835 protein-coding genes, 8 tRNA genes, 1 pseudogene and 3 riboswitches (2 of these 847 running past the window's edge) are annotated in these 918,211 nt (G+C 73.0%); of the genes and pseudogenes, 541 read left to right on the plus strand and 303 right to left on the minus strand.

The features are described 5' to 3' along the window. Positions 1-220, minus strand: the 5' end (the start) of a protein-coding gene (locus K2F47_RS03755; protein ID WP_242901242.1) for a metalloregulator ArsR/SmtB family transcription factor. The gene continues 611 nt to the left of window position 1, outside the view; 220 of the gene's 831 nt are visible here — the first part of the coding sequence; the start codon lies at positions 218-220; the stop codon falls past the left edge of the window. A 154-nt stretch (positions 221-374) separates the two neighbouring features. Here K2F47_RS03755 and K2F47_RS03760 point away from each other — a divergent pair, with 154 nt between their 5' ends. After that, entirely contained in the window at positions 375-1,475 is a 1,101-nt protein-coding gene (locus tag K2F47_RS03760; RefSeq protein ID WP_242901243.1) for an SCO2583/SCO2584 N-terminal domain-containing protein, read from the plus strand. 16 nt (positions 1,476-1,491) lie between these two features. Here K2F47_RS03760 and K2F47_RS03765 read toward each other — a convergent pair whose 3' ends face one another. After that, the gene (locus K2F47_RS03765; RefSeq protein ID WP_242901244.1) at positions 1,492-2,703 is read right to left on the minus strand and encodes a cytochrome P450; all 1,212 of its coding nucleotides are present in this window, start codon (positions 2,701-2,703) and stop codon (positions 1,492-1,494) included. 240 nt (positions 2,704-2,943) lie between these two features. Between K2F47_RS03765 and K2F47_RS03770 the strand changes: the two genes are divergently transcribed. Genes K2F47_RS03770 through K2F47_RS03805 form a run of 8 tightly spaced genes read left to right on the plus strand, consistent with a single transcriptional unit; the run spans position 2,944 to position 11,214 of the window. Beyond that, entirely contained in the window at positions 2,944-3,957 is a 1,014-nt protein-coding gene (locus tag K2F47_RS03770; protein WP_242901245.1) for a 3-oxoacyl-ACP synthase III family protein, read from the plus strand. An 8-nt stretch (positions 3,958-3,965) separates the two neighbouring features. Next, positions 3,966-4,724 (plus strand): glycosyltransferase family 2 protein, encoded by a 759-nt coding sequence (locus K2F47_RS03775; RefSeq protein WP_242901246.1) that lies wholly within the window; start codon positions 3,966-3,968, stop codon positions 4,722-4,724. Continuing rightward, positions 4,721-5,881, plus strand: a complete 1,161-nt coding sequence (locus tag K2F47_RS03780) for a cytochrome P450 (protein WP_242901247.1) — start codon at positions 4,721-4,723, stop codon at positions 5,879-5,881. Before K2F47_RS03775 ends, K2F47_RS03780 begins: the two co-directional genes overlap by 4 nt. Then, complete coding sequence (locus tag K2F47_RS03785) at positions 5,878-7,392, plus strand: class I adenylate-forming enzyme family protein (RefSeq protein ID WP_242901248.1); 1,515 nt, start codon at positions 5,878-5,880, stop codon at positions 7,390-7,392. Before K2F47_RS03780 ends, K2F47_RS03785 begins: the two co-directional genes overlap by 4 nt. Then, entirely contained in the window at positions 7,389-8,333 is a 945-nt protein-coding gene (locus K2F47_RS03790) for an NAD-dependent epimerase/dehydratase family protein (protein WP_242901249.1), read from the plus strand. The genes K2F47_RS03785 and K2F47_RS03790 overlap by 4 nt, the downstream gene beginning before the upstream one ends. A gap of 49 nt (positions 8,334-8,382) precedes the next feature. Continuing rightward, positions 8,383-9,108 (plus strand): Clp protease N-terminal domain-containing protein, encoded by a 726-nt coding sequence (locus tag K2F47_RS03795; protein WP_242901250.1) that lies wholly within the window; start codon positions 8,383-8,385, stop codon positions 9,106-9,108. 41 nt (positions 9,109-9,149) lie between these two features. After that, positions 9,150-10,058, plus strand: a complete 909-nt coding sequence (locus tag K2F47_RS03800; protein ID WP_242901251.1) for an alpha/beta fold hydrolase — start codon at positions 9,150-9,152, stop codon at positions 10,056-10,058. 43 nt (positions 10,059-10,101) lie between these two features. After that, the gene (locus K2F47_RS03805; RefSeq protein WP_242901252.1) at positions 10,102-11,214 is read left to right on the plus strand and encodes a DUF4037 domain-containing protein; all 1,113 of its coding nucleotides are present in this window, start codon (positions 10,102-10,104) and stop codon (positions 11,212-11,214) included. On the opposite strand, the gene K2F47_RS03810 is transcribed toward K2F47_RS03805, so the two are convergent. Beyond that, positions 11,147-12,697 carry a PucR family transcriptional regulator gene (locus K2F47_RS03810; protein WP_242901253.1) on the minus strand — a complete coding sequence of 517 codons (1,551 nt, stop codon included), beginning with the start codon at positions 12,695-12,697 and terminating at the stop codon, positions 11,147-11,149. The two genes, K2F47_RS03805 and K2F47_RS03810, sit on opposite strands and share 68 nt — an antisense overlap. Positions 12,698-12,826: 129 nt before the next feature. On the opposite strand from K2F47_RS03810, the gene uraD reads away from it, so the two are divergent. From uraD to K2F47_RS03865, 11 genes are all read left to right on the plus strand, one after another. Continuing rightward, positions 12,827-13,396 (plus strand): 2-oxo-4-hydroxy-4-carboxy-5-ureidoimidazoline decarboxylase, encoded by a 570-nt coding sequence (gene uraD, locus K2F47_RS03815; RefSeq protein ID WP_242901254.1) that lies wholly within the window; start codon positions 12,827-12,829, stop codon positions 13,394-13,396. Then, entirely contained in the window at positions 13,393-13,707 is a 315-nt protein-coding gene (gene uraH, locus K2F47_RS03820) for a hydroxyisourate hydrolase (protein WP_242901255.1), read from the plus strand. The genes uraD and uraH overlap by 4 nt, the downstream gene beginning before the upstream one ends. Before the next feature lie 5 nt (positions 13,708-13,712). Next, complete coding sequence (pucL, locus tag K2F47_RS03825; protein WP_242901256.1) at positions 13,713-14,579, plus strand: factor-independent urate hydroxylase; 867 nt, start codon at positions 13,713-13,715, stop codon at positions 14,577-14,579. Between the two features lie 17 nt (positions 14,580-14,596). Next, positions 14,597-15,475: an FAD binding domain-containing protein gene (locus K2F47_RS03830; RefSeq protein WP_242901257.1), complete on the plus strand. Its 879-nt coding sequence runs from the start codon at positions 14,597-14,599 to the stop codon at positions 15,473-15,475. Continuing rightward, entirely contained in the window at positions 15,475-15,987 is a 513-nt protein-coding gene (locus tag K2F47_RS03835) for a (2Fe-2S)-binding protein (protein ID WP_242901258.1), read from the plus strand. The genes K2F47_RS03830 and K2F47_RS03835 overlap by 1 nt, the downstream gene beginning before the upstream one ends. Continuing rightward, on the plus strand, positions 15,984-17,345 hold the full coding sequence (locus K2F47_RS03840) for an 8-oxoguanine deaminase (RefSeq protein ID WP_242901259.1): 1,362 nt from the start codon (positions 15,984-15,986) through the stop codon (positions 17,343-17,345). Before K2F47_RS03835 ends, K2F47_RS03840 begins: the two co-directional genes overlap by 4 nt. Then, positions 17,345-19,654 (plus strand): xanthine dehydrogenase subunit D, encoded by a 2,310-nt coding sequence (gene pucD / locus K2F47_RS03845; RefSeq protein ID WP_242901260.1) that lies wholly within the window; start codon positions 17,345-17,347, stop codon positions 19,652-19,654. Before K2F47_RS03840 ends, pucD begins: the two co-directional genes overlap by 1 nt. After that, the gene (gene allB / locus K2F47_RS03850) at positions 19,651-20,964 is read left to right on the plus strand and encodes an allantoinase AllB (RefSeq protein WP_242901261.1); all 1,314 of its coding nucleotides are present in this window, start codon (positions 19,651-19,653) and stop codon (positions 20,962-20,964) included. Before pucD ends, allB begins: the two co-directional genes overlap by 4 nt. Then, complete coding sequence (alc, locus tag K2F47_RS03855) at positions 20,961-21,956, plus strand: allantoicase (protein WP_242901262.1); 996 nt, start codon at positions 20,961-20,963, stop codon at positions 21,954-21,956. Before allB ends, alc begins: the two co-directional genes overlap by 4 nt. A 69-nt stretch (positions 21,957-22,025) precedes the next feature. Next, positions 22,026-22,925, plus strand: coding sequence for a hypothetical protein (locus K2F47_RS03860; RefSeq protein ID WP_242901263.1), 900 nt, complete (start codon positions 22,026-22,028; stop codon positions 22,923-22,925). Continuing rightward, the gene (locus K2F47_RS03865) at positions 22,922-23,167 is read left to right on the plus strand and encodes a hypothetical protein (protein WP_242901264.1); all 246 of its coding nucleotides are present in this window, start codon (positions 22,922-22,924) and stop codon (positions 23,165-23,167) included. Before K2F47_RS03860 ends, K2F47_RS03865 begins: the two co-directional genes overlap by 4 nt. Before the next feature lie 64 nt (positions 23,168-23,231). On the opposite strand, the gene K2F47_RS03870 is transcribed toward K2F47_RS03865, so the two are convergent. The 3 genes from K2F47_RS03870 to K2F47_RS03880 all read right to left on the minus strand — a co-directional run bounded on the left by K2F47_RS03870 (position 23,232) and on the right by K2F47_RS03880 (position 26,271). After that, a complete protein-coding gene (locus K2F47_RS03870) occupies positions 23,232-23,468 on the minus strand; it encodes a DUF397 domain-containing protein (RefSeq protein WP_242901265.1) in 237 nt (78 codons plus the stop codon). 128 nt (positions 23,469-23,596) lie between these two features. Next, complete coding sequence (locus K2F47_RS03875; RefSeq protein WP_242901266.1) at positions 23,597-25,048, minus strand: S1 family peptidase; 1,452 nt, start codon at positions 25,046-25,048, stop codon at positions 23,597-23,599. 530 nt (positions 25,049-25,578) lie between these two features. After that, positions 25,579-26,271 carry a TetR family transcriptional regulator gene (locus K2F47_RS03880; RefSeq protein ID WP_242901267.1) on the minus strand — a complete coding sequence of 231 codons (693 nt, stop codon included), beginning with the start codon at positions 26,269-26,271 and terminating at the stop codon, positions 25,579-25,581. A gap of 268 nt (positions 26,272-26,539) precedes the next feature. Between K2F47_RS03880 and K2F47_RS03885 the strand changes: the two genes are divergently transcribed. Further along, entirely contained in the window at positions 26,540-28,150 is a 1,611-nt protein-coding gene (locus K2F47_RS03885) for an MFS transporter (protein ID WP_242901268.1), read from the plus strand. Positions 28,151-28,220: 70 nt separating this feature from the next. On the opposite strand, the gene K2F47_RS03890 is transcribed toward K2F47_RS03885, so the two are convergent. Then, complete coding sequence (locus K2F47_RS03890) at positions 28,221-28,787, minus strand: class I SAM-dependent methyltransferase (RefSeq protein ID WP_242901269.1); 567 nt, start codon at positions 28,785-28,787, stop codon at positions 28,221-28,223. Positions 28,788-28,839: 52 nt separating this feature from the next. Here K2F47_RS03890 and K2F47_RS03895 point away from each other — a divergent pair, with 52 nt between their 5' ends. After that, the gene (locus K2F47_RS03895) at positions 28,840-29,631 is read left to right on the plus strand and encodes an AraC family transcriptional regulator (protein ID WP_242901270.1); all 792 of its coding nucleotides are present in this window, start codon (positions 28,840-28,842) and stop codon (positions 29,629-29,631) included. Positions 29,632-29,641: 10 nt separating this feature from the next. Here K2F47_RS03895 and K2F47_RS03900 read toward each other — a convergent pair whose 3' ends face one another. After that, positions 29,642-30,847 (minus strand): RNA polymerase sigma factor, encoded by a 1,206-nt coding sequence (locus K2F47_RS03900; RefSeq protein ID WP_242901271.1) that lies wholly within the window; start codon positions 30,845-30,847, stop codon positions 29,642-29,644. A 284-nt stretch (positions 30,848-31,131) separates the two neighbouring features. On the opposite strand from K2F47_RS03900, the gene egtA reads away from it, so the two are divergent. From egtA to egtD, 4 genes are all read left to right on the plus strand, one after another. Next, complete coding sequence (gene egtA, locus K2F47_RS03905) at positions 31,132-32,403, plus strand: ergothioneine biosynthesis glutamate--cysteine ligase EgtA (RefSeq protein ID WP_242901272.1); 1,272 nt, start codon at positions 31,132-31,134, stop codon at positions 32,401-32,403. Then, complete coding sequence (egtB, locus tag K2F47_RS03910) at positions 32,391-33,740, plus strand: ergothioneine biosynthesis protein EgtB (protein ID WP_242901273.1); 1,350 nt, start codon at positions 32,391-32,393, stop codon at positions 33,738-33,740. Before egtA ends, egtB begins: the two co-directional genes overlap by 13 nt. Beyond that, a complete protein-coding gene (gene egtC, locus K2F47_RS03915) occupies positions 33,741-34,493 on the plus strand; it encodes an ergothioneine biosynthesis protein EgtC (protein WP_242901274.1) in 753 nt (250 codons plus the stop codon). A 126-nt stretch (positions 34,494-34,619) separates the two neighbouring features. Next, complete coding sequence (gene egtD / locus K2F47_RS03920) at positions 34,620-35,576, plus strand: L-histidine N(alpha)-methyltransferase (RefSeq protein WP_242901275.1); 957 nt, start codon at positions 34,620-34,622, stop codon at positions 35,574-35,576. Positions 35,577-35,604: 28 nt separating this feature from the next. Here the strand turns inward: egtD and K2F47_RS03925 are convergent, their stop codons facing one another. Then, the gene (locus tag K2F47_RS03925; RefSeq protein WP_242901276.1) at positions 35,605-36,345 is read right to left on the minus strand and encodes an SGNH/GDSL hydrolase family protein; all 741 of its coding nucleotides are present in this window, start codon (positions 36,343-36,345) and stop codon (positions 35,605-35,607) included. Positions 36,346-36,532: 187 nt separating this feature from the next. Here K2F47_RS03925 and K2F47_RS03930 point away from each other — a divergent pair, with 187 nt between their 5' ends. The 7 genes from K2F47_RS03930 (at position 36,533) to K2F47_RS03960 (ending at position 44,052) form a co-directional block, all read left to right on the plus strand. Next, entirely contained in the window at positions 36,533-37,666 is a 1,134-nt protein-coding gene (locus K2F47_RS03930) for an acyltransferase family protein (RefSeq protein ID WP_242901277.1), read from the plus strand. Between the two features lie 167 nt (positions 37,667-37,833). After that, positions 37,834-38,733 carry a hypothetical protein gene (locus K2F47_RS03935; protein WP_242901278.1) on the plus strand — a complete coding sequence of 300 codons (900 nt, stop codon included), beginning with the start codon at positions 37,834-37,836 and terminating at the stop codon, positions 38,731-38,733. Positions 38,734-39,339: 606 nt separating this feature from the next. Next, a complete protein-coding gene (locus K2F47_RS03940; protein ID WP_242901279.1) occupies positions 39,340-40,344 on the plus strand; it encodes a LacI family DNA-binding transcriptional regulator in 1,005 nt (334 codons plus the stop codon). A 258-nt stretch (positions 40,345-40,602) separates the two neighbouring features. Next, complete coding sequence (locus K2F47_RS03945; protein ID WP_242902557.1) at positions 40,603-41,769, plus strand: ABC transporter ATP-binding protein; 1,167 nt, start codon at positions 40,603-40,605, stop codon at positions 41,767-41,769. Continuing rightward, a complete protein-coding gene (locus K2F47_RS03950) occupies positions 41,769-42,419 on the plus strand; it encodes an ABC transporter permease (protein ID WP_242901280.1) in 651 nt (216 codons plus the stop codon). Before K2F47_RS03945 ends, K2F47_RS03950 begins: the two co-directional genes overlap by 1 nt. Next, a complete protein-coding gene (locus K2F47_RS03955; RefSeq protein WP_242901281.1) occupies positions 42,416-43,102 on the plus strand; it encodes an ABC transporter permease in 687 nt (228 codons plus the stop codon). The genes K2F47_RS03950 and K2F47_RS03955 overlap by 4 nt, the downstream gene beginning before the upstream one ends. 26 nt (positions 43,103-43,128) lie before the next feature. After that, complete coding sequence (locus K2F47_RS03960; protein WP_242901282.1) at positions 43,129-44,052, plus strand: ABC transporter substrate-binding protein; 924 nt, start codon at positions 43,129-43,131, stop codon at positions 44,050-44,052. Positions 44,053-44,128: 76 nt separating this feature from the next. Here K2F47_RS03960 and K2F47_RS03965 read toward each other — a convergent pair whose 3' ends face one another. Continuing rightward, complete coding sequence (locus tag K2F47_RS03965; protein WP_242901283.1) at positions 44,129-44,893, minus strand: IclR family transcriptional regulator; 765 nt, start codon at positions 44,891-44,893, stop codon at positions 44,129-44,131. Positions 44,894-45,073: 180 nt separating this feature from the next. Here K2F47_RS03965 and hutH point away from each other — a divergent pair, with 180 nt between their 5' ends. Genes hutH through hutI (K2F47_RS03990) form a run of 5 tightly spaced genes read left to right on the plus strand, consistent with a single transcriptional unit; the run spans position 45,074 to position 52,090 of the window. Then, the gene (gene hutH / locus K2F47_RS03970) at positions 45,074-46,618 is read left to right on the plus strand and encodes a histidine ammonia-lyase (RefSeq protein ID WP_242901284.1); all 1,545 of its coding nucleotides are present in this window, start codon (positions 45,074-45,076) and stop codon (positions 46,616-46,618) included. A gap of 13 nt (positions 46,619-46,631) precedes the next feature. Further along, positions 46,632-48,284, plus strand: a complete 1,653-nt coding sequence (gene hutU, locus K2F47_RS03975) for a urocanate hydratase (RefSeq protein ID WP_242901285.1) — start codon at positions 46,632-46,634, stop codon at positions 48,282-48,284. A gap of 14 nt (positions 48,285-48,298) precedes the next feature. Next, entirely contained in the window at positions 48,299-49,507 is a 1,209-nt protein-coding gene (locus K2F47_RS03980; RefSeq protein WP_242901286.1) for an allantoate amidohydrolase, read from the plus strand. A gap of 1 nt (position 49,508) precedes the next feature. Beyond that, positions 49,509-50,852 carry a formimidoylglutamate deiminase gene (locus tag K2F47_RS03985; RefSeq protein WP_242901287.1) on the plus strand — a complete coding sequence of 448 codons (1,344 nt, stop codon included), beginning with the start codon at positions 49,509-49,511 and terminating at the stop codon, positions 50,850-50,852. 35 nt (positions 50,853-50,887) lie between these two features. Then, positions 50,888-52,090: an imidazolonepropionase gene (gene hutI / locus K2F47_RS03990; protein WP_242901288.1), complete on the plus strand. Its 1,203-nt coding sequence runs from the start codon at positions 50,888-50,890 to the stop codon at positions 52,088-52,090. Here the strand turns inward: hutI (K2F47_RS03990) and K2F47_RS03995 are convergent. Continuing rightward, a complete protein-coding gene (locus K2F47_RS03995; RefSeq protein WP_242901289.1) occupies positions 52,078-52,590 on the minus strand; it encodes a flavin reductase family protein in 513 nt (170 codons plus the stop codon). The genes hutI (K2F47_RS03990) and K2F47_RS03995 overlap by 13 nt on opposite strands. Beyond that, on the minus strand, positions 52,575-54,278 hold the full coding sequence (sppA, locus tag K2F47_RS04000; RefSeq protein WP_242901290.1) for a signal peptide peptidase SppA: 1,704 nt from the start codon (positions 54,276-54,278) through the stop codon (positions 52,575-52,577). Before sppA ends, K2F47_RS03995 begins: the two co-directional genes overlap by 16 nt. 78 nt (positions 54,279-54,356) lie before the next feature. On the opposite strand from sppA, the gene K2F47_RS04005 reads away from it, so the two are divergent. Further along, the gene (locus K2F47_RS04005) at positions 54,357-55,232 is read left to right on the plus strand and encodes an NUDIX domain-containing protein (RefSeq protein ID WP_242901291.1); all 876 of its coding nucleotides are present in this window, start codon (positions 54,357-54,359) and stop codon (positions 55,230-55,232) included. Between the two features lie 16 nt (positions 55,233-55,248). On the opposite strand, the gene K2F47_RS04010 is transcribed toward K2F47_RS04005, so the two are convergent. The 3 genes from K2F47_RS04010 to K2F47_RS04020 form a co-directional block, all read right to left on the minus strand. Continuing rightward, positions 55,249-55,614, minus strand: coding sequence for an ACT domain-containing protein (locus tag K2F47_RS04010; RefSeq protein WP_242901292.1), 366 nt, complete (start codon positions 55,612-55,614; stop codon positions 55,249-55,251). 9 nt (positions 55,615-55,623) lie between these two features. Then, a complete protein-coding gene (glgB, locus tag K2F47_RS04015; protein ID WP_242901293.1) occupies positions 55,624-57,870 on the minus strand; it encodes a 1,4-alpha-glucan branching protein GlgB in 2,247 nt (748 codons plus the stop codon). A 407-nt stretch (positions 57,871-58,277) separates the two neighbouring features. After that, positions 58,278-58,487, minus strand: a complete 210-nt coding sequence (locus K2F47_RS04020; protein WP_242901294.1) for a hypothetical protein — start codon at positions 58,485-58,487, stop codon at positions 58,278-58,280. A 178-nt stretch (positions 58,488-58,665) separates the two neighbouring features. Between K2F47_RS04020 and K2F47_RS04025 the strand changes: the two genes are divergently transcribed. Continuing rightward, positions 58,666-59,424, plus strand: coding sequence for a GntR family transcriptional regulator (locus tag K2F47_RS04025; protein ID WP_242901295.1), 759 nt, complete (start codon positions 58,666-58,668; stop codon positions 59,422-59,424). 22 nt (positions 59,425-59,446) lie between these two features. On the opposite strand, the gene K2F47_RS04030 is transcribed toward K2F47_RS04025, so the two are convergent. The 3 genes from K2F47_RS04030 to K2F47_RS04040 are packed head-to-tail and all read right to left on the minus strand — an operon-like array spanning position 59,447 to position 64,725. Then, a complete protein-coding gene (locus tag K2F47_RS04030; RefSeq protein WP_242901296.1) occupies positions 59,447-60,895 on the minus strand; it encodes a maltokinase N-terminal cap-like domain-containing protein in 1,449 nt (482 codons plus the stop codon). A 2-nt stretch (positions 60,896-60,897) separates the two neighbouring features. Then, positions 60,898-62,670, minus strand: a complete 1,773-nt coding sequence (gene treS, locus K2F47_RS04035) for a maltose alpha-D-glucosyltransferase (protein ID WP_242902558.1) — start codon at positions 62,668-62,670, stop codon at positions 60,898-60,900. Positions 62,671-62,727: 57 nt separating this feature from the next. Further along, positions 62,728-64,725 (minus strand): alpha-1,4-glucan--maltose-1-phosphate maltosyltransferase, encoded by a 1,998-nt coding sequence (locus K2F47_RS04040; RefSeq protein WP_242901297.1) that lies wholly within the window; start codon positions 64,723-64,725, stop codon positions 62,728-62,730. A 173-nt stretch (positions 64,726-64,898) separates the two neighbouring features. On the opposite strand from K2F47_RS04040, the gene glgP reads away from it, so the two are divergent. Next, positions 64,899-67,541 carry an alpha-glucan family phosphorylase gene (glgP, locus tag K2F47_RS04045; RefSeq protein WP_242901298.1) on the plus strand — a complete coding sequence of 881 codons (2,643 nt, stop codon included), beginning with the start codon at positions 64,899-64,901 and terminating at the stop codon, positions 67,539-67,541. On the opposite strand, the gene K2F47_RS04050 is transcribed toward glgP, so the two are convergent. Both K2F47_RS04050 and K2F47_RS04055 read right to left on the minus strand, forming a co-directional pair. Beyond that, positions 67,538-68,302, minus strand: a complete 765-nt coding sequence (locus K2F47_RS04050; protein ID WP_242901299.1) for an SWIM zinc finger family protein — start codon at positions 68,300-68,302, stop codon at positions 67,538-67,540. The two genes, glgP and K2F47_RS04050, sit on opposite strands and share 4 nt — an antisense overlap. Then, positions 68,302-71,358: a DEAD/DEAH box helicase gene (locus tag K2F47_RS04055; RefSeq protein WP_242901300.1), complete on the minus strand. Its 3,057-nt coding sequence runs from the start codon at positions 71,356-71,358 to the stop codon at positions 68,302-68,304. The genes K2F47_RS04050 and K2F47_RS04055 overlap by 1 nt, the downstream gene beginning before the upstream one ends. 138 nt (positions 71,359-71,496) lie before the next feature. On the opposite strand from K2F47_RS04055, the gene K2F47_RS04060 reads away from it, so the two are divergent. Next, positions 71,497-72,279, plus strand: a complete 783-nt coding sequence (locus tag K2F47_RS04060) for an enoyl-CoA hydratase/isomerase family protein (RefSeq protein ID WP_242901301.1) — start codon at positions 71,497-71,499, stop codon at positions 72,277-72,279. Here the strand turns inward: K2F47_RS04060 and K2F47_RS04065 are convergent. Further along, positions 72,266-72,730 (minus strand): winged helix-turn-helix transcriptional regulator, encoded by a 465-nt coding sequence (locus tag K2F47_RS04065; protein WP_242901302.1) that lies wholly within the window; start codon positions 72,728-72,730, stop codon positions 72,266-72,268. The genes K2F47_RS04060 and K2F47_RS04065 overlap by 14 nt on opposite strands. Positions 72,731-72,821: 91 nt before the next feature. Between K2F47_RS04065 and K2F47_RS04070 the strand changes: the two genes are divergently transcribed. The 8 genes from K2F47_RS04070 to K2F47_RS04105 all read left to right on the plus strand — a co-directional run bounded on the left by K2F47_RS04070 (position 72,822) and on the right by K2F47_RS04105 (position 82,060). After that, the gene (locus K2F47_RS04070; RefSeq protein ID WP_242901303.1) at positions 72,822-73,490 is read left to right on the plus strand and encodes an NADPH-dependent F420 reductase; all 669 of its coding nucleotides are present in this window, start codon (positions 72,822-72,824) and stop codon (positions 73,488-73,490) included. Positions 73,491-73,565: 75 nt separating this feature from the next. Next, positions 73,566-74,345: an SDR family NAD(P)-dependent oxidoreductase gene (locus K2F47_RS04075; RefSeq protein ID WP_242901304.1), complete on the plus strand. Its 780-nt coding sequence runs from the start codon at positions 73,566-73,568 to the stop codon at positions 74,343-74,345. A 246-nt stretch (positions 74,346-74,591) separates the two neighbouring features. Next, positions 74,592-75,542 (plus strand): acyl-ACP desaturase, encoded by a 951-nt coding sequence (locus tag K2F47_RS04080; protein WP_242901305.1) that lies wholly within the window; start codon positions 74,592-74,594, stop codon positions 75,540-75,542. 119 nt (positions 75,543-75,661) lie between these two features. Further along, on the plus strand, positions 75,662-76,540 hold the full coding sequence (locus K2F47_RS04085; RefSeq protein ID WP_242901306.1) for a serine/threonine-protein kinase: 879 nt from the start codon (positions 75,662-75,664) through the stop codon (positions 76,538-76,540). Between the two features lie 54 nt (positions 76,541-76,594). Further along, positions 76,595-78,625, plus strand: a complete 2,031-nt coding sequence (locus K2F47_RS04090) for a serine/threonine-protein kinase (RefSeq protein WP_242901307.1) — start codon at positions 76,595-76,597, stop codon at positions 78,623-78,625. A 72-nt stretch (positions 78,626-78,697) separates the two neighbouring features. Then, the gene (locus tag K2F47_RS04095) at positions 78,698-80,074 is read left to right on the plus strand and encodes a protein kinase family protein (protein WP_242901308.1); all 1,377 of its coding nucleotides are present in this window, start codon (positions 78,698-78,700) and stop codon (positions 80,072-80,074) included. 234 nt (positions 80,075-80,308) lie between these two features. Continuing rightward, on the plus strand, positions 80,309-81,088 hold the full coding sequence (locus tag K2F47_RS04100) for an electron transfer flavoprotein subunit beta/FixA family protein (RefSeq protein WP_242901309.1): 780 nt from the start codon (positions 80,309-80,311) through the stop codon (positions 81,086-81,088). A 21-nt stretch (positions 81,089-81,109) separates the two neighbouring features. After that, positions 81,110-82,060 carry an electron transfer flavoprotein subunit alpha/FixB family protein gene (locus tag K2F47_RS04105; RefSeq protein ID WP_242901310.1) on the plus strand — a complete coding sequence of 317 codons (951 nt, stop codon included), beginning with the start codon at positions 81,110-81,112 and terminating at the stop codon, positions 82,058-82,060. 67 nt (positions 82,061-82,127) lie between these two features. Here the strand turns inward: K2F47_RS04105 and K2F47_RS04110 are convergent, their stop codons facing one another. Next, positions 82,128-83,339, minus strand: coding sequence for an MFS transporter (locus K2F47_RS04110; protein WP_242901311.1), 1,212 nt, complete (start codon positions 83,337-83,339; stop codon positions 82,128-82,130). A gap of 126 nt (positions 83,340-83,465) precedes the next feature. Further along, positions 83,466-84,002 carry a TetR/AcrR family transcriptional regulator gene (locus K2F47_RS04115; protein ID WP_242901312.1) on the minus strand — a complete coding sequence of 179 codons (537 nt, stop codon included), beginning with the start codon at positions 84,000-84,002 and terminating at the stop codon, positions 83,466-83,468. A gap of 84 nt (positions 84,003-84,086) precedes the next feature. Here K2F47_RS04115 and K2F47_RS04120 point away from each other — a divergent pair, with 84 nt between their 5' ends. Together K2F47_RS04120 and K2F47_RS04125 are read left to right on the plus strand one after the other, a co-directional pair. After that, entirely contained in the window at positions 84,087-85,262 is a 1,176-nt protein-coding gene (locus K2F47_RS04120) for a cysteine desulfurase family protein (RefSeq protein WP_242902559.1), read from the plus strand. A gap of 57 nt (positions 85,263-85,319) precedes the next feature. After that, a complete protein-coding gene (locus tag K2F47_RS04125) occupies positions 85,320-86,159 on the plus strand; it encodes a DUF1206 domain-containing protein (protein WP_242901313.1) in 840 nt (279 codons plus the stop codon). A gap of 7 nt (positions 86,160-86,166) precedes the next feature. On the opposite strand, the gene K2F47_RS41230 is transcribed toward K2F47_RS04125, so the two are convergent. Continuing rightward, complete coding sequence (locus K2F47_RS41230) at positions 86,167-87,243, minus strand: DUF695 domain-containing protein (protein WP_242901314.1); 1,077 nt, start codon at positions 87,241-87,243, stop codon at positions 86,167-86,169. A gap of 176 nt (positions 87,244-87,419) precedes the next feature. On the opposite strand from K2F47_RS41230, the gene mnmA reads away from it, so the two are divergent. The 10 genes from mnmA to gatB all read left to right on the plus strand — a co-directional run bounded on the left by mnmA (position 87,420) and on the right by gatB (position 99,711). Then, the gene (mnmA, locus tag K2F47_RS04135; RefSeq protein ID WP_242901315.1) at positions 87,420-88,541 is read left to right on the plus strand and encodes a tRNA 2-thiouridine(34) synthase MnmA; all 1,122 of its coding nucleotides are present in this window, start codon (positions 87,420-87,422) and stop codon (positions 88,539-88,541) included. Positions 88,542-88,563: 22 nt separating this feature from the next. Beyond that, positions 88,564-89,574 (plus strand): methionine synthase, encoded by a 1,011-nt coding sequence (locus K2F47_RS04140; RefSeq protein ID WP_242901316.1) that lies wholly within the window; start codon positions 88,564-88,566, stop codon positions 89,572-89,574. 50 nt (positions 89,575-89,624) lie between these two features. Next, positions 89,625-91,793 carry an NAD-dependent DNA ligase LigA gene (gene ligA, locus K2F47_RS04145; RefSeq protein WP_242901317.1) on the plus strand — a complete coding sequence of 723 codons (2,169 nt, stop codon included), beginning with the start codon at positions 89,625-89,627 and terminating at the stop codon, positions 91,791-91,793. Positions 91,794-92,045: 252 nt separating this feature from the next. After that, a complete protein-coding gene (locus K2F47_RS04150; protein WP_242901318.1) occupies positions 92,046-94,163 on the plus strand; it encodes a putative bifunctional diguanylate cyclase/phosphodiesterase in 2,118 nt (705 codons plus the stop codon). Positions 94,164-94,208: 45 nt separating this feature from the next. Beyond that, the gene (locus K2F47_RS04155; protein WP_242901319.1) at positions 94,209-94,553 is read left to right on the plus strand and encodes a hypothetical protein; all 345 of its coding nucleotides are present in this window, start codon (positions 94,209-94,211) and stop codon (positions 94,551-94,553) included. A gap of 82 nt (positions 94,554-94,635) precedes the next feature. Next, on the plus strand, positions 94,636-94,935 hold the full coding sequence (gatC, locus tag K2F47_RS04160; RefSeq protein WP_242885080.1) for an Asp-tRNA(Asn)/Glu-tRNA(Gln) amidotransferase subunit GatC: 300 nt from the start codon (positions 94,636-94,638) through the stop codon (positions 94,933-94,935). Between the two features lie 2 nt (positions 94,936-94,937). Beyond that, positions 94,938-96,422 (plus strand): Asp-tRNA(Asn)/Glu-tRNA(Gln) amidotransferase subunit GatA, encoded by a 1,485-nt coding sequence (gene gatA, locus K2F47_RS04165; protein ID WP_242901320.1) that lies wholly within the window; start codon positions 94,938-94,940, stop codon positions 96,420-96,422. 24 nt (positions 96,423-96,446) lie between these two features. After that, a complete protein-coding gene (locus K2F47_RS41235; RefSeq protein ID WP_242901321.1) occupies positions 96,447-97,613 on the plus strand; it encodes an AAA family ATPase in 1,167 nt (388 codons plus the stop codon). Then, the gene (locus K2F47_RS04175; RefSeq protein WP_242901322.1) at positions 97,610-98,212 is read left to right on the plus strand and encodes a DUF4276 family protein; all 603 of its coding nucleotides are present in this window, start codon (positions 97,610-97,612) and stop codon (positions 98,210-98,212) included. The genes K2F47_RS41235 and K2F47_RS04175 overlap by 4 nt, the downstream gene beginning before the upstream one ends. A 14-nt stretch (positions 98,213-98,226) precedes the next feature. Beyond that, a complete protein-coding gene (gatB, locus tag K2F47_RS04180) occupies positions 98,227-99,711 on the plus strand; it encodes an Asp-tRNA(Asn)/Glu-tRNA(Gln) amidotransferase subunit GatB (protein WP_242902560.1) in 1,485 nt (494 codons plus the stop codon). Between the two features lie 25 nt (positions 99,712-99,736). Here the strand turns inward: gatB and K2F47_RS04185 are convergent, their stop codons facing one another. After that, a complete protein-coding gene (locus K2F47_RS04185) occupies positions 99,737-100,822 on the minus strand; it encodes a PQQ-dependent sugar dehydrogenase (protein ID WP_242901323.1) in 1,086 nt (361 codons plus the stop codon). A gap of 483 nt (positions 100,823-101,305) precedes the next feature. On the opposite strand from K2F47_RS04185, the gene K2F47_RS04190 reads away from it, so the two are divergent. From K2F47_RS04190 to ilvC, 4 genes are all read left to right on the plus strand, one after another. Continuing rightward, a complete protein-coding gene (locus tag K2F47_RS04190; RefSeq protein WP_242901324.1) occupies positions 101,306-104,155 on the plus strand; it encodes a putative bifunctional diguanylate cyclase/phosphodiesterase in 2,850 nt (949 codons plus the stop codon). Between the two features lie 185 nt (positions 104,156-104,340). Next, a complete protein-coding gene (locus tag K2F47_RS04195) occupies positions 104,341-106,212 on the plus strand; it encodes an acetolactate synthase large subunit (protein ID WP_272496427.1) in 1,872 nt (623 codons plus the stop codon). A 5-nt stretch (positions 106,213-106,217) separates the two neighbouring features. Further along, positions 106,218-106,742 (plus strand): acetolactate synthase small subunit, encoded by a 525-nt coding sequence (gene ilvN, locus K2F47_RS04200; RefSeq protein WP_156222752.1) that lies wholly within the window; start codon positions 106,218-106,220, stop codon positions 106,740-106,742. A 109-nt stretch (positions 106,743-106,851) separates the two neighbouring features. Further along, complete coding sequence (ilvC, locus tag K2F47_RS04205; RefSeq protein WP_242901326.1) at positions 106,852-107,835, plus strand: ketol-acid reductoisomerase; 984 nt, start codon at positions 106,852-106,854, stop codon at positions 107,833-107,835. A gap of 70 nt (positions 107,836-107,905) precedes the next feature. Here ilvC and K2F47_RS04210 read toward each other — a convergent pair whose 3' ends face one another. Then, a complete protein-coding gene (locus tag K2F47_RS04210) occupies positions 107,906-108,736 on the minus strand; it encodes a Slp family lipoprotein (protein WP_242901327.1) in 831 nt (276 codons plus the stop codon). A 138-nt stretch (positions 108,737-108,874) separates the two neighbouring features. Here K2F47_RS04210 and K2F47_RS04215 point away from each other — a divergent pair, with 138 nt between their 5' ends. The 7 genes from K2F47_RS04215 to K2F47_RS04245 all read left to right on the plus strand — a co-directional run bounded on the left by K2F47_RS04215 (position 108,875) and on the right by K2F47_RS04245 (position 118,815). Then, positions 108,875-109,471: a PadR family transcriptional regulator gene (locus tag K2F47_RS04215; RefSeq protein ID WP_242901328.1), complete on the plus strand. Its 597-nt coding sequence runs from the start codon at positions 108,875-108,877 to the stop codon at positions 109,469-109,471. Continuing rightward, positions 109,468-110,184, plus strand: coding sequence for an ABC transporter ATP-binding protein (locus tag K2F47_RS04220; protein ID WP_242901329.1), 717 nt, complete (start codon positions 109,468-109,470; stop codon positions 110,182-110,184). Before K2F47_RS04215 ends, K2F47_RS04220 begins: the two co-directional genes overlap by 4 nt. Next, positions 110,181-112,802 (plus strand): FtsX-like permease family protein, encoded by a 2,622-nt coding sequence (locus tag K2F47_RS04225; protein ID WP_242901330.1) that lies wholly within the window; start codon positions 110,181-110,183, stop codon positions 112,800-112,802. The genes K2F47_RS04220 and K2F47_RS04225 overlap by 4 nt, the downstream gene beginning before the upstream one ends. 218 nt (positions 112,803-113,020) lie before the next feature. Further along, positions 113,021-114,646: a DUF2079 domain-containing protein gene (locus tag K2F47_RS04230; protein WP_242901331.1), complete on the plus strand. Its 1,626-nt coding sequence runs from the start codon at positions 113,021-113,023 to the stop codon at positions 114,644-114,646. A gap of 428 nt (positions 114,647-115,074) precedes the next feature. Next, entirely contained in the window at positions 115,075-115,713 is a 639-nt protein-coding gene (locus K2F47_RS04235) for a thymidylate synthase family protein (RefSeq protein ID WP_242901332.1), read from the plus strand. Positions 115,714-116,038: 325 nt separating this feature from the next. Beyond that, positions 116,039-117,625, plus strand: a complete 1,587-nt coding sequence (serA, locus tag K2F47_RS04240) for a phosphoglycerate dehydrogenase (protein WP_242901333.1) — start codon at positions 116,039-116,041, stop codon at positions 117,623-117,625. A gap of 485 nt (positions 117,626-118,110) precedes the next feature. After that, complete coding sequence (locus tag K2F47_RS04245) at positions 118,111-118,815, plus strand: (2Fe-2S)-binding protein (protein WP_242901334.1); 705 nt, start codon at positions 118,111-118,113, stop codon at positions 118,813-118,815. 28 nt (positions 118,816-118,843) lie between these two features. Here K2F47_RS04245 and K2F47_RS04250 read toward each other — a convergent pair whose 3' ends face one another. Together K2F47_RS04250 and K2F47_RS04255 are read right to left on the minus strand one after the other, a co-directional pair. Further along, on the minus strand, positions 118,844-119,584 hold the full coding sequence (locus K2F47_RS04250) for a CbtA family protein (RefSeq protein ID WP_242901335.1): 741 nt from the start codon (positions 119,582-119,584) through the stop codon (positions 118,844-118,846). Positions 119,585-119,594: 10 nt separating this feature from the next. Beyond that, entirely contained in the window at positions 119,595-119,822 is a 228-nt protein-coding gene (locus K2F47_RS04255) for a CbtB domain-containing protein (RefSeq protein ID WP_242901336.1), read from the minus strand. Between the two features lie 32 nt (positions 119,823-119,854). Further along, positions 119,855-120,054: riboswitch (cobalamin riboswitch) on the minus strand. Positions 120,055-120,155: 101 nt separating this feature from the next. Between K2F47_RS04255 and K2F47_RS04260 the strand changes: the two genes are divergently transcribed. From K2F47_RS04260 to K2F47_RS04285, 6 genes are all read left to right on the plus strand, one after another. Next, positions 120,156-121,211, plus strand: a complete 1,056-nt coding sequence (locus tag K2F47_RS04260) for a 3-isopropylmalate dehydrogenase (RefSeq protein ID WP_242901337.1) — start codon at positions 120,156-120,158, stop codon at positions 121,209-121,211. Positions 121,212-121,380: 169 nt separating this feature from the next. Next, the gene (locus K2F47_RS04265) at positions 121,381-122,484 is read left to right on the plus strand and encodes a branched-chain amino acid aminotransferase (protein WP_242901338.1); all 1,104 of its coding nucleotides are present in this window, start codon (positions 121,381-121,383) and stop codon (positions 122,482-122,484) included. Between the two features lie 210 nt (positions 122,485-122,694). Continuing rightward, the gene (gene cimA, locus K2F47_RS04270; RefSeq protein WP_242901339.1) at positions 122,695-124,272 is read left to right on the plus strand and encodes a citramalate synthase; all 1,578 of its coding nucleotides are present in this window, start codon (positions 122,695-122,697) and stop codon (positions 124,270-124,272) included. Between the two features lie 69 nt (positions 124,273-124,341). Then, positions 124,342-124,623: a GNAT family N-acetyltransferase gene (locus K2F47_RS04275; protein WP_242901340.1), complete on the plus strand. Its 282-nt coding sequence runs from the start codon at positions 124,342-124,344 to the stop codon at positions 124,621-124,623. Positions 124,624-124,782: 159 nt separating this feature from the next. Beyond that, a complete protein-coding gene (locus K2F47_RS04280; protein ID WP_156222726.1) occupies positions 124,783-125,172 on the plus strand; it encodes a tetratricopeptide repeat protein in 390 nt (129 codons plus the stop codon). 80 nt (positions 125,173-125,252) lie between these two features. After that, positions 125,253-126,395: a cellulose binding domain-containing protein gene (locus tag K2F47_RS04285; RefSeq protein ID WP_242901341.1), complete on the plus strand. Its 1,143-nt coding sequence runs from the start codon at positions 125,253-125,255 to the stop codon at positions 126,393-126,395. Positions 126,396-126,398: 3 nt separating this feature from the next. Here K2F47_RS04285 and K2F47_RS04290 read toward each other — a convergent pair whose 3' ends face one another. After that, positions 126,399-127,616 carry a serine hydrolase domain-containing protein gene (locus K2F47_RS04290; RefSeq protein WP_242901342.1) on the minus strand — a complete coding sequence of 406 codons (1,218 nt, stop codon included), beginning with the start codon at positions 127,614-127,616 and terminating at the stop codon, positions 126,399-126,401. Positions 127,617-127,879: 263 nt separating this feature from the next. Here K2F47_RS04290 and K2F47_RS04295 point away from each other — a divergent pair, with 263 nt between their 5' ends. The 6 genes from K2F47_RS04295 to K2F47_RS04320 all read left to right on the plus strand — a co-directional run bounded on the left by K2F47_RS04295 (position 127,880) and on the right by K2F47_RS04320 (position 130,958). Continuing rightward, positions 127,880-128,644: a fumarylacetoacetate hydrolase family protein gene (locus K2F47_RS04295; protein WP_242901343.1), complete on the plus strand. Its 765-nt coding sequence runs from the start codon at positions 127,880-127,882 to the stop codon at positions 128,642-128,644. A 5-nt stretch (positions 128,645-128,649) separates the two neighbouring features. Then, entirely contained in the window at positions 128,650-129,282 is a 633-nt protein-coding gene (locus K2F47_RS04300) for a DUF2461 domain-containing protein (RefSeq protein ID WP_242901344.1), read from the plus strand. A 119-nt stretch (positions 129,283-129,401) separates the two neighbouring features. Further along, positions 129,402-129,473 (plus strand) — tRNA-Gln (locus K2F47_RS04305). A 22-nt stretch (positions 129,474-129,495) separates the two neighbouring features. Beyond that, positions 129,496-129,568 (plus strand) — tRNA-Glu (locus K2F47_RS04310). A 272-nt stretch (positions 129,569-129,840) separates the two neighbouring features. Further along, a tRNA-Glu gene (locus K2F47_RS04315) sits at positions 129,841-129,916 on the plus strand. Between the two features lie 136 nt (positions 129,917-130,052). Further along, the gene (locus tag K2F47_RS04320) at positions 130,053-130,958 is read left to right on the plus strand and encodes a tellurite resistance/C4-dicarboxylate transporter family protein (RefSeq protein WP_242901345.1); all 906 of its coding nucleotides are present in this window, start codon (positions 130,053-130,055) and stop codon (positions 130,956-130,958) included. Here the strand turns inward: K2F47_RS04320 and K2F47_RS04325 are convergent. The 4 genes from K2F47_RS04325 to K2F47_RS04340 form a co-directional block, all read right to left on the minus strand. Then, the gene (locus tag K2F47_RS04325) at positions 130,931-131,131 is read right to left on the minus strand and encodes a DUF397 domain-containing protein (protein WP_242901346.1); all 201 of its coding nucleotides are present in this window, start codon (positions 131,129-131,131) and stop codon (positions 130,931-130,933) included. The two genes, K2F47_RS04320 and K2F47_RS04325, sit on opposite strands and share 28 nt — an antisense overlap. After that, positions 131,122-131,934, minus strand: a complete 813-nt coding sequence (locus tag K2F47_RS04330; protein ID WP_242901347.1) for a helix-turn-helix domain-containing protein — start codon at positions 131,932-131,934, stop codon at positions 131,122-131,124. The genes K2F47_RS04325 and K2F47_RS04330 overlap by 10 nt, the downstream gene beginning before the upstream one ends. A gap of 154 nt (positions 131,935-132,088) precedes the next feature. After that, positions 132,089-134,149 (minus strand): MMPL family transporter, encoded by a 2,061-nt coding sequence (locus tag K2F47_RS04335; protein WP_242901348.1) that lies wholly within the window; start codon positions 134,147-134,149, stop codon positions 132,089-132,091. Positions 134,150-134,291: 142 nt separating this feature from the next. After that, positions 134,292-134,903, minus strand: a complete 612-nt coding sequence (locus K2F47_RS04340; RefSeq protein WP_242901349.1) for a helix-turn-helix domain-containing protein — start codon at positions 134,901-134,903, stop codon at positions 134,292-134,294. Positions 134,904-135,108: 205 nt separating this feature from the next. Between K2F47_RS04340 and K2F47_RS04345 the strand changes: the two genes are divergently transcribed. Continuing rightward, positions 135,109-135,555 (plus strand): hypothetical protein, encoded by a 447-nt coding sequence (locus tag K2F47_RS04345; protein WP_242901350.1) that lies wholly within the window; start codon positions 135,109-135,111, stop codon positions 135,553-135,555. Between the two features lie 148 nt (positions 135,556-135,703). Here K2F47_RS04345 and K2F47_RS04350 read toward each other — a convergent pair whose 3' ends face one another. The 3 genes from K2F47_RS04350 to K2F47_RS04360 form a co-directional block, all read right to left on the minus strand. Next, positions 135,704-136,840, minus strand: a complete 1,137-nt coding sequence (locus tag K2F47_RS04350; protein ID WP_242901351.1) for a glycoside hydrolase family 113 protein — start codon at positions 136,838-136,840, stop codon at positions 135,704-135,706. Positions 136,841-136,983: 143 nt separating this feature from the next. Continuing rightward, positions 136,984-137,379 carry an NUDIX hydrolase gene (locus K2F47_RS04355; protein ID WP_242901352.1) on the minus strand — a complete coding sequence of 132 codons (396 nt, stop codon included), beginning with the start codon at positions 137,377-137,379 and terminating at the stop codon, positions 136,984-136,986. 5 nt (positions 137,380-137,384) lie between these two features. Further along, positions 137,385-138,221, minus strand: a complete 837-nt coding sequence (locus K2F47_RS04360; RefSeq protein ID WP_242901353.1) for an SAM hydrolase/SAM-dependent halogenase family protein — start codon at positions 138,219-138,221, stop codon at positions 137,385-137,387. A 61-nt stretch (positions 138,222-138,282) separates the two neighbouring features. Between K2F47_RS04360 and K2F47_RS04370 the strand changes: the two genes are divergently transcribed. Next, positions 138,283-139,194, plus strand: a complete 912-nt coding sequence (locus K2F47_RS04370) for a LysR family transcriptional regulator (RefSeq protein ID WP_308198363.1) — start codon at positions 138,283-138,285, stop codon at positions 139,192-139,194. A gap of 21 nt (positions 139,195-139,215) precedes the next feature. Here K2F47_RS04370 and K2F47_RS04375 read toward each other — a convergent pair whose 3' ends face one another. The 5 genes from K2F47_RS04375 to K2F47_RS04395 form a co-directional block, all read right to left on the minus strand. After that, on the minus strand, positions 139,216-139,611 hold the full coding sequence (locus K2F47_RS04375) for a RidA family protein (RefSeq protein ID WP_242901354.1): 396 nt from the start codon (positions 139,609-139,611) through the stop codon (positions 139,216-139,218). A gap of 76 nt (positions 139,612-139,687) precedes the next feature. Beyond that, positions 139,688-139,999 carry a DUF202 domain-containing protein gene (locus tag K2F47_RS04380; RefSeq protein ID WP_242901355.1) on the minus strand — a complete coding sequence of 104 codons (312 nt, stop codon included), beginning with the start codon at positions 139,997-139,999 and terminating at the stop codon, positions 139,688-139,690. Then, a complete protein-coding gene (locus K2F47_RS04385; RefSeq protein WP_242901356.1) occupies positions 139,996-140,379 on the minus strand; it encodes a YidH family protein in 384 nt (127 codons plus the stop codon). The genes K2F47_RS04380 and K2F47_RS04385 overlap by 4 nt, the downstream gene beginning before the upstream one ends. Positions 140,380-140,549: 170 nt before the next feature. Then, positions 140,550-141,179 (minus strand): MerR family transcriptional regulator, encoded by a 630-nt coding sequence (locus K2F47_RS04390; RefSeq protein ID WP_242901357.1) that lies wholly within the window; start codon positions 141,177-141,179, stop codon positions 140,550-140,552. Positions 141,180-141,294: 115 nt separating this feature from the next. Beyond that, positions 141,295-142,014: an IclR family transcriptional regulator gene (locus K2F47_RS04395; RefSeq protein WP_242901358.1), complete on the minus strand. Its 720-nt coding sequence runs from the start codon at positions 142,012-142,014 to the stop codon at positions 141,295-141,297. A 102-nt stretch (positions 142,015-142,116) separates the two neighbouring features. Here K2F47_RS04395 and leuC point away from each other — a divergent pair, with 102 nt between their 5' ends. The 4 genes from leuC (at position 142,117) to K2F47_RS04415 (ending at position 144,938) form a co-directional block, all read left to right on the plus strand. After that, positions 142,117-143,514: a 3-isopropylmalate dehydratase large subunit gene (gene leuC / locus K2F47_RS04400; protein ID WP_242901359.1), complete on the plus strand. Its 1,398-nt coding sequence runs from the start codon at positions 142,117-142,119 to the stop codon at positions 143,512-143,514. 9 nt (positions 143,515-143,523) lie between these two features. Beyond that, complete coding sequence (leuD, locus tag K2F47_RS04405) at positions 143,524-144,111, plus strand: 3-isopropylmalate dehydratase small subunit (protein WP_242901360.1); 588 nt, start codon at positions 143,524-143,526, stop codon at positions 144,109-144,111. A 157-nt stretch (positions 144,112-144,268) separates the two neighbouring features. Next, complete coding sequence (locus tag K2F47_RS04410; RefSeq protein ID WP_504912338.1) at positions 144,269-144,502, plus strand: SCO5555 family protein; 234 nt, start codon at positions 144,269-144,271, stop codon at positions 144,500-144,502. A gap of 157 nt (positions 144,503-144,659) precedes the next feature. Then, positions 144,660-144,938 (plus strand): HU family DNA-binding protein, encoded by a 279-nt coding sequence (locus K2F47_RS04415; protein WP_156221298.1) that lies wholly within the window; start codon positions 144,660-144,662, stop codon positions 144,936-144,938. A gap of 121 nt (positions 144,939-145,059) precedes the next feature. Here the strand turns inward: K2F47_RS04415 and K2F47_RS04420 are convergent, their stop codons facing one another. Together K2F47_RS04420 and cofC are read right to left on the minus strand one after the other, a co-directional pair. After that, positions 145,060-145,269 (minus strand): cold shock domain-containing protein, encoded by a 210-nt coding sequence (locus K2F47_RS04420; protein ID WP_242901362.1) that lies wholly within the window; start codon positions 145,267-145,269, stop codon positions 145,060-145,062. 46 nt (positions 145,270-145,315) lie between these two features. Next, entirely contained in the window at positions 145,316-145,984 is a 669-nt protein-coding gene (gene cofC / locus K2F47_RS04425) for a 2-phospho-L-lactate guanylyltransferase (protein WP_242901363.1), read from the minus strand. Positions 145,985-146,069: 85 nt separating this feature from the next. Between cofC and K2F47_RS04430 the strand changes: the two genes are divergently transcribed. The 3 genes from K2F47_RS04430 (at position 146,070) to K2F47_RS04440 (ending at position 149,144) form a co-directional block, all read left to right on the plus strand. Next, the gene (locus tag K2F47_RS04430) at positions 146,070-146,921 is read left to right on the plus strand and encodes a lysophospholipid acyltransferase family protein (RefSeq protein WP_242901364.1); all 852 of its coding nucleotides are present in this window, start codon (positions 146,070-146,072) and stop codon (positions 146,919-146,921) included. 17 nt (positions 146,922-146,938) lie between these two features. Beyond that, entirely contained in the window at positions 146,939-147,928 is a 990-nt protein-coding gene (locus tag K2F47_RS04435; RefSeq protein WP_242902562.1) for an NAD(P)H-dependent glycerol-3-phosphate dehydrogenase, read from the plus strand. Between the two features lie 91 nt (positions 147,929-148,019). After that, positions 148,020-149,144 carry a D-alanine--D-alanine ligase family protein gene (locus K2F47_RS04440; RefSeq protein ID WP_242901365.1) on the plus strand — a complete coding sequence of 375 codons (1,125 nt, stop codon included), beginning with the start codon at positions 148,020-148,022 and terminating at the stop codon, positions 149,142-149,144. 10 nt (positions 149,145-149,154) lie between these two features. Here the strand turns inward: K2F47_RS04440 and K2F47_RS04445 are convergent, their stop codons facing one another. Beyond that, entirely contained in the window at positions 149,155-151,131 is a 1,977-nt protein-coding gene (locus K2F47_RS04445) for a beta-propeller domain-containing protein (RefSeq protein ID WP_242901366.1), read from the minus strand. A gap of 185 nt (positions 151,132-151,316) precedes the next feature. Here K2F47_RS04445 and K2F47_RS04450 point away from each other — a divergent pair, with 185 nt between their 5' ends. The 3 genes from K2F47_RS04450 (at position 151,317) to K2F47_RS04460 (ending at position 153,271) form a co-directional block, all read left to right on the plus strand. After that, positions 151,317-152,768: a protein kinase domain-containing protein gene (locus K2F47_RS04450; protein WP_242901367.1), complete on the plus strand. Its 1,452-nt coding sequence runs from the start codon at positions 151,317-151,319 to the stop codon at positions 152,766-152,768. Between the two features lie 223 nt (positions 152,769-152,991). Next, positions 152,992-153,065, plus strand: a tRNA-Leu gene (locus K2F47_RS04455). 125 nt (positions 153,066-153,190) lie between these two features. Further along, positions 153,191-153,271: transfer RNA gene (locus K2F47_RS04460), tRNA-Tyr, on the plus strand. A gap of 4 nt (positions 153,272-153,275) precedes the next feature. Here K2F47_RS04460 and K2F47_RS04465 read toward each other — a convergent pair. Both K2F47_RS04465 and K2F47_RS04470 read right to left on the minus strand, forming a co-directional pair. Beyond that, positions 153,276-153,821, minus strand: a complete 546-nt coding sequence (locus K2F47_RS04465) for a DUF3515 domain-containing protein (protein ID WP_242901368.1) — start codon at positions 153,819-153,821, stop codon at positions 153,276-153,278. Next, positions 153,730-153,963: an Lrp/AsnC ligand binding domain-containing protein gene (locus tag K2F47_RS04470; protein WP_242901369.1), complete on the minus strand. Its 234-nt coding sequence runs from the start codon at positions 153,961-153,963 to the stop codon at positions 153,730-153,732. Before K2F47_RS04470 ends, K2F47_RS04465 begins: the two co-directional genes overlap by 92 nt. A 185-nt stretch (positions 153,964-154,148) precedes the next feature. Here K2F47_RS04470 and K2F47_RS04475 point away from each other — a divergent pair, with 185 nt between their 5' ends. The 3 genes from K2F47_RS04475 (at position 154,149) to thiD (ending at position 156,735) form a co-directional block, all read left to right on the plus strand. Further along, complete coding sequence (locus K2F47_RS04475) at positions 154,149-155,069, plus strand: thiamine-phosphate kinase (protein WP_242901370.1); 921 nt, start codon at positions 154,149-154,151, stop codon at positions 155,067-155,069. Between the two features lie 101 nt (positions 155,070-155,170). Then, on the plus strand, positions 155,171-155,893 hold the full coding sequence (locus K2F47_RS04480) for a cellulose binding domain-containing protein (RefSeq protein ID WP_242901371.1): 723 nt from the start codon (positions 155,171-155,173) through the stop codon (positions 155,891-155,893). A 26-nt stretch (positions 155,894-155,919) separates the two neighbouring features. Further along, positions 155,920-156,735 (plus strand): bifunctional hydroxymethylpyrimidine kinase/phosphomethylpyrimidine kinase, encoded by an 816-nt coding sequence (thiD, locus tag K2F47_RS04485; protein ID WP_242901372.1) that lies wholly within the window; start codon positions 155,920-155,922, stop codon positions 156,733-156,735. 68 nt (positions 156,736-156,803) lie between these two features. Here thiD and rpmB read toward each other — a convergent pair whose 3' ends face one another. Beyond that, entirely contained in the window at positions 156,804-156,998 is a 195-nt protein-coding gene (gene rpmB / locus K2F47_RS04490) for a 50S ribosomal protein L28 (protein WP_067632165.1), read from the minus strand. A 212-nt stretch (positions 156,999-157,210) separates the two neighbouring features. Between rpmB and K2F47_RS04495 the strand changes: the two genes are divergently transcribed. The 4 genes from K2F47_RS04495 (at position 157,211) to K2F47_RS04505 (ending at position 163,302) form a co-directional block, all read left to right on the plus strand. Then, a complete protein-coding gene (locus K2F47_RS04495; protein ID WP_242901373.1) occupies positions 157,211-160,111 on the plus strand; it encodes a helicase-related protein in 2,901 nt (966 codons plus the stop codon). Between the two features lie 91 nt (positions 160,112-160,202). Further along, positions 160,203-160,283, plus strand: a complete 81-nt coding sequence (locus K2F47_RS41655; RefSeq protein ID WP_372490833.1) for a putative leader peptide — start codon at positions 160,203-160,205, stop codon at positions 160,281-160,283. 44 nt (positions 160,284-160,327) lie between these two features. Continuing rightward, positions 160,328-161,242 (plus strand): HEAT repeat domain-containing protein, encoded by a 915-nt coding sequence (locus K2F47_RS04500; RefSeq protein WP_242901374.1) that lies wholly within the window; start codon positions 160,328-160,330, stop codon positions 161,240-161,242. Between the two features lie 284 nt (positions 161,243-161,526). Continuing rightward, the gene (locus tag K2F47_RS04505; RefSeq protein WP_242901375.1) at positions 161,527-163,302 is read left to right on the plus strand and encodes a serine/threonine-protein kinase; all 1,776 of its coding nucleotides are present in this window, start codon (positions 161,527-161,529) and stop codon (positions 163,300-163,302) included. A 76-nt stretch (positions 163,303-163,378) separates the two neighbouring features. On the opposite strand, the gene K2F47_RS04510 is transcribed toward K2F47_RS04505, so the two are convergent. Then, positions 163,379-164,284 carry a hypothetical protein gene (locus K2F47_RS04510; RefSeq protein WP_242901376.1) on the minus strand — a complete coding sequence of 302 codons (906 nt, stop codon included), beginning with the start codon at positions 164,282-164,284 and terminating at the stop codon, positions 163,379-163,381. A 233-nt stretch (positions 164,285-164,517) separates the two neighbouring features. Here K2F47_RS04510 and rsmD point away from each other — a divergent pair, with 233 nt between their 5' ends. From rsmD to smc, 11 genes are all read left to right on the plus strand, one after another. Next, positions 164,518-165,099: a 16S rRNA (guanine(966)-N(2))-methyltransferase RsmD gene (gene rsmD / locus K2F47_RS04515; RefSeq protein ID WP_242901377.1), complete on the plus strand. Its 582-nt coding sequence runs from the start codon at positions 164,518-164,520 to the stop codon at positions 165,097-165,099. Positions 165,100-165,108: 9 nt separating this feature from the next. Continuing rightward, positions 165,109-166,566 (plus strand): penicillin-binding transpeptidase domain-containing protein, encoded by a 1,458-nt coding sequence (locus tag K2F47_RS04520; protein WP_242901378.1) that lies wholly within the window; start codon positions 165,109-165,111, stop codon positions 166,564-166,566. 128 nt (positions 166,567-166,694) lie between these two features. After that, a complete protein-coding gene (gene coaD, locus K2F47_RS04525) occupies positions 166,695-167,177 on the plus strand; it encodes a pantetheine-phosphate adenylyltransferase (RefSeq protein WP_242901379.1) in 483 nt (160 codons plus the stop codon). A gap of 157 nt (positions 167,178-167,334) precedes the next feature. Beyond that, positions 167,335-167,928, plus strand: coding sequence for a YceD family protein (locus K2F47_RS04530; protein ID WP_242901380.1), 594 nt, complete (start codon positions 167,335-167,337; stop codon positions 167,926-167,928). 1 nt (position 167,929) lies between these two features. After that, complete coding sequence (rpmF, locus tag K2F47_RS04535) at positions 167,930-168,109, plus strand: 50S ribosomal protein L32 (RefSeq protein WP_214620717.1); 180 nt, start codon at positions 167,930-167,932, stop codon at positions 168,107-168,109. Positions 168,110-168,337: 228 nt separating this feature from the next. Continuing rightward, entirely contained in the window at positions 168,338-168,469 is a 132-nt protein-coding gene (locus tag K2F47_RS40440) for a hypothetical protein (RefSeq protein ID WP_272496430.1), read from the plus strand. Positions 168,470-168,507: 38 nt separating this feature from the next. After that, entirely contained in the window at positions 168,508-169,320 is an 813-nt protein-coding gene (gene rnc, locus K2F47_RS04540; protein WP_242902563.1) for a ribonuclease III, read from the plus strand. After that, positions 169,313-170,248 carry a bifunctional DNA-formamidopyrimidine glycosylase/DNA-(apurinic or apyrimidinic site) lyase gene (mutM, locus tag K2F47_RS04545; RefSeq protein WP_242901381.1) on the plus strand — a complete coding sequence of 312 codons (936 nt, stop codon included), beginning with the start codon at positions 169,313-169,315 and terminating at the stop codon, positions 170,246-170,248. Before rnc ends, mutM begins: the two co-directional genes overlap by 8 nt. 47 nt (positions 170,249-170,295) lie before the next feature. Further along, entirely contained in the window at positions 170,296-170,652 is a 357-nt protein-coding gene (locus tag K2F47_RS04550; protein WP_242901382.1) for an acylphosphatase, read from the plus strand. Positions 170,653-170,830: 178 nt separating this feature from the next. Further along, positions 170,831-171,028: a hypothetical protein gene (locus tag K2F47_RS04555; protein WP_242901384.1), complete on the plus strand. Its 198-nt coding sequence runs from the start codon at positions 170,831-170,833 to the stop codon at positions 171,026-171,028. Positions 171,029-171,428: 400 nt separating this feature from the next. Continuing rightward, complete coding sequence (gene smc / locus K2F47_RS04560) at positions 171,429-175,097, plus strand: chromosome segregation protein SMC (RefSeq protein ID WP_242901386.1); 3,669 nt, start codon at positions 171,429-171,431, stop codon at positions 175,095-175,097. 28 nt (positions 175,098-175,125) lie between these two features. Here smc and K2F47_RS04565 read toward each other — a convergent pair whose 3' ends face one another. After that, positions 175,126-176,277: a hypothetical protein gene (locus K2F47_RS04565; RefSeq protein WP_242901387.1), complete on the minus strand. Its 1,152-nt coding sequence runs from the start codon at positions 176,275-176,277 to the stop codon at positions 175,126-175,128. 214 nt (positions 176,278-176,491) lie between these two features. Here K2F47_RS04565 and K2F47_RS04570 point away from each other — a divergent pair, with 214 nt between their 5' ends. The 3 genes from K2F47_RS04570 to K2F47_RS04580 all read left to right on the plus strand — a co-directional run bounded on the left by K2F47_RS04570 (position 176,492) and on the right by K2F47_RS04580 (position 179,545). Beyond that, positions 176,492-177,757 (plus strand): sensor histidine kinase, encoded by a 1,266-nt coding sequence (locus tag K2F47_RS04570; RefSeq protein WP_242901389.1) that lies wholly within the window; start codon positions 176,492-176,494, stop codon positions 177,755-177,757. Between the two features lie 2 nt (positions 177,758-177,759). After that, positions 177,760-178,437, plus strand: a complete 678-nt coding sequence (locus K2F47_RS04575; RefSeq protein ID WP_242901390.1) for a response regulator transcription factor — start codon at positions 177,760-177,762, stop codon at positions 178,435-178,437. A 160-nt stretch (positions 178,438-178,597) separates the two neighbouring features. Further along, positions 178,598-179,545 (plus strand): glycoside hydrolase family 16 protein, encoded by a 948-nt coding sequence (locus K2F47_RS04580; protein ID WP_242901391.1) that lies wholly within the window; start codon positions 178,598-178,600, stop codon positions 179,543-179,545. A gap of 124 nt (positions 179,546-179,669) precedes the next feature. On the opposite strand, the gene K2F47_RS04585 is transcribed toward K2F47_RS04580, so the two are convergent. After that, positions 179,670-180,194 (minus strand): hypothetical protein, encoded by a 525-nt coding sequence (locus tag K2F47_RS04585; RefSeq protein ID WP_242901393.1) that lies wholly within the window; start codon positions 180,192-180,194, stop codon positions 179,670-179,672. Positions 180,195-181,035: 841 nt separating this feature from the next. On the opposite strand from K2F47_RS04585, the gene K2F47_RS04590 reads away from it, so the two are divergent. The 16 genes from K2F47_RS04590 (at position 181,036) to K2F47_RS04665 (ending at position 197,242) form a co-directional block, all read left to right on the plus strand. Next, positions 181,036-181,443 (plus strand): globin domain-containing protein, encoded by a 408-nt coding sequence (locus K2F47_RS04590; protein WP_242901395.1) that lies wholly within the window; start codon positions 181,036-181,038, stop codon positions 181,441-181,443. 6 nt (positions 181,444-181,449) lie between these two features. Next, entirely contained in the window at positions 181,450-182,601 is a 1,152-nt protein-coding gene (locus K2F47_RS41240; protein ID WP_242901397.1) for a globin domain-containing protein, read from the plus strand. 5 nt (positions 182,602-182,606) lie between these two features. Next, a complete protein-coding gene (locus tag K2F47_RS04600) occupies positions 182,607-183,317 on the plus strand; it encodes a DivIVA domain-containing protein (protein ID WP_242901398.1) in 711 nt (236 codons plus the stop codon). Between the two features lie 178 nt (positions 183,318-183,495). After that, positions 183,496-184,650 carry a signal recognition particle-docking protein FtsY gene (ftsY, locus tag K2F47_RS04605; RefSeq protein ID WP_242901402.1) on the plus strand — a complete coding sequence of 385 codons (1,155 nt, stop codon included), beginning with the start codon at positions 183,496-183,498 and terminating at the stop codon, positions 184,648-184,650. 221 nt (positions 184,651-184,871) lie between these two features. Further along, positions 184,872-186,224 (plus strand): ammonium transporter, encoded by a 1,353-nt coding sequence (locus K2F47_RS04610; protein ID WP_242901404.1) that lies wholly within the window; start codon positions 184,872-184,874, stop codon positions 186,222-186,224. After that, a complete protein-coding gene (locus K2F47_RS04615; RefSeq protein WP_242901406.1) occupies positions 186,221-186,559 on the plus strand; it encodes a P-II family nitrogen regulator in 339 nt (112 codons plus the stop codon). The genes K2F47_RS04610 and K2F47_RS04615 overlap by 4 nt, the downstream gene beginning before the upstream one ends. After that, positions 186,559-188,856, plus strand: a complete 2,298-nt coding sequence (locus tag K2F47_RS04620; RefSeq protein WP_242901408.1) for a [protein-PII] uridylyltransferase — start codon at positions 186,559-186,561, stop codon at positions 188,854-188,856. Before K2F47_RS04615 ends, K2F47_RS04620 begins: the two co-directional genes overlap by 1 nt. 101 nt (positions 188,857-188,957) lie before the next feature. After that, positions 188,958-190,541, plus strand: a complete 1,584-nt coding sequence (gene ffh / locus K2F47_RS04625; RefSeq protein ID WP_242901410.1) for a signal recognition particle protein — start codon at positions 188,958-188,960, stop codon at positions 190,539-190,541. Between the two features lie 229 nt (positions 190,542-190,770). Further along, on the plus strand, positions 190,771-191,220 hold the full coding sequence (gene rpsP / locus K2F47_RS04630; protein WP_242901412.1) for a 30S ribosomal protein S16: 450 nt from the start codon (positions 190,771-190,773) through the stop codon (positions 191,218-191,220). Position 191,221: 1 nt separating this feature from the next. Next, positions 191,222-191,464: an RNA-binding protein gene (locus K2F47_RS04635; RefSeq protein WP_021598307.1), complete on the plus strand. Its 243-nt coding sequence runs from the start codon at positions 191,222-191,224 to the stop codon at positions 191,462-191,464. Between the two features lie 1,319 nt (positions 191,465-192,783). Next, entirely contained in the window at positions 192,784-193,296 is a 513-nt protein-coding gene (gene rimM, locus K2F47_RS04640; protein WP_242901414.1) for a ribosome maturation factor RimM, read from the plus strand. Continuing rightward, positions 193,293-194,075: a tRNA (guanosine(37)-N1)-methyltransferase TrmD gene (trmD, locus tag K2F47_RS04645; protein ID WP_242901416.1), complete on the plus strand. Its 783-nt coding sequence runs from the start codon at positions 193,293-193,295 to the stop codon at positions 194,073-194,075. Before rimM ends, trmD begins: the two co-directional genes overlap by 4 nt. A 120-nt stretch (positions 194,076-194,195) precedes the next feature. Continuing rightward, positions 194,196-194,546, plus strand: a complete 351-nt coding sequence (gene rplS / locus K2F47_RS04650; RefSeq protein ID WP_067461562.1) for a 50S ribosomal protein L19 — start codon at positions 194,196-194,198, stop codon at positions 194,544-194,546. 168 nt (positions 194,547-194,714) lie between these two features. Continuing rightward, the gene (gene lepB / locus K2F47_RS04655) at positions 194,715-195,611 is read left to right on the plus strand and encodes a signal peptidase I (protein ID WP_242901418.1); all 897 of its coding nucleotides are present in this window, start codon (positions 194,715-194,717) and stop codon (positions 195,609-195,611) included. Positions 195,612-196,208: 597 nt separating this feature from the next. Beyond that, positions 196,209-196,931, plus strand: coding sequence for a ribonuclease HII (locus K2F47_RS04660; protein ID WP_242901420.1), 723 nt, complete (start codon positions 196,209-196,211; stop codon positions 196,929-196,931). Then, positions 196,928-197,242, plus strand: coding sequence for a DUF2469 domain-containing protein (locus K2F47_RS04665; RefSeq protein WP_131900840.1), 315 nt, complete (start codon positions 196,928-196,930; stop codon positions 197,240-197,242). The genes K2F47_RS04660 and K2F47_RS04665 overlap by 4 nt, the downstream gene beginning before the upstream one ends. A gap of 983 nt (positions 197,243-198,225) precedes the next feature. Here the strand turns inward: K2F47_RS04665 and dprA are convergent. Genes dprA through K2F47_RS04680 form a run of 3 tightly spaced genes read right to left on the minus strand, consistent with a single transcriptional unit; the run spans position 198,226 to position 201,262 of the window. Next, complete coding sequence (gene dprA, locus K2F47_RS04670; RefSeq protein WP_242901422.1) at positions 198,226-199,365, minus strand: DNA-processing protein DprA; 1,140 nt, start codon at positions 199,363-199,365, stop codon at positions 198,226-198,228. Continuing rightward, positions 199,362-200,909: a YifB family Mg chelatase-like AAA ATPase gene (locus K2F47_RS04675; protein ID WP_242901424.1), complete on the minus strand. Its 1,548-nt coding sequence runs from the start codon at positions 200,907-200,909 to the stop codon at positions 199,362-199,364. Before K2F47_RS04675 ends, dprA begins: the two co-directional genes overlap by 4 nt. Then, positions 200,909-201,262, minus strand: coding sequence for a YraN family protein (locus K2F47_RS04680; RefSeq protein WP_242901426.1), 354 nt, complete (start codon positions 201,260-201,262; stop codon positions 200,909-200,911). The genes K2F47_RS04675 and K2F47_RS04680 overlap by 1 nt, the downstream gene beginning before the upstream one ends. 154 nt (positions 201,263-201,416) lie before the next feature. Between K2F47_RS04680 and K2F47_RS04685 the strand changes: the two genes are divergently transcribed. Further along, a complete protein-coding gene (locus tag K2F47_RS04685; RefSeq protein WP_242901427.1) occupies positions 201,417-202,328 on the plus strand; it encodes a tyrosine recombinase XerC in 912 nt (303 codons plus the stop codon). Between the two features lie 280 nt (positions 202,329-202,608). On the opposite strand, the gene K2F47_RS41245 is transcribed toward K2F47_RS04685, so the two are convergent. After that, positions 202,609-203,718 (minus strand): murein hydrolase activator EnvC family protein, encoded by a 1,110-nt coding sequence (locus K2F47_RS41245; protein ID WP_308198364.1) that lies wholly within the window; start codon positions 203,716-203,718, stop codon positions 202,609-202,611. Between the two features lie 398 nt (positions 203,719-204,116). Here K2F47_RS41245 and rpsB point away from each other — a divergent pair, with 398 nt between their 5' ends. The 5 genes from rpsB (at position 204,117) to K2F47_RS04715 (ending at position 208,595) form a co-directional block, all read left to right on the plus strand. After that, positions 204,117-205,154, plus strand: a complete 1,038-nt coding sequence (gene rpsB / locus K2F47_RS04695) for a 30S ribosomal protein S2 (RefSeq protein ID WP_242901431.1) — start codon at positions 204,117-204,119, stop codon at positions 205,152-205,154. Between the two features lie 84 nt (positions 205,155-205,238). Further along, the gene (gene tsf, locus K2F47_RS04700; RefSeq protein WP_242901433.1) at positions 205,239-206,075 is read left to right on the plus strand and encodes a translation elongation factor Ts; all 837 of its coding nucleotides are present in this window, start codon (positions 205,239-205,241) and stop codon (positions 206,073-206,075) included. 164 nt (positions 206,076-206,239) lie between these two features. Further along, a complete protein-coding gene (gene pyrH / locus K2F47_RS04705) occupies positions 206,240-206,938 on the plus strand; it encodes a UMP kinase (RefSeq protein ID WP_156221352.1) in 699 nt (232 codons plus the stop codon). 65 nt (positions 206,939-207,003) lie between these two features. Continuing rightward, a complete protein-coding gene (gene frr / locus K2F47_RS04710; protein ID WP_214620742.1) occupies positions 207,004-207,561 on the plus strand; it encodes a ribosome recycling factor in 558 nt (185 codons plus the stop codon). Beyond that, positions 207,561-208,595 carry a phosphatidate cytidylyltransferase gene (locus tag K2F47_RS04715; RefSeq protein WP_242901435.1) on the plus strand — a complete coding sequence of 345 codons (1,035 nt, stop codon included), beginning with the start codon at positions 207,561-207,563 and terminating at the stop codon, positions 208,593-208,595. The genes frr and K2F47_RS04715 overlap by 1 nt, the downstream gene beginning before the upstream one ends. A gap of 42 nt (positions 208,596-208,637) precedes the next feature. On the opposite strand, the gene K2F47_RS04720 is transcribed toward K2F47_RS04715, so the two are convergent. Then, positions 208,638-209,783 carry a suppressor of fused domain protein gene (locus K2F47_RS04720; protein WP_242901440.1) on the minus strand — a complete coding sequence of 382 codons (1,146 nt, stop codon included), beginning with the start codon at positions 209,781-209,783 and terminating at the stop codon, positions 208,638-208,640. Between the two features lie 128 nt (positions 209,784-209,911). Between K2F47_RS04720 and rlmN the strand changes: the two genes are divergently transcribed. The 3 genes from rlmN to K2F47_RS04735 are packed head-to-tail and all read left to right on the plus strand — an operon-like array spanning position 209,912 to position 212,486. Then, a complete protein-coding gene (gene rlmN / locus K2F47_RS04725) occupies positions 209,912-211,039 on the plus strand; it encodes a dual-specificity RNA methyltransferase RlmN (RefSeq protein WP_242901442.1) in 1,128 nt (375 codons plus the stop codon). Between the two features lie 46 nt (positions 211,040-211,085). Beyond that, a complete protein-coding gene (locus K2F47_RS04730; protein ID WP_242901444.1) occupies positions 211,086-211,598 on the plus strand; it encodes a DivIVA domain-containing protein in 513 nt (170 codons plus the stop codon). A gap of 60 nt (positions 211,599-211,658) precedes the next feature. Then, the gene (locus K2F47_RS04735; RefSeq protein ID WP_242901446.1) at positions 211,659-212,486 is read left to right on the plus strand and encodes a DUF1963 domain-containing protein; all 828 of its coding nucleotides are present in this window, start codon (positions 211,659-211,661) and stop codon (positions 212,484-212,486) included. Between the two features lie 1,211 nt (positions 212,487-213,697). Here K2F47_RS04735 and K2F47_RS04740 read toward each other — a convergent pair. Together K2F47_RS04740 and K2F47_RS40455 are read right to left on the minus strand one after the other, a co-directional pair. Beyond that, on the minus strand, positions 213,698-214,387 hold the full coding sequence (locus K2F47_RS04740; protein WP_242901447.1) for a hypothetical protein: 690 nt from the start codon (positions 214,385-214,387) through the stop codon (positions 213,698-213,700). After that, the gene (locus K2F47_RS40455; RefSeq protein ID WP_308198365.1) at positions 214,384-216,120 is read right to left on the minus strand and encodes an ATP-binding cassette domain-containing protein; all 1,737 of its coding nucleotides are present in this window, start codon (positions 216,118-216,120) and stop codon (positions 214,384-214,386) included. Before K2F47_RS40455 ends, K2F47_RS04740 begins: the two co-directional genes overlap by 4 nt. Between K2F47_RS40455 and K2F47_RS04755 the strand changes: the two genes are divergently transcribed. Beyond that, positions 216,049-216,480, plus strand: a complete 432-nt coding sequence (locus tag K2F47_RS04755) for an HIT family protein (RefSeq protein WP_242901449.1) — start codon at positions 216,049-216,051, stop codon at positions 216,478-216,480. The two genes, K2F47_RS40455 and K2F47_RS04755, sit on opposite strands and share 72 nt — an antisense overlap. Before the next feature lie 901 nt (positions 216,481-217,381). Here K2F47_RS04755 and K2F47_RS04760 read toward each other — a convergent pair. Next, a complete protein-coding gene (locus K2F47_RS04760) occupies positions 217,382-217,639 on the minus strand; it encodes a type II toxin -antitoxin system TacA 1-like antitoxin (RefSeq protein WP_242901455.1) in 258 nt (85 codons plus the stop codon). A gap of 92 nt (positions 217,640-217,731) precedes the next feature. Continuing rightward, positions 217,732-218,214 carry an Lrp/AsnC family transcriptional regulator gene (locus tag K2F47_RS04765; protein ID WP_242901456.1) on the minus strand — a complete coding sequence of 161 codons (483 nt, stop codon included), beginning with the start codon at positions 218,212-218,214 and terminating at the stop codon, positions 217,732-217,734. 162 nt (positions 218,215-218,376) lie between these two features. Here K2F47_RS04765 and K2F47_RS04770 point away from each other — a divergent pair, with 162 nt between their 5' ends. From K2F47_RS04770 to K2F47_RS04790, 5 genes are all read left to right on the plus strand, one after another. Then, entirely contained in the window at positions 218,377-219,810 is a 1,434-nt protein-coding gene (locus K2F47_RS04770; protein ID WP_242901457.1) for a gamma-aminobutyraldehyde dehydrogenase, read from the plus strand. Positions 219,811-219,841: 31 nt separating this feature from the next. Then, positions 219,842-220,990, plus strand: a complete 1,149-nt coding sequence (locus K2F47_RS04775) for an ABC transporter ATP-binding protein (protein ID WP_242901458.1) — start codon at positions 219,842-219,844, stop codon at positions 220,988-220,990. Further along, the gene (locus K2F47_RS04780) at positions 220,987-222,234 is read left to right on the plus strand and encodes an ABC transporter substrate-binding protein (RefSeq protein WP_308198366.1); all 1,248 of its coding nucleotides are present in this window, start codon (positions 220,987-220,989) and stop codon (positions 222,232-222,234) included. Before K2F47_RS04775 ends, K2F47_RS04780 begins: the two co-directional genes overlap by 4 nt. Before the next feature lie 74 nt (positions 222,235-222,308). Further along, entirely contained in the window at positions 222,309-223,148 is an 840-nt protein-coding gene (locus K2F47_RS04785; RefSeq protein WP_242902565.1) for an ABC transporter permease, read from the plus strand. Beyond that, positions 223,145-224,017 (plus strand): ABC transporter permease, encoded by an 873-nt coding sequence (locus tag K2F47_RS04790; RefSeq protein ID WP_242901459.1) that lies wholly within the window; start codon positions 223,145-223,147, stop codon positions 224,015-224,017. Before K2F47_RS04785 ends, K2F47_RS04790 begins: the two co-directional genes overlap by 4 nt. Here the strand turns inward: K2F47_RS04790 and K2F47_RS04795 are convergent. Next, positions 223,963-224,481 (minus strand): PH domain-containing protein, encoded by a 519-nt coding sequence (locus K2F47_RS04795; RefSeq protein ID WP_372490818.1) that lies wholly within the window; start codon positions 224,479-224,481, stop codon positions 223,963-223,965. The two genes, K2F47_RS04790 and K2F47_RS04795, sit on opposite strands and share 55 nt — an antisense overlap. Before the next feature lie 136 nt (positions 224,482-224,617). On the opposite strand from K2F47_RS04795, the gene K2F47_RS04800 reads away from it, so the two are divergent. Beyond that, on the plus strand, positions 224,618-225,274 hold the full coding sequence (locus K2F47_RS04800) for a hypothetical protein (RefSeq protein WP_242901460.1): 657 nt from the start codon (positions 224,618-224,620) through the stop codon (positions 225,272-225,274). A gap of 107 nt (positions 225,275-225,381) precedes the next feature. Here the strand turns inward: K2F47_RS04800 and K2F47_RS04805 are convergent, their stop codons facing one another. The 8 genes from K2F47_RS04805 to K2F47_RS04840 form a co-directional block, all read right to left on the minus strand. Beyond that, positions 225,382-226,608 carry a kinetochore Spc7 family protein gene (locus K2F47_RS04805; protein WP_242901461.1) on the minus strand — a complete coding sequence of 409 codons (1,227 nt, stop codon included), beginning with the start codon at positions 226,606-226,608 and terminating at the stop codon, positions 225,382-225,384. 180 nt (positions 226,609-226,788) lie between these two features. Beyond that, entirely contained in the window at positions 226,789-227,706 is a 918-nt protein-coding gene (locus tag K2F47_RS04810) for a glutamate ABC transporter substrate-binding protein (RefSeq protein WP_242901463.1), read from the minus strand. A gap of 9 nt (positions 227,707-227,715) precedes the next feature. Continuing rightward, positions 227,716-229,215 carry a GlnX family signal transduction membrane protein gene (locus K2F47_RS04815; protein WP_242901465.1) on the minus strand — a complete coding sequence of 500 codons (1,500 nt, stop codon included), beginning with the start codon at positions 229,213-229,215 and terminating at the stop codon, positions 227,716-227,718. Further along, positions 229,212-230,027: an FHA domain-containing protein gene (locus K2F47_RS04820; protein WP_242901467.1), complete on the minus strand. Its 816-nt coding sequence runs from the start codon at positions 230,025-230,027 to the stop codon at positions 229,212-229,214. The genes K2F47_RS04815 and K2F47_RS04820 overlap by 4 nt, the downstream gene beginning before the upstream one ends. Positions 230,028-230,029: 2 nt before the next feature. Beyond that, positions 230,030-231,391, minus strand: coding sequence for a vWA domain-containing protein (locus K2F47_RS04825; RefSeq protein ID WP_242901469.1), 1,362 nt, complete (start codon positions 231,389-231,391; stop codon positions 230,030-230,032). Then, entirely contained in the window at positions 231,388-232,731 is a 1,344-nt protein-coding gene (locus K2F47_RS04830) for a protein phosphatase 2C domain-containing protein (RefSeq protein ID WP_242901471.1), read from the minus strand. The genes K2F47_RS04825 and K2F47_RS04830 overlap by 4 nt, the downstream gene beginning before the upstream one ends. Beyond that, the gene (locus K2F47_RS04835; protein WP_242902567.1) at positions 232,728-235,172 is read right to left on the minus strand and encodes a serine/threonine-protein kinase; all 2,445 of its coding nucleotides are present in this window, start codon (positions 235,170-235,172) and stop codon (positions 232,728-232,730) included. The genes K2F47_RS04830 and K2F47_RS04835 overlap by 4 nt, the downstream gene beginning before the upstream one ends. Before the next feature lie 65 nt (positions 235,173-235,237). Then, positions 235,238-236,434, minus strand: a complete 1,197-nt coding sequence (locus K2F47_RS04840) for a hypothetical protein (protein WP_242901473.1) — start codon at positions 236,432-236,434, stop codon at positions 235,238-235,240. Positions 236,435-236,646: 212 nt separating this feature from the next. Here K2F47_RS04840 and K2F47_RS04845 point away from each other — a divergent pair, with 212 nt between their 5' ends. Then, the gene (locus tag K2F47_RS04845) at positions 236,647-237,135 is read left to right on the plus strand and encodes a helix-turn-helix transcriptional regulator (protein WP_242901474.1); all 489 of its coding nucleotides are present in this window, start codon (positions 236,647-236,649) and stop codon (positions 237,133-237,135) included. Positions 237,136-237,382: 247 nt separating this feature from the next. Here K2F47_RS04845 and K2F47_RS04850 read toward each other — a convergent pair whose 3' ends face one another. Then, on the minus strand, positions 237,383-238,159 hold the full coding sequence (locus K2F47_RS04850) for an alpha/beta hydrolase (RefSeq protein WP_242901476.1): 777 nt from the start codon (positions 238,157-238,159) through the stop codon (positions 237,383-237,385). A 98-nt stretch (positions 238,160-238,257) separates the two neighbouring features. Beyond that, positions 238,258-239,877: a PucR family transcriptional regulator gene (locus K2F47_RS04855; protein WP_242901478.1), complete on the minus strand. Its 1,620-nt coding sequence runs from the start codon at positions 239,875-239,877 to the stop codon at positions 238,258-238,260. A gap of 193 nt (positions 239,878-240,070) precedes the next feature. Here K2F47_RS04855 and K2F47_RS04860 point away from each other — a divergent pair, with 193 nt between their 5' ends. Both K2F47_RS04860 and K2F47_RS04865 read left to right on the plus strand, forming a co-directional pair. Next, the gene (locus K2F47_RS04860) at positions 240,071-241,336 is read left to right on the plus strand and encodes an aspartate aminotransferase family protein (RefSeq protein WP_242901480.1); all 1,266 of its coding nucleotides are present in this window, start codon (positions 240,071-240,073) and stop codon (positions 241,334-241,336) included. Next, positions 241,333-242,853: a CoA-acylating methylmalonate-semialdehyde dehydrogenase gene (locus tag K2F47_RS04865; RefSeq protein ID WP_242901482.1), complete on the plus strand. Its 1,521-nt coding sequence runs from the start codon at positions 241,333-241,335 to the stop codon at positions 242,851-242,853. Before K2F47_RS04860 ends, K2F47_RS04865 begins: the two co-directional genes overlap by 4 nt. On the opposite strand, the gene K2F47_RS04870 is transcribed toward K2F47_RS04865, so the two are convergent. Beyond that, entirely contained in the window at positions 242,789-244,438 is a 1,650-nt protein-coding gene (locus K2F47_RS04870) for a hypothetical protein (RefSeq protein WP_242901484.1), read from the minus strand. The two genes, K2F47_RS04865 and K2F47_RS04870, sit on opposite strands and share 65 nt — an antisense overlap. A gap of 335 nt (positions 244,439-244,773) precedes the next feature. Here K2F47_RS04870 and K2F47_RS04875 point away from each other — a divergent pair, with 335 nt between their 5' ends. From K2F47_RS04875 to K2F47_RS04925, 11 genes are all read left to right on the plus strand, one after another. Then, entirely contained in the window at positions 244,774-245,106 is a 333-nt protein-coding gene (locus K2F47_RS04875; RefSeq protein ID WP_242901485.1) for a hypothetical protein, read from the plus strand. A 377-nt stretch (positions 245,107-245,483) separates the two neighbouring features. After that, positions 245,484-246,680 carry an ABC transporter substrate-binding protein gene (locus K2F47_RS04880; RefSeq protein WP_242901487.1) on the plus strand — a complete coding sequence of 399 codons (1,197 nt, stop codon included), beginning with the start codon at positions 245,484-245,486 and terminating at the stop codon, positions 246,678-246,680. Between the two features lie 773 nt (positions 246,681-247,453). Further along, a complete protein-coding gene (gene dxr / locus K2F47_RS04885) occupies positions 247,454-248,722 on the plus strand; it encodes a 1-deoxy-D-xylulose-5-phosphate reductoisomerase (RefSeq protein WP_242902568.1) in 1,269 nt (422 codons plus the stop codon). Positions 248,723-248,785: 63 nt separating this feature from the next. Continuing rightward, positions 248,786-249,985, plus strand: a complete 1,200-nt coding sequence (locus K2F47_RS04890; protein WP_242901492.1) for a M50 family metallopeptidase — start codon at positions 248,786-248,788, stop codon at positions 249,983-249,985. Between the two features lie 135 nt (positions 249,986-250,120). Then, positions 250,121-251,320 (plus strand): flavodoxin-dependent (E)-4-hydroxy-3-methylbut-2-enyl-diphosphate synthase, encoded by a 1,200-nt coding sequence (gene ispG, locus K2F47_RS04895; RefSeq protein ID WP_272496435.1) that lies wholly within the window; start codon positions 250,121-250,123, stop codon positions 251,318-251,320. 266 nt (positions 251,321-251,586) lie between these two features. Then, positions 251,587-253,233 carry an alpha/beta hydrolase gene (locus K2F47_RS04900; protein WP_242901493.1) on the plus strand — a complete coding sequence of 549 codons (1,647 nt, stop codon included), beginning with the start codon at positions 251,587-251,589 and terminating at the stop codon, positions 253,231-253,233. A 298-nt stretch (positions 253,234-253,531) separates the two neighbouring features. Continuing rightward, a complete protein-coding gene (locus K2F47_RS04905; protein WP_242901494.1) occupies positions 253,532-255,139 on the plus strand; it encodes an alpha/beta hydrolase in 1,608 nt (535 codons plus the stop codon). Positions 255,140-255,293: 154 nt separating this feature from the next. Next, the gene (locus K2F47_RS04910; protein ID WP_242901495.1) at positions 255,294-256,934 is read left to right on the plus strand and encodes an alpha/beta hydrolase; all 1,641 of its coding nucleotides are present in this window, start codon (positions 255,294-255,296) and stop codon (positions 256,932-256,934) included. A 132-nt stretch (positions 256,935-257,066) separates the two neighbouring features. After that, positions 257,067-257,909, plus strand: a complete 843-nt coding sequence (locus K2F47_RS04915) for a GNAT family N-acetyltransferase (RefSeq protein WP_242902570.1) — start codon at positions 257,067-257,069, stop codon at positions 257,907-257,909. 125 nt (positions 257,910-258,034) lie between these two features. Next, the gene (locus K2F47_RS04920; protein ID WP_242901496.1) at positions 258,035-259,087 is read left to right on the plus strand and encodes a helix-turn-helix domain-containing protein; all 1,053 of its coding nucleotides are present in this window, start codon (positions 258,035-258,037) and stop codon (positions 259,085-259,087) included. 572 nt (positions 259,088-259,659) lie between these two features. Continuing rightward, positions 259,660-260,568 carry a hypothetical protein gene (locus K2F47_RS04925; RefSeq protein WP_156221154.1) on the plus strand — a complete coding sequence of 303 codons (909 nt, stop codon included), beginning with the start codon at positions 259,660-259,662 and terminating at the stop codon, positions 260,566-260,568. A gap of 253 nt (positions 260,569-260,821) precedes the next feature. On the opposite strand, the gene K2F47_RS04930 is transcribed toward K2F47_RS04925, so the two are convergent. Together K2F47_RS04930 and K2F47_RS04935 are read right to left on the minus strand one after the other, a co-directional pair. After that, complete coding sequence (locus tag K2F47_RS04930) at positions 260,822-261,253, minus strand: DUF3037 domain-containing protein (protein ID WP_242901500.1); 432 nt, start codon at positions 261,251-261,253, stop codon at positions 260,822-260,824. After that, complete coding sequence (locus K2F47_RS04935; protein WP_242901502.1) at positions 261,250-262,077, minus strand: HipA family kinase; 828 nt, start codon at positions 262,075-262,077, stop codon at positions 261,250-261,252. Before K2F47_RS04935 ends, K2F47_RS04930 begins: the two co-directional genes overlap by 4 nt. A 46-nt stretch (positions 262,078-262,123) precedes the next feature. Between K2F47_RS04935 and K2F47_RS04940 the strand changes: the two genes are divergently transcribed. Both K2F47_RS04940 and K2F47_RS04945 read left to right on the plus strand, forming a co-directional pair. Next, positions 262,124-262,807, plus strand: a complete 684-nt coding sequence (locus tag K2F47_RS04940; RefSeq protein ID WP_242901503.1) for a cyclase family protein — start codon at positions 262,124-262,126, stop codon at positions 262,805-262,807. Between the two features lie 77 nt (positions 262,808-262,884). Then, complete coding sequence (locus K2F47_RS04945) at positions 262,885-263,637, plus strand: hypothetical protein (protein WP_242901508.1); 753 nt, start codon at positions 262,885-262,887, stop codon at positions 263,635-263,637. A gap of 25 nt (positions 263,638-263,662) precedes the next feature. Here K2F47_RS04945 and K2F47_RS41250 read toward each other — a convergent pair whose 3' ends face one another. Together K2F47_RS41250 and K2F47_RS04955 are read right to left on the minus strand one after the other, a co-directional pair. Beyond that, positions 263,663-264,298 (minus strand): DUF4870 domain-containing protein, encoded by a 636-nt coding sequence (locus K2F47_RS41250; protein WP_242901509.1) that lies wholly within the window; start codon positions 264,296-264,298, stop codon positions 263,663-263,665. Positions 264,299-264,389: 91 nt separating this feature from the next. Then, a complete protein-coding gene (locus K2F47_RS04955) occupies positions 264,390-264,893 on the minus strand; it encodes a hypothetical protein (protein ID WP_242901510.1) in 504 nt (167 codons plus the stop codon). 27 nt (positions 264,894-264,920) lie between these two features. Here K2F47_RS04955 and K2F47_RS04960 point away from each other — a divergent pair, with 27 nt between their 5' ends. Then, positions 264,921-265,601: a response regulator transcription factor gene (locus tag K2F47_RS04960; RefSeq protein WP_242901511.1), complete on the plus strand. Its 681-nt coding sequence runs from the start codon at positions 264,921-264,923 to the stop codon at positions 265,599-265,601. Then, positions 265,598-266,941 carry a sensor histidine kinase gene (locus K2F47_RS04965; protein WP_242901512.1) on the plus strand — a complete coding sequence of 448 codons (1,344 nt, stop codon included), beginning with the start codon at positions 265,598-265,600 and terminating at the stop codon, positions 266,939-266,941. Before K2F47_RS04960 ends, K2F47_RS04965 begins: the two co-directional genes overlap by 4 nt. Here the strand turns inward: K2F47_RS04965 and K2F47_RS04970 are convergent. The 9 genes from K2F47_RS04970 to K2F47_RS05005 all read right to left on the minus strand — a co-directional run bounded on the left by K2F47_RS04970 (position 266,938) and on the right by K2F47_RS05005 (position 275,972). Then, complete coding sequence (locus K2F47_RS04970) at positions 266,938-267,441, minus strand: DinB family protein (protein WP_242901513.1); 504 nt, start codon at positions 267,439-267,441, stop codon at positions 266,938-266,940. The genes K2F47_RS04965 and K2F47_RS04970 overlap by 4 nt on opposite strands. A gap of 65 nt (positions 267,442-267,506) precedes the next feature. Continuing rightward, entirely contained in the window at positions 267,507-268,007 is a 501-nt protein-coding gene (locus K2F47_RS04975; RefSeq protein ID WP_242901514.1) for an SH3 domain-containing protein, read from the minus strand. Between the two features lie 1,367 nt (positions 268,008-269,374). Continuing rightward, complete coding sequence (locus K2F47_RS04980; protein ID WP_242901515.1) at positions 269,375-270,061, minus strand: hypothetical protein; 687 nt, start codon at positions 270,059-270,061, stop codon at positions 269,375-269,377. A 189-nt stretch (positions 270,062-270,250) separates the two neighbouring features. Beyond that, the gene (locus tag K2F47_RS04985) at positions 270,251-271,387 is read right to left on the minus strand and encodes a DUF5677 domain-containing protein (protein WP_242901516.1); all 1,137 of its coding nucleotides are present in this window, start codon (positions 271,385-271,387) and stop codon (positions 270,251-270,253) included. An 80-nt stretch (positions 271,388-271,467) separates the two neighbouring features. Continuing rightward, positions 271,468-271,926 carry a DUF2637 domain-containing protein gene (locus K2F47_RS41660; RefSeq protein ID WP_372490819.1) on the minus strand — a complete coding sequence of 153 codons (459 nt, stop codon included), beginning with the start codon at positions 271,924-271,926 and terminating at the stop codon, positions 271,468-271,470. Next, positions 271,887-272,081, minus strand: coding sequence for a hypothetical protein (locus K2F47_RS04990; protein ID WP_242901517.1), 195 nt, complete (start codon positions 272,079-272,081; stop codon positions 271,887-271,889). Before K2F47_RS04990 ends, K2F47_RS41660 begins: the two co-directional genes overlap by 40 nt. Positions 272,082-272,498: 417 nt before the next feature. Beyond that, on the minus strand, positions 272,499-273,068 hold the full coding sequence (locus tag K2F47_RS04995) for a TetR/AcrR family transcriptional regulator (RefSeq protein ID WP_242901523.1): 570 nt from the start codon (positions 273,066-273,068) through the stop codon (positions 272,499-272,501). 62 nt (positions 273,069-273,130) lie between these two features. Continuing rightward, positions 273,131-273,799 carry a deoxyribonuclease V gene (gene nfi / locus K2F47_RS05000; RefSeq protein ID WP_242901525.1) on the minus strand — a complete coding sequence of 223 codons (669 nt, stop codon included), beginning with the start codon at positions 273,797-273,799 and terminating at the stop codon, positions 273,131-273,133. A 538-nt stretch (positions 273,800-274,337) separates the two neighbouring features. Continuing rightward, entirely contained in the window at positions 274,338-275,972 is a 1,635-nt protein-coding gene (locus K2F47_RS05005) for a bifunctional lysylphosphatidylglycerol flippase/synthetase MprF (protein ID WP_242901527.1), read from the minus strand. A 72-nt stretch (positions 275,973-276,044) separates the two neighbouring features. Here K2F47_RS05005 and K2F47_RS05010 point away from each other — a divergent pair, with 72 nt between their 5' ends. From K2F47_RS05010 to K2F47_RS05025, 4 genes are all read left to right on the plus strand, one after another. Continuing rightward, positions 276,045-276,500 carry a flavodoxin family protein gene (locus tag K2F47_RS05010; RefSeq protein WP_242901529.1) on the plus strand — a complete coding sequence of 152 codons (456 nt, stop codon included), beginning with the start codon at positions 276,045-276,047 and terminating at the stop codon, positions 276,498-276,500. 38 nt (positions 276,501-276,538) lie between these two features. Continuing rightward, positions 276,539-276,838: a Dabb family protein gene (locus K2F47_RS05015; RefSeq protein ID WP_242901531.1), complete on the plus strand. Its 300-nt coding sequence runs from the start codon at positions 276,539-276,541 to the stop codon at positions 276,836-276,838. 299 nt (positions 276,839-277,137) lie between these two features. Then, complete coding sequence (locus K2F47_RS41255) at positions 277,138-278,316, plus strand: sensor histidine kinase (protein ID WP_242901533.1); 1,179 nt, start codon at positions 277,138-277,140, stop codon at positions 278,314-278,316. Continuing rightward, a complete protein-coding gene (locus tag K2F47_RS05025) occupies positions 278,313-279,008 on the plus strand; it encodes a response regulator (RefSeq protein WP_242901535.1) in 696 nt (231 codons plus the stop codon). Before K2F47_RS41255 ends, K2F47_RS05025 begins: the two co-directional genes overlap by 4 nt. Here K2F47_RS05025 and K2F47_RS05030 read toward each other — a convergent pair. Then, entirely contained in the window at positions 278,983-279,213 is a 231-nt protein-coding gene (locus K2F47_RS05030) for a hypothetical protein (protein WP_242901537.1), read from the minus strand. The genes K2F47_RS05025 and K2F47_RS05030 overlap by 26 nt on opposite strands. A gap of 259 nt (positions 279,214-279,472) precedes the next feature. On the opposite strand from K2F47_RS05030, the gene K2F47_RS05035 reads away from it, so the two are divergent. Continuing rightward, positions 279,473-281,599, plus strand: a complete 2,127-nt coding sequence (locus K2F47_RS05035; RefSeq protein WP_242901539.1) for an MMPL family transporter — start codon at positions 279,473-279,475, stop codon at positions 281,597-281,599. On the opposite strand, the gene K2F47_RS05040 is transcribed toward K2F47_RS05035, so the two are convergent. Together K2F47_RS05040 and K2F47_RS05045 are read right to left on the minus strand one after the other, a co-directional pair. Beyond that, positions 281,586-282,257, minus strand: a complete 672-nt coding sequence (locus K2F47_RS05040; RefSeq protein ID WP_242901540.1) for a TetR/AcrR family transcriptional regulator — start codon at positions 282,255-282,257, stop codon at positions 281,586-281,588. The genes K2F47_RS05035 and K2F47_RS05040 overlap by 14 nt on opposite strands. A 55-nt stretch (positions 282,258-282,312) precedes the next feature. Further along, the gene (locus K2F47_RS05045) at positions 282,313-283,644 is read right to left on the minus strand and encodes an MFS transporter (protein ID WP_242901541.1); all 1,332 of its coding nucleotides are present in this window, start codon (positions 283,642-283,644) and stop codon (positions 282,313-282,315) included. A gap of 69 nt (positions 283,645-283,713) precedes the next feature. Between K2F47_RS05045 and K2F47_RS05050 the strand changes: the two genes are divergently transcribed. Beyond that, the gene (locus K2F47_RS05050; RefSeq protein ID WP_242901543.1) at positions 283,714-284,385 is read left to right on the plus strand and encodes a TetR/AcrR family transcriptional regulator; all 672 of its coding nucleotides are present in this window, start codon (positions 283,714-283,716) and stop codon (positions 284,383-284,385) included. Here K2F47_RS05050 and K2F47_RS05055 read toward each other — a convergent pair. From K2F47_RS05055 to K2F47_RS05065, 3 genes are all read right to left on the minus strand, one after another. Next, positions 284,327-285,949, minus strand: a complete 1,623-nt coding sequence (locus K2F47_RS05055) for a M14 family metallopeptidase (RefSeq protein ID WP_242901545.1) — start codon at positions 285,947-285,949, stop codon at positions 284,327-284,329. The two genes, K2F47_RS05050 and K2F47_RS05055, sit on opposite strands and share 59 nt — an antisense overlap. 118 nt (positions 285,950-286,067) lie before the next feature. Then, on the minus strand, positions 286,068-286,901 hold the full coding sequence (locus tag K2F47_RS05060) for an SAM-dependent methyltransferase (protein ID WP_242901547.1): 834 nt from the start codon (positions 286,899-286,901) through the stop codon (positions 286,068-286,070). Positions 286,902-286,979: 78 nt separating this feature from the next. Then, positions 286,980-288,050, minus strand: a complete 1,071-nt coding sequence (locus K2F47_RS05065; protein ID WP_242901548.1) for an Rv1352/Rv1906c domain-containing protein — start codon at positions 288,048-288,050, stop codon at positions 286,980-286,982. A 168-nt stretch (positions 288,051-288,218) separates the two neighbouring features. Here K2F47_RS05065 and K2F47_RS05070 point away from each other — a divergent pair, with 168 nt between their 5' ends. Then, positions 288,219-288,884 carry an aminoacyl-tRNA hydrolase gene (locus K2F47_RS05070; RefSeq protein WP_242901549.1) on the plus strand — a complete coding sequence of 222 codons (666 nt, stop codon included), beginning with the start codon at positions 288,219-288,221 and terminating at the stop codon, positions 288,882-288,884. A 92-nt stretch (positions 288,885-288,976) separates the two neighbouring features. After that, positions 288,977-289,372, plus strand: coding sequence for a hypothetical protein (locus tag K2F47_RS05075; protein WP_242901551.1), 396 nt, complete (start codon positions 288,977-288,979; stop codon positions 289,370-289,372). Between the two features lie 27 nt (positions 289,373-289,399). Here the strand turns inward: K2F47_RS05075 and K2F47_RS05080 are convergent, their stop codons facing one another. After that, entirely contained in the window at positions 289,400-290,101 is a 702-nt protein-coding gene (locus K2F47_RS05080; RefSeq protein ID WP_242901552.1) for a hypothetical protein, read from the minus strand. 195 nt (positions 290,102-290,296) lie between these two features. On the opposite strand from K2F47_RS05080, the gene K2F47_RS05085 reads away from it, so the two are divergent. The 6 genes from K2F47_RS05085 (at position 290,297) to K2F47_RS05110 (ending at position 296,345) form a co-directional block, all read left to right on the plus strand. After that, positions 290,297-290,593: a hypothetical protein gene (locus K2F47_RS05085; protein ID WP_156219198.1), complete on the plus strand. Its 297-nt coding sequence runs from the start codon at positions 290,297-290,299 to the stop codon at positions 290,591-290,593. 337 nt (positions 290,594-290,930) lie between these two features. Then, positions 290,931-292,007, plus strand: a complete 1,077-nt coding sequence (locus tag K2F47_RS05090) for a sugar ABC transporter substrate-binding protein (protein WP_242901553.1) — start codon at positions 290,931-290,933, stop codon at positions 292,005-292,007. 106 nt (positions 292,008-292,113) lie between these two features. Next, positions 292,114-292,920: an ATP-binding cassette domain-containing protein gene (locus K2F47_RS05095; protein ID WP_242901556.1), complete on the plus strand. Its 807-nt coding sequence runs from the start codon at positions 292,114-292,116 to the stop codon at positions 292,918-292,920. Between the two features lie 13 nt (positions 292,921-292,933). Then, positions 292,934-294,217 (plus strand): sugar ABC transporter permease, encoded by a 1,284-nt coding sequence (locus K2F47_RS05100; protein ID WP_242901557.1) that lies wholly within the window; start codon positions 292,934-292,936, stop codon positions 294,215-294,217. A 125-nt stretch (positions 294,218-294,342) separates the two neighbouring features. Beyond that, the gene (locus tag K2F47_RS05105) at positions 294,343-295,116 is read left to right on the plus strand and encodes an ATP-binding cassette domain-containing protein (RefSeq protein WP_242901559.1); all 774 of its coding nucleotides are present in this window, start codon (positions 294,343-294,345) and stop codon (positions 295,114-295,116) included. Then, positions 295,116-296,345, plus strand: coding sequence for an ROK family transcriptional regulator (locus K2F47_RS05110; protein WP_242902571.1), 1,230 nt, complete (start codon positions 295,116-295,118; stop codon positions 296,343-296,345). Before K2F47_RS05105 ends, K2F47_RS05110 begins: the two co-directional genes overlap by 1 nt. Before the next feature lie 198 nt (positions 296,346-296,543). Here the strand turns inward: K2F47_RS05110 and K2F47_RS05115 are convergent, their stop codons facing one another. From K2F47_RS05115 to K2F47_RS05125, 3 genes are all read right to left on the minus strand, one after another. Beyond that, positions 296,544-297,110, minus strand: coding sequence for a flavin reductase family protein (locus tag K2F47_RS05115; RefSeq protein WP_242901560.1), 567 nt, complete (start codon positions 297,108-297,110; stop codon positions 296,544-296,546). 186 nt (positions 297,111-297,296) lie between these two features. Next, entirely contained in the window at positions 297,297-298,487 is a 1,191-nt protein-coding gene (locus tag K2F47_RS05120) for a lysylphosphatidylglycerol synthase transmembrane domain-containing protein (protein WP_242901561.1), read from the minus strand. Between the two features lie 245 nt (positions 298,488-298,732). Beyond that, positions 298,733-299,026, minus strand: coding sequence for a hypothetical protein (locus K2F47_RS05125; protein ID WP_242901562.1), 294 nt, complete (start codon positions 299,024-299,026; stop codon positions 298,733-298,735). A 102-nt stretch (positions 299,027-299,128) separates the two neighbouring features. Here K2F47_RS05125 and K2F47_RS05130 point away from each other — a divergent pair, with 102 nt between their 5' ends. Then, positions 299,129-299,830, plus strand: coding sequence for an HAD family hydrolase (locus K2F47_RS05130; protein ID WP_242901563.1), 702 nt, complete (start codon positions 299,129-299,131; stop codon positions 299,828-299,830). Here the strand turns inward: K2F47_RS05130 and K2F47_RS05135 are convergent. The 3 genes from K2F47_RS05135 to K2F47_RS05145 all read right to left on the minus strand — a co-directional run bounded on the left by K2F47_RS05135 (position 299,827) and on the right by K2F47_RS05145 (position 302,524). Further along, positions 299,827-300,891, minus strand: coding sequence for a TRM11 family SAM-dependent methyltransferase (locus K2F47_RS05135; RefSeq protein ID WP_242901564.1), 1,065 nt, complete (start codon positions 300,889-300,891; stop codon positions 299,827-299,829). The genes K2F47_RS05130 and K2F47_RS05135 overlap by 4 nt on opposite strands. A gap of 97 nt (positions 300,892-300,988) precedes the next feature. Next, positions 300,989-301,390, minus strand: coding sequence for a hypothetical protein (locus K2F47_RS05140; protein ID WP_242901565.1), 402 nt, complete (start codon positions 301,388-301,390; stop codon positions 300,989-300,991). An 87-nt stretch (positions 301,391-301,477) separates the two neighbouring features. Then, entirely contained in the window at positions 301,478-302,524 is a 1,047-nt protein-coding gene (locus K2F47_RS05145; RefSeq protein ID WP_242901566.1) for a ferritin-like domain-containing protein, read from the minus strand. 243 nt (positions 302,525-302,767) lie between these two features. Here K2F47_RS05145 and rimP point away from each other — a divergent pair, with 243 nt between their 5' ends. The 8 genes from rimP (at position 302,768) to truB (ending at position 311,529) form a co-directional block, all read left to right on the plus strand. After that, positions 302,768-303,460 carry a ribosome maturation factor RimP gene (rimP, locus tag K2F47_RS05150; protein ID WP_372490820.1) on the plus strand — a complete coding sequence of 231 codons (693 nt, stop codon included), beginning with the start codon at positions 302,768-302,770 and terminating at the stop codon, positions 303,458-303,460. Between the two features lie 26 nt (positions 303,461-303,486). Beyond that, a complete protein-coding gene (gene nusA / locus K2F47_RS05155) occupies positions 303,487-304,641 on the plus strand; it encodes a transcription termination factor NusA (protein ID WP_242902573.1) in 1,155 nt (384 codons plus the stop codon). A gap of 34 nt (positions 304,642-304,675) precedes the next feature. After that, the gene (locus tag K2F47_RS05160) at positions 304,676-304,948 is read left to right on the plus strand and encodes a YlxR family protein (RefSeq protein WP_242902574.1); all 273 of its coding nucleotides are present in this window, start codon (positions 304,676-304,678) and stop codon (positions 304,946-304,948) included. Positions 304,949-305,056: 108 nt separating this feature from the next. Next, complete coding sequence (gene infB, locus K2F47_RS05165) at positions 305,057-308,131, plus strand: translation initiation factor IF-2 (RefSeq protein ID WP_242901567.1); 3,075 nt, start codon at positions 305,057-305,059, stop codon at positions 308,129-308,131. A gap of 211 nt (positions 308,132-308,342) precedes the next feature. Next, positions 308,343-308,654, plus strand: coding sequence for a DUF503 domain-containing protein (locus tag K2F47_RS05170; protein WP_242901568.1), 312 nt, complete (start codon positions 308,343-308,345; stop codon positions 308,652-308,654). A gap of 155 nt (positions 308,655-308,809) precedes the next feature. Next, a complete protein-coding gene (gene rbfA / locus K2F47_RS05175; RefSeq protein ID WP_242901569.1) occupies positions 308,810-309,349 on the plus strand; it encodes a 30S ribosome-binding factor RbfA in 540 nt (179 codons plus the stop codon). Continuing rightward, positions 309,346-310,626 (plus strand): DHH family phosphoesterase, encoded by a 1,281-nt coding sequence (locus K2F47_RS05180; protein ID WP_308198368.1) that lies wholly within the window; start codon positions 309,346-309,348, stop codon positions 310,624-310,626. The genes rbfA and K2F47_RS05180 overlap by 4 nt, the downstream gene beginning before the upstream one ends. A gap of 24 nt (positions 310,627-310,650) precedes the next feature. Then, positions 310,651-311,529, plus strand: a complete 879-nt coding sequence (truB, locus tag K2F47_RS05185; protein ID WP_242901570.1) for a tRNA pseudouridine(55) synthase TruB — start codon at positions 310,651-310,653, stop codon at positions 311,527-311,529. A 14-nt stretch (positions 311,530-311,543) separates the two neighbouring features. Here the strand turns inward: truB and K2F47_RS05190 are convergent, their stop codons facing one another. Further along, on the minus strand, positions 311,544-312,206 hold the full coding sequence (locus K2F47_RS05190) for an SCO family protein (RefSeq protein ID WP_242901571.1): 663 nt from the start codon (positions 312,204-312,206) through the stop codon (positions 311,544-311,546). A gap of 65 nt (positions 312,207-312,271) precedes the next feature. Further along, complete coding sequence (locus tag K2F47_RS05195) at positions 312,272-312,841, minus strand: MFS transporter (protein WP_242901572.1); 570 nt, start codon at positions 312,839-312,841, stop codon at positions 312,272-312,274. A gap of 121 nt (positions 312,842-312,962) precedes the next feature. On the opposite strand from K2F47_RS05195, the gene trhA reads away from it, so the two are divergent. The 9 genes from trhA (at position 312,963) to K2F47_RS05240 (ending at position 322,259) form a co-directional block, all read left to right on the plus strand. Beyond that, positions 312,963-313,661, plus strand: coding sequence for a PAQR family membrane homeostasis protein TrhA (gene trhA / locus K2F47_RS05200; protein ID WP_242901573.1), 699 nt, complete (start codon positions 312,963-312,965; stop codon positions 313,659-313,661). 133 nt (positions 313,662-313,794) lie between these two features. Then, on the plus strand, positions 313,795-314,745 hold the full coding sequence (locus K2F47_RS05205) for a bifunctional riboflavin kinase/FAD synthetase (RefSeq protein WP_242902576.1): 951 nt from the start codon (positions 313,795-313,797) through the stop codon (positions 314,743-314,745). Between the two features lie 240 nt (positions 314,746-314,985). After that, complete coding sequence (rpsO, locus tag K2F47_RS05210; RefSeq protein ID WP_067461705.1) at positions 314,986-315,255, plus strand: 30S ribosomal protein S15; 270 nt, start codon at positions 314,986-314,988, stop codon at positions 315,253-315,255. Positions 315,256-315,617: 362 nt separating this feature from the next. Continuing rightward, positions 315,618-317,969 carry a polyribonucleotide nucleotidyltransferase gene (locus tag K2F47_RS05215; protein WP_242902577.1) on the plus strand — a complete coding sequence of 784 codons (2,352 nt, stop codon included), beginning with the start codon at positions 315,618-315,620 and terminating at the stop codon, positions 317,967-317,969. A gap of 81 nt (positions 317,970-318,050) precedes the next feature. Beyond that, entirely contained in the window at positions 318,051-319,379 is a 1,329-nt protein-coding gene (locus K2F47_RS05220) for a M16 family metallopeptidase (protein ID WP_242901574.1), read from the plus strand. Between the two features lie 27 nt (positions 319,380-319,406). Further along, the gene (locus tag K2F47_RS05225; RefSeq protein WP_242901575.1) at positions 319,407-320,507 is read left to right on the plus strand and encodes a histone deacetylase-like amidohydrolase; all 1,101 of its coding nucleotides are present in this window, start codon (positions 319,407-319,409) and stop codon (positions 320,505-320,507) included. 17 nt (positions 320,508-320,524) lie between these two features. Beyond that, the gene (locus K2F47_RS05230) at positions 320,525-320,935 is read left to right on the plus strand and encodes a phage holin family protein (protein WP_242901576.1); all 411 of its coding nucleotides are present in this window, start codon (positions 320,525-320,527) and stop codon (positions 320,933-320,935) included. Positions 320,936-321,021: 86 nt separating this feature from the next. Further along, positions 321,022-321,759: a 4-hydroxy-tetrahydrodipicolinate reductase gene (dapB, locus tag K2F47_RS05235; RefSeq protein WP_242901577.1), complete on the plus strand. Its 738-nt coding sequence runs from the start codon at positions 321,022-321,024 to the stop codon at positions 321,757-321,759. Further along, the gene (locus K2F47_RS05240; protein WP_242902578.1) at positions 321,759-322,259 is read left to right on the plus strand and encodes a transglutaminase-like domain-containing protein; all 501 of its coding nucleotides are present in this window, start codon (positions 321,759-321,761) and stop codon (positions 322,257-322,259) included. Before dapB ends, K2F47_RS05240 begins: the two co-directional genes overlap by 1 nt. Here the strand turns inward: K2F47_RS05240 and K2F47_RS05245 are convergent, their stop codons facing one another. The 3 genes from K2F47_RS05245 to K2F47_RS05255 form a co-directional block, all read right to left on the minus strand. Beyond that, positions 322,260-322,919, minus strand: a complete 660-nt coding sequence (locus K2F47_RS05245) for a hypothetical protein (RefSeq protein WP_242901578.1) — start codon at positions 322,917-322,919, stop codon at positions 322,260-322,262. It lies immediately after the preceding gene. Between the two features lie 57 nt (positions 322,920-322,976). After that, positions 322,977-323,858 carry an RNA polymerase sigma factor SigJ gene (gene sigJ / locus K2F47_RS05250; RefSeq protein ID WP_242901579.1) on the minus strand — a complete coding sequence of 294 codons (882 nt, stop codon included), beginning with the start codon at positions 323,856-323,858 and terminating at the stop codon, positions 322,977-322,979. A gap of 70 nt (positions 323,859-323,928) precedes the next feature. Continuing rightward, positions 323,929-324,588, minus strand: coding sequence for a Uma2 family endonuclease (locus K2F47_RS05255; RefSeq protein WP_242901580.1), 660 nt, complete (start codon positions 324,586-324,588; stop codon positions 323,929-323,931). Between the two features lie 108 nt (positions 324,589-324,696). Between K2F47_RS05255 and K2F47_RS05260 the strand changes: the two genes are divergently transcribed. Next, on the plus strand, positions 324,697-325,542 hold the full coding sequence (locus K2F47_RS05260; RefSeq protein WP_242901581.1) for an SCO6745 family protein: 846 nt from the start codon (positions 324,697-324,699) through the stop codon (positions 325,540-325,542). Between the two features lie 6 nt (positions 325,543-325,548). On the opposite strand, the gene ftsH is transcribed toward K2F47_RS05260, so the two are convergent. Further along, positions 325,549-327,615 (minus strand): ATP-dependent zinc metalloprotease FtsH, encoded by a 2,067-nt coding sequence (ftsH, locus tag K2F47_RS05265; RefSeq protein WP_242901582.1) that lies wholly within the window; start codon positions 327,613-327,615, stop codon positions 325,549-325,551. 227 nt (positions 327,616-327,842) lie between these two features. Between ftsH and K2F47_RS05270 the strand changes: the two genes are divergently transcribed. Continuing rightward, positions 327,843-328,352 carry an SRPBCC domain-containing protein gene (locus K2F47_RS05270; RefSeq protein WP_242901583.1) on the plus strand — a complete coding sequence of 170 codons (510 nt, stop codon included), beginning with the start codon at positions 327,843-327,845 and terminating at the stop codon, positions 328,350-328,352. Between the two features lie 8 nt (positions 328,353-328,360). Here the strand turns inward: K2F47_RS05270 and modA are convergent, their stop codons facing one another. Then, the gene (gene modA, locus K2F47_RS05275) at positions 328,361-329,140 is read right to left on the minus strand and encodes a molybdate ABC transporter substrate-binding protein (RefSeq protein WP_242901584.1); all 780 of its coding nucleotides are present in this window, start codon (positions 329,138-329,140) and stop codon (positions 328,361-328,363) included. A gap of 113 nt (positions 329,141-329,253) precedes the next feature. Between modA and K2F47_RS05280 the strand changes: the two genes are divergently transcribed. Together K2F47_RS05280 and K2F47_RS05285 are read left to right on the plus strand one after the other, a co-directional pair. Then, positions 329,254-329,934, plus strand: a complete 681-nt coding sequence (locus tag K2F47_RS05280; protein ID WP_242901585.1) for a uracil-DNA glycosylase — start codon at positions 329,254-329,256, stop codon at positions 329,932-329,934. A 429-nt stretch (positions 329,935-330,363) separates the two neighbouring features. Further along, the gene (locus tag K2F47_RS05285; protein WP_242901586.1) at positions 330,364-331,386 is read left to right on the plus strand and encodes a hypothetical protein; all 1,023 of its coding nucleotides are present in this window, start codon (positions 330,364-330,366) and stop codon (positions 331,384-331,386) included. Here K2F47_RS05285 and K2F47_RS05290 read toward each other — a convergent pair. The 5 genes from K2F47_RS05290 to K2F47_RS05310 form a co-directional block, all read right to left on the minus strand. Further along, positions 331,350-332,216: a 1,4-dihydroxy-2-naphthoate polyprenyltransferase gene (locus K2F47_RS05290; protein WP_242901587.1), complete on the minus strand. Its 867-nt coding sequence runs from the start codon at positions 332,214-332,216 to the stop codon at positions 331,350-331,352. The two genes, K2F47_RS05285 and K2F47_RS05290, sit on opposite strands and share 37 nt — an antisense overlap. A gap of 33 nt (positions 332,217-332,249) precedes the next feature. Next, positions 332,250-333,950 (minus strand): MFS transporter, encoded by a 1,701-nt coding sequence (locus K2F47_RS05295; protein WP_242901588.1) that lies wholly within the window; start codon positions 333,948-333,950, stop codon positions 332,250-332,252. Positions 333,951-334,014: 64 nt separating this feature from the next. Further along, positions 334,015-334,560, minus strand: a complete 546-nt coding sequence (locus K2F47_RS05300; RefSeq protein WP_242901589.1) for a GNAT family N-acetyltransferase — start codon at positions 334,558-334,560, stop codon at positions 334,015-334,017. Positions 334,561-334,640: 80 nt separating this feature from the next. Next, on the minus strand, positions 334,641-335,153 hold the full coding sequence (locus tag K2F47_RS05305; RefSeq protein WP_242901590.1) for a GNAT family N-acetyltransferase: 513 nt from the start codon (positions 335,151-335,153) through the stop codon (positions 334,641-334,643). A 16-nt stretch (positions 335,154-335,169) separates the two neighbouring features. Continuing rightward, positions 335,170-335,739, minus strand: coding sequence for a CGNR zinc finger domain-containing protein (locus K2F47_RS05310; RefSeq protein WP_242901591.1), 570 nt, complete (start codon positions 335,737-335,739; stop codon positions 335,170-335,172). A 102-nt stretch (positions 335,740-335,841) separates the two neighbouring features. On the opposite strand from K2F47_RS05310, the gene K2F47_RS05315 reads away from it, so the two are divergent. Beyond that, complete coding sequence (locus K2F47_RS05315) at positions 335,842-336,075, plus strand: hypothetical protein (RefSeq protein WP_242901592.1); 234 nt, start codon at positions 335,842-335,844, stop codon at positions 336,073-336,075. After that, on the plus strand, positions 336,072-336,434 hold the full coding sequence (locus tag K2F47_RS05320; protein ID WP_242901593.1) for a VOC family protein: 363 nt from the start codon (positions 336,072-336,074) through the stop codon (positions 336,432-336,434). The genes K2F47_RS05315 and K2F47_RS05320 overlap by 4 nt, the downstream gene beginning before the upstream one ends. Before the next feature lie 16 nt (positions 336,435-336,450). On the opposite strand, the gene K2F47_RS05325 is transcribed toward K2F47_RS05320, so the two are convergent. Then, a complete protein-coding gene (locus K2F47_RS05325; RefSeq protein WP_242901594.1) occupies positions 336,451-337,839 on the minus strand; it encodes an aminotransferase-like domain-containing protein in 1,389 nt (462 codons plus the stop codon). Here K2F47_RS05325 and K2F47_RS05330 point away from each other — a divergent pair. The 8 genes from K2F47_RS05330 (at position 337,838) to K2F47_RS05365 (ending at position 349,302) form a co-directional block, all read left to right on the plus strand. Further along, the gene (locus K2F47_RS05330) at positions 337,838-338,971 is read left to right on the plus strand and encodes a DMT family transporter (RefSeq protein WP_242901595.1); all 1,134 of its coding nucleotides are present in this window, start codon (positions 337,838-337,840) and stop codon (positions 338,969-338,971) included. The genes K2F47_RS05325 and K2F47_RS05330 overlap by 2 nt on opposite strands. 241 nt (positions 338,972-339,212) lie before the next feature. Next, positions 339,213-340,268: a glycoside hydrolase family 18 protein gene (locus tag K2F47_RS05335; RefSeq protein WP_242901596.1), complete on the plus strand. Its 1,056-nt coding sequence runs from the start codon at positions 339,213-339,215 to the stop codon at positions 340,266-340,268. A 339-nt stretch (positions 340,269-340,607) separates the two neighbouring features. After that, a complete protein-coding gene (gene dapA, locus K2F47_RS05340) occupies positions 340,608-341,543 on the plus strand; it encodes a 4-hydroxy-tetrahydrodipicolinate synthase (protein WP_242901597.1) in 936 nt (311 codons plus the stop codon). Beyond that, a complete protein-coding gene (locus K2F47_RS05345; protein ID WP_242901598.1) occupies positions 341,540-343,228 on the plus strand; it encodes a ribonuclease J in 1,689 nt (562 codons plus the stop codon). Before dapA ends, K2F47_RS05345 begins: the two co-directional genes overlap by 4 nt. A gap of 182 nt (positions 343,229-343,410) precedes the next feature. After that, entirely contained in the window at positions 343,411-346,089 is a 2,679-nt protein-coding gene (locus K2F47_RS05350; RefSeq protein WP_242901599.1) for a DNA translocase FtsK, read from the plus strand. A gap of 286 nt (positions 346,090-346,375) precedes the next feature. Beyond that, positions 346,376-347,131, plus strand: a complete 756-nt coding sequence (locus K2F47_RS05355; protein WP_242901600.1) for a helix-turn-helix domain-containing protein — start codon at positions 346,376-346,378, stop codon at positions 347,129-347,131. 81 nt (positions 347,132-347,212) lie between these two features. Then, entirely contained in the window at positions 347,213-348,712 is a 1,500-nt protein-coding gene (gene rimO / locus K2F47_RS05360; RefSeq protein ID WP_242901601.1) for a 30S ribosomal protein S12 methylthiotransferase RimO, read from the plus strand. Continuing rightward, a complete protein-coding gene (locus K2F47_RS05365) occupies positions 348,709-349,302 on the plus strand; it encodes a CDP-alcohol phosphatidyltransferase family protein (RefSeq protein ID WP_242901602.1) in 594 nt (197 codons plus the stop codon). The genes rimO and K2F47_RS05365 overlap by 4 nt, the downstream gene beginning before the upstream one ends. An 18-nt stretch (positions 349,303-349,320) precedes the next feature. Here K2F47_RS05365 and K2F47_RS05370 read toward each other — a convergent pair whose 3' ends face one another. Next, positions 349,321-350,121, minus strand: coding sequence for an MOSC domain-containing protein (locus K2F47_RS05370; RefSeq protein WP_242901603.1), 801 nt, complete (start codon positions 350,119-350,121; stop codon positions 349,321-349,323). Between the two features lie 111 nt (positions 350,122-350,232). Here K2F47_RS05370 and K2F47_RS05375 point away from each other — a divergent pair, with 111 nt between their 5' ends. The 5 genes from K2F47_RS05375 to K2F47_RS05395 all read left to right on the plus strand — a co-directional run bounded on the left by K2F47_RS05375 (position 350,233) and on the right by K2F47_RS05395 (position 354,677). Beyond that, positions 350,233-350,757: a DUF1990 domain-containing protein gene (locus K2F47_RS05375; RefSeq protein ID WP_242901604.1), complete on the plus strand. Its 525-nt coding sequence runs from the start codon at positions 350,233-350,235 to the stop codon at positions 350,755-350,757. A gap of 483 nt (positions 350,758-351,240) precedes the next feature. Beyond that, positions 351,241-352,536, plus strand: coding sequence for a CinA family nicotinamide mononucleotide deamidase-related protein (locus K2F47_RS05380; protein WP_242902579.1), 1,296 nt, complete (start codon positions 351,241-351,243; stop codon positions 352,534-352,536). Between the two features lie 111 nt (positions 352,537-352,647). Then, complete coding sequence (locus K2F47_RS05385) at positions 352,648-353,001, plus strand: helix-turn-helix domain-containing protein (protein ID WP_176402602.1); 354 nt, start codon at positions 352,648-352,650, stop codon at positions 352,999-353,001. 322 nt (positions 353,002-353,323) lie between these two features. Continuing rightward, complete coding sequence (locus tag K2F47_RS05390) at positions 353,324-353,791, plus strand: Dps family protein (RefSeq protein WP_242901605.1); 468 nt, start codon at positions 353,324-353,326, stop codon at positions 353,789-353,791. 151 nt (positions 353,792-353,942) lie between these two features. After that, positions 353,943-354,677, plus strand: a complete 735-nt coding sequence (locus tag K2F47_RS05395; protein ID WP_242901606.1) for an SAM-dependent methyltransferase — start codon at positions 353,943-353,945, stop codon at positions 354,675-354,677. Positions 354,678-354,695: 18 nt separating this feature from the next. Here K2F47_RS05395 and K2F47_RS05400 read toward each other — a convergent pair whose 3' ends face one another. Next, complete coding sequence (locus tag K2F47_RS05400; protein WP_242901607.1) at positions 354,696-355,583, minus strand: LysR family transcriptional regulator; 888 nt, start codon at positions 355,581-355,583, stop codon at positions 354,696-354,698. A 195-nt stretch (positions 355,584-355,778) separates the two neighbouring features. On the opposite strand from K2F47_RS05400, the gene K2F47_RS05405 reads away from it, so the two are divergent. Both K2F47_RS05405 and K2F47_RS05410 read left to right on the plus strand, forming a co-directional pair. Next, complete coding sequence (locus tag K2F47_RS05405; protein ID WP_242901608.1) at positions 355,779-356,360, plus strand: TetR/AcrR family transcriptional regulator; 582 nt, start codon at positions 355,779-355,781, stop codon at positions 356,358-356,360. 5 nt (positions 356,361-356,365) lie between these two features. Beyond that, complete coding sequence (locus tag K2F47_RS05410; RefSeq protein WP_242901609.1) at positions 356,366-356,938, plus strand: hypothetical protein; 573 nt, start codon at positions 356,366-356,368, stop codon at positions 356,936-356,938. 18 nt (positions 356,939-356,956) lie between these two features. Here K2F47_RS05410 and K2F47_RS05415 read toward each other — a convergent pair whose 3' ends face one another. From K2F47_RS05415 to K2F47_RS05440, 6 genes are all read right to left on the minus strand, one after another. Next, the gene (locus tag K2F47_RS05415) at positions 356,957-357,754 is read right to left on the minus strand and encodes a DNA-formamidopyrimidine glycosylase family protein (protein ID WP_242901610.1); all 798 of its coding nucleotides are present in this window, start codon (positions 357,752-357,754) and stop codon (positions 356,957-356,959) included. A gap of 71 nt (positions 357,755-357,825) precedes the next feature. Next, on the minus strand, positions 357,826-358,290 hold the full coding sequence (locus K2F47_RS05420) for an RrF2 family transcriptional regulator (protein ID WP_242890527.1): 465 nt from the start codon (positions 358,288-358,290) through the stop codon (positions 357,826-357,828). Positions 358,291-358,516: 226 nt separating this feature from the next. Continuing rightward, the gene (locus tag K2F47_RS05425) at positions 358,517-359,965 is read right to left on the minus strand and encodes a glycoside hydrolase family 3 protein (protein WP_242901611.1); all 1,449 of its coding nucleotides are present in this window, start codon (positions 359,963-359,965) and stop codon (positions 358,517-358,519) included. Next, positions 359,962-360,804, minus strand: a complete 843-nt coding sequence (locus K2F47_RS05430) for a carbohydrate ABC transporter permease (RefSeq protein ID WP_242901612.1) — start codon at positions 360,802-360,804, stop codon at positions 359,962-359,964. Before K2F47_RS05430 ends, K2F47_RS05425 begins: the two co-directional genes overlap by 4 nt. Beyond that, the gene (locus K2F47_RS05435; RefSeq protein ID WP_272496440.1) at positions 360,801-361,772 is read right to left on the minus strand and encodes a carbohydrate ABC transporter permease; all 972 of its coding nucleotides are present in this window, start codon (positions 361,770-361,772) and stop codon (positions 360,801-360,803) included. Before K2F47_RS05435 ends, K2F47_RS05430 begins: the two co-directional genes overlap by 4 nt. Before the next feature lie 91 nt (positions 361,773-361,863). Then, the gene (locus K2F47_RS05440) at positions 361,864-363,135 is read right to left on the minus strand and encodes an extracellular solute-binding protein (protein ID WP_242901614.1); all 1,272 of its coding nucleotides are present in this window, start codon (positions 363,133-363,135) and stop codon (positions 361,864-361,866) included. Positions 363,136-363,390: 255 nt separating this feature from the next. On the opposite strand from K2F47_RS05440, the gene K2F47_RS05445 reads away from it, so the two are divergent. After that, complete coding sequence (locus K2F47_RS05445) at positions 363,391-364,617, plus strand: ROK family transcriptional regulator (RefSeq protein ID WP_242901615.1); 1,227 nt, start codon at positions 363,391-363,393, stop codon at positions 364,615-364,617. A gap of 867 nt (positions 364,618-365,484) precedes the next feature. Here K2F47_RS05445 and K2F47_RS40470 read toward each other — a convergent pair. Then, complete coding sequence (locus K2F47_RS40470; protein WP_272496441.1) at positions 365,485-365,619, minus strand: hypothetical protein; 135 nt, start codon at positions 365,617-365,619, stop codon at positions 365,485-365,487. A 243-nt stretch (positions 365,620-365,862) separates the two neighbouring features. Here K2F47_RS40470 and secA2 point away from each other — a divergent pair, with 243 nt between their 5' ends. Next, positions 365,863-368,211, plus strand: coding sequence for an accessory Sec system translocase SecA2 (gene secA2 / locus K2F47_RS05450; RefSeq protein ID WP_242901616.1), 2,349 nt, complete (start codon positions 365,863-365,865; stop codon positions 368,209-368,211). 726 nt (positions 368,212-368,937) lie between these two features. Here secA2 and K2F47_RS05455 read toward each other — a convergent pair. Continuing rightward, a complete protein-coding gene (locus K2F47_RS05455) occupies positions 368,938-373,566 on the minus strand; it encodes an ATP-dependent helicase (RefSeq protein ID WP_242901617.1) in 4,629 nt (1,542 codons plus the stop codon). A 123-nt stretch (positions 373,567-373,689) separates the two neighbouring features. Between K2F47_RS05455 and K2F47_RS05460 the strand changes: the two genes are divergently transcribed. After that, positions 373,690-373,884 (plus strand): DUF3046 domain-containing protein, encoded by a 195-nt coding sequence (locus tag K2F47_RS05460; RefSeq protein ID WP_242901618.1) that lies wholly within the window; start codon positions 373,690-373,692, stop codon positions 373,882-373,884. 31 nt (positions 373,885-373,915) lie between these two features. Here the strand turns inward: K2F47_RS05460 and K2F47_RS05465 are convergent, their stop codons facing one another. The 4 genes from K2F47_RS05465 to K2F47_RS05480 all read right to left on the minus strand — a co-directional run bounded on the left by K2F47_RS05465 (position 373,916) and on the right by K2F47_RS05480 (position 377,060). Further along, on the minus strand, positions 373,916-374,377 hold the full coding sequence (locus K2F47_RS05465) for a DUF350 domain-containing protein (protein WP_242901619.1): 462 nt from the start codon (positions 374,375-374,377) through the stop codon (positions 373,916-373,918). A gap of 62 nt (positions 374,378-374,439) precedes the next feature. Next, positions 374,440-375,597 carry a glutathionylspermidine synthase family protein gene (locus tag K2F47_RS05470; RefSeq protein ID WP_242901620.1) on the minus strand — a complete coding sequence of 386 codons (1,158 nt, stop codon included), beginning with the start codon at positions 375,595-375,597 and terminating at the stop codon, positions 374,440-374,442. 3 nt (positions 375,598-375,600) lie between these two features. Beyond that, entirely contained in the window at positions 375,601-375,939 is a 339-nt protein-coding gene (locus K2F47_RS05475; protein WP_242901621.1) for a hypothetical protein, read from the minus strand. 251 nt (positions 375,940-376,190) lie between these two features. Then, positions 376,191-377,060 (minus strand): ATP-grasp domain-containing protein, encoded by an 870-nt coding sequence (locus K2F47_RS05480; RefSeq protein WP_242901622.1) that lies wholly within the window; start codon positions 377,058-377,060, stop codon positions 376,191-376,193. Positions 377,061-377,303: 243 nt separating this feature from the next. Here K2F47_RS05480 and recA point away from each other — a divergent pair, with 243 nt between their 5' ends. The 3 genes from recA to rny all read left to right on the plus strand — a co-directional run bounded on the left by recA (position 377,304) and on the right by rny (position 382,136). Next, a complete protein-coding gene (gene recA, locus K2F47_RS05485; protein ID WP_242901623.1) occupies positions 377,304-378,437 on the plus strand; it encodes a recombinase RecA in 1,134 nt (377 codons plus the stop codon). Positions 378,438-379,455: 1,018 nt separating this feature from the next. Then, positions 379,456-380,130, plus strand: coding sequence for a regulatory protein RecX (locus tag K2F47_RS05490; RefSeq protein WP_372490821.1), 675 nt, complete (start codon positions 379,456-379,458; stop codon positions 380,128-380,130). A gap of 437 nt (positions 380,131-380,567) precedes the next feature. Next, positions 380,568-382,136: a ribonuclease Y gene (rny, locus tag K2F47_RS05495; RefSeq protein WP_372490834.1), complete on the plus strand. Its 1,569-nt coding sequence runs from the start codon at positions 380,568-380,570 to the stop codon at positions 382,134-382,136. A gap of 511 nt (positions 382,137-382,647) precedes the next feature. Here the strand turns inward: rny and K2F47_RS05500 are convergent. The 5 genes from K2F47_RS05500 to K2F47_RS05520 all read right to left on the minus strand — a co-directional run bounded on the left by K2F47_RS05500 (position 382,648) and on the right by K2F47_RS05520 (position 388,320). After that, positions 382,648-384,639 carry a S9 family peptidase gene (locus K2F47_RS05500; RefSeq protein ID WP_242901625.1) on the minus strand — a complete coding sequence of 664 codons (1,992 nt, stop codon included), beginning with the start codon at positions 384,637-384,639 and terminating at the stop codon, positions 382,648-382,650. Positions 384,640-384,910: 271 nt separating this feature from the next. Beyond that, positions 384,911-385,903: an amino acid ABC transporter permease gene (locus K2F47_RS05505; RefSeq protein ID WP_242901626.1), complete on the minus strand. Its 993-nt coding sequence runs from the start codon at positions 385,901-385,903 to the stop codon at positions 384,911-384,913. Further along, the gene (locus K2F47_RS05510) at positions 385,900-386,580 is read right to left on the minus strand and encodes an amino acid ABC transporter permease (RefSeq protein WP_242901627.1); all 681 of its coding nucleotides are present in this window, start codon (positions 386,578-386,580) and stop codon (positions 385,900-385,902) included. Before K2F47_RS05510 ends, K2F47_RS05505 begins: the two co-directional genes overlap by 4 nt. Positions 386,581-386,688: 108 nt before the next feature. After that, positions 386,689-387,558 (minus strand): glutamate ABC transporter substrate-binding protein, encoded by an 870-nt coding sequence (locus tag K2F47_RS05515; RefSeq protein ID WP_242901628.1) that lies wholly within the window; start codon positions 387,556-387,558, stop codon positions 386,689-386,691. A gap of 39 nt (positions 387,559-387,597) precedes the next feature. Then, positions 387,598-388,320, minus strand: a complete 723-nt coding sequence (locus K2F47_RS05520) for an amino acid ABC transporter ATP-binding protein (RefSeq protein ID WP_242902581.1) — start codon at positions 388,318-388,320, stop codon at positions 387,598-387,600. A 391-nt stretch (positions 388,321-388,711) separates the two neighbouring features. Here K2F47_RS05520 and miaB point away from each other — a divergent pair, with 391 nt between their 5' ends. Together miaB and K2F47_RS05530 are read left to right on the plus strand one after the other, a co-directional pair. Continuing rightward, complete coding sequence (miaB, locus tag K2F47_RS05525; RefSeq protein WP_242901629.1) at positions 388,712-390,253, plus strand: tRNA (N6-isopentenyl adenosine(37)-C2)-methylthiotransferase MiaB; 1,542 nt, start codon at positions 388,712-388,714, stop codon at positions 390,251-390,253. A gap of 99 nt (positions 390,254-390,352) precedes the next feature. After that, on the plus strand, positions 390,353-391,150 hold the full coding sequence (locus tag K2F47_RS05530; RefSeq protein WP_242901630.1) for a class III extradiol ring-cleavage dioxygenase family protein: 798 nt from the start codon (positions 390,353-390,355) through the stop codon (positions 391,148-391,150). A gap of 18 nt (positions 391,151-391,168) precedes the next feature. Here K2F47_RS05530 and K2F47_RS40475 read toward each other — a convergent pair whose 3' ends face one another. Continuing rightward, positions 391,169-391,396 (minus strand): antitoxin, encoded by a 228-nt coding sequence (locus K2F47_RS40475; protein ID WP_272496444.1) that lies wholly within the window; start codon positions 391,394-391,396, stop codon positions 391,169-391,171. A 114-nt stretch (positions 391,397-391,510) separates the two neighbouring features. Between K2F47_RS40475 and miaA the strand changes: the two genes are divergently transcribed. Further along, on the plus strand, positions 391,511-392,401 hold the full coding sequence (gene miaA / locus K2F47_RS05540; protein WP_242902582.1) for a tRNA (adenosine(37)-N6)-dimethylallyltransferase MiaA: 891 nt from the start codon (positions 391,511-391,513) through the stop codon (positions 392,399-392,401). Between the two features lie 54 nt (positions 392,402-392,455). Continuing rightward, positions 392,456-393,295 (plus strand): diaminopimelate epimerase, encoded by an 840-nt coding sequence (gene dapF / locus K2F47_RS05545; RefSeq protein WP_242901631.1) that lies wholly within the window; start codon positions 392,456-392,458, stop codon positions 393,293-393,295. A 312-nt stretch (positions 393,296-393,607) separates the two neighbouring features. Here dapF and K2F47_RS05550 read toward each other — a convergent pair whose 3' ends face one another. Both K2F47_RS05550 and K2F47_RS05555 read right to left on the minus strand, forming a co-directional pair. Next, complete coding sequence (locus K2F47_RS05550) at positions 393,608-395,569, minus strand: sensor histidine kinase (RefSeq protein WP_242901632.1); 1,962 nt, start codon at positions 395,567-395,569, stop codon at positions 393,608-393,610. Between the two features lie 586 nt (positions 395,570-396,155). Next, positions 396,156-396,767 (minus strand): TetR/AcrR family transcriptional regulator, encoded by a 612-nt coding sequence (locus K2F47_RS05555; RefSeq protein ID WP_242901633.1) that lies wholly within the window; start codon positions 396,765-396,767, stop codon positions 396,156-396,158. A 103-nt stretch (positions 396,768-396,870) separates the two neighbouring features. On the opposite strand from K2F47_RS05555, the gene K2F47_RS05560 reads away from it, so the two are divergent. From K2F47_RS05560 to K2F47_RS05580, 5 genes are all read left to right on the plus strand, one after another. Further along, positions 396,871-397,860, plus strand: a complete 990-nt coding sequence (locus tag K2F47_RS05560) for a hypothetical protein (RefSeq protein WP_242901634.1) — start codon at positions 396,871-396,873, stop codon at positions 397,858-397,860. A gap of 166 nt (positions 397,861-398,026) precedes the next feature. After that, a complete protein-coding gene (locus K2F47_RS05565) occupies positions 398,027-399,028 on the plus strand; it encodes an ABC transporter permease (RefSeq protein WP_242901635.1) in 1,002 nt (333 codons plus the stop codon). Then, positions 399,025-399,885: an ABC transporter permease gene (locus K2F47_RS05570; RefSeq protein WP_242901636.1), complete on the plus strand. Its 861-nt coding sequence runs from the start codon at positions 399,025-399,027 to the stop codon at positions 399,883-399,885. Before K2F47_RS05565 ends, K2F47_RS05570 begins: the two co-directional genes overlap by 4 nt. After that, positions 399,882-401,972 carry a dipeptide ABC transporter ATP-binding protein gene (locus K2F47_RS05575; protein WP_242901637.1) on the plus strand — a complete coding sequence of 697 codons (2,091 nt, stop codon included), beginning with the start codon at positions 399,882-399,884 and terminating at the stop codon, positions 401,970-401,972. The genes K2F47_RS05570 and K2F47_RS05575 overlap by 4 nt, the downstream gene beginning before the upstream one ends. Continuing rightward, positions 401,969-403,660 carry an ABC transporter family substrate-binding protein gene (locus K2F47_RS05580; protein ID WP_242901638.1) on the plus strand — a complete coding sequence of 564 codons (1,692 nt, stop codon included), beginning with the start codon at positions 401,969-401,971 and terminating at the stop codon, positions 403,658-403,660. Before K2F47_RS05575 ends, K2F47_RS05580 begins: the two co-directional genes overlap by 4 nt. Before the next feature lie 15 nt (positions 403,661-403,675). Here the strand turns inward: K2F47_RS05580 and K2F47_RS05585 are convergent, their stop codons facing one another. From K2F47_RS05585 to aceB, 5 genes are all read right to left on the minus strand, one after another. Continuing rightward, positions 403,676-404,203: a hypothetical protein gene (locus K2F47_RS05585; protein WP_242901639.1), complete on the minus strand. Its 528-nt coding sequence runs from the start codon at positions 404,201-404,203 to the stop codon at positions 403,676-403,678. A gap of 448 nt (positions 404,204-404,651) precedes the next feature. Beyond that, complete coding sequence (locus K2F47_RS05590; RefSeq protein ID WP_242901640.1) at positions 404,652-405,938, minus strand: (Fe-S)-binding protein; 1,287 nt, start codon at positions 405,936-405,938, stop codon at positions 404,652-404,654. Next, positions 405,938-407,056, minus strand: coding sequence for an FAD-binding oxidoreductase (locus K2F47_RS05595; RefSeq protein ID WP_242901641.1), 1,119 nt, complete (start codon positions 407,054-407,056; stop codon positions 405,938-405,940). The genes K2F47_RS05590 and K2F47_RS05595 overlap by 1 nt, the downstream gene beginning before the upstream one ends. Positions 407,057-407,130: 74 nt before the next feature. After that, positions 407,131-408,579: an FAD-linked oxidase C-terminal domain-containing protein gene (locus K2F47_RS05600; RefSeq protein WP_242901642.1), complete on the minus strand. Its 1,449-nt coding sequence runs from the start codon at positions 408,577-408,579 to the stop codon at positions 407,131-407,133. Positions 408,580-408,699: 120 nt separating this feature from the next. Continuing rightward, a complete protein-coding gene (gene aceB / locus K2F47_RS05605; RefSeq protein ID WP_242901643.1) occupies positions 408,700-410,307 on the minus strand; it encodes a malate synthase A in 1,608 nt (535 codons plus the stop codon). Between the two features lie 308 nt (positions 410,308-410,615). Between aceB and hflX the strand changes: the two genes are divergently transcribed. From hflX to holA, 5 genes are all read left to right on the plus strand, one after another. Continuing rightward, the gene (gene hflX, locus K2F47_RS05610) at positions 410,616-412,046 is read left to right on the plus strand and encodes a GTPase HflX (protein WP_372490822.1); all 1,431 of its coding nucleotides are present in this window, start codon (positions 410,616-410,618) and stop codon (positions 412,044-412,046) included. Positions 412,047-412,547: 501 nt separating this feature from the next. After that, positions 412,548-413,762: an imidazolonepropionase gene (gene hutI, locus K2F47_RS05615; protein ID WP_242901644.1), complete on the plus strand. Its 1,215-nt coding sequence runs from the start codon at positions 412,548-412,550 to the stop codon at positions 413,760-413,762. Between the two features lie 157 nt (positions 413,763-413,919). Next, complete coding sequence (locus K2F47_RS05620; RefSeq protein ID WP_242901645.1) at positions 413,920-414,639, plus strand: ComEA family DNA-binding protein; 720 nt, start codon at positions 413,920-413,922, stop codon at positions 414,637-414,639. 470 nt (positions 414,640-415,109) lie between these two features. After that, positions 415,110-417,215, plus strand: a complete 2,106-nt coding sequence (locus tag K2F47_RS05625) for a ComEC/Rec2 family competence protein (RefSeq protein ID WP_242901646.1) — start codon at positions 415,110-415,112, stop codon at positions 417,213-417,215. A gap of 879 nt (positions 417,216-418,094) precedes the next feature. Continuing rightward, complete coding sequence (gene holA / locus K2F47_RS05630; RefSeq protein WP_242901647.1) at positions 418,095-419,048, plus strand: DNA polymerase III subunit delta; 954 nt, start codon at positions 418,095-418,097, stop codon at positions 419,046-419,048. 1,534 nt (positions 419,049-420,582) lie between these two features. Here the strand turns inward: holA and K2F47_RS05635 are convergent. Next, positions 420,583-421,116, minus strand: a complete 534-nt coding sequence (locus K2F47_RS05635) for an RNA 2'-phosphotransferase (protein ID WP_242901648.1) — start codon at positions 421,114-421,116, stop codon at positions 420,583-420,585. Between the two features lie 46 nt (positions 421,117-421,162). After that, entirely contained in the window at positions 421,163-421,432 is a 270-nt protein-coding gene (gene rpsT / locus K2F47_RS05640) for a 30S ribosomal protein S20 (RefSeq protein ID WP_242901649.1), read from the minus strand. A 235-nt stretch (positions 421,433-421,667) separates the two neighbouring features. Here rpsT and lepA point away from each other — a divergent pair, with 235 nt between their 5' ends. Together lepA and K2F47_RS05650 are read left to right on the plus strand one after the other, a co-directional pair. Then, the gene (lepA, locus tag K2F47_RS05645; RefSeq protein WP_242901650.1) at positions 421,668-423,506 is read left to right on the plus strand and encodes a translation elongation factor 4; all 1,839 of its coding nucleotides are present in this window, start codon (positions 421,668-421,670) and stop codon (positions 423,504-423,506) included. A 57-nt stretch (positions 423,507-423,563) separates the two neighbouring features. Next, complete coding sequence (locus K2F47_RS05650; protein ID WP_242901651.1) at positions 423,564-424,340, plus strand: Uma2 family endonuclease; 777 nt, start codon at positions 423,564-423,566, stop codon at positions 424,338-424,340. Here K2F47_RS05650 and K2F47_RS05655 read toward each other — a convergent pair. The 3 genes from K2F47_RS05655 to K2F47_RS05665 form a co-directional block, all read right to left on the minus strand. After that, positions 424,333-424,944: a DUF4870 domain-containing protein gene (locus K2F47_RS05655; RefSeq protein WP_242901652.1), complete on the minus strand. Its 612-nt coding sequence runs from the start codon at positions 424,942-424,944 to the stop codon at positions 424,333-424,335. The genes K2F47_RS05650 and K2F47_RS05655 overlap by 8 nt on opposite strands. Before the next feature lie 515 nt (positions 424,945-425,459). Then, positions 425,460-426,890, minus strand: a complete 1,431-nt coding sequence (locus tag K2F47_RS05660; RefSeq protein ID WP_242901653.1) for a hypothetical protein — start codon at positions 426,888-426,890, stop codon at positions 425,460-425,462. Positions 426,891-427,120: 230 nt separating this feature from the next. Continuing rightward, a complete protein-coding gene (locus tag K2F47_RS05665; RefSeq protein WP_242901654.1) occupies positions 427,121-428,041 on the minus strand; it encodes a hypothetical protein in 921 nt (306 codons plus the stop codon). A gap of 296 nt (positions 428,042-428,337) precedes the next feature. Between K2F47_RS05665 and K2F47_RS05670 the strand changes: the two genes are divergently transcribed. Further along, positions 428,338-428,778, plus strand: a complete 441-nt coding sequence (locus tag K2F47_RS05670; protein ID WP_242901655.1) for an antitoxin YezG family protein — start codon at positions 428,338-428,340, stop codon at positions 428,776-428,778. 35 nt (positions 428,779-428,813) lie between these two features. Continuing rightward, a complete protein-coding gene (hemW, locus tag K2F47_RS05675) occupies positions 428,814-430,022 on the plus strand; it encodes a radical SAM family heme chaperone HemW (protein WP_242901656.1) in 1,209 nt (402 codons plus the stop codon). Between the two features lie 25 nt (positions 430,023-430,047). Here the strand turns inward: hemW and K2F47_RS05680 are convergent, their stop codons facing one another. Beyond that, positions 430,048-430,677, minus strand: a complete 630-nt coding sequence (locus K2F47_RS05680; protein WP_242901657.1) for a DUF4870 domain-containing protein — start codon at positions 430,675-430,677, stop codon at positions 430,048-430,050. A 42-nt stretch (positions 430,678-430,719) separates the two neighbouring features. Further along, positions 430,720-431,544, minus strand: coding sequence for a DUF3097 domain-containing protein (locus K2F47_RS05685; RefSeq protein ID WP_242901658.1), 825 nt, complete (start codon positions 431,542-431,544; stop codon positions 430,720-430,722). A gap of 253 nt (positions 431,545-431,797) precedes the next feature. On the opposite strand from K2F47_RS05685, the gene hrcA reads away from it, so the two are divergent. The 3 genes from hrcA to K2F47_RS05700 are packed head-to-tail and all read left to right on the plus strand — an operon-like array spanning position 431,798 to position 434,733. Then, positions 431,798-432,811 (plus strand): heat-inducible transcriptional repressor HrcA, encoded by a 1,014-nt coding sequence (hrcA, locus tag K2F47_RS05690; protein ID WP_242901659.1) that lies wholly within the window; start codon positions 431,798-431,800, stop codon positions 432,809-432,811. After that, the gene (dnaJ, locus tag K2F47_RS05695; RefSeq protein WP_242901660.1) at positions 432,812-433,945 is read left to right on the plus strand and encodes a molecular chaperone DnaJ; all 1,134 of its coding nucleotides are present in this window, start codon (positions 432,812-432,814) and stop codon (positions 433,943-433,945) included. Positions 433,946-434,001: 56 nt separating this feature from the next. Further along, positions 434,002-434,733 (plus strand): 16S rRNA (uracil(1498)-N(3))-methyltransferase, encoded by a 732-nt coding sequence (locus K2F47_RS05700; RefSeq protein WP_242901661.1) that lies wholly within the window; start codon positions 434,002-434,004, stop codon positions 434,731-434,733. Between the two features lie 117 nt (positions 434,734-434,850). Here K2F47_RS05700 and K2F47_RS05705 read toward each other — a convergent pair whose 3' ends face one another. After that, positions 434,851-435,570 carry a hypothetical protein gene (locus tag K2F47_RS05705; RefSeq protein WP_242901662.1) on the minus strand — a complete coding sequence of 240 codons (720 nt, stop codon included), beginning with the start codon at positions 435,568-435,570 and terminating at the stop codon, positions 434,851-434,853. After that, complete coding sequence (locus tag K2F47_RS05710) at positions 435,567-436,151, minus strand: SigE family RNA polymerase sigma factor (RefSeq protein WP_242901663.1); 585 nt, start codon at positions 436,149-436,151, stop codon at positions 435,567-435,569. The genes K2F47_RS05705 and K2F47_RS05710 overlap by 4 nt, the downstream gene beginning before the upstream one ends. Positions 436,152-436,517: 366 nt before the next feature. Between K2F47_RS05710 and K2F47_RS05715 the strand changes: the two genes are divergently transcribed. From K2F47_RS05715 to K2F47_RS05730, 4 genes are all read left to right on the plus strand, one after another. Beyond that, positions 436,518-436,862 carry a histidine triad nucleotide-binding protein gene (locus tag K2F47_RS05715; protein ID WP_156219290.1) on the plus strand — a complete coding sequence of 115 codons (345 nt, stop codon included), beginning with the start codon at positions 436,518-436,520 and terminating at the stop codon, positions 436,860-436,862. Between the two features lie 132 nt (positions 436,863-436,994). Beyond that, on the plus strand, positions 436,995-438,056 hold the full coding sequence (locus K2F47_RS05720; protein ID WP_242901664.1) for a PhoH family protein: 1,062 nt from the start codon (positions 436,995-436,997) through the stop codon (positions 438,054-438,056). Beyond that, complete coding sequence (ybeY, locus tag K2F47_RS05725; RefSeq protein WP_242901665.1) at positions 438,056-438,535, plus strand: rRNA maturation RNase YbeY; 480 nt, start codon at positions 438,056-438,058, stop codon at positions 438,533-438,535. Before K2F47_RS05720 ends, ybeY begins: the two co-directional genes overlap by 1 nt. Positions 438,536-438,551: 16 nt before the next feature. Continuing rightward, the gene (locus tag K2F47_RS05730; protein WP_242901666.1) at positions 438,552-439,847 is read left to right on the plus strand and encodes a hemolysin family protein; all 1,296 of its coding nucleotides are present in this window, start codon (positions 438,552-438,554) and stop codon (positions 439,845-439,847) included. Between the two features lie 217 nt (positions 439,848-440,064). On the opposite strand, the gene K2F47_RS05735 is transcribed toward K2F47_RS05730, so the two are convergent. Continuing rightward, positions 440,065-440,403, minus strand: coding sequence for a cytidine deaminase-like protein (locus K2F47_RS05735; RefSeq protein ID WP_242901667.1), 339 nt, complete (start codon positions 440,401-440,403; stop codon positions 440,065-440,067). A 181-nt stretch (positions 440,404-440,584) separates the two neighbouring features. On the opposite strand from K2F47_RS05735, the gene K2F47_RS05740 reads away from it, so the two are divergent. The 3 genes from K2F47_RS05740 (at position 440,585) to era (ending at position 447,267) form a co-directional block, all read left to right on the plus strand. Beyond that, positions 440,585-442,708, plus strand: a complete 2,124-nt coding sequence (locus K2F47_RS05740; RefSeq protein ID WP_242901668.1) for an MMPL family transporter — start codon at positions 440,585-440,587, stop codon at positions 442,706-442,708. A gap of 72 nt (positions 442,709-442,780) precedes the next feature. Further along, positions 442,781-446,173, plus strand: a complete 3,393-nt coding sequence (locus K2F47_RS05745) for an ATP-binding protein (RefSeq protein WP_242901669.1) — start codon at positions 442,781-442,783, stop codon at positions 446,171-446,173. Between the two features lie 167 nt (positions 446,174-446,340). Next, positions 446,341-447,267 carry a GTPase Era gene (gene era, locus K2F47_RS05750; protein WP_242901670.1) on the plus strand — a complete coding sequence of 309 codons (927 nt, stop codon included), beginning with the start codon at positions 446,341-446,343 and terminating at the stop codon, positions 447,265-447,267. Positions 447,268-447,289: 22 nt separating this feature from the next. Here era and K2F47_RS05755 read toward each other — a convergent pair whose 3' ends face one another. After that, positions 447,290-448,102, minus strand: coding sequence for a hypothetical protein (locus K2F47_RS05755; RefSeq protein ID WP_242901671.1), 813 nt, complete (start codon positions 448,100-448,102; stop codon positions 447,290-447,292). Between the two features lie 100 nt (positions 448,103-448,202). Between K2F47_RS05755 and K2F47_RS05760 the strand changes: the two genes are divergently transcribed. From K2F47_RS05760 to leuA, 3 genes are all read left to right on the plus strand, one after another. Beyond that, on the plus strand, positions 448,203-448,814 hold the full coding sequence (locus K2F47_RS05760) for a zinc ribbon domain-containing protein (RefSeq protein ID WP_242901672.1): 612 nt from the start codon (positions 448,203-448,205) through the stop codon (positions 448,812-448,814). After that, entirely contained in the window at positions 448,811-449,590 is a 780-nt protein-coding gene (gene ddaH, locus K2F47_RS05765; protein ID WP_242901673.1) for a dimethylargininase, read from the plus strand. Before K2F47_RS05760 ends, ddaH begins: the two co-directional genes overlap by 4 nt. Positions 449,591-449,792: 202 nt before the next feature. Next, the gene (gene leuA / locus K2F47_RS05770) at positions 449,793-451,496 is read left to right on the plus strand and encodes a 2-isopropylmalate synthase (RefSeq protein ID WP_242901674.1); all 1,704 of its coding nucleotides are present in this window, start codon (positions 449,793-449,795) and stop codon (positions 451,494-451,496) included. Positions 451,497-451,743: 247 nt separating this feature from the next. On the opposite strand, the gene K2F47_RS05775 is transcribed toward leuA, so the two are convergent. Then, positions 451,744-451,998 carry a protealysin inhibitor emfourin gene (locus tag K2F47_RS05775; protein ID WP_242901675.1) on the minus strand — a complete coding sequence of 85 codons (255 nt, stop codon included), beginning with the start codon at positions 451,996-451,998 and terminating at the stop codon, positions 451,744-451,746. 22 nt (positions 451,999-452,020) lie between these two features. Beyond that, positions 452,021-453,049 carry a M4 family metallopeptidase gene (locus K2F47_RS05780; protein WP_242901676.1) on the minus strand — a complete coding sequence of 343 codons (1,029 nt, stop codon included), beginning with the start codon at positions 453,047-453,049 and terminating at the stop codon, positions 452,021-452,023. A 185-nt stretch (positions 453,050-453,234) separates the two neighbouring features. Between K2F47_RS05780 and recO the strand changes: the two genes are divergently transcribed. Together recO and K2F47_RS05790 are read left to right on the plus strand one after the other, a co-directional pair. Then, positions 453,235-454,026, plus strand: a complete 792-nt coding sequence (gene recO, locus K2F47_RS05785; RefSeq protein WP_242901677.1) for a DNA repair protein RecO — start codon at positions 453,235-453,237, stop codon at positions 454,024-454,026. Beyond that, positions 454,023-454,820 carry an isoprenyl transferase gene (locus K2F47_RS05790; protein WP_242901678.1) on the plus strand — a complete coding sequence of 266 codons (798 nt, stop codon included), beginning with the start codon at positions 454,023-454,025 and terminating at the stop codon, positions 454,818-454,820. The genes recO and K2F47_RS05790 overlap by 4 nt, the downstream gene beginning before the upstream one ends. Before the next feature lie 66 nt (positions 454,821-454,886). Here K2F47_RS05790 and K2F47_RS05795 read toward each other — a convergent pair whose 3' ends face one another. The 6 genes from K2F47_RS05795 to K2F47_RS05820 all read right to left on the minus strand — a co-directional run bounded on the left by K2F47_RS05795 (position 454,887) and on the right by K2F47_RS05820 (position 458,713). Continuing rightward, complete coding sequence (locus K2F47_RS05795) at positions 454,887-455,312, minus strand: OsmC family protein (RefSeq protein ID WP_242901679.1); 426 nt, start codon at positions 455,310-455,312, stop codon at positions 454,887-454,889. A gap of 75 nt (positions 455,313-455,387) precedes the next feature. After that, positions 455,388-455,777, minus strand: coding sequence for a Fur family transcriptional regulator (locus K2F47_RS05800; protein ID WP_242901680.1), 390 nt, complete (start codon positions 455,775-455,777; stop codon positions 455,388-455,390). Further along, on the minus strand, positions 455,774-456,661 hold the full coding sequence (locus K2F47_RS05805; protein WP_242901681.1) for a metal ABC transporter permease: 888 nt from the start codon (positions 456,659-456,661) through the stop codon (positions 455,774-455,776). The genes K2F47_RS05800 and K2F47_RS05805 overlap by 4 nt, the downstream gene beginning before the upstream one ends. Beyond that, entirely contained in the window at positions 456,658-457,356 is a 699-nt protein-coding gene (locus tag K2F47_RS05810; RefSeq protein WP_242901682.1) for a metal ABC transporter ATP-binding protein, read from the minus strand. The genes K2F47_RS05805 and K2F47_RS05810 overlap by 4 nt, the downstream gene beginning before the upstream one ends. Then, the gene (locus tag K2F47_RS05815; RefSeq protein WP_242901683.1) at positions 457,353-458,360 is read right to left on the minus strand and encodes a metal ABC transporter substrate-binding protein; all 1,008 of its coding nucleotides are present in this window, start codon (positions 458,358-458,360) and stop codon (positions 457,353-457,355) included. The genes K2F47_RS05810 and K2F47_RS05815 overlap by 4 nt, the downstream gene beginning before the upstream one ends. A 32-nt stretch (positions 458,361-458,392) precedes the next feature. Further along, positions 458,393-458,713 carry a DUF6703 family protein gene (locus tag K2F47_RS05820; protein WP_242901684.1) on the minus strand — a complete coding sequence of 107 codons (321 nt, stop codon included), beginning with the start codon at positions 458,711-458,713 and terminating at the stop codon, positions 458,393-458,395. 28 nt (positions 458,714-458,741) lie between these two features. Between K2F47_RS05820 and K2F47_RS05825 the strand changes: the two genes are divergently transcribed. The 5 genes from K2F47_RS05825 to secD all read left to right on the plus strand — a co-directional run bounded on the left by K2F47_RS05825 (position 458,742) and on the right by secD (position 465,117). After that, positions 458,742-459,026, plus strand: a complete 285-nt coding sequence (locus K2F47_RS05825) for an antibiotic biosynthesis monooxygenase family protein (protein WP_242901685.1) — start codon at positions 458,742-458,744, stop codon at positions 459,024-459,026. A gap of 184 nt (positions 459,027-459,210) precedes the next feature. Then, on the plus strand, positions 459,211-460,590 hold the full coding sequence (locus K2F47_RS05830) for a DUF1906 domain-containing protein (RefSeq protein ID WP_242901686.1): 1,380 nt from the start codon (positions 459,211-459,213) through the stop codon (positions 460,588-460,590). Between the two features lie 198 nt (positions 460,591-460,788). Continuing rightward, a complete protein-coding gene (locus tag K2F47_RS05835) occupies positions 460,789-462,177 on the plus strand; it encodes a glycine--tRNA ligase (RefSeq protein WP_242901687.1) in 1,389 nt (462 codons plus the stop codon). 145 nt (positions 462,178-462,322) lie between these two features. After that, complete coding sequence (locus K2F47_RS05840) at positions 462,323-462,775, plus strand: hypothetical protein (RefSeq protein WP_242901688.1); 453 nt, start codon at positions 462,323-462,325, stop codon at positions 462,773-462,775. Positions 462,776-462,843: 68 nt separating this feature from the next. Beyond that, the gene (gene secD / locus K2F47_RS05845) at positions 462,844-465,117 is read left to right on the plus strand and encodes a protein translocase subunit SecD (protein WP_242901689.1); all 2,274 of its coding nucleotides are present in this window, start codon (positions 462,844-462,846) and stop codon (positions 465,115-465,117) included. A gap of 4 nt (positions 465,118-465,121) precedes the next feature. On the opposite strand, the gene K2F47_RS05850 is transcribed toward secD, so the two are convergent. Then, on the minus strand, positions 465,122-466,276 hold the full coding sequence (locus tag K2F47_RS05850; RefSeq protein ID WP_242901690.1) for a DUF4190 domain-containing protein: 1,155 nt from the start codon (positions 466,274-466,276) through the stop codon (positions 465,122-465,124). A gap of 99 nt (positions 466,277-466,375) precedes the next feature. After that, positions 466,376-467,533 (minus strand): DUF4190 domain-containing protein, encoded by a 1,158-nt coding sequence (locus K2F47_RS05855; protein ID WP_242902584.1) that lies wholly within the window; start codon positions 467,531-467,533, stop codon positions 466,376-466,378. 223 nt (positions 467,534-467,756) lie between these two features. On the opposite strand from K2F47_RS05855, the gene K2F47_RS05860 reads away from it, so the two are divergent. Further along, positions 467,757-469,493 (plus strand): bifunctional metallophosphatase/5'-nucleotidase, encoded by a 1,737-nt coding sequence (locus K2F47_RS05860; RefSeq protein ID WP_242901691.1) that lies wholly within the window; start codon positions 467,757-467,759, stop codon positions 469,491-469,493. 97 nt (positions 469,494-469,590) lie between these two features. Here the strand turns inward: K2F47_RS05860 and K2F47_RS05865 are convergent, their stop codons facing one another. Further along, positions 469,591-471,477 (minus strand): glycoside hydrolase family 15 protein, encoded by a 1,887-nt coding sequence (locus tag K2F47_RS05865; RefSeq protein ID WP_242901692.1) that lies wholly within the window; start codon positions 471,475-471,477, stop codon positions 469,591-469,593. Positions 471,478-471,851: 374 nt separating this feature from the next. Here K2F47_RS05865 and ppdK point away from each other — a divergent pair, with 374 nt between their 5' ends. The 9 genes from ppdK (at position 471,852) to K2F47_RS05910 (ending at position 483,340) form a co-directional block, all read left to right on the plus strand. After that, positions 471,852-474,569 (plus strand): pyruvate, phosphate dikinase, encoded by a 2,718-nt coding sequence (gene ppdK, locus K2F47_RS05870; RefSeq protein WP_242901693.1) that lies wholly within the window; start codon positions 471,852-471,854, stop codon positions 474,567-474,569. Positions 474,570-474,691: 122 nt separating this feature from the next. Continuing rightward, positions 474,692-475,507, plus strand: a complete 816-nt coding sequence (locus K2F47_RS05875; protein ID WP_242901694.1) for a YdcF family protein — start codon at positions 474,692-474,694, stop codon at positions 475,505-475,507. A gap of 89 nt (positions 475,508-475,596) precedes the next feature. Continuing rightward, entirely contained in the window at positions 475,597-476,877 is a 1,281-nt protein-coding gene (locus K2F47_RS05880) for a deoxyguanosinetriphosphate triphosphohydrolase (protein WP_242901695.1), read from the plus strand. A 143-nt stretch (positions 476,878-477,020) separates the two neighbouring features. Further along, positions 477,021-478,250 carry an NAD(P)/FAD-dependent oxidoreductase gene (locus K2F47_RS05885; protein WP_242901696.1) on the plus strand — a complete coding sequence of 410 codons (1,230 nt, stop codon included), beginning with the start codon at positions 477,021-477,023 and terminating at the stop codon, positions 478,248-478,250. A gap of 287 nt (positions 478,251-478,537) precedes the next feature. After that, positions 478,538-479,716 carry an MFS transporter gene (locus K2F47_RS05890; protein WP_242901697.1) on the plus strand — a complete coding sequence of 393 codons (1,179 nt, stop codon included), beginning with the start codon at positions 478,538-478,540 and terminating at the stop codon, positions 479,714-479,716. A 65-nt stretch (positions 479,717-479,781) separates the two neighbouring features. After that, the gene (locus tag K2F47_RS05895; RefSeq protein ID WP_242902585.1) at positions 479,782-480,234 is read left to right on the plus strand and encodes a GtrA family protein; all 453 of its coding nucleotides are present in this window, start codon (positions 479,782-479,784) and stop codon (positions 480,232-480,234) included. Positions 480,235-480,295: 61 nt separating this feature from the next. Further along, positions 480,296-481,234: an RNA polymerase sigma factor SigJ gene (sigJ, locus tag K2F47_RS05900; RefSeq protein WP_242901698.1), complete on the plus strand. Its 939-nt coding sequence runs from the start codon at positions 480,296-480,298 to the stop codon at positions 481,232-481,234. 86 nt (positions 481,235-481,320) lie between these two features. After that, complete coding sequence (locus tag K2F47_RS05905) at positions 481,321-481,761, plus strand: carboxymuconolactone decarboxylase family protein (RefSeq protein WP_242901699.1); 441 nt, start codon at positions 481,321-481,323, stop codon at positions 481,759-481,761. Between the two features lie 349 nt (positions 481,762-482,110). Beyond that, positions 482,111-483,340 (plus strand): HNH endonuclease signature motif containing protein, encoded by a 1,230-nt coding sequence (locus tag K2F47_RS05910; protein ID WP_242901700.1) that lies wholly within the window; start codon positions 482,111-482,113, stop codon positions 483,338-483,340. Between the two features lie 28 nt (positions 483,341-483,368). Here K2F47_RS05910 and K2F47_RS05915 read toward each other — a convergent pair whose 3' ends face one another. Next, positions 483,369-484,112 (minus strand): hypothetical protein, encoded by a 744-nt coding sequence (locus tag K2F47_RS05915; RefSeq protein WP_242901701.1) that lies wholly within the window; start codon positions 484,110-484,112, stop codon positions 483,369-483,371. Then, entirely contained in the window at positions 484,109-484,729 is a 621-nt protein-coding gene (locus tag K2F47_RS05920; RefSeq protein WP_242901702.1) for an RNA polymerase sigma factor, read from the minus strand. Before K2F47_RS05920 ends, K2F47_RS05915 begins: the two co-directional genes overlap by 4 nt. 145 nt (positions 484,730-484,874) lie before the next feature. Between K2F47_RS05920 and K2F47_RS05925 the strand changes: the two genes are divergently transcribed. After that, positions 484,875-485,270 carry a MerR family transcriptional regulator gene (locus K2F47_RS05925; protein ID WP_242901703.1) on the plus strand — a complete coding sequence of 132 codons (396 nt, stop codon included), beginning with the start codon at positions 484,875-484,877 and terminating at the stop codon, positions 485,268-485,270. A 22-nt stretch (positions 485,271-485,292) separates the two neighbouring features. Here the strand turns inward: K2F47_RS05925 and K2F47_RS05930 are convergent, their stop codons facing one another. Together K2F47_RS05930 and K2F47_RS05935 are read right to left on the minus strand one after the other, a co-directional pair. Next, positions 485,293-485,721 carry a hypothetical protein gene (locus tag K2F47_RS05930; protein WP_242901704.1) on the minus strand — a complete coding sequence of 143 codons (429 nt, stop codon included), beginning with the start codon at positions 485,719-485,721 and terminating at the stop codon, positions 485,293-485,295. Next, the gene (locus K2F47_RS05935) at positions 485,718-486,308 is read right to left on the minus strand and encodes a TIGR03086 family metal-binding protein (protein WP_242901705.1); all 591 of its coding nucleotides are present in this window, start codon (positions 486,306-486,308) and stop codon (positions 485,718-485,720) included. Before K2F47_RS05935 ends, K2F47_RS05930 begins: the two co-directional genes overlap by 4 nt. 83 nt (positions 486,309-486,391) lie before the next feature. Here K2F47_RS05935 and pdxR point away from each other — a divergent pair, with 83 nt between their 5' ends. Then, positions 486,392-487,810, plus strand: coding sequence for a MocR-like pyridoxine biosynthesis transcription factor PdxR (gene pdxR, locus K2F47_RS05940; RefSeq protein WP_242901706.1), 1,419 nt, complete (start codon positions 486,392-486,394; stop codon positions 487,808-487,810). On the opposite strand, the gene K2F47_RS05945 is transcribed toward pdxR, so the two are convergent. Then, positions 487,791-489,071, minus strand: coding sequence for an ABC transporter ATP-binding protein (locus K2F47_RS05945; RefSeq protein ID WP_242901707.1), 1,281 nt, complete (start codon positions 489,069-489,071; stop codon positions 487,791-487,793). The genes pdxR and K2F47_RS05945 overlap by 20 nt on opposite strands. A 313-nt stretch (positions 489,072-489,384) precedes the next feature. Here K2F47_RS05945 and K2F47_RS05950 point away from each other — a divergent pair, with 313 nt between their 5' ends. Beyond that, positions 489,385-490,971 (plus strand): M20/M25/M40 family metallo-hydrolase, encoded by a 1,587-nt coding sequence (locus K2F47_RS05950; protein ID WP_242901708.1) that lies wholly within the window; start codon positions 489,385-489,387, stop codon positions 490,969-490,971. Between the two features lie 16 nt (positions 490,972-490,987). On the opposite strand, the gene K2F47_RS05955 is transcribed toward K2F47_RS05950, so the two are convergent. After that, positions 490,988-491,605, minus strand: a complete 618-nt coding sequence (locus tag K2F47_RS05955) for a putative glycolipid-binding domain-containing protein (RefSeq protein ID WP_242901709.1) — start codon at positions 491,603-491,605, stop codon at positions 490,988-490,990. Positions 491,606-491,689: 84 nt separating this feature from the next. Here K2F47_RS05955 and dnaG point away from each other — a divergent pair, with 84 nt between their 5' ends. The 5 genes from dnaG (at position 491,690) to efeB (ending at position 498,167) form a co-directional block, all read left to right on the plus strand. Continuing rightward, the gene (dnaG, locus tag K2F47_RS05960; protein WP_242901710.1) at positions 491,690-493,723 is read left to right on the plus strand and encodes a DNA primase; all 2,034 of its coding nucleotides are present in this window, start codon (positions 491,690-491,692) and stop codon (positions 493,721-493,723) included. A 71-nt stretch (positions 493,724-493,794) separates the two neighbouring features. After that, positions 493,795-494,940 (plus strand): RNA polymerase sigma factor RpoD, encoded by a 1,146-nt coding sequence (gene rpoD / locus K2F47_RS05965; RefSeq protein WP_242902586.1) that lies wholly within the window; start codon positions 493,795-493,797, stop codon positions 494,938-494,940. 189 nt (positions 494,941-495,129) lie between these two features. Further along, positions 495,130-495,606, plus strand: a complete 477-nt coding sequence (locus K2F47_RS05970; RefSeq protein ID WP_242901711.1) for a YbjQ family protein — start codon at positions 495,130-495,132, stop codon at positions 495,604-495,606. Positions 495,607-495,747: 141 nt separating this feature from the next. Further along, on the plus strand, positions 495,748-496,881 hold the full coding sequence (efeO, locus tag K2F47_RS05975; protein ID WP_242901712.1) for an iron uptake system protein EfeO: 1,134 nt from the start codon (positions 495,748-495,750) through the stop codon (positions 496,879-496,881). Next, on the plus strand, positions 496,878-498,167 hold the full coding sequence (gene efeB, locus K2F47_RS05980; protein WP_242901713.1) for an iron uptake transporter deferrochelatase/peroxidase subunit: 1,290 nt from the start codon (positions 496,878-496,880) through the stop codon (positions 498,165-498,167). The genes efeO and efeB overlap by 4 nt, the downstream gene beginning before the upstream one ends. A 23-nt stretch (positions 498,168-498,190) precedes the next feature. On the opposite strand, the gene K2F47_RS05985 is transcribed toward efeB, so the two are convergent. Continuing rightward, entirely contained in the window at positions 498,191-499,435 is a 1,245-nt protein-coding gene (locus K2F47_RS05985; RefSeq protein ID WP_242901714.1) for a molecular chaperone DnaJ, read from the minus strand. Positions 499,436-499,628: 193 nt separating this feature from the next. Between K2F47_RS05985 and K2F47_RS05990 the strand changes: the two genes are divergently transcribed. From K2F47_RS05990 to K2F47_RS06035, 10 genes are all read left to right on the plus strand, one after another. Continuing rightward, complete coding sequence (locus K2F47_RS05990) at positions 499,629-500,204, plus strand: TerD family protein (RefSeq protein WP_242901715.1); 576 nt, start codon at positions 499,629-499,631, stop codon at positions 500,202-500,204. Positions 500,205-500,323: 119 nt separating this feature from the next. Then, on the plus strand, positions 500,324-500,902 hold the full coding sequence (locus K2F47_RS05995; RefSeq protein ID WP_242901716.1) for a TerD family protein: 579 nt from the start codon (positions 500,324-500,326) through the stop codon (positions 500,900-500,902). 65 nt (positions 500,903-500,967) lie between these two features. Then, entirely contained in the window at positions 500,968-502,092 is a 1,125-nt protein-coding gene (locus K2F47_RS06000) for a DUF475 domain-containing protein (RefSeq protein WP_242901717.1), read from the plus strand. Between the two features lie 72 nt (positions 502,093-502,164). After that, a complete protein-coding gene (locus K2F47_RS06005) occupies positions 502,165-502,743 on the plus strand; it encodes a TerD family protein (RefSeq protein WP_242901718.1) in 579 nt (192 codons plus the stop codon). Positions 502,744-503,003: 260 nt separating this feature from the next. Then, the gene (locus tag K2F47_RS06010; protein WP_242901719.1) at positions 503,004-504,161 is read left to right on the plus strand and encodes an HpcH/HpaI aldolase/citrate lyase family protein; all 1,158 of its coding nucleotides are present in this window, start codon (positions 503,004-503,006) and stop codon (positions 504,159-504,161) included. Then, entirely contained in the window at positions 504,158-505,501 is a 1,344-nt protein-coding gene (locus K2F47_RS06015; RefSeq protein WP_242901720.1) for a phosphoribosyltransferase family protein, read from the plus strand. The genes K2F47_RS06010 and K2F47_RS06015 overlap by 4 nt, the downstream gene beginning before the upstream one ends. Continuing rightward, the gene (locus K2F47_RS06020) at positions 505,498-506,637 is read left to right on the plus strand and encodes a cysteine protease StiP family protein (RefSeq protein ID WP_242901721.1); all 1,140 of its coding nucleotides are present in this window, start codon (positions 505,498-505,500) and stop codon (positions 506,635-506,637) included. Before K2F47_RS06015 ends, K2F47_RS06020 begins: the two co-directional genes overlap by 4 nt. Further along, the gene (locus tag K2F47_RS06025) at positions 506,634-507,440 is read left to right on the plus strand and encodes an HAD family hydrolase (RefSeq protein ID WP_242901722.1); all 807 of its coding nucleotides are present in this window, start codon (positions 506,634-506,636) and stop codon (positions 507,438-507,440) included. Before K2F47_RS06020 ends, K2F47_RS06025 begins: the two co-directional genes overlap by 4 nt. A 121-nt stretch (positions 507,441-507,561) precedes the next feature. Next, positions 507,562-508,869 (plus strand): MGH1-like glycoside hydrolase domain-containing protein, encoded by a 1,308-nt coding sequence (locus K2F47_RS06030; RefSeq protein ID WP_242901723.1) that lies wholly within the window; start codon positions 507,562-507,564, stop codon positions 508,867-508,869. A gap of 17 nt (positions 508,870-508,886) precedes the next feature. Next, on the plus strand, positions 508,887-509,369 hold the full coding sequence (locus tag K2F47_RS06035; RefSeq protein WP_242901724.1) for a hypothetical protein: 483 nt from the start codon (positions 508,887-508,889) through the stop codon (positions 509,367-509,369). Here the strand turns inward: K2F47_RS06035 and K2F47_RS06040 are convergent. Continuing rightward, positions 509,366-509,629 carry a YtxH domain-containing protein gene (locus tag K2F47_RS06040; RefSeq protein ID WP_242901725.1) on the minus strand — a complete coding sequence of 88 codons (264 nt, stop codon included), beginning with the start codon at positions 509,627-509,629 and terminating at the stop codon, positions 509,366-509,368. The two genes, K2F47_RS06035 and K2F47_RS06040, sit on opposite strands and share 4 nt — an antisense overlap. A 152-nt stretch (positions 509,630-509,781) precedes the next feature. Between K2F47_RS06040 and K2F47_RS06045 the strand changes: the two genes are divergently transcribed. Next, positions 509,782-509,854 (plus strand) — tRNA-Asn (locus K2F47_RS06045). A 97-nt stretch (positions 509,855-509,951) separates the two neighbouring features. On the opposite strand, the gene K2F47_RS06050 is transcribed toward K2F47_RS06045, so the two are convergent. Further along, positions 509,952-510,113: a hypothetical protein gene (locus tag K2F47_RS06050; protein WP_242901726.1), complete on the minus strand. Its 162-nt coding sequence runs from the start codon at positions 510,111-510,113 to the stop codon at positions 509,952-509,954. A gap of 811 nt (positions 510,114-510,924) precedes the next feature. Between K2F47_RS06050 and K2F47_RS06055 the strand changes: the two genes are divergently transcribed. Next, positions 510,925-511,311 (plus strand): trypco2 family protein, encoded by a 387-nt coding sequence (locus tag K2F47_RS06055; RefSeq protein WP_242901727.1) that lies wholly within the window; start codon positions 510,925-510,927, stop codon positions 511,309-511,311. 348 nt (positions 511,312-511,659) lie between these two features. Then, positions 511,660-514,107: a tetratricopeptide repeat protein gene (locus K2F47_RS41260; protein ID WP_308198370.1), complete on the plus strand. Its 2,448-nt coding sequence runs from the start codon at positions 511,660-511,662 to the stop codon at positions 514,105-514,107. A gap of 308 nt (positions 514,108-514,415) precedes the next feature. Here the strand turns inward: K2F47_RS41260 and K2F47_RS06070 are convergent, their stop codons facing one another. Further along, positions 514,416-514,946 (minus strand): hypothetical protein, encoded by a 531-nt coding sequence (locus K2F47_RS06070; RefSeq protein ID WP_242901728.1) that lies wholly within the window; start codon positions 514,944-514,946, stop codon positions 514,416-514,418. Between the two features lie 138 nt (positions 514,947-515,084). Then, positions 515,085-518,099, minus strand: a complete 3,015-nt coding sequence (locus tag K2F47_RS06075) for a glycosyl hydrolase family 18 protein (RefSeq protein WP_242901729.1) — start codon at positions 518,097-518,099, stop codon at positions 515,085-515,087. 256 nt (positions 518,100-518,355) lie between these two features. On the opposite strand from K2F47_RS06075, the gene K2F47_RS06080 reads away from it, so the two are divergent. Then, positions 518,356-520,494 carry an MMPL family transporter gene (locus K2F47_RS06080; protein WP_242901730.1) on the plus strand — a complete coding sequence of 713 codons (2,139 nt, stop codon included), beginning with the start codon at positions 518,356-518,358 and terminating at the stop codon, positions 520,492-520,494. A 9-nt stretch (positions 520,495-520,503) separates the two neighbouring features. Here K2F47_RS06080 and K2F47_RS06085 read toward each other — a convergent pair whose 3' ends face one another. After that, complete coding sequence (locus tag K2F47_RS06085) at positions 520,504-521,355, minus strand: siderophore-interacting protein (protein ID WP_242901731.1); 852 nt, start codon at positions 521,353-521,355, stop codon at positions 520,504-520,506. An 11-nt stretch (positions 521,356-521,366) separates the two neighbouring features. Continuing rightward, on the minus strand, positions 521,367-522,395 hold the full coding sequence (locus tag K2F47_RS06090) for an ABC transporter substrate-binding protein (protein ID WP_242901732.1): 1,029 nt from the start codon (positions 522,393-522,395) through the stop codon (positions 521,367-521,369). A 186-nt stretch (positions 522,396-522,581) separates the two neighbouring features. Between K2F47_RS06090 and K2F47_RS06095 the strand changes: the two genes are divergently transcribed. Genes K2F47_RS06095 through K2F47_RS06115 form a run of 5 tightly spaced genes read left to right on the plus strand, consistent with a single transcriptional unit; the run spans position 522,582 to position 527,530 of the window. Next, a complete protein-coding gene (locus K2F47_RS06095) occupies positions 522,582-523,646 on the plus strand; it encodes a FecCD family ABC transporter permease (RefSeq protein WP_242902588.1) in 1,065 nt (354 codons plus the stop codon). Then, positions 523,643-524,692 carry a FecCD family ABC transporter permease gene (locus K2F47_RS06100; RefSeq protein WP_242901733.1) on the plus strand — a complete coding sequence of 350 codons (1,050 nt, stop codon included), beginning with the start codon at positions 523,643-523,645 and terminating at the stop codon, positions 524,690-524,692. The genes K2F47_RS06095 and K2F47_RS06100 overlap by 4 nt, the downstream gene beginning before the upstream one ends. Then, complete coding sequence (locus tag K2F47_RS06105) at positions 524,692-525,555, plus strand: ABC transporter ATP-binding protein (RefSeq protein WP_242901734.1); 864 nt, start codon at positions 524,692-524,694, stop codon at positions 525,553-525,555. Before K2F47_RS06100 ends, K2F47_RS06105 begins: the two co-directional genes overlap by 1 nt. Before the next feature lie 47 nt (positions 525,556-525,602). Then, positions 525,603-527,069 (plus strand): MFS transporter, encoded by a 1,467-nt coding sequence (locus tag K2F47_RS06110; protein ID WP_242901735.1) that lies wholly within the window; start codon positions 525,603-525,605, stop codon positions 527,067-527,069. Further along, positions 527,066-527,530: a MarR family winged helix-turn-helix transcriptional regulator gene (locus K2F47_RS06115; RefSeq protein ID WP_242901736.1), complete on the plus strand. Its 465-nt coding sequence runs from the start codon at positions 527,066-527,068 to the stop codon at positions 527,528-527,530. The genes K2F47_RS06110 and K2F47_RS06115 overlap by 4 nt, the downstream gene beginning before the upstream one ends. Positions 527,531-527,552: 22 nt before the next feature. On the opposite strand, the gene K2F47_RS06120 is transcribed toward K2F47_RS06115, so the two are convergent. From K2F47_RS06120 to K2F47_RS06130, 3 genes are all read right to left on the minus strand, one after another. After that, entirely contained in the window at positions 527,553-528,167 is a 615-nt protein-coding gene (locus K2F47_RS06120; RefSeq protein WP_242901737.1) for an Rv1733c family protein, read from the minus strand. Between the two features lie 321 nt (positions 528,168-528,488). Further along, positions 528,489-530,015 carry an MFS transporter gene (locus tag K2F47_RS06125; RefSeq protein ID WP_308198371.1) on the minus strand — a complete coding sequence of 509 codons (1,527 nt, stop codon included), beginning with the start codon at positions 530,013-530,015 and terminating at the stop codon, positions 528,489-528,491. A 7-nt stretch (positions 530,016-530,022) separates the two neighbouring features. Continuing rightward, the gene (locus tag K2F47_RS06130) at positions 530,023-530,709 is read right to left on the minus strand and encodes an LppX_LprAFG lipoprotein (RefSeq protein WP_242901738.1); all 687 of its coding nucleotides are present in this window, start codon (positions 530,707-530,709) and stop codon (positions 530,023-530,025) included. A gap of 191 nt (positions 530,710-530,900) precedes the next feature. On the opposite strand from K2F47_RS06130, the gene K2F47_RS06135 reads away from it, so the two are divergent. Continuing rightward, positions 530,901-530,974: transfer RNA gene (locus K2F47_RS06135), tRNA-Ile, on the plus strand. Positions 530,975-531,368: 394 nt separating this feature from the next. Continuing rightward, positions 531,369-532,232 carry a S1 family peptidase gene (locus K2F47_RS06140; protein ID WP_242901739.1) on the plus strand — a complete coding sequence of 288 codons (864 nt, stop codon included), beginning with the start codon at positions 531,369-531,371 and terminating at the stop codon, positions 532,230-532,232. A gap of 185 nt (positions 532,233-532,417) precedes the next feature. Here K2F47_RS06140 and K2F47_RS06145 read toward each other — a convergent pair whose 3' ends face one another. Then, a complete protein-coding gene (locus tag K2F47_RS06145) occupies positions 532,418-533,191 on the minus strand; it encodes an enoyl-CoA hydratase-related protein (RefSeq protein ID WP_242901740.1) in 774 nt (257 codons plus the stop codon). A 107-nt stretch (positions 533,192-533,298) separates the two neighbouring features. Here K2F47_RS06145 and K2F47_RS06150 point away from each other — a divergent pair, with 107 nt between their 5' ends. Next, positions 533,299-533,685 (plus strand): DUF7715 family protein, encoded by a 387-nt coding sequence (locus K2F47_RS06150; RefSeq protein ID WP_242901741.1) that lies wholly within the window; start codon positions 533,299-533,301, stop codon positions 533,683-533,685. A gap of 21 nt (positions 533,686-533,706) precedes the next feature. Further along, on the plus strand, positions 533,707-534,003 hold the full coding sequence (locus K2F47_RS06155) for an MTH1187 family thiamine-binding protein (RefSeq protein WP_242901742.1): 297 nt from the start codon (positions 533,707-533,709) through the stop codon (positions 534,001-534,003). Positions 534,004-534,022: 19 nt separating this feature from the next. On the opposite strand, the gene K2F47_RS06160 is transcribed toward K2F47_RS06155, so the two are convergent. The 7 genes from K2F47_RS06160 to K2F47_RS06190 form a co-directional block, all read right to left on the minus strand. Beyond that, positions 534,023-534,742: a 3-keto-5-aminohexanoate cleavage protein gene (locus tag K2F47_RS06160; protein WP_242901743.1), complete on the minus strand. Its 720-nt coding sequence runs from the start codon at positions 534,740-534,742 to the stop codon at positions 534,023-534,025. Between the two features lie 24 nt (positions 534,743-534,766). Continuing rightward, on the minus strand, positions 534,767-536,725 hold the full coding sequence (locus K2F47_RS06165; protein ID WP_242901744.1) for a hypothetical protein: 1,959 nt from the start codon (positions 536,723-536,725) through the stop codon (positions 534,767-534,769). 62 nt (positions 536,726-536,787) lie between these two features. Beyond that, positions 536,788-538,053, minus strand: coding sequence for an adenylosuccinate synthetase (locus tag K2F47_RS06170; protein ID WP_242901745.1), 1,266 nt, complete (start codon positions 538,051-538,053; stop codon positions 536,788-536,790). Positions 538,054-538,064: 11 nt separating this feature from the next. Next, positions 538,065-539,036, minus strand: a complete 972-nt coding sequence (locus tag K2F47_RS06175; protein ID WP_242901746.1) for a hypothetical protein — start codon at positions 539,034-539,036, stop codon at positions 538,065-538,067. Then, complete coding sequence (locus tag K2F47_RS06180) at positions 539,023-540,078, minus strand: serine/threonine-protein kinase (RefSeq protein ID WP_242901747.1); 1,056 nt, start codon at positions 540,076-540,078, stop codon at positions 539,023-539,025. The genes K2F47_RS06175 and K2F47_RS06180 overlap by 14 nt, the downstream gene beginning before the upstream one ends. Then, positions 540,075-540,908 (minus strand): NUDIX hydrolase, encoded by an 834-nt coding sequence (locus K2F47_RS06185; RefSeq protein WP_242901748.1) that lies wholly within the window; start codon positions 540,906-540,908, stop codon positions 540,075-540,077. The genes K2F47_RS06180 and K2F47_RS06185 overlap by 4 nt, the downstream gene beginning before the upstream one ends. A gap of 189 nt (positions 540,909-541,097) precedes the next feature. Next, on the minus strand, positions 541,098-543,251 hold the full coding sequence (locus K2F47_RS06190; RefSeq protein WP_242901749.1) for an APC family permease: 2,154 nt from the start codon (positions 543,249-543,251) through the stop codon (positions 541,098-541,100). 401 nt (positions 543,252-543,652) lie between these two features. Here K2F47_RS06190 and ggt point away from each other — a divergent pair, with 401 nt between their 5' ends. After that, complete coding sequence (gene ggt, locus K2F47_RS06195; protein WP_308198372.1) at positions 543,653-545,521, plus strand: gamma-glutamyltransferase; 1,869 nt, start codon at positions 543,653-543,655, stop codon at positions 545,519-545,521. Between the two features lie 51 nt (positions 545,522-545,572). Beyond that, positions 545,573-545,947, plus strand: a complete 375-nt coding sequence (gene cutA / locus K2F47_RS06200; RefSeq protein ID WP_242901750.1) for a divalent-cation tolerance protein CutA — start codon at positions 545,573-545,575, stop codon at positions 545,945-545,947. A gap of 17 nt (positions 545,948-545,964) precedes the next feature. Here the strand turns inward: cutA (K2F47_RS06200) and K2F47_RS06205 are convergent, their stop codons facing one another. Beyond that, on the minus strand, positions 545,965-547,515 hold the full coding sequence (locus K2F47_RS06205; RefSeq protein WP_242901751.1) for a DHA2 family efflux MFS transporter permease subunit: 1,551 nt from the start codon (positions 547,513-547,515) through the stop codon (positions 545,965-545,967). Between the two features lie 100 nt (positions 547,516-547,615). On the opposite strand from K2F47_RS06205, the gene K2F47_RS06210 reads away from it, so the two are divergent. Continuing rightward, positions 547,616-548,263, plus strand: a complete 648-nt coding sequence (locus tag K2F47_RS06210; protein ID WP_242901752.1) for a MarR family winged helix-turn-helix transcriptional regulator — start codon at positions 547,616-547,618, stop codon at positions 548,261-548,263. Positions 548,264-548,432: 169 nt separating this feature from the next. On the opposite strand, the gene K2F47_RS06215 is transcribed toward K2F47_RS06210, so the two are convergent. From K2F47_RS06215 to K2F47_RS06235, 5 genes are all read right to left on the minus strand, one after another. Next, on the minus strand, positions 548,433-548,732 hold the full coding sequence (locus tag K2F47_RS06215; protein WP_242901753.1) for a metal-sensitive transcriptional regulator: 300 nt from the start codon (positions 548,730-548,732) through the stop codon (positions 548,433-548,435). A gap of 127 nt (positions 548,733-548,859) precedes the next feature. Beyond that, complete coding sequence (locus K2F47_RS06220) at positions 548,860-549,450, minus strand: histidine phosphatase family protein (protein ID WP_242901754.1); 591 nt, start codon at positions 549,448-549,450, stop codon at positions 548,860-548,862. 35 nt (positions 549,451-549,485) lie between these two features. Then, positions 549,486-550,601: an alanine dehydrogenase gene (gene ald / locus K2F47_RS06225; RefSeq protein ID WP_242901755.1), complete on the minus strand. Its 1,116-nt coding sequence runs from the start codon at positions 550,599-550,601 to the stop codon at positions 549,486-549,488. A gap of 182 nt (positions 550,602-550,783) precedes the next feature. Beyond that, a complete protein-coding gene (locus K2F47_RS06230) occupies positions 550,784-551,956 on the minus strand; it encodes a glycerate kinase (RefSeq protein WP_242901756.1) in 1,173 nt (390 codons plus the stop codon). Positions 551,957-552,073: 117 nt separating this feature from the next. Further along, positions 552,074-553,507, minus strand: coding sequence for an NCS2 family permease (locus tag K2F47_RS06235; RefSeq protein WP_242901757.1), 1,434 nt, complete (start codon positions 553,505-553,507; stop codon positions 552,074-552,076). 154 nt (positions 553,508-553,661) lie between these two features. On the opposite strand from K2F47_RS06235, the gene K2F47_RS06240 reads away from it, so the two are divergent. The 7 genes from K2F47_RS06240 (at position 553,662) to K2F47_RS06270 (ending at position 561,516) form a co-directional block, all read left to right on the plus strand. Next, entirely contained in the window at positions 553,662-553,862 is a 201-nt protein-coding gene (locus tag K2F47_RS06240; RefSeq protein WP_272496707.1) for a helix-turn-helix domain-containing protein, read from the plus strand. A gap of 14 nt (positions 553,863-553,876) precedes the next feature. After that, positions 553,877-555,175, plus strand: a complete 1,299-nt coding sequence (locus tag K2F47_RS06245; RefSeq protein WP_242901758.1) for a helix-turn-helix domain-containing protein — start codon at positions 553,877-553,879, stop codon at positions 555,173-555,175. A gap of 100 nt (positions 555,176-555,275) precedes the next feature. Beyond that, entirely contained in the window at positions 555,276-556,532 is a 1,257-nt protein-coding gene (locus tag K2F47_RS06250; RefSeq protein ID WP_242901759.1) for a DUF5685 family protein, read from the plus strand. A gap of 146 nt (positions 556,533-556,678) precedes the next feature. Then, positions 556,679-557,353: a copper resistance CopC family protein gene (locus K2F47_RS06255; protein ID WP_242901760.1), complete on the plus strand. Its 675-nt coding sequence runs from the start codon at positions 556,679-556,681 to the stop codon at positions 557,351-557,353. A gap of 24 nt (positions 557,354-557,377) precedes the next feature. Continuing rightward, positions 557,378-559,570: a bifunctional copper resistance protein CopD/cytochrome c oxidase assembly protein gene (locus tag K2F47_RS06260; RefSeq protein WP_242901761.1), complete on the plus strand. Its 2,193-nt coding sequence runs from the start codon at positions 557,378-557,380 to the stop codon at positions 559,568-559,570. A 63-nt stretch (positions 559,571-559,633) separates the two neighbouring features. Next, positions 559,634-560,863 carry a sensor histidine kinase gene (locus K2F47_RS06265; RefSeq protein ID WP_242901762.1) on the plus strand — a complete coding sequence of 410 codons (1,230 nt, stop codon included), beginning with the start codon at positions 559,634-559,636 and terminating at the stop codon, positions 560,861-560,863. Beyond that, positions 560,860-561,516, plus strand: a complete 657-nt coding sequence (locus K2F47_RS06270) for a response regulator (RefSeq protein WP_242901763.1) — start codon at positions 560,860-560,862, stop codon at positions 561,514-561,516. The genes K2F47_RS06265 and K2F47_RS06270 overlap by 4 nt, the downstream gene beginning before the upstream one ends. Here K2F47_RS06270 and K2F47_RS06275 read toward each other — a convergent pair. Continuing rightward, positions 561,503-562,435 (minus strand): TIGR03564 family F420-dependent LLM class oxidoreductase, encoded by a 933-nt coding sequence (locus K2F47_RS06275; RefSeq protein ID WP_242901764.1) that lies wholly within the window; start codon positions 562,433-562,435, stop codon positions 561,503-561,505. The genes K2F47_RS06270 and K2F47_RS06275 overlap by 14 nt on opposite strands. Positions 562,436-562,536: 101 nt before the next feature. Here K2F47_RS06275 and K2F47_RS06280 point away from each other — a divergent pair, with 101 nt between their 5' ends. After that, positions 562,537-563,058: a TetR/AcrR family transcriptional regulator gene (locus tag K2F47_RS06280; RefSeq protein WP_242901765.1), complete on the plus strand. Its 522-nt coding sequence runs from the start codon at positions 562,537-562,539 to the stop codon at positions 563,056-563,058. A gap of 122 nt (positions 563,059-563,180) precedes the next feature. After that, positions 563,181-564,284 carry a baeRF3 domain-containing protein gene (locus K2F47_RS06285; RefSeq protein WP_242901766.1) on the plus strand — a complete coding sequence of 368 codons (1,104 nt, stop codon included), beginning with the start codon at positions 563,181-563,183 and terminating at the stop codon, positions 564,282-564,284. Here the strand turns inward: K2F47_RS06285 and K2F47_RS06290 are convergent. Then, positions 564,278-566,101: a hypothetical protein gene (locus K2F47_RS06290; protein WP_242901767.1), complete on the minus strand. Its 1,824-nt coding sequence runs from the start codon at positions 566,099-566,101 to the stop codon at positions 564,278-564,280. The genes K2F47_RS06285 and K2F47_RS06290 overlap by 7 nt on opposite strands. 100 nt (positions 566,102-566,201) lie before the next feature. Between K2F47_RS06290 and K2F47_RS06295 the strand changes: the two genes are divergently transcribed. From K2F47_RS06295 to K2F47_RS06305, 3 genes are read left to right on the plus strand one after another with little or no spacing between them, the layout of a single operon-like run. Then, positions 566,202-566,891: a winged helix-turn-helix domain-containing protein gene (locus K2F47_RS06295; RefSeq protein ID WP_242901768.1), complete on the plus strand. Its 690-nt coding sequence runs from the start codon at positions 566,202-566,204 to the stop codon at positions 566,889-566,891. Beyond that, the gene (locus K2F47_RS41265) at positions 566,888-568,393 is read left to right on the plus strand and encodes an ATP-binding protein (RefSeq protein ID WP_242901769.1); all 1,506 of its coding nucleotides are present in this window, start codon (positions 566,888-566,890) and stop codon (positions 568,391-568,393) included. The genes K2F47_RS06295 and K2F47_RS41265 overlap by 4 nt, the downstream gene beginning before the upstream one ends. Continuing rightward, the gene (locus tag K2F47_RS06305; RefSeq protein ID WP_242901770.1) at positions 568,390-568,911 is read left to right on the plus strand and encodes a hypothetical protein; all 522 of its coding nucleotides are present in this window, start codon (positions 568,390-568,392) and stop codon (positions 568,909-568,911) included. Before K2F47_RS41265 ends, K2F47_RS06305 begins: the two co-directional genes overlap by 4 nt. Before the next feature lie 21 nt (positions 568,912-568,932). Here the strand turns inward: K2F47_RS06305 and K2F47_RS06310 are convergent, their stop codons facing one another. Next, the gene (locus tag K2F47_RS06310) at positions 568,933-569,649 is read right to left on the minus strand and encodes a metal-dependent hydrolase (RefSeq protein ID WP_242901771.1); all 717 of its coding nucleotides are present in this window, start codon (positions 569,647-569,649) and stop codon (positions 568,933-568,935) included. 170 nt (positions 569,650-569,819) lie between these two features. Continuing rightward, positions 569,820-570,212, minus strand: a complete 393-nt coding sequence (locus K2F47_RS06315) for a winged helix-turn-helix transcriptional regulator (protein ID WP_242901772.1) — start codon at positions 570,210-570,212, stop codon at positions 569,820-569,822. A 106-nt stretch (positions 570,213-570,318) separates the two neighbouring features. Here K2F47_RS06315 and K2F47_RS06320 point away from each other — a divergent pair, with 106 nt between their 5' ends. Further along, the gene (locus K2F47_RS06320; RefSeq protein WP_242901774.1) at positions 570,319-570,942 is read left to right on the plus strand and encodes an NAD(P)-dependent oxidoreductase; all 624 of its coding nucleotides are present in this window, start codon (positions 570,319-570,321) and stop codon (positions 570,940-570,942) included. Between the two features lie 175 nt (positions 570,943-571,117). Here K2F47_RS06320 and K2F47_RS41270 read toward each other — a convergent pair whose 3' ends face one another. The 3 genes from K2F47_RS41270 to map are packed head-to-tail and all read right to left on the minus strand — an operon-like array spanning position 571,118 to position 573,774. After that, the gene (locus tag K2F47_RS41270) at positions 571,118-572,143 is read right to left on the minus strand and encodes a DNA polymerase ligase N-terminal domain-containing protein (RefSeq protein WP_242901775.1); all 1,026 of its coding nucleotides are present in this window, start codon (positions 572,141-572,143) and stop codon (positions 571,118-571,120) included. A gap of 32 nt (positions 572,144-572,175) precedes the next feature. Next, entirely contained in the window at positions 572,176-572,865 is a 690-nt protein-coding gene (locus K2F47_RS06330) for a ComEA family DNA-binding protein (RefSeq protein WP_242901776.1), read from the minus strand. A 57-nt stretch (positions 572,866-572,922) separates the two neighbouring features. After that, a complete protein-coding gene (gene map / locus K2F47_RS06335; protein WP_242901777.1) occupies positions 572,923-573,774 on the minus strand; it encodes a type I methionyl aminopeptidase in 852 nt (283 codons plus the stop codon). A 68-nt stretch (positions 573,775-573,842) separates the two neighbouring features. Here map and K2F47_RS06340 point away from each other — a divergent pair, with 68 nt between their 5' ends. Then, entirely contained in the window at positions 573,843-574,019 is a 177-nt protein-coding gene (locus K2F47_RS06340) for a hypothetical protein (RefSeq protein WP_242901779.1), read from the plus strand. A 58-nt stretch (positions 574,020-574,077) separates the two neighbouring features. On the opposite strand, the gene K2F47_RS06345 is transcribed toward K2F47_RS06340, so the two are convergent. Further along, a complete protein-coding gene (locus K2F47_RS06345) occupies positions 574,078-574,683 on the minus strand; it encodes a hypothetical protein (RefSeq protein WP_242901780.1) in 606 nt (201 codons plus the stop codon). A 110-nt stretch (positions 574,684-574,793) separates the two neighbouring features. On the opposite strand from K2F47_RS06345, the gene npdG reads away from it, so the two are divergent. From npdG to K2F47_RS06360, 3 genes are all read left to right on the plus strand, one after another. After that, positions 574,794-575,486, plus strand: coding sequence for an NADPH-dependent F420 reductase (gene npdG / locus K2F47_RS06350; protein WP_242901781.1), 693 nt, complete (start codon positions 574,794-574,796; stop codon positions 575,484-575,486). A 197-nt stretch (positions 575,487-575,683) separates the two neighbouring features. After that, the gene (locus K2F47_RS06355; protein WP_242901783.1) at positions 575,684-576,028 is read left to right on the plus strand and encodes a hypothetical protein; all 345 of its coding nucleotides are present in this window, start codon (positions 575,684-575,686) and stop codon (positions 576,026-576,028) included. Continuing rightward, positions 576,025-576,780, plus strand: a complete 756-nt coding sequence (locus K2F47_RS06360; RefSeq protein ID WP_242901784.1) for a hypothetical protein — start codon at positions 576,025-576,027, stop codon at positions 576,778-576,780. Before K2F47_RS06355 ends, K2F47_RS06360 begins: the two co-directional genes overlap by 4 nt. A gap of 25 nt (positions 576,781-576,805) precedes the next feature. On the opposite strand, the gene panB is transcribed toward K2F47_RS06360, so the two are convergent. Next, complete coding sequence (panB, locus tag K2F47_RS06365; protein WP_372490823.1) at positions 576,806-577,648, minus strand: 3-methyl-2-oxobutanoate hydroxymethyltransferase; 843 nt, start codon at positions 577,646-577,648, stop codon at positions 576,806-576,808. Positions 577,649-577,840: 192 nt separating this feature from the next. Between panB and K2F47_RS06370 the strand changes: the two genes are divergently transcribed. From K2F47_RS06370 to K2F47_RS06380, 3 genes are all read left to right on the plus strand, one after another. Next, positions 577,841-579,400 (plus strand): MFS transporter, encoded by a 1,560-nt coding sequence (locus K2F47_RS06370; protein ID WP_242901787.1) that lies wholly within the window; start codon positions 577,841-577,843, stop codon positions 579,398-579,400. A 14-nt stretch (positions 579,401-579,414) separates the two neighbouring features. Beyond that, positions 579,415-580,008 carry a TetR/AcrR family transcriptional regulator gene (locus tag K2F47_RS06375; protein WP_242901788.1) on the plus strand — a complete coding sequence of 198 codons (594 nt, stop codon included), beginning with the start codon at positions 579,415-579,417 and terminating at the stop codon, positions 580,006-580,008. Positions 580,009-580,132: 124 nt separating this feature from the next. After that, the gene (locus K2F47_RS06380; protein WP_242901789.1) at positions 580,133-582,232 is read left to right on the plus strand and encodes a SpoIIE family protein phosphatase; all 2,100 of its coding nucleotides are present in this window, start codon (positions 580,133-580,135) and stop codon (positions 582,230-582,232) included. 217 nt (positions 582,233-582,449) lie between these two features. On the opposite strand, the gene K2F47_RS06385 is transcribed toward K2F47_RS06380, so the two are convergent. The 3 genes from K2F47_RS06385 to K2F47_RS06395 are packed head-to-tail and all read right to left on the minus strand — an operon-like array spanning position 582,450 to position 586,487. Continuing rightward, entirely contained in the window at positions 582,450-583,367 is a 918-nt protein-coding gene (locus K2F47_RS06385; protein ID WP_242901790.1) for a MinD/ParA family ATP-binding protein, read from the minus strand. Between the two features lie 10 nt (positions 583,368-583,377). Continuing rightward, positions 583,378-585,195, minus strand: coding sequence for an NAD+ synthase (locus tag K2F47_RS06390; RefSeq protein WP_242901792.1), 1,818 nt, complete (start codon positions 585,193-585,195; stop codon positions 583,378-583,380). 32 nt (positions 585,196-585,227) lie between these two features. Beyond that, complete coding sequence (locus K2F47_RS06395; RefSeq protein WP_308198373.1) at positions 585,228-586,487, minus strand: MDR family MFS transporter; 1,260 nt, start codon at positions 586,485-586,487, stop codon at positions 585,228-585,230. Between the two features lie 54 nt (positions 586,488-586,541). On the opposite strand from K2F47_RS06395, the gene K2F47_RS06400 reads away from it, so the two are divergent. Further along, positions 586,542-587,579 carry an ArsR/SmtB family transcription factor gene (locus K2F47_RS06400; protein ID WP_242901793.1) on the plus strand — a complete coding sequence of 346 codons (1,038 nt, stop codon included), beginning with the start codon at positions 586,542-586,544 and terminating at the stop codon, positions 587,577-587,579. On the opposite strand, the gene K2F47_RS06405 is transcribed toward K2F47_RS06400, so the two are convergent. Beyond that, positions 587,519-588,565 carry a terpene synthase family protein gene (locus K2F47_RS06405; protein WP_242901795.1) on the minus strand — a complete coding sequence of 349 codons (1,047 nt, stop codon included), beginning with the start codon at positions 588,563-588,565 and terminating at the stop codon, positions 587,519-587,521. The genes K2F47_RS06400 and K2F47_RS06405 overlap by 61 nt on opposite strands. 145 nt (positions 588,566-588,710) lie before the next feature. On the opposite strand from K2F47_RS06405, the gene K2F47_RS06410 reads away from it, so the two are divergent. From K2F47_RS06410 to K2F47_RS06430, 5 genes are all read left to right on the plus strand, one after another. Then, positions 588,711-589,529 (plus strand): substrate-binding periplasmic protein, encoded by an 819-nt coding sequence (locus K2F47_RS06410; RefSeq protein WP_242901796.1) that lies wholly within the window; start codon positions 588,711-588,713, stop codon positions 589,527-589,529. Further along, entirely contained in the window at positions 589,526-590,368 is an 843-nt protein-coding gene (locus K2F47_RS06415; RefSeq protein WP_242901797.1) for an amino acid ABC transporter permease, read from the plus strand. The genes K2F47_RS06410 and K2F47_RS06415 overlap by 4 nt, the downstream gene beginning before the upstream one ends. Next, positions 590,365-591,162 (plus strand): amino acid ABC transporter ATP-binding protein, encoded by a 798-nt coding sequence (locus K2F47_RS06420; protein ID WP_242901799.1) that lies wholly within the window; start codon positions 590,365-590,367, stop codon positions 591,160-591,162. Before K2F47_RS06415 ends, K2F47_RS06420 begins: the two co-directional genes overlap by 4 nt. A 167-nt stretch (positions 591,163-591,329) precedes the next feature. Continuing rightward, positions 591,330-592,691, plus strand: a complete 1,362-nt coding sequence (gene glnA2, locus K2F47_RS06425; RefSeq protein WP_156219401.1) for a gamma-glutamylpolyamine synthetase GlnA2 — start codon at positions 591,330-591,332, stop codon at positions 592,689-592,691. 21 nt (positions 592,692-592,712) lie between these two features. Then, positions 592,713-595,733, plus strand: a complete 3,021-nt coding sequence (locus K2F47_RS06430) for a bifunctional [glutamine synthetase] adenylyltransferase/[glutamine synthetase]-adenylyl-L-tyrosine phosphorylase (protein ID WP_242901800.1) — start codon at positions 592,713-592,715, stop codon at positions 595,731-595,733. 11 nt (positions 595,734-595,744) lie between these two features. Here the strand turns inward: K2F47_RS06430 and K2F47_RS06435 are convergent, their stop codons facing one another. Then, the gene (locus K2F47_RS06435) at positions 595,745-596,599 is read right to left on the minus strand and encodes a phosphatase PAP2 family protein (RefSeq protein ID WP_242901802.1); all 855 of its coding nucleotides are present in this window, start codon (positions 596,597-596,599) and stop codon (positions 595,745-595,747) included. Between the two features lie 13 nt (positions 596,600-596,612). Next, a complete protein-coding gene (locus tag K2F47_RS40495) occupies positions 596,613-597,614 on the minus strand; it encodes a phosphatase PAP2 family protein (RefSeq protein ID WP_308198374.1) in 1,002 nt (333 codons plus the stop codon). A gap of 349 nt (positions 597,615-597,963) precedes the next feature. Here K2F47_RS40495 and K2F47_RS06445 point away from each other — a divergent pair, with 349 nt between their 5' ends. Beyond that, positions 597,964-599,586: an alpha/beta hydrolase gene (locus K2F47_RS06445; RefSeq protein ID WP_242901803.1), complete on the plus strand. Its 1,623-nt coding sequence runs from the start codon at positions 597,964-597,966 to the stop codon at positions 599,584-599,586. On the opposite strand, the gene K2F47_RS06450 is transcribed toward K2F47_RS06445, so the two are convergent. Continuing rightward, on the minus strand, positions 599,549-599,944 hold the full coding sequence (locus K2F47_RS06450) for an OsmC family protein (RefSeq protein WP_242901804.1): 396 nt from the start codon (positions 599,942-599,944) through the stop codon (positions 599,549-599,551). The genes K2F47_RS06445 and K2F47_RS06450 overlap by 38 nt on opposite strands. Positions 599,945-600,005: 61 nt before the next feature. Further along, on the minus strand, positions 600,006-602,159 hold the full coding sequence (locus K2F47_RS06455) for a DEAD/DEAH box helicase (RefSeq protein WP_242901806.1): 2,154 nt from the start codon (positions 602,157-602,159) through the stop codon (positions 600,006-600,008). Positions 602,160-602,836: 677 nt separating this feature from the next. Between K2F47_RS06455 and K2F47_RS06460 the strand changes: the two genes are divergently transcribed. After that, positions 602,837-604,435: a TROVE domain-containing protein gene (locus K2F47_RS06460; protein WP_242901807.1), complete on the plus strand. Its 1,599-nt coding sequence runs from the start codon at positions 602,837-602,839 to the stop codon at positions 604,433-604,435. A gap of 50 nt (positions 604,436-604,485) precedes the next feature. Here K2F47_RS06460 and K2F47_RS06465 read toward each other — a convergent pair whose 3' ends face one another. The 3 genes from K2F47_RS06465 to K2F47_RS06475 form a co-directional block, all read right to left on the minus strand. Further along, the gene (locus K2F47_RS06465) at positions 604,486-605,451 is read right to left on the minus strand and encodes a hypothetical protein (protein WP_242901809.1); all 966 of its coding nucleotides are present in this window, start codon (positions 605,449-605,451) and stop codon (positions 604,486-604,488) included. Positions 605,452-605,608: 157 nt separating this feature from the next. Beyond that, a complete protein-coding gene (locus K2F47_RS06470; protein WP_242901810.1) occupies positions 605,609-606,154 on the minus strand; it encodes a YdcF family protein in 546 nt (181 codons plus the stop codon). Continuing rightward, the gene (locus K2F47_RS06475; RefSeq protein WP_242901811.1) at positions 606,151-607,446 is read right to left on the minus strand and encodes a helix-turn-helix domain-containing protein; all 1,296 of its coding nucleotides are present in this window, start codon (positions 607,444-607,446) and stop codon (positions 606,151-606,153) included. Before K2F47_RS06475 ends, K2F47_RS06470 begins: the two co-directional genes overlap by 4 nt. 154 nt (positions 607,447-607,600) lie before the next feature. Here K2F47_RS06475 and K2F47_RS06480 point away from each other — a divergent pair, with 154 nt between their 5' ends. From K2F47_RS06480 to K2F47_RS06490, 3 genes are all read left to right on the plus strand, one after another. Further along, the gene (locus tag K2F47_RS06480; protein ID WP_242901812.1) at positions 607,601-608,014 is read left to right on the plus strand and encodes a hypothetical protein; all 414 of its coding nucleotides are present in this window, start codon (positions 607,601-607,603) and stop codon (positions 608,012-608,014) included. Further along, complete coding sequence (locus K2F47_RS06485; protein ID WP_242901814.1) at positions 608,014-608,289, plus strand: hypothetical protein; 276 nt, start codon at positions 608,014-608,016, stop codon at positions 608,287-608,289. The genes K2F47_RS06480 and K2F47_RS06485 overlap by 1 nt, the downstream gene beginning before the upstream one ends. Positions 608,290-608,842: 553 nt before the next feature. Continuing rightward, positions 608,843-609,568, plus strand: a complete 726-nt coding sequence (locus tag K2F47_RS06490) for an alpha/beta hydrolase (RefSeq protein WP_272496448.1) — start codon at positions 608,843-608,845, stop codon at positions 609,566-609,568. Here the strand turns inward: K2F47_RS06490 and K2F47_RS06495 are convergent. The 3 genes from K2F47_RS06495 to glnA form a co-directional block, all read right to left on the minus strand. Further along, positions 609,555-610,679 carry a methyltransferase domain-containing protein gene (locus tag K2F47_RS06495; protein WP_242901822.1) on the minus strand — a complete coding sequence of 375 codons (1,125 nt, stop codon included), beginning with the start codon at positions 610,677-610,679 and terminating at the stop codon, positions 609,555-609,557. The genes K2F47_RS06490 and K2F47_RS06495 overlap by 14 nt on opposite strands. Before the next feature lie 161 nt (positions 610,680-610,840). Beyond that, on the minus strand, positions 610,841-611,326 hold the full coding sequence (locus K2F47_RS06500; protein WP_242901824.1) for a ricin-type beta-trefoil lectin domain protein: 486 nt from the start codon (positions 611,324-611,326) through the stop codon (positions 610,841-610,843). Between the two features lie 326 nt (positions 611,327-611,652). Next, the gene (gene glnA, locus K2F47_RS06505) at positions 611,653-613,077 is read right to left on the minus strand and encodes a type I glutamate--ammonia ligase (protein WP_242901826.1); all 1,425 of its coding nucleotides are present in this window, start codon (positions 613,075-613,077) and stop codon (positions 611,653-611,655) included. 166 nt (positions 613,078-613,243) lie between these two features. Here glnA and K2F47_RS06510 point away from each other — a divergent pair, with 166 nt between their 5' ends. Continuing rightward, positions 613,244-613,753 carry an RDD family protein gene (locus K2F47_RS06510; RefSeq protein WP_242901828.1) on the plus strand — a complete coding sequence of 170 codons (510 nt, stop codon included), beginning with the start codon at positions 613,244-613,246 and terminating at the stop codon, positions 613,751-613,753. 19 nt (positions 613,754-613,772) lie between these two features. Here K2F47_RS06510 and K2F47_RS06515 read toward each other — a convergent pair whose 3' ends face one another. Both K2F47_RS06515 and lipA read right to left on the minus strand, forming a co-directional pair. Continuing rightward, complete coding sequence (locus K2F47_RS06515) at positions 613,773-614,468, minus strand: DUF4191 domain-containing protein (RefSeq protein ID WP_242901829.1); 696 nt, start codon at positions 614,466-614,468, stop codon at positions 613,773-613,775. A gap of 63 nt (positions 614,469-614,531) precedes the next feature. Further along, positions 614,532-615,461, minus strand: coding sequence for a lipoyl synthase (gene lipA / locus K2F47_RS06520; RefSeq protein WP_242901830.1), 930 nt, complete (start codon positions 615,459-615,461; stop codon positions 614,532-614,534). Positions 615,462-615,693: 232 nt separating this feature from the next. Between lipA and K2F47_RS06525 the strand changes: the two genes are divergently transcribed. Continuing rightward, positions 615,694-616,167, plus strand: a complete 474-nt coding sequence (locus K2F47_RS06525) for a YfbM family protein (protein WP_242901831.1) — start codon at positions 615,694-615,696, stop codon at positions 616,165-616,167. 57 nt (positions 616,168-616,224) lie between these two features. Here K2F47_RS06525 and lipB read toward each other — a convergent pair whose 3' ends face one another. From lipB to K2F47_RS06560, 7 genes are all read right to left on the minus strand, one after another. Then, complete coding sequence (gene lipB / locus K2F47_RS06530) at positions 616,225-616,956, minus strand: lipoyl(octanoyl) transferase LipB (protein WP_372490824.1); 732 nt, start codon at positions 616,954-616,956, stop codon at positions 616,225-616,227. A 30-nt stretch (positions 616,957-616,986) separates the two neighbouring features. Beyond that, complete coding sequence (locus K2F47_RS06535; RefSeq protein WP_242901832.1) at positions 616,987-617,724, minus strand: Type 1 glutamine amidotransferase-like domain-containing protein; 738 nt, start codon at positions 617,722-617,724, stop codon at positions 616,987-616,989. Between the two features lie 127 nt (positions 617,725-617,851). Further along, the gene (locus tag K2F47_RS06540) at positions 617,852-618,739 is read right to left on the minus strand and encodes a TIGR01777 family oxidoreductase (RefSeq protein WP_242901833.1); all 888 of its coding nucleotides are present in this window, start codon (positions 618,737-618,739) and stop codon (positions 617,852-617,854) included. A 118-nt stretch (positions 618,740-618,857) separates the two neighbouring features. Next, positions 618,858-619,466 (minus strand): Uma2 family endonuclease, encoded by a 609-nt coding sequence (locus K2F47_RS06545; RefSeq protein ID WP_242901834.1) that lies wholly within the window; start codon positions 619,464-619,466, stop codon positions 618,858-618,860. A gap of 156 nt (positions 619,467-619,622) precedes the next feature. Further along, positions 619,623-621,149: a 2-oxoglutarate dehydrogenase, E2 component, dihydrolipoamide succinyltransferase gene (gene sucB, locus K2F47_RS06550; RefSeq protein WP_242901836.1), complete on the minus strand. Its 1,527-nt coding sequence runs from the start codon at positions 621,147-621,149 to the stop codon at positions 619,623-619,625. Positions 621,150-621,186: 37 nt separating this feature from the next. Continuing rightward, the gene (lpdA, locus tag K2F47_RS06555; RefSeq protein WP_242901838.1) at positions 621,187-622,581 is read right to left on the minus strand and encodes a dihydrolipoyl dehydrogenase; all 1,395 of its coding nucleotides are present in this window, start codon (positions 622,579-622,581) and stop codon (positions 621,187-621,189) included. Between the two features lie 132 nt (positions 622,582-622,713). Beyond that, the gene (locus tag K2F47_RS06560; RefSeq protein ID WP_242901839.1) at positions 622,714-624,222 is read right to left on the minus strand and encodes a leucyl aminopeptidase; all 1,509 of its coding nucleotides are present in this window, start codon (positions 624,220-624,222) and stop codon (positions 622,714-622,716) included. 295 nt (positions 624,223-624,517) lie between these two features. On the opposite strand from K2F47_RS06560, the gene K2F47_RS06565 reads away from it, so the two are divergent. The 6 genes from K2F47_RS06565 (at position 624,518) to K2F47_RS06590 (ending at position 631,303) form a co-directional block, all read left to right on the plus strand. Next, positions 624,518-625,276, plus strand: coding sequence for a GntR family transcriptional regulator (locus K2F47_RS06565; protein ID WP_242901840.1), 759 nt, complete (start codon positions 624,518-624,520; stop codon positions 625,274-625,276). 111 nt (positions 625,277-625,387) lie between these two features. Next, positions 625,388-625,615 carry a 4Fe-4S dicluster domain-containing protein gene (locus K2F47_RS06570; RefSeq protein WP_156219417.1) on the plus strand — a complete coding sequence of 76 codons (228 nt, stop codon included), beginning with the start codon at positions 625,388-625,390 and terminating at the stop codon, positions 625,613-625,615. A gap of 12 nt (positions 625,616-625,627) precedes the next feature. Then, complete coding sequence (locus K2F47_RS06575; RefSeq protein ID WP_242901842.1) at positions 625,628-627,049, plus strand: ABC transporter substrate-binding protein; 1,422 nt, start codon at positions 625,628-625,630, stop codon at positions 627,047-627,049. Further along, a complete protein-coding gene (locus tag K2F47_RS06580) occupies positions 627,046-627,822 on the plus strand; it encodes an ABC transporter permease (RefSeq protein WP_242901844.1) in 777 nt (258 codons plus the stop codon). Before K2F47_RS06575 ends, K2F47_RS06580 begins: the two co-directional genes overlap by 4 nt. Continuing rightward, complete coding sequence (locus tag K2F47_RS06585) at positions 627,819-628,580, plus strand: ABC transporter ATP-binding protein (protein ID WP_242901845.1); 762 nt, start codon at positions 627,819-627,821, stop codon at positions 628,578-628,580. The genes K2F47_RS06580 and K2F47_RS06585 overlap by 4 nt, the downstream gene beginning before the upstream one ends. Then, positions 628,580-631,303 carry a fumarate reductase/succinate dehydrogenase flavoprotein subunit gene (locus K2F47_RS06590; RefSeq protein ID WP_242901847.1) on the plus strand — a complete coding sequence of 908 codons (2,724 nt, stop codon included), beginning with the start codon at positions 628,580-628,582 and terminating at the stop codon, positions 631,301-631,303. The genes K2F47_RS06585 and K2F47_RS06590 overlap by 1 nt, the downstream gene beginning before the upstream one ends. Here the strand turns inward: K2F47_RS06590 and K2F47_RS06595 are convergent. Genes K2F47_RS06595 through K2F47_RS06610 form a run of 4 tightly spaced genes read right to left on the minus strand, consistent with a single transcriptional unit; the run spans position 631,287 to position 634,365 of the window. Beyond that, positions 631,287-632,039: an adenosylcobinamide-GDP ribazoletransferase gene (locus K2F47_RS06595; protein ID WP_242901848.1), complete on the minus strand. Its 753-nt coding sequence runs from the start codon at positions 632,037-632,039 to the stop codon at positions 631,287-631,289. The two genes, K2F47_RS06590 and K2F47_RS06595, sit on opposite strands and share 17 nt — an antisense overlap. Then, complete coding sequence (locus K2F47_RS06600; RefSeq protein WP_242901851.1) at positions 632,036-632,980, minus strand: bifunctional adenosylcobinamide kinase/adenosylcobinamide-phosphate guanylyltransferase; 945 nt, start codon at positions 632,978-632,980, stop codon at positions 632,036-632,038. The genes K2F47_RS06595 and K2F47_RS06600 overlap by 4 nt, the downstream gene beginning before the upstream one ends. Before the next feature lie 54 nt (positions 632,981-633,034). Beyond that, positions 633,035-633,745, minus strand: coding sequence for a hypothetical protein (locus tag K2F47_RS06605; protein ID WP_242901852.1), 711 nt, complete (start codon positions 633,743-633,745; stop codon positions 633,035-633,037). Continuing rightward, positions 633,742-634,365, minus strand: coding sequence for an RNA polymerase sigma factor (locus K2F47_RS06610; RefSeq protein WP_242901854.1), 624 nt, complete (start codon positions 634,363-634,365; stop codon positions 633,742-633,744). The genes K2F47_RS06605 and K2F47_RS06610 overlap by 4 nt, the downstream gene beginning before the upstream one ends. A gap of 109 nt (positions 634,366-634,474) precedes the next feature. Between K2F47_RS06610 and K2F47_RS06615 the strand changes: the two genes are divergently transcribed. After that, positions 634,475-636,229: a hypothetical protein gene (locus K2F47_RS06615; protein WP_242901856.1), complete on the plus strand. Its 1,755-nt coding sequence runs from the start codon at positions 634,475-634,477 to the stop codon at positions 636,227-636,229. Between the two features lie 105 nt (positions 636,230-636,334). Next, positions 636,335-636,532 carry a hypothetical protein gene (locus K2F47_RS06620; RefSeq protein ID WP_242901858.1) on the plus strand — a complete coding sequence of 66 codons (198 nt, stop codon included), beginning with the start codon at positions 636,335-636,337 and terminating at the stop codon, positions 636,530-636,532. Between the two features lie 45 nt (positions 636,533-636,577). Here K2F47_RS06620 and K2F47_RS06625 read toward each other — a convergent pair whose 3' ends face one another. Together K2F47_RS06625 and K2F47_RS06630 are read right to left on the minus strand one after the other, a co-directional pair. Next, complete coding sequence (locus K2F47_RS06625; protein ID WP_242901860.1) at positions 636,578-637,579, minus strand: aldo/keto reductase family protein; 1,002 nt, start codon at positions 637,577-637,579, stop codon at positions 636,578-636,580. Between the two features lie 59 nt (positions 637,580-637,638). Further along, complete coding sequence (locus K2F47_RS06630; protein ID WP_242901862.1) at positions 637,639-638,214, minus strand: DUF3043 domain-containing protein; 576 nt, start codon at positions 638,212-638,214, stop codon at positions 637,639-637,641. 277 nt (positions 638,215-638,491) lie between these two features. On the opposite strand from K2F47_RS06630, the gene K2F47_RS06635 reads away from it, so the two are divergent. The 4 genes from K2F47_RS06635 (at position 638,492) to pspAB (ending at position 641,129) form a co-directional block, all read left to right on the plus strand. Further along, positions 638,492-639,301, plus strand: a complete 810-nt coding sequence (locus K2F47_RS06635) for a PspA/IM30 family protein (protein ID WP_242901864.1) — start codon at positions 638,492-638,494, stop codon at positions 639,299-639,301. After that, the gene (gene pspAA / locus K2F47_RS06640; protein WP_242901865.1) at positions 639,298-639,576 is read left to right on the plus strand and encodes a PspA-associated protein PspAA; all 279 of its coding nucleotides are present in this window, start codon (positions 639,298-639,300) and stop codon (positions 639,574-639,576) included. The genes K2F47_RS06635 and pspAA overlap by 4 nt, the downstream gene beginning before the upstream one ends. Positions 639,577-639,642: 66 nt before the next feature. Then, the gene (htpX, locus tag K2F47_RS06645) at positions 639,643-640,560 is read left to right on the plus strand and encodes a zinc metalloprotease HtpX (protein ID WP_242901866.1); all 918 of its coding nucleotides are present in this window, start codon (positions 639,643-639,645) and stop codon (positions 640,558-640,560) included. Further along, on the plus strand, positions 640,560-641,129 hold the full coding sequence (gene pspAB, locus K2F47_RS06650) for a PspA-associated protein PspAB (RefSeq protein ID WP_242901867.1): 570 nt from the start codon (positions 640,560-640,562) through the stop codon (positions 641,127-641,129). Before htpX ends, pspAB begins: the two co-directional genes overlap by 1 nt. Positions 641,130-641,146: 17 nt before the next feature. On the opposite strand, the gene nadA is transcribed toward pspAB, so the two are convergent. Continuing rightward, on the minus strand, positions 641,147-642,301 hold the full coding sequence (gene nadA / locus K2F47_RS06655) for a quinolinate synthase NadA (protein ID WP_242901868.1): 1,155 nt from the start codon (positions 642,299-642,301) through the stop codon (positions 641,147-641,149). 237 nt (positions 642,302-642,538) lie between these two features. Between nadA and K2F47_RS06660 the strand changes: the two genes are divergently transcribed. Next, the gene (locus K2F47_RS06660; protein ID WP_242901869.1) at positions 642,539-642,901 is read left to right on the plus strand and encodes a HesB/IscA family protein; all 363 of its coding nucleotides are present in this window, start codon (positions 642,539-642,541) and stop codon (positions 642,899-642,901) included. Positions 642,902-643,086: 185 nt separating this feature from the next. Further along, the gene (locus K2F47_RS06665; RefSeq protein ID WP_242901870.1) at positions 643,087-644,067 is read left to right on the plus strand and encodes a carbohydrate kinase family protein; all 981 of its coding nucleotides are present in this window, start codon (positions 643,087-643,089) and stop codon (positions 644,065-644,067) included. A gap of 207 nt (positions 644,068-644,274) precedes the next feature. Here K2F47_RS06665 and K2F47_RS06670 read toward each other — a convergent pair whose 3' ends face one another. Together K2F47_RS06670 and K2F47_RS06675 are read right to left on the minus strand one after the other, a co-directional pair. Beyond that, complete coding sequence (locus K2F47_RS06670; RefSeq protein WP_242901871.1) at positions 644,275-644,586, minus strand: sulfurtransferase TusA family protein; 312 nt, start codon at positions 644,584-644,586, stop codon at positions 644,275-644,277. Then, positions 644,583-645,761, minus strand: a complete 1,179-nt coding sequence (locus tag K2F47_RS06675; protein WP_242901872.1) for a cysteine desulfurase family protein — start codon at positions 645,759-645,761, stop codon at positions 644,583-644,585. Before K2F47_RS06675 ends, K2F47_RS06670 begins: the two co-directional genes overlap by 4 nt. 182 nt (positions 645,762-645,943) lie before the next feature. On the opposite strand from K2F47_RS06675, the gene ctaC reads away from it, so the two are divergent. The 4 genes from ctaC (at position 645,944) to K2F47_RS06695 (ending at position 650,219) form a co-directional block, all read left to right on the plus strand. Beyond that, entirely contained in the window at positions 645,944-646,717 is a 774-nt protein-coding gene (gene ctaC / locus K2F47_RS06680; protein WP_242901873.1) for an aa3-type cytochrome oxidase subunit II, read from the plus strand. Next, on the plus strand, positions 646,714-648,381 hold the full coding sequence (gene ctaD / locus K2F47_RS06685) for an aa3-type cytochrome oxidase subunit I (RefSeq protein ID WP_443611968.1): 1,668 nt from the start codon (positions 646,714-646,716) through the stop codon (positions 648,379-648,381). Before ctaC ends, ctaD begins: the two co-directional genes overlap by 4 nt. Before the next feature lie 3 nt (positions 648,382-648,384). Further along, positions 648,385-648,795 (plus strand): cytochrome c oxidase subunit 4, encoded by a 411-nt coding sequence (locus K2F47_RS06690; protein ID WP_242901874.1) that lies wholly within the window; start codon positions 648,385-648,387, stop codon positions 648,793-648,795. A gap of 137 nt (positions 648,796-648,932) precedes the next feature. Continuing rightward, positions 648,933-650,219, plus strand: coding sequence for a L,D-transpeptidase (locus tag K2F47_RS06695; RefSeq protein ID WP_242901875.1), 1,287 nt, complete (start codon positions 648,933-648,935; stop codon positions 650,217-650,219). 15 nt (positions 650,220-650,234) lie between these two features. Here K2F47_RS06695 and K2F47_RS06700 read toward each other — a convergent pair whose 3' ends face one another. The 4 genes from K2F47_RS06700 to K2F47_RS06715 form a co-directional block, all read right to left on the minus strand. Then, positions 650,235-651,551, minus strand: a complete 1,317-nt coding sequence (locus K2F47_RS06700) for a M48 family metallopeptidase (protein ID WP_242901876.1) — start codon at positions 651,549-651,551, stop codon at positions 650,235-650,237. Then, positions 651,548-652,861: a basic secretory family protein gene (locus K2F47_RS06705; protein ID WP_242901877.1), complete on the minus strand. Its 1,314-nt coding sequence runs from the start codon at positions 652,859-652,861 to the stop codon at positions 651,548-651,550. Before K2F47_RS06705 ends, K2F47_RS06700 begins: the two co-directional genes overlap by 4 nt. A gap of 143 nt (positions 652,862-653,004) precedes the next feature. After that, positions 653,005-653,200: riboswitch (cyclic di-AMP (ydaO/yuaA leader) on the minus strand. A 300-nt stretch (positions 653,201-653,500) separates the two neighbouring features. After that, entirely contained in the window at positions 653,501-654,460 is a 960-nt protein-coding gene (locus K2F47_RS40500) for a C40 family peptidase (RefSeq protein WP_308198375.1), read from the minus strand. A gap of 272 nt (positions 654,461-654,732) precedes the next feature. After that, positions 654,733-655,944, minus strand: coding sequence for an NYN domain-containing protein (locus tag K2F47_RS06715; protein ID WP_372490835.1), 1,212 nt, complete (start codon positions 655,942-655,944; stop codon positions 654,733-654,735). A gap of 355 nt (positions 655,945-656,299) precedes the next feature. Here K2F47_RS06715 and K2F47_RS06720 point away from each other — a divergent pair, with 355 nt between their 5' ends. The 3 genes from K2F47_RS06720 to K2F47_RS06730 all read left to right on the plus strand — a co-directional run bounded on the left by K2F47_RS06720 (position 656,300) and on the right by K2F47_RS06730 (position 659,285). After that, positions 656,300-658,087 carry a DEDD exonuclease domain-containing protein gene (locus K2F47_RS06720; protein WP_242901879.1) on the plus strand — a complete coding sequence of 596 codons (1,788 nt, stop codon included), beginning with the start codon at positions 656,300-656,302 and terminating at the stop codon, positions 658,085-658,087. A gap of 99 nt (positions 658,088-658,186) precedes the next feature. Then, complete coding sequence (locus K2F47_RS06725; RefSeq protein WP_242901880.1) at positions 658,187-658,936, plus strand: rhomboid family intramembrane serine protease; 750 nt, start codon at positions 658,187-658,189, stop codon at positions 658,934-658,936. 61 nt (positions 658,937-658,997) lie between these two features. After that, positions 658,998-659,285: an Lrp/AsnC family transcriptional regulator gene (locus tag K2F47_RS06730; protein ID WP_242901881.1), complete on the plus strand. Its 288-nt coding sequence runs from the start codon at positions 658,998-659,000 to the stop codon at positions 659,283-659,285. Here K2F47_RS06730 and K2F47_RS06735 read toward each other — a convergent pair. Both K2F47_RS06735 and K2F47_RS06740 read right to left on the minus strand, forming a co-directional pair. Beyond that, positions 659,282-660,025, minus strand: a complete 744-nt coding sequence (locus tag K2F47_RS06735) for a PDC sensor domain-containing protein (protein WP_242901882.1) — start codon at positions 660,023-660,025, stop codon at positions 659,282-659,284. The two genes, K2F47_RS06730 and K2F47_RS06735, sit on opposite strands and share 4 nt — an antisense overlap. Before the next feature lie 15 nt (positions 660,026-660,040). Continuing rightward, positions 660,041-660,757, minus strand: a complete 717-nt coding sequence (locus tag K2F47_RS06740) for a FadR/GntR family transcriptional regulator (RefSeq protein ID WP_242901883.1) — start codon at positions 660,755-660,757, stop codon at positions 660,041-660,043. An 83-nt stretch (positions 660,758-660,840) separates the two neighbouring features. On the opposite strand from K2F47_RS06740, the gene K2F47_RS06745 reads away from it, so the two are divergent. From K2F47_RS06745 to K2F47_RS06760, 4 genes are read left to right on the plus strand one after another with little or no spacing between them, the layout of a single operon-like run. After that, the gene (locus K2F47_RS06745; protein ID WP_242901884.1) at positions 660,841-661,863 is read left to right on the plus strand and encodes an ABC transporter ATP-binding protein; all 1,023 of its coding nucleotides are present in this window, start codon (positions 660,841-660,843) and stop codon (positions 661,861-661,863) included. A 45-nt stretch (positions 661,864-661,908) separates the two neighbouring features. After that, positions 661,909-663,117, plus strand: a complete 1,209-nt coding sequence (locus K2F47_RS06750) for an ABC transporter substrate-binding protein (protein WP_242901885.1) — start codon at positions 661,909-661,911, stop codon at positions 663,115-663,117. Beyond that, entirely contained in the window at positions 663,096-664,016 is a 921-nt protein-coding gene (locus K2F47_RS41275; RefSeq protein ID WP_242901886.1) for an ABC transporter permease, read from the plus strand. Before K2F47_RS06750 ends, K2F47_RS41275 begins: the two co-directional genes overlap by 22 nt. Beyond that, positions 664,016-664,825 (plus strand): ABC transporter permease, encoded by an 810-nt coding sequence (locus K2F47_RS06760; RefSeq protein WP_242901887.1) that lies wholly within the window; start codon positions 664,016-664,018, stop codon positions 664,823-664,825. Before K2F47_RS41275 ends, K2F47_RS06760 begins: the two co-directional genes overlap by 1 nt. Before the next feature lie 10 nt (positions 664,826-664,835). On the opposite strand, the gene trpD is transcribed toward K2F47_RS06760, so the two are convergent. Together trpD and K2F47_RS06770 are read right to left on the minus strand one after the other, a co-directional pair. Then, positions 664,836-665,885 (minus strand): anthranilate phosphoribosyltransferase, encoded by a 1,050-nt coding sequence (trpD, locus tag K2F47_RS06765; protein WP_242901888.1) that lies wholly within the window; start codon positions 665,883-665,885, stop codon positions 664,836-664,838. 109 nt (positions 665,886-665,994) lie between these two features. Continuing rightward, the gene (locus K2F47_RS06770) at positions 665,995-666,426 is read right to left on the minus strand and encodes a response regulator (RefSeq protein ID WP_242901889.1); all 432 of its coding nucleotides are present in this window, start codon (positions 666,424-666,426) and stop codon (positions 665,995-665,997) included. Positions 666,427-666,630: 204 nt separating this feature from the next. Here K2F47_RS06770 and ctaE point away from each other — a divergent pair, with 204 nt between their 5' ends. The 13 genes from ctaE to K2F47_RS06835 all read left to right on the plus strand — a co-directional run bounded on the left by ctaE (position 666,631) and on the right by K2F47_RS06835 (position 681,658). After that, positions 666,631-667,284, plus strand: a complete 654-nt coding sequence (ctaE, locus tag K2F47_RS06775; RefSeq protein ID WP_173390992.1) for an aa3-type cytochrome oxidase subunit III — start codon at positions 666,631-666,633, stop codon at positions 667,282-667,284. A gap of 68 nt (positions 667,285-667,352) precedes the next feature. Continuing rightward, entirely contained in the window at positions 667,353-668,264 is a 912-nt protein-coding gene (gene qcrC, locus K2F47_RS06780) for a cytochrome bc1 complex diheme cytochrome c subunit (RefSeq protein WP_242901890.1), read from the plus strand. Then, the gene (gene qcrA / locus K2F47_RS06785) at positions 668,261-669,397 is read left to right on the plus strand and encodes a cytochrome bc1 complex Rieske iron-sulfur subunit (RefSeq protein WP_242901891.1); all 1,137 of its coding nucleotides are present in this window, start codon (positions 668,261-668,263) and stop codon (positions 669,395-669,397) included. The genes qcrC and qcrA overlap by 4 nt, the downstream gene beginning before the upstream one ends. Then, on the plus strand, positions 669,394-671,040 hold the full coding sequence (gene qcrB, locus K2F47_RS06790; RefSeq protein WP_242901892.1) for a cytochrome bc1 complex cytochrome b subunit: 1,647 nt from the start codon (positions 669,394-669,396) through the stop codon (positions 671,038-671,040). The genes qcrA and qcrB overlap by 4 nt, the downstream gene beginning before the upstream one ends. 82 nt (positions 671,041-671,122) lie before the next feature. After that, a complete protein-coding gene (locus K2F47_RS06795) occupies positions 671,123-672,250 on the plus strand; it encodes a glycosyltransferase family 4 protein (protein ID WP_242901893.1) in 1,128 nt (375 codons plus the stop codon). Positions 672,251-672,333: 83 nt separating this feature from the next. After that, a complete protein-coding gene (locus K2F47_RS06800) occupies positions 672,334-673,143 on the plus strand; it encodes a hypothetical protein (protein WP_242901894.1) in 810 nt (269 codons plus the stop codon). A gap of 144 nt (positions 673,144-673,287) precedes the next feature. Continuing rightward, on the plus strand, positions 673,288-674,799 hold the full coding sequence (locus K2F47_RS06805; RefSeq protein ID WP_242901895.1) for a penicillin-binding transpeptidase domain-containing protein: 1,512 nt from the start codon (positions 673,288-673,290) through the stop codon (positions 674,797-674,799). A gap of 233 nt (positions 674,800-675,032) precedes the next feature. After that, a complete protein-coding gene (locus K2F47_RS06810; protein WP_242901896.1) occupies positions 675,033-676,589 on the plus strand; it encodes a M23 family metallopeptidase in 1,557 nt (518 codons plus the stop codon). A 17-nt stretch (positions 676,590-676,606) separates the two neighbouring features. Beyond that, the gene (locus K2F47_RS06815; RefSeq protein WP_242901897.1) at positions 676,607-677,404 is read left to right on the plus strand and encodes a ferric reductase-like transmembrane domain-containing protein; all 798 of its coding nucleotides are present in this window, start codon (positions 676,607-676,609) and stop codon (positions 677,402-677,404) included. Then, on the plus strand, positions 677,401-678,924 hold the full coding sequence (locus K2F47_RS06820) for an NADH-quinone oxidoreductase subunit NuoF family protein (protein ID WP_242901898.1): 1,524 nt from the start codon (positions 677,401-677,403) through the stop codon (positions 678,922-678,924). Before K2F47_RS06815 ends, K2F47_RS06820 begins: the two co-directional genes overlap by 4 nt. Positions 678,925-679,048: 124 nt before the next feature. Next, positions 679,049-679,684 (plus strand): DUF4142 domain-containing protein, encoded by a 636-nt coding sequence (locus tag K2F47_RS06825; RefSeq protein WP_242901899.1) that lies wholly within the window; start codon positions 679,049-679,051, stop codon positions 679,682-679,684. A gap of 34 nt (positions 679,685-679,718) precedes the next feature. Next, positions 679,719-680,933 carry a DUF1996 domain-containing protein gene (locus tag K2F47_RS06830; protein ID WP_242901900.1) on the plus strand — a complete coding sequence of 405 codons (1,215 nt, stop codon included), beginning with the start codon at positions 679,719-679,721 and terminating at the stop codon, positions 680,931-680,933. 65 nt (positions 680,934-680,998) lie between these two features. Next, positions 680,999-681,658 (plus strand): SDR family oxidoreductase, encoded by a 660-nt coding sequence (locus K2F47_RS06835; RefSeq protein ID WP_242901901.1) that lies wholly within the window; start codon positions 680,999-681,001, stop codon positions 681,656-681,658. A 21-nt stretch (positions 681,659-681,679) separates the two neighbouring features. Here the strand turns inward: K2F47_RS06835 and K2F47_RS06840 are convergent, their stop codons facing one another. Beyond that, positions 681,680-683,473 carry an AMP-dependent synthetase/ligase gene (locus K2F47_RS06840; RefSeq protein WP_242901902.1) on the minus strand — a complete coding sequence of 598 codons (1,794 nt, stop codon included), beginning with the start codon at positions 683,471-683,473 and terminating at the stop codon, positions 681,680-681,682. Between the two features lie 271 nt (positions 683,474-683,744). Between K2F47_RS06840 and K2F47_RS06845 the strand changes: the two genes are divergently transcribed. The 6 genes from K2F47_RS06845 to K2F47_RS40510 all read left to right on the plus strand — a co-directional run bounded on the left by K2F47_RS06845 (position 683,745) and on the right by K2F47_RS40510 (position 687,925). Then, positions 683,745-684,446, plus strand: a complete 702-nt coding sequence (locus tag K2F47_RS06845) for a copper homeostasis protein CutC (RefSeq protein WP_242901903.1) — start codon at positions 683,745-683,747, stop codon at positions 684,444-684,446. Positions 684,447-684,552: 106 nt separating this feature from the next. Further along, entirely contained in the window at positions 684,553-685,320 is a 768-nt protein-coding gene (locus K2F47_RS06850; protein ID WP_242901904.1) for a metallophosphoesterase family protein, read from the plus strand. A 41-nt stretch (positions 685,321-685,361) separates the two neighbouring features. Then, positions 685,362-685,796 carry an SRPBCC family protein gene (locus tag K2F47_RS06855; protein WP_242901905.1) on the plus strand — a complete coding sequence of 145 codons (435 nt, stop codon included), beginning with the start codon at positions 685,362-685,364 and terminating at the stop codon, positions 685,794-685,796. A gap of 64 nt (positions 685,797-685,860) precedes the next feature. Further along, positions 685,861-686,214 carry a hypothetical protein gene (locus K2F47_RS06860; RefSeq protein WP_242901906.1) on the plus strand — a complete coding sequence of 118 codons (354 nt, stop codon included), beginning with the start codon at positions 685,861-685,863 and terminating at the stop codon, positions 686,212-686,214. Between the two features lie 17 nt (positions 686,215-686,231). Further along, positions 686,232-687,200, plus strand: a complete 969-nt coding sequence (locus K2F47_RS06865) for an ROK family glucokinase (protein ID WP_242901907.1) — start codon at positions 686,232-686,234, stop codon at positions 687,198-687,200. Beyond that, entirely contained in the window at positions 687,197-687,925 is a 729-nt protein-coding gene (locus tag K2F47_RS40510) for an endonuclease/exonuclease/phosphatase family protein (RefSeq protein ID WP_308198377.1), read from the plus strand. The genes K2F47_RS06865 and K2F47_RS40510 overlap by 4 nt, the downstream gene beginning before the upstream one ends. Positions 687,926-688,095: 170 nt before the next feature. On the opposite strand, the gene K2F47_RS06875 is transcribed toward K2F47_RS40510, so the two are convergent. Continuing rightward, on the minus strand, positions 688,096-688,899 hold the full coding sequence (locus K2F47_RS06875) for a hypothetical protein (RefSeq protein ID WP_242901908.1): 804 nt from the start codon (positions 688,897-688,899) through the stop codon (positions 688,096-688,098). A 353-nt stretch (positions 688,900-689,252) separates the two neighbouring features. Here K2F47_RS06875 and K2F47_RS06880 point away from each other — a divergent pair, with 353 nt between their 5' ends. The 5 genes from K2F47_RS06880 to thiI all read left to right on the plus strand — a co-directional run bounded on the left by K2F47_RS06880 (position 689,253) and on the right by thiI (position 694,448). Then, positions 689,253-689,981 carry a lysophospholipid acyltransferase family protein gene (locus tag K2F47_RS06880; RefSeq protein WP_242901909.1) on the plus strand — a complete coding sequence of 243 codons (729 nt, stop codon included), beginning with the start codon at positions 689,253-689,255 and terminating at the stop codon, positions 689,979-689,981. Positions 689,982-690,012: 31 nt separating this feature from the next. After that, complete coding sequence (gene macS / locus K2F47_RS06885; RefSeq protein ID WP_242901910.1) at positions 690,013-691,233, plus strand: MacS family sensor histidine kinase; 1,221 nt, start codon at positions 690,013-690,015, stop codon at positions 691,231-691,233. Positions 691,234-691,299: 66 nt separating this feature from the next. Beyond that, the gene (locus K2F47_RS06890) at positions 691,300-691,941 is read left to right on the plus strand and encodes a response regulator (RefSeq protein ID WP_272496733.1); all 642 of its coding nucleotides are present in this window, start codon (positions 691,300-691,302) and stop codon (positions 691,939-691,941) included. A 134-nt stretch (positions 691,942-692,075) separates the two neighbouring features. Continuing rightward, complete coding sequence (locus tag K2F47_RS06895; protein WP_242902595.1) at positions 692,076-693,101, plus strand: 6-phosphofructokinase; 1,026 nt, start codon at positions 692,076-692,078, stop codon at positions 693,099-693,101. 123 nt (positions 693,102-693,224) lie between these two features. Then, complete coding sequence (thiI, locus tag K2F47_RS06900; protein WP_242901912.1) at positions 693,225-694,448, plus strand: tRNA uracil 4-sulfurtransferase ThiI; 1,224 nt, start codon at positions 693,225-693,227, stop codon at positions 694,446-694,448. Between the two features lie 118 nt (positions 694,449-694,566). Here thiI and K2F47_RS06905 read toward each other — a convergent pair whose 3' ends face one another. The 3 genes from K2F47_RS06905 to aroF all read right to left on the minus strand — a co-directional run bounded on the left by K2F47_RS06905 (position 694,567) and on the right by aroF (position 697,826). After that, the gene (locus K2F47_RS06905; RefSeq protein ID WP_242901913.1) at positions 694,567-695,472 is read right to left on the minus strand and encodes a DUF5954 family protein; all 906 of its coding nucleotides are present in this window, start codon (positions 695,470-695,472) and stop codon (positions 694,567-694,569) included. 155 nt (positions 695,473-695,627) lie between these two features. Further along, positions 695,628-696,566, minus strand: coding sequence for an EamA family transporter (locus K2F47_RS06910; protein ID WP_242901914.1), 939 nt, complete (start codon positions 696,564-696,566; stop codon positions 695,628-695,630). A 219-nt stretch (positions 696,567-696,785) separates the two neighbouring features. Beyond that, positions 696,786-697,826, minus strand: a complete 1,041-nt coding sequence (gene aroF, locus K2F47_RS06915) for a 3-deoxy-7-phosphoheptulonate synthase (protein WP_242901915.1) — start codon at positions 697,824-697,826, stop codon at positions 696,786-696,788. 267 nt (positions 697,827-698,093) lie between these two features. Between aroF and K2F47_RS06920 the strand changes: the two genes are divergently transcribed. From K2F47_RS06920 to K2F47_RS06940, 5 genes are all read left to right on the plus strand, one after another. Further along, positions 698,094-698,720 (plus strand): sulfite oxidase-like oxidoreductase, encoded by a 627-nt coding sequence (locus K2F47_RS06920; RefSeq protein WP_242901916.1) that lies wholly within the window; start codon positions 698,094-698,096, stop codon positions 698,718-698,720. Positions 698,721-698,888: 168 nt separating this feature from the next. Next, on the plus strand, positions 698,889-700,217 hold the full coding sequence (locus K2F47_RS06925; RefSeq protein WP_242901917.1) for a sensor histidine kinase: 1,329 nt from the start codon (positions 698,889-698,891) through the stop codon (positions 700,215-700,217). Between the two features lie 75 nt (positions 700,218-700,292). Beyond that, on the plus strand, positions 700,293-701,084 hold the full coding sequence (locus tag K2F47_RS06930) for a LytR/AlgR family response regulator transcription factor (protein ID WP_242901918.1): 792 nt from the start codon (positions 700,293-700,295) through the stop codon (positions 701,082-701,084). Further along, the gene (locus tag K2F47_RS06935; RefSeq protein WP_242901919.1) at positions 701,077-701,601 is read left to right on the plus strand and encodes a hypothetical protein; all 525 of its coding nucleotides are present in this window, start codon (positions 701,077-701,079) and stop codon (positions 701,599-701,601) included. The genes K2F47_RS06930 and K2F47_RS06935 overlap by 8 nt, the downstream gene beginning before the upstream one ends. Next, a complete protein-coding gene (locus K2F47_RS06940; RefSeq protein ID WP_242901920.1) occupies positions 701,598-703,307 on the plus strand; it encodes a sodium/solute symporter in 1,710 nt (569 codons plus the stop codon). Before K2F47_RS06935 ends, K2F47_RS06940 begins: the two co-directional genes overlap by 4 nt. 800 nt (positions 703,308-704,107) lie before the next feature. Here the strand turns inward: K2F47_RS06940 and K2F47_RS06945 are convergent. The 6 genes from K2F47_RS06945 to thiO form a co-directional block, all read right to left on the minus strand. Continuing rightward, positions 704,108-704,956, minus strand: a complete 849-nt coding sequence (locus K2F47_RS06945; RefSeq protein ID WP_242901921.1) for a deoxyribonuclease IV — start codon at positions 704,954-704,956, stop codon at positions 704,108-704,110. Positions 704,957-704,973: 17 nt separating this feature from the next. After that, complete coding sequence (pknB, locus tag K2F47_RS06950; RefSeq protein ID WP_242901922.1) at positions 704,974-706,869, minus strand: Stk1 family PASTA domain-containing Ser/Thr kinase; 1,896 nt, start codon at positions 706,867-706,869, stop codon at positions 704,974-704,976. A gap of 77 nt (positions 706,870-706,946) precedes the next feature. Further along, a complete protein-coding gene (locus K2F47_RS06955) occupies positions 706,947-707,903 on the minus strand; it encodes a DMT family transporter (RefSeq protein ID WP_242901923.1) in 957 nt (318 codons plus the stop codon). A 152-nt stretch (positions 707,904-708,055) separates the two neighbouring features. After that, the gene (locus K2F47_RS06960; RefSeq protein ID WP_242901924.1) at positions 708,056-708,838 is read right to left on the minus strand and encodes a thiazole synthase; all 783 of its coding nucleotides are present in this window, start codon (positions 708,836-708,838) and stop codon (positions 708,056-708,058) included. Between the two features lies 1 nt (position 708,839). Then, the gene (gene thiS / locus K2F47_RS06965; protein WP_242901925.1) at positions 708,840-709,040 is read right to left on the minus strand and encodes a sulfur carrier protein ThiS; all 201 of its coding nucleotides are present in this window, start codon (positions 709,038-709,040) and stop codon (positions 708,840-708,842) included. Continuing rightward, positions 709,040-710,164: a glycine oxidase ThiO gene (gene thiO / locus K2F47_RS06970; protein WP_242901926.1), complete on the minus strand. Its 1,125-nt coding sequence runs from the start codon at positions 710,162-710,164 to the stop codon at positions 709,040-709,042. Before thiO ends, thiS begins: the two co-directional genes overlap by 1 nt. Before the next feature lie 189 nt (positions 710,165-710,353). On the opposite strand from thiO, the gene K2F47_RS06975 reads away from it, so the two are divergent. The 4 genes from K2F47_RS06975 to K2F47_RS06990 all read left to right on the plus strand — a co-directional run bounded on the left by K2F47_RS06975 (position 710,354) and on the right by K2F47_RS06990 (position 713,060). Further along, positions 710,354-711,562, plus strand: a complete 1,209-nt coding sequence (locus tag K2F47_RS06975; RefSeq protein ID WP_242901927.1) for an NAD(P)/FAD-dependent oxidoreductase — start codon at positions 710,354-710,356, stop codon at positions 711,560-711,562. Between the two features lie 78 nt (positions 711,563-711,640). Further along, positions 711,641-712,015 carry an Rv2175c family DNA-binding protein gene (locus tag K2F47_RS06980; protein WP_242902596.1) on the plus strand — a complete coding sequence of 125 codons (375 nt, stop codon included), beginning with the start codon at positions 711,641-711,643 and terminating at the stop codon, positions 712,013-712,015. Between the two features lie 128 nt (positions 712,016-712,143). Beyond that, positions 712,144-712,827: a thiamine phosphate synthase gene (gene thiE, locus K2F47_RS06985; protein ID WP_242901928.1), complete on the plus strand. Its 684-nt coding sequence runs from the start codon at positions 712,144-712,146 to the stop codon at positions 712,825-712,827. Between the two features lie 71 nt (positions 712,828-712,898). Further along, positions 712,899-713,060 carry a hypothetical protein gene (locus K2F47_RS06990; RefSeq protein ID WP_242901929.1) on the plus strand — a complete coding sequence of 54 codons (162 nt, stop codon included), beginning with the start codon at positions 712,899-712,901 and terminating at the stop codon, positions 713,058-713,060. 18 nt (positions 713,061-713,078) lie between these two features. Here K2F47_RS06990 and K2F47_RS06995 read toward each other — a convergent pair whose 3' ends face one another. Both K2F47_RS06995 and K2F47_RS07000 read right to left on the minus strand, forming a co-directional pair. Beyond that, the gene (locus tag K2F47_RS06995) at positions 713,079-714,209 is read right to left on the minus strand and encodes a serine/threonine-protein kinase (RefSeq protein WP_242901930.1); all 1,131 of its coding nucleotides are present in this window, start codon (positions 714,207-714,209) and stop codon (positions 713,079-713,081) included. Positions 714,210-714,288: 79 nt separating this feature from the next. Then, positions 714,289-715,374: a polyprenyl synthetase family protein gene (locus K2F47_RS07000; RefSeq protein WP_242901931.1), complete on the minus strand. Its 1,086-nt coding sequence runs from the start codon at positions 715,372-715,374 to the stop codon at positions 714,289-714,291. Positions 715,375-715,544: 170 nt separating this feature from the next. On the opposite strand from K2F47_RS07000, the gene metF reads away from it, so the two are divergent. Next, positions 715,545-716,477, plus strand: a complete 933-nt coding sequence (metF, locus tag K2F47_RS07005; protein ID WP_242901932.1) for a methylenetetrahydrofolate reductase [NAD(P)H] — start codon at positions 715,545-715,547, stop codon at positions 716,475-716,477. Here metF and K2F47_RS07010 read toward each other — a convergent pair. From K2F47_RS07010 to K2F47_RS07030, 5 genes are all read right to left on the minus strand, one after another. Next, positions 716,414-717,016 (minus strand): GNAT family N-acetyltransferase, encoded by a 603-nt coding sequence (locus K2F47_RS07010; RefSeq protein ID WP_242901933.1) that lies wholly within the window; start codon positions 717,014-717,016, stop codon positions 716,414-716,416. The genes metF and K2F47_RS07010 overlap by 64 nt on opposite strands. Positions 717,017-717,126: 110 nt before the next feature. Further along, a complete protein-coding gene (locus tag K2F47_RS07015; RefSeq protein WP_242901934.1) occupies positions 717,127-717,471 on the minus strand; it encodes a hypothetical protein in 345 nt (114 codons plus the stop codon). 2 nt (positions 717,472-717,473) lie between these two features. Beyond that, positions 717,474-718,358, minus strand: a complete 885-nt coding sequence (locus K2F47_RS07020; protein ID WP_242901935.1) for a hypothetical protein — start codon at positions 718,356-718,358, stop codon at positions 717,474-717,476. A gap of 77 nt (positions 718,359-718,435) precedes the next feature. Next, on the minus strand, positions 718,436-718,804 hold the full coding sequence (locus tag K2F47_RS07025; protein WP_242901936.1) for an arsenate reductase family protein: 369 nt from the start codon (positions 718,802-718,804) through the stop codon (positions 718,436-718,438). 1 nt (position 718,805) lies between these two features. Continuing rightward, on the minus strand, positions 718,806-719,270 hold the full coding sequence (locus K2F47_RS07030; protein ID WP_242901937.1) for a YbaK/EbsC family protein: 465 nt from the start codon (positions 719,268-719,270) through the stop codon (positions 718,806-718,808). A 44-nt stretch (positions 719,271-719,314) separates the two neighbouring features. Here K2F47_RS07030 and K2F47_RS07035 point away from each other — a divergent pair, with 44 nt between their 5' ends. Both K2F47_RS07035 and K2F47_RS07040 read left to right on the plus strand, forming a co-directional pair. Next, positions 719,315-720,166: a L,D-transpeptidase family protein gene (locus K2F47_RS07035; protein WP_242901938.1), complete on the plus strand. Its 852-nt coding sequence runs from the start codon at positions 719,315-719,317 to the stop codon at positions 720,164-720,166. A gap of 256 nt (positions 720,167-720,422) precedes the next feature. Next, a complete protein-coding gene (locus tag K2F47_RS07040) occupies positions 720,423-720,917 on the plus strand; it encodes an SAV_6107 family HEPN domain-containing protein (protein ID WP_242901939.1) in 495 nt (164 codons plus the stop codon). A 160-nt stretch (positions 720,918-721,077) separates the two neighbouring features. On the opposite strand, the gene K2F47_RS07045 is transcribed toward K2F47_RS07040, so the two are convergent. Further along, positions 721,078-722,283 carry an MFS transporter gene (locus K2F47_RS07045; RefSeq protein WP_242901940.1) on the minus strand — a complete coding sequence of 402 codons (1,206 nt, stop codon included), beginning with the start codon at positions 722,281-722,283 and terminating at the stop codon, positions 721,078-721,080. A 373-nt stretch (positions 722,284-722,656) separates the two neighbouring features. Beyond that, complete coding sequence (bldD, locus tag K2F47_RS07050) at positions 722,657-723,151, minus strand: transcriptional regulator BldD (RefSeq protein ID WP_067463081.1); 495 nt, start codon at positions 723,149-723,151, stop codon at positions 722,657-722,659. A 449-nt stretch (positions 723,152-723,600) separates the two neighbouring features. Between bldD and pyrR the strand changes: the two genes are divergently transcribed. The 13 genes from pyrR to metK all read left to right on the plus strand — a co-directional run bounded on the left by pyrR (position 723,601) and on the right by metK (position 738,431). Continuing rightward, positions 723,601-724,161, plus strand: a complete 561-nt coding sequence (pyrR, locus tag K2F47_RS07055) for a bifunctional pyr operon transcriptional regulator/uracil phosphoribosyltransferase PyrR (RefSeq protein ID WP_242902597.1) — start codon at positions 723,601-723,603, stop codon at positions 724,159-724,161. Beyond that, positions 724,158-725,099 (plus strand): aspartate carbamoyltransferase catalytic subunit, encoded by a 942-nt coding sequence (locus K2F47_RS07060; RefSeq protein ID WP_242901941.1) that lies wholly within the window; start codon positions 724,158-724,160, stop codon positions 725,097-725,099. The genes pyrR and K2F47_RS07060 overlap by 4 nt, the downstream gene beginning before the upstream one ends. Next, positions 725,096-726,379, plus strand: a complete 1,284-nt coding sequence (locus K2F47_RS07065; protein ID WP_242901942.1) for a dihydroorotase — start codon at positions 725,096-725,098, stop codon at positions 726,377-726,379. Before K2F47_RS07060 ends, K2F47_RS07065 begins: the two co-directional genes overlap by 4 nt. Next, entirely contained in the window at positions 726,376-727,494 is a 1,119-nt protein-coding gene (carA, locus tag K2F47_RS07070; protein ID WP_242901943.1) for a glutamine-hydrolyzing carbamoyl-phosphate synthase small subunit, read from the plus strand. The genes K2F47_RS07065 and carA overlap by 4 nt, the downstream gene beginning before the upstream one ends. Beyond that, positions 727,494-730,838: a carbamoyl-phosphate synthase large subunit gene (carB, locus tag K2F47_RS07075; protein ID WP_242901944.1), complete on the plus strand. Its 3,345-nt coding sequence runs from the start codon at positions 727,494-727,496 to the stop codon at positions 730,836-730,838. The genes carA and carB overlap by 1 nt, the downstream gene beginning before the upstream one ends. A gap of 34 nt (positions 730,839-730,872) precedes the next feature. Then, positions 730,873-731,760: an iron-sulfur cluster-binding protein gene (locus tag K2F47_RS07080; protein WP_242901945.1), complete on the plus strand. Its 888-nt coding sequence runs from the start codon at positions 730,873-730,875 to the stop codon at positions 731,758-731,760. Continuing rightward, positions 731,757-732,737 (plus strand): dihydroorotate dehydrogenase, encoded by a 981-nt coding sequence (locus tag K2F47_RS07085; RefSeq protein WP_242901946.1) that lies wholly within the window; start codon positions 731,757-731,759, stop codon positions 732,735-732,737. Before K2F47_RS07080 ends, K2F47_RS07085 begins: the two co-directional genes overlap by 4 nt. After that, positions 732,734-733,450, plus strand: a complete 717-nt coding sequence (gene pyrF, locus K2F47_RS07090) for an orotidine-5'-phosphate decarboxylase (RefSeq protein WP_242901947.1) — start codon at positions 732,734-732,736, stop codon at positions 733,448-733,450. The genes K2F47_RS07085 and pyrF overlap by 4 nt, the downstream gene beginning before the upstream one ends. Before the next feature lie 862 nt (positions 733,451-734,312). Further along, positions 734,313-734,639 (plus strand): integration host factor, actinobacterial type, encoded by a 327-nt coding sequence (mihF, locus tag K2F47_RS07095; RefSeq protein ID WP_021597647.1) that lies wholly within the window; start codon positions 734,313-734,315, stop codon positions 734,637-734,639. A gap of 115 nt (positions 734,640-734,754) precedes the next feature. Continuing rightward, positions 734,755-735,321: a guanylate kinase gene (gene gmk, locus K2F47_RS07100; RefSeq protein WP_242901948.1), complete on the plus strand. Its 567-nt coding sequence runs from the start codon at positions 734,755-734,757 to the stop codon at positions 735,319-735,321. Between the two features lie 26 nt (positions 735,322-735,347). Then, positions 735,348-735,602: a DNA-directed RNA polymerase subunit omega gene (gene rpoZ / locus K2F47_RS07105; RefSeq protein WP_021597645.1), complete on the plus strand. Its 255-nt coding sequence runs from the start codon at positions 735,348-735,350 to the stop codon at positions 735,600-735,602. Between the two features lie 210 nt (positions 735,603-735,812). Continuing rightward, complete coding sequence (gene coaBC, locus K2F47_RS07110) at positions 735,813-737,033, plus strand: bifunctional phosphopantothenoylcysteine decarboxylase/phosphopantothenate--cysteine ligase CoaBC (protein ID WP_242901949.1); 1,221 nt, start codon at positions 735,813-735,815, stop codon at positions 737,031-737,033. Positions 737,034-737,237: 204 nt separating this feature from the next. Further along, on the plus strand, positions 737,238-738,431 hold the full coding sequence (metK, locus tag K2F47_RS07115; RefSeq protein WP_242901950.1) for a methionine adenosyltransferase: 1,194 nt from the start codon (positions 737,238-737,240) through the stop codon (positions 738,429-738,431). Positions 738,432-738,490: 59 nt separating this feature from the next. On the opposite strand, the gene K2F47_RS07120 is transcribed toward metK, so the two are convergent. After that, positions 738,491-740,176 carry a DUF8823 domain-containing protein gene (locus K2F47_RS07120; RefSeq protein WP_242901951.1) on the minus strand — a complete coding sequence of 562 codons (1,686 nt, stop codon included), beginning with the start codon at positions 740,174-740,176 and terminating at the stop codon, positions 738,491-738,493. Positions 740,177-740,313: 137 nt separating this feature from the next. Between K2F47_RS07120 and K2F47_RS07125 the strand changes: the two genes are divergently transcribed. Further along, complete coding sequence (locus K2F47_RS07125; RefSeq protein ID WP_242901952.1) at positions 740,314-742,431, plus strand: primosomal protein N'; 2,118 nt, start codon at positions 740,314-740,316, stop codon at positions 742,429-742,431. Here the strand turns inward: K2F47_RS07125 and K2F47_RS07130 are convergent, their stop codons facing one another. Continuing rightward, positions 742,432-743,268 (minus strand): helix-turn-helix domain-containing protein, encoded by an 837-nt coding sequence (locus K2F47_RS07130; protein WP_242901953.1) that lies wholly within the window; start codon positions 743,266-743,268, stop codon positions 742,432-742,434. 95 nt (positions 743,269-743,363) lie between these two features. Here K2F47_RS07130 and K2F47_RS07135 point away from each other — a divergent pair, with 95 nt between their 5' ends. The 19 genes from K2F47_RS07135 to K2F47_RS07225 all read left to right on the plus strand — a co-directional run bounded on the left by K2F47_RS07135 (position 743,364) and on the right by K2F47_RS07225 (position 760,629). Next, positions 743,364-744,368, plus strand: coding sequence for an ABC transporter substrate-binding protein (locus tag K2F47_RS07135; protein ID WP_242901954.1), 1,005 nt, complete (start codon positions 743,364-743,366; stop codon positions 744,366-744,368). Next, positions 744,365-745,180 carry a siderophore-interacting protein gene (locus K2F47_RS41280; protein ID WP_242901955.1) on the plus strand — a complete coding sequence of 272 codons (816 nt, stop codon included), beginning with the start codon at positions 744,365-744,367 and terminating at the stop codon, positions 745,178-745,180. Before K2F47_RS07135 ends, K2F47_RS41280 begins: the two co-directional genes overlap by 4 nt. Continuing rightward, a complete protein-coding gene (locus tag K2F47_RS07145; RefSeq protein ID WP_242901956.1) occupies positions 745,170-746,159 on the plus strand; it encodes a FecCD family ABC transporter permease in 990 nt (329 codons plus the stop codon). The genes K2F47_RS41280 and K2F47_RS07145 overlap by 11 nt, the downstream gene beginning before the upstream one ends. Then, positions 746,156-747,172 carry a FecCD family ABC transporter permease gene (locus K2F47_RS07150; protein WP_242901957.1) on the plus strand — a complete coding sequence of 339 codons (1,017 nt, stop codon included), beginning with the start codon at positions 746,156-746,158 and terminating at the stop codon, positions 747,170-747,172. The genes K2F47_RS07145 and K2F47_RS07150 overlap by 4 nt, the downstream gene beginning before the upstream one ends. Next, positions 747,169-748,035, plus strand: a complete 867-nt coding sequence (locus K2F47_RS07155; protein WP_242901958.1) for an ABC transporter ATP-binding protein — start codon at positions 747,169-747,171, stop codon at positions 748,033-748,035. The genes K2F47_RS07150 and K2F47_RS07155 overlap by 4 nt, the downstream gene beginning before the upstream one ends. Before the next feature lie 9 nt (positions 748,036-748,044). Beyond that, positions 748,045-749,835 (plus strand): hypothetical protein, encoded by a 1,791-nt coding sequence (locus tag K2F47_RS07160; RefSeq protein WP_242901959.1) that lies wholly within the window; start codon positions 748,045-748,047, stop codon positions 749,833-749,835. 146 nt (positions 749,836-749,981) lie between these two features. After that, positions 749,982-750,527 carry a peptide deformylase gene (def, locus tag K2F47_RS07165; protein ID WP_242901960.1) on the plus strand — a complete coding sequence of 182 codons (546 nt, stop codon included), beginning with the start codon at positions 749,982-749,984 and terminating at the stop codon, positions 750,525-750,527. Next, positions 750,528-751,469 (plus strand): methionyl-tRNA formyltransferase, encoded by a 942-nt coding sequence (gene fmt / locus K2F47_RS07170; protein WP_242901961.1) that lies wholly within the window; start codon positions 750,528-750,530, stop codon positions 751,467-751,469. Then, positions 751,469-752,905: an RsmB/NOP family class I SAM-dependent RNA methyltransferase gene (locus tag K2F47_RS07175; protein WP_242901962.1), complete on the plus strand. Its 1,437-nt coding sequence runs from the start codon at positions 751,469-751,471 to the stop codon at positions 752,903-752,905. The genes fmt and K2F47_RS07175 overlap by 1 nt, the downstream gene beginning before the upstream one ends. A 23-nt stretch (positions 752,906-752,928) precedes the next feature. Beyond that, positions 752,929-753,876: a phosphatase PAP2 family protein gene (locus tag K2F47_RS07180; RefSeq protein ID WP_242901963.1), complete on the plus strand. Its 948-nt coding sequence runs from the start codon at positions 752,929-752,931 to the stop codon at positions 753,874-753,876. Positions 753,877-753,888: 12 nt separating this feature from the next. After that, complete coding sequence (gene rpe / locus K2F47_RS07185) at positions 753,889-754,560, plus strand: ribulose-phosphate 3-epimerase (RefSeq protein WP_242901964.1); 672 nt, start codon at positions 753,889-753,891, stop codon at positions 754,558-754,560. Then, a complete protein-coding gene (locus tag K2F47_RS07190; protein WP_242901965.1) occupies positions 754,557-755,189 on the plus strand; it encodes an HAD-IA family hydrolase in 633 nt (210 codons plus the stop codon). The genes rpe and K2F47_RS07190 overlap by 4 nt, the downstream gene beginning before the upstream one ends. Positions 755,190-755,302: 113 nt before the next feature. Then, a riboswitch (FMN riboswitch) is annotated at positions 755,303-755,431 on the plus strand. A 73-nt stretch (positions 755,432-755,504) separates the two neighbouring features. Further along, positions 755,505-756,128, plus strand: coding sequence for a riboflavin synthase (locus K2F47_RS07195; RefSeq protein ID WP_242901966.1), 624 nt, complete (start codon positions 755,505-755,507; stop codon positions 756,126-756,128). Beyond that, on the plus strand, positions 756,125-756,766 hold the full coding sequence (gene pnuC / locus K2F47_RS07200) for a nicotinamide riboside transporter PnuC (protein ID WP_242901967.1): 642 nt from the start codon (positions 756,125-756,127) through the stop codon (positions 756,764-756,766). Before K2F47_RS07195 ends, pnuC begins: the two co-directional genes overlap by 4 nt. A gap of 24 nt (positions 756,767-756,790) precedes the next feature. After that, complete coding sequence (locus K2F47_RS07205) at positions 756,791-758,017, plus strand: bifunctional 3,4-dihydroxy-2-butanone-4-phosphate synthase/GTP cyclohydrolase II (RefSeq protein WP_272496750.1); 1,227 nt, start codon at positions 756,791-756,793, stop codon at positions 758,015-758,017. Next, positions 758,014-758,517 (plus strand): 6,7-dimethyl-8-ribityllumazine synthase, encoded by a 504-nt coding sequence (gene ribH / locus K2F47_RS07210; protein ID WP_156220983.1) that lies wholly within the window; start codon positions 758,014-758,016, stop codon positions 758,515-758,517. Before K2F47_RS07205 ends, ribH begins: the two co-directional genes overlap by 4 nt. A 115-nt stretch (positions 758,518-758,632) precedes the next feature. Then, positions 758,633-759,508, plus strand: coding sequence for an ATP phosphoribosyltransferase (gene hisG, locus K2F47_RS07215; protein ID WP_242901968.1), 876 nt, complete (start codon positions 758,633-758,635; stop codon positions 759,506-759,508). After that, on the plus strand, positions 759,501-759,947 hold the full coding sequence (locus tag K2F47_RS07220; protein ID WP_242901969.1) for a PH domain-containing protein: 447 nt from the start codon (positions 759,501-759,503) through the stop codon (positions 759,945-759,947). The genes hisG and K2F47_RS07220 overlap by 8 nt, the downstream gene beginning before the upstream one ends. Before the next feature lie 97 nt (positions 759,948-760,044). After that, positions 760,045-760,629, plus strand: coding sequence for a Uma2 family endonuclease (locus tag K2F47_RS07225; protein WP_242901970.1), 585 nt, complete (start codon positions 760,045-760,047; stop codon positions 760,627-760,629). A gap of 7 nt (positions 760,630-760,636) precedes the next feature. On the opposite strand, the gene K2F47_RS07230 is transcribed toward K2F47_RS07225, so the two are convergent. The 3 genes from K2F47_RS07230 to K2F47_RS07240 are packed head-to-tail and all read right to left on the minus strand — an operon-like array spanning position 760,637 to position 763,981. Next, positions 760,637-761,272 (minus strand): hypothetical protein, encoded by a 636-nt coding sequence (locus K2F47_RS07230; protein ID WP_242901971.1) that lies wholly within the window; start codon positions 761,270-761,272, stop codon positions 760,637-760,639. Next, complete coding sequence (locus tag K2F47_RS07235; RefSeq protein ID WP_242901972.1) at positions 761,269-762,684, minus strand: selenium-binding family protein; 1,416 nt, start codon at positions 762,682-762,684, stop codon at positions 761,269-761,271. Before K2F47_RS07235 ends, K2F47_RS07230 begins: the two co-directional genes overlap by 4 nt. Positions 762,685-762,694: 10 nt before the next feature. Further along, the gene (locus tag K2F47_RS07240; RefSeq protein WP_242901973.1) at positions 762,695-763,981 is read right to left on the minus strand and encodes a sulfite oxidase; all 1,287 of its coding nucleotides are present in this window, start codon (positions 763,979-763,981) and stop codon (positions 762,695-762,697) included. Positions 763,982-764,089: 108 nt separating this feature from the next. Here K2F47_RS07240 and K2F47_RS07245 point away from each other — a divergent pair, with 108 nt between their 5' ends. Genes K2F47_RS07245 through K2F47_RS07260 form a run of 4 tightly spaced genes read left to right on the plus strand, consistent with a single transcriptional unit; the run spans position 764,090 to position 767,878 of the window. Further along, positions 764,090-765,016: an AAA family ATPase gene (locus tag K2F47_RS07245; RefSeq protein WP_242901974.1), complete on the plus strand. Its 927-nt coding sequence runs from the start codon at positions 764,090-764,092 to the stop codon at positions 765,014-765,016. Further along, entirely contained in the window at positions 765,009-766,121 is a 1,113-nt protein-coding gene (locus tag K2F47_RS07250) for a vWA domain-containing protein (protein WP_242901975.1), read from the plus strand. The genes K2F47_RS07245 and K2F47_RS07250 overlap by 8 nt, the downstream gene beginning before the upstream one ends. A gap of 11 nt (positions 766,122-766,132) precedes the next feature. Then, positions 766,133-767,257, plus strand: a complete 1,125-nt coding sequence (locus K2F47_RS07255) for an XdhC family protein (protein ID WP_242901976.1) — start codon at positions 766,133-766,135, stop codon at positions 767,255-767,257. Positions 767,258-767,275: 18 nt separating this feature from the next. Then, positions 767,276-767,878: a nucleotidyltransferase family protein gene (locus tag K2F47_RS07260; protein WP_242901977.1), complete on the plus strand. Its 603-nt coding sequence runs from the start codon at positions 767,276-767,278 to the stop codon at positions 767,876-767,878. Between the two features lie 23 nt (positions 767,879-767,901). On the opposite strand, the gene K2F47_RS07265 is transcribed toward K2F47_RS07260, so the two are convergent. Further along, positions 767,902-768,372, minus strand: coding sequence for a MarR family winged helix-turn-helix transcriptional regulator (locus K2F47_RS07265; RefSeq protein WP_242901978.1), 471 nt, complete (start codon positions 768,370-768,372; stop codon positions 767,902-767,904). 86 nt (positions 768,373-768,458) lie between these two features. Here K2F47_RS07265 and K2F47_RS07270 point away from each other — a divergent pair, with 86 nt between their 5' ends. Next, a complete protein-coding gene (locus tag K2F47_RS07270) occupies positions 768,459-768,938 on the plus strand; it encodes a hemerythrin domain-containing protein (protein WP_242901979.1) in 480 nt (159 codons plus the stop codon). A gap of 6 nt (positions 768,939-768,944) precedes the next feature. Here the strand turns inward: K2F47_RS07270 and K2F47_RS07275 are convergent, their stop codons facing one another. Both K2F47_RS07275 and K2F47_RS07280 read right to left on the minus strand, forming a co-directional pair. Then, a complete protein-coding gene (locus K2F47_RS07275) occupies positions 768,945-769,316 on the minus strand; it encodes a nuclear transport factor 2 family protein (RefSeq protein ID WP_242901980.1) in 372 nt (123 codons plus the stop codon). An 80-nt stretch (positions 769,317-769,396) separates the two neighbouring features. After that, positions 769,397-770,623, minus strand: a complete 1,227-nt coding sequence (locus K2F47_RS07280; RefSeq protein ID WP_242901981.1) for a DUF6986 family protein — start codon at positions 770,621-770,623, stop codon at positions 769,397-769,399. Positions 770,624-770,798: 175 nt separating this feature from the next. Here K2F47_RS07280 and K2F47_RS07285 point away from each other — a divergent pair, with 175 nt between their 5' ends. Beyond that, positions 770,799-771,605, plus strand: coding sequence for an SAM-dependent methyltransferase (locus K2F47_RS07285; RefSeq protein ID WP_242901982.1), 807 nt, complete (start codon positions 770,799-770,801; stop codon positions 771,603-771,605). 78 nt (positions 771,606-771,683) lie between these two features. Here the strand turns inward: K2F47_RS07285 and fmdA are convergent, their stop codons facing one another. The 4 genes from fmdA to K2F47_RS07305 form a co-directional block, all read right to left on the minus strand. Then, on the minus strand, positions 771,684-772,931 hold the full coding sequence (gene fmdA, locus K2F47_RS07290) for a formamidase (RefSeq protein ID WP_242901983.1): 1,248 nt from the start codon (positions 772,929-772,931) through the stop codon (positions 771,684-771,686). Positions 772,932-773,000: 69 nt separating this feature from the next. After that, positions 773,001-773,636, minus strand: a complete 636-nt coding sequence (locus tag K2F47_RS07295) for an AmiS/UreI family transporter (protein WP_242901984.1) — start codon at positions 773,634-773,636, stop codon at positions 773,001-773,003. Positions 773,637-773,649: 13 nt separating this feature from the next. Further along, a complete protein-coding gene (locus tag K2F47_RS07300; RefSeq protein ID WP_242901985.1) occupies positions 773,650-773,928 on the minus strand; it encodes an FmdB family zinc ribbon protein in 279 nt (92 codons plus the stop codon). Positions 773,929-774,117: 189 nt separating this feature from the next. Continuing rightward, positions 774,118-775,185 (minus strand): substrate-binding domain-containing protein, encoded by a 1,068-nt coding sequence (locus tag K2F47_RS07305; RefSeq protein WP_242901986.1) that lies wholly within the window; start codon positions 775,183-775,185, stop codon positions 774,118-774,120. Between the two features lie 61 nt (positions 775,186-775,246). Here K2F47_RS07305 and K2F47_RS07310 point away from each other — a divergent pair, with 61 nt between their 5' ends. Next, on the plus strand, positions 775,247-775,684 hold the full coding sequence (locus K2F47_RS07310) for a MarR family winged helix-turn-helix transcriptional regulator (RefSeq protein ID WP_242901987.1): 438 nt from the start codon (positions 775,247-775,249) through the stop codon (positions 775,682-775,684). Positions 775,685-775,844: 160 nt separating this feature from the next. On the opposite strand, the gene K2F47_RS07315 is transcribed toward K2F47_RS07310, so the two are convergent. From K2F47_RS07315 to K2F47_RS07330, 4 genes are read right to left on the minus strand one after another with little or no spacing between them, the layout of a single operon-like run. Next, positions 775,845-776,768, minus strand: a complete 924-nt coding sequence (locus tag K2F47_RS07315) for an aldose 1-epimerase family protein (protein WP_242901988.1) — start codon at positions 776,766-776,768, stop codon at positions 775,845-775,847. Between the two features lie 31 nt (positions 776,769-776,799). After that, positions 776,800-778,236, minus strand: a complete 1,437-nt coding sequence (locus K2F47_RS07320; protein ID WP_242901989.1) for a YlbE family protein — start codon at positions 778,234-778,236, stop codon at positions 776,800-776,802. After that, positions 778,233-779,693: an AllF/FdrA family protein gene (locus K2F47_RS07325; RefSeq protein WP_242901990.1), complete on the minus strand. Its 1,461-nt coding sequence runs from the start codon at positions 779,691-779,693 to the stop codon at positions 778,233-778,235. The genes K2F47_RS07320 and K2F47_RS07325 overlap by 4 nt, the downstream gene beginning before the upstream one ends. Before the next feature lie 43 nt (positions 779,694-779,736). Beyond that, entirely contained in the window at positions 779,737-780,672 is a 936-nt protein-coding gene (locus K2F47_RS07330; RefSeq protein ID WP_242901991.1) for an oxamate carbamoyltransferase subunit AllH family protein, read from the minus strand. A gap of 224 nt (positions 780,673-780,896) precedes the next feature. Between K2F47_RS07330 and K2F47_RS07335 the strand changes: the two genes are divergently transcribed. From K2F47_RS07335 to cutA (K2F47_RS07355), 5 genes are all read left to right on the plus strand, one after another. Continuing rightward, a complete protein-coding gene (locus K2F47_RS07335; protein WP_242901992.1) occupies positions 780,897-782,720 on the plus strand; it encodes a PucR family transcriptional regulator in 1,824 nt (607 codons plus the stop codon). A 207-nt stretch (positions 782,721-782,927) separates the two neighbouring features. Beyond that, positions 782,928-784,379, plus strand: a complete 1,452-nt coding sequence (locus tag K2F47_RS07340) for a uracil-xanthine permease family protein (RefSeq protein ID WP_242902599.1) — start codon at positions 782,928-782,930, stop codon at positions 784,377-784,379. Between the two features lie 11 nt (positions 784,380-784,390). Further along, positions 784,391-785,341 carry an FAD binding domain-containing protein gene (locus K2F47_RS07345; RefSeq protein WP_242901993.1) on the plus strand — a complete coding sequence of 317 codons (951 nt, stop codon included), beginning with the start codon at positions 784,391-784,393 and terminating at the stop codon, positions 785,339-785,341. Further along, positions 785,335-785,850, plus strand: coding sequence for a (2Fe-2S)-binding protein (locus tag K2F47_RS07350; RefSeq protein ID WP_242901994.1), 516 nt, complete (start codon positions 785,335-785,337; stop codon positions 785,848-785,850). Before K2F47_RS07345 ends, K2F47_RS07350 begins: the two co-directional genes overlap by 7 nt. Then, the gene (gene cutA / locus K2F47_RS07355) at positions 785,851-788,448 is read left to right on the plus strand and encodes an aerobic carbon-monoxide dehydrogenase large subunit (RefSeq protein WP_242901995.1); all 2,598 of its coding nucleotides are present in this window, start codon (positions 785,851-785,853) and stop codon (positions 788,446-788,448) included. An 8-nt stretch (positions 788,449-788,456) separates the two neighbouring features. Here the strand turns inward: cutA (K2F47_RS07355) and K2F47_RS07360 are convergent, their stop codons facing one another. Continuing rightward, the gene (locus K2F47_RS07360; protein ID WP_242901996.1) at positions 788,457-789,302 is read right to left on the minus strand and encodes a polysaccharide deacetylase family protein; all 846 of its coding nucleotides are present in this window, start codon (positions 789,300-789,302) and stop codon (positions 788,457-788,459) included. A 260-nt stretch (positions 789,303-789,562) separates the two neighbouring features. On the opposite strand from K2F47_RS07360, the gene K2F47_RS07365 reads away from it, so the two are divergent. Then, positions 789,563-790,225 carry an SRPBCC family protein gene (locus K2F47_RS07365; RefSeq protein ID WP_242901997.1) on the plus strand — a complete coding sequence of 221 codons (663 nt, stop codon included), beginning with the start codon at positions 789,563-789,565 and terminating at the stop codon, positions 790,223-790,225. Positions 790,226-790,261: 36 nt separating this feature from the next. Here K2F47_RS07365 and K2F47_RS07370 read toward each other — a convergent pair. The 5 genes and pseudogenes from K2F47_RS07370 to K2F47_RS07390 form a co-directional block, all read right to left on the minus strand. Next, a pseudogene (locus K2F47_RS07370) lies at positions 790,262-790,678 on the minus strand (Pr6Pr family membrane protein); the annotation flags it as partial. Continuing rightward, the gene (locus K2F47_RS07375) at positions 790,675-791,511 is read right to left on the minus strand and encodes an ABC transporter permease (RefSeq protein ID WP_242901998.1); all 837 of its coding nucleotides are present in this window, start codon (positions 791,509-791,511) and stop codon (positions 790,675-790,677) included. The gene K2F47_RS07375 and the pseudogene K2F47_RS07370, both read right to left, overlap by 4 nt. Further along, positions 791,511-792,473, minus strand: a complete 963-nt coding sequence (locus K2F47_RS07380) for an ATP-binding cassette domain-containing protein (RefSeq protein ID WP_242901999.1) — start codon at positions 792,471-792,473, stop codon at positions 791,511-791,513. Before K2F47_RS07380 ends, K2F47_RS07375 begins: the two co-directional genes overlap by 1 nt. Positions 792,474-792,606: 133 nt before the next feature. Continuing rightward, on the minus strand, positions 792,607-792,981 hold the full coding sequence (locus tag K2F47_RS07385; RefSeq protein WP_242902000.1) for an FKBP-type peptidyl-prolyl cis-trans isomerase: 375 nt from the start codon (positions 792,979-792,981) through the stop codon (positions 792,607-792,609). A gap of 88 nt (positions 792,982-793,069) precedes the next feature. After that, a complete protein-coding gene (locus K2F47_RS07390) occupies positions 793,070-793,582 on the minus strand; it encodes a hypothetical protein (RefSeq protein WP_242902001.1) in 513 nt (170 codons plus the stop codon). Between the two features lie 229 nt (positions 793,583-793,811). Here K2F47_RS07390 and K2F47_RS07395 point away from each other — a divergent pair, with 229 nt between their 5' ends. After that, on the plus strand, positions 793,812-795,836 hold the full coding sequence (locus K2F47_RS07395) for a hydantoinase/oxoprolinase family protein (protein ID WP_242902002.1): 2,025 nt from the start codon (positions 793,812-793,814) through the stop codon (positions 795,834-795,836). Next, a complete protein-coding gene (locus K2F47_RS07400) occupies positions 795,833-797,722 on the plus strand; it encodes a hydantoinase B/oxoprolinase family protein (RefSeq protein WP_242902003.1) in 1,890 nt (629 codons plus the stop codon). Before K2F47_RS07395 ends, K2F47_RS07400 begins: the two co-directional genes overlap by 4 nt. Here K2F47_RS07400 and K2F47_RS07405 read toward each other — a convergent pair. Next, positions 797,638-798,336: a uridine kinase family protein gene (locus K2F47_RS07405; RefSeq protein ID WP_242902004.1), complete on the minus strand. Its 699-nt coding sequence runs from the start codon at positions 798,334-798,336 to the stop codon at positions 797,638-797,640. The genes K2F47_RS07400 and K2F47_RS07405 overlap by 85 nt on opposite strands. 55 nt (positions 798,337-798,391) lie before the next feature. On the opposite strand from K2F47_RS07405, the gene K2F47_RS07410 reads away from it, so the two are divergent. The 14 genes from K2F47_RS07410 to aroQ all read left to right on the plus strand — a co-directional run bounded on the left by K2F47_RS07410 (position 798,392) and on the right by aroQ (position 811,295). Next, the gene (locus K2F47_RS07410) at positions 798,392-799,786 is read left to right on the plus strand and encodes an acyl-CoA synthetase (protein WP_242902005.1); all 1,395 of its coding nucleotides are present in this window, start codon (positions 798,392-798,394) and stop codon (positions 799,784-799,786) included. Between the two features lie 104 nt (positions 799,787-799,890). Continuing rightward, entirely contained in the window at positions 799,891-800,820 is a 930-nt protein-coding gene (locus tag K2F47_RS07415; RefSeq protein WP_242902006.1) for an ABC transporter ATP-binding protein, read from the plus strand. After that, on the plus strand, positions 800,817-801,635 hold the full coding sequence (locus tag K2F47_RS07420) for an ABC transporter permease (RefSeq protein ID WP_242902007.1): 819 nt from the start codon (positions 800,817-800,819) through the stop codon (positions 801,633-801,635). The genes K2F47_RS07415 and K2F47_RS07420 overlap by 4 nt, the downstream gene beginning before the upstream one ends. A 35-nt stretch (positions 801,636-801,670) precedes the next feature. Continuing rightward, the gene (locus K2F47_RS07425; protein ID WP_242902008.1) at positions 801,671-802,924 is read left to right on the plus strand and encodes a sensor histidine kinase; all 1,254 of its coding nucleotides are present in this window, start codon (positions 801,671-801,673) and stop codon (positions 802,922-802,924) included. Continuing rightward, positions 802,921-803,526, plus strand: a complete 606-nt coding sequence (locus K2F47_RS07430; RefSeq protein ID WP_242902009.1) for a response regulator transcription factor — start codon at positions 802,921-802,923, stop codon at positions 803,524-803,526. The genes K2F47_RS07425 and K2F47_RS07430 overlap by 4 nt, the downstream gene beginning before the upstream one ends. A gap of 46 nt (positions 803,527-803,572) precedes the next feature. Further along, positions 803,573-804,736: a pyridoxal phosphate-dependent aminotransferase gene (locus K2F47_RS07435; RefSeq protein ID WP_242902010.1), complete on the plus strand. Its 1,164-nt coding sequence runs from the start codon at positions 803,573-803,575 to the stop codon at positions 804,734-804,736. 54 nt (positions 804,737-804,790) lie between these two features. Further along, complete coding sequence (gene bar / locus K2F47_RS07440; RefSeq protein ID WP_242902011.1) at positions 804,791-805,924, plus strand: barbiturase; 1,134 nt, start codon at positions 804,791-804,793, stop codon at positions 805,922-805,924. Positions 805,925-805,981: 57 nt separating this feature from the next. After that, entirely contained in the window at positions 805,982-806,677 is a 696-nt protein-coding gene (locus tag K2F47_RS07445; RefSeq protein ID WP_242902012.1) for an SseB family protein, read from the plus strand. Positions 806,678-806,688: 11 nt separating this feature from the next. After that, the gene (locus tag K2F47_RS07450) at positions 806,689-807,411 is read left to right on the plus strand and encodes an A24 family peptidase (protein WP_242902013.1); all 723 of its coding nucleotides are present in this window, start codon (positions 806,689-806,691) and stop codon (positions 807,409-807,411) included. Between the two features lie 5 nt (positions 807,412-807,416). Then, positions 807,417-808,004 carry a nitroreductase family protein gene (locus K2F47_RS07455; RefSeq protein WP_242902014.1) on the plus strand — a complete coding sequence of 196 codons (588 nt, stop codon included), beginning with the start codon at positions 807,417-807,419 and terminating at the stop codon, positions 808,002-808,004. Between the two features lie 75 nt (positions 808,005-808,079). After that, on the plus strand, positions 808,080-809,258 hold the full coding sequence (gene aroC / locus K2F47_RS07460; RefSeq protein WP_242902015.1) for a chorismate synthase: 1,179 nt from the start codon (positions 808,080-808,082) through the stop codon (positions 809,256-809,258). 20 nt (positions 809,259-809,278) lie between these two features. Then, on the plus strand, positions 809,279-809,782 hold the full coding sequence (locus K2F47_RS07465) for a shikimate kinase (RefSeq protein ID WP_242902016.1): 504 nt from the start codon (positions 809,279-809,281) through the stop codon (positions 809,780-809,782). After that, complete coding sequence (gene aroB, locus K2F47_RS07470; RefSeq protein ID WP_242902017.1) at positions 809,779-810,849, plus strand: 3-dehydroquinate synthase; 1,071 nt, start codon at positions 809,779-809,781, stop codon at positions 810,847-810,849. The genes K2F47_RS07465 and aroB overlap by 4 nt, the downstream gene beginning before the upstream one ends. Then, on the plus strand, positions 810,846-811,295 hold the full coding sequence (gene aroQ, locus K2F47_RS07475) for a type II 3-dehydroquinate dehydratase (RefSeq protein ID WP_242902018.1): 450 nt from the start codon (positions 810,846-810,848) through the stop codon (positions 811,293-811,295). Before aroB ends, aroQ begins: the two co-directional genes overlap by 4 nt. Positions 811,296-811,307: 12 nt before the next feature. Here the strand turns inward: aroQ and K2F47_RS07480 are convergent, their stop codons facing one another. Beyond that, positions 811,308-811,883: a TetR/AcrR family transcriptional regulator gene (locus K2F47_RS07480; protein WP_242902019.1), complete on the minus strand. Its 576-nt coding sequence runs from the start codon at positions 811,881-811,883 to the stop codon at positions 811,308-811,310. Between the two features lie 138 nt (positions 811,884-812,021). On the opposite strand from K2F47_RS07480, the gene K2F47_RS07485 reads away from it, so the two are divergent. The 8 genes from K2F47_RS07485 (at position 812,022) to K2F47_RS07520 (ending at position 818,720) form a co-directional block, all read left to right on the plus strand. Continuing rightward, positions 812,022-812,687 carry an enoyl-CoA hydratase/isomerase family protein gene (locus K2F47_RS07485; RefSeq protein WP_242902020.1) on the plus strand — a complete coding sequence of 222 codons (666 nt, stop codon included), beginning with the start codon at positions 812,022-812,024 and terminating at the stop codon, positions 812,685-812,687. Between the two features lie 58 nt (positions 812,688-812,745). Next, positions 812,746-813,792 carry an LLM class F420-dependent oxidoreductase gene (locus tag K2F47_RS07490; RefSeq protein ID WP_242902021.1) on the plus strand — a complete coding sequence of 349 codons (1,047 nt, stop codon included), beginning with the start codon at positions 812,746-812,748 and terminating at the stop codon, positions 813,790-813,792. 74 nt (positions 813,793-813,866) lie between these two features. Continuing rightward, positions 813,867-814,943 carry a M24 family metallopeptidase gene (locus tag K2F47_RS07495; RefSeq protein ID WP_242902022.1) on the plus strand — a complete coding sequence of 359 codons (1,077 nt, stop codon included), beginning with the start codon at positions 813,867-813,869 and terminating at the stop codon, positions 814,941-814,943. A 34-nt stretch (positions 814,944-814,977) separates the two neighbouring features. Continuing rightward, entirely contained in the window at positions 814,978-815,535 is a 558-nt protein-coding gene (gene efp / locus K2F47_RS07500) for an elongation factor P (protein WP_242902023.1), read from the plus strand. Further along, positions 815,535-815,951 (plus strand): transcription antitermination factor NusB, encoded by a 417-nt coding sequence (gene nusB / locus K2F47_RS07505; protein ID WP_242902024.1) that lies wholly within the window; start codon positions 815,535-815,537, stop codon positions 815,949-815,951. Before efp ends, nusB begins: the two co-directional genes overlap by 1 nt. 80 nt (positions 815,952-816,031) lie before the next feature. Beyond that, positions 816,032-816,817 (plus strand): methyltransferase domain-containing protein, encoded by a 786-nt coding sequence (locus K2F47_RS07510; protein WP_242902025.1) that lies wholly within the window; start codon positions 816,032-816,034, stop codon positions 816,815-816,817. A gap of 91 nt (positions 816,818-816,908) precedes the next feature. Continuing rightward, positions 816,909-818,174 (plus strand): DNA polymerase IV, encoded by a 1,266-nt coding sequence (locus tag K2F47_RS07515; protein ID WP_242902026.1) that lies wholly within the window; start codon positions 816,909-816,911, stop codon positions 818,172-818,174. Positions 818,175-818,321: 147 nt separating this feature from the next. Continuing rightward, positions 818,322-818,720 (plus strand): SCO2097 family morphological protein, encoded by a 399-nt coding sequence (locus K2F47_RS07520; protein WP_242902027.1) that lies wholly within the window; start codon positions 818,322-818,324, stop codon positions 818,718-818,720. Positions 818,721-818,877: 157 nt separating this feature from the next. Here the strand turns inward: K2F47_RS07520 and K2F47_RS07525 are convergent, their stop codons facing one another. The 3 genes from K2F47_RS07525 to K2F47_RS07535 are packed head-to-tail and all read right to left on the minus strand — an operon-like array spanning position 818,878 to position 823,686. Continuing rightward, a complete protein-coding gene (locus tag K2F47_RS07525) occupies positions 818,878-821,388 on the minus strand; it encodes a transglutaminase TgpA family protein (RefSeq protein ID WP_242902028.1) in 2,511 nt (836 codons plus the stop codon). Next, entirely contained in the window at positions 821,385-822,662 is a 1,278-nt protein-coding gene (locus K2F47_RS07530; protein ID WP_242902029.1) for a DUF58 domain-containing protein, read from the minus strand. The genes K2F47_RS07525 and K2F47_RS07530 overlap by 4 nt, the downstream gene beginning before the upstream one ends. Positions 822,663-822,666: 4 nt before the next feature. Beyond that, positions 822,667-823,686 carry an AAA family ATPase gene (locus K2F47_RS07535; RefSeq protein ID WP_272496768.1) on the minus strand — a complete coding sequence of 340 codons (1,020 nt, stop codon included), beginning with the start codon at positions 823,684-823,686 and terminating at the stop codon, positions 822,667-822,669. A gap of 569 nt (positions 823,687-824,255) precedes the next feature. Between K2F47_RS07535 and mraZ the strand changes: the two genes are divergently transcribed. The 18 genes from mraZ to K2F47_RS07625 all read left to right on the plus strand — a co-directional run bounded on the left by mraZ (position 824,256) and on the right by K2F47_RS07625 (position 845,533). Further along, a complete protein-coding gene (gene mraZ / locus K2F47_RS07540; RefSeq protein WP_242902031.1) occupies positions 824,256-824,687 on the plus strand; it encodes a division/cell wall cluster transcriptional repressor MraZ in 432 nt (143 codons plus the stop codon). Between the two features lie 252 nt (positions 824,688-824,939). Further along, positions 824,940-825,932: a 16S rRNA (cytosine(1402)-N(4))-methyltransferase RsmH gene (gene rsmH, locus K2F47_RS07545; protein ID WP_242902032.1), complete on the plus strand. Its 993-nt coding sequence runs from the start codon at positions 824,940-824,942 to the stop codon at positions 825,930-825,932. Then, positions 825,929-826,690, plus strand: a complete 762-nt coding sequence (ftsL, locus tag K2F47_RS07550; protein ID WP_242902623.1) for a cell division protein FtsL — start codon at positions 825,929-825,931, stop codon at positions 826,688-826,690. The genes rsmH and ftsL overlap by 4 nt, the downstream gene beginning before the upstream one ends. A gap of 568 nt (positions 826,691-827,258) precedes the next feature. Beyond that, the gene (locus tag K2F47_RS07555) at positions 827,259-829,019 is read left to right on the plus strand and encodes a peptidoglycan D,D-transpeptidase FtsI family protein (RefSeq protein WP_504912351.1); all 1,761 of its coding nucleotides are present in this window, start codon (positions 827,259-827,261) and stop codon (positions 829,017-829,019) included. A gap of 80 nt (positions 829,020-829,099) precedes the next feature. Beyond that, positions 829,100-830,647 (plus strand): UDP-N-acetylmuramoyl-L-alanyl-D-glutamate--2,6-diaminopimelate ligase, encoded by a 1,548-nt coding sequence (locus K2F47_RS07560; protein WP_242902034.1) that lies wholly within the window; start codon positions 829,100-829,102, stop codon positions 830,645-830,647. After that, complete coding sequence (locus K2F47_RS07565; protein WP_242902035.1) at positions 830,644-832,053, plus strand: UDP-N-acetylmuramoyl-tripeptide--D-alanyl-D-alanine ligase; 1,410 nt, start codon at positions 830,644-830,646, stop codon at positions 832,051-832,053. The genes K2F47_RS07560 and K2F47_RS07565 overlap by 4 nt, the downstream gene beginning before the upstream one ends. Next, on the plus strand, positions 832,050-833,108 hold the full coding sequence (mraY, locus tag K2F47_RS07570; RefSeq protein WP_242902036.1) for a phospho-N-acetylmuramoyl-pentapeptide-transferase: 1,059 nt from the start codon (positions 832,050-832,052) through the stop codon (positions 833,106-833,108). Before K2F47_RS07565 ends, mraY begins: the two co-directional genes overlap by 4 nt. Next, a complete protein-coding gene (gene murD / locus K2F47_RS07575; protein WP_242902037.1) occupies positions 833,105-834,508 on the plus strand; it encodes a UDP-N-acetylmuramoyl-L-alanine--D-glutamate ligase in 1,404 nt (467 codons plus the stop codon). Before mraY ends, murD begins: the two co-directional genes overlap by 4 nt. Further along, positions 834,505-835,761: a putative lipid II flippase FtsW gene (gene ftsW, locus K2F47_RS07580; protein WP_242902038.1), complete on the plus strand. Its 1,257-nt coding sequence runs from the start codon at positions 834,505-834,507 to the stop codon at positions 835,759-835,761. The genes murD and ftsW overlap by 4 nt, the downstream gene beginning before the upstream one ends. Before the next feature lie 175 nt (positions 835,762-835,936). Then, positions 835,937-837,031 carry an undecaprenyldiphospho-muramoylpentapeptide beta-N-acetylglucosaminyltransferase gene (gene murG / locus K2F47_RS07585; RefSeq protein WP_242902039.1) on the plus strand — a complete coding sequence of 365 codons (1,095 nt, stop codon included), beginning with the start codon at positions 835,937-835,939 and terminating at the stop codon, positions 837,029-837,031. Further along, positions 837,028-838,449 carry a UDP-N-acetylmuramate--L-alanine ligase gene (gene murC, locus K2F47_RS07590; RefSeq protein WP_242902040.1) on the plus strand — a complete coding sequence of 474 codons (1,422 nt, stop codon included), beginning with the start codon at positions 837,028-837,030 and terminating at the stop codon, positions 838,447-838,449. The genes murG and murC overlap by 4 nt, the downstream gene beginning before the upstream one ends. 75 nt (positions 838,450-838,524) lie before the next feature. Beyond that, on the plus strand, positions 838,525-839,292 hold the full coding sequence (locus K2F47_RS07595) for a cell division protein FtsQ/DivIB (RefSeq protein WP_242902041.1): 768 nt from the start codon (positions 838,525-838,527) through the stop codon (positions 839,290-839,292). A gap of 447 nt (positions 839,293-839,739) precedes the next feature. Beyond that, the gene (gene ftsZ, locus K2F47_RS07600) at positions 839,740-841,245 is read left to right on the plus strand and encodes a cell division protein FtsZ (RefSeq protein ID WP_242902042.1); all 1,506 of its coding nucleotides are present in this window, start codon (positions 839,740-839,742) and stop codon (positions 841,243-841,245) included. Next, positions 841,242-841,973 (plus strand): peptidoglycan editing factor PgeF, encoded by a 732-nt coding sequence (gene pgeF, locus K2F47_RS07605; protein WP_242902043.1) that lies wholly within the window; start codon positions 841,242-841,244, stop codon positions 841,971-841,973. Before ftsZ ends, pgeF begins: the two co-directional genes overlap by 4 nt. Positions 841,974-842,285: 312 nt before the next feature. Beyond that, positions 842,286-842,834: a cell division protein SepF gene (locus tag K2F47_RS07610; protein ID WP_242902044.1), complete on the plus strand. Its 549-nt coding sequence runs from the start codon at positions 842,286-842,288 to the stop codon at positions 842,832-842,834. 21 nt (positions 842,835-842,855) lie between these two features. After that, positions 842,856-843,140, plus strand: coding sequence for a YggT family protein (locus K2F47_RS07615; RefSeq protein ID WP_242902045.1), 285 nt, complete (start codon positions 842,856-842,858; stop codon positions 843,138-843,140). 50 nt (positions 843,141-843,190) lie between these two features. Then, positions 843,191-844,114, plus strand: a complete 924-nt coding sequence (locus tag K2F47_RS07620; protein WP_242902046.1) for a DivIVA domain-containing protein — start codon at positions 843,191-843,193, stop codon at positions 844,112-844,114. A 138-nt stretch (positions 844,115-844,252) separates the two neighbouring features. Continuing rightward, entirely contained in the window at positions 844,253-845,533 is a 1,281-nt protein-coding gene (locus tag K2F47_RS07625; protein WP_242902047.1) for a hypothetical protein, read from the plus strand. Between the two features lie 566 nt (positions 845,534-846,099). Here K2F47_RS07625 and K2F47_RS07630 read toward each other — a convergent pair. After that, positions 846,100-846,840 (minus strand): DUF1707 SHOCT-like domain-containing protein, encoded by a 741-nt coding sequence (locus tag K2F47_RS07630; RefSeq protein WP_308198379.1) that lies wholly within the window; start codon positions 846,838-846,840, stop codon positions 846,100-846,102. Positions 846,841-846,940: 100 nt separating this feature from the next. Continuing rightward, complete coding sequence (ileS, locus tag K2F47_RS07635) at positions 846,941-850,117, minus strand: isoleucine--tRNA ligase (protein ID WP_242902048.1); 3,177 nt, start codon at positions 850,115-850,117, stop codon at positions 846,941-846,943. Positions 850,118-850,879: 762 nt separating this feature from the next. On the opposite strand from ileS, the gene K2F47_RS07640 reads away from it, so the two are divergent. The 3 genes from K2F47_RS07640 (at position 850,880) to K2F47_RS07650 (ending at position 852,803) form a co-directional block, all read left to right on the plus strand. Beyond that, on the plus strand, positions 850,880-851,260 hold the full coding sequence (locus tag K2F47_RS07640; RefSeq protein ID WP_242902601.1) for a TraR/DksA family transcriptional regulator: 381 nt from the start codon (positions 850,880-850,882) through the stop codon (positions 851,258-851,260). A gap of 68 nt (positions 851,261-851,328) precedes the next feature. Next, positions 851,329-851,871 (plus strand): signal peptidase II, encoded by a 543-nt coding sequence (gene lspA / locus K2F47_RS07645; protein WP_242902049.1) that lies wholly within the window; start codon positions 851,329-851,331, stop codon positions 851,869-851,871. Beyond that, positions 851,871-852,803 carry an RluA family pseudouridine synthase gene (locus K2F47_RS07650; RefSeq protein ID WP_242902050.1) on the plus strand — a complete coding sequence of 311 codons (933 nt, stop codon included), beginning with the start codon at positions 851,871-851,873 and terminating at the stop codon, positions 852,801-852,803. Before lspA ends, K2F47_RS07650 begins: the two co-directional genes overlap by 1 nt. Positions 852,804-852,824: 21 nt before the next feature. On the opposite strand, the gene K2F47_RS07655 is transcribed toward K2F47_RS07650, so the two are convergent. From K2F47_RS07655 to K2F47_RS07665, 3 genes are all read right to left on the minus strand, one after another. After that, the gene (locus K2F47_RS07655) at positions 852,825-853,130 is read right to left on the minus strand and encodes an AzlD domain-containing protein (RefSeq protein WP_242902051.1); all 306 of its coding nucleotides are present in this window, start codon (positions 853,128-853,130) and stop codon (positions 852,825-852,827) included. Continuing rightward, positions 853,127-853,855, minus strand: a complete 729-nt coding sequence (locus tag K2F47_RS07660; RefSeq protein WP_242902052.1) for an AzlC family ABC transporter permease — start codon at positions 853,853-853,855, stop codon at positions 853,127-853,129. The genes K2F47_RS07655 and K2F47_RS07660 overlap by 4 nt, the downstream gene beginning before the upstream one ends. Positions 853,856-853,916: 61 nt before the next feature. Further along, positions 853,917-854,258: a chorismate mutase gene (locus K2F47_RS07665; RefSeq protein WP_242902053.1), complete on the minus strand. Its 342-nt coding sequence runs from the start codon at positions 854,256-854,258 to the stop codon at positions 853,917-853,919. Between the two features lie 324 nt (positions 854,259-854,582). On the opposite strand from K2F47_RS07665, the gene K2F47_RS07670 reads away from it, so the two are divergent. Both K2F47_RS07670 and dnaE read left to right on the plus strand, forming a co-directional pair. After that, entirely contained in the window at positions 854,583-855,497 is a 915-nt protein-coding gene (locus tag K2F47_RS07670) for an AraC family transcriptional regulator (RefSeq protein ID WP_242902054.1), read from the plus strand. Between the two features lie 176 nt (positions 855,498-855,673). Next, entirely contained in the window at positions 855,674-859,204 is a 3,531-nt protein-coding gene (gene dnaE, locus K2F47_RS07675; protein ID WP_242902055.1) for a DNA polymerase III subunit alpha, read from the plus strand. A 297-nt stretch (positions 859,205-859,501) separates the two neighbouring features. On the opposite strand, the gene K2F47_RS07680 is transcribed toward dnaE, so the two are convergent. Then, positions 859,502-860,212: a DUF6882 domain-containing protein gene (locus K2F47_RS07680; protein ID WP_242902056.1), complete on the minus strand. Its 711-nt coding sequence runs from the start codon at positions 860,210-860,212 to the stop codon at positions 859,502-859,504. Positions 860,213-860,343: 131 nt separating this feature from the next. Between K2F47_RS07680 and K2F47_RS07685 the strand changes: the two genes are divergently transcribed. Beyond that, positions 860,344-860,946: a hypothetical protein gene (locus K2F47_RS07685; protein WP_242902057.1), complete on the plus strand. Its 603-nt coding sequence runs from the start codon at positions 860,344-860,346 to the stop codon at positions 860,944-860,946. On the opposite strand, the gene ybaK is transcribed toward K2F47_RS07685, so the two are convergent. Both ybaK and K2F47_RS07695 read right to left on the minus strand, forming a co-directional pair. Next, positions 860,830-861,327 carry a Cys-tRNA(Pro) deacylase gene (gene ybaK / locus K2F47_RS07690; RefSeq protein ID WP_242902058.1) on the minus strand — a complete coding sequence of 166 codons (498 nt, stop codon included), beginning with the start codon at positions 861,325-861,327 and terminating at the stop codon, positions 860,830-860,832. The two genes, K2F47_RS07685 and ybaK, sit on opposite strands and share 117 nt — an antisense overlap. Before the next feature lie 23 nt (positions 861,328-861,350). Beyond that, a complete protein-coding gene (locus tag K2F47_RS07695; RefSeq protein ID WP_242902059.1) occupies positions 861,351-862,022 on the minus strand; it encodes an LON peptidase substrate-binding domain-containing protein in 672 nt (223 codons plus the stop codon). 168 nt (positions 862,023-862,190) lie between these two features. Between K2F47_RS07695 and K2F47_RS07700 the strand changes: the two genes are divergently transcribed. The 9 genes from K2F47_RS07700 to K2F47_RS07740 all read left to right on the plus strand — a co-directional run bounded on the left by K2F47_RS07700 (position 862,191) and on the right by K2F47_RS07740 (position 869,141). After that, on the plus strand, positions 862,191-863,006 hold the full coding sequence (locus tag K2F47_RS07700; RefSeq protein WP_242902060.1) for a PhzF family phenazine biosynthesis protein: 816 nt from the start codon (positions 862,191-862,193) through the stop codon (positions 863,004-863,006). 79 nt (positions 863,007-863,085) lie between these two features. After that, positions 863,086-864,393, plus strand: a complete 1,308-nt coding sequence (gene hisD / locus K2F47_RS07705) for a histidinol dehydrogenase (protein WP_242902061.1) — start codon at positions 863,086-863,088, stop codon at positions 864,391-864,393. Continuing rightward, positions 864,390-865,508, plus strand: a complete 1,119-nt coding sequence (locus K2F47_RS07710; RefSeq protein ID WP_242902062.1) for a histidinol-phosphate transaminase — start codon at positions 864,390-864,392, stop codon at positions 865,506-865,508. Before hisD ends, K2F47_RS07710 begins: the two co-directional genes overlap by 4 nt. After that, entirely contained in the window at positions 865,505-866,098 is a 594-nt protein-coding gene (gene hisB, locus K2F47_RS07715; protein WP_242902063.1) for an imidazoleglycerol-phosphate dehydratase HisB, read from the plus strand. Before K2F47_RS07710 ends, hisB begins: the two co-directional genes overlap by 4 nt. Before the next feature lie 2 nt (positions 866,099-866,100). Next, a complete protein-coding gene (locus tag K2F47_RS07720) occupies positions 866,101-866,271 on the plus strand; it encodes a CG2302 family histidine operon protein (RefSeq protein WP_242902064.1) in 171 nt (56 codons plus the stop codon). Further along, on the plus strand, positions 866,268-866,915 hold the full coding sequence (gene hisH / locus K2F47_RS07725; RefSeq protein ID WP_242902602.1) for an imidazole glycerol phosphate synthase subunit HisH: 648 nt from the start codon (positions 866,268-866,270) through the stop codon (positions 866,913-866,915). The genes K2F47_RS07720 and hisH overlap by 4 nt, the downstream gene beginning before the upstream one ends. A 52-nt stretch (positions 866,916-866,967) precedes the next feature. Beyond that, a complete protein-coding gene (gene priA, locus K2F47_RS07730) occupies positions 866,968-867,687 on the plus strand; it encodes a bifunctional 1-(5-phosphoribosyl)-5-((5-phosphoribosylamino)methylideneamino)imidazole-4-carboxamide isomerase/phosphoribosylanthranilate isomerase PriA (protein ID WP_242902065.1) in 720 nt (239 codons plus the stop codon). Next, positions 867,684-868,445, plus strand: a complete 762-nt coding sequence (gene hisF, locus K2F47_RS07735; protein WP_242902066.1) for an imidazole glycerol phosphate synthase subunit HisF — start codon at positions 867,684-867,686, stop codon at positions 868,443-868,445. The genes priA and hisF overlap by 4 nt, the downstream gene beginning before the upstream one ends. Positions 868,446-868,550: 105 nt before the next feature. Then, positions 868,551-869,141 (plus strand): hypothetical protein, encoded by a 591-nt coding sequence (locus K2F47_RS07740; protein WP_242902067.1) that lies wholly within the window; start codon positions 868,551-868,553, stop codon positions 869,139-869,141. An 18-nt stretch (positions 869,142-869,159) separates the two neighbouring features. Here K2F47_RS07740 and K2F47_RS07745 read toward each other — a convergent pair whose 3' ends face one another. Together K2F47_RS07745 and K2F47_RS07750 are read right to left on the minus strand one after the other, a co-directional pair. After that, the gene (locus K2F47_RS07745) at positions 869,160-870,335 is read right to left on the minus strand and encodes a winged helix DNA-binding domain-containing protein (RefSeq protein WP_242902068.1); all 1,176 of its coding nucleotides are present in this window, start codon (positions 870,333-870,335) and stop codon (positions 869,160-869,162) included. Positions 870,336-870,373: 38 nt separating this feature from the next. Then, on the minus strand, positions 870,374-870,706 hold the full coding sequence (locus K2F47_RS07750) for a hypothetical protein (RefSeq protein WP_242902069.1): 333 nt from the start codon (positions 870,704-870,706) through the stop codon (positions 870,374-870,376). A gap of 144 nt (positions 870,707-870,850) precedes the next feature. Here K2F47_RS07750 and K2F47_RS07755 point away from each other — a divergent pair, with 144 nt between their 5' ends. After that, the gene (locus K2F47_RS07755) at positions 870,851-871,456 is read left to right on the plus strand and encodes a phosphorylase family protein (protein WP_242902070.1); all 606 of its coding nucleotides are present in this window, start codon (positions 870,851-870,853) and stop codon (positions 871,454-871,456) included. Positions 871,457-871,469: 13 nt separating this feature from the next. On the opposite strand, the gene K2F47_RS07760 is transcribed toward K2F47_RS07755, so the two are convergent. The 4 genes from K2F47_RS07760 to K2F47_RS07775 all read right to left on the minus strand — a co-directional run bounded on the left by K2F47_RS07760 (position 871,470) and on the right by K2F47_RS07775 (position 876,998). Further along, positions 871,470-871,922, minus strand: coding sequence for a hypothetical protein (locus K2F47_RS07760; protein WP_242902071.1), 453 nt, complete (start codon positions 871,920-871,922; stop codon positions 871,470-871,472). Between the two features lie 101 nt (positions 871,923-872,023). Then, positions 872,024-873,271 carry a hypothetical protein gene (locus K2F47_RS07765; RefSeq protein WP_242902072.1) on the minus strand — a complete coding sequence of 416 codons (1,248 nt, stop codon included), beginning with the start codon at positions 873,269-873,271 and terminating at the stop codon, positions 872,024-872,026. A 113-nt stretch (positions 873,272-873,384) separates the two neighbouring features. After that, positions 873,385-875,166 carry an ABC transporter ATP-binding protein gene (locus K2F47_RS07770; protein ID WP_242902073.1) on the minus strand — a complete coding sequence of 594 codons (1,782 nt, stop codon included), beginning with the start codon at positions 875,164-875,166 and terminating at the stop codon, positions 873,385-873,387. Further along, a complete protein-coding gene (locus tag K2F47_RS07775) occupies positions 875,163-876,998 on the minus strand; it encodes an ABC transporter ATP-binding protein (RefSeq protein ID WP_242902603.1) in 1,836 nt (611 codons plus the stop codon). The genes K2F47_RS07770 and K2F47_RS07775 overlap by 4 nt, the downstream gene beginning before the upstream one ends. Positions 876,999-877,184: 186 nt before the next feature. Between K2F47_RS07775 and K2F47_RS07780 the strand changes: the two genes are divergently transcribed. The 22 genes from K2F47_RS07780 (at position 877,185) to K2F47_RS07885 (ending at position 901,257) form a co-directional block, all read left to right on the plus strand. After that, entirely contained in the window at positions 877,185-877,928 is a 744-nt protein-coding gene (locus K2F47_RS07780; protein ID WP_242902074.1) for a TIGR03085 family metal-binding protein, read from the plus strand. 253 nt (positions 877,929-878,181) lie between these two features. After that, positions 878,182-878,388, plus strand: a complete 207-nt coding sequence (locus K2F47_RS07785) for a cold-shock protein (RefSeq protein ID WP_018657218.1) — start codon at positions 878,182-878,184, stop codon at positions 878,386-878,388. A gap of 135 nt (positions 878,389-878,523) precedes the next feature. Next, entirely contained in the window at positions 878,524-878,907 is a 384-nt protein-coding gene (hisI, locus tag K2F47_RS07790; protein WP_242902075.1) for a phosphoribosyl-AMP cyclohydrolase, read from the plus strand. Next, on the plus strand, positions 878,904-879,545 hold the full coding sequence (locus K2F47_RS07795; RefSeq protein WP_242902076.1) for a TIGR02234 family membrane protein: 642 nt from the start codon (positions 878,904-878,906) through the stop codon (positions 879,543-879,545). Before hisI ends, K2F47_RS07795 begins: the two co-directional genes overlap by 4 nt. Then, positions 879,542-880,219 carry a winged helix-turn-helix transcriptional regulator gene (locus K2F47_RS41285; RefSeq protein WP_242902077.1) on the plus strand — a complete coding sequence of 226 codons (678 nt, stop codon included), beginning with the start codon at positions 879,542-879,544 and terminating at the stop codon, positions 880,217-880,219. Before K2F47_RS07795 ends, K2F47_RS41285 begins: the two co-directional genes overlap by 4 nt. A 60-nt stretch (positions 880,220-880,279) precedes the next feature. Next, positions 880,280-880,720 carry a DUF2752 domain-containing protein gene (locus tag K2F47_RS07805; protein ID WP_242902078.1) on the plus strand — a complete coding sequence of 147 codons (441 nt, stop codon included), beginning with the start codon at positions 880,280-880,282 and terminating at the stop codon, positions 880,718-880,720. Positions 880,721-880,812: 92 nt separating this feature from the next. After that, entirely contained in the window at positions 880,813-881,616 is an 804-nt protein-coding gene (gene trpC / locus K2F47_RS07810; protein ID WP_242902079.1) for an indole-3-glycerol phosphate synthase TrpC, read from the plus strand. A gap of 437 nt (positions 881,617-882,053) precedes the next feature. Continuing rightward, positions 882,054-883,268: a tryptophan synthase subunit beta gene (trpB, locus tag K2F47_RS07815; RefSeq protein WP_242902080.1), complete on the plus strand. Its 1,215-nt coding sequence runs from the start codon at positions 882,054-882,056 to the stop codon at positions 883,266-883,268. Continuing rightward, complete coding sequence (gene trpA, locus K2F47_RS07820) at positions 883,265-884,077, plus strand: tryptophan synthase subunit alpha (RefSeq protein ID WP_242902081.1); 813 nt, start codon at positions 883,265-883,267, stop codon at positions 884,075-884,077. The genes trpB and trpA overlap by 4 nt, the downstream gene beginning before the upstream one ends. A 216-nt stretch (positions 884,078-884,293) precedes the next feature. Continuing rightward, the gene (locus K2F47_RS07825; protein WP_242902082.1) at positions 884,294-884,785 is read left to right on the plus strand and encodes a vitamin K epoxide reductase family protein; all 492 of its coding nucleotides are present in this window, start codon (positions 884,294-884,296) and stop codon (positions 884,783-884,785) included. Positions 884,786-884,843: 58 nt separating this feature from the next. Beyond that, complete coding sequence (locus K2F47_RS07830) at positions 884,844-885,620, plus strand: DsbA family protein (protein ID WP_242902083.1); 777 nt, start codon at positions 884,844-884,846, stop codon at positions 885,618-885,620. Positions 885,621-885,778: 158 nt separating this feature from the next. Continuing rightward, entirely contained in the window at positions 885,779-886,582 is an 804-nt protein-coding gene (locus K2F47_RS07835) for a DsbA family protein (protein ID WP_242902084.1), read from the plus strand. 11 nt (positions 886,583-886,593) lie between these two features. Beyond that, positions 886,594-887,802 (plus strand): prolipoprotein diacylglyceryl transferase, encoded by a 1,209-nt coding sequence (gene lgt / locus K2F47_RS07840; protein WP_242902085.1) that lies wholly within the window; start codon positions 886,594-886,596, stop codon positions 887,800-887,802. A gap of 23 nt (positions 887,803-887,825) precedes the next feature. After that, positions 887,826-888,548 carry a VIT1/CCC1 transporter family protein gene (locus K2F47_RS07845; RefSeq protein ID WP_242902086.1) on the plus strand — a complete coding sequence of 241 codons (723 nt, stop codon included), beginning with the start codon at positions 887,826-887,828 and terminating at the stop codon, positions 888,546-888,548. Between the two features lie 81 nt (positions 888,549-888,629). Next, positions 888,630-889,442 carry a hypothetical protein gene (locus tag K2F47_RS07850; RefSeq protein ID WP_242902087.1) on the plus strand — a complete coding sequence of 271 codons (813 nt, stop codon included), beginning with the start codon at positions 888,630-888,632 and terminating at the stop codon, positions 889,440-889,442. 64 nt (positions 889,443-889,506) lie between these two features. Further along, a complete protein-coding gene (locus K2F47_RS07855; protein WP_242902088.1) occupies positions 889,507-890,667 on the plus strand; it encodes a chromosomal replication initiator protein DnaA in 1,161 nt (386 codons plus the stop codon). A gap of 299 nt (positions 890,668-890,966) precedes the next feature. Then, a complete protein-coding gene (gene gltB, locus K2F47_RS07860; RefSeq protein ID WP_242902089.1) occupies positions 890,967-895,526 on the plus strand; it encodes a glutamate synthase large subunit in 4,560 nt (1,519 codons plus the stop codon). Between the two features lie 15 nt (positions 895,527-895,541). Then, a complete protein-coding gene (locus K2F47_RS07865; protein WP_242902090.1) occupies positions 895,542-897,005 on the plus strand; it encodes a glutamate synthase subunit beta in 1,464 nt (487 codons plus the stop codon). 73 nt (positions 897,006-897,078) lie between these two features. Continuing rightward, positions 897,079-897,489 carry a helix-turn-helix transcriptional regulator gene (locus tag K2F47_RS07870; RefSeq protein WP_242902091.1) on the plus strand — a complete coding sequence of 137 codons (411 nt, stop codon included), beginning with the start codon at positions 897,079-897,081 and terminating at the stop codon, positions 897,487-897,489. 111 nt (positions 897,490-897,600) lie between these two features. Next, on the plus strand, positions 897,601-898,050 hold the full coding sequence (locus K2F47_RS07875; protein ID WP_242902092.1) for a VOC family protein: 450 nt from the start codon (positions 897,601-897,603) through the stop codon (positions 898,048-898,050). Positions 898,051-898,176: 126 nt separating this feature from the next. Then, positions 898,177-900,084, plus strand: a complete 1,908-nt coding sequence (locus K2F47_RS07880) for a M48 family metallopeptidase (RefSeq protein WP_242902093.1) — start codon at positions 898,177-898,179, stop codon at positions 900,082-900,084. Between the two features lie 294 nt (positions 900,085-900,378). Beyond that, the gene (locus K2F47_RS07885) at positions 900,379-901,257 is read left to right on the plus strand and encodes a prenyltransferase/squalene oxidase repeat-containing protein (RefSeq protein ID WP_242902094.1); all 879 of its coding nucleotides are present in this window, start codon (positions 900,379-900,381) and stop codon (positions 901,255-901,257) included. Positions 901,258-901,303: 46 nt separating this feature from the next. Here K2F47_RS07885 and K2F47_RS07890 read toward each other — a convergent pair whose 3' ends face one another. Then, positions 901,304-902,011, minus strand: a complete 708-nt coding sequence (locus tag K2F47_RS07890) for a helix-turn-helix transcriptional regulator (protein WP_242902095.1) — start codon at positions 902,009-902,011, stop codon at positions 901,304-901,306. 54 nt (positions 902,012-902,065) lie between these two features. Here K2F47_RS07890 and K2F47_RS07895 point away from each other — a divergent pair, with 54 nt between their 5' ends. Next, on the plus strand, positions 902,066-902,620 hold the full coding sequence (locus K2F47_RS07895) for a type 1 glutamine amidotransferase domain-containing protein (RefSeq protein ID WP_242902096.1): 555 nt from the start codon (positions 902,066-902,068) through the stop codon (positions 902,618-902,620). A 110-nt stretch (positions 902,621-902,730) separates the two neighbouring features. Further along, positions 902,731-904,152, plus strand: a complete 1,422-nt coding sequence (pyk, locus tag K2F47_RS07900) for a pyruvate kinase (protein WP_242902097.1) — start codon at positions 902,731-902,733, stop codon at positions 904,150-904,152. A gap of 334 nt (positions 904,153-904,486) precedes the next feature. Here pyk and K2F47_RS07905 read toward each other — a convergent pair. After that, positions 904,487-904,559: transfer RNA gene (locus K2F47_RS07905), tRNA-Leu, on the minus strand. 120 nt (positions 904,560-904,679) lie between these two features. Between K2F47_RS07905 and K2F47_RS07910 the strand changes: the two genes are divergently transcribed. The 6 genes from K2F47_RS07910 to K2F47_RS07935 all read left to right on the plus strand — a co-directional run bounded on the left by K2F47_RS07910 (position 904,680) and on the right by K2F47_RS07935 (position 910,544). Continuing rightward, positions 904,680-905,273, plus strand: coding sequence for an ANTAR domain-containing response regulator (locus K2F47_RS07910; protein ID WP_242902604.1), 594 nt, complete (start codon positions 904,680-904,682; stop codon positions 905,271-905,273). A gap of 283 nt (positions 905,274-905,556) precedes the next feature. Continuing rightward, positions 905,557-906,729, plus strand: coding sequence for a branched-chain amino acid ABC transporter substrate-binding protein (locus tag K2F47_RS07915; RefSeq protein WP_242902098.1), 1,173 nt, complete (start codon positions 905,557-905,559; stop codon positions 906,727-906,729). A gap of 108 nt (positions 906,730-906,837) precedes the next feature. Beyond that, positions 906,838-907,803 (plus strand): branched-chain amino acid ABC transporter permease, encoded by a 966-nt coding sequence (locus K2F47_RS07920; RefSeq protein WP_242902099.1) that lies wholly within the window; start codon positions 906,838-906,840, stop codon positions 907,801-907,803. Beyond that, the gene (locus K2F47_RS07925; protein ID WP_242902100.1) at positions 907,800-908,957 is read left to right on the plus strand and encodes a branched-chain amino acid ABC transporter permease; all 1,158 of its coding nucleotides are present in this window, start codon (positions 907,800-907,802) and stop codon (positions 908,955-908,957) included. The genes K2F47_RS07920 and K2F47_RS07925 overlap by 4 nt, the downstream gene beginning before the upstream one ends. 47 nt (positions 908,958-909,004) lie before the next feature. Further along, entirely contained in the window at positions 909,005-909,745 is a 741-nt protein-coding gene (locus K2F47_RS07930) for an ABC transporter ATP-binding protein (protein ID WP_242902605.1), read from the plus strand. After that, complete coding sequence (locus K2F47_RS07935) at positions 909,735-910,544, plus strand: ABC transporter ATP-binding protein (RefSeq protein ID WP_242902101.1); 810 nt, start codon at positions 909,735-909,737, stop codon at positions 910,542-910,544. The genes K2F47_RS07930 and K2F47_RS07935 overlap by 11 nt, the downstream gene beginning before the upstream one ends. Positions 910,545-910,632: 88 nt before the next feature. Here the strand turns inward: K2F47_RS07935 and K2F47_RS07940 are convergent, their stop codons facing one another. Both K2F47_RS07940 and K2F47_RS07945 read right to left on the minus strand, forming a co-directional pair. Then, positions 910,633-911,190 carry a DUF4352 domain-containing protein gene (locus K2F47_RS07940; protein ID WP_242902102.1) on the minus strand — a complete coding sequence of 186 codons (558 nt, stop codon included), beginning with the start codon at positions 911,188-911,190 and terminating at the stop codon, positions 910,633-910,635. A 267-nt stretch (positions 911,191-911,457) separates the two neighbouring features. Then, positions 911,458-911,811 carry a PaaI family thioesterase gene (locus K2F47_RS07945; RefSeq protein WP_372490836.1) on the minus strand — a complete coding sequence of 118 codons (354 nt, stop codon included), beginning with the start codon at positions 911,809-911,811 and terminating at the stop codon, positions 911,458-911,460. A gap of 137 nt (positions 911,812-911,948) precedes the next feature. Here K2F47_RS07945 and polA point away from each other — a divergent pair, with 137 nt between their 5' ends. The 4 genes from polA to K2F47_RS07965 form a co-directional block, all read left to right on the plus strand. Beyond that, positions 911,949-914,639: a DNA polymerase I gene (gene polA / locus K2F47_RS07950; protein ID WP_242902103.1), complete on the plus strand. Its 2,691-nt coding sequence runs from the start codon at positions 911,949-911,951 to the stop codon at positions 914,637-914,639. 635 nt (positions 914,640-915,274) lie between these two features. Next, a complete protein-coding gene (locus tag K2F47_RS07955; protein ID WP_242902104.1) occupies positions 915,275-916,204 on the plus strand; it encodes a polysaccharide deacetylase family protein in 930 nt (309 codons plus the stop codon). A gap of 239 nt (positions 916,205-916,443) precedes the next feature. Continuing rightward, on the plus strand, positions 916,444-917,934 hold the full coding sequence (gene rpsA / locus K2F47_RS07960) for a 30S ribosomal protein S1 (protein ID WP_242902105.1): 1,491 nt from the start codon (positions 916,444-916,446) through the stop codon (positions 917,932-917,934). A gap of 171 nt (positions 917,935-918,105) precedes the next feature. Continuing rightward, a protein-coding gene (locus tag K2F47_RS07965) for an endonuclease/exonuclease/phosphatase family protein (protein WP_242902106.1) crosses the window boundary here: on the plus strand, positions 918,106-918,211 show its beginning. Its footprint extends 1,838 nt past the window's final position; 106 of the gene's 1,944 nt are visible here — the first part of the coding sequence; the start codon lies at positions 918,106-918,108; its stop codon lies beyond the right edge, outside the window.

The following is a 918,211-nucleotide window of genomic DNA, read 5'->3' on the forward strand; positions in this document are numbered from 1 at the left end:
GTAACGGGCCGGGCCGGAGCGAGTAGAGGCGGCGCTGGCCGACCCGCCGGGACGTGACCACGCCGGCGCGCTCCAGGGTCTGGAGGTGCTTGGTCGTCTGCGGCTGGCGCGCGTCGGCGAGCCGGGCCAGGACGCCGACCGGCCGGGGCCGCTCGGCCAGCAGGCTCACGAGCCGCCAGCGGGCCGGATCGGCCAGCGCGGCGAGGAGGGTGGTGTCCATGCCCCGAAGTATTCTCCACAGAGAATATTCTTGTCAAGGAATATCTTCGGACCATCCCCGAGGTGAGGGCGGGACGGACCGCGCGGGGGGTTCGGGCGGGGGAGGGTTCGGTTAGCCTGGGCTCACCTCGCCCGCGCCGGAGAGAGTCCGAGACATGCCCCCAGATGCCGACGAGCCCGCGTTCGACGACGAGCCCGTGTTCGACGACGACTTCGTCAGGAGTGCGGCGTTCACCGAGCCGTCCGCCCGTGAGCGCGCCCACGTGCCCGGCAGGCGCGAGCGGTGGCGCGCCCGGCGGGAGGAGCGGCGGGCCGGGATGCTCGGCGGAGGCTGGGAGCGCGGCTGGGGCACCCGGCGCTCCCGGTGGAGGATGTTCGCGCGCCCGCGCGCCACGGGGTACCAGGACCCGAGCCACCGCAAGGCCGTCGTCCAGGTGATCAGCGGCGTGCTGGTGCTGCTGCTGATCTCCACGGCGCTGTGGTGGTGGAACCGGCCCGGCGACGCGGGCGGCGCGACCGAAGGCGCGGCGCTTCTGCCGCTGCCCGCGCCGAGCCCGGGAGGCACGCCCACCGACCCGTTCGCGGGGTCGAAGGCGGTGGACTACCCCGACGGCGAGGCCGGGCTCCAGATGCCCGACCCCAAGGCGCTGAACGGGCTCTCCGAGGCCGACATGGCGCTCGCCCTCGTCCAGGTCCGCAGACTGCTCGTCGCGGCGAACCTCGACCCGGCCGTCGTGTTCGAGCGCAGGCCCGAGGCGTTCGCGAGGCTGCTGGAGCCGGGGCAGCGCCGCGAGTTCGAGCGCGCCCTCGACCGCCGGGGGCCGAAGAACAGCCGCGCGTGGCTGACGAGCTTCGCGGCGGGCACCGCCGAGCCGGTCACGAAGGTGGTCAAGGTGCACGGGACCGTGGCGGTGGAGAAGGCGCGCGACCAGGGCGCGGACGGCGCGAAGGTCAGGACCGATCACCTGTTCGTGTACGCGGTGCGGCGCCCCGGTTCACCCTCGACGACGACGCGCGTCATCGTGCGGCGCGCGATGGAGGTCTTCGTCCACCGCGAGCGCGGGCGGGCGCGGGTGTGGATCAACCGCACCGACAGCTCCACCGCGCCGATGGCCTGCGACCTCGGCGACGCCTTCGTCCACCCCACCTATCCGGGCACGCCGGGCTCGGCGCCCCCCGGGAAGCCGGTGGACCCCTACGACCTGTCCGCGCCGATCCAGGCGACCCAGCCCTGCCAGCAGGTCACCCACGTCTGACCTGCGGGTCGGGGGGTCACGTGGCCTGCGGCTCCAGGGTGACGATCAGGCTCGCGTAGGACGGCACGAGCACGCGGCGCGCGGCGCGGCGGGACGTGATCCGGTACGTGCGTCCGGCGGCGTGCAGCGTCTCCAGCATGCGGGCGACCTGCTCGCGGGCGACTGCGGCGCCGAGGCACAGGTGGCGGCCGCCGCCGAACCAGAGCTGCCGCGTCTCGGGCACGTAGGGGCGGTGGACGTCGAACGGCCCGGCGCCGTTGGTGGCGAGGTAGGTCAGCAGCAGGACGCGTTCCCCGGCGCGCAGCGTCCGCCCGGCGACGGTGGCGTCGCGGGCGACGTGCCGTCCGATCACCGGGGCGGGGGCGGCGACGCGCAGGCCCTCGCGCACGGCGTTGCCGGTCAGGGACGGGTCGGCGAGCAGCGCGCGCTGCTGGCCGGTGTCGTGCAGCAGCGCCACCGTCCGGACGGTGCCGGACGCGCCGGTCTCGGTGCCCGCGATCACCAGCAGCGTCGCGAGCCCGCGGCTCAGCGGCAGGCCGAGGCCCATCGCGCGGCAGCGGCCGAGGAGCGTGTCCGGGCCCGCCGCCGCGTAGGCGTCCGGGACCGCCGCGGTGATCTTCTCGACGATCGCGCGGGCCCGCCCGACCGTCGCCGGGTCGAGGTCGGTCGAGGACGTGGTGCCGAGGGCGAGCGAGGCGAGCCGCTCGCCCGCGGCGAACAGTTCGCGGTAGGCGGCGGCCGGACGGTTCGCGGGGAGCCCGAGCAGGTCGGCGACCATCCGTCCGGCCAGGACGCGGGCGGTGTCGGCGACGTCCACGCTCGCACCGGCGGCCAGGCGCCGGGCGAGGGCGGCGTGGTGCGCGCCTTGGGAGCGTTCCACCAGTGTGCGGGCGGCGTCCTCGGTGAACAGGTCGCGGGCGCGGGTGCGCACCTCGGCGTGCCGGGCGCCGCCGAAGAACTGGCCCATCTCCTCGCCGAAGAGCTGCGTCCACAGGTGCCCGACGCCGCCCTCGCCGTTCATCGCGAACGAGCCGTGGTCGTTCAGCACGCGGCGCGCGAGGACCGGGTCGGTCACCACCCAGCCGAGCCGGGGCACGCGGACGAGGGGCCCGGCGTGGCGCGCCGCCTGGAGCAGCGCGTACAGGCCCCGGTTGCCCTCCCACAGCAGCCGCGCCTCGTGCCGACCGGCATTCCGCACGCCCATGTTCCTGATCTTTGTGCTGGTCACCCGGTGATTGTGCCGGTCGGCGCCCGCGCCCCGGCATCCGCATCCCCACGTAATCGGATGAGTGGTAGTACTCACGGCGAACCGGGTTACAACCCCCAGGTGATGTTCCGTAGGGTCGCGGTGTCCGGGACCGGCCCTGGTCCGAGAATCTGAGTCCGACCAGGCACGACACGGCGCCTGACCCGTGGGGGACCGCGGGGAGCCCGCCGCCGTCCACGGAGAGCGCGAGGAACCCTTCCCATGAGAGCCCGTATCACCGCCGTCGCGGCGCATCTGCCCGCGCGCACCGTCACCAGCGCCGAGGTCGAGGAGCGCGTCGCGGCGGAGAGCGCCGCCGCCGGGCACGCCTACCGGCCGCGTCCGACGATCGTCGAGCGGATGACCGGGATCGGCGTCCGGCACGTCATGCGCGACGACGAGCAGGCGTCCGACCTGGCGGTGGCGGCGGCGCGCCGCGTCCTCGCCGCGCGGGGCCTGCCCGCCCAGGCCGTGGACCTGCTGGTCTTCGGTTCGGCGTCGCAGGACCTCGTCGAGCCCGCGACCGCGCACATCGTCGCCGCCAAGCTCGGCGCGTCCTGCCCGGTGTTCGACGTGAAGAACGCGTGCAACAGCTTTCTCAACGGCCTCCAGGTGGCGGACGCGCTCATCCGCACCGGGCAGCACGAGCGCGTCCTCGTCTGCACGGGGGAGAGCCCGTCGCGCGCCATCCGCTGGAGCGTGCGCGACCGGGCCCAGTTCGCGGACGCGTTCGCCGGGTACACGCTGTCGGACGGCGGCGCGGCGGCGCTGGTCGAGGCCGCCCCGGACGGCGGGATCTTCTACCGCGACTTCGCGGCCGTCTCCAGCGCGTGGCGGGCCGGGACGCTGCCGGGCGGCGGCTCGATGCATCCCCGCGACCCCGAGCACAGCTACTTCAGCGGGGACGGGCGGCGCCTGAAGGACGCGTTCGCCGCGGGCGGCGCCGAGCTGTTCGACACGGCGCTGAAGAAGACCGGGCTGGGCTGGGACGACTTCGCGGTGGTCGCCGTCCACCAGGTCACCGTCCCGTACCTGGAGGCGACGCGGGCGGCGCTCGGAATCCCCGCAGACCGCCTGGTGGTGACGCTGCCCGAGCACGGCAACGCGGCGTCGGCGAGCCTGCCGCTCCAGCTCGCGACCGCGCTGGCGGAGGGCCGCTGCCGCCCCGGCGACCGGGTCGCGCTGGTCGGGCTCGCGGGCGGCATCAGCCTCGGCGTCGTCTTCGCCGAGCTGTGAGGGGCGACATGACCATGCGATTGTGGGTCGTCGTCCCCGCCTACGACGAGGAGCGCTCGATCGGCGCGACGCTGCGGAGCCTCGCCGGGCAGAGCGACACCGGCTTCACGCTCGTGGTCGTCGACAACGGCAGCACCGACGGGACGGCCGGCGTCGTGCGGGAGTTCGCGCGGCGGCATCCCGGGTTGGACGTCCGGATCGTCCCGGAGCCGGAGAAGGGGACCGGCGCCGCCGCCGACACCGGCTTCCGGCACGCGATCGCGGCCGGGGCGACGCACCTCGCCCGCACCGACGCCGACTGCCTGCCGCACCCCGGATGGGTCGCGGCGGTGAAGCGCGCGTTCGCGGACGGGCTGGAGATGGTGTCGGGCCCGCTGCGCCCCCGCACCGACGAGTTCCCGCTCAGGTTCTGGGAGCGGCGGCTGCTGCCCGCCGTCATCGGGGTCGCCGCGACGTTCGGCCGGTTCCGGCCGGGCAACCAGGACCCCTGCTTCCTCGGCCCCTACGTGATGATGCCCGGCTGCAACGTCGCGATCACCGCGGACCTGTACGAGCGGGCGGGCGGCTTCCCGCGCACCCGCATCGAGGACGTCCACGAGGACCGCGCGCTGGTCAACCGCGTCCGCTACCTGACCGCCGCCTACGGGCTGCGCGGGGACGTGCTCGTGTACGGGTCGGTGCGGCGGCTGCGCGCGTTCGGCCTGGTCAGGACCCTCGGCTGGTACGCCGACCACCGCTACCGGCCCACCATCGTGGACATCCGGTGAACTGGGAACGGCGTCTCTACATGGCGGCGCATCCGCTGGCGTATCCGCTGCTGCGCGGCGTCGCCCGGCGCGGCCCGGTCGTGCGCGTGCCCGGGGTCGGCGTGGTGGTGAACGACGCGGCCGCGGCCCGCGCCGTCCTGATGGACGGCGAGACGTTCCGCAAGGACGGACCCGGCTCGCCCGGGGACCTGTGGACGCCGGTGCTCGGGCCGTCCGTCCTGCTGAACATGGAGGGCGAGGCGCACCGCGCGCTGCGCCGCCGCCTCGCCGAGCTGTTCACGCCGTCCTACACCGGGGAACTGTGCGCGCGTGTGCTGGCCGAGCCGCTGGCCCGGCTGCGCGACCGGCTGGCGCGCGGCGCGACCGTCGACCTGGTCCCGTTCTCCCGGGTCGTCGCGGGCACGGTGATCGGCGAGGTCGTCGGCCTGGACGTGCGGGACGAGGCGGACGTCCACCAGCTGTTCGAGCGCGGCGAGCGGATCGCGTCGACGGTGTCGCTGCGGACGCGCCGGCTGTCCCCGTCCCAGGTCGCGCGGGCGCGCGCGGTGCTGGATCCGCTCGGCGACATCGCCGCCCGATCCTACGCCGCCGGGGACGAGGCGACCGTGATGGGTCGCATGCGGGCCCTCGGCCTCTCCCCGGACGAGGCGCGCGGCGCCGCCGCCGCGTTCTTCCTCACCGGGACCGAGACCGTCGCGACGCTGATCCCCCGCCTGGTCGCCCTCCTCGCCGACTCCGGGTCCCTCGGCCGCGTCGCCGCCGACCCCGGCGGCCTGCTGGACCGCGCGATCGAGGAGGCCATGCGCGTGGCGACGCCGACGCCGGTGATGCTGCGCAGCGTGCACCGTCCCGCCGCGATCGGAGGGGTGCAGGTTCGCCCCGGCGACCGGATCTTGATCGCCACCCACAACTGCTGCCAGGCGTACGGGGCGTTCGACCTGGACCGACCGCATCCCCCTGAGCTGAGAAGGCTGTGGTTCGGCGCGGGCCCGCACTTCTGCATCGGGTATCCGCTGGCCATGGCCGAGATCCGGCTGGTCGCGCGGACGCTCCTCGCCGCCGCGCCGCTGCGGATCACCCGGCGCGCGGCGGCGCGCGGCGTGCTCATCCCCACCTACCGGCGCCTGGCCGTCCGGACCGAAGGAGCCCCGCTGTGACGCTGATCCGACGGTTGACCGACCAGGCCGCCCGCACGCCCGGCGCCGTCGCCCTCGTCGCGGGCGACGGAGCGGAACTGACCTACGGGAAACTGCGGCGGCAGGTGCTGGCCGTGCGGCACGGGCTGCGGTCGGCCGGGCTCGCGGCGGGGGACGGCGTGCTGTTCTCCGTGCGGCCGTCGCCGGAGTCGCTCGTCCTCGCGCTCGGGGTCGTCGCGGCGGGCGGCGTGGTCGTGTTCGCCGACCCGGGCGCCGGGCCCGAGATGTTCACCGCGCGGCTCCGGCTGGCGCGTCCGCGCTGGTCGGCGGCCGAGTCGGTGCTGTATGCGGGGAGCCGGCTGCGGCCCGTGCGGGCGTATGCGCGGCGGCGCGGGCTGCTCCTGCCGAACCTCGGCGACCTGCGGGTCCCGGGCGAGGGGCCGATGCGGCACGTCCACGTCGGGCGGCGGTTGCCGGGCGTTCCTCGCGGCGCGCTGTCGTTCGCGGACCTCGTCCGGGGCGACGCGCCGGACCCGGGCGACGACGGCGATCCGGGTGCGCCCGCAGCCGTGATCTTCACCTCGGGGACGACGGAGGACCCGCGCGCGGTCGTCCACACGCAGGGATCGCTCGCGGCGGCGCTCGACCTCTTCCGGGCGCGGCTGCCGCTCGGGGCCGGCGACGTCGTCCACACCGACCAGCTCATGCTCGGGCTGCCCACGCTGATCTCGGGTGCGCGCTGGTCGATGCCGCCGCTGCCCTGCGCGCCCGCCGAGTTCGCGCGGCTGATGCGCGAGCGCGGCGCGACGCACACGTTCTGCGTCCCCGCGCACCTCGCCGAGATCCTGGACGCGGCGCCCGAACTGCCGGGCACGCTGCGGCACGTGCTGCTCGGCGCGGCCCCGGCGCCCGCCGGGATACTGCGGCGCGCGGTCGCGGCGGCGCCGTCCGCCGAGGTGTCGTCGGTGTACGCGATGACGGAGATCCTGCCGGTCGCGATCGCGTCGGCGGAGGAGAAGCTCGCGCACGTCGCGTCCGGTGCCGGGGGAGACCTGCTCGGCGCGCCGCTGCCCGGGGTCGGCGCGCGGCTCGCGGACGACGGCGAACTGCTGCTGTCCGGCCCGAACCTGTGCCGCGGCCACCTCGGCGCGGAGCCGCTCGCCGAACTCCCCACCGGCGACCTCGCGCGGCTGGACGGCGGGTCGCTGGTCCTCACCGGCCGCAAGAAGGACATGCTGATCCGCGGCAAGTTCAACCTCTACCCGGGTCTGTACGAACCGTCGATCGCCGCGCTCCCGGACGTGGCGGACGCCGCGATCGTCGGCGTCCCCGACCCGGAGACGGGCGACGAGGAGGTCGTGCTCGCCGTCGTCGGCCCCGGCGACCTGCCCGGACGGCTCCGCCGCGCCCTCCCCGAGGTCATCGACCACGACGCCCTGCCCGACCGCGTCGTCGTCCTGCCCGCGCTGCCCCGCTCGGGTCGCGGCCGCAAGCTCGACCGGGCCCGGCTCCGCGAGCTGGTGGCGGGGTGAAGGTCGCGGTCACGGGCGCGTCCGGGTTCGTGGGCGGCGCGGTATGCCGGGAGCTGGTGGCGCGGGGCGTCACCACCCACGGGTTCGGCCGCCGTGCGGACGTTCCGAGCGCGCATCTCGGCGGCGCCTCCTACCGCGCGTGGGACCTCGTCCACGGCCCGCTCCGGGACGCGCCGCGCGTCGACGCCGTCGTCCACTGCGCCGGGAGCGTCGCCGACTGGGGGCCCACCGCCGAGATCTTCGCCGGGAACCTGATCGGGACGCGCAACGCCCTGGCGGCCTTCCCCGGCGCGCGGTTCGTGCACGTCAGCACGGCCAGCGTGTACGACCCGTTCCGGCCGAGCGTCATGGCCACCGAGGACGAGGCGCCGGTCGACCGCTACCTCAACGCCTACGGCGCCTCCAAGGCGGCCGCCGAGCGCGCCGTCCTCGCCCGAGGCGGTGCAGGAGACGGGGACGTGATCGTGCTGCGCCCGCACGCCGTCTACGGGCCGGGCGACCGGGCGCTGCTGCCGCGCCTGCTGGCCGCCGTGCGGGGCCCGGTGCTGCCCGCCGCGGGGACGGGCCGCCAGCGCGTCAGCCTCACCTGCGTCGGCAACCTCGCGCGGGCGTGCGTGCTGGCCGCGACCGGCCCGGTCGCCTCGGGCGTCTTCAACATCACCGACGCGTTCCCGGTCACGGTCGACGGCGCGCTCCGGGAGATCCTGCGCGAGCGCGGCGTCCGGGCGCGGCCGGTCTACGCGCCCGCGCGGCTCGCCGGGCCGCTCGCCGCCGCCGTCGAGGGCGCGTTCCTGCTGGCCCGGCGCCGCGAGCCGCCGCGCCTCACCCGCTACGCCGTCGGCCATCTCGCGGTCGAGCGGACCCTCGACATCACCGCCGCCCGCGAGGTTCTCGGCTACCGGCCGCACCCGACCACGTTCGCGGGGGCCGCGTCCTGGTGATCGTCAACCGTCAGTTGACGATCAAGGATCGTCAACTTATGGTTGACGCATGACGGAACCCACTCCGGCGACCGGTCAGGTCAGCCTCGACCACCTCATCAACACGATCAAGAAGGTGCACCCCGACGCCCTCGAACAGCTCACCAGCGCCGTGCTCGCCGCCGAGCACCTCGGCGAGGTCGCCGACCACCTCATCGGCCACTTCGTGGACCAGGCGCGCCGGTCCGGCGCGTCCTGGACCGAGATCGGCAAGAGCATGGGCGTCAGCAAGCAGGCCGCCCAGAAGCGGTTCGTCCCGAAGGGGTCGGGACCCGACCTCGACGTCTCGCAGGGCTTCTCCCGCTACACGCCCCGCGCCCGCAACATCGTCGTCGCGTCGCAGAACGCGGCCAAAGCGGCGGGCAACACCCAGATCGGCGTCGCGCACGTCGTGCTCGGCCTGCTCACCGAGCCCGAGGCGCTCGCGGGCAGGGCGATCAAGGTGCAGGACGTGTCGCTGGAGTCGGTCCGCGAGGCCGCCACGGCGGTGCTCCCGCCGCGCGCCGACGAGGTCCCCGACCTGGTCCCCTACGACACGGAGGCGAAGAAGGTCCTGGAGCTGACCTTCCGCGAGGCGCTGCGCCTCGGCCACAACTACGTCGGGACCGAGCACATCCTGCTCGCCCTGCTGGAGTTCGAGGACGGGACGGGCCTGCTCAGCGACCTCGGCATCGCCAAGGACGCGGCCGAGGAGAGCATCCTCGCCGACCTCAAGCCCCTGGCGGGCGAGGACTGAGCCTGCGATGAGTTCCGGGCGCGGCGACGGTCGTACCCGGTATGGAGACCCTCATCAAGGCCAACGGCGTCGAGTTGTGCGCCGAAACGTTCGGGGACCGGGACGCGCCGCCGCTCCTGCTCGTCGGCAACACGATGCTCACCTGGCCCGACGAGCTGTGCGAACGCCTCAGCGGGGGCCGGGGACGGGGGCCGGGCGGTGACGGCGCGGAACGGTTCGTGGTCCGCTACGACCTGCGCGACACCGGGCGGTCCACGACCGTCACGCCCGAGGCCCCCGGCTACACCCTGCGTGACCTGGTCGCCGACGCGGCCGCCCTGCTGGACGCGCTCGACCTCCCGGCCGCCCACGTCGCGGGCTTCGGCGTCGGCGGCTGGATCGCGCAGCTCCTCGCGCTCGACCACCCCGGCCGCCTCGCCACGCTCACGCTGATCTCGACCCGTCCGACCGCGCCCGGCCCGGCCGACGCCGACCTCCCCGAGCACGCGCCGGAGATGATGGCCCACTTCATGGACCCGCCGCCCGTCGACTGGACCGACCGCGCGTCCGTCGCCGCGTTCGCGCTCGGGAACGCGCGCCATGTCGGCGGCGGCGGGTTCGACGAGGCGGAGGCCCGCGCCGCGATCGAGGCCGTCCTCGACCGCACGGTCGTTTCCGGCGATGATCCGGGAGCCGCGTACCGGGCGAACCTGATGGCGAGCACGTTCGCCGCGCTCGACTCCGGCGACCGTTGGCGTGAGCGCCTCGGCGGGATCGCCGTGCCCACCCTCGTGATCCACGGTGAGGACGACCCGTTCTTCCCCGTCGGCAACGGCCGCGCCCTCGCCGCCGAGATCCCGGGCGCCCGGCTGGTCACCGTCCCGGGGATGGGTCAGGAGCTGCCCCGGCGGGCCTGGGACGTGATCGTCCCCGCGATCCTCCGGCACACGTCCGCCTCCGCTAGGCCGTGATAACCGGTCGCTCGGGCGGCGCGTTCTCTGGTGGAGTGGGCGCGTGGATGATCGACAGGGCGGGGCGGCGCTCGCCGGGGCCTTTCACGCCGACGTCGTCCGGCCGCTGCTGGCGCGGGCGATGCCGCGGCTGCGGTACGCGGCGGCGCGGCTCGGGTCCGGGTCGGACGTGCTCGGGCTCGACGACGCGGTGAGCCGCGACCACGACTGGGGCTGCCGCCTCACGCTGCTGGTCGACGACGCGGACGCGGTGCCCGGGATCGACCGGCTCCTCGAACGCGGGCTGCCCGCCCGCTACGGGGGGCATCCCGTCCGGTTCCCGGTGACCTGGGACGCGGCCGACACCCACAACGTGGAGGTCGCGACCGTCGCGGACTTCTGCCGGTCCCGCCTCGGCGTCGATCCGACCCGCCCGCTGGGCGCCGTGGACTGGCTGTGCCTGACCGGGCAGGCCGTGCTGGAGGTCACGGCCGGGCCGGTCTTCGCTGACGCGACCGCGACGCTGGCGCCCGCCCGCGCGACGCTGCGCCGCTACCCGCCGGACGTCGAGCGGTACGTGCTCGCCGCGTGGTGGCGGCGCGCGTCCCAGTGGATGCCGATCATCGGACGGACCGCGCGGCGCGGCGACGAGACCGGCTCGCGGATGCTCTCCGCCCGCGTCGCCGAGGACCTGTGCCGCCTGGCGTTCGCGCTCTCCCGGCAGTGGGCCCCCTACGCGAAGTGGCGCGGCACCGCGTTCCGGCGGCTGGACGTCGCGCCGTCCCTGGACGGCCCGCTCACGGCGGCGGTCTCGGCACCGCGTTGGGAGGACCGCGAAGCGGCGCTGGCGGAGGTCGCCGAGGTGCTCGGCGCCCTGCAACGCGAACGCGGCCTTCCCGCGCCCGACGCCGTCGTGACCGCCTTCTGGAACCGGCCGTTCCGCACCGTCGACGAGGCCGTCTGGACGGCCCTGCTCGCCGAGATCCACGACCCGGAGGTCGCCGCGCTGCCGCCCGGTGTCGGGTCCGTCGAGCAGTGGGCCGACAGCGTGGACGTGCTGACCTCCAGCGACCGCAGGGCCGCCCTGCGCGCCGCCTACCGGGCGTGGATCAGCCCAGGCGCAGCGCCAGGAAGAAGTCGACCCGGTCCTCAAGGCGCGACAGGTCACGCCCGGTGAGGTCCTCGATCCGCTGGATGCGGTAGCGGACCGAGTTCACGTGGAGGTGCAGCTGCTGCGCGCAGCGCGTCCACGACCCGGAGTTCTGGAGGAACGTCTCCAGCGTCCGGACGAGATCCGCCTTGTGCTCGTCGTCGTAGGTGCGCAGCGGGTCCAGCAGCCGGACCCGGAACATGTGCCGGACGTCGTCGGGGACGCTCGCCAGCAGCAGCACATGCGTCGCCAGCTCGTCGTGCCGCACCACGCACACCGGGGAGGCGCGCCCGGCCGCCAGCCGCCGCGCGTAGCGGGCCTCCTCCAGGGCGCCGCGCAGCTCCCCGGCGGGGACGACGTCGCTGACCCCGACGGCGAGGCCACCGCCGTCCGCGAAACCGGGGGCCAGCGCGTCCAGGGCACGCTGGATCCCGTCCGCGACGCCGTGCCCGGCGCCCTCCACCTGGACGAGCGCGACGGCCTCCTCGTCCAGCAGCCCGAGGACGGGACGCGGAACGGGCGGCACCTCACCCAGCACCTCGCCCAGCACCGCCCGCAGCTCGTTCTCCCGCAGCACGCCGCCCCCGGACGCGGCGACCGCGACGAACCGGGAGGCCGCGTCCAGCCCGGACAGCTCCAGCCGGGGTGCGATCTCCTCCGCGCCCGCCGCCCCGGCGACCAGCCGCACCAGCTCCTGCGCGAGCCTGCCCTCGACGCTGAGCCGGTCGTCGAGCCGCGCCCGCTCCAGCGCGACGATCGAGGCCAGCTCGGTCGCGAGCGCGCGGCGCTCGGCGGGCCAGTCGTCCACGTCGCCCTCGCAGGCCAGGAACCAGTCCGCGACCCGGGGCACGGCCCGCGCGGCGACCGGGAAGATCGACACGCCCGCGTGCGGGCGCGGCAACCGGCGCGCGGTCAGGAACGCGCGGGCCAGCTCGGCACCGCCGGGCACCGGCCCGGGGCCCGCGACGACCCGTCCCGTGGGCGTCAGCACCCAGCAGCGCATGCCGAGGTCGCGGGACACCAGCTCCAGCACGGCGCCGACGCCGCCCGCCCCCGCCGCCCCTGCCGCGCCCGCCATGCCCGCCGTGCCCGCGATGAGCCGCCGGTGCCGGTCGAGCACGGCGGTCAGGTCGGCGGCGCGGGCGCCCGACAGGTGCCGGACGACCTCCTCGGTGATCGTCGCGAACGCCACGTCCTCGGGCACCGCGAACAGCGGCAGCCGGTGCGCGCGGCAGGCCGCCACGAGATCGTCCGGAAGCGCGCCGCGCGCCAGGCCCCCGGCCAGGGCGGACGCGCCCGCCGCCGCCAGCGCCCGCACGAACGTCTCCGAGTCGGCGGGCTCCGACCGCCACATCAGTCCCGTCAGCACCAGCTCCCCGCCGCGGAGGTACCGGCCGGGCTCCAGCAGGTCCGTGGTGACGACCCAGCGGACCGCCCGGTCCAGCTCGTCCCGCCCGGTGACGAGCTCCAGCCGCGACCCGGGCAGGTCGAGCAGCGCGCGAAGCTTCATATCTCCTAGTTAACTGGAGGATCCTACGAAACCCCGCCTCGGCGGGGCGGCACGGTTCGGATCTCCTGTGCCTCGACCCGGATATGGGCCCCTGTGTGTACTTCAGGGGCGGATCGGGAGGAGGCGCCGGTGACCATCGAACAACCGGTCGGACTGACAGGGCTGGGCGTGCTGAACGCGCTGCCCGTCCGGGCCGCCCGCGCCGAGCTGCTGACCTGCTGCGCGTCCCGCCACTGGGCGGACGAGGTCGCCGCCGGACGCCCCTACCCGGGCCTCGCCGCGCTGCGCTCCGCCTCGGCGGTCGCGCTCGCCGCGCGGGACTGGGCCGGGATCAGGGAGGCGCTCGCCGCCCATCCCCGCATCGGCGACCGCCCCCAAGGTGACGATCGCGAAGCAGGGTGGTCGCGCGGCGAGCAGTCGGGCGCCGACGCCGCGGACGACGAGATTCGCGCGGCCCTGGTGGCGGGCAACCGGGCCTACGAGGAGCGCTTCGGGCACGTGTTCCTGATCTGCGCGACCGGCCTGAGCGCGGCCGAGATGCTCGCCGCGCTGCGCGCCCGGCTGGGCAACGACACCGGGACCGAGCAGGCGGCCGTCCGCTACGAGCTGACCAGGATCGTCGATCTCCGGCTGGCGAAGCTCCTCGACGCGATCGGCTTTGGCGCCCGGGCCGGGACCACGAACGGGAGGACCGAGTGAGCCTTTCGACGCATGTGCTGGACGCGGCGCGCGGCCTTCCCGCGCCCGGCCTGGCCGTCCGGCTCGACCGGCGGGACCCGGTGAGCGGCTGGACGCTGCTCGCCGAGGCCCGCACCGACGCCGACGGCCGGATCGGGGACTGGGGCGTCGCCCTCGGCCCGGGGGTGCACCGGCTGACCTTCGACACCGGGGGGCTGTCGGAGTTCTATCCCGAGGTCACGGTCGCGTTCACGGTCACCGACCCCGGCCGGCACCTGCACGTCCCGCTCCTGCTGAGCCCGTTCGCCTACTCCACCTACCGAGGGAGCTAGCCCCCATGGCCATCGTGCTCGGCCCCAACCGCTACGGGAAGGCGGAGACGCGCGTCGTTCACGTCAGCAGGGACGGCGGGACGCACCGGATCAAGGACCTGAACGTGAGCGTGGCGCTGTCCGGCGACATGGACGAGGTGCACCTGAGCGGCGACAACTCCGCCGTCCTGCCGACCGACACGCAGAAGAACACGGTGTTCGCGTTCGCCCGCGAGCACGGCATCGGCGAGATCGAGGACTTCGCGCTGCTGCTCGCCCGGCACTTCGTGGACTCCCAGCGGGCCGTCGCCCACGCCCGGGTGGAGATCCACGAGTACGGCTGGGAGCGGATCGCCGGGCCGCACTCGTTCGTCCGCGACGGCGGCGAGGTGCGGACGGCGCTCGTCCACAGCGACGGGACGGGCGGCGCCGAGTCGGTGGTGGCGGGGCTGACCGACCTGGTCGTGCTCAACTCGACCGGCAGCGAGTTCCACGGCTTCGCCGAGGACAGGTACACGACGCTCGCGCCCACCGACGACCGCATCCTCGCCACGGCCGTGACCGCGCGGTGGCGGTACCGCGCGCTCGGGGCTCCCTGGGGCGAGTCCTACCGCGCGGCCCGCGCGGCGCTGCTCGGCGCGTTCGCCGGCACGCACAGCCTGTCCCTCCAGCAGACGCTCTACCAGATGGGGCGCCGCGTCCTCGGCGAGCGCCCCGAGATCTGCGAGGTGCGGATGGCGATGCCCAACAAGCACCACTTCCTGGTCGACCTGAAGCCGTTCGGCCTGGACAACGACAACGAGGTCTTCTTCGCGGCGGACCGCCCGTACGGGCTGATCGAGGGTTCGGTGCTGATCGACGACGCGCCGGACGCTCCGTCCGCGTGGGTATGACGGGTACGGGGGAAGAGATGGAGTTCATGCGACCGGCCACCTGGGCGGACGCGCTGGCGGCGAAGGCGGAGCACCCGGGGGCGCTGCCCATCCAGGGCGGCACCGACGTCATGGTCGAGATCAACTTCGACGTGCGGCGTCCCGAGGCGCTGCTGGATCTGAACCGCGTCGCCGAGCTGACCGGGTGGGATGCCGTCGACGGGCGGCTGCGGGTCGGCGCGGCCGTCCCGTACGCGCGGCTGATCAAGGAGCTGGGGGACCGGCTGCCCGGCCTCGCGCAGGCGGCCCGGACGGTCGGCTCCCCGCAGATCCGCAACCGGGGCTCGGTCGGCGGGAACCTCGGCGCCGCCTCGCCCGCCGGGGACTCCCATCCGCCGCTGCTCGCCGGGGACGCGGTGATCGAGGTCGAGTCGGCGGCGCGCGGCCTCCGGATGATCCCGGCGGCGGAGTTCTACCTCGGCGTGAAGCGCAACGCGCTGGAGCCGGACGAGCTGATCCGCGCGTTCTGGAGCGCTCCGGCGTCCGGCCCGCAGTACTTCTCGAAGATCGGCACCCGGAACGCGATGGTGATCGCGGTGTGCTCGTTCGCGCTCGCGCTGCACCCGGACGAGCGCCGCGTCGGCACCGGGGTCGGCTCGGCCGCCCCGACGCCGCGCCGCGCGCCGGCCGCCGAGGCGTTCGCGTCCGCCGAACTGGACTGGGAGGGGCGCGGCCCGCTGCCCGAGGCGGTGTCCCGGCGGTTCGGGGACCTCGTCGCGGACGCGGCGTCCCCGATCGACGACGTCCGGGGCACCGCCGGATACCGCAGGCACGCGCTGGCGGTGATGGCGCGCCGCACGCTCGCCTGGGCCTGGAACGACCACCGCGCCGGAACCGTGGAAAGGAGGGCGTCCTGATGCGCGTCCACATCACCGTGAACGGCTCGCCCGAGACCGTCGACGACGTGTGGGAGGGCGAGAGCCTGCTCTACGCGCTGCGGGAGCGGATGGGCCTGCCCGGCTCCAAGAACGCCTGCGAGCAGGGCGAATGCGGTTCGTGCACGGTCTACCTGGACGGCGTGCCGGTCTGCTCGTGCCTGGTCGCCGTCGGCCAGGCGGAGGGGCGGGACGTCCGCACCGTCGAGGGCCTGGCCGAGGGGCCGCCCGGCGACTCCGGGGAGGCGCGGCTCGACCCCGTCCAGCAGGCGTTCGTGGACGCGGGCGCCGTGCAGTGCGGGTTCTGCACGCCGGGCCTGATCGTCGCGTCCCACGACCTGGTCGAGCGCAACCCCGAGCCGTCCGACACCGAGATCCGCGAGGCCCTCGCCGGGAACCTGTGCCGCTGCACCGGCTACGAGAAGATCCTCGACGCGGTCCGGCTCGCCGCCGCGCGTAAGCGGGCGGCCGGGGGGAAGGCGGCGCGAACATGAGGACCGTCATCGAGAACGCCCATGTCGTGACCGTCTCCGGCGAGGAGCACCCGAGCGGGCACATCGTCGTCGACGGCGACCGGATCACCGCGGTCGGCGCGGGCCCCGCCCCTTCGGCGCCGAGCGACACTCCGACCGAGCGGATCGACGGGCGCGGCTGCCTCGCCACGCCCGGCCTGGTCAACACCCACCACCACCTCTACCAGTGGGCGAGCCAGGGCATCGCCACCGGCTCCACCCTGTTCGAGTGGCTGACCACCCTCTACAAGCCGTGGTCGAAGATGGACGCGGAGGTCGCGGCGGGCGCGGCGAGCGCCGGGCTCGGCTGGCTCGCCAAGTCGGGGTGCACCACCTCCACCGACCACCACTACCTGTTCCCGAAGGGGCGCGGCGACCTGTTCGCCGCCGAGATCGAGGCCGCGCGCGAACTCGGCCTCCGCTTCCACCCGTGCCGGGGGTCGATGGACCTGGGCGAGTCCGACGGCGGGCTGCCGCCCGACGAGGCCGTCGAGGACATCGACACGATCCTCGCCGAGACCGAGGCCGCGATCGAGCGCTACCACGACCCCTCGCCCGGGTCCATGCTCCGCGTCGCGGTCGCGCCCTGCTCCCCGTTCTCCGTCACCCGCGACCTGCTGGTCAGGTCGGCGGAGCTGGCGCGCGACCGGGGCGTCCGGCTGCACACCCACCTCGCCGAGACGCGCGACGAGGAGGAGCACACGACCGAGCGGTTCGGCATGACGCCGGTCGAGTACATGGACTCGCTCGGCTGGCTCGGCCCGGACGTGTGGCTCGCGCACTGCGTCCACCTGCACGACTCCGACGTGAAGCGGCTCGCCGAGACCGGCACCGGCACCGCACACTGCCCGAGCTCCAACGCCCGCCTCGGCTCCGGCATCGCCCGCGTCGCGCACCTGCTGGAGGCGGGCGCGCCGGTCGGGCTCGGCGTGGACGGCCCGGCGTCGGCCGAGATGGTCCCGCTCGCCGGGGAGATGCGGCAGGCGATCTACATGCAGCGCGCCCGGTACGGGCCCACCGCCCTGACCGCCCGGCAGGCGCTGGAGATGGCGACGCTCGGCGGCGCCCGCTGCCTCGGCCGGGAGGCGGACCTCGGCACGCTGGAGCCCGGCAAGCTCGCCGACATCGCGCTGTGGCGGGTCGACGGCTTCCACGCGGCGATCGACGACCCCGTCGTCGCGCTCGCGTTCGGGCAGACGCCGCCGCTGGCGCGGCTGCTGGTCGGCGGCCGGACGGTCGTCCGCGACGACGCGCTCACGTCCGTCCCGCAGGACGAGGTCGGGCGGCGCGGAGCCGCCGCCCACCGGCGTCTCATGACTCTCGCGGAGGAGGTCCTCTGATGGTGGCCCCGGTGAAGACCCCCGGCCATGTGGCGGCCCCCGGCCTCGGCGGCGTGGGCGAGAGCGCGCCCCGCCCCGACGGGACGCTGAAGGTCGCGGGCGAGTTCGCCTACGCGTCCGACCTGTGGATCGACGGGATGCTGTGGGGCGCGACACTGCGCAGCCCGCACCCCCGCGCGCTCATCCACGCGATCGACATCGGGCCCGCGCTGGCGCTGCCCGGCGTCCGCGCCGTCCTCACCCACGAGGACGTGCCCGGCCGCCCCGCGTTCGGCGTCGACGGCGTCGAGGACCAGCCCGTCCTCGCCGCCGAGCAGGTCCGGCACCAGGGCGAGCCGGTCGCGCTCGTCGCCGCCGACCACCCCGAGACCGCGCGGCGCGCGCTGGAGCTGATCGGCGTCCGGTACGAGGTGCTGGAGCCGATCACCGACCCGCGCGCCGTCATCGCCGACCCCGAGCGGCTGAAGGTGCAGGAGCGCGGCGGCGTCACCCGGTACCAGCCCGTCCGGGTCGGGGACGTGGAGGCCGCCCGCGAGCGCGCCGACGTCGTCGTCTCGTCGGAGTTCGAGGTGGGCATCCAGGACCAGGCGTTCCTCGGGCCGGAGGCGGGCCTCGCGATCCCGGCCGAGGACGGCGGCGTCGACCTGTACGTCTCCACGCAGTGGATCCACAACGACCTCAAGCAGATCGCGCCCTGCCTCGGCCTCCCCGAGGACAAGGTGCACATGACGCTCGCGGGCGTCGGCGGCGCGTTCGGCGGGCGCGAGGACCTGTCGATGCAGATCCACGCGGCGATGCTGGCGCTGCGCACCGGCAAGCCCGTGAAGATGTCCTACAACCGGTACGAGTCGTTCTTCGGGCACGTCCACCGGCATCCCGCGCTGATGCGGTACGAGTACGGCGCCGCGTCCGACGGGCGGCTGCTGTACGCCGACGTCGAGATCGTGCTGGACGGCGGCGCCTACACCTCGTCCTCGCTGAACGTCGTCGGGAACGCCGCCTCGCTCGGCGTCGGCCCCTACGAGATCCCCAACATCAAGATCGACGCGTACGGCGTCTACACCAACAACCCGCCGTGCGGGGCGATGCGGGGCTTCGGCGCCGTCCAGGCGTGCTTCGCCTACGAGTCGATGATGGACAGGCTCGGCGAGGCGTGCGGCCTCGGCCCGGTCGAGATCCGCCGCCGCAACGCCGTCTCGCAGGGCTCGCGGCTCGCGACCGGCCAGGTCATCGAGTCGCCCGCGCCGCTCGCGCCGATGCTGTCGCGGCTGGAGGCGATGCCGATGCCGCCCGGCCTGGACGCCTCAGACCCGCGCAACCTGCCCGGCGGCGTCTCCCAGGCCACGCGCGGCGAGGGCGTCGTGCGCGGCGTCGGCTACGGCGTCGGGCTCAAGAACATCTGCTTCTCCGAGGGCTTCGACGACCTCGCCACCGCGCGGGTCCGGCTGGAGGTCATCGGCGGGGAGGCGACCGCGCTCGTCCACACGGCGGCGGCCGAGGTCGGGCAGGGGCTCGTCACGATCCAGGCGCAGATCGTCCGCACCGAACTGGGCGTCCAGCGGGTCACGATCGCCCCGGCCGACACCGGGGTCGGCGACGCCGGGTCCTCCAGCGCGTCCCGCCAGTCGTACATGTCGGGCGGCGCGGTGAAGACGGCCTGCGAGGCGGTCCGCGCCGAGCTGCTCGCGCTCGCCCGGCGCTCGCACCCGGGCGCCGCGCACGTGGCCGGAGGGAAGATCGTCTCCGCGACGGGCGCCGTCCTCGCGGCGATCGAGGACGTCCTCGGCGACACCGTCATCGAGCAGACCCGCGAGTACCACCACCGCGCCACCGAGCGCATGGACCCCGTCACCGGGCAGGGCCGCAGCCACACCCAGCTCGCCCTGTGCGTCCACCGCGCGGTCGTCGACGTGGACGTCGACCTCGGGCTCGTCAAGGTCGTCGAACTGGCCGCCGTCCAGGACGTCGGGAAGATCCTCAACCGGCAGGCGCTGGAGGGCCAGATCCACGGCGGCACCGCACAGGGGCTCGGGCTCGCGGTGATGGAGGAGATCCTGGTCACGGACGGCCTCGTCCGCAACCCCTCCTTCACCGACTACCTCATCCCGACGATCCTCGACATGCCGCCGATGCGGCTCGACATCCTGGAGTACCCCGACCCCGAGGCCCCCTACGGGCTGCGCGGCGCGGGGGAGCCGCCCACGCTGTCGTCCACGCCCGCGATCGTCGCCGCCATCCGCGACGCCACCGGACGGCCCCTCACCCGGGTCCCGGTGCGTCCCGAGCACGTCATACGAACCGTCACATGAACCACGACCTGGTGATCCGCTCCCGGCGGGTCGTGCTCCCGGACGGCGAACGGCCCGCCGCCGTCGCCGTCCGGGACGGACGCGTCGCCGCGATCGCCTCCTACGACGCGCCGCTGCCCGCCTCGGCCGAGACCCGGCTCGGCGACACGGCGCTGCTGCCGGGGCTGGTCGACACCCACGTCCACATCAACGAACCGGGCCGCACCGAATGGGAGGGCTTCGCCACCGCGACCCGCGCCGCCGCGTCCGGCGGCGTCACCACGCTCATCGATATGCCGCTGAACTCGCTGCCGCCCACGGTCACGCCGTCGGCGCTCGCGCTCAAGCGGGCCGCCGCGGACGGCGCGCTGTTCGTGGACGTCGGCTTCTGGGGCGGCGCGGTCCCCGGCAACGGGATCTACCTGCGCGCCCTCCACGACGCGGGCGTGTTCGGGTTCAAGTGCTTCACCTCCGACTCCGGCGTGCCCGAGTTCCCGCCGCTCAGCGCCGCGCGGATGCGGGAGGCCTTCCAGGAGATCGCCTCGTTCGGCGGGCTGGTCGTCGTGCACGCCGAGGACCCCGCCGACCTCACCGCGCCGTCCAGTGGCGCCTACGGCGACTTCCTCGCGTCCCGTCCGGCCTCGGCCGAGCGGCGGGCGGTCGAACGGGTCATCGCGCTCGCGGCGGAGACCGGCGCGCGCGCCCACATCCTGCACCTGTCCGCCGCCGACTGCCTGGGCCCGCTGGCGCGGGCCCGGGCCGACGGGCTCCCCGTCACCGCCGAGACCTGCCCGCACTACCTCACGCTTTGCGCGGACGACGTGCCGGGGCCGTCCGCGACCTCCTACAAGTGTTGCCCGCCCATCCGCGACACCGCCAACCGCGACGCCCTGTGGCAGGGCCTCGACACCGGCGTCATCTCCTGCGTCGTCACCGACCACTCGCCCTGCACCCCCGAACTGAAACGCGGCGACTTCGCCACCGCTTGGGGAGGCGTCTCGTCCCTCCAGCTCGGACTGCCCGCCGTCTGGACGGAGGCCCGGCGGCGAGGCCACTCGCTGACCTCGGTCGTCCGCTGGATGGCCGAGGCGCCCGCCGCCCTCGCGTCCCTGCCCAAGGGCCGCATCGCCGTCGGCCGCGACGCCGACCTCGTCGCCTTCGACCCCGACGCGGACTTCACCGTGGACGCCGCGTCCCTGCACCACCGCCACCCCGTCACCCCCTACGAGGGGCGCACCCTGTCGGGCGTCGTCCAGGCGACCTGGCTGCGCGGCACCCGCGTCGGCGCCGCGCCCACGGGACGCCCCCTCGCCCGAACGGACACCCGATGACCTTCACCGCGCTCCCGGACCTCGCCGTCCGGACCCTCGGCGGCTCCGTCCTCGCCGCCAGCGACGAGTCCTTCGCCGAGAAGGAGAACCTGATCAACCCCTGGGCGCCGACCTTCGCGCCCGCGACGTTCGGCCCCAAGGGCCAGCGGTACGACGGCTGGGAGACCGCCCGCCGCCGCGCCCCCGGCCACGACTGGGCCCTCGTCCGCCTCGGCCTCCCGGGCGTCGTCCGCGGCGTCGTCATCGACACGGCCTGGTTCAAGGGCAACTACCCTCCGCACGCGTCCGTGGAGGCCGCCGCCGTCGACGGCTACCCCTCGCCCGCCGAACTCGCCGCCGCCGACTGGACCGAGATCGTCCCGAGGAGCCCCCTCGAAGGCGACACGGCGCACGCCTTCCCCGTCGCTTCGCGGCGCCTCGCCACCCACGTCCGGCTGAGGATGTTCCCCGACGGGGGCATCGCCCGGCTGCGCGTCCACGGCGAGGTCGTCCCCGACCCGGCCCGCCTCACCGGCCTCACCATCGACCTCGCGGCCCTGGAGAACGGCGCCCGCGTGGTCGAGTGCTCCGACGCCTTCTACTCCTCCCCGGACAACATGCTGTTCCCCGGCCTCGCCCGCACCCAGGCCGACGGCTGGGAGACCGCCCGCCGCCGCGACGACGGCGACGACTGGGCCCTCATCGCCCTCGCCGCCCCCGGCGTCGTCCGGCTCGCCGAGATCGACACCACCCACCTCAAGTTCAACGCCCCCGCCGAGGTCACCCTCACCGGCCTGGACGAGAACGGCACCGCCACCGTCGTCCTCCCGCGCACCCGCGTGCAGCCCGACACCCGCCACCACTTCCGCGTGACGTCCCCCGAGGTGACCCACGTCCGCGTGGACATCCACCCCGACGGCGGCCTCGCCCGCCTCCGCCTCCACGGCGACCTGACCCCGGCCGCCAGCCACGCCCTCACCACCCGCTGGCAAACACTTCGCAACGATCTGTGACGCAAGACACACAGAACGTGATTCAATAGCGTCACTATCGAATAGTAGTTGCACAGTAACGTTCCGTGCATGCCCACTGCCGAGCATGAGTCCCCCATCCAGATCATCCGCGACAACCCGGCCATCATCGCCCAGGTGATGCGTGCGGCCTTCGACATCGAGATCTCCGACGATGTCGAGGTCCGGACGGCCTCGGAGGACTTCACCCAGATCGCCCCCACCGCCTACCGCGCCGACAACGTCGTCGAGATCTGCGAGAGGGGCTCTCCCGAACGCAAGATCGGCGTCGTCGCCGAGACCCAGCGCGCCGTCGACCCGAAGAAGCGCCACAGCTGGCCCCTCTACCTGACGGGGCTCTTCGCCAGGCTCGAATGCCCGTCCTACCTCGTGGTCATCTGCCCCGGCGGCCGGGTCGCCCAGTGGGCACGCGAGCCGATCGACATCGGCCACCCGGGCTTCACCCTCGCCCCCCTCGTCCTCGGCCCCGGAACCGGCCCGCTCGTCACGTCCACCGACCAGGCCGCCCAGATGCCCGAACTCGCGGTCATCGCGGCCCTCGCCAACGTCACGCCCCCCACGGAGGAGTCCCTGGAGATCACCTACGCCGCCCTGGCGACGATCGAGAACACGCAGCAGGAAAACGGCCACTTGTACACTGACATGGTGCACAAGGTGCTCCCCCTGGCCGCCAAAAAGATCTTGGAGGAGTTCGTGACCACAGGCACAGCCGACTACAAGTTCACCAGCGACTTCGCCCTCCGCAACCACGAGCGCGGCCGCGAAGAGGGCCGCGAAGAGGGCATCGCCCTCGGCGAGGCGAAGTCGGTACTCGTAATCCTCGCCGCGCGGAAGCTGGTGGTGTCGGACGAGGCGCGCGAGCGGATCATGTCCTGCCAGGACCTGGACACGCTGGAGGGCTGGGTGAATCGCGCTTTGACGGTCGAGTCGGTGGAAGCGCTCTTCGAGTGAGCCGCTCCGTCACCGAGTACAAGTTCACCAGCGACTTCGCTCTCCGCAACCAGGAGCGCGGCCGCGAAGAGGGCATCGCCATCGGTGCAGCGAAGTCGGTACTCATGATCCTCGCCGCGCGGGGGGTGGTGGTGTCGGACGAGGCGCGCGAGCGGATCATGGCCTGCCAGGACCAGGAAACCTTGGACAGTTGGGTGGTCCGCGCGCTGACGGTTGGCTCAGTGGAAGCCCTCATCGGCTGAGCATCCGGTGATGTGAAAGGCGCCCCGGGAGTTCCGGGGCGCCTTTTCGTTGGGCTTGGGTGGGTCAGGTGCCCTCGGTGGGCTCCTCCTCCAGGAGGTCGTCGAACTCGCCGTCCTTGACGCCCGCGATGAAGGCGTCCCACTCGGCCTCGGTGAAGTAGAGGATCGGCCCCTCGGGGTTCTTCGCGTCGCGCATGACGACGGCCCTCTCACCGAAGTCCTTGTGCTGGACGGGTACGTCCTTGCCATCGACGAACTCGATGATGACCCCGTCGCTGAGGATCGGTTCCTGCTCGGTCACTGGCGCACCTTCCTCGTCCCGGCTCTGTCGCGTCCAAGGCTAGTGGGGACGGGGGTGCCGCCACATGAAAAGCAGTCCCCGGCCGTCCAGTGTGGGGAGGGACGGCCGGGGACGATCGAGGGGCGGGATCAGGGCTTGTTGAAGCCCAGCGTGAACTCGCCGGAGCCGTTGTAGGCGTGCACGCGGTACCGGTAGGTGCCGGGCGCGCCGTCGTAGCTGATGCGCTCGTCGGGGTCGGGGCTGGTGGAGGCGGCGACGTTGGTCCAGGTGCCGCCGTTCAGCTTCTGGAGGTAGAGGTCGAAGTCGACGCCGTCGGGGCCGTCCAGGCAGGCGGTGTGCGTGCCGGACGCGGTGGTGGTGTAGTCGCCGCTCGGCTGGTAGTTGCTGGCGCCGGTGGTCACGGACGCGTTGGTCTTGGTCTGGTAGGCGTCGCAGGGACCGGGGTTGCCGGGGCCGGGGCCGCCGCCCTCGGTGACGAGCTGGCGCCCGTCGCGGGCGAGGATCTGCAGGACCTCGCTGACCGGCTGGAAGTAGGTGGTGTCCTGGGAGTCCTGGCCGTTGTTGCAGGAGCCCGAGGTGCCGGAGGTGATGCCCTGCGCCTGGCCGCCGGTCTCGGAGATCAGCGCGCCGCCGGAGTCACCCGGGTCGGCGCAGATGTTGGCCTGGATGAGCCCGCTGACCGAGCCCTCCTGGTAGTTGACGGTGACGTTGCGGGCCTGGATCGGGCCGCACCACAGCCGCGAGTTCGTGGTGCCGCCGGAGCGGCAGGCGCGCGCGCCGACGGGGGACTCGGTCGCGCCGAGGACGCTCTCGTACGAGCCGTTCCACTTGGTGACCTTGGGGGTCGGGGTCCACTGGCTGTTGGTGTCGATCCAGGAGTAGTCGTCGCCGGGGAAGGACGAGCCGCCGAAGGTTCCCTGGGCGACCTGGTTGGAGCCCTTGGTGGTCTCGCCCACGCCGCCGCAGTGGCCCGCGGAGATGAAGCCGCCGGTCACGGCGAACGCGACGGAGCAGCCGTACTTGGACGTCCAGTACCGCTCGCCGCCGACGATGTCGTAGACGAGGTGGGGCTTGGCGGCGGAGCGGACGATCCGCACGGCCCCCGCGTCCACGCCGCTCGCGGCGACGAACTTCTGCGCGGCTGCGGGGGAGGAGGTGTTGACGACGACCCGGTTGCTCTGGCTGTCGACGTACCACGAGGTCACGGACTTGGCGGCGGACGCGGCGTGCCGGTCCAGCCTCGTCTGGACGGAGTCCAGCGCGGCCGCGCCGAACTTCACGATCTTGGGCTCCGCCCCGGCGGCCTCGATCGCCTTGGCGGCGGAGGCGTCGGTGGTCGCGACGACGACCTTCGAGCCTCCGGCGACCCAGGCGCCGCCGAACTTCTTGCCGAGCGTGAGCCGGAGCTGCTTCTGGACGCGGGCGGCACGGTCGCCGGAGTGCGCCGGGGCGAGCGGCGCGGCGGCGGCCTGCGGACGGGAGGCGGGGGAGGCCGGTTCCTGCGCGTGCGCTGGGGTCGCCAGCGCCGCGACGAGTCCGGTCGCCACCGCTATGCCCAGCACACGGTGTTTGCGGGACATGTCACTCTCCAGATGGTGGGGGTGGGGAGAGAAAAGGGGCGCCCTTCCCGGACTGTAGGGCGAACCGTAAAGGGCCACAATTCATCGCATTGAAGTGGTTTTCCACTGTTGATTGCGTTGCCGTCGAACGGCGGGGGCCACGGCGGGAAACGGGGTGGTCTGGTCCGCCACCTGGTGACGTCCGGCCCGCGATCCTCTACGATCACCTCGTCCCGTCCGGCCTCGCGGAGCCGAACGCACGCGGACGGGACGCGGCCATGGACTCACGTCAGGGACGGTGGCATTGAGCTCGACGGCAAATTCCACGTCGGCCCCGAGAGGGGTCAGCTGGGTATGAGGCGTACATTCCCGCGGTGACCGCGACCGCCTAGGACGTGTCGCACAGCGACCTCAGCCGTCACGCGGGCGTGTAGCTGAGCGGTGGGGCGACGCCGGAGGCGAGGCCCCACCGGGAAGATCGCGAAGCGATTCCGCACCCGCGAAGGCACGGTCCCGTCCCGAGCCGCCAGGCGAGGGGCGTGGGCCGGGACTTAGTCAACACCGTCGCCGAGGCAGGCGGACGGTTCCGGGGTGCGGCTGAGGTCGCCCTCCAGTATCCCGAACGCCTGGTCGACGATCTCCGACAGCGAGCCGAACGCGCCGGGGTGCCGGCGTGCGACGTCGGCGGAGGCCTGGAAGCCGCAGGTGGCGGCGGCGGCGATCACGTGGGGGCGCAGGTCGGTCTCGGGGTCGGCCTGCATCCGCTCGCTGATGATCTGGGTCAGCAGCAGCTGCTTCTTCTGCGCGTGCTCCAGGCTGCCCGCCATCAGCGTGGGGCTCTCGGCCATCATCGTCAGCAGGCAGTTGAAGCGCTCGGGGTCGAAGCCCAGCTCGCCGCGCTCGCAGGCGCGGGCGACCTCCACCACCGTGTTGCGCAACGCGGTCATGATCGGCTCGTCCGCCGGACGGCCGGCCAGCATCGCCATGACGGCGCGGGTCTGCTCCTCCTGGAACGTGAGGGCGACGTCCTCCTTGGAGGCGAAGTAGCGGAAGAACGTCCGGGACGAGACGTCGACCGCGTCGGCGATCTCCTCGACGGTGGTCGCGTCGAAACCCTTCTCGGCGAAGAGCGTGAACGCGGCGTTGACGAGCGCCTCCCGGGTGCGCTGCTTCTTGCGTTCGCGCCTGCCCGGGGGCTGGGGTTCCGGACCCTCGCGACGGGTCTCGGGGGCGGTCGCGGTCATGGGCGAAGTGTAACCAGCGGCGAACGTTCCGCCAAGCGGCAGTAGCTGACGGTTGTCGTGACATGAATCATGTCGCTCCACGACGTCGGGCATTTGACGACAAGTGTCGGCCTGTGACACTTTACTTCGCAGTACTCGCACGAGGTGCCGCCAGGGCGGGCCCGCATCGCCCGAACAGCATCGCCCGCGGGTGCGGCCTGCGTCGCACGGCTAACGCAACATCACTGAAACCACGCATGACCAGTAAATATTCGCATGGAGGCCGAAGATGACTCAGTCACAGGGCGCCGAGGTGCTCCACCCGGGCGCCCCCCGATCCGCAGCGCCGCCCGGACGCCGGGCGAGGGCCGGGCACGGGCATCCCTGGCTCACGCTCGTCGCCGTGGCGCTCGGCGTGATGATGGTCGGGCTGGACGCGACCGTCGTGTCCATCGCCAACCCCGCGATCGCCAAGGACCTCGGGGCCAGCCTGTCGGGCCTCCAGTGGGTGACCAACGCCTACCTGCTCGCCCTCGCCGTGACGTTGATTCCCGCCGGGAAGATCGCCGACCGGTTCGGGCGCAAGCGCACCTTCCTCGCCGGGGTGGTCGGCTTCGCCGTCTCCTCGCTGCTGATCGGGTTGTCCGGCGGCCTCGGCATGGTGATCTTCTGGCGGGTCGTGCAGGGGTTCGCGGGGGCGCTCCTGCAACCCGCCAGCCTCGCCATCCTGCGCAACACCTTCCCCGCCGACAAGCTCAACGCGGCCATCGGCGTCTGGGGCTCCACGGTCGGCATCTCGATCGCCGGCGGCCCGATCGTCGCCGGGCTGCTGGTCGAGAACGTCAACTGGGAGTCGGTGTTCTTCCTCAACGCGCCGCTCGGCGTGATCGCGCTGGCGATGGGGCTCTGGGTGATCCGCGAGTCCAAGGACGAGGAGTCCGCGGGCTCGTTCGACCTGACCGGCGTGGCGTTGCTGACCGGCGCGCTGTTCGGTCTGGTCTGGGGCCTGATCAAGGCCGGTGAGCACGGGTTCGGCGACACCGTCCCGCTGGTGTCCTTCGCCGCGGCGGTGGTGCTGTTCGCCGCGTTCGTGTGGAACGAGCTGCGCGTCGAGAAGCCACTGCTGCCGCTCGGGCTGTTCAAGTCGGTGTCGCTGTCGGCCGCGACCGGGCTGATCATCCTCGGCTTCTTCGGGATGTTCGGGACGATCTTCTTCATCACCCTGTACCTCCAGCAGGTGCACGGGATGAGCCCGGTGGACGCGGGCGTCCGGATGCTGCCGATGACCGGCATCTTCATCGTCGCCTCGCCGGTGGCGGGTGTGCTGACCAACCGGTTCGGGCCGCGGCTGCCGCTCGCGCTCGGCATGGCGTTCACCGCGGCCGCGATGTTCGGCCTCTCGCGGATCGGGGTGGACGCCCCCTACATCCAGCTCTGGCCGTGGTTCGTGCTCGTCGGCCTGGCGTTCGGGATGGTGATCGTCGCGGGCACCGAGGCGATCGTCGGCAACGCGCCCGCGCACCTCGCGGGCGTCGCGGGCGGGCTCCAGCAGACCGCGTCGCAGGTCGGCGGCGTGCTCGGCACGTCGGTGCTCGGCGTGCTGATGTCCACCAAGGTCGGGGACGTGCTGGTCGAACGGCTGACCGGCGCGGGCGTGCCCGGCGCCGCCGCGCAGCAGCTCTCCGGGCAGGAGGGCCTCGTCTCGCAGGGCGTCGCGCCCGTCCCGCCGGGGACCCCGGGCGGGACGGCCAAGGCCATCACCGACGGAAGCCACCTCGCGTTCATGGACGGCTTCCAGACGTCGCTGACCGTGGCCGGGTCCGTCGCGCTGGTCGCGATCCTCGCGGCGCTGCTCGTCCGGCGCGGCGCGTCCCCCGTCGAGGGTGCCGCCGTCGCCTGAGCCCCGCACGACTCACGGGCCCCGGGCCCGCTCCGGAAGGGGCGGACCCGGGGTCCGTCGTCTGGGGACCTCAGGGTTTGCGGGCGGAGAAGCGGAACGAGCCCTCGCCGCGCTCGATCGTCACGCCGGTGAACCCGGCCGCCTCCAGACGGCGGGGCAGCGTGTCCGGGTCGACGACGACGCAGGTGTCGAAGAGGTGGATGAGGCGGAAGGCACGGCCGTCCAGGCCGTCGCTCCCCGCGAACACGCCGCCGGGCCGCAGCACCCGGCACGCCTCGGCGAACAGCCGGTCCTGCTCCCGCGGGGACGGGACGTGGTGCAGCATCGTGAAGCAGACCGCCGCGCTGAACGCGGCCTCCTCGAACGGCATCGCCGTCCCGTCGCCGTCGACGATCGTGGCCGAGGGCCCGGCGAGCCTGCGCAGCCGTCCTGCGAGGACCGGGTCGATCTCCAGCGCGGTCAGGCCGGGGGCGCGCCGCCGCAGCACCCGCGTCGTCGCCCCGTACCCCGGGCCGATCTCCAGCACGTCCGGCCCGAGGTCGACGCCGTCGAGGGCCCAGGGCAGCAGGTCGCGCTCCACCTTCCGCGCCCAGGAGGCGGATCGGCAGCACCACTGATGGAAGCGATTCATCGGCATGGGACGACGCTAGGGTCGGGGTCGTGGTGGCGGGAACGAGGTGGCAGGACGGATGATGTCGCGATCCGGACAGCGGGCCGGGGCACCCGTCTGGGAGCCCGTCCCGTGGACGCCGGACGGATCGCTGCTGGTCGAGAGCTTCGCGATGCCGTCGCGGTGGCGGTTCGGCACGCACGTGCATCCCTGGCACCAGCTCGCGTGGGCGGCCGAGGGCGTGCTGACCGTCGAGACCGGCGAGGGTCTGTGGGTGCTCCCGCCCGTCCGCGCGCTGTGGATTCCGGCGGGCGTGCCGCACGCGACGGCCGCGCACCGGGCGTCGGTCATGCGCAGCCCCTACCTGCGGCCGGACGCCTGCCCGGTGCGCTGGAGCGCGCCCACGGTCGTGAGCGTCCCGCCGCTGCTGCGCGAGCTGATCGTGCACCTCGCCGGGCCAGGCCCGACCGGGGACGCGCGGGGCCGCGCCGAGGCCGTGCTCTGCGACCTCGTCGAGCCGGTGGATGCCGGACCCCTGTTGCTGCCGCTGCCTTCCGACGGGCGGGCGAGAGGCGTCGCCGAGGCGCTGCTGGACGACCCGTCCGACGGCAGGACGCTCGACGCCTGGGGACGCGTCGCCGGGGCCAGCGGCCGCACGCTGGCGCGCCTCTTCCTCGCCGAGACCGGCATGAGCTTCGGCCGGTGGCGGACGCAGGCGCGGCTGCGCGCGGCGCTGCGGCTGCTCGCCGAGGGCCTCCCGGTGGCGACGGTCGCCGGACGCGTCGGCTACGAGACGCCGAGCGCGTTCGTCGCGGTCTTCCGCCGCGCGTTCGGGGTGTCGCCCGCCCGGTACTTCACGCCGACCCGGTAGCCCGCCGGGCTCAGCTCTGGCCGGGGCTCGGCGTCGGGTTGGACGTGGGGCTCGGGCCGGGCGTGCCCGGGTCCTCGCCGGGCGGGTCGGTCGGGGTCTGCGGCGGGGTGGTCGGGTCCGTGCCGCCGCCCGGCGGGGTCGAGGGGTCCGAGGACCCGCCGCCCGGGGGAGTGGTCGGCGGCTTCGGCGGCTTGGCCGGAGGCGTGCCCGGCTTCGACGGCGTCGACGTGGACGGGTCCTCCGAGGCCCTCGGAGCGGGCGTCGAACGAGTGGGCGTACCGGGCCCCGCGGGCGTGCCCGCGGGGGCGCCGCCGCCGGGGTTCGGGCCGACGGGACGCGGCGGGTCGCCGTAGGCGGTCGTGACCGGGGCGTGCGTGCCGCGCTCGGCGCCCGTGACGCCCGGCGAGTGACCCGGAGCGCCGCCGGCCCCGGCGGACGCGGGCTCGGTGTGCCCGCTGCTGGAGGTCGGCACCAGCGACGCCGCGTCGCCGCCCTTCGCCGACGGCCACGACGTCAGGAGCCCGATGACGGCCGCCGCCGAAGCCGCGAGGCCCGCGGCGGCGCCCGCGCCCTTGGAGACGCCCCGGCGCTGCCGAGGCTGCTCCGTCCGGCGCGGCCCGATGACGACGAGCGGGGTGGGCGCGGCGACGGTGGGCAGCGTGCGGACGGCCTCGTCCTCGCACGCGGCGAGGACCTGGTCGCGCAGCCACGCCGGCGCCCGGTCGGGCGCGCGGCCCGCGAGCAGCTGCGGCAGCTTGCCCTTCTCGAACGCGGTGATGAGGTCGAGGTACGCCGTCCCGCGCATGAGCGTGTCGAGGACCGCGCGCTCCAACCGCGTGCGCGCCGCGTTCAGCAGCTGCGCGAGCGTGTCGGGCGCGATGCCGAGCACGCGCGCGATGTCGTGCGGTTCGAGCCAGTCGCCCGCCCAGAGCAGCAGCACCTCGCGGTGGTCCGAGCGCAGCCCGGCGGCGGCGCGCAGCAGCGGGTCGGGGGAGCTGAACACGGGAGCGCCCCGTCCGGCGGATACCCCGGCGCACGTGGTGCGCGCCAGCGAGTACAGCCAGAGGACGGTGTCGCCGCGCGGCGGCTGGTGCACCGCCGCGACGAAGGTGTCGCGGACCGCTGCCGCCGCCTGCTCGTCGCCGACCAGCGACCAGCAGTACGCGTAGAGGCGGGCGGCGTGCGCGTCGTAGAGGGAACCCGGGTCCCCGCGCATGTGACCTCCCGGTGGGGCTCTGCCGGTGCCGGCCGTCGCGAGGGTGACGCTGCAACACGGACAAACCGGCGGGTATCGGGACTCTAGCGGCTCCCGCCAACGGGTGAGAAACCAGGGACGGAACGGGACGCGAACGACCCACCGGAAGGCACGGAAGGTATCCGGCTGGTTGCCGGAGAGTGACGTTCGTGGAGATTTAAGGAAGTTCCCGAAAATCACCTGATTCCTGATGCGGTTCAGCAGGGAAGGATTCGAACCCGTTATCGAATTTCGAGGGGGACCGGGTGACCCGGCTGACCGTGGACGACGTCTACCAGTACATTCGCGGGGTCTGTTTCAAGACCGGCCCGCCCGGGACGGTCGGCGCCGAGACCGAGTGGTTCGTCGTCGACGCCGCCGATCCGGCCGCGCACGTCCCCGCCGACCGGGTGCGCGAGCTGGTCTCGGCGGCGGGCGCGCCGGGCGGCGGGAGCAGGGTGACCTACGAGCCCGGCGGCCAGTTGGAGCTCAGTTCGGCGCCCTTCCCCGGGCTCGCCCCGCTGCACGCGGCGCTCACCGGCGACATCGCGCACATCCGGGACGCGCTGGAGCCGGCGGGCCTCACGCTCGCCGGGCACGGCGTCGACCCGGTCAGGCGCCCGCGCTTCCAGGCCGACCATCCGCGCTACCAGTGCATGCGCGACTACTTCTACGCCGGCGGGTTCGCGGACGTGGGCCTCGCGATGATGTGCTCGACCGCGTCCGTCCAGGTGTGCCTGGACATCGGCGCCGACCCCGCCGACGCGGCCCGGCGCTGGCGGCTCGCGCACGCGCTCGGCCCGGTGCTGGTCGCCGCGTTCGCGAACTCGCCGCGGCACGCGGGCCGCCGCACCGGGTTCCGCTCGTCCCGGCAGGACATCTGGACGCGGCTCGATCCGGGCCGCACCCTGCCCGTCCTGCGGGACGGCGCGGACGACGACCCCGCCGAGGCGTGGACGCGGTACGCGCTCGACGCGCGGGTGATGCTCGTCCACACCGAGAAGGACGAGTGGGTGTCGGCGCCCGGCATGTCGTTCGGGGAGTGGCTGGCCAAGGGCGAGCCGTGCGCCGAGGACCTGGAGTACCACCTGTCCACGCTGTTCCCGCCCGTCCGGCCGCGCGGCTGGCTGGAGCTGCGGATGATCGACGCGCTGCCCGAACGGTACTGGCCGGTGCCGGTCGCCGTCGCCGCCGCGCTGCTGGACGACCCGGCCGCCTCGCGTGCCGCCGAGGCCGCGACCGAACCGGTCGCGGACCGGTGGGAGCAGGCCGCGCGCTGCGCCCTCGCCGACGCCGCGCTCGCCGATGCCGCGCGGGCCTGCTTCCGCGCGGCGCTGGACGCGCTGCCCCGGCTCGGCGGGTCCGGGCTCGTCCCGCTGGTGGCGGAGTACGCCGACCGGTACGTCGAGCGCGGACGCAGCCCGGCCGACGACGAGCCCGCCGCGCCGCTCCAGGCCCCGACCCCGACCCCCTCTCAGTCCCCGTCTCAGACCCCGCCCCTGTCACCGTCTCTGGAGGATCAGACATGGCACCGATGAGCCCGCCGGGCTCGACCGCCGAGTACGACGAGGAGGCGTTGAAGGAGCTGATCGCGGGCGAGCTCGGCGCCGCCCGGGACCGCAGCTTCGGGCTGACGACCGACGCGCTCGCCGAAGCCGACCTGACCACGCAGGTCTCCCCGCTGATGTCGCCGTTCGTGTGGGACCTCGCCCACATCGGCAACTACGAGGAGCTGTGGCTGCTGCGCGCGGCCGCCGGGATCGAGCCGATGCGCCCGGAGATCGACGGGCTGTACGACGCGTTCGAGCATCCGCGCGCGGAGCGCCCGTCCCTGCCGCTGCTGCCGCCGGACGAGGCGCGGTCCTACATCGCCACCGTCCGCGCCAAGGTGCTCGACTCGCTGTCGTCCGTCCGGTTCGACCCCGCGAACCCGCTCACGTCCGGCGGGTTCGTGTACGGGATGGTCGTCCAGCACGAGCACATGCACGACGAGACGATGCTGGCCACCCACCAGCTCCGCAAGGGCGCGCCCGCCCTGCTCGACCCGCCGCCCGAGCCCGTCCCGAGCCGGCCCCCCGGCGCGGACGAGGTGCTCATCGAGGCGGGCCCGTTCCAGATGGGCACCTCGGACGACCCGTGGGCCTACGACAACGAGCGTCCGGTGCACCTGGTGGACGTCCCCGCGTTCTACATCGACGTCGAGCCCGTCACCAACGCCGCCTACACGGCGTTCATCGAGGCGGGCGGCTACGACGACCCGCGCTGGTGGACACCGGCCGGGTGGGAGTGGCGCGAATCGTCCGGGAAACGCGCCCCCGCCTTCTGGGCACGCGAGGGCGGCCGGTGGGTGCGGCGCCGGTTCGGGCGGACGGAGCCGGTGCCGCCGGACGAGGCCGTGCAGCACGTGTGCTGGTACGAGGCGGACGCCTACGCGCGGTGGGCGGGCAAGCGCCTGCCGACCGAGGCCGAGTGGGAGAAGGCCGCCCGCTGGGACCCCGCCGTCCAGCACTCGCGCCGCTACCCGTGGGGCGAGGTCTACGAGGAGGGCCGCGCGAACCTCGGGCAGCGGTCGCTGCGGCCGTCGCGGACGGGCGACTACGCGTCCGGCGCGTCCGCCTACGGGGTGCGGAGGCTGATCGGCGACGTGTGGGAGTGGACGTCCTCGGACTTCCACGGCTACCCCGGCTTCCGCTCCTTCCCCTACAAGGAGTACTCGGAGGTGTTCTTCGGGCCCGAGTACAAGGTGCTGCGGGGCGGCTCGTGGGCGACGCACCCGCTCGCCATCCGCGGGTCCTTCCGCAACTGGGACTACCCGATCAGGCGGCAGATCTTCTGCGGATTCCGCTGCGCGCGCTCGGCGGGGGAGGTCGCCTAGATGTGCCGCCACCTCGGTTACCTGGGGCCGGCCCGGACCCTGCACTCGCTCGTCTACGACGGCGAGCACTCGCTGGAGCACCAGGCGTACGCGCCGCGCATGACGCAGGGCAACCTGCTCAACGCCGACGGGTACGGCATCGGCTGGTACGGCCCGGGGGACACCGCGGGGAACACCGAGCCCGTCCGGTTCCGGCGCGCGCAGCCGATCTGGACGGACGCCTCGTTCCGTGAGATCGCCGGTGCCGTCCGCACGTCGTGCGCGGTCGCGGCGATCCGGTCGGCCACCGCCGGGTTCCCCGTGGACGAGTCGTGCGCCCAGCCGCTCCGCGCCGGGCGCCGGCTGTTCAGCCACAACGGCAGGATCGAGGGCTACGCGGGGGTGGAGGGCAAGCTCCGCGAGCTGGCGGGGGAGATCGCGGACATCCCCGACGCCCGCGCGCCGATCGACTCCGCGCCGCTGTTCGCGCTGGCGGCGCGGCTGTGGCGGGAGGGCGCCGCGCTCGGCGAGGGCCTCGCCGCCGCCGTCGAGGCCGTCACCGCGCTCGCCCACGGCCGCTACAACCTGCTGGCCTCGGACGGCACGACCCTCGCCGCCACGACCTGGGGCGACTCGCTGTTCGTCCGGGAGGGGGAGGAGGAGATCCGGCTCGCCTCCGAGCCGCTGGACGGCGATCCCGGCTGGCGCGCCGTCCCCGACCGCTCGCTCGTCACCGCCGGGCTCACCTCCGGCGTGCGCGTCGACCCGCTCTGACCTTCTGTCGCCGACCTTCTGTTTCCGACCCTGCCGTTCCGACCTGCCGTATCCGACAGGCCCTAGCCGTGCCGATCCCGGCCCGGACCCAAGCGCCGGGCCGGGGCCCCGCCAAAGGAGAACCACGTGGACCGGTTCCTGACCGCCGACGACCTCGCCAAGACGCTCCGCCAGGACGTCAGGGAGGGGCTCACCGGAACCCCCAAGACGCTCCCGTCCAAGTGGTTCTACGACGAGCGCGGCAGCGCGCTCTTCGAGGAGATCACGAAACTGGAGGAGTACTACCCGACCCGGCGCGAACGGGAGATCCTCACCGCCCGCGCGCCCGACATCGCCGCCGCCACCGGCGCCCGCACGCTGCTCGAACTCGGCGCGGGCTCCGGCGAGAAGACCCGCCTGCTGCTGGACGCGCTGAGCGGCACGCTCCGGTCCTACGTCCCGGTGGACGTGAGCGGGGACTTCCTGGAGGAGGCCGCCGCCGGGATCGCCGCCGACCACCCCGACCTCACCGTCCACGCCGTCGTCGCCGACTACGAGCAGCACCTGCACCTGCTGCCCACCGGCGAGCGGCGGCTGATCGCCTTCCTCGGCGGGACGATCGGCAACATGCCGCCCGCGACCCGCGTCGGCTTCCTCGGCGGCCTGCGCGCCACCATGGGCGAGGGCGACTTCCTGCTGCTCGGCGCCGACCTCGTCAAGGACACCGGACGCCTCGTCCGCGCCTACGACGACGCGGCGGGCGTGACCGCCGAGTTCAACCGCAACGTCCTGCGCGTCATCAACCGCGAGCTCGGCGCCGACTTCGACCCGGCGGCGTTCGAGCACGTCGCGCGCTGGGACGAGGCCGAGGAGTGGATCGAGATGCGGCTGCGCTCGACCCGCGACCAGGACGTCCGCGTCTCCGGCCTCGACCTCACGGTGCCGTTCGCGGCGGGGGAGGAGACCCGCACCGAGATCTCCTCGAAGTTCCGCCGCGAGCGCATGGAGGCCGAGCTCGGCGCGGCCGGCCTGGAGACCGCCGCCTTCTGGACGGACGCGGCGGACGACTTCTGCCTCGTCCTGGCCCGCCCCACGCTCGACTGACCCCGGGAAGCCTCCCGGGAGAAGCGGTTCAGCCCTGACCGCGGACCGGGTGGGCGAGGCCCAGGCGCTTGATGTCGTCGGCCAGGCGGGCCGCCACGTAGCGGTGGCCCGCCGGGTTCGGGTGCGTGCCGTCCTTGCGGATGTAGAGCGTGGCGTTCCCGGTGCCGTTCCGCCGGTTCCCGGTGATCCACTGCTCGGCGATCGGGTCGACGAACGGGATGCCGAGCCGCGCGGCGACGGGCTTCAGCGCGTCCCGGATGGCGACCGCCTTCTGCGGCGGCGGCGCGCTGCCCCACAGCGGGCCCATCAGCACGATCCGGGTGCCCGGCCAGCGCCGGCGGGCACGCTCCAGTACCGCGTGCGCCGCCGCCGCGACCTGCGCGGGCGGGAAGCGCCAGTCGTTGTGCCCCCCGGACACGATGAGCAGGTCCGGCGCGGGCCGCCAACCGAGCTGGCCCTCGAACAGGTTGAGGTAGGCGTCGCCGACCGCGCTGTGCGCGACGAAGCCGGTGCCCGCGCGGCCGCCGACGATGACCTGCCAGCCCAGCAGCCGCGCGGTCGCCGGAGCGTACGTGGTCTCGGGCAGCGCCCCCCGCTCGCCGACCGTGTAGCTGTCGCCGAGGAACATCACCACGGGCGGTGCCGGCCGCGTCGACGGCTCCGCCGCCGCGGCGGAGCGGTGCGCCGAGCCCCCGCAGCCCGCCACCGACGGCAGGCCGAGGCACAGCGCGAGGATCGCCGCGCCGCGGCGGGCGCGGCGAGATGTCATGGAGGACCACCAAATTTCCGGGGAATCGCACCGCATCTTACTGAGCCCGGCGCCGTCTTCGGGCAGGTCCGCGCCGACTCGCCGTGCCATCCGCCGATCGAGACCGCATCGTTTCCTACACCCGCCGTTAACCGCGTCCTCACGTGCAGGCTCGCCGCTCGCAACCGGGCACCGAGAGGGTGCCGCGGTGACCCGGCGTGCGCGGCTGCGCGAACTCGATCTGCTCCGCTTCCTGGCGGCCATGGCGGTGGTGCTCTACCACTTCACCGGCTTCGGCGGTGACGGCGCCTGGCCGCGACCCGCGCGGGAGGTCTTCCCCGAGCTGGCGGGGGTCACCAAGTACGGCTACCTCGGCGTCGACCTGTTCTTCGTCGTCAGCGGGTTCGTGATCCTGATGAGCGCGTGGGGGCGCGGCCCCGGCGAGTTCGGGATCTCGCGGCTGGTCAGGCTGATGCCCGCGTACTGGGCGAGCGTGCTGCTCGGCGCCGTCGTCTACGCGGTGTTCCGGGAGGGCAACGGCGTGCCCGGGCTGGTCGTCCCGAACATGACGATGTTGCAGGGCGGGCTCGGCGTCCGGAACGTGGACGCCGTGTACTGGACGCTCTGGGTCGAGATGCACTTCTACGTCCTCGCCGCGATCCTCGCGGCCGTCGGCATCACCTACCGCTCGTGCCTGATCTTCATGGCGGCGTGGATGTTCGGCGGGGTCTTCGCCGACGAGGCGGGCAACGACCTGCTCCAGATCATGCTGGTGCCGACGTGGAGCCCCTACTTCATCGCGGGCATGGCGCTCTTCATGATCCACCGGTTCGGGCCGACGCTGCTGCTGTGGGGCTACGTGGCGGTGTCCTGGCTGCTCGCGCTGCACTGGGGCACCTGGCGCGCCGGGACCGCCTTCAAGGACGCCGATGACACGGTCGTCGGCGTGGTCGTGACCGCGATCTTCGTGGTGATGATCCTCGTCGCCACCGGGAAGCTGAACTGGATCCGCTGGAGCGGCCTGACCCTGTTCGGGGCGCTCACCTACCCGCTGTACCTCGTCCACTCGCAGCTCGCGCTGCCGCTGCTGGACGCGGCCTACCCCGGCCTGAACCGGTGGGCGGCGCTCGCGGCCGTGCTCGCGGCGTCGCTGGTGCTGGCGTACGCGCTGCACCGGCTGATCGAGCGGCCCGGCGCGACCTGGCTGCGGGCCCAGCTGCGCGCCTCGCTCGCGCCGATGCGCCCGGCGGCGGAGGCCGCGCCACCCGGCGCCCCGGGCGGCCTGGGCGAGGCCCCCGTGCCGGCGGCCCGTCCGGCCGACGCGGAACTCGTCCGGCACTGAGATCCGGCACCGAGATCCGGGCCCCGGCCTCGCGGCACGGCCGTGGCCGGATCGGGACGCTGGGGAGGGTAGCCGGGGCAAATCCGGTAACACTTTCCGGATCATCGCCGTTGTTCCTGGTGACCCGGGCTATGCCGTCCCGGGCTCTCGGGGCGAGGATGGGACAGATGCGGTCGTTCAGCCGGCACGGGTCGGAGTTGGTCACGCCGTCGGCGGTCGATCCCTGTATGGACGACCCCGGGGCGCAGCGGTTGCGCGAGTCCATGCGCCGCCACGACTGGAGGGCGGTCCGGGGCTTCTTCACCGGCGTCGACGACCCCGACGACCGGTCGTTCTACATCGGGATCTGCGCGGGCGCCCCCGGCGTCCAGGACTGGATCACCGAGTGGTGCCGGGCGCAGCCCAAGGCGACGCTGCCGCTGACGATCCGCGCCGCGCACGCGCTCACCCGCGACGCCGCCGCGCTGGCCGAGGAGTGCCTGGCCGAGGTCGTCGGCCGGGACGAGAAGGACGCCTCCGCCCGGGCCCTGCTGGTCGCCGCCGCCACCGCGGGGAGGCTGGACCGCGCGGAGGCGCGGCGGCGGTTCGACGAGGCGGTCGACGTCCACCCCGGGCACCTGCACGCCCACACGCGGATGCTCGCCTTCCTCCAGGCGGAGGACGCCCACGACGACGCGCTCGCGTTCGCGCACGAGGCCGTGGCCGCGGCGCCGGTGGGGAGCCCGCTGGGCGTCCTCGTCGCCGAGGCCCACATCGGACGGTGGCGGTCGCTGCCGACGGCGCGGCGCGGCTCCTACATGTCGAGCGACTCCGTCCGGGCCGACCTGGTCGCCGCCGCCGGGGACTCGGTCCGCAGCTCCGCCTACGAGGCGCGGCCGGGCTGGCCCGCGATCCACAACGCGTTCGCGTTCGCGTTCGTGATGGCGGGCGAGGTCCGCTCGGCCGCCAAGCAGTTCGAGGTGATCGGCGACCGCGTCACCGAACACCCCTGGGACGCCTACCGCGCCGACCCCGTCGAGGCGTTCGCCGAGCTGCGCGAGTGGGCGCGCACCTGGATCGACACCTGACGTGTGACGTTTTCGCGCGAGGGTGCGCTGAACGTGGTGAGGGTGGTCGACCGATGTGAGCGGGCATCGGTCGACCGCTCGCCTCCGGCGGGTCCGCCTCTGTGTTTATTTAAGTCCCGGCCCACTACCCTCGCCTGGCGGCTCGGGCAGTGACCGTGCCTTTGCGGGCGCGGATCGCTTCGCGATCTTCGCGGTGGGGCCTCGCCTCCGGCTTCGGCCCCGCCGCTCAGCTACGCGCCCGCGTGACGGCTGAGGCCACTTTGGTACACGGCCCTAGGTGTCGGTCAGCGGACGTGCTTCCTGTGCCGGGTGGGCGGCTCTCCTGTCGGATGGAGTTTTCAGCCCTTCAGGTAAGGGCGCGTGTCCCAGTGCCGGGGCGCCTCGGGCAGTGGCGGACGTCGGGGCGTGTTGTGCACATCGATAGGGCGCTGATATGGGCGCCGACGTGTGTTTCGTCACTCGCGGGAATTGCGGGCTGCAACGCAATTCTCCGCGCAACGGGCGAGGTGAACCGTATCAGTTAACCGTTTCAGTGAACCGATTCAGTGGGACGCTCGACTGGTGGGGTCCCGCCTTCTGTCGGTGCGTGCCTCTAGGGTTAGAGGCGTGCCAGACAGGCGCAAGCGCGCGACCATCCGCGAAGTCGCGCAGGCGACGGGGTTGTCGCCTGCGGCCGTGTCCTATGCGCTGCGCGGTATCCAGACCTCGGAGGAGACGCAGGAGCGGGTCCGCGCGGCGGCGGAGGCGCTCGGCTACGAGGCGCACCCGATCGCCCGGGCCTTGGCCAGCGGCCGGACGGGCCAGGTCGGCCTGCTGTGCGGCTCGCTGGAGGACTACTGGCAGCAGTCGCTCGCGGTGGGCATCGGCCGGGCGCTGCTCGCCCGCGACCGCTACGCCCTGATCGTGGACGCGGGCGGCGACCCCGAGCGCGAGCTGGCCCTCGCCCGGCGGCTGCGCGACCAGCGGGTCGACGGGCTGATCGTCCAGCCGCTCGACCCGGCCGCCGCGCTCTGGCCGGAACTGGCCGACACGATCCCGGTGGTGTCGATCGGCGACGCGCTGCGCGGCGGGCAGGCGCAGGGGGAGGTCGTGTTCGACAACCGGCGCGGCGTCACGCTCGCGCTGGAGCACCTGCGCGACCTCGGCCACCAGCGGCTCACGGTGTTCACCCCGACCCGCGCCAGCACCCCCGACCGCCCCGCCGACGTGCACGTCAACGCCGAGGCCGAACGGCTCGGCCTGCGCGTGGACGTCGTGGTCGTCCCGCAGTCGCTCGCCGAGTCCACCGAGGTCGCCGTCCGGGTGCTCGGCGGCCCGAACCGCCCCTCGGCGGTCTTCTGCTTCGCCGACTCGATCGCCTACGGCGTGTACGCGGCGACGCGCGAGCTGGGTCTGGACGTCCCGGGCGACGTCGCGGTCTGCGGCTACGACGACCACCCGATGTCGGCGCTGCTGACACCGCCGCTCACGAGCGTCGACTGGGACATCGAGGGCATCGTGCACGCCGCCGTCCGGCTGGTCGTCGACGTCATCGACGGCAAGCCCCGCAAACGCCGCGTCGTCCGCGAACCGACCCTGCGAGTCCGGGCCTCGACCGGCAGTGCCGATTGAAGTCCCGGTATGGCGATCGTCACCTTTTTGTGTGACGTTCCACGCCTGGCGGGGAGGCGTGGGGGCGGGGGTGTTGATAACGATTCGGCTGTGTTCTCTGGTGCTACGCTACTTTCCCCTGATTTCCGGTAGTTACGCTTAACAAGCGTGGTTCCGGACATGCCGGGTCACCGGGTCGACGGTACCCATTGGCTACGGTTGGGTAGAAGGCCGAAATCGATGACCGGCGTTGCGGCGCCCGACGAGGACGTGAACCGTTTGATCACCTTTGAGGGCGTGACCAAGCGCTACCCCGACGGCACCGTCGCGCTGGACGATGTGAGCCTGGAGTGCCCCACCGGGCAGATCACGGTGTTCGTCGGCACGTCCGGCGGGGGCAAGACGACGGCGCTGCGCACGATCAACCGGATGGTGGAGCCGACCGGCGGGCGGGTGCTCATCGACGGGCAGGACGTCCGCGACCGCAGGCCCGCCGAGCTGCGGCGCGGCATCGGCTACGTCATCCAGCACGCCGGGCTGTTCCCGCACCGCACGATCGAGGACAACATCGCCACCGTCCCCTACCTGCTGCGCTGGAACAAGAAGAAGGCCCGCGACACGGCCCGCGAGCTGATGGAGCGCGTCGGGCTCGACGCCGGGATGGCCAAGCGCTACCCGTTCCAGCTCTCGGGCGGCCAGCAGCAGCGCGTCGGCGTCGCCCGCGCGCTGGCCGCCGACCCGCCGATCATGCTGATGGACGAGCCGTTCAGCGCCGTCGACCCCGTCGTCCGGGCCGAGTTGCAGGACGAGTTCCTCCGCCTCCAGGACGAGCTGCACAAGACCATCGTGTTCGTCACCCACGACATCGACGAGGCGATCAAGCTCGGCGACCGGATCGCGGTTTTCCGCACCGGCGGCGAGCTGGTCCAGGTCGCCGCCCCCGAGGACCTGCTGGCCCACCCCGCCGACGACTTCGTGGCGGGCTTCGTCGGCCAGAACCGCGGCATCCGCAGCCTGTCCTTCGCCGACACGGCCGAGCTGAGCCTGCGCGACGACCTCGTCCGCCCGGTGACCGCCGCGCCCGCCGACACCGCCGGGCTCGACTGGGTGCTGGTGGTCGACGAGGCCCGGCACCCGCTCGGCTGGGTCCGGGGCAAGGAGGTCACCGGCCCGCTCGCGGACGCGGCGCTGGCGCCGGTCGGCGGGACGTTCCAGGTCGGCGCCGACTCGGTGCGCGGCGCGCTGGACGCGGCCGTGCTGTCCCCGGCCGGGCTCGCGGTCGGCGTGGACGGCGGCGGCGCCGTCGTCGGCGTGACCGGCGGCGCGGAGCTGCTCGCCGTCCCCACCCATGGCGAGCACCACCACCGCCCCGGCAAGGGGCTCCCCGTCGACACGCCGCCCGGCGAGGGCTCCGCCTCCGCCGCCCAGGACGGTGCCTCCGACTGATGGACATCGACTGGGGCTGGATCGGCGACCACACCGACACGCTCACCGACCACGCCCTCATCCACCTGCGCCTGGCGCTGCTGCCGGTGCTGTTCGGGCTGCTGATCTCGCTGCCGCTCGGCGTGCTGTGCCGCCGCTGGGGCTGGCTCTACCCGCCGGTGCTGACGGCCTCGAACATCTTCTACGCGATCCCGTCGCTCGCGCTGTTCATGGTCTTCATCCAGTACACGGGGCTGGAGCCGGCGACGGTCATGATCCCGCTGACCCTCTACAGCCTGTCGGTGCTCGTCCCGAACGTGGTGGACGGCCTCGCCTCGGTGTCCGAGCCGGTCCGGCAGGCGGCGACCGCGATGGGCTTCGGGACGCTCCGCCGCCTGCTGCGGGTCGAGCTGCCGATCGCGGTGCCCATCGTGATCGCGGGGGTGCGGGTCGCGGCGGTGTCCTCGATCAGCCTCGTCGCGGTCGGCCAGCTCGTCGGGCAGGGCGGGCTCGGCTACGACATCATCCGCGGCTACCAGCTCCAGTTCCAGACCCAGATCATCGCCGCCTCGGTGCTGATCGTCATGCTGGCCCTGGTCACCGACGCGATCCTGGTGATCGTCCAGCGACTGCTCACCCCGTGGGCCCGGGCGCGCGGGAGGGCGTCGTGAACGACCTGTGGAACCAGATCGACCTGTCGTGGTCGTGGCTGACCGCGTCCGAGCAGTGGCACGGTGAAGACGGCATCCCGCACCGGCTCGTCCAGCACCTCTACTACAGCGGCGTGTCGCTGCTGTTCGCGGCGCTGATCGGGCTGGCGCTCGGGCTGCTGGTCGGGCACACCGGGCGGGGCGGCTTCCTCGCGGTCAGCGTCGCCAACATCGCCCGCGCGATCCCGACGTTCGGCCTGGTGCTGTTCATCGTCGTGATCGAGTACAGCATCACGCCGGTGCTGATCGCGCTGGTCGCGCTCGCCGTCCCGCCGATCCTCGTGAACACCTTCGAGGGCCTGCGCGGCGTCGATCCCGAGGCCAAGGACGCGGCGCGCGGCATGGGCATGTCGGAGTGGGGCGTGCTGTGGCGGGCCGAGGTGCCGATGGCGCTGCCGCTGATCCTGCTCGGGCTCCGCACGTCCGCGATCCAGGTCGTGGCGACCGCGACGATCGCCGCCTACCCCGGCTTCGGCGGGCTCGGCCGCTACATCATCGACGGCCTGGCCCGCAACGACTACCAGCTCGTCGTCGGCGGGACCGTGCTGGTCGTGGCGCTCGCGGTGATCGTGCAGCTGGTCTTCGCGGCGCTGCGCCGCCTCGTCGTCTCGCCGGGCCTGCTCGGCACCGCCCGTTCGTCCTGAACGGTCAGAGGAGAAGGAAACCGACTATGAAGAATATGATCCGCGCCGCCGCCGTCGGCCTGGCGGCCGCCCTCGCGCTGTCGGCCTGCGGTGGCGGGGACGACGGCGACGACAAGAACCCGCTTTCCGGGGGCGGGAAGAAGGGCACGATCACGGTCGGCGGCGCCAACTTCCCCGAGAGCGGCCTCATCGGCGAGATCTACGCGCAGGCGCTGGAGGCCAAGGGCCTCAAGGTCGAGCGCAAGCTCAACATCGGCGCCCGCGAGATCTACTACGACCAGGTCGTCAAGGGCGGCATCAGCGTGATGCCCGAGTACAACGGCGCGCTGCTGTCCACCTCGGTCGACAAGTCCAGCACCGCGACCACCACCGAGGAGGTCAACGCGGCGCTGAAGGCCAAGCTGCCGGCGAGCGTGGAGATGCTCGACTCGGCGAAGGCGGAGGACAAGGACTCGGTCACCGTCAACCCGCAGACCGCCGCGAAGTACAAGCTGAAGAGCATCACCGACCTCAAGCCGGTCGCGAAGCAGCTGGTGATCGCGGGGCCGTCGGAGTTCAAGACCCGCCAGCAGGGCCTCGTCGGCCTGAAGGCCAAGTACGGCCTGGAGTTCAAGAAGTTCCAGCCGTTCGACGCGGGCGCTCAGGCCACGCTGGTCAAGCTGCTCACCGAGGACAAGGTCCAGGCCGCCGACCTGTTCACCACCGACCCCACGATCCCGCAGAAGAAGCTGGTCGTCCTGGAGGACCCCCAGCACGTCTTCACCGCGCAGAACGTGACGCCGCTGGTGAACAAGGCCGCCGTGAACGCCGAGGCCAGGGCCGCGCTCAACGGCGTCTCGGCCAAGCTCACCACCCAGGACCTCCTGGACATGATGAAGCGCGTCGCGATCGACAAGGAGGACCAGGAGAAGGTCGCCAAGGACTGGCTGAAGAAGTCCGGCCTCGCCTGATCCCCGTTCGGGTCGTTCACGGGCCCCGCTCCGCATCCGGAGCGGGGCCCGTTCCTGTTCGCGGGGTCGGGGGCGGTCAACGGACGGGGGGACGGCCGGTGAGGCGCGTGGTGAGGGACGTCGCCGTCGCCCGGACGACGCCCGCGATCGCGGGCCACGTCTCCGGCGGATGCCCCTCGCGGCGGAACGTGACCGTGATCGCGGCGGTGGGGTGGCCGGTGTGGTCGAAGGAGCAGGCGGCGATGCTGGCGAAGCCCTCGGTGATGTGGCCGTCCTCGGCCGACCAGCCGCGCTGGGCGTCCCGCGCGAGCACCTGGCGCAGCTCGCGCAGGGTGCCGGGGCCGCGTCCCGTCCGGTCGATGAACGGGTGCGGGAACAGGGCCCTGACCTGCGCCGGGGGCAGATGGGCGAGCAGCGACAGGCCGCTCGCGGTGAGCTGCGCGGGCATCCGGACGCCGACGTCGGTGACCAGCGTCGCGTGCCGGGGCGGCTGCTCCTTGAGCAGGTAGAGGGTCTCGGCGCCGTGCAGGACGCCGAGCTGCGCGATCTCGCCGAGCCGGTCCACCAGGCGGCGCAGCAGCGGGCGGGCGAGGCGTTCGAGGGGCTCGTGCCGCAGGTAGGCGGAGCCGACCTCGAACGCGCCGACGCCGAGGCCCCAGCGGCGCTCCTCGGGCAGGTAGGCGACGAAGCCGTCCTCGGCCATCGCGGTCAGCAGGTGGTAGGCGCTGGAGCGCGGCAGACCGAGGGAACGGGCGATGGCCGAGGCGGGCAGCGGGCCGGGCGCGCCCGCGAGCAGGCGCAGCACGGCGAGGGCCCGGCGGGCGGCGGGGACCTGGCTCATCTCCCCATAGTCTCGTATGTGAGACAGATGGGACGGTCCGGGTCTGCCTGTGCGGGCGGTCGGGGCGTTCCAATGGTGGCCATGGGATCGGCGGGCACTCGTCCGCCGGGTTCGGAGCGGCGGGCACGGGCCCGCCAGGCACGGATCGGTGGGCGCGGGCCCGCCGGGTAGGGAATCGGTATGGGGGACGTTGATGTCCGGGTCGGGCCGGAGGCGCTGAGCTTCGCGCAGGTCGAGGCCGTGGCGCGGGACGGCGCGCGGGTCGCGCTGACCGAGGAGTCGCTCGCGCTCGTCGCGGCGGCGCGGGAGCACATCGAGGAGCTGTCGGCCAGGCCCACGCCCGTCTACGGCGTCTCGACCGGCTTCGGGGCGCTCGCCACCCGGCACATCGCCCCCGAGCTGCGGGCGCGGCTCCAGCTGAACATCGTCCGCTCGCACGCGGCCGGGTCGGGGCCCGAGGTCGAGCGGGAGGTCGTGCGGGCGCTGATGCTGCTGCGGCTGCGGACGCTCGCCACCGGCCGGACGGGCGTCCAGCCGGTCACCGCGCGGACGCTCGGCGCGCTGCTCAACGCGGGGATCACCCCGCAGGTGTTCGAGCACGGCAGCCTCGGCTGCTCCGGCGACCTCGCCCCGCTCGCGCACGTGGCGCTCGCGCTGATCGGCGAGGGCTCGGTCCGCGACGCCAAGGGCGAGCTGCGGCCCGCCGCCGAGGCGCTCGCCGAGGCCGGGATCGAGCCGGTGACGCTCGGCGCCAAGGAGGGCCTCGCCCTGCTGAACGGCACGGACGGCATGCTCGGCATGCTCGTGCTCGCGATCCGCGACCTGCACCGGCTGCTGACCGCCGCCGACGTCGCGGCGGCCATGAGCGTGGAGGCGCTGCTCGGCACCGACCGCGTGTTCGCCGCCGATCTCCAGGAGCTGCGGCCGCACCCGGGGCAGGCCACCTCGGCGGCGAACCTGCGGGCGCTGCTGGCCGACTCGCAGATCATGGAGTCGCACCGGGGCCCCGACTGCACCCGCGTCCAGGACGCGTACTCGCTCCGCTGCGCCCCGCAGGTGAACGGCGCCGCGCGCGACACCCTCGCCCACGCCGAGATGGTCGCCGGACGGGAGCTGGCCTCCGCCGTCGACAACCCCGTCGTCCTCCCGGACGGCCGGGTCGAGTCCAACGGCAACTTCCACGGCGCGCCCGTCGCGTACGTGCTGGACTTTCTCGCCGTACCCGCCGCCGACGTCGCCTCGATGTCCGAGCGGCGCACCGACCGGATGCTCGACCGGGCCCGCTCCGAGGGGCTGCCCGCCTTCCTCGCCGACGACCCGGGCGTGGACTCCGGCCACATGATCGCCCAGTACACGCAGGCCGCGATCGTCTCGGACCTGAAGCGGCTCGCGGTCCCGGCGAGCGCCGACTCGATCCCGAGCTCGGCGATGCAGGAGGACCACGTCTCGATGGGCTGGAGCGCGGCGCGCAAGCTGCGCAGGGCCGTGGACGGCCTCACCCAGGTCGTCGCGATCGAGATCCTCACCGCCGCGCGGGCCCTCGACCTGCGCACCCCGCTCCGTCCCGGGCCCGCCACCGGCGCGGTCGTGGCCCGGCTGCGCGAGGCCGTCCCGCCGCCCGGACCCGACCGCTACCTCGCACCCGAGATCGCCGCCGCCGCCCGGCTCGTCCGGGACGGCTCGCTCGTCGCCGCCGCCGAGGCCGTCACCGGCCCCCTCTCCTGAAGGAGCACCGCACATGTCCCGTACCGTCCGCGCGCCGCGCGGCACGTCGCTGACCGCCGCGAAGGGCTGGCCGCAGGAGGCCGCGCTCCGCATGATCCAGAACAACCTCGACCCGGAGGTGGCCGAGCACCCCGAGGAGCTCGTCGTCTACGGCGGGTCGGGGAAGGCGGCCCGCAACTGGGAGTCCTTCGACGGCATCGTCCGCTCCCTCGCCGACCTGGAGGGCGATGAGACGCTGCTGGTCCAGTCGGGCAAGCCGGTCGGGATCTTCCGGACGCACGAGTGGGCGCCGCGCGTCCTGATCGCCAACTCCAACCTGGTGCCGCAGTGGGCGAACTGGGAGGAGTTCCGCCGCCTGGAGTCGCTCGGCCTGACGATGTTCGGGCAGATGACCGCCGGGTCCTGGATCTACATCGGGACGCAGGGCATCCTCCAGGGCACCTACGAGACGTTCGCGGCCGTCGCCGAGAAGCGGTTCGGCGGGACCCTCGCGGGGACGATCACGCTGACCGCCGGGCTCGGCGGGATGGGCGGCGCGCAGCCGCTCGCCGTCACGATGAACGGCGGCGTCGCGATCTGCATCGAGTGCGACCCGTCCCGGATCGACCGGCGCGTCGAGCACCGGTACTGCGACGTGCGGGCCGACTCGCTGGACGAGGCGCTCCGCCTCGCCGAGGAGGCCAAGGCGGCGCGGCGGCCGCTGTCGGTCGGGCTGCTCGGGAACGCCGCCGACATCGTCCCCGAGCTGCTGCGGCGGGGCGCGCCGATCGACATCGTCACCGACCAGACCAGCGCGCACGACCCGCTGATGTACCTGCCGAGCGGCGTCGAGTTCGACGACATGGCCGCCGAGCGCGAGAAGGACCCGGCCGCGTTCACCGACCGGGCGCGCGCGTCGATGGCCGCGCACGTCGAGGCGATGGTCGGCTTCCAGGACGCGGGCGCCGAGGTGTTCGACTACGGCAACTCGATCCGGGGAGAGGCACAGCTCCACGGGTACGAGCGGGCGTTCGACTTCCCGGGGTTCGTGCCCGCCTACATCCGTCCGCTGTTCTCCGAGGGCAAGGGCCCGTTCCGGTGGGCGGCGCTGTCGGGCGACCCGAAGGACATCGCGCGCACCGACCAGGCGATCCTCGACCTGTTCCCCGACAACGAGCCGCTGAACCGCTGGATCAGGATGGCGGGGGAGCGCGTCCACTTCCAGGGGCTGCCGTCCCGGATCTGCTGGCTCGGCTACGGCGAGCGCGACCGGGCCGGGGAGGTGTTCAACGACCTCGTCGCGCGCGGTGAGATCAGCGCGCCGCTCGTGCTCGGCCGCGACCACCTCGACTGCGGCTCGGTCGCGAGCCCCTACCGCGAGACCGAGGGCATGCTCGACGGCTCCGACGCGATCGCCGACTGGCCGCTGCTGAACGCCATGCTCAACACCGCCTCTGGCGCGACGTGGGTGTCGATTCACCACGGCGGCGGCGTCGGCATCGGCCGCTCGATCCACGCCGGGCAGGTCTGCGTCGCCGACGGGACGCCGCTGGCCGGCGAGAAGCTCCAGCGCGTCCTGACCAACGACCCGGGCACCGGAGTTATGCGGCACGTCGACGCGGGCTACGACCGCGCCGCCGAGGTCGCCGCCGAGCGCGGCGTCCGCATTCCGATGCTGGACCGATAAGGGGATCCCGGCCAGTGAGCTTCGAGTCGATGTGGGCGGACCTGCTGCCCATCGGGCGGGACGCGGCGACCGGCGGCTACCACCGGTTCGCGTGGACGCCGCCGGAACTGGAGTGCCGCGCCTGGTTCCTCGACGAGGCGCGCCGCCGCGACCTCGCCGTCGAGCACGACCCCAACGGCAACATGATCGCCTGGTGGCGCCCGGACGGCACGGAGGATCGTGAGGCCGTGCTGACCGGGAGCCACCTCGACTCGGTGCCCGGCGGCGGCGCGTTCGACGGGCCGCTCGGCGTCGTGTCGGCGTTCGCGGCCGTCGACCTGCTGCGGGAGCGGGGCGTCCGGCTCGCGCGGCCGATCGGGATCGGCGCGTTCGTCGAGGAGGAGGGCGCCCGGTTCGGGGTGGCCTGCCTCGGCTCGCGGCTGCTGGCCGGGGCGATCGACCCGGAGCGGGCCCGCGGGCTCACCGATGCGGACGGGCGCACGTTCGCCGAGGTCATGCACTCGGCCGGGCTCGATCCGGACGCGATCGGCCCGGACGAGGGCCTGCTCTCCCGCATCGGCTGCTACGTCGAGCTGCACGTCGAGCAGGGCCGCGCGCTGCACGAGCCCGTCGGGGTGGCGAGCGCGATCGTCCCGCACGGGCGGTGGCGGTTCGACTTCACCGGCGAGGGCAACCACGCCGGGACGACGCTGCTCGCCGACCGACGCGACCCGATGCTGCCGTTCGCGAGCATGGTCCTCGCCGCGCGCGAGGCCGCCGAGCACCACGGCACGGTCGCGACGGTCGGCAAGGTCAGGGTCGAGCCGGGCGGGGTGAACGCGATCCCCTCGTCGGTCACCGCCTGGCTGGACGCGCGCGGCCCCGCCGACGCCGACGTCCGCCGGACGGTCGCCGAGATCGACGCGGCCGCCCGCGCCGCCGCCCGCGCGCACCGGGTGGACGTCGGGCTCGCGGAGGAGTCCTACAGCGCGGTCGTCGAGTTCGAGCACGCGCTGCGCGACCGGCTGGGGAAGGCGCTCGGCGGCGTGCCCGTCCTGCCGACGGGGGCCGGGCACGACGCCGGGGTCCTGTCGGCGCGGATTCCGGCGGCGATGCTGTTCGTCCGGAACCCGACCGGGATCTCGCACGCGCCCGCCGAGTTCGCCGAGACCGGCGACTGCCTGGCGGGCGTCGAGGCGCTCGCCACGGTACTGGCCGACCTGGCGGGCGGGTATGGGTCCTGATATGCGATGGCATGCCCAGCTCGCCTGGCTCGGCGACGGCGTCGCCTCCGACGTGCTCATCGAGACCGACGGGGAGCGGATCACCGGCGTCACCCGCGACGTCCCGCCGCCGGAGGGCGCCCGCCGCCTGCCGGGGCTCACGCTGCCCGGCCTGGCGAACGCCCACTCCCACGCCTTCCACCGCGCGCTGCGCTCGCGCGTGCAGGCAGACCGGGGGACGTTCTGGACGTGGCGCGACCAGATGTACAAGGTCGCCGACCGGCTGACCCCCGAGTCCTACCGCGCGCTCGCCACCGCCGCGTTCGCCGAGATGGCCCTCGCGGGGATCAGCTGCGTCGGCGAGTTCCACTACCTGCACCACCGGCCGGGCGGCGACCCCTACGGCGAGCCCAACGCGATGGGCGAGGCGCTGATCGCCGCCGCCGCCGACGCGGGCGTCCGGATCACGCTGCTGGACACCTGCTACCTGGCCGGCGGCATCGGCGAGCCGCTCAAGGGCCCGCAGCTGCGCTTCGGCGACGGCACGGCGGGCAACTGGGCGCGCCGCGTCGGCAGCCTGCACGACCGGGTGGGCAAGGAGGGCCGCCCGCACGCGCGAGTCGGCGCGGCGATCCACTCCGTCCGCGCGGTGCCGCGCGAGCAGCTCCGCGCCGTGGCGGCGTGGGCCGCCGAGCGCCGGGCGCCGCTGCACGTCCACCTGTCGGAGCAGCCCGCCGAGAACAGCGCCTGCCTGGACGCCTACGGCATGACACCCACCCGGCTCCTCGCCGAGGCGGGCGCGCTCGGCGCGCTGACCACCGCGGTCCACGCCACCCACCTCACCGACGACGACATCGGCCTGCTCGGCGCCACGATGACCGGCGTGTGCATGTGCCCGACCACCGAACGCGACCTCGCCGACGGCATCGGCCCGGCCCGCGACCTCGCGGGCGCCGGGTCCCCGATCTGCCTCGGCTCCGACCAGCACGCGGTCGTCGACCTGTTCGAGGAGGCCCGTGCCGTCGAGCTGGACGAGCGGCTGCGCACCCGCGCCCGCGGCCACTGGACGGCCGGGGAGCTGATCACCACCGCCACGTCCGCCGGGCACTCCGCGCTCGGCTGGCCCGAGGCGGGACGGCTGGAGCCGGGCGCCTACGCCGACCTCGTCACCGTGGACCTCGACTCGGTCCGGACGGCCGGCGCCGGGCCCGCGCACGCCGCCGAGGCGGCCGTGTTCGCCGCGACCGCCGCCGACGTCCGGCACGTGGTGGTCTCCGGCCGCCCGATCGTGGAGGACGGACGGCACCTGCTGGTCGACGACGTCCCCGCCGCGCTCGCCGCGTCGATCGCGGCGGTGACCGGATGAGAACCGACCGATCGGAGCGTGACATCCTGTCGCGAGTGAGCACCTCCTCTTCCACCACCAGCACCGTCATCACCAACATCGGGGAACTGGTCACCAACGAGCCCGGCGCGGGCGAGGGGGCCCTGGGCATCCTGCGCGACGCCGCGCTGGTGATCGAGGAGGGTGTGGTCGCGTGGACCGGCCCCGCGTCCGATGCCCCGGCCGCCGACACGGCGTTCGACGCCGCCGGGCGGGCCGTCCTGCCCGGGTTCGTCGACTCGCACGCGCACCTGGTGTTCGCCGGGGAGCGGGCCGAGGAGTTCGCGGCGCGGATGAGCGGCGAGAAGTACACGGGCGGCGGCATCCGCAGGACCGTGGAGCGCACGCGCGGCGCGTCCGACGACGCCCTGCGCGCGAACCTGCGCCGCCTGCTGGACGAGATGGCGCGGCAGGGCACGACGACGGTGGAGTGCAAGTCGGGGTACGGGCTCACGGTCGAGCAGGAGGAGCGCGCGCTGCGCATCGCCGCCGAGCAGGCCGACGAGGTGACCTTCCTCGGCGCCCACGTCGTCCCGGTCGAGTACGACGGCGACGCCTCCGGCTACGCGCGCCACGTCGCGACCGACATGCTCGCCGCCTGCGCGCCGTACGCCCGCTGGATCGACGTGTTCTGCGAGCGCGGCGCGTTCGACGGCGACCAGGCCCGCGAGGTGCTGGAGGCCGGGATCGCGGCGGGGCTCGCGCCGCGCGTGCACGCCAACCAGCTCACCGAGGGGCCGGGGGTGCGGCTCGCGGTGGAGTTGGACGCCGCGTCCGCCGACCACTGCACGTTCCTCAGCGACGCCGACGTGGACGCGCTCGCCTCGTCCCGGACGGTCGCGACGCTGCTGCCGGGAGTCGAGTTCTCCACCCGCCAGCCCTACCCCGACGCCCGCCGCCTCCTGGACGCGGGCGCCACGGTCGCGCTCGCCTGCGACTGCAACCCGGGCTCGTGCTACAGCTCCAGCATGGCGTTCTGTATCGCGGTGGCCGTCCGGGACATGGGCATGACCCCGGCCGAGGCTGTGTGGTCGGCGACGGCGGGCGGCGCCCGCGCGCTGCGCCGCACCGACGTCGGCCACCTGGCGGTCGGGGCGCGCGCCGACGTGCTCGCGCTGGACGCCGCGTCCCACATCCATCTGGCCTACCGGCCCGGCGTCCCGCAGGTCGCGGCGGTCTGGAAGGCCGGTGTTCAGGTGGCAGGTGCTCAGGTCGCGTAGCGGCGGTTGACCCTGATCAGCGGCCGTTCATCCCGGGCGACATAGTCGGCGGCGAGGACCTCGGCGACGAACAGCGTGTGGTCGCCCGCCTCGACGATCTGGCGGGACTCGCATTCGAGCGCGGCCAGCCCGCCGCCCGGGATCAGCGCGTCCGACCGGGGGCCGCGATGGTGCGGGGCGGCGGCCAGCAGCAGCCGCGCGCTCGGACGGCCCTCGGCGGCGAACCGTCCCGCCAGCGCGCGCTGTCCCGCCGCCAGCACGGTCGCGGCCCAGCGGTCGCGGCGGCGCAGCACCTCCGCCAGGTAGGACGAAGACGCCACGCCCGCCACCACCATCGGCGGCTCCAGCGACACCGACATGAACGAGGTGACGGTCGTGCCGAGGTCGTCGCGGCCGTCCCGGACGGTCAGCACGACCACGCCGGTCGCGAACCCCGCGACGGCCTCGACGAACTCCGACCCGACCAGGTCCGCGCCGTCGCCGCTCAGCGGATCTCCCACGACCCCGGCAGCGTCAGCGGACCGGCGGCGGGCAGCCCGAGCCGCGCCGCGAGCCCGCCCAGCGACCCCCAGCCGTCCAGCCGCGCGGACGCGGCGGTGCGGTCCTCGCTGGACTCGGGCGGGCGCAGCCGGTCCAGCGGCGAGGTGTGCGGGTAGGAGCGGACGGGCGCGTCGGCGGGCAGCCCCGACCGCTTGCGGGCCAGTTCGAGCGCGCGGTCGAGGCCGCCGAGCTCGTCCACCAGGCCGTGGTCGCGGGCGTCGGCGCCGGTCCAGACGCGGCCCCGCGCCAGCTCGTGGACGCGCTCGCGGGACAGGTCGCGGCCCTCGGCGACCTTGCGGGTGAAGTCGTCGTAGATCCGGTCGAGCGAGGCGTTGATCCGCTCCCACTCCGAGTCGCTGAAGTCCTTGGTCGCGCTGAAGATCCGGGCGTGCTCGCCGTCGGCGACCGTGCCGATCCCGACGCCGACCCGGCCGAGCAGGTCGTTGACCACCGCCTTGCCGACGACGACGCCGATCGAGCCGGTGATCGTGCCGGGCTGCGCGACGATCGCGTCGGCGCCCATCGCGACGTAGTACCCGCCGGACGCGGCGACGTCGCCCATCGACACGATCACCGGCTTGCCCGCGCGGCGGGCCAGCGTCACCTCGCGCCAGATCGCGTCGGAGGCGACGGCGGAGCCGCCGGGGCTGTTGACGCGGAACACGATCGCCTTGACCCGGTCGTCCTTAATGGCGGCGCGGAACGCGGCGCCGACGGTGTCCGAGCCCATCGCGGGCCCGGAGTTCGGCAGCGGGCCGCCGCGCCCGCTGCGGCCGAGCCGGATCGGGCCGTGCCCGTTGATGAGCGCGACCACGTCCTGCTTGCCGGGCTGGGGGATGCGGCGGGCGAGGCCGTGTGAGCGGCCGTAGCGGGCCACGTAGCGCAGCTGCGCCGACTCGCCGAACTCCTCGCGCAGGTCGGCGTACACCTCGTCGCGGTAGCCGAGCCGGTCGACCAGGCCCTCCTCCAGCGCCTCGTCGGCCAGCAGCGGGCCCCGGTCGGTCAGCTCGCGGACGCGCTCCTCGGGCAGGTTCCGCGCGGCGGCGACGCCCGCGGTGATCTGCTCGCCGATCGAGGCGACGAGCCGCCGGGACGACTCCTCGTGCTCGGGCGTGTAGGCGCGCTCCATGAACGTGTTGGCCATCGTCTTGTACTCGTGCCGCTTGGCGAACCGCGGCTGGACGCCGAGCTTCTCCAGCGCGCCCGCGAAGAACGGCTCCTCCAGCGCCACGCCGGTCAGCCCGACCTCGCCGGTCGGCTGGAGGTACACCTTCTCGAAGCCGGTCGCCAGATAGAACGGGACGGTGCCGCGCCCGCTCTCGCCGAACGTCTCCGCCCACGCGACGGTGAGCTTGCCCGCCTCGCGGAACGCCTGCACGGCCTCGCGCAGCTCCTGCGCGAGCGCCAGCCCGACCCCGCCGGTCACCTTCACGACGAGCGCGCGGACCCGGGCGTCGGAGCGGGCGCGGCGCAGCCCGTCCAGGACGTCGCGCAGGCTCGTGCGGCGCATGGACATGATCGCCGAGATCGGGTCCGCGGGCGCGGTCTCCACGATTCCCTCGGTGAGGTCCAGCTCCAGGATCAGCGGTGCCGTCCGCCGCTCCCGGGCCTGCTTGATGACGTTGACGACCGTACCGGGATCCACCATGGCACCAGCCTATGCGCTGGCGACCGGGGACCTGGCCGGAGTCCGCACCCCCGCTATCGTCGCCGTATGGGAGGCCGTATGGAGCATGGGGACGGCGGTGACGGGGACGGCTGGGCGCGATGCGGGCAGGGCCATACGCACTGGGGCAAGTTCGGCGCCTCGGGGCTGCTCGCCTACCACCGCGACCCCGGCGGGCAGGTCTGGGTGCTGTTGCAACATCGCGCGCTGTGGGGTCTCGGCGGCGGGACGTGGGGGATGTTCGGCGGCGCACTGAACAGCGGCGAGGACGTCGTGTCCGGCGCGCTTCGGGAGGTCTCCGAGGAGAGCACGCTCTCCCCGGACGACGTGGTCGTGCGGGGCACCAGCGTCGAGGACCACGGCGGCTGGGCGTTCACGTCGGTGATCGCGGCCGTGCCGGAGCGGGTGGAGGTCCGGCCCGCCTCGCGGGAGACGCAGGGCGCGGAGTGGGTGCGCGCCGAGGAGGTCGAGGACCGCGACCTCTTCGCCCCGTTCGAACGCTCCTGGACCTGGCTGCGGGACGCGATGAAGGGCCTCGTCCTCGTCGTGGACGCGGCGAACGTCGTCGGCGCCCGCGCGGACGGCTGGTGGAAGGACCGCGCGGGGGCCAACGCCCGCCTCCGCGACGACCTGGCGGTGCTGGCGCGGGGCGTCGGGGGCGTGCCGGGCGTCCCGTTCGACCGGACGTTCCCCGAGGTCGTGCTGGTGGTCGAGGGCGCGGCGCGCCGGGTCGCGGACGAGCCGTCCGGGCCCGGCGGGGTGCGGGTCGTGGCGGCGCCCGGCAGCGGCGACGACCACATCGTGGGGCTGCTCGCGGACCCGCGTCCGGACGTCGTCCACCTCGTCGTGACCGCCGACCGCGAGCTCCGCGCCCGCTGCGCGGCGGCCGGTGCCGCCGTCGTCGGCCCCCGCTGGCTCCTGGACCGCCTGCGCTAGGCGCCGGTGCGGTGGGCTAGGAGACGATGCGGTGCCCGGCGCCGGTGAGGGCCTCGACGGCGTCCTTCTGGCGGTGCTCGGGCACCAGCACCAGGTCGGCGTGGTAGGTGGAGGCGACGAAGACCGGGACGCCCGCCTCGGCCAGCGGCCCGACGAGCGCCGCCAGCATGCCGGGGACGTCGACGCCGTGCGGGTCGGCCCCGCTGTAGAAGCCGACCCAGCGTTCCGCATCCGCGTACGGCGAGGCGTCCCGGATCACGGTGAGGCCCTCGGGGGCGCGCACCAGCGCGACCCACTCGTCGTCCTCGGGGAACGTCGCGTTCGGCAGATGCTCCACCATGAACTGCGACGGGACGATGTGGAGACGCTGCGCGACGGTCATCCGATCACTCTAACGGCCGGGCGGGCCGTCCTCGGGGGCGAGCCAGATCGCGCCGAGCGGCGGGACGCGCAGCACCGCCGACGCGGGCAGCCCGTGCCACGGCTCCGCCTCCGCCTCGACGCGGCCGAGGTTGCCGACGCCGCTGCCGCCGTACTCGTAGGCGTCGGTGTTGAGGACCTCGCGCCAGCCGCCCTCGCGGGGCAGGCCGAGCCGGTAGCCCTCGTGCGGGGCGCCCGAGAAGTTGACGACGCAGGCGAGCACCGGCGGGCCGTCGGTGCGGGACGTCCCGAAGCGCAGGTAGGAGAGCGTGTTGCCGCTCGCGTCGTTGCCGTCGATCCAGCGGAAGCCCTCGTGGTCGCCGTCGCTCGTCCACAGCGCGGGCTCGGCCCGGTAGGCGCGGTTCAGCTCGCGGACGAGCCGCTGGAGCCCGAGGTGGTGGGCGCCCTCGGCGGCGTTGTCGAGCAGCCACCAGTCCAGCGGGCGCTCCTCGGCCCACTCGGCGCCCTGGCCGAACTCCTGGCCCATGAACAGCAGCTGCTTGCCGGGATGCGACCACATGTAGGCGAGCAGCGCGCGCAGCCCGGCGAACCGCTGCCAGGTGTCGCCCGGCGTCTTGCTCAGCAGCGACCCCTTGCCGTGGACGACCTCGTCGTGCGACAGCGGCAGCACGTAGTTCTCCGAGAACGCGTACACCAGCGAGAACGTGATCTCGCCGTGGTGGTAGGACCGGAACACCGGCTCGTGCCGCAGGTATTCGAGCGTGTCGTGCATCCAGCCCATGTTCCACTTGAACCCGAACCCGAGCCCGCCGAGGTGGGTGGGACGGGACACGCCCGGCCACGCCGTCGACTCCTCGGCGATCGTGACCACGCCGGGGTTGCGCTTGTAGACGGTCGCGTTCATCTCCTGGAGGAACGAGATGGCCTCCAGGTTCTCGCGGCCGCCGTAGATGTTCGGCGTCCACTCGCCCTCGTTGCGGGAGTAGTCGAGGTAGAGCATGGACGCGACGGCGTCCACGCGCAGGCCGTCGACGTGGAACTCCTCCAGCCAGTACGAGGCGTTGGCCACCAGGAAGTTGCGGACCTCGGCGCGGCCGTAGTTGAACACGAGCGTGCCCCAGTCGGGGTGCTCGCCGCGCGCGGGGTCCTCGTGCTCGTACAGGGCGGTGCCGTCGAAGCGGGCCAGGGCCCACTCGTCCTTGGGGAAGTGGGCGGGCACCCAGTCGACGATGACGCCGATGCCCGCGCGGTGCAGCTCGTCCACCAGGTGCCGGAAGTCGTCCGGTGAGCCGAACCGCGAGGTCGGCGCGTAGTAGGACGTGACCTGGTAGCCCCAGGACGGCCCGTACGGGTGCTCCGCGATGGGCAGCAGCTCCACGTGCGTGAACCCCATGTCGCGCACGTACTCGGTCAGCTCCACGGCGAGCTCGCGGTAGCCGAGGCCGGGCCGCCACGAGCCCAGGTGCACCTCGTACACGCTCATCGGCTCGCGCAGCCAGTCGCGTTCCTTGCGCGCGTCCATCCACTCGGCGTCGCGCCACTCGTAGGACGAGGTGAACACGCGGGACGCCGTCGCCGGGGGCTGCTCGGTGGCCCGGGCCATCGGGTCGGCCTTGGCGCGCCACACGCCGTCCGCGCCGAGGATCTCGAACTTGTAGCGATCGCCGTCGCCGACGCCGGGCACGAACAGCTCCCAGACGCCGGTGGAGCCGAGCGAGCGCATCGGGTGCGCGCGGCCGTCCCAGTGGTTGAAGTCGCCGACGACGCGCACGCCGCGCGCGGTCGGCGCCCACACCGCGAACCCGGTGCCGTCCACCGGCCCGAACGCGGACGCGTAGCCGCGCGGCTGCGCGCCGAGCGCCCGCCACAGCTCCTCGTGCCGTCCCTCACCGATCAGGTGCAGGTCGAGTTCGCCGAGCGTGGGCACGTGCCGGTACGGGTCGTCCTGGATCGTCTCGACGCCGTCGGCGTAGGTGACCGCGAGCCGGTAGTCGGGGACCGCGAGCGGCGCGCGGGCGGGGTCGTCGCCCGCGAGCGAGGCGCCGTCCGGCAGCGTCCCGGCGAAGACGCCCTCGTGGACGTGGCGCAGCGGGTACCGGTCGCCGTTCGGCAGCACCACCTCGACGTGTTCGGCGAGCGGCCGCAGCACCCGGACGGTGACGCCGTCACGCCCGGGATGGGCTCCAAGGACCCCGTGCGGATCGTGGTGGTCACCTCCGACGAGCCGCTCGATCTCCTCGCGCGTCACCCGTGCCATGGCGTCATGGCCTCCTCGTCCGCTGATGCTGATGTTCCTCAGTAGGGGGTGTTGCCCGGAGATCGGCCGCTCTCACGCGGCACGGCGACCCGTTTCGAGGAGATTGCGCTCACGTCTCACGCGGACGGCGATGGAACCCTTGCGGGTGGATGAGATTCTCAGCGGAGAATATTGCGGCCGCACGGGCGCCACGACTCATTGTTTTGGGGTCGCGCCGAATGTGCCGTCCGTGCGGCCACGCTCACGGACCCGGCGGTGACATCGACCCCACCGCCCCGGTCATCACTCCAGTGTCACCTCAACGCCATAGGTACCTTCCGTACCGGTTCGTCCCGAACCGGCCAAATCCGGCCCGCGAACCGGGGCGCGCCGCGCTCCCGGCTGCCCTCCGCGGGCCCGGCGCGGTCTCACTCCTCCTCGCGCTTCTGGTCGAGCAGGAGCTCGCGGAGCCCCGCCGCGTCGTCGGCGGCCACGGTCATCGCGTATCCGGCCTGGAGTTGGGCGTCCGTCAGGTCGGTGCTGCGGGTGGCGTACCAGCGGCCGGCGTCGCTGCGCCACACCTGCCAGCCGGGGAAGTCGCTCTCGATGGCCGCCTTCCGATCCTCGAAGTCGCCCATCAAGGTCGTCCTTTCCCCGAGGTGGCTCTTCTGTATACAAAAGTCTTACTCGGTTAAACAGGTGTCAAGCTGTCCGTAAGCGGACCGTCCCCCCTGAGATAGCGCCAGGAAGGTATGGATGAGAGTGGGAGGCCGGTCAGGATCGAACGCCGCGTCGAACGAAGGGGAGGTGACGCCGGTGCCGGACCGTCCCGCCTACCTGCGCATCGCCGACACGCTGCGCGAGGGCATCCGGGACGGCAGCCTTCCGCAAGGAACGCGGCTGCCGACCATGGTCGAGCTGTGCTCGTCGCACGGCGTCTCGGAGATCGTCGTGCGGCAGGCCGTCGCGCTGCTGCGCCAGGAGGGCCTCGTCGAGACCCGGCGGGGCGGCGGCACCGTCGTGCGGGTCGTCCCGCCGGCGCGCCGCGTCGCCATGGACCGGTACCGGGCGGTCGCCAGGCCGCTGGCGGTGCCCGAGACCGCGTTCACCCGCGACCAGCGGATCACGTGGGAGGAGTACCGGCTCGACAAGGAGTTCAGCCGTGTGCGCGCGGACGCGGAGTTGGGCGCGCTGTTCGAGCTGCCGACCGGGACCGAGCTGCTGCGCCGCCGGTTCGTCTTCCACGCCCGCGATGAGCCGCAGCAGATCTCGGTGAACTTCCTGCCGTGGGACCTGGTGGGCGACACGCCCGTCAGCGATCCGGCGCGGGAGCCGTGGCCGGGCGGGACGCTGGCCCAGCTCGCCTATCTGGGTCATCCGCCGACGCGGGTGGAGGAGGCGGTGCGCTCGCGGATGCCGACGCCGGAGGAGGCCGAGACGCTGCGGCTGACCGGCGGCGTCCCGGTCCTGGCGATCACACGGCGGATGCTCTCGCGCGCCACGGTCATGGAGGTGTGTCGCGACATCGTGCTCCCCGCCGACCGCGTCGTCCTCGACTACTCCATCGACCTGTGATGCGGATGCGCCTCCGAGTCGGTCAGCCCGCGAGGCGGGCCAGCGACCGGAGCGGCACGCTCACCCAGGACGGCCGGTTACGCGCCTCGTAGCGGACTTCGTAGACGGCCTTGTCCAGCTCGAACGCCCGCAGCAGCGCCGCGTGCCCGGCCGGGTCGGCGCCGCCGCCCGCGACGTAGCCCGCGCAGAACGCGTCCCGGTTGCGTTCCGCCCACGCCTGCGCGCGGAGCTCCAGCGCGCCCGCCACCTCGGGAGGCCCGGTGTCCTCGCCCATGAGCAGGAACCGCGCCGCGTACTCGAAGGAGCGCAGCATTCCGGCGACGTCGCGGAGCGGGTGGGCGAGCGCGCGGCGTTCGCCGGGGGTGCGGGCGGGTTCGCCCTCGAAGTCCAGCACCACCCAGCCCGTCCCGGTGCGCAGCACCTGACCGAGGTGGTAGTCGCCGTGGACGCGCTGGTAGGGCAGCGGCGGCGCGTCCGCCTGCCCGGTCGCCTCCGCCTCGGCCTGCTCGAACGCCGCGCGGATCGCCGGGGCGTGCGGGCGCAGGGCGGGGACGGCGGCGCCGACCTGGTCGAGCTGCTCGATCATCCCCCGGACCAGCGTGCGCACCTCTCCGGCGGGCGCGGGCGTCACGCCGAACGCCGCCGCGAGGTCGCGGTGCACCTGCGCGGTGGCGGCGCCGAGCCGCTCGGCCTCCGCCGCGAAGTCGCCCCCGGCGGCGTCCGGAGTCACGCCGAGTGCGGTGTCGGGCGCGGTGTCGGGTGCGGTGTCGGGCGCGGTGGCGTACCAGTCGCGGACGCTGGTGAGCGCGAGGCTCCAGCCGTCCGTCGCGGTGGGCAGGAACTCCGACAGCAGCGCGAGCGTGACCGGCTCGCCGTCCGCGCTCATGCCCTGGTCCGGCTCCAGCTCGATCCAGCCGTGCACCGCCGGGACGTGCGCGCAGCCCGCGCGCGTCAGCGCGAGGTTGATCTCCAGGTCGGGGTTCACGCCGGGGGACAGGCGCCGGAACAGCTTGCAGATGTAGGCCCCGCCGTAGATGAGGGACGTGTTGCTCTGCTCGGCCGACACGGGCACGCCGTCCAGGTCCGCCCTGATCTCGGCGCTGGGCGCGGCGCGGAACCGCAGCGGGCCGATCGTGCTCCGCCCGGCGAGGTGCTCCAGCAGCGGGCGGGTCAGCTCCGGGTCGTGCGCGGCGTCGTAGATGTGGCCGAGGCCGGGCAGCCGTCCGATCGCGTGGGGCCGCAGCCGGTCGGGGAGGTCGCGGCGGGTGCCGAGGAGGAGCTGGTAGTGGTCGGTGGTGGTGTCCTGGCGGACGTCGAGGACGAGGTGGTGGAGAGCGGGGTCGCCGGGGTGGAGTTCGGTGGCGGTGCCGATCGTGATGCCGTCGATGGGGATGTGCTTGCCGCCGAACCAGCGCTGCCGGGGCAGCCATCCCTCCAGCAGGCGCACCACCGAGTGGCCGGGCGGCTGCATGGCTACACCGCCTTTCCGTTCGGGGAGTACGGGAATTCCGGGCCGTCGGAGTCGTCCGGCGACGGGGGCAGCACGAACCAGTAGAAGCCGTGGCCGGGGAGCGTCAGCAGATAGGGGAGTTCACCGATCGCGGGGAACTGCACGCCGCCCATGCATTCGATCGGGGTGGAGCCGTGGAAACGCCGGAGGTCCAGTTCCACCGGCTGCGGAAAACGCGAGAGGTTGTTCACGCAGAGGACGGTGTCGGCGCCGCCCCACTGGTTGGCGTCCCCGTTGTCGATCTCGCGGGTGAAGGCGAGGACGGAGGGGTTGGAGGCGGAGAGTTCGTTGTAGGTGCCGACGCCGAAGACGGGATGGCGCTGGCGGATCTCGATCATGGTGCGGGTCCAGTGCAGGAGGGAGCCGGGGTTGTCGGCCTGGGCCTCGACGTTGACGGCCTGGTAGCCGTAGATGGGGTCCATGATGACCGGCAGGTACAGGCGGGCCGGGTCGCAGCGGGAGAACCCGGCGTTGCGGTCGGGCGTCCATTGCATGGGGGTGCGGACGGCGTCGCGGTCGCCGAGCCAGATGTTGTCGCCCATGCCGATCTCGTCGCCGTAGTACAGCACCGGGGAGCCGGGGAGGGAGAGCAGGAGGGCGGTGAAGAGTTCGAGTTGGTTGCGGTCGTTGTCCAGAAGCGGGGCGAGCCGTCGGCGGATGCCGATGTTGGCTTTCATGCGGGGGTCTTTGGCGTATTCGGTGTACATGTAGTCGCGTTCTTCGTCGGTGACCATCTCCAGGGTGAGTTCGTCGTGGTTGCGCAGGAAGATGCCCCATTGGCAGTTGGTGGGGATGGTGGGGGTCTGCGCCATGATCTCGGAAATGGGGTAGCGCTGTTCGCGGCGCACGGCCATGTAGATGCGGGGCATGACGGGGAAGTGGAAGGCCATGTGGCATTCGTCGCCGCCGCGGGTGGGGTCGCCGAAGTAGGCGACGACGTCGGCGGGCCACTGGTTGGCCTCGGCGAGCAGGACGCGGTCCGGGTAGAGGCGGTCGATCTCGGCGCGGACGCGTTTGAGGTAGGCGTGGGTCTCGGGGAGGTTCTCGCAGTTGGTGCCCTCGCGGGCGTACAGGTAGGGGACGGCGTCCAACCGGAACCCGTCGATCCCGAGGTCGAGCCAGAACCGCAGGACCTCCAGCATGGCGTCCTGGACGGCGGGGTTGTCGTAGTTGAGGTCGGGTTGGTGGGAGAAGAAGCGGTGCCAGTAGTACTGGCCGCGCACCGGGTCGAACGTCCAGTTGGAGGTCTCGGTGTCGACGAAGATGATGCGGGCTTCGGGGTAGCCGGTGTCGGTGTCGCTCCAGGTGTAGAAGTCGCCGTAGGGCCCGTCGGGGTCGGTGCGGGAGGCCTGGAACCAGGGGTGGGCGTCGGAGGTGTGGTTCATGACCAGGTCGGCGATGACGCGGATGCCGCGGGTGTGGGCCTCCTCGATGAGGTCGACGAAGTCGCCCAGGTCGCCGAAGTCGGGGAGGATCGTGGTGTAGTCGGCGATGTCGTAGCCGCCGTCGCGCAGTGGTGACTGGTAGATGGGCAGCAGCCAGAGGCAGTCGATGCCCAGCCATTGCAGGTGGTCGAGTTTGTTGATCAGGCCGCGCAGGTCGCCGTAGCCGTCGCCGTTGGAATCGGCGAACCCGCGGACCGACACTTCGTAGAACACCGCCGTTTTGAACCAGTGCGGATCACGCGGCGTCTCGGTACGGAATGCGTCCGCGACCGGTTCGGAGACGGACGGCAGGGCCTCCTGGGGAATCTCGGTGGGCGGGGGCGGCTCGTGGGTTCCGCTCAACTCTTCTCACTCTCCGAACGTGAGGATGTGCGCGGGCTGCACGTGTGGATCCAGTCGCACGTAGTTGGACCGCCGCCAGGTGTAGGCGGCGCCGTCCAGGTGGTCGGTGACGGTGAAGGGCCGGTCGGGGTCGTCGGGAAGGCCGAGCGCGGGCAGGTCCAGATGGACGGTGGCCTCGCGGGCCTGGTGCGGATTGAGGTTGACGATGACCAGGACGACGTCGTCCGCGTGCCGTTTCGAGAAGGCCAGGAACTCGGGCTGGTCGATGGCGTGGAAATGCAGATCGCGAAGCTGCTGGAGCGCCGGATGCGCGGCGCGGAGGGCGTTGAGCCGGGTGATCAGCGGAGCCAGGCTGTCGGCGGTGTCCCAGTCGCGGGGCCGGTACTGGTACTTCTCCGAGTCGCGGTATTCCTCGCTGCCCGGCCGGACCGGGACGTTCTCATACAGTTCGTAGCCCGAGTAGATGCCCCAGGTCGGTGAGAGCAGGGCGGCGAGAACGGCGCGGATGACGAAGGCGGGCCTGCCGCCGTGCTGAAGGTACTCGTGCAGGATGTCGGGGGTGTTGGTGAAGAAGTTCGGCCGCATGTACGCGGCGGCGGGCCCGGTGAGCTCGGTCATGTACTCGCGCAGCTCGTCGGAGGAGTTCCGCCAGGTGAAGTAGGTGTAGGACTGGTGGAACCCGATCTTGGCGAGCGTGTGCATCATGGCGGGCCGGGTGAAGGCCTCGGCGAGGAACAGCACGTCGGGGTGGGTGGCGTGCACCTCGGCCAGGAGCCATTCCCAGAACAGGACCGGCTTGGTGTGCGGGTTGTCGACGCGGAAGATGCGGACGCCGTGGTCGATCCAGTGGAAGACGATCCGCCGCACCTCGGCGGCCAGCCCCTCGAAGTCCTTGTCGAAGTTGAGGGGATAGATGTCCTGGTACTTCTTGGGCGGGTTCTCGGCGTAGGCGATGGTCCCGTCCGCGCGCACGGTGAACCATTCGGGATGCTCGCTCACCCAGGGGTGGTCCGGCGAGCACTGCAACGCCAGATCCAGCGCCACTTCGATGCCCTGGCCGTTCGCGTACTCGACGAAGGCGTCGAAGTCGTCCAGCGTGCCGAGGTCGGGGTGGACGGCGTCGTGGCCGCCGTCCGGGGAGCCGATCGCCCAGGGGGTTCCGGGGTCGTACGGCCCGGGGTCCAGCGTGTTGTTGGGGCCCTTGCGGTTCGTGGTGCCGGTCGGGTGGATCGGCGGCAGGTACACCACGTCGAACCCCATCTCGGCGATCGCGGGCAGCCGCTTCATCGCGGTCCGGAGCGTTCCCGACATCGGGCCGCGCCGTCCCATCGGGTCGAACGACGCGCCCTCCGAACGCGGGAAGAACTCGTACCAGGACCCGAACAGCGCACGCTGCCGGTGCACGACCAGCGGGAACCAGTCGGTGACGGTCAGCAGGTCGCGCAGCGGATAGCGCTCCACGGCCTCCAGCACGTCGGGGTCGCGGGTGGCCTCCATCCGCTCCGGCACCGGGACGGTCTCGTCGGCGAGATGGCGGGCGAGGCGGTCCAGCGTGGCACGGTCCTTGCTCGGGAGGCCCTCGGCCGCCCGCGCGAACAGCAGCGCGCCCTCGGTCAGCACCAGCTCGACGTCCTGGCCGCGCGGCACCTTGATCTCGGCGTCGTGCCGCCAGTGCGCGACCGGGTCGCCCCACGCCTCGACGCGGAACGCCCACGTGCCGGGCTCGGTCGGCGTCACCCGCGCCGTCCAGCGGTCCAGGCCGTGGCCGATCTCGCTCATCCGGGCGCCCGGCAGCTCCTCGCCGTCGGGTGTTCGCAGCACCACGGCCGCGCCCAGCATCTCGTGCCCCTCGCGGAACACCGTGGCGCTCACGTCGATGGTCTCGCCCGCCACCGCCTTGGCGGGCCATGTACCGCCCTCCACCAGGGGGGATATGTCCAGGATCGGTATTCGACCGAGCCTCGGAATGCCGGGTTTCTGGGAGTTTCCGGACTCGCCGCGCATGTGCCATCCCCTACCCGATCGGCACGCGTGAAACGTCCCGCGCGCGTGAACCGGGTCTTACCGCCATCAGGCCCCGGGGTGAGGCTTCGGAGTGAGTCCTCGGGGTGAGGCTCCGGTTCCCCTCGGGTCCCCACCGTCGCGTCCGCCGCAGGCCTCACCTAGCGTGGAGCGGTGTGAAGGCAATTCGACGTTTCACGGTCCGTACCGTCCTACCCGAGCCGCTCAGGCAGCTGGAGGAGCTCGTCCTCAACCTGCGCTGGTCGTGGCACCACGAGACGCTCGACCTGTTCCGCGACGTCGATCCGGCGCTGTGGGACGCGGTGGGCCACGACCCGGTGCGGCTGCTCGGCGAGGTCGCGCCCGAGCGGCTCACGCGCCTCGCGGCCGACCGCCGGTTCCTGCGCCGTCTCCACGACACGGCCGAGGACCTCCACGAGTACCTGACCGCCCCGCGCTGGTACCAGGCGCGCGGCGCCGGGCCCGCCTGCGTCGCCTACTTCTCGCCCGAGTACGGGATCGCCGCCGCGCTGCCGCAGTACTCCGGCGGGCTCGGCATCCTGGCGGGCGACCACCTCAAGGCCGCGAGCGACCTCGGCGTCCCCGTCATCGCGGTCGGGTTGCTCTACCGGCACGGCTACTTCACGCAGTCGCTGTCGCCGGACGGCTGGCAGCTGGAGCGCTACCCGCCGCTCGACCCGAACGGGCTGCCGCTGACGCAGCTGCGCGAGCCCGACGGGACGCCGGTGCGGGTGAGCGTCGGCCTGCCGAAGGACCGCGAGCTGCGCGCGCGGGTCTGGCTCGCGCGGGTCGGGCGCGTCCCGCAGCTGCTGCTCGACTCCGACGTCGAGGACAACGACCAGGAGGCCCGCGAGGTCACCGACCGGCTGTACGGGGGCGGCGGCGAGCACCGGCTGCTCCAGGAGCTGCTGCTCGGCATCGGGGGAGTGCGGGCGATCCGCGCCTACTGCCGGATCACCGGGCACGCCGCGCCCGAGGTGTTCCACACCAACGAGGGCCACGCCGGGTTCCTCGGCCTGGAGCGCATCCGCGAGCTGGTGACCGGGCAGGAGCTGGCCTTCGACGAGGCGCTGGAGGCGGCCCGCGCCGGGACGGTGTTCACCACGCACACGCCCGTCCCGGCGGGCATCGACCGGTTCCCCCGCGAGCTGGTCGCCCGCTACTTCGGCGGCGCGGGCGAGGAGCCGGACGTCCCGGTCGAGCGGATCCTCGCGCTCGGCGCCGAGGACTACACCGGCGGCGACCGCACCGTGTTCAACATGGCGGTGATGGGGATGCGGCTCGCGCAGCGGGTGAACGGCGTCAGCACGCTCCACGGCGAGGTCAGCCGCGAGATGTTCGGCGGGCTGTGGGGCGGGTTCGACACCGCCGAGGTCCCGATCGGGTCGGTCACCAACGGTGTGCACGCCGGGACGTGGGTGGCCCGGGAGGTCCTGGAGCTCGCGGCCCGCGAGGTGCCCTCGGTGGTCGAGTCGGCGCGCGGCTGGGAGGGCGTGCTGAAGGTCGAGGGCCGCGAGATCTGGCGGGTGCGGCGGGTGCTGCGCGAGCGGCTCGTCGCGGACGCGCGGCGGCGGCTCCGCGAGTCGTGGCGGGGGCGCGGCGCGAGCGAGGCCGAGCTGTCCTGGATCGACGACGCGCTCGACCCGGACGTGCTGACGATCGGGTTCGCGCGGCGCGTCCCGTCCTACAAGCGCCTCACGCTGATGATGCGCGACGAGCGGCGGCTGCGCGCGCTGCTGCTCGACCCCGACCGGCCCGTGCAGATCGTCATCGCCGGGAAGGCGCACCCGGCGGACGAGGGCGGCAAGCGGCTCATCCAGGACATCGTGCGGTTCGCCGGGGACGAGGAGGTCCGGCACCGCATCGTGTTCCTGCCCGACTACGACATGGCGCTCGGACGGCTGCTCGTCCAGGGCTGCGACGTGTGGATGAACAACCCGCTGCGGCCCCTGGAGGCGTGCGGGACGTCCGGGATGAAGGCGGCGCTGAACGGCGGCCTGAACCTCTCGATCCGCGACGGCTGGTGGGACGAGTGGTACGACGGGCGGAACGGCTGGGCGATCCCGTCCGCCGACGGCCTAGCGAGCCCCGAGCGCCGCGACGAGCTGGAGGCCGCCGCGCTGCACGAGCTGATCGAGGACCAGGTCGCCGCCGCCTTCTACGACCGGGACGCGGCGGGCCTGCCGCGCCGCTGGCTGGAGATGGTCCGGCACACGATCGCGACGCTCGGGCCCAAGGTGCTGGCGTCCCGGATGGTCCGCGACTACGTGGAGGGCTACTACGAGCCCGCCGCCGCGTCCGCCCGCGCGATGGCCGCCGGCGGCTTCGCCGGGGCGCGCGAGCTGGCGGCGTGGAAGCGGCGGATCCGGGAGGCGTGGCCGCGCGTCGCCGTCGAGCACGTCGAGTCGAGCGTCGAGCCGGGTGACGACTCGGGCGGCGAGTCGAGGGGCGAGTCGAGGGGCAAGGAGTCCACGCAGGTGGGCGCGCGGATGGCGGTGCGCGTCGTCGTCGACCTCGGCGCGCTCGACCCCGGCGACGTCGCGGTCGAGGTCGGCTACGGCCGGGTGGACGACACCGACACGCTGGTCGAGCCGTCCTACCTCGAACTGGAGGCGGCCGGGGCCGCCGGAGACGGAAAGGTCCGGTACACGGGGGAGGTGCCGCTGGCGCGCAGCGGCGCGTTCGGGTACGGCGTCCGGGTCGTCCCGAGCCATCCGGCGCTGCCGGGGCCCGCCGAGCTGGGCCTGGTCGCGCTGCCGCCCGCGCCGGAGGGGATGACTAACGGCGATCTGCGCTAGGAGCCATCCTCCGACAGGCTTTCGGCGGCGAGGGCCTCGTAGGCGGGCGCGAGGACGTCCGGGAGGTCGCGGCGGCGGATCTTGATCGGCGGCGGCGTCGCGACCCGGAGGACGAACCCGGGCGGGACGGGCACGGCGCGGCGGCGCTCCCGCAGCCGCGCGAGCCCGGACGGCGGCGTCCAGAACCCCGCCGCCGTGAGCGGCTCCGCGTCCATCTCGAACGGGTCGGGCTCCACCGCCGACTCCCGCCGCAGCGCCGCCAGCAGCTGCTCGCGGGGGCGGCCGTTCCACTCCAGGACGAGGAACGGGTCGTCGTCGAACGCCTCGGCCAGCAGGTACAGGACGGCCGCCGCGTGCTCGCACGGGTCGCCCCAGCCGGGGCAGCCGCACATCAGGTGCAGGTCGGCCGCCGTCTCGGGGAACAGCGCCAGCCCCAGCTCGGCGAACTGCCACTCGATCTCCGGCGGCAGCTCGCCCGCGAGCAGCCGCGCCCGGAACACCGCGTGGCCCGCGAGCCGCGCCTCCGCCGCGCGCCATCCCAGCGTGTCGATGCCCTCGGTGCCGACCGCCACGTCGTAGGGCTCGCCGCCGGGCCCGCGCACCTTCGCCGTCACCTCGTACGGCCCGACCCGCAGGCCGAGCACCTCGCCGGTGCGCGCCAGCTCGCGTCCGGCCTGGAGGCGTTCGGGGTCGGCGCCGGTGTCGAGCAGGGTCGTGAAGCGTCGCGACCACCAGCGGAGGCCGATCGGAGCGTCGGCCATCAGTCGCTCACCGCCTCGGGCGAGAGCCGCAGGACGTCGCGCAGCTCCGCCACCGACAGCTCCGTCAGCCACTCCTCGCCGGTGCCGACGATCGTGTCGGCGAGGGCCTTCTTGCGCTCGATCATCTCGTCGACCCGCTCCTCCATCGTCCCGACGCAGATGAACTTGCGGACCTGCACGTTGCGGGTCTGCCCGATGCGGAACGCCCGGTCGGTCGCCTGGTCCTCGACGGCGGGGTTCCACCACCGGTCGAGGTGGACGACGTGGTTCGCGGCCGTCAGCGTCAGCCCCGTCCCGGCGGCCTTCAGCGACAGCAGGAACACCGCGGGCTCCGGGTCGCCCTGGAAGTGCCGGACCAGGTCGTCGCGCGCCTGCTTGGACGTGCCGCCGTGCAGCCACAGCACGGGACGCTCCAGCCGCGCCGCGAGGTAGGGCTGGAGCATCGAGCCGAACTCGGCGTACTGCGTGAACACCAGCGCCTTCTCGCCCCGGCCGACGACCTCGGCGCAGATCTCCTCCAGCCGCTCCAGCTTCCCCGAGCGGCCGGGCAGCCGCGAGCCGTCCTTGAGGAGCTGCGCCGGATGGTTGCAGACCTGCTTCAGCCTCGCCATGGTCGCCAGCACGAGCCCGCGCCGCTTGCGCGGCTCGGCCTCGGCGATCCGCGCGAGCATGTCGTCGACCGTCGCCTGGTACAGCGACGCCTGCTCGGTGGTCAGGTTGCAGTAGACCTTCATCTCCTGCTTCTCGGGCAGGTCGGAGATGATCGACCGGTCGGTCTTCAACCGCCGCAGCACGAACGGCTGCGTCGCGCGCTTCAGCGCCAGCGCGGCCTGCTCGTCGCCGTCCCGCTCGATCGGGATCGCGAACCGCTCCCGGAACGCGGCGCGCGGGCCGAGCAGTCCCGGGTTCGCGAACTCCATGATCGACCACAGCTCGGTCAGGTGGTTCTCGACCGGCGTGCCGGTCAGCGCGATCCGGCTGCGCGCCGGGATGCTCCGCACCGCCCGCGCCTGCCGGGTGCCGCTGTTCTTGAGCGCCTGCGCCTCGTCGCAGACGACGCGTCCCCAGGTGAGGGCGGCGAGGTCGTCGGCGTCGCGTGCGGCCGTCCCGTAGGTGGTCAGGACGAGGTCGGCGCCCGCGACGGCCCGCGCCAGCTCCGCGCCGCGCGGCCGGCCCGCGCCGTGGTGGACGTACACGCGCAGCTTCGGCGTGAACCGCGCCGCCTCGCGCTGCCAGTTCCCCACCAGCGACATCGGCAGGATCGCCAGCGTCGGATCGGGGCGCGCGCCGTCCTCCCGCTCGTGGACGAGCAGCGACAGCACCGCGAGCGTCTTGCCGAGCCCCATGTCGTCGGCGAGCAGCGCGCCGAGGCCGAGGCCGTCCATGAACGCGAGCCACGCCAGCCCGCGCTCCTGGTAGGGGCGCAGCTGCGCGTCCAGCTCCTCGGGCGTCGCGAGCGGCGCGAGCCGCCGGTCGGCCTCGCCCGAGAGCAGGTCGCCGAGCATGCCGCCCGCGTCGACCTCGACCAGGGGCAGCGCGGCGTCGCCCGCGTGCAGGACCGCGCGGATCGCCTCGGCGGCCGACATCCGGCCCCGGCGCGGACGGCGCAGGAAGTCGAGCGCGGCCTCCAACTGCTCCTCGTCCAGCTCGACCCACTGGCCGCGCAGCCGGACGAGCGGCGTCTTGAGCCGGGCCAGCTCCTCCAACTCGGCCTCGTCGATGCTCTCGTCGCCGATCGCGAGGTCCCAGCGGAACTTGACCATGCCCTTCAGGTCGAAACCCGAGGGCGCGGCGGCGCCGGACGTGGCCTCCGGGTCGTCCGGGCGGGTGGTGAACCGCATGCCGAGCCTCGCCTTGCCCGCCCACTGCGGAAGCAGGACGCCGAACCCGGCGGCGGCCAGCATCGGCGCCGCGCGCCGCAGGAACCGGAACGCGCCCGCCGTGTCGAGGACGAGCCCGCCGGGCGCGGGGTCGTCGAGCGCGGGCGCGAGGTCGGGGAACAGCCGCAGCGCGCGGCCGAGGCCGTCGAGCAGCGTCTCCTCCGCGCCGGAGACCGAGGCGGCCTCGCCCGCCCACACCATCGCGGCGGGCACGTACAGGCTCGGATCGTCGATGCCCTGGAGCGCGAACTCGACCCGCCAGGAGTCTTCGTCCTTCTCGTCCTTTTCGCTCAGCTCGGGCTCGTACTCCTCCGCGCCGGGCTCGGCCAGCCGGAAGCACACCCGCAGCGGACCCGATGGACGGCGCGCGGCGGCCGCCCACGCGTCCAGCTCGGCGATCAGCTCGGCGGAGTCGTCGCCGGGCTCGCGCGGCACGTCCGGCGACGGGCCGGTCAGCGCCTCCACCCAGCGTTCGGCGAGCGGGACCCGGTCGGGAGTCCTGCCCCGGCGCGGCGGCAGCAGCGGATGCGGCACCACGCCGCGCACGGCGGTGTCGACCAGGCCGTGCAGCGCCTCGCGCAGCACCTCGGCGGCGGGACGTCCGCCGTCGGCCGCGCGGCACGCGGCGGGCATCGCGGCGGCCAGCTCCCGGAAGCGCGGCGGGTCGTCGATGACGGGACGCCAGCGGGCGACGAGGTCGCCGTCCTCGCGCAGCAGCGCGGGCAGCACCTGGCCGCGCCCGGTCAGGTGCACCGCCTCGTCCGCGAGCAGGCACAGGAACCGCAGGTCGCTGCCGGGGACGACGTCGCCGCTGTGCTCGGCGGCCTGGAGCAGCGCCATCGCGGGGAACGGCTCCAGCACGAGCGCGGGGACCTTCCACGGCCGCAGCTCCGGTTCGCCCTCGACGGGCTCGGGCCCGAGTTCGGCGGACGGCAGCGGGTGGTCGCCGTGGGATGGGAGCGACATCGTCAGCTCGACGCGGGCGGCGCCGCGCACGAGCGGCTCGTAGGAGGTGCCGGTGAAATCGCGGGACGCGAACGGGTGAACACCGGGAGCGGCCTCGCGCGGACCTGTCTCTTGTGGGGGGACGACCCCCCACTCCCCCCGGAACGGCCTAGTGCGTTCAGCCCATACACAGAGCGCACCGCCGTGCCAGGTGGCGTGGGCGACGAGCATGGTCCCCGAAGCTACCAGCAGCCTCGGACGTTTCCGTTCGCCACCGCCGTCGCCTCCGCCACCGTCGCCCACGTGGATCACTCGGGCGCCCGCTGGTTAGGCTCGGTGCGTTCGCCGCCGAGTTCGAGGAGGATCGCCGTGGGCGAGTTCGTACGGGTCGAGGTCGAGGACGGGATCGCGACGATCAGGCTGGACCGGCCGAAGATGAACGCCCTGAACTCGTCCGTGCAGCGGGAGCTGATCGAGGCGGCCCGCGAGGTCACGGCGGACGAGGCCGTCGCCGCCGTCGTCCTGTACGGCGGCGAGCGGGTGTTCGCGGCGGGCGCGGACATCAAGGAGATGGCACCGATGTCGTTCCCGGAGATGTCGGCGGGCCTCTCGCACCTCCTCCAGGACTTCGCGAAGGCGCTCGCCGCGATCCCCAAGCCCGTCATCGCCGCGATCACCGGGTACGCGCTCGGCGGCGGCCTGGAGCTGGCGCTGACCGCCGACTTCCGGGTCGCGGGCGAGGGCGCGAAGGTCGGGCAGCCGGAGATCCAGCTCGGCGTGATCCCCGGCGCGGGCGGCACGCAGCGGCTCGCCCGGCTGGTCGGTCCGGCGAAGGCCAAGGACCTGGTGTTCTCCGGACGGCACGTCGCGGCGGACGAGGCGCTCGCGATGGGGTTGGTCGACCGGGTCGTCCCCGACGCCGAGGTCTACGCGGCGGCGCGGGCGTGGGCGGCGACGTTCGTGGGCGGCCCGGCGGTCGCCCTCGCCGCCGCCAAGCGGGCCATCGACACGGGCCTGGAGGTCGACCTCGACACCGGCCTGGAGATCGAGCGGCAGCACTTCGCCTCGCTGTTCGCGACCGAGGACCAGGCGAACGGCATGCGGAGCTTCATGGAGGAGGGGCCGGGCAAGGCGACCTTCATCGGCCGCTGACCGCCTCCGCCGCCTCCGCCGCCTCCGCCGTGTCCGCCGTGTCCGTCACGGCCCCGCGCTCCTGCGCGGCCAGGACCTCGTCGGCGTGCCGCTCGGTCCAGCGTCCGAGGGCGGACAGCGGCTCCAGCAGCCCCCGCCCCGGACCGGTCAGCTCGTACTCGACGCGCGGCGGCGCCTCGGCGTAGCGGCGGCGCGTCACGAGGCCGTTCTGTTCGAGGCGGCGCAGCGTCCCGGTGAGGACCTTGTGGCGGACGCCGCCGATCCGCGCCTGCATCTCGCCGGGACGCAGCGGGCCGTCGCGCAGCGTCCAGAGCACGACGCCCGTCCACGTGCCCGCCAGCACGTCGAGGGCGAGCCGGGTCTGGCAGTCGGCGCCGAACTCGCTCGTCGGAAGATCTGTGGTTCGCGTGGGCGCAGTGGTTCGCGTAGGCACTGTGGTTCGCGTGGGCATCGGCACCATCCTCCCCCTCCCGATACGCACCAGGCGGTGCGGAACGGACCGCCTAGCGTCCGTCCGACGGTAATCGAAACGGGAGGTCGTCATGCGTATCGGGGTACTCGGCGCGGGCAACATGGCGGACGCGCTCGCCACCCAGTGGGCGCGCGCGGGCCACGAGGTGCGGATCGGCGCGCGGACGCCCGCGAAGGCGGTCGCGCTGGCGGAGCGGATCGGCGGCGGCGCCACCGGCGGCGGGATCGCCGAGGCGGCGGCGTTCGGCGAGGTCGTGCTGCTCGCCGTCTGGTACGAGGGCGTCCAGGACGTGCTGCGCGAGGCCGGTCCGCTCACCGGGCGCGTGCTGATCGACTGCGTGAACCCGATGGAGCCGCCGTTCGAGCGGCTGAAGACGGGCGAGGGCCCCTCGGTGGCACGCCGGGTCGCCGACGCGAGCGGGGCGCGCGTGGTCAAGGCGTTCACCCTGGCCCCCGACGGCGTGTGGCGGATGGCGCCGCCGTCCTTCGGCGGGCGTCCGCTCGGCGTCCCGCTGTGCGGGGACGACCCGGACGCGCTGGCGGTCGCGCGCACGCTCGTGACCGACCTCGGCTGCGTCCCGCTGGACGGCGGGGGCCTGGACCGCGCCGCGCTGCTGGAGGCCACGGCGGCGTTCCTGGTCGGCCTCTGGGCGGCCGGCGAGGACCCGGCCACGATGATCACGCCGGTCGAGCACCTGGGCGGCGAACCGCGGCGCACTTCGGAACCGCGGCGCGCGTAGGCGCCTCGCGAATCTCCTTCACGATTTGGTGGAGCGGCCCTGGCGGGCGGGGGGTCGCGGCTAGCATCGGCCGCCATGCGAGCCGCCACGCGACAGGCGTACCGAACCGCGCTGGTGACCGGCGCGTCCGGGGGGATCGGGGAGAGCTTCGCCCGCCTCCTCGCGGCCCGGGGCACCGACCTCGTGATCGTGGCGCGCCGCGCCGGGCCGCTGGACGAGCTGGCCCGCGAGCTGGTCGAGCGGTACCGGGTCGCGGTGGAGGTGGTCGCCGCCGACCTCGCCGACCGCGCGCAGTGCGCCGAGGTCGAGCGGCGGCTCCGCGCGGACCCGGTGGAACTTCTGGTGAACAACGCGGGACGCGGCGCGTCCGGCGCGTTCGCCGGGCTGCCGCTCGACGAGCACCTCGCCGGGATCGAGTTGAACGTGGCCGCGCTCGTGCGGCTCACCCACGCGGCGCTGCCCGGCATGGTCGGCCGGGGCCGGGGCGGCGTGCTCAACGTCGCGTCGATGGCGGGGCTCACGCCGTCGCCCGGCGGCGCGTCCTACGGCGCGACGAAGGCGTTCGTGATCGCCTTCTCCGAGAGCCTGCACGCGGAGGTCGCGGCCGGCGGCGTGCACGTGACCGCGCTGTGCCCCGGCTTCACCCACACCGAGGACGGGGCGCCGCCCCATCCGCTGTGGCTGCGCCGGGACGCGGTGGCCGGGGCGGGCCTGGACGCCGTCGAGGCCGGACGCGCGCTGTGCGTCCCGGGCGCGCAGTACAGGGCGGCGCTGCCCGCGCTGCGGCTCGTCCCGAGGCCGCTGCTCAGGGCGGCGGCCGGACGCATGTGGCAGCAGGCCGCGCGCGGCCGGTGACGGGCGGCAGGTGACGGGCGGCCGGTGACGGACGGTCGCGGCTGGTCACGGCCCTCTTCGCGCCGATCTACAAAAGAAGCACGGTCCCGCTTGTGAGGCCGCTGCCTTGACGGGGTACCGCATCGCTGGCGACCATCGAACCTACGCTTGAGTAGGTTGAGTGTCAGGCCTGCTCGGCGGCCTGTTCGGCGCGCCGCGGGCACGGTGGCGCGCTTTGGTAGTCCCGTCGTCCAGTGAAGGAACGGTATGTCCGTCACCCCCGAAGACAAGTTCCAGACCGGCCTCCTGATCGAGCTGGAACAGGTGGTCGAGAAGGAGCTCGACCGGCACATGTCGATGGCGAAGGAGTGGTTCCCCCACCAGTACGTGCCCTGGGGCGAGGGACGCGACTTCGACGGCCCGCTGGACGGCGAGGCGTGGTCGTTGGAGCAGTCCAAGCTGAGCCTCGAAGCGCGCGAGTCGCTGATCGTCAACCTGCTCACCGAGGACAACCTCCCCGGCTACCACAACGCGATCGCCACCGTCTTCGGACGGGACGGCGCTTGGGGCACCTGGGTCAACCGGTGGACGGCCGAGGAGAACCGGCACGGCATCGTGATCCGCGACTACCTCACCGTCACCCGCGCCGTCGACCCGATCGCCCTGGAGCGCGCCAGGATGCACCACATGGAGACCGGGTACGAGCCCACGCACGGCGACTCGTTCCTGCACGGCGCCGCCTACGTGGCGTTCCAGGAGCTCGCGACCCGCGTCTCGCACCGCAACACCGGCCGCGCGTCGGGCGACCCGATCTGCGAGCAGATGATGACGCGCGTCGCGGCCGACGAGAACCTTCACATGATCTTCTACCGGAACCTGCTCGCCGCCGCGCTGGAGCTGGCGCCGAACGAGACGATGCGGGCGATCACCGACGTCGTCAAGGCGTTCGAGATGCCGGGCGCGGGCATCGAGGGGTTCATGCGCAAGTCCGTCATCATCGCCAACGCGGGCATCTACGACCTGCGGCTGCACCACGACGACGTCCTGACGCCGGTGCTGCGCAAGTTGGGCGTCTTCGACCTCACCGGCCTGGACGGCACCGGGGAGAAGGCGCGCGAGGAGCTGGGCGAGTTCCTGGCCCATCTGGACGCGTCCGCGACCAAGTTCGAGACCCGCCGCGAGGAGCGCCGCGCCCGGCAGGCCGCCCGCGAGGGCTGATCTCCCGGGGGTTCGCGATCTTTTCGTGACCGTTCCGGGGGAACGGGAACGCGCTGCGTGACGTCAAACGGGGCTCGGCCACGGGGAACGCGAGCCCGATTTCCGGCGTCAAAGGGGACATGGGAGCGCATCGGCGGCTGGCCGGGTATCGGTTGCTGGACGAGATCGGCCGGGGGAGCACCTGCGTCGTCTACCTGGCGATGGACCCGACCGGCCGCGAGGTCGCGGTCAAGGAGCTGCTGCCCGGGCTGGCCGCCGAGCCGGAGGCGATCGCGCGGCTGGCGCGGGAGATGTCCGCGCAGGCGCGGGTGCGGAGCGACTACGTCGCGCGACTGCTGGACGGCCGGGTCACCGCCGACCGGCCGTACGTGGTCATGCAGTACGTGCCGGGCTGCCCGCTCGGCGACCTGATCTCCGACTACGGGCCGCTGGAGGGCGACCGGCTCGTCCGGTTCGCACGGCGGCTCGCGCTCGCGCTGGCGGACGTGCACGACGCGGGCGTCCTGCACCGCGACGTGGCGCCCGGCAACGTGATCGTCCTGGGCGACCGCCCGACGCTGATCGACTTCGGCATCGCGCACGAGTCGGGCATGGAGCAGATCACCCGGCGCGGCATGGTCGTGGGCACGCCCGCCTACCTGGCGCCCGAGCTGATCGAGGGCGAGCGCGCGACCCCCGCGTCCGACGTGTTCTCCTGGGCGTCCACCGTCGCCTACGCCGCGACCGGGCGGCCCCCGTTCGGGCGCGGCTCGCTGCACGGCGTCTGCTTCCGCATCCTGCGGGGGCAGGTCGACCTGGACGGCGTGCCCGAGCCCGTCGCGGGCCTGCTGCGGCTCGCGCTGCGGCGCGACCCGTCCCGGCGCCCCGCCCCGAGGTGGTTCGCGGGGGCGCTCGCGCCGCGTCCCGGCGACGTTTCAGGCGGCGATCACAGCGGCGGTCACGGCGGCGGTCACGGCGGCGGAGGTGGGCAACGAGGTGGCCGGGGGCGGGCGGCCTGACATGGCGCTCGGGTCCTGTCCGCCTCGTGGGCGGAGGGTAGGGTTTCGTAAACGATGAAGGGGGTTGTCACGTCCGGGGACCGTATCGGCCGCTACAGCGTGCTCCAGACCCTGGGTGAGGGGGGCATGGGCGTCGTCTACCTCGGCGCCGACGCCGAGGGGCGCAAGGTGGCCATCAAGGTACTGCGGCCCGCCGTGGCCGGGGACGCCACGGCGCGCCGCCGGCTCGCGCGCGAGGTCGACTCGATGCGGCGCGTGCACAGCAGGCACGTCGCCGAGATCCTCGACGCCGACGTCACCGCCGACCAGCCCTACATCGTGACCCAGTACGTCCCGGGCCGCACCCTCGAGGAGATCGTCGAGGAGACCGGCCCGATCCAGGGGCAGGCGCTCCAGCGGCTCGGCGTGGGGCTCGCCTCCGCGCTGTCGGCGATCCACGGCGCCGGGATCGTCCACCGCGACATGAAGCCCGGCAACGTCATGCTGGTCGACGGCGAGCCCGTCGTGATCGACTTCGGCATCGCGCAGGGCGCGGACGCGACCCGGCTGACCGCGACCGGCATGGTGATCGGCACCCCCGGCTACCTGTCCCCGGAGATCATCGAGGGCGAGGACGCGGGCCCGCCGTCCGACGTGCACGCCTGGGCCGGCACCGTCGCCTACGCCGCGACGGGGCGCCCGCCGTTCGGTTCCGGGACCTTCGAGTCGATCTTCTACAAGATCATGCAGGGCACGCCCGACCTGGACGGCGTCCCCGCCGCGATGCTCCCGGTGCTGCGCTCGGCGATGGCCCGCCACCCGGCCGAGCGCCCGACGGCGGTCAACCTCGTCCAGCTGACGCGGCGCATCCACTTCGAGCAGACCCTCACCGACCAGACGCGGATCGACCAGCACCACACCCGTCCCGACGGCGCGTCCCAGCCGCTGGACCGGCCCGACCCGCCGCTCGGCGAGCCCGACCACGCGCGGCAGTTCTCCATGCCCGCGCCCGCGCCGCTGAGATCGCGGGAACCGGCCGCACCGGCCACCCGCACCGACACGCCGCCGCCGACGCCGATGCCCGCCCCCACCCCGGCCCCGGCCACGACGCGTACGCCGACGCCCCCGCCGACCCCCGCTCCGGCTCAGACGCGCACACCGACGCCCCCGCCGACCCCGGCGCCCGCTCCGGCGCCCGCGCAGCCCAAGGACTTCGTCGGGCAGCTTCCGCCGGCGGCGCCGCCGCCCGTCCCGCCGCCCGCGCCCGGCCCCTACGACTCGCCGGGCTACTCGCAGGGCGGCTACGCCTCGTACAACACCCCGTCGCAGGGCGGGTACGCGCCGCCCTATGGCCCGCCCCCGCCGGGCTCCCTGCACCGCGGCTCCGAACCGGGCGGCCCACCGGCCGGGCCCGGCGGCCACTATGACGATCCGCGCGCCCAGGAGGCGCGGCGGCAGTCCGAGCGCACCCGCGACGACCGCGACTCCGGCGCCCGCAAGCCCTACGGGCTGTACCGGCTGCTCAGCCTCATCGTGCTGGCCGCGCTGCTGGCGTTCGCCAACGTCGCCCCGCTGCTGGCGGTCGGCGTCACGCTCGTGGGCGTCGCCGTGCTGCGGATGGCCGACAAGGCCGCCAAGGGCATGGAGGACAAGCGCACCCGCCGGGGCCCGCGCTCGGGCGACGCGGTCGCGGCGGCGTTCCGGACGCCGCTGCACCTGCCGGGCGCCGTGCTGGTCACGGTGCTGCTCGCGGGGCTCAGCGTCGCCGCCGGGCTGATCCTGATGGGCGTGCTGATGTTCACCAAGTCCGACATGACGGCCTCGCGGGCCGTCGCCTACTCGGCGATGGCCGTGATCGGCCTGCTGTGCCTCGCGCCGGGCAGCGGCGCGCCGCGACGGCAGCTCGCCCGGGTGTGGGGCGCGGTGCTGCCGCGCACCGAGGCCGCGCTCGCCGCCGCGCTGATCCTCGGCGTCTTCACCGGCGTGCTGGCGCTGCTGTCGCTCGGCCACCAGCCCGACACCACGCCGCTGAACGGGATGAGCACCGACCTGGAGGGCCTGCGCTCCGACGTCCACGACGTGATCGACCGCGTCCCCGGCATGTGATCGCCGCCGCTCCGGCGGGCACGGCGGATCCGGCGCGCCGGGGTGCCGGCGATCGATAGGGTGGCCTCCCATATGAGCGGTGAGACAGGCCACCAGGAGCACATCGGACCGTACCGGTTGCTGTCCCGGCTGGGCGGCGGCGCGGGCACCGCCCACCGCGCGGCGGGCCCCGACGGACGCGACGTGGCGATCCGGCTGCTGCCTCCCGGCGCCGTCCCCGACATCGCGCGGATGCGCTCGGTCCTCAGCCCCTACGTGGTGGACGTCCTGGGCGGCGAGCCCGGCGGCACCCGCCCCTATGTCGTCTCGCGGTTCGTCCCGGGCCGGCCGCTCGCCGAGCACGTCGCGGTGCACGGCCCGATGGGCGGCGCCGCGCTCGGCCGGATGGCGCTCGGCCTGGCCAAGGCGCTCGCGGCCCTCCACCAGGCGGGCCTCACCCACGGGGACCTCGGGCCCGGCACGGTGCTGGTCGTGGACGACGCCCCGGTCGTCGTCGACTTCGCCCTCACCGGACGCGCCGGAACGCCGGGCGACGTCCCCGCCGACGTGCGCGCCTGGGCCGTGACGCTGGCCTTCGCCGCCACCGGGCGGCCGGACGAGACCGCCGTGACCTCCTCCGGCGAGCTGCCGATCGGGCCGTCGGCCGAGCTGCCCGCCGATCTGATCGCGGCGCTGCCCGGGGCGCTGCGTCCGCTGGTGAGGGCGGCGGCGCACCCGGACCCGTCCGCCCGTCCGTCGGCGGCGGACCTGGCCGAGGCGGTGGCGCGGCTGGACCTTCCGCCGCTGGACCTCCCGACGTCCCCCGCACCCCCGCCCGCGCCGCCTGCTCCGGCGCGGCCCGTCCCGGAGGCGCCCCTCTCGGAGGCACCGGCCGCTGATCAGGGGAGCGCGGCGCGGGCGCACGAGCTGGCCGTCGCGCAGGGCTGGGCCCGGCTGCTGGCCGCGATGGTCGTGGTGGTCGGCGTGGGCGTCGCGGTGATGATGCCGATCGTCGGGCTGCTGGCCTCGCTCGCGGCGGTGACGCTGCTGCGGCTGGGCGCAGCGCCGTCCGTGCGGGGCTGGGCGTGGGCGCTCGGGCGGACGCTGCTGACCGTCCCGTACGCGGCCGTGTTCACGGTCGCGGTGCCGCTCGGCCTGGTGGCGGCAGCGGCGGTCGGCGGCGAGGTCGATCCGCTCGCGGCGTGCGCGTTCGGCGCGGGCGCCGGGGCCGCCGTGCTGTGGACGGCCCCGGGCGTCACCGGCCCGCGCCGCCAGCTCGAACGGATGGCGCTGGCCGCGGCGCGGCGTCCGGGCGGGATCGCGGCGGCGGGCGTGCTGCTCGGCGTGCTGGCGCTGTTCGCGGTGGTCGGCGCGATGTCGCTGACCCCGAGCTTCGCGCCGATGTACGGGTTGCAGAGCTCGCTGGAGGCCACGCTCGACCGGCTCCAGAACGCCCTCAACGGGACCTGACCCGCACCGGCGGCTCACACCGGGCTCACCGCGCCGGGATTTTGCCGCCCGGCTACTCACGGGTAACATTTGTCGGGCACGGCCGAACCGGGGACCCGGATCCGAAGCCCGTTCGGGTCTTTGGCAGGCTGTTGCAGCGAGAAAGGCGTTTCCCGCGCCGGCCCGCCAGGGGCGGCGCCCCTCTGTCCGCTCACCCCAGCGGCCAACCGAGTGCAGGGAGGTCGGTCACCGGCCATGAACATCGTCGTTCTGGTGAAGCAGGTTCCCGATACCGAGAGCCCGCGCAAGCTGAAGTCCGATGACAGCACGCTCGACCGCGCCGCCGCGGACGGCGTCATCAACGAGCTCGACGAGTACGCCATCGAGGAGGCGCTGCGCGTCAAGGAGGCCCACGGCGGCGAGGTCACCGTCCTCAGCCTGGGCCCCGACAAGGCCACCGACGCCATCCGCAGGTCGCTCGCCATGGGCGCCGACAAGGCCGTCCACCTGGTCGACGACGCGTTCGCCGGGTCCGACGCGCTCCAGACCTCCTACGTGATCGGCCAGGCGCTCGGCCACACGGGCTTCGACCTCGTCGTCCTCGGCTCGGAGTCCACCGACGCGCGCACCGGCGTGCTCGCGGCGATGCTCGCCGAGCGGCTCGGCGTCCCGCAGCTGTCGCTCGCCAACAAGGTCGAGATCGACGGGACCGCCATCACGATCCAGCGGCAGACGGACTACGGCCACGACCGCGTCGAGGCGACCCTGCCCGCCGTGGTCAGCGTGGTCGAGAAGATCAACGAGCCGCGCTACCCCTCGTTCAAGGGGATCATGGCGGCGAAGAAGAAGCCGGTGGAGACGCTCGGCGCCGGCGACGCCGGGATCGACGCCGGGCAGGTCGGCCTCGCGAACGCCGCCACCGAAGTGGTGGACTTCGCCGAGGCGCCGCCGCGCGAGAAGGGTCAGATCGTCACCGACGAGGGCAGCGGCGGCACCGCGATCGCCGACTTCCTCGCGTCGAAGAAGTTCGTCTGACCGGGGAAGGGACACGAACCGATGGCTGAGATCCTCGTCCTCGTCGACCATGTCGACGGTGAGGTCAAGAAGGTCGCCCTCGAACTGCTGACGCTCGCCAACCGGCTGGGCGAGGCCGCCGCCGTGTGGGTGGGCGCGGGCTACGAGGGCGCGAAGGACAAGCTCGGCGAGTACGGCGCCGGCAAGGTGTACGTGGCCGACGACGAGGAGCTGACCTCCTACGTCGTCGCGCCCAAGGCGACGCTGCTCGCGCAGCTCGTGAAGGAGAAGTCGCCCGCCGCGGTGCTGGTGTCGGCGACCGCCGAGGGCAAGGAGATCGCCGGGCGGCTCGCCGTCAAGACGGGCTCGGGCGTGCTCACCGACGTCGTGGACGTCGCCGACGGCCTGGTCGCCGAGCACTCGATCTTCGGTGGCGCGATCATCGCGCACGCCCGGGTGCGGACGGGCACGCCGATCATCGCGGTCCGGCCGAACTCCGTCGCGCCCGAGGCGTCCCCCGCCACCCCCGCCGAGGAGCGGGTCGCGGTCGCGCTGTCGGACGCCGACAAGGGCGCGAAGATCGTCGAGCGGGTCGTCCAGGAGAAGGGCGAGCGCCCCGACCTGACCGAGGCCGCGATCGTCGTGTCCGGCGGGCGCGGCGTCGGCGGCGCGGAGAACTTCGCGATCATCGAGGGGCTCGCGGACTCGCTCGGCGGCGCCGTCGGCGCCTCGCGCGCCGCGACCGACGCGGGCTGGTACCCGCACTCCTTCCAGGTCGGGCAGACCGGCAAGACCGTGTCGCCGCAGCTCTACATCGCGGTCGGCATCTCCGGCGCGATCCAGCACCGGGCCGGCATGCAGACCTCGAAGACGATCGTCGCGATCAACAAGGACGCCGAGGCGCCGATCTTCGACCTCGTCGACTTCGGCGTGGTGGGCGACCTGTTCCAGGTCGCGCCGCAGCTCACCGAGGAGATCCAGAAGCGCAAGTGAGCGTCTACGGCGGCGCCCCGTCCGGATCTTTCTTCCGGACGGGGCGTCCGCGTCTCCGGGGTCGCGGTCAGGCGGCCACGGGCTCGGCCTCGGCCTCGGCTCCCGCCACCGCCGCCTCGGAGGAGTGGGCCGCGACGTCCACGTCCATCCGCAGCGGGACGAACCGCGCGCCCGCCGAGATCAGCAGCGCGAGCACGACGACCACGCCGACGCCGACCCGCAGCGACGTCGCGTCCGACAGGAACCCGACGACGACCGGGCCGAGCAGCAGCCCGCCGTAGCCCATCGCGCCGACCTGCGCGACCGCCGCCGCCGGGCGCTCGGGGTCGGCGGTGCCCGCCAGCGAGATCGTGGTCGGGACGACGGCGCAGACCACGAGGCCCGTCGCGAAGAACCCGGCGATGGCGACCTGCGGCACGGGCGCGAGCACGACCACGGTCATGCCGAGCGCGGTGCCGAGGCCGGCGCCGACCAGCAGCCGCCGGGTGCCGAGCCGCATCCGGACGCGGTCGCCGACCAGCCGGCCGAGCAGCATCGCCAGCTCGAACATCGGGTAGCCGAGCGCGGCGACGGCCTGCGTCGCGCCGAGCTCGTCGTGCAGCAGCAGGCCGCTCCAGTCGGCGATCGAGCCCTCGGTCATGAACGCGATGAACGCGAGGGCGCCGATCAGGTAGACGGCGACGGGCATGCGGCGCGCCTCGCGTCCCGTCCCGGACGCGGCGGGCGCGGCGGGGTCGGGCAGGTAGGTGCGGCCGAGCGCGAGACCGGCGGGCAGCGTGAGCAGCGCGGCGGCGAGGACGGTGGCGGTGAAGCCGAGCCCGGCGGCGGCGGTGGCGACGCCGAACAGCCCGCCGCTCATCGCGCCGACGCACCAGCCCGCGTGCATCCCGCTCATGATCGACCGCCGGTACGCCCGCTCGACGACGCTGCCCTGCGCGTTCATCGCGATATCGGTGATCCCGAACGTCATGCCGAACAGCGCGACGGCGCCGAGCAGCACCGTGTAGGTGGGGGCCAGCGCGACCCCGGCGTAGGACAGCGCGGTCAGCGGCAGCGCGAGGCGCAGCGTGGCGCGGCTCCCGGCGCGGCCCATCACGCCGCGCAGCGCCTGCATGGCGACGATGGCGCCGACGCCCCAGACGAGGACGACGATGCCGATCTCGCTCTCGTTCGTCCCGAACTTGCTCGCCAGGGCGGGCATGCGGGCGACCCACACTCCGGTCAGCAGGCCGGCCAGCGCGAACGTGAGAAACGTTCCCGTACGGGCACGGAACAGCATTGTTCACCTCTTTCTGGGCGCGTGGGGCCGGGGGCCCCTGGGGGGATCGAGACGTCGTGATGGGGTCCACGGGGCGACCGTGGAGCGCTCCAAACCAGGAGGGCCCGGACGGTGCGGAAGGTCGCGTCAGACGCGGGCCGGTGCCGGCTCCAGCAGGGCCAGCAGGCGGGCCCTCAGCTCGGCGAGCTGGGCCTCGTCGTAGAGGTCGGGGGCGTGGCTCACCACTTCCCACAGCCCCTCGACCGCCAGCCGGACGACCTGCGCGGCGCACGGGTCGGGGTCCTCGCCGGGGTCGCGGCCGTGCCAGCGGCGCATGGCCTCGTTCATCGGCTCGGCCTGCCCGGGATCGGCGGCGGCGGCGCTGATCGCCGACCATCGCCGGTGGGTGCGCGCCTCGCCGGTGAGGATCTCGAACGTGGCCTCGACGTAGGCGCGGGTGTAGGAGCCGGGGGAGCCGTCGTCGTAGGACGCGATGAGCGCGTCGAACTCCTCGATGGTCCGCGCGACCATCGCCGCGACGAGCGCGTCCTTGGTGGCGAAGTGGTAGAGCAGCCCGCCCTTGCTGACGCCGGCGCGGTCGGCGACCGCGGCGAGCGTCAACGCCTGCGAACCGTGCTCGAAGAGCACGGTTTCGGCGGCGTCGAGCAGAGCTTCCCTCGTCATGGCGCCCTACTGTACCGGCTGGACGGTACAGCTGTCGAGCCGCGGCTGGACCGGGCCCCGCGCGCGGCTACTGTTGGGGTCGTGGTGACCTACCTCGACCATGCGGCGACGACCCCGATGCTGCCGGAGGCCATCGAGGCGATGACGGCGGAACTGCGCGCGCTCGGCAACCCGTCCTCGCTGCACGCGGCGGGCCGCCGGGCCCGCCGGGTGGTGGAGGAGTCCCGCGAGATCATCGCCGAGGCGTTCGGCGCGCGCCCGAGCGAGGTCGTGTTCACCTCGGGCGGCACCGAGGCCGACAACCTCGCCGTGAAGGGCGTGTTCTGGGCCCGCCGCGACGCCGACCCGGCCCGCACCCGCGTGCTGGTCGGGGCCGTCGAGCACCACGCCGTGCTGGACGCGGCGCGCTGGCTCGCCGACCACGAGGGCGCCGAGGTCGAGTGGATCCCGGTGGACGGGCTCGGGCGCGTCCGCCCCGAGGCGCTGCGCGAGGCCCTCGGCACCGGCGCGGACGTGGCGCTCGCCACGGTCATGTGGGCGAACAACGAGGTCGGCACCGTCCAGCCGGTGGCCGAGCTGGCGGCGCTCGCGCGCGAGCACGGCGTGCCGTTCCACACCGACGCCGTCCAGGCGGCGGGGGCGCTGCCGGTCGGGTTCGCGGCGAGCGGCGTCCAATCGCTCGCGCTCACCGGCCACAAGATCGGCGGCCCGATCGGGGTCGGCGCGCTGCTGCTGGCCAAGCCGCGCGAGCCGCTGTACCTCGACCCGGTGCCGCTGCTGCACGGCGGCGGGCAGGAGCGCGACGTCCGGTCCGGGACGCTCGACGCCCCGGCCATCGCCGGGTTCGCCGCCGCCGTCCAGACCGCCGTCCGGCGCCGCGACGCCGAGGCCGCGCGGGTCGCCGAGCTGCGCGACCGGCTCGTCGAGGCCGTGCGCGCGGCCGTCCCCGACGCGATTCTGAACGGCGACCCGCGCGACCGCCTCCCCGGCAACGCCCACTTCTCCTTCCCCGGCTGTGAGGGCGACGCGCTGCTCATGCTCCTGGACGCGCAGGGCATCGCGTGCTCGACCGGGTCCGCGTGCTCGGCCGGGGTGTCGCAGCCCAGCCACGTCCTCATGGCGATGGACACCGGGGCGGAGCGCGCGCGGGGCTCGCTCCGCTTCACCCTCGGCCACACCTCCACCGAGGCGGACGTCAAGGCCCTCGCCGACGCCATCGGACCGGTCGTGGAGCGCGCCCGCCGGGCGGGCCTGACCTAACGCGTGGTTTTACCTTCCGGTGGGCGGGGACAGAGTCGCCGTCAAGGAGGGGCGGCGATGGGCGAGACAACAGTAGAACGTGTCGGACGGAAGGCCGCGGGCCATCCGGGGTTCCACTACATGACCCGGGGCGGGCTCGTCGCGCGCGGGCTCCTGTACCTGCTCATCGGCTGGCTGGCGCTCCAGGTCGCGTTCGGTGACGGCGGCGGCAAGGAGGCGGACCGCACGGGCGCGCTCCAGGCCGTCGCGGAGAAGCCGGGCGGGCCGGTCGTGCTGTGGCTGATGGCGGCCGGGTTCGTGGCGCTCACGCTCTGGCAGGGGGCCGAGGCGCTGTACGGGCGTCCCGTCCCGGACGGGGACAAGCCGAGGAAGCGGCTCGCCTCCGCCGCGCGCGGCGTCATCTACTTCGCCGGGTTCGTGGCGACGGTCGCGTTCCTGCTGGGGGGCGGGGGAGAGTCCAGCGACAAGCAGTCCAAGACGTACACCGCGCGGGTGATGGAGGAGCCGGGCGGCCGCTGGCTGATCCTGGCGATCGGCGCGGGCTTCGTGGTGTGGGGCGCGGTCGTCGTGGTGGGCGCCGTCCGCCGCTCGTTCCTGGACGAGCTGACCGGGATGGGCCCGGCGGCGCGGCGGATCGTCCAGCCGCTCGGCGTGGTCGGGAACCTGGCGCGCGGCCTGGTCGGCGGCGGCGTCGGGGTCTTCCTCGGCTACGCGGCGCTCAGCTTCGAGCCGGACAAGGCCCAGGGGCTGGACGGCACGCTCCGCGAGTTCGCCGACACCCCCGCCGGGGTCTGGGGACTGGTCGCCGTCGCCGCGGGCGTCCTCGTCTTCGGCCTCTACTGCTTCTGCGAGGCGCGCTGGCGCAAGGTGGAGGCCGTCCCCCGGCACCGCCGCTAGGACGCGATCAGGGCCGGTAGGGGGCGAACGCGCGCCAGCCGGGGTCGTTGGTCGAGGCCACCTTGGCCTTGCCCTCCGTCCAGGCGGCGGCGAGCTGGTCCAGCTCACCGATCACGCCGGAGTCGGGGTCGGCGTACAGGTGGAACACCCGCAGGCCGTCCCCGGTCTCCCGCACGGCCAGCACCGCCCGGTCGCCGAGCTTGGTCAGCTTCTTCTCGAACGCGCGCAGCGCGCCCGCCGACGGCTCCACCGGCAGCCGGTCGGGGTTGCTGTTGGCGTACGGGACGGTGATCGCCACGTGCAGGTCGCAGAGCGGGTAGTCCTGCCGGTGCAGCGGGAACCGGGCGCCGAGGCGCTTGGGGTGGCCGCGCGGCGTCCGGCCCTCGCCGGTCAGCCACGCGGGCTCGGCGAACGGCTCGGCCACCTGCTCGACGACGGCGGGCAGCATCGAGGGCGGCAGCGAGTCGATCGGGGTCTCGATCGCGATCGACACCTCGCCGATCCAGCGGGCGACGTCGTCCTCGCCGAGGGCCCAGTCCAGGACGTGCAGGGCCACCTGGAGCTGCTGCTCCTCCGACACGAACAGGAAGTCGGGGTGGTAGGCGCTGATGTGGACGCGGGCCCGGTCGGTGTCGGCGCGCATGCCGAGCCGCACGTACTCCAGGTCGAACTCGTGGTCGCCGAGGACGAGGTCCTGCGAGAGCATCTCGGGGTCGGCCTGCCGCGCGGGGTGGAACGTCCAGCCGCCGGCCGCCGCCCCGGACGGCGCGGCCCGGAACCAGCGCTCGGCCACGCCGCGCAGCTCCGGGTCGCCGCCACCGGTCACGGTCAGCGAGGGCGCGCGGTCGTCCGAGCCGCCGATCTCCCACTGGAGCTCGGGATGGACCTTGCGGACGCGGCGCGACAGCTCCTCGATCGTGTCGGCCGAGAGCCCCTCGCCGGGCACGCCGGGCTCGGGCTGCTCGGGCCCGGCCGCCAGCGACGCCTCGATCGTCGGACGCGCCTGGCCCCACCAGTCCCAGAACTCGGCGATCGCGGGCGGTACGGCGGCGGGCGTGTCGCGCGGACGGCGGAAGATTCCCACCTGTCGTCTCTTCCTTGTCGTGGCGGCTGCGGGCCCCCTCTCCGGAGCCCGCCCCGTCACCTTACGCGAGCCGCCGCACCCGCGCGCCTGTCGCCGGTCAGGCCGCCGATCTTCCGCCGGGCCGGGCGGGAACCGCGTCGCGGCGCCGGGTCGGCGGCGCGTAGGCTCGAAGGACTATGACTCTGCGCGTACTCGCCGCCATGTCGGGCGGCGTCGACTCCGCCGTGGCCGCCGCACGCGCCGCCGAGGCCGGGCACGACGTCACGGGCGTCCACATGGCGCTGTCCAGCAATCCGCAGTCCTACCGGACGGGCGCGCGCGGCTGCTGCACGCTGGAGGACTCCCGCGACGCGCGCCGCGCCGCCGACGTGATCGGCATCCCGTTCTACGTGTGGGACCTCGCCGAGCGCTTCCACCGGGACGTCGTCGAGGACTTCGTCAGCGAGTACGCGGCGGGCCGCACCCCGAACCCGTGCCTGCGCTGCAACGAGAAGATCAAGTTCGCGGCGCTGCTGGACCGCGCGCTCGCGCTCGGGTTCGACGCCGTCTGCACCGGCCACTACGCCCGGCTGGACGGCGGCGTCCTGCGGCGCGGTGTCGACCACGGCAAGGACCAGTCCTACGTGCTGGCCGTCTGCACGCCCGAGCAGCTCGCGCACGCGCTGTTCCCGCTCGGCGACACGACCAAGGCCGACATCCGCCGGGAGGCGGAGCGGCGCGGCCTCCAGGTGGCCGACAAGCCCGACAGCCACGACATCTGCTTCATCGCCGACGGCGACACCCGGGGCTTCCTCGCCGAGCGGCTCGGCACGTCCCCCGGGGCCGTCCTCGACACCGCGGGCAACCGGGTCGGCGAGCACGACGGCGCGTACGCGTACACGGTCGGGCAGCGCAAGGGCCTGCGGCTCGGCACCCCGGCGCCGGACGGGCGCCCCCGCTACGTCCTCGACATCTCCCCGGTGGACAACACCGTGACCGTCGGGCCGCGCGAGGCGCTCGACGTCCACGAGATCACCGGCGAGCGTCCGGTGTGGCTGAGCGAGGCGCCCGACGGCTCGGCCTCCTGTGGGGGGACGACCCCCCACACCCCCCGGAACGGCCCTTTCTCGTGCCACGTCCAGCTTCGCGCCCATGGCGAGGTGCACGCCTGCACGGCCGAGCTTGTCGGCGACGAGCTGCGGATCACCCTGGAGCGTCCCGCGCGCGGCGTGGCGAGCGGCCAGGCGGCCGTCCTGTACCAGGGCGACCGCGTTCTGGGCTCCGCGACGATCGCCGCGACCGTCGGCGCCGGCGTGTGATCGCGCCGATAGGGTTTGCCCCGTGACGGATTACCCCTGGCAGATCGGTTCGGCCACCGGAATCGGGTCCTACCCGGGCGAGGACCCCGCCGAGGCGTTGCGGGTCGTCCTCGGGGAGCTGCCCGAGCTGCCGCACCTGCCCGAGCTGCCCGCGCGCGGACCCGGCGCCGACATCACCGGACGGACGGCGGGGCTCCTGGTCGAGCTGCCCGTCCACCTGGAGCCGTCGGGCTGGCGGTTCTCCGACCGGCCGGGCCGCGACACGCTCCGCTCGCGCGACCACCTCGCCCGCGACCTGGACGTGCTGGAGGAGGTCGCGGCCGGGCACGACGGGCCGTTCAAGATCCAGGTGTGCGGGCCGTGGACGCTGGCCGCGACGATCGAGCTGCGGCACGGCGACCGCGCGCTCAAGGACCCGGGGGCCGTCCGCGACCTGACCGCGTCGCTGGCCGAGGGCGCCGCCGCGCACGTGGCCGACGTCCGGCGCCGGCTGCCGGACGCGCGGATCCTGCTCCAGATCGACGAGCCGGGTCTGCCCGCAGCGCTCGCCGGGACGGTCCCGACCGCCAGCGGCTTCTCGCGGCTGCGGGCGATCGAGGCGCCGGTCGCCGAGGACGCGCTGGGCACGGTGATCGAGACGGCGTGCGCGGACGACGCCGCGTACCCGGTCGTGCACTGCTGCGCGCGGAACGTCCCGTTCGGGCTGCTGCGCGGCGCGGGCGCCAAGGCGGTCGCGGTCGATCTCGCGCTCGTGCCCAAGCGGGACGACGACGCGGTCGGCGAGGCGATCGAGGCGGGGATCGGCCTGTTCCTCGGCGCGGTGCCCTCGACCGACGCCGCGCTGCCGCCGCTGAAGGCGACGGCGGAACCGGTGCGGGCGCTGTGGAACAGGCTCGGCTTCCCGCCCGCGCAGCTCGCCCGCCAGGTGGTGGTCACCCCGGCGTGCGGGATGGCGGGCGCGTCGCCGCGCCACGTCCGCGCGGCGCTGAAGCGGTGCCGCGAGGCGGCCCGGATGCTGCACGAGGCCGACTGAAGCGGGGCGCGGCGGGTCGCATTGTCGGTGGTGGCGGCCACAATAGGCGCATGACCACGAGCGATGGGGTGCCCGTCGAGGCACGGCAGCGTCATCTGGAGCTGAGCGAGAAGATCGACGAGGGCAACTACCGGTACTACGTCCTCGACCAGCCGACGCTCACCGACGCCGAGTACGACGCGATGATGCGCGAGCTGAAGGAGCTGGAGGAGCGGTACCCGGAGCTGGTCACCCCGGACTCGCCCACCCAGAAGGTCGGCGCCCCGATCGAGACCGACTTCGCCGAGGTCGCGCATCTGGAGCCGATGCAGAGCCTCGACAACGCGATGAACGCCGACGCGCTGCTGGCCTGGGACGAGCGGGTCGTCAAGGAGGTCGGCGAGGTCGCCGGCTATCTGTGCGAGCTGAAGATCGACGGGCTGGCGATCGCGGTGACCTACGAGCAGGGGCGGCTCGTGCGCGGGGTGACCCGCGGCGACGGGCGCCGCGGCGAGGACGTCACGCACAACATCCGCACGATCGCCGACATCCCGACGCGGCTGGAGGGCGAGGGCTGGCCGGACGTCCTGGAGGTGCGCGGCGAGGTCTTCCTGCCGGTCGAGGGATTCGAGCAGGTCAACGCCGCGCAGGTGGAGGCCGGGAAGGACCCGTTCGCCAACCCGCGCAACGCCGCGGCCGGGTCGCTGCGGCAGAAGGACCCGCGCGTCACCGCGCGCCGCCCGCTCGGGATGCTCGTGCACGGGTTCGGCGCCTGGCGGGGCGGGGAGCAGCCCGAGAGCCAGTCCGGCGCGTACGAGCTGATGCGCGGCTGGGGGCTGCCGGTCAGCGACCGGTACGAGGTCGTCGGCGGGCTCGACGCCGTCCGCGCCTACATCGAGCGGTACGGCGAGAACCGGCACGGCACGGCCTACGAGATCGACGGCGTGGTCGTGAAGGTCGACCAGTTCGCGCTCCAGCGGCGGCTCGGGTCGACCAGCCGCGCGCCGCGCTGGGCGATCGCGTGGAAGTACCCGCCGGAGGAGGTCAACACCAAGCTCCTCGACATCAAGGTCGGCGTCGGCCGGACGGGGCGCGTCACCCCCTACGGCGTGATGGAGCCGATCGTGGTCGCCCAGTCCAAGGTCGACCGGGCGACCCTGCACAACGCGAGCGAGGTCGCGCGCAAGGGCGTGCTGATCGGCGACACCGTCGTGCTGCGCAAGGCGGGCGACGTAATCCCGGAGATCGTCGCGCCGGTCGTCGCGCTGCGCGACGGCACCGAGCGCGCGTTCGAGATGCCGACGCACTGCCCGGAGTGCGGCACGGAGCTGGCGCACGAGAAGGAGGGCGACGTCGACATCCGGTGCCCGAACACGCGGTACTGCCCGGGCCAGCTGCGCGAGCGGCTGTTCTTCGTGGCGAGCCGCAACGCCCTCGACATCGAGGCGCTCGGGTACGTCGGGGCGGTCGCGCTCACGCAGCCGCTGGAGCCGAGCGACCCGCCGGTCAGGAACGAGGGCGACCTGTTCCATCTCAGCGTCGATCAGCTCCTGCCGATCCGGAGCCTCGTGATGGACCAGAAGACCGGCACGCCCAAGATCGACCCGAAGACCGGCGAGCCGAAGGTCGTGTCGTTCTTCGCCAACAAGGAGGGCGAGCCGAAGAAGACGGTCTCGATCCTGTTCGAGGAGCTGGAGAAGGCCAAGAAGCAGCCGCTGTGGCGGGTGCTGGTGGCGCTGTCGATCCGGCACGTGGGGCCCGCCGCGTCCCAGAACCTCGCCCGCGAGCTCGGGTCGATGGACGCGATCGCGAACGCGACCGAGGAGGAGCTGGCGGCCGTGGAGGACGTCGGCCCCACGATCGCGGCCTCGATCAGGGCGTGGTTCGAGGTCGACTGGCACCGCGAGATCGTCGAGAAGTGGCGGGCCGCCGGGGTCCGGATGGAGGACGAGGGCGCGGGCGGCCCGCGGCCGCTCAAGGACGTCACGGTCGTGATCACCGGTTCGCTGGAGGGGTACAGCCGCGACTCGGCGAAGGAGGCGGTGCAGCGGCTCGGCGGCAAGGTGACCGCGTCGGTGTCGAAGAAAACGGACTTCGTGGTCGCGGGCGAGAGCCCGGGGTCGAAGTTCGACAAAGCCGTCAAGCTGGGCGTGCCGATCCTGGGGGACGAAGGGTTCGCCGTCCTGCTGGCCGACGGGCCAGATGCGGCCAAAAACGCGGCTTTGCCTACCGAGGAGTGACGAGATGTGAGTAAGGGGCCTGCTACCAGCGTTGCGTCACTCAGCGGTACCGCACAGCTACGAGTCGGCCGGGAGGGAAGGGGCGCCGAGCATAACGGAACGTGCGCAACCGGTTTCGCGAAGTTGAGCAAAGGCCGTACTCTCCCTCTCATCACGACCCACCTGAATGTTCGGACGAATCGCCCGGGGGCGTCCCCGAGGTCCGGGGCGTCCGCTCCCGGGGGACGGCCCCCCGAACCCCCCGAGGATGTGATGAAGGACCCGAACAACACGCGGAACACGGCGCCACGCCGCGGCTCCCCGTTGTGGATCTACTTCGTCGTCGTCATCCTGCTCGGCGTCGCCGCCTGCGCCACGGCGTTCGCCGGGCTGACCGGCGCGGACCTGGACGCCCTCGCGCGCCAGCCCGTCTTCTGGATCCTCGGCTGCTTCATTGTGTTCGGGGAGCTGCGGCCGATCATCACGCCGGGGTCCACCGAGAACAACGGCGCCACCACCTCGACGACGTTCGCGTTCGCCGCGCTGCTGTACGCGGGGCTGCCGCTCGCCGCGACCCTCCAGGTCGTCGCCGTCGTCACCGCCGGGATCTTCCGCGGCCGCAGCCCGCACCGCATCGCCTTCAACGCCGCGCAGTACACGCTCAGCCTCGCCGCCGCCCAGCTCGTGCTGGCGCTGGCGGGCGACATGGCCACCCCGACGCGGCTGTGGGTGCCCGACGGCGGCGACCTGCCCCTGATCGCGCTGGCCGGCGCGGTCTACTTCGGCTGCAACGACACCCTCGTCGGCTCCGCGATCGCGCTGCACGAGCGGGTCCCGCTGCTCAAGGCGCTGCGCTGGGACCTCGGCTACCAGGTCCTCGTCCACCTGGCGCTGCTCGGGCTCGCCCCGCTGATGGTCGTCGCGATGGACAGGTCCGCGGTGTTCGTCCCGCTGATCGTCCTGCCGTTCATCGCCGTGTACCTGAACGCGTCGGTGTCGGTGCGCCGCGAGCACCAGGCGCTGCACGACGTCCTGACCGGGCTGCCCAACCGCAAGCTGCTGACCGTCCGCACCGAGGAGGCGCTCGCCGAGGCGAGCGGCGCCGACCAGAGCCCGCCCCGCTGGTTCGGCCGTGCAGGCGCCCGGGCCCGCCGGGACGCCGCCGCCGAGCCCGAGAACCGCCGCGCCGGGCTGTTCCTGCTCGACCTCGACCGGTTCAAGGAGGTCAACGACACCCTCGGGCACGCCACCGGCGACCGGCTGCTCCAGCTCGTCGCGCACCGGCTCACCCACAGCGTCCGGCCGGGCGACCTCGTGGCGCGGCTCGGCGGCGACGAGTTCGCGGTGCTGCTGCCCACCGTCCGGGACGAGGCCGCCGCCCGCGAGGTCGCCGCCCGGCTGCGCGCCGCGCTCGGCGAGCCCGTCCGGCTGGACGGCATGTCGTTCGACCTGGAGGGCAGCGTCGGCATCGCGCTCTTCCCCGACCACGCGCAGGACTTCGAGCTGCTCCTCCAGCGCGCCGACGTCGCGATGTACAACGCCAAGGAAGGCCGCACCGGCGTCGAGGTCTACTCGCCCGGCAAGGACCGCAACTCCCCGGACCGGCTCAGCATTCTCGGCGACCTGCGCCGCGCCATCGACCGCTCCGAGCTGGAGCTGTTCTACCAGCCCAAGATCGCTCTGCGGGACAAGCAGCTCGTCGGCATGGAGGCGCTGCTGCGCTGGCGCCACCCCGACAAGGGCCTGCTGGAGCCCGAGGCGTTCCTGTCGATCGCCGAGCAGACCTACCTGATGCGCTCGATCACCCACTACGTCGTGGAGGCGGCGCTCGCGCAGACCGCCGCGTGGTGGCGCGAGGACCTCGCCGTCCAGGTCGCGGTGAACGCCTCCGGACGCGACCTGCTCGACACCGGCCTCACCGAGACGATCGAGGAGGGCCTGCTCTCGCACGGCCTGCCCGCCGCCGCGCTCCAACTGGAGATCACCGAGCGGATCCTGATGAACGAGCAGGCGTACGCGTCCGAGACCGTCCGCGCCCTCGCGGAGCTGGGCATCCCGCTCAGCCTGGACGACTTCGGCACCGGCTACTCCTCGCTCGTGCGGCTCAAGCGGCTCCCGGTCGAGGAGATCAAGATCGACGCCTCGTTCGTGCGGCGGCTCACCGGCTCCTCCGACGACGCGGTGATCGTCCGCTCCATCGTCGACCTCGTCCGCACGCTCGGGCTGCGCTCGGTCGCCGAGGGCGTGGAGGACCCGCAGACCGCCCGGACGCTCCGCGAGATGGGCTGCGACGCGGCGCAGGGCTGGCACTTCGGCCGCCCCATGGACGCCGCCACCGCCACCGACTGGCTCCGGCGCCGGATGGAACGCGCGCCCGAACCAGCGGCCTGACAAATCCCCTTACGACGGGCAAGCCACCCGCTAAGATCACTGTCCATGAACAATGCCGCGCGCGGGGTAATCTTCGCCCTTTCCCTGATGGGAATAGCGCTCAGTTTCTTCATCACCGTGGACGCGCTGTCGGAAGAGGAGCAGTTCAGCGTCTACGACCTCGCCGGAGTGATCTTCGGGGGATTCGTCATCCTGGCGTGCGCGGTGTTCGGCGCGGCGGCCATGGCGAGCATGAAGCCCCCGGAGCCGAAGTCGGTGACGCTCCCGTACCAGCAGGGCGCCGTCCCGCCGCAGGGCCTTCCCTATCCGCAGCAGCACGCCCAGCAGCAGGCCCCGCAGCAGTACGCGCCGCCTCCACAGCAGTACGGGCAGCACCCGCGCCCGGAGTGACGCGCCGCGATGCGGGCGGCGGCGGGCACGCGGCCCATAGGATGGCCGTGAACCCACTTCATCGCAGGAACGGTTTCCCATCATGTCCGCCATCACCCGTGACGAGGTGTCGCATCTCGCCCGGCTCTCCCGGCTGGCGCTCGGCGACGACGAGCTCGACCACCTCGCCGCCCAGCTCGACCAGATCATCTCCGCGGTCGCGCGCGTGCAGGAGGTCGCCGCGGAGGACATCCCGCCCTCCTCGCACGCGCTCCCGCTGACCAACGTGTACCGCGCCGACGAGATCCGCCCGTCGCTCGCCCCCGAGCAGGCCCTCGCCGCCGCGCCCGCCGCCGAGGAGCAGCGCTTCCGCGTCCCGCGGATCCTGGACGAGGAGGCCTGAGCATGGACCTGGTCACCAAGAGCGCGGCGGAGCTCGGCGAGCTGATCGCCTCGGGCGAGACGTCGGCCGTCGAGGTCGCCGAGGCGCACCTGGACCGCATCGCGGCCGTGGACGGCAAGGTGCGCGCGTTCCTGCACGTCGACCGCGACACCACGCTCGCCCAGGCCCGCGAGGTCGACGAGCGCCGCGCCGCCGGGGAGGATCTTGGCCCGCTGGCGGGAGTGCCGATCGCGCACAAGGACGTGTTCACCACCCGCGACATGCCCACCACCGCCGGGTCGAAGATCCTGGATGGCTGGCGCCCGCCCTACGACGCGACCATCACGGCCCGGCTGCGCGCCAAGGGCCTGGTGATCCTCGGCAAGACGAACATGGACGAGTTCGCCATGGGCTCCTCCACCGAGAACAGCGCCTTCGGCCCCTCGCACAACCCGTGGGACCTGGCCCGCGTCCCGGGCGGCTCGTCCGGCGGCAGCTCGGCCGCGGTCGCCGCCTACCAGGCGCCGCTGTCCACCGGCACCGACACCGGCGGCTCGATCCGCCAGCCCGCCGCCGTCACCGGCATCGTCGGCATGAAGCCCACCTACGGCGGCTCGTCCCGCTACGGCGTGATCGCGTTCGCGTCCTCGCTGGACACCCCGGGCCCGTTCGCCCGCACCGTCCTGGACGCGGCGCTGCTGCACGAGGTGTTCAGCGGCCACGACGCGATGGACTCCACGTCCGTGGACGCGCCGGTCCCGCCGGTCGTCGAGGCCGCCCGCCGCGCCGACGTCAACGGCCTGCGCGTCGGCGTCGTCAAGCAGTTCGCGGGCGAGGGCGCCGAGCCCGGCGTCGCGGCCCGCTTCGAGGAGGCCGTGGAGCTGCTGGAGTCGCTCGGCGCGAAGATCGTCGAGGTCTCCTGCCCGCACTTCACCTACGCGCTGTCGGCGTACTACCTGATCGCGCCGTCGGAGGCCTCGTCCAACCTGGCCCGCTTCGACGCCATGCGCTACGGCCTGCGCGTCGGCGACGACGGCACCCGCAGCGCCGAGGAGGTCATGGCGCTGACCCGCGCCCAGGGCTTCGGCCCCGAGGTCAAGCGGCGCATCATGCTCGGCACCTACGCGCTGTCCTCGGGCTACTACGACGCCTACTACGGCAAGGCGCAGCAGGTCCGCACGCTGGTCAAGCGCGACTTCGACACGGCCTTCGAGCAGGTGGACGTGCTGGTCTCGCCGACCACCCCGACCACCGCGTTCCCGATCGGCGAGCGCGTCGACGACCCGATGGCGATGTACCTCGCCGACCTGTACACGATCCCGGCGAACCTGACCGGCAACGCCGCGATCTCGGTGCCCTGCGGCCTCGCCGACGGCCTGCCGGTCGGCCTCCAGGTCATGGCCCCGGTCCTCGGCGACGACCGCTCCTACCGCGTCGCCGCCGCCGTCGAGCGTGCCCTTGAGGACCGCTGGTCGGGCCCGCTGCTGGCCAAGGCCCCGGAACTGTAGGCGGCGGGGGAACGGCGGCACGCGGTGATCACCCGGATCGAGATCGACGGCTTCAAGTCCTTCCTGGACTTCAAGCTGGACGTGCCGCCGTTCCTCGCCCTCATCGGCCCCAACTCCAGCGGCAAGTCCAACCTCCTCGACGCGATCGAATACCAGGAGGAGCTCTTCCACGGCGAGGGCCTGCTCCAGGGCAGGAGGGGAAGGCCGCACGAGCAGTTCCACATGGTGAGCGAAGGCGACCCCGTGGACAGGCTTACCGTGGTCGTCCACTGGCTCGTCCGAACGCCCGACGGGTTCGTCGCCCTAGCGGCGGAGAAGGCTGTCGAGCTCGACGAGGGCACTCCCAGATTCGCCACGAACGACCGGCACTACGGCTTCCTCGGTGAGGAGAGCCCCCTCCCGCCCGAGGTGAGGGAGCGCCGCTGGAAGGAGTTGTCGACGCTGTTGTCGGACGACTCGCCCGCGGAGGCCTGGGTCCCGGCCGTGGACGCGATCGCCGGCGCGTTCCCGCCCGTGCGGGAGTACGTCCCCTACCCGCAGGCGATGCGCGGGATCGCCAGCCGGGCCGACCAGCGTCCGCTGCTGCGCCACGGCGGCAACCTCGCCGCCGTGCTCGGGCGGATCAGCGGGACCGAGGCGTTCGCCGACCTCATGGTCGATGTCGTCGCGCTGCTCCCGGACGTGACGGGCCTCAAGACCGAACTGGACGAGAAGCGTCAGGAATGGTCGTTCGACCTGGTCATCGAAGGGCAGGGGAGCGTTCCCAGTAGCCTGCTCTCGGACGGGACGCTGCGTATTCTCGGCCTCCTCGCCGCCCTGCACGACCCCGACCACGCGGGCGTCCTGATGATCGAGGAGATCGAGAACGGGCTGCACCCCGGGCTGCTCGCCGAGCTGCTGCGGCGCATTCAGACGCGGGTGACCGATCTGCACGACCCCGACTCGCTCGACCGGCCGCTTCGGCAGGTCATCGTCACCAGCCATTCGCCGGTGGTCGTGTCCGAGCTGTACCGGACGCGGCCGGGGGCGCTGGTGTTCATGGACTCGGCGGTGCGCGTGGACCCCGACAACGGACGGGTGTCCCGCGTGAGCGTGGCCAAGCCGGTCCGGGACGAGGGGGAGCCGGGCACGTACGTGTCGCCCAGGCAGGTGCGCAAGTACCTGGGCACCGTGCGGCAGGACGACCCGTGAGCCGTCCGCTGGTGCCGGGGCTCCTCGCCGAGAACACCGCCGACGAGCGCTTCCTCGGCGCCGTGGTGTTCCGCCAGCTCAGGGCCCTCACCGAGAAGGGCGCCCGGCACGTCGTGGACGTCGCCCGCACCGAGGTCGGCGAATGCTGGACGATCAAGGACGCCGACCGGGTCGGCGAGGCGGTGCTCGCCCTGGCCGAGGACTGCCACCTGATCTGCGTCCACAACGATCACAACGAACGCGCCAAGATCAAAACCGTTCAGGCGCTACTGGAGAGCCGGGGTCTCGCGACCCCTGTGATCCCGCTGGTGCCCAGGCGGGAGACCGAGGCGTGGCTGCTGGCCGACCCTGCGGCCTGGGCCGGGCTGAGCGGGAGCGACCCCTCCCACCTCCCGAAACATCCACGGGACGTGGAGAAACTGCGGGACCCGAAGCCCGTGCTGGACGCGGTGCGGCCGCGCGGCGGCCGCCGGTCCTCCGCCGACTACTTCGATTACATAGGACAGAACGTCAGCCTCGACGCGCTGGCCCAGATTCCGGCGTACGCCGCCTGGGTGGCCGAGACCGAAGAGGCGTTGAAGGGACTGGGATACCTGTGAGTGTGAACACGCTGATGGACTTCGACGAGGCGCTCGGGAAGTACGAGCCTGTCCTCGGCATCGAGACGCACATCGAGTTGGGCACCGCGTCCAAGATGTTCTGCGGGTGCCGGACGGAGTTCGGCGCCGAGCCGAACACGCAGGTGTGCCCGGTCTGCCTCGGGCTGCCGGGCGCGCTGCCGGTGACCAACCACGCCGCGATCGAGGGCATCATCAAGATCGGTCTGGCGCTGAACTGCGACATCGTCGAGTGGTGCAGGTTCGCCCGGAAGAACTACTTCTATCCGGACATGCCGAAGAACTTCCAGATCTCCCAGTACGACGAGCCCCTCTGCGTGGACGGGCACCTGGACGTCGAGGTCGAGGGCGAGACGTACCGGATCGAGATCGAGCGCGTCCACATGGAGGAGGACACCGGCAAGTCGCTGCACGTGGGCGGGGCGACCGGGCGCATCCACGGCGCGGAGTTCTCGCTGGTCGACTACAACCGCGCCGGAATCCCGCTGGTGGAGATCGTCACGAAGCCGATCCCCGCGACCGGCGACAAGGCGCCGCTGGTGGCCCGCGCGTACGCGACCGAGCTGCGCGAGCTGGTGCGGTCGCTCGGCGTCTCGGACGTGCGCATGGAGGAGGGCTCCATGCGCTGCGACGTGAACGTCTCGCTGATGCCGCGCGGCGCGTCGGAGTGGGGCACGCGCACCGAGACCAAGAACGTCAACTCGCTGCGCTCGGTCGAGCGGTCCGTCCGGTCGGAGATCGAGCGGCAGGCGGGCGTGCTGTCCGGGGGCGGCCGGGTCGTGCAGGAGACCCGCCACTTCCACGAGGACACCGGTCGCACCACGTCCGGGCGCAGCAAGGAGGAGGCGCAGGACTACCGCTACTTCCCCGAGCCCGACCTGGTGCCGATGGCACCGTCGCGCGAGTGGGTGGAGGAGCTGCGGGCGTCGCTGCCCGAGCTCCCCGCCGCGCGCCGCCGCCGCATCCAGGGCGAGTGGGGCCTGTCGGACCTGGAGCTGCGGGACGTCGTCAACGCGGGCGCCGTCGACCTCATCGAGGCGACGATCGCCGCGGGCGCCGACGCGGGCGCGGCCCGCAAGTGGTGGATGAACGAGCTGTCGCGCCGCGCGACCGAGCAGGGCGCCGAGCTGGCCGACCTGCCGATCACCCCCGAGCAGGTCGCCCGCGTCCAGGCGATAATCACGGCGGGGGAGCTGAACGACAAGCTGGCCCGCCAGGTCTTCGAGGGCGTCCTTGCCGGTGAGGGCACCCCCGACGAGGTCGTCGCCGCGCGCGGGCTGAAGGTCGTCAGCGACGAGGGCGAGCTGGCCTCGATCGTGGACGAGGTGATCGCGGGCAACGCCGCCGTCGCCGACAAGGTCCGCGCGGGCAAGGTCGCCGCCGCGGGCGCCCTGGTCGGCGCCGTCATGAAGGCCACCCGGGGCCAGGCCGACGCGGGCCGCGCCCGCGAACTGATCCTGGAGAAGCTCGGCGCGTCCTGACCGTCTCCTCCCCGCCCGCTACCGATCAGCGGGCGGGGAGGACGAGGATGCGGTCGTCGTTCGACTTCGGGTTGCCCCGGCCGTCCTTGTTGCTGGTGGTGACCCAGAGGGTGCCGTCGGGGGCGCGGACGACGGCGCGGAGGCGGCCGTAGGCGTCCTGGTAGCGGGGGACGGGCCGGCCGGGCACGCCGTCGCGGAGGGGGATCTGCCACAGTCGGGTGCCCTGGAGCGCGGCGGCCCACAGGGAGCCGTTCGCGTAGGCGAGGCCGGACGGGGACGCCTGGTGCGTCGGCCAGGTGACCAGCGGATCGGTGAATCCCCTGCGGTGTCCGATTCCTTCCACCGTGGGCCACCCGTAATTGTCACCTTTCACAATGCGGTTGATTTCGTCGAAACGGATCTGACCGAATTCGGTGGCGTAGAGTCGCTGCCTCTCGTCCCAGGCGAGGCCCTGGACATTGCGGTGGCCCCACGTCCATACCGGGGTGCCGAAGGGATTGCCGGGGGCGGGGCGGCCGTCGGGGGTGACGCGGAGGATCTTGCCGCCGAGGGAATTGCGCTCCTGGGACTTCTCGGGCGCGCCGCTCTCGCCTGTGGTGACGTAGAGCATGCCGTCCGGGCCGAAGGCGAGGCGGCCGCCGTTGTGGTTGTCGCCCTTGGGGATGCCGGTGACGATGGGGCGCGGGGTGTCGAGGCGGCTGTCGTAGGTGGCCCGCACCACGCGGTTGTCGTCGGCGGCGGTGTAGTACAGGAAGATCTGGTGGTCGCGGGCGTAGCCGGGGGAGACCGCGACGCCGAGCAGGCCGCCCTCGCCGGACGGCCGGACGCCCGGCACCTTGCCCACCGCCGTCGTCTTCCCCGCCGGGGTGACGCGCAGCAGGCGGGCGGAGTCACGCTCGGTCACGAGCGCGTCGCCGCCGGGCAGGAACGCGATGGCCCACGGCACCGAGAGGCCCGTGACGAGTTCGCGTGCCGCGCCGGTGGAGGCCGCCGGTGGGCGGCGTGTGGAGGGTTTGCTCTCCGGTTCGTCGTCGTCGGACGAGGAGCAGCCCGCGAGCAGGGCGCAGGCCGCGGCCAGCGCGGACGTGAGGGTGATCGCGTGCCGTCGCATGAGAACGCCTCCCGGTGGTGTCGCCCCCCCGTTTCTACTACGACCGTCGTGGAGGCGGCGCGGTTCGCGGGCCCGGCGCGCCGTTCCGGGGGAGGCCGACATCACACGCTTTTCCGGAGTGAAAATGGTCACTCAACGTGATGTGGACGAACGTGATGATCGCGTTTCGGACGGCCGAAGAAGGTCCATAACCCGGTCGTTCGTCGCCGGGAGGACGCCCAGCCTCAATCGCTCCGTGACCTACGGAACGTACATTGAGCGACACGGTGAACCCGCAGTGCAGCAACGTCGCTGATCTCCGGCCCGCGCGCGCGTCGCGCTGGCCGTCCGCTCCGCGCCGACCCCGCGCGGGGCACGATCCATGACCTTCCGGGCGTTACCCGAGCGACCGGTGAGGTATCCGGACTCATGTCCCCTCTCGGCGCGGTGCGCGCGTCCGCGAGGGCCGGACGCTCCCATCGGGGCAGGAAGGGACACGGCGCGATGAGCGGCGAGATCGCCAGGCGCAGGCCCGTGCGGGCGCTTCCGATCGCCCTGGCCGCGATCGTGGGCGTGCTCTACGCCACCGGCTCGATGCTGGGCTGGGGCGGCACGGCCTTCATCGCCTGGGCGGAGGCGGGCGCGGCGGGCGCGGCGGCCGTCTCGTTGCTGACCTCCGTGCGCGGCTCCGGCGGCCGGGCGGTCGGCGTGGCCGACGGCGCGGTCTGGCGGACGTCCTGGCGCTGGTACGGCATCGCCGCGACCTGCTGGTTCGCGGGCGCGGTGACCAGCGCGGCGGCGGGCAACGTCAGCCGCAGCGCCCTGTCGCTGTCGGTACCCGACCTGTTCTACCTGGTGGCCGCGGCCGCGCTGGTGACGGGCCTGGTGGTGCCGGTGCGGCTGCCCCGCGACGCCCGTACCTGGCTGCGGTACGGCGCCGACACTCTCGTCTGCGCGTGCGGCCTGTTCCTGCTCGGCTGGGTGACGCTGTTCTCCTCGCTCTACCACCAGACCCAGGAGTCGCCGCCGGAGTTCTTCCTCGAACTGCTGTACCCGGTGGTCGACACGGTGCTGGTGTGCGGGGCGCTGCCGTTCGCGCTCGGCGCGGCGCGCGGGCCGAGCGTCCCGGCGAGGCGTCCGGCGTGGATGGGCTACGGGGCGCTCGTCGCGTTCGCGGTCGCCGACATCGTGACGACGGTCGTCCGGCTGGACGGCGGCCTGCCCGCCGACGACCCGGCCGACATCCTGCGGCTGGCCGGGCTGCTGCTGCTCATGCTGGTGCCGTGGACGGCCCCGGCGGAGGCGCCCGCCGCCGAGACCGACGACATCCCCGAGGACGCCGTCCCCGACGAGCCGGGCGCCGCGCCGTCCGCCGAGCAGTGCGGCCGGATGGTCGGCCCCGGCCTCGCGCCCGCGGTGATCGCCGCCGTGGCGGGCGTGTTCGTCGCCGGGCACTCGCTGACCGGCGAGAACGGCCTGGAGCCCGTGGTGGCGGTCGTCGCGGGCTCGGCGGTGCTGGTGGTGCTCGCGCGGCTGGCCGGGCTGCTGCGCGAGAACGACGCGCTGCGCCGCGCGGTCGACACCGGCGAGGAGCACTTCCGCGCCCTCTCGGAGAGCATCAACGACGCCGTCCTCATCTGCGACCTGGACGCCACCGTCCAGTACGCCAGCGCGGGCGCGCTGCGCACCTACCGCTACACCCCCGACGAGCTGCTCGGACGCCCGCTGCACGAGATCATCCACCCGGAGGACCTGCCGCGCGTCCAGGAGGCGTTCACCGAGTTCGCGGGCGAGGAGCCGGATTCGCTGCGGGTGTCCTGCCGGGTCCGGGCGGCGGACGGGACGTGGCTGCCGACCGAGTCGACGATCTCCCGGTACGCGGGCACCGGCGAGGCGCCCGGACGGCTGCTGGTCACCACCCGCGACCTCAGCGAGCAGGCGGCGCTGCAACGCCAGGTCGCGCACCTGACGTTCCACGACGGGCTGACGGGTCTGCCGAACCGGTCCTACCTGGAGGAGCGGACGCGGGAGCTCATATCGCGCACCCGGGGCGGCGGCCGGGTCGCGGTGGTCTTCGTCGACCTGGACGGCTTCACCGCCGTGAACGACTCGGCGGGCCACGCGGCCGGCGACCAGGTGCTCGCGCAGGCGGCGCGGCGGCTCCGCGCGACCGTCCAGGCCGACGACACCGTCGCGCGGTGGGGCGGGGACGAGTTCGCGGTCCTCGTCCAGCTGCCCTCGGACGAGGGGGAGACGCGGGCGGCGGTCGAGCTGGCCGGGCGGATGCTGCGGGTGCTGTCGGTCGAGCCGTACCAGGTGGGCAGCAAGCAGATCGTGCTGACGGCCAGCGTCGGCATCGCGTTCGCCGGGGACGAGGAGCACCCGGGGGGCGCCGCGTCCGGCTCCGGCGGCGAGGCCGGGCGCCGGGTCCGGCGCACCGCCGCCGACCTGATCCGCAACGGCGACCTCGCGATGGCGCGGGCGAAGGAGGCCGGCGGCGGGCGCGTGGAGGTGTTCGCGCCGCACATGCACGCCGACGTCGTCCGGCGGCTGGAGCTCGGCAGCGACCTCCAGCGGGCGCTCGCCGAGGAGCAGTTCGCGGTGGAGTTCCAGCCGGTGGTGGACCTCGCGACGTCCCGGGTGACCGGGGTGGAGGCGCTGCTGCGCTGGTGGCGGGGGAGCGAGTCGGTGCCGCCGGAGGAGTTCATCGGCCCGGCGGAGGAGTCGGGCCTGATGGTGCCGCTCGGCGACTGGGTGCTGCGCGAGGCGTGCCGGGAGGTGGCCCGGTGGCGCAGCGACTCCTGGGACGTGGGCCTGTCGGTGAACTTCACCGCCCGGCAGATCGCCGCGCCCCGGTTCGTCGCCTCGGTCGCGGCGGCGCTCGCCGAGACCGGCCTGCCGCCGCACGCGCTCACGCTGGAGGTGCGCGAGGAGGTGCTGGTCGAGGACGCGGGCCAGAACGTGGAGCGCCTGTCGGAGCTGCGCGACCTCGGCGTCCGGCTGGCGATCGACGACTTCGGCACCGGCTACGCCTCGCTCGCCTACCTCGGGCAGCTCCCGGTGGACGTCATCAAGATCGACCCGTCGTTCGTGGCGGGGCTCGGCTCGGACGAGACGCTGACGCTGCTGACCCGCACGATCGTCCGGCTGGGCCGCGACCTCGGGATCACGGTGGTGGCCGAGGGCATCGAGCGTCCCGAGCAGCTCGAACTGCTGCGCGCGATGGACTGCCCGCGCGGGCAGGGGTTCCTCGTGGCGCGGCCGATGGCGGCGGGGCGGGTGGAGTCGCTCGTCCGGACGAACCTCTCATCGCAGGGCAGGTCCGGCGAGGTGCCACTGCCCCTGCCCGGCTGACCCGCCCGGCTGGCCCGCCCGGCCCCGACATCGGCTCTGACCTGCGAGGACGTGGCGCGGTCCATCTCACCGAGCGCCATGTTTTCGTCTCAGGGAGTGAGACATTTTGTTCAAGGATTTGACCGGGGCCGCGAAGTCGGCGAAAGTGAGTGCCGTGCAGAGGACTTCCATCATTCTCGTAGTACTTGGTCGGCGCGCAGGCTGACCAAGCTTTCCGACCTGCGCGCCTCCCCTCGACCGCTTCACGGCGGCGGGGGTTTTTTGTTGCCCGGCGAGCCCACACTCCTCTCCCCAAGGAAACGCAGATCATGACGACCGAACAGATGACGGGAGCCCAGGCGCTGGTCCGCGCCCTGGAGAACGTCGGCGTCGACACCGTGTTCGGCATTCCGGGCGGCGCGATCCTCCCGGCCTACGACCCGCTCTACGACTCCGGCAAGCTGCGCCACATCCTCGTCCGGCACGAGCAGGGCGCCGGCCACGCGGCCCAGGGCTACGCGATGGTCACCGGCCGGGTCGGGGTGTGCATGGCCACCAGCGGGCCCGGCGCGACGAACCTCGTCACCGCGATCTCCGACGCCTACATGGACTCGGTGCCGATCGTGGCGATCACCGGCCAGGTCGCCTCGTCCCTCATCGGGACCGACGGCTTCCAGGAGGCCGACATCGCCGGGATCACGATGCCGATCACCAAGCACAACTTCCTGGTGACGCGGGCCGACGAGATCGCGCGCACGGTCGCCGAGGCGTTCCACATCGCCGGGACGGGCCGTCCCGGGCCGGTGCTGGTCGACATCGCCAAGGACGCGCTCCAGGCCATGGTCGAGTTCGAGTGGCCCGTCCAGCTCCAGCTCCCCGGGTACCGTCCCGTCACCCGGCCGCACTCCAAGCAGGTCCGCGAGGCGGCACGGCTGATCAGCGCGGCGAAGCGGCCGGTGCTGTACGTCGGCGGCGGCGTGCTGAAGGCCGGGGCGTCGGCCGAGCTGCGGGTGCTCGCCGAGCTGACCGGCGCGCCCGTCGTCACCACGCTCATGGCCAAGGGCGCGCTGCCCGACAGCCACCCGCTGCACATGGGCATGCCGGGCATGCACGGCGCGGTCGGCGCGGTCGGCGCGCTCCAGCGCGCGGACCTGCTGGTCACCCTCGGCGCCCGCTTCGACGACCGGGTCACCGGCAAGCTGGACGGCTTCGCCCCCGGCGCGAAGGTCGTGCACGCCGACATCGACCCGGCCGAGATCTCCAAGAACCGGCACGCGGACGTCCCGATCGTCGGGGACGCGCGCGAGGTCATCGCCGACCTGATCGTCGCCGTCCAGAACGAGCACGCGGCCGGGCACAAGGGCGACTACGAGGACTGGTGGCGGCAGCTCAACGCCTGGCGCGACACCTACCCGCTGGGCTACGACACGCCCGCGGACGGGTCGCTGTCGCCGCAGTACGTCATCGAGCGGATCGGCGAGCTGGCCGGGCCCGACGCGTACTACGTCGCGGGCGTCGGCCAGCACCAGATGTGGGCCGCGCAGTTCATCAAGTACGAGCGCCCGGGCGCGTTCCTGAACTCCGGCGGCGCCGGGACGATGGGCTACGCGGTCCCTGCGGCGATGGGCGCCAAGGTCGGCGCGCCCGACACGCAGGTGTGGGCGATCGACGGCGACGGCTGCTTCCAGATGACCAACCAGGAGCTCGCGACCTGCGCGATCGAGGGGATCCCGGTCAAGATCGCCGTGATCAACAACGGTAACCTCGGCATGGTCCGGCAGTGGCAGACGCTGTTCTACGACGGGCGCTACTCCAACACCAACCTGCACTCCGCCAAGCGCATCCCCGACTTCGTCAAGCTCGCGGAGGCCTACGGCTGCGTGGGGCTGCGCTGCGACAAGGCCGAGGACGTCGACTCCGTCATCGCCAAGGCCATGGAGATCAACGACGCGCCCGTCGTCATCGACTTCGTCGTCCACCAGGACGCGATGGTCTGGCCGATGGTGGCCGCCGGCACCACCAACGACGACATCAAGATCGCGCGTGACATGGCCCCCGACTGGGAGAACGGAGACTGACCCCGATGAGCCTGCACACCCTCTCGGTGCTGGTGGAGAACAAGCCCGGGATTCTCGCGCGGGTCGCGGCGCTGTTCTCCCGGCGCGGCTTCAACATCGAGTCGCTCGCGGTCGGCACCACCGAGCACCCCGACATCTCCCGCATGACGATCGTCGTGAACGTGGAGGACCTGCCGCTGGAACAGGTCACCAAGCAGCTGAACAAGCTGATCAACGTCCTGAAGATCGTCGAGCTGGACCGCTCGGCGTCGGTCCAGCGGGAGCTGGTGCTGGTCAAGGTCCGCGCGGACGCCGAGACGCGGTCCCAGGTCCTGGAGACGGTCCAGCTGTTCCGTGCCAAGGTGGTGGACGTCGCGCCGGACGCCGTCACGATCGAGGTCACCGGCAACCGCGACAAGCTCGACGCCTTCATCCGCGTGCTGGAGCCGTTCGGCATCAAGGAGATGGTCCAGTCGGGCATGGTGGCCATCGGCCGCGGCGCCCGGTCCATCACCGACCGCTCGCTGCGGGCCATCGAGCGCAGCGCGTGACCCCGCGCGCAGCGCATGACCTCGCGGGTGACCCCGTGCGCGCCCGCGTGCTCGACCGCGTGATTTCACATGATCCACAACACTGAAAGGCAACAGCACTGTGGCTGAGATGTTCTACGACGACGCCGCCGACCTGAGCGTGATCCAGGGCAGGCACGTGGCGGTCATCGGCTACGGCAGCCAGGGGCACGCGCACGCGCTCTCGCTGCGCGACTCCGGCGTCGACGTCCGGGTCGGGCTCCGCGAGGGCTCGGCGAGCCGGGAGCTGGCCGAGGCCGAGGGCCTGCGGGTCGTCACCCCGGCGGAGGCGGCCGAGGAGGCCGACCTGATCATGCTGCTGGCCCCCGACCACCACCACCGGGAGATCTTCGAGAAGGACATCAAGCCCGCCCTGGTCGAGGGCGACGCGCTGTTCTTCGGGCACGGCTTCAGCATCCGCTACGACCTCGTCCAGCCGCCGGAGGGCGTGGACGTGGCGATGGTCGCGCCGAAGGGGCCGGGCCACCTCGTCCGCCGCCAGTTCGTCGCCGGCCGCGGCGTCCCGGTGATCGTCGCGGTGGAGAAGGACCCGTCGGGCAACGCCTGGCCGCTGGCGCTGTCCTACGCCAAGGCCATCGGCGGGCTGCGCGCGGGCGGCATCAAGACCACGTTCACCGAGGAGACCGAGACCGACCTGTTCGGCGAGCAGACCGTGCTGTGCGGCGGCGTCTCCGAGCTGATCAAGACCGGGTTCGAGGTGCTCACCGAGGCCGGCTACCAGCCCGAGGTCGCCTACTTCGAGGTGCTCCACGAGATGAAGCTGATCGTCGACCTCATGTACGAGGGCGGCGTCTCGAAGATGTACTGGTCGGTGTCCGACAACGCCGAGTACGGCGGCTACAGCCGCGGGCCGCGGGTGGTCACGCCCGAGACCAAGGCCGCGATGAAGAAGATCCTCGGCGAGATCCAGTCCGGCGAGTACGCCAAGGAGCTGGTGGGGGAGTTCGAGGGCGGCCAGGCCGAGTTCCGCAAGTACCGCGAGGAGCTGGCCGAGCACCCGATCGAGAAGACCGGCGCAGAGCTCCGTCCGATGATGAGCTGGCTGAACGACTGAGTCCGCTCCGATCTTGAGTTCGCTCTGATCCGCCCCCGGAGACGCACGGCGCTCCGGGGGCGGTTCGCGTTCAGCGCAGGAGGCGGCGCAGGACGCGGGTGTGCAGGGGGAGGCGGCGCGTGCGCGCGGTGACCAGCAGCGCCAGGTGGCCGCCCTTGGTGAAGTAGAGCGTGGCCTCCTTCGGCTCGCCGCCTTCCTGGGGGGCGTTCTCGATCGCCCTGCGCTGCGGGACGGGCTTGAAGCGGGGCGCGCGCACCGAGCCGAACCGCGCGTCCCGGGTCACGCCCAGGGCCGTGACGGTCACGTGCACGTCCCAGCGTCCAGGGGCGAGGACGGCGGGGTCGACGAACGACTCGAACCCGCCCGAGCCCGGCTCGCGGTGCTCGGCGGGGAAGCCGTGCTCCCGGCCGGAGGTCCGCTCGCGCAGGACCACGTCCACGGCCGTCCGGTGCGTCTCGACGCGTTGCAGGACCGCCTCGCCGCGCAGGCGCACCCGCTTGCCCTGCCAGCACGCGGCGTCGAGCCGGTGGTCGACGCCGACCTCGCCGGTGATGTCGGCGTCCTGCCGGGAGACGCCGCGCAGGTAGGGGTAGAGCGCGTAGACGCGGCCGCCGACCACGACGGCGCCCGCGGGGCTGCCCTCCGCCTCGTCCCGGATGAGGCGTTCGAGCTCCTCGCGCAGGCCGTGCTGGATGCAGAACGCGCGAAGCCGCACGGACGCGGGCAGCGCGGCGCGCGCGGCGTCGCTCAGCCCCTCCTCGCCGAGGACGTGCCGGGTGCCCTCGACCAACCGGTCCCGCTGGACCCGGTCGAGATCCAGGTAGCGGTGGTCGTAGACGCGCAGGACGTCGCGCAGGACGCTGATCGTGCTGTCCGAGGTCATCGTGCTGTCCGAGGTCACGGCTCTCCCCCCATGGTCGTTCGCTCCGGTTACGGTAAGGCTCACCGTGATCGCGGGCGGTGAAATCGGGGGAGCGTGTCCTCGTGGTTGCATACTCGGTATTGCCAGCGACATACGCGGTATGCATACTTGGTAGGTATGTCGATCCGTCATGGGCTGCTGGCGCTGCTGGCGCGGGGCCCCCGCTACGGCTACCAGCTGCGAGCCGAGTTCGAGACCTCCACCGGGGCCACCTGGCCGCTCAACATCGGGCAGGTGTACTCGACGCTGTCCCGCCTCGAACGGGACGAGATGGTCACCCGGGTCGGCGCCGACGACGAGGGGCGGTTCGTCTACCGGATCACCCCGGCGGGCGAGCGGGACGTGCTGCGCTGGTTCGCCACCCCGATCGCCCGCGCCGACCGCCCCCGCGACGAGCTGGCGATCAAGCTCGCGATGGCCGTCACCACGCCCGGCGTCGACGTCCGGCAGGTCGTGCAGACCCAGCGCACCGCGTCGCTGCGCGCCCTCCAGGACCTCACCCGCCTGAAGGCCGAGGCGCCCCGCGAGCCCGCCGACCAGGGGGACACTGCGTGGCGGCTCGTCCTGGAGTCCATGATCTTCCAGACCGAGGCGGAGGTGCGCTGGCTCGACCACTGCGAGAGCTTCGTCGCGCGGGCGCTGCCCGCCGCCCCGCCCGCCGCCGGCGGTGGCCTGGAGGACGCTCCGTCCGGCAGCGAGGAGGCCCGCCGATGAGCGTGCTGACGATGACGTCGGTCTCCCGCGACCACGGCGCGGGCGCGGGCCTCGTGCACGCCCTGTCCGAGGTCAGCCTGGACGTCGAGGCCGGCGAGTTCGTCGCCGTGATGGGGCCGTCCGGGTCGGGCAAGTCGACGCTGCTGACGCTCGCGGGCGGGCTCGACACCCCCACCTCCGGGCAGGTCGTGGTCGAGGGCGCCGACCTCGGCGCGATGGGCGCGGCCGGGCGCTCGGCGCTGCGTCGCCGCAGCGTCGGCTACGTGTTCCAGGACCTCAACCTCATCCCGAGCCTCACCGCCGCCGAGAACGTGATGCTGCCGCGCGAGCTGGACGGCGTCCGCGCCAGGCGGGCGCGCCGCGAGGCCGGGCAGGCGCTCCAGGAGGTCGGCGTGGCCGACCTCGCCGACCGGTACCCCGACGAGATGTCCGGCGGCCAGCAGCAGCGGGTCGCGATCGCCCGCGCGCTGGTCGGCGACCGGCGGCTCGTCCTCGCCGACGAGCCGACCGGCGCCCTCGACAGCCACACCGGCGAGGACGTCATGCGCATGCTGCGCGCCCGCTGCGACGCGGGCGCCGCCTGCCTGATGGTCACGCACGAGTCCCGGCACGCCGCCTGGGCCGACCGCGTCGTGTTCCTGCGCGACGGGCGCGTCGTGGACGCCACGCCCGGCCGTCCCGGCCCCGAGACGCTGCTCCAGGACGCCCAGTGAAGGGCTACCTGCCCGTCCTGCGCATGGCGCGGCGGGACGCGCTGCGCGCCAAGGGGCGCACCACCCTTGTCACCTGCATGATCGGGCTGCCCGTCGCGGTCATCGTGGCGGTCGCCGTGCTGGTCCCGACCATGAAGTGGTCGCAGCGGGAGGCGCTGCCCTACGAGCTCGGCCGGGCCGACGCCCGGTTCAGCGGCACCGGGCACGCCGCGATCAAACAGGACCCGCTGGAGCCCGAGATCGGCTTCCCCGTCGATTCGCGCGCGCCCGAGGGCGCCCCCTGGACCACCGAGGAGGTCACCCGGCGGGTCAAGGACGTGTACGGGCCGGGCGCCCGCGTCCAGCCCCTCGGCCGGGGCCGGATCGTGGCGCTGCGGACGTCGCGCGGCTACCGCGAGGCCGAGCTCATCGAGTTGGACGTCCGCGACCCCATGACCCGGGGGATGTACGACGTCACCAAGGGCCGGGCCCCCGCCACGCCGGGCGAGATCGCCCTGGCGCCCTCGCTGGCCGGACGGGAGTTCCCGGTCGGGGCCACCGCGCAGGTCGGCCGCGACGGCGCCACCAAGCGCGTCGTCGGCTACGTCCGGGACCCGCGCCACCCCGACGACGCGGTCGCGCTCGGCCTGCCCGGCGCGCTCCCCGGCAGTGCGCCGGGGGCGTCGCTGGAGTGGCTGGTCAGCGCCGGCCGCCCGGTCACCTGGGCCGACGTCGGCGAGTTCAACAAGACCGGCCTCGGCGTGCTGTCCCGCGAGGTGGTGCGCCACCCGCCGTCCGTCCCCTCCACCGCGGGCGGCACGCTCTCCAACCGGACCGGCGCGTGGGTGGCGATCACCGCCATGGTCGTCGCGATGATCGTCCTGGAGATCGTGCTGCTGGCCGGGCCCGCGTTCGCCGTCGGGATCCGCCGGCAGCGGCGCATGCTCGCGCTGGTCGCGGTGGCGGGCGGCGGGGCACGGCACCTGCGCGCCGTCGTGCTCGCGAGCGGCCTGGTGATCGGGGCCGCCGCCGCCCTGGCCGGGGCGGCGCTCGGGATCGCCGGCGCGGCCGTCGCCAAACCCGCCGCCCGGGCCATGACGCACACGGTGATGGGCCCGCTGGAGATCCCGTGGACGCCGATCGCGCTGACGATGGCGCTCGGCGCGGGCAGCGGCCTCCTCGCCGCGTACGTGCCCGCCCGCCAGGCCGCCCGGATGGACGTCGTCGCCGCGCTGGCCGGACGCCGGGACCGGGCCCCGGCCCGCCGGGGCTGGCCGATCGCGGGCGGAGTGGTGGTCGGTGGCGGCGTCGTGCTGTGCCTGGCCGGTGCGAGCGCCCTGCGCGAGTTCGGCCCCGCGTTCGGCGCGGTCTGCATCGTCGTCGGCCTCGTCATGGCGGCCCCGTGGCTGGTGGGCACCGCCGGGCGGATCGCCGGCCGGCTGCCGGTGCCGCTGCGCCTCGCCGTCCGGGACGGCGCGCGCAACCGCGGCCGGTCCGCGCCCGTCGTCGCCGCGATCATGGCGGCGGTGGCCGGGATCACCGCGCTCGCCATCGCCAACGCCAGCGACCTGCGCCAGCAGCGCGTCGAGTACCTGGCGCAGATGCCGACCGGCTCGGCGCTCATCCGTCCCCCGCTCGACAGGACGGACGACGTGCGCCGCGCCGTCACGCGGGAGCTCGCCGGCGTGCCCGTCCTCGACGTGCGGGTCCTGCCGGGGGACAACTCGATCTGCCCGGGCGGGGAGACCGCCGACTGCCCCTCGGTGGAGTTCAGCTCGAAGAGCGCCAAGCGCTCGCCCCGCATGTTCTACCTCGACGGCGTCGTCGGCGGCGCGCGCGAGGCGCGGCTGCTGCTCGGGCACGACGACCCCGCCGTCGCCCGCGCGCTCGCCGAGGGCAAGGTCGTGCTGTTCGGCGCCAGGCAGCCCGCCGACGGCATGACGACCGTCACCGTCTCGGTGCGGAAGGACGACCGCAAGCACACGGTCAGGAAGGTGCGGCTGCCCGCCGTGGGCGTCGCGACCGACCCGCACGTCCCCGCGCTGGTGCCGCCGTCGCTCGCCCCGAAGGTCGGCGTGCCCGCCCGGGTCGAGGGGTTCGGCGTCGACCGCGCCGACCACCGGATCGGCAAGCCGGAGGAGGGGCGGCTGCGGGAGGTCGTCGCCGGCTTCAGCGATCGCGGCCGGGAGGGCGGGGTCTACGTCGAGCGCGGCTTCACCCGCTCCGACACCGGCCTCATGCTGGTGCTCGCGGTGGCGGGCGCCGCGCTGGCGCTCGGCGGCTCGCTGATCGCCACCGGCCTGTCGGCCGCCGACTCCCGGCCCGACCTCGCCACGCTCGCCGCGATCGGCGCCCGGCCCCGCACCCGCCGGCTGCTGATGATGGGCCAGGCGGGGTTCGTCGCCTCGCTCGGCTGCTGGCTCGGGCTCGCGGCGGGCTTCGTCCCGGGCGTCGCCGTGGCGCGCCCCCTCACGGAGGAGCCGTCGGGCGGGGGGAACCTCACCCCCCACGGGGTGATCGTCGACATCCCCTGGGGAGTCCTCCTGCTCATCGGCGTGGTCGTCCCGCTGGTGGCCATGGCCGCGGCCGGGCTGCTGTCCCGCAGCCGCCTCCCGATGTCGCAACGGGTGGCGGGCTGACCGCACCGCGCCGGCACGCGCGCCCCGCTCCCGGCGGGCCGACACCCCGATCGCGGTTGCCGGCTCCCGGGGCGGGCATCGGTCATCGTGGGGACGAGGGCGCCCCGCGTGCGACGGGCCGTCGGGAGGTGTTCGTGGGGATCGTCGCGGCCGGTCGCGGCGGGCGACAACCCGCCGGGAGTCAACGCGGGGGGCGGGCGGCTGGTAGCGTCCGGCGCGTGGCTGAGGCGGTTGTGGTGGAGGGGCACGTGGACGAGGCCCCGACCGGCCGCGCTGGGGGGACGCGGCTGCGGCGCCGGCGCGCCGCGCTCTGGGCGCTGGTCGCGGCGTGCGCCGCGGTCTACGCGTCCTACTCGCTGCTGCGCCTGCGCGCGTTCCGGGCGAGCAGCTACGACCTGGTCATCTTCGATCAGGCGATCCGCTCCTACAGCCGCTTCGAGCTGCCGGTCGCGATGGTCAAGGGCGTGCACAACGGCTTCGGGCCGCACTTCGCGATCCTCGGCGACCACTTCTCGCCCGTCCTCGCGCTGCTGGCGCCGCTGTACTGGATCCACGACGGGCCAGGGACGCTGCTGGTCGCGCAGGCCGTGCTGTTCGCGCTCGCGATCGTCCCGATCTGGCGGTACACCCAGCGCCGGTTCGGCGCGGCCGCCGCCTACTGCGCGGGCGCCGCCTACGCGCTGTCGTGGCCGGTCGCCGAGGCCCTCGCGTTCGACTTCCACGAGGTCGCGTTCGTGCCGGTGCTGTCGGCGCTCATGGTGGAGCGCTACGACGCCGGGCGGCGGGGCTGGGCCGCGGCCGCCGCGCTCAGCCTGCTCCTGGTCAAGGAGGACATGGGGCTGCTGCTGGTCGGCTTCGGCTTCTTCCTGCTCACCCGGCACGACACCGGGCACGGCGCGGAGTCCCCGGCGGGACGGCGGCGCGAGGCGGAGGAGAGCGACGGCACCGACACCGCCGCCGACACCGACGAAGCCGGGCGCTCCGGGCACGGCGGGTGGCTGCCGCGCGGCGACCGGCGGGCCGGGCTCGCCTACATCGTGGGCGGCCTGGTCGCGACCTGGGTGAGCTCCCGGCTGATCATCGCGGTCTTCGGCGGCGACAACGACTACTACTGGGCCTACGGCTCGCTCGGCCCCGACCTGCCGCACGCCGCCGTCCACGCGCTCACCAACCCGTGGGACGTGCTGGCCGTCCTCGGCACGCCCCCGCACAAGCTCGGCACGATGGCGCTGCTCGTGCTGCCGCTGCTGCTGCTCCCGCTGGCCTCGCCGCTGACGCTGACCGTGCTGCCGCTGCTCGCCGAGCGGATGCTCGCCAGCCGGTTCGGCAACTGGTGGGAGCCGCACTACCACTACAACGCGTTCATCATCGCGGTCCTGGTCATGGCGTCGGTGGACGGCGCGGCGCGGCTGCGGCGCAGGGCCGGGCCGCGGGTGCGCGCGCGGCTGCCCGCCGTGCTCCCGGCGTCGGCGATGCTGACGGCGGCCGTCGTGTGCGTGCCGTTCTTCGCCTTCGTCCACCTGGCCGACTCGGCGCTGTGGCGGCGCAACGACCGGGCCCGCGCCGCCGCGTCGGCCGCGGCCCGGATTCCGGACGGCGCGCTCGTCGAGTCCGCCAACGCGATCGGGCCCGCGCTGTCGCCGCGCGCCCGCGTCCTGCTGTGGGACGGGCAGCCGCGCCGGGCGCCCTGGGTGATCGCCGACGTGGAGCGGCTGGAGTTCCCGTTCCGGACCGTGGCCGAGCAGCGCCGCCGGGTCGAGTCGCTGCTCGCCGGCGGCTACCGGGAGGTCTACCGCGCGGACGGCTACATCGTCCTGCACCGCCCCGGCGCCGACCCCTGGTGACCGGACGGTCCCTGTGACTGGACGGCCGCCGCGGCCGGACGGGCCCGGTGACCGGAGCCGGTCACGGATAACCCCGGCCGCCGGGGCCGGGCCGGTCCAATGACCCGCGCCCCGCGGACGGGTCAAAATGCCGGTGAAGGTCATCTGCTTGCCAAAACCGGCTACCTTTTTCGTCTACTTTGCCGGATACTTGAGGAAAGTCGCGACGGCTGCGGCCGAGCCAGGGAGTCTGCGCGAACACCCGTGTGACCGCTGCCGGGACGGCGTTGGGGCGGAGCGCATGAGCGGTGTCAGGCTGGACGGGAACACGGTAGGGCGGCGGTCCGGGCAGAGCGCGGAATCCATTCCCGGCGCGGGATTGCCGAAGGTGAATGACTCCCCGTTCCGCAAAGCGGAGCGCCGAGCGGAATTCCGCGGGGAGCCGTGACGTGGCGGCGGGACGGGAACACGACGTCCGGCGCTTCGAGACGTGCGGGCAGGCGTGGATCGGCGTGCTGCGGCACGTGTGGACGGCCGGCGTGGCCGGCATGGACGACTGCGGGCCCATCATCGAGGGCCCGCCGGTGCTCTTCGAGGTCGCCTCGCTGACCTGGGAGGACCCGCTGCTCCGCGAGCACGGGGACCGGGTGGGACTCGTCCGCCGGGCGCAGGAGCGCACCCGGCCGGACACTCGCGGCGTGGACCGGCCGGCGTTGCGCGGCCCGGGCGGCGCCGACCAACTCGCCTGGGTCGTGGACCTGCTGCGGGCCCGGCCGTGGACGACGAGCGCGTGGATCTCGCTGGTGCTGCCCGGCGAGCCCGCCGAGGGCCCGCCGTGCCTGACCGCGCTGTCGTTCCGCATCCGCGACTACCGGCTGATCATGACCGGGATGTTCCGCTCGCAGAACGTCTTCAAGGGCTATCTGACCTACATTCCGCTGCGCGCCGTGCAGCTCGGGGTCGCCGAGGAGCTGGGGCTCCCGTCCGGGCCGCTGCGGGTGTTCGTGGACGTCCCGCACGTCCGCGTCGCCGACGTCGAGCGCGTCGCGTCCGTGCTGACGGCGTTACCCGCCCCCAGTGCGGCATAGATCACCTGGGGTGTCCCTAGGGGAACCCTTGAGGGCCCCTAGGGCGCCGGCGCTCGGGGACGGAGCGCCGGATTCGCCGGGCCACGCCCGGGACCTGCGCCGGAGGCGGCGTCGGGGACAAATCGGTACCGCCCGGTCACGTCGCTATCACCCGTGGGACGCCCGGGGCGCCGCCGACGCGGCGTCCCGCGGGAGATAGACTCGCCTGCGGGGGCGAGGGCACGACGAGGTGACTCGCGACTTCACCTGCACTCCGCACATCCACGCACCGGGCGCAGATCCCAACCCATCCGGCGCACCTCCGACTTCCGAAGGACTGTTCCCTTTGAGCAAGCCCGTCGTCCTCGTCGCAGAAGAGCTCTCCCCGGCCGGCATCGCCGTGCTGGAGTCCGATTTCGAGGTCCGTCACGTCGACGGCAGCGACAAGGCGCTCCTGCTGCCCGCCGTCGCCGACGTCGACGCGCTGATCGTCCGCAGCGCGACCAAGGTCACCGCCGAGGTCTTCAAGGCCGCCCGGCGGCTGCGGGTCGTCGCCCGCGCCGGCGTCGGCCTCGACAACGTCGACGTGGAGTCCGCCACCAAGGCCGGCGTCATGGTCGTCAACGCCCCGACCTCCAACATCGTCACCGCCGCCGAGCACGCGATCGCGCTGCTGCTGGCCACCGCGCGGAACGTGCCACAGGGCCACGCCGCGCTCAAGCAGGGCGAGTGGAAGCGCTCCAAGTACACCGGCGTCGAGCTCCAGGGCAAGACCGTCGGCGTCCTCGGCCTCGGCCGCATCGGCGTGCTCGTCGCCCAGCGCCTCGCCGCCTTCGACATGAACGTGATCGCGTTCGACCCCTACGTGCAGGCCGCCCGCGCGGCGCAGCTCGGCGTCCGGCTCGTCACGCTGGAGGAGCTGCTCGCCGAGAGCGACTTCATCACCGTGCACCTGCCGAAGACCCCCGAGACCCTCGGCCTCATCGGCGACCGCGAGCTGCACCAGGTCAAGCCCAACGTACGGATCGTCAACGCCGCCCGGGGCGGGATCGTCGACGAGGAGGCGCTCGACCTCGCGCTCAAGGACGGCCGCGTCGCCGGCGCCGGCATCGACGTGTTCAGCACCGAGCCGTGCACCGAGAGCCCGCTGTTCCACCACGACGCCGTCGTCGTCACCCCGCACCTCGGCGCCAGCACCCACGAGGCGCAGGAGAAGGCGGGCACGCAGGTCGCCCGGTCGGTGAAGCTGGCCCTGTCGGGCGAGTTCGTGCCGGACGCCGTGAACGTCCAGGGCGGCGCCGTCGCCGAGGACGTCAAGCCCGGCCTCCCGCTCGCCGAGAAGCTCGGCCGGATCTTCACCGCGCTCGCCGGCGGCGTCCCCGTCCGGCTGGACGTCGTCGTCCGCGGCGAGATCGCCGAGCACGACGTCAAGGTGCTGGAGCTGGCCGCCCTCAAGGGCGTGTTCGTGGACGTGATCGAGGAGGCCGTGACCTTCGTCAACGCGCCCCTGCTGGCCCGCGACCGCGGTGTCGAGGTCACCCTCACCACCAGCGAGGACAGCCCCGACTGGCGCAACGTCGTGCAGGTGCGCGGCACGATGTCCGACGGCACCGTGGTCTCGGTGTCCGGCACGCTCACCGGCCCCAAGCACGCCGAGCGGATCATCGAGATCAACGGCTACAACATGGAGCTGGTCCCGACCGCGCACATGGCGTTCTTCTCCTACATCGACCGCCCCGGCATCGTCGGCGCCGTCGGCAAGCTGATTGGCGACGAGCAGGTCAACATCGCCGGCATGCAGGTCGGCCGCGACGCCAAGGGCGGCCGCGCGCTGATCGCCCTCACCGTCGACTCCGCCATCGCCCCGAAGCTCGTCGACGCGATCTCCGCCGAGGTCGGCGCCGACATGGGCCGCCGCGTCGAGCTGAACTAGCCGGATTCGTTCGGGATCGGCCAAGGGGACCCCTCCTTGGCCGATCCAGTGGACGCCGGCCGTCTCAGATCGTGGGATTTTTCGCCACGGGTCGGGACAGAGCCCGCGATCGCGGGTAGCGTGGCGTTAGTCATGCGGCGCTTCGTGGTAATCCTTCGCTGCCGCAGCGGGGCCTGATCATCGGCAGGCCGGCACCCGCTGCGGAGGTTTCGCCTGGCCGTGAGTCCGATCCCTCGCCGGACCGTGCGATCCACGGGTCTCACCGGCGGCCACCGCGGCACACCAGACCAGCGAATCGGAGCGAACCTGAGATGAACGACGTCACGATGAACGCGCCCGCCGACGACGAGCGGGAGGAGGCGGCCCGCGCGTTGCAGACCGCCCTGGACCGCCGCGACAACGGCGGCCACCCGTCCCGATAGGCGTTTCGCCGACCAGGGACCGCCCCCGTCGGGGGCGGTCCCTGGTCGCGTTAGTGTGGGCGGATGCCCCTCGACGACGCGGCCGAGGCCGATCCCGCCGAGGTCGTGGACGCGTTGCGCGCGGTCGCGCGGCTCGGCCCCTTCTTCGAGATCCGCACCGATCCCGCCGAGGAGGCCGACCCGACCTGGCGGCCGTTCCCCGAACGGGACCGCGACCGGCTGATCGGGCTGACCGACCTGTACGCCGAGCGGCTCGGCACCACCGAGCGGCGGGTGGCCGCGTCGATCCTGTTCCAGGGGCTCGCGTCGCGACTGTGGTCGCCGGCGGTCGCGGCGGCGGCGCGCGGCGTCGTCCCCGACCTGTCCGGGCTGCACTGGCGGTGGGCGCCCGGCGCGCCCGTCGCGCTCTGGCTCGCCCGCCCGGCGGGATGGCGGCCCGGCGGCACCGGCCAGGCCGCCGGCATCCTCACCCGATTGGTCGTGGACGGGCAGCTCAGGCCCCTGCGCGAGACCATGCTGACGTTCACCGGCCTCGCCGACGGCCTGCTGTGGGGCAACGCGGCGTCCGCGCTCGCCGGCAGCCTCAACGTCGGGCCGTCCACGCCGGAGCGCACCGCCCTCGTCCGGGAACTGCTCACCCGGGAGCCGCTGGCGGGCACGGGGGAGTTCGGGACGGACGGCTTCGTCCGGCGCAGCTGCTGCCTGTTCTACCGGGTGCCGCCCGGCGGCGGGATGTGCGGGGACTGCGCGCTGCTGCCCCGCCGCTGACGCGACGGGGCAGCGACATACGGCGGGATCAGGCGTTCGCGGGGACCGCGGCGCGGGACGGATGCCGGGCGAACGCGCGCTCGGTGAGGTAGCCGAACAGCAGCCCGATCGTCGCCCACAGGACGAGCTGGACGCCGAGCGAGGCGATCCGGAAGTCCCACAGGACGGTGGCCGGGAAGTGCTCGGGGATCGCGTCCGGCTCGGGCGTGATCCGGTAGACGACGGCGATCACCACGGCGAACCCGGCCGTGGACGCGGTGACGGCGTTCCAGACGCCGAGCCGGGGCACCAGCCGGCGGCACACGATCACCGCCGCCGTGGTGGCGAGCAGGCCGAGCGCGACCATGCAGAAGTACAGCGCGGTCCGGCTGCCGATCGTGCCGGGGTTGCCGACCGCCGGCGGCATCGCCGGGTACTTCAGGAACGGGACGAGCTCGACCGCCACGAACCCGGCGAGGGCGACCAGCGCGGCGGTGGCGCGCGCGCCGAGCCGTCCGAGCCGCCCGTAGGCGAACGCGAAGGCGATCGAGAACAGCCCGCCCAATGCCACCCCGTAGACGGCCATCGCCGTGATCAGCCCGGCGGTCTTCTGGACGCCCCGGCTCACGACCTCGGGTTCGTGGCCCTCGTGCGCGGCGTGCGCCTTCGCCTCCTCGAACGCGATGGCGTGGCCGACCTGAGGCTCGCCGTAGAGCCAGGCGATGAGCAGCGCGGCGCCGGCCGCGGCGATTCCGACGAGCATGCCGCGGACCAGCAGGGATCTCATCATGCGCGGCGGCTCAGTGGCAGGGGAAGCCGAGCAGGTGCCGGCCGTCGTGGGTGAACTCGTGCACCCACGTCCCGCCGAACAGGGAGGTCGCGCCCTGCTCCGCGCCGACGAAGTAGATCAGGACGACGCCCAGCACGGCGGCGAGCACCGCCCAGGGCAGGATCTCGCGGACGGGGACGCGCAGCGGAAGCGGCGCGGGGCGCGCCGGGCTCGCGGACGGGACGGCTGGCTGGGCCATGTCGGGTCTCCTCACGGGGTTCACTCGCCCCGGTAGCGGGAGGACGACGGGTCAGTGTCCTGACTCCCAGATCGCCGTCTCCCTCCGACCTTCCAGCCGCGCGGGCGGCCGTGGTCGTGAAGCGGGGGAGACTCCCTGGTCACAGTGGCGGGACCGTCCTGGAATCGCACCAGGTTCCTGCGCACCGTCGCCTCGAATCTTTACTTGTCGGACTGAGCGTCCCCTTTTGTGGCACGGTGCGTCAAGTCGCCGGGAGATCGGGGTCTTCCCCGTTCATCCCGAGATGTGAGATGGAAGCCCAATCACTGAGACGTTTGCAGTAGAGTGCGCGCCATGGCTTCCCGCAGCATTCGTCTGGCCGTCATCCCCGGTGACGGGATCGGCCCCGAGGTGGTCGCCGAGGGGCTGAAGGTCCTCGACGCGGTCGCCCCGTCCAGCGATCTGAAGTTCGAGCGGACCTCCTACGACCTCGGCGCCGCGCGCTGGCACCGGACGGGCGAGACGCTGCCCGACTCCGTGCTCGCGGAGCTGCGCGACCACGAGGTCATCCTGCTCGGCGCCGTCGGCGACCCGAGCGTGCCGAGCGGGACGCTGGAGCGCGGGCTGCTGCTGCGGGCCCGGTTCGAGCTCGACCACTACGTCAACCTCCGCCCGGTGAAGCTGTTCCCGGGCGTCGCGACGCCGCTGGCGGGCGTCACGCCGGACGACATCGACATGGTCGTCGTCCGTGAGGGCACCGAGGGCCCCTACACCGGGGTCGGCGGCGTCCTGCGCAAGGGCACCGCGCACGAGGTCGCGACGCAGGAGAGCGTCAACACCGCCCACGGGGTCGAGCGCGTGATCCGCTACGCCTTCGAGGTCGCCGCGTCCCGGCCGCGGCGCAGGCTCACGCTCGTCCACAAGGACAACGTCCTCACGTTCGCGGGCGATCTCTACCAGCGCGTCCTGGCGCGCGTGGCGGAGGAGTACCCGCAGGTCAGCACCGACTACTGTCATGTCGACGCGGCCACCATGTTCTTCGTCAGCCAGCCGGCGCGCTACGACGTGATCGTCACCGACAACCTGTTCGGCGACATCATCACCGACCTCGGCGCGGCGATCGCGGGGGGCATCGGGCTCGCCGCGTCCGGCAACGTCAACCCGGCCGGCACCGCGCCGTCGATGTTCGAGCCCGTGCACGGCAGCGCGCCCGACATCGCGGGGCAGGGCAAGGCCGACCCGACCGCCACGATCCTGTCCGTCGCGATGCTGCTCGACCACGTCGGCGCGGCCGAGGCGGCCCGCCGCGTCGAGGAGGCCGTCTCCGCCGACCTCGCCGGGCGCGGCGCGCCGGGCGCGCGCTCGACGGCCGAGATCGGCGACGCCATCGCCGGGCGAGTATCTGGCTAGGGCGCGCCTCCCCGGCTGATCAGGGACACTCCGGGCGCGCCTCGCGGCGCGTCCGGATTTCGGCGTGCCGCGTGCGAAGGAGTAGATCTAGACGAAGTACGACAATAAGGATTAGAGACGTCGTTGCGGCAACGGGGCCGCACCGGCGATCCGCGAGAGGACAACCGCGATGAGCGACACCCTGGACTTCGAGATCACGCTCACCGAGAGCCCTGCCACGGCGGCGGAGCGGGCAGGCGTCCTGGCCGACCCGGGCTTCGGCCGGCACTTCACCGATCACATGATCACCATCCGGTACTCCGCGGACCGGGGCTGGTACGACGCGCGCCTTCGACCCTACGGGCCGATCCCGATGGACCCGGCCAGCCACGTCTTCCACTACGCGCAGGAGCTGTTCGAGGGCCTCAAGGCCTACAAGCAGCCGGACGGCTCGATCGTCACCTTCCGCCCGTACATGAACGCCGCGCGGATGAACCGGTCGGCGCACCGGATGGCGATGCCGGAGATCCCCGAGGAACTGTTCGTGCGGGCGGTCGAGCTGCTGGTGAGCACCGACAAGGCGTGGGTGCCCGACACCTCGGGGCACAGCCTCTACATCCGGCCCAACATGTTCGCCACGACGCCCACGCTCGGCGTGAACAGCCCGGCGAGCGACTACCTGTTCACGATCATCGCGTCCCCGTCCGGCCTGTACTACCCGCGCGGCGTCACGCCGGTCTCGGTGTGGCTGTCGCAGGACTACACGCGCGCGGCGCCCGGCGGCACCGGCGAGGCCAAGACCGGCGGCAACTACGCGGCGTCCTTCGCGGGCCAGGCCCAGGCCGTCGAGCACGGCTGCGACCAGGTCGTCTGGCTCGACGCGGTGGAGCACCGCTGGGTCGAGGAGGTCGGCTCGATGAACCTCATGTTCGTCTACGGCTCCGGCTCGAACGCCCGGCTGCTCACGCCCGCGCTCACCGGCACGCTCCTCGCCGGGATCACCCGCGACTCCATGCTGCGACTCGCCCCCGGGCTCGGCATCCCGGCCGAGGAGGGCAAGATCAACGTGGACGAGTGGGAGGCGGGCTGCGCGTCCGGCGAGATCACCGAGGTCTTCGGCTGCGGCACCGCCGCGATCATCAGCCCGGTCGGGCACGTCAAGGGCGCCGACCGGGAGTGGCGGATCGGCGACGGCGAGCCGGGGGAGGTGTCGATGCGGCTGCGCGAGGAGCTGATCGGCATCCAGTACGGCACCCGTCCCGACCCCTACGGCTGGGTCCACAAGATCGCCTGAACCGCTGGTGGACGCACATTCGTCTCGACAGGTGAGACGGATGTGCGTCCATCTTGGACGGTGTGGCAGACTGGGCGCATCATGCGCCACAGCCTCGTGATTATCGGCTGGCGCGCCGGCATCTAAACGGGACACCGCCGGCGCGCAGACCTCTCACGTCCGTGAGGGGTCTTTTTTGTGCTCTGGCGCTGATCCCTGGGGGTCCACACCATGCAAGGCGACGCATTCCACGTCTACGACACCACCCTGCGCGACGGCTCGCAGCAGGAGGGGCTGAACCTCTCCGTGGCCGACAAGCTCGCCATCGCACGGCACCTCGACGACCTGGGCATCGGCTTCATCGAGGGCGGCTGGCCGGGTGCCAACCCGAAAGACACCGAGTTCTTCGGGCGGGCTCGAACCGAGCTCGACCTGAGGCACGCGCAGCTCACCGCGTTCGGCGCGACCCGCCGGGCCGGTGTGCAGGCGGCCGACGACCCCCAGGTCGCCGCCCTGCGCGAATCCGGCGCGTCCGTCGTGACCCTGGTCGCCAAGAGTCACGACAGGCACGTCGAGCTGGCCCTCCGCACCACCCTGGAGGAGAACCTCGCGATGATCCGCGACACGGTCTCCCACCTGCGTGCGGAGGGCCAACGCGTCTTCCTCGACGCCGAGCACTTCTTCGACGGCTACCGGGCCAACCGCGCCTACGCGCTGGAGGCCGTCCGCACCGCCGCCGAGGCCGGCGCGGACGTCGTCGCGCTCTGCGACACCAACGGCGGCATGCTCCCGGACGAGCTGGCCGAGGTCGTCCACGACGTCGTCTCGCTCGGCGTGCGGGTCGGCATCCACTGCCACGACGACTCCGGCTGCGCGGTCGCGAACACGCTCGCCGCCGTCCGCGCCGGGGCGACGCACGTGCAGGGCTGCGCCAACGGCTACGGCGAGCGCAGCGGCAACGCCAACCTGTTCACGGTCGTCGGCAACCTCCAGCTCAAGCGCGGGATGTCGCTGGTCAGCGACGCGCAGTTGGCCGAGATGACCCGGATCGCGCACGCGGTCTCCGAGGTCACCAACGTCGCGCCCGGCTCGCAGCAGCCCTACGTGGGCGTGTCCGCGTTCGCCCACAAGGCCGGGTTGCACGCCTCCGCCGTCAAGGTCGACCCCGACCTGTACCAGCACATCGACCCGGCCGCCGTCGGCAACGACATGCGGATGCTCGTCTCCAGCATGGCCGGGCGCGCGTCGGTCGAGCTGAAGGGCAGGGAGCTCGGCTACGACCTGTCCGGCGAGAAGGCCAAGGCCGTCGTCGGCAAGGTCAAGGAGCTGGAGTCCACCGGGTACACCTTCGAGGCCGCCGACGCCTCCTTCGAGCTGCTGCTGCGCGAGGAGCTGACCGGCGTCCGGCAGCGGTACTTCGAGGTCGAGTCGTGGCGGTCGATCGTCGAGCGCCGCCCCGACGGCTCCATGGTCAGCGAGGCCACCGTCAAGCTCCGCGCCAAGGGCGAGCGGATCATCGCCACCGGCGAGGGCAACGGCCCCGTCAACGCCCTCGACAACGCGCTACGCGTCGCGCTCGGCCGGCTCTATCCCGAACTGGCGCGGCTGGAGCTGATCGACTACAAGGTCCGCATCCTGGAGGGCTCGCACGGCACCGACGCGCGCACCCGCGTCCTCGTCGAGTCCAGCGACGGCGAGCGCGAGTGGGGCACGGTCGGCGTCGAGGAGAACGTCATCGCGGCGTCCTGGCAGGCGCTGGAGGAGGCCGTCACCTACTGCCTGCTGCGCGCGGGCTACGAGGCGGGCTGACCGGGCCTTTCGCCCGATCGCCACGGGACGGCGGGGAATGATCGCCGCCTGGTGGGCATTGTCGGTGGCATGAGCAACGAGATCACCGACAACGCCGAGCAGGGCCGCTACGAGATCCGGGTGGACGGGGAGCTGGCCGGGTTCGCCGAGTACAAGGCCGAGCCCGGCCGCCTCGTCCTCACCCACACCGAGGTCCTCCCCGCCTTCGAGGGCAAGGGCGTGGGCGGTGCACTGGCCAGGGGCGCGCTGGACGACGTGCGGGCCAAGGGGCTGTCGGTCGTCCCCCGCTGCCCGTTCGTCAAGACGTGGATCGACCGGCATCCCGACTACCAGGACCTCGTCGCCGCCTGACTTTTTCCCCCGATTCCAGGGCCGGAACGTAGAAATTTCAGCGAACATGGCGAAACCGGTGGCGGATGTGGCGCACGGCCGTCACCATGGTCGCTGCACGGCACGGGTGGCGTTCCCGCGTGCCGTCCCCCCAAGCCGTCGAACCACCGGAGTGATCGCATGTCTGTCCGACCCTGGAGCCCCGAGGACCTTGGGCGTCCCACGGACGGATCATGGGCGGACGTCGCGTTCGGGCTGGGCGAGATGTACGAGCGCTGCGGCGACCTGGAGTCGGCCGCCGACTGGTACCGGCGCGCCGCCGAGTCCGACCGCGCCGACGCGGCGCTCCGCCTCGGCGACGTCCTCGGACGGCTCGCCGACGCCCGCCGCGCCGGGCAGGCCGGCGGCTCGGCCGAGTCCGCCGAGGACCTGCTCGCCGAGGCCACCCGCTGGCTCAGCGGTGCGCCCGGCCCCACCACGCCGGACGCCATCGAGCTCGTCACCGACATGCTCAACCGGCACCAGCTCCAGGCCGCGCGCCGGGGTCTGGAGCCCGCGCCCACAGGCTGATCCAGGCCGGGCCGATCCGAACCTATCGGCCCTTCCCGTCGTCGGACTCCATGAGATCCCTGACACGGGAAGGTGACGAGTTGAGCGGCGAGGAGCCCGGGTACGTCCCCCCGGATCACACGAACACCGCCGAGTTCCGCGTCCGCGGCACGCCCGCCGAGGATTCCCGGCCCGCGTCCGACCCAGGGGTGACCGGCCCGGACGTGACCGCCACCGACGAGCCCGAGACCCCGCCCGTGGACTCCGCCCCGGCCTGGGCCTCGGACACGCCGCCCGGCCCGTCCGACGACCCGCCCCCGGCGGACCCGCTCGTGACGGCCATCGACCCCGAGGACGCACCCGAGGACGTGCCTGCGCCTCCGCCGTCACCGGTGCCGATGGCCGAGGAGGCGCCGTGGACGGCGCAGTTCGGCGCCGAGGAGGAGCAGGCCGCACAACCGTCGCCGCCTCCGTCTCCCTCGCCGCCTCCGTCTCCGCCGTCCGCCTCGCCCATGCCTCCCGCGCCTCCGCCGAGAGGGCCGGCGGGGGAGGAGACCACCTCGGCGTCGGCGCTCCCGCCCGCGCCGGTGGCGACGCCGTCCGGCGAGGGCGGCGCGCGGGGCTCCCGGCGCGGTCCGCTGATTCTCGGGCTCGTCGCCGCCGTGCTGGTGCTGGTCGCGGCGGGCGCCGCCGTCCTGCTGCTGTCCGGCGGGTCGGACGAGAAGGACGCCGCGTCCACCACGCCCGCCGCGACCGCGCCCAGCGGCACCGTCCCGAGCAGCGCCGCTCCCGGCGGAGGCCCGGGGGGCGAGCCCACGGCACCGCCGGCGTCCGGCGAGCCGACCGCGTCACCGCCCGCGCAGCAGCCGGGCGGCGCCGCGCCCAGCGAGCCGACGGCGCCCGCCGACCCCGCCTCGCCGGCCGGCCCGCTGGTCAGCGGCGACGGGATCACCTACCAGCTCGTCCAGCGGGACGAGGGGTACCACGAGGGCCGGCTCGTCATCACGAACCGGACCGGGCGCCCCATGACCGCGTGGCGGCTCACGTTCAGCGTGCCCGGCGCCGACGTCCGCAACATCTGGGGCGGACGGCTCGTCCGGGGGGGCGCCGAGGTCGAGCTCACGAACCTCGACGGCGCCGCCGCGATCCCGCCGGGCGGCGCCTGGGAGGTCAGGTTCGGCGCGCACGGCGCCGCGACGACCCCGGAGGACTGCGAGATCAACGGCCGGGCCTGCGGGTTCTGACCGTCAGCAGAACTCGGCGCGGACGGCGGCGTCCTCCAGCCCCTGCGCGCCCCAGTCGCCGTTGCGGTTCATGGTGAGGGCGTGCCGGCCGTCGCCGCCGACCGCCGTCCGGGACGCGGAGCCGGGGATCATGCCGCCGTGGCCCCACGCCCAGCACCCGGGAGCGAGCTTGAACAGGCGGATTCCGAGACCGTAGCGGTCCTCGCGTCCGCCGTGCCCGTCATCGCCCTGGACGGGCACCGTGTCGAGCAGCTCGCGCTGCTGCGCCCGTTCGAGCACCCGACCCTGCATCAGCCGGGTCATGAACGTGTTGACGTCGTGCGTCGTCGAGACGATCTGCCCCGCGGCCCACGCCACGGACGGGTTGAGCTCGGTGACGTCGCGGATTCTCGCGTCCGGGCCGTCCTCGAACAGCGTGGAGTAGTGCGTCGCGTGCGGGCGGGGGAGCGTGGGCCTGGTCCCGGGCACCTCCGTGCCGCTCAGGCCCAGCGGCGCGATGATCTGCCGCTCGACCTCATCGGCGTAGCCGTGCCCGCTCGCCCTCTCGATGATCATTCCGGCGAGGATGTAGTTCGTGTCGGAGTAGGCCCAGCGGCCGGGCTCGCCCGGCTGGAAAAGCCGCGGGTGGCCGAGCGCGATGTCGACCAATTCGCGCGGTGCGATCGTCTTGTAGCGGTTCTTCGCGAACTCGTCCCCGGCGTAGCGCGCGCGGAACGCCTCGTCGTCGTTGTAGTTGAAGATCCCGCTGGTGTGGTTCAGCAGGTGCCGGATGGTGATCCGCTCCGGGTGGTACCCCTCGCCGCGGACAACCCCCGGCAGCCAGTGCTCGACGCTGTCACCGAGCGAGAGCCGCCCGGCGGCCTCCAGCTTGAGGATCACGGTGGCGGTGAACGGCTTGGTCATGCTGGCGATGCGGAACCTCTCCCGCGCCGCGCGCGGACGCCGCGTCCCGAGGTCGGCGACCCCGGCGGCGCCGTGCCACGTCCGGTTCCCGTCCCTGACCTCGGCGATCACGCCGGGCGTGCCCTGCCGGACGATCTCCTCCAGCGCGGCCTGCGTGCCGCCGGGCCGCTGCCCGTGCGCCCGCGCCCGCCCCCGCTCCGGTTCGGTCGAGTCGCCGAGGGCGGCGGTCGGGGCGGTCATGGTGAGCGCTGCCGCGGCGAGCGCCGTCAGCGAGGTCAGGACGAGCGGCGCGCGCCGCGCCGGATGCTTTTCGGTCATGGCACGAGCTAACGAGCAGCGGAGGTTGCCGCGCCATTGGGAATCCCCCGGAGATCGGGATCGGGGGGACCGGATTCCTTCGGGACGCGGCGGCGTCGGGTGCCGCCCGCCCGGCACGGCCGTGCCCGCGCCGGCCAGCGGCGGAGACCGCCGCCGTCACCCGAACCGTCCCCTAGGGGTCATACCGTCCGGCTACGGGACGGGCCCGCCGTGTCACCCCCGGGCGGGGTCCTTGCCGTGGCCGCGCCGCTAGGCTTCCTGGCATGCGTATCGCCAGGTTCGCCACCGACGAGGGCATGTCCTTCGGGGTGGTGGAGGAGAACACCGTCGCCGCCATCGCGGCCCACCCGTTCGGAGATCTGACCTTCACCGGGCAGCGCCTCCCGCTCGCCGACGTCCGGCTGCTGGCGCCGATCCTGCCCAGCAAGGTCATCGCGATCGGCAAGAACTACGCCGACCACGCGCGCGAGATGGGCGGCGAGGCGCCCGCCGAACCGGTGCTCTTCGCCAAGCCGTCCACCGCCGTGATCGGCCCCGGCGAGGCGGTCGCCTACCCGCGCAGGCTGTCCGAGCGCGTCGACTACGAGGGCGAACTCGCCCTCGTCATCGGACGCATGTGCCGCGAGGTGCCCGCGTCCCGCGCCGCCGACGTCATCCTCGGCTACACCTGCGCCAACGACGTCACCGCCCGCGACCTCCAGAAGAAGGACGGGCAGTGGACGCGGGCCAAGGGCTTCGACACCTTCTGCCCCCTCGGCCCCTGGATCGAGACCGAGGTCGACCCCGCCGACCTCGCGATCTCCACCACCGTCAACGGCGAGGTCCGGCAGGACGCCCGGACCTCCCAGCTCCTGCACGCCGTCCCCGACCTCGTCGCCTACGTCAGCCAGGTCATGACGCTGCTGCCCGGCGACGTCATCCTCACCGGCACCCCCGCCGGGGTCGGCCCGCTGGAGATCGGCGACGAGGTGACCGTCACGATCGAGAACGTCGGCTCGCTCACCAACCGCGTCGTCGAGCGGGAGTAGGCCCGATGGGGTTCACCGGCTTCACCGGCGAGGCGTTCGAGTTCTACGAGGGGCTCCAGGCCGACAACAGCAAGCCGTACTGGACGGCCCACAAGGCGGACTACGAACGGCACGTCCGCGAACCCCTGGCGGAACTGTGCGCCGAACTCGAAGACGAGTTCGGCGCCGTCAAGCTGTTCCGGCCCTACCGCGACGTCCGCTTCAGCAAGGACAAGACCCCCTACAAGACCCACCAGGGCGGCCACAGCAAGGGCTTCTACCTCCAGCTCGACGCCGACGGCATCATGGTCGCCGGGGGCATGTACGCGCCGTCCCCCGACCAGCTCCGCCGCTACCGGGCCGCCGTCGACTCCGAGACGCCCGGCCGCGAACTCCACGCCATCGTCGGCGGCCTGCGCGACGCGGGCCTGGAGATCGGCGGCGACCGCCTCAAGACCCGCCCGCGCGGCACCCCCGAGGACCATCCCCGCCTCGACCTCCTGCGCCACCGCTCGCTGTACGCGCACGAGGGCTGGCCCGCCGACGAGTGCGTGGGCGACCCCGAGGTCGTCACGCGCGTCCGCGACTCGTGGCGGCGGCTGCGTCCCCTCGTGGACTGGGGGCTCGAACACATCGGTCCGCCCGACTTCACCCGCTGAACACTCATTTCGGGCCGTTCATCCGATCCCGGCAATCGTTTTGGCCCAGGTCCCCGGGTCCTGTATTCTCTTCGAGGCGCGAGCGACCGGCCGGAGACGGCCCGAGCTCCGTACCGCACTGGGGTATGGTGTAATCGGCAGCACGAGTGATTCTGGTTCACTTAGTCTAGGTTCGAGTCCTGGTACCCCAGCTTCGTCCACTCACCTGGACGGGCCCCCGTCGTCTAGTGGCCTAGGACGCCGCCCTCTCAAGGCGGTAACGGCGGTTCGAATCCGCTCGGGGGTACGTGCGGGGACCCCTGCTCGTTGGCTTCGCCAACTTCGCCGGGGCTCGCAGTGTTTGCCCAGGGGGGCGACCCCCTGGAACCCCCGATGCTCGGGCTTCGCCCTCGCGCCGGTTGCGGCGTACTCACTGGATCTTTCTCTGCAAGGCCTTCCGTTCGCGTGTGCATTCACCTGTCGGGCGCCTTCTCACCTTGGTTAACCGGTCGAGGTGGGGGTCGGAGTCCGGTAAGGTGGGACCCGGCCCGAGCGGGAGATCGCGAAGGTCTTGGTCCTGCCCCCGTCGTCTAGTGGCCTAGGACGCCGCCCTCTCAAGGCGGTAACGGCGGTTCGAATCCGCTCGGGGGTACCAAACTCGCTGTGACCGCGGAACACCTCATCGGTGATCTGCGGTTTTTTCTTTTGGCCTTGGATTTGGACGGTCATTCCGGGGAGTATCGGCACGGATACGCATGCCGTGGCGGTGAATAGGCGGTAGAAGTTGGACGGTGGAGAACAGAGCCGTCCGCCAGCCGTGGGGCGCCGAGGTGATGGCCACCGGGATCGTGTCGATCGCGTTGCGGCTGGCCGGGGTGATGTGGGCCGCGCGCGGGCTCCTGGTGATCACGGCGGCCCTGTGGGTCGTGCTGGTGGTGACGTTCTGCGGGCTCCTCGCCGACGGATCGCGCCGCGAGGAGCTGTCCGTTCCCGCGATCCTCACCAGCGTCGCGGGCACCGGGGTCCTCGGGAACGGGATCGCGCTGTCGGGGCACGCCGTCACCGCCGTGGTCCCGCTCGTGATCGCGTTCGGGTTGTGGATGTTCCTGCTCCCGCGCGTCCTGCGGCGGCTCAAGCGGCGGCTGCCGGGGGCGGCGTACCTGGTCACGGTCGCGACGCAGTCGGTCGTCGTGCTCGCGGCGACGCTGGCCGACCTGCTGCCCGCGCACCTGCTCACCTGGCCCGCGGGCACGCTGCTCGCGCTCGGCCTCGCCCTGTACGTGTTCGTGCTCAGCCGGTTCGACTTCCGCCAGCTCTACCGGGGGGCCGGCGACCACTGGGTCCTCGCCGGGAGCCTGTCGATCTCGGCGCTCGCCTCCGCGCGGGTCACGAACGCGGCGGGCGACCCGCGGCCGCTGGAGTGGCTGACGTTCGCGATCCTCGGAGTCGCGCTCGCCTGGTACGCGGTGCTGGTCGTGTGCGAGGTGCTGTATCCCCGTCCCCGCTACGATCCGCGCCGCTGGTCGACGGTCTTCCCGCTCGGCATGACGGCCGCGAGCGCGATGACGGCCGGTGCGGTCTGCTCCGTCCCGTGGCTCGGCACGCTCGGCAAGGCCCTCCTGTGGCCCGCCGTGGTCGCCTGGCTGGTGGTCGGGGTCGGTGCGATCCGTCAGGCGGTCGCGGTGTCGCGCTCCTGAAGCGGGGCGACGGCCGCGCGGAGGGCGGCGGGGGCGACGAGCAGGACGGGGCCGTCGGGGTCCTTGCTGTCGCGGACCGCGACGGCTCCACCGAGCCCGGCCAGTTCGACGCAGTTGCCGCCGTTGGAGCCGGTGTGGCTGCTCCTGCGCCAGCGCGCGTTGCTCAGATCCATTTTTCCTGGGCGACCTTTCTCATCAGGTCACGGGACATGTCCTCGGTGAGCGCGCGGGAGCGGAGGGCGACCAGGGTGCGGGCCAGGACAGCCAGGTCCGACGGGTCGTCGGTGGTGATGGAGCGGATGGCCGTCTCGACGTAGGCGACCTCGCTGCGGTCGTCCATCGTCGCGACCACGAAGGCGCCCATGTTGCCGTCGTGCTCACCACTCGCCAACACTACTTGAACGGTGATGTTGGGCAGCGTGCTCACCTCGACCAGGTGGTCGAGCTGCTCGCGCATGGTCCCGGCGTCGCCGACCCGCCGGTGCAGGGCCTGCTCGTCGATCAGCAGCACGAGGTCGGGCGGGGCGGGCCGGCCCTCGCCGGTGACGATGCGCTGGCGTTCGATCCTGGCCTCGACGGCCTCCTGGTTGCCGTGCAGGATCGACGCCGCGTAGGCGGGCGTCTGGACCAGGCCCGTGACGAGCATCGGTTCCCAGGAGACGAGCATGGTGGCGTCGGCCTCGATCCCGGGCCAGTCGAACCAGAGCGGGACCGGGTGGTCGTCCTTGTTGAGGTCCTCCCACAGGTGGACGAGGGCGCCGTTGGCGTCCAGGTACTCGTCGACGAGCTCGACGAACGAGCGGGTGGCGCGCTTCTTGCCGTTCTCTATCTTGCTGACCTGCGGGCCGCTCACGCGGGCGACGTGGGCGATCGTCTCCTGCTTGACGCCCCGGGCCTCGCGCAGCCGCCGCAGCTGGCGGCCGAACGCGACGAGCACGGGGGAGGCCCGGGGGTGGCGTGGGCGATGTGGGGGCATCTCCTTGCCTCTCGGTGGAAGGTTGCCGTTGTAGGGCGGCAACCGAATGCTAACCCAGAATGTGGCTCAATGTATGTGTCCAGATACTCACAGTGATACATCGCTGGTGAACAGTGGGACCCCGGCTTTTCGGCCGGGGTCCCCTGCGGTTTTGTCAGTTGTGTGCCGGTTCGGGGGGACGGACGTGCCGCGCCGCCGACTGGGCGAGGCGGCCGGGCCACCAGAAGCGGCGCCCCGCGTCCAGCGCGAGCGCGGGGACGATGATCGAGCGGACGAGGAAGGTGTCCAGTAGCACGCCGAGCGCGACCAGCACGCCGATCTGCACCATCATCGTGATCGGCATGACGCCGAGGACGCCGAACGTGCTGGCGAGCACGACCCCGGCGCTGGAGATGACGCCGCCGGTCAGGCCGAGCCCGCGCATGACCCCGGTGCGGTGGCCGGACCGGGCCACCTCCTCGCGGACCCGGGAGACGAGGAACAGGTTGTAGTCCACGCCGAGCGCGACCATGAACAGGAAGCCCATGAGGGCGACCTGGGTGTCCAGCGCGGGGAAGCCGAACGCGTACCGGAACAGCAGCCAGGACGCGCCGAGCGCCGCGAAGTAGGACGCGACGACCGTGGCGATGACCAGCAGCGGGGCCACCAGCGCCCGGAGCAGGACCATCAGGATCACCAGCACGACGCCGAGCACGAGCGGGATGACCACGCGCCGGTCGTGGGCCTGCGCGTCGGCCTTGTCGAGTTCTCTCGCGGCGCCCGCGCCGACGTCGGCGCCCGGGACGGCCCTGCGGATGTTCCTGACCGCGTCCTTCGCCGCCTCGCTGTCGGGGGCCGCCGTGAGGATGACGTCCGTCCTGGTGAGGCGGCCGTCGATGCTGCGCTCCGGCTGCTCGACGCGCGCGACCCCCGGGACGGCGCGGAGCGCGGCCGTGACCGGCTTCTCGGAGATGACCTGAAGGGGGCGGGTCCGGTCGCCGGAGAAGTGCTCGTTCAGCAGGCGCTCGCCGGCGGTGGAGCCGGGCGTGGTCGTGAGGAAGTGCTCGTTGTCGAGCCCGGTGTTGATGCCGAGCGCCCCGGCCGCCAGGGCCGCGAGGACGGCCGTCCCGGCGAGCCAGACGAGGCGGGGACGGGCGGCGACGCGGCGCCCGATCCGGTCCCAGACGCCGCCGCGCGCGGGCGGGGTGTCGCCGAACCGGGGGACGCGGGGCCAGAAGATCCAGCGGCCGAGGACCACCAGCAGGGCGGGCAGCAGCGACATGACCACGACGAGGCCGCCGAGGACGCCGATGGCGCCGATCGGGCCGAGCGCGTAGTTGAACCCCATCGTCGCCGTGAGCAGGCACAGCAGCCCGAGGCACACGGTGGCGGCGGACGCGACGACCGGCGCGGCGGCGTGCCGCAGGGCGACGCGCATCGCCTCGTGCGGGTCGGCGTGCCGGCGCAGCTCCTCGCGGTAGCGGGCGAGCAGGAGCAGCGCGTAGTCGGTGGTGACCCCGAAGACCAGGGCGTTGAGGATCGCCGACATGCCGTTCGCGACGTACAGGTCCGCGTGCTCGGCGAGCAGGTAGACGACGGCGTTGCTGACCTGGAGCGAGACCGCCGCGCCGATCAGCGGCAGCAGCCACAGGACCGGGCTGCGGTAGGTGACCAGCAGGACGGCGGTGACCAGCACGATCGTGATGATCAGCAGCAGCTTGTCGATCTTCTCGAAGGCGTCGCCGACGTCCAGCGCCGACCCGGCGGGGCCGGTGAGGCGGATCTGGAGGCCGGGCGGCGCGTTCTCCTGGACGCGGTCGCGGATCTTCTCGGCGTTCTCGGACAGGTCGTCGTCGTCCACGAGCGGGACGTTCAGCATGAGCGCGCGCCCGTCCCGGGACGCGGCGGCCGGCGCGATCGGCCCGCTGGCGACCGGCGCGAGCGCGCGCCGGTCGGCCTCGGCGCGCGCCCGGTCGGCGGGCGTGATCCCGGAGTCGCGCACGTAGGCGACCAGGCCGGGCGCCGCCGCGCCGCCCGGGAAGCGCGGCGTCAGCTCCTCGACCCGCGTGGACTGGGCGCCGTGCGGCAGTTCGGAGGCGGAGCCGTCCTCGACGACGTCCGGGAGCTTCCCGGCGAAGGGGACGGCGACGATGACGATCGCGATCCAGAGCAGGAGGATCGCCCATTTGGTGCCGCGGCCTGGGGCCAGCGCGGCGAGTTTGCGTGAGAGCAGCACGAGGTGCTCTCCTTTCCGTGGAGGTGTCGTGTCGCGGTGAGCACGCCGTTGGGCGTGGTGATGCGGGGCTTCCGCCCGGCCGGGCCGGTGAGCTGCAACTCGCCGGCCCGGCCCCTTCGGCCCGTTCCCGGGCCTCCTGGGGTCAGGTGCCGTCCTCCTCCTCGGTGATCTCGGGGAACGCCAGGAGCCTGACGACGAGCGTGCGCGCGTCCGGCGGCGGGTCGCCGTCGTCGGCCTTGTAGCGGTAGAGCAGGGCGATGTAGTCCTCGAAGAACGGCCGGACCCGCTCCAGCGGCAGCGTGAGGGTCGAGAAGGAGAACAGCAGCGCGTCCGCCCACGGGCCGAGGTCCTCGCGGGCCCGCTGGAACCGTTCGAGCTGCTCCAGCTCGTTCGCGAACTCCAGGCGGGTGAGCTCCTCGACCGCCGCGCGCATCGGCGGCGTCTGCTCGCTGTAGCGGGGCAGCCGCCGGTCGGCCGGCTTGACCCGCCACCAGCGCTCCCGGCCGCGGCCGAGCTCGGGGACCTCCTCGACGAAGCCGTGCTTGGCGAGCTGGCGCAGGTGGTAGCTCGTCGCGCCGGTGCTCTGGCCGAGCGCGCGGGCGAGCGTGGTGGACGAGACGGGCCCGCGCCGCATGACCTCCGCGATGCGCTGCCGCAGCGGGTGCGCGAGGAGCCGCACCTGGCGCGGGTCGGTGATCTCCTCGGCGATGGGCCGGCTTGCCTCGGGCCCGCCCGCCGTGCCCTCGTCCTTCATGGCGAGGACGCTACGAGTTGCCAAGGGTCTTTGCAACGCTTCTTGGCAAGGTTCACCGGACGGGGTGAGCGCGGCGCGGCGGACGGAACCTGAGGGGGAGGAAGGACCTCACTCCGGGGGGCGAGAACTGTCCCGTGTCCTTGGCTGACGGACACGTTGACGGTCAACTAAAGTTCTTCGGCAGTCGAGGAGCGAAGGGGACCAGGTGAGCACCGTGCAGGAGATCTCGCCGGGGGCGACGCTGGCGGAGAAGGTCGAGTGGCTGATCCGCAACCTGTGGCCCGCGGACGCCGCGCCGCCCCGCAACAACGTCGAGGCGGCCGCGGCGATCGCGCGCGCCACCGGCGAGGACATCTCGTCCACCACCGTGTGGAAGCTGCGCACCGGACGGCAGGAGAACCCCCAGCTCAAGACCCTCACCGCGCTCGCGACGTTCTTCGGCGTGCCGATCGGCTACTTCGGATTCCCGGGCGAGGCGCGCTCGATCGACGAGGACCTCACGCTCCAGGCCCTGCGCCGCGACGTCGAGCAGGGGGTCATCCGGCCCGAGGTGCTGCGCGCGCTGGTCGACCTGTCCGCGGAGGCCCGCTGGGTCGTCGACGAGATGATCCTCAGCGCGGCCGCCGCCGACCGGCAACGCCGCAACGCCTAGCGCCGCCGCCTCCGATCCCTGGGCCTGGAGCGCCCCTTCAGCGACCTCAGCCGTCACGCGGGCGCGTAGCTGAGCGGTGGGGGCCGACGCCGGAGGCGAGGCCCCCACCGGGAAGATCGCGAAGCGATCCGCGCCCGCAAAGGCACGGTCACGTCCCGAGCCGCCAGGCGAGGGACGTGGGCCGGGACTTCTTGAACATCGCGGCGTAGCGGCGGGCCACGGTGTGGAACGCCGCTCTCGGCTCCCAGTCGCCCGTGGCCGGGTAGTTGCGCGGCGAGTCCAGCGGCAGCACCGAGACCAGCGCGAAGCCCGCCATGTCGAGGTCGAGGCAGGGTTCGGGCATGTGCGGGGAGTCCGACTCGATGAAGTTGTAGACGAACGCGCCGTACACGCCCTCGGCCTCGTAGACGTCGAGCAGCTCGGAGATGTAGCGGGACTGCACCCGCTCGTCCCGGACGTAGCCCGGCGGGATGATCGGCGGCTTGTGGTCCCAGTCGATGATGTCGAAGCCGTCGCCGCCGCGCCTGTCGGCGCCCCGGTACGCGCAGCAGCCGAACTCGGTGATCACGACCGGCTTGCCGAACCGGTGCAGCGCCCGCACGTCCTGGACGTAGGTCGCCTCGTTCGTCGCGTCCCGGTACAGGTCGACGCCGACCACGTCGAAGCCGCCCCAGGCGACCTGCTCCCACATGCCCGAGCTGTAGGTGAGGCGCCCGCCGAACAGCGGCCGGACGGTTTTCAACGCCCGCGCGAGGAACGCGTTGAGCCGCTCGTTGTAGCCCTTCCCCGCCGGGGTGCCGAGGTTCGCGGCCCGCTCCTTGTAGTCGTCGCCGGGGACGAGCCCCGACATGAAGATCGTCAGTTCGCAGCCCACCGAGATCCCGATGTCCGGATACGTGCGGCGCAGGGCCTCGGCGGCGCGGGAGACCGAGGTGAGGAACGCCAGCGTCGTCCGCGCGTCCCGGTCGAACTGGCGGGGCTCCAGCCAGACGTACAGGCCCTCCTCGGCGGCGTGGCGCGCGACGAGCATCAGGCGGGCGGCGTCCGAGCCGAGGACGATGATCGCGTTGCAGTGCAGGTCGCGGGCGATCGCGCGGACCTCGCGCCGCACGTACGCGGGGTTCCACACCTCGCGCTCGGTGTCGTAGTTGACGCCGTGCTGCTCCAGGGCGCGTCGCCCGCCCCCGGACGCGGCGCGCGCGGGCGGCGCGGCGCCCGTGATCGCGACGGCCGCGGTGGCCGCCCCCACGAGCACGGTCCGCCGGCTGACCGGTAGTTGTGGCATGCGCTGGCTCCTCACTGGTCGGGCCGCCCAGACGACGAGCCTCGCTCGGGACGGCCCGTCCGGGCAGCGGCCAGGGGACCACGCCGCCGTGACCAAAGTCGCCGGGGCGCCGCCCGAAGGTCGATCAACGCCCAGAACGCGCGTCAGGAGAGGAGGCCGCGCTCGTCCGCGAGGTCGAGGGCCGCCTGTGCGGCGGGCGCGAGCAGGTGCCGTTCGCCGCGTCCGACATAGCGGTACTCGTCGACCTCGCCCGCCGCAGCCATCGCGCCGCTGTAGGACGCGGTGAAGCACGCCATCCGGACCCGCGCGAAGTCGGGCTGGTCGTGCGCGGGCGCGCGGATCACGCCCAGCTCGCGGAAGGACGGCGCGTCCAGCTCCAGGTCGAGCTCCTCGCGGACCTCGCGCGACAGCGCGGACCAGTCGCTCTCGCCGGGCTCCCGCTTGCCGCCGGGCAGGTAGAGCAGATCGCGGCCCCGGGAGCGGACGGCGAGCAGCCGCCCGCCGGAGACCTGCACCCAGGCGACGACGTCGAGTTCCATGCCGGTCAGTCTGCCAGCCGCACGGTGTCCGTCAGCCGTACGGTGACGGCCTCGCCCCGGAAGCCGAACCGCTCCACGGCGGACCCCTGGTTGACCGCGAAGGCGAGCCGCCCCGAGGAGTCCGTCAGCAGCAGCGGCTCGCCGACGGGAACGCTCCCGAACGTCTCGGCGAAGGTGACCCGCGCGGCGCGTCCGGGCCAGGACACCTCCAGCGCGGCGCCGTGGGCCACCGGGCCGAGGGCCGCAGCGAGGTCGTCCGGCCCGGCGTTGACGATCACGCTGCCGAACCGGTCGGTGTAGAGGTACGCGGCGGTCAGCACGCCGCCCTCGCCGCGCGGCGGCGCGACGTCGAGCGGCAGCGGCGTGACCTGCGGCCCGAACGCGGCGATGTCGGCGCCGCGCGCCAGGTGCGCGGCGGCGGGGGAGAAGATGTCGCGCCCGTGGAAGGTGGACGAGACGCGCGGCAGCCGGTAGGCCCGGTTCTCCAGGACGTGCGCCCTGACCACGCCGCCCAGTTCCTCCGCCGCCGGGACGAGCAGGCCGTTGTCCGGGCCGACGAGCACGTCGCCGCGTCCGGTCTCGACGGCCAGCGGGCGCCTCGGGGTGCCGACGCCCGGGTCGACGACGCCCACGTGCACGCCGACCGGGAGGTAGGGCAGCCCCTGGACCAGCAGCATCGCGCCCTCGGCGACCGCGTACGGAGTCACCTCGTCCGACAGCACGAGCACGGTGGCCCCGGGCGCGATCGTGTGGACGACCCCCGCGCAGATGGCGGTGTAGGAGGCGCCGAAGTCGGTGGTCAGGCTGACGAACGGCGGCACGGAAGAAGGAGCCTCGGACACGCCTGGAGCCTACGCCGCCCCGCCCGCCGCACGCCGCCCGCCCCGCCCTATCCTCCCTACCGTGCGCGCCGAAGCCCTCGACCCGGTCCTGCTCCGGACGTTCGTCGCCGTCGCCGACCTCGGGTCGTTCACCGCGGCGGCGGCCGCCGGCGGCTACACGCAGTCGGCGGTCTCGCGGCAGATCGCGACGCTGGAGGACGTCTGCGGGGTGGAGCTGTTCGCGCGCGGCGCCCGCGGCGTCCGGCCGACCCCGGCGGGGGAGTACCTGCTGCCGCACGCGCGCGGCCTGCTGGAGCGGCTCGCCGGCACCGCCCGCGCGCTGGAGGGCCTGCGCCGCCTCGACGCCGGGACCCTGCGGGTGGGCGCGTTCCCGACGGCCAACGTGGCGCTGGTCCCGCGCGCGCTCGCCCGCTTCCGGGCCCGCCACCCCGGCGTCGAGGTCGTCCTGCGCGAGGGCACCACCGAACGCCTCCTGCCGAAGCTGGACGCGGGGGACCTCGACATCGCCGTCGTCAGCACCCACAAGGTCCCCTCGATCGCCGCCGCCGACCTCGTCCCGCTGCGCGAGGACGCGCTGCTGGTCGCGCTGCCGAGCGGGCACCGCCTCGCCGCGCGGCGCCGCGTCCCCCTCGCCGGCCTGGCGGACGAGCCGTGGATCGTCGCCGACGACCCCGAGGCCGTCGCCGCGCTGCGCGCCCGTTGCGAGGCCGCCGGCTTCGTGCCCGCGACGCCGCTGCGGGTCGCCGAGTGGATCTCCAAGCTGGGCCTGGTCGCGGAGGGCTTCGGGGTCACGCTCGTCCCGGCGCTGGCGGCGGACGCGGCGGCGCGCGAGGGCCTCGTGCTGCGCCCGGTCGCGCCCGACCCGCCCCGCCGCACCGTCTACGCGGCCACCGCCCGGCACGCGCGGCGGTCCCCGCCGGTGGCCGCCTTCCGCACCGACCTGGCGGAGACCGCCGCCGCGCTCGGCGCGTGATCAGGCGCGCTCCGCGCGTGATCAGGCCGGGAGGGCGGCGACGGCCTCGACCTCCAGCAGCGCGCCGGGGCGGAACAGCCGGGGGACCTCCACGGTCGTGCTGGTCGGCGGCCTGCCGGTGATGTAGCGCCGCCGGACGGCGGCGTATTCGGCGAGCCGGCCGAGGTCGGTCATGAACGTCCGGATGTTCACGACGTCCTCGAAGCCGGCGCCGTGCGCGTCGAGGATCCGTTCCAGCAGCGAGAGCACGACCTCGGACTGGCGGGTCATGTCGCCGGGCGCGACGACCTCGCCGTCCTCGCCGAGGGCGATCTGCCCCGAGACGTACAGCATCGGGCCGGACGTGACGTGGATCGCATGGGTGTAGGCGCCCGGCGGGGCCGGAACGGTCGCCGGGTCGTCATGGGTGATTCGCATGGCCGGAACGCTAGGCGGCGCCGTGCCATGCCACCAGCGAAGATCTCGCACATCGGCCATGCGCGCCGCGCATGGGTCAGGTGTGCAGGGTGAACAGCGCTCCGACCACACCCAGCAGCATCGTGAGCGCGGTCGTGACCAGCACGGACATGGGGTCGGCCACCCGGCCGCCCGCCGGGACGCGGTGGCGCCGCGTCCGCAGGCCCGCCTGGGCGCGCCGCAGCAGCAGCACGACCCCGCCGCAGACGACCAGCGCCGCCGCCCCCGCGCCGGGCGAGGTGGGCGCGAGCCGGACGCACAGCAGGCCCGCGCCGATGAGGGCGAGCGCCGTCCGGGACCAGGCGAGCGCCGTCCGCTCGGGCTGCGCGCCCCGGTCCCGGCAGGTCATCTCGTCGCCAGCAGCGCCGCCACCAGGGCGAGCGCCGCGATCGCCAGGCCGTAGGACAGGAGCGGCGCGAGCGCCGGGGGCGGGAGCGTCTCGGCGCGGCGCAGGGCGCGCTCGGTGAGCAGCCAGCGCCGGAACGCCAGCGCCGCCACCAGCGCGCCGCTCGCCGACAGGCCGATCGCGAGGCCGACGCGCAGCGGGGTCTCCATCAGGTCGCCGCTGAGCGCGACCCCGACACCGCCCGCGATCATGGCCAGCGCGGTACGGATCCAGGCGAGGAACGTGCGCTCGTTGGCCAGCGAGAAGCGCGGGTCGGGGTCGCTGCCCTCCGCGAGAAGGCGGTCGGTCCACCGGTCGCCGGAGGAGTTCGTGGGTGCGGTCATCAACGGGTCACTCTGCAATGCTCGGCGGCGTGCGCGGCGAACGCCGTCCACGACCTTACATATTAGGCGATTCGTAATGAATCGTAATACCGACCCATTATGCCGGAATTAACGACAACTACCTGGTCAGGGCGAACGGAAACCGGCGCGACCAGGTGACCGAAACCCGGTCAGGAGGCGCCGAAACGGCGGAACGAGGCGTCCTCCTGGGCCAGCCGGTGCAGCGCCGTGAGGACCTGCTCGTACAGGACGGTGGAGACCAGCAGGGAGTGGACGGTGCGGGCGCGGGAGGTGTCGTCGGCGACCCGTCCGATCTCGTGGTCGGCGACCTCGGTCGCGGCCTTCACATACGGCCGCAGGTCGGTCAGCGTGATCGGGAAGCCGAGCCGGCGCAGCGCGACGAAGGTGTGCGCGAGCAGGTCGCGGGCGGGGGCGCCGGCGCCGACCGTCCAGCCGAGCTCGCGGACGAGGGCGTCGACGTCCTCGCGGGCGGCGCGCCAGTGCGGGTCGCCGGGGGCGGCCACGTGCGGGCCGATCGCGTACTGCGTGGTGCCGAACAGCTCGTGCAGGCTGACGCGCTCGTCGTCGATCGCGGCGATGATCTGCTGGATCGCCGCGACCGGCAGGTCGCCGACCTCGCGCAACGCGCTGATCAGCCGCAGCCGCTCCAGATGCGGTCGGCCGTACTCCGAGCGGGTCGCGCTCACCGACGATCCCTTCGGGAGCAGGCCCTCCCGGATATAGAACTTGATCGTCTGGACGGTCAGCCCGCTGCGATCGCTGAGCTCGGAGATCTGCACCGCTCACCCCCTTGACTGGAGGTTAACGTTATCCAGGGTGACCCATTGGATACTGTCACTATCCAAAGCCCGCAGCCAAAGCTCGCCCCGGCCCCCGCGGGATGACAGGGTCCGGTCAGGCGGCGGTGCGCCGCATCCCCTCGGAGATCTTCTCGGCGGCGGCCACGACCGGTCCCGCGTGCAGCCGTCCGGGGGAGCGGCTGAGCCGCTCCAGGGGGCCCGACACCGAGACCGCGGCGATCACCCGTCCGGCGGCGCCGCGGATCGGGGCCGACACCGACCCGACGCCCTGCTCGCGCTCCCCGACGCTCTGCGCCCAGCCCCGGCGGCGGACCGAGGCAAGCGTCGTCGCCTCGAACTTCGCGCCGCGCAGCCCCCGGTGCAGCCGGTCGGGCTCCTCCCAGGCCAGCAGGATCTGCGCGGCCGACCCGGCGGTCATCGGCAGCGCGGCGCCGACCGGGATCGTGTCGCGCAGGCCGCTGGTGCGCTCGGCGGCGGCGACGCAGACCCGAACGTCGCCCTGGCGGCGGAACAGCGAGGCGCTCTCGCCGGTCAGGTCGCGCAGCTGGGCGAGGATCGGCTGCGCGATCGCGAGGAGGCGGTCCTCCCCGGCGGCGACGGCGAGTTCGGCGAGCCGCGGCCCGAGGATGAACCGGCCCTGGGTGTCGCGGTGGACGAGGCGGTGGTGCTCCAGCGCGACGGCCAGCCGGTGGGCGGTCGGGCGGGCCAGCCCGGTCGTCTGGACGAGCTGGGCGAGCGAGGCCGGGCCCGCCTCCAGCGCGTTCAGCACGAGAACCGCTTTGTCGAGTACGCCGACTCCGCTAGAGTTGTCCATGACTTGATATTGCCGTCTCGTAATTTGAGATGCAAGTCGGGTGACCGGAGTCCAGCGGCGCGCGGGCGCGCGCCGCCGATCATGACAGGTGAGGTGGGAGTGATGGGCCGTACGTTGGCCGAGAAGGTGTACGACGCGCACGTCGTACGGCGCGCCGAGGGTGAGCCGGATCTCCTCTACATCGACCTGCACCTCGTCCACGAGGTCACCAGCCCGCAGGCGTTCGACGGGCTGCGGATGGCCGGGCGCCAGGTCCGCCGCCCCGACCTGACGATCGCGACCGAGGACCACAACGTCCCGACGACCGACCTGCTCCGGCCGATCGCCGACCCCGTGTCGCGCACCCAGGTCGAGACGCTGCGCAAGAACTGCTCCGACTTCGGGATCCGGCTGCACCCGATGGGCGACGCCGGGCAGGGCATCGTGCACGTCATCGGCCCGCAGCTCGGCCTGACCCAGCCGGGCACCACGGTCGTCTGCGGCGACTCGCACACCTCCACGCACGGCGCGTTCGGCGCGCTCGCCTTCGGGATCGGCACCAGCGAGGTCGAGCACGTCCTGGCCACGCAGACGCTCCCGCAGGTCAAGCCCAAGACGATGGCCGTGACCGTGGACGGCGCGCTGCCCGCGGGCGTCACCGCCAAGGACCTCATCCTGGCGATCATCGCCCGGATCGGCACCGGCGGCGGCCAGGGCCACGTGATCGAGTACCGGGGCGAGGCGATCCGCTCGCTGTCGATGGAGGGCCGCATGACGGTCTGCAACATGTCCATCGAGGCGGGCGCCCGCGCCGGCATGATCGCCCCCGATGAGACCACGTTCGACTACCTGAAGGGCCGCCCGCACGCGCCGCAGGGCGAGGACTGGGAGCGGGCCGTCGAGTACTGGACGTCGCTGCGCACCGACGACGACGCGGTCTTCGACAGGGAGGTCGTGATCGACGCGTCCGCGCTGACGCCGTTCGTGACCTGGGGCACCAACCCGGGGCAGGGCCTGCCGCTCGGCGACTCCGTGCCGGACCCCGCGTCCTACGACGACCCCGCCGAGCGCCAGGCCGCCGAGCGGGCCCTGGAGTACATGGGCCTGACCGCCGGGACGCCGCTGCGCGAGATCGCGGTCGACACCGTCTTCGTCGGCTCCTGCACCAACGGCCGCATCGAGGACCTGCGGGCCGTCGCGGGCGTGCTGCGGGGCCGCAGGGTCGCCGACGGCGTCCGCATGCTGGTCGTGCCCGGGTCCATGAAGGTCAAGAAGCAGGCCGAGGACGAGGGCCTGGACGAGGTGATCTCGGCGGCGGGCGCGCAGTGGCGCGAGGCGGGCTGCTCGATGTGCCTCGCGATGAACCCCGACAAGCTCACCCCGGGCGAGCGCAGCGCCTCCACGTCCAACCGCAACTTCGAGGGACGGCAGGGACCCGGCGGCCGCACCCACCTGGTGTCGCCCGCCGTCGCCGCCGCGACCGCCGTCACCGGCCGCCTGGCCGCTCCCGCCGACCTCTAAGGAAAGAACATGGAAGCGTTCACCACCCACACCGGCCGCGCGGTGCCGCTGCGCCGCAGCAACGTCGACACCGACCAGATCATCCCGGCGGTGTGGCTCAAGCAGGTCAGCCGCACCGGGTTCGACAAGGGCCTGTTCTCCGCCTGGCGCGAGGACCCGGAGTTCGTCCTGAACCAGCCGCAGTACGAGGGCGCGGGGATTCTGGTCGCCGGGCCCGACTTCGGCACCGGCTCGTCCCGCGAGCACGCCGTCTGGGCGTTGCAGCAGTACGGGTTCCGCGTCGTGATCGCGCCGCGCTTCGGCGACATCTTCCGCAACAACTCCACGAAGATGGGGCTGCTGCCGGTCGTCCTGAGCAGCGAGCAGGTCGAGGACATCCAGGCCAGGGTCGAGCAGGACCCGACGCTGGAGATCACCGTCGACCTGGAGAAGCGCGAGGTCCGCTACGCCGGCGAGACCGCCGCGTTCGAGATCGACGACTACACCCGCTGGCGCCTCCTGGAGGGCCTGGACGACATCGGCCTGACCCTCCGGCACGGCGACGCGATCACCGAGTTCGAGGGCCGCCGCGCCCCCTGGCTGCCCGTCACCGTCTGACCCGCCGCACCCCCTGGCCCGGCCCGCCGTCCCGGGCGGCGGGCCGGGCTTCGGCGTACCCGAAACCCCCCACGGCGACCCCGGATGCGAGGGAACGGTCCCGCGGCAGCGACAATCCTTGTAGGAAGCCCGTTCGCGAACCGTTGGGGGCATGAGATTGAGCACGGTCCCATGGGCCGGGCCGGAATGGGACGACCCGGATCTGACCCGCCTCGCGCGGCAGTTGCGCGACGCCCACCGGGCCGTCGCGCCGCTGCCGAAGGAGACGCGGCAGCGGCTCATCCGCCACCTGCTGGCGATCACCGATCTGGCCAAAAGGGACGCCGAGCTGGCCGACCGCAGGCTGGAGGCGTTCCTCGCCGATTTCCAAGAGGCCCCCGACGTCCGTTAGCGTGCGCAGTGGCCGGATCCGGTCCGGTCACCCGGCGAGACGGGGGCGAGGCCGACAAAACGCCAGCGACACGGCAACTCTTGCGTGCAGGTGATTGTGTCCATGCTGGAGGTCCCTTAGTTTCGTTCGGGCAAGGGGGGAACTAGAGGAGTAACCCATGAACAAGCGTGAGCTGGTCGACGCCATCTCTGACCGGCTGGGCAGCAAGAAGGCCGCAGCCGAGGCCGTCGACGCGATCCTGGACGCCATCCAGACCGCCGTCGCCAAGGGCGACAAGGTCGCGATCACCGGGTTCGGTTCGTTCGAGAAGGCCGACCGGCCTGCCCGCACGGCCCGCAACCCCGCAACGGGCAAGACCATCCAGGTTCCTGCGACGTCCGTGCCGAAGTTCAAGGCCGGGCAGGACTTCAAGAACCTGGTGGCCGGGAAGAAGTAGCCTCACCGCGCCGGCGCCCGGGACCGTGCCAATAATTCGGACACGGCCCCGGGCGCCGGCGTTTGCATGCCATTCGATTGCGGCCCGGCCTGATGCCGCGTCGTTGTAAAACCCCCGGCCGCTACGTCGCGGGTAGCGGGAAGGTGGACAGGGTCACCACCGTGATCCGCCGGTCGCCGTCCACGGCCAGGTTGACGCGCTGGCCGAAGCGCAGCAGGCGCAGCCCGCCCGCCGCGAACGCCCCGGCGTCGAAGGGCAGCTCCGTCCCGTCGTCGAGGAGCACGCTCCCCGTCCGGGTCTCCGCGTCGAACGCCTTCACCGTCCCCTGCATGCCCCGAACCCTATCCCCGGCGGGCCCGCGCGCCCCCGGCCGGAGCTCAGCCCGGCGCCGCCGTCCTGAGCCGGGCGGCGACCGCCGCCGTGCGGGGGCCGACGCCGAGGTCCAGCGCGACCTGGAGATCGGCGGGAGTGTCGACGTCCCGGCGGATACTGTCGATATCGGGGAGGAGGAGCTCCCGGGCCCCGCGCGCCCGGTGCGCGGCACGGGAGTCGCGCCCGAACGCTGGGGAGAACGGGACTCCCGGACGGGCCGTGTAGAGCGTCGTGCCGATCCCGGCGGCGTCGGGGACGAACGCCTCGGGGGCGAGCGCGGCGGCGTCGAGGACGCGGAGGAGTTCGTCCGGGCGCAATGCGGGCAGATCGGCGGAGAGCGCGCCCGTGCCGGTATCGGCGGACAGCTCGCGCCCCCGGCCTGCCCCGTGAACCAGGGCGGGGTTCAGACCGGCGTCCGGCTCGTCCGGGACCACGCGGGCGCCGAGCGAGGTTAGTTCGGCGGCCGGAAGGGGATCGTCGGTGACCACTATCACATCGCGGACGCGCGGGCAGCGCAGCGCGGCGGCGACCGTGTCGGCCGCCACCGCGAGCGCGAGGTCCTGGCGGTGCCGTCCCGCCGCCGCGGACATGCGGGTCTTGGCCCGTGCCAGCACCTTGACCGGTACGACGAGCGACCACTGGAGAGGGGGCGCGGTGCGCGCTGCTGTAGACATGGCAACTCGACACTATGCGCACGGAGCCGCGACACTTGTGGACACCCCGCGTTCACGCGGGGGACGGAACGAGGAGGGACGGGGCATGGGCCACGGCTATTCGCCGGTCTGGCGGAAGCTCACGATCGTCATCCTGCGCCCGCTGCTGTTCGGGGCGCTGAGGCGCGACTGGCGCGGCCGGGGCAACGTGCCCAGGACGGGCGGCCTGATCATCGCCGCCAACCACATCTCCGAGTCCGACCCGCTCGCCCTCGCCCACTTCGTCTACGAGGCGGGCCGCTACCCCGTCTACCTCGCGAAGTCCACGCTGTTCGACGTGCCGCTCATCCGGAACGTGCTGCGCGGGACGGGGCAGATCCCCGTCTACCGCGACAGCGCCGACCCCGCACGCGCCCTCAGGGACGTCGAGAAGGCGCTGGTGGACGGTGAGTGCCTGATGTTCTACCCGGAGGGGAGCTGCACCCGCGACCCCGAGCTGTGGCCGATGACCGGTCAGACCGGTGTGGCGCGGATGGCGCTCAAGACCGGCGCGAAGGTCGTCCCGGTGGCGAACTGGGGCGCGCACGAGCTGCTGCCGTACAAGAAGGCCGAGCAGCGTGGCCTCGCCGGGAGCCTGCGCAAGGGCTTCCACCCGTTCCCCCGCAAGACGATGCGGGTGGTCGCCGGGCCGCCGGTCGACCTGTCGCGCTACGCGGGCCTGCCGCTCGACAAGGACACGCTGCGCGCCGCCACCGACGAGATCATGGAGGCGATCACCGCCCTGCTCGGCGAGCTGCGCGGCGAGGAGCCCCCGGTGGAGCGCTACGACCACCACAGGGTGCTGGAGGAGCGCCGCGCGGCCGCCACGGCTGCCGAGAGTGCCGAGGGCGCGGTGCCCGGGCCGCGTCCCGCCGACGCCGCCCCCCGTCCCGCCGACACGAAGGCGGACGGCTCGTGACCTTCCGCACCGCAGTGATGGGCTCCGGGTCGTGGGGCACCACGTTCGCGAAGATGCTGCACGACGCGGGCGGCGAGGTGACCGTCTGGGGCCGCCGTCCGGAGATCGTCGAGGCGATCAACGAGCGGCACGAGAACCCCGACTACCTCCCCGGGATCGCGCTCCCCGAGGCCGTCCGCGCGACCACCGACCCCGCCGAGGCGCTGGCGGGCGCCGACTTCGTGGCGCTGGCCGTCCCGGCGCAGACGCTCCGCCGGACGCTCGCCCCCTGGGTGCCGCTGCTGCCCCCCGGCGCCATCCTGGTCAGTCTGATGAAGGGCGTCGAGCTCGGCACCACCCGGCGGATGTCGGAGGTGATCCGCGAGGTCGCCGACGTCCCGCAGGAGCGGGTCGCGGTGTTCAGCGGCCCGAACCTGGCGCGCGAGATCGTCACCGGCGAGCCGAGCGCGGCGGTCGCCGCGTGCCTGGACGAGGACGCCGCGCGCGGCCTCCAGGCCGCCACCATGACCCCCTACTTCCGCGTCTACACCTCCACCGACGTGATCGGCGTCGAGCTCGGCGGCGCGGTGAAGAACATCGTCGCGCTGTGCGTCGGGATGTCGGTCGGGCTCGGGTTCGGCGCCAACACCCAGGCGCTGCTGATGACCCGCGGGCTCGCCGAGATCGCCCGGCTGGGCGCGGCGCTTGGCGCCGACGAGCACACCTTCGCCGGGCTCGCCGGGATGGGCGACCTCGTCGCGTCCTGCGTGTCGCCGCTGGCGCGCAACCGGACGTTCGGCGAGAACCTCGGCCGCGGGATGACGCTGGACCAGGTGACCGCGGTCACCAAGCAGACCGCCGAGGGGGTCCGGTCGTCGGAGGCCGTGCTGGAGCTGGCGCGCAAGCACAACGTGGAGATGCCGATCACCGAGGCGGTGACCGCCGTCCTGTACCACGGCATGCCGATCCGGGAGGCGGCGATCTCGCTGATCTCGCGGTCCCCCAAACCGGAACGCTACGGGGTCTGAGGATGGGGTCCGAGCGGGGGCGCCCGGGGCGCCGCTCGGCGGCCGCCGCGTTCGTGGCCGCCCCCGGTGATCCCCGGTAGGGTCTGGCCTCATGTCCCAGGTTTCTCGTAAGACGCGCGTCGCGGTGGTGTTCGGCGGGCGCAGCTCCGAGCACGCGATCTCCTGCGTCACCGCGGGCGCGGTCATGGCCGCCATCGACCGGGACCGCTACGACGTGCTGCCGATCGGCATCGCCCGCGACGGCCGCTGGGTGCTCCCGCCCGCCGACATCCGGCTCTCGATCGAGGACGGGCGGCTCCCGGAGGTGACCGGCGACGGCCGGGCGCTCGCGCTGCCGTTCGACCCCGCCGCGGGCGGCCTGATGGTCGTGGAGCCGGGGCAGGTGCCGGGCGCGCTGAGCGACGTCGACGTCGTCCTGCCGCTGCTGCACGGCCCCTACGGCGAGGACGGGACGATCCAGGGCATGCTCGACATGGTCGGCGTCCGCTACGTCGGCGCGGGCGTGCTCGCCAGCGCCGTCGGCATGGACAAGGGCTACATGAAGCTCGTCTGGCAGGCGCGCGGCCTGCCGATCGGCCCGTACGTGCTGATCGGCGACCGGGAGTGGCGGCGCGAGCGCAAGCGCGTGGTCGACGAGGTGAAGGAGCTCGGCCTGGCCGCCGGCCGCCCGGTGTTCGTCAAGCCCGCGCGCGCCGGGTCGAGCATGGGCATCACCCGCGTCACCGCCGAGGACGCGCTGGAGGCCGCGGTCGAGGCGGCCCGCGAGCACGACCCGAAGGTGATCGTCGAGGCGGCGATCGAGGGCCGCGAGATCGAGTGCGGCGTCCTCCAGGGCCTGGACGACGGACCGCCCGACGCCAGCCTGCCCGCCGAGGTCACGATGGCCGGCGACCACGACTTCTACGACTTCGAGACCAAGTACCTCGACAGCGCGACCACGATGACGATCCCGCCCGACCTGCCGCCCGCCGCGATCGAGGAGGTGCGGCGGCTCGCCGTCCAGGCGTTCGAGGCGCTCGACTGCGAGGGCCTCGCCCGGGTCGACTTCTTCCACACCCCCGACGGCCGCTGGATCATCAACGAGATCAACACGATGCCGGGGTGCACGCCGACGTCGGCGTTCCCGAAGATGTGGGCGGCCACCGGCCTGGACTACCCGGCCATGGTCGACCGCCTCATCCAGACCGCCCTGCACCGCCCGACCGGCCTGCGCTGAGTCCCGGGGCTCAGCGCTGGGCGAAGGGGAGCCAGGCGCGGTCGGCGAGGGTGGCGGCGTCGGTGGCACGGGCACCCGCGTCCGAGAACGTCCACAGCGTGTCGCCGACGACCAGCGAGCGCTGGACGGAGTCCGCGCCGCTCCCGTCCCCGTGCCGGACGGTGCCGACCTTGCTGATGCCCGACCCGGTGACCTTCAGCGCGAGCGCCTCGCTCGTCCCGGCCTCGGGACGCGACACCGGGACGACGGTCAGCCCGGTCGAGGGCCAGTACAGGAACGCGTGCGGTTCGAAGTCGCTCGCGGACGCGGCGCCCGGCAGCCGGTAGGAGGCGACCCGGCGCGGCGTGCCGCCGACGTCGAACAGCGAGGCCAGCAGGCCCGTGGTGCGGCCGGCGGCGTCGGCGTCCCGGCCGATGCCGAGGATCTTGCCGTCGGCCGTCGGGTGCAGGTACGCCGAGTAGCCGTTGATCTTGAGTTCGCCCGTGACGCGGGGGCGGCGCGGGTCCTTCAGGTCGAGTACGTACAGCGGGTCGACCTGCCGGAACGTCACCACGTAGGCGGTGGCGCCGATGAAGCGGACGGAGTAGATCCGCTCGCCCTTGCCGAGCCCGTCGACGCGTCCGACCTGGTCGAGGCGGGGGCCGTTGCGTCCGAGGACGTACAGCGTGCTCTGCGTGGAAGGAGCCTGCGTGGCGGGGGCCTGAGTGGCGGGGGACTGCGGGTCAGGGGGCTGCGTGCCGGGTTTCGGCGGTTCCGTGGTCGTCGTCGCCACGCGCAGGTTGCCGCCGTGCTCCGACAGCGCGTACTGGTTCAGCAGCGTGCCGGGCACCGAGCCGGATGCCGCGTAGCGCGGGCGTCCCGGACCGCGGACGTCGAACATGTGGATGTCGGTGTGCTGCGGCTGCGGCCCGATCCCCTTGCGCGGAAGGCCCACGAGGCTCGGGGGAGTGCCGGTCACGTACAGGCTCGACCCGTTGCCGTAGACGGTCTCGCCGTCCGCCGCGATCCCGACCGGCGACGGGTCGCCGAGCCCGCGCGACAGGTCGAGGGTCAGGACGCTGAGCATCGACGTGCCCGTGTAGGCGGCCGGCCGGCTGACCTGCTCGCACGGCGCCCGGTAGGTCTTCGCGGCGGAGCCCTCGCCCACCGTGAAGGCGGGCAGCCACGCGTCCAGCGGCGCCTTCCGGACGATCTCCCGGTTCCGCTCGGTCGCCTTCCGCTCCGCGTCCTGCTGTGAGCGGGGGTCGCGGGACGGCGCCGGGAAGTCGATCCGGGGCGTCGAGCGCACCACGACGCGCGCGACGGAACCGGTCATGCGCGCGTCCACGTAGACGGTGTCGGACGTCATCGAGCCGATCACCTTCGGCGCGCCGGAGAGATCGACCAGCGTCAGGATCGTCTGCGGACGCGGCGGCCCGGGGCGGGGGGCGTCCTCCACCCCGCCGCGCGGCCGTATCCCGTCGTACATGACCATCGGGAGGCGGGGCGTGAGGACCAGCGCGCGGTCGCCGCTCAGCAGCAGCCGCGCGTTCGTGCTCGCGGCCTGGTACCCGTCGCCGCCCGGCAGCGCCAGCGTGTGCGCGACCCTGCGCGTCGCGGGGTCGATGACCTGGAGGCGGCCGCGGGCGAGCGCGACGATGCGGCGGCCGTCGGTCTTGACGAGGTCGGGTTCGTCGGCGCCCGCCTCGTGGCTATTGGTCCCGGAGTGCTGGGGGGCGGTCGCGCTCCGTCCGGCGTCGGCGGGCGACGGCCCGGGGACCGCGCCCTTGGGGATCGCCGTCTCGCCGTCGGCCCTGGCGAGAGGACCGTACGGCTCCGGAACGCCGAGCCCGAACGGGCCGACCCGTTCGGCCGTCGCGCGGCGCAGCCCGTCCAGGAGCGCGTCGCAGCCGTCGTAGGCGACCAGCCGCACCGGCGGCGCCGCCACCGCCTTGTCGTCGGGGGCGGACGACCCTGAACAACCGGCGAGCAGCAGGGGGAGGGTCACGGCCGATGCGAGGGGAGCGTAGATGCGGGCACGCATTGACGTTGGACGCCCGCGAAATGCCTGCGGTTCCCGATTCGCGAAAAACACCCTGACTCTGGGGTCCTGCGAGGTGTCTTACGTATTGGCCGATGCTCCGGATATGCCAATCTTGGAGTGCTGACCCCACGTCCAGAGGAGCACCTGCCTTGCCGACCGAACTGCCGGGCCGGATCGGCCCCTACCGGGTGGTGGACCGGCTCGGCGAGGGCGGCATGGGCACGGTCTACGTCGGCCTGGACGACGACGGCCGCAAGGTCGCGATCAAGGTGATCAGGCGGGAGTACGCGGCGGACCGGCAGTACCGGGCCCGGTTCGAGGCCGAGGTGGCGGCGGCGCAGCGCGTCCGCCCCTTCTGCACCGCGCCCGTCCTGGACGCCGACCCGGGCGCGGAGCCGCCCTACCTGGTGACCGAGTTCGTCAACGGCCCGAGCCTGGACGCCGCCGTCGCCAAGGACGGCCCGCTGCGCGGCGCCGACCTGGAGGCGGTCGCGGTCGGCATCGCGACCGCGCTGACCGCGATCCACGACGCGGGCGTCGTGCACCGCGACCTGAAGCCGTCCAACGTGCTGCTGTCCACGTTCGGCCCGCGCGTGATCGACTTCGGCATCGCCCGCTCGATGGACGGGACGCGCCTCACCGTGACCGGCGGCATCGTCGGCACCCCCGCGTTCATGGCGCCCGAGCAGCTGAACGGCCTGGGCGCGACCCCGGCCTCGGACGTGTTCGCCTGGGGCGCCACGGTCGCGTTCGCCGCGCGCGGCGGCCCGTGCTTCGGCGGCGACTCGATCCCCGCGATCATCCACCGCATCGTCAGCGGCGAGCCGGACCTCGGCGGGCTGAGCGGCACGCTGCTGGAGGCGGTGCGCGGCGCGCTCGCGAAGGACGCGGCGGGCCGTCCGTCCGCCCAGGAACTCCTGGACCGGCTCATCTCCAGCGGCGCGCCCCGCCAGACCCCGAGGACGCCGCCCCCGCAACATACGCAGGCGCCGCGGCACACGCAGCACACGCAGGCCCCGCAGCACACGCGAGCCCCCTCGCTCACCCCGTCCCCGGCCTCGGCGGCCACGCCTCCTCCACCCGCGGCGCCCGCGCTGGCCGAGGGTGAGGCCCAGGCGCTCGTCGAGCGGCAGTACCGGCAGGCCGCGCAGGCGGGCGACCCGGCCGCGATGCGGAACCTGGCCATCCTGCTCAGCCAGCAGGGACGCACCGCCGAGGCCGAGACGTGGAACCAGTACGCCAACGCCGTCGCGGCCCGCGCCACCGCGTACCCGCAGGGCACCGGGTACGGCGGGTACGCGCCCGCGACCCAGCCGTCGCACCCGGCGGCGCCCCCGCTGATCAAGAACCCGCACGCCAGGCCGCCCTACAGCCACGCGGCGATCTACTCGCTGTCGTTCGGGCTGGTCGGGCTGATCACGTGCGGGCTGCCGTCGATCCCGGCGATCATCGCGGGGCATGTCGCCTGGGTGAAGATGCGGCGGACGGGCGAGCGCGGCGCGGGCATGGCGGTCACCGGGATCGCGCTCGGCTGGATCATGGTCGCGTTCTGGGCGCTGGTCGCCTTCGGGATGTCGCTGCCGGACGAGACCACCCCCTGAGCCCGCGGTAAATGGATTGCCCGGGGCGCCGCCGTCCTGGCATCGTGAACGACGTCGGCCCGTCGAGGACGGGCCCGCGAGACCCCGAGAGGAGGACCGGCCATGGCCACGGAACGTCTCCGCTATCGACTGCGACTTCCCGAGGCGTCGCACGCCCGCCCCGGCCGGTATCCCCTTTCCTAGACCGGTCGAGCCGCCGCGAGTGACGCCCATCGAGCGACTTGCGGCTCTACCCCAACCGGCAGAGGGACCACTCTCAGGAAGTGGACGCTCCGGGTTCGAATCCCGGGAGCCGCACGCATGCCCCTGTAGTCCAACGGCAGAGACGACAGCATGAGGTGCTGTGCGATGCATCTGGTTGGCCAGGACTAACACTGGTCCTGCCAGGGGTACGACGCGGGTCCCGGCGAGGACCCGCGCGCGGGGCGGCGCCGACGCGGGAGAGTCGGGCCTGGCTGTAAACCAGGTGCTTCGCTGAGCGGGTTCGAATCCCGCCCGCCCCACCGGCTAGATCTGGCCCTCGGGCTTGGTCGGGATCGTCGCGGTGATCGCGCCGCCCAGCTCGATCAGCACGTCCCCGGCCGGGTTGTACTTCGCCGGGACCGTCACCTCCACGTACGCCTGCCGCGCGACGGCGGTGAACGTCACGGGACGGCCGGCGGGCTGCCCGAACCAGGAGATGCCGTTGATGTCGACGAGCTGCGACTCCGGGTGCAGCGCGGCGGGCCTGCCCACGCCGCAGCGCAGCGCGATCGCGGGCGAGCCCCACGCGGCCGTCAGCGGCGAGTCGGGGGAGGCGTCGCGGCGGGACAGTCCGTGGACCTTCTCGGGGAGCCGGAGCCCCTGGCACAGCCGGGCGGTCGCCGCGTCCGGCTTCGGGACGGGGACCTCGACCGCGCCGTCCCCGCAGGCCGCCGCCAGCAGCGCGACCCCGGCCAGCAGCGCCGCCGGGCGCGCGAGCCTAGATATGGACGATCGGACAGGTGAGGGTGCGGGTGATCCCCTCGACCGACTGGATCTGCGCCACGACGAGCTTGCCCAGCTCGTCCACATTCCGCGCCTCCGCTCGGACGATCACGTCGTAAGGGCCCGTGACGTCCTCCGCCAGGGTGACACCGGTGACGCCGGAGATCTCACCGGCGACTTCGGCCGCCTTGCCCACTTCGGTCTGGATGAGGATGTAGGCCTGCACCATCACGTCCTCCCCGGGCGGAGAATTAGCCGTCGAACGGTCACCGTATCGTGTTAGCCGCCACCGCGGGCGCCCGGGGTACCGGACAGTTCCGGGACCGTCGGCGAGGGCCGCGAACAGGACGGAACAGCACGGAACAGGACGGCCGGAAGCGCGCACGCGTGGGACGGCACGGGGAATCGGGGCGGATGGGCACCATCGGGGAGCTGGGCGAGTTCGAGCTGATCGGCCGGTTGACGCGGCGGCTGCCGCGGGGACCGGAGGTGCTGCTCGGCCCCGGCGACGACGCGGCGGTGGTGGCGGCGCCCGACGGACGCGTCGTCGCGACCACCGACCTGCTGGTCGAGGGGCGGCACTTCCGCCGCGACTGGTCGGGCCCCTACGACATCGGGCGCAAGGCCGCCGCGCAGAACCTCGCGGACGTCGTCGCGATGGGCGCGCGCCCGACGGCGCTGCTCGTCGGGCTCGCCGTCCCCCTCGACACCGGCGCGGGCTGGGCGGAGCGCCTCTACGACGGGCTCGCCGACGAGTGCGGCGTCGCGGGAGCCTCGGTCGCGGGCGGCGACGTCGTCGGCGCGAGCGAGATCACACTCGCGGTCACCGCGCTCGGCGACCTGCGCGGCGCGCCCCCGCTCACCCGGTCCGGCGCGCGCCCCGGCGACGTCGTCGCGGTGCGGGGGAGGCTCGGCTGGTCCGCCGCCGGGCTCGCGCTGCTGACCGCCGGACGGGACGGCCCCGAAGAGCTGATCGCCGCCCACCGCCGTCCGGCGCCCCCCTACGGCGCGGGCGCGCAGGCGCGGTCCCTCGGCGCGACCGCGCTGCTCGACGTCAGCGACGGCCTCGTCCAGGACCTCGGGCACATCGCCGCCGCGAGCGGGGTGCGGATCGAGATCGACTTGGCGGCGCTGCCCGTCCCGGACGTGCTCGGCCCGGACGGGACGCGCCACGTCCTCACCGGCGGCGAGGACCACGCGTTCGCCGGAACCTTCCCCGCGGACGCCGTCCTGCCCCCATCCTGGAGTGCGGTGGGCACCGTCGCCGAGGGGACGGGAGTGCTGGTCGACGGCCGCGAACCGGGCCCCGGAGGATGGGACCATTTCCGCCGGTAAACCCATGTGAAACCGCCGGTGTCGGCCGGTGCACGTTCCCGCATCTGGTAGGCATGTTCGGTACTGCTTTGGTATACATCCTGTGATCGAAGAGGAATGGGATGGGACGACACACCAAGCTCGACCAACCGGACGACGAGCCCGTACCGGACGCGCGAGCGCCCGCGGGGCCGTTCTTCGGTGCCCCCCCGGGCCCGTCCTACGAAGCCTTCTCCGGTCCGGCCGACGACCAGGTGTTGGTGAAGTCCTACGAGCAGGTCGGTGAGAGCGCCGCCCCCGAGGACGCCGACCCGCCCGTCAAGGGGCGCGCCGCCCGGATGCTGGCGGTCATGCCCGTCCCGCTCCTGCCGATCGTCGCGCTCGTGGTCGCGGTCGGCGTCGTCGCCTACGCGCTCAGCACCCAGCAGATCTCCCTGAACTTCGCCGGCGGCGCCCCCAAGGAGTCGGCCCACGGCCCCCGCGACAGCCCGGTCTCCCAGCGCGGCCCCGGTCAGCGCGCCAGCCGGGGCGCTGGCCGCCCCGACGGCGTCGTCGTCGCGTTCCGCGTCCAGTCCCGGACGGCGCGCGCCTTCAAGGCCACCGCCACCATCACCAACAAGGGCGAGGCGGCCGTCCCGCACTGGGCGCTGGCCTTCAAGATCTCGAACGTGTCCGTGCGCGCGCTGAGCGGCGCGACCGTCGTGCGGACGGGCGTGTACCCCTTCGTGCGCGGCCACGGCGCGATCGCGCCCGGCCAGTCCGTCCGGATCGTGTTCACCGCGACCGGTACGCCCAGGAAGCCCGCCTACTGCGTGCTCAACCGGCTGGCCTGCACGCTCGTCTAGGTACTATCCGCCATAAGCTGGACGGCATGCAGCAGAACCCGCCGCCGTCGCACCCGCAGGCCCCGCCGCTCGTCCTCACGATCGCGGGCTCGGACTCGGGCGGCGGCGCCGGAATCCAGGCCGACCTGAAGACGATGCTCGCGCTCGGCGTCCACGGGATGAGCGTGGTCGCGGCCGTCACCGCGCAGAACTCGCTCGGCGTCCAGGGCTACTGGGAGCTTCCGCCCGAGGCGGTCCGCGCGCAGCTGGACTCCGTGCTGTCCGACATCGGCGTCCACGCGCTCAAGACCGGCATGCTCGCCTCGTCCGCCCTGGTGGAGATCGTCGCCGAGGCGCTGGAGGGCTGCGACGCCCCGTCCGTGGTCGACCCGGTCGGCGTCTCCAAGCACGGCGACTCCCTGCTCGCCCCGGACGCGGTCGCCGCCGTCCGCTCCGTCCTGCTGCCCGCCGCGACCGTCGTCACCCCGAACCTGTACGAGGTCGAGCAGCTCACCGGCGTCAAGGTCGTGGACGAGTCGGGCCTGCGCGAGGCCGCCGAGGCGGTCAAGGCGCTCGGCCCCGAGTGGGTCCTCATCAAGGGCGGCCACCTCCCCGGCGACCCCGCCGACCTGCTGTTCGACGGCGAGCACGAGCACCGCTTCACCGCGCCCCGCCACGACAACCGGCACACCCACGGCACCGGCTGCACGCTGGCGTCCGCGATCGCCTCCCACCTCGCCAAGGGCGACGACGTCCCCACGGCCGTCGGCAAGGCCAAGGCCTACGTCACCGGCGCGATCGCCGCCGGCTTCCCCCTCGGCGCAGGCATCGGCCCCGTCCACCACGCCTGGGAGTTGCGGTAACCGGACTTGTCCGGGCATGCAAAAGTCGGCCCATCGGGGTGGTCCGATGAGCCGACGGGGGTCCCGCGTCAGACGGTGGGCTTGACGATCTTGCCGGCCTTGATGCAGGACGTGCAGGCGTTGATCCGCTTGGTGCTGCCGTTCACGACGGCGCGCACGCGCTGGATGTTGGGGTTCCAGCGGCGCGGGGTGCGGCGGTGCGAGTGGGAGACGCGCATGCCGAAACCGGGTCCCTTGCCGCAGACGTCGCAGACGGAAGCCACGGGAAACTCCAAGTGGGTATCGATGCTCTGAACCGGAGCGCCGCCGCCCGAGCGGGCCGGGGCGTCATGGGCGCTCACTGATAGCGCCCCGGGACGAGGCGCACGAATCAGAGTAGCCGACCGTCCACCACGTAGGCGAATCGGTCCGTGCCTCCGGTCTTGCTCGTCCGGCCGCGAGATTCCCGTCCGTGCCATGGGCTAGAAAAGAGTGCGTGGCGAATCTCGACGAGCCGTTGCGCAAGGTTCTCGGCGACAAGACGGCCAAGGTGCTGGAGAAGGGCCTTGATCTGGCGACGGTCGGCGACCTCCTGCACCACTATCCCCGCCGCTACGCCCACCGGGGCGAGCTGACCCCGCTGAGCGGCCTGGCCGACGGCGAGCACGTCACGGTGATGGCCGAGGTCGTGAAGGTGCAGGGGCGCACGCTCACCCGCAACCCCGGCTACGTCCTGGAGATCACCGTCACCGACGGCACCGGGCAGCTCAAGCTGAGCTTCTTCGGCCGCAAGGGCTCCTACCGTCCCGAGAAGGAGCTGGCACCCGGCACCCGTGGCCTGTTCGCCGGGAAGATCAGCACGTATGTGCCGCGCAGCGGGAACGTGCAGCGGCAGCTCAACCATCCGCAGTACAAGGTCGTCGCGGAGAAGAGCGCCGAGCAGGCCGCGCAGGAGTGGGCGGACGAGATCATCCCGATCTACCCGTCCACCAAGGGGCTGGCGATCGAGACCATCGGCACGTCGGTCGGCATGGTGCTGGACCAGCTCGACCTGCCCGCCGACCCGATGCCCGAGGCGCTGCTGCGCCGCCGCCACCTGATCGGGCTGCGCGAGGCCTACGAGGGCATCCACCGCCCGAAGTCCTGGGACGAGCTGGGCCGCGCGAAGGCCCGGCTGAAGTGGGACGAGGCGTTCGTCGTCCAGACCGCGCTGGCCCAGCGGAGGCTGGCGGCGGCGGCGCTTCCCGCGACGCCGCGTCCGCCGTCGTTCGGCGGGGTGCTCGCCGAGTTCGACGCGCGGCTGCCGTTCGAGCTGACCAAGGGGCAGCGCGAGGTGGGCGACGAGATCGCGGCCGACCTCGCGCTGGAACACCCCATGCACCGGCTCTTGCAAGGCGATGTCGGCGCGGGCAAGGCCCAGCCTCTGGACGCGGAGGTCCTGACACCGCGCGGGTTCCGGAGAATGGGGGACATCTCCAGGGGAGACGAGGTGATCACGCCCGGGGGCGAGGTCACGGTCGTCACGGGTGTCTTTCCCCAAGGGGAGCGTGATGTGTACCGGCTCGTGTTCTCCGACGGCACTTCGGTGGAATGCGACGACGAACATCTCTGGGCGGTCGAGGGCGATGGTGATTCGCGGGTGGTGGCGACCCGTGAGCTGCGCTGTGACCTTCTGGCAAAGGGCGAGTGGTATGTGCCTCGTATCGAGGCACCGGAGTTGGATTCTTTGCAGGACCGCCCTGACGATCCCTATGAGCTGGGAGTTCGGCTCGGCGAGGCGGGGCGGGAGGGTGTGCCCCCGGGTTATCTGGTGGCTCCGGTGAAGGAGCGCCGCGCGCTTCTGCGTGGGCTGCTGGACGCGGGTTCCACGGCGGGCGGTTTCGTCTCCGCGTCCGAGCAGTTGGCGGAGGACGTGGCGTGGTTGGCGCGGTCGCTCGGCGGTTTCGCGCGATGCCGTCCCGCGTCGAAGGCGGGATATTGGACGACCGCCGTCGCGTTGGAAAAGGCCGAGCGGAAACGCATCGAGGCCATCGAATATGTGGGGCGCGAACACGTCCAGTGCATATCGGTCGCCCACCCCGGCCGCCTCTACGTGACCGACGGCTGGACGCCCACCCACAACACCGTGGTCGCGTTGCGGGCGATGTTGCAGGTCGTGGACGGCGGCGGCCAGGCCGCGCTGCTGGCGCCCACCGAGGTCCTCGCGCAGCAGCACTACCGGTCGATCACGGCGATGCTCGGCGACCTCGGGCAGGCGGGGCAGATCGGCGGCGCCGAGCACGCGACGCGGGTCGCGCTGCTGACCGGGTCCCAGGGGGCGAAGACGCGCAAGGCCGCCCTGCTGGACGCGGCGTCCGGCGGCGCGGGGATCGTCGTCGGGACGCACGCGCTGCTCCAGGAGAGCGTCCAGTTCGCCGACCTCGGCCTCGTCGTCGTGGACGAGCAGCACCGGTTCGGCGTCGAGCAGCGGGACGCGCTGCGCGAGAAGACCGGCGGCGGTCGCCCGCACGTCCTGGTCATGACGGCCACGCCGATCCCGCGGACGGTCGCGATGACGGTCTTCGGCGACCTGGAGACCTCCGTGCTGGGCCAGCTCCCGGCGGGACGGTCGGAGATCAAGACGCATGTGGTGCCGCCCGAGCGCCCGGCGTTCCTCGCCCGGACCTGGGAGCGCATCCGGGAGGAGGCCGCCCAGGGGCGGCAGATCTACATCGTCTGCCCGCGCATCGGGGAGCAGGAGGGCGACGAGGGCGACGGCCAGCCCGTCGAGCAGGAGCCGGACCGCCGCTCCCCGCTCGGGATCATGGAGCTGCTGCCGAGGCTGGAGGAGCTGCTCGCGGGGCTGCGCATCGGCGTCCTGCACGGCAAGCTGCACCCCGACGAGAAGGACGCGGTCATGCGCCGCTTCACCGACGGCGACCTCGACGTCCTGCTCGCTACCACGGTCATCGAGGTCGGCGTGGACGTGCCGAACGCCACGGTCATGGTGATCATGGACGCGGACCGGTTCGGCGTCTCCCAGCTCCACCAGCTGCGCGGCCGGGTCGGCCGCGGCTCGCTGCACGGACTGTGCCTGCTGGTGACCGACGCCGAGCCGGGCAGCAAGGCCAGGGAGCGCCTGGACGCGGTGGCCTCCACGACCGACGGGTTCCGGCTGTCGCGGCTCGACCTGGAGCAGCGCCGCGAGGGCGACGTGCTCGGCGCGGCGCAGGCGGGGCGCGCGTCCAGCCTGCGGCTGCTCACGCTCCAGAAGGACGAGGACGTCATCCGCGACGCCCGCGAGGAGGCGACCGCGCTGGTCGAGGCCGACCCCGAGCTGAAGGAACACCCGGGTCTCGCCGCCGTCCTGGACACGCTGCTCGACGAGGACCGCGCCGGCTTCCTGGAGAAGGGCTGACCCGGCACGAGATGATGGCGCGATCGAAAGCTTCCGATATTTCCGATTGATTAAGTTGACTTATGTCGCGACCAGGGTGAGGATTGGTCCCGTGAAGCCGAGTGAGGCCCTGACGCACCGCCGCCACGTCGATCTCCGGCGCCAGGCGAGCGCCCTGTGTTCCCGTCGCTGATCCCGACCTTCCCTCAGGATCCGACGGCGCACAGGAGGCCGCACATGACGATCACGCAGGGGCCCGGGCCCACCGCCCGCGTCCTCGAACTCCACCGCATCAAGAGTCCCGCACTGAACGACGTGGAGCTGTACCTCCGCGACTCCGAGCCCCAGGTGCGCGCCGCCGCGCTCAAGGTCCTCACCGGCGAGGCGCGCAGGGGCGCCGCCCCGTACGGCACCGGCGACACGCTCGCCTGGGCCCTCGCCGACGAGCACGAGGACGTCCGCCGCGTCGCCGCCGACGCGCTGCGCGGGCTGCCGGAGCTGTTCCTCGGCGACGACGGCGTCGCCGCGCTCCAGCTGGCCGCCGCGCGCGGCCGGGACGCGTTCGTCCGCGAGACGGCCGCCGACCTGCTGGAGATCCTCGTCCGGGGCGCCGCCGAGCTGTACGCGCAGGGCCTCCAGGAGGACGAGGCGCAGATCAGGATCCAGGCCGTGCTCGGCCTCGTCGCGCTGCGCGCGGTGACCGAGGTCGCGGCCGCCGCCGACGACCCGTCCCGGGAGGTGCGGGTCGCGGTCGCCGAGGGGCTGGCGCGACTGCCCCGCCCGGCGAGCCTCGACGCGCTGGTGACCCTGCTCACCGACCACGACCCCGTCGTCCGGATGGCCGCCCTCGACACCGCCGCCGAGCTGAAGGTGCCCTCCCAGCTCGTGGGACGGGTGATCAACTCGACCACGCACCCGGGCTGGCAGGTCCGCCGCCGCGCCGTGCTGGCGCTCGGCGCGGCGGAGCCCGAGGTGGCCGTCGAGCCGCTCGTCCGGGCCCTGCGCGACCGGACGGTGGACGTGCGGCGCGCCGCCGTCCAGGCCCTGGAGCAGTGGGCCGGTGACCATCCCGAGGTCGTCACCGCGCTCACCGAGGCGCTGACCGACCCGGACCCGGGTGTGCGCACCCAGGTCCGCTGGGCGCTCGCCTGACCGACCTTTCCTCTGGTACCTCGCTGGTTCGGGTACCGCGCTGGGTGCGGGTCGCCGGTGGTTTGGGCTGGGGCATCGGCGGCCCGCGGCGCGGTTTCGGCCAGAGGCAGCAATTTCGGCCAAAATGGTAATAGGGGATAAGAACTCGGAAAAGTCCACATAACTCGGCAACGGAGAACACTCGGTCGATCACGGACGTCTAACGAGTACCGGGCGGTGACCGCCCGGGTGCTCGCGCGGGTATGGGTCCCGTGGCGGGTCCGCACGCGACGGAGGTGTGCCCGATGACGGCCGTTGGCCCCCTGCTGCCGACCGACCCGGCGCGGCTCGGCCGGTACGAGCTGGTCGGACGGCTCGGCGAGGGCGGCCAGAGCGTCGTGTACCTCGGCCGCCGCGACGACGGCGGGCAGGCGGCGGTCAAGCTGCTGCGCGCCCAGTTCAGCCGGAACCCCGAGTGGCGGGCCCGGTTCGAGCGCGAGATGAAGGTCATCGGACGCGTCGCCGGGTTCTGCACCGCGCAGGTCGTCGACGCCGACTTCTCCGGCGACACCCCCTACGTCGTCAGTGAGTACGTCCCCGGGCCGTCCCTCACCGGCCTGGTCGGCGAGCGGGGCCCGCGCACCGGCACCGACCTCGACCGGCTGGCGATCGGCACGATCACCGCGTTGGCCGCGATCCACCGCGCCGGGATCCTGCACCGCGACTTCAAGCCGTCCAACGTGCTGATGGGCCCGGACGGCCCGCGCGTCATCGACTTCGGCATCGCGCGGGTGCTCGGCCCGGCCGCGACGCGGGGCAGCGGCGTGGTCGGCACCCCGTCCTACATGGCGCCCGAGCAGGTCACCGACGGCGAGCTCGGCACCGGCGTCGACCTGTTCGCCTGGGGCGCGACGCTGCTGTTCGCCGCGACCGGGCGGCACCCGTTCGGCAACGACACGATCTCCGCGGTCTTCCACCGCGTGCTGCACTACGAGCCCGACATGTCCGCGCTGCCGGAGTCGCTGCGCGGCGTGGTCGCGGCGTCCCTGGAGAAGGACCCGGCGCGCCGTCCGCAGGCGCAGCAGGTGCTCCTGGACCTGCTCGGACGCCAGGCGCCGTTCGCTCCCGAGGACGAGGGGGCGCTGAGCACCGGCGCGCACCTCGCCGCCCCCGCGTTCGCGGGCCCCGTGGGCGCGTCCGCCGATCCGCGCACGCCGCAGACCGCGCCCACCGTCGGGCCGATGAGCGGCGGGGCGCAGGCAGGGGAGGTGACCGTCCAGCCGGGACCGCGCCGGTTGCGATGGCGGATCGCCGCGATCGCGGTGCCGCTGCTGCTACTGGCCGGGGCGGGGACGGCCTGGGGGTTGATGGCGGGCGGCTCGTCCGGCGAGCCGCGCCCGCCGCGGGAGCGCCCGGTGGCCCCGCCCGCCTCGGCCGCCGCAGCCGTCGCGCCCGCCACCACCGCGATCAGGACGGTGCTCAGCTTCGACCACGCCGCGATCGAGCGGAACGTCGCGGCGGCGCACCGGCTGTCGACGCCCCGGTTCGGCGCCGACTACGACCGGCAGCTCGCCACCCGCGACTACCTGGACCAGCTCCGCGCCAAGCAGGGCTCGGTCGCCGCGACCGTCGTGGACTCGGCGGTCGTGGCCGCCGGGGGCGACCGCGTCACCGTCCTGTCGTATGTGCGGCGTACCGTCCAGGCACGGGACGCGCAGCCCGGCGAGCTCCAGAACCCGATGCGCGCGACGATGGTCCGGCAGGGCGGCGGCTGGCTCCTCGACTCGCTCTACACGCTGAAGGCGGGCTCGGCGCGGGCCGACACGGCGGGCACCGCGTGGCCGGACGGCCCGGCGCGCGGCGCGCTGGACGCCGTGGCGCGCGACCCGTCGCTCGCGCCGGTGACGCCGGTGGAGGAGGGGCTGCGCGCCGGACCGTCCCCCGACCAGGCCGTCGTGCTGGTCACCGTCGGCGAGTGCGCGCGGGGCACCTGCGACGACAAGGCGAGGGTGAGCTTCCGCCGCCTCATCCTGCGGCGCGACGGCTCCGCCTGGAAGGTCGTGGCCGCGCAGCTGCTGTGAGCTCGCGGCGGCCGTGAGAAGGGAGATGGGGCGCCCCCGCCTCGGGGACGCCCCATCTGCGAACGTGCGGCGCCGGTCAGGGCTCGCGGACCTGCCGCCTGCGGGTCGCGGCGACCGCCGCGCCGCCGGCGAGCACGGCCGCGAGGCCGAGCGCGGCGAGCGGGAGCGCGTCGGTGCCGGTGAACGGCAGGCCGCCGGGCCGGGCGATCGTCCCGGCGGCGGCCGGCGCGGTGCCCACCCCCGGTGCCGGCAGCTCCGGCAGCAGCGGCGAGGAGGGCGGCAGCGCCGGCGGCTCAGGGGACGGCCCGGGCGGCGTCGGCCCCGGAGGAGTCGGGCCCGGCGGCGTCGGCGGGGTCGGCGGCGTCGGAGGCGTCGGGGGAGTGGGCGGCGTCGGGGCCTGCGCGCAGCCCGACCCGACGCACGCGCCGACCGCGAGGTTCACCGCCAGCGGCGCACCGCCCGCGGGTTGCACGCGGACGCCCGCCCCGACGTTGGCCGAGAGCAGCGGCCTGTCCGCCGCCAGCGTCCGCGCCCCGCCGCTCCCGGACGGGACGGAGAGCGCAGCGTCCGCGTGGAGCCGCACCCCGAGGCCACCGCCCGGGGTGTCGAGGCCCGCGCCGACGTCGAGGCCCAGGCCGGTGGTCCCGGTCCGCTGGTCGGGACCCAGCCGCAGGCCGAGGCGGAGGCCGAGCAGGGGAGCGGGCTCGGCGGCCTTCGGTCTCGCGGCCGCCCGCTTGACGGGCGTCACCTTCTTCGACGCCTTCTTCGGCGCGGTCGCCTTCGCCTTCGCGTTGGTGATGCGCACGGACGTCGTCTGAGCGGGCTTGGCGGGCTTCGCCTTGGCGGGGCTCTTGGGCGCGAGCAGCGAGTGGACGGCCGGCAGCGGCCGGTCGGCGGCGCGCTCGGCATCCGGCCGGGACGTCTCGGCGTGTGAGACGCCGCTCATCGCGGCGATGCCGAGAACCGTCGCGCCGGCCGTCACCGCCAGTCTCCTGCCTTGGGGCACGAGGGGCTCCTGAGGGTATTGGTTGCACAACCTGCGAGCACGTTGACACGACTGGTAGTCGAGGTAAACAGCGATGGCAGCATTTGGGCTGGGTTCACGACATGGGCCGACCTGATTTGTCGATGTTTCTCCGGAGTGCCTGGTTGTATGGGGCCGTGGCTGAACGATCATGGTGCCGCCGCGCCGGTGCCGCCGGGGATACTTGAGGCATGACGAGGGTCATCGCGGGCAGCGCGGGCGGGCGGCGGCTGGCCGTCCCGGCGGGCCGGGACACGAGACCGACCAGCGACCGCGCGCGGGAGGGGCTGTTCTCCACCGTCCTCGCCCTGCTGGGCCCGCTGGACGGGCTGCGCGTCGCCGACCTCTACGCCGGGTCGGGCGCCGTCGGGCTTGAGGCGCTGTCGCGCGGGGCGGCGCACGCCCTACTGGTCGAGTCGCATCCGCGTGCGCTGAAGGTCGTCCGGCAGAACGCCGGGGCGCTCGGGCTGCCCGGCGCGGTGCCGTGCGGCGACAAGGTGGAGCGCCTCGTCCGCCGCCCGCCGGACCGTCCCTACGACCTGGTCTTCGCCGACCCGCCGTACGCGCTGCCGGACGCGGAGGTCACCCTCCTGCTGGAGAACCTGCGCGACCACGGCTGGACGACCCCGGACGCGCTCGTCGCCGTCGAGCGCGCCGCCCGGGGCCCCGCGCTGCGGTGGCCCGACGGCTACACCCCCGAACGCGACCGGCGCTACGGGGAGGCCGTCTTCTGGTACGGGCGCGCGACGGGTCACCGCGCCGCGGGCGGGTAGGAGTCGCGCATGAGGCCGGGCGTCGACCGCGCCGTGGGGCGCACCTGGATCATCTCGATCCTCATGATCATCGCGTTGCTGGCCAACATCACCTACGTGCAGGGCTTCCAGGCCCAGGACCTGCGGGACGACTCGCTCAACGCGCGCCAGTTCGAGGACCGCAACAAGATCGAGCGCGGCCCGATCGTCGCCGACGGCCAGCGCCTCGCCTGGTCGGAGACCGTCGAGGGCGACGACAAGAAGTACCAGCGGCGCTACAAGCAGAGCGAGGTGTTCGCGCCGATCACCGGGTACTTCTCGCCGTTCTCCCAGACCGGCCTGGAGAACGCCGCGAACCACGTCCTGGACGGCACCGACGACCGCCTCGCCACCACCAGCTTCGTCGACAAGCTGCTCGGCAAGCACGTGCCCGGCGGCACGGTGGAGGCCACGGTCGACGTGAAGGCCCAGCAGGCCGCCTACGCGGCGCTCCAGGACTCGGGCGCCCGCCGCGCCGCAGCCGTCGCGCTGGACGCCAAGACCGGCGCGATCCTCGTGATGGCCTCCACCCCCTCCTACGACGCCAACGACGTCTCCGTCCTGGACGGGAAGCAGGCGGGGAGGGCCTTCGAGCGGCTCAACCGCCAGCCGCTCAAGCCGCTGCTGAACAAGGCGACGAGCGAGCTGTTCCCGCCCGGGTCCACGTTCAAGACCGTGGTCGCCGCGTCCGCGCTGGCGAACGGCGTGGACGCCGGGACGCGGGTGCGGGCCGGGCGCTCCTACCGCCCGCCGGGCGCCGGGCAGGCGATCAACAACGACGCCGGCGACATCGGCGGCGACTGCGACCTGTCCGCGATCCCGCTGATCGACGCCTACGCCCAGTCGTGCAACACCACGTTCGCCTACATGGGCGCGCAGGAGCCGGGCAACGACGCCGTCCACGAGCGCGCCGCCGCCTTCGGCTTTGGCAAGGGCGTCGAGATCGAGCCGGGGATGCGGAGCGCCGCCAGCTCGTTCCCGAAGACCGACCAGCCCTCCCTCAGCGCGCTCGGCTCGATCGGGCAGGGCAGCACGGTCGCGACCCCGCTCCAGATGGCCATGGTCGCCGCCGGCGTCGCCAACGGCGGGAAGGTCATGCGGCCCTACCTGATCGACAAGGAGAAGGCGGCCGACGGGCAGGAGATCGGCCGCGCCGCCCCGAAGAAGCTGACCACCGCGCTGACCTCCGACCAGGCCGCTCAGGCCCAGGAGATGATGAAGGCGGTCGTGCGGAAGGGCACCGGCAAGAAGCTGGGCGGCTCGTCCGTCACCGGCGGCAAGACCGGTACCGCCGACGTCGAGGGCGCCCCCTACAACGACCGCTGGTTCATCGGCTTCGGCCCGCGCCCGGACGCCAGGTACGCGGTCGCGGTGATGACCGAGGCGGACGGCTACGGCATCGAGTCCGGCCCGATCGCCGCCAAGATCCTCGACGCGCTGGGAGACTGAGCCCGGCGGGGCGCTCCGGCGCCGGACCCCGGCGCAGGGCCCGGCGTAGGGTCGGGTGTGGGGCGCACCCGACCGGTTTGGTACGTTCGCGCCGCAGGTCAGAAACCGGGACCGAAGGGGTTCACCTAGTGCGCCGTGTCGTCTGTCCGGGATCGTTCGACCCCGTCACCAATGGGCACCTCGACATCATCAGCCGGGCCTCCCGCCTCTACGACGAGGTGGTCGTCGCCGTGCTGATCAACAAGAGCAAGAAGAGCCTGTTCACGGTCGAGGAGCGGGCCGACATGATCGCGCAGGTGACCGCGGAGTACGGCAACGTCAAGGTGGACACCTTCTACGGCCTCACCGTGGACTACTGCCGCGAGCAGGACATCCCCGTGATCGTCCGGGGGCTGCGGGCCGTCAGCGACTACGAGTACGAGCTCCAGATGGCGCAGATGAACCACCGGATCGCCGGGGTCGAGACGCTGTTCATGGCGACCAACCCCGAGTACGCGTTCCTGTCGTCGAGCCTGATGAAGGAGGTCGTCCGGTTCGGCGGCGACATCTCCGGGCTGGTCCCCGACCTCGTCCACGACCGGCTGGTGGCCCGCCTGCGCGACCCGGCCTGACCCCCGCACCCCGGAACGCGACTGGTCAGTGGGGCGCGAGTTGGGCCAACGGCCCGTGTTCGGTACTCTGGGATATCGGCCATCCCGGCGGCCGCCGTCCGCCGTGCCTCACGAAAGCAGGATTCCGCTGTCTCGCCTCGATCCCAAGGCCCCGCTCGTGCTCGACACCCGAGCTCTCAGCAGGCAACCCGGGTCGTCGAAGGACAAGAGCCTGTCCGTGCCGGCACCGGAGGACTTCGGCGTCGAGATGGTGGGCGTCCCCGAGGGCGCCGCGATCGAACTGGACCTGCGGTTCGAAGCGGTGCTGGAGGGGGTGCTGGTCACCGGCACGGCGACGGTCCCCCTGGAGGGGGAGTGCGCCCGCTGCCTCGACCCGATCGCCTCGACGTTCGAGGCGCGCTTCCAGGAGCTCTTCGTCTATCCTGACACCCGCTCCGGCGGGCACGCCGACGACGACGAGCTCCACCTCGAGGACGATCTGATCGACCTCGAACCGGTGCTCCGGGACGCGGTTCTGCTCACGCTGCCGCTGTCGCCACTGTGCCGGGACGACTGTCCCGGCCTGTGCCCCGACTGCGGCGTCCGGCTCGCGGACGCCGGACCGGATCACCACCACGACACCGCCGACCCCCGGTGGGCGGCGTTGCAGGGCCTGGCCGGCGGCGTGGCGCCGGCGCCCCCGGAAGGGGGACGCGGCGACGCCGGGTCCCGCGGTTCAACCGACCGACGAGAAGGAAAGCAGGAGGGCTGACGTGGCCGTCCCGAAGCGCAAGAAGTCGCGCAGCAACACGCGGCACCGTCGTTCCCAGTGGAAGGCCACCGCGCCGACCCTGGTCGACTGCCCGACGTGCCGCGACAAGAAGCTGCCGCACACCGCGTGCGCGTCGTGCGGCACCTACGACCGGCGGCAGGTCATCGCTCCGTCGGCCTGAGCTTTTCGCATCCCGGGGGCGGATCCGCGTGAACGCGCGGCCCGCCCCTTGAGGTGCGCGGGCACCCGACCACCCGGCGCGTGACGTCGGCGTGGTGACCGGCGCGGCGACCTGCGCCCGGAGCCGTGGTGCACGCCGGGATCAACCGACCGGCGCGCACCTCGTCTTCGCGGAGCCGGCGTCCCGGGGAACAACCCCGGACGTCGCGGCCCGAGCCCGGTGGTCCCCGTGACGGGGCCGCCGGTCTCCGGCCCGTTCCCGTGCCCGTCCGTCCTCGCCGCAGCGGCCGAACCGGCCGCACGCGCCACAACGGCGACCGCGCCCGAGCGCGGCGCCACGGCCTGCGAGGAGGGCCTGTGAGCGGCAAGAAGAGCGACCCCACACCGGACCGCGCGGAACTGAGCCGCGCGCTCGGTGTCGAGGTCACCGGCGACCTACTCGAACGCGCGCTGACGCACCGTTCGTACGCCTACGAGAACGGCGGCCTGCCGACCAACGAGCGCCTGGAGTTCCTCGGCGACTCGGTGCTCGGGCTCGTCGTCACCGACACCCTGTTCCGGGGGCATCCCGACCTGCCTGAGGGGCAGCTCGCCAAGCTGCGCGCCGCCGTGGTGAACATGCGCGCGCTCGCGGGCGTCGCCCGCGCGCTCGGCGTCGGCGCGCACATCCGGCTCGGCCGGGGCGAGGAGGGCACCGGCGGCCGGGACAAGGCCTCGATCCTCGCCGACACGCTGGAGGCGCTGATCGGCGCGGTCTACCTCGACCGCGGCCTGGACGAGGCGTCCGCGCTGGTGCACCGGCTGTTCGACGCGCTGATCGACCGGTCGGCGGGGCTCGGCGCCGGACTGGACTGGAAGACCTCGCTCCAGGAGCTGACGGCCGTCGAGGAGCTCGGCGTCCCCGAGTACCACGTCGCCGAGAGCGGGCCCGACCACCAGAAGACGTTCCGCGCGTCCGTCCGGGTCGGCGGGACGACCTACGGGGCGGGCGAGGGCCGCAGCAAGAAGGAGGCCGAGCAGCACGCCGCCGAGGCCGCCTGGAACGCGATCCGCGAGATCGTCGTCCAGCGGGACCCGGAGGCGCGGCAGCAGCAGCCCGCCCAGTCCGCCCAGTCCGCTCAGGCCGCCACGCCGCCGGCCGCGGCGTCCGCCGCTCCGGCGGGGGATGCGCCGTCCGGGAACTCGCGTTCCGCCGGGCTCGCCGGTGCCTGAGCTTCCCGAGGTCGAGGTCGTCCGGCGCGGGCTGGAGCGCTGGACGACCGGGCGGACCGTCGCGTCCGCCGAGGTGCTGCACCCGAGGGCGGTGCGCCGGCACGCGGCGGGCCCGGCCGACTTCGCCGGACGCCTCGCCGGCCGCACGATGCTCACGCCGCGCCGCCGGGGCAAGTACATGTGGCTGCCCCTCCAGGACGCCTCGTCGCGGGAGGAGCCGGGCGAGGCGCTGCTGGCGCACCTCGGCATGAGCGGGCAGCTGCTCATCGGCGACCCGGAGCGCGCGCGGGAGAAGCACCTGCGGGTCCGAGTGGAGTTCACTGACGGCGGCCGCGACCTGCGGTTCGTCGACCAGCGGACGTTCGGGCACCTGATGGTCTGCGACCTCGTGCCGGACGCGTTCAAGGAGCGCGACGGCAATAGCGATGGCACGGGTGATGGCACGGTCCCCGCGCTCGTCCCGGAGCCGGTCGCGCACATCGCCGCCGACCCGCTGGAGGACGCCTTCGACCCGGAGGCGTTCTACCGCGCGCTGCGCCGCCGCCGCACCGGGATCAAGCGGGCGCTGCTCGACCAGTCGCTGATCAGCGGGGTCGGCAACATCTACGCCGACGAGGCGCTGTGGCGCGCGAGGCTGCACTGGGCGCGGCCGACCGAGACGCTGACCCGGGCGGAGGCCGCGCGCGTCCTGGAGGGCGCCAGGGAGGTTATGGGCGCCGCCCTGGCCGTCGGCGGCACCTCGTTCGACAGCCACTACGTCGACGTGAACGGCGACAGCGGCTACTTCGAGCGGTCGCTGGACGCCTACGGCCGCCGGGACGAGCCGTGCCGCCGCTGCGGCACCCCCATCCGCCGGGACGTGTTCATGAACCGCTCGTCCTACAGCTGCCCGACGTGCCAGCCCCGTCCCCGCCGGGCAAGGTACTAACGCGAGGGGACGCGGGGGACCGCAGCGGAACAGCAACCGGGGGAGCGATGGACGAGCGACACGACGACGCCGAGGACGTGCGGCTGACGGCCTGGGTGCGGGGCCGCGTGCAGGGCGTGGGGTTCCGCTGGTGGGTGCGGGCGCGGGCGCTCGAACTGGGCCTGGCCGGCAGCGCGACGAACCTGCGGGACGGGCGGGTGGAGGTCGTGGCCGAGGGTCCGAGGCAGGCGTGCCAGCGGCTCCTGGACCTGCTCACGGCCGACCTGAGCGTCGAGGTGGCCGCCGACGCGGCGCCCGTGGCCGCCGCGCAGGAGGATCATCCGGTCCGTCCGGGGCGGGTGAGCGGGGTGACCGAGCGCTGGGGTGCGGCCCGCGGCGGCCTCGCCGGATTCCAGGAACGGTGATCGGGTAGGGATTTCCGGTTTGTACCTGCTAAACTAGTGGAGACAGGTTGTTACCGGCCTGTGATGTGCGTCTTGACCAGGACCGCGGCCGGTGCGACTCTAGATGATACGCGCACCGGCTTCGGTTGCTTCTTGTGCGCGATCCCTGCTGGTTACTCAGCGTGGAGGACCCTTAGTCATGGCGAAGGCTCTACTCGGCCACGTCGGCGGTCCCGACCCCCGGATGGTCGCGGAGATGCGGCGTCTTCAACGGCGCGTACGTGACCTGGAGGCCGAACTCGTACGGCTCCAGGCGGAGAACGACGCGCTGGCGACGGCGACGGACGACGACGTGATGTCGCTTGCGGTGAAGGACCGTGAACCGGCGCTGACCTGATCGGCGCCTTCTCTCGAAAGTGGACAGGGACGCCCTGACAAGGCGTCCCTTCTGTTTGCCGTCGCCGCGGTCGCGCGGCGGCGGACCCTCTCGTCCTCGGACACACAACGTGACCCCGGAAATCCGGAGCCGCGCTCTTTGCCGCGGCTCGGTCGCGGCCCGTCGCCGTTCCCGGGCGGCGCGAACCTTCAGGCTCCGGTCAAACCTCGGTGTGATTTCGGCCTGTCCGATTCTGAGATCCTTGGGACAATTGTCGGTATTTGGGGCCTACCGGGGCCCGCGACCCTCCGTGCCCCGAATCCTGCCCTCGGCCGCGCGTCCTGTACCCGCTCTCCCCGGAGACCGAGGTATAACGGAACATTGCCCGTCGACCGGGGCGCCGTGAGGAGGGAGGACGCGCTTGTACCTGAAGAACCTGACGCTTCGCGGGTTCAAGTCCTTCGCGTCCTCCACCACGCTCCGGTTCGAGCCGGGCATCACCGCCGTCGTCGGGCCCAACGGGTCGGGCAAGTCCAACGTGGTCGACGCGCTGGCGTGGGTGATGGGGGAGCAGGGCGCGAAGTCGCTGCGCGGCGGCAAGATGGAGGACGTCATCTTCGCCGGCACCGCCAGCCGGGCGCCGCTCGGCCGCGCCGAGGTCGTGCTGACGATCGACAACTCCGACGGCGCGCTGCCCATCGACTACTCCGAGGTCACGATCAGCCGGTTGATGTTCCGGTCCGGGTCGAGCGAGTACGCGATCAACGGCGACTCCTGCCGGCTGCTGGACATCCAGGAGCTCCTGTCGGACTCGGGCATCGGCCGCGAGATGCACGTCATCATCGGGCAGGGGCAGCTCGACCGCGTCCTGCACTCGGGGCCCGAGGGGCGCCGCGCGGTGATCGAGGAGGCCGCGGGCGTCCTCAAGCACCGCAAGCGCAAGGAGAAGGCGCTCCGCAAGCTGGACGCGATGCAGGGCAACCTGACCCGCGTCCAGGACCTCACCGGTGAGCTGCGCCGCCAGCTCAAGCCGCTCGGCAAGCAGGCCGAGATCGCCCGCCGCGCCGCCGTCATCCAGGCCGACCTGCGCGACGCCCGGTTGCGGCTGCTCGCCGACGACCTCGTCACGCTACGGACCCGGCTGGAGCAGGAGGCCGCCGACGAGGCGGCCGTCCGCACGCGGCGCACCGAGACCGAGCGGGCGCTCGGCGAGGCGCAGCGGCGCGAGGCGGTGCTGGAGGCCGAGGAGGCCGAGGAGGCGCCGAAGCTCGCGCGCGTCCAGGACACCTGGTTCCAGCTCTCGGCGCTGAAGGAGCGGCTGCGCGGCGTCGCCGACCTCGCCGCCGAGCGGCACCGCAACGCCGCCGAGGCGCGCGAGGACGACCGGCGCGGCCGCGACCCCGAGGACATGGAGCGCGAGGCCGCCGAGATCCGCGAGCAGGAGGAGATGCTCCGCGCCGCCCTGGAGGAGGCGCAGGACGGGCTGTCGCGGGCCGTCGAGGAGCGGTCGGGCGCCGAGGACGCGTTCGCGGGGGAGGAGCGCAGGCTCCAGGCCGCCGCGCGCGCCGCCGCCGACCGCCGCGAGGAGCTGGCCCGGCTGCGCGGCCGGGTCGAGGCGCTGCGCAGCAAGGCGCAGGCGGGCCGCTCGGAGATCGGGCGGCTCGCCGACGCGCGCGAGGAGGCCGGGCAGCGCGCCGAGGCCGCGCGGAGCGAGTTCGAGGCGTTCGAGGCCGAGGTCGTCGAGGACCCGGCGCTCGCCGCCGAGCACGAGCGGGCGCAGGAGGCGCTGGCCGCCGCCAAGGACGCCGCCGAGGAGGCCCGCGCCGCCGTCGACGGCCCGCGCGGCGCCCTGAAGGACGCGCGGTCGGCGGTCGGCGCGGCGCGCTCGGCCGACCAGGGCGCGCAGAAGAAGGTCACCGCGCTCCAGGCGCGGATCGAGGCGCTGAACCTGACGCTGGCGAGCGCCGCCGACGGCGGCGAGGCGCTGCTCGCGGCGGGCGCCGACGGGTCGCTCGACGGGGTGCTCGGCACGGTCGCGTCGCTGCTGAGCATCCGGCCGGGATACGAGACGGCGGTCGCCGCCGCGCTCGGCGACGCCGCCGAGGCCATCGCGGTCGGCTCGCTGGACACCGCCGAGGCCGCGCTGGCGCTGCTGCGCGCCCGCGAGGCCGGACGCGCCGGGCTGGTCGTCGGAGGCGGACCCGCGCACGACGCGGCCCGCGTCCCGGGGGTCGACTACGCGGCCGACGCGGTGGGCGTCCCGGAGGCCGTCCGCCCCGCACTCGCGTATCTGCTGCGCGACGTCGCCGTGGTCGATGACGTCCCGGCGGCCGTGGCGCTCGTCCGGCGCGAGCCGTCGCTGCGGGCCGTCACGCGCGACGGGGAGCTGGTCGGCGCGCACTGGGCGCGGGGCGGCGACGCGGGCGGCGGGCAGAGCCTGCTGCGGATGCGCGCCACCCTCGACGAGGCCACCGAGGACCTCGCCGCCGCCGAGACCGCCGCCGTCGCCGCCGCCGAGGGCCTCGCGGCCGCGATGGAGTCCGAGCAGGCGGCGCAGGCCGCGCTGGACGCCGCGCAGGCCGCCGCCAACCAGGCCCAGAACGGCGTGAACCAGGCCCAGGCCGACCTCGACCGCGTCCGCGCGCGGGTGCGGGAGTTCGACGCGCAGGCCGCGCAGGAGGCCAAGCGCGCCGCGCGGCTGGAGGCCGACGTCCGCGCGGCGCGGGGCGAGGCCGAGCGGCTGACCAAGGCGCTGGACGCGGCGAACGACTCCCTGGAGCAGGACGTCCGGGCCGCCGACGAGCTGGCGCTGCGGCTCGCCGAGTCCGAGGAGGCCGCCGAGGTCGCCGACGAGGTCGGCGAGGACACGCAGGCCCGCGACGAGCTGAACGCGCGCTGCCAGGAGCTGCGGGCGGCCGAGATGGAGGCGCGGCTCACCGTCCGCACGGCCGAGGAGCGCGTCCAGGCCATCGCCGGGCGCGCCGACGCCCTCGAACGCGGTGCCCGCCGCGAGCGCGAGGAACGTGCCCGCGCCGCGCAGCGCCGGGCCCGCCGCGAGCGGCAGGCGCGGGTCGCCGAGGCCGTGCTGAAGGGCGCGCGGACGGCGCTGGATCGCGTCGAGCTGTCGCTGGCCGCCGCCGTCCGGCGCCGGGAGGCCGCCGAGCAGGCCCGCGCCGCGCGCGAGGCCGAGCTGAAGGTCGTGCGCGGCCAGGTCCGCGAGCTGTCGGGCACGCTGGAGCGGCTGGTGAACGTCGTGCACGGCAACGAGGTCGCCCGCGCCGAGCAGCGGCTGCGCCTGGAGCAGCTCGAACAGCGCGCGCTGGAGGAGTTCGGCCTGGAGGTCGACTCGCTGGTCAACGAGTACGGGCCCGACCAGCCCGTCCCGCCCGACCCGGAGCAGGGGGAGGACGCGCAGCCGGTGCCCTACGAGCGGGCGGTCCAGGAGAAGCGCGCCAAGGTCGCCGAGCGGCAGCTCAACCAGCTCGGCAAGGTCAACCCGCTCGCGCTGGAGGAGTTCGCCGCGCTGGAGGAGCGGCACGCGTTCCTCACCTCGCAGCTGGAGGACCTGAAGAAGACCCAGCGGGAGCTGCTCGGCCTCGTCAAGGAGGTGGACGACCGGGTCCAGCAGGTGTTCGCCGCCGCCTACGACGACACCGCCCGCGAGTTCGAGCGGATCTTCGCGCGGCTGTTCCCCGGCGGGGAGGGCAGCCTGTCGCTGACCGAGCCCGGCGACATGCTCGCGACCGGCGTGGAGGTCGCCGCCCGCCCGCCCGGCAAGAAGGTCAAGCGGCTGTCGCTGCTGTCGGGCGGGGAGCGCTCGCTCGTGGCGATCGCCTTCCTCGTCGCGGTGTTCAAGGCGCGGCCGTCCCCCTTCTACGTGCTGGACGAGGTCGAGGCCGCGCTCGACGACACCAACACCCAGCGGCTGATCACCGTGTTCGAGGAGCTGCGCGAGTCGTCGCAGCTCATCGTCATCACCCACCAGAAGCGCACCATGGAGGGCGCCGACGCGCTCTACGGCGTCAGCATGCGCGGCGACGGCGTCACCCAGGTCGTCAGCCAGCGCCTCCGCGAGCACGAGCTCGCCTGAACACCGGCTCGCCTGAACGCCGCCGGGGTCAGTCCGCCGAGGCGGGCGCGGCGGCCGGCGTGAACAGGAAGCCGTCGCCGTCCGTCCGGCCGCAGGCGCTCTGGATCGCGTGCGCGCCGCCGGTGGCGCCGAGGTCGATGCCCACGCACATGCCGTTCGCGCGGGTCGCCTCCGGCACGAGCCGGTAGAGCTGCCCGGCCTTCGCCTGCCGCTTCGCCGGGTCGAGCCGGAACCGCTGGAGCCGGTCGTCGCCGCACGGCTTCATGTGCAGCGCGGCCCGCTCGTCGACGGTGTCGAGCGTGACGCAGCGCAGATGGCCCTGCGTCGTCCACGCCCTGAGCCGGAGGAGCGGCGCGCCGCCCGTGACCTCGGCGACCTCGATGCGCTGGTAGCGGTCGTCGGGGGCGCACCGGTCCCGCGCGAGCCGCGGCTCCAGATGGTCGTCGGGCAGGATCGACAGGCACTGGCCGTCGGGCGCGCCGCCGGTCACCGGCATGATCGTGTACCAGCCGGGACGCGGCGGCGGGATCCGGGACGTCGCGCTCGACGCCTCCCCGGACCGCTCGTGCCGCGACTCCCCGCCGAACGCGCCGAGCAGCGTCGACCCCACCAGCGCGATCGTGATGAACGCGGGCGCCGCGACCAGCAGCGACAGCGACCGCTTCGACCCGCCGCCGCGGCCCGGCCCGGCGCCGCGTCCGGACGTCTTGCGGTGCCGCGCCCCCTGCTCCGCCTTCGCGGGCGCCTCGCGGCGGCCGTGCCGTGCACCGGTGGGCTGGGTGTCGTCGGGCTGCGGCCTCCTGGGCGGCGCGGGCCTGCCGACGAGGCGCCGGTCTCCCTCGTCGATGGGCGGCCGCACATCGACGCCCCGCATCGGAATGGGGATGGTGGCGGGGTTCGCGCCCTGCGCGGGCGCGGGGCTGACGCGCGCATGCGCCCGAACCCACCGCTCACGGTCCTCCGGGACGAGACCGCATGCGGTCACGAACGCCAGCACGATCTCGCGGGACGGCAGGACGTCGCCCCCGAGCAGACCGGCCAGCCCGCCGGGGATCAGCACCCCGGCGGCCCAGACCCGTTCCTCGATCTCGGAAACGCGCAGGCCGGACCATTCCTGGAGGCGGCGCAGCAGGGCGACGAACTCCACTGGCCCGCCGGCGTTGTCCGGCTGGGGGGCCACCCTGGTAACCGGCACTGGTGTCCTTCCGCGGGCGGGGACGCGTGATTTCGTGGGCATCGTAGCGATCTCCTCGGCCGAAGTGGCTAATGTTCGCTATGCGGTCTCTTGGATTGATTCATTGGTCTTGACGTGATTCATGGCGCCCTGAACCCCGGCGCCGGTCTCGCGCCCGTCTCACGCTCGTCACACGTCCGTCCGATGGAGGGCCCTCCCGATGTCGCGCTCCGGCGACCCGTCCCCGCGGGCCCTGAGGCGTTCCGTCGAGACCCGCATCGGCACCACGTTCGTGCTCCTGATGCAGATGCGCGTGCTCATCGTCGGCGCGACCGTCCTCGCCGACGACAAGGTGCGGGGCGACCCGTGGGCGCTGTGCGTGCTGGCGGTGGCGGCGCTGCTGTCGGGCGTGGTGCTCGCGGGCTGGGAGCGGGTCGTGCTGCGGCTGTTCGAGCAGCCCGCGCTGCTGGCCTTCGACGTGCTCATCGGCTACGCGGTGCTGCGGGTCGGCGGGATCTTCGGCCCGTACTTCCTGCTCACGGTGGTCGCCGCCGGTCTCGCGGGGCTGCTGTACCGGTGGCAGGTCACCGCCCTGCTGTGCCTCCAGCAGACCGCCCTCTACTACACGGCGCTCTACCAGAGCCGGACGGACGAGACCGCCGCCGCGCTCCCGCTGCTCGTCGCGCTGCCCGCCTTCTACGTGAGCGGTGCGCTGGTCGGCACGGTGCTGCGGCGGCTGTTCGACGAGCACGCCGCCGCCGAGGAGGCCCGCTGGCGGATGGAGGCGCAGGCGATGGCCGCCGAGGAACGCTCCAGGCTGGCCAGGGAGATGCACGACTCGCTGACCGCGACGCTCGCCGGGATCGCGCTGTCGGCCACCGGCCTGCCCGCCTGGGTGCGCAGGTCGCCCGAGCGCGCCGAGACCGAGGCGCGGCGCATCGCCACCGCCGCGCAGGTCGCGACCCGCGAGGCGCGCTCGCTCATCGCCGAGCTGCGCGACGACGCCGTCCAGCGGCCGCTCGGCGAGGCGGTGGCCGAGCTCGCGACCGAGTGGGAGAGCGTCGCCGGTATCCCGGTGCGGGTGGAGGCCGAGCCGGGCGCCGACCTCCCGCTCCGGACGCGGCAAGAGCTGGTCACGATCGTGCGGGAGGCGCTGGAGAACGTCCGCCGGCACGCGCACGCGTCCCGCGTCGAGCTGACGGTGGCCTCCGTCCGGGACGGCGGCGCGGACGGCGCCGAGGACGGCCTGGAGGTGCGCGTTAGCGACGACGGCCGCGGCCTGCCGGTCCGGCCCGGCGGCGACGGCTGGCTGGACGCGCTCGCCCGTGACGGCCACTACGGCCTCGTCGGCATGCACGAGCGGGCCCGCCGCGCGGGCGGACGGCTGGAGGTGGTCTCGACGCCGGGCGCCGGGACCGTGATCATGGTGCGGATGCCGGCGGCGGGCGGCGGGCCCGAACCCGTGCGGGCCGCGTTGGGGAGGTAGTGATGGACGAGGGCTCGCCCGGGCGCTACCGCGTCCTGATCGTGGACGACAACGCCTTCATCAGGGCCGGGCTCACCTCCGCGCTGGAGGCGACCGACGACATCGAGGTCGTCGGCGAGGCCGGGGACGGGCAGCGGGCGCAGGAGCTGGCCTGGCAGCTGATGCCCGACGTCGTCCTGCTGGACGTGCGGATGCCGCGCACCGACGGGGTCAGCGCCGCCGCCGCGCTGAGCCGCGTCAGCCGCGTGATCATGCTGACGCAGGTGGAGGAGCCCGACGTGGTGCTGTCGGCCGTCCGCAACGGCGCGGTCGGCTACCTCGTGCACAACACGTTCACGGTGGACGAGCTCGCCGAGGCGATCCGGGACACGGTGCGGCACCGGGCCCACCCCCTCTCGCACGCGGCCAGCGCCGCGCTCATCGACGCCGCGCGGACGGACCGGGCCGCCGCGCCCGCCGCCGATCCGGCGGAGCGGCGCGCGCGGTTCGGCCTTTCGGCCCGCGAGGTCCAGGTCATGGACCTCATCGTGCGCGGTCATGCGAATCAGGACATCGCGGCCAAGCTATTTCTCACCGAGAAGACCGTCAAGAACTATATCAATCGCATTTACGCGAAGCTCGGGGCGCCGAACCGGGCGACGGCCATCGTCACCTGGCTCGGAATGCCTCCGCAGGGCTGATCCGCGCCTCCGCATTTGGGGCCCCGAGCGGCCCCGAGTAGGGCCCTAGGGCCCTACGGCCGCCTGTTCCCGCTCCGTAGCGTTCCGGTCGAAGGAACTGAGGCAAGGCCGGTCCTTTTTCCTCCGGGCCGCCGTGAATCTCCCTCTTCTGGAGGCCCCCATGCATTTTTTGAACCAGAACAGAATGGCGCTGCTCACCGGCGGGATAATGGCGGCCGCGGTGTCCGCGGCGGCGGCCCTCCAGGGCGGGACGGCCGACCCCGCGCGATCGGCGGTGCCCGCCGGGGCGCTGGAGCACGCGGCCCCGGCCGTCACGGTCGCGAAGCCGGACGCCCGGTCCCGCGAGGACGCCTGGGACGCCGCGAAGCACGGGGACTCAGCGCAGCACGGGGACGCCGCGACCGGCGGGCCGGCCACCGCCGCGCGGCGCTACGGGTGGGGGCGTCCCGTCGCGTCCGACGACTTCCGCCGGCTCGACCCGCGCGCCTGGGAGGTCTACGAGGGCAAGGGGAACGGCGGGCTCGGCAGGCGCGTGCGGAGCGCGGTGACCGTGCGGAACGGCACGCTGCGGATCACCGGGAAGAAGAACGGCGACACCGGCGGCGTCGCCTGGCTGCGGGGGGCGCAGAAGCGGGGGCGCTGGGAGGCGCGCGTCCGGATGAACCGCGCCTGCGCCTGCTACAACGCCAACCTGCTGCTCTGGCCGGTCGGCGGCGGCGGGGGCACCGACCCGCAGGGCGGCGGCGGCGAGATCGACTACATGGAGACCTACGGCGACAACGGCCTGCGCCAGGGCACCAACTTCTTTCTCCACTACGGGCCGGAGAAGCACGCCAGCCGCCTGGACGCGCGGGTCAAGACGGACCTGCGGAAATGGCACGCGTTCGCCGTCGAGTGGACGGCGACGTCCATGACCGCCTACATCGACGGCCGCCCGTGGTTCAGGACCGGGAACCGCAAGGCGCTGCCGCCCGGGAAGATGGGCCAGGCCATTCAGCTCGACTGGTTCCCGAGCCTGCGGAAACGGACCGCGCACGGAGTCGACAGGACCTCTCCCGCCACCCTTGAGGTCGACTGGATCCGCATGTATTCGCTCGGCAGGAAGTGAGCACCCCCATCGGAAGTGAGCACCCCCCTCGGATGAGAGCACCGCCCCCTCGGACCCTCCCCGAGGGGGCGGCCGCATCGGTCCCCGAGGCCCGGGGCCGTGGGCCCCCAGGCACGGCGTCCCGTCAGCGGAAGATCTGCCAGTTCTCCTCGTCGCGCCGCAGGGTGAACCTCGCCTGGAGCGTCTTCTCGGTCATGCTGCCGGCCGTCCAGTGCAGCGCGGAGAACGGGATGACGGCCTCCTCGCCCTTGAGCCGTCCGCCGGTCACGACGACGGTCCGCAGCGCCTGGCGCTCCTGCGGCCGCAGCACGTGCGGCATGTTCTTGACCCCGATCGCGCAGTCGCCGCCGATCGGTGGGCCCTTGAAGAACGGGCTGTCCGGCGCGACGTAGCGGCAGACGGCCTCGTCGCCCGCCGCCTGCCCGCGCAGGAACGCCTGCAACGCGGCCCGCGCCCCCTCGATGCCCTCGCCCGAGGCCGGGTCGGGCGCCGCCGCCGTGGGCGTGGCCTTCGGCGTGGGCGGGGGCGTGTACACCTTCTCGGCCTTGTCGGAGTCGTCACCGCCGCAGGCCGCCGCGAGCAGTGCCACCACCAGCAGTGTCACCGGGGGCGCGACGCGGATGGAGCGGACCAGAGATGGATGTGCCATGGCTAGCCTTCCTCAGGCGGGGTTTCCGCACGCGCTTCGAGACCCGACCAACGCCGCGTACACGATTCGACACGGCATGATCAGGCGGCCTTGCGAAGATTAACGTCCTTCGGGGTGGTTGACCAGGGCCGAAAAGGCGCCGGGCCGCGTCCGGACGGAGGACGTCGCGCACCCTATCGGAGTGGGCGCGGCGACCCGTCCGAACGGCATTCCGCCGGTAGGGTCCCCCATTCGCCCGGATGGGGTCCTAGGGCCCTACGGGAGCCAATTGCGGATCTGTAGCGTTCGGAACCGAGGGCGGACGGAAAACGCGTCCTTCCAGGGGAAACTCGCGAATGAGTAGACGGATCGCGGGACGGTTCGCCGTGCCGGCGCGCGCCGCTGGGGGGACGGGGATCACCGGCGCACGGGAACACCGGTCGTCCGGGCCGAGGGGACGGCGGGTCGCCACGCTTTCCGGGCACCCGCCGACGGCGCGGCCGGGCCCGGCCCGGTGCCTCCGGCCGGGGGCAGGCACCGGGCCGGCCCCCGGTCGGGGCGGCCCCGGTGGCCCTCTCGCGCCGGGGTTCCGGGGCCCGCGCACAAGGACCGTTCCGGTGCCCGTCCGCCGGGACCGTTCCGGCGTCGAAGCGGCGAAACAGCGGCCGGGAAATGTCGATTCCGGCATCCCGGCAACGTCGCAGGCCGCCCTGATTCGGATGCACTCAACGTGATTACTCGGCGACGGTCGCGGGCTTGTGCGTGATCATGCGATCCACTACGCATGTGCACCGTGGTTCTCAGGCTCTCCTTCCGTGCCGGCGACCCCGCCCGGCGCGCAGAACCACGTGAGAGGTGTGCTATGGATCCGCAACGACTGAAGCAGAACTTCGAGCAGGTCGGTGCCAACGGAATTGACGTCGCCGAATACTTCTACGCAGATCTGTTCGGCCGGGAACCGCAGCTCAGACCGTTGTTCCCGGCCGCGATGACAAAGCAGCACGAGAAACTGCTGAGCGCGCTGTCGCATATCGTGTCGATGGTCGACGACCCGCAGGGCCTCGTCCCGTTCCTTTCGGAGCTCGGGCGGCGGCACCGGGGCTTCGGCGTCCAGCATGAGCACTATCCGCAGGTCGGCGCGAGCCTGATCGCCACGCTGGCGTTCTTCAGCGGACCCGACTGGGACGAGGACCTGGAGCGCGACTGGCAGGCCGCCTACGGCGTGGTCGCCCAGGTCATGTCCGAGGCCGCGACCGAGCCCGTCGCCTGAGCGCCCGTGGACCCCCAGCGCCTCAAGGCGAGCTTCGCCCGCGTCGCCGAGCAGGGCGACGCCGTCGCCCTGTTCTTCTACGCCGACCTGTTCGTCCGCAACCCGCACCTGCGCGACATGTTCCCCGTCGGCATGAGCGGCCAGCGCGACAAGCTGCTGCGCGCCCTCGGGCACATCGTCTCCCAGGTGGACGACCTGCCGAACCTGCTGCCGTTCGTGCAGCAGCTCGGCCGCGACCACCGCCGGTTCGGGATCGTCGCCGAGCACTACCCGCAGGTCGGCGCCAGCCTCGTCGCCACCCTCCGGCAGTTCTCCGGGGCGGACTGGAGCGAGGAGCTGGCAGCGGACTGGACCGCCGCCTACGGCCTGATCGCCAAGGTCATGCTGGAGGCCGCCGACGAGGACGCGCTGAACAGCCCCGCCTGGTGGAACGGGCTGGTCGTCGGCGTCGAGCGGCGGCGCTTCGACATCGCCGTCCTGCGCGTCCAGCCGGACCGGCCGCTGCCCTACGTGCCCGGCCAGTCGGTCGCCGTGGAGGTCCCCGCGCGGCTGCGGCACTGGCGCTACTACTCGATGGCGAACGCGCCGCGCCCCGACAACACCGTGGACTTCCACGTCCGGCTGGTGGACGGCGGGCCGGTCAGCACCGTCCTGGTCCGCTCCGTCCAGACCGGCGACCGGATCCGGATGGGCGCCCCCATCGGCACCCTCACGCTGGACGAGTCGTCCCCGCGGGACGTCCTGCTCATCGCGGGCAGCACCGGGCTGGCACCGCTCAAGGCGATCCTCGAACAGCTCGCGCGGCGCCCCGTCCCGCCGCGCGTGCACCTGTTCTTCGGCGCCCGCGACCGCGACGGCCTCTACGACCTGGAGGACCTGACCAAGCTCGCCAACGAGCATCCCTGGCTCACGGTCGTGCCCGCGGTGTCGGACGAGTCCGCCGGGCACGGCTTCTCCGCGCTGCTCCAGTCCGGGGACGGCGACGTGGAGTACGGGAACCTCCCCGACGTCGTGGCCCGGCGCGGCCCCTGGGACGCCCACGACGCCTACGTGTGCGGCTCGCCCGAGATGGTGGGGCGGACCGTCGAGCGCCTCACGCGGCTCGGCGTCGACCGCGCGCGCGTCCGGCTGGAAACCTACGCAGACGCCCAGAGGTGAGCACGATGAACTCCCCGAACCTTCCCGTCGTGCCCGACGGCTCCCGGCTGACGCCGGGCGAGCTCCAGGCGGTGGTGTTCGCGCGGGCCGCCCTCGGCCGCCGCGGCTACGACGAGGACGAGGTCCGCGCCTTCCTGCAATACGTGGAGCGGGAACTCGTCCAGATCCTCAACGACAAGTCCTCGCTCGCGGACGAGGTGGACCGGTTGCGCGCCCAGCTCGCCAAGGGCGGGCCCGGGGTGATGGCGCCCGAGGACGCGCACTTCCAGGCCGTCCGCATCCTGTCGCAGGCGCAGCAGACCGCCGACCTCTACGTCGCCGACGCCGAGCGCTACACCCGCGAGCTGGCGCACGAGGCCCGGCTGCATCGCGAGGCGATCCTGTCCGACGCCAAGGGGCGCGCCGAGCACCTCCTGGAGGACGCCCACCGCCGGGCCGCCGAGGTCGCCGCCGCGGCGGTCCGCTCGAACCCGCCCGCCCCCGTCCCGTCCGACGCGCCCGGCACCCCCGTCCTCGCGGGCGCGGGCGCCCCCGCGCCGTCCCGGCTCCCGGACGAGGAACGCCGCCGCATGGAACAGGAGATCGCCTACCTGCGCACCTACAGCGACGTCTACCGCACCCACCTCCGCTCCTACCTGGAGGCCCTCCTGCGGAACGTGGACGAATGGGAGAGCTCCGAACGCTCGTCCATCCCCCACCCCCCGCCCCATTCCTGAACCGCAACGTCCCTGGGAGGGGGCGGGTACGGGCGCGCCGTTGCCTCGCGGGACGAGGACCCGGGGCGTCGCGATAGTGTCGCGATCGCGTGCGACGCCGGTGATCGCCGCAGCGCCCGCCACAGGAGGGCGCTCAACCGCCCGGCGCCGAGGGCGCTGCGAGTAGACAGGGGGCGCTATGGAGTACTTGATCGTCATCGCGGGGCTGGTCGCCGTCGCCCTGGTCGTCGGCGGCGCCGTGTTCCTGCGGCCGGGCCGCCGGGCGCAGCGGCCGCCGGTCGAGCCGGGGCCCACGCGCGGCGGCGGCGGGGGTGCGACCGCCGTCGACGAGGCGGAGGCCACCGCGCCGACCATCGAACGCGCGCCGCCCACCGAGGCCGCGCCGCCGGCCGTCGAGATCGAGCAGCCGCCGCCGGGCGCCGGACGCCTCGTCCGGCTGCGGGCGCGGCTCGCCCGCTCGCAGAACGCCTTCGGCAAGACCCTCCTCGGCCTCCTGTCGCGCGAGACGCTCGACGACGACGCGTGGGAGGAGCTGGAGGACACGCTGATCACCGCGGACATGGGCGCCGCCGTCGCCCGCCAGGTCACCGACGATCTGCGCACCCGCGTGCAGGTGCTCGGCACCCGCGACCCCGCCGAGGTCCGCGCGCTCCTCAAGGACGAACTGGTCAAGCAGATCGGCGCCGACCTCGACCGCTCGCTGGCCACCGAGCCGCACGGCAACCGCCCGGCCGTCGTCATGGTCGTCGGCGTCAACGGCACCGGCAAGACCACCACCTGCGGCAAGCTCGCGCGGGTCCTGGTCGGCGACGGGCGCACCGTCCTGCTCGGCGCCGCCGACACCTTCCGCGCCGCCGCCGCCGAGCAGCTGGAGACCTGGGGCTCGCGGGTGGGCGCGCAGGTCGTCCGCAAGGACGAGGGCACCGACCCCGCCAGCGTCGCCTTCGACGCCGTCCGGCAGGGGATCGAGAGCAAGGTCGACACGGTCATCGTCGACACCGCCGGGCGGCTGCACACCAAGACCGGCCTGATGGACGAGCTGGGCAAGGTCAAGCGCGTCGTGGAGAAGCAGGCCGAGGTCGACGAGGTGCTGCTCGTCCTCGACGCGACCACGGGGCAGAACGGCATGCAGCAGGCCCGCGTGTTCGCCGAGGTCGTCAACATCACCGGCGTCGTGCTGACCAAGCTGGACGGCACCGCCAAGGGCGGCATCGTCGTCCAGGTGCAGCGGGAGCTGGGCGTCCCGGTGAAGCTGGTCGGCCTGGGCGAGGGCCCCGACGACCTGGCCCCGTTCGAGCCCGAGGCGTTCGTGGACGCGATCCTCGGCGACTGACCTTCTAGGCCGCGCCCCGTGACCGCTCGCCGGTCGCGGGGCGCTCGCATGTGCGGGGTTCACCGGGGGTGGTCACCGGAGGTGATCGCCTCGAAACACCGTCGAAACATCGCGGGGTGCTGTTTCACAAATACGAAACACGGGAGCCGTCCGGGTGAAACGGCCGCGCGGGAATCTGCTGGGCATTCACGGATTTCCGGCCGAGGAGGGCACCACCCGCGATGAAGATCGACACAGGCGCGACCGCCTGGCTGCTCACGGCCACGGCGATGGTGCTGCTCATGACGCCCGGCCTCGCCTTCTTCTACGGGGGCATGACGCGGGCCAAGAGCGTCCTCAACATGATGATGATGTCCTTCGGGAGCATCGTCACCGTGACCGTCCTCTGGGTCCTCTACGGGTACTCGATCGCGTTCACCGACGGTTCCTTCGTCGACGGATTCGCCGGGGGATTCGGCGCGGTCGGGCTGAAGGGCGTCGCGACGCAGGTCTCCGAAGGGCTCCTGCCGGACCAGAGCGACAACGTCCCGACGATGGTGTTCTCGGCGTTCCAGCTGACCTTCGCCATCATCACGGTCGCGCTCATCAGCGGCGCCGTCGCCGACCGCGCCAGGTTCGGCGCCTGGACGGTCTTCACCGTCGCCTGGGCGACGCTCGTCTACTTCCCGGTCGCGCACTGGGTGTGGGGGACCGGCTGGCTCAACGACCTCGGCATCGAGGACTTCGCGGGCGGCACGGTCGTGCACGTCAACGCGGGTGCCGCCGGGCTCGCGCTGGCGCTCGTCCTCGGACGGCGGCGCGGCTGGCCGAAGGAGCCGATGCGCCCGCACAACCTCCCGTTCGTCCTGCTCGGGGTGGGCCTGCTGTGGTTCGGCTGGTTCGGCTTCAACGCCGGATCCGAGCTGGCCGTGGACGGCACGACCGGCCTCGCGTTCATGAACACCCAGGTCGCCGCCGCCGTCGCCGCGGGCGCCTGGCTGCTGGTGGAGCGGTTCCGCGACGGCCACGCGACCACGCTGGGCGTCGCGTCCGGCGCGGTCGCCGGGCTCGTCGCGGTCACCCCGGCCGCCGGGTTCGTCGACCCGTGGGCGTCCGTCGTGCTGGGCGCGGTCGCCGGGGTCGCCTGCGCCTACGCCGTCGGGCTGAAGTACCGGCTCGGCTTCGACGACTCGCTCGACGTCGTCGGCGTCCACCTCGTCGGCGGCGCGATCGGCGCGCTGTCGCTCGGCCTGCTCGCCGCCTACCCGGCGCTGCCCGGCCAGCACAAGGGCCTGCTCTACGGGGGCGGCCTCCACCAGCTCGGCCTCCAGGCGCTCGGGCCCGCCGTCGTCGGGGTGTACTCGTTCGGCATGGCCTGGCTCCTCGGCAAGGCCATCGACAAGACGATCGGGTTCCGGCTCGCCGAGGAGGACGAGGCGACCGGCGTCGACATCACGACCCACGCGGAGACGGCCTACGACCTGGCGCCCGCGGGCGGCGGCGCGACCCGCGCCCCGCTCCTCGGCGCCGGTGCCCAGCGGGCCGAGAAGCCCGCCCGGCGGACCGACGAGAAGAAGGTGGAGGCCGACGCGTGAAGCTGATCACCGCCGTCATCAAGCCGTTCAAGCTGGACGAGGTCAGGGCCGCCCTGGAGGCCTTCGGGGTCGAGGGCATGACGGTCAGCGAGGCCAGCGGGTACGGCCGCCAGAAGGGCCACACCGAGGTCTACCGCGGCGCCGAGTACAAGGTGGACCTCGTCCCCAAGCTGCGCGTCGAGGTGCTCGTGGACGCCGCCGACGCCGACGACATCATCGACGTGATCGTCAAGGCGGCCCGCACCGGGAAGATCGGCGACGGCAAGGTCTGGGCCGTCCCGGTCGACACCGCCGTCCGCGTCCGCACCGGCGAGACCGGCCCGGACGCGCTCTGATGCCCGCGAGCGCGCTGGCGGCGGCGCGGGAGACCCGCGCCGCCGCCCTGGACGCGTGGCTCGCGCCCCTCCTGGAGGGGGCGTCCTCCGGCGTCGCGCTGGTCGCGGTGGGCAGCCACGCCCGCCGCGAGCTGACGCCCGGCGGGGACCTGGACCTCGTCCTCCTCCACCACGGACGGCCGGACATCGCCGAGGTCGCCGACCGCGTCTGGTATCCCGTCTGGGACTCCGGCCTCCGCCTGGACCACTCCGTCCGCACCCCGGCCGAGGCCCGTTCCGTCGCCCGCGCCGACCTGAAGGCGGCGCTCGGATTGATCTCCGCGCGCCATCTCGCGGGCGATCCCGGCCTGACGAGCGAGCTGCGCGCCGCCGTCCTCGCCGACTGGCGCGCCCATGCTCCGGTTCGGCTGCCGGAACTTTCCGTCCTGTGCCGCGAGCGGTGGAAGACGCATGGCGAGCTGGCGTTCCTCCTGGAGCCCGACCTGAAGGAGGCACGTGGCGGGCTGCGCGACGTCCACGCCATGTGGGCGGCGGCCGCGTCATGGTCCGCCCCGCCGTCCGACGCGGGGGTGAAGAATGCCTACGACCTGCTGCTGGACGTCCGTCACGTCCTGCACGAGGTCACCGGCCGCTCCACCGACCGCCTCGTCTTCCAGGAACAGGACGCCGTCGCCCACGCCCTCGGCATGCCGGACGCCGACGCCCTCCTCCGCGCCACCGCCGAGGCCGCACGCACCATCGCCTACGCCGCCGACCACCTGTGGCGGCACGTGCCCCGCCGCAGCGTCCCACCGGAGGGCGCCGGGCGGGGCGTCGTCCGGCGGCCGGTCGGGGACGGGGCGGTCGAGCACGGGGGAGAGGTGGTCCTCGCGCGCGGCGCCGACCTCGGGGACCCCGCCCTGATCCTGCGGGTGGCCGCCGCGGCCGCGCAGGCCGGGCTGCCGCTCGCGCCCGCCACCGTGGCGCGGCTGGCGGACCGGGCCGTCCTGCCGCCGGGGCCGTGGCCGCCCGAGGCCCGGGACGCGTTGGTGTCGCTGCTGGGCGCCGGGCCCGCGGCGATCGCGGTGTGGGAGGCGCTCGACCAGGCGGGGCTGGTCGTCCGGCTGCTGCCGGAGTGGGAGCGGGTCCGGAACCGGCCGCAGCGCGACCCCGTCCACCGCTTCACCGTGGACCGGCACCTGGTGGAGACCGCCGCCGGGGCCGCCGCCCTCACCCGCGAGGTCGCCCGTCCCGACCTGCTGCTCGTCGGCGCGCTGCTGCACGACATCGGCAAGGGCCGCCCCGGTGACCACTCGGTCGCCGGTGCCGTCCTCGCCCGGGACATCGCTTCGCGGATGGGCTTCTCCGGGGACGACGTCGCCGTCCTGGAGACGGTCGTCCGGCGGCACCTGCTCCTCCCCGAGACCGCGACGCGCCGCGACATCGACGACCCGGTCACCGTGCGGACCGTGGTGGACGCCGTGTCCGCCGTGCCGGGCCGCGAGCGCGACGTCCTCGACATCCTGGCCGCCCTCGCGATCGCCGACGGGAACGCCACCGGACCCGCCGCCTGGGGAACCTGGAAGGCCGGGCTCGTCGCCGACCTGGCCCGCCGGGTCAGGGCCGCGCTGTCCGGCGGGACGCCGCCCGCGCCCGCCCGCGAGCACCTTGCGCTCGCCCGGCACGACGGCGCGGCCGTACGGGTCGTCGGTTCCCGCGTGACGATCGCCGCTTCTGACCGTCCCGGCCTGCTCTGGCGCGCCTCCGGAATCCTCGCCCTGCACCGCCTGGCCGTCCGCACAGCCCGCGTAGCCTCCGAAACCACCGAGGCCGCCGGGGGCCCCGGGGTGTTCGGGAGCGCTGGATACGCCGCGACCGCGGGGGGCGGCGGGACCGCTGTCCTGGACTTCACGGCCGTCCCCGAATACGGAAGGCCGCCGGACCCCGCCACGTTGGAGGCGGACCTGCGCCGGATGCTCGCCGACCGGTTGGACGTGGCGGCGCGGCTCGAACGGCGCGAGCGCGCGGTGCGCGTCCGGCCGGGCGTGGCCGTCGCGCCGCCCAGAGTGCGGGTGCTGGACGACGCGTCCGCGACCGCCACGGTCGTCGAGGTCCGTGCCCACGACCGCCCTGGGCTGCTGTGGCGGATCGGCCGGGCCCTCGGCGCCTGCGGGCTGGACGTCCGCGCCGCACGCGTCGACACCCACGGCGCCGAGGCCGTCGACGTCTTCTATGTCGTGGACGCGGCGGGCCGCCCGCTCACCGACCCCGCGGAACTGTCGTCGGTCCGCGCGCGCGTCCTCGAAGCGCTCCACTGAACGCGGCGTCAAAGACGGAAGCCGCGACGGGGCGGGAGGCGCCCAGGTACCCGATACGCTGATAGGCGATCCCAGAAGCTTTCCAAGGACGGTCCAGACACGTGTTCGAGACGCTCTCCGACCGGTTGACGACGGTCTTCTCGTCGCTGCGCAGCAAGGGCCGGCTCTCCGAGGCCGACATCAACGCGACGGCCCGCGAGATCCGCGTCGCGCTGCTTGAGGCCGACGTCGCGCTGCCCGTGGTCAAGGACTTCATCGCGCGGGTCAAGGAGCGGGCGCGGGGCGAGGAGGTCTCGCAGGCCCTGAACCCCGCCCAGCAGGTCGTCAAGATCGTCAATGACGAGCTGATCAACATCCTCGGCGGCGAGACCCGCCGGATCCGCTTCGCCAAGAACCCGCCCACCGTGATCATGCTCGCGGGCCTCCAGGGCGCCGGCAAGACGACGCTGGCGGGCAAGCTGGCCCGGTGGCTGAAGGCCGAGGGCCACGCGCCGATGCTCGTGGCGGCCGACCTCCAGCGTCCGAACGCCGTCCAGCAGTTGCAGGTGGTCGGCGAGCGCGCCGGGGTGCCGGTGTTCGCGCCCGAGCCCGGCAGCGGCGTCGGCGACCCGGTGGACGTCGCGCGCCGCTCCATCGAGCAGGCCAGGCACGCCCAGCACGACGTCGTCGTCATCGACACCGCGGGCCGCCTCGGCATCGACACGGAGATGATGCAGCAGGCGATCGACATCCGCGACGCCGTCAGTCCCGACGACGTGCTGTTTGTCGTCGACGCCATGGTCGGTCAGGACGCGGTCAACACCGCCCAGGCGTTCATGGACGGCGTCGGCTTCGACGGGGTCGTCCTCACCAAGCTCGACGGCGACGCCCGCGGCGGCGCGGCGCTCTCGGTGCGGCACGTCACCGGCCGTCCGATCATGTTCGCCTCGACCGGCGAGAAACTGGAGGACTTCAGCGTCTTCCACCCGGACCGCATGGCGGGCCGCATCCTCGACATGGGCGACATCCTCACCCTGATCGAGCAGGCCGAGCAGGCGTTCGACGCCGAGCAGGCCGAGAAGATGACGAGCAAGTTCGCCTCGGGTGAGGACTTCACCCTGGAGGACTTCCTCGAGCAGATGATGATGATCCGCAAGCTCGGGCCCATCGGCAACCTGCTCGGGATGATGCCCGGCATGGGCCAGGTCCGGGACCAGATCAGCCAGATCGACGACAAGGACCTCGACCGGGTCGCCGCGATCATCCGCTCGATGACCCCGCAGGAGCGCTCCCAGCCCAAGATCATCAACGGCTCTCGGCGGGCCCGCATCGCCCGCGGCTCCGGCGTCAGCGTCGGCGAGGTGAGCAGCCTGGTCACCCGGTTCTTCGACGCGCAGAAGATGATGCGCCAGATGGCCGGGGGCATGGGCATCCCCGGCATGCCCGGCGGCGGGCGGCGCAAGGCGGCCAAGGCCCCCAAGAAGAAGAAGGGCAAGCAGCGCAGCGGCGACCCCCGCAAGCGCGCCGCCGGACGGCAGACCGAGGAGCAGCCCGCCGCCGACGCCGCGCCGAAGGGACTCCCGCCCGGCCTGGGCGGCGGCCCTGGCGGTGGCCCGGGCGCCCTGCCCCCCGGCCTCGGCGGTCAGCTGCCGCCCGGCTTCCAGATGCCCGACCTGGGCAAGCTCCAGGGCCGCAAGAAGAAGTAGCCCGCCACGGCAGGCGACCGGCCGTGCGCGCAGAGGAAACGCCGCGTGTCACGCCACGATTGCGCGTTCACGCCGTTCGTCTGGCAGAATGGCTGGCTGGAAACCCCGGAATCGCCAGGCGCCCTCTCTCGTCCTGCGCGTCCGGAGTCCATCGGGCGGCCGTGAGCCGGTGTTCCCCACCTGGTACGGGCCGCTCACCTCGTCATGAAGTCTGGAGTACACCACACCCGTGGCAGTCAAGATCAAGCTCAAGCGTCTGGGGAAGATCCGGAACCCGCAGTACCGGATCGTCGTGGCCGACGCGCGCACCAAGCGCGACGGCCGTGCCATCGAGGAGATCGGGCTCTACCAGCCCAAGCAGGAGCCGTCGCTCATCAAGATCGACTCTGAGCGCGCGCAGTACTGGCTCGGCGTCGGCGCGCAGCCGACCGAGCCCGTCCTGAACCTGCTGAAGATCACCGGTGACTGGCAGAAGTTCAAGGGCGAGCCGGGCGCCGAGGGCACCCTGCGCGTCGCCGAGCCCAAGGCCGACAAGAAGGCCGTCTTCGAGGCCGCGGTCAAGGAGTCGCTCGGCGACGACGAGCCCGCGGGCCCCGCCACCCGGGCCAAGAAGAAGGCCGAGCCGAAGAAGTCCGAGGCCAAGGCCACCGAGACAACCGAAGTCAAGAGCGAGGGCTGACGTGCTCGAAGAAGCGCTCGAGCACCTGGTCCGCGGGATCGTGGAGAACCCGGACGACGTCCGGGTCCGCGCCCGCCGGATCAGGGGCGGCCGGGTCCTGGAGGTGCGCGTGCACCCCGAGGACCTCGGCAAGGTCATCGGCCGAAGCGGTCGTACCGCCAAGGCCCTCCGCACGGTGATCAGCGCCCTCTCCGGAGGCCGCTACGTGCGCGTGGACCTGCTCGACGTCAACGAGGTCCGCTGAGTGGGCCCCTGGCATCACGCATGCCGGGGGCTGCTCGGCACCCGTTTCCCCACCTCCGGGGACCCTTCTGACCCAAGCACGCCCACCCCCGCCTTTCCCGTGCCACCATGCACCGCGCGTGGGCTGTCAGCCCCTGCCACCGAGCCGCAGAGCCCCCCTTCACCTGCCGCTCGACGCTTTCCTGTGCCCCGAGCCCTGGCCGGGACCACGCCGCCGGCCTACGTCGTCCCGCATCGGGACCGCTCCCTGATCGCCCCTGCACAGGCCGCCGCGATCGCCCCTGCACAGGCCGCGGCGTCCCGCGCCCGGCTCCCCATGCCACAGGCCGTGCAGAAGTCCCTCGCCCCTGCTGGCGAACCACGAAGCACCGGGATATACGCCGCCGGGCCCACCTCCCTGACCTGCGCCCTTGCCTCGAAGCCACAGTCGTATACCCCCCATCAGGCTCCCACTGACGCCGAAACGCGGAGTATCACGGCGCAACCCCCTCGGCCCGCCCATGCGCCTAGCGCCCTTGCTGTGGCGCTACACCCACGCGCCGCGCATCGGCTCCTCGCTCCCAACTCCGAGCTGCGGAGCATTGGCCCGCACGCTGCCGGTTGTGCGTGCACGTCCCACGCCCTCCCTTGGCTGCCACAACAGCACCTCGCACGCTTCGGACCCGCCCCTATCCCAGGGATGCGGAGCACTCGCCCAGAGAGGCGGAGCATTACGCCGCATTTCCCTGGACGCCCGTTCCCGCTGCGTGCCACCGCAGGGCAGCGCTCGCCTCGCACTCTGCGTTCGGACGCCGCCACGCGTCCTCACTCGCCTCGTGTCACTGCGACGCACTCCCTGCCGTGTGCCGTCGCCTCGTCCGCACGCACCGGTGAACACACCACGGCGACCCTTCGGCCTGACGCCCCCATGCGCCCTGTCCAACTGCGTGCTCCGCGGCGGGCGCTCACCTCTCGCGCCGGGATACGGATGATCGCGTCACGCACCGAAGGACGTCCCGCCATGCCAGGGATCGCCCTCGAACACGTCTCACCTCGGCAGGCCCTCCGGCGAGGCGTTATCGCAGGGCGCCCGCCGTCCTACCGCGCCTTGCGGACGCTGTGGCCTGCGTGCCCCCGCTTGACCTCGCCTGCCGTAACGCGAATCCGCCGGTCGGCCGCTGCCGCCCGCCCTATCTCGGCGCATACCCCATGCCCGGGCGCGACGGGCTCTCACCCCACTCGCGTGGACGGTGCGCGCCCGCCGATCCACACGACCCCCGTCGGTGCTGGCGGGGTGTGTAGGGGGCGCAGCGTGCGGCGGGAAAGGATGGAGCGGTCCGGATGAACGAGAAGATCGTGGTGGGACGGATCGGACGCCCGCACGGCGTCCGTGGCGAGCTCACCATCGATGTCCGCACCGACGAGCCCGACACCCGGTTCGCGGCGGGCACGGAGATCGCCACCGACCCCGCCGACGCCGGGCCCCTCACCATCGAGCGCGCCCGCTGGCACTCGGGACGGCTGCTCCTGCGCTTCGCCGGAGTCGACGACCGCGACCGCGCCGAAGACCTGCGCGGCACCTGGCTCGTCGTCGAGCAGGACGACATCGCGCCGTCCTCCGACCCCGACGACTTCCACGACCAGGAACTGATCGGGCTCGCCGTCGTCACCGTCGACGGGACCGGAATCGGCCAGGTCGCCGAGGTCCTCCACCACGGCCAGGACCTCCTGGTCGTGCGTGGCGCCGCAGGCGAGAAGCTGGTCCCGTTCGTGTCCGCGCTCGTCCCGGAGGTGGACGTCGCGGGCGGGCGGCTCGTCATCAACCCGCCCCCCGGCCTGCTCGACGAATCATGAAACTCGACATCCTCACGATCTTCCCCGAGTACTTCGCGCCCCTGGACGTCTCGCTCCTCGGCAAGGCCCGGCGGAACGGGCTCCTGGACGTCCACGTCCACGACCTGCGCGACTGGACCCACGACCGGCACCGCACCGTCGACGACACCCCGTACGGCGGGGGGCCCGGGATGGTCATGAAGCCGGAACCTTGGGGTGAGGCAATTGACTCCATCGCGCCACCCGGCCCGGCGCCCCGGATGATCGTCCCCACGCCCAGCGGACGCCCCTTCACCCAAGCCCTGGCGGTCGAGTACGCCGCCGAACCCTGGCTGCTCTTCGCCTGCGGGCGGTACGAGGGCATCGACTCCCGCGTCGTCGAGGAGACCCGCACCCGCATGACCGTGGACGAGGTCAGCCTCGGCGACTTCGTCCTGGCGGGGGGAGAGGTCGCCGTCCTGGTCATGGTCGAGGCCATCGGGAGGCTCCTGCCGGGCGTCCTCGGCAACGCCGACTCCGTCACCGACGACTCCTTCGCCCCCGGCGCCATGGAGTCGCTCCTGGAAGGCCCCGTCTACACGAAACCGCCGATCTGGCGAGACCGCCCCGTCCCAGACGTCCTGCTGTCGGGACATCATGGCGCGATCGCCCGGTGGCGCCGCGACGAGGCCCTGCGCCGCACCGCGCAGAACCGGCCCGAGCTCCTCTCACGCCTGGACCCCCGGGCGCTCGACGATCGTGATCGGGACGTCCTGCGCGAGGCCGGTTTTCCGGTTGACGCCGATGGTGTGGCAGACTAGAGCGTCCGTGCCCATGAGAGCGCACGGGCACCCGAAGACCGCTTCCCGCGGCGCGACGCCCCCACGAAAGACCCATCGGGGCCTCTCGGCGCCCGCGTTCGACCATGAGGAACCGCTGCGATGCACACGCTGATCCAGGAGATCGAGAAGGCCGCGATGCGCGCCGACGTCCCGGACTTCCGTCCGGGCGACACGCTGAAGGTGCACGTCCGCGTCACTGAAGGCAACCGGAGCCGTATCCAGGTCTTCCAGGGCGTGGTGATCCGGCGGCAGGGCGGCGGCGCCCGCGAGACCTTCACCGTCCGCAAGGTCAGCTACAGCGTCGGCGTCGAGCGGACCTTCCCGCTCAACAGCCCCTCGATCGACAAGATCGAGGTCGTCACCCGCGGCGACGTCCGCCGCGCCAAGCTGTACTACCTGCGCAACCTTCGCGGGAAGGCCGCCCGCATCAAGGAGAAGCGCGACTTCTGAGCCATGGCCGCCTCAACGCCCCGGGAACCGCGAGCGGTCACCGGGGCGTTGCCCGTTTCGGACGAAGATGAACGGCACTGTCCCGGCGACACGCCAAGGGGTGGGGCTCCCGGGCCCCGGCGCCGCTAGGCTTTCGCTCTGATGACTGACGAGGACGATCGGAGAGACGTGCGATCCGAAGCCGAGGGCGCGGTGCCCGAAGATGAGCAGACCGTGACCTCCGCCGAGGAGGCCGAGGAGACGGCCGAGGACGACGAGTCCCCCGAAGAGGACAAGGGCACCAAAAAGAAGAAGCCGGGCTCGTTCTGGAAGGAACTCCCGGTCCTCATCGTGGTCGCCGTCGTCCTGGCACTGGTCATCAAGGCGTTCGCCGTGCAGGCCTTCTACATCCCGTCCGGCTCCATGCAGAACACCCTCCAGGTCGGCGATCGCGTCCTCGTCAACAAGATCGTCTACCACACCCGCGACATCGCGCGCGGCGACGTGGTCGTCTTCAACGGCCTCGACTCCTGGGACCCCGAGACCCAGGTCAAGGAGCCCGGCAACCCCGTCTCCAAGGCCCTGCACGCCGTCGGCAGCGCCTTCGGTGTCGCCCCGAACGAGAAGGACTACATCAAGCGGGTCATCGGCATCCCCGGCGACCACATCAAATGCTGCGACGCCCAGGGCCGGGTCACCGTCAACGACGTCCCGCTGGACGAGAAGTCCTACCTGTACACCGACCCGATCACCCACGAGCAGAACAAGCCGTCCAACGATCCCTTCGACGTCACCGTCAAGGAGGGCCAGCTCTGGGTCATGGGCGACCACCGCGAACTGTCCTACGACTCCCGCTCCCACCGCGGCGACCCCGGCGGCGGCACCATTCCCACCGACCGCGTCATCGGCCGCGCCTTCGTCATCGTCTGGCCCCTGAACCGCCTGGACACGCTCCCGATACCCGGCACGTTCAAGCAGGCGGGCTTCAAGGCCAGCGCCATGGCCCTCCCCGCCACCCCCTTGGCCCTGGGCATAGTAGGCGCCTTCCCGGTCACCTACCTGCTACGCCGCCGCCGCCTCAAATAACCCCCTCCCCTCCACGCGCAGCCCAAGCAACACCCTCACCCCCAACCGGGCCCTAACCCACCCTCCCAACCCCGGGCCCGAACCCCGCCCACCCACACCCACCCGCCAAACCCCGCCGCCCCAACCGCCAGCCCCCACCAAGCCACGGCCCCGTGCCCCGACGGCCCCCAAACAACCCCTCCCAACCGCCCCCACGTCCACGGCCAATCACATCCGCCCCCCCAAACCAGCCCCCTCATCACCAGCAGAACCGCCCCTCCCTCCGCCATCCCACCGACATACAGGCGTGCCGGGGCCTCACGGCGGGCCTCACGGCGGGCCTCACAGCGGGGCGTCAGTGCCCCTCTGGCTGTGCGAGCGAACCTCCTTCCAGGAGTTATGTGGGCTGATGTTGCTGCGGGCACGGCAGACGGGTTGCTGCCGGTCCTGAGGGCTGGACGTCGGGCTACGAATGTGTGCCTCTCGACTCGTCGGCCGACAGGTTCAGCGGCGGGGGTGCGGGAGAGGGTTCGTGGCGGTCTGAGCGTGATCGTTGACATGTCGGAGAAGGCGGGAATCGGGAGCAGCTTGGGCTTCCGGCGACGTACGCTGCGGAGCATGAAAGGACGCCCGCTTCGCTTCACGCCGCGCCGTGACGCCGGTCTGCATGGTTACGAGCGCGCCTTGCAGCATGCCGGATTCAGTCCCGTGGCAGGGGTGGACGAGGCGGGGCGGGGCGCGTGCGCCGGTCCCATGGTCGTCGGTGCGGTGATCTTGCAAGGGGGACGCGGCAAGATCGAGGGGCTCAGTGACTCCAAGCTCCTGACCCCGGCTCGGCGTGAGGAGTTGTACGCGGAGATCACCAAACGCGCGTTCGCGTGGAGTGCCGTTGTGATCCCCTGCTACGACATCGACCGGATCGGTCTCCACCGCTGCAACATCGCAGGGATGCGGCGGGCCCTGGCCGCGCTCGACAAGCGCCCGGCCTACGTGCTGAGTGACGGTTTTCCGGTGCCCGGCCTGGAGGTCCCCAGCCTCGCAATGATCAAGGGAGACCAGGTGGCGGCTTGTGTGGCCGCCGCCTCGATCGTCGCGAAGGTCACCCGAGACCGCATCATGGTCGATCTCCACGATCGCTACCCCGAGTACGGCTTCGACGTCCACAAGGGTTATGTGACTCGGGCGCACGGTTCGGCGCTGGCCGAACACGGACCGTGTCCTGAACATCGCTTCTCCTACGTCAATGTGCGTGCCTTGCGTAACAATGGAGCGGTGGCCTTGAGAGAGGAGACCGACGGGGAGGTCCCTGACGAAGGCCGTACGGAAGGGGCACGAGCGTGAGCGCCGAGGATCTCGAGAAGTACGAGACCGAGATGGAGCTACAGCTCTATCGGGAGTACCGGGACGTCGTCGGGCTTTTCACCTACGTCGTCGAGACCGAGCGAAGGTTCTACCTGACCAACTCGGTCGACCTTCAGGTCCGCAGCGCCGACAACGGTGAGATTTTCTTCGAGGTCACGATGCAGGACGCCTGGGTCTGGGACATGTACCGCCCCGCCCGCTTCGTCAAGAACGTACGTGTTGTCACGTTCAAGGACGTCAACGTCGAAGAACTGGCCAAGAGCGACTTCGAGCTCCCCTCGGATCAGTAGTCGGTGCACCTCCCTCGCACTTGATCTTTCGCTGTAGCCGTAAAGAGTCGGCTGGCCCCGGTCCCGCTGCGGGCGGACCTCGCTGGCTAGTGGCCGCGATACTGCCCACTCGGCTGCCCGCAGCACTCGGTGGCCTAGAAGCTCGCATCCCTGGAAGCTCAGAAGCCCTGGAAGCCCGGAGCGGCCGGGTCCCGGCCCTCAACCTCCGGCATGTAGGTTCCTGCAACCGGGGTGAAATCTCGCCGTCGAAGTGTGCGGCCTGAAAGCTCGGAGGCCTGAAAGCTCGGAGGCCTGGAGGCGCGAAGCTCGCCCTCAGTGCGCGGCCTGAGACTCGGGGGCTTGAAAGCCCGGGGGCCTGGAGACTCGGGGCTGAGGGCCCGAGGGCTTGAAAGCTCGGGGTAGCCGGGTCCTCAACCTTGGCATGCGGGATGCCTTCAACCGGGGGACTTGCCGTCGAAGTGCGCGGGCTGAAAACTTGGCGGCCTGGAGAGTTGGAGCTTGCCGGCTTGAGGGCGTGAAGCTCACCCTCAAGTGTGCGCAGGCTGAAGACTCGGGGGCTTGGAAGCCCGGGGGGCTGGAGCTCCGGCGGCGTGAACGCCCGGGGGGCTGGAGCCCCGGGGGCGTGAACGCCCGGGCTTGGAATCTCGGGGCCAGGTGACTCGGCCTCATCCCCTAGAGGTTCGGTAGATCCGGGTGCCTTGTCAGGTGGGCGGCCATGACGGTGTGGGACGCCGCCGCTCGTCGCGCTAGGGGGCTCGTTGCTGCGGTGAGTGCATGCCTCCATCCGCCGGTGTGTTGCCGAGGCCGTGATGTTGTGCGTGCGGAAGTCTGGGGTTGGGTGTACTGGCGTAGGGCGGAGTTGGTGGTCGCCCTGTGCGCCATGGGTGTCCAAGTGACCGCCGGGCTGTCGGGGTGACGGCGGGCTGGACGCGAGTGGGGTGTTCTGGGGTTGTGGCATGGGGTCCTCCGGTTGGGTTGGAGAGCTACTTGGGTGATCTCGCCTGTTTCGTCAGGCGCCAGCCGACCGGGGCGCGTTCCACGAAGCCGGAGGCGGCCAGGAGGCCCAGCTTGGCGTTGACGATGTGGGGGCCGACGCCGACCTTCGCGGCCAGTTGGGAGGGACCGGTGGAGCCGCGGGTGGGCATGGCCTCCAGGACCGAGCGGGTGAGCGGTTCCAGACGGTCGCGGGGCAGGACGGGTGTGTGCGGTGGTGGGGCGAGGTCGGTGCCGATGAGGCCGACGGCCTCGATGACCTCTTCGGGTCTGGTGACCAGGATCGTGCCCTCCTCGCGTAGGAGTTTGTGGGCGCCGACCGACGCTCGTGAGGTGATCGGGCCCGGGACGGCCATGACGACGCGGCCGAGTTTGCGTGCCCAGGTGGCGGTGTTCAGGGCGCCGCTGCGGGCCTCGGCCTCGACGATGAGGCTGCCTCGGGAGAGGGCGGCGATCACACGGTTGCGGATGAGGAAGCGCAACCGGTTCGGGGGCGCGCCCGGCGGCGATTCGCTCACCAGGAGCGAGCGTTTGGCCATCTCGGCGAACAGGCCCTCGTTGGAGGCCGGGTAGGGGACGTCGACGCCGTTGGCGAAGATCGCGATGGTGGGGCCGTCGGCGGCCAGGGCGCCGCGGTGGGCGGCGGCGTCGATGCCGAGGGCGCCGCCGGAGATCACCGTCCAGCCCTGGTCGGCCAGGTCGGACGCCAGGTCGGCGGCGACGCGCAGGCCGTAGGGGGACGCGGCGCGGGACCCGACGATGGCGACCGAACGCAGGCATGCGTAGCGGAGGTTCTCGGGGCCGCGAAGCCACAGGGCGTAGGGGCGGTTGTCGGCGAGGTCGTCCAGTGTGGTGGGCCATTCGGGGTCTCCCGGGCAGATGAGGCGGCCTCCGAAGCGGTCGCAGACGGCGAGGTCCTGGTCGGGGTCGATGGTCGCCAGGCGGACGCGCCACTGGTCGAGGCGCTGGAATTCCTTCGCGGTGACGGTCAGGTCGTCGGGAAGCCGGGTGGTGCGGATGACGTCGAGGGCCTTCTCCGCGCCGGAGTGGTCGAGGATCCGGTTGAGGAACGCGTCGCCTGGTTCCGCGATCGCGGTGAGGGCCGCGCGGGCGTTTCGTTCGGCGTTCATGGGCGGGACCACAGGGCCAGGGCGCCGCCGATGTCGTCCGCGTCGGGTTCGTCGTGGCCGGACAGGTCGGCGATCGTCCAGGCGACCCGGAGAATCCGGTCGAGGCCCCGGGCGCTGAGGGTGCCGCGCTGGAGGGCGTCGTCGGCCGCGTACATCGCCTCGGGACGAGGGGTGAAGCGGCGGCGCAGTTCCGGCCCGGGGATCTCGGAGTTGGAGCGCCAGGGGGTGTCGACGAGGCGTTTGGTGGTCCTCTCCTTGGCGAGCAGTACGCGTTCCGCGACGACCTTGCTGGACTCCGCGAACTCCAGGTCGTACCGGAGTTCGGCTCGGCTGGCCGGGGACAGTTCGAGTTTGAGGTCGATCCGGTCCATGAGCGGGCCGGAGATCTGCGAGGTGTATTTGCGGCGGACGCCCGGGGCGCAGGAGCAGTCGATCTGTTTGGCGGCGGCGCAGGGGCAGGGGTTCGCGGCGAGGACGAGCGTGAACCGCGCGGGGAAGGTGGATGTGCCCTCCGCTCGCGAGATCCTCACCTCGCCCGCTTCAAGGGGCTGGCGTAGCGCATCGAGCGTTCCGTTCTGGAACTCGGGTGCTTCGTCCAGGAAGAGGATGCCTCGGTGGGCCAGTGAGACGGCTCCCGGTTGGAAGGTGCGACCGGAGCCGCCGCCGACCATGGAGGCGCGGGTGGCGGTGTGGTGCGGGGCGTAGAAGGGTGGTTGGAGGATCAGGGGTTGCCCGGGTGGGAGGGTTCCCGCGACGGAGTGGATCGCCGTGACCTCCAGTGCGGTGTCGGGCTCCAGCGGCGGCATCAGCGTCGGCAGACGTTCGGCCAGCATCGTCTTGCCGCATCCGGGCGGTCCGGAGAAGTACAGGTGGTGCCCGCCGGCCGCGCTGATCTCCAGTGCCCGGCGCGCCTCGGCTTGGCCTCGGACGTCGGCGAGGTCCATGTCGGGGCGGGCGCCGGGGCGGCGCAGTGCGAGGCCGTCGGAGGGGGCGGAGAACAAGGCGGGCTCCTCGTCCTCGATGGGCGGCGGTTCGTCGCGCAGGATGCACAGGAGGCCGTGCAGGGTGCCGGCGGCGACCACCTCCATGCCCGGGACGAGTTCGGCCTCCGCGGCGTTCGCGCGCGGCACGACCACCGTGCGGCAGCCGGCGTTGGCGGCCGCCAGGACGGCGGGCAGGACACCGGAGATCGGACGCAGTCGGCCGTCCAGGCCGAGCTCGCCGATCAGCACCAGGCCCGCACAGGACTCGGCGGGGATGGCCTCCGCGGCGGCGAGTAGGGCTACCGCGATCGCGACATCGAAGGTCGAGCCCTTCTTGGGCTTGTCGGCGGGACACAGGGAGACCGTGACGTGTCTGTTGGGCCAGTCCTCCCCGGAATTGAAGATCGCGGCGCGGACCCGGTCGCGGGCCTCGCTGAGCGCGGTGTCGGGCAGTCCGACCAGGTGCAGACCGGGGACCCCGCTGGTGATGGCGGCCTCGACGTCCACGACCGAGCCTTCCATGCCCACCAGGGACACCGAGCGCGTTTTGGCGAGCGTCATCAGCACACCTCCTTCAGGTGGTCGACCGAGAAGCCGTCGCCTTCGGCGACCAGGCCCAGTACGTCCACCCGCATGAGGGTGCGGCCGACGCCGTGGCTCGTGGCCCACTGCCAGGCGAGCAGCCTTAACCGGGCCGCCTTGGCCGGGGTGATCGCCTCCAGCGGATCGCCGTACCGCGCGGAGCTGCGCGTCTTCACCTCGAAGACGACGTGCCGGACGCCGTCGTAGGCGACGATGTCGAGCTCGCCCTGGCCGCAGCGCCAGTTGCGGTCGAGGATCGTCCAGCCGAGTTTGGTCAGGTAGTCGGCCGCCGCGTCCTCACCGCGTCGACCGAGGCTGATGTGGGTTGTCATGACCTCACCTCCGGTCTTCGACGGTGCCGGAGCCGCGGACCGTCCGGAAGTAGAACGACGTTCTGTGGATAGAGCCGGCGATCAATCGCGGCGGATCACCTCAAACCGGCGTTGGTGCTTGCTTCGGCCGCCCGGTTGCCGCAGCGTGGCGGCTGTGAGCAACCCCTTGGAGGAGGCCGTCCTGGAGTTCGGCCGTCACCTGCGCGCCGAACGGGACGTGTCGCCGCACACGCTGCGCGCATACCTCGGCGATCTGAACGACCTCTGCGGGTACGCGGTCAGTGTCGGGGTGACGGAACCTGCGGGGTTGGACGTCTCACTGCTACGTGCGTGGCTCGCCCGCCAGCACGCCCTCGGACGCTCCCGCGCGACGCTCGCACGCCGTACCGCCGCCGTGCGGACGTTCACCCGGCACCTGCATCGGCGCGGGCTCTTGGAGAATGATCCGGGGCTGCTCCTCGGCACGCCGAAGCGCGCGCGAGACCTGCCTGGCGTCCTCACCCAGGACCACGCGTCCCGGCTCTTGGACGAGATGGACGTTCAGGGGCCTGTCGGCCTTCGGGATCTGGCCGTGCTTGAGACCCTTTACGGCACGGGCGTGCGGGTCAGCGAACTCTGTGGGCTGGACATCGACGACTTGGACACCGAGCGCCGCACCCTCCGCGTCCTGGGGAAGGGCGGGCGTGAGCGCACCGTTCCGATAGGGGAGCCCGCAACCCGGGCCGTCCAGGACTGGGTGCGCGCGGGACGGCCTCGGCTGGCCAACGAGCACAGCGGGCCGGCCCTGTTCTTGGGTATTCGCGGGCGACGCCTTCACCCGACGACCGCCCGCAGGGTCGTCCACGCTCGGATCGCCGAGGTCGGTGAGGTGCCTGATCTGAGCCCGCACGGCCTGCGGCACAGCGCGGCCACCCATCTGCTGGAGGGCGGCGCGGACCTGCGCAGCGTCCAGGAGATCCTCGGCCACGCGTCCTTGCAGACCACTCAGCTCTACACACACGTATCGGCTGAGCGGCTCAAGCAGGTCCATCGCCAGGCGCATCCCCGCGGACAGAAAGAACCTTGAGGGGCGGGACGCCGGTTCCCTGCCCGATTGCTACGCGGCATTTGCCGCTCAGGCGCTGTGCGCAGATCCGCCCCTCTCGCGGAGCGGTGATTGCTGTTGCTCGATGGGGCGGTTCCATGCGTGCTGGCCTGCCGACTGGGTGAGTACGCGCGGCGGCAGGCCAGCACTGATGCATGGCTGCGGTTTCTGGTCAGGAATCAGGCGCGCCCTTGGCGGGGGAGGGCTGCGGGTCGCAGCAGCGATTGCGGCTAAAATGGCAGGGTGTGGAGGACTCGTCCAGCTACGGGGTTCGGCGTAGGCGGCGTTCTCGGGCCAGGTCTATGACCCCGGGAGGTGGACGATGCGGGCGGCGGTGTGCAGGACGGGGCCGGGTTCTACGCCATGCGAACGCGACGCTGAAGGTGAGAACGATCCCCGTGAGAGCGCCACCCGTTGCCGTCGTCGCGTCACGAAGGCCCAGTCTGGGTTCCTGAGGGGGCGCGCGAGAGGGTTCGGGCTGCGGTGAAGCCGTAGAAGCCTTGACCGGCGGTGACCAGTAGGGGAGCAGGCGGACACGACGGATGACGAGGCTGAGCGGATCCAGGTAGAGGTGTCCTCGGAGCAATCCCCAGTGCAGGCAGGCGACGGGGCAATGGAACGGGCCCTTCTCCAGTACGCCGATAGGGGCGCCGAGGGGCACCTGATGGCCGACCTGGACCTCGGGACGGACGGGAAGGTACGTCGTGCGCAGCGGGCCGTGGGTGATCGCGACCACGCCTTGGCCCGCGAGCCGTCCGGCATAGGAGACCCGGCCCGCACCAGCCGCGTGGACCTGCTGGCCCGGGCTCGCGGCGAGATCCACGCCGCGATGCCCAGCCGCCCACGGGGCCGGAGGCGGAGAGAAGGACCGCAGGACGCGCGGAGCAGGCGGCCCCAAGGGCCAGCGCCATGTGCTCGCGCCAGGCCCCGGAGCGAGCTGCATGGGCGCGGATGCCCCCAGCGCGGGTGACTCCGGTGCGGGCGACTCCAGCGCGGGTGGCGCTGTTACGGGCGGAGCCGGTGCGGATGATGCCGGTGCGAGCCTTGTGAGCGCAGAGAGTTTGGATGCCGGGGGTACCAGAGCGAGCAGGGACGCGGCTCGCGTAGGAGACGGCAGGTTGGAAGGCGCCGGTGCGTGCGAGAGCTGAGCGAGTGGTGGTGCTAAAGGGAGAGCTGGTGTTCGTGTTGTCGGGGCCAGACGTCCCGCGGCCGCGTTAACCGCGTTCGGTTTCTGGGGCGGCGCGTTGAGGTTCGTGGACGTCTCGGACGGCGCCGCCGTCCTCACACGGTCCATCCTCGAAGGCTCAAAAGGGCCCGAAAGGGGCGAACCTGCGACGATCGCGCAGGTGAGGAGCAGGGTGAGCAGGGTCATGTCCCGGAGCCTGCCCGCCGCCGGCCCCGCCCGTCGAGGGGAAGCGCGAACTGTGGATAACTGGCCGGACCGTTGATTCCCGGAGGCGTCCGCGCCCTGATAATCTGTGAGCGTGCCCGGAAGGACACCGGCCAGGCCAGGCCGTCGCCGATCCACCACCACGGGTGGTGAGGCGAGAAGCCGCTCCCGGTGAGCGGAAGGGTCGGACTCGGGAACGGCTCCGGGTCACAGCCGCCTGGGGTACCCCGGCGGCTGATTTCACGCGTCCGCATGCCACCGCAGACATGGTGGGGCGCTGTCCCTCGGTCCGTCGCTCATGGGCGACGGTGGGGCGGTGCCCGGGCGCAGGCAGACAACCAAATGCGGCCCACCAGGGCCAGAGAAGGAGAACACGGGCAATGGCACCCGTCGTCACCATGCGGCAGCTCCTTGAGAGCGGCGTCCACTTCGGTCACCAGACCCGCCGGTGGAACCCGAAGATGAAGCGCTTCATCCTCACCGAGCGCAACGGCATCTACATCATCGACCTGCAGCAGTCGCTGTCCTACATCGACCGCGCCTTCGAGTTCGTGAAGGCCACGGTCGCGCACGGCGGCACGATCCTGTTCGTCGGCACCAAGAAGCAGGCCCAGGAGTCCATCGCCGAGCAGGCGACCCGGGTCGGCATGCCCTACGTGAACCAGCGCTGGCTGGGCGGCATGCTCACGAACTTCTCCACCGTCCACAAGCGGCTCACCCGGCTCAAGGAGCTGGAGGAGATCAACTACGACGACGTGGCCGGCTCCGGCATGACCAAGAAGGAGCTGCTCGGCCTGCGTCGTGAGAAGGACAAGCTGGAGCGCACCCTCGGCGGTATCCGCGACATGGCGAAGGTCCCGAGCGCCATCTGGATCGTGGACACCAAGAAGGAGCACATCGCGGTCAACGAGGCCAAGAAGCTGGGCATCCCGGTCGTCGCGATCCTCGACACCAACTGCGACCCGGACGAGGTCGACTACCCCGTCCCGGGCAACGACGACGCCATCCGCAGCGTCAGCCTGCTCACGCGCGTGGTCGCCGACTCCGTCGCCGACGGGCTGATCGCCCGCGCCGGCGCCGCCTCGGGCGGGGACGAGAAGCCCGCCGAGGGCGCCGCCTCCGGTGCCGCCGAGCCGCTGGCCGAGTGGGAGCGCGACCTGCTGGAGGGCAAGCAGGACGGTGGCGCCGCGGCCCCCGCCGAGGCTCCTGCCGGCGACGCGCCGGACGCGGGCGACGCGCAGGCGTCCGCCCCCGAGAGCACCGAGGCCGAAGCCGAGGCCAAGTCGGCCGACGATGCCGCCGACCAGGCCGAGCAGTCGGAGCAGCCTGAGCAGGCCGAGCAGGCCGAGCAGCCCGCCGCCGCGACGGCGGGCGCCGACGCCCCCGCCGAGGCGAAGGCCGAGTCCGAGCAGGCTTGATCCCCCGGTCCCGGCGGCCCCGTGCGGGGGCCGCCGGGACCGTCGCGGGTCCTACGACCACCGACGAGAGAAGCGAAGAGAGCGATGGCTAACTTCACCGCCGCTGACGTCAAGCGGCTTCGCGAGCTGACCGGCTCCGGCATGATGGCCGTAAAGAACGCCCTGACCGAGGCGGACGGCGACTTCGAGAAGGCCACCGAGCTGCTGCGCCTCAAGGGCGCCAAGGACGTGGGCAAGCGCGCCGAGCGCACCACCGCGAACGGCCTGGTCGCGGAGCACTTTGAGGGTTCCGGCGACGGCGCGCTGCTGGAGATCAACTGCGAGACGGACTTCGTCGCCAAGAACGCCCAGTTCATCGAGTTGGCCCAGCGGATCGTCACGTTCGCCGCGGGCAGCGGCGTCGCGGACGCCGCCGCGCTGCTGGCCGCCGAGATCGAGCCCGGCAAGACCGTCCAGGCCCTGATCGAGGAGAACAGCGCCAAGATCGGCGAGAAGCTGGAGCTGCGCCGCTTCGCCCACTTCCAGGGCGCCTACGTGGCCAGCTACCTGCACAAGTCCGACCCGTCCCTGCCGCCGACCACCGGCGTGCTGGTCGAGCTGGACACGGAGAACCCCGCGGTCGCCAAGGACGTCGCCCAGCAGATCGCGGCGATGGCGCCCAAGTACCTCACCCGCGAGGAGATCCCCGCCGAGGCGGTCGAGAAGGAGCGGGCGCTCGCCGAGCAGCTCACCCGCGACGAGGGCAAGCCCGAGCAGGCCATCCCCAAGATCGTCGAGGGCCGGGTGAACGCCTACTTCCGCGACTTCGTGCTGGTGGAGCAGGCCTTCGTCAAGGACAACAAGAAGACGATCGCCAAGGTCCTGGACGAGGCCGGGGTGAAGGTCGTCCGCTTCGCCCGCTTCAAGGTCGGGCAGGCGTAGGGGCACCCTGGAGGCAGGGACCCGAGAATTCGCGACGCAACGAGGAGGCCGCCGACGTGCCGGAGAAGACGACCACTAGCGCGACGGCGGCCTCGTCGTCCCACCCGCGCGGCCAGCACGATCCGCACGACCAGCACGCGCCGCGCGAGGGCTGGAAGCGCGTCCTGCTGAAGCTGTCGGGCGAGGCGTTCGCCGGACGCGAGCCCCTCGGCATCGACCCCGAGGTCGTGCAGCACGTGGCCGAGGCCATCTCCGAGGCCGTCCGGGACGGCGTGCAGGTGGCGGTGGTGTGCGGCGGAGGGAACATGTTCCGCGGCGCCCAGCTCGCCGCCCGCGGCATGGACCGCGGCCGGGGCGACTACATGGGGATGATCGGCACCGTCATCAACTGCCTCGCCCTCCAGGACTTCCTGGAGAAGCTCGGCATGGACACCCGCGTCCAGACGGCCATCACCATGAGCCAGGTGGCCGAACCGTACATCCCGCGGCGCGCCATCCGGCACCTGGAGAAGGGCCGTGTGGTCATCTTCGGCGCGGGCCTGGGCCAGCCGTTCTTCTCCACCGACACGACCGCCGCGCAGCGCGCGCTGGAGATCGGCGCGGAGGCCGTCCTGAAGGCCACTCAGGTGGACGGGGTCTACGATGCCGATCCCCGAAAGAATCCAGACGCGGTCAAGTTCGACCGTTTGGATTACGGTGAAGTCCTACAGCGGGGACTGAAGGTCATGGACGCCACGGCCATCAGCCTCTGCATGGACAACGTCCTCCCCATCGTGGTCTTCGACCTCATGGGGCAGGGCAACATCGTCCGGGCCGTCCGGGGTGAGAAGATCGGCACGCTGGTCAGCCCGGCGCAGGGCTGACCACAGCCGGACATCCGGTGCGCAACCGCACCGACCAGGGCCGACCAGATGACATGGGAGTCACAGTGATCGACGAGACCCTCCTCGAAGCCGAGGAGAAGATGGAGAAGGCGGTCGCGGTCGCCAAGGAGGACTTCCAGGCCATCCGCACCGGCCGGGTCACCCCCGCCATGTTCAACAAGATCACGGCGGAGTACTACGGCACGCCGACGCCGATCAACCAGCTCGCCTCGTTCACGCTGCCGGAACCGCGGATGGTCATCGTCCAGGTCTTCGACAAGTCGTCCGCGCAGGCGGTGGAGAAGGCGATCCGCGACAGCGACCTCGGCGTGAACCCCACCAACGACGGCAACGTCATCCGGGTCGTCTTCCCCGAGCTGTCGGAGGAGCGCCGCAGGGAGTTCATCAAGGTCGCCGGCGGCAAGGCCGAGGACAGCAAGATCTCCATCCGCAACATCCGCAGGCGCGCCAAGGACACCCTCGACAAGCTCGTCAAGGACGGCGAGGCAGGCGAGGACGAGGTCCGCCGTGCCGAGAAAGAGCTCGACGACACCACGCACCGGTACGTGGCGCAGATCGACGAGCTGCTCGAGCACAAGAAGGCCGAACTGCTCGAGGTTTGATGAGACTCGACGACGCCGGGGAGCCCGCGGGCTCCCCGGATGAGCCGGTGACCGGCCCGTCCGGCTCACCGTCCGGGCGGACGCACGTCACGTCCCCGGGCGAGGCGCCCGAGCTACCGACTTCGCTGGACGAGACGTCGGGCTCGTCCGCAGCCGAGGAGACCGGCGGGGCGTCGCGTGCGGACGAGACGTCCGACACCGGAGGCGCGGAAGAGAAGCGCCATGGCAGAACCGGCCGGAACCTCCCGCTCGCCATCGGAGTGGGCAGCGCTCTGGGCGCCCTGGTACTTCTGTCTCTCTACACGGTCAAGGAAATCTTCCTTGGCGTGATGGTCGTCTTCCTGTTCCTCGGCATGCGCGAGCTGACCGAAGCGTTCAAGAGCCGCGACATCCAGGTGCCGTTCATCCCGCTCGCCACCGGCATGGTCGCCACACCCGTGGCGGCGTACGTGTGGGGTCCGACGGCCGTCATCGCGTCCGTGTCGCTGACCGTGCTCGCCGTCCTGATGACCCGGATGACCGAGGGCGCCGACGGATACGTCCGGGACGTCACCGCGGGCCTGTTCGTCGCGGGCTACCTGGTGCTGGTCGGCGGCCTCGTCGCGCTCACCATGCGTCCGGACGACGGCGACCACCGCATCGTCATCTTCATCGCGACCACCGTGGCCAGCGACATCGGCGGCTACTTCGCCGGGTCGTTTCTCGGCAAGCACAAGATGGCACCGGCGATCAGCCCGAAGAAGACCTGGGAGGGCTTCACCGGCTCAGCCCTGACCTGCATGTTCGTGGGCGGGTGGCTGGTGTGGTGGCTGCTGGAGGACGGCCGGGTCTGGCAGGGCGTCCTGATCGGCCTCGCCGCCGTCGTCACCGCGACCGTCGGTGACCTCATCGAGTCGATGATGAAGCGCGATCTCGGCATCAAGGACATGGGAACGCTGCTGCCCGGCCACGGCGGCGTGATGGACCGCCTCGACTCGCTCGTCGCGACGGCCCCGGTCGTGTGGCTGCTCCTGGAGCTGTTCCACCCGACCTGATCGCCCTCCGCCTGCGGGCTGGAAGACGTCCCAGGAGGCGGGCTAGGAGACCACCCAGGAACGGCCCTGGTGCGCCAGACGGCGTACGAGGGCGTCCGACCCGTCGCTCTTGGCGAAGCGGTGTTCCTCACCGGTGATGGGGACGAGCCACAGCCACCGCACCGGATCGCCGTGAATCGTCAACCCGGTCAGGGCGGGTGCGGGCGGACCCGCGAGCCGTGTCGGATCCTCCAGCAACAGGACGCCTTCCCATGCGCTCTCGCCGTTGCCGAGGGGAAACGTACGGGCCTCGTGGTACCACTTCACGACGTCCCCAGGGGCGAACCACGTCACCGACCGCCACGGGTACTGCGCCAGCCAGGGGAAGATGCTGCCCGCGCGTTGGCTGGGCAGGGTGCTCGCCACCGCGAGTTCGATCCTTGCGTACGGCGCGACGTCGTCCTCGTACAGTTCGACCGTGGGCATGCGCTGGCGGCTCATCCCCACAGTGCTCAGCACCGTGTATTCACGGCCGCCCCTTGGGGGACGCTCCGATACGCCTACGGTAGGGGCCACGCTCGGCCGTCCGCCCGCCAGCTGCCGTCCCACGTCGTGCCAGTAGTGGCCGCCTGGCCCGAGCCGTTGCAGCAGGTGGCCGAGCACGGACTGCTGGAATTCCGCCCAGGAGCCCTCCGCGCGGCACGTTTCCCAGTGGGCGCGCGCACGGTCGATTCTCGGCCCGAAGTCCTCGATCTCCTCCTCCAGCGGGAAGACGAAGGGGCTCTGCGCCGTGGCGTCCCTGCCGTAGCCGGGGATGCCGCGTCCCATGTCGGACCAACCCGGAATGACGAAAAGCGGGTCGCCCGCCTCCAGGACGGCGACCCCGTCGCCCTCCTCGAACCACACCACCTCCAGGGCTGCGGCATTCAGAGCTTCGCGTCCCTGCGGGTGGCTGACGTGGGACATCGGCAGGAGAGGCGCACTGCCCGAGTTCAGCCGGGAACGGTCGAGCTCCGCCGGGGCCTGCCTGTGGTTCGCCACCCAGACCGCCCCGACGACCGAGTCCCTCGCGTCCTTCAGGTAGGCGGCCGTGACGTCCCCGTCGGTCTCTATGATGAGCCGGCGACTGCCGTAGGGGCTCGCCTCCGCGTGGACCACCGTGGAGGCAGGGCTTCCGGGGGACACGGCGCCCCTGCGCGATACCGACATGATCGAGACCTTAGTCGCGAACAAGGTCATGTGCAGGGAAGTCGCGTCTCGCTTGCGTTCCGGGTGGGAATCCGAGCCCGCGTCGGGCGGACGAGGCATCGGCCGGGGTTTGCGACACTGGTAAGACCATGTCTGCCACCCCTGATGCCACCAAGACCCCGGCGAAGCTCGTCTTCGCCGCACCGCGCCGGGGCAAGCCGCCACGGCACCTCGCCGACCTCACCTCCGTCGAACGGCGCGAGGCGGTGGCCGCGCTCGGGGAGAAGCCGTTCCGCGCCGACCAGCTGTCGCGGCACTACTTCGCCCGGTTGACCGACGATCCGGCGAAGATGACCGACCTGCCCGCCGCCGTCCGCGAGCGCCTCGTGTCGGAGCTGCTGCCCACGCTCCTCAGCCCCGTCCGCGAGATGGACTGCGACGACGGCAGGACGTTGAAGACCGTCTGGAAGGCGTTCGACGGCGTCCTGTTCGAGTCGGTGCTGATGCGCTACCCCGACCGAGCCACGATGTGCGTCTCGTCCCAGGCGGGATGCGGCATGAACTGCCCCTTCTGCGCGACGGGACAGGCCGGGCTCACCCGCAACCTCTCCACGGCCGAGATCGTCGAGCAGGTCGCGGCGGGAGCGCGCGCACTGGCGCGCGGCCGGATTCCAGGCGGGCCCGGACGCGTCTCCAACATCGTCTTCATGGGCATGGGCGAGCCCCTGGCCAACTACAAGGCCGTCATCGGCGCCGTACGCCGCATCACGGACCCGGCCCCCGCAGGGCTGGGGATATCCCAACGCTCGGTGACGGTCTCCACCGTGGGGCTCGTCCCGGCGATCGAGAAGCTCGCCGCCGAGGACATGTCCGTCCGGCTGGCCGTCTCGCTGCACGCGCCCGACGACGAGCTCCGCGACGACCTCGTACCGGTCAACAACCGGTGGAAGGTCGCCGAGGTGCTGGACGCCGCCTGGGCGTACGCGGACCGCAGCGGGCGCCGCGTCTCGATCGAGTACGCCCTGATCAAGGACGTCAACGACCAGGCCTGGAGGGCCGATCTTCTCGGCAAGCTCTTGCGCGGGCACCTCGTACACGTCAATCTGATCCCGTTGAACCCGACGCCGGGTTCCAAGTGGACCGCCTCCCGGCCCGAGGACGAGCGCGAGTTCGTCCGGCGGCTGGAGGCCCACGGGGTTCCGGTCACGGTGCGCGACACTCGGGGCAGGGAGATCGACGGGGCCTGCGGACAACTGGCCGCGGCGACCAGGGACTAGCGCGCCGCGGGCGTGTTCGTCGCGCCCCGCGCGTGGGGGGAGCACGGTGGCGGGGAGGGCGGGTACGCGGCTGCCGGTGGCGCTGCGGGGCTATGACCGGGGGCAGGTGGACGGCCTGCTGGGCCGGATCTCACGGGCGCTGAGCGGCGGCCCGCCGGTGTCGGTGGACGAGGTGCGCGCGATCCGGTTCGACGTCGTCCTGCGCGGCTACGAGCAACGCGCGGTGGACGAACTGGTACGCGAGTGCATCAGAGAGCTCCAGAGCACCGCCCCCTACGACGAGCGGGCCGGGCGGCCCCGGGTGCACCCGGGCTGGTTGATCAACTGGATCCAGAACGCGCGGTTCGCGGGCGCGGGGCTGCGCACGGGCTATGACGTCCGTGACGTGGACGCGTTTTTGGACCGTGTCATCGCCGGCCTGCGCGGGACCGCCCCGCCGGTGACGGCCCGTGACGTGCGGGAAAGCGCGTTCCGCGTCGTCCGGCTCGGGTCGGGTTACGACGAGCAGGAGGTCGACCGGTTCCTCGTCCAGCTCGCGGGCGCCCTTGAGCGCCGCTGAGTTATCCACAGTTGTACGAAGGGCTGGCGCGGGGGTGTCGGGGGACGCGACGCTTTGTACATGGATCAACTCGATGTGCAACTGCGGCGGCTGCGCTCGCTGTTCGGCCTCTTCTTCGAGGCTGAGGTCATCGCCGCGCTGCTGCCCCTGACCCGTCCCGCGCTGCGGCTGGGCGCCGAGAGCGCGGTCGGCGTCCAGCTCGGCGGCGTCCCGCTGCTCCCGGCCGGCGAGCGCTGGCCCGAGTGGAACGGCCGCCCCCTCGACTTCCTCGGCGCGATCGACTTCGCCGACTTAGCCGTCCTCGGCGAGATCCCCGGGCTGCCGACGACCGGTACGGCCGCGTTCTACTACGCGAGCGAGGCGCCGCGTCCCTGGGGTGACGCCGCAGGCCAGCGCGACGGCTGGCGGATCTTCACAGGACGCCTGCGGGAAGTCACCGCACCACCCGGAGCGTTCCCCTATCCCCGCTGCCGGCTGGGCGCCACGCCGTATCTGTCCCTCCCCTCGCCGCAGGAGCCCGTCGTGCGGAGTCTGGAGCAGATCTACAGCGGTGTCGTGGCCGTCTACGAGCAGCTGCACGCCGCCTGGACACAGCATGCGTGGCCGAACGAGACACCCGTCCACCAGCTGGGCGGCTGGCCCGCCCTCGTCCAGCGCCCGGTCGGCCCCGACTGCATGTACGCCTCGTCGGGCCGCGACCTGGACTCCTTCAAGCCCATCGAACTCTCACCAGAGGAGGAGTCCGCCGTGGCCGAATGGCGCCTGCTGCTGCAACTCGACTCCGACCAACGCCTCGGCTGGCACTGGGGCGATCCCGGCCGCGTGTACTTCTGCGGCCGCCAGAACGAGCCCTTGGAGCAGACATGGCTAACCGTCCAAGCCACCTGACCACCCCACCCCCCGCGCCCAGCCATCACAAGCTCCCCACCCGAGCCCCGCCTCTCGACACCCTCGACTCGGCGCCCTCGGCTCCGCGCCGGGGCCCGGCGCCGCCCACCCGGCGCTGTCACCCTGGCTTGTCACCCCTGGCCGGTCACCACGAGCCTGTCGTCTAGCCCTCGTCCCCCGAGGTGCCGTCCCCAAGGCGCCGCCTCGAGATCCACCTCCGGATGCCGTGGCTTGCCGCCCTGCCGCCCTGCCGCCTTGCCGCCTTGCCCCCCTTTGACCCCGTCACGGCGCGCCGTCGGTGCCCCCTGAATGCCGCCCCCGAGCCGAGAGCCGTCTCCCGATGCCGTTCGCCCGATCTCGCCGCCTGAGCCATGTCCCCCCGGTCCTGTCCCGACGGCGCCATGGGTAGTGGCCCCCAGTTTTGTGCCCCGGTCTGGACACCGCCGACGATTCCTGACCAGGTAAGAGACCAAGGGCTGGCCCGCTTTGCGGGAACGGCCTGTGGACTCGGTCTCGTGAGCTAGTCCCGTGACGCCGGTTCCGTCCCACGGTCTCGTGATGTGGTTTCGTCGATCCGTGATGCCAGCGCGTTTTGTCGCCGTCGCCTGGTTCAGCTACCACAGGGCGGGGTCGGTCAAGGGAGAAGCGAAAGGGTGACCATGTAGAGGACACCGACTACGGCTGTCCAGGTGGCGTGCTGGGGCGCCGGTACCGTCACGCAGTCCTGTGAGCGCGGTCCTGCCCATCCGATGCTGCCGGCGCGGCCTCGTCGCTGCCGCCTGGTCTAGGTGCTAGAGGTGGGGGCAGGTTGCCGGCGGAAGCGAGGGGACTGCGTGAGGGGCGCCGACCATGGCTGTCCAGGTGGCTTGAGGGCGCCGGTCAGGCGTTCTCGTGAGTGTGGTCCCGTGTGGTCCCGCGGATTGATTAGTGCCGTCAGCGTGATCTTGCCGCTGCCGCCTGGGGCGGGGTGGCGTCGGTCAATGGCGGAAGCGGGGGTGACCAGAGAGGGGCGCTGGCTCCGGCTGTTCAGATGGCGCGAGGGGCGCCGGTCTCGTCGTGCGGTCTCGTGAGAGGGGGCCCGTGGATCGATTGGGTGCTGTCAGCGTGATCCTGCCGCTGCCGCTGCCGCTGCCGCTGCCGCTGCCGCGCTGCTGCCGTTGTTGTGCCGGTGCTTTGTGGGGGGCTTGGGGGCGGTTGGCTTGGGTGGGGGGTCAGTGGCGGAGGCGGGGGGTGGTCATGTAGAGGGTGCCGACCACGGTTGTCCAGATGGTCAGGTGGAGGGCGATCGCTGGGAAGCCGGAGACAAGTTCCCTGGGGCTGTCGTGGGCTATGCGTAGCCAATCGATCATGGGTATCGAGAGCCACGAGAGGCGGCCGAGACCGAGCAGGACCAGGCCCGCCGCTCCGCCGAGCAACGCCAGGAGGGAGGCGCCGGGAGCAGGTATCACCGCCCGGCTCGTCCATGCGCCCAGGAGGGTGGCGGGCGCGGCCACCAGCGGAGACAGCGCAAGGCCCGTCAGGACCGCCTGGCCCGGCGAGCCCACCGCGATCGCTTGGAAGAGGGGCACAAGCAATGCGACGACACCCAGGCAGAGGTTCACCCCGTAGGCGGCGAGTATCCCGGCCCACATCGTGGCGGACGTGCGTCCGACGGCGGTTGCCGACAGGGCCTGCTGCTCGTCGGGCTGAGTGTCGAGCAGGGCGCGGGCCGCCCATGCCCAGACCGGGAACATGAAGGCCGCCACGTCCCCGAAGGTCGCGACGCCGAGTTTGTCGGCGTCCGGTCCACTCGGACCATTGAGGAGGACGAGACACACGACCAGCGCAATCACGATCAGGGGGTGCAGGACGCGCAGCGAGCGCACATAACCCGCGACTTGGAATCGGGCGAGTGCGATCACGTCTCGGCCCTCCGCACGTCGTGTCCCTCGGCGCGGAGTCTGTTCTCCACGGCCTCGGCTTCGTCCTGCCTGACGATGACCGTCAGTACCGTCCACGCCGCGCCGCCGTTCGTCCGGTCGTCCGCGGTCCGTGTGCCCGCGGGTGGACCTGTGCCCTCGGAGGCCTGTATCTGCTCGTGAATCTCGGGGCGCTCTGCGGCCGATACGGGCTTGGGGTGCTCGGTGGTTTCCATAGGCCCTGTGAGGTGGCGGAGCCCGGTGGTCGTCCCGATGGCTGCCGTGGGATCGGAGTGCTGGCTGCCCTGCGGGCCCTCCGTGGGGCTGATGGCCGTTGTGTGTTCGGGACGTTCGGTGACTTGCGCGTCAGGGATTTCGGGGATGTCGGTGACTTCTGCGGCCGTTGTGGGAGTGGGGTGCTGATGGGTGTGTCCGGCGTTTGTGGGTTCGGTGGCCATTGGGCGCTCTAGGTGCTCGGGGGCCTGCACAACGCTGGTGGGCTCGGCGTGCTTGGTGGTCTCTGCGGTTGTTGTGGGGGTGCGGGTTTCGGTCTCGGTGTCCCTTGTGGGGGTGGAGGGGCGGGTGGTGTGGTCGGACTCGGCTGATTCGGCTGACTCGGTCGCGGGTTCGGCGTGGTGTGCGGGGTCGGCTTTGTTGGTGGGCTCAGCCGCGTGCGACGGGGGACTGGATGGGGGTTCGGCCGTGGCGGGGCTGGGGGGTTCGGCGGCGGGGGTGGTCTTGTCGGGCTCTGCCTCTAGCGGGTGTGCGGCTTTGTTCGGGCTTGGGGCACTTGGTGCGGCGGAGACGCTCGCGGACTTGGCGGGATGGGACGGCGTCTTTAGAGCCGTTGGAGGGGAGGCTGGGGGAGCTTGGGTGGAGGTCGGGGGAGTGGAGGGGAGGTGGACCACTTCGGAGTTGGCTACGCGTATGCGGCCTAGATTGGGGAGCTTCTCGATGGTGCGCTGGTGATCGCTGATCACCACTGTGGTGCCTCCGGCTGCCAGTTCGGCGATCAGGGACGGGAGCGAGTCGCGCGTGGCGGCGTCAAGGCCCGCGAAGGGCTCGTCCAGGATCAGGAGGCCGGGATCGTCCATGAGCGCCTGGACGAGTCCGACCTTCTGTGCGCTGCCCTTGGACAGCTCCGGCAGGCGCACGTCGAGGAGGTGTTCCAGGCCGAGACGTTCCGTCCATGTGTTCAAGGAGGAGGGAGGGACTCCACGTATGGCCGACATGTGATGCAGGTAGGAGCGGACTACGAACGGTTGGTCCACCGGGAAACGTTCGGGTGCGTAGCCCACACGGCTCGGCCGATCATGGACGGCTCCCTTGTGAGGGCGGCGCAGCCCGGCGATCAGTCGGAGCAAGGTGGACTTGCCCGCTCCGTTGCGTCCGGTCACCTCCGTGACGCTGCCTGCGGGGAGCGCGAGGGTGACGTCCTTGAGTACCCAAGGGCCCCTGCGGTGATAGCGAAAGGCGACACTCTCTAGCCGCATAGTCCACGGACCGTAGTGACCCGCCTGTAAGCGTGGCGTTAGCCCCGAGTCGGTGGGTGGAGCAGCCCGATCGGGTGGCGTCCTCCCTGTGGGGCGGCGCTGCGGTTGCGGCGTTGCGGCGGCCTTGTGGGGATGTGGTTTTCTTGGGTGCTGGTTGAGGGGCCGTGATGGATGGGGGTCGTCTTGGTGGCGAGTGCGGGGTGCGTCTTCTGCGAGATCGTGAAGGGGGAACGACCGGCGCATGTCGTGCTGGACGTTCCGGACGCGATGGCGTTCCTCGATACGCGGCCGTTGTTCAAGGGGCACACGCTGCTGGTCCCACGGACGCACTACGAGACGCTGGGAGATCTGCCGCCTGAGTTCCTCGGGGAGTTCTTCGGGCACGCGCAGCGGCTGGCGGGGGCAATGGAATCGGTGCTCGGCGCGGCGGGTTCGTTCGTGGCCATGAACAATCGCGTCAGCCAGAGCGTCCCGCACCTACACGTCCACGTCGTCCCACGGAACAAGAAGGACGGGTTGCGCGGATTCTTCTGGCCGCGGCAGAAGTACGAGTCGGACGCCGAAGCCGCCGACTACGCGACCCGCCTCGCCGCGAGCTTGTGAGTTCCGGCCAGCCCGTGGTGAGTGGGGCGCCTGGGGAGTGGGGTGAATCGTTCAGTGAGTGGGCGAGCGTGTGGAGCGGGTCGTGTGCGGGGCGAGTGATCTGCGGGCGCTCGGCTCCTGTGTGAGCCTGGCCTGTGTGAGCCTGGCCTGCGTGTGACGCGGTCTGTGTGTGACGTGGCCTGTGTGGGGCGGCTTGGGTGTTAGGCCGTCTGTGGGGCGCGGTCCATGTGGAGACGTTCTTGGGCGGAGCGAGGAACGTGTGGGTGGCGCGGCTTGTGATCGGCGCGCTTGGGCTCGCCGGGCCTGCCCGCGATCGTTCTCCTGGTGGAGTGGCGCGGCTTGTGATTGGCGCGCTTGGGAGTAAGGCGAGGCCGGGTGTGGGGCCGGAGGCGTGGGCTGGCGGCGTGGGGCTGGCGGCTTCGTGGATGCGGGGCCTGGGTGCGGGTGGGCGGTGTGCGCGCGGGCCTTGTGGCGGGCGGATTGTGCGTGGTGGGGCACGTGGGGGCGTGCGCGGGTGATCCTCGTGCGGGTGGGGCTGTGCGCGGGTGGTCCTCGTGCGGGTGGTCCTCGTGCGGGTGGGTTGTGCGCGGGTGGGCCGTGCGCGGGTGGGGCTATTGGGGGATGGACCGGTTGCGAAGTTGTCTCGCGGGGCGGGGCGGGGCGGGGCGGGGGGCGGTGGTGGGGGGTGGAGTGACTTGTGGTTGAGGAGGGGAGGGGCGAGGGCACTGCGGGGGCGTGGTGGCTGGGGGGTTGGTGGTCTGGGGGTGGAGTGGCGGGAATGGCGGGTTGTGGGGCTGTGGTGGGAGTTCGTGTTTGGGAATTCGGGCGTGCGTATGTAGTTGGGCTGGGTGTGTGAGTGGGGGTGGCAAGGCCCGGTTGGGGCGGGCCTTGCCTGTGGGGGTCAACCCAGGGCCGCGACGACGGCCACGTAGGGTTCTGCTGTTCCGGGATCGGGTGGGGGCGGTGTGGTGCCCGCTAGGGCTGCTGCGTGTTCGTAGAGGTCGCGTTCCGCGCGGTCCAGTGCCGCGGACAACACGTACTCGGGGACCGTCCAGCCGATCAGTTCGGCCGCCTTGCGGATGACGAGAGTCTGTTCCGCGGACGTCTGGAAACCGATGTGATCGATGGCGGGAAGGTCCTGGTGAACCGACTCAGACATGGCCGGTCTCCTTCCGTGCGGCATCTCAAAGTACGTCGGGAGGAGCGGCCGCGGCATCCTCTGTAAGGACGATTATCGGGGCGCGGCCGGGGTCAGCGGGTTCCCCAGGTGTAGGACTGTTTGCGCAGCCGGAGATAGACGAAACTCTCGGTCGACACGACGCCGGGGACGGCGCGGATGCGGCCGAGGAGTTCCAGGACGCGGTCGTCGTCCTCGCAGACGAGTTCGACGAGGATGTCGAGGGACCCGGCGGTGATGACGACGTGGTCGATCTCCTCGACGGCGGCGAGTTCGTCGGCGATCCGCTCCAGGTCGCCTTCGCATCTGACGCCGACCATGAGGCGGCGGGAGAAGCCGAGCATGAGGGGGTCGGTGACGCCGACGATCTGCATGACGCCCGCGTCCAGGAGCTTCTGGACGCGCTGGCGGACGGCCGCCTCGGAGAGTCCGACCGCCTTGCCGATCGCCGCGTAGGAGCGCCGCCCGTCCTGCTGGAGTTGCTCGATGATGTGCTTGGCGGTCGCGTCGAGCGGGACGGCGGGGGTGCCTGGGCGGGTGGGCGGGCGAGCCGTCATCGTGATCTCCTATTTGCGGAGTCGGGGGTGCGCGATATTTGTTTCAAGGGAATCAGTCGCCGAATTGGATCATGACGAGCGAATCACTTGAATTGGGCGGGATCCTCTGTAAGGGTCGGGCCGACACGAACGCATCAGGCGAGGGTCCCCGGGAGGGATTGGATGAGCGGCGGCAGGCTGCGCAACTTTATCGGCGGCGAGTACGTGGACGCGAAGGACGGGCGAACCCTGGAGGTCGTCGATCCGAGCACCGGCGAGACGTACACGCGGGCGCCGCTGTCGGGCGCCGAGGACGTCGACGCCGCGTTCCGGGCCGCCGAGGGGGCGTTCCCCGCGTGGCGGGACGCGACGCCGGGGGAGCGGAGCCTCGCGATGCTGCGGTTCGCGGACGCGGTCGAGGCGCGGGCCGAGGACCTCGTCCAGGCGGAGAGCCGTGACACCGGCAAACCGTTGCAGCTGACCAGGGACGAGGAGGTACCGCCGATGGTGGACAACCTCCGGTTCTTCGCGGGCGCGTCCCGGGTGCTGGAGGGGCGGGCCAGTGCCGAGTACATGGCCGATCACACGTCCTCCATCCGGCGGGAGCCGATCGGGGTGTGCGCGCAGGTGACGCCCTGGAACTACCCCATGATGATGGCCGCCTGGAAGATCGGTCCGGCGCTGGCGTCGGGGAACACGGTCGTGCTGAAGCCGTCGGAGACCACACCCGTGAGCACGCTGATGCTCGCCGAGATCGCGGCGGAGTTCCTGCCGCCGGGCGTGTTCAACGTGGTGTGCGGCGACCGGGACACCGGGCGCGCGCTCGTCGACCATCCGACGCCGCGGATGGTGTCGATCACCGGGAGCGTGCGCGCGGGGATGGAGGTCGCGGCCGCGGCGGCGAAGGACCTCAAGCGGGTGCACCTGGAGCTCGGCGGCAAGGCGCCGGTCGTCGTCTTCGACGACGCGGACGTCGAGGCCGCAGCGACGGGCATCGCCGAGGCCGGGTACTTCAACGCGGGGCAGGACTGCACGGCGGCCACGCGGGTGCTCGTCGCGGACGGGGTGCACGACGCCTTCGCCGAGGCGCTCACCGAGGCCGCGAAGGGGACGGCGGTGGGGCCGCCGAGCGCCACGGGCGCGTACTACGGTCCCGTGAACAGCGCGGGGCAGCTTGAGCGCGTCCAGGGGTTCCTGGATCGGGCGCCCGGCCACGCGGAGGTCCTGACGGGGGGCACGCGGATCGGGGAGCGCGGGTACTTCTTCGCGCCGACCGTCGTCGCCGGGCTCCGGCAGGACGACGAGCTGGTGCAGGAGGAGGTGTTCGGCCCCGTCATCACCGTCCAGCGGTTCGCCGCCGAGGGGCAGGCCGTGGAGTGGGCGAACGGCGTGCGATACGGTCTGGCCGCCAGCGTGTGGACGCGTGACCACGGGCGGGCCATGCGCATGACCAGGGCGCTCGACTTCGGCGCGGTGTGGGTCAACACCCATATCCCGCTCGTGTCGGAGATGCCGCACGGCGGCTTCAAGCACTCCGGTTACGGCAAGGACCTGTCGATGTACGGGATCGAGGACTACACGCGCGTCAAGCACGTGATGCACTACATCGGCGGCTGACCGTCCGCCCGTCCGCGAGAAGGAACTCCCCATGACCTGGACCCGGTCCGATGCCTCGGTGCGCGATGCCCCGGCGGACGGCGCGGGTCCCGCCATCGAGCTCGTCGGGGTGGAGAAGACGTATCACGCCCGGGGCGAGTCGGTCGACGCGGTTCGCGGGCTCGATCTGGCGATAGCGCGTGGGGAGTTCTTCTCGCTTCTGGGTCCTTCCGGCTGCGGCAAGACGACGACGTTGCGGTTGGTCGGGGGATTCGAGGAGCCGACGGAGGGCGAGGTCTATCTGCACGGCGCCAGCGTCACCGGGGTCCCGGCCAACAAGCGTGACGTCAACACAGTGTTCCAGTCCTATGCGCTGTTTCCGCATATGAACGTCTTCGACAATGTGGCGTTCGGCCTGCGGCGCCGTGGCGTCCCCAAAGGCGAGGTCAAGGCGCGGGTGGGCGTAATGCTGGAACTGGTCGATCTCGCTGGACGGGAGCGCCGCCGTCCGGGGGAACTGTCCGGTGGGCAGCAGCAGCGGGTCGCGTTGGCGCGCGCGCTGGTCAACCGCCCGCGCGCCCTGCTGCTGGACGAGCCGCTGGCCGCACTCGACCTGAAATTGCGTCAGGCCATGCAGGTGGAGCTGAAACGCATCCAGCGGGAGGTCGGCATCACGTTCGTGTACGTGACGCACGACCAGGGCGAGGCCCTCGCCATGTCGGACCGGATCGCCGTCATGAACGAGGGGCGCGTCGAGCAGCTCGGGACGCCGAGGGAGGTCTACGAGCGTCCGGCGACGCGGTTCGTGGCGGGGTTCATCGGGACGTCCAACCTGCTGGGCGGCGAGGTCACCGAGGCGGGGCCCGAGGCGGTGGTGATCTCCCACGGGCCGGACGGGTGGATCGAGGTACCGGTACGCGGTGTCGTGGTCGGCGAGCGCCTGGAGCTGACCGTCAGGCCGGAGAAGATCGGCATCGGACGGGACCGGCCGGTGGACGGCCTGTGCCGCATTCGCGGCACCGTGACCGAGGTGGTGTATCTCGGGACGTCCACCAACTACACCGTCGCCACTGCCGCCGGGGAGGACGTCGTCGTGTTCTCACAGAACGTCACGTCCGGTGAGGACGTCGCCGCCCGCGGGGACTCCGTGTGGCTGTCGTGGGACCCGCGCCACTCGTACGCCCTAGGAGCACCCCAGTGAGCCACATCCATCCCGAGCTCGCCCGTGGGCTCACACGCCCGCGCGCGGCGGTCGAGCGGACGGGCGGCACCGTCTCGCGGCGCCGCGCGCTTCAGCTGATGGGGGCCGGGCTCGCGCTGGCGGGCTGCGGCGTGGACGGGCAGGGCGGCAAGGCGGCGATCGGCCGGACCGACGTCCAGGAGTACTGGGCGGGCAAGTCCCGCAACGGCAGGCTGCGCTGGGCGAACTGGCCGGGCTACATGCAGGACGACCGCGAGACGATCAAGGCGTTCGAGAAGGCCACCGGCATCGGCGTGACCTACCGGGAGGTCATCCAGGAGACCGGTCCGTGGTTCGGCAAGATCCAGGCGCCGCTGGCCGCCGGGCAGTCGATCGGGTTCGACCTGATGGTGATGACGAACGGGATCCAGCTGGAGAAGTGCCGCCAGCTCGGCTATCTGGCTCCGTTGGATCGGTCCCGCCTGCGGAACTTCACGGCGAACGCGGGGCCGGGCTACCGGAACCCGTCCTACGACCCGGGCAACGCGTTCACGGTGCCGTACCAGTCGGGCATCACCGGCATCGCCTACAACACCCGGTACGTCAAGGACGAGATCACCAGCATCGCCCAGCTCTTCGACCCGAAGTACAAGGGCAGGGTCGGCATGCTGGGCGACTCCCAGGAACTCGGCAATTTCGGGATGTTCCTGCTCGGCGTCGATCCGGAGCGCTCCACCCCCGCCGACTGGGACCGGGCCGCCGCCAAACTTCGTGAGCAGCGTGACAAGGGGATCGTCCGCAAGTACTACACGCAGGACTACGTCGACGCGGTCAGCAAGGGCGACGTGTGGCTGACGATGGCGTGGTCCGGCGACGTGTACAGCCTCACCAGCCCGGACGTGAAGTTCGTCGTGCCGGAGGAGGGCGGCACCCTCTGGACGGACAACCTGTGCATCCCGAAGACCGCCGAGAACCCGGTCGACGCGCTCACCCTGATCGACTGGCTGTACGTCCCGGCGAACAACGCGCCGCTGACCGAGTTCGTCAACTACATCACGCCCGTCCCGGCCGTGCGGGAGATCGTCGCGGCGGACGCGGCGAAGGCGACCGGCGCTAAGAAGAAGGACCTGACCAGGCTGAGCACGAGCCCGCTGGTGTTCCCGTCCCAGGCCGACCTCGCGCGGTTGCGGCACTACCGGCGGCTCACGCAGGCGGAGGAGACGCGCTACCAGCGGACCTTCGAGCCCATCGCCAAGGGCTCGTGAGGGATGCGCAAAAGCTCGTGAGGGACGTGCGGGGTTCGGTGAGGGGCGTGCTCGGGCGGGTCACGCCCTATCTGATGATTCTGCCGGGCGGGCTGTGGCTGGCGGCGTTCTTCGTGGTCCCGATGGTGTTGATGGTGTCGCTGTCGTTGCAGACCGGCAACCTCGTGGACGGATTCCGGCAGACGTTCCACTGGCAGAACTACACCTACGCCCTGGACACCTACAGAAACACCTTCCTGCGATCGCTCTGGTACGGCCTGCTGGCGACTGCGGCCTGCGTGGCGCTGTCCTATCCGGCGGCGTACTGGATCGCGTTCCGTGGCGGCCGCAACAAGTCGACGTACCTGTTCCTTCTGCTGCTGCCGTACTTCGTCTCGTACGTGCTCCGGACGGTCTCGTGGAAGCTCGTCCTGACCGACAACGGCCCGGTGCTCGGGCCGCTGCGCGACCACGGGGTTCTCCCGCAAGGTTTCCACGTCCTGGATACGGGTTTCGCGGTCGTGTCGGGGCTGACCTACAACCTTCTCCCCTTCATGGTGCTGCCCATCTATGTCGCCCTGGAGCGGATCGACCCGCGCCTTGTGGAGGCCGCCCGCGACCTGTACGCGAGCCGGGCGCAGGCGTTCGGCCGGGTGGTCCTGCCGCTGTCGCTCCCCGGCGTCCTCGCCGGGGTGATCATGACGTTCGCGCCCGCGTCGGCGGACTACGTCAACGCCGAAGTGCTCGGCGGGCCCCGCGACACCATGATCGGCAACGTGGTCCAGGCGGAGTACTTCGACAACGGCGCCTACCCGGCCGCGTCCGCGCTGTCGTTCGCGCTGATGGCGATGCTGCTGCTCGGCGTCTTCGCGTACGCGCGCGTCCTCGGCGCCCGAGGAGCCCAGAGCGTGCTGGACGTGGCGGCCGGACGATGACGACCCGCCCGGGCAAGGCCGTCTCCGGCCTGCACGTCTACACGCTGCTGCTGATCGCCTGGCTGCTGCTGCCCATCGCGATCATGATCCTGTTCGGGTTCAACGACACCCACGGCAAGCAGAACTTCCGCTGGGAGGGCTTCACGCTCCGGTGGTACGCGCACCTGCTCGACAAGGACGACCTCACCACCGCCGTCCTGAACTCGCTGACGATCGCGCTGCTGAGCACGCTGCTCAGCACGGTCGTCGGGACGCTCGCGGGCCTCGCGCTCGGCCGCCACCGGTTCCGCGGCGGCGGCGCGGCGAACCTGGTGCTGCTCATGACGATCTCGTGCCCGGAGCTCGTGATGGGCGCGTCGCTGCTGTCCATGTTCGTCACGTTCGACGTGCCCCGCGGCTACCTGACGATCCTCGCCGCGCACGTGATGTTCTCGATCGCGTTCGTGGCGGTGACCGTCCGCGCCCGCGTCGCCCGCCTGGACCCGGCGGTCGAGGAGGCCGCGCGGGACCTCGGCGCCGGGCCGTGGACGCGGTTCCGCCTCGTCACGTTCCCCATGGTCAGGCCGGGTGTGCTCGCGGGCGCGCTGCTGGCGTTCGTGCTGTCGGTCGACGACTTCGTGATCACCGGCTTCACCGGCGGGACCACGGTCACTTTCCCGCTGTGGATCTACGGCTCGACACGGACCGGGACGCCGCCGCAGGTCAACGTGATGGGCACGCTCATCTTCGCGTCCGGCGCGCTGGTCGCCCTGATCGTGGCACGGCGAAGTGCCGGCGCGACAGTGCACCGGCGCGACGGTGCACCGGCGCGGCGTCAGTCGGGGGATTCGTCGATCGTGCCGAAGATGACCGACGACACCTCCAGGTAGAGCTGCTCCGGATACGGCATGAAGCCCACGTTGCGCAGCGCCTGCTTCTGGCCCGCCGACTCCATCACGAACTCGCCGTACCCGAGCATGCGTCCGGCGACGGAGCGCTCCAGGGCGATGTCGGTGACCTTCGCCAGCGGCATCATCGCGACGTTGCGGTTGAGGATGCCGCTGACCAGCATCACGCGGTGCTCGGTGACCAGGAAGAACTCGATCGACCAGGCGATGAGCTTCCAGACCAGGAAGCCGATCGCGAGCAGCCACAGGAACCAGAGCCACAGGACGCCCGAGACCGCGTAGGCGGCGCCGCACGCGATGAGCCCGCCGACCACGAGCGCCACGGGGAACAGCAGCACGGCGGGGTGGCGCCGCACGGCGATGACCCGGCCCTCGTAGGACATCAGATACTTGTCGACCGTCCGCGACGAGGTGTCGCGGCGCACCATCATGTCCTGCAAATTCACGGTGGCGTCCTCGTCATGATCTGGTGGGTCCAACCGTAGCCGACCGGGCGCCGCCGATGCAGAGGCCGCGCGGTAAGGCCGCGGGGCTCCCGGGTGACCCGGTGGTCCGGCCTTGTGCGCGCCGGATCGTCGGCTGATGATGTTCGGCATGGACGGCGTGCGGGAGCCGGTTGGCGGGCGGACGGACGGGCCGGACGGCGGGCCACGGGACGCCGGGGGCTCGCGGGGCGCGTTCGCGCCCGGCGTGACCGGGCGGCCCATCTGGCGGCTGCTGCTGCGCGGGCTCGGTGTGTACCTGCCCGGCTGGGAGACGCCCGCGGGCGCCCACGAGGTTCCGGCCGGCGGGCGCCGGACCGCCCCCGTGTGGTTCGGGCCGCCCGCGTTCCTGGACGGCGAGGCCGGGTTCGGCCTGCACCTGCCCGAGCGGCGCCGGGGCCTGGAGCCCGACCGCGAGATCTACGTCCGCGGACGCGAGAACCCGAGCTTCGGCCTCGTCGTTGCGGGCCCCAGCGCGGCGATCGGCACGCGGGTCGTGGACGCGGCGGCGCTGGTGCGGTTCGCGCGCAGGCTGACGTTCGAGGAGCTGCTCGACACCGGCGACGCCGACTCGGTGCCGTACGCGGTGCGCGGCGCCCGCGCCGTGGAGAACGTGGTGTTCCTGGACCGCGCGGCCGGGGTCGGGCTGTGCGCGGAGGTGGAACCGTCGACGCGCGCCGTCCGGTGCCCGGTGTACGTGCGCCTGGGCGACCCTGCGGAGCGCACCGTCCGCGCCTACGGCACCGCCCTCGCGTAAGGCTGAGCCGCGAAAGGCCAGCGCCCGGCCCGCCACGGCCCGGCCTAGCCCGGCCCCGCCCGTGAGGGCGCGGCTCCTCAACGCCCGGCCCGTCACGGTGCGGGGCTTCAGGAGGTTGCGGCCCATGCTGTCAGGTCCCAGAGTTGGTGGGACGGCAGGCCGCGCAGGCGGACGGTCGCGGTGGCCGGGTCCCAGAAGACCTCGTCGCTCTCCAGTTCCAGCGACTGCGGGGCGGTCAGGACGGCGCACAGGAGCTCGTCACGGGTCCGGACGGCCATCAGCGGGCCGATCTGGGCCACCGCCCCGGCGCTCTCGAACAGGGCGCGCAGGAGCGCCTTGAGGGCCGCCTCGTCCTCGGGTGGACGGCTCGGCGTGACGCCGGAGGGCAGGCCGGGCTCGACGCGGGCGAGGCCGCGGCGTCCGGCGCCGGATGCCGGGCCGTTGCGGGGGAGGTCGGCGCCGGTCGAGATGAGCAGGGCGCTGAACGCCCCGGCGAGGTCCTCGGCGTCCTGCCCGCCGAGGAAGTAGCGGTACCGCTCGGCGGAGCCCGTCGCGGGGCCCTCGGTGCCCTCCACCGTGCGGAACCGGACGTCGAGCCGGTTCGCGCGGACGCACCGCTCGTACAGGTCGGTGAGGATGTCCTGGAGCTGCTCGTCGCGCGTCCACAGCCGTCCCGTGGCGGTGACGCCCGCGTCGGCGGCGGGGGACTGCGTGAGCGCGGCGGCGGGCGCGTAGGGGCGGCCGGTCAGCGCGGCGGCGACGGTGTCGTCCAGCCTGCCCTCGGTGAAGCGGAGCAGCTCGGCGACGACGTCCTCGACGGCCTCCAGCGTGCGCGTGAGCGTGCGCTGGAGCACCAGGATCTCCGCGCCGCCGCGCTCCAGCTCGGCGAGCCGGTCCAGCGCGGCGTCGACCTTGCCCTCGACGGCCTCGGCGCCCGCCCCGGTCACGGCCCGCACCGACGCCTCGACCTCGGCCAGCTTGCGGCGCAGCGCGGCGAGCGTGACCCGCTGCTGTTCGAGGTCCTGGAGCCGCGCGGCCTGCGTCCGCAGGTGGTCGTCGGCCTCGTGGACGCGCGCGGCGAGCTCGTCGACCTGCCCGCTGCTGTGCCGGAGCCGGTCGTCGAGCGCGGGCAGCACGTCCTGCTTGACCCGCGACAGCTCGGCCGTGAGCTGCTCACCGACCGTCACCAGGACGTTGTTCTGCTTGGTGACCTGTTCGTTGAGCTGCTCGATCCGGCGCGTGAACGCGTTCGCCTGGTCCTTACTCTGCTTTCCGGCGTAGAGCTCCAGCGCCCCCACCACGACGCACATCACCACCAGGATGACCGTCGTCATGGCACTCCTCAGGCGGCCGTAAATCACCGGATCGGGGTTTGTTCGCGACCATAACTTACGATCATGTGCGCCGACCGGAACTTACGTAACCGACTGATCTCAGTGGCCTTTGGTCTCAACCGCGTCCTGAACCCCCGCGAACGGCGTCGACATCACGCGTGCGCGCCCGCGTGGTCGCGGTCAGTCACATCCCTCGAACTGCGGGACGGTCGTGGTCACCTGGAGGGTGGTGCCGCCGAACCACTTCGAGAGCAGGGAGCGCATCGTGGGGCCCTGGTACATCTCCGTGATCGCCTTGTTGACGGCCTCGCAGCCGTCGAGGTCGCCGCGGCGGATGCCGATGCCGTACGGCTCGTCCGAGAACGGCTGGCTGACGAACTTCGGCGGGCGGACCCCGCTCTTCGCCACCTGCGCCGCGAGCCCCCCGAGGATCAGGTCGTCGGTGGACACCGCGTCCATCCGTCCGGCCATCAGCCCGTCCACGCAGGCCGCGTAGCCGTTGGCCACGACCGGCTCGGTGGCGACGCCCTTCTCGTCGTGCACGCGCGGATACGAGATCGACCCCGGGACCCTGCACAGGTGCTTGCCCTTCAGGTCGTGCACGGTCTTGACGGTGTTGTCCGACGCGGGGACGAGGATGTCCTGGTGCGCGACGTAGTACGGGCCCGCGAACGCCACCCGGTTCTTGCGCTCGGGCGTGATGGAGTAGCTCGCCACGACGAGGTCGACCTCGCCCGACTTGATCATCGAGTCGCGGGTCGCGTAGCCGACCTGCTTGAAGGTGATGTCCTCCGGCCCTACGCCGAGCCGGCGGGCGACCTCCTTCGCGACGTCGATGTCGAACCCCTGGTAGGTGTCGCCGACGCGCTGGCCGATGCCGGGCTGGTCCGCGTTGACCCCGATGACGAGGCTGTGCTTCGTCGCGACGGAGTTCTCGCCCGCGTCGGCGACCCCGCAGCCGCCCGCCGCGAGGAGAGTCCCGGCCGCGAGCGCCGCCCCCGCGCCGCCGCGTACCCGCCTGCCCCGCCGCCTTGCCGACCGTGCCGGCCGTGCCGTCTGTGCTGACCGTGCTGCCTGTGCTGACCGTGCTGCGCCCACGGCGCCCCCTCACCTAGACCATCGGTACTCCGCCAGCCGGGGACGCACACCGATCAGCGTGAGCGCGATGATGATCACGCCGGCCACCGGCAGGACGCCGTACCAGCCCTTCGTCCCGCCCTTTCCGTCCGCGACCGCGGAGCGGAACGCGGCCCGGTGCGCCTCGATCAGCGACTGGAGGGACTTGTCGTAGCGGACGTAGTCCCCGGCGGCGCCGTCGTGCGCCGCGACCGCCTGGGCGCGCTGCCCGGCGTTCACGAGGTCCCGCATCCGCCGGTCGTTCGCCTGGAACCGGCGGTACTCCTCCAGCACCTTGACGAGCGCGCCGCGCTGCCTGTCGTCGGTGGAACGCGACGCCTCCGTGCCGAAGAACCCGAGGAACGGGACCTTTCCCGGCTCGAAGTTCAGGCCCTTCTGCACCGCCTTGTTGTACTCGTTCAGGTTCCCGGCCTTCAGGTACAGGACGGTCTGGGACTTGCTCAGGAACACCTGCTCGTAGGCGTCCGCCCGGGTGGGGTCGATGAGGTAGCGCGTCTCGTCGGCGTTCGCGCTGTTGCTGATGGCGCGGGCGCGCGACAGCGCCAGGATCGAGTCGAAACCGTCGGCCTTGGCGTCCCGCAGATGGTTCGCCTGCCCGGACAGCATCGTCGCGCTCGCCCCGACCAGGACGAGCGTGAGGAGCGTCGCGAGGGCCAGCGCCGGGTTCAGCAGCCGCCGGAACCGCACCGCCATGAACACCTGGAGGCCGACCAGCGTGATCAGCAGCAGCACGCCCGTGACGAGGATGAGCGCGCGCCCGTTCAGGACGTCCGACCGCCGGTCCTCGTAGGTGTGCCGGACGAGGGTGCCGTTGTCGAGCGTCAGGTTGTAGGCCTTGGGCAGCAGGTCCAGCTTCATCAGGTCGGTCGCGGCGCGGTACTGCCGGACGACGTTCTCCGGCGGCGCCCCGGAGGTGTGCCCGGCCCGCTGGTCGAGTTCGAGGGCCTGCGTGGCGAGCCGCTCGTACCGGCCGAGCGCGTACAGGAGCTCGCGCGCGGTGTTGTCCTCGGTGTCCTCGTCGGCGAGCTTGGCGGCCTGGAGCAGCGCCTTCCCGGCCTCCGCGCGGCTGTGGTCGTAGGCGGCGAGGGCCCGGTCCCGGCCGCCGCCGGGGGCGTTGCCGATGAGCAGCGCGTCGGCGAGCTGCGCGTCCATCTCGGTGAGCTGGAAGTACAGGTCGCCGGTCGCGACGACCTGCGGACCCGCGTCGTACCCGATCACCCGGACGCCCTCGCGCGCGCCCGCGACCGCCCACCACGCCGCGCCGAGGAGACCGAGCAGCAGCACGATCACCAGCGCGGTCAGCGTCCGGACGCGCGCGACGACGGTGCGCGGCAGCGCCCGCGCGAGACCCGTCCGCGCCGGCGGCGGGGTGCGCCGCGGCCGGATCGAGGACGGCCCGCGCCGGGCGGGGGGCGCGCCGGCCGCGGTGGGCTGCGTCCCCGTCGAGGGCGGCTGCTGAACGGCGGTCATGTCGCCTCGCCTCGTGTGAGCGTGATGGTGGTCCAGGCGCCGATGTGGATGCGGTCGCCCTCGGAGAGCGGGACCTCGACGTTGAACGGGATCGGGGCGGTGGACCCGTTCAGGAAGGTCCGGTTCATGGAACCGGGGTCCACCAGCGTCCAGGTGCCGTCCGGCTTGGCGAGCAGGACGGCGTGGGTGTGCGAGACGCCCGGGTCCTCCGGGGGCTCGCGCATGTCGATCTCGGGCGGCTCGGGGCGGGACGCGCTGCGCCGCCCGATGCGGATCTCCGGCTTGGCGAGCGGGATGCGCCGCTCCGGGGCGTAGGGCGGGAACGAGAGGGACGCCGAGTCGGGGCCCTCCTCGGCGATGACCGCGTTGTAGTACTCGCGGTCGGCGATCACCACGGCCGTCCACGTCACCGTCCCGTCCGGCACCGGGGCCAGAACCGGATTCGGAGCCGAAGCGGGGTTCGAAACCGGAGCCGGAGACGGAACCGGCGTCGAGGGCGGTGTCGAGGCCGGGCTCGGCGCCGGGGCGGGCGGCGGCGTCGGTGCTGCGGCCGGAGCCGGTTGCGCAGGGGTCGGCCTCCCGCCGCCTGTGGCGAAGTCGTAGCCGCACGCCTCGCAGAACCGGTCGCTCGCGGGCGTCCCGCAGTCGGGGCACGGCGTGCCGCCGGGCTGGGGCATCGCCTGGGTCGGGACGCCCACACCCCCGCCCCCGCCGGACGGGACGGACGGGGCGGGCGCCGCGCCGATGCGCTCGCCGCACAGGTCGCAGTAGTCGTCCGACCGGGAGGAGTGGCCGTTGGGGCAGATCGCCATGCTCAGCCCTCGCCCCGCCGGACGTGCACGGTCTCGTCCCGCCGCGTGTGGACCTCGTTGTGCCGTGTTCTCACGGTCTTGGAGGAGCGGGTGTCGAGTTCCATCTCGTCGGCCTTGTCGATCTCGCGCTTGAGCCGGACGGTCCCGGTGGCGGGGTCGATCACGTCCACGACCTTGCGGAGCATCGATGTGATCGCGTCGTTGCCCGCCTCGTCGGCCAGCACGACCGCGCGGCCGAGCCGCGCGGTGGCGGTGTCCAGGTCGCCGTCCTTGCGGGCCTGCAACCCCTCCTGGATGACGGCGGCGAGTTCCGCCTGGCCCGTGTAGTGCGCGACCCGCGCGTTGATCCGGGTGGACTGCGCCTCGTCGTCGGTCCACTGCGCGAGCACGTTGCCGGTCGCCAGCGGCGCCGACTCTCCGCCGGAGGCGTCCGGCACCACCAGCTTCACCCACGCGGCGCGCAGCTCCCGGCCGACGTCGCCGGGCGGGACCTCCACGCACAGGTGGTAGTCGCGGCTCTCCGCGCCCCACGCGCCGAGCGGGTAGTCGCCCGCCTGCGGGCCGCTGTCGACGCGGCGTCCGGTGAGATCCTCCACCGAGGGCATGACCTGCTTGACGAACCGCAGCTTGGCGGTCTGCGGGGTCTGCACCCGCAGCACCACGTCGGCCACGGACTTGCCCATCGCCGCCCGCGTCATCGCCTCGAAGTCGGCGACCAGCCCGGCGGGGTCGGCGACGATGTCCACACTGCCCAGCAGCGCCGAGGAGATTTTGCGCAGCTCGGCGACCTCCCAGTCGGTGCCGACGCCGCGGCAGTCGCACACGAACCGTCCCGCGCAGCGGAACAGGACCGAGTCCAGCTCCTCGGCCGTCTCGTGCTGGTTCTTGCCGTCGGTCAGCAGGATCGCGTGCCGGATCGCGCCCTGCCGGTCGTCGAACAGCTGGTCGGCCAACCGCAGCCACGACCCGATCGCGGTACCGCCGGAGGCCTTCAACCGGCTCAGCGCGTGCTTGGCCAGACGCCTGCTCTCCTCATTGGCCGGGACCAGGCCCGGCTGCTGCGGATACACCATCGCGGCCGAGTTCGACCCCGACACGACCGCGAACCGCACGCCGTCGCGCAACGTGTCGATCGCGGTCTGCGCCGCCGCGATCGCCGCGCGCAGCTTCGTGTCGGGGTAGGACATCGACCCCGAGGTGTCGATGATGATGACCTCGGACGCGTCGGTGACGGTGGGCGCGGCGGTGGCCGCCCCGTCGGCGGCGGTCGCCTCCACCGACACGATCGCGTGCACCTCACGGCCGCCCTCGGGCAGGAACTTGTTCTGGTCGATCCTGATGCTGAAGTTGGGGTGCTGGCTCATCGGTGCTGCTCCGTGCTCTGTGTCGGAAGGGCGGGCAGGACGGGGATCACGGCGACCGTGATGTTGTCGCGGCCGCCCGCGTCGAGGGCGTGGCGCACCAGCGTCCGGGCCGCGCGCAGCGGATCGGCGGTGGGATCGGCGGCCGGGCCGGCGGAGGTGGCCCCGTCGCCGGGGGCGGGGCCGCCGGCGTTCGAGAGCAGCCCCGCGAGATCCGCCGCCTGCGGGAAGTAGTTCCACAGGCCGTCGCTGCACACCAGCAGCGTGCCCGGCCCGGACGGCCGGAACGCGCGCACGTGCGGCCTGACCTCCTCGGCGTCGGCGCCCAGCCAGGCGGTGATGACGTGCGCGTTCGGGTGCGCCTCCGCCTCGGCCTCGGTCAGCGCGCCCTGCGCGACCATGATCGCGGCCCACGAGTCGTCGTCGGTGAGCTGCCGGGAGCCGTCCAGGTCCACGATCTCGACCGGGCCGGTCCCCTCGGGCTGGGTGTCGCCGGTGTCGAGGTCGGCCATGGCGAACTCGGCGGTGTCGGGCCCGTCGTCGCCGTTGCCCCCGGGCGGCGCGGGCTCCCGCGCGGCCAGCCAGTAGGCGCGGCTGTCGCCGACCCAGCCGACCGTGAGCACGCCGTCCCGTGTCACCGCCGACACGTACGTGCATGACGGCGCCTCGGACGGGGACTCGGCCAGCGCCGCGACCGCCTCGGCCGCCTTCAGCGCGGCGGCGCGGGTGGCCTCGGCCGGGTCCTCGCCGGAGTCCAGCCGCGCGGCCAGCTCGGCGGCGCCGGTGTCGGCGGCCGCGCGGGAGGCGTCCTCGGGACGCAGCGAGGAGCCGACGCCGTCCGACACCACGGCCGCGATCCCGGCGGAGTGGGTGAGCAGGGCGATGGCGTCCTCGTTGCGGGGATAGCGCAGGCCGCGGTCGCTCGCGCCGGCCGCGACGAGCCGCCGCGCCCCGGCCGCGGTCCCGTTCGCGGTCGCGTTCGCGGGCGGCGCCGCGTCCCGCGCGGGGAGCTCGATCTCGACGTGGTCGCGGTCGACAGGCTGGCGGACTCCGCAGTGCTCGCAGTAGCCGTCCTCGGCGATCGCCGTCCCGCCGCACTGCACGCAGTGCGCGGCGGCCGCCGCGCGGCGGCCGCGCGACGACGTGGAGCTCTGCTTGATCGTGGCGCCCGCGCGGGCGGCGGGGCTCGGCGCGGGCAGGGCGAGGCCGGACGTGCCGTCCGGCTCGGTGTCGTCCAGCCGGTGCCCGCACTCCTCGCAGAACTTCTCCCCGGCGTAGACGATCTCACCGCAGCTCGGGCACGCCAGCTCGGCCGACTTGGTACTCGCCTGGTCATCGGTCACAGCAGCGTCCTCGGGCGTACGGCGTTGGCGGCGTCGATCAGCACACGGCTCTCCTCGCGTTTGTGGGACAGCCGGGCCAGCCGCCGGTAGGTGCTCTCCAGCGTCGCCCGCAGCGGCGCCTCGGCGAGGTTCTCGCCGAGCAGCGCCCCGCCCTGCGCCCCCGTGCCGGGTCCGGGCCCGACGACCAGCCAGTCGAGCGCGGCCTCCAGCACCTCGGCGGCGAGCCGGTCGGCGTGCTCCCCGTCCAGGCCGAGGCGGCCGAGCCGGTCGCCCGCCTCGACCAGCTCGGCGGCCGTCAGCTCGTGCGGCTGCCGGCCGCGCACCGTGGTCGCGATCGCCGCGACCTGCGCCGGCACGTACCGGATCGAGATCTTGGGGACGGATTCGAGCGCGGCGATCGCGCCCTGCCGGTCGCCCGCGGCCAGGTGCACGCGCGCCAGGCCGAACGCCGCGTTGATGTAGCTCTGGTCGGTGCGCCACACCAGCTCGTACAGCCGGACGGCGTCGGCGGGCGCGCTCCGCTCGCGACAGTAGGCGAGCGCGAGCTTCGGCGCGGCCTCCCCGGGCAGCAGCCCGTACAGCCGGTCGAAGCGCGGCTCGGCCTCGGCGAGCCGGCCCTGCGCGAGGATGGCGACGGCGCGGTACCACTCGACCCGCCAGTCGCCGGGCAGCTCCTGGTCGAGCTCCGCCAGCAGCTCCTCGGCCTCGTCGAACAGCTCCATCTCGATCTTGGCGCGGGCGAGCGCGAACCGCACCTCGGGCGTGTGCTCGGGCGCGCCCGCGACGGCGGCGGCGAGCTGCGCGGGCTCCAGCGCGGTCAGCCCCCGCAGGAACCCGGCCATGGGGTCCGTCCTGACCACCAGCGGCGCCGGCAGCGCGACGGCGGCCTCCCGCGGCGGGACGGGCGGCAGCGCCGGTTCCGGCCCCTCCGGGACGTCCGGCTCGCTCGGGTCGCCCGGGGTGCCGTGCCCGCCCTTGACGAGCGTGTCGCCCGCCGCGAACCGCTCGGGCCCGAACAGCCCGGACGGCTCGGGCCGCGGCTCGCCGTCCTCGGTGGCGAGGATCTCCCGCAGCACGCCGGTGAGCTGCTCGGCCATCTCGGCCGCGTCCTGGAACCGCTCCGCCGGCCTGCGGTGCGTCGCGCGGCGCAGGAACCGGTCGTAGGACTCATACCGGTGCAGCAGCTCCACCTCGGAGCGCGGCGGCAGGCTGTCGACGTACTTGCGGGTGTAGCCCTTGAACGGGAAGCTCAGCACGGCCAGCGCCCGGCCGACCGTGTACAGGTCGGAGGTGATCGAGGGGCCGTCGTCGGCGATCTCGGGGGCCTGGTAGCCGATCGTCCCGTAGATGGCGCCGTCCTGCCGGGTCAGCCGGCGGACGCCGCCGAGGTCGATCAGCCGCAGCTGCTCCTCGGACTGGATCACGTTGTCGGGCTTGAAGTCGCAGTAGACCAGGCCCTGCGTGTGCAGGTAGTCGAACGCGCGCAGCACCTCCAGCGCGTACGCGATCGCCTGCGTGACCGGCAGGCACTGCTCGCCGAGCTCGCGGCGCCGGTGCAGCAGGATGTCCTTGAGCGACTGCCCGCCGATGTACTCCATGACGATGTAGCCGTCGCCCGCGTGCTGGACGAAGTTGTAGATCTGGACGATGTTCGGGTGCTTGACCTCGGCGAGGAAGGCGCGCTCGGCGGCCGCGGCCTCGATCGCGTCGGCGTCGCCGCTGTCCAGCAGGCCCTTGAGCACCACCCACCGGTCGCTGACGTTCCGGTCCTTGGCGAGGTAGATCCAGCCGAGGCCGCCGTGCGCGAGGCAGCCCAGCACGTCGTACTGGCCGTGGACGAGGTCGCCGGGGGAGAGCTTCGGCTTGAAGGAGAACGCGGCGCGGCACTTGGCGCAGAAGCCCTCGGTGCGGCCCGGCCGGTCGCCCCGGCTGCGCCCGACGGGCTCGCCGCAGTTGCTACAGAAACGCTTGTTCTCGGCGACCTGCGGGTCGCTCATCACGGCGCTGGACGGGTCGCGGTAGGGGACGGGCGGCACCTCGACGAGCCCCTCGCCGAGCCGGCCGCGTCCCCTGGACGACCGCGAGGACCCGGTGCGGGTGCTGCCCGTCCGGTAGGTGCCGCCGGTCGACGTGCTGCCCGAGGTGTACCCGGACGTGCCGCTGGACGTGCCACCCGAGGTACCGCCCGAGGACCCGGACGTCTGCGAGGGCGGGGAGCCGCAGGTGTCGCAGTAGCCGTCCACGATCGTCCCGGCGCAGCCGGGCCGGCCGCACTTGTCCGACACGGGCCCGCTCGACGCCGGGGCCGGTCTGGCCGCGGGCACGGCCGCCGGTGGGGAGCCGCATCTCTCGCAGTAGCCGTCGACGATCGTGCCGCCACAACCTGGAACAGAACAGACAATCGGCGCGGACGAGGCCGCGGGGGCCGATGCGGCTGACATGCCGCATTTGACGCAGAAGCCGCCGTCGATGGTTCCGTCGCAGCCCGGCGTCGCGGTGCACCGACTCATCGTTCCGCTCCTTTCGTCCGTGTGGTGATGGCCTGTTGGTAGTCGGACAGGGTCACGGTGGCCTTTCGCAGGTCACAGGGGGAGGACCAGAGCAGCCCCCGGGCATGCTCGTACAGTTCCGCGAGCTCGGCGTCCTCCGCGAGGCCCAGCCTCGCAGCCTTCACGCGGTACCCCTCCAGCCGTCCGCGCAGCTCCTCGCGCCGGTCGAGCAGCCCGCGGATCACGCCGGCGGTCTCGCGCGCCTCCGCCAGCGCCGCGCGCGCCGCCCGCTCCAGATCGGCGACCCGGCCCGCGAGATCGCTCCAGTCGCCGCCGCGGCCGAGCGTGGCGAGCCGCCGGTCCAGCCCGGCCGAGGCGGCGGGCAGATCGGGGAGCACGGGCGAGGCGATCTTTTCGAGGACCTCGTCGCGGTGGGCGGCGGCCGCCGCCTCCGCGGCCCGCACCTCGTCGAGGAGTCCGCCGACGGCGCGCAGCCGCTCGTCGAACCCGGAGCGCAGCCGCTCGGCCTCCTCCAGCCTGCGCCGCGCGTCGCCGAGCGCGGTGTGCAGGTCGTCCAGGCGCGCGGTGTCGGGCTGCCCGTCCCGCGCCATCGCCATCGGGTCGGAGCGGACCGTCGTGCCGGCCGCCGCCAGCTCGGCGGCCAGCCGGTCGAGCTCGGGGTCGGGCGCGCCGAGCGCGTCCCGCAGCGACACCGCCGCGCGCCGCTCGGCCTCCACCTCGGCGAGCCGGGACAGCAGCGCAGACCAGACCGTGTCCAGCGCGGCGACCGCCCGCGCGGTCTCCTCGTACAGCGGCGTCATGCGCGCGACGACCGCCTCCAGGGTCAGCTTCTCCCCGGACGGGTCGGCCAGCAGCGTCCGCCGCTCCAGCGGGACCTCCTCCACCGGCAGCTCCACCGAGGGGCCCGAGAGCAGCCACGTCAGGCGCGCGAGGTCGGTCTGCCCCGGGCGGGAGTGCCGCGTCCGCAGTTCCTCGGCCGCGCCGAGCGCCCGCCCGTACAGGTCGAACAGGGCCCACATCGCGGACATGCGGGACTGCACGGTGGCCTGGACGCGCCGCGTCGCACCGTCCACCGCCGCGCCCTTCAGCAACTGGTAGCCCTGGTGGCCCTCCAGTTCGAGCAGGGCGGTGCCGATGCGCTGCTTCTCGTCCCGCAGATGTTCGAGCGCCCGGTCGACCTCGTCCCGGTTCATCGGCGGAGTCGTCTCATTCAAGGCGGACCCACGTTCGACCCAAGTCCTTCCCCGATTCCCCCGGCAGGAGCCACTTTCGGGGATCAGTTTTCCCCATGCGCACGCACCATCTCAAGGCCACGCCCCAGGACGCACCTCCAGGCGTCCCGCTGTGTGTCATGTGACGCATTCGGGGCCCGCGAAATGTCAGTGTTCGAACGTATGATCGAACCATGGCGAACGTTGCGACGCACCCCGAGACCACGCTGTCCACCGCCGAGATCGCCGCCCTCGCGCTGTCCCTCGCGCACCTGGGCACCGGCCCCCAGGCCGCCACCGCGCGCCGCGCCCTGCGCGCCCTCGTCGGCGACGGCGCCCACGACGACGTGGTCACCGCCACCCTGGCCACCCTCACCGAACCCCTCGACGCCTCCACCGCCGACCGCGCGCGCGTCGTCGCCGCGGCCATCACCGAGCACCGCGTCGTCCGGCTCTGCTACGGCGACGCGGGCGCCAACGTCACGATCCGCGAAGTCGAGCCCGTCACGTGCCTGGTCCACCGCGACCACTGGTACCTCGTCGGCTGGTGCCGGATGCGGCGCGGCGTCCGCGCGTTCCGCTTCGACCGCGTCCTCGCCGTCGAGGCCACCGGCCTGCGCGCCCGCCCCCGCCGCGCCGACCGCTACCTCCCCTTCCAGCGCCGGACGGCCCTCGCCGCGTGATATCGCAGTCTCGGTCAGCGTGCTCGCCTGGCGGCTCGCACGCTGACCGATCTTGTGCGAGTGCGCAATCGCTTCGCGATCTTCCCGGTGGGGCTCGCCTCCGGCATCGCCCCACCGGTCAGCTACGCACTCGCGTGATCCTTGAGGTCGTCGTCACACGCGCGCCCTTGGCCCACTGCGCGGACGGCCGGCCTTCCCGGCGCACGGACCCTTCAGGGAGCGTGCGCCGGGCGTAGGCCGGGGTCGATCAACACAACCAGCTGTCGAGCAGCTTTCCGGTTTCCTGGAAGGCGTCGATGTAGAGCATGTGGCCCGACTCGATCTGCGAGAGCGTCAGCCGGGGGCCGAGCGCGGTGCGGCAGTCGACCACGAACTCGGGCCGCACCAGGTCGGCGCCGGTCGCGATCACCAGGTGGGTGGGGACGTCCGGGGGCGGCGGCAGGTGCGGCCTGGCCATCTCCGAGTGCGCGGTCACGATCGCGGCGGGCTCGTAGCGCCAGCGCGTCCGGCCGTCCTCGGCGTGCTCCAGGTGCGCGGACACCTCGTCGTCGAGCATCGCCTCAGGTGCCTCGGGCCAGCGCGCCGCCAGCGACTCCCGCGCCTCCGCCGCGTCGGCGAACCAGCGTTCGCCGAGGTACGCGCGCGCCTCGTCCCATGCCTCGGCGGGGTCGAGGCCGATCGCAGGGTCCAGCAGGACGAGCCCGCCGACCCGGCTCGGCGCCGTCCGCGCGAGGTGCACGGCGATCATCCCGCCGTAGGAGTGCCCGACGAGGTCGGCGCGGTCGACGCCCTCGGCGTCCATGACCGCGAGGACGTCCGCGACGTGCCGCTCGACCGTCCAGGGCGGCTCGTGCGGCGACCGCCCGTGCCCGCGCAGGTCGGGGGCCAGGACGAACCGGTCGGCGAGGAAGGTCTCGGCCGTGCGCCGCCACCGCGCCCCGTGCCCGGTGGTCCCGTGCAGGGCGACCACCGGTGCTCCAGAGGGGTCGCCGTAGCGGTGAACGTGCAGCGCCGCGTCCGTCATGGTCGAAGCGTAAGGGCCACCGGAACCCATGGGGGGTGTCTTTACCCGGTCGGATCTGGCCGATCTCTGTCAGGCCCTGGGCTTGGCGGAGATCGGCCTCAGGGGCGTTCCCAGCGGACGGAGCTGAGCGCCAGGAGGGCCACGTGGAGGGAGACGCAGGACTCCACGTCGTCCAGGTCGGCGTCCAGGACGCGTTCGATGCGGTGCAAACGTTCGTAGAAGGCCGGGCGGGACAGGTGTGCGAGTCCGGCGGCGACGGCCTTGTTGCGGCCGGAGTCGAGGTAGAGCTCCAGGATGCGGGTGAGGTCGCTGCCGCGCTGGGCGTCGTAGGTCAGCAGCGGCCCGAGTTCGCGTTCGACGAAGGTCTGGACGCGGGCGTCGTCGCGCAGCAGGTGCAGGAGGCCGCGCAGGCGCAGGTCGGGCAGGCGGTAGAAGAGGCGGCCGCCCGAGCCCCGGGACGCGACGTCGGCGACCTGTTCGGCCTCCATGAACGAGCGGCGGACGTCGCGGATCGAGTCGACGACCGAGCCCGCCGCCATGACGGTGTCGCCGCCGGACTGCTTGCGGATGCGGGTTGCGACCTCGGAGAGGGCCGTCTCGACGTCGGCGCGGGCGGGCAGGGACGCGAGGACGCCGACGCGGGCGTGCGGGCCGCCCTCGTCCAGCACGCCGACGAGGGCGGCGAGGCGGGCGTCCTTGCAGGCGGCGGCGGCCGTCTCGGCCAGCTGGGCCAGCTCGGCGACGGGCGGGGCCGAGGTGCCAGGGCCCCGGTGCCGCAGCACGACGCCGAGCAGCCGGCGGCCGGCGAGCGGGACGCCGAGCGCGCGGGCGCGGGCGGCGGCCTCCAGCGGGTCGGAGTAGGCGTGCGCGAGGATCCGGGCGATGATCGTCCCGTGCGCCTGGCGTTCGACGCCCTCGGCGTGCCGGTCCAGCAGGCGGCCGAGCGCGAGGGTCGTGGCGGCCCGCTCGACCAGCACGGTCTCGCGGGCGGACGGCGGGGCGCCGAGCACGATGATCAGCCGTCCCCAGTCCTCGCCGCGGGCGCCGACCATGGTCGCGAGCCAGCCGGAGGTCTCGTCGAACCCCGTGCGCTGCCCGACCCGGACGGCGCGCGACCGCGTCTCCCACGCCGACAGCAGGTCGGCCGGGTCGCCGCCGTCGGCGTCGGCGGCCAGCACCTGGTGGGACAGGTTCTCCAGCACGACCGGGTGCCCGGCGAGCGCGGCGGTCTGCCGGACGACCTCCTCGGTGGAGGCGCCCTCGACCGAGAGCTGGGTGAAGATCTCGTGGAGCTGCTCCGACGCGCGCAGCTCGGCGAACTGGTCTTGCAGGATGCGGGCGTGCACGGACTCGGTGATGTCCACGAACGCGGGCTCGTGGGCCAGCACGATCACCGGGAGGCCGTGCTCCTCGGCGGCGGCGACCAGCGCGGGCGGGAGCACGCTGGCGTAGCGGCGGCCCAGCTCGATCATGAGGCCGCTGGCGCCGACCTCGGACAGGTCGCCGATGTAGGCGCGCAGCCGGTCCGGCTCGTCCGGCAGGGCGATCCCGGTGGTGAGCACCAGCTCACCGCCGTGCAGCAGGTGCGCGATGTCGGTGACCTCGGCCACGTGCACCCAGCGGACCTTGTTGCCGGTGCGGTCGGCGCACGCGACGACGCGCGGCTTGCCGCGGCGGACCGCGTCGAGCTGGAGGACGTCGTCGAGCGTGGGAAGCATCAGCCGCGATGATATCCGCCAGCCCCGCCCCACCGGCGGTTTCGCGCGGGGGCCTCCGGCAGAACGTCAAACCTTGGGGTCGTGTCCTGACACTCTGCGGGTGTCGCGGCGGGGTCCGGCCGACCAGACTGGGAGCATGTCGGAAAACGTCACGTCAGGACACGCGGAACTGCTTCGGCGCCACAGGGCGGTCATGCCGTCCTGGTTGGCGCTCAACTACGCGGCGCCCATCGAGATCGTCGCTGGCAAGGGGAACCGGGTGACCGACGCCGACGGGCGCGGCTACCTGGACTTCTTCACGGGCATCCTCACCAACATGATCGGGTACGACGTGCCCGAGGTGCGCGAGGCGGTGGAGCGGCAGATCGCGACCGGCGTCGTGCACACCTCGACCGCCTACCTGCTGCGCGGGCAGGTCGAGCTGGCCGAGAAGATCGCCCGGCTGTCGGGCATCCCGGACGCGAAGGTGTTCTTCACCAACTCCGGGACCGAGGCGAACGAGACCGCGCTGCTGCTCGCGACCTACGCGCGGCGCAGCGACCAGGTCCTCGCGATGCGGCAGAGCTACCACGGGCGCTCGTTCGGCGCGGTCGGGGTGACGGGCAACCGGGCCTGGACGAACATCTCCTACTCGCCGCTGAACGTCCACTTCCTGCACGGCGCCGACCGGAGCCTGCCGCAGTTCGCCGGCATGACCGACGAGGCCTACATCGACGCGTGCGTCCAGGACCTGCGGCACGTGCTCGCCACCGCGACCGGCGGGGACGTCGCGGCGCTGATCGCCGAGCCGGTCCAGGGCGTCGGCGGGTTCACGATGGCGCCGGACGGGCTGTTCGCCGCCTACAAGCGGGTGCTGGACGAGCACGGCATCCTGTTCATCTCCGACGAGGTCCAGACCGGCTGGGGACGGACGGGCCAGGGCTTCTGGGGCATCGACAACCACGGCATGACGCCGGACATGATGACCTTCGCCAAGGGCCTCGGCAACGGGTACGCGGTGGGCGGCGTCGTCGCGCGGGGCGAGCTGATGGACGCCCTGCACGCGGTCGGCCTGTCCACCTTCGGCGGCAACCCGGTCTCGATGGCCGCCGCGAACGCCACCCTCGACTACGTCCTCGACCACGACCTCCAGGCTAACGCCGCCCGCCAGGGCGCCACGATCATCGGCGGGCTGGAACGTGCCGCCGGCCGCTTCCCGGTGGTCAGGCAGGTGCGCGGCAAGGGCCTGATGTTCGCGGTCGAGCTGGCCGACCCGGCGACGGGGGAGCCGAGCCCGCCGCTGGCCGCCGCGCTGATGGAGGCCGCCCGCGAGCGCGGCCTGCTGGTCGGCAAGGGCGGCCTGTACGGCAACGTGGTGCGCATGGCGCCGCCGCTGACGCTGACCGACGACGAGGCCGACGAGGGCCTCGGCATCCTGATCGCATCCCTAGAGACCGTGAACGAGGCCGCGACATCGTGACGCAGACCGGCAGGACCGACAGCAAGCACATCACCCACTGGATCGGCGGCAAGCCCTTCGACGGCGTGGCCGAGCGCAGTGGCGACATCTACGAGCCCTCCACCGGACGCGTCGCCGGGACGGTCGACTTCGCCTCCGGCGCCGAGGTGGACGCGGCCGTCGCGGCCGCCAAGGCGGCGTTCCCCGCCTGGCGCGACGCGTCGCTCACCAAGCGGACCCGCGTGCTGTTCCGCTTCCGCGAGCTGCTGACCGAGCACCGCGACGAGATCGCCCGGCTCATCTCCTCCGAGCACGGCAAGGTCGTCTCGGACGCGGCGGGCGAGGTGGCGCGCGGCCTGGAGGTCGTGGAGTTCGCCTGCGGCATCCCGCATCTGCTCAAGGGCGGTTTCTCCGAGAACGTGTCCACGCGCGTGGACGCCTACTCGATCCTCCAGCCGCTCGGCGTCGTCGCCGGGATCACGCCGTTCAACTTCCCGGCGATGGTGCCGATGTGGATGTTCCCGGTGGCGATCGCCTGCGGCAACACGTTCGTGCTGAAGCCCTCGGAGAAGGACCCGTCGGCGTCGGTGCGGATCGCCGAGCTGTGGGCCGAGGCGGGCCTGCCCGAGGGCGTGTTCAACGTCGTGCACGGTGACAAGACCGCCGTGGACGGGCTGCTCGACCATCCGGACGTGCGGGCCGTCAGCTTTGTCGGCTCCACCCCGATCGCCCGCTACATCTACGAGACGGCGGCGCGCAACGGCAAGCGCGTGCAGGCGCTCGGCGGCGCCAAGAACCACATGGTCGTGCTGCCGGACGCCGACCTCGACCTGGCCGCCGACGCGGCCGTGTCGGCGGGCTTCGGCTCGGCGGGCGAGCGCTGCATGGCGATCTCCGTGGTCGTCGCCGTCGAGCCCGTCGCGGACGAGCTGCTGGCCAAGGTCCGCGAGCGCGTCGCGAAGCTGAGCATCGGCCCGGGCGACGACCCCGAGTCCGACATGGGCCCGCTGGTCACCGCGCAGCACCGGGACAAGGTCGCCTCCTACCTCGACAGCGGCGTCGCCCAGGGCGCGACGCTGGCGATCGACGGGCGCGGGACGCCGGTGCGCGGCGGGGGCGGCGAGGGCTTCTGGCTCGGGCCGTCCGTCCTCGACCACGTCACCGCTGACATGGACGCCTACAAGGACGAGATCTTCGGGCCGGTGCTGTCGGTCGTGCGGGTCGGGTCCTACGAGGAGGCCATGGAGCTCATCTCCGCCAACCCCTACGGCAACGGCACCGCGATCTTCACCAACGACGGCGGGGCGGCGCGCCGCTTCCAGAACGAGGTGGAGGTCGGGATGGTCGGGATCAACGTCCCGATCCCGGTGCCGATGGCCTACTACTCCTTCGGCGGCTGGAAGGACTCACTGTTCGGTGACAGCCACGCGCACGGCATGGAGGGCGTCCACTTCTACACGCGGACGAAGGCCGTCACGGCGCGCTGGCTCGACCCGAGTCACGGTGGCGTGAACCTCGGTTTTCCCACCAACGGCTGACGCCCCGCTCGGTCTCCGAAGACCCGTCCTCCGAGGATTCGCCCTCCGGGGGCTCGGTCTCCGCGGACTCGACCCCCTCAGGCCCGGGCCCGGGCTCGACCGGCTCAGCGCCGGCGGGCACCGGCTCGGGCCTGCGGGCGCGGAAGGCCGACAGGGCGAGGCCGACCGCCAGGCAGGCGAACGGCATCGGCGGCACCACGTACCGGTAGTCGAAGTCGGCGCTGGCGATCGGGAACAGCAGCAGCGTCGCGGCCGTCCCCCACGCCAGCAGCACCTCCCGGCGCCGCCACCGCGCGGCGGCCAGGCCGACGGCGCCCAGCGCGAACAGGACGCCGAGCGCGGGCCCCGGCAGGAAGACCTTCTCCTGGTAGTCGATCAACCGGTCGGCCTGCGGCTGGACGACCTGGCTCGGCCGGTCGGTGCGGCCGTAGCGCATCGCGTCGGTCAGGGCCGTGCCCCCGCCGCCGAAGCTCCGCCCGGGGGTGAAGAGCTGCGGCCGGTCGGGGAAGTGGTAGAGGCCCTCGGTCCCGGGGGTCGGGACCGGCGCCCGGTCATGTGAGAACGCCATGTGGACGCCGTGCCCGACCACGTGCAGGTAGTCGCCGGGCTGGGCGAGGATCGCGCGGATGGCGAAGCTCCGCAGCGTCTTGTTGGCCTCGGGGGTGATGACGCTGCGGAACCGCTCGCGCGGCGGGATGTCGTTGCGCCAGATGAGGTGGCCCGGCGGGTCCTTCTCCGCCTTGGTCGCGGCGTCCAGGCACAGGCCCTGCTCGTCCGCGGGCGGGTCGATCTTCGCGCAGTCGGCGAACTGCGCCGTCCGCCCCCACAGGTAGATGCCGTCGGCCGTGGTCAGCCCGTACGTGCCGCGCTCGGCGTGGAACCACATCGCGTACGCGACGAGCGGCACGGCCGCCGCCACGCCGAACGCCAGAGCCGGACGCAGGTCGGGCCGGGCGCGGGGGAGCAGCCGGGGCAGCAGCCTCGGCGGGCGCCCGCGCGGCCGCAGCAGCAGGACGAGCAGGATCACCGGGATCAGCGGGGCGCCCGCCGACCGGACCAGCACCGCGTACCCGAGCAGCACCCCGGCGGGCAGCGCCGTCCACCAGACGGGCGGGCGCCACAGCAGCAGCGTCAGGCCCGCCATGATGGCGAACGTGAACAGCGCCTCGGACATCAGCAGGTGTTCCAGCTCGATCTGGTACGCGTCGTACAGGACCGGCAGGGACACGATCGCCGCCGCCCAGGCGGGCAGCCGGGCGCGGCAGAGCAGCGCGTAGATCATCACCGCGATCGCCAGCCCCATGAGGTGCTGCACGACGACGACGGCCTTCAGGCTGTGCAGCGGCTCCATGAGGCGCAGCAGGAACGAGTACCCGAGCGTCTTGCTGCCGGACGGCTTCGGGCGCAGCGCGTAGCCCATGTAGAAGTAGGAGTCGCCGGTGAACCAGAGGCCCTGCGGATAGGCGCGGACGGCGGTCCAGCGCAGGAGGGCGCCTCCGATCAGCGCCGCCGCGAACGGTCCATGGCGGAGATACGGACGAAACGCCCAGATTGCAGTAAAGGCCGCGATAAGCCGTGGGGGCACGCCCGCTCCGCCTCGATGGTTCCTCGATACAAACGATCAGCAGATGGGACAGGGTAGGCGCACCCCGTGACCGCCCGGTGAACGCCGGGTTGCGGGCCGTGAGCCGCGGTGGGCCCACCGTGAGAACCGCCAGGTCCGGCGTTTGTGGCTTTCGGGAGACAGGTCGATTCCGTCGCCAATTTTCGTCCACCGGCCCCCGGCAAATAATAGCTACGACTATTGACTGGCCCTGTGACCGGCGACACAATCTGACTAACGCGATTAATTCCGACGAATTAAAAGGTCAGGGCCCCGAGTCAGGGCCTCGGCCGAGGGTCCGCCAGGGAGTGCGCGCTATGAGTGCCGACGACCATGCCGCAGAGGTCGACGCGCTGGGGCGGCGCTTCCCGGGCTGGACCATCTGGTTCGGTCCCTTCACCCGCCGCTGGTGGGCACTTCCCCCGCGCGGCGCGGGCTCGGGCGAGTTCCTTGAGGCCGAGACCCCGCAGCGGCTCATCGCATGGATCGAGGTGGTCCAGGACAGACCCGCAGACGACGGCCCATGGCCGTCCCGCGACCCCCGGCAGGACGCGCGTCGTCCCTCGAATCTCCTCCGTCTCGAGGGCGTCACACCGTCGCCGTCCGGCCGGGTTCCGGTGATCGCGTGGCCAGGCAGCACCGCGAAGTGATCCGCTGTTCCCCAACCTCGCCACGCCCGCCGGAGCCGCCAGGGCCCCGGGCAGGGCAGTAGACGCGCCACATCCCTCTCCAGCAACCTCCGTGTGTGGCGCGGTCGCCAGCACCCATCTGCCCCCCGGGGCCGTGGCGTTTCTCGTGTTAACCGCAGCCCGAAAAGAAGCGGCAAAACACAAACACCCCAGTCGAGATCCCTTGTAAATGCCCGACACCCAAAAAAGGACGCGACCGAAATCGCGAACCGGCCACCGTTGACGTCGCCGACCGCGAATGCACGCTCCAGGGCCACCCCACCGGACGGGAGACGCTACGCTGCGCCGACGGGCCGGATCACGAGGGGGACGGTCCGCGGAACGGATGCGGGAGCGACATGAGGGCCACGAGGCGGGCCAAGGCGATCACGGCACTCGCGGTGACGGCGGTGCTCGCCACCGCGGCCCTGCTGTCCTGTAGTCCGGACGACGAACCGGTCGGCAGCGTCCAGGTCGCCACCACGCTCGGCCCCGGCGAGGGCACGCTCACGCTCGTCACCCTCCCCGGCTCCGTGGAGTCCGGCCACAGCGATCCCCGCGTCAACTGGGTCACCCCCTTCGAGAAGCGCACCGGCTGCAAGGTCGACTGGGAGGCCGTCAAGACCCCCCGCGAGATGACCGCCCGCATGCGCGACAAGCACCGCCGCTACGACGGCGTCGCCGCGCCGCCCGAGGTCGCCGGCCAGCTCATCGCCGACGGCGAGGCCACCCCGGTCAACACCAACCTCGTCGACGGCTACAAGAAGCTGGAGCCGAGGCTGCGGGCCCTGCTCAAACACGACGGCAAGTACTACGGCGTCCCCTACGTGTGGGGCTCCAACCTGCTCATGTACGACACGCGCACCGTGGAGACGCCGTCGAGCTGGGGGGCGCTGTTCGACCCCGAACAGGCCCGCCTCCACTCCGGCAAGCTGGTCGTCCGCGACAGCCCCCTGACGATCGCCGAGGCCGCCCTGTACCTGCGGGCCAAGGACCGCAAGCTGAAGATCTCCGACCCGTACTCGCTGACCCCCAAGCAACTGGACGCCGCCGCGAAGCTCCTCGCCCGCCAGCACCCGCACGTGAAGGAGTACTGGGACCAGCCCGCCGACGCCGTCAGCGCGTTCGCCGGGGGCGAGGCCGTCCTCGGTGAGGCGTGGCCCTACCAGGTGGACGTCCTGACCCGCGCGGCCAAGCCGGTCCAGGGCGTCGTCCCGTCCGAGGGCGTCACCGGCTGGATGGACGCCTGGATGATCGGCGCGCGCGTCCAGCACCCCAACTGCATGTACCAGTGGCTCCAGTGGACGGCGAGCCCCGACGTCCAGCAGCAGGTGGCCGAGTGGACCGGCGTGGCCCCCGCCAACCCCCAGGCCTGCGCGGGCGACCGCCTGAAGCCCGGCTTCTGCAACGCCTACCACGTGGGCGACCGCGGCTACCTGGACAAGGTCATCTTCGCCCACACCCCCACCAAGCTCTGCTCCGGCCGCCAGAAGAACAAGGAGTGCACCGACTACGCCGACTGGACCAGAAAATGGATCGAGTCCACCAAGCAGTAGATCGCAAAGCGATGCGCACCAAGGGAACCCGGCTCCGCAACCCCCGCAGCGAGCAAGGGGATCGTCCGTAACCTCAGGTAGCGCCGACCGCAAGGTTGCGATCGCGTCCGAAGGCAGTTCCGAGCTTGCGAAGGAACTGATCGCGAAGCGAGCCGCCAGGCGAGTTCGGAGCGATGCAGCGATCGCCCTTTTTGTCCGCCGAAGGAGGGAGCGCTAGCGACCGACGCCAAGGACAAAAAAATAAATGGAGCGCGCCCGACCGCCCCCAGCCGGGCGCGCTCCCGGGGTGGTCCCGGGCTTCCCCCCGAAGGCCCGGGTCACCCTTCTCCCTGGAGAGATCTCCATGACGACGGCGTCGTCGCTCGTCGCCGGTGCCGCGGCCGGTTCCCGTGGGCCCCGTGGCCGGGGTGCCGGCGGGGAGGGTGCGCAGTCGTCGCACGCGAACACCCCGGTCGAGTCCGGCAGGCGGCCGACGCGGACGCGCGGCCGGGGCCATCTCTTGCGGCAGGCGACGCAGGCCTCGCCCGCGCGCTGTGCGGTGCTCAGCGCGGTCGGGTCCAGCGTCGGTTCGCCTGTCCGGCCCATGTCCCCATCCCCCTGGCGGGAAGTCGACTCACGTAGCTCCCTTTATAGGCGCGGGACGTTGTTGTCCCTGTTAGCGCAGGTGAAAGGGGCGGCAAAGGCTTTTGTGCCGGGGCCCGGGCGGTGATCGCGGGGGGCTATGTGGTCGGAGTGTGAACGCGGGGACGGGGATGGATGACAATGGGCGGGTGATGTCTTCCTCTGACGCCGCCGTCCGCGAGATCGTCGTGCTCGGCTCCACCGGCTCGATCGGCACCCAGGCCCTGGACGTGATCCGGCGCAACCCCGGGCGGTTCCGGGTGGTGGGCCTCGCCGCGGGCGGGGAACGGGTGGGGCTGCTGGCGGAGCAGGCGCTGGAGTTCCGTCCGGAGATCGTCGCGGTGGCGAAGGCGTCGGCGGCGCAGGAGTTGCAGCTGGCCTTCTACGCGGAGGCGAAGCGGCGCGGGTACGCGGCGGGCGACTACGCGATCCCGAAGATCGTGGCGGGTCCGGACGCGGTGGCGGAGGTGGCGGCGTGGCCGTGCGACGTCGTCCTGAACGGGGTGACGGGCGCGCTGGGCCTGGCGTCGACGCTGGCGGCGCTGGACGCGGGCCGGACGCTCGCGCTGGCCAACAAGGAGTCGCTGATCATGGGCGGGCCGCTGGTGCGGGGGCGGGCGCGCCCGGGGCAGATCGTGCCGGTGGACTCCGAGCACTCGGCGCTGGCGCAGTGCCTGCGGGGCGGCCGCGCGGGCGAGGTGCGGCGGCTGGTGCTGACGGCGAGCGGCGGGCCGTTCCGGGGGCGGGGGCGCGAGGAGCTGGCGGACGTCACGGTCGAGCAGGCGCTGAACCACCCGACGTGGAACATGGGCCCGGTCGTCACGATCAACTCCGCGACGCTCGTGAACAAGGGCCTGGAGGTCATCGAGGCGCACCTGCTGTTCGACGTCCCGATGGACCGGATCGAGGTCATGGTGCACCCGCAGTCGGTGATCCACTCGATGGTGGAGTTCACGGACGGCTCGACGCTGGCGCAGGCGAGCCCGCCCGACATGCGGCTGCCGATCGCGCTCGGGATCAACTGGCCCGACCGGGTCGCGGACGCGGCGGCCGCCGTCGACTGGACGGCGTCGCACACCTGGGAGTTCTTCCCGCTCGACGACGAGGCGTTCCCGGCGGTGGCGCTGGCGCGGCGGGCGGGTGAGGCGGGCGGCACGGCTCCGGCCGTCTACAACGCGGCGAACGAGGAGTGCGTGGCGGCGTTCCGCGCGGGGCGGCTCCCGTTCCTCGGCATCGTCGACACGATCACGCGGGTGGTGGAGGAGCACGAGGGGAGCGTGCGGGGAAGCGGGCGGCAGGACGGCGACGACCGTATGGACGGGCGCGGTTCGGGCATGCCTGCGGAACTGACACTGGACGACGTCCTCGCCGCCGACGGGTGGGCCCGTGCCAGGGCCAGGGAACTGACCGGACTGGACTGACGGCCCCGGGCTCGCCCGGGGCCCGCCCCGGAGCCCGCCCCCGGGAACCCCCAGGGGGCTCGGATGGCCTTTCTCCTCGGCGCCTCGGCCTTCGTCGTCGCGCTGCTGGTGTCGGTGATGCTGCACGAGGGCGGGCACCTGCTGACCGCCAAGCGGTTCGGGATGAAGGCCACGGAGTACTTCGTCGGGTTCGGGCCGACGCTGTGGTCGACGCGCCGGGGCGAGACGGAGTACGGGGTGAAGGCGATCCCGCTGGGCGGGTTCGTGAAGATCGTCGGCTACACGCCGCTGGAGGAGGTCTCCGCGGCCGACCGGGCGCGCGCGTTCTACCGGCAGCCCGCGGGGCGGCGCGCGGTCGTGATCGGCGCCGGCGTCGTCGTCAACCTCGTGTTCGCGTTCGTGCTGCTCGTGGTGATGGCGATGACGGTCGGCGTGCGGCATCTCGGCACGGCGACGACGACGGTGGACGAGGTCTCCGCCTGCGTGCCCGAGCGGCTCCAGGACGGCTGCGGCCACGGCGCGCCCCCCTCGCCGGCGGCGACGGTCGGGCTCCGCGTCGGGGACCGCGTCGTCTCGTTCGGCGGCGTCCGCGTCGCCGACTGGGCGGAGCTGCGCGAGGCGATCGGCGACAGGAAGCCGGGCCAGACCGTGCCGGTGGTGGTCGAGCGCCCCGGGACGCCGCGTCCGCTGGCGCTGTCGATGCGCCTCGCGGACGTGGGCGGGCGGTCGTTCGTCGGCATGTCCGCGCGGGTCGTCGGCGGGCGCTACGACCGCAGGGGCCCGCTGGGGGCTCTGGGGTTCGCGTCCCGCGGGGTCGGGACGACGGTCGCCGGGATCGGGACGGTGCTGGTGGATCTGCCCTCGGCCCTTCCGAAGCTGTTCACGTCCGAGCGGGCGAGCACGCCCGGGGGCCAGGTGGGCAGCGTGGTCGGCGCGACGGAGGTGTCCGGCGAGATCTTCTCCTCGGAGAGCAGCGCGCGCGACAAGCTCACCCTCTACCTGTCGCTCGTCGTCTCGGTGAACATCTTCCTCGGGGCGCTGAACGTCCTGCCCCTGCTGCCCCTGGACGGGGGCCACCTCGCCGTGGTGATCTACGAGCGGGCCCGCGCCCGCGTCGCCCGCGCGAGAGGGCGCCCCGACCCCGGCACGGTCGATATGACCAAGCTCATGCCCGTCACCTACCTGGCCCTCCTGCTGCTGGTGGGGCTGGGGGTGCTGCTGATTCTCGCCGACCTCCTCAATCCACTCCGGCTACCACAATGACCCCAGAGGTTTACTATCCGTAGTTGAAGGGTCACATACCTTTGTACCGGTCGCCGTCATCGCATCAGCCCAGGGCACCTAGGCTGTACGGGGTCTGGCGTCTCCGGGCGGGCTGAGGCGAGGCAGGGGAGAGGGATGAGCGTTTCACTGGGAATTCCGACGATCCGCGGCGAGGGCGACGGGCAGGGGGACGGACGGGGAGCCCCGCTCGCGCCGCGCCGCACATCCCGGAAGATCATGGTCGGGAGCGTGCCGGTGGGCGGGGACGCGCCGGTGTCGGTGCAGTCGATGACCACGACGCTCACCGCCGACGTGAACTCCACGCTCCAGCAGATCGCGGAGCTGACCGCGTCCGGCTGCCAGATCGTGCGGGTGGCCGTCCCCTCGCAGGACGACGCGGAGGCGCTGCCCGCGATCGCGCGCAAGTCCCCGATCCCGGTGATCGCCGACATCCACTTCCAGCCCAAGTACGTGTTCGCCGCGATCGACGCGGGCTGCGCCGCCGTCCGCGTCAACCCGGGCAACATCAAGAAGTTCGACGACAAGGTCGGCGAGATCGCGCGCGCCGCGTCGGACGCGGGGGTGCCGATCCGGATCGGCGTGAACGCGGGCTCGCTCGACAAGCGGCTGCTGGAGAAGCACGGCAAGGCCACGCCCGAGGCGCTGGTGGAGTCCGCGCTGTGGGAGTGCTCGCTGTTCGAGGAGCACGGCTTCCGCGACATCAAGATCTCGGTGAAGCACAACGACCCGGTCGTGATGATCCAGGCCTACCGGCAGCTCGCCGCCGCCTGCGACTACCCGCTGCACCTCGGCGTGACCGAGGCGGGCCCGGCCTTCCAGGGCACGGTGAAGTCGGCGGTGGCGTTCGGCGCGCTGCTGGCCGAGGGGATCGGCGACACGATCCGGGTGTCGCTGTCGGCGCCGCCGGTCGAGGAGGTCAAGGTCGGCGCGGCGATCCTGGAGTCGCTGGGGCTGCGCGAGCGCGGCCTGGAGATCGTGTCCTGCCCGTCCTGTGGGCGCGCGCAGGTCGACGTCTACACGCTCGCCGAGCAGGTCACCGCCGGGCTGAAGGACTTCCCCGTGCCGCTGCGCGTCGCGGTGATGGGGTGCGTGGTGAACGGCCCGGGCGAGGCCCGCGAGGCCGACCTCGGCGTGGCGTCCGGCAACGGCAAGGGACAGATCTTCGTGAAGGGCGAGGTCGTGAAGACCGTCCCCGAGTCGCAGATCGTCGAGACGCTCATCGAGGAGGCGATGCGCATCGCCGAGGAGATGGGCATCGAGATCGGCGAGGACGGCTCGGTCTCGGGCCCCGGCGCCGACGTCATCGTGACCTGAGCCGCGCGCCGCCGCGCCGCCGAAGACCGCGCGCCGCCGCTCATTCGAAGGAAGGCCCCCGGGTGGAGAACCCGGGGGCCTTCCTCACGTTGTGCTTGCGCCCGGAACCGGAACGTTCTTTATGATCACGAAGTTCCGTGCATCTCGTCACGATTTCGCATCCACTCGCCGGGGGCTCTGTCGGCGCGCTCGCGCAGGACGCCACAATCTTCACTCATTTACCCGTATGTCTGACTCAACCGGAGTCAGCACGTTTAGGGGGATATGTGAAGAGGATCGTTGTCGTGGCCGCGGTGGCCGGGCTCGGTCTCACCGGGCTCGGCGCCACAAGCGCACAGGCCCAGGGCCCGTCCGCCGGATCGGCGGGAACGTTCAAGCCCGGCGCGCTGAAGTGGCACGCCTGTCCCGCGGACTTCGTCAAGCAGGTGCACGACCTGTACGACGTGCTGTACCCGGTCTCCAAGATCGTGCAGTGCGCCGAGCTCCAGGTCCCGCTCGACTACGCCAAGCCCCGCGGCAAGCAGATCACCGTGCAGCTCACCCGCACCCCCCACACCGGCAAGGGCGCGGCCAAGGGCGACATCGTCGTCAACCCGGGCGGTCCCGGCGGCGGCGGCGCGCTCTTCGGGCCCCGCGTGTTCGCCCAGAACTCCGCCCCGATGCGCGAGGCGTTCAACGTCATCGGCTTCGACCCGCGCGGCGTCGGGATGAGCGTCCCGGCGCTCAGCTGCGACCCGAACTACACCAACGCGCCCCGTCCGGACTACGGCACCGGCGACGGCAAGTCCGTCGCCACGTGGCTGAAGAAGGCCAAGGGCTACGCGGACGCGTGCGGGAAGTCCGACAAGATCGGCCTGCTCGACCACATCAAGACCATCGACTCGGTCAACGACGTGGAGTCGATCCGCAAGGCGCTCGGCAGCAAGAAGCTCGACTACTACGGCGCCTCCTACGGCACCTACCTCGGCTCGACCTACGCCACGGTGTATCCGAAGAACGTCGGGCGCATGGTGCTGGACGGCAACGTCGGCCCCTCCGACGTCTGGTACGACGCCAACCTCAACCAGGACGTCGCGTTCGACAAGAACATGGAGTACTACTTCGGCTGGCTCGCCAAGTACGACTCCGTGTACCACCTGGGCGCCAAGCAGAAGCAGGTCCGCGACTTCTTCTACGGGCTGCGCGCCAAGCTGAAGAAGCAGGCCGTCTACTACAAGGACCCCGACAGCGGCCAGACCCTCGCCGTCGGACCGGACGAGCTGACCGACGTCCTCCAGAACGCCGCCTACCGCCGCAACCAGGCGCTGTGGCACGGCTACGGCAACGCCCTCTCGGCGCTCACGAAGGGCGACGTGGCCACGTTCGCGCTCACCTTCGGCGCGCAGACCACCGGCGGCGCCGACGACAACAGCTACGCCGTCTACGACGCCGTGCAGTGCACCGACGTCCAGTGGCCGCTGAGCTGGCGCAAGTGGCAGCGCGACAACGAGAAGATCAACAAGAAGCACCCGTTCCTCACCTGGGGCAACGCCTGGTACAACGCGCCGTGCCTGTTCTGGCCCGCCAAGGCCGGCAAGCCGGTCAACGTGGGGCACACCAAGGACCTGCCGAAGAACATCCTCATGTTCCAGTCGACCGACGACGCCGCCACCCCCTACGAGGGCGCGCTGGAGCTGCACCGCCGGCTCAAGGGCTCGCACCTCGTCGTCCAGGACGGCGACCGCACGCACTGCATCGTGCACCGCGGCTCCGCGGCGGTGGACGCCTACTTCGACGCCTACTTCCTGAAGGGCTCGCTGCCCTCGAAGTCGACGGTCCACGTTCCGCAGCTCGGTGACCCCAAGCCGCCGTCCGGCGCCTCGGTCAAGACGCTGACCGGCGCGGGGACGCTGGCGAACGACGTCATCCGCTGACGCCTGACGTCCGCTGACACGACACGATCACGCGAGGCCCCGGGGAGCGATCCCCGGGGCCTTTCGTTTCGCGCTCGGCTCCGCTCGGCGACATTCCGCCACCGGACGTGCGCAAACGAGATTCCGTGTCACGGAGTTCCGCTTGTCTTGTCACGATTTGGCATCCACTCATAATGGCCCCTCCCGGCATAACCGGCGTACCGCCACAATTTCCACGCAATCCACGCATCGGCTATGCATCGGCGTGCCTCCCCGGCCTCACCGCCGGCCCGCGGAGCCGCCGGTCCGAGGGGGTTAGGTGAACAGGATCGTGATCGTCGCGGCCGCGGTGGCCGTGACAGCGGGCGGCGGCGCCCTCGTCTCCGCGAGCGCGTCCGCGGCCGCGCGGGGACCGGCGAGCCCCGCGAGCCCCGTCGCGGCGGCGGGCATCGCCTGGGGCAAGTGCGCGGTCACCGGCCCGGACGACCCGATGAACAAGGCCGAGTGCGCGCAGGTCCCGGTGCCGCTGGACTACCGCAAGCCGAACGGCCGCAAGATCTCCATAGCGGTGTCGCGGTTCAAGCACACCGACACCAAGAACTACCAGGGCGTCCTGTTCGTGAACCCGGGCGGCCCCGGTGCCGGCGGCCTCGCCTACGCGCCCGCGCTCGCCCGCTGGCTCGGCGGCGTCGGCCACGCGGCGACCGCCGCGAAGTACGACATCATCGGCTTCGACCCGCGCGGCGTCGGCGCCAGCAAGCCCGCGCTGAGCTGCGACCCGCACTACTCCGACCCGATCCGCCCCGACTACGTCCCGGGGTCGGCCAAGGAGGAGCGGGCCTGGATCGCGAAGTCTAAGAAGTACGCGCAGGACTGCGCCAAGCGATATGGCTGGCTGCTGCCCCACATGCGCACCACCGACGCCGCCCGCGACGTCGACACGATCCGCGCCGCGCTCGGCCAGCGGAAGGTGAGCTGGTACGGCTTCTCCTACGGGACGTACTTCGGCGCCACCTACGCCACCCTGTTCCCGGGCCGCGTCCACCGCATGGTGCTGGACGGCAACGTCAACCCGAAGACGATCTGGTACGACTCGCAGCTGGAACAGGACCGGGCGTTCGAGCACAACATCAAGGCGTGGTGGGCCTGGACCGCCAAGTACGACAAGCTCTACCACCTCGGCACGACCGAGAAGGCGGTCGAGGCGCGCTACTACAAGGCGCGCGCCGAGGCGAAGAAGGCCCCGATCGGCGGGAGGATCGGGCCGGACGAGCTCGACGACATCGTGCTCAGCGCCGGGTACAACACCGGCTACTACATCCCGTTCGCGCAGGCGCTGTCGCAGTGGGTCAACGGCAAGGACGCCTCCGGGCTGCTCGGCTGGCTCAACGAGGGCGGTGACGACAACGAGTTCGCCGTCTACAACGCCGTCCAGGCGGCGGACGCCAAGTGGCCGCGGAACTGGAGCAAGTGGCACAACGACGCCGCGCGCCTCTACAAGCAGGGCTACCGGTTCAACACCTGGAGCAACGTCTGGTTCAACGCCCCGGTCGCGTTCTGGCCGTTCCAGGGCGGCCCGACGCTCAAGCTGAGCGGACGGAACGCGCCCGGCATGCTGCTCGTCCAGTCCACGCAGGACGCCGCGACGCCCGTCGCGGGCGGGCTGGAGATGCACAAGGTGTTCCCGCGCTCGCGCCTGGTCTTCGAGGTCGGCGGCAAGACCCACGCCAACACGCTCAACGGCAACGCGTGCCTGGACGACAAGGTCGCGGCCTACCTCGACACCGGCTGGCTGCCCGGCAGCCACCGGGGCGCGGACGCCTACTGCCAGGCCGTCCCCGCGATGAACGACCCCGACCCGACGTCGCTGTCGGCGAAGTCCGCCCGCGCGAAGGCGGGCAAGGACCTCCCGGTCGGCCGCCCGTAACCGCCGTTCGACGATCGCGGCGCGCTCCCCTCGCGCGGGGAGCGCGCCGCGCCTTGTTGAGACTCGCCTTGTTGGGAGAGGCTCCGGTTCGCGGTGGAATCGCGCGATCCGGGAGGTCACCGGTTTCCGGACGCGCGGCCGGTAGAAAGCGAAGGTGCTGAACGTCCCTGGCAAGAGGGCCGCCGCCGCGACGGCCGCCGCAGCAGTCACGCTCGGGCTCGCCACCGCCCCGGCCCCCGGCAGGCCGGCCGCGTACGCCGGGACGGGCGGCCCGGGGCCCGCGCCGCGTCCGATCACGCACGCCGACCCCGACCCGGCGCCGCGTCCCGCCGGGCTCGCGTGGGCGTCGTGCCCCGCCAGGGACCCGCTGGAGAAGGGCCACCTCAAGGGCCTGCAATGCGCGACGCTCAGGGTCCCCCTCGACCACGGCCGTCCGGACGGGCCGCAGATCACGCTCGCGCTCACCCGCGCGCCCCACACCGCCGCCACGTCCAAGGGCGCGATGCTGCTGAACCGGGGCGGCCCGGGCGCGCACGGGCGCGACCTCGCCGCCGTGCTGCGGGCCGGAGTGCCGAAGAACATCGCGGCGGCCTACGACTGGATCGGGTTCGACCCGCGCGGCGTGGGCGCGAGCAGGCCCGCGCTCGTGTGCGACGAGCACTACCAGGACCCGGGCCGCCCGCGCGCCGACCCCATCCCCGCCAACGAGGGCGAGGAGCGGGCCTGGACGCTCCGGGCCAAGGCCTACGCCGACGACTGCGCCAGGAAGTACCGCGACGTCCTCCCGCACATGGGCACGGTCGACGCCGTGCGCGACATCGACGCGATCCGGCAGGCGCTCGGCCAGCGCCGGATCGGGTTCTTCGGCTACTCCTACGGCAGCTACATCGGCGCGGTCTACGCGACGATGTTCCCCCAGCGGGTCGGGCCGATGGTGCTCGACAGCGTCGTCCGCCCGAGCGGCGTCTGGTACGAGAACAACCTCGACCAGAACGTGGCGTTCGAGAAGCGGATCAAGGCCTACTTCGGCTGGATCGCCCGCCACGACAAGGTCTACCGGCTCGGCGGCACGGCCGAGCGGGTCGCCGCCGCCTACGCGCGGGTGCGCGCGGAGGTCAGGGCGAAGCCGATCGGCGGGAGGGTCGGCGCGTCCGAACTCGACGACACCTTCCTCGCCGACGGCTACGGCTCCTACTCCTGGCCCGCGCACGCCGCCGCGCTGTCGGCCTACGCCGTCCGGCACGACCCCGCGCCGCTGCGCAAGGCGTGGCAGCCGCCCAGCCCGCTCGACCAGAACAACTACGCAGTCTACAACGCCGTCCAGTGCCGGGACGCGGCGTGGCCGCGCGACTGGCGCCGCTGGCACGCCGACAGCGAGCGGCTGTATCGGGAGGGCTATCGTTTCGAGACCTGGGGCAACACCTGGTACAACGCGCCATGCGCGTTCTGGGCGGTGCGGGGCGGGCCGCCGCCCGCGGTGCGCGGGACCTCCGCGCTGCCGCCGATCCTGCTCGTCCAGGGGACCGAGGACGCCGCCACCCCCTACTCGGGCGCGCTGGAGACCCACCGCAGGTTCCCGACGTCCCGGCTGGTGACGGAGGTGGGCGGCGGCAACCACGGCGTCTCCCTGACCGGCGACAGGTGCGTGGACACGATCGTCCTCACCTATCTGGACACCGGCAGGGTCCCCGCCGACCGCCCGGGGCCCGACGCCGAATGCCCGGCGGGCCCGCCGCCCGAGCCCGCCGCCGCCCCGGCCCCGGGGCGCGGCAAGGAGCCCGCGGCGAACCGCTGACGCCCGGCGGCGCCGCCGCCCGCGGGAGCCGGTTGGGGTGCGCGTCCCTGGGACGTCATAGGCTTGTCACGTGGTGACAGTGCTGACGACCGCGCGGGGGTCGGCCCCGGCTCGGAGCCGGTAGCCGTGCGCATGCTGGGCTCGCTGCCGGTGCGGGTGCTGGACGACCGCTACCGGTCGGAGGCGCTCGCGATCCTCGACGCCGACCCGGTGGCCAACGTGTTCGTCGGCTCGCGCGTGCACGCCGCCGGGCTCGACCCGCGCCGCCTCGGCGCCCAGATGTGGGGCTACCTGCGCGACGGGCGCCTGACCTCGCTGTGCTACTCCGGGGCCAACCTCATCCCGATCGCCGCCGGGCCGGAAGCGGTCCGCGCGTTCGCCGAGCGCGCCCAGGCCCAGGGGCGGCGCTGCTCGTCCATCGTCGGGCCCGTCGGCGCGGTCGGCGACCTGTGGGAGATCCTGGCGCCCTACTGGGGCCCGCCGCGCGCCGTCCGCGCCGTGCAGCCGGTGATGGCGACCTCGTCCGTGCCGGACGTCCCGCCCGACCGCGCGGTGCGGCGCGTCCGGATGGAGGAGTTCGACATCGTCTACCCCGCCTGTGTGGCGATGTTCACCGAAGAGGTCGGGGTCTCGCCCAACGTCGGCGACGGCGGCGTGCTCTACCGCGCCCGCGTCGCCGAGCTGATCCGCGACGGGCGCGCGTTCGCGCGGATCGAGGACGGCCGCGTCATGTTCAAGGCGGAGGTCGGCGCCGTCACCCCCCGCGCGTGCCAGGTGCAGGGCGTGTGGGTGCCGCCCGACCTGCGCGGCCGGGGGCTGTCGGTCGCGGGCATGTCCGCCGTCGTGGGGGAGGCGCTGCGCGCCATCGCGCCGACCGTGTCGCTGTACGTCAACGACTACAACACGCGGGCCCGCGCCACCTACCGCCGGGTGGGCTTCGCGGAGTCCGGATCGTTCATGTCGGTGCTCTTCTGAGCGCCCACGGGCCGCGCGCCCCCCGATAGTTTCGGGATGCGACCGTTCCGGCGCCCGGTTTGTCTTCGCGTGCCAGGTACGCCGGGAAGCCTGACGCGGGCGCGCGGGACATGTACCATCCGGCCGTGGAGTTCGCCGGGGCGTTGCGGCAGGCCATCCAGGCGAGCGGGCTGACGCTGGAGCGCATCCGTCACCGGCTCGGCCAGCGTGGCCTGACGGTCAGCGTCGCCACGTTGAGCTACTGGCAGCGCGGCCGCAGCCGGCCCCGCTCGCGCGCGGTCGTCACCACCCTGGAGGAGATCCTCCAGGTCCCGGCCGGGACGCTGACCGAACTGCTCGACGACCCCACGCCCACGGCGCCGCCCGTCCGGGGCGGGCCGGGACGCGGCGGGCTCGCCGCCGGGACGGCCGGCGCGGGCGACCGGGGCCGCGCCGCCGGCGACCTGTGGCCCGACCCCGACCGCTACGCCTTCCTCGTCGCCCAGCTCGACCGGTCGGGCGACCACCGGCTCGAACGCCTCGGCATCCACGACGTCTACCGGCTCGACGACGTCCGCCGCACCTGGACGCTGTCGGTGCGGACCGTCCTGCGCGCGGCGGGCGACGACATCGACCGCGTCGTCTGCGTCCACCAGACCGGCCCCGCCAAGATCGACTCCGGGCCGGACGGCCAGGGTCCGGCCGGGGCGTCGTTGTCCGGGAGCGAGCCCGGTGGCGGCTCGGGCGGCGGGCTCGGCGGCGGCGCGGGCGGCGACGTGGAGCTGACCGGCGTGCGCTACTGCCGGCCCGGCCGCATCCGCGCCGAGGACGGGCTGATGGCGTTCGAGCTCGTCTTCGACCGGGTGCTCGCGGCGGGCGACACGGCCGTGGTCGAGTACGAGCTGGGCCCGGCCGACGGCGCGCAGGCCGGCGCCGGGACCGTCGGCATCGGCGGCGGCGGTGGCTGGTCGGCCGACGGCTACGAGCGGCGCTTCTCCCATCCCGTCCACGACTACGTCGCGATCATCCAGTTCGAGGGCGGACGGCTGCCCGCGCGCTGCTACGGCTTCACCGCCGACACCTCCGACGCGCCCCGGCGGCGGCTCGGCGAGCTGTGGATCGGCACGTCCGGCAGCGCGAACCTCGCGGTCGGCAACGTCCGGCGGGGCATTGTCGGGATCGAGTGGGAATGGCACTGAGCGTGACATCGCACTGACCCTGGCATGGCACCGGGCATGGAATGCACAGAACGCATACCGCTGACGTGCGCATTCGGCCGAATACGGCACGGGAGGACACGGCCCCGCGTTCACACTGAATTTTCGGACGCGTCGAAAACGTTGACGATCTCTCTTGCGCTGGCTGAGTATCGACGCGTTCGCGCTTCGTGAGCCCGGCCTCGCCACGGCCCCGCCTTCCCCCCGGCACGAAGCGCCAGGCTTCAGCGTCGAAGCCCCCCCCACCCGGCTCCGCCATGCCCGCAGCCTCGCCGAAACGGAGGGACCGACAGCATCGACGGCGGCGCGCCCCCCCGGCGCGCCGGGCCTGCCGCGAAACCAACAGAACCCCAGATGGGCGCCTCTGCGCGATGCGCGCCGAGGCGCGAGCCAGCGCTCCGTCGCCCCCGACCGCGGCCGACGGGGGATTTTGTTGTGACACTTTGCCTGTTGGAATTGACGCCCGGATGGCCTTACAGTGAGCGCTGGATGTGCAAATGCAAGGTGTCAGGGCCGTTACGGGGGCCGGCCGGAGCTGATCCGGAGGCCGAGCTGTGCAGAGCGTAACGGAGGACGACCTCCTTCAAGTACTCCAGTACGGTCCGTTCAACGTGGCCCTACACGCGGCCATCCAGGCACGAGGACTGAGTCTGGAGTCGCTGAGGCGGCGCCTGGAGGACCAGGGCATCGCCGTGAGCCTGTCCACGCTGAGCTACTGGCAGCGGGGCCGGACCCGGCCCGAGCGCGCCGACTCGCTGCGCGCCGTCCGCGGCCTGGAGGTGATCCTGGAGCTGCCGCGCCACTCGCTGCTCACGCTGCTGAAACCGACCGCCGAGCGCTCCGCCGGGCCGTGGCTGCCGATCGAGGAGCTGTGCCCCGAGCCCGGCGTGAAGGACCTGCTGGACGAGATCGGCGACCGCGGCGAGCGCCAGCTCACCGGCCTCAGCCTGCACGACCAGCACGTCATCGGCCGCCGCCGGGAACTGCTGGAGGTGCGCACCCGCGCGGTGTTCCAGGCCCAGCAGCGCGGCGTCGACCGGTGGATCGCGATCTACCACCACCCGCAGGGCATCCTGCCGTCCTCCCGCACCGCCCGCGGCTGCCGCTTCGGCCGCGTCCGGATGGACGAGGCGAGCGGCCTCATCGCCGCCGAGCTGCTGTTCGACCGCGCCCTCGGCCGCGGTGAGACCTACCTGCTGGAGTACGGCTTCGGGTTCGACGAGACCGGCCCCGTCGTCACCGAGGAGGGCCGCGGCTTCCGCACCCCCCAGCACGAGTTCCTCATCGAGGTCCGCTTCCACCCGGCGATGCTCCCCGCCCGCGTCTACCGGACGTGGCGCCCCGACGGCCACACCGCCCTCAAGGACTCCGCCGACCTGCGGATGTCCAGCTACCACAGCGTCCACTTCATCGAGTTCGGCATGGCCGCCGGCTTCCACGGCATCCGCTGGGAATGGGACTGAATTCATTGCAATCCCGGCCCGTGGGGGCTCGCCTGACGGCTCGCCCCCTCGACCGTGCTTGTGCGAGCGCGGATCGCTTCGCGATCTTCGCGGTGGGGCCTCGCCTCCGGCGTCGGCCCCATCGCTCAGCCAGCGCGCTCGCGTGACGGCTGAGGTCGTCGCGGGCCCCCGGTTCAGGTCTCGCGCGCAAGGTTCACGGCTTGCGTGCGCTGCCCACCGCTTCGCACGACGGCCTGGGTTCGTTCGTGGTCCGTCAGTGAGCGGTCCTCGCGGGGGTGTTCGGGGGCAGGACGAGGAGGTCCAGGAGGCGGTCCAGTTCGGTGGCCGGGTCGTCGGTGAGGCCCGCGTGGACCGGGCCGGGCTGGACGATCGTGCTGCGGGGGGCCGTGAGCCAGCGGAAGCGCGCGCCCGGGGCCTCCGCGGCGGCCTGGCCGGCGCGCTCGCCGCCGCAGCAGACCGCGTCCACGGCGAGGAGCGCCGAGCGCACGCCGTCGAGGTCGAGGGCGGCGTCCAGGGCCAGCAGGCGCGGCTCGTCCAGGTGGGAGCGGCAGGCGAGGTAGTCCAGGGCGCGGCAGTAGACCACCACGCCCACGTTCATCGCCTCGCCGCGTTCGACGCGGGGGACCACGCGCAGCGCCGCGTACTCGAAGACCGTCGGCTCGGCGGCCGTCCTGATGTTCGTCATGCCGGACCGCCCAGCCAGCCGGGACGGTTCGCGCCGCGGCGCGGGGCGCTCCGCCGGGCTCGATCGCCTATGTCGAGGTCGGGCAGCCAGTCGCGCGGCTTCCCGGCGCGCGGGAGCAGGATGTCGACGTAGCCGTCGCGCAGCGCGTCGGCGCTGTCGAACCCGGGCTCGCCCTCCAGCCAGGGGTCGGGCACGAGCCCGGCGACCTCGCGCAGCAGCGGCTCGGTGATCCGCGGGGCGAGGTCGGCCTCGGCGGCCTCCAGCTCCGTCGCGTACGGGGTCAGGACGTGGTCGTCGATGTCGTAGGGCCCGGAGAACAGCCGGGTCGCGTTCCGCCACGCGTGGTGGAAGATCAGGCTGGCGCCGTGGTCGATCAGCCACACGTCCCGGTGCCAGACGAGCATGTTCGGGTTGCGCCAGCTCCGGTCGACGTTGCCGATGAACGCGTCGAACCACAGCACCCGCGAGGCGAACCCGGGGTCGGCGTTCCAGGCGAGCGGGTCGAACCCGAGCGAGCCCGGCAGGAAGTCGACGCCGAGGTTCCAGCCCGGGCTGGCCTTCAGCAGGTCCTGGACGTCGGGGTCGGGCTCGTGCCGTCCGATCGCGGGGTCGAGGTCCATGACCACCTGGTCGGGAACCCGCAGGCCGAGCCGGCGGGCGAGCTCGCCCGCGATCACCTCGGCGATCAGCGCCTTGCGGCCCTGCCCGGCGCCGTGGAACTTCATCACGTAGGTGCCGAGGTCGTCGGCCTCGACGACGCCCGGCAGCGACCCGCCCTCGCGCAGCGGCGTCACGTACCGGATGGCTGTCACATGTGGCAACACGCGGCTCACGCTATCGGGTCGGCGCGCACCCGGGATAATCGTCCGCATGGGCGTTGAACTGCTCGACCTGTCCGTCCCGCTGACCACGGGAATGCCGGTCTACCCGGGCGACCCGGAGGTCGAGGCCGTCCCGGCGCTGACGGTCGAGGGCTCCGGTGTGAACGTCCTGCGCGTGCACATGGGGTCGCAGTCGGGGACGCACGTCGACGCGCCCTTCCACATCGACGACGCGCTCCCGCGCCTGGACGAGCTGCCCCTGTCCCGCTTCACCGGCCCCGCCCTCGTCATGGACGCACGGGGCCTCCCGCCGCGCACGCCCATCCCGCCCACCGCCCTCCCGGACGGCCTGGCACCCGGCGTCGTCCTGCTCATCGCCACCGGCTGGTCGGAGCACTGGGGGAGCGACGCCTATCTCGGGCACCCCTACCCCGCGCCGGAGACGGCGGAGGCGATCGTCGCCGCCGGCGTCCGCACCGTCGGCATCGACGCGCTGAGCGTGGACCGCACGCCGCCACCCGGCTCCGAGGACTTCTCACTTGCCGCGCACCGCGTCCTGTGCGGTGCCGGGGCGGTGATCGCCGAGAACCTGACCGGGCTCGACCGGCTGCTGGACGCGCAGGCCGCCGGCCGTGCCGTCACCGTGTACCTGTTCCCGCTCGCGCTCGCGGGCGCGGACGGCGCTCCCGTTCGCGCGGTCGCCCAAGTGGAGGACCGGGTCGTGCTCGTCTGATCGTCGAGCGCGGGACGCGGCCCGGCCCGGGCTGCCAGAATGCCGCACGGGACGGCGGCCGGAGGGGCGGGAGCGCGATGAGGGTCGAGTGGGCGACGGACCAGGGCAGCCCCGAGCGCGCGAACGAGGACTTCGTCGCGGCGGCCGCCGGGGCCGTCGTCGTGCTGGACGGGTGCGGGCTGCCGCTCGGCACCGACCTCGGCTGCGCGCACGGCACCGCCTGGTACGCGCGGTCGCTCGGCACGCGGCTGCTCGCCCGGCTGCTGGACGGCCTCGGCGGGGCGCCGCCGGCGGGCCGGCCGGTCGGGCCGCCCGAGGGGGCGCACCGTCCGGGGAACCGGCCGCTGGTCGCGCGGCTCGCCGGGGCGATCTCCGACGTCGCGGCGTCGCACCGCGCCACCTGCGACCTGACCGTGTCGGCGACCCCGGCGGCGACCGTCCTCGCGCTGCGGCTGCGCGGCGACCAGGTCGACTACCTCGTGCTGGCCGACTCGACCCTGCTGCTGGACGGCCCGGGCGGCCTCACCCGCGTCACGGCCGGGGCGCCGTTCGCGGCGGCCGACCCGGCGGTGGCGGACGCGGCGATCACCGGCACCGTGCCCGTCCGGGAGCTGAGGCGCGTGTTCCTGCTGACCGACGGCGCGGCGCGGCTCGCCGACCGGTTCCAGGTCATCAGCTGGGACGCGGTGGCCGAGCTCGCGGCGGGCTCGGGCCCTGCCGCCCTGATCGCGCGGACGCGCGAGACCGAGCGCACCGACCCGCACGGCGTCCGCTGGCCCAGGGGGAAGCCGCACGACGACGCCACCGTGGCGGTCTGCGCCTTCGACTAGGGCCGCCCTCCGGCAGGGTCCGGGGTCAGCGGATCATGCGGAAGCAGAAGAACGTGGGGAACCGGTAGTACTGCTGCTTGCCCGCCTTCACCGCGCCCAGGATCAGGAACACCCACTGCGCGATCACCGCCTCCAGGTAGGGCAGGATCAGCGGGATCAGGAAGGCCGGGTTCTTCGCGACGATCGCGGGCGGCACGCAGATCACCGCGACCGCCAGAATGTGGATCAGCAGCGTGATCTGGTAGTTCAGCGCCTGCGCGGCGTGGAAGCGGACGAACGCCGACTCCCGCATCTTCACGAAGTAGATGATCAGCGGCGCGAGGAAGCCGACCAGCAGCATCCCGAGGTAGGCGAAGATCGCCCAGGTCGGGTCGGAGTTCTGCATGTGCGGCGGCGGCCCGTACGGGACGCCGGGCGGGCCGTAACCCCAGCGCGGGTCGTAGGGTCCGCCGGGAGGCGGCGGCCCCTGCCCGCCGGGCGGCGGCCCCTGGTAGTGCCCTTGGTGTCCGCCGGGGTATCCGTAGGCGCCTTGGTAGGGCGGAGGCGGCGGACCGTCAGCGCCGGGCGGCGGAGGTGGGGCGTCGGCGCCGGGGTCATCCGCGCCGGGTGGGGGAGGCGGGGCGTCGGCACCGGGTGGCGGCGGGGGCTGCTGCTCGGACACTGGCGTTCCTGTTCCTCCTGGGGGATCTCCCCTGGGAATCTACCTTGAGCCGCGCCCGACCCGCCGCACCCTCGGCCGCCACACCCGGAGGTCAGTACTCGTACACCTTGACCGTCGCCGGACGCTCCAGCCACGACGCGACGACCGACGACGTGCGCTCGTCGGTGAGGAAGTCGACGCGCAGCCAGCCGTTCGCCTCCGTCACGCGGGTCTCGTAGCCGGGGTTGGGCGTCGCCGACACGAGCCGCACCCGTCCGCCGCCGAACGACACCGCCGCCGTCCCGCCGCGCGTCGCGTAGCTGCGCACGTCCCCGGGCGGGCGCGGCGCGTCGTTCCCGTTCTGCTTCGGCGGACGGGCCGGCCGCGGGGTCGGCGCCCGGTCCTCGCCCGCCGCGGCGGGCGGATGGGTGGCCGGCGACCCGACGCTCGTCGGCACCGACGGGCTCTCGTGAATGACCGGGCCGGCGATCGGCGGGCGCGCCGCCCGCTCCGACACGGTGTCGCGGACGACGCCGCGCACCCCCAGCCAGGAGAGCGTCACCGCGAGCGCCGTCACCGCGACCCAGGGCGCAACATACGACATCGCGCGACGCATGGGCACATGGTGGCATACGGTTCCGCCATGCCGAGTGTGCTGGTGGTCGAGGACGACCCGGACGTCCGCGCCGCCCTGATCCGCGAGCTGAGCGCCCGGTCCCACGTCGTGCGCAGCGCCGGGACCGCGATGGACGCGCTGCGCGAGGTCACCCAGGCGCCGCCCGACGTCGTCGTCCTCGACCTCGGGCTGCCCGACCTCGACGGCGCCGAGGTGCTGAAGATGCTGCGCGGCGTCTCCGACGTCCCCGTCGTCATCGCGACCGCGCGCGACGACGAGCCCGAGGTCGTCCGGCTGCTGAACGCGGGCGCCGACGACTACCTGATCAAGCCGTTCTCCGCCGAGCACCTGAGCGCCCGGCTCACCGCCGTGCTGCGCAGGTCGGCGCGGTCCGGGCCGTCCGCCGAGCTGACCGTCGGCGGGCTGCACATCGACCTCGACCGGCGCGAGGCGCTGCTGGACGGCGCGCCACTGGAGCTGACCCGCCGCGAGTTCGACCTGCTCGCCTACCTGGCCGCCCGGCCCGGACGCGTCGTCGCGCGGCGCGAGCTGCTCGCCGAGGTGTGGCGGCAGGCCTACGGCGACGACCAGACCATCGACGTGCACCTGTCGTGGCTGCGCCGCAAGCTCGGCGAGACCGCCGCCGCGCCCCGGTACCTGCACACGGTCCGCGGGGTGGGCGTCCGGCTCGCCGAACCGCGGCCATGAGGCGGACGCTCGTCCTCGTGTCGCTCGCGGTCACGTCGATGGTGGCGCTGGCGTTCCTCATCCCGCTCGCGCTCACCGTCCGCGAGATCGCCCGGGACCGGGCCCTCACCACCGCCGAGCGGCAGGCGAGCGCGCTCGGCCCCGTCCTCGTCGTCACCGAGGACCCGGCCGCGCTGGAACGTGCCGTCGCCAGCACGCAGGCCGGCGCCGCGCGGCGGATGACCGCGCACATGCCCGACGGCGTGCTCGTCCCGCGGCCGCGCGGCGGGTCCGGCGCCCGGCCCGGGCAGCTCACCGAGGCCGCCCGGCGGGGCCGCGCGTCCACCGTCCGGGTGTCCGGCGGGTACGCGCTCCTGCAACCGGTGTCGCTGGACGCGGGCCGCACCGCCGTCGTCGAGGTGTTCGTGCCCGACGAGGACCTGACGCGCGGCGTGTGGAAGGCGTGGTTCGTGATGACCGCCGTCGCCGCCGCGCTCGTCGCCGGGTCCGTCGTCGTCGCCGACCGGCTCGGCGCCCGCATGATCCGCTCCACCCGCCGCCTCGCCGAGGCCGCCGCCGCGTTCGGCGACGGCGAGCTGTCGGCGCGCATCGAGCCGGACGGCCCGCCCGAGCTGGTCGAGGCGGGCCGCGCCTTCAACGCGATGGCCGACCACGTCGTCCAGCTGCTGTCGGCCGAACGCGAGATGGCCGCCGACCTCTCGCACCGCCTGCGCACCCCGCTCGCCGCGCTGCGGCTCAACGCCGAGGCGCTCGGCGACGGCCCGGTCGCCGACCAGACCCGCGAGGCCGTCGTCCGCATCGAACGCGAGGTCGACCAGATCATCAGGACCGTCCGGCGGCCGACCGGGCGGGGCAGCTGCGACGCGGCCAAGGTGCTCCGCGACCGCGTCGCGTTCTGGTCGGTGCTCGCCGAGGACGAGGGCCGCACCTGCGAGCTGGTCGGCTCGGAGGGCCCGGCACCGCTCCCGCTCCCGGCCACCGAGCTCGCCGCCGCCGTGGACGCGCTGCTCGGCAACGTCTTCCGGCACACGACCGAGGGCACCGGGTTCGTCGTCACCCTCCACCGGGGCCAGGGCATCACCGGCATCCTCGTCGCCGACGGCGGCCCCGGCATCGCCGACCCGGACGCCGCGCTGCGGCGCGGCAGCAGCGCCGCCGGCTCCACCGGCCTCGGCCTCGACATCGCCCGCCGCGCCGCCGAGTCGACCGGCGGCTACCTGCGCATCCACCGCAGCGTCCTCGGCGGCGCCCAGGTGCAGATGTGGTTCCGGACGAAGTGGCTGCCCCCGGCCCGCCGGTCGCGGCGCCTCGTCCGCCGCCGCCACTCCCGCACGTCCTAGACCGGTGCCCGGTCGTGGTCGCCGATGGTCCCGTCGATGAGCTCGCGCAGGATGTCCACGTGCCCGGCGTGCCGCGCGGTCTCCTCGACCAGGTGGATGAGGACCCACCGCAGCGACACGGTCGCGCCGTGCCAGGCCGTCCCGGTGTCCTCGAGGTCCAGCTCCTCGATCACCCGGTCGGACGCGGCCCGCGCCCGCCCGTAGAACGCGATGATCCCCTCCATCGTCTCGTGCGGTTCGACCCGCAGGTCGGCGTCCGGATCGTCGTCGTCGAACGGCAGCGGCTCGGTCTCGCGCCCGAACGTCTCGCAGAACCAGCTGTACTCGACCGCCGCCAGGTGCTTCGTCAACCCCAGCAGGCTCGTCCCGGACGGAGTCATCGGCCGCCGGGCGAGCTCCTCGTCCACCCCTTGCAGCTTCCACAGCACGGCGTCGCGATGCCGGTCGAGCGCGACCCGCAGGCTTTCCTTCTCACCGCCGGTGAACGGTACCTGTTCCATACCCGGACCCTAACGACGGCACGGCCGGTGCCCCCACTCGGGGCACCGGCCACGGTCCAGACCCGTCAGCAGTGGGAGTAGCGCACGTACCACTTGCCGTTGCCGTCACCGGTCTTGTAGTCGGCGATCCAGTGGGTGCTGTGGTAGAGCCGCACCCACAGGTAGCCGTCCCGGCGCTGGATGGTGTCCCAGTCGGTGGTGACCCGCGTGCCGCGCGTGAGGACGCCGACCCTGTGGTACCCGGTCCCCGGACCCGACCGCACGTTGAGACGGGACACCACCACCGTCCCCCGGCACAGCCGGACGCGCTGCTCGTCCCGCTCCAGCAGGCGGCCCATCGCCTGCTGGTCGCCCTCCTGGCCGACCTCGATGGCGCCGGGGCCCTGCCCCTCCTCCTCGTCTTGCGGCGGCGGTTCGGCCTGCTGCTGCCCCTCGTTCTGCGCCTGGGCGTCGCCCCGCGGCTTCGGCGGCGGCTGCGACGCCCCCGCGTCCGCACCGACGGTCAGGGCCGTCCCCGCCAAGGCGACCGCCGCCAGACCCACGCCGAGCCTTCGTCCAACGTCCATCTGTCCCCTCCATGTTGTCCGACCTACAGCCCGGTTCCTTGCCGACAGTAATGAATAATATTCACTGTGTAACGAAGACTCTTCTTGGCCCACCCAAGACCCAACCCAGGCGAATGCCGCCCCGGCGGCCCCAGCCATTCAGGCCAACCCAGCCTCCCCGACACCGACCTCTGGGGCGCGACTGCCTAATGCGGGCACATGAGAGACCTGACTGCGCTGCGTCCACGGAGCTGACCGCCCTCACGCGCGCGCGCCGTCGCGGCGCCGCATCGCATTTGGGCCCTCGCCGTCGTCGCCCCGAGCGTCACGGTGCACGTCAGCGGCTTCCCCCTTAGAGTCGCCGACCAACGTCCGGTGGCACGCGGGGACGCGCCCGGCGCAGCCGTACGGGGGCCGCGCCTCGCCCGTGATTCGGGTGCTGGCTGCCGACGCCCAAGAGATAGCGAGGCGCATCCTCGCGACACAGGACGACATAGAAGTGGTGGACGAGGCGCCGACGGCATAGCCACCCTCACGCCCCCGCCGGCTCCGCTCCGACGCCGCCCTAGCCCACACACGGATGCCCAGATGGACGGCCCACACGGGTACACGCACCGCGCCCTGCTCCAGCACCCCAGCGGCCTACCCGACCACCCGGACGCTGGCACTACCCCAACATCAAACTACGTGCCGGCCAGCATGCCCATCGAGCGGGTCACCGGACGTTCCTGGGAGCAGGGGCCAGGAAAGGGTCAGCAACCCGCTCGGCCTGCGCCACGCCCTGAGCCCGGCAGCAGCTCGGCGAACGTCCCCGAACCACCTACGACATGTTACGAACGCCTCAAACCCGGCGACCCAACAGTGGACGTCTCGCGCTTCTGCGGCGGCCGACGGCAGCATGGTCTCCACCACCGGCGACGTCCTGACGCTCCAGCACTTTCCGACGACGGGCCGCCTCTGGAAAGCCGCCCAACTCGGAAATACGTCGCACTGTCCCGGCCAGCCCATGACGCCTGGTCTACAAAGACCCGGCTACGTCCTGGGATTCGCCAAACGGAAACTCACCTACGAAGAATTGCCTGGTTCCACGGCGCCGTCACCTGGCGCAACTCTGGCGCCAACACCGCAAGCGAAGACGGCCGTCGAGCAGCCAGAGCAGCCGCCCACCTGACCGACGGCACCCTCTGCCAATAACCTCCCCCGAAACCAATAGGCCGCGAAGGTTCCCACCAGTTGACAGTTCTGCCCAGTCATCGGAGCGGAGGCGACGGTTCGGCCGTTCGAGTTAGCCGTCCAGGGCGGCCGCAGGCGACTGCAACGCATACGCCACCGTCCCACCAGAGCCCACCACCACGACCGCGACAAGCAGGGGAGAAGAGATCGCATTCTCAAAGCGTCCGGTTTTCCGGCAGTGGCAGACAGAAGTGCTCGGCGACGATGTCGGCGACGGCACCGGCGTCGCGGCTGCCGTCGACTTCGATCACGCGGATGCCGATGCGCCGGGCGGACCGCACGGCGTCCTCGGCGACGAGAAGGTCCCGCTCAAGCCGGTTGCGCTGGGCCCGAGCGGGGTCGCTAAGACCGTGCCCGATGCCGCCGGCCCGGGCGAGTTCGCGCACCTGCCGCTCGCGAAACGCCGCGGTGGGCACCATGACGACCATCCGCCGGGGCGAGTCGATGATCGGTGCGACCAGTTCAGGTCGCAGCCCCCACCCTTCGGCGATGATGGAGCGCCCAGACGAGAGGGCCCGCAAATCGTCCAAGGCCCACTCGAAACGAACGGGAAATCCGGCGATGGTGTCGGCGGCCATGTCCCGCGGGGTGGTGTTCACCCATGTGGTCTCGGGGTCCGGGTCCTTGGGCGAATGGCCGAGCTTGACCCGTCGGGCGATCCGGCGATCGTTGTGGCCGCGGGCGTCGTGGTAGTCGTAATGGTAGGCGGTCAACCCATACCGGCCAGCCAGTATCCGAGCCACGGTGGACTTTCCAGCCCACTGCCCACCGCCGATCCACAGAACCTGCCGAAGCGTCCCGAACGGATCCCACACTTCCCTCTCACCAGCACGCTCGCTCAAAGATTTCCTTCTCATAGTTCTCGGATGCCCGCCCTAGTGACAAGAAGATAGGGTGGATTGTGAAGGCGACCGCGTCGGTTCGAAACGGACGGTCTTATAAGCATTTCCTGTGGTTCCTCGAGGAGAGTCAGGGGTAATCTCGTGGGGAGCGGACGGGATTGCTGAAGCCGCCGGGTGTAAGGCCTAATTTCAGCGATGATCATGTACATTCGGTGTCTCATTGTCTTGCAGTCGCTGGAATGCGACGATGGCTGCATCGGCATGCTGCCTAATTGAGGCAATAATTAGGTCATCGTCCCAGCATTCTGTCTCGCGGCACACTCCGTGCCCGATCATGTCGCAAATAAGAAGCAACAGAAATGATGCCATATGACCTGCGCGCGAGGTCTCTCGCGGCTCGACCGTAGGCCCTGTTGGATTAAGCTTGGCTCCCCTGAATTTGGTGCGATAAATTGTGGTTGACGGGCCTGCGTGAATCGCGTGGTTCATCTCGAGATAGGAGATTCGCATCCACTCCGCGTCGCATGCTCGCTCGAGGTCGGCAAAGGTTATCCTGCGTAGTTTTTGGTGATTTGAAATTGCTGGCCGGGCCCAGTCGTACTGCTCTCGAAACCTTGGCCCCCACTCCCTGTTGGCGGCGTCTAGTAGTTGCCCATCGGTTTCTTCCAACAAATGTTTAGCGCTAAAGTGCTCACGCTGGCCGGCGTTGTGTGCGGCCTTCTGTGCAGCGCGATGATAGGATTTTTCCTCCAGTAGGGCTGTCACGTAGTATCTCTCGGATAGTTCGTACGTTCCCTTAATTCCATCATTGGATATTAGAGTGGCGATTATGGCGATTTCGTACAAGGTGCGGGCGCGCCCCGTTGCCGCTTCGGCGTTGCCTATAGTCAGGAGAGCTTCAATTTCCGCGCCTATTGCGCAGGCTCGCGAGTGTAGACTTAGAAGAAGAAGGCATTTTAGCTTGGGCCCACCTACGGTATCTGGAATATTCAAAACTAGGCGCTCGGTTGCGACCTTCTGGAACGTTGATTCAGTTAGGTCGTCATTTTGAATGTCTGCTGCTGATACGAGTTTACCTAGATGTCGTAGGGCCAGCCACCAGCGTTTGATATTCGAACGCCTCACTTTTTCGTCATGTATCTTTCTTTGCGCTACTCGCTTTGCTATCCGAGCTTGGTCGAGCGCAATCTCTTCAGGGGCGAGGCTGTGGAGGTTTTCGAGCACTAGATTTCTAGAGTCAATGATTTCTGGATTCCGTCCGGCTTCAATCTCCTTGTTGTGGTACTGGAGGGCAAGCTTGAGAAGTTTGGGTTCGTTAGTGGGCATGGGTGACTATGTCCCTCTGATGTTGGCTGCAAAGCCTTTCAGGATGCACCAGCTGTCCTATGGTTGCAAGCGACTTACGGTTATGTGCCGGTTGATACGTCCTTGTCCTGAACGAGGCCAGAGCATGCCGAGTTGCGGGTGAGGGTCATGAGGAGTTCGAACGAGCCGACTAGGGCGAGTGCTGGCCATGCGCTCACTACCCCGCCGATCGCGCCGTGGGACGCGCCGTGTGCCACGTTGGCGCCTACTGTCGCCACGATGCCCACTGCGAGGCTCCACTTGGCTAGGGCCGGTGCTGGTTGCTTTCGGCCGCTTGCGTCGAGGATGACCATGGAGGCGGCCCAGATCAGGCCGTCCACGGTGAAGGGGAGGAGGCGTGCAGTTGGTGCCTGTCTCGCCGTGGGAGCGGACGAGTTCGTAGGCGTGGCGGTACGAGATGATCGCGGCCACGCTGGCGACTGTGACGACGGCGAGCGCTGTTGTGAGCCGGGTGAGGCGGTCAACCACGGGGCAGCTCCCTCCGCCACTCGATGACGCACGGGTCGTCCTCGCCGTGGGTGATGAGCCGTTCGGCGAGTGACAGGGCCGTGATGGCCGCGTTGCGGTCTAGGGGTGTGGGCCATGTGGTGGTTTGCCAGGCGTTGTTGGTGCGGGTGGCTGTGGCTATGACCTTGCCGTTGGTGGTGGCGGTCATTGTGGTTTCGGTGATTCTAGGGCCATGGGGTGGCCTCCTCCCTGCTGGGAGGAAGGGAGCCAGGGGAGCCAGTCTTGGGAGCCAACGTGAGTCGAGATGATCCGACTCTCTTCGACTGGGTCGGACGGTTCCCCTGGGCTCCCTTCCTTGTTTTCGCAGGTGGACGGCTACCGGGTCGACTTCCTCGGACGTCCCTGGACGGAGGGTGGATAAGGCCTCCTGAGCCCTTCCCTAAGTGAGGGTTAAGGGGGTGGGTGGGTGGGGTTGGGCGGCTTAGCGTTGGGGGCGTCACATCGGAAGACGGCGGAGGTGTTCAGGCGGAGAGCAGAGTGAACGTCGACTGAGGTTCCTGTTGAGACAGGTTTCTGGCCCGCACGGCCCCGTTGACCCCGCTCGGGGGCCGTGCGGGCCAGCGGCTTATTTGGCGCGGAGGCCCTCGAAGAGGAGGGCGAGCATGCGGTCGGCGTATTCGGGTGGGTCGGGGGTGCGTTCGGTGGCGACGCCGATGGCGTTGGTCAGGCGGAGGAGGTCGCGGGGGTCGATGTCGGGGCGGACGGCGCCTGTTTGCTGGGCGCGGTCGAGGAGGCGGCCCAGGGCTTCGCAGATCGCTTCGGCGCAGGAGCCGAGGGCGGTCGCGGACCAGCGGGGGGAGAGGGCGTCGATGATCACGGTGGACGTGCCGCGGGGGGTCGCGGCGCCCGCGAGGTAGAAGCGCAGCCATGTGGTCAGCGCTGTTTCCGGGGTGGGGGCCGTGAGGAGGTCGGCGGCGCGGGTCAGGAGGGAGTCGACGCGGTCGCGCAGGACGGCGTGGAGGAGGTCGTCGCGAGTGGGGAAGTGGCGGTAGAGGGTGCCGGAGCCGACTCCGGCGCGCTTGGCGATGTCGTCGAGGGAGGCGCCGGTGCCGTGTTCCATGAAGGCCACGCGGGCGGTGGCGACCAGGCGCTCGTAGTTGCGGCGGGCGTCGGCCCGCATGGGCCGGGTGTCCATGGGCACCGTCCGGCGGTCTCCGCTTTCTTACTGGTGGCCTCCATCCTGGCAGGACGCGATGGTCATGCGCCAGAGAGGGCGTCGCGGGAGAGGCGGTCGGCGCGGCGGGTCGTCTCGGGCAGGCGGTGGCGCGCGACCTTCAGGACGTTGCGGCACGCGTTGTCCAGGTTCATGCGGTGTCCGACGGAGACGAACACCGGCTTGACGTTGTCCTGGGTGCGGAGGGCGCGGCCGACCTCTTCGCCCTGGTGGAGCAGGGGGCTTGTCGCGCCGCGCTGGGGGGCGGGCGGGGTGTGGGTGCCGATGAAGCTTGTTTTCGCGACGCCGATGGTCGGGAGGTCGGTGAGGACGCCGAGGTGGCAGGCCAGGCCGAAGCGGCGGGGGTGGGCCAGGCCGTAGCCGTCGCAGACCAGGAGGTCGGGGGTTATTTCGAGCGCGCGCAGCGCTTCTATGAGGGTGGGGAGTTCCCGGAATGCCAGGAGGCCGGGGATGTAGGGGAATGCGGCGGTGCCCGTGGCGACGGATTCCTCTAGGACGTTCAGTGTTGTGGTCTCCAGGACGACTACCGCGGCGGCCAGGGGACCGTCGTCTGTGTAGGAGACGTCCAGGCCGGCGATCGTGCGGGGGGAGGGGGGACCTGGGGAGTCCACCAGGAGGGGGCGCAGTTCGTCCTGGATGGCCTCGGCCTCGCTCGCGGTGGCGGGCCAGGGGTGCAGGTCGCGTACCTCCATGAACCAGCACGTTATCGGACGGTCCGCCGGTGACTCCGGCGGACCGTCATGGGTTGGGTCAGCTGGCGACGGCGATGGCGATGGCGGGGCGGAAGCTGGTGAAGGCGCCCAATCGCTTGGGGGCCGCTCCAGGAGCTTCCGTTGAAGGTGTTCCACCAGATGCGCTTGTCGCCGGCTGCGTCCTTCCTGACCATGAGGATGTTCTGGGCGGCCGTCGCGCGCTCGGGGGGCCGAGGCGGGGCCTGGAGGGCGCTGGCCGCCAGGGCGAGGGCGGCCACTAGGAGAACCGCCTTTTCGTTCGCGGCTTAGGGGCCCCTGGGTCGCGAGGGGGGTCAACCCTTGAGAGTGCGCGATTGGCATGGCGCGGCAGCTCACCGGGAACGCGGTTATAGGAATGCGTTTTTTGGGGCCCTGTGCTGAATGCGTTGTTTTTGGGACGATTATCGGTCGGCTCGGTCGGGGGTAACAGTCCTCGGCGTGGCAGGTGGGGCGGTGGGGCGTGTCCGTTTCTGGGCGCTGGGTGTCGAGGGCATTTCCGTTAGGGGCGGCCTAGGTGGTGGGCGGGCTCGGTGGTGGCGCTCTCGGGGACGGGGGTGGGGCGGCTGCGGGCGAACTCCAGGGTGAGCAGTGCCGCGGCCAGCCGTCCGATGTCTAGCCAGGAGCGGAAGACGATGCTGCGCGGCTCGTAGGCGGGCCTGAACTTCTTGTCGAACAGGTAGAGGGACTCCACCGCGATCAGCGGGTCCAGGAGGTGGAGTGCCTGGTAGCCGAGTCTTTCCGGGACGCTGCGGTCTCGGGAGTCGAGCAGGGCGCGGAAGGCGGCAAAGTTCAGCGACACCGGGGAGAGGTCGTGTGCGGACGCGTACTCGATCGTCTCGACGATCAGCCGCTCGTTGACGCCGTTCGGGCCGTCGGGGGCGCGGCGCATCGCGTCCAGGCTGATGGACCGGCCGGAGATCACGTATCGCTGGAAGGCGATGGGGGTGCCGTCGGGGCCGTAGGCGATGGCGACGAGCGCGCCGGGGTGGTGGCCGGTGAGCAGTTCGTCCAGGTTCATGGAGAAGCCGCGCTCGGCCGCGCCGCCCAGGGAGCGGGACGCGACGTCCAGCAGCGCGGCGCGCAGGTCGGGGGACAGGTCGCGCTCGGCGACGATCTCGGACGTGACGCCCGCGTTGACGGTGCGCGCGACCGCCTGCCGGACGTTGCGCATCGACCGGCCGGACAGCGTGAACTCGGACGGGCGCACGACGACCTCGTCCCCGTAGCCGAAGGAGCGGAGCGGCGCCCAGGCGGGTAGCAGCGCGGTTCCGGCGCCGAGGACGGCGGGCCGCCAGCCCGTCCGGCGGCACAGCGCGAGGAACGCGCGGACGGCGGCCTCCCGGGAGCCCGGGTCCCCGACCGGGTCGCCGCCCGCGACCGCCATGCCGAACATGACCCGGTAGCCGATGGCGGCGCGGCCGTCCGGGCTGAACACGTACGCCTTGTCGCGGCGCAGCGCGAACGGCGCGAGCGTGTCGGACCCGGAGCGGGCGACCAGGCCGGCGACGAGGGCGCGCTCGGACTCGTCGCCGGGTGGTGGCGCCGGGACGGGCGCGAGGAGCATGCCGACCAGGACGAGCAGCCCGACCGCGCCCGTCACGCCGAGGACGCCGGGCAGCCACGAGGCGCCGTCGATGGGCGCGCCGGTGGCGCCGAGGCCGGTCGCGACGTCCCGTCCGGCGGATCTGATCGACACGCCGCCGAGCAGCACGGTCGCGGCGGTCGCGGCGAGGGTCAGCGACGCGCCGGTCCGCACGGCCGCGCGGACGCGCTCGGGGTGCGGGCGCACCGTGAACCGGTCGCGGAGCGTCCACAGCGCGGCGCCGGCGGCCACGAGCAGGGGCAGCCGCCACGCGGCGTCCTCACCGGTGAGGACGGCGAGCAGGCCCGTCGTCACCAGCGCCAGCAGCGCGTACCAGGCGGCGCGGCGCCGCAGCAGCACTCCGCGCGCCACCAGCGCGAGCACCAGGGCCAGGACGGCGGCGTGCGCCGGGGCGAGCGGGCGGCCGGTCGCCAGCAGCGACAGCCGGTCGAGCCAGCGCGGGGCGCTCGTCGCCGGGACCGCGACCAGCGCGGCGACCGACGCCGTGGCCGCCGCGAGCGGCCGGAGCGGCCGGTCCGCGGGATCGGGCATGTGGGCACCTCCGCTGAGCCGACAACCATGACCTTGGGGAACTCATTCCCACGGCGTGATTAGGCTCGTGGGATGAGCAGGCTGCTGATCGTCCACCACACGCCGTCGCCGTCGGTGCAGGCGATGTTCGAGGCGGTGCGCTCGGGCGCGTCCACCGACGAGGTCGGCGGCGTGGAGGTGGTGACCCGCCCGGCGCTGACGGCCTCTTCCGTCGATGTCCTGGAGGCGGACGGCTACCTCCTCGGCTCGCCCGTCAACCTCGGCTACCTCTCCGGGGCGATCAAGCACTTCTTCGATTCGATGTACTACCCGTGTCTGGAGGAGACGATCCGCCGCCCGTTCGGCGCGTTCCTGCACGGGAACAGCGACGCGACGGGTGCGCTGCGGGCGCTGGAGTCGATCACGACCGGGCTGCGGTGGCGGGCCGTCCTGCCGCCGGTGGTGGTCACCGGCGAGCCGGGCAAGGCCGATCTGGAGGCGTGCTGGGAACTCGGCGCGACGGCGGCGGCGGAGATCGGCGAGGTGTGAGCCGGACGCCGCCGCGCGGACGGCGATAGCGTGCCGCCATGAGCGGATTGCGCCATGTGGCGATGTTCATCTGGGCCGAGGGGACGACGACCGGGCAGCAGGAGGAGGTCGCGGCCAGGCTCGGTGAGCTGCCCCGGATCATCCCGCAGATCCGGGAGTACAGCGTCGGGGCGGACGCGGGCATCAACCCGTCCTCCTACGACTTCGTGCTCGTCGCGGACTTCGCCGACCGGGACGACTACCTCGCCTACCGCGACCATCCCGCGCACCGGGAGGTGGTCGACAGGTTCGTGACGCCGATCGTCGCGTCGCGCGCCGCGATCCAGTACGAGCTCTAGGACGGCCGGGACGAGAACCGAGCAAGCGCTTGAACCCGAACCTGTTTCGGGTTAGTTTCGGCCGAACGTCCACCGGGGGCGGATCGCGCCCCGCCTCCGGTGGACGGCTGTACTCACGAAGTCCCGGCCCACAGCCGCGCCTTGGCGGGCGCGGAATCGCTTCGCGGTCTTCCCGGCTACGCGCCCGCGTGACGGCTGAGGTCGCTGACCGCTTCGCGATCCCTGAAGTGTCCCTGATGCGGCCCTGAGTCGTCCCTGAGCGGGCGCCATGCCGGGCGGGATCGTCGTACGGTTGACGCGTGAAGATCCTCCGTCCGGTGACCTGGCGCGACCCGCTGCTGGACGCGGGGGTCGCGGCGGCGGTCGGGGTGGTCGCCGCGATCATGATTCACGAGTCGGACGAGCAGCACGCGCGCCCGGCCGACGCGGGCGCCTACCTGGTCTGCGTCCTGATGGCGCTGCCGCTCGTCCTGCACCGGCGCCGGCCGGTCGCGGCGCTGCTGCTGAGCAGCGCGGGCCTGTTCGTGTACTACTCGCTGGGCTATCCGGGGATTCCGCCGACGGCGCTGCTGGCCGTCCCGTTCTTCTCGACGGTGTACGCGGGGCGTCCGCGCTGGGCGGTGGGCGTGTGCGCCGGGTACTTCACGTGCGGCTTCGCCATCGTCTCGCTGAAGCACAGCCAACTGCTGGAGGCGCTCGCCCTTTTTCTTACGCACACGGCGCTGGCGGTGACCGTGATGCTGCTGGCGGAGGTGCTGCGCAGCCGCCGCGCCCTGGCCGCGGAGACGCGGGAGCGGTTGCGGCTGGCCGCCGAGGAGCGCGAGGCGGAGGCCGCCCGGCGGGTCGCCGAGGACCGCGTGCGCATCGCCCGCGAGCTGCACGACATCGTCGCGCACAGCATGGCGACGATCACCGTGCAGGCGGGCAGCGCGTTGCACGTGCTCGGCGAGGAGGACGAGGGGGCCCGTCCGGCGCTCGCCGCGATCCGGGAGACCAGCAAGCAGGCGCTCCGGGAGATGCGCGCGACGCTCGGCGCGCTGCGGACCGGCGCGGGCGCGGACGCCCACGGGCTCGACCGGCTCCCGGTTCTGCTGGAGGCGGTCCGCGCGGCGGGCGTTCCGGTGGAGCTGTCGGTCACGGGCGCCGTGACGGATCTCGACCAGCCGACCGACCACGCCGCCTACCGGATCCTCCAGGAGTCGCTCACCAACGTCCTGCGGCATGCGGGGACGGACGTGCGCGTCCGCGTCCGCATGTCCTACGCCGGAGGCGGGCTCGAACTGGAGATCGTCGACGACGGCGACGGCCCGTCGGCTGGGCCCGGGGGAGGGCACGGCGTGAACGGCATGCGCGAACGCGTTCACGCGCTCGGCGGCACGTTCACCGCCGGGCCGGGCACGTCCGGCGGCTTCCGGGTGGCGGCGTCGCTGCCCGCCGCGCGGGCGCCGCTCGCGGACGTGGCGGGCGGCGTGCCGTGATCCGCGTCGTGCTCGCCGACGACCAGTCGCTGGTGCGGGCGGGCTTCCGGATGCTGCTGCGTCCCGCCGAGGGGATCGAGGTGGTGGGGGAGGCCGAGCACGGCGGCGCGGCGATCGCGCTGGCCCGCGAGCTGCGTCCGGACGTCGTGCTGATGGACCTGCGGATGCCCGGCGTCGACGGGGTCACCGCGATCCGCCGGATCGCCGCCGATCCGGCGCTCAATGGCGTCCGGGTCGTCGTGCTGACCACCTACGCCGAGGACGAGAACCTCTACCGGGCGCTGCGCGTGGGCGCCGCCGGGTTCCTGGTGAAGGACATCGAGCCCGCCGACCTGCTGCGGGCCGTGCGGGTGGTCGCGGCGGGTGAGTCGCTGCTGGCGCCGGCGGTGACGCGCACGGTCATCGAGGGGTTCGTGGCGCGGACGCCGCATCCGGCCCCGCCCGGAGCGGGGGGCGCGCCCGCTGCGGCCGCGCTGCTGGACGTGCTCACCGGCCGGGAGCGGGAGGTGCTCCGGCTGGTCGGGCGCGGGTTGTCCAACGAGGAGATCGCGGACGCCCTCGCGGTCAGCCCCCTCACCGCGAAGACCCACGTCAGCCGGACCATGGGCAAGCTCGGCGCGCGCGACCGGGCCGGGCTCGTCGTGCTGGCCTACGAGAGCGGGCTGGTCACCCCCGGTGCCGGGCGCTCATGATCTCCTCGCGCAGCTCCTGGGCGGAGGCCGCCTCCAGCAGCCGCGGGCCGTCCCGCCGCGGGACCAGGGCCCACCACGATCCGGTGGCCTCGCCGTACCAGACCCGCACCCCAGGGAACTGCTCCTGCAATCCCCGCGCCGTCGCGGCGCGCAATGCCGCCGGCGTGGGTTCCTCACGACCGGCGGCGCCCCGTTGAGCCGACATGTCGCCTCCCCCCGTAGATGTCTCCGGTAACAGCGTCCCCAAGGGCCAAAGCGTCACCCCTACTCGTCAAATTGTGACTAAGCACACTATGGGGGTTAGGGGGCCCACGCCGTGGGATACCGCGCCGGACGTACTCCAACCGAAGTACACCGCAGATCGGGTGACGCCGCGCGCCTGATGTCCCGCAACGCCCCGGACGCCACGCTCGACGGGTAGACGTTTCTTCCTGTGAGCGGCATGTCCGCGAAGGTGGTTCCCCATGAGATTGGCCAGGCTCGCCCGGCTCTGCTATCGGAGGCGGCGTCTGACCGTGGCCGCCTGGGTGGTGGGCACGTTCGTCGTGCTCTTCACCGGCTTCGGCTTCGCCGCCGAGCCGCTGAACGACTTCTCCGGCGGCGGCTCCGGCTCGGCGAAGGCGGAGCGGCTGCTGGACGACCATTTCCCCGAGCGCAGCGGCGACAGCATCACGCTCGCCGTCCGCGCCGACGGCGGCGTGCGCGCACCGGACGTCCAGGCGAAGGTGAAGCAGGCCATCGAGCGGATCGGCCGGACCCCGCACGTGTCGTCGGTGACCTCGCCCTACGGCCAGCCGGGCCAGATCTCCCCGGACGGCCGGACGGCGTTCGCCACCGCCAACCTCGACGTCCCGTCCGACGACATGCCGACCGACGCCGTGACGAAGCTGCTGGACGACGTGCGCTCCAGCGACGGCCCCGTCCGGCTGGAGTTCGGCGGGTCCGCGGTGGACGCGGCGGAGACGCCGGGCGGCGGCCCGGCCGAGGGCATCGGCGTGCTCGCCGCCGTGGTCATCCTGCTCGTCGCGTTCGGGTCGGTGCTGGCGATGGGGCTGCCGATCGTGACCGCGCTGCTCGGCATCGGCTCCGGGCTCGGCCTGATCGCGCTGCTCGGGCACCTGCTGCCGGCGCCGTCGTTCAGCCCGATCGTCGCGGCGCTCATCGGGCTCGGCGTCGGCATCGACTACGCGCTGTTCATCGTCACCCGCTACCGCGAGGAACTGCACGGCGGCAGCGATCCCGAGGAGGCGACGGTCACCGCGATCACCACCGCCGGACGCGCCGTCCTGTTCGCCGGGACCACGGTCGTGATCGCGATGATGGGCCTGTTCGTCATGCAGCAGAAGCTGCTCAACGGCGTCGCGGTCGCGGCGGGGCTGGCGGTGCTGATGACGATGCTCGGCGCGGTGACGCTGCTGCCCGCCCTGCTCGGCTTCACCGGACGGGCGATCGACCGGTTCCGGGTGCCGGGCCTGGGCCGGGCGCGCCGCCCGCTCGCCGAGCGCTGGGCGCGGACCGTCCAGCGGCATCCGGTCGTCGCCGGGCTGTGCGCGGCGGCGGTGCTGCTGGTGCTCGCCGCGCCCGCGCTGTCGATGCGGCTCAGCCTGCCCGACTCCAGCACCCAGCCGCACGACACCAGCGGCTACGCGTCCGCCAAGATCCTCGGTGAGGGCTTCGGTCCGGGCACCGCCGCGCCGCTGGTGATCGTCACGCGGGGCGGGGACGCGGCGCCCGTCGCGGCCGCCGTCCGGAAGACGCCGGGCGTCGCCGCCGTCCAGCCGCCGCGGGTCAGCCGGGACGGCGAGGTCGCGGTGGTCATGGCGTTCCCCACCACGGGCGCGCAGGACGAGAGGACGCCGCGCCTCGTCCACGAGCTGCGCGACGAGGTCATCCCCGCCGCCACCGCCGGGACGGGCGTGCGCGCCTACGTCGGCGGACCGAACGCCGCGTCCATCGACTTCGCCGACAGCGTCGGCACGCGGCTGCCGTGGCTGATCGCGGTCGTGGTGGGGCTGTCGCTGCTGCTGCTGGTCGCGCTCGTCCGGTCGGTCACGGTGGCGCTCCAGGCCGCGCTGATGAACCTGCTGTCGATCGCGGCGGCCTACGGGGTGCTGACGGCCGTCGTCCAGTGGGGCTGGGCGGGCCGCGCGCTCGGCTTCCCGACGGACATGCCGGTGACCACGTGGGTGCCGCTGATGATGTTCCCGATCCTGTTCGGGCTGTCGATGGACTACGAGGTGTTCCTCGTCTCGCGCATCCGCGAGGTGCACCGGACGGGCGTCGCGACCCGCGAGGCGGTCGCGCAGGGCCTCACCCGCACCGCCCGCGTGATCACCGCCGCCGCCGCGATCATGGTGATGGTGTTCCTGTCGGTGCTGCTCGGCGCGGACGTCGCGGTCAAGCAGATCGGCCTCGGCCTCGGCGTCGCGATCGTCGTGGACGCGACGATCGTGCGGCTGGTGCTCGTCCCGTCGCTGATGGAGCTGTTCGGCGAGGCGAACTGGTGGATGCCCCGCGCGCTGGCGCGGCTGCTTCCCGGCGGTGCCGGGCATGGGGACGCGGTGCACGTCGAACCGGTCAGTGGACGTTGACGCCGTCGAACATGACCTTGACGTAGTGGTCGGCGAGCGCCCCGGTGTCGAGCCGTCCGCCGGGCTCAGCCCAGCGGACGGCGAGCCGGACGGTGTCGCGGATCATCCGGTAGGTCAGCTTCGGGTCGATGTCGTCGCGGAACAGCCCCTCGTCCTGGCCCGCCCCGATGGCGCCGACCCACATCCGCTCGGCCTCGCGCTCGGCCTCGGCGAGGTAGGCGAACCGGTCCATGCCCTGGAGGTAGCTCCAGTCGTTCTGCAACACGGTGACGGCGGCGCGGTGCGGTTCGAGGGAGGCGAACGCGGCGCGGACGAGCCCCTCGACCGTGGCGCGCGGGTTCCCGCGCCGGGCGACCGCCTTCCGGTAGGCGGGCATGACCTCGTCGAGGTACCCGGTGAGGATCTCGTCGACGATCGACTCCTTGGAGTCGAAGTGGTGGTACAGGCTCCCCGACAGGATTCCGGCCTCCTGGGCGATGTTGCGCACCGTCGTGGCCTGGAAGCCCTTCTCCGCGAACAGGTCGGCCGCCAGCCTGACCAGGTGCTCGCGCCGCTCCGAGACCGGGGCGGGCGCGTCGCTCCCGTGCCGGCGTGCGGGGCCGGTGCCGCGGCGGCGGCGCCCGCCGGGGTTACCGCTCGTCGTGGTCACGCGGCCCATTATGCCGCCGTGTTCACGCCGCCGTGCCTATGCCACGGCGCTTGTGCCACGGTGCTTATGCCGCGGTGTTCGGGGCGAGCGCGTCCGGTGCGCGGCCGGGCAGCAGGAGGGCCGCGGCGGCGGTCAGCACGAGCACTCCCGCGATGGCGAGGAACGCCGCGCCGTAGCCGCCCAGCGTGACCAGGACGGCGAGGCCGAGGGCGCCGCCGACCTGCTTTGCCGTGTTCGTCAACCCGGACGCGGCGCCCGCGTCCTCGGCGGGGACGCCCGAGGTGACGGCGGCGGTGAGCGGGGTGTTGAGCAGGCCGCCGCCGAGAGAGATCAGCACGGCCGGACCGAGGATGCCCGTCAGGTACCCGCCGTCCTCGGTGAGCGCGCTCTGCCAGAGGAAGCCGGACGCGGCGACCAGCGCCCCGGCGGCGACCAGCGTGCGGTTGGCGGTGCGTCGCATCAGCCGGGGCGTCAGGTGCAGGCCGACGACGATCGTCAGCAGCGTGTGCGGAAGGAAGCCGAGGCCGGTTCGCAGGGCGCCGAAGTGCAGGAGGTCCCGCATCGACAGCGCCAGGAAGTACCACATCGGGTTGAGGCAGGCCCCGGCGAGCAGCATCGCGGCGTTCCCCACCGCGACCTCGCGGATGCGCAGCAGGCGGACGGGCAGCAGCGGCGACCGCTCCCGCGTCTGGAGCGCCACGAAGCAGGCGACCAGCACGGCCCCCGCGACGATCACGAACCCGCCCGACGGCGCCCCCGCGTGCGCGAGGCCGTAGGTGAGCGAGGCGATGCCCGCCGTGGCGAGGACGGCCCCCCGGGCGTCGAGACGGCGGTTCCGGCGCCCGGCCGGGAGCAGGCGCAGCGCGGGGACCACCAGCAGCACGCCGACCGGGACGTTCACCAGCAGCACCCAGCGCCACGAGAACGCGTCGGTGAGGACGCCTCCGACGAGGTTCCCGGACGTCCCGCCCGCGAGGCCCGCCGCCGTCCACGCGGCGAGGGCGCGGGGGCGCGCGTCCTCGCCGACCGTGGTGGAGAGGACGGTCAGCGTCGCCGGGGCGAGCACCGCCGCGCCGAGCCCCTGGACGGCCCGCGCGGCGATCAGCGTGCCCTGGCCGCCCGCCAGCCCCCCGGCCAGCCCGGCGAGCGTGAACAGCGCGAGCCCGAGGACGAACGCGCGGCGCAGCCCGTACAGGTCGGCGAGGCGGCCGCCGAGCAGCAGGAACCCCGCGAACGGCAGCGCGTAGGCGTTGACGGCCCAGTGCAGGTCTACCGGGTCGAAGCCGAGGTCGGCCTGGAGGGAGGGCAGCGCGACGTTCACCACCGACACGTCCAGGACGACCATGAACTGCGCCGCGCACGCGAGGACGAGCACCGCCAGATCCCGCCGGGTCATGGCCCCTCCGTTCTGATACAGACGTATCATTATGTTACGACCGGTGGGGCCGTGCGAGAGGATCGGGGGGTGCCGAGAACCGCGGATCACGACGCGCGCCGCGCGCAGATCACCGACGGGCTGGTCAGGGTGGCCGGACGGGACGGGCTGCACGCCGTCACCATGCGGTCGGTGGCGGCCGAGGCCGGGGTCTCGTTGCGGCTCGTCCAGTACTACTTCGAGAGCAAGGCGCAGCTCATGAACGCGGCGCTGGAGCGGCTCGAACGGCTGAGCCGCGAGCGCTGGGCGGCGCGGCTGGCCGCGCTGCCCGCCCCCTCACCGCGCGCGTTCGTCGAGGCGCTGCTGGCCGAGGCGCTGCCGACCGACCCCGAGAGCCGCGCCTTCCACCAGGTGTGGACGTCCTACGCCGTGCTGTCGATGACCGACCCCTCGCTCGCCGACCAGCCGTTCGTGGACGGGCCCGAACGGCTGGAGCGGCAGCTCGCGCAGGCCCTGGACGGCGCGGTCGCCGACGGCTCGGTGCCGCCGTCCGCCGACACCGCGACCGAGGCGGCACGGCTGCTCGCGCTCGTCCACGGGCTGGGGACGAGCGTCCTGGTCGGTCGGCGGACCCCCGAGTCGGCGATGGACGTCCTGCACTATCACCTGGACGCGCTTTTCTGCGGTGTCAGCGCTGGCGGTGTCAGCGGCAGCGGCCGAGGTCCAGATACGCCTGCCTCCCCCGGTCGACCAGCACCCTGACCGTCGAGGAGTGGCCGTGCGCCGTGCAGGTCAGCGTCCACTTCTCCTTGAGCAGGCCGGTCACGGGCTTCTGCCCGGTCGGGGTGAAGGGCGACTCCGGACGCACCGACGGGTTCACGTCCCAGACGAAGCGGCCGTTCCAGGGCACCTGCATCGAGGACGTCAGGCGCGTCGGCACCGCCTGCGGCTTGCTGCTCCCGACCGGCGAGGTCCACAGCGTGAAGCTCTTGGTGATGCTCAGCGTGGCGCCGCCGGGCGCGCGGCCTTGCAGCACCGAGTGCGCGCCGCGGTCGACGGCGTTGCGGAGCGCGACGAGGAACGCGCCGCGCGCGCCCTTGCCCGCCGTCGGGCCCGTCCCGTAGTACTCCTCGACGAGGGTCTCGAACGCCGGATGGAACGACTTGCCGAACTCGAACGTGTAGCCGAGGCCGCGCGTGGCGTAGTACGACCAGTCGTTGGTCTCGCCCGTCGTCTCGTAGTCGTCGCCCGACCGCATCCCCGTGTAGCCGTTCTGCGCGGCCATCGCGTCGCTGAGCGCCTTGTAGGCGGGCTCGTCCGGGGCGAGGCCCTCGGCCTTGGAGAAGTAGGGGCGCAGGATCGTCCCGCCGTAGGTGTGGTTGGTGATCAGCGTCGTGACCTGCCGGGACGAGACCAGGTCGCGGATGTTGCGGGACTCGGGCTCGGAGAAGGGGCCCGCGCCGTGGTAGTCCCCGTCGGCGCCGTTCGTGCTCGACCCCGTGCCGCCCCAGCCGAAGCCGTAGTTGCGGTTCACGTCCACGCCGAGGTCCTCGTTCCCCGGCTTGGCGCACAGCGGCGGCGGCGCGTCCTTCCCGGGCACGACGCGGCAGTTCTTCCGCTTGTACTCCAGCGTGCCGCCGCCGCGCGAGAGGTTGAAGCCGTCCGGGTTCACCACCGGGACGAGCACGACGCGCGCCGTGTCGAGCAACCGGGTGATCTCGCGGTCCCGGCCGTCGCGGCGCAGCAGGTCGTAGCCGAACTCCATCGCCATCTCGCCGGACGGCCACTCGCGCGCGTGGTGCAGCCCGACCATGAGGAACACCGGGCGCCCGTCGCGGGCGGATACGTGGTGGCCGATCTCGATCCCCTGGACCCTGCGTCCCTCCAGCGTCCGCGCGGGCAGCGTGAACGCGCGCACCCGCGAGGGGTTGCGGCGGGCGAGCGCGGCCATCTCCGACTCGTAGTCGCGCAGCGTCCGGTAGGACGTGCGGCCGCTCGGCAGCGGCGAGCGGGCGGTCCGCGCGGCGTAGGCGCGGTCGCGTTCGCGGTCGGCGCCGAGGTCGGCGACGCGGACGCGCCAGGTGTAGCCCGCCCCGCGCAGCGCCGCCGCGTCCGACGGGGAGTGCAGGACGACGTCCGCCCACCCCGGTCCGGCCGCCTCGGCGAGGTCGAGGCCGAGCCCGGCGAGCCGCCGGGCCGACGGCGCGTCCGGCACGTCCACCCGGACGATCTGCTCCGGCGCGGTCCGCTCGGGGGCGGCGTGGGCCGGTGTGATCAGGGCCGCGCTGAGCGCGAGCGCGGCGGCGGAGGCAGCGAAGGGCCGCATGGGATCACCTCTCGCGGGGGGAGAGGCTCATGATCCACAAAGCCGGGACGCGGAGCACGGGCAATGTCTGCCAGCGTTCGCGCCCCGGCTCCGGGGGTATTTCCCCTAGCCGCGCGTGCTACGGCTTGCGGGCGACGCCGCCGAAGGAGTCGATCGCCTGCGGGTCGCTGATCTCGGGGAAGTCCGGCCGCCACAGCGGGGTCGAGACCACGCCGGGCTCCTCCAGCTCCAGGCCCTCGAACAGCGCCTCGATGAACTCGGGCGTGCGCGCGTGGTAGGGCACGGTCCCCGCCTCGGCGCACAGCCGCAGCGCCTCGCCCCGGGCGGTCGCCTCGGCAGGCGTCCACTCGTTGACGCCCAGCACGTTCGTGCCGTCGTTGATGGACACATAGCTCCCGGACGGCAGCGCGTCGACCAGCCGGCGGACGATGCCGGGCGGGTCGTCCTCGTCGGCCACGTTGCCGATGATGCCGAGCAGCAGCAGCCCGATCGGCCGGTCGAAGTCCAGCACGGCGGCGGCCTGCTCGATGATCGCCTCCGGCTCGCGGACGTCGGCCTGGATGTAGGCGCAGGCGCCGCCGGGGGTGCTGGTGAGCAGCGCGCGGGCGTGCGTGACGACCAGCGGGTCGTTGTCGACGTACACGACCCGGGAGTCCGGGGCGTCGCGCTGCGCCACCTCGTGGGTGTTGTCGACGGCGGGCAGGCCCGTCCCGATGTCGAGGAACTGCCGGACGCCCATGGCGGTCATGTGGTGCACGACGCGGATCAGGAAGGCCCGCGACTGGCGCGCCACGTCCGCGATCTCGGGGTACACCGCCGCGATCTTGTCCCCGATCTCGCGGTCGATCGGATAGGTGTCCTTGCCGCCCAGCCAGTGGTTCCAGAGCCGGGCCTGGTGCGGCCGCGTGGCGTCGATGGTCGGGCTGGCGGCGGGGGCGCCGTCGTCGGTCATGGGGACCTTCCAGAACTCGTGACAAATCGGTGTGCATCACACTAAACCCACCGGTGGGCCGGTGATCACCGGCGCGCGCTAGGGCGCGGGCGGGAGTTCGTCGGCGGCCTCGGCCGCCTGCGCCAGCCGGTCGCGCAGCGCCTGGACGAGCGCCTCGCCCTGGTCGGTGAGCCGCTCGATCGCGGGCAGCGCCAGATCGTCGCGGACGGTGTCGGCGAGCAGCTCGTCGTACTCGTGGGCGCGCGCGGCGAGCGACTCCAGGTGCCGCTGGGCGCGCAGCGCCTCGTCGGCCGCGCGGGCCCGGTCGGCGTAGCGCTCCAGCGCCTCGACCCGCCGGGTGACGGCCGCGACCGACAGCTCCAGCTTGTCGCGCAGCGGGCGGAGCGCCGCGTCCACCTCGGGCAGGTCCGCGGCCGCGGCGACCTCCTCCTGGTCGACCCGCAGCCGCGACTGCCGGGCCAGCACCCGCGCGATCTCCCACTCCTGGCGCGGCAGCGTGACGGCGTTGTCGACGGTGTCCAGCAGCCCCTCGCGGTTCACCTCGGAGTCGCGGACGGCGTCCACGGCGGCCTGCACGCGGACGAGCAGCGCGCGGCCGGGCCCGTCGAGCTCCTCGGGGGTGACGTAGCGGTCGCGGCGGCGTTGCAGCTCCCGCGCGCGCCGCAGGTCCAGCGACACCGACGGGGTGCCGAGCGCGACCAGGACCGCGAGCATGCCGAGGCCGAGCAGCCACAGCGAGCCGAGCGCCGGCGACCCGACCAGCCCGAGCCCGAGGACGGTCAGCGGCGCCAGCCACACCAGCGGGCGGCGGCGCGCGACGATCGTGTCGAGCTCGGCGCGCAGCGTGGGGTCGGCGACCGGGCGGGGCTCCACGACGGGGCCGTCCTCGGGCGGGCGCCCGGGCGCGATCCGCCGCCAGTACGTCCCGACGTGGGTCTCGAACGCGAAGTCGGTGGGCGCGATCTCGATCTCGGTGGGCCCGGCCGGCAGCGGCCACGACCCGACCGGCTCGCCGCCCCCGGGGCCGGTGAAGCGGACCCACCAGCCGCCCCTGCCGTCGTCGCACCGGTAGCGGCCCGGGGCGACGTCGATCCCGACGAAGTACGTCCCGATCCCGGGGATGGACTCGCTCCACGCGCCACTGGTCACCGGCGACCTCCGACCAGACTCCTCCGCCGCGCCGCCCTGGCCGACCGGCGAGGCCCGTCGCTCCCGCATCAGGACTGACGTCCGGCGGACCGTAAGAGTTGCAGTACCCACATCCGCCGCGGGGAAGTCGCGCGCAAGGCGCACGATCGCGTTTGGAATACTCCAGGCGTGCGTCCCGACTACGACCCTCTCGACGATCCGCCCTGGGCGATGCAGCTCGTGGTCCGCGCGGAGAAGACCGATCCGCCTGGTCACGGCGCCGTCTGCGAGGCGGCGGCGACGGCGGTCGTCCGGCTGCTGACCGACCCGCGCGCCACCGGACCCGACGGCGAATGGCGCGAGGCCGTGCACGCGTGGGAGTCGCGACGCATCCGCAAGGTGACACGGCGGGCGCGCGGCGTGCGCTGGCCCGAGGTCCAGGCCCTCCCCGGGATCACGGTCGAGCACGACGGCGCGCAGGTCCGCGCGTTCGTGCCGGGCCCGGTGTCGGAGGTCCCGCCGGAACTCGCCAAACTTCAGGTCGCCGGCCTCGACCTGGCCGAGGCCGAGCCCAAGCCGCCGCCCGGCTCCCCGTACGCGGCGATCACGCTCAACCCGGACGTCGCGATGACGACCGGGAAGGCCGCCGCGCAGTGCGGGCACGCCGCCCAACTCCTGCTGCGCCAGGGCAGGCGCAAGGACGTCAAGGCGTGGATCGAGGCGGGCGCCCGCGTGCACCTGACGCACGACGTCCCGTGGAGCCGCTGCGTGCGGGACGCGACGGTCGCCGTCCGCGACGGCGGCTTCACCGAGGTCCCGCCCGGCACGATGACCGCGATCGCCCGCCTCCTCTAGGAGACCCAGTGGCTCGGAAAAAGACGCCTTTCCTCAACGTCCTTCCGGAAACGCGTGAGAACGCTCTGAAACTGGTCGCCGACGGGAAACATATGCGGGCGGCGAGCCTCGTCCGCAAGGCCACCGGCGTCGACCGGGAGGCCGCGAAGGAATATGTCGAGGGGCTCAAGGTCGAGGTGCTGGCCCAACGCGTCCCCGCCGAGGTCGAGGCGCAGGTGCGTGCACTTGTTGCGGAGGGCAAGCCGAGACCGGCCGCCATTCACGTCATCCGGGCCGTCGGATTCAGCCTCCAGGACGGCAAGCTCTATGTCGACGCCATGCGGGAGGGGCGGCTGCCCCAAAAGGACGGGGAAGGCCGAAGCCCGTTGTCGGAACGCGTGAAGGCGTTCGTCTCGGCCGGGGACCGGCCGTCGGCCGTCGCCCTGGTCAGGGCCGAGACGGGCATGGACGCCAGCGAGGCCGAGCGTTTCGTCGCCGCGCTGGCGTGAGCCCGCCGGTCACGTGAGCCCGCCGGGTCAGCGGCGGGGGAGGCGGTTGATCGCCGAGAGGGCGAACTCCTGCGTGCGGGTGAGGCCGCTGCCGCTCGGCGGAGCCACCTGCTCGCCCGCCTCGCGCCTGGCCCGCGCCGCGGCGGCGAGCTGCGCCTTCGCGCTCAGCCCGTAGGACAGGAACAGCAGCACGACGAACCCGGCCAGGTACAGGACGTGCTCCAGCAGCCCGCCCCACCGGCCCTTCAGGACGTCCAGGACGGCGAACATCGCGAACCCCGCCATCCACCCCGCGAGCGCCGGGACGAACCACATGTCGCGGCGGCGCGCGAGCCCGGCGGCGGTGACCACGACGAGCGCCACCTCGACCGCCTTGACGACGATCAGCAGCGTCCCGGCGGGGCCGGAGGCGAAGTACTTCTCGAACTCCTCGCGCCGGTCGTCCCACAGCAGCACGGCGCTCACGATCCCCGTCACCCCGTAGGCGAGGAGGAACACGCCGACCGCGTAGTGCATGCGGTGCCAGCTCCGGCCGCCCTGCCCCTCGGCGGTGCCCGGACCGCCGGCGGGTGGGACGGGCGCGTCGGGCGCGGGCGGGACCGGCGGAGGGACGAACGTCTCGCTCGCGTCGGCCGCAGCGGCGTCGGCGGCGGCGGCGGGGGGAGGTTCCGGGAGCCGCTGGTCCGGCCGGGTCTTCTCCGGATTCGCCGCCATCATGACCGCCATCATCGCCCCCATGCTCCCGTTCGCCTGTTAGGCGCAAGATATCCCGGATGATGGCGCCGCGACCCCGGACGCACCGGCCGTGCTCGCGGTACTGTCCCACAGACCCGGGCTGACCAGCCCGAAGTGCTTGCGGTCGGGCCGCGGAACCGGAAGGGTGAGGGCTCGTCGGGCCGCGCGGAGTCCACGAGGAAGACGAGGATGACGCCTGACGATACGGGAACCGCCGCGCCTTCGAGGACGCGGATCGAATATCTGGAAGAGCTCGGCGACGAGCTGACGAGACGGGGCTTCCGGGTGCGTCTCACCCTGCCCCGAGGCCAGTCGCCCAGCCTGCACGTGATGAATCCGGACGCGTCCGCCCTCACGGAGAACATCCTGGCGGAGCAGGGCGCGGACGGATGGTGGTACTGGTGGTCGTGGGCCGAGCGCATCGCGGCCGCCGCCGACGTCGCCGCCGCGGCCGACCGGGTCGCGCTGGTCCTCGCCGCCCGCTGACAACGTGATCATGCAGCACGGCCCCGGCCCACTCCGGTGCCCCCCTGCATGATCACGCTCTCATGTGGGCGGCCGAATGTTGAGCGCCCGAACATTCCCCGCGCCGCTGCTCACCGCGGGCGCGCCCCCCGCTCATCCCCTCCTCGCCAGGCGATCAGCCCGTCCAGGGTGCTCGCCCCGGTTGATCTCGCGTTACGTGATTGTTACTGCCCACAACAAATACGCGCGCCGCCGGGTCTGGTGCGAGAGACATCGCCGACATAAGTTGCGGGGCACAACATTCACGGCGAACTCGGTCGCGCACCGCGGCCTCCACCCCCCCGAAAGGACCCGGGCTATGCGCAAGGGGATCCTCAGCCTCGCCACCCTGTCGGCGGTCGCCGCGCTCGTCCTCACCGCGTGCGGAGACGACTCCGACTCCCAGGCCGCCTCCGACTCCGCCAAGGGCAAGGTCGGCGTGATCCTGCCCGACACGACGTCCTCCACCCGCTACGAGAGCTTCGACCGCCCCTACCTGGCGCAGGCGTTCAAGGCGGCGGGCGTCCGGTACGACATCCAGAACGCCGAGGGGTCCGCCCAGCGCTTCCAGACCATCGCCGACCAGATGATCACCAGCGGCGCGACCGTGCTGGTCCTGGACGGCCTCGACTCCGACTCCGCCGCCGCCGTCCAGCGCAAGGCGCGGGCGCAGGGCGTCAAGACCATCGACTACGACCGGCTCGCGCTCGGCGGCGTCTCGGACTACTACGTCTCCTTCGACAACGTGAAGGTCGGCGAGGAGCTCGGCAACGGCCTGCGCAAGTGCCTCGGGGACAAGGCCGCGAACATCGCCTACCTGAACGGCGCACCGACCGACAACAACGCGACGCTGTTCGCGCGCGGCGCGCACGCCGTCCTCGACAAGGTCCCCACCTACCGGAAGGCCGCCGAGCAGGCCGTCCCCGACTGGAAGCCCGAGAAGGCCGCGACCATCTTCGAGCAGATGTGGACCGAGCAGAAGGGCCGGATCGACGGCGTCGTCGCCGCCAACGACAACCTCGCCAACGCGGTCGTCTCGATCGTCAACAAGAACGGCGAGGGCGGGAAGGTCGCCGTCACCGGCCAGGACGCCACCCCGCAGGGCCTCCAGAACATCCTGGACGGCACGCAGTGCATGACGGTCTACAAGCCCGTGAAGCAGGAGGCGGACGCCGCCGCCAGGCTCGCCGTCGCGCTGCTCAACGGCGGCAAGGGGCAGACCAACGGCACCACCAACGACCCCGAGGGCAAGCGGGACGTGCCCTCGGTGCTGCTCACCCCGATCGGCGTCTTCAAGGACGGCATCAAGCGCGTCGTCGCCGACGGGTTCGTGAAGAAGTCCGACCTGTGCAAGGGCGCCTACGCCGCCAAGTGCAAGGACGCGGGCATCCAGTAGACCACCCCTCGAAGACACCGTGGCGGGCCCCTCCCCGCCGGGGACGGACCGGCTCCCACACATCCGGCCGCCCCTGGGGGCCCGCCACGGGCACGACACCGCGGCCATGCCCCCTGGAAGGAGACTCGTGGCAGAAAACGGTGACCCCGTCCTCCGCCTGACCGGGCTCAACAAGAGCTTCGGCGCCGTCCACGTCCTGCACGACGTGGACTTCACCGTGCGGCTCGGCGAGGTCATGGCCCTCGTCGGCGACAACGGCGCGGGCAAGTCCACACTGATCAAATGCGTCGCCGGCATCCACCCCGTCGACTCCGGACGCGTCGAGTTCGAGGGCCGCCCGGTGCGGGTCGCGGGCCCGCGCGACGCCGCCGCGCTCGGCATCGAGGTCGTCTACCAGGACCTCGCGCTCGCCGACAACCTCGACATCGTCCAGAACATGTTCCTCGGCCGCGAGCGGCGCCGGGGGATCGTGCTGGACGAGGCGTCCATGGAGGAGGCGGCCCGGCGGACGCTCGCCCGGCTGTCGGTCCGCACCGTCAGGTCGGTGCGCCAGCGGGTCGCGAGCCTGTCGGGCGGGCAGCGGCAGACCGTCGCGATCGCCAAGGCCGCGCTGTGGGAGTCCAAGGTCGTCATCCTGGACGAGCCGACCGCCGCGCTCGGCGTCGCGCAGACGCGGCAGGTGCTGGACCTCGTCCGGCGGCTCGCCGACACCGGCCACGCGGTCGTGCTCATCTCGCACAACATGAACGACGTGTTCGAGGTCGCCGACCGGATCACCGCCCTGTACCTCGGCCGCGTCGCGGCGGACGTCGCGCGCTCCGAGGTCACCCCCGGGCAGGTCGTGGAGCTCATCACCGCCGGCCGTTCCGGCGGTCTCGGCGTCGCGCCGACGACCGCCGCCGAGAACATCTGAAGGGGGACGCGAGGTGTCCACCGAAATCCCCGAAGGCAAGGAGGCCGCCGTGCAGCTGGCCGATGCGGACTTCGCCGCCGACAGCCGTCACCACGACCTGCGGTCGGCGCTGCTGGACTACCGGGACCGGATCCGCGCGGGCGAGCTCGGCGCGCTCCCGGCGATCCTCGGCCTCGTCTCGCTCGTCGTGCTGTTCACCGCCCTCAAACCGGACACGTTCCTCAGCAAGGGCAACATCGCGAACCTCTCGACGCAGGCGCTGCCCATCACGATCCTCGCGATGGGCCTCGTGTTCGTGCTGCTGCTCGGCGAGATCGACCTGTCGGCGGGCGTCGCGAGCGGCGTCTGCGCCGCCGTGATGGCCAAGCTCATGGCCGACTCCGGGCAGCCCTGGTACGTCGCGGTGCTGTCGGCCGTGGCGATCGGCATCGTCATCGGCACCCTGATCGGCTGGCTGGTCGCCGTGGTGCGGATCCCCTCGTTCGTCGTCACGCTCGCGCTGTTCCTCGGCCTCCAGGGGATCACGCTGCGGATGATCGGCGACGGCGGGACCGTGCCCGTCCGCGACAAGGTCGTGTTCGCGCTCGCCAACAAGAACATGCCGATCTGGCTCGGCTGGACGCTCACCGCCGTGTGCGTCGCCGGCTACATCGCGACCCAGCTGCTGCGCTGGCGCCGCCAGCACGCCCGCGGCCTGCACGCCCAGCCGCTGGAGCTGGTGCTCGCGCGGTCCGCGCTCGTCGCGGCGGCGCTGCTGCTCGGCACCTACTTCCTCAGCCTGGACCGCGCGCCCAGCCCGCTCATCACGCTCGGCGGCATCCCGTGGGGCGTGCCGCTGGTCGGCGTGCTGCTCGTCGCCTGCACGTTCGTGCTCGGCCGCACGTCCTACGGCAGGCACGTCTACGCCGTCGGCGGCAACGCCGAGGCGGCCCGCCGCGCCGGGATCAACGTCACCCGCATCCGGATCTCCGTCTTCATGATCGCCTCGGGGATGGCGGCGGTCAGCGGCATCGTCGCCGCGTCCCGGCTGAACTCGGTCGCCACCGACGCGGGCGGCGGCAACACGCTGCTGTACGCGGTCGGCGCGGCCGTCATCGGCGGGACGAGCCTGTTCGGCGGGCGCGGCAAGGCGCGCGACGCGGTGTTCGGCGGCCTCGTCATCGCCATCATCGAGAACGGGCTCGGGCTGCTCGGCACCAAGGCCTACCTCCAGTACCTCATCACCGGGGTCGTGCTGCTGCTCGCGGCGGGCATCGACGCGCTGGCCAGGCGCCGCCGGTCGAACGTGGGCCGATGACGGCGGGCGACCCGGAACGGGAGCGGGCCGAGTGCGCTTCCTGGGCGCCGAGCGCTGCTGATACGCTCGCGATCCAGGACCGTTCGGCGCGGGACGGCGGTGTGGCACGGTGGGAGCCTCTCGGCATGTCAGTGACGCCCGTCCTCGACACGCCCGTCCTCGACCTGCGCGGCATCGACAAGAGCTTCGGCTCCGTCAAGGTCCTGCGCGACGTGGCGTTCACCGCCCGCGCGGGTGAGGTGACCGCGCTCGTCGGCGACAACGGCGCGGGCAAGACGACCCTCGTCAAGTGCATCGGCGGCATCCACACGCCCGACGCGGGGGAGTACCGCTTCGAGGGCGCGCCCGTCCGGGTCGGCAGCCCCCGCGACGCCGCCGCGCTCGGCATCGAGGTCGTCCACCAGGACCTCGCGCTCTGCGAGAACCTCGACATCGTGGAGAACCTCTTCCTCGGCCGCGAGCGCCGCCGCGGCCTCGCCCTCGACGAGGACGCGATGGAGGAGATGGCCCGCACGACGCTGTCGGGCCTGTCGGTCCGTACGATGGGGTCGGTGCGGCGCAGCGTCTCGACGCTGTCGGGCGGGCAGCGGCAGACCGTCGCGATCGCCCGCGCGGTCCTGTGGGACAGCCGCGTCGTCGTGCTGGACGAGCCGTCCGCCGCGCTCGGCGTCGCGCAGACCCAGCAGGTGCTGGAGATCGTCCGGCGGCTCGCCGACCGAGGCCTCGCGGTCGTGCTCATCTCGCACAACATGAACGACGTCTTCGCCGTGTCGGACCGCATCGCCGTGCTGTACCTCGGCCGGATGGTGGCGCGGGTGCGGACCGCCGACGTCACCCACCGGCAGGTCGTCGAGCTGGTCACCTCGGGCGTCAGCGGCGATCTCGGGCTGCGCCGATGATGCGGGCGGGCCCGTCGCAGGAGGACGTCCGGCGGCACAACCTCGGGACGCTGCTGCGCTTCGTCCACCTGCGCGGCCCCGCCTCCCGCGCGACGCTCGCCGAGTCCCTCGGGCTCAACCGCAGCACGATCATGGCGCTGACCGCCGACCTGACCGCCGCCGGGCTCGTCCGCGAGGAGCTGCCCCGGGGCCCCGGTCGCCGCGCGGGCCGCCCGTCGCTGGTCGTCCGGCCGGAGTCGACCCGCGTGTACGTGCTCGCGTTCGAGGTCGGCGTCGACCGGCTCGTGATCGCGCGGGTCGGGCTCGGCGGCGTGGTGCTGGACCGCCGCGAGGCGGCGCGCACCCGCGGCTCCGACCCCGCCGAGATCGTCGGGACGCTCGCGGCGGGCGCCCGCTCGCTCGTCCGCAAGAGCGAGCGGGACGCGGTGTGCGTCGGCGCCGCCCTCGGCTTCCCCGGCACCGTCCGCCGCGCGGACGACGCCATCCGGTTCGGCCCCAACCTCGACATCGGCGACTTCCCGCTCGGTGACGCGCTGTCGCGCCGCCTCGGCCTCGGCCTGCCCGTCTCGGTCTGCAACGACGCCAACCTCGGCGCGCTCGCCGAGCACGGGCGCGGCGCGGGCGTCGGCTGCGACAACCTCATCTACCTGCACGGCGACGTCGGCGTCGGCGGCGGCATCATCGCGCACGGGCGGCTGCTCAGCGGCGACGAGGGCTACGGCGGCGAGATCGGCCACATGGTCGTCAACCCCGGCGGGCGGCCCTGCGCCTGCGGGTCGCGCGGCTGCCTGGAGGCCGAGGTGGGGGAGCGGACGCTGCTCGCCCACGCCGACCGCGAGGAGGCGCCCGGGCAGAGCGGCCGCGACGCCGTCCGCGCCGTCGTGGACGCCGCCGACCGCGGCGACATCGTCGCCCGCGAGGCGCTGCACCGCGTCGGCACCTGGCTCGGGTTCGGCGTCGCGAACCTCGTCAACGTCCTCAACCCGGGCCTCGTCGTGTTCGGCGGGACGCTCCGCGACATCTACCTCGGCGCCGCCGCCCAGATCCGCAGCGTGCTCGCGACCGGCGCGCTCGCCGCGCCCCGCGAGAAGGTCCGCCTCCGCACCGCCGCGCTCGGCGACGACACGACGCTCGTCGGCGCCGCCGAGTTCGCCTTCGCCGACGTCCTCGCCGACCCCATTCAGGTCCTCGCCCGGCTACGAGCCCCCGAGGACAGCCGCGTTCACTGACGGTGTGTTTATTGCAACCCCGGCCCGACGGGTCTCGCCTGGCGGCTCGCCCCCTCGACCGTGCTTGTGCGAGCGCGGATCGCTTCGCGATCTTCGCGGTGGGGGCTCGCCTCCGGCTTCGCCCCCACCGCTCAGCTAGCGCGCTCGCGTGGCGGCTGAGGTCGTTGTGCGGCGCACCCTGGGTGGCTGGGCGGGGGGCTAGGTGAATGTGCCGTAGGTGCCCTTGTAGAACAGCAGCGGGTCGGCGTCGTGGTGGTGGTCCAGGGCGTGGACGCGGGCGACGACGATGACGTGGTCGCCGGCGACGTGCTCCTGCTCGACCGAGCACTCGATCCAGGCGAGCGCGCCCTCGATGAGGGGGCCGCCGTTCGGCGTCCGCGTCCAGCCGATGTCGGCGAACTTGTCGCCGCCCCGGAGCGCCAGCCGCTCGCAGACCTTCAGTTGGGGCTCGCTCAGGATGTTCACGCACAGCCGTCCGGCGCCGCGCAGGCGCGGCCAGGTCGTGCTGGTGTGCGCGACGCAGAACGCGACGAGCGGGGGATCGAGGGACACGGAGGTGAAGGAGTTCGCCGCCAGGCCCGCCGGGCGGTCGGAGCCCTCCTCGAACGCGGTGATCGCGACCACGCCGGTCGCGAACCTGCCGAGCACCGAGCGGAACCGGGCGCTGTCCACGCCGGCGGCTTCGCCCGGCGGCTCCTCGCCGGGGGGTCCCGCGGCCGCGTCACCCGCGAGCGTGGACGCGGACGCGCCGGCTCCGTGGCCCATGTGACCCGATCCCTTCTCTTGGCCGGGCGCCGCCCGGACGGGGGGACCGCGCGGAACGCGCCGTCGGGCGTGCGCGTGCCGTGCGCGGCACATCGCCCACTAAAGCCCGAATTTTGGGACGCTGATTCCCCGCAGGGCGCATCTCCGTCGATGGTCCTGGTCAGCCGTCGGTCTTCCGGCGGAACCTCAGGCGCGGACGGGGCCGGGCGGCGGCACGGGCGGGCGGGGCCGGGCGGCGTCGCGGGCGTGGGCCGGGAGGTGGATGTTGGTGTAGGGGTGGATGAGCGCGGTCGCGGACAGCCCGTCCATCAGAAGGCGGCCCGTCCGCGCGAGGCGGAGCCGGGAGCGGGCCGACAGCCGCGGGCCCTCGTGCAGCGCGACCCACGCGATCCAGCCGATCCCGACGACCGCCCAGTACGAGACGAGGCGGTACAGGCCGACGGCCGCGGCGGCGGGCGTCAGCGTCGCGCCGAACGCGACCAGCGAGGCGGCCATGCTGCTCTCGATCGCGCCGAGCCCGCCGGGCAGCAGGGGCAGGGCGCTGCCCGCCGCCTGCGCCGCGAAGTAGGCGAGCGTGACGCCGTGCGGGTCGACGTCGACGCCGACCGCGCGCGCCGCCGCCAGCAGCGCGAGGATGTCGCAGACCCAGTTGAGCGTGGCGAGGACGGTCAGCGCCGCCCAGTCGCGCGCCGTCGGGCGCAGCACGTCGCGCGCGCCCGCGAGCTGCTCGGCGTGCGGGGCGACGCGGGGGTGGGCGAGCGCGGCGCGGTAGGCGCGCCGCACCGGCGCCGTCACGACAGCGCGCAGCGGCCGCCAGCGCAGCGCGGGCACCAGCAGCAGGAGCAGCGCCGCCGGGACGCCCAGCGTCGTCACCGCGAGCGCCCGGGCGTGCGGGTCGGCCATCAGCGCGACCAGCCCGATCACCGTGTAGGCGGTCGTGGTGATCACCCCGCCCGCCAGGATCACGGCGGTGGCCAGCTTCGCGGACGCGCCGCCCCGGCGGAACTGCCGGAACGTGTAGACGACGCTCACCGCCGGGCCCGCCGGGAGCGTCGTCGACAGCGCGTTGCCCGCGTAGGTGATCGCGAACGCGCGGCGCAGTGTCATCTTCAGCCCGCCGATGCGCAGCAGGCGCCGCTGGAGCCGCGCGAACGCCCCCATCGAGCCCGCCTCGGCGAGCACGACCACGGCGAGCCAGCCCGGTTCGGCACTGGTCGCGGCCGACCACATCGCACCGAGGTCGGGAAGCTGGTCGTGGACGAAGGGGAGCATCGCGAGGGCGGCGGCCAGCACCGCCCACTGGAGCAGGAGGCCCGCCCTGCGCCGCCACCAGGAACGGTCGTCCTTCGGCTTGGCGGGCGCGCCGGGAAGAGGCATTTCCTCCTCGGCGGCGACCGTTGCGCCCGTGTCAATACGAGGAGCGTCCCCGTCCACGGGGAGGGGTACGACGCCGACCGGGGGGCCGGCCGGTGCCGCGGCTGCCTCGTACATGCCCCGGTCACCTCGCAAGTTCGCCCACTACGCGCAACCTACGGCGTACCTACGACATTCCCCCTGACCGGGTAACGGAACCGCAAAGTGACTCTCGCCACCCCCGTAACCGGAGTCTTCCCCCGGCACGGCTAGGGCCTCCTGGTGGGGTTCACGGCATCAGACTCGGCGGGTCCGTCCGGGTCGGGCCAGGGCTCGTCCTCCCCCTCCCGGGTCATCTGCCGCTCGTAGTCGGTGACGCCGACCCCGTCCTCGCTCTCCTCCGGTTCCTCGATCACGAGGTCGTCGGGCGGGTCCTCCACGTACTGCTCGGTCAGGGCGATCTCCTCGGCCTGCTCGTCGTCTCCCATGTCGTCCAGGCCGTCCGCGCCCGTGCGGGGATTCTCACGGGGGTCACGGTCCGCGCCGGGATCGCGCATGCTCATCGGCTCCTCCGGACTCGGCTCGACTTTCCGCTTGCCGGGGCGGTATCCCCGCTGCGGTTCACGCTATTCGCGGTGGTTCGCCATGCGGTTACCATCCGGGGCATGGGCGTACAGGCTGTGATCTTCGACTGGGGCGGCACGCTGACCCCCTGGCACGACATCGAGGTGACCGAGATGTGGCGCGCGATCTGCTCGGCGCACCTGCCGCCGGACGAGGTCGAGCGCGCCGCCGTCGCGCTGGTCGAGGCCGAGAAGGAGCTGTGGCGGCGCGGCACCGAGGAGCACCGCAGCGCCACGCTCGCCGAGGTCTTCGAGCTCGCCGGGGTCGGCTGCTCCGACGCCCTCCTGCTCTCCCACTTCGAGGCGTGGACGCCCCACACCCACACCGACCCCGCCGTCCCCGGCCTGTTCGACGCGCTCCGCGAGCGCGGCATCAAGATCGGCGTGCTGTCCAACACGATGTGGTCCCGCGACTGGCACGAGCGCGTCTTCGCCCGCGACGACGTCCTCCGCCACCTCGACGGCGCCGTCTACTCCTGTGAGATCCCCTGGACCAAGCCCCACGCCGAGGCGTTCCGCGCCGCCATGGACGCCGTCGGCGCCACCGACCCCGCGTCCTGCGTCTTCGTCGGCGACCGGCCCTACGACGACATCCACGGCGCCAAGGCTGCCGGGCTCCGCGCCGTCCAGATCTGGCACCAGACCACGCACGCCTTCAGCCGTCCCGGCCTCACCCCGCCCGACGCGCTCATCCACGACCTGGAGGAACTACTGCCCCATGTCGAACGCTGGGCCGCCGCCTAACTCCTGCGGGCGACGATCAGGTCGCGGGTGATGGCCTGGTCGACGCGGTGGCGGAAGCCCAGGTAGCCGCCCGAGTCCTGGACGGTGAGGCCGTTGGAGGCCAGGATGCCGGCCAGCTCGTCCCGGCGCCCGACGAAGGTGTTCCAGGAGATGCCGATCGCGCCGCCGGGGCGCAGCAGCCGCGCCCATTCCGGGACGGCCGCCGACAGCAGCTCGACCGGGCTCCGCGACAGCACGGGCTTGCCGGCGCCGCGTCCGGGACGGTTGCCCTTCGGGCGGCTGCCGTGCTGCACGCCGTACGGGGCGTCGGTCACGATCAGGTCGAACGTGCCGGGGCGGAAGAACTTCCCGGCCCCGACCGAGTCGGCGTTGACGACGGTGATCTCGATCGTCTCGCCGCTCTTGTAGCGCTCCTTGGACGCGCCGAGCGTCACGTGCAGGCGGCGCCCGAGGACGGCCTTCTCGCGGCGGATGTTGGTGATCTCCGCCTGGTGCTTGACGCGGTTGTTCTTCAGCCACGTCCGGATGAACGCGGCGTAGGCCTCGAAGTCCTTGCCGTCGATGTCGATCCCGGCCGCGTCCAGCCCGTACATCACGGCCTGGTTGAGCGTCGTCCCCCGGCCGCACATGGGGTCCAGGACGCGGGGACGCCCGGTGACGAGGTCCATGGGGGAGTCGGTCGCCATCGCGGTCACGTTCAGCAGCAGCTTCGTGAAGTTCTCGTTGGTCTTGCCCGAGTACTTCTGGATGGTGAGCAGGTCGCTGCCGAACAGGTCGAGGGGCTCGATCGTCACCGGGCGCAGGAGACCGCCGTCCTCGATCTGGAACAGCGCGTACAGGGATGACAGGTTCGAGAGCAGGCGGATGTCGGGCTCGGTCAGGCCGTCCGCGGAGAACGTGACGTAGGGGACGCCGCCGATGGACGATTCCGCGATGTCGGTGATCCGGCCGCCGAGGGCCCGTTCGCTGAAGACCGACAGCTCGGCCTTCACCAGGTCGGCGGCCGCCTGCGCGTAGACCCTGTTGTGCGATGGGGAGACGAGGAGGCCGTACGCGGTCATCCGTCGGACATTAGCAGTGACGGAGGTCTGGGGAGGCCGCCGGGGAAGCATCCCCGGCGGCCTCCAGGCGGCCCATTGGCGGGCCGTTCCTTCTCGGTCAGCCCGCCCGGACGGGTCGCCTCTTGCCACCCCGGGCGTTGCGCCTGTCAGCGCTCTTGTGCTTGGGCTCCTGGGCCGCAGGAAGCGCGACGGGCTCGGGCGCCGCCTTCACCTCCGCCGCCTTCACTTCTGCCGCTTCCAGGGCGCGTGGCTGCGCGGCCAGGGCCTCCAGGGCCGGAAGGTCGGGCAGGTGCCGCGCGGCGGCGGCCAGCAGTTCCTGGACGCGGCTGGTGAGGCTGGCGAGGTCCGCGCGCGCCACCGCCGCCTCGTTCCGGGCGCGGCGCGCCTGCCGCCGCGCCTCGTCGCGCTCGGCCGCGAGCTGCGTCAACTGGTCGTGGTAGGCGGCGCGGAGCTCCTCCAGCGCGCTGCGCCCACCGGTGTCGCTCCCGTGCGTGCTCATGGCGGGTCTGGGCTCCTCCCCCGAGTGATCCAGTACAAAAAGGATCAACGCATGGTCGGAGCCCTTTCGTTCCCGGAGTGCGGGAGATCACTCACCCGGTTTCGGACGCGGTGACAGCGCCTCCGACGGCAGCCCGGGGAACGCCGCCCGCGGGGCGGGGTCGCCCACGGCCGACCGCCAGCGCGCCGAGCGGGCCGTCGCGACCTGGGCGCTGTCGGCGGCGAGATAGCGCAGGTCAGGGGACGAGGCGCCGGCGAGCCCCACGTAGGCGGGGACCAGGCCGTCCTCCAGTGCCGCCGCGAGCTGCGCCGCGCTCCGGGCGGAGGCGACCCGCACCGGCAGCCGGTAGGCGGGCGCCGCCGCGACCGGCGGGACCGACAGGATCGCGCTCAGCCGGTCGCGTTGCGCGCGGTGCGCGTTCCACGCGTCCTTGGCCGCCTGCTGGAGGCCGCCGCGCAGCCGCGCGCCGAGCATCCCGTACCCGTACACAGCCGCGTGCTCGGCCGCGAGCGCCGTCTGGAGCGCCCTGGCGTCCGACCTCGGAGCGTCGCGCGGCGCCGGGGGCCGGACCGCCGCGGCGTGGCCGGACTCGCACGCGCCGATGCTCGCCATGAGCTGCGCCAGCCCCGGACGGCACCGGCCCGCGTCCTCCCTGCGCGCCAGCGCGGCCCGCTCCTCCGCCTTCCGCAGCGCGGCGATGATGCGCTCGCCTCCGGGCGGCAACGGGATCGCCTTGGGGGACGGGATGGCGCCGCCCTCGTGCGCCCGCTTCCCCGACCCCGGCACGTAGTGCCGTCTCAGCACCGCCAGGTGCTCGCGATGATGCGCGAGGACGGGGTCGATCCGGCGGGCCAGCGAGGCGTCCGCCGCCCGCGCGGCCTCGTAGGAGGCGACGAGATCCTGTTCGGAGGCGATCGCGCCGGCGAGCGTCGCGACGTCCCGGCGCGGGGACGCCTCGGCGGAGCACCCGGCCAGCCAGGGCAGCGCCAGCGCCGCCGCGCCGCCGAACACGGCCCGCCGGGAGACGGCGGCTCCGGGCGTCGAGCCGGGTGCCGGGCAGGGCGTCGAACTGGGCGTCGAGCAGGGCGCGGGCGGGCGCACGAGCGGGCGCAGCCGCGGAACGACCGCTGGCAAGGGCGTCTCCTCACCCGGTGACGTGGTGGTGGCGGCCCGCGGCGGTCCCGGCCCGGACGCGTCCATCAGGCCAGCTCAAGCATTCCATATCCGGCGCGCCGGTGAGCTGTCCGGAGGACCGTCGCGGTGCCCGGCTGTCGATAGTCTTGGGGGGCCAACGGCCGCGCGGTGGTTTCAGCGCGGCCCGCGCCCGCCCCGGAGGCGGGCGGATTTCGCAGCGGAGCACAACAGGAGGAGGGTCCCATGAGCGTCGAGTCCCGCGGTGGCCGCGCTCAGGGGGGCCGCGGCGAGTCGCCGGCGCGGCCGACCCGCGAGGCGGCCGTCGCCGAGCTGACCGGGCTGCTCGCGCCCGCCGTGGCCGAGGCGGGCTTCGACCTGGAGGAGGTCGACGTCCGGCCCGCGGGCCGGCGCCGCCTGGTCAAGGTCGTCGTGGACGGCGACGACGGCGTCGCGCTCGACGACATCGCCCGGATCAGCGAGTCCGCCTCCGCGCTGCTGGACGCCTCCGAGGTGATGGGCACCTCGCCGTACGTGCTGGAGGTGACCTCGCCCGGCGTCGACCGTCCCCTCACCGAGCCGCGCCACTGGCGCCGCGCCGTGGGACGGCTCGTGGTCGTCCCGCTCGCCGCCGGCGGCGAGATCGAGGGCCGGGTCGTCGCCGCCGACGAGGAGGCCGTCGAGATCGACGTCACGCCGCCGCGCCGCGGCAAGGGCGGGAAGGGCGGCAAGGGCGGAAAGCCCGCCGCGTCGAAGGGCTCCGGGCCGAAGGGCGCCGGGGCCGAGGGCGCCGAACCGCAGGCGGGACGGCGCCGGCTGGGTTTCGGCGAGCTGGGACGCGGCAGGGTGCAGGTGGAGTTCAAGGCTCCGGCGGGCGGTGCCCGGGGGGACGGCGCCGGCGCGGCCGAGAAAACGCGTTCTCCGGCTGAGCCGGACTAGAGGGGGGACACCTCGTGGACATCGACATGACCGCCCTGCGGGGCCTGGAGAGCGAGAAGGACATCTCGCTCGACGTGGCCGTCAAGGCCATCGAAGACGCGCTGCTGATCGCCTACCACCGGACGGAGGGCGCGGCGCCGAAGGCCCGCGTCGAGCTGGACCGGCAGAGCGGGCACGTGACGGTCTGGGCGACCGAGACCGACGCGGAGGGCGCCGCCGTCCGCGAGTACGACGACACCCCGACCGGGTTCGGGCGCATCGCGGCGACCACCGCCAAGCAGGTCATCCTGCAACGGCTCCGCGACGCCGAGGACGAGCTGACCTTCGGCGAGTACGCGGGCCGCGAGGGCGACATCGTCAGCGGCATCATCCAGCAGGGCAAGGACCCGCGGAATGTGCTGGTCGACCTTGGCAAGATCGAGGCCGTCCTGCCGCCCCAGGAGCAGGTGCCCGGCGAGCGGTACGAGCACGGCGAGCGGCTGCGCGCCTACGTGGTGCAGGTCCGCAAGGGCCACCGGGGCCCGTCGGTGCAGCTGTCGCGCACCCACCCGAACCTCGTGCGCAAGCTGTTCGCGCTGGAGGTCCCCGAGATCGCCGACGGCACGGTGGAGATCGCGGCGATCGCCCGGGAGGCCGGCCACCGCACCAAGATCGCGGTCCGGTCGCGGAAGGCGGGCGTGAACGCCAAGGGAGCCTGCATCGGGCCGCTCGGCAGCCGCGTCCGCAACGTGATGGCGGAGCTGCACGGCGAGAAGATCGACATCGTGGACTTCTCGGACGAGCCGCCGGAGTTCGTCGGGAATGCCCTCTCGCCGGCGCGCGTTTCGGCCGTCGAGGTCATCGACGCCGAGGGACGCGTCGCCCGGGTGATCGTGCCCGACTACCAGCTCTCCCTCGCCATCGGCAAGGAGGGGCAGAACGCCCGGCTCGCCGCGCGGCTGACCGGCTGGCGGATCGACATCCGCTCCGACACCGAACCGGCGGAGGCCGCGTCCGGTGCCGGGGAGGCTCCGGCCGACAGCACCGGCGGGGCGCCTGGTGGCGCAGCCGGCGGCGGGCGCGAGTCGTCCGGCGAGTCGGGTTCGGAGGGCACGCGGCCCGCCTCGGGTGATTCGGGCGAATCGGGATCTTCTGCGCCGGGGGAGCATGCGACAGGTCCCGCCGACGCCTCGGCGCGGTAGACTCATGAGACGTGGCCGGGTGGCTCCGCGACGCATGTGCGTGGGCTGCCGGGTTCGCACGGTCAAGTCCGACTTGCTGCGCCTGGTGGTGGTGGGGGGCGTCATCGTCCCCGATCCCCGAGGGCGGCTCCCGGGCCGGGGCGCTCATATGCACCCCGACCTGGCGTGTCTCGAGCTCGCAGAGCGACGTCGGGCGTTCCCGCGGGCGTTCCGCCTGCCGGGGCCGCTCGATGACAGCGCGCTGCGGGCGCGGCTTGCGGAGCGGGCGGTGCAGCAGCAGGATGGCCGAATGGTAAGCGACGTCTAGTCGGAAGCAGGTCGAGATTGCTATGAGCGCTCGATGAGCACGCCGCGATGAGTACGGCAAGTTAGCTACGGTCCGGAGGCCGCACCCCCGGACCGAGTAGGGAGTGCAGTGGCCAAGGTCCGGGTATACGAACTCGCCAAGGAGTTCGGTGTAGAGAGCAAGGTCGTCATGGCCAAGCTCCAGGAGATGGGCGAGTTCGTACGGTCGGCGTCCTCCACGATCGAGGCGCCGGTCGTTCGCAGGCTAACCGAAGCCTTTTCCAGTTCTTCGTCCTCCAAGCAGGGGGACAAGCGTGTCGGGCCGAAGCGGCCCCAGGGGCCCCGCCCGTCCGGGCCGCGCCCCGGCCCGCCCGGAAGTTCCCCGGGCGGCGCATCCGGTGGCGCGTCCGACGGTCAGGGCGCCCGCCCGCAGGCCCCCCGGCCCGCGGCGCCGCGTCCGGCCGGGCCGCCCCGTCCGGGCCCCGGCGGCCCCGCGGGCGGTCCCGCGGGTCCGAAGCCGGGCCCCCGCCCGCCCGTCCCGCCGGCGCCGAGCACGCCGGTGAACGCGCCCGCGGCCCAGGCGCCGAGCGCGCCGAGTGCTCCGAGCACCCCGTCCGCTCCGCCCGCGTCCGGCCCCGCCGGGCCCGCCGGCGGCGGCCGCGGTCCTGGTGCCGGTCCCGGCGCCGGTCCGGGTGCCGGCCCCAAGCCGGGTCCCCGCGCGCCGAAGCCGGGCCCGCGTCCCGGCCCGCGCCAGAGTGGCGGCGGTGCCGGCGGCGGACGTCCGCGTCCGGGCAACAACCCGTTCAGCTCGACCAACACCGGCATGGGCCAGGCGCCCAAGCCCGGTCCCCGTCCCGGCCCGAGGCCCGGCGGCGACCGTCCCGAGCGCGATGACCGCCCGCGCGGCGGCGACCGTCCGGGCGGGCCGCGTCCCGCCGGCGGCGGCCGTCCCGGCGGCCCTCCCGGCGCCGGTGGTCCGCGTCCGAGCCCGGGCGGCATGCCGCCCCGGCCGGGCGGCCCGCGTCCGAGCCCGATGAACATGCCGTCCTCGCGGCCGCAGGGCGCCCCCGGGCGCAGCGGTCCCGGTGGGGGCGGTGGCGGCGGCCGAGGCCCGGGTGGCGGCGGTCGCGGTCCCGGTGGCGGCGGTCGCGGCCCAGGTGGCGGCGGTCGTCCCGGTGGCGGCGGCGGCTTCGGCGCGCCCCGCGCCGGTGGCGGCGGACGTCCCGGCGGCGGCGGCTTCGGTCCCCGTCCCGGTGGCGGCGGTCGCGGTCGCGGCGGCACGCAGGGCGCCTTCGGACGTCCCGGCGGGCGGCCCGCGCGCGGACGCAAGTCGAAGCGGGCGCGCCGTCAAGAGTTCGAGAACATGCAGGCACCCGCCGTCGGCGGTGTGCAGGCCCCGCGCGGCAACGGCAGGACCATCCGGTTGCCGCAGGGCGCCTCGCTGACCGACTTCGCCGAGAAGATCGGCGCCAACCCGGCGTCGCTCGTCGCGATCATGATGCACCTCGGCAAGATGGTCACCGCGACGCAGTCGGTCGACCCCGACGACCTCCAGGCCCTCGGGCTCGAGCTGGACTTCGACATCCAGGTCGTCAGCCCCGAGGACGAGGACCGCGAGCTGCTCGAGTCCTTCGACATCGAGTACGGCGAGGACGAGGGCGGCGAGGAGCACCTCCAGACCCGCCCGCCGGTGGTCACCGTCATGGGTCACGTCGACCACGGCAAGACCAAGCTGCTCGACGCGATCCGCAAGGCCAACGTGGTCGCGGGCGAGGCCGGCGGCATCACCCAGCACATCGGCGCCTACCAGGTCGAGACCGAGGTCGACGGCGAGGACCGCAAGATCACCTTCATCGACACCCCGGGTCACGAGGCGTTCAGCGCCATGCGTGCCCGCGGTGCCGACACCACCGACCTGGTGGTGCTGGTGGTCGCGGCCGACGACGGCGTGAAGCCGCAGACGACCGAGGCGATCGACCACGCCACCGCGGCGGGGGTCCCGATCGTGGTCGCGGTCAACAAGGTCGACCTCGAGGGCGCCGACCCGAACCGGGTGCGGGCGCAGCTCACCGAGTACGGCCTGGTCGCCGAGGAGTTCGGTGGCCAGACGCAGTTCGTCGACGTGTCGGCCCGCGAGGGCCTCAACATCGAGGGCCTGCTGGAGGCGATCGTGCTGACCGCCGACGCCGAGCTCGACCTGCGCGCCAACCCCGACATGCCCGCGCAGGGGTCGGCCATCGAGGCCAACCTCGACAAGGGCCGGGGCGCCGTGGCGACCGTGCTGGTGCAGCGCGGCACGCTGCGGGTCGGCGACTCGATCGTCTGCGGCGTGGCGCACGGCCGCGTCCGGGCGATGCTCGACGAGAACGGCAACAGCGTCGAGGAGGCGGGCCCGTCGCGTCCGGTGCTGGTGCTCGGCCTCGCGGCCGTGCCCGGCGCGGGCGACAACTTCCTGGTCGTCGACGACGACCGGGTCGCCCGGCAGATCGCCGACAAGCGGGTGGCGCGCAAGCGCAACGCCGAACTGCTCAAGAGCCGCAAGAGCAGCTCCCTGGAAGAGCTGTTCAAGGACCTGGAGCGCGGCGAGCGCGACGAGTTGCTGCTCATCCTCAAGGGCGACGTGTCCGGTTCGGTCGAGGCGCTGGAGGACTCGCTCCTCAAGATCGACGTGGGCGACGAGGTCAACCTGCGGATCATCCGCCGCGGCGTCGGCGCGATCACGCAGAACGACGTCAACCTCGCGATGGCCTCGGACGGCGCGGTGATCATCGGCTTCAACGTGCGGCCGGAGCGCAACGCGCAGGAGATCGCCGACCGCGAGGGCGTCGACATCCGCTACTACTCGATCATCTACCAGGCGATCGACGAGATCGAGGCGGCCCTCAAGGGCATGCTCAAGCCGGAGTTCGAGGAGGCCCAGCTGGGCACCGCCGAGGTCCGGGAGATCTTCAAGGTGCCGCGGATCGGCAACGTCGCCGGCTCGATGGTCACCTCGGGGATCATCCAGCGCAACGCCAAGGCCCGGCTCGTCCGCGACGGGGTCGTGGTGTCCGACAACCTCACGGTGTCGTCGCTGCGCCGCTTCAAGGACGACGCGACCGAGGTCCGCGAGGGCTTCGAGTGCGGTATCGGTGTCGGCTACAACGACATCAAGCTCGGCGACGTCGTCGAGTGCTACGAGATGCGGGAGAAGCCCCGCGACTGACGCGGCGGCTCGGCCCCGGCGCGTCCCGCCCCACGGGGCGGGACGCGCCGCCGGGCCCGCCCGGTGAGACAAATGATCGACTGATCGGTGACACGGCGCCAGGCGGATCTTCTAGCCTGGCGTCTGTCATGTCCCGGTTCGTCCGCGTGATGGCGGCTCGTCCCGGGAACACGGCGGTGTATCACCGTCGTTCCACCTATGCGATTCCGAGGTGATCGACCAGGTGTACGTGGGTGCTCTGACACTCGACCTGCTGCTCGGCGACGTCCGCTCGCTGAAGCAGAAGCGGTCCGTGCTGCGGCCGATCATCGCCGAGGTGCACAAGCACTTCCCGGCGGTGGCCGTCGCCGAGACCGGCGACAACGACCTGCACCGCAGGGCGGAGATAGGGGTGGCGGTGGTGTCGGCCACCGCGGCCAACTGCACCCAGGTACTCGACCAGTGCGAACGGCTGGTGGCGGGCCGGCCCGAGATCGAGCTGCTGTCGGCCAGGCAGCGGCTCTTCAACGACGACGACGGCTGACCGGCGCCGCCGGGGTCCCGGGCCGGCGCCGTCCCGGGAGCCGTCCCGGAACGGTGCACCGGCCGGAACCGCGGGTGCGCGGGGGACCGTCCCCGCGCACCGTGACCTTGAGTCCGCGACGCATCGTCGCGGGAACCGAGAAAGGGAGTGCGATCATGGTGGACGCAGCTCGCGCGCGCAAGCTCGCCGACCGCATCCAGCAGATCGTGGCGGAGATGCTGGAGCGCCGGATCAAGGATCCGCGGCTCGGGTTCGTCACCGTGACGGACACCCGCATCACCAACGACCTGCGCGACGCCACCGTCTACTACACGGTGTACGGGTCGGACGGCGAGCGCGCCGAGACGGCCGCCGCGCTGGAGAGCGCGAAGGGCGTGATCAGGACGGAGGTCGGACGCAAGACCGGGGTCCGGCACACGCCCAGCATCACCTTCGTCATGGACTCCCTGATGGAGAACGCCGCCCACATCGACGACCTGCTCGCCCAGGCCCGCGCCCGGGACGCCGAGGTCGCGCGGGCCGCGCAGGGCGCGTCCCACGCCGGCGACGCCAACCCCTACCGCGAGCCGGACGAGGACGCCGCCGAGGCCGAGGACGACGAGCCGGACACCGGCGGCACCGCCCGCTCGGACGGCCTCGGCGCGGCCGGGTCCCGGGGCGGCGGGGACGGACGAACCGGGCCCCCGTCATCGTGAGCGGCCCCGAGGGGCGCGCGGAGACGCCGGGCACGGGATGGACGCGGCGCTGCTCGCGGCGCGACGCGGGCGGGCGCGACGCGGGCGGACACTCCGCGGGCGGGCACGACATCGTCCCGCGCGCCCCCCGCGCCACCACGGCGCCGGCGGCGCCTTCCGCGCTGAACCCAGGCACCGCCGATCCCGCCGAGAACCCCGCCTCAACCGACTCGACCGCCACGAACCCGAACCCGGCGGCCATGCCGCCGCCCACCCCCGCGTCGCCGGGCCCCGAGCAGGGCACGGACCAGGGAATGGAGTGGGAGCGGGCGGTCGAGCTGATCCGCGCGGCCGACGAGGTGTGCCTGGCCTGCCATGTCGCGCCGGACGGCGACGCGCTCGGCTCGATGCTGGCGCTCGGGCAGGCGCTGCGCGCGCTCGGCAAGCGCTGCCTGGCCTCGTTCGGGGAGCCGTTCCGGGTCCCGGCGATCCTGCGGTTCCTGCCGGGCCAGGAGCTGCTGGTCGAGCCCGACCGGATGCCCGAGGAGCCCGCGCTGATGATCTCGCTGGACGCGGCGGGCCAGTCCCGGCTGGGCTCGCTCGCCGCCCGCGCCGGCCGGGCCGGCGCGCTGATCGTCGTCGACCACCACGCGTCCAACACCGGGTTCGGCGGGGTGCGGCTGGTCGATCCGGACGCCGCCGCCACCGCCGTTCTCGTGGAGGAGCTGATCCGGCGGCTCGGCGTCCCGCTCGACGGCGCCATCGCCGAGGGCCTGTACGCGGGGCTCGCCAGCGACACCGGCTCGTTCAAGTACCCCTGCACGACCCCCGAGGTGCACGACCTCGCGGGACGGCTGCTGACCGCCGGGGTCCGCCCCGAGGCGGTCAGCCGCGAGCTGTGGGACCGGGCGCCGTTCGGCTACCTCCAGGTGCTGGCGGGCGCGCTCGCGCGGGCCCGGCTGGAGCGGGACGCGGCGGGCGGCCGCGGCCTGGTCTGGACGACGATCGCGCGCGCCGACCGCGACTCCCGCGACGTCCCCTACGACCAGCTCGAAGGCGTCATCGACCAGCTCAGGCGCACCGACGAGGCCGAGGTCGCGGTCGTGCTGAAGGAGACCGACAAGGGCGAGTGGTACGTCTCCACCCGGGCCAAGGGCGCGGTGGACGTCGGGCGCGCCTGCGTCGAGCTCGGCGGCGGCGGGCACCGCACGGCCGCCGCGTTCACCATGGGCGGGGAGCCCGCCTGGATCATCGACCGGCTGCGCGCCGCGCTGCGCCTGCCGGGCGACGCCGACTGACCGACCGACTGCTGCGGAGCGTATGTGGAACCGGGTGAATCGGGGCTCGTCATCGTGGACAAGCCCCAGGGCTGGACGTCGCACGACGTCGTCGGCCGGATGCGGCGGATCGCCGGGACGCGGCGGGTCGGGCACGCCGGCACGCTGGACCCGATGGCGACGGGCGTCCTCGTGGTCGGCGTCGGCAAGGCCACCCGCCTGCTCGGCCACCTGGCGCTGACCGCCAAGGGCTACGACGCGACGATCCGGCTGGGCGAGTCGACGAACACCGACGACGCCGAGGGCGAGATCACCGCGTCCGCGTCGGCCGCGGCCGTGACCGACGAGGCGCTGCGCGCCGGGATCGCCGCGCTGACCGGCCCGATCGAGCAGGTCCCGCCGCAGGTGAGCGCGATCAAGGTGAACGGCGAGCGGGCCTACAAGATGGCCCGCAAGGGCGAGGAGGTCGCGCTCAAGGCCCGCCCGGTGACCGTGCACGACTTCGCGGTGACCGATGTCCGGCGGCACGGGGACGTGATCGACGTGGACGCCTCGATCGGCTGCTCGTCCGGCACCTACATCCGCGCGCTGGCCCGCGACCTCGGCGCGTCCCTCGGCTGCGGCGGGCACCTGACCGCGCTGCGCCGCACCCGCGTCGGGCCCTACGACCTCGGCATGGCGCGGACGCTGGAGCGGCTCGCCGAGACGCTGGAGATCCTGCCGATCGGCGACGCGGTCGCGTCCGCGTTCCCGCGCCGCGACGTCTCGGCCGAGGACGCCCGCTCGGTCGCGCACGGCGGGCGGCTGAAGGCGGCCGGGCTCGGGCCGGGCCCCGTCGGCGTGTTCGCGCCCGACGGGACCCTGCTGGCCCTGGTCGAGGAGAAGGACGGCCGGGCGAAGCCCCTCGCCGTCTTCGTTCCCTAAGCGACCTTCGTCCCCTAAGCGGCTTTCTCCTTGGAGAGAAGCGTCCTGAGGTCCTTGGCCATGTCGGCGCTGCCGAACTGGTAGGGGAACAGGAGCCGCCCGGACCCGTCCGGCCCGTAGGTCATGACGTTGCTGCCGTGCTGCACCTGGTAGTTCCCCTTGGGGTTCTTCGGCGCCGGGCTGACCGGGACCTTCGCGACCCCGGCCGCGCGCTCGATCGTCCTCCACGGGCCGGTGAGGCCGACGAACGAGGGGTCGAAGCGGCCGAGGAAGTCCTTGAGCGCCGCCGGGGAGTCGCGGGCCGGGTCGGCGGTGATGAACACGACCTTGATCCGGGCCCGCTCGGCGGGGCTGAGCAGGCGCAGGGCGCCCGCCGCGTCCGCCATCGTGGTCGGGCAGACGTCGGGGCAGTTGGCGAAGCCGAAGAACAGCAGGGTCACCTTGCCCCGCGTCCGCTTCGGCAGGTCGTAGGGGCGGCCGTCCACGTCCGTCATCGTGACGTCGGGCAGCGTGTACGAGGCGGGCAGCATCGTGGCCTTGTAGGGCGAGGACGGCGTGCTGTCGACGAAGGTGGCGGGGGCCGGGTCCCCGCCGCAGGCGGCGGCGCCCAGCAGGACGCCCGCCAGGCCGATACCGGCCAGGCCGGTGCCCAGCCCAGGGCGTGCGGAAACGCGCATGCGGAACTCTCCACGTGAGAAGGAATCCCGTCGCGTGAGCCGCGACGGGTGAAGGCCTGGGGAGTTCAGCGCGCGGGAGGGCCGCGGACGAGCACGCGGCGGAGCGGCGCGTCCGACGCCGGCCGTGCCGGGCGCCGCGTCCGGCACGGCGGCGGGGTCGGGAACCCGGCGGGGGAGACGGCGACGATCGGCCGCCACGGCCGTCCCGCCGCCGCGGAGACCCGCCGCGCCAGCGACCACATCGCGGCCTCGCCGCGCCGCAGCCACCAGGCGGTCGCCAGGGCCGCGCCGACGTGGGCGAGCGTCATCCCGCCTCCGCCCTGCGCCGCCGGAAGGGCGTGCGCGTCCCCGGCGGGATGCACGACGCCGGTGGACGCGCCCGCGAAGAGCGCGTGCAGGGCGAACTGGGCGCCCGCGAGGACGCCGCCGATCGTCCAGAACGATCGCTCGGCCCCGCACAGCAGCAGCGCCAACCCGGTCACCAGCGCGAACCCGGCGGCCACCGCGAAGGGCGGCGGCGCGCAGGCGCCCGCCGCGTACGCGTGGCCGGCGGTGGTCAGGGTCAGGCAGACCGTGGCGAAGACCACCGCGCGGGCAAGACGGAAACGGGGCTGGACGAGCATGAGTGGTCCCATGGTCCCATGGCGGTCTCCGTGGGGAGCATCACCCCCGGAACACCGTGCGCGTGATCCTACTGTCGCGTAACCTACGTGACCGTAGGTTCGTTGGCGACGTTCGTTGGCGAGGAGCGACCCCATGACCACCGGGACCGAGACCCCCTTCTCCGAGACCACCGGGTCCGAACGGCCCGAGGTGCCGTCCCCCACCCGGCCCCGGCTGCGCGGCTGGCTGCATCTCGGCGCGTTCCCGGCGGTGCTGGTCGCGGGGCTGGTGCTCGTCGCGCTCGGCCCCACCACGCAGGCGCGGCTCGCGTCCGCGCTGTACGTGGCGACCTCCGGGATGCTGTTCGGGATCTCGGGCACCTACCACCGGCAGCGCTCGCACCGGCTGGTCGAGGTGCTGCGCCGGTTCGACCACGCCAACATCTACCTGATCATCGCTGGGACCTACACGCCGTTCGCGGTGCTCGCGCTGGACGGCGCCGTCCGCGTCTGCGTCCTCGCCATCGTGTGGACGGGCGCGATCGCCGGTGTCGTCTTCCGGACGACCTGGATCGGCGCCCCGCGCGCGCTCTACGTCACCCTGTACATCGTCCTGGGGTGGGTCGCGGTGTTCTTCATGCCGCAGTTCCTGTCCGGCGCGGGGGTGGCCGCCTGCGTGGTGGTCGCGCTCGGAGGCGTCTGCTACAGCGTCGGCGGCGTCGTGTACGGGTTGCGCCGCCCCAACCCGTCGCCGAGCTGGTTCGGCTTCCACGAGGTCTTCCACGCGTGCACGCTCGCCGCGTACGTCCTGCAATACATCGCGGTCTCCCTGGTCGTCTACCAGTCGGCCTGACGCGGCGGCGCGGGGCCGACGCCCCGCCTGCGCGGGCGGGGGCACCCTGGGTGCGACTCCACCCGACCGCGCATGGCACCCTTAGACGGCAGGGGATAGACCGGGCACTCACGTCCTACGCAGGGAGAGCATGGTGCGGCGCTGGTATGGCCTCGACGAGGTTCCCGCCGACTGGGGCCGTTCGGTGGTCACCATCGGAGTGTTCGACGGAGTGCACCGCGGCCACCAGCGCATCGTGGGCGCCGCCGCCGAGGAGGCCCGCCGACGCGGGCTGCGGTCCGTGGTGATCACCTTCGACCCGCATCCGGACGAGGTCGTCCGCCCCGGCACGCACCCGCCGCTGCTGGCCTCCACCACGCGCCGGATCGAGCTGCTGGAGGGCCTCGGCACCGACGCGGTCGTCGTCGTGCCGTTCACGCTGGAGCTGTCCAAGGTGCCGCCGGACGAGTTCGTCCAGTCCGTGCTCGTCGACCGGCTGCACGCCGCGCACGTGATCGTCGGCGAGGACTTCCGGTTCGGGCACCGCGCCCGGGGCGACGTCGCGCTGCTGACCGAGCTGGGCGAGAAGTACGACTTCACCGCCGAGGGCATGCCGCTGGTGGCCAACGGCGACACGATCTCCTCGTCCTACATCCGCGACCGGCTGGACGCGGGCGACGTCGAGGCGGCGGCGCGGGCGCTCGGCCGCCCGCACCGCGTCGAGGGCGTCGTGGTGCGCGGCCACCAGCGCGGCCGGGCGCTCGGCTTCCCGACCGCGAACCTGGAGACGGTGCCGCACACCGCGATCCCGGCGGACGGCGTGTACGCGGGCTGGCTGGTCTGCGACTCCGAGCGCTACCCGGGCTTCCGCTGGCCCGCCGCGATCTCCATCGGCACCAACCCGACGTTCGACGGCGTGGAGCGGACCGTCGAGGCCTACGCGCTGGACCGCGACGACCTCGACCTGTACGGCGAGCACATGGCCGCCGACTTCACCGCCCGCATCCGCGACACGCTCAAGTTCGACTCGATCGAGGCGCTGATCGAGGAGATGCACCGCGACGTCGACCGCGCCCGCGAGATCACCGCCGCGCCGGACGCGTAACACGCCCGGTCATCACCCTCGATATGCAGGCGAAACGGGGCGCACCCTGCGTGATCATGCCGTTTCCGCATCGTGACGGGGTGGCTTTCAGGCGTGGTACGGTGAATAGTCGCCGGGAAGGGCCCCGGCGCGGTTGGCTGCACCCTCATGCGGCTCACCACTCTCTTAACACGCACCATGCGGACCCGAGCGCCCACCGGGCCCGGGATCTGCGGGTGACGACCTCACTGAAGGAGCCACGTGTCGCTCGACACCGCCACGAAGAAGCAGATCATCGCCGAGTACGCGACCACTGAGGGTGACACCGGTTCCCCGGAGGTCCAGGTCGCGCTGCTGACCCGGCGGATCAACGATCTCACCGAGCACCTCAAGGAGCACAAGCACGACCACCACAGCCGCCGTGGGCTGCTGCTGCTGGTCGGCCAGCGTCGCCGGCTCCTGAAGTACCTGAGCAACAAGGACATCAACCGCTACCGGAAGCTGATCGAGCGACTCGGTCTGCGCCGATAGCACACCGAGGGAGTGGCCGCGGCCACTCCCTCTCTTGTATTGGTCCGGACGGCCGCGCCGGCGCGAATCCGCGCAGGGCGTCCCCGTCCGGCCACGCCGGAGGCCCGGCCGTGCGGGCCGGCCCCCGGCGCACCGGCCACCCGGCCCCGATGGCGGGGTGGGCCGCCAACTGGAGACAAGCCTCGCGGACACCGCTGGTGCGGGCCGGTCCTCGGTAGTGGCTTCCGGATCCGTCCGCCGCGCCGGCGGGCATGCGATCCGGATGCTTCGATCGAAGACCGGCAGCGTGAAAGCCACGGGAGACGGCCGCGGGGACCGACGAAGGAACCTTGAGGAGGTTTCCCGTGACAGAAGCCGTGCGCATCGATGGCGCGCAGAGCACCGAGGCCGTGATCGACAACGGCACGTTCGGCACCCGGACCATCCGCTTCGAGACGGGCCGGCTGGCCCGCCAGGCGGCCGGCTCGGCCGTCGCCTACCTCGACGACGAGACGATGGTGCTGTCGGCGACCACCGCGTCCAAGAAGCCCAAGGACAACCTGGACTTCTTCCCGCTGACCGTGGACGTCGAGGAGCGGATGTACGCGGCCGGGCGCATCCCCGGCTCGTTCTTCCGCCGGGAGGGCCGCCCGTCCGAGGACGCGATCCTCACCTGCCGCCTGATCGACCGGCCGCTGCGCCCCTCGTTCACCAAGGGCCTGCGCAACGAGATCCAGGTCGTCGAGACGATCATGGCGCTGCACCCCGACCACCTGTACGACGTCGTGGCGATCAACGCCGCCTCGATGTCCACGCAGCTCGCCGGGCTGCCCTTCTCCGGCCCGATCGGCGGCGTCCGCGTCGCGCTGATCGACGGCCAGTGGGTCGGCTTCCCGACCCACCCCGAGCTGGAGCGCGCGACCTTCGACATGGTCGTGGCGGGCCGCACGCTGGAGGACGGCGACGTCGCGATCATGATGGTCGAGGCCGAGTCCACCCGCGACACGCTGAAGCTCGTCGGCGAGGGCGCGACCGCGCCGACCGAGGAGACCGTCGCGCAGGGCCTGGAAGCGGCCAAGCCGTTCATCAAGGTCCTGTGCAAGGCGCAGAGCGACCTCGCCGCCGTCGCCGCCAAGGAGACCGCCGAGTACCCGATCTTCCTGGACTACCAGGACGACGTGCTCGCCGCCGTCACCGCCGCCGTCAGCGACGACCTCGCGCAGGCGCTCACCATCGCGGCCAAGCAGGAGCGCGAGTCCCGGCTGGACGAGATCAAGGCCGGCGCCGCCGAGAAGCTCGGCGAGGACTTCGAGGGCCGCGAGAAGGAGATCTCCGCCGCCTTCCGCGCGGTGACCAAGAAGCTCGTCCGCGAGCGGGTCATCAGCGACGGGCTGCGCATCGACGGCCGCGGGCTGAAGGACATCCGCCAGCTCACCGCCGAGGCGCACGTGATCCCGCGGGTGCACGGGTCGGCGGTGTTCGAGCGCGGCGAGACGCAGATCCTGGGCGTCACCACGTTGAACATGCTCCGCATGGAGCAGATGATCGACACGCTGAACCCCGAGCGCACCAAGCGCTACATGCACAACTACAACTTCCCGCCCTACTCCACCGGTGAGACCGGCCGGGTGGGCTCGCCGAAGCGGCGCGAGATCGGGCACGGAGCGCTCGCCGAGCGCGCGCTGATCCCGGTGCTGCCGACCCGCGAGGAGTTCCCGTACGCGATCCGGCAGGTGTCGGAGGCGATCAGCTCCAACGGTTCCACGTCGATGGGCTCGGTCTGCGCGTCCACGATGTCGCTGCTGGACGCGGGCGTCCCGCTCAAGCAGATGGTCGCGGGCATCGCGATGGGCCTGATCCACGAGGGCGGCGAGTACGTCACGCTGACCGACATCCTCGGCGCCGAGGACGCGTTCGGCGACATGGACTTCAAGGTCGCCGGCACCCGTGACGTGATCACCGCGTTGCAGCTGGACACCAAGCTCGACGGCATCCCCGCCTCGGTGCTGGCCGCCGCGCTCAAGCAGGCCAAGGGCGCGCGGCTGGCGATCCTGGACGTCATGCAGGAGGCCATCGAGGCGCCCGCCGAGATGAGCCCGAACGCGCCGCGGATCATCACGATCAAGGTCCCGGTCGACAAGATCGGCGAGGTCATCGGCCCCAAGGGCAAGATGATCAACTCGATCCAGGACGACACCGGCGCCGACATCACGATCGAGGACGACGGCACGATCTACGTCGGCGCCACCGACGGGCCCTCCGCCGAGGCCGCGCGGCAGGCGATCAACGCGATCGCCAACCCGCACATGCCGGAGGTCGGCGAGCGGTTCCTCGGTACCGTCGTCAAGACCACGACGTTCGGCGCGTTCGTGTCGCTGCTGCCCGGCAAGGACGGCCTGCTGCACGTCTCGCAGATCCGCAAGCTGCACGGCGGCGCCCGGATCGAGAACGTCGAGGACGTCATCGGCGTCGGCGAGAAGATCCAGGTCGAGGTCACCGAGATCGACCAGCGCGGCAAGCTGTCGCTGGTGCCGGTCGAGGTCGTCGACCGCGAGTCCGCGGCCGCCGACGAGGCGGGCGAGGGCCCGGCGGACGCCGCCGCGGGCGACGCCGCCGGTGACGGCGAGGACGGCGACGAGCGCCGGGAGCGCCGCGAGGACGGCGAGCGCCGCGGGGCCCCGCGCCGCCGCCGCACCCGCCGCGGCGGTGACGACGCCGGCCAGCGCAACTCCTGACGGATACACCGATGACCGGCCGGCTCGCCCATCGAGGGCGGGCCGGTCGGCCGTTTCCCATCGACGGAATGTGAGCGACACGTGACGCTGCCGGCGAGGGCGCAGGAGCCCGGCACCACCACCACGATCCACACCGAGGGCGCCGGCGCGGTCCGCCGCACCGTCCTGCCCGGCGGGCTCCGCGTGATCACCGAGTCGATGCCGACCGTGCGGTCCGCCGCGTTCGGCATCTGGTCGGGCGTCGGGTCCCGCGACGAGGCGGTCGCGGACGCGGGCGCCAGCCACTACCTGGAGCACGTGCTGTTCAAGGGCACGCGCACCCGGTCTGCGCTGGAGATCTCCGCCGCGATCGACGCGGTCGGCGGCGACCTCAACGCGTTCACCGCCAAGGAGTACACCTGCTACTACGCGCGGGTGCTCGACTCCGACCTGCCGCTCGCCGTGGACGTCGTGTCCGACATGGTGGCGGCGTCGGTCAACCGTCCCGAGGACGTCGAGGCCGAGCGCGGGGTGATCCTCGAAGAGATCCACATGCGCGACGACGACCCCGGCGACCTCATCCACGACGAGTTCGCGACCGCGCTGTACGGGGACACGCCGCTCGGCCGCCCCATCCTCGGCACCGTCGACTCCATCAACGCGCTGTCGCGGGACCGGATCCACGACTACTACCGCGAGCACTACGTCCCGCCCAACCTGGTCGTGTCCGTGGCGGGCAACATCGACCACGACGAGGTCGTCGGGCTGGTCTCGCGCGCGTTCGCCGAGCACCTGACCGGCGACGCCGCGCCCGCCGCGCCCCGGCTGGACGGCGCGCGGGTGCCGGTCGCCCCGTCCACCCGAGTGATCGACAAGGACACCGAGCAGGCGCATATCGTGCTCGGCGGCGCGGGGGTCTCGCGCACCGATGACCGCCGGTTCGCGCTCGGCGTGCTGAACGCGGCGCTCGGCGGCGGCATGTCGTCGCGGCTGTTCCAGGAGGTGCGGGAGAAGCGCGGCCTCGCGTACTCGGTGTACAGCTACACCGCGCAGTACGCCGACTCGGGCGTCTTCGGCGTCTACGCGGGGTGCCAGCCCGGCAAGGTCGAAGAGGTGCTGTCGATCTGCCGGGACGAGGTCGCCAAGGTCGCCCTGGCGGGCGGGGCGGGCCTCACCGCCGAGGAGCTGGAGCGCGGGAAGGGCCAGCTGCGCGGCGCGATGGTGCTCGGCCTGGAGGACACCGGGTCCCGGATGAGCCGCATCGGCAAGAGCGAGCTGGTGTATGAGTCGCTGCTGCCGGTCGACGAGGTCCTCGCCCGGATCGAGGCCGTCACGCTCGACGACGTCCGCGCGGTCGCGCGCGAGGTGCTGGACGCCCCGCAGGCGCTCACGGTGATCGGCCCGGTCGGCGACCGCGACTTCGCCGCCTGAGCCTTTCCGCCCCCCAGGAGCCCTTACTTGAGCACCGGCTGGATCTGCCACGAGCGCTACTTCTGGTACGACACCGGGACGGGGCCGCTCGGCGTGCCCGGCGGCGGTTTCCTGGAGCCGCTGCGGCATCCCGACACCCCGGAGGCGAAGCGCCGGTTCCGCAACCTGGTCGAGGTGAGCGGGCTGCTGGACCGGCTGGTGCGGGTGGCGCCGCGTCCGGCCACCGAGGCCGAGCTGCTGCGCGTCCACACCGAGGCGCACGTGACGCGGATGCGGAAGCTGTCGGAGTCGGGCGGCGGGGACGCGGGCGACGGCGAGTCGGCGTTCGGGCCCGGCTCCTACGAGATCGCCCGCCTCGCCGCCGGCGGCGTGATCGCGGCGGTCGACGCCGTCCTGGACGGGACGGTCGCCAACGCCTACGCGCTCGTCCGGCCGCCGGGCCACCACGCCGTGCCGGACCAGGGCATCGGGTTCTGCATGTTCGGCAACATCGCGGTCGCCGCCGAGCACGCCAGGGCGCGGGGGCTGCGCCGGATCGCGGTCGTCGACTGGGACGTCCACCACGGCAACGGCACCCAGACGATCTTCGAGTCGGATCCCGGGGTGCTGGCGGTCTCGCTGCACCAAGACGGGCTCTTCCCGGCCGACTCCGGCAAGGTCACCGACCGCGGGACTGGGGCGGGAGAGGGGTTCACGGTCAACGTCCCGCTGCCCGCCGGGTCGGGCGCGGGCGCCTACGAGGAGGCGTTCGAGCGGGTGGTGGGGCCCGCCGTCCGCGCGTTCGAGCCCGAGCTCGTGTTCGTGGCCTCGGGGTTCGACGCGGGCGCCTACGACCCGCTCGCCCGGATGTGCCTGCACTCGGACGCGTACCGGCGCCTGACCTCGCACGTGCTGTCCTACGGCGCGCCGGTCGTCGTCGCCCACGAGGGCGGCTATTCACCCGAGTACGTCCCGTTCTGCGGCCTCGCCGTCGTGGAGACCCTCGCCGGTGTGCGCACCCCCGTCACCGACCCCTTCCTGGACGGCCTGCTCGGTATCCCCGGCCAGGAACTCGCCCCCCACCAGCGGGAGGCCGTGGAGCGTGCGGCGGCGGCGCTCGATCTGGAGGCCGTTAGACCCCGTCCCTGATCGGGTATCGCCCCGGCGTGAAGATCCTTATCAGGCTCGTGATCTCGGCCGTCGCGCTGTGGGTGGCGCAGGCGCTGCTGGACGGCATCGAGTTGACCGCGGGCAGCGGGACCCGGCGGGCGCTCACGCTGCTGGCGGTCGCGGCCATCTTCGGCGTCGTCAACGCGGTCCTCAAACCGGTCATCAAGGTTCTCGGGTGCGCGTTCTACATCCTCACGCTCGGACTGTTCGCGCTGGTGGTGAACGCCGCGCTGCTCATGCTGACGAGCTGGATCGCCGGGAAGCTGGACCTGCCCTTCCACGTGGACTGGTTCTGGCCCGCGTTCTGGGGCGCGATCATCATCGGCGTCGTGAGCTGGGTGCTCAACGTGTTCGTCGCCGACGACGTCTTCGACCGCGACGAGGACCGGCGCGACGACCGGTACTAGGTCCGCCGCCCGGCGGCACCGGGCGGCGGCGCCGGGCGCGGTGCCCGGCGGTAGGCTCGGGCGGACGCCGAGACGGGGAGGAACACGTGATCAAGGTCGGGGTGCTGGGCGCGCGGGGCCGGATGGGCGCCGAGGTGTGCCGGGCCGTGGAGGGCGCGGACGGCATGGAGCTCGCCGCCGCCGTCGACCAGGGCGACGAGCTGGACGCGCTGACCGCCGCCGAGGTCGTTGTCGACTTCACCCACCCCGGGGTCGTCATGGACAACCTCCAGTGGTGCGTCAAGCACGGCATCCACGCCGTCGTCGGCACCACCGGGTTCGACGCGGCGCGGCTCGACACCGTCCGCTCCTGGCTGGAGGACGGGACGGGCAACGTCCTCATCGCGCCGAACTTCGGCATCGGCGCGGTGCTGATGATGCAGTTCGCGCGCAAGGCCGCGCCGTTCTTCGAGTCGGTCGAGGTCGTCGAGACCCACCACCCGAACAAGGCGGACGCCCCGTCCGGCACCGCCCGCCGCACCGCCGAGCTGATCGCCGCCGCCCGCGCGGACGCCGGTGCCGCGCCCTTCCCCGACGCCACGTCCACGGCGCTGGACGGCGCGCGCGGCGCGGACGTCGACGGGGTGCGCGTCCACGCCGTGCGGATGTCGGGCGCGGTCGCCCACCAGGAAGTGATCCTCGGCGGGCACGGCGAGCTGTTCACGCTCCGGCACGACTCGATGAACCGCGAGTCGTTCATGCCGGGCGTGGTGCTGGCCGTCCGCGAGGTCGCCGGGCTGCCCGACCGCCTCACGATCGGCATCGAGTCGCTGCTCGGCCTGTGATGGACTTCGACGCCGAGCCGTGGGAGTACCTCGGCGCGTCGGAGGCGATCGACATCGAGCACCCGCTCGTCCAGACGATCGCCGCGCGGCTGCGCACCGGCGACGACCTCGCCTACGCCCGCGCGGCGTTCGACCACGTCCGCGACGAGATCACCCACTCGCTGGAGGCGACCGCCTGGCGCGCCTCCGACGCGCTCGACCGGCGGACCGGGCTCTGCTTCGCCAAGGCGCACGCCTATGTCGCGCTCCTGCGCGCGGGCGGCGTCCAGGCGGGGCTGTGCTACCAGCGGCTGGACGGCGTCCTGCACGGCCTCACCGCCGCGCTGGTCGACGACCGCTGGGTCCACCTCGACCCGCGCGGCACCGACCTGGAGTTCTCCGCGTCCGACGACCGCCTGGCCTACCCGGACGCGCCCGTCCTCCCGACCGTGCACGCCGCGCCGCCGCGCGCCGTCCTGGACGCGTTGAAGTCCGCGACGCTGCCCACCGATCTCGGCTGATCAGCGGGTGCGCAGCGCCGACGGATGCTGCTTGTAGGAGATGTCGAGCTCCCTTCGGCGGCGCGCGATCTCGGGCTCGAACAGGCCGGTCAGCGACGCGACCCGGGCCGCGTCGCCGCGGCTGACGCGCTTCTGCTTCGGCCCCCGCTCCAGCGCGTAGGCGAACTCGGTGGAGGCGCAGGCGAAGACGTCCCGGCTGCCGGTGAGGCAGAGCGTCCGCGCATGCGTGACGGGCCGGAGCCAGTCGCGGAAGCCCTGCCGCTCGACCCGCCCCTCCCAAGCCGCCGCGTCCCGCACGGCGCGCTCCAGATCCGGCCGCACCGACATGGGCGTCCCGCCCGCGAGCCTCCGCCGGACGCCGGGCCAGCGAGACGCGGGGAACCCCAGCGAATGGTGCGCCAGCAGCAGGTCGACGCGGCCGCCGCACGACTCCAGGAAGCATTCGTCCCCGTCGATCGGCGCCCCGTCCCGCAGCGGCACGTGGACGAGCGTGTGCCGCGAGTACGCCGCGAACGCGAACAGCCCGGCCAGCCGCGCCAGCCCCTCACGGTCGCCGACGAGCCATCCGTACCCCTCCGGGTCGGACAGGGCGGTGTGCCGCAGCGGCCGCCACGGCTGGACGACCCGGTACCCCGCCGCCTGGAACAGGCGCAGCCTCACACGCAACGATTCCTCCCTCCCACCTGAGACGCGGCGCCCCTCCCGGGGGTTCGCGCGTCAGCCGTGAGTCGGGAGGTCGAGGTCGGCGAGCCGCTCGGGGTCGGCGAGGATGTCGATCGCGACGATCCGCCCGTCCGCGACCGTGAAGGCGAGCAACGAGGCGGGCCGACCGCGCAGCACGCCGACGATCGCGGCCGTGCCGTTGACCAGCGCGGGCACCACCTCGTACGGCTCGTGCGGGAACGTGAGCGCCTGCTTCGCCACGTTCCGCGCGCCGCGCACCTCCCGCCAGCCGCCCCCGGCCACCGCGCCCTGGTCGGACCGCAGCACCACGTCCGGGTCGAGGACGGCGACGAGCGCCTCGAAGTCCCCGCCTGCCGCCGCCGCCCGGAACGCCGCCACGACCTCGCGCTGCCGCGCCAGGTCCCGCTCGGGCACGGGCACCTCCCCGCGCACCCGCCGCCGCGCCCTGCTGGCCAGCTGCCGGGACGCGGCGGGCGAGCGCCCCACGATCGGCGCGATCTCCTCGAACGGCACCGCGAACAGGTCGTGCAGGACGAACGCCAGCCGCTCCGCCGGCGTGAGCGACTGGAGCACGACCAGCAACGCCAGCCCGACCGAGTCGGCCAGCACCGCCCGCTGCTCCGGATCGACCCCGTCGACCGGGCTGACCACCGGGTCCGGCAGCCGCTCGTCCAGCGGCGTCTCCCGCCGGGACGTCCGGGACCGCAGCATGTCCATGCACACCCGCCCGACCACGGTCGTGAGCCACCCGCCGAGGTTCTGCACGGCGGCGGCGTCGGTCCGGCTGAGCCGCAGCCACGCCTCCTGCACGGCGTCGTCGGCCTCGGCGAGCGACCCGAGCATCCGGTAGGCGACGGCCTTCAGATGCCCCCGATGGTCCTCGAACCGCTCCGCCAGGAACTCCCGCTCGTCCATGCTCCCCATCCTCCGATCGGCCACGTCACACCAATGACGCGTCCGACCCCGAGAATGTGACGAGGCCCGACTAGATCCAGGGCTCCCACTCGTCGGTGGAAATCTCCAGCCCGAACGGCTCAGGCAGCCTGACGACCTCCCCGAACGCCCAGCTCAAGGATTCGCGGTACTCACCGGCGGCACGGTCCGGCCCGGAGAACAGGGTCGTCCGCGCCACGCCGGGGTCTCGATCGACCAGCAGGTAATGGGGGATGCCGACGCGCGCGTATCCGTTCCATTTGGTCGCGTCGGCATCTGGGGGGCTCGGAATCCGGTCCTGGTCGGCGTTCTCGGGCGAGGTGACCTCCAGGACGAGCTCGACATGGTGCGGGGACAGGTGTTTGAGCTGCGCCTTCCTGGCCTTGAGGCCATTCTCCGGGTTCAGGAGGCAGAGGTCCGGGGTGTAGCCGTCCTGGATCACATCGAGATCGAGGTCCTGGCCCCTGACCGACTGCCAGGCGCCGGACGGGTCCTTCATGCCGTCGACCGTGAACGCGTCGGCGACGTCGCTGACGATGAGGCCGTGTGCCAGGTCCATCCACGGCGGGACGATGATTCGGCCGCCGATGATCTCGGCTCTGGTTCCCTGCCGGCCAAGGCGCACGAGGTCCGCGAGCTCGCGGCGCTTCCAGAGGTTGTAGGGCGTGTCGGGGAGTTCGTGGTGCCAGTGGATTCGCACGGGGATGGTCACGTTGCGTCATCTTATGGGTGAGGATCGTGACAGGCCTTGGAAAACGAAGCGATTGGTTGTGCGGGCGATGGTGGGGGCTTAGCTTCGGCGGTGTGGGAGGGAGCGCTTGTGGACGATTCGGTCGCGCGGCGGATGTGGACCGTTCTGGAGCCGCTGCACGTGGTGACGTACTTCTCGCCGGAGAGCATCGGGGCCTTCGAGGAGGTCGGGCTCCGGGGCTTCTGGATGGGGTATTTCGGCGGACGGGCCGCGCCGCTCGGCGCGGTGGCGGCGGGGGTGGTCGAGGCGACGTTCTTCGGGTTCCCTCCGGCGCGGGTGCGGCGGGCCGTTCCGGACGCGTGGGCGTTCGCGGCGCCGGAGGCCATCCTGCGGGCGCGGAGCGAGGCGGCGGCGGCGAACCTGCGGCGGGTGGCGCCGGGGATCGCGGACGCGGCGCCCGAGGTCGTGCCGGGGCTCGCGAAGGTCGTCGAAGCGGCGGACGGGGCCGGGCGGCCGTTGTTCGCCGCCAACCGCGATCTGGACCTGCCGGACGATCCCGTGGAGGCGCTGTGGCAGCTCGCCACGTCGCTGCGGGAGCACCGGGGCGACGGGCATGTGGCGGCGCTGACCGCCGGGGGGCTCGGCGGGCTGGAGGCGAACGTGCTGGCCAGCGGGCTCGGAGCCGTCCCGAAGGAGATGGTCTCCGACAAGCGCGGCTGGTCGGAGGACGACTGGCGGGAGGCGTCCGACGCCCTCGCCGCGCGGGGGCTCCTGGAGGACGGCACGGCGACCGAGGCGGGCCGGGCCCTCAAGGCGGAGGTCGAGCGGCGTACCGACGCGCTCGCGGCGGTGCCCTTCCGGGTGCTGGACGACCCGGAAGGGCTTTACCGCGCGCTCGTGCCGTTCGCGCGGGCCGTGGCGGACGCGGGGGAGGTCCCCTACCCCAATCCGACCGGCGTGCCCCGCGCCGACTGACCCCGGCTAGCGCCGCTGCGTCGGGGACGGGAACTTCGTGGTCTCCACCGGGACGACGACGCGCTCGATCCCCGCCGCCGCGTAGGCGGCCTCCTCGTCCAGCGTCTCGTGTTCGAGGAGGACGCGGGCGAGGGAGTCCAGCTTGTCGCGGTTCGCGCGGAGGGTCTCCAGGGCCTCGGCGTAGCACTCGTCCACGATGCGGCGGGCCTCCAGGTCGACCGCGTCGAGCGTGCCCTGGGCGGCGTACTGGCCCATCGGGTCCATGCCGTCGGCGGGCAGGATCGACAGCGGGCCGACCTTCGGGGACATGCCCCAGCGGCCGACCATGCCGCGAGCGATCTTGGTGACCTGCTCCAGGTCGCTCTCCGAGCCGGTGGTGATCACGCCGAACACCAGCTCCTCGGCGGCCATCCCGCCGAGCGCGCCGATGATGCGGCCGCGCAGGTAGCGCTCGTCGTAGGCGTACCGGTCGCTCTCGGGCGTCGAGACGGTGACGCCGAGCGCGCGGCCGTGCGGCACGATCGTGATCTTGCGGACCGGGTCGGCGCCCGGCTGGAGCATGCCGAGCAGGCCGTGCCCGGACTCGTGGTAGGACGTGCGGCGCCGCTCCTCGAACGGCATGACCAGCGAGCGGCGGGTGCCGAGCTGCACCTTCTCCAGCGCGGACTGGAAGTCGGCCATGTCGACCGCGCCCTTCGCGCGCTTGACGGCGAGCAGCGCGGCCTCGTTGACGAGGTTGGCGAGCTCGGCGCCCGTCATGCCCGGCGTCATCTTGGCGACCGAGGTGATGTCGGCGTCCCCGGCGAGCGGCACCTCGCGGGTGTGGACGCGCAGGATCGCGACGCGTCCGTCCAGGTCGGGCGGGGCGACGGCGACTTGGCGGTCGAACCGGCCGGGGCGCATCAGCGCCGGGTCCAGGATGTCGGGACGGTTGGTCGCGGCGATCACGACGACGCCCTCGGAGCCGGAGAACCCGTCCATCTCCGTGAGGATCTGGTTGAGGGTCTGCTCGCGCTCGTCGTGGCCGCCCATGCTGGCGCCGCTGCCCCGGGCCCGTCCGATCGTGTCGATCTCGTCGATGAAGATGATGGACGGGGCGGTCTTGCGCGCCTCGGTGAACAGCTCGCGGACGCGGGCCGCGCCGACGCCGACGACCATTTCGATGAACTCCGACGCGGCGGCGGAGTAGAACGGCACGTCGGCCTCGCCCGCGACGGCGCGGGCCAGGAGGGTCTTGCCGGTGCCGGGCGAGCCGGTGAGCAGCACGCCGCGCGGGACGCGGGCGCCCATCTTCCGGTACTTGCCGGGGTCCTTGAGGAAGTCGACGATCTCGCTCAGCTCCGCCTCGACCTCGTCGATCCCGGCGACGTCGGCGAACGTGGCGCGCTTCTCGTCCGGCTGGACGGGCTTGGGGGAGCGGCCGAAGCCGCCCATGATCCCGCCACCGCCGCCGCCGGACATCCGGCGCTGGAGCCAGACCATCACGCCGATCCACAGCCCGACGAACAGCAGCGTCGGCAGCAGCGACAGCAGGAGGTTGGCGAGCAGTCCCCGGTCCTCGTTGACGGGCTTGGCCTCGACCTGGACGCCCTTCTGCACCATCTCCGTGTAGATCTTGTCGTCGGCGAACGCGGGGCGCAGCGTCTCGAACGAGGTGTAGGTCTTCTTCGTGCTGGCCTGGCCGGGGACCTGCTGGGCGTTCTTCAGCTTGCCCTGGATCTGGTAGCCCTTGGTGTAGACGTCCTTGACGTTGCCCGCCGACACCTGCTGCGTGAACGCGGTGTAGGGGACCGACACCCGCTCCTGCTTGCCGGTGATGTGCATCGAGGCGTAGCTCAGCCCGAACACGACCGCCAGGAGCAGCCAGAACAGGTAGGTGTTGCGGCCGGGTTTCCAGCCGCCGCCGCCGAGGCCGCGCACGCGCTTTCCGGACCGCCGCTCCGGGACCCCTTCGGCCCGCCAGGGCTGCTCGGGGTCGTTGCGGGGCGGGACCGACTGGCGCCTGTCGGGTTCGCCGGGGCCTCCTCGGCGCGCCGCCTCGCTCGGCTGCGGCGCGGGTCGCTTGGACGGCACGACTGACCTTCCCCCCGTACACGTCACCAGGCCGGGGCCGGTGAACACGATCTTCCCGGGCGCGTGCCCGCAGGTCGCGGTTGCGCGCAAGCCCGGTTGCGGGCTCCGGGGAGTAAACGGTGTACGGCGCCAGGACGTTCCCTCTTGCCAAAGCTAATCCTCTTAGCTAGCCTGTTGGCTAACAAGCTTAGCCAGAAACGAAAAGCTGTTAGCCAAGGAGGCTCGCCATGATCCGCCGCGTCGTCGTCACCGCCCTCACCGCCCCCGTCCTCGCCGCCGGCGGTCTGCTCGCCTGGGGCGAGCTGGCGCCGCACGAGGTCAGCAGCACGGTCGAGATCGCCGCGCCCGCCGACAAGGTCTACGGCATCCTCACCGACTTCGGCAGCTTCCCGCAGTGGAACCCGTTCATCGTCAAGGCCGAGGGCGAGCCGAGGAAGGGCGCGCGGCTCCGCAACGTCCTGCGCGGCTCCGACGGCAGCTCCATGACGTTCGAGCCGAAGGTCCTCGCCGCCGAGCCGGGCCGCGAGCTGCGCTGGATCGGGCGCCTGTGGCTCCCCGGGATCGTGGACGGCGAGCACTACTTCCGGATCGAGCCCGCCGGGCAGGGACGCGTCCGCCTCACCCAGGGCGAGCGGTTCAGTGGCGCGCTCGTCCCCGTCGCGGGGGGCCAGCTCAAGATGGAGGACGAGTTCGCCGCGATGAACGCCGCCCTCAAGGCCCGCGCCGAAGCGTCCTGACGCGGATGTCAGCGGGCCGGGCCGGGGCTGGCGAAGCCGTACTTGTTCAGCAGCTTCTGCGCCTCGGGCGTGCTCAGCCACGACACGAACGCGTTCGCCTCGTCCAGGTGGGGGCCGCCCTTGACGGCCGCCGCCGGATAGGCCGCCGTGACGTTCAGGGCCGCCGGGATCGGGACGCTGCTCGCCGCCGCTCCCGCCGACTCCAGGTCGGTGATGTAGACCAGGCCGGCGTCGGCGTCCCCGGAGCGGATCCGGTCCAGCACGGCGCGGGCGCTGATCTCCTCCGAGCTCCACCGGACCGTCACGCCCGCGCGCGTCAGGGCCTGCCGGGCGTACCGTCCGACCGGGACGGTCTCGGCGCCGGCCACCACGCGCAGCCCCGGCCGCGCGAGGTCCCGCAGGTCGCGGATGCCGCGCGGGTTGCCGGGCATGACCGCGATCGTCATCGAGTTGTGCGCGACGATCGGGCGGGGGCCGGTCAGGTAGCGGTCGGCCTTCTTCATGCTCGCCTCGTCCGCCGTCACGAGGACGTCGCCGGGGTCGTGGTCGGACAGCCGGTCCGCCATCTCCTGCGAGCCGCCGAACTCCAGCCTTACCTTCACGCCAGGATTGGCCTGCGAATACGCGACCCCCATCTCCCCGAACGCCTCGGTCAGCGACGAGGCGCCGAGGACGGTGAGCGTCACCGGGCCCGACGAACCGCCGCACCCTGCCGTGACGCCGAGCAGGAGAAGTACGGCGACCAGGGAGGATGCTCGGTGGCGGCGCCAGCCGGGGGAGTCGGGCATATGTCCTGATCTTAGGGTCCCGGGGCATTCGCTCCCGTGATTCCGCCCTGGCGTGTCAGTGCCCCGCACTAGTGTTTCCGGTAGCTGAAGATCACCTTCCCGGAGGCCCGACGATGTCGCTCGACCTGATGGAATCGCTGCCCGGCGACTGGCGGGAGCGGCTCGACCCGCTGCTCGACCCGATCGCCACCGCCGCCCTGGAGGCGTACGTGGCAGCCGAGTACGCCGAGCAGACCGTCTACCCCCCGCGCGCCGACCTGTTCAACGCGTTCCGGCACTGCTCCTACGAGAACGCCCGCGTCCTGATCCTCGGCCAGGACCCCTACCACGGGCCCGGCCAGGCGCACGGGCTCAGCTTCAGCGTCCGCGAGGGCGTGCGGCTGCCCCCGTCCCTGCGCAACATCTACAAGGAGCTCGCCGCCGACCTGGAGATCCCGCCCGCCAAGTCCGGCGACCTCACACCCTGGGCCGACCAGGGCGTCCTGTTGCTCAACGCGGTGCTGACCGTCCGCGCGGGCGAGGCCGGGGCGCACGCGGGCAAGGGCTGGGAGGACTTCACCGACGCCGCGATCCGCGCCCTCAACGACAAGACCGACCGCGTCGTCTTCGTGCTCTGGGGCGCCTACGCGCGCAAGAAGGCCCGCTTCATCACCGGCCCCCAGCACACCGTGATCGAGTCGGCGCACCCGAGTCCGCTCAGCGCCAAGAAGTTCTTCGGCACCCGCCCCTTCAGCGCCGTGAACAAGGCCCTGGTGGACGCGGGCCAAACCGAGATCGACTGGACCCTCGCCTAGCCCACGCACCCCCGAAGCGGCCCTCAGCCGTCACGCGGGGCGTAGCCGACCGGTGGGGCCGACGCCGGAGGCGGCGCCCCACCGGGAAGACCGCACAAGATCGGGCACCAGGCGAGCCGCCGGGCGAGCACTGCGCCGAGATCGCGGCGAACACAGCCGCGCCGCCAGAGGCACGGTCACGTCCCGAGCCGTCAGGCGGGGGCAGGACGCCGGGGCGTTGACGAACCCTGCCTAGGGCGTGCCCCAAGGCCTCAGCGGCGGCACGAGCACCTGCTCCGACCGGAAGCCGGTCACGGGCCCCCAGCCGGTGTCCGGCGTGGACGCTGGGTGAGGGAGTGCCCGGGTTCGCCCGCGTGGGGGAGGTTGAGCAGGAGGGTTCCCCCGAAGGCGGGAGGTGTGGGCGCGGGGCGGCGGACGAGCATGGCGGGCATGACCGGTTCAGTTCATCTGCTGCACGGACGCGGCGCCGCCCGGCGTCCGGGGGTGGGGCCCGGACGCGTCCGCCTGGCGGTCTGTGCCGCGACCGTGGCCGCCTGCGTCCCCTACCTCACCATCAAGATCGCCTGGCTGTCCGGCAGCACGGTCGGCTGGAACGACGTCGACGCGGCGAAGGACTCCGCGCTCTACGTCGGCAACGCGGTCACCATGAGCATGGACGCGGTCGCGGTGCTCGTGGCGCTGGCGTTCACGTTCCGGTGGGGCCAGCGGATTCCGGCGGGGCTCGTGCTGGCGCCGATCTGGATCGCCGCCGGGCTTCTCGCGCCGATCGTCGTGGCGGTCCCGCTGGGGTCGGCGTTGCAGGCGCTCACCTCGGACGAGTCCCTGACCGGGACCGGCAACGGCTTCCAGGGCTGGGTCTACGCCGTCGTCTACTCGGGGTTCACCGTGCAGGGCCTCGGGCTGCTGACGGCGTTCGTCCTCTATGCGCGGACACGGTGGCCTGAGGTCTTCACCGTCCGGACCAGGGACGTTCCCCGGGGCGCGACCCACGCGCTCCAGAAGCTCCTCGCGTACGGGGCGTCGGGCCTGGCCGCCGCCGTCGCGCTCGTCCACCTCTTCTGGGCCTTCGGCGGGACGGCCGGGCTCACCGCCGACGAGATCCATGACCGGGCCGCCCTACGGCAGACCGTCAGCGGCGTGTCCGGGCTGCTGGCGGCCGCCGGGGCGGTCGCGCTGCTCCTGATCGTTCTGCGGGCCGGACGCCCTCACAGGTTCGTGTGGGCGCTCGCCGTCGCGTGGGTCGGGACGGGCGCGGCGTTCGCCAACTCCCTGTACAGGCTGCTGGTGATGGTCGGGCGGCCCGGGTTCCTCGAATCCGGGTTCACGGCGGCGGAGAGCATGACGGCGCTCGGCGGGGTGATCGCCGGGCTCGTCATGGGCCTCACCGGCGCCGTCCTGCTCGTCGAGCGGGACGGTCAGAGGGCTAGGCCGACCGCCAGCAGTACCCCGTAGGCGATCTGCAACCGGCCGGTCTCGCCCAGCACCGGGATCAGGGCGGGGCCGACCGCGCCGTTAAGCACCTTCTGCGTGGGCGGCACCGACAGCGGCGCCGCCAGCAGCGCGATCAGCACCCACGGGTGCGGCGCGGCCAGCCCCAGGACGATCATGAACGGCAGCGCCGTGCAGGCCGCGTACATGATCCGCGTCCAGCGGTCGCCGACGACGACGGCGAGGGTGCGCTTGCCCGAGACGCGGTCGGTGGGGATGTCGCGCAGGTTGTTGGCGACGAGCAGCCCGCACGCCAGCAGCCCGATCGGCACCGCCGCGACCCACGCCTCCCACGGCAGCCCCTCCACCTGGACGTAGGCCGTCCCGACGACGGCGACCAGGCCGAAGAACACGAACACCGAGATCTCGCCGAGCGCGCGGTAGCCGTAGGGGGTCTTGCCGCCGGTGTAGTACCAGGCCGCGAGGATCGCGAACGCGCCGATCAGCACCAGCCACCACGTCGTCACGGCGGCGAGGACGAGGCCCGCCACGCCCGCGACGGCGAACGCGCCGATCGCGGCGGCCAGCACCTGCTTGGGCGGGGCGACCTTGGAGCCGACGAGCCGCAGCGGGCCGACGCGCTTCTCGTCGGTGCCGCGGATCCCGTCGCAGTAGTCGTTGGAGTAGTTCACGCCGATCTGGAGGACGAGGGCGACGACGGCGGCCAGCAGGGCGCGCCACCAGACGGCGTGGTCCTCGCCGACCGCGACGCCGGTGCCGACGACGACGGGGACGAGTGACGTGGGCAGGGTGCGAGGCCGGGCGCCGGCGACCCACTGGGAGAGCGTTGCCAAAGTTATGCCGGGTTCTCGTGCGACGACAGGGGACTAGTCCTTCGATTGTCCATGATCATGGTCCCTGCTCGGACGCAGCCGCAGCGACATCGCGAGGCCGAGCGCCAGGATCGCGGCGGTGGTGAGCGCGCCGTGCCTGGTCGCGACCGCGAGGCTGGCGTCGGCTGCGTGCGCCTCGGCGGCCATCCCGGGGGTGTCGTGCAGGTCGCGCCCGTACGTCCCGGCGCTGTCGCGCAACTCGTGGGTGATGGCGGCCTGGCGCTCGGGCGGCAGCCCGGACCCGGCGAGCCGGTCGCTCATCGCGTGCCCGAGGCCGGTCGCGAACACCGTCCCGACCAGGGCGATGCCGAGCGCCGCGCCGACCTGGCGGGCCGTGGACTGGGTGCCGGACGCCTGCCCGGCCAGCGCGGGCGGCACGTCCGCCAGCGAGACGTTGGTGAGCTGCGCCGAGGTCAGGCCGAGGCCGAACCCGTAGAGCAGCATCCACGGCGCGAGCCCGAAGCCGGTCGTGGACGCCGACACGGTGAGGCCGAGCGCGGTGACCGCCGCGACCTCCAGCACCATGCCGATCTGCACGACCCGGTGCGCGCCGCGCTTGTTCGCGAACCGCCCCGCGTACCCGCCGGACAGGAACGCGCCGATCGCCAGCGGCAGGATCGCCACGCTGATCTGGAGCGGGGACGTCCCGTGCACGCCGAGCAGGAACAGCGGCAGGATGAACAGCAGCCCCAGCTCGCCCACGCTGATCAGCGACGAGGTCAGGTTGCCGTGCCGGAAGTTCGCGATCCGGAACAGCGCGAGGTCGAGCATGACCGCGCGTCCGGCGGCCGCCCGCGCCCGCTCGACGACGACCAGCACCGCGACCAGCACGACGCCGAGGCCGATGACGACCGGGACCGGCGACAGGCCCGTGTCCGGCCATTCGAACCCGCCGATCCGCATCGGACGTGTCGCCGTCCACCAGCCGTAGGTCTGGCCCTCGATCAGCCCGAACACCAGCGCGCCGAGCCCGAGCGCCGACAGCAGCCCGCCGAGCCAGTCGATCTCCCGCCGCGCGCTGCCGGACCGTTCCCCTGTGGGAGGACGACCCCCCACGCCACCCGGAACAGATGGTTCCGCACGAGTCTCGGGCATCAGAGCGAGAGCCCCGACGACGAGCAGGGCGCCGAGCGGGAGGTTGATCCCGAACGCCCAGCGCCAGCCGCCGCCGGTGGCGACCGCGCCGCCGACCAGCGGGCCGAGCGCGGCCATGCCGCTGATCAGCGATCCCCAGATGCCGAACGCGACCGCGCGGTCGCGGCCGGTGAACATCGCGTTCACCGTGGACAGCGTCGCGGGCAGGATCATGGACGCGCCGACCCCTTGCAGCGCCCGCGCCCCGATCAGGGTCCCGGCGCCGCCCGCGAGCGCCGCGCCCAGGCTCGCGGCGGCGAAGACCACGACGCCGAGGACGAACATCCGGCGGCGCCCGAACAGGTCGCCCGCCCGCCCGAACGGGATCAGCAGCGCGGCGAACACCAGCGAGTAGACCGAGGTCACCCACTCCGCGCCCGTGGTCGTGAGGTCGAGCCCGGTGACGATCCGGGGGAGCAGGACGCCGACGATCGTGGCGTCCACCACGATCAGCGAGACGCCGAGGCTGATCACGACCATGCCGAGCCAGCGGCGGCGGCCGGCGCGCGGCGGCTCCGCCGAGACATGCGGCGGCGGGCTCAGAGAGGTGGACTCGGGCACGACTTCAAAGATATGGCCGGACCCCCTGTGCCCTTCACCGACCCCTGCCGAACGTGTTCCCGGCCTACCGGTCGTCGCCGATGCCGGTGTGCAGGCGGATCTGCCGGACGGGCTCGCCCATGTCGAGCGTCCGGGCCGTCCCATCGGGCGCCCAGCCCGCCGAGCCGAGGAACTCCCGCGTCACCGTGTCGTCCTCGAACGCCCAGGTGGTCAGCGTGCGGAAGCCGTCCTCGCGGAGCAGGTCCACGGACGCGGCCAGGAGCCTGCTGCCGTGCCCGGCGCGGCCGTGCACGGGGTCGACCAGCAGCGCGACCAGCTCGGCGTCCGCCGCCGGGTCGAGGTCGCCGTCCTCGGCGGGGGCGTGCGCGGCGAACCCGACGACCAGGTCGTTCGCCACCGCGACCAGCAGCCGGTGCCGCGGGGACGGCGGAGCCACCGCCGCGTCCGTCCACCGCTCCCGCCAGGCCGCCAGCGCTTCGGGGCCGGTCACCCGGGCGAGGACGTCCGGCGGGAGCAGGTCCCGGTAGCCCTGCCGCCAGGCGCGGACCTGGATGTCGGCGACGGCGGCGGCGTCCGCGCGCCGGGCGGGCCGCACGCCCACATCGGCCATGGCGTCATGTGTCCTCTCGTCCGGGACCACCTGCTTCAGGATCACCCTGCTACGGGGTCAGCGCTCACCCTAGGGGGACGCTAGAGGTCGCGCTCGCATCGGAGGTGGGTGACGACGTGCCCGCGCAGCTCCGCCCGCTCCCGCGCCGTCTCCGCCAGGCCGGCGCGCGCGTAGAAGCGCCGGGCCCGCGTGTTGGTGTCGAGGACCCACAGGACGAGCCGCCCGTACCCGGCCGCGCGGCTCTCCTCCACCACCCGCTCCAGCAGGGCGCGGCCCACACCGGCCGACCAGAACTCCGGCGCGACGTACAGCGAGTAGACCTCGACGAGGGACGGGTCGACCGGGCCGCGCGGCTGCCGCTCCGGCCCGTAGGCCGCCATCCCCGCCGGGACGCCGTCGATCTCGGCGAGCAGCATCCGGCCGTGCGGGTTCGCCTCCGGCCACCGGCGCCGCCGCTCGACCTCGTCGGGGCCGGTGAGATCGTCGATGACCGCCTGGGGGAGCAGGCCCGCATAGCCCGCGCGCCACGAGGCGGCGCGCGCCGCCTCGACCGCCTCGGCGTCCTGCGCGCTCGCGAACCGGATCTCCAGCACGTGCCGAGGATAGGGCTCAGCGCGCGGGGGCCGCGCCGGTGGGCGGCCGGCGCCGGGCGCGGTAGGCGCGGGTCTTGGTGCGGTTCCCGCAGGTCCGCATCGAGCACCAGGCGCGGGAGCGGTTCTTGGAGGTGTCGAGGAACGCCCAGCGGCAGGTGCCCTCCTCGCAGACCTTGAGCCGGGTCCATGTCCCGGCGGCGGCCGCGTCCATGATCGCGGAGGCGACGCGGGCGAGACCGGCGGCGGCCGTCCCGGCGTCGCCGACCGGCACGAGCGCCGGGCGGGGCCCGCCGAGGACGACCCGCAGCGGGAGCCCGGCGAGGACGTCGTCGAGATCCCGGACCTCGACGTTCGACGGGCCCTTGTGGGCGTACATCGCGGCGCGCAGCCCCTCGCGCAGTGCGATCGCCGTGGCGAGGTCGGCGTCCCCGGCCGCCGTGCCGGACGGGACGAGCCCGCGCTCGGACAGCCAGCGCACGAGGTCGGCGGGCGCGGCGAGCGCCTCGGTGCCGGAGTCGACGTCGAGCGTGTTGACGAAGTCCCGCAGCAGCAGCGCGGCGTCCTCACCGGGACCAGCGTCGGCCATCACCCCTCCTGCCTGTCACCGAGCACCCTACCCAACCCATAACACCGGTATTCGTGTTTTGGTGGTTGCAGGCTGGGCAACACCAGCGTTACGGTTTAGCCGGTGTCAACGAAGGGGGACCCGATGAACGCCCTGCCCTACCTGGCGGATCTGGCGACGCGGCACGCGTGGGCGCGGCGGCAGTACGCCCGCCTGCACGCCGACCTCGTCGAGGCGCGCCTCACCGCCCGGGCCGAGGCGCTGGAGCACGCCCGGCGCAGGACGCGGCGCCTCCACGACCTGGTCGGACGCCGCCGGAACCGCCGCACCGACCGTCCGGCGGGAGCGGACCGATGACGCCCGTGACCCCCAAGGTGGGCGCGGTCGCCATCGACTGCGCCGACCTGGACGCCATGGCCGCGTTCTGGGGCGCGCTGCTCGGCATGAAGACCACGCACCGCGACGTGGACTGGATCGACCTCGAACCGCTCGGGGACGGCGGGCCGAAGCTGGCGTTCCAGCTCGTCCCCGAGCACAAGACGACCAAGAACCGGGTGCACCTGGACCTCGACGTCCCCGACATCCGCGTCGCGGGCGAGCGCGCCGCCGCGCTGGGCGCGACCCCCGCGTCCGAGCCGATGGGCGACTCCGCGACGCCCTACCAGGTGTGGCGCGACCCCGAGGGCAACGAGTTCTGCTTCTGTACGGCCCGCTGAGGCTCCGCCCGCTAAGTCAGCGCGGCAGGACGGTCGCCAGCCGGCGGACCCCCTCGGCCAGCTCCGCCTCCGAGGCCGCCGTCCCGTAGCTGATCCGCAGATACGGGGCGGGGGCCTCGGCGGGGAAGAACGGGCGTCCGGCGCTGACCAGCACGCCCGCGCGGAGCGCCGCCTCGGCCAGCTCCACGTCGTCCACCCCGTCGGGGAGGCGCACCCACAGGTGGAAGCCGCCCGCCGGACGGCTCGGCCGCACCTCCGGCAGGTGGCGGGCGAACGCGGTGAGGACGGCGTCGCGCCGCGACCGCAGCGCGGTCCGGACCATGCGCAGGTGCCGGGGCCAGCCGGGGGAGCTGACCAGTTCGAGCAGGGTCTCCTGCAACGGCCGCGCGGGGAAGAACTCCTCGACGAGCTGCGTCGCGCGGATCCGCTCGGCGACCGGGCCGCGCGCGATCACGGCGGCGACCCGCAGGCTCGGCGCGGTGGCCTTGGTGAGCGAGGCGATGTGCACGACGCGGCCCTCGCCGTCCTGCGCGATCAGCGGCGGCGGGGGCGCGTCGATGCCGAGGTGCCGCGCGAAGTCGTCCTCGACCACGAACGCGCCCGCCGCCCGCGCCACCGCGAGCACCCGCTCGCGCCGCTCGGCCGACAGCACCGTGCCGGTCGGGTTGTGGAAGGCGGGCTGGCAGTACAGCGCCCGTGCGCCGCTCATCGCGAACGCCTCCGCGAGCAGGTCGGGGCGCACGCCGCCCGCGTCCACCGGGACGGGCACCGGGTGCAGCCCGCTCGCCCGCGCCACCGCGAGGACGCCCAGGTAGGTCGGCGACTCGACCAGCACCGGCGAGCCGGGAGGCAGCAGCGCCCGCAGCACGGTCGTCAGCGACTGCTGCCCGCCGCTGGTGATCACGACGTCGGACGGCGCGACTCCGCCGCCGACCGTCCGGGCGAACCAGGCGCGCAGCTCGGGCACGCCGCCGAGCGCGGGCATCTCCCAGGCGTCCGGCCGCCGGGCCGCCCGCGCCGCCGCCGTCGCGAGCGCGCGGACGGGCTGGAGCGTCGGGTGCAGGTACCCGCCGCTGAGCGCGGCCGCGCCCTCCGGCGCGGGCGTGAGCAGCCACGACACCCCGGACGCGTCGACCGCGCGGTCGCCGAGCGTCACCGCCTGCCAGCCCGGGTCGGACGGCTCGGCGGGCGCCGGGCGGTCGGCGGCGAACGTGCCGCTCCCCGGACGGGTGACGACCAGCCCCTCGGCCGCGAGCAGCCCCAGCGCCCGCGACACCGTGACCGGGCTGACCCGGTGCCGCTCGACCAGCGACCGGCTCGACGGCAGCCGCTCCCCGGGGCCCAGCCCGCGCACCTCCGCGCGCAGCCGATCGGCCAGGGAGATCACACTGCTATCGTGTTGCATGAAGAATCACGATAGCGCTACCGCCCCCCGGTCGGTAGCGGCGGGCGGGCTGTGGCTCGCCTCGATCGGCGTCCTCATCTACTCGTTCACCTTCCCCGGCACCGAGTTCGGGCTGGAGGGGCTCGACCCCTACGTGATCGGCGTCGGCCGGTCCGCCGCGGCGGCCGGGCTCGCGGCGGTCGCGCTACTGGCGGTGCGCGCCCCCCGCCCCCGGCGCGACCAGCTGCCCGGCCTCACGGTCGTCTGCGCCGGAGTGATCTTCGGGTTCCCGGTGCTGACCACGCTCGCGCTCGACCGGGGCGCCTCCTCCGCCCACTCGGCCGTCGTGATCGGGCTGCTGCCCGCCGCGACCGCCGTGCTCGCCGTGCTGCGCGCGGGGGAGCGGCCCTCGCGCGCCTTCTGGCTGGCGAGCGCGGCGGGCGCCGCCTGCGTCACCGGGTTCGCGCTCGTGCGCGGCGCGGGCCGCCTCACGGTCGGCGACCTGCTGCTGTTCGCCGCGCTGCTGGCGGCCGCCGCCGGATACGCCGAGGGCGCGCGGCTCACCCGCGCCATGCCCGGCTGGCGCGTGATCTCCTGGGCGCTGATCCTGGCCGCGCCGATCACCGTCCCGGTGACCGCCTGGCTGCTGGCCACCACCGACCCCCACTGGACCGGACGCGCCGTTCTCGGCTTCGGCTACGTGACCGCGTTCTCCGCCTACCTCGGCTTCTTCGCCTGGTACGAGGGCCTGGCGCGGGCCGGGATCGCCCGCGCCAGCCAGGTTCAGCTGGCCCAGCCCGTCCTGACCCTGGTGTGGTCGGCCCTCCTGCTGGACGAGTCGATCGACGCCGCCACCGCCCTCGCCGCCCTCGGCGTCCTCGTGTGCGTGGCGCTGACCCAGCGGACCCGCGTCCGCCGGGACGCGCCGGCCGGGCCGGCTGTCCGGGTCCGGTCAGTCCCGGACGATCTGGATCAGCAGCGTGACGACGCCGACGCCCACGCCGATCGGGACGGCGAACCTGGGCGCGGCGGCGCACAGGGCGGCGGCACCGACCGCGGCGAGGATGATCACCAGGGCGCGCGTGCTGAGCAGGGGTTTGGGTTCGGTCCGGTTCGGTCGTCCTCGCATGACGCTCGACCTCCATCCCGGTAAACGGGGTTCGGACCGGGCGGCTCCCGCGGCACAACGGTGGACCAGCGGCGGAACCCGGACCCGGCCGGGCCCGGTTCCGATGAACCGCCTGGTCACCACATTGTTCCGCCGGTGTCAACGAATCGCGCGCGCGACGCGCGATCCCGACCGAAACATGATCGTCCCGTGGCCGTGGCATGCCGTCCGCGCCCGAACCGTCCGAACCGTCCGGCTGATCCGCGATCATTGCTGGATGCGGCGAATGGGGCGAACGTCTCGGCGCCGGCTTCCGCTGCGCCTCCTGCGCTGGACGGGCTGGGCGGCGGCCTACGTGCTGGGCCTGGCCGCGATCACCCTCAGCGGCGCCTGGGTGTGGTGGCAGCAGGAGCCACACGCGCGCGGCACGGAGGTGAACGCGCTGTGGGCGCGGCACCAGTGGGTCGGGGAGGCGCACACCGACGCCGAGTACCGCGCGTTCGCGGACCTGCTCAGGCGCAACCGGATCACCGACGTGTACTTCCACGCGGGCCCCTTCGAGGCGGACGGGACGGTGCCCCCGGCCCGGTACCGCTACGCGAAGCAGCTTCTCGGCGCCGTGCGCGAGTACGCGCCCGGCGTCCGCGCGCAGGCGTACCTGGGCCAGATCCGGACGGTCGAGGGCCACGGGATCACCGACCTCGACGACCCGGCCGTCCGGAGCCGGGTGCTGGCCAGCGACGCGGCGATCCTCGACGCCGGGTTCGACGGCATCCACTACGACTTCGAGCCGATCTACCCCGACGACACCGCGTTCCTCGCGCTGATGGACGCGACGCGCGAGCTGACCCGGTCCCGGGGGCGGCTGCTGTCGGTCGCGCTGGAGCAGGCGGCGCTGTTCGACGCGCTCCAGCCCGTCTACAAGGCGCTGCTGCCGCGGCACGGGCCGATGCACTATCCGCCGCGTCCGACCCGGGAGTTCCTCCTCAAGATCGCCGACCGGGCGGACCAGGTCGCGATCATGACCTACGACGTGTCGCTGCCGACCAGGGCGCTGGCCGGATGGCACTTCGCCCGGCACACCCGGTGGACGCTGGAGCTGATCGGCGACCGCACGACGGTGTTCATGGGCGTCCCGACGTACCGGCCGCTGGTCCCGTGGGCGGAGGACCTCACGGTGGCGCTGCGCGGAATCCGGCGCGGCATCGACGACCTGAAGCGGCCACCGAAAAGGCCCTACGGCGTGGGCGTCTACGCGGACTGGACGACCGACGACGCCGAATGGGCGCGGTATCGCGCGGAATGGCCCCCGGGGACGGCCACCGCCGGGGCGGTGCGCTGAACCACCCGCCGGGCACCCGATCGGTACGCCGCGGGCAACGCCACGGCGAGCAGGGTCATGTTATCCAACCGAGTCCGGGAAGTGGCCGGACCGACCCCGTAACGTCCCGTTTGCGTGCAACGATGTGGTGATGGAGCCGCCGCCACGCGTACCCCCGAGCGTGTGGCGGCGGATCCTCCAAAGCACGGCCGGGCGCCGGCCTCCGGGCCCGGTTTCGTCAGGGCCCGCCGCCCCGTTCCGGCGGCCGGGCGGCCGCCCGGGGCGGTAGAGCGGGATATTCCCTGACTAGGAGGGACCTGCGGGTCCACGCCGACCGGCCGGAACGGTACCGTTCGATGCATGGCACCCAGCACAACGACCGACGCGCCGTTCGGGCGGATGCTGACCGCGATGGTCACTCCGTTCCTGCCCGACGGCGGCGTCGACTACGACGGCGCCGCGCGCCTCGCGACCCATCTGGTCGACGAGCGGCGCCATGACGGTCTCGTCGTCAGCGGGACGACGGGCGAGTCGCCCACGACGAGCGACGAGGAGAAGGACGCTCTGCTGCGCGCGGTCATCGAGGCGGTCGGCGACCGCGCGGTGATCGTCGCCGGTGCCGGCACGAACCACACCGAGCACACCCTGAAACTCGCGCGGCAGGCCGAGGCCGCCGGCGCGCACGGCCTGCTGGTGGTCACGCCGTACTACAACAAGCCGCCGCAGGAGGGGCTCGTCCGCCACTTCACCGCGGTCGCCGACGCCACCGGACTCCCCGCGATGCTCTACGACATCCCCGGCCGCACCGGAGTGCCGATCCACAACGAGACGCTGCTGCGGCTCGCCGAGCACCCCCGGATCCTCGCCGTCAAGGACGCCAAGGGCGACCTGTTCGGCGCGTCCCGGGTGATGGCCGAGACCGACCTCGTCTGGTACTCCGGCGACGACGTGCTCAACCTGCCCTGGCTGTCGGTCGGCGCGGCGGGCTTCGTCAGCGTGGTCGGGCATGTCGTCGGCACCGAGCTCCATGAGATGATCGACGCATACCGCGCCGGTGAGCACGGTCGGGCGCTGGACATCCACCGCCGGCTGCTGCCCGTGGTCGCCGCGATCATGACACGCACGCAGGGCGCCATCGCCGTCAAGGCAGCGCTGAACCTGCTCGGCCTCCCGGGAGGCGGCCCGCTCCGCGCGCCGCTGGTGGAGGCCACGCCGGAGTTCGCGGCACGCCTGCGTGAGGACCTGACGATAGGGGGAGTAAAAGTGCCCGAGACAGTCCCGGAGGTCGCCCGGTGAGCCATCCTCACCCGGAGCTCTCCGACCCGCCCGAACCGCCCGCGGACGGCCTGCGCATCGTCGCGCTCGGCGGCCTCGGGGAGATCGGCCGCAACATGACCGTGTACGAGTACGGCGGACGCCTGCTCGTCGTCGACTGCGGTGTGCTCTTCCCAGAGACCGAGCAGCCCGGGATCGACCTCATCCTGCCCGATTTCGACTACATCAGGGACCGGCTCGACGACATCGAGGCCCTCGTGCTCACGCACGGCCACGAGGACCACATCGGCGCCGTCCCCTACCTGCTGCGCGAGCGGCCCGACATCCCGCTCGTCGGGTCGAGGCTGACGCTGGCGCTGCTGGAGGCCAAGCTCACCGAGCACCGCATCAAACCCGTCACGCGGGTGGTCGGCGAGGGTGACCGGAGCTCCTTCGGCCCGTTCGACTGCGAGTTCCTCGCCGTCAACCACTCGATCCCCGACGCGCTCGCCCTCGCGGTCCGCACCGGCGCCGGGCTCGTGCTGCACACCGGCGACTTCAAGATGGACCAGCTCCCGCTGGACGGCCGGCTCACCGACCTGCCCGGGTTCGCCCGGCTCGGCGGCGAGGGCATCGACCTCCTCCTGTCGGACTCCACCAACGCCGAGGTGTCCGGCTTCGTGCCGAGCGAGCGCAACATCGGCCCGGTCGTCGACGAGGTGTTCCGCACCGCGCAGGAGCGGCTGATCGTCGCCTGCTTCGCCTCGCACATCCACCGCGTCCAGCAGGTGCTGGACGCCGCCGTGGCCAACGGCCGCAAGGTGTGCTTCATCGGCCGCTCGATGGTCCGCAACATGGGCGTCGCGCGCGAGCTCGGCTACCTGAGCGTGCCCGAGGGCATCATGGTCGAGCCGAAGGAGCTGGAGGACGTCCCCGCCGACCGCCTCGTCCTCGTGTGCACCGGCTCGCAGGGCGAGCCGATGTCGGCGCTGTCGCGGATGGCCAACCGCGACCACCAGCAGATCCGCATCACCGACCGCGACACGGTCATGCTGGCGTCCTCGCTGATCCCGGGCAACGAGAACGCGGTCAACCGGGTCATCAACGGCCTGACCCGGTGGGGCGCGCGGGTCGTGCACAAGGGCAACGCGCTGGTGCACGTGTCCGGGCACGCGTCGGCGGGCGAGCTGCTGTACGTGCTCAACATGACCAAGCCGGGCAACTTCATGCCGATCCACGGCGAGTGGCGGCACCTGCGGGCGCACGCCAAGCTCGCCGCGCTGACCGGCGTCCCCGACGAGAACATCGTCATCGCCGAGGACGGCGTCGTCGTCGACCTCGTCGAGGGGAAGGCGAGCATCGTCGGCGCCGTCCCCGCCGGGTACGTCTACGTCGACGGCCTCTCGGTCGGCGAGGTCACCGAGACCTCGCTGAAGGACCGGCGCATCCTCGGCGAGGAGGGCTTCGTCTCGATCGTCATCGGCATCGACTCGACCTCCGGCAAGGTCGTCGCGGGCCCGGAGATCCACGCCCGCGGCGCCGGCATCGTCAACGAGGACTTCGACGAGGTCCTGGAGCGCATCGACCAGGTGCTGCGGGACCTGGCGGGCGACGGCGTCAACGACCTGCACCAGATCAGCCAGATCGTCCGGCGCACGGTCGGCAAGTGGGTGAGCGACACCTACCGCCGCCGTCCCATGATCATCCCTGTGGTGGTCGAGGTCTAGGACCGTTCCGGGCGGCGACCCGGCGGAACGGTCCCAAGAGGCCGCACATATCGGAACGTTCCGATATGTGCGGCCTCGCGCGTTCGAGGCGGCGCCGGTGGGACACCCCCTGTCACGGGTGGTGCAACACGCCGTGCGCTTCATCCCGGGAACCGTGAGGCTCCTTGGTTACTCTCATCATCATGGCCACACGTGCGTCCGGAGCGAAGAGCACCTCGCGTGCCGGGGGCAGCGCTGCTCGTAAGCCCGCGAGCTCCACCCCCCGCAAACGCCCGTCCGGCGGCGGGTCCAAGGGCGGCGCCCGAGGCGGGGCGAAGGGCGGGGGGCGCGGCTCCGGCGGGCGGCGGCCTGCGGCTCCGCAGCCCCATCCGATCGTCCAGGTGATCTCAGGTTTCGCCCAGCTCGTGTTCAAGCTCTACCAGCTCGCGGCGGTCACGGTCGGGTCGCTGTTCCGCGCCTACGGCAACAGCGCCCGCGGCCTCGACCCCGAGCACCGCCGCGACGGGCTCGGGCTCGCGCTGCTCGGCTCGTCGATCGTGCTGGCCTCGGTCACCTGGTTCCGGCCCGACGGCGTCGTCACGATCGCGCTGGAGAAGGTCGTGCGCGGCGGGCTCGGGCTGATGGCGGTCGTGCTGCCGGTCCTGCTCCTGCTGCTGGCCTGGCAGACGCTCCGGCACCCCGACCAGCACGAGGACACCGGCCGCGTCGTCATCGGCTGCACCGCGCTCGCCGTCGGCGTCCTCGGCGTGCTGCACATCGCGGCGGGCGTGCCGTCCCCCTCCAAGGACATGCCGGGCGTGCGCGGCGCGGGCGGCGTCATCGGCTGGGTGGTCTCGGCGCCGCTGGAGGCCGGGCTGAGCGGCTGGGTGGCCGTCCCGCTGCTGCTGCTCCTGTCCTTCTTCGGCCTGCTCGTCGTCACCGCGACGCCCATCAACAAGGTCCCCGAGCGGTTCGGCGACCTGTGGGCGGTCGCGACGCTCCAGGGCCGTCCCGGACGCGACGCCGAGGGCGAGGCGCCCGGCGAGGACGCCCCGAAGAAGCGCCGCCGCAAGAGCAAGAAGGACGACGACCCCGCCCCGGAGGACGGCGAGCTGGAGGTCGGCGAGCACTCCAAGCCCTACGACACGCCCCTGCTGGAGGACGCGCCGCGCAAGGCCGACCGCGCCGACCGCCCCGGCCGCGCGAACCGCTCCGAGCGCGACCTCGTCGACGACCTGTTCGAGCCCGACCCGTTCGGCGCCGACGGCCCGCCGCCCGCCCCGCCGTCCGACGACGAGCCGCTCCCGGACGAGCTCGCCGACCTGCCCGACGCGTCCGACGTGCCGGACTCCCATGCCGTGCCCGACCCGACGCCGGCGCCGCGCAGCTCCGAGCAGCTCCCGCTGTCCTCGTCCGGCGAGATCTACGTGCTGCCCGACCCGTCGGCGCTGCGGCCCGGCAGCGTCGCCAAGCCGCGCACCAAGGCCAACGACACCGTCGTGAACGCGCTGTCGGGCGTGCTCGACCAGTTCGACATCGACGCGCAGGTCACCGGGTTCACCCGGGGCCCGACGATCACCCGGTACGAGATCGAGCTGGGCCCGGCGGTCAAGGTCGAGAAGGTCACCGCGCTCACCAAGAACATCGCCTACGCGGTGAAGAGCGCCGACGTGCGCATCATCTCCCCGATCCCCGGCAAGTCGGCGATCGGCGTGGAGATCCCCAACGTCGACAAGGACATTGTCAGCCTCGGTGACGTGCTGCGCTCGCCCGCCGCGACCAACGAGCACCACCCGATGATCGTCGGCCTCGGCAAGGACGTCGAGGGCCGCACGGTCGTCGCCAACCTCGCCAAGATGCCGCACATCCTCATCGCGGGCGCCACCGGCGCGGGCAAGTCGACCTGCATCAACGGGCTCATCACCTCGATCCTGATGCGGGCCACGCCCGACGAGGTCCGGATGATCCTGGTCGACCCCAAGCGCGTCGAGCTGACGATGTACCAGGGCATCCCGCACCTGATCACCCCGATCATCACCAACCCGAAGAAGGCCGCCGAGGCGCTCGACTGGGTCGTCGGCGAGATGGACCGCCGCTACGACGACCTCGCCGCGTCCGGGTTCCGGCACATCGACGACTTCAACAAGGCGGTGAAGGCGGGCAAGCTCACCGCGCCGCCCGGCAGCGAGCGCGTCTACACGCCCTACCCGTACATGCTGGTCATCGTCGACGAGCTGGCCGACCTGATGATGGTCGCGCCGCGCGACGTCGAGGACTCCGTCGTCCGCATCACCCAGCTCGCCCGCGCCGCCGGCATCCACCTCGTGCTCGCGACGCAGCGCCCGTCGGTGGACGTCGTCACCGGGCTCATCAAGGCCAACGTCCCGTCCCGGCTGGCGTTCGCGACGTCCTCGCTGTCCGACAGCCGCGTCATCCTCGACCAGCCGGGCGCGGAGAAGCTCGTCGGGCAGGGCGACGCGCTGTTCCTGCCGATGGGCGCGAGCAAGCCCATGCGCATCCAGAACGCCTACGTGGCCGAGAAGGAGATCCACGGGATCGTCGACCACTGCAAGGGGCAGATGGAGGCGAAGTACCGGGAGGACGTCGCCGAGTCCAGCGCGCCGAAGAAGGAGATCGACGAGGAGATCGGCGACGACATGGACCTGCTCGTCCAGGCGATCGAGCTGGTCGTGTCCACCCAGTTCGGCTCCACGTCGATGCTCCAGCGCAAGCTGCGCGTCGGCTTCGCCAAGGCCGGGCGGCTCATGGACCTGATGGAGAGCCGCGACATCGTCGGGCCGAGCGAGGGCTCCAAGGCGCGCGACGTCCTCGCCAAGCCCGACGACCTTCCCGGCGTCCTGGCGGAACTGCGCGGCGGCTGACCGGAACCGCGCGGCGGCTGAGCGGAACTGCGCGGCGACTGACCTGCGGTAGACCGACCATCGACCGACCGCATCCGCTGTTCGGCGGAACGTTTCCGGAAGGCCGCGTCGCGGAGTGCGGACGGTTCCCTCTCGTGGGAAGGGTGGCGGGCGGGGCGATGGCGGAATGATGCGAAATCTTGCCCAGTTTCGAACGTGTTGGCTGTCGCTCAGCGGGCATTGCGGTTCCTAGACTGATGTCACCGGATCGTGTGGTAGGCCATGGGGCGCTCAAAGGAGGCTCGGCGTGAGCATCGGTGAGACCTTGGCGACGGAGCGTCAGCAGGCCGGTCTCTCGGTGACCCAGGTCAGTCTCCAGACGCGGATACGCGAGACCGTCATCCGCGGCATGGAATCGGACGACTTCTCCACCTGCGGCGGCAACTTCTACGCCCGCGGCCACATCCGCAGCGTCTCCCGCGTGATCGGCATCGATCCGGAACCGCTCGTCGCCGAGTTCGACGCGACGCACGGCGGCGCCCCGCAGCCCGTGTCCGCCGTGTCGGCGTTCGAGCCCGAGCAGCCGGTCGCGTTCCGCGAGCGCCGCTCCCCGAACTGGAGCGCCGCGATGGCGCTCGCGCTGGCGCTCGTGGTGATCTACGGGATCGTCCAGGTCGTCGGGAACGGCGGCGGGAGCGAGCGGCGCACCGCCCAGCAGGTCGCGGGCACCCCCGCCGCGCCGGCCGCGCCCCGGCCGAGCACGGCGCCGCCCAAGCGCAGCGACCCGGTCGTGGCGGCGCCGCGCAAGCACGTCGAGCTGGCCGTCCAGGTCAGGCGCACCACGTGGGTCAGCGTGCGCGGCGACAAGGGCGCGCCGCTGTTCAGCGGCATGCTCCGCAAGGGCGACCACAAGCGCTGGACGGCCAAGAAGAAGATCAGTGTGGTGATCGGCGTCGGCGGCGGTATCCGGATGACCGTCAACGGCAAGGACATCGGCTCCCCCGGCAAGGGCAGGGGCGTGCAGCAGCTCAGCTTCGGGCGCGACGACCCGAAGGCGGCCTGACGGGCCGCCGCTCGTCCCGCCGGTCCGGCCGCTGGTCGGCCTGCTGTCGGTTCGGGCCTCCGCGCCCATTACCTTAGGGGCATGTCCACACGGCGTAAGGTCTCACTCATCACGCTCGGCTGCGCCCGCAACGAGGTCGACTCCGAGGAGCTGGCGGCACGGATCGAGGACGCGGGCTGGGACCTCGCCGAGGGCAGCGGCGACGCCGACGTGGTCGTGGTCAACACCTGCGGCTTCATCGAGGCGGCGAAGAAGGACTCCATCGACACGCTGCTCGCCGCGCACGACTCGGGCGCGAAGGTCGTCGCGGCGGGCTGCATGGCCGAGCGGTACGGCAAGGAGCTGGCCGAGGCGCTGCCCGAGGCGCACGCGGTGATCGGCTTCGACGACTACACCTCGATCGGCGAGCGGCTGGAGGACGTCGTCGCCGGGCGCGCCCACCAGGCCCACACCCCGCGCGACCGCCGCACGCTGCTGCCGATCAGCCCGGTCGAGCGCACCGCGTCCAGCACGGACGTGGCGATCCCGGGCCACGGCGGGGCCCACGCCGACGACGCGCTGCCCGACGGCGTCGCCCCCGCGTCCGGCCCCCGGGTGCTGCGGCGGCGGCTCGGCGGCGGACCGGTGGCGCCGCTGAAGCTGGCGTCCGGCTGCGACCGGCGCTGCACTTTCTGCGCGATCCCCGCCTTCCGCGGCGCCTACGTGTCGCGGCCCCCGGCGGAGGTGCTGGAGGAGGCGCGCTGGCTGGCCGCGCACGGCGCCCGGGAGCTCGTGCTCGTCAGCGAGAACTCCACGTCGTACGGGAAGGACCTCGGCGACCTGCGGGCGCTGGAGCGCCTCCTGCCGGACCTCGCCGCCGTTGACGGCGTCGACCGCGTCCGCGTCAGCTACCTCCAGCCCGCCGAGACCCGCCCCGGGCTCATCGAGGCGATCTGCGGCACGCCCGGCGTCGCGCCCTACTTCGACCTGTCGTTCCAGCACGCGAGCGGCCCGGTGCTGCGCTCGATGCGGCGCTTCGGCGACCGCGAGCGGTTCCTCGACCTGCTCGCCCAGATCCGCGCGCAGGCGCCCGAGGCGGGCGTGCGGTCCAACTTCATCGTGGGGTTCCCCGGCGAGACCGAGGACGACGTCGAGGAGCTGGCGGCGTTCCTGACCGCCGCGCGGCTGGACGCGGTCGGCGTCTTCGGCTACTCCGACGAGGACGGCACCGAGGCCGCGAACCTGCCCGGCAAGATCGACCCGGACGAGGTCGCCCGCCGGGTCGAGGAGCTGACCGCGCTCGCCGAGGAGCTGACCGCGCAGCGCGCCGAGGACCGCGTCGGCACGCTCGTCGAGGTGCTGCTGGAGGAGGACGCGGGCGACGGCGCGTTCGAGGGGCGCGCCGCGCACCAGGCGCCCGAGGTGGACGGGACGGTCCTCGTCCGCGGCGAGGGCCTCTCGGTGGGCGCGATCGTCCCGGCCCGCGTGACGGGCAGCGACGGCGTCGACCTGGTCGCCGACGCGCTGGCCGGCGCTGTGGCCGGCGCTGTGCACGGCGCCGGGGCGGACGTGGCGCGGGGCGCGGCGGCGGACGTGTCGTGACCGCGGGCGCCCCCGGCCCGGTCGCGGGGTCCCCCGACCCGCCGCGCGCGAGCGTCTACAACATCGCCAACGCGCTGACCCTCGTCCGGATCGCGCTGGTCCCGCTGTTCGTCTGGGCGCTGTTCCTGGACGGCACCGGCTGGCGGCTCGCCTCGTTCGCGGTGTTCGCCGCCGCGTCCATCACCGACAAGATCGACGGCGACCTCGCCCGCGCCCGCGGCCTGGTCACCGACTTCGGCAAGATCGCCGACCCGATCGCCGACAAGGCGCTCACCGGCGCCGCGCTGGTCAGCCTGTCGGTGATGGGGGAGCTGTGGTGGTGGGTGACGGTCGCCATCATGGTCCGCGAGATCGGGGTCACGGTGCTGCGGTTCGTCGTGATCCGGCGCGGAGTGATCCCGGCGAGCAAGGGCGGCAAGCTGAAGACGACGCTCCAGGTCTTCGCGATCGGCTTCTACATCCTGCCGGGGCCGCTCGATCCGCTCCGCTGGGCGACGATGGGCGCGGCGCTCGTCGTCACGGTCGTCACCGGCGTGGACTACGTCGTCCAGGCGTGGCGGCTGCGGCGGAGCGGGGACGCCGCGTCCTGAAGCCGCGTCCTGAAGCGGTCAGGCGGCGGTGGCGGTGAGGGCGTCGCCGATCCTCAGCCTGCCCGGGACGCGGGGCACGCCGAGCCGTCCGAACATGATCTCGCGTCCGTCGCCGAAGCGCTCGACGCGGTAGCGGCCGAGGGCGCGGAGCGGGGCGGGCGCGCGGCGGGCCGTCTCCTGGTCGATGTTGACGATGACGCAGCGGCCGCACGGCCTGACGAGGTCGAGTGCCACGGCGCCCGGCGCGGAGCCGCGCAGGGAGGTGACGGCGTCCTCGCCGTACGGACCGAGGCCCTCCAGGACGATGTTGGGCCGGAACCGCTCCATCGGGAGCGCGGCGTCCACCCGGCGGTTCAGGTCGTCGAGCGACTCGCGGGACAGCACCGACACGGGGTAGCCGTCGGCGAACGTCAGGGTCCCGTCGCCCGGGAGGGTCCGCCGTGTCCCGGTGAAGCGGACGAGGCGGCAGTCCAGCCCGAGCGCCGCGCCGAACCACCTGGCGGGTTCGTCGCCCTGGTCGACGCCCTGGCAGGGGCGACCGTGCACGGTCACGTCGCGGGCCGGGCCGTCCACCGCCTCCCAGACCAGCGGCGCGTCCGCGAGCGGCGACTCGACGGTCAACTTCGCGCCGTCGAAGCCGGGGCGCAGCAGCGCCAGCTCGGGCACCTCCCGCTGCGACAGGTGCCGCCCGTCCGGCCGGACGAGCATGAACGCGCGGTCGTGCCGCAGCCCCATGGGGGTCAGCTCGGCCTCGGCGAGCGCGACCCCGCCCGCGCTCTTGATCGGGAACACGGTCAGCCCGGCGACAACGGCGATCATGGCTCGGACGGTACGGCGCCGCGCGGCGGCGGGCCAGCGATCCGGGGGGTATCTGACACGGATTCGTCAGGTAGGGCGTCCTGCGGCATCCTGGCGCCGGGAGGAACGACGATGACCGCACAGGACCTCACCCGGGGCTTCACCTACGCCGAGGTCGGCGCGACCTGGAACGCGGACCAGCCGGACGGCTACCGCCACATGCGCGTGCGCACGCTCGTCGGCGTGGGCCCGGCGGTGATGCGCGACGCGACCGACGCGCTGATGGAGTTCTGGATGCACTGGGCACTGCCCGCGCGGGTGACGGCGTCGGCGCGGCGAGTGGCACCGGGTGTGACCGTCGAGGTGGGGCTCGGAGTCGGCCCGCTGCGGCTGAGGGCGCCGTGCCGCGTCGTGTGGACGCGGGAGGAGGAGCGCCGGGCCGGATGGGCGTACGGGACGCTCCCGGGCCATCCGGTGGCGGGGGAGGAGTCGTTCGTCGTGCACCAGGACGACTCGGGCGAGGTGTGGCTGACGGTCACCGCGTTCAGCCGCCCGGCGGGACGGACGGCGCGGCTGGCGGGGCCGTTCATGCCGGTGTTCCAGCGCGCCTACGCGCGGCGCTGCGGCGCGGTCCTGCGCAGGCTGGCCAAGGCCTGACCGCCCACCGGGCAGCACGGGAGGTGGGCTGCGAGGCCGCGCCCACCCCGGTCGTGGCCCCGCAGCCCGGTCTTCGGGCCCCAGGCAATTATCCCCGTAAAAGGGAATGCTTTGTGCACCGTCAAATGAGTTCTGACTCACAACGTGACGATCAGAGCCCGACAAGTCGGACACCACGCCCATGATCTTGCCGGGCGGATGCCGCCGAAGCGTGCCTTGGGCCCGTTCCCGTCCGCGCGCCGTGAGTGATGTGACTGTGATACAGCATGCAATGCGCGGCCCCCCGATTTCCAGCGCCACGAAAAGAGAAATGTGGGTGTGGCGGCTTGGGCACGTTCCGATTTTCCGCAGAGCGGAATGGGGCGTCCTGATCCGGCCGCGCCTCCGCCCGCGTCAGCGGCCCGCCCGCGCCCGGCGGGCTGTCGGGGAACCGCTGTAGATTCGGGTGGCTGGAACGCGGTCGGGTGAGGATTGGGGGGCGTGATGCGGGTCGAACTGCTCACGGTCGGGGACGAGCTGCTCCTCGGCGACACGGTCAACGGGAACGCGGCGTGGCTCGGACGGCGGCTCGCCGACCACGGCGTCGAGGTGACGCGCAGCGTGGTCGTCGGCGACGAGCTGGACGTCATCGTGGAGGCCGTCACCTCCGCGCTCGGACGCGCCGACGCGGTCATCACCACCGGCGGCCTCGGCCCCACCTACGACGACGTCACCCGCGACGCGCTCGCCAAGGCGGCCGGGGTCGCGCTCGTCCGCGACCCGGCGCTGGAGCGGCGGCTGCACGAGCGCGCCGAGGCGTCGGGGCGCGTTCTCCAGCCGATGGCGTTCCGCATGGCTGAGGTACCCGAGGGCGCTGGCCTGCTGGCCAACTCCGCCGGGACGGCGCCGGGCCTGCGCGTCGAGCTGCCGGGCGGGGTCGCCTACGCCCTGCCGGGCGTCCCGTTCGAGATGCGCACCATCATGGACGAGGTCGTGCTGCCCGAGCTCGCCGCGACCGCCGGGCTGCCCGGCGCCGCGCGCCGCACCCTGCGCACCGCGCGGGTGTGGGAGTCGGTCATCGCGACGCGGCTCGCCGAGGTCGAAGCGATGGACGGCGTCAAGCTCGCCTACCTGCCCGACCCCGCCGAGGTGAAGATCCGCGTCACCGCCGCCGGGCCGGACGCGCCGGGGCGGCTCGCCGCCGCCGAGGCGCGCGTCCGCGAGCTGCTCGGCGACGTCGTGTACGGGGTGGAGGACGAGACGCTCGCCCGCGTCGTGCACCGGCTGCTCGTCGAGCGGTCGGCGACGATCGCGGCGGCGGAGTCGCTGACCGGCGGCCTCATCAGCGCCGAGCTGACCGCGGCGCCCGGCTCGTCCGAGACCTACGCGGGCGGGATGGTCACCTACGCGACCGAGACGAAGGCGCGGCTGCTCGGCGTCCCGGAGGATCTGCTGGCCGAGCACGGCGCCGTCCACCCCGACGTCGCCGCCGCGATGGCGACGGGCGTCCGCGACCGGCTCGGCACGACCTACGGACTCTCCGTGACCGGCGTGGCGGGTCCCGAGCCGCAGGACGGCCGTCCGGTGGGAACGGTCTACATCGGTTTGGCCGGTCCTGAGGGAACGCACACTGTGGTCAGACCGAAACTCCCGGTGCCGGGCACCGGCCCCGAGATCCGCGCGGTGATCCAGAGAATGACCGTCGTCCATGCGCTTGAGCTGCTCAGACGCACTCTGCTCGGACTTGACGCGGGCGAGTGGAGCGAGGAGTCTCGACGAGATCGGGAAGAGTGGGGCTGATTACAGCGTTACGTTGCGAGCGAACACGAAATCAACGGTCTGCCACGGTCACCGTCAGGGCGGGTACGGTGGAACCGGCAGATGGTCCGAACTGAGGGAGGGAGCGAGACGATGGTCCTGCTTCGCCAGCTGCTCGGTGACGTACTGCGGCAGCTGCGGCTGCGCCAGGGACGCACCCTCCGTGAGGTGTCCGCGGCGGCGCGGGTTTCCCTCGGCTACCTCTCCGAGGTGGAGCGGGGGCAGAAGGAAGCCTCTTCGGAGTTGCTTTCTTCTATCTGCAAGGCCCTAGGTGTGCCGCTGTCGCACGTGCTCAGGGAAGTGGCGGATCAACTGGCCCTCGCCGAGCTGCAGCACGAGCCCGTCATGGCGGGTGCGCCCGAACACGAGCGCATCACGACCGAGAGCATTCCGGAGACTCCGGAAGAGATCACAGGGGAACTCCGCGCCGACATGGTCGCGGCCTGACCCGTCCCCACGCGCGCCCACGCCCCATCGGGCGCGCCCATGCCCGGACGCGGTGCTCCTCCCCACGAGCCCCCGTCCGAGCCCGGACGGCCTGCCCGGCTCGACCACGCCGTTCAGTGCCGTCTCGTCCACGCCCGCAACGACCCACGCCGGAGCCGACCTCAGTCGAGGCGACGACCGGCCCGGGCGGGCGCTCCTGCACCAGAGCCCTCATGCACCAAACCGGCCCGTGGGTGTGCGCGGCCTCACGTATGAGCACGGCATATGAGGGGATCTAACTCCGTTGTAGCGGAGAACCGTAACGACGCGGAAGGAGCCCACCATGGCGGAGGTCAAGAGCCCGCTCGGCGAGGACGCCCGGAAGATCACCGGCAACGCGCTGCAGGGCGCCCTGGTCGACCTGATCGACCTCGCCCTCGTCGCCAAGCAGGCCCACTGGAACCTGACCGGCCGCAACTTCAAGGTCGTCCACGAGCACCTCGACGAGATCGTCGATCTTGCCCGGCAGGGCCAGGACGACGTCGCCGAGCGTGCGATCGCGATCGGCGTGAACCCCGACGGCCGTGCCCGCACGGTCGCCGACCGGACCGCGCTGCCGCAGCTGGAGGCCGGCTACCTCGCCGACGACAAGGTCGTCGCCGCGGTCACCGACACGCTGGGGCAGATCATCGCGCGGTTCCGCGACCGGGTCGCCGAGACCGACGAGCCGGACCCGATCACGCAGGACCTGCTCATCAGCATCACCACGCAGCTGGAGAAGCAGCACTGGATGTTCCAGGCGCAGACCTGACCCGTCGGCCGCCCCCATGGGAGGCCGGTGCGTCGACCCGCGAGAAGGCCCCAGTCCCGCACTGGGGTCTTCTCGCGTCCCATGTCCGGGACCGGTGGGCGGCCCGATAACCGCTGGCCGATCCCGTCCCGCACCCGCCAGGATGCCGATCATGAACCGGGAGCAGATCAGCGCCGCCGCCCATGCCCGCCATCCGATCGCGGGCCCGCTGGAGGAGGCGTCGGTCCGCCGTCTGCTCGACCACGCGGCGCCGGAGCGCGGACGCGTCCTCGACCTCGGCTGCAACACCGGCGCCTGGCTGCTGCGGGCCCTGGACGGGCGTCCCCGCCTCCGCGCCGACGGCGTCGACCTGGACGAGGGCGCCATCGCCACCGGACGGGCGCGGGCCGCCGAGGCCGGGCTCGGCGACCGTGTCGCGTTCCACGTGGGGGACGCCCGCGCGTTCACCTCGTCCGAGCCCTACGACCTGGTGCTGTCGGTCGGCGCCGCGCACGCGTTCGGCGGGCTGATGCCCACGCTGGCCGCCGCTCGCGGCCATCTGGCGCCCGGCGGCGCCGTCCTCGCAGGCGACGGGTTCTGGGAGCGCGAACCCGGGCGGGCCACGCTCGACGCGGGGTTCACCGCCGACGAGTACGCCGACCTTCCCGCCACCGCCGACCGGATCGCCGCCGCCGGCTGGACGATCGTCTACGCGCACGTCAGCACCCGGCACGAATGGGACGACTACGAGTGGTCCTGGACGGGCGCGCTCGCCCAGTGGGGCATCGACCACCCGGAGGACCGCGCCGACGCCCTCACCGCCGCCGACGAGCATCGCCGCGCCTGGCTCCACGGCTATCGCGGGACACTCGGGTTCGTCACCTTCGTCCTCCGCGAGACCCCCTGAGCGGCGCTCAGCGGGAGGTCAGGCGGCCGCGAGATGGCCGACCACCGTGTCGGCGAACTCCAGCGCGAGCGGGCTCAGCGCGTCGAAGCGCCGCGCGGCCCACCCGGCGGTGAGCGGCGGCAGCCCCGGCACGGGGACGAGGCGGACGTCGCCCTTCCCCTCGCCCCACCCCGGCAGCGCGGGCAGGATCGCGTGGCCGAGCCCGAGTTCGGCCAGCAGGAGCGCGGTGTCCCAGTCGGCGACGCTGGTGGTCGAGGCGAGCCGCACCCCGTGCCGTTCGAGATGCGTCTCCAGATGGACGCGGGACGTGGAGTGCGCGGGCAGCTCGATATGCCGGATTCCCGCGAGGTCCTCCAGGGCGATCGAGTCCCGCGCGGCCAGCGGATCGTCCACGTGGACGGCGAGGATCCAGGGCAGCTCGCGCGACGTGCGCTGCTCGACGCCCTCCAGCGGCGGGCCGATCGTGACCCAGGCCAGATCCGCCTTGTGCGACCGCACCGCCTCCAGGCAGCGGCGGCTCGACCCGGCGGTCTCGAACTGGAGCGCGGCCTCGGGATGGCGCGCCCGGAACGCGGCGACGCCCGCGGCCATGAAGTGCCGGACCGTGGTGGCGCCGGTCGCGATCCGGACGGTGCCGCCCACGCCGCGCCGCAGGTCGTCCAGGCGCCGGAGCGCCGCGTCCAGCCCGGCGATGCCGTCGGCGGCGGCGCGCAGCAGGACGCGGCCCGCGCCGGTCGGCTGGACGCCGCGCGGCAGCCGCTCCAGCAGCACGAGCCCGGTCTCCCGCTCCAGCCGCCGCACGTGCTGGCTCACGGCGGGCTGGCTGCACGCCAGGTCGCGCGCGACCGCGCTCAGGTTGCCCGCCTCGCACACCGCGACGAACACCCGCAGATCGTCCAGGGTCATGGACCAAAGCTATCCCTAAGAGATCAATAAGAAAACCCGAGAATTGACTTGGGTGAGCCGCTCGCGCACGATCGAGGTGCGGGCGCAGGATCCGGCGACCCGGCACAGGCGGCGACCCGTCCGGAAAGGGGGGAGTCCGGACGGGCGCCGACCTTTCATATTTACGGATCGTTCCGTTTCGTTTATGGTCGGACCATGAACCGAGGCCGCCCGCGTTCGGGGCACATCGACGAGGCCGTCGCCGCGGCGGTCCGCGAGCTGCTCGTCGAGCACGGTTACCAGGGCCTCAGCATCGACAGGGTCGCGGCGCGCGCCGGGGTCGGCAAGGCGGGCATCTACCGCCGCTGGCGCTCCAAGGCGGAGATGGTCTTCGCCGTCGTCGTGCACGGCGAGGAGCCCGTCCCGCCCGCCGACACCGGCACGCTGCGCGGCGACCTCGCCGCGCTCGTCGGGCACGTCGCCCGGCTGCTGTCCGCGCCGCACGCCCGCCTCGTCATGCCGGGCCTGGTCGCCGACCTCGCCGCCGACCCGGGGCTGTCCGAACGGTTCGCGGCCGGGTTCGTCGACCGCGAGCGGGCCGTCCTCGGCGAGATCCTCGACCGCGCCGCCGGGCGCGGCGAGATCACCTCGCCCACGGCCGACGACGTGGCCTTCGCGCACACGCTGGTGCTCGGGCCCGTCTTCGCCTACCTGTTCCTCGGCGGCGGAGCGATGCCGTCCGACCTCACCGACCGCCTGGCCGGGGCGCTGGTCGCCGCGCTGGGCGCCAAGGAGTGACACCTGTGAACATCGAACGAGCAGGGAAGACCGCGCTCGACGAGGTCATGCCCGCCCCCGACTTCCGGTCCCGCTACACCCGGCGCGTCGACGCCGACCCCGCGACGGTCTGGGACACGATGCTGACGCTCTCCGCCGAGGAGCTGCCCGTCTCGCGGAACCTCATGAGGCTGAGGTCGGCGGGCCGCACCCGGCTCAAGGGCCCGCTCCTGGAGTCGTTCCCGACCCCGACGCTGCTCGTCGACGAGGGCACCGAACTGGTCAAGGGCAAGATCGCGAAATTCTGGCGGGTCCAGCCCGAGCTGGCGCCCGTCGAGCCCGGCGACGCCGCGCAGTTCACCGCGTTCACGGCGCCCGGCTGGGCGAAGGTCGCGCTGTCGCTGCGCGTGGACCCCGACGGCGCGGGCTCCGTGCTGTCCTTCGAAACTCGCGTGCGCGGCACCGACGCGTTCGCGCGGCGCGCGTTCGCCCCGTACTGGACGCTGATCCGCGCGGGCGGCGCCGGATTCGTCCGCCTGGAGATCCTCGGCACGATAGCCCGCCGCGCCGAGCGGGCCGCGGGCCGCCGCGCGGCCTGACCTACCCGTCGGGCTTACTCACCCGTTCGAAGGGGCGGGCTGGCAGCGCGGGCACCAGTACGTCGCCCGGTCGCCGACGTCGGATTTCTGGACGGCGCGCTGGACGGGCGTGCGGCACTCGTGGCAGGGGCGGCCCGCCCGCCGGTACACCCAGTACTCCCAGCCGCGCCGCCGGTTGCCGGTCGTCATGCGGCCGGGCTGCTCCTTGTTCGCGTCCAGCAGATGGTGCGCGAGGTCGACCACCGCGGGCAGGTCGGGGACGGCGGCGACCGGCGTCCAGGGGTTGACGCCGCAGAGGAACAGCGTCTCGGCCTTGTAGATGTTGCCGATCCCCGCGAGGACGGACTGGTCGAGCAGCGCCTCGCCGATCGCCCGGTCGGGCCGCTCGCCGAGCCGCCGCACCGCCTCCGCCGCGGCCTCGGCGCCCCAGTCGGGCCCGAGCAGGTCGGGGCCGAGATGCCCGAGCACCCTGTCCTCCGCGGCGGTGCGCAGCAGCTCCACCAGGCCGAGGGAGTAGCCGAGCGCCTGCCACTCGGCGTTCGCGAGGACGAGCCGGATCCGGTGGTCGCGGGGGCGGGGCCCCGGCCGGCGGATCCGCCAGCGGCCCTCCATCAGCAGGTGCGTGTGGACGGTCAGCCCGCCCTCGACACGGATCAGGATGTGCTTGCCGCGCGAGCGGGCCTCGTGGACCTCGCGCCCGCGCAGGTCGGCGGTGGCGAACCGGGGGACGCGGAAGTCCGAGAGCGTAAGAGGCCGCCCGGCGAGCGCCTCGTGCAGGCGCCGGGCGGCCAGCCAGACGACGTCGCCTTCCGGCATGGGACCTCGGTGGTCGTCAGAGGGTCATGGGTCGTCGGGGGGTCACGGGGTGGACTTCGGGTGTCGCGGGGTCAGATGAAGGACGGGCTCTCCCAGGCCGAGGGGTCCTCGGTGAGCTTGCGGACGGGTGGAGGCAGCTCGCCCGCGGCGATGTGCCCGAGCGAGACCGATTCGAGGATGGAGCGCTCGCTGGCGCGCAGGGCGATCCACACGTCCTGGAGCGAGCGCGCGGGCCCTTCGTAGCCGACGTGTTCGGGACGCTCGCCCCGCACGCCGAGCAGTGGCCCGTCGATCGCGCGGATGATGTCGGCGAGCGAGATCTGTTCGGCCGGCTTCGCCAGCCAGTAGCCGCCCTCAGGGCCGCGCTGGCTCCGGACGAGGCCGGACCGGCGCAGCTGGCCGAGGATGTTCTCAAGGAATTTGGGCGGAATCTGCTGGGCCTCCGCGAGTTGGACGGCGGTCACCGGATGGCTTCCGGCGATCGCCAACTCGGCGGCTGCACGCAGCGCGTAGTCGACCCGGGCGGACAATCGCATGCTCTTAGTATCCCTTGCCGATCGGACTGGTTCGTCTTACCCCACCCGCCGTCACCTCGGGAGAGGGCCATGACGCGCCCACCGGAACCGGGCTCTCGTCCGGCGGGCACGCCACGGCGGTCACGCGACGCTCGCGCGACCCGCGCGGCCGCCGCGGGTTCGCATGCGCGGCTGCCGCGCGGCTCACACGTCCGTCATACCATCGTCACGCGGTGTCACGGGATCGTCACGCCGCGGTCGTCAGGCCCAGCAGTTCGGCGGCCGCCTGGGCGTTGGCCGCGGCGGCGCCGTAGGTGGCGAGGTACACCGCGGATCCGGGCCGCCACACGGGCAGGCCCATCTCCACGACGACCGTGTCCGGACGCGCCGTCAGGAGCGCGTTCGTGAGCGCGCGCTGGCCCGCGTGCCGGTGCGCGTCGCGCAGCACGACGACCAGTCCGCGGCCCGTGGCACGTTCCAGGACACGGTCTGCCTCCCCTTCCGCCCCGTCGGCCTGAACGGCGTCGGGCGCCCACGGATTGAGCCCCCACGGGGTCGGGCCGACCGCGATGTTCCCGGTCGCCTCCAGCTCGACCACGAGCGGCGCGGCGCTCCAGCCCGGCAGCGAGCCCGACACGCGGATGGCGCGGCGGGCGGCCTCCAGGCCGGCGGCGCGGTCGACCACGGCGGGGCTGTGCCCGGCCAGCCACTGCTTCAGCCGGCCCGTGCGGCCCGCCGAGGCCGCGAGCCGCTCCTCGGTCAGCCGGCCCTCCCGCACCGCCGCGACGATCGCCTCAAGCGTGGCGGTGAGGGTCTCGGCGTGCTCGTTCGGGCCGAGGCACAGCAGGTCGGCGCCCGCGATCAGCGCCCGGACCGACGCCTCGGGGATGCCGATCTCACCGCTCGCGCCCTCCATGTCGAGCGCGTCGGTGACGATCACCCCCTGGTAGCCGAGCCGCTCGCGCAGCAGGCCGGTGATCGCGGCGCCGGACAGGGTCGCCGGCACGCCGCGGGTGATGGCGGGCAGGTTGAGGTGCCCGGTCATCACCGCGCGGGTGCCGGCCTCGATCGCCGCGCGGAACGGGACCAGCTCGCGGCGGTCCAGCAGCTCCAGGTCGGCGTCGACGAGCGGGACGGACAGGTGGCTGTCCTCCACGGTGGCGCCGTGGCCGGGGAAGTGCTTCGCGCACGCCGCCACGCCCGCCTCCTGCGTGCCCGTCACGGCCGCGGCGGCGTGCCGGGCGACGAGCTCGGGGTCGGGCCCGAACGAGCGGGTGCCGATCACGGGGTTGTCGTCGGCGGTGTTGACGTCCACCGAGGGCGCGAAGTTGAGGTTGACCCCCACCTCGGCCAGCTCGGCGCCGAGCGAGCGGTAGACGCGCCGGGTCAGCTCCGGGTCGTCCACCGCGCCGAGGGCGGCGTTGCCCGGGTACGGGCTGCCGGTGGCGTGCCCGCCGAGCCGGGTGACGTCCCCGCCCTCCTCGTCGATGGTCACGAACGGGTCGCCGGCCTTGCGCATCTGCATGGTCAGGGCGGCGAGGGACTCCGGGCTCGGGACGTTGCCGGTCAGCGCGAACAGCGTCACGCCGCCGAGGCCGGCCTCCAGCTCGTCCAGCACCCAGCGGGGCGCGGTCGGGCCGGGGAAGGAGGGGAGCAGCGTGCCCCGGGCGAGCCGGGCGAGGTCGTCGGTGTTCATCCCTTCACCGCCCCTGCGGTGAGGCCGGAGACCATGCGGCGCTGGACGACGAGGAAGAACGCGATAACGGGAATGGTGAGCAGCGTGGACGCTGCCATGATGGGCCCCCAGGCGTTGCCGCTGCGGCCGAAGAAGAACTGCAGCATGATCGGCAGGGTGTACTTGTCCTGGTCTTCCAGGAAGGTGTAGGCGAAGATGAACTCGTTCCAGGCCGTGATGAAGGAGAAGATGCTGGTCGCGACCAGTCCGGGCGCGACGAGCGGGAGCATGACCTTGAAGAACGTCCGGACCGGGCCGGCACCGTCGATCGCGGCCGCCTCCTCCAGTTCGCGCGGCACCGCGGCGACGAAGCCGCGCAGCATCCAGATCGCGAACGGGACGGCGAACCCGATGTAGACGACCGCGAGGCCCGGCAGCGTGTTGAGCATGTCGGCCTTCTTGAGGTCCAGGAACAGCGGGATGACCAGGGCCTCCAGCGGAACCATCTGGACCACCAGCAGCATGACGAGGAACGTCGTCCGGAACCGGAAGCGGAACCGGGCGACGGCGGTCGCGGCCAGCAGGGCGAACAGGCTCGACACCACGACGGTGACGAGGGCGAGCACGGCGCTGTTGCGGAAGTACTCCCAGAAGGAGACCTCCGCGATGCCGCCGTTCAGCACGAGGTCGAAGTGGTCCAGCGTCGGGTGCGACGGGAACGGCTTCGGCGTCGTGCTGAAGATCTCGGTGTTGGGCTTGAACGCGGTGGAGACCATCCAGAAGACGGGGAACACCGCGAAAACGAAGACGAGCAGGCCGGTCCCGTTCAGGGCGGCCCGCCGGAGCAGGGAGCGCTTCATCTGGTCTCCCCCTGCCGCACCATGACCCGGACGTACAGGGCCGTGACGACGAGCAGGATCATCGTCAGCACGAGCGCGATTGCCGAGCCCATGCCGAGCTTCGGATTGAGCGAGCCGAACGCCTCGCTGTAGGCGTACAGCGACAGGTTGAACGCGTCGCGGTTCGCCATCCCGGACATCACGAACAACTGGGTGAACACCTTGAAGTCCCAGATGATCGACATGACCAGCAGCACGAGGAAGATCGGCTTGAGCATCGGGTAGGTGATGCTCCAGAACGTCCGCCAGGGGCCCGACCCGTCCACCCGCGCGGCCTCGTACAGCTCGCTCGGCACGCTCTTCAGGCCGGCGAGGACGGAGACGGCGACGAACGGGCACGCCTGCCACACCACGCACACGGTCAGCACCGTGTAGGTCGACAGGGGCTTGGCGAACCAGTTGTAGTCGAGCCAGCCGCCACCGACGAGGAAGTCGGGCAGCAGGTCGAGGGTCCAGTTGACGACGCCGCCGGTGGTGCCGAACAGCCACGTGAAGATGATGGCCGCGGTGACCGGCGGGGTCGCCCAGGCGACCATCACGCCGCCGGCGACGAAGTTCGACATCTTGTTGCCGAGCTTGTGGAGCAGCAGCCCGATCAGCGTCCCGACGACCATCGTGAGGCTCACCGCGACGACGGCGAACAGCACGGTGTGCCGGAGGGTCTGCCAGAAGAACGGGTCGTCGAAGATCGTGCGGAAGTTCTCGGTGCCCACCGACTCGGCCGGCTCGCCGCGCAGCTGGCGGTTGCCGACCTTCTGGAAGGACATGATCCCGATCTGGACCATGGGCCAGAACATCAGGAGTGCGATCACGATCACGGTGGGCGCGATCAGCAGATAGGGCCCGAAACGGGGCCTGCGTAGGGAGCGCGCCCGGCCGGGGGATCTCCGGCCGGGCGTCCTCTTTACCGCGGGAGCGGTGTCGAGCATGCGCGGTTCCGATCAGCGGGGACGGGCGGGTGGCGTTGCCGGGCCCCGGCCGCCCGGCGTCGATCGCGCGGGCGGCCGGGGCGTGCCGGTCCTACTGGTTGAGCAGGGCGTTCGCCTGCTCGTTGGCCTTCTTCAACTCGGCGTCCGCGGACTTACCCTGCATGATCGCCTTCATCGCGTTCGGCAGCACCTTCTTGGCCTGCTCGAACTCGCCCCAGCCGGAGCTGATCGGGGTGAACTTGGTGTTGCCGGCGATCTCGGTGAAGACCGCGAGCTTCGGGTCGGAGAACTTCACGTCCGAGCGCATGGACGAGAAGCCGCTGTAGTCGGCCCACGCCGCCGCGTTCTTGGCGTTGTTCAGGACCGTGATGTAGTCGAACGCCGCGTCCTTGGACTTGCTGTCCTTCCAGACCGCGAGGTCGGAGCCGCCCGCCATGACCGGGGCGTTGCCGCCGGCCTTGCTCGGGATCGGGAACACGGCCCACTTGTCGGCGTCCTTGGAGGAGATCTTCTTCATCTCCTTCAGGGACCAGCTGCCGTCGATGTACATGCCGAGCTTGCCGAGCGCGAAGTCGCGCTGCGGGCCCTCGAGCTCGTTCTTGCCGATGTACTTCTCGGGGGCGACCTTCTCCTTGGTCACGAGACCGGTGTAGTAGTTCACCGCCTCGACGGCCTGCGGCTGGTCGAGCTTGCCCGCCCACTTGCCGCCGTCCTTGGTGGCGACCTCGCCGCCGTTGCCCCAGATGAAGCTGACGAGCGCGTTGGTCTGGTCGCTGGGCACGCCGATGCCGGGCACCTTCTTGGCGTCCTGGAGCTTCTTGGCCGCCGCGCTCAGCTCGGTCCAGTTCTTCGGCGGCTGGATGTTCAGCTCCTTGAACCAGTCCGTCCGGTACCAGATGGCGCGGACGCCGCCGTACCACGGCACCGCGTAGGTCTTGCCGCCCGACTGGTCGTTGCCGAGCGCGGTCTTGTTGAGGGTCTTGCCGTCGGCCCAGCCGGAGTACTTGTCGCTGATGTCGGCGAGGCTGCCCTGCTCGATGTGAGACTGGACGTCGGTGTTGCCGAGCTCGGTGACGTCCGGACCCTCGCCGCCCGCCGCGGCCTTCTGGAAGGTGGTGGCGACCTGCGGCCACGGCACGTACTTGATCTGGACGTCGGTGCCCGGGTGCTTCTGCTTGAACTCGGTCTCGACGGTGTCGAGGAACTTGGTCTGTTCGGGCGTGCCCTCGCCCATCATCCAGACCTTCAGCTGCGCCGGGTCCTTGCCACCCGATCCGGACTTGTCATCCTTGTCGTCCCCGCCGCAGGCCGCGGCGGCCAGGGCGATCGCGGCCACCGTGGCCGCAACCTTGATGTACTTCACTGGGAATCCTTTCCGGCATCGCCTCGCGCGGCCTTGGTGGCCTGCGGTGCGAGTGGAACACGGCCCGACCCTTTAGGGTCCAGCCATGCCCCGCTCGACGTCGCATCGCGCGCGGGCGCCCTGCTCGCCAGTCGGCGCTCTGCGCGCGCCCCCCGCCCGGGGTACGGAACCGGTTGGCGCTTGGGCGTAAACTAACAAGAAACTTTCCTAAACAAAACCGCTCGTTAGCGGATTGAGACATCGAGGGGTGCCAGGATGGCCAGACGCCCGGGAACACCGCGGCTGCTGCGTGAGTTGAACGACCGCGCGGCACTGGACCTGCTCGTCGAGCAGGGACCGCTGACCCGTGCCCAGATCGGCGAGCACACCGGGCTGTCCAAGGTCACCGCCTCCCAGTTGCTGTCCAGACTCGAGGATCGGGGGCTCGTCGAGGTCGTCGGCGAGCAGGCCGGGGGCCGCGGCCCGAACGCCGCCCTGTACGCCGTTGTGCCGTCGTCGGCCTATGTCGCGGGCCTGGAGGTGGGGCCGGACGGCGTCACCGCGGGCGTCGCCGACGTGACCGGCTGCATCGTCGCCCAGGTTACCGTCGATCCGAACGGCGCCGACGAACCCGTGAAGACCGTGCACAGCGCCGTCGTCAAGGCCTGCCGCTCGGCCCGGGTGGCGCTGTCGCGGCTGAGCGCCTTCGTGATCGGCACCCCCGGCGTCGTGGACCCGCGCTCCGGCGACGTCCAGTTCTCCTTCGACCTTCCGGCCTGGCACGAGGGCGTCCTGGAGGCCCTGCGCACCGACCTGCGCCGCCCGGTGACGATCGAGAACGACGTCAACCTCGCCGCCATCGCCGAACGGGCCTACGGCGCCGCCCGCTTCGCCGACGACTTCGCGCTGATGTGGTTCGACCGCGGCATCGGCCTCTCGGTCATGCTGGGCGGACGCCTGCACCGCGGCCGCTCGGGCGGCGCGGGCGAGATCGGCTACCTGCCCGTCCCGGGGGCGCCGCTGCCGCTCGGCGCGGCCAGACGCGGCCAGGAGGACGAGGGCGAGGGCGTCACCGAGTCGACCACGTGGGGCATCCCGACGCTCGCGGGCGGTTACGGCTCCCTCGTGGGCGCGGACGCCGTCCGCGCCCTCGCCCATGCGCACGGCATCGGCGAGCCCACGGCGGTCGACTGCGTCCGCGCGGCGGCGGCAGACGAGACGCGCGGCGGCGTGTTCCTGGACGAGCTGGCCAACCGCATCTCCTACGGCGTGACCTCGGTCAACATCGTCCTGGACCCGGGCCTGGTCGTCCTTTCCGGCCATCTCGGCCGCGCCGGCGGCCTGCCGCTGGCGACCCGGATCGAGCGGGCCGTGGGCCGCATCAGCCCGACCCGTCCGTCGGTGGTGGTAACGGAGGTGGAGGGCAACCCGGTCCTGCGCGGCGCCCTGCACGCGGCCCTGGACCAGGCCCGCGACGAGGTCTTCTCCGCCGAAAAGAGCTGACCCCGCTCCCCAGCACCCCCGCCCCGGTCGGCCGCCGACCCAACCACCCGACCCGAACGGCTGCCCCAGACACTCGAAGCCAGGCCGGGCTGGCCAGATTGAGACAGCCGGGCCGAGGCGGCCGGGCCGATAGAGGCGAGCCGGGATGAACTGGGGCCAAGCGGACCGAAATGGCCGGGCTGGCCGGATTGAGAAAGCCGTGCCGGGGTGACCGGGCCGATAGAGGCGAGCGGGGATGGTCCGGGGCTCAAGCAGGCCGGGGTGGCCGGATTGAGACGCCGGGGCGAAGTGGCCGGGCCGATAGGGGCGAGCGGGGATGGCCAGGGACCAAGCAGGTCGGGATGGTTGGGGTGGCCGGGCTGGTCGGATTGAGACAGCCAGGGCGAGGTGACCGGGCCGATAGGGGCGAGCGGGGATGGCCAGGGGCCAGGCAGGTCGGGATGGCCGGGCTGGCCGGATTAAGACAGCCAGGGCGAGGTGGCCGGGCCGATAGAGGCGAGCGGAGGTGGTCCGGTGCCAAGCAGGGGGATGGCCGGGTTGGTCGGATTGAGGCAGCCGGGGCGAGGGTGACCGGGCCGATAGGGGCGAGCCGGGATGGCCAGGGGCCAAGCAGGCCGAGCCGGCCAGGTGGGCCGGGTGGCCGGATTGGGACGGGTGGGTTGAAGTGGTGAGGGCCCCCGCCGGTGGCGGGGGCCCTCACTTCGTGCATGGAGCTCACGTGAACGTGAGACTCATCTATCGGGACGTGCATTGGATCGGGACGCGGTGTAACGCCGAGAGTTGGTTCGAGCCGGTCGGCGTCAGGTCGAGACGTGCGTCGAGACGTGTGTTGTGCCGCGACGCGCAGGTCGCGTACCGTGACGGGCGCTACTTCTCCGAAGGAGCGTCCGCGGTGTCGTGGTCATGGCGCCGCGGGTCGTTCAACGCGCGGTCGATGACCGTCTGGCTGATGATCTGGCGCTTGCGCCGCTGAGCGGCGGCCCACCGTGCCGTAGGTGTCATGCCGAAACCCCGTTCCGCGGCGGCACTTTCCCCTTGGCCACCGCAACCCCGTATGCCCTCATCCTCTCAAACCCAAGGCTCCAGGGGTATCCGTCTTGGGGATGAATCCAAGGTCAGACCTCGTGGGGAGACCTCTGGTCGGGGCCTGCGCCGTGTGCTCCCGACCGCCTCGCTGCGATCATGGGAACCGTGGGTCCCCGCCCGCCCGTTGGGGACCGTGACCGACGAGACCGAGGGGATGCCATGGCGCTGCGTGATCGGCTGCGGCGCCTCGTCCAGAAGCCGGGGAGCGTCGATCTGGCGCCGTTCCGCGCGATCGTGGACGAGGCGGGCGCGCGCGAGCCCCGCGTCCGGGAGCTGGACGAGGCGTCCCTGACCGCCGCCGCCACCGCCCTGCGCGCGGCGGACGGCCCGCTGGAGGCCGATGACCTGGCGGAACTGTGCGCGGTGGGACGCGAGGCCGCGCGCCGCGCGCTCGGCGAGCGGCCGTTCGACGTCCAGCTCGTGGGGACGCTCGCGCTGCTGTCCGGGCACGTCGCGGAGATGGCGACCGGCGAGGGCAAGACCCTCGCGGGCGCGCTGGCCGCCGCCGGTTACGCGCTGCGAGGCCGCCGGGTGCACGTGATGTCGGTCAACGACTACCTCGCGCGGCGCGACGCCGAGTGGATGGGACCGCTCTACCGGTCGCTCGGCGTGTCAGTGGCCTGGGTCGGCCAGTCGTCCACCCCGGCGGAGCGCCGCGAGGCGTACCGGGCCGACGTCACCTACGCGCCGGTCAGTGAGATCGGCTTCGACCTGCTCCGCGACCGCCTGGTCACCGACCCGGCCGACCTCGTGCTGACCGAGCCCTCCGTCGCGCTGGTCGACGAGGCGGACTCGGTTCTCGTGGACGAGGCGATGGTGCCGCTCGTCCTCGCCGGGGCCTCCGAGCTGGACGCGGCCGACCCCCGCTACGCCGACCTCGTCCGGCGGCTGCGGCCCGGCCTGCACTACGCCACCGACGAGGAGGCCCGCAACGTCCAGCTCACCCCGGCGGGCACCCGCGAGGTGGAGCGCGCCCTCGGCGTCGACCTCTACGCCGCCGAGCACCTCGCCGTCCTCACGGCCGTGAACGTCGCCCTGCATGCGGAGGTCCTCCTGCACCGCGACGTCGACTACATCGTCCGGGACGGCGCGGTGAAGCTGATCAGCGAGTCGCGGGGCCGGGTGGCACTGCTGCAACGCTGGCCGGACGGCTTGCAGGCGGCGGTGGAGGCGAAGGAGGAGCTGGAGGCGTCCCCGAGCGGGGAGATCCTCGACTCGATCACCGTCCAGGAGCTGGTGGGGCGGTACCCGGTCCGCTGCGGCATGACCGGTACCGCGATGGCGGTCGCCGGGCAGCTCACCGAGTTCTACTCGCTGCGGATCGCGGTCGTCCCGCCGAACCGTCCGTGCGTCCGCGACGACGAGCCCGACCGCCTCTACGCGACCTCCGCCGACAAGGAGGTCGCGATCGTCGAGGCGATCTCCGAGGCGCACGCGTCCGGACGGCCGGTTCTGGTCGGGACCGGCGACGTCGCCGAGTCCGAGCGCCTCGCGCGCCGCCTTACCCGCGCCGGCCTCGATCCCGTCGTCCTCAACGCCAAGAACGACGCGGAGGAGGCCGCGATCATCGCCGAGGCCGGCGGGCACGGCGCGATCACCGTCTCCACGCAGATGGCGGGCCGCGGCACCGACATCCGCCTCGGCGGCAGCCCGCCCGACGCCGCTCCCGGCACCGCGCCCGCGAGCGCCGACGGCTCCGACCACGACCGCGTCGCCGCCGCGGGCGGCCTCCTCGTGATCGGGACCGGCCGCTACCACAGCAGCCGCCTGGACGACCAGCTCAGAGGCCGCGCCGGGCGCCAGGGCGACCCCGGCGGCTCGGTGTTCTTCACCAGCCTCCAGGACGACCTCGTGACCCGCTACGCGCCCGACGAGAACGTCCGCGCGTCCACCGGCGCCGACGGGCGCATCGACGACAAGGGCGCCCACTGGGTCGTCGGGCACGCCCAGCGCGTCGCCGAGGGCGTCGACCTGGAGATCCACCGCAACACCTGGCGCTACAACCACCTGATCGGGCTCCAGCGCCGTGAGCTCCTCGCCGAACGCGAGAGCGTCCTGCGCGGCGACCACGCCGACCGGATGCTCGCCGCCGAATGCCCGGATCGCCACGCCGAACTCACCGGGATCGCGGGCGCCCCGGCGGTCGCGGACGCCGCGCGCCAGATCGTCCTGTACCAGCTGGACCGCTGCTGGTCCGAGCACCTGGCGATCCTCGCCGACCTGCGCGAGGGCATCCACCTGCGCTCGCTGGGCCGCGGCCTCGACCCGCTGGTCGAGTTCCACAACGAGGCCGTCCCGGCGGGCAAACGCCTCCTCCCCGAGACGAAACGGCGCGCGGTGGCGGTGTTCGAGGCGCTCACCGCGTCCGAGGACGGCATCGACCTGGACGCCGCCGACCTCAAACGCCCGTCCGCGACCTGGACCTACCTCGTCCACGACAACCCCTTCGGCTCCCTGGACGAACGCGCCTTCCGCGGCCTGGTCGCTATGTTCAAACGCCGCCGCTGACCCACCCGCCGCCCCCCGGCCCCCCTTCGCCGCCGCCTCGGCGCCCCCACCCGGCTCACCCCCCACCCGACTCGGCCGTCGCGCGGCTCGGCTGTCGTGTGGGGGCGGGTGTGACGCGGGGGCGGGTGTCACGCGGGGTCGGCTGTCGCGCGGGTTGGTCGTCTGCGCGAGTCAGTCGTCATGCGGGTTGGTCGTGCCACGAGTTGGTTGTCGCCGGGTGGGGGCAAGCCGTCATACGGCTCGCCCCCACCCGGCTCGGCTGGCGCGCGCTTGGCTGTCGCGCGGTTCGGTTATCTGCGCGGGGGGGGGGTGCCGCGCGGTTCGGCTGTCGCGCGGGTTGGTCGTCTGCGGCGGGCCAGCCCTCGTGCGGCTCGGCTGTCGCGTGGGGTCGGTGTCGCGCGGGTTGGTCGTCTGCGGCGGGCCAGCCCTCGTGCGGCTCGGCCGTCGCGCGGAGTCGGTGTCGCGCGGGTTGGTCGTCGCGCGGGTCGGTCGTCTCGCGGGTCCCTCGTCTGCGGCGGGCCAGTTGTCATGCGGGTTGGTCGTCGGGTGGGTCGGTTGTCCGGGGCGTCGGTCGTTGGGGCGGGACGTGGGGCGGTTGTCGAGGCGGCGTCCAGATGGGTCGCTGATCTCGCTCGGCGAGCGGCAGCGGGCGCGCTGAGCCGGGTCGGGGGCCAGGAACGGCGGCGCTTGTGCGGGGGCGGCCCGAGGGCGAACCGCCTAGGCAGGTCAGGAACGGAGGCGGAGGCCGCGGGGGGTCGGGTGGAAGCCCGCGGATTCCAGGGCGGCGGCCAGCGGGGAGGTGGCGATCGACTCGCCGTCGGCGCGTTCCACGGTCAGTTTGCCCAGGGCGCCCTCGCGGACGGCCAGCGCCAGCGCGTCGACCGCGGGTTGTAGGACGGTGGGGTCGTCGTCCCAGGTCAGCAGGGTCCGGCCGCCGCGTTCGACGTACAGGACGAGGTGGCCCTCCACGAGGACGACGAGCGCGCCCGCCTTGCGTCCGGGCTTGTGGCCGCTGGCGACCTCGTCGGCGCGGGCGGGCCAGGGCAGGGCCGCGCCGTAGGGGTTGGCGGGGTCGGCGGCGGCGAGCACGAGGGCCCGCTGGCGCGGCGGCTCCCGCGGCGTCTCCCATTGGGAGGCGAGGTCGTTCTGGGTGACGGCGGACGAGCGGAAGGCCCGCAGCCGGTCGACGGCTCCCGGGAGCGCGAACTGGGCGGCGCCCAGGCCCTCGACGAAGTACCCCCTGCGGCATCGTCCGCTCTCTTCGAACGCGCGCAGGACGGGGTAGACGGCGGCGAACCCGCCGGGGGTGTGCTCGGCGGCCACGGCGCCCCGGATCACGATGCCGTACCGCTCCAGCAGCGCCTCGGCCCGGGCGTGCGAGCGCGGGGTCGCGTTGGTCTCGCGCTGGGGGAGCGGCCACCAGCGTCCGGCGACCGTGGGCGGGCCCGTCCGGGACGGCATGACGGGACGTCCGCGCCGCGTCGTCCTGGACCGGTGCGTCGGACGTCCCGAACCGAGCGCCGAGCGGAGCGGGGCCAGGGTGTCGTTGGTGAGGTGACCCGCCCAGACCAGGTCCCACACGGCGGCGACGAGGTCGGCGTCGCCGATCCGCTCGCCGGCGCCGGTCTGCTCGGTGGCGCGGGGCCGGTTCACCCGGTCGGAGAGCATGCGGAAGAACAGGGCTCCGCCGTCGCCCAGCGCGTCCAGGACGGCATCGTGCACGGGCGTGAGGGTGATCTCCGTCGGCTCCGGCATCAGCAGCGGCGCGGTGTCGGCCAGGTACAGCGCGACCCATCCGTCCCCGCCCGGGAGCGCGCCCTGCCCCGCCCAGACCACCTCGCCCGCGGACGTCAGCTCGTCCAGCATGGCGGGCGTGTAGCCGGGCACCCGGGACGGCAGCACCAGCGACTCCAGCGCGGACGCGGGCACCGCCGCGCCCTGGAGCTGCTCGATCGCCTGGACGAGCGCGTCGATGCCGCGCAGTCGCGTGCCGCCCGTGATGCCGTGCCAGGCGGGCAGGAAGCGGCCGAGCGACTCCGGCGGGGACGGCTCGACCTCGGCGCGCAGCCGGGCCAGGGAGCGGCGCCGCAGCGTCCGCAGCACGCCGGTGTCGCACCACTCGCTGGTCAGCGGGCCCGACACCGACTCGACGGGCAGGAACTCGCCCTCGACGACGCGTCCGGCACCGGCCAGCCGCCGCAGCGTCTCGACCACCACGGCCGTGCCCAGCCCGAACAGCTCCGCCGGGCCGGACGGACGGAACGGCCCGTGCGTGCGCGCGTAGCGGGAGACCAGGTCGCCGAGCGGGTCGCCGACGGGTTCGAGGAACGCCTCGGGGATGCCGACGGGCAGCGGCGCGCCGAGCGCGTCCCGCAGGCGCGCCGCGTCCTCGATCGCGGCCCACCGTTCGCGGCCGCCCACCCGGACGCGGATCGCCCGCCGCGTCACCTCCAGCTCCACCAGCCACCGCCCGGCCTCCGAGCCGGAGGTGACGCGCTCGGCGACCTCGGCGGTCGTGAGGGGGCCGAGGGCGCGCAGCAGGTCGGCGACGCCCTCCACGTCGCGGGCGCGGCGGTCGGGCGCGAGGCGTTGCAGCTCGCGCTCGGTGTCGGTGACGGCCTCGGGGTCGAGGAGTTCGCGCAGGTCCGCCTGGCCGAGCAGCTCGGCCAGCAGCGCCGAGTCGAGCGTGAGCGCCTGGGCGCGGCGTTCGGCGAGCGGGGAGTCGCCCTCGTACATGAACGCGCCGATGTAGTCGAACAGCAGCGAACGCGCGTAGGGGGACGGTTCGGGCGTCTCCACCTCCACCAGGCGGACCTTGCGTCCCGACATGTCGCGCATCAACCGCACCAGGCCCGGGACGTCGAACACGTCTTGCAGGCACTCGCGCATCGTCTCCAGGACGATCGGGAACGACGGGTACTTGCTCGCCACCGCCAGCAGTTGCGCGGCGCGCTGGCGCTGCTGCCACAGCGGCATGCGCTTGTCGGGACGGCGCCGGGGCAGCAGCAGCGACCGCGCCGCGCACTCCCGGAACCGGGCCGCGAACAGCGCCGACCCGCCCAGCTCGTCCACGACGACGCGCTCGATGTCGTCGGGGTCGAAGACGGCGGTGTCGAGCCCGGGCGGCTCGTCGGTGTCGGGGATGCGGATCACGATGCCGTCGTCGGCGTGCATGGCCTGCGCGTCGCCGTACCGTTCCCGCAGGCGGCCCGCGATGGCGAGCGCCCAGGGGGCGTGCACGCGCGCGCCCAGCGGCGAGTGGACGATCATCCGCCAGTCGCCGAGCTCGTCGCGGAACCGCTCGACGACCATCGTCCGGTCGTCGGGGACGTGCCCGGTGGCCTCGCGCTGCTCGCCCAGGTAGGAGACGAGGTTCCCGGCGGCCCAGGCGTCCAGCCCGGCGGCGGCGACGCGTTCGCGCGCGGCCTCCGGCGCGAGCCCGGCCAGCTCGCGGGTGAACTCGCCCAGGGCACGGCCCAGTTCGGCGGGACGGCCGAGCTGGTCGCCGTGCCAGAACGGCAGCTTGCCCGGCTGGCCGGGCGCAGGTGACACCAGAACCTGGTCGGGCGTGATGTCCTCGATCCGCCAGGAGCTCGCGCCGAGCACGAACACGTCGCCCACGCGCGACTCGTAGACCATCTCCTCATCGAGTTCGCCAACCCGGGAGGACTTCTCGCCGACGAGGAACACGCCGAACAGGCCGCGGTCGGGAATGGTGCCGCCGCTGGTCACCGCGAGGCGCTGCGCGCCCGGGCGGTCGCGCAGGACGCCGGTGACGCGGTCCCAGACGAGGCGGGGGCGCAGCTCGCCGAACTCGTCGCTCGGGTAGCGCCCGGCGAGCATGTCCAGGGTCGCCTCCAGCGCCGAGCGGGGCAGCGTGGCGTAGGGGGCGGCGCGTTTGACGAGGGTGTCCAGGTCGTCGACGGTCCACTCGTCCATGGAGACCATCGCGACGATCTGCTGGGCCAGGACGTCCAGCGGGTTGCGCGGGTAGCGCAGCTCCTCGATGCCGCCGGTGCGCATCCGCTCCGACACCACCGTCGTCTGCACGAGGTCGCCCCGGTACTTGGGGAAGATGACGCCCTTGGACACCGCCCCCACCTGGTGGCCCGCGCGTCCCACCCGCTGGAGGCCGCTCGCCACCGACGGCGGCGACTCCACCTGGACGACCAGGTCGACCGCGCCCATGTCGATGCCCAGCTCCAGGCTGGACGTCGCCACCACGGCCGGAAGGCGGCCCTCCTTCAGCGCGTTCTCGATGACGGCCCGCTCCTCCTTCGACACCGAGCCGTGGTGCGCGCGGGCGATCTCCACGGGCGCGTCCGCGGGCCTTCCCCTGGACGCGCCCGCCTGCGCCATCGTCGCGGCGGGGGAGTGGTCCTCCGGAAGGAGCTCGCCGGTCGCGCGCTCGTAGGCCAGTTCGTTGAGCCGCCCGCACAGGCGCTCGGCCAGCCGCCGCGAGTTGGCGAACACCAGCGTCGAGCGGTGCGACTCGATCAGGTCGAGCAGCCGATGCTCCACGTGCGGCCAGATGCTGCGCTGGCGCGGGTCGGCCGTCCCCGCGTCGTCGACGAACTGCCCCATCTCGCCCATGTCCTCGACGGGGACGACGATGTCGAGGTCGAAGACCTTGTCGGACGGGGGCTGGACGACCGACGCGGGCCGCGCGCCGCCGAGGAACGCCGCCACCTCGTCGGTCGGACGCACCGTCGCCGACAGCCCGACGCGCTGCGCGGGACGTTCCAGGAGCGCGTCGAGCCGTTCGAGGGAGAGCGCCAGATGCGCGCCGCGCTTGGTGCCCGCCACGGCGTGCACCTCGTCCACGATCACCGTCTCCACCCCGCGCAGCGACTCGCGCGCCCGCGAGGTGAGGATCAGGAACAGCGACTCGGGGGTGGTGATGAGGATGTCAGGCGGTTTGACCGCCAGCCTGCGGCGCTCGTCGGCCGGGGTGTCGCCCGACCGCATGCCGACCCGCACGTCCGGCTCGGGCAGGCCGAGGCGCCGCGCGGCCTGCCGGATGCCGGTCAGCGGGGCGCGCAGGTTGCGCTCGACGTCCACGGCGAGGGCCTTGAGCGGCGAGACGTACAGGACGCGGCAGCGCTTCAGCGGATCGGGCGCCGCCGCGGCCTCGCTCAGGTTCGCGCCGGCGGCCTCGGCCGCCGTGAGGCGGTCGAGCGACCACAGGAACGCGGCGAGGGTCTTGCCGGAGCCGGTCGGCGCGACGACCAGCGTGTTGTCGCCGCTCGCGATCGACTCCCACGCCCCGGCCTGGGCGGCGGTCGGCGCGGCGAACGCCCCGGCGAACCACGACCGGGTCGCCGGGGAGAAGCGTTCGAGCACGTCACCCCTCATGCCGACCATCCTGCCTCGCGGGTCCGACAGAACGCGCCGCCGTGGCGTGCGTCACATCGAAGCAAGCGCTTGACCGGCTGCCGGACGGACGTCGCGTCCGCCGGCCTCGGATAGCGTGGGCGGGTGCGGCTCACAGTTTTCTGGGATCGGATGAACCAGCAGTTCGGCGAGCGCTACGCCGAGAGCGTGGCCAAGGACTACGTCATCGCGGGGCTCGGCGGCCGCACCATCGAGCAGGCCCTCGCGGACGGGGAGCCCGCCAAGAAGGTCTGGCAGGCCGTGGTGGACACCTTCGACGTCCCGTCCACGCTCCACTGACACCGGCGTCCGCCCCGCGGGTCGGCGGTCCTCAGTAGACCGCGACCGCGGTGACAAAGCCGATCATCAGGTTGGCCACCGCCAGCAGGATCGCGGCGGGCTCCAGCCGGTCCTCGGCGTCGTCGGCCAGCCTACGGATGCTGATCCCCACCAGCCGGTCGAAGATCACCGTGGCGACCGTCTGCGCGATGATGCCGACCCCGCCGAACACCAGCGTCCTGGTCAGGCCCTCCGCGAGGTCGCCGCCGGACGCGTAGATCGACACCCCGACGATCAGGCCGACGCCGACCGTCGCCGCGCAGGCGAGCAGCGTCGCGTTGGGGTTGCGGTGCTCGCGGATCACCGTGATAAGGCGGCCGGGCGTGGCGAGGTCGGTCATGTAGAAGCCGACGATGAACAGCACCAGGCCGACCCCGGCGTAGGCGAGCAGCGCCCCGGTCCCGTCCAGCAGGATCTGGCCGAGGCTGTCGTCGTTCGCCGCCAAGGTGGTCATGGTTCTCCTTAGAAGGTGGGGATCGGGGCCTACGGCGGAGCTCCGCGCGCGGGACCGTGGGCCTACAGGGGAATGCGGTGCGGGACGAACGAGGACGTGTCGTCGGTGATGAGCCCGGCGGTCTCACGGATGCCGATCCCCGCCGACTCGTCCTCGACGACCCACGCGCCGATCACCGGGTGCTCGCCGTCGAAGTCGGGAAGCGCGCAGAACTCCTGGAAGACGAACCCCTCCGCGCCGTAGTCGCCCTGGGTGCGCTGCTCGCCGCCGTCCGGGGTGACGATGCGCATGCTCGCGCCCTCCCGGCCCAGCAGGGGCTTCTGCACGTACGAGGTGAGGCTCCCGGGCGTGTTCAGGTAGGTGGGGAGCAGGTTGGGGTGCCCGGGGAACAACTCCCAGAGCAGGACGAGCAGCGCCTTGTTCGACAGCACCATCTTCCAGATCGGCTCGATCCACGCCGTGGGCGTGCCGGGGATGTTGCGTCCGAACGGCTCGGAGACGATCCACTCCCAGGGGTAGAGCTTGCAGAGGGTCCGGATCTCCCTCTCGTCCATGTCGACGAACCGTTCGCGGGCGGAGTCCCAGCCGATGTCCTCCATGGCGATCGCCATGCCGGGCAGGCCCGCCTCCTCGGCGGTCTCCTGCATGTAGGCGATCGTCATGACCTCCTCACCGGTCTCGTCGCCGTTCGTCCACGCGAAGTGCACGGGCCCGTCGGCCACCTTGGGGAGGATCTCCTTCCAGCGGGCCACCAGGCGCTCGTGCAGGGAGTTCCACTGGTCGTCGCCGGGATAGACGTCCTGGAGCCAGTACCACTGGACGATCGAGCTCTCCACCAGGGCGGTCGGCGTGTCCGCGTTGTACTCCAGGAGCTTCGCCGGGCCGACGCCGTCGTAGCGCAGGTCGAACCGGCCGTACAGGTGCGGGTCCCCGCGCCGCCACGACTCCTCGATCAGCGGCGCGACCCACTCCGGTATGCCGAGGACGTGGTACCGCCCGGTGGTGACGACGTGCTCCACCACGTGCAGGCACATCCGGTGCAGTTCCTCGACGACCTCTTCGAGCGCGAGCACCTCGTCCATGTCGAAGACGTAGTGGACGGACTCGTCCCAGTAGGGCCTCGGCAGATGTTCCGGGTGCGCGGTCTTGTGGAAGGCCAGCCCCTGCGACTCGACCTTCTCGGCCCAGCCGTCCCGGGGCGTCGAACGTGTACGGCGCACCGGTCAGCTCCCGCTCCGGCCGCTGCCGCCGAACCCGCCCCGGCTCAGGGTCCGCCCGCTGCTCGACTTGATTTTGCCCTTGCTGGACCGGAAGGAGGTGCCCCCCGACACGTACCCGCTGGAGTCACGGCTGCCGCCGTAGTACCAGAAGTACCGGTTGTACGACGAGTCGTATCCCTTCTCGATGTCGCCGGTGTTGCAGTAGACGTCCGAGACCACCTTGTAGCCGCCCTTGGTCTTCCCGACCGCCGGGGCGTTCCGGTCCACGCAGTACGCGGTGGTCGACTTGGAACCGCAGGCGACCAGGGCCAGCGACAGCGCGCCCAGCATCCCGACCTTCACGGCACGGGAACTGAGCCGGCGGGTGGGCTCCTGTGGGGGCAAGAGGAACACGTCCTTCGGATCGGGGGTCGAGCATCCAGAAGGTTCCGGACGGCACGGTCGGACGTCCCCGGGCAGAAGGAATCCGACATGCGCGGCCACAGCCTAGGGGCGGTACACATGGGACGGAAGTGACCCGTATTCCGGTTCCGTTACATCGTGGACACAGCCGGTTCCGACGAGAGTCCGCCCGGCATCAGTCGCTACGGGCGTCAGTCCGGTACGGGCAGGTGCGCGTAGAGGTCCATCGCGTCCACGGTCGAGGGCAGATCGCTGACCTGCCCGTCGCCGACCTCCACCACCCGCCACTCGCCGTCCGTGCGGCGCGCGAGGTCGGTGGTGATGAACCGGCAGCCGAGGGCCCGGACGGCGGGCGCGACGGCGTCCAGCGCGGGGTCGGGCTCCACGTCGGGGCTGTCGGGATGCGGCCCGATGAGCGCGGGCTCCCCGTCTACCCACCACACCCGTGCCTCGCCCTCGCCGTCGTAGGGCTCGTACTCCCGCACCACGAGGCCGCCCGCGAGATGGTCGTCCTGCAAGGCGACCATCTTGGCGGCGATGTCGTGCAACTGGGCGAGGTTCTTCACGTCCGGCACGAAGCACGCCTCTTCCCACTCGTGCTTGCGCGACTTCACGTAGTCCTTGACCACCCCGGGGCCGCCGTTGAGCGGGCGGACGAGTTCTCCCAGCTCGTTCAGGTCACCCGGGTCCTGGCCCGGTACCAGGGGACGCCACACGCTGTGCGGGGTCAGACCCGCGAACGTGTCGTGCCAGCCCGGCAGTTCGTGCGCGCGCCTGTAGTCGTCCGGATGGGTCAGCAGCACCGTCCCACGCTGTTTCATGACCGCGGCCACCGCGGCGTACTCGTCGCCCGTGAGCATCCAGCCGCGATACCAGATCGCGCCCAGGTCCGACGGCACCGCCCGCACGGCGTCCTCCACGTCCCCACGGCGCAGCGCCTCGTGGTCGAGCAGGGCGATCTCGCCGTAGTGGTCCCGCACCGCCGCCGCCTCGCGGGAGAAGTGCGGGTCAACGCGCCGTGGATGGAGCGGGTCGCCGCAGAAGAGGACGGTCAGCGTCATGATGGAACCCTCCGTGGACGGCGCCAGCGTACGGGGTCCAGACCACCGTACGCACGGAGATTCCTGCCCAAATCGGGAGACGCGACGATGATCGAACTTATGTTCGGTACGCTGATCTCCCGTCCGCGGCGTCATCCACAACCGCGCCCGGGACTCGAAAGTGTCGGTGGCCCGCCGTAACGTCGCCCTCGACATCGCAAGGCAGCGGCCGAGAGCCGACATTCACGACGAGAAGGACATCTCATGGCAGCGAACGACCGGGAGAAGGCTCTCGAGACCGCCCTCGCCCAGATCGAGCGGCAGTTCGGCAAGGGCTCGGTCATGCGGATGGGCGAGGAGGCGCGGGCGCCGGTCGAGGTGATCCCCACCGGCGCGATCGCCCTCGACATCGCACTCGGCATCGGCGGCCTGCCGCGCGGCCGCGTCGTCGAGGTGTACGGCCCCGAGGGCTCCGGCAAGACCACCGTCGCGTTGCACGCGGTGGCCAGCGTCCAGAAAATGGGCGGCATCGCCGCGTTCGTCGACGCCGAGCACGCCCTCGACCCCGAGTACGCCGGCAAGCTCGGCGTCGACATCGACGCGCTGCTGGTCTCCCAGCCCGACACCGGCGAGCAGGCCCTGGAGATCACCGACATGCTGATCCGCTCCGGCGCGATCGACATCGTCGTCATCGACTCCGTCGCCGCGCTCGTTCCCCGCGCCGAGATCGAGGGTGAGATGGGCGACAGCCACGTCGGCCTCCAGGCGCGCCTGATGTCGCAGGCGCTCCGCAAGCTCACCGGCGCGATCAACCAGACCAAGACCACCGCCATCTTCATCAACCAGCTCCGCGAGAAGGTCGGCGTCATGTTCGGCTCCCCGGAGACCACCACCGGCGGCCGCGCGCTGAAGTTCTACGCGTCCGTCCGGCTGGACGTCCGCCGGATCGAGACGCTCAAGGACGGCACCGAGGCCGTCGGCAACCGCGTCCGCGTCAAGGTCGTCAAGAACAAGATGGCGCCCCCCTTCCGCGTCGCCGACTTCGACCTCCTCTACGGGTACGGCATCAGCCGCGAGGGCGGGCTGATCGACCTCGGCGTCGAGCACGGCTTCGTCCGCAAGTCCGGCGCCTGGTACACCTGCGACGGCGACCAGCTCGGCCAGGGCAAGGAGAACGCCCGCAACTTCCTCAAGGCCAACCCCGACATGGCGGACGGCATCGAGAAGAAGATCAAGGAGAAGCTGGGCATCGGCCCGAAGGTCGACAAGGAGGCCGAGCCCGCCGCGGCCCCCGGCGCCGAGCCGTCCACCCCGCCCGCCCCCGACTTCACCCCCGCGGCCAAGCCCCCGCTCACTGGCAAGAGGGCCGCCAAGGCCGCTAAATCGGGTGATTCCTAACGGTCAATCCTCCGATATGGGTGACTCTTGACGAGGAGTGAGCGATGATCTCGTATGCAGGGCGGCGGCGCCTTACCCGGTGCCTGCCAGGCGCACGGACCTTCCCCGATGGCGCCGCCGCTCCCGTCGGCCCGGACGTCGAGCCCACCCGGCTCGGCGGCCGGGGCACCCGCCCTCCATCGCGTCGAGGCGTCCCCGGAGGGGCGGGGACGTGAGCCTCCCCTGGGAGCCCCTCCCCACCAACCCCTGGACCACGGACCCGGACCCCCCCGACCCGCAGACGTCCCCCGAGGCCCCCACCGCCGACCGCCCACCAGAGCCACCCCCGCCCAAAGCGGCCACCACCGCGCCCCCGCAACCTGCCGCCGAACCCCAGGACGGCCGCTCCGCCCCCGCCCAACTCCGAGCCGGGCAACCAAGAACGCCCCAGGGAATCGGCGCCGAGGAGTCCACCCCCGAGGCGCGCACGACCGGGCCCACAGGTGCCGAAGCAGCTAGCGCAGGGCCCGCCGACGCCCGGGGCAGCAGCACCGATACCAGGACGTGGGATTTCGAGGCGAGCGAGGCTGGTGGCGTGGAGGGGGGCGACACAGGAACGGCCGACGTCTGGGCGACAGACGCCGGAGCAGGCGATGGCGGAACGGCCGACACCAGGACGCCGCACGCGGAGGTCGGGCTAAGTGCGCCTCGTGCGCCAGCGACGGCGGATGCGCGAGAGCTGCTCGGTGCGCGTGCGGGAGAGGCGGCGGATGCGGCAGAGGCACCGGGTGCACGAGAAGTGCTCGGTGCGTCAGAGGTACCCGGTGCGCGAGAAACGGCGGCAGGGTCAGAGGCGTCCGGTTCTCGTGTGCGAGAGGCGGCGGAGGCCCGAGAGGCGGCGGGTGCGCGAGAGGCGGGCGGGGCGGGAGAGGCTGTCGGTGCTCGGGATGGGGCTGGTGGGGGAAGGGCGGGGCGGCGGGGTGGTAAGCGGCCTGGGGTCTTGGGGGAGAAGGGGGCGTCTGCTGCGTGGGGTGGCGCGGTGGGAGGGGCGGGTGAGAGCGGCGCGGCGGGGGCGTCTGGCGGGGGTGGTGCGGCGGCCGTCGGAGATGGTGATGCGGCGAAGGCCGGTGGTAGCGGGGCGGCGAAGGTCCGGGGGAGGGGTGCGGCGGCGGTTGGTGGGGGTGCGGGGAAGGGTGGGGGTGAGGGGGGGCGGCTCGGGGAGGGGGCCGCGCGGGAGGTTTGTTTGCGGATGCTGGCGGGGGCGCCTCGTACTCGGGCCCAGCTCGCGGACGCGTTGCGGCGGAAGGGGTTTCCCGATGATGTGGCGGAGTCCGTTCTGTCGCGCTTCACCGATGTCGGGTTGATCGACGACGAGGCGTTCGCGCAGGCGTGGGTGCGGTCGCGCCATGCGGGACGGGGTCTTGCCAAGCGCGCGCTCGCGGCGGAGCTGCGGCGGCGCGGGGTCGACAACGAGACCGTCAACGATGCCGTCGAGACGCTGGACCCGGAGCAGGAGGAGCGCACCGCGCGTGCCCTGGTCGAGCGCAAGCTCCGTAGCACGCGGGGCGTTGACCCGGCCAAACGTACGCGGCGGCTGGTCGGCATGCTGGCGCGCAAGGGGTACCCGCCGGGGCTCTGCTACCGGGTGGTCAAGGAGGCGCTGGCGGAGGAGGGCGCCGACCTTGAGGACTTTCCGGAGGCGCCCCTGGAGTGACCGGGTGAACAAGGGGCGACACGCCGGGGAATGACGGGCGGGCTGACTCGCGGTGAGCTCGCGCTGACTTGGGTGGAGTCGACAAGGCAGGTCGGCGGGGGTGTGCTGGTCAGAAAGCGCGGTAAGGAAGTCGTCACGCGGGCGTTCGGTTAGTCCGGAATGCCCCGGGTTTGCTTGCTCATTACCTCCATGCCGCTTACCGTTACGGCAGTGAGGAGTTACTCCGCGTCTCGCGGATTGCTATACGGCCGAGCACGTTCGGGCAGCTGAGAGGCATAAAGGGCAGGTTCGTTGGCCGGATTCGGCCGAATCATCGGGCACGCGTGCGGCGTGGTCCGGCGATGTCGCACACCCGAAAGGGCGTGAGTAAGTCCTCGCAAGGCAGGGTCCTGACAGCGGGCCCACGGCGAGGAAGGATCTGCCTCATGGAGAGCGTCCTGCTGGGTGCAGCGCTGCTGGTGACCCTGGCCGCTCTCGTCATCGTCGTCCTGCGGCGCCCGGGCATGCCGGGACGGGCCGCGGCGGAGATGGCACGCGCGCAGACCGAGGCGGACGAGGTCCGGTCGAAGGCCAAGCTCGACGCGCAGGAGGTCCTGCGGAAGGCCGAGGAGCAGGCGCGCCAGATCGTCGTCACGGCGCGCGGGGAACGCGAGGAGCTTGAGGAGGAGGCGCGTTCCTTCCGGGAGGATCTGCGCGTCCTCAGGGAGGACCTGGAGCGCCGGGAGGCGCGTCTCGCCGAGCGGGAACAGCGGTTGGACGGCGAGGTCCGCAGGCTGGAGGAATGGTCCGGACGGCTCACGGAGACCAAACGGGCCCTCCAGGCCCGCAAGGAGGAACTCGGCAAGGTCGAGGACGAGCGGCGCCAGATCCTGGAGCAGGCGGCGGGGCTCACCGCCGAGCAGGCCAAGGCGGAGCTGGTCAGCGTGATCGAGAACCAGGCCAAGCGCGAGGCCATCCCGATCACCCGGGAGATCGAGAACTCGGCGCGGGCGGAGGGCGACAAGCGCGCCCGCAAGATCGTGACGTTGGCGATCCAGCGGGTCGCGAGCGAGCAGACGGCCGAGTCGGTCGTGTCGGTGCTGCACCTGCCGAGCGACGAGATGAAGGGCCGCATCATCGGACGCGAGGGCCGCAACATCCGCGCGTTCGAGACGACCACGGGCGTGAACCTCATCATCGACGACACCCCCGAGGCGGTACTGCTGAGCTGCTTCGACCCCGTGCGCAGGGAGGTCGGACGGCTCACCCTGGAGAAACTCGTCCTGGACGGCCGGATCCACCCGCAGCGCATCGAGGAGATCTACGAGCGCAGCAAGAGCGACGTGGAGCAGCTCTGCGTGCGCGCGGGCGAGGACGCGCTGGTGGAGGTCGGCATCGCCGACATGCATCCCGAGCTCATCGCGCTCCTGGGCCAGCTCCGGTACCGGACGTCCTACGGGCAGAACGTCCTGAAGCACCTCATCGAGTCCGCGCACATCGCCGGGATCATGGCGAGCGAGTTGCGGCTGCCGGTGGAGACGGCCAAGCGGTGCACGCTGCTGCACGACATCGGCAAGGCGCTCACCCACGAGGTGGAGGGCAGCCACGCGCTGATCGGCGCCGAGATCGCGCGCCGCTACGGCGAGGAGGAGGACGTGGTGCACGCCATCGAGGCGCACCACAACGAGGTCGAGGTCCGGACGGTGGAGGCCGTCCTCACCCAGGCCGCGGACGCCATCAGCGGCAGCCGCCCGGGCGCGCGCAGGGAGTCCCTGGAGGCCTACGTCAAGCGGCTTGAACGCCTGGAGGAGATCGCCCGGGAGAAGCACGAGGGCGTGGAGAAGGTCTTCGCCATGCAGGCGGGCCGGGAGATCCGGGTGATGGTCAAGCCCGACTCGGTGGACGACATCCAGGCGCAGGTCATCGCCCGCGACATCGCCAAGCAGGTCGAGGACGAGCTGACCTATCCGGGGCAGATCCGCGTGACCGTCGTCCGCGAGTCGCGCGCCATCGAGTTCGCCCGCTGAACACGACCTACGCTCACACAAACGTCCGCGGGCCTATGCGTCGTCGGAATCGGTGCCATCGGCGGCCGAATAAGCCGTCCGCCTGCCCGGACGGCCGTCACCGGGACGGCGGGATGCTCGGGGCCTCCTGGCTGTGCCCAGGACGTTCCCCCGCGCCGACTCAGCGCGTCGCCCTCTCACCCGCACGCCAACACGCGCGGTCGGCAGCAGCAGGAACGCCTCGACCGTCGGCAGAATCGCACGATGGGTGCCCGCATCGGCCCGAGGCCGCGCAGCCGCGTCCCGGCCCGCCGTTCCCGCCACCGCTGTCCAGTGCACATCGCCCGGTGCGCGGGCGCCGTTCCTCAACCCCGCCGTCGACGCGCGAGGCTGGTCATCGACCACATGCGACATGGGTGCCTACGCCGCTGGGACGGCAGGTATCGGTCGGCAGCCGAGATGGCCTCCCTCGGTGGCGCGCGCCGGTCGGCTAGTGGGACGGGGACGGTTCCGGCCGACCGGCGGGCGGGGGTCAGCCGACGGTGAGGTCGATCGGGTCGACGCCGCGGGGTTCGAAGCCGAGGGTCTGGCCGTAGAAGGCCAGTTCGGCCTCCAGGCAGGCGATGACGGTCTCGGCCTTGCGGAAGCCGTGGGCCTCGCCCTCGAACGTCAGGTAGGCGTACGGCATCTTCTTGGCGGCCAGGGCCACCGCGAAGCGCTCCGACTGGTCCGGGGGGACCACGGGGTCGTTGAGGCCCTGGAGGAGCAGGACGGGGCAGGCCGTGCGGTCGGCGTTGTTCAGCGGCGAGCGCTCCTCGTAGGCGCGCTCGAAGCCGGGCAGCGGGCCGATCAGACCGAACAGATACTGCGACTCGAAGTCGTGGGTGGTGCCGACGAAGCTCTGGAGCTCGCTGATCCCGTAGTAGGACGTGGCGGCCTTGAACACGTCGGTCTGGGTGATCGCCGCGAGCGTCGTCCAGCCGCCCGCGGAGCCGCCGCGGATCGCCAGCCGGGCGGGGTCGGCGATGCCGCCGTCGACGAGCGCCTGGGCGGCGGCCACGGCGTCCTCCACGTCCACCACGCCCCACTGGCGGCGCAGCCGTTCGCGGTAGGCGCGGCCGTATCCGGCGGAGCCGCCGTAGTTGACGTCGATGACGCCTATGCCGCGGCTGGTGAAGTACGCCCGTTCCAGGTCGAGCACCGTGGAGGCGCGTCCGGTGGGGCCGCCGTGCACGAAGACCACATACGGTGGCAGCTCGCCTTCCGGAGCCGTGGCCTCGGGGTTGGTCGGCGGGAAGACGTACGCATGCACGGGACGTCCGAACGGGCCCTCCAGCCGTTCGGCGCGCGGCTTGGACAGGTAGGCGACGTCCGGCAGCTCCGGAAGTTCGCGGCGGAGCCCCTCCACGCGTCCGGTCGTGGTGTCGATCCGCACGACGGACGGCGGGACGTCCGGCCCGCCGCCGATCCCGACGATGGTGGTGCCGTCCGCGGAGAGCTGGGACTGCCAGTGCTCGTAGGGGACCTCCAGGTCGATGAGGTCCAGCGTCTCCGGGTCGTAGATGCCGAGCCGCATGTCGCCCTCGCCGTGCAGGACGGCGAGACGGCCGTCGCCCAGCAGCGCGTACGGCATGCCGCCCAGTGTCCAGAGGGGGCTTGTGAACTCCTCCTCTGCGGGGTACAGCGCCTGCGGGGACTCACCGTGCAGGCCGACCTGGTAGATGTTCCACCAGCCGGGCCAGTCGGAGATGACGTACAGGGACTCGTCGTCACGCCACAGGGGCGCCACGACGGATTCGGTGAGGCCGCCCTTGACCGTGCGGGGCGCGACCGTCTTGCCGTTCTCCAGCGCGGCCACGCGCAGCTCCGTGCCGTCCCAGGGCATCCTCGGGTGGTTCCACTGCACCCACGCCAGATGGCCCCCGCCGGGAGAGGGACGCGGGCTCGCGTAGAAGTGCGCCCCGGTCACCAGCTCGCGGATCGCGCCCGCGTTCTCCGATGCACTGCCGTCCAACGGAATGGCGACGATCGCACGCCTGATCCCCGCGACGCCCTCCTCGCCCTCCGGCGGCGCGGCGATGTGCCCCTCGCAGACGCACCAGACCTCCGTGCCGTCCGGGGAGAGGACGAGGTCGGCGTAGCGCAGCCCCGCCTGGACGGCGGGCTCGGGCGTCAGGGGGTACGGCTTGGGGTCGCCCTCGTCGAGCCGGTGAAGCCGTTGGTCCTCGTAGTTGGAGAACACCAGCGACCAGCCCTGCTCGGTGCGGACCGGCAGGTATGACCGCCCGCCGTACTCGTGCACCCGCGTGCGCGCGTCCCAGGGGGCCTGGAGCAGGTCCGTCCGGTGACCGCCCCGGAGGTGGACGATGGTGGTCCGCCCGCCCTCCTCCGGTCGGGTCTCCTGCCACCACACGTCATCGCCGGCGACGGTGGGAAAGCTGAGGCGCCGCCGCGCGCGGGCGACGTCGGCTGCGGAGATGGGGGAGGGCCAGGAGCCGTAGGGGAGGGTCGCACGAGCGGTCATACCAGGAATCGTCCCGCATACGGGGAACGCTTGGGGCCATGACGGGCGGTTTGACTTCGGAAAGATACACGCCGGTCACCAGCCGACCCACCGGTAACAGGCGCCCTCGGCGTCACACGCGGCGGTGCCTGCGAGGTGCTCTCGGGCGCGGCGGAGCAGCGCGAGGAAGCGGCGGGGGCGCCGACCGGACGAGACCCGGTCGACGCCCCTGAAAGGCTCCCCACTGCGAGCTGAGGGCTCACGCGATGGATCACGGGCAGCCCGTCCCGAATTAGACGGAGCCCATCTCGCCCGCGGTGGCCATGCCGGGGACGGGGGGCGCGCCGAGCCCGCCGCCCATCGTCTTGGCCTCGGTCTTGCGGCTGCGGCGGCTGCGCCCCTCCACCCACGTCGCCAACCGGCTCATGGACATGTTGATCGCGATGTAGATGACCGCGACGACGAGGCCCGCCTGGAGCTTGTTGTTGTCGTAGTTGGCGGGCACCTGCCGGAACCCCGCGTTGAGGAGTTCGGGGTAGGCGATGATGAACCCGAGCGCGCTGTCCTTGAGCAGGACGACGATCTGGCTCACGATCGCCGGCATCATCACCGTGACGGCCTGCGGCAGCAGGACGAGCCGCATGACGCCGTTCTTGCGCAGGCCGATGGAGTAGGCGGCCTCCGACTGGCCCTTCGGGATCGACTGGACCCCGGCGCGCACCACCTCGGCCAGCACCGACCCGTTGTACATCACGAGGCCGAAGACGACCGCCGCGAACGCGGGCACGGTGATGACCCCGGCGTTGATCTCCACGCCGAAGATCGAGAAGAAGTTGTCGACGAGCACGCGCTGGAAGGTGCCGAACGCCGAGTCCGCGACGGACGGGCTGACCTTGTTCGGGATGAAGAACGCCAGGAAGATCAGGATCAGCAGCGGGATCGCCCGGAAGAACTCGACGACGATCCCGGCCGGGACCCGCACCCACCAGTGGTCCGACAGCCGGGCCAGGCCGAACACCACGCCGAACAGCAGCGCCAGCACGGTGCCGAGGGCCGCCGCCTTCAGCGTGTTCCACAGGCCCGGCAGGATCAGGTTGTCCCACACCGGCCACTTCAGGAAGGGGCTCCAGAGCTTGCCGGCGAACTGGTCCTTCTCGTTGAAGCGCCAGATCAGCGCGCCCAGGATGGCGAGGAACACCACCGCCGCGACGACGGTCAGGATGTTGTGCCGCGCGCGCGCCCGCGGGCCGGGCGCGTCGAAGAGGACGGTCGCTTCCTTGGTCATCGGGCCACCGCCATCCGCTTGTGCAGCCACCCGAAGAAGATTCCGGTCGGCAGCGTGAGGATCATGAAGGCCACGGCCACGCCGAGGAACAGCGGGATCGCCCCGCTGGTGAAGCTGGGCTGGTCGAGGAGGTCCTTCATGACCGAGGCGGTCTCGGCGTAGCTCGCCGCCGACGCCACCGTCGTGTTTTTGATCATGGCGACGAGGACGCTGCCGAGCGGCGCGATGACCGCGCGGAACGCCTGCGGCAGGATGACGATGCGCAGCGACTGGGTGAAGCCCAGCCCGAGCGACCGCGCGGCCTCGGCCTGCCCCAGGGGGACCGTGTTGATGCCCGAGCGCAGCGCCTCGCAGACGAACGCCGCCGTGTACCCGGAGAGCCCGAGGACCGACCACCAGTAATAGGTGCTGTTGTCCCCGGAGAACTTGAGCGCCAGCTCGTCGTTGAGACCGAGGCTGCACATCAGGAGCACGAGCGTGAGCGGGGTGTTGCGCAGGATGTTGACGTAGCCGGTCCCGAACGCGCGCAGCACGGGGATGGGCGAGACGCGGCAGCTCACCAGGAACGTGCCGAGGATCATCGAGAACACCGCGGCGAGCGCTGCCAGGCGGACCGTCGCCCAGAAGCCGTCGAGGAGCTGGTCGAAGTTGTCGAAGAAGGGGCCGAAGTCAAACATGGCTTAGCTGTTCCATGGCGTTCCAGCGGGTCGGGTCACGCGCGCGCGTCCAGGGGACGGTCAGAGGGCGTCCCCTGGACGCGCGCGCACGACGGGCTCAGCCTCGGATCAGGCGCACCCTTCCGGCTGCGGGGCGGCCGTGGCGAACTTCAGCCCCGTTCCGGCGAAGTGCTTCTCAAGGAGGGTCTTGGCGGTGCCGTCGGAGTACATCTGCGTGATGGCGTTGTTGACCGCCTCGCAGGTCTCCTTGTCGCCCCTCCTGATGCCGACGCCGTACTTCTCGTCGGTGAACGGCGCGTTGATGACCTTGAACGCGCCCTTCTGCTGGTTGGCGAAGCCGGCCAGGATCAGGTCGTCGGTGCTGACCGCGTCGACCGCGCCGTTCTTGAGCTTGGCCGCGCAGTCGGAGTAGCTGGACGCCTCGACGAGGTTGACGCCCTTGATGGCGAGCTTCCCGTCCGGCGGGCCCTCGGTGATGCGGCGGAAGGAGTTCGACCCGGACGCCTTGCAGAGCTTCTTGCCCTTGAGGTCCTGCGGCTTCTTGATGGCGTTGTCGTTCGCGCGGACCATCGTGTCCTGGTGCGCGACGTAGTAGGGGCCGCCGAAGGTGACCTGGGCCTTGCGCGCCTGGGTGATGGAGTAGGTCGCGAAGACCAGGTCGACCTGGCCGCCTCCCAGGAACGACTCGCGGTTGGCGGACGTCGTCTCCTTGAACGTGATGCCGCTCTCCGGCACCCCCAGCCTTTGCGCCACGTACTTGGCGACGTCCACGTCGAAGCCGTCGTAGGAGCCGTCCGGCTTCTTCAGGCCCAGCGCGGGCTGGTCGAACTTGATGCCGATGGTCAGCTTCTTGTCGTCCTTCGCCTTCTGCGCGACCGACTTGGCCTCGGTCTTCTCCTTGTCACTGCCACAGGCGCCAAGCGCCAGTGACAGCGCCAGCCCCGCGCCGATCAGGGCGCCGATACGACGTGCTCGCACTGCTCGTCCACCTCTGCTTTCGTGCCGGAGCCCCGCGGCTCAGTGCGTGAGGATCTTGGAAAGGAAGTCCTTCGCGCGCTCGGTGCGCGCGTTGGTGAAGAACTCGTCGGGCGTGTTCTCCTCCACGATCTGACCGTCCGCCATGAACACGACCTTCTGCGCGGCCCGCCGCGCGAAGCCCATCTCGTGGGTGACCACGATCATCGTCATGCCGTCCCGGGCCAGCCCGGTCATCACGTCCAGGACCTCGTTGACCATCTCGGGGTCGAGTGCCGAGGTGGGCTCGTCGAACAGCATCACCTTGGGCTTCATGGCGAGGGAGCGCGCGATGGCGGCGCGCTGCTGCTGGCCGCCGGAGAGCTGCGCGGGATACTTCTGGGCCTGGTTGGCGATGCCGACCCGGTCCAGCAGCTCCATCGCGTGCTTCTCCGCCTCCTGCCTGCCCTGCTTGCGGACCTTGATGGGCCCGAGCGTGACGTTCTCCAGGATCGTCTTGTGGGCGAACAGGTTGAACGACTGGAACACCATGCCGACGTCCGCGCGGAGCCTCGCCAGCTCCTTGCCCTCCTGGGGCAGCTCCTTGCCGTCCACGCGGATGACGCCGCCGTCGATGGGCTCCAACCGGTTGATCGACCGGCAGAGGGTCGACTTGCCGCCACCGGACGGGCCGATGACGACCACGACCTCGCCGCGGTTCACGGTGAGGTTGATGTCCTTGAGGACGTGCAGCTCGCCGAAGTGCTTGTCGACGTGCTCGACCACGACGAGGGGCCCGGAGTCCGCGGCGGATCGCTCCGGGACGAGGTCATCCGGCCCGTCTCCCGCGGTGGGGTCGGGCGCGCCTTCGCTGCCTGTCATGCGCTCGGACTTTACGTCATCCGCGCCGGACGGCGAGCTTCCGAGCGGTACCGATACGATCACGAAAACCCATGTAGGCGAGGGGTTCGGAGCGCCTTCGGGCGCTGGCCGGAGGGGCCTTGGGCGCGGCGCGTCGGCCGTTTCGTGACCCGCCGGTAACCTGCTGGTGATCTTGGGTTCGGGACGCGCGGCGCGGACGTCGTGGCGGGGCCCGGGCGGCATGCGGACGGCATGCACTCGCGACCCGCGTGCGTGTCCGGCGGGGCGTGCCCGACGCGTACCCTTGGTGACTGTCATGAGTGCGCCTATCGAGATGGGCCCCCGCACGTACGAGATCCGTACCTACGGGTGCCAGATGAACGTCCACGACTCCGAGCGTCTGTCCGGCCTCCTGGAGTCGGCCGGGTACGTCCGCGCGGGCGACGCCGAACCCGACGTGGTGGTGTTCAACACCTGCGCCGTCCGGGAGAACGCCGACAACCGCCTCTACGGCAACCTCGGGCATCTGCGGCCGGTCAAGGACGGTCGTCCGGGCATGCAGATCGCCGTCGGCGGGTGCCTCGCGCAGAAGGACCGCGACACCATCGTCAAGCGCGCGCCATGGGTGGACGTCGTGTTCGGCACCCACAACATCGGCTCGCTGCCCACGCTGCTGGAGCGCTCGCGGGTGAACAGCGAGGCGCAGGTCGAGATCGAAGAGTCGCTGGTGACCTTCCCCTCGACGCTGCCCACCCGGCGCGAGTCGCCCTACGCGGCGTGGGTGTCCATATCGGTGGGCTGCAACAACACCTGCACTTTCTGCATCGTCCCGTCACTGCGCGGCAAGGAGAAGGACCGCCGCCCCGGGGAGATCCTCGCCGAGGTGGAGGCCCTGGTGGCCGAGGGCGTCCTGGAGATCACGCTGCTGGGGCAGAACGTCAACGCGTACGGCTCGGGCTTCGGCGCTCTCGCCGCAGCGCCCGGCGACGTCCAGGCGATGACGGCCGACGGGCAGTCCGCGTTCGCCGGGCTGCTGCGCGCGTGCGGCGACGTCGAGGGGCTGGAACGCGTCCGGTTCACCTCACCGCACCCCAAGGACTTCACCGACGACGTCATCGCCGCCATGGCCGAGACGCCGAACGTGATGCCGTCGCTGCACATGCCGTTGCAGTCCGGCTCGGACGCGGTGCTGCGGGCCATGCGCCGCTCCTACCGGCAGGAGCGCTACCTCGGCATCATCGACAAGGTGCGGGCGGCGATCCCGGACGCGGCGATCACCACCGACATCATCGTGGGCTTCCCCGGCGAGACCGAGGCGGACTTCGAGCAGACCCTGCACGTCGTGCGCGAGGCCCGTTTCTCCTCCGCGTTCACCTTCCAGTACTCCAAGCGTCCTGGAACCCCTGCGGCGACGATGGACGGGCAGCTGCCCAAGGAGGTCGTCCAGGAGCGGTACGAGCGGCTGGTCGCCCTCCAGGAGGAGATCTCCTGGGCGGAGAACAAGAAGCAGTCCGGCCGCACGCTGAGGGTCCTCGTGGCCGAGGGGGAGGGCCGCAAGGACGACGCGACCCGCCGCCTCTCGGGACGCGCGGCCGACAACCGGCTCGTGCACTTCCGGGCGCCGGAGGAGCCGGTGCGGCCGGGGGACATGGTCACCGTCGAGGTCACCTACGCGGCGCCGCACCACCTGGTCGCGGACAACCCCGTGCGGGGCGTCCGCCGGACGCGCGCGGGCGACGCGTGGGAGGCGCGCCAGGGCAAGGCGGACGACGGCCAGAAAGGCGTCTCGCTGGGAATGCCCTCGGTCGGGCGTCCGGCGTCGCCGGTTCCGGCCGCGCCGGGGTGCTCCACCCACTGACATGAGGCACGGTCGGCTGGATTCCGTCCCAGCGTCGGTCGTGCCCGGCTAGGCGAGGGCCGGGTTCGAAGAGGCCGGGATCGGTCTGGAGGAGGCAGCGTGCTTGTCTCGGCTGCGGTGTGCCCGCACCCGCCCGTCCTCGTGCCCGCCCTGGCGGGGGAGGCGGCGGGGGAGCTGGACGGGGTGCGCGCCGCGTGCGGCGAGGCCGTCCGGCGCCTCGGTGCCGGGTACGCCGACGTGACGGTCAGACCGCCGCGGCTGCGCGCGCCCGAGGTCGACGCCCTCGTGGTGGTCGGCGGGGCGGCCGAGACGCGCGCCTACGGTCCGTACGCGCTCGCGACGCTCCGTCCCTATGGTCTGGACTGGACGAGCCCCGCCGGGCCCGCAGAGGCCGCCACGGAGCCGCTGCCGCTGTCGCTCACGATCGGGCACTGGCTCCTGGAACGGGAGGGCGCGGGCGACGGAGCCCGCTATCAGGCGGTCGGGTTCGACACGCCGCCCGAGGAGTGCCTGGCCCTCGGACGCCGGCTCGCGGAGTCGGCCGAGCGGGTGGCGCTCCTGGTAATGGGCGACGCGTCGGCGTGCCGTTCGGAGAAGGCGCCCGGATACCTGGACGAGCGGGCCGCGTCCTACGACGGATCCGTCGCGAGCGCGCTCGCGAAGGCCGACGCCGAGGCGCTGGCCGCGCTGGACGCCGGGCTGTCCCGCGAGCTCCAGGCGGCCGGGCGCGCGGCGTGGCAGGTGCTCGCCGGCGCGGCGGGTGCCGGGCCGGGCCCCGGGGCGTCCGGCGCTCCGGGAACCGGGCATATGGCGGGGGACCTGCTCGCGGACGAGGCTCCCTATGGCGTGGGCTACCTCGTCGCGAGCTGGTCGAGCACCGGCTGGCCGGCCGCCTGACGGCCGCCGGGCGGTCGTCTAGGCGGGCCCGCCGCCCGGCGTGCCACCGCCCGGCGTGCCGCCGGACTGGCCGCCCTCCTGGCCGCGGTCGATGTAGTCCCCGGCCCTCTCCTGACCCTTGTCGATCTTGTCGGAGTACTTGCCGCCGGTCTTCCGGTCGATCATGTCCCCGCCCTTGTCGACGGCCTTCTTCGCCTGGTCGGAGTGCTGGCCGAGCATCTGCTTGACCTTGTCGACGATGGACATTCGCGAACCCCCGGATTCCCTCGTCTCGGCGGCGCCACGCGGTGGCGCGCGGCACCCGTACAACCCGCCTATACCCGTTCTGTTGCCACAATCAAGCCTGTGACCACTCCAGATGTGATCGCGGTCGTCGGGGCGACCGCCGCCGGCAAGTCCGACCTCGCCGTGGGCCTGGCCCTCGCCCTCGGCGGCGAGGCGGTCAACGCCGACTCGATGCAGCTGTACCGCGGCATGGACATCGGCACCGCCAAGCTGACCCCGGACGAGATGCGCGGCGTCCCCCACCACCTCCTGGACGTCTGGGACGTGACGGTGACCGCGAGCGTCGCCGAATACCAGCGGCTCTCCGAGGACGTCATCGCACGGCTGCGCGCAGGCGGCAAGCTGCCCGTGCTCGTCGGCGGCTCGGGGCTGTACGTGCGCGCCGCCCTCGACCACCTGGAGTTCCCCGGGACGGACCCTCGCGTGCGCGCGCGCTTGGAGGGCGAACTGGCCGAGGTGGGCGCGGGCGTCCTGCACGAGCGGCTGCGCCAGTCCGACCCTGCGGCGGCAGAGGCGATCCTGCCCAGCAACGGGCGACGCATCGTCCGCGCCCTGGAAGTCATCGAGATTTCCGGACGTCCGTTCAGCGCGACCTTGCCCGAACACCGGTACCGCTACGACTCGGTGACGCAGATAGGGCTGGCAGTGCCGCGCGACGAGCTGGACGAGCGGATCGCGCTCCGGGTGGAGCGCATGTGGGACGCGGGTCTCGTCGATGAGGTCCGCGGCCTGGAGCGGCAAGGCCTTCGGGACGGCCTGACCGCAGGCCGCGCGCTCGGGTACGCCCAAGTGCTCCAGTTCCTGGCAGGGGAGTGCACGGAGGAGGAGGCCAAGGCCGAGACCGTCCGGACGACGCGGCGCTTCGCCCGACGCCAGGAATCGTGGTTCCGCCGGGACCCGCGCGTCCACTGGCTGCCCTATGACGCCCCCGACCTCTTGGAGCGCGCCCTCCGCCTCGTCCGGTGAGGTCGGTGACGTAGCGCGGCGCGGGGATTACGGGCGGCGTAATACGATCGAGGGATGCGGTTCGTAAAGGGGCACGGCACCGAGAACGACTTCGTGATCCTGCCCGACCTGGACGGCGCCCTCGACCTCACCGCCGAGGCCGTCGTGCGGCTGTGCGACCGGCGCGCCGGGATCGGCGCCGACGGCGTCCTCCGCGTCGTCCGGACGAAGGCCACCGATCTGCCCGAGGACCTCGTCGGGGACGCCGAGTGGTTCATGGACTACCGCAATGCCGACGGCGGCATCGCCGAAATGTGCGGCAACGGCGCGCGCGTCTTCGCCCGCTACCTCGTGGACGCGGGGCTCGCCCCGCCCGGTGAGTGGAACCTCGCCACGCGCGGAGGGCTGCGACGCGTCACGCTGGGGGCATCCGGCGACGTGTCCGTGGACATGGGTCAGCCCAGGTTGCTCGGGTGGAGCGAGGCGTCCGTCGAGGGTGAGGTCTTCCAGGGGAAGCGCGTCTCCGTGGGGAACCCGCATCTGGTGTGCGCCGTGGACGGCCCGATCACGGGACTCGACCTGTCACGCGCCCCCGGTTTCGACCCGGGCGCCTTCCCGGAGGGCGTGAACGTCGAGTTCTTCCGCAGGGTCGGGGAACGGCACGTGGAGATGCGCGTATACGAGCGAGGCTCCGGAGAGACGCGTTCCTGCGGAACAGGGACCGTGGCGGTGGCCCTCGCCGCCGCGACCCCACCGGACGCCGCGTCCACGGAAAATTTCGCGCTGCCGCAGGGGGATTGGACCGTGGACGTACCGGGCGGGCGGGTGACCGTAACCCTGGGTCACGGGACGGCGGTCCTGAGCGGACCGGCCGTAATCGTCGCCGAGGGCGAGACCCGGCCGGGGTGGCTTTGACACCTCCCTGACCGACCCCTGACAAACCCAGCCCGACCAGCGGATTTTACTAGTCAATGAAGGTCCCGGATCGAACAGGACAACGGTCCCTCCGCACCGGGACCCATGCGGCATAATGTTCTTCATGCACACCCTCTGGTGAATGGCCCGTACGGACCGGGATGGGAGCCCCGACGCCGTACGGAGCCCGAGGGCCGGTGGCGACCTTCTTGGCGGGGGGCGGTCACCGGCCCTCCCACCGGGTGGCGGTCCGGTGAAGCCGGATCGCGGCCCTCCCGGCGGATTCCGGTGAGTGGCCAGGAACGAGAGTGCCTAGGAATGGGCCCCGTTCACAGGCAGCCGGGCGCGGACGATGGTTCCGCCCTTGGGCCCGGGCCCGACCGTGCACGACCCTCCGAGTTCGGCCGCACGTTCACGCATGGACGACATCCCCACGCCTGAACGCACGCGTGGCGGCAACCCCACCCCGTCGTCGTCCACGCTCACGTGCAGGTCGCCGTTCAGATACAGGCGAACCTCGGCGCAGTCGGCCTTCGCATGCCGGTGCACGTTGGTGAGGGCCTCCTGCACGATCCGGTAGGCCGCGACCTCCGCGGCGGCGGGAAGCCGGTCCAGTTCCCCCTCGACGTGGACCTCCACCTTGGGGCCGTCCCCGGTCGCGACGACACCGCCCAAGGCCTGGATGGCCCCCGCCAGGCCCAGGTCGTCCAGAGCCGGGGGACGGAGCCCGTACACGAGGTCGCGGATGTCGCCGATCGTGCGTCCCATCGTCGCGCGCAGGTTCTCCAGCAGCGCGTCGGCCGCCTCGGGGTCGGAACGCATCGTGATCCGCGCCGCGTCCACGGTCATGGCGAGGCTGGCCAGCGTGGGCCCGAGCCCGTCGTGCAGGTCGCGGCGCAGCCGGCGGCGCTCCTCCTCGCGCGTGCGCAGGATGCGCTCCCGGGAGCGCTGCACGTCGGCCGCCAGCCGCGCCGCGTTCGCCAGCTCGGCCAGGTTGCGCGCGAGGATGCCCGACAGCCGCGCGTCGGGGGGCCGCAGGACGCCGAACAGCAGCCGCCCGACCGGCTCGCCGTGCCACACCAGGGGGATGAGCTGGGGGCGGTCGCCGAGTTCGCCGTCCTCGGCGGAGATCGTGCGGCCGTCGCGGTCCAGCACCTCGATCATGACGCCGGTGGCGTGCAGGGCCGAGCGGGCGACCTCGGCGGCGACCGCGAGCGCCGCGCCCGGGTCGGCGGCGGTCTGGAGCCGCCGGTTCAGCCGGTCGGCGATCCGGTACGGGTCGCGCTCGCCGTGGATCAGGCTGTCCACCGTGCGCTGGAGCCGCCGCCGGACGGGCTCGAACACCGCCCCCGCCGCGATCGCGCCGACCAGCCCCGCGAGCGTGCCCCGGCCGTGCGCCAGCAGGCTCGCGGTCCCCACCAGCGCGAAGTACACGCCGGTGATCACCACGACGAGACCGGCGTAGACCAGCGTCCGGCTGACCACCAGGTCGATGTCGTACAGCCGGTAGCGGGTGATCGCGATCGCGATGCAGATCGGGACGGCGGCGATCGTGATGTTGCGGAGCGGGTCGCCGATCGGGCTGTTCTCGCCCACGTAGATGATCGCCTCGGCGAGCACGCCGGGGTAGACGACCCAGGCGATCTGCCGCCGCACGTCCGGTGGCGACCGGACGAACCGCGCGACCACCGACACCAGCCCGCCCACCAGCGTCGTGATGATGAACGCGCTGATCGGGACCGGGATCTCCTGGAACGGGTAGACCGAGACGCCGTTGTGGAAGCGCCGCGCCCCGGGGTCGACGGTGAGGTGCGCGCAGACGACGACGGGGACCAGGCAGGCCATCACCAGGATCGGCCGGAACCAGCGCGACACCAGCCGGCCGTCCGGGAAGATCAGCGGCAGCACGAGCGTGAGCGCGAACGTGTCGATCGCCCACAGCCACGTCCCGAGCCACTTGACGAAGCCGGCGCCCGCCCAGCCGTGCAGGTCCAGCCACGGGCCGAGGTTGAGCACGAGGATGTACACCGACGCGCTGACCCCGGACCCCAGCATGAGCCAGCCGACCCTCAGCCCGGGGCGGTGCCGCAGCAGGGTCGCGGCCGCGGGCGTCCAGAAGAGTCCGATCACGATCTCGGGATGCCACCAGACGAGGCGCCGGTCGGCGGGAAGCCACGTGCCGAGCATCAGCGACGCGGTGACGAGCAGGACCGCCGCCAGGGCGAGCAGGAACGCCGCGCGTCCCGCCCCGCGGTCGTGTTCCACCGTCTGCATCGCCGCTCCCGAAACAAAAGTAATGAAATGTTAAAACGTCCTGCTTCCTGTCCTGGGGTCATAGGGGCGTCCGCCTCAGGACACCGGGACCCCGCGCTGCCGACACTGTCTTCGTCGCGGCACGCGCGCGCGTGTCGCGATGGTAACTGCGGAAACCGGATAAGGACACCGAACGCGCAGGTCAGGGACGATGGGTGCGAAACCGCCCGACGTCGCGAACAGCCGGTCCGTCCGGTGCCCGGCCGAGCGACGCGGGCGGCGCCTCCCGAGCTCATACAGGGGCGGGTTCGGAGCACCGCCGGCGCCGGCCGGGCACGGTGAGACCCGCGTCACTACGGACACGGCGACGGTCATGGGCACACCCCTACGGCGAACGGACGCACTTCAGCCGTATGACGCCCATGTACGCCGTGCCGAGCACAACGGTACTTATTTCAATCTCAGCCCAGTGCGCTCGTCCGGCGGCTCGCCCCCTTGGCGGGCGCGGAATCGCTTCGCGATCTTCCCGGTGGGGCCTCGCCTCCGGCGTCGACCCCATTGGTCAACTACGCGCCCGCGCAATGGGTGGGGTCGCTGTGTCGCACGGCTAGGCGAGGAGGGTCAGGGTGCTGTCGCGGGAGAGCGACTTGATGCCGCTTCGCAGTACTTCCGGAGAGATGTCCCCCATGACGAGCCGTTGCAGGACGAACCCCGGCATGAGACCGAAGAGCGTCTGCGCGACGGCGGCCACGTCGGTGTCCTTGGGGAGGAGTCCGGCGTCCACGAGGCGGCCCGCGTAGAACATCCAGGTCTCCCGCATCATCACGATCGTCTCCCGGATGTAGCGGCCGAGCTGTTCGTCATGCATGGCCAGGCCCCACGCCTGGGGGGCGAGGCGTAGCGGGCCGTTCTCTCCGGAGAGCGAGACGACCTTGGTGGCGAGTTCCTCCACCATGACGTCCAGGGGGAGCAGCGGGTCGCGGCGGGCGAGGTCGGCGAAGAACGTGAGCAGGTCGCCGACCACGGTGGACGCGACGGCCTCGATGATGTCGCTCTTGCTCTTGAAGTAGCGGTAGACGGCCCCGGCCGACAGGCCCGACTCGGCGAAGACGTCCTGCATGGACGTCTCGTGGATGCCCTTGCGGATGAAACAGGCGCGGGCCGCGTCGAGGATCTGCTGCCTGCGCCGCTCCAGATGCTCTTCGCTGACTCGCGGCATGGCAGCAATATAAAACGAACGTCCGTTCTTGACAAGGCCGGAACGCCGGTGCGACGCTGGGCGCGATAAAAGAGAACGGACATCCGATTTATTGGAGGGGACCATGCGTTCGTCGCTCCCCGTGCGCGTCCTCGGCGTGGCCGTGGGCGCAGCCCTGCTGCAACTGCTCATGATCACCGCGTTCGCCTGGCCGTCGGCCCGCCTGGGGCCGCGCGATGTGCCGATCGTCGTGACCGGCCCGCAGGCGTCCGCCGTCGCCGAGCGCCTGGAGCAGGAGCGGCCCGGCGCGTTCGCCGTCGAGACGCGCCGGGATGAGGCCGCAGCGCGCGCCGCGCTCGCCGACCGCGAGGCGTACGGCGCCATCGTCACGACGCCGTCCGGCCCCCGCGTCCTCACCGCGTCGGCGGCGTCGCCGATGGTCGCGCAGCAACTTGGCGCCCTTTCCGAGAAGCTGGCGCCCGCGCGAGGCGCGCCCGCGCAGGAGCGGGTTGTTCAGGACGTGGTCGCGGCGGACCCCGACGATCCGCGCGGCGCCGGGTTCGGCGCCCTCGCGCTGCCGCTGATCATCTCCGGTCTGGCCGCGGCCGTGCTGCTCACGTTCGCGATCCGGGCGGTGGCGTGGCGGGCCGCCGGGCTGGTGCTCTTCGCGGTGCTCGGCGGGTTCGGCGTCGCCGCCGTCGCGCAGAGCTGGCTGTCGCTGCTGCCCGGCTCCTATTTGACGCTCGCCGGGGTGCTGGCACTGGCCATCCTCGCCGTGGCGGGCACCGTCGCCGGGCTGGCCGCCGTCTTCGGACGCGCGGGCATCGGCGTCGGCGGGCTGCTCCTGATGTTCTTCGGCAACCCGCTGTCGGCCGCGACGTCGGCGCCGGAGCTGCTGCCGCAGCCGTGGGGCGAGGTCGGCCAGTTCCTTCCGCCCGGTGCCGCGGTGACGCTGCTCAGGTCCACCTCGTTCTTCGACGGCGCGGGGTCGGCCCGCGCGCTGGCCGTTCTGGCGGCGTGGGCGGCCGCCGGGCTGGCGCTGCTGGCGGTCGGCGCGCTCCGGCGCCGCAACGAGGAACATCCCGTACCTGAGCGGACGCCCGTTTTGGCCTGATTCATTCCCTTGGATCTGTGCGGCTCGGTCTGACTTATGGACCGGGCCGCCACGATTCAGTGGCGGCCAAGTCGTACCCGGAATGGGAGTGCCCCGGCGTTTCTCCGCGCGGCGCGTGAGTGATCAGTAGCATTCTGTGACTGCTGCACGCGCCGGGAGGGGTGACATGGCGGCGTTCCTGCTACGCCGGCTGGCGAACTACGCCGTGCTGGTCGTTCTCGCCGCGAGCCTCGCGTACCTGCTCGCCGCCGCCGCGCTCACGCCGCGCGCCAACTACGAGGGCCGCGCGCCCCGTCCGCCCGAGGCCGTCGTCGACGCGCAGCTCACCCGGTTCAACCTCAACGACCGGACGCCCTTGGCCGAGCGCTACGGAACCTGGGTCGCGGGCCTGGCGCGGGGCGACTTCGGCCGGACGTGGCAGGGCGAGCCCGTCAACGCCGAACTGTGGCGCCGCCTCGGCGTCAGCCTCAGGCTGCTCGTGCTGGGGGCGGTGCTGGGCAGTGCCCTGGGCGTCCTGGCGGGCGCCTACGCGGCGGTGCGGCGCGGGCGGACGGCGGACCTGTTCATCACGTTCCTCTCCTACCTCGTCCTGGCCGTCCCCGTGTTCGTGCTCGCGGTCCTCCTGCAAATCGTCGCGAGCAGGACGAACGAGGCGACGGGCCTGCGCGTCTTCGAGTGGGTCGGGGAGACCACGCCCGGCGCCTCGGACGGGCCCTTCGGAGCCCTGGGCGGCCTGGGCGACCGCGTCCGTCACCTGCTGCTGCCCACCGCCACCATCGCCCTCGCCCAGTTCGCCCTCTACAGCCGCTACCAGCGGAGCATGATGCTAGACGTCCTCCAGGCCGATTTCGTCCGCACCGCCAGGGCGAAGGGGCTGCGCCGGAGGGACGCCCTCCTACGGCACGGTCTCCGCACGGCGCTGATCCCCATGACCACCTACTTCGCCTACACCTCCAGCCTCCTGGTGCTCGGCGGCATGTTCACCGAAAAGCTCTTCGGCTGGCACGGGGTGGGGGAGTGGCTGATCGACTCGGTGAGCCGGGGCGACGTCAACGCGGTCGCGGCCGTCAACTGCGTGGCCGCCGTGGCGGTGCTGCTGGCCGGGCTCGCCTCGGACGTCATGTACGGCATCCTCGACCCCCGCGTCCGGACGGGAGCCGTCGCGTGACGCCGGATCGCGCGGGCCGCCTGGCGCGGTGCCTGGCGGGGAACCGGCGCGCCCTCTGCGGATGCGTCCTGTTGCTCCTGTTGCTCCTGCTGTCCTTCACCGGCCCGCTGGTGTCGCCCTGGGGCTGGGACGAGACGGACTTCACCGCGTTCCGGCAGGGGCCCTCCGCCCGGCACTGGTTCGGGACGACGCCCAGCGGACGCGACGTGTTCGCGCTCACCCTGCACGGCGCGCAGAAGTCCCTGCTCATCGGGGTCTCCGTCGCCGTGATCTCGACCGGGCTCGCCGCGCTGTTCGGGACCGTCGCGGGGTTCGTCGGCGGCTGGACCGACCGCGTCCTGATGTGGGGCGTCGACCTGCTGCTGGTGCTGCCCTCCCTCCTCGTCCTGGCGGTGCTGTCGCCGCGCCTGGGCGGGCACTGGCTCCTGCTGGTGCCGTTGCTGGCCGCGTTCCTCTGGATGGTCACCGCGCGGGCGGTGCGCGCGATGACGCTGTCGGTGCGGGAGCGGGAGTCGGTGCTCGCGGCCCGGTTCCTCGGCGCGGGCACGCCGCGGGTGATCGTCCGGCACATCGTGCCGCAGCTCGCGTCGCTGCTGGTCGTGGACGCGAGCGTGAACGTCAGCGTCGCGATCATCGCCGAGAGCGCGCTGTCGTTCCTCGGAATCGGCGTCCGGGCGCCGGACGTCTCGCTCGGCACCCTCATCGCCGACGGACGCGGCGCCGCGACCACGTACCCGTGGCCGTTCGGGTGCGCGGCCGGGCTGCTCGTCTTGATCGTCCTCGCGGTGAACCTGCTGGGGGACGGCCTGCGCGACGCCCTCGACCCGTTGTCGCCGTCCGGGGGAGGCGGGCGGTGAACGTCCTAGAGGTGACCGATCTCCGGGTGGGGTTCGCGCCGGACGTCCAGGCCCTGCGCGGGGTCGGCCTCAGCGTCGGGCAGGGGGAAGTACTGGGAATCGTCGGGGAGTCGGGTTCCGGCAAGACGGTGCTGGCCCTCGCCATGATGGGCCTGCTTCCGGAGGGGGCGCGGACGTCCGGATCGGTGCGGTTGCGCGGCGTGGAGCTGCTGGGGCGGTCGGACCGGGAGCTGTCCAAGGTGCGCGGCAGGGATCTGGCCATGGTGTTCCAGGACCCGCTGTCGGCGCTCACCCCCGTGTATCCGGTGGGCGACCAGATCGCGGAAACCATCCGCATCCACTCGGGCGCGACGCGTTCGGCGGCGCGCGCGCGGGCCGCCGAGCTGCTCGACCTGGTCGGCATCCCCGGCGCGGCACGGCGGGCGCGCGCGTACCCGCACGAGTTCTCCGGCGGCATGCGGCAGCGGGTGATGATCGCGATGGCGATCGCCAACGACCCCGTCGCGATCGTGGCGGACGAGCCGACCACCGCGCTCGACGTCACTATCCAGGCGCAGGTCCTGGACGTGCTGCGGGTCGCGAAGGAGGCCACCGGCGCCGCGATCGTCCTGATCACCCACGACCTCGCCGTCGTCGCCGGGTTCGCCGACCGCGTCATGGTGATGTACGCGGGACGCGCCGTGGAGTCGGGCCCGGTGGACGAGATCTACCGGCGCCCGCGCATGCCGTACACGATCGGGCTGCTCCAGTCGCTCCCGCGCGTGGACGGCCCGGCGGGGGAGGGTGCGGCACGGGGCCGCCGGGCGCCCATCGAGGGGTCGGCGCCCATCGAGGGGCAGCCGTCCGGAGCGGCGCTCCCGTCCGAACCGTCGCCGCCGCCCGCCCGGTGCCCGTTCCTGCCGCGCTGCCCGGTCGCGGTCGACGGGTGCGCCGCCGCCGAGCCCGAGCCGATCCTGGTCGGGCCGGGTGGGCACGTCGCCGCGTGCGCGAACACCTCCGCGACCGCCGACCCGGCGGCGGTGTTCCCGGTGCTGGACGTCCCGGTCCCGCCGCCGGCGCGCAGACCCCGACGGGAGCGCCCCATCGTCCTTGAGGTGGCCGATCTCGTCCGGCACCACCCTGTGTACCGGGGCGCGCTGCTGCGGCGCCGAGCGGGCAGCGTGCACGCCGTCGACGGTGTCGGGTTCGACGTCCGGGAGGGCGAGACGCTCGCCCTCGTCGGCGAGTCGGGGTGCGGCAAGACCACGGCGCTGATGGAGATCCTGCGGCTGGACCGGCCGCAGCGGGGGCGCGTCGCGATCCTCGGCGAGGACACGGCCGCGCTGTCCGCCGCGCGGCGCAAGGCGCTGCGCCGCGACGTCCAGGTCGTCTTCCAGGACCCGTTCACATCGTTGGATCCGCGCATGCGCGTCGCCGAGATCCTGGCCGAGCCCCTGATCACGCACGGCCTTCCGGTCGGGGGCCGCGTGGAGGAACTGCTGGACCTCGTGGGCTTGGAGCCCGCCCACGCGAGCCGCTACCCGCACGGGCTGTCGGGCGGGCAGCGGCAGCGCGTGGGCATCGCGCGGGCGCTCGCCCTGGAACCGCGCCTGCTCCTGCTGGACGAGCCCGTCGCCTCCCTGGACGTCTCCGTCCAGGCCGGGGTGATGGACCTGCTGGAAGAACTCCGCGCCCGGCTCGGCCTCGCCTATTTGTTCGTCGCCCACGACCTTGCAGTGGTCCGGCGCATCGCCGACCGGGTCGCCGTCATGCATCTGGGACGCATCGTGGAGATCGGTTCCGTCGACGAGGTGTACGGGGCGCCCGCGCATCCGTATACGCGCGCGCTCCTGGACGCCGTACCGCTACCCGACCCCTTCCTGGAGCGGCGCCGCCGACGCGTCCCGCTGCAAGGGGAGGCGCCGGATCCGATCGACCCGCCTCCAGGCTGCCGGTTCCGTTCGCGCTGCCCCCGCTATGCGGCGCTCACGGCGGTGGAGAGCCGCCAGTGCGACGAACACGACCCCGGCCCCCGCGCGGTGGGCCACGACGCCGACCGTGAGGTGGCGTGCCATCATCCGCTCGTCGGCGCGAGGGTCGAGCGATGAGGGCCCCCGGACGGACGCCCGCGCTTGCCGCCGCGGTGCTTCTGCTGGCCGCGTCCCTGCTGGCCGGTGGATGCGGGACGGCGGGCGAGGGCGCGAGGGCGGCGTCCGGGCGGCTCCCCGCGTCCGACGTGAACCCCATGCCGCGCGACCGCGTCCGGAACGGCGGGACGTTGCGCTGGCCCCTGCCCGAATTCCCGTCCCAATGGAACTTCCATCACGTCAACGGGACGCGGGGTGTCGTCGAGCACGTCATTCAGGGCGCGCTGCCCTATCTCATGCGCGCCGACGAGAGGGCCGTGCCGCGTCCCGTCCCGGCGTATCTGCAATCGGCGACGCTGGAACGCACCGAGCACGGCCAGACCGTCACCTACGTGCTCAACCCCAAAGCGAAATGGTCGGACGGCGCTCCCATCGGCTACGGCGATTTCGTCGCACAGGCGCACGCGCTCTCCGGGCGGGACCCGCGTTTCCAGATGTCGACCGTCACCGGCTACAGGCAGATCAGCCGCATCCAGCGCGGCCCGCAGAGCAACGTCGTCATCGTCACCTTCGACGGAAAGTACGCGGACTGGCGGAGCCTGTTCAGTCCGCTCTATCCGGCGGCCGCCTATTCCAGCCCCGCCGCGTTCAACACCGGGTGGCTCGACCGGCTGCCCGTCACGGCGGGCCCCTTCAAGCTCCAGGGAATCGACCAGACCGCCAAGACCGTCACCATGGTGCGCGACCCTTCCTGGTGGGGCGCGCCCGCGAAACTCGACCGGATCGTCTACCGCACCATCGACGGGAGCGCGATGCCGGGCGCGTTCGCCAACGACGAGATCGACCTGATGGACGTCGGGCTGGACGCGGGCGCCCTGCGCCGGGCCGAGCAGGTTCCGGGCGCCGCCGTGCGCCGCGCGGGCGGCCCCGACTGGAGGCATTTCACCTTCAACGCCGCCGGGCCGATCCTCTCCGATCCGAATGTGCGCCGGGCGGTGATGCTGGGCATCGACCGGCGCGCCATCGCCCGCTCCGACCTGTCCGGGCTGGGCGTCCCGCTCCAGACGCTCGGAAACCATTTCTACGTCAACACCCAGGACGGCTACCAGGACAACTCCGGTGAACTCGGCGGCTACGACCCCGCGCGCGCCGGGCGGCTTCTCGACCAGGCGGGCTGGAGGTCCCACGGCAAGTACCGCGCCAAGGGAGGCCGGTTGTTGGCACTGCGTTTCGTGGTCCCGTCCGGGGTGCCGGGCGGGAAGCAGGAAGGGGAACTGACGCGCGCGCTGCTCGAACGCGTGGGCGTCCGGGTGGACATCCGGATCGTCCCCGACGACGACATCTTCGACCGGTACGTGACGCCGGGGGCCTTCGACATCGTGCCGTTCTCCTGGCTCGGGACGTCCTTTCCCGTGTCGCCCATGAAATCGGTGTTCGCGCGCCCGCGTGACGACCGCATCCAGCAGAACTACTCGCGCGCGGGGACGGCGGCCATCGACGCCGCCCTGGACCGCGCGACGGCCGAGGTCGACCCGGCGAAGGCGCCCGCCCTGGTGAACGCGGCCGATCGGCTGATCTGGCGCGAGGCGTACGTCCTGCCGCTCTACCAGCGCCCGCAGATCGTCGCCGCGCGCGCCGACCTCGCCAATCTGGGCGCCGGTGGATTCGCCGAACCCGCCTACGAGGACATCGGATTCACTGGCAGATAACAGGGGGTGGGACGGTCAGGGGAAGGCGAGCCCGATGCCCTTGCGGTCGCTCGTGAAGCGGGCGTTCCACACGTAGAGCCGGAGGTCGCCCGAGGACGCGCCGTCCTCGACGGGGAGGTCGGAGGCGATCCGCACGATGTAGGAGGCGCCCGCCGGGATCATCGTGTCGCCCCCGTCCTCGACCGGCGGCCCGGCGCCGTCGATACGCCCGGTGACCTTGCTGTGGTTGGGGAGCGTGCACATGTCGTCCGGAATCCCCGCCTGCGGCATGCACCGTTCCTGCGCGGACGCGGGAACCCGGTCCTTCGGCATGAACAGGTCTGCGGGAAAGTCCAGCAGGACGGGGCGCCGCTGGGTGTTGGTGAGGACGTAGTCGGCGTAGGCGTAGGTCGTCCCGGAGGGCGGGGCCTGGGTGGCGCCCAGCGGCTGCCGGTCCGTCCCCGCCCTGATGGCGGCGAGACTGTAGCCGTACCCCTCCGGAGTGGTGACGTTCAGCGGGGCACCGGCCTTGGGCGCGGGCACCGAGGCGATCTGGACGCCCACACCGCCCTCACTGGCGAGTGACGGTTCGGTGGCCGGGCCGCCAGAGCCCGAGTCCGGCCGGAGAAGGACGATCCCCGCGGCGATGGCGGCGATGCCCACGGCTCCCGCGACGGCCCCGGCGAGGCCGAGCCGCCCGGCGCTCGCGCGCTTGCGACGCCGGTGCGAGCTGGGGCGACGCGGCTGTCGCCCGTGAGGTGGCCGGTCGTACGGGTACGGGCCGGATCGCTGCCGTCCGTCCTGGGGCCGCTGGTTGTCGTGCATGGTCGTTCCGTGTTCCTCGGGCCGTTTCGGCGGGGCTCGGCCAGCGTTTCCGGCAAGCTTGGTCGGCGTTTTCCGTCCGTCCGGAAATACGACCTCACACCGGAGCCAGTAACCCTACCTGACGACCGGATCGACGGCCGGAGGGCGCCCACCGGCCGGAATCCGGCTGGACCGACCGGTTGACCCCCTACGAACCGTTCTTCACGAGGGCTTCGCGGCCGAGCCCGCGCAACGACGCGTCGAGCACCTGCGCGGTGTGCGCGACCGCGAGCTCGGTACCACGGCGCCGCAGCGCGGTCGCGATCTGCATGGAGCAGCCGGGGTTGGCCGCCACCAGTAGTTCGGCTCCGGTCGCCGCCACGTTCAACGCCTTGCGCTCGCCCAGCTCGGCGGCGGCCTCCGGTTGCAGCAGGTTGTAGGTTCCGGCCGAACCGCAGCAGATCTCGGGGTCGGCGATCTCCCGGACGGTCAGTTCCGGAACGCCCGCCAGAAGGGCGCGGGGCTGGCTGCGGATGCCCTGCGCATGCGCGAGGTGGCAGGCGTCGTGGTAGGCGACGGTGACCGGCAGCGGGCGGCGCTCGGCGCGCGGGCCGAGATCGACGAGGAACTCCGCCAGGTCCCGGGTCTTCCCCGCGAGGGCCGCCGCGCGCCGCGCCCAGGCCGGGTCGTCCGCGAGCAGCGCCTCGTACTCCTTCATCGCCGAGCCGCACCCCGCCGCGTTCACGACGATGACGTCGACGTGCTCGAACGTCGCGACCGTCCGGCGGGCGAACGCGCGCGCCTCGTCCTCGCGGCCCGCGTGCAGCGACAGCGCGCCGCAGCAGCCCTGCGCCCGGGGGATCACCACGTCGCAGCCCTCCAGCGCCAGGACGCGCGCCGTGGCCGTGTTGACGCCCGGGAAGAACTCGCTCTGCACGCAGCCGGTCAGCATCCCGACCGTGGCGCGGCGGCTCCCACGCGCCCGGACACGCTCCGGGAGCCGGGGGGCCTTGCCGAGGGGCGGGGCGAGCCGCTCCATCGCCGCCAGCGACGGTGAGAGGCGCTCCAGGAGCCCCGTGCGGCGGACGAGGCGGTCCAGCCCGGTCCGCTGGTAGGCGCGCAGCGGCCCGCGCAGCGCGCGGAGCCGCCGCCGGTAGGGGAACAGCCGGAAGATCGCCTCGCGTACGACCCGCTCCTGCAACGGACGCGGATGCTCGCGTTCCACCTCCGCGCGGGTCATCTCGATCAGCCGGTCGTACTGGACGCCGGACGGGCAGGCCGTCACGCACGCCATGCACCCCAGGCACTGGTCGAAGTGCTCGACCATCGGCCCGCTGAGGGGCGTGCCCTCCGCGTGCTGCGCCATGAGGTGGATGCGGCCCCTGGGGGAGTCCATCTCCTCGCCCCACAGCACATACGTCGGGCACGTCGGCAGGCAGAAACCGCAGTGCACGCAGTCGTCGAGCAGCTTCGGGAGGTCGTTGTCGGCACTCATCAGATACCTCCCACGAACCGGCCGGGGGACAGCCGGCGATCGGGATCGAACTGGTCCTTGACGCGCCGCATGAGCGCGAGGGCCGGGAGCGGGCCCCAGAAGTCGATGTCTCCGCGCACCTCCAGCGGCGCGTACCGGACGACTACGGTGCCCTTGTGGGGGGCCAGGGCCGCGCGGAGGGCGCGCAGCAGATCGGCCACCTCACCCGGCGTCATGTCACCGGGAAGTCCGACATGGCCGTGTCCTCTGCCGCTCCACGTCACGGTCGGCCTGTCCACGGCGGTGAGCAGGTGGGGGAGCGCCGTGGGCGGGGCGGCGACGTCGATGAGCGTGGTCCCCTCTGGATACAGGCCCCACCCCTGTGGAGCGGTCTCCGACACCTGGGCCCTGTCGCCGAGGAGGGCGACGGTCTGCCCGGTACGTGCGGCGACACCGTCCGGGACGCCTTCCAGGAGAACGGTGACCGTCCCAGGGCCGGTGTACTCGACCGCGGCCGGTGCCACGGGGGAGTGCAGGACGCTCTGGACGGCCTCATACGCTTCTCCCGCATTGTCCACGGGACACGACACCCAGGCGCGCGCGGCCGGAACGGGATGCAGACGGAACGTCGCATCCACGATCAGACCCAGCGTCCCGTAGGAGCCGCAGAACAGCCTGCCCAGGTCGTACCCCGCGACGTTCTTGACGACCTTGCCGCCGGAACGCGCGACCTGACCGTCCGCCCGGACGATCGTGAGCCCGATGACCAGATCCCGTGGCGTCCCGTACAGGAACCGGAGCGGCCCGGCCGCGCCAGTGGCGATCGTGCCGCCGACCGTCGAACCGGGGAGCGGCACGTCCAGCGCCAGGCGTTGGCCCTTGTCCGCCAGCACCTCGCCGAGCCGGTCCACGGGCAGCCCCGCCTGCGCCTTCACGACCAGGTCACCGTCCGCGTGCTCCACCACCGCGTCCAACCGGTGGGTGTCCACGAGCAGATCGCAGCGTTCGGGGGGCGTTCCCCAGTCCAGGCGGGTCTCCGCGCCACGCGGCACGACGGCGAGCCCCGTTTCCGCTGCGACCCGCATGACGTCGGCCGCCTCGGTGACGTCCTTGGGCGCCGCGACGAACGCGGGCTCCACACCGAGCACCCCCTCCGCAGGGTCGCCCGGACGGACGTCACCACAAACCTTCGCCAACGCGTCCAGAGGCCGCATCAGAAGATGTCCGCCTTTCCCTCGTAGGGGTGCGGGCCCTTGCGCACACCGGGAACCTCTCCGCACATGCGCGGCGTGGGGAACACCTTGCCCGGGTTGCACAGCCCCGCAGGGTCGAAACCGCAGCGGACCATCTGCATGGTGTCCAGATCGGTGTCGGTGAACATGCGCGGCATGTACCGGGACTTGTCCACGCCGACACCGTGCTCGCCCGTAATGGAACCGCCGTGCTCGATGCACAGATCGAGGATCGCGCCGGACACCTCCTCCGCGCGCGCCTCCGCGCCGGGTTCGGCGTCGTCGAACAGCACCAGCGGGTGCAGGTTGCCGTCCCCCGCGTGGAAGACGTTCGCCACCCGGACGCCGGACTCCGCCGACAGCGCGTCGATCCGGGCGAGCACCCGGGGCAGCGCCGTGCGGGGGATCACGCCGTCCTGGACGATGTAGGCCGGGCTGATCCGCCCCACCGCCGCGAACGCCGACTTGCGGCCCTTCCAGATCAGCGCCCGCTCGGCCTCGCCCGCCGCGATCCGGACCTCGAACGCTCCCGCGTCCCGGCACAGCCGCTCCACCTCGGCGAACTGGGCCGCGACCTCGGGCCCGGGGCCGTCCAGCTCCACGATCAGCACCGCGCCCGCGCCGGGCGGGTACTCGCAGCGCACCGCCGCCTCGGCCGCCTCGATCGACAGCGCGTCCATCATCTCGATCGCCGCCGGCAGCACCCCCGCCGCGATGATCGCCGACACCGCCGCGCCGCCCGCCTCGATCGTGTCGAACGCGGCCAGCAGCGTCTCGACGGTCTCGGGCACCCGCGTCAACCGCACCGTGATCTTGGTGGTGATGCCGAGCGTGCCCTCTGCCCCGACGAACACGCCCAGCAGGTCGTACCCGGGGTCGTCCACGGAAAGCTCCACCAGCTCCCCGTCGGGGGTGACGACCTCGCAGGCGAGCACGTGATGCGCGGTGAAACCGTACTTCAGGCAATGCGCGCCGCCCGAGTTCTCCGCGACGTTCCCGCCGACCGAGCAGATCTGCTGGCTCGACGGGTCCGGCGCGAAGTAGTACCCCTGCGGACGGGCCGCGCGGGTGACGTCCAGGTTGATGACGCCCGGCTCCACCACCGCGCGCTGGTTCGCGACGTCGACCTCCAGAATCCTGCGCATCCGGGAGGTGACGATGAGGACGCCGTCCGCGCGCGGTAGGGCGCCCCCGGACAGACCCGTCCCCGAACCGCGCGCCACGTACGGAACGCCGCAGGACGCGCACTCCCGCACGATCGCGGCGGTCTGCTCGGCCGTGTCGGGAAGGACCACGATCCCGGGGGACGCGCGATGGTTGGTCAACCCGTCGCACTCGTACGTCCGCAACCGCACCGGGTCGGTGATGACCTGGCCCGGACCGAGCAGCGCGTCGAGGCGCAGGGCGAGCGCCTGGAGTTCCGTTTCCATCGCTTTCACCTTCCTCCCGAGCCTGGAACGCCCGCAAGGTCCATCTCACCTACAGGAAGACCCCACGGAGGTGACTCCCCGTAAGAGCCACCCCTTCAGGGTCAGTCCATCTCTCCAGGGTCAGTCCATGCGCTCGTAGGCGGGGGTGGTGAGAAACTCCGCGTACTCGTCCGCCAGGGTCACTTGCTTGAACAGCGCCACGGCCTGGTTGTAGCGCGGCTCCTTGAACGCGTCGCCGAGTTCGGCGCGGATTCCGGCCAGTTCCTCATCCAGGATGCGCTCCACCAGCTCCTTGGTGACCTTCGGGCCGTCCTTCAGCGAGATCCCGTTGTAGATCCACTGCCACACCTGCGAGCGGGAGATCTCCGCCGTCGCCGCGTCCTCCATCAGGTTGTGGATGGCGACCGCGCCCGCGCCGTCCAGCCACGTCGCGAGATACCGCAGCGCCACGTCGATGTTGTTGCGCAGGCCCGCCTCGGTGATGTCGCCGGGGGTCGCCGCGACGTTCAGCAGATCGGACGCGGAGACCCGCACGTCCTCGCGGAGCCGGTCGCGCTGGTTCGGCCGGTCGCCGAGCACGCCGTCGAACACCTCCCGGCACACCGGCACGAGGTCGGGGTGGGCGACCCACGACCCGTCGAAGCCGTCGCCGGACTCGCGGGTCTTGTCCGCCCGCACCTTCTCCAGCGCGACCTTGTTGACCTCCTCGTCCCGCCGGGACGGGATGAACGCCGCCATGCCGCCGATCGCATGCGCGCCGCGCTTGTGGCACGTCCGGACGAGCAGTTCGGTGTAGGCGCGCATGAACGGCGCCGTCATCGTGATCGCGTTCCGCTCCGGCAGCACGAACTCCGCGCCCCGGTCCCGGAACTTCTTGATGACGGAGAACAGGTAGTCCCAGCGGCCCGCGTTCAGGCCGGCCGAGTGGTCGCGCAGCTCGTAGAGGATCTCCTCCATCTCGAACGCGGCCGGGATCGTCTCGATCAGCACCGTCGCGCGGATCGTCCCGCGCGGGATCTCCAGCGTGTCCTGCGCGAGGTTGAACACGTCGTTCCAGAGGCGCGCCTCCAGATGGCTCTCCATCTTCGGCAGGTAGAAGTAGGGGCCCTTCCCCGTGGCGAGCTGCCTCCGCGCGCTGTGGAAGAAGTACAGGCCGAAGTCGAAAAGCGACCCCGACATGGGCTCGCCGTCCACCAGGACGTGCTTCTCCTCCATGTGCCATCCGCGCGGCCGCACGACGATGGTCGCGAGCTCCGCGTCATCCTTGAGCGCGTAGGACTTGCCGGTCCGCGCGTCGGTGAAGTCGAGCGTGCGGTCCAGGGCGTCCCGGAGGTTGAGCTGGCCCTCGACCATGTTGTTCCAGAGCGGCGTGTTGGCGTCCTCGAAGTCGGCCAGCCACACCTTCGCGCCCGAGTTGAGCGCGTTGATGGTCATCTTCCGGTCGGTCGGGCCGGTGATCTCGACGCGGCGGTCCACGAGGCCCGGCGCGGGCTCGGCGACACGCCACGCGGCGTCCTCCCGGACGGACGCGGTCTCGGGCAGGAAGTCCAACGTCCCGCCCTCGGACAGCCTGCGCTGCCGCTCGGCCCGGGCCAGGAGCAGCTCCCGGCGCCGCGCGCCGAACTCGCGTTGCAGGGCGGCGAGCAGGCCGAGCGCCTCGGGCGTCAGGATCTCCTCGTACCGGTCCCCGAGCGGCCCGGTCACCTCGATTCCTTCCAGTGCAGCCATCAGCGCGCCTTTCGTACAGCGAAATTCTGTTTCTGCCTCGTGAAGATGTTACGTGTTCGACCAGGGGCCGGTCCAAGCGGGGGTCTGCTGGCGCGCCCTGGTACGCACTGGCACGCCTCGTCCCGCCCGCATGCCCTGCCCGCGCGCACACGTGCCAACCGCTACCCCCGCCGCAGTACCCGGAAGCGCCACCGCCCTGCCCGCGCGCACGCGCCAACCCAGGGGTGATATTCGCGTGACCGCCCCTGTGGGCCGTGAGACGATCGCGGGGAAGATAAAGCCGCGCCGCGGCGTTCAACCGAGGACATATGACTCAACCTTTCTCTGTGAACCAGAAACCGGCCGAGACCGACTTCGAGCCCATGACGGGCGAACTCGACCTCGAAGACCGGAAGGCCCTGCGCCGCGTCGCCGGGCTGTCGACCGAACTGACCGACGTCACCGAGGTCGAGTACCGCGCGCTGCGGCTGGAGCGGGTCGTCCTCGTGGGCGTGTGGACGGAGGGCACGGCCGAGACGGCCGAGAACTCCCTGCGCGAGCTCGCGCTCCTCGCCGAGACGGCGGGCTCGGAGGTGCTGGAGGGCCTCGTCCAGCGCCGGTCCCGTCCCGACCCCGCGACCTACATCGGCTCCGGCAAGGCGGCCGAACTGCGCGACATCGTCATCTCCACCGGCGCCGACACCGTCATCTGCGACGGCGAGCTGGCGCCGAGCCAGCTCCGGCACCTGGAGGAGACCGTCCAGGTCAAGGTCATCGACCGGACCGCGCTGATCCTCGACATCTTCGCCCAGCACGCCAAGAGCCGCGAGGGCAAGGCCCAGGTGGAGCTCGCCCAGCTCGACTACCTCCTGCCGCGCCTGCGCGGCTGGGGCGGGAACCTGTCCCGGCAGGTCGGCGGGCGCGCCGCGGGCGGCGTCGGCATCGGCGGCCGCGGCCCCGGCGAGACCAAGATCGAGCTGGACCGGCGCCGGATCCGCACCCGGATGGCCAAGCTGCGCCGCCAGATCGCCGAGATGTCCAAGGCCCGCGACACCAAGCGCGGTGAGCGGCGCCGCAACGCGGTGCCCGCCGTCGCCATCGCCGGCTACACCAACGCCGGCAAGTCGTCCCTGCTCAACCGGCTCACCGGCGCCGGGGTGCTGGTGGAGAACGCCCTGTTCGCCACCCTCGACCCCACGGTCCGGCGCGCCGAGACGCCCGGCGGCCGCGCCTACACGCTCGCCGACACGGTCGGGTTCGTCCGGCACCTGCCGCACCAGCTCGTCGAGGCGTTCCGCTCGACGCTGGAGGAGGTCGCCGACGCCGGGCTCGTCCTGCACGTCGTGGACGGCTCCGACCCCGACCCCGAGGCGCAGCTCGACGCCGTCCGCGAGGTGCTGCGCGAGATCGGCGCCGCAGAGATCCCCGAGCTGGTCGTCATCAACAAGGCCGACGCCGCCGACGAACTGGCCCTCGCCCGCCTCCAGCGCCGCGAGCCGCGCAGCGTCGTCGTCTCCGCCCGCACCGGCTTCGGCATCGAGGAGCTGCGCGAGGCGGTCGAGGCGGCCCTGCCCGGCCTGGAGAGCGAGCTCCACGCGCTGGTGCCCTACGACCGCGGCGCGCTGGTCGCGCAGGTGCACGAGCGCGGCGAGGTGTTGAAGCAGGAACATGTCGCCGAGGGCACTATGCTGCATGCCCGGGTGCCGGGCGACCTCGCCGGGGAACTGTCCCCCTACGAGGTTCTGGCCCCGACCGTCTGACAGTCGTCCCAGGTCAGACCAAAGGACCGTAACCCGCTTTCGGACGCGTCCGAAAGCGGGTCGATGCCTCGTCCTGGTCGCCGAACGGTGACAGCTTCTCCATTTGGCTTGACGGTGCCGTTGGATTCCGTACGGTCGTAGAGCTAAGGGGCTGGGGTGATGGCTGTCGATGCGGTACGACCAGAGGTTGTCGGACGGGCCTTCAGTGCACTACCGTGACGAAACCGATATCTCCGGTCTCGTTGCCAGTGGTGGTCGCACGACCACCCGACCCTCCAGCGGTGATTCGCCGGCATCCAGTCGGCGTTTCGGATCGAGAGCAGGTGGCCCAGTCCATGGCACGTCCCCGCACCGGCACGAGAGCAGGCGGCGCACCACGCCCCACCCAGGGCCACTTCCGGAGCCCGTCCGCTGCGGGCCCCCACGGCGACACGGGACGCCCCTCCACGGCGTCCGTCCCAGCGCCCCACGGCGCCTCGCTCCACCCAGGTCGGTGACCCGATGACGGTACGGCTGTTGACGAACATCGGCAGGCTCTGGACGGGGACCGACGTCTGTAGCAACGCCGCCGTGCTCATCCACGACGACCGGATCGTCTGGGCCGGCGCCGCGTCCGACCTGCCGCAGAGCGTCCCCGGCATCATCGACGACATCGTCGACGTCGACCACGTGGAGAACCTCGGCGGCGGGCTGGTCACCCCCGGCCTCATCGACGCGCACTCGCACCCGGTGTACGCGGGCAACCGCTGGGCCGAACTCGCCATGCGCACCAGCGGCTCGTCTCACTCCGCCATCGCGGCCGCGGGCGGCGGCGTCAACTCCACCGTCACCGTGACCCGGGGCACCGACCCCTGGACGCTGTGCAACGGCGTCCGCGAACGCCTCCGCCAGTGGATCCTCGCCGGGACCACCACCGTCGAGGCCAAGACCGGCTACCACCTCACCCGCGACGGCGAACTCGCCGATATCCGGATGCTGCGCTCGCTCGAGGGCGAACCGTCCATGCCGCGCATCCACGCGACCTTCCTCGCCGCGCACATCCTGCCGCCCGAGTTCTTCGGCCGCCGCCGCGACTACATCGAGGCCGTCCGCCTCTGGGCGGGCGACGCCGCCGTCGCGGGCGCCGACAGCATCGACGTCTACTGCGACGAGGGCCACTTCACCGCCGAGGAGGCCCGCGCCCTGCTGCTCACCGGCAAGCGCGCCGGCCTCAAGGCCCGCATGCACGCCTGCGCCAACGAGCGCGTCGGCGCCGCACAGGTCGCCGCCGAGGTCGGCTGCGCCTCCGCCGACCTGCTCACCCAGGCCAACGACGACGACATCAAGGCCCTCGCCCACGCCGGCGTCACCGCCACCGTCTGCCCCGGCAGCGCCCTCAACAGCAGCCGCGCCCCGGCACCCGTCCGGCAGATGATCGACCGCGGCGTCACCGTCGCCCTCGGCACCGACCACAACCCGGGCCAGTGCGGCATCACGTCCATGCCGCTCGTCATCGGCCTGTCCGTCGCCATGTTCGGCCTCAGCGTCACCGAGGCCCTCCGCGCCGCCACCCTCGGCGGAGCCGCCGCCCTCCGCGTCGGCGACCGCGGCTCCCTGGCCCCGGGCATGCTCGCCGACATCGTCCTGTGGGACGCCGACCACGAGGGCGCGTTCGCCTGGGCCTTCGGCCTCCGGGCCCTCCGCGTCTGGCGAGGCGGCACGCCCGTCCAGCCCTGAGTCCACCCTGCCGCCGCGTCCATGAACGCGTGCCGTAGCTGAACGCGGCAGTCCCTGACCAGGACGATTCGGGCTTTCCGTGCGGTGGTCGCGGAGAGTTATCCACAATGTACCGACCACCTTCCGGTGCCGCGACGCCGCGCCTAGCGTCGGACGCATGAGAGACAGCGATCAAGATCGTCGGCCGTCCCCGCGCGAGCGCTTGAAGATCGCCGCCGATCCACCGGAGGAACCGCCCGCCGCCCGCTTACGCGCGAGCCCCGAGCGCTCCCACGTCCGCGTCCTCGTCGCCGTCGCGGTGGTCGCCGCCCTGGTGGCCGCCGGCTACCTGCTGCTGGCCCGCCCGCGCCCGCAGGCCGCCCCCGCCTCCTCGCCGGCGACGGCCTCCCTGTCGAACGACCCGTCCCCGGCCGCCTCGACGACCGGGACGGCGGCCTCCACGGTCGCCGTCCACGTCCTCGGCAAGGTCCGGCACCCCGGCGTGATCACGCTGCCGTCCGGCTCCCGCGTCGCCGAGGCGATCAGGGCCGCGGGCGGCGTCCGGCCGGGCGTGGGAACGGGTTCGCTCAACCTCGCCCGCAAGGTCGTCGACGGCGAGCAGATCCCGGTCGGCGTCCGCACACCTTCGCCCGCCCCCGGCGCCGTCGCCCCGTCCCCATCGGCCTCGCCCGGGGCACCGGGCAGCACGCCCCTCGACCTCAACACGGCGACCGTCGAACAACTCGACCAGCTACCCGGCGTCGGCCCCGTCCTGGCCCAGCGCATCATCGACTACAGGACGCGGCAGGGCGGCTTCCGCTCGGTCGACCAGCTCCAGGAGGTCAACGGCATCGGCGCCCGCCGCTTCGCCGATCTCAAAGCGATGGTCCGCGTATGAGGCCCGCCGACCTCCGCCTGCTCGCCCCGGCCCTGGCCACCTGGCTCACAGCCGCCCTCACCATCGGCCTCCCCCCGACGCTCACCTACACCCTGGCAGCCCTAGCAACTCTCACAGCCACCTACCTCCTAACCACCCCCGACCCCCCACCCGCCGCCCCCACCCACCAACCCCCCAAGCTCCCCACCCGCCCCACACCAGCCCCCACCAACACCCCACCTGCAAGCCCCGCACAACCACCCCACACAGAGCACACCCCACCCCACCTCAACAACGAGCCGCCCGCCCCACAACCCCCCAACTATCCACCTCCCCCCAACACCTCCCACCGCCCAAAAGGTCCAAGCAACACAGCAGAAAACGAGCAGCGCCCGGCCCGCCGCGCCGACGGGACGATCCGTCGGCATCTGCGCTTGTTCGACCGGCTCTCGGCGTTGCTGCCCGCGTGGCGAGAGTTGGGAGGACGTCGGTTGCTGGCGGGGGTGATCCTCATGTGCGCGGCGGCGTCCGCGGCCGGGGTGGCGCTGCGGTCGAGCGCCGTTGGGACGGGGCCGGTTCGCGACCTGGCCCGGTCCGGGCGTTCGGCGACGGCCGAGGCCGTCATCACGGGCGACCCCCAGTCCAAGCCGGGCGAGAGCAGACCCCTGATCATTCTGCGGGCGCGCGTGGAGGCGGTGACGCGCGCGAAGGTGCGGGTTCCGGTGCTGCTGATCGCAGCTGATCCCGGCTGGCTGCACCTCGTCCCCAGTCAGCGTGTTCGCCTCCACGGCGGATTCCGGACGCCGCGCAGGGCCGAGTTGCTCGCTGCGGTCGTGATCGTCAGAGGTCCGCCCACCATCCTCGGGAGGCCGTCCGCCCTTCAGCGCGCCGCCGAACACGTCCGCGCCCGGCTCCGCGCGGCGGTCGAGCACCTCCCCGCCGACCAGCGCGGCGTGCTCCCTGGCATGGTCGTCGGCGACACCTCCCGGCTGGCCCCTGGGCTCGCCGAGGAGTTCAGGACCGCCGGTCTCACACATCTGCTGGTGGTGTCCGGCGCGAACCTGGCGATCGTCATCGGCGCCGTGCTCGGCCTCTGTCGCCTCACGGGAGTGGGACGGCGGCGCGCCCCGCCCCTCGCGGCGCTCGCGGTGTTCGCGTTCGTCGTGATCGCACGGCCGGAGCCGAGCGTGCTGCGCGCGACCGTCATGGGATTGATCGGCCTGCTCGCGCTGCTCACGGGCCGCCAGCGTCACGGCCTGCCCGCCCTCGGCGCGGCCGTCCTGCTGCTGATCCTGATCGACCCCGTCCTGGCGCGGTCGTACGGGTTCGCGCTCTCGGTCCTGGCGACCGCCGGCCTGCTCGTCCTGGCCCCGTCCTGGCGAGAACGGCTCGCCCGCCGACTGCCCGGCCCCCTCGCGGACGCGCTCGCCGTCACGGCCGCCGCGGAGGTGGCGGTGGCCCCGGTGCTGGTGATGCTCTCCGGAGAACTGGGCGTCGTCTCGGTGTTCGCGAACCTGCTCGCCGCGCCCGCCGTGGCCCCGGCCACCCTCCTCGGCGCCCTCACCGCCGTCACCGCGCTCGTCTCAATGCCAGTCGCCCGCGTCCTGGCGTGGCCCGCCGGATTCGCGGTCGGCTGGATCACCTGGATCGCCAGAACGGCCGCTCATCTCCCGTACGCCACGATCCCCTGGTCGCCCGGCGGATTCGGCGCCGTCACCGTCCTGCTCGCCGGCGGCGTCGCCGTCCTGGTCCTGCGCAGCCCACGACTACGCCTGATCGCGGCCGCAGCCATGGTCGGCGTGCTGACCGCCGTTATCGCCCTGCGCCTCCTGGCCCCCGGCTGGCCCCCGCCCGGATGGCAGATGGTCGCCTGCGACGTCGGCCAAGGCGACGCCCTGGCCCTGGCCGCCGGTCCGGGACAGGCCGTCGTCGTGGACACCGGCCCGGAGCCCGCTCCGGTCGACGCCTGCCTGCGACGACTGGGCGTCCGGGACGTCCCGCTACTCGTGCTGACGCACCCGCATGCCGACCACATCAACGGCACGTCCGGTGTCCGTCACGGCCGCACCGTCCACGAGATCCTCACGACCCCACGCACTTCCGGCCGCGAGGCGCGCCTCATGTCCGGCCTTGCTCCTCGCTCCGCCCTCGCTGGTCAGCAATGGACGGTCGGCGCTCTCACGCTCGCCGTCCTCGGCCCCCGGACCACCGCCCCCGCCCTCACACCCGGCGACGACGGCACGACCATCAACAACACCAGCGTCGTCCTGGTCGCGCGAAGACCCGGCTTCAGCGCCCTGCTGGCAGGCGACGTCGAGATCGAGGCCCAGGGAGCCCTGCTGGAGGACGTCCCGCGCGTGCAGGTGCTGAAAGTCCCGCACCACGGTTCCCGGAGCCAACTTCCAGACTTCCTGGCCGCCGCCCACGCCTCGATCTCCCTCATCTCGGTCGGCGCCCGCAACGACTACGGCCACCCGTCCGCCTTCACCCTCGACCTGCTGAAACGCCTCCACACCCAGGTACACCGCACCGACAAGGAGGGCGACGTCGCCATGATCCGCACAGCCAGTGGCATAGCGGCCGTCCCTCGCCACTGAAATGGAGGAAACCGCATGCACCCCGTCCGATGCCACCGATCAACGAACGTCATCATCCTGCCGCCTCGTCCGACAATTCGTCCGCCCTGCCAGGCCAGGGCAAACGCAACGCCAACCGGACCGGCTGGAAGGTACCGCAGCGTAGAACGAGCCAGTCGTGAACCCTCCGCCGCTCCACGTTGCCCACCAACCGCGTCGGCCGGTGAGCGATCGCAGACTGGCACGCCTGCCCAGAACGGCCCCAGGGCCGGACCCGCCATACCTCGTCCAGGTCGGTGAACGAGCCCCTGCCCCCAGCCCGACGATCCGGACCGCCAACTTCTGAGCAAGGCCGTCGGCGCACCCTGGGGCTTAGACGCCCGAGCAAACATTGCCTCCGACCCGAGCCGCTGGCTTCCGAACAAGGCCGCTGCCGGGACCCCGGGGATTAGACCCCCGAGCAACGTTGCTTCCGATCTGAGCCGCTGGCTTCCGAGCGAATCCGTCGGCGCGGCCCGGGAATGGGCGTCCGAGTAAGCGTTGCCTCCGACGCGGGCCGCCGGCTTCCGAGCAAGGCCGCCGCCACGCCCGCGGGACCCAGTGTCCGACCGACATTGCCCCGCGCCATGCCCCTCCCATCGAGGACGGGGACCTGAATGCAGGGGCGGAGACCTGAGTGCAGGGTCTGGACGAGGATCTGAACGCCTGGACTTGGGCGGGGTCCCGACCGCCGGGCCTGACGGGGATCCGACCGCAGGACTCAGGCAGATCGGTCGGGCAGGTCGGTCGGGCTGGGCATCGGGTTCTCGGCGTGGGAAGCCGAGGTCGGTGACCGAAGGCGTCGTGGTCGACTTGGGCTGGGTGGCGCGGGAGGGAGGGCGGGCGTGGCATGCTGCTGGGGTGTCTGTTGAGGCCATCATCCTGATCGTGGGCGACGAGGAACTGCTGGTGGACCGGGCGGTCGGCGACATCGTCGCGTCCGTGCGGGCAGGGGATCCCGAGGCCGAGGTGACCGACCTGGGTCCGGGCGGGCTGGAGCCTGGGCGGCTCGCGGAGATGACCTCGCCCTCGCTCTTCGGCGGCGGGAAGGTTCTCGTGCTGAGGTCGGCGCAGGACCTCGGGAAGGACCTCACGGCGGAGGTGCTCAACTACGCGAAAACACCGGCCGACGATGTTGTTCTCGTCGCCGTCCACCACGGAGGTGCCAAGGGCAAGGCGCTTGTGGACGGGCTGACGAAGCTCAAGGCACACAAAATCTCGTGCCCCAAAATCAGCAAGATGGGGGAGCGCGTCGACTTCGTACGCGCGGAGATCCGCAGGGCGGGCGGAAAGGTCTCACCGGACGGCGCACGCGCCCTGCTGGACGCCGTCGGGAACGATCTGCGGGAGCTCGCCGCCGCGTGTAGCCAGCTGGTCGCCGACACCGGTGGGAAGGTCGATGACGCGGCGGTCGCCCAGTACTACCGGGGCCGTGCCGAGGTCAGCGGATTCACAGTGGCGGACAAAGCGATCGAAGGCCGCCTCGCCGATGCCCTGGAGCAACTCCGGTGGGCGCTCGCCACCGGTGTGGCACCGGTGCTGATCGTCAGCGCGCTCGCCCAGGGCGTCCGCGGCTTGGCCAAGGTCGGTGGCGCCCCTCGCGGCGCTCGCGGTGCGGCGCTCGCCAAGGACCTGGGCATGCCGCCGTGGAAGATCGACCGTGTGCAGAAGCAACTGCGCGCCTGGTCAGCCGACGGGGTCGCCCGCGCACTGGCCGCGGTCGCCGAGGCCGACGCCCAGGTCAAGGGCGGCGCCGCCGATCCCGCCTACGCCCTGGAGAAGACGGTCGCCGACATCGTCGCCGCCCGCGGCTAGGGCGTATTTCGAAGCAGCCTCAGCGGTCACGCGGGCGCGCAGTTGACCGGTAGGGCGAAGGGGGAGGTGATCCTCCGGAGACGAGCCCCCGCGGGGATTGCGAAGCGATGCCCCGCCCGCCAAGGCACGGTCACACCCCAAGCCGCCAGGCGAGAGGGGCGTCGGGATTTTGAATCACTGCCTAGCCCCGCCCTCGCGCCTCGGGCTACGGCTCTCGCGCCCCCAGTTCAAGTCTCGCGCCCGTGTCTCGCGCCCGTGTCTCGCGCCCGTGTCTCGCGCCCTGGGTCTTGCGGCCCCGGACTCGTGTCTCGGCTCGGGTCTCGGACTTCTCGCCTCGCGGCCCGGGCTGTGCGTCCTCCGCCTCGCGCCTCGGGCTCGGGCCGGGGTCTCGGATCTCGCGTGCGGGGCCTGGGCTTCGCGTCCCGGCCCTTGGGTTCGCGTTTTGTACCTCGCCCGTCCGCCCGCCCGGCCTCGCGTCCACGTCTCGGGCTCGTGCTTCCCGCCTCGTCTCGGGCCCGCGCCTCGCGGCCTGCGGCCCGCGCCTCGGGCTCGGGCTCGGGCCCGGGGCCTCGGATTTCGCATCCCGGGCCTCGCGCCTCGCGCCTGAGCATTGGTCGCTTGCCCTGGCCATGCCCGCTGGTCGTCGCGTCCCGGGCTCGGGTCTGGGGTTCACCGTCTCGCCTCCCCCGCCTCGCGCCTTGGGCTCTGGCCCGTGGTCTCGCGTCTCGGGCTCTGGTTCCGAGTTCCGGACCTTGGGCTTCGCGTTCTGTGCCTCGCTTGCCAGGGCCTCGGGCCTGGCGTCCGTGTTACGGGCTCGTGCTTCACGTATCGGGCTCGCGTTCCGCGCCCGGGCTCGGGCCCGCGCCCTGCGGGCCCCGGGTCCGCGCCCCGCGCGCCGGGCTTGAGCCCGTGCCCTGTGCCCTGCGCCCTGCGCCCCGCGTCTCGGGCTCGGGCTTCGCGTCTCGGGCTTCGCGTCTCGCGTCTCGGGCCTCGTGCCCCGCGTCTCGCGTCCCGGGTTTCGCGTTCCCGCCTCGCGCCTCGGGCCCGGGGTCTCGGATTTCGGCTCTAGGGCTCGGACATTGCGTCCCGGAGACCTTGGGCTTCGCATTTTGTGTCTCGCCTGCCCGGGCCTCGGGCCTCGGGCCCCGCGTCTCGGCTCGTGCCTCGCGTCCGCATTACGGGCTTGTGCACCGCGTCTCGGGCTCGGGCTTCGCGCCTCGTCTCGGGCCCGCCCTCTGGGCTTGGTCCCGCGCCCCGCAGCCCATGCGCGGCGGCCCGCGTCTTGGGCTCGGGTCTTGGGCCTTCGATCTCGCGTCTTAGGCTCGGGGCCTAGGTGAACCGGCTGCGCGGCCCTCGCGTCTCGAGCCTCGGGCTCGCGCTTCGCGGCTCGTCTCGGCTTCGTGGCTCGCGGTCCGCGTCTCGGGTTCGGGCTCTGGCTCGGGGCTCGGATCTTGCGTTTCGGGCTTCGCGTCCCGGGCCTTGTGGCTTGGGCCTTACGCCCTTGCGCCTCAGCTTTGGGTGTGTGGGGGTGGGGTTAGGTCAGGTATTCCGGGGGGACGTGGGGGGTCAGCCATACGCCGTTCGGGCTCAGGTGGAAGGTGTGGCCGGCGGCGGACATGCGGGCGGACTGGATGGTCAGGATGACCGGGTTGCCGCGGCGGGAGCCTACGGCGTGGGCCGTTTCGCGGTCGGGGGAGAGGTGGACGGCATGGCGGTTCATGGGTCGTAGGCCCTCGCGGCGGATCGCCGGGAGGAAGCGGGCCACGGTGCCGTGGTACAGGAACTCTGGGGGAGTGGCCTCGGGGTGGGCCAGGTCCACGTCGATCGAGTGGCCCTGGACGGCGCGGATCCGGTCGCCGTCGAGGGCGTAGCGCCGTTTGTCGTTGGCGGCCACGACGTGTTCCAGTTCGGCGCGGGTGAAGGGGAAGCCGTGGTGTGCGGCGGCCGCGAGGAGGGCGGGGACGTCGGCCCAGCCCGCGGGGTCGAGGGTAAGGCCGATCCGCTCGGGGTCGTGTCTGAGGTGTTTGGCGAGGTACTTGGAGATCCTCACCAGCCGTCGTTCGTCCATGACGTGCGTCGGGGCCGGCGCGCGGCCGGCCCCGGGACGTGCGGCCTTACTTCGCCTGGAGGGCGGCGGCCTGGCGGGCGATCGCCGACTTGCGGTTGGCGGCCTGGTTCTTGTGGATGACGCCCTTGCTGGCGGCCTTGTCGAGCTTGCGGGCCGCGTGCCGCTGCGCGGCGGTGGCCTGGTCGACGTCGCCGGCCTCGGCGGCCTCGCGGAACTTGCGGATCGCCGTCTTCAGCTCGGACTTGACGGCCTTGTTGCGCAGGCGAGCCTTCTCGTTCTGCTTGTTGCGCTTGATCTGGGACTTGATGTTAGCCACGTCGTAGTGCCTCAGCTTGGTTGCGATCCTGGCCCGCGCGCGATGGCGGGCTCCGACGAATGTCTGACGGGGGCGGACGGTGCCCCGGGGCACGACGCTACGCCACACGCAGTCGCACAGCCTACCAAGCGTCGGGCGGCTCCCCAAACCGGGACGTGCACGGAGCATCGCGTCCGGCATGGGACCATGGAGGTTACAGATCCATGTCCACCTGTGAGTTTCGAAACGGACCCCGGTGCCAGCGCCTGACACGACCGATCCCGCGATCATCCGCAACTTCTGCATCATCGCGCACATCGACCATGGCAAGTCGACGCTCGCCGACCGGATGCTCCAGTTGACGGGGGTGGTCGAGGAGCGCCAGATGCGCGCGCAGTACCTCGACCGCATGGACATCGAGCGCGAGCGCGGAATCACGATCAAGAGCCAGGCGGTGCGGCTGCCCTGGGAGGCGGGCGGCGTCGGGCACGTCCTCAACCTGATCGACACGCCCGGGCACGTCGACTTCTCCTACGAGGTGTCGCGGTCGCTGGCGGCGTGCGAGGGCGCGGTGCTGCTGGTGGACGCGGCGCAGGGCATCGAGGCGCAGACGCTGGCGAACCTGTACCTGGCGCTCGAGGCCGACCTGCACCTGATCCCGGTGCTGAACAAGATCGACCTGCCCGCGGCGCAGCCGGACAAGTACGCCGAGGAACTGGCCGGGATCATCGGCTGCGACCCGTCCGACGTGCTGCGGGTGTCGGGGAAGACCGGCGAGGGCGTCCGGGAGCTGCTCGACAAGATCGTCCAGGAGGTGCCGGCTCCGGTCGGCGACCCCGACGGGCCGGCGCGGGCGCTGATCTTCGACTCGGTGTACGACACCTACCGGGGCGTGGTCACCTACGTCCGGATCATCGACGGGCGGCTGTCGCGGCGCGAGAAGAGCCTGATGATGTCGACGGGCGCCGCGCACGAGACGCTGGAGGTCGGCGTGATCTCCCCGGAGCCCAAGCCCGTCCAGGGGCTCGGGGTCGGCGAAGTCGGCTACCTGATCACAGGGGTGAAGGACGTCCGGCAGGCCCGGGTGGGCGACACCGTCACCGGCGCGAGCCGGGTCGCGCCCCAGGCGCTCGGCGGCTACCAGGACCCGAAGCCCATGGTGTTCTCCGGCCTGTACCCGGTGGACGGCGACCAGTACCCGGAGCTGCGCGACGCGCTCGACAAGCTGCGGCTGAACGACGCCGCGCTGATCTACGAGCCGGAGACCTCGGCGGCGCTCGGGTTCGGGTTCCGCTGCGGATTCCTCGGGCTGCTGCACATGGAGATCGTCCGGGAGCGGCTTGAGCGCGAGTTCGACCTGTCGCTGATCTCGACCGCGCCGAACGTGGTGTACCGCGTCGTCATGGAGGACGGGTCGGAGCACGTCGTCACCAACCCCAGCGAGTTCCCCGAGGGCAAGATCGGCGACGTGTACGAGCCGATCGTCAAGGCGACGCTGCTGTCCCCGGCCGAGCACATCGGCGCGATCATGGAGTTGTGCCAGGGCCGGCGCGGGACGCTGCTCGGCATGGACTACCTGTCGGAGGACCGCGTCGAGATCCGCTACACGCTGCCCCTCGCGGAGATCATCTTCGACTTCTTCGACCAGCTCAAGTCGCGGACGCGCGGGTACGCCTCGCTCGACTACGAGCCGAGCGGCGAGCAGGAGTCCGACCTCGTGAAGGTCGACATCCTGCTCCAGGGCGAGTCGGTCGACGCCTTCAGCCAGATCGTCCACCGCGACAAGTCGCGCGAGTACGGGCTGATGATGACCGCGAAGCTCAAGGAGCTGATCCCGCGCCAGCAGTACGAGGTGCCGATCCAGGCGGCGATCGGCGCGCGCATCATCGCGCGGGAGAACATCCGCGCCATCCGCAAGGACGTCCTCGCCAAGTGCTACGGCGGCGACATCTCCCGCAAGCGCAAGCTGCTGGAGAAGCAGAAGGAGGGCAAGAAGCGGATGAAGACCATCGGCCGGGTGGACGTCCCGCAGGAGGCCTTCGTCGCCGCGCTGTCCACCGGCGGCGGGGAGTCCACGGACAAGGGCAGGAAGTAGCCCCGAATCCCACCGAACCGGTGGTGACGTAGCGCGTACGCATGGACACTGGGTGTCGTGAGCAATGCGATGCTGCACCAGTTCCTCGTGTCGGACCTCGTGGTGCCCCTCGGGCTGGCGCAGGAACCGGGCCAGGAGTGCCTGACCCGGTTCGGGGCGCGCCTCGGCGACGGCACCCGCCTGCGTCCCGACCTCATGGTGTTCCGCAAGGAGCAGATCGAGGGCGACCTCCCCTACATCGTGGGCGCGCCGGTCCTGGCGGTCGAGGTCGCATCGCCGGTCTCGCGCGCCGCCGACCTCGGCGCCAAGCGGGACCTGTACGCGCGGGCCGGGGTCCAGGCGTACTGGGTGGTGGACGCCGGTGACGCCGAGCCGGAGCTGGTCGTCCACGCGCTGTCCGCCGACGGGCGGTACACGGCCGAGCGGGTGCCGTGGGGCGGCTCGCTGCGGCTGACCCGGCCGTTCGTCATCGACCTCGCGCCGCAGGAGATCTTCCGGCCGCCGCGCCGCGTCACCCCGAGAAGGAGAGCCGCCATGCCCGACGTCCTCGCCCAGGAGAACGGCCCCGACCTGCCGCCCGCCGGGGAGCCGATCCTCCTCGACGCCTTCGGCCGCCGCTGGCCGACCGGCGCGGAGAAGGTCGAGCTGTGGGACGGCTGCCCGGTCTTCTACGGCGTCTGGGACGAGCGGGACGTGCGCGCCGCCCAGGCCGTCTACCCGGGCCGGGTGGTCAGGCTCGACCAGGCGCCGGGGGAGCCGGGAACGATGACCGTCCTCCCGGCGCCCGAGTCGGACGCCGGTCGGCCCGCCGAGGCGACGGAGGCGGCTACTTGAGGATGGGCCAGGCCACCACGGACGGGACCTTGCGGAACTCGCCCCGGTTCGCCGCCCGCGCCGCGTAGACGAGGAAGAAGATCACGGCGGCGGTGAACAGCAGCGGTGCCCAGATCAGCACCTGGACCGCCAGCGAGAGCAGCCCGCCGACGAACCACACGGCGATCGCCGCGAGCCCCATGTTGAGGCCCTGCGCGGCGTGCCGGCGCACGTACGGCGAGCCCGCCTTGCCGAAGTAGACGATCGCCGGCGCGATCGCGCCGACGAGGAACTGGCCCAGGTAGGCCATGAGCGACCACGTCTTGTCGTCGTCGCTAACGGGACCCTCGTGCCCGGGGAACGGCGACGTGCCGCCCTGCCCCTGCCCCGGCTGCTGCCATGCCGTGCCCGGCTGCTGTGGTTGCTGCCAGGGGGATGATCCTTGCGCGGGCTGCTGCCATTGGGAGCCGGGCTGCTGCTGCCACTGGGACCCTTGCTGCTGCGGTGGCTGCTGCCACGGCGACTGCGACTGCTGCGGCTGCTGCCACGGCGAGTCCTGCTGCGGCTGCTGCTGCCATCCGGGCTGCTGACCCTGGCCGGGCGACGGGGGAGGCCCGTAGGCCATGGCGGGTGTCCTCCGATTTCGCTGAGCGAAGCTGTTGGCAACTATTGGCGAAGTGTACGACTCCTTGGACGCGCACGAAGTTCGCACCGGTTCCGCTGTGTTTGTTTCAAGTTCGGCCCAGCGAGCTCGCCTGGCGGTTGTGTGCATGGAGCCCCAGCCCGCGTTCCTCGCCTGGCGGCTGTGTGCGTGAAGGCCCGGCCCGCGTCCCCACGCCTGAGGGTTGTATGCATGGGAGCCCCGGCCCGCGTTCCTCGCCTGGGGCTATGTGCGTGAAGGTTTCGGCCCGGGATCGTCGCCTGGCGGTTGTGTGCATGGAGGCTCGGACCGCGTCCTTCGCCTGGCGGTTGCCATTGTGAAGGCACGGCCCGGGGCCCTCGCCTTGTGGCTGGGTTTGTGAAGGCACGGTCACGTTCCTCGCCTGGCGGCTTGGGACGTGACCGTGCCTTGGCGGGCGCGGGATCGCCTCGCGCTCTTCCCGGTCGGCTACGGGCCCGCGTGACAGTTGAGGTCTTGGGTCACGGCCTCCACAGGACGGCGGACGGCTGGTCCCGCGTCACCGTGATCGACCCCGTCCAGGTGATGCCGGACGGGCGGGGCAGGTACGAACCGTCCAGGAAGAAGCCGCGGTTGACGGCGGTGACGGTCGCGGGCGCGCCGTTGTCGCCGATCCCGACCGGGCGGCGGATCGCCTCGACGCTCGCGATGTCGGCGACCGTCGTCCCCTCCGGCAGCTCGACGGTCGTGGCGGCGGCGCCGTCCCGCTCGATCGACCAGGTCGGCTGGTCGTGGTCGGACCGGTAGAGCCTGGACGGGTCGGACTTCAGCCGCACCCCGAGCGCCACACCCGGGGCGGAGCCGGTCCCCGTCGGCTTCCCGGTCGTCTTGGCGAACTCGACGAACAGGTAGGTGCGCTGGTCCCCGACCGCAGGCGTGGACGGGTCGGACGGCTTCTCGATCTTGCCCTCGCGGATCATCTCCTGCGCCATGACGCGGTACGTCCACGGCTCGCGGTCCATCACGACCTCCCGGGTGCGCCCGTCCGGACGGGTCGCGGTCACGTCCGGGAGGAAGCGCAGCGGCGCGTCCTTGGTGATCACGTCGCACATGTTGTTGTTCAAGGTGCACGTCTGGAGCAGCGGGTGGTCGTCCTCGTAGCGGCCGGTGAACTTCAGCGTGGCGTGCTCGGGCGCCTGGTAGACGCCGGTGCCGTCCACGCGCCGGCCGGACGCGTCGACCTCGACCCGGTAGATCCACTCGATGTCGGTCGTGCGTCCCCAGCGGGCCATGAGCGCGGGCGTGTCGGTGCCGCCGTCCTCGTTGCTCCACACGACCGAGTACTCGATGATCCGGTGCCCCGGCGTGGTCGCGGGCCTGGTCTCGTGCCAGGCGATCAACGGGGTGTCGGTGGTGGCGTTCTGGTAGGGGTCGTTGAGCTGGCCGATCGTCCGTCCGATGACGACGGGCGCGTGCCGCAGCACGGTCTGGTCGGCGGACGGCGTCCGGACGCGGGTGTGCGCGAGCGTCACGCGGCGCGCGGCGGGGGCGCTGCCGCGGGCGAACCGCAGCGTCACCCGGTGCCCGCCGCGCCGCAGGTGGCCGAGGCCGAGGCTGCGCGGCGTCGGGTCGGACGAGGGGACGACGAGGTCGGTCACGTGCCGGCCGTCCACCGCGACGGACACCACGGCCGCCTCGGCGCCCTTGCGGGCCCAGGACACGCCGGGAGCGGCGGCGGTGAAGCCGATCACGGCCTCCCCGTCGCGGCGGGCGGTGTAGTGCAGCGACCGGGCGGGGCCGCCCCGGTGCAGTGTGAGGGTGCCCGGCGCCGGTGCGGCGTGGGCGGGGGCGGCCGTGAGCGGGACGGCCAGCAGGGCGGCGGCGGTCAGGGCCGTGCCGATCAGGGCGCGGCCGGTCGGTTCGAGTGCGGCGTGACGCGCGCGGCTTCTCATGATCGGCGAAGCTAGGACGGCGGGGTTGCGTCCGGGTGACGGCCCAGTCCCTCGCGCATGTCGGAACCGTGGCCGTCGAGCAAGGACACGGACGTCGGACGGGGGGAGAGCCGCCAAACAAAAGTGTGGCCCTCAGGTAAGGACGGACGTCGCCCAGGCAAAGACGGCCGTTCAGGCAGAGGTCAGGTCCGCGGTCCGAGGATGGAAGCCAAGAGCGGGCGCTCGAAGGCTCAGGCGAGGGTGCGGACGGCGGCCAGGGCGCTGGGGAGGCGGAGTGCCACGCCCGCGAAGCGCTCCGTGCCGTCCGCCGCCGCGTGAGCCGCCGGCGATCCGGGGACGGGGTCGCGTTCGGGTTCGTAGAGGGTCAGGCCGATCGCGGGCAGCCGTACCGTCCGGCCGCGCCGGACGATCTCGTGGCCGAGGCCGGAGAGCAGCGTGACGACGTCGGTCGCGGGCTCGTCGAGCAGGTCGATGCCGTCCAGCCGCAGCCGCAGCTCGGGGTTGCCGCTCCAGCCGGGGCGGCGGGTTCCGAAGATCTCGGCGAGCCGCTCGGTGCCGTCCTCGCCGCGCTCGCTGGACAGCGCGAGCCGCCCGCGGCCGACCCGGACGCTGCGGTGCCCGGCCCAGCCGCACAGGAACGAGGACTCGGGCGGTGGCGCGCCGCACCGCTCGGCGAGCGCGGTCAGCGTGGCCCAGGCGTCCGGGGCGAGGGTGGAGAACAGCAGGTCGGCGTCCGGCAGCAGGGCGCCGCGGCCGGGATCGAGCGTGATCACGAACGGCGGGACGCGGCCGGGGAACCGCGCGGGGTCGGGCTCGTGCAGCGTGACCAGGCCCTCCCACTCGACGGGCTCCTCCAGCGCGAACCAGGTGATCGCGGCCTCCGCGCCCAGCTCGCGGAACGTCGTGTCGGTCAGCCGTTCGGCGACGGCCTCGCGGAGCGCGTCGGCGGTCTCGCACAGGCGGCGGCGCCACCACGGCGGCTCGGGGCCGAACCCGCCCTCGCGCGTCTGCCACCCCGTCCCGGCCCCGGAGAGGTTCCAGCGCCGCTCGGCGCCCGAGCCGGTCACGACCACGCAGTGCCAGCCGTCCGGCTCGCCGCGCAGCAGGACACGCGCGGGCACCCGCCCCCCGTCCGCCTCCTCATTCCGCATTCGGACGACCCTATCCGGCCAAGCGGCACAGCACGCTCCATTCGGGCCTGTCCCGGCGCGCCCCGGCGAACCCGGGGATCCCGCGCCCGGCTCGACCAAGATCGTCCCGCGTGCGACCCGTCCCGGCGTGCCGGTTTCGCCGCGACACGGCGGTCGCGGTTCAGCCTGGCCGGAGATGTCGGTACGGTCGGGGGTCAGCGGTCGTGACGGGGGACGTGCCCGCCCCGTCCGCGGCCCGCCTGCCCGATCCGCCCAGCCGTCCCGATCAGACCCGATCGACCTCCGGAGGTTCACGCGTGACCCACTCCGAGCAGGTCCTGCGCTCCCCGGCCGAGCGGGAGGTGGTGAACGGCGCCGTCCGCGCGCTGCGGTCGGCCGCGCCGGAGGGCTGGCGGCGGCTCGGGTTCGAGTTCCGCGCGACCGTCGGGATCGACAGCGCCTCCTTCGAGGTCGAGGACGAGGGCGGCGCGCGCCGCACGGCGATGCCGCCCGGCCAGGCCGTGGGGCGGATGGACGAGTTGCGCCGCGTCATGTACCGGCGCGGCAAGGGCGCCTGGTTCACCGCGCGCCTGGAGGTGGAGCGGTCCGGCCGGTTCAGCGCGGAGTTCGACTACGACGGCGAGCCCGACTTCACGCCGCCGCTCACGCCGTCCGCCTACGCGCTCGACCTCGACCGCTTCCCGCGCGCGGAGGAGAACATCCCCGGCTGGCTCCGCGCGAAGCTCGACGACGCCTGACCCGGGCATCGCCCGGGTGGGGGCAGACTTGAGGGGTGCCCGCGACCCTGCCCGATGGTGACCCCGTACCCGCCGACGGCGCGCTGCCCGCCAGCGCCCTGGAGGGCCTAGGGACGCGGCCGTTCGCCTTCTACGTCCACGTCCCGTTCTGCGTGACCCGGTGCGGTTACTGCGACTTCAACACCTACACGGCGACGGAGCTCGGGCCCGGCGCGAGCCGCGACAGCTACGCCGACACCGCGATCGCCGAGGTCCGGATGGCGCGGCGGGTGCTCGGCGACGCCGACCTCCCGGTCGAGACCGTGTTCGTGGGCGGCGGTACGCCCACCCTCCTCCCGCCGGACGACCTGGGCCGCGTCCTGGCCGCCGTCGACGCCGAGTTCGGCCTCGCGCCCGGCGCGGAGGTCACCACCGAGGCGAACCCCGAGTCGGTGGACGAGGCGTACGTGGCGAAGCTGCGCGAGGCCGGGTTCACGCGCGTCTCGTACGGCATGCAGAGCGCGCGCGAGCACGTCCTGGCCGTGCTGGAGCGGACCCACACCCCCGGACGCGTCCCCGAGGTCGTCGACTGGACGCGCAAAGCCGGGTTCGAGCACATCAACCTCGATCTCATCTACGGGACACCGGGGGAGACCGACGACGACTGGCGCGCGTCCCTGGAGGCGGCGCTGGAGGCCGAGCCCGACCACGTCTCGGCGTACGCGCTGATCGTCGAGGACGGCACGCGCCTGGCGGCCCAGGTGCGGCGCGGCGAGCTGACCCCGCCCGACGACGACGCCATGGCCGACCGCTACCTCATCGCCGACGAGCTGCTCGGCGCGCACGGGTTGCGCTGGTACGAGATCTCCAACTGGGCCACGGGCCCGGACGCGGCGTGCCGCCACAACCTCCTCTACTGGACGGGCGCGGACTGGTGGGGCGTCGGCCCCGGCGCGCACAGCCACGTCGGCGGGACGCGCTGGTGGAACGTCAAGCACCCCGCCGCCCACGCCGCCCGCCTCGCCGAGGGGACGACCCCGGCGCACGCGCGCGAGGTGCTGGACGCCGAGGACCGCCGCATCGAGCGGATCATGCTGGAGCTGCGGCTCGCCGCGGGCTGCCCGGCGGACCTGCTGGACGAGCGGGCCGTCCGCCGCGCGATCGCGGACGGCCTGCTCGAACCCGGCCCCTACGAGGAGGGCCGGGCCGTCCTGACCCTGCGCGGCCGCCTGCTCGCCGACGCGGTCGTCCGCGACCTGACCTGATCCGCGCCCGGCCCGTGCCGCCGCCTCATTTGATCATCGGCCAGGCCATGAAGGACGGGTAGCGGTACCACTCGCCCCGGTTGCCCGCGACGCCCGCCAGGATCAGGAAGACGATCTCCGCGATGACCTGCGCGGTGAAGGTGAGGAACCCGATCAGCACGACCATCAGCACCAGGTTGATCACGAAGTAGGCCAACTGGGTGATGGCGAAGTTGAGGCCCTGCGCGCCGTGGTGCCGCAGGAACGGCGAGGTGTCCTTCTTGAGGAGGTAGACCAGCAGCGGGGCGATGAAGCCCACCAGGAACTGTCCGATGTGGGCCATCAGCGCCCACGTCCGCTCGTCGGAGGTCGTCGCGCCGGGCGCCCCGGGAGGCCCGTACGGCTGGACCTGCCCGCCGTAGCCGTAGCCCGACTGCTGCCCGTAGCCCGGTTGCTGGCCGTAGCCGGGCTGCTGCCCGTATCCCTGGCTCGGCGCACCGTAGTCGGGCTGGCCGTAGCCCTGCTGACCGTAGCCGGGTTGGCCGGACCCCGGCTGGCCGTACCCGGGCTGGCCGTAGCCCGGCTGACCCGCGCCGGGTTGCGTGTCCCAGCCCGGCGGACCTGGCGGAGGCTGGTTCCCCTGGCCGCCCGGCTGCTCTGGTTGCCCGTGCGTCATCGCGGTGCTCCTTAGCGGCACCGCCCGGCGGACGGGCCGAGGTCAGAAGGCGGTCACGAAGTCGATGAGTTCCTCTACGCGGCCGAGCAGAGCCGGTTCGAGGTCGGTGTAGGAGTCGACCGAGCGGAGTATCCGCTTCCAGCCCGCACCCACGTCGTCCCCCCAGCCGAGCTCGGCGAGAACCCCTTCCTTCCAGGGTACGCCGCGCGGGACGCGTGGCCAGGCGGAAATGCCCACAGCGTCGGGCTTGACGGCTTCCCAGACGTCGATGAACGGGTGCCCGGTGACGAGGACGTGCGGGGAGGTGACCCGCGCGGCGATCCGGCTCTCCTTGGACCCCTCGACGAGGTGGTCCACGAGGACGCCGAGCCGCCGTCCCTCGCCCGGGGCGAACTCCTCGACGATCGCGGGCAGGTCGTCCACGCCCTCCAGGTACTCCACGACGACGCCCTCGACGCGCAGGTCATGCCCCCAGATCTTCTCCACCAGCTCCGCGTCGTGGACACCCTCCACGTAGATGCGGCTCTCCTTGGCCACCTTGGCCCGCGCCCCGCGCACCGCGATCGACCCGGACGCCGACCGGGCGGGCCCCGAGACCTCCGCCGCCGGGCCGGCGGGGCGGACGAGCGTCACCGGCTTCCCGTCGATGAGGAACCCCGACTTGGTCAAAGGGAACACCCGTCGCTTGCCGAACCGGTCCTCCAGCGTGACGCCGAACTTGTCGCAGCCGACGACCGCGCCGCAGAAGCCGCTGTCGGGGTCCTCGGCCACGAGGCCGGGTTCGGCCGGTATCTCGGGTATCTGCCCTTTGCGGGGCCGCCGCCAGTCGCCGGACAGGACGTCGTTTCCGTAGTTCTTACTCCGCACGGTTCCGCACATTAACCGGAAGGATAAGATCGCGCAGCCGTCCGGAAGCGCGCCGCCGCGCGTCTCCAGGTCCGCCGGAAGGACGCGGTGGGAGGAGGTGCGGGGGAGTGCGGCAGGACGCGAGGGCCGCGGGCTCTCCAGTCCGGCGCCTCCGGGCCGTACAATTGGCACTCGGAAGTCTGGAGTGCCAGCGGCGTCGGCCGGTGACGAGAGACGATGGGGGCCCGTGGCAGGGGATGAAGGAGGTGACCACGTGCTGGACGAGCGGAAACTCGCGGTCCTGCGCGCGATAGTCGAGGACTACGTCTCCACGAACGAGCCGGTGGGCTCCAAAGCCCTGGTGGACCGGCACAACCTCGGCGTGTCCTCGGCCACCATCCGCAACGACATGGCCGTGCTGGAGGAACAGGGGTACATCGCCCAGCCGCACACGAGCGCGGGCCGCGTCCCCACCGACAAGGGCTACCGGCTGTTCGTCGACCGGCTCTCGACGATCAAACCGCTGTCGGTCGCCGAGCGCCGCGCGATCGAGACGTTCCTGTCGGGCGCCTACGACCTCGACGACGTCGTCGGCCGGACGGTGCGGCTCCTCGCGCAGCTCACCCGGCAGGTCGCGGTCGTGCAGTACCCGTCGCTGACCCGCTCGTCGGTGCGGCACGTGGAGCTGGTCCCGGTCGCCGAGGGGCGGCTGCTGCTCGTCCTGATCACCAACACGGGACGGGTGGAGCAGCGGGTCATCGAGACCCACGGCCCGGTCTCCGAGGAATCGATCGGGCACCTGCGGGCGTTGCTCAACACGTGCCTGGACGGTCTCGGGCTCGGCGACGTGCCCACCGCGATCGCGGACCTCCCCGACAAGGTGGGCGCCGCCGACCGCCCCCTCGCGGCCTCGGTGCTGTCGGTGCTGCTGGAGACGCTCGTCGACAAGCACGAGGAGAAGATCGTCTTCGCGGGCGCGGCCAACCTCGCCGCCGTGGACTTCTCACAGAGCCTGCGGGACGTGCTGGTCGCGCTGGAGGAGCAGGTCGTCCTCATGAGGCTGCTCGGCGAGACCGGCGACTCCTCTACCCTTACGGTGCGGATCGGCACCGAGAACCCCGACGAGGGGCTCCGATCGACCTCGGTCGTCGCCGCCGACTACGGCGTGGGCGACCTCACGCTGGCCCGGCTGGGAGTGCTCGGGCCGACACGCATGGATTACCCCGGCACGATGGGAGCGGTACGGGCAGTGGCACGCTACGTGGGTCAGATCCTGGCGGGGTCGTAAGTGGCCAACGACTACTACGCGACCCTGGGCGTCCGCCGCGACGCCAGCGCCGACGAGGTCAAGAAGGCCTACCGCCGCCTCGCGCGCGAGCTCCACCCGGACGTCAACCCGGACCCGGAGACCCAGGAGAAGTTCAAGGAGATCACGCAGGCGTACGAGGTCCTCTCCGACCCCAAGAAGCGTGAGATGTACGACCTCGGCGCCGACCCGTTCGCGTCCGGCGCGGGCGCGGGCCCGGGCGGCTTCGGCGGTGCCGGGTTCCCCTTCAGCGACATCATGGACGCCTTCTTCGGCACCGCCGCCTCGCGCGGCCCCCGGACGAGGGCCAGGCGCGGCCGCAACGCCACGCTGCGCGTCGAGCTCGACCTGGCGGAGACGGCGTTCGGCACGACCCGCGAGCTGTCGATCGACACCGCGGTCGCCTGCACGTCCTGCGAGGGCTCCGGCTGCGCGCCGGGCACCCACCCCGAGACGTGCGAGACGTGCCACGGCCGGGGCGAGGTGCAGCAGGTGCAGCGCTCGTTCCTCGGCCAGGTCATGACGGCCCGCCCCTGCCCGGCGTGCGGCGGCTTCGGCTCGGTGATCCGCAACCCGTGCGCCGAGTGCTCGGGCGACGGGCGGGTCCGCACCCGCCGCACCGTCAAGGTGAAGATCCCGGCGGGCGTCGAGAACGGCATCCACATCCAGCTCGCGGGGGAGGGCGAGGTCGGCCCCGGCGGCGGCCCGCCCGGCGACCTGTTCCTGGAGATCGTGGAGAAGCCGCACCCGATCTTCGAGCGGGAGGGCGACGACCTGCACTGCACGGTCGAGATCCCGATGACGGCCGCCGCGCTCGGCACCAGCGTCACGGTCGAGACGCTGGACGCCGCCGAGGGCGTCGACATCAAGCCGGGCACGCAGTCCGGGCAGGTCATCACCCTGTACGGGCGCGGCGTCCGGCACCTGAACGAGAGCGGCCGCGGCGACCTCATGATCCACGTGAACGTGGAGACGCCCGGTCGGCTCGACGAGGAGCAGGAGGAGCTGCTGCGGCGGCTCGCCAAGCTCCGCGGCGAGGAGCGCCCGCCCGGCAAGTTCGCCCCGGGGCAGCGCGGCATGTTCTCCCGCATCCGGGACGTGTTCAACCAGCATTGAAGCGCGGCCGTGGCGGCCTATCACGACGGCCGCCACGGCGATTCGGGGGGAGCGCGATGAGTCCGCCGGTGTTCCTCGCCGCGGCCGCGGCGCTGGAGGGCGACCGGGTGCTGCTGGACGGGCCCGAGGGCCGGCACGCCGCCACCGTGCGGCGGCTGCGGCCCGGTGAGCGCGTCGACCTGACCGACGGCGCGGGCCTGCTGGCCGAGTGCGTCGTGGCCGCCGCCGACCGCGCGTCGCTCACGCTGGACGTCGTGGCGCGGCACCGCGAGCCGCCGCCCGCGCCCCGCCTCGTCGTCGTCCAGGCGCTGCCGAAGGGCGACCGGGGCGAGCTGGCGGTGGAGACGATGACCGAGGCCGGCGTGGACGAGATCGTCCCGTGGTCGGCGGCGCGCTGCGTCACCCGGTGGCGGCCGGACCGCCGCGAGAAGGCCCTCGCCCGCTGGCGCGGCACCGCCCGCGAGGCGGGCAAGCAGGCCCGCCGCCCCCGGTTCCCCGACGTCGCCGACCTCGCCTCGACCGAGGAGGTCGCGCGGCGGCTCGCGGCGGCGGCGCTGGCGCTCGTGCTGCACGAGGAGGCCGACGCGCCGCTCAGCGCCGTCGAGCCGCCCGCGGACGGCGAGATCGTCCTCGTGGTCGGCCCCGAGGGCGGCATCACCGGCGAGGAGCTGGCGGAGCTGGGCGCGGCGGGCGGGCGTCCCACCCGGCTCGGCCCGACGGTGCTGCGCACCTCGACGGCGGGCGTCGCCGCGGCGGCGGTGCTGCTGGCCGCGACAGGCCGCTGGTAACGGCGGCAGGCCGCTTGTAGCGCGGCAGGCCGCTGCCAGCCCGGGGGCTTCTGGTCTGGAGGGGGAGCGGGGAGCTTTCGGTTCGGGAGCGTGCGGGCGGGAGACTTCGGGGCCCGGTCAGGGCGTGGTGGCGCCGGGGGCCTGCTCGGAGGTCGTGGACGGCTCGCTCGACGTGGGCGGCGTCGGCTTGTCGGTCGGCGGCGGGTCGGTCGGCTGGGTCGTGGTCGGCGGCACCGGCGTGGGCGGCGCCGAGGTGGCGGGCGGGCCGCCGCCGGGGCACGGCTTCGCCCCCGGCTGCTTACCCCCGGCGTCGGCGCTCTTCTTCTTCGACGGCGAGGGGCTCGGCGCGGGCGTGAGCGGCGGCGAGATGACGCAGGCCGATATGCCGGGCGAGCCCGTGGTGGTGGGCGACCCGGACGGTGACGGAGTGCCGGACACGCTCGGCCCGTCCGGTGTGGAGGAGCCGGGCGGGAGCGGATGCCCCTGGGCGTCGGTGCGGTCGCCGTCGGTGTCGGCGCCGCTCCCGGCGGACGGCCCGTTACTGCCCACCGAGTGCTGGATCAGGTCGATCGTCTGGGGGGCCGTCATGCCGATCCCGGCGACCGCGACGGCCGCGGCGACGGCGAGGACGGGGCGCGTCCAGTTCACCGCGAACCGGTTCGGCCCGAGCCACGCCCCGCCGAACCGTTCGAGGCCGAACCGGCGGCGACCACCGCCGTCCGCGATCCGGGCCCGGATGCGTTCCAGGCCGTCCCCGACGGGACTGACCGCGTCCGCCTCCGCGTGCAGGGCGCGGCGGAGGATCTCGCCGTGCTCGTCGTGGGGGTCGGGTGTCATGAGAACTGCTCCAGGACGTTGCGTAGCGCGGTCATTCCGCGCGCCGTATGGCTCTTCACGGCGCCGCGGGAGATCCCCATCGCATGGGCGATCTCCGCTTCGGACAGATCGGCGTAGTAGCGCAGGACGAGCGCCTCGCGCTGGCGGGCGGGCAGCCCAGACAGCGCGTCGATCACGGCGGAGCGTTCGAGTTCGCCGATGGCCCCGGCCTCTGCGCTCGGCGCGTCGGGCAGCCCCTTCGGGGCGTACTTCTCCACGACGGCGCGGTGCCGCAGCACCGATCGCGACCGGTTGACCACCGACTGCCGCAGGTACGACAGGGCCTTGTCGGGGTCGCGCAGCCGCCGCCAGCCGCCGTGCATCGCGACGAACGCGTCCTGGACGACCTCCTCGGCCGTCCCCGCGTCGCGGACGAGCATGGCGGCGAGCCGGACGAGGGAGCGGTAGTTGGCGCTGTACAGCGCGGTCACCGCCTGGTCGGCGTCCCAGGCGACGGCCACGGCCGCCGTGCCCCTGGCCACGAGGGTCTCGGTCACGTCAGTGGGACGCGCACCCTCGTCACCGGGTTTACGAAAGGGCATCTCTTGGTCTGCCTCGGTCACCTATCCGCCGCCTTTGCCGTCCCCCGGCCGTCCTTTCGGACGGGCCCCCACGCGATCGCCGTCGAACGGGCGCGGCAGTCGGGGTGAGGCGCGCCGAAGGCTGCGGACCGGGGGGTACGCCTTGAATTGACCACCCTAACGAAGCGGCCGCTCGAAATGCGGGCGCCGGACGGAGAAACGATCAGCGGGTCCCCCATTCGTGGCGATCTCGTGGCCATAAAGCGATCAACGAGGCGACGTGGTGCGACGGGCCCTTCCCGCCTCGATAGGATTCCGGGCGGCCTGGTGCATGGGATCGACCGTGCGAGACAGACCGCAGGGGCCAGAGCGAGGGGGAGGAGAGCGATGTCCGACTGCCTTTTCTGCAAGATCGTTTCGGGTGAGGTGCCCGCGACCATCGTCCGCGAGGGCGAGCGGGTGGTCGCGTTCCGCGACATCAACCCGCAGGCGCCGACCCACGTGCTGGTCATCCCGAGGGACCACCATCCGACGGTCGCCGAGCTGGCCGCCGCCGATCCGGCGCTGCTCGCCGAGGTGGTCGGCGAGGCGCACCAGGTGGCGCGGGACGAGGGCGTCGACGGCACCGGCTACCGCCTGGTGTTCAACACCGGGTCGCAGGCCGGGCAGACCGTCTTCCATGTGCACGCGCACGTGCTCGGCGGGCGTGGCCTGAACTGGCCGCCCGGCTGAGCGCCGCGCGGGGCTCCGGCGGCCCGTAAATGGGGCGGCGTTCCGTCATGGGCGGCCAGTACCATGGATGCGACACACGCTGGACACCGGAGCAGACAGAAAGCAGGTCCGAGAGGCCGTAAGGCCCGGCTGATGGTCGAATCAACTCACGCGAGGCGCGACGACCGTGCAGGCTCGCGCACCCAGATCAAGATCGTGGTGCCGGACGACCATTCGATGGTGAGCCTGCTGGGCTCCCGGGACGAGCTGCTCCACGCGATGGAGCGGGCGTTCGGCAGCGACCTCGACATCCACGTCCGCGGCAACGAGATCACCGTGACCGGCCCCGAGGACGAGACCGACCTCGTCTCCCGGCTGTTCACGGAGATGTTCGACCTGCTGAAGGGCGGTACGCAGCTCACCCCCGACGCCATCGAGCGGAGCATCGCGATGCTGCGCGGCGAGGGCGGCGAGCGCCCGGCCGAGGTCCTCACGCTGGACGTGCTGTCCAGCCGGGGCCGCACGATCCGCCCGAAGACGCTGAACCAGCGCCGCTACGTCGACGCGATCGACAAGCACACGATCGTGTTCGGCATCGGCCCGGCGGGCACCGGCAAGACCTACCTGGCCATGGCCAAGGCCGTCCGCGCCCTCCAGGACAAGCAGGTCAACCGCATCATCCTCACCCGTCCGGCGGTCGAGGCGGGCGAGCGGCTCGGCTTCCTGCCGGGAACGCTCTACGAGAAGATCGACCCCTACCTGCGGCCGCTGTACGACGCGCTGCACGACATGGTCGACCCCGACTCGATCCCCCGCCTGATGGCCGCCGGCACGATCGAGGTCGCGCCGCTGGCGTACATGCGCGGGCGCACGCTGAACGACTCCTTCATCATCCTGGACGAGGCGCAGAACACCTCGCCCGAGCAGATGAAGATGTTCCTCACCCGGCTCGGGTTCGGCTCCAAGGTCGTGGTGACCGGCGACGTCACCCAGGTCGACCTGCCGAACGGGCAGCTGAGCGGGCTCCGCGTCGTCCAGGACATCCTCGGCGGCGTCGAGGACATCCACTTCTCCCGGCTCGACAGCCGCGACGTCGTCCGGCACAAGCTGGTCACCGACATCGTCGACGCCTACAACCGCTACGACGAGTCGCGCGTGCCGCAGTTCAAGCAGCCCGCGGCGGGTCGCGGCGGGGCGCGCAAGCGGGGGCGGTAGTGACGATCGACGTGGTGAACGAGTCCGGCGTCGAGGTCGCCGAGAAGGACATCGCCGACCTGGCCCGCCACGTCCTGGACTCGCTGCGCGTGCATCCGCTCGCCGAGCTGTCGGTGCTGCTGGTCGACGAGGCGGCGATGACCGAGCTGCACGTGAAGTGGATGGACGAGCCCGGCCCCACCGACGTGCTGTCGTTCCCGATGGACGAGCTGCGCCCCGGCCACCTGTCGGGCGGCGCCGACGAGGACGGCGAGGCCGACCCCGGCCTGCTCGGCGACGTCGTGCTGTGCCCGGCGGTCGCCGAGCGGCAGGGCCGCGAGGCCGGCCACGGCACGGCGGCCGAGCTGGAGCTGCTGTGCGCGCACGGCATCCTGCACCTGCTCGGCTACGACCACGCCGAGCCGGAGGAGCACCGGGAGATGTTCGGCCTCCAGGCGGAGCTGCTCACGTCCTGGCAGGAGAAACGCGGCCGGTCATGACCGCCGCGGCCGGATCATGAGCACGACGCAGGGATGGCTGTCCGCCCTCGCGGTGGTCCTGGTCTTCGCCGCGGGCCTGCTGGCCGGCATGGAGACCGCGCTCGCCCGGGTGTCGCGCGTCACCGTCGAGGAGAGCGTCCGTGAGGGCCGGCGCGGCTCCCGCCGTCTCGCCGAGGTCGTCGCCGACCCGGCCCGCTACGTCAACATGGTGCTGCTGCTGCGCATCGGCTGCGAGCTGGTCGCCACCGTGATCGTCGCCGACCTGTGCGTCACCTGGCTCGACGAGACGTGGCGCGCCTACGTCGTCGCCGCCGCGATCATGATCGTGGTCAGCTACGTCGTGGTCGGCGTCGGCCCCCGCACGCTCGGCATCCAGCACGCCGACCGGATCGCCCTCGCCGGCGCCGCCGTCATCCACCCGGTCACGCGGGTGTTCGGCCCGCTGCCCCGGCTGCTGATCCTGCTCGGCAACGCGCTGACGCCCGGCAAGGGCTTCCGCGAGGGCCCGTTCGCGTCCGAGGCGGAGCTGCGCGACCTCGTCGACCTCGCCGAGCAGCGCAGCCTCATCGAGCCGGACGAGCGCGAGATGATCCACTCGGTGTTCGAGCTGGGCGACACCCTCGTCCGCGAGGTGATGGTGCCGCGCACCGACATCGTGTTCGTGGAGCGCGGCAAGACGCTGCGCCAGGCGATGTCGCTGGCGCTGCGCAGCGGCTTCTCCCGCATCCCCGTCGTCGGCGAGAACGAGGACGACGTCGTCGGCATCGCCTACCTCAAGGACATCGTCCGCCGCGGCCAGGAGCACCGCGAGGGCGAGGCCGTCGAGACCGTCGACTCGGTCATGCGGGAGGCGACCTACGTCCCCGACAGCAAGCCGATCGACGAGCTGCTCCGCGAGATGCAGGCCCGCCAGATCCACCTCGCCATCGTGATCGACGAGTACGGCGGCACCGCCGGGCTCGTCACGATCGAGGACATCCTGGAGGAGATCGTCGGCGAGATCACCGACGAGTACGACCGCGAGACCCCACCGGTGACCTGGCTGTCGAGCGACGTCGCCCGCGTCACCGCCCGGCTGCCCGTCGAGGACCTCGCCGAGCTGTTCGACACCGAGATCGACGCCGAGGAGGTCGACACCGTCGGCGGCCTGCTCGCCCACGCGCTCGGCCGCGTCCCCATCGAGGGCTCCACCGCCGAGGTCGGCTCCACCGGCAACGGCGCCGCCCTCTCCCTGAAGGCCGAGACCATCGCGGGCCGCCGCAACCGAGTAGGGACTGTGTTGGTCAGCAGAACCCTTGGCGTCAGGCGCTAGGAGCGCTGTGCTTATCAGCAGCACCCTCGGCGTCAGGCGCTAGAGCGCCTTCCTTCAACGGGCCCTGCGGCGATCGCTGGCATCGCTTCGAACTCGCCTGGCGGCTCGCTGCGCGATCAGATTCTCGCTTCGCTCGAATCTGCCTTCGGACGCGATCGCAACGCTGGGGTCGTCGCGTGGTGCTGTGATGGCGCTGTCGGCGTGTCCCCGAGGCCGGTCAGGCTTGCAGGGTGGTGCGGAGGGTGCCGTCGGGGGCGGCCAGCAGGACGGTCGCCTTGGGGCCGAGGTCGCGGACGGTGGTGACGTCGGCATCGGCGGGCGCGTCTGCGGTGGTGACCAGGGCGGCGGCCTCCAGGTTCGCGGCGCCGCTCGACACCGCCATCGCGACGGCGACCTGGAGGGCCGACAGCTTCAGCGACGGCAGGTCGACGCCGGTCGCGGCGTAGGTGCGGCCGGTCTCGTCCCGGACGGCGGCGCCCTCGGCGGCTCCGTTGCGGGCCCTGGACGACCGCGCCAGGGTGATGATCTTCGCGTCCTCGGCGTTCAGCTCGCTCACGCCCCCAAGCGTACGGGGCGAGTTGTTCAAACTTTCCCACACCTTCCGAGAACTTCCCGGAAGTGCCCGCTCAACTTCCCGCAAGTGCGCGCTGTCCACGATCCCAAGTCGGTGCCAAGTGGGCGGCAAGGGGGCGGAGCGACTCTTCTCAGGTCAATGGAGATTGTCTGGGGGAGTTGTGATGTCCCGTCTGCTCTACCGCCTCGGGAGGGCCGCCGCGTTGCGGCCGTGGCGGTTCGTCGTCGTGTGGCTGGTGCTCATCGGGGCGATGGCCGGGATCGCCGGGGTCGCGGGCGGCGCGCTGCACGATGACTACACGCTGGCGGGGTCCGGGTCGCAGCAGGCCCGGGACCTGCTGGAGGACCGGTTCCCCGCGTTGTCGGGCGCGGACGCGCGGGTCGTCGTACACGCGAAGTCGGGCACGGTGGACCAGGCGGCGCTCGGCCGGGCGGGCGCGGAGCTGCGCAAGCTGCCGCACGTCGCCGCCGTGGATCCGCCGCAGCCGTCCAAGGACGGCGCGACCGCGTTGATGACCGTCCGGTACTCGGTGCCGGTGACCGACCTCAAGCCCAAGCCGACGCTCGAACTGCTGCGGGACGCCACGGACGGCCTCGACAAGGCCGGGTACCAGGTCGAGTTCGGCGGGCAGGTGCCCGAGAACGTGACGGCGCCCGGCGGTGTCGCCGAGGCGGTCGGCATCGTCGCGGCGCTGGTGATCCTGCTGCTGGCGTTCGGGTCGGTCGTGGCGGCGGGGCTGCCGCTGGCCGTCGCGCTGGCGGGGCTCGGCGTCGGGGTGTCGGCGATCACGCTGCTCGCGACGTTCACCAACGTGGCGACCACCGCGCCGACGCTGGCGATCATGGTCGGGCTCGGCGTCGGGATCGACTACGCGCTGTTCATCCTCACCCGGCACCGGGAGGGCCTCGCGGAGGGGCTGGACGTCCCCGAGTCGGTGGGCCGCGCCATCGCCACCGCGGGCATGTCGGTGATCTTCGCGGGGTTCACGGTGCTGCTGGCGCTGTGCGGGCTGGTGCTGTCGCGGATTCCGGTGTTCATGACGATGGGCTTCGCGACCGGGCTGGTCGTGGCGGCGACCGTGCTGAGCGCGGTCACGCTGCTGCCCGCGGTCCTCGGCCTCGCTGGACGGCGGGTGCTGCGCCGCCGCGACCGGGCCGTCGGCGCGGTGATCTCGGCGGAGTCGCCCCGGGTGCGCAGGTGGGCCGAGCACGTCGGACGGCACCCGTGGCCGTGGCTGGTCGCCGCGCTGGTGCTGATGCTCGCGCTCGCGGCGCCGATGCTCGGCATGCGCACCTGGCCGAGCGACGCGAGCAGCGAGCCGACGTCCAACACCGTCCGGCAGTCCTACGACCTGGTCGCCGAGGCCTACGGGCCGGGCGCCAACGGCACGTTCCTCGTCGCCGCTGACCTCAAGAAGATGGACGCCTCGGCGCTGCCCGGCCTCGGCCAGAAGCTGGCCCGCGTCGACGGCGTGGTCTCGGTCGCGCCCGCGCAGCTGTCGCCCGACCGCAGCGCCGCGGTGATCATCGTGACGCCGAGGTACGGCCCGCAGGACGAGGCGGTGACCGGGCTCGTCGACCACATCCGCGCCGACGTCCTGCCGCCGGGCACGGAGGTCACCGGGTTGACCGCGACGTATGTGGACCTGTCCCGGGTGCTGGCGGAGCGGCTGTGGCCGGTGATCGGCGTCGTCGTCGCGACCTCGTTCATCATGTTGATGATCGTCTTCAGGTCGGTGCTGGCGCCGCTCAAGGCCGCCGCGATGAACCTGCTGTCGATCGGCGCCGCGTACGGGGTGCTGACCGCCGTGTTCCAGTGGGGGTGGGGCGCCGAGCTGCTCGGTCTGCCGCACAGCGTCCCGGTGTCCAGCTTCATCCTGTTGCTGATGTTCGCCGTGCTGTTCGGCGTCTCGATGGACTACGAGGTGTTCCTGCTCTCGCGGGTCCGCGAGGAGTGGCTGCGCAGCGGCGACGCGCGCGGCTCGGTGTCCACCGGGCTCGCCGCGACCGGCCGGGTGATCACCAGCGCGGCGCTGATCATGGTCGCGGTGTTCCTCGGCTTCGCGATGGACCCGGGCGTGGTCATCAAGCAGATGGGCGTCGGGCTGGCGGCGGCGGTGGCGCTGGACGCGACGATCGTCCGGCTGGTGCTGGTGCCCGCGACGATGGCGCTGCTCGGACGGGCGAACTGGTGGCTGCCGAAGCCGCTGGCCCGCGTGCTGCCGAACATCGACCTGCACGGCGCCGCCCCCGCCGGAGACGCCGAGCGCGAACCCCAGCCCGCGTGACCGCCCGGTGATCGCGACCTAGCGGGGGCCCGGACGGCCGGTCGTCATGTCCCGGTTTAGGCTGACCGGGACATGACGACTGCTGTACGCGTGCTCGGAGCCTTCGGTGCGGCGGTGGACGGCGCGCCCGTCGATCTCGGCGGCCCCCGCCAGCGCTCGGTGCTCGCGCGCCTGGTCGTCGCGCACGGCCGGATGGTCCCGGCCGAACGGCTCGTCGAGGACCTGTGGGGCCGGGCCGCCCCGCCGCGCGCCGCCGCCGGGCTCCAGTCGTTCGTCTCGCACCTGCGGAGGGCGCTGGAGCCGGGCCGCCCGCCCCGCACCCCGGCGCGCGTCCTCGTCACCGAGCCGCCCGGGTACGCGCTGCGGCTGCCGGACGGCGGCGTCGACGCCTGGTCGTTCGACGCGCTGATCGACGAGGCCGGGGGGCTGCTGGCGGAGGGTGATCCCGCGCGGGCGCGGGATCGGGCGCAGGGCGCGCTCGCGCGCTGGCGCGGCCCCGCCTACGCCGAGTTCGCCGGGCTGCCCTGGGCCGCCGCCGAGGCCGCCCGGCTGGAGGAGCGGCGCCGCCTCGCGGTCGAGCGGCGGGCCGAGGCGATGCTGCGGCTCGGCGCGGCGCCCGAGGCCGTCCCCGACCTGGAGACCCACACCGCCGGCAACCCGCTGCGTGAGGAGGCGTGGCGGCTGCTCGCGCTCGCCCTCTACCGCGCCGGACGCCAGGGCGACGCCCTCGCCGCGCTCCGCCGCGCCCGCGCGACCCTCACCGAGGAGCTGGGCGTCGATCCAGGCCCGGCCCTGCGCCGCCTGGAGTCCGACATCTTGGCGCAGGCCCCGTCCCTGGACACGGCGGCGGACGCGCCGCGCCCGGTACTGCGGATCGCGGCCGAGCCCGAGGAGGGCGCGCCGCCGGTGATCCGGGGGACCGCGTTCGTCGGACGTGAGCCGGAGCTGGCACGGCTCGACGAGGCCGCGCGCGCCGCCGCCGCGGGACGGCGCGGCATCGTGATCGTCGGCGGCGACGCGGGCATGGGCAAGACCGCCCTCGTGGAACGGTTCGCGCGGACGCTCGGCGACCGCGGCTGGACCCGCGCCTGGGGCCGCGCCCCCGAGACCGGCGGCGCCCCGGCCGCCTGGCCCTGGGCCGAGCTGCTGCACGAGCTGACCGCCGCCGTCCCGCCCGAACCCGCCCTCGCCGCCCGCCTCGGCCCCCTCCTGGACGACGCGGCGGCCGGGCCCGCGGCGGCCCCGGGAGCCGACGCGGGCACCGGGCGGTTCCGGCTCCACCTGGCCGTCGGCGACTACCTCGACGAGGTCGCGGGGCGGGCGCCGCTGCTGCTCGTCCTGGACGACCTCCACTGGGCCGACGAGGAGACGCTCGCGCTGCTGACGCGGCTCGCCGAACGGCTCCGGGACCGTCCCGTCCTGCTGGTGACGACGTTCCGGCAGACCGAGGTGCCCGAGCGGCTCGCCGCCGCCCTCGCCCTGCTCGCCCGGCACGAGCCGGAGCGGATCGACCTCGGCGGGCTGTCGGTGCCCGAGGTCGCCGCGCTCGTCCGCGACACCTGCGACGCCCGCCTCGGCGACGCCGAGCTGTCGGCGATCGCCGAGCGGACCGCCGGGAACCCGTTCTTCACCCGCGAGACCGCCCGGCTGCTGGAGGCCGAGGGCGTGTCCGCCGCGACCCGCCGCGTCCCCGCCGGGGTCGGGGACGTGCTGCGCCGCCGGATCGCGCGGCTGCCCGAGCCCGCGCAGGCCGTCCTGCGGGACGCCGCCGTCGTCGGCCGGGACGCCTCCCTCGGCGTCCTCACCGACCTCGCGGGCGACGAGGACACCGTGCTCGACGCCGTCGAGGCGGGGCTGGCGTCCGGGCTGGTCACCGAGCCCGCGCCCGGAAGGATGCGGTTCGCGCACGCCCTCGTCCGCGACACCCTCTACACCGGGATCTCGCGGGCCCGCCGCGTCCGCGGCCACGGCCGGGTCGCCGCCGCGCTGGAGCGGCACAGCCCCGACGAGGTCGCCGCGATCGCCCACCACTACCTGGAGTCCGGCGCCGACCCTGACAAGGCGGTCCGGTACGCGCGGCTCGCCGCCGAGGCCGCCGAGGCCCGCTTCGCGCACGCTGCCGCCGCCGACCTGTGGGTCCGCGCCGTCGAGACGCTGCGCGCGCGGGGCCCCGAGGCCGTCCGCGACCGGTTGGAGGTCGAGGTCGCCGCGATCCGCGCGTCCGCGCTCGCCGGGGACGTCGTCGCCGCCCGGCGCCGCCGCCAGGACGCGATCGCCGACGCCCGCGCGTTCGGCGACGTCCGGCTGCTGGCTCGGATCATCGTCGCGTTCGACGGCCCCACGCTGTGGACCGCCCGCGAGTACGGGACGCTCGACCAGGCCGTCGTCGACGCCACCGGCGAGGCCCTCGACCGGCTGCCCGAGAGCGAACCGGAGCTGCGCGTCCGGTTGCTCACGACGCTGGCGATGGAGATGGAGGGGCAGCAGCACGACGTGGGCGTCACCGCGTCCGAGGAGGCCGTCGCGCTCGCCCGGGACCTCGGCGAGCCCGAGCTGATCGCCGTCGCGCTCAACGGCCGCTACATGAACTCCTACCGCACGGCGGACGGCCTCGCCCGGCGCAGCGCGATCGCGACCGAGCTGCTCTCGCTCGCGCGCGAGCACGACCTCGCCACCTACCTCGTCCTCGCGCACCTGCAACTCCAGCAGGTCGCGATCGCCGCGCTGGACCTGCCCGCCGCGAGCCGGCACCTCGCCGAGGGCGCCAGGCTCGCCGACCAGTACGGGCTGCCGCTGCTCGCGCAGATCGCCGCCTGGTACCGGAGCCTCCGGCAGGCGTTCACCGCCCGCCCGGACGTCGCCGAGCGCGCCTACGAGGAGGTCGGCGGCGCGATCGGCCGGGCCAGCATCTGGTTCAGCGAGCGCGGCATGCTGTTCCTCGCAGCGTTCTGCGTGCGGCTCGCCCAGGGCCGGGCCGGGGAGATGGCGGACGAGGCGGCCTGGCTGCACCGCCAGTGGCCGGGCATCGAGCCCATCGCCGACGTCCACGCGCTCGCGATGGCCGCCGCCGGACGCGCCGCCGAGGCCCGGGCCGCGGTGGCCGGGACGGGGCCCGTCCGGCTCGACTACTTCTTCGACCTCGCGATGGCCATCCGGGCGCACCGCGCGATCGCCCTCGACGACCGCGACCTGGCCGAGGCATGCTACGCGGCGCTCCTGCCCTACGAGCAGCACGTCACCGGCGGCGCGACCGCCGTCGCCACCATCGGGCCGGTCGCGCACGTCCTCGGCGACCTGGCGCTTTTCCTGGAACGCCCCGCGCACGTCGCCGCCGCCCACTACCGCGAGGCCGCCGAAGTGGCGCGCCGTCTGGGCGCCGACCACTGGGTCGAGAAGGCCGACGACGCCCGGCTGTGTTGTGTAAAGCCCCGGCCCACGACCCTCGCCTGGCGGCTCGGGTCGTGACCGTGCCTTGGCGAGTGCGGCATCGCTTCGCGATCTTCCCGGTGGGGCTCGCCTCCGGCGTCGCCCCACCGCTCAGGTCACGCACTCGCGCGATCGCCGGGAACATGCCGTGGACGAGGCGGGTCGGCGGTTAGGGGACAATCGGGGGTGTGACAACGCTGGGAGACATGACCGACCGACCGCTGGCGGGCGAGCACCGCGCCGGGTTCGCCTGCTTCGTCGGGCGCCCGAACGTGGGCAAGTCCACGCTGATGAACGCGCTGGTCGGCACCAAGGTCGCGATCACCAGCAGCCGTCCGCAGACCACCCGGCGCGCGATCCGGGGCATCGTGCACCGGCCCGGCGCGCAGCTCGTCGTCGTCGACACCCCCGGGCTGCACAAGCCCCGCACGCTGCTCGGCGAGCGGCTCGACAGCCTCGTCCGCTCCACGCTGACCGAGGTGGACGTGATCGGGTTCTGCGTGCCCGCCGACCAGCCCGTCGGCCCTGGCGACAAGTACATCGCGCGCGAGCTGGCCGCCGTCAAGAAGACGCCGGTCGTCGCGATCGTGACCAAGACCGACCTGACACCGCCCGAGCGCGTCGCCGAGCAGCTCCTGGCCGTCGGGGGGCTCGGCGAGTTCGCCGACATCGTGCCCTGCTCGGCCGAGAACGGCTTCCAGGTCGAGCTCGCCGGCGACCTGCTGATCTCCCACCTGCCCGAGGGCCCGCCCCTCTACCCCGAGGGCGACCTGACCGACGAGCCCGAGCAGGTCCTGGTCGCCGAGCTGATCCGCGAGGCCGCGCTGGAGGGCGTCCGCGACGAGCTGCCGCACTCGATCGCCGTGGTCGTGGACGAGATGGCGCCCCGCGAGAACCGCGGCAAGCGCGACGACCTCGTCGACATCTACGCGCACCTGTTCGTCGAGCGGTCCAGCCAGAAGGGGATCATCATCGGCCACAAGGGCGCCCGGCTCCGCGAGGTCGGCGCCGCCGCCCGCCGCCAGATCGAGGCGCTCCTCGGCACGAAGGTGTTCCTCGACCTGCGCGTCAGCGTCCTCAAGGACTGGCAGCGCGACCCCAAGCAGCTCCGGCGCCTCGGCTTCTACGACTGACGGGCTTCTACGACTGAGTTGATCAGTCGGGCTTTGGCCAGGACCTCTCCGGCCGGTCCTCCGGCGGCGGCTCGTCCTCGCTCCGAGGCTGTTCCTGGGGCTGTTCCTGCGGCTGGGGCCAGACGGCGTACTCGCCGTACTCGCGGTGCTGCCCGTATTCGCCCTGGGACCACGCGTAGGGCTGGTCGCCGTGCGCGGGCTCGGCGCGCGGGGCCAGCACGCGGTCGCTGATCGGACGGGCCAGGCTGCACCCGATCAGCAGCAGGGACGCCGCGACCGCCAGGTACCAGCCGTAGCGGACGGAGATCTGGTAGCCGACGTCCAGCCCGCCGCCCGGCACCCCGCCGGGCAGGTCGTCGCGCACGCCGCCCAGGCGCAGGACGAAGACGCCGCAGGTCAGCAGGGCCAGGACGGCGGGGACGGCGGCGAGCCCGCCGATCCGGGGGTCCCGGCCGAGCAGGTCCCAGCAGGCCAGCACGATCGCGACCACGGCCAGCGCCGGGACCGCGACGACCAGGTCGTCGGCGTCGATGCCCGCCACGCTGCCGACGTCGCGCGAGAGCGAGCGGCCGAACAGGTCGACGACCACCTCCGCCCGCGCCCACGGCAGGAACGCCGCCACCAGCAGCGTGGCCGCGGCGGCGATCATGGCGAGGTCCCAGAGGGCGCCGTACCGCCGGGACGGAACGGGGTCCGGCGGCGGAATCGTTCCCTCGGCGGGGCCCGCGGGCGCCGGGGAGCCGTCGTCGGGCGGCAGGAACGACGGCCGCGCGGTGGAGCGCCCGGACGGGCGTGCGCGCGTGTCGTCCGCGTCGGAACCCAGGTCACCGGTCATGGACCCAGCGTAAGGGGCGCGCCCGCGTTGCCCGGGACGGCCACGACGCGGCTCCCAGGTCGGTAGTTTGGAAAGCGTCCGATATGGGAGGAGAGCCCCGGTGTTGCTCGTTTTCGGACTGACGGCGGTGTTCCGTACGGTCAGTGACGGCACCTTCCACTGCCCGCACTGCGGCGGCGACCGTGCCTACCGGAGGCGCTCCGGACGCCGCTGGCTCACCGTGTTCTTCGTCCCGCTGGTGCCGCTGTGGCGGCTCGGCCAGGCCGCCGAGTGCCGCACCTGCCGCCGCCGCTTCCCGGTGTCGGCGCTGCGGACCCCCACCGCGCAGCAGATGGCGGCGGCGCTGCCCGCGGGCATGCGGGCCGCCGCGACGCTGGTGCTGCGCGCGGGCGACCCGTCCGACGGGACGGCCCGCGCCCGCGCCGCCGCGACCGTCCTCGGCTACGGCGAGCCCGGCTACGACGACGCCGACATCGACGCCGACCTCGAACTGCGGGCCGAGCTGCTGGAGCGCGACGTCGCGCGGGCGGGCGCGCAGCTCGCCGTCGAGGCCAAGGAGTGGTTCCTCGCGCAGGTCGTCCGGATCGGGCTGGCCGACGGGCCGCTCGGCGACGGGGAGCGGCAGGTCCTGCACCGGATCGCCGAACTGCTCGGCATGTCCCGGGCGTACGCTCTCGGCGTGATCGTGATGACGGAGGGGGCGGCACGGTGACGGCGGGCGGCGCGGCCGGGCGCGCCGGCACGGCGCTCGTCCGCGATCCCGGCCCGCGCCTCGCCGACGGGATCGTCGTCCACCGGGAGCGCCGCGCGGTGGACACCGCGCTCGCCGCCCGCCAGCACGCGGCCTACGTCGCGGCGCTGCGCGAGGCGGGCTGGCGGGTCCGCCCGGTCGCGCCCGCCGACGCCCACCCCGACGCCGTGTTCGTCGAGGACGCCGTGGTCGTCTGCGGCGACCTCGCGGTCCTCGGCCGGTCCGGCGAGACGCGCCGCAGGGGCGAGGTCCCCGGCGCCGAGGAGGCCGTCCGCGAGCTCGGCCTGCGGATCGAGCGGATCAAGGAGCCCGGCACCCTGGACGGCGGCGACGTGCTGCACGCCGGCGACACCGTCTATGTCGGACGCGGCGCCCGCACGAACGAGGAGGGCATCTGCCAGCTCGCCCACCTGCTGGGCGGGCGGAGGGTCGTCCCCGTCGACACGCGCGGCTGCGTGCACCTGAAGTCGGCGATCACCGCACTGCCCGACGGGACGATCATCGGCGTGCCCGAACTCGTGGACACCTCCGTCCTGCCGTGCATGCGGGTCGCCGGCGAGCCCGCGGGCGCGCAGGTCGTCGTGCTCGGCCCCGGGCACGTCCTGGTCTCGGCGGCGGCGCCGCGCACCGCCGCCCAGCTCGCCGCCGACGGCCTGCGCGTCACGACCGTCGACATCAGCGAGTTCGAGGCGCTTGAAGGCTGTGTGACCTGCATGTCCGTGCTCGTCCCGGAATGAACGCCCGCGAGACCGTGTTGTCTCAGCATCCGGGACGTCATTTCCGTAAGCCGGATGCGATCTGTTAACTTTGCAGCGTGTCGCGTGTGCTGCTCCTCCTTAGCGGCCGCAGCGGGGGCCTGTGACGAGGTCGGCTCCCTCGCTGCGGAGCTTTGACGTGTCGGACGTCGGCCGCAGGATCCGAGCAGAGAGACCACCACGGATGTACCCGCAGCAACAGCCCTCGGGCATGCCCTTCCACCGCTACCGCCCGTTCGAGCCCGTCCGGCTCACCGACCGCACCTGGCCCGACCGGGTCGTCACCGAGGCGCCGCGCTGGTGCGCGGTCGACCTGCGCGACGGCAACCAGGCGCTGATCGACCCGATGGACGCCGACCGCAAGCTCAGGATGTTCGAGCTGCTGGTACGGATGGGCTACAAGGAGATCGAGGTCGGCTTCCCCGCCGCCAGCCAGACCGACTACGACTTCATCCGGCAGATCATCGAGGAGGACCGCGTCCCCGAGGACGTGGTGGTCCAGGTCCTGACGCAGGCCCGGCCCGAGCTGATCGAGCGGACCTTCGAGTCCCTGCGCGGCGCCCGCCGGGCGATCGTCCACCTGTACAACTCGACGAGCACGCTCCAGCGCCGCGTCGTGTTCGGGCAGGACCGCGACGGCATCACCGCGATCGCCGTCGAGGGCGCCAAGCTGTGCGCCAAGCTCGCCGAGGACATGGGCGACACCGAGATCCACTTCCAGTACTCGCCGGAGTCGTTCACCGGTACCGAGCTGGACTACGCCGTCGAGGTCTGCAACGCGGTCAACGACGTGTGGCGGCCGACGCCCGACCGCAAGGTCATCGTGAACCTGCCCGCGACCGTCGAGATGGCCACCCCGAACGTCTACGCCGACCAGATCGAGTGGATGAACCGGAACCTCGCCTACCGCGACTCCGTCATCCTGTCGCTGCACCCCCACAACGACCGCGGCACGGCCGTCGCCGCCGCCGAGCTCGGCTACCTGGCGGGCGCCGACCGCATCGAGGGCTGCCTGTTCGGCAACGGCGAGCGCACCGGCAACGTCTGCCTGGTCACGCTGGGCCTGAACCTGTTCACCCAGGGCGTGAACCCGCAGATCGACTTCTCCGACATCGACGAGATCCGCCGGACGGTCGAGTACTGCAACCAGCTGCCCGTCCACGAGCGGCACCCCTACGGCGGCGACCTGGTCTACACCGCGTTCTCCGGCTCCCACCAGGACGCCATCAACAAGGGCTTCGACCACCTCAGGCGGGACGCGGCGGCCGCCGGGACCCCGGTCGACCAGTACCGCTGGGAGATCCCGTACCTGCCGATCGACCCGCACGACGTCGGCCGCACCTACGAGGCCGTGATCCGCGTCAACAGCCAGTCGGGCAAGGGCGGCGTCGCCTACATCATGAAGACCGAGCACTCGCTGGAGCTGCCGCGCCGCCTCCAGATCGAGTTCTCCCGAATCGTGCAGCAGCACACCGACAGCGAGGGCGGCGAGGTCACCGCCGAGCGCATGTGGGAGATCTTCCAGGCCGAGTTCCTGCACAACGGCCCCCGCGTCGGCCTGCTCGCCCACCGCGCGAACTCCCGGGTGGCCGAGAAGGACGCGCTGAGCTGCGACATCCGCCTGGAGGGTGAGATCCGCGAGATCGAGGGCGTCGGCAACGGACCGGTCTCGGCGTTCGAGGACGCCCTCGCGTCAGTCGGGATCGGCGTCCGCGTGCTGGACTACGCCGAGCACGCCATGGGCGCCGGCGGCGACGCCCGCGCCGCCGCCTACGTGGAGTGCGACGTGAACGGCACGTCGGTGTGGGGCGTCGGCATCGACGGCAACATCGTCACCGCGTCGCTGAAGGCGATGCTGTCGGCGGTCAACCGGGCGGACCGCGCCTGACGCCGGGCATGCTGATGAGGCGGCCCGTCCCGGCGGGGACGGGCCGCCCCGGTCTTCCCAGCGCCCCCCAACGTTCGAGCGCCCCCCAACGTTCGAGCGCCCCCCAACGTTCGAGCGCCCCGTCTTCCGAGCGCACAGTCCATCGAGCGCACAGCCCATCGACCGCACAGTCCATCGGGCGCCCGGTCGTCCGAGCGCACAGCCCATCGAGCGCCCGGTCCATCGAGCGCCGGCCGGTGGGCGCCGGTCAGCGGGCGTGACCCAGGACGTGGTGGACCAGCTCGCGGAGCGGGCCGTGCAGCTGGGCCTCGCCCACGGTGGCGTGGTCACCGTCGATGTCGATCTCGTAGAGGAACTGGTCGGGGATCCGGCCGGGCGGCGGGACCCGTTCGAGATCGACACGGTCGACGAGCCTGGCCAGCAGGGGATCGCGGACACTGTCGGACTCGGCCCGCTGCTCGATGCCGGCGAAGCCCCCGCTGCGGACGACTGTCACCTTCACTGCGTTTTCCGTTCCGGCTCACTCACGGTGAGACGCCTACCCCGTCCCACGCCTCGCGTACCGACCGGGTCTCGCCGCCGTCCGCGCCGTACAGGGCGGTCGCGGTCGCGATGGTGGCGGCGGCGAAATCCTTGAAGTCGCTGTCGGACTTCAGTTTGCCGCCGGTGAGCGTGTCGTACCAGACCCGTCCGGCCTTTTCCCAGGCGTGGCCGCCGATGGAGGTCGCGGCGAGGTAGAAGGCGTGGTTCGGGATGCCGGAGTTGATGTGGACGCCGCCGTTGTCGCGGTTGGTCTGGACGTAGTGGTCCATGTGGGCAGGCTGGGGGTCCTTGCCGAGCCGCGGATCGTCGTAGGCGGTCCCGGGCGCCTTCATCGAGCGGAGCGCGACCCCGTGCACCCCCTTGGCGAGCAGGCCCGCGCCGATCAGCCAGTCGGCCTGGTCGGCGGTCTGGTTCAGGTGCCACTGCTTGATCAGGGACCCGAACACGTCCGACACCGACTCGTTGAGCGCGCCGGACTGGCCGTAGTACTCCAGGCCGGCGGTGTACTGGGTGACGCCGTGGGTGAGCTCGTGGCCGGTGACGTCGAGCGGGCCGGTGAACTCGGTGAACAGCGTGCCGTCGCCGTCCCCGTAGACCATCTGCTCGCCGTTCCAGAACGCGTTGTCGTAGTTGGTGCCGTAGTGGACGGTGGAGATCAGCGGCAGCCCGGCGCCGTCGATGGAGTTGCGGCGGTAGGCGGCCTCGAAGAAGTCGAACGTCACGCCGAGCCAGTCGTAGGACTGGTCGACGACCTTGTCCCCGGTCGCGGGCGCGCCCTCGGTGCGGACGGTCCGGCCGGGAAGCTGCTCGCGGTGCTGCGCGTCGTGGATCGTGCGGTTGGGGACGAAGTCCTCGTTGGGCTCCGGCGCGGTGGGTGCGAGCGTCCGGCGTTCGGAGGAGTAGAGCGAGGTGATGGCCAGGGTCCGGCGGGCGCGGGCGCGCAGTGCCGGGTCACCTGCGTCGGTAGCGATGCGTTCCAGCATGTGCGGCGGCACGATGTGGCATCTCATGCCACAACGCTGCCATTGCAACGTGATCCAGACCACGTTTTCACAGGGGACGGTGGCGGCCAAATCCGGTCACGTAACGTAATGGCAACAGAACCAAGGGAGATCGACTGGGGGACTTGTGAAGATCCTGGGGAGATGACCGGCCTGGCAGCGGCGGGGGCCGGGACGTGCGCCAGAATGAACGGGTGACCCTCTACCGCGACGAAGGCATCGTCCTGCGCACCCAGAAGCTGGGCGAGGCCGACCGCATCGTGACGGTGCTGACCCGGCGCACCGGCCGGATCCGCGCCGCGGCGAAGGGCGTCCGCAAGACCAAGTCCAGGTTCGGGGCGCGGCTGGAGCCGTTCACCCACGTGGACCTGCAACTGTACGAGCGGCGCTCGCTCGACCTGATCACCCAGGCCGAGACGCTCCGGCCGTACGGGGAGGGCCTGGTCGCCGACTACCCCCGCTACACGGCGGGCACGGCGATGCTGGAGACCGCCGAGCGGCTCGCCGGCGACGAGGGCGAGCCCGCGCTGCGGCAGTTCCTGCTGCTGGTCGGGGGCCTGCGCACGCTGGTGGAGCGCAGCCACGATCCGCGCCTCGTCCTGGACGCCTACCTGCTGCGATCGCTGTCGGTCGCGGGCTGGGCCCCGGCGCTGGACGAGTGCTGCCGCTGCGGCACCCGCGGCGGGCTGCGCGGGTTCGCGATCGCCGCGGGCGGCGCGGTCTGCGCGAACTGCCGCCAGCCCGGCGCCGCGACCCCGGCGCCGCCGACGTTCGCGCTGATGCTGGCGCTGCTGCGCGGCGAGTGGGAGTACGCCGACGGCAGCGACCCGCGCCACCGCGCCGAGTGCAGCGGCCTCGTCGCCGCCTACCTCCAGTGGCATCTGGAGCACGGAATCCGTTCCCTGCGCCACGTGGAACGCGGCACCGACACCGGCGGACGCGGCGGCGACGACACCAACGACGACACCTACAGGGAGAGAGTTTGAGCAGGCCCGTCTCGCCTCCGGAACCGCACAGGGACGGCGCCACGCCGCCCCCGATCCCCGCGGACCTGGTGCCCCGGCACGTCGCCATCGTCATGGACGGCAACGGCCGCTGGGCCAAGGAGCGCGGGCTGCCGCGCACCGAGGGGCACAAACGCGGCGAGGACTCGCTCTTCGACGTGATCATGGGCGCGATCGAGCTGGGCGTGCCCTACCTGTCGGCGTACGCGTTCTCGACCGAGAACTGGAAGCGCTCGCCCGACGAGGTGCGCTTCCTCATGGGCTTCAACCGGGACGTGATCCGCCGCCGCCGCGACCAGCTCGACTCGATGGGCGTCCGGGTGCGGTGGGCGGGGCGCCGGCCGAAGCTGTGGCGCAGCGTGATCAAGGAGCTGGAGACCGCCGAGGAGATGACGCGCGGCAACGACGTCCTCACCCTCCAGTTCTGCGTGAACTACGGGGGCCGCGCCGAGATCGCGGACGCGGCGGCCGCGATCGCCCGCGACGTCCGGGACGGGCGGCTGAACCCCGACAAGATCAACGAGAAGGTGTTCGCGCGCTACCTCGACGAGCCCGGCATCCCGGACGTCGACCTGTTCCTGCGCTCGTCGGGGGAGCAGCGCACGTCGAACTTCCTGCTCTGGCAGTCGGCCTACGCGGAGATGGTGTTCCTCGACACGCTGTGGCCCGACTTCGACCGCCGCCACCTCTGGCACGCCTGCGAGCTGTACGCCTCCCGCGACCGCCGCTACGGCGGCGCCCTCCCGAACCCGGTGGCGCCCGCGGCGGCCACCTGACCCCCGTCGAGGTCCCCTGCCGGGGCCGCGCACGACCCCGGCAGGCGGAGGCTCAGACGGCGCGGGTCACGCGAGGGCGGCGTCCAGCGTGATCGTGGTGCCCTTCAGGGCCTGGCTGACCGGGCAGCCCTCCTTGGCGGCCTGGGCCGCCTTCTCGAAGTCGGCGGCCGACACGCCGGGCACGCTCGCCCGGACGGTCAGGTGGACGCCGGTGATCCCCTCGCCCGGCTGGAGGGTGACGTCGGCCCTGGTGTCGACCTTCTCCGGCGGCGTGCCCGCCCCGGCGAGGGTGTGCGAGAGCGCCATCGAGTAGCAGGTCGAGTGGGCGGCGGCGATGAGCTCCTCGGGGCTGGTGCGCCCGTCCGGCTGCTCGGCGCGCGACGGCCAGGTGACCTCGAACGTGCCGACCCCGGACGAGTCCAGCGAAACCGTGCCCTGGCCCTGGAGGAGCGGGCCTTCCCAGTGTGCGTTAGCGGTACGAGTGGTAGCCATGACCCCGATTCTTCACCATGGCGGGTGCGGCCCGATCACCGCCCGCGTGCGAAGTTCCCGAACCTGGGCGAGCGGTCAGCGGGACGCGCGGTTGGCGCAGTCGGCGCAGGTGCCGAAGACCTCGACGGTGTGGGTGATGTCGACGAACCCGTGCTCGGCGCCGATCGCGTCGGCCCAGCGCTCCACGGCCGGGCCCTCGACCTCGACCGTGCGCCCGCAGCCGCGGCAGACGAGATGGTGGTGGTGCTGTTCGGTGCGGCAGGCGCGGTAGACCGCCTCGCCCTCGTCGGTGCGCAGCACGTCGACCTCGCCGGAATCGCTGAGCGCCTGGAGCGCCCGGTAGACCGTGGTCAGGCCGATCTTGGAACCGTCCGCGCGCAGGTCCGCGTAGATGTCCTGCGCGCTGCGGAATCCCTCGCAGCCTGCCAGCATCTCCCGCACCGCGTCCCGGCGGGCCGTCGTCATCCCCCAAGCACCTCCGCCTCGGCGTCCACCCCGGGCCGGACGGCGGGAATCCTCCTCCCGGCCGCGGCCCGAGCGCGTGCGCGTCGCACCAGCGTCCCCCCGAGGACTGCCGCGACGAACAGGGCGAGCGCCAGCAGCACGATCGAGGGTCCCGGGGGAAGATCGTACTCGAAGGAGCCGGCCAGCCCCGCTACGGCCGACAGTACACCGGCCGCCATCGCCAGCAGCATCGTGCCACGGAAACCGCGGGTGAGCTGCTGCGCGGCCGCGACCGGGACGACCATCAGGGCGCTGACGAGCAGCAGCCCGATCGCCCGCATCGCTATGACGACGGTGACCGCCGCCGTGACCGCGACCAGCGCGCTCAGGAACCGGACGGGCAGCCCGGACGCCCGCGCCACCTCCTCGTCCTGGCACAGCAGGAACAGCTCGCGGCCGAACAGCGTCACGATCCCGAGCACGACGACGGCGAGCGCGGCCACCACGTACAGGTCGTCCACGGTGACGCTGCTGATCGAGCCGAACAGGTAGGACTGGAGGCTCGCCCCGCCGCCGCCCTGGGCGTCGGTGAGCAGCACGCCGCCCGCGAGCCCGCCGTAGAACAGCAGCGCGAGCGCGACGTCGGCGCCGCTGCGGCTGCGGGCGCGCAGCACCTCGATCGCCACCGCGCCGAGCACCGACACCACCAGCGCGCCGAGCACCGGCGAGGTGCCGGTGAGCAGCCCGAGCCCGATGCCGGTCAGGGCGATGTGCCCGACGCCGTCGCCGAGCAGCGACAGCCTGCGCTGCACGATGAACGTGCCGACGGCGGGCGCGGTCAGCCCGATCAGCACCGCCATCACGAGCGCGACGCGCATGAAGTCGTACTGGAGCATGTCCATCACGCGCTCTCCCTCATGTCCGAGGGCGCGGCCGTGTCGTGGACGAGGCGCCCGTGCTCCAGCTCGACCGTCCTCGTGACGACCGGTTCCATGGGGCCGAGCTCGTGCGCGACGAGCACGACGGTGCGTCCGGCCCCGGCCAGGTCGCCCAGGGTCGCGGCGAGCGCGGCCTGGTGGCCCGCGTCCACCCCGGCGGTCGGCTCGTCCAGTACGAACACCTCGGGCTCCCCGGCGAGCGCGCGGGCGATCAGTACCCGCTGCTGCTGCCCGCCCGAGAGCAGGTGCGCCGACTCGCGGGCGAGCGCGGTGAGGCCGGTGGCCTCCAGCGCGCGGTCGACGGCGGCGCGGTCGGCCGCCGAGGCGGGCCGCCAGCGCGACTGCCGCGCGACGCGTCCGGACGCGACGACCTCCCGGACCGTCGAGGGCACGCCGCCGCCCATCGGCAGCCGCTGCGGCACGTACCCGACGCGCCGCCAGTCGCGGAACCGGCCGGGCGGCACCCCGTAGATCTCGGTGCGCCCGCCCGCCAGCGGGACGAGCCCGAGCAGCGCTTTGACCAGGGTGGACTTGCCCGCCCCGTTCGGTCCCATGATCGCGAGCACGTCGCCGGCGGCCACCCGCAGGTCGACGCCGTCGAGCACCGCGCGGCCGTCGCGCCGGACGAGCCCGGCCGTCATCTCGAAGGGCGGCGTACTCATGAGCACCCCAGCGCGGATCGCAGCGTCGCCAGGTTCCTCGCCATGATCGTCAGGTAGTCGTCGGACGAGCCGCTCGCGACGCCCTCCACGGGGTCGAGGACCGCCGTCCGCACCCCCGCCTCGCGCGCGAGCGCCTCCCCGACCTTGGGGCTGACCAGCGTCTCGGTGAACACGGTCGTCGCGCCCGCCGCCTTGATCTGGCCCGTCAGCTCGGCGATCCGCTTGGGCGACGGCTCGCTGGTCGGGTCCACGCCCGCGATCGGCACCTGCCGGAGGCCGTACCGCTCGGCGAGGTAGCCGAACGCGGCGTGCGCGGTGACGATCGACCGGCGCCCGCAGGTCTTCAGCCCGTCGCGGTAGTGCTGGTCGAGCCCGGTGAGCTTGGCGGCGACGGTGTTGGCACGTTCCTTGTAGGCGGTGGCGTGCTCGGGGTCGGCGGCGGCCAGCTTGCCCCCGAGCGCGGTGGCGACGGTGGCCATGCGGCTGGGGTCGAGCCAGACGTGCGGGTCGTAGTGGGCCTTCCCGTGGCCTTCCTCGTGCTCGTGGCCGTCCTCGTGCTCCTCCTCGCCCTCGGCGGGCGGGGGCAGCGTCCTGACGAGGCTCGCGGCGTCCAGCGAGGAGTCCTTGGCGTGCTTGGCGACGGCGTCGTCCACGGCGGGCTGGACGCCCTTCACGTAGACGGCGAGGCGCGCCTTATCGATCCGGGCGACCTGCTTGGCGGTCAGCTCCAGGTCGTGCGGCTCGGCGCCCGGCTTCGTCAGCGTCTGGACGGCGACGTCGGGCCCGCCGACCTCCTTCGCCAGCCACGCGACCGGGTAGAACGAGGCGACGACGTCCGTGCGGCCGGACGGCCCGTCCGCGCCGGCGCCGCCGCAGCCTGTCAGCCCGGCGAGCGCGGTGATCCCGGCGACGGCGACGGCGGCCGTGCGGGTGATGGAGGCGGGGGGCGTACTGGAGGCGGCTTTGGTTTCGGACGGCGGAGCGGTGGTCCAAGGGGTCAGCACGGAACGATTATGGATGAAGATGAAAATGATTGTCAAAACCGTCCAAAGGCCCTGGCCAGGGCGAATCCCGTCAGGACGGTCAGGGCCACCACCCGCAACACCCGTCCCTGCGCGTCGAGCCCCGGCCAGTTGAGGTAGGCGAACCAGCCCAGCGTCACTGCGAGGACCAGCAGCCCGGCGGCGGCGACCCAGCCCGTCCCGACCATGCCGACCACCAGCAGGACGAACACCGCCGCCAGCAGCAGCCCCCTCGGCATCCGGTGCAGGAACACCACCGGAGCCGCGCTCCACCGCTCGACCGCCGCCCGCATGCCCGTCGCCGGGGTCTCCGGCCACCCGCCTCGTGTGCTCACGGGGCCAAGGTACTGCGAGGATGGGGCGATGATCGCGATAACCCGGTACCGCGTGCCAGGTGAGGACGCGGGCGACTTCGCCGCCCGCATGACCGCGCTGCTGCGGACGCTGTCGGCGAGCCCGGGCTTCCGCTCGGGACGGCTCGCGAGGACCGTCGACGAGCCGGGCCTGTGGGCGCTGGTCACCGAGTGGGACGGCGCGGGCTACTACCGCCGCGCGCTCGGCGCCTACGAGGTGCGGCTGGAGTTCATCCCGCTCGCCGCCATGGCGGTGGACGAGCCCGGCGCGTACGAGGTCGTCAGCTCCGCCTGAGCCGCCCCCGGCGTCGGCCGAGGTCGGGCCGGTTCAGAAAAGGGCAACCGCCGGGCAAGAAGCGGCCGGGCCCGGTTTCACCCCGTCCGTCCATGGTCATCTTTGCCGCACACGATCATGCCGCCCGCCGCGCGGGGGACAGGGCCGCCGGGCGGGGCGCGCGTCGGGGTTCGGGGGAGATGTGATGCGCCATGCCGTCCAGATCAGTGGGATCCTCGGGGTGGCGGTCGTCGCGCCCCTGCTCGCCTGCCTGTGGCCCGCCGCCGAGCGGCCGCCGGGGATGGCGCTGGCCGGCGCGGGCGAGGACGACACCGGCGAGGCGCGGATCGTCCGGTACCACGGGGTGCGCGTGCCCGTACCGGCGGGCTGGACGGTGCACCGGCTCGACCGCGACCCGTCCCGCTGCGTCCGCTACGACCGGCACGCCGTCTACCTCGGACGCCCCGGTCCGCAGCCCGACTGCCCGGCCCGCGTGGTCGGCCGCACCGAGGTCGTCCACGTGCAGCCGCTCGACGGGCGGCCCGGGGCGGGCATGGGACCGGACGCCTCGTCCAGGACGGTGGTCCGGGGGAACCGGCTCGCCTCGTTCACGGTCCGGCCGAGCACAGGCCAGGAGACGCGCCTCGCGCTGCCCGAGGCCGGTGTCGCGATCACGGGCGTGTACGGGACCGACCCGGGCCTGCTCCAGTGGCTGCTGCGCGGCACCCGCCTGGACCAGGGAGGCCCCGCCGCGCCGCCCCGCGGCCACCGCCCGGCGGACCCGGACCCGCCCACCGACCCCGAGGACGACCCGTCCTTCACGCTGCCGCCCCTGATCGGCCCATCCGGCCCGGACGGCGAGAACGGCGAGAACGGCGACGACGGCGCCGAGACGAAGGCGGAGTCCGCGTGGGCGGCGGGCAAGGGGTTCGACACGTGCACGGCCCCCTCGCTCGCCTCGATGCGGGCGTGGCGGCCCTCCTTCAAGATCACCAACATCTACATCGGCGGCGCGGCCCGGGGATGCGCCCAGCCCAACCTCACGCGGAACTGGGTGCGGCAGGTGCGGGGGATGGGCTACCGGATCACGCCCACCTACGTCGGGCTCCAGGCGCCCTGCGGGACCCGTCCGCAGCGGTTCACCCCCGGGAACGCCGCGTCCAAGGGCAGGAAGGCGGCCGTGGACGCCGCGCGCCGGGCCAGGGCGCTCGGCATCCCGGCGCACAGGCCGATCTACTTCGACATGGAGGCCTACCGGGGGAACGCCTCGTGCCGGAAGGCCGTCCTGCGCTTCGTCAACGGGTGGGTGAAGCAGCTGAAGGGCGAGAACTACAAGCCGTGCCTGTACAGCAGCGCCGCCTCGGGCATCCGCGACGTCGGACGGGCCACCGGGATCCACCGGCCCGGCTGCGTCTGGTTCGCCAACTGGGACGGCAGGGCCCGCCTGTACGGCGATCCGTACCTGCCCGACCACTGGTGGACGCCGCACCGGAGGATCAAGCAGTACCGGGGCGGCCATCGGGAGCGGCACGGCGGCGTGACGCTCAACATCGACAGCAACATCGTCGACGGGAGCGTCTACTGACGCCCCGACCCGCCCCCGTGCCCTAAGCTGGGCGTTGCCCGGAGGCGCCGGGCCACGTCCGGGCCTCACGGCGGCATCGCGGCCGACCGCCGCGGTGCGTTCATCGGGGATCACACGCGCCACCCGCCCGCCGCCCGGCGGGGCACCAGGGGACGCACGCACTGTCCCGCCGACCGCCAGCCGGATGGAGAACCTCTCATGGCACGCCGCTCAGATGTGCTGGACACGATCGTCAACCTCGCCAAGCGGCGGGGCCTGGTCTACCCGTCGAGTGAGATCTACGGCGGGCTCCGCGCCTCCTGGGACTACGGCCCCCTCGGCGTCGAGCTGAAGAACAACGTCAAGCGCCAGTGGTGGAAGTCCATGGTGCAGGGCCGCGACGACGTCGTCGGCCTCGACTCGTGCGTCATCCTGGCGCGCGAGGTGTGGGAGGCCAGCGGGCACGTCCAGGCGTTCGTCGACCCGCTCACCGAGTGCCAGTCGTGCCACAAGCGCTTCCGCGTCGACCACCTCGAAGAGGCCTACGAGGCCAAGCACGGCCGCCCGCCCGCGGGGGGCCTGGCCGACATCACCTGCGCCAACTGCGGCGTGAAGGGCTCCTTCACCGAGCCGAAGATGTTCAACGGCCTGCTCAAGACCTACCTCGGCGTCGTCGAGGACGAGTCCGGCCTGGCCTACCTGCGTCCGGAGACGGCGCAGGGCATCTTCATCAACTACCTGAACGTCCAGCAGTCGGCGCGCCGCAAGGTGCCGTTCGGCATCGGGCAGATCGGCAAGTCGTTCCGCAACGAGGTCACGCCCGGCAACTTCATCTTCCGCACCCGCGAGTTCGAGCAGATGGAGATGGAGTTCTTCGTCAAGCCCGGCAGCGACGAGGAATGGCACCAGTACTGGATCGACGAGCGCTTCCAGTGGTACGTCGACCTCGGCGTCCGCAAGGAGAACCTGCGGCTGTACGAGCACCCGGCCGACAAGCTGTCGCACTACTCCAAGCGCACCGTCGACGTCGAGTACCGCTTCGACTTCGTCGGCACCGAGTGGGGCGAGCTGGAGGGCGTCGCCAACCGCACCGACTTCGACCTGTCGACGCACGCCAAGGCGTCCGGCGCCGACCTGTCGTTCTTCGACCAGGAGTCCGGGGACCGCTTCACCCCGTACGTGATCGAGCCCGCGGCCGGCGTCGACCGCTGCACGCTCACGTTCATGATGGACGCCTACGCCGAGGACGAGGCGCCCAACGCCAAGGGCAAGCTGGAGAAGCGCGTCGTCATGCGGCTCGACCGGCGGCTCGCCCCGGTCAAGGTCGCGGTGCTGCCGCTGTCGCGCAACGCCGACCTGTCGCCGAAGGCCCGCGACCTCGCCGCGCAGCTGCGCCGCAACTGGAACGTCGACTTCGACGACGCGGGCGCCATCGGCCGCCGCTACCGCCGCCAGGACGAGATCGGCACGCCGTTCTGCGTCACCGTCGACTTCGACACCCTCGACGACGAGGCCGTCACCGTCCGTGAACGCGACTCGATGAGCCAGGAGCGCATCGCGCTCAGCCAGGTCGAGTCGTTCCTGGCCGCGCAGCTCGTCGGCTGCTGATCGTCCGCCTGGACGGGCCGCCTCCCTTCTCAGGGGGGCGGCCCGCGCGGTTTCCGGGGCGGGGACCACGCGTGTTCCTGGGCTAGGTTGGACGGGACGGGCGCCGCGTCCGGGAACCGCACGATCACCGACGGGAGGGCTACGGGTGGCCGACACGCGCGACCCCCGCGTCCCCACCGTCCCACTCGTCCCGCGCGTCCCACCGGCACGGTACGGGAGGCTCGCGCGGCTGGTCGTCATCGCGCTCGGCCTGGTCGGTTTCGTGGCCGCCCCGGCCGGAGCACCCGCCACGCCCGCCCCTGCCGCGGGCAGCTCCGTTACCAGCATCGCCTCGGCCGTCGCCGCCCACGCCCCCGCTCGCGGCCGCACCGCCGAACGCCACCGGGACGGGCGCGCCAAGGCCGCCGCCGCGGTCGCCGCACGGCACACCACCGCCGCGCCCTCGCACGGCTGGCACGCGGCGCTTCCCGCACCCGAACTCCAGGTCGGGCCACCGCCCGCCTGGCTCGACCGTCCGGCGCGGGCGCCGTCCCGCCTCGCCGCCGCCTTCGGGGACGCGCCGCGCGGCCGTTCCCCGCCCACCTCCACAGGGATCTAGACGTTCCTGTCCGCGGTGCCGCACGCCCATCGGGCGGCGGCGCCGAAGCTCCGTGTGGAGGTCCTCCCTTGTCTCGCGCCAACGTGGTGCGGGCGGTACTGGCGTTCGCCGTGCTCGCCTCGTCGCTGTTCCTGACCCTGACCAGACCCGCCAAGCTCGGCCTCGACCTGCGCGGCGGCACCCAGATCGTCCTGGAGACGCGGGACTCCCCGGCCGCCAAGGCCGACCGGGAGTCCACCGACCGCGCCCGGGAGGTCCTGCACCGCCGGATCGACGCGCTGGGCGTCGCCGAGTCCTCGATCACCCGGTCCGGCGACCGGCGGCTGATCGTCGAGCTGCCCGACGTCCAGGACCCCTCGCACGCCGCGTCGGTGTTCGGCAAGACCGCGCAGCTCACCGCCCATCCCGTCAGCGCGGCGCCGCCCAAGCAGGGGGAGCGGACGATCCAGGACGAGAGCGGACGTCCGATCACGATCGGGCCCGCCGCGCTCACCGGCGACGGCATCGGCTCCGCGTCCGCGAGCCTCGACCCGCAGGGGCTCGGCGGCTGGGCCGTCGACATCGGCTTCCGCGGCGATGGCGGCAGGATCTGGGAGCGGCTGACCGCCAACGCGGCCTGCGCCCAGGGGGACGAGCGGCGCGTCGCGATCGTCCTGGACGGCCGGGTGATCTCCTCCCCGCAGGTCAACGAGAGCGTGGCCTGCGGCGTCGGGATCACCGGCGGGTCCACGCAGATCACCGGGAACTTCGGCGCGAAGGAGGCCAACGACCTCGCGGCGCTGGTGGAGGGCGGCGCGCTGCCCGTGCCCGTGACGATCATCGAGCAGCGGGTGGTCGGCCCCACGCTCGGCGAGGCCGCGATCGACGCGAGCGCGCGGGCCGCCGTGATCGGCGTGCTGCTGACCGGGCTGTTCATCGTTGCCGTCTACCGGCTCGTCGGGCTGCTGGCGACCGTCGCGCTCGCCGGGTACGCGCTCATCTCCTACGCCGCGCTCGTCGCGGTCGGCGCCACGTTGACGCTGCCCGGGCTCGCCGGGTTCGTGCTGGCCGTTGGCATGGCGATCGACGCGAACGTGCTGGCGTTCGAGCGGGCCAGGGAGGAGCGCGCCGCCGTGCCCAAGCGGACGCCCCGCGCCGCGCTCGCCATCGGCTTCGACCGGGCGTGGTCGGCGATCGCCGACTCCGCCGTCACGACGCTGCTGGCCGGAGGGCTGCTGTTCTTCCTGGCGTCCGGGCCGGTGAAGGGCTTCGGCGTCACGCTGACGATCGGCGTCCTCGGCTCGCTGGTGTCGGCGATGCTGCTCAGCCGCGTCCTCACCGATGCCGCGCTCGCCCGCATGCCCCGGCTCGCCCGGTCGAGGGCGGGCGGTCTCGGCGGCGCCGGACGACTCCGCCGCTGGCTGGAGGACCGCCAACCCGACCTGATGCGGCGGCGCCGGCTCTGGCTCGGCGTGTCCGCGCTCGCCGTCGTCCTCGCCGTGACCGGGATCTTCTCGCGCGGCCTGAACTGGGGCGTGGAGTTCACCGGCGGGCGGCTCGTCGAGTACTCCACGTCCCGCCCCGTGGACATCGACGCCGCGCGCTCCGCCGTCGCCTCCGCCGGGTTCCCGCGCGCGGTCGTGCAGACCTCCGGCGACGACGACATCTCCGTCCGGACGTCGGGCCTCGACAACGCCCAGGAGAAGCGCGTCCGGGACGCGCTCGCCGAGCGGGGCGGCACCGTCACCAAGCAGCGCGACGAGCTGATCGGGCCGAGCCTCGGCGGTGAGCTGCGGGTCAAGGCGATGATCGCGCTCGGGGTCGCGCTCGCCGTCCAGCTCGCCTACCTGACGATCAGGTTCCGCTGGAGCTTCGGCGCGGGCGCCGTTCTTGCGATGCTGCACGACGTGCTCGTGGTCACGGGCGTGTTCGCCTGGCTGGGCAAGCCGATCGACGGGGTGTTCCTCGCCGCGCTGCTCACGGTCATCGGCTACTCGGTGAACGACTCGGTCGTGGTGTTCGACCGCGTCCGGGAGCTGTGGGGCGCGCGGCCGGAGGCGCCGTTCGCGCGGGTCGCGAACCTGGGCGCGCTCCAGACCGTCCCACGCACCGTCAACACCGGCATGGGCGCCGTGTTCATCCTGGCGGCGCTCGCGGTGCTCGGCGGCGACTCCCTCACCGACTTCGCGATCGCGCTGCTCGTCGGCATCGGCGTCGGAACCTACTCCAGCGTCTTCACCGCGACGCCGCTGGCGGTCGTCTTCGAGCGGTTCTCGTCGGCGCCGCCGCCTCGCCCTCGCGCGGCGGCGGCGCCCACCAAACGGAACCGGCGCGCCCCGGGCGACTCCGGTGCCGTCGTGTAGGCCGTCACCTCCGGAGGCCGGAGCCCTTCAGTGGCGCCCGCAGGCTCTCGCCGAGGCAGGCGATCTGGCGGACGCCCGCCGTCCACTCGACCTGGCGAGGGTAGAGCCACGCGATCTGCTCGGGCTCGCGGCCGGGGGTGAACGCCCGGGCCGAACGCCGGTTGCAGAGCTTGTCGGCCCGGTTCTCGATCGCGTCCTGCCCGGGGTAGGCCCCGGCCGGCAGGTTCTGCACCCAGTACACGACGGTCCAGTGCGGACCCGAGCAGGGCCGGCCCGGCAGGCTCCCGGTGCCGTCCGCCCGCTTCCCGAAGCAGTCGCCGACCGCGAACTCGCCGAGGGTCTTCGCCTTCGGGTCCACCGACGCCGCGATCGGGGCCGTGAGCCTCCCCGGGCCCGTGTAGCGGACGGCGCACGTCACGCCCCGGTCGCCCCTGTCCCACCCGAAGCTGTCCGGCTGGATGGAGTAGATGTGCAGGTCGTTGGCGAACCGGCTCTTGGCCAGCGACCTGAGCTCGCGCACGCACGCCGCGGTCGCCTGGACGATCACCTCCCCGTCGCCCGGATAGGGGCCGTCGGCGAGCCGCGTCTTCGCCATGATCTCGCCGTCGTGCGGGCGGGAGCAGGGCAGCGCTGTGACGAGGCGGTCGCTGGTGTTCCGGTTGAACCCGGTGAAGCAGTCCCCGACCCGCAGCGTCGCGATGAAGACCTTGCTGCTCCCGCGGATGTGGCCCGCCTCGTCCCGGTCCGCCGAGACCAGCGAGGAGACCACCATGACCGCCACCACCGCCACGGCCACGCCCCAGGTGAGGGACGCGGCGATGCCGCCGATCGCGAGCCCCTTGCCCTTCCCGCCGCGCCGCGCGATCCGGACCAGGGCGACGATGCCGAACCCGATCCCGAACAGCGCCAGCCCGCAGAGCCCGGTGACGAGGGAGACGATCGCGAACGGCTCCCTGCGCTCGTCGCCCCAGGGGTCGGCCCACGGGTCGGAGGCCGACCCGGCCGGCGGGAGAGGAGGAGGTCCGGCCGGGCCAGGGGGAGGGGGAGGGGTCGGCCCGGCCGGACCTGAGGACGGGGGCGAGGGCTCCCCCGGGAGCGCCCGATCCGGTGCCGGTTCGGGCCTCTCCGAAAAGTCGTCAGTACTCGGTGGCGTGCTCACGGAGGGACCCTAGCGAGCGCCGCCGGGCGCACATCTGATTGACAAGAGTTGACTCCAAGTCGTGATCATTGCTTAAAGTCACTGAAGCGTCACTTCGGTTCAGGCCCGGGTCGGCTGGGGGACGACCGGCTCGCTGAGCCGGCTGCCGCTGCCCTTGGGGGCGGTCACGTAGCAGACGACCGAGCGGTCGCCCGACTCCCAGCCCGCCTTGGACGTGTGCCCGAACCAGCCGTTGACCGGTACCCGCGGCCGGTGCTTCCTGAAGAGGCTCGCCATTCTGCGCTGGCACCCCGCCCCGGCCTTCTTCTCGACGGCCCTGTCGCCCGGGAACGGGCCGCGCGGCAGCGAGTACCGGTGCGTGAGCTGCGCGTCGTGCCGCTTCATGCAGTCGATGAGGCGGACGCTGGGGGCGTCCTTCTTCTTCGGCAGGTCGAAGCAGGCCCCCGCCTGGAGTTCGTTCCACCTGCGCAACTCGTATCCGAGGGCGCTCACCGGCCCGGTGAGCCGGGTCGTCTCCGGCCCGGCGACCGCACACCGTACTTCGCGGTCGCGCGGCCAGGTGGCCTTCTGCGGCGGGAGCGCCACGATCTCGCCGCCCTCGACCGGCATGATGGTGTGGAAGCGCTCCTTCAACCGCTGGTCGCAGCCCTTGCGGCCGGCGATGCTCGCCTCGTCCTGACCGGGCCACGCGCTCTCCGGCAGGTTGTAGGCGGCGACGACCTCCGCCTCGTGCGGACGGTCGCACGGGACGAGTTCGGTCTCGGTGTCCAGCCGTCCGCGCGGGAGGTCGAAGCACTCGCCGACCTTGGGATACACGAGGACGGTCGGTGCGTCCCCGGCGGCGGTCCCGTCCCTCGGGTCCCGCACGGCCAGCAGCAGGGCAGCGCCGATCGAGACGACCACCACCCAGGTCAGCGCGGCGGCGAGGCCGCCGACGGCGAGCCCCCTGCCCTGCGCGCCGGTGCGGCCCGTCCGCACGAACACGGCGATCGCGAATCCGATCGTGAGCACGACCATCCCGAGGAGGCCGGTGACCAGCGCGGCGATCGCCAGCCTGTCCGTCGGACGGCGCGGGGGCGCGAACAACGCCCCGTACGGCTGCCCCTCCGCCGCGGGCCACTGCGCCGCTCCCGGCATCGGGGGCGGTGCGGGCGCGCCGGGCGGCGGGGGCGGTGTCACCGGGGCCCAGGCCGGAGTCGGAGCCGGAGCGGGGTGGGATCGCGTTTCCTCGGGAGGCGGGTCGTCGTTCGGTGGCATGATCACGTCCGGGACGGTAACCAGGGCGTCCGACAAAAGCGGCATTCTCCGCAAAGTCCGTAGTCAAGTTGTGATCATGGAACGTGACAGGTGACGCGCCGCCGGGCGCCGTTCACCCGCTGATGATCTCCGCTCCTTCCGTCGGACACCCGGCCCTGGTGATCTTCTCCAGGTTCGTCCCATTGCTGCGGAAGGTTTACTTGTGTCTCGTTTGTCCCGATGGTTGGGTGTACCGGCCCTGGTCGCGCTCGCAGCCGGCACGGCGGTCCCGGCAGCGCACGCAGGGCAGGCAGCGCCCGTCGACGTCCAGCTCCTCTCCATCACCGACTTCCACGGCTACCTCCAGCCCTACAACGACGCCGCGAACGGCGAGGTGCAGCTCCCGGACGGCACGAAGATCAAGGTGGGCGGCGCCGCGTACAACGCCGCGCACCTCAAGCGGCTGCGCGAGGGCCAGCGCAACTCGATCCTGTTCTCGGTCGGGGACAACTTCAGCGGCTGGCCGTTCGAGGTCGACGCGTTCCGCGACGAGCCGACCGTCGAGGTCCTCAACAAGCTCGGCGTCCAGTTCTCGGCGACCGGCAACCACGAGCTGGACGTGTCCGCCGGGTTCCTCAAGGACCACATGGAGCGCGGCCGCTGCTTCGGCGAGGTGAACGTGGACAGCTGCTTCACCGACTCCACCGGCAGGCGGTTCCGCGGCGCGCGGTTCCCCTTCCTCAGCGGGAACATCGTCAGCGCGAGGTCGGGCAGGCCGATCCTCCCGCCCTACAACATCCAGTGGGTGAGCGGCGACCGCGGCCGCAAGATGCCGGTCGGGTTCATCAACCTGACCGTCCCGGACACGCCCGTCGGCTCCACCTCCTACCAGCCCGAGCTGCGCGCCCTCCCGCTGCTGGAGACCGCGAACCGGTACGCGGCCGAGCTGAAGCGGCAGGGGGTGCGGGCGATCGTCGCGAACGTCCACGACGGCGGCTCGGCGGACGGCGCGGGCTTCAACGGCTGCAAGGCGCCCTGGGGCCCGGTCATCGACTTCGCGAAGCAGGCGTCCCCCGACATCGACGCGATCTTCACCGGGCACTGGCACGCCGGGTTCAACTGCGTGATCCCCGACCCGGCGGGCGCGCCGCGTCCGGTGATCGAGGGCCTCAACCACGGCCGCCTGATCAGCGAGATCGACCTGCGGCTCGACCGGAGCGGCGAGGTGCTGCGGGGCGAGACCAGGGCCGTCAACCACCCGGTGACCCGCGACGTCCCCGCCGACCCGGAGGTCAAGCGGATCGCCGACTACTGGAAGGCGCGCGGCGACCAGCGGTTCGCCGAGCCCGTCGCCCGGCAGAAGGGCGACTTCACCCGGACGCAGAACGCCCAGGGCGAGAGCACCATGGGCGACCTCGCGGCCGACGTCCAGTACTGGACGGCCGGGCAGTCCCGGAAGGGCCGCGCCGACCTCGCCCTCGTCGCGACCAAGCCGCTCAAGGGCTCCAACGCCGTCACCCGCGACCTGCCCTACGCGAAGGGCACCGGCGCCGGGGACGAGGACGGCCGCGTGACCTTCGGTGAGGCCTGGAACGCCTACGGGTACGGCAACCCGGTCCTGACCGTCTCGGTGACCGGCGAGCAGATCCACCAGGCCCTGGAGCAGCAGTGGCAGGGCGGGAAGTTCGCGCCGTTCGCGGTGTCCGGGAACGTCCGGTACCGGTACGACGCGTCCCGTCCGGAGGGCGACCGCGTCGACCCCGCGGACGTCAGCATCGGCGGCCGCCCGCTCGACCCGGCGCGGCGGTACCGGCTGGCCGCGCTCGCCTACACGCTGATCGGCGCCGACGGCTACACCGCGTTCACCGGATTCGGCGACGCCTACCGCAACGACCTGCCCGACCACGAGGCGTTCATCGCCTACCTCAAGGCCAAGGGCACGATCGAGCCCGCGCCCCTGAACCGCGTCACCGCGGGCTGACGCCGTACCGGACAAGGTCCCCGTGGCCGGGGGACGCACCCGGCCACGGATCGGCCCCCGCTCAGGCGAGCGGCGGCGACTGCTCTTCGGTTTCCGCTCAGGCGAGCGGCGACTGGTGCTCGTCGGTCTCCGCCATGATGACCTGCATCACCGCGTTGATCAGCGCCAGGTGCGTGAACGCCTGCGGGAAGTTGCCGAGGTGCCGCCCGGTGTGCGGGTCGATCTCCTCGGCGTAGAGCTGCAACGGGCTCGCATACGACAGCAGCTTCTCGCACAGCGCCCGCGCCCGCTCCAGCTCACCGATCATCACCAGTGTGCTGACCAGCCAGAACGAGCAGATCGTGAAGGTGCCCTCCTCCGACTCGAAACCGTCGTCGGTCTCGGTCGCCCGGTACCGCAGGACGAGGTCGTCCTCCGACAGCTCGTCGGCGATCGCGAGGACGGTCTCGCGCACCCGCTTGTCGTCGGCGGGCAGGAACCCCAGCAGCGGGATCAGCAGCGCCGACGCGTCCAGCGTCGTCGCCCCGTAGTGCGCGGTGAACACGCCCCGCTCGTCGAGCGCGTTGGCGAGCACGTCGGCGTGGATCTCGTCGGCCGCGTCCTGCCAGCGGACCGCCCGGTCCTGGTCGCCGCGCACCCGCGCGAGCCGTGCGCCGCGGTCGGCCGCCACCCAGCAGAAGATCTTGGACGAGGTGAAGTGCTGCGGCTCCCCGCGCACCTCCCACATGCCACAGTCCGGGATCTTCCAGTTGGCGAGCGCGTCCTCGACCTGCTTGACGACGATCTTCCAGAGCCGGTCGTCGAGCCGGTCGCGCTTGCGCACGAACAGGTAGATGGAGCCGATGATCGCGCCCCACACGTCGTGCTGCGCCTGCATGTACGCCTCGTTGCCGATGCGCACCGGACGGGCGTTGTCGTAGCCGGACAGGTGCTCCAGCGTCGACTCGGGCAGCTCCTCGCGCCCGTCCAGCCCGTACATGATCTGGAGCTTGCCCTCGGCCGCCTCGGCGACGTCGGTGATGAAGTAGAAGAAGTCGTTGGCCTCCCAGTCGTAGCCGAGCGTGTAGAACGCCCACAGCGCCATCGTGGAGTCGCGGATCCAGGTGTAGCGGTAGTCCCAGTTCCGGTCCCCGCCCGGCGTCTCGGGCAGCGACGTCGTCGCCGCGGCCGCCACCGCACCCGACGGCGCGAACGTCAGCCCCTTCAGCGTCAGCGCACTGCGCTGGAGGTGGCTGCGCCACGGATGGTCGGGGAAGCGCCCCCGGTCCAGCCAGTGCTGCCAGTGGTGGACGGTCCAGACGAGCCGCTCCTGCGCGGCCGCGTAGCTGGCGGGCGCCTCGTGCTCGCTCCACGACAGCGCGACGAACCGCGCCTCGCCCTGCTTGAGCAGCGTCCTGGACGTGGCGAGCGACCCCTCGAAGCCGACGTTCATGTCGGTGGTGAGCCGCAGCCCGATCCCGTTCCCGCGCGCGACCGCCTCGTGGTACCCGGAGCCGGTGTGCTCCCAGCGGGCGGGCGTCTGCCCGTAGTCGAAGACCGGCATGCAGTCGAGCCTGACCTGCACCTGCCCGTTGACGCACCGCACCATCCGCAGCAGGACGTGGTCGGCGTCATAGTCGGTGGGCGCCCTGCGGTGGGTGTGGGAGCGTTCCGTCTCGTGGTGCCAGGGCCCCATGAGCAGGGCGTCGGTCACCACCAGCCAGCCCCCGTGCACCCACCATGTGGTCTCCATCACCATCGTGCCCGGTATGTAGCGTTGCGCGGCGGGCACCTCCACGCCCGCCGGGCCGACCCGGAAGTACCCGGCGTCCCGGTCCAGGATGGAGCCGAACACGCTGGGCGAGTCCATCCGCGGCAGGCACATCCACTCGATGTTGCCGCTCGGGGCGACCAGCGCTGTCGTCTCGCAGTCGGACAGGAACCCGAAATCGGCGATGGGGGCGAACGGATCTCCCGCCCGGCCACCCGCGACCTTCGGCCTCACGACCTCACCTCCCTGATCCATCATTCCCTCTCTCCCGCGATGCGTACGCCACGGCGGGCGGAGTGTCCCCCGCGCTCGCCCTGCCGTCCGCCCGCCGTTCCCCCGGCCCGGCGCGGCGCCCGTCGAAGCGGACTGGATTAGACCACTATCCAGCCTCTGACCTGGGCATACGTTCTGCCGAGGACGGGGCGCCGAGGAAGACCCGACATCGCGGGTACAGTCCGGGCAAACAGGGCAGCGGACCCTCCGCCGCCTGGGGAAACGCCGTCGCCTGCGCAGACACCGTCGCCTGGGGAGTCGCGACGGCGGCCGTCCCCGGGGGAGCCGGGTTCGGAACTGCCGCTGGGTGGAACCGGAGCGAGAAGGAGCTCCCCGTGGCGAAGTTCGTGTACGACTTCACTGAGGGAAACAAGGACCTCAAGGATCTGCTGGGAGGCAAGGGCGCCAACCTGGCCGAGATGACCAACCTCGGCCTGCCGGTCCCTCCCGGATTCACGATCACCGCGGAGGCGTGCCGGCACTACCTCGCGCACGGGTCGCCGCCCGAGGGACTGGCCGGCGAGGTGGACCGCCACCTCGCCGCGCTGGAGGAGGCGATGGGCAAGCGGCTCGGCCACCCCGACGACCCGCTGCTGGTCAGCGTCCGGTCGGGGGCCAAGTTCAGCATGCCGGGGATGATGGAGACCGTCCTCAACGTCGGGTTGAACGACGAGTCGGTGCGGGGCCTCGCCGCCCAGTCGGGCGACGAGCGGTTCGCGTGGGACTCCTACCGGCGGCTGATCCAGATGTTCGGCAGGACCGTCCTCGGGATCGACGGCGACGAGTTCGAGGACGCCGTCGAGGACGTCAAGGACGCCCGCGGCACCAAGGACGACGCCGACCTGCTCGCCGAGGACTACCGCGACCTCGTCGGGCGCTTCAAGGCCATCGTGCGCGACCGGGCGGGACGGGAGTTCCCCTCCGACCCGCGCGAGCAGATGGACCTCGCCGTCCGGGCCGTGTTCGACTCCTGGAACGCCCCCCGCGCGATCCTGTACCGCCGCCAGGAGCGCATCCCCGTCGACCTCGGCACCGCCGTGAACATCTGCTCGATGGTCTTCGGCAACCTCGGCGCCGACTCCGGGACGGGCGTCGCCTTCACCCGCGACCCCGCCACCGGGCAGCAGGGGATCTACGGCGACTACCTCCAGAACGCGCAGGGCGAGGACGTCGTCGCCGGCATCCGCAACACGGTTGCGCTGACCGAGCTGGAGCGCATCGACAAGGGCTCCTACGACCGCCTCCTTGAGATCATGGAGACGCTGGAGAACCACTACCGCGACATGTGCGACATCGAGTTCACGATCGAGCGCGGCAAGCTGTGGATGCTCCAGACCCGGGTCGGCAAGCGCACCGCCGCCGCGGCGTTCCGCATCGCCTGCCAGCTCCTCGACCAGGGCCTCATCGACGTGGACGAGGCCGCCCGCCGCGTCACCGGCGGCCAGCTCGCCCAGCTCATGTTCCCGCGCTTCGCCACCGGCGGCGGGGGCGGCGACGTCACACGGTTGACGACCGGGATGAACGCCTCGCCGGGCGCCGCCGTCGGCAAGGTCGTGTTCACCTCCGAGCGTGCCGTGGAGCTGGCCGGCCGCGGCGAGGACGTCATCCTCGTCCGCCGCGAGACCAACCCCGACGACCTCGCCGGGATGGTCGCGGCCAGGGGCGTGCTGACGTCCCGGGGCGGCAAGACCTCGCACGCCGCCGTCGTCGCGCGCGGCATGGGCAAGACCTGCGTCTGCGGCGCCGAGGAGCTCGACGTGGACGTCAAGGCGGGGCGCTTCACCGCGCCCGGCGGCGTCACCGTGGGCGAGGGCGAGGTGATCTCCATCGACGGCTCGTCCGGCGAGGTCTACCTCGGCGAGGTGCCGGTGGAGGACTCGCCCGTCGTCCGCTACTTCGAGGGCGAGCTGACCGATGCGAGCGGCGACGAGCTGGTCCGGGCCGTCGACCGGATCATGGCGCACGCCGACGCGCGCGCCGCGCTGAAGGTCCGCGCGAACGCCGACACCCCCGAGGACGCCGCTCGCGCCCGCCGCTTCGGCGCCGCCGGGATCGGGCTCTGCCGCACCGAGCACATGTTCCTCGGCGACCGCCGGCAGCTCGTCGAGAAGCTGATCCTCGCCGAGGACGACGCCGGGCGCCAGGCGGCGCTGGACGCCCTCGAACCACTCCAGCGCCAGGACTTCGAGGGCATCTTCGAGGCCATGGACGGGCTGCCGGTCACGATCCGGCTCATCGACCCGCCGCTGCACGAGTTCCTCCCCGACATCACCGAGCTGTCGGTCAAGGTGGCCCTCGCCGGAGACGGCGCGGACCCGCAGGACCGGAGACTGCTCGAGGCAGTCAACCGACTGCACGAACAGAACCCTATGTTGGGACTGCGGGGTGTGCGCCTCGGTTTGGTGATTCCCGGGTTGTTCTCGATGCAGGTTCGAGCGATAGCCGAGGCCGCGGCGTCGCGGCGGCGCGCGGGCGGCGACCCCCGTCCGGAGATCATGATCCCGCTCGTGGGCGCCGTGCAGGAGCTGGAGGCCGTCCGCGAGGAGGCCCGCGGCATCCTGGACGAGGTGCGCGACGCCACCGGGGTCGACGTCCCGGCGCTGATCGGCACCATGATCGAGCTGCCGCGGGCCGCGCTGACCGCCGGGCAGATCGCCGAGGCCGCCGAGTTCTTCTCCTTCGGCACCAACGACCTCACCCAGACGACGTGGGGCTTCTCCCGCGACGACGTCGAGGCCGCGTTCTTCTCGCGGTACCTGGAGCTCGGCATCTTCGGCGTCTCGCCGTTCGAGACCCTCGACCGCGACGGCGTCGGGCGGCTCGTCCGCATCGCCGCCGAGGAGGGCCGCAAGGCACGGCCGGGGATCAAGCTCGGCATCTGCGGCGAGCACGGCGGCGACCCCGACTCCGTCCACTTCTGCCACGAGGTCGGCCTGGACTACGTGTCCTGCTCGCCGTTCCGCATCCCGATCGCCAGGCTGGAGGCGGGACGCGCCGCGATCGAGGCGGACGTCGCCTCGAACGGAGCCTCCGGGGGTAGTGACAGCCGTTAGCCAGCTGGGCGGTGTCGTCCCTGCTCGTTACCGGGGTGGGGAACAGAATGTGGCGGGGACGACACGCCGGACTTGTGAACTTCGCACGCGCGGCGGACCATCTCACTAACGTGGCCGATGCGATGACGGTGGAAATGGGGTTGCCGGGCCTGGGGCCGGACGGTGACGACGAACGCCCGCGCGGCGAGACCGACGAGAACTCCGGGGGCGACGACTCCGGGGACGGCGGCGCGCCCGCCGGGCGGCGGAGACGTCCGCTCTGGGTCACGGTCCCGCTGGCGGTCATCGCCGGAATCGTCGCGATCGCCGTGCTCACGCCGCTGACCGTCGCCGCGCGGGTCTGGTACCAGGCCCGCCAGGACGAGCGGCCCCGCTCCGACGCGATCATCGTGCTCGGCGCCGCGCAGTACAACGGAGTCCCGTCCCCGACGTTGCAGTGGCGGCTCCAGCACGCCCTCGACCTCTACCGCGCCGGGGTCGCGCCCGCGATCGTCACCGTGGGCGGCAAGGCGCCCGGCGACAACTTCACCGAGGCCGAGTCCGGCCGCAGATGGCTGATCCGCAGGGGCGGCGTCCCGGCGTCCAAGGTCGTCGCGGTGCCGGTCGGCCGCGACACGCTGGAGAGCTTCAAGGCCGTCGGCAAGGAGTTCGAGCGGCTGCACTGGTCGTCCGGCGTGATCGTCACCGACCCCTGGCACGGCCTGCGCTCCAAGCGGATGGCCGAGGACAACGGCATCGACGCGGCCGCGTCGCCGACCCGCAGCGGGCCGAGCGTCCAGACCCGCGACACCCAGCTCCAGTACATCGTGCGGGAGACGGGCGGCTACCTGTCCTACGTCCTGCTGGGCAAGAGCGTGAAGACGCCCAGCGAGACCATCAAGATCATCCATGGCGATCCGACGGCGCCCGCCTCGCCCTCCGGGACGCCGAATCCTTGACCCCGGCCTCTTTCTCGGTGGTCATCTCACTGTTACGGGCCGGTTCTATCCTGAAGGCACATGACTGAGCGAGCGGGTACTGGACGAGCATGACCGACCAAGCTGAGCGCGGCCGCGGCTACTCGGTGCACGACCGGCTGCGGTGGGCGTCCGAGCCCGCCAAGCGCCGCGACCGGACCGCGTTCGAACGCGACCGCGCCCGCGTCCTGCACAGCGCCGCCCTGCGCAGGCTCGCGGCCAAGACGCAGGTCGCCTCGCCCGGCGCCGACGCCGGAGCCGACAACGTGCAGTCCCTGCGCACCCGGCTCACCCACTCGCTGGAGTGCGCGCAGGTGGGACGGGAGCTCGGCAAGTCCCTCGGCTGCGACCCCGACCTCGTCGAGGCGGCGTGCCTGTCCCACGACATCGGGCACCCGCCGTTCGGGCACAACGGCGAGTTCGCGCTCGACATCGTCGCCCGCGACTGCGGCGGGTTCGAGGGCAACGCGCAGAGCCTGCGCGTCCTGACCCGGCTGGAGCCCAAGTCGTTCGCGCCGGACGGCCCGCCCCTGCACGGCCGCAGCGTCGGCCTCAACCTCACCCGCGCCGCCCTGGACGCGGCGATGAAGTACCCCTGGGCGCAGGACGAGGCCGTCAACGGCAAGTTCGGCGTGTACGACGACGACCGGGACGTCGCCGCCTGGGTCCGGGAGGACGCGCCCGAGGGGCGCCCGTGCTTCGAGGCGCAGGTCATGGACTGGAGCGACGACGTCGCCTACTCCGTCCACGACCTGGAGGACGCGCTGGTCGCCGGGCACATCGACTTCGCCCGGCTGGCCGACCCCGCCGAGCGCCGCCTGGTCGCCGCCACCGCCACCAAGCTCTACTGCGCCGACGCCGACCTCGCCGAGTTGGAGGAGCGGTTCGCGACGCTGCTCGCCGAGCCGTACTGGCCCGACCGCTATGACGGCACGCCGCGCAGCCTCGCCGCCCTCAAGAACCTCGCCAGCACGCTCATCGGGCGGTTCTGCCTCGCCGCCGAGACCGCGACCCGGGAGGCCTACGGCACCCGCCCGCTCACCCGGTACGCGGCGCAGCTGATCGTCCCGCGCGCGCAGCGGCTGGAGAACGCCCTGCTCAAGGGGATCACGGCGCACTATGTGTGGATCAGCCACGAGGAGGTCAGGGCCCGGCAGCGGACGCTGGTCACCGAGCTCGCCGAGATGATGATCGCCGGGGCGCCGGAGACCCTCGACCCCGGGTTCCGCGAGGCCTACACCGCCGCGGCCGACGACGCCGCGCGGCTGCGCGCCGTCATCGACCAGATCGCCTCGTTGACCGACCTGTCGGCGGTCGCACGGCACGCCATGCTCGGCGGCGGCGCCCGCTGAGCTAGCGTGGAAGGCGTCGGGGCGGACGCTCCGGCGCGGCGTTTCAGCCGCGGACGATGACTCTTGTCTCAGCACAGAGGCCGCTGTAGGGATGACGCAGTAGGGCAGTACGGATGAGAAGGGGTCACCTAAAGGAGGTCGCCATGCCCGAGGGGACGTTCGTCATCGCAGGCGCCAGCCTGGCAGGGGCCAAGGCGGCGGAGACGCTCCGCGAGGAGGGCTTCGCCGGACGGGTGCTGCTGCTCGGCGAGGAGATCGAGCGGCCCTACGAGCGGCCCCCGCTGTCCAAGGGCTTCCTCCTCGACCAGGAACCGCGCGACAAGGCGCACGTCCACGAGGCCGACTGGTACGACAAGCACGACGTGGAGCTGCGGCTCGGCGTCACGGTCGCCTCGATCGACCCGGCCGCGCACGAGGTGCGGCTGTCGACCAAGGAGCCGGTTCCCTACGACAAGCTGCTGCTGGCGACCGGCGCGACCCCCCGCCGTCTGGAGGTCCCGGGGGCCAGGCTCCAGGGCATCCACTACCTGCGGACCATGGCCGACTCGGCCGCCCTCAAGCAGGCGCTCGCGCACGGCGGCCGCCGCGTCGTCGTCGCCGGGGCCGGCTGGATCGGGCTGGAGACCGCCGCCGCGGCGCGCACCTACGGCAACGACGTGACGGTGATCGAGCCCGAGCCCGCGCCGCTGCACGCCTCCGTCGGCCCCGAGATCGGCGGGATCTTCGCCGCGCTGCACCGCGAGCACGGCGTCGACCTGCGGCTCGACCAGGGCGTCGCCGGGTTCTGGGGCGCCGGGCAGGTGTCGGCGGTCGTCACCTCCGGCGGCGCCGAGGTACCGGCGGACGTGGTGATCGTCGGCATCGGCGTCCGGCCCAACACCCGGCTCGCCGAGGAGGCGGGCCTGGAGGTGTCGGACGGCGTGCTCGTCGACGCCTCGCTCCGCACGTCCGATCCTGACATCTATGCCGCCGGGGACGTCGCCAACGCCTACAACCCGCTGCTCGGCCGCCGGATCCGGGTGGAGCACTGGGCGAACGCGCTGAACGGGGGCGCCGCCGCGGCGCGCGCCATGCTCGGGCGGGACGTCAGCTACGACCGGGTGCCCTATTTCTTCTCCGACCAGTACGACCTCGGCATGGAGATGTCGGGGGTCGCCTCGCCCGGCGAGTACGACGAGATCGTCTACCGGGGGGACGTGGAGGGGCGTGAGTTCATCGCGTTCTGGCTGTCGGGCGGACGCGTGGTGGGGGGTATGAACGTCAACGTGTGGGACGTCACGGGGGACATCCAGGACTTGATCCGGTCCGGCCAGCCCGTCGACAAGGCCCGCTTGATCGACCCCGGAACGCCTCTCGCCGACCTGGCCTCGTAGTTCTCCGCACCTTTGGCGGGGTCGGCTTGAGGTCGGCCTTGTGGTGTGGGTGGGATTTCTGCGGGGCTTGGCCTTCTTGTGAGATTCGGCCTGCTCGTGGTCGGCCTTCGGGGCGGCTTGGGCTTGTGGTTCGGCTCGGCCTTCAGGGGGTTGGGCTTGCGTGTGTTGGGCTTTCCGTGAGGCTCGGGCTTGTGGGGCTTGGCCTTTGGAGGGCCTGCGTTCGAGGCGATGATCTTTTTCTGGTTGACCGGTTCCGTGGGGGTTTGGGGGGACGTAGGGTCGTCCGGGTGGTGACGGAGAAGATCGCGCTGCCCGTCCGGGCGAGGGTCGCGGTGACGGTGGCGTTCACCGTCCACGGGATGATCGGAGTCACCTGGGTACCCCGGATTCCCCAGATCAAGGAGGAGCTCGGGCTGGGCGACGGCGCGATGGGCGTCGCGCTGCTCGGTGCTCCCGTCGGGGTCGCGATCGGCGTCCGGTTCACCGGGGCGATCGTCGCCCGCCTGGGCAGCCGCGCGACGACGCTGCTGGGCGGGTTCACGGGCGCCCTGTCCCTCATTCCGCTCGGGCTCGCCTGGAACCTCGGCGCGCTGATCTGCTCCCTGGTGCTGTTCGGGGCCGCGCTCGGGGTGATGGACGTGGCCATGAACGCCCAGGGCGTCGCCGTCGAACGCGACTACGGGCGGCCTCTGATGTCCAGCATGCACGGCTGGTACAGCATCGGGTCCCTCCTGACCGCTCTGGTGGGCTCCGGCGCGGCGCATGCCCACGTCCCGGTGGCGGCGCATCTCGCCACGGCGACGGTCGTCCTGAGCTTGGTGCTGGTGGTCGGCTGCCGAGATCTGTTGGATCGTTCCGCTGATGTTGTGCCCGAGGCACCGCCGACCGCTTCGGGTGGTGATTCCTCTGGTTCGGGTGGGCGGTGGCTGCTCGTCACGCTCGGGATCATCGGGCTCTGCTCCTTCGTCGGCGAGGGAGCCATGGCCGACTGGAGTGCGATCTACCTGCGGGAGAGCCTCGGCACCGGGCCTGGCGCCGCCGGGCTCGGCTTCGCCGGCTGCGCTGTCGCGATGACCGTCGGACGGCTCACCGGGGACAGGGTCGTCGCGCGGTTCGGTCCCGTCCGGGTGATGCGCGCCGGGTCCTTGATCGCCGCCGGCGGCCTCGCGTTCGGGCTCGTCGCCCGCGACCCGGTCGCCGCCGTGGCCGGGTTCACGCTGTTCGGGCTCGGTGTCGCCGTCGTCGCGCCCGTCACCTTCAGCGCCGCCGGAAACATTCCCGGAGTCCCCGCGGCGACCGGCATCTCCCGCGTCACCGCCGTCGGCTACGGCGGGCTGCTCGGCGGCCCGCCCGTCATCGGCTTCGTCGCGCAGGGCGTCGGGCTCGGCTGGGCGCTGGCCGTGCCGGTCGCGCTCGTCGGCCTGATATTCCTGCTGGCCCCGGCCGCCGCCACCGCCGGGCGCTGACCTTTTGCCCGGGTTGTGACATTGGCGTATGTCCAGCTCGGGTAAGGTCTGGGCGAGTGAGCACCATGCAGCGGTCAAGACCGGTCAAAACGGTCGCGTCCGCCCAGGCCTACCGCACGTTCTTTCGCGAGCTGCTGAGCTTCGGCTTCGTGGGAGGCGTCGGTACCCTCATCACGATCTTCGGCGCGAACCTGATGCGCGCCTGGCTCGGCGGCAGCCCCGTCACGAGCGTGGTCGTGCCTACCGTGGTGTCCACGATCACCTCGTACCTCGCCAACCGCTTCTGGACGTTCCGCCACCGCGACAGCGACGGCTCCGGCCGCGAGGTCGTCGTCTTCTTCGCGCTCAACGGCGTCGGGCTGCTGATCCAGATCCTCTGCACCGGCTTCACCTACTACACCCTCGGCCTCCACGGCGGTCTGTCCTACAACCTCGGCCTCCTGGCGGGCGTCGGGCTCGGCGCCGCCTTCCGCTACTGGTCGTACCGGAAATGGGTCTTTACGCCCGCGGCCGCCTGAGCCGGTCGGGAATGCTTCGCCGGTCGGGAATGCTTCGCGCCGTGGCCCGGTCGTACACATCATGAGCACGAACCTCCAGGACCGTCCGAGCCGGCTCGACGACGAGTGGGCCCAGCACCGTCCCGCCGTGTTCGGTGTCGCCTACCGCATCACCGGCAGCGTCGCCGACGCCGAGGACATCGTCCAGGACGTCTGGCTGCGCGCCGCCGCCCAGGAGTCGCTGGACGGCATCCGGGACCTGCGCGCCTGGCTCGTCACCGTCTCCGCGCGGCGTGCCTACGACGTGCTCGGCACCGCCCGCGCGCGCCGCGTCGACTACGTCGGGCCGTGGCTGCCCGAACCGCTGCTGACCGGCCCCGATGTCGCCGACAAGGTTCTCGTGGACGACACCGTCGGTACCGCGATGATGCTGGTCCTGGAGGAGCTGTCGCCGCCCGAGCGGGTCGCCTTCGTGCTGCGCCGGGCGTTCGACGTGCCCTACGAGCAGATCGCCGAGGTGCTGGGGAAGTCGCCCGCCGCGTGCCGCCAGCTCGCGTCCCGCGCCGGACGCAAGGTCACGGCGGCGCGGCCCGCCCGGGTGCCGTCCCGGGCCGAGCGCGAGCGGGTGCTCACCGCGTTCCGCGCCGCGTATGAGAAGGGCGACGCGACGGCGCTGATGGAGCTCCTCGACCCGGACGCGACCTACACGACGGACGGCGGCGGCAAGGTCTTCGCCGCCCGCAAGATCATCAGGGGTGCGGCGCGGGTCGCCCACATTCTGCTGCGGGTGGGGGCGCAGAAGTCGGTGCGCTTCACTCCGGCGGAGGTCAACGGCGAACCGGCGTTGCTTGTGCTCGGTCCTCGTGGACTTGGCGGTTCTGGTGGGTCTGGTGGGTCTGGTGGGTCTGGTGGTGTTCGGGTGCGTGCCATTGACACCGTGGAGATCGAGAATGGGCGCATCACGGCCTACCGCCGTGTGATCAACCCCGACAAGCTCCCTTCGCTCCACGTTCGTTCGTAGTCGTTCCTCTGGGCTCGTTTCCGCTGTCACACGTGCTTGGTCTGCGGCGTCTCCCTGGTGACAAGGACATCGACTAGGGAGCGATCATGCCACGCATGCTCATGCAGGAGGCCACGCCCGAGGTCTACAGCGGGTTCATGAACATCGGCCGCCTGATCCGGCAGGGGCCGCTGGACGGCAAGGTGCAGGAGCTCATCAAGATCCGCGCGTCCCAGTTGAACGGCTGCGCCTACTGCGTCGACGCCCACATCCGGGACGCCCGCGCGAAGGGTGAGCCGGAGGAGCGCATGCACCACCTCACCATCTGGCGTAAGTCGTACCTGTACACCGAGGCGGAGCGCGCCGCTCTCGCCTACACCGAGGCCGTCACCCTGCGGGAGCCGGTCAGCGACGAACTCTGGGAGGAGCTGTGCAAGCACTACCCGGACGCGCGTGAGCGGGGTGATCTCGTCGGGCTGGTGTCGCTGATCAACGCCCTCAACCTGTTCGGCGTTCCGCTGCGGCTCGAACCTACTCCTCGGGATTGATGCTTTTCTCCAGTCTTCAATCTTCAAACTCCATTCGTGATTCGTAGCCGTGCGGTGGTGGCGGCGCTGCGTACGGGGCCGCCCCTCCAAAGTCAAGGGCGCTTCGCGTCGCTTCGCGATGGGACTTCGTCCCACCCTTGACTTTGGAGCCTCTGCGGCCCCTGGGTGCAGCTTTCGTCGGGCAGGCTCCGCCTGCCCCCTGCCCGACGCGCCGCCACCACCGCCCAATTCCGGCAATTCGTGCGCATTTGCTTTTCATGAAGTGGATCTTGAATTGGTCTCCTAAATTATCTGTAAATGAGGCCTGATATCGGTGGTCTCGGGGTCGACTATTCGATATTATTTGTGTATGCGTTCGATGATGATCGATCTCGATGAGGCGTCCACCGAGGATTTGGTGGGCGTCGCAGCGGCGGTCGCGGCCGAGTTGGCCCATCGGACGCCTCCGGAGTCTTCGGCCGTGTGCCTGGAACTGACTCGTACTCTGGCCGGTGCCATTGACCAGCAGGAGAGCTGTCTGGCCGGGTTGGTCGGTGTATTCGACGCCGCCGGCGAGGTGCGGCGGTGGGGGGCGCCGTCTACTCGGGCGTGGCTGCGGTCGGAGTTGGGGTTGCGCGACCAGCGCGCCAACGAGCGCCTTACGGTGGCGCGGCAGCGCCATCGGTTGCCCCGGGTCGCCAAATTGTGGGCGGCGGGGGAGTTGTCGCACGGATACGCCTCCACTATCGCCGGTGCGGTCACCCGGTTGGACGACGATGATTGCGTTATCGCTGAAGACCTTTTGCTCGGCATGGTGGATCAGGGATTCTCGGCAGGGAAGGTGGCGGCGTTCGGCAGGCGGATCGGTGAGGTGATCGCCGAACGCGATGGCACCGAGCGGCCCGACGGCGATGTGCGGCGCGGATACGCCCGGTCGTGGTTGACCTCTACGCGTTCGCTGGACGGGGGCCGCTACCTGAAGGGGTGGCTCAACGCCGAGGATTCGGCGGTGTTCGACGGGGCGCTGGCCTCCTTGGCCAAGCCCGCCGGGGTTGATGACCGGCGTGATCTGTCGGAGCGGACGGCGGCGGCGTTGACCGGGGTGCTGGCGGGCGGGCACACCGCCACGAAGGTGACCGTGATCTGCGACCTGGACACCCTGACCGGCGCCGATGCCCCCGCCCGCCTGACCGACGGCACGCCGATCCCCGCCGAACAGGCCCGCAGGATCGCCCTCAACGCCGGGGTGTCACCGTTACTGCTGGCGGGCGGGAACGTACCGCTCTACCTGGGGCATCGGGTGCGGTTCGCCAATGCCGGGCAGCGCCGTGTCCTGGAGACCTTGTATCCCACGTGCGCGGTGCGGGGATGCGAGGTCCCTGGAAGTCTGTGCGAGGTCGATCATGTCAAGGGGTGGGCCCTGGGGCGCGGTCCTACCGACATCGATCAGCTGGCCCTGTGCTGCGGCTGGCACAACCGTTTCAAGCACACGAATGCCGAACAGGTCCAGATCGAAAAGGGCCCGGCGGGGAACTACACCTACCGCATCCTTCCTCCGGACGGAGTCACCCGCCACCTCGTACAGCCCGAGGGGCCGTGAGGGGCGGGTTTCGTCCGCGTAAGGCTTGTTACTGCGAGTTCGCGAAGGTGATGTAGCCGCCGGTGTCGGGGAAGGCGGTCAGGGGGCCGCTCTTCCGTTCGACTGCCTTGTGGTCTGGTGACTTCGGTGCCGGGAGGTATTGGCACGGAATGGCTCGTCCGCTGACCAGGTAGGTGCCGATCGAGGTCGCGGATCCGGCGCGGTGGCCGCTCTGGTCGAAGACGCCGGAGGTGGTCATCGTCCAGATCATGAACTGGCCGGGGCGGAAATGGTTCGGGTTGATCGTCATCTTCCAGCCGTGGTCCGGCTGCGGGAGATCGCTCGGCACGGTGTAGAGGCCGTCCGGCATGCTGTACACGTTCGGTGGTAGGTCATCCTGCTTGGCATAGGGCTGCGGGCAGACCCTTCCCTCCGGGATGGAGTACACGGTTGCCGGTACGCCCTGTGAGCGCAGTTCTCGGGAGAGCGCGTCGGCATCGCGCGAGTCCAGGATCTTCTGCGTGACCTTGACCGTCACCAGGCCGGACGGGTCCCGGGTGACCGCGTAGGCGGGCTGGGCGCTGCCCGGCCAGGCCAGCAGGCCACCGGTGACCGCGAGCGCCGTGCCAGCCGCCCCCGCCAGGCCCCACGCCGACCGTCGCACACGGCGGCGCTGCGGCTGGAACGCCGACGCGCCCTGCTCCGCCTTGGCGGCGACCGCCGCTTTCAGTTCGATCAGCCGCCGTTCCTGGTAGCCCGCGAGCGGGGCTTCGTCGGTGGAGAGGCCGCTCATGAGGAGGCTCCTTTCGCCAAGGGGGACGTCGCACTGGCGGGTGGCCGGGCGGGTGTCGCATGGTTCGGGAAGGCTGCCTTCAGCCGTTTACGGGCCCGGTGCAGCCGGACTCGGGCGGTGCCGTCGCGGATGCCCAGCGCGGCGGCCGCCTCGGCCAGGGGCAGGCCGTCCAGGTCGACGAGTTCGATGACACTGCGCAGCCGTTCGGGCAGGACGGTAAGCGTCGCGTACAGGCCCCGTGCCGCTCGCTGGGCGTCGATCTGCTCCTCCAGCCGGGCGATGTCGTCGCCGTCCAGGTGGCGGTGCCCTCCCGCTCGTTGGGCCTTGTCGAGTTCACCGGCGTGGCGCCGCCATTCGGCGGCCACGACGTTCCGGGCGATGCCCAGCAACCACGCTCGTGGAGTTCCTCTGCCGTCCTGATATCGCTCGGCGGAATCGATCGCGGCCAGGAATGCCTCGGTGGTCAGATCGTCGATCGTGTGAGGATCGGAGATCCGGCGGGCCACGAAGCGGGTCACGTCCGCGACGTGCCGCCGATAGAACACCTCCAGCGCCGCCGGGTCGCGACCGATCGCGGCGACGTCCACCGGGCTCAAGGCCGGTTTCCCATCTCCCATCCCATGGCCTCCCACTGTGTGCTGTTTGCTCTTCTTGGTGGGAGCGCCTCGTCCTGTTACATCTACTCGACGGGCTGAGCCTCGTGGGTGGCCGGTCTACATCGTGTATTGACCTGGAGTGCGCTCCAGGTGCGATCCTGCTGGGGTGAGTTACTCCCCGGCAGAGGCCGCCGAGCAGAGCGGGTTCAGCATCGACACGTTGCGCTACTACGAGAAGATCGGGTTGCTGGCGGGCATCGCGCGCAACTCGGCCGGGCGGCGGGTGTTCAGCGACGACGACCTGCTGTGGCTGAAGATGCTGCGGTGCCTGCGCGGGACCGGGATGCCGATCGCGGAGATGCTGCGCTACTCCGAGCTCGCCCGGGGCGGTGAGGTGACCGTCCAGGAGCGGCTTGCGCTGCTACAGGACCACGATCGGCGGGTGGAGGAGCAGATCGCCAGGCTGCGGGAGCAGCAGGAGCAGATCCAGTTCAAGATCGGCTTCTATCAGGGGGCGCTCTGCGAGACCGCTCCGGCCGAGTCCCTCCAAGCGACCGCCTGACTCCACCCGCCCTTTTCAGCCGCTACGGTCCCCGTGCGTCGCGGTCAGCGGTGGTCGGATCTTGCCGGTCAGTGCCGGTCAGGAGTTCTTCCGCGCGCGTCCAGGTCGTGGGCGGGGTGAAGTCGCCGGTCTCCCAGGTGTGGGACGCGAGGTGGCCCCGGTCGCGGAAGCGCCGCATGATCGCTACGTGCGGTTTCCAGCCGACGAAGCGGAGGAGGTCGGCCTCGGTGCGCCAGACCGAGACGGAGCCGGTGCGGCGCTGGAGGGGGACCGCCCAGAGCCAGAGGCCGATGGCGCCCTCCATCTCGGGCCAGGCGCTGCGGAGCTCCGTCCCGGCCCGGTAGATCGACGGGAGGTCGCGGGCCCGGCCGGTGAAGTCGGTGACGCTGACCAGGACGGTGTCCTCGGCGGCGGCGGGGCCACGGGTCCAGTGCGTCCTCCAGATCCTCACGGGGTGCGGCCGAGGAGGGCGAGCAGGCGCCTGCCGGGGGTGTCGCCGGGGGAGGACGCGACGGCCGTGTCGAAGCTGGCGCCGGGGCCGCGGCCGTCGGCGGGGACGATGGCGGCGACCTTGAGGGACGCGGTGAGGAGCTCCTCGGACGGCTCCCAGGGGGCGCCGATCGCGGTCGCGACGTCCCAGGCGTGGACGACCAGGTCGACGAAGTGGAAGCTGATCGCCAGGGCGGCGGGGAAGCCGCCGCCGTCGCGGACCTCGGGGAGGAGGAACTCCTGGTCCAGGGACGCCTCGGCGAAGGCGGTGGTGACGAGCCCGGCGGACGCCTTCGCGGCGGCGACGTGGTCGGTGCCGAGGTCTCCGTTGCGCCAGTGGGCGAGGCGGGCGCCGTCGCCGCGTGCCGCGGCGGCGAAGCCCTCGTCCTGGCTCACCTGGTGGCGGAGGAGGCCGTGCAGGGTCCAGTCGGCGCAGGGGGTCGGCAGCGTGAGCTGCGCGGGGCGCACCTGCTCGACGGCCGCGAGGTAGAGGTCGAACGCCTTCCGGTCGAGAGGGCGGAAGTCGGTGTTCAGCAGTTCGGACAGCATGAAGGCAACGCTAGGAACTCGGAGAGGCCCAAGTACAGGGCCAAAATTGCAGGAAATGGTTGAGCCGATTTAGGGTCGGGACCGTGGATCTGCATGTGAGCCTGGAGGGCCGCAGGGACCTCGCCGGGCAGATCTACCGGCAGCTCCGCGCGGCGATCCTGGACGGACGGCTGCGCCCGGGCGAGGCGCTGCCGCCGACGCGGGAGCTGGCGCGGCGGCTGGAGATCTCCCGCAACACGGTCGCGGTCGCCTACGACCGGCTGACGGCGGAGGGGTTCCTCGACGGCCGGGTGGGCGCGGGGACGTTCGTCAAGGAGGCGGGGCCGGTGTCGCGGGGGGCGCCGGAGGCCTCGCCATTGCGGGCGCGGGCGGTCTGGGACGAGATCACGGTGTGGCCCAGGTGGATGCCGGGCGTGCGGTGGGACTTCCGCGTCGGGGTGCCCGACGTGCGGCTGTTCCCCTACGAGTCGTGGCGGCGGATCATGGCGGGGCGGCTGCGGCCCTCGGCGCTGGACGATCCGGCCGCGGCGGGGGACCCGGCGGGGCTGCCCGAGCTGCGGCGGGCGATCGCCCGGCACGTGGGCGTCTCGCGGTCGGTGCGGGCCGGGGCCGACGACGTGGTCGTCACGTCGGGGATCCAGCAGGCCCTGGACCTGATCGTGCGGGTGCTGCTGGAGCCGGGGGACGTCGTGGCCGTCGAGGACCCCGGGTATCCGCCCGCGCGGCTGGTGCTGACGGCGGCGGGGATGCGGGTGCGGGGCGTCCCGGTGGACACGGAGGGGCTGCGGGTCGACGCGCTTCCGGAGGACGCGCGGGCCGTCTACGTCACGCCGTCCCACCAGTTCCCGCTGGGCATGCCGATGTCGCTGCCGAGGCGGCGGGCGCTGCTGGACTGGGCGCGGCGACGGGACGTGGTCGTCGTGGAGGACGACTACGACACCGAGTACCGGTACGGCGGCCGTCCGATCGAGCCGTTGCAGAGCCTCGACGAGGACGGCCGGGTCCTCTACCTGGGCACGTTCTCCAAGATCATGCGGCCGGTGCTGCGGCTGGGGTTCCTGGTGGCGCCGCCCGCGCTGCACCGCGCGTTCCGCATGGCGCGGTACGTCTCGTCCTGGCACTCGGACATGCCGACGCAGGCGGCGCTGGCCCGGTTCATCGACGAGGGGCTGCTGGCGCGCCATATCCGCCGGTCGCGGCGCGAGTACCAGGCGCGGCACGAGCGGATCGCCGGGTTGATCGGTGACGCGGCGGGCAGCGGGCTCGCGGTCGTTCCGTCGGTCGCGGGGCTGCATCTGAGCGCCACACTTCCAGAGGGCACCGATGACGTCGCGCTCGCCCGGCGCGCGCTCGCCGAGGGGATCGGGCTGTTCGCGCTGTCGGAGTTCGCCGTCACGGGAGCGGGCAGGCCGGGGCTGGTGTTCGGCTACGGCTCGGTGACGCCGCCGGAGATCGACGCGGGGTTCGCGCGGCTCCGCGAGGTCATCGCGGGACGGGCGTGACGCGTCGGCCGTCGGCGCCGAACAGCAGGATCCGGTCCAGGTCGACGGTGAGGGCGACGCGGTCGCCGCGGTTCGGGCGGCCGCCGGGGCCGACGCGGAAGATCAGGTCGGAGCGGCGGTGGTGGCCGGCGTGCTCCTCGGGCTCGGGCTCGCCGCCGCTGTCGTCGCGTCCGCCCAGCAGGGCGCGGAGGCGGTCGACGAGGCGGGCGGGCTCGGGCTCGGGCGGGGCGGGCGGCGCGACCCGTCCGACCTCGCTCGCGTCGACGGTGGGGATGCCCGCCTCGGCGTAGGCGAGCCACTCGTGCCCGTGGAACTCCAGGGCCCGCACCTGCCCGGACAGGACGGTGCCGGGACGCGCCGGGGCGCCCGGCTCGATCGGGACCAGCGTGTCGGGCCGGATTCCGACGATCACCGCCTGGCCGTGGTGGCTGATCAGCGACGCGGCGCGCGGGTCGTCCCAGGGGAGGTTGAGGCGCTGCGGGCCGAGGTCGAGCAGCAGGCCCTCGCCCTCGACGGCCCACAGCGTCGCCTGGAACATGTTCATCGGCGGGTTGCTGAGGAACGCGGCGACGAACGCCGTCGCGGGGTCGGCGTAGACCTGCTCGGGGGTGCCGACGTCCTCCAGGACGCCGTCGCGCAGCACCGCCATCCGGTCGGCCATCGTCATGGCCTCGACCTGGTCGTGCGTGACGTAGACGGTGGTGGTGCCGCTGGAGCGTACCAACGCGGCGATCTCGACGCGCAGCTCCGTGCGCAGGCCCGCGTCCAGGCTGGACAGCGGCTCGTCCATCAGGAACAGCGACGGCTCGCGGATCAGCGCCCGCCCGATCGCGGCGCGCTGGCGCTGCCCGCCCGACAGCGTGCCCGGCAGCCGGTCGATCATGGTGTTGAGGCCGAGCGCGCGGGCCAGCTCGACGACCTTCGCGGTCGCCTGCGCGCGGTCGTCGCCCGACACCTCCAGCGGGAACATCATGTTGCCGCGGACGGTGCGGTGCGGGTAGAGCGCGCCCTCCTGGAACACCATTGCAACGTTCCGATCGCGTGGTTGCAGCTCGTTGGCGACGGCCCCGTTCAACCACAGGATTCCGGAGGTGATCTCCTCCAGCCCGGCGATCATGCGCAGGATCGTGGACTTGCCGCAGCCGGACGGTCCGAGCAGGACGAAGAGCTCGCCGTCGTTGATGCGGAGCCGGATGTTCCGCACGGCGGTATGGCCGCTGGGGTACACCTTCTCGACGCCGTCGAGCACAACATCGGTCATGGGCGCCGCCTGGGGGTGGGTCGTTCTCGGGTGCGTCATCCCATCGTGCGACGCAGCGTTTGTCCATAGCCCACCCGGAGTTACTCGCGGTTAACCAGGCCGGGTTCGGCCAGGGCCGAATCTGGCGGCCTTTGCCGAAGTCAAGGCCCCTCCCGCCCGCGCGGGTCCACCTGGAGATCATCTCCCGTTCGTGCGACGCTGCTTGGCAGGGCGGGGACGGCGACCCGCGGGGCTCCCATCGGCTCGGCGCGGGCGCCGGGTTCCCGCCCGGCCCGTCCAGGGCCATCCCGTCCAGGGTTCAGGAGGAGCTCTCATGTCCGTCTCCCCACCGGCCGACTCCCGCCCCACCCCGAACGACGACCCCTCGACCAGCCCGCCCCCGCGGTTCTCCCGCCGCGCCTTCCTGCACCACACCGGGGCGGGGGCCGTCCTGCTCGCGGGCGGCGCGCTCGCGGGCGGCACGGCCGCCGCCGCCTCGCCCGGCGGCCGCGCGGCCCCGGCCGGGATCGCCCCGGCCGACCTCGACCCGCTCGCGCTGCTCAAGCGGATGCTGGCGTTCGACACGCAGAACTTCGGCGAGGGCGGCGTGACCCGTCCGCACGCGGAGATGCTGAAGTCCGTCTGGGAGTCGGCGGGGGTCTCCGCCGAGATCGTCCCGACGCCGAAGAAGGACAACGTCCACCTCATCGCACGGATCAAGGGCACGACCGCGGCGGCCCCCCTGCTGCTGCTCGGCCACTCCGACGTGGTGCCGGTGGAACGTGACAAGTGGTCCGTGGACCCGTTCGCGGGGGTGGTGAGGAACGGCGAGATCTACGGGCGCGGGTCGCTCGACATGAAGGGCGCCAACGCCGCGTTCGTCACCGCGCTCCTGCGGCACCTCAAGGAGGGCGGGCGGTTCGACCGGGACATCATCGTCCTCACCGACTGCGACGAGGAGTCCGGGCCCTACGGCTCCGGTTGGCTCGCCCAGAACCACTGGGACAAGATCAACGCGGGCATGGTCCTCACGGAGGGCGGCTGGTTCCTCGCCCAGAAGGACCGCAGGACCCCCATGCTCATCACCGTCACCCGCCAGGACAAGGTCTACTTCAACCTCGACCTCACCGCGAACGGCACCGCCACCCACTCCTCCAAGCCCAACCCGGACTCGGCCATCGCCAAGCTCTCGCGCGCGGTCGCCGCCCTCGACGCGTGGCAGGCGCCGGTCGCGCTGACGCCCGTCACCCGCGAGTACTTCACCGCGCTCGCCCGGGCCACCCACGACGTGCCGCTCCAGCGGGCGCTGCGGCTCCTGCTCTCCGCGCGCTCGCAGCAGGCCAGGGAGCGGGCGGCGGCGCTGGTCGTCAAGCGCAGCTCCTACCCGTGGCTGCACAGTGCGCTGCTCCGCACCACGCACGCGTTCGTCATCGAGGACGCGGGCTACAAGGAGAACGTCATCCCCTCCACCGCGTCGCTGCGGATCAACTGCCGGGGCGTGCCGGGCGGGCAGCGTCCGCGCGAGTTCCTGGCCGAGTTCCGGCGGCGGCTCGCGGGCCGGGACGTGACCGTGAAGCTCGCCGGGAACGCCGGCGAGTCCGAGGAGGACGCGCTCAAGCGGCTGGACGCGACGTCCGCGAAGGCGCCGTCCAGCATCGAGTCCCCGCTCTACACCGCGATCAGCGCCGCCGCCGCGAAGACCTACCCGGGCGCGGTGTTCGCGCCCGCGCTCTTCGAGGCGGGGACGAGCCTCGGGCCGTGGACGTCGCGGGGCGTGCCCGGCTACGGCGTCTACCCCTACGTCCTCGACAACGACCAGCTCGTCACCATGCACGGCAACGACGAGCGGATCTCCGTCGCCGCGCTCCAGCAGGGCACGGAGTTCATGTACCGGCTGTTCGACCGCTTCCGGGTCCGCTAGCGGCCGCCGGCCGGGGTCAGAGGCGGACCGCCCGGGCGATCGAGGGGTAGTCGACGACCAGGCCGTCCCGGTCGAAGACGATCTCCTGGGTGAAACCCGGGCTCGCGAAGCGGACGATGGCGCGGTCGCCGTCCCGGCGGAGGAAGGTGTACCTCTGCCGGGACGGCGTCACGACCAGGTCGGGGACCGACACCCACGCCATCAGGTACTCGATCGAGGCGCCGGGGGCCGCCGCGCCGTCCAGGAGGCCGTCGCGCAGCACCGGCATCGTGTTGGTGAGCGGCGACAGGCCGAGGTCGCAGTCGAGGGCGCCGCGCAGCACGGTCGCGTCCCCGCCCGGCGGGGGCATCGGCACGTGCCCCTCGGCGCGGGCGGTCACCTTCCATTCGCCCTCGGGCCGGTTGACCAGTTCCAGCCACCTCCGCCACGGGCCGGTGCGGGCGTCCACGCCCCGCGCCCGGACGGCCAGCCGCGCCGTCACGTACCGGTCCCCCGTCGTCAGCTCGTACTCCAGCCGGTAGGGGAGCGGGTCCCCGCCGACGGCCGTCCCGGTCGCGGCCATCCGACCCTGGCCCAGCTCGGCCTCCGCGAGCTCCGCGCCCTCCGGCTTCACCCACACCAGCGATCTCCTCATACTCTCCAGTATCCGGGGCGGGGGCGGGTACCGGTCGCGATGCGGTGCGCCGGATGTCGTGGGGCCGCCGTAGACTCCTTCGTCGTGGCAGGCCGGATTCGCAATGAGGACATCGCGCTCGTTCGGGAGCGGTCGTCCATCGACGCCGTGATCGGCGAGTATCTCCAGCTGCGCAGCGCGGGCGGCGGCAACCTCAAGGGCCTGTGCCCCTTCCACGACGAGAAGTCGCCCTCGTTCAACGTGACGCCCTCGCGCGGGCTGTACTTCTGCTTCGGCTGCGAGGCCGGCGGCGACGTCATCAAGTTCGTCCAGGAGATCGAGCACCTGACGTTCTCGGAGGCCGTCGAGCGGCTCGCGGCCCAGGCCGGCATCCAGCTCCGCTACGAGGACGGCGGCGGGCGCGGCCCCCGGCAGGACGGCGGGCAGCGCGCCCGGCTGCTGGAGGCACACAAGGCCGCCGCCGAGTACTACGTGGAGCACCTGTCCTCGCCCGAGGGCGCGATCGGCCGCAAGTTCCTGTCCGAGCGCGGGTTCGAGCCCGCCGACGCGGCCCACTTCGGCGTCGGGTTCGCGCCGCGCGAGTGGGAGGGCCTCGTCCGGCACCTGCGCGCGCGGGGGTTCGCCGACCGCGACGTGATCGCGGGCGGGCTCGCCAAGGAGGGCAGGCGCGGCCCGATGGACCGCTTCCGCGGCCGGCTGATGTGGCCGATCCGCGACCTGAGCGGCGACGTCATCGGCTTCGGCGCGCGCCGCCTGTACGACGACGATGACGGCCCCAAGTACCTGAACACGCCCGAGTCGCCGCTGTTCCACAAGGGCTCGGTGCTGTACGGGGCCGACCTCGCCAAGAAGGAGATCGCCCGGCGGCGGCAGGCCGTGGTGGTCGAGGGCTACACCGACGTGATGGCCTGCCACCTGGCCGGCGTCCAAACCGCGATCGCCACGTCCGGGACGGCGTTCGGCGACGACCACATCAAGATCCTGCGTCGGCTGCTGATGGACCAGGACGAGTTCCGCGGCGAGGTGATCTTCACCTTCGACGGCGACTCGGCCGGGCAGAAGGCGGCGCTGCGCGCGTTCGACGACGAGCAGAAGTTCGTCACGCAGACCTTCGTCGCCGTCCAGCCGGACGGGCTCGACCCCTGCGACCTGCGGATCAGGCACGGCGACGCGGCGGTGCGCGACCTGGTCGCCTCCCGGCTGCCGCTGTATGAGTTCGCCGTGCGCAGCGCGATCGAGCAGCACGACCTCGACACCGCCGAGGGACGGCTCGGCGCGCTGGACGCCGCCGCGCCCGTCGTCGCCTCCATCAAGGACCGCGCCCTCCGCCAGATGTACGCGGTCAGCCTCGACCGCTGGCTCGGGATCATGGACGAGCAGTTCGTGCTGGGCCGCGTCCGCGAGCTGGCCGCACGCCGGCAGGGCAAAGGCCAGGGGCGGGGCCGCGGCGCGAACGGACGGCCCGGCGACCCCCGCTTCGGCAACGAGCGCTCGGGCGGCGCGCGGGCCGGAAACGGCCATCCCGGGAATGGGCAGGCGGCGAACGGTCACGGCGCGGCCGGTCGGGCCGGAAACGGACGCGGCGCGAACGGGCCCGAGGGCGAGGAGAACGGCGCGGCGGCGGGCCGTCCCGGCTACGACCCGAACGACCCCGAGGTGCAGCGGGAGCGGGAGTTGCTGAAGCTCGCCGTGCAGCGTCCCGCGGCGCTCGGGCCTGGATTCGACGAGGTCCCGGCGGAGGCGTTCCTCGCGCCGCCGCACGCCGCGGTGCGCACGGTGATCGCGGCGGCGGGCGGCGTGACCGCGGCGGGCGCGATCGCCGAGTGGGTCGCGCTGCTGCTGGAGCAGGCCCCGAGCACCCAGGTCAAGGACCTGATAACGATGCTGGGCGTGGAGCCGGTGCGCTCCGCCCATGAATCGGACGACCGTTATGCCGTTGAACTGCTGGCCCGAATTCAGGAGCGCCAGCTCACCCGAATGATCGCGGACGTGAAGTCTAAACTCCAGCGGCTGAATCCGGACGAGGCACCCGAGGAGTACGCCCGGCTTTTCGGCGATCTTGTCGCGCGTGAGCAGCAGCGACGGGTGATGCGGGAGCGGGGCCTTGGGGCACAGTAAGTCAAATGTCCGCAAAATAGGTCCTGTGATCTAGCCCGCATTTGTCGCAAACTGTCTGCGTGGGCCCTTCGGTGCTGCCTAGCGAGGCGCCATCGGTTGATCAGGTGGCGGACCTCGTCGCACGCGGCAGAGAGCGCGGCGGTGTGACCGTCGACGACGTCGCTGCCGCGCTCGATCGCTCGGACTTGCCGGACGACTCCCTGGAAAGGGTCGTCCGGATGCTCGCAGAGCAGGGGGTGGAGGTCCTTGAGTCTCAGCAGGAGACCGAGGACGTCGCGCGAGCGGATGAGGGAGACCTCGGCAAGCGGGCGCCGACGAGCGACCTGGTTCGGATCTACCTGAGAGAGATCGGTCGCGTACCGCTTCTCACGGCAGAAGATGAAGTAGAACTCGCGAAATCGATCGAGGCGGGGCTGTTCGCCGAGGAGAAGATGGCGCAGGTCGCGATCGTCTCCCGGGGCGAGCGCATCGACCTCGAACTGCTCGCCCGCGAAGGTGTGCGGGCGAAGCAACGCCTGATCGAGGCGAACCTGCGGCTGGTGGTCTCGATCGCGAAACGCTATGTGGGACGGGGAATGCTCTTCCTCGACCTCATCCAGGAGGGAAATCTCGGGCTGATCCGTGCGGTCGAGAAGTTCGACTACACGAAGGGGTTCAAGTTCTCCACCTACGCCACCTGGTGGATCCGGCAGGCGATCACCCGGGCGATCGCCGACCAGGCGCGGACCATCCGCATCCCCGTGCACATGGTGGAGACGATCAACAAGCTGGTCCGCGTGCAGCGCCAGCTCCACCAGGACCTCGGCCGCGAGCCGACCCCGGAGGAGATCGGCCTGGAGATGGGGCTGTCGCCCGTCCGGGTCGTGGAGATCCAGCGGATCGCGCAGGAGCCGGTGTCGCTCCAGTCGCCGATCGGCGAGGAGGACTCCGACCTCGGCGACTTCATCGAGGACGCGGACGCCGTCGTGCCGATCGAGGCGGCGGCGTTCATCCTGCTCCAGGACCAGCTCGAGGACATCCTCGGCACGCTGTCGGAACGGGAGCAGCGCATCATCCAGTTGCGCTTCGGCCTGACCGACGGGCACCCGCGCACGCTGGAGGAGGTCGGCAGGGAGTTCGGTGTGACGCGCGAGCGGATCCGCCAGATCGAGTCGAAGACGCTGGCGAAACTGCGGCACCCCTCACGCGCGCAGATGCTCCGCGAGTACCTGGATTGATCCCCGGCCCGGGCTCCGGTTCGTGCGGTGGTCCTTCCGGCCGCCCGCCGGGAGGGCCGCGCCCGGCGGGCGGACCGCCGGATTCCGGCGGCGTGCGTGGCGGTCGGGGGCGCCGGGCCGAGGCGACGTCCGAGGCAACGGCCGGGTGTAACGGCCCCAACTGTCCGCCGCGTGGATTACCGTGGTCGCATGCTGATCGTGACGACTGACGGCGTGGCCGGATACGAGATCCGGAGCGTGCTCGGCGAGGTCCTCGGGACGGCCGTCCAGGCCGATCAGGGCAGGCCCGGGCAGCACGGACAGCACGGGCAGCCCAGCAGCGCGACGTTCCGGGTGACGGGCGAGCAGCCGTCGGCCGGGCTGGCCGCGGCGCGCCGCGAGGCGGTCGACCGGCTCGGCGAGGAGGCGCGCCGCAAGGGCGCGAACACGGTCGTCGGCATGCGCTTCGACACTGCCGCGGTCGGCGGCGGGTACGAGGTGTGCGCCTACGGGACGGCCGTCTGGGCCGAGCCCGCCGCGCAGGGCCGCGACCATATGCAGCAGATGCCGCAGCAGCAGCCCCCGTACCAGGGCCACCCGCAGGGGCACCAGCAGGGGCATCAGCAGGGCGGCCCGCCGATGGCAGCGCGCAACCTGACGATGGGCCTGCACGACCGTCCCCGCTGACCCTCGCGTCCCAGCTCACCGCCCCACTTTGGGCACTTTTGCCGTGGGATGACTCACTGTCGCGGGGGCGACTTGACGTACTCAGGTTAGCTTTGGCTAATTTAGGCGAGCCTAACCAATTTGCCCGCCCTGGAGCCCCCCATGCGTCCTGTCCCGCTGCTCGCCGTCGCCGGTGTCGCCGCCGTGTCGATGTCCCTCCTGTCGGCGTGCGGCGGTGACGACGACAAGGCCGACGCGGCCGACTCGATCGCCGTCACCGCCACCGACGACTCCTGCGAGGTGGCGAAGAAGGACCTCCCGGCGGGCAAGACGACCTTCAAGGTCTCCAACAAGGGGTCGAAGGTCAACGAGTTCGAGGTGCTCAAGCCGGACGGCAAGATCCTCGCCGAGCGGGAGAACATCGGCCCCGGCACCAAGGTCGACTTCGTCGTGAGCCTGCCCGCGGGCGCGTACAAGCTGCTGTGCAGCGCGGGGCAGACCGGCAAGGGCCCCTCGCAGGACATCACGGTCAGCGGCCAGGCCAACGGGACCGGCGACCAGCGGCTCACCAAGGCCGCCGCCGACTACAAGGCCTACGTCATCACCAACGTCGACGACACGATCGCCAAGACGAAGCTGTTCGTGGACGCGGTGAAGAAGAACGACGTGGCGAAGGCCAAGGAGCTGTACGCGCCGTCCCGCGTCGGCTGGGAGACGATCGAGCCCGTCGCGGAGAAGTTCGGCGACATCGACCCGAAGGTCGACGCGCGCGAGGCCGACCTCAGCCCGGCGGAGAAGAAGGACTGGTCCGGCTGGCACCTGCTGGAGAAGGCGCTCTGGAAGGACGGGTCGGTCAAGGGCAAGGAGCGGTACGGCGACCGGTTGCTGGCCGACCTCGCCGTCCTGAAGGGGCGGCTGCCCGGCCTGACCCTCGACCCGGTCAACGACATGGCCGCCGGCGCCAAGGAGCTGCTGGACGAGGTCGCGACCGGCAAGGTCACCGGGGAGGAGGAGATCTTCAGCCACACCGACCTCGTCGACTTCAAGGCCAACGTGGACGGCGCGCAGAAGGTGTACGAGCTGCTCAAGCCGGTCGTCCAGGAGAAGGACGCGGCGCTCGCCAAGACCCTCGACGACAACTTCGGCGCGGTCGGCGCGCTGCTGAAGAAGCACGAGAAGGGCGACGGCTACGTCTCCTACGACAAGGTCGGCAAGGACGACCGCAAGAAGCTCGCCGACGCCGTGAACGCGCTCGGCGAGCCCCTGTCGAAGCTCGCGGGGGCGGTGGCGAAATGACCGGCGCCGGTCCCGAGGAGCAGGAGGCGACGGCGCGCCCGACCCCGGCGACGCCGACCACGTCGGGGATGTCGCGGCGGAAGATGCTCGGGTTCGGCGGCGCGAGCCTGCTCGTCGGCGCCGCCGCCGGGGCCGGGCTCGACCGGGTCGCGGTCGCCGAGGAGGACGACGCCCCGGCGGCCGGCGGCGCGATCCCCTTCCACGGCGCCCACCAGGCGGGCATCGCGACCCCCGTCCAGGACCGGCTGCACTTCGCGGCGTTCGACGTCACCACCGGCGACCGCGCCAAGCTCGTCCAGATGCTGAAGGACTGGACGGCCGCCGCCGCGGCGATGACGGCGGGCCGCCCGGTCGGGCAGGGCGCGACCGGCGGTCCCGCGGTGGCGCCGCCCGACGACACCGGCGAGGCCGAGGGGCTGCCGCCGTCCCGGCTCACGCTGACGATCGGCTTCGGCCCCTCGCTGTTCGCCAAGGACGGCAAGGACCGGTTCGGCATCGGCGCGCGGCGCCCGCCCGCGCTCGTCGACCTGCCGCACTTCCCCGGCGACAACCTCGACCCGCAGCGCAGCGGCGGCGACATCGCCGTGCAGGCGTGCGCGGACGACCCGCAGGTCGCTGTGCACGCGATCCGGAACCTGGCGCGCATCGGGTTCGGGGTCGTCGCGGTCCGCTGGTCGCAGCTCGGGTTCGGCAAGACGTCCTCGACGACGCCGGACGCGCAGACCCCGCGCAACCTGTTCGGCTTCAAGGACGGCACCGAGAACATCGCCGGGACGGACGACGCGCTGCTCGGCAAGCACGTCTGGGCGTCCGGCGGCGACGGCTCCGACTGGATGGCGGGCGGCTCCTACCTGGTCGCGCGGCGCATCCGCATGCACATCGAGACGTGGGACCGCACGTCCCTGCGCGAGCAGGAGGACATCTTCGGCCGCAGCAAGGGCGAGGGCGCCCCGGCGGGCGCGCGGAAGGAGCGCGACGCGATCGTCCTGGCGCGGATGAAGCCCGACGCGCACGTCCGCCTCGCCCACCCCGACTCCAACGGCGGGACGCGCATCCTGCGCCGCGGCTACTCCTTCACCGACGGCTCCGACGGCCTGGGACGGCTGGAGGCGGGCCTGTTCTTCATCGCCTTCCAGCGCGACCCGCGGACGGGGTTCATCCGCGTCCAGCAGTCGCTGGCCGGGGACGCCATGAACGAGTACATCCAGCACGTGGGGTCCGGCGTCTTCGCGTGCCCGCCCGGCGTCCGGGAGGGTGGCTACTGGGGCGACACCCTGTTCAAGTAGCGCCCAGAAGGCTCACCTAGCGCCTAAGGGTTTGCCCGTTCGGCGCGGATGCGGGTCACGACGTCGCCGGCGGCGGTCTTGATCGCGTCCAGTTCCCGCAGGTAGGCCCAGTAGTCGGGGTGCGCGCCGGTGAGCGTGCCGGGGGCCTTCTCCAGCCGTTCGACGAGCGCGTCGAGGGCGCGGGCGTGCTGGGGCGCGGCGCCGCCGGGTTGGGCCATGGCGAGCCGTTGCGCGTCGCGGACGGCGAACCGCACGGACTCCACGGGCCCGGTCGGGTCGGCGGCGACGGCCTCCAACTCGGTGACGCGCCCGGTGACCTGGCCGGCGCGGCGGTCGGCGGCGTTCAGCTCCGTGCGCGCGGCGGTGAGCGCCTGCTGCGCCTGCTTCCACTCGGCGCGGGAGACGTGCGCGGACGCCTCGTTCAGCCGCTCGCGGGCCCGCGTCACCCCGGCCTCGATGGCCTCGGGCGCGCCGCGCAGATCCTGCCAGCACGCCTGCGAGTAGCCGCGCAGCAGCGTCTTCATCGCCCGCCTGACGGGCTCCATACGGCCCGCGACGACGTCCACCCTGGTCCGGGCGGACGCGAGCGAGTTGCGGACCTTCCCGGCCATCTGCGGCAGCTCCGCGGCGGCCTCACGGGCGGCCTCGGCGACGGCGCGCGCCTCGTCGGCCTTGCGGAGCGCGCCGTCCAGGCCGAGACCGCCGAGCCCCTGCGCGCTCAGCTGGGCGAGGGCCGCCTTCGCGCGGGCCAGCTCGGCCTCGGGGTCGGAGGCGTCCATCCCGGCCTCGCGGGCTGCGGCCACGGCGGCGTCGGCGGCGGCGACGGCGTCGCGGGCGGCGGTGAGCCGGGGCGGGAGCTCGTCGAGCGCGGCCTCCAGCCGCGCCATGCCCGGGGCGAGCCGCTCGGCGAACCCGTTCAGGTCGCGCGCGACCTGCTGCAACCGCTCGGTGGCGGCGACGAACGCGCGCCGGGCGGCGTCGTACTCGGCGGGCGTCCGCTCCTGGTCGTCGAGGTCGTGGGCGTCCAGGACGGAGATGTAGGCGACCGAGGCGGCGTCGGCGGACTCGGCGAGCCCGGTGAACTCCCGCCGCGCGGGGGCCGCCGCGGACGCGTCGAGGTCCTCGAAGACGGTGACGCGGCCGTCGAGGTACTTCTGGGCCTGATCCATGTCGTAGAAGGCGGCCGCGGCCGCCTCGCGCGCCTCGATCGCGGCGCTCGCCGCCTGCGCGCCCCTGCCGCGCCGCCGCTGGTCGCCCGATCCCCGCAAGAGCGCCCCCTCCTTCGTCCCGTGCCCAGTCTGGCGCAGCCAGGACGCTTTCGCGTACCCCGGCCCCGGACCTGTGACGACCCTCCCCGAGGTAATGCCTTCGCAACGTGGGGAACGGATAGCATCACTGCTACGTCGATATAACGTGACGCCCCGGGGCGTCCGATACGACATGCGATCTTGGAGGAACACTGTGGGCGTCAGTCTCAGCAAGGGCGGCAATGTCTCGCTCACCAAGCAGGCACCGGGGCTGAGCGCGGTGACCGTCGGCCTCGGCTGGGATCTGCGGACCACGACCGGCTCCGACTTCGACCTGGACGCCTCCGCGCTGGTCCTGGACGCCGCCGGGAAGATCCTCACCGACCAGCACTTCGTGTTCTTCAACAACCTGCGCACCCCGGACGGCGGCGTCGAGCACACCGGCGACAACACCACCGGCGCGGGCGAGGGCGATGACGAGCAGATCAAGGTGAACTTCACCGCGCTGCCGGCCACGGCCGAGCGGGTCGCGTTCGCGGTGTCGATCTACGACGCCGAGACCCGGAGCCAGAACTTCGGGCAGGTCCGCAACGCCTACATCCGCGTCCTGAACCAGGGCGACGGGTCGGAGATGGCGCGCTACGACCTCTCCGAGGACGCCTCGATGGAGACCGCGATGGTGTTCGGCGAGCTGTACCGGTCGGGCGCGGAGTGGAAGTTCCGCGCCGTCGGCCAGGGCTACGCCTCGGGCCTCGCCGGGATCGCCACCGACTTCGGCGTCAACCTCTGACCCCCGCGTCCGGCGCGGGCCCGCGCCCGCGCCGGGCGGCACCGATTTCCGAACCCCTCAGTACCGACCGACCAGATCGTTCGCACCGGACCCCACCACGGGAAGGGAGTGGCCCGAACATGGGAGTCTCACTCGCCAAGGGCGGCAACGTCTCGCTGACGAAGGCCGCCCCGAACCTCAGCGCCGTGTCCGTCGGCCTCGGCTGGGACGTGCGCGCCACCACCGGCGCCGACTTCGACCTCGACGCGTCGGCGCTGATGCTCGCCGCGTCCGGCAAGGTCATGTCCGACCAGCACTTCGTGTTCTTCAACAACCTGAAGAGCCCGGACGGATCGGTCGAGCACACCGGCGACAACCTGACCGGTGAGGGGGAGGGCGACGACGAGTCGATCAACGTCGACCTCACCGGTGTCCCGGCTGAGTGCGAGCGGATCGTGTTCCCGGTGTCGATCTACGACGCCGACAACCGCCAGCAGAACTTCGGCCAGGTCCGCAACGCCTTCATCCGCATCGTCAACCGCGCCGACGGCAACGAGCTCGCCCGCTTCGACCTCACCGAGGACGCCTCCACCGAGACGGCCATGGTGTTCGGCGAGCTGTACCGCCACAGTGGTGAATGGAAGTTCAGAGCCGTCGGCCAGGGGTATGCCTCGGGTCTCGCCGGTATCGCAATGGACTTCGGCGTCAACGTCGGCTGAGGGCCGGCCTTCCCCGCACGCCGGCCGGCCCGTCGCGGGTCGTCCTCCCTAGCAGAAATACGCGCATGATTCTTCGCACCTTCGGGTGGTCCTTCGCCGTCACGGTCGTGGGCCTGCTGATCGCCCTGCTGTACGACGGCGCTACCGGGCTCGCCCTGGTGGCCGTGCTGGCCGTCCTGGAGATCTCCCTGTCGTTCGACAACGCCGTGGTCAACGCCAAGGTCCTCGACCGGATGAGCGAGTTCTGGCAGAAGATCTTTCTGACCGTCGGCATCGCCATCGCCGTGTTCGGTATGCGGCTGGTGTTCCCGCTGGTCATCGTGGGGGTCACCGCCAAACTGAACCCGATCGACGCCTTCGACCTGGCGCTCAACGACTCGCACCGCTACCACGAGTTGATGAACGACGCCTACCCGATGATCGCGGCGTTCGGCGGCATGTTCCTGATGATGCTGTTCCTCGACTTCGTGTTCGAGGAGCGCGCCGACAAGTGGCTGCCGTGGCTGGAGAAGCCGCTCGCCCGCATCGGCAAGCTGGACCAGCTCGCGGTGGTCGTCGCGGGCGGCTCGCTGGCGTTCGTGGCGTGGCTGTCGGCCGACGACCCGGGCAGCGTCATGATCGCGGGTGTGCTCGGCATGGTGACCTACATCCTGGTCAACGGGCTGGGCGAGCTGTTCTCCGAGGCGAGCGAGGAGGACGACGAGGACGAGGACGGCGAGGAGGACGGCGCCGAGCAGGCCTCGTCCGGGCGGTCCGGACCGAGTTCGCTGGCGCTCGCCACCGGCAAGGCGGGGTTCTTCCTGTTCCTCTACCTGGAGGTGCTGGACGCCTCGTTCAGCTTCGACGGCGTCATCGGCGCGTTCGCGATCAGCACCGACCCGATCATCATCGCCCTGGGCCTCGGCATCGGCGCGATGTACATCCGGTCGCTGACGGTCTTCCTCGTCCGCAAGGGCACCCTGCACGAGTACATCTACCTGGAGCACGGCGCGCACTGGGCGATCGGCGCGCTGGCCGTCTGCATGCTGGTCAGCATCGGCCATCACGTCCCCGAGTGGATCACCGGTGGGCTGGGCGCGGGCCTGATCATCGCCGCGTTCGTGTCGTCGGTTGTCCGCAACCGGGGCGCGGGCGAGGGCCCGGCCGCCGAGGCCGGGGACGACGAACGGCTCCACGCGGGCAAGGTCTGATCGGCCGGGCCTTCTTAGTAGTTCTTCACCCCGCGTACATCCCCCAGGTAAACATCACCGAAGGAGCCGACGATGTCGATCTCGTTGCAGAAGGGGCAGAAGGTCTCGCTGGACAAGCCCGGCGGAGGCACGCTCACCCGGGTCCGGATGGGCCTCGGCTGGGACGCGGTCGCCAAGAAGGGCCGGTTCGGCAAGTCCAAGGCCCAGTCCATCGACCTGGACGCGTCCTGCCTGCTGTTCGACGGCAGCGGCAACCTCGCCGACCAGGTGTGGTTCCGCCAGCTCCGCAGCAAGGACGGCTCGGTCCTGCACACCGGCGACAACCTGACCGGCGCGGGCGAGGGCGACGACGAGGTCATCAACGTCGACCTCCAGGGCGTCCCCGCCAACGTCGTCCAACTGGTGTTCACGGTGAACTCCTTCACCGGCCAGGACTTCTCGCAGATCGAGAACGCGTTCTGCCGGCTGGTGGACGAGAGCACCGGGCAGGAGATCGCCCGCTACGACCTGAGCGGCGCGGGCCAGCACAGCGCGCAGATCATGGCGAAGGTGTCGCGGGACGGGGCGGGCTGGTCGATGACGGCGATCGGCGCGACCGCCAACGGCCGCACCTTCCAGCACCTGCTCCCGGACGTGACGCCGCACCTGTGACACCGCACCTGTGACACTGGCCGCTTCGCCGGTCTGAGCGCTGGGAGCAGGGGGGCTCGGGGGTCGGACGGGGGTACGTGACGGGGTGTGACGGCGGGCGCGTCCCGCCGTCCCGCCGGGGACATGTCACGCTTTCTCACATCCTCCTTCACCGGCGAATTCTTGCCCTCAGCGTCTACCCTTGAAGGATTCCGGGGGAGAGTCCGAGAGGCGGCCGACGATCCGCGCGCAGCGGCCCGATCCTGAGGGGAACTTTGTGAATGCGGCATTTCGATCACGTTGACACCGCGCATCGCAAGCACCTCTTCTACCGGCATCCGCGGTGCTTCGACCGGCACGACGAGCCGGAGGTGCTCGCGGTGGCGCTGGGCGCGACGCTCTACAGCCCCGCCACGCGTCCCGTCCTCGCCGACGACATCGAGAAGGCCGCGCGGCGCGGCGTGATGAGCATGGTCGTGTGCCTGGAGGACGCCGTCGCCGACGACGAGGTCCCGGCCGCCGAGGCCAACGCGGTCGCGCAGCTGCGGGAGCTGCGGCGCCGGGGCACCGACCTGCCGCTGCTGTTCATCCGGGTCCGCGAGCCCGGCCAGATCGGCGACCTGGTCGCCCGGCTCGGGGACGCCGCGGCGCTGGTCACCGGGTTCGTGCTGCCGAAGTTCACGGGCGTGACGGGTGGAGCGTTCCTGGAGGCACTGGAGGAGACCTCCGCCCGGACCGGGCTGCGGCTGCTGGCGATGCCGGTGATCGAGAGCCCGGAGGCGGTGTACAGCGAGACGCGGACCGAGCTGCTGAACGACGTGGCGCGGCTGCTCGCCAAGCACCGGGAGCGCATCCTCGCGGTCCGGCTCGGCGCGACCGACATGTCGGCGGCCTACGGGCTGCGCCGCCCGCCGGACCTGACGATCTACGACATCCGCCCGGTCGCGAGCGTGATCTGCGACGTCGTCAACATCCTCGGCCGGGTGGACGGCAGCGGGTTCGTGGTGACGGGCCCGGTGTGGGAGTACTTCTCGGCGGGCGAGCGGATGTTCAAGCCGCAGCTGCGGCAGTCGCCGTTCGACCGGCAGCACGCCGCGCCGCTGCGGCAGCGGCTGATCACCTCCGACCTGGACGGGCTGATCCGCGAGGTGCACCTGGACAAGGCGAACGGCCTCACCGGCAAGACCGTGATCCATCCGAGCCATGTGGCGGCCGTGCACGCGCTGTCGGTCGTGACGCACGAGGAGTACTGCGACGCCGCCGACATCCTGGGCGTCGCCGGAGGGGGCGTCATGGCGAGCGCGTACGCGAACAAGATGAACGAGGCGAAGCCGCACCGCGCGTGGGCGGAGCGGCTGATGCTGCGCGCCCGGGTCTTCGGGGTCGCGGCGGAGGACGTCACGTTCGTCGAGCTGCTGGACGCGGCGGGCAGCCGGTGACCTGGCCGGGGGAGTGGGTCGCGGCCCGCCTCGGCGTACGGCTGGCCGACGGCGGGGCCTCGGCGGGTGCCGGGCTGGCCGATCTCGTGGGGCTCGCCGTGCGGCGGAATCCGCGCCGCGCGCATCTGCTGGTGTCGGCCGTGCTGGGCAAGCACGTCCCGACCGACCCGCGCCTCGTCTACGGGTCGGGGCTGCTGCTGGGCGATCTCGTGCGCGCGCGCCTGCGTCCGGAGGGCGCCCGTGGCGGGACGTTCCTCGCCGACGCGCTCCACGGTGTGGACGGCGCGGCCGCCCGGCTACGCGACTCCCTGCGGACGCCCGCCGAACCCGTCGACGCCGTAGTGCTCGGCTATGCGGAAACGGCGACGGCGCTAGGGCATTCCGTGGCGGACGCCCTCGGCGGTGCCTACTACCTGCACTCCACGCGCCGTCCCGTCGAGGGGTTCTCCACCTACGGCGGGTTCGAGGAGGAGCACAGCCACGCCACGAGCCACCTGCTGCTGCCGGGCGACCCGTCCGCGCTGGACCGGGACGTGCCCGTCGTGCTGGTGGACGACGAGCTGTCCACGGGGCGGACCGTCCTCAACACGATCGAGGCGCTGCACGCCGTCCGCCCGCGCCGCCATTACGTGCTGGCCGCGCTGGTCGATCTGCGGGGCGAGGACGACCGCGCCCGTATGCGGGCGCTGGCCGACCGCCTGGGCGCGCGCATAGACGCCGTGGCGCTTGCCCACGGCCGTGTGGAGCTGCCGGAGGGGATTCTGGAGGCGGGGCAGGCGCTCGTGGCCGATCTGTCCACCCGGGCCTTGCCGGAGGCCGCTCCAGCGCGCTTCGACGTCACCCGCGTCCCCGTGCAGTGGCCGCACGGGCTGCCGGACGGCGGACGGCACGGATTCCTGCCCGCCCACCGCACACTGCTGGAGAAAGAACTGCCGCGCATGGGCGACGCCCTCGTGGGGCATCTCGGCGGCGCCTCGCGCGTGCTCGTGCTCGGGTTCGAGGAACTGATGTACGCGCCCCTGCGCCTGGCGGAGGCGCTCGCCGACGCGCTTCCCGACGTGGACGTCCGGTACTCGACGACGAGCCGTTCGCCCGTCCTGGCCGTGGACGATCCGGGATACGCGATCAGGACGCGGCTCGCCTTCCCCGCGCACGACGGCCCGGCCGGCGGCGCGCGGGAGCGCTACGCCTACAACGTCGACGCGTCCTTCGGCACGATCGTGTTCGTCGTCGACGACGTCGGCGACACCAACGAACTCGCCACGGGTCTCCTGGAGAAGCTGCGCGCGCTCGCCCCCGTGCTGCTGGTGACCGTCCCCTCCCACAGGAGCACGCCGTGAACCTGCCCGCGCCGCTCTACGGCCCGCAGTTCGGCAGCTACCCGGCGGAGGACGTCGCGTGGCTGCTCAAGGACCTGTCCCACGCGCGCCTGGAGGCGCCCACCGAGGAGCGCGAGGCGGCGATCCAGGCGGGCCGGGCGCACTACGCCGAGTCGCTGCCGGTCGAGTACCAGCCGGGCCAGGCGTACCGGCGGCTGTTCCAGCGGGCCCTGGAGGAGTCGGCGGAGCGGCTCGCCTACGCGACGGGACTGATCGGCGAGACCATCCTCGCCGAGCGCGGCCCGGACGCCGTCCTCGCGTCGCTGGCGCGCGCCGGGACGCCGGTCGGCATCCTCGTCCGCCGCTGGGCCCGGTTCGCGCACGGCCTCGACCTGCCGCACTACGCCGTCAGCATCGTCCGGGGGCGGGGGATCGACACCGTCGCGCTGCGGTACCTCGCCGAGCACCACGACCCGTCCACGGTCATGTTCGTGGACGGCTGGACGGGCAAGGGCGCCATCTCCCGCCAGCTCACCGCCGCCCTGTCAGCGGACGCGCCCTGCGGGGACGTCGCCGCCCGGTTCTCGGCGGACCTCGCCGTCCTGGCCGACCCGGGACGCTGCACGCCCCTCTACGGAACCAGGGACGATTTCCTGATCCCGTCGGCTTGCCTGAACTCCACCGTGTCCGGACTCGTCAGCCGGACCGTCCTGAACGACGAACTGATCGGCCCCGGCGACTTCCACGGGGCGAAGTTCTACGCGGACCTCGCCGCCGACGACGTCTCCGCCCATTTCCTCGACACCGTGTGCGCGCGCTTCGCGGACGTCGCCGAACGGGTCGCGAAGGACTTCCCGGACCTGCGCGCATCCGACCGGGCCCCCGACTGGTCGGGCTGGGACGCGGTCCGCAGGGTCGGTGCCCTCCACGGCGTGGACGACCTCAACCTCATCAAGCCGGGAGTGGGGGAGACGACACGGGTGCTGCTCCGCCGCGTCCCGTGGAAGGTGCTCGCCCGCCCTGACGCGGAGGCCGATCTGACGCATATCCGCGTCCTCGCGGAGGAGCGCGGTGTGCCCGTCCTGGAAACGGACGACATCCCGTATGCGTGCGTGGGCCTGATCCACCCGAAGTTCGGCAAGGGAGCCGTGCAGTGACCGTCCTGGTGTGCTCGGACCTCGACCGCACGCTCATCTACTCCGCCGCCGCGTTCGCGCTGGAGGGCCCCGACGAGGCCATGCCGCGCCTGCTCTGCGTCGAGTTCTACCAGGGCGCCCCCCTCTCCTACGTCACCGAGACCGCCGCGCAGACCCTGGAGGCGCTCGCGAGGGCCGCGACGTTCGTCCCCACGACGACGCGGACGCCCGAGCAGTACCGCCGCGTCCACCTGCTGGAGAAGCCGCCCGCCTACGCGATCTGCGCGAACGGCGGGCACCTGCTCGTGGACGGCGAGGACGACCCGTCCTGGTCGACCGCCGTCCGCTCCCGGGTCGCCGCCGGGTGCGCGCCGCTCGCCGAGGTCCAGGAGCACCTGATCGGCATGGGCGGCGACTTCGTCCTGAAGCGCCGCACCGCGTCGGACCTGTTCGCCTACACGGTCGTGGACCGCGCCGCCCTCCCCGCCGGCTGGGTCGACGACCTCGCCGGCTGGTGCGCCGAACGCGGCTGGCGCACGTCCCTGCAAGGGCGCAAGGTCTACTGCCTGCCCGCGTCGCTGACCAAGTCGGCCGCCGCCGCCGAGGTCGCCCGCCGCACCGGCGCGTCCCGCATGCTCGCCGCCGGGGACTCGCTGCTGGACGCCGAACTCCTCGACGCCGCCGCCGCGTCGATCCGTCCCGCGCACGGCGAACTGCACGACACCGGCTGGACGTCGCCGACCGCCACCGTCACCGCGTCCCGCGGAATCCGCGCGGGCGAGGAGATCACCGCCCGGCTCCTCGACCTCGTCGCGTCGGAATAATCACAATAAACCAGACAAAATCCCCGAGTTTCGCGATCGACCGGCGCCAGGGGCTCGTCGCGGACCGCTTCCCCGGTCACAATCACGGTGAGGACCCGAGCGGGGAGGTCACCCTGAGCGCATGAGCCCCCGACTCACCGGCGACGAGACCGCGCTGTGGCAGGCCGCGGCCCGCGTGCTGGACGCCAACTGGACCGGTGCCGCCACCGCCGCCTCCCCCGGCCTCTACCCGCACCAGTGGAGCTTCGACTCCGCCTTCGTGAGCATGGGCCTGGCCCGGCACCGCCCGCGCCGCGCCGAGGCCGAGCTGCTGTCGCTGTTCCGCGGCCAGTGGGCGGACGGGATGCTCCCGCACCTCGTCTTCAACACCACCCTCGCCCGCCGCGCGTTCTTCCCCGGCCCCGACCTGTGGCGCAGCGAGGACCAGCCGGGCGCGCCCCGAGGCGTCCACACCTCCGGCCTCACCCCGCCCCCGCTGCACGCCCTCGCCGCGCTCCGCCTGCACGAGTGCACCGGCGACCGCGCCTTCGTCGCCCGCCTCTATCCGAAGCTCGCCGCCCAGCACCGCTACCTCGCCCGCGACCGCGACCTCGCCTCCAGCGGCCTCATCGCGATATGCCACCCCTGGGAATCGGGCCAGGAGAACAGCCCCGCCTGGGACCGCCCCCTCGCCGCGCTCCAGTTGCCGCCCACCGCCTACGCGCCCGCCCGCGTGCCGCGCGCCCACCCGACCGGCGAGGACCACGACCGCTACGTCCGCCTCGTCACGCTCATGCGCGACGCCCGGTACCACCCCGACTACCTCCGCGAGGCCCACCCGTTCGCCGTCGAGGACCCCCTCGTCAACGCCGCCTACCTCGCCTCGACCCACGCCCTCGCCGAACTCGCGACGCTCGTCGGCGCCGACCCGGCCCCCCACCGCGACCACGCGGGGCGCATCCACGACGCCCTCCTCGACCGGCTCTGGGATCCCGAGACCGGCTGCTTCCGCGCCCGCGACCTGCGCGACGGCCGCCTGCTGCCCGTCATCACCGCCGGTTCATTCGGCCCGCTGCTGGACCCGGGGCTGCCGTCCCCGATCGTCCGCAGCCTCGTCGACCTTCTCCTGTCGGCCCGCTTCGCCGGCGCCGCCGGATACCCCGTCCCCACCTGCGACATCCAGGCCCCGGCCTTCGACCGCGGCTGCTACTGGCGCGGCCCCACTTGGGTGAGCACGAACTGGCTCCTGTGGTACGGCGCGCTCGGCCACGGCCTCCCGGTGATCGCCGACCTGCTGTACGGCTCGACGATGCGCCTCGTCCGCCAGTCCGGCTTCCGCGAGTTCTTCGACCCCTTCGACGGCACCGGACGCGGCTCCCACGACCACTCCTGGTCGGCCGCCCTCGTCCTGGACCTGCTCGGCGCCCGACACGCACCCCAGGCAGTCTGATCGCCTACGGTTGGGACATGCGCCTACTCCGAGGCCGGGTGCCCGCCGGCGTCACCCTGGAACGCGGCGAACGCGTCCTCGCCTCCGCCCCCACCCGCGGCGGCTCCCACGTCACGGCCACCACCACGGCCCTGCACCTGCCGACCCCCGAGGGCGGCTTCACCCGCGTCCCGTGGGAACGCGTCGACCACGCCTCCTGGAAGGACGGCTGGCTCCACGTCCAGGAGACCTCCGGCGGCGCCGAGCACCACGTCCGCCTGACCGACCCGGGCTCGGTCCCCGAGACCGTCCGCGAACGCGTCACAGCGACCGTCGCCGTCAGCCACCAGGCGCGGCTCCCCGGCGGCGGCAAGGTCCGCATCGCCGGGCGCCGCCCCGCGACCGGCGGCGACGTCCGCTGGTCCTTCGTCTTCGAGGCGGGCCTGGACCCGGACGACTCGGGCCTGCGCGCCCAGGCCGAGCAGCTCCTGGAGGACCTGCGCCGCCAGACGGGCCTCTAACCCGGCTGGACCGAAGACTCCTCGGCCCCGTGCCGCTGCGGCACGCGCTCCTTGGTCGACGCGGCGATGCTCTCGGCCTTCCCCCTCGCGACCCCGGCGACCTCCTCGCCCTTCGTCCGCAGCCGCTCCGTCACGTCCTGCACGTTCGGGTTCTCCGACACCTGCCGCGACCACTGCTTGAGCTGCTCGTACCGCTCGCGCCCGGCCCGCGTCCCGAGGACGTAGCCGACCGCCGCGCCCGCGATGAACGTGTACTTCATGTCAACTCCCAGGTTCCTGCGGGTAACGTGCCCCGACCCCTACCCACGATCGGCCCCTCCATCCGCCCGCCCGAAAACCCGTGCGCGAACAGCCCCGGACATGCGCTAACCTAGACCCGCCGCCGGGGCCTCGCCCCGCACCGGCACCCCGATCCCGCGTAGCTCAATCGGCAGAGCAGCCGGCTGTTAACCGGCAGGTTATTGGTTCGAGTCCAATCGCGGGAGCAGATCAACACCCCTAAAGCTCCAGGTCAGGCACGGTTCCGACGTCGGAACCGTGCCTGACTGCTGTAGCGAGTATCAAAGTGAGTATCTCGCCGGTCTAGCCGGGCTCCGGAAAGATCAGGTCCATGGCCTGAGCGCCGCCCTGGATCACGGGCCGGATCTGCTGCCGGTACACCTTCTCCGTGACCTGCGTCCCGCTGTGCCCGACCAACAGCGCGATCTTGTCCAGCGGCATCACGTTGTCCGTCAGCAGAGACACGAACCTGTGCCGCAACTCCCGAGGCATCCACTCGTCCGCCGGGAGCCCGGGGTGGACCTCCGCGAAGCGATCACTCGGGAAACCCACGGCCCCGAAGCTGCCCTCCCGAGTCGACTCGGAAATACGGGCTGGGTGAAGCGGGTGCGCCCCATCCCGACCAGAAGCAACGGCTCCGGCGGCAGCTTCGCGGAAAGGATGCGCAAGGCCGACCTAGCACCGAAAACGGAACTCAAGCAGGCCAAGGCATTAGCCCGCCACCCGTGGTGGCGGCACGCCCGGACCTGGCCGAGGGCGAGCTGACGCCCAAGGCAAGCGAAGCAATGACAGAGGCCCGAGCCATCCGAGGGGCCGACGCCCTCCGTGACGACGGCCCTTACGTGCGTGCGCACGACGGAACTTTCGCTCTGTAAGGCTCTGCAAGTAGACAGCAACGACCGTTTCATGATCTAAAGCCACATCCACGCGTCGGTACGAAACAAGCTCTGCGAACCAACCCAGTTCCGCAGCTTTCAACCACCGGTAGGGCGACCGTCTGCTTTTAGCTATAGCAACAACCCCCGTATGGGCGAAGCATCGCCCAAGCCTGACCGGCTGCCAGCGTGCGCCCGTGGCTAGTCCGGTGCCTGCTCCAGGGCACTTGTCCATGCGAACGGTGCGCAGCCCGTGGCAGGCCGTTTCGCGTGAACGAGTGTCCCGGCTTGCAGGGGTGCAGGGGGCGGCGTAGCCCCTGGTTCGTGCTCGCTGGTCTGGTGGTGGGTGTGACCGGTTCCGGCTTTAGTGCTTCGAATGGAGTCGGGGTTCCTTACGCTGTGTGGCTATCTGGTACCGGCTGATGGGGCTGGGCTGTGGCTCGGCGATGGGGGTGGTCATGGACATCGAATTGGCGGATGCGGTCGCGACGGTGCGGGATGAGTTGCTGGAGGCCGCGGCGCGGGGCGCGGGCGAGGATCTGCTGTTTGCGGTAGGGCCGATTGAGCTGGAGTTCGCGGTGGAGTTGCGGGCGGATGCCAAGGTCAAGGGTGGGTTCAAGGCGTGGGTGGTGACGGGTGATGTTGAGGCGGGGGTGGCACGGGGGCGGACGCATCGAGTGAAGGTGTCCCTGTCGCCGAAGCGGGCTGATGGTGGCGACCTGTTGATCGCGGGTCGGCGGGAGCCCCCGGCCGGGGCGGGGCCGGTACAGGGTCATATCGGCCGGTAGCCCGCCGCCGGGTGAGGGTTGTCCGTCTGAACTGCGACCGGGGATGGGTCAGTGGATCTGCGGCGTGTGGTGGGGGTGGCGGGGCCGGGCGGTCCTGGGTCGGGGTATGTGCTGGCTGGGCGTGTGCTGCTGAGCTCGGCTCATGTTGTGGGGGAGGTCGGTAGCCGGGCGCGGGTGTTTTTTCCTGGGCGTGCGGGCGAGTTCACCACGGCGGTCGTGTGGCGGGGCACGCCTGGTGGCCGCGATGATGCGGCGTTGTTGGCTGTGGAGGATGACGAGTGGGTGGAGCCTGCGGGCGCGGCGGTGCGGTGGGGGCGGACGGTGACGCACCGAACGGGGATCGGGTGTGTGACCGCGGGTGTGCCGGAGGTGGTGCAGCGTGTGGGGCGGCCGGTGGAGATGTTGCAGCCGTCCGGGACGTTCAATCCGGGGGATCGCTTCGTCGGTGACCGGTATCTGGTGAGTCTGGGGCAGGGGGCTCCGGTGGGTGCCGGTGACGGGCCGTGGGGTGGGTTGTCGGGCGGAGCGTTGTTCAGCGGAGATGGTGAAGATCTGCTGGTCGGGGTAATAGCGGCTGATCCGGCGGGGTTCGGGCATGGGCGGTTGGAGGCGGTTCCGGCTTACGTGCTGCATGGTGATGAAGGTTTTCGAGCGGTGCTGGCCGAGCACACGGGGCGTACTGCGGTGGCGTTGGAGCCGGTGGAGTGGGCCGGGCTGGCTGATACCAGCGAGTTGGCGCCGCCGGGTGGGTTCAGCGGGTCGCCGGCGGAGCTGCTGCGGGCGCGGCGGGAGGTGGCGCCGTTTCGTGGCCGCGATGAGTTGATGGCGTGGTTGCGGTCGTGGGCTCAGTCGGGGGCGGGGGTGGCGGCGTGGCTGGGGCATGGTCCGGGCGGGCAGGGCAAGACGCGGTTGGCGGCCCGGTTGGCGGCGGAGTTGTCGGCGGCGGGGTGGGCGGTGCTGTGGTTGCACCGGGACGCTGTCGATGTACGAGGGCTGGCGGATGCGGCGGCGCCGCTGCTGCTGATCGTCGACTATGCCGAGACGCGGCCCCGGCAGGTGGTGGCGGTGGCCGAGGCGCTGGCTCGGCATTCGGGGGGCAGCGCGGTCCGCGTGGTGTTGCTGGCGCGCACTGCTGATGACTGGTGGCAGCAACTCCAGGACGACTCGCCTGTGGCCGAGCGGATGCTGGAGGGGGCGCCGGTCACACGGCTGCCGGTGGTGGACGCCGCTGCGGAGGGGCGGCGCGAGGCTTACCGTCAGGCGGTGACGGCGTTCGCCGCGCAGCTCCCTGCGGTGTCTGGGGCGGTGGGACTCCGCGGGGTCGACTGGGCGGCGCTGGCGCAACAACTTCAGGCGCCTGCCATGGCTGGAGAGGTGTCAGCGTTGACGGTGCAGATGCGCGCCTTGGCCGATCTGCTCGACGCTGCCGCTGACCAGCAAGCCATCCGTCCAGATACAGACGCCGGGATAGATGGTGAGGAGGGGGTGGAGGATCGACTGCTGTTCCATGAGCGGCGTTACTGGCTGAAGGTGGCGGACGCGCGCGGCCTGACTAGCGTGCTGGGACGGGAGACCCTGACTGATGCGCTGGCCGCGAGCGTTCTTGTCGGTGCGGCGGATGACGACGAAGCCGACGACGTACTGTCCCGTGTGCCGGGCCTGACCGACCAGCCCCGTGACGTCCAGGACCGGGTCCGCGGGTGGATTGCCGCTCTCTACCCAGCGGCTCCACCGCGTCCCTGGGACACCTTGCAACCGGATCGATTGGCCGAACGGTTCATCGGCCGACGCCTCCAAAAGCGTCCCGGCTTGGCTGAGTCGCTGGCTCAGGGGTGCAGCCCTCAACAGGCCACGCGGATGCTGACGGTGTACGCCAGGGCCGCCGCACACCCGGCGCTCAGCCGCGTTTTGAATGCGCACCTGACGCGGCTGTGCACTGGCCATCCCGACGAGTTGGCGGCGGCGGCCATCCAGGCGGCACCGCAAGTGGAAAAGCCCGCACCGCTGCTCGAAGCCCTCCGGCAGATCACCGACGATCCGGTTGTCTCTGTCGATCGCCTCGCAACCTTGGCTGATGAGCTTCCTCACTCAAGCCACACCCTGGCCGAGTACGCCGCTCACCTGGCCCAGCGCCTCACTGACCATTATCGCGCCCGGGCTGACAAAGACCCGGAGGGCCCCCTGCCCGACTTGGCCACGAGCCTGAACAACCTGGCGGTCCGGCTCGGGGATCTGGGGCGGCAGGAGGAGGGGTTGGAGGCCATTATCGAGGCTGTGCAGATTCGGCGACGCCTGGTTGAGCAGCGTCCGGATTCTTTTCTGCCCGACTTGGCCATGAGCCTGAATAACCTGGCGATCCGGTTCGGTGCTATGGGGCGGCGGGAGGAGGGGTTGGAGGTTGTCGGCGAGGCTGTTCAGATTCGGCGACGGCTGGCCGAGCAGCGTCCGGATGCTTTTCTGCCCGTCCTGGCCAGCAGCCTGAATAACCAGGCGATTCAGCTCGGGGATCTGGGGCGGCGGGAGGAGGGGTTGGAGGCCATTGTCGAAGCCGTCCAGGTGTATCGACGGCTGGCCGAGCAGCGTCCGGATTCTTTTCTTCCTCACTTGGCCATGAGCCTGAATAACCTGGCGATCCGGTTCGGTGCTATGGGGCGGCGGGAGGAGGGGTTGGAGGTTATCAGCGAGGCCGTTCAAATTCGGCGACGCCTGGCCGAACAGCGCCCAGCAGTTCACCGTTCAGAGCTCGAAAGCTCCGAACAAGTTAAGGCGTGGCTGGAAACGCTTTCGGACTCATAGAAGCCCTGATTAGTCCAGGACGGGCGATGCAGCGGGCCGGGACCGGGAGACAGACCGCACGCCCGGCACGCTGGGGCCGGGCTGAGTTGGTTCGAGTTTAATCGCGGGAGCCGAGGCGGGCTTGCGTGCTTGCCGAGCTTTGCTCGGCTTCGCCGGAGCCTCCGTGTTCTCCCAGGGGGCGCCCCCCGCCCCCCTATGTGGGCGCTCCGCCCCACCCCCTGATCGGTTGCGGTTCGGTGGTTATCTGGCGCGTCTGTGGGCTGGGCTCTTTCTTCTCTGTCGGGCTTAGGCGCCGTCCAGGTCCTGTGTCACGGGGTGGGTGGGGGCGTTTCCGTCCAGAGGGGGCCGGCCGCGTTTTTGATTGTTTCTAGCGCCTCGGGGCGGGAGGCTCCTAGGAGGTCCAGGTCGCAGAATTTTATTGCTGCCAGGTCGGGGTGCCATTCGGGGAAGTGGCGGCGTGGGGGTGGCTTCGCGCTTCCCTCTTTCGGCCAGACGACCAGCCATCCGTGGTTTGAGAGGCCGTCCATCGGGACTACGGCCACCTGCGTGACGTGTTGCCAGAGGATGCGCCACTCGTGGCTCTGGGCGGATACCGTCATGCCGGTTTGATCGACCTGGAGTTTTGGGAAGGCCAGGACTTGCTTTAGGAGGGAGATGGCCGGCCAGAGGGAGAAGGCGAAGAGTGCCAGGCCCGCCAGGAGGATGGGTGGGGGGCCTTGGGCCAGGAGGACGGCTACCGCGGTCAGCAGGGACGCGGCGCAGATGCCGGCGGTGATCAGGGTGCCCGGCAGGGGGCGGGTGGCGGTCGCCTTGAAGGTCTTGGAGGGCGTCGCGTTCACTGTCGAAGCGTCTCCTGGGGCGGGATGGTTTTGCCGCGCTCCAAAGTACAGCTGCCGTCAGAGGGGCGCATCTTTCCCGTATTGAATGGGGCAGGGCGCACGCCGGATGGCATGCGCCCTGCGTTGGAGCGGAGTGGGTTAGCGGTGCAGGCCGCCTACTGAGGCGGTTCTCGGGTTGTCCTGGGACAGGGCGTAGGACTTGCCGCCGAAGGTCAGGACGAAGTTGGACGGGGTGGCGATCGGCAGCTGGTAGCTGAGGGCCACCGTGGCGCTACTGCCGTTCGGGATGCTCGTGTAGCTGGGGATGGTCATCGTGGCCCGGTGGAAGTCGCCCTTCAGGCCGCCGGTGTTGTTGCCGGTGTGGCCCGCCTGGACGGAGAGCGTCCAGCCGGACTGCTGCGTCATCGAGGAGGGGGCCGAGGTGCCGTAGTCGAACTTCAGGACGGCGCCGCCCGGGATGGTCTGGCCCGAGTTGTTGGTGATCTGGAACTTCGGGGTGATGGGGTAGTTGGCGTCCCCGACGGGGAAGTTGACCAGGTCGACCTTCACGTTGAGGAGGTCGGTGGGCATCGCGTGGTCGGACTTGAGGTTCTGGTACGGGCCCGCGGTCTTGAGCTTGTCGTCGATCAGGGTGGTGAGGGTGTTGCCGATGAAGTACTCGCCCTTGCCGTCGTTGCGGGACGGGTCCCAGGCGTAGTCGCCGGCGAGCTCCCAGAACATGACGCCGCCGATGCCCTTGTCGATCACGTACTGGGCCTTGGCGGCCACCGACTGGTCGTCCTCGGTGGACAGGAAGACCTTCTTGGTGCTGTTCCACAGCCACGGCGACCGCATGGTGCTGTCGTACTGGCGGGTGTAGGTGCCGGTGAGGCGGTCGTCGGGGTCGGTGGCGGGGTCGAGGCCGTAGGCGCCGATGTAGCTGCCCTGGATGCCCTTCTCCAGGTTCTTGGCGTGCCACATCGGGTTGCTGCCAGAGGCCTGCTCCTTGCCCTTGTCGTCCAGGTCGTGCCAGAGGTTGTCGAGGCCGATGGCGCCGTTGCCGCAGGGGGTGGTGGAGCCGACGTTGCCGCCGGTGCCGGGCGGGCACTCCTTCTGGTTGGGGAGCGCGGCCTTGCCCCACAGCCCGTTCGTCCCGCCGGTGACGTCGCGCCAGCCGCGGGTGTAGAAGGGCAGGCCGATGTTGATGCGTCCGGCCTGCATCGCGCCGTGGAAGTAGTGGTAGGCCCAGTCGGTGTTCAGGTAGCCCATCCCGTAGGCGGTGTAGACGCCGCCGTCGACCTGCTCGTTGTCCTTGCCGTCGTCGTAGAGGGCGGCGTTCGGGCCGACGAAGTGGTTCCACGACCCGTGCAGGTCGTAGGTCATGATGTTGGCGTAGTCCAGGTACGGGGTGACCTGGTAGGTGTCGTGGCCGCGCAGGATCCAGCCGGAGGCCGAGACGGCGGCGGTCAGCATGTAGTACTTGCCGTCGGCGGCGCTCGCCGCGTCCAGCTTCTCGCGCAGCGTCTTCATGAGGGCGACGTAGCCGGCCATCAGCTTGTCGCGCCGCGCGTTGGAGAAGGTGAAGTCGTCGGGGTGCCCGGCGTACTTCATCGAGGTCGCGTACTCGTAGTCGATGTCCGCGCCGTTGAAGCCGTACTGGCGGACGAACGAGACGACCGAGTCGGCGAAGGTGTTGATCTTCGCCTGGCTGTCGGTCATCGTGTAGAAGCCGCCGGACGCGACGCGCTTGCCGCTGTCGTCGATGTAGCCGCCGGTCTCCGCCCAGCCGCCGATCGAGACGAGCGTCTTGACGTTCGGGTGCTGCTTCTTGAACTTGTTGAGCAGGTTGAAGTGGCCCTTGTAGGAGTAGGCGGGGTCCATCTCCGCGCCCTTGACGCCGGGCCACTCCTCACCGATGGCGGGGTTGCCGGCGTTGCTGCCGCCGACCGAGACCTTGTTCTGGCCGTCGATGTGCGCGAACGCGTAGTTGATGTGGGTGATCTTGTCCCACGGGATGTCGCTGGCGAGGTAGCGGGGGGTGTTGTTCTTGCCGTCGCGCCAGCCGGTGAAGTAGCCGATGGAGCGGCGCTGGTGGCCGGCGCCCATCTTCTCCCGGCCGTCGTTGTCGTAGGCGTCGCAGTAGTTCGGGGTGACGCCCGGCGTCTGGTAGAGGCCGTCGGGGCGGCAGCCTCCGGTGCCGGGGCCGACGGTGGCGGTGACCTCGTTGCTGAGGTCGGACGTCTGGCCGGCGGAGTCCTTGGCGCGGACGGCGAACTTGTAGCTGCCCGTGGTCAGGCCGGAGACGGTGGCGGTCGTGCCGTTCACCGACTGGACGACCGAGCCGTTCTGGAGGACGTCGTACCCGGTCACGCCGTGGTCGTCGGTGGCGGCGGTCCAGGCGAGGGAGACCGAGTCGCCGGTCGTCTTGGTGACCTTCAGGTCGGCCGGCTTGGACGGCGGCTTGTCCTCGCCCGTGCCGGTGGTGGTGACGGTGATCGCGTCGCTCGCGGCGGAGAGCTGGTCGGCGGTGTCGCGGGCGCGGATGCTGAAGGAGTAGCGGGTGCCCGCGGTGAGGCCGGTGATCTTCGTGCTGGTGCCGGTGACGGTGGCGGTCACGGTCGTGCCGTTCAGCACGTCGTAGTTCTTGATGCCGTGGTCGTCGGTCGAGGCGTCCCAGGCGAGCGAGACCGAGTCCGCGGTGACCTCGGTGGTGCGCAGGTTGGCCGGGACGCTCGGGGCGGCGTCCGTTGGCGCGCCCTCACAAGGCCGGCCGTCGAGCCGGCAGTTCTGCGGCCCGGCGAGCGTGCCGGTGTAGGACACCAGGAACCCGAAGGTCGCCGAGCCTCCGGCGGCGATCGTGGAGTTGTAGTCGCGGCCGGTGAAGGCGTGATGGCCGCCCGTACTGGTGACCACGGCGTCCCAGTACGAACCCATCTGCACGTTGGTCCCAAGATCGAACTCAAGTTTCCAGTTCGACATGGAGGAGCTGCCGCCGTTGGTGACGGTGCACGAGTACTGGGCTCCGCCGCCCCATTCCTGGACGGTGCGGCAGGCGGCGGTGGGGCCATCGGCATGGGCGGGGGTTGTGGTGACGGCCAGGGAGAGGCCGAGCATCAGGAGGAGCGCTGTACATCCGGAGAGCAGCGTCCGGAGGGGGGAGCGGCTGGTGGCCACGGTGGACCTGGTCCTTTCTATTAGGAAAGTATACTAATTATTGGGACCATAACCGCAGTTCAATCGGTGGACAAGAACTGAAATTTCGACAGCGTATCCACAATGGATCGCTCCAATGAAAACTGGATCGATGCGAGTGGAATTCGTTCGAACCACTTGCGCCCCGCCCGGGATGCGGGACGGTCGCCCGGTGTGTCTGGTTCGTTGCGGTGGGTAGGAGGTCGTCCGGGGATGGAGTGATCTTCGGGGGGCCTCGATGTTCGGTGGGCTGGCACGGTTCGTGGTGCGGCGTCGCTGGTGGGTCATCGCCGCATGGGTCGTCGCGGCGGTGCTGCTGGCCGGGTTCGCGCCGAGGTTCAAGGCCAGCACCGAGCAGACGGACTTCCTGCCCGGCTCCTACGAGTCGGTGCGGGCGCTCGACCTCACCCGGGACGCGTTCCCGCAGACCCGCGGGCAGGCCGCGATCATCGCCGTGACGCGCGCGGACGGCGGCCCGCTGACCGAGGCCGACCGGATGGTCACGGCGCGGCTGAGCCGGATGCTGGAGGACGAGCGGCTCCGCGGCGTCCAGCGGGTGCAGGTGGGGGCGCTGGCGCGCAACCGCCAGGTCGAGATGATCAATGTGCGGTTCGTCTCGGAGAACCCCGACGACCCCGACGTCCGGCGGGCCATCGACCGGATGCGCGACCGGTTGTCGGACGGGACGCGCGGCACCGGCCTGACCGCCCGCGTCACCGGGAACGCGGCGATCAGCGCCGACGCGCAGGAGTCCTACGAGCGCAGCGACGCGATCACGCTCGGCGCCACGGTCGTGGTGATCTTCGTGCTGCTGATCTTCACGTTCCGCAGCGTGGTCGCGGCGTTCCTGCCGCTGGTCACGGTGGGGCTGGTGATGACGGTGGCGCTGGCGCTGATCGGCACCGTGAACAAGGTGTTCGACCTCAAGGGCGACACGTTGACGCAGTCGCTGATGCCGATCGTCCTGTTCGGCGTGGGGACCGACTACATCCTGTTCCTGCTGTTCCGCTACCGGGAGCGGCTGCGGACCGGCGAGGACGGGCGGACCGCGATGGTCGCGGCGGTCGAGCGGGTCGGCGAGGTGATCGCGTCCGCGGCCTGCGCGGTGATCGTGGCGTTCAGCGCACTGATCCTGGCCTCGCTCGGGATGCTGAGGACGATGGGCCCGGCGATGGGCATCGCGGTCGCGACGACGCTGGTCGCGGCGCTGACGCTCATCCCGGCCGTGGTCTCGCTGCTCGGCCCGAAGGTGTTCTGGCCGAGCAAGTCGTGGCGGGTGGAGCCGCCGCACCGCAAGGCGGCGCGGCTCGGGTCCGTCATCGGGCGGAGCCCGTGGCCGGTGGCGCTGGTGTCGGGCGCCGTCCTGGTGGCGCTGTCGGTGTGCGCGCTCGGGTTCAGCGCGAACTTCAACATGGCGTCCGCGCCGCCCGGGACGGAGGCCGCCAAGGGCCTGGACGACCTGGAGAAGGGCTTCCCCGCCGGGGCCGAGGACGCCACGCAGGTGTTCGTGCACGGCGCCGGGCCGCTCGCGCCGGGAGTGCCGGAGCGGGTCGCGGCGCGGTTGCGGACGGCGAGCGTCGTCGCGGCGGTCGCCCCGCCGATGCCGGGCGCCGACGGGCGCACCGCACTGATCGAGGCGCAGCTCGACACCGACCCGCTGTCGAAGGAGGCGATGGACACCGTCGCCGGGCCCGTCCGCGACACCGCGCACGCGGCGGCGCCGCCGGGCACGGAGGTGGTCGTGGGCGGGCAGACCGCCGTCATGGTCGATCTCCAGAAGGCGATGAACCGCGACTACACGGTCGTGTTCCCGATCGCCGGGCTGCTGATCGCGATCATCCTCGGGCTGCTGCTGCGCAGCGTCGTCGCGCCGATCTACCTGATGATCGCGGTGGTGCTGAGCTTCCTCGGGACGGTCGGCGCGAGCGTGGCGCTGTTCCAGTGGGGCGAGGGCCACACGGGCGTGATCTTCTTCCTGCCGCTGATCGTGTACCTGTTCGTGACCGCGCTCGGCACCGACTACAACATCCTCGTCATCGCGCGGCTGCGCGAGGAGGCGCGGGAAGGGCACCAGCCCCGGCGGGGCGTCGCGCACGCGTTCGAGCAGGCCGCCCCGACCGTCGCCTCCGCCGGGCTCATCCTCGCGGGCAGCTTCGCGACGTTCCTGCTCGCCGAGGCCGACGCGATGCAGGAGATGGGGACGACGGTGGCGCTCGGCGTGATCCTCGCGGCGTTCGTGATGTCGATGTTCCTCGTCCCGGCGGTGACGGTGCTGCTCGGCCACCTCGCCTGGTGGCCGGGACACCAGGACGCCCCGGACCCGGCCAAGGCAACGCCCGGGGGAGACGCGCCGCGTCCTCCCCCGGGCGAGTCGTGAGGGTCCGCCTCACTCCTCGGTGGCGGGGCTGCCGCCCGCGACGACCTCGGCGAGCAGGTCCTCCTCGGTCGCGCCGCGCCGCCAGTAGCCGGTGAAGGTGACCGAGCGGCGGTCCATGCCGCGCTCGCCCACCAGGTGCCGCCGCAGCGCCTTGACGGTGGCGGACTCGCCCGCGATCCATGCGTACGCCCCGTCCGGGACGGTCGCGCCGCGGACGGCGTCCAGCAGCCCGCCGGGGGAGACCCACGCGACCTCGGCGGCGGCCTCGGTCGGCAGGTCCTGGCGGTCGCCGGCGGCCGGGGCCTCGACCCACACCCGCGCGGGGGTCCCAGCGGGCAGCCAGGCGAGGTTGCCCGCGACGGCGGGCAGCGCGGTCAGGTCGCCCGCGATGAGCACGGGCGCGCCGGGCGGCGGGCGGAAGTCGTAGCCGCCGTTGTCCGGGCCGGTGGGCCCGAGCACGACGACCCGGTCGCCCGGACGCGCCGCCGCCGCCCACCGCGCCGCCGGCCCGGACGCGCCGTCCAGGTGCAGGACGAAGTCCACGTCCAGCTCGCCGGGACGCCGGTCGCGGACGGTGTAGGAGCGCATGATGCCGCGCTCGGCCGGGTCCATCGCGCGCCAGTCGGCGAACCAGGTGTCGGGCGACCAGTCGGCGGGCATCACCGGCGCGTCCTGGTGCGGGTGGGGGAGGAACAGCTTGAACCGCTGGTCGCGCCCGGCGGAGACGAAGGCGTCGGTGCCGCTCGCCGGGGCGTCCAGGCACTTCCCGCCGAAGGTGACGCGCACCATCGACGGTCCGAGCGGCGTGCGCCGCAGGACGTGCAGTTCGAAGAATCCGTACGGGTCGGCCGGAGCCGTCATCTGGTCTCTCCTCAACCGGTCTTCTTGGCGGACTTGATGGACGTCGCGAGCGCCTCGAGGATCGGCGCGCAGCCCTCGTAGGAGAAGCGGGGCTCGGGCTGCCACGGGATGACCTGCCCTGCCTTCACCGCGGGCAGGTCGCCCCAGGACGGCTTGGAGCCGAGGTCCTTCGGCTGGAGCGCCTGCGTGCGGCTGTCGAGCATGATCACGTCGGCCCGGTAGCGGTCGGCGTTCTCCCAGCTCAGGTTCTCGAAGTAGCCGTTGGTGCCGAGCTTGGTCGGCACGATCAGGTCGAGGCCGAGCTGCTTGAAGAAGATCAGGTCGGTGTTCTTGTCCGGGCTGGAGGCGTAGAACAGGTCCGGGCTCGCGGACGCGGCCAGCACCTTCAGCCCCGGGTTGCCCTTGGCGGCGGCGCGCAGCGCCTCGACGGCCTTGTCGAAGCGGGCCTTCGCCGCCGTGACCTTGGGCGCCTTCAGGTCGGCGCCGAGCGCGGCGGCGAGGGCGGCGGTCCGCTCGATGGGCTTCGGCAGGGGGACGGCGCCGGTGGAGAGCGCGACGCTCTTCGCCAGCGCGTAGATCTTCTCCTTGCTCTCCACGGGGACGTAGAACAGCTCGTCCTTGACGAACATGTTGTCGACGAGCAGGTCGGGGCGCAGCGCCGCGTACTTCTCGATGTTGAACTCGCCGTAGGCGTTGCCGATGACGGTGAGCCGGTCGACGGGGAGGTTCCCGGCCTGCGGGTCGGGCTTGCCGTCTTTCAGCTTCGTCGGGCCGAACACGCCGACGAGCTGCTCGTCGACGCCGAAGTCGTAGAGCGCGGCGGCCGTGCCGACGTAGCCGACGACGCGTTTCGGACGGGCCTTCAACTCGACCTTCGTGCCGCGGTCGTCGGTGAACGACCAGGCGCCGCCGCCGGGCGAGGCGGCGGCGTCCCCGCCGTCGTCGCCGCCGCAGGCGCCGGTGAGGGCGGCGAGTGCGACGGCGCCGCCCGCGCCCAGCAGGCCTCGGCGGGTGAGGTGACGGGCCCCGATGTTCGACATTCCGGTTGCTTCTCCTGCGGTCGTGCGACAGTGCGCGGATCGGTGTGGTGGGGGGGTGTATGTGGCCGGTGTGGGTTGGAATCCGACCCGATGGGCGCTTAGGTTAACCTAACCTAAGCTGATGATCGACGGTGGGGGCGGAACCGCCTCGCCGGCCCGTCCCCCGGAGCCTCGCTCGTGTCCTTGATGAAGTCGCCGCAGGCCGTGGCCGGTGCCGCGCGCCCACGGGCCGCCGTGCGGGCGAGTCCCGGCGTGCGCGCCGCCGGGCTGCTCGGCGCGCTGGCGCTCCTGCTCGCCGTCCTCGTGCTGAGCCTCGCGGTCGGCGCCCGGCCGCTGTCGGTCGGTGCGGCGTGGAACGGTCTATTCCACGAGGACGCGGCGAGCTACACCGTCGTCCACGAGATGCGCCTGCCCCGGACGCTGCTCGGGCTCCTCGCCGGGATCGCGCTCGGCCTCGCGGGCGCGGTCATGCAGGCGGCCACCCGCAACCCGCTCGCCGACCCGGGGCTGCTCGGCGTCAACGCGGGCGCGTCCGCCGCCGTCGTCTCCGCGATCTCCTTCCTCGGGATCTCCTCGTTCGCGGGGTTCGTGTGGTTCGCGTTCGCGGGTGCCGGGGTGGTCGCCGTGCTGCTCTACACAGTCGGCGGCGGACGCGGCGCGACCCCCGCGCGGCTCGCGCTGGCCGGGTCCGCGCTGAACGCGGCGCTGTACTCCTACGTCAGCGCGGTCCAGCTCCTCGACACCGCGTCCCTCGACCGGATGCGGTTCTGGACGGTCGGCTCCCTCGCCGCCGCGCAGACGTCCACGGTCGTGCGCGTCGCGCCGTTCGTGCTCGTGGGCCTCGCGCTGGCGCTGCTGCTCGCGCGCCCGCTGAACGCGATGGCGATGGGCGAGGACGCGGCGCGCGCGCTCGGCGCCCACCCGGCCCGCGCGCGGATCGCCGCCATCGTCGCGGTCACGCTGCTGTGCGGGGCGGCGACGGCGGCGTGCGGGCCGATCATCTTCGTCGGGCTGATGGTGCCGCACCTCGTCCGCGCGCTGACCGGGCCCGACCTGCGCTGGCTGCTGCCGTACTGCGCGGTGCTGTCGCCCGCGCTGATGCTGGGCGCGGACGTGCTCGGGCGCGTCCTCGTCCGGCCGTCCGAACTCCAGGTGGGGATCGTCATGGTCGTGCTCGGCGGGCCGGTGTTCCTGTACTTCGTGCGGCGGCCGCGCCTCGTCCGGCGGCCGCGCGGCGAGGCGGCGGCGTGAGCCGGGCGCAGCGGTTCGCGACCGTCCGGACGCCCGGCGGGATGTCGTTCCGGTTCCGGCCGCGCGCGTTCGCCGTGTCCGGGGCCTGCCTGCTGGCCGCGCTCGGTCTCGGCGTCCTGCTGATCGGCAGCGGCGACTTCCCGATGAGCCCGGCGGACGTCGTGGCGACGCTCGCCGGGCACGGATCGCCCGCCGACTCGCTGATCGTCAACGAGATCCGGCTGCCCCGGGTCGGCACGGCGCTCGCGGTCGGCGCCGCGCTCGGGCTGGCCGGGGCGATCTTCCAGTCGCTCGTCCGCAACCCGCTCGGCAGCCCCGACATCCTCGGCTTCACCCAGGGCGCCGCGTCCGGCGTGCTCGCGGTCATCGTGCTGACGGGCGGCGGCAGCGTCGCGGTCGCGTCCGGCGCGGCCGGGGGCGGGCTCGCGACCGGCCTGCTCGTGTACGCGGTCGCCGGACGCGGCGCCGCGCACGGCCAGCGGCTCATCCTCGTCGGCATCGGCGTCGCCGCGATCCTCACCGGCGTCAACGGCTACCTGCTCACCCAGGCGAACATCACCGACGCCGCCCGCGCCGTACTGTGGCTGACCGGCAGCCTGGACGGGCGCGACTGGGCGGACTCCGCGCCGCTGCTCCTCGCGCTCGCCGTCCTCGGACCGCTGGTCCTCGCCGGATGCGGGCGCGCGCTGCGGATGCTGGAGATGGGCGACGACGCGGCGCACGGCCTCGGCGTCCCGATCGAGCGGGTCCGGCTGCTCCTGCTGGTGGCGGCCGTGCTGCTCACCTCGCTCGCCGCGGCGGCGGCCGGTCCGGTGTCGTTCGTCGCGCTCACCGCGCCGCAGCTCGCCCGGCGCCTCACCCGTACGACGGGACCCAACCTGCTGCCCGCGCTGTGCATGGGCGCGGCGCTGCTGGTGGCCGCCGACTGGGTCGCGCAGCACGCCTTCGCGGAGCGCCAGCTCCCGGTCGGCGTGGTGACCGGCCTGCTCGGCGGCGGGTACCTGGTCTGGCTCCTCGTGACCGAACGCAAGACGGGACGGATCTGATGACACTTGTGGACGCACCCGCGACCGGCGCACCTACCGCCACCGCACCGACCGGCGCGCGCCTGACCGGGACCGGGCTGACGCTCGCCTACGACCGGCGGACCGTCGCCGAAGGCCTGGACGTCGCGATCCCCGACGGCTCGTTCACCGTGATCGTCGGGCCGAACGCGTGCGGGAAGTCGACGCTGCTGCGGGCGCTGGCCCGCATCCTCAAGCCGTCGGCCGGATCGGTCGTGCTGGACGGCCGACCGATCGCGGGCTGGCCCGCCAAGAAGCTCGCGCGGACGCTCGGGCTGCTGCCGCAGTCCTCCATCGCGCCGGAGGGCATCACGGTCGCCGACCTGGTCGCGCGCGGCCGGTACCCGCACCAGGGCCTGCTGCGGCAGTGGTCGCGCGAGGACGAGCGGGTCGTCGCCGAGTCGATGGCGGCCACCGGCGTGGACGGGCTCGCCGACCGGGCGGTGGACGAGCTGTCGGGCGGCCAGCGCCAGCGCGTCTGGATCGCGATGACCCTCGCCCAGCAGACCCCGCTGCTGCTGCTCGACGAGCCGACGACCTACCTGGACATCGCGCACCAGATCGAGGTCCTCGACCTGTGCGCGCGGCTCCACGAGGAGGGCCGGACGATCGTCGCCGTCCTGCACGACCTGAACCACGCCGCCCGCTACGCCACCCACCTTCTCGCGATGCGCGACGGCCGCGTCGTCGCGGAGGGCGACCCGTCCGCCGTGGTGACCGCCGACCTGGTCGAGGAGGTGTTCCGGCTGCCGTGCCGGGTGATCGAGTGCCCCGAGACCGGGACGCCGCTCGTCGTCCCGGCGGCACGGCGGCCCGCGGCCGTCCCCGCTCCCGCCAAGGAATAGTTGTACGACTCCAATGGTTTTAGAGCTACAACCATTGGAGGTAACCCGTGCCCGACCTCTCCCCCCGGCGGCGGATGCTGGTGCTGGCCATCTGCTGCCTGAGCCTGCTGATCGTCAGCCTGGACAACACGATCCTGAACGTCGCGCTCCCCGCGCTCCAGCGCGACTTCGGCGCGTCGGTGTCCGGGCTCCAGTGGACGATCGACGCCTATCTGATCGTGCTGGCCTCGCTGCTGATCCTCGCGGGCGCCACCGCGGACCGGATCGGCCGCCGCCGCGTCTTCCAGACCGGGCTCGCGCTGTTCGTCCTCGGGTCCGTGCTGTGCAGCCTCGCGCCCTCGCTCGGCTGGCTCGTCGCGGCGCGCGTCGTCCAGGCGGTCGGCGGCTCGATGCTCAACCCGGTCGCCATGTCGATCATCACGAACGTGTTCACCGAGCCGCGCGAGCGCGCCCGCGCCATCGGCGTGTGGGGCGGCGTCGTCGGGCTGAGCATGGCGATGGGCCCGATCGTCGGCGGCGTCCTGGTCGACTCGGTCGGCTGGCGGGCGATCTTCTGGCTGAACCTGCCGATCGGGGCGGCGGCGCTCGTGCTGACGGCGCTGTTCGTCCCCGAGTCGCGGGCGCCGCGTCCGCGCCGCCTCGACCCGGTCGGCCAGGGCCTGATGATCGTGCTGCTCGGGACGTTGTCGTACGCCATCATCGAGGCGCCGGGCCAGGGCGCGCTCTCGCCCGCCGTCGCGGGGGGCGCGCTCGTGGCCGTCCTCGCGCTCGCCGGGTTCGTGCTGCACGCCCGGCGCGCCGCCGAGCCGATCATCGACCTGCGGTTCTTCCGCAGCGTGCCGTTCTCCGGCGCCACCGTCATCGCCGTCTCCCAGTTCGCCGCGCTCGCCGGGTTCCTGTTCGTGAACGCGCTCTACCTCCAGAACGCGCGGGGCCTGTCCGCGCTGCACGCGGGGCTGTACCTGCTGCCGATGGCGGTCATGACCGCCGTCTGCGGCCCGCTGTCGGGACGGCTCGTCGGCGCCCGCGGCCCCCGGCCCTCGCTCCAGATCGCCGGGGCCGCGATGCTCGCGAGCGCGCTGATGTTCGCGATGCTGGACGCCGAGACCCGCGACACGACGCTGTTCGCCGCGTACGTGCTGTTCGGCATCGGGTTCGGGATGGCGAACGCGCCGATCACCAACACCGCCGTGTCCGGGATGCCGCGGACGCAGGCGGGCGTCGCGGCGGCCGTCGCCTCCACCAGCCGCCAGGTCGGGCAGGCGCTCGGCGTCGCGGTGATCGGCGCCGTCCTCGCCGCGGGGACCGAAAGCGGGCCGGGGGCGGACACCGCGTCCGGCTTCGTCGCCGCCGCGCGCCCGGCATACTGGGTGCTCGCCGGGTGCGCCGCCGCCGTGCTCGTGCTCGGCACGGTCACCACCGGACGGCGGGCCGCGCGCTCGGCCGCCCGGGTCCGCGACCTGTTCGACCACGAGCCCGAGCTGCGTCCCGTGAGCGGAGCGAGTACCCGATGACCGAGTACCCGGTGACTGAGGACCCGGCGGCCGAGGCCCCGGCGGGCGAGCCCGACCTCGCTGCCCGCGCCTGGCGCAACCTCCGGATCCTGCTGCACGAGCGCGGCGACCGGCGGCGGGAGGTCGTCGCCGCGCTCGGGATGAGCTTCACCCGCACCAAGGCGCTGCGCCGCCTCGCCGCCGGGCCGCTGACGCTCAGGGAACTCGCCGACGTGCTGCTCACCGACCGCCCCTACACGACCCTGCTGGTGGACGACCTGGTCGAGCGCGGCCTCGTCGAGCGCACCCCCAACCACGCCGACCGCCGCTCGAAGATCGTGAGCATCACCGAGGCGGGCCGCGTGCTCGCCGCCGAGGCCGAGCGCATCCTCGGCACCCCGCCGGCCGAACTGCGCGACCTCCCGCCGGAGGACCTCGCCGCCCTCGACCGGATCGCGGCGCGGCTCGTCGCCGAGGAGTGACGCGAGCGTGTGACGGGGGGCGTCAGGAGCGGGGGTTGTGGCCCGCGTCGGCGTCCATGCGGGCCCAGTCCGCTTCCCACAGCTCGTCGCGGTACCGGTCGCAGCGCCGCCGGACCAGCGCGTACGCCAGCAGCAGCGGCATCGACAGGCCGAGGACGGTCGCGGCGGCGGCGTAGACGGCGTCGGTCACCGTGCGGCTGTGCGGGCGGGGCCGGACCGACGGCTCGGCCGCGCGGTCGACCCAGATCGTCCGGTGCGCGCCGACCTTGGCGTTCTTCCAGCTCGGGAGCGTCCCCGCGCGGGGCTTGCCGTCGGCGCCGGGCCACGTCGCCTGGACGGTCTCGTGGACGTAGCGGTCACCGGCGGAGCCGACACCGCCGGTCGCGGTGACGGTCGCGACCACCTGGTGGCGGGTCGCGCGCTCGGCGCGTTCGGCGCGGACGCCCGAGTCGTAGGACCAGGCACCCGTCCAGGCGGCGAGCGGTGGCGCGGTGCCGAGCAGCAGCACCAGCAGGACGAGCGCGACCGTGCGCTGGACACGGTCGACCCGGCGGCGCAGCTCGTTGTGCTCCAGGCCGAGCCGCCGCCGCAGCCGTGTGAGCGGTCCGCCTCCACGGCCGACGCCGAACCTGCGCATCCGTGTCACCTCCCCGGGGAGTGCCCTCCCGGCAAGAGGCCTTTAGCCTTCTTTTCCCAGGATATTCCCGAGCTCGTCCCTCGGCACATAGCCGATGGCCAAAACCTTTCCCATTTACCGGCCGGTATGCGGGCCCGGTGACCGAAACCTCGCCGCCGCGGGGTTCCGGGTGGCACGACACGCTAACCGGCTCCGGTGGAAAGGACGGGGAGGGCGCGCCTCTTGTGAATGATGGGACGTGAACGGCTGGCCGCATTCGGTCAGCCGTGCATGAGGCGGCCGCTGCCGCCTCCGAACGACTCGGGGTCCGGTCCGGGCCGCTCAGCCCGCCGGAAGCAGGCTTTCCCGGGTCTCCGCGGCCGGTTCGGCGCCGTCCCGCCGGGGACCGACCGCCAGCGCCAGCACCGCCCCCAGCGCGCACAGCCCCGCCGTGATCAGGAAGATCTCCCGGTATTCGGTGCGCAGCGCCGCGCGCAGCGCCACATCGTAGATCTTCAGTTGGCGCTCGAACTCCGCGTCCGAAATCCCGAACGGGAGCGGCGTCCGCAGGTCCGCCGTCAGCGCGTGGAAGCGGTAGAAACCCCACGCCGACAGCGCCGATATCCCGAGCAGCATCCCCATCATCCGCGCGACGACCACCGCCGCCGACGCGACGCCGTGCCGCGCCGCCGGGACGAACCCGAGCACCGCCGAGGACACCGGCGCGATCACCAGGCCGAGCCCGAGCCCCGTAACGACGAGATCGACGTCCATGCGGGGCAGCGGGCCGTAGGAGGCGTCCGCCGGGTTCGCGGGCCAGCCCGCGATCAGTAGGTAGCCGGCCGCCGCGACCGCCATGCCCGCCGCCATCGGCCACCGCTCCCCGAACCGCCGGGCGGCCAGGCCCCCCGCGAGCGCCGCGACGGGCAGCGCCACCAGGAACCGCGTCAGCACCAGCGCGCCGTCCACCGAGTCCTTGTCCAGCAGCGTCTTGGCCACCAGCACCACGTCCACCAGCGTGACCATCAGCGCCGCGCCCGACAGCAGGCTCACGCCGAGCGTCGCCAGCAGCGGCCCGCGCCGCGCGCCGCTCAGGTCCAGCAGCCGCGTCCGGGACCGCGCCTCCCACACCGCGAACACCACCAGCACCAGCACGCCCCCGCCGAGCAGCGGCGGACCCCACGACGGCAGTGCCGACTCCGCGGGCTCGGGGTTGTAGGCGCCCGCGACCAGCAGGCTCAACCCCGTCGCCAGCAGCAGACCGCCGACCACGTCCACCCCGGGACGCGGCCCCCTCGGCCGCCCGCCTGGCACCGCGTACTGCACCGCCGCCATCGCCGCCGCCACCAGCGGCACGTTGATCCAGAAGATCGCCCGCCAGTCCAGCGCCGCCGCGATCCCCGCCCCGTAGAGCGGGCCGAGCACGCTGCCGAGCTCCTGCGCCGCGCCCACCGCGCCCAGCACCACCGGACGCTGCCGCCCGTCCCACAGGTCACCGGCCAGCGCCATCGTCACCGGCAGCAGCGCGCCACCCGCCACGCCCTGGACGACCCGTCCCGCCGTCAGCACCGGGACGCCCTGCGCCAGCGCCGTCACGACCGACCCCACGCCGAAGAACAGCAGGCACGCCTGGAGCACCGCGCGCCGCCCGAATCGGTCCGACACCTGCCCGAGCAGCGGCATCGCCGCCACGTACCCCAGCAGGAACCCGGTCAGGACGGGCGTCAGCCGCTCCAGCCGGTTCACCGGAATGTCCAGGTCCTTGATCACCGGTACCAGGATCGTCGTGACGACATAGGCGTCCAGCGCCGCCAGCAGGACGACCGCGCCCCCGGCCCCGACCGCGACCCGGCGCCGCGCCCTCAGCACCGTGCGCTCACTTCGGCGGGGTGATCGTGTAGGCGGCGTCGAACTCCGTGAACGTGATCGTCACCTTGTCCTTGCCGCCGGGAAACACCCCCCGCACCTTCACGAGCCGGTGGTCGGACTTGCGGACCCACACCTGCCCGTCGATGTCGGTGTCGACCCCCGGCAGCAGCCCCGCCACCCGGTCCTTCGGCAGCCGCGCCGCGATCCGGTACGCCTCCTTGCCGTCCACCTTCTCGACGGCCTCCGCCTTCGGGTCCTGCAACGAGCCCAGCAGCTTCGCGATGCCCCGCTCCGGATCCAGCACCGCCGACGTGTCGTACTGCGTCGCCGCCAGCACCTTCGGCACCTTCTGCCAGCCGCCCGTCGCCCCGCCGATGTACACCGTGTTCCCGGACGCGACGACCTTCATCTCCACGTCCATCCCGGACCTGGACACCTTCAGCGTCCCCTGCCCGTCCCCGTTCCGCAGCAGCTTCATGTCGCCGCCCTTCACCGAGACCGGCGGCTTGCCCTCCGAGTCCATCCGCAGCGCGACGCTCCGCGTCCCCGCCATCGTCGAGGACGCCTGCCGCAGCGTCCCCGCCGCGTCGAAGTCGGCCTTCTCCGACCCGCCCTTCCCGCCACCGCCGTCACAGGCGGTGACCACCACCATCGCGAGCAGGGCATGGACGAGGACGAGGATGCGTCTGGGCATACGCCGGACACTATCGACGCGCCGTCTCACCCGTCACTCCGTAGGAGGTCTGATTCGCCTCGTCCTCTGGAGTGATTCCGGCCCCCTCCGGAAGGCAGAACGACTTACTCGGTGGCCCCGGCCGAGACCCCGCCGCTAGGATGGCACGCGGCACGCCCCCGGCCCGAAACGGCACCCGCGGGCACGCCCCAGGGGCGGTAGCTCAGCTGGTCAGAGCAGAAGACTCATAATCTTCCGGTCGCGGGTTCGAGTCCCGCCCGCCCTACGAGTGGGGGAGCTGTGCTTGCCGCACGCTTCGCGGGCGGCTTCGCCGAGCCGCAGTATCTTCTGGGGGGCGACCCCCAGACCCCCGATGTGGGGGGCTCCGCCCCCCACGCCCCCCTGCGCGCGCTGCGCGCGCTTTTTGGGGCTTCGCCCCTTCGCCCCCCCGGGCCGCCTAGCTACAGACGCGTGACGGTGGCGGAGGGCAGGCGGGACGGTTAGGCAATGCGTGCCTGATCCGCGGCGTTTTCGCAGGTCGGTGGAAGTGAGGCTTCTCGGCTCGCGGGTTCGCGGCTACCATCGCGCCGACGTGGGCGAAGCCCGCGCCGTGATCCGGCCGCGGCGCACGCCCTCGTCGGCCTGCCCGCTCGTACACCCCATCGAGAGGACCCCCCGCCATGTCCAGACGCCTTCTCGGCGTGATCGCCGCCGCGGTGTTCGGTGGCGCTTCGGTCACCGGTTCCGTCGCGTCCGCCGCCCCGGCCACCGCTCCCGCCCCGGCTCCCGCCCAGCTCAAGGCCATCGACTTCACCGGCATCGTCGCGCTCAACAACTGCTCGGGCTCGCTGGTGCGGACGCCGACCGCCGCCGACACCGACCCCGCGCTGGTGCTGACCAACGGCCACTGCTACGAGGGCGGCGAGCCCGGCGCCGGGCAGGTCATCACCAACCGGTCGTCCAGCAGGACGTTCAGCCTGCTCGACCCGAGCGGCAGCCGGTCGCTCGGCACCCTGCGCGCGACGACGCTGCTGTACGCGACGATGACCGACACCGACGTGGCGCTGTACAAGCTCAGCAGCACCTACGCCGACATCAAGCAGCGCTACAACAACACCCCGGCGTTGCAGCTGTCGCTCGACCACCCGACCACGGGCGCGAGCCTGCGCGTCGTGTCCGGGTACTGGAAGCGGATCTACTCCTGCCGCCTGGACGGGTTCGCCTACCGGGTCCGTGAAGCCGACTGGACCTGGAAGGACTCGCTCCGCTACACCTCCGAGTGCAACGTCATCGGCGGGACGTCCGGCTCCCCGGTCATCGACGCCGCGACCGGCAAGGTCGTCGGCGCCAACAACACCATCAACGAGAACGGCGGCCGCTGCACGCTCAACAACCCGTGCGAGGTCGACGAGGGCGGCAAGGTGACCGTGCGCGCCCACATCGGTTACGCGCAGCAGACCTACATCCTCGCGTCGTGCATCGCGCCCGGCAGCGTCCTGGACCTGACCAGGGCCGGCTGCACCGTCCCGCGCCGCACCCGCTAGCGCGTTCGCGCAGCGACCTCAGCGCACACGCGGGCGCGTAGCTGAGCGGTGGGGCCGACGCCGGAGGCGAGGCCCCACCGCGAAGATCGCGAAGCGATTCCGCGCCCGCACAAGATCGGTCAGCGTGCGAGCCGCCAGGCGAGCACGCTGGGCCGAGATTGCAATGAACACCGCTGGCCGTTTCGCTATGCGGGCCAGTCCGGGTGGCGCTTGTCCAGGAACGCGCGCATGCCCTCCTGCGCCTCGGGCGTCTGGCTCGACGCCGCCATGACCTCGATCGCGTAGGTGTAGGCGTCGTCCTCCGGACGGTCGAACTGCGCGTACATGGCCTGCTTGCCGAGGGCCTTGCTGCGCGGGCTGCCCTGCGTGGCGCGCTGGAGCAGGTCCAGGACGGCCTTGTCCAGCTCGGCGTCGGGGACCGTGTAGTTGACCAGGCCCCACTCGGCGGCGGTCGCGGCGTCCACGACCTCGCCGGTCAGCGCCATCTCGGCGGCGCGCTTGCGGCCGATGTTGTGGGAGATCGCGACCAGCGGCGTGTGGCAGAACCAGCCGCCCTTGCCCCCGGGCGCAGCGAACCCCGCGCTCTGCGCCGCGACCGCGAGGTCGCAGCTCGCGGCGAGCTGGCAGCCCGCGGCGGTCGCCAGCCCGTGCACGCGGGCGACCACGACCTGCGGGACGGACTGGATCGTCCGCATCAGGTCCGTGCACGTCCGCAGCAGGGCGCGGACGTCGGCGTGGGACGCGCCCGCCATGTCCGCGAAGTCGTGCCCGGCGGAGAACACCGGCCCGTTCGCGGCGAGCACGATCCCGCGCGCGTCGGTGGCCGCCACCTCCTCGAACGCGGCGGTGAGCTGGAGCAGGAACGCGCGGGAGAGGGCGTTGCGGCGGCGGGGGCGGTTCATCGTGACCGTGGTGAACGCGCCGTCGCGCTGGACGAGGACGTCGCTGGCTTCGCTCATATTCGCGACGTTACGTCACGGGAAAGACGGGCGCACGGGCCGAATGTCGGAGGTCCGGCGTACCGTGGCCGGGTCCACGGACGCGCCGACGGGGTTGCCGAGGAGGCATGGCCTTGAAACTGCTCACCGCCACCGACACCGGCCAGGGGTACCGCGACAACGACTTCGACTGGTGCGTCGAGGGAGAACTGGTGCACATCGGGGTCGTCTGCGCCCGCGACCGGGACGACCCCGACGGCGGCTGCGGCTGCGGCCGCTCGTTCGCCGGGCTGAACTCCCACCGCGCCACCACGACCGCGATGGTCAGGGAGATCCCCGGGTTCACCGGCGACGACTACGTCGAGGCGATCCGGTCGAGCCTGGAGCAGCAGGGGTGCGATCCCTCGCTCGCCGAGCACGAGGCGGCGCTGCTGCGCTGCCTGGTGCGCGACTGGCCGGTGGGGGTGATCGTCGAGCGGCGGCTGAATGAGATCGTGGTACGGCAGGTCGTGTAGTCGCAGGCCAGGAGGTGCGTTGTGCTCGTCGCGTTCTCGGTGACCCCGCTCGGCACCGGTGAAGACGTCGGGGAACTCGTCGCGGAGGCGGTGCGGGTGGTGCGGGCCAGCGGCCTGCCCAACCGGACCGACGCGATGTTCACCACGATCGAGGGGGAGTGGGACGAGGTGATGGCCGTGGTGAAGGCGGCCACCGACGCCGTCGCCGCACGGGCGCCCCGGGTGAGCCTGGTGGTGAAGGCCGACGTGCGTCCCGGGGTGACGGGCGCGCTCGACGGCAAGGTCGCCTCGGTCGAGCGCTACCTGTCCGACTCCTGACCGGCGCCCCCTGCCCTGTTCAGATCGCGGCTATCAGGGTGCGGGCTGTTTGGACGAGGGTCGTGTTGTCGGGGGCGGGGGAGCCGTCGGGGAGGGTGAGGGTGTCCTCCAGGCCGATGCGGGTGTCCAGGCCGCGGCGGGCGGCCAGGCGCAGGACGGGCCAGGCGCCGCCGTCCTCGCCGTGCAGCAGGATCGGGCGGTCGTGTCCGGCGCGCAGGGCGTGCAGGAGGTCCTTGGCGGTCTCCTGCGCGGTCTCCGGGTCGGTGTCGGTGACCTCGGCGAGGACGCGCAGCACCCGGTCCGCGTGCGGCCAGGCGAGGAACCGTGCGGCCGCCTCGGTGCCGGAGAAGATTCCGGCCTCGATGCCGACGCCCAGGTCGAGGAGGGTCTCGGCGACGAGTTCGGCGCCCGGCTCGTGGAAGTTCACTGAGGCGTGGTCGGGCAGCACCGTCCAGGAGCGGACGAGCGCGGCGCGGTCGGCGGGGTCGGGTGCGGTCCAGGCGCCGGTGGTGACGCCGACGGCGATCCCGGGCGCGGCCGCGCGGACGGCGGTGAGGGTCGCCGCGACGTGCGCGGGGTCGAGGGTGTCGGCGCCCGCGGCGTCCTTGCAGTGGACGTGCGCGTCCCGCGCGCCGACGTCGGCGGCGGCGCGGACGGCCGCGCCCACCGCCGCCGGGGCGACCGGCACGGCCGGGTGGTCGCTTCCGCTCCGCGTCCCGTTGGGGCAGATCTGCAACATGGACCGATCATCTCAGCCGGCGGGTCACGGCGTGATCATGCAGGGGCCTCCTCCGCACACGTCCACGACCCGGCCGGTGGTCAGGAAGATCGCCTTCTGGCGGCGGGCGTCGGCGCTGTGGCGGGGGTCGGAGTGGGGGTCGCGGCCCTGGGAGGGCGGCGTGTTCGTCGGCGGCGGGGCGGGGGAGCCGCTGTCCCACACGACGATCGCGGACCCCTCGTAGGACGAGCCGAACCGGCGGATGCCCCAGAACGGGACGCGGTCGGGGCTGCGGCCGGGCGTGAGGAACGGGGCGTGCACGCGGGCGCCGATCGTCCGGGCCTCGACCTCGGCGGCGACGGTGGCGACCTGGTGGTCGCCGAACGCGGTGTGCATGAGCACACGGTGCGGGGGCGTCCCCGGCAGCGGCCGTCCGGTGAGGTGCAGGGCGTAGCCGTCGGCCTCGCCCCGGTCCCACAGCATCTGGAGCAGCCCCAGCCCGATCTGCTGGTCGAGCTTGTCGGGGTAGGACGCGTCGAGCGCCTTGCCGAACGCGCCGAAGTCGACGCTGCGGTTGAGCAGGGTGCTGTAGTTCATCGCCGGGACGCCGAGGGCGGCGCGCCGGATGTCGGGGGACACGGCGGTCAGCGCCCCGCCCATGATCCCGCCCTGGCTGTTGCCGTCGTAGGCCAGCGGCGCCCCTGTGTCGATGAGGGATTCGCCCGAGTCGTTCTGGAACGCCTTGTCGGACGCGAAGCCGCGGGTCATCGCGCGGCCGAGGACGACGAAGCCCAGCAGGCCCTGCTGGAGGCGGTCGGCGACCGTCCGGAAGTGGGTGAGGTCGGCGAGCGCCGCGAGGTCGTTCGGGATGTCCTCGTCGGCCATGCCGATCCACTTCGTCGCGCAGAACACGAAGCCGTGCTCGGCCGCCATCTGCTCGACGTCGACCGCGCCCGCCTCCCGCTCGCTGCCGAGCAGCCCGTGCCCGTAGAGGGCGGGACGGGCGGGTTCGCGGAACGCCGATTTCGGGATCTCGCACTGGAACGGGACGGCCTGGTCGTTGCCCGGCAGCCGGGCCGGGAGCCCGTCGGGCCCGCGGTGGAAGGCCGATCCGGGCGGGCCGCCGGGCTTGTCGAGGTAGCTGGGCGTCCACACGACGCCCTTCACCTCGCGGCCGATCAGCCCGTTCACGTTGTCGGTCACGCTCGTCACCTGGAATTTGGGGGACCGGCCGTCGAGGCCGCGCAGGGTCTCGTCGCGGATGTGCAGCATCGACCCGGTCAGGCCCTCCCGGCTCGCGACGGTGAAGTCCCAGGCCAGGTAGAGGCCGTCGCGCTCCACGCCGTTCGCGGCGAGGTCGTCGAGGACGCGCCGCTCGGCCCGCTGCCGCCCGCTCAGCGGGTCGGACGCGGGCAGCGTCGGGCCGAGAATCCGCCTGAACGCCGCGCCCGGTTCGATCAGGCTGCCGGACGCGTCGCGCAGGTTCCGCAGCGCGACGACGTAGCGGTGCCCCTCCTGGAAGTTGCGCGCCGGGCGGACGATCAGCGCCTTGCGGGCGTCGGGCGCGTTCGCGTCCAGCTCTGCCCAGTAGGGCCAGCGCTCCCCGGTCTCGGTGTCGAGGACGACGATCGGCGCGTCCGGGCGCAGCGACGCGCCGATGTCGGTGACCGGCGCCGCGCCGCTGCGCGCCAGGTCGACGCCCGGGACGCGGCTGAGCAGCATCGAGCCGGGGGAGAACCCGTCCGCGCGGTTCCACTCGTCGGGCGCGACGGGCACGCCGGACGCGTTGCGGAGCGTCGTCCGCATGTGGACACGGCGGCCGGTGGGCGTGTCCGGATCCCGCACCGTGTACCAGTTGTTCGGGAACGGGAGCAGGCAGGCGGCCGGGTCGATCGGGTCGCAGCCGTCGTCCGCGCGCGGGGCGGCGGCCCTGGCAGGCGGCGTGATCAGGGCCGCGAGCGTCACGGCGGCGGTCAGGACGGCGGTCAGGGTGCGCGGGAGCAACGTCCACCTCCGGGGGATGCGGGACGTACAGCGCCCGATCATGGACGTTCCCCGGCGGCGGGTCAATGGGCGGCCCCGAGCGGTGCCGCCGCGCGCTTGCCGGCGGACGTCGGCCCGTACGAGCGGAGGACGACCGGCGCCCCGAGCGCGTCCTCGATCGTCTCCTCCGCGCGGCCGAGCGGCGCGTAGACGGGACGGGCGGCGAACAGGCGCCGGGTCAGCGCCGCCTGGCGGTCCAGGTCCCCCGTGCCCGCCGGGAGCCGTGCGACCTGTTCGCCGTCCATCGCGTAGGCCCGGCAGACGCGCAGGTCGGGACGTGCCCCTGCGACGTCCAGATGCGTGACCGCCAGGCCGTCGACGCCGCCGCACGCCTCCAGCGCGTACCGGAGCGCGACGGCGTCGAGGTGCCCGACGCGGAACGCCCCCTGCCAGCGGCCCGTCCCGTTGTGCGGGTCGGGCAGCGCGCCGGTGAGCGCCGCGTCCTCGGTGACGAACGGCCCCGGGCCGTGGCGTGTCGCGTACGCGCGCAGCACGCCGAGCCGGGTCGCGGTCGCGTCGGCCTCGCCGAGGAGGGCCTCGGCGTTCGCGAACGTCGTCGTCGACCACGTCGTGTACGGGTGGAAGCCGTGCCACTCGTCCAGCAGGACGCCCTGCGCGCCCTCGAACACCGCGTCGCCCTCCCGCAGGACGCCGCGCAGGTGCTCGCCGCCGACGATCCGGACGTGCTCGGCGAACGCGGCGAACGCGTCCGCGCACGCCTCCACGTCCGGGACGTCCTCGCCCGATCCCGCCGGGAACGCGTCGTGGTACCAGTCGCGGAGCGCGGCGAGGCGGCGCCGCAGCCGGACGGGGGACAGGCAGTCGCCCGCGCGGGGCGCGTCGTCGTGGTCGAGCGCGTAGGACGCCGTCTCACCGACGCCCATCCCGCACGACCCGTGCCGGGCCGCGCCGCGCGCCGCCTCCCGTGCCCGGTTGGCGGCGCGGTGGTAGGGCGTGGTCAGCAGCGCGTCGCGGTCGACGGTCAGCCGGGCGAGCGCGTCGTCCACCCCGAGTTCGCGCAGATGCTCGGCCTCGGCGGCGAGCGCCAGCGGGTCCACGAGCATGAACCGCGACAGGTGCGTCCGGACGCCCGGCGTGAACGTGCCCGACCCGAACTGCGCGAACGTGTGGTGCCGCGCGTCCGCCAAGACGACGTTGTGCGCCGCCTGCGCGCCCCCGTTGAACCGCACGACCGTCGGCGGCGCCGGGGACGCGGCGCACAGGTGGTCGACGACCGTGCCCTTGCCCGCGTCCCCGAAGCCGAGGTCCACGACGATGACGTGGCCCATGCCCGTGACTCCTAGAGCCGCGTCGTCGCGGACGGCCCGGACGCGTCCAGCCCCGGCGGCGTGGCCGACACCGCGACCGGCGCGCGCGAGGCGTCCAGCCGGGCCAGCGCGCGCGAGACCGACGCCCCCGCGTCCGACCCCGCCTCCGCCAGGTGCTCCAGGCCCTCGTCGAGGTCGATCGCGTCCTCGCCGAGCCCGATCGTCAGCGCGATCGTCTCGCAGACCGCGCCCGGGTCGTCCAGGTAGAGGACGTGCTGGCCGAGGAGTTCCTGCCAGAAGTCCTTCAGCTCGCGCTTGCCGGAGTGGTAGCCGCCTTCGGGGATGATGAAGTACACCTCGTACATCCGCTGGAGCTCGCGGACCATGTCGGCGATCGGGACGTCCGCCTCGGCCTCGTCCCCGATGATCTTCGCGATCTCGCTCCGCCGCACCTTCGGGTAGCCCAGCTCGTCGCCGATCATGAACAGGTAGCCGCGCTTCCCCCGCTTCTCGTAGCAGTCGATCGCGGTGTGCCGGGCCATGAAGTACATCGCGAGCTCGTAGGACTCGCGCATCTGCCCGCCGCCCCCGCCCTCCAGCAGGATCTTGCCGAGGTCGTCGTCCATCCGGTTGTCGGCCTCGAACTGGCCGACCTGGAGCGGCGCCCGGTCGCAGGTCGCGTCGCCGACCGCGCCGAACAGGATGTGCGGGTGCTCGACGTACCCCTTGCGCAGCAGCAGCCCGAGCAGGTCGGGCAGCTTGGTCTGGAGCGTGCGCGGCACGCCGCCCATCGAGCCCGTCACGTCGAACAGCACCGCGATCGCCAGCGACTCGGGGTGGCCCTCGGAGTCCCGGCTCTCCCGGACGGTCACGCCGCGCGGGTCGAGGTCGGGGTGGACGGTGGTCGCGCCGCCGTCGCTGTAGGCGAACGCGCTCGTGCCGGTCGCCGCCTGGTAGCTGCGGCGCGCGGCGTAGACGTCGGTGGACCAGTTACCGCTTCCCATGGTCGTCTCCTTCAGTTTCGTTCGGCAGGTGGAAGGGGCGGAAGCGGCGGGGGCCGTAGAGCCGTTCGAGCAGCTCGTCCAGCTCCTCCAGCAGCCGCCAGGCGTCGGACGGGCGGCGCCGCTGCGCGGGCAGCAGGCAGCCCCGCGCGAACGCGCGCATCGCCTTCGGCGCCCGGTCGCCCATCAGCTCGGTCATGCATCGGGTGGCCATGAAGATGTCGGTGGCGGGCGACGCGGTCTCGCGGCCCGGAACCTCCGGCGGATACCAGTCGGCGTACCGGTCGACCATCGCCGGGACGCGTCCCGACGGGTCGGTGCCCGCGTAGCAGCCGGGCACCGAGTAGCACCAGTCGACGAGGACCAGCCCGTGCTCGGCCGGGTGGATCATGACGTGCTCGGGGAGCACCGCGCCGTGCAGCACGCCCGCGCGGTGCGCGAACCCGAGCCCGACGAGCAGCCGCCGCCACATCCAGGCCGCGTCGCGCGGGTCGAGGCCGCCGGGGAACGCCCGCCGGACCTCGGCGAGCGTGCGGAAGCCCTCCAGCGCGGCGAGCGCGTTGACCGGGCGCTGCGCGCCGGACGCCTCGTCCCGGTGGCGGAACGACTCGACCAGGCGCGGGACGTACGGCAGGAACCGCCCGTCGCCGTCCTTGGGGAGCTGCCGCAGCGCCACCGCCTCGCGTTCGAGGAGGTCGCCGTCGCGCGGGTCGCGCGGCATCTTCAGCAGTACCCGCGCGCCCTCCGGCTCCGCCGCGTACAGCTGTGCGAGGTCGCCGCCGATCGGGTCGCCGGTGAGCCGGTAGGAGTGCCGCCGGGTGGTGATCACGGACGGGTCGGCGCCGGTGTAGGCCCGCCACAGCGCGGTCAGCCGGACGAACGCCTCGCGCGTGCGCCCCTGCGTCGCGTCCGGGTGGACGAGCCGCGCCAGCCGCCGGTAGCGGCGCGCGGCCTCGGCGGCGTCGGCGCCGAACAGGTCCGCCGGGACGCGGGCCCGGTCGAGCCGGGTGAGCGCCTCGTCCAGCTCGCGGACGCGCGGTGTCATCGGATCTCCTCCTCGCGGCTCGGGCGCAGCAGCGCCGGGTGCAGCAGCCGGGCGTCGCCCGCCCGGTAGAGCCGGGGCCGGGGCCCGCCGCGCCGCCCGCCCTTGTCGGACGTCGCGCCCGTGCTCTCCACGAACCCGGGCACCGACAGGACCTTCCGGTGGAAGTTGCCGGCGTGCAGCTCCTCGCCCCACACGGCCTCGTAGACGGCGCGCAGCTCGGGGATCGTGAACTCGGGCGCGCAGAAGGCCGTCGCGAGCGGCGCGTACTCCAGCTTGGCGCGGGCCCGCTCCAGCCCGTCCGACAGGATGCGCGCGTGGTCGAACGCCAGCCGCCGGGTGGTGCCGGGGCGCTGGTCGCCCGCCTCGGTCAGGCCGAGCGCGCCGACCGCGACCCACGCGGCGTCGGCCGCGTCGCCGCCCGCCTGCGGGTCGGGCAGCTCCGGCGCGAACGCCAGGTAGGCGACGGAGATGACGCGCATGCGCGGGTCGCGTCCCGGCGCGCCGTAGGTGCCGAGCTGCTCCAGGTGGACGCGGCCGAGCTCCCCGCCCTTGGCGCTGAGCCCGGTCTCCTCGGCCAGCTCGCGGACCGCCGCCTCCGACAGGTCCTCGGCCTCGGTGCCTTGCAGCGGCCCGCCCGCCTGGACGAACCCGCCGGGCAGCGCCCACATCCCCGCGAAGGGCGCGGCGCCGCGCCGCACCAGCAGCACGTGCAGGGCGCCGTCGCGGATCGTCAGGGACACCACGTCCACGGTCACCGAGACCGGGTCGTAGTCGCGCGGATCGTAGTTCGCCAGGAACTCGCTCTCGTCGCGTCCCGGATCCGGGGTCATCCGCCTGCTCCCTGTCGTCGGACTCGTACTGAGTAAGTCTCAAGTTGAGTTCATCTCGATATGAGAAGAACATAGCCCGGCGGGCGGCCGGGTGTCCAGCCCTTTCGGAAAGGCGAGAGCGCCGCCTCCCGGGGAGGGGAGACGGCGCTCTCGGGTCGTGCGGTGCCTGGGGGTGCCGGCGGGGGCTGCTCAGCGGCGGTGGCGTCCGCCGGTGCTCGGTGGTTCCTCTTCCTCGTCGTCGTACCAGCCGCCGTTCCGCTGCCGGTCGGAGGTGTAGGGGTTGCGCGAGTGCTGGCCGCTCGGGAAGTTCCCCGAGGCGTACGGGTTCTCCGGCTGCGGCGGCGTGCTCTGCCGCGGATCGGCCGGCCGCGGCACCGACTCGTACCCGCTGGACCCGTACGGAATGGACCCGTAGGAGTCGGACGGGCTGGACGCGGACGGGCCCGACCCGTGCTGACCCGACCCGTGTCGGCCCTGCCCCGGCTGGCCCGATCCGTGCTGTCCCGACCCCGGCTGGCCCTGCCCGTACTCGCCCGAGCCGTATCCCCCCGTCCCGAACGCCCCGGACCCGTACGTGCCCGCGTCGTACGCCCCGGACCCGTACGATCCCGGGCCGTGCTCGCCGGAGGAGTACACGCCCGTCGGGTGCTGCCCGGTCGACTGGCCGAGGTTGAGGTAGCCGCCGGTCTGCTGGACGCCCTGCGGGGCCGTCCCATGCGGGGTGGGCGCGGCGTGCGGCGCGGCGGCCCCCGGCGCGGAGGCGCGCGCGCCGGGGAAGGCGGCGCCGGGCGGCGGGGCGGCCGCCATCGGCGCGGCGACCGGACGCTCGGGCAGCGGCTCCTCCAGCAGCAGCTTCATCTGGCTCTTGCGGCGCCCGTAGGCCAGGTACAGCAGCAGGCCCGCGACCATCCAGATCGTGAAGTAGCCCCACGTCTGGACCTTGATGTTCAGCATCAGCCAGCCGACCGCGACGATCGTCACGACGGCGGTGACCGGCGCCGCCGGGACCCGGAACGGGCGGTGCAGGTCGGGCTGGTCGCGGCGGAGCGCCAGCACGGCGGCGGCGACGAACAGGAACGCGAACAGCGTCCCGAGCACGACGAGCTGCTCCAGCGTGAGCACGTCGATGGTCTGCGAGGTCACCAGCGCGGCCGCGCCCGACAGCAGCGTCGCGCGCGAGGGCACCTTGTAGCGGCTCATCCCGGCGAGCGGGCGCGGCAGCAGCCCGTCCCGCGACATCGAGAACACGACCCGGGTCAGGCTGATCAGCAGCACCAGCATGACGGTGGTCAGCCCGAGCATCGCGCCGATGTCGACGATCTTGCCCATCGCGCCCGCGCCGACCGAGTCGAACGCGGCGGCGAGCAGCAGCTTGTTGGAGTTCAGCTTGGCGAACCCGTCCATGCCGACCATGCCGACCATCGCGACCGCGACCGCCGAGTACAGCACGACGGCGGTGACCAGGGTGATGAGGATGCCGCGCGGCACCTTGCGCGGCGCGTCGTCGGTCTCCTCGGACGCGGTCGCGATCAGGTCGAAGCCGATGTAGGCGAACGCGATGGCGGGCGCGGCGGCGAACACGCCCCAGACGCCGAACACGTGCGGCGTGCCGCTGCCGAACGCGCCGAGCACCGCGTCCAGCACGGTCTGGTCGCCGTTCGGCGCGGGCTTGGAGGGCGGCGTGAACGGCGTGAGGTTGCCCGGGTGGAAGAACTTCAGCCCGGTCGCGATGACCAGTCCGATGACGATGACCTTGGCCATGACCATGAACCAGAGCGTGCGCAGGCTCATGCGGCTGCCGGTCGCGAGCATGATGATGAGCAGCAGGAGGATGCCGAACGCGAACAGGTCGGGCCCCTTCTGCTGCCCGATCAGGTCGCCGAGCCAGGAGGGGACGGCCACCCCGAAGTCGTGCAGCGCCTGCGTCGCGTACAGCGACCAGACCCGCGCGAGCACCGAGGCGGCCAGCAGCAGCTCCATCACCAGCGACCAGCCGACGACCCAGGCCCACACCTCCCCGAACGCGACGTAGCTGAAGGAGTAGGCGCTGCCCGCGACCGGGATGATCGACGACAGCTCGGCGTAGGCGAGCGCGGTCAGCAGGCAGACGCCGCCCGCGATGAGGAAGGAGATGAGCACCCCGGGCCCCGCGGTCGCGGTGGCCTGCTCTCCGGCGATCTTGAATATGCCGGAACCGATCATCACGCCGAGACCGAGCACGATGAGGTCGCGCGTCCGGTAGACCACGCGGAGGCGGTGCCGGCCACCGTAGAGCCGGCCGGTGGCCTGCTCGACCGGCAGTCGCCGGAACATGTTGTTGCGCATGCGGATGTCCCAGGTCATAGGTGTCCCCCCTGGCCTGAACCCGCGCCGCTGTTCGCGAGAAGTCGGCAGGTCGAAGTCCCTAAGAATTCACCAGGTATGAGCATAATCGCAATGATTTCTGGTGGATTGATGTCGTCTTGATGTCGTCCGGCACCGCCGAAGCGCGGTGCGGTGGCGAGCTGGAATCGGCCGCTCACGCTGGGCGAACACCGAATCGGATTCGTTCCTGACGCTGATCTTTATCAACCGGTGATTCCAGAATGCAGGTGTCGCCATGCCCGGTACTCGAAGGCGGAGGTAAGTGCCCGCGGAAGCGCCGCGCGACGCGCGGAATCGCGTCCGGGGCCGGACGGTGCGGACGCTGGCGCGCTACCGGGATCGGTGGCACCGTAGGGGCGCCGCGTTCCCCAGGAGGTTCGGTGTTCCGCTACCCGTCGTCCTCGAATGCCCCCCGTCGCAACGCCCCCCGCCGCACGGCCGCCGTGGCGGCGCTCGCCGTGGCCGCGTCCCTGGCGGTCCCCGCCACCGCCGGTGCGGCCCCGGCACCCGCCCCGCGGACCCCGCCCGCCAAGCAGCCCGTCGCCACCGGCTACGGCGGCGCCGTCTCCACCGTCGACCCGGACGCCAGCGCCGCGGCGATCGAGGTGCTCCGCCAGGGCGGCAACGCGATGGACGCCGCGATCGCCGCGTCCGCGACCCTCGGCGTCACCGAGCCCTACGTCGCCGCGATCGGCGGCGGGGGGTACCTCACCTACTACGACGCGAGGACGCGGCGCGTGCACGCCTTCGACGGCCGCGAGATCGCGCCGAGGACGATGCGCCCCGACTCCTTCGTCGATCCCGCCACCGGAAAGGCGATCCCGTTCGACGAGGCCGTCACCAGCGGGCTCAGCGTCGGCGTCCCCGGCACGCTCGCCCAGTGGGACCTCGCGCTCCGCCGCTTCGGCACCCGCGACCTGCGCACGCTGCTCAAGCCCGCGATCCGGACGGCCGAGCGCGGCTTCGTCGTCGACCAGGAGTTCCACGACCAGACCGCCGAGAACGAGGCGCGGTTCCGCGACATCGTCCCGACCCGCGAGCTGTTCCTGCCGGGCGGGAAGCCCCCCGAGGTCGGCTCGGTGTTCCGCAACCCCGACCTCGCGCGCACCTACCGGGAGTTGGGCCGGCGCGGCCCGCGCTGGATGTACGGGGGCGGGCTCGGCGACGAGGTCGCGCGGACGGCCGCCAGGCCGCCGGTCGACCCCGCCGCGAAGCGCAAGGTCCGTTCCGGCCTGATGAGGCCGGGCGACCTGCGGGCCTACCGCGCGCAGCGCAGGGAGCCCACCCACGTCGCCTACCGGGGGCTGGACGTCTACGGGGAGCCGCCGTCCTCGTCCGGCGGGTCCACCGTGGGCGAGGCGCTCAACATCCTCGGCAACTTCCGGCTGGACGCGAAGGACCCCGCGACCGCGCTGCACTACTACCTGGAGGCGTCCAAGCTCGCCTACGCCGACCGGGGCCGCTACGTCGGCGACCCCTCCCAGGTGGACGTGCCGCTCGACGAGCTGCTCTCGTCCGGGTTCGCGCGCGAGCGCGCCTGCCTCATCAAGCCCGACCGGGCCGCGCCCGCGCCCGTCGCGCCCGGGACCCCCGACGGACGCTACGACGCGTGCGTCCCGCCCGGCACCCAGACCCGCGCGCTCGCCTACGAGGGCCCGCAGACCACGCACCTGGTCGTCGCCGACAAATGGGGGAACGTCGTCGCCTACAACGTCACGCTCGAACAGTTCGGCGGCAGCGGCATCACCGTCCCCGGACGCGGGTTCCTGCTCAACAACGAGCTGACCGACTTCAGCCTCCAGCCGCCCACGCCCGGCTCGCCGCCCGACCCGAACCTGCCCGGCGGGCACAAGAGGCCGCGCAGCAGCATGGCCCCGACGATCGCGCTGAAGGACGGGCGGCCGAGGCTCGCGGTCGGCACCCCCGGCGGGTCGACGATCATCACGACCGTGTTGCAGATCCTGGTCAACCGGATCGACCTCGGCATGGACCTCCCGCACGCCCTCGCCGCGCCGCGCGCGACCCAGCGCAACACCCCGCAGGTGTTCGCCGAGCCCGCGTTCATCTCCGCCTACGGCCGGGCACTCGCCGCGCGGGGGCACCGCGTCGAGGCCTTCCCCGGCCCGCCGCGCGACGTGATCGGCGCCGCGACCGCGCTGGAGTTCCTGCGTCCGGGCCTGGTCCAGGCGGTCGCCGAGCCGGTCAGGCGCGGTGGCGGTAGCGCGATGGTCCTCACCCCGGCGCGCTAGGTCGTGGCCGGTCAAGGCGTGTCCGGGCGGCGAACGGGAAGGAGTGGGGCCATGGCGCAGTCTTACGTCCAGGTGACGACCACGACCGACTCCCGTCCCGAGGCGGCCGAGCTGGCCAAGTCCGCCGTCGCCGAGCGGCTCGCGGCATGCGCCCAGCTCGTCGGCCCGATCGCCAGCACCTACTGGTGGGAGGGCGAGATCGAGTCGGCCGAGGAGTGGATGGTGGTCTTCAAGACCACCGCCGACCACTTCGACGAGCTGGCGTCCCTGATCACCGACGGGCACTCCTACGACACCCCGGAGATCATCGCGACGCCCGTCGTCGCGGGCAGCATGGACTACCTCGCCTGGGTGGCCGAGCAGACCGAACCGGACCCCGACGAGGACAACGACATCGACGAGGACGCCGACCTGGCGGACGCCTAGGCCCCCGGCCCGGCCGGCTAGCCGACCGGGGGCGGCGCGTCCTCGGTGTGGGCGCCCCGCCGGGGGAGCAGCAGCGCCGGGACGACCATCGCGGCCGTCAGCGCGAGCGCGACCCAGAAGGTGCTGCCGAACGCGTCCGCCAGCTGCGGCGCGACCTGCTCGCGGACGCGGTCGGGGATCTCGCCCATCCCGCCGCCGCGACCGCCACCGCCGCCCGCCTGCGGGATCCGGTCGTTGATCTCGCGGGACAGGAGCACCGCCAGCAGCGCCGTCCCGACCGAGCCGCCGAGCTGGACGAGGATCTGGAGCGAGCTGGACGCGCGCGCCATCGCCGACCGGCTCAGCGTGACCAGCGCGGCCGACATCGTCGGCATCATCGTGGAGCCGAGCCCGAGACCGCGCACGAACAGCGCGGACCCGAGCAGCCAGTAGGGGGTGTCGGCGTCCACCAGCGCGAACGGGACGGTCCCGGCGCACAGCAGCACGATCCCGCCCGGGACGAGCCGTCCGGCGCCGAACTTGTCGGTGATCACGCCCGCGAACGGCATCGCGGCCGCGGCGCCGAGGCCCTGCGGGACCAGCAGCAGCCCGGCGGAGAGCGCGCCCTCGCCGCGCGCCGTCTGGTAGTAGAGCGGGATCAGCAGCATCGACCCGAGCAGGGCGATGCCGATCAGGAAGATCGCGAGCGAGGCGGTGGCGAACGTCCGGTCGGCGAAGAGCCGGACGTCGATCAGGGACTTCTCCCTGCGGCTCAGGCTGTGCGGCACGAACAGCGCCAGCAGCGCCACCCCGCCGACCAGCCAGCCGATCGTCGCCGGGTCGCCGAACCCCCCGTTGCTGCTCGCCGTCGACAACCCGTAGATCACCAGGACGAAGCCGGGCGGCAGCAGGAACAGCCCGCGCAGGTCCAGCGCGGCGGAGGCGCGCGGGACCTCCCCGCCGTGCTCGTGCGGCACCTTCCACCAGGCCAGCGCCAGCGCGATCGCGCCCACCGGCAGGTTCACGAAGAAGATCCAGCGCCAGTCGACGTCCTCGACGAGCCAGCCGCCGAGCACCGGTCCGAGCACCGGCCCGAGCAGCATCGGCACGCCGACGATGCTCATGATCCGGCCGAGCCGGCGCGGCCCGGCCGCCATCGTCAGGATCGCCATCCCGGTCGGCATCAGCATGCCGCCGCCGAGCCCCTGCACCACCCGGAACGCGATCAGCGACTCGATGTTCCAGGCCGCGCCCGACAATGCCGACCCGAGGACGAACAGCACGATCGACGACATCCACACGCGTCGCCCGCCGAAGCGGTCGATCGCCCAGCCGGTGAGCGGGATGACGGTGCCGAGCGCGAGCATGTACCCGGTGATCACCCACTGGATGGTGGACAGCCCGGCGTCGAAGTCGTGGCCCAGCGTCTGGAGCGCCACGTTGACGATCGTGGTGTCCAGGATCGCCATCACCGTGCCCGCCACGATGACGAGGCCGAGGACGATCACCTGCCGGTCCAGTTTCTCGGACGGGGCGTCGGTGGCGCCCGCGCCGGGCGGCGCGAGCTTGGCGGGAGGGCTCTCGGGCATGGTGGGGGTCCCCTCGTCCACGGGAGTGCGCGGTTCGACTGAAACGTCTTGAACTTCAACGTGTTGGCAGTGCACCACGAAATATGTTGAACTTCAAGACATGGCCGACGATTCTGGCAGCTCCGAAACCTCGGTCGACGCCGACCTGGAGACGGTGATCCAGCTCATGGGCCGGATGGTGCGGACGATGAAGTCCTCGGGCCGCCACGCCGAGGCCCAGGAGCTGCTGAGGCTCTGCGAGGAGGCCGGGCTCGGCCCCCGGCACGTGCCGGTGCTGTTCACGCTCGTCCTGAACGGCCCGGTCCCCGTCGGCGTGCTCGCCCGGCACATGGCGCTCAGCCCCGCGACCGTCAGCCAGCTCGTCGGCGAGCTCCAGCGCGGCGGCTTCGTGGAGCGCAGCCCGGACCCGCGCGACCGCCGCCGCATGATCGTCACCCTGCACGAGGACCACCGCGAGCGCGTCGAGCGCTTCGCCTGGCGGCGCCTGCGCCCATTGCGGATGACGCTGGAGGCCCTCGGCCCGGTCGAACGCCGCCACTTCATGCAGGGCTGGCTAACGATGATCGAGATGATGGAGGTCGCCGCCCTGGACGACCCGGACCCGGGCACCGACAAGCCCCGTCCGGAAGCCGCCCGCACCCCCGAAGAGCCCGAGACCCCGCAGACCCCCGCCGCTCAGGCCGCAGACCCGTCCCCTTGCCAGATAATCTGCCCGGTTCCACAAGCGCCTCGGACGCGCGAGTCTTAGCCTCGCTCCCCAGCAACCTCAGCCGTCACGCGAGCGCGCTGGCTGAGCGGTGGGGGCGAAGCCGGAGGCGAGCCCCCACCGCGAAGATCGCGAAGCGATCCGCGCTCGCACAAGCACGGTCAAGGGGCGAGCCGCCAGGCGAGCCTCTTGGGCCGGGATTGCAATAAATTCAGCCTCGGCGCATGAGGCGGCCGACGGCGGCCATCAGTTCGGTCGACATGGCCTCGCCCTTGCCCTCTTCGGCGCCTTCGGCGACGCAGTGCCGGACATGCCCGTCCAGGAGGCCGAGGGCCACCTTGTCCAGCGCGGCCTGGACGGCGCTGATCTGGGTGAGCACGTCGATGCAGTAGCGGTCCTCCTCGACCATCCGGTCGATGCCGCGCACCTGGCCCTCGATCCGGCGGAGCCGGGTCTGCAACTGGTCCTTGGTCGCGGTGTACCCGCGGGTGGGGGTCTCGCTGGTCGCCATGTCCGTCCTCGCAATCGATCTCGGGGCGGCTCCCGGGGGTACCCCTCGGGGATGATCCCCCTAGGGGTATCCTATCCGCTGGGCGAGGTGTGCTCCGCGTTCGCCGTCGTGAGGGCGGGCGGGGCGGTCAGCGCGCCGGGGTGTTCCAGGACGTGACCACCGGGCGCCCGTGCTCGGCGCCGAGCGTCGAGAGGGTGCCGGTGCCCAGCGCGAACAGCCGTCCGAGCGCGGGTTCCAGGCCCAGGTGGCGGGCGGTGAGGACGCGCAGCACGTGCCCGTGCGCGACCACCGCGACGTCGCCGTCGTCCAGAAGCGGCCGTACGCGGGCCAGCACGGCGTCGGCTCGGGCGCCGACGTCCTCGGCGCTCTCCCCGGGATGCTCCGCGTCGCCCGGGATCACGCCGTCGTCCCACAGGTACCAGCCGGGGCGGTCCGCGCGGATCTCCGCCGTCGTGATGCCCTCGTAGCCGCCGTAGTCCCATTCCCACAGGTCGGGGTCCACGTCGTCCACCGCGAGACCGGCCAGTTCGGCGGTGCGCCGCGCGCGTTCGGCCGGGCTGCACACGGTGCGGACGATCCGCCGGTCCGCAAGCGGCCCGGCGAGCGCGCGTGCCTGCCGCTCGCCGTGCTCGGTCAGCGGAAGGTCGGTGCGTCCGGTGTGGCGTCCCGCGCGGCTCCACTCGGTCTCGCCGTGCCGCACGATGATCAGTTCCCCCATGGGCCCCACTGTAGGGCCCATGGGGGCGGGCGGGGTCAGGCGAGGATCGAGGCGAGCGGGGTGTGGGGGAGCCCGTGGGCCTCGGCGACGTGGTCGTAGACGAGCTCGCCCGCGTGGGTGTTGAGGCCGAGGGCCAGCGCCACGTTGCCGCGCAGGGCCTCGCGCCAGCCCTGGTCGGCGATCGCGACCGCGTAGGGCAGCGTCACGTTCGTGAGGGCGTAGGTGGAGGTGTTCGGCACCGAGCCCGGCATGTTCGCGACGCAGTAGAAGATCGAGTCGTGCACGCGGTAGGTGGGGTCGGCGTGCGTGGTGGGACGGGAGTCCTCGAAGCAGCCGCCCTGGTCGATGGCGATGTCGACGAGCACCGAGCCCGACTTCATCCCGGCGACGAGGTCGTTGGACACGAGCGTCGGCGCCTTGGCGCCGGGGATCAGCACGGCGCCGATGACGAGGTCGGCGGCGCGCACCTGCTGCTCGATCGTCAGCGAGTTCGACACCAGCGTCCGCAGCCGGCCCTGGTAGATCGCGTCGATGTGGCGGAGCCGGTCGACGTTGACGTCCAGGATCGTCACGTCGGCGCCCATGCCGACCGCGATCTGCGCCGCGTTCAGCCCGGACACGCCGCCGCCGATCACCACGACCTTCGCGGGCGCCACCCCGGGCACCCCGCCGGGCAGCACGCCGCGCCCGCCGTTGAAGGCCATCAGGTTGTAGGCGCCGACCTGCGGGGCGAGCCGTCCGGCGACCTCCGACATCGGCGCGAGCAGCGGCAGCGAGCGGTCGGGCAGCTGGACGGTCTCGTAGGCGATCGCCGTCACCCCGGACGCCAGCAGCGCGTCGGTGCACTCGCGGGACGCCGCGAGGTGCAAGTAGGTGAACAGGGTCTGGCCCGAGCGCATCCGGTGGTACTCCGCCGCGATCGGCTCCTTGACCTTCAGGATCAGGTCGCCCTCGGCCCACACCTCGTCGGGGCCGTCGAGGATCTTGGCGCCGGCGGCGGTGAAGTCCTCGTCGGGGATCGCCGAGCCGATGCCGGCACCGCGCTCGACGAACACCTCGTGGCCGTGCCGGGTGAGCTCGTGCACGCCCGCCGGGGTGATGGCCACCCGGTACTCGTGGTTCTTTATCTCTTGCGGGACGCCGATCTTCACGGCTGCTCCTCCGTCAACGCTGACCAGGACTTGCTGGCAGGGGCTACGCCTCCAGCGTGGGGGCCCGCGAGCGCGCCCCGCCATGAGCAGGGTGCAAAGGCATCGGCGAAATCGATAACACTGTGTAAAGCAACACGCGGGTCTTCCGTGACCTGGGCCGGGCCCGGGTTGGAGCGATCCCCTTATGAGGCCGACGGGGGCAGCCACTCGTCGGCGATCGCGACCGTGAGCTGTTCCAGCAGCGCCCCCGACCGCCGGACGCGGCGCTCCTCGTCGGGCTCGATGTCGGCCAGCGCGTAGACCGCCTGGATGCGGGCCCTGCGGAGCCGCTCGCCGGTGAGGGCGCGCTGCCCGGCGACCGCGACGACCGGGGCGCCCGCCCGCGCCGCCGCCCGCGCGACGCCCATCGGCGGGGTGCCGCGCAGCGAGCGGCTGTCCAGCGAGCCCTCACCGGTGACGACCAGGTGCGCGCCGCGCGCCTTCTCGGCGAAGCCGAGCAGGTCGAGCATCAGGGACGCGCCGGGCTCGATCCGCGCGCCGAGGAAGGCGAGCGCGGCGAACCCGACGCCGCCGCTCGCGCCCGCGCCCGGCAGGTCGCGGGTGGCCCGCCGGGACGCGGCCTCGGCGAGGTCGGCCCAGCGGCGCAGCCCCGCGTCCAGCAGCGCGACCTCGTCGCGGCTGGCGCCCCGGCGCGGCCCGCCGACCGCCGCCGCGCCGCCGCGGCCGAGCAGCGGCCCGGCCGCCTCGCCCGCGACGACCACCTCGACCGACGACAGGTCGGGCAGGCCGCGCAGGTCGAGCGCGTGCAGCGAGCGCAGCGCGGCGCCGCCGGGCGGCAGGTCCTTGCCGAGCGCGTCCAGCAGCCGCCCGCCGAGCCCCTGGACGAGGCCCGCGCCGCCGTCGGTGCAGGCGCCGCCGCCGAGCCCGAGCACGATCCGGCGGGCGCCGAGCCGCACCGCGTGGCCGAGGAGCTGGCCCGTTCCGACGCTGGTGGCGACGAGCGGGCGGGGCCTGCCGTCCGGGAGGCGCCGCAGCCCGGACGCCTCGGCCAGCTCCACCACCGCGCTCCGCCCGCGCAGCGCCAGCCGCGCGGTGAGGGGGCGCCCGGTGGGCCCGCACACCTCGACCTCGACCCGCCGCCACCCGGCCGCGACCGCGGCGTCGACCGTGCCGTCGCCGCCGTCGGCGACGGGCAGTTCGACCACCGGGACGTCCGGCCGGACGCGGCGCAGCCCGGCGGCGAGGTGCCCGGCGACCTCGGCGGCGCTCAGCGCCCCGCGGAACCGGCCCGGGGCCAGCAGGACGTGGCCGCGCGGGGACGGATGGGGGGGAGAGTCCGCGGACGCCACAGCCATGCCTTTCACGCCGGGAGGTAAGCCTCTACCTTCTGCTTACGCCATGACGGCACTATTTGACACCCGGAACGGGCTCCGGGACATCGAAACCGGCGGAGAGAACGGCCCTGGAAGGGATTACTTGACGTTCAGCCACTCCTCAATGGGGTGAATCGCGAAGAAGACGAGGAACAAGGCCACCACCGGCCAGAGCCACACCGACACCTCGCGCCACTTGCCGACCGCGAGCTTGATGGCCGCGTAGCCGACCATCCCGCCGCCGATCCCGATCGTGATCGAGTAGGTGAACGGCATCAGCACGATCGTCAGAAACGCCGGGATGGTGATCTCCAGATCGCTCCAGTCGACCTTGGCGACCTGGGTCATCATCAGCGCGCCGACGACGACCAGCGCGGGCGCGGCGGCCTGCGCGGGGACGACCGCGGCCAGCGGGGTCAGCAGCAGCGTCGCCGCGAACAGCGCGCCGGTGGCGAGGTTGGCGAGGCCGGTGCGGGCGCCCTCGCCGACACCGGCGGCCGACTCGACGAACACCGTGTTCGCCGAGGAGCTGGTGAGGCCGCCGAACGCGGCGGACAGCCCGTCCACCGACAGGATGCGGCCGAGCCTCGGCACCTCGCCGTGCTCGCCGACCAGCCCCGCCTCGTCGCTGATCCCGAGGATCGTGCCCATCGCGTCGAAGAACCCGGACAGGACGAGGGTGAACAGCACGACCAGCGCGGTGATGACCCCGGCGCGGCCGAACCCGCCGAACAGGTCGACCTCGCCGAACAGCCCGAAGTCGGGCGCGGCGAACAGCTTGTCGGGCATGTCGGGGGTGACCACGCCCCAGCCGCCCTTGGGGATCGAGGCGTTCGCCTCGATGACGACGGCCGCGACCGTCCCGGCGATGATGCTGAGCAGGATCGCGCCCGGCATCCGCCGCGCGTACAGGCCGATCATCAGCAGCAGCGTGCCCGCGAACACCAGCGTCGGCCAGGTCTCCAGGTGGCCGCCGGTGCCGAGCGACAGCGGCGGGCTCGCGGCGCTGGAGGTGACGAACCCCGCGTCGACGAGGCCGACCAGCGCGAGGAACGCGCCGATGCCGACCGCGATCGCGTGCTTGAGCGCCAGCGGGATCGAGTTCATGATCCGCTCGCGGACGCCGGTCAGCGCCAGTACCACGATGATCGCGCCCTCGATCACCACCAGGCCCATCGCCTGCGGCCAGGTCATCACCGGCGCCGCCTGGAACGCCACGACCGCGTTGACGCCGAGGCCCGCGGCCAGCGCGAGCGGCGCGTTGCCGACCAGCCCCATGATCACCGTAGTGATCGCCGCCGACAGCGCGGTCATGGTGGTGAGCTGCGGGATCGACAGCGCCGCCCCGGTGACGTCGCGCGCCTTGCCGAGGATGATCGGGTTGAGCAGGACGATGTAGGCCATCGCGAAGAACGTCGTGACCCCGCCGCGCAGCTCCCGGGCGACGCTCGTGCCCCGTCCGGTGAGGTCGAACCACCGGTCCAGCGGCCCGGGCGGGGACGGGTCGGCCTGGGCGTTCTTGGACAGGGACATGCTGGCGCTCCGGTTCGGCACGGGGTCTCGGGAGAACGGCGAGGTCAGGTTAGCCGCAGGTCACCCGGAACGGTGGAGCGAGGTGGCGCGCGGCGGTGAATTCGGTCGCGCGCTGCGTGAAGGGCTGCGTCCGCTATAGCCTGCCAAGGTGCGGATGCCAGAATCGTCGGACGCGGCGGCCCCCGGCGACGCGGCGCGACACGGCGGCGCGGCACGGCGGCGCGTCCGAGTGAACACGCTTCGATACCGTATCCGGCGAATAGCGGACCTCACGGGCCGTGACCTCGGCACACTAGAGGATCGAGTCGACTTCTTCCTCGCCCCGCGCGCCCCGCGGTCGGCGAGCACCTTGTAGGCGGTGGTCAAACGATGGACCGGGAGACACTGGGGCAGCGCATCCGCGCCCTGCGGATCCGGCAGGGCGTGAGCCAGGCGCAGCTCGCCTTCCCCGAGCTGTCCGACAGCTACATCTCGCTGATCGAGAGCGACAAGCGGGTGCCCGCCCCGAGCGTGGTCGAGCTGCTCGCCGCGAAGCTGAACTGCTCGGCGACCTACCTGGTCTCCGGCGTCAGCGAGGACGTGGTGGACGAGCTGCGCGTCACGCTCGACTACGCCGAGATCGCGTTGCAGAACGGCGCCGCCGCCGAGGCGCGGGCCCGGTTCGCCGAGGTGCTCGCCAACTCGGACGCGGTCGCGCTGCCGGAGATGCTGCACCAGGCGCGGTGGGGCTACGCGCTGGCGCTGGAGGCGTCCGGCGATCTTGAGGAGGCGATCACCGGACTGCTGGAGCTGACCGAGGAGGCCTCCGCCGAGGCCGACCTCGACCACTGGGCGAAGGTCCATGTCGCGCTCAGCCGCTGCCTGCGCGAGCGCGGCGACATCAGCGCGGGCGTGCAGGCCGCCGAGGGCGCGTTGCGGCACCTGATCTCCACCGGCGCCGACTCCACCGACGCCGCCGTCCACCTCGGCGCGGCGCTGCTGTCGGCGTTCATCGAGCGCGGCGACCTCGTCCGCGCCCGGCACCTGGCCGCGCAGCTCGTCGAGCGCGCCGAGCGGATCGGCACGCCCCGCGCCCGCATGGTCGCCTACTGGGAGGCCGCCTACGTCGCGGAGATCCGCGGCGAGTACGAGGACGGCGTCGCGCTCGCCGAGCGGGCGCTGATGCTCGCCGGGGAGGGCGAGGACCCGCGCAACCTCAACCGGCTCCGCGTCATCCACGCCGGGCTGCTGCTGCGCGCCCGGCCCGACCAGGCCGCCCGCGCCCGCGAGATGCTGAGCCGGGTGCGCGGCGAGATCACCGCGAGCTCGGCCGGGGAGATCGACGTCGCCTGGTGCCTGACCGAGCTGGCCCGCGCCGAGATCGTGCTCGGCCGTCCCGCCGAGTCGGTGCGGCTCGCCGAGGAGGCCATCGACCTGCTCGGGGACGCGCCGCGCCGCGCGACCGCCGGGGCGCTGACCGTGCTCGGCGAGGCGTGCGTGCGGCTCGGCCGCCGCGAGCGCGCCGCCGAGGTGCTCACCCGCGCCGCGACCTGCCTGGAGGAGATGGAATCCTCCCGGGAGGCCGCGCAGGCGTGGTTCGACCTGGCCGAGGTGCTGGCGGAGACGGGCCCGGCGGACGAGCCGCAGATGGCCGCCTACCGCCGCGCGCTGACCTGCGTGGGCGTCTAGCCCGGGACCGGTCCGCCGGAAGTGATCGCGGCTGTGATCGCATTCGTGATCACGGAGGCGATAATGCAGCGAGTCGCCTCAGGTGGGGAGTTCTCCGGGAATGTTCGGTGTCGTACGCCCGTGCAGGCACGTCCTGTGCGGGTCGCTCTTCAAGGACTGGCTGGCCCACCTGTGCGGGCTGTGCCTGACGCTGCGGGCCGAGCACGGCCACGCCGCGCGGCTCGTCACCAACTATGACGGGCTGCTGGTGTCGGTGCTCGCCGAGGCGCAGGCACCGGAGCTGTCCCCGCGCCGCAAGGCCGGACCCTGCGCGCTGCGCGGGATGAAGACGGCCGAGGTCGTGACGGCGAAGGCGCAGGGCGCGCAGCTGGCCGCCGCCGCGTCCCTGCTGCTCGCGGCGGGCAAGACGCGCGACCACGTGGCCGACGGCGACGGCCCCTACGCGCGCCGCCTCGTCGCGTCCGCCGCGGGCCGGGTGGCCGGACGCTGGGACGCGGCGGGCGCCCGCACCGGCGCCGCGGTCGGCTTCGACCCGTCCGTGCTGCGGGACGCGGTGGCGCGGCAGCCGCTGCTGGAGGCGGCGCCCGGGCTCGGGCTGCTGGAGCTGACCGAGCCCACCGAGACCGCCGTCGCGGCCGTGTTCGCGCACACCGCCGTCCTCGCCGGACGGGAGCGCAACGCCGAGCCGCTCGCCGAGGCGGGCCGGTTCTTCGGCCGCGTCGCGCACCTGGTCGACGCGGTCGAGGACGTCGCCGCCGACCGGGCGTCCGGCGCCTACAACCCGCTCCTGGCCACCGGCACCACCCCCGCGCAGGCCCGCCGGCACGCCGAGGACGCGCTGCACGGGCTGCGGCTCGCGCTGGCCGAGGTGGAGATGGAGAACCCGCGCCTCGTCCGCGCGCTGCTGGTCCGCGAGGTGCGCCGCACGGTCGACCGGGTGTTCGCCGCCTACCCGCCGGGCCCCGGGCAGGCGCCGTACGGGCAGCAGCCGCACGGTCCGCACGGGCAGTACCCACCGCCTCCGGGGTACTCGCCCGGCCAGTACCCGCCGCCGCAGCGTGGCGACGGCAGCGGCGGCGGGGACGGCTGGGGCGGAGGCGGCGGCTGGGGCGGCGGCGGAGGGTACGGCCACCGGCCCCCGGACCGGCGTCCAGGCTGGCCGGTCCCGTGCTTCACCGGCGCGGCCGTCTGCATCACGTGCGGGGTGTTCCAGCCGGAGTGGAGCGAGCACCACGCGAAGAGCTGCGGCGACCGCTGCTGGTGCACGCGCCACTGCGACGGGTGCGACTGCGACTGCTGTGACTGCTGTGACTGCGACTGCTGCGGGGACTGCGACTGCTGCGGATGCGACTGCTGACCACGGATGTTGCCCCCGGTACCACAATTGCGGACGTTCCAGGCGGCGTATCTGCTTCATATGTGCTGCCGGGTCAGGGTCTGGTAACGCCGGGGCGTCAGTAGGCTGTGGGTCCACCCCTTTCCCCACTGGAGAACCCGGCCCCAATGAAGATCCACACGCCCCGCCGTCCGCTGCGCCGGCTCGGCCTCGTCGCCACCCTCGCCCTCGCCCTCGGGGCCGTCACCGCGAGCCCCGCGCTCGCCCACACCAAGCTCGTCAGCAGCACGCCCGGCAAGGGCGCGTCGGCGGGCCCGGTCACCGAGGTCAAGCTCGTGTTCAGCGACAAGATCAGCCTCGCCAAGGTGATCGTCCGGGACAAGGCGAACAAGACGTTCCAGGCGGGCGAGGCCGAGCGGTCCGGGACGACCGTCACGCAGAAGCTGACGGGCGCGCTGCCCGCCGGGTCCTACACGGTCGCCTACCGGGTGGTCGGCGAGGACGGCCACCCGATCGAGGGCGAGGACCTGAAGTTCACCGCGACCGCGAACGGCGCGGGCGGCGGCGCGGGCACCGAGAACGGCGGCGCGACGGGCGACAAGCCCGAGGCGTCCCCGAGCGCGGGAGGGGTCGGCGCCCAGGAGCAGACGGGCCCCGCCGCCACGACCAACGAGCAGCCCCTCAAGATCGACCTGGAGCAGGCCAAGGCCGACGAGGACGACGGCAACGGCATGGTCATGTGGGGGCTGATCGGCGGCGGCGTGCTGGTCGGCGTCCTGATCGGCGTGTTCATCGTCGTCCGGGCCAGGCGCAAGCACCCGGCGGCCGACAGCGGTGAGTAGGGGCAGTGGTGAACAGGGACAGCGGTGAGTAAGGGCGCGGTGCGCGGGGACGCGACGGGCAAGGCCGCGGGCGGCGGAGGCAGTGTGCCGGCCGTCGCCCGGGCCGCCGCCGTCGCGTCGGTCGCGGCCGTCGTGGTGCTGGTCGCGGGGCTCGTCCTCGGCGGCTCGGTCACCGAGAAGGTCATCCCCGGCCTCGGGGACGCGGGCGTCGTCACCCGCTGGGGGCTGCCCGGCTCCCGGATGGTGATGGACCTCGCGGCCACGCTGACGATCGGCACGCTGCTGGCCGCCGCCGTGCTGCTCCCGCTGGAGACCGCGCGGGGCGGACGGCAGGACGCGGGCGCCCGGCAGAGCACCGGCACGCTGTCGGCGGACGCGATCGGCTACCTGCGCGCCGCGTCCTGGACCGCCGCCGCCTGGGCCGCCGCCGCGGCGGCCAACCTGGTGTTCACGGTCGCGGACGTGCTCGGCCAGCCGGTCGGCGAGGTCGTGACCGGCAGTGAGCTGAGCAGCTACGTCGGGTCGCTGCCGCAGGGCACCGCCCTGATGCTCGTGGTGCTGCTCGCGGTCGTCGTGGCGCTGCTGGCCCGCACGACCACCACCCCGGCCGCGACGTTCGGGCTGCTGGCGCTGGCGGGCGTGGCGCTGCTGCCGCCGCCGCTGACCGGGCACTCCGCGTCCGCCGCGAACCACTCGGTGGCCGTGACCGGCGTCGCGATGCACGTCGCGGCGATCGCGCCCTGGGTCGGCGGCCTGGCCGTGGTCGCCGCGCACGCGCTGCTCGGCCGCGACAGGTTGCCGGTGATGGCCGAGCGGTTCAGCCGCATGGCGCTGTGGTGCTACGTCACCGTCGGCGTCAGCGGCTTCGTGAACGTGATCTCCCGGCTGCCCGATCCGGCGGAGCTGGTCGACACCGACTACGGACGGCTCGCGCTCGGCAAGATCGTCGCGTTCGCCGTGCTCGGCTACGTCGGCTGGTGGCACCGGACCCGGACGCTGCCCGCCCTCACCGAGCGCAGGCCGTGGGCGTTCACGCGGCTGGCGGGCGCCGAGGTCGTGGTGATGGCCGCGACCGTGGGCCTCGCGGTCGCGCTGGCGCGCACCGCGCCGCCCCCGCCGTCCGGCGAGGAGACGCCGATCAAGGCGCTGGTCGGCTTCGACATGCCGCCCGAGCTCACCGCCGGACGGCTCGCGCAACTCGGCCAGTTCGACTTCACCTTCGCCGCGCTGGTCGTCGTGCTCGGCGGGGTCTACCTCGCCGGTGTCGTCCGGCTGCGGCGGCGCGGCGACTCCTGGCCGATGGGACGCACCGTCTCCTGGTTCGTCGGGCTGCTCACGATCCTGCTCGTGACCGAGACGGGCGTCGCGAAGTACTCGCAGATCCTGTTCAGCGTCCACATGGTGCAGCACATGGTGCTGAACATGCTGACGCCGATCTTCCTGGTCGTCGGCGCCCCGGTGACGCTCGCGCTGCGCGCGCTGAAGCCCGCCGCGATCCGCGGCGACCGGGGGCCGCGCGAGTGGCTGACGGCGGCGCTGCACAGCCGGTTCACCGCGATCGTCGCGCACCCGGGGGTCGCCACCGTGATCTTCGTGGCGGGGACGTTCGTCCTGTACTTCACGTCGCTGTTCGAGTCCGCGATGCGCAACCATCTCGGGCACATCGCCATGACGCTGCACTTCCTGCTGGCCGGGTCGCTGTTCTTCTGGGTGCTGCTCGGCGTCGACCCGGCGCCGAGGAAGCTGCCCTACCCGGGACGGCTGCTGCTGCTGTTCGTCACGATGCCGTTCCACGCGTTCTTCGGTATCGCGCTGATGAACCTCAGCCAGCCGCTCGCGCGCGGCTGGTACCAGGCCGTCGACCCGCCGTGGGGCGGCACCGTTCTGAACGACCAGCACAACGGCGGCGCGATCGCGTGGGGCTTCGGGGAGATCCCGACGTTCATCGTCCTGATCTTCCTGGCGTTCCAGTGGTACTTCGACGACCAGCGGCAGGCCCGGCGGCTGGACCGCAGGGCCGACCGCGCCGAGGCGGCCGGCGGCGACCCCCGCGACGACGAGCTGGCCGCCTACAACGCCCGCCTCGCCAAGCTCGCCGAGCGCGACCGCCGCGCCAAGGGCTCCGAGGACGAGTCGGCGCCCGAACCCGAGCTCGCGGAGGCGGTCGAGGGGGAGGGGCACGCCCCGGACGAGGACGGCGGCAAGGCCCCCGCCTGAGCGTCCCGCCCCTCCCTCTCGCGGGGGAGGGGCGCGGGGCTGTGATCTGCGAAAATCGGGGGCGTGACGCTCGTACTCCGCCCGCTCGCCCGCCGGACGACCTGGCGGCGGTGGTCGCACCTGGTCGTGGGCGGCGCGCTGCTCATGCCGTACTGGTTCCTCGCGCTCAGCCTCATCCCCGCGCTGCCGATGGGCAGCCTCGTCAAGAGCGTGCTGATGCTGCTGGTGTTCCCGGGCGCGGCGACGTTCGTGACCGGGCTCGTCCCGACCGTGCGGCTGCTGGAGGGCTCGCTGGCCAAGGAGCTGCTCGCCGGGCCCGCCGCGTCGCTCGTCCCCGGGTCGGCGCGGACGTGGGAGAGCCGCGCCCGCGCGGGCGCGTGGTTCACGCTGCACCTGTTCGCGGGCGTGGTGGTCAGCGGCCTGAGCCTGGCCGTGCCGCCGTTCGCGGTCATCCTGCTCCTCGCGCCGGCCGTCGGCTGGGACACGAGGTTCATCGAGGCGTGGGGCTGGCGGGACTACTGGCCCCAGTGGCCGACGCCGTTCGCGGGCCTCGCGGCGCTGGCCGTGCTGCTCGCGGTGATCGTGGGGGCGGGCGCGCTGCTGTCCCGGCTCGCGCCGCGCTTCCTCGGCCCGTCGGCCGCCGAGCAGCTCGCCGCCGTGCAGGCGCGGGCGGTCAAGCTCGCCGAGCGCAACCGGCTGGCCCGCGAGCTGCACGACTCGGTCGGGCACGCGCTCAGCGTCGTGACGCTCCAGGCGGGCGCCGCCGGACGCGTCCTCGACAGCGATCCGGCGTTCGCGCGGGAGGCGCTCGGCGCGATCGAGGAGTCGGCGCGGGCCGCGCTGGAGGACCTCGACCACGTCCTCGGGCTGCTGCGCGAGGACGCGTCGCGCACGGCGCCGCAGCCGACGCTCGCCGACCTCGGACGGCTGCTGGAGCAGACGCGGATCGCCGGGGTGAAGCTCGACTCGGAGGTGGGCGCGGAGGTCGGGCAGGTGCCCGCCGCCGTGTCCCGGGAAGCGTACCGGATCGTCCAGGAGGGGTTGACGAACGCGTTGCGGCACGCCGGGAAGGTCCCGGTGCGGCTCCGCCTCGGCGTGGCGGGGGACCGGCTGGAGATGGAGATGAGCAACCCGCTGGGCGCGCCGGGCGGCGCGGGCTCCCGCCACGGCGGCGGGCGCGGCCTGAACGGTATCCGCGAGCGCGTGACCGTGCTGCGGGGCGAGATGACCGCCGGCCCGGACGAGGGCGGGTGGCGGATCCACGTGTCGCTGCCGCTAAGGTCCGGATCATGACGATCAAGGTGCTGCTGGTCGACGACGAACGGCTGATCCGGGCGGGCCTCGCGGCGATCATCAACGCCGAGGACGACCTGACCGTGGTCGGCGAGGCCGCCGACGGCGCCGAGGTGCCGGGGGCGGTGTCGCGGCTGCGTCCCGACGTCATTCTGATGGACGTGCGGATGCCGCGGCTGGACGGCATCCAGGCCACCCGGCGCATCCTCGACACCGTCCCCGAGCCGCCCCGGATCATCGTCGTCACCACGTTCGAGAACGACGAGTACGTCTACGACGCGCTGAAGGCGGGCGCGAACGGCTTCCTGCTCAAGCGGACGCGCCCGGAGGAGATCCTCCAGGCCGTCCGGATGGTCGCGCACGGCGACACCCTGCTCTTCCCGGCCGCGATCCGCGCGCTGGCCGCCTCGCACGGCCCCGCCGGGGACGCGGCGGGCGCCGCGCCCTGGCACGGGCGGCTCACCGAGCGGGAGGCGGACGTGCTGCGGCTGGTGGCCAAGGGCCACTCCAACGCCGAGATCGCCCAGGAGCTGTTCGTCAGCCCGCAGACGGTGAAGACGCACGTCGGCAACGTCCTCGGCAAGCTCCAAGCCCGCGACCGCACGCAGGCCGTCATCCTCGCCTACGAGACGGGCTTCATCACCCCCGGCTGACCGTCGCCCCCGGGGACCCCTGGCGGAGGGTCGCGGCGAAGGCGGTCACGTGCTCCCAGGCGGCGTCGTCGCCGAACGGGCTGATCAGCAGGTCGGTCGCGCCCGCGTCGGCGAACCGGCGCAGCTCCCGCCCGACGGCCCGCTCGTCGCCCGCGACGACCGTCTCGTGGACGCCCGACAGGCCCTGCCGGTCGAGGACGGCGCGGTAGCCGGGGAAGTCCGAGGCGAAGCCGTACCGGTCGGCGATGGCGGCGCGCACGCCGTCCGGGTCGCTCGTGAGGGCGACGACGACGCCCGCGAGGACGCGCGGCGCCGGACGTCCCGCCGCCTCGGCCGCCGCCGCGACCGACGGGACGATGTGGTCGGCGATCGCGTCCGCGCCCGTCCAGGCGGTGGTGACGCCGTCGGCCAGCTCCCCGGCGACCTTCAGCATCAGCGGGCCCAGCGCGGAGACGATCACCTGTGGGGGTTCGGCGCCCGGCGCGTCCACTTGGGCGGCGACCTTCAGCGACTCGCCCTCGTGGCGGACGTCCTCGCCGCGCAGCAGCGGCCGCAGCACCGTGAGGTACTCGCGGAGGTGCCGCGCGGGGCGCCCGTAGGGGAGGCCGTGCACGTCCTCGATGACCGTCCGGTGGCTCGGCCCGACGCCGAGCGTGAACCGGCCGCCGCTCATCGCCTGCGCGGTCAGCGCCTGGCTAGCGAGCGCGAGCGGGTGCCGGGGATAGGTCGGGACGACGGCGGTGCCGACCTCGATCCCGGGCGCCTCGCGTCCGGCGAGCGCGGCGGTCATCAGCGCGTCCCAGCCGTTGACGTGGCCGTAGAACAGGCTGTCGAGACCGGCGTCGGCGGCGGCGCGCGCCCGTCCGACGAGCGTCTCCAGCGGCGCGCCTCCGGAGGGGGCGAACAGTCCGATGCGCATGGCGTCCTCCAACATGAATCGGAGCTTCAGGTTCCGCCAGGATAAACTGAATTCCGGATTCCGTGTTCGCGGCCCCCGGCAGGGGGCGAGGGGAGGGGACGGTGCGAGCCGACGCGCGGCGCAACCGCGAGCTGATCATCGACGCCGCGCTCGACCGGTTCGCCGGGTGCGGGCCCACCGCGTCCATGGAGGAGATCGCGCGGGCCGCCGGCCTCGGCGTGGGCACGCTCTACCGGCACTTCCCCGACCGGCGCGCGCTGGTCGAGGAGATCGCCGTGCGGTCGCTGCACTGCCTGCGCACCGGGTTGCGGGACCTGTCCGAGCAGGACGTCCCGCGTCACGAAGTGATCACCCGCTACGTCGGCTACTGCGCGGGCCAGCCGCTCGCGCTCATCAAGGCGCTCGCCGAGGAGAACGAGGCGCCGGAGGAGAGGCTGGCGTTGCAGGACGAGGTCAACGGCCTCCTCGAAGCGCTCGCCCGCCAGGCGCAGGACGAGGGGACGATCCGCCGCGACATCACCCCCCGCGAGGTCGTCGAGCTGCTCAGCATCGTGGTCTGCCGACCCGGGGCGCGTGCCGACGACGCCCTCACGAGGGTGACGCTGGACGGCCTGCGCCCCTGAGCGTCCTGCGCCGGGTCGCGCCGCGCCGGGCAGGGCACGATCCTCAAGAGACTCTTACTCGTCGTTTACGAGGGTGTGGGTAGAAAAGAGACAGCAGTGAGCACGCTATCGATCGGGGGATCATGGACGCTGCCACCCTTGCCGACCTGCGCAAACCGAGGGCCTACCCGGCCGTCTCGGTGCTGATGCCGACCCACCGCGCCGCCCCGGACAACCGCCAGGACCCGATCCGGCTCCGCAACCTCCTCGCCGAGGTGCGCCGCCGCCTGGACGCCGACGTCCGCGTCACGCCCGACGTCGCCGACCACGTCCTGCGCGGCCTGGAACGGGCGGCGGACGACCTCGACCCGCGCCACCCCGCCGACGGGCTGGTGCTGTTCGCCGCGCCCGGCGGCGAGCACCACGCGTTCACGGTCCGCCAACCGGTGGACGAGCGGGTCATCGTCGACTCCGGCTTCGCCACCCGCGACCTCGTCGCCGACCACACCCGCACGCTCCGCTACTGGCTGCTGTCGCTGTCGGACCAGGCGTCCCGGCTCTGGGACGGCGACGGCGGCGAGGGCGGCGAGCTGACCGAGCACACCCGCGACGGGTTCCCCGTCGGGCTCGACCGGCTGGACGAGGAGGGCTCGGGCCGCCAGTCCCCGCGCGGCGCGCAGAACGGTGACGAGCGCCACCGCCGGATGATGCGCGACGTCGTGGCCGGCCTCGACCGCGTCCTCGCCCGGGACCGCCGTCCGCTGGTCGTCGCCGGCGTCACCCGGCACCAGGCCTTCTTCGACGAGGTCGCGGGCCCGCACGTCCGGGTGGCCGGACGCGTCGACGGCAGCCACGAGGGCGCCTCGCCGAGCGCGCTGGCCGCGGCGGCCCGTCCGGCGCTGGCCGCCTACGAGGACCGCCGCGAGGTCGCCGTGCTCACGGAGCTGGAGGGCGCCCGCAGCGCCCAGCGCTACGCCGGCGGGCTGTGCGAGGTCGCGCGGCTGGTCGAGGAGGGGCGCGGCGAGCACCTGGTCGTGGAGCGCGGCTACTACGCGCCCGCCGTCCAGACCGAGGACCAGCTCGTCCCGGTCGAGGGCATGCCGGGCGTGCTGCGGGGCGCGGACGTGGTGGACGACGCCGTCGACAACGTCATCGAGACGGCGCTGGAGTACGGCGGCGAGGTGACGTTCGTCTCCGACGGCTTCCTGGTCGACCACGACCGCATCGCGCTCGTCACCCGCTACTGACCCGCGCGAGGCCCATTGCCGACCGGGCACGCCGGGTCGTACCAGAGCGCGTACCCGTACGACCAGGCGCGTCCCGCGCGGACGCGCCAGGTCGGCGGGTGCGCGGGCCAGGACGCCTCGGGGGCCGTCCCCTTCGGCAGCGCCAGCACGACCGTGCACACGCCGGGCGCGGGCGGCCGGTCGCGCTGGTCGGAGCGGCGTTCGGCGCGCGTCCAGGTCGCCGGGTACTGGAACTTGTCGGTGAGGGCCCAGTAGAGCGACCGGTCCAGGACGACGCCGCCCGCCTGCGGGACGCCGGCAAGCAGCGACGCGGGACGCGCGCGCTCCTGCCCCGGCCCCATCGCGAACGTCATCGCGGCGAAGTTGATCCCGACCAGGCCGGCCGCCAGCAGGAGCGTGGCGATCCGGGGGACGCGCGGCCGGGTCAGCAGCAGCACGCAGCACAGCAGCCCCGCCGCCGTGAGCGTGACCTCCGGCAGGTGGAGCGCGGTGCGGTCGCCGGTCAGGAACATGGGCTCGGGGAAGTCGAACGCGATGAAGCCGAAGGTCTCCAGCCGGTCGCCCGCGTAGGCGGTGACCCACGCGGCCGAGCCGGAGAGCAGCAGCGCCCCCGCCGCCGTGAGCTGGGCGGCGCGCCGCGTCCCGGACCGCAGCAGCGCCACCGCCCCGGCCAGCGCGTACACGAGCACGATGCACGACAGGTAGCGCCCGTAGGCGTAGTTGCCGACGCGGTGCTCGTCGGGCAGCGCGGCGGAGGAGGAGTAGGCGACCCCGCAGGTGGCGACGAGCAGCACGACGGCCATGATCCGGTCGGCGGCCGCGACCCGGCGGCGCGCCGCGGTCGCGATGACGGCGGCGAGCCCGACCCCCGCGAGCCCCCAGGTCGCGACGATCATGTACCAGACCTGCCCGGCCGATCCCGACAGCGCCCATTGCTGCCCGGCCGCCGACGCGAGCCGGGACGTCATGATCCCCAGGTGGTCCTTGGAGCCGTCCGGATACATCTCGGCCTTGACGCGCGCGTTCAGCGCCGCTCCCGCCGCGTACCCGGCGGCGGCGACCGCGACCCCGGCGGCCGCGCCGCGCCACCGGCGGGTGATCGCCGCCGTGCGCTCCCGTCCCACGGCGGCGGCCACGCGCCGGAGGCGCACGAGGGCGATCGCGAGGACGAGCAGGGCCAGCACCGCGCCGTGCACGGCCAGCAGCATCGTCCCGCGCATGTGGACCGAGGCCAGGTAGGACGCGGCGGCGCTCGCGAGGACGGCCGAGCCGATCCGCCCGTCCCGGACGAAGCGGTCGAGCGCCAGCAGCCACGCGAGGACCAGCGTCGGCAGGATCGCGTCGGTCAGCGCGAACGCGCCGAAGAACGTGGTCTCGGGGAGCAGCGCCGCCGCCCACGCCAGCGGCAGCGCCGGGCGGCGCGCCAGCCCGAGCCGCCGCAGCGTCAGGTACCCGAGCGGGAACAGCGCCGCGCCGACCAGCGCGTTCGTCGCCATCGCGAGCGTGTAGACCGTCATCAGGTCGTTGCTCAGCCAGTTCGCCGGGACGAGCAGCAGCGGGTATCCGCCCTGGTAGAAGGTATGGCCGGAGTAGTCGGCGCCGTGCCCGCCGGCCAGCCACCGCGCGATGAGGAGGTAGCCGGTCTCGTCGGGGTTGGCGACCGGCCCGGTCCGCGCGCGGGCGAACCACAGCCGCACGCACACCTGGGCGAAGACCCCCGCGACCAGCAGCCACGGTAGGGCAGCCGGCCTGCGCGGCGCCGGCCGCGGGGGCGAGTGGGGGACGACCCGCCGGGGCGGGACCTTGGCGAGCGTCATGTGCACCACGGTCCCGGCCGGCTGTCATGATCTTGTCCTGGAAATGTCCGGATCTTGTGACATGGCCGGGGGAGGAGGGCAGGTGTCCAATAATGTCCGGATGGCGAACATTCTCTTCGTCGAGGACGATCCCTCCGCCCGCATCGCGCTGGAGCTTGCGCTCTCCCGGCTCGGGCACAGCGTGACGTCCCGCGCCACCGGTGAGGACGGGCTGGACGCGCTGCGGGCCCGCCCGCCCGAGATCGCGATCCTGGACGTGATGCTGCCCGGCGTCGACGGGATCGAGGTGTGCCGCCGCATCCGCCGCGACGACCTGGGCGGCGGCGGGGGGCTCCCGGTCATTCTGCTGACCGCGCGCGGCGACGACCTCGACGTGGTGCTCGGGCTGGAGGCGGGCGCCGACGACTACGTGGTCAAGCCCGTCGAGCCGCGGGTGCTGGACGCGCGCATCCGCGCCGTGCTGCGCCGGGCGGACCAGACCTCGCTCGACCGCTCCAGCCACGGCGACCTCGTCATCGACCGGGCGTCGCTGAAGGTGACCAAGGCGGGTGCCGACATCCGGCTCACCCCGACCGAGCTGCGGCTGCTGCTGGAGCTGTCCCGGCGGCCCGGCCAGGCGCTGACCCGCCAGCACCTGCTGGCGGCGGTGTGGGAGCACGAGTACCCGGGCGACTCGCGGCTGGTCGACGCCTGCGTCCAGCGCGTCCGCGCCAAGATCGAGGACGAGCCGGCCGAGCCGCGGCTGATCGAGACCGTCCGCGGCTTCGGCTACCGGTTCGCGGCCTCGTGATCGCGGGCCTGCGGCGCCGGGCGCGGCGGCGCGGCGAGTCGGTCCGCACCCGCTGGTTCACCGGCCTGCGGGTGCGGCTCGCGGCGGCGTTCACCGCGGTCGCGCTCCTCGCCTCGATGTTCGCCTCCGGCGTCGCCTACGTGCTGCTGCGCCGCGCGACGCTCCAGCGCGCCCAGGACGCGGTGCTCACCGACGTCCGGCAGACGCTCACCCGGCAGGTGCCGCCCGAGCTGCCGCCCGACGTCGCCGGGTTCCTCGGCGCCCAGCTCGTGGACGCCCTCTCCGCGCCGCCCGGGCGCAAGGCGGTGGCCGTGCCCGCGAACGCGGACGGCCGCCCCGTCGTCCCGGCCTCGGGCCTCCTGGACGTGCCGGTCAGCGCGGAGTTCGCGCAGCGCACCCAGAACCAGCTCGTGTTCCAGCGCGTCGTCCGGAACGGCACGCCCTACCTGCTGGTCGGCGCGCACGTCACCGGCTACCGGACGGGCGAGGGGTGGGTCGCGCGGACGACGCCCCCGACCGTCTACGTCACCGCCAGCCTGCGCCAGGAGGAGAAGGACCTCGCGGTGCTGACCCGCGTCCTGATGATCGAGAACGCGCTGGCGCTGGTGCTCGCGCTCGCCCTCGCGGTGCTGGCGACCCGCGGCGTGCTGCAACCGGTGCGGCGGCTCGGCGCGGCGGCCCGCGCGCTCGGCGAGGGCGAGCTGGAGACCCGGGTGGCGGTGCGGGGCCGCGACGAGCTGGCCGACCTCGCCCGCACGTTCAACCGCACCGCCGAGGCACTGGAGCGGACGGTGACGGAGCTGCGCGCGATGGAGCGCGCGTCCCGCCGGTTCGTCGCCGACGTCTCGCACGAGCTGCGCACCCCGTTGACCTCGATGGTCGCGGCGACCGACGTGCTCGCGGCCGACGCCGAGGGCGAGGACAGCGCGGCCGGGCTCGTCGCCCGCGAGACCCGCCGCCTCGGCACGCTCGTCGAGCACCTGATCGAGATCAGCAGGTTCGACGCGGGCGCCGCCGCGCTCGTCCTGGACGAGGTGAACGTGGCGGACGCCGTCGCCGCGACCCTGCACGCGCGCGGCTGGACCGGCGAGGTCGCGGTGACCGGCCCCGCCGACCTGGTCGCCCGCCTGGACCCCCGCCGGTTCGACGTCATCGTCGCCAACCTCGTCGGCAACGCCCTGCGGCACGGTCGCCCGCCGGTGACGCTGCGCTTCGGCCGCGCCGAGCGGGCGGGCCTGCCGGGGCTGTCGCTGGTCGTCGAGGACCACGGCCCCGGCCTGCCCGGCGACCTCGTCGCCGTGGTCTTCGACCGGTTCGTCAAGGCCGAGGCCGCCCGGACGCGCAGCGAGGGCAGCGGGCTCGGGCTGTCGATCGCGAAGGAGAACGCCATGCTGCACGGCGGCGTGCTGGAGGCCGCGAACAGGACGGTTCCGACGGTGGACCAGCTCATCCCGCAGGGGGCGGTGTTCACGCTGTGGATTCCGGACCGGGAGGACGGGTGAGACGCCGCAATGCCGCCGTGCTCGCCGCCGCCCTCGCCGCCGCGCCGCTCGCGGGCGTGCTCGTCTCGGGTTGCGGGGTGCGGCCGACCGGCATCCTCAGCGCGGGCGACCCCCCGGTCGCGGCCGGCAGCCAGGCGCCCGCGATCACCGTCTACCTGGTGCAGGGCGGGCGGCTGAAGGCGGTCGTCCGCCCCGGGCTGCCCGGGCACCCCTACCTGTCCATCGGCCAGCTCTCGGTGGAGCCCACCGCCACGGAGTCGCGCGCGGGGCTGCACACCGAGGTCACCCACGCCCTCACCGCCCGGGTGGTGGGCGACCCCTCGACGCTGATCATCGACCAGGTGCCCTCGGACGAGCGGGAGCGCTGGCGCTGGTCGTACGCGGCGCTCGGCCAGATCGCCTGCACCGCGCAGGCCATCGCCGGCATCGACCGCGTCCGGCTCTGGAACGGACCCAACCCCGACGCGCAGGGGTGGGGGACCTACAGCTGCGAGGAGTTCAGCGAACTGCTGAACTGAACGCGCCCCCGGAGCGGGTCGTCAGCCCTTCGTCAGCCATTCGGTGGTGACGTCGCCGAGCACCGACCGCACCGCGAGGATCGCGATCCCGAGCGTGAGCGCGGGCGTGACCACCCACCGCTCCACCTTGCCGTCGGTGCGCGGGACGAGCGGGATGTCGACCCGCCATCGCAGCGGCCAGAACACCGGGCAGCCGCGCGGGGTCAGGCAGTCCCCGGCGACGTGGGCGAGGCAGCCCAGTGTGACCGCGAAGCCGACGAAGCTCATGTCGAGGTCGTGCATGAGCCAGACGGCGATCGCGGCGAGCGCGCAGTCGGCCAGCGCGGACTGCGGCTCCTTGCCCTCGAAGTCGAGCCCGACGCCCCGCAGCCCCAGCCCGACGATCATGAACAGGCAGGCCCACCACGCGTAGACGTAGTGCGTGGCGAGCGCGTCCATCGCCCAGCCGATGCCGACCGCGAACAGGATCGAGTGGGTCGCCTGCCGGTGCCCGCCGGAGAGCTTCCCGATCCACTTGCACATTCCGTGGGTGATGGGGCCGAACGTGTTCGCGATGCGCCCGTTGTGGTGGTCGATGTCGGGCAGGATCGCCGCGCCCGCGCACACCACAGCGCCCGCCGCGACCTGCTCCGCCGACAGGGTGACCGCGTAGTCGCCGATCAGCCGCTCCTGCGCGATCAGGGGTACCGCGCCCAGCCACGCGAGCGCGCCGCTCAGCGCGTGCGTCTTCCCCATCATGCCCCGAACCCCCGCCTTCCCACCCGTTCCGCCCGTACGGCCGGACTCTAGCCCGCTACTGATCGTTTTCAGCGGCGGCGCGCCGGAACCGGCCACCACGTCCGTTTGATGCCGAGCGGTGTCCGGGGGTTCCCCGTGGGGTCGGCTAAGGGGGCGTCAGCGAAGGGGCGTCAGCGGACGGGGTGGGGAGCGGCGGGGGCCGGGGACGCGTCGGCGTGGAGGGCGCGCTCCCGGGCGGCGATGACGGCCTCGACGTTCTCCTGCGCCCACTCGGTGATCGCCTCGATCGGCCGCCGCAGCGAGTGGCCGAGCGGGGTGAGGGCGTACTCCACGCGCGGCGGGACCTCGGCGAAGACCTGCCGGGTGAGCAGGCCGTCGCGCTCCATCGCGCGCAGCGTCTGGGTGAGGACCTTGGGCGTGACGCCGCCGATCGTGTCGCGCAGCCGGGAGAAGCGGCGCGGACCGTCCGACAGCGTGAGGACGACGAGCACCGACCACTTGTCGCCGATGCGGTCGAGGATCAGCCGGGTAGGGCAGTTCGGGTCAAAGGGGTCACCTCTCATGGTTTCCGAAGGGTACCAACGGAACTTCGAGGTAAGCGCGGAACTTTGAAGTAAGCGGTATCCGATGGATACCTTCGGCCGGGTACGACGTTCGAGGGAGGTCTGGATGAGGATTCTGCTGATCGGCGCGACCGGGATGGTCGGCTCGCGGATCGCCGCCGAGGCGCGCGCCCGGGGCCACGAGGTCACCGGCGTCACCCGGAGCGGGGCGGAGGGCACCGCGAAGGCCGAGGCGAGCGACTCCGCCGCCGTGGCCGCGCTCGCGAAGGGCCACGACGCCGTCGTGCTCGCGGTCGCGCCGCCCCGCGACGGGTCGGAGGTGGAGGGGCCGCTGCTCGCGGCGGGACGCGGCGTCATCGCCGGGCTCCGCGCGGCGGGCGTGCGCCGCCTGGTCGTCGTGGGCGGCGCGGGCAGCCTGGAGGCGGCGCCCGGCGTCCGGCTCGTGGACACCCCCGGGTTCCCCGACGCCTACAAGGCCGAGGCGCTCGCGCAGGGCGTGCTGCTCGACGTGGTCAGGGCCGAGGCCGGCGGCCTGGACTGGACCTACATCTCGCCCGCCGCGCTGATCCAGCCGGGCGAGCGCACCGGCACGTTCCGCCTCGGCGGCGACCAGCTGCTCTCCGACGCCGACGGCAACAGCGCCATCAGCGCCGAGGACTACGCGATCGCGCTGGTGGACGAGCTGGAGAAGAACGAGGCCGTCGGGCGCCGCATCACCGTCGCCTACTGAGTCCCGAGGCTCAGGGCGCATCGCATGGCGACCCCGGCCGTCACGCGGGCGCGTTAGCTGAGCGGTGGGGCCGAAGCCGGAGGCGAGGCCCCACCGGGAAGATCGCGAAGCGATCCGCGCCCGCCAAGGCGCGGTCACGTCCCGAGCCGCCAGGCGAGGGACGTGGGCCGGGACTTCATGAATACAGCCGCCAGTCGTCCGACTCCTCGCCCGGCCGGTAGGGGGAGTCCAGGCGCTTGGCGACGATCCCCGGGAGGCCCTGTTCGCGGGCGGCGTCCCGGACGGCGTCGCCCTCGGCCGGATACCAGGGCGCGGTCCGCCAGAGCGGGCCCGCCAGCTCCAGCCCGTCGAGCGTCTCCCGGCGCTCCGCATAGGGGACGTCCAGCAGCGGACGGCCGTCCAGGTGCGGCACGTCGAAGACCATGTAGGTCTCGCGGCCCTCCAGTACGGCCAGCTCCCCGTCCAGCAGCGCGGGACGGGCGCCGAGCGCGGCGCCGAGCCGGGAGCCGAGGCGGCCGGGGCCGTCCACCGCGCGGCCCCGGCCGTCGGTGAACCGCGTCCGGCCGCCCTCGACGTAGGCGAGCAGCCGCCGGCCGCCCCAGGCGAACTCGAACCCCCACGCCTCCGGGTCGCGGGGGAGCCGGGCCCGCCGCGCCGGACGCATCGGGCGCAGCCGCTCGGGCAGCGGCTCGGCGTCCGGGTCGGCGGGCGGGTCCATCCGGTGGATCATCCAGTTCTTCCCCCGCGTCCGGAACAGCACGTACCGGCCGGACACGCGCGAGCCGTGGATGACCACCTTCACCTCGCGCTCGGACCACTTCTCGGTCTCGTAGGTCCCGCGGTCCCAGATGGCGACCTCGCCGCCGCCGTACTCGCCCTGCGGGATGTCGCCCTCGAACGTGGCGTACTCCAGCGGATGGTCCTCGGTGTGGACGGCGAGGTGGTTGGTCTTGGGCGACCACGGCAGGCCCTTCGGGACCGCCCACGACACCAGCACCCCGTCGCGCTCGAACCGCAGGTCCCAGTGCAGGCTGCGGGCGTGGTGCTCCTGCACGACGAACGTGTCGTCGTCGCCGTGCGGCAGCACCCGCTCGTCGGGGACGGGTTCGGGCGTCCGGGCCGGGTCGCGTTTGCCCCGGTACTCGGCGAGCTGGTCGTCCTTCTGCTTCTTTCTCGGCTTCTGCGGCTTCTTCGGGGTCACGTCCCGCTACGTACCCGTCCCCGCGCGGGGAATCAGCGGATGAAGACGGCGTAGTCGGCGACGTCGGCGGTCAGGTCGGGCGGCAGCCCCGCCACCGCGGACAGCTCCTCGGCGGAGAGGAACCCGCCCGTCTCGCCGCGCACCCGCACGATCCGCTCCGCCAGCTCCGTGGTGATGCCGGGCAGCAGCGTCAGCGCCCGCACGGGCGCGTGGTTGACGTCGACGAGCCCGCCGTCCTGGTACTGGTGCGGCAGGTCGGGGCGGCCGATGCGCAGCTCCTTCGCGAGCCCCGGGTCGGACGCGGCCAGCCGGCGGGCCTTCTCACGCAGCAGCCGCTGGCGGCGGACCCGCTCCACAACCGCCTCGTTGCCCATGCCCGCCAGCCCGTCCGGGTCGAACACGCGGCGGCGGATCAGGAACGCGTGCCCGCAGCCCACGACCGCGAGCAGGAACATCAGCAGCCCGACCGCGCGCTGCGCGCCGTCCTGCTCCTTCATCTCCGGCACCAGGAACAGCATCAGCCCGAACAGGACGATGTAGACGGCGGACGCGACCATCAGGTGCGCGGTCCGCCGCCACAGGGCCGCCGCCGCGAACGTGAACGCCGTCGCGTAGCCGAGCGTCAGGAACGGCAGCGCCGCCCACGTCACGCTCACCGCGGCGCGCCCGGGCGGCATGTCGTCGGTCGGGACCCTCGGCTCGTACGGCGCTGGGGCGTTCATCAGGCGGTGCCTCCCGGACCGGAGGTGCGGTGGTTCGGACTCTAGATCATCAGGCCGTCACGGCAGGGTGAGGATCTCGTGTCCGTCCTCGGTCACCAGGATCGTGTGCTCGAACTGCGCGGTGCGCCTGCGGTCCTTGGTGACGACCGTCCAGCCGTCGGCCCAGATGTCGTACTCGTAGGTGCCGAGGGTCAGCATCGGCTCGATCGTGAACGTCATGCCCGGCTCGATGATCGTCGTCGCGCCCGGGTCGTCGTAGTGCGGGACGGCGAGCCCCGAGTGGAACGTCGTGCCGATCCCGTGCCCGGTGAAGTCGCGGACGACCCCGTACCCGAACCGCTTGGCGTAGGACTCGATGACCCGCCCGATCACGTTCAGCGCCCGGCCCGGACGGACCGCGCGGATGCCCCGCATGGTCGCCTCCCGGGTGCGCTCGACCAGCAGCCGCGACTCCTCGTCGACGTCGCCGCACAGGAACGTCGCGTCGGTGTCGCCGTGCACGCCGTCCACGAACGCGGTGATGTCGATGTTGATGATGTCGCCGTCGCGCAGCACCGTGTCGTCGGGGATGCCGTGGCAGATCACCTCGTTCAGCGACGTGCACAGCGACTTCGGGAAGCCCCGATACCCGAGCGTGGACGGGTAGGCGCCGTGGTCGAGCATGAACTCGTGCCCGATGACGTCCAGCTCGTCGGTGGTGATGCCGGGCCGGACGTGCTTGCCCACCTCTTCGAGCGCCTGCGCGGCGACCTTGCCCGCCACCCGCATCCGCTCGATGATCTCCGGTGTCTTCACGTCGGGCTCGCCGGTCTTCGGCTTCTTCTTCCCGACGTACTCCGGGCGCGGGATGTGCGCGGGAACCTTCCGCATCGGCGAGACGGTGCCGGGCCGGAGTAGTTGGGTCGTCATAGTCATGGAGTGTAGTCAGCGCGTCCGGGGCACAATCACGTGCCGACGCCAGATCGAAAGGAGCGCCGATGGCCGGTGACGATGGTGACTGGTGGTTCTGCCTCAAGCACATGAAGCCCGAGCACGGACCCGGCTGCCCGAACAAGGACCGGATGGGCCCCTACGCCTCGCAGGACGCGGCGTCGCACGCGCTGGAGCGGGCCCGCGAGCGCAACGAGGAGTGGCGCGCGCAGAACGAGGACTGAAACCTCGGGGGACCGGTACGGGCGGGGTGGTGGGTGCGGGTGGATCGGTGCGTGCGGGTCAGTCGACGACGGGTCCGCTGACGGCGTCGAGGAGCCGGGCGAGGCGTCCGCGCAGGCCGCGCGGGTGCGGGGCGCCGCGTCCCGCGTGCCCGGCCTCCTCGCCCGCGGCGGCGCTGACCAGGTGCTGCGCGCCGTCGAAGGACAGCAGCGCCTCCGCGGGCGGGACGGTCAGCGCCTCGTGCGCGAGGCCGCGCAGCTCGCGGTCGCCGCCCTCCAGCGCGAGCACCCGCGCGCCGACGCGGCGGGCGTCGTCGACCCGCTCCAGCAGCGGGACGGGGGCGTCCTCCTCGGCGACGACGAGCAGCGTCTCGCCGCGCTCGGCCGCCTCCAGCCGCTCCAGCCCGATCCGCAGGTGCGCGGGCGCGTCGCGCGGCGGCGACCAGCGCACCAGCGTGGGCGCGAGCCCGGGCGCGTCGCCGAACCGGCTCTCGTCGTCCAGGTGCGCCGCCATGTGCCAGGGGTCGTCGCCGGGGGTGCCGACCAGCAGCAGCCCGCCCGGCGTCCGGGACGTGACCCGCAGCGCCCGCCCGAACTCCCGCGTCCGCTCCAGCCAGCCCGTGCTCGACAGCACCTCGCGCAACATCGTGACCTGCTCGGCGTCCACGGGACCATGGTGCCGCACCGGGCGCCTGCCCACAGGCCGTTTCCGCAAGGCCCGCGCCTGCGGCGGGCCCGCGCCCGCCGGCCCGGAGGCCGCCTGGCAGACTCGGCGGCATGACTGAGCAGCAGAGCGGCCCCCACGACCTTCCGGACGCGAGCGGCCTGACGATCGGCATCCTCGGAGGCACCGGCGACCAGGGCAAGGGGCTCGCGCGCCGGTTCGCGCTCGCCGGCCACCGGGTGGTCATCGGGTCGCGCAAGGCCGACCGCGCCCGGCAGGCCGCCGCCGACCTCGGCGCCGACCTGCCGGTCTCGGGGGCGGAGAACCCCGTCGCCGCCGGGGAGGCCGACGTCGTGATCGTCGCGGTGCCCTGGGACGGCCACCGCGCCACGCTGGAGTCGCTGCGCGCCGAGCTGGCCGGGAAGATCGTCGTGGACTGCGTGAACCCGCTCGGCTTCGAGAAGGGCAAGGGCGCGTTCGCGCTGCGGGTCGAGGAGGGCAGCGCCGCGCAGCAGGCCGCGGCCGTGCTGCCCGACAGCCGCGTCGTCGCCGCGTTCCACCACGTGTCGGCCAAGCTGCTGCTCGACCCCGAGGTAGGGGAGATGGCGCTGGACGTCCTCGTCCTCGGCGACGACCGGGAGGCGACCGACCTCGTCCAGGCGCTCGCGGGACGCATCCCCGGCATGCGCGGCGTCTACGGCGGTCGCCTGCACAACGCCCACCAGGTCGAGGCGTTCACCGCGAACCTCATCTCCATCAACCGCCGCTACAAGGCGCACGCGGGGCTTCGCGTCACCGACGTGTGACCGGACGACGGGTGACCGGCACGGTACCGTGACCGCGCGCCACGTGGCGAAGAGCACAGCAGAAGGGGAGACTGGCGGGAGCGGCGGCCGCCGGGCGCGCGTCCAAGATGCTGGTGCCCGGAGCGAGCACGAGCCGGCGACGCCGCCGCGGCGGCTCCGGCGCCGTCTATGATCGGTGTTCGACAGGGCAGGTGGAGATGAGGCAGAACCGGTCGGCCGACCCGTGGAGCGCCTTTCTCGCCCCTCCGGGGCGGGCGGCGGGGGTGTCGCCGCCCGGCGCGGCGCCCGCCGGAGAGCGCAGGCCGGTGGGAGAGCCCGGCCACATCCGCGGCTCCGCCGCCGAGCCCGTCCAGGAGGACGCGTGCCGCCGCGTGCTGGGCCAGCTCAGGGCGGCGAACGCGCCGCTGTCGCTGGAGCAGATCCACCACGCCACCCGGCTCGGGCTGCTGGAGGTCGCGGACGCCGTCGACACGCTGCGCGAGCGCGGGCTCGTCGCGGTCGAACGCGAGATCGACGAGGTCGTCAGGCTGACCGAGGGATGATCGGGTACGTCGTCGCGGTGTCGCTGAGCTGCCTGGTCGGCGTCGCCGAACTGGTCAGCCGGTACCGCGACCGCCCCACCACGCTCGTCCGGGTGCCGAGCACCTGGGCGTACGTGCTGATCAACGGGGGAGCGGGCGCCGGGTCCCTGCTCCTCCTGCACACCTTCGACTGGCGGTTCGGCGTCCAGTCGCCGCACGTCGTCGCCGCGACGCAGGTGCTGGTCGCGAGCCTCGGCTCGATGATGGTGTTCCGCAGCGCGGTCTTCACGGTCCGGGTCGGCGACGAGGACGTCGCGGTCGGCCCGAGCACGCTGCTGACCTCGCTGCTGGCCGCCGCCGACCGGGGCGTCGACCGGATGCAGGCCAAGACCCGCGCGCAGGAGGCGGGCGAGATCATGCGGGGGGTGTCGTTCCGCAAGTCGAAGCTCGCGCTCCCGACGTACTGCCTCGGCCTGCTCCAGAACGTGTCCGCCGAGGACCAGGCCGACCTGCGCACCGCCGTGGACGCCCTCGCGGGCAGTGAGATGACCGATGGGCAGATGGCCCTCAACCTCGGGCTGCTGCTGATGAACGTCGCGGGGCCGGACGTCCTGCGCGCGGCGGTGGACACGCTCCGCGCCGAGATCACCGCCGACGAGCGCGACGAGGCGGGCCGCGTCCCGCCCCCGCGCGACGGCCAGACCCACGAGGGCGGGCAGGCCCACGAGGGCGGCCGGCCGTCGGAGCTGACCCGGGCCAACCCCGACCGCTGACCGCCCCCCGCTGGCGAACCGACCGCTACTGGTACGAGTGCTCCGGCGCGGGGTAGACGCCGCTCACGACCTCGTCGGCGTAGGCGCGGGCGGCGTCGCCGAGGAGCGTCCCCACCTCGGCGAAGCGCTTGACGAACTTCGCGGTGTGGGCGGTGAGGCCCGCCATGTCCTGCCAGACGAGGACCTGCGCGTCGGTCTGGCTGCCGCCGCCGATGCCGATCGTCGGGACCGACAGCGACGCGGTGACGCGGGCGGCGAGGTCCTCGGGGACGCATTCGAGCACGACCGCGAACGCCCCGGCCGCCTCCAGGTCCTTGGCGTCGGCCATCAGCTCCTCGCCGGACTGGCCGCGCCCCTGGACGCGGTACCCGCCGAAGGCGTTCACCGACTGCGGGGTGAGGCCGAGGTGGCCCATGACCGGGATTCCGGCCGAGACCATCGACTCGACCTGCGGCAGGATGCGGCGGCCGCCCTCCAGCTTGACGGCGTGCACGCCGGTCTCCTTGAGGAACCGGGTGGCGGCGGTCAGCGCGTCCGCGACGCCGGTCTGGTAGGAGCCGAACGGGAGGTCCGCGACGACCAGCGCCCGCTTGGAGCCGCGCACGACGGCGGCGGCGAGCGGGATCAGGTCGTCCACGGTGACGGGGATCGTCGAGTCGTGGCCGTAGACGACCATGGCGGCGGAGTCGCCGACGAGCAGCACGGGGATGCCCGCCTCGTCGAAGATCCGCGCGGTGAGGGCGTCGTAGGCGGTGAGCATGGGCCACTTCTCGTGCCGCTGCTTGGCGGCCGCGATGTCCCGTACGGTGACCCGGCGTCCACTCGTACCGCCGTACAGTGCGGTCGGGTTCGCGGGGGTTGCGGGCATGGCTGAAGACATGGTGTACCTCCGGTCTCGAGGCGCCACGGTGGCGTACCCGGACGGGTCCGATCGTGCCACCTTCGAAACGATTCGGAAACCCCGCGACATTCCCGCGTCCTCCGGGAATCAATTGCGAAACGATACGGTTCCGTATCGGTGTGGGCGTGCTCGCGCCCATGACCGGACACAGACGTATCGATGAGGACTGCTTTGGACTCGGAGACCATCCAACGGCGCCGCTGGGCCATCCTCGGCGTGCTGACCGTGAGCCTGCTGGTGGTGGTGCTCGACAACACCATTCTGAACGTGGCGCTCAAGACCATCGCCGACCCTGACAAGGGCCTCGGGGCCACCCAGAGCCAGCTCGAGTGGTCGATCAACTCCTACACCCTGGTCTTCGCCGGGCTGCTGTTCACCTTCGGGGTGCTCGGCGACCGGCTCGGCCGCAAGAAGGTGCTGATCGGCGGCATGGCGGTGTTCGCCATCGCCTCGCTGGCCTCAGCCTACGCCCAGTCGCCCGACCAGCTGATCTACGCCCGCGCCCTGATGGGCCTCGGCGGCGCCGCGGTGATGCCGCAGACGCTGTCGATCATCACCAACGTGTTCGAGCCGCACGAGCGGCCCCGCGCGATCGGCATCTGGGCCGGCGCGGTCGGGATGGGCGTGGCGATCGGCCCGCTCACCGGCGGCCTGCTGCTCGCCCACTTCTGGTGGGGCTCGGTCTTCCTGATCAACGTCCCCGTCATCATCGCCGGCGTCGTGCTGATGGCGGTGCTCGTGCCCGAGTCGCGCAACCCGAGCCCCGGACGGCTCGACCCGCTGGGCGTCGTGCTCTCGGTGATCGGCCTCGTCGTCCTGTCGTACGGGATCATCCAGGGCGGCGAGAAGGGCGCCTGGCTGGAGCCCGCCGTGCTCGGCCCGATCCTCGCCGGGGCGGCCGTGCTCGCGCTGTTCGTCTGGCACGAGGCCCGCACGCCCTCGCCCGCCTTCGACGTGGCGCTGTTCAAGGACCCGCGGATGTCGGCGGCCGTCGCGTCCATCGCCCTGTGCTTCTTCGCCGCCGCGGGCGTGTTCTTCTTCGCCAACTTCTACATGCAGTCGGTGCGCGGGCTGTCGCCGCTGGAGTCCGGCGCGATGGTGCTGCCGTTCGCCGTGGCGCAGCTGCTGTTCTCCACCCGCAGCGCCGCGATGGTGCGCCGGTTCGGCGCGAAGGCGGTCTGCACGTCCGGGCTGCTGCTGGTCGCGGGCGCGCTGGTCGGCTACCACTTCGTCGGCACCGGGACGCCGCTGTGGATCCTCGCCGCCGTGTTCTTCTTCCAGGGCGCCGGGATGGCCAACGTGATGCCGCCCGCGACCGAGTCGGTCATGTCGGCGCTGCCGCGCGAGAAGGCGGGCGCCGGGTCGGCCATCAACAACGTCGCCCGGCAGGTCGCGGTCGCGATGGGCGTGGCCGTGCTCGGCTCCGTCGTCGCGTCGGTCTACCGGAGCGATCTCGGCGACGACCTCGCCGCGCTGCCGGCGGGCGCGCGGGACGCGGCCGGGGAGTCCATCGCGGGCGCCCACGGCGTCGGCGGGCAGGCGCTCGTCGACCACGCCGACGCCGCGTTCGTCCACGCCATGCACACCGCGTCGGCCGTCGCCGCCGTCATCGCGTTCCTCGGCGCGCTGGTCGTCCTCAAGTGGATGCCCGGACGCCAGGCCGCGCCGTCCGCCGAGACGAGCCGGCAGACGTCCGAGCAGGAGACGGCCGGAGTGTGAGAGCGTGAGCACCGATGACTGAGACCACGACCGAGCGGCGGGCGGGACGGCCGCGCAGCGAACGCGCCGAACGGGCCATCGTCGAGGCGACGCTCGACCTGCTCGCCGCCGAGTCGGGGGTCGCGGGCGTGACGATCGAGGCGGTCGCCTCCCGCGCCGGCGTCGGCAAGGCCACGATCTACCGGCGCTGGCCCAACAAGGAGGCGCTGATCGTGGACGCGCTCGCGTCCGTGAAGGCGCCGCTGCCCGAGCCGTCGGGCGGGTCCGTCCGCGAGGACCTGCTGGAGCTCGCGCTCGCGATGGGCGCCGAACGCAAGCGGAAGTACGCCAAGTGCTTCTGGAACGTGGTCGGCAGCGCGGAGAAGCACCCCGAGCTGTACGCCCGCTACCGGCAGGACGTCATCGAACCGCGCCGCGACGTCATCCGCTCGGTGCTCGCCCGGGGCGTGCGGCGCGGCGAGCTGCGCGCCGACCTCGACCTGGAGGTGGGGGTCACGATGCTGGTGGGGTCGCTGTCGACGCGGGTGCCGGGGGAGGCGCTGCCCGAGGGGTACGCCGAGACCGTCGTCGACACCTTGGTCCGCGGGATCGGCGCCCCGCGGAGTTGAAACCTGAATCAGTTTTCCAACGGTAACCGTGATCTTCTCCCCCTGATCCCAAGTCATGCCCCATACTGTCGCTGGGTAGTGCTAAGACGAACGGCTTTCTGGAGCGCGTCAGGTGAGATCCGTCATGGCGCCGCGAGGCGATGCCCCCGCCGCCGATTCCGCGTCCCGGACCCTGGTCCTCGGTATCGACGGGGCCAGGCGGGTCGTGCAGTGCGGGCCGAACGTGGGGGCCGTCATCGGCCGCACCACCGGGGACCTGATCGGCCGTCCCGCCGCCGACCTGGTCGGCGACGAGGGCAAGGCCGAACTGGAGACCCTGCTGGAGGCGATCGCCGCGGGCCAGGACCGCACCGCCGTCCTGCCGGTGCTGCGCGGCGACGGCACCGTCACCGACGCGGTCGTCACCGCGCAGCCGATGGTCGGCGACGAGTCGGGCGCCGCCGCCGGGCTGCTGTTCGTCCGGGTGGCGCTGCCGCCCAGCGAGCGCTACCAGGACCCGGCCCTCATGCGCCGCGCGCTGATGGACGACCAGGTCACCCGGTTCGGCGCCTCGCTCGACCTCGACCAGTCCGCGCGCGGCCTCGTCGACGCCGTCGTCCCGCACTACTGCACCGCCGCGTCCGTCCTGGTGCTGGAGAGCCTCGTCGCCGCCGACGAGGTGCACAGCGAGTCCGGCTCGGCGGTGCTGCGCCGCATCGCGGTCACCTCCGACGACGGCAACCCGGCATGGACGTCGGCGTTCCCCGTCGGCGAGGTGCTGGTGTTCCCCGAGGGCACCCCCTACCGCGAGGTGATGGACACCGCCCGCCCCGTCCACCTGCCGCACATCGACGAGGACGCCGCGGGCTCCATCGGCACCAAGTGGCGCCGCGGCCCCGCGGGCGACCTGCTCAAGGGCGTGTCGATGGTGCTGCTGCCGATGATCGCGCGCGACACCCTGCTCGGCTTCATCGCCTGCACCCGCGTCCCGGGCTTCCGCAAGTTCGACGCCTACGACGTCGAGATCGGCATGGAGTTCGCCGCCCGCGCCGCGATCGTCATCGACAACGCGCGGCTGTTCAGCCGCGAGCGCGCCACGGCGCTGGCGCTCCAGCGGAGCCTGCTGCCGAACCGGCTGTCGGCGCCGTCCTCGGTCGAGGTCCGGCACCGCTACCTGCCCGGCAGCAAGCTCGTCGAGGTCGGCGGCGACTGGTACGAGTCGATCGCGCTGCCCGGCGCTCGCGTCGCGCTGATCGTCGGCGACGTAGCCGGGCACGGCGTCCGAGCCGCCGTCACGATGGGACGGCTCCGCACCGCGTTGCACACGCTCGCGAACCTGGAGCTCCCGCCCGCCGACGCCCTGCACGTCATGCACGAGCTGATGATCGAGCTGGGCGAGCAGGAACCCCACTTCGCCACCTGCGTGTACGCCGTCTACGACGCCACCAGCGGAACGATCGAGATCGCCTCCGCCGGACACCTGCCGCCGCTGCTCGCCGGCCCGGCCGGCGACAACGAGTACCTCCAGGTCCCGCCCGCCCCGCCGCTCGGCGTCGCGGGCGGCCAGGCCATCGAGAGCCGCGAGTTCCCCGTCGAGGACGGCAGCCTCTTCGTCATCTACACCGACGGCCTCGTCGAGAACCGCGGCCGCGACATCGACGACGGCCTCGCCCGGCTGCGCGGCATCTTCGGCCCGGGCTCGGTGGAGCGTCCCATGGAGGACCTCGCCAAGGCCACCCTCGACGGCGTCTACGCCGACCAGCACCGCGACGACATCGCCGTCCTGATCGCCCGGCTCCGCCGCCTCCCCGAGGACCGCTGCGCGTCCTGGTCCCTGCCCGCCGACCCGGCCGCCGTCCGCCGCGCGCGGGGGCACGTCCGCACCCGCCTGGAGGAGTGGGGCCTGGAGGACCTCGACTACACCACCCAGCTCCTGGCGTCCGAGCTCATCACCAACGCCATGCGCTACGCGCACGGCCCCATCGAACTTCGCCTGCTCCTGGAACGCACCCTCGTCTGCGAGGTTCTGGACCGTTCTGCCGCCCTCCCCCGCCTCCGCCGCGCCGAGGACGACGACGAGAACGGCCGCGGCCTCCTCGTCGTCAGCCAGTTGGCGCACCGCTGGGGCACCCGCCGCACCGCGTCCGGCAAGGTCGTCTGGTGCGAGCAGATCGTCCCCGGCGTGGACCCCGACCCCGCCGACCAGGTCTCCTCCTGGCCCGGCGAAAGCCACCACCGCGAATAACCTCGACGGGAAGGACGAGGCGAGGCGCCGGGCGCGGACGTGCGGACATCACCCAGGCCACATGACCTGGGCGAACCTCTCCCCGCCCGCCGTGTCACGCCCGTCGAGGTCGAACCACAGGGCGCCTCCGACCGGCGTTAGGCCGTCACCTGGGGGTGCCCTGTGACAGAACGCCTATTTGACCCGGATTGGACGGGACTTAAGTCCGTTGTGGAAATCATCCGGAAAGTGCGCGTCGTAGGGCCGCCGCGGCGATCGCTATCGCGGTGACGCGGGTGGTGTAGGCGAGGCGGGTGGGGTCCATTCGGGTGCCCGTCGCCAGGTGGCGGTCGTGGTTCAGGTAGATCGCGTCCGCGCCCACGTCGTGGAGGATCTCGCGGGCCTTCGCCACGTCGATCGTGCGGCCCTGCGGGTGGTGGACGGTGAACACCACCAGCGTCCGGGGGACGACCCCGGCCAGCGGGCCCGCCGACAGGTAGTCCAGTGCCCGGCCCGCGCTCGCCGCGCCCTCGGGGGTGGCCGGGGTGACCATGACCTGCGCGTGCGCGCCGGCCAGGACGGCGTGGTGCAGCGGCGTGTGGACGCCGACGCCGCAGTCGGCCACCGTCACGCCGAAGAAGCGGCTGAGGGGCAGGCCGGCCGCCTGGTAGACGGCGGCGTCCAGCCCGGCGCCGGCGACCGCGCCCTGGGAGCCGGGCAGGGCCCAGAAGTGCTCGCCGAGGCGCGTCAGGTAGGGCTCGACCTCGGCGAACGCTGCGGCGCGGAGGTTCGCGCGGGCCAGGTCGGCGAGCGGGCGTCCGGCGGGGACGCCGAGCCGGAGGGGGAGCGAGCCGAGTTCCGGGTCGAGGTCCAGCGCGAGGACGCGGTCCTGCCGGTAGCGGGCGAAGACCGCGGAGATCAGCGCGGAGACCGTGCTCTTGCCGGAGCCGCCGCGGATGCCGGTGACGGCGATCCGCCGCCCGGTCGTGACCGGGTGCTGGACCCACCGGCCGTGTTCCTCAAGCGCCTGGACGTCCGGGGACGTGCGGAACGGCCGCACCGCGCCCCGCCCGATCCTGCGCAGCAGCGGGTCACCGTGCACGTCGTGCTTGAGCAGGTCGTCCGCCGACAGCTCGGCGTCACGTTGGTCGGCCACGCGCGGCCTCTCAGCCGGCGGAGGGTTCGCGCCAGCGGTTGGTGATGGGCAGCCGCCGGTCGCGGCCGAAGTTCTTGGGGGTGATCTTCGGGCCCGGCGGGTACTGGCGGCGCTTGTACTCGGCGAGGTCGACGAGCCGGATCACGCGCTCGACCAGGGCGGGATCGTGGCCCGCGGCGACGAGCGCGTCGCGGCCGAGGTCGCGTTCGACGTAGTCGACGATGAGCGGGTCGAGGACGGCGTAGTCGGGCAGCGAGTCGCGGTCGCGCTGGTCGGGCCGCAGCTCCGCGGACGGCTCCTTGACGATGATCGCCTCGGGGATCGGCTCCTCCCCGAACGGGTGCAGGAACGGCAGGCCGCCGCCGTCCGGGACGGTGTCGCGCCAGCGGGCGAGGGCCCACACCATCGTCTTGGTGAGGTCCTTGATGGGGCCGAAGCCGCCCGCGGAGTCGCCGTAGAGGGTGGAGTAGCCGGTGGCCAGCTCGCTCTTGTTGCCGCCGGTCAGCACGAGGTGGCCGTGCTCGTTCGACAGCCCCATCCAGACGTTCGCGCGGATGCGGGCCTGGAGGTTCTCGGCGGCGAGACCGTGCAGGTCGAGTTCGGCCTCGAACGCCTCGACCATGGCGCCGATCGGGACGATCCGCGAGTTGATCCCCTGCCGTTTGACGAGCTCCTCCGCGTCGGTGACCGAGCCCTCGGAGGAGTAGCGGCTCGGCAACAGGACGGCGTGCACGCCCTCCGGGCCGATCGCGTCCGCGGCGATGGTCGCGACGAGCGCGGAGTCGATGCCGCCGGACAGGCCGAGCAGCACCGAGCGGAACCCGTTCTTGCGGACGTAGTCGCGGGTGCCGATGACGAGCGCCGCGTACACCTCGGCGAGGTCGTCCAGGGGCTCGGCGACGGTCTGCGGCTCGACGGGGTAGGCGGGCAGCGGCGCGTCGGAGAGCGTGCGCCGGTCGATCGTGATCGTGGTGCCGTCGCCCGCGTCGACGGGGGTGCGCCCCGGCCGGACGGACGGGTCGGCCGCGGGCAGCGCGAGGTCGGCGACCAGCAGGTGCTCGGCGAACTGCGGGCCGCGGGCGAGGAGCGTTCCGTCGGCGCCGACGACGACGGAGTCGCCGTCGAAGACCAGCTCGTCCTGCCCGCCGACCATGTTGACGTAGGCGAGCGCGCAGCCCGCCTCGCGCGCGCGTTCGGCGCACAGGTCGAGGCGGACGTCGTCCTTGTCACGCTCGTAGGGGGAGGCGTTGATGGCGAGCAGCAGCCCGGCGCCCGCCGTGGCGGTGACGCCGACGGGGCCGCCGTCCTGCCAGAGGTCCTCGCAGATGACGGTGGCGACGTCCACGCCGTGCAGCCGGACGACGGGCAGCCGGTCGCCGCGCACGAAGAGCCGGTACTCGTCGAACACGCCGTAGTTCGGCAGGTGGTGCTTGGCGGACCGGACGAGCACCTCGCCGCCGTGCAGCCACGCGGCGGCGTTGAGCGGCGACCCGGCGGGCCGTCCGGGCCGGTCGGGCCGGTCGGGCGTGCGGGCGAGCCCGACCACCTGGCGGTCGAGGTAGCCGGTGACGACCGGGAGGTCGCCGAGGCCCGCCGCGTCGAGGCGGCGGGCGACATCGGCCAGCGCCCGCTGGGACGCCTCGACGAAGGACTTGCGCAGGGCGAGGTCCTCCACCGGGTAGCCGGTCAGCATCATTTCGGGGAAGGCGACCAGGTGCGCGCCGGCGTCGGCGGCGCGCCGGGCCCACTCCACGATCAGGTCGGCGTTGCCGCCGAGGTCGCCGACGGTCGGGTTCACCTGCGCGAGCGCGATCCTGAGCTGTGCCACGACCACAGCCTAATTCGTCCGACCCGGTTTCGTCACTCTGACGAAAAGAGGAGGGCCTGGCGGCGCCGGATCGCGGGGGCGAGCGCGAGCTGCGCCACGGCCGCCGTGAGGCCGAGCGCCAGGCAGGTCAGCCACAGCGCGGGGCCGCCCCCGGCGTCCAGGAGCTGGGTGCCGCCGAGCGGCGCCAGCAGGAACCCGGCCGACCACGCCATCCCGTACAGGCCGCTGTAGCGCCCCCGCAGGTGGGGCGGGGCGAGGTCGGCGACGACGGCCTGGAGCACCGACGCCGCGATGATCTCCCCGAGCGTCCACACCAGGATCGAGGCGATGTACTCGGCGAGCGTCGAGGCGAACGCCATCGCGCCGAAGCCGACGCCGACCAGGCAGAACCCCGCGACCATCACGAGGCTGTGGTCGCGCCGCGCCAGCCACGCGCTGACCAGCGGCTGCACGATGATGATCAGGATGCCGTTGGCGGCGAACGCCACGCCGTAGTCGCGCGGGCCGAGGCCCTCCTCCTTCATCGCGAGCGGCATCGTCGTCAGGCTCTGCATCAGCACGAACGTGTAGACCAGCGCGATCAGTACGTAGCCGACCATGACCCGGTCGCGCAGCACCCGTCCGAACCCGCCGGGCGGCGTGTCGGCGGCCGCGGGCCGGCGTGTCTCCGGGACGGCCCGCCAGACCAGGAGCCCGAACGCCGCGCAGGTCAGCGCGTCGATCCAGAACAGCCACAGGAAGCCCTGCTGCGCGAGCGTCCCGCCGAGCACCATCGCGAACGCCCAGCCGAGGTTGACCGCCCAGAACAGCAGCCCGAACGCGCGCGGACGGTCGGCCGGGGAGATGAGGTCGGCCACCATCGCCTGCGACGCGGGCCGGTACATGTCCAGCAGCAGGCCGAACACCAGCGCGGCCGCGACGATCAGGGGGAGGCTCTGCGCGTAGCCGAGCGCGAGCATGGCGACGCCGGTGCCGACGGTCGCGAACGTCAGCGTGGCCCGGCGGCCGAGCCGGTCGGCGAGCGCGCCGCCCGCGAGCTGCCCGGCGAACGAGCCCGCGCCGATCACGGCCATGACCGCGCCGGCCTCGGCGAGCGACAGCCCCCGCACCGTCGTCAGGTAGAGCCCCATGAACGGCTCGACCATCGTCCCGAGGCGGTTGAGCAGCGACCCCGCCCACAGGAACCAGAACGTGCGCGGGAGCCCGCCGACGCGCGGGCGCAGGAACGCGGCGAGCCGCCCGGACGGTGGGGGCGGGGGCGTGCCGACAGGAGCGTCTTCCAGGGTGGCCACTCACCGATGGTGCGGTCCACGCCCCGGCGGCGACAGTCATTTAGCCTGGGCTAAATGATCGAGCTGGTGTTCGCCCCGGACGACGTCGCGCGCGTCCGGTTCGCGTTCTCCCCGCTGTGGGAGATGGTGCGCAGCCTGAGGGTCCTCGGCGACCCGTCGGGGCACGCGCTGCACCTGCCGTGGGTGCACGCCGTCCGTCCCCGCCTGCACGGCCTCGACCTGGGTCTGCTGCACGTGCTCGTCAAGCCCTGGGGCTACATCCCCGACTTCCTCACCCCGCCGCCGATGACACCGCTGCCCGACCTGCGGGCCGAGCTGGACCTCGTCCGCGCGACGCCTCCGGAGGTGGTCGCCGACGAGCTGCGCTGGACGGAGCGCGGCGGCAGCGCCGGGCCGGAGCGGCTGGCGCTCGCCGACGACCCGGAGCGCACCCTGGCGGACATCGCCGACTCCCTCGAACGCTACTGGGCCGCCGCCGTGGAGCCGTTCTGGCCGCGCGTCCGCGACCTGCTGGAGGGCGACGTCCTGCGCCGCACCCGCGCCCTGGCCGCGCGGGGCGCCGAGGGCGTGTTCGCCGACCTCCACGAGGCGGTCGCCTGGCGTGCCGGGCGGCTGTTCATCGACCGGCGCTGGCACCACCACGGCGAGCTGGCCGGGAGCGGGCTGCTGCTCGTCCCGAGCGTGTTCGTGTGGCCGAGCGTGTCGGTGATGCTGCCGCCCTACCAGGCGATGCTCAGCTACCCGCCGACCGGCGTCGCGACGCTGTGGGAGTCGGGCGGGCGCGGCGCGGGGTCCCGCGTGCCGGACGCGCTCGCCGCGCTGGTCGGCCGCCGCCGCGCCGAGCTGCTCACCGCGCTCGCCACCCCCGCGTCCACGACGGAGCTGGCCGCGCGGATGGACGTCACGGCGGGCGCGGTCAGCCAGCACCTCGGCGTGCTGCGCGCCTGCGGCCTGGTGTCGGGGCATCGGATCGGGCGCAGCGTCCTGTACGTCCGCACCCCCGAGGGCGACGCGCTGACCGCCCGGAGCCGTCAGCGCAGCGAGGCCAGGGCGTCCAGGCGCAGCGACGTCACCGAGCCCCCGGACTCGTAGCGGCCCGACTCGGCGAGCCAGTCCAGGTGCGCGCGGGGCGTGTCCAGCAGCACCTTGACGACCTGCGCGGCGGCGGCGCGCTGCGCGGCGGTCAGGTGCAGCCGGTCGAGCATGTCGGGCAGCCCGCGCGCCGCCTTCCACGCGTCGTCGACCCGCTCGGCGACGCGCTCGACGACCAGGTCGCCCGCGCTCGCCGCGTCCAGGCCGTGCGCGGCGGCGAGCACGGCCGGATAGTTGTGGACGTCGCCGCGCGCCGACTCCAGGTCGTGCGAGGCGAGGTCGTTCGTCCACGCGACGACGTCGGCGACGCTGTGCGAGAGCGTCTTCCAGCCGGGCGTGCGCAGCAGCCGCGGCGCCAGCTCCACGCCGAGCACCGGTTCGATCAGGTCGTACAGGAACGGCGGGCACGCCCGCCGCCGCAGCGCCGTGTACGCGGCGGGCGTCGGGACGTGCCCGATGCGGCGGTTGACGGCCTCCTCGGCGCAGCCGTCCCGGTGCGCCTCCAGTTGCAGCATGAACCGGCGGCGCCAGTCGCGGCTCATGGAGCGGGACGTGGCGTCCCACAGCTCCACCAGCGCGGCCTCCAGCGGACGGGCGCCGGGCCGGGCGTGGCCGCGCCGCATCGCGCGCAGCAGATCGTCATAGAGGGCGTGGACGGCGCTGCCGCTGTCGGCGAGCGGCGGGTGGTCGAGCGTGTCGTCCAGCGCGAGGGCCCAGGTCAGCCAGCGGGCGAACAGGTCCACGGCGGCGAGGTCGGCGGCCGGGAAGACGCGCGCCGCGAGCCGCTCGCACCGGGCCCGGCCGAGCGGCGAGGTGTCGGGGTCGCCGAGCACCAGGCCCCGGCCGCGCGCCCAGGACTCGACCTGCGCGCACAGCTGCCACGACTCCGGGTGCATGGCCGACGGGGCGGCCAGCGGGGCCACCCGGTCGGACGTCGAGAGAAGAAGTGAGATGTCCACGACCCGGCCCACGCTAATGACCGGCACCGGTCACCAGCATGATCGCCACGTCAATTTTTGGGGAAACGGGATTGAGGGGACGGTCACGGACGAGACCGCCGATCGCGCGGCGGGCCGTGGCGTTCCCCGGTGACCGCGCGACCGGCGACAACAGGCCGACACAGGAGGACATGTGTCCAGACGGACCGCACGTTGGGTGCTGGGAACCGGGGCGGCCGCCCTGGCGCTGACCGCGACGTCCTGCGGGGGCGGTGACAAGGGCGCCACCGTCCAGGGGGTCAAGCTGGTCAAGAAGGGCACGCTCACCTCCTGCACCCACCTGCCGTATCCGCCGTTCCAGGTGGAGCGGGGAGGGAAGGTCGTGGGCCTCGACGTCGACCTGGTCGACCTCGTCGCCAAGCGGCTGGGCGTGACGCAGAAGATCGTCGACACGCAGTTCGAGACCATGCAGACCGGCGCCGCGCTGAACGCCGGGAAGTGCGACATCGTCATGGGCGGCATGACGATCAAGCCCGACCGGGTCAGGTTCATGGACGTCTCCAAGCCCTACTTCGACGCCACGCAGTCGCTGATGGCGAAGAAGGGCAGCGGCGTCACCTCCCTGGACGGCGTCAAGGCCAAGGACCTCAAGCTCGGCGCGCAGGCCGGGACGACCGGCGAGGACTACGTCAAGGACAAGGGCTTCGACCCGGTCTCCTTCGACAACTCCGGCGCGGAGCTGGACGGGCTGCGCACCGGCCAGGTCAAGGTCATCGTCCAGGACGATCCGGTCGTCAGGGGCTGGCTCAAGGACCCGGCGAACGCGGGCTTCGAGATCGTCGCCAACCTCAACACCGGCGAGCAGTACGGGTTCTGGATCCGCAAGGGCCACAATCCCAAGCTCGTCGAGCTGACGAACCAGGTGCTCGCGCAGGCGCGGGCCGACGGTACCTACAAGCGGATCTACGAGAAGTGGATCGGCGCGATGCCCCCGGCGGGAGACCGCCCGTGACGGTCGAACCGGTGGACGCGCCCCCGTCCGGCGGCCTGTTCGCGGGCATGTCGCGGCGCCGCCGCCGGCGGCTGTCCTTGGGCGCGCAGTACACGCTGTTCGTCGCCGTCGTCGCGGTGGTCGCGCTGCTGGCCGACTGGCCGACGCTGCGGCTGAACTTCGCGAACTGGGGCGTCGCCAAGCAGCTGTTCCCCGACATCATCACGGTCGGGCTGCGCAACACGGCCGTCTACACGGCGGTCGGGTTCGGCCTCGGCCTCGCGGGCGGGCTCGTCGTCGCGCTGATGCGGCTGTCGAGCGCGCCGCCCTACCGCTGGCTCGCCACCGCCTACATCGAGGTCTTCCGCGGCCTGCCGCTGCTGCTGATCTTCATCTTCGTGGCGGTCGGCGTGCCGCTGGCCTTCCCCGGCGCGACGATCCCCGGCGGCGCGGTCGGGCAGGCGGGCCTCGCGCTCGGCCTGGCCGCCACCGCCTACATCGCCGAGACGATCCGCGCGGGCATCCAGGCCGTGCCGAGGGGGCAGTTGGAGGCGGCGCGGTCGCTCGGCATGTCGCAGGGGCGGGCGATGCGGACGATCATCCTCCCGCAGGCGTTCCGGATCGTGATCCCCCCGCTGACCAACCAGGTCGTGCTGCTGTGCAAGGACTCCTCGCTCGTGCTGTTCCTCGGCATCACCCTGGAGCAGCGCGAGCTCACCAAGTTCGGCCGCGACCTCGCCGGGCAGGAGGGCAACACGACCCCGATCATCGTGGCCGGGATCTGCTACCTGATCATCACCATTCCGCTGAGCCTGCTGGCCCGACGGCTGGAGGCGCGCCAACGCAGGGGGCAGCGATGACCCGTCCCGCCACAGGCCCCGACACGGACGCGGGCGCCATCGAGATCCGCGGGCTGCGCAAGTCGTTCGGGGCCAACGAAGTGCTGCGCGGCATCGACTTCCGCGTGGACGCGGGCGAGGTGGTGTGCGTGATCGGGCCGTCCGGCTCGGGCAAGTCGACGCTGCTGCGCTGCGTGAACCTGCTGGAGGAGCCGTCCGCGGGAACGATCCGGGTCGCGGGCGCGGAGGTCACCGACCCGGACGTCGACATCGACGCCGTCCGCCGCCGGATCGGCATGGTGTTCCAGTCGTTCAACCTGTTCCCGCACCTCACCGCGCTCGGGAACGTGACGGTCGCGCAGCGCAAGGTGCTGCGGCGCGGCGGGCGGGAGGCCGAGCGGATCGCGCGGGAGAACCTGGAGCGGGTCGGGCTCGCCGACAAGGTCGACTCCTATCCGGCGCAGCTGTCGGGCGGGCAGCAGCAGCGGGTCGCGATCGCCCGCGCGCTCGCGATGGGCCCCGAGGTGATGCTGTTCGACGAGCCGACGTCCGCGCTGGACCCGGAGCTGGTCGGCGACGTCCTCGGCGTCATGCGCGGGCTTGCCGAGGAGGGGATGACCATGCTCGTCGTCACCCACGAGATGAGCTTCGCCCGCGAGGTCGCCGACCGGGTCGCGTTCATGGACGGCGGCGTCGTCGTCGAGCAGGGCGCGGCGGCCCAGATGATCACCGATCCGGACCACGAGCGGACGCGGGAGTTCCTGTCCCGCGTCCTCGATCCGGCCGCCGCGCGCGTAAAGGGGGGTGAGGGGTGAAGCGTCGGATATGTTCCGGACAGGACGACCGACGCGTAACGTCGCGGTAACAGCGGACGGGCATACTGCGAGGTAGCCGGGGGTCGGCGCGTGCCATCGCACCGCGGGCACGCCGAGCTGGCACGTCCTGTCGGCGGATCCGGCAGGCCGCATCGAGGGAGAAGGCTTTGGAGCGACAGCAGGAGTTCGTGCTCCGCACGCTGGAGGAGCGCGACATCCGCTTCATCCGGCTGTGGTTCACCGACGTGCTCGGGTTCCTGAAGTCGGTGGCGGTCGCCCCCGCCGAACTGGAGGGCGCCTTCGGCGAGGGGATCGGCTTCGACGGCTCGGCGATCGAGGGCTTCGCCCGCGTCTACGAGGCCGACATGATCGCCAAGCCCGACCCGTCCACGTTCCAGGTGCTGCCGTGGCGCTCGGAGTCGCCGGGCGTCGGCCGGATGTTCTGCGACATCCTCATGCCGGACGGCACGCCGAGCTTCGCCGACCCCCGCTACGTCCTCAAACGCGCGCTCGCCCGCGCCGCCGACCTCGGGTTCACCTTCTACACCCATCCCGAGATCGAGTTCTTCCTGCTCAACGACCGTCCCGAGGACGGCCGCGAGCCCGAGCCGGCGGACGCGGGCGGCTACTTCGACCACACCCCGCACAGCGCCGCGCACGACTTCCGGCGCAACGCGATCACGATGCTGGAGGCCATGGGGATCTCGGTGGAGTTCAGCCACCACGAGGGCGCCCCCGGCCAGCAGGAGATCGACCTGCGCTACGCCGACGCGCTCACCACCGCCGACAACATCATGACGTTCCGGCTGGTGATGAAGGAGGTCGCGCTGGAGCAGGGCGTGTTCGCCTCGTTCATGCCGAAGCCCTTCACCGAGCACCCCGGCTCGGGCATGCACACCCACATGTCGCTGTTCGAGGGCGACCGCAACGCCTTCTACGAGCCGGGCGCCGAGTACAAGCTCTCCAAGGTCGGGCGCGCGTTCATCGCGGGGCTGCTGCGGCACTCCGCGGAGATCACCGCCGTGTGCAACCAGTGGGTGAACTCCTACAAGCGGCTGTGGGGCGGCGTCGGCTCGGCGGCGGGCGCCGGGGGAGAGGCGCCGTCCTACATCTGCTGGGGGCACAACAACCGGTCCGCGCTCGTCCGGGTGCCGATGTACAAGCCGCACAAGGGCCACTCGACCCGCATCGAGTTCCGCTCGCTGGACACCGCCGCCAACCCCTACCTGGCGTTCGCGGCGATCCTCGGCGCCGGGCTGCGCGGCATCGAGGAGGGCTACGAGCTGCCGCCGGGCGCCGAGGACGACGTGTGGGCGCTGACCCCCGCCGAGCGGCGGGCGCTCGGCATCGAGCCGCTGCCGCAGAACCTCGACGAGGCGATCCACGCGATGGAGCGGAGCGAGCTGGTCGCCGACGTCCTCGGCGAGCACGTCTTCGACTTCTTCCTGCGCAACAAGCGGCAGGAATGGGAGGAGTACCGGCGCGAGGTGACGGTGTTCGAGCGCAAGCGGCTCATGGCCGTCCTGTAGCGGCCGGGCATCGGCCGCGCCGTGGGCGACCCGTGGAGCGATCGCCGTCCCTCGCTGGTGGGACGGCTGGCACGGCTCGGGTTCACCGACGCGCGCCGGGCCGGGCGGCTCATCGCGGAGGCCGAGGCCGCCGGGGCCGCCCCGCTCGGCGACGGGCTGCTGGAGGCGCTCGGCGCCACCGCCGACCCCGACCTCGCGCTGGACGGCCTGCTCCGGCTCCTGGACGCGGCGCCTGAGATCGCGGCGGCGCTCGACGCCGAGCCCGGCACGCGGGAGCGGCTGACCAGGGTGCTCGGGGTGAGCGCGGCGCTCGCCGACCATCTCGTCCGGCACCCCGGCGACTGGCGCGTCCTGCGCGACGACGGCTCGCTGTCCGAGGACGACCCGCGCGCCGGGCTGCTGGAGGCCGTGGGCGCCGACCCGTCGGCCGCCGACCCGGTCGCGGAGGGCCGCGACGTCCTCGCCGCGCTGCGGATCGCCTACCGGCGGCGGCTGCTCGCGCTCGCCGGACGCGACCTGTGCGGCGGAATGGACGTCGCGGACGTCGCCGCCGCGCTCGCCGACCTCGCCGCCGCCGCGCTGGAGGCCGGGCTCGCGATCGCCCGCGCCGGGGTCCCCGGGCACGACGCCTGCCGCCTCGCGGTGATCGGGATGGGCAAGTGCGGTGGCCGGGAGCTGAACTACGTCTCCGACGTCGATGTGATCTTCGTGGCGGAGGCCCGGGAGGGGCACGACGAGGGCGCCGCGCTGCGCGTCGCGACCCGGCTGGCCTCGGCCACGATGCGGGCCTGCTCCGCGAGCACGCCGGAGGGCTCGCTCTGGGAGGTGGACGCGGCGCTGCGCCCCGAGGGGAAGGCCGGGCCGCTCGTGCGGACCCTCGCCAGCCATCGGGCCTACTACGAGCGCTGGGCCAAGACCTGGGAGTTTCAGGCGCTGCTGAAGGCGCGCCCGGTCGCGGGGGACCCCGGCCTCGGCGCCCGCTACATGGAGGCGATCACCCCGATCGTGTGGCGGGCCGCCGAGGGCGAGAGCTTCGTCGCCGACGTCCAGGCGATGCGGCGCCGCGTGGAGGCCGACCTGGACCGGCGCACCGGCGAGGCCGAGCGGCAGCTCAAGCTCGGCCCGGGCGGCCTGCGCGACGTGGAGTTCGCGGTGCAGCTCCTCCAGCTCGTCCACGGCCGCTCCGACGAGACCCTGCGCAGCCCCACCACCCTGGACGCGCTGTCGGAGCTGTCCCGCGGCGGCTATGTCGGACGCGACGACGCCGCGTCCCTCGCGACCGCGTACCGGTTCCTGCGGCGCGTGGAGCACCTCGTACAGCTGCACCGGCTGCGCCGCACCCACCTCGTCCCCGACGACGAGGCCGGGCTGCGGCGCCTCGGCCGGGCGCTCGGCCTGCGTCCCGACCCGGTCCGGGAGTTCACGGCGCGGTGGCGGCGGCACGCCCGCGAGGTCCGCCGGATCCACGAGAAGCTGTTCTACCGCCCGCTGCTGCCCGCGGTCGCGCGGCTGCCGGGGGAGGAGGCCCGGCTCACGCCCGAGGCGGCGCGCGCCCGGCTGGAGGCGCTCGGCTACGCCGACCCGGCGGGCGCGCTACGGCACATCGAGGCGCTCACCGCAGGGCTGTCGCGGCGCGCGGCGATCCAGCGGACGCTGCTGCCGGTCATGCTCGGCTGGTTCGCCGACGCCCCCGACCCCGACGCGGGCCTGCTCGGGTTCCGCAAGGTCAGCGACGCGCTCGGCACCACCCCCTGGTACCTGCGGCTGCTGCGCGACGAGGTCGTCGTCGCCGAGCGGATGGCCTGGCTGCTCGGCTCCAGCCGCTACGCCACCGACCTGCTGCTGCGCGCGCCCGAGGCGGTCGCGACGCTCGGCAGCGCCGCCGACCTCGCGGCGCGTCCGCTGGCCGCGCTGCGGGCCGAGGCGCTCGCGGCCGTCCGCCGCCGCACCAAGCCGGACGCGGGCGCCCCGTCCGCGTCGGCCGCCGAGGACGCCGTCGCGGTCGTGCGCGGGCTGCGCCGCCGCGAGCTGTTCCGGGTCGCGGTCGCCGACCTGCTCGGGCTGGCCGAGGTCGAGGCGGTCGGGCTGGCGCTCACCGACATCGCCGCCGTGACGATCGAGGCCGCGCTGCGCGCCGCCGTCAGCAAGGTCGAGCGGGCGTCGGGGGAGGCGCTGCCGACGCGGTTCGCGGTCGTCGCGATGGGCCGGTTCGGCGGCCACGAGCTCGGCTACGGCAGCGACGCCGACGTGATGTTCGTCCACGACCCGCTCCCCGGCGCGGACGAGCGGGCCGCGGGCCGCGCCGCGCACGGCGTCGCCGAGGAGCTGCGGCGGCTGCTGTCGCTGCCCGCCCCCGACCCGCCGCTGGACATCGACCCGAACCTGCGTCCCGAGGGCCGCCAGGGGCCGCTCGTGCGGACGCTCGCCTCCTACGCCGCCTACTACGCCCGCTGGTCGCAGCCGTGGGAGGCGCAGGCGCTGCTGCGCGCCGACCCCCTGATCGGCGACCCGGGGCTGCGCGAGGGCTTCCGCGAGCTGATCGACCCGATCCGCTTCCCCGAGGGCGGGGTGGACGAGGCGGCGGTCCGGCAGATCCGGCGGCTCAAGGCGCGGATGGAGTCCGAGCGGCTGCCGCGCGGCGTCGACCGCGCCCTGCACACCAAGCTCGGCCCCGGCGGCCTCGCCGACGTCGAGTGGGTCGCGCAGCTCCTCCAGCTCCGGCACGCCCACGCCGTCCCCGCGCTGCGCACCACCCGGACCCTCGCCGCGCTGGACGCGGCGGTCGGCGCGGGCGCGCTGGACGCGGACGACGCGTCCGTTCTCGCCGAGGCGTGGTGCCTGGCCACCCGCATCCGCGGCTCGCTCATGCTGGTCAGGGGCCGGGCGTCGGACCTGCTGCCGAGCGAGCACCACCGCGAGCGCACCGCCGTCGCCCGCGTCCTCGGCTATCCGGGGCCCGGCGACCTGCTGGAGGACTACCGCCGCCGCACCCGCCGCGCCCGCACCGTGGTCGAACGCGTGTTCTACGGCGCCGACGAGTAATCGTGCGCGTCTCACCAGCCTGGGGGCGGTGAGCCTCCCATGGGGCGATCGCGGAGCGGGGCGGCGTTCGCGTCCACCCGGGCGGGGACGAGGCGCCAGGCGAGGCCCCGGGCCGGGATCGCGAGCAGCACCCCCGCCGCGAGCGCGCCGATGCCGCCCACCGCGTCCAGCAGGAAATGGTTGGCCGTCCCAACGATCACCACGATCGTCAGCGCGGGATAGAGCAGGGCAGGCCACGCCCAGGGCCGCCGGACGGCGCCGATCACCGCCGCCGCGCACCACAGCGACCAGGCGGTGTGCATGGACGGCATCGCCGCGAACTGGTTGGTCACCGACGCGGTGGGCCCGGAGCCGTAGAACCCCCACGTCCCGAAGGCGGCGACGGTGTCGGTGAAGCCGGGTAGCATCCGGGGCGGGGCCAGCGGGAACAGCCAGAACCCGACCAGGCCGAGCAGCGTCGTGGCGAACAGCAGCGTCCGGTACACGGCGTACTGGGCGGGTCTGCGGACGTACAGCCACACCATGACGGCGACCGTCGCGGCGAAGTGCATCGTCGCGTAGAAGTAGTTGGCGGCGGTGGCGAGCCACCCGTGCGCCGCGAATACCCGGTTCACGTCGTACTCGACGTCCAGGTGGAGCGAGTACTCCAGGTCAAGGACCTCGCGGGCCCGGTGCGCCGCCGTCGCAGGATCGACCGGGACGAGGTTCCGCACGAGCTGGTACGCGCCGTAGCACGCCACCAGCAGCAGCAGCTCCGACCACAGCCGGGGCCGGACGCGGATCTTGAACGCGGCCGTGAGCCGTCCCGCGGCCGCGTCGCCCCCGGCGCCGCGGCCGGACCCGGAAAGGTGCCCTGACCTGGCCACCCTTCCTATCGTGTCAAATGGCGGAGCCGGACGCACCCCCGGCCGTGGCCGAGTCCGCGCGGCTCCGGCCGGACTCGGCGACCCGGGCGGCGGTCCGCGCGGCGGTCTTGGCGGCGCTGGTCGCGGCGGCGCTGGCGGTGGCCCGCGCCGTGCCGCGCGCCGGGGAGCCCGTCGCGGACCCTCCCGTGACCCGTGCCGTGCCGTGCGTGGCCGCCACGGCGGCGGTCGCGCCGAACGCCGAGGCCACCTTGGTCGCGACGGACCGGGCGGTGCCGCGGTCCCAGGGGCGGCCCAGCCGCGCGGAGAACGCGTGCCGGGCGTCCAGCAGCCGCTGCGGGCAGCGCATGTAGAGCATCCAGGACAGGCCGAGCGCGCCCACGATGATCGCGATGCCGACGATCGCGTCCAGCAGGTAGTGGTTCGCGGTGGACAGGATCACGAACACGGTCGTGGCGGGGTAGAGCACCCCGACGAGCTTGGCCCAGCGCTGGGTGGCCATCTTGACCAGGATGAACCCGCACCACAGCGCCCATCCCGCGTGCATGGACGGCATCGCGGCGTACTGGTTGGTGAGGCTGCCCGAGGCGTCGCTGGCGTACAGGCCGACCGAGTGCAGCGCGGTCACCGGGTCGACGAACCCCTCGCTGCCGAGGAAGCGCGGCGGCGCGAGCGGGTAGAGCCAGAAGCCGATCAGCGCCAGGCCGGTGGCCACCATGATCGACGTCCGGAGCCAGCGGTACTCCTGCGGGCGGTACCGGTACAGCCACACCACGATTCCGGCCGTCACGATGAAGTGCATCGTGGCGTAGAAGAGGTTGGCGGTGCGCGCCAGCCAGGGCACGCCCAGCAGCGTCTGGTTCAGGCCCAGCTCCACGTCGATGCCCAGGAACCGCTCGAAGTGGAGGATCTGCCTGGCGTGCTCGAACGCCGGGCCGGTGCCGTCCTGCACGAGGACGATGCGCGTCAGCGTGTAACCGGAGTAGAAGAGCACGATCAGCAGGAGCTCGCGCCACACCGGCGGTGCCTTGAGCACCCGGCGACGCGCCGACTCGGCGGGCTGACGCGGCTCACCTCGCCGGGCCGTTCGGGCCTGGCCTCGGTGGGCTGCTGGGGGGGCGGTCTGGGCCATGCTACCTATCTTTGCCTCGCGGCCCCCCGATTGAGATCACCGCGCCGAATGGTCTTCGTCTCAGACTTGAGTAGTACGACCCTGATGCGGTATCCGGACTTTCGGGGGAGGGGTCTCAGGGGAACCTCACCCCTGGGACGGCTCCCCGCGCGGAGCCTATGAAGTTGATCAGGTATCAGCATAGGAGGCACCGGGTACGTCCAGGCAGCCCCCCGTGAACCGAACAGGGGGACGAATGGCCAGTATCACCTCGATACCCGGCAAAGTGGTGGTATTCGCCGCGATCCTGACCGCTTTCGGTCTGGTCCCGGGCGCCGCCTCGCCGTCCGAACGGGCGGCGCGGTGGATCGGCCGGAAGCCGCCCGAGCGGCTCGTGTGGAAGCGCTGCACGGGCCTGCCCGGGCCGGAGCCCGGGGTGAAGCAGCCCCCCGGCGGGTTCCGCTGCACCACGCTCCAGGTTCCGCTGGACCATGACGAACCGTCCGGGGAGACGATCGGGATCGCGCTGATCCGCGTCCCGGCCACCGACGCCGCCCACCGCATCGGGTCGCTGCTGTTCAACTTCGGCGGCCCCGGCGGCGAGGGCGTCGACACCCTCGCGCAGGCGGCGGGCGACTACGCGCGCCTGAACGCCCGCTACGACCTGGTCGGCTTCGACCCGCGCGGGGTCGGCCGCAGCGCCCCCGTGACCTGCGTCGACGACCGCCGCATGGACGTCCTGACCGCCGCGGAGGGCACCCCCGACACCCCCGCCGAGGAAGCGGCGTTCGCCGCCGACGAGGCGTCCTACAACAAGGGGTGCGAGGCCCGGTCGCGCGCGCTCCTCCCGCATGTCGGGACGGTCAGCGCCGCCCGCGACATGGACCTGGTCCGCGCCGCGCTCGGCGACTCCCGGCTCCACTACTTCGGCATCTCCTACGGCACCTGGCTCGGCGGCAGCTACGCCCACCGGCACCCGGACAGCGTCGGCCGCGCCGTCCTCGACGGGGCCGTGGACACCGCGGTCGACCCCGCGGGCCAGGCGCTCGCGCAGGCCGCCGCGTTCCAGCGGGCGCTCGGCGCCTTCGGGACGGCCTGCGCCGCGCTCGGCAGGCGCGCCTGCCCGCTCGGCGGCGACGGGCCGGGCGTCGCGGCGTCCGTCCAGCGGCTCCTGACCGGGCTCGACCGGACGCCGCTGCCCGCGCGCGGCGGCCGGAAGCTGACCGAAAGGCTCGCGACCAGCGGCGTCACCACCGCGCTCTACTCCCGGCAGGCGTGGCCGATCCTCGCCCAGGGCCTCGTCGACGCCGCCACCCGCCGTGACGGCACCCTCCTGCGCGCCCTCGCCGACGCCGGGAACGGCCGCCGGGCCGACGGCTCCTACACCAACCTGTCCGCCGCCAACACCGCGATCGCCTGCGCGGACACCACCGCCCGCTACACCCCGGCCGACGTCCGGCGGCTGCTGCCGGGCTTCCGCGCCGCGTCCCCGGTGTTCGGGGCGGCGCTCGCGTGGGGCCTGCTGCAATGCGCCGGCTGGCCGGTCGCGGGGGACGAGGCGGCGCGCGAGGTGTCCGCGCCGTCCGCCGCCCCGATCCTCGTCGTCGGCAACACCGGCGACCCCGCCACCCCCTACGCGTGGGCGCCCGCCCTGACCAAGGCCCTCGGCGGGCGCGCGACGCTCCTCACCCTCAGGGGGGAGGGCCACGGCGCCTACGACACCGGCGACCCCTGCGTCCGCCGGACCGTGGACGCCTACCTCCTCCAGGGCACCGTTCCCCCGGCCGGGACGGTGTGCCCGCCGATCAAATACCCGGCAGGCCCCGCCGGCCCCAAGGACCTCACGGGACGACCTGGTCCACCTTCATCGGCTCTCTGAGCGCGTTCCCGACCGTGCAGTACTTCTCGTGGACGCGCTCGGCCACGGCCTTCAGCACCTCCGCCGCCTTCTCGTCGCCCTCGGGCAGCTCCACGTCGTAGGTGACCGTGATCGTGCCGAGCGCGCTGGTGGCGATCTTGTCGGCCTGGACGGTCGCGGCCAGCCGCGCCATCCGGTGCCCCCGCTGGGCCGTCAGCGGCTCCACGGTGACCAGCTCGCAGCCGCCGAGCGCCGCCAGCAGCAGCTCCACCGGCGTGAAGACCCCGGCCGTGTCGCCGTCCCCGATCGCGACGCTCGCGCCCCGGTCGTTGACGGCCCGGAACCCGTCCTCGGTGCGCTCCACCCTGACCTCGGCCATGACGACCCCTCTTCTCGTTGTTCGCCCACCGCAACACGGCCGCCCTGCCGGTTCTTCCCGCTCAGGACGCGGCGAGGCGCTCCTGCTCCTCCTCGACGATCCGCCGGGCGAGGGACGGCTCGGAGACGTCGACCGCGTCCGGGGCCCGCTCGGCGAGGTGGCTGCGCCGCGCGTACTCGTCGAACAGCCGCGCCTTGCCCCGCAGGATCTCCAGCATCCGCTGGTCCACGCCGCGCGGCGTGAGCAGCCGGTGCACCTGGACGGTGCGGACCTGGCCCATCCGGTGCGCGCGGGCCACCGCCTGCGTCTCGGTCGTCGGCTTCACCTGCGGCTCACAGATGATCACCATGGACGCGGCCTGGAGGTTGAGGCCGACCCCGCCCGCCTGGATCTGCGCGAGCAGCACCGCGTGGCCGGGCTCGGCGGTGAACGCGTCCACCAGCGCCTGCCGCCGCTCCGCCGGGGCCGCGCCGTCGATCGGGCCGCGCGCGTCGTCGCCGACCGCGTCCCGGACGGCGGCGAGCACGTCCCGGAAACAGGAGAACACCACCACCTTCAGCTCGTTCGCGGCGGCCTCGTCCACCAGCTCCTTCAGCCGCGCGAGCTTCGCCGACTCCTCCGGGACGGCGTAGGCCGCGCGCCGCATCGCCATGAAGTTGCCCTCGGCGACCGCGCTCCGGTAGGCCGCCTCGTCCGCCGGGCTGAACTCCTCCCACTCGTCCACGTGCACGACCTCGGGCAGTTCCAGCAGCACGTCGCGCTGGTTGCGGCGCAGGTACACGGGCGCGACCTCCTTGCGGAACTCCGCCGCGCCGACCGCCGCGTGCGTCGGCGCGATCTTCTTGGCCAGTTCGGGCCGCAGGTGCGCCACCAGGCTCCGGAACTCCTCGACGCGGTTCTCCATCGGCGTGCCGGTGAGGAACAGGACCCGGTCCGTCCGCGCGCACCACGCGGCGACGGCCTTCGCGCGCCGCGTCTCGTGGTTCTTGGCGTAGTGCGCCTCGTCCACGACGAACATGCCGAGCGGCAGGTCCTCCGGGACGTCGAGCGCGTGCAGCGAGTCCAGCGTCGTGACCGCGATGCCGCCCGAGCGGGTCCAGTCCGCCAGCGCCGCCGCCCGCCCCCGCCCGTGCACCGGACGCGCCGCCAGCGCGCAGCGCGCCTCGATCTCCCGCACCCAGTTGACCAGCACGCTCGCCGGGCACGCCACCAGGAAGTGCGTGGCGCCCTCCGACCGCAGGTGCGCGATCGCGGCGATGGCCTGGATCGTCTTGCCGAGCCCCATCTCGTCCCCGATGATCACCTTTCGCTGGACGAGCGCGAACCTCGCCCCGAACGCCTGGTACCCGCGCAGCGACACCCGCCGGTGCGCGTCGTCGAGCGGCTGGTCCTTGACCACGGCCGCGAGGTCGCGGGGCAGGAACCCCTCCGCCGCGTCCGGCTCCGGGTTCAGCGCGGCCAGCTCCGCCAGCAGCGTCTGGTAGTCGGACGCGCGCAGCTCGAAGTCGATCCACGCCTCGTCGGCCGAGACCGCCGGGCGCAGCAGGTCGACCGACGCCTGGGCGATGAGCAGGCCGGTGTCCCGGGCGTCCAGGACCCGCTGGAGTTCGCCGAGCGCCTCCCGCGCCCGCTCCCGCTCGGGCGCACCGCTCAACGCCTTCCGCCACCACGACGCCTCGGGCCGCGCGTCCCGGACGAGCGGCCTCAGCTCCTCCTCCAGCCGGGCCGCCGCGGCCCGGGCGCGCGGCAGGTCGGGCCCGGCGGCCACCACGCGGTGCAGGGCGACGACCAGGGCGGTCGTCCGGTCGTCGCGCTCCTCCACGTCGATGCGGACACCGGTCGCGCCGGCCGCCGCGTCCGCGAGCTGCCCGGCGGCGGCGTGGAGCTGGTTCGCGGTCTGCGGTCCGATGCCGGGGAGGAGCTGGAGCCGGTAGGGGGTGGTGTCGAGGACGTCCAGCACGGTCTTCAGCCCGGCGCGTTCCAGCGGGCCGAGCCGGAGGCGCCCGTGGGTCAGGTCCCCGATGCGGGCGACGGGCATCGACGCCAGGTGGCGGCGCGCGCCGTCCCGCCGCAGCGGTTCGAGCGCCGCGTGCACCTCCGCGACCGCCCGCCGGTGCTCCTCCAGCAGCCCGCGCGCGGCGTCGAGCAGGGCGCGCCCGTCGCGCAGCGACTCCTTGGGTGGGACGCTCCGCGTCCGCCGGGCCTCCCCTGCCATCCCGCCACACTCCCTCACTCTCCGGACACATGATGCCGCCCCCGCACCGCCGCTCCGTGCCGAACGCCATTTAATTCGGTTGTGCATGAGCATCGGGCAATGGTGTTCTAAGGACATCGCCCTTCCGGTGCGAGGCGACAGGATACTTCTCGACTAAGACAAGACGCCTGGGGCGGCACGTGTTCTCGGAAGGACGTCACAACTGAAGAGGCGCCCGGTGCGCAGGCGAGGGATACTTCGACTAGGGATCGAGAGGTTGCGGGTTCGAGTCCCGCCGCGAGTCCGGCTCGCGTAGTTCAATTGGTAGAACGCTACGTACCTTCGCCGACCCTGAACTCGGGCGCCTCCACAACTGAAAACGCACCTCCCGGTGCGCAGGTGCACGGATACTTCGAGGTTCGACTCCTTGCAGGCCCCCTCACGGGCCTGACGTCCCACTTCGGCGGGGCGATCCCGTACACCGCATCGATCTCGGGGGGAGCACCATATTCGCGGGGTGCCCGGTGCGAAGGCAACGGATACTTCACATTCTAATCCATGGGTCGCGGGTTCAAGTCCCGCCACCGCCAAAGGCGGTGTAGCTCAGATGAGTAGAGCAATGGGCTGCGGACCGTAGCCGATTCTGTCCTCGGGCACCCCCGCGAACGTGCTCCCGCCGCTCATGGAAGGAGCCCCCCATGGCGAAGTTCAACCACGGCAAGGTCCGCGCGGCCGTCTCCGGTTTCATCAAGTCCGAGACGAAGCCGTCCGGCCGTACCCACGAGGGTGCGCCCGGCTACTCGCGCGACGCCAAGGGCGAGCTGTTCCTCCTGGCGGTCTCCAACATGGCCGGTGAGGACACCTTCTACGAGAAGGCCACCGACCGCGACGCCCGCTTCCGCGACCTCGTCCACCGCGTCGCCATCGACGACATCGAGTGGACGGCCGCGTTCCTCCGCTGGCTGCGCGGCGAGGCGAACCTGCGCTCGGCCCCCGTGGTCGGGGCGCTGGAGGCCGTGTGGGCGCGGCTCACCGTCGGGCTGCACGGTGGCAACAGGCAACTGGTGGCGAGCGTCCTCCAGCGCGCCGACGAGCCGGGGGAGGCCCTCGCGTACTGGACGTCCACGTACGGGCGCGCGATCCCGAAGCCGGTCAAGCGCGGGGTCGCCGACGCCGTCCAGCGGCTCTACAGCGAGCGGTCGCTGCTGAAGTACGACACCGACACGCGCGGTTTCCGCTTCGGCGACGTCATCGACCTCGTCCACCCGGCCCCGGCCGCCGACAAGCCGTGGCAGGGCGACCTGTTCAAGCACGCCCTCGACCGGCGCCACGACCGCGCCGAGCCGATCCCGGAGCGGCTGCGCGTCCTCACCTCGTCGCAGGCCCTCGCGGCCCTGCCCGTCGAGAGCCGCCGCGCGCGCGTGCTCGACCCGTCGCTGATCACCGCGCCGGGCGGCCTGGCGGGCGCGGGGTTCACGTGGGAGCGGCTCGCGGGCTGGCTCCAGGGTCCGATGGACGCGGCCGCCTGGAGCGCGGTCATCCCGTCCATGGGCTACATGGCGCTGCTCCGCAACCTGCGCAACTTCGACGAGGCGGGAGTTCCCGACGAGGTCGCCGACCAGGTCGCGGCACGGCTCGCCGACCCGGCCGAGGTCGCGCGGTCGCGCCAGTTCCCGTTCCGGTTCTTCTCCGCGCACCTGGCGGCGCCGTCGCAGCGCTGGGGCCACGCCCTGGACAAGGCGCTCACCGCCGCCACCGCGAACGTGCCGGAGTTCCCCGGCCGGACGCTCGTCCTCGTGGACACCTCCGCGTCGATGTCGTCGCTGGGCGTCTCGGCGCGGTCGAAGATGACGTACGCGCAGATGGCGGCCCTGTTCGGCGTCACGCTCGCCGCGCGCGGCAACGCCGTCGACCTGCACGGGTTCGCGGACGGGGTGTTCCGCCACGACGTGCCGCGCGGGGCGTCCGTCCTGCGCGAGGTGGAGCGCTTCGTGAAGCGGATCGGCGAGGTCGGCCACGGCACCCGCATCGCCGACTCCGTCCGGGCGACCTACCGCGGCCACGACCGCGTCATCATCCTGTCGGACATGCAGACGTTCAACAGCTGGGGCGGCAACGTCACGGACGCGGCGCCCGCCCACGTCCCGATGTACGGCTTCAACCTGGCGGGATACAGGCACGGCGCGATCCCGTCCGGCACCGGCCTGCGTCATGAGCTGGGCGGCATGACCGACCACACGTTCCGGATGATCCCGCTCCTGGAAGCGGGCCACAACGCCGACTGGCCCTGGAAGTGAGCCGTCGGCCGGGCGTCCCCTCCCGGGACGCCCGGCCGACGCGCCGCCCCCTAGACGCTGACAGGAAGCGCGGGCGCGGGGGCGGTCCTGGCCAGCACCTCACGGAATTCGAGGACGGCGGGACGTCGCCGCTGCTCAGGTGGAACGGTGTTGAGGACGAACGTCCCGGTGGCCGTGGTGAACTGGGTCATGCGGTCGGCGGGTACGGCATCGAGGACGTGCGCGGCCTGCGCCACCCCCTGATCGACGCCGCCTTTCCTGATCGTGCACATGGCCTCGTGAAGTCGGACGTTGGCTGCGTACGGGGTGTCACGATCGCGATGTCGGGGGAGTGACAGGAGCGCTTCGCGCGCTTGATCTCCGTGGTTCTCGTCGCCCGCGCCCGCGTACACCCAGCTCTGGGCGAACAGAGGTTGGTCGCCGGTCCACAAGGTGGGAATGATGGGGGGCGTATCAGGCCCGCCGTATTCGACGTTGACCCTCAGCGCTTCAAGCGCTTGGTCATGTTGGCCGAGGAGGCTGAGAGCCTTGGCGCGAGTACCGGCAAGGTGGGCCTTCCAGAATGAGGGGGCGTCCCCTGCGAGGTGCTCGGCCTTCCGGACGAGGGACAGCACCGTCCCCACATCGCGTTGACCGTAGAGTCCTCCTGCGGCTTCCTCGGATCGGATCAGTAGCCGCAGGTCGAGATCGCCGGACCTGTCGGCGGCGGCACGCGCCGTCCGGTACCAGTGGATGGTGGCCGCATGGTCACCAAGTCGCTCGGAGAGGTTCGACTGGAGCATCGTCAAGGCGGCCTCGACCCGCTGTAGCTCGGTGAATTCGCCGTCTTTGGCGGTGGTGAGCTGCTGTGCCAGAACGAAGAGGTCGGTGGTCAGGTCTTCGCGAGCCTTTGAGGCGGGACCGGTCCGTGCCGCATGTAGATGATCGACACACGCAAGGTGCCAGTCGCCTAGGTCTCGGGGCGCGGCGAGAGTCGGGTAGGCAATCCGACGTAGCGGGGTGGCGCCTGCGGTCACGCCGAGGGTGCTTAGAAGGCGGAGGGCTGCGCGGCGTTTCACGTCGTTGTTCCCAACGTCGGACCTGATGCCAGGTTCTCACGCTAGCTCCGACAGCGGCGCGTTTGACGATACCTACGTGCGGACGGTCGGCCTGTTCCGTGTCACCTTTGCGGCATCAATGCCAGGCGCCGTCGATGCGCTTTACGTCGGCGAGGCTTCTATCGGCGACGCGACGGGGGACCTCCTCCCATTCGCGGATCACACGGCGCTTTCCCTCTGGGATGTTCGGCCAATCCTGCCGCGTGACCGGCTTGCCAGAGTAGAGGGGGTCCCAGGTGATCGAGTGAAAGGGGCCCACCTGTGGGATGGTCAGGCCGTCCGAGATCGCTTCGTGCAGGAACGGGAGTGCCAACTCCACGTTCTGCCAGGTGTTGGACGACTGATCTTCGACTCGAATGATCTCGTCCGGGACGCCGCGCTCGGTGAGCACTCTTCGGAAGACCTGCCCCTCGATGATCCCGTTGTGTCGATTGACGCCCCCGGTCACGATGATCAGCGGAGCGAGCCCCCGGCGGTAGCGATCGGCGACGATGTCCACTGGCGGGATCTGGTTGGTGCCGAAGATAAAGCATGCGGACGGCTCGTCGTCCGGCGGGAGCGCCTGAATGTCCACGAACCGGGTGATGGCGGGGGCCTGTTGCTGGGTGATCTCGCCAGTCATCCGGGGCGGCTGGGTTTGGGGGCGGTACTGGCCAGCACCTCGCGGAATTCGAGGACGGCGGGGCGTTGTCGTTGTTCGGGTGGAACGGCGTTGAGGACGAACGTTCCGGTCGCGGTGGTGAACTGGGTCATGTGCTCGGCGGGCATGGCATCGAGGACTTGTGCGGCCTGCGTCACGCCTTGGTCAATTCCGCCTTTCGTGATCGTGCACCTTGCCTCGTGGAGCCGGACGTTGGCCGCGTACGGGGTGACGCCGCTTAGGTTGGCAGGGTGGGCGAGGAGCAGATCGCGGGCCTGGTCGGCCTTCGCCTCATTGCCCGCACCCGCATAGACCCAGCTTTGGGTGAACAGGGGTTGGTCGCTGACCCACATGGTGGGGAGGATACTGGTGGGTTTGTCGGGACCGCCGTACTCGACGCTGAAGTTGAGTGCTTCCAGCGCCTGTTCGTGTTGACCGAGGAGGCTGAGGGCCTTGGCGCGGGCACCAGCGAGATCGGCCCGCCAGAAGGAGGGGGCGTCCCCTGCGATGCGTTCGGCCTGCCGAATAAGCTTCAGCACTGTCCCCGGGTCGCGCTGACCATACAGACCCGCCCCTGCTTCTCTGGCTCGAATCATCAGCCGTAGGTCGAGGTCGCCGGAACTGTCGGCGGCGAGACATGCCGTCCGGTACCACCGGACGGCCTCTCCATGCTCAGCCAGTTGGGCCGACAAATGCGCCTGAAGCAACGCCAGGACGGCCTCGACGCGCTGCAACTCGGTGAGGCCGTCACCTTTCGCACTGTCGAGCTGCCCACCAAGGGCGATCTGGTCTCTCGCCACATCCTCGCGGACCTGTGCGACTGGGCGGCTCCGCATAGCGTGCAGATGGTCGATGCACGCAAGGTGCCATCCGTCCAAGTCGCGCGGCGCGGAGGTGAGGAGCAGGTCGGCGATGCGGTGCAGCGGGGCGGCGCCTGCGTTCGCACCGAGGACGGTCAGGAGCTGAATCGCTGCGCGGCGTCTCACGCTGTCCCCAACGTCGGAATTGATGCCAAGTGTCAGGATACACTCGGCGGCTATCCGATCTTGGGAAGACTGTCGGCGTTCCGGGGGCTTGGGCCGAAGTTCGACGAGCTTTCCGCTCGCTTCAAGAAGATCGTCTAGTCGTTGGGCGAGCTCGACGGAGACACCCTTGTGTCCGTTGACGACCTTCGACAGATGCCCCGCGTCGCAGGGGACGAGTTGGGCCAGCTTGTTCTGGCTGATCTTTCGTTCGGCTATCAGGGCTCGCAACTTCTCGCTGAAGGCCGTCATGATTTGCCCGCCTCGCTTGGATTGTCCCGTTGTTGCCCTTGGCCTCTGCGAATGCGCCAAGCCAACTCCTTTTGACGCTACCTCTCGATGCGGTCTGCTGTACGGCGGAAGAGGGAACAGGAAACAGGACCGAAGTGAGGTTCGGGTCATGGAGATGGCACGGCGTCTGGGGGCGGAGGAGGGCGAGGCGCAGAAAGCGGCGCTGCGTCGGGAATTCTCGGCCTGGTCGATCATTCACACCGATACCGGACGGTGGTGGGCGACGCGGTCGGCCGAACGTGTCCGCGAGGGTGAGCGGCCGGGCCGGGGGCCCGTGGTGAGCGAGGTGGACGCCGACACGGCCGAGGGGTTGCGGGCGCGGCTGCGGCGGGTGGAGGCGGGGGAGTTTCTCGGCGGCGTGCACGTGGACCGCGCGTCCATGCTGCTGCCCCTGGAGTTGTGGCAGGACACGCTCGCCGCGTTGGGCGCGGGCGATGCCAAGGCCCGCAAGGGGGTCTCCGCGCGGTTGCTGGCCGCCGCGCGGCCGTCCTGGGAACTGGTGCCGGTCGTCCAGGCCGAGGGGTCCTGATGGTGATCTGGTCGGAGAATCCCGGCGGTGTGGCGAGGGTGGTGCCCGCGCCGGTGCCGCCCGTCCAGGCGGCGCGGGTGGAGCCGGTACCGCGGATTCTGGAGCGTGTCGCGCACTGGCACGGGAAGGCCACCGGCCACTGGTTCGCCATGGTTCCGGGGCGGTGGGCCGAGCTCGGTGCCCTGCTGGTCGAGGCCGACACCGAGGAGGCGCTGACCGACCAGGTGTGGCAGCTGGTGCGCGGGATCGGCTCCTTCACCATGCCGTCCCGATGACGTGGGCGCGGCGGTCGCGTGACTGTGCGGCGGCGACCGTCGTGCCCGCCCGACGTGCGGTTGGACGCCCGGCGCTGTGATCGTCGAGAGCGAGGCCGCACGAGGGGCACGGATCCGCTCGCCCCCGAGATCCGTGCCCGCCGCCCGCCCGGGGACAACCGGCATAGAAACCCGGGCGGGCGGCCCTTCACCCGGCGCGGCGGCACGTCCCTACGTGGATGCGTTCAGCCTTCGGACGAGCCGGGGCATCGCGGGGGGCGAGGACGGTCACGCCGATGATGCGACCTGCGTTCGATGCAGCGTTCGACCACGTTACGGCGCTTGCGGCCGGGCCGCGCCGCCGGTCGCGGATCGCCGTGTGCCACGTCCATGGTTACCTCCACAGAACCGGGGCATCGGAAGGTGCCTTATTGCCTGCGGCGCGGCGTGTGCACCAGCATGCTTTTGGTACTCAAACAGTACTGGGGCACGAATGGTAACCACCAGAGCCGCGAACCGGCGGCATGCCCGGGGCCGTGCTCCTGCGCTTCTGCGAAGGAAGATTGATTCACTCATGGCCACATTTCTGCTGGTACATGGTGCTTGGCACAGCGGACGGTGCTGGGAGCGGGTTGTGCCGCTGCTGGAGAGTGCCGGGCACCGGGTGTTCGCGCCGTCCCTGACCGGCTATGGCGACAAGGCGCACCTCCTCGGTCCGGAGGTGGGGCTCGATACGCACGTCGACGACGTGGTCGGGCTGATCACCGAGGAGAGACTCGGCGACGTCGTACTCGTCGGCCACAGCTACGCGGGGCTGGTGATCTCCTCCGCGGCCAACCGGATTCCCGGACGCGTCGCGCACCTGGTCTACCTCGACGCGATGGTCCCGCAGGACGGCGAGACCGCGGTCGACGTCCAGCCCGTGACACGGCAACTGATCGAGCTCGCCGAGAAGTCCGAGAGCGGCTGGCGCGTACCGCCGATGCCCGAGCAGCCCGCGCCCTTCGGCCTGTTCGGCGTCACAGATCCGGTAGACGTCGCCTGGCTGCGCGGGATGCTCTCGGACCAGCCGGTGCGCTGTCTGCAACAGCCGGTGCGGCTGGACAACCCGGCCGCGAACGCGATCCCGCGTACGCACATCCACAATGTCGGCGCCATGCCGGCGGGCGTCACCCGTCGCCCCGTCCCTCCGATCCAGCCCAACGGCACTGCCGCGCAGGTCTGGGAGCTGCCGACCGGCCACGACTGCATGATCACCATGCCGGCCGAACTGAGCGAACTGCTCCTCAAGCTCGCCTAGGTCGTACGGAGGCGGATCGGTCGGCTCGGTCCAGCCAGAACCGGAGGCCGTCCTTGGTGATCGTCACGCCGTAGCGGTGGGCTTGAGGGCGGCCCCAGTCCTCCCAGCGGCGGACGATGTCCTCCAGTTCGTTCCACAGGTCGCGGGGCCCGCGCTGGGACACCTCGGTGCGGCCGCTGTCAGGCTGGTAGATCGCCAGTGCGTGCGAGTCGCCTTCGCGGGCCGCGACGCGGTGCGTGCCGTCGGCGTTCTGGCATCCGCCTCCCGAGACGCCGGGGAGCAGTCCGGCGACGGCCACTGCCAGGCCCTGCTCGTCGAGGCGGAACACTCGCGGATCGATGGTGGCGGCCGACTCGCGCGGCTCCCCGGTAATCCGCGTGGATCGCGGACGCTGGTCGCGCAGCAGCATGAACCCGCAGTCGTCATGTAGGCGGCCGGAGGCCGCGCCGTCGTGCACGGCGAGCTTGAGCAGGTGACCGGCGCCCTCCCAGCGTGGCATCCAGGGCAGTACGATCACGCCGCCGGGACGGGTCTGCTCCACCCACGCATACGGGATGTCGGCGGCGCCGACCGTGACGTGGACCCGGTCGTAGGGCGCGCCTGCGGGCCAGCCCTTCGTGCCGTCCGCGGTGACCAGTTGGACGGCGACACCGGCGGAGCGCAGGTTCTCCGCCGCCTGCGCCGCGACGGCCGCGTCGATCTCCACGCTGACGATGTTGCCTTCGCCGACCCGCCGCGCCAGCAGGGCCGCCGTCCAGCCGGTGCCGGTCCCGATCTCCAGGACGCGGTCGCCCTGCTCGGCGCCGAGGAGGTCCAGCATCGCGGCGACCAGGTGCGGCGCCGAGGTCGAGCTGGTGGGGAGTGCGCAGGGGTCGGCGCCGGTCTTCACCGCGAGGTCGACCGCGCCGTCGTCGAGCTGGGTCCCGAGCGCGGTGTCGCTGTCGACGGCCTCGCGCCAGCGCGCCGGGTCCGCCGTCCTGTCGATCCATGATCGTGGATCGTCCAGGATGGGCCCCACCACGGCGATGTCCGGGACGAACAGGTGGCGCGGCACCTCCTCCAGCAGCCGCTCCCAACGGGTCGCTTCCGCTCGGTCCTCACCCGATTCCATGCGGTGACGCTATCCCGCGATGGGGTGGCCGGAAGGTGAGAAAGGCGAACCCCTCGGCGGGCTGATCCGCATGTGCATTGTTCGCCGGGGCCGGTTGCGGTACGGGACCGGTGGGGATACGCGGTCCCGTACCGCGTCGGGGCGGGGCGGGCCCGGCCAGGTCAGACGCAGGTCCGCATGGTGGTGGCCTGTCCGACTGCGTTGGCGGTCAGGCACAGGCCGCTGGTGAGGTTGCGGATGGTCCGGGTCGAGGGGTCGAGGGCGTACCGCTGGGCGGTTCCGCCGTTACAGGGAATCAGGCCCGTGGGCCCGTTCGGCCCGCTGCCGGTCAGGCAGAACCCCTGGGTCGCGGGGTTCTGCGAGACGATCGCCTGGGGCTGCACCTGGAACCGCTGCACAGTCGTGGAGGGGTTCGTGCACTGCCGCATGTCCAGGATGATCGTGACGGCGCCGGGCGTGGTGGCGGCCAGGCACCCGTTGGTGGCCTGGTTGAACAGGGTGGCGTGCGCCGAGTCGTACGCCCAGGTCTGGGCCGGGGTGGCGGCCGAGGCGGGCGGGGCGGTGAGCAGGGTGAGGGCGGCCAGCGCGCCGACCGCGGGGGCCAGGGAACGGGTGGTCGAGCGCTGGGACGTGCCGGTCTTGGACATGGAGCTCCAATCCGAGCGATGGGGACGATGCGCGTCCTGGCCACCTGCGGATGCGCATCGTGTTGGGCTTGGCACCCATCGTTACCGCCGATTGGTCATCGGTCACGTCTGCTTAAAGCGACGGATGTATGACTAAAAGTGACTAATGGTCCTATGATCAGGAACGTTGCCCTTCGAGGGCGTATGTGGGTTGGCTGCCCCGACCCGTGTTCGCGGCGCGCAAAGAAGATCCGGACGTCGAGGTCGTCGACCTCGACGTCCGGATCTCGGGCGGAACAAGGCAGGGGCGCGCTGGCGAACTGCCTGGTCAGCGCGCCCCGGTGGGCCTAGATGTCGTAGTAGAGCTCGAATTCGTGGGGGTGCGGGCGCAGGCGGATCGGGTCGATCTCGAATTCGTGCTTCATGGTGATGTAGGTCTCGATGAGGTCGGGCGTGAAGACGCCGCCCTCAAGGAGGTACTCGTGGTCGGCCTCCAGCGCTTCCAGGACCTCGGGCAGGCTGCCGGGGACCTGGGGGATCGCGCGGGCCTCCTCGGGCGGGAGTTCGTACAGGTCCTTGTCGACGGGCTCCGCGGGCTCGATCTTGTTCTTGATGCCGTCCAGACCGGCCATGAGCATGGCGGAGAAGGCCAGGTAGGGATTGCAGGACGGGTCGGGGACGCGGAACTCGATGCGCTTGGCCTTCGGGTTCGAGCCGGTGATCGGGACGCGGATGCAGGCCGACCGGTTGCGCTGGGAGTAGACCAGGTTCACCGGGGCCTCGAAGCCCGGGACGAGGCGGTGGTAGCTGTTGACCGTCGGGTTCGTGAAGGCCAGCAGCGATGGCGCGTGCCGGAGCAGGCCGCCGATGTAGTGGCGGGCGCTGTCGGACAGGCCCGCGTAGCCGACCTCGTCGTAGAACAGGGGCGCGCCGTCCCGCCAGAGGGACTGGTGGCAGTGCATCCCGGAGCCGTTGTCGCCGAAGATCGGCTTCGGCATGAACGTGACGGACTTGCCCGCCTCGCGCGCGACGTTCTTGACGATGTACTTGTAGAGGAGCAACTGGTCGGCGGTCTTCAGGAGCGTGTCGAAGCGGAAGTCGATCTCGGCCTGGCCCGCGGTGCCGACCTCGTGGTGCTGCATCTCGACGTGGATGCCGGACGCGAGGAGCTGGGAAACCATTTCCGAGCGCAGGTCGGTGTAGTGGTCCATGGGCGGGACGGGGAAGTAGCCGCCCTTGTACGGGGGTTTGGCGCCGAGGTTGCCGCCGGGTTCCTCGCGGCCGGTGTTCCAGGCGCCCTCGATCGAGTCGAGGTAGTAGTAGCCGGCGTTCTGGCGGGTCTCGAAGCGGACGTCGTCGAAGATGTAGAACTCCGCCTCGGGACCGAAATAGCAGGTGTCGGCGATGCCGGTGCCGCGCAGGTAGTCCTCGGCCTTCTTTGCGACGTTGCGGGGGTCGCGGCTGTAGGGCTCGCCCGTCAGCGGGTCGTGCACGAAGAAGTTCAGGATCAGCGTCTTGTGCTGGCGGAACGGGTCGACGACGGCGGTGGACGGGTCGGGCAGCAGCAGCATGTCCGACTCGTGGATCTCCTGGAATCCGCGGACCGAGGAGCCGTCGAACATCAGCCCGTCGGTGAACACGCTCTCCCCGAAGCTCTCGACCGGGAAGGTGAAGTGCTGCATCTTCCCGGGCAGATCCACGAAACGGCAGTCGACGAAACGGACACCTTCGTTCCTGATGAAGCCGAGGACCTCGTCGGCGCTGCTGAACATCCGACCTCCTATGGGCGCTCTTGGGCTGTGAAGGCTACGTACGTGCCGTTTCCCTGCCGTGTCTCATATGTTTCGGCTGTGTTAAGCATCACACGTCGTGCCAATCCTCTCCCTGCCCGGGCAGGGCCGGTCAGAACCCCCCGGGGGGACCGGATAGCGTAAGGCCATGAGCGGTGAGGACCAGGGCGCCGGGGTTCGGGGCGGTCGAGCAGGGGGCGCCGGGACGCGCTGGACGCAGACGTGGCTCAGCGGCGCGCGCGCCGCGGGGGCCGACCTTGGACGGCCGGGGGAGCGGTTCGGGCTGCCGGAGAGCGGCAGCGGGTCCGTCGCGGGGTACGGGCGGCGGCTGGTCGCGCTGTTCCTCGACTGGGGCCTGTCGATGCTGGTCGCGAGCCTGCTCACGCGGGTGTTCGAGTGGTCGCCCTCGCAGCGGAGCCTGTGCACGCTGATCGTCTTCGGCGTGCAGGCGTGGCTGCTGACCGCCCTCGCTGGCACGACGCTCGGCAAGCGGCTGTGCGGGCTGCGGATCGCCCGGCCGGACGGGCGGCCGGTGGGGCTCGGCTGGGCGGCGGCCCGCGCGCTCCTGCTGGTCCTCGTCGTCCCCGCCCTGGTGTGGGACCGGGACTACCGCGGCCTGCACGACCGGGCCGCCAACACCGTCGTCGTCCACCTGTAACGGGCCGGGCGCCGGGGCCTCAGCGCATCTTCGGCTTGGGGCCCTTCGGCATCTTCGCGCCCCGGGGGATCGGGCCCTTCGGCATCTGCATCGAGCGGGGCAGCGCCTGGAGGCGGTCGTTCAGCTCCGCCACCTGCGCCTTGGTGAGGTTGCGGGGGAGCTTCATCAGGTGCCGCTGGAGCTTGTCGACCGGGACCTGGCCCTCGTCGTCGCCGACCTGCACGTCGTAGATCGGCACCTGCTGCGCCGCGCGGGAGATGCGCTTCTTCTCGGCGCCGAGCAGCGGCCCGACCCGGTTGCGCGGGCCCTCCGACACGAGGACGACGCCCGGACGTCCCACCGCGCGGTGCACCATGTCGAGGTTGCGGTTGCCGCTGACCGCCTCGGTGACGCTCCAGCCGCCGCGCATGTTCTTCAGGATCGCGGCGGCGGCGCCCGGCTGCCCGGCGATCACCTTGTACTGGGCGCGCTGCGCGAGCTGCCCGAAGACGATCATGCCGACCGCGAACGCGGCGAGGACGGCGAGCGGGACGAAGAACCAGAGCTGGTTGATGAACAGCCCGACCAGCACGACCACGATCAGCGTGCCGAGCGCCGAGGCGAAGACGATCGGGAGCGCCTTCGGGTCGGCCTGCCGGAGCACCTGCGCGACCATGCGGATCTGCTTGAAGCGGCCCGGACGCTCCTGGGCCCCGTCCGTGGGCTTGTTCGTCATATGACCAAGGATAGTCGTGCCGCAAACCCCGTTCGGACCCCGTCTGTCCGTATCGCGAAGGGCCTACGCCTCGCGGGCCTCGATCGCCTGCTTGTAGAGGCGTCCGGCGCGGTAGCTGGAGCGCACCAGCGGGCCGGACATGACGCCCGCGAAGCCGATCTCCTCCGCCTCGGCGGACAGCTCCACGAACTCCTCGGGCTTCACCCACCGCTCGACCGGGTGGTGCCGGGGGCTCGGCCGCAGGTACTGGGTGATCGTGATCAGCTCGCAGCCCGCGCCGTGCAGGTCGCGCAGCGCCTCGGAGACCTCCTCGCGGGTCTCGCCCATGCCGAGGATGAGGTTGGACTTGGTGACCAGGCCGTCCTCGCGCGCCCTGGTGATGACCTCCAGCGAGCGCTCGTAGCGGAACCCGGGACGGATCCGCTTGAAGATCCGCGGGACGGTCTCCACGTTGTGCGCGAGCACCTCGGGACGGGAGGAGAACACCTCGGCGAGCTGGTCCGCGTCGGCGTTGAAGTCGGGGATCAGCAGCTCGACGCCGCAGCCGGGGACGGCCGCGTGGATCTGCCGGACGGTCTCGGCGTACAGCCAGGCGCCGCCGTCCTCCAGGTCGTCGCGGGCGACGCCGGTGACGGTGGCGTAACGCAGCCCCATCGAGGCGACGGACTCGGCGACGCGGCGCGGCTCGTCGCGGTCGAGCGCGGCGGGCTTGCCGGTGTCGATCTGGCAGAAGTCGCAGCGCCGGGTGCACTGGTCGCCGCCGATGAGGAAGGTGGCCTCGCGGTCCTCCCAGCATTCGAAGATGTTGGGACAGCCGGCCTCCTGGCACACGGTGTGCAGGCCTTCGGACTTCACCAGGTTGATGAGTTCCCTGTATTGCGGGCCCATCTTCAGCCGCGTCTTGATCCACTCGGGCTTGCGCTCGATGGGGGTCTGGCTGTTGCGGGCCTCAACGCGCAGGAGCTTGCGTCCCTCAGGTGTCACCGTCGTCACCCCCTCAGCGTACGTCCCGATCACCGGAACCGGCACATCAAGGCCGTCCCGCGGCCGTCCCGTCTCGGTGTGATCTCGAACGCGTGACAAGAACCTCTCTCAGCTTGCCGATTCGCGTGTTTTCCGCGTCACCGGCAGTGGATCTCTCTAGGGTGACTCCCTGTCGTTACGCAACAGCGTTGGCTGGAGGGCCGCAGTGGGTCTGGCAATGTCGTACCTCAGGGTGCCGCCGGTGCTGGAGGGAGAACAGGATCCCGGCCGGATCGCCCGCCACATCTTCGGGGCGCCCGACTGGCGCAGGCGCGCCGCGTCGCAGTCGTTCGACCTCGGCGGCGCCTGGCAGGCGATGCACTACCTCGTCACCGGCGACCCATGGGAGGGGCGCCAGCCCGAGGCGGACGCGGTGTGCGGCGGGCGGCTCCTCACCGAGGACGGCGCCGACGAGCTGGGCATGGACGTGATCTACCTCGCGCCGGACCGGGTCAAGCCCGCCGCCGACCACCTGGCCGCGACGCCGTTCGCCGAGATCGCCGGACGCTTCGACCTGGCCGCGATGGTCCAGGCCGGGGTCCAGGACGCGCGCGGCCTGGACGGCTCCGCCCGCGACCGCTTCCTGCGTCCCGCCTACGAGGCGCTGACGGCGTTCTTCGGCGCGGCGGCCACCGAGGGCCAGGCCGTCTACAAGGTGATGACGTCCACGCGGTAGCCGCACGCCCCCGCTGTCAGGGGCGTGCGGCGAGGGCGTGCGGCCGGGCGCGTGCGGTCAGGCCCCTACCTGGGCGGTGGTGCGGTGGAGGGTCTCGGACGCGCCGAGGCCCGCCGCGAGGTGCCGTTCGACCAGCGGCGTGATCTCGGCGACCGTGACCTGGCGGCCGAGTTCGCGGGAGAGGTTGGTGGAGCCCGCGTCCCGGATGCCGCATGCGACGATCTTGTCGAACCAGCCCATGTCGTTGTCGCAGTTGAGCTGGAAGCCGTGCATCGCGACGCCCTGCGAGACCCGGATGCCGACGGAGCCGACCTTGCGGTCGGGGACGCCGGGGACCCACAGGCCGCTGCGCCCCTCGACCGTGGTGGTCTCCAGGCCGAGTTCGGCGCAGACGTCCATCATCATGCGCTCCAGCAGCCGCACGTAGGCGACGACGTCCACGGGGTCGGGCAGCCGCACGATCGGGTAGCCGGTGAGCTGCCCCGGGCCGTGCCAGGTGATCTTGCCGCCGCGGTCGACGTCGACGACGGGCGCGCCCGGGTCGCCGAACGGGCGGTCGACCGCCGCGGTGCGCTTGCCCGCCGTGAACACCGGCTCGTGCTCCATCAGCAGGACGGTGTCGGGGATGCGGTCGTCCACGCGCAGGGCGTGGGTGCGCTTCTGAAGGTCCCAGCCGTCCCGGTACGGGACGGCGGCGGTCCCGAAGCCCACGTGGACGACCACCAGCTCTCCCGTGCCCGGTGCCGCCTGGAGGGGTCGGGGTGCCTCGCGTACGTCTACATCGCTCACGCGGGCCAGCTTACTTTCCCGCGATCTCCCTCAGAGGGCGGCCAGCAGGCGGGGTTCCAGGCGGGTCTCCTTGGCGGTGCCGGGGGCGTCGGGTTCGAGCCGGTAGGCGCCCGCGTCCGCGCGGTAGGAGACCGCCTGGACGAACTCCGTCCCGACGTAGTGCAGGCCCACGCCCTCGTCCGCCGCGTACCCGCCCGGGAGCGTACCCTCCCCGACGAGCTGTTGCAGCAGCGGCCGGCGCTGGGGGTCGCTGTCGTAGTGCACGCCGCACGAGTACGGCAGGAACCCGAGCCCGTCGGTCAGGGGACGCAGCTGCGGGCCGAAGGAGTCGGTGTTGCCGCCGACGTGCCAGCACAGCGCGCCCGCGCTCTGCCCGGACAGGACGACGCCCTCCGTCCACGCCTCGCGCATCATGTCGTCCAGGCCGTGCAGGCGCCACAGGGCCAGCAGGTTCGCGACGCTGCCGCCGGACACGTAGATGAGGTCCTGCGTGAGCAGGTGCGCCCGCATGTCGGGGACGTTCGGCATGGGGAACAGCGCCAGATGGCTGACCTCGACGTCCATCGAGGAGAACGCGGCGTAGGACCTGGCGATGTACTCGGCGCCGTCGCCGACCGCCGTCCGCAGGAAGCAGACGCGCGGGCGGTCCTGGCCGGTCAGGTCCAGCGCGTACCGCAGCAGCGGGCTCGGGGCGAGCCCGTCGCGGCCGTCGGGGACGAAGGTGCCGCCGCCGATCGCGACGATGTGCGGCTGTCCGTCGGTGCTCATGCGCCCTCCTCGGGGCCGGGGTACCTGATCGCCACCGTAGGGCCGCTGATCGACACCGGGCCGGACTTTGACGTTTCTTGAGCCCCCGCGGACGGCTTCCAAAGCGTCCGGCGACCGGCTCGAGGCCTCAGAGGACGGCCCGCAGCGCCGCGGCGACCTCGGTGTGCTCGAAGCGGAACCCGGCCTCCTCCAGGCGGCGGGGCAGCACGCGCTGGCTGATCAGCGGCCCCTCGTCGGCGAACCCGCCGAGCACGGCCCGCAGTGCGAACCGGGGGACGCCGAGCCGGACCGGCCGCCGCAGCGCCGCGCCGAGCGCGCGCGTGTACTCGGCGTTGGTCACCGGGTTCGGCGCCGTGAGGTTGACGGGCCCGGCCAGCTCGTGGTCGATGAGGAAGCGCAGCGCCGCGACCTGGTCGTGCAGCGAGATCCAGCTCGTCCACTGGCGGCCGTCGCCGAGCCTGCCGCCGAGGCCGAGCCGGAACAGCGGCAGCGTCCGGCCGAGCAGCCCGCCCGACCGGGCCAGCACCACCCCGGTCCGCGGGTGGACGACGCGGACGCCGACCTCCCGCGCGGGCTCCGCCGCGGCCTCCCAGTCGCGGACGACCCCGGCGAGGAACCCGCGTCCCATGGCGGCCTTCTCGTCGACCTCCCGGCCGCCGGTGTCGCCGTAGTACCCGATCGCCGACCCGCTGACCAGGACCGGGGGCCGCCGCCCGGCCGCCGCGATCGCCTGGGCGAGCGTCCGGGTGCCGTCCACGCGGCTGTCGCGGACGCGCCGCTTGTAGGTCTTGGTCCAGGGGCGGTCGCCGAGGCCCGCGCCCGCGAGGTGCACGACCGCGTCGGTGCCGTCGACCGCCGCCCGCTCGACGCAGCCGTCGGCGGGGGACCAGCGCGCCTCGTCCGCGGCGATGGGCTCGCGGCGCACGAGCCGCAGGACGTCATGCCCGTCCGCGCGCAGCGACCGCACGAGCGCGCCGCCGATCAGCCCCGACGAGCCCGTCACGGTGACCTTCATGGAATCCAGCCTAGGCGGGCGATACCGCCCGCCGCCGCCTCTCGCCCCCACTCCCGGGTTTCCCCGGACCCGCCGGGGCCCGCCCGGCCTTGTGGTCCCGTGTACGGACCGTATCGGGTCAGCGCAGCTCGTACTTGGGCCAGTCGTCGGTCGTGAGGTCGAAGTGGAACGGCTCGGGCAGGTGGATCTTCTCGCCGTAGGCGCCTTCGGCGGCGACCTGGTAGCGGGCCCAGCCGTCGGCGAGCGCGTGCAGCGTCCAGGTTCCCCGCTCCTGGTCGACCAGCAGGTAGAGCGGGATCCCGGCCTTGGCGTACTGGACGGGCTTGGTCCGGCGGTCGTTGAGGACCGTGTCGGGCGACTTGGGGGAGGTGACCTCGACGACGAGCGAGATGCCCTCCCGCTGCTCGGCCGTGTCACGGGCCTCCGGCAGCGTGACGACGACGTCGGGGACGTAGAAGCGACCCGACTGGTCCGGAAGGTCCCACTGGAAGTCCCCCGCCCGCACGACCCAGTCCACGGACGTCAGGGCGGTGTGGTAGGCGATCGCCATCACACGGACGATCGATCTCACGATCATGCCGTGCTCGAAGCCGGGGGGCGTCATGACCAGCAGAACTCCCTCGTCCACGTACTCGACCCTGGTGGTCTCCAGAAGCTGGTCCGCGAAGCTTCGCAGGTCCAGAACGCCGTTGTCCTGATTTCCGAGAGAAAGCGCGCGCTCACTCATCGTGATCAGCTCCAGGTGACCGTGGCCGGATACTTAGTGGACTGCTGCCTAGCATGCCTGATCAGCGGGTGCGGATGCACCCCATACGGGTGGGACCCCGCCGCCCGGTGGGCGGCGGGGTCCCGATGGTGCTCCGGAGCCGGTGGCTTGGCCGCGTCAGAGGCCGAGGTCGGCCTCGAAGTTGCCCTCCTCCAGGCGGTGCTTGATCGTGCCGAGGAAGCGGGCGGCGTCCGCGCCGTCGATCAGGCGGTGGTCGTAGGTGAGGGCCAGGTAGACGATCGAGCGGACCGCGATGACCTCGCCGAGGTCGGGGTCGTCGATGACGGCGGGGCGCTTGACGACGGCGCCGGTGCCGAGCATGCCGACCTGCGGCTGGTTGAGGATCGGGGTGTCGAACAGCGCGCCCCGGCTGCCGGTGTTGGTCAGCGTGAACGTGCCGCCCGACAGCTCGTCCGGGCTCACCTTGTTGGTGCGGGTGCGCTCGGCGAGGTCGGCGATGCGCTGCGCGAGGCCGCCGAGGTTGAGCTGCCCCGCGTTGTGCACGACCGGGACCATCAGGCCCCGCTCGGGCACGTCCACGGCCATGCCGAGGTTCTCGACGTCGTGGTAGGTGACCTCGTTGGTCTCGCTGTCGATGACGGCGTTGACCTTCGGGTGCGCCTTGAGCGCCTCGACCGCCGCGAGCGCGAAGAACGGCAGGAACGACAGCTTCACGCCCTCGCGGGCCTGGAAGTCGGCCTTGGCCCGCTCCCGCAGCCGCGCGATCTTGGTGATGTCGACCTCGACCACGGTGGTGAGCTGCGCCGAGACCTGGAGCGACTCCACCATGCGGCGGGCGATCGTCTGCCGGATCCGGGTCATCTTCTCGGTGCGGCCGCGCAGCGCGAGCTGCTCGGCGGGCGCGCCCGCCGGGGCGGCGTGGCGTCCGGCCGGGGCCTGGGCGGCGGCGGGAGCGGCGGCCGGGGCCGCCGGAGCCGGAGCCGGGGCGGGCGCGGCCTGCCGGGCGGCCTGGGCGGCGCGGGCGGCCTCCAGGACGTCCTGCTTGCGGATCCGGCCGCCGACGCCGGTGCCCTTCAGCGCCCCCAGGTCGACGTCGTGCTCGGTGGCGAGCTTGCGGACGAGCGGCGTCACGTACGGGCCGTCACCGGACGGCGCCGCCGGAGCGGGCGCGGCCGGGGCGGCGGGCTGCTGCTGGGACGCGGGAGCCGGAGCGGGCGCCGCCGGGGCCTGGGCCGTCGGAGCCGGGGCGGGCGGGGCCGTGGGCTGCTGCTGCGCGGGCGGCGGCCACGCGGCGGGCGGCGGGGCCTGCGGCGCGGGTGCCTGCTGCGCTGGGGCCTCCTGGGCGGGAGCCTCCTGCGCCTGCTGCGCAGGGGCCTCCTGCTCGGGGGCCTCCTGCTCGGGCGCCTCCTGCGCGGCCGGGGCGTCGCCGCCGGCCGGCGCGGCGCCCTCGTCCCCGATGATCGCGAGCTCGGCTCCGACCTCCACCGTCTCGTCCTCGGCGACGGTGATGCTGGTCAGGACGCCGGATGCGGGCGAAGGGATCTCGGTGTCGACCTTGTCGGTCGACACTTCGAGAAGCGGCTCGTCGGTCTCGACGCGCTCACCCTCCTTCTTCAACCAGCGGGTGACGGTGCCCTCGGTGACGCTCTCGCCGAGCTGGGGCATAGTGACGGAGACCGGCATGGCTCTCAGCGACTCCTTCGAGAAATACGCGCGGCGTTCAGCCGTGCACGTGCAATGGCTTGCCGGCGAGCGCCAGATGCGCCTCGCCGACCGCCTCGGACTGGGTCGGGTGGGGGTGGATCAGCTGGGCGACCTCGCCTGGCAGGGCCTCCCAGTTGTAGATGAGCTGACCCTCCGCGATCAGCTCGCCGACGCGTGCGCCGACCATGTGCAGGCCAAGGACCGGGCCGTCCACGGCGGCGATCACCTTCACCTCGCCCTGCGTCCCCAGGATCTTGCTCTTGGGGTTGCCGGCGAGGTCGTAGGTGACCTCCTTGACCTCATGCCCGCGCTCCCGGGCGGTGGCGGTGGTGATGCCCACCGACGCGACCTCGGGGTCGGAGTAGGTGATGCGCGGCACGCCGTCGTAGTCGATCGGCGGCGGGGTGAGCCCGGCGAGCCGCTCGGCGACGAGGATGCCCTCGGCGAAGCCGACATGGGCCAGCTGCGGCGTCGGGATCAGGTCGCCGACCGCCGAGATCGTGGGGACGCTCGTCCGGCACAGCTCGTCGACCTTCACGAACCCGCGCTCGGTCTCCACGCCCGCCTCGGCCAGCCCGATCCCGTCGGAGACCGGTCCCCGGCCGACGGCGACGAGCAGGATCTCGGCGTCGATGTTCTTGCCGCCCTCCAGGGTGACCGACACGCCGCCCTGGGTGGTCTTCGCGCTCTCGAAGCGGGTGCCGACCTCGAACTTGATGCCGCGCTTGCGGAAGGCCCGCTCCAGCCGCTTGGAGCTGGACTCCTCCTCCAGCGGCAGCAGGTGCGGCAGCGCCTCGACGATCGTCACCTCGGCGCCGAACGAGCGCCACACGCTGGCGAACTCGACGCCGATCACGCCTCCGCCGAGGATGACGACGGAGCCGGGGACGTGCTCCAGCCGCAGCGCGTGGTCGCTGGAGATGACGCGCTCGCCGTCGATCTCCAGGCCCGGCAGCGACTTCGGGGCCGACCCGGTGCCGAGGACGATGTGGCCGCCCTCCAGCGTCCTGACCTGCCCGTCGGTCGCGGTGACCTCGACGGTGGTGGCGCCGGTCAGCCGGCCGGTGCCGTGCACGACCTCGATGCCCTTGGACTTGATGAGCCCGGTGAGGCCCTTGACGGTCGTCGAGACGACCCTGTCCTTGTAGGCGTTCACACCGGCGACGTCGATGCCCTCGAACGTCGCCTTCACGCCGAACTTCGCCGCCTCGCGGGACTGGTCGGCGATCTCGGCGGCGTGCAGCAGCGCCTTTGTGGGGATGCAGCCGCGGTTGAGGCAGGTGCCGCCGAGCGTTTCGTCCCGCTCGACGAGGGCGACGGACTTGCCGAGCTCGGCGGCGCGCAGCGCGCACGCGTATCCGCCGCTGCCGGCACCCAGGACGACGATGTCGAAGGGGCCGCTGTTGGCCACTGGACGCTCCCTTTCCCGATCTGACGCCGCGTGGGCCGCGGCGCCTCTGGCGGGGCGGGAGCTCGGGCGTCCGGGCCCCCACCGCCACGAGAAAAACCTATTCGTTTGTCACGCCGGTGGTTCGGGCGGCCCCTACAGAGCGCCTCCGGCGAGGTCCTCGGCGATCTGGACGAGGGTCCGCGTCGCCGCGCCGGTGCCGCCCTTGGGGGTGTACCCGTAGGGCTCGCCCTTGTGGAAGGACGGGCCGGCGATGTCGAGGTGGGCCCACCTGACGCCGTCCGGCACGAACTCCTTGAGGAAGACCCCGGCCACCAGCATGCCGCCCCAGCGCTCGCCGCTGATGTTGGCGATGTCGGCGACGGCGGAGTCCAGGCCCTTGCGCAGGTCGGCTGGCAGCGGCATGCCCCAGGCCGCCTCCCCGGCGCGTCCGGCCGCCGCCACAACCTTCTCACGGACGTCGTCGTCGTTGGCCATGACCCCGCTGGTGCGGGTGCCGAGCGCGACCAGCTGGGCGCCGGTCAGCGTCGCGACGTCCACGATCAGGTCGGGGTCGTCCTCACCGGCGCGGACGAGCGCGTCGGCCAGCACGAGGCGGCCCTCGGCGTCGGTGTTGAGGACCTCGACGGTCTTGCCGCCGTAGATGCGCAGCACGTCGGAGGGGCGCTGGGCGGTGCCGCTCGGCATGTTCTCGGCGATCGCCAGGTAGCCGACGACGTTCACCTTCGTCCCGAGCCTGGCGATCGCGGCCAGCGCGCCGAGCACCGCGCCCGCGCCGCCCATGTCGGACTTCATCCAGTCCATGGAGTCGGCCGGCTTGAGCGACAGGCCGCCCGAGTCGAACGTGATGCCCTTGCCGACCAGCGCGAGGGTCTTGGACGCCTCGGGGTGGGTGTAGGCGAGCCGGACCAGGCGCGGCGGGTTGACCGAGCCCTGCCCGACGCCCGCGATGCCGCCGTACCCACCGTCCACCAGGGCCTTCTCGTCGAGGACCTCGACGGCGAGGCCGGTCTCGGCGGCCACCCGCTCGGCCTCGTGGGCCAGCTCCTCGGGCGGCAGGTGGGACGGCGGCGTGTTGACGAGGTCGCGGACGAGGTTGACCGAGGCGGCGAGGACGCGGGCCCGCTCCACCGCCGCGTCGGTGCCGTCGCCGCCCGGGCCCGCGGCGGGGCCGGCCAGGCGGACGTCCTCGACCGGGCTCCTGCGCCCCTCGCCGGTGCGGAAGCTGTCGAAGGTGTAGGTGCCGAGCAGGGCGCCGAGCGCGACGCTCTCGACCTCGCCGGCGGAGGCGGCGGGCAGGGCGACGGCGACCCGGGCGGAGCCGGCGAGCGCGCGCAGGGCGGCGCCCGCCGCGCGGCGGAGGTCTTCGTCGGTGGGGCTCTCGCCCAGGCCCGCGGCCAGGACGACCGGGGCGGGGACGGCGCCGAGGGTCGGGAGCTTGACGACCTCGCCGGCCTTGCCGGTGGCGCCGAGTGCGCGCAGCGCGTCCGCGAGCCGTCCGCCGAGGGCCTGGTCGAGGTCCTGGAGGAAGGGCGCGGAGCCGGCGGTCGGGACGGCCCCGGCCTCGGCTGGGGAGACGCCGATCACGATCGCGTCGACGTCGAGATTGGCCGGGGTCGCGCTGTCAAGGCTGATGCTCGTCACGTAGCACGATGGTAGTCCTCCCGGTGACCGGTTTCGCCCTTTTGGATCAAGCCTTACCCTCCCGGAACGCACCGTGGAGGACCGCTCCATCCGGCCCTCCGCCCGCGCCCCGGAGCCGGTCCGCGAGGCGAAAGGGCGGCAGGAGGGCCGCGGCGGGGTGGCGGAACGCCGCTGGTCACGGGACGAGCCGCAGGTCACAGGGGGTGCGGCGGCGGGTCCGGGTGGCGTAGCCGGACCTCTATTCACCTATTCCGATTGATTTAGTAGGTTTAGCTGCGTGACCAGGAGAGACTCCGTGACCAGGGGAGCGGCGGCCGAGGCGCTGACGCTGTCGGACGCCCGGCGGCTGCGCGCCGACCGGGCGCGGCAGGTGGCCGACGTGCTGCGCCGCCAGGTGCTGTACGGGGAGTTCCGCAGCGGCGCGCTGCCCGCCGAGGCCGATCTCGTCCGGGAGTTCGGCACGTCCCGCAACACCGTCCGGGACGCGCTGGACCTGCTGCGCGCCGAGGGCCTGGTCGAGCGCTGTCCGGGCGTCGGCACGCTCGCGGTCGCCGAGAAGTACCCGCACGGGCTGGAGCGGCTGCTCGGGCTGGCCGAGACGCTGCGCGAGCACGGGGAGGTGACCAACGAGGTCCGCACGACCGGGCTGATCACGCCGTCCCGGGAGATCTCCTCGCGGCTGCGGCTGCCCGAGGGCGAGCCCGTCGTCTACGTCGAGCGGATCCGGCGGCTGAACGGGCTGCCGCTCTCGCTCGACCTGACCTACCTCGCCCGCGACCTCGGCGAGCCGCTGCTCGGCGAGGACCTGGCGCACAACGACATCTTCGTCCTGCTCGAACGGATCGCCGGGCAGCCGCTCGGCCGGGCCGAGGTCACGCTGGAGGCAGTCAACGCCGATCCGCACTCCGCCGCGACCCTCGACGCCCCGCGCGGCACCGCCCTGCTCATGGTCGAGCGCCTCACCCACCTCGCGGACGGCCGCCCGGTCGACCTGGAGTTCATCCGGTTCCGCGGCGACCGCATCACCATGAGCGGCTCCATGAACCGCTCCTGACCCCTTCACCCTGACCCCTTCACCCTGGCCCCGTCACCCTGCCCTCGTCACCCTGACCCGCGCGGCGCCGCGCGGTGTCCTCCGCATGCCCGCAGATCCCTGGAGAAACGCATGTCCCTCGTGGCGAACCGTGCCGACGTCCCCGTGACCGTGGACGAGGCGCTCTGCATCGACGGCTGCACGTTGTGCATCGACGTCTGCCCCCTGGACGCGCTCGCCGTCCATCCCGAGACCGGCAAGGCGTACATGCACGTGGACGAGTGCTGGTACTGCGGCCCGTGCGCCGACCGGTGTCCGACCGGGGCCGTGACCGTGAACATGCCCTATCTGCTGCGCTGAGGGATTCATCCGATGAAGAGAGTGCTGGCGGCCGGTGCCGCCGTGGTTCCGTTGCTGGCCGGGTGCACCGTGGCGGGGAACGCCTCGGGCGGGGGAGGCTCGGGCCAGATCGTCGTGGGCTACCAGTCCAAGACCATCAACACCGTCACCGCGGGCACGCTGCTGCGCTCGCAGGGCTACTTCGAGAAGCGCCTCAAGGAGCTCGGCGGAGACAGGCACTCCGTCGTGTGGCGCGACTACGACACGGGCGCGCCGATCACCGCGCAGATGCTCGCCGGGAAGATCGACATCGGCTCGATGGGCGACTACCCGCTGCTGATCAACGGCTCGCGGTCGCAGGCGCAGGGCGGCGACGCGGCGACCGAGTGGGTGTCGGTGACCGGCTACAACCTGCGCGGGTCGCTGAACGGCGTGGTCGTCGCGAACGACTCCGACGCGAAGACGCTGCGCGACCTGAAGGGCAAGACGGTGTCGGCGAGCGTCGGCTCCGCCGGGCACGGGACGTTCGTCCAGGCGGCGCGGCGGTACGGGCTCGACCCGGCCAAGGACGTCAAGGTCGAGAACCAACAGCCCACGGTCGGCGCGTCGGCGCTCCAGTCGGGGCACGCGGCGGCGTTCGCGCAGTTCGTGGCGTGGCCGGGGCTGCTGGTGAACCGGGGCGAGGCCAGGCTGCTCTACGACGGCGGCCAGCTGGGCGTGCCGACGTTCCACGGCGTGGTCGTCCGCAAGCAGTACGCCCAGGAGAACGAGAAGATCCTGCGGGCGTTCCTCCAGGCGCAGATCGACGCGACGAACTACCTGCACACGCACCCCGTGGAGGCGGCGGAGTCGGTGGCGTCGGCCACGGGGCTGCCGGTGGAGACCGTCTACCTCTACAACGGCGCGGGCGGGGTGGCGACGTTCGACCCGACGATCAAGAAGCCGCTGCGGGACGCGTTCGTCCAGGACGTCCCGTTCCTGAAGTCGATCGGGGTCATCCAGACGCCGCTCAAGGTGGACCCGTTCGTCAACGACTCCTACATCAGGAAGGTCGTCGGCTCGTCCTACGACGGGAAGGCCGCCTCCACCGCCAACCCCGCCGCCATCACCGGCACGGACGAGGTGTGCAAGGCGAAGGTGGGCGACGCCGCCACGGCGGGCGAGGTGTGGGTGAAGGGTGAGCCCCGGACGCGTCCCGTCGCCGACCCGGTCTGCCTGCTGCGGAACGTGAAGGCGTTGCAGGGGCAGGGCAAGCAGATCCGCGCCGTCTACATCCCCGACACCGCCGCCGGGACGCGCTGGTTCGCCGACAAGGACGTCTGGGTCGAGGATCCGTCGGCCGGCGCCGCCAAGCGGTTCAAGCCGTTCGCGACGCAGGAGGGCGCGCAGAAGTACGTGTCCGCGCACACGGGCGCCAAGGTCGTGACCTACGACGAGGCGGTGAAGCGCGCATGACCGGGGTCCTGCGGTGGCCGGTGCGGGCGGCGTCGCTCGCGGCAGCGCTGCTGGCCTGGCAGCTGCTCACCGCCGCGAACGTCCGGTTCTGGGTGCGCTTCGACCGCTTCCCCGGCCCGATGGACGTCCTGCGCGAGTTCGGACGCCAGGTCGAGGAGGCCCAGTTCTGGCAGGACATCGCGCAGAGCCTCGTCCGCATCCTCACCGGGTTCGTGCTGGCGGCCGTGCTCGGCGTCGTCCTCGGCGTCGCGACCGCCCGGTCGCGCTGGGCGGGCGACCTGCTCCAGCCGCTGTTCGAGGTGGCGCGGCCGATCCCGGCGATCGCGCTGGTGCCGGTCGCGATCCTGCTGTTCCCGGCGAACGAGCAGGGGATCGTCTTCATCACGTTCGCCGCCGCGTTCTTCCCCGTCCTGGTCAGCACCCGGCACGCGGTGAAGGCGCTCCCGGTCGTCTGGGAGGACGCGGTGCGGACGCTCGGCGCGGGCCGCTGGCGGGTGCTGGCGCGCGTCGTCCTGCCCGGGGTGCTGCCGGGCGTGTTCGGGGGCCTGTCGATCGGGATGGGCGTGGCGTGGATCTGCGTGATCTCCGCCGAGATGATCTCCGGCGACTTCGGCGTCGGCTACCGCACCTGGCAGGCGTACACGATCGTCGACTACCCCGGCGTGCTCGTCGGGATGGCCACCATCGGGCTCCTCGGCTGGCTCACCTCCGCCGCCGTGGAGGTCGCGGGCCGCAGGCTGACCCGGTGGCTGCCGAGGGAGGAACGCTCATGAGCGGGACCGGGGCGCTGTCCCTGCGGGCCGAGGGGGTGACGCTCGGCTACGGCGGCCGGGCCGTCGTGTCCGGGCTGAACCTGGCGGTGGCGGCGGGGGAGATCCTCGTCGTGCTCGGGCCGTCGGGATGCGGCAAGTCGACGCTGCTGCGGGCGTTCGCGGGGCTGCTGCCCGCCGCGTCCGGACGCGTCCTCGCGGGCGGGGAGCCCGTCACCGGCACGTCCGCCGACCGCGCGCTCGTCTTCCAGGACGACGCGCTGCTGCCCTGGCGCACGGCGCGCCGCAACGTCGAGCTGGCCCTGTCGCTGCGCGGCGTCAAACGCCGGGAGCGCCGCGCGACGGCGGCGCGCTGGCTGGACCGGGTCGGGCTCGGCGACGCCGCCGACCGGCTGCCGCGCGAGCTGTCGGGCGGGATGCGCCAGCGCGTCCAGCTCGCCCGCACGCTCGCGGCCGGTCCGCGCGCGATCCTCATGGACGAGCCGTTCGGCGCCCTGGACGCGCAGACCCGCGCGAGCATGCAGCGGCTGCTGCTGGACGTCCTCGCCGACGCGCCCGCCACCGTCGTGTTCGTCACCCACGACGTGGACGAGGCGCTGCTGCTCGGGCACCGGATCGTGGTGCTCGGCGCGGACGGCGTGACGGCGGAGTTCCCCGTCCCCGCGTCCCGCGACGTGCTGCTCGCGGCGCTCGGCGCCACACCGGAAGTCGTACAGGACGCGCGGCCGGAAACGCGCGTCGAGGAAAGGGAGGCGGTCTGATGGAGACTCCGTCCGTGCCGATGGAGATTCCCCCCGTGGCCGAGCGGCGCGAGCTGAGCTGCGACGTGCTGGTCATCGGCGGCGGCACCGCCGGGACGATGGCCGCGATCACCGCGGCCGAGCACGGATCGTCGGTGCTGCTGATGGAGAAGGCGCACGTCCGGCACTCGGGCGCGCTCGCGATGGGCATGGACGGCGTGAACAACGCGGTCATCCCCGGCAAGGCCACCCCCGAGGACTACGTCGCCGAGATCACCCGCGCCAACGACGGCATCGTCGACCAGCGGACCGTCCACCAGACGGCGACGCGCGGGTTCGCGATGGTCAAGCGCCTGGAGCGCTACGGCGTGAAGTTCGAGAAGGACGAGCACGGCGAGTACGCGGTGCGGCGCGTCCACCGGTCCGGGTCGTATGTGTTGCCGATGCCGGAGGGCAAGGACGTCAAGAAGGTGCTGTACCGGGTGCTGCGGCAGCGCTCGATCCGGGAGAAGGTCCAGATCGAGAACCGCGTCATGCCGGTGCGCGTCCTCACCTCCGGCGGGCGGGCGGTCGGGGCGGTGGGCTTCGACACCCGCACCGGCGAGTTCGTCACGGTCTCGGCGAACGCCGTCATCCTCGCGACCGGCGCGGCCGGGCGGCTCGGGCTGCCCGCGTCCGGCTACCTCTACGGGACGTACGAGAACCCCACCAACGCCGGGGACGGCTACGCGATGGCCTACCACGCGGGCGCCGAGCTGAGCGGCATCGAGTGCTTCCAGATCAACCCGCTCATCAAGGACTACAACGGGCCCGCCTGCGCCTACGTCGCCAACCCGTTCGGCGGCTACCAGGTGAACGCCGAGGGCACCCGGTTCGTCGACTGCGACTACTGGTCCGGGCAGATGATGGCGGAGGTCAAGCGCGAGATCGACTCCGCGCGCGGGCCCATCTACCTCAAGCTCACCCACCTGCCGGACGAGACGCTGACGGCGCTCGAAAGCATCCTGCACACCACCGAGCGGCCGACGCGCGGCACGTTCCACTCCGGGCGCGGCCACGACTACCGCACGCACGACGTGGAGATGCACATCTCCGAGATCGGGCTGTGCGGCGGCCACTCGGCGTCGGGCGTCCGGGTGGACGAGAACGCCCGCACCACCGTCCCCGGCCTGTACGCGGCGGGCGACCTGGCCTGCGTCCCGCACAACTACATGATCGGCGCGTTCGTGTTCGGGGACCTGGCGGGCGCGCACGCCTCCGCGTACTCCACCTACGGCGAAGGGTTGGCCGCGCTGCCGGAGGACCAGATCGCGGCGGCGCACGAGCTGATCTACCGCCCGCTGCGCCACCCGGACGGCCCGCCGCAGCCGCAGGTCGAGTACAAGCTCCGCCGGTTCGTCAACGACTACGTCGCGCCGCCGAAGACGCAGGCCAAGCTCGACATCGCGGTCGAGACCTTCGCCCGGATGGAGGGCGAGATCGCCGAGATGGGCGCGACGACGCCGCACGAGCTGATGCGCTGCGCCGAGGTCACGTTCATCCGGGACTGCGCGGAGATGGCGGCGCGCTCGTCGCTGGCCCGCACCGAGAGCCGCTGGGGCCTCTACCACGACCGCGCCGACCTGCCCGAGCGCGACGACGCGTCCTGGATGTACCACCTCGACCTGCGCCGCCGCGACGACGGGACGATGGAGTTCCTCAAGCGCCCGGTCGCGCCCTACCTGGTGCCGGTGGAGGAGTTCACGGTCCCCCCCGAGGGCACGCCCGTCGTCGTCCTGACCCCGGAGGCGCCGCGCTCGACCGCGCACACTTCGGTCCCGGGCACGGCCACGACGCGGCAGGCGACGGCCATCGGGCGGTCCCCGCACCTGCTGGAGCTCCAGCGGCTCGCCGAGACCGAGCCGCCCGTCGAGGAGATCACCCCCTACCTGGACGACCCGGACCCGAAGGTCCGCCGCGCCGCCGTCGCCACCCTCACCGAGGTCGCCCCGGACGGCGTCGCCGGCGCCCTCGCCTCCGCGCTCGGGGACGGGCACGGGTCCGTCCGGCACGCCGCCGCGACCGCGCTGCGCGAGCTGGTCGAGGTGCTGCCCGCGACCCCCGAGGTGCGGGACGCGCTGTCCGGCGCGCTCGGCAGCGACGACGCGCAGGTCCGCGCGGCCGTCCTGGACGTGCTGCGGGCGCTGCGGCTCGGCTCCCCGGCGGTGTACGGCGGCGCGCTCGGCGACCCCGACCACCGCGTCCGCCTCCAGGCCGTGCGGGGCCTGGTCGCCCACGACGCCGCCGACCGGGTGGCGGCGGCCTCCGGCGACGCGTCCCGCGAGGTGCGGGTCGCGGTCGCGCACGGCCTCGGCACGATCGGCGCCGCCTCCTCGGCGGCCGCCCTGGGCGCGCTGCTCGGCGACCGCGACGACCTGGTCAGGGCGGCCGCATTGGAGGCGCTCGCCGGGATCGGCTGCCCGCCGCCGCTCGCCGCCGCCGCCGTGGACGCGCTGCGAGACCCCGCCTGGCAGGTCAGGACGGGCGCCGCGCGCGGCCTGGCCGCCGCCGACCCCGAGGTGGCGTCGGGGCCGCTGATCAAGGCGCTGGACGACCCGCACCTCGACGTCCGCAAGGCCGCCGTGATCGCGCTGTCCGCCGTCCCCGCCACGCCGGAGGTGGCCGCCGCGCTGGACCGCGCCCAGACCGACCCGGACGCCGACGTCCGCGCCTACGCCCGCCGGGCCGTCACCGTGCGAGCGTGACCAGGGCGGCGGTCCCGGCGATCTCGACCAGCGCGCCGAGGACGTCGCCGGTGACCCCGCCCAGCCGCCGGACGGCGTGCCGCAGCAGCAGCATCGCCGCCGCCAGCCCCACCAGGACGGCGGCGGCGGTGTGCAGGGCGCCGCCGAGCCCGTTCGCGGCCGCCCCGGCGGCGCCCGCGCCCAGCACGACGACGGCCGTCACCAGCAGCGCGTTCCGCGTCGAGACCGTGCCCGCGACCAGCGAGCCCAGCCCGCCCGGCCGCGCCGCCGGAACGGCGTCCCGGCATGCCCACGGCAGCGCCGCACGCCCGGCCACGGCGCCGACGACCACGGCCACGGCGGCATGCGGCGCGGACGCGAGCGCCGCCACCTGGACGAGCAGCGCCAGCATCAGCGTGACGACCCCGAACGGCCCGATGTCGGACCGCTTCATGATCGCCAGGGCCTCGGCGGCGGGACGGCCGCTGCCGAGCCCGTCGGCCAGGTCGGCGAGCCCGTCGAGGTGCAGGGCCCGCGTGAGCACGGCCGTCGCCGCCACCGCGAGCGCCGCGCGCAGCAGCGGCGACAGTCCCGCCGCGTCGCCCGCGACCAGCACCAGCGCCGCGCCGCCGCCGGTGACCAGCCCCACGGCGGGCGCGGTCAGCATCGCCGCCCTCGCCGTGGCCCGGTCGACGTTCCGCATCGGCAGCGGCACGACGGTCAGGAGCGTGACGGCCAGCCGCAGCCCCGCGATCACGGCAGCTCCGCGACGCGGCCCGCCACCACCAGCGCGGCCTCCTCGGACTCGGCGGCGAGCCGCTGGTTGAGCCGGCCGAGGGCGTCGCGGAACGCCCGTCCCGACCGCGTCGCGGGCACCACCGACAGGCCGACCTCGTCGCTCACCGCCACGACACGGGCCCTCGTGCTCCGCCAGGCGTCGACGAGCCCGTCGACGCGCGGCTGGACGCGGTCCGGTTCGTCCCACGCCGCTTCCTCGTCGAACACGGCCGCCAGCCAGGAGCCGATGCCGTCCACGAGCACCGCCCCCTCGGCCTCCCCGAGGACACCGCCGAGGTCGGACGTCTCGACCGTCCGCCACCATGCCGGACGCCGCAGCCGGTGCGCCTCGATGCGCGCCGTCCACTCCGGGTCGTCCGCGCGGACCACGCCGGTCGCCACGTAGGTCACGTCCGGGCACGCGGCCAGCCGCAGCTCCGCCTCGGCCGACTTCCCCGACCGCGCGCCGCCCAGCAGCAGCGTCCGGTGGGGCCCGCCCGCCGGACGCCGCCAGAACGCCATCCGCCGCTCCAACTCGTCCACCGAACGAATCCGGTGGTCGACATGGACGGCCAGCACCTCGGTCCCGGACGTGACGGCTTCCGCCCTCCGCAGCCGTCCCAGATGCTCGGGAGACCCCACCAGGTCCAGCAGGACGGCGTCGTACGCCACTCCCGCGCCCGGCTCAGGCTTGGCTCCGGGCCCGGACGACACCAATGCCCGTCCACCGTCCGGCCCGGTGACGTCATGGCCCCCGACCACGGAGACGCGAGCGCAGTCCTCCAGCGGAACGCCGTCAATGAGGGCCCGCGTCGGCCCGTGCGAGACCCCGGCGGTGCGCAACCGGTTGCAGGACGCGCACCCGCACCCGGCCGCGGGCCAGCCGCCGGGACCCGCGAAGTCGAGAAGCTCAATGTCCATGACGCCGCGAATACTACGGTGGCCTGGGGAAGCAGGCCGCCGGCCGGTCCGGCTTCACTCGGCGGGCACCCCTGTCACGGTGACGGTCCGGGTTCCCGGGTCGATGCCGCCGAGGGCGGCGCAGCGCGCGTCCCGCCCGTGCACGCGGCCGAACTCGGCGGTCACCACGTGCCATCCCGTCAGCCCGTTGGCGGCGAGCCGCCCCTCGGTGAACGTGACCGACGCCCGCTCGGAGACGCAGCGGGCGCCGAACCGGGCCACGAGCTCCTTCTGGAGCCTGCCGAGCGCCTGGGCCCGGGCCTTCTCGGCCCCGGCGAGCGGACGCCACGGACGCAGCCCGAGCCTCCGGCACACGCCGGAGTCACCGGGGAAGACGCCGACCGCCTTGCCCATGCCGCAGGCCACGAGCGGTGGCGCCGTGCGCGTGCCCTCGCCCACCGCCCCCTCCCGCCACAGCCCGGCGCACTCGCCGATCGGATCGAGGGTGCTGGTCCCGATCGCGGTCGTGTCGGCTTGCAGGTCCGCGCGCGCGTAGCAACCGGTGGCCAGAGTCTGCTCCACGCCGTCGCCCAGCAGGCTCCCGGCGACGGCGACGCCGCCGCCCGCCACGACGAGCGCGGCGGCTGTGCCCGCGATCCAGCGGCCGCGCCGGGCGATCCGGCGCCGTCCGGCGGGCCGCGAGATCTCCTCGACGAGGTGCCGCCTCCGCACCGCGACGGCCGCGGGATCGATGTCGCGCTCGCGGGGCGGCGAGTACTCGTTCACAGTTCCTCCTGAGTCGATTGGAGCGCCGAGAGGCGTTCACCCTGCGCGTGGGGTTCCTTCGCGGCCAGCTCCCGCAGCCGCGCCTTCGCTCTGGACAGGCGCGACCGCACGGTCCCCACCGGCACCCCCAGGGCGACGGCCGCCTGCGCGTAGCTGAGCCCGTCCGCCGCGCACAGGGCGAGGACGTCCTGGTCGTCCGGCGAGAGCCGCCTCACCAGGCGCAGGAGCCGCGCCATCGCCCGTTCGGCGTCGAGCCGCTCCGCCACGTCGTCGGCGTGGTCGGACGCGTCCGGACGATCGGGGACGCGGGCCAGCGCGTCACGGTGCCGGCGTCGCGCGCGGTTGCGGTTGCGCGCGACGTTGGCGGCCACGCCGAGCAGCCAGGGCAGGGCCGAGTCGCCGTCCAGCCGCACCTCGGCGCGGCGGCGCCACGCCTCAAGGAACACGACCGAGGTCAGCTCCTCCGCGGCCGACCAGTCGCCGACGCGGCGGAAGCAGTGGTTGTAGACGGCGCGGGAGTGCCGGTCGAACAGCACCCCGAAGCCCTCGGCCTCGCCCTCGACGGCCCGCCGCCACAGCTCGGCGTCGGTCGGGTCCGGGTCGGTTGGCACGTATCTCATGCCCCCTCTGTGTCCGCGGGCGGGACCAGGGTTCCGCACGCCCCCGGGAACCCGGACCGCGGCCGCGGACATGGACCCGGTGACAATGATCGACACCCAGGGAGCCCAGATGGACAAGTTCACCCGCGGCCTGCCGATCCTGTTCGGAAGCGCCCTCGCGGTCGTCGTCGCGTCCGGCGTCGCGCCCCCGTCGCACGCCGCCGCGCGGTTCACGCCCGTCGCCGGCCGCACACCCCATCAGGCCATCGGAGCCACGATGGAGGAGACGGCGGTCCGGCACGGACCTCGGACGATCGAACCGAAGGCCGCGTCGCCGTCCCCTGTCCCCGGGCGGCGCAGGGCGGCGGGCCCGACCCACCGGCTGACGGTGTCGGTCCTCGACCGCTCCGGCCAGAAGCCCGCCGACGCCGACGCCGAGGCCTTCGGCGTCTTCGACCCCGCGACCGGCGCCCAGGTGCACGGCACGTTCAGCGGGGGATCGGGCCAGGTCGAGGTGCCGCCGGGCACGTACCGGGTGGGCACCTGGATCCGCACCCGGGAGCCCGGCCTCCCCAACGCCGCCGCCCTGGTGATCCTCCCGTCGGTGACCGTCACCGGTGACACGACCGTCCTGCTGGACGCCCGCACCACCAGGAAGATCGAGGTCAGCCTGGACCACCCGGGCCCGAAGATGTTCCTGGGCGACGCGATGGTCCCGATGACGACCAGGGGAGAGCGGCACGCCTACCGCCTCTCGCTGGAGAACGGGGTGTTCATCTCACCGGCGGCCGGTGTGTCGCTCCACCTCTTCACCACCTGGACGCCCGACGGCACGGGCGACGGCCCGTACCAGTACTCCGTGGTCACCACCTCGAAGGGACGCATCCCCGACGCGCCGGTGTTCCGGGTCCACGACGCAGGCCTGGCCACCGTCCGCACGAGCTACCCCGCCCCCGGCCGCGCCACCTGCGTCTCGACCTGGACGGGGCCCGACCTGCCCGACCTGCCGATCATCGTCTCGCACGGCCTGGTGGCGGGCACGGCACCGGGGACGCACACCGTCCACACCACTCCGGGCGTCCGGTGGACCGACACGCTGGGGATGGACGGCGACGACTGCACGTTCGAGACGGCGGAGGGGACCGACAGCTGGGAACGCTACCCCCGCGCCGGCGACTACACCCGGCGCTGGCACACCGCCCCGCTCACCCCCGCCCTGGCGTACTGGAACCTCGGCGACCTCACACCCGCCGCCGTCCGCCGCCAGGACACGCTGGACGTCAACATGTCCCTGTTCTCCGACGGCGTCCCCACCCACGTCGGGCCACTGGACGGACCCGATGAGGACGGGCACATCACCGGCCGGACGACCCTGAAGCAGGACGGGCGGGAGATCGGCACGAGCCAGGACGCCGGTTTCGGCAGCTTCACGCTTCCCAAGGAAGGCGGTCGCTACCGGCTGGAGACCACCGCCGAGCGGAGCGTCCCCTGGTCGCCGCTGGGCACCCGCACCGACGCGGCCTGGACCTTCACCTCGGCGCACACCGAAACGACCGCCGTACCGCCGCTCATGACCGTGCGCTACGACGCGCGGCTCGACGGCTACAGCCGCGCCCCCGCGGGTGCTCCCCACCGCATCGGCGCCAAGATCCAGACCCCGCCCGGCGTGGGGGCGCGCAAGGTGAAGGAGCTCCGCGTCCGCGTCTCCTACGACGACGGCAGGACGTGGCGCGACACCACCGTCCACGCGGCCGGGGACGGCTGGACCATCGACCTCCAGCACCCCGCGGACGCCGAGTACGTCTCCCTCTCCGCCACCGCCGTCGACGCGGAGGGGAACACGGTCGAGCAGAGCACCGTCCGCGCCTACGCCCTGCGCCGGTGAGGCCGTCGAGCTAGGCAGGGCGCGCCGAGTGTTCGGGTGAGGTCGCGTCCGGCCGGACACGACACGCCGGGGCGACTAGTCTTCGGGCCGACGAGGGAGGTCGCCATGGCGTGGAACTGGCGTTTGGAAAAGGCCGACGGCCGCCCGGCCGGGGTATCGGAGGAGACGTTCTCCACCCAGGCGGACGCGGAGAGCTGGCTGGGCGAGAACTGGCGCGGCCTCCGCGCCGAGGAGGTCGACAAGGTCACGCTGCTGGACGGCGACGACGTCGTCTACGGGATGAGCCTGCTCGACCCGGAGTGAGCGCCGGGCGAGGGCCGCGGGGCACCGGTCCCCGCGGCCCCTCGCTCAGGGGCGGGTGGGCGGGCTGACGGTCTTCGACGCGTCGCGGACCACCGAGTCCCCGAGCACGTCGTCGATCCGCTTCAGCACGTCGGCCTCCAGCTTGACGCCGGCCGCCTTCACGTTGTCGGCCACCTGCTCCGGACGCGACGCCCCGACGATCGCCGCCGACACGTTCGGGTTCTGCAACGTCCACGCGATCGCGAGCTGCGCCATCGACAGGCCGAGCTCGTCCGCGATCGGACGCAGGTTCTGCACGCGCGTCAGCAGCTCGTCGTCGAGGAAGCGGCTGATCATGTTGGCGCCGCCCTTGTCGTCGGTGGCGCGCGACCCCTCCGGAAGCGGCTGCCCCGGACGGTACTTGCCGGTCAGCACGCCCTGCGCGATCGGGGACCACACGATCTGGCCGAGGCCCTCGCGCTCGGACAGCGGGACGACCTCCTCCTCGATGACCCGCCACAGCATCGAGTACTGCGGCTGGTTGGACACCAGGCGGTCGAAGCCCATCTCGTCGGCGATCTTCAGGGCCCGCTCGATCTCCTCGGCGCGCCACTCCGACACGCCGACGTAGAGGACCTTCCCGCGCCGGACGAGGTCGTCGAACGCGCGGAGGGTCTCCTCCAGCGGCGTCTCGTGGTCGAACCGGTGCGCCTGGTAGAGGTCGACGTAGTCGGTGCCGAGGCGGCGCAGGGAGCCGTCGATGCCCTCCATGATGTGCTTGCGGGACAGCCCGCGGTCGTTCGGGCCCGGCCCGGTCGGCCAGAAGACCTTCGTGAAGATCTCCAGCCCCTCGCGGCGCTGGCCCTTGAGCGCGCGGCCGAGGACCTCCTCGGCGCGCGTCCCGGCGTAGACGTCCGCGGTGTCGAAGGTCGTGATCCCCTCGTCGAGGGCGGCGCGCACGCAGGCGCGCGCGGCGTCCTCCTCGACCTGGGAGCCGTGGGTGAGCCAGTTGCCGTACGCGATCTCGCTGATCTTGAGACCGCTCCGGCCGAGGTATCGGAACTCCATGTCCGAAACCCTATCCGGACGGTGAAACGGGCACCGAGGTCAGACCCCGCCGGCCCCGCTCAGACCTTGTCCTTCTCGCCGAGCTTCACCGCCGGCGCGGGCATCCGCAGCCTGCGGATCTGCATGGCGCGCATCGCCGCGTAGAGGCCGACGCCGCGCTGGTCGTCGTCCGGATACCGCTCCGAGGCCAGCTTCTTCACCCCGCGGCTGAGGAACACGCCCTCCGCCAGGACGACCAGCAGCACCACCGGCGGCGCGAACAACCCCATCAGCCGCGCGGCGGGGATCGGCATCAGACTGAGGATCACGACCGCGAACAACGCGTACATCAGGTACGAGCCGAACGTGCGGCGCGCGTCCACGTAGTTGCGGGCGAGCTTGCGCACCGGGCCCTTGTCGCGCTTGAGCAGGTACTTGTCATCGCCCTTGACCATCCCCTGCTTGGCCTTGACCCGCTCGCCGGCCTGCCGCTCCCTGGCCCGCTTGTAGGCCTCCTTGCGCGTGGACGGCGCGGTGATCGGCTGGCGGCGGCGCTTCTCGGCCTCGCTGCGCTTGGGCGTGGGACGGCCCTTGCCTCCGGGCTTCACGACCTGCGGAGGGCTCTCCGGAGCTTCCGGGCTACGACGCTTGAACACGGGGATCAGCCTACCGGCCCCCATCCGCAGGGACGCCAGACGCGAAAGCCCCGCCCCGGGGGAACTGGACACCGAGTGACGCGCGTCCGAGATTGGTGAGCATCGAGTCCGCGAACCGGGGAAGACCAGCCATGCGATCATGGGGGGACTGCGACGCTCTGACGGCAACATCTCGCAAGGCTGGGACGTTAACGCGTAGGGTGATAAGAACCCCAGCAGTGGTCATTGAGCCCAGTTTGCGACTGAGGCGACAGCACGAAGGGACCGGCGCCGCGCGATGAGCGTGATGAAGCGAATGTCGATGATCTTCAAGTCCAAGGCGAACAAGGCCCTGGACCGCATGGAGGATCCTCGCGAGACGCTCGACTACTCCTACCAGCGCCAGCTTGAGATGCTGCAGAAGGTCCGTCGGGGTGTCGCCGACGTCGCCACCTCGCGCAAGCGTCTCGAGCTGCAGATCAACCAGCTGGAAGGCCAGCAGAACAAGCTGACCGACCAGGGCAAGAAGGCCCTCCAGGTGGGCCGCGAGGACCTCGCCCGCGAGGCCCTCACCCGCCGCGCCGGGCTCGACAGCCAGCTCGGCGACCTGCGCGCCCAGTACCAGCAGTTGCAGGGCGAGGAGGAGAAGCTCACGCTCGCCTCCCAGCGGCTCCAGGCCAAGGTCGACTCCTTCCGCACCCGCAAGGAGACGATCAAGGCGACCTACACGGCCGCCGAGGCGCAGACGAAGATCAACGAGGCGTTCTCCGGCATCTCCGAGGAGATGGGCGACGTGGGTCTGGCGATCCAGCGCGCCGAGGAGAAGACCGAGACGATGAAGGCCCGCGCGGGCGCCATCGACGAACTCCTCGCCTCCGGCGCCCTGGAGGACTTCTCCGGTCCCAAGGACGACATCCAGGCCGAGCTCGACCGGATGGGCTCCGGGCCCGGCGTCGACCTCGAACTGGAACGTCTCAAGGCCGAGCTCGGCCAGGGTCCCGCGCCCAAGGAGCTGAACCAGGGCTCCTCGGCCGCGCAGGCGCAGCAGCAGCCGCAGGACACCCCGCAGCAGGCCCCGTGGCCGCAGAAGCCCGGGGGTGCCCAGTGATCGTCCGCCTGATGGGCGAGGGCCAGCTGGACGTGGCGGCCGACGACCTCTCGGCGCTCAACACCCTCGACGCCGAGCTGGAGAAGGCGATCGAGGCCGACGACGAGACGGCGTTCCGCGCCGCGCTGCACGCCCTGCTGGGATGCGTCCGCAAGGTGGGCAGGCCGCTGCCGGCCGACAGCCTCGCGCCCTCGGAGCTGATCCTGCCCCCGGCGGACGCGCACATCGACGAGGTGCGGTCGATGCTGGGTGACGAGGGGCTCATTCCGGACTGACCTGGCACGAAACCCGGCTCTCGGACGTTGCTACAGGTGAATCGGGAGAACTGGGGGAGAACAGAAATGGCCCGGACGCGGTACGCCTCCGACCGGGGGCTCACGTCGCGCATGCTCGTGACCATGTTCCTGCTGGGGCTGGTCTACGTCGTCTTCGTCTCGGCGTTCTTCGTGATCTCGCCGAGCATCGGCGTGATCGCGCTGGGCGTCGCCCTGGTCTTCCTCCTCGCCCAGTACTTCTTCTCCGGCAAGCTGACGATGTTCGCCATGCACGGGCGGGAGGTCTCCCCGGAGGAGGCGCCCGAACTGCACGGCGTCATCGACCGGATCTGCGCGATGTCGGACGCGCCGAAGCCGCGCGTCGCGATCACCGACACCGACGTCCCGAACGCGTTCGCCACCGGCCGCAACCAGAAGAAGGCCGTCGTGTGCGTCACGACCGGCCTGATGCGCCGCCTCGACCCCGTCGAGCTGGAGGGCGTCCTCGCGCACGAGATGGCGCACATCGCCCACAAGGACGTCGCGGTCATGACGATCGCCTCGTTCCTCGGCATCTGCGCGGGCCTCATCACCCGGTTCGGGCTGGAGTGGGGCCTGTGGGGCGGCTTCAACCGCCGCGACGGCGACCAGAACACCGGCCTGATCCTGCTCGCCGTGATCGCGGTCAGCGCGGTCGCGTACGCGGTCAGCTTCCTGCTCACCCGGGCGCTGTCGCGCTACCGCGAGCTGTCGGCCGACCGGGCCGCCGCGCTGCTCACCGGCCGACCGTCCGCGCTCGCGAGCGCGCTGACGAAGGTCACCGGCGAGATCGCCCGCATCCCGACCAACGACCTGCGCTCCGCGCAGGCGTTCAACGCGTTCTTCTTCACCCCGGCGTTCGGCAAGGGCTTCAGCGTCTCCTCGCTGTTCTCCACCCACCCGACGCTCGACCGCCGCCTCGCGCAGCTGTCGTCGATCTCCGACCAGCTCAGCAGGGGAGCCTGATGGGATTCCTGGACACGCTGCTCGGCCGGTCCAAGCCGGTCAAGCCCGACCTCGACCGGCTGTTCGGGCTGTCCACCGCCGCGATCACGCTGGAGGCCGCCGCCGGGTTCAAGCCGACCGGGCTCGGCTCGGTGTGCTTCCGCGCGGCCGAGGGCGGCGCGTTCGCGCGGCTCCAGCAGGACGTCCAGGAACTGCTCGACGCCGACGAGGGCCCCAAGGTCGAGATCAGCACCGACTCCTACGGGTACACGTGGCTGCTCGCCGAGCATCCGCCGGAGGAACTCCCCGCCCTGGTCACCGACCTGCACGCGGTCAACGCGACGCTGGAGGGCGGCGGCTTCGGCCCGCACCTGCTGTGCTCGCTCGCCGGGTTCACCGGCCCCGAGGGGCAGCGGCTCGCGCTCGTCTACCTCTACAAGCGCGGCACGTTCTACCCGTTCGCGCCGCTGCCCGGCGACAAGCGCGACAACGCGCTCGAACTCCAGGTCCGCGGCGCGGTCGGCGCCGACCTCCCCTTCGAGGACGACCTCGGCCGGTGGTTCCCCGTCTGGGGCGCCCCCGGCCTCTGAGGCCGGCACGGCCCCCGCTACGGCAGGGCGAGCATCTGGTCGAGGGCGGCGCGGGCGTAGTGCGCGGTCTCCTCGTCCACGGTGATGACGTTCTCGACCTCGCCGCGCGCCAGCGTCTCCAGCGACATGACCAGGTGCGGCAGGTCGATCCGGTTCATCGTCGAGCAGTAGCAGACGGTCTTGTCGAGGAACATCACGTTCTTGTCGGGGTGGGCGTTCGCCAGCCGCCGGACGAGGTTCAGCTCCGTCCCCACCGCCCACGACGAGCCGGGCTCGGCCGCCTCGATCGCCTTGATGATGTACTCGGTCGAGCCGATCTGGTCGGCGGCCGTGACGACCTCGTGCCGGCACTCGGGGTGGACGAGCACGTTCACGCCGGGGACGCGGGCGCGCACGTCGTCCACCGACTCCTTGCTGAACCGGCCGTGCACCGAGCAGTGGCCGCGCCACAGGATCATCTTCGCGTCCCGCAGCTGCTCCTGCGTAAGACCGCCCTCGCGGCGGTGCGGGCTGTAGACGACGCAGTCTTCCAGCGAGAAGCCCATCTCCAGGACGGCGGTGTTGCGGCCGAGGTGCTGGTCGGGCAGGAACAGCACCTTCTTGCCCTTGGAGTAGGCCCACTCCAGGGCCCGCTTCGCATTGGACGAGGTGCACACGACGCCGCCGTGCCGTCCGACGAACCCCTTGATGTCGGCCGAGGAGTTCATGTAGGTCACCGGGACCACGTCGTCGGCGATCCCGGCGTCCTCCAGGACGTCCCAGCACTCCTCGACCTGGTCGAACGTGGCCATGTCGGCCATCGAGCAGCCCGCGCCGAGGTCGGGGAGGATCACGCGCTGGTGGGCGGCGGTCAGGATGTCGGCCGACTCCGCCATGAAGTGCACGCCGCAGAACACCACGTACGGCGCCTCGGGACGCGCCGCCGCCTGCTGGGCGAGCTTGAACGAGTCGCCGGTGACGTCCGCGAACTGGATGACCTCGTCGCGCTGGTAGTGGTGGCCGAGGACGAAGACCCGGTCGCCGAGCGCCGCCTTCGCGGCGGCGGCCCGCTCGACCAGCCGGGGGTCGGACGCGGGCGGCAGCTCGCCGGGACAGTCCACGCCGCGCTCGCTGCCCGGGTCGGCACCCTCGCCGAGCAGCAGCAGCGGAAGATCGCGCACTGGGGTGGTCACGGGAGACTCCCTCCTGCGACGGACTTATCGTCGCTCTGACGACTAATGATTGCATATCCGGGCAAGTCCGGCGGTGTGACGTAGACCGCACCCCTCCCCGGTGTTAAACCCCGCCGATAAGCGGAATGGGCCTGCGGCGAGGTACGTTGTCCTACGGGAAGAGGTCGAACGACGTCCTCGGAGACAAGCGACGGTTCGCCGCATGAGCGGCGCAGCGAGAACCCGGGAGCTGAACACATGACGGTTTCAGGCGAGACCACGCAGGAGACCACGCAGCAGGGCGTCATCCTCACCGACGCCGCCGCCGTGAAGGCCCGCGGCCTTCTGGAGCAGGAGGGCCGCGACGATCTCGCCCTGCGTGTCGCGGTGCAGCCGGGCGGCTGCTCCGGCCTGATCTACCAGCTCTTCTTCGACGAGCGGGAGATGGACGGCGACCAGATCCAGGACTTCGGCGGCCTGTCGGTCCGCGTCGACCGGATGAGCGCCCCCTACCTCACCGGCGCCACCATCGACTTCGTGGACTCGATCGAGAAGCAGGGCTTCACGATCGACAACCCGAACGCGTCCGGCTCCTGCGCCTGCGGCGACAGCTTCAACTAGTCCGCGTCGACGAGCCCCAAGGGCGGTCCGGTGTGATTCCGGGCCGCCCTTTGGCGTCCGGCAGGCCGGTATAGGCATCCTCGACGGGTGTGCGAGCGCCGCTTCGTATGCTCCGATGGAAGTAGTCTTTCCGGGTTGAAACAGCCGGTGACAAGCCGGACGACCACGACGAGGAGAGCGACGCCGTGCGCATCGCCGTGACAGGCTCCATTGCGACCGACCATCTCATGACCTTCCCCGGACGGTTCACCGACCAGCTCCTCCCGGACCAGCTCGACCAGGTGTCGCTGTCGTTCCTGGTGGACGAGCTGGACATCCGCCGGGGCGGCATCGCCGCCAACATCTGCTTCGGGATGGGGAGCCTCGGCAAGGAGTCGATCCTCGTCGGCTCCGTCGGCGCCGACTTCGCCGACTACCGGTCCTGGCTCGAACGGCACGGCGTGGACACCGCGTCCGTACACGTGTCCGAGATCCACCACACCGCCCGGTTCCTGTGCACCACCGACCAGGACCAGAACCAGATCGCCACCTTCTACGCCGGGGCGATGAGCGAGGCCCGCTCCATCGAGCTGCGCCCCGTCGCCGAGCGCGTCGGCGGCCTCGACCTCGTCGTGGTCAGCCCCAACGACCCCGAGGCGATGCTCCGCCACACCGACGAGTGCCGCACCCGCGAGATCCCGTTCGCGGCCGACCCGTCCCAGCAGCTCGCCCGGATGGACGGCGCCGACGTCCGCCGCCTCATCGACGGCGCCGCCTACCTGTTCACCAACGAGTACGAGAAGGCCCTCAGCGAGGAGAAGACCGGCTGGACGAGCGAGGAGATCCTCTCCCGCGTCGGCGTCCGCGTCACCACGCTCGGCGCCAAGGGCGTCGTCATCGACCGCCAGGGCGAGGAGGGCGTGCACGTCCCGCCAGTCCACGTCGACTCCGTCGTCGACCCGACCGGCGTCGGCGACGCCTTCCGCGCGGGCTTCCTGTCGGCCACCGCCTGGAACCTCCCCCTGGAGCGCGCCGCCCAGGTCGGCAACGCCATCGCCGCGCACGCGCTGGAGGCCGCGGGCCCGCAGGAGTACACCCTCTCCCGCCAGTCCTTCCTCGACCGCTTCGCCGCCACCTACGGCCGGCCGGCCGCCGACGAGGTCGCCCCCCACCTCACCACCGCGTAGGACGAACGACACGAATGGCCGCGCCCCGACGCCGGGGACGCGGCCATTCGCAACTCAGGTACGTGGACCCCTCAATCCAGGCACGCAAGAGACCGCGAGGGGCGCCGCGCACTCTGGACTGAGGAGCGCAGGGAGCGCCAGCGACCGGAGCGACGAGGGAAGAGGGCGCGAAAAAGCGCCCCGAGCCGCCGAGCGTAGGCGAGGCAATTAGTACGTTCTTTTGATGTGGAAGCCCCAGCCGCCTTGGGGGAGGGTCTCTTCGCGGACGAAGTCCTGGGACTTCATGCGGCACCAGGCGGGAATGTCGGTGCAGGCGGCGGCGTCGTCGGCGAGGACGGCGACGATCTCGCCGACGGGGACCTCGCGGATCCGCTCGGCGAGCATGATGATCGGGATCGGGCACTTGCGGCCGAGCGCGTCGATGACCAGCACCGGGGGCGGGCCCGCGGGCTCGGCGGGGGACGGCGCGGGGGTGGCGCTCGCGGGCGCGGTGCTCTTGGCGCGGCCTCGGAACCTCATGGGCGCGACCGCCTCCCTGTCTCTGGGGTGTTCATCGCCGACCGGCGCAGCCGGGAGACGGCGCCGGGGAGGACGGCGAGGAACCGGTCGACGTCCGCCGCACCGGTGCCACGCGGCAGCGATACCCGTACGTTTCCATGGGTGATCACTCCCATCGCCTCCAGGACATGACTTGGTCGCAGCGTATCCGCCGTGCACGAGCTTCCAGAGGAAACCGCGAAACCCATCCTGTCCAATTCGGTGAGAAGTGCCTCACCCTCGACATACAGGCAGGAAAAGGTGACGAGGTGGGGGAGCCGCCGGACGGGGTCGCCGACCACCTGGACGTCCGGGATCTCCCTCGGGACGCGATCGCGGATCAGGTCGACGAGCGCGGAGAGGCGCGGCGCGTCGTCCGCCATGTCGGCCTGGAACGCCTCCAGGGCGGCGGCCGCCGCGACGACGGCGGGGACGTTCTCGAACCCGGGGACGCGGCGTCCCTCGCGCTCGTCGGCGGGGAGCGGGGAGCGCCAGCGGGTGCCCTTGCGGATGACGAGCACGCCGACTCCGGCGGGTCCGCCCCATTTGTGGGCACTTCCGGCGAGGAACGACCAGCCGCCCGGTACGTCCGCGCGTCCGAGGGACTGCGCGGCGTCGACGAACAGCGGCACGCCCGCCGCGCGGCACGCCTCGGCGACCTCCGCGACGGGCTGGAGTGTCCCGACCTCGTGGTTGGCCGACTGGAGGCACGCCAGTGCGGTGTCGGGCCTGAGCGCGGCGCCGAACGCGGCCGGGTCGACCCGGCCGGTCCGGTCGACGCCGACGATCGTGACCTCGTCGCCGCCCCGCTCGTGCAGTTCCGCGGCGTGCAGCACACTGGAGTGCTCGACGGCGCCGACCACCAGGTGGCGCCCGGCCCGCCGGCGCGCCTGGAGCCCCCCGAGGACCGCCAGGTGCACCGCCTGGGTGCCCGAGGACGTGAACGACACCTCGTCCGGACGGGCACGCAGGACACCGGCGACACGCGCGCGCGCCCGGTCCATCAGCACGCGGGTGCTCCGGGCCGTCCCGTAGAGCCTGGCGGGATCGGCCCAGCCCGCGTCCAGCGCCTCCAGCAGCGCCGCCCGCGCCGCGGGATGCGGCGGTTCGGTGGAAGCGGCGTCGAGATAGGCGCCCGGCGCGCTGGAGTCGGCCACGCCAGAACACTAACCGGGCACCCGATCGGGGGTTCGCGCGACCCTCGCGCTAGGGTGTCCACCACATGTGTAACTCCTGATCTCATCCGCCCGGACGACCGGGCATTCATCCGTGGGGAAGGCATTCCGTGAGTCCGACCCGCTCTAGGGAGCGGCGTACGCCTGTGCGCGGTCGCCGCGCATTGAGAAGCGCCGGCGCGCTGGGCCTGCTGGCGCTGACCGCCACCGCCTGTAGCGGCGAGGCGTCCCGCCTAGGCATGCCCGAGCCGATCGGGCCCCAGGCCGAGCGCATGCTGAAGCTCTGGCAGGGGTCCTGGATCGCCGCGTTCGCCGTCGGTGCCGTCGTGTGGGGCCTGATCATCTGGGCGGTGCTGTTCCACCGCAAGCGCTCCGACGACCTGCCGCCGCAGGTGCGCTACAACATGCCGATCGAGATCCTTTACACGGCGGTCCCGTTCGTCATCATCGCGGTCCTGTTCTTCTTCACCGTCCGGGACGAGAACTACGTCGAGAAGACCACGGACAATCCCGCGGTCACCATCGACGTCACCGGCTTCCAGTGGAGCTGGCAGTTCGACTACAAGGAGAAGACCGGCGGCCAGGAGAAGACCGTCGCCTCCGTCGTCGGGCAGCCGGTCGCGCCGAACGCCAGCGGCGGCGCCAAGCCGGTAATGACGGTCCCGTCCGGCAAGACGGTCCGGATCAGGTTGCACTCCAACGACGTCATCCACTCGTTCTGGGTCCCGGCGCTCCTGTACAAGAAGGACGTCATGCCGGGCTACACCAACGAGTTCGAGTTCACCGCGAACAAGCTCGGCACCTATGAGGGCCGCTGCGCGGAGCTGTGCGGCGTCGACCACAGCAGGATGCTGTTCCAGCTCCGGGTCGTGACGCCCGAGCAGTACGCCGCGTTCATCGCCGAGTCCAAGGCCAAGGCCGTGGGGGGTGCCAAGTGACCACGATCAGTCACGCACCGAGTACGCCGGTCGCCGCGTCGCGGACGAGCAAGGGGCGCATCCTCGCCTCGTGGATGTCGTCCACCGACCACAAGGTGATCGGCTACCTGTACCTGATCACGTCGTTCGTGATGTTCCTCATCGGCGGCGTGCTCGCGCTGATGATGCGGGCCGAGCTGTTCAAGCCCGAGCTCCAGATCTTCAGCAACGAGCAGTTCAACCAGCTGTTCACCATGCACGGCACGATCATGCTGCTGATGTTCGCGACGCCGCTGTTCGCGGGGTTCGCCAACGTCATCATGCCGCTCCAGATCGGCGCGCCCGACGTGGCGTTCCCGCGGATGAACATGCTGGCGTACTGGCTGTTCCTGTTCGGCAGCATCATCGTCATCGCGGGCTTCCTGACGCCGGGCGGCGCGGCCAGCTTCGGCTGGTTCGCCTACGCCCCGCTGTCGGACGCGGTGCGCTCGCCGGGCGTCGGCGGCGACATGTGGGTCATGGGCCTCGCGATGTCGGGCTTCGGCACCATCATGGGCGCGGTCAACTTCATCACCACGATCCTGTGCATGCGCGCCCCCGGCATGACGATGTTCCGGATGCCGATCTTCACCTGGAACATCCTGCTGACCTCCATCCTCGTCCTGCTGGCGTTCCCGGTGCTCGCCGCGGCGCTGCTGGCGCTGGAGGCCGACCGCAAGCTCGGCGCGCACGTGTTCGACTCCGCGCACGGCGGCGCGCTGCTGTGGCAGCACCTGTTCTGGTTCTTCGGGCATCCGGAGGTCTACATCATCGCGTTGCCCTTCTTCGGCATCGTGACCGAGATCCTCCCGGTGTTCAGCCGCAAGCCCGTGTTCGGCTACATCGGCCTGGTGTTCGCGACGATCAGCATCGCGGGCCTGTCGGTCACCGTGTGGGCGCACCACATGTTCGTGACCGGCCAGGTGCTGCTGCCGTTCTTCTCGTTCATGACGTTCCTCATCGCCGTGCCCACGGGGGTGAAGTTCTTCAACTGGGTGGGGACGATCTGGCGAGGGCAGCTGACGTTCGAGTCGCCGATGCTGTGGTCGCTGGGCTTCCTCGTGACGTTCCTGTTCGGCGGCCTGACCGGCGTCATCCTCGCGTCCCCGCCGATGGACTTCCAGCTGTCGGACTCCTACTTCGTCGTGGCGCACTTCCACTACGTGGTGTTCGGCACGGTGGTGTTCGCGATGTTCGCGGGCTTCTACTTCTGGTGGCCGAAGTGGACCGGCAAGATGCTGAACGACACGCTCGGCAAAGTCCACTTCTGGATGCTGTTCATCGGCTTCCACGGCACGTTCCTCATCCAGCACTGGCTGGGCGCCGAGGGCATGCCGCGCCGCTACGCCGACTACGCGAGCGAGTTCGAGGGCCTCAACCAGGTCTCGACGGTCTTCTCGTTCATCCTCGGCCTGTCGATGCTGCCGTTCTTCTACAACGTCTACATCACCGCCAAGAAGGGCAAGCCGGTGAACGTGGACGACCCGTGGGGCTACGGCTCGTCGCTGGAGTGGGCGACCTCGTGCCCGCCGCCGCGGCACAACTTCAACTCGATCCCGAAGATCCGCTCGGAGCGCCCGGCGTTCGACCTGCACCACCCGCACGTGGGTGCCAAGGGCGAGCTGTCCGGGGCGAAGGGGGAGTAGCCGATGCGCGTCCAGGCGTTCATGTTCTACGGGTGCGCGGTCTTCTTCCTCGCCACCGACATCGTGTACTGGCTGTGGTCGGGTGACTGGACGGGCACCACGGCGCTCGCCCTCGCCATCGGCCTCGCCGGGCTCATCGGGTTCTACATCCACTTCACCGTCCGGCGCCTCGAACGGGCCAACAACGGCCCGTTGTACGAGGACGACCCGGAGGGCGACATCGCCGACGCCGCGGGCGAGCTGGGCTTCTTCAGCCCGCACAGCTGGTGGCCGCTGTTCCTGGGGCTGTCGGCCGCGTGCGTGGCCCTCGGCGTGGTGTTCGGCTGGTGGATGGTGATCCTCGGCGGGGCCGCGGTCATCATGACGACGATCGGTCTGGTCTTCGAGTACTACCGGGGTCATTTCGCCCACTGAGCGGTAAAAGAAGCCCAAGAGGGGCCGGTACCCACATTTTTGTGGGTACCGGCCTTTTCATCTGGGCGTCGTTCCGGCTTCGGGGGCTGGGCAGACGATTCTCGCCCAGCGGGGACGACCGGGGGGTTACCGTGCGCGTGGGTGGCTCAGGACCGAGGGACCGAGGAAGGCGTACCGCCGCGCTGCTCACCTGCGCCGCCGTCGCGGCGGGCAGTGCGGCGGGGTGCTCGGGAGGCGGGGCCCAGGATGAGGAGCTCGGTGTCGCGGTGGCGCCGGGCGGCGGCGCCGTGCTGCGTCCGGACGGGCAGATCGCCGTCCGCTCGCAGGGCGGCACGATCGAGAACGTGACGGTGGCGGGCGGCGGATCGGCGGTGGAGGGCGTACTCAGCGCGGACCGGAGCCAGTGGCGGTCGCGCTGGACGCTGGACCCGGGCCGTTCGTACACGGTGCACGCGACGGCCGTCGGGAAGGACGGCCGCAGCCGGACGGTCAGCAGCCGCTTCGCGACCGCCCAGGTGAAGGCGACGAGCGCGATGGGCCTGGACGCGCCGTCCGACAGGGAGACGGTCGGGATCGGCATGCCGATCGTCCTGAAGTTCGACAAGAAGGTGACCGACCGGGCGGCGGTGGAGCGGGCGCTGGAGGTGCGCTCCGACCGGCCCGTCGAGGGCGCCTGGCACTGGTTCGAAGGCGACGAGGGGCCCGAGGCGGTGTTCCGTCCGAGGCAGTACTGGCCCGCGCACACGAGGGTGAGCTTCCGCGCCCACCTGTCCGGCGTCCGCACCGGCAGGGACGTCTACGGTGTGAAGAACTACGGCGTCGACTTCAGGGTCGGGGACGAGCACGTCTCCACGGTCGGCGAGGACAACCACAAGATGGTGGTGAAGTTCAACGGCCGGAAGGTGAGGACGATCCCGACCAGCATGGGACGGGGCGGAGCCCGCAAGTACACCACCACCAACGGCGTCCACCTGGCGATGGCCAAGAAGGACCCCACGGTCATGACGTCGGAGTGGGAGGGCTGCGGGCCCGGCTGCGCCGGCTACTACAGCCTGACCGTCTACAAGGCCGTGCAGATCTCCGGCAGCGGCGAGTACGTCCACAGCGCGCCCTGGTCGGTGGGCAGTCAGGGGCACGACAACGTGAGCCACGGGTGCATCAACATCAGCCCGTCCAACGCCGCGTGGTTCTACCGCCACGCCTACCGGGGCGACCCGGTGACGGTGACGGGGACGAGCCGGGAGCTGGAGCCCGACAACGGCTGGGGCTACTGGCAGCTCGACTGGAGCAAGTGGGTGAAGGGCAGCGCGCTCGGGCGCTCGGTCACGACCGCGCCGCGCGCGGACACGGCCACCCTGTCGGCCCAGCCCGGCGACGCCCCGCCCGCGAACCCCGGCGCCGAACCCGGCGCGAAGGGCAACTGACCGGCCGGTCGGTCCTCAGCCGCCGTGCATGCGTTCCCAGTTGCGGGCCATGGCGATTCTGTCGGGGGAGGACGGGTGGGTCAGCCACAGGAGGTATTCGAGGGCGTTGGGGCTCAGGTCGGAGATGTTGCGGACGGCCAGTTCGTGCTGCATCGAGACGAACGTCGACGGGTCGCGGGTGAGGTCGAGGGCGTGCGCGTCCGCGCGGGCCTCGATGCGGCGGCTCACGAGGTTCTGGACGGGCGTGCCGACCTGCGTCCCGACCGCGACGAGGGCGAGGACGAGGGCCAGCGAGCGCGGGTTCACGGCCGTCCGGGCCTCGGCGTCCTCTGGCGGGTCCCCGTCCGGGTCCTCTGCCGGGGGCACTCCGGCGCGGCGCAGCAGGCGCGGTGAGGTCAGCAGGAGGTACAGCAGGCAGATGGCCCCGGCGACGGCCATCGCGCCCACGAGCGTCCCCCACAGGACGTCGTTGCGCTTGGCGTGGCCCAGTTCGTGGCCGACGATCGACTCGATCCGGGGGCGCGGCGAGCGCAGCAGCGTGTCGTACAGGACGATGCGGCGGGTGGAGCCGAACCCCGACACGTAGGCGTTCAGGGACGTCGTCCGGCGGGAGGCGTCGGCGACGAGGACGTCCTCGACCGGGACGCCGTCGCGGTCGGCCATGGCGAGCAGGTCGGTCCGCAACCGGCCCTGCGGCAGCGAGTGGAACTTGTTGAAGACCGGTTCGACGGCGATGGGGTAGAGGAACGACACGGCGACGACGAGGACGAACCCGCCCGCCGCCGCGCCCGTCCACCAGTAGCGGGGGAAGCGGCGCATCACCGCGTAGAGCAGCAGCAGCGCGACCGTGTAGATCACCCAGCCGACCGCGAGCGACTTGAGCTGGTCGAACAGCCACTGCGGCCAGGACTGCGTGGACAGCCCGTACCGGCGCAGGACGGACTCGCCCCACACGTCGAACGGCAGCCCCGCGACCCGTAGCAGCGTCGTCAGCGCGACGGCGGCGACCATGACGCGCAGCGGCCACCAGCGGACGCGCGCCGTCGTCCACCCGATGAGGCGCGACCCGGCCGGGGTGAGGCCGAGCGCGAGGACGAGCACGAGGCCGACGAGGAGGCCCGCGTAGGCGGGCGGGTTGAGGGCGGAGTCGAACGCGCGGGAGCGGGCGATCTCGGCGGCGGAGAAGTCCGCGGACGGGTCGGCCTCCACGCGGCCGCCCGGCACGTGCCCGGGGAGCGGGTTCCACGGCGTGGTCAACGCCAGGACGGCGCCGACTGCGGCGAACAGCGCGGCGGCGGCGACCGCGGCCGCGGTCCGGGGACGTCGGCTCAACGGAGCTCCTTCTTGAGGTAGTCGCGCCACAGGGCGGTGAAGCGGTCCCGGGTGAGGCCGAGCGCGTCCCGCAGCGCGGTCGCCTCGGGGACGCGGCCCGCGGCCCGGTACAGCCGCACGAGCGTCGCCTCACCGTACCGGTCCGCGATCATCCGGCAGGCGAGCCAGGCCTCCTGGTAGGACTGCGAGAGCCGGGGGGAGGCGCCGGTGAAGGCGGCGGCGTCCGGCAGCGCGGCCGGGACGCGCCCGGCGGCCACCTCGCGGCCCAGCTCACCGGCCGCCGAGCGGACCGTGACCCGCGCCCCTGAGTATCCGACGTAGTCGGCGAACCCCTCGATCAGCCACAGCGGCGTCGTGCGGTCGCGGGCGCCGCCGGTCGCGACGTGGGTGAGCTCGTGGGCGAGGACGACGTCCCGGCCGAGGTCGTTGAGCCGTCCGAAGGTGCCGGGGGAGATGATGACGCGGTCCTCGCCCGGGCCCTCCCCGGCCGGTGGGGCGACGGTGGCGAGCGCCGCGATCGCGCCCAGGTCCTGGCCCTGCCCGGCGAGGGCGCCGGCCAGCCGCGTGTCGGCGGGGACGAGCGCGACGGCCCGCTGCGCCCAGCCCCGGCCGACGACGCGGGTGACGACGGGCACGGCCGCGTCCAGGCTCCGCGCGACCCGGTCCAGCCCGGACGCGTCGCCGACGACCAGGCACGCCCGGCCGTGCACCACGGTCAGCGGCCCGCCGTCCCAGATCTCGGCGTCGTCGGTGAGGCCGTGGGAGGCGCCGTCGCCGACGATCGTCCAGCCGCCGGTGCGGGGGGCGAGGGCCAGGTAGCGGGTGCGGGCGACCTCGCGCCGGTCGAAGCCCCTCAGTTTGTAGCGCACCTGCGTGCGGACGACCGTGACCCCGGACTCGGCGTCGGTGTGCTGGGTGTCGACGACGCGTTCGCGCCAGCCGTCCAGCGGGAGGCGGCGGAGGTTGTCGTAGAGGCCCGCCTGCGCCTTCTGGAACGCGGCGGGCGCGGAGCCGACCGTGGCCAGGAACGCGGCCCGGTCGCCGCGGGAGACCGCGCGCGCACGGTTGGCGAGGATGTCCCCGGCCGCGTCCGGGTGGAAGGAGCCCGCCGCCCTGGTGGCCTTCGTTGAGGTGGCGCCGGCGTCGCCGGAGCGCGTCCGGACGAGACCGGCGGTGCCGGCGAGGAGCAGCGCGGCGCCGCCCGCGCCCAGGCCGAGGAGCCTGCGCCGGGGCAGGGAGCCGTCCTGCGGGACGCTCCGCGCGGCGTCTGGTGCCGCGTCGTGTTCCTCCGGGCCGGGGCCGTCGGTCATGCGCGTGATCCTATGCAGGAGGCCATGCGCGCCGGGGAGGGCGTCATGGAAAAGGACGGGCGCGGCCGCGCCCTTGGCAGCGGCCACGCCCGTGGGGCCCGCTCGCATGCGGGCCGTGGCTCGTGTCGGGGGGAAAGCATCACTCCTTCTTCCAAGACGCCTACCGGGTTAGCTGACGGGTTCGGGCGTGGAAGTGGCCCTACGGCGGCTCTCACCTGACGGGAGGGACGCGCCGATTCACCCCGGGGGACCGGTATGCCCGTCCGGAAGCGGACTTCCGGACGCCGGTCGATATGGGTCCCCGGCTCCGCACGCGGGCGGACTCGGCGTTGCCTCACCGGAACCCTGGGTCGCGTCGTGACGCGCGCTCAGCGCCATGCACGCGTCGGCGTGCGCACGATCGGCCGGGTCCGGCCTTGCGGGGGGACGGCACGTGGAGCGTGCCGCCGGGACGCGGCGCCTGGACGGTGCCGCGCGGGGCCGCGGCGCCTGGTGGGCGTCGCGGGGCTCGGGCGCCTGGCGGGCGCCCGGGTGATGCAAAGGTACCAAAGCCCCATCAGAAGGCAAACCCCCCCAAAATCAACAACGGACCAGGTCAAAGCCTGGTCCGCTGCCGATGAGGTCTGCCGGGGGCGTCGCTCAGGGCCGTCCCGCGCCGTAGTAGTTCGACACGTAGTAGCCCGAGGAGATGTCGGCGATCCTGACGACGTCGCCGGTGTGCGGGGCGTGGATCATCTTGCCGCCGCCCACGTACATGCCGACGTGCCCGAGGCCGCTGAAGAACACCAGGTCGCCCGGCTGGAGGTCGCTCTTGTCGACCCGCTTGGTCGCCGCGTACTGCGAGTTCGTCGTGCGGGTGATGCTGACGCCCGCCGCGCCCCAGGCGCGCATCGTCAGCCCGGAGCAGTCGAAGGAGTCCGGGCCCGCCGCGCCGTAGACGTACGGCTTGCCGAGCTGGGCGTAGGCGTAGTTCAGGGCGGTGCGCGCCGAGCCGCTGGCCGGGCCGTTGTAGGTCCCGCCGGTGCCGCCGCTGCCGCCGGTCTTGCTCGGGGTCTTCTCGCCCAGCTTGGCCAGCAGCTTCTTCTGCTCCTGGACCTGCTTGTCGAGCTCCTTCTTCTTGTCCTTCAGCTCCTTGGCCTTGCCCGCGACGTCGTCGTAGGCGGCCTGGGCCGTCGCCCGCTCCCGGCGCAGCCGCTGGGTCGCGGCGAGGAACTGGGTGAGCTGCGAGCTGCGCTCCTGCGACAGGTGCGTGAAGACGGCGGCCTGGTCGAGGATCGCCTGCGGGTCGTCGCTGCTGACGAACCCGGACACGTCGGAGGTGTCGCCGTTCTTGTACGCGGTGGCCGCCATCTGCGCGATCCTGGACCGCTGCTGCTCGAACGCGGTCTCCTCGCCCTTGCTCGACTTCTTCGCGGCGTCGAGCTTCTTCTTGGCGATCTTGAGCTGCTCGTTGACCTTGTTGTACTTCTCGACGTTCTGGTCAACCTGCTCGTTGAGCTTGGTGAGCTTCTTGCGCACGTCCGCCGCCTTCGGCTTGGGCGCCGCGTGCGCCACCACCGGGGGGAAGGCGAAGGTCGCCGTCGCCGCGAGGCAGGCCACTGCCACCACGCGGCGGGCCGCGCCACCGGGCGCGAGATATCTCCGCCGGTCACGCGATTGCGCTGAGGCCCCGATGAAATCACTGGCCACGGTCGAATTCGCCCCTCTCGCTCCACGACGTCAGCCGACGACACTAGCGAGGCACAACAACCGTCACAACCGAAACATCACATCTTGATTGACTTCTCCCGCGTACGTCCACTTTCCGTGATAGCAAGATCACCGACAGTCGGAGTGGACGTCCGCGCAGGTCACGAGGCAACTGTGCCGGGTCATGAGCGGCCGAGGCGGCGCAGGAGCAGGGTGGACGGCGCGGGGCGTGCACCGGCGCGGCGTGCCGCGTCCGCGACCTCGCGGTCGGCCGAGACCACCACGACGGCCCGGCCCGGCGGTTCGGCCCGCACCAGGTCGCCGATCAGCTCGTCGGCGGTCTGCCCCGGGTTGCTGAACAGCACCCGCACCCCGCGCGGCGCCCCGACCGGCACCGGCGCGTCCAGGTCCGCGCCGTCGAACACGCACGTCACCTCCGCGCGGGTCTGCGCGGCCAGGCCGCCGAGGCCCGACACGAGGCGGTTGCGCTGGTCCGACAGCGGCAGCTCGCCGTAGCCGGTCTTGGTGACGTTGTAGCCGTCCACGACGAGGTGGACCTGCGGCAGCGTCAGCAGCTGGTCGAGGAGCTGCGGGTCGCTGTCGGACAGCACGCGGCCCGGCAGCGCCCGGTGCCCCGTCCGCTCGGGCTCCTGCCCGCCGACGACGTCGGCCGGGCGCCCGATCGTGGACGGCAGCGCCAGCTCGGTCCGCACGCCGCGCGCCGCGTCCACCAGCGTGTCCAGCAGCATCCGCAGCCGGACGTCGTCGACGTTGCGGCCCTCGCGCGCGGCCCGCTTGGCGGCCTCCGCCGCCGCCTCGGCCTGCGCGGCGCGGGCGCGCAGCTTGCGCAGCTCCTTGTCGGCGGCGGCGGTCGACTCGCGCGCGGCGGCCAGCTCGCGCTCCGCGCCCGCCGCGAGCAGCTCCGCGCTCGCCTGCGTGTCGCGCGCCCGCGTCCGCGCCTCGTGCAGCTTGCGGCGCAGCTCGGCGATCTCGGCCTTGGCGGCGCGCAGGTCGGTGCGCAGCTTCTCGACCTCCCCGGCGCGCGCCGCGCGGGCGGCGGCCAGCTCCTCGCGCAGCGCGGCGAAGCGCCGCTCGGCGGCCTCCTCCTCCGACGCCGACACCGAGCGCTCCAGCTCCGCGCGCGCCGCCTCGACCAGGCCCGTCCATCCGGCGGGGCGCAGCAGGTAGGCCAGCACCGCGACGCGGACGGGATCGGCGGCGGGCGGCACGACCCCGCCCTCCACCGCCTCCACCAGCTCCGGCTGCGCCTCGCGCGGCGGCCCGGCGACCCGCCGCCGGAACGCGTCGTCCTTCTCCAGCAGCGCGGCGATGTGCTGACCGGCGAGCTTGGCGCGCTTGCGCCGCTCGAACCGCGCGAACCGGCGCAGCGGCATCGGCACCTCGTCGATCGGCAGCGCGCCGATCAGCTCGGCGGCCGCCTCCACCACGCCCTGCCGGACGGCCTCCGGCAGGGGCCCGCCCAGCTGCTCGGGGGCGCCTGGGCTCGCTTCGGGGCTGTTGATGGTCCCGCTCCTTCCGGGCTTGCCGCCGGTGGGCCGAGTCTTCCCGAGCGCCACACACCCTAACCAGCGGGAATGCAGGGACGGGCCCGCTCCGCATGCGGGATCGGGCCGGACGCGCCGAACCCCCGAGCCGTCCCCCGTGGCCCCCACCCGGCGGGACGTGCCGGCGCGGGACCAACCCTAGCGGCACGGACTTCTGTCGGTGGCGTCCTCTACGGTCCCGGGCATGACGGCTGCGCACGTCCAGGGCACCCTGGACGACCTCGGTACGCCCCTGTCCGGCGTCACCTTCGTGGTGGTCGACCTGGAGACGACCGGCGGCTCGGCGGCCGACTCGGCGATCACCGAGATCGGCGCGGTGAAGGTGCGCGGCGGGGAGGAGCTCGGGGAGCTCGGCACGCTGGTCGACCCGGGCGGACCTGTCCCGCCGTTCATCACGGCGCTGACCGGCATCACCACCGCCATGGTGACCGCCGCCCCCCGGATCGAGTCGGTGCTCCCCGCGTTCCTGGAGTTCGCGCGCGGCTGCGTGCTCGTCGCGCACAACGCGCCGTTCGACATCGGGTTCCTCAAGGCGGCGTGCGCCGAGCACGGCTACGCCTGGCCGAAGTTCACCGTCGTCGACACCGTCGACCTGGCGCGCCGCGTCCTGTCCAAGGACGAGGTGCCCAACTGCAAGCTCGGCACGCTCGCCCGGTTCTTCCGCACGAGCACCGAGCCGACGCACCGCGCCCTCGCCGACGCCCGCGCCACCGTGGAGGTGCTGCACGGGCTCATCGAGCGGCTCGGCTCGTTCGGCGTGACGTCACTGGAGGAGATGCGCGGCTTCGCCAAGGCGCCCACGCCCGAGCAGCGCCGCAAGCGCCACCTCGCCGACGACGTCCCGTCCGCGCCCGGCGTGTACCTGTTCGAGGACGACGCGGGCGAGGCGCTGTACGTCGGCAAGAGCGGCGACCTGCGGTCGCGGGTGCGCAGCTACTTCACCGGGTCGGAGACGCGGCGCCGCGTCCGGGAGATGGTGGGGCTCGCCGAGCGGGTCCGGACGATCGTGTGCGCGACCGGCCTGGAGGCCGAGGTCCGCGAGCTGCGGCTGATCGCCGAGCGCAAGCCCCGCTACAACCGCCGCTCGAAGTTCCCCGAGCGGGCGCTGTGGCTGAAGCTCACCGCCGAGCCGTTCCCGCGGCTGTCGATCGTCCGCGAGATCCGCGACGACGGCGCCCGCTACCTCGGCCCCATCTCCTCGCGGCGGCAGGCCGAGGAGGCGCGCGCCGCGCTGCACGAGGCCGTCCCGCTGCGGCAGTGCACGCAGCGGATCACGCTCCGGCTGGTCGAGAGCGGCCGGCTGCACGCCTGCGCGCTCGCCGAGATGGGCCACTGCGGCGCCCCCTGCGACGGCAGCGAGGCCCTCGACGCCTACACCGCCCACGTCGCCGCCGCGCAGACGATCATGGAGGGGGACGCGCGTCCGGTGGTGACCGCCGCGCGGGCCCGCATCGACCGGCTCTCGCGCGAGCTGCGCTACGAGGAGGCCGCCGCCCAGCGCGACCGGCTGGCCGCGTTCGTCCGCGCCGCCGCGCGCGGGCAGCGGCTCACCGCGTTCGCGCGGCTGCGGCAGCTCGTGGCGGCGCGCCCCGCCTTCGACGACGGCTGGGAGCTGGCGGTCGTCCGGTACGGGCGGCTCGCCGCGGCCGGAACGGTCCCACCGCGCGCCGACCCCTGGCCCTACGTGCACGCCCTCACCGCCACCGCCGAGACCGTGTTCCCGCCGGTGGGCGGCGCGCCCGGCGGCGTCCCGCTCGGCACCGCGCCCGGTGGCGGGGCAGGCGGCGGCGCCACCGCCGAGGAGATGGAGTGCGTGCTGCGCTGGCTCGACCTGCCCGGCGTCCGCCTCGTCGAGGTGGACGGCGAGTGGACGTGCCCCGCGCACGGCGCCGAGGGCCTGCGCGGCTGGATCGACAACGCCTACGCCGCCCACGACCCGGAGTCGGCCGGGCGGAGCCGCCCGCTGAGATGACGCCCGCGGAGGTGACGGGCGTTGAGGTGACGACGGCTAAAGTGACCGGCGAGGTCCCGGTGGTGGGCGCCGGGTGACGGAGAGGACGTCGAGCACCGCATGGCCCTGCCCCTCTACGACAGCCAGCCCGCGCGGCGCGTCCCCTGGGTGACCTACCTGCTGGTCGCGGCCAACGTCGTGGTGTTCCTGCTGACCCCGATGTCGAACTTCGCCACCTGGTACGGCGAGGACCGCGCCCGCGAGTGCGAGGCGGTGCGCTTCAGCTACGAGTACGGCGCCGTCCCGAAGGAGCTGACCACCGGCGTCCAGCAGCCGCTGCCGGCCGACGCCGTCGAGGAGTGCGGGCCCGCCGGCTTCACCAAGCGCCCCTGGACGTCCGCGTTCTCCTCGATGTTCCTGCACTCGGGCGCCCTGCACCTGCTGGGCAACCTGGTGGCGCTGTTCGTCGTCGGGATGGGCGTCGAGGACCGGCTCGGACGGCTGCGCTACCTCGTCGCCTACCTGCTGTTCGGGCTCGTCGCCGTCTACGGCTTCGCCTACACCTCGGCCGGGTCGACGGTCCCGCTGATCGGCGCGTCCGGCGCGATCGCGGGCGTGATGGGCGCCTACGTGATCCTGAACCCGCGCGGCCGCATCGTCAGCTACGTCCCACCGGTGATCATCGTGCGGCTGCCGGTGTGGGTGGTGCTCGGGTACTGGTTCGTCCTGCAATGGCTGTCGCTCGGCGACGAGGAGAGCAACGTCGCCTACACCGCGCACATCTACGGCTTCGCCGCCGGGGTGGTGTTCGCCCTGCTGGCCCGCCGCGCGGGCCCCGCGCGCCGCCCGGTGGCCCTGAGCCGGGGCTGATCGGCCGCCCGATAGGGTTGGGCCATCCGCACGTGCAGGGCGAAGGGGCAGGAGGGTGCCGGTGGTCACCGCCATCGTGTTCGTCAAGGCCGACGTCGCGCGCATCCACGAGGTCGCCGAGACGATCGCGGCGCTGGACGGCGTCAGCGAGGTCTACTCCGTCACCGGTGGGCACGACCTCATGGCGATGGTCCGCGTCCGGGAGCACGACGAGCTGAACGACGTGATCCCGGGGCGGCTCAACAAGGTGCCCGGCATCCTCGACACCGAGACGCACATCGCGTTCCGCACCTACTCCCAGCACGACCTTGAGCAGGCGTTCGCGCTCGGCCTGCCCGACGCCGACTAGCGCGCGCCCACCAGCAGCGACACCGTGTTCCCGCAGGGGCGGGCGGCGAAGCCCCGCGCGCCCCGGTAGACGGCGCCGGGCGGCCAGCTCACCGTGTTGGACGCCATCACGCGGCCCGGCGCGTTGACGACGAACGCGGGCGCGGGGATCTCGCGGAGCGCCGGGACGATCTCGTTCTCGAAGGTGCGGGCGAACACGTCGGCGGCGGCGACCCCGGCGAACGCGCCGCCCACCCGGACCGGCGCCGACAGCGTCAGCACGTACTCGTCGCTGCACAGGTAGTCGACGTAGGGGCCGCAGACGGTCCGCTCGGCGCCGCCGCGCGGGCCGGTGAACCACTCCCAGCCGGTGTAGTCGTACAGGGCGCTGCTGTCGGGGTCGAGGTCGGGCAGCAGCTGGGACGGTGCGCCGGACGGCCCGCTCTGCCACCACTCCAGGTACCAGGGGGCGTCGGCGAGCAGGCCGGGAGCGGCGATGAAGCCCAGCCCGCAGACCAGGTCGCCGAGGTGGGGGAGCAGCAGCGGGCGCAGCGGGGCGAGGTCGGCGCGGACGGGGGCGCGCCCGGCGGCGGCGACCTCGGCGAGGCGCCGCGACGACGCGTCCCGCACCAGGCCGACGGTCGCGAACACGTCGTCGAGGGTCGCGTGGACGCGCGCGACGGCCGCGCTGACGGCCGGGTCGACGGCCGAGTCGGCGGCCGGGCACGCGGTGGCGCGGGCCGCCGGTAGCTCGGAGCGCATGGGACACCTCGGGAGTCAGAGGGCGAGCCGTCGTTCAATCAGATGTTCTACCGCATTCGCGACGTGACTTTCAGCGACATCGCGGGCCCGCCCGTCCTCGCCCCGGGCGATGGCCTCGACGAGCGCCGCGTGCTCGGCGCGAATCCGGGCGGCGGCCTCGGGACGCGCGTGCGCGGCGAGGATCAGCGGCCCGATGTCGGCCTGGAGCCGCACCTCCTCCCGGGTGAGCCGGACCGACTGGGACGCGGCGGCGACCTCCAGGTGGAACCGCCCGTCCAGGCGGCACAGCCGGGGGCCCGGGCCCGCCTCGTCCATCTCGGCGAGCGAGCGCCGCAGCCGGTCGACGTCGCCGGGCAGCGAGCGCAGCGCCGCCAGCCGCGCGGCGGCGCCCGCGATGGCCGCGTAGTGGTCGCCGAGGTCGCGCAGCTCCTCGGCGGCGAGCGGTCGCAGCCGCCCGGCCAGGTCGAACGGGCGGACCGGGGCGCGGACGAAGCTCCCGCCGCCGCGTCCCCGCCGGGTCTCGATGAGGCCCTGCTGACGCAAGGCCATCAGCGCCTCGCGTAGGGTGACCGTCGACACGCCGAGGTGCCCGGCGAGGTCGGTCTCGCTGGGCAGCTGCTCCCCGTCGGCGAGCAGCCCGAGCGCGATCGCGTCGCCCAGCCGGCGGACCACCGCGTGCACCCGCGCGGTGTTGTCGACCGGGGCGAACACGACGAGACGCGCGCTGTCCATCGGGCCCCCTCCCGCCGGCGTCGACTCAGTGATACCGGATCCGCACTTGAACTAAAACTTATGAATCCATATGTTTTGCTCCCATGTCGGTTTCAGCGGTGCGGATCCGCGGCCTCCGCAAGGCCTTCGGCGCGGTCGAGGCGGTCGCGGGCGTCGACCTCGACATCGGGGACGGCGAGTTCTTCTCGATGCTCGGCCCGTCCGGGTCGGGCAAGACCACCGTGCTCCGGCTGATCGCGGGGTTCGAGCGGCCCACCGCCGGAACGGTCGAACTGGCCGGGCGGGACGTCACGTCGCTCCCGCCGTTCGAGCGCGACGTCAACACCGTCTTCCAGGACTACGCGCTGTTCCCGCACCTGGACGTGCTCCGCAACGTCGAGTACGGGCTGAAGGTGCGGCGGGTTCCGCGCGCCGAGCGGCGCGCGCGGGCCCGGGAGGCGCTGCGCGGCGTCCGGCTGGAGGGCCTGGAGGCGCGGCGCCCGGCGGAGCTGTCGGGCGGCCAGCGGCAGCGGGTCGCGCTGGCCCGCGCGCTGGTCAACGAGCCCCGCGTGCTGCTGCTGGACGAGCCGCTCGGCGCGCTCGACCTGCGGTTGCGCGAGGAGATGCAGGCCGAGCTGAAGGCCATCCAGCGCCGCGCCGGGATCACGTTCGTGTTCGTCACCCACGACCAGGAGGAGGCGCTGACGCTCAGCGACCGGGTCGCGGTCCTGGACCGCGGCCGGATCGAGCAGGTCGGCACGCCCGCGCAGGTGTACGAGCGTCCGGCGACGGCGTTCGTGGCGGGCTTCGTCGGCACCTCCAACCGCGTCGGGGACGTCCGCGTCCGCCCGGAGAAGCTCCACGTCCACGGGGCTGACACGGCACGCGAGCCGGGCCAGGGGGACCGGCACGCGTTCGGCACGGTCGCGGACGTCGTCTACGCGGGCGCGCTCACCCGGGTCGTCGTCGACCTGGACTCGGGCGAGCGGGTCGTCGCGCTCCGGCAGAACCTCGCGGCCGCAGCGGACGCGCCGCACCGGCCGGGCGAGCGCGTCCGCGTCGGCTGGCACTCCGCGCACGAATTCCGGGTGACGGACGACGCGGCCGAGTCGGCGTCCGTCTCCTGAACCGCACGCACATCTCCTTCCTCACCCCCGAAATAAGGAGTTCCCATGTGGTCCACGCGCGTGGCGCTCGCCGCCACGGCAGCGCTGGCGATCGGACTGACCGGCGCCTGCGGCGACGGCGATTCGGCAGGCAAGGCGACCGGTGCCGGGCAGGGCGGGTTCACGGTCCCGAAGATCGCGGCGCGGCAGTCGCTCGGCGCGGGCGAGGGCCGGGTCGACCTGGTCGCCTGGGCCGGGTACGCCGAGGACGGCTCCAACGACAAGAAGGTCGACTGGGTCCACCCGTTCGAGAAGCAGACCGGCTGCAAGGTCAACACCAAGATCGCCGGGACGTCCGACGAGATGGTCACGCTGATGCGGACGGGCGAGTACGACGCGGTGTCCGCGTCCGGCGACGCCTCGCTGCGGCTCATCGCCTCCGGCACGGTCGCGCCCGTCAACACCGCGCTCGTGCCGAACTACGCCGACGTGTTCCCCGGCCTGAAGCTCAAGCCGTGGAACTCGGTGAACGGCGTCGCCTACGGCATCCCCCACGGGCGCGGCGCGAACCTGCTGATGTGGCGGTCGGACAAGGTGAAGCCCGCGCCCGCGTCCTGGGGCGCGGTGTTCGACGCGAACTCGCCCTACAAGGGCAAGGTCACCGGCTACGACTCGCCGATCTACATCGCGGACGCGGCGCTGTACCTGATGTCGTCCCGTCCCGAACTCGGGATCAAGGACCCGTACGCGCTCGACCAGAAGCAGTTCGACGCGGCCGTCGCGCTGCTGAAGACGCAGCGCGGCCTGATCGGCGAGTACTGGTCGGACTACACCAAGGAGGTCCAGGCGTTCAAGAGCGGCGACTCGGTGCTCGGGACGACCTGGCAGGTCATCGCCAACCTCGCCAAGGCCGAGAAGGCGCCGGTGGAGGTGGCGCTGCCCAAGGAGGGCTCGACCGGCTGGTCGGACACGTGGATGGTCGGTGCCAAGGCCAAGCACCCGAACTGCGCCTACAAGTGGATGGACTGGATCGTCTCGCCGAAGGCGAACGCCCAGGTCGCCGAGTGGTTCGGTGAGGCTCCGGCCAACGCCAGGGCGTGCGGGCTGACCGCGGACAAGAAGTTCTGCGACACCTTCCACGCCACCGACGAGACCTACTTCTCCAAGGTGCGCTTCTGGACGACGCCGATCGCGCAGTGCCTCGACGGCCGCAAGGACGTCAAGTGCGTGGACTACGCCAAGTGGACCCAGGCGTGGACGACGATCAAGGGCTGACCGCGGTCGCCCCGACGGCCCGTCCGGCGCCGGGACTCCGGCGCCGGGCGGCGGCCGTGCTGCACCGCCGTCCCCGGCTGCGCCTGACGCTGCTGCTGTCGGCCCCGCTCGCCTGGCTGGTGCCCGGCTACCTCGGCGCGCTCGCCGCGATCTTCCTGACCGCGTTCTGGACGACCGACACCTTCACCGGCGAGGTCGTCCACCAGTACACGCTCGACAACTTCCGGACGCTCTGGGACGAGCCCGTCTACCGGACGATCGCGCTGCGCAGCGTCGGCGTCGCCGCCGCCGTGACCGCGATCGACATGGCGATCGGGCTGCCGATGGCGTTCGCCATGGCCAAGGTCGCGAAGCCGCGGTGGCGCCCGTACCTGGTGGTCGCGGTCCTCGCGCCGCTGTGGGCGCCCTACCTCGTCAAGGCGTACGCGTGGCGGGTCATGCTGGCGAACGGGGGCCTCGCCGACGAGGCGCTCGGCCCGTTCGGGCTGTCGGGCCCCGGCTACGGGCTCACCGCGACCGTCCTCGTGCTCGCCTACCTGTGGCTGCCGTACATGATCCTGCCCGTCTACACCGGACTGGAGCGGCTGCCCGACTCGCTGCTGGACGCCTCCGGCGACCTCGGCGCGCGGCCGCTGCGCACGCTCCGCGCCGTCGTGCTGCCGATGGTCTTCCCCTCGCTGGTCGCAGGGTCGGTCTTCACGTTCTCGCTCTCGCTCGGCGACTACATCACCGTGAAGATCGTCGGCGGCCGGACGCAGCTGCTCGGCAACGTCGTCTACGACAACGTCGGCGCCGCCAACAACCTGCCGTTCGCCGCCGCCGTCGCCACGGTCCCCGTCCTGGTGATGCTGGCCTACCTCGCCGCCGCCCGCCGCACCGGCGCGCTCAGGGAGCTGTGATGACCCTCTCGCCCGCGGCCCGCGCCGCGCTGCGCGCCGTGCTGGTCCTCGGCCTGGCGGTGATCTACGTCCCGCTGCTGGTCGTGCTGGTCAACTCCGTCAACGCCGACCGGGCGTTCGGATGGCCGCCGACGTCGTTCACCGGACGCTGGTGGACGCACGCGATGGACGACCCGGGCGCCCGGCGCGCCGTCCTCACCAGCGTCAAGGCCGGGCTCGGCGCGACGGCGATCGCGCTCGTCCTCGGCACCGCCGCCGCGTTCGCGGTGGCCCGGCACCGCTTCTTCGGACGCGAGGCCGTGTCGCTGGCCGTCGTGCTGCCGATCGCGCTGCCCGGCATCGTCACCGGCATCGCGCTCAGCAACGCCTTCCAGGTCGTGCTGAAGCCGCTCGGCGTCGGGCTCGGCCTGTTCACCGTCATCGCCGGGCACGCGACGTTCTGCGTGGTCACGATCTACAACAACGTCCTCGCCCGGCTGCGCCGCACCGGGACGAGCCTGGAGGAGGCGTCCGCCGACCTCGGCGCCGACACCTTCCAGACGCTCCGGTACGTCACGTTCCCGGCGCTGCGCTCGGCGATGCTCGCCGGGGGGCTGCTGTCGTTCGCGCTGTCCTTCGACGAGATCATCGTGACCACGTTCACCGCCGGGCCCGGCGCGCAGACGCTGCCGATCTGGATCTTCGGCAACCTGTTCCGGCCGAACCAGGCGCCGGTCGTCAACGTGCTGGCCGCCGCCATGATCGTGCTGTCGGTGGTGCCGATCTGGCTCGCGCAGCGGCTCTCGTCCGGCGCCCGCTCGCCCGTGTGAGGGGCCCGCGTCAGGCGCGCAGGCCCTGGGAGACCTCGATCCAGCGGTCCAGCAGGGCGCTCGCCGCGCCGGAGTCGATCGCCGCCGCAGCCCGCTCGTAGGCGGCGCCCAGCGTCGCGGTGAGCGCGTCCGCGGGCGGCGCGCCCTCGAACGCGGTGATCAGCGCGGCGGCGTTCAGCAGCACCATGTCGCGGACGGCGCCGGGCGCCCCCGCGAACACCTCGCGCGCCACCCGGCCGTTGAACGCGGCGTCGGCGCCGCGCAGGTCCTCCGGCTTGGCGGGCGCGATCCCAAGGTCGGCCGGGTCGAACGTCGTCTCCACCGCCGCCCCGTCGCGGACCACCCACACCGCGGACGTGCCGGTCGTCGTCAGCTCGTCCAGCCCGTCGTCGCCCCGGAACACCAGCGACGAGCAGCCCCGCGAGGCGAACACGCCCGCGACGACCCCCGCCATGCGGGGATGGAACACCCCCACCGCCTGCGCGGGGGGACGCGCCGGGTTCGTCAGCGGGCCGAGGAAGTTGAACACCGTCGGCGTGCCGAGCTCGCCGCGCGCCTTGGACGCGTACCGCAGCGCGGGGTGGAACATCGGCGCGAAGCAGAACGTGATGCCGGTCTCCTCCGCGACCCGCGCGGTCGCCTCCGGCCGCAGGTCGATCGCGACGCCGAGGTGCTCCAGCAGGTCGGCGGCGCCGCACGAGGAGGAGGCGGCCCGGTTGCCGTGCTTGACGACCTTCACCCCGGACGCGGCGCCCACCACGGCCGCCATCGTGGAGATGTTGACGGTGTGGGCGCGGTCGCCGCCCGTCCCGACCAGGTCGGCGAAGCGGCCGGCCACGGTGATCGGGGTGGCGTTGTCCATCATGCCGTCGGCGAGCCCGGACACCTCGGCGACCGTCTCGCCCTTGGCCCGCATCGCGACCGCGAAGCCCGCGATCTGCACGTCCGTGGCCTCCCCGGCCATGATGCGGTTCATGGCCCAGGCGGTCTCCTCGCTGGTCAGCGAGTCGCCGTCGAGGAGGGCGTTCAGCAGTGCGGGCCACGTCGTGCGGGCGTCCATGTCGCTCCGGGGAAGTTCGTCCGGGGGTGATGCGCCCCGGGCTCAATCTGTTCTGGCCCACCCGACCTGAACAGGCCTGCGGGCCCGGCCTGTGCTCGCCAGGCTCCGCCTACAGGGCGGGGAGGCGGCTCTCGGCGCGCTGCCGCATCAGCCCGGCGAGCGCGGTGGCGAGGGCCATCGGGTCCAGCGGGAGGCTGACCACGGCGTCGGCGCGCGACCAGGTCGCGAGCCAGCCGTCGTCGCGGCGCGCGATGATCGCCAGGACCGGCGGGCAGTCGTAGACCTCGTCCTTGGCCTGCCGGCACACGCCGAGGCCTCCGGCGGGCTGCGCCTCGCCGTCCACGACCAGCACGTCGATGTCGCCCTCGTCGAGCCGCGCCACCACGGCGGGCTGGGTCGCGATCTCCACGAACTCGACCCGGGGGACGTCGGCGGCGGGGCGGCGGCCGACCGCCATCCGGATCTGGGCGCGGGTGTTCGCGTCGTCGCTGTAGACGAGAACCTTCATCGGGCTCTCCGTGCTCTCCGGGGCGGTGCTCATGGCACCGAAGGGTACCGCCTCGCGCAAGCCTACCTGTGGGGGGACGACCCCCCACGCCCTCCGGAACGACCTCTGCGTACGAGATCAGGCCCGGTGCCGCCAGGGGAGAGCCACCGGAGAGGTCCTCCGGTACGGCGCGCCGTGACACGCTCGGGGAACTCTAGAAGGGGGGTCATGCGTCACTCACTGGATAGGGGCGCAATAATGCTGCCCGTGACAGCATCCGCGATAGAGACAACACCTCACGCACGGGCAAATCGTCCCAATCTGGTCAGCGTGGGGACGATCGTCTGGCTGTCGTCCGAGCTGATGTTCTTCGCGGCGCTGTTCGCGATGTTCTTCACGATCCGCTCCGTGACGATCGGCCAGTCCGGGCACGGCGCGTGGCCCGGCGCCCCGCTGAACCTGCCGCTGTCGGCGGTCAACACCACCGTCCTGGTGCTGTCCTCGGTGACGTGCCAGATGGGCGTGTTCAAGGCGGAGGCGGGCAAGGTCGGCCGGGACGGCGGCCTGCTGAACTTCCGGCGGTGGGGGCTGCGCGAGTGGTACGTGCTGTCGTTCCTCATGGGCGCCTACTTCGTCGCCGGGCAGGCGTACGAGTACTACAGCCTGGTCACGAAGGACGGCCTCACGCTGTCCTCGTCGGCCTACGGCTCGGTCTTCTACCTGACCACCGGCTTCCACGGCCTGCACGTCACCGGCGGGCTCGTCGCGTTCCTGTTCGTCCTCGGACGGACCTACGCCGCCAAGCGCTGGACGCACGAGCAGGCCACGAGCGCGATCGTCGTGTCCTACTACTGGCACTTCGTCGACGTGGTGTGGATCGGCCTGTTCGCCACCATCTACCTGCTCGACTGACGTGACGCCGTGACCTGCTCGACGACCTGCTCGAACCACCAGACGACATGACCCGAACGGGGATTTCCGTGAGAAGGATCACCGCATGGCGACGGCGCCCCTGGGCGGGCTACGCCGTCGTGCTGGCGGCCCTGGCGGCGATCGGCGCCATCTACGCCGGCTTCTCGCCGCAGACCGGCCGCGCCGAGGCGGAGGGCACCGCCGCGGCCGCGCAGGACCTGGGCAACGGCAAGCAGCTGTTCAACAAGAACTGCGCCAGCTGCCACGGCCTGAACGCCGAGGGCACCAAGGACGCCAAGGGCAAGCCGATCGCCCCGAGCCTCATCGGCGTCGGCGCCGCGTCCGTCGACTTCCAGGTCAGCACGGGCCGCATGCCCGCGATGAACCCGGGCGCGCAGATGCCGCGCAAGAGGCCGATCCCCGCCTTCGACACCTCGATCAAGACCGACTACGAGGAGAAGGAGAAGCGGGAGGAGGCCGAGAAGCAGAAGGCCGAGGCCGAGAAGAACCTGGCCGACCTGCGCGCCTACATCGCCTCGCTCGGCAACGGGCCGGACGTCCCCCCGGCCTCGGCGGTCGACCCGAAGACCGGCAACGTCGCCCTCGGCGGCAAGCTGTTCCGCACCAACTGCGCCCAGTGCCACAACTTCACCGGCCAGGGCGGCGCGCTGACCGGCGGCAAGTACGCGCCGCCGCTGAACAACAGCGACGTCACGCCCACCCAGATCTACGAGGCCATGCTGACGGGCCCGCAGGCGATGCCGGTGTTCAACGACACCACGCTCACGCCCAAGGACAAGCAGGCGATCATCGCCTACCTCGTCCAGACGCGCGAGGAGCCGAACCCGGGCGGTAACGGCCTCGGCCGCATCGGCCCGGTGTCGGAGGGCCTGGCCGGCTGGCTGATCGGGATCGGCCTGCTGGTGCTGGCAGCCATGTGGATCACCGCGAAGAAGCCGAAGAAGCTGAAGAAGTCATGAGCGACGACAACAAGGACACCGGCGGCGCCGCGGGCTCGGACGAGCCGCGCGAGGGCGCCCGGCCTGAGGAGGCCCCGCGCGAGCGGGTGATCCGCACGCCGTCCCCGGCCAGGGACAGGGAACTGCTCGCCGAGGGCGACATCTCGGCCCCGGCGGGCGCGGGAGAGCAGCTCGACGAGGCGTCGGCCAAGCGGGCCGAACGCGTCGTCGCGACGTTCTTCCTGGTCGCCTTCGCCGCCAGCGTGGGCTTCATCGCCTACTACATCGGCTGGAGCGGCCGCGACGGCGGCATGCACGGCGTCGACCGGGCCCGCGAGTCCAACTTCTGGCTCGGCGGCCTGATGGCGCTGTCGTTCCTCGCCCTCGCGATCGGCGTCACGATCTGGGTGCGGCGGCTGATGACCAGCAAGCCGATCGTCCAGGAGCGGCACCTGCCCGCCGCCGACGAGCAGACCCGCGCCGCCTTCAACGAGGACTTCATGGAGGGCGCGGCCGACAGCGGCATCACGCGGCGGCCGCTGCTGCGCCGCACGCTGCTGCTGGCCTCGGCGCCGCTCGGGCTGGCCCCGCTGGTGCTGCTGCGCGACCTCGGCCCGCTGCCGGAGAAGAAGCTCCGCAGCACGTTCTGGGCCAAGGCCGTCGAGGAGGCGCACAAGCAGGGCAAGAAGGGCGTCCGGCTGGTCGTGGACGGCACCAACAAGCCGCTGCGGGTCAGCGACTTCTCCTCGCCCGGCTCGATGATCACCGTCCTGCCGGAGGGGATCGAGGAGCACGTCCCCGAGGACCGGGTGCTCACCGAGACCGCCAAGGCCGTGACGATCCTCATCAACATCCCCGAGGACCAGTTCAAGCCCGCCAAGGGCCGGGAGAACTGGCACGTCAACGGGATCGTGGCGTACTCCAAGATCTGCACGCACGTCGGCTGCCCGGCCGCGCTGTACGAGCAGACCACGCACCACATCCTGTGCCCGTGCCACCAGTCGACCTTCGACGCCACCAACGCCGCGAAGGTCGTGTTCGGCCCGGCGGCCCGTCCGCTGCCCCAGCTTCCGCTGTCGGTCGAGGACGGCTACATCGTCGCCACCAGCGACTACCACGAGCCGATCGGCCCGAGCTTCTGGGAGCGCGGATGAGCCAGACGACAGCTCCGCAACCGGTCGACGCCTCGCTGAACTGGCTGGACGACCGGCTCGGCTCCACCACCTTCTTCAAGCGGAACCTGAAGAAGGTGTTTCCCGACCACTGGTCGTTCATGCTGGGCGAGATCGCCCTGTACTCCTTCATCATCCTGCTGCTGACCGGGACGTTCCTGACGCTCTGGTTCCAGCCGAGCATGCAGGAGGTCGTGTACAACGGCTCGTACACGAAGCTGAACGGCGTCAAGATGTCGCAGGCCTACGCCTCGACGCTGGAGATCAGCTTCGACGTGCGCGGCGGCCTGCTGATGCGGCAGATCCACCACTGGGCCGCGGTCCTGTTCATGGCCTCGATCCTGGCGCACATGCTGCGGGTGTTCTTCACCGGCGCCTACCGCAAGCCGCGCGAGCTGAACTGGCTGATCGGCATCGGCATGTTCACGCTCGGCATGCTGGAGGGCCTGTTCGGCTACTCGCTGCCCGACGACCTGCTGTCGGGCACCGGACTGCGGATCACCCAGGGCGTCGCGGAGTCGATCCCGCTGGTCGGCACCTACCTGTACATGTTCCTGTTCGGCGGCGAGTTCCCCGGCCAGGACATCGTGCCCCGGCTGTTCACGATCCACGTGCTGCTGATCCCGGGCCTGATCCTCGGCATGGTCACCGCGCACATGATGATCATGTGGCACCAGAAGCACACCGCCATGCCGGTCAAGAACCAGTCCGAGGAGCAGGTGTACGGCTACCCGTTCTACCCGGTCTTCATGGCCAAGACGGGCGCCTACTTCCTGTTCACCTTCGGGGTGCTCGCCCTGATGGGGGCCTTCGTCCAGATCAACCCGATCTGGCTGTTCGGCCCCTATGACCCGGGCGCGATCTCGGCGGGCTCCCAGCCCGACTGGTACATGGGCGTGCTGGAAGGCGCGCTGCGCATCATGCCGAACTGGGAGATCTCGGCCTGGGGCCACACGGTCAGCTTCAACGTGCTGATCCCGGCGACGGTGCCGCTCGGCATCATCTTCACCGGCGCGGCGGCCTGGCCGTTCGTCGAGGCGTGGGTGACCGGCGACAAGCGGCACCACAACGTCAACACGCGTCCGCGCAACGCCCCGGTCCGCACGGCGACGGGCATGGCCGCGGTGGCGTTCTACGGGCTGCTGTGGCTCGCGGGCGGCAACGACGTCCTGGCCGACAAGTTCCATGTGTCGCTGTTCGCCACGACGTGGTTCTTTCGGGTCGCGGTCTTCGTCGGGCCGTTCCTGGCGTTCATCATCACCAAGCGGATCTGCCTGGGCCTCCAGCGCAAGGACGCGAACATCATCGGGCACGGCGAGGAGTCCGGCATCATCATGATGTCGCCGGACGGCCGGTACTCCGAGCGGCACGAGCCGGCGCGCGAGGAGAAGCGGGTGACGATCCTGTCCAAGGAGAACACCCGTCCCGAGGCGCCCGCCAAGGACGCCCGCGGGATTCCGGCGCCGGGCTCCAAGGGCCCGCTCGGGCACCTGCGCTCGCGTCTCAACCGCGCCTGGACCTTCGACGACATCCCCGTCGAGGAGCACGAGGGCGGGCACGGCGAGCACGAAGGCGAGCACGGCGAGGTCGAGGGCGGCAGGGAGTCCAAGCCGCTCAGCCGCTGACCGGCGCCGCGATGTCGCTGGAAGGGGCCCGTCACCGCACATGCGGTGGCGGGCCCCTCCGCATTCCCCCAGGTTTCGGACGATGACCAGGACGCTGTTCGTCACCAACGACTTCCCGCCGCGTCCGGGCGGCATCCAGGCGTTCGTGCACGGCCTCGCGGCGCGCCGCCCGCCCGGCTCGGTCGTCGTGTACGCGCCCGCGTGGGAGGGCGCGGCGGAGTTCGACGCGCGGCAGCCGTTCCCGGTCGTCCGGCACCCGGGGTCGCTGATGCTGCCGGTTCCGGGCGTGCTGCGCCGCGCGCGGGACGTGCTGCACGCGGAGGGCTGCGACTCGGTCGTCTTCGGCGCGGCGGCGCCGCTCGGGCTGCTGGCGCCCGCGCTGCGACGGAGCGGCGCGCGGCGGCTCGTCGGGATCACGCACGGGCACGAGGCGGGCTGGGCGTCGCTGCCGGTCGCGGACGCCGTCCTGCGCCGCATCGCCGACGGCGTGGACGTGCTGACCTACCTGGGCGAGTACACGCGGTCGCGGATGGCGCGGGCGCTGTCGCCGGACGCGGCGGACCGCATGGCGCGGCTCGCCCCCGGCGTCGACGAGCAGCTGTTCCGGCGCGGCGCGGGAGGCGCGGAGATCCGCGCGCGGCACGGCCTGTCCGACCGTCCGGTGGCGGTGTGCGTGTCGCGCCTCGTGCCGCGCAAGGGGCAGGACGCGCTGATCCACGCATGGCCGCGCGTCCTGAAGCGGGTCCCGGACGCGGCGCTGCTGCTCGTCGGCGGCGGCCCCTACCGCGCCGAGCTGGAGCGACTGGCGGCGGCCGTCGGCGTGACCGGCTCGGTGGTGTTCGCCGGGAACGTCCCGTGGGAGGAGCTTCCGGCGCACCACGACGCGGGCGATGTGTTCGCGATGCCGTGCCGCACCCGCCGCCGCGGCCTGGACGTGGAGGGCCTCGGCATCGTCTACCTGGAGGCGTCCGCGACCGGGCTGCCGGTGGTCGCGGGCGACTCCGGCGGCGCGCCCGACGCCGTCCTCGACGGTGAGACCGGCGTGGTCGTGCCGGGCCGGTCCGTCGCCCGCGTCGCCGACGCGGTCGCCGCCCTCCTCGCCGATCCCGCGCGGGCCCGCGCGATGGGGGAGCGGGGCCGCGCGTGGGTGGAACGGGAGTGGCGCTGGGAGCTCCAGGCGGCACGGCTGGGGGCTCTGCTCGGCCACTGAGGTGTGGCTCCATGGTCAGGAACGGGAATCCCTAGGTCATGGCACGTTTCGCGGCGCGTCATGAGGGTGCGAGGATGCGGGATATGGAGAACGCGGACATCGAGGACGCTTGGGCCCGGGCTCCGGGGGAGGCCGCGCGCTGGCTGCACGAGCTCGATCCCGACCACTGCTATTCGGGCTTCGAGCCCCCGCGAAGCCCCGACTCGGCGTGGCTCCTGCACGCGATGTACGCGTGGGAGGAGGGCCTCGTCACCACGACCCACGACGACGTCCACCAGACGGTGACGGCGGCGGGGCTCGTCGAGTCGGCCGATCCCGCCGCCGAGGTCCCGGGCGACGTGGGCGACCTGCTGGAGGGCGCGATCGTCACCGGCACCGAGCTCGGCCGCAGCGGCGACCCGGGCGCGGGGTGGCGGCGGCTGCGCTGGCGGGAGCTGGCGCGCGGGTTCGGGGAGCCGGTCGTCCCGGAGGGGGAGCTGCCGGGCAACCGCTGCCTGCGCCAGGGCCACCCCACCGGGAGCTGGTCGGCGGCGATCCAGCCGCCCGCCGAGGGCTGCCTGGACCGGGAGAGCTGGCACCGGCTCGTCGCCGTGCTGCTGCGGCACAGCCCCGCCGGCGCCGACACGCGCTGCCTCGCCTACTACTGCCCGCTGGTCACGGCCGACTGGGACAACGAGACCGTGCTCGCGGGGCGGCTCGGCGACGCGGCGCGGCTGTACGACCATCCGGCGATGGCGAGCTGCCCGTCCGACTTCTGGTCGGCCGACCGGTCGTGGGTCGTCTACTGCGACTGGGACCTGTGGGGCACCAAGGTCGTCGGGCCGACGGAGCTGGTCGAGGCCGTGCTCGCCGACCCGGAGCTGGAGGCCGTCCGGCTGCCCTGGACGCGCTGAGCCGGCGGGTCCGGGCACGCTGGGTCGCCGCGTCCTCGCGCGTCGAAGATCAGACTTGGGTCGCATGCGCGGCGCGGCCGGGGCTGAGATGATCGTGCTCCGCTCGGGGGGAGAGTGGAGAGATCTCGCGTGCGATCACGGGGCGTGACCGTATTGGCGGTGCTGGTGGCGGCGGTGCTCGCGGCGGGGGCCGCGACGGCGTGGCTGTGGCCGGGGAAGGACGAGGGGACGCCCGAGGAGGTGGCCCGCGACTACTTCGCCGCCTGGTCGCGCGGGTCCCTTACCCGGATGGGCAAGCTGGTCGCCGACCCGCCGCCCGACTTCGCGGACCAGCACCACGCGCTGTCGGACGGGCTGCGGGTGAGCTCGGTCGTACTGGCGCCGCGTCCGGTGGTGCGGTCGGGGCCCGACACGGCGCGCGCCGGTTTCACCGTCACCCGCGCCGTCGCGGGACGCGGCGACTGGACGTTCGGGTCGGAGTTGAGGCTCGGGAAGGTGGCCGGGCGGTGGCGTGTCCTGTGGACGCCCTCGACCCTGTATCCCGGGCTCAAGGGGAGGGGCTCGTGGTCGCTGCGGGAGGTGACGGTGCCCACCGTCACCCTGGTCGCGCGCGACGGGAAGCGGTTCCCGCAGGACGGGCCGCTCGAGCCCTACCTGAGCGCGCTCAACGAGCGGATGGAGGGCGAGACCGGCTCCGGCTGGGTCATCGAACTGCGTGACGGCGCCGGGCCCGTCCAGCGGGTCAAGGTGCTCGGGATGAAGGCGGGCCGGGCGATCCGCACGACGCTGGACCGCCGCGTCCAGGACGCGGCGGAGAAGGCGGTCGGGGAGCGGGAGGCGTCGGTGGTCGCGATCCGCCCGTCCACCGGGGAGATCGTCGCGGTGGCCGACACGCTCGGCGGGCTCGGCGCGTTCGTCGGGACGTACCCGCCGGGCTCGACGTTCAAGGTCGTGACGTCGGCGGCCCTCCTCGCGGACGGCATGAACGCCGGATCGGCGGCCGACTGCCCGGCGGTCACCGTCACCGCGCAGCGCACCATCCACAACGACCAGAACCACGCGCTCGGAACGACGACGCTGCGCGAGGCGTTCGCGGCGTCGTGCAACACCACGTTCGCGCGTCTGGCCGTGGAGAAGGCGGGCGCGAAGAAGCTCGCGGCGGCCGCCGAGGCGTTCGGGTTCGGCACGCGGCTCGCGCCGGGCCTGTCCGCCGCGCCCTGCCCCTTCCCCGCGATCGGGAGCGGCGCGGCGCTGGCGGAGGCGGGGATCGGGCAGGGCCAGGTGCTGGCGAGCCCGCTGCTGATGGCGTCGGTCGCGGCCGCGGTGGCGGACGGCACCTGGCGCGCGCCGCGCCTGCTGTCGCCGAAGCTGATCCGCGAGGGCGGGGGACGCGTGCCGGACGCCCACGAGGTCCCGGGCGCCGCCGAGCTGCGGACCATGATGCGCGCGGTCGTCACCGGCGGCACCGCCGCCCGCGCCGGGCTGCCGGACGGGACGTCCGGCAAGACCGGCACCGCCGAGTACGACGGCGGCACCCACGCCTGGTTCATCGGCTTCCGCGGTGACCTGGCGTTCTCCGTCCTCGTCCCGGACGGCGGATCGGGCCCCGAGATCGCCGCGCCGCTGGCCGCCGCGTTCCTCCGCGGCCTGGCCTGATCCGGGCGAGCCGAAACCGCGGGGTGAAACGTTTTTGGCATCACCGTCCATCCGGGCCGCCGTGGGCGTATGCTCCCGGGTGATCGACTGGGCCCGCGAGGGCCCACGAGGCAGCGGTGGGAGCGGAGCGGGCTCCCGCGCCGCGACCTCGACGTCTCAGCGGAACGGCCGCCACGCGCGGCAGGGAACCGGTCGGCGTTCGCCGAGCCCTCCCCTCCTCCACAGGAGAGGGCATGGTGCGACGCGACACCCGGCATGCGTCACGGCACGCGCATGCTTCATCTCGCGCGCGGACGTCCGCGCGCCCCTCGGCGAGCCCCCCATCGAACCCGAGGCGTCCGGACGAGGAACCGCGCTGGCCCGAGGGCTCCTGGTGGGCCCAGCAACCCGGCTGGTCCGACCCGGCCCGCAAGGCCGAGCGGCGGCGCCCCACCGAACCCCGGCGCAGAGCCGAGCCCCGGCGTCCTGCCGAACCCCCGCGCGATCGGGAGCGGCGGCGTTCGGGTGGGCACCGGGGGCGGCGTGCTCCGGGGCCCCGGGCGCGGCCGCGCGGGGGACGGCGGGGGGCGCCCGACCGGCTGAGCATCGGCGCGATCGTGCTGTCCTGCGTCGTCGGGCTGTCGCTGCTCGGCGTCGCCGAGCGGGCGCTGCTGGACGGCGGCACCGTCGGCGCGTCCGGCACGGTGGGGGACGACAGTCCGGTACGAGGCCGTAAGGAACGCGCCAAACCGGACAAGCGTCAGGTGCCGCGGCGCGCTCCCGGGCCGTCCGGTGGTCCGGGCACGCCCGCCGCGCCCGATCCGGAGGCGCTCACCGCGCGCGTGCGGGCGCTGACGCTGGAGCAGCGCGGCGAGATCGCCCGCCGCGCCTACGGTGCCGCGCCGTCCCGCCCGCCCGTCGTGGACACGGCCCGCACCAGCGCCGACGGGACATGGGCGTTCGGCACCACCGCGATCCCCGTACCAGCCGCCAGCGCCGCCACCCCCGAGATCGCGTTCTTCGCGGCGCGGTGGCGGCGCGGCCGGTGGGAGGTCGGGCTGTCGGGCGGCGCGGCGTTCCCCGGCCTGCTGGCGGCGATGCCCGCGACGCTCATGTCGGCGGACGAGGCGGGCGCGCTGCGCCGGTACGCCGGGCTCACCGCCGAGCGGGCGAACGCGCTGGTCAACGGCAGCCGCACCGGCGACCGGCTGATGCTGCCGTGGAAGAGCGGCGCGGTCTGGGCGATGTCCGCCGGGGAGCCGCCCGGCGGCGCGACCGCGCGCCCCCTGGGCTCGCTGGCGTTCTCGGGCGGGGACGGGCGCGTCCTCGCGTCCGGCGCCGGACGGCTCTACCGGTTCTGCGGCGACGCGGCGGGCCGCGCGCTGGTCATGGTGGTCCACGGCAGCGGCCTCGCCACCACCTACTACCGGGTGCGGTCGGTGCCGCGGCTGCGCGACGGCAGCGTCGTCGGGCGTGGCGAGCCGATCGGGCGGACCGGCTCCGACCTGCCCTGCGGCGGCGCGGCCGCGCCGCGTCCCGAGGTCGGGTTCGATCTGCGGCGCGGCGCCGGGACCGTCCCGCTGGACGGCGCGCGGATCGGCGGCTGGACGTTCCGGGAGCGGGCCGAGCCCCTCCTCGGCTTCGCCGAACGCGGCGACCTCCAGGTCCTACCGGGCGGGCTGCTGGCCAATCTCGGCCCGGTCCCGGCGGCGGACGACCCGCCGCCGTCGCCGCTCCCCGGCACCCCGCCGGGCGACGGCAAGCCGGGTCGTGCGGAACCGGGCGGCGCGCCGTCGCCGTCCGCGTCTTGAGAAGAGGAGTCCGAGCGGTGCGAACACGCAACAGCGAAGATCCCGTGGTCCCCTCCTGGGCCCTGCGCGCGGTGCTCGTCGGCGCCGTGGCGGTCCTGGTCGGCGCGGCGACCCCGCCGGGCGCCGCCGTCGCGGCGAACGTGCAGTACTTCCTCTCCTACTACGCGGGGGTCTTCACCCTGCTCGCGATGACCACGGCCGTGATGAGCGGGCTGCTGGCCACCGAGCGGCTGATCCTCGGCATCCGGCACCGCGTGCTGGCGCAGGGCGTGCACCGCGCGTCCGCCGTGCTCGCGGTGGCGATGGTGGTCGCGCACATCGCCGTGAAGGTGCTCGGGGGCCTCGCGTCCCCGGCGCAGATCGCGGTGCCCGGCCTCGGGCCCGTCGGCCTCGGCACGCTCGCGTTCGAGCTGATGCTGCTCGTCGTGGTCACCGGCATGATGCGGGCGCGGTTCGCCTTCCGCGGCCGTCCATGGGTGTGGCGGACGATGCACGCCGTCTCCTACGTCTCCTGGCCCCTCGCGATCGTGCACGGCCTCACCGCCGGACGGGTCGCCGCGAACTGGGTCGTGCTCAGCTACGTCCTGAGCGTCGCGGGCGTCGCGCTCGCGCTGCTCACCCGCATGATCGTCGTGGTGAAGCCGCGGGAGGTGCGGCGCGCGGGCGAGGACGCCGGCGAGCGCCGCGCGGCCCCGGGCTCGCGCGCGGCGCCCGGATCCCGCGCGGCTTCGGGCTCGCGCGCGACCGTCGCCGACCCGCGCGGGATGCGCGTGCCGCCGGACGGGCGCGGCCGTGACACCGAGGTCATCCGATGACGCCGCCGGTCGCGGTCTCCCATCTCGGCGGGCCCCGGCTGACGCTCGGCTTCGACCGGTTCGACCGGCTGGACCTCGCCCGGCACCTCGCGGTCCACGGCCGGCTGCGCGCCCCCGGGCTCGCCGACCTCGTCGAGATGGCCGAGCAGGTCGACCTGCGCGGCCGGGGCGGCGCGGGCTTCCCGTTCGCCCGCAAGCTCACGGCCGTCGCCGCCCGCGTGCGCCACCCGGGCCTCGATGACGTCCCGACGCTGCCGGGGGAGCGGCGCGGCGAGCGCGGCCCCAGCGAGGACGTCGTGGTCGTGGTGAACGGCGCCGAGGGCGAGCCGGGCAGCGCCAAGGACCGGGTGCTGCTCGGCCGCGCGCCGCACCTCGTCCTGGACGGCGCGCAGATCGCCGCGGCCGCGCTCGGCACCCGGCGGATCGTCGTGGCCGTCGAGGACGGCGAGGCCGCCCGGTCGGTCCGCGCCGCGATCGCCGAGCGGCGGATGCCCGCGCGGGTCGTCCGGCTCACCGAGCGGTTCATCTCGGGGGAGAGCGGCGCGGTCGTCCGCGCGATCAACGGGGAGACGCCGATCCCGCCGGGGGTGAAGGTCCGCGCCGCCGAGTCCGGGGTGGACGGCTGCCCGACGCTGCTCTCCAACACCGAGACGTTCGCACAGCTCGCCGTGCTGGTCTCGCTCGGCCCCGACCTGTACGCGTCGGCGGGCACCGAGGACGAGCCGGGGACCACGCTGCTCACCGTCGGCGGCACCCGGGTCGTCGAGGCGCCGCTCGGCACGCCGCTGCGCGCCGTCCTGGAGCACTGCGAGGTCGCGCCGTCCCCGGGCGTGCTCGTCGGCGGCTACCACGGCATGTGGCTCGACCCGGCCGCGGTCGCGCGGGCCGTCCTGTCGCGCGCCGGGATGCGGCGGGTGGGCGGCACGGTCGGCGCCGGGATCATCCTGCCGCTCGCGCGCGGGACGTGCCCGCTCGGCGAGGTCGCGCGCATCGCGTCCTACCTCGCCGCGCAGTCCGCCGGGCAGTGCGGGCCGTGCCGGCTCGGGCTGCCGGACGTCGTCCGGTCGCTGACCGCGCTCGCCGACGGGTCCGGGACGGTCGAGGACGTGCGGCGCGCGGCGGGCGTCGGGCGGGGCCGGGGCGCCTGCACCCACCCCGACGGCACCGCGAAGTTCGTCCTGTCGGCGATCGAGGCGTTCGCGGGCGACATCGACATCCACCGGCACGACGGGACGTGCGGGCAGCCGACCTACGGGGTGCTGCCGCTGCCCGTCCCGACCGGCGACGAGGGCCGCCTCGCGATCGACTGGAGCCGCTGCGACGGGCACGGGCTGTGCGCTTACCTCGTCCCGGAGCTGATCCAGCTCGACCGGTACGGCTTCCCCGTCGTGCTCGGCAGCGACATCCCGGCCTGGATGGAACGCGACGTGCAGAAGGCGGTCGCGATGTGCCCCGCGCTCGCGCTGCGCGTCACCGGCGGAATCGCGGGAAACGCGGGCCGCCCGGCGAGGCGTCCATGACCGGCCAATCTTTCACGATTTTCTGCTGCGAATCGGTGAACCTCGTTCCCGGCGTGGTGCGTACCTCCTGGCGACCCGCGCCGGGTCCGTCCGGCGACATTTCTGAAAGGAGGACGAAGCCGTTTTGAGGAAACGCTACGGTTTCGCGCGGGTGCGCCGGCGCCGCCGGCACCGCCTCGGCCGTGCGCTGCTGATCCTCGCGGTGACGGCGGCCGTCGCGGGCGCCGCCGCGGTGGTCCTGCGCCCGGCCTACGGTGGCGCGCCCGCCGACGGCGCGTCCCGCGGCGGCACGGCGGAGACCCGCTGGGGCCGGCTCAGCGCGCTGGACCGGACGCTGCTCGTCAAGGTCCGGCAGGCCGGGCTGTGGGAGATGCCCGCAGGCCAGCAGGCCCAGCAGCGCGCCTCCAGCCCCCGGGTCCGGGAGGTCGCCGGGATGATCATGGAGCAGCACATGCGGCTGGACGCCGACACCCGCGCCACCGCGCAGCGGCTCGACGTGATCCTGCCGAACCAGCCGAACGGCACCCAGCGCGGCTACCTCCGCGAGCTGTCGACCAAGATCGGGGCGGATTACGACCGGACCTTCGTGCTGCGGCTGCGCGCCGCGCACGGGCAGGTCTTCAGCGTCATCGCCACGGTCCGCGCGCAAAGCGAGAACACCGAGATCCGCGCTTTCGCGGAACGGGCGCTGAAGTTCGTCAACACCCATATGTCGCTGCTGGAGAGCACGGGCCTGGTGACCAAGTCGGCCCTGCATTGAATGGCGTTCTCGTTCGCACCAAGGGAGTCTTTCCATGGGAAGAAGGAAGAAGGCGCTCGCCGCGATCGTCCCGGCGTTCGCGCTCGTCGCGACGGCGGCCGGGACGCCCCCGGCCGGGGCCGCGCCGATCGGGGGCCGCGCGGTGCTCGCCGCCGAACCGTCCGATCCGCCGTCCTCCGACCCGCCGACCGCCGATCCGACCGCTGATCCGTCCACCGGCCCGTCCGCCGACCCGACCGCGGAGCCACCCGGCGGCCCGTCCGCCGAGCCCTCCACGGAGCCGCCCGCCGATCCGTCCGCGCCCCCGCCGGACGAGCCGACCGCCGCGCCGCCGCAGGAGCGGAACCAGGGCGGGCAGGGGATCAAGCAGGGGCCGAACCGGAACCAGTTCGCCGACATCCGCCGGGCCCCGCGCGTGCGGCAGCCGGGGCAGGGCCGGGGCGGGTCGCGCGGCACCTTCACCTCGAACTGCGGGCGGAACGAGGGGCAGCGGCACAGCAACCCCGACAACGTGATCGTGGCGCCCGGCGTCCAGAACGGCGCGCACCACATCCACGACTACGTCGGCAACGAGTCGACCGACGGGTTCTCCACCGACCAGAGCCTCGCCGCCGCCGGGACGACCTGCACGAACGGCGACAAGTCGACCTACTACTGGCCGGTCGTGCGGCTCCGCGCCGGGAAGGACGGGTCGGACGCGGCGGGCCAGAGCCGCCAGGACGGCAACGTCGGCTCCGTCGTCACGCCCTCGTCCGTCCAGCTCCGGTTCACGGGCAACGCGCGGAGCAGGGTGACCGCGATGCCGGAGTTCATGCGGATCGTCACCGGCGACGCCAAGGCCGGGACCAACGGCACCGGCAACGCCCGCTCCCAGTGGACGTGCACCGGCTTCCAGGATCGCGCGTTCACCGACAAGTACCCGCTGTGCCCGCGCGGCAGCCGCGTCATGCGCGTCCTGAACTTCCCGAGCTGCTGGGACGGCCGCAACTCCGACAGCGCGAACCACCGGGACCACGTCGTGTTCCCCGACCAGCGGACGGGCGCGTGCCCGCCGGGGCGCCGGGCCGTCCCGCAGCTGCGGATGACGCTGACCTACAGCGTCCCGGCGCGCGCGCTGGCGTTCGCGCTCGACACGTTCCCCGAGCAGGGCCACGACCCCGTGACCGACCACGGCGACTTCATCAACGTGATGTCGCCGGAGCTGATGCGGCGCGCGGTCGGCTGCGTGAACTCCGGCCGCCGCTGCTGACCCCACCGCCGCTGCCCACCCCGCACGTCCCCGATCCCGGACGCGTCCGGCCGTAGGATCGCGGCATGAACGTAGTGATCGCGGGTGGGCACGGGCAGATCGCGCTGCGGCTGTCGCGGCTGCTGGCCGCGCGGGGGGACACGGTGCTCAGCATGATCCGCAACCGGGAGCACGAGGAGGACGTGCGGGCGGCGGGCGCCGGCCCGGTCCTGTGCGACCTGGAGTCGGCGTCCGTCGAGGAGGTCGCCGACGTGGTGACCGGCGCGGACGCGGTCGTGTTCGCCGCCGGGGCGGGGCCGGGCAGCGGCGCCGCCCGCAAGGACACCGTCGACCGGGGCGCCGCGGTGCTGCTGGCGGACGCGGCGGAGCGCGCCGGCGTCCGCGACTTCGTCCAGATCTCCGCGATGGGCGCCGGGGAGCCGCCCGCCCCCGGGCGCGACGACGTCTGGGCCGCCTACATCAAGGCGAAGGGCGAGGCCGAGGACGACCTCCGCGCGCGCGGCGCCCTCGACTGGCTCATCCTGCGCCCGGGGCGCCTCACCGACGACCCCGGCACGGGCCGGGTCCTCCTCGCCGAGCCGCCGATCGGGCGCGGGGAGGTCACCCGCGACGACGTCGCGGCGGTCGTCGTCGCGCTGCTGGACGCGCCCGCGGCCCGCCGCCACACCCTTGACCTGCTGGGCGGCGACACGCCCATCGACGCCGCCGTCGCCGCGCTCGGCTGAGCGGGGTTCAGGAGCCGGGGCTCAGGAGTCGTAGAGCGCGTCGATCTCGGCGGCGAAGTCGCGCAGCACCACGTTCCGCTTGACCTTGAGGCTCGGCGTCATGTGCCCGGCCTCCTCGGTGAAGTCCACGCCGAGGACGGCGTACTTCTTCACGGCCTCGGCGTGGCTGACCGCCCGGTTCGCGGCGGCGACGGCGGCGTCGATCTCGGCGACGAGGTCGGGGTCGTGGCGCAGCTCGTCCACCGGCGTGCCGGCGGGTTTGCCGTGCCGCTCCTTCCACGGGCCCAGCGCCTCGTCGTCCAGCGTGATCAGCGCGCCGACGAACTTGCGGCCGTCGCCGACGACCAGGCACTGGCTGACCAGCGGGTGGGCGCGGATCCGGTCTTCCAGCGGCGCGGGCGCCACGTTCTTGCCCGCCGCGGTGACCAGGATCTCCTTCTTGCGGCCGGTGATGCTGAGGAAGCCCTCGGCGTCCAGCGAGCCGAGGTCGCCGGTGTGGAACCAGCCGTCGTCCAGGGCCTCCTTGGTGGCGGCCTCGTTGTTCCAGTAGCCGCGCAGGATGTTGACGCCGCGGACGAGGACCTCCCCGTCCTCGGCGAGCCGCACGTCCACGCCCGGGATCGGCGGGCCCACGGTGCCAATCTTGATCTTGGTCGGCCGGTTGACGCTGACCGGCGCGGTCGTCTCGGTGAGCCCGTAGCCCTCCAGGATCGTGATGCCGACGCCGCGGAAGAAGTGGCCGAGCCGCTCGCCCAGCGCGGCGCCGCCCGAGACCGCGTACTCGACCCGTCCGCCGATCGCCGCGCGCAGCTTCTTGTAGACCAGCACGTCGAAGACCTTGTGCTTGACCGCGAGCCCGAGCCCGGGACGGCCGGCGTCCAGCGCCCGGCTGTAGGCGACCGCCGTCTCGGCCGCCGCCTTGAAGACCTTGCCCCTGCCCGCGGCCGCCGCCTTCTGCTCGGCGCCGTTGTAGACCTTCTCGAACACGCGGGGGACGGCCAGCAGGAACGTCGGGCGGAACGTCGCGAGGTCGGGCAGCAGGTTCGGGACGTCGCTGTGCCCGAACACGACCCCGGCGTCGACGCACGCCACCTCGATCACCCGCGCGAACACGTGCGCGAGCGGCAGGAACAGCAGCGTCGTGCTGCCGTCGATGGTGATCTCGGAGATCGCGCCCTGGACGGTGTTGCGGGCGGTCCGCACCAGGTTCCCGTGGGTGATCTCGCAGCCCTTGGGACGTCCGGTGGTGCCCGAGGTGTAGATCAGCGTCGCGGTGTCGGCGGCGTCGCGGGACGCGCGGCGCTCCTCGACCACCTCCCGCGCGACGTCCTTGCCGAGGCGGACGACCTCGGCGACGCCGCCCGCGTCGATGCCCCAGACGTGCGCGAGGTCCGGGAGCGAGCCCCGGACCTCCTCGATCGTGCTGACGTGCGCGTCGGTCTCGGCGAACACGGCCTTGAGGCCGGAGTCGCCGGCGATCCACTCGATCTGCTCGGCCGAGGACGTCTCGTAGACCGGCACCGAGACCGCGCCCGCCGCCCAGATCGCGTAGTCCAGCAGCGTCCACTCGTAGCGGGTCCGCGACAGCAGCCCGACCCGGTCGCCGGGCTCGATCCCGGCCGCGACCAGCCCCCGGGCCACCTCCGTGACCTCGTCCGCGAACTCGGCCGCGGTGACCGAGCTCCAGGCCCCGCCGTCACCGCGTCGGCGCAGGACGATCACGCCGGGTTCCCGCGCGGCCCGGGTGAAGGGCGCGTCGGTCAGATTGGTGGAGTCGGGGACCTCCACCATCGCGGGGACGCTGAACTCGCGCACGGCCCACTCCTGTTGTCGGTCGTCTGTCGGGCACCGGGGACGGCGGGGGAGTCGTCTCCGGCTCCTCCGCAGCCGATGATACCCACGAGTAAGAAACAGGCCGCCAGCAAAACGCCGCCAACCAGGGCGTGCTCGGCATCGCGGGCGCTTTCGCACCGCCCGCCGGGGGCGGGTTCTAACGGCACGGCAAAGACCGCCCGGTGGCCGTGGCGGGCGCCGCGCCGTGGCCTACCCTGGGTGGCGCCGGACACCTGGGACTCGGGGGATCGCCATGTCGCTGCTTGAGGTGATCGCGCTGACCGCCGACGACGCGCGGGCCGCCGAGGAGGGTGGCGCCGACCGGATCGAGGTCGCCGCCGACATGGCCGCGGGCGGCCTCACCCCCGATCCCGACGTCGTCGAGGCGATGCGCCGGGCGACGTCCCTGCCGATGCGGGTGATGCTGCGCGCCAACGCCGGGTTCCGCACCACCGGCGCCGAGCTCGACCGGCTCCGGGACGCCGCCGCGCGCCTCGCCGGGTCGGGCGTGGACGGCTTCGTGCTCGGCTTCCTCGACCCGCTCGGCGAGGTGGACACCGCCGCCGTCGACAAGCTCGTCGCCGTCACCGCCCCGCTGCCGTGGACGTTCCACCGCGCCCTCGACAACGCCGCCGACCCCGCGCGGGCGTGGGAGGTCGTCCGGGGCCTCGGCGGCGGGCTCGACACCGTGCTCACCGCGGGCTCCGCGCGCGGCGTGGACGCGGGCGTGGACGTCCTCGCCCGGCGCGCCCAGCAGGACGGCGACTCCGCGAGCATGATCCTCGCCGGGGGCGGGCTGCGGCGCAGGCACGTCGCGGTGCTCGCCGCCGCCGGGATCACCGCGTTCCACGTGGGCGGCGCCGTCCGTCCCGACGGCGCCTGGGACGCCACGGTCGACGCCGCGCTCGTCGCCGAGTGGCGCTCGCTGGTCGCCGCCGCCGCCGACGGCGCCTGACCGGCACGGGCAGCGGGTGGCGCGGGTGGGGCCGAGCCGCGCGGGCGGTGGCTGAGCAGCACGCGAGCGGCGTTCTGGACGTCTCTCTGCCGTTTAGAGTCGGTTCATGAGGATCCACGTGGTGAGCGACGTCCACGGCCGCGCGGACGCGCTGAGGAGCGCGGCCGACGGCGCCGACGCCCTCCTCTGCCTGGGCGACCTGATCCTGTTCGTCGACTACTCCGACCACGCGCGGGGCATCTTCGCCGACCTGTTCGGCCCGGAGGCCGCGAGCCGCTTCATCGCCCTGCGCGACCAGCGCCGCTTCGACGAGGCGCGGGAGTTCTCCCGGACGCTGTGGGCCGGGCTCGACGGCGAGGCGTGGCCGCACATCGAGCGCGCCGTGGACCGCCAGTACGCCGAGCTGTTCGCGGCGATGCCCGCCCCCGCCTACCTCACCTACGGGAACGTCGACATCCCCCGCCTGTGGGCGCCGCACCTGCGGGACGGGCACCGCGTCCTGGACGGGGAGGCCGCCGAGCTCGGCGGGCTGCGGTTCGGGTTCGTCGGCGGCGGGCTGCGCACCGAGTACCGCACCCCCTACGAGCTGGACGAGGAGGCCTACGCCGCCAAGGTCGAGGCCGTCGGGGCCGTGGACGTGCTGTGCTGCCACATCCCGCCCGCCGTCCCCGAGCTGCTCTACGACACGGTCGCGCGCCGGTTCGAGCGGGGCAGCGAGGCGGTCCTGGAGGCGATCCACCGCACGCAACCGAAGTACGTGCTCTTCGGGCACGTCCACCAGCCGCTCGCGCGCCGCGTCCGCCTCGGGCGCACCGAATGCGTGAACGTGGGGCACTTCAGGGCCAGTGGGGTGCCGTACGTGCTGACGGTGTGAAAGATACTTCTCTGGAGGGCACCGTTCGGAGGGAAGCGCGCATGGCCGACCGCACCAGTTCGTCGATCACCGTGAAGGCGGCGAAGGCCGAGATCATGGCGGTGATCGCCGATCTCCCGAGCTATCCGCGGTGGGCGAGCGGCATCCGGGAGTTCACCGTCCAGGAGACGGGCGCGGACGGCCGGGCGGCGCGGGCGCGGCTCACCTTCGACGGTGGCCCGTTCAGCGACACCGTCGGGCTGGCCTACACCTGGTCCGGCGACGACCGCGTCACCTGGGACCTCGTGGAGAAGGGCAACGTGGTCACCGGCCTGCACGGCTCCTACACCCTCGCCGAGGCGGGCGGCGGCACGGAGGTGACCTACGAGCTGGCCGTGGACGTGCGCGTGCCCATGATCGGGATGGTGAAGCGCAAGGCCCAGAAACGGATCACCGACTCCGCTTTGAAGGGCCTCAAGCGACACGTTGAGGGCTGAGCGGTTCGTTCCCTGTCGCGGGGGCGATACCGTTTCTCGCCGACAACGGATGGAAAATGTGCTCATGACCGATCAGTCGGGTGACGTGTGGAGCCGGGCGACCGCCGAGGACGAGCCGCGTGGCGTGGACCGTCACCTGCGCGAGGCCGGACGGCTCCTGCTGGCGGCGGCGCTGGAGGTCGCGGCCGCCATCGAGGAGGCGGTGGACGAGGCTCTCGGCAAGGCGGCCGGGGAGGGCCGCCGCGACCGGGACGCGGAGGCGTCAGGGGGCTTCTGGGCGGGTACGTCCGATCGGTCGGGCCCGTCGCGTCCCGAGGGGAGCGGCCGCCCGCAGCGGGGGGACGCGTGGTCGTCGGCCACCGCCGGCGATCCCACCGACACCCGCCACAGCGGTACGCGCCCCTGCCGGGACGCGTGAGGAGGAGGAAGCGTTACATGGCCCTGACCATCGGCGTGGATGTGGGCGGTACGAAAGTGGCCGCCGGGGTCGTCGACGACCGGGGGACGATCCTGGAGAAGGTCCGCAGGCCGACCCCCTCGACGAACCCCAAGGAGACCGCCGACGCCATCGCCGAGGTCGTCGACCTGCTGAAGGGCAAGTTCGAGGAGGTCTCGGCGGTCGGGCTCGGCACCGCCGGCTTCGTCGACGAGACGCGCTCCACCGTCCTGTTCGCCCCCAACCTGGCCTGGCGCGACGAGCCGATCAAGGAGAAGGTCGAGAAGCTGGTCGGGCTCCCGGTCGTGGTCGAGAACGACGGCAACGCCACCGCGTGGGGCGAGGCCAAGTTCGGCGCCGGACGCGGCGAGAACTTCATCGTGCTCGTGGCGCTCGGCACCGGTATCGGCGGCGGCATCATCATCAACGGCGAGCTGTACCGGGGGCAGTTCGGCATCGGCGCCGAGATGGGCCACTTCCGCGTCGTCCCGGACGGGCGGCGCTGCGGCTGCGGCAACCGGGGCTGCTGGGAGCAGTACGCCAGCGGGAACGCCCTCGTCCACGAGGCCCGCGACCTCGCCCGGGTCGCGCCCGCGATGGCGGGGCGGCTGCTGGAGCTCGGCGACGGCAGGCCCGAGGGGATCAGCGGCCCCGAGGTCACCCAGGCCGCCCGCGAGGGCGACAAGGCGGCGCTGGAGTGCTTCCGCACCGTCGCGCACTGGGCGGGCCAGGGCCTCGCCGACCTCAGCGCCATCCTCGACCCGGGCGCGTTCATCATCGGCGGCGGCCTCTCCGACGCCGGCGACCTGCTCCTCGACCCGATCCGCGCCGCCTACGGGAACGCTCTGACGGGACGGGGCCACCGCCCCGTGTCCGACATCCGCATCGCCGAACTCGGCTCGGCCGCCGGGATCGTCGGCGCCGCCGACCTGGCCCGCGCCCGCACCCGCGAGGACGCGGTCGTGTGACAGGCGCCCGCGCCGAGGGCACCCGTGCCGGGAGTGTCCGGGTCCTGAGCTACAACATCCGGTCGCTGCGCGACGACCCGGCCGCCGTGGCGCGGGTCGTCCGCGGCATCGGCCCGGACGTCCTGCTGCTCCAGGAGGTCCCGCGCTTCTGGGACTGGCGGGTCAAGCGCCGCCGGCTGGCCCGCGCCTGCCGGATGGACATCGCCGCCGGGCGCCGCGCGTGCGGCCTGGCCGTGCTGTCGGCGCCGGGCGTCCGGCGGGTGCGGCGCGAGTTCCACCTGCTCAGCGCCGTCCCGGGGCTGCACCGCCGGGGGCTCGCGATCGCCGTCCTGGAGGTCGGCGGGGTGCGGCTCGTCGCCGCGTCCACCCACCTCGACCTGATGGACGCCCCGCGCCTGCGGCACACCCGGGAGGTCCTCGGCTACCTGGAGCGGGCCCGCGACCGCTACGGCGCGCCCGTCGTGCTGGCGGGCGACATCAACGAGGAGCCGGGCGGCGCGTCCTGGACGCTGTTCACCGAGACCTTCCAGGACGCCTTCGCCGTCGCCCCGGACGGCGCCGAGCTGACCTTCTCGGCCCGCGACCCCCGGCGGCGCATCGACGCGGTCTTCGCCGACCCGCCGGTGGAGATCGTCGCGTGCGGCGTCCCACCGGACCCGGACGGCGACCACGAGCGGGCCACCGACCACCGCCCCCTCCGCGCCGACCTCCGCCTGCCCGCCTGAGGCTCGGACCGCCTGACCGCGACCTCAGTGATCACGCGGGCGCGTTAGCTGACCGGTGGGGCCGACGCCGGAGGCGAGGCCCCGCCGGGAAGATCGCGAAGCGATTCCGCGCCCGCAAAGTCACGGTCACGTCCCGAGCCGCTAGGCGAGGGGCGTGGGCCGGGGCTTAACTAAACAACAGCGCCGTCGTCGGGGTCGCGGGGTTCGTCGCCCATGCGCAGGACGAGGGTGACGAAGCCGCCGATGAAGGCGGCGACGGCGAGGAAGGCGGCCCAGCCGGGCACCTCCCAGTCGAGGATGACGGTGATCAGCAGGTAGACGGGGCCGCCGATGAGCGCGATCCAGGCGCCCTTCGTGAGGGGGTCGGCGGTCGGCAGCGGGGGCGGCGGCGGGGGGACGTAGTGGCCCTCCTCGTCGTCGTCCGGGGGGAACTCGGGCGGTTCGCCGGTGTCGATCACGCGGGCGCGCGGGAGGCGGCCGGAGCGGTCGTCGCCCTCGGCTGGGGGCGCGGACGGCTCGTCGATGTTCTCCTGGTCGGGCCAGGGGTTCTCGTCGCCCTCGGGGGCGGTGTCGAAACCGGCGACGATCTCGGCCCAGATCGCGTCCTCGTCGCGTTCGGCGGTGTCGCCCTCGGGCGGGGACGCGGGCGCGGGGGTCTCGGCGTCGCGGTCGGCGAGGTCGGTCTCGGGTTCGGAGCCGCGCACGGAGGCGTCGCGCAGGCGGGCGAGGTGGGCGCGCAGGATGCCCTCGGCGGCGGGCTTCATCTCGACGTCGACGTAGAGCCGGTCGAGGACGTCGCCGGCGGCGGGCTCGCCCGCGAGGTCGGGCAGGTCGGCGAGCCCGGACGGCGAGGCCGCGTAGGCGGCGACGCCCGCCTCCCCGAGCGCGGCGAGCATGGCGTCGGCGAGGTGGGGGGCGAGGTCGACCAGCGGGGCGTAGGTGTCCGCCTTCAGCCCGTTGCCACGGCGGTTCACGGAGCCGGCTCCTTCGACTGCACCGGCATGACGGCCTCCGCTCCCCGATGGTCATGTGCCCGGCGGTACGCGGTGGCACCCACGGACACCCCGAAACGTGAGTCCCACGGTATTCGCTGCGCCGCCCGGGACAAGCCCCCGGGGCACACCCGATTGAGATTTCGTACCGAGCCTACGTTCATGCGCGGGCCGTCCGCGCCCGCGCGGACGGCCGCACCGCGTTCCCGGTGCCGTTCCCGGCGCCGTTCGGCGTGTGGGCGCCGACCGGGCGGGATGCGAGGATGTCCCATCATCTCCCCTCGGGGACTTGGACTTGCGCCCGCGGGCTCGCGCGGTCGGAGGAAGGTGTCGGCATGCTCTGGTTCTGGATCCTGCTGAGGATCGTTCTCACACCCATCATGTACGCCGGGTGGTGGCCGCGGAACCGGGGGATGCGGAACGTCCCGAAGCGGGGGCCCGCGCTGCTGGTCAGCAACCACCTCTCGTTCGCCGACCATTTCTTCGGGCCGCTGCCGCTGCTGCGCCCGATCTTCTTCATCGGCAAGGGCGAGTATTTCACCGGCCGGGGCATCAAGGGCCTGGTCAGCAAGGCGTTCTTCACCGGCGTGGGGGTCGTGCCGGTGGACCGAACGGGCGGCTCGTCGGCCGAGGCGGCGCTGCGGACGGGCCTGCGCATCCTGTCGGAGGGCAAGCTGCTCGGCATCTACCCCGAGGGGACCCGGGCACCCGACAACCGCCTCTACCGTGGCAAGACGGGCGTGGCGCGGCTCGCGCTGAAGTCCCGGGCGCCGGTGATCCCGATGGCGATGATCAACACGTTCGAGCTGATGCCGCCGGGGCGGCCGTTCCCGCGGCTCGGGATCAGGCCGGGGGTGCGGTTCGGCGAGCCGCTGGACTTCTCCCGGCACTACGGCCGCGAGGACGACCACGAGGTGCTGCGGGAGATCACCGACGAGATCATGCACGCGATCCGGGACCTGTCGGGCCAGGAGTACGTGGACCGGTACGCCGCCGACGTGAAGGCCGAGCTGGCCGGGAAGCCGGGCCGGGAGGACGAGGGCGACGGCGGCATCGGAGGCTGAGGCCCGCCGCACGGCGGAGCGAGGGGGACGGGTGACCGGGACCGGGGGCGGGCAGGGCCTGGAGGTCGCGCTGTGGCGCGCGGTCGCGGTGTACCGGGTCGCGGCGCTCGGCTACGCGGCCGTGGTGATCGCGATGAACTACGACGGCTACGCGCGGCCGTGGGGCGGCTGGGCCGTCCTCGCCGTGATGGCCGCGTGGACGGCGTACACGGTGCTCGCCTACCGCGACCAGCGCCGCCGCGGCTGGCCGCTGCTGATCGCCGACCTCGCGGTCGCGGTCGGCTGCGTGCTCGCGACCGCGTGGGTGGAGCGGGCGGAGAACATCGCCGACGGGCGTCCGACGCTGCCGGTGTCGTGGGTCGCGGCGGCGCTGCTGGCGTGGGCGGTCGCGGGCGGGCGGCGCGTCGGGCTCACCGCGGCGGCCGTGCTGTCGGCCGCGAACCTGCTGGTGCACGCCCTCGCGCGGACGAGCGGCGGGATGAACCGCACCACCTTCAACGCGATCGTGCTGCTGTTCCTGGCGGGCCTGGTCGTCGGGCACGTCGTCCGGCTGGCGCTGGAGGCCGAGGCGCGGCTGGCGCGGGCCGTGGAGATGGAGTCGGCGACCCGGGAGCGCGAGCGCCTCGCCCGCCGCATCCACGACTCGGTGCTCCAGGTGCTCGCGATGGTGCAGCGGCGCGGCGGAGAACTGGGCGGTGAGGCGGCCGAGCTGGGCCGGCTCGCGGGGGAGCAGGAGGCGGCGCTGCGCGCCATGATCGGGACCGCGCCGTCCGTCGCGGCGGTCGTGGACGCCGCCGTCGACGGGACGCGCGGCGGGCAGGGGCGGCTCGTCGACCTGCGCCCCCTGCTGGCGGCCCACGCGTCCCCCTCGGTGACCGTGTCGGCCCCGGCGACCGAGGTGCGGCTGCCCGAGCACGCGGCGGGCGAGGTCGCGGCGGCGGTGGCGGCGGCGCTGGACAACGTCCGCCGGCACTGCGGCGAGGCGACCCGCGCCTGGGTGCTGCTGGAGGACGACGGCGCTGGCGCGGTGACGGTCAGCGTCCGCGACGACGGCCCCGGCATGCCGCCCGACCGGCTCGCGCTCGCCGCCGCCGACGGGCGGCTGGGCGTCGCGCAGTCGATCCGGGGCCGCATCCGCGACCTCGGCGGGACGGTGTCGATCGTGTCGGAGCCCGGGGAAGGAACCGAGATTGAGATGACCGTCAAGGAGCCGTTCCGGGGGGCGTGGGGGGTCGTCCCCCCACAAAAATAGGGTGCGGGGGTTGCGGGGCGTATTCAGCCGTAGGGTGAGGGCGTGAGCGAGGTTCCCCTCAGGGTCATGGTCGTCGACGATCATCCGATGTGGCGCGAGTCGGTCGCCCGCGACCTGGCCGAGGCCGGGTACGAGGTGGTCGGGACGGCGGGAGACGGCCGCACGGCGGTGCGGGTCGCCGCCGCGGCGCGCCCGGTGGTCGCGGTCGTCGACCTCCAGCTCCCCGACATCAGCGGCGTCGAGGTGACCCGGCACCTGGCCGCCGCCGACCCGCCCGTCCGCGTGCTGGTGCTGTCGGCCAGCGGCGAGCAGCAGGACGTCCTGGAGGCGGTCAAGGCGGGCGCGACCGGCTACCTGCTGAAGTCCGCCGCGCGCGAGGAGTTCCTGGACGCGGTCCGGCGGACGGCGGAGGGCGACGCGGTCTTCACCCCGGGGCTCGCCGGGCTCGTCCTCGGCGAGTACCGCAGGCTCGCGGCGGCCCCCGCCCGCGCCGACGACGGCGCGCCCCGCCTCACCGACCGCGAGACCGAGGTGCTGCGGCTCGTCGCCAAGGGGCTGACGTACAAGCAGATCGCGCAGCGGCTCGTCCTGTCCCACCGGACCGTCCAGAACCACGTGCAGAACACCCTGGGAAAGCTCCAGTTGCACAACCGCGTGGAACTCGTCCGATACGCCATAGAAAAGGGGCTCGATCGGGAGGCGGACTAGGGTCCGTCCGGCTATGGTCTAGACCAATGGCGGCGCGCCGGGAGCCCCGGCGAATGCCCCGAGGGGCCGTGTGCGGACGGCTAGTCTGACCACGTGATCGAGGGAGGATCCCGGTGACGGGAGAGGGAGAGGGCATGCGCGTCGGAGTGCTGACCGGCGGCGGGGACTGCCCCGGCCTGAACGCGGTGATCCGCGCTGTCGTGCGCAAGGGCGTGCAGGTCTACGGCTATGAGTTCGTGGGCTTCCGGGCCGGGTGGCGCGGCCCGCTGGAGGGCGACACCGTGGCCCTGGACGTGCAGGCCGTCCGGGGCATCCTGCCGCGCGGCGGGACGATCCTCGGCTCGTCGCGGACGAACCCCGTCAAGGTCGAGGGCGGGGTCGAGCGGATCAAGGACAACCTCGCCGGGCTCGGCGTGGACGCGCTGATCGCCATCGGCGGCGAGGACACCCTCGGCGTCGCGCGCGAGCTGCACGCGAACGGCGTCAACGTCGTCGGCGTCCCGAAGACGATCGACAACGACCTGAACGCCACCGACTACACCTTCGGCTTCGACACCGCCGTCAACATCGGCATGGAGGCGGTCGACCGGCTGCACACCACCGCCGAGAGCCACCACCGCGCGCTGATCTGCGAGGTCATGGGGCGGCACGCGGGCTGGATCGCGCTGCACGTCGGGATGGCGGCGGGCGCCAACGTCATCCTCATCCCCGAGCGGCCCTTTGACATCGACAAGGTCTGCGAGTACGTCGAGAGCCGGTTCAAGACCCGCTACGCGCCGATCATCGTGGTCTCCGAGGGCGCCCACCCGATCGACGGGCAGATGGAGCTCCAGACCGGCGAGCGCGACGCGTTCGGGCACGTCCGGCTCGGCGGCATCGGCCAGGCCCTCGCCGACGAGATCGAGAAGCGCACCGGCAAGGAGGCCCGCGCGACCGTGCTCGGGCACATCCAGCGCGGCGGCACCCCGACCGCGTTCGACCGCGTCCTCGCGACCCGGTTCGGCCTCCAGGCGATCGACGCCGTCCGCGACGGCGACTACGGGAAGATGGTGTCGCTCCAGGGCACGGACATCGTCCGCGTGGCACTGGCGGACGCGACCAAGGAGCTGAAGACCGTCCCGCTGGAGCGCTACTCCGAGTCCGAGGTCTTCTTCGGCTGACGTGTCCCCCTCCTGGGGGGAACAGGTTTACGCGGTCGCGGCGTTGCCGACTGTGGGCCACACTAGAGGGGCCCCGCCACCGTCCCGCCCGGCCCGTTCGGGTTCCCGCCAGGAGGATCACGCATGACCACGCTCGACACCGCGCCCGCCGCCGTCCGGGAGGCGCCGGTCGACGGCGAGCCGTGCGTGCTGCTGAAGCTGGGCGAGGTCGTGCTGAAGGGCAAGAACCGCGAGCTGTTCGAGCGGCGCCTCGCCGACAACGTCCGGATGGCCTGCCGCCCGATCGCCCGGGTGGACGTGATCAGGCGGCACGGCGTGTTCATCGTCCGCACCAAGGACGCCGACCCCGCCACCGTCGACCGGCTCGCGCAGCGCATCACCGACGTCATGGGCATCGTCTGGGCGCACCGCGCCTGGCGCGTCGGCAAGGACCTCGCCAGCGTCGAGCGCGCCGCCCTGGAGCTGATGGACGGCCGGATCGGCGCGTTCGCCGTCCGGTCCCGGCGCCGCGACAAGCGGTTCCCGATGACCTCCACCGAGCTCGACCGGCACGTCGGCGGCCTCGTCGCCGACCGGTACGGGCAGCCGGTCCGGCTGAAGGACCCCGACCACACGCTGTCGATCGAGGTCGACCGCGACGAGGTGTTCGTGTTCTCCGGCGGGCTCCCCGGCCAGGGCGGCCTGCCGGTCGGCATGAGCGGCCGCGCGCTGGTGCTGATGTCGGGCGGCATCGACTCGCCCGTCGCCGCGTACCGGATGATGCGCCGCGGCCTGCGCGTCGACTACCTGCACTTCTCCGGCATGCCCTTCACCGGCCCCGAGTCGATCTACAAGGCGTACGCGCTGGTCCGCGAGCTGGACAAGTTCCAGGGCGGGTCGCGGCTGTTCGTCGTCCCGTTCGGCAAGGCCCAGCAGCAGATCAAGTCCTCGGGCGCCGACCGGCTCGCGGTGATCGCGCAGCGCCGGCTGATGCTGCGCACCGGCGAGGTCCTCGCCCGCCGGCTGCGCGGCGCGGCGCTGATCACCGGCGACGCGCTCGGCCAGGTGTCCAGCCAGACCCTCACCAACATCACCGCGCTGGACGACGCGGTCGAGCTGCCGATCCTGCGCCCCCTCGTCGGCATGGACAAGGTCGAGATCATGGACCAGGCCCGCCGCATCCGGACACTGACGATCTCCGAGCTGCCCGACGAGGACTGCTGCACGGTGCTCGCGCCCCGCCGCGCCGAGACCAAGGCGAAGATCGACGACCTCCGCCAGATCGAGAAGCGCCTGGACGTGGGCGAACTGGCCGACCAGCTCGCCGCCTCCGTCCAGGAGCACCGCCCGGTCTACGGCTCTGCTTGATTCGATCTCGGCCCAGCGTGCTCGCCTGGCGGCTCGCAGGCTGACCGATCTCGTGCGAGCGCGTGATCGTTGAGGTTGTCGCGGGGGTGACCTGGCCCCCTGAGGGGCCCAGGGCTGCTCAGTAGACGCTGTCGAAGTCGTCCGGGCGGGGCGGTTCGGGGCCGTCCGGGCCGATGAGCGTGATCCGCTCGATGCGGACGATGCGGAACCGGCGGCCCGCGGCCTGCACGCCGTTGCGGCGCGGCTCGTCCTCCATCAGGTCGGCGGCCTCGGTGTACTCGGCGAGCGCGGCCGGGGTGGGCTGCTCCACGGCCGGGATCACGTGCCGGAAGTAGGTCACGAGCGCGGCGCGGGCCTGGCGCGGGGTGTCGTGCAGCCGCCCGATCGGGCGCCAGCGGCCGCCGAGCCGCTCGGCGACCGTGAACGCGGGCGCGAGGGCGATCGGGGTGAGGAACGCGCCGGACGGCTCGTTGCCCGTCGCGGCCGCCGCGTCCAGCACCTGGCACAGCAGTTCGGCGGTGGTGAGGTCGGAGGCGGCCCGGTCCTCGGGCAGCAGGTCGTAGGGGCGGGCCGGGACGGCGCGCCGGTCGGCCGGGTGCGGGTCGAGGTCGGTGGGGCGCGGCGGCTCGGGGCCGTCGGGGCCGGTGCGGACGAGCTGCTCGATCCGGACGATGCGGAACCGGCGCCCGTCGGCCGTCACGTCGTCGGCGGGGGAGTCGCGCAGCAGGCCGGAGGCCTCCCGCAGCTCCCGCGCGGGCACGCCCTCGGTGAGGGCCGCGCGGTCGTCGAGGTGGTCGGCGAGCAGCTCGCGGGCGCCCTGGGGGAGCGGGTCGCAGGGGCAGAGGATCTGCCAGCCGCCGGGGACGTGCTCGGCGGCGGTGAACAGCGCGCCGACGACCACGAGTTCGGGATAGGCGGCGATGGAGCGGCAGGCGTCCGCGAGCATCACCGCGGCGACCGGATCGATTCCGTCCAGATTGTCCGGGAAAAGCCGCCCCCCGGCGTCCCCATCGCCCGTAGTCATGCCGGATATCATCCTCGCCGGGATCGGTTCTGGCGAGTGGTTCAGACCAATTTGTTACTGCGGGGTCTGTCTCGCCTTTCCCGTCCCCGGACGCGATGCTCCGGCGGGCTCGCACGGGCCGGCACGGACTCGCGCGGGCCCGCCGGAGCGGTCCGCTACCGCCGCGCGGGCAGGACCAGGACGACCAGGCTCGCCGCCAGCAGCGCGAGGCCGCCGAGGGCGACCGCGCCGAGGTGCTCGCCGAGGACGGCCGTCCCGAGCACCGCCGCCACGGCCGGTTCGGCGAGCGTCAGCGTCGTCGCCGTGGTCGCGGAGGTGGTGCGCAGGCCGCGGGTGAACAGCACGTACCCGCCGCCGGTCGTGACCGCGCCCAGGTAGAGCGCGGTCAGCGCGCCCGGCCCGGTGAGCAGCCAGCCGATCGGCTCCAGCGCCAGGACGGGCAGCAGCACGACGCCCGCCGCGCCGAACAGCGCCCCCGCGACGGCCCGGTCGTCCTCGCCGCGGGCGATCAGCGTGGACGCCGCCGTCGCGTACACCGCGTACGCGAGCCCGGCCAGCAGCGCCAGGGCGATCCCGCCCGGCTCGATCCCGGCGTCCCGGCCGCCGCCGACCAGCGCCGCGCAGCCGCCGACCGCGCCCGCCGTCGCCAGCGCCCAGCGCCGCGACGGCGCGCTCCGCCGGGTCGCCAGGCCGATCAGCCCGGCGAAGGCGGGCGCGCTGCCGATCGTGACGACGGTCCCGGCCGCGACGCCGGTGCGGGCGACCGCCAGGAAGAACGCCGTCTGGTACACCGCGATCGCCGCCGCGCCGAGCGCGAGCGGCGGCCACGAGCGGCGGGCGGCGAGCAGCGTGCGGAGCCCGGCGGGGCGGGTGAGGGCGGCCAGGGCGACCAGCACCACCCCGCCGATGACGATGCGGACCGCGCCGACCGAGACGCTGGACGCGCCGTCCGCGAACGTCCTGACGGTGCCGGTCGTCCCCCACAGGGACGCGGCGGCGAGGATGTCGCCGCCGCCCGGCAGCCGCCGACGGGACGCGGGTTCCGGGGACGTGCCTTGCTTGGAGGTGCTCAGCCTGAACGTGCGTACTGCCACGGGAGATGCTCCTGGGCTCGAATCGGGAGGGGGTGATCCGGATTCGGGGCGCAGGAGAACGCCGGCCCGGCGCAGGTCGGCGCCGGGCCGCGGCAGGTCTTAGGGAATGTGACGCCGCGCCCCGTCAGGAGCGGGGCGGCCCGAGGTTCGAGGTCCAGTACGCCATGCCGCCGAGGCTACCAGCCCGTGACGTGCTCCCCGCCCGGCCCGAGCGCGGGTTCAGGCGGGGACGCCGTCGGCCGTCCCGGTGAGGACGCGGCCGACCATCGGCGGCAGGTCGCGGACGACCTTGGCCAGCTCGCGCAGGTCGCCGTCCACGAGGGCCTGCGGGCCGTCGCACAGCGCGGTCTCCGGGTGCGGGTGCACGTCGATGATCACACCGTCGGCGCCGACCGCGATCGCGGCGCGGGTCAGCGGCAGCACGAGGTCCCGGCTGCCGCCCGAGTGGGACGGGTCCACGATCACCGGCAGGTGCGACATGCGCTGCGCCACCGGGACGGCGGAGATGTCGAGGGTGTTGCGGGTGGCGCGCTCGAACGTCCGGATGCCCCGCTCGCAGAGCACGATGTCGAGGTTGCCGCGCTGCGCGATGTACTCGGCGGCCATCAGCCACTCCTCGATCGTGCCGTTCATGCCGCGCTTGAGCATGACCGGGCGGCCCGCCTCGCCCGCCGCCTGGAGCAGCGCGAAGTTCTGCGCGTTGCGGGTGCCGATCTGGAGCATGTCGGCGTAGGAGGCGACGAGGTCGACGTCCCGGGCGTCGACGACCTCGGTGACGATCGGCATGCCGGTCTCCTCCCGCACGTCCGCGAGGATGCGCAGGCCCGCCTCGCCGAGGCCCTGGAACGCGTACGGGGAGGTGCGGGGCTTGAACGCGCCGCCGCGCAGCAGCGTCGCGCCCGCCGCCTGCGCCATCTGCGCGGCGCCGAGCGTCTGCTCGGGGGTCTCCACCGCGCACGGCCCGGCGATCAGCGTCATCGTGCCGGGGCCGACCGGGACGCCGCCGACGCGGACGACCGTCCGCTCGGGGTGGTTCTCGCGGCTCACCAGCTTGTGCGGCGCGGAGATGCGGATCACGTCGCTGACGCCGCGCATCCCGCGCAGGTTCAGCGAGCCGAACTGCTGGACGTCGCCGACGAGCCCGACGATGGTCCGCTCGACGCCGCGGCTGACGAACGCGTCGCCGCCCGCCGTCTCGACCAGTGAGACGACGGCCCGGACATCCGCTTCGTTGGCCTCGGGGGCCATGACGACGACCATTGGTTGCTGCCTCTCCTCGTGACGCGGGGGCCGGCGGCCCCCGGACGCGTCCCTGAAACGACGAAGAGCCCCGGGCCGCTGGGGCCCGGGGCTCTTCGTCTGGTGGTCTGTCAGCGCAACGTCTGGCAGACCAGCCGCCCGGGCTGGTCGAACCAAAAGAAATACACGACGTTGCGCACGGGCTCAGCGTAGCCGATTCCCCGGCCCCCGCTCCGCGCGGGGGGCGAATATGGCTCAGCTCACGCCGGATGGCAGGATGGCCGCGTCATGTCGTCCCCACCCGATGAGCCCGCGCCGGATCCGCGGGACCTTCCGCCCGGCCAGTACGTCCCCCGGGGCTGGCCGGTCCTCCACTACGGGCCGGTGCCCCGGTTCCGTCCGGAGGGCTGGGACTTCCGGGTGTTCGGCGCCACCGCGTCGGGCGGGCAGTACCGCTGGAGCTGGGACGAGTTCGACGCGCTCCCGAAGGCCGAGGCCGTCGGCGACTTCCACTGCGTCACCAAGTTCACGATCCCCGACAACGAGTGGCGGGGCGTCCCCGGCACGGTGATCGTGGAGCTCGCGCCGCCCGCGCCGGACGTCACGCACGTCATGGTCTGGGCCGAGTACGGCTACAGCGCCAACATCCGCATGACCGACTTCCTCGCCGACGGGACGATGTTCGCCACGCACCGCGACGGGGAGCGGCTCAGCCCCGACCACGGGTTCCCGATCCGCATCGTCGTCCCGCACCTGTACGCGTGGAAGAGCGTGAAGTGGGTCCGGGGCGTCGAGTACCTGGTGAGGGACCGCCGCGGCTTCTGGGAGGAACGCGGCTATCACAACGTCGCCGACCCGTGGCGCGAGCAGCGCTACTCCTACCAGGAGGACGAGGGCGAGGCGCCGCCCGGTTAACGCGGCGATTCGCGGGCGATAGGGCGGCCAGAGGGGCGGCCCCTGGCCATCGGCCTTTGTGGTCCACGCGCCGATCGGTGCGTTGTCCGGGATTTCGGTCCAATCGAGTTCTTCGTAAATGGGGAACAGACAGACCGGCCGGGGAGACAGCCATTACCGTGGGTCGTCATGGACCTACCGTCCGTTGTCGGTGTCATGGCATGCACGTCGGCCGCCGTGGCCGTCACCGGCGCCTGCGCGCTGCACCGCTGGCCCGCGGCCCGGCGGCGGCGCCGTCCGGGGGCCGCGGCCGAGGCGGCGAGGTTCGCCGCGCTGCACACGATCGCGCGGGCCTCGCCGCCGCTGCGCGGCGGGCTGAGCAGGGAGGCGGCCCGCCGGTCGGCCGGGCACCTGCGGTCCCTGCTCGGCGCCGAGGCCGTCGCGCTGATCTCCGCCCACCCCCCGGAGTGCGAGGAGGCGGGCGACCCCGGCGGGGCGGACGGGCGGCTGCTCGCCTGGGACGGCGCGGGCGCCGGACGGCACGCGGCCGACGCCGTCCGGCAGGCCCTGCCGGTGCTGGCGTCCGGGCGGCCCCGCGTGGTCACGCCCGGCCCCCCGTCCTGCGCCGACCCCCGGTGCCCGCTGCGCGTCGCCGCGATCGCCCCGCTCACCGTCGAGGGACGGGTGGAGGGCGCGCTCGCCGCGTACTGGCCCGGGCCGTCCGCCGCCCGGGTCAAGGCGGTGGGCGAGGCGGCCCGCTGGGTCACCGGCCAGCTGGAACTCGCCGAACTGGACGCCTCCCGGGTCCGGCTCGCCGAGGCCGAGACGCGGGCGCTGCGGGCCCAGATCTCCCCCCACTTCGTCTACAACTCCCTGACCACGATCGCCTCGTTCGTCCGCACCGACCCCGCCCGCGCGCGGTCGCTGCTGCTGGACTTCGCCGACTTCGCCCGCTACTCCTTCCGCAACCCCCGCGACTTCACCACGCTCGCCGACGAGCTGCGCTCCATCGACCGCTACCTGCTTCTGGAGCGCGCCAGGTTCGGCGACCGGCTGCGGTTCAGCGTGGAGGTCGCGCCCGAGGTGCTGCCGGTCGCGGTGCCCTTCCTGGCCCTGCAACCCCTGGTCGAGAACGCCATCCGGCACGGCATGCAGGGCGCGGAGGGCGACTTCCACATCTCGATCGTCGCGCGCGACTCCGGCGCCGATGCCGCGATCAGCGTCGAGGACGACGGCGCCGGCATGGACCCCGAGCGCCTCCAGGAGATCCTCTCCGCCCCGGTTGGCCGGTCCCGGTCGCCCGGGCCGGGGGGCGCCGCGTCCCGCGGACGATCCGGGGGCGACCCCCAGGAAAGGCCGAACGCGGACGGAGCGGGCATCGGCCTCGCCAACGTGGACGAGCGGATGCGGCAGGTCTACGGCGAGGAGTACGGGCTGACCGTCGAGACCGCGCCGGGCGCCGGAACCAAGGTGAATTTGCGTGTCCCGAAGTACCGGCCAGGAGTATTTCCAGAGTGAGCGGCCGTCCACGACACGCCACTCACATTTCGAAACCGATTGCGGACAGACGGTAATCGCGGCAAAGTCGCCCCTATGCTGCGCGTCCTGGCCGTCGACGATGAACGCCCCGCCCTGGAGGAGCTCACCTACCTGCTCCGCAAGGACCCGCGGATCGGGCAGGTCACCGGGGCGGCCGAGGCCGCCTCCGCGCTGCGCGACCTGAGCCGGATGCTCGTGGCGGGCGAGCGGCTCGACGCGGTCTTCCTCGACATCCGCATGCCGGGGCTGGACGGCCTCGACTTCACCCGCCTGCTCACCGGCTTCGCCGCGCCGCCGCGCGTGGTGTTCGTGACCGCGCACGACGACTGCGCCGTCACCGCCTACGAGCTCGGCGCCCTCGACTACCTGCTCAAGCCCGTCCGGCCCGAACGGCTCGCGGAGGCCGTCCGCCGGGTCGCCGAGGCCGCCGGACGGGACGCGCCGCCGGGCGAGGGCGGGCGCGCCGACGACGAGATGATCCCCGTCGAGCTCGGCGGCCGCACCCGCCTGGTGTCGCGCCGCGCGGTCACCCACGTCGAGGCGCAGGGCGACTACGTCCGGCTGCACACCGCCGACGGCGGCTTCCTCGTCCGGATGCCGCTGGCGGCGCTGACCAAGCGGTGGGAGGCGGCCGGGTTCATCCGCATCCACCGCAGCACGCTCGTCGCCTCCGAGCACATCACGGAGCTGCATTTCGACGGCGGGCGCGCGGCCGTCCAGATCGGCGACGAGCTGCTGCCGGTGAGCCGCCGGCACACCCGCGAGGTCCGCGACCTGCTGATCCGCCGCTTCCACCAGCCCGCCCGGCAGCAGCCCGAGGCTCCCGGAGGTGGCCGCCGTGGCTGACCGCCGCCGCGTCGTGGTCTCCGGCGCGACCGCCGCCCGCGCCCGGGCCCTGCCGCAGCCGGCGTCCGCGCCGGTCGCCGGGCCGCCGGCCGGCGGTCACGAACCGGCCGGACGGGAGACGTCCGACAACGACCCGCCTGATCCGGCATGTCCACCGTGTTCTGTTTCGTTCCACCCTGCGGCCCCCGGCGGTGAGGCGGCGGGCCGCGGCGGCGAGGGCGCCGGGCTCGCGCAGGCGCAGGCGCTGATCCGCGTCCAGCTCCGTGCGGCCCTCACTACCGGCGCGACCGTCATGATCGTGACGACCGGCCTGCCGCTGCTGCTGACCTTCGCCCCGGCGCTCGGACGGCTCCGTGCCGACGGCGTCCCCCTCGCCTGGGCCGTCCTCGCCTTCGGCATCCAGCCGATCTGGATCGCCGCGTCCCTCCTGCACCTGCGGCGCGCCGAACGAGCCGAACGGGCCCTCACCCGCCAAGCGGAACGCCCCGCACCGGGCGCGCGCGCGGGGCGCCGGTGACCGTGACGGCCACGGCGGCCTCCGTCAGCGCGCTCGTCGCGCTGGTCGGCATGACCGCCGCCCTCGGCCTGTACGGCCGCCGCGCCGTCCGGACCACCTCCGACCTCGTCATCGCCTCCCGGGGCGTCACGCCCTGGTGGAACGCCTCCGCCATCGGCGGCGAGTACATCTCCGCCGCCGCCTACCTCGGCACGGCCGGGCTGGTGCTCGCCTACGGCGCCGACATGGTGTGGCTGCCGATGGGCGCGACCGCCGGATACGTCCTGCTCCAGGCGTTCGTCACCGCGCCGCTGCGCCGGTCGGGCGCCTACACGATCTCCGACTTCGCCGAGTGGCGGCTCGGCTCCCGCGCCGTCCGGCGGATCGTCACCGGGTGCGTCTGCTTCGTCGGCTGGTTCTACCTGCTGCCGCAGTTCCAGGGCGCCGGGGTCACGCTCCGCGTGCTCACCGGCGCGCCCGTGTGGGCGGGGTGGGCCCTGGTGATCGCGGTGGCGCTGCTCGTCGTGGCCTCCGGCGGGATGCGCAGCATCACCGCCGTGCAGGCCGTCCAGTTCTGGGTGAAGCTCGTCGCGGTCGCCGTCCCCGCCGTGGCGCTGCTGGCCCTCTGGCACCTGGACGGCGGCGCCGACCCCGCGAGCGCGGGCGTCCCCGCGTTCGCCCGCGACACCCGCGTCCACGTCGGCCACGGCCTCACCGTCAGCGTGCCCGCCGACACCGTCGTCACCGCCAGCGGACCCGTCGACGGCGTCCCGCGCGACCGGGAGCGGCTGCGGCTGCCCGCCGGCACCCACACGATCGGCCCCGGCACCGACGTGGAGTTCGCGTCCGGGGCGCCCGTCCCGCACGCCGGGCGCCTCACCGTCCAGGACGGCGACACCTGGGCCATGCCGTTCGGCCACGGCCACGGCTTCTACACCGGCTACTCGGCGATGCTCGGCGTCCTCCTCGGGACGATGGGCCTTCCGCACATCCTCATGCGCTTCTACACCAACGCCTCCGGCACCAGCGCCCGCCGCACCGCCGCCGCCGTCCCCGCCCTCCTCGCCCTGTTCTCGGTGTTCCCCGTCCTGTACGGGGCGCTCGGCCGCCTCTACACGCCCGACCTGCTGCTCACCGGCGACCTCGACGCGACCGTCCTGCTCCTCCCGCAGCGGATGCTGCCGGGGCCCGCCGGCGCGCTGCTCACCGGGCTCGTCGCCGCCGGCGCGTTCGCCGCGTTCATCTCCACCTCGTGCGGCATCGTCGTCGCCATCGCCGGGACCCTCTCCCAGAGCGTCCGCCGCCGGGGCGTCACCGCGTTCCGCGCCGGCGTCGTCCTCACGCTCGCGGCGCCGCTCGCCCTGCTCCCCGGCATCGGCCCCCAGGGCGCCGCGAACCTCGTGACGATGGCGCTGTGCGTGTCGGCGTGCTCGCTGTGCCCCCTGCTCGTCCTCGGCATCTGGTGGCGCGGCCTCACCGCTCCCGGCGCGGGCGCCGGTCTCCTGCTCGGCGGCGGCCTGTCGGTCGCCGCCGGCGTCGCCCGCATCGCCGCCGGCCCCTTCACGGGCTGGCCCGCCGTCCTGCTCACCCACCCCGCCATGCTCCTCGCCCCGCTGTCGTTCGCGACCATGGTCGCCGTCTCGCTGCTGACCCGGCGCCGCGTCCCGGGCCGCGCCGAACGCGCCCTCGCGCGCCTGCACCTGCCCGAGGACATCGCCAACCGCTGATCCGCCGCCCATCCGGCCCGGCGGCCGCCGCCCGACGTGCGTGGACCGTTCCCGCGACCCCGCCCGGCCCGCTCGTCCCGCCGGACCGCCCGCTCGTCGCACAGCTACTCTACGCACATCTCCGACTACATACCGCTCATCGAGCCCCGCGTTTTCCGCCTCCCGATCGGAGGCACCAGACCCCTAGTGTTCTCAGTGGCACAACAGTCACAGCCGCCACGGAGGGCGGACGGCGGGCCGGCACCACCCCACCGCCGAGAACCTCCCACAACAGCAAACCCGGAGATCCGGCGCACGCCAGTCGAGCGCCGGGTCGTGAGTCGCTGGATCCCGTACCGGGGGGGTGGGATCCGGCGACCTGTGGCTCGGGCGTCGCGGAACAGTCGGGGGGTTGTTCCGCGGCGTCCGAGTCTTTTGTATTTTTCTTGGCGGTCGGCGCTGGCGCGCCTCCCTTCGGCGAAAAACACGGCGATCGCTGGCATCGCTCCGAACTCGCCTGGCGGCTCGCTGTGCTCATTGCAGTGCCCTTGGCGTCGGGCGCTGGGCGCCCTCCTTCAGCGGGCACTGCGGCGATCGCTGGCATCGCTCCGAACTCGCCTGGCGGCTCGCTTCGCGATCAAGTTCTTGCTTCGCTCGAACTTGCCTTCGGACGCGATCGCAACGTGGCCGTTGTCGCGGGGCTGGGGTTACTACGCTGCGGGCTGGGGTTACTACCTTGTGCGGGGTGCTCTTGGTGCTTTGCTGCCCCTTGCTCGCCTGGCGGCTCGCGCTCGGGGTGCCTTCGCCGTCGCTCGCTGGGCTTAGGGGCGTTGGTTTTTCAGGGTTGTTATGTCTTTGGCGTGCGGTTCTGGGGCTCGGCCCGGGGTTTCGATGATGAAGGGGACTCCGGCCACGGCGGGGTGGCGGAGGAGGTCGGCGAAGGGGGACTCGCCTATGTGGCCGGCGCCGATGTTCTCGTGGCGGTCGCGGCCCGAGGCGCAGGGGTCCTTGGAGTCGTTGGCGTGGACGAGTTTGAGGCGGCCCTCGCCCACGGTGGCGACCAGGGCGTCGATGGTGGCCTTGACGCCGCCGGGGGCGGCGAGGTCGTGGCCCGCCGCGTAGGCGTGGCAGGTGTCGAAGCAGACGCCGAGCTTCGGGTGGTGCTCCAGCTTCTCGAAGAAGGGGCCCAGTTGCTCGACCTTGGCGCAGAGCATGTTGTTCTGGCCCGCCATCGGCTCCAGGAGCAGGTCGGGGCCGTCCTCGGGGATCTCCTCCAGGAGGGGGAGGACGTGCTCGCGGACCTGGGCCATCGCCTCGTCGTAGGTCTGGGTGACGGAGGAGCCGGTGTGGACGACGACGCCGCGGGCGCCGATCGCGCGGCCGCGGGTCAGGGAGTGGCGGATGGACGCGAGCGACTTGGCCAGGGTCTCGGGGTTCGGGGAGCCGACGTTGACCAGGTAGGGCGTGTGGACGTAGACGGGGACGTCGGTGCGCTCCAGCAGCTTCGCGTCCTCGGTGGGCTTGCCCTCCGGCATCGCCCAGCCGCGCGGGTTCGCCACGAAGACCTGGATGGTCTCGGCGCCGATCTCGGCGGCGTACTTCAGGCCGCCGGTGGCGAGGCCGCCCGCCACCGGGACGTGCGCGCCGATCAGGCTTTTTGGTGAGGTCATAGGCGGTCCAGCGTAGCTCAGGGGCCCCGCAGGAGCGTGATGGTGGAGCCGCGGGGCGCCTCGCCGGAGCTCGGGTTCTGGAAGCGGACGGTGTCGCCGCCTATCCCGGTCACGTTGACCTTGAAGCCCGAGTCCTCCAGGGCCGCCCTGGCCTCGTCGACGTTGCGGCCCATCAGGTTGGGGACGGGGATGTGCTCCTCGCCGCCCTTCTTGCAGCCCCACTTGACCGGGCCGATGTCGATCTTGCAGTCGTCCTCGTTGACGACGAGCGTGACGTGGTCGCCGCGGGAGACGCCGGTGCCCATGGGCGGGTCCTGGCTGACCACCGTGCTCGGCGGCTTGCCGTCGACCTTCCGGTGGTCGATCCTGACGTCCAGGCCCATCGAGCGGAGCTGGTTGGCGGCGTTGTCGCCCGCGATGCCGACCAGGTTCGGCATCGACATGCCGCTGCTGATCACGAGGTCGACGGGCTCGTCGGGGGAGCGGCGGTCGCCCGCGGGCGGGTCGCTGCTGATGACCCGGTCCTTGGAGACGGTCTGCGAGCCGTTGGTGCTGGTCTCCCCGACGGTGAAGCCCTTGCCTTCGAGGGCCTTCCTGGCGTCCGCGAGCGTCTTGCCCTCGACGTCCGGGACCTCGCGGGGGGTGCGGCCGCGGGACGGGGTGAGCGTGACGGTCTCGCCCTTGGCGACGCGGGCGCCGGCGGGCGGGTCGGTCTTCGCGACCTCGCCCTTGCGGACGTGGTCGTCGTAGACGGCCTCCGTGACGCGGACGTCGAGGCCGCCGTCCTTCAGCTTGGCGCGGGCGTCGGCCAGCTTCATCCCGACGATCTTCTCGGGGACGTGGTCGTACTGGCCGGACGTCTCGTACCAGACGGCCCAGCCGAGGATCATCGCGACGACCACGCCGACGGCGATCAGGACGTAGCGGCCGGTGATCGCGCCGATCGCGCGGTCGGCGCGGCCGCGCTCGCGGGGGAGGTCCCGCTCGTCCAGGACGGCCGTGTGGGGGGACGGCGCGTGCATCTCGACGGTGGTGGTCTGCGGCTGCGCGCGCTGGTCGAAGTCGCGGGGGAGGCCGTTGTAGGCCTCGGCGACCTCGGCGAGGAACTGGTTCGCGTCCCGGGGGCGGCGGTCCGGATTGTGACTGGTGGCGTCGGTGACCAGGTCGTCGACCTGGCGGGGGATGCCGGGGACGGCCTCCGACGGCGGCGGGACGGTCTCGTTGACGTGCTTGTAGGCGACGGCGAACGCGGTGTCGGCCTGGTGCGGCAGCCGGCCGGTGACCAGCTCGTAGAGCATGATCCCGGCGGCGTAGACGTCGGTGCGGACGTCGACCTCGCCCGCCTGCACCTGTTCGGGCGCCAGGTAGCCGACGGTTCCGATGATCACGCCGGTCCGGGTCATCTTGCTCGCGGACTCGGCCCGGGCGAGGCCGAAGTCGGCGACCTTGACCCGGCCGTCCTCGGTGATCAGCACGTTCTCGGGCTTGACGTCGCGGTGCACGAGCCCGGCCCGGTGCGCGGCGCCGAGCGCGGCGAGGACCGGCTGCATGATCTCCAGCGCGGCGCGGGGGCCGAACCGCCCGGCGGCGGTGAGCGCGTCGCGGAGCGTGTGGCCCTGGACGTACTCCATCACCAGGAAGACGTGCTCGCCGTCGGTGACCTGGTCGTAGACGGCGACGACGTTCGGGTGCGAGAGCGCGGCGGCGGACTTGGCCTCGCCGATGAAGCGGGCGACGAAGTCCTCGTCGGTGGCGAGCGCGGGGTGCATCACCTTGATCGCGATGACGCGGTCGAGGCGGATGTCGCGGGCCACGTACACGGTGGCCATGCCGCCGCGGGCGACCCGTGACTCAATGCGGTATCGCCCGTCGAGAACCTGCCCCACGAGGGGATCGGTAGCCGTCGCGTCCATCGCTGCGAGTTTACGGCGCGGCCCGGGCGGATCTCATCAGTCCGGAGTATGAGCGCATCTGCGCCGTCGGTCGGAGTTCAGGGGGTGGTGGCGCAGGGTTCGGGCTCGGGCTCGGCCTGCGGGACGGGGGTGCGGCGCCGCAGCGACCGGGTGCTGCGGGACACGCCGACGCCGGCCAGGCACAGGGCGCCGCCCGCGAGCGTGAGCAGCCCGGGAACCTCGCCGAGGAACAGCCACGACATCAGGACGACGAGCGCGGGCGCGGCGTAGGTGGTGGCGCCCATCTTCCCCGCCGACGTGCGGGCCAGCGCGTAGCCCCAGGTCGTGAACGCCAGCGCGGTCGGGAAGACGCCCAGGTAGAGCACGTTGAGCGTGGCGCCGGTGGAGGCGTCCGCCGCCTCGCCCGCGAACTGACCGGCGAACGGCAGGCAGGCGAGGGCGCCGATCGCGCAGGAGAACGTCGTGAACTGGAGCGGCGTGGCGTGCCTGAGCGTGGGCTTCTGGGTCACCACGCCCGCGGCGTAGGTGACGGCGGCGGCCAGGCACAGCAGGACGCCGCCGACCGAGGAGCCGCCCTCGTCCGACATCGACAGCCCGACGACGGCGGCGCCCGCGAACGAGACCGCCATGCCCGCGAGGAGCCGGGGCGCGAAGCCCTCCTTCAGCAGCCAGCCGCCGAGGAGCGCGATGAGGATCGGCCCGATGTTGACGACGAGCGCGGCGGTGCCCGCGTCCACGAGCCGCTCGCCCCAGTTCAGCGCGATCATGTAGGCGCCGAACCACAGCACCCCGGCGGTGACGATGCCGGGCCACGCGCCGCGGGAGGGCAGCCCCTCGCGGCGGACGAGGCAGATCACGCCGAGCACGAGGGTCCCGGAGAGCATGCGGCCGAGCGCGAGGGCGCCGGGGCTGTAGTCCTCCCCGGCGCTGCGGATCGCGACGAACGCCGACGCCCACAGGACGACGGTCACGGTCGCCGCCGCCACGGCCAGCCTGTCGATTCCCGCCGGGGCGGGAACGTTCCCTTCTGCCATGTCACGCACCTTAGGTCTGAGATGTTTCCATCAACACCGAAATGTCGCGCAACGTTGCGGACGAGGGGTTCGGGGGGATGGGCCCAGTCTCGGTGCGCCGACCGTGCAGGTCTAGCGACTCTTGCTATAGACGATCTTTAAGGATCTCTACATCAGGGCGCGAGGCCCTCGAAGGGCGAGGACGCCTGGGCGTGGTGGCGCCTCGGGATGCGGCCCGCCTGCCGGGCGAGGCGCCCGGCCTCGACGGCGTGCCGCATCGCGGCGGCCATCCGCGCGGGCGACTGGGCGCGGGTCACGGCGGTCGCGAGGAGCACCGCGTCGCAGCCGAGCTCCATGGCGAGCGCGGCGTCGCTGGCGGTGCCGATCCCCGCGTCCAGGATCACCGGGACCCCGGCCTGCTCGACGATCAGTGCGATGTTGTGCGGGTTGCGGATGCCGAGCCCCGAGCCGATCGGGGAGCCGAGCGGCATCACCGCCGCGCACCCGATCCGCTCCAGCCGCCGCGCGAGCACCGGGTCGTCGCTGGTGTAGGGGAGCACGGTGAACCCGTCGTCGACGAGCTGCTCGGCGGCCTCGACCAGCTCGATCGGGTCGGGCAGCAGCGTCCGCTCGTCGGCGATCACCTCCAGCTTGACCCAGTCGGTGCCGAGCGCCTCGCGGGCGAGCTTGGCGGTCAGCACGGCCTCGCCCGCCGTGAAGCAGCCCGCCGTGTTCGGCAGCACCCGGACGCCGCACTCGCGCAGCACGTCCAGCACCGAGCCCCGCGCGGACGGGTCGACCCGTCGCATCGCGACCGTGGTCAGCTCCGTCCCGGACGCGACGAGCGCCTCGCGCAGCACCGCCATGCTGGGCGCGCCGCCGGTGCCCATGATCAGCCGGGAGTCCAGCTTCTCGCCCGCGATCTCCAGCGCGTCGGTCTCGTTCCGGATCGTCATCTCAGCCTCCCTGGACGGCGGTCAGCACTTCGAGGCGGTCGGACTCGCGCAGCGGCGTGTCTTCCCAGGCCGACCGGCGGACGACCTCGTCGTTGAGCGCGGCGGCCACACCGGACCCGGCCGCGGAGACGGAAGCGACGGCCTGCGCGACGCTGGTGCCCTCCGGCACCTCGCGCGGCTCGCCGTTGACGATGACCTTCATCAGTGCACCTCGGGGGAGAAGCGGTCGGGTGTGAAGGGGGCTGCCTCGGCGGGGACGGGCTCGTCCAGCAGCGTCGCGGCCAGGATGTCGGCGCTGACCGGGGCGAGGAGGACGCCGTTGCGGAAGTGGCCCGTTCCGAGGTACAGGCCGGGCAGCGCCGAGGCGCCCATCACCGGCGCGTTGTCGGGGGAGCCGGGCCGCAGGCCCGCCGAGACCTCGGCGAACTCCAGTTCGGTGATGCCGGGCAGCAGCTCGTGGGCGTCGCGCAGCAGCTCCCACAGCCCGCCCGCGGTGACCCGCGTGTCGAAGCCCAGCTCCTCCTGGGTCGCGCCGACGACGATCTCGCCGTCCGCGCGCGGCACCAGGTAGACCGACGAGCCCCGGACCAGCGCCCGGGTGCAGCGCCGCAGGAACGGCACCGCCGTCCGCAACCGGATGACCTGGCCCTTCACCGGCCGGACGGGCGGGACCACGCCCGCCGGCACGCCCTCCAGGTCGCCGGACCAGGGGCCGGCTGCGATCAGGACGCGGTCGGCGCGGAGCTCCGTCCCGTCGTCGAGGCGGACGCCGGTCGCCCGGTCGCGCTCGACCAGGACGCCCGCCGCCCGCCGCCGGACGAGCCGCGCGCCCAGCGCCTCGGCCGCCGCCAGCAGCGCGGGGGTGAGGCGGCGCGGGTCGACCGAGCCGTCCTCGGGGGCGAGCAGGCCGCCGCGCACGCCGGGTGCCAGCATCGGCTCGTGCCGGCGGCACTCGCGGCCGGTCAGCGCCTCGGTCGGGATGCCGAGGCTCTCCTGGAAGCGGCGCAGGTCGTCCAGGTAGTTCAGGTCGCCCGAGTCGAACGCGACCTCCAGGATGCCGTCGGTGCGGTGGGCGACGTCGAGCCCGGTCCGCTCCTCCAGCTCGGCGACGAACGCGGGGTAGCGGTCGCGGGAGGCGAGCCCGAGCCGCAGCAGCGGCTCCTCGCCGTAGGTCAGTTCGCTGACCGGGGTCAGCATGCCCGCCGCGACCGACGACGCCCCGCTCATGGGCGCCGGGTCGACCAGCGTGACGGCGGCGCCGCCCGCGGCCGCCCGCCAGGCGGTGGCGAGGCCGATGACCCCGGCGCCGATGATGACGATCTCCATGCGCGCTCCCTTCGCCGGCATGATCCGGATCAGGTGGTGGCGGTCGGCGGCCCGCTCAGCCGCCCTCTCAGCCCGGTCGCACCGGACTCCCGCGCTCTCGCCCTCCACCATACGACGTCGGGTGATATGCGCAGTTGTCCGGATACCGATCATGGGGCTGCGGGAGGCCCCCGGCTAGGGTGGACGGCCATGGACAGCGTGATCGTCGTGGGTGGCGGGCTGGCGGGGCTGCGGGCGGTTCAGGGGCTGCGCGACGGCGGCCACACGGGCGCGATCACGCTCGTCTCGGCCGAGGCCCACCTGCCCTACGACCGGCCGCCGTTGTCGAAAGACGTCCTCGCGGGCTCCACCGACGACACCACGCTCGACGCCGACTGGGACGCGCTGCGCTGCGAGGTCCTGCTCGGCGAGCGGGCCACCGGCCTGCGGCTGGACGCGCCGGGCGCGGGCGGCACCGTCGCGTCCACGGCGGGCGAGCTGCGCTTCGACGGCCTCGTGATCGCCACCGGCGCCGCGCCGGTCACGCTGCCGGGGGACGGGCGCCAGCGCGTGCTGCGCACCGTCGAGGACGCCCTGGGCCTGCGCGCCGCGCTCGTCCCCGGCGCCCGGATCGCGATCGTCGGCGCGGGCTGGATCGGCGCGGAGGTCGCGACGACCGCCGCCGCCAAGGGCTGCGCGGTCACCGTGGTCGAGGCGGCGGACACTCCGCTCGCGTCCGCGCTCGGGCCCGAGGTCGGCGCGCTGACCGCGCCCTGGTACGCCGAGGCGGGCGTCGAGCTGCGCACCGGCGTGAAGGTCGCGGAGGTCGCGGACGGCGGCCTGGCCCTGGCGGGCGGCGAGCGGGTCGAGGCCGACGAGGTGGTCGTCGGCGTCGGCGTCCGGCCCGTCCTGGGCTGGCTGGAGGGCTCGGGGCTGCTGCTGGAGCGCGGTGTCGTCACCGACGCCTCGTTCCGCGCCTCCGGGGCGGACGGGGAGCCGCGTCCCGACGTGGTGGCGGTCGGGGACTGCGCCGCCTGGTGGTCCGCGCGGTACGGGCGGCGGCTGCTCGTCGAGCACTGGGACGCCGCCCTGAACGCGCCGGCCGTGGCCGCCGCCGCCCTCCTCGGGCGGGACGCGGTCTACGACGCCGTCCCGTACTTCTGGTCCGAGCAGTTCGGCCGGATGGTCCAGTACGCGGGGGTGCACGGCGCCTCCGAGCGGCTCGTCCGCCGGGGGGACCCGGGGGACGCGGCGTGGGCGGTCGCCTGGCTCAGCGGCGACCGGCTCGACGCGATCCTCGCCGTCGGCCGCCCCCGCGACCTCGTGCAGGCCAGGCGGGTGATCGCCGCCGGGACCCCGGTCGACCCCGCCGCGCTGGCCGATCCGGACGTCCCGGTGAAGCGTGCTGTTCGCGCGTAGCGGACACTGACCTGCGCGAACGGGCGCCGGACGGGTTTGAGGCTTCCGATGGCGTGGTATCCAGGTGGCGTGACGCAGATGCACGCGACCGTTGACAGCGCACTCGACCCCCGCACCGACGCCCTGGCCGGGGAGTGGCTCTCCCTCAGGGAGACCGCCGAGCGACTCGGCATCAAGACCAACCGGATCAAGCAGCTCATCAGCGAGCGCCGGCTCCTGTCCATCCGGCGCGACGGCGAGCCGATGGTGCCCGCCGCGTTTCTCAAGGACGGCCAGGTCATCAAGGGCCTGTCCGGGACGCTGACGCTCCTGTCGGACGCGGGCTTCGACGAGGTGGAGACGGTCCGCTGGCTGTTCACCGCCGACGACACGCTGCCCGGCACGCCCGTCGAGGCGCTGAGCGAGAACCGCGGGACCGAGGTGCGCCGCCGCGCCCAGGCGCTGGCCTTCTAGGGCGCGACCGGGCGGACGGGCCGGCACCAGGGCCCGGTGAGAGCACGTGACACGATTGCGGGGTCGCGCGCGGCATGAGGCTGCCGCGCGGCCCCGCGATCCGTATCCGGAAGGAACCGTCCGACACCGTGTCCAGCACCGTCTCCGCCCACCTGCCCACCGAGCGGGCCGTCGCGCTCCGCGCCCGGCTCGCCCGCGCCCGCCTCTACCTCTGCACGGACGCGCGGCAGCGGCAGGGCGACCTGCCCGAGTTCCTGGACGCGGTGCTCGCGGGCGGCGTCGACCTCGTCCAGCTCCGGCAGAAGGGCCTGGAGGCCCGGCAGGAGCTGGAGTACCTGGAGGTCTTCCGCGCGGCCTGCGACCGGCACGGCGCGCTGATGGCGGTGAACGACCGGGCCGACGTCGCGCGCGCCGCCGGAGCCGACGTCCTGCACCTCGGCCAGGACGACCTGCCGGTGCCGGTCGCCCGCGAGATCCTCGGCGAGGACGTCCTGATCGGCCGCTCGACGCACTCGGGCGAGCAGGCGGGCGCGGCGGCGGGGCAGGCGGGCGTCGACTACTTCTGCGCGGGCCCGGTGTGGCCCACGCCCACCAAGCCGGGACGTCCCGCGCCCGGCCCCGAGCTGCTGGAGCACGTCGCCGGGCGGCGCGAGAGCCGCCCCTGGTTCGCGATCGGCGGCATCGACCTCGGCAACCTCGACGAGGTGCTCGCGGCCGGGGCGCGCCGCGTCGTGGTGGTCCGGGCGATCACCGACGCGGACGATCCGGGCGCCGCCGCGGCCGCGTTCGCCGACCGGCTCCCGCCGCTCTGATCTCGGCCCGTTCAGGTCCCGTTCGCCTACTGGCGGCCGGGGCAGCCGCCGCGATGACCGACAATGGGATCATGAGCGTTGGACCCGACGACGACAGGCCCGTGCACCTGGACGACGACCTGGACGTCCTGCCCGACCAGACGTCCGACGACACCGACACCGGCTGGGGCGAGTGGCGCGGCGGCGCGAGCGACGACGACCGACTGCTGGAGGAACGGCCGCCGCACTGGTGACCCTCGTGGCGCGGCCCGCTAGAACAGCACGCCGAGCGCGAAACCGGCGGTGACCACGAACGCGAGCGCGAGCATCATCCGCCAGCGGTAGCGGGGGATGCGCTTCGGGCGTGGCTTCGGCGCGGGCGCCTGGCCGTCCCGCAGCGCGCGGACGAGCTGCCGCGCGCTCGGGCGCGCGGCCGGGTTCTTGTCCAGGCAGCGCGCCGCCAGCTCGCGCAGCGGGCCGTCCAGCTCGCCGAGGTCCGGCGGGCGCGACGTCACGCGCCGCATCACGGCGGCGCTCGGCCCGGTGCCGAACGGCGGGCGCCCGGTCGCGGCGAACACCAGCGTGGCTCCCCAGGCGAACACGTCCGCCGCAGGGCCGACCGGCTCGTCCTCGATCTGCTCGGGCGCCATGTAGGCGGGGGTGCCGACCGGGCCCGTGGTCACCGGGGTCGCGTCGGCGGTGCGGGCGATCCCGAAGTCGATCACCTTGGCGCCGTCCGGGCCGAGCAGGACGTTGCCGGGCTTGAAGTCGCGGTGCACGATCTCGGCGCGGTGGATCGCGGCGAGCGCCGCCGCGGTCCGCAGCGCGACCTTCTGGAGCCGGGGCTCCGGCAGCGGGCCCCGGTCCTCGACGACCTGCTGGAGCGAGGGCCCCTCGACGTACTCGCTGACGATGTAGGGGCGGTCGCCGGTGACGTCGGCGTCCAGCACGCGGGCGGTGTGGCGGCCCTCGACCCGCCGCGCCGCCTCCGCCTCCTTGACGAAGCGGCTCCGGGCGCGCTGCCCGGCCGCGACGCCGCCGCGTAGCAGCTTGACGGTGACGAGCGCGCCGTCCTCGTCCTGGCCCAGGTAGACGACGCCCTGGCCGCCCTCGCCGAGCCGGCCGAGCAGCGTGTAGCCGCCGAGGGCGTGCGGGTCGCTCGCCCAGAGCGCCGACCCGGAGTGCCGCGCCCGCGCGGGCCGGGCCGCGCGCGGCGGACGCGGCTCCGCGGCGCGGGGCTTCCCGCCGTGCGGCTGGCCGGCGCGGGGCTGGCCGGCGCGCGCCGGGGCGCCGCCACCGGTACGGGCGGCGGGACGCGGGGGATGGGGGTTCGTCCTCCCGCGGGAGGTGTCGTGCGGCACGGCGGACTCCGACTCGGCGGGGACGGACGAAGATTTCCTCATTTGTACCGCGTAACCACCGGACGCGGCAGGGGAACCCCGATCTTCGGGCCCCGTCCGGCGAAGTCAGGTGCGTCGTGGGTCAGGTGCGTCGAGTGGTCGCGGCGACGGCGAGGGCGTTCAGCGCGTCGCGCGCCTCCTCCGGGAACGGCGCGGCGGCCAGCACGCGCTCGGCGTCGCCGGTGTAGCGGGCGATCATCGCCTCGCAGGCCGCGAGCCCGCCGGTGTCGGTGATGATCTGGCGCAGCTCGTCCACCCCCGGCAGGTCGAGGCCGGGGTCGCCGAGGCGCCGCTGGAGCGCCGCCGCCTGCGCGGGCGTGGCGCGTTCGAGGGACAGCGCGACCAGGACGGTCCGCTTTCCCTCGCGCAGGTCGTCGCCTGCGGGCTTGCCGGTCTCGGCCGGGTCGCCGAACACCCCCAGCACGTCGTCGCGGAGCTGGAAGGCGATGCCGAGCGGGACGCCGTAGCCGGTGAGGGCGGCGGTCGCCTCCGGCGGTCCCCCGGCGAGCGCGGCGCCGAGGTGCAGCGGCCGCTCGATCGTGTACTTGGCGCTCTTGAACTCCACCACGCGCAGCGCCGTGTCGACGGTGGCCTCGCCCCGGGTGCCCTCCAGCATGTCCAGGTACTGGCCGCACATGACCTCGGTGCGCATCAGGTCGTAGACGGCCCGGCCTCGGCCGCGGCGCTCCTCGTCCAGCCCGCACGTCTCGAACATCTCGCCCGACCAGGCCAGGCACAGATCGCCGAGCAGGATCGCGGTGCCCTCCCCGAACGCCCGCGCGGGGCCCGGCCAGCCCTGCGCGCGGTGCAGCGCCTCGAACCTGCGGTGCATCGACGGCTGCCCGCGGCGGGTGTCGCTGGAGTCCATCACGTCGTCGTGGATCAGCGCGCTCGCCTGGAGCAGCTCCAGGGACGCCGCCGCGTTGACGATGCCCTCGTGCAGCCGCTCGCCGGGCGTCCCGCCGAGGTCCTCCTCCACGGCGCCCGCCGCCCGCCAGCCCCAGTAGCAGAAGGCCGGGCGCAGCCGCTTGCCCTCCGCGAGCAGCGCGTCCAGGGCGGCCATCAGCGGTGCCAGCTCGTCGCTGATCGCCAGCAGGTTCGGACGCTGCCGGTCGACGAAGGCCAGCAGCGCCCCGTCGACCTCCTTGCGGATGGGGCTCGTTGACATGCCGAGATCGTATCCACGGGACGGCCGCCACTCGTACGTCATAACGGGATAAATGCCCAGTTCTAGCTATTTAAGGGGCATACCGGATGGCGCGAGGTGGGCGGGATCACTCCACCCGGGCCCGTCCGCGGCTTGCTCTCCGCTCAAGGTCGCTTCTGTACTCTGGGGTGATGCGACGCCTGCGCCCGGACCGGCCCCCGACCGTCAGAGAACTGCTGGCCTCGGGCCGGTCCTTCTCCTTCGAGTTCTTCCCGCCCAAGACCGACAAGGGCGCCCGGAACCTGTGGCGGACGATCCGCGAGCTGGAGCCCCTCCGCCCGTCGTTCGTCTCGGTGACCTACGGCGCGGGCGGCGGCACGCGGGACAAGACCGTCGACATCGTCGAGCGGATCGCGACCGACACCACGCTCACCCCCGTCGCGCACTTCACCGCCGTCGACCACTCGCAGGCCGAGCTGCGCCAGCTGATCGGCCGGTTCGCCGCCGTCGGCGTGCGCAACATCCTCGCCGTGCGCGGCGACCCGCCCGGCGACCCGATGGGCGAGTGGATCAAGCACCCCGACGGCGTCGAGTACGCCGCCGACCTCGTCCGGATGATCCGCTCCTACGGCGACTTCAGCGTCGGCGTCGCCGCGTTCCCCTACAAGCACCCGCGCTCGCCCGACATCGAGAGCGACACCCGGCACTTCGTCGCCAAGTGCCGCGCCGGGGCCGACTACGCGATCACGCAGATGTTCTTCCGCGCGGAGGACTTCCTGCGCCTGCGCGACCGCGTCGACGCCGCCGGATGCGACGTCCCAATCATCCCGGGCATCATGCCGGTCACCCAGCTCAGCACGATCGAGCGGTCCGAGCAGCTCTCGGGGGCACCGTTCCCCGAGGACGTGCGCGCCCGGTTCGAGGCCGTCGGCGACGACCCGGAGGCCGTCCGGCGCCTCGGCATCGAGCACGCGGCGGAGCTGTGCCGCGACCTGCTCGACCAGGGCGTGCCCGGCATCCACTTCATCACCTTCAACAAGTCGACGGCGACGCGCGAGGTCTACGGCCTGCTGGAGGCCGACGGGTACGGCGCCAGGGGCAGCGTCCCGCCCATGACGGCATAGAGCGGCCCGCCGCCGGGGAACTCGAACCCCGTCAGCAGATCGACCATTCCCACCGACCGATACAGGCGCCGGGCGGGGGTTTCGGAGCGCAGGTCCAGCGTGGACAGCACCACCGTCCGCTCCGGCCGGCCCTCGCACAACGCGGTCAGCAGCCCCCGCCCGAGGCCCCGGCCCTGCGCCGCCGGGTGGACGTGCAGCTCCGCCACCTCCAGCGGGTCGTCCATCCAGGCGTCGGCGTGCTCGGGGCCCTCCCGCGCGGCGAGCGCCTGGTGGACGACGTCGTGCCACCACTGCCCGTGCGCGCCGTGGAACCCGTACGCGAACCCCAGCACCGGCCCGGCCAGGCCGGGCAGCGGCCCGCGCCGCTCCGCGACGAACGCGCGGAAACCGGGGTAGGCCGCGTGCCGCTCCATGATCGTGTGGCGGCCCGGGAGCTGCTCGTGCGGCGGCGTCATCGCGGCGGCGTAGACGTCCAGCATCGGGCCGAGCCGGCGCAGGAAGGCGCGCTCGTCGATCTCGCGCAGCTTCGGATCCCTCACCGGACGTCCCTCACCACACAGAGACTAGACGTCCCGCCCGATCACCCGCGCCGGAACGATGATCCGCAGTGGTCACGGGCGTGGCGGGGACGCCGCGCGCCCGGCGGGCCTCAGACCTTGGCGATGGTGCGCTGGGTCGCGTTGAGCCGGTCGTAGATGTCCCAGAGGATGCGGTCGGCGGCCTTGCGCAGCGCGTTCCGGTTGGCGTCGAGCTGCCCGCCCCACTGGCGCGCCTCCGGGCCGAGCCAGGCGTCCGTCGAGTTGAACGTGCGGGCGGACGCGTCGAGCGCGTTCCTGAGCCGGTCGATGCTGCCGTAGGCGTCCGCGTACGCCTGGTACAGCCGCGCGTACTCGGGGTTCGGACGCTCGGTCGGCGGGAGGCTCACCGCCGCCGCGGCCTCGATCGGCGGGGGCAGGCTCCCGGGCGGCGGCGGGGCGGACGAGGGGAGGGACACGGTCAGCCACCCGCCTTCAGGTGCAGCCCGGCGAGCGCCTCGCGCGTCCGGTGGCTCAGGTCGGCGCCGGTGAGCACCTGGAGCGCGACCGGCCGCACGCCCTCCCGGTCGGCCTCGGCGAGGAACGCGCGCAGCCACCTCGCGTCCATCGTCAGGTGGTGGCTGGACGTGCCCAGCGACTCCCGCAGGGCCTTCAACCGCGCCGGGTCGCCGTGGGCGGCCTTCACCAGCGCCGCCGCGGACGCGGGGCCGAGCCGCTCGTACAGCGCCTCGGTGTAGTCGGGGTCGTCGGCGTTGGCGCGCAGGTGCTTCCAGACGCCGTCCGGGACGGGGTCGCCGTCGCGGACGGCGGCGGCCACCGCCAGCGCGTCCGCCCGCGCGGCCTTGGCCGCCGCCTGCCGGGTCGGGAAGTTGCCGAGGTCGCCGGCGCCCCGCGAGGTCGGCGGCGCCGTGTGCCTCGGCGGCCGTACCGGATGGCGCCGCTCGGGCGTGCCCGGCGCACCGGGCGAGGGCGTGCGCGGCGCGGGCGCGCCCGGCCTGCCGGGCTTCACGCCGCCGCCGGGGCCGGGGCTCCCGCCGGGGCTCGGCTTCGGGCTCGGCGCGTGGACGGGCGGGACGTCGACGCCGCCGCCGTCCGGATGCGTGATCGCGTAGTTGTAGCGGCGGGTCAGCATGCCGAGCTGGTCGGCGGCCCACATCGCGACCTGGTCGGCCTGCCGGTACCCGGTCGCCGGCACCCCGGGCGGCGGGCGGTGCCCGTTCAGCCAGCCCTGGATCGCGTTCTGCGCGTCCTGGAGCTGGCGGATCACCCGGTCGAGCGCGGGCGGGTCGATCCCCCGGAACTCCGGGTCGCGCGCCGCCGGGCCGGAGCGCATCTGCGCTGTCATCGCCCCTCCGGTTGGTCACCGATCGTCATGGCTCGGTTCCGCGGAATCACACCTCGGTCCCCAGAATCACATCAGGGTCACCGGCTGTCGAGGGCCCGGCGCACCGATTCGTCATCACGCGCCACCACCGCCACCGCGCCGGTCAGGATGATCGGCCGCTGGATCAGCACCGGGTGCGCCACCATGACCTCGATCCAGCGCGCCCGGTCGTGCTCCAGGGCGGCGAGGCCGAGCTCCTTGGCGACGGGCTCGTTCAGCCGCGCGACGTCCCACGGCTCCGCGCCGATCCTGGTCAGCGCCGCGTCCAGCTCCGCCGCCGTGGGCGGCTCGTCGAGGTAGCGGCGCTCGGTGTAGGGGACGCCCGCCTCGTCCAGCGCGGCCTTCGCGGCGCGGCTCTTGGAGCAGCGCGGGTTGTGCCACAGTTCCGTGGCCTCGTTGTCGCCCATCTCAGCCCACCTCCGCCGGGGTGCCCCCGGTGATCCTCAGCAGTTCCTCGTACGAGGTGGGGAACACGGTGTGCGGGTGCCCGCCGGCCGCCCAGACCTCGTCGTACTTGTCCAGCCAGACGTCCACGAGCGTACGGATCGGCTCGGGGTGGCCCAGGGGAGCGACGCCCCCGATGGGCTGGCCCGTCGCCTCCCGGACGAACTCCGGCGTCGCCCTGCGCACCGCCGCCGCGCCCACCAGCGCCGCGACCCGGGCCGTGTCGACCCGGTGCGCGCCGCTCGTCAGCACCAGCAGCGGCGCCCCGTCGGCGTCGAAGACGAGGCTGTTGGCGATCGCGCCGACCTCGCAGCCGAGCTGGTCGGCGGCGGCCTGCGCGGTCCGGGCCGAGTCGGGCAACTCCACGATCTTCCCGGCCGCCCCCTGCGCCTCCAGGGCCTTCGCGACACGTTCGGCGTTTGCGTGCATGGGAAGCACTTTAAGGTCAGCGGTGAGGCGAAGGAGACCATGGCATGCGGAAAAGCGCGGCATTGCTGATCCCGATCGTCCTGCTGGCCGGATGCAAGACGGCGAGCGACGCGGCCCCCGCCGACGCGGGACGCTCCTCGCAGGGCCGCAAACCCCCGCACGACCGGCCCAGGCACAAGCCCAAGCCCAAGCCCAAGCGGGAGCCCGCGCACAAGCCGAAGACCAGGTCCACGCCCAGGCCGTCGCCGACCAGGCCCCCGCTCAGGGCCGGGGACCGCAAACTCAGGCCGGGCGCCGAGGGGGCCGACGTCCGCGAGCTCCAGCGCCGCCTCACGAGCCTGCACTACGACCCGGGCAAGGCGGACGGGGAGTACGGGACGTCCACCCAGCTCGCCGTGTGGGCGTTCCAGGCGGTCAACCGGCTCAAGCCGACCGGCACGCTGGGCCCGGCCTTCTGGAGGGCGCTGGACGACCCCAAGGAGCCCCGCCCCATGGCGAGGCGCCACGAGGCCGACCGCGTCGACGTCGACCTGCGCCGCCAGTACCTCGTCCTCTACAAGGACGGCAGGCCCCGGCTCATCACGCACGTGTCATCCGGCTCGGGGGAGTACTACTGCGCCAAGGACCGCGGCGCCACCGTCGCCCGCTGCCGCTACGCCATCACGGGCACCGGCGACTTCCGGACGGGCCGCCGCGCCAAGGGCTGGGAGATCTCACCGCTCGGGCGGCTCTACAACCCCGTCTACTTCAACGGCGGCATCGCCTTCCACGGCGCCTTGGACGTGCCCCGGTACCCGGCCTCGCACGGCTGCGTCCGCATGCCCATGCACGTCGCGGAGTACTTCCCGAGCCTGGTCGGGACGGGTGTGGCCGTGCACGTCCGACGCCCGGGGTGACGGACGGTCAGGCGCTTCGTGTAACCCGCTGACCTGTGGGAAGCACCACCCGTTCGAACACGTTGACGAATCGCTCCGGGGGCGCTTTACTGTGAGTGCGTCGAACTTATGTTCGACGTGGTGCGGGACTCGCGGCCCGCGCCAGGGCGACGTCCCCGCCCGGTGGCAGCGCGATGCCCCCGGGCGGGACGGACGGCCGGGCGGAGTGAGGGGAAGCTCTCCGCCCGGCCGGCCCGAGCCCCGGAAGGAGGCAGTCATGTCCGGAACGACGACCGCCCGCGGAGTCCACTCCGCCGCCCAGTTCGGCCCGCCGGCCCCGCGCTCGCGGCCGATGCCCGCACCGCGCCCGGCCCACACGGCCGTCGGCCAGCTGCACGCTGCCCGCATGGGCCTCGCCGAGGCGGCCGAGGCCACCTCGCCCGCCGTCCGCTACGTCTGCGCCCACCTGGCCGCGCTGCGCGCCGCCGCAGCCGTGCTGGCGTCCAAGGAACCGTTGGAGACGCACCGCAGGGGGCGTCCCCGCAGCGTGTGGGTCCTGCTGCCCGAGGCCGAGCCCGCGCTGCGCGAGTGGGCCGCGTTCTTCGCCGCCGGCGCCGACAAGCGCGCCGCCGCCGAGGCGGGCCTGCCGCGCGCCGTGACCCCGCGCGAGGCCGAGGAGCTGCTGCACGACGCCGAGGTCTTCGTCACCCTCGTCGAGGACACCCTCGGCGTGACCAGCCAGCCCACCCTGCCCATCCCCGAGGCGAGCTGACCCCGACCCCGCCCCCCGCCAACCCCGCCAACCCGCCGAGTACCTCCCGGGCCACTCCCGGGCCGTCCCGTCGACCTCCCCAGGGGACGGCCGCGCCCGAAGGCCGGGGCCGCCGCTGGAGCACGGCCCCGGCCTTCGCCACGCCCGACCTCGCGGTGCCCTAGAGGCGGGACGCCTCCTTCAGCGGGCGCCAGGCCGCCGCGGTGACCAGGGCCGTGAGCGCGCCTGCGATCCAGTAGGGCGCGGTGACGCCGCCCGCGCGGGCCAGGACGCCGCCGGTCAGCAGGCCGAGCGCCGCGCCGCTGGAGTCGGCCAGCGCGTAGACGCCGCCAACCCGGCCGAGCAGCCGGTCCGGCGTAGCCCGCTGCCGGACGGTCGTGGCGATCACCCCCCACACCATCGTGTGGACGCCGAACGCCACGAGGATCGCGGCGGCGACCCAGGCGTGCCGTGTCGAAGCGAGCACCAGGTGCGTCGCGGCCTCCAGCGCCAGCCCTGCGCGTAGCAGGGCCGTGGCGCCGAACCGGCGCTGGAGCCGGTCGGCGAGGACGGTCCCGGCGAGGCCGCCGAACCCGAACGTGGTGAGCAGGAGCCCGTACCCGACCTCCGACAGCCCGAGGCGGTCGGCGGCGTACAGGACGAACACCGAGAACGCGGAGCAGAACGCGATGTTCGCCACGCCCATCGACAGCGCGAGCGTGCGCAGCAGCCGGTGCGACCACAGCCAGCGGACGCCCTCGGCGATGTCGGCGCGCAGCGAGCGCCGGTCGCCGGGCGGGCGGCCTCGGGTCTCTGCGGGCACCCGCCGCATGGACGCGACCAGCAGGGCCGCCACCACGAACGTGACGGCGTCGAAGCCGAACGGGAACGCCGCGCCAGCCGCGAACAGCCAGGCGCCGAGCGGCTTGGCGGCGAGCTGGTTCCCGACCGTGAACGTGGCCATCAGCCGCGCGTTGGCGGCGGCGAGCCGCTCGGGCGGGACGATCGCGGGGAGCCGGGCGACGGCGGCGGTGTCGGCGACCGTCTCACCGAGCCCGACCAGGAAGAACACCGCGCACAGCAGCGGGACGGTCGCCGCGCCGGCCGCGACCAGCAGGGCCAGCCCGGCGAGCACGGCGCCGCGCAGCAGGTCGACCGCGCAGATCAGCCGCCGCCGGTCGACCCGGTCGACGACCGCGCCGCTGACCAGCGAGAACAGGGGCCAGGGGAGGGCCTGCGCGAACGCGACGAGGGCGACCTGCGCCGGGTCGCGGGTCAGGGACGCGGCGAGCAGCGGCCCGGCGACGACGGTGACGCCGTCGCCGACGTTGGAGACGGCCGAGGCCGTCCAGAGCTTGGCGAACTCCGCGCCGGGACGCGCGGACATGGGGGCACGCAAAACAGAGCTCCTGGGAGATCGAGGCGGTCATGCCGATGACCGCCCGCGCTCCGGGAGTCGCGCCCCCGCGCGCCGGAGACCGGCGCGGCGGAGCGAAGGGTGGCTCAGGGGGCGGCGGGCTCCCGTGGCGGGGCGTCGGTCCTTGCCCTTGCGCGAGCCATGCGTGCTCCTTCGCGTCGGTGCGGCGTCCGTGCCGCGTCCGTCTGGCGCGGCGTCCGTGCGGCGCCGTCTGGCGTCGGCCCGAATGTAGGCGGACGGCGCCGCCCGCCTCAACGGGATTCCGGGCCGGGACGCGAAACGGGGGCCCGGTGTCGGCCGGGCCCCCGTCTCGGTGCTGCCAGGGGTTAGATGGTGCTAGGGGTTAGAACGACTCGACGGCGCGCCGCGCCTCCGGGTCGAGGACGCCCCAGGTGATGAGCTCCTCGGTGAGCTCGTTCGGGGACTTGTCGTAGATGACCGCGAGTGAACGCAGGTCTTCCTGGCGGATGGACAAAACCTTTCCGTTGTAGTCGCCCCGCTGGCTCTGGATCGTCGCGGCGTAACGGGCGAGAGGACCGGCCTTGTCTTTCGGAAGCTGCTGCAACCGCTCGAGGTCGATCACGAGCTTGGGTGTAGGCCCGAGCGGGCTCGGCGCGGCTCCGCCGGGCAGCAACTCGGAAACCGGCACGCCGTAGAAATCGGCGAGCTCGGCCAGCTTCTGAACGGTGACGGCGCGGTCGCCCCGCTCGTACGAACCCACGACGACGGCCTTCCAGCGGCCGCGGGACTTCTCCTCCACACCGTGCAGGGACAGGCCCTGCTGTGTGCGGATGGCGCGCAGGCGCGCGCCGAGAGCCTTAGCGTATTCAGACGGCATTGTCGGCCCCCCAGGCTCACTTTCGTCGTCGTATGCCCCCGGCGGGTCGCCTGGGGCGGAGGCGGGGAACCCCGAGCGCTGATCGCTCCAGGAATCCACCTCCGGGGATGGTTACGGACAGTGACGGTAAAACGGGGACGGCCTCAGGTCAAGCTGATTGGAAAAAAGCGGTCGAATCAGTAGGTCTCGCTGGGGGTCCCCCCGATCGCCCGGAAGCCCGGCCGCGTCGGCGTCGCGGGCGCCGCGCCGGCCCGCCGGACCGTTCCGAGCCTGTTCGAGTGTGACCCCTCTCACCAGGCAAGACGTGGACCGGTCCGGTGCGGGTCCGCGGTAGCCGACTGCTACGGTGTGGGGGACAAGGCGTCCTTTAAGACCCGTCCTGTGAGGCGGGAAAGGAGGTTTCGGTGGTGAATGCTGCCTCCCGGCCGGAAGAGTCGGCGGCGGCGCGCGTGGCGGACGGTGACCCCCGGCCCAAGGCCGTTCTGGAGGGACCGGACATCCGGCGCGCGCTGACCCGGATCGCGCACGAGATCCTCGAACGCACCAAGGGCGGGCACGACGTCCTGCTCCTCGGCATCCAGACCCGCGGGGTGACGCTGGCCGAACGGCTGGCCGCCCTCCTCGGGGACGTGGAGGGCCGTCCGGTGCCCTGGGGGTCCCTGGACGTGACGATGTACCGGGACGATCTCCGGATGCGTCCCGCGCGCGCTCTGGGCCGCACAGAGGTGCCCCAGGACGGCGTCGACGACCGCGTGGTCGTCCTCGTCGACGACGTGCTGTTCTCGGGCCGGACGGTGCGCGCCGCGCTGGACGCGCTGAACGACCTCGGGCGGCCCCGCGCCGTCCAGCTCGCGGTGCTGGTCGACCGCGGGCACCGACAACTGCCGATCCGCGCGGACTACGTCGGCAAGAACCTGCCCACGTCGATGCGGGAGACCGTGCGGGTCCTGCTGGGCGAGAACGACGGACGCGACGCGGTGCTGCTCGGTCCGGCGGGGGGTGACCGGTGAAGCGCCATCTGATCTCGGCGGCCGACCTGACGCGCGATGACGCGCTGCTCGTCCTCGACACGGCCGCGGAGCTGGAGAAGGTCGCGGGCCGCTCGATCAAGAAGCTGCCGACGCTGCGCGGCCGGACGGTCGTCAACCTGTTCTTCGAGGACTCCACCCGCACCCGGATCTCCTTCGAGGCGGCCGCCAAGCGGCTGTCCGCCGATGTGATCAACTTCTCCGCGAAGGGGTCGAGCGTGTCCAAGGGCGAGAGCCTGAAGGACACCGCGCTGACGCTGGAGGCGATGGGCGCCGACGGCGTCGTCGTCCGGCACGGCGCCTCCGGTGCTCCGCACCGGCTCGCGGGCTGGGTGCAGGGCAGCGTGGTCAACGCCGGGGACGGCACCCACGAGCACCCGACGCAGGCCCTGCTGGACGCGTTCACGATGCGCAAGCGGCTCGGCGACCTGGAGGGCCGCCGGGTCACGATCGTCGGCGACGTCCTGCACAGTCGGGTGGCACGCTCCAACGTGCTGCTGCTCGGGACGCTCGGCGCCGACGTGACCGTGGTCGCGCCGCCCACGCTGCTGCCGGTCGCGATCAACACCTGGCCGTGCCAGGTGTCCTACGACCTGGACGCGGTGCTCCCCAAGAGCGACGTGATCATGATGCTGCGCGTCCAGCAGGAGCGGATGAACGCCGCCTACTTCCCGACCGTCCGCGAGTACAGCCGGCGGTACGGGCTGGACGGCGAGCGCATGGCCGCGCTCCCCGACCACGCCATCGTCATGCATCCGGGGCCGATGAACCGCGGCGTGGAGATCGCCGCCGAGGTCGCCGACTCCGTCCGGTCCACGATCGTCGAGCAGGTCGCCAACGGCGTCAGCGCCCGCATGGCCGTGCTCTACCTGCTGCTCGGGGGCTCCGAGCCCGCCATCGGCACGGAGGTCGCCGAATGAACCACCTGATCAGGGGCGCCCGCATCCTGGGCGGCGCGCCCGCCGACATCCTCGTCCGGGACGGCCAGATCGCCGAGATCGGCTCCGGGCTCGACGCCGGCGGCGCCGCGGTCGTCGACGCCGACGGCCTGGTCGCGCTGCCCGGGCTCGTGGACCTGCACACCCACCTGCGCGAGCCGGGACGCGAGGACGCCGAGACCGTCGAGTCCGGCACGAAGGCCGCCGCGATGGGCGGGTTCACCTCCGTCCACGCGATGGCCAACACCGACCCGGTCGCCGACACGGCGGGCGTGGTCGAGCAGGTCTGGCGGCTCGGCCGCGAGGCCGGGTACTGCGACGTCCAGCCGGTCGGGGCCGTCACCCGCGGCATCGCGGGCGAGCAGCTCGCCGAGCTCGGCGCGATGGCCGACTCGGCGGCGCGGGTCCGGGTGTTCTCCGACGACGGGCACTGCGTGTCCGACGCGGTGATCATGCGGCGGGCGCTGGAGTACGTGAAGGCGTTCGGCGGCGTCGTCGCCCAGCACGCGCAGGAGCCCCGGCTCACCGAGGGCGCGCAGATGAACGAGGGCGAGATGTCGGCGGCGCTCGGGCTGCGCGGCTGGCCCGCCGTGGCCGAGGAGGCGATCATCGCCCGGGACGTGCTGCTCGCCCAGCACGTCGGGTCGCGGCTGCACGTCTGCCACGTCTCCACGGCCGGCTCGGTGGAGATCATCCGCTGGGCCAAGAGCAAGGGCTGCCCGGTGACCGCCGAGGTCACCCCGCACCACCTGCTGCTGGACGACACCCGCGCCGGCACCTACGACCCGATCTTCAAGGTCAACCCGCCGCTGCGCACCGCCGACGACGTCGCGGCGCTGCGCGCGGCGCTCGCCGACGGCACGATCGACTGCGTCGCCACCGACCACGCCCCGCACCCGGTCGAGGCGAAGGAGACCGAGTGGGCCGTGGCGGCGATGGGCATGATCGGCCTGGAGACGGCGCTGCCCGTCGTCCAGGAGGCCATGGTCGAGACCGGGCTGCTCGACTGGGCCGGGGTCGCCGAGCGGATGTCGGCGAGCCCCGCCCGCATCGGCCGCCTCTCCGGACAGGGTCGTCCGCTGGAGGCGGGATCGCCCGCCAACATCACGTTGTACGACCCGTCGCCGCGCCGCGCCGTGGACGCGTCGGAGATGACCTCCAAGAGCCGCAACACCCCGTTCGCGGGGCTGGCGCTGCCCGGGCGGGTCGTCGCGACGTTCCTGCGCGGCACGCCGACCGTCCTGGAAGGGAAGCTCCAATGACCCCTGCTCTGCTGGTTCTGGAAGACGGCAGGGTGTTCCGGGGGACGGCCTACGGGGCCGAGGGCGAGACCTTCGGCGAGATGGTCTTCAACACCGGCATGACCGGTTACCAGGAGACCCTCACCGACCCGTCCTACGCGCGGCAGATCGTCGCGATGACCGCCCCCCACATCGGCAACACCGGCGTGAACGCCGAGGACCCGGAGTCCGGCCGCATCCAGGTCGCCGGGTACGTGGTGCGCGAGCCCGCGCGCGTGGCCTCGAACTGGCGGGCCACCGGCTCGCTCGGGTCGGCGCTGCGCGAGCAGGGCGTGGTGGGGATCGCGGTCCCCGGCACCCGCGCGCTGACCCGGCACCTGCGCGACCGGGGCGCCATGCGCGCCGCGATCTTCAGCGGCGGCGAGGCGCTCGCCCCGGGCGAGGACGCCCTGGTGGAGCGCGTCCGGCAGGCGCCGCCGATGGTCGGCGCCGACCTCGCCCGCGACGTCTCGACCTCGGCGCCCTACGTCGTCCCGCCCCGGGGCGGGAAGCGCTTCACGGTCGCGGCCGTGGACCTCGGCATCAAGGCGATGACCCCGCACCGGATGGCCGAGCGGGGCTGCGAGGTGCACGTCCTCCCGGCCTCCAGCACCGCCGAGGAGATCCTCGCGCTCGACCCCGACGGGGTGTTCTTCTCCAACGGCCCCGGCGACCCGGCCGCCGCCGGCTACGCCGTGGACGCGCTGCGCGGCGTCCTGGACGCGGGCAGGCCGTTCTTCGGCATCTGCTTCGGCAACCAGATCTTCGGGCGCGCGCTCGGCCTCGGCACCTACAAGCTGCGGTTCGGGCACCGGGGCATCAACCAGCCCGTCCAGGACAGGACTACCGGCCGGGTCGACGTGTCAGCGCACAACCACGGGTTCGCCGTGGACGCGCCGACCGACGGCCCGTTCGACACCCCCTACGGGCGCGGCGAGGTCAGCCACGTGAACCTCAACGACGGGTGCGTGGAGGGGCTGCGGCTCCTGGAGCGCCCCGCGTTCAGCGTCCAGTACCACCCGGAGGCCGCGGCGGGCCCGCACGACGCCTCCGGTCTCTTCGACCGGTTCTGCGAGATCATGGAGGGGTCGAGGTAATGCCGCGCCGCGAAGACCTGTCGTCCGTCCTGGTGATCGGCTCCGGGCCGATCGTCATCGGCCAGGCGTGCGAGTTCGACTACTCCGGCACGCAGGCGTGCCGGGTGCTGAAGGCCGAGGGCCTGCGGGTCACGCTGGTCAACAGCAACCCCGCCACGATCATGACCGACCCGGAGTTCGCCGACGCCACCTACGTCGAGCCGATCACGCCCGAGGTCGTCGAGAAGATCATCGCGAAGGAGCGGCCGGACGCGCTGCTGCCCACGCTCGGCGGCCAGACGGCCCTGAACACCGCGATCGCGCTGTACGAGAGCGGCGTGCTGGAGCGGTACGGGGTCGAGCTGATCGGCGCCGACGTGGACGCGATCCAGGCCGGGGAGAACCGCGAGCGGTTCAAGGAGGTCGTCGCGAAGGTCGCGCGCGAGCGCGGCCTGAACGCCGAGTCCGCCCGGTCGCTGATCTGCCACACGATGGACGAGTGCCTGGCCGCCGCCGCCGAGCTGGGCTACCCGGTCGTGGTGCGCCCGTCGTTCACGATGGGCGGCGCCGGGTCCGGGTTCGCCCACGACGAGGAGGGGCTGCGCCGCATCGCCGGGGCCGGGCTCGACGCGTCCCCGACCAGCGAGGTCCTCCTGGAGGAGTCGATCCTCGGCTGGAAGGAGTACGAGCTGGAGGTCATGCGCGACCGGCACGACAACGTGGTGATCGTCTGCTCGATCGAGAACCTCGACCCGATGGGCGTGCACACCGGCGACTCGATCACGGTCGCGCCCGCGTTGACGCTGACCGACCGCGAGTACCAGAACATGCGCGACGTCGCGATCGCGGTGATCCGCGAGGTCGGCGTCGACACCGGCGGCTGCAACATCCAGTTCGCCGTGAATCCCGGCACCGGCCGGATGATCGTCATTGAGATGAACCCGCGCGTGTCGCGGTCGTCGGCGCTGGCGTCCAAGGCCACCGGGTTCCCGATCGCCAAGATCGCGGCCAAGCTCGCGATCGGCTACACGCTGGACGAGATCCCGAACGACATCACCCGCGAGACCCCCGCCTCGTTCGAGCCCACGCTCGACTACGTCGTGGTCAAGGTGCCCCGGTTCGCGTTCGAGAAGTTCCCCGGCGCGGACGGCACGCTCACCACGCACATGAAGTCCGTGGGCGAGGCCATGGCGATCGGGCGCTGCTTCACCGAGGCGCTCCAGAAGGCGCTGCGGTCGCTGGAGCAGAAGGGCTCCTCGTTCAGCTGGGCGGAGGGCCCGGACGGGCTCGACGCCGCCGCGCTGGTGGAGTCCGCGAGCCGGCCGCACGACGGGCGGCTGCGCGACGTCCAGCGCGCGCTGTGGGCCGGGGCGAGCGTCCAGGACCTGTTCGAGGCGACCGGCATCGACCCCTGGTTCCTCGACCAGATCGCCGCGATCAACGAGACCGCCGCGGAGATCCGCACCGCCGACGACGCGCTCACCCGGGAGAAGCTGCTGCGCGCCAAGCGGCACGGGTTCTCCGACGCGCAGATCGGCGAGCTGCGGAACCTGTCGGAGGAGGTCGTGCGGGAGCTGCGGCACGCGCTCGGCGTCCGCCCGGTGTACCTGACCGTCGACACCTGCGCCGCCGAGTTCGCCGCGCAGACGCCGTACCTGTACTCGGCCTACGACGAGGAGACCGAGGTCCCGCCGGGCGCCAAGCCGAAGGTGATCATCCTCGGCAGCGGGCCCAACCGGATCGGGCAGGGCGTGGAGTTCGACTACTCCTGCGTCCACGCCTCGTTCACGCTCGCCGAGGCGGGCTACGAGACCGTCATGGTCAACTGCAACCCCGAGACCGTCTCGACCGACTACGACACCTCTGACCGGCTCTACTTCGAGCCGCTCACGCTGGAGGACGTCCTGGAGGTCGTGTACGCCGAGCAGTGCTCGGGCGAGGTCGCGGGCGTCATCGTGCAGCTCGGCGGGCAGACGCCGCTGGGCCTCGCGCAGAAGCTCAAGGACGCGGGCGTGCCGATCGTGGGCACCTCCCCGGAGAGCATCCACCTCGCCGAGGAGCGCGGCGCGTTCGGGCGCGTCCTGCACCGGGCCGGGCTGCTCGCGCCCAAGCACGGCACCGCCTCGTCCTACGCCGAGGCCCGCGAGATCGCCGCCGAGATCGGCTACCCCGTCCTCGTGCGCCCCTCGTACGTGCTGGGCGGGCGCGGCATGGAGATCGTGTACGACGACGTCACGCTGGAGTCGTACATGGCCCGCGCCACCGAGGCGAGCCCGGAGCACCCCGTCCTGGTCGACCGCTTCCTGGACGAGGCGATCGAGATCGACGTGGACGCCCTCTACGACGGCCACGAGCTGTACCTGGGCGGCGTCATGGAGCACATCGAGGAGGCCGGCATCCACTCCGGCGACTCCGCGTGCGCGCTCCCGCCCATCACGCTCGGGCACGACGACATCCGCCGCATCCGCGCGTCCACGGAGGAGCTCGCCAAGGGCGTCGGGGTGCTGGGGCTGATGAACGTCCAGTACGCGCTGTCGGCGGGCGTCCTGTACGTGCTGGAGGCCAACCCGCGCGCCTCCCGGACGGTCCCGTTCGTCTCCAAGGCGACGGCCGTGCCGCTCGCCAAGGCCGCCGCCCGCGTGATGATGGGCGCCACCATCGCCGAGCTCCGTGCCGAGGGCCTGCTGCCCGAGGCGGGCGACGGCGGCTCGCTGCCGCTGGACGCGCCGATCGCGGTGAAGGAGGCCGTGCTGCCCTTCGACCGGTTCCGCAACGCGCAGGGGCAGGGCGTCGACACCGTCCTCGGCCCGGAGATGCGCTCCACCGGCGAGGTCATGGGCATCGACGAGGTGTTCGGCACCGCCTACGCCAAGTCCCAGCAGGCCGCCTACGGCTCGCTGCCCACCAAGGGACGCGCGTTCGTGTCGGTCGCCAACCGCGACAAACGGCACATGGTCTTCCCCGTGAAGCGGCTCGCTGACCTGGGCTTTGAGATTCTTGCCACGGAGGGGACCGCGGAGGTCCTGCGCCGCAACGGCGTGCGTGCCAAGATCGTGCGCAAGCACGGCGAGGGACCGGGCCCGGGCGGCGAGCCCACCATCGTCCGGCGCATCCTGGACGGCGAGGTCGACCTCATCGTCAACACGCCCTTCGGCGGCCCCGGGCAGTCGGGGCCGCGGCTCGACGGCTACGAGATCCGCACCGCGGCGGTGCTGCGGGGCGTACCCTGCGTGACGACCGTCCAGGGGCTCGCGGCGGCCGTCCAGGGCATCGAGGCCGTCGCCGGGGGCCAGGTCGGCGTCCGCTCCCTCCAGGAGCACGCCGAGCGCCTCAGCGGCGCCCACGGGCGCACCGGGACGCGGTGACGGCACGGCCGAGGAGGGACGAGGAGGGAGAGGTGTGTCCGACACACCGGTGCAGACGTCGGCGACGGTCCTGACGGTCCGCCAGGTGCAGGACTACCACGCGGTCACGCTGGTGGCCCCGGCGATCGCCGAGCGGTTCCGGCCCGGCCAGTTCGTGGCGGTCGCCGTCGGCGGCGAGTACTCCGCCCGGCTCGTCCGCCGCTGCTTCGGGGTGCACGAGGTGAAGTCCGACTACGGCGGCACCGTCGAGCTGGTCTTCGCCGACACCGAGCCCGGCACCGGCTGGCTCGCCGGCCGCCGCTCCCGCGACCAGCTCGACCTCCTCGGCCCGCTCGGCCGCCCGTTCCGGCTCCCGCGCGACCCGGTCAGCTGCCTGCTCGCCGCGGGCGGGCCGGGCGGCGCGGCGGTGTTCGCGCTCGCCGACACGCTGCTGCGGCGCGGCTGCAAGGTCCACTTCGTGCTCGGCGGGCCGTCCGCCAAGGCGGTGTTCGGGTCGCGGATGGCGCAGCGCATCGGCGACTCGGCGACCATCACCACCGAGGACGGCTCGATGGGGGAGAAGGGCACCGTCCGCGACGTGCTGCCCCGCGTCCTCCAGGAGACCGGCGCCGACGTCGTCTACGGCTGCGGGCCCACCGGCCTGCTGCGCGCCGTCACGCAGGTCGCGGGCGACTTCGGGCTGCCCTCGCAGGTGTCGGTCGAGGAGTTCCTCCAGAAGACGGGCGCGTGCGGCATCGGCGTGTGCATGACGTGCATGCTGCCCCTCCACGGCGACGACGGCGTGACCCGCATGGTGCGCGCCTGCGCCGACGGGCCCGTGCTGCGCGGCGACCGCGTCCGCTGGGGCGACCTCGGCACGATCCCGTTCGACGCGCTGGGCGCCCCGCGCGTCCTCAGCGTCTCCGAGGGGGGCTCCCAGTGAGCGACCGGCTCCTGACCACCCTCGGGCCGCTGGAGCTCCCCAATCCCGTCCTGACGGCCTCCGGGTGCGGCGGGACGGGCCGCGAGCTGGCCCAGTTCTTCGACCTGACCCGCCTCGGCGCGTTCGTCACCACGTCGGTGATGCCGCAGGCGCGCGCCGGGCGCCCCACGCCGCGCGTCGCCGAGACCCCGAGCGGCCTGCTCACCGCCACGGGCCTGCCGAGCCCCGGCGTCGAGACGTTCCTGGAGCGCGACCTGCCCTGGCTGATCGAGCAGGAGGTCCGCACGGTCGTGTCCGTCGCGGGCAGCAGCGTCGAGGAGTACGGCGACGTCGCGCGCCGGCTCCGGCACGTCCCCGGCGTCGCCGCGATCGAGGTCAACGTCGCCTGCCCGAACGTCGAGGACCGGGGCCGCATGTTCGGCTGGCACCCGACGGCCGCCGCGTCGGTCGTGCGCGCCGTCCGCGCCTACGCGCGGCCGGGCGTGCCGGTGTTCGCCAAGCTCGCGCCGGACGTCACCGACATCGTCACGATCGCGCTCGCCTGCGTCGACGCGGGCGCCGACGGGCTGACGCTGATCAACACGATGGAGGGCATGGCGATCGACACCGGCACGCTGCGGCCCGCGCTCACCGGCGTGTCCGGCGGGCTGTCGGGGCCCGCGATCCGGCCCGTCGCCGTCCGCTGCGTCTACCAGGTGCACGCCGCGCTGCCCCGGACGCCGATCATCGGCGTCGGCGGCGTCGCGTCCGGCCTGGACGCGCTGGAGTTCATCCTGGCCGGGGCCAGCGCGGTCGCCGTCGGCACCGCCCTGTTCCACGACCCCGCCGCGGGGCCCCGCGTCCTGCGCGAGCTGGACGAGGCGCTCGCGGCCCGCCGCATCGGGCGGCTCGCCGACGCCGTGGGCCTCGCGCACAAGCCCGCCGGGTACGTCCCGCCCCAGGTGCGCCCCGAGGAGCCCGAGAAGGAGCCGCTGTGACCCCGCCCATCGCCCCCGCCCCGATCGCCGTCGCGCTGGACGCCCCCGACCTGGAGACGGCCGCGCGCTGGGCCACGCTGGTCACGCCGCACGTCACCACCGTCAAGGTCGGCCTGGAGCTCTACCTGCGGTACGGGCCGGACGTCGTCGCCAGCGTCCGGGGCGCGAGCGGCGTCCAGGTCTTCCTCGACCTCAAGCTGCACGACATCCCGGCGACCGTCCGCGGCGCCGCCCGCGCGGTCGCGCGGCTCCGGCCGTCGTACCTCACCGTGCACGCCGCCGGGGGGCCCGCCATGATCCGCGAAGCCGTCGAGGCGGCCCCGGACACGGCGATCGCGGCGGTGACCGTGCTGACGTCGCTGGGGGAGGGCGACCTGGCCGCGATCGGGCTGGAGGGGCCCGCGCCCGACGCCGTCCGCCGGCTGGCCGCCCTCGCCGTAGGGGCGGGCGCGCAGGCGCTCGTGTGCTCCCCGCAGGAGGCCGCCGCCGTCCGCGCCGAGGTCGGCGCGGGGGTCACGCTGATCACGCCCGGCGTCCGGCCGGCGGGCGCCGACGTCCAGGACCAGGCGCGCGTCGCGACCCCCGAGCAGGCCCTCGCCGCGGGCGCGGACCTGCTGGTCATCGGCCGTCCCATCACCGGAGCGCCCGACCCGGGCGCCGCCGCCGCGGGCATCGCCGCCGCGCTCCGCCGCACGTCCGCCGGAGCCTCCTAGCCGCCCTCTCCGCGCCCTCGCTCGGGCCCTGTCGCCCCCGCCGGACATGAAAGATCTTCGCGTGTCCGGATGGCGAGTTTTGCTTTCCGGGCAACGTTTAGGGCCGGGCGTACTACGGCGCGCACTAGGGCGTGCTGGATCGTTCTTAGTCGTTTCTCCGCAATGCCAATCAGGCGCCGGGGTCTTCCCCAATCCGGTACGCGCCGAACGGTGGAAGTCGTTCACCCGGGCACGGGGTTTGCGGGCGCCGTTACTCGGAGTTGTCACCCCGGTTCCGATGGAATCGTTTCCGCGTGGCTTCGGGGGCTCACAAGGGCGCGCGGGAGCGAACGCGCGAGCGGCGGCCGGGCGCGTCCGGGAGAGGAGCGGGGAGCGGGGTGAGGCGGCGACTCCAGGGTCTGTAACGATCTTGGCGGGCGACGTGTCACGAGGATGGCAGGCCCGCCGCCGCCCCGACGTGCGGAACGGCCCGGCGTGACGAGCGTCACTAGCCTCTCCGCCCGGTGTGGGGGACGTCACACGCGCGCCAGGCTCTGGACCGGTGGAACCGGGGCCGCGGATGCCGGGATCATGGTCCAGGCGCCCCGCCCGCCCGCCGACCGCCATGGCATTCTGGTACTCGGTGCCGCAAATGGGGCCAGAAAGGGGGGATTTTCACGATCATGCGAAAGTCCCAGCAAGGCACGGGGATGGGCCCCGCACCGGCGAAGTTGTGTACACTCGGTATTCAGGACACTCCGGGGAGTGATTTTCGTGAATTTGTGGCGGGCTAAACGGCACTTCACGTTGCCTTATGGGGCGTGAACTCGCTAGTTTCCCAACCCGTCCGACTCCATCGAGTGGAAACCTGAGGTGACCCGGCGTGGCTCTTCCGCCCCTAACCCCCGAACAGCGCGCCGCAGCCCTGGAGAAGGCTGCCAAGGCGCGCAAGGAGCGGGCCGAGGTTAAGAACAAGCTCAAGCACGGGGGAACCTCTCTCGCGGAGGTTCTCAAGGAGGGACAGTCCGATGACGTCATCGGAAAGATGAAGGTCTCGGCCCTCCTGGAATCACTTCCCGGCGTGGGCAAGGTCCGTGCGAAGCAGATCATGGAGCGCCTGGGCATCGCCGAGTCCCGCCGCGTGCGGGGCCTCGGCGCCAACCAGCGCGCCTCCCTGGAGCGTGAGTTCGGCGGAAGTGCGAACCGCTGACACGCGACTCACGGTCGGGCGCGGCGGCGTGACCGCCGCGGCCGGCTCGGGCTCCCCCGCGGCCGGCTCCATCCCGTCCGGCTCCGGCGCACCCATTCCTGCGCCGGACGGCTCCATGCAGCATGGCCCGCTCCTCCGACGGCTGACGGTCCTCTCCGGGCCGTCAGGCGTCGGCAAGAGCACGGTCGTCGCCGAGATCCGGCGCTCACACCCCCGGGTGTGGCTGTCGGTCTCGGTGACCACCCGGTCCCCCCGGCCGGGTGAGACCCATGGCGTGCAGTACTTCTTCGTCGACGACGCCGGCTTCGACCGGCTCGTCGCCGAAGGGGAGCTGCTCGAATGGGCGGAGTTCGCGGGCAACCGCTACGGCACCCCCCGCGGCCCCGTCGAGGAACGGCTGGCGCGCGGCGAGCCGGTGCTCCTGGAGATCGACCTCCAGGGCGCCCGGCAGGTCCGCCAGGCGATGCCGGAGTCGCGGCTGGTGTTCCTCGCCCCCCCGTCCTGGGAGGAGCTCGTCCGCCGGCTCACCGGCCGGGGCACCGAGCCCCCCGAGGTGATCGAGCGCCGGCTCGACGCCGCCCGCGTGGAGCTGGCCGCCGAGCAGGAGTTCGACGTCACGCTCGTCAACACCTCCGTCCAGGACGTGTGCTCCGAGCTGCTAGCCTTGATGGCTGATCGCTAGACGCCGAACCTAGGGAAGGCCACCGAGTGGCAGCCAGCAATGAGGGCATCACCAACCCCTCGATCGACGAGCTCCTGGAGGTCGTCGACACCAAGTACGGCCTCGTGAGCATCGCGGCCAAGCGCGCGCGCCAGATCAACGCCTACTACGCCCAGCTGGGCGAGGGCCTCCTGGAGTACGTCGGCCCGCTCGTCGAGACGCAGGTGCAGGAGAAGCCCCTCTCCATCGCCCTGCGCGAGACCCGTGAGGGACTCCTGAACGCCGAGCCCATCGAGGGCTGAGTCCATTTCGTCGCCCTTGGCGTCGGGCCTTGGCGGCCCTCCTTCAACGGGCGACGCGGCGATCGCCGCATCGCTCCGAACTCGCCTGGCGGCTCGCTGCGCGATCAGGTCCTCGCTTCGCTCGTACCTGGCTTCGCACGCGATCGCGGCGCCGAGGGGTCGATGTCACGATCAAGACGTGATGGCCGAGGAATCGTGAAGGGAGGCGGGGTGACCTCCCGTAAGCCGCGTGTCGTGTTGGGCGTGGGCGCCGGCATCGCCGCGTACAAGGTGTGCGAGCTGCTCCGGCGGCTCACCGAGTCGGGGCACGACGTCCGCGTCGTCCCGACCGCCGACGCGCTGCGGTTCGTCGGCGAACCCACCTGGGCCGCGTTGTCGGGGCATCCCGTGTCCGCGCAGGTGTGGGACGACGTCGCCGCCGTGCCGCACGTGCGGCTCGGGCAGGACGCCGACCTCGTGTTCGTGGCGCCGGCCACCGCCGACCTGCTCGCCAGGGCCGCGCACGGCCTCGCCGACGACCTGCTCACCAACACGCTGCTCACCGCGCACTGCCCGGTCGTGTTCGCGCCCGCGATGCACACGGAGATGTGGGAGCACCCCGCGACCCGCGCGAACGTCGAGACGCTGCGCTCGCGCGGCGCGATCGTCGTCGAGCCCGCGTCCGGGCGCCTCACCGGGAAGGACACCGGCCCCGGCCGGCTGCCCGACCCGGGCGAGCTGTTCGAGGTCGCCCGGCGCGTCCTCGCGCGGGGGGCCGGGGACGCCGACCTCACCGGGCGGCACGTCGTGGTGTCGGCGGGCGGCACCCGTGAGCCGATCGACCCGGTCCGCTTCATCGGCAACCGCTCGTCCGGGCTCCAGGGGTACGCGCTGGCGCGCACGGCCGTCGCCCGCGGCGCCCGCGTGACGCTGGTCGCGGCGAACGTCGCGCTGCCCGACCCGGCGGGCGCCCGGGTCGTCCCGGTCGGCTCGGCCGCGCAGCTGCGCGAGGCCGTCCTCGCCGCGGCGCGGGACGCCGACGCCGTCGTCATGGCGGCCGCCGTCGCCGACTTCCGGCCCGCCGAATACCGGGGTTCGAAGATCAAGAAGACCGAGGGTGCGGGCCCCGAACCGATCACGTTGCGTAAGAACGCCGACATCCTGGCCGAACTAGGCCAGGCGCGGCGCCCCGAGCAGGTGATCGTCGGGTTCGCCGCCGAGACCGACGACGTGCTCGCCAACGGCCGCGCGAAACTCGCCCGCAAGGGCAGTGACCTGCTCGTCGTCAACCAGGTCGGCGAGGACCTCGCGTTCGGGCGCCCCGACAACGCGGCGGTCGTGCTCGGCGCCGACGGCTCGCAGACCGAGGTCCCGCGCGGCGCCAAGGAGGCCCTCGCCGACGTGGTCTGGGACCTCGTCGCCGCCCGCCTGAAGCCCCCGGCCGCGACGTGAGGGGCGCGGCGGGGGGCGTGGTGCGGGTGTGGTGAGGAGCCGAGCGGGCCTGCGCCTCGGCTTGAGGGTGCCTCCACCCGATCCCGCTAGACTCGCCCTCATCATCCAAGGGGAACCGGTGGAGGGGCGGCGTCCCGCCACCGGACACGACAAACAATCCGTCCTGCGACGTCAGTCAGCAGCCGCTGCAAGGAGCTCACGTACGTGTCTCGCCGCCTGTTCACCTCCGAGTCCGTCACCGAAGGCCACCCGGACAAGATCGCGGACCAGATCAGCGACGCGATCCTCGACTCGATGCTCAAGGACGACCCGCGCAGCCGGGTCGCCGTCGAGACGATGATCACGACCGGTCAGGTGCATGTGGCCGGTGAGGTCACCACCGAGACCTATGTCGACCTTCCCGGCGTGATCCGGGAGAAGATCCTTGAGATCGGCTACGACTCCTCCAAGAAGGGCTTCGACGGGCACTCCTGCGGCGTGTCGGTGTCGATCGGCGCGCAGTCGCCCGACATCGCGCAGGGCGTGGACGACGCCTACGAGACCCGCGAGGGCGAGGGCGTCGACGACCTCGACCGGCAGGGCGCGGGCGACCAGGGCCTGATGTTCGGCTACGCCACCGGCGAGACCCCCGAGCTGATGCCGCTGCCGATCACGATCGCGCACCGGCTCGCGCAGCGGCTCTCGCACGTCCGTAAGAGCGGCGACGTCCCCTACCTGCGTCCGGACGGCAAGACCCAGGTCACGATCGAGTACGACGGCGACCGCGCCGTCCGCCTCGACACGGTCGTGGTGTCCTCGCAGCACGCCCCCGACATCGACCTGAAGGAACTGCTCACCCCCGACGTCAAGGAGCACGTCGTCGACCCGGTGCTCGCCGCGTTCGACCTCGACACCTCCGGCTACCGGCTGCTGGTCAACCCCACCGGCCGGTTCGAGATCGGCGGGCCGATGGGCGACGCGGGCCTGACCGGCCGCAAGATCATCGTCGACACCTACGGCGGCATGGCCCGGCACGGCGGCGGCGCGTTCTCCGGCAAGGACCCGTCCAAGGTCGACCGGTCCGCCGCGTACGCGATGCGGTGGGTCGCCAAGAACATCGTCGCCGCGGGCCTCGCCGACCGCGCCGAGGTGCAGGTCGCCTACGCGATCGGCAAGGCGCACCCGGTCGGGGTGTTCGTGGAGACCTTCGGCACGGAGAAGGTGCCGGCCGCGCGCATCCAGGCCGCCGTGCCCGAGGTGTTCGACCTGCGTCCGGCCGCGATCGTCCGCGACCTGGACCTGCTCCGCCCGATCTACCAGCAGACCGCCGCCTACGGCCACTTCGGCCGGCCGGAGCCCGACTTCTCCTGGGAGTCGACCGACCGCGCCAAGGACCTGGCCAGCGCCGCCGGGCTGTAACCAGCGAACGCGAGAAAGGGCCCCGGGGGACGACCCCGGGGCCCTTCATCGTGCGCCGGTCAGCTCTCGCAGTGGTTGCCGCGGTGCAGGCCGTACCGGGCGGCGATCGTGTAGCGGCCGGGGGCCTTGACGTCCATCCGGACGAACTCGCCCGCGCGGGCCAGGCACCCGCCGCCCCCGCCGGTGACGCTGAGCCAGGGCGACCAGGAGACGCGCACCAGCGTCGACCCGGCGGCGGGCACGTCGACGACCAGCTGGCCGGAGTTGACGCGCTTCACTGTGGCCGGGGCGTCCACCAGCGGCGTCGGGCGCGAGACGCGGAACAGCCGCCAGTGCTCGTCGCTCCACACCTCCGTCAGGTACGGCTGGCCCGCCTCGACGAGGTCGGTCTCGTCCTGCGCGGACCAGTCGGTCTCCTGGGTGGGCAGGACGACGTAGTGCACCGCCCACTTGTGCAGCCAGTCGCGGTAGGACGTCGCGGTGAGCGCGCCCTTCTCGTAGAACAGCGCGTGGCGCTCGGCGTCGACCTGCCGGTTCCAGCCGCGGGCGAGGATGAAGTCGCGGCTCAGCCCGGCCGCCTCCCAGTGCGAGCGCAGCGGCACGACCTCGATGCGGGTGTCGTCGGCGCCGAGCGCCTTCATCTCGTCGATGAGGCCGCGGGCGTGCCGCGCGGAGGCACTCGCGGGCTCGGTGTGGATCACGTCGTCGACGGGCTTCACGACCTGCCAGGACGCGGTGACGATGAAGGCCAGCGACAGCACCGCGATCCGCGTCCGGCCGTGCGCGCGGGCGACCGCGGGCAGCAGGAACATGCCGCCGAACAGCAGCGAGAGCCGCTCGACGTTGCTGCCGACCGGCGAGGGGATCAGCCAGGTCAGCGTGATCCCGGCGAGGTAGACGCCCGCGCCGACCCGGACGATCCTCCATTCGCGGGGCGCGCAGAGCAGCAGCGCGACGACGCTGGCGATCGCGGGCAGCACGATCGCGGGGAGCGAGATCGGCTGGACGCCGCTGAAGGGGAACAGGAGGCTGGTCGTGCCGACGACCAGCGGCGGCCCGGCGGCCATGCAGAACCCGGCGCGCCGCCGTCCGGTGAGGATCAGCGCGGCGGCCAGCACCATGAGGAACAGCCCGGCGACGGGGCTGGACAGCGTGGCCAGCAGGCCGAGCCCGACCATGCCCGCCGCGCGCAGCGACGGGGTGCCGTACTCGGTGAACGCGACGATCGTCGCGGCGAGCGCGAACAGCAGGCCGAGCCCGAAGGTGACCCGCCCCGACGCGGAGTTGCACACGAGCGCGAACGCCGCCCACAGGCTCGCGGGCAGCGCGACCGGCGCCCGGAAGCGCCGCAGCAGGTAGGCGGTCAGCGTGGCCGACAGCGTGCCGGTCACCACCGCGACGGTCCGGATGCCGAACACGGCCATCAGGTAGGGCGACAGGACGCTGTAGGACGCGGGGTGCATCCCGCCGTACCAGGCGAAGCTGTAGGCGGTGTCGGGGTGCTTCCAGGCGAAGTCGGTCCAGGCGGCCTGCGCGGCGAGGTCGCCGCCCTCGGTCGCGATGTACAGGGCCCACAGCAGGTGCATCACGGCGGAGACGACGGTGGCCGCCACGACGGGATGGCGCGGGCTGGCCCACCGGCGCCAGTCGGCGAGCACGGTGCGTGCGGTGGTCCTCGGGGAGGAGCGCGGCGGCCCCTGCCGGGGCGGCGCGTCCGTCCGTTCTGGGGTATGCGCTGCTGTCACATCGCCTACGGAGCTCGTCGGACGGCGAGGGGGCCGGCGGGCGCCGGGCGATCTCCGGCGACACCCGCCCCGTTCGAAGGGACCACTCACCCTAGCGTGCGGCGGTGACTGTCGGGTTGATCTGGTAGGACGGGGACGTGACCAAGGACGGCGGCGGCGCGGACCTGATTCCGGGCCTGGACGACCTTCCCCGGGCCCCGGCGGCCGAGGTGAAACGGGCCTCGGGAGCGGGCGGGAAGGCGGGCGCGGGCGGCCGCAAGGGCGCCAGGAAGGGCGCGCGGCGTCCCGCCGACGATCTTCCGGTGGCGCGGGTGGCGGTCGACATGTCGCTGCCGCACCTCGACCGCCCGTTCGACTACCTGGTGCCGGTGGAGCTCGCCGGGAAGGCCGTCCCCGGGTGCCGGGTGCGGGTGCGCTTCGCCGGGCAGCTCGTGGACGGCTTCCTGCTGGAGCGCGTCGCCGAGAGCGACCACGAGGGCCGCCTGGCCTACCTGGAGCGGGTCACCTCGCCCGAGCCCGTGCTGACCCCGGAGATCGCGGCGCTGGCCCGGGAGGTGGCCGTCCGCTACGCGGGGACGTTCGCCGACGTGGTCCGGCTGGCCGTCCCGCCCCGGCACGCCCGCGTGGAGGCCGAGCCGGTCCCCGAGGACGAGGACGACGCCGAGGCCGAGGAGGACGAGAAGGCAGAGCCCGCCGGGATCGGCGTGTGGGCGGAGTACCCGGCGGGCGCGTCGTTCCTGGGGGCGCTGGAGGCCGGGCGGGCCCCCCGGGCGGTCTGGACGGCGCTGCCCGGCGACGGATGGGCCCCCGCCATCGCGCGGGCGGTGGCGGCGGCGCTGGCGTCCGGGCGCGGCGCGCTGGTCGTGGTCGCCGACGGGCGCGACGTCGCCCGCGTGGACGCCGCCCTGGCGGCCGAGCTGGGGGAGGGGCGGCACGTCGCGCTGACGGCGGAGCTGGGCCCGGCCGAGCGGTACCGCAGGTGGCTGTCGGTGCTGCGGGGGCGGGCGCGCGCGGTGGTCGGCACCCGCGCGGCGATGTTCGCGCCGGTCGCCGATCTGGGGCTGGTCGTCCTGTGGGACGACGGCGACGACGTCCACGCCGAGCCGCACGCCCCGTATCCGCATCCGCGCGAGGTGCTCGCGCTGCGCGCCCACCGGGCGGGCGCGGGCGCGCTGATCGGCGGCTTCACCCGCACCACGGACGCGACGCAGCTGGTCGAGAGCGGGTGGGCGCACGCGCTGGCCGCCGACCGTGCGCGCATCCGGGAGGCCATGCCCCGCGTCCGGTACGTGGGGGAGGACGCGCAGCTCGCCCGGGACGCCGCCGCCCGCACCGCGCGGCTGCCGAACGTGGCGTTCGAGGTGGCGCGGAGCGCGCTCGCGGAGGGGCCGGTCCTGGTGCAGGTGCCCAGGCGCGGCTACGTGCCGGGCATCGCCTGCGGGCGGTGCCGGAGCCCGGCGCGGTGCGCGGCGTGCCAGGGGCCGCTGTCGCTGTCGTCGTCCCATGCCGCCCCCTACTGCCGGTGGTGCGGGCGGATCGCGGGCGACTGGCACTGCCCGGAGTGCGGGTTCTTCCAGGTGCGCGCCGTGGTGGTCGGCGCGAAGCGCACGGCCGAGGAGCTGGGCAGGGCGTTCCCCGGCGTACCGGTGCGGACGTCGGGGCGGGAGGCGGTCCTCGACCGGGTGGGGCCCGAGCGGGCGCTGGTGGTGTCCACGCCGGGTGCCGAGCCGTCCGCCGAGGGCGGGTACCGGGCGGGCCTGCTGCTGGACGGCTGGGTGCTGCTGGGCCGTCCCGACCTGCGCGCCGGTGAGGAGACGCTGCGCCGCTGGATGAACGCGGCGTCGCTCGTCCGTTCGGGGTCGCCGGTGATCGTGGCGGCCGAGGGGTCGCTCCCGCCGGTGCAGGCGCTCGTCCGGTGGGATCCGGTGACGTACGCGGAACGGGAGCTGGCCGAGCGGCGCGAGGTGGGCTTTCCGCCCGCCGCGCGGATGGCGTCGCTGACCGCGTCCCCCGCGGCGATCCGGGAGCTGCTGGCCGACGCGCGGCTCCCCGACGGCGCGGAGGTGCTCGGGCCGGTGCCCGTCCCGCAGGCGGGGGCGGCGGACGGCCCGGAGAAGGAGCGCGCGCTGGTCCGCGTGCCGAGGGCGGCCGGGCAGGCGCTGGCGCGCGCGCTGAAGGAGGCCCAGGGGGTGCGCAGTGCCCGCAAGGCGACCGAGACCGTCCGCGTCCAGGTCGACCCGCTCGAACTGATCTAGCTAGCGGGCCGGGCGGCGGCCGGGCGTGTACCCGTACTCCTTGGCGAACGCGGCGATGAACGCGGACGCGCTGGCGTAGCCGACCTGGTGGGCGACCGTGCTCACCGGGCGCGAGTCGAGGAGGGCCCGCGCGGCGCGCAGGCGGAGCGCCGTCCGCCACCGGGTGTAGGGCATGCCGAACTCGCGGACGAAGTCGCGTTGCAGGGTCTTGACGCTGACGCGGAGCCGCCGCGCCCACTCGTCGAGGCCGGTGGGGTCGGCGGGGTCGTGGGAGAGGGCGCGGGCGACGGCGAGCGCGAACCCGGTCCCCTTCCCGGGGGCGGTGTCGGTCCCGACCACGGGCGAGCCGATCCCGGCCATGATGCGGCGCCGGGCCTCCAGCGCGGTCGCCTCGGCGCAGCCCCGGCGGGCGATCGACACGACGAGCCGGGTCGCCTCGGCGTCGATCGGGACGGGCCCCGAGCGCAGGTCGCCGAGCGCGGGCGGCACCTCGCGCAGGCAGATCCGGTAGACGGTCTGCCGGTCCCCGGCGCGCACCTCGTGGCTCGTGGCGCGCCGCGCCCAGAACGCCTCGCCGGCGCCGACGAACCGGACGGCCGGGCCGTGCGTCGTGGCGAGCGGCCCGTCGGGGGACCAGTAGAGCTGGTGCAGGAAGTCCTGGCGGCCCTCGCCGAACGCCAGCGCGTCCGCCGAGCGGTACCGCAGGACGAGGATGCCGCCGGGGTCGCCGAGTCCGTAGCCGAACTCTTCGCAGCTCTCAGGGTCGTTCCGGGGGGTGCGGGGGGTCGTCCCCCCGCGATGAAGCGGGTCGGCGGTGCCATGGCGCGTCAGCGACACAGGGTGTCCTCCCAGCGATATCGCGTTGGTTAAGTAAGGCTTACCTTAGTAGCCCTGTTCAGTGCTCTCACCACGCAAGACGAGGAAAGACGACCATGCCTGTTGCCCAGCCCTGGAGACTCGCGGCGGCCGCCGCGGCCGCGCTCGTCCTGGCGTCCGCGTGCGGGTCCGGAGGGTCGGACGAGGCGTCCGGCGCGTCCGGCTCGTCCGCGACGCGGGTCTTCGACGCCGAGAACGGCAAGGTCGAGATTCCGGCCAAGCCCAAGAGGGTCGTCGCGACCGGCTACGCGGTGCCGGTGCTCATCGAACTGGGCGCGCCGCTGGTGGGCATCTCCAGCTGGAAGCGCGGCATCCCCATGATGAGCCCGGCGGACCGCGCGTCCTACGACAGGCTCACCAAGGTCGCGGGCGAGATGGCGGCCGAGACCAACTACGAGGCCGTCGCCAAGGCCAAGCCCGACCTCATCGTCATCGGCGTGCCGAAGCCCGTCCTCGGCGACCTGAACATGAAGCGGCTGGAGTCGATCGCGCCCGTCGTCGTGCTCGGGCCGTCCTCGCCGTCGGACTGGCGGGACCTGTCGCGGCGCCAGGCCGACGCGGCGGGCAGCCTCGGCGGCTACACCAAGGCGAAGGCGGCCTACGAGAAGCGGGCCGGGGAGGTCGCGGCCAAGTACCGGGGCACGCTGGCGAAGCTGAAGTTCGGCCACGTCGGCGGGTACGGCAAGGTCGCGGCCGGGACGTTCATGCGCGAGTACGCCGGGTCCTGGGGCACCAACATCGCCGGGGACGTCGGCGTCAGGTACTACGGCGAGGTCAGGGAGAAGAAGGGCGGCGGCGCGGGCGTCTCGGAGTACCCCTCGATCGAGGAGGTGTCCACGAGCCTCGGCGCGGCCGACGTGATCACCTACACGCTGGAGCCGGACGGGACGGTCGGGCAGTCCGTCAAGTACGTGCTCGACTCGCGGATGTGGAAGGACCTGCCCGCGGTGAAGAAGGGCCGGGCCATCGGGCTCCGCTACACGCAGGCGGCGACCTACCCGTCCGCGACCAAGACCCTCGACGCCCTCGACCAGGCGCTCGCGCCGCTGTCGAAGCCGTGAGGGCCGACCGCAGCGACCCGCGCGGGCGGGTCGCCGAGCACCACCGCGCCGGGACGGGCGTCGCGCGCGTCGGCTACCCGATCGGGGTCAGGGAGGCGACGGTCGCGCGCCGCGAGCGGCTCACGCCGAACATGCTGCGCCTCACGCTCGGCGGACCCGGGCTCGACGGCTTCCACACCTACCAGGCCGACGACCACGTGAAGATCGTCTTCCCGGACGCGGACGGCGTGCTGCGCGCTCCCGTCCCCGGTGAGAACCAGGAGCTCCACTGGCCCCGCCCGCTGCCGCCCACCCGCAAGTACACGGTGCGGCGCTACGACGCGCGGGCGCGGGAGCTGGACCTGGACTTCGTGCTGCACCCCGGCGGGCTCGCCTCCGCCTGGGCGGAGGACGTCCCGGTGGGGGAGCGGGTCACGATCGCCGGGCCGCCCGGTGCCAAGGCGTTCGCCCAGACCTACGACCATTACCTGTTCGCGGTGGACGCGACCGCGCTGCCCGCGTTCGCGCGCTGGCTGGAGGAGGCCCCGGCGGGCGTCTCGGCGCGCGCGGTCGTCGAGACCGGGGCCGCAGCCGACCACGCCTACCCGCTCGCCCGGCGGTACGGGGTCGGCGTCACGTGGCTGGCGCGCGGGGACGGGGGTTCCGCGCTCGCCGACGCGGTCCGCGACCTGCCCCTCCCGGACGGGCGGACGTTCCTGTTCGCGGCGGGCGAGGCCGACGCGATCAAACCGCTGCGGGCCTGGAGCCGCGGGCGGATGGACGCGCTGTTCACCGGCTACTGGAAGCGCGGAGTAGTCGATCTTGACGACTGACCGGGGACGGCGGTTCGCGGTGCTGGCGGTCGCCGTCGTCCTGCTGGCCGTGCTCGTGGGCGCCAGCCTGTGCGTGGGGGCGCGGACCTTCCCGCCGGGGGCCGTGTGGGCGGCACTGACCGGGCACGACGCGTCCGGCGCCCGGTCGGTCGTCCGCGACGTCCGGGTGCCGCGGACGGTGCTGGCCCTGTGCGCGGGCGCCGCGCTCGCCACCGCCGGGACGCTGATCCAGACGCTCACCCGCAACCCGCTCGCCGAGCCGGGCGTGCTCGGCGTCACCGCGGGCGCCGCGTTCGCGATCACGCTCGGGACCGTGGCCGGGCTGAGCGGGTCGCAGCCCGCGCAGATGGGGCTCGCGGTCGCGGGATCGGCGCTCGCCGCGACCGTCGTGTACGCCGTCGGGCGCTCGCTCCCGCTGCGGCTCCTGCTCGCCGGGGTCGCGCTGACCGCCGTGCTGGCGGGGCTGACCCTCGGGTTGCGGCTGGTGTACCCCGACGCGCTCGACGAGTACCGCTACTGGTCGGTCGGGTCGCTGGCCGGACGCGAGCGGACGCCGCTGGCCCTCCCAATCGGCACGATCCTCGTCGCGCTCGCCGGGACGGCGCTGGTGACCCGCCCGCTCGGCGGCCTGATGCTGGGGGACGGCGTCGCGCACGCGCTCGGGGCCCGGGTCCGGCGGACGGGGGTCGCCGTGCTCGTCCTCGTCACGCTGCTGACCGGCGCCGCGACCGCCGTGGTCGGGCCGATCATGTTCGTCGGGCTGATCGTCCCGCACCTGGCCCGGCGGTTCGCGGCGGGGTCGCTGCCCTGGCTCGTGGCCTACACGGCCGTGCTCGGCTCGGTGCTGCTCGTCGCCGCCGACATCGGCGCGCGGCTGCTGCTGCCGACCGGCGAGGTGCCGGTCGCGATCGTGACCGCCTTCCTCGGTGGCCCGGCGCTGATCTGGGTCGTCCGGCGGCACGGGGCGGTGGCCCTGTGATCGTCGTGCGGATGGGTCCGGTGTCGGCGCTGGTGGAGCGCCGCGCGGCGGTGGTCTCGCTCGGGCTCGCGGCGGCGATCGCGGTCCTCGCGCTGGCCGCGCTGTGCCGGGGCGACGCGTGGGACCCGCCGGGCGAGGTCGTCCAGGGCCTGTTCGGACGCGGCGGATCGGCGCTCGTCGTCCGGGAGTGGCGGCTGCCGCGCGTCGCCGCCGCGATCGTCTTCGGCGCCGCGCTCGGCCTGGCGGGCTCGCTGTTCCAGAACCTGACCCGCAACCCCCTCGGCAGCCCGGACGTCATCGGCCTCGACGCGGGCGCCTACACCGGCGTGCTCATCGCGATCACCGTGTTCGGCGGCACCGCCCCGGGGCTCGCGGCGGGCGCGCTCGCGGGCGGCCTGTGCACGGCGGCGGCCGTCTACCTGCTGTCGCTGCGGTCGGGGCTGAGCGGGCTGCGGCTCGTGGTCGTCGGCGTCGCCGTGCACGCCATGCTGACCGCCGCGAACTCCTGGATCGTGCTGCGCGCCGACCTGGACGTGGCGATCGCCGCGACCGGGTGGCAGGCGGGCACGCTCAACGGCGCCGAGTGGGCGGCGCTGCGTCCGGCGTTCCTCGTCATCGGCGTGCTGGCGCTGCTGACGGCGGCGCTGTCGCAGGGCGAGCGGCAGGCCGCGCTCGGCGACGAGGCCGCCGCCGCGTCCGGGCTCGGACTCGGCCGGTTCCGGTTCCTGGCCGTGCTGGCGGGGGTGGGCTGCACGGCGAGCGTCACGTCCGCCGCCGGGCCGATCGTGTTCGTCGCGCTCGTCGCCCCGCAGATCGGCCGCCGGATCACCGGTGCGGCCGGGACCCCGCCGCTGCCCGCCGCGCTGACCGGCGCGCTCCTGCTGCTGGCCGCCGACCTCGCGGCGCAGGCGGTGCTCGCCCCCGTCCAGCTCCCGGTCGGGGTCGTGACCACGGTGCTCGGCGGAAGCTACCTGTGCCTGCTGCTCCTCAGAGAGGTCGGACGAGCGTCATGAACGGCGATGTCATCGGAGGGAAGGCGCGGCTCAGCGCGCGGGACGTCACGCTCGGCTACGGCGACCGCGTCGTCTCGACCCGGCTGGACCTCGACGTCCCCGACGGCGCGTTCACCGCCGTCGTCGGCGCGAACGCGTGCGGCAAGTCGACGCTGCTGCGCTCGTTCGCGCGGCTCCTGGCGCCCTCCGAGGGGGAGGTGACCTTCGACGGGCGGGACGTGCGCGGCTACCACCCGAAGGCCATCGCGCGGCAGGTCGGGTTCCTGCCGCAGGGCGCGGTCGCGCCCGAGAACATCCTCGTCCGGCAGCTCGTCGCCCGCGGCCGCTACCCGCACCAGTCGCTGCTGTCGACCTGGTCGGCCGAGGACGAGCGCGCCGTCGCCGCCGCGATGGACGCGGCGGGCGTCGCCGACCTCGCCGGGCGCCGCGTCGAGGACCTGTCGGGCGGGCAGCGGCAGCGCGCCTGGGTGGCGATGGTCCTCGCGCAGGAGACGCCCTACCTGCTGCTGGACGAGCCCACCACGTTCCTCGACATCACCCACCAGTACCAGCTGCTCGCGCTGCTCGCCCGGCTCCGCGACGAGGGGCGGACGATCGTCGCCGTGCTGCACGACATCAACCAGGCGTGCCGCTTCGCCGACCACCTCGTCGCCATGCGCGCCGGCCGGGTCGTCGCCGCCGGAGCGCCCGCCGACATCGTCGACGCGGCGCTGGTCGCGGAGGTGTTCGAGCTGTCCTGTGTGATCGTGCCCGACCCGGTGACCGGTACCCCGATGGTCGTCCCGACCGCCGAGTACGGGGGCGGGCGGGCGCCCGCGCGCTCCCAGGCCAAGATGGGCGCGCCCGGCGGTGATGACCAATAGGGTTCACGGGTGGCCGACAACTGGGTGGAGACGACCGCGGGCGAACTGCGGCTGTGGGCGGACGAGCACGGCGAGGAGCTGGACGAGCAGGGCGCCCGCCTGCTGCTCGACCTCGTCCGCGAGGAGATGGGGCTCGGCGCGGCCGAGGAGCTGACCGCCGAGGGGGTCCGCGAGCTGCTGCTGGAGGTGTTCCCCGAGTCGGTGGTCGCGGGCGCGGACGAGGTCCCCGCCGTCCTGGACACCCTGCGCCGCCTCGTGGCGTTCCTGCGCGACACCCGCGCGGTGCCCGCCCCGCGCGCCGCCGAGCTGGCGGCCGAGATCGAGCGGACCGCCCCCGCCTTCGCCGCGGCCGTGGCCGCCGCCGACACCGCCGAGCGGCAGGTCGCGGCCGAGGTCATCGCCGGGCTGATGCGCGCCGACGGCGTCCCGCTGGACGACCAGGACGCCGTCGAGGCGTGGGTGGCGGAGTTCGAGGCGCTGCCCGAGGACGAGCGCTACGCCCGCACCGAGGAGTACCTGCGGCAGACCGAGGAGCTGGTCGTGCCGCCCGTCCGGCTGCCGGCCGAGGCCGAGCTCGCCGCCGCCGTCCGCGCGTCGGAGCTGACCGCGCGGGTCATCGCGCTCGCGGAGTGGGCGGACGGGCGGGCGCTCACCGAGCACGACCAGCTGACCGAGGCCGACGCCGAAGAGGCCCGCGACGTGCTCGGCATGAAGCTGACGGGCGGGTACGCCCAGCTTGAGGACGAGGGCGCGCTGGAGCGGCTGTGGTGGGCCGCCGTCGAGGCCGAGGTGATCACCGTCGGGGACGGCGCCGCCGCGTCCGGCCCCGCGCTGGAGGGCCTGCGGTCGGCCGACGACGCGGCGCTGCTCGCCGCCTGGCTGCCGCTGTTCGACGCCGTCGTGGTGCCCGAGCACGACCCCGAGGACGGCCTGGACGCGATGGAGCTCGTCCAGAACGAGATGACCGGCGTCCTGATCCACCTGTACGAGCAGGAGGAGCCGACGACCCCCCACGAGCTGCTGGAGGCGCTGCGCGAGCACGTCGGGGAGAGCTACGACTTCTCCGACGAGGACGCCATGTCGAGCCTGGTCGTCGACGCGTTCCTGCTGGAGCTCGGCGCGCTCCAGGAGTGGGGGATCGTCGAGCCCGCCGGCGAGGAGGGACGCGCGCTCACGCCGCTCGGCGTGTGGGGCGTCCGGGAGCTGCTGCTGGCCGACGGGTTCACCGCGCCGCTGGTCGGGGAGCTGGCGGACGCGTCGGCGGCCGGGCTGGTCGAGGGCCTCACCTGGCACCGCCCGGACACCGCCGACGAGGAGATCTCCGGCTGGCTCGCCGCCCGCGACGCCAAGGACGCCGCCGCCGACCTCCTCGACGTCATGCGGACGGGCGGCCCCGGCGCCCGCAACCTCGCCGCCGCCGTCCTGCACCGGATCGGCCCGGAGGCCGCGCCGGTGGTCCGGGCCGCGCGCGAGCATCCGCTGGTCTCGCCGTACGCGGTGCTGTGGCTGAACGCGGCGGGCGACGCCTCGGGGCGCGAGCTGGCCCGCGAGGAGTACCTGTGGGTGTTCGTCGACACCGTCGCCGGGATGCTGGAGACCGCCGAGCCCGCCGACGCCGTCGAGGCCGCGCTGGCCGACGCGCCGCCCGGCCCGGAGCTGCTCGCGATGATCGACGAGCTGTGGCGCACCCACCACGACGACGTGGCCGGCGTCCTGGAGGCCCTCGGCGACCATCATCCCGACAAGGTCATCGCCAAGGCCGCTCGAACCGCCGCCTACAAGGCGCGCTCGTCGGGATAGGGAGCGCGCCCGGGAGCGGCGGCGGGTAGCGCGGTCACGCCCACCGCCTCCGTAGACTGGGGGCGGTAGCGCGTCCCCTGTCCGTCCCGCTCCTGTCCGTCCCGCTCCGGGAAACGGCTCTCCCACCCCAGGAAACGGAGTCCTCGTTGGCCGTCAAGCCCATCCGCCTCTTCGGCGACCCCGTCCTGCGCACGCCCGCGGAGCCGGTGCGGGACTTCGACAAGGAGCTGCGCCTCCTGGTCAAGGACCTCACCGACACGATGATCGACGCTCCCGGCGCCGGGCTGGCCGCGCCGCAGCTCGGCGTGGGCCTGCGCGTGTTCACCTACTACGTCGACGACCGGCTCGGGCACGTGGTGAACCCCACCCTGGACCTCACCGAGGAGCAGGAGACCGGCGACGAGGGCTGCCTGTCGCTGCCCGGCCTGGCGTTCCCCACCCCCCGGTCGGTGGGCGTCGTGGCCAAGGGCTTCAACATGCACGGCGAGCCGATCACGCTGGAGGGCACGCACCTGCTGGCGCGCTGCGTCCAGCACGAGACCGACCACCTGGACGGCATCATCTTCATCGACCGGATGGACCCCGAGCAGCGCAAGGCCGCGATGAAAGCGATCCGGGAGGCCGAGTGGTTCGGCGACCCGGCGCCGGTCGTGAAGGAGTCCCCGCACCGCACGTTCGGGAAGGCGATCTGAGTGAGGCTGGTCTTCGCGGGAACCCCCGAGACGGCGCTCCCGGCCCTGAACGCGCTCCTCGCGTCCCCGCACGAGGTCGTCGCGGTCGTGACCCGTCCCGACGCGCCCGCGGGCCGTGGCCGTCACCTGGTGGCCAGCCCGGTCGGCGAGCGGGCCGCCGAGGCGGGCGTCGAGGTGCTCAAGCCCGCCAAGGCGCGCGACCCGGAGTTCCTCGCCCGGCTGCGCGAGATCGCCCCCGACTGCTGCCCGGTCGTCGCCTACGGTGCGCTGCTGCCGCGCGAGGCGCTGGACATCCCCCGGCACGGCTGGGTGAACCTGCACTTCTCGCTGCTGCCCGCCTGGCGCGGCGCCGCGCCCGTGCAGCGCGCGATCCTGCACGGCGACGACATGACCGGCGCGGCGACGTTCCAGATCGAGGAGGGCCTGGACACCGGCCCGGTCTACGGCGTGCTCACCGAGCCGATCCGGCCCGACGACACCACCGGCGACCTGCTCGGACGGCTCGCCGTGGCGGGCGCGACGCTGCTGCTCGACACGATGAACGGCATCGAGGCGGGCGTGCTGGTGCCGCGTCCCCAGCCCGAGGACGGCGTCTCCACCGCCGCCAAGCTGAACCCCGAGGACGCCCACGTCGACTGGCGCTCCCCGGCCCAGCACATCGACCGGCTGGTCCGCGCGTGCACGCCCACCCCTGGCGCGTGGACGAACTTCCGCGACACCCGCGTGAAGCTCTGGCCCGTCCGCCTCGCGCCCGACGCGCTCGGGCCGGACGCCGCCGCGCTGAGCCCCGGTGAGATCCGTCCGGGCAAGAAGGAGGTGCTGGTCGGCACGGCCACGCATCCGGTCGCGCTGGGCGAGGTGCAGCCGCAGGGCAAGCGCCGCATGGCCGCCGCCGACTGGGTCCGCGGCGTCAACCTCATCGGCAAGGACGCGCTGCACTGATGGCCCCCGCCCGCAACCGCCGAGCCGACCACGGCAGGAACCGCCGCCCGGGAGGGCCGCGCCAGACCGGCCGCCCGCAGGACCTCGTCCGCCGCACCGCCTTCGACGTCATCCGCGCCGTCGAGACCCGGGACGCCTACGCCAACCTGCTGCTGCCCGCGCGGCTCCGCGACCGGAACCTCACCGGCCGGGACGCCGCCCTCGCCACCGAACTGACCTACGGGACGCTGCGCGGACGCGGCACCTACGACGCGGTCCTCGCGCTGTGCAGCGACCGGGAGCTGCGCCGCATCGACGCGCCCCTCCTTGACGTCCTCCGCCTCGGAACGCACCAGATCCTCGCCACCCGCATCCCGCCGCACGCCGCCGTGGGGACGGCCGTGGAACTCGCCCGGTCGGTGTCGGGCCCGGGCCAGGCGAAGTTCGCCAACGCCGTGCTGCGCAAGGTCACCACCCGCGACCTCGACGCCTGGCTCGCGATCGTCGCCCCCGAGGACGCCGACGTCACCACCCGCCTGTCGGTCGCGCACAGCCACCCCAAGTGGATCGTGTCCGCGCTCCGGGACGCGCTGGGCCCCGAGCGCGCCGAGATCGACGCGCTGCTGGCCGCCGACAACGCCCGTCCCCAGGTGACGCTCGTCGCCCGCCCTGGGCGCTCCACCGTCGACGAGCTGCGCGACGCGGGCGCCGAGCCGACCTCCTACTCGCCGTACGCGGCGCTCCTGCCCGAGGGCGACCCGGCGGGCATCGCCGCCGTCCGCGAGGGCCGCGCCGCCGTCCAGGACGAGGCGAGCCAGCTGGTCGCGCTGGCGTTGGCGGCGGCTCCGCTGTCGGGCCCCGACGCCCGCTGGGCCGACCTGTGCGCGGGCCCCGGCGGCAAGGCGGGCCTGCTGTCGGCCGTCGCGGCCGGAGGCGGCGCGCGGCTCCTCGCCGCCGACGTCCAGCCCCACCGCGCCGGGCTGGTCGCCCGCGCCGTGGACGCGCGCACCGGCGTCGTCGTCGCCGACGGCACCGCGCCCGCCTGGCGTCCGGGCGTGTTCGACCGCGTCATGCTCGACGCCCCCTGCACCGGCCTCGGCGCGCTGCGCCGCCGTCCCGAGGCGCGCTGGCGGCGCGGCCCCGAGGCGATCGCCGAGCTGGGCCCGCTCCAGCGCGCGCTGCTGGGCTCGGCGCTGGACGCCGTCCGCCCGGGCGGGGTGGTCGCCTACGTCACCTGCTCGCCGCACCTGGCCGAGACGCGCGTGGTCGTCGACGACGTACTGCGCAAGCGCGCCGACGTCGAACGGCTGGACGCGCCGTCCGTCCTGGCCGGGGTCGCGCCGGAACTCACCGGCCTGGGCGACGGCCCGTACGCGCAGTTCTGGCCGCACCGGCACGGCACCGACGCGATGTTCCTCGCCCTACTGCGCCGCCCCGGCCCCGACGGGACGGACTGACCAGGAGGTTTCCACCGCACCCCATGCTCACCGCCTTCATGCACGTGATGTCGTACCTCGGCAGCGCCGGGTTCACCATCCCCCTGCTCGCGGCGGTGTACTGGTGCGTCGATCCGCGCCTCGCGGCGCGGGGCACGGTGATCCTGGCGTTCGGGTCGGTGATCAACACCGTCCTGAAGCTGGTGTTCCACGCTCCCCGCCCGTACTGGACCGACCCCGGGATCACCGGGAGGGAGTCCAGGACCTCATTCGGGATGCCGTCCGGCCACTCGCAGAACGCCGTGATCCTGTGGGGCTTCTTCGCGACGCGAACCCGGCGGTGGCTCCTGTGGGCCGGTGCCGTCATCGCCGTCGTCCTGATCGGCGTCTCGCGCGTCTACCTGGGCGTGCACTCGACGGGCCAGGTCCTCGCGGGCTGGGCGGTCGGGCTCGTCGTGCTCGTCGCCGCGCTCGGCCTCGAACCCCTGCTCGTCCCCTGGTGGACGCGGCGTCCCCTGGCCGTGCAGCTGGCCCTCGCCCTGGCGGTGTCCCTGGCGGGGGTGGGCGCGGGCTGGGCGGCCGTCCACTCGCTGCACGCCTGGCAGTGGCCGGACGCGTGGGCGCGCGCCATCGTCGCCGCCGGGGGCCGCACCCGTCCGATCACCATGAACGAGGTGGCCGCCGCCAGCGGCGGTCTCTGCGGGCTCCTGGCGGGACTCTCGCTGATGTCCGCCCGGGGCTGGTTCGACGCGGGCGGAGAGCCCTGGCGGCGCCTGGCACGCCTCCCCGTGGGGGTCGCGGGCGCGCTGGCCCTCTCCGCGCTCGGGTACCTGCTCGGGGTCCATCCCGTCCCGGCGTTCGCCGTCCAGATGCTGCTCGGGCTGTGGGCGACCGCGGGCGCGCCGGAGGCGTTCGTGCGGCTCGGCCTGGCGCGGCGTCCGGCCCCCGCTGTGGGGCGGCCGGGTGACGGGCTCGCCGAACTGCGCCAATAGACTCATCCCATCATGGCTCCGCAGATCTCACCCAGCATCCTGTCCGCCGACTTCGCCCGTCTCGCCGACGATGTCGCGCTCATCGCCGACGCGGCCGACTGGGTCCACGTCGACGTCATGGACAACCACTTCGTGCCCAACCTGACCCTCGGCCTGCCGGTCGTCGAGGCGCTGCTCAAGCACAGCGCCCTGCCGCTCGACTGCCACCTCATGATCGAGGACCCCGACCGCTGGGCGCCCCAGTACGCCGAGGCGGGCGCGGGCAGCGTCACGATCCACGCCGAGGCCGCCAAGGCCCCGATCCGGACGCTCCGCGCCATCCGCGCGGCGGGCGCGCGCGCCGGGCTGGGCGTCAACCCCGCGACGCCCGTCGAGGGCCTCGAAGACCTGCTGGGCGAGATCGACATGCTGCTGCTCATGACCGTCGAGCCGGGCTTCGGCGGCCAGAAGTTCCTGGACGTCGTGCTCCCGAAGATCCGCCGCGCCCGCGCCCTCATCAAGGACCGCGACCTGCCCGTCTGGCTCCAGGTCGACGGCGGCGTCAGCGCGGAGACGATCGAGCGCTGCGCCGAGGCCGGGGCCGACGTGTTCGTCGCGGGCAGCGCCGTCTACGGCGCCGACGACCCCGCCGAGGCCGTCCGGGCCCTCCGGAACCAGGCGGCGGCCGCGGGGGGCGGGGAGTGATCCTCTCCTGCCGCGCCGTCCTCTTCGACGTGGACGGCACGCTCGTCGACTCCACCCCGTTGATCGAGAGCGCCGCCCGCGAGTGGGCCGCCGAGTACGGCATCGACCCCGACGTGTACCTGGAGGGCTCGCACGGCCGCCGCACCAGCGACCGCGTCGCCGACTTCCTCCCGGCGGAGGAGGTGCGCGCCGCCACCGCGCGCCTGGACGAGCTGGAGGCCGCCCGCAGCGACGGCATCACCGCGCTCCCCGGCGTCCACGACCTCCTCGCGTCCATGAACGGCCTGCCCTGGGCGATGGTCACCTCCATGGACCGGGAGCAGCTCGCCGTCCGCACCCGCGTGGCCGGGGTCCCGCTGCCGGACGTCGTCGTCACCGCCGAGGACGTCGTGCTGGGCAAGCCCGACCCGTCCGGCTACCTGCTGGCCGCCGAGCGCCTCGGCGTGGACCCCTCCGGCTGCCTCGTCTTCGAGGACGCGCCCGCGGGCGTCGCCGCCGGACGCGCCGCCGGGGCCACCGTCGTGGCCGTGACCACCAGCCACCCCGCCGAGGCGCTGGCCTCGGCCCACCACACCGTCCAGGACCTCTCCCGGGTCACCTCCGCCCCCGGCGGCCTCCGCATCGCCTGACCGGGACCGCATGCCGCAGAACAAGCGAACGCTTGTTCGACCACATGCGGCCGTGGCGTTCCTCACATCGGAACGGGAATGGGCGGCGTGGCACACTGGTTGCCAAGCAGTGCACGCGTGCTCCGGGGTCGGTGCAATTCCGAACCGGCGGTGACAGTCCGCGACCCGGCCGAAGCCATCGGCCGGTTGACCCGGTGGAACTCCGGGACCGACGGTGAAAGTCCGGATGGGAGGCAGCGCGCCGTACGCCCCTGCATTGGGGCGCTGTTTCGCCACACGCACGTCCCCCGGAGCCTTACCTAGGAGGCCCGGGAGATGTTCACCGGCATCGTCGAGGAACTCGGCGAGATCGTGGCGATCGAGCACGACGGCGACTCGGCCGTCCTCACCATCCGCGGCCCGCTGGTCACGCGGGACGCCGTGCACGGCGCGTCGATCGCCGTCAACGGCGTCTGTCTCACCGTCGTGGACGTCAAGGGCGACGCCTTCACCGCCGACGCCATGAAGGAGACGCTCGACAGGTCCGGCCTCGGCGCGCTCGCCGCGGGCTCCCCGGTCAACCTGGAGCGGCCCGTCCGGCTGTCGGACCGGCTCGGCGGCCACCTCGTCCAGGGCCACGTGGACGGCGTCGGCGAGATCCTCTCCCGCGAGCCCGGCGAGCGCTGGGACGTCGTCACGATCTCCCTCCCCGCCCACCTGAGCCGCTACGTGGTCGACAAGGGCTCCATCACCGTGGACGGCATCAGCCTCACCGTCGTCGAGGCCGGGACCGACCGCTTCAGCGTCGCGCTCATCCCCACCACGCTCTCCCTCACCACGCTCGGCCACAAGAAGCCCGGCGACCCGGTGAACCTCGAAGCCGACGTCGTCGCCAAGTACGTCGAGCGGCTCATCGGCGACCGGGCGCTCGGCGAGAGAACGGTCGGTGACCCGACATGAACTGGCTCAACGCGGACTTCTCCCTGTTCGGCGAGCACATCCTCTGGACCGACCTCATCGGCAACATCCTGTCCCTCGCCGTCGTGTGGCTCGCCATGCGCAAGACGCTCTGGACGTGGCCCGTCCAGCTCACGGGCGCGCTGCTGCTGCTCGCCGCGTCCCTGCACGCGCACGTCCCCGGCAACGCCCTCAAGCAACTCCTCTTCTGCGTGCTCGCCCTCTTCGGCTGGGCCATGTGGACCCGGGGCCGCCGCCAGGAGCGCGGCCTCGTCGTCCGGCAGGCGACGCTCCGCGAACGCGCCGTGCTCCTCACCGCCCTCGCCGCCGGGACGGTCGTCGTCGCCGAGCTGTTCATCCACCTGGACTGGCTGAAGGTCGCCTGGTCCCCGTGGGCGAACGCCTACATCTTCGTCGGCAGCGCGGTCGCGACGTTCGCGCAGAGCCGCGCCCTCGTCGACTTCTGGGTCATCTGGGTACTCGTCGACCTCGTCGGCGTGCCGCTGGCCCTCAACTCCGGGCTGTACGTCTCCGGCGCCGTCTACGGGATCTTCTTCGTGATGGTGATCGCCGGGTTCAGGAACTGGCTCAGGGAGTCCCGGGACGTCCGGGCCCCCCACAACAAGGCGGTGACCGCGTGAGCGGCCCCTATGACGGGACACATGATGAGCGGTAACGACGACGGGATCTTCGACTCCATCGAGGCGGCGGTCGCCGACATCGCGGCGGGCCGTGCCGTCGTGGTGGTCGACGACGAGGACCGCGAGAACGAGGGCGACATCATCTTCGCCGCCGCGAAGGCGACGCCGGAGCTGCTGACGTTCACGATCCGGCACACCAGCGGCGTGATCTGCGTCCCGATGACGGGCGCGGACCTGGACCGGCTCCAGATCCCCCTGATGACGTCGCAGAACAACGAGCACATGCGCACCGCCTACACCATCAGCGTGGACGCCCGCGACGGCGTGACCACCGGCATCTCCGCCGCCGACCGCGCCAGGACGATCCGCACCCTCTGCGACCCGGCGACCGAGCCCCCCGAGCTGGTCCGCCCCGGGCACATCTTCCCCCTGCGCTACCGCGAGGGCGGCGTCCTGCGCCGCCGCGGCCACACCGAGGCCGCCGTCGACCTCGCGCGGATGGCCGGGCTCGCCCCCGCGGGCGTCCTCGCCGAGGTCGTCAACGACGACGGCACGATGGCGCGGCTGCCGGAACTCCAGGTGTTCGCCAAGGAGCACGGCCTGAAGCTGATCTCCATCGAGGCGCTCGCCGAGTACCGCAGGCGCACCGAGTCCATGGTCACCCGCGTCGTGGAGACCCGCGTCCCCAACCGGTTCGGGACGTGGCGCGCCGTCGGCTTCGCCAGCGCCGTGGACGGCGGCGAGCACGTCGCGCTCGTCCTCGGCGACGTCGAGGACGGCGAGGACGTCCTGGTCCGCGCCCACTCCGAATGCCTCACCGGCGACGTCCTGCACTCCGAGCGCTGCGACTGCGGCCCCCAGCTCGACGCCGCCATGGAGCGGATCTCGCGCGAGGGGCGCGGCGTCGTGCTGTACCTGCGCGGCCACGAGGGACGCGGCATCGGCCTGCTCGCCAAGCTCCGCGCCTACGCCCTCCAGGACAAGGGCTCCGACACCGTCGACGCCAACCTGGAGCTGGGCCTGCCCGCCGACGCGCGCGAGTACTCCAACGCGGCCCACATGCTGCGCGACCTCGGCGTCCGCTCCGTCCGGGTGCTCACCAACAACCCGGCCAAGCTGAGGGGCCTGGAGGGCTTCGGCCTGGACGTGCGGGGCCGCGAGACCATGCCGGTCGTCGTCACCGACCACAACCGGCGCTATCTGACGGTCAAGCGCGACCGTCTCGGACACCGGATCGAGGGACTGACATGAGCGGCGCCGGACGCCCCGAGGACGCCACCGTGGAGGCCGCCGGGCTCACGCTCGGCGTCGCCTGCACCCGCTGGCACGCCCAGATCACCGACCAGCTCCTGGAACGTGCCCTCGCCGCCGCCAAGGCATGCGGCGTGGACGAGCCCGTCGTCGTCCGCGTCGCCGGGGCCCTGGAGCTGCCCGTCGTCGCCCAGCAGCTCGCCCGCGACCTCGACGCCGTCGTCGTCCTCGGCGCCGTCGTCCGGGGGCAGACCGCCCACTTCGACTACGTCTGCGACTCCGTCACCTCCGGTGTGACCCGTGTCGCGCTCGACGAGGCGACTCCGGTGGGCAACGGGGTGCTCACATGTGACACCATTGAGCAGGCACTGGACCGCAGCGGGCTGCCCGACAGCCACGAGGACAAGGGATGGGAGGCGACCGTGGCCGCACTCGACACGGCACTGACCCTGAGGGGTCTGCGGCATCACGGTCACGCCGGGCACGTCCTGGAGCATTGATCGCGGGGCACGGGGGCCCGAGCGCCCCCGACCGACCCGCGCCACCGGGCTCCTGAGACGACCGGGGCTCCTGAGACGACCGGTCTCCGTCCGCATCCATCCGAAAGGCTTTTCCGTGCTGTCACTCGTCCTGCCCAAGGGGTCGCTGGAGAAGGCGACCCTCGCGCTGTTCGACGCCGCCGACCTCACCGTCCGGCGCGCCTCGGACCGCGACTACCGCGCCTCCATCGACGACCCCCGCATCGACCGGGTGCGGGTCCTGCGCCCGCAGGAGATCCCGACCTACCTCGAACAGGGCCTGTTCGACCTCGGCATCACCGGCCGCGACTGGATCACCGAGACCGACTCCGACGTGGTCAGCCTCGGCGAGCTCCAGTACTCCAAGGCGACCTCCAACCCGGTCCGGGTGATCATGGCGGTGCCCGAGGACGCGCCGTGGCGGCAGGTCTCCGACCTGCCGGAGGGCGTGCGGATCTCCACCGAGTTCCCCGCGATGACCCGCCGTTTCCTGGAGCGCCACGGCGTGAAGGCGACGGTGGTCCCGTCCTACGGGGCGACCGAGGCGAAGGTGCCCGACATCGTGGACGCGATCGTCGACCTCACCGAGACCGGGTCGTCGCTGCGCAAGAACGGCCTGCGTATCCTCGACACGCTGCTGACCAGCTACACCGAGCTCGTCGCCAACCGCGCCGCCTACGAGGACGAGGCCAAGCGCGCCGCCATGGAGGACGTGGCGCTGCTGCTCCAGGGCGCGATCCGCGCCCGCGGCAACGTGCTGCTCAAGCTGAACGTGGCGCAGGGCGACCTGCGCGCCGTCCTCGACATCATGCCCTCGATGTCCGCGCCGACCGTCACCTCCCTCGCGGGCGGCGACTCCAGCGCCGTGGAGTCCGTGGTCGCCAAGCGCGGCGTCAACACCCTGATCCCGGCGCTGAAGGCCGCCGGCGCCCACGACATCCTCGAAATCCCGATCTCGAAGATCGTTGACTGACGTCCCGGCCCTGCCGACCGTGTGGCGTCCCCGCGTCACCCGGATCGTCGCCTACGCCACGGCGGGCACCATCGTGCTCGGCATGATCGTGCTCGCCGTGGTCGTGGCACCGCAGTTCAAGCTGTTCGACCGGATCCTGCTGGTCGTCTTCGGCCTGTTCGTCGGCTGGATCCTGCACATGCTGGCCCGCTGCCGCGTCGCGGCCGACGCCGCGGGCCTCACGGTCGTCAACCCCTTCCGCACCCGCCGCCTCGAATGGGCCGAGGTCATCGACGTGACGATGAGCGAGGGCGAACCCTGGCCCACCCTCGACCTCGCCGACGGCACGTCCTTCGGCGCCATGGGCATCAACGGCGCCGAGAAGACCCTCGCCGCCCACCAGTTGGCCGAACTCCGCACCCTCCTCCAAACCCAAGGCGAAGCCCCCAACCCCACCTGACGGCTCCCTTAAACTTGTGGTGGTACTGAGCACTTGGCTGTGCGACAGTGAGGCCATGAGCGCTCAGAGTGTCAAGGTCGTTGCGGAAAGTGGTCACATGGATGCCGACGCGCTGCCAGACTGGGTGTTCCCCCCGCCGGGCGGCTTCACCGCCGACGACTTCCTGCGAATGAACACCCCCCGGCACACGGAGCTGATCGACGGGAGTCTCGTCTTCGTGAGCCCGCAGGAGAAGTGGCACACACGGGTCGTCCAGATGCTCGCCCATGAACTGGACCGGCAAAGCCCCGCGGACCTGCGGGCGGAGCGTGAGATGACCGTCAGGCTGGCCAAGCGGCAGGTTCCGGAGCCGGACGTGCTGCTCGTGACCGCTGAGGCGTTCGAGCGGGACGAGCCGTCCACCTACTACCTTCCCGAGGACGTCGTGCTGGTGGTGGAGGCGGTGTCACCGGAGTCCGTCGACCGTGACCGGGACACCAAGCCGCGCAAGTACGCGGCGGCCGGGATCCGGCACTTCTGGCGTGTGGAGAACGAGGACGGGAAGACGACCGCCTACGTTTACGAACTCGATCCGGCCACGCGCGCTTACGCGCTGACCGGAATCCATCACGGCGTCCTCAAGGTGACGGTGCCGTTCGACATCGAGATCGACCTTACGGCTGTGGGACGGCGCGCCCGGTAAGGGCGGGTCAGAGGGCGGTGAGGAGGGTTATGGTGCCGGCGCCTATGAGGGCGGCGGCCCAGAGGCGGTCGAGGTTGAACCAGGCGCGGCGGAGGACGGCGAGGCCGAGGATCTCGTAGACGGCGACCGCGACGATGCCCGCGACCGTGAACATCGCGAGCGTGTGGACGGCGGTGACGAACACGCCCGTCGACAGGGCGCTGCCGGAGGCGTGCAGGCCGTGGTCGTGGCCCGCGGGGGCCGTGCCCGAGGACGTCAGGACGGGCAGGAGCATCAGGCCCGCGCCGTGCACCGACGACATCAGGAACGACCAGCCGGCGAGCTGCCACAGCGAGATCCGCATGCCGACCCAGCGGAAGTGGCGCTGCGACAGCAGCCGCCACAGGCCGAAGCCGACGAGCAGCACGCCGCCGCCGATCGCGAGCGTCTGCGTCGCGAGGACCGAGCGGGTCAGCGCGACGAGGACGGCGACGGCGCCGACCGAGGCGGCGTGGCCCGCGGCGATCGCCGGGAGCGATTGCAGGACGAGGGCCCTGCTGCGCTCCTGGAGGCCGCGGGCCACCGCGAACAGCCAGCCCATCGCCGGGTTGAGGCCGTGGAAGGCGCCGAGCGCGACGAGGGCGGCGAGCGAGCCGTCGGTCACGGATAGCAGTAGGAGTCGGAGGACGCGTCGCCGCCCTGGAGGCGGGTCTGGTGGGGACGGCGGCCGCGGAACGCCTCGCCGTTCGGGAAGAAGCGCTCGTCGAGCGTGAAGCCGCTCGCGGAGGCGTCGTCGGGGTCGGAGTCGAGCTTGGCCATCCAGGCGCCGACGCCGTCGGGGTAGAACTGGTCGTCCCACGCGCCGTAGAGGGAGTTGGTGACGTAGACGCGGCGGCCGTCGCGGCTGACCTCCACCATCTGCGGGCCGCCCGACAGGGGCAGGTCGGGCGCGGCCGGGTGCACGGCCCGGCCGGTGATGCCGCCGAGGCGCACCGAGCCCGCCTCGACCGGGTTGAACGGGTCGCTGACGTCGTAGCGCTTCAGCTCGCCGGTGCCCCAGCACGAGACGTACAGCCACCGGTCGTCCACGGACAGGTCGATGTCGGTGACCAGCGGCGGGACGGCGCCGAACGGCGCGATGACGGGCGGCAGATCGGCGGCGTCGGCCGGTTCGGCGGGGATCGTGATGACCTTCTTCGCCGCCCAGCCGTCGCCGTCGCGGTGCCAGGCCCACACGGAGGCCGACAGGTCCTCGACGCTGACGACGACGCCGACGAACCCGTACTGCTTGGTGGGGTCGTGCGCGGGACGCAGCTCCAGCGCCATCTGGTGCTCGTCGCCGAGGTCGACGGTCTGGACGTGGCGGCGCTTGCGCAGGTCCCAGAAGTGCAGCGCGTGCCCGTACTTGCGGCCGAGCAGCAGTTCGCCGACGACCCCGTCCTCGATCATGGACGGGGTGCCCCACTCGGAGGTCACGAGGACGTCGTGCGCGATGTGCCACCACGCGTCGTAGGCGAAGTACTGCGGGCCCCGGTCGACCTCCCAGCGGCCGAGGACGTCGAACGAGGTGTGGTCGAGCAGGGCGATACCGCCGGGGCCGTCCTCGCCGTTCGCGCCGCCGAGCGCGGTGAGGTACAGCCCCTCGGGCCCGCAGTGGACGGTGTGCGGGCGCGAGTACCCGGCGCGCTTGGCCAGCTCGTCCGGCTCCAGGACCTTGACGATCTCGGGCGCGGTCGGGTTCTCCTTGGTGTCGATGACGTAGACCCGCGACGATCGCAGGCCCGGCACGATCAGGTAGCGGCGCTCCACGTGCGGGTGCGGCGCGTAGGGGCACAGGGCGCTGCTGCACGCGTTCCAGCCGAAGTGGTGCAGTTCGTCGCCGAGGTAGGGCAGCTCGGTCCAGCCGACGACGTCGCCGTAGGACGGCGAGCCGGGGTCGACGTCCAGCACCGCGATCGCGTCCGGCTTCTCGGCGGCGCGGTCGAACGCGGCGACGTAGGCCAGCTTCTCGGGCGGGGCGGAGACCGCGTCCCGGGGCGAGGCGTAGAACGTCGGGTCGGGCTTCCACAGTGCCATGGGTGTCCTTTCAGGCGAGGGTGACCGGGTGCCGGACGACGGCGCCGAACAGGTAGCCGAACGTGTTGAAAGGGGCGATGGGCGGCTGGGACGCGCCGGTCGCGTCGGTGGCACGTGCCAGCAGCTCGTACCGGCCCGGCGCGGACGGGCGCCACGGGAACTCCCAGCGGACCCAGCCGCTCGGGCTCGCGTGCGCGTCGTGGAGCCGGGCCCGCCGCCAGGTCCGGCCGCCGTCGACGCTGACCTCCGTCCGCCGGACCCGGCCGTTGCCCGACCACGACCGCCCGCGCAGGACGTGGACGCGCCCGGCGCGCAGCGTCGCCTCCCAGGGCAGCTCGAACGCCGCCTTGACGTTCATGCGGGTGAGCGGGGCGCTGCCCTCGGGCGGGTAGCCGGGACCGAAGAGGCGGTAGTAGCGCGTGTTCCAGGGGGAGAACAGCGGCTCGTCCGCGACCTGGATGTCGCCGAGCCACTTCACGGAGGCGATGCCCACCCACGAGGGCACGACCAGCCGGACCGGGAACCCGTGGTCGGGCGGCAGCGGCGCGCCGTTCATCTCGTAGGCCAGCAGGACGTCCTTGAGCGCCTTCGCGACGGGGAGCGGGCGCCGCACGCGGCCGAGGTTCTCGCCCTTGTCCACATAGTCAGCGTCCAACCCGCGGGGCAGGATGTCCACGGCCGCGGGGGTGAGACCCGCGCGCTCCAGGACGTCCGAGAGCCGCGCGCCGCGCCAGCGGGCGACGCCCACCGCGCCGAGCCGCCAGGGCGTGCCGGACACCTGCTGGCCCTGTTGCGCGGTGTAGAAGCCGCGCCCGTTGCCGGTGCACTCGATCGACGCGGTGTAGGTCTGCGAGGGGAGTCCGAGCAGGTCCTCGTACGTCAGCTCGACCGGGCGGTCCTCGGTGGGGGCGCCGCGCAGGCCGGTGCCCCACAGCTTGAGCCGCCACGTCCGCGCGTCGATCCGGGGCGTCGCGACGTGGTTGCGGACGAAGAACCGGTCGACGGGCGTGAGGTAGCCCTGGCCGGACATGGCCTCCCAGCGCATCTCGGCGTTGGTGCCGTGCGGGATGAACAGCTCGGGCGGGAGCGGCTTGACGATGCCCGTCGCGGGGTCCTCCGCCGCGGCCACGGCGCCCGCGGGGGCGGCGCCGATGGCGGCGCCGAGCCCGGCGCCCGCCGAGAGGCGCAGCAGCCCGCGCCGGGAGATCGATCGGACACGCTCGTAGGTCGCCTCGTCGGTCAGGTCTTGGGCCCGGCCGTCGCTGCCGGTCAGGGGCTCCCGGTCACCGAATCGCATGGGCATGATGCTGCTGAGTGACGGAACAAAAGTCAACAATCCCTACTGATTAAGATGGGTAGATCGACTGCATATGCGCCGCTTGTGCCGCTGGGTAGCCTGTTGATCGTGGGGGAGAGCGCGCCGGCGACCGCCGACCAGGTCGGTTCGCCCGCCGAACTGGCGGGCCTGCTGGAGCGGCACGCCTACCTCTGCGACGACGGGCTGGCGACGGCGTGCTTCCTCGCGCTGCGGATGGGCCGCCCGCTGTTCCTGGAGGGCGAGGCCGGGGTCGGCAAGACCGAGCTGGCCAAGACGCTCGCGCTGGTGCTCGGCGCGCCGCTGATCCGGCTCCAGTGCTACGAGGGGCTGGACGCCTCGCAGGCGCTCTACGACTGGGACTTCCCCCGCCAGCTCCTGCACCTGCGCGCCGCCGAGGCCGCCGGGGCGCGCGATGTCGCCCGGCTGGAGGGCGAGCTGTACGACCGGCGGTTCCTGCTGGCCAGGCCGCTGCTGCGGGCGCTGGAGACGACGCCGAGCGTCCTGCTGGTGGACGAGCTCGACCGCGCCGACGACGAGTTCGAGGCGTTCCTGCTGGAGGTGCTGAGCGACTTCACGATCACGGTGCCCGAGCTCGGCACGATCGCGGCCGAGCGCCCGCCGGTCGTGGTCGTCACCTCCAACCGCACCCGCGAGGTGCACGACGCGCTCAAGCGGCGCTGCCTGTACCACTGGCTGGAGCACCCGTCGTTCGACCGCGAGGTCGCGATCATCCGGCGCCGGCTGCCGGAGGCGACCGGGCGCCTCGCCGGCCGGGTCGCCCGCGCCGCGCAGCGGCTGCGCGGCGCCGACCTGCTCAAACCGCCCGGCGTCGCCGAGTCGCTGGACTGGACGCGGGCGCTGCTCGCGCTCGGCGTCCGCGACCTCGACCCGGGGACGGCGGCGGTCACGCTCGGCGCCGTCCTGAAGTACCGCGAGGACCAGCGGCGCGTGCTCGACGGCGGCCTCGACGCCCTGCTCGCGCCCAGCCTGGCGGGGGGCGACGCGGATGCGTGACGTCACCGAGACGATGGTCGGGTTCGCCAGGACGGTGCGCGCGGCGGGCGGCGGCGCGGGGCCCGAGCGCGTCCAGGCGATGATCGCGGCGCTCGACCACCTCGACGTGCTGGACGCCGCGCAGGTGTACTGGGCGGGGCGGCTGACGCTGTGCGCCGACCCCGACGACCTCGCCCGCTACGACCGCTGTTTCGCCGCCTACTTCTCTGGCGCGACGGCCCGTCCGGGGCGCCGGCCACCGCCGGTGGTGGTGCGGCGCGCGGCGCGTCCCGTCCTGGACGCCGCCGGGGAGGGGGAGCGGCCGGGCGAGCCCGAGGCGTCCGCCGCGAGCGCCGCCGAGGTGCTGCGCGACCGGGACGTGGCGCGGCTGACCGCGGCCGAGCGCGCCGAGGTGGCGCGGCTCATCGCCCTGCTGGAGGCGGGCGCCGAGCCGCGCAGGTCGCGCCGGTTCGCCCCGGCGCCCGCGGGACGCCTCGACCCCGGCCGGACGATCCGGGAGACGCTGAGGCGCGGCGGCGAGACCGCGCTGCTGCGGCACCGCGCGCACCGGACCCGCCCCCGCCGCGTCGTGCTGATCGTGGACGTCAGCGGGTCGATGAGCCCCTACGCCGACGCGCTGCTGAGGTTCGCGCACGCCGCCGCCCGCTCGGGCGGCCGGGACGTGGAGGTCTTCAGCGCCGGAACCCGGCTCACCCGGCTCACCCGCGAACTGCGGCACCGCGACCCCGACACGGCGATGGCGGCGGCGTCCGCGGCCATCCCGGACTGGAGCGGCGGCACCCGCCTCGGCGAGGAGCTGAAGGAGTTCCTCGACCGGTTCGGGCAGCGCGGCCTCGCCCGGGGCGCCGTCGTCGTGATCGCCTCCGACGGCTGGGAGCGCGGCGACGCCGCCCTGCTCGGCGACCAGATGGCCCGGCTGCGGCGGCTCGCGCACCGGGTCGTGTGGGCGAACCCGCACAAGGCGCGGCCCGGGTACGAGCCGCTGACGGCGGGGATGGCGGCGGCGCTGCCGCACGTCGACGACTTCACGTCCGGGCACAGCCTGGCGGCGCTGGAGCACCTGGCACGCCTCATCGCGGGCGGGCCGGGGACGGGCAGGAGATAAGGAGGCAGGCCTTGCGTGACGTGCTGGACGACATCGCCGGGTGGTACGCGTCGGGGGAGACGTTCGGGCTGGCGACGGTGGTGCACACCTTCCGCAGCGCGCCGCGTCCGGCGGGGGCGGCGATGGCCGTGTCGGCGGGCGGGGAGGTCGCGGGCAGCGTGTCCGGCGGCTGCGTCGAGGGCGCGGTGTACGAGCTGGCCCAGAGCGTGATCGCGAGCGGCGAGCCCGTCGTGCGGCGCTACGGGGTCAGCGACGACGACGCGTTCGCGGTCGGGCTGACCTGCGGCGGCATCCTGGACGTGCTGGTCGAGCCGGTCGGCCCCGCGACGTTCCCGGAGTTCGCGGAGGTCGCCGAGGCGATCCGGGCGCGCGAGCCGGTCGCGGTCGCGACCGTCGTCGGCGGGCCCGGACGGCTCGGCGCGCGGCGCGTCCTGTGGCGGGACCGCGCGTCCGGGTCGCTCGCGCCCGGCGAGCCCTACGCCGCCCGGCTGGACGCGGCGGTCGACGACGACGCGCGCGGCATGCTCGCCCAGGGCCTCACCGGCCCGCGGCACTACGGGCGCGAGGGCGAGCGGCGGCTGGACGACCTGACCGTGTTCGTGCACTCCTTCGCCCCGCCGCCGCGCCTGCTGGTGTTCGGCGCGATCGACTTCGCGGCGGCGGTCGCGCGGATCGGCAAGTTCCTCGGCTACCACGTGACGGTGTGCGACGCGCGGCCGGTGTTCGCGACGCCGAAGCGGTTCCCCGAGGCCGACGAGGTCGTGGTGAAGTGGCCGCACAAGTTCCTGGAGGAGACCCGCGACCTGGTCGACGAGCGGACCGCGATCTGCGTCCTCACCCACGACCCGAAGTTCGACGTGCCGCTGCTGGAGGTGGCGCTGCGCACCGGCGCCGGATACGTCGGCGCGATGGGGTCGCGCCGCACCCACGACGACCGGCTGGAGCGGCTGCGCGAGGCGGGCCTGACCCCCCGGGAGCTGGCGCGGCTGCGCTCGCCGATCGGCCTGGACCTCGGCGCCCGGACGCCCGAGGAGACGGCGGTGTCGATCGCGGCCGAACTCGTCCAGCTCCGCTGGGGCGGCTCGGGGCGGCCGCTCACCGACACCGGCGGCAGGATCCACGCCGCGGCGGGGTGAGCGGGCTACCCTCGCGGGATGACTCCGCACAGTGCCTTGAACGGTGAACCCCCCGCCGGGCTGCTGCTCGCGGCGGGGGAGGGCCGCCGGTTCGGCCGTCCGAAGGCACTGCTGGAACTGCGCGGCGAGCGCCTTGTCGACCGGGGCGTGCGGACGCTGCGGGACGCCGGCTGCTCCCCGGTCCTCGTCGTGACCGGCGCGGCGCAGGTCGAGGTGATCGGCGCGGTGGTCGTCCCGAACCCGGGCTGGCGGGAGGGCATGGGCTCGTCACTGCGCGCCGGGCTCGCCGCGCTGCCCGCGGGCTGCCCCGCCGCCGTCGTCGCGCTCGTCGACCAGCCGCTGGTCACCGCGGCGGCGATCGCGCGGCTGGTGGGGGCGTACGAGGCGGGCGCGGGGATCGCCGTGGCGACCTACGGCGGCGCGTGGCGCAACCCCGTCCTGCTGCGGGCCGAGCACTTCGCGGGGGCGGCGGACGCGGCGACCGGCGACCGGGGCGCGCGCGGCTACCTGCGCGCCCACCCGGACCTCGTCACGCCGGTGGCGTGCGACGACGTCGCCGCCCCCGACGACATCGACACCCCCGAGGACCTCGCCGCCCTCCTCGACGCGGGCCTCGGCTGAAAGCGGGCCGCCGGGCGCCCGGGTCAGCGTGAGCGGGCCTCGGTGACCGCGCGCTCGTAGGCGAGCAGCGTGTCGATGAACATCCGGCGCTCGGCGGCCGTCAGCGGCTCCAGCGCGGTACGCCACGCGCCCGCGCCCTGGCCGAGCCAGCCGTTGACGGCGGGCAGGTGCTCGGGGGCGACGCTCACGATCGTCCGGCGCCGGTCGGCGGGGTCCTCCGCGCGGTGCAGGATGCCCTGCCGGCTCAGGTCGCCGACCATCAGGCTCACCGTGGCGGGCGCGACCTCCAGCCGCCCGGCCAGCTCGTTGACGCTCATCGGCCCGTCGAACAGCAGGTAGGCGAGCAGGGACAGGTGCCGGGGCGCCAGGTCGAAGCCGGCCAGCTCGTCCGGGACCCGGATCCGCTTGGCGGCCGACACCAGCCGGGGCATCAGCAGCAGCATCGTGCGGATGCCGTCGTCGACGCCGGGTCCCGCGTGCTCATCGGTTGACATGCGCTGGCCGTCCAAAATAGCTTTGTCTTATAAAAGACTTTGCTTCCAAAGCAAAGTCTGCCGGGCGTACCCAGGATAGGAGACCGATGACCGAGAGCCCCTCGAACGCGACCACGGGACCACGGCCGGGCGGCGCCGTGTCGCTCGGCGACGCGCTGGTGAGAATCCACGACGACCTGCGGGTTCGGCTCGCCGCGCTGCGGGAGGAGGTGCTCGCGTTCTTGGACGGCCGGCAACCGGCTCCGGATCTGGCCGCGCAGCTGCGCGAGCACTGCACGGAGGTCTGCGGCGCCCTCGGCGAGCACCACGACAACGAGGAGACGCGCGGGTTCCCGCTGCTGGAGAGGGAGGCGCCGCACCTCGCGCCCGTCCTCGACCGGTTGCGCCGCGAGCACGTCGAGGTGGAGCGGGCCCGGCGGAACCTCCAGGCCCTGCTGGACGACCTCGGCGCGGCCGACCCCGAACGCGTGCGCGCCGAGCTCGACCGGGTCACGGCCCGGCTCGACGCGCACTTCGCCTACGAGGAGGAGCAGCTCCGCGGCGCCCTCAACGGCATCTCGGTCTGAGGTGCGTCAGGGTGCCTGCTGGGGCGACAGGTGCATGCTCGCGATGCGCCACGTCCCGTCCCGCCGCAGGTAGACCTGCGTGACGCGGAACCTGCCCTCCGTCGGACGCCCCTGGTGGGTCGCCTCCTGCACCTGCGTGCCGATCGCGATCGCGGTGTCACCGAAGACGCGCACGCCGACGGCCCGCAGCGTGAACGCGGTGACCTTCAGCCCGCCCTCGTAGCGGCCGATCCACTGCTCCTTGGTGAGGACGTAGCCGACCGGCCCGACGGCGCGGAAGTCCTCGTCGAGCAGCTCGGCCAGGGCCCCGGTGTCCATGGCGCGCTCGGCGTCCGCCCACCGCTCGCCCAGCTTCCGCACTTCTTCTTCAGCCGACATGGCCATCTCCTCTGAGTGAGTACTCACTCAAAGCTAGCTGAGCGAACGCTCAGCGGCAACCGCCGAAGAAGGAGAGGAGGTCAGGCGAGCTCGGACGCGGGCAGCGCGCTCTCGTCCAGGGCGCCGCAGTCGACGGCGCGGCGCAGCCGGGCGGTGAGCGCGGTGATGGTCGCGGGCTCGTCCAGCACCCCGCCGCCGTGCCCCGCCGCCTGGTCGTGCCAGGCCCGGACGCGGCCGATGACGTCGTCGACGCCGGTCAGGTGGAAGCCGTAGACGGCGGCGTACCGGCTCGGCAGGTGCGCGGGGTGCAGGTCCCAGCCCTGGTAGAAGCCGTGCCGCAGCGAGTGCCTGACGTGCGCGGCGTGCACCGACCAGGCGATGTTGACCTCGTCCGGCCCGTCGTTGCGCGGGATGACGTTGGTCGAGCCGTCCGACAGCCGGACGCCGCTGCCCGCGAACGCGACCTGCATGAGGTCGCGGGCGAAGTCGCAGGCCGGGTGGTCGAGGCGCTGCTCCTCGGGGGGCAGCCCGAGCGCGGCGGTGTAGTCGAACACGCCGAAGTGCGCGGCGGTGAGCCGGCCCGCCGCGGCGTCGGGGTAGCGGAGCAGGGCGACGCGTCCGTCCTCGTCCAGCAGCGCGTCGGGGGTCTCGACCTGGATCTCGAACCGCAGGATGCCCGCCGGGAGGCCGAGCGCGGTCTCCAGCCGCTCCAGGTACTCGGCGAACAGCTCGACCTGCCCGGCCGTCTGGACCTTGGGGAAGGTGATCGTGAACCCGCCGGGCAGGCGCCCGAGCCGGTCGCGCAGCGTCGTGAGGAACCCGTCGAGCGTCCGCATCGCGCGGTCGTGGCCTCCGTCGGCGAAGGACTTCACCCGCACGCCCCAGTAGTGGGGCAGGCTCTTGGCCTGGTACGCGGCGGCGACGGCCTCGGCGACCTGCTCGACGTGCGCGTCCTCCTCGGCGTCGCCGCGCACGCCGTAGCCGTCCTCGAAGTCGATCCGCACGTCCTCGACCGGCTCGCCGGACAGCTTCGCCGCGACCCGCTCCCGGACGAGCCCGGCGATCTCCGGGTCGAGCCCGAAGGCGGCGCCGAACGAGCCCGCGCCGGGCGTGTGGGTGTTCAGCAGCCGCAGCCCCTCGGCGCCGAAGTCGGCGGGCGTCGAGCGGGAGAACCGGTCGGCCGGGACGTAGACCGTGTGCACCGGCTGGCGGCCCTCGGCGGGCCCGGGGCGGCGCTCGGCGTGGCGGGCGCGCAGAGCGGCGACGCGCGCGGACAGGTCGTCGGTCGAGGAGACGCTGAGGTTCACCCCGCCATGATCCCCCATGTCGCAGCGGTGCGGAAGCGATCCGGCGGGGTTCGCGTCCGATCGCCGGGAGATCGCCGGACGATCGCCGGACGGGGGGTCGCCACCCGAAGATCAAGAGCGGTCACGAGGGCATATGATCCCGAAAACAGGTCCCACTTTCCTTTCGGGGTTGTACATGACGGACAGTAAGATCGACCTAAAGACGGACATACCTCACTCCGCACGTGTTTATGACTACATTCTCGGCGGAAAGGACAATTACCCCGCCGACCGGGCCGCCGCGGGCGCCATCGTCGCCGACTGGCCCAACCTCCCGAAGTCCATGCGCGCGAACCGGAACTTCATGGCGCGGCTCGCGCACCACCTGGCCGCCGAGCACGGCATTCGCCAGTTCCTTGACATCGGCACCGGGCTCCCCACCTCGCCGAACCTGCACGAGGTCGCGCAGTCGGTCGCGCCGGACGCGCGCATCCTCTACGTCGACAACGACCCGATCGTCCTCGTGCACGCGCGCGCCCTGCTGACGAGCACCCCCGAGGGCCGGACCAGCTACCTCGACGCCGACTTCCTCGACGCCGACGCGATCCTCGGCTCGGCGCAGCTGCGCGACACCTTCGACCTGAGCCGTCCGGTCGCGGTGAGTTTGATCGCCATCGTCCACTTCATGCCCGACGACGCGGAGGTGCAGGGGATCATCGACCGGCTCCTGGAGCCGCTGGCGCCGGGCAGCCTGCTCGCCGTCTCCGCGTGCACGGCCGACAGCGCGCCCGAGGAGGTCGAGGCCGGGGTCGCCGCCTACAACGCGAACGGCATCCCGATCGTCGCGCGCGACAAGGAGCGGTTCGGAGGCTTCTTCCGCGGCCTGGAACTGCTCGACCCGGGCGTCGTCCTCGTCAACCACTGGCACCCGGACGAGGAGGCGGCGGCCGTCGACGACGCCCACGTCCACATGTACGGCGCCCTCGCCCGCAAGCCCGCCTGAAAAGGCGGGCGGCCCCCACACGCCACATCGCGTGGGGGCCGCCCCGAGCGGGACCTGTTGTGTTGTGAGGAGACCGCGTCAGGAAGAGACCGCGCAGCTTCCGCGGTCGGCGCGGCGCGGGCCGTCGGCGGTCGGGCGGATGTCGAAGTCGAAGATCTCGGTGGGCAGGTAGAGCGAGCAGCACGCGTTCGGGATGTCGACGACGCCGCTGACGCGGCCCTCGATCGGCGCGGCGCCGAGCAGCAGGTACGCCTGCTCGCCGCTGTAGCCGAACGTCTTCAGGTACTCGATGGCGTTGAGGCAGGCGTTGCGGTAGGCGACGGTGGCGTCGTTGTACAGGTTCGTGTCGCTCTCGTGGTCGACCGAGATGCCGATGAACGACAGGAACTCGCTGTAGCGCGGCTCCACGTTGCCGGGCATGAAGATCGGGTTCGTGGTGACCCCGTACTTCTCCATGCCGCCCTTGATGATGTCGACGTGGAAGTCGATGAAGCCGCCCATCTCGATCGCGCCGCAGAAGGTGATCTCACCGTCGCCCTGGCTGAAGTGCAGGTCGCCGCCCGACAGCAGGCCGCCCGGCACGAACACCGGGTAGAACACCCGGGCGCCGCGGCTGAAGTTCTTGATGTCGTGGTTGCCGCCGTTCTCCCGGGGCGGGACGGTCCGCGCGCCCTCGCGCGCCACGGCCTCCAGGTCGGAGCCGGTGAGCGTCCCGGCGAGCGTGCCCTGCTCCAGCGGCGGCAGCGCGTACGGCGGCACCCGGGTCGGGTCGGTGTCGATGAGCGCCTGCTCCCGCCGGTTCCAGCGGGCGAGCAGCTCGGGCGAGGGCGCGGTGCCGAACAGGCCGGGGTGGGTGATCCCGGTGAAGCGCACGCCCGGGATGTGCCGGGACGTGGCCTGCTGGCCGTGGAAGTCCCAGATCGCCTTGTAGGCGTCCGGGTACTGGTCGGTGAGGAAGCCGCCGCCGTTCTGCTTGGCGAAGATCCCCGTGTAGCCCCAGCCCTGGCCGGGGACCGAGCCGGTCTCCTGCGGGATCGGCCCGATGTCGAGGATGTCGACCACGAGCAGGTCGCCGGGCTCGGCGCCCTCGACGGCGATCGGGCCGCTCAGCATGTGGCAGGGCGACAGGTCGACGTCGCGGACGTCGTTGGCGGAGTCGTTGTTGCCGATCTGCCCGTCGGTCCACTCCCGGCACTCCACCCGGAACTCCGATCCCGGGCGGACGGTCGCCGCCGCCGGGATCGCGTGGTGCCACCGGTTGTGGCCGGGGTGCGCCTGGTCGCGCATGGACCGGGCCTGGTCGACGCTGAACACTACTTCGGGCATCTGTGCCTCCGTCTTTCTCGGTGCTGTGCCGTGCTGTCTCGGTGCCGGCTCTGTGGTGGGCGTGCTCGGTCAGGTGGCGGAGGGCGTCGGGGGTGTCGGGGGAGTGGAGGAGGACGCGCGGCGCGGGCCGGCGAGGACCCACAGGCCCACGACGGCGACCACGGCGCAGATCGCGAACGGCACGGCGAGCTTCGGCCCGGTCGTGTAGTGGTCGGTCAGCAGCAGGAACGCCGGCAGCACCGCCGTCCCCCAGGCGGCGACGAACGTCACCCAGCCGGTGTAGCGGGTGTACTCCTCGCGCTTGAGGCCGAGGACGACGAAGAACAGGAACCACAGGAACGACCAGCAGAGCCAGATGACCCCGAACGGGTGGTCCTTGACGTCGAAGAAGTTGATCGCGGAGAAGACCAGCGCGGTCACCGACACGAACAGCGAGAACCAGCCGACGCCGGTGGTGTCGAGCCCGGCGAGCAGGCCGATGCCGACATAGAGGTAGGTGAAGCCGAACAGGTAGATCCCCGACGCCGCCGTGATCGCGGCGAGGTCGTCCCCCGCCTTGACCAGCAGCAGCGTCGGCAGCACGACCTGGAGGGCCCCGACGAAGAGGTTGAGGACGGCGGCCGCCCTCGCCTCGACGTGTCCGAGCAGCATCATCGCGTTGACGAACAGCACCGCGCCGACGTACAGCAGTCCCACGTTTCCCATGACCGGCTCCCCGCTAGGGCCGGGGCAGCTTGGCGTGGCGGGGGTCGCTCGGCGGCGCGGGACGGCGCGGCTCCGCGGGCCGGGACACGACGCGGGGCTCGTGCGCGGAGGCCTCCTGCGCGGCCCTCGCGCGGTTCAGCGGGCTTCCGGCGCGTCCGAGGGCGGGCGCGGTGAACACCCGCCGCGCGGCGCCGCCGCACTCGGCGCAGGGGCGCTCGGGCGCGGCCTGCCCCATCGGCAGCGCGAGGTCGTAGGGGCCGCAGCCGGAGCAGCGGTATCGGTACGTGACCATGGCGGGCCTCCCAGCCGATTTACTTCCCACAGAAACTATTTCGTACGGAAGTATCTGTCAATGACGGTTTCGGCGGACGGAAGCGCCGTGGAACCGGCACCGGACCGATGCCCCCGATCGGGAGGTCGAACCAGGTCAACGGTGGTCAGCCGGCGTGTTCCCCGGGTGGGTGGAGGCGGCCGGGCGGATTCAGAGGCAGTGGATGACGTCGAAGTCGAGGCCGTCGGCGGCGGCGAGGAAGACCCGCTGGCGCAGGTGCCGGTCGCGCATCTCGACCGAGCCGCGCGGGCCGTCGTAGCCGAGCCCGTCCGACACCGCGCGCATTTGGCGCGCGTCCACGCTCTGCGCCCGCCGCGCCAGTTCGCTGAACAGCCGGACGCCCTCGTAGCAGGACTCGCCCAGGCTGTTGAGGACGGGTGCGTCCGCGCCGAACCGGCCGTGGTAGCGGGCGCCGAAGTCCAGGCCCCCGGCGGTCGGCAGCGACTCGAAGTAGCCCGCCGCCGCGAACAGCCCGCGGGTGCTGTCGGCGCCGGTGGCCAGCAGCATGTTCTCGTCCATCAGGGGGCTGAAGCGGACCAGGTCGCGGTCGAGGCCCGAGCGCGCGAACGCCCGGTTGAACGCGACCGCGTCGTCGCCGACCAGCAGCATCAGCACCCCGTCCGACCCGCTGCGGGCCAGCCGCGCCAGCACGCCGCCGTAGTCCTGCGTGCCGAGCCCGACGAAGAACTCCGCGCTGACCTCGCCGCCGAGGCCGTCCAGGTAGCCGCGGATCGCCCCGGCCGTGAGCCGGGGCCACACGTAGTCGTCGCCGACGATCGCCCAGCGGCGCACGCCCAGCTCGTCGGCGAACCAGCGCAGCGCGGGCCGGAGCTGGCGGCCCGGCGTCTCACCGGTCAGGAACACCCACGGGGCGCGCTCCCCGCCTTCGTACAGCGGCGTGTAGACATAGGGGACGCGGCCGGCGACGCGCGGCGCGACCAGCTCGCGCACGGCCGAGATGTGCCACCCGGTGACGGCCTGGACGGCACCGGTGGAGACGAGCGCGTCGACCTCCGCCGCCACCCGCTCGGGGGCGGCGCCGCCGTCGACCACCGTGAACCGCACCTCGCGGCCCAGCACGCCGCGGTGCCCGTTGATCTCCTCGGCCGCGAGCCGCGCGCACAGCTCGCAGGACGGGCCGAAGATCCCCGCGGGCCCCTGGAGCGGTATCACCAGCGCGATCGTGAGCGTTTCCGTGTCGCCGGGCGTCGAGACCATCGGCAGGTCCGCATGGTTGAGAGGTGAATAATTCGTCTGTGAACGGTACCCTGTGCCCTCGATGGAGGCAATAAGAACAGGACGCAGCGAAAGGGACTTTTCCCAGCTCCTCGCGCTCGTCGACCGCCGGGTCGCGGCGCGGCTGACCGCCGTGCTCGCGGAGGCCGGGCGCGGGCTGGACGAGTGGCGCGTCCTCGGGCTGCTCGCCGACGGCCGGGGCCACGCGATGACGGAGGTGGCCGAGCACGCGATGCTGCCGCCGCCGACCCTCACCAAGCTCGTCGACCGGATGGTGTCGGCCAACCTCGTCCACCGCCGGGTCGACGACGGCGACCGCCGCCGCGTGCTGGTGTTCCTCACCCCGCGCGGCCGCGAGACGCACGCGACGCTCGCCGCGGCGATCGACGCGGAGTGGGAGCGGCTGTCCGACGCCGTCGGCCCGGAGGAGATGGCGCTGCTCGGCGCCCTGCTCTCGCGCGTCGCCGCCCGCCTGGCCTAGGGCGTGTTTCACAAAGCGGCCTCAGCCGTCACGCGGGCGCGTAGCTGACCGGTGGGGCGACGCCGAAGGCGAGCCCCACCGGGAAGATCGCGAAGCGATCCGCGCCCGCAAAGGCACGGTCCAGGCACGAGCCGCCAGGCGAGTGCCTTGGGCCGGGACTTTAAAACACGGCCTGGATTCCCCAGCTGCCGGTGAAGGCGTCGCCCGGCGCCAGTTCGATGACCCCCTCGCCGGACGCGAACGCGTTCGGCGGGCACGTCATCGGCTCGACGGCGAGGCCCGCGCGGGGCTCGCGCGCCTCCTCGCCGGTGTAGATCTGCGTCCACGGGTGCGCCTCGTCCGACCAGAGCGCCACCGCGCGGCCGGCGCCCGCCAGCGTCACGACCGAGCGCCCGTCGCCGTCGCGGGCGAGGTCGGTGAAGCAGTTGTCGATCTGCCGGTCGCCGAGCAGCGGGCCCGTGCGCAGGTCGCGGTCGGTGCCGGTGACGTCCAGCGGCGGTCCGGACGGGAGCTTGCGGGGCCCGACGGGCTGGTACCGGTCGGCGAGCAGCGTGACCGTGCACGCGTCGACGGGCTCGCCGACGGTCAGGTACGGGTGGGCGCCGTGCCCGTAGGGGGCGGTGACGTCCCCCCGGTTGGACGCGGTCAGCCGGACGGTGAGCCCCGCCTCCTCCGACAGCGCGTACTCGACGTCCAGGTCGAGGCGGAACGGGTACCCGGCGGACCCGAGCAGCCGGTGCGCGAGCCGCACCCGGTCGGGCTCCCGCAGCACCGCGCGCCACGGCACCCAGCGCACCAGCCCGTGGATGGCGCAGTCGGTGTCCGGGTCGGAGATGTCGAGCCGGTGGGTCGCGCCGCCGTGGTCGTAGCGGCCGTGGTCGAGCCGGTTCGGCCAGGGGGCCAGCAGCTGCCCGGACGCGGCGGGCGCGTTCTCCCCGGCGCCGTGGGCCAGCACGAGGGGCGCGCCCCCGTGCGTCAGCTCGCGCAGCGTGGCGCCCGCCTCGGTGACGACGGCCTGGTAGGGCCCGGCGATGAGCGCGTGCTGCTCACCGGTGATCGGCCCTGTGGTAATCGGCTCGGTCATGGGCGGGACGCTACCTCGTGACCGACCCCCCTCACGCCATTTCCGCCAAGGCGCGCAGCGCGTCCTCGAAGACGTTCGCGGGCGGCTCGACCAGGCCCGCGCCGACCTGGCCGGTACCGGGCTCGCGTCCGGCGATGCCAGTGTCGATGACCGGGAGGATCCCGGTGCGGACGACGCGCGTCACGTCCACGCCCACGGGGGTGCCGCGGAACGACAGCAGCGGGATCTGGAGCGCCGGGTGCTCGGCGAGCGTGATCTCGTACATCCGGCGGGTCGCGGCGACCGCGTCGGGCACCTCGCCGCCGACGAACCGGACGATCGCGGGCGCGGCGGCGAGCGCGAACCCGCCCATCCCGGCGGTCTCGGTGATGGCGGAGTCGCCGATGTCGGGGTTGGCGTCGTCCGGGCCGTAGCCGCCCAGGTAGAGGCCGTCGGGCACGCCCGCCGGGCCGGTGAACCAGCGGTCGCCGGTCCCCGAGACCTGGATGCCGAAGTCGGTGCCGTTGCGGGCCATCGCGACGACCATGCTGGAGCCGGGGACGCCGCGCGCCGCGTCCGCCGCCGCCTTCGCCGCCGCCATCCCCGCGTTCAGGAAGAAGTGGTCGTTGCCCGCCGCGAACCGCAGCGCCTCCGCCGCCCGGCCGCGGTCCACCTCCGGCGCGGCGGCGAGGTCGGGTGCCAGCTCGCGCAGCAGCAGCGACGTCGCCGCGCGGTTGCGGTTGTGCAGCTCGTCGCCCATCTGGAGCGCCTGCGCGATGACCGACAGCAGGTCCAGCGGGCCGTGCCGGCGCACCGCCGCGCGCAGCGCCGGGCCGAGCACCTCGCCCATCCAGACGAGCCGCTCGATCACCTCCGGCCCGTACGCGCCGTACCGCAGCACCTTCCCGAGGCCCTCGTTCAGCGAGCAGTAGGAGGTGCCGCCGTGCTCGGCGTCCTCCACGACCAGCATCCACATGGACGGGCTGACCACGCCCGCCATCGGCCCGACCGCGCCGTGGTGGTGGCACGGCTCGAACGTCGCGGCGCCGCGCGCCAGCTCCCGCTCGGCGCCGAGCGGCGTCTCGGCGAGGCCCTCCAGCAGCATCGCGCCGATCAGCGCGCCGCGCATCGGGCCGGACGCGCGCTCCCACTCCAGCGGCGGCCCCGCGTGCAGGAACGCGCCGGGCTCCAGGCCGAGCGCCTCCCGCGCGGGACGGACGTCCACCAGGTGCGGGCGCGCGGTCACCATCCGGCCGACCGCGCGGGCGTTGGCCTCCGCGTGGCCGGGGGAGCCGAGGACGGCGGCGAGCGCCGCGTCCGTCCCGGGCGGGGGCGGGCGCCAGTCGACGGTCTCGACCCGGACGGCCTGGTCCGCCAGCGCGTCGGCGAGCACGTCCACGCCGGCGGCGACGACCACCGGTTCGCGCGTGAGCAGCCCGCCCAGCGGCCGCCGCTCCGCGCCGCCCGTCCCGCTCATCGCCCCGCTCACCCCGGTGCCCCTTCCGCGCGCTCCAGCGCCTCCACGAGCTTGACGGCGCGTCGCGCCGCCTGCGCGTTGGAGGCGTACACGTCGGCGCCCGCCTCGCGCAGCGCCGCCGCCTGCCGGTCGCGGTCCTGCGGGTCGGCGGGCGTCCCGCACAGCGACACCACGGCCGCCAGATCGGAACGGTCCCTCAGCGCGGCGGCCAGCACCGGCGCCAGCGCCGCGGCGGGGTCGGGCTCGGCGCCGAAGCCGAGCACCACGTCCAGCAGCAGGACGCCCGCCTCCGGGTCGGCCGCCGCGTGCGCGAGCGCCTCCAGCCGCAGCGACGGGTCGATCATCGGGTGGGCGCGCCCCCGCGTGAAGGCGTCGCCGCCGAAGTCGACGAGGGAGTGGCCGCGCGCCTCCAGGTCCCAGCCGAGCGCGCCGCGCGCGATCACGGCGGCCTCCTCGCGCAGCGTCCCGCCCGCGAACAGGCCGCGCAGCTCGCGTCCCGCCACGGCGGCGGGCCGCCGCCGCGCGGGCCAGCGCGGCCAGCGCGGCACCGGCCGGCCGAGCGCGCGCAGCGCGGTCTCGGCCGCGCGGGTCAGGTCGTCCTCGCCGGGCATCGGCAGCGCGAACACCACGGGCGTGTCGAGCCGCCGCGCCGCCTCCCGGATCAGGTCCGCGACGCGCGGCGCGGGGGGCTTGGAGACCAGCATGATCAACTCGGTGCCGGGGTCGGCGTCCAGGGCCGCCAGCGCCGCCAGCGCCGACCGCCCGCTCACCTGCGAGGACAGGTCGCGCCCGCCGACGCCGAGGACATGGCTGACGCCGGTGCCCGCCGCGTCCAGCAGGCACATGAGCTGCTGCGCGCCCGTCCCGGACGCGGCGACGATCCCCACCGGGCCCGGCCGGACCGCGTTGGCGAACCCGAGGCCCGCGCCGCCGACGACCGCGGTGCCGCAGTCGGGGCCCATCACGATCAGCCCGCGCCGCGCCGCCGCCTCCTTCAGCGCGATCTCCTGCGCGACCGGCACCCCGGCACTGAAGATCATCACGTTGAGGCCCGCGTCGAGCGCGTCCATCGCCTCGGGGAACACCCCGGGGCCGGGCACCGACAGCAGCGCCACGGTCGCCTCCGCGCGGGCCGCCGCCGACGCGGTCGTGCGCGCCGCCGGGGCCTCGCCGAGCAGGCCGCCCCGGTCGGGGACGCGGGACGCCTCGACGAGCAGCCCGTCCAGCGCCGCCCGCGCGGCCTCCAGCGCGGCGGCGTCGCGCGCGTGGACCGCGACCACCAGGTCGCCGGGGCCCGCGTCCGCCGGGACGTCGAAGCCCATCCGTTTCATCGTCTCAACGTTGAGCGGCGTGCCCATCGCGGCCATCGCGCCGGTCACGCCGTCCCGCTCGGAGACGGCGCGGCTCACCCGCATCAGCGTCACCGAATCGTGGTAGCCGCCCGGCCGCACCTCGACCCACCGGCTCACCCGCGCCCCTCCCGAGAGACCATGCCGAGCCGCATGCGAACCCTCATGCGGTGGCCCTGCGCGTCTGGCGCGCCACCGCGGGCGCGCACAGCGCGAGCGCGGCGCGGCAGCCCGCGAGGACGCCCCAGGCCAGGTCGGCGCCGGAGGTGTGGCCCACCGCCAGCAGCCGCCGCACGGCCGGGGCCGCCGCCTCGTGCCCGGCGACGCCGCGCAGCACCGCCGCGACCTCGCCGCCCGCGCCGCCCTCCGCCGCGAAGTGCAGCAGGGTCGCGGCGAGCGCGGTGGTCCGGGTGCCCGCGTCGGCGGTGACGGCGGCGCCGAGCCAGTCGGCCAGCCGCACCGCGGGCCCGCCGCCGGTCACCGCCGCGCCGACGAGCCGCAGCGTCACCAGCAGCCCGGACAGGATGTCGTCGCCGCTCGGCGTGAGCCCCGGGCCGAGCCCGACGATGCGCTCGGCGGCCTCCACCGCGCCCGCGAGGTCGCCCGCCGCGCAGCACTCGGCGAGCCGCGCCGGGTCGGGGTGCCCGGCGAGGCCGCCCCCGGTCATCCCGGCGGCGGCGAGCGCGGTCTCCAGCGCGCGGACGCCGCGGGCCAGCTCGGCGGGACGCATCCCGCCGAGTTGGGGCGAGGGGTCCCACCAGCGGCGGACCCGCACGCTCAGCAGCCCGGCCTCGACGCGCCCGTCGCCGACCCACGCCTCGCCGCCCTCGCGGACCGAGCGGAACGGCTGGTCGCGGCGGGCCGCGCCGACCACCATCGCGTTCGGCAGCCGGTTGGCGTCGGAGCCGACGACGGCCACCACGCGCGGCTCCCGCTCGCCGCGTGTCTCCAGATACACCGCGGACGGGAACACCGCGAGGACGCGCGCCGCGCGGCGCGGCGCGTCCAGCAGCGGGCGCAGCGCCAGGCTGGCGGCGCCCGCGGTCTGGGGGCGGGAGCCCGACCGGAGCGGGATGGGCTCGCGTACCAGGGCAGTCACGGATCCTCCCGAGGCCGGGGTCGGACGCCTTCCGCCGATGCCTCCACCGAGCGGGCGGCCCGGCCTCTGCGCAGACGCTAGACCGGCCCCCGCGACGGACGTATGGGGAAAGCTGCCAAGGATGGTTGTCATCGTTCGTCTTTGTTGTCAGGGTTGATCAGGTACTGGTAGCGATCTCGCCGCAATGGGCGATGTACGCACCAAAAGGCGAGGTGACCCCTGGCATGAGTTACACCACTGCGGACCCGGGCCCACCGGCCCTCAGGCTCGCGAGCACCGGAACGCTGACCTACGGCCTGTCCGTCGGAGAGGTCCTCGGCGTCAGCACCCTCAACGGCGCGCGCCTCATCGCGGGCCGCGCCGGACTCGAACGCATCGTGCAGCGGCTCAACGTGATGGAGGTCCCCGACATCCTGTCGTGGGTGAAGCCGAACGAGCTCCTCCTCACCACCGGCTACCCCCTGCGCAACACCCCCCAGTCGCTCGACAACCTGGTCGCCGACCTCGACGAGCGCGGCCTCGCGGCCCTGGCCATCAAACTGGGCCGCTACCTGGAATCGCTCCCCGCGGAAATGATCGCGCAGGCCGACCGGCGCGGCTTCCCCCTGATCCTGCTCCCCAACGACGTCGGCTTCGACGACATCCTGAACCAGGTACTGACCGACATCCTGAACCGCCAGGCCGCCGTGCTCGCGCGCACCGAGGAGGTGCACCGCGCGCTCGTGCAGATCGTGCTGTGCGGCGGCGGCCTTCAGGAGGTCGTGGACGAGGTCGCGACGCTGCTCGACGTCGCGGTCGTCGTGCTGGACGGCGAACAGCGGGTGCTGGCCGGAGCCGGCCCCGAGGAGCACGTCCAGGCGATGCGCGCGTTCGACGCGGGCCGGCACACCGCGTGCGGCCGCGGCGGCTGCGGCATCACCGGCGCGCACGGCACGTCCGACCACCTGGTCGTGCCCGTCGTCGCGGGCGGGTTCGACCACGGCCGCATCATCGCCTTCAGTCCGGGCGGGACGCTGCGCGGAACCGATCTCGGCATCCTGGAGCGTGCCGCGACCGTGGCCGCGCTCGTGGTGACCAAGCAGCAGGCCGTCGCGGCGGTGGAGAGCAAGTACCGCGCCGACTTCCTGCGCGACATCCTCGCGGGCCGCGCCGGCGAGGACGACCGGGTCGTCGCGCACTGCGACGGGTTCGGCTGGGACCTGGACCGCCCGATGATGGTGGTCGTGGCCGAGCTGGACGGGCGCCCGCGCGGCACCGGCGCGCCGGGCGCCGAGCCCGAGGGCCGGACGGCGCGCGACGCGCGGCGCCGGGCCGCGGGCGCGGCCGCGGGCTCCACCCCGGGCGCCGCCGCGGGGGCCGACCCCGACGGCGGGGCGCGCGGCGTCCGCGGCGCCGAGGAACGCTCCGCCCAGGAGCGGCTGGCCGCCGCGTGGACGATGGCCGTCCGGCGGCACGACAAGGGCGCCGCGGTCGCGAGCTTCGCGCACGAGGTCGTGGCCGTCATCGGCGCCGACGGCGACGACCCGGCGGAGCTGTCGGCCGGTCCGGTGCAGGCGATGGTCAAGGAGGCGTCGTCGGTGTTCGCCGAGCACCTGCCGGTGCGGCGGACGTTCTCCACCGGCATCAGCCGGACCGTGACGTCCCCGGCGCAGCTGCCCGAGGCGTACGAGCAGGCCGTCAAGGCGGTGCGGGTCGGGCGCCAGCTGCACGGCGCGGGCGCCCGCGCGCACTTCGACCAGCTCGGCGTCTACCGGCTGCTGAGCCTGGTGTCGGACCCGGACGAGCTGCACGCGTTCGTCCGCGAGACGCTGGGCGACCTCGCCGCCGACGACGAGCCGGAGCTGGTGGACCTGCGGCGCACCCTCCAGGTGCTGCTGGAGACCAACCTCAACGTCGCCGAGACGGCCCGTCGACTGCACTTCCACTACAACACGCTGCGATATCGCATCGGGAAACTGGAGCGGATGCTCGGGGCGTTCACCGAGGACGCGCATCTACGGCTCAACCTCACCCTCGCCCTGCACGTGCTGCGCATGCGTGGTATCTGAGTGTAGTGGCGCGCGGCGCGGCGGCATATCACCGGCACGCGCCATTTTCGGCACGCCCTCACAAGCCCGGGGTCGCCGCAAGGCGACCCCGGCGACCGGTCCTCCCAAACCGGTACGCGGGCTTTGGCAGATGTCGCCGGTGCCCGCTCACCTGGGTAGATCTACCTTGCCCGCATGAACGCGGGCCGACGAGCCGGGGAGGGCCGCATGTCGATCGGCTGGAAGCTGCACGGCGACGGGCGGACGCCGCCGCCGGGCGAGGTCGTCGGGCCCGGCGAGCGGCTGACCTGGCCCCGCACCGCCGGGATCGGCGCGCAGCACGTGGTGGCGATGTTCGGGGCGACGTTCGTGTTCCCGGTCGTGATGGGCCTGGACCCGAACCTGTCGATCATGATGTCGGGCGTCGCGACGATCCTGTTCCTGCTGGTCGTGGGCGGACGGGTGCCGAGCTACCTCGGCACCAGCGCCTCGTTCGTCGGCGCGGTCGCGGCGATCCGCGCGGCGGGCGGCGACAGCGCGACCGTGACCGGCGCGATCCTCGTCGCCGGGCTGGCGCTCGCGGCGGTCGGGCTGACCGTGCACGTCCTCGGCGGCGAGGTCGTGCACCGGCTGTTCCCGCCCGTGGTGACCGGCGCGGTCGTCATGCTGATCGGGTTCAACCTGGCGCCGGTCGTCGCGACCGTCTACTGGCCGCAGGACCAGTGGGTCGCGCTGGGGACGCTGGGCTTCGCCGTGCTGTGCACGGTGCTGCTGCGCGGCTTCTGGGCGCGGATCTCGATCCTGCTGGCGCTGGTGTTCGGGTTCGCGCTGTCGTGGCTCCTCGACGCGACGTCCGGCAAGATCACCTCCGTGCTGCCCGGGCAGAACCTGCTGGACGCGTCCGGCAAGGCCTGCCATGCCGAGGGCCCCTACTGCGTCGCGACGGCGTTCCCGCACGACCGGCTGGGCTTCTCCGGCGTGGACGCCGCCGACTGGTTCGGGTTCCCCGACCTGCACGCCCCCGACTTCAAGACCTCCGCGATCCTGCTGGCGCTGCCGCCGGTCATCGCGCTCATTGCCGAGAACACCGGGCACGTCAAGGCCGTCTCGGCGATGACCGGCGAGAACCTCGACCCGGTGCTCGGCCGCGCGCTCACCGCCGACGGCGCCGCGACCGCGCTCGCCACCGCCGTCGGCGGCTCCCCGACCACCACCTACGCCGAGAACATCGGCGTGATGGCCGCGACCCGCATCTACTCGACCGCCGCCTACTACGTCGCGGCGGTCGTCGCGATCACGTTCGGGCTGTGCCCGAAGTTCGGCGCGCTCGTCGCGGCGACGCCGGGCGGCGTGCTCGGCGGCATCACCGTCGTGCTGTACGGGATGATCGGGCTGCTCGGCGCGAAGATCTGGATCGAGAACCGGGTGGACTTCGGCGACCCGGTCAACCTCGTCCCGGTCGCGGCGGCGGTCATCCTCGCGATCGGCGACGTGCGGCTCGACATCACCGACGACTTCCCGCTCCAGGGCATCGCGCTCGGCACCGTCGCCGTCCTGGTCGGGTACCACCTGCTGAACGCGGTGGCGCGCCGCCCGGACGGGAAGGGCGGCGGCGTCATCGCGCCCGACGAACGCGAGATCGGCGGGCCGGTCCGCCCGCCGACGTCCGGCGCGGGCTGAGGGGGCCGCCGGTGAAACCCCCGCCGTTCCGCTACCACGCCCCCCGCACGCTGGACGAGGCGCTGGACGTCCTCGCCGCCGACCCGTCCGCGAAGGTGCTCGCCGGCGGGCAGAGCCTCGTCCCGCTGCTGAACATGCGGCTGGCCGCGCCGTCCGCGCTGGTCGACGTCAACCGCGTCGCCGGGCTCGACGTCCTGCGCGTCCAGGAGGACGGCGTGCGCGCGGGCGCCCTCGCCCGGCACGCCCGGGTCGAGCGGTCGGACGAGGCCGCCGCCGTCCAGCCGCTGCTGCGCCTGGCGCTGCGGCACGTCGCGCACCCCGTCATCCGCAACCGGGGGACGGTCGTCGGGAGCCTCGCGCACGCCGACCCCGCCGCCGAGCTGCCCGCCGTGCTGGCGCTGCTCGGCGGCACCGTCGAGGTGGCCTCGGCGGCGGCCTCGTCGGCGGCCTCGTCGGCGGCCTCGTCGGCGGCCTCGTCGGTGGGCCGCCGCACCGTCCGCGCGGACGCGTTCTTCCGCGGCCCGCTGGAACCCGCGCTGGAGCCCGGCGACCTCGTCGTGTCGGCGTTCTTCCCGGCCCTGCCGCCGCGCACCGGCGCCGCGTTCGCCGAGACGTCCCGCCGCCACGGCGACTACGCGCTCGCGGGCGTCGCCGCGACCGTCACGCTGGACGGCGACCTGCGGGTCGTCTCGGCCCGCGCCGGATACCTCGGCGTCGCCGCGACCCCGCTCGTCCTCGACCTGACCGGGGCCGCCGGGCCGGAGGGGGACTGGACGGTGGCGTCCGCGCACGCCGTCGAGCGCGTCGAGCCCGAGGCCGACATCCACGCGAGCGCCGACTACCGGCGGCACCTGACCGGCGTGCTCACCGCGCGCGTGCTGCGCGCCGCGGCCACCGGCGCGATGCGCGAGCTGCGCGCCCCGCGCCCCCCGCGCCCTCCTCGAAAGGCGGACGGATGCTAGAGGAGCTCCACGACATCGCGCTCACCGTCAACGGCGTCCACCGCACCGCCCGCGCGCCCGCCCGGCGGCTGCTGTCGGACCTGCTCCGCCACGACCTCGGGCTCACCGGCACCCACGTCGGCTGCGAGCACGGCGTGTGCGGGTGCTGCACCGTCCTGCTGGAGGGGGAGCCCGTGCGCTCGTGCCTGATGTTCGCCGTCACCGCCGCCGGGCACGAGGTCACCACCGTCGAGGGCCTCGCCGCCCCCGACGGGACGCCCTCGCCCGTGCAGCGCGCCTTCCGCGAGTGCCACGGCCTCCAGTGCGGGTTCTGCACGCCCGGGTTCCTCTGCACGGTCACGGCGCTGCTGCGGGAGACGCCGCGCCCCACCGAGGACCAGGTGCTCGAAGGCATCTCGGGGAACCTCTGCCGCTGCACCGGCTACCAGAACATCGTGCGGTCGGTGCGCCGCGCCGCCGAGCTGATCGCCGCCGACGCGGCCGCCACTACCGACGAGGGGACCGCCTAGATGGGGACGCGCGTGTTCGGCGAGCCCGTCCAGCGCCGCGAGGACGCCCGGCTGCTCACCGGCCGGGGCCGCTTCCTCGACGACCTCGGACGGGACGCGCTCGCCGCCGCGTTCGTCCGGTCGCCGCACGCGCACGCCCGCGTCCTCGACATCGACGTGATGGACGCGCTCGACGTCGAGGGCCTGGTCGCCATCTACACCTGGGAGGACCTGCCGGGCCGGGTCGGCGAGCCGCTGCCGCTGCTCATCCCGCACCCCGCGCTCACCCACGGCCGCACCGCGTACCCCCTGGCGCGCGACGTCGTCCGGCACGTCGGCGAGCCCGTCGCGATGGTCGTCGCCCGCGACCGCTACCTCGCCGAGGACGCCGCCGAACGCGTCCGCGTCGAGTACGAGCCGCTGCCCGCCGTCGTCGGGATCGAGGCGGCCTCGCGGGCCGAGCACCTCGTCCACGACGACGTGCCGGGCAACGTCGGCGCGGTCCTGGTGCAGGAGACCGGCGACGCGGCGGCGGCCGTCGACGCGGCGCCGCACCGGCTGGAGTTCCGGCTGTCGATCGAGCGCAGCGCGTCCACGCCGCTGGAGGGACGCGGCGTCTACGCGCGCTGGGACGCCGACGACGGTTCGCTGCGCGTCTACACCTCCACGCAGGCGTCCACGAGCGTCCGCGCCGCGATCGCCGCCCGGCTCGGGCTGCCCAACGGGAAGGTCGAGGTCGTCGCGCCCGACGTCGGCGGCGGCTTCGGCGTCAAGATCGTCCACCCGTGGCCGGAGGAGGTGCTGGTGCCGTGGGCGGCGCGGCTGCTCGACCGCGAGGTCAAGTGGGCCGAGGACCGCCGCGAGCACTTCGTCTCCGCCGCGCACGAGCGCGGCCAGGTGCAGGACGTGCGGGTCGGGTTCGACGGCGCGGGCCGCGTCCTCGGCCTGGACGTGCGGATCCGGCACGACCACGGCGCCTACACCCCGTACGGGATCATCGTCCCGATCATCACCTCCACCCAGCTCCTCGGCCCCTACAAGATCGGCGCGTACCGGGCGGAGGTGACGAGCCTCTACACCAACACCGTCATGGTCACGCCGTACCGGGGCGCGGGCCGCCCGCAGGGCGTGTTCTGCATGGAGCGGACGATGGACCGCATCGCCCGCCACCTCGGCCTCGACCGCGCCGACGTCCGCGCCGCCAACCTCATCCAGCCCGACGAGCTCCCCTACGACCAGGGCCTGACGTTCCAGGACGGCCGTCCGCTGATCTACGACTCGGGCGACTACCCCGAGCTGCTGCGCCGCGCCCGCGCGCTCGTCGGCTGGGACGGCTTCGACGCCGACCGCGCCGCCGCCGCGTCCCGGGGCCGCCGCGTCGGCGTCGGCATCGGGATCTACGTCGAGGGCACGGGCGTCGGCCCCTACGAGGGCGGCCACGTCGAGATCGACACCGCCGGGCGCGTGCACGTCTCGACCGGGCTGACCTCGCAGGGGCAGAGCCACGAGACCGTGTTCGCCCAGATCGCCGCCGCCGAGCTGGGCGTCCCGCTCGCGGACGTGCGGGTGACGACCGGCGACACCCGCCGGTTCGGCTACGCGGTCGGCACGTTCGCCTCCCGCGCCGCCGTGATGAGCGGCAACGCGATCGCGCTGGCCTGCCGGAAGGTGCGCGCGAAGGCGCTGCGCATCGCGGGCGAGGCGCTGGAGGCCGACCCCGGCGACCTGGAGATCACCGACGGCGTCGTCCATGTGAAGGGCGACCCGTCGGCGTCGCTTCCACTGCGGACGGTCGCGGTGTTGTCGAACCCGCTGCGGTACGCGTTCGACGCGGAGACCGCCGCCGCGACGCAGTTCGCGACCGGCCGCCCGGTGACCGAGCCGCCCGTCGCGCCCGGGGACGAGCCGGGCCTGGAGGGCCGCGACTACTACTCGCCGGTCCGCTCGACGTTCGCGGCGGGCGCGCACGCCGCCGTCGTCGAGGTCGACCCGGACACCGCCGAGATCGCGATCCTGCGGTACGTCGTCGTCCACGACTGCGGGCGGCTCGTCAACCCGATGGTGGTCGAGGGCCAGATCCACGGCGGCGTCGCGCAGGGCGTCGGCGGCGCGCTGTACGAGCGGATGGTCTACGACGGGTCGGGGCAGCTGCTGAACGCCTCGTTCATGGACTTCCTCATGCCGTACGCGACGGAGGTCCCGCGGATCGAGACCGACCACCTGGAGACCCCGTCGCCGCTGAACCCGCTCGGCGTGAAGGGCGCGGGCGAGGCGGGCGTGATCCCGGTGTCGGCGGTGATCGCGTCGGCGGTCGAGGACGCGGAGGGCATCCGGATCGACGCGATGCCGCTCTCACCGGACGACCTCTTCACGCTGCGTCAAAAGGAGAGAAGTGCTGGCGGGGTTGCTTCGGCCGGAATCAGCAGGTGGGGGACCTCCAATGCCGAGGAGAGTGCTGGCGGGGTTGCTTCGGCCGGAATCAGCAGGTGGGGGACCTCCAACCCCGAGGAGAGTGCTGGCGGGGTTGCTCGGGGAGCGGGGGACCTCCAACCCCGCCAGCGTGTTGACGATAACGCGGTGGCCGCACGTCAGCGGCGCAACCGGGATACGTCCGGGTAGGTCGGGTTTCAACCACCGGCGGGCGTGTCGGGCGCGGTGCCGCCGAGCGAGGCCGGGAGGTAGTTCTGGACGGCGCCGGGCCGGAACCCCTGCTGCCTGATCCAGCCGAGGATCATCTGGAACTGCTGCGCGAGCCCCTTGCGGTAGTGCATGAGGACGATGTCGCCGGGCTTGAACCCCTTGCCGGCGCCGTCGCCGCGCGCGAAGCCGTTGAAGCCGACGCCGGGGCCGGTCGTGCCGTTGTAGAACTCGGCCGACCACAGCAGGATCGACTTGATCCCGCACTCCTTGGCGACCTTGCGGGTCGTCGCGTTGAAGCTCCCGAACGGCGGCCGGAAGATCTGCGGCGTCCGGCCGTACTGCTGGGCGATCGCCGTCGAGGAGTCGCAGATCTGCTTCTTCTGCCCCTCGGGGGAGAGCGTCACCATGTTCGGGTGGGTGACGGTGTGGTTCTCCATCGGCGAGCCCGCGTTGCGCATGGCCCAGAAGTACTGCCCCTCGCCCTTGATGTAGGTCGAGGTCAGGAACGTCATGATCGGAACCTTCTCCTTGCGGACGAGGTTCACGAACTCGGCGTCGTAGGTGTAGCCGTCGTCGATCGTGAGGAAGACGACGCGGTCCTGCGTCTCGATGTGGCTGATGACCGGTGGCAGCCCGTCGGCCGAGGGTTTGGGCATCGTCCAGGAGCCGGGCTTCGGCGCCTCCCACTTCTGGTCGGCGAGCGCCGCGCTCAACTCCGTCCGCGTGGACGGGCCGGAATGCCCCGCCTGCGCCCGCAGGACCGGCCATCCGCCGGCCGCCACGCCGAGCGTGGCGGCGACCGCGATGGCGATGACGGGCGTCTTCCCTCGCATCAGCCGCGTTCTCCGTTCAGTTGGGGGGACTGCGTCGTCCCGCAACGGTTGACGCGGCCGGAGGGCCGGGGGTTCGCGCGGGACGCGGAGTTAGCGGACATTCTGGCCATTCCCGGGGCCGGACGCTCGGAACCGGCCGATGCTCGGCGTGTACTCGGCTAGTGGTCGGCGCATATTCGGTGTGTGTTCGGCGACTGTCCGGCGCGCGCTCGGCAACTGTTGCCGTTCGGCGCGGCGACGGCATTCCCTAGAGTCGGGTCATGCAGGTCACAGGCAGTGCCACCGTCGCCGCGCCGCCCGCCCGCGTCTGGGACGCGCTCCAGGACCCGGCGGTCCTGGCCCGCACGATCCCCGGCTGCCACTCGCTGGAGGAGACGGCCCCGGGCAGCTACCGCATGACGATCTCGGCGGGCGTCGCGTCCGTGCGGGGCACGTATGTGGGACGCGTCGAGCTCACCGACCCCGACCCGCCCAGCGCGTTCACGCTCCGCGCGCGGGGGCAGGGCGCGCCCGGAACGGTGGACGCCACGGTGCGCGTCCGGCTGTCCCGCGACGGGGACGGGAACGGTGACGGCGGCGGCTCGACCCGCGTCGACTACGACGCGGACGCGGTCGTCGGCGGAATGATCGGCGGGGTCGGCCAGCGGATGCTCGGCGGCGTCGCCAAGCGGACGGCCGGCGAGTTCTTCGCCGCCGTGGAACGTGCCCTCACCGAGCCCGCAGCCGCTGCCGAACCCGAACCCGAACTCGCCGGGACGTCAGGCCGGGTCCACCCCGGCCGGGTCCACGCGGGCCGGGCCGCCGCGTCCCCGGCGTCCGGACGGCTCCCGGTCTGGCCCATGGTCGCCGCGTTCGCGACCGGCGGCCTCGTCGCGCTCGCGGGCGTCGCGCTCGGCCACCTTCTCGGCCGCCGTTCCCGCTGAGCGGCGGTGCACCCCGGCCCACCCGAGCAGCAGCGCCGTGCGGCGCGCGGGGAGGCGGTGCGCGGTGGCGAACACCAGCCAGTCCAGCGGCACGGCGACGGGCAGCACGCGGTGCTGCGCGACCGACGTCCAGGTCGGGGCGTCGTTGCCGAGCAGCAGCGCGTAGACGGCGCCGGTGATCGCCAGGTACAGGGCGACGGCGCCGCGCAGCCAGTCGACCCGGACGCGGCCGCGCAGCGGCGGGGCGGCGCCCGCCAGCAGCGCGGCGGCGCCGATGAGCGCGCTGAGATGGGTGAAGTAGCCGAGGAAGCCGACGGCGCCGAGCGCCGGGCGGCGGGCCGCGAACGCCGCCGCGAGGCTCGCGAGCGCGAGCGCGGCGAGCCCGCCGCGCCAGGCGGCGACCGTGCCGTGCGCGACCGTGCCGCGCGTCGACGCGGTGGAGGCGAGGCTCACGCGTCCCGCCGCTCGAACAGCGCCAGCGCGGCGGCCAGCGTGACGAGCGTGTAGAGCGCGAACAGGCCGAGGCCCGTCCAGGGTGCGAGCTGGTCCGACTGCCGGACGGGCGACAGGATCGCGTTCCCGGCGTTGGACGGCAGCACCTTGTTGACCTGCTCGCCCCAGGCGCCGGGCAGGAACCCGCCGACGATCCCGAGGACGAACAGCAGCACGAACATCGCGACGATCGACCCGGCGGTGTGCCGCAGCAGCGTCCCGACGCCGAGCGCCAGCACCGCGATCAGCGCGAGGTACAGGCCGCCGCCCGCGACCGAGCGCAGCATGCCGGGGTCGCCGAGCGAGCCGTCGAGGTCGTTGGCGGCGAGGACGGCCTGGCTCACGAAGAAGCACGCGAACGACACCGCGAGCCCGACGAGCAGCACGACGGCGCCGAGCACGGCGGTCTTGGCCGCCAGGTAGTGGGCGCGGCGCGGCACGGCGGTCAGCGCCGTCCGGATCATCCCGGTCGCGTGCTCGGAGGTGATGACCAGCACGCCCAGCGCCCCGAAGATCACCATGCCGAAGTAGAACGCGACCTGCGTGGGCAGCATCGGCGTGAACGTCGCGCGGTCGTGCTCGCTCATGTCGTCGAAGGACGCGCCGAACGCGAGCGCCCACAGCGCGGAGAAGCCGATGAGGACGACCGCCCCGGCGAGCAGCGTCCAGAACGTGGACTTCACGGTGCGGATCTTCGTCCACTCGGCGGCCAGGACGTGCCCGAACCGCACCCGCCGGTCGCCCCGCGCGCCTCCGGTCGGCGCGGGCTGCGCGGGTTCCGCGAGGGCCGCCATCAGCGCCCGCCTTCCGGTGCGGGCGCGGCGGGGCCCGGTGGCGGCGGCGCGCCGCCGGGGACGCCCGCGTGGTACTCGACGGACTCGCCGGTCAGCCGCATGAACGCCTCCTCCAGCGACGGCTGGACGGTCGCCAGCTCGTGCAGCCGCAGCGCGTGGTCGGCGGCCAGGTCGCCGATCAGCGCGGCGGGCGCGCCGAATACCCGCAGCGACCCGTCCGGGCCCGGCTCGGCGCGGTGGCCGCGCGCGGCGAGCAGTCCCGCCAGCTCGGCGGCCTGCGGCGACCGGACGAGGACGTGGCTGGAGGCGTTGGCGTCGATGAACTCGCGGACCCCGGTGTCGGCGAGGACGCGGCCGCGCCCGATGACGACCAGGTGGTCGGCGGTCAGCGCCATCTCCGACATCAGATGGCTCGACACGAACACGGTGCGGCCCTCCCGCGCGAGCCGCCGCATGAGCGTCCGGATCCAGAGGATGCCCTCGGGGTCGAGGCCGTTGACCGGCTCGTCGAACATCAGCACGCCCGGGTCCCCGAGCAGCGCGCCGGCGATGCCGAGCCGCTGCCCCATGCCGAGCGAGAAGCCCCTGGTCGGCTTGCGTGCGACGCTCTGCAACCCGACGAGGCCGAGCACCTCGTCCACGCGGCCGCGCGGGATCGCGTTGCTCTGCGCGAGGCACAGCAGGTGGTGGTAGGCGCTGCGGCCGCCGTGCACGGCCTTCGCGTCCAGCAGCGCGCCGACCTCGCGCAGCGGCGCGCCGAGCGAGCGGTACCGGCGACCGTTGACGGTGACGTCCCCGGAGGTCGGCCGGTCCAGCCCGAGGATCATCCGCATCGTCGTTGATTTCCCGGCGCCGTTCGGGCCGAGGAACCCGGTCACCCGTCCCGGCAGGACGGTGAACCCGGCCTGGTCGACGGCGGTCTTCTCGCCGAACCTCTTCGTCAGCCCCCGCGCCTTGATCATGCGTCCCTGATACCGGACGGCCCGGACGCGGAAACGGCACGGCGGGCACCCGGGGACGGATTTCACCCCCGGATTGCCCGCCGTTGGACGTGCCCGCCGCCGGGCCCGTCCGTGCTGGTCGACTCGCTGCCGGTTACTTCACTTCCAGCAGGTCCACCACGAAGATGAGCGTCTCGCCCGGCTTGATCGCCGGGCTCGGGCTGCGGTCCCCGTAGGCGAGGTGCGGCGGGATGACGAGCTTGCGGCGCCCGCCCACCTTCATCCCGGCGATCCCCATGTCCCAGCCCTTGATGACGCGCCCGGCGCCGAGCTGGAAGTCGAAGGTGCCGCCGCGGTTCCAGGACGCGTCGAACTCCTCGCCCGTGGACCAGGAGACGCCGACGTAGTGCATCGACACGGTCGCGCCCTTGACGGCCTCGTCGCCGTCGCCCGTGGTGATGTCGGTGATGTCGAGGTGCTCGGGCGGCCGGCCCTCGGGGAAGTCGATCTCGGGGCGTTCAAGCGCCATGAACGGGCTCCAGCGTCTCGTCGGTTCGGAAACCGCCCAGCCTAGCCGCCCGCCCTCCGACTCACGTCCCCGGATCAGCGGCAGCGGATCAGCACGCCTGGACGTAGTAGACCGGAGCGAAGGGATACTGGCTCGCCTCGCCGGGGTTGACCTTTCTCAAGACCTCGTGGCTCTGGCCCTTGAGGTAGCCGGGGGCGCCGCCGGTGTTGGCGTTGGAGTAGTAGCCGTCGCCGTTCCACCTTCTGAGGTGGAATTCGCGGCAGTGATAGAGCGCGAAGATCTTGCCCCCTTCGCCGGCGCGCGTAACGGTGTAGATGCAGAAATGGCTGGACGGGCACGGCGTGCCATTGGTGGCGATCCAGTCCCAGCAGTCCTTCTTCTGGTCGAGCGCGCACTGGCCGACACCGTCGACCGAGGCGTTCTCGTTTCCGCTGTTCAGCCCCGTCGGTCCGTGTTCCGGGGTGGTGACCCGCGTCCCGTCGGGCCGCTTGGACGTTCCGGCGGGGTCTTGGGCGTAGGCGGTGCCGGTGCTCATCGCGGCGGCGATGACCGCCAGCGCGGCGATCGGGCCGAGGGTTCTACGTAGGGCTAAGTGCGCCATTTGGAAATCTGCCCTTCTCGGTTTGGCTTTCCCATCGAGGGGTTTGTCGGCGCGGGGTGGGACAAGCATTGGCCCGGAGGGTCTTTGATCGCAATCCTTTGGGGTTGTCCTAAAGCAGACGCTTTTAACATTTGAAGGGCGGCAGCGTTCCGGGTCACGAGGGGGCGGGCGGCGTCTTGGCAGGTTGTGGGGGTTTCGCGGGTGGGCGAGGTTCGGTAGACCCGTGGTCATGACGAGGCGGCTGCGGATCGGGATCGACACGGGCGGGACGTTCACCGACGTCGTCGCGCTCGACGAGGACACCGGCGAGATCATCACGACCAAGACGCCCTCGACGCCCGCCGACCCCGCGGAGGGGTTCGCGGCGGCGGCCGAGGCGCTGCGGCTGGCGGACGCGACCCCGGCGGAGGTGACGGCGCTGGTCCACGGCACGACGGTCGCGACGAACCGGCTGCTGGAGGACCGCGTCGAGGGCCTCGGGTTCGTCACGACGGAGGGCTTCGAGTCGCTACTGGAGATCGCGCGGCAGAGCGTCCCGGACGGCTACGGGAACAGCTACTTCTGGGTGAAGCCGCCGCGGATCGTCCCGGCGCACCTGGTGCGGGGCGTCGGCGGGCGGCTCGACCACACCGGCGCCGAGCTGGCGCCGTTCGACGAGGCGTCCGCGGTGGCGGCGGCGCGGTCCCTGCGCGCGGCGGGCGTCGAGGCGGTCGGGGTGTGCTTCCTGCACTCCTACGCCGACCCGTCGCACGAGCTGGCGATGCGGGAGGTGCTGCGGCGCGAGCACCCGGACGCGGCGGTGTCGCTGTCGTGCGAGGTGCTGCGCGAGTACCGCGAGTACGAGCGGGCGGTGACGACGCTCGTGGACGCCGCCGTGAAGCCCGCGATGAGCGGCTACCTCGCGCGGATCTCGGCGGGCGCGCCGTCCCGCCCGCTGGTGATGAAGAGCAACGGCGGGGTGCTGTCGGCCGAGGAGGTCGCGCGGCAGCCGGTCACGACCGTGCTGTCGGGCCCGGCGGCGGGCGCGCTCGGCGCGGCGTTCGCGGTCGGCGGGTCGGTGGTCACGCTGGACGGCGGCGGGACGTCCACCGACGTCGCGGTCGTGCTGGACGGCGAGCCCGCGCTCACCACCGAGGGCGCGGTCGGCCGCCATCCGGTCCGCGTCCCGATGATCGACATCGTGACCGTCGGGGCGGGCGGCGGGTCGGTGGCGTGGCGGTCGCCCGACGGCGCGCTGCGGGTCGGGCCGCGCAGCGCGGGCGCCGACCCGGGCCCGCTCTGCTACGGGCGCGGCGGCGCCGAGGTGACGGTGACCGACGCGCACGCCGTCCTCGGCCGCATCCCGCCCCGGCTGCTCGGCGGGCGCGTCCCGCTGGACGTGGACGCGGCGCGGGCGGGCCTCGCCCTCCTGGCGAAGGAGCTGGGGCTGGACCCCGAGCGGGCGGCCGCCGGAATCCTGGAGATCTCGGCGTGGAACCAGGCCAACGCGATCCGCCGGATCACCGTCGAGCGCGGGCTGGACGTCCGCGACTACCCGCTGGTCGCGTTCGGCGGCTCGGGCCCGCTGCTGGCGTGCCGCCTGCTGGACGTGCTCGGCCTGCCGTCCGCCGTGATCCCCGACAACCCGGGCAACCTGTCGGCGTTCGGGCTGCTGACCGTGGACGTGCGGAACGACCACGTCCGCACCCGGGTCGTCCGCGACGACGAGCTGACCCCGGCGCTGCTCGCGGAGGTGCTCGCCGACCTGGAGCGCGAGGCCGCCGCCGCGCTCGCCCGCGAGGGGTTCGGCGCCGACCTCCGCCTGGCGCGCTCCGCCGACCTGCGCTACCACGGGCAGGCGTTCGAGGTGCGGGTCGCCGTGCCGGACGGACCGCCCGGCGACGCGGCGCGCGCCGAGACCGTGCGGCGCTTCCACGACGCCCACGAGGCCCTGTACGGCTACTGCCACCGCGACGACCCCCGGCATCCGGTCGAGTGGGTCAACCTGCGGGTCTCGGGGATCGGGCCGCTCGCCCGCCCCCGCGTGCGGGAGCGGCCGCCGGGCGACGGCGACGCGTCCCGCGCGCTCACCGGCACCCGGCCGGTCTACTTCGACGACTGGGAGGACACCCTCGTGTACAGGCGTGACGCGCTCTGCCCCGGCGACGTCGTGCGCGGCCCGGCGGTGGTGGAGGAGTTCGGCTCGACCGTCCCGCTGCACCCCGGTTTCCGCGCCACGCTCGACCGCCTCGGCGCGCTGGTGGTGACCCGGTGACCGACCCGAGCCCCGGTGGGGGGACGACCCCCCACACCCCCCGGAACAACCCGATTCTGGTGGAGATCGTCGAAGGCACGCTCGCCTCGGTCGAGCGCGAGGTGGAGACCGCCATCGCGCGGACGGCGCGCTCCCCGATGATCCGCGACGCGCACGACTTCCGCGCGGGCGTCCACGACCGGCGGCTCCGCAAGCTGACGGGCCGCTCCTACTCGGCGCTCGTCCAGCCCGTCGCGCGCGACTTCCCGCTGGAGACGATGCGTCCGGGCGACGTGTACTTCCACAACGACGTGTACCTCTCGGAGGGCGGCATCGGGCACCTGCCCGACCTGTGCGTGACGGTCCCGGTGTTCCACGGCGGCGAGGTGGTCGCGTTCGTGCAGGCGTTCGGCCACCACGACGACATCGGCGGCGCCGTGCCCGGGTCGATGCCGAGCCACGCCCGCAGCGCCTTCGAGGAGGGGCTGATGGTGCCGCCGATCAAGCTGTGGGACCGGGGCGTCCGCAACGAGGCGGCGCTCGCCATCATGACCCGCAACTCGCGGACTCCGGCGTCGCTCGCCGGGGACCTGGACGCCGAGTGCTCGGCGTGCCTGATGGGCGCGCGCCGCCTCGGCGAGCTGTTCGCCCGTTACGGCCGCGCCGACGTGGAGGAGTGCTTCGACGCCATCATCGACCGGACGACCCGCGCGTTCCGCCGCGAGCTCCTCGCCAAGCTCCCGGACGGGACGTTCGTCTGGGAGGACTACGCCGAGCACGACGGCGTCGACCCGCCCCGGCTGCACGCCCAGCGGGTCACGCTGACCGTCGACAAGGCGGCCGACGTCCCGCTCGTCATCGACTTCACCGGGACGTCCCCGCAGGCCAAGGGCCCGATCAACCACGCGGGCGACTACGCCGACGGCGTGTTCCTGAAGAAGTGGCTGGCGCCCGTCCTGCGCAACCTCGCCGACACTCCCGAGCGGGCCGCCGAGTTGGAGGTCAACGAGGGCGTGGTGCCGCTGATCGAGATGCGGTTCCCGGAGAAGGGCACGCTGCTCACACCCGTGTTCCCCGCGCCGACCAACGCCCGCACGTTCGTGATCCTGCGGCTGCTCGGCGTCCTCGCGGGCGCGCTCGCCAAGGCCACCGGCGGGCGGATGCCCGCCGACCAGGAGACGATCCGCTACACCGGCGTCCACGGCGAGGACGACCGGGGCCCCTACCTGATGCGGGAGGTGCTCGGCGGCGGCTCGGGCGGGCGGTACTACGCCGACGGGGAGGACACCGTCCACATCGTCCCCGACTCCCGGAACATCCCGGTCGAGTTCGCGGAGGCGCGGTGGCCGCTGCTCGTCGAGCGCCTCGGCCTCGCGGTCGACTCCGGCGGGCCGGGGGAGCACCGGGGCGGGCTCGGCTACGACAAGCGCATCCGCATGCTCCGCGACGCGCACTTCATGTCGATCGCCGACCGCTCGATCCTGTCGTGCTGGGGCGTGAACGGCGGCCGGGCCGGGCGCCCGTTCCGGGTGGACGTCGACGGCGCGGAGCTGGAGGGGCTCGTCGACGACCATCCCGTCCGCGCGGGGCAGGTCGTCCGCGTCCGGACGACGGGCGGGGGCGGCTGGGGCGACCCGCTGAACCGTGCGCCGTCGCGGGTGGCCGACGATGTCCGGGACGGGAAGGTGTCCGTGCGGGGCGCCCGCGACGACTACGGCGTCGTCATGCGGGGCGCGGCGGTCGACGAGGAGGCGACCGCCGTCCTGCGGGAGCGGCTGCGGGCCGAGCGCGGGCCCGCGCCGTTCTTCGACCGGGGGCCCGGCTACCCGCTGCTGTCGGGGGGCGCATCGTCCGCCGAGGTCGATTCGCTCGACTTCCGCCCGCACGGCGATGGGTCCCCGGAGTAGAGGCGGAAGCGGTGCGGGGTGAAGGCGGCGCCGTCCACGAGGAGGTCGGCGCGCGCCCGCGTGCCGTCGGCGGCGAAGAACGCGGTCTCGCGGGACGTCCACAGGTCCCAGTCGCCCGCGTACTCGGGGCCGTCGCGGGCCACGGCGCGGGCGCGGCGCAGCTCGCGCGGGGCGTCGATCCAGACCCGGAACGCGGCGGGCGACCCCGCCCACGCCGAACCGACGCCCTCCACCAGCAGGACGGGCGCGGGCGGGATCTCCTCCTCGGGCCCGTACCGGTCGCGGTGCCAGTCGTAGCGGCGCAGCCGGGCGGGCCGCCCCTCGCGCAGCGGAGCGAGCACCGCGTCCTCCAGGGGCCGCCACCAGGTGAGCGGGTCGGCGTCCCAGGGCACGCGGAAGTCGTCCGAGCGGACGACCGGCGCGCCGACCAGCACCGCCGCCAGGAACCCCGCGAACGTGGACTTGCCCGCGCCGCTCGGCCCGTCGACCGCCACCAGCCGCGCCGGGCCGCACGACGGCGACAGCGCGAGCAGGCGCGCGGCGAGCCCGGTGTAGGTGTGCGAGGGGTTGGGCGGTGTGGGGTAGGGCGGTGTCGCTCTAGGCACGGACGGCATACTTCCAGGTGGCTGCGCGGGAGCGGCGGAGCCGGACCCTGACGGAGGTGGCGCGATGGACCTGCTCGGCGGGACGGGCGGCCCGGTGCGGATCGCCGGCCGCGACCTGGAGCGCGACGCGCTGTTCGAGCGGGCGGCGGCCGTGGCGAAGGAGATCGCGGGCGCGGCCGCCGTCGCCGTGCACGCCACCGCGTCGCTGGAGACGGCCGTCGCGGTCGTCGGCGGCCTCCTCGCGGGCGTGCCCGTGGTGCCGCTGCCGCCCGACTCCGGTCCCGACGAGCGCGCCCACATCCTCGGCGACTCGGGCGCGAGCCTGCTGCTGGCCGCGCGCGAGGACGCGCCGCCCTCCGGGTTGCCGCTGCTGCCCCTCGACGACCTGCCGCGCGGCGGGTCGCTGCCCGCCGCCGAGCCGCCAGCCGACGCGACCGCGCTGATCCTCTACACGAGCGGGACGACCGGCGCGCCCAAGGGCGTCCTCGTCGCGCGCAGTGCAATCGCCGCAGGGCTGGACGGGCTGGCCGAGGCGTGGGCGTGGACGCCGGACGACGTCCTCGTGCACGGCCTGCCGCTGTTCCACGTGCACGGCCTCGTCCTCGGGCTCCTCGGGCCGCTGCGGGTGGGCTCGCCGCTGGTCCACACCGGGCGGCCCCGGCCGGAGGCGTACGCGGCGGCGGCGCGCGAGGACGGCGGCAGCCTGTTCTTCGGCGTCCCGACCGTCTGGTCGCGGACGGCCGCCGACCCGTCCTCGGCCGAGGCGCTGCGCGGGGCGCGGCTGCTGGTGTCGGGGAGCGCGCCGCTGCCCGTCCCGGTCTTCGAGCGGCTTACGGCGCTGACCGGGCACGAGCCGGTCGAGCGGTACGGGATGACCGAGACCCTGATCACGATCAGCGCCCGCGCCGACGGCGAGCGGCGCCCCGGGCACGTCGGCACGCCGCTGCCGGGTGTCGAGACGCGGCTGGCCGCCGAGGACGGCACCCCGGTCCCACGCGACGGGGAGGCGCCCGGGGAACTGCACGTCCGGGGGCCGCTGCTGTTCCAGGGCTACCTCAACCGCGCCGAGGCCACCGCCGCGTCGTTCACGGCCGACGGCTGGTTCCGCACCGGCGACATCGCCGCGATCGGCCCGGACGGCTGGCACCGCATCGTCGGCCGCGCGTCCACCGACCTCATCAAGAGCGGCGGCTACCGGATCGGCGCGGGCGAGATCGAGAACGCGCTGCTCGCGCACCCGGACGTGCGGGAGGCCGCCGTGGTCGGCACGCCGCACGCCGACCTCGGCGAGCAGGTCACCGCCTACGTCGTCGCCGACGGCGTCGGGGAGCGGCAGCTCATCGACTTCGTCGCCGAGCGGCTGTCGGTGCACAAGCGCCCGCGCGTGGTGCACCTGGTCGGGTCGCTGCCGCGCAACGCGATGGGCAAGGTCGTCAAGACCCGCCTGCGCGAGCCGTAGCCGAACGCGGATGACAGATGTCACGCGGAACGGCTGACAACCGCCGCGCGAACCGGTGACACGGGCTTCTACCCGGCGGTTCCCGGCCCCGCCACGCTGGACGCATGGAGACGAACCCAGCCATCCGGGTCGAGCGGCTGCGCCAGCGGTACGGCGACCACGAGGCCGTCGCCGGGATCTCCTTCGAGGTCGCGGCCGGGGAGCTGTTCGCGCTGCTCGGCACCAACGGCGCCGGGAAGACCACCACGCTCGAAACGCTCGAGGGGCACCGGCCCGTCCACGAGGGGACGGTCCGCGTCCTCGGCCGCGACCCGCACGGGGAGCGCCGCGCGGTGCGCCCGCAGATCGGGATCATGCTCCAGGAGGGCGGGTTCTTCGGCGACCTCACCGTCGCCGAGACGGTCGCGCACTGGCGCGGGTTCACGCCCCGCCCGCGCGACCTGGGCGAGGTGCTCGCGCTCGTCGCGCTGGAGGAGCAGGCGGACGTGCGGGTCCGGCAGCTCTCGGGCGGCCAGAAGCGCCGCCTCGACCTCGCGCTCGCGCTGCTCGGCCGCCCCCGCGTCCTGTTCCTGGACGAGCCGACCACCGGCATGGACCCCGAGGCCCGGCACGCGACCTGGCGGATCGTCCGCGACCTCGTCGAGGACGGCACGACCGTGCTGCTCACCACCCACTACCTGGAGGAGGCCGAGCACCTCGCCGACCGCCTCGCGATCATGCACCGGGGCCGGATCGAGCGGTCCGGCACCGTCGGCGAGGTCGTCGCGGGCCACGGCGACCGCATCGGCTTCCACATGCCCGAGCGGCTCCGGGTCGCCGACCTGCCCGCGCTCGGGGGCGCCGCCGCCGACGTCGCGGTCGAGGGGGGCCGCACCTCCGTCTCCTACACCGTGACCGGCGCCGGGCTCCAGGCGGGCCTGTACGAGCTGCTGCGCTGGGCCGACGAGCGCCGCGTCCGGCTCGACGGCCTGCACGCCCGCAGCGCCTCCCTGGAGGACGTCTTCCTCCGCACCGCCGAAGGAGCGGCCCGATGAACCTCCCCGCGCCCTACGGGGCGAGCCCGTCCGCGATGCTCCGCGTCGCCCGCCTCGACCTGACGCTGCTGTGGCGCAACCGCACGTCGCTGTTCACCGTCATGGGCCTGCCGCTGCTGTTCACGGGCCTGCTCGTCCCGCTGCGCGGCGAGCCGATCGAGGGCATGGACGGCGCGCTGCTGCAAGGCACCGGGCACCTCGGCTTCTTCCTGGTGTTCGCCGTCTTCATGAACCTCGTGACCGTGTTCGCCGCGCGCCGCGAGGACCGCACGCTCAAGCGGCTGCGCGGCAGCGCCCTGTCGGACGCCGACATCGTCGGCGGCAGCGTCCTCACCGCGACCGCGCTGTACGCCGCGCAGGCGCTGGCGCTGCTCGTGCTGCTCGGGGCCGCGATGGGCGGCCGGTTCCCCGCCGACCCGCTGCTGCTGCTCGCGGGGCTCGCCGGGGGAGCGGCCGTGTTCGCGCTGCTCGCCTTCCCGGTCGCGGCGATCACCCCGACCGCCGAGATGGCCGGGCTGACCACCCTGCCGATCATGTTCGCGTGCATGGCGGGCGCCGGGGTGATGTTCCCTCTGGACGGCCTGCCCGCCGCGCTCCGGGAGGCGTGCCGGCTGCTGCCGCTCAGCCCGGTCGTGGAGATCGCCAGGACCGCCTACTTCGGGCGGGACTTCACGGGCGGCGGCGGGCATCCGTCCGTCGGGTACCTGGAGGGCTGGGCGGCGTGCCTGCGCTCGCTCGCCGTCCTCGCGGTCTGGGCGGGGCTCGGCCGCGCGATGGCGGGCCGCTGGTTCCGCTGGGAACCGCGCCGGGGCTGAGTCGGTACCCTGCGGGACGAGGGAGGAAACAGGACATGGCGGTCGCCACCACGGCGGAGCTGGCCGAGCAGGACCACCGCCGGCTGGAGCGCTACCGGCGGGTCACCTACCGGTCGTTCATGCTCGCCTCGCTGGGCTTCCTCGGGCCGGGCCTGGTCGCGCTCGCCGGTGCCTACGCGGAGGGCGAGCTCGCCCCGGCCCTCGCGCTGACCGGGCTGCTGGGCCTCGGCGTCCTCTTCGCCTGCTACACCTGGCTCGTCCGGACGGGCCTGGACGGCGGGGCGCCCCGGCGCGCCGTCGTGGTCAGCGGCGCGGTGACGGCGGCGCTGTCCGCGCTGCTGCTCGCCAACCCGCTGTTCAGCGTGGTCCCGGTGTTCTGGGTGTCGGCCGTGGCGCTGACGCCGATGAGCCGCGCCCGGATCGCCGTGCTGTGCGGCGGCACCGGTACGGCCTGCGGGGTGTACGGCACGCTCGGCGCCGAGCGCCTCTACCCCCACCACGCCATGCCCTGGTACGGCGTCCTGCCGATCCTGATCGCGGTCTACACGGCGACCTGCGCGCTGGTCGCGTTCCTCAACCGCTACCAGCGCGGCACGTGGGACCTGCACCAGCAGGCCTACGCCGGACGCGACGCGCTCGCCCGGCTCGCGGTCACCGAGGAGCGGCTCCGCTTCTCCCGCGACCTGCACGACCTGCTCGGCCACAGCCTCTCGCTGATCGCGGTGAAGAGCGAGCTGGCGCTGCGGCTCGCCGAGGCCGACCCGGGCCGCGCGGGCGCCGAGATGGCCGACGTCCGGCGCGCCGCCCGGGACGCGCTGCGCGAGGTCCGCGCCGCCGTCCACGGGTACCGCGCCGTCGAGCTGGACGCCGAGCTGGCCGGGGTGCGGGCCGTGCTGGAGGCCGCGGGCGTCCGCTGCGAGGTCGGCGACCTGCCGGACGGGCTGGCGCCCGAGGTCCGCTCCGTCCTCGCCTGGGTGATCCGCGAGGGCGCCACCAACGTGATCAAGCACAGCGAGGCGCGGCGCTGCGGCGTCACGGTCGTCCGCCACGACCGGTCGGTGGTCCTGGAGATGCTCAACGACGGCGTCCGCGCCGCCGCCGACCCCCGGACGGGCTCGGGCCTCGCCGGTCTCGCCGAACGCGTGGCCGTGCACGGCGGCGAGATCACCTCCGGCCCGCGCGGCCGCGCCGAATTCCTCCTGCGCGCCGTGGTGCCGATGCCCCAGGAGGACGCCCCGGCCGCAGAGGGGCCCGCTCCGGACGCGCTGCCCGCCGGGAGGGCGGTGTGATCCGCGTGCTGCTCGCCGACGACGAGCACCTCATCCGGGGCGCCGTCGCCGCGCTGCTCGGGCTGGAGCCCGACCTGGAGGTCGTCGCCGAGGTCGGGCGCGGCGACGAGGTCGCGGCGGCGGTCGCCGAGCACGACCCGGACGTCGCCGTCCTCGACATCGACATGCCCGGCGCGAACGGCCTCACCGTCGCCGAGACCCTCCGCGACCGGGGCGCGCGGTGCTCGGTCTGCATCCTGACCAGTTTCGGGCGGCCCGGCTACCTGCGCCGCGCGATGGCGGCGGGCGTGCGCGGCTTCGTCGCCAAGGACGCGCCCACCGAGGAGCTGGCCGCCGCGATCCGCAAGGTCCACGGCGGCGGCCGCTACCTCGACGCCGAGCTGGCCGCGAGCGCCATGGCCGCCGGCGACAACCCGCTGACGGGCCGCGAGCGCGAGATCCTCCGGCTCACCGGCGCCGGGACCGAGACCGCCCGCATCGCCGCGCTGCTGCACCTGTCGGAGGGCACCGTCCGCAACTACCTGTCCACCGCCATGGCCAAGCTGGGCGTTCCCAACCGGCTCGCCGCCGTCCGCGCCGCCCGCGACATGGGCTGGATCTGATCAGGCGGAACCGGTCGGGGCGGGGCGGCCGGGTTAGGCTGTCCGCGTGGGAAACCCTCTGGTACCGCGCATGCAGGGATTCGGCGAGACGATCTTCGCGGAGATGTCCGCGCTCGCCGTCCGGACCGGCTCCATCAACCTCGGCCAGGGGTTCCCCGACACTCCGGGGCCCGCGGCCATGCTCGAGGCGGCGGCCGCGGCCGTCCTCGGCGGCGACGTCCAGTACCCGCCCGGCCCCGGGGTGCCCGAGCTGCGCGAGGCGGTCGCCGCGCAGCGGCTCCAGCGGTACGGGCTGAGCTACGACCCGGCGACGGAGGTGTTCGTCACGGTCGGCGCCACCGAGGGCATCGCGGCGGCGGTGCTCGCGCTCGCCGGGCCGGGCGACGAGGTCGTCGTGTTCGAGCCCTACTACGACTCCTACGCGGCGGTGATCGCGCTGTCCGGCGCCGCCCGCAGGCCGGTGCTGCTGCGCCCGTCCGGGGGCCGGTTCACCTTCGACCCCGACGAGCTGCGCGCGGCGGTCGGGCCGCGCACCCGCGTGCTGCTGCTGAACTCGCCGCACAACCCCGCCGGCACCGTGTTCACCCGCGAGGAGCTGGAGACGATCGCGGACGTCGTCCGCGAGCACGACCTCGTCGCCGTCACCGACGAGGTGTATGAGTACCTGACCTTCGACGACACCGAGCACATCCCGCTCGCCACCCTCGACGGCATGCGCGAGCGGACCGTGTCGGTGTCCTCGGCGGGCAAGACGTTCTCGGTCACCGGCTGGAAGACCGGGTGGGTGACCGCGCCCGCCCGGTACGTCCGCGCCGTCCAGACCGTGAAGCAGTTCCTCACCTACGCCGCCGCCGCGCCGTGGCAGCGGGCCGCCGCCTACGCGCTGACCTCCGAGCTGGCGTGGGTCGCGGAGCTGCGCGCCTCGCTCCAGAGCAAGCGCGACCGGCTGGTCAGCGGGCTCGCGGCCGCCGGGTTCACCCCCTACCGCCCGCAGGGCACCTACTTCGTGCAGGCCGACATCCGGCCGCTCGGCTTCACCGACGGCCGGGAGCTGGCCCGCGCGCTGCCCGAGAAGGCGGGCGTCGTCGCGATCCCCACGCAGGTGTTCTACGACCACGCCGAGGCGGGGGCGCACTTCCTCCGCTTCGCGTTCTGCAAGAAGGACGAGGTCATCGACGAGGCGGTCGAGCGCCTGGCGCGCCTCGGCTGACCGCCGCCCCGCCCGCCGCCGCGAGCCCGGCGCCGGGAGGACAGGAGTGAGGACGTGCCCGACCCGATCGAGGTCCGCAAGATCCCCATCGAGAGCGTCACCGACGCCTCCGGGCTGGCCCGGCTGATCGACGGCGGCGTGCTGGAGGCCGACCGCGTGCTCGCCGTCGTCGGCAAGACCGAGGGCAACGGCGGCGTCAACGACTACACCCGCCTGCTCGCCGACCGGGCGTTCCGCGAGGTGCTGGTCGCGCGGGGCACGCGCACGGCCGAGGAGGTCGCGCGGGTCCCGCTGGTGTGGTCGGGCGGCACCGACGGGGTGCTGAGCCCGCACGCGACCGTGTTCGCCACCGCCGACCCCGCGTCCGTCCCGTCCTCGGACGAGCCGCGCCTGTCGGTGGGCGTCGCGATGAGCGAGGTCATCGCGCCCGAGGACATCGGCCGCCCCGCGATGGTCGCGACCGTCGCGGCGGGGGTGCGCGCGGCGATGCGGACCGCGGGCATCGACGACCCCGCCGACGTCCACTACGTCCAGACCAAGACGCCGCTGCTCACCCTCGACACGATCAACGACGCCCGCGCGCGGGGCCGCGACGTCGTCACCGAGGACACGCTGGCCTCGATGGACATCTCGAACTCGACGACCGCGCTCGGCATCGCGGTCGCGCTCGGCGAGGTGGAGCCGCCGGCCGCCGAGCAGATCCACCGCGACCTGTCGCTGTACTCGTCGGTCGCGTCGTGCTCGTCGGGCGTCGAGCTGGACCGCGCCCAGATCGTCGTCGTCGGCAACGTGCGCGGCATCGGCGGCCGGTACCGCGCCGGGCACGGGGTGATGCGGGACGCGATCGACGCCGACGGCGTGTGGGACGCGATCCGCTCCACCGGCCTGCCGTTGCCGGACCGGCCCCGCGCCGCCGACCTCGGCGACCGGCTCGTGAACGTGTTCGTCAAGTGCGAGGCCGACCCGGGCGGGCGGGTCCGCGGCCGCCGCAACATCATGCTCGACGACTCCGACGTGCACTGGCACCGGCAGATCAAGGCGTGCGTCGGCGGCGTCGTCGCGTCGGTCACCGGCGACCCCGCCGTGTTCGTGTCGGTCGCCGCCGTCCACCAGGGGCCCTCGGGCGGCGGCACCGTCGCCGCCATCGCCGACCTCGGGGACCCCGGGGACCCCGGACGGCTCGGATGACCGAGAGTATCCGGGTTGTCGCCCACGGCGGTCGCCGGAGGATATAGCCTTCCTGCCGTGTCCGGACTGAGCATTCCCGAACCCCAGTTCCCCGGGGACGACGGCGGCGCCGACCCCCGGCTGTGCGAGGCGCTCGCCGGCCACGCCGCGGGCCGCGTCGGCGAGCACGCGGTGCTGCGCCGCCTCCAGGGCGCGCGGTTGCTCGTCCCCGTCGTCGCCGTCCTCACCGAGGAGGAGCAGACCGCCCCCGGCGAGCTGCGCCGCGAGAAGTCGAGCGACATGGCGCTGCCCACCCTCGTCGGCGAGGACGGCCGGCGCGGCGTCCTCGGGTTCACCTGCGTCGAGACCATGCTGGCGTGGCGGCCCGACGCCCGGCCGGTCGCCGTGCACGCCCGGCAGGCGTGCCGCGCCGCGCTCGACGAGGGCGCCCACGCGCTGGTCGTGGACGTCGCGGGCCCCGTCCCGTTCGCCGTCGACGGGCTGCGCCTGCACCTGCTCGCCGAGGGCCGCCCGATCCCGCCGCCGCACGAGGACCCCGACGTCCTCGCCGCCGTCGAGGCCGCGTTCGGCTCCGACCAGGCGGTCAGCGGCGTCCGCGTCACCGAGGGCTCCGGCGCCGAACTCGCCGTCCGGTTCGCGGTCGTCCCCGGGCACGACGAGCGGCTCACCGTGCAGCGCGTCTCCGACCGGCTCGCCGCGCTGCTGCGCGGCAGGATCGTCGGAGGCGTCGAGTTGAGCGTCGTCCGCCGGTAGGGTCCGGTGTCGTGGACGCTCCCGACGCCCCCGTCCCAGGCCCCACCGGCCCCGACACCCCCGCCCTCGAACCCGCCGCGCCCGCGGACCTGCCCGCCGAGGCTCGGCCCGCCGCGACCCAGCCCTCCGAGGTGCGGGTTCCCGGCGAGGTCCCGGCGGACGCGTGGTCGCTGCACGCCGCGTGGGCCGCGCCGCTGCGCCGCCGCCCCGTCCCGATCGCGCTGCTGGCCGCCGCCGTCCTCGCCGCGCTGACCTGGCGGATCGGCCTGCGGCCCGACCTGCCCGCGTTCCTGTGGCTCGGCCTCGCCGGAACGCTCCTCGGCATCGTCGACGCCACGCTGCGGCGGCTGCCCGAACCGCTCACGCTGCCGTCCTACGCGGCGGGCGTCACGCTGCTCGGCGCGGCCGCGTCCTTCACCGACGACGGCGGCGGACGGTTCGGCCGCGCGATCCTCGGCATGGCCGCGCTCGGCGCGTTCTTCGGCGTCCAGTGGCTCCTGCTGCCCGAGGGGACGCTCGGCTTCGGCGACGTCACGCTCGCCGGGCTGCTCGGAATGCACCTCGGCTGGCTCGGCTGGCGGGCCTGGATCCTCGGCGTCACCGCCACGCTCGCGATCGCCCTGGCGGTGTCGCTCGCCCTGCTCGCCACCCGCCGCGCCGGACGCAAGTCGCAGATCCCCTACGGTCCGTTCCTGCTCGCGGGGACGCTCACCGCCGTCCTGGTCCACGGGTGACGGCGATGGAGTTTCGAGAGGTGCTCGCCGCCCGGCGCATGGTGCGCCGCTACCGCGCCGACCCCGTCCCGCCGGAGGTCGTCGAGCGGATCGCCCGCGTCGTCCACCGGGCGCCGAGCGCCGGGTTCAGCCAGGGCCACCGGCTCCTGGTCGTGACCGGCCCGGCGGCCCGCGCGCGGATCGCGGAGTGCGCCGAGGAGTTCCGCTACGAGACGGCGTGGATCTCGGCCGCGCCGGTGCACATGGTGATCGGCGTCCGCGAGGACGACTACCACGACCGCTACACCCGGCCCGACAAGCTTGAGGATGGCAGGGAGATGGAGTGGCCCGCCCCTTACTGGTGGGTCGATTCCGGGGCGTTCCTCATGCTGGTCCAGCTCGCCGCCATCGACGCGGGGCTCGCCACGGGCTTCGCGACCGTCCCGCGCAAGGACGAGCTGCGGGCCCTGGTCGGCATCCCGGACGACGTCGCCGTCGTGGGCGTCGTCACCCTCGGGTACCCGGCCGAGGACGCCGTCCGCCCGGCGGACACGGCGCGGCTGCGGTCCATGCGCCGGCCCCTGGACGACCTCGTCCGCTACGAATCCTGGTGACCCTCCGCGGCCTGCGGCCTCTCAGATGCTGGACGGGGTCACGGAGCGCGGCGGGGAGTCAATAGGATCTGACGCATGCTGCGCTGGTTGACCGCGGGGGAGTCCCATGGCCCGGCCCTCACCGCGATCGTGGAGGGCCTCCCGGCCGGCGTGCGCGTGACCTCGGCGGACATCGCCGAGGATCTGCGCCGCCGGCGGCTCGGGCACGGGCGGGGCGCCCGGATGAAGTTCGAGCAGGACCAGGTGCGGATCCTCGGCGGCGTCCGGCACGGGACGACGCAGGGCGGTCCGGTCGCGATCGAGGTCGGCAACACCGAGTGGCCCAAGTGGGAGACGGTGATGGCCGCCGACCCGGTGGACGCCGACGTCCTCGCCGCGCAGGCGCGCAACGCGCCGCTGTCGCAGCCGAGGCCCGGCCACGCCGACCTCGTCGGGATGCAGAAGTACGGGTTCGACGACGCGCGCCCGGTGCTGGAGCGGGCGAGCGCGCGCGAGACCGCCGCGCGCGTCGCGCTCGGGACGGTCGCCCGGGCGTTCCTCCGGCAGACGCTCGGCGTCGACGTGCTGAGCCACGTGATCGCGCTGGGCGAGGTCGAGGCGCCCGAGGGCGTCCTGCCCGGCCCAGGCGATCTCCAGCGGGTGGACGAGAGCCCCGTGCGCTGCTTCGACCCCGCCGCGTCCGAGGCGATGGTCAAGCACATCGACGAGATGAAGAAGGCGGGCGACACGCTCGGCGGCGTCGTGGAGGTGCTCGCCTACGGGCTGCCGCCCGGCCTCGGCAGCCACGTCCACTGGGACCGGCGGCTCGACTCGCGGCTCGCCGGAATCCTGATGGGCATCCAGGCCATCAAGGGCGTGGAGGTCGGCGACGGGTTCACGACCGCGCGGCGGCCCGGGTCGCGGGCGCACGACGAGATCGACGCCACCTCCGACGGCATCCGGCGCCGCACGAACCGCGCCGGGGGCGTCGAGGGCGGCATGACCACCGGCGAGCCGCTGCGGGTGCGGGCGGCGATGAAGCCGATCTCGACGGTCCCGCGCCGGCTGGACACCATCGATGTGAAGACCGGCGAGCCCGCCAAGGCCATCAACCAGCGCAGCGACGTCACCGCCGTGCCCGCCGCCGGGGTGGTCGCCGAGGCGATGGTGGCGCTCGTCCTCGCCGACGCGGCGCTGGAGAAGTTCGGCGGCGACTCCGCGGAGGAGACCGCGCGCAACGCGCGGGCCTACCTGTCCGCACTGGCGATCAAGTGACTTCTGGGAACGGGTTGGACATGACGCGACCGAGGGCGGTCCTCATCGGAGCCCCGGGCTCCGGCAAGAGCACGGTCGGCGCGGAGCTGGCCGCCCGGCTCGGCGTGGCGCTGCGCGACACCGACGCCGACGCCGAGGCCGCGGCGGGCAAGCCGATCGGCGACATCTTCGTCGACGACGGCGAGGAGCGCTTCCGCGAGCTGGAGCGCGCGGCCGTCGCGGCGGCGCTCGCCGAGCACGAGGGCGTGGTCGCGCTCGGCGGCGGCGCCGTCCTCGCGCCCGAGACGCAGGAGCTGCTGGCCGGGCACACCGTCGTCTACCTGCGGGTGGGCCTGTCGGAGGCGATCAAGCGGGTCGGGCTGGCCTCGGCGCGGCCGCTGCTCGTGCTGAACCCGCGGAGCCAGATGCGCAAGCTGCTGGAGGAGCGGCTGCCGGTGTACGAGCGGCTCGGGACCGTCCACGTCGACACCGACGGGCGCGAGCCCGCCGACATCGTCGAGGAGATCGTGCGGGCGCTGCCGTGACCACGCGCATCGGCGTCCGCGGCGCCGACCCCTACGACGTCGTCATCGGGACGGGCGTGCTCGGCGAGCTGCCCGCGATGGTCGGCGCGAAGGCCCGGATGGTCGCGGTCGTCCACGCCGAGGGCCTGCCCGAGATCGCGCGTCCGGTGTGCGGGGCGCTGGAGCGGGCCGGGTACGAGGTGCACGCGCTGCCCGTCCCCGACGGCGAGGCCGCCAAGGAGGCCGGCGTCCTCGCCGGGCTGTGGTCGGCGTTCGCCGCGCTCGGCATGACCCGCACCGACGTGGTCGTCGGCGTCGGCGGCGGCGCCACCACCGACCTCGCCGGGTTCGCCGCCGCGTCGTGGCTGCGGGGGGTGCCGGCGGTGCTCGTCCCGACCACGCTGCTCGGCATGGTGGACGCGGCGGTCGGCGGCAAGACCGGCATCAACATCCCCGAGGGCAAGAACCTCGTCGGCGCGTTCCACCCGCCCGCCGGCGTGCTGTGCGACCTCGCCACGCTGGTCACGATGCCGCACGAGGACTACATCAGCGGCCTCGCCGAGGTGGTCAAGGCCGGGTTCATCGCCGACCCGAAGATCCTGGAGCTGGTCGAGGCCGACCCCGCCGCCGCGGCGTCGCCCGCCGGGCCCGCCACCCGCGAGCTGGTCGAGCGCGCCGTCCAGGTGAAGGCCGACGTCGTGTCGTCCGACCTGAAAGAGAGCGGGCTCCGCGAGATCCTCAACTACGGGCACACGCTCGCGCACGCGATCGAGAAGGCCGAGGACTACCGGTTCCGGCACGGCCACGCCGTCGCCATCGGCATGGTGTACGCGGCCGAGCTGTCGCGCCTCGCCGGGCGGCTGCCCGCCGAGGTGGTCGCGCGGCACCGCGCCGTGCTGACGTCGGTGGGGCTGCCGGTCTCCTACGGCGCCGACTGGCCCGGCCTGCGCGCCACGATGAGCATCGACAAGAAGGCGCGCGGTGCCACGCTCCGGTTCGTCGTCCTGGACGGCGTCGCCGAGCCCGGCCGTCTGGAGGGGCCGGACGAGGCGCTGCTCGCCGCCGCCTACCGGGAGGTCGCCCGATGACCCGCGTGCTCGTGCTGAACGGCCCGAACCTCGGCCGCCTCGGGCTCCGCGAGCCCGACGTCTACGGCAGCGCCACGCTCGCCGACCTCGCCGCGCTGTGCCGCGCCGAGGGCGGGCGCCTCGGCCTGGACGTCGAGGTCCGGCAGACCGACGACGAGGCGGAGCTGATCGGCTGGGTGCACGAGGCCGCCGACGGGCGGCTGCCGGTCGTGCTCAACCCGGCCGCGTTCACCCACTACTCCTACGGGCTGCGCGACGCCCTCGCCCAGCGCACCGCGCCGCTGGTCGAGGTGCACATCTCCAACCCGGCGGCGCGCGAGGAGTTCCGGCACACCTCGGTCGTCGCGGGCGTCGCCACCGGCACGATCGCCGGGTTCGGCATGGCGTCCTACGTGCTCGCCCTGCACGCGGTCGCCGAGCTGCTGGCGGCCGGGCCCGCGGACTAGCGGGCCGGCGGACTAGGCGGACTCGACCGCCTCCCGCGTCATCGCCTTCAGCTCCTTGACGATGTCGTCGAGCGGGGCGACGTCGCGGTGGGCGCGGCAGAGGATCGTGGCGCCCTCGACGGAGGCGACGATCAGCCGCGCGAGCCGGGCCGCGCGGTCATCGGGGACGCCGGCGTTGCCGAGGCCGGTGGCGAGGGTGTCCTGCCAGCGGTCGAACACGCGCGCGGCGGCCGCGGCGAGCTGCGGCGCGTCCTCGTGGGACTCGACGGTGACGGCGACGACCGGGCAGCCCGCGCGGAACTCGCTGCGGATCAGCACCTGCCGCCACCAGCCGGTGAAGGCGTCCACGGCGGACGCGGCGTCGCCGCCCTCGGTGGCCGCGAGGATGCCCGCGTTGAGGAACTCCCCGGCGTAGCGGACGGCCTCCTCGGCGAGCTGCGCCTTGCCCTCGGGGAAGTGGTGGTAGATCGAGCCGCGCGGCGCGCCGCTGTGCGCGATGACGTCGCGGAACCCCGTGCCGCTGTAGCCGCGCTCGCGGAACAGGTGGGCGGCGCTGCGCACCATGCGCTCCCGGCTGTCGGTCCCCATGCCACCGATTATGACCCTCATCATAAGCTTTGGCGATTCTCCATGACGGCCGTCATATTCGACGCGTCGCGGCGACCAGGATTCCGTTGCTGGTTACCGACGAGTAAGGTTCGATCCGAACGGATCGAAGGAGATTTCGTGATCGACCTCCAGCGCGACGGAGACGTGTACGTCCTGCGGTTCGACGCCGGTGAGAACCGGTTCGGGCCCGGCTTCCTCACCGCCGTCGAGGAAGCGCTCGACACCGTGGAGAAGGACGAGGGGCCCCGCGCGCTCGTCACCACGGGCACCGGGAAGTTCTACTCCAACGGCCTCGACCTGGAGTGGCTCGGCGCCAACCCGGGGGCGTTCGAGGAGTACCTGCGCCGCGTCCACGCCCTGTACGCGCGGCTGCTGGCGTTCCCGGCGCCGACGGTCGCCGCCGTCAACGGGCACGCGTTCGCGGGCGGCGGGATGCTCGTCCTCGCGCACGACTTCGCGGTGATGCGCGAGGAGCGCGGCTACTTCTGCCTGCCCGAGGTCGATCTCGGAATGAGCTTCACCCCGGGGATGAGTGCGCTGATCCGGGCGCGGCTGCCGGTCGCGACCGCGCACGAGGCGATGCTCACCGGCCGCCGCTACACCGCCGAGCAGGCCCGGGACGCGGGCATCCTCCAGCACGTCGCGGCCGAGGCGGAGGTGCTCCCGGTGGCGACCGGGCTCGCCGCTTCCCTGGCGGGCAAGGACGGCGCGGTCGTGGCACAGATCCGCTCCGGCATGTACCCGGCGGCGCTGGAGGCCCTGCGGGGCCCGGTGTTCTCGTGACCGGGAACGGTTCGCTACCGTCGGCTGAACGAGGTTCGGTTCGAGAGGGGACGCCGGCATGCGCATCGGAATGGCGCTGAAGTACTCGGACGGCTTCCGGGAGACCGTCGAGGAGCTGGCCGACTTCGAGAAGGCCGGGCTCGACATCGTGTACGTCGCCGAGGCCTACAGCTTCGACGCCGTCAGCCAGCTCGGCTTCATCGCCGCCAAGACCGAGCGGGTGGAGATCGCGTCCGGCATCCTGAACATCTACTCGCGGACGCCGACCGCGCTCGCGCAGACCGCCGCCGGGCTCGACTACGTCTCCGACGGGCGGTTCACGCTCGGCATCGGCGCCTCGGGCCCGCAGGTCATCGAGGGCTTCCACGGCGTCCCCTACACCGCGCCGCTCGGCCGCACCCGCGAGATCATCGAGATCTGCCGGCGGGTGTGGCGCCGCGAGATCCTGCGCCACGAGGGCCGCCACTACACGATGCCGCTGCCGCCCGGGCAGGGCACCGGCCTCGGCAAGCCCCTCAAGATCATCAACCATCCGGTGCGGGCGGACATCCCCGTCCTGGTCGCCGCGATCGGCCCGAAGAACGTCGAGCTGACCGCCGAGATCGCCAACGGCTGGGAGCCGATCTTCTACCTGCCCGAGAAGGCCGCGGACGTGTGGGCCGCCTCGCTCGCCGCGGGCAAGGCCAAGCGCGACCCCGCGCTCGGCGAGCTGGACGTCGTCGGCCAGGCGCCGCTCGCGATCGGCGAGGACGCCCTGGGCTTCCTGGAGTTCGGCCGCCCGATGGCCGCGCTGTACATCGGCGGGATGGGCGCCAAGGGCAAGAACTTCTACAACGACCTCTGCCGCCGCTACGGCTGGGAGAAGGAGGCCGAGGAGATCCAGGACCTCTACCTGGACGGCAAGAAGGACGAGGCCGCCGCCAAGGTCCCCTACGAGCTGCTGGAGAAGATGTCGCTCATCGGCCCCGAGGGGCACGTCCGCGAGCGGCTCGCCGCGATGAAGGAGTCGGGGGTCACCACGCTCAACGTCACGCCCGTCGCCGGGGACCACAAGAGCCGCCTCGCCCTGATCGAGAAGGTCAGGGAGATGGCCGACGACCTGTGAGGGCCCCCGGCTGAGGGCCCGCGTCGCGCATGCCGGTCTTCCGGCGGGTCACGCGCGGCCGTAGAGTCCTCCCCATGGGGGAGACGCACATCGAACGGCGCCGCCGGCTGGCCGAGCGCGCCGGTGAGAAGGACCTGGACGCGCTGCTGGTCACCCGGCTCGTCAACGTCCGCTACCTGACCGGCCTCGACAGCTCGAACGCGGCGCTGCTCGTCCCGGCCGACGGCCCGGCCGTGCTCGCCACCGACGGGCGCTACGCCGGGATGGCCGCGCAGGTCTGCCCCGAGCTGCGCGTCGTCGTCGACCGGAACGCCGCCGCCGCGCTGGCGGCCCTCGCCGCGACCAGCGGCGCCGCCCGGCTCGGCTTCGAGGCGCACGCCCTCACCGTCGAGCGCCACGGGGAGCTGACGGCGCGGGCCGACGTCGAGCTCGTCCACCCCGGCCGCCTCGTCGAGGAGCTGCGCCGCGTCAAGGACGAGGACGAGATCGGCCTGCTGCGGGAGGCGTGCGCGATCACCTGCCGCGCGTTCGACGCCGTGCTGCCCGAGATCCGCGCGGGCGTCACCGAGCGGGCCGTCGCGGTCGCGCTGGAGCGCGCGATGGTCGACCTCGGCGCCGAGGGGCCCGCGTTCGAGTCGATCGTGGCGTCCGGGCCGAACGGCGCGATCCCGCACCACCACCCGGGCGGGCGCGAGCTCCAGCGCGGCGACCTGCTCACGCTCGACTTCGGGGCCCGCTACGGCGGCTACCACGCCGACATGACCCGCACCGTCGCGATCGGCGAGCCCGCCGCGTGGCAGCGCGAGGTGTACGACCTCGTCCGCGAGGCGCAGCGCACGGCGGTCGAGGCCGCCGTCCCGGGCGCCGAGACGAAGGCCGTCGACGCCGCCGCCCGCGACGTCATCAAGGCGGCCGGGCACGGCGAGGCGTTCACCCACGGGCTCGGCCACGGCGTCGGCCTGGAGATCCACGAGGCGCCGCTCCTCGGGTACGACAGGACCGGTAGGCTGGTGGATCGGGTTCCGATCACCGCCGAGCCGGGGGTCTACCTCGCGGGCCGGGGCGGCGTCCGCGTCGAGGACACGCTGGTCGTCCGTGCGGACGGCCCGGAACTCCTCACCACAACGACCAGGGACCTGCTCGTTCTGTAAGAGCGCGCGGGACCGCGACCAGGAGAATGACGCAGTGGCGACGACGAACGACCTGAAGAACGGCATGACGCTGAACATCGACGGCCAGCTCTGGACCGTCCTTGAGTTCCAGCACGTCAAGCCAGGCAAGGGCGGCGCGTTCGTCCGCACCAAGCTCAAGAACGTGCTGTCGGGCAAGGTCGTCGACCGCACCTTCAACGCCGGCACCAAGGTCGAGGTGGCGAGCGTCGACAAGCGGGAGATGCAGTACCTCTACCGCGAGGGCGAGGACTTCGTGTTCATGGACACCGAGACCTACGACCAGCCGCGCATCCCGGTGGCCACCGTCGGCACCGCCGCGAACTACCTGCTCCCCGAGCAGAACGCGGTGATCGCGTTCAACGAGGAGAACCCGTTGTACGTCGAGCTGCCCGCGGCCGTCGTGCTGGAGATCACCGAGACCGAGCCCGGCCTCCAGGGCGACCGCTCGACCGGCGGCAGCAAGCCCGCGACGCTGGAGACCGGCGCGCAGATCCAGGTGCCGCTGTTCATCTCCACCGGCGAGAAGGTCAAGGTCGACACCCGCTCCGGCGAGTACCTCGGCCGCGGTTGATGAGCGCTCGCACCAAGGCGCGCAAGCTCGCGCTCGACATCCTGTTCGCCGCCGAGCTGCGCGAGGAGCGGCCGACCGCCGTACTGGAGGCGCGCGGCCGCCCCAACCAGGACGAGCTGGCCGAGTACCCGCACGCCGTCCGCATCATCGAGGGCGTGCAGGAGAACGGCGAGCGGATCGACGAGCTGATCGCCACCTACGCGACCGGGTGGACGCTGGAGCGGATGCCCGTCGTCGACCGCAACATCCTCCGGATGGGCGCCTACGAACTGCTGTGGGTGGACGACGTCCCCGACGGCGTCGCCGTCAGCGAGGCGGTCGGGCTCGCGACCGAGCTGTCCACCGACGAGTCCCCGCGGTTCGTCAACGGGCTGCTGTCGCGCCTCCAGCAGCTCAAGCCGTCCCTGACGCTGTAGCCCCCCGGGCGGTCGCCGCCGGTGCCGCTGTGGCCGCCGCGCGTCCGCCGGAGGAGGCGAGGCGGCTAGGGTGGGCCGGGATGAGCGACGTCAGAGGAGTGGCCGTGGACGGCCGCCAGCAGAAACGGCCGCGGGGCGGCGGCCGCGCGCGCAGCACCGTCCTGTGGGACGCGCTGCGCACCGTCCTGGACCGCATCGCCCCCGAGGACGGACCCAGCGACGTCGTCGACGTGGGCGGCGGGACCGGCGGGTTCGCGGTCCCGCTCGCCGAGCTCGGCCACCGCGTCACCGTGGTCGACGCCAGCCCCGACGCGCTGGCCGCGCTGGAGCGGCGCGCCGCCGAGTCGGGGGTGTCGGTCCGCTCCGTCCAGGGCGACGCGGTCGACCTGCCCGACCTGCTCGGCGCGGGCGCCGCCGACCTCGTGCTGTGCCACAGCGTCCTGGAGTTCGTCGACGACCCCGCCGCGGCGATGGCGGCGCTGACCGGCACGGTCCGCCCCGGCGGGTCGGTGAGCCTGCTGACGGCCGGGCAGGTCGCCGCCGCGCTGCACCGCGCGGTCGCCGGGCACTTCGACGACGCCCGCCGGGTGCTGACCAGCACGTCCGGGCGCTGGGGCGAGGGCGACCGGATGCCCCGCCGCTTCACCAGGGAGACGCTGTCGGCGCTGGTGCGCGGCGCGGGGCTGCGCGTCGCCGAGCTGCACGGCGTGCGGATCTTCGCCGACCTGGTGCCCGCCGGGCTGCTGGACGGCGACGCCGACTCGGCCGAGGCGCTGCTGGCGCTGGAGTCGGTCGCGGCCGTTCACCCGGTGCTGCGCGACCTCGCGACCCAGCTCCACCTGGTGGCCGACAAGCCGGCACCGTGAGCGCAGCGAACCAGAGAACACAGCAGTGGAACTCACGCATGGCCGAGCCGCCAGGCGAGGCAGCCTCCGAGCCGCCAGGCGAGGAGGCCGCGTGAGTCGCAAGCAGCAGCTGCACCGGCCCGGGCCGCAGCCGGGGCCTCCCGCCGACGACACCGGCTGCGCGATCCTGCACGTCGACATGGACGCGTTCTTCGTCAGCGTCGAGCTGCTGGAGCGTTCCGACCTGCGCGGCCTCCCGGTCATCGTCGGCGGCGCGGGCCCGCGCGGGGTGGTGTCGGCGGCGTCCTACGAGGCCCGGAAGTTCGGCGTGCACTCGGCGATGCCGATGTCGCGGGCGCGGCGGCTGTGCCCGGCCGCGGTGGTGCTGCCGGTCAGCCACGACAAGTACACGCGGGTGTCGGCGGCGGTGTTCGAGATCTTCCGGTCGATCACGCCGCTGGTGGAGCCGCTCTCGCTGGACGAGGCGTTCCTGGACGTGGCGGGCGCCGTGCGGCGGCTCGGGCGGCCCGCCCGGATCGCCGCGATGATCCGCGAGCAGGTCCACGCCCAGCAGGGCATCACCTGCTCGGTCGGCGTCGCGAGCACCAAGTTCGTCGCCAAGCTCGCCTCGACCCGCTGCAAGCCCGACGGGCTGCTCGTCGTCCCGGCCGACGGCGTCGAGGACTTCCTCCACCCGCTGCCGGTCGCGGCGCTGTGGGGCGTGGGGGAGCGCACCGAGCAGACGCTGGCGCGGCTCGGCCTGCGGACGGTCGGGCAGCTCGCGCGGGTGCCGCTCGCGACGCTCCAGCGGGAGCTGGGCGCCGCGTCCGGCGCGCACCTGCACGAGCTGGCCTGGGGCCGGGACCCGCGCCAGGTCGTCCCGCACACCCCCGACAAGAGCATCGGCGCGGAGGAGACCTTCGACACCGACGTCGAGGACCCCGAGGTGATCCGCCGGGAGCTGCTGCGGCTCGCCGAGCGGGTGGGCGCGCGGCTGCGCGCGTCGGGGAACGCCGGACGGACGGTGAGCGTCAAACTGCGGATGGCGGACTTCAAGACGATCACCCGGGCGCGCACGCTGCGCGAGCCCACCGATCTCGCGCGTGTGATCTACATCACAGCCTGCGAGCTGTACGAGGGGGCCGGGCTGGAACGGGTACGACTCCGTCTGGTCGGGGTCAGGGTCGAGAATCTTGGTCCCGCCGGCGAGGCCCCCCGGCAGTTGGCCCTCGACGAGCCGGAAACCGGCTGGCGCGAGGCCGAACGCGCGATCGACCGGGTGGCGGACCGGTTCGGCCGCGGCGCCGTCCGTCCCGCCGCGCTGGTACGGCCCGCGGACGGGCGTGGCCCGCGTGACGGCGGTGACGGCAGGCGATGAAAGGGGTCGGTGAGGTGTCCGGCAAGGGGTCCTCGGTTGGCCGTTCGCTTTCGTCCGCTCGTCGGGGCTCGTATTCTGGGCATATCACCGTTGAGGTTCCCGTCCTGCATCGGATACCCCGCCGCGGGGCTGTCGTTGGGAGGCGCCGTGCCGCTGTCTGAGCACGAGCAGCGCATGCTCGAACAGATCGAGTCGGCGTTGTACGCCGAGGATCCGAAATTCGCCCACGCGGTCCGATCGACGAATCCCCAGGTCCACTACAAGCGGCGGATCGTGAAGGCGGCCCTCGGCTTCGTGGTCGGCGTGTGCGCGCTGATGGCGGGCCTGGTCATGAACGCCGGGACCGTCACGATCGCGATCAGCGTGACCGGCTTCCTGCTCATGGTGGTCTGCTGCGTGTGGGCGCTGACGAGCTGGAAGCGCATGACGGGCATCGGCAACGAGCCCGCCAGGCGAGGCCGGCAGGGTCGCCAGGGCCGCCCCGCCAAGGCCGGGTTCATGGAGCGCATGGAAGAGCGCTGGCGCCGCCGCACCGAGGGCGACTGACCCTCCCGCGGCTTTCGCCGTCGCCGAGTTCCACGTCGTCCTGGCCTGCCACGAGGGCCAGGACGATCTCCTTCGAGGGCCAGGTTTCCCTGGCCCTCTTGTGTGACCTTCATCTCATGATCGATGCCCGCCGGGCGGGCCGGGGCGGCGCGGGTCGTCAGCGGCGGCGCAGGCGGCGGGGAAGCTCGTTCAGCCGATCCGACAGCTCCGCCGCGCGGCCCCCGGCCGACCGGAGCGTTCCCCGCGCCTCCGCCATCGTGGACGGCGGCAGCAGCCGGGCCCGCCAGCGGGCGCGGCGGCCCACCGCCGCGGCGAACGCCTCGCGGACCGTCCGGACGTCGGCGCGCAGCCGCTCCGCCGGGGCCGGCGGCAGCGAGCCCGAGTAGCGGGCCAGCTCCTCGGCCCGCGCGATGCGGGCGAGGGCCCGCTCGCCCTCGTCGTCGAGGTCCACCAGCTCCCCGAGCCGGCGCGCGGCGGCGCGCGGCGAGTCGCTCGGCAGCCAGCGCAGGCCGTGGTCGAGCGCGTCGGCGCGCAGCTCCCGCCAGGCCGCGTGCGCGGCGCCCGCGGGGTCGGCGGACGGCCGCGGCCCCCGCCCCCGCCCCTGGGCGTCCACCGCGGGGCCCGTGTCGTCGACCGGGCCCGAGGCGGGCACCGTCCGCACCGCCAGCACCGCCCAGCGCCGCCGCCGGGTCAGCGCGCGCAGCACCATCGGCACCGCCAGCAGGGCCAGCACCAGCAGCCCGCCCGCTATCCACGGCACGGCCCACGGCTGCTTCTCGTCCTCCTCCTGGGCGACGGGCGCGCTCTGCGGGCCCTCGTCGTCCTGCCGGTGGCGCGGCTGCTGACCGTCGTCGTCGGACTCCTCCTCGCGCGGGGTCGGGTTGGACGGCGAGCCCGAGGTGCTCTCCGGCCGCTGCCCCGTGCCCGGCGCCGCGGGCTGGCTGTAGACCGGCGTGGTGGCCGTGCCCTGCCCCGACGAGCCCGACGGGGTCGGCTCGAACCGCACCCAGCCGGACCCCTCGAAGTACAGCTCCGGCCAGGCGTGCGCGTCGCGGGAGCGGACCGTCCACTCGCCCGGGGCCGTCTCGGTGCCCGGCGTGTAGCCCATCGCCACCCGCGACGGGATGCCGACGATCCGCGCCAGCAGCGCCATCGCGGCGGCGAACTGCTCGCAGTAGCCGCGCTTGCTGTGCAGCAGGAAGTCGACCAGGTCGCTGCCGTGCTGCGGCGCGGGCTCGGACAGGTCGTACACGTACTGGCCGGTCTGGGTGAACCAGCGCTGGAGCCGGACGGCCCGCTCGTGCGCGTTCGTGGCGCCGTCGGTGACCTTCCGGGCCAGGTTCCGGACCTCCTGCGGGACGTTTCTCGGGACGCCCAGGTACCGGGCGGCGACCTCGGGCGGGTAGGGGTAGTCGGACCCGGCGTCCAGGTCGCCGGGCGTCGGCTGGGCGCGGACGCTCCGCACCGTGTAGCTCCGCCCGCTCGCCGAGTCGCGCAGCGAGTAGACCATCAGCGACGCGGGGTGCACCCGCCAGTCGCCCTTGATCGACACGCGGGTCGGGGCGTAGGGCACCGGCAGGAACGTCATGTTCCGCACCTTGGACCTGACCCGCACCCGCGTGGTCACCTCGCGCCGGGGCGCGATCCGCAGGCCGGGCGGCGGCGGGATCTCGCCCGCCGACAGCCGGTCGTTGACGCTGCTCCGCAGCGCCGTGTAGGTCCAGCGGTCGCCGTCGAACCGGTCGAGGGCGTACAGCCGCAGGTAGTCGGGCCCGGCGGGGTCGTCGCTCTGGTAGGTGAGCACGACCGAGTCGCTCGTCCGGGTCAGCTCCCGCTTCAGGCTGACGAGCGGGTCGGGCGTCGTCACCGTCTGCGTGCCGCCGCCGCGCTTCAGGTCGAACAGCCGCGGGTGGACGCCGGGGATCGCCATCGGCAGCAGCACCGCCACCGCGACCGCGCCGACGCCGATCCGCCGCCCGCTGGCCGCGAGCGAGCCCGCGTCCGGACGGGCCGCGCGCTCCTCCCGCGCCGCGCCCTCCTCCCGCGCCCCGGCCATCGGGACCTCGTCGGGCCGGCGGCGGGAGTCGACCGGCCGCCCCCAGCCGCCGACGTGCTCGCGCGCGTCGGCCATCAGCAGGGCCAGGAACCCGGCCGCGCCCACGCCGAACGCGAGCCAGCTGACGCCGTCGTCGCGGACGGCGGCGGGCACGCTGTACATCGCCAGCAGCGGCAGCCCGGCGGGCGCGGCCCGCCGCAGCCCCACCGCCAGCAGGTCGACCAGCGTCGCGACGACGCCGACGCCCGCCGCGACCAGCAGCCCGATCCCCGGGACGAGCGGCACCGGCGCCGCGTACCGGCCGACCGCGTCCTGGCCCTCGGACGCCAGGTCGGCCAGGTGCCCCACCGAGCCCGGCGTCGGGACGACCCACAGGAGCGCGTAGTCGCGCGCGTACATGACGGTCAGGTAGACCACCAGCGCGGCCAGGCCGCCCACCGGGCCGAGGAGCGCGGGCAGCCGCAGCCGCCGGAACGCCAGCCCCGCGCCCGCGACCGACACGACCGCGCCGAACCCGGTCCAGAACCACCCGGTGCTCTCGAACAGCGGGTACAGCCCGACCGACCCGGCCAGCGTCGCGAGCCCGGCCATGATCGTCATCCGGAGCCTCATGAGGCGTCCCCGGCGAAGTCCTCGGCGCGGCCCGTCCGGGCCCAGGCACCGGCCAGCTCGGCCGCCGACCGCACGGTCACGACCCGCCAGCCGCCCGTCCGCAGCAGCCCGGCGGCCGTGGCGGGGGAGACGCCTCCCGAGCCGCCGCGCTCGGTCGGCCCGCCCGCGTCGATCAGCACCGCGACGCAGGTCGCCGTGCCGCGCCTCGCCGCCGCCACCGCCCGCGCCTCCTCGGCCTGGAGCGTGCCGAACACCGCGACGACGAGGCCGTCGCCCTCCCGGCCGCTGCCGAGCGTGCCGCGCAGCTCGGTCAGACCCAGCGTCAGAGTCCGGTTCCGCGACCGCTGGCTCACCGCGAGCCGGTCGAGCAGCAGCCCCTCGAACGCGCCGTCGAACGAGGCGACCGGGCGCAGTACCTCCCCGTTGTCGGTGACGTAGCGCAGGCCCATCCCCGTCCGGCCGAGGTGGACCCCGATCGACGCGACGACCGAGATCGCCTGCTCGAACGAGCCCGCCGGGCCGTCGCCCCAGTGCGCGGCGGCGCGGGTGTCGAGGAACAGCGTCCCGCTGCTCTGCCAGTGCTGCTCCTCGCGCCGCACCATCAGCTCCCCGTGCCGCGCCGTCGACCGCCAGTGCACGCGGCGCAGGTCGTCGCCGTGCCGGTACTCGCGCGGGGCGACGTCGTCCTCGCCCGCCGCCGACACCGCCCGCGCGACGCTGTCGCCGCCGCCCGTCCAGGCGCCGGCGAGCCGTCCCGCCGGGAGCGGCACGATCGCGGGCGTCACCGTCAGCCGGTCCGACAGGCTGAACGAGCGCACCAGCTCCACCATCCCGAACGGATCGGCCAGCCGGACGGTCAGCGGCCCCACCCGGTAGCGGCCGCGCACGTCCGAGCGGATCCGGTAGCCGAGCTCGCGGGAGCCGTGCGGCTCGATCCGGCTCAGCACGAACCTGGCCCGGCCGCCGAGGCTGTAGGGCACCTGGTCCTCCACCATCAGCAGCCCGCTCGGCAGCCGCGACACGTTCTCCAGCCGCAGGTCGACGCGGGCCTCGTGGCCCACCGGCAGCCGCACCGGCGACAGCCGCCGCGCGCACGCCAGCCGGTAGCGCGTCCGCGAGACCGCCACCGTCGACAGCAGCGGCAGCGCCAGCACGAGGACGCCGGCGCGCAGCAGGTCGCGCTCGCCGAGCACGAACGCGCACACGATCGCGGTCGCGCCGGCCGCCACGAAGGACCGCCCCCGGGTGGTGAGACCCGCCAGCGCTCGCCTCACCGCGTCACTTCCTGGGGGCGGGGACCGGCAGGCGGTGCACCAACTCGGTGACCACCTGCTCGGGACGGCGCCGCTCGACCTGCGCCTCGGCGGTCGGCAGCAGCCGGTGCGCGAGCACCGGCACGGCGAGGTCCTGGACGTCGTCGGGGACGACGTAGTCGCGGTCGTCCAGCGCCGCGTACGCCCGCGCCGCCCGCACGAGGTGCAGGGTCGCGCGCGGGGACGCGCCGAGCCGCAGCTCGGGATGGCCGCGGGTCGCGGTGACCAGCTCGATCGCGTACTGCCTGACCGACTGCGCGACGTGCAGGCCGCGCACCACCTCGATCAGGTCGCGGACGTCGCCCGCGTGCGCCACGGGGGTCAGCCGGTCCAGCGGGGACGCCTGGCCGTGCGCGTCGAGCATCTCCAGCTCGGCCGCCGGGTCGGGGTAGCCCATGGAGATGCGGGCGGTGAACCGGTCGCGCTGCGCCTCCGGCAGGGGATAGGTGCCCTCCATCTCCACCGGGTTCTGCGTGGCGATCACCATGAACGGGCGCTCCAGCCCGTAGGTCGTGCCGTCGACCGTCACCTGGCGCTCCTCCATGCACTCCAGCAGCGCCGACTGCGTCTTCGGGGACGCGCGGTTGATCTCGTCGCCGACCACGATGTTGGCGAACACCGGGCCCGGCTTGAACTCGAACTCGCGCATCTCCTGGTTGTAGGCGCTGACCCCGGTGATGTCGCTCGGCAGCAGGTCGGGGGTGAACTGGACGCGCCGCACCGAGCAGTCGACCGAGCGGGCGAGCGCCTTGGCGAGCATCGTCTTGCCGACGCCCGGCACGTCCTCGATCAGCAGGTGCCCCTCGGCCAGCAGCACCGTCAGCGCCAGCCGCACCACCTCCGGCTTCCCCTCGATCACCGACGCGACCGCGTCCCGGATCTTGTTGGCGACCTGCGCGAGCCCGTCCAGGCCGCGGCCCGGCCCCGGGCGGCCGTCGCCGCCGCTCGGCGAGGGGCGCCGGGGCGCCGGGGGGTCGGTCTCCATGAACGACTCGCCGTGCGTGCCTACTGCCACCAAACCCTCCTCAGCCGTCCCGGCCGCGTGGTCCGCCCGAGGGCTCCTGGACCTGGACCCGCCCCGCGATCGGGCCGGGCTCCCGGCGAGCCGGTGCGGCGCTCACTGTGCGCCCGCCCAAACGACAGTACGTTGTCGCAACGCCGTCCGCGATGTTCGCGGGAAACGGGAGCCCATTGTGCTCCACAAGGGTGGCGATCTTGGAATCGAAGGTCCTCCACCGTCCCCCACCCCGCCGTTTCGGATCCGTTCACCCCCGTACTCTCCCCGCGACTCGTCCGGCGACTCACGTGCGACTCCCGACCGCGCGAGAACGCGGCGCGCGCGTTCTGATCGGTCCTGCGGTCAAGTGAGGCTTGACACGGCGCGCGGAGGGGGCCCACGCGCGCCCCACTCCGCACCACCCGGTCTGACCTGCGGTTTTCTTCTCGAACTCGTGCTGTGGAAGGTGTTTTCCTTGTTGACGGTGGGGAAGAGTGGAGTAGAGTGGGGCGCCGTGGGGAGCAGTAGCGCCCCATGCGGCGCGGGAGGTGGGGCCGGTGTTTCTCGGCACCCATTCGCCGCGTCTCGACGACAAGGGACGACTGTTCCTGCCGGCGAAGTACCGCGAGGAGCTGTCGGGGGGATTGGTGATCACGAAGGGCCAGGAACGCTGCCTGTACGTCTTCCCCATGGCGGAGTTCCAGCGCATCACCGAGGCTCTGCGTGCAGCGCCGGTCACCGAGCGGGCCGTTCGCGCCTACAGCCGCGTGTTCTTCGCCAGTGCGTCCGACGAGACGCCCGACAAGCAGGGACGCGTCACGATCCCGCCGCCGCTGCGCACCTACGCGGGCCTCACCCGCGACTGCGCGGTCATCGGCGCCAACACGCGTCTGGAGATCTGGGACGCGCGCGCCTGGGAGTCCTACCTCGAGCAGGAGGAGCAGGCGTTCTCCGACGTCTCGGAGGAGGTGTTGCCAGGGATCCTCTGAGACACGACTCGTCGGTCCGATGACCGGCACTGGCCCACGTTCGGCCAGGTCTCCAGCCGCTCTCCGAGCCAGCTGGCGCAGCTTCCCCGGTGCCAGACGGCGACCCCCCGCGCGACAAACGCGGTGATCTTCCTCTAGGGCAGCGGATGGGGACCTGGCCGGGCGAGGCCGCCGCCGGGGGAGCGGGACGGTCCGGGCCGGCGATGCCACACAGTCCGCGAGCGAGGTGGCAGCACCGCAGGGGGTGGAACGATGGGCGTGGGAGAACACGCGTCCGGGCCCGGTCACGTACCGGTCATGCTCGGTCGCGTCCTGGAACTCCTCGCACCGGCCGTGGCGGCCGCCGCCCGGCGCGATCCCGGCCGCGACCCCGTGTACGTCGACGCCACCCTCGGCATGGGCGGCCACGCCGAGGCGATGCTGGAAGCCCACCCGAACCTGCGCCTGGTCGGCCTCGACCGCGACACCACCGCACTGGAGCGCTCCGCGCGCCGGCTCGCCCCGTTCGGCGACCGGGTGCGGCTGGAGCACGCCGTCTACGACGAGATCCCCTCGGTACTGCACCGGCTCGGCGTCCCCGCCGCCGACGCCGTCCTGTTCGACCTCGGCGTCTCCTCCCCGCAGCTCGACGAGGCCGACCGCGGCTTCGCCTACTCCTACGACGCCCCGCTCGACATGCGCATGGACCGCACGCAGGGTCCCACCGCCGCCGAGGTGGTCAACGGCTATCCCCCCGCCGAGCTGGCGCGCATCCTGCGCGAGTACGGCGAGGAGCGCTTCGCCCAGCGGATCGCCGCGGCGATCGTCCGCGAGCGCGAGCGCGAGCCGCTGGAGTCCACCCGCCGCCTCGCCGACCTCGTGCGCGCCAGCATCCCCGCCGCGACGCGCCGCACCGGCGGCAACCCCGCCAAGCGCACCTTCCAGGCGCTGCGCATAGAGGTGAACGCCGAGCTGGACGTCTGGCGCCGGGCGCTGCCCGCCGCGCTGGGCGTGCTGCCGGTCGGGGGGCGCGCCGCCGTCCTCAGCTACCACTCCCTGGAGGACCGCGTCACCAAGCAGGTCCTCGCCGCCGAGGCGGCCGACCGCACCCCGCCGGACCTGCCCGTCCCGCTGCCCGAGCACGAGCCGCGGTTCCGGCTCCTGACGCGCGGGGCCGAGCAGCCGTCCGACGAGGAGACCACGACCAACCCACGGGCCGGATCGGCGCGGTTGCGCGCCGCCGAGCGGGTCCGGGAGGCGACATGACCACGACGACCAGCAAACCGCCGGGTTCCGCGCCGCAGCCCAGGGCGCGTCCGGAGCGCCGGTCCCGCAAGCGGCGTCCCGCGGGCACGGCTCCGGCCGCGCCCGCCCAGGACCCGGCGCGGGACGAGCCCGCCGGCACGGCCACCAGGGCGCCGTCGAAGACGCCGTCCAAGGCCGCGGCCACGAAGACGAAGGCGGCGCCCGCGAAGGCGCCGGCCAAGTCCACGCCGTCCAAGGGCGCTCCGTCCAAGAGCACACCGAAGGCGGCACCGGCCAAGGCCGCGCCCGCGACGAGCGCGCGGAAGAAGGGCGCCGGACGCGCGGCGCGGCGGCGCGCCGCCGCGCACACGCCGCCGCGCGCCCCGTTCGTGCTGCTCATCGTCGGGCTGCTCGGCGGCGCGCTGGTGAGCCTGCTGCTGCTCAACACCGTGCTCGCCAAGGACGCCTTCACGCTGACCCGGCTCCAGCAGAGCAACAAGCTGCTCGAACAGCAGCGGCAGGCCTACCAGGCCGACATCGCGGCCGAGGGCTCGCCCGAGTCGCTCGCGAACCGGGCCGAGAAGATGGGGATGGTCAAGCAGACCGAGGCGGCGTTCGTCGACGGCCGCACCGGCCGCACCAGCGGCGCGCGCGTCCGCCCCGTCCCGCACTCGGCGGCCGCGTCGGCGAGCGCGGCGAGCATGCTCGGCATCCCCGGTACGATCGTGCCCGGCGACCCCCGCGCCGTCGGCGCCCCGGCCGGGACGGGCGCGCCGTGACGGCCCGTGACCACGCCCGGGAGCGGGTGACGCGGTGAGCAAGCGGCCGGGAGGTGGCACCGGCGGCCCTCCGCCCGGACGCCGGGGCGGCAACCCGCCCCGCCCGTCCGGCGGGCGCGCGGACGGCGGCGCCGGGCGGCCGGGCGGCAAGGGCGGCGCCTCCCGCCGTCCCGCCCGCACCGGCATCGTCCCCCCGCCGCGCAAGGGCGCAAAACCCTCCAAACCCGCCCAGCCCTCCAAACCCGCCCAGCCCCCCAAGCCCGCGTCCCAGAACGCCCAGACCCCCAAGGACGCGAAGGACCCCAAGGAGGCCAAGCGGCCCAGGGAGCCCAAACCGGCCTCGGGCGGCGCGGCGCGGAAGGGGCGGGCCGCCAAGCCGAAGCCCGCCGCCGGCACGAGCACGACCGCGAAGCCGAGCGCGAAAGCGGGCGCCAAACCGGGTGCGAAACCGGCCAGCAAGGCGGGTGCGGGCCAGGCCAGGCCGCGTCCGAGCGGCGACGGTACGGCTCCGCCGCGCCGCGCCACCGGCTCGGGGTCGGGGCGGCGCCCGCCGCCGCGCCGTCCGATCGTGGGCGCGCCCTTTCGCCGCCGCGACCCGCTCAAGCGGCTCAACATCGGCCTGCTGGTCGTCGCGTTCGTGTTGTCGCTGTTCGCCGGGAGGCTCGTCCAGCTCCAGACGATCGAGTCGGACCGCTACACCGAGAAGGCGATGCGGCAGCGGCTCCAGCGCATCGACCTGCCCGCCGTCCGCGGCGAGATCACCGACGCGCAGGGCAACGCGCTCGCGATGACGGTGGAGGCGCGCGCGATCTTCGCCGACCCGTTCGTGATCAAGCCGGAGCGGCGGCAGGCGATCGTGAGCGCGCTCGCCCCGACGCTCGGGCTGAACCCGGCGTCGGTGCTGAAGGCGATCAGCAAGCCGAACTCCCGGTTCGTGTACCTCGCGCACGGCGTCCGGCCCGACCAGGCGCGGCTGATCACGTCCTGGAAGTTCCTCGGTATCGGGACACTCCCGGAATATCGCCGCGAATACCCCAACAACTCGCTGGGCGCGAGCGTCATAGGGTTCGTGAACGGTGAGGGCGAGGGCGCCGCCGGGCTGGAGCACTCGATGAACGGGGTGCTCGCCGGGCGGCCCGGCTGGCAGCGGGTGGAGATCAGCCCCGAGGGCCAGCACATCCCCATGGGCGAGGACCAGAAGCGTCCGTCGGTGCCCGGCCGGGGCGTCCGCCTCACGCTGATGCGCGACCTCCAGTTCGAGGCGCAGAAGGCGATCGAGAAGCAGGTCAAGGCCACCGGCGCGCGCGGCGGCACCGTCATCGTCATGGACCCGCGCGACGGGCGGCTGCTCGCGATGGCCTCGGCGCCCGGCTACGACCCGGGCGACTACGCCCGCTCGGCGCCCGGCCGGTGGGGGAGCCCGCTGGTGCAGGACGCCTACGAGCCCGGCAGCACCGGCAAGGTCGTCACCGCCGCCGCCGCGCTGGAGAAGGGCGGGGTCACGCCCGAGACGGTGTTCGACGTCCCCGACCGGATCCGCAAGTACGACACGACGTTCAGGGACTCGCACCCGCACCCGCCCGAGCGGCTCACGTTCGAGGGGGTGCTGGCCAAGTCCAGCAACGTCGGGACGATCCTGGCGAGCCAGAGCATCTCCCCGCAGCAGCTCTACCAGACGCTGCGCGACTTCGGGTTCGGCCAGAAGACCGGCCTGCCGCTGCCGGGCGAGACGCCCGGCATCCTCCAGCCGCCGTCCAAGTGGTCGGGCACCGACCGGTACCCGATCGCGTTCGGCCAGTCGATCTCGGTCAACGCCGTCCAGATGGCGAGCGTGTACGCGACCATCGCCAACGGCGGCGTCCGTGTCGCCCCCACGCTGGTCGAGGGCACCTTCGAGGGCACCGCCGGGGAGAGCGAGAAGTTCACCCCCGCCGCCCCGCCCGAGCGGCGGCAGGTGATCAGCGCCGACACCGCGCGGAAGATCAGCGACATGCTGGAGGGCGTCACCACCAACGAGGGCACCGCGCCGGGCGCGCAGATCCCCGGCTACCGTGTCGCGGGCAAGACCGGCACCGCCGAGATCCCGAACCCGCGCTGCCACTGCTACAAGGGCGGCGGGTACACCGCCTCGTTCGCGGGGTTCGCGCCCGCCGACGACCCGCGGCTCGTCGTGCAGGTGGTCCTGCGGGACCCCAAGCGGGGCAGCCACTATGGTGGCGTTGCGGCCGCGCCCGTCTTCAAGGACGTGATGACCTTCGCCCTGCAAACCCAGAAGATCCCGCCGACGGGCAGCAGGCCGCCGATCGCCAAGATCTACGCCGGAGGCTGAGCCCAGCGAGTACCCTCCTCGCCGTGAGTTCACGTCCGGTGTCCCCGCATTCCCGTTCCGTACGCGACGAAAGAAACGCCATGCGCCCAACCACCAATCCGGCCCGTCCGCTGACCGGGCTCGCGGCGCTACTCGGCATCGAGCGGAGCGACTGGAGCGACATCTGGGCCGACGTCGTCGCGACGGGCATCACCCACGACTCGCGCGCGGTCCTGCCCGGCGACCTGTACGCCGCGCTGCCCGGGGCGCGCGCGCACGGCGCCCAGTTCTCCGCGCAGGCCGCCGAGGCGGGCGCCACCGCGATCCTCACCGACCCCGACGGCTACGACGAGGCGGTCGCGACGGGCCTGCCCGTGCTGGCCGTCGCGAACGTCCGCGCCCACCTCGGCGCCGCCGCCGCGTGGGTGTACGGGGAGCCCGCCCGCGACCTGCTGCTGATCGGCGTCACCGGGACGAGCGGCAAGACCACCACGGTCTTCCTGCTGGAGTCGGGCCTGCGCGCCGCCGGGATCGAGACCGGGCTGGTCGGCGGCGTGGAGATCAGGGTCGGCGACTCCCGGGTGCAGAGCGCGCTCACCACCCCCGAGGCCACCGACCTGCACGCGCTGTTCGCGACGATGCGGGAGCGGAGCGTCGGCGCCGCCGCGATGGAGGTCTCCAGCCACGCCCTCGCGCAGGGACGCGTCGGCGGCGCCTTCTACGACGTCGCCGTCTTCACCAACCTCTCCCAGGACCACCTCGACTTCCACCCCACGATGGAGGACTACTTCGCCGCCAAGGCGAAGCTGTTCACCCCCGAGTACTCGCGGGTCGGGGTCGTCAACCTCGACGACCACTACGGCCGGGTGCTGGTGGACTCCGCCCCCGTCCCGATCACGACGTTCTCGCCGACCGGCGACCCCGCGGCCGACTGGCGCGCCGAGGACGTGCGAATCGGCGCGGACGGCAGCGTCTTCCGCATCGTCGGGCCCGGCGGGATCGAGGCCGACGCCGCGGTCCAGCTCGCGGGGCCCTTCAACGTCGCCAACGCGCTCGCGGCGATCGTCGCGCTGGTGGAGGCGGGGATCGGGCTGCCCGCGGCGGTGCGGGGGGTCGGGTCGCTGCCCGGGGTCCCCGGCCGGCTGGAGCGGGTGGACGAGGGCCAGGAGTTCGTCGCGCTCGTCGACTACTCCCACAAGCCCGGCGCCGTCGAGGCCGTCCTCACCGCGTTGCGCCGCGTCACCGAGGGCGACCTCGTGGTCGTGCTCGGCTGCGGCGGCGACCGCGACCGCGGCAAGCGGCCGCTGATGGGCGAGGCCGCCGCGCGGCTCGCCGACGCGGCCTACTTCACCAACGACAACCCGAGGTCGGAGGACCCGCTCGCGATCCTCGCCGCCATGGTCGAGGGCGGGCTGAAGGTGCCGGCCGCGCAGCGGGCCCACATCGTCGTCGAGCCCGACCGCGCCGCCGCCATCGAGTTGGCGATCGGCCGGGCCCGCCGGGGCGACGTGCTGGTCGTCGCGGGCAAGGGCCACGAGCAGGGCCAGTACGCGGCGGGCGAGATGCATCCGTTCGACGACCGCGAGGTCGTCCGCGAGGCGCTGCGGCGGCGCGCCGAGGGAACCAGAGGGGACGGGACGCAGGCGTGATCCCACTTCCGCTGCCGACGATCGCGGAGATCACGGGAGGCGCCCTCCACGGCCCCCCGGACGCCGTGGCGAGCGATCCGGTCGTGAGCGGCCCGGTGGTCATCGACTCCCGCGAGGTCGTGCCCGGGGCGCTGTTCGCGGCGTTCCGGGGCGAGCGCGCGGACGGGCACGCGTTCGCGCCCGCCGCGCTCGCCGCCGGCGCCGCCGGGGTGCTCGCGGAGCGTCCGGTCGAGGGCCCGACCGTGGTGGTCGACGACGTCCAGCAGGCGCTCGGACGGCTCGCCCGCGGCGTCCTGGACCGCCTCTCCGGCGTGACGGTGATCGCCGTCACCGGCTCGGCGGGCAAGACCTCCACCAAGGACCTGATCGCGCAGGTCGTGTCGCGCGCGGGCCCGACCGTGTGGCCGCCCGGGTCGTTCAACAACGAGATCGGGCTGCCGCTGACCGTGCTGCGCGCCGGCGCGGAGACCCGCTACCTGGTGCTGGAGATGGGCGCGCGCGGCATCGGCCACATCGCCTACCTCACCGGGATCGCTCGTCCGAGCGTCGGCGTCGTGCTGAACGTCGGCACCGCGCACGTCGGGGAGTTCGGCGGCCGGGAGAACATCGCCGTCGCCAAGGGCGAGATCGTCGAGGCCGTGCCGGCGGGCGGCACCGCCGTCCTCAACGCCGACGACCCGCTGGTGGCCGCGATGGCGTCCCGGACGCGGGCCGAGGTCGTCACGTTCGGGCGCTCGCCCGGCGCGACCGTCCGCGCCGCCGACGAGACCCTCGACGAGCGGGGCCGCGCCCGGTTCACGCTGGTCACGCCCGAGGGCGCGGCGCCGGTCGCGCTGCGCCTGTACGGGGCGCACGCCGTCGCGAACGCGCTCGCCGCGGCCGCCGCCGCCCGCGCGGCGGGCCTGCCGCCGGACGAGATCGCCGCGGCGCTGTCGGAGGCCGGGCCCGCCAGCCGCTGGCGGATGGAGGTCGCCGACACCGGCGACGGCGTGACCGTGGTCAACGACGCCTACAACGCCAACCCCGACTCGACCCGCGCCGCGATCGACACGACCCGCCACCTCGCCCGCGACCGGCGGGCGTTCGCGGTGCTCGGCGAGATGGCCGAACTGGGCGCCGCGTCCGCGGCGGAACATGCCAAGATCGGACAGCATGTCGCGCGCAGCGGGTTCGCCGGCCTCGTGGTCGTCGGCCCGAACGCGGCGGCGATGGCCGAGGGGGCCGGGCAGGTGGCCTCATGGACGGGAGAGTGCGTACAGGTGGATGACGTCGGCGCGGCCGTGACCGCGCTCAGCGAGCGGCTCAGGCCGCGAGACGTCGTGCTGGTGAAGGGCTCCCGCGTCGCCGGGATGGAACGGGTGGCCGAGGCGATCCTCGCCGGCCGCGCCGGGGAGGCCGCCCGATGACCAACATCATCCTCGCCGCGGGGGTGGCGCTGGTCTTCGTGATGGTCGGCACTCCGGTGTGGATCCGGATCGTCAACCGGCTGGGATACGGCCAGATGATCCGGGACGAGGGCCCCGAGGCGCACCTCACCAAGCGCGGCACCCCCACGATGGGCGGGACGGTCTTCATCGTCGGCTCGCTCGTCGGCTACGCCGCCGCGCACCTGTTCACCGGCAACGCGCCGACGATCTCCGGTGTGCTGGTGCTGTTCCTGATGACCGGCCTCGGGCTGGTCGGGTTCGTGGACGACTACATCAAGGTCTTCAAGCAGCGCAGCCTCGGCCTGCGCAGCGGCGCCAAGATGATCGGCATCATCCTGGTCGGCGTGGTGTTCGCGATCGCGTCGCTGAACTTCCCCAACGGGTACGACATCACCCCCGCCGACCCCCACCTGTCGTTCCTGCGCGACTTCGGCCCCTCGATCGGCCCGTACCTGTTCGTGGTGTGGGCGCTGCTGCTGATCGCGGCCATGTCCAACGGCGTGAACCTGACCGACGGGCTGGACGGCCTCGCGGCGGGCCCGGCGGGCATGGTGCTGGCCGCCTACGTGATCATCGGGAACTGGCAGCTGCGCAACAGCTGCGACTTCGCGCTCGCCCCCAACTGCTACAGCGTCCGTGACCCGCTCGACCTCGCGGTCGTCGCGGCGGCCGTGCTCGGCGGCGTGTTCGGCTTCCTGTGGTGGAACGCCCCGCCCGCCAAGATCTTCATGGGCGACACCGGCTCGCTGGCCCTCGGCGGCGTGCTGGTCGGCCTCGCGATCCTCACCCGCACCCAGTTCCTGCTCGCGATCCTCTGCGGGCTGATCGTGATGATCACCCTGTCGGTGATGATCCAGGTCGGCGGGTTCAAGCTGACCGGCAAGCGCGTGTTCAAGATGGCGCCGCTCCAGCACCACTTCGAGCTGTCGGGCTGGGCCGAGACCACGATCGTCGTGCGGTTCTGGCTGATGTCGGCGCTGTTCGTCGCGATCGGCATCGGCCTGTTCTACCTGGAATGGATGCCGAAGAAATGACCACCCGCCCCTGGGAGGGCCTCGACGTCGTCGTCGCCGGCCTCGGCGTGTCGGGCCGCGCCGCCGCCCGCGCGCTCGCGGCCCGCGGCGCCCGCGTCACCGCCGTGGAGGCCCGCGACGACGACGAGCGCCGCCGCGCCGCGGCCGAGCTGGCCGAGCGCGGCGTGGCCGTCCGGCTCGGCGACGGGGAGACGCTCCCAGCGGGCGCCGACCTGGTCGTCACCTCGCCCGGATGGCGGCCGGACGCGCCGCTGCCCGCCGCGGCCGCCGCCGCGGGCGTGGAGATCATCGGCGAGGTCGAGCTGGCCTGGCGGCTGCGTCCCGCCGAGGGCGCGGCGCCGTGGCTCGCCGTCACCGGCACCGACGGCAAGACCACGGTCGTGCGGATGCTCGCGTGCATGCTCACCGCCGGGGGCCACGACGCGCTCGCGGTTGGCAACGTCGGGACGCCGATCGTCGAGGCCGTCGACCAGCCGCACGACGTGCTGGCCGTCGAGCTGTCGAGCTACCAGCTGCACTGGTCCAGCTCGGTCGCCCCCTACGCGGCGACCGTGCTGAACATCGCGCCCGACCACCTCGACTGGCACGGCACGATGGACGCCTACGTCGCCGCCAAGGCGAAGATCTTCGCGCCCGGCACGGTCGCGGTGCACAACGCCGACGACCCGGTCTCCACCTCCCTCGCGGCGGGCGCCGAGCGCCGTGCGGGCTTCACGTTGCAGGTGCCCCGGCCGGGGGAACTGGGCGTCGTGGAGGAGCTGCTCGTCGACCGGGCCTTCACCGCCGACCCGCAGCGGGAGGCGGCCGAGCTGGCCGCGCTCGCCGACGTCCGGCCCTTCGCGCCGCACAACGTCGCGAACGCGCTCGCGGCGGCGGGCCTGGCCCGCGCGTTCGGGGTGCCGCCCGAGGCCGTCCGGGACGGGCTGCGCGCGTTCGTGCCCGACCCGCACCGCATCCAGCACGTCGCCGACGTCACCGGCGTCGCCTACGTCAACGACTCCAAGGCGACGCAGCCGCACGCCGCCGCCGCCTCGCTCGCCGCCTACGAGCCCGTCGTGTGGATCGCGGGCGGTCTGCTCAAGGGCCTGGACGTCGACGACCTCGTCCGCGACTGCGCGCCGCGGCTGCGCGGCGTCGTGCTGATGGGCCGCGACCGGCACCGGCTCGCGGAGGCGCTCGCGCGACACGCCCCGGATGTCCCGGTCGTGGACGTCGCCGACACCGACACTGGGGCCATGGACCGCGTCGTCACCGAGGCCGCCGGGCTCGCCCGTCCCGGCGACACCGTACTGCTCGCCCCCGTCGGGGCCTCCTTCGACATGTTCGCGAACTACCCGGCCCGCGGGGACGCCTTCATCGCCGCCGTCGAGCGGCTCGCCGGGACCGCGCGGCGGCGATGACCGCCGCGACCGCGCAGGAGGAGGACGGCCGGCGCGCCGGCCCGCGCGAGCAGGTCGCCGCCGCCGTCGGGCTGCTCGACCGCCCCCTCACCTCCTACTACCTGGTGCTCGGCTGCTCGGTGATGCTGCTGGCGCTCGGCCTGACCATGGTGCTGTCGGCCTCCAGCGTCAAGCAGCTCCAGGAGACCGGCTCGGCCTACACCCTGTTCCAGAAGCAGGCGATCTGGATGGCGATCGGGCTGCCCGGCATGTGGCTGGCCTCCCGGCTGCCCGTCCGGACGTTCCGCGCGCTCGCCTACCCGCTGCTGCTGCTGTCGATCGTCGCGCTGGCGCTGGTGCTGATCCCCGGGCTCGGCCGCAGCGCGGGCGGCGCGACCCGCTGGATCAGCTTCGGGCCGATCCAGATCCAGCCGTCCGAGCCCGCCAAGCTCGGCCTCGTGCTGTGGGGCGCCGACCTGCTGGCCCGCAAGGAGCGGCTCGGCCAGCTCACCGAGTGGCGGCCGCTGCTCGTCCCGCTGCTGCCCGGCGCCGGGATGCTGGTGCTGCTGGTCATGCTCGGCAACGACCTCGGCACGACGCTCGTGCTGCTGACGATCTTCCTGGCGCTGCTGTGGGTCGTCGGCGCGCCCGGACGGCTGTTCCTCGGCATCGCCGGGCTCGTGTGCCTGCTGGTGTCGATCCTCATCGTCGTCGAGCCGTACCGGATGCAGCGGCTCACCGGCTTCCTCGACCCCGCCGGCAACCAGCTCACCAGCAACTACCAGGGCACCCAGGGGCTGTTCGCGGTCGCCTCCGGCGGCTTCTTCGGCACCGGCCTCGGGGAGGGGCGCGCCAAGTGGGACTACCTGCCGCACGCCGAGACCGACTTCATCTTCGCGATCGTGGCGGAGGAGTTCGGGCTCGTCGGCACCCTCGTCGTCCTCGGCCTGTTCGGGCTGCTGTCCTACGCCGGGCTCCGGATCGCCCGCCGGGTGAAGGACCCCTTCACCCGGCTCGCCGCCGCCGGCGCGACGGCCTGGCTGGTCGTGCAGGCCATCGTCAACATCGGCGCGGTCATCGGGGTCCTGCCGATCACCGGCATCCCGTTGCCGCTCGTGTCCTACGGCGGATCGGCGCTCATCCCGACGCTGCTGGCGCTCGGGATGCTGCTCGCCTTCGCCAAACGCGAGCCCGGAGCCAGGCAGGCACTCTCCGCACGGGGCCCCGGACCGGTCGTGAGGGCTCTAAGCTGGCTGGGCCTGGCACGGCGTTGAGACCCCTCCGGGGTGCCGACGGATCCGGTGCCCGCGCAAGCCGTCCCGCGCGCCGCGGGGCGCGGCACCCGAGAAGACGAGCATCCGAGACGAGCACGCCGAGTCGAACACGTTGAGCCGGAACACGCCGAGTGGAACACACCGAGTCGAACACGCTGAGGAGTTGTCAACGAGCATGAGGGTTGTCCTGGCCGGCGGCGGCACCGCCGGACACATCGAGCCCGCGCTGGCCCTGGCCGACGCGCTGCGCCGCAACGACCCGAACGTCGGGATCACCTGCCTCGGGACCGAGCGGGGCCTGGAGACCCGGCTCGTCCCGCAGCGGGGCTACGAGCTCGCCCTGATCCCCCCGGTGCCGCTGCCGCGCACGCTGACCCCGCAGCTGCTGTCGGTCCCGGGACGGCTGCGCGGCGCCATCAACGCGGCCGCCTCCGTCCTCGACCAGGCGCAGGCCGACGTCCTGGTCGGCTTCGGCGGCTACGTCGCCACCCCCGGCTACCTGGCCGCCCGCAAGCGCAAGGTGCCGATCATCGTGCACGAGGCCAACCCCAAGCCCGGCCTCGCCAACAAGCTCGGCGCCCGCTTCACCGACCACGTCGCCGTCTCGCACTCCGACTCCACGCTGCCGAACGCGACGTTCGTCGGGATCCCGCTGCGCCGCGAGATCGCCGCGCTCGACCGGCTCGCGATGGGCGACAAGGCCCGGTCCTACTTCGGCCTGCTGCCCGACCTGCCCACGCTGCTGATCTTCGGCGGCTCGCAGGGCGCCCGGTCGCTCAACCAGGCCGCGGTGGCCGCCGCGCCCTACTTCCGGCAGGCGGGCATCCAGGTCCTGCACATCGTCGGGCCGAAGAACACCGAGGAGCCCGAGCCCTCGTCCGGCGGCCCCCAGTACGTCACGATCCCCTACTGCGACCGGATGGACCTCGCCTACGCCGCCGCCGACATGGCGATGTGCCGGGCCGGGGCGATGACGTGCGCGGAGCTGACGGCGGTCGGGCTGCCGGCGGTGTACGTGCCGCTGCCCATCGGCAACGGTGAGCAGAAGCTCAACGCCGAGCCGATCGTCGCCGCGGGCGGCGGGATGCTGGTCGACAACGCCGAGCTGTCGCCCGACTGGATCGCGCACAACCTGCTGCCCGTGCTCGCCGACCCGGGCCGGGTCGCGCACATGTCCGAGCAGGCCGGGCGGATGGGCCGGCGGGACGCCGACGTCGCGCTCGCGCGGATGGTGTACGCCGTGGTCGGCGCGGCGGGCGCCGCCCGATGAGCCTGATCGGTCCCGGCGAGGTCGTGCCGGCGGGGGAGCTCGGCCGCGTCCACTTCATCGCGATCGGGGGCGCCGGGATGTCGGGCATCGCCCGGATCATGCTGCGCCGCGGTATCGCGGTGTCGGGCAGCGACGCCCGCGACTCCGCGCTGCTCCGCCAGCTCGGCGACCTCGGCGCCAGGGTCTTCGTCGGGCACGACGCCGCGCACGTCGGCGACGCCGACACCGTGGTCGTCTCCACCGCGATCCGCGAGAGCAACCCCGAACTGGTCGCCGCCCGCGAGCGCGGGCTGCGCGTCCTGCACCGCTCGGCGGCGCTCGCCGCGCTGATGGCCGGGCGCCGGGCCGTCGCGATCGCCGGGACGCACGGCAAGACGACGACGACGTCCATGCTGACGGTCGCGTTGCAGCACGCGGGCGCCGACCCGTCCTACTGCATCGGCGGGCAGCTCGTCACCACCGGGCTCGGCGCCGACGAGGGCACCGGGGACGTGTTCGTCGCCGAGGCCGACGAGAGCGACGGCTCGTTCCTGATGTACAGCCCGCACGTCGCCGTCGTCACCAACGTCGAGGCCGACCACCTCGACAACTACGGCGGCTTCGACATGGTCAAGCAGAACTTCGCCAGGTTCGTGGAACGTATCGAACCCGGCGGCACCCTCGTCGCGGGCGCCGACGACCCGGTCGCGGTCGGGCTCGCCGAGCACGCACGGGCGCGCGGGCTGGACGTCCGCACCTACGGCGAGGCCGCCGGCGCCGACCTGCGCGTCACCGGCTTCACCCCGCGCGGCCTCGGCTCCCGCTTCGACATCGAGGGTGTCGGCGAGGTGCGGCTCGGCGTTCCGGGGCGGCACAACGCGCTCAACGCCACCGCCGCCGTCGCCGTCGCGCAGGCCCTCGACCTGGACGCGGAGGCCGTGCGGGCGGGCCTCGCCGGCTTCGGCGGGGCGATGCGCCGGCTGGAGCGCAAGGGGACGGCGGGCGGCGTCGAGGTGTTCGACAGCTACGCCCACCACCCGACCGAGCTGACCGCCGACCTGGAGGCGACCCGCGACTACCTCGGCGAGAAGGCCGCCGCGGGCGGGCCGGCCGGCCGGATCGTCGCGGTCTTCCAGCCGCACCTGTACAGCCGCACCCGCTTCTTCGCCACCGGGTTCGGCGCGGCGCTCGGCCTCGCCGACGTCGCGGTCGTCCTGGACGTGTACGGCGCCCGCGAGGACCCCGAGCCCGGTGTGACCGGCGCGCTCGTCGCCGACGCCGTCCCCGAGGGGACGCGGGCCGTGTACGCGCCCGTACGCGACGAGGTGCCCGCGGTCGTCGCGGACCTGGCCCGCCCGGGCGACGTGGTCATCACGTTGGGCGCCGGCGATGTCACCCAGCTCGGCCCGCCCATCCTGGAGCGCCTCTCGGCCTCGTGACCTGCGCGGACGTGACAACACGCCGGGGCGCCCGCGATGGGCGGTCCGCGGCGGGATCGCTGCCAGGCTGGGGGCATGACTGCCCTCCCGCCCGAGGCCGGGACCGGCGAGCGGCCGGAGACCGCTGCCGCCGCGCCGGATCCGGCCCCCCGGGGCCGGCGGCGCCCGAGCCGGTGGAAGGCGGCGCTCGCCGCCCTGCTCGTGCTCGGCGTGCTCGCCGCCGTGACGTGGGTGCTGCTCGGCTCGCGGCTGCTGGTCGTGCGGGACGTCGAGGTCAGCGGCGCGCGGCTGCTCCAGCCCGACCGGGTCGTCGCGGCCGCGGGGATCAGGCTCGGCGTGCCGATGGTGCGGCTCGACACCGGCGCGGTGCGGGCGCGGGTCGAGGGGCTGCGGGAGGTCGAGTCGGCGCGGGTCGAGCGGCACTGGCCGGCGACGGTCCGGGTCGTCGTGCGCGAGCGCGTCCCGGTCGCCGTCCTGCGGCGCGGCGGGGCCTACCAGCAGATCGACCGGTTCGGGGTCACCGTCGTCGAGGGCGCGTCCCGGCCGGCGGGGCTGCCCACGCTGAGCGTCGCCTCGCCCGGCCCGTCCGACCCGGCGACGCTCGCGGCGCTGCGCGTGCTCACCGACCTGCCCGGACGCCTGCGGGCGCGGCTGACCGACGTGGAGGCCACGGGGCCCGGCGACGTCGTCCTGCACCTGTCGGACGGCCCGGTCGTGGTGTGGGGCCCCGCGGAACGGGCGGCGGAGAAGGTCCGGCTGCTGGACGCGCTGCGCCGCACCGCGGCGGGACGCGCCGCCCGCACCATCGACGTCAGCTCGCCCGAGGTCGTCACGACGCGGTGAACCGCGTCTCGGTTCCGGGGCCGGTGCGTGTGTCGCGGCGATTCCGGCCGTCCGATGGGGCACGCTGGAACAGGTCGGCCCGACGGGCCGGCACGGTTCGCGTGTGAACAGCGAGGCGAACGTCGACGAGGAGGGCGGAAGGGCGATGAGCGGCGGAAGTTCCGCAGGAGCACCTGCGCCAACCAGGGCAACCCGGTCCCAGTGCGACACGCCGGTGGACTTCGGGGGAGGTTAGTTGACCCTGGCGGTTTGGCCGCCCTACTGTCCGTACAGTCCACAGGTTGACATAACTGTAAGGCTCAAGTTGAGGGTGAGGGTTGTGACGGTCCCGGCGCAGCGCCGGTCCCGTCCCGGCCCAGCCAGAAGTGCACACAGGTCAGGAACACCGCGACGGCACGGTCGGCAGACCGGGCAGGGCGGTCGGATAGAGCGGAAAGGCCCCTCGTCGTGGCAGCACCGCAGAATTACCTCGCGGTCATCAAGGTCGTCGGCATCGGCGGCGGCGGCGTCAACGCCGTCAACCGGATGATCGAAGAGGGACTCAAGGGCGTCGAGTTCATCGCGATCAACACGGACGCCCAGGCGCTGCTGATGAGTGACGCCGATGTGAAGCTCGACGTGGGCCGCGAGCTCACCCGGGGCCTCGGCGCCGGGGCCAACCCCGACGTCGGCCGCAAGGCCGCCGAGGACCACCGGGAGGAGATCGAGGAGGTCCTCAAGGGCGCCGACATGGTGTTCGTCACCGCAGGGGAGGGCGGCGGCACCGGCACCGGCGGCGCGCCCGTGGTGGCCAACATCGCGCGCTCGCTCGGCGCGCTGACGATCGGCGTGGTCACCCGCCCGTTCAGCTTCGAGGGCAAGCGCCGCGCGATGCAGGCCGAGGCCGGCATCGAGACGCTGCGCGACGAGGTGGACACCCTCATCGTGATCCCCAACGACCGGCTGCTGTCGATCTCCGACCGGCAGGTCAGCGTGCTGGACGCGTTCAAGGCGGCCGACCAGGTGCTGCTGTCCGGTGTCCAGGGCATCACCGACCTGATCACCACCCCGGGCCTGATCAACCTCGACTTCGCCGACGTGAAGTCCGTCATGTCCGGCGCCGGGTCGGCGCTGATGGGCATCGGCTCGGCGCGCGGCGACGACCGCTCGGTCGCGGCCGCCGAGATGGCGATCTCCAGCCCGCTGCTGGAGGCCAGTATCGACGGCGCCCACGGCGTGCTGCTGTCCATCTCCGGCGGCTCCGACCTCGGCCTGTTCGAGATCAACGAGGCGGCGCAGCTGGTGTCCAACGCCGCCGCGCCCGACGCCAACATCATCTTCGGCGCGGTCATCGACGACGCCCTCGGCGACGAGGTCCGGGTCACGGTGATCGCGGCGGGCTTCGACGAGGGGCGCCCCGACAAGCCGGCGCCCGAGACCGAGACCCGCAGGCTGCCCCCGCCGCCCCGGCCCGCGCCGCCGCCCCCGGCCGCACCGCAGAACCCGATCCCGAGCCGGGTCGGGCGCTCGGAGACCGGCGCGCCGCAGCCCTCCGGGCACGCGCCGCACCAGTCCGGCGCCCCCCAGTCCGGCGCGCCGCAGCAGTCGGTGGCGCAGGCCGCGGCCGCGCCGCACGCGTCCGCCCCGTCCCCGCCCCGGGCCGGCGACCAGGCCGGACGGCAGCAGCCGCCCGGCGGGCAGGGCGACGAGCGGGTCGCCGGCGGCGCGCGGAACGAGCCCGCCCGCGCCGAGCCGCCGGTGCCGCCGCCCCCGGCGCCGCTCCCCGCGCCCGTCCCGCCCGCCGACCGCGACGCGGGGGAGCCCGGCGCCCGCACGCCGCCGCGCCCGGCGCCCGAGTCCCCCTCCCGCGTCCACGCGGGCGAGAACGAGGGCGGCCCCGCCGCCGGCGAGCGCCGCCGTCCCGTCGTGTTCGAGGACCCCGACGACCTCGACGTCCCCGACTTCCTGAAGTGATCGCGCCCGTCGCCCTGGGCGACGGCGTCGGCGCCGGGTTCACCGCCCGCGCCGGCGGCGTGAGCGCGGCCCCCTACGACTCCCTCAACCTCGGCGGCGCGGTCGGCGACGACGCCGCCGCCGTCCGGGAGAACCGGCGGCGCGCGGCCGCCGCCCTCGGCATCGACCCCGACCGCACCGTCTGGATGCGGCAGGTGCACGGCGCCGACGTCGTCCACGTGACCGCCCCCGAGCTGCCCGACCCCGTCGACGCGGTCCTCACCACCGTCCCCGGGCTCGCCCTCGCCGTCCTCGTCGCCGACTGCGCGCCCGTCCTGCTCGCCGACCCGGTCGCCGGTGTCGCCGGGGCCGCGCACTCCGGCCGCCCCGGGACCGCCGCCGGCGTCGTCCCCGCGCTGGTGAAGGCGATGTGCGGGCGCGGCGCCGACCCGGCCCGCATCCGCGCCGCGATCGGCCCGGCCGCGTGCGGCGGCTGCTACGAGGTGCCCGAGGCGATGCGCGCCGAGGTCGCCGCCGTCGTGCCCGCCGCGTACGCCACCACGTCCAAGGGCACGCCGGGGCTCGACATCCGCGCGGGGATCGTCGCGCAGCTCGCGGCCGAGGGCGTCACCGGCGTCCAGGTCGACCCGCGCTGCACCATCGAGACCCGCGACCTGTTCTCCTACCGCCGCAACGGACGCACCGGACGTTTCGCCGGTTACGTCTGGCTCAGCGAAAAAGGCGCGTGACGCGCGGCCGTCCTCGGTGCCACCCTTGGGCGGGGCTCCGGCGGGAGGCCGCGCGTCCGGCCGGAGGGGCACCGGACGGCGTGGCCGATCGGGTGCGTCGCGACACACCCGCGGGTCGCTACGGCGTTGCTCGGCGGCCGACGGGCAATCGTCAGGTAATGTCCCCCCAGTGGTACCCACCGGAAAGCGTGCCACGTTGCTCGACGGTAGTGCTCGACGGATTTCGCTCGGAACAGCTCAGTCGGAACAGCCCAGTCGGATCAGTCCAACGGCGGCCGGACGTGCCGGACGCCGCGGCCACAGGAGGGGCGTATGGCCAGCGCGATGCGCAAGATGGCGGTCTACCTCGGCCTCGTGGAGGACGATCGCTACGACGACGACAAGTACGGCAAGTACGACGACTACGACGAGTACGAGGTCTACGACGAGGAGACCGACACCGGTCAGGGCCGTCGCCGCGAGGACGAATCCGGCGGTCAGCTTACCCGAGCCGAGGACGCCGCGGACCGCGATCGCGACCATCACGCCGCGTCCTCCGTCGAGCGACGCTCCGTGGCACTCTACGAGTCCGGTACCACCGACCTCGCGCGTATCACTACGCTGCACCCTAGGACCTACAACGAGGCAAGGACCATCGGGGAGCACTTCCGGGAGGGCACTCCGGTGATCATGAACCTGACCGAGATGGTCGACAGCGACGCCAAGCGTCTGGTCGACTTCGCGGCTGGTCTTGTGTTCGGCCTGCATGGGAGCATCGAGCGTGTTACGAACAAGGTGTTCCTCCTGTCGCCCGCCAACGTGGAGGTGACGGCGGAGGACAAGGCCCGGATGGCAGAACGTGGGTTCTTCAACCAAAGCTGACAGCCACAAGCGAGAGTGTCCGTGAACATCGTTGGACTCGTACTCCAGTACGTGCTGTACTTCTTCCTCCTTTTCCTCATCGGGAGGTTGATCCTGGAAGTCCTCCAGTCGTTCGCCCGGCAGTGGAAGCCGACCGGGGTGGTGCTGGTGATCGCCGAGGCGGTGTACACCGTCACCGATCCGCCACTGAAACTCCTCAGGCGCTTCATACCGCCGCTTCGTCTGGGTAACGTGGCGCTGGACCTCAGCTTCACCTTGCTCATCGTTGTGGTCCTGATCATGATCAATCTCGTGCAGAGGCTTTGATCGGATACCGTCCTTTGGGGACAGACTCCAAGCGCGCCAAGGAGACGAACATGCCGCTGACACCCGCCGATGTGCGGAACAAGCAGTTCAGTACGACCAGGCTGAGGCCGGGTTACGACGAGGAGGAGGTGGACGCCTTCCTCGACGAGGTCGAGGCCGAGCTCGACCGCCTCATCCAGGAGAACGAGGAGCTGCGGGCCAAGCTCGCCGAGTGCCTGCGCGGCAAGGTCCCCGCCATGGCCGCTCCCATCGTGGAGCCGAAGCCGGACGTGCAGAAGATCCCCGAGCCGCCGCGTCCCGAGCCGCAGCCGCAGCCCGAGCCGGAGCCCGTGATGGGCGGTCTCGGCATGGCGCCCGTCTCCACCGGCGAGGACAACATGGACACCGCCGCGCGCGTGCTCGCGCTGGCGCAGCAGACCGCCGACCAGGCGATCGCCGACGCCCGGCGGGAGGCCGACGAGACGCTCGGCCGCGCCCGCCGCGAGGCCGAGGAGATCCTCGGCAAGGCGCGCCGCCAGGCCGACCAGATCGTCAGCGAGGCCCGCTCGCGCGCCGAGGCCCTCGACCGCGACGCCCAGGAGCGGCACCGCCAGGTCATGGGCTCGCTCGTGCAGCAGCGCGAGGAGCTCGAACGCGAGGTCGACCACCTGCGCGCGTTCGAGCGCGAGTACCGCAGCCGCCTGAAGGTCTACCTGGAGGGCCAGCTGCGCGACCTGGAGGCGGGCAGCACCGAGACCGGCGCGTTCGCCGCGGTCCCCGCCCCGCCGCAGCAACAGGGCGCCCCCCAGGCGGGCCCGCAGACCGGCCCGCAGAACGCCCTTCCCCACACCGAGAACCGCAACGGCGCGGGCGCCACGACGGCCACCCCGTTCCCGCCGCCCGCCGAGCCGGCCCAGCACCAGCAGGTCCAGCACTCGGCGACCGGCGCGTTCCACTCGGGCGGTGGCGACAACCCGCCGCACGAGAGGCGCTGACGCGGGCGCCGCAGGCGATAGGGTCGTGCCGATCGTCGCGCCCGAGACGGCAGCGCCGCCGTCCAATGGTGCCGGCGGGCCGACCACCGGGCGCACGCGGCCCGGAGCCGAGCGGCTGGAACGAGGGGGAGAGACCCTGTGATCATCCTGAGTGGCGTCCTCGTCGTGGTGGCGATCGCCCTGCTCGTGGCGGGCATCGTCGCCGGTAACGGAGACAGCGCCCAGGTCTTCGGCCTGGACGCGCTTACGGTGATCTACATCTCGATCGCCGTGAGCACGGTCTCCGCGGTGTGCCTGATCGTCGGGGTGGTCCTGCGGCGCAAGGAGCTCTTCGGAGCGGGGGCCCCGGCCACCGCGAGCCGGAAGCAGAACTCCAAGCGCAAGCGTCCGGCACCCCCCGCCGCCACCGCGGTCCCGGCCACGCCCCCGGCCCCCACGGCCGCCAAGCCCCCGGCCCCCGCCGTCAAACCCCCGGCGGACCCGGCCGACGACGAGCTGGAGATCCCCGGCCCACCGGTCCACGTCCCCGAGGACGCGGTGGTCTTCGTCGTGCGCGGCCGCAAGCGCTACCACCTGGACACCTGCCGGCAGCTCGCCGGGCGGGACACCGAGGAGCTCACCTACGCCGAGGCCAAGGAGGAGGGGTTCAGCCCCTGCACCGCCTGCATGCCCGACACCGCACTGGCGGCGCGCGCCGCGGTGTCGGTCACCGCGCCCAAGGCGGGCGCGCCCCGGGCGGAGCCTCGCGGGTCCGACCTCACCAGGCCCGACCTCACCAAGCCCGCAGGCGGACTTCCCGCGGACAACGGCCTGACCGATCTCGCCAAGCCCGCCCCGGCGGCGTCCTCCGCGACGTCCCCCGCGCCCTCGCCCTTCGCCGCGCCGGCCCCGCCGCCGCTCGGCCTCGACCAGACGGCCGAGATCCCGCGCACCGAACCGGCCAAGCCCGTCCCGGCAGGGGACGCCTGGTCCATCGAGCCGAAGCCGGACGGCAAGCAGTCCGACTCGGCCACGGTGACCGACCTCCCCACGGTCACCGAGCCGGACGACAAGGCCGAAGCCGAGCAGCCGGAGCAGGAGGCGCCCGAACCGACGGCGCCCCGCCCCCGCGACGCCGAGGACCAGCACACCGCGGACGAGCCGGAGCCCGCGGAAACCGTGGCCAGTGAAGAGCCGCCCGCCGCCGAGGCCGACACCGATGACGTGCCCGGCGACGCGCCCGAGAGCGCGTCGGACGACGACGACCCGCAGGTGCGCATCCTCAGCGGCACCAAGCGCTACCACCGCACCGACTGCGCCCTCATCGAGGACATCGGCGACGACGCCGACGACCTGGAGTCCCTCTCCCGCGCCGAGGCCAAGGCCCGAGGCTGCACCCCCTGCCTCGTCTGCCAGCCCGACCGGGCTGCATTTATTTAAGTCCCGGCCCACGTCCCTCGCCTGGCGGCTCGGGACGTGACCGTGCCTTTGCGGGCGCGGATCGCTTCGCGATCTTCCCGGTGGGGCTCGCCTCCGGCGTCGCCCCACCGCTCAGCTACGCGCCCGCGCGACGGCTGAGGTTGTCGGGGAGCGGGGGCTGGTGCTGGCGCATCTGGGCGCCTGCGGGAGGGGAGATCATGCGGTAGCGCGTCGGCTTGGCCGCCCTACCGGTGGGCTCATGCGTCCGCGTGATGGTTGAGGTCGCTGCGAACTGGGGCTTGCGCGCCTGCGGGGTGGGGAAGTTCATGCGGCGGGGCGCGCCATCGGCCGAGTAACACGCGCTCGTGTGATGGTTGAGGTTGTTGGGGAGCGGGGCTGGGGCTCCGCGTCTGGGGCGTTGTTGTCCCGCGGGTCTGCTGGCGCGTTCGCCTGACGGTTGAGGTCCAGCACGCCCTGGCCAGGCTCGGGCGATTTCGCCGGACGTCTCGGGTGGCGTCGCTCAACCCGTCGGGGTGGACGGCTCCTGGCCTCGCCGGGGTTCGTGGGTCGTTGTCGGGTGTGTGGGGTCAAGGGCGGCGGTGGCGTTCGGCGCGGAGTTCGCGTAGGCGGTCTCGGCGTTCGTCGCGGTGGCGGAGGTGGTCCTCGTGGCGGTCCAGGTGGCGTTGGCGGTGTTCCTCGTGGCGTCGGCGGCGGCCGCGCGAGTCGCCCGCCTCGCGGCGTTCGACGGAGACGCCGCCGAAGGCGAGGAGGCCGGTCAGGCGGATGACGGGGGCGTCCGGGTCCAGGGTGTCGTCGTCGGGGCAGTCGGTGCCGCCGAAGACCGCGACCATGGACGGCATCACGCGCACGCCCGGCGGGACCGTGATGTTCACGCCGCCGAACAGGCAGGTGATGTGGACCGTCACCTCGCGGCGGCTCAGCACGGCCTGGCGGAAGTCCAGTTCGGCGCCGCCGAACACGCACGCGACCGTGGTGTGCTCCTCGACCAGCCAGCGGCCCTTGCGCTCCACGCCGGAGAACACCGCCGCGAGGGTGGAGGCCTGCGGCGGGGGAGGCGGGAGCGGTGCCGGCTTGCGCAGGTCGACCCGGGGCACGTCGGCGGACGGCAGGTCGCTCAGCACCGGCTCCAGGTCGGCGTAGGTCTTGGCGGCGTAGACGGCGTCGATGCGCTCGGCGTGCTCCTCCGGCGTGATGCGGCCCTCCGCCAGGGCCTCGCGCAGCCGGTCGGCGACCTGGTCGCGGTCGGCGTCCGAGGCGCGCATCCGCGCGGGGGAGTCGGGGTCGGAGGGCTGCTCGGGAAGGTTCACGCCGCCATCATCTCAAACGCGATGTGTCGCGAAAAAGCCCCACACGGATGTTGGGTCCGCCGTCGTGCGCGCCGGGGGCGGCCCCGGCGCGCACGACGGGTCAGGCCTTGCGGAGCCAGTAGGTGAGGCCCAGCTCGTCGTCGCGGCCCGCGCTCAGGCCGTCCGGGCGGCCCTCGGACATGGAGACGGCGAGGACCTCCGCGGTGACCTCGGCGGTGTGCGCGCGCAGCGCCTCGGCGAGGTCGTCGCCCGCGGCCTGCCACCACAGTTCGATGCGGTCGGTGACCTCCAGGCCGGCGGCCTTGCGCGCCTCCTGGACGAGGCGGACCGCCTCGCGCGCCAGCCCCGCGCGGCGCAGCTCGGGCGTGACGGTGAGGTCGAGGGCGACGGTCTCGCCCGCCGCGCTCTCCACGGCCCATCCGCTGCGCGGCCGCTCGGTGACGATGACGTCGTCGGGCGTGAGCGGGACGGTGCCGAGGTCGGCGGCCTCCACCTCGGCGGCGCCGCCGTCGCGCAGCGCGTGGACGAGGGCCGAGGGCTCGGCGGCCTTCACCGCCGCCGCGACCTTCGGGGTGTCCTTGCCGTGCCGCTTGCCGAGCTCCCGGAAGTTGGGCTTGACCTCGTACTCCACCAGGTCGACGCCGATCGAGGACAGCTCCTCGAAGGCCAGCACGTTCAGCTCCTCGGCGATCTGGACGCGCAGCTGCTCGGGCAGCGACGTCCAGCCGGGGGCGCCGACGAGCGCGCGCCCCAGGGGCTGGCGGGTCCGGACGCTGCTCGCCGCGCGGGCGGAGCGGCCGAGCTCAACCAGCCGCCGGACGAGCCCCATCTGCGCGCCCAGTTCAGGGTCGAGGAGGTCCGCGCGCGCGGACGGCCAGTCGGTGAGGTGCACCGACTCGGGGGCGTCCTCGGGGCGGATGACGTCCCAGACGTGGTCGGTCACGAACGGCACCATCGGCGCCATGAGCCGGGTGAGGGTCTCCAGGCACTCGTAGAGCGTGGCGAACGCCGAGGAGCCCTCCGGCGTCTCCGGGCCCTCCCAGAAGCGCCGGCGGGAGCGCCGCACGTACCAGTTGGACAGGTCGTCGACGAACTCGGCCAGGCGCCGTCCCGCGCGGGCGGTGTCGTACTGCTCCAGCGCCGCGTCCACCTCGCCGACCGTGCGGTGCAGCTCGGCCAGCGCCCAGCGGTCCAGCAGCGGGCGGTCGGCGGGGGCGGGCGCCTCGGCGAGGCGGTCCGGCGTCCACGCGCGGCCCTGCGCCTGCGCGGCGTTCGCGTACAGGACGAAGAACGACGCGGTGTGCCAGTACGTGAGCAGCACCTTCCGGACGATCTCCTCCAGGGCGGTGTGCCCGACCCGGCGGGACGCCCAGGGGAGCCCGCTGGCGAGCATGTACCAGCGGACCGCGTCGGCGCCGTGCTGGTCCATCAGGGGGATGGGCCGCAGGACGTTGCCGAGGTGCTTGCTCATCTTGCGGCCGTCCTCGGCGAGGATCAGCCCGAGGCACAGGACGTCCTCGTAGGACGAGCGGTCGAAGACGAGCGTCCCGACGGCCATGAGGGAGTAGAACCAGCCGCGGGTCTGGTCCTGCGCCTCGCAGATGTACTGGGCCGGGTAGGAGCTCTCGAAGACCTCCTTGTCGCGGTGGGGCGCGCCCCACTGCGCGAAGGGCATCGAGCCGGAGTCGTACCAGGCGTCGATGACGTCCGGGACGCGCCGCGCCTCGCCCCCGCAGGTGGGGCAGGGGAAGACGACGTCGTCCACGTAGGGGCGGTGCGGGTCCAGCGCGGACAGGTTCGTGCCCGCCAGCTCGCCCAGTTCCGCCAGGGAGCCGACGCAGGTGATGTGGTCCTCGTCCTCACCGCACACCCACAGCGGCAGGGGCGTGCCCCAGTAGCGGCTCCGCGACAGCGACCAGTCGACGTTGTTGCGCAGCCACTCCCCGTACCGGCCCGTCTTGACCGTCTCGGGGAACCAGTTCGTCTTCTCGTTCTCCTCCAGCAGCCGGTCCTTGATCTGCGTGGTGCGGATGTACCAGGCGGGGAGCGCGTAGTACAGCAGCGGCGTGTGGCAGCGCCAGCAGTGCGGGTAGCTGTGCTCGAAGTGGCCGCCGCGGAACAGCAGCCCCCGCGCGCGCAGGTCGTCGGTGAGCGGCCCGTCGGCGTCCTTGAAGAACCTGCCGCCGGCGATCGGCAGCTCGCGGGGGAACCGCCCGTCCGGGCCGACGGGGTTGACGATCGGGATCCCGTACGCCTTGCAGACGGCCATGTCGTCCTCGCCGAACGCGGGCGCGGTGTGGACGAGCCCGGTGCCGTCCTCGACCGTGACGTGGTCGCCGAGGACGACGTAGTGCGCGTCCGGGATCTCGACCAGGTCGAACGGCCGGGAGTAGGGGGTGCGCTCCAGCTCGGAGCCCTGGAAGGCGGCGAGCCGCTCCGCGTCCGCGCCGAGGACCTTCTCCAGCAGCGCCTCCGCCACGACCAGCACCTCGTCGGAGCCCGCCGGGCGGGCCGCGACGTAGGTCACGTCGGCGCGGACGGAGACGGCGGTGTTGGCGACCAGCGTCCACGGCGTCGTCGTCCACACCAGCAGCGACGCGCCCAGCTCGGCCAGCGGCCCGGAGGTCACCGGGAGCCGCACGAACACCGACGGGCTCGTGACCGTCTCGTACCCGCCGGGCTGGCCCAGCTCGTGGTCGGACAGGCCCGTCCCGCAGCGCGGGCAGTACGGCGTGATCCGGAAGTCGCGGAACAGCAGGCCCTTGTCGAAGACGACCTTGAGGGACCACCACACGGCCTCGACGTACTCGGGGTCCATCGTCCGGTACGCCTGGGCGGTGTCGACCCAGAAGCCCATCCGCTCGGACATCTCCTCGAAGGCGTCCACGTGGCGCAGCACCGACTCGCGGCAGCGGTCGTTGAACTCCGCGACGCCGTACTCCTCGATGTCCTTCTTGCCGGTGAGCCCGAGCTCCTTCTCCACGGCGACCTCGACGGGCAGGCCGTGGCAGTCCCAGCCCGCCTTGCGGGGGACGTGGTAGCCCTTCATGGTCTTGAAGCGCGGGAAGACGTCCTTGAACACGCGGGCCTCGACGTGGTGGACGCCGGGCATGCCGTTGGCGGTGGGCGGCCCCTCGTAGAAGATCCAGCGCGGGCCGGACGCGGTGCGCTCCAGCGAGCGCTCGAAAACCTTGCCGTCGCGCCAGCGGCGCAGCAGGTCCCGCTCCAGGGCGGGCAGATCGACCTGCGCGGGCAGCGGCCGGAAACTACGGCTCACTTGGGCGGACCTCCGGATCGACGTGAGAACGCTGACCGGAGGGACGAGGCCCCCGCCCGGATCGTCCGGACGCGCCCCGCGGTACCACCCTCCTTGACCCCGCCGGCACGGCGCGGCCCACTTCGTTGCGGTGCCGACCGCCGGTTCTACTGGGCCCGCGGCGTTACCTCGCGCGGGCGGTTCCTCCGGCGGCTCCGGGGTGATCAGACCGCCGGGCTCGCCCCCGGGCTCGCACCGTCCCCGGGTCGCTCATGGCTGCGTGCGGCGGCAGGTGTCCCCGTCAGGGCCTGTCAACACCACTGCTCGTCCCGACTTTAACGTACCGGCGGCGGTTCCTCTTCCCGGTATCGCCGCACCCCCTCCCGGCGGGCTTCCGGTGGGCGCCGCCGCGCCCTTCCTTTCCGATGATTCTGCGATCTCCGGGGTTTCCCGACGATCGGCACCCGGGCATAAGCGGTCGGTAACAAACGCCAGGTCGTTTGCCGTGCCGGGGAAAGGGGACCTATGCTGCCCGCACTGCCTGTCGAGGCGATCAGCGCGAGGGAGGCCGAGATGGCCGCCGCGGGGAAGGGCGAGACGCCCGCCGGGAAGAAGACCCGGGGCACGAGGGCGGCGCGGCCGCCCGGGCCCGCCGCCCGGCGCGGCGCGGCCAAGACCGGCCAGACCGGTAAGGCCGCGGGCAAGGCCCGGAAGGCGAACGGCAAGGCGAGCGGCTCGGGGAACGGCTCGGGGAACGGCGAGGCCGCCGCGAAGGCCGCCGGGCTGCCCGTCCGCGAGGGCGAGGGGCACTGGACCGCCGCCGAGCTCGCCGAGGTCCGCGCCGGGCTGGAGGACCAGATCGCCGCGCTGCGCGCCGAGATCGCCGCGTCCGCGAGCCAGATCGCCGAGGGCGACACCAGCGAGGGCGCGGGCGACGACCAGGCCGACGCGGGCGCCAAGACCTACGAGCGCGAGCACGAGCTCTCGCTGTCCTACAATTCGCAGGACCTGCTCACCCAGATCGAGCGGGCCGTCCAGCGGATGGACGCGGGCACGTACGGAACCTGCGAGTCGTGCGCCAGGCCGATCGGCAAGGCGCGCCTCCAGGTCTTCCCGCGTGCGACCCTGTGTGTGACATGCAAACAACGCGAGGAACGTCGCTGAGCGACTCAACGAACCCAGAGGGCGGGGCCGGGGAATCCACGGGATCTCCTCGGCCGCGCCGTGTCGGCGTGCTGGTCGCCGTGGCGCTGGCCGCGCTCGCCGCCGACGTCCTGTCCAAGATGATCGTCGTGGCCACGTTGCAGGACGAGGAGCCGATCGAGCTGCTCGGCGGGCTGCTGACGCTGCGCGAGACGCGCAACAGCGGCGCCGCGTTCTCGATCGGCACCGGCTACACGATCGTGTTCACCGTGATCGCGTGCGGGGTGGTCGTGGCGATCCTGCGCACGGCCCGCAACCTGCGGAGCCTGCCGTGGGCGGTCTGCCTCGGGCTGCTGCTCGGCGGCGCGGTCGGCAACCTCATCGACCGGCTGTTCCGCGCCCCGGCGCCGCTGAAGGGCCACGTCGTCGACTGGATCCAGCTGCCGCACTACCCGGTCTTCAACCTGGCCGACTCGGCGATCGTGTGCGGCGGCGTGCTGGCCGTCGTGCTCGCCGCGCGCGGCCTCCAGATCGACGGGACGCGCCTCACCGGCAAGGAGGAGCCCGCCGCCGAGGCCGCCGCCGAACCCGAGAAGGCCGAGAAGGCCGAGGACGCGGGGGAGAAGCCGTGATGGGGGAGGTGCGCGGCCTCCACGTCCCCGACGGGCTGGAGGGCGAGCGGATCGACGCCGCCCTCGCCCGGCTGTTCGGGCTGTCCCGGGGCGGCGCCGCCGACATCATCGCCGCGGGCGACGTCCTGCTGGACGGCGCGGAGGTGGCGACCAAGTCCGAGCGGCTGCACGCCGGGGCGTGGTTGGAGGTGACGCTGCCGCCGCCGCCCGTCCCGCCCGCGCCGGTCGCCGAGCCGGTCCCCGGCATGGGCGTCCTGTACGAGGACGACGACATCGTCGTGGTCGACAAGCCGATCGGCGTCGCCGCGCACCCCACCACCGGGTGGACGGGCCCGACCGTGCTCGGCGGGCTGCTCGGGGCCGGGCACACGATCGCCACCAGCGGCGCGTCCGAGCGGCAGGGGATCGTGCACCGGCTCGACGCCAACACCACGGGCGCGATGGTCGTGGCGAAGAGCGAGATCGCCTACTCGCGGCTGAAGCGGGCGTTCAAGGAGCGCCGCATCGACAAGCGCTACCAGGCGCTCGTCCAGGGGCACCCCGACCCGTTCCGCGGGACGGTGGACGCGCCGATCGACCGGCACCCCTCCGGCGACGGCCGGTTCGCGGTGGTGGCGGGCGGAAAGCCGTCGGTGACCCACTACGACACCGTGGAGGCGTTCCGGGCGGCCTCGCTGCTCGACATCGACCTGGAGACGGGCCGCACCCACCAGATCCGCGTGCACATGTCCGCGATCCGGCACCCGTGCGTGGGCGACCTGGCCTACGGCGCCGACCCCGCCCTCGCGGCGCGGCTCGGCGTGACGCGGCAGTGGCTGCACGCCGCGCGGCTCGGCTTCGAGCACCCCGGCACCGGCGAGTGGGTGGAGTTCACCAGCCCCTACCCGGACGACCTGGCCCGCGCCCTCGCGATCGTCTCCGACGAGTCCTGACCACCCCTCGAACCAAACCCCTTACAGCAGGCGGAGCCCGGCGGCGACCCCCGCCGCGATCACGAGCACGACCAGGAACGGCGCCCGTAGCAGCAGCGCGACCACCGCCGCGCCCAGGCCCGCCATGCGGGCGCCGTCGAACTCCAGCGTCCTGCCGTCCGCGAGCGCCTGGACGGCGATGAGCGCGCTCAGCAGCGCGACCGGGACCAGGTCGGTGAACCGCCGCACCCGGGGGTCGTCCAGCACCCGCTGCGGGGTGACGAGCCCGCCGAGCTTCAGCGCGTAGCAGCCGAGCCCGGTGGCGAGGACCGCGATCCAGACGTTCACCGGGCCGCCTTCCGCGAGAGGAGGGCGGGCAGCGCCGTGGCGGCGGCCAGCATCACCGGCACCCCGGGCGGCAGCACCGGCGTCGCCGCGACGGCGACCGCCATGGCGGCCACCGCGACCCAGCGCTGGGCGCGGACCCCGTCGGGGGCGGACGTCAGGCGCGGCCAGAGCAGCGCGAGGAACACGGCGGGGCCGATGACGTCCAGGCCGAGCCTCTCGGGGTCGCCGAGCCGGGCCGCGCCCGCCGCGCCCAGCAGCGTGGTCAGGTTCCACGTCACGTACAGGGTCACGGCGGCGCTGTAGAACCCGGCGCGGATCGCGGCCCGGCCCTGCTGCGCGGTCGCGACCGCCGTGGTCTCGTCGATGACGACGTGCGCGGTGAGCAGCCGCCGCCAGCCCCGCACGTCCAGCGCGCTCGCCAGCCGCAGCCCGTACAGGGCGTTGCGGCCGCCGAGCAGGACGGCGCCGAGCGTCCCGGCGGCCAGCCCGCCGCCCCCGCCGACGACGCCGACGAGCGCGAACTGCGACGCGCCCGTGAACGCCAGCAGGCTCAGCACGGCGGTCTGCGCCACCGACAGGCCCGCCGTGATCGCGGCGGCGCCGAACGCCAGCCCGGACACGCCGACGGCGACGCCCACCCCGAGGCCGTCCCGTACGGCCGCGCGCCGCCCGTCCACCGGCGGTTCCTGCGCGGCCGTGGGAACAGGGGGTTTCGTCGAGGTCATGCGGGCGACGCTAACGGCGGTCCCGGTGCCAGATCTTGAACGTTCTTGCGGCGGACGTCCCTCAGCGGGACGCGGCGGCGTCCAGTCCGGCCTCGATGACGGCGTTCATGATCCGGGCCAGCCGCTCGGGGCCGAGCACGGGGGCGTGCTCGGCCATCGCCTCGACGATCTGCCGCTCGCGCTCGGGGCTGCGCCCGGCGAAGCCGCCGACCGGCTTCAGCCGCTGGACGAGCGCCGCGACGGCCGCGCGGCGCTCCAGCAGGACGGCGAGCGCGGCGTCGAGGCCGTCGATCGCCGTGCGGGCCTCGGCGAGCGTGCCGATCTCCGCCACCGGCGGCAGCGCCACCCGCAGCTCCCCCGAGGGGGTCCGGGACACGCCCTCTCCGATCACCTGGTCCTGCATGTGTCTTCCCTCCTGCGGCGGCCGGTCGCGAAGGGAGCCGTTACCGGAGCCGCGCTCGTCCATGGGTCGTGCCCGCGCGGGGCGCGGGGGTCGCGAGGCGTGTGCGTCCAACAGAAAAGGCAGAGCCCGTGCGGGTCTCTGCCTTGGCCGGCTCCGGGGTCGTCGCTCAGGTCGGCTCGCCGACCGGCTCGCCCGGAGCCGGCTGCGTAAACGCGAAGTGGCGGCGGTCCATGGCCCCGATGGTAGGGCGCGCGCCCAGGTGAACGCCAGTTACCGGGACGGGACGTCTCGGTAACTGAGACGGCACTGGCTACCATGACCGACATGGGGGGATCTGATCCGAGCGGGGACACCGGGGGAGAGGTCGGCGGAGAGGTCGCGCGCTACTTCCGGCATCCGGCGCTGCCGGAGGTCGATCTGCTGCGGGCCAGGTACGTGACGCACAGGTTCACCCGGCACGCGCACCCCGGGCACACGTTCGCGCTGATCGAGTCGGGCGTCGAGGAGTTCGACCTGCCGGGCGGGCCGGAGCGGGCGGGTGCGGGCTCGATCGCGGCCGTCAACCCGGGCGTCGTCCACACCGGGCAGGCGGGCGTGCCCGAGGGCTGGACGTACCGGGTGATCTACCCGCCGGTGGAGCTGGTCAGCGGGATCGCCCGGGAGCTGGGCGCCCCGCGCGGTACGCTAGCGTTCCCGGCCGTGCTGGACGACCCCGCCACGGCGCGACGGCTGCGCGCGTTCCACCGGGCCGGCGAGAAGGGGGACGCGCTGGCCGCCTCGTCCCTGCTGCGGATCGCGCTGGCGGGGCTGCTGACCCGGCACGCGAGGCACGTGCGGGGGGAGGCCGGGCCCGCCGCGCTGCCCCCGGCCGTCCGCGACGCGCGGGACATCCTGGACGCGAGCCTCCTCGACCCGCCGTCCCTGGACGAGCTGGCCGAGCTGGTGGGTGCGCGCCCGTTCCCCCTGATGAGGGCGTTCCGGGAGCGGGTGGGGCTGCCGCCGCACGCGTACCTGAACCAGGCGAGGGTGCGGGCGGCGCGGGCGCTGCTCGACGAGGGGCTGCGCCCGGCGGACGTGGCGGCCCGCACGGGCTTCGCCGACCAGGCCCACCTGACCCGCCACTTCAAGCGGACGGTCGGCGTCCCGCCGGGCGCCTACCAGAACGCCGCCCGCCGGGCCGGGGACGGCGCGTCACGCGCGCGGCCGAGCACCGAGCGTAGTGGGACGGACGGGACGTAAGGGACGACGGCGCGTCGGGTCCCCGGCGGCGCGGGATGGGGGTTAGGCTCTCAGCACCGCGTCGTTCCGGGGGCCCTCCCGGAGTGGCGATCTTCCCCCGGGACCGATGGCGACGAACACGTGCGAATCCGTACGTGGGCGTTCGCATGTCGACGAGCACACCAGGAGGCCCAGGCGTGGCGGAGTCGTTCGTTCATCTGCATGTCCATACGGAGTACTCCATGCTCGACGGAGCGGCCCGGTTGAAGCAGATGTTCGAGGAGGTCGGGCGGCAGAAGATGCCGGCGATCGCCATGACCGACCACGGCAACATGCACGGCGCCTACGACTTCCACAAGCAGGCGACGGCGGCCGGGGTGACGCCGATCATCGGGATCGAGGCGTACATGGCGCCGGAGTCCCGCTACCACAAGAAGAAGGTCCACTGGGGCGAGCCGAGCCAGAAGCGCGACGACGTCTCCGGCGGCGGGCTGATCAACCACAAGACGCTGTGGGCGCGCAACCGGACGGGCCTGCACAACCTGTTCAAGCTGTCCAGCCGCGCCTACACCGAGGGCTTCGTCTTCAAGTACGCGCGTATGGACGAGGAGCTGCTCGCCGAGCACGCCGACGGGCTGATGGCGACGACCGGCTGCCCGTCGGGGAAGGTGCAGACGCGGCTGCGGCTCGGCCAGTTCGACGAGGCGCTGAAGGCCGCCGCGACCTTCCAGGAGATCCTCGGCAAGGACAACTACTTCCTGGAGCTGATGGACCACGGCCTCGACATCGAGCGCCGCGTCCGGCAGGGCCTGATCGACATCGGCAAGAAGCTGAACATCAAGCCGGTGGTGACCAACGACTCGCACTACACCCACGAGTCGGAGTCGACGGCGCACGACGCGCTGCTGTGCGTGCAGGTGGGCAAGCAGCTCGCCGACCCCGACCGGTTCCGGTTCGACGGCAGCGGCTACTACATCAAGACCGCCGACGAGATGCGGTCGATCGACTCGTCCGACATCTGGCTCGAGGGCTGCAAGAACACGCTGCTGATCGCCGAGCGGGTCGACCCCACGGGCATGTTCGAGTACCGCGACCTCAGCCCGCGCTTCCCCGTCCCCGAGGGCGAGACGGAGGAGAGCTGGTTCCGCAAGGAGGTCTGGAAGGGCCTGGAGCGCCGCTTCCCCGACGGGCTGCCCGACGGGTACAAGGAGCAGGCCGAGTACGAGATGGGCGTCATCCTCGGCAAGGGCTACCCGTCCTACTTCCTCGTCGTCGCGGACTTCATCATGTGGGCGAAGGAGAACGGCATCCTGGTCGGCCCGGGACGCGGCAGCGCGGCGGGCTCGCTGATCGCCTACGCGATGGGCATCACCGACCTCGACCCGATCCCGCACGGGCTGATCTTCGAGCGGTTCCTGAACCCCGAGCGCGCGTCCATGCCCGACATCGACATCGACTTCCCTGAAGACCGGCGGGCGGAGGTCATCCGCTACACCACCGAGAAGTGGGGCGCGGACAAGGTCTCCTTCATCGCCACGTTCGGCACCATCAAGGCGAAGGCCGCCATCAAGGACGCGGGCCGCGTCCTCGGCTTCCCCTACGCGCTCGGCGACCGGATCTCCAAGGCGTTCCCGCCCGCCGTCATGGGCAAGGACATCCCGCTCTCCGGCATCTTCGACGACAAGCACCCGCGCCACGGCGAGGCGGGCGAGCTGCGCAAGCTGTACGAGGAAGAGACCGACGTCAAGCAGATCATGGACCTGGCGCAGGGTCTGGAGGGGCTGATCCGGCAGACCGGCGTGCACGCCGCCGGGATCATCATGTCCGGTGAGACGATCACCGACCACGTCCCGATCATGCGCCGGGACGCCGACGGCGCGATCATCACGCAGTTCGACTACCCGACCTGCGAGACGCTCGGCCTGCTGAAGATGGACTTCCTCGGCCTGCGCAACCTGACGATCATCGACGACGCGCTGAAGGGCATCAAGAAGAACAAGGGCGTGGACGTCGACCTGCTGTCGCTGCCGCTGGACGACCAGCCGACCTACGACCTGCTCGCGCGCGGCGACACGCTCGGCGTGTTCCAGTTCGACGGCGGCCCGATGCGCTCGCTGCTGCGGCTGATGAAGCCCGACAACTTCGAGGACATCTCCGCCGTCGGCGCCCTGTACCGGCCGGGACCGATGGGCGCGAACTCCCACACCAACTACGCGCTCCGCAAGAACGGCCAGCAGGAGATCACCCCGATCCACCCCGAGCTGGAGGAGCCGCTCCGCGAGATCCTCGACACGACCTACGGCCTGATCGTCTACCAGGAGCAGGTCATGGCGATCGCGCAGAAGGTGGCGGGCTACACGCTCGGCAAGGCGGACCTGCTCCGCCGCGTCATGGGCAAGAAGAAGAAGGCCGAGCTGGACGCCCAGTTCGTCGGGTTCGAGCAGGGCATGATCGACAACGGCTTCTCCAAGGAGGCCGTGAAGACGCTGTGGGACATCCTCGTCCCGTTCTCCGACTACGCCTTCAACAAGGCGCACTCGGCCGCCTACGGGCTGGTCTCCTACTGGACGGCCTACCTGAAGGCCAACTACCCGGCCGAGTACATGGCGGGCCTGCTGACCTCCGTCGGTGACGACAAGGACAAGAGCGCCCTCTACCTGTCGGAGTGCCGCCGGATGGGGCTGAAGGTCCTGCCGCCGGACGTCAACACCTCCGAGGCCGACTTCACCCCGCTCGGCGACACCGAGATCCGGTTCGGGCTGTCGGCCGTCCGCAACGTCGGCACGAACGTCGTGGACGGCATCGTCGCGGCCCGCCGCGAGAAGGGCGCCTACGCCGACTTCAACGACTTCCTGAGCAAGGTCCCGCCGATCGTCTGCAACAAGCGGGTCGTGGAGTCGCTGATCAAGGCGGGCGCCTTCGACGAGCTCGGCCACCGCCGCAAGGCGCTGCTGATGGTGCACGAGCAGGCGATCGACTCGGTCATCGACATCAAGCGCAAGGAGGCCATCGGCCAGGACTCCCTGTTCGGCGCGCTGGAGGACGACGACGCCGAGGACGCCTTCGCCGTCGTGATCCCCGACAGCGAGGAGTGGGACAAGACCACCCTGCTCGCCTTCGAGCGGGAGATGCTCGGCCTGTACGTCTCCGACCACCCGCTCCTCGGCGTCGAGCACATCCTGGAGCGCGAGGCCGACTGCACGATCGCCGTCCTGAACGAGGGCGAGCGCCCCGACGGCCAGGTCGTGATCGTCGCCGGGCTGCTGTCGGGCCTGCAGCGCAAGGTCACCAAGCAGGGCAACTCCTGGGCCATGTTCCAGCTGGAGGACCTGGGCGGCTCCATCGAGGTCATGTGCTTCCCCTCGTCCTACCAGCTCTGCTCGACCCTCCTCGCCGAGGACGCGATCCTCGTCGTCAAGGGCCGGCTGGACCGCCGCGAGGACGTCGCGAAGATCATCGCCATGGAGGTCGTCCAGCCCGACCTGACGATCACCGACGCGACCGGCCCGCTGTCGGTGACGCTCCCGCTGAGCCGCTGCATCCCGCCGACGGTCACGCGCCTCAAGGAGGTGCTGATCACCTACCCGGGCACGGCGGAGGTGCACCTGCACCTACAGAACGGCCCGCGCACCACGGTCGTCCGCCTGGACGACCGCCTGCGCGTGGCCCCGTCCCCCGCCCTGATGGGCGACCTCAAACAACTCCTAGGCCCCTCCTGCCTCGGCTGACCTCGTCCTCACGGGCCGGTCAGGCGCACCTGCCCGGCCCGCACCAGTGGTAAGCCCAGCCCGCGACAACCGAAACGTCGCGATCGCGTCCGAAGGCAGATTCGAGCGAAGCAAGAATCTGATCGCGCAGCGAGCCGCCAGGCGAGTCCGGAGCGATGCCAGCGATCGCCGCGGTGTCCGTTGAAGGAGGGCGCTCTAGCGCCTGACGCCGAGGGCACTGCAATAAGCACAGCGAGCCGCCAGGCGAGTCCGGAGCGATGCCAGCGATCGCCGCAGTGTCCGCCGAAGGAAGGCGCTCTATGCGCCTGACGCCAAGGGCACTGCCATAGGCACAGCTTCCCAGTGGATGAAGCGGCCGAGGTTGTCGAAGTGGGCCCGGGTGGTGCCGCCTTCGGGGGGGTGGAGTTCGGTGAGGACGTCCGTCTGGCGGTAGGGGACGCGGTGGTGGGACAGGAGCCCGGCCAGCGTGAGGCGGGGCTCGTGCGGGAACAGGCTCGCGGCGTTCGACAGCAGGCGCGGGACGGGGACGGGGTCCCAGCCGGCGGGCGGGGCCTGCGGGTCGTCCACGTGGAGGTAGGCGGAGCCGCCGTCGTAGCCGGCGCCGATGTAGCCGGCGCCGCCGAGGACGCCGCCGGCGGCCATCGCGACGAGTTCGCCCCCGTGCCCGGCGGGGCCCTCGTACCAGGACAGGTCGACCTCGGGGGTGGTGAACTCGGTGACGCCGAGGCGCTCGCCGAGGGTCCGGATGATCAGTGTCGGGGCGACGGCGGGGTGGTCGGGGCCGAACTGGGGGTTGGCCCAGCCCCAGAGCCAGGTGCGCTCGCGGGCGGCGTAGCTGCCGAGCAGCGAGACACGGACGGTGACGCCGCCGCTGGCGTAGGTGCGGGCGGTGAGGTCGGCGCTCCAGTCCTCGCGCGGGAGGAACTCGGCGAGCGTCTCCTGCCGTTGCAGGACGACGGCCGCCAGGGCGGCGCCGAGGCGTTCGAACGCGGGACTGAATCCGGACATGTCGGGCACATTATCCCAGTGATCGAGGCGGCTGTGGGCGGGAATCGGGCACCTTGTGACGGTCGATCCGGCCGACGCGGGCAGGCTAGGCTTTCGCTGTCAGACGACACTTCCACCAAGGAGCGTACGAGGTGCGGCGACCGGCCGGGAGGCTCTTGGCGACCTGGGTCGCCACCACCGCCGTCGTGGCGCTGCTCGGGCCGCCCCTCGGGCTGCTGTGGGCGAAGACCGTCCCGACGGTGCGGTACGTGATCGTGCAGGGCGAGCCGCTGCTCGCCGATCCCGAGGGGCAGGGCCCGATCGGCGTCGACGTCCGGTTCGCGCTGATCGCGCTCGTCGCCGGGCTCTGCTGCGGCGCCGCCGCGTACGCGGCGGGCCGCCGGTTCGACGACGTCGCGCTGCTGCTCGGGCTGGTCGCGGGCGGTGTGGCGGCGTCGGTGCTCGCGTGGCGGACCGGCCACATGATCGGTCTGGACGGCTACCACGACGCGGTCCGCCGCGGCCGCGACGGCACTCTCGTCGACGGCGTCGCCGACCTGCGCGCCAAGGGCGTGCTGGTGTTCTGGCCGGTGCTCGCGGTCGCCGCCTACGGGCTGCTGGAGTTGGTGTTCCGGCGGCTACCCGCGGGCGATGGCGGCGAGCACGGCGCCGGTGAGGCGGACGAGGTCGGCGGGGGAGAGCTCGATCTCCAGTCCGCGCCGTCCGGCGGAGACGTAGAGGGTCCCGAACGCTGAGGCTGACGCGTCCAGCACGGTCGGCAGCCTGCGGCGCTGGCCGAGCGGGCTGATCCCGCCGACGACGTACCCGGTGGCGCGCTCGGCGTCGGCCGGGTCGGCCATCCGCGCCTTCTTCCCGCCCGCGGCGGCGGCGAACGCCTTCAGGTCCAGCGTGGCCGAAACCGGCACGATGCCGACGGTGAGCCGCCCGTCCACTTCGGTGAGCAGGGTCTTGAAGACGCGTTCGGGCGGCAGGCCGAGGGCGTCGGCGGCGGCCTGCCCGTAGGACGCGGCGTCCGGGTCGGCGTCGAAGGCGTGCAGCGTGAACTCGATCCCGGCCTTGGCGGCGGCGAGGGTGGCCGGTGTCCCCTTGGCCCCCTTGGCTTTGGCAGCGCTCATGCGGGACAGTCTGCCCGCCCCGCTCAGTTGGGGTTGAACGAGCCGTCGAGGAACTGGCCCGCCGGGATCGTCGGCAGCGCGTCCATGATGCGGTTCTCGCGGGAGAGCAGCTCGCGTTCGGCCGCGAGCCGGTGCGCGGCGTCCTCGGCCTCCAGCAGCCGCTGCTTCTCGTGCCCGTCCAGGACGAGCGAGGCGGCGACGACGTAGGACAGCCGGACCGGGTCGTCCGGCAGCTCGGGGCCGTCCGGGTCGCCGCCGGGCGCGATCCCCACCGCGCGCAGCCGCTCCCGGTACAGCCGGAACAGCCGCCGGACGCGGCGCGCGGCCGCCTCGGGCGCGCTGCCGGGCTCCTCGGGCAGGAACTCCACCTCGCCCTGGAGGTAGGGGCGGGACCGGTCCAGGCCCTTCAGCCGGAACCGGCGGGTCCCGGTGGTCACGATGTCGTACCGGCCGTCCGGGCGGGGCGCCACCTCGCGCACCTCGGCGACGCAGCCGACCTCCGCCAGGCGCCGGGCGCCGTCGTCGCCGACCTCGTGGCCGAGCTCGATGCCGACGACGCCGAACCGGCGCGGCTCGGGCCGCTCCAGCAGGTCGGCGATCAGCAGGCGGTAGCGCCCCTCGAACAGGCGCAGCGGCAGCACCAGCCCCGGGAACAGGACGGTGCCCAGCGGGAACAGGGCGAGCCGCTCGGTCACAGGGTTCTCCCACGCTCGCGGGACGCCTCCGGCACGGCGCCCCGTGCGCCAGCGTACGCCGGGACCGGTGATCGCCCCATTGTGGAATTCTCACAATTTGAAGCGGCGGGCCACTTTCCGCCGATTGGCCCTGCGGCCCGGCGCGCGGTGGCGGGTAGCGTCACGATCATGCGCATGCTCGTCGTGGACGCCTTCACCGCGCGCCCGTTCGCCGGCAACCCCGCCGGGGTGTGCCTGCTCCAGGACGCCGCCGACGCGGGCTGGATGCAGCGGGTCGCCGCCGAGATGAAGCACTCGGAGACCGCGTTCGTCCGCCCCCTGCCGGACGCGGACGCCGACTACGAGCTGCGCTGGTTCACGCCGCTCGTCGAGGTCGCGCTGTGCGGGCACGCGACGCTGGCGAGCGCCCACGTCCTCTACGACACCGGGACCGTCGACCCGGGCCGCCCGATCCGGTTCCGGACGCTCGGCAGCGGCGTGCTCACCGTCGCCCCCGCCGCCGGCGGGTCGCTGTCGATGGACTTCCCCGCCGTCCCCGCCGCGCCGGTGGAGCCGCCGGAGGGCCTCGCGGCGGGGCTCGGCGTCCCGCTGCTGTGGACGGGCCGGACCGCCCAGAACGACCTGCTCGTCGAGATCGCCGACGAGGCGACGGTGCGGAGCCTGGCCGTCGAGGTCGCCGAGCTCGCCCGCGTCGACGTCCGCGCCGTGATCGCCACGGCCGCCGCCGAGTCGGCGGAGGGGGAGTACGACTTCGTCTCCCGGGTGTTCGCCGTGCGGGTGCTGCCCGGCGACGGCGAGGACCCGGTGACCGGGTCGGCGCACTGCACGCTCGCCCCGTTCTGGGCCGGACGGCTCGGCCGCACCGCCCTGACCGGCTACCAGGCGTCCGAGCGCGGCGGCCACGTCCGGACCGAACTGCGCGGGGACCGGGTGGTCCTCACCGGCACCGCCGTCACCGTCCTGGACGGGACGCTGCGGATCTGATCTTCAGGGGCGTCTCGGCACGTGAGACGCTGTACGGGCGATGCGCCGGTGACCCGTGCGCACTCCGTAGACTGGGCGGGTGATTTCCCGTATCGACCTGCGCGGTCCCCTTCCGGGCGACCTGCGCTCCGTGCTGCCCCGCGCCGAACTCGACGTCGAGGCCGCCCTGGACAAGGTGCGGCCCATCTGCGCGGACGTGCGCCATCGCGGCGCGGCGGCGGTCCGGGAGCACACCAGGGCGTTCGACGGGGTCGACCGGGAGAGCAGCCGCGTCCCGGTCGAGGAGGTCCACCGGGCCCTCGCCGGGCTCGACCCGGCCGTCCGCGACGCGCTGGAGGAGAGCATCCGCCGCGCCCGCGCCGTGCACCGCGCGCAGCGCCGCGCCGAGGTCACCACGCAGGTCGTGCCGGGCGGCACGGTCACCGAGCGGTGGATCCCGGTCGGGCGGGTCGGGCTGTACGTGCCGGGCGGCCAGGCGGTGTACCCGTCCAGCGTGGTCATGAACGTCGTGCCCGCCCAGGAGGCGGGTGTCGGGTCGCTCGCGGTCGCCTCGCCCCCGCAGAAGGAGTTCGGGGGGCTGCCGCACCCGGCGATCCTCGCGGCCTGCGCGCTGCTCGGGGTCGAGGAGGTGCACGCCGTCGGCGGCGCGCAGGCGGTCGCGATGTTCGCCTACGGCACCGCCGACTGCCCCCGCGCCGACCTCGTCACCGGGCCCGGCAACGTCTATGTCGCCGCCGCCAAGCGGCTGCTCAAGGGCGTGATCGGCATCGACGCCGAGGCGGGCCCGACCGAGATCGCGATCCTCGCCGACGGCACCGCCGACCCGGTGGAGGTCGCCGCCGACCTGATCAGCCAGGCCGAGCACGACGTGCTCGCCGCCGCCGTCCTCGTCACCGACTCGCCGCGGCTCGCGGACGAGGTCGAGACCGAGCTGAAGGCGCAGGTCGCGCGCACCCGGCACACCGAGCGGATCACCGAGGCGCTCGCCGGGCGGCAGTCCGGGATCGTCCTGGTCGACTCGGTCGAGGCCGGGCTGAGCGTCGTGGACGCCTACGCCGCCGAGCACCTGGAGATCCACACCGCCGACGCGGCGGCGGTCGCCGCGCGCGTCCGCAACGCCGGGGCGGTCTTCGTCGGACGGTACGCGCCGGTGTCGCTCGGCGACTACCTCGCCGGGTCGAACCACGTGCTGCCGACAGGCGGCTGCGCCTGCCACTCCTCGGGGCTGTCGGTGCAGTCGTTCCTGCGCGGCGTCCACGTCGTCGAGTACGACCGGGACGCGCTCGCGGAGGCCACCGGGCGCGTCGTCGCGCTCGCCGAGGCCGAGGACCTGCCCGCCCACGGCGCCGCGCTGAAGGCCCGGTTCGACTGGGAGGTCCCCTCGTGACCTCGCTGGACGACCTGCCGATCCGCGACGACCTGCGCGGCCGGGAGCCCTACGGCGCCCCGCAGCTGGACGTGCCGTACGCGCTGAACACCAACGAGAACCCCTACCCGCCGTCCGAGCGGCTGGTGAAGGCGCTCGGCGAGGCCGTCATGGACGTCGCCGGGACCCTCAACCGCTATCCCGACCGCGACGCGACCGCGCTGCGCGACGACCTCGCGGCGTTCCTGAACGCCGACACCCCGGGCGCGGGCCTCACCGGCCGCCGGGTGTGGGCCGCGAACGGCTCCAACGAGATCATCCAGCAGATCCTCCAGGCGTTCGGCGGCGCGGGCCGTACCGCGCTCGGCTTCGAGCCGTCCTACTCGATGCACCCGATCATCACCGGTGTGTCGGGGACCCGCTGGGTGGACGCCTCCCGTGACGAGGACTTCGGCCTCGACCCGGCCCGCGCGGTCGCCGCCGTGCGCGAGCACCGGCCCGACGTCGTGTTCCTCACCTCGCCGAACAACCCGACCGGAACCGCGCTGCCGCTGGAGGCTATCGAGGCCGTCCTGAGGGCCGCGCCCGGCATGGTCGTCGTGGACGAGGCGTACGCGGAGTTCCGCCGCGCCGGCACCCCGTCCGCGCTGACGCTGCTGGAGGAGCACCCGCGGCTGATCGTCACGCGGACGATGTCGAAGGCGTTCGCGATGGCCGGGACCCGCCTCGGCTACCTCGCCGCCCACCCGGCCGTGATCGACGCGCTGCTGCTCGTCCGGCTGCCCTACCACCTGTCGGCGGTGACCCAGGCGGTCGCCCGCACGGCCCTCGCGCACGGCGAGGAACTGCTCGGCGGCGTCGAGGCGCTGCGCGGCGAGCGCGACGCGACCGTCGCGTGGCTGCGCGGGCAGGGGCTGCGGGTCGCCGACTCCGACGCCAACTTCGTCCTGTTCGGGACGTTCCCCGACCGTCGCGCGGTCTGGGAGGGCATGCTGGCACGCGGCGTCCTGATCCGCGAGGTGGGCCCCCCGGAATGGCTGCGGGTCAGCGTCGGGACCCCGGCGGAGATGGCCGCGTTCCGCGGCGCGCTGAGCGCCGCCATGAGTGATTCGCAAGCACTGGAGGAGAGTTCGTGACGCGCAAGGGACGGGTCGAACGCGGCACCAGCGAGACCCGCGTCCTCGTCGAGATCGACCTGGACGGCACCGGACGGGTCGACGTGGCGACCGGCGTGGGGTTCTTCGACCACATGCTGGCCCAGCTCGGCAAGCACGGATCGTTCGACCTGACCGTCAAGACCACCGGCGACCTGCACATCGACAGCCACCACACGATCGAGGACACCGCGATCGCGCTCGGCCAGGCCTTCGCCGAGGCGCTCGGCGACAAGGCCGGGATCCACCGCTTCGCCGACGCGTCGATCCCGCTGGACGAGGCGCTCGCCCAGGTCACCGTCGACGTGTCGGGCCGCCCCTACCTCGTGCACTCCGAGCCCGCGGGCATGGCCCCGATGATCGGCCCCGAGTACGACACGACGATGACCCGGCACGTGCTCGAGTCGTTCGTCTCGCACGCCCGGGTCGCGCTGCACGTCCACGTCCCCTACGGGCGCAACGCCCACCACATCGTCGAGGCGCAGTTCAAGGCCCTCGCCCGCGCGCTGCGCGACGCGGTCGCGCTCGACCCGAAGGTGCACGGCGTGCCGTCCACCAAGGGGGCGCTGTAGCCGTGGAGATCGGCGGGGTGGAGTTCACCTACGGCAACGTCGTGGTGTTCGCGGTCGCGGCTTTCCTGCTCGCGGGCGTCTACAGCTTCGTCAAGCAGGGGCTGAAGATCGCGGCGCTGGTCGTGCTGGTACTGGCCGGGCTCGCGGTCGCCGGGGGAGTGCTGTGGCTGTGAAGAAGGTCGCGGTCCTGGACTACGGCTCGGGGAACCTGCGCTCGGCCGAGCGCGCCGTCGCCCGCGCCGCCGGGGCCGGGACGGAGGTGACGGTCACCGCCGACTGGGACACCGCGCTCGCCGCCGACGGGCTCGTCGTCCCCGGCGTCGGCGCGTTCGCCGCGTGCATGGCGGGCCTGCGCTCGGTGCGCGGGGAGCAGATCATCGGCCGGCGCCTCGCGGGCGGGCGGCCCGTCCTCGGCATCTGCGTCGGCATGCAGATCCTGTTCACCAAGGGCATCGAGCACGGCGTCACCACCGAGGGCTGCGACGAGTGGCCCGGCACGGTGGACCGGCTGGAGGCCCCGGTGGTCCCGCACATGGGCTGGAGCACGGTGGACGCGCCGTCCGGCTCGACCCTGTTCGCGGGGATCGACCCGGGCACGCGGTTCTACTTCGTGCACTCCTACGCCGCGCGCCGCTGGGAGCTGGAGCCCGACCCGACCGGGCATCTGGAGCCGCCGCTGGTCACCTGGGCCGAGCACGGCGACCGGTTCGTCGCCGCCGTCGAGAACGGCCCGCTGTGCGCCACCCAGTTCCATCCCGAGAAGTCGGGCGACGCGGGCGCCGCGCTCCTGCGCAACTGGCTGTCCACGCTCGCCTGAGCACCTCCCGGATACAGATCATCGATCCACTCCGCCTCGATAGGGTTTCCGCATGACTTTGACGCTTCTTCCCGCGGTCGACGTCGCCGACGGCCAGGCGGTCCGCCTGGTGCAGGGCGAGGCCGGCTCCGAGACGTCCTACGGCGCGCCGCTCGACGCCGCGCTGGCGTGGCAGCGGGCGGGGGCGGAGTGGATCCATCTCGTCGACCTGGACGCCGCGTTCGGCCGCGGCTCCAACCGCGACCTGCTCGCCGAGGTCACCGGCCGGCTGGACGTGAAGGTCGAGCTGTCGGGCGGCATCCGCGACGACGCCTCGCTGGAGGCGGCGCTCGCGACCGGCTGCGCCCGCGTCAACATCGGCACCGCCGCGCTGGAGGACCCCGCCTGGTGCCGGAAGATCATCGCCTCGCACGGCGACCGGATCGCGGTGGGCCTGGACGTGCGCGGCACGACGCTCGCCGCGCGCGGCTGGACCCGCGAGGGCGGCGACCTGTGGGAGGTCCTCGCCCGCCTGGAGGAGGACGGCTGCCCCCGCTACGTCGTCACCGACGTCACCAAGGACGGCACCCTGCGCGGCCCCAACACCGACCTGCTGCGCGAGGTGTGCGCGCGCACCGACAAGCCGGTCGTCGCGTCCGGGGGCGTCTCGTCGCTGGACGACCTGCGGGCGATCGCCGGACTCGTCCCGGACGGCGTGGAGGGCGCGATCGTCGGCAAGGCCCTGTACGCGGGCGCGTTCACGCTGGAAGAGGCCCTGGAGGCCGTCAGGTGAGCGTGGCCGTACGGGTGATCCCGTGCCTGGACGTCGACGCGGGGCGCGTGGTCAAGGGCGTCAACTTCCAGAACCTGCGGGACGCGGGCGACCCGGTCGAGCTGGCCCGCCGCTACGACGCCGAGGGCGCCGACGAGCTGACGTTCCTCGACATCACGGCCTCCAGCGGCGACCGGTCCACCACCTACGAGGTCGTGCGGCGCACGGCCGAGCAGGTGTTCATTCCGCTGACGGTCGGCGGCGGCGTCCGCACCGTCGAGGACGTCGACCGGCTGCTGCGCGCGGGCGCCGACAAGGTGTCGGTGAACACCGCCGCGATCGCGCGGCCGGAGTTCCTGCGCGAGGCCGCGCTCCGGTTCGGGTCGCAGTGCGTGGTGCTGTCGGTGGACGCGCGGCGCGCGGCGGGCACCGCGTCCGGGTTCGAGGTCACCACCCACGGCGGGCGCGAGGGCACCGGCATCGACGCGGTCGGCTGGGCCCGGCGCGGCCAGGACCTCGGCGTCGGGGAGATCCTGCTGAACTCGATGGACGCCGACGGCACCAAGGAGGGCTTCGACCTGGAGATGCTGGCGCTGGTCCGCGCGGCGGTCTCGGTGCCGGTCATCGCCAGCGGCGGCGCGGGCGCGCTCGCGGACTTCGCGCCCGCCGTCGACGCGGGCGCCGACGCGGTCCTCGCCGCGAGCGTCTTCCACTTCGGCGAGCTGACGATCCCCGAGGTCAAGGGGGCGCTCGGCGCCGCGGGGCACCCCGTCCGCTGAACGGCTCCGGGGGAGTCGCTGGCGGGCCGCCGGTTTGTCTGGGATCGTGGCGATCAGAACACGGCTAGAGGGAGTGCGACGATGTGGCCCGGGGCGAATCCACCGATGGGACCGCCGCCCGGGGGGCCGCTCCCCCTGGGCCCCGCGTGGGCGCCGCCGCCGATCAAGCCGAGCGCGGGCTGGTACGCGCTGCCGGTCGCATTCCTCGTCGCCGCCGTGCTCTCGATCGGCCTCATGGCGGGCCTCGCGGTGAACGATCCCGGCGTCGCCTCCATGTCGCCGGTGTCGGGCGACCCGAGGCAGGGCGTGGCCGTGGACCTGACGGAGGGCCACAACTACTTCCTGTATGTCCGCGGCGGCCAGTCCGCGCCCTACGCCTGCGCCGTCCAGCAGGGCAGCGCGTCCAGTGACCTGAGGCTGACGCGCAAGAACTCCTGGAGCGCCAACGACAACGCCGGGTACTCCTACGCCGCCACGTTCGAGGCGCCGGTGAGCGGGCAGGGGCTGCTGATCTGCCACGGCCCCGGCGGCCGGGTGCTGGTCACGCCGGACGACACCCAGGACTTCTACCTCGGGATGGCCCTGATCGTCGGCCTGCCGCTGATGGTGTTCGCGGTCGTCGGGTTCGTGTTCGTGGCGATCCGCCGCAACAACGCCAGGCGCCGCCGCGACCAGGCCCTCGACTACCCGTACTGATCGGGTCGGGCCGCCGGTTCAGGCGGTGAGCTCGCGTTCCAGCGGTGTGCGGAAGCGCGGGATCGCGCGGACGTCGCCGTACCAGGCGGCCATGCGCCCGGCCTCCCGCTCGGCGGCGGTCCGCGCGTCGGCGCCGGCGTCCTCCAGGAACCGCAGGACGATCTCGCCGTCCGCGCGCTGCGCCCAGCCGCCGACGATCCGCCCGTCCCACCACAGCGACGGGCCGATGTTGCCGTTGCGGTCGAACAGGGCCGGGCCGTGCCCGCCGAGGAACCAGCCGCGCTCCTTCCAGCCCATCGGGGTCGGGTCGAGGGCGGGCAGCAGCGCCGCCCACGGCTCGGCCGGGGGGACCGGCTCCAGGTCGTCGGCGAGGACGAGGCCGCTCGTCCCGCCGAGGTCGACCTCGGCGACGTCGAGGGGGGCGAGGGCCTTGCGGACGGCGGTGGCGCTCCAGCCCGTCCACCAGCGCAGGTCGTCGAGCGGCGCGGGACCGAAGGCGCGCAGCCAGCGCTCGGCGAGCGCGGTGGCGGCCTCGTCGGCCGGGACGGCGGGGACGCCGCCGGGCAGCCATGCCTCGACCGGCGACCAGCGGTACTGGCTGCTGATCCAGCTGCCGTTCGGGCGGCCGCGGACGATCCGCCCCTCGCAGCCGAGCGTGACCAGCACCCACGTCGTGATGCTCGTGGGCTTGGAGTAGGACTTGCCCGGCGCCGGGTCGACCTGCGTGCGCAGCCGCGGTTCGTCGACGCCGAGCTGCGCGCCGGTCGCCTCGCCGCGGGCCAGCAGCGCGCGGTGGGCGCTCTCGGCCACGTCCCGGAAGAACGCGTCGGCGTCCTCGACGACGCCGGCCTTCTCGAGGAACCGCGTGTAGGTCCGGCGCTGCTTGTCGGCAAGCGCGTCGGCCGTGGACGCCTGGAGGACCGGGACCAGCTCGACCGGCGCCACGAACATCGTGCGGCGCATCGCGAGCATGCGCAGCAGGGAGCGGTCGTCGTAGAGGGCCCGCTCGACGTCGGCCGGGACCGCCCGCGCGCTGCGGGCCGCCACCGACAGGAACACCGTCGCGGGGTCGGTGGCGTGCAGCACCACCAGGGACCGCACGATCGCGGCGACGTCGTCGGTGCGGTCGGCTGCCGCCAGCCGGTGCCGCCGGGCCAGCCGGGCACGCCGCTCCGCTTCCGTAATCGAACGCATGAACGAATACTACGCGTGCGGCGCGCCCGTTCGAGCCGTCAGCCGTTGTGGGAGATCTTCACGACGACGTGGTCGTCGGTGACGGACTGGACCGAGACGTCGAATCCGTCGGACTGCTGCCCGTCGCCCACCGGGACCGTCACCCGCTGTCCGGCGATCTTGAGGGTGACGTTCTCGCCCTTGACGTCCACCAGCTCGGCCTTCACGCCGAGGATCGAGGCGCTCGCGTCCACGCCCCGGTCGAAGGTGACCGTGCAGGAGTTCGTGTTGCAGTCGGTCTTGGTGTTCTCGCCGTCGCACGCCGCGAGGGCGCCGAGCGGGAGCAGGATCAGGGGCAGGACGGCCAGCTTCCGGCGTACGGAGGAGGTCATGCCGGCGAGTCTAGGACGCGCCCACCCGCCCGCCCGTCCTCCCGGAGACGGGACTTGCGGGGTCCGTTCGTAGTACTTGGTGGTGAGGGCGTCTCGTCGGCGCGCGAGCTGGAACTTCGTCCGGCGGCGTGTTTCGCTGGGGCGGTGACCAGTACAGGCGTCTACCCGCCGGCCCTCGTCGGCCCGGTGGTGTGCGCGGGGCTGCGGATGGAGGCCCGCGCGGTGCGGCGCGGCCTCGCCGCGACCCCGGTCGTGGTGGTCGGCTACCGCGCCCGGCGCGCCGACCGGCTCCCGGCGGCGTGGGCGGCGCTGGTGACGATGGGGTTCGGCGGCGCGCTCGACGAGCGGCTGCGCCCCGGCGACGTCCTGGTGGCCGACGAGATCCGGGGCGGCGGCGACCCGGTGCGCTGCCACGCGGTGTCCCTGCTGGCCGGGGAGCTGATCAAGGACGGCCTGAGCGTGCAGGTCGGGCCGCTGGTGACCACCGACCACGTCGTGGGCGGCGCGGAGCGGGCCGTCTGGGCCGCGCAGGGCGCGCGGGTGGCCGACATGGAGTCGGGCGTGGTCGCCGAGTGCGCGGGCGGGCGTCCGGTGGCGGCCGTCCGGGTCGTCGTGGACGGTCCGGGCCGTCCCCTCCTGCATCCGGGGACCTTCGCGCGGGGGCTCGCGGCGCGCCGCGTCCTCGCGCGCACCGGGCCCGCGCTGGAGCGCTGGGGCGCCTTCCTGATCAGCGGAGCCGGGACGCCTTGACCGCGGCATCCGGTCAGCCGTGGTTCATGCCGGGCATGTCCGGCATGCCGCCGTGCGTGTCGCCGGACGTGATGCGGCCCCCGAGGTCCTTCTGGAGCGCCTGGAGCGTCGCGGGCGTGCCCACCGCCACCCAGCGCGTCCCGACCAGGTAGGAGCCGCCCCAGGGCTTGGCCTCCGCCATCCAGGCGGCCATCCCCTTGTCGGTGGTGAAGCTCACCAGGACGTACCGTCCGCGCGAGTTCGCGCAGTTGCCCTGCTGGAGGTCCTCGGCTCTGCGGTGGCCGGTCAGCGTGCAGCCGGTGCGGTCGGCGAGCTGGTCGAGGCTCGCCGGGGTGCCCGCCCTGTCCGCGGCGGCGTGCCCGCCGTGCCCGCCGTTCTGCCCCGCGCATCCCGCTGCCAATGGCAGCGCCAGGACGGCGGCGCCGTACAGCAGCCTGGTCGCGCCGAGGTGGTGCGTGAAGGCCATGGCCGTTCCTCCCGGGGTGAGACGCGCTTCGACGGTGAAGTACGCGTCCCGGGCCGGGCGGGTTCAGCCGGTGGTCGGGAAGCCTGTGGTTCGGAGGAGGGTCAGAGGGCGCGGGCGGCAGCGGCGGCGCGGATGTCGTGGTCCTCGGCGGTGTCCAGATGCAGGCGTTGCAGGCGGACGCGTGTCTCGTCGGTCAGCGGCGCGAGCCGGACGGCCTCGCGCCGGACGCCCTCCTCGCAGTCCCACAGGCCCTCGACCGTGTAGGCCTCGGCGGTGTGCGGGGCGGTGCGCGTCAGCGCGGTCAGTATCCGCGGGCGCAGATAGGCGTAGGTCGACTCGGTCCAGGCGGTCTTCAGCAGCGGGACGGCCTCGCCCGCGCGCAGCCGGCCGAGCCCCTCGATCGGGTTGGCGGCGTCCCACCACTCGCGGCGGCCGACGGCGCCGCGCAGCTCGTCCATCAGGAAGGGGATGTCCTGCCGGGTGCCGTAGCGGGCGAGGATGCGCAGCCCCATGTCCTCGCAGCCGGTCCGCTGCGCCGCCCACGCGCGCGCCCGGGGGAGCGTCTCGGGCCCGTACTCGCGCAGCGCCCGGCAGACGGCGCCGCCGAACCTGCTGGGTCTCGCGGGCAGCAGCTCCTCGGCGAGGTCGAGCAGCGCGAGCGTCCGCCTGCGGCCCAGCTCGAAGATCGCCCCGATCGAGCCCTCGCCCTGCCGCCGCGCCAGCTCCAGCAGCTCGGCCTCGGTGCGCTCGCCGCCCCGCGCGCCCGAGCCCGCGGGCCGTCGCGCCCGGCCCGCCTCACGCCGCCGGGTCAGCGCCTCCGCGATCCGCGGCTGCCGCGCCGCCCACGTCTCGATCACCGGGTTGTAGCCGCCCGGGACCAGCATGTCGAGGGCCCGGTCGTCGCAGCGCGCGGCGGCCAGCTCGTCCAGCCCGATCGTCAGCGCCGGGTCGCCGAGCTCGACCAGCACGTCCAGCGCGTCGAACCAGTGCGCGCCCTCCTCGGCGTAGCGGCGCAGCAGCAGCCCCGCCTCCCGCCTGCTCAACCGCACGAGGTGGGACAGCACGTCCAGCGCCAGCTCGACCCGCCAGTCGTCCGGATCGGTCTGGTCGGACGGATCGAACAGGTGCTCGGCCACCGGCCCGGACGGCAGTTCGAGATCGACCATCAGCCGCGCGTAGTACAGCCCCCGCGACTCGCACTGCGGATCCCAGCGCGGATCGCGGCGTATGCAGTCGTAGACGAACTCGCCCGCCCCCGCGCTGTCCGCCGCGCGCCGCGCGGCCCTGCCCAACCCCCGCTGCAACTGTCCGTGCAGCGTGCCCGCCGATTCCAACACCTCGTTGCTCACCCCTGAAGAATGCGCACTCAAGCAGATAACGGGCAAGTGCTTTACCCCGGGCCGTGCCGTCCTCACCGTCCGAGACGGTGCCGGTACGGTGCCGGCACCGTCCCTGCACCGTCTCAGATGCCGCGCTGCGCCGTCCAGGACGCGTGCAGGTCGGCGTAGACCCCCGGCTCGGCCACCAGCTCGGCGTGCGGCCCGCGCTGGACGATCCGGCCCGCGTCGAACACGATCACCTCGTCGGCCGCCTCGGCGGTCGACATCCGGTGCGCGATCGAGATCGCGGTGCGGCCGCGGGTGACGCCGTCCAGCGCGCGCTGGATGCGGACCTCGGTCGCCGGGTCGACGGCCGAGGTCGCCTCGTCCAGCACGAGCAGGTCGGGGCCCGCGATGTAGGCGCGGGCCAGCGCCACGAGCTGGCGCTCGCCCGCCGACAGCGACTCGCCGCGCTGCCCGACCGGGGTCGCGAGGCCGTCCGGGAGGCCCTCCAGCCAGTCGGCGAGGCCCAGTTCCGCCAGCGCGGCGGCGAGGTCGGCGTCGGACGCGTCCGGCCTGCCGTAGCGGATGTTGTCGGCGAGGGACGCGTCGAACAGGAAGCCGTCCTGCGGCACCATCACGACGCGCTCCCGCAGGGAGGAGAACCGGACCCGGTCCAGGGGGACGCCGTCCACCAGCACCCGCCCGGACGTCGGGTCCATGAGCCGGGTGAGGAGCTTGGCGAACGTGGTCTTGCCCGACCCGGTCTGCCCGACGATCGCGACGCGGGTGCGCGGCGCGATCGTCGCGTCCACCTCGTGCAGGACGGGCGGCCCGCCCGGGTAGGCGAACCCGACGGACTCGAACCGCACCTCGATCGGCCCGCGCGGCAGGGCCTCGCCGTCCTCGCCGGGGTCGGCGACGTCGGGCACGGTGTCCAGCACGCCGAGCACCCGCCGCCACCCGGCGATGGCGTTCTGCGCCTCGTTGAGCACTTCGGTGGCGGTCTGCATCGGACTGACGAACAGCGTCACCAGGAACAGGAACGCGACCAGCTCGCCGGCCGTCAGGTGCCCGTCCACGCCCAGCAGCACGCCCGCCACGACGACCGCGGCGGTCGCCGTGGCCGCGACCAGTTCGCTGACCGGGAACGTGAGCGCGACCATGGCCTGGGCGCGGGTCTGCATGCGGCGGTGGGCGTTCACGGTCTCGTCCACGCGCTGCCCGGTGCGCTCCTCCGCCGCGTAGGCGCGGATGACCGGCGCGCCCACGACCGACTCGCTGACGGCCGCGAGCAGGTCGCCCATGCGCTCGCGGACCCGCGTGTAGGCCGCCGACACGATCCGCTGGAACCGGCGCAGCACGAACGCCAGCGGCACGAACGCCGCCCACACCAGCAGCGCGAGCTGCCAGGAGTAGACGAGCATGAGCACGCTCGCGACGACCAGCTGGCCGATCGACACGATGAACATGAGCCCGCCGGACTGCATGAAGTTGCTGATCTGGTCGACGTCGCCCGTCACCCGCGACACCAGCGCGCCGCGCCGCTCCCCGCTCTGGGTGAGCATCGACAGGTCGTGGACGTGCCGGAACGCCTTCACCCGCAGCGAGGCCAGCCCGCCCTCGGACGACTTGTACAGCCGCACGTTCATCGCGTACGCGCACAGCGCCGTCATCAGCACCGCGACCGCGCACAGCAGCACCGCCGCGCGGATGAACCCGAGGTCGGGCCCGCCCGCGTGGTTCAGGCCCTTGTCGATCGTCTGCTGGACGGCGATCGGCACCACCACCCGCCCGGCCGTCGAGGCCAGCGCGAGCGCCAGCGTCACCGGCAGCCCGGCCCGGAACTCCGGGCTCAGCGCCAGCCCGCGCCGCAGCGTGCTCAGCGCGCCCTCCGTCGTGGACGTCCCGCTCAGCGTCGTCATGCCACGGCCTCCTCGCCGCCCTCGGCGGCCTCCCGCTCGATCTCCCGCTCCGCCTTCTCCGCCGCCTGCTCGGCCTCGGCGCGCTCGTAGGCGTTGACCAGCTCGCGGTAGCCCTCCGACGTCTCCAGGAGTTCGGCGTGGCAGCCGCGCGCGGTGACCCGCCCGCGCTCCAGGTAGACCACCTCGTCGGCCAGCGCGATCGTCGCCTTGCGGTAGGCGACGACCACGACGGTCGCGCCCGAGCCGTCCCCGCCCGACTGCGCCTCCCGCAGGCCTTGCAGGATGCGCGCCTCGACCCGCGGGTCCACGCTGGAGGTCGCGTCGTCCAGGACGAGCAGCCGGGGCCGCCGCACCAGCGCGCGCGCCAGCGCGAGCCGCTGGCGCTGGCCGCCCGAGAGCGTCGCGCCCCGCTCGCCGACCTGCGTGTCGAGCCCGTCCGCCAGGCCCGCGACGAACCCGTCGGCCTGGGCGAGGCGCAGCGCCTCCCAGACCCGCTCGTCGGGGACGTCCAGCCCGAGTGTCACGTTCCCCCGCACGCTGTCGTCGAAAAGGAACGTCTGCTGCGGGACGAGCGCGGCCGACGCGGCGACGCCGCCCCGCCGCACGTCGCGCAGGTCCACGCCGTCCAGCAGCACCGAGCCGTCCGCCGGGTCGACGAGCCGGACCAGCAGCGACGTCAGCGTGGACTTGCCCGACCCCGTCGGGCCCACCACCGCGACCGTCCGGCCGGGGGCGGCGGCGAACGACACGTCGTGCAGGACCTCGCGCCCGCCCTCCCCGCTCTCGGCCGCGCCCTCGAAGGCGAAGCGGACGTCGCGGACCTCCAGCGCCGCCGCCTTGTCCTCGCCGAGCGCCGCGTCCCCGAACGGGAGGGAGCCCTCCGCGTCCAGGACGCCGCGCACCCGCTCCCAGCCGACGACGCTGCGCGGCACCTCCGCCAGCACCCAGCCGAGCGCCCGGATCGGCCACGCCAGCAGCGTGAACAGGTAGGAGACGTGCACCAGGTCGCCCGCCGTCATCGCGCCCGAGTCCAGCCGCACCGACCCGATCAGCAGGACGGCGAGCACCCCGAGGTTCGGCAGCGCCTCCAGCACAGGGTCGAACAGGCCCCGGATCCGGCCGACGGCGACGTTCGCGTCCCGCAGCTCCTCCGCGGCGGCCCGGAACCGCTCCGTCTCGTCCTGCTCGCGGCCGAGCGTCTTGACGACCAGGCCGCCCTCGAAGCTCTCGTGCGCCACCTCGCTCACCTCGGCGCGCAGCCGCTGCGCCCGGGTCGCCACCGGCGACAGCCGGCGCTGGTAGGCGACGTTGATCAGCGCGATCGCCGGGAAGATCAGGAACGCGACCGCCGCGACCGCGAGGTCGGTCGTGACGATCGACACCGCCGCGATCAGCAGCATGAACACGACGCCGACCGCCATCGGCAGCGGCGCGAGCGGCGCCCACGTCGCCTCCACGTCGGCGTTGGCGTTCGACAGCAGCTGCCCGGTCGGGTGCCGGTGGTGCCACGCCAGCGGCAGCCGCAGGTACTGCCGCGTTACCGCCTGCCGGTAGGACGCCTGCATGCGGTACTGCACGAGCCCCGCGTAGAACCGGCGGCCCGCCACGCCCAGCGCCTTCAGCGCCGCGACGCCGACGATGGCCACCGCCGCGCCCGACAGCGCCCCCGCCGTCGTGTGCCCCGACCGGAACGCCGGGAGCACGACGTCCTCGGTCGCCCAGCCCAGCACCTGCGCGGTCGTCACCGTCATCGCGGCGTAGAGCGCGCTGGCGAGCACGGAGATCGTGAAGGCCCGGGGTTCGGCCCGCACGGCCACCCACAGCACGCGCATTCCCTCGCGCAGGACGGGTGGACGGGCGCGGCTGGACGCTGGCGGCACGGCGTACTCCTCGATCGGCGGCGCCCGGGCGAAATGCCCCCAGAGTTCCGCGCTCGGGGGGTATGCGGGCCTGGATATGCCTACCATCCGCCGCGGACGCTTATTCCCGGCGCGGCCGCCCCGGCTTACGATCATGCAATGAGCACGCCCGACGACGACGCCGCGCGGGACCCCCGAGGGCCCCGGGCGGACGGCCCCGCGCGGACCGATCCGGTGCGCGAGGAGCGGCGCGGGCTCGCCGCCGCGCTCGCCGCCGCGGGCCCGGACGCGCCCACCCGGTGCGCCGGCTGGGACGCCCGTGACCTCGCCGCCCACCTCGTCGTCCGCGAGGGGCGGGTGGACGCCGGCCCGGGAATACTCCTCCAGCCGCTCGCCTTCTACACCGAGCGCGTCAGGCGGCGCGCGGCGCGTACCGTCCCGTTCGATGTGCTGGTGGAACGGTTTCGTCAGGGTCCGCCGAAGTTCTCCCCGGCCGCCCTTCCCGGTATGGACAAAATCGCCAACGCCGTGGAGTTCTTTGTCCACCATGAGGACGTCCTGCGTGCGGGCCCGGACTGGGAGCCCAGGGAGCTGTCGGGCGAACTGGAGGAACTCCTCTGGCGCAGGATTAAAATTGCCCGCTTTGTCCTAAGAAAAGTTCACGTTGAGGTAACACTGGTGCAGCCGGACGGGCGCAGCCTGCGGGTATCCGGCGGCGACCGGCGCGGACGCGGCGGCCCGCGGGGCGCGGCGGGGCGGGGCGTGCCGGGCCCCGTGCGCGTCCATGGTCCCGTAGGGGAACTCGTCCTGTGGGCCGTCGGCCGCCGGGACGCGGCGCGCGTCCGCCTCACCGGGCCCACGGACTCTGTCAAGACCCTGACCGAGACCGGTTGGAGTCTTTAACGGGCAGGTAACGGCAGGGTTCGCCGAGAGAAGAAACGCAAGCCTTGTAGCTCCTCCGCTTTACGTGGAAGCGGTGATACGGTGGGGCCCGTCGGTTGCAGTCGTGGTTCTCGATCGTTTGTCCAGACGCCCGCGGACTGATGGCAGCGGGCGTTTTGGCTTTTCCGGGACCGTACCGGGGGCGAGGGCGTTCCGCAGCGACCGCGCCGGGCCCGCGAGGTGTGGGCCCGTGTTTTGCCGCAAGGAGAAAGACATGCCCCAGCAGGGCACCGTGAAGTGGTTCAACGCCGAGAAGGGCTTCGGTTTCATCGCCGTGGACGGCGGCGGTCCCGACGTCTTCGTGCACTACTCGGCCATCCAGTCCTCCGGCTACCGCACGCTGGACGAGAACCAGCGCGTCCAGTTCGAGGTGACGCAGGGTAACCGGGGGCCGCAGGCAGACCAGGTCGTCCCCCTGTAAGGCCCGTAGTCGTACGTCAGGGCTCGTCCCCTCTCCGGGGGACGGGCCCTTTCGTGTCCCGGGGCTCCGCTTCCTGTCCCGGGCTCCGGCGGGGGCGGTCCCGGCCGCGCCACCGCAGCGGGCACAATGGAGCCCATGTCCGTTCGACCGTCCAACCTGGACCAGAAGATCGCAGACCGGCTGAAGCGCGACCCCGCCGGGCTGCTGCCCGCCATCGCCCAGCAGTACGACACCGGTGAGGTGCTCATGCTCGGCTGGATGGACGACGAGGCCCTGCACCGCACGCTGACCACCGGCCGCTGCACCTACTGGTCGCGCAGCCGCCAGGAGTACTGGGTGAAGGGCGAGAGCTCCGGGCACCAGCAGTGGGTCAAGTCGGTCGCGCTGGACTGCGACGCCGACGCGATCCTCGTCAAGGTCGACCAGGTCGGCGCCGCCTGCCACACCGGCGACCGCACCTGCTGGGACGCCGACCCCCTCCCCGCCGTGGTCGGGGAGCGCCCTGACTCCGGCTCATGACCCCCGGGCGTGAACGCGGCCTGACGGCGCTGCTGTGCGCCGCCGGGGCCGGGCTCGCCCTGCTCGCCGCCGGGCGGCCCTGGGCCACCGTGCACGCCGGAGACTCGATCACCCCCGTCGCGCACCAGCTCAGCGGCCGCGACCTCGGCGGCACGCCGGGCGCCCTCGCGCTCGCGGGGCTGGCCGCCCTCGCCGCGCTGTTCGCCACCTCCGGTCGCGTCCGCGCCGCCATCGGCGCCCTGACCGCGGTGTTCGGCGCCGGTGTCGTGTGGGCCTCGACCGCCGCCGTGCGCGACTCGCGCGTGCTGGACGCGGCGGGCGAGCGCAGCACGCTCGTGAGCCTCGACGCGCATCCGGCGATCGACGTGAACCTGTGGTGGATGGTGTCGGTGACCGGCGGCGTCGTCCTCGCGGTGGGCGGCCTGCTCACGCTCGTCCGGGGCACTCGCTGGCCCGGGATGTCGGCCCGCTACGACCGCGCCTCCGGCCGCCGCGCCCCCGCACGCGCGACCGCCCAGACCGCCCCGCCCGCCGGAGACGGCGAGCCGAGCGGGGAGGCCGGGGCCGACGCGTCCGCACTCTGGAAGTCCCTCGACCGCGGCGAGGACCCCACCGCCCGCCGGAACGGCCGTCCGTGACCGCCGACCCGGGCGGGCCCGGGGCCGGGGTCGTCCTCGTCGCCGAGCACGACCCCGCCGTCGCCGAGCTCCAGCGCCGCTACCTCGCCCGCGAGGGCTACGACGTCGAGATCGAGCCCGACCCCGCCGAGGCGCCCGCCACCGCCGGACGCGCCGCCCCCGACCTGGTCGTCCTCGACCTGTCGGTGTCCGCCCTGCCCGCCGACCTGTACCGGCGCGTCGCCGACGCCGCCGCGCCCGCGCCCGTCATCGCGGTCACCGGGCCCGTGGACGCCGCGCTCGCCCGCGTCCTCGGCGACCGCCGCGTCGAGCGGCCGTTCGCGCCCCGCGTCCTGGTCGGCGCCGTCGCCGACGCGCTGCGCGGCACCGGCGTCCCCGAGCCGCCCGGCCTGCTGCACGCCGGTCCCGTCGCGCTCGACACCCGGGGCCGCTCGGCCAGCGTCGGCGACCGCCGCGTCGCGCTCACCGTCACCGAGTTCGACCTCCTGGAGTTCCTCATGGGCAACCCGGGGCGCGTCTTCACCCGGGAGCAGCTCCTCGACGCCGCCTGGGGGCCCGGCGCCGGCGCGGGCAGCCGCACGGTCGACGTCCACGTCGCGCAGCTGCGCGCCAAGCTCGGCGAGGACAACCCCATCCGCACCGTCCGCGGCGTCGGCTACGTCCTCGACCGATAGGTCCCGGCGGGCACTGGTGGGCAGGGCGGTCCGGTGGGCGGGGCGGTCTATCGTGGGGACGTGACCCGAGTGCCCGTCCAGCCGCCGCACCCGCCCGGACGGGTGTCGCTGGGGGCCCTGCGTCCCCAGCTGCTCGTGGCGGGCGCGGTCGCCGCCGGGGCGGTCGTCGTCGCGTTCCGCGACCCGAACCAGCCGGGGCACTACCCGGGCTGCCCGTTCCTGGCGATGACCGGCTACTACTGCCCGGGGTGCGGCGCGACCCGGCTCGTCCACGCGCTCACCCACGGGGACGTGGGCACGGCGTTCGGCTTCAACCCGCTGCTGTTCGTGCTGCTGCCGGTGTTCGCCTACATGTACGCCAGGTGGACGTACCTGGCGTCGCGGGGGCTGCCGATGCGGTCCGTCCTGTTCAAGCCGGTGATCGCGTACGGGTTCGTCGGCGTGCTCGCGGTGTACTGGATCGTCCGGAACCTCCCCTTCGGTCATGCCCTTGCCCCCTGAGGGCTCGGGCGGGGGCTCCCGGGTGCCGGGAGCGTCCGGAGGGGCGGCTACGATCGGTGCACGGAACGACCGGAAATAGGGGGCCTATCACCTTGAGCGTGCTGGACGAGATCATCGAGGGCGTCCGGGCCGATCTCGCTGACAGGCAGCGTGAGGTTCCGCTCGACGCACTCAAGGAGAAGGCCGCGCAGGCCCCGTCCCCGCGCGACGCGCTCGCCGCGCTGCGCGGGCAGGGCGTGTCCGTCATCGCCGAGGTCAAGCGCAGCAGCCCGTCCAAGGGCGCGCTCGCCGCGATCGCCGACCCGGCCGCGTTGGCCCGCGACTACGAGGCCGGCGGCGCCCGGGTGATCAGCGTGCTCACCGAGCGGCGCCGCTTCGGCGGCAGCCTCCAGGACCTCGCCGCGGTGCGCGCCAACGTCGACGTCGCCGTCCTGCGCAAGGACTTCATCGTCAGCTCCTACCAGCTCTGGGAGGCGCGGGCCCACGGCGCCGACATGGCGCTGCTGATCGTCGCCGCGCTCGACCAGGACGCGCTGGTATCGCTGGTGGAGCGGGCCGAGTCGATCGGGTTGCTGCCGCTCGTCGAGGCGCACACCGAGGAGGAGGCCGCCCGGGCGGTCGAGGCGGGCGCCAAGGTCATCGGCGTGAACGCCCGCGACCTGCGCACCCTCCAGGTCGACCGGGGCGTGTTCGCCCGCGTCGCGCCGCTGATCCCCAAGGACGTCGTCAAGGTCGCCGAGTCGGGCGTGCGGGGCCCGCACGACCTGCTCGCCTACGCCTCCAGCGGCGCCGACGCGGTGCTGGTGGGCGAGAGCCTGGTGATCGGCAAGGACCCGCGCGCCGCGGTCGCCGACCTGGTCGCCGCCGGCGCCCACCCAGCGCTCCGCCAGGGCTAGCAGCTGTGTTTATTGAAGTCCCAACCCACGGCCGCTCGCCTGGCGGCTGTGTTCATTGCAATCTCGGCCCACCGCCCTCGCCTGGCGGCTCGGGCAGTGACCGATCTTGTGCGGGCGCGGATCGCTTCGCGATTTTCGCGGTGGGGGCTTGCCTCCGGCGTCGCCCCCACCGCTCAGTCAACGCGCCCGCGTGACGGCTGGGGCCACTTGAACACGCATGCCCTGACCCGCTGCGCGGCGGTCTGGTGATCACGCGATGCCGTGTCGGGGCCTGCTGAGCACGGTCGTTGGGCGAGGGCCGTGGGTCGGCGCCTGCCAACACAACGGTAGGGTGACGGGCATGCTGGCAGAGCCGCTGCGGGAGCGATGGCGGGCCGTCCCGATCCACTGATCAGACGGCCCCGTATCTCGACTTCCCGACAGGACGCGTTTCCCTCATGACCATCGACACCGCCGTCCCCGACGCGAGCGGCCACTTCGGCCCCTTCGGCGGACGGTTCGCCCCCGAGGCGCTGATGGCGGCGCTGGACGAGCTCACCCGCGAGTTCGAGACCGCCAAGAACGACCCCGCGTTCACCGCCGAGCTGGACGACCTGCTCGCGAACTACGCGGGCCGCCCGAGCCTGCTGACCGAGGCCAAGCGCTTCTCCGAGCACGCGGGCGCCCGCGTGCTGCTCAAGCGCGAGGACCTCAACCACACCGGCTCGCACAAGATCAACAATGTGCTGGGCCAGGCGCTGCTCACCCGGCGGATGGGCAAGACCCGTGTGATCGCCGAGACGGGCGCGGGCCAGCACGGCGTCGCGACCGCCACGGCGGCGGCGCTGCTCGGCCTGGAGTGCACCGTCTACATGGGCGAGGTCGACACCGAGCGGCAGGCCCTCAACGTCGCCCGCATGCGGATGCTGGGCGCCGAGGTCGTCCCCGTCCGCACGGGCAGCAGGACGCTCAAGGACGCCTGCAACGAGGCGTTCCGCGACTGGGTCGCCAGCGTCGAGCACACCCACTACTGCATCGGCTCGGTGATGGGCCCGCACCCGTTCCCGATGATGGTCCGCGACTTCCAGCGGATCATCGGGGTCGAGGCGCGGCGGCAGTGCCTGGAGCTGACCGGCGCCCTGCCCGACGCGGTCGTCGCGTGCGTGGGCGGCGGGTCCAACGCGATCGGCACGTTCCACGCCTTCGTCCCGGACGCGTCCGTCCGGCTGTACGGGTTCGAGGCGGGCGGCGACGGCGTCGCCACCGGCAAGCACGCCGCGACGCTGGTCGGCGGCTCGCTCGGCGTCATCCACGGCATGCGCACCTACCTGCTCCAGGACGACGACGGCCAGACCATGGAGACCCACTCGATCTCCGCCGGCCTCGACTACCCCGGCGTCGGCCCCGAGCACTCGTGGCTGCACGACTCCGGCCGCGCCGAGTACCGGGAGATCACCGACGCCGAGGCGATGGAGGCGTTCGCGCTGCTGTGCCGGACGGAGGGGATCATCCCCGCCATCGAGTCCGCGCACGCGCTCGCCGGAGCGCTCAAGGTCGGCAAGGAGCTGGGCCCGGAGGCGACCGTCGTGGTGTGCCTGTCCGGACGCGGCGACAAGGACATGCACACGGCCGCCTCCTTCTTCGGCCTGATGCCGGAAGGGGACGTCGAATGAGCGTCCGGGACGCCTACGACAAGGCCCGCGAGGAGGGCCGCGCCGCGCTGGTCGGCTACCTGCCCGCCGGGTTCCCCTCGTTCGAGGGCGCGGTCGAGGCCGCCACGGCGATGGTGGACGCCGGCTGCGACGTCATCGAGATCGGCCTGCCCTACACCGACCCGATGATGGACGGCCCCACCATCCAGGACGCGGTGCACCAGGCCCTCGTCGGCGGCGTCCGCGTGGCCGACGTGTTCCGCACGGTCGAGGCCGTCGCCGCGACCGGCGTCCCGACCCTCGTCATGACGTACTGGAACCCCGTCGACCACTACGGCGTCGACGCGTTCGCCCGCGACCTGGCCTCGGCCGGCGGCAGCGGACTGATCACGCCCGACCTGACGCCCGAGGAGGGCGGCGCCTGGCTCGCGGCGTCCGACGAGCACGGCCTCGACCGGGTCTTCCTCGTCGCGCTCAGTTCCACCGACGAGCGGATCGAGACGGTCACCGCGGCGTCCCGGGGGTTCGTGTACGCGGCGTCGCTGATGGGCGTCACCGGTGCCCGCACCGCCGTCGACACCGGCGCGCCCCGGCTCGTCGAGCGCACCCGCGAGATCATCGAGCGGTCCGGTGCGCGGCTGCCGATCGGGCTCGGGCTCGGCGTCGGCAACGGCGCCCAGGCCGCCGAGGTCGCCGGGTTCGCCGACGGCGTGATCGTCGGCTCGGCGTTCATCCGGCGGCTGCTGGACGCCCCCGACCTCGCCTCCGGGATCGCCGGGGTCCGGGCGCTCACCACGGAACTGGCCGCGGGGGTCCGCAAGGGCCGCTGAGGCGCCCCGCGGAGCCCGGGCCCCCGCGACATTCGGGGACCGCCGTGCGGATGTGGCAAACGTCCACGGAAATACGGAGCCTTTTCGTTTCCGTGGACGTTTTCCTCCATTCTGGGAACTCGACGCCTCCGGCGCACGGTTCATGCTTGTGGCGGCCCCGCTCTCCCGTAGGGTGTGTGTTCGCCGGAGCAGCGAGGCGGTCCTGGAAGGATCACGATGACGCGAGAGATGACGGCCCGGGAACGGGCCGGTGCGGCGAGCGAGCCGCCCCGGCCGCTGTGGTTCCAGGGCACGGCCTGGGCGCTCACCCTGGCCGGGCTGGGGATCTCGGTGTACCTGACGATCTCGCACTACCACGAGGGCGCGCTGGCCTGCTCGGCCTCGGGCACCGTGGACTGCCACGCCGTCACCACCAGCAAGTACTCCAAGCTGATCGGCATCCCCATGCCGCTGCTCGGGCTGGCCTCCTTCGTCGGGTTCGCCGCGCTGATCACCCCCTGGGCGCTGCGCTCGACGTGGCCGCCGCTCCGCTGGGGACGGCTCCTGGCCGTCTGCACGGGCGTGCTGATGGTCGTCTACCTGGTCACAGTGGAACTGGCGGTCCTGCACAAGATCTGCCTGTGGTGCACCGGCGTGCACGCGATCACCGTCCTGCTGTTCCTGCTCGTCCTGTTCGACGAATTCCGGCGGATCGGTCAGGTCGACTAGTCTCGCCGGGACCCGCGCCGCGCGGCAGTCGCGGCCCCCATCCCTAGGAGAACTACCCATGAGCAAGGCCGCACGAGAGCGGTCCGCGCGCGAGAAGCTGGCCGCCGAGCGCAAGCGGCAGGCGGCGCGGCAGAAGCAGCGGCGGCTGCTCGCGATCGTCGTCGGGGCCGTGGTCGCGGTGGCCGTGGTCGTCGTGGCGGTGGTCGTCATCATGGACCAGCGCGACAAGAACGGCACCGCGAAGGTCCACGAGGGCGCGCTCGCCCCGCTCAGCCGCGACGCCGACGGCTCGATCGTGATGGCCAAGGCGGGCGTGACCAAGCCGGTCCTGGAGATCTTCGAGGACTTCCAGTGCCCGATCTGCAAGCAGTTCGAGGAGAAGAGCGGCGAGACCGTCCAGCAGCTCGCGGCCGAGGGCAAGGTCAAGGTCGTCTACCGGCCCTTCCACCTGTTCGGCCAGATGAAGGACCCGGTCAAGATCAACTCGCTGCGGTCGGCCGAGGCGGCGCTGTGCGTACCCGCCGACAAGTGGGTCTCCTACCACGACGCGCTGTTCAAGTTCCAGCCCAACGAGGGCTCCAAGGGCTTCGCGCCGGACGACCTCGTCAAGTGGGGCAAGGACGTCGGCGTCACCGACCCGAACTTCGAGAAGTGCGTCCGGGACGAGCAGAAGAAGGCGCAGGTCGACCAGATGACCAAGTACGCCCTGGAGACCCGCAAGGTCGAGGGCACCCCGACGGTCTTCCTGGACGGCAAGCAGCTCGACCTCCAGAGCCAGCTCATGAACACCGACGAGCTGAAGGCGGCCATCGCGCAGGCGGGCGGCGGCAAGTGACCGCCACCGGCTGACCCCGGCCCCGGCAGGCCCTCGCGTTCGGCGGCAGGCGCGCCGCGTCGTTCCATCGGGAACGGCGCGGCGCGCGCGTTCGTCCGGCCCCGCGCTCGTACGCTGCTCAGCAAGCATCTGACGGGCCGATCGGGGGATCGATGAGCATGGCCGAACAGGAGGAGTCCGCGCGCCACCGGCACGTGGACGAGCGGGCGAACGCCTATGCGGCGGGACGGCGGCGCCGGGCGCTGGTGGTCGTCCTCGGGGCGCTGGCCGTCACGGCGACGGCGGTGGCCCTCGTCGTGGTGGTGGTCGCGCGGGACGACGCCGGCGGGCGGGTCGGGGAGTACAACGGGGCGCTGGCGCCGGCCGTCCGGCAGCCGGACGGGTCGATCGCGATGGCGCGGCCCGGCGTGACCGGGCCCGTCCTGGAGCTGTACGAGGACTTCCAGTGCCCCGCGTGCCTGGCGCTGGAGGAGCGCCAGGGCGGGACGCTCAAGGAGCTCGCGGCGCAGGGCCGGGCCAAGGTCGTCTACCGGCCGTTCCAGCTCTTCCAGCAGGACCCGCTCATGTCCAACTCGCGGCGCGCCGCGAACGCCGCGCTGTGCGCGCCCGCCGACCGGTGGGTGAGGTTCCACGACGCGCTCTACGCGAACCAGCCCGCCGAGGGCGAGATCGGGTTCACCAACCCCGAGCTGATCAAGCTGGGGGCGCAGGTCGGCGTGACCGGGCCCGAGTTCGCCGACTGCGTGACCGGGCAGCGGATGATGGAGGCGGTCGACCGGTCCTCGGCCCAGGCGGGCAGGGCAGGCGTCAACTCCACCCCGTACCTCGCGCTGGACGGCAGGAAGGCCGGCGACGACCTGCTCGGGTCGCCGGACGCGCTGCGCGAGGCCGTCGCCGCGGCCCGCCCGGACGCCCCGGCCCCGCATGGCGGGAATGCCCCGGGAAACGCCGCGACGCGGTAACGTTCACGCCCATGCAGCCGCTCGCCTCCATCCCGAGCCCGTCCCAGGGTGTCTGGCACCTCGGGCCCGTCCCGATCCGCGCCTACGCGATCATGATCATCATCGGCATCATCGTGGCGGTCTGGCTCGGCGAGCGGCGCTGGGCCGCCAAGGGCGGCGCCCCCGGCGTGATCGTGGACGTGGCGGTGTGGGCCGTCCCGTTCGGCCTGGTCGGCGGGCGGCTCTACCACGTGATCACCGACTACCAGCGCTACTTCGGGGAGAACGGCGAGCCCGCCCACGCGCTGGAGATCTGGAAGGGCGGCCTCGGCATCTGGGGCGCCGTCGTCCTCGGCGCGCTCGGCGCGGTCATCGGCTGCCGCCGCCGGGGTATCTCGGTGCTGGCGCTCGGCGACGCGGTCGCCCCCGGGATCGCGCTCGGGCAGGCGATCGGACGCTGGGGCAACTACTGGAACCAGGAGCTGTACGGGCGGCCGCTCGACACCTTCTGGGCCCTCAAGATCGACCGGGAGCAGCGGCCCCGGCTGTCGGACGGCGGCCTCGCCCCGCTCGACCCGAAGTACGTCGACCAGGCGACCTACCACCCGACGTTCCTGTACGAGTTCCTGTGGTGCGTCGGCGTCGCGGTCCTCGTGATCTGGGCCGACCGGAAGTTCAAGCTCACGCACGGGCGCGCGTTCTTCCTCTATGTCGCGGCCTACACCGTCGGCCGGTTCTGGATCGAGGCACTGCGCATCGACGACGCGCACCACTTCCTCGGCATGCGGCTGAACGACTGGACCTCGATCGTCGTCTTCGCCGGCGCCGTCGCCTACCTCTACCTGGCGCGCGGCCGCACCGGCGCGGAGGCCGTCGGCCAGGAGCCCGCGGACGTCCCGTCCGGCACCGGTCCGGAGGCCGGGGGAGAGCCTGAGCCGGAACCCGAGGCGAAGGAGGAGCGGCCCGCCGAGGAACCGGAGGAGCCCGAGGCGGCGGAGCCGACGGAGGCGGCCGAGGCGGAGGGGCCGGAGGAGCCCGCGGACGAGCCGTCCAAGGAGGAGACCGAGGCGGAAGCCGAGGCCGAGGACGAGGGCCAGGACGAACCCGAGGCCGAGAAGGACGCCGCCGAGCAGGACCCCGCCGATGACGCGGACGGCAAAGCCGGGGACAATGGCGGCGACGGCGCCGCCGCGGCAGGGGACGACGCGGCGAAGGGAGAGCCCGTCAAAGACGGGAAGTAGACGCGAGGGGGGCCGCGGGCGAGGTGACCAGTGAGCGGACCGGCAGGCCCACCCCGGAGATCCACCACCAGCACCGCGACGTCAACGGCGGCTGGCTGCGCCCGGCGGTGTTCGGCGCGATGGACGGGCTGGTGTCGAACTTCGCGCTGATCGCGGGCATGGCGGGCGGGCAGGGCAGCCAGAAGGTCGTGCTGCTGGCGGGGCTGGCCGGGCTCGCGGCGGGCGCGTTCTCGATGGCGGCGGGGGAGTACATCTCCGTCGCGTCCCAGAGCGAGCTCGCGCAGGCCGAGATCGAGGTCGAGCGGCTGGAGCTGGCCCGGCACCCGGCGGCCGAGGAGCGCGAGCTGGCGGAGGTCTTCGAGGGGCGCGGCGTCGACCCCGCGACGGCCGCCGAGGTCGCGCGGCAGCTGATGCGCGACCCGGACGAGGCGCTGGAGGTCCACACGAGGGAGGAGCTCGGGGTGTCCCCGGGCGACCTGCCCTCGCCGGTGCTGGCGGCCGGTTCGTCGTTCCTGTCGTTCGCGGTGGGCGCGCTGCTGCCGGTGCTGCCCTACCTGCTGGGCGCCTCGTCGCTGTGGCCCGCCGCCGTGATCGCGGCGCTCGGGCTGTTCGGCGCGGGGGCGCTGGTGTCGCGGGTGACGTCCCGCGCCTGGTGGTACGGGGGGCTGCGGCAGCTCGCGTTCGGCGCCGCCGCGGCCGCGATCACCTACGGGGTCGGCGCGCTGATCGGCGCCAACGGCCTCTAGCCCGCGGGACCGCGCCAAGGAACCCGGAGGAAACGCCCTTTTGGCCACGCGGAGGCGGTCCGGACCGCTAAGCTCCGGGGCGTGATCGAGGCTCGTGACACAGGTTCCCCGCAGCAGGCCCCCGGCGAGGGCGGGCGGGACTTCTGGCCCGCAGACAAGCCCGGCCGCAAGCCGCCGAACCGGAAGCTCCTGTACGGCGGGGCCGCCGCGCTGGTCGCGGTGGTGGTCGCGATCGCCGCCGTGCTGCTGTTCGGCGGTGGCGGCGGGGACGGCGGCAAGGCGCCGCGCGACGTCCTGCCGACCGCCTACACGCCCGACTTCAGCGGCGAGGGCTTCACCGCGATCGCCAAGCGCCAGGCCGACAAGCGCCCGGTCGGCGAGGGCGAGGCGCTCGGCGGCGACGCCAAGAGCCTCACCTCGGGCAAGTACTCGTTCACGCTGGGCGCCTCCGACGTGACCTCCGACTGCAAGAGCGCCACCTGGGGCGCACGGCTCCAGGGCGACCTCGCCAAGCTCGGCTGCTCGCAGATCGTGCGCGGCGCCTACGTCAGCTCCGACAAGAAGTACGTGGGCCAGTTCATCGCGATCAACATGGCGGACGAGGAGGGCGTGAAGCAGATCCAGCGCGACCTCGACCGGGCCACCGGCGCGGGCTGGGTGCGGCCGCTGAACCCGCCCGGCGTCCCCGCGTTCGGCGCCGGGTTCAGCGCCGCCTACGCCAAGACCTACGGCCACTACGCCGTGATCACGTGGGTGGAGCGGGCCGGCGGCGTCCAGCCCGCCTCGCTCAACGAGATGATCGACGTGAGCCTGGTGATCGAGAAGCCCGCCGACTTCGTGTGGGGACGCCTCGACCTGGCCGGAGGCGGGACCGGCGGCGGGAAGCGGCCGTGACCCGGCGGCGCCCGCCGGCGCGGCCTCGCCCGGCACGTCCCCGCGGGTTGTAGTCTGCGCCGTCGTGGATGCCGATGACCCGGGCCGCCGCAAGGGCGGTCCCCGCCGAGCCCCCGCGAGCCGTTCCGGCCGGGGGCGGGCGGCCCCGCGCCGGACGTCCGGCCGGTCCGCCCCGTCCCGTGGCGCCGGGCAGGGACGCCCCGCCCGGCGGCCCCGTCCCGCCTCGCGCCCCGAGGCCGCCCGTCCCGAGGTCCCCTACCAGGACCCCGCCGGCTACGAGGCGTCCTACGACGGGGCCTACCAGGGTCAGGACCCGGCCTACCAGGAGCCCGCGTACGCCGAGGTGACACGGGAGCCGCGGGAGCCGCGGCGACCCGCCAAGGGCCGGAAACGCCCGGCCGGACGCGGGGGCTCCCGCACCCCCCGGCGGAGCGACGTCCCCGGCGACGCCCCCGGACAGGCCGGGCGTCCGCGCGCCGCGTTCGGGGCCCGCGCCTACTTCGGTGCCGCCGGCGCGCTCGGCGCCGTCGTGATCGTCGGGCTGGGCGCGGTGCTGCTGCTGCGCGGCGGCGACGACCCGGTCGCGAGCCGCGCGCCCGCCGCGATCATCGGCCGGCCCGCCGGGAGCGGGTCCTCGCCGACGTCCTACTCCAGCTCGCCCACCTCCGCCGCCTACGCGGGCATCGCCGCGCGTACGTCCGACACGAGGCCCCTGACGGCCGGGGAGGCGTTTCCGTCCTCAGCAGCCACAATTTCGGTACCTGACAGTGATGTGAAAATGACTCTGCGCGCCAAACGGCTGGACGGCGACTGCGCCGCCGCAGTCTGGGGCGCCACGGTCGCCGCCGATCTGCGGCGCGGCGGCTGCACGCAGGCGGCGCGCGGCCTGTACGCGAGCACCGGCCAGGGCGGGCGCGGCTACGCCATGGCCGTCGCGGTGTTCAACCTGGCCGGATCCGCCGACGCGGACCGCTTCGTGGGGCTGCTCGACCGCACCCGCGGCGGCGGTTTCGTCCGGCCGCTGGAGGCGACCGGGCCGCTCGCCTCGTTCGGGCGGGGCTTCGGGATGGCGCGGGGCCTCGCGATGGGCCACTTCGCGGTCGTGTCCTGGGCGCAGCGGCTGGACGGCGGCGGCGACGAGCGCGACGAGACGCTGCTGTCGCTGCTGATCGAGGGCGGCAAGGCCCCGGCGGTCCTCGGCCGCGCGGCACGCGCCGCCCACTGACCCGGCCCCCGGCGGCACGCTCCTCGGCAACTCTCTGGCCTCCGCCGGTAAACATCTCGCCCCGGTGATGATTTTCACCGAGGTCAGATGCCCTGTCCCGCGGGCCCGTCCGGCTATCCTGGTCTAAACCACTCAGAGATGTCGCACAGCCGATGAGCGCGGAGAAGTTTCGCGATCCGGTGTAGTCGGGCATGATCCCGGCAGTGCTGTAATGTCATCTCACCGCAGCAGGGCCAACGTCGTCCCGGTCTGCACTGACATCGAAGCAGTGAACCGACACGACGACGACGGGAGGGTCGATGGCTTCTGCTGCCCTCACACCACCGGGCCGCCCCCATTCCCAGGGGCTCTACGACCCGGCGAACGAGCACGACGCATGCGGCGTCGGCATCGTCGCCGACCTGCACGGACGCAAGAGCCACGACATCGTCCAGAACGCCCTGACCGTCCTGCGGAACCTGGACCACCGCGGGGCCGTCGGCGCCGAGCCCGACGACGGCGACGGCGTCGGCATCCTCGTCCAGATCCCCGACGCGTTCCTGCGCGAGGTCTGCGGCTTCGCGCTGCCCGAGCCCGGCCGGTACGCCGCGGGCATGGCGTTCCTGCCCACCGGCGCCGACGAGCGCGCGGCCGCCGTCGCGCGGGTGGAGGCGCTCTGCGCGGAGGAGGGCCTCGCGGTCCTCGGCTGGCGCGAGCTGCCCTACGACCCCGAGTACACCGGCCCCGCCGCGCGCCGCGTCATGCCGCACTTCGCCCAGCTCTTCGTCGCGCCCGCCCCCGGCGGCCCGCACGAGGGCAAGGCGGGCCTGGAACTGGACCGTGCCGTCTTCTGCATGCGCGAGCGCGCCGAGCAGGACGCGCCGGTGTACTTCCCGAGCCTGTCCAGCCGGACGATGGTCTACAAGGGGATGCTGACCACCCCGCAGCTCCAGCCGTTCTTCCCCGACCTGTCCGACCCCCGGTTCACCAGCGCGATCGCGCTGGTCCACTCGCGGTTCTCGACCAACACCTTCCCCGCGTGGGAGCTGGCCCACCCGTACCGGTTCATCGCCCACAACGGCGAGATCAACACGGTGCGCGGCAACCGGAACTGGATGCGGGCCCGCGAGGCGCTGCTCGCCTCCGACCTGATCCCCGGCGACCTGTCCCGGATCTTCCCGGTGATCGACATCGAGGCGAGCGACACCGCCTCCTTCGACGAGTGCCTGGAGCTGCTGCACCTGGGCGGCCGGTCGCTGCCGCACGCGGTGCTGATGATGATCCCCGAGGCGTGGGAGAACCACGCCGAGATGGACGCCGAGCGCCGCGCGTTCTACGAGTTCCACTCGACGCTCATGGAGGCGTGGGACGGCCCGGCCAGCGTCAGCTTCACCGACGGGACGCTCGCGGGCGCCGTCCTGGACCGCAACGGCCTGCGTCCCGGCCGCTACTGGGTGACCGACGACGGCCTGGTCGTGCTGTCGAGCGAGGCCGGGGTGCTGGACATCCCGTCCGCCAAGGTCGTCCGCAAGGGCCGCCTCCAGCCCGGCAAGATCTTCCTGATCGACACCGAGGCGGGCCGGATCGTCGAGGACGACGAGGTCAAGGCGGAGCTGGCCGCCGAGCACCCCTACGGGCGGTGGCTGCACGAGGGCCTGGTCCGGTTCGAGGAGCTGCCGCAGCGCGAGCGGGAGATCCCGACGCACGAGACGCTCGTCAAGCGGCAGCAGACGTTCGGCTACACGCTCGAGGAGCAGCGCGTCATCCTCTCGCCGATGGCGCGGACGGGCGCGGAGCCCATCGGGTCGATGGGCACCGACACCCCGGTCGCCGTGCTCTCGCAGCGGCCGCGACTGCTGTTCGACTACTTCAAGCAGCTGTTCGCGCAGGTCACGAACCCGCCGCTGGACGCGATCCGCGAGGAGCTCGTCACCTCGCTCCAGTCGACGCTCGGGCCGGAGGGCAACCTGCTGGAGCCGGGCCCGGACTCGTGCCGGCGGCTCGTGCTGCCGACCCCGATCCTCGACAACGACGAGCTCTCCAAGATCATCCACATCGACGACGAGGGGTCGCTGCCGCACCTGCACGCCCACGTCGTGCACGGCCTGTACGACGTCGCCGGCGGGGGAGCGGCGCTGGAGGCGCGCCTGGCGGAGATCAGCTCCGAGGTCAGCCGGGCCATCGAGGCCGGCGCGCGGATCATCGTGCTCTCGGACCGCGGCGCCGACTCCGCCCGCGCCGCGATCCCGTCGCTGCTGCTCACCGGCGCCGTCCACCACCACCTGATCCGGGAGAAGACCCGCACCCGGGTCGGCCTCGTGGTCGAGACCGGCGAGGCCCGCGAGTGCCACCACATGGCGCTGCTCATCGGGTACGGCGCGTCCGCGATCAACCCGTATTTGGCCATCGAGACCGTCGAGGACCTCGTGCGCGGCGGCGCGATCGAGGGCGTGGCGCCCGGACGGGCCGTCCGCAACCTCGTGAAGGCCTACGGCAAGGGCGTCCTGAAGGTCATGTCGAAGATGGGCGTGTCCACGGTCGCGTCCTACACCGGCGCGCAGATCTTCGAGGCGATCGGGCTCGGCGCGGACGTCGTGGCGCGCTGCTTCACCGGCACCACGTCCCGGCTCGGCGGCGTCGGCTTCGACGTGCTCGCCCGCGAGGTCGCCGAGCGGCACCGCCGCGCCTACCCGGCGGGCGGCAACGAGCCCGCGCACCGCACGCTGGAGGTCGGCGGCGAGTACCAGTGGCGCCGCGAGGGCGAGCCGCACCTGTTCGATCCCGAGACGGTGTTCAAGCTCCAGCACGCGACCCGCACCCGCCGCTACGAGATCTTCAAGGAGTACACCTCCAAGGTCGACTCGCAGGCCGGGCGGCTGATGACGCTGCGGGGCCTGTTCCGGCTCCGCGACGGCGAGCGGCCGCCGGTGCCGATCGAGGAGGTCGAGCCGGTCTCGGAGATCGTCAAGCGGTTCTCCACCGGCGCGATGTCCTACGGCTCGATCTCCGCCGAGGCGCACGAGACCCTCGCGATCGCGATGAACCGGCTCGGCGGCAAGTCCAACACCGGCGAGGGCGGGGAGGACCCGTCCCGCTTCGTCCCGGACGAGAACGGCGACCTGCGCCGCAGCGCGATCAAGCAGGTCGCCTCCGGCCGGTTCGGCGTCACCTCCGAGTACCTCACCAACGCCGACGACATCCAGATCAAGATGGCGCAGGGCGCCAAGCCCGGCGAGGGCGGCCAGCTGCCCGGCCACAAGGTCTACCCGTGGATCGCCAAGACCCGGCACTCCACGCCGGGCGTCGGGCTGATCTCGCCGCCGCCGCACCACGACATCTACTCGATCGAGGACCTCGCGCAGCTCATCCACGACCTGAAGAACGCGAACCCGGCGGCGCGGGTGCACGTCAAGCTCGTCTCCGAGGTCGGGGTCGGGACGGTCGCGGCCGGGGTGTCCAAGGCGCACGCCGACGTGGTGCTGATCTCCGGGCACGACGGCGGCACCGGCGCCTCGCCGCTGACCTCGCTCAAGCACGCGGGCGCGCCGTGGGAGCTCGGCCTCGCCGAGACCCAGCAGACGCTGCTGCTGAACGGGCTGCGCGACCGGATCGTCGTGCAGGCCGACGGACAGATGAAGACCGGCCGGGACGTCGTCGTCGCGGCGCTGCTCGGCGCCGAGGAGTTCGGCTTCGCGACCGCGCCGCTCGTGGTGTCGGGCTGCGTGATGATGCGGGTCTGCCACCTCGACACCTGCCCGGTCGGCGTCGCGACGCAGAACCCCGTCCTGCGCGAGCGGTTCGCCGGGAAGCCGGAGTTCGTCGTCAACTTCTTCGAGTTCGTCGCCGAGGAGGTCCGCGAGTACCTCGCGGCGCTCGGGTTCCGGACGCTGGAGGAGGCGGTCGGGCGCGTCGAGATGCTCGACACGCAGGAGGCCGTCGAGCACTGGAAGGCGGCCGGGCTCGACCTCGCCCCGATCCTGCACGCGCCCGTGCGGGCGCCGGGCGCGGCGCTGCACCGCGTCGCCGAGCAGGACCACGGGCTGGAGAAGGCCCTGGACAACACGCTGATCCAGCTCGCCGAGGGCGCGATCTCGTTCGGCGACCCGGTGCGGCTGGAGCTGCCGATCCGCAACGTCAACCGGACGGTCGGGACGATGCTCGGCCACGAGGTGACCCGCACCTGGGGCGGCGGCGGGCTGCCCGACGACACCATCGACGTCACCTTCACCGGCTCGGCGGGCAACTCCTTCGGCGCGTTCGTGCCGCGCGGAATCACGCTGCGGCTCGTCGGCGACGCCAACGACTACGTCGGGAAGGGCCTGTCGGGCGGGCGGCTGACGCTGCGCCCGCACCCGGGCTCGGCGTTCGCGGCCGAGGAGCAGATCATCGGCGGCAACGTCATCCTGTACGGCGCGACCTCGGGCGAGCTGTTCGCGCGGGGCGTCGTCGGCGAGCGGTTCTGCGTCCGCAACTCCGGCGCGACCGCCGTCGTCGAGGGCGTCGGCGACCACGCCTGCGAGTACATGACCGGCGGCCGCGCGGTCATCCTCGGCCGGACGGGGCGCAACCTCGCGGCGGGCATGTCCGGCGGGATCGCCTACGTCCTGGACCTCGTGCCCGAGCGGGTCAACGGCGAGATGGTCGACCTGGAGCCGCTCGACGAGGCCGACCTGGAGTTCGTCCGGACGCTGACGGCGCGGCACCTCACCGAGACCGGCTCGCGGGTCGCGGCGCGGCTGCTCGCCGACTGGGACACCGCCGCGCTCCGCTTCACCAAGATCATGCCGCGTGACTACCGGCGCGTCCTGGACGCGATGGCCCGGGCCGAGGCCGAGGGACGCGACGTCGACGAGGCGGTCATGGCCGCCGCGCAGAGCTGAGAGGGGGATCCGCACATGGCCGACCCGAAGGGTTTCCTGACCGCGGGGCGGGAGCTGCCGAAGCGCCGCCCGGTCGACGTCCGCATCCGGAGCTGGTCGGAGGTCTACGAGGACTTCGGCACCGACCGGCTGGAGCGGCAGGCGAGCCGCTGCATGGACTGCGGCATCCCGTTCTGCCACCAGGGCTGCCCGCTCGGCAACCTCATCCCCGAGTGGAACGACCTCGTCTACCGCAAGGACTGGCACGAGGCGGTCGAGCGGCTGCACGCCACCAACAACTTCCCGGAGTTCACCGGGAGGCTGTGCCCCGCCCCGTGCGAGAGCGCCTGCGTCCTCGGCATCAACCAGGACCCGGTGACGATCAAGCGGGTCGAGGTCGAGATCATCGACCGGGCGTTCGCCGAGGGCTGGGTGCGGCCGCGCCCGCCCGCGGTGAAGACCGGTAAGAAGGTCGCGGTCGTCGGCTCCGGGCCCGCCGGGCTCGCCGCCGCGCAGCAGCTCACCCGCGCCGGGCACGACGTCACGGTGTACGAGCGCGCCGACCGGATCGGCGGCCTGCTGCGCTACGGCATCCCCGAGTTCAAGATGGAGAAGCGGCACCTGGACCGCCGGCTCGCGCAGATGCGCGCCGAGGGCACCGTGTTCCGGACGTCGGTGGACGTCGGCGTGGACGTGACCGCGGACGAGCTGCGCGCGTCCCACGACGCCGTCGTCCTCGCGGGCGGCGCCACCGTCTGGCGCGACCTGTCCGTCCCCGGACGGGAGCTGAACGGCGTCCACCAGGCGATGGAGTACCTGCCGCCGTCCAACCGGGCGCAGGAGGGCGACTTCGCCGAGTCGCCGATCTCCGCCAAGGGCAAGCACGTCGTGGTGATCGGCGGCGGCGACACCGGGGCCGACTGCGTCGGCACCGCGATCCGGCAGGGCGCCGCGTCGGTGACCCAGCTGGAGATCATGCCGAGGCCGCCGGAGGCCCGGCCCGACGCCCAGCCGTGGCCGACCTACCCGATGCTGTTCAAGATGGAGAGCGCCCACGAGGAGCTCGCCGGGCTCGGCGGCGACCGCGTGTACGCGGTGTCCACGACGGAGTTCGTGGGCGACGCCGACGGCAACGTGCGCGGGCTGCGGCTCGTCGAGGTCGGCGGCCCGCAGACCGGGTTCAAGCCGATCGAGGGCACCGAGCGGGAGATCCCGGCCGAGCTGGTCACGCTCGCGATGGGCTTCCTCGGCCCGCAGCGCGAGGGGCTGCTCGACCAGCTCGGCGTCGAGCTGGACCAGCGCGGCAACGTCGTCCGCGACGCCGACTACCGGACGTCGGTGGACGGCGTGTTCGCCGCCGGCGACATGGGCCGCGGCCAGTCGCTGATCGTCTGGGCGATCGCCGAGGGCCGCGCCGCCGCGCACGGCGTCGACGTCCACCTCAGCGGGGAGACGGCACTGCCGTACCCGATCCCGCCGACGGCGCGACCCCTCGCCTGACCGCCTGTTCGTGGAGACCGGCCGGGCGCCCCGACGCGGGGCGCCCGGCCGTTCGCTGTGCGAACATCGGGGGATGGGGGACGGGCCGGACATCGCGGTACTGCGCCAGCTGCGGCTGGCCAAGGACGCCATGGACCGCGACTGGGCCGAGCCCCTCGACGTCGCCGCCGTCGCCGCGCGCGCCGGGTACTCGCCCTACCACTTCGTCCGGCTGTTCCGCGCCGTCTACGGGGAGACGCCCGGCCGCTACCTCGCCCGGCGCCGCATCGAGCGCTCCAAGGACCTGCTCCGCTCGGCCGACCTGACCGTCACCGAGATCTGCATGCGGGTCGGGTTCAGCAGCCTCGGCACGTTCTGCACCCGGTTCAAGCAGATGGAGGGGATGACGCCCACGCAGTTCCGCGCGGGCGCCCGCCGCACCGTGCCCGATCCCGTGCCCGGCTGCTTCGTCATGTTCTGGGCGGGCGGCTTCCGGGCCGGATAGCGGTTTCCGGAGGGGCCGGTAGCAATTTTGAAGAAGTCCGGCCGTCGCCGCGGGACCTAGCGTGACCAGCCGGGGAACCTCCCCGATCACGTCCGCGAAGGGAGCACGCACATGATCACCGCGCTCGGCCTGGCCACCGTCTGGGTGCTCGACCAGGACTCGGCCCTGGAGTTCTTCACCGGCAAGCTCGGACTGGAGGTCCGCGACGACCGGACCCTCGGCGAGGGCGGGATGCGCTGGGTCACCGTCGGCGCCAAGGACCAGCCCGACCTGAGGATCGCGCTGATGGTCCCCGGCCCGCCGTCGATGGACCCCGCCTCCGCCGAGCAGTTCAAGGCGCTGCTCGCCAAGGGCGTCCTCGGCGCGGGGGCGTTCACCACCGGCGACTGCCGGGCCGCCTACGAGGAGCTGTCGGCGAAGGGCGTCACGTTCGTGCAGCGGCCCGAACGCCGCCCCTACGGGATCGAGGCCATCTTCCGCGACGACTCGGGCAACTGGTTCAGCCTCACCCAGCGGTTCGAGGCGCTGGACGAGTCCGCGCCCTGGTCCGGCTGCGCCTGAGGCGGTCCGGCCGCGCCTGAGGCGGGCGCCGGAAAAGCAGGGGTTTCGCGCGTTCCGTCCCGCTACGATTTCGGCACCCCGAAGATCGTTCCGCCTCGCGGGACCCGGTAGCGATGAGAACCCCCTGTGAAAACCACCTTACGGGCCGTTGTGGCCATCGCCCTGCTCGCGGGCTACTACCTGCTCACCTTCGCCGTGTTCGCGGTCGCCGGACTGGCGGTCTACCTGATGGTCCGCGCCCCCGGCCTCGCCACGATCAAGATCGGTCTGGGCATGCTCGTGGTGTCGGTGCCGCTGCTCGGCGCGCTGGTCAAGGCGGCGCGGCACCGCCCCGAGCCGCCCGGCGGCCTGCCCGCCGGACGCGCCGAGGAGCCCGCGCTGTGGGCCGCGATCGACGAGCTGGCCGGGCGGATCGGCACCCGCCCGCCCGACGAGGTCCGGTTCGTCCCGGACGTGAACGCCGCGGTGAGCGAGGAGACCCGCTGGTTCGGCCTCACCGCCCGCCGCCGCCACATGATCATCGGTGTGCCGCTGGTCGAGGCGCTCACGGTCGCGCAGCTCCGCGCCGTCCTCGGGCACGAGCTCGGCCACTACGGCGGGCGGCACACCCGGCTCGGCGGCATCACCTACCGGGGCTCGGTCGCGCTGGAGCGCACGCTCGGCGCGCTGGAGGGCGGCGCCGGGATCGGCGCCGTGCTGGAGCGGGTCTTCACGGGCTACGCGAAGCTCTACTTCCGGGTGTCGCAGGCGGTGCGGCGCACCCAGGAGATCGAGGCCGACCGGTACATGGTCGAGCTGTCGGGACGGGAGGCCGCCGCGGCCGCGCTCCGGTCCGTCCGCGTGACCGCCGCCGCCTGGGACTTCTTCCTGGACCGCCTCGCCGCGCCCGGCACCCGCTACGGCCTGGTCCCCGCCGACCTGCTCGGCGGGTTCCGGTCGCTGCTCGCCGAACCGTCCCGCCGCGCCGAACTGCGCCGAGTGCTGGACGAGCCGGAGCGGCGCGACCCTTACGACTCGCACCCGACCCTCGCCGAACGGCTCACCGCGATCGCCGCCTGCCCCGAACCCGCCGGGCTCATCCCCGACGACCGTCCCGCGACCGCTCTCCTCGCCGACCCCGCCGCCCTCGGCGAACGGCTCGGCGCCGCGATGTTCGGCGGCGGTGCCACCGCGCTCGGCTGGGACGACCTCGCCGCCCGCACCGCCCGGCTCCAGGCCGACGAGGCCGCGCTGGACCTGCTCGCCGCCGCCGAACGCGCCGGGGGCACGCCCTCCGCGACGCTCGGGACGGTCCTCGCCGACCTGGAGCGCGGCGCGGGCCCGGCGCTGGGCCGGGACCTGTCCGGCGGCACCCGCGACCGGCCCGAGGCGCTCGTCGGCCACCTGCGCGCGCTCGTCTCCTCCGCGCTCCAGGCGTCCGGACGGGTCGCCGCGCGGTTCTCCTGGGCGGGCGACCCCGTCACGCTCACCGGCCCGGACGGCACCGTGATCGACCTGGAGGCCGTCGTCCCCGACGGGTTCGGCCCCGCGCAGGTCCCGGTGCTCCGCGCCTGGCTCGGCGAATGGGGAGTGGACCCCGCCTACCGCCCCGAACCGCCCGGCCGAGCCGCCGTGGACCTCGTCGGCGTCCTGTACGGGGTCGAGGAGGGCGGCGCCTTCTACGACGCGCTCGTCCTGGACGTCGGCGTGCTGTTCGTGCGGATCTCGACGACGGAGGCGATGCGCGGCGGCGTGTCCGCCCTGCCGGTCCGGGAGCGGATCGGGCGGCTCCTCGACAGCACACCCCGTGAGCTGCTCGAACGCGACGGAAGCTGGCTCCTGGACCGGGACGCCGTCCTCCAGGCGACGTTCTGGGCCAAGAAGGACCGGTGGGCCGTCCGCCTCCTCGTCCGCCGCACCGAGGACGACGGCACCGTCCACGAGGGGCACGTCCGGATCGGCGGCAAGCCGCCCTGCACTGACCTGGCGGAGGCGCAGCGCGCGCTGCGGGTGGTGTTCGGGTCGCGCGTCCAGTGGTCGGACGCCAAGGTGTGACCGCCGCCGGGTGGGAGGTGCGGGGCTCATGTGACCCGTGGGGCGCGCGCGTCAACTTGTGCTCCTAGAGGCGGTCGGCTACGTTCGGCCACGCGACGGCCGGACACCGGCCACCGGCGCCGCCCACCGTGTCGCCGCAGGTCGCGCGGACTCCCGCACCCCGCACGCGGGACATCAGGGGCCCGGCCACCCACCGCTGGGGTGGCCGGGCCCACCCACGTTCCGCGGCGGCGTCTCCCGCCGTGACCGTTTCCTACAAGACCGGCGCGCGCCGGCCGTCCTAGCGTGGGGCCCATGAAGGTTCTGAACGACGCCGACCTGACCCGTGCCGAGGAGTGCATGCGGCACAGCGGGCGCCTCATAGACCGCCGCCGCTTCGCCCTGCACTTCCGCGGCGGACGCCCCGAGCCGCTGCTGGCCGCGCTCCGGCCCTACGAGAACCCCGACGGCGGATACGGCCACGCCCTCGAACCCGACCTGCGCGGCGAGGCGAGCCAGCCCGTCCCGGCGCAGCACGCCCTGGAGATCCTCCACGAGGCGGGCGCGGACGACGACCCCGCCGTGGCGCGCGTCGCGGACTTCCTGGCGTCGATCACGCACGAGGACGGGGGAGTGCCGTTCGTGCTGCCCTCCGTCCGGGAGGCCCCGCACGGGCCGTGGTGGCAGCCGTCCGGCGAGGCGGGCGGCGCGATCAACCCCACCGCGACGCTCGCGGGCCTGCTCCACCGCGCCGGGTCCGAGCACCCGTGGCTCGGCCCCGCCACCGCGTTCTGCTGGCGGCACCTGGAGGACGAGGGCGCCGAACCCGGCCCCTACGACGCCCTGGCCATCCTGGCGTTCCTCGACCACGTCCCCGACCGCGAGCGCGCGGAGGCCGCGTTCGCGCGCGCCCGCGACGCGCTCGCCGCGCTGGCCGCCCTCGACCCGTCCGCCGAGGGCGCGCTGCACTTCCCGCTCGACTTCGCCCCCGCCCCGGACGGCCTCGGGCGGCGCCTGTTCACCGCCGAGGTCATCGACGCGCACCTGGACGCGCTCATCGACGCGCAGGAGGAGCACGGCGGCTGGGACGTCAACTTCCCCATCTGGACGCCGGCCACCCGGCACGACTGGCGGGGGGTCCAGACGGTCGAGCGCCTCCGCACGCTCGAGGCGTACGGCAGGCTCAAGCCCTGACCCTTGCCCGCTCCCTGACTCTTGCCCGCTCCCTGAACCGGGGAGGTCACAGGAGGGCGCGGATGGGCTCGCCCGCCAGGTCCCGCACCTCGTGCGCGAGGTGCGCCTGGTCGGTGTAGCCCGCCGCGTACGCGACGTCCGCGAGCGGCTCCCCGGCGCGCGCCAGCCGCAGCGCCCGCTGGAACCGCAGGACGCGCTGGAGCGTCTTCGGCCCGTACCCGAACGCCGCCAGCGACCGGCGCCGGAGCTGCCGCTCGCCCATCCCGAGCTCGTCGGAGACCGCCCGGACCGACCCGCGCGCCAGGCCCCGCACCACCGCCGGGACCAGCGGGTCGGCGGGCCCGGCCGCCTCCGCGCGCGCCGTCACGGCCGCCACCAGCGCCGCGCCGCGCTCCTCGACGGAGCCCGCGGCCGCGACCGCCTCCGCGAGCCGGTCGGCCTCCGCGCCCCACAGCTCCCGCAGCGGCGCCCGCACGTCCCGCAGGGCGTCGGCCGGCGCCCCCAGCACCGGCGGCGCCGCGCCCGGCCCGAACCGGACCGCGACCATCGCCTCGCCCGGACGGATCAGCGCCGGTGCCGGGCCGGTGTCGGGCCCGGCCACCAGGAGTCCCCCGCCCCACCAGACCAGGTCCACGCAGCCGTCCGGCACGACGCGCTGCACGTACGGGTCCGCGCCGGGCGGCAGCGCGGCCGTCCAGGCGCACACCAGCCCCGCGACCTGGAGCGGCGTCTCGCGATAGCCGGTCGGGTTCATGCCTCCTGCATACCATCGCGTTCCCCGGGCACGGGCATGGGGAGGGAGGACATCATGCCGACAGATCCGCACGTCAGGACCATCGCTTTCCTCTGCGCCCCCGAGGGCACCGAGCAGGTGGAGCTCACCGAACCGTGGAAGGCCGTCGAGAAGGCGGGCTTCACGCCGCGCCTGATCTCCACGCAGTCGGGGCGCATCCAGGCGTTCGACCACCTCGACAAGGCCGACACCTTCCCCGTCGACACCACCGTGGAGGTGTCGGGCCAGGACGAGTTCCACGGGCTCCTCCTGCCCGGCGGCGTCGCCAACCCCGACTTCCTGCGCACCGACCCCAGGGCCGTCGCCTTCGCCCGCTCGTTCTTCGAGGCGGGCAAGCCCGTCGCCGTCATCTGCCACGCCTCCTGGACGCTCATCGAGGCCGACGTCGTCCGGGGCCGCACCATGACCTCCTGGCCGAGCCTCCAGACCGACCTCCGCAACGCGGGCGCGTCCTGGGTGGACGAGGAGGTCAGGATCTGCGGCGCCGGGCCCAACGTCATGGTGTCCAGCCGGAAGCCGGACGACCTCCCGGCGTTCTGCCGGACCGCCGTCGAGGTGTTCGAGGGGTGAGGCGGCCACTTCTGGTCTAGACCTCTGACCTAGACCAATCGGTGAACCCGGGGTGACCACATCCTGCACTTATATCCGTACCGGCGGGTAACTAAGTTACGGTTGTGCGAGTGACCCGTCGAGCGAAGATTGTCAGCACCATCGGTCCCGCCTGCTCCGGCCCCGAGCAGATCACCGCCCTCGTCGAGGCCGGCGTCGACGTCGCCAGACTCAACATGAGCCATGGCGAGCACGCCGTCCACGAGGAGGTCTACCACCGGATCCGGGAGGCGGCGCAGGCCACCGGACGCGGCGTCGGCATCCTCGCCGACCTCCAGGGCCCGAAGATCCGCATCGGCCGGTTCCCGGACGGACCCGTCCGCCTCACCCTCGGCGACGAGTTCACCATCACCACCGAGGACATCCCCGGCAGCCGCCGCGAGGTCTCCACCACCTACCAGGGCCTCCCCGGCGACGTGAGCCCCGGCGACACCGTCCTCATCGACGACGGACGCGTCGGGCTGGAGGTCGTGCGCGTCGACGGCCCGCGCGTGCACACCACCGTCACCGTCGGCGGCATGGTCTCCGACAACAAGGGCCTCAACCTGCCCGGCGTCCCGGTCAGCGTCCCCGCGCTCACCGAGAAGGACGAGATCGACCTGCGCTGGGCGCTGCGCCTCGGCGTCGACATGGTCGCGCTCTCGTTCGTGCGCACGCCCGCCGACGCCGACATCTGCTACCAGATCATGGAGGAGGAGGGCGTCCGCGTCCCCCTGATCGGCAAGATCGAGAAGCCGCAGGCCGTGGAGCGGCTCCCCGAGATCGTCGCCGCCTTCGACGGCATCATGGTCGCGCGCGGCGACCTCGGCGTCGAGATGCCGCTGGAGCAGGTCCCGATCGTCCAGAAGCGCGCGATCGAGCTGTGCCGCGAGAAGGCCCGCCCGGTCATCGTCGCGACCCAGATGCTCGAATCCATGATCTCCGCGCCCCGGCCGACCCGCGCCGAGACCTCCGACGTCGCCAACGCCGTCTTCGAGGGCGCCGACGCCGTCATGCTGTCCGGCGAGACCAGCGTCGGCCAGTACCCGGTCGAGTCCGTGCTGACGATGAGCCGCATCGTCAGCACGGCCGAGGAGGCCGCGCTGCACGCCACCCACACCCTCGACCGCATCCCCGAGACCGTCGGCGGCGCCATCGCCCGCGCGGCCGCCGAGGTCGGCGCCACCGTCGGCGCCGAGGCGCTGGTCGCGTTCACGATGTCCGGCGAGACGGCCCGCCGGCTGTCGCGCTACCGGTCGCCGATCCCGCTGCTCGCCTTCACCTCGGTCCCCGCCGTCCGGGGCCGCCTCGCGCACGTCTGGGGCGTGGAGACCTTCATCGTCCCCGAGGTCAACCACACCGACGACATGGTCGGCCAGGTCGACCACGCCCTCGTGGAGATCGGCCGCTGCCAGAAGGGCGACCGCGTCGTCGTGGTGGCCGGCTCGCCCCCCGGCACGGCCGGCTCCACCAACGCCCTGCGCGTCCACAACATCGGCGACACCCCGTACTAGATCGGCGCCGATCCGCCCGCGCTCCCCGCGTCGCCACGGACGCCGCCGTGCCGCCCAGCCCCGGCCGCGGCGTCCGTTCCCGGCGTCCGTCCCCGGCGGCGGCGCGCGTTCGCGGCCGCGCGGACGCCGCGTCCGCGAAATCACCGCGCGGTCTCATTTCCACGTCGCTCCGGATACCCCGCGCGGCGCCTCGTTGCCTCGGCCGGCCGGACCTGCCCCGGCGCCGCCATCGCGGGCAGGCGCGCCGAAAGGCATCGTTGATGGTCAGGGGATTTCGGGGGCGCGCGGCGATCGCCGCCAGGCCGGGTGCAGGGTGTGGAGTGGAATGGAGAGGTGCCCCGAGTGGGATTCGAACCCACACTAAACGGTGTTTGAGACCGCTTCCTCTGCCATTGGGATATCGGGGCTTATGTCTCGCTAAAGCGGACATACCGGCTTTGATGCTCCGCCCACCCGCTGGGGGCGCCCTGGCCAAGACCAGCGTAGCGGGTCCCGGTAGGCTCGTGCGCGTGGAGAGTGCTCGGCGCGTGGTGATCGCGGAAGACGAGGCCCTGATCCGGCTGGACCTGAAGGAGATGCTCCAGGAGGACGGCTACGAGGTCGTGGGCGAGGCCGGCGACGGCGAGACGGCCGTGCGGCTGGCCGGCGAGCAGCGGCCCGACCTGGTGATCCTGGACGTCAAGATGCCCGTCCTGGACGGCATCTCCGCGGCCGAGCGGATCTCCGCCGAGCGGATCGCCCCGGTCGTGATCCTCACCGCGTTCTCGCAGCGCGAGCTCGTCCAGCGGGCGACCGACGCCGGCGCGATGGCCTACCTGGTCAAGCCGTTCTCCAAGAGCGACCTGGCGCCCGCGATCGAGATGGCCGTCAGCCGCTACACCGAGCTGCGCGCGCTGGAGGCGGAGGTCGCCGGCCTCCAGGACCGGCTGGAGACCCGCAAGCTCGTGGATCGCGCCAAGGGCCTGCTCCAGGAGGCCAACGGCTGGAGCGAGCCCGAGGCGTTCCGCTGGATCCAGAAGACCTCGATGGACCGCAGGCTGACGATGCGCGCCGTCGCCGAGGCCGTGGTGGCCGGGGCGACCGGAGGCGGGCCGGGGCGGGACGAGCCCGCCGCGGGCTGACTCCTCTCTCAGTCACGCTTTGTGTTGTCAAGACTTCACGCGGCTACCTTGTGCAACCCCCTGTCTTCACGTTCTGTAATCGTCCCTGGCAATGCCCTGTATCAGATGGGCACGGGGGAGTAACGAACGAGTAACCCTTCTATCCGGGGGTGCTGATCTGGGACGGCTCCACGGTGTACGACATAGCTGGTCCCCGAGTGACCGATTCCTCCACCAGAGGTCGGCGTCGGGGTTTCACTCGTACCCGATCCCCTGCCGGATCCGGATGGAAAGGTTGGGCACCTTGCGGCGCAACAAGATGAGGGTGACCGGCGCGGTGGCGGTGAGCGCGGTGCTCGCGCTCGGCGCCGTGTCCTGCAGCGACGACGACGGCGGCTCCGGTGGCTCCGGCGACGAGATCACGATCGGGTTCATGGGCGACCTGACCGGTGAGAACTCGGGTCTGGTGGTTCCGCCCTTCCAGGGTGCGACGCTGGCGGTCGACCAGTACAACGCCACCAACCCGAAGATCAAGATCAAGCTGAAGCGGTACGACACCCAGGGCAAGGCCGAGCAGGCGACGACCCAGGTGCAGGGTGCGATCAAGAACGACAAGGTCGTCGGCCTGATCGGCCCGGCGTTCTCGGGCGAGTCGCAGGCGGCCAACCCCATCCTGAACGAGGCGAAGATCCCGAGCGTCACGCCGTCGGCGACGCAGACCGACCTCGCCGAGAAGGGCTGGAAGTACTGGCACCGCGTGGTGGCCGACGACGCGACGCAGAGCGTCGGCGCCGCCGAGTTCCTCGCGAACGCCGGGGTGAAGAAGCTCTTCACGGTGTCCGACAACAAGGACTACGGCCTCGGCCTGGCGGGCGCGGTCGGCAAGGCCATGCAGGCCAAGGGCGCGACGGTCCAGAGCGACGCGGTGAACGACAAGGGGACCGACTACTCCTCGACCGTCAACAAGATCAACCAGGCTAAGCCCGACGCGGTGTACTTCGGCGGCTACTACGCGGTCGCGGGCCGGCTGTTCAAGCAGCTCCGCGAGGGCGGCTACAAGGGCAAGATGATGTCCGGCGACGGTTCGCTGGCGACGGGTCTGCTCGAGGGCGCCGGCCAGGCGAACGCGCAGGGCACGCTGCTGAGCTGCGGCTGCCTGATCGACACCGCGGGCAAGACGAACGAGCAGACCAAGAAGTTCGCGGCCGACTACAAGGCCAAGTTCAAGGCCGACGTCGCCATCTACTCGACCGAGGGCTACAACGCGGCGACGGCGTTCATCGAGGTCATCAAGACCGGCAAGAAGTCCAGCGAGGACATCAACGAGGGTCTGAAGTCGGTGAGCTTCCAGGGGATCGGCAAGCCGATCAAGTTCGACGAACACGGTGAGCTGGCGGCGCAGGACATCTACATCTACGAGGTGAAGGACAACACGATCCCGCTGCTCGGCAACAGCAAGGAGGCCAAGGTCGCGTAGGCGTCACCACGCCCTGCACGACCCTTCCCCCGGTTCCGGGGGGCCTCTGATGGCGCGGGAGCGGGAGCGCTACAGCGCTCCCGCTCCTTTTACCAAAGGCGACCAAAGGTGTTCGACGACTTCATCAACCAATTCTGGCCGTCGACCGTCGACGGGCTGTCGCTGGGTGCGATCTACGCGCTGGTGGCGCTCGGCTACACGATGGTCTACGGCGTCCTCCGCCTGATCAACTTCGCTCACGCCGACATCTTCATGGTCGGCACGTTCGCCGCGCTGTGGACGGTCCGGTCCCTGGGGGTCGACCAGGTCGGCGGGCTCGCCCTGATCGGCATGGCCGTGATCATGGCCGTGGTCGCCGGGGCGGTGGCCGGCGGTAGCGCCATGCTGCTGGAGGTGGTGGCGTACCGACCGCTCCGCAAGAGAGGGGCGTCCCGGCTGGCGGCGCTGATCTCGGCGATCGGTGCGTCGATCGTCATCCAGCAGCTCTTCGGCACGGTGATCATCCGGCATGTGTTCGGCACCTCCAAGTCGGGGGGCAAACTCGACGTCAACGAACACTTCCGGAAGCTCACGACGGTCATCGACATCGGACCGATCCACGTCACCAACGACAAGCTGATCGTGTTCGTCGGCGCCATCCTCATGATGGTCGCGCTCGACCAGTTCGTGAACCGGACCAAGCTCGGCCGAGGCATCCGCTCGACCGCGCAGGACCCGGAGACCGCGGTGCTGATGGGCGTGAACATCGACCGCGTCGTCATGACGACGTTCCTGATCGGCGGCATCATGGCGGGCGCCGCCGCGGCGCTGTACATGGTGCGCTTCGAGCAGACGAACTACTTCGTCGGGTTCCTGCTCGGCATCAAGGCGTTCACGGCGGCGGTGCTCGGCGGGATCGGCAACATCCGCGGGGCGCTGGCCGGCGGCTTCGTGCTGGGGTTGCTGGAGACCTACGGATCCAGCTTCTTCGGCTCGGGCTGGCGGGACGTCGTCGCCTTCTCACTGCTCATCCTCGTCCTGATGTTCCGCCCCACCGGAATCTTCGGTGAGTCACTCCAGCAGGCGCGCGCATGAACCTCTCCAAGAAGGCGAACGCGACCGGCGACTCCGCGGCCTCGGGCTTCTCGCTCGACCGTGTCCGCGACGCGTGGGCGGACGCGCCCGGGTGGGCGCGCTGGATCGCCTACATCCTGCTCATCATCGGCGGCCTGCTGCTGCCGAACCAGGCGATCGGCTCGTTCATGGCGCCGAGCAGCACCGACTGGGCGTCGATGCTGAGCGACCAGATCGGCATCTACGTGCTGCTCGCGCTCGGCCTCAACGTGGTGGTCGGCATGGCGGGCCTCCTCGACCTCGGGTACGTGGCGTTCTACGCGGTCGGCGGGTACACGATCGCGATCTTCGCCTCGAAGCACGGCTGGTCGTTCTGGGAGACGCTCGTCCTCGCGATCGTGCTCTCGTCGCTCGCGGGCATCCTCCTGGGCGCGCCGACGCTGCGGCTGCGCGGCGACTACCTGGCGATCGTCACGCTCGGCTTCGGTGAGATCGTCCGGGTGACGGCCGAGAACAGCACGTACGTCAACGGCCCGCGCGGCATCCAGGGCATCCCGCACCCGCCGACGCTGTCGGAGTTCGAGATCATGGGTGTGCAGCCGCTCAAGTACGGGCTGCTGGACTCGCGGCCGTACTACTACCTGCTGCTGTTCTTCATCATCCTGACGATCATCTTCGTGAAGCGGCTGGACCGGTCGCGGGTGGGCCGCGCGTGGGCGGCCATCCGCGAGGACGAGGACGCGGCCGAGCTGATGGGCGTCCCGACGTTCAAGTTCAAGCTCGCGGCGTTCGCGATCGGCGCGGCGATCGGCGGCAGCGGCGGCGTCGTCTTCGCCGGCAAGCAGACATCGATCAACCCCGACACCTTCCCGTTCCTCGTGTCGGCGCTGATCCTCGCGGGCGTCGTGCTGGGCGGCTCGGGCAACATCCCGGGCGTGATACTGGGCGCCTTCGTGGTCGCGTGGCTGCCCGAGCGGTTCCGCTTCATGCAGGACTACCGGATGCTGATCTTCGGTGCCGCGCTGGTGCTGATGATGATCTTCCGTCCGGAGGGGCTGTGGCCGTCCCGCCGCCGCAAGGCCGAGTTGGCGGAGGGCACCGGCGGCATGGGCAGTATGGGAGCCGAGGTGGCCGGGCCCGGCCAGGCCGCCGCCGCCGGGGAGGTGGGCAAGTGACCGAGGCGAGCGGGCGGGCGCCGGTGCTGGAGCTGCGCGAGGTCGTCATGCGCTTCGGCGGCGTCGTCGCCCTGAACAAGGTCGACATCACGATCGGCAAGGGCGAGATCTTCGCGCTGATCGGCCCCAACGGCGCCGGTAAGACGACGGTGTTCAACGTGACCACCGGCGTCTACCGGCCGACCGAGGGCGAGGTGGTGTTCGACGGCAAGCGGATCGACGGCAAGAAGCGCTACCGCGTCACCAAGCTCGGCGTCGCGCGGACGTTCCAGAACGTCCGGCTGTTCCACAACATGACGGCGCTGGAGAACATCCTCGTGGGCACCGACTCCCACCACCGGACGGGCATCGCCGGGGCGTCGCTCGGCCTGCCGTGGCACCGGCGCGAGGAGCGCCAGGGCCGCGAGCGGGCCCGCGAGCTGCTGGAGCTGGTGGGGATCTCGCACCGGGCCGGTGAGGCCGCGAAGAACCTCCCCTACGGCGACCAGCGGCGGCTGGAGATCGCGCGGGCGCTCGGCACGGACCCGAAGCTGCTGCTGCTGGACGAGCCGGCCGCCGGCATGAACCCGGCGGAGAAGATCGGTCTCCAGGAGCTGATCCGCACGATCCGCGACACCGGCGTCACGGTGCTGCTGATCGAGCACGACATGAGCCTCGTGATGGGGATCAGCGACCGGGTCGCGGTGCTGGACTTCGGCCAGAAGATCGCCGACGGGCTGCCGGCCGAGGTGCAGAACGACCCGCGGGTCATCGAGGCGTATCTGGGGGCTCCGGCCGATGCTTCTTGAGATCGAGGACATCCACGTCCACTACGGAAAGATCGCGGCGCTCAAGGGCATCACCGCGTCGGTCGACCAGGGCGAGATCGTCACGCTGATCGGCGCCAACGGCGCCGGGAAGACGACCACGCTGAAGACGATCTCGGGGCTGCGCTCGCTGACGTCGGGGCGGATCCGGTTCGACGGCAACGACATCAGCTCGCTCGCGGGCCACAAGCGGGTGCTCGTCGGCATCGGGCAGGCGCCGGAGGGCCGGGGGATCTTCCCGGGCATGACGGTGGAGGAGAACCTCCTGATGGGCGCCTTCGCCCGCAAGGACGACTCGTCCAAGGAGCTCGCCGAGGCCTACGAGCTGTTCCCCCGGCTCGCCGAGCGCAAGTCGCAGGCGGGCGGCACCATGTCCGGCGGCGAGCAGCAGATGCTCGCGATCGGGCGGGCGCTCATGGCCAAGCCCAAGGTGCTGCTGCTGGACGAGCCGTCCATGGGACTCGCGCCGATGCTCGTCCAGCAGATCTTCACGATCATCCAGGAGATCAACCGGCGCGGCACGACCGTGCTGCTGGTCGAGCAGAACGCCCAGCAGGCGCTCCAGATCGCGCACCGCGCGTACGTGCTGGAGACCGGGCGGGTCGTGAAGACGGCGCCCGCCGGGGACCTGCTGGACGACCCCGAGGTCCGCGCGGCCTACCTGGGCGGCGACCTGGGCGACGGCGGCAAGGGCGACGAGGGCGGCAAGGGCGTCTCCGGCCCTGAGGCGGCTCCTCGCGACACGCGGCCGGACGCGCCGTCCTCGGGCGGCGCCGGGTAGCGCGCGCCCCGCAGGCGATCATGTGGGGCGCCCGCCGCCTCCCGGTCCGTCCGGGAAGCGGCGGGCGTTCCGCCTACCGGCCGGAAGGTCAGGGGAGCGGGATCTCGGCCGGGGGCGGGTCGCTGACGGCGCCCACCGGCGGGGACCCGTACAGCCGGACGGCCTTGGCCTTCGAGCCGCGCGGCACGTCGAACCACAGGTCGAACTCGCAGCGCATCGCCGCGCCGACCGACAGCCGCTCCGGCTGCCGCTTGATCATGGTGGCGTTGACGTCCGGCGTGTACACCTTGCCGTCGGTGGTGACGAGCCGCTGCTTCCAGGTGTCGAAGACCTGGATGTCGCGGCCGGTGTTCACCGTGAGCAGCCGCAGGCGGGTGAACGCGCCGTGCGCGCCCATCACGCCGTGGGTGCCCATCACCTCCGTGATCTGCTCGCGGAACCCGATCACCGTGAACTGCATGTCGGCGCTGCGTCCGGTCTTGCCGGTCGTGGCCGCCTCGGACTCGCGGACCTTCTCGGCCGGGATCGCGTAGGTGGTCGCGGAATCGTGCTTCTCGCCCGAGCAGCCGGCCAGCGGCACGGCGGCGGCGAGCGCCAGCGCGAGGGCGGCAGCGGAACGCATGGACGGGCGCAGGGACGGGCGCATGGACGGAACGTACGGCCGATCTCCGTGCGGGTGGAACGTCCACGAGCGGATCGCAACCCAACCGCGACCCCGGGGATGGAACGGGCCGAGGGAGGGGACCGGGGGAAGGCGGGGACCGGGGGAGCGGGCCGGGCATGCAGAAGCCCGGGATCACCTTTGGGGCCGTACGAACCTTCCCCGGGCGCGTACGTTGTCTACTCGGTGATCCCGGGCCGTTCCGATCCACGCTACAGACCCGGGGCGGTCAATCGCAAAGGAAGCGGTGGATCAGGTGCCGGGGAGGTCGCGGAGCATGCAGGTCAGCCGCGCGGTGCAGACCCGCCGGTCCTGGTCGTCGGTGATCACGATGTCGTAGGTGGCGAGCGTCCGCCCGCCGTGCACGCGGGTCGCGACGCCGGTCACATAGCCCTCGCTCGCCGACCGGTGGTGGGTGGCGTTGATCTCGATCCCGACCGCGATCCGGGACGGCCCGGCGTGCAGCGCGGCGCCCGAGGAGCCGAGCGTCTCGGCCAGCACGCAGGACGCGCCGCCGTGCAGCAGCCCGTACGGCTGGGTGTTCCCCGCGACCGGCATGCGTCCCACGACCCGCTCGGCGCTGCCCTCCAGGAACTCGATCCCCATGGACTTGGCCAGGTCACCGTAGGAATGGTCGTCCAGACCCGAGAGGATCCTGGCATTCCGCTCGGTCGCGGTCTCGCCGCCGGTGTCGCTCACGAAGCCTCCACAAAAGTGTCCCAGGCGCAGACTAGAGTCCTGGTGTGGCGACCACAGCATCGACCCCTGACAAGCGTGACCGGCTCCTCCTGCTCGACGGGCACTCCCTGGCCTACCGGGCGTTCTTCGCCCTGCCCGTGGAGAACTTCTCCACCACCGACGGGCAGCCCACCAACGCGGTGTACGGCTTCACGTCCATGCTCATCAACGTCCTGCGCGACGAGCAGCCGACCCACATGGCGGTGGCCTTCGACCGTTCCGAGCCGACGTTCCGGCACGAGCAGTACGTCGAGTACAAGGCGGGCCGGGCCAAGACCCCCGACGAGTTCCGCAGCCAGGTCAGCCTGATCTTCGAGGTGCTGGACGCGCTGCGCGTCCCGCGGATGTCGGTCGCCGGGTTCGAGGCCGACGACATCATCGCCACGCTGTCGGTACAGGCCACCGCGGCCGGCCTCGACACCCTGGTCGTCACCGGCGACCGGGACGCCTTCCAGCTCGTCGACGAGCACGTGACGGTCCTGTACCCGGTGCGCGGCGTCTCCGAGCTGGCCCGGATGGACCCGGCCGCCGTCGAGGCCAAGTACGGCGTCCCGCCCGAGCGCTACCGCGAGCTGGCCGCGCTGGTGGGGGAGAGCAGCGACAACCTGCCCGGCGTCCCAGGCGTCGGCCCGAAGACCGCCGCCAAGTGGCTCGCCAAGTACGGCGACCTCGCCACCCTCGTCGAGCGCGTCGAGGAGATCAAGGGCAAGGCCGGCGACAGCCTGCGCGAGCACCTCGCCGGCGTGCTGCGCAACCACCAGATCAACAAGCTCGACACCGACGTCGGCCTGGAGCTGACCCCGCCGCAGCTCACTATGGGCCAGTGGGACCGCGAGGAGATCCACACCCTGTTCGACTCGCTCCAGTTCCGGGTGCTGCGCGAGCGCCTGTACTCCTCGATCTCCGCCGCCGAGCCCGAGGCCGACGAGGGCTTCGAGGTCGAGCTGGAGGCGCTGGAGCCCGGCGCCCTCGGCGCCTGGCTGGAGGCCAACGCCGGCGACCGGCTCGGCGTCGCCGTCACCGGCACCTGGGGGCGCGGCACCGGCGAGCTCACCGCGCTCGCGCTGGCGTCCAAGAAGGGCCCCGCCGTCCACCTCGACCCGGCCGAGCTGATCGAGGACGACGAGCGCGCACTGGCCGCCTACCTCGCCGACGCGTCCCGGCCCAAGGCCCTGCACGAGGCCAAGGGCCCGATGCTCGCGCTCGCCGCCCGCGGCCTGACGCTGGAGGGCGTCACCAGCGACACCGCCCTCGCCGCCTACCTGGCGCTGCCCGGCCAGCGCACGTTCGACCTGTCCGACCTCGTCCTGCGCTACCTGCACCGCGAGCTGCGCAACGAGACCGAGGACTCCGGCCAGCTCACCCTCGACGGCTCCGGCGAGGAGGAGGCCGCCGAGGCGCTCGCCGTCCGCGCCCGCGCCGTCGCCGAGCTCGCCGACGTCCTGGACACCGACCTCGACAAGCGCGGCGCCACCCGCCTCCTGCACGAGGTCGAGCTGCCGCTCGTCGGCGTCCTCGCCGGGATGGAGCGCGCCGGGATCGCCGTCGACGCGGGCCACCTGTCCGGGCTGTCGGCATCCCTCGGCGCGCAGGTCAAGGAGCAGGAGCGCGGCGCCCACGAGGCGGTCGGGCGCGAGTTCAACCTCGGCTCCCCCAAGCAGGTGCAGCAGGTCCTGTTCGACGAGCTGAACCTGCCGAAGACCAAGCGCACCAAGACCGGCTACACCACCGACTCCGAGGCGCTCACCACACTGCTGGAGAAGGACGGCCACCCCGTCCTGGAGCGCATCCTGCGCTGGCGCGAGGTCGCCAAGCTCAAGAGCATCGTCGACTCCCTGATCCCGATGGCCGACGACGCCGGGCGCATCCACACCACCTTCAACCAGATGGTCGCCGCCACCGGCCGCCTCTCCTCCACCGACCCCAACCTCCAGAACATCCCGATCCGCACCGCCGAGGGCCGCCAGATCCGCGAGGCGTTCGTCGTCGGCGACGGCTACGAGTCGCTCCTCACCGCCGACTACTCCCAGATCGAACTGCGGATCATGGCGCACCTGTCGGAGGACGAGGCGCTGCTGGAGGCGTTCGGCTCCGGCGCCGACTTCCACACCATCACCGCCTCCCGCGTGTTCGGCCTGCCGCCCGAGCAGATCGACTCCGAGCTGCGCGCCCGCATCAAGGCGATGAACTACGGCCTCGCCTACGGCCTGTCGGCCTACGGGCTCTCCCAGCAGCTCCGCATCTCCCCCGACGAGGCGCGCGGGCTCATGGAGGAGTACTTCCAGCAGTTCGGCGGCGTCCGCGACTACTTGCACGACATCGTCGCGAGGGCCCGCCAGGACGGCTACACCGAGACGATCCTCGGCCGCCGCCGCTACCTGCCCGACCTCAACTCCGACAACCGGCAGCGCCGCGAGATGGCCGAGCGGATGGCGCTCAACGCCCCCATCCAGGGGTCGGCCGCCGACATCATCAAGGTCGCGAGCCTCGACGTCGACCGCGCCCTGCGCGCCGCCGACCTGCGCTCCCGGATGCTCCTCCAGGTCCACGACGAACTGGTCTTCGAGGTCGCCGCCGGCGAACTCGACGACCTCAAGGCCCTGGTCAGCGCCCGGATGGCCGGCGCCTACGAGCTCCGCGCCCCGCTGGGCGTCTCCATGGGCACCGGCCGCACCTGGCAGGACGCTGCTCATTAGATTGCAATCCCGGCCCAGCGTGCTCGCCTGGCGGCTCGCACGCTGACCGTGCTTGTGCGAGCGCGGATCGCTTCGCGATCTTCGCGGTGGGGGCTCGCCTTCGGCTTCGCCCCCACCGCTCAGCTAGCGCGCTCGCGTGACGGCTGAGGTTTCTCCACGGCCCGTTCTTCTCTGGGCTGTGATGGGGTGGCTGTTCTGTGTACCCGTGGTCGCTTTGGTGTGTCCTCGGCGTCGGGGGTGTCGGGGGATTTGTTGCGGTTTGAGTGGTGGGTTTACCGGGGGTTTTCGGACTTGGGGTGATCCCGTGTGCGGGCGGGGCGGTGCGGGGGGATGCGGCGGGTAAGCGAGTAGGTGTCCATGGATGTCCGGGGCGCTCTACGCTGTCCCTGGTCGTGCTTCAGGTCCTGTTCCGCGTCGAGGACGGGGGGAACGTGCCTCTCCTACACAAGATCGCCGGAGTTGTGATCATCTGCGCCGTGGTGCTCGGGCTCACGCTGCCGGGGGCGAGACGGGGGCACGACAGGAAGGAGCCCACGGCCACGCAGGCGGGGGCCGTCGGCAAGGCCACGCCCAGCGGGCGCGCGGCTCCTGGGGGTGGCGTGAAGGATCGGCCCGCCGGGTCCTCGGCCACGCCCGTGAGTCCCACGCCTTCGGCCACCGCACCGATTCCGGCGGCGGCGCCGGGGGCGGTGGCCGCGAAGGCCAACGAGCTGGGCCAGGTGCCGGTGCTCATGTACCACCGGATCATGAAGAAGCCCGAGCTGTCGCTGGACCGCTCGTCCAAGGAGCTGTACGACGAGCTGACGCGGTTGGCGCGGAGCGGGTACGTCCCGGTCACGGCGGCGGAGTTCGTCGGCGGACGGTTCGACGTGCCCGCCGGGAGGCACCCCGTGGTCCTGACGTTCGACGACAGCACCCCCGGCCACTTCGGGCTCGACGCGCGGGGCGACCCGAAGCCCGACACCGCCGTCGCGGTCATCGAGCAGGTGGCGCGGGAAAACCCGGGCTTCCGTCCGGTGGCGACGTTCTACCTCAACAAGGACCTGTTCCAGCTGGGCGAGGCCGAGGCGGCGGCGGGCGTCAGGTGGCTCGTCCAGCACGGGTTCGAGCTGGGCAACCACACGACGACCCACCCCGATCTCGCGGGCATGTCCGAGAAGCAGGTCCGCGACGAGATCGGCGGGATGGAGGACGAGATCCTCCGCGTCTCAGGGACGCACACCAGCACGCTCGCCTACCCGTTCGGGTCGGCGCCGCGCAAGAAGGCGTGGGCGCGCGAGGACGCGCGGTACCGCTTCCAGGGGATCTTCCTGGCCGGCTGGCGGCCGTCGGAGTCGCCCTTCGACGAGAAGTTCGACCGGTGGGCGATCAACCGCGTCCGGTCGGAGGGGAAGATCGCCGAGAACGACTGCAAGCGGTACTGCTCGACCGCTTGGCTGGAGTACCTGGACAGGAACCCCGATGAGCGGTACACATCTGACGGTGATCCCGACACGGTCACGATTCCGAGGGCTGCGCAGGACCGGATCGCCAAGGATTACAGGGCCCGCGCCCGTGTCTACTAGCCGGGAGCGCGTGAAAGCGGATTGACCACGAGAGATTGGTCCCATATCCTGATCGCTGCGCTGTGGGCCTGCGTGCGCTTCGGACGGAGCAGGCTCGCGCTCGGTCAGGTCGGCGACATCGGTTCGGTACAACGACGGGGCAACCGCCCGCGTCCCCTTCCGGTTCTCGGCAGGGCGGATAACGGCCCTCCGCGCACAACCCATACGACTTCCATGTCCGTACCGGAGCCAGCCGACACATGACGAGCAGCACCGAGGCCACCTCGACCACCCCGCAGGTAGCGGTCAACGACATCGGGTCCGAGGAAGCCTTCCTCGCAGCGATCGACGAGACCATCAAGTACTTCAATGACGGCGACATTGTCGAGGGCACTGTCGTCAAGGTCGATCGTGACGAGGTCCTCCTCGACATCGGCTACAAGACCGAGGGCGTCATCCCCTCGCGAGAGCTGTCCATCAAGCACGATGTCGACCCCAACGAGGTCGTCACCGTCGGCGACCACGTCGAGGCCCTCGTCCTCCAGAAGGAGGACAAGGAGGGCCGGCTGATCCTGTCCAAGAAGCGCGCCCAGTACGAGCGCGCCTGGGGCACGATCGAGAAGATCAAGGACGAGGACGGCATCGTCACCGGGACCGTCATCGAGGTCGTCAAGGGCGGCCTCATCCTCGACATCGGCCTGCGGGGCTTCCTGCCCGCGTCGCTGGTGGAGATGCGCCGGGTCCGCGACCTCCAGCCCTATGTGGGCCGGGAGCTCGAAGCCAAAATCATCGAGTTGGACAAGAACCGCAACAACGTGGTCCTGTCCCGCCGTGCCTGGCTGGAGCAGACGCAGAGCGAGGTCCGCCAGACCTTCCTCAACACGCTCCAGAAGGGCCAGGTCCGCAAGGGCGTCGTCTCCTCGATCGTCAACTTCGGCGCGTTCGTCGACCTCGGCGGCGTGGACGGGCTCGTGCACGTCTCCGAACTCTCCTGGAAGCACATCGACCACCCGTCCGAGGTCGTCGAGGTCGGCCAGGAGGTCACGGTCGAGGTCCTGGACGTCGACATGGAGCGCGAGCGCGTCTCCCTGTCGCTCAAGGCCACCCAGGAAGACCCGTGGCAGCAGTTCGCCCGCACCCACCAGATCGGCCAGGTCGTGCCGGGCCGCGTCACCAAGCTGGTGCCGTTCGGCGCGTTCGTCCGGGTCGAGGAGGGCATCGAGGGCCTGGTCCACATCTCCGAGCTGGCCGAGCGGCACGTGGAGATCCCCGAGCAGGTCGTCCAGGTCGGCGACGAGATCTTCGTGAAGATCATCGACATCGACCTCGACCGGCGCCGCATCAGCCTGTCGCTCAAGCAGGCCAACGAGGGCGCCGCGGCCATCGAGGAAGAGGACTTCGACCCGACGCTGTACGGGATGCCCGCGGAGTACGACGACCAGGGCAACTACAAGTACCCCGAGGGCTTCGACGCCGACACCGGCGAGTGGCTGGAGGGCTTCGACGAGCAGCGCGAGACCTGGGAGCGGCAGTACGCCGAGGCCCGCGCCCGCTTCGACGCCCACCGCAAGCAGATCGAGGAGGCCCGCAAGGCCGAGGCCGAGGCCGACGCGGCCCCCGCGGGCGGTGCCGGCGGTGGCGGCGGCGAGACCTCCTACTCGGGCGGCGGCGAGAGCGAGACGACCGGTGGCGCCCTCGCCACCGACGAGGCGCTCGCGGCCCTGCGGGAGAAGCTCTCCGGCGGCCAGTGACCCGTCACTGACACCGAGACCACGGCCGGAGAACGATCTTTGCGGATCGGGCTCCGGCCGTGGCCGTTTCGCGCGCGCGGACACCCGCCTGGGCAATAGAGTCCGCAGTGCCGCACGGTCGCGGCGCCGCCGCGCGCAGGTCCGCTCGTCCCCCGGGGAGCTCTCGTTCAATTGGCCACCACAGAAGCAGGCACCAAGCCCGGCCCGGCCGCCGGGCCCATGATCGTCCCGCAGGGGCCCGCCAGGCTCGCGCTGATCGCGATCACGGTCGCGGTGC

The organism is Actinomadura terrae, from assembly GCF_022751215.1.
Lineage (GTDB): Bacteria > Actinomycetota > Actinomycetes > Streptosporangiales > Streptosporangiaceae > Spirillospora > Spirillospora terrae.

Coding starts and splice junctions, on each gene's coding strand:
- K2F47_RS03760 (WP_242901243.1), top strand. CDS start 375: ATGCCCCCAGATGCCGACGAGCCCGCGTTCGACGACGAGCCCGTGTTC.
- K2F47_RS03770 (WP_242901245.1), top strand. CDS start 2,944: ATGAGAGCCCGTATCACCGCCGTCGCGGCGCATCTGCCCGCGCGCACC.
- K2F47_RS03775 (WP_242901246.1), top strand. CDS start 3,966: ATGACCATGCGATTGTGGGTCGTCGTCCCCGCCTACGACGAGGAGCGC.
- K2F47_RS03795 (WP_242901250.1), top strand. CDS start 8,383: ATGACGGAACCCACTCCGGCGACCGGTCAGGTCAGCCTCGACCACCTC.
- K2F47_RS03800 (WP_242901251.1), top strand. CDS start 9,150: ATGGAGACCCTCATCAAGGCCAACGGCGTCGAGTTGTGCGCCGAAACG.
- K2F47_RS03810 (WP_242901253.1), bottom strand. CDS start 12,697: ATGAAGCTTCGCGCGCTGCTCGACCTGCCCGGGTCGCGGCTGGAGCTC.
- pucL (WP_242901256.1), top strand. CDS start 13,713: ATGGCCATCGTGCTCGGCCCCAACCGCTACGGGAAGGCGGAGACGCGC.
- K2F47_RS03830 (WP_242901257.1), top strand. CDS start 14,597: ATGGAGTTCATGCGACCGGCCACCTGGGCGGACGCGCTGGCGGCGAAG.
- K2F47_RS03835 (WP_242901258.1), top strand. CDS start 15,475: ATGCGCGTCCACATCACCGTGAACGGCTCGCCCGAGACCGTCGACGAC.
- K2F47_RS03840 (WP_242901259.1), top strand. CDS start 15,984: ATGAGGACCGTCATCGAGAACGCCCATGTCGTGACCGTCTCCGGCGAG.
- pucD (WP_242901260.1), top strand. CDS start 17,345: ATGGTGGCCCCGGTGAAGACCCCCGGCCATGTGGCGGCCCCCGGCCTC.
- allB (WP_242901261.1), top strand. CDS start 19,651: ATGAACCACGACCTGGTGATCCGCTCCCGGCGGGTCGTGCTCCCGGAC.
- alc (WP_242901262.1), top strand. CDS start 20,961: ATGACCTTCACCGCGCTCCCGGACCTCGCCGTCCGGACCCTCGGCGGC.
- K2F47_RS03860 (WP_242901263.1), top strand. CDS start 22,026: ATGCCCACTGCCGAGCATGAGTCCCCCATCCAGATCATCCGCGACAAC.
- K2F47_RS03875 (WP_242901266.1), bottom strand. CDS start 25,048: ATGTCCCGCAAACACCGTGTGCTGGGCATAGCGGTGGCGACCGGACTC.
- K2F47_RS03880 (WP_242901267.1), bottom strand. CDS start 26,271: ATGACCGCGACCGCCCCCGAGACCCGTCGCGAGGGTCCGGAACCCCAG.
- K2F47_RS03885 (WP_242901268.1), top strand. CDS start 26,540: ATGACTCAGTCACAGGGCGCCGAGGTGCTCCACCCGGGCGCCCCCCGA.
- K2F47_RS03890 (WP_242901269.1), bottom strand. CDS start 28,787: ATGCCGATGAATCGCTTCCATCAGTGGTGCTGCCGATCCGCCTCCTGG.
- K2F47_RS03895 (WP_242901270.1), top strand. CDS start 28,840: ATGATGTCGCGATCCGGACAGCGGGCCGGGGCACCCGTCTGGGAGCCC.
- K2F47_RS03900 (WP_242901271.1), bottom strand. CDS start 30,847: ATGCGCGGGGACCCGGGTTCCCTCTACGACGCGCACGCCGCCCGCCTC.
- egtB (WP_242901273.1), top strand. CDS start 32,391: ATGGCACCGATGAGCCCGCCGGGCTCGACCGCCGAGTACGACGAGGAG.
- egtC (WP_242901274.1), top strand. CDS start 33,741: ATGTGCCGCCACCTCGGTTACCTGGGGCCGGCCCGGACCCTGCACTCG.
- K2F47_RS03925 (WP_242901276.1), bottom strand. CDS start 36,345: ATGACATCTCGCCGCGCCCGCCGCGGCGCGGCGATCCTCGCGCTGTGC.
- K2F47_RS03935 (WP_242901278.1), top strand. CDS start 37,834: ATGCGGTCGTTCAGCCGGCACGGGTCGGAGTTGGTCACGCCGTCGGCG.
- K2F47_RS03950 (WP_242901280.1), top strand. CDS start 41,769: ATGGACATCGACTGGGGCTGGATCGGCGACCACACCGACACGCTCACC.
- K2F47_RS03960 (WP_242901282.1), top strand. CDS start 43,129: ATGAAGAATATGATCCGCGCCGCCGCCGTCGGCCTGGCGGCCGCCCTC.
- K2F47_RS03965 (WP_242901283.1), bottom strand. CDS start 44,893: ATGAGCCAGGTCCCCGCCGCCCGCCGGGCCCTCGCCGTGCTGCGCCTG.
- hutH (WP_242901284.1), top strand. CDS start 45,074: ATGGGGGACGTTGATGTCCGGGTCGGGCCGGAGGCGCTGAGCTTCGCG.
- hutU (WP_242901285.1), top strand. CDS start 46,632: ATGTCCCGTACCGTCCGCGCGCCGCGCGGCACGTCGCTGACCGCCGCG.
- K2F47_RS03985 (WP_242901287.1), top strand. CDS start 49,509: ATGCGATGGCATGCCCAGCTCGCCTGGCTCGGCGACGGCGTCGCCTCC.
- sppA (WP_242901290.1), bottom strand. CDS start 54,278: ATGGTGGATCCCGGTACGGTCGTCAACGTCATCAAGCAGGCCCGGGAG.
- K2F47_RS04005 (WP_242901291.1), top strand. CDS start 54,357: ATGGAGCATGGGGACGGCGGTGACGGGGACGGCTGGGCGCGATGCGGG.
- K2F47_RS04010 (WP_242901292.1), bottom strand. CDS start 55,614: ATGACCGTCGCGCAGCGTCTCCACATCGTCCCGTCGCAGTTCATGGTG.
- glgB (WP_242901293.1), bottom strand. CDS start 57,870: ATGGCACGGGTGACGCGCGAGGAGATCGAGCGGCTCGTCGGAGGTGAC.
- K2F47_RS04020 (WP_242901294.1), bottom strand. CDS start 58,487: ATGGGCGACTTCGAGGATCGGAAGGCGGCCATCGAGAGCGACTTCCCC.
- K2F47_RS04030 (WP_242901296.1), bottom strand. CDS start 60,895: ATGCAGCCGCCCGGCCACTCGGTGGTGCGCCTGCTGGAGGGATGGCTG.
- K2F47_RS04040 (WP_242901297.1), bottom strand. CDS start 64,725: ATGCGCGGCGAGTCCGGAAACTCCCAGAAACCCGGCATTCCGAGGCTC.
- K2F47_RS04050 (WP_242901299.1), bottom strand. CDS start 68,302: ATGGCCGACGCTCCGATCGGCCTCCGCTGGTGGTCGCGACGCTTCACG.
- K2F47_RS04055 (WP_242901300.1), bottom strand. CDS start 71,358: ATGCTCGTCGCCCACGCCACCTGGCACGGCGGTGCGCTCTGTGTATGG.
- K2F47_RS04065 (WP_242901302.1), bottom strand. CDS start 72,730: ATGCCCACGCGAACCACAGTGCCTACGCGAACCACTGCGCCCACGCGA.
- K2F47_RS04070 (WP_242901303.1), top strand. CDS start 72,822: ATGCGTATCGGGGTACTCGGCGCGGGCAACATGGCGGACGCGCTCGCC.
- K2F47_RS04075 (WP_242901304.1), top strand. CDS start 73,566: ATGCGAGCCGCCACGCGACAGGCGTACCGAACCGCGCTGGTGACCGGC.
- K2F47_RS04080 (WP_242901305.1), top strand. CDS start 74,592: ATGTCCGTCACCCCCGAAGACAAGTTCCAGACCGGCCTCCTGATCGAG.
- K2F47_RS04085 (WP_242901306.1), top strand. CDS start 75,662: ATGGGAGCGCATCGGCGGCTGGCCGGGTATCGGTTGCTGGACGAGATC.
- K2F47_RS04090 (WP_242901307.1), top strand. CDS start 76,595: ATGAAGGGGGTTGTCACGTCCGGGGACCGTATCGGCCGCTACAGCGTG.
- K2F47_RS04095 (WP_242901308.1), top strand. CDS start 78,698: ATGAGCGGTGAGACAGGCCACCAGGAGCACATCGGACCGTACCGGTTG.
- K2F47_RS04100 (WP_242901309.1), top strand. CDS start 80,309: ATGAACATCGTCGTTCTGGTGAAGCAGGTTCCCGATACCGAGAGCCCG.
- K2F47_RS04105 (WP_242901310.1), top strand. CDS start 81,110: ATGGCTGAGATCCTCGTCCTCGTCGACCATGTCGACGGTGAGGTCAAG.
- K2F47_RS04110 (WP_242901311.1), bottom strand. CDS start 83,339: ATGCTGTTCCGTGCCCGTACGGGAACGTTTCTCACGTTCGCGCTGGCC.
- K2F47_RS04115 (WP_242901312.1), bottom strand. CDS start 84,002: ATGACGAGGGAAGCTCTGCTCGACGCCGCCGAAACCGTGCTCTTCGAG.
- K2F47_RS04125 (WP_242901313.1), top strand. CDS start 85,320: ATGGGCGAGACAACAGTAGAACGTGTCGGACGGAAGGCCGCGGGCCAT.
- mnmA (WP_242901315.1), top strand. CDS start 87,420: ATGACTCTGCGCGTACTCGCCGCCATGTCGGGCGGCGTCGACTCCGCC.
- ligA (WP_242901317.1), top strand. CDS start 89,625: ATGACCACGAGCGATGGGGTGCCCGTCGAGGCACGGCAGCGTCATCTG.
- K2F47_RS04150 (WP_242901318.1), top strand. CDS start 92,046: ATGAAGGACCCGAACAACACGCGGAACACGGCGCCACGCCGCGGCTCC.
- K2F47_RS04155 (WP_242901319.1), top strand. CDS start 94,209: ATGAACAATGCCGCGCGCGGGGTAATCTTCGCCCTTTCCCTGATGGGA.
- gatC (WP_242885080.1), top strand. CDS start 94,636: ATGTCCGCCATCACCCGTGACGAGGTGTCGCATCTCGCCCGGCTCTCC.
- gatA (WP_242901320.1), top strand. CDS start 94,938: ATGGACCTGGTCACCAAGAGCGCGGCGGAGCTCGGCGAGCTGATCGCC.
- gatB (WP_242902560.1), top strand. CDS start 98,227: ATGGACTTCGACGAGGCGCTCGGGAAGTACGAGCCTGTCCTCGGCATC.
- K2F47_RS04185 (WP_242901323.1), bottom strand. CDS start 100,822: ATGCGACGGCACGCGATCACCCTCACGTCCGCGCTGGCCGCGGCCTGC.
- K2F47_RS04190 (WP_242901324.1), top strand. CDS start 101,306: ATGAGCGGCGAGATCGCCAGGCGCAGGCCCGTGCGGGCGCTTCCGATC.
- ilvN (WP_156222752.1), top strand. CDS start 106,218: ATGAGCCTGCACACCCTCTCGGTGCTGGTGGAGAACAAGCCCGGGATT.
- ilvC (WP_242901326.1), top strand. CDS start 106,852: ATGTTCTACGACGACGCCGCCGACCTGAGCGTGATCCAGGGCAGGCAC.
- K2F47_RS04215 (WP_242901328.1), top strand. CDS start 108,875: ATGTCGATCCGTCATGGGCTGCTGGCGCTGCTGGCGCGGGGCCCCCGC.
- K2F47_RS04220 (WP_242901329.1), top strand. CDS start 109,468: ATGAGCGTGCTGACGATGACGTCGGTCTCCCGCGACCACGGCGCGGGC.
- K2F47_RS04245 (WP_242901334.1), top strand. CDS start 118,111: ATGCCCCTCGACGACGCGGCCGAGGCCGATCCCGCCGAGGTCGTGGAC.
- K2F47_RS04250 (WP_242901335.1), bottom strand. CDS start 119,584: ATGATGAGATCCCTGCTGGTCCGCGGCATGCTCGTCGGAATCGCCGCG.
- K2F47_RS04255 (WP_242901336.1), bottom strand. CDS start 119,822: ATGGCCCAGCCAGCCGTCCCGTCCGCGAGCCCGGCGCGCCCCGCGCCG.
- K2F47_RS04260 (WP_242901337.1), top strand. CDS start 120,156: ATGGCTTCCCGCAGCATTCGTCTGGCCGTCATCCCCGGTGACGGGATC.
- K2F47_RS04265 (WP_242901338.1), top strand. CDS start 121,381: ATGAGCGACACCCTGGACTTCGAGATCACGCTCACCGAGAGCCCTGCC.
- cimA (WP_242901339.1), top strand. CDS start 122,695: ATGCAAGGCGACGCATTCCACGTCTACGACACCACCCTGCGCGACGGC.
- K2F47_RS04275 (WP_242901340.1), top strand. CDS start 124,342: ATGAGCAACGAGATCACCGACAACGCCGAGCAGGGCCGCTACGAGATC.
- K2F47_RS04280 (WP_156222726.1), top strand. CDS start 124,783: ATGTCTGTCCGACCCTGGAGCCCCGAGGACCTTGGGCGTCCCACGGAC.
- K2F47_RS04290 (WP_242901342.1), bottom strand. CDS start 127,616: ATGACCGAAAAGCATCCGGCGCGGCGCGCGCCGCTCGTCCTGACCTCG.
- K2F47_RS04295 (WP_242901343.1), top strand. CDS start 127,880: ATGCGTATCGCCAGGTTCGCCACCGACGAGGGCATGTCCTTCGGGGTG.
- K2F47_RS04300 (WP_242901344.1), top strand. CDS start 128,650: ATGGGGTTCACCGGCTTCACCGGCGAGGCGTTCGAGTTCTACGAGGGG.
- K2F47_RS04325 (WP_242901346.1), bottom strand. CDS start 131,131: ATGGATCTGAGCAACGCGCGCTGGCGCAGGAGCAGCCACACCGGCTCC.
- K2F47_RS04330 (WP_242901347.1), bottom strand. CDS start 131,934: ATGCCCCCACATCGCCCACGCCACCCCCGGGCCTCCCCCGTGCTCGTC.
- K2F47_RS04340 (WP_242901349.1), bottom strand. CDS start 134,903: ATGAAGGACGAGGGCACGGCGGGCGGGCCCGAGGCAAGCCGGCCCATC.
- K2F47_RS04350 (WP_242901351.1), bottom strand. CDS start 136,840: ATGCCACAACTACCGGTCAGCCGGCGGACCGTGCTCGTGGGGGCGGCC.
- K2F47_RS04355 (WP_242901352.1), bottom strand. CDS start 137,379: ATGGAACTCGACGTCGTCGCCTGGGTGCAGGTCTCCGGCGGGCGGCTG.
- K2F47_RS04375 (WP_242901354.1), bottom strand. CDS start 139,611: ATGCGAATCACCCATGACGACCCGGCGACCGTTCCGGCCCCGCCGGGC.
- K2F47_RS04380 (WP_242901355.1), bottom strand. CDS start 139,999: ATGACCTGCCGGGACCGGGGCGCGCAGCCCGAGCGGACGGCGCTCGCC.
- K2F47_RS04385 (WP_242901356.1), bottom strand. CDS start 140,379: ATGACCGCACCCACGAACTCCTCCGGCGACCGGTGGACCGACCGCCTT.
- K2F47_RS04395 (WP_242901358.1), bottom strand. CDS start 142,014: ATGGACAACTCTAGCGGAGTCGGCGTACTCGACAAAGCGGTTCTCGTG.
- leuC (WP_242901359.1), top strand. CDS start 142,117: ATGGGCCGTACGTTGGCCGAGAAGGTGTACGACGCGCACGTCGTACGG.
- leuD (WP_242901360.1), top strand. CDS start 143,524: ATGGAAGCGTTCACCACCCACACCGGCCGCGCGGTGCCGCTGCGCCGC.
- K2F47_RS04415 (WP_156221298.1), top strand. CDS start 144,660: ATGAACAAGCGTGAGCTGGTCGACGCCATCTCTGACCGGCTGGGCAGC.
- K2F47_RS04420 (WP_242901362.1), bottom strand. CDS start 145,269: ATGCAGGGGACGGTGAAGGCGTTCGACGCGGAGACCCGGACGGGGAGC.
- cofC (WP_242901363.1), bottom strand. CDS start 145,984: ATGTCTACAGCAGCGCGCACCGCGCCCCCTCTCCAGTGGTCGCTCGTC.
- K2F47_RS04430 (WP_242901364.1), top strand. CDS start 146,070: ATGGGCCACGGCTATTCGCCGGTCTGGCGGAAGCTCACGATCGTCATC.
- K2F47_RS04435 (WP_242902562.1), top strand. CDS start 146,939: ATGGGCTCCGGGTCGTGGGGCACCACGTTCGCGAAGATGCTGCACGAC.
- K2F47_RS04440 (WP_242901365.1), top strand. CDS start 148,020: ATGTCCCAGGTTTCTCGTAAGACGCGCGTCGCGGTGGTGTTCGGCGGG.
- K2F47_RS04465 (WP_242901368.1), bottom strand. CDS start 153,821: ATGTGGACGAGCTGGGCAAGCTCGTCGTGGCGCAGATCCAGTCGGTCG.
- K2F47_RS04470 (WP_242901369.1), bottom strand. CDS start 153,963: ATGGTGCAGGCCTACATCCTCATCCAGACCGAAGTGGGCAAGGCGGCC.
- K2F47_RS04475 (WP_242901370.1), top strand. CDS start 154,149: ATGGGCACCATCGGGGAGCTGGGCGAGTTCGAGCTGATCGGCCGGTTG.
- K2F47_RS04480 (WP_242901371.1), top strand. CDS start 155,171: ATGGGACGACACACCAAGCTCGACCAACCGGACGACGAGCCCGTACCG.
- thiD (WP_242901372.1), top strand. CDS start 155,920: ATGCAGCAGAACCCGCCGCCGTCGCACCCGCAGGCCCCGCCGCTCGTC.
- K2F47_RS04500 (WP_242901374.1), top strand. CDS start 160,328: ATGACGATCACGCAGGGGCCCGGGCCCACCGCCCGCGTCCTCGAACTC.
- K2F47_RS04505 (WP_242901375.1), top strand. CDS start 161,527: ATGACGGCCGTTGGCCCCCTGCTGCCGACCGACCCGGCGCGGCTCGGC.
- rsmD (WP_242901377.1), top strand. CDS start 164,518: ATGACGAGGGTCATCGCGGGCAGCGCGGGCGGGCGGCGGCTGGCCGTC.
- K2F47_RS04520 (WP_242901378.1), top strand. CDS start 165,109: ATGAGGCCGGGCGTCGACCGCGCCGTGGGGCGCACCTGGATCATCTCG.
- K2F47_RS04550 (WP_242901382.1), top strand. CDS start 170,296: ATGGACGAGCGACACGACGACGCCGAGGACGTGCGGCTGACGGCCTGG.
- K2F47_RS04555 (WP_242901384.1), top strand. CDS start 170,831: ATGGCGAAGGCTCTACTCGGCCACGTCGGCGGTCCCGACCCCCGGATG.
- K2F47_RS04570 (WP_242901389.1), top strand. CDS start 176,492: ATGTCGCGCTCCGGCGACCCGTCCCCGCGGGCCCTGAGGCGTTCCGTC.
- K2F47_RS04575 (WP_242901390.1), top strand. CDS start 177,760: ATGGACGAGGGCTCGCCCGGGCGCTACCGCGTCCTGATCGTGGACGAC.
- K2F47_RS04580 (WP_242901391.1), top strand. CDS start 178,598: ATGCATTTTTTGAACCAGAACAGAATGGCGCTGCTCACCGGCGGGATA.
- K2F47_RS04585 (WP_242901393.1), bottom strand. CDS start 180,194: ATGGCACATCCATCTCTGGTCCGCTCCATCCGCGTCGCGCCCCCGGTG.
- K2F47_RS04590 (WP_242901395.1), top strand. CDS start 181,036: ATGGATCCGCAACGACTGAAGCAGAACTTCGAGCAGGTCGGTGCCAAC.
- K2F47_RS04600 (WP_242901398.1), top strand. CDS start 182,607: ATGAACTCCCCGAACCTTCCCGTCGTGCCCGACGGCTCCCGGCTGACG.
- ftsY (WP_242901402.1), top strand. CDS start 183,496: ATGGAGTACTTGATCGTCATCGCGGGGCTGGTCGCCGTCGCCCTGGTC.
- K2F47_RS04610 (WP_242901404.1), top strand. CDS start 184,872: ATGAAGATCGACACAGGCGCGACCGCCTGGCTGCTCACGGCCACGGCG.
- K2F47_RS04620 (WP_242901408.1), top strand. CDS start 186,559: ATGCCCGCGAGCGCGCTGGCGGCGGCGCGGGAGACCCGCGCCGCCGCC.
- rimM (WP_242901414.1), top strand. CDS start 192,784: ATGAACGAGAAGATCGTGGTGGGACGGATCGGACGCCCGCACGGCGTC.
- trmD (WP_242901416.1), top strand. CDS start 193,293: ATGAAACTCGACATCCTCACGATCTTCCCCGAGTACTTCGCGCCCCTG.
- rplS (WP_067461562.1), top strand. CDS start 194,196: ATGCACACGCTGATCCAGGAGATCGAGAAGGCCGCGATGCGCGCCGAC.
- K2F47_RS04660 (WP_242901420.1), top strand. CDS start 196,209: ATGAAAGGACGCCCGCTTCGCTTCACGCCGCGCCGTGACGCCGGTCTG.
- dprA (WP_242901422.1), bottom strand. CDS start 199,365: ATGAACGCCGAACGAAACGCCCGCGCGGCCCTCACCGCGATCGCGGAA.
- K2F47_RS04675 (WP_242901424.1), bottom strand. CDS start 200,909: ATGACGCTCGCCAAAACGCGCTCGGTGTCCCTGGTGGGCATGGAAGGC.
- K2F47_RS04680 (WP_242901426.1), bottom strand. CDS start 201,262: ATGACAACCCACATCAGCCTCGGTCGACGCGGTGAGGACGCGGCGGCC.
- K2F47_RS41245 (WP_308198364.1), bottom strand. CDS start 203,718: ATGACCCTGCTCACCCTGCTCCTCACCTGCGCGATCGTCGCAGGTTCG.
- rpsB (WP_242901431.1), top strand. CDS start 204,117: ATGGCACCCGTCGTCACCATGCGGCAGCTCCTTGAGAGCGGCGTCCAC.
- tsf (WP_242901433.1), top strand. CDS start 205,239: ATGGCTAACTTCACCGCCGCTGACGTCAAGCGGCTTCGCGAGCTGACC.
- K2F47_RS04715 (WP_242901435.1), top strand. CDS start 207,561: ATGAGACTCGACGACGCCGGGGAGCCCGCGGGCTCCCCGGATGAGCCG.
- K2F47_RS04720 (WP_242901440.1), bottom strand. CDS start 209,783: ATGTCGGTATCGCGCAGGGGCGCCGTGTCCCCCGGAAGCCCTGCCTCC.
- rlmN (WP_242901442.1), top strand. CDS start 209,912: ATGTCTGCCACCCCTGATGCCACCAAGACCCCGGCGAAGCTCGTCTTC.
- K2F47_RS04735 (WP_242901446.1), top strand. CDS start 211,659: ATGGATCAACTCGATGTGCAACTGCGGCGGCTGCGCTCGCTGTTCGGC.
- K2F47_RS04755 (WP_242901449.1), top strand. CDS start 216,049: ATGGGGGTCGTCTTGGTGGCGAGTGCGGGGTGCGTCTTCTGCGAGATC.
- K2F47_RS40455 (WP_308198365.1), bottom strand. CDS start 216,120: ATGCGCCGGTCGTTCCCCCTTCACGATCTCGCAGAAGACGCACCCCGC.
- K2F47_RS04760 (WP_242901455.1), bottom strand. CDS start 217,639: ATGTCTGAGTCGGTTCACCAGGACCTTCCCGCCATCGATCACATCGGT.
- K2F47_RS04765 (WP_242901456.1), bottom strand. CDS start 218,214: ATGACGGCTCGCCCGCCCACCCGCCCAGGCACCCCCGCCGTCCCGCTC.
- K2F47_RS04770 (WP_242901457.1), top strand. CDS start 218,377: ATGAGCGGCGGCAGGCTGCGCAACTTTATCGGCGGCGAGTACGTGGAC.
- K2F47_RS04775 (WP_242901458.1), top strand. CDS start 219,842: ATGACCTGGACCCGGTCCGATGCCTCGGTGCGCGATGCCCCGGCGGAC.
- K2F47_RS04785 (WP_242902565.1), top strand. CDS start 222,309: ATGATTCTGCCGGGCGGGCTGTGGCTGGCGGCGTTCTTCGTGGTCCCG.
- K2F47_RS04790 (WP_242901459.1), top strand. CDS start 223,145: ATGACGACCCGCCCGGGCAAGGCCGTCTCCGGCCTGCACGTCTACACG.
- K2F47_RS04800 (WP_242901460.1), top strand. CDS start 224,618: ATGATGTTCGGCATGGACGGCGTGCGGGAGCCGGTTGGCGGGCGGACG.
- K2F47_RS04805 (WP_242901461.1), bottom strand. CDS start 226,608: ATGACGACGGTCATCCTGGTGGTGATGTGCGTCGTGGTGGGGGCGCTG.
- K2F47_RS04815 (WP_242901465.1), bottom strand. CDS start 229,215: ATGACCGCCGTTCAGCAGCCGCCCTCGACGGGGACGCAGCCCACCGCG.
- K2F47_RS04820 (WP_242901467.1), bottom strand. CDS start 230,027: ATGGCGATCTGCCCCAACGGCCACTCCTCCCGGTCGGACGACTACTGC.
- K2F47_RS04825 (WP_242901469.1), bottom strand. CDS start 231,391: ATGAGCCAGCACCCCAACTTCAGCATCAGGATCGACCAGAACAAGTTC.
- K2F47_RS04835 (WP_242902567.1), bottom strand. CDS start 235,172: ATGTCAGCCGCATCGGCCCCCGCGGCCTCGTCCGCGCCGATTGTCTGT.
- K2F47_RS04840 (WP_242901473.1), bottom strand. CDS start 236,434: ATGAACCGGGACGAGGTCGACCGGGCGCTCGAACATCTGCGGGACGAG.
- K2F47_RS04845 (WP_242901474.1), top strand. CDS start 236,647: ATGGCGAACGTTGCGACGCACCCCGAGACCACGCTGTCCACCGCCGAG.
- K2F47_RS04850 (WP_242901476.1), bottom strand. CDS start 238,159: ATGACGGACGCGGCGCTGCACGTTCACCGCTACGGCGACCCCTCTGGA.
- K2F47_RS04855 (WP_242901478.1), bottom strand. CDS start 239,877: ATGCTTCCCACGCTCGACGACGTCCTCCAGCTCGACGCGGTCCGCCGC.
- K2F47_RS04860 (WP_242901480.1), top strand. CDS start 240,071: ATGCCGTCCTGGTTGGCGCTCAACTACGCGGCGCCCATCGAGATCGTC.
- K2F47_RS04875 (WP_242901485.1), top strand. CDS start 244,774: ATGAGTGCCGACGACCATGCCGCAGAGGTCGACGCGCTGGGGCGGCGC.
- K2F47_RS04880 (WP_242901487.1), top strand. CDS start 245,484: ATGAGGGCCACGAGGCGGGCCAAGGCGATCACGGCACTCGCGGTGACG.
- dxr (WP_242902568.1), top strand. CDS start 247,454: ATGTCTTCCTCTGACGCCGCCGTCCGCGAGATCGTCGTGCTCGGCTCC.
- K2F47_RS04890 (WP_242901492.1), top strand. CDS start 248,786: ATGGCCTTTCTCCTCGGCGCCTCGGCCTTCGTCGTCGCGCTGCTGGTG.
- ispG (WP_272496435.1), top strand. CDS start 250,121: ATGAGCGTTTCACTGGGAATTCCGACGATCCGCGGCGAGGGCGACGGG.
- K2F47_RS04915 (WP_242902570.1), top strand. CDS start 257,067: ATGCTGGGCTCGCTGCCGGTGCGGGTGCTGGACGACCGCTACCGGTCG.
- K2F47_RS04930 (WP_242901500.1), bottom strand. CDS start 261,253: ATGACGAACATCAGGACGGCCGCCGAGCCGACGGTCTTCGAGTACGCG.
- K2F47_RS04940 (WP_242901503.1), top strand. CDS start 262,124: ATGGGCGTTGAACTGCTCGACCTGTCCGTCCCGCTGACCACGGGAATG.
- K2F47_RS04945 (WP_242901508.1), top strand. CDS start 262,885: ATGAGGGTCGAGTGGGCGACGGACCAGGGCAGCCCCGAGCGCGCGAAC.
- K2F47_RS04955 (WP_242901510.1), bottom strand. CDS start 264,893: ATGCGTCGCGCGATGTCGTATGTTGCGCCCTGGGTCGCGGTGACGGCG.
- K2F47_RS04960 (WP_242901511.1), top strand. CDS start 264,921: ATGCCGAGTGTGCTGGTGGTCGAGGACGACCCGGACGTCCGCGCCGCC.
- K2F47_RS04965 (WP_242901512.1), top strand. CDS start 265,598: ATGAGGCGGACGCTCGTCCTCGTGTCGCTCGCGGTCACGTCGATGGTG.
- K2F47_RS04970 (WP_242901513.1), bottom strand. CDS start 267,441: ATGGAACAGGTACCGTTCACCGGCGGTGAGAAGGAAAGCCTGCGGGTC.
- K2F47_RS04975 (WP_242901514.1), bottom strand. CDS start 268,007: ATGGACGTTGGACGAAGGCTCGGCGTGGGTCTGGCGGCGGTCGCCTTG.
- K2F47_RS04985 (WP_242901516.1), bottom strand. CDS start 271,387: ATGCCCACTAACGAACCCAAACTTCTCAAGCTTGCCCTCCAGTACCAC.
- K2F47_RS04990 (WP_242901517.1), bottom strand. CDS start 272,081: ATGACCGCCACCACCAACGGCAAGGTCATAGCCACAGCCACCCGCACC.
- K2F47_RS04995 (WP_242901523.1), bottom strand. CDS start 273,068: ATGGACACCCGGCCCATGCGGGCCGACGCCCGCCGCAACTACGAGCGC.
- nfi (WP_242901525.1), bottom strand. CDS start 273,799: ATGGAGGTACGCGACCTGCACCCCTGGCCCGCCACCGCGAGCGAGGCC.
- K2F47_RS05005 (WP_242901527.1), bottom strand. CDS start 275,972: ATGCCCGATCCCGCGGACCGGCCGCTCCGGCCGCTCGCGGCGGCCACG.
- K2F47_RS05010 (WP_242901529.1), top strand. CDS start 276,045: ATGAGCAGGCTGCTGATCGTCCACCACACGCCGTCGCCGTCGGTGCAG.
- K2F47_RS05015 (WP_242901531.1), top strand. CDS start 276,539: ATGAGCGGATTGCGCCATGTGGCGATGTTCATCTGGGCCGAGGGGACG.
- K2F47_RS05030 (WP_242901537.1), bottom strand. CDS start 279,213: ATGTCGGCTCAACGGGGCGCCGCCGGTCGTGAGGAACCCACGCCGGCG.
- K2F47_RS05035 (WP_242901539.1), top strand. CDS start 279,473: ATGAGATTGGCCAGGCTCGCCCGGCTCTGCTATCGGAGGCGGCGTCTG.
- K2F47_RS05040 (WP_242901540.1), bottom strand. CDS start 282,257: ATGGGCCGCGTGACCACGACGAGCGGTAACCCCGGCGGGCGCCGCCGC.
- K2F47_RS05045 (WP_242901541.1), bottom strand. CDS start 283,644: ATGACCCGGCGGGATCTGGCGGTGCTCGTCCTCGCGTGCGCGGCGCAG.
- K2F47_RS05055 (WP_242901545.1), bottom strand. CDS start 285,949: ATGCGGCCCTTCGCTGCCTCCGCCGCCGCGCTCGCGCTCAGCGCGGCC.
- K2F47_RS05060 (WP_242901547.1), bottom strand. CDS start 286,901: ATGACCGACGACGGCGCCCCCGCCGCCAGCCCGACCATCGACGCCACG.
- K2F47_RS05075 (WP_242901551.1), top strand. CDS start 288,977: ATGCGGGCGGCGAGCCTCGTCCGCAAGGCCACCGGCGTCGACCGGGAG.
- K2F47_RS05080 (WP_242901552.1), bottom strand. CDS start 290,101: ATGATGGCGGTCATGATGGCGGCGAATCCGGAGAAGACCCGGCCGGAC.
- K2F47_RS05085 (WP_156219198.1), top strand. CDS start 290,297: ATGACGCCTGACGATACGGGAACCGCCGCGCCTTCGAGGACGCGGATC.
- K2F47_RS05090 (WP_242901553.1), top strand. CDS start 290,931: ATGCGCAAGGGGATCCTCAGCCTCGCCACCCTGTCGGCGGTCGCCGCG.
- K2F47_RS05095 (WP_242901556.1), top strand. CDS start 292,114: ATGCCCCCTGGAAGGAGACTCGTGGCAGAAAACGGTGACCCCGTCCTC.
- K2F47_RS05105 (WP_242901559.1), top strand. CDS start 294,343: ATGTCAGTGACGCCCGTCCTCGACACGCCCGTCCTCGACCTGCGCGGC.
- K2F47_RS05110 (WP_242902571.1), top strand. CDS start 295,116: ATGCGGGCGGGCCCGTCGCAGGAGGACGTCCGGCGGCACAACCTCGGG.
- K2F47_RS05115 (WP_242901560.1), bottom strand. CDS start 297,110: ATGGGCCACGGAGCCGGCGCGTCCGCGTCCACGCTCGCGGGTGACGCG.
- K2F47_RS05120 (WP_242901561.1), bottom strand. CDS start 298,487: ATGCCTCTTCCCGGCGCGCCCGCCAAGCCGAAGGACGACCGTTCCTGG.
- K2F47_RS05125 (WP_242901562.1), bottom strand. CDS start 299,026: ATGAGCATGCGCGATCCCGGCGCGGACCGTGACCCCCGTGAGAATCCC.
- K2F47_RS05130 (WP_242901563.1), top strand. CDS start 299,129: ATGGGCGTACAGGCTGTGATCTTCGACTGGGGCGGCACGCTGACCCCC.
- K2F47_RS05135 (WP_242901564.1), bottom strand. CDS start 300,891: ATGACCGCGTACGGCCTCCTCGTCTCCCCATCGCACAACAGGGTCTAC.
- K2F47_RS05140 (WP_242901565.1), bottom strand. CDS start 301,390: ATGAGCACGCACGGGAGCGACACCGGTGGGCGCAGCGCGCTGGAGGAG.
- rimP (WP_372490820.1), top strand. CDS start 302,768: ATGAGCGTCGAGTCCCGCGGTGGCCGCGCTCAGGGGGGCCGCGGCGAG.
- nusA (WP_242902573.1), top strand. CDS start 303,487: ATGACCGCCCTGCGGGGCCTGGAGAGCGAGAAGGACATCTCGCTCGAC.
- K2F47_RS05160 (WP_242902574.1), top strand. CDS start 304,676: ATGTGCGTGGGCTGCCGGGTTCGCACGGTCAAGTCCGACTTGCTGCGC.
- rbfA (WP_242901569.1), top strand. CDS start 308,810: ATGGTGGACGCAGCTCGCGCGCGCAAGCTCGCCGACCGCATCCAGCAG.
- K2F47_RS05190 (WP_242901571.1), bottom strand. CDS start 312,206: ATGCGCGTTTCCGCACGCCCTGGGCTGGGCACCGGCCTGGCCGGTATC.
- K2F47_RS05195 (WP_242901572.1), bottom strand. CDS start 312,841: ATGGGACCACTCATGCTCGTCCAGCCCCGTTTCCGTCTTGCCCGCGCG.
- trhA (WP_242901573.1), top strand. CDS start 312,963: ATGACCACCGGGACCGAGACCCCCTTCTCCGAGACCACCGGGTCCGAA.
- K2F47_RS05240 (WP_242902578.1), top strand. CDS start 321,759: ATGGACTTCGACGCCGAGCCGTGGGAGTACCTCGGCGCGTCGGAGGCG.
- sigJ (WP_242901579.1), bottom strand. CDS start 323,858: ATGGACGAGCGGGAGTTCCTGGCGGAGCGGTTCGAGGACCATCGGGGG.
- K2F47_RS05270 (WP_242901583.1), top strand. CDS start 327,843: ATGATCCGCCGCGTCGTCGTCACCGCCCTCACCGCCCCCGTCCTCGCC.
- modA (WP_242901584.1), bottom strand. CDS start 329,140: ATGCCCGACTCCCCCGGCTGGCGCCGCCACCGAGCATCCTCCCTGGTC.
- K2F47_RS05280 (WP_242901585.1), top strand. CDS start 329,254: ATGTCGCTCGACCTGATGGAATCGCTGCCCGGCGACTGGCGGGAGCGG.
- K2F47_RS05285 (WP_242901586.1), top strand. CDS start 330,364: ATGACCGGTTCAGTTCATCTGCTGCACGGACGCGGCGCCGCCCGGCGT.
- K2F47_RS05300 (WP_242901589.1), bottom strand. CDS start 334,560: ATGGCCGATGTGGGCGTGCGGCCCGCCCGGCGCGCGGACGCCGCCGCC.
- K2F47_RS05310 (WP_242901591.1), bottom strand. CDS start 335,739: ATGGCCGACGCTGGTCCCGGTGAGGACGCCGCGCTGCTGCTGCGGGAC.
- K2F47_RS05320 (WP_242901593.1), top strand. CDS start 336,072: ATGACGCCCGTGACCCCCAAGGTGGGCGCGGTCGCCATCGACTGCGCC.
- K2F47_RS05330 (WP_242901595.1), top strand. CDS start 337,838: ATGAAGAATCACGATAGCGCTACCGCCCCCCGGTCGGTAGCGGCGGGC.
- K2F47_RS05325 (WP_242901594.1), bottom strand. CDS start 337,839: ATGCAACACGATAGCAGTGTGATCTCCCTGGCCGATCGGCTGCGCGCG.
- K2F47_RS05335 (WP_242901596.1), top strand. CDS start 339,213: ATGGGGCGAACGTCTCGGCGCCGGCTTCCGCTGCGCCTCCTGCGCTGG.
- dapA (WP_242901597.1), top strand. CDS start 340,608: ATGGCACCCAGCACAACGACCGACGCGCCGTTCGGGCGGATGCTGACC.
- K2F47_RS05350 (WP_242901599.1), top strand. CDS start 343,411: ATGGCCACACGTGCGTCCGGAGCGAAGAGCACCTCGCGTGCCGGGGGC.
- rimO (WP_242901601.1), top strand. CDS start 347,213: ATGTCCACACGGCGTAAGGTCTCACTCATCACGCTCGGCTGCGCCCGC.
- K2F47_RS05370 (WP_242901603.1), bottom strand. CDS start 350,121: ATGATCGCCGTTGTCGCCGGGCTGACCGTGTTCCCGATCAAGAGCGCG.
- K2F47_RS05375 (WP_242901604.1), top strand. CDS start 350,233: ATGACCGCACAGGACCTCACCCGGGGCTTCACCTACGCCGAGGTCGGC.
- K2F47_RS05380 (WP_242902579.1), top strand. CDS start 351,241: ATGCGGGTCGAACTGCTCACGGTCGGGGACGAGCTGCTCCTCGGCGAC.
- K2F47_RS05385 (WP_176402602.1), top strand. CDS start 352,648: ATGGTCCTGCTTCGCCAGCTGCTCGGTGACGTACTGCGGCAGCTGCGG.
- K2F47_RS05390 (WP_242901605.1), top strand. CDS start 353,324: ATGGCGGAGGTCAAGAGCCCGCTCGGCGAGGACGCCCGGAAGATCACC.
- K2F47_RS05395 (WP_242901606.1), top strand. CDS start 353,943: ATGAACCGGGAGCAGATCAGCGCCGCCGCCCATGCCCGCCATCCGATC.
- K2F47_RS05400 (WP_242901607.1), bottom strand. CDS start 355,583: ATGACCCTGGACGATCTGCGGGTGTTCGTCGCGGTGTGCGAGGCGGGC.
- K2F47_RS05405 (WP_242901608.1), top strand. CDS start 355,779: ATGAACCGAGGCCGCCCGCGTTCGGGGCACATCGACGAGGCCGTCGCC.
- K2F47_RS05415 (WP_242901610.1), bottom strand. CDS start 357,754: ATGCCGGAAGGCGACGTCGTCTGGCTGGCCGCCCGGCGCCTGCACGAG.
- K2F47_RS05420 (WP_242890527.1), bottom strand. CDS start 358,290: ATGCGATTGTCCGCCCGGGTCGACTACGCGCTGCGTGCAGCCGCCGAG.
- K2F47_RS05425 (WP_242901611.1), bottom strand. CDS start 359,965: ATGAACACCGACGACCTCGCCCGGCTCGCCCGGGGCACGCTGCTCCCC.
- K2F47_RS05430 (WP_242901612.1), bottom strand. CDS start 360,804: ATGAAGCGCTCCCTGCTCCGGCGGGCCGCCCTGAACGGGACCGGCCTG.
- K2F47_RS05435 (WP_272496440.1), bottom strand. CDS start 361,772: ATGCTCGACACCGCTCCCGCGGTAAAGAGGACGCCCGGCCGGAGATCC.
- K2F47_RS05445 (WP_242901615.1), top strand. CDS start 363,391: ATGGCCAGACGCCCGGGAACACCGCGGCTGCTGCGTGAGTTGAACGAC.
- K2F47_RS40470 (WP_272496441.1), bottom strand. CDS start 365,619: ATGACACCTACGGCACGGTGGGCCGCCGCTCAGCGGCGCAAGCGCCAG.
- secA2 (WP_242901616.1), top strand. CDS start 365,863: ATGGCGCTGCGTGATCGGCTGCGGCGCCTCGTCCAGAAGCCGGGGAGC.
- K2F47_RS05455 (WP_242901617.1), bottom strand. CDS start 373,566: ATGAGGGGTGACGTGCTCGAACGCTTCTCCCCGGCGACCCGGTCGTGG.
- K2F47_RS05465 (WP_242901619.1), bottom strand. CDS start 374,377: ATGACCACCTTGGCGGCGAACGACGACAGCCTCGGCCAGATCCTGCTG.
- K2F47_RS05480 (WP_242901622.1), bottom strand. CDS start 377,060: ATGACGCTGACCGTCCTCTTCTGCGGCGACCCGCTCCATCCACGGCGC.
- recA (WP_242901623.1), top strand. CDS start 377,304: ATGGCAGCGAACGACCGGGAGAAGGCTCTCGAGACCGCCCTCGCCCAG.
- K2F47_RS05500 (WP_242901625.1), bottom strand. CDS start 384,639: ATGACCGCTCGTGCGACCCTCCCCTACGGCTCCTGGCCCTCCCCCATC.
- K2F47_RS05505 (WP_242901626.1), bottom strand. CDS start 385,903: ATGACCAAGGAAGCGACCGTCCTCTTCGACGCGCCCGGCCCGCGGGCG.
- K2F47_RS05510 (WP_242901627.1), bottom strand. CDS start 386,580: ATGTTTGACTTCGGCCCCTTCTTCGACAACTTCGACCAGCTCCTCGAC.
- miaB (WP_242901629.1), top strand. CDS start 388,712: ATGAGTGCGCCTATCGAGATGGGCCCCCGCACGTACGAGATCCGTACC.
- K2F47_RS40475 (WP_272496444.1), bottom strand. CDS start 391,396: ATGTCCATCGTCGACAAGGTCAAGCAGATGCTCGGCCAGCACTCCGAC.
- dapF (WP_242901631.1), top strand. CDS start 392,456: ATGCGGTTCGTAAAGGGGCACGGCACCGAGAACGACTTCGTGATCCTG.
- K2F47_RS05550 (WP_242901632.1), bottom strand. CDS start 395,569: ATGCAGACGGTGGAACACGACCGCGGGGCGGGACGCGCGGCGTTCCTG.
- K2F47_RS05555 (WP_242901633.1), bottom strand. CDS start 396,767: ATGCCGCGAGTCAGCGAAGAGCATCTGGAGCGGCGCAGGCAGCAGATC.
- K2F47_RS05560 (WP_242901634.1), top strand. CDS start 396,871: ATGCGTTCGTCGCTCCCCGTGCGCGTCCTCGGCGTGGCCGTGGGCGCA.
- K2F47_RS05565 (WP_242901635.1), top strand. CDS start 398,027: ATGGCGGCGTTCCTGCTACGCCGGCTGGCGAACTACGCCGTGCTGGTC.
- K2F47_RS05580 (WP_242901638.1), top strand. CDS start 401,969: ATGAGGGCCCCCGGACGGACGCCCGCGCTTGCCGCCGCGGTGCTTCTG.
- K2F47_RS05590 (WP_242901640.1), bottom strand. CDS start 405,938: ATGAGTGCCGACAACGACCTCCCGAAGCTGCTCGACGACTGCGTGCAC.
- K2F47_RS05600 (WP_242901642.1), bottom strand. CDS start 408,579: ATGGAAACGGAACTCCAGGCGCTCGCCCTGCGCCTCGACGCGCTGCTC.
- aceB (WP_242901643.1), bottom strand. CDS start 410,307: ATGGCTGCACTGGAAGGAATCGAGGTGACCGGGCCGCTCGGGGACCGG.
- hflX (WP_372490822.1), top strand. CDS start 410,616: ATGACTCAACCTTTCTCTGTGAACCAGAAACCGGCCGAGACCGACTTC.
- hutI (WP_242901644.1), top strand. CDS start 412,548: ATGACGGTACGGCTGTTGACGAACATCGGCAGGCTCTGGACGGGGACC.
- K2F47_RS05620 (WP_242901645.1), top strand. CDS start 413,920: ATGAGAGACAGCGATCAAGATCGTCGGCCGTCCCCGCGCGAGCGCTTG.
- K2F47_RS05635 (WP_242901648.1), bottom strand. CDS start 421,116: ATGGACGAACGACGGCTGGTGAGGATCTCCAAGTACCTCGCCAAACAC.
- K2F47_RS05655 (WP_242901652.1), bottom strand. CDS start 424,944: ATGGCCTACGGGCCTCCCCCGTCGCCCGGCCAGGGTCAGCAGCCCGGA.
- K2F47_RS05660 (WP_242901653.1), bottom strand. CDS start 426,890: ATGAGAAGCCGCGCGCGTCACGCCGCACTCGAACCGACCGGCCGCGCC.
- K2F47_RS05665 (WP_242901654.1), bottom strand. CDS start 428,041: ATGCGGAATGAGGAGGCGGACGGGGGGCGGGTGCCCGCGCGTGTCCTG.
- K2F47_RS05680 (WP_242901657.1), bottom strand. CDS start 430,677: ATGACGCACGGGCAACCAGAGCAGCCGGGCGGCCAGGGGAACCAGCCT.
- K2F47_RS05700 (WP_242901661.1), top strand. CDS start 434,002: ATGAGTCCGCCGGTGTTCCTCGCCGCGGCCGCGGCGCTGGAGGGCGAC.
- K2F47_RS05705 (WP_242901662.1), bottom strand. CDS start 435,570: ATGACACCCGACCCCCACGACGAGCACGGCGAGATCCTCCGCCGCGCC.
- K2F47_RS05710 (WP_242901663.1), bottom strand. CDS start 436,151: ATGCCCTTTCGTAAACCCGGTGACGAGGGTGCGCGTCCCACTGACGTG.
- K2F47_RS05715 (WP_156219290.1), top strand. CDS start 436,518: ATGTCCGACTGCCTTTTCTGCAAGATCGTTTCGGGTGAGGTGCCCGCG.
- K2F47_RS05720 (WP_242901664.1), top strand. CDS start 436,995: ATGGTCGAATCAACTCACGCGAGGCGCGACGACCGTGCAGGCTCGCGC.
- K2F47_RS05730 (WP_242901666.1), top strand. CDS start 438,552: ATGAGCACGACGCAGGGATGGCTGTCCGCCCTCGCGGTGGTCCTGGTC.
- K2F47_RS05740 (WP_242901668.1), top strand. CDS start 440,585: ATGTCCCGTCTGCTCTACCGCCTCGGGAGGGCCGCCGCGTTGCGGCCG.
- K2F47_RS05745 (WP_242901669.1), top strand. CDS start 442,781: ATGACGACTGCTGTACGCGTGCTCGGAGCCTTCGGTGCGGCGGTGGAC.
- era (WP_242901670.1), top strand. CDS start 446,341: ATGACCGACCGACCGCTGGCGGGCGAGCACCGCGCCGGGTTCGCCTGC.
- K2F47_RS05755 (WP_242901671.1), bottom strand. CDS start 448,102: ATGACCGGTGACCTGGGTTCCGACGCGGACGACACGCGCGCACGCCCG.
- leuA (WP_242901674.1), top strand. CDS start 449,793: ATGTACCCGCAGCAACAGCCCTCGGGCATGCCCTTCCACCGCTACCGC.
- K2F47_RS05780 (WP_242901676.1), bottom strand. CDS start 453,049: ATGAGATGCCACATCGTGCCGCCGCACATGCTGGAACGCATCGCTACC.
- K2F47_RS05795 (WP_242901679.1), bottom strand. CDS start 455,312: ATGGCTACCACTCGTACCGCTAACGCACACTGGGAAGGCCCGCTCCTC.
- K2F47_RS05800 (WP_242901680.1), bottom strand. CDS start 455,777: ATGACGACGGCCCGCCGGGACGCGGTGCGGGAGATGCTGGCAGGCTGC.
- K2F47_RS05810 (WP_242901682.1), bottom strand. CDS start 457,356: ATGAGTACGCCGCCCTTCGAGATGACGGCCGGGCTCGTCCGGCGCGAC.
- K2F47_RS05825 (WP_242901685.1), top strand. CDS start 458,742: ATGATCGCGATAACCCGGTACCGCGTGCCAGGTGAGGACGCGGGCGAC.
- K2F47_RS05830 (WP_242901686.1), top strand. CDS start 459,211: ATGCGCCATGCCGTCCAGATCAGTGGGATCCTCGGGGTGGCGGTCGTC.
- K2F47_RS05835 (WP_242901687.1), top strand. CDS start 460,789: ATGGCACGCCGCTCAGATGTGCTGGACACGATCGTCAACCTCGCCAAG.
- K2F47_RS05855 (WP_242902584.1), bottom strand. CDS start 467,533: ATGCCACCGAACGACGACCCGCCTCCCGAGGAAACGCGATCCCACCCC.
- K2F47_RS05875 (WP_242901694.1), top strand. CDS start 474,692: ATGACGGTGGAAATGGGGTTGCCGGGCCTGGGGCCGGACGGTGACGAC.
- K2F47_RS05880 (WP_242901695.1), top strand. CDS start 475,597: ATGACCGACCAAGCTGAGCGCGGCCGCGGCTACTCGGTGCACGACCGG.
- K2F47_RS05885 (WP_242901696.1), top strand. CDS start 477,021: ATGCCCGAGGGGACGTTCGTCATCGCAGGCGCCAGCCTGGCAGGGGCC.
- K2F47_RS05895 (WP_242902585.1), top strand. CDS start 479,782: ATGCAGCGGTCAAGACCGGTCAAAACGGTCGCGTCCGCCCAGGCCTAC.
- sigJ (WP_242901698.1), top strand. CDS start 480,296: ATGAGCACGAACCTCCAGGACCGTCCGAGCCGGCTCGACGACGAGTGG.
- K2F47_RS05905 (WP_242901699.1), top strand. CDS start 481,321: ATGCCACGCATGCTCATGCAGGAGGCCACGCCCGAGGTCTACAGCGGG.
- K2F47_RS05910 (WP_242901700.1), top strand. CDS start 482,111: ATGCGTTCGATGATGATCGATCTCGATGAGGCGTCCACCGAGGATTTG.
- K2F47_RS05915 (WP_242901701.1), bottom strand. CDS start 484,112: ATGAGCGGCCTCTCCACCGACGAAGCCCCGCTCGCGGGCTACCAGGAA.
- K2F47_RS05920 (WP_242901702.1), bottom strand. CDS start 484,729: ATGGGAGATGGGAAACCGGCCTTGAGCCCGGTGGACGTCGCCGCGATC.
- K2F47_RS05935 (WP_242901705.1), bottom strand. CDS start 486,308: ATGCTGTCCGAACTGCTGAACACCGACTTCCGCCCTCTCGACCGGAAG.
- K2F47_RS05945 (WP_242901707.1), bottom strand. CDS start 489,071: ATGACCGATGTTGTGCTCGACGGCGTCGAGAAGGTGTACCCCAGCGGC.
- K2F47_RS05950 (WP_242901708.1), top strand. CDS start 489,385: ATGTCCGTCTCCCCACCGGCCGACTCCCGCCCCACCCCGAACGACGAC.
- K2F47_RS05955 (WP_242901709.1), bottom strand. CDS start 491,605: ATGAGGAGATCGCTGGTGTGGGTGAAGCCGGAGGGCGCGGAGCTCGCG.
- K2F47_RS05970 (WP_242901711.1), top strand. CDS start 495,130: ATGCTGATCGTGACGACTGACGGCGTGGCCGGATACGAGATCCGGAGC.
- efeO (WP_242901712.1), top strand. CDS start 495,748: ATGCGTCCTGTCCCGCTGCTCGCCGTCGCCGGTGTCGCCGCCGTGTCG.
- efeB (WP_242901713.1), top strand. CDS start 496,878: ATGACCGGCGCCGGTCCCGAGGAGCAGGAGGCGACGGCGCGCCCGACC.
- K2F47_RS05995 (WP_242901716.1), top strand. CDS start 500,324: ATGGGAGTCTCACTCGCCAAGGGCGGCAACGTCTCGCTGACGAAGGCC.
- K2F47_RS06000 (WP_242901717.1), top strand. CDS start 500,968: ATGATTCTTCGCACCTTCGGGTGGTCCTTCGCCGTCACGGTCGTGGGC.
- K2F47_RS06005 (WP_242901718.1), top strand. CDS start 502,165: ATGTCGATCTCGTTGCAGAAGGGGCAGAAGGTCTCGCTGGACAAGCCC.
- K2F47_RS06010 (WP_242901719.1), top strand. CDS start 503,004: ATGCGGCATTTCGATCACGTTGACACCGCGCATCGCAAGCACCTCTTC.
- K2F47_RS06030 (WP_242901723.1), top strand. CDS start 507,562: ATGAGCCCCCGACTCACCGGCGACGAGACCGCGCTGTGGCAGGCCGCG.
- K2F47_RS06035 (WP_242901724.1), top strand. CDS start 508,887: ATGCGCCTACTCCGAGGCCGGGTGCCCGCCGGCGTCACCCTGGAACGC.
- K2F47_RS06040 (WP_242901725.1), bottom strand. CDS start 509,629: ATGAAGTACACGTTCATCGCGGGCGCGGCGGTCGGCTACGTCCTCGGG.
- K2F47_RS06080 (WP_242901730.1), top strand. CDS start 518,356: ATGTTCGGTGGGCTGGCACGGTTCGTGGTGCGGCGTCGCTGGTGGGTC.
- K2F47_RS06085 (WP_242901731.1), bottom strand. CDS start 521,355: ATGACGGCTCCGGCCGACCCGTACGGATTCTTCGAACTGCACGTCCTG.
- K2F47_RS06090 (WP_242901732.1), bottom strand. CDS start 522,395: ATGTCGAACATCGGGGCCCGTCACCTCACCCGCCGAGGCCTGCTGGGC.
- K2F47_RS06095 (WP_242902588.1), top strand. CDS start 522,582: ATGAAGTCGCCGCAGGCCGTGGCCGGTGCCGCGCGCCCACGGGCCGCC.
- K2F47_RS06105 (WP_242901734.1), top strand. CDS start 524,692: ATGACACTTGTGGACGCACCCGCGACCGGCGCACCTACCGCCACCGCA.
- K2F47_RS06115 (WP_242901736.1), top strand. CDS start 527,066: ATGACCGAGTACCCGGTGACTGAGGACCCGGCGGCCGAGGCCCCGGCG.
- K2F47_RS06120 (WP_242901737.1), bottom strand. CDS start 528,167: ATGCGCAGGTTCGGCGTCGGCCGTGGAGGCGGACCGCTCACACGGCTG.
- K2F47_RS06130 (WP_242901738.1), bottom strand. CDS start 530,709: ATGCCCAGACGCATCCTCGTCCTCGTCCATGCCCTGCTCGCGATGGTG.
- K2F47_RS06140 (WP_242901739.1), top strand. CDS start 531,369: ATGTCCAGACGCCTTCTCGGCGTGATCGCCGCCGCGGTGTTCGGTGGC.
- K2F47_RS06145 (WP_242901740.1), bottom strand. CDS start 533,191: ATGAGCGAAGCCAGCGACGTCCTCGTCCAGCGCGACGGCGCGTTCACC.
- K2F47_RS06150 (WP_242901741.1), top strand. CDS start 533,299: ATGGCCTTGAAACTGCTCACCGCCACCGACACCGGCCAGGGGTACCGC.
- K2F47_RS06160 (WP_242901743.1), bottom strand. CDS start 534,742: ATGTTGCAGATCTGCCCCAACGGGACGCGGAGCGGAAGCGACCACCCG.
- K2F47_RS06170 (WP_242901745.1), bottom strand. CDS start 538,053: ATGGGCCACGTCATCGTCGTGGACCTCGGCTTCGGGGACGCGGGCAAG.
- K2F47_RS06175 (WP_242901746.1), bottom strand. CDS start 539,036: ATGGGAAGCGGTAACTGGTCCACCGACGTCTACGCCGCGCGCCGCAGC.
- K2F47_RS06180 (WP_242901747.1), bottom strand. CDS start 540,078: ATGACACCGCGCGTCCGCGAGCTGGACGAGGCGCTCACCCGGCTCGAC.
- K2F47_RS06185 (WP_242901748.1), bottom strand. CDS start 540,908: ATGACCCCGGATCCGGGACGCGACGAGAGCGAGTTCCTGGCGAACTAC.
- K2F47_RS06190 (WP_242901749.1), bottom strand. CDS start 543,251: ATGACCTGGGACATCCGCATGCGCAACAACATGTTCCGGCGACTGCCG.
- cutA (WP_242901750.1), top strand. CDS start 545,573: ATGGCGCAGTCTTACGTCCAGGTGACGACCACGACCGACTCCCGTCCC.
- K2F47_RS06205 (WP_242901751.1), bottom strand. CDS start 547,515: ATGCCCGAGAGCCCTCCCGCCAAGCTCGCGCCGCCCGGCGCGGGCGCC.
- K2F47_RS06210 (WP_242901752.1), top strand. CDS start 547,616: ATGGCCGACGATTCTGGCAGCTCCGAAACCTCGGTCGACGCCGACCTG.
- K2F47_RS06215 (WP_242901753.1), bottom strand. CDS start 548,732: ATGGCGACCAGCGAGACCCCCACCCGCGGGTACACCGCGACCAAGGAC.
- K2F47_RS06220 (WP_242901754.1), bottom strand. CDS start 549,450: ATGGGGGAACTGATCATCGTGCGGCACGGCGAGACCGAGTGGAGCCGC.
- K2F47_RS06230 (WP_242901756.1), bottom strand. CDS start 551,956: ATGGCTGTGGCGTCCGCGGACTCTCCCCCCCATCCGTCCCCGCGCGGC.
- K2F47_RS06235 (WP_242901757.1), bottom strand. CDS start 553,507: ATGTCCCTGTCCAAGAACGCCCAGGCCGACCCGTCCCCGCCCGGGCCG.
- K2F47_RS06240 (WP_272496707.1), top strand. CDS start 553,662: ATGCCAGAATCGTCGGACGCGGCGGCCCCCGGCGACGCGGCGCGACAC.
- K2F47_RS06245 (WP_242901758.1), top strand. CDS start 553,877: ATGGACCGGGAGACACTGGGGCAGCGCATCCGCGCCCTGCGGATCCGG.
- K2F47_RS06250 (WP_242901759.1), top strand. CDS start 555,276: ATGTTCGGTGTCGTACGCCCGTGCAGGCACGTCCTGTGCGGGTCGCTC.
- K2F47_RS06255 (WP_242901760.1), top strand. CDS start 556,679: ATGAAGATCCACACGCCCCGCCGTCCGCTGCGCCGGCTCGGCCTCGTC.
- K2F47_RS06270 (WP_242901763.1), top strand. CDS start 560,860: ATGACGATCAAGGTGCTGCTGGTCGACGACGAACGGCTGATCCGGGCG.
- K2F47_RS06275 (WP_242901764.1), bottom strand. CDS start 562,435: ATGCGCATCGGACTGTTCGCCCCCTCCGGAGGCGCGCCGCTGGAGACG.
- K2F47_RS06285 (WP_242901766.1), top strand. CDS start 563,181: ATGGACGCTGCCACCCTTGCCGACCTGCGCAAACCGAGGGCCTACCCG.
- K2F47_RS06290 (WP_242901767.1), bottom strand. CDS start 566,101: ATGACGCTCGCCAAGGTCCCGCCCCGGCGGGTCGTCCCCCACTCGCCC.
- K2F47_RS06295 (WP_242901768.1), top strand. CDS start 566,202: ATGGCGAACATTCTCTTCGTCGAGGACGATCCCTCCGCCCGCATCGCG.
- K2F47_RS06310 (WP_242901771.1), bottom strand. CDS start 569,649: ATGATGGGGAAGACGCACGCGCTGAGCGGCGCGCTCGCGTGGCTGGGC.
- K2F47_RS06315 (WP_242901772.1), bottom strand. CDS start 570,212: ATGAGAGGTGACCCCTTTGACCCGAACTGCCCTACCCGGCTGATCCTC.
- K2F47_RS06320 (WP_242901774.1), top strand. CDS start 570,319: ATGAGGATTCTGCTGATCGGCGCGACCGGGATGGTCGGCTCGCGGATC.
- K2F47_RS06330 (WP_242901776.1), bottom strand. CDS start 572,865: ATGAACGCCCCAGCGCCGTACGAGCCGAGGGTCCCGACCGACGACATG.
- map (WP_242901777.1), bottom strand. CDS start 573,774: ATGACGACCCAACTACTCCGGCCCGGCACCGTCTCGCCGATGCGGAAG.
- K2F47_RS06340 (WP_242901779.1), top strand. CDS start 573,843: ATGGCCGGTGACGATGGTGACTGGTGGTTCTGCCTCAAGCACATGAAG.
- npdG (WP_242901781.1), top strand. CDS start 574,794: ATGACTGAGCAGCAGAGCGGCCCCCACGACCTTCCGGACGCGAGCGGC.
- K2F47_RS06355 (WP_242901783.1), top strand. CDS start 575,684: ATGAGGCAGAACCGGTCGGCCGACCCGTGGAGCGCCTTTCTCGCCCCT.
- K2F47_RS06360 (WP_242901784.1), top strand. CDS start 576,025: ATGATCGGGTACGTCGTCGCGGTGTCGCTGAGCTGCCTGGTCGGCGTC.
- panB (WP_372490823.1), bottom strand. CDS start 577,648: ATGCCCGCAACCCCCGCGAACCCGACCGCACTGTACGGCGGTACGAGT.
- K2F47_RS06370 (WP_242901787.1), top strand. CDS start 577,841: ATGAGGACTGCTTTGGACTCGGAGACCATCCAACGGCGCCGCTGGGCC.
- K2F47_RS06375 (WP_242901788.1), top strand. CDS start 579,415: ATGACTGAGACCACGACCGAGCGGCGGGCGGGACGGCCGCGCAGCGAA.
- K2F47_RS06380 (WP_242901789.1), top strand. CDS start 580,133: ATGGCGCCGCGAGGCGATGCCCCCGCCGCCGATTCCGCGTCCCGGACC.
- K2F47_RS06400 (WP_242901793.1), top strand. CDS start 586,542: ATGATCGAGCTGGTGTTCGCCCCGGACGACGTCGCGCGCGTCCGGTTC.
- K2F47_RS06420 (WP_242901799.1), top strand. CDS start 590,365: ATGACCCGTCCCGCCACAGGCCCCGACACGGACGCGGGCGCCATCGAG.
- K2F47_RS06445 (WP_242901803.1), top strand. CDS start 597,964: ATGGCCAGTATCACCTCGATACCCGGCAAAGTGGTGGTATTCGCCGCG.
- K2F47_RS06450 (WP_242901804.1), bottom strand. CDS start 599,944: ATGGCCGAGGTCAGGGTGGAGCGCACCGAGGACGGGTTCCGGGCCGTC.
- K2F47_RS06455 (WP_242901806.1), bottom strand. CDS start 602,159: ATGGCAGGGGAGGCCCGGCGGACGCGGAGCGTCCCACCCAAGGAGTCG.
- K2F47_RS06460 (WP_242901807.1), top strand. CDS start 602,837: ATGGCGAAGTTCAACCACGGCAAGGTCCGCGCGGCCGTCTCCGGTTTC.
- K2F47_RS06470 (WP_242901810.1), bottom strand. CDS start 606,154: ATGACTGGCGAGATCACCCAGCAACAGGCCCCCGCCATCACCCGGTTC.
- K2F47_RS06475 (WP_242901811.1), bottom strand. CDS start 607,446: ATGACGGCCTTCAGCGAGAAGTTGCGAGCCCTGATAGCCGAACGAAAG.
- K2F47_RS06480 (WP_242901812.1), top strand. CDS start 607,601: ATGGCACGGCGTCTGGGGGCGGAGGAGGGCGAGGCGCAGAAAGCGGCG.
- K2F47_RS06485 (WP_242901814.1), top strand. CDS start 608,014: ATGGTGATCTGGTCGGAGAATCCCGGCGGTGTGGCGAGGGTGGTGCCC.
- K2F47_RS06490 (WP_272496448.1), top strand. CDS start 608,843: ATGGCCACATTTCTGCTGGTACATGGTGCTTGGCACAGCGGACGGTGC.
- K2F47_RS06495 (WP_242901822.1), bottom strand. CDS start 610,679: ATGGAATCGGGTGAGGACCGAGCGGAAGCGACCCGTTGGGAGCGGCTG.
- K2F47_RS06500 (WP_242901824.1), bottom strand. CDS start 611,326: ATGTCCAAGACCGGCACGTCCCAGCGCTCGACCACCCGTTCCCTGGCC.
- glnA (WP_242901826.1), bottom strand. CDS start 613,077: ATGTTCAGCAGCGCCGACGAGGTCCTCGGCTTCATCAGGAACGAAGGT.
- K2F47_RS06510 (WP_242901828.1), top strand. CDS start 613,244: ATGAGCGGTGAGGACCAGGGCGCCGGGGTTCGGGGCGGTCGAGCAGGG.
- K2F47_RS06515 (WP_242901829.1), bottom strand. CDS start 614,468: ATGACGAACAAGCCCACGGACGGGGCCCAGGAGCGTCCGGGCCGCTTC.
- K2F47_RS06535 (WP_242901832.1), bottom strand. CDS start 617,724: ATGAGCACCGACGGACAGCCGCACATCGTCGCGATCGGCGGCGGCACC.
- K2F47_RS06540 (WP_242901833.1), bottom strand. CDS start 618,739: ATGAAGGTCACCGTGACGGGCTCGTCGGGGCTGATCGGCGGCGCGCTC.
- K2F47_RS06545 (WP_242901834.1), bottom strand. CDS start 619,466: ATGAGTGAGCGCGCGCTTTCTCTCGGAAATCAGGACAACGGCGTTCTG.
- sucB (WP_242901836.1), bottom strand. CDS start 621,149: ATGCCGGTCTCCGTCACTATGCCCCAGCTCGGCGAGAGCGTCACCGAG.
- K2F47_RS06570 (WP_156219417.1), top strand. CDS start 625,388: ATGTCCCTCGTGGCGAACCGTGCCGACGTCCCCGTGACCGTGGACGAG.
- K2F47_RS06575 (WP_242901842.1), top strand. CDS start 625,628: ATGAAGAGAGTGCTGGCGGCCGGTGCCGCCGTGGTTCCGTTGCTGGCC.
- K2F47_RS06580 (WP_242901844.1), top strand. CDS start 627,046: ATGACCGGGGTCCTGCGGTGGCCGGTGCGGGCGGCGTCGCTCGCGGCA.
- K2F47_RS06585 (WP_242901845.1), top strand. CDS start 627,819: ATGAGCGGGACCGGGGCGCTGTCCCTGCGGGCCGAGGGGGTGACGCTC.
- K2F47_RS06590 (WP_242901847.1), top strand. CDS start 628,580: ATGGAGACTCCGTCCGTGCCGATGGAGATTCCCCCCGTGGCCGAGCGG.
- K2F47_RS06600 (WP_242901851.1), bottom strand. CDS start 632,980: ATGGACATTGAGCTTCTCGACTTCGCGGGTCCCGGCGGCTGGCCCGCG.
- K2F47_RS06610 (WP_242901854.1), bottom strand. CDS start 634,365: ATGAGATACGTGCCAACCGACCCGGACCCGACCGACGCCGAGCTGTGG.
- K2F47_RS06615 (WP_242901856.1), top strand. CDS start 634,475: ATGGACAAGTTCACCCGCGGCCTGCCGATCCTGTTCGGAAGCGCCCTC.
- K2F47_RS06620 (WP_242901858.1), top strand. CDS start 636,335: ATGGCGTGGAACTGGCGTTTGGAAAAGGCCGACGGCCGCCCGGCCGGG.
- K2F47_RS06625 (WP_242901860.1), bottom strand. CDS start 637,579: ATGGAGTTCCGATACCTCGGCCGGAGCGGTCTCAAGATCAGCGAGATC.
- K2F47_RS06635 (WP_242901864.1), top strand. CDS start 638,492: ATGAGCGTGATGAAGCGAATGTCGATGATCTTCAAGTCCAAGGCGAAC.
- htpX (WP_242901866.1), top strand. CDS start 639,643: ATGGCCCGGACGCGGTACGCCTCCGACCGGGGGCTCACGTCGCGCATG.
- pspAB (WP_242901867.1), top strand. CDS start 640,560: ATGGGATTCCTGGACACGCTGCTCGGCCGGTCCAAGCCGGTCAAGCCC.
- K2F47_RS06660 (WP_242901869.1), top strand. CDS start 642,539: ATGACGGTTTCAGGCGAGACCACGCAGGAGACCACGCAGCAGGGCGTC.
- K2F47_RS06670 (WP_242901871.1), bottom strand. CDS start 644,586: ATGAGGTTCCGAGGCCGCGCCAAGAGCACCGCGCCCGCGAGCGCCACC.
- K2F47_RS06690 (WP_242901874.1), top strand. CDS start 648,385: ATGCGCGTCCAGGCGTTCATGTTCTACGGGTGCGCGGTCTTCTTCCTC.
- K2F47_RS06705 (WP_242901877.1), bottom strand. CDS start 652,861: ATGACCGACGGCCCCGGCCCGGAGGAACACGACGCGGCACCAGACGCC.
- K2F47_RS06715 (WP_372490835.1), bottom strand. CDS start 655,944: ATGCCGCTGCGCCGGTTCGCGCGGTTCGAGCGGCGCAAGCGCGCCAAG.
- K2F47_RS06720 (WP_242901879.1), top strand. CDS start 656,300: ATGACGGCTGCGCACGTCCAGGGCACCCTGGACGACCTCGGTACGCCC.
- K2F47_RS06725 (WP_242901880.1), top strand. CDS start 658,187: ATGGCCCTGCCCCTCTACGACAGCCAGCCCGCGCGGCGCGTCCCCTGG.
- K2F47_RS06735 (WP_242901882.1), bottom strand. CDS start 660,025: ATGCGCTCCGAGCTACCGGCGGCCCGCGCCACCGCGTGCCCGGCCGCC.
- K2F47_RS06740 (WP_242901883.1), bottom strand. CDS start 660,757: ATGGACAGCGCGCGTCTCGTCGTGTTCGCCCCGGTCGACAACACCGCG.
- K2F47_RS06745 (WP_242901884.1), top strand. CDS start 660,841: ATGTCGGTTTCAGCGGTGCGGATCCGCGGCCTCCGCAAGGCCTTCGGC.
- K2F47_RS06750 (WP_242901885.1), top strand. CDS start 661,909: ATGTGGTCCACGCGCGTGGCGCTCGCCGCCACGGCAGCGCTGGCGATC.
- K2F47_RS06760 (WP_242901887.1), top strand. CDS start 664,016: ATGACCCTCTCGCCCGCGGCCCGCGCCGCGCTGCGCGCCGTGCTGGTC.
- trpD (WP_242901888.1), bottom strand. CDS start 665,885: ATGGACGCCCGCACGACGTGGCCCGCACTGCTGAACGCCCTCCTCGAC.
- K2F47_RS06770 (WP_242901889.1), bottom strand. CDS start 666,426: ATGAGCACCGCCCCGGAGAGCACGGAGAGCCCGATGAAGGTTCTCGTC.
- ctaE (WP_173390992.1), top strand. CDS start 666,631: ATGCTGCCCGTGACAGCATCCGCGATAGAGACAACACCTCACGCACGG.
- qcrA (WP_242901891.1), top strand. CDS start 668,261: ATGAGCGACGACAACAAGGACACCGGCGGCGCCGCGGGCTCGGACGAG.
- qcrB (WP_242901892.1), top strand. CDS start 669,394: ATGAGCCAGACGACAGCTCCGCAACCGGTCGACGCCTCGCTGAACTGG.
- K2F47_RS06795 (WP_242901893.1), top strand. CDS start 671,123: ATGACCAGGACGCTGTTCGTCACCAACGACTTCCCGCCGCGTCCGGGC.
- K2F47_RS06800 (WP_242901894.1), top strand. CDS start 672,334: ATGGAGAACGCGGACATCGAGGACGCTTGGGCCCGGGCTCCGGGGGAG.
- K2F47_RS06810 (WP_242901896.1), top strand. CDS start 675,033: ATGGTGCGACGCGACACCCGGCATGCGTCACGGCACGCGCATGCTTCA.
- K2F47_RS06820 (WP_242901898.1), top strand. CDS start 677,401: ATGACGCCGCCGGTCGCGGTCTCCCATCTCGGCGGGCCCCGGCTGACG.
- K2F47_RS06830 (WP_242901900.1), top strand. CDS start 679,719: ATGGGAAGAAGGAAGAAGGCGCTCGCCGCGATCGTCCCGGCGTTCGCG.
- K2F47_RS06835 (WP_242901901.1), top strand. CDS start 680,999: ATGAACGTAGTGATCGCGGGTGGGCACGGGCAGATCGCGCTGCGGCTG.
- K2F47_RS06845 (WP_242901903.1), top strand. CDS start 683,745: ATGTCGCTGCTTGAGGTGATCGCGCTGACCGCCGACGACGCGCGGGCC.
- K2F47_RS06850 (WP_242901904.1), top strand. CDS start 684,553: ATGAGGATCCACGTGGTGAGCGACGTCCACGGCCGCGCGGACGCGCTG.
- K2F47_RS06855 (WP_242901905.1), top strand. CDS start 685,362: ATGGCCGACCGCACCAGTTCGTCGATCACCGTGAAGGCGGCGAAGGCC.
- K2F47_RS06860 (WP_242901906.1), top strand. CDS start 685,861: ATGACCGATCAGTCGGGTGACGTGTGGAGCCGGGCGACCGCCGAGGAC.
- K2F47_RS06865 (WP_242901907.1), top strand. CDS start 686,232: ATGGCCCTGACCATCGGCGTGGATGTGGGCGGTACGAAAGTGGCCGCC.
- K2F47_RS06880 (WP_242901909.1), top strand. CDS start 689,253: ATGCTCTGGTTCTGGATCCTGCTGAGGATCGTTCTCACACCCATCATG.
- K2F47_RS06890 (WP_272496733.1), top strand. CDS start 691,300: ATGGTCGTCGACGATCATCCGATGTGGCGCGAGTCGGTCGCCCGCGAC.
- K2F47_RS06895 (WP_242902595.1), top strand. CDS start 692,076: ATGCGCGTCGGAGTGCTGACCGGCGGCGGGGACTGCCCCGGCCTGAAC.
- thiI (WP_242901912.1), top strand. CDS start 693,225: ATGACCACGCTCGACACCGCGCCCGCCGCCGTCCGGGAGGCGCCGGTC.
- K2F47_RS06905 (WP_242901913.1), bottom strand. CDS start 695,472: ATGACTACGGGCGATGGGGACGCCGGGGGGCGGCTTTTCCCGGACAAT.
- aroF (WP_242901915.1), bottom strand. CDS start 697,826: ATGGTCGTCGTCATGGCCCCCGAGGCCAACGAAGCGGATGTCCGGGCC.
- K2F47_RS06920 (WP_242901916.1), top strand. CDS start 698,094: ATGTCGTCCCCACCCGATGAGCCCGCGCCGGATCCGCGGGACCTTCCG.
- K2F47_RS06925 (WP_242901917.1), top strand. CDS start 698,889: ATGGACCTACCGTCCGTTGTCGGTGTCATGGCATGCACGTCGGCCGCC.
- K2F47_RS06930 (WP_242901918.1), top strand. CDS start 700,293: ATGCTGCGCGTCCTGGCCGTCGACGATGAACGCCCCGCCCTGGAGGAG.
- K2F47_RS06945 (WP_242901921.1), bottom strand. CDS start 704,956: ATGACCTCACCAAAAAGCCTGATCGGCGCGCACGTCCCGGTGGCGGGC.
- pknB (WP_242901922.1), bottom strand. CDS start 706,869: ATGGACGCGACGGCTACCGATCCCCTCGTGGGGCAGGTTCTCGACGGG.
- K2F47_RS06955 (WP_242901923.1), bottom strand. CDS start 707,903: ATGGCAGAAGGGAACGTTCCCGCCCCGGCGGGAATCGACAGGCTGGCC.
- K2F47_RS06960 (WP_242901924.1), bottom strand. CDS start 708,838: ATGACGATCCGGAACGAGACCGACGCGCTGGAGATCGCGGGCGAGAAG.
- thiS (WP_242901925.1), bottom strand. CDS start 709,040: ATGAAGGTCATCGTCAACGGCGAGCCGCGCGAGGTGCCGGAGGGCACC.
- thiO (WP_242901926.1), bottom strand. CDS start 710,164: ATGGAGATCGTCATCATCGGCGCCGGGGTCATCGGCCTCGCCACCGCC.
- K2F47_RS06975 (WP_242901927.1), top strand. CDS start 710,354: ATGGACAGCGTGATCGTCGTGGGTGGCGGGCTGGCGGGGCTGCGGGCG.
- K2F47_RS06980 (WP_242902596.1), top strand. CDS start 711,641: ATGCACGCGACCGTTGACAGCGCACTCGACCCCCGCACCGACGCCCTG.
- K2F47_RS06990 (WP_242901929.1), top strand. CDS start 712,899: ATGAGCGTTGGACCCGACGACGACAGGCCCGTGCACCTGGACGACGAC.
- K2F47_RS06995 (WP_242901930.1), bottom strand. CDS start 714,209: ATGAGGAAATCTTCGTCCGTCCCCGCCGAGTCGGAGTCCGCCGTGCCG.
- K2F47_RS07000 (WP_242901931.1), bottom strand. CDS start 715,374: ATGTCAACGAGCCCCATCCGCAAGGAGGTCGACGGGGCGCTGCTGGCC.
- metF (WP_242901932.1), top strand. CDS start 715,545: ATGCGACGCCTGCGCCCGGACCGGCCCCCGACCGTCAGAGAACTGCTG.
- K2F47_RS07020 (WP_242901935.1), bottom strand. CDS start 718,358: ATGACAGCGCAGATGCGCTCCGGCCCGGCGGCGCGCGACCCGGAGTTC.
- K2F47_RS07025 (WP_242901936.1), bottom strand. CDS start 718,804: ATGGGCGACAACGAGGCCACGGAACTGTGGCACAACCCGCGCTGCTCC.
- K2F47_RS07030 (WP_242901937.1), bottom strand. CDS start 719,270: ATGCACGCAAACGCCGAACGTGTCGCGAAGGCCCTGGAGGCGCAGGGG.
- K2F47_RS07035 (WP_242901938.1), top strand. CDS start 719,315: ATGCGGAAAAGCGCGGCATTGCTGATCCCGATCGTCCTGCTGGCCGGA.
- K2F47_RS07040 (WP_242901939.1), top strand. CDS start 720,423: ATGTCCGGAACGACGACCGCCCGCGGAGTCCACTCCGCCGCCCAGTTC.
- K2F47_RS07045 (WP_242901940.1), bottom strand. CDS start 722,283: ATGTCCGCGCGTCCCGGCGCGGAGTTCGCCAAGCTCTGGACGGCCTCG.
- bldD (WP_067463081.1), bottom strand. CDS start 723,151: ATGCCGTCTGAATACGCTAAGGCTCTCGGCGCGCGCCTGCGCGCCATC.
- K2F47_RS07065 (WP_242901942.1), top strand. CDS start 725,096: ATGAACCACCTGATCAGGGGCGCCCGCATCCTGGGCGGCGCGCCCGCC.
- carA (WP_242901943.1), top strand. CDS start 726,376: ATGACCCCTGCTCTGCTGGTTCTGGAAGACGGCAGGGTGTTCCGGGGG.
- carB (WP_242901944.1), top strand. CDS start 727,494: ATGCCGCGCCGCGAAGACCTGTCGTCCGTCCTGGTGATCGGCTCCGGG.
- gmk (WP_242901948.1), top strand. CDS start 734,755: ATGCAGCATGGCCCGCTCCTCCGACGGCTGACGGTCCTCTCCGGGCCG.
- K2F47_RS07135 (WP_242901954.1), top strand. CDS start 743,364: ATGCCTGTTGCCCAGCCCTGGAGACTCGCGGCGGCCGCCGCGGCCGCG.
- K2F47_RS07155 (WP_242901958.1), top strand. CDS start 747,169: ATGAACGGCGATGTCATCGGAGGGAAGGCGCGGCTCAGCGCGCGGGAC.
- K2F47_RS07175 (WP_242901962.1), top strand. CDS start 751,469: ATGGCCCCCGCCCGCAACCGCCGAGCCGACCACGGCAGGAACCGCCGC.
- K2F47_RS07180 (WP_242901963.1), top strand. CDS start 752,929: ATGCTCACCGCCTTCATGCACGTGATGTCGTACCTCGGCAGCGCCGGG.
- rpe (WP_242901964.1), top strand. CDS start 753,889: ATGGCTCCGCAGATCTCACCCAGCATCCTGTCCGCCGACTTCGCCCGT.
- K2F47_RS07195 (WP_242901966.1), top strand. CDS start 755,505: ATGTTCACCGGCATCGTCGAGGAACTCGGCGAGATCGTGGCGATCGAG.
- pnuC (WP_242901967.1), top strand. CDS start 756,125: ATGAACTGGCTCAACGCGGACTTCTCCCTGTTCGGCGAGCACATCCTC.
- K2F47_RS07205 (WP_272496750.1), top strand. CDS start 756,791: ATGAGCGGTAACGACGACGGGATCTTCGACTCCATCGAGGCGGCGGTC.
- ribH (WP_156220983.1), top strand. CDS start 758,014: ATGAGCGGCGCCGGACGCCCCGAGGACGCCACCGTGGAGGCCGCCGGG.
- K2F47_RS07225 (WP_242901970.1), top strand. CDS start 760,045: ATGGATGCCGACGCGCTGCCAGACTGGGTGTTCCCCCCGCCGGGCGGC.
- K2F47_RS07235 (WP_242901972.1), bottom strand. CDS start 762,684: ATGGCACTGTGGAAGCCCGACCCGACGTTCTACGCCTCGCCCCGGGAC.
- K2F47_RS07240 (WP_242901973.1), bottom strand. CDS start 763,981: ATGCGATTCGGTGACCGGGAGCCCCTGACCGGCAGCGACGGCCGGGCC.
- K2F47_RS07250 (WP_242901975.1), top strand. CDS start 765,009: ATGCGTGACGTCACCGAGACGATGGTCGGGTTCGCCAGGACGGTGCGC.
- K2F47_RS07260 (WP_242901977.1), top strand. CDS start 767,276: ATGACTCCGCACAGTGCCTTGAACGGTGAACCCCCCGCCGGGCTGCTG.
- K2F47_RS07265 (WP_242901978.1), bottom strand. CDS start 768,372: ATGTCAACCGATGAGCACGCGGGACCCGGCGTCGACGACGGCATCCGC.
- K2F47_RS07270 (WP_242901979.1), top strand. CDS start 768,459: ATGACCGAGAGCCCCTCGAACGCGACCACGGGACCACGGCCGGGCGGC.
- K2F47_RS07275 (WP_242901980.1), bottom strand. CDS start 769,316: ATGTCGGCTGAAGAAGAAGTGCGGAAGCTGGGCGAGCGGTGGGCGGAC.
- K2F47_RS07285 (WP_242901982.1), top strand. CDS start 770,799: ATGACGGACAGTAAGATCGACCTAAAGACGGACATACCTCACTCCGCA.
- fmdA (WP_242901983.1), bottom strand. CDS start 772,931: ATGCCCGAAGTAGTGTTCAGCGTCGACCAGGCCCGGTCCATGCGCGAC.
- K2F47_RS07295 (WP_242901984.1), bottom strand. CDS start 773,636: ATGGGAAACGTGGGACTGCTGTACGTCGGCGCGGTGCTGTTCGTCAAC.
- K2F47_RS07300 (WP_242901985.1), bottom strand. CDS start 773,928: ATGGTCACGTACCGATACCGCTGCTCCGGCTGCGGCCCCTACGACCTC.
- K2F47_RS07305 (WP_242901986.1), bottom strand. CDS start 775,185: ATGGTCTCGACGCCCGGCGACACGGAAACGCTCACGATCGCGCTGGTG.
- K2F47_RS07310 (WP_242901987.1), top strand. CDS start 775,247: ATGGAGGCAATAAGAACAGGACGCAGCGAAAGGGACTTTTCCCAGCTC.
- K2F47_RS07315 (WP_242901988.1), bottom strand. CDS start 776,768: ATGACCGAGCCGATTACCACAGGGCCGATCACCGGTGAGCAGCACGCG.
- K2F47_RS07335 (WP_242901992.1), top strand. CDS start 780,897: ATGAGTTACACCACTGCGGACCCGGGCCCACCGGCCCTCAGGCTCGCG.
- K2F47_RS07340 (WP_242902599.1), top strand. CDS start 782,928: ATGTCGATCGGCTGGAAGCTGCACGGCGACGGGCGGACGCCGCCGCCG.
- K2F47_RS07350 (WP_242901994.1), top strand. CDS start 785,335: ATGCTAGAGGAGCTCCACGACATCGCGCTCACCGTCAACGGCGTCCAC.
- cutA (WP_242901995.1), top strand. CDS start 785,851: ATGGGGACGCGCGTGTTCGGCGAGCCCGTCCAGCGCCGCGAGGACGCC.
- K2F47_RS07360 (WP_242901996.1), bottom strand. CDS start 789,302: ATGCGAGGGAAGACGCCCGTCATCGCCATCGCGGTCGCCGCCACGCTC.
- K2F47_RS07365 (WP_242901997.1), top strand. CDS start 789,563: ATGCAGGTCACAGGCAGTGCCACCGTCGCCGCGCCGCCCGCCCGCGTC.
- K2F47_RS07375 (WP_242901998.1), bottom strand. CDS start 791,511: ATGGCGGCCCTCGCGGAACCCGCGCAGCCCGCGCCGACCGGAGGCGCG.
- K2F47_RS07380 (WP_242901999.1), bottom strand. CDS start 792,473: ATGATCAAGGCGCGGGGGCTGACGAAGAGGTTCGGCGAGAAGACCGCC.
- K2F47_RS07385 (WP_242902000.1), bottom strand. CDS start 792,981: ATGGCGCTTGAACGCCCCGAGATCGACTTCCCCGAGGGCCGGCCGCCC.
- K2F47_RS07390 (WP_242902001.1), bottom strand. CDS start 793,582: ATGGCGCACTTAGCCCTACGTAGAACCCTCGGCCCGATCGCCGCGCTG.
- K2F47_RS07395 (WP_242902002.1), top strand. CDS start 793,812: ATGACGAGGCGGCTGCGGATCGGGATCGACACGGGCGGGACGTTCACC.
- K2F47_RS07405 (WP_242902004.1), bottom strand. CDS start 798,336: ATGCCGTCCGTGCCTAGAGCGACACCGCCCTACCCCACACCGCCCAAC.
- K2F47_RS07410 (WP_242902005.1), top strand. CDS start 798,392: ATGGACCTGCTCGGCGGGACGGGCGGCCCGGTGCGGATCGCCGGCCGC.
- K2F47_RS07415 (WP_242902006.1), top strand. CDS start 799,891: ATGGAGACGAACCCAGCCATCCGGGTCGAGCGGCTGCGCCAGCGGTAC.
- K2F47_RS07420 (WP_242902007.1), top strand. CDS start 800,817: ATGAACCTCCCCGCGCCCTACGGGGCGAGCCCGTCCGCGATGCTCCGC.
- K2F47_RS07425 (WP_242902008.1), top strand. CDS start 801,671: ATGGCGGTCGCCACCACGGCGGAGCTGGCCGAGCAGGACCACCGCCGG.
- K2F47_RS07455 (WP_242902014.1), top strand. CDS start 807,417: ATGGAGTTTCGAGAGGTGCTCGCCGCCCGGCGCATGGTGCGCCGCTAC.
- aroC (WP_242902015.1), top strand. CDS start 808,080: ATGCTGCGCTGGTTGACCGCGGGGGAGTCCCATGGCCCGGCCCTCACC.
- K2F47_RS07465 (WP_242902016.1), top strand. CDS start 809,279: ATGACGCGACCGAGGGCGGTCCTCATCGGAGCCCCGGGCTCCGGCAAG.
- aroQ (WP_242902018.1), top strand. CDS start 810,846: ATGACCCGCGTGCTCGTGCTGAACGGCCCGAACCTCGGCCGCCTCGGG.
- K2F47_RS07480 (WP_242902019.1), bottom strand. CDS start 811,883: ATGGGGACCGACAGCCGGGAGCGCATGGTGCGCAGCGCCGCCCACCTG.
- K2F47_RS07490 (WP_242902021.1), top strand. CDS start 812,746: ATGCGCATCGGAATGGCGCTGAAGTACTCGGACGGCTTCCGGGAGACC.
- K2F47_RS07495 (WP_242902022.1), top strand. CDS start 813,867: ATGGGGGAGACGCACATCGAACGGCGCCGCCGGCTGGCCGAGCGCGCC.
- nusB (WP_242902024.1), top strand. CDS start 815,535: ATGAGCGCTCGCACCAAGGCGCGCAAGCTCGCGCTCGACATCCTGTTC.
- K2F47_RS07510 (WP_242902025.1), top strand. CDS start 816,032: ATGAGCGACGTCAGAGGAGTGGCCGTGGACGGCCGCCAGCAGAAACGG.
- K2F47_RS07525 (WP_242902028.1), bottom strand. CDS start 821,388: ATGAGGCTCCGGATGACGATCATGGCCGGGCTCGCGACGCTGGCCGGG.
- K2F47_RS07535 (WP_272496768.1), bottom strand. CDS start 823,686: ATGGAGACCGACCCCCCGGCGCCCCGGCGCCCCTCGCCGAGCGGCGGC.
- rsmH (WP_242902032.1), top strand. CDS start 824,940: ATGGGCGTGGGAGAACACGCGTCCGGGCCCGGTCACGTACCGGTCATG.
- ftsL (WP_242902623.1), top strand. CDS start 825,929: ATGACCACGACGACCAGCAAACCGCCGGGTTCCGCGCCGCAGCCCAGG.
- K2F47_RS07560 (WP_242902034.1), top strand. CDS start 829,100: ATGCGCCCAACCACCAATCCGGCCCGTCCGCTGACCGGGCTCGCGGCG.
- mraY (WP_242902036.1), top strand. CDS start 832,050: ATGACCAACATCATCCTCGCCGCGGGGGTGGCGCTGGTCTTCGTGATG.
- murD (WP_242902037.1), top strand. CDS start 833,105: ATGACCACCCGCCCCTGGGAGGGCCTCGACGTCGTCGTCGCCGGCCTC.
- ftsW (WP_242902038.1), top strand. CDS start 834,505: ATGACCGCCGCGACCGCGCAGGAGGAGGACGGCCGGCGCGCCGGCCCG.
- murG (WP_242902039.1), top strand. CDS start 835,937: ATGAGGGTTGTCCTGGCCGGCGGCGGCACCGCCGGACACATCGAGCCC.
- murC (WP_242902040.1), top strand. CDS start 837,028: ATGAGCCTGATCGGTCCCGGCGAGGTCGTGCCGGCGGGGGAGCTCGGC.
- K2F47_RS07595 (WP_242902041.1), top strand. CDS start 838,525: ATGACTGCCCTCCCGCCCGAGGCCGGGACCGGCGAGCGGCCGGAGACC.
- K2F47_RS07610 (WP_242902044.1), top strand. CDS start 842,286: ATGGCCAGCGCGATGCGCAAGATGGCGGTCTACCTCGGCCTCGTGGAG.
- K2F47_RS07620 (WP_242902046.1), top strand. CDS start 843,191: ATGCCGCTGACACCCGCCGATGTGCGGAACAAGCAGTTCAGTACGACC.
- K2F47_RS07650 (WP_242902050.1), top strand. CDS start 851,871: ATGGGGGAGGTGCGCGGCCTCCACGTCCCCGACGGGCTGGAGGGCGAG.
- K2F47_RS07660 (WP_242902052.1), bottom strand. CDS start 853,855: ATGACCTCGACGAAACCCCCTGTTCCCACGGCCGCGCAGGAACCGCCG.
- K2F47_RS07665 (WP_242902053.1), bottom strand. CDS start 854,258: ATGCAGGACCAGGTGATCGGAGAGGGCGTGTCCCGGACCCCCTCGGGG.
- K2F47_RS07670 (WP_242902054.1), top strand. CDS start 854,583: ATGGGGGGATCTGATCCGAGCGGGGACACCGGGGGAGAGGTCGGCGGA.
- K2F47_RS07680 (WP_242902056.1), bottom strand. CDS start 860,212: ATGTCCGGATTCAGTCCCGCGTTCGAACGCCTCGGCGCCGCCCTGGCG.
- ybaK (WP_242902058.1), bottom strand. CDS start 861,327: ATGAGCGCTGCCAAAGCCAAGGGGGCCAAGGGGACACCGGCCACCCTC.
- K2F47_RS07700 (WP_242902060.1), top strand. CDS start 862,191: ATGCGCATGCTCGTCGTGGACGCCTTCACCGCGCGCCCGTTCGCCGGC.
- priA (WP_242902065.1), top strand. CDS start 866,968: ATGACTTTGACGCTTCTTCCCGCGGTCGACGTCGCCGACGGCCAGGCG.
- K2F47_RS07740 (WP_242902067.1), top strand. CDS start 868,551: ATGGGACCGCCGCCCGGGGGGCCGCTCCCCCTGGGCCCCGCGTGGGCG.
- K2F47_RS07745 (WP_242902068.1), bottom strand. CDS start 870,335: ATGCGTTCGATTACGGAAGCGGAGCGGCGTGCCCGGCTGGCCCGGCGG.
- K2F47_RS07750 (WP_242902069.1), bottom strand. CDS start 870,706: ATGACCTCCTCCGTACGCCGGAAGCTGGCCGTCCTGCCCCTGATCCTG.
- K2F47_RS07760 (WP_242902071.1), bottom strand. CDS start 871,922: ATGGCCTTCACGCACCACCTCGGCGCGACCAGGCTGCTGTACGGCGCC.
- K2F47_RS07770 (WP_242902073.1), bottom strand. CDS start 875,166: ATGACGACGCTGAGCGGGACGTCCACGACGGAGGGCGCGCTGAGCACG.
- K2F47_RS07775 (WP_242902603.1), bottom strand. CDS start 876,998: ATGCGCGTGCTGTGGGTGGCCGTGCGGGCCGAACCCCGGGCCTTCACG.
- K2F47_RS07780 (WP_242902074.1), top strand. CDS start 877,185: ATGAGCACGCCCGACGACGACGCCGCGCGGGACCCCCGAGGGCCCCGG.
- K2F47_RS07785 (WP_018657218.1), top strand. CDS start 878,182: ATGCCCCAGCAGGGCACCGTGAAGTGGTTCAACGCCGAGAAGGGCTTC.
- hisI (WP_242902075.1), top strand. CDS start 878,524: ATGTCCGTTCGACCGTCCAACCTGGACCAGAAGATCGCAGACCGGCTG.
- K2F47_RS07795 (WP_242902076.1), top strand. CDS start 878,904: ATGACCCCCGGGCGTGAACGCGGCCTGACGGCGCTGCTGTGCGCCGCC.
- trpB (WP_242902080.1), top strand. CDS start 882,054: ATGACCATCGACACCGCCGTCCCCGACGCGAGCGGCCACTTCGGCCCC.
- trpA (WP_242902081.1), top strand. CDS start 883,265: ATGAGCGTCCGGGACGCCTACGACAAGGCCCGCGAGGAGGGCCGCGCC.
- K2F47_RS07825 (WP_242902082.1), top strand. CDS start 884,294: ATGACGCGAGAGATGACGGCCCGGGAACGGGCCGGTGCGGCGAGCGAG.
- K2F47_RS07830 (WP_242902083.1), top strand. CDS start 884,844: ATGAGCAAGGCCGCACGAGAGCGGTCCGCGCGCGAGAAGCTGGCCGCC.
- K2F47_RS07835 (WP_242902084.1), top strand. CDS start 885,779: ATGGCCGAACAGGAGGAGTCCGCGCGCCACCGGCACGTGGACGAGCGG.
- lgt (WP_242902085.1), top strand. CDS start 886,594: ATGCAGCCGCTCGCCTCCATCCCGAGCCCGTCCCAGGGTGTCTGGCAC.
- gltB (WP_242902089.1), top strand. CDS start 890,967: ATGGCTTCTGCTGCCCTCACACCACCGGGCCGCCCCCATTCCCAGGGG.
- K2F47_RS07865 (WP_242902090.1), top strand. CDS start 895,542: ATGGCCGACCCGAAGGGTTTCCTGACCGCGGGGCGGGAGCTGCCGAAG.
- K2F47_RS07870 (WP_242902091.1), top strand. CDS start 897,079: ATGGGGGACGGGCCGGACATCGCGGTACTGCGCCAGCTGCGGCTGGCC.
- K2F47_RS07875 (WP_242902092.1), top strand. CDS start 897,601: ATGATCACCGCGCTCGGCCTGGCCACCGTCTGGGTGCTCGACCAGGAC.
- K2F47_RS07885 (WP_242902094.1), top strand. CDS start 900,379: ATGAAGGTTCTGAACGACGCCGACCTGACCCGTGCCGAGGAGTGCATG.
- K2F47_RS07890 (WP_242902095.1), bottom strand. CDS start 902,011: ATGAACCCGACCGGCTATCGCGAGACGCCGCTCCAGGTCGCGGGGCTG.
- K2F47_RS07895 (WP_242902096.1), top strand. CDS start 902,066: ATGCCGACAGATCCGCACGTCAGGACCATCGCTTTCCTCTGCGCCCCC.
- K2F47_RS07925 (WP_242902100.1), top strand. CDS start 907,800: ATGAACCTCTCCAAGAAGGCGAACGCGACCGGCGACTCCGCGGCCTCG.
- K2F47_RS07930 (WP_242902605.1), top strand. CDS start 909,005: ATGCGCTTCGGCGGCGTCGTCGCCCTGAACAAGGTCGACATCACGATC.
- K2F47_RS07935 (WP_242902101.1), top strand. CDS start 909,735: ATGCTTCTTGAGATCGAGGACATCCACGTCCACTACGGAAAGATCGCG.
- K2F47_RS07940 (WP_242902102.1), bottom strand. CDS start 911,190: ATGCGCCCGTCCCTGCGCCCGTCCATGCGTTCCGCTGCCGCCCTCGCG.
- K2F47_RS07945 (WP_372490836.1), bottom strand. CDS start 911,811: ATGGGGATCGAGTTCCTGGAGGGCAGCGCCGAGCGGGTCGTGGGACGC.
- rpsA (WP_242902105.1), top strand. CDS start 916,444: ATGACGAGCAGCACCGAGGCCACCTCGACCACCCCGCAGGTAGCGGTC.